This is a genomic window from Leifsonia sp. fls2-241-R2A-40a (genome assembly GCF_030209575.1).
Classification (GTDB): domain Bacteria; phylum Actinomycetota; class Actinomycetes; order Actinomycetales; family Microbacteriaceae; genus Leifsonia.
The window spans coordinates 785638-1677782 of record NZ_JARVRS010000001.1 but is presented as its reverse complement, the minus strand read 5'-3'; the positions used below and the strand labels follow the sequence as shown (position 1 = coordinate 1677782).

Genomic DNA, 892145 nt, shown 5'->3' with positions numbered 1-892145 from the left:
CGGATGAAGTCCTGCAGGCAGCCCGGCTGACCGGTGCCGGCGTCATCACGACGCTCCGCGGCAAGCAGGTCGTGCCCGGCGACGTCCCGTTCCACACCCAGCAGGTCGGCCTGCTCGGGTCCCGGCCCAGCTACGACCAGATGCAGGACTGCGACACGCTCGTGCTGCTCGGCACCAACTACCCCTACGGCCAATTCCTGCCGAAGACCGGCCAGGCCCGCGCAGTGCAGATCGACCTGCGGCCGGAGCAGCTCGGCCTCCGCTACCCGACCGAGGTCAGCATCTGGGCCGACGTCAAGACCGCCCTCGCCGGCCTCCTCCCGCTCCTGCGTCAGAAGGAGGACCTCTCCTGGCAGGAGAATGTGGCCGACAAGATGCGCGACTGGGACGGCGAGCTCGCCGCCCAGGCCGAGAAGCACTACGACGACGGCGTCAACCCGCGCAAGGTGTACGCCGAACTGAACAAGCGCCTCCCGGCCGGTGCGATCGTCACCTGCGACGCCGGCACCACCGCCGACTGGTACGGCCACTACATCCGGCTCCGCGACGGAATGCGCGGCGACCTCTCCGGACGCCTCGCCACCATGCTCGCCGCCATGCCCTACGCCGAGGCCGCCAAGTTCGCCTACCCCGACCGCACCGTCGTCTGCACCATCGGCGACGGCGCTTTCCAGATGCTCGGGATGAACGAGCTCATCACCCTCAAGAAATACCTGTCGCGCTGGGACGACCCGACATTCGTGGTGCTCGTCCTCCACAACGACGACCTCACGCAGGTCTCCTGGGAGATGCGCACCGAGGACGCCAACCCCGTCTGGTCGACCTCGCAGGACGTCGAATCCGTCGACTACGCCGGCTGGGCGCGCCTACTGGGCTTCCAGGGGATCACCGTCACCTCAGACTACGAGGTGGAGGCCGCCTGGGACACCGCACTCGCGCACCGCGGCGTCACCGTCATCGACGCTCACACCGGCAAGAACATCCCCCCGCTGCCACCACACATCACCTACGAGTTCGCAAAGAACACCGGCCTCGCCCTGCTGAAGGGCGACCCCGACGGCCTCGGCGCCATCAAGGACTCGGCCACCTCGCTCATCACCGAGGGGGTGGAACGGGTCAAGGACGCCCTGCACCCAGACCACGGCGACGACCATGGGAACTGAGGACGGGGCGCGGCTCCGCGCACTCACAATTGACGCGTTCCACATCCCCACGGCGACCTTCGGCAGGAAGCGGCCCGAAAGCGACGGCACCATCACCTGGAACTCCACCGGCCTGATCGTCGTACGCCTGACGGCCGGCGACACGACCGGGCTCGGTTTCAGCCACGCCCCCACCGCCACCCTGGGAGTCATCCGTGACATCCTCTGGCCAGTGATCGATGGGATGGACACCCGCGACACCGAGCGCATCTTCTGGGCAATGGCGCGGGCCGTCCGCAACACCGGGTGGCGGGGTCTCTGCGCCGCCGCGATCTCGGCCGTCGACATCGCGGTGCACGACCTGGCCGCCCGCCTTGCCGGAGTACCGCTCACCCAGTATCTGGGCGGCGCGCACCACACCATCGCCGCCTACGGCAGCGGCGGCTTCACCGACTACACCGACCACGAACTGACCGAACAGCTGGGCTTGTGGGCCGAGCACGGACTGCGCGCCGTCAAGATGAAAGTCGGATCCCAGCCGGACGACGACCCGCGCCGCGTCGCCCTCGCCCGCGAAGCCATCGGGCCTCACGTGGAGCTCTTCGTCGACGCGAACGGCGCCTACGAGCGCAAACAAGCCCTCCACCTTGCTGATCGATTCGCCGACCTCGGCGTGACCTGGTTCGAAGAGCCGGTGTCCAGCGACGACCGCACCGGTCTGCGCCTGCTCCGCGATCGGATGCCCGCCCCGATCCGGGTCGCCGCCGGCGAATACGGGTACACACCCGCCGACTTCCGCGACCTCATCACACCAGGCTGCGTCGACGTGCTGCAAGCCGACGCCACCCGCTGCGGCATCACCGGGTTCCGCATCGCCGCCTCACTCTCCCGCACACACGGCATCCCCCTCAGCGCCCACACTGCTCCCGCCTTGCACGCTTCCGTGGCCGCCGCATTCGACGGCGCAATCAACGTCGAATACTTCCACGACCACGCCCGCATCGCCGGAGCCCTCTTCGACGGTGTCCCAGCCCTCCGCGGGGGCGAACTCGTACCGGACCGCTCAGCTCCCGGGCACGGGCTCGAGCTCAAGGAAGCGGACGCCCAACCGTACCGGGTCGCATCGTTCACCCGGTCAACTACTGACACGGCCGCCGGGAACACGCCGCACACCGAGTAAGAACGACCAGAGAGGAACACAATGACGTATCGGCTGGTTCGGCTTCCCAGCGGCCGAGAAGTAGGTATGACCGGGCTCGGAGATCCCGCCGGCGAACGCCTTGCCGTACTCCTTCACCCGACCCCCGGCGCCTCCGGTTTCGACCCGGCACCCGATGTGACGGCGCGCTCCGGCCTTCACCTACTGACCTTCGAACGCCCAGGCTACGGGGCAACGGAACAAGAAATCATCAGCGTGGCCGGATGGGTCGACGACCTCGCCGGTTACCTGCGCGAAGCCGAAGCGAGCGCGCGAGAGCGCCCTGCGCACACCACCTACGGTGGAATCGGCGTCATCGGGTGGAGAGAAGGCGGAATCTACGCAGCCGCACTCGCAGCCCGCCACCCGCAACTCGTCGACAGGCTGGCCTTGGTGGCAGCACCCGCGCCATCACGAGCAGCAAACGGCCACCCAGTAGAAGGCCCCCTCACCGCAACGGCGATGTCAGAGCAGCCCCTCGGCTACCCCGACCGAGTGCGGCGCATGCTGGCGACCGCTTCCACGCAAGGAGACGCGGGAGCAGTCGCCGACCATCGGGCCTTCGAAGAACGCGGCGCGTCCGAGCTTCGGATCGAAGCCGACACGCTGATCCTCTACGGTACCAGTGACCCATACGCGACCGTACAGGACGCACAGTGGTACGCCCACGCCGCGCCCCGAGCACAACTCCAGCGGGTGGACGGGGGTGCAGACATCATCGGACGGCACTGGCAACGCATAATCGACTTCATCCACGCTGACGCCACCCGCGCATGACGGAGGACACCGGCGAGCAGCTCTATCACCCGACCCCCGTGCGGTCTTCTGACTACCACCCGGTGGTGTCATCGTGCACGCGAACCAGACCTCTGCGCAGTGGGTTCAAACCGCCCGAACGAGACGGCGACAACGGAATCCTGCGCGCCGCTCAACGCCGCGCCACAGAAACCGAAACCAGGACGCGCGTCCTCCAAAACGCCGCCGCCACGTTCGGCATCAGCGACTCGATCGATGACGTGGCCAGCGCCCTGACGCAGATCGCACGCGAAGACGTCGGCGCCGAAACAGCAGCAGTGTTTCTCAACAATCGGCAAGCTCAGTTGCTCGCCGGCGCCGTCCCATTCGACTCTGAGTCGTTCCCCGTAGTGCCACCTGGTGGGTGGATCTCTTCCGAATCCCGAACCTGGTCGCGCAGCATTGCCACCACGGACCCGGATGTAGTGGCGGCACTCGACGGCGCCCATCTCGAATCCCTGCTCATTGCGCCGCTTCTTCGCGGGCGCGAAGTCGTCGGTTCCTTGGCTTGCTTCTTCTCCCGCGAACAGGCAGCGGACCCCCACACCGTCTACCTGGTAAGCGCGCTATGTCGGCAGGCCGCGCAAGTCCTGGCGCAGCTCAAGCTGCAAGCCGAGCTCGCGGCGCTTGCGTTGTACGACCCGCTCACCGGGCTCGCCAACCGGATCCTGCTGCGAACCCACATCAGCAGCAGCGTCCAAACGGTCGGCAGTGACCTAGAGTCACTCGCGTTGATCTTCATCGACCTAGACAGTTTCAAATCGATCAACGACAAGTTCGGCCACAGTGCCGGCGACGCCGTCCTGGCCACCGTCGCATCCCGCATCACCGGCAGTGTGCGATCCGGAGACCTCGTGTGCCGGTTCGGAAGAGACGAATTCATCGTCGTCTGTCAGCACACCACCCAAGTCGAAGCACTCGCCGTCGCCGAGCGCATCCGCACCGAGATCAAACACCCAAGCCAGGGTGACGGGTGGACGACGCCCCTTACTGCGAGTGTCGGCGTCACCGTCCACCCCCCGGACACCAGCAACACCCTGACCGCAACGGACCTGCTTCGCACCGCGGACCAAGCCATGTACCGATCCAACAACCGGGGCAAAGACCGGGTCAGCCTTATCACTCACCCGTGAATTCGAGAACCGAAATCCGTTTAGTGACTCCGGTTGCCGCCGAATGCGCTTCTGACTTGGGGACCAGCTAGATCCGCCACTCGCCGAATGCGTCCTCGTCGAACACCACGGTCTCCACTCCGACCGCGCCAGCCGACTCCACCTCGTCCTGAGGTGGAGCGTCTCAAACCGCACTGGCACACCGCGCGTCACCAAGACCCGAACCTCTCGCCCATTCAAGGGACGCGCGATGAACTCGCCACCGCGCGCAATGGCAGAACGGATCGCGACTTCTGTGGCCTGCGGATCCGCCAACGGACCGTACCGAGTCCCGTGGACCCTCACATACGACCAAGTCACTCCAACTCAACTCATCCTCGGGATAGGCAAGACCGCCCCACGTAGGACGACAACGCTTGCGCACGCGCAATTTCGGGTAACCTTACCAGTGGCCCTCGCTTCGGCGCAGAGGCGCAACAAGTGCCCGACAGCGCACCGGCTGGCGACGCTCAACCGCGGCCGCTTCGGACGCGGCATCGAGCGCGCGGGCTAGTGAAGGATCTCCACGACGTGCGCCGGCTCGACACGGCGCCCCGTGAAGAAGGGGACCTCCTCGCGCACGTGACGCCGCGCTTCCGTCTGCCGCAGGTCGCGCATCAGGTCCACGAGGTCGGTCAGCTGATCCGACTCGAACGCGAGGATCCACTCGTAGTCGCCTAGCGCGAACGACGCCGCCGTGTTGGCCAGCACGGAACGAAAAGCGGCACCCTTCCGGCCATGCTCAGCGAGCATTCGCCCACGCTCCTCAGCCGTCAGGAGATACCACTCTCGACTACGAACGAACGAATAGACGGTGAGCCACGCTTTCGGCGCGTTACCGCGCAAGAAACCGGGCACGTGCGTCTTGTTGAACTCAGCCTCGCGGTGCACAGCCATGGCGTTCCACGTGGGAAGCAACCGTCTGAACAGGCGGGTGGCGCGCAGCTGACGTAACCCCCACTGCAGCCCCTCTGCATCGGGACCGTGCAGCCAGATCATGATATCAGCGTCGGCGCGCAGGCCTGAGACATCGTACAGGCCACGGGTGGTGACGTTCTCCCGCCCCAGTTCGGCGATCACCCTCTCGAGCTCCTCGACGACGTTCGACACGTCCGCGCCCACGAGATGGTCGACACGGACCGGAGCCTGGCGCAGCACAGCCCACAGCGCAAAACCACCAGAGACCTCGAAAACGTTAGCTTGATCCGTTGTCCTGGGAGCTGGGTTGCTCACGGTTAAACCCTTTCCTCGTCTGCGTAGGCGCGCGCGGGCACCAGATCAGCAACCGCAGTTCTCCTAGCCTGGCGACCCGCATGCGGGAACACCACGCGTCTGCGGTTTCGCAATCTTTGCGTGCCCGCAATTAACACTACTAGGATAGTGGCACCGCCGTCGGAGACCGCCGCGCAGCCCCACGACGATCAGGGTCCGCGCCCGAATGCCTCGAAAGTAGACTCCAAGTGATCCTCGCCGACTCCGGATTCTCCGGACCGTCCATCAACGAGTTCTTTCCACCCGCTCTCTTGTTCGCAGGAACTCCGTTCGAGATCAACCGCGTCACAGTCATCCGCCTGGTAGCCACCCTCGCCGTCATACTCGTGTTCGGTCTGGGCACATGGCGGCTGAAGCTCGTACCCGGGCGCTGGCAGAGCATCATCGAATTCGGCCTTGACTTCGTCCGCGTCAACATCGCTGAGGACCTCTTAGGGAAGAAAGACGGTAGACGCTTCCTCCCCCTTCTGACGACGATCTTCTTCATGGTGCTGTTCTTCAACCTCACCAGCATCGTCCCGGGCCTTAATCTGGCAGGCTCGTCGGTAATCGGAGTGCCCTTGGTGCTCGCCATCGCCAGCTATGTCGCGTTCATCTACGCCGGTATCCGGCACAGCCCGGCCGGCTTCTTCCGCAACGCACTCTTCCCACCTGGGGTGCCATGGCCCCTGTACATCATCGTCACACCCATCGAAGTGATCTCGACGTTCCTGATCCGGCCAGTGACCCTGATCCTCCGGTTGATGATGAACATGGTTGTTGGTCACTTGCTGCTCGTGCTGTTCTTCTCCGGCACCGAATGGTTCCTGTTCGAGGCCCCCGGCTTGTTCAAGCTGTTCGGCATCGGCACCATGGTCTTCGCGTTCGCGTTCACGCTGATGGAAATCCTCGTCGGCGTATTGCAGGCGTATATCTTCGCCCTGCTCACCGGTGTCTACATCCAATTGGCGGTCGCGGAAACCCACTGATCTCGCGGTCGTCCTGCTTGAAATGGCCCCGCTGTTTATCATGGGCCTCACCCTCGGTAGGGTGGCCGCGCGCACAGCTGAATCGGGACGGCTTGGATACCATAACCGACCAGTCGACGATCGAAAAGCTCGAGGGCCGGCCTGATTCCAGATGCTTTCCGCTTGATCACGTCTCCTCGGTGCGAGGAGAAAGCCTCCGTCGCGATCGCCTCCAACGAGCGTTCTTCGGCTGGACCAAGACCTTCACAGATCCCAGCCTCTGCGCTGCGATCGTCGACTGGCTCACGTTCAACGGCCACATCATCAAAACCGCCACCGACTCCTGCTGACCCCAGCACACCCGGACCGCGAGAGGTCGGCCGAGTTAGTTGACCCGGCAGAACGCGAACCGGTCTGCGGGCGAGTGAACATACAAGTCGTAGCATCGACAGCCGGGCAGCCACTGCTGGCCATCGACCGCACGCAAGTAGAAGCCCTTGGGATATTCGACATCATCACAGCGCGGGGCTGAAGCCACTACCAGAGCGCCCTCCGGGGAATGTCCAGCGGACAGCACAGAGTTGGGCTATTCGGCCTGCACGGACCCCGCCGACCTCAAATATGGGTCCGTCTCGGGTGGACACAGTTTGAGCCCCTGATCCGCCGCAGCGGAAAAGATCTCGGGCAGCGTCCCGCCATCCGTCAAACCAAGTTCGTCAATCGCACGCTCAACCACGCGAACATGCTTCCCACCTTGTTCGTCAAAGACCGGATGAAGAAGGAGCGTCTCGGCATGAGCATTCAGCGCCATGCCATGGGGTCGTAACGATTCGAGTAACTGGAGGCGAAATAGTCGTCAATCTCAAGCTCGAAGAACTCAAACCAACGTCCGCCTGCAGACGCTTCCAGGCGCCCAACAGTTGATCACTCACCAGGCAAGCCTCAACGGGGGCCGGTCAACTGGCGCCGAAGACTGGGCATCTCAAAGCGACATACCTTTGCCAGGTCAGCTCGACAAAGACATGCGATCGGGCACAACGGTCGATACAACACCGACAAAGAAGCAAGGTCGAACGGAACCAAGGCATACAAGCCAGAGAAACGAAGGAAGAGGGAACCAACGAAGGAAGAGAAATTGATCTTCCCCCGGTTCCGCGGACAGTTTGATGTGTCGTTTCAGGCAGCCAGGGTGACTGTCGTCGGGACGATTTTCTCGTAGTCCGCCGGGGAGTGGTAGCCCAACGAGGAGTGCCGGCGGCGGGGGTTGTACCAGGCTTCGATCCAGGAGAACATCGCCGTCCCCAGTTGTCGCCTGGTGGCCCAAGGGTGGCTGTCGAGCAGTTCGATCTGCATGCCGTACCAGAAGGATTCCATCATCGCGTTGTCGTAGCAGTCGCCAACCGAGCCCATGGAGGCGATCAGGCCGGCTTCGTGGACACGGGAGGTGAACGCCCAGGAGGTGTATTGGGAACCGTGGTCAGAGTGCATGATCGCCCCGCGGACCCCGAACCTCCTCCAGCGGGCCATCTGCAACGCATCCACGACCAGGTCTGCGGTCATCCGGGATCCGATCGACCAGCCGATCGCCAGCCGGCTGTAAGCGTCCAGGACGACGGCGCAGTAGACCTTGCCCTCAGCAGTGTGGTGTTCGGTGATATCGCCCAGCCAGAGCCGGTTCGGGCCGGGGACGTGGAAGTTCCGGTTGACCTTGTCCTCGCTGGTGGCCGCGTTGGTGCGGAACCGGAACTTGCGTTTGACGGCGCCGGCCCAGCCGCGCTCCCGCATGATCCGCTCCACCCGCTTCCGCCCGATCGCAAACCCGTGTCCCATCCGCAGCTCGGCGTGCATCCGCGGCGACCCGTAGGTATGGAAGAACGCGCCTTTCTCTGATCGGAGCCGGGCGATCACCGCGGCGATCTCCTCATCCCGGGCTTTGCGGGCGCTGATGTGGTGCTTGGCCCAGGTGTAGTAGCCGGAGCGGGAGACCCCTAACAGCCGGCTGACCGTCGCGACCTTGAACCGGTGAGGGTCCTCAGCCGTCAGCTGCTCGATCAGTCGGAAAGATGTTTTGGGAGCACGTTCTCCTTCGCGAAATACGCCGCCGCGCGTTTCAGGATCTCGTTCTCCGTCTCCAGGCGGCGCACCTCTCTGCGCAACCGGACCAGCTCCGCCTGCTCGTCCGCGTCCAGGACCGGGACCACTCCGGCGGCTTTCTCCGCCTCGGCTTTGGCGAAGTCGTCCTCAGCCCCCCACCGATACAACGCAGAGTTCGAGATGCCGAGCTCGCGGGCGACCTGCGACAACGGGCGGTCACTGATCCGGACTAACTCGATCGCACGAACATGGAACTCCCGAGGGAAACGTCTAGCCATAAAGACCAACCTCCCGAACCAAACAAGGCCGATGATAAGTGACCGAAGAAACGGCGGAACACCAAAGAGAAAAGGAAGGGAAGAGCAAATGCACGCAGGCACTCTTTGAGTGTGCGCGCTCCGTGCGCGCCAAAAAGCGCGCGCAAACGGAAGTTCTAAGTGTGAGAGGTGGAGTGGCGCGCTGGAAGCGCGGGCAGTCAGCCCAAGGGGTCAAGCAGGCGGTCCACTACGCCTTCGGCGGCGTCTGCGACGCGACCTTGACGGCGAAGACTGCCGACGGCGCGCTGGCCGCCGCCGGCTACGCGAATGCGGTCATGACCCGTTACATCGTGGAGAACGGCGCCATCCGCGACGACCTGCTCACCCGCTCCCAGTTAACGGATTGGGTCGACGGCGTCGACCCTCTCACCGGTGAGCGTCGCGGCCGGGATCTGGAGTCGCCGGTCGCGGACCTGGTTCTGGATGCGACGATCAACGCGCCGAAGTCGTTCAGCATCGCGGCGATGCTGGATCCGGAGTTGAACTCCGCGTACGAGGACCTTCAGGACCGGGTGAGGGACCGGATCATCCACCTCTGGCAAGAGGAACTCAACGCGCGGCGTGGGAAGGGCGGCTGCATCCGTGAAGACCTCGCCCGCATCGAAGTCGTTGAGCTCCGACACGAACGCTCCCGCTCGCTCGACCCGCACAAGCACCGCCACTTATGGCTGAACGTCAAGGTCAAGGGCGGCGACAGGAGGTGGTCCAACGTCGACACTCGCGTCGCTCTCCGGTTCCAGAACGTCGTAAACGCCGAAGGCGACCTCGCCGCCCGCACCGACCCCGCCTGGATCGCCGCTCTGGCAGCGAAAGGGTTCACTCTTAACCCTGACGGGGAAATCGCCCAGTTGCACCATCTGGTGCGTCTAATGTCGAAGCGGTCCGCGCAGATCGAAGGCAACAGGATCGCCCGGATCGCCTGGTGGAAGGAACAGCATCCCGGGCAGGAGCCGTCCCCCGATGTGTTGAATCAGATCGACCGATGGGCGTGGGCAGCCAACCGACCGAACAAGCCCGGGCACCTCGACGAAGAGGACTGGGCAGCCCTCGTCCGCCACGAGCTTCTCGTCGCGGACCCGCGGCTCGATCACGAGCGTGCTTCAGCCGATCTGGGTAAGGTCGCGGTCGGGGATCTCGACCTCGAGCTGCTCGCGGCGAAGGCGATCGTGGACGCGGACATGCGCTCGACCGGCACGGGAGGCCGCTTCAGCGTGATAGACGTTCGGGCTGGAGCAATCCGCGCTATCGCCGCCACCGGCCTCATTGCAGAGCGTGACGAACTCGCGCCGCTGGTTGAGAAGGTCGCTGCAGATGCGACCCGCGTCCACACGGTGACACTGCTCTCTGAACCGACTGTCCCCAATCACATCAAGCACCTCATGGCGACCAACACGGCGACCCTCAAAGCCACGCTCGCTCACCGGATCGACGCCCTGTCCACGACGGGGACGACCATGAATCCTGACGAGGTTAGGAGAATCGCGCACGTCATCGAGCCCGAGCGAACGCTCGACGCCAGCCAGGTCGACGGGGCGAGGGCGATCGCAGGAACCTCGCGAACTGTAGCGATCTCCGGAGCTGCCGGGACGGGCAAGACGACCATGCTCAAGGTGGCCGGCGCCGCGCTGCGCCGACAGGGTCGCAACATGATGATCGTCGCTCCGACGAAGAAGGCCTCCGCCGTCGCTGGCAGAGAAACTCAAAGCGACTCATCCTCCCTCCATCAGCTGCTGCACGACTACGGCTGGCGCTGGAGAACCGGCGATGCCGGAGCAACAAGCTGGACTCGGCTCAGCCCAGGTGACACCGATCCGGCCACCGCGAGAACCTACGCTGGTCCGCGGATAAGGATGCGCCCGGGCGATCGCATCGTCGTTGACGAAGCCGGCATGCTCGACCTCGAAGCAGCCAGCGCTCTCGTCGACGTGCTGGAGCGCACCGGTGCAGGAGTGGCACTGGTCGGAGATGAACGCCAAGCGCTGCCGGTTGGGCACTCTGGTGCGATGGCACTCTTCTGGCGTGCCGCTGCAGACCAGGTAGAGCTTTCAACAATTCACCGCTACAGCGATCCATCATGGGCCGACCTCAGTCTCCGACTCCGGGAGCCCCGTACCCAGGAAGTCGCAGCCGGAGTCGCCGACGAGCTAGTGAGGACCGGACATGTAGTGCTCACGAGTAACGACGCCGCGGCGCAGCAGGCAATGGTCGACGGGTGGATTGACGCAAGCCGCCGCGGACAGACGATCGCGCTGGTCACGGCAACGCACGCTGAAGCCCAAGCTGTGAGCGAGATCATCCAGGCGCGTCGGATGGAAAGTGGAGCCGTCTCGACCGACGGCTGCGTTCTCGGCCAGGAAGGTCAGGCGATCTTCGTCGGCGATGTTGTACAAACCCGCCGAAACGACGGCCACTCCGACGTACAGAACCGCCAGAGCTGGATCGTGAAGAAGATCACTTCTGAGAGGGTGGTGCTGGTGTCCGCGTTCGATTCGTCGGATCTCCGGAACATCAGCCACGACTATGCCGGCTCTCACCTTCACCTCGGGTACGCAACGACCGTATACGGCGTCCAGGGTGAGACGACCGAGCTCTCTATCGTCGGCCCTGGCGTGGACGCTGCTGGCCTCTATGTCGGGCTCACGCGCGGCAAGCAAAGCAACTCGGTCATCCTCGTTGCCCCGACTGAGGCATCGGCGAAGTCGCAACTCACGGAGATGATGCAGAGAGGATCCATCGAGGAGACGCTTCAAGCGTCGCGCAGGGCTGCTCGGGTCGAGTTCAACCGTGCCGCACAGGCCAGCCCTGGTCCCCGTGCCCCGGTGCCCGGTGCGATGGTTGGGCCGGCCCCCTTACCCTGACCGAGTGTCGGTTCAGGCTGTCGCCAGACCACTCGCGCACAGTTTTCGGCCAAGGGCGTTGGCTCCGTCCAGGGCGCCGTCCAACGCGCGATATCGCAGGAGTGCGATCCCAAGGGTGTCAGCGCGCTCTCTAGCGGCCGGGCGCACACCGCCGGGCACAAAGATTAGGGGGTGCCGACCGTCGCTGGATGCGACAATCGCAGCTTTCTCAACCGAGTCGACGTCGAGGTTGCCGCGATCATCGCGAACCCAGGCCAGGTAACGACGGCTATATAGATCGCAAGTCTCCCGCGTTTCGTCGGTAGCCACGACAGTATCTGCCGCGCCCATGAACACCATCCATTCGCGGCACAGGTCGATTGCTCCCTCGCCGGAAGCCCCATATTGTCGCGGCGCTGGTGCGTCATGTGTCACGTCTCAAGTGTGCATCCGACCGCCGATCGACATGAAGTCCGTCACTCGTTCCCCTGACCCTCGACGGCGAGCTTTTTGGGGTGACGCGGATCCTCGAGTCTGCGCTCCCGTATTGAAGGAAAGACTGCCTCCAGCCATCGCCCGCTCGAACCCGGATCGTCTAGCCTCTGCGCATGAGCTATTCGCGCGGGCCTGACTACGCAGATAGCGGTGATCCCGAGTGGATAGAACCAGAGATGAAGGCGGGCGGTGCACTCGAACCCGACTTGTACATGGGCTGGGGGCGGTGGCGCGCGCGCATCTTCCCGTCTGATGATCACGTCAGCGATAACCAACCGCTCGCCCTCGGGCTTAGCGGATTGGCCGTAGCAGTGACCCGATTGTTCGAGATCCTCGCAAACTTACCCAGTCCACTACCCGACGAGAACGGGCAAAATCCCGGTGGGACGCCAACGGTCAAGGCAATCGTCGCAGTGTACGACGCGCTGGAGTGGGTTCACAGCCTGAACGACCATCTAACCAGCGCTAATGCATACCGACCCGCCTCTGAAATCGACGCTGAGCTTGGCCCGTATGTGGAAGGACTTCTCGCCGCACGCAACGCGTCTCACCATGGGCTTCGGAGAGTCGTTGGGTTCGTGCCAGTTGAGATGTCGATCTACAAAGTCCACGGAAACCGCTGGATCCACACGGGTACATACACAGATGGATCGGCGATCACGCAGCTCCGGTGGGTGCGCGCCCTACCGCCGCGCCCCGAACCCGGGGAACAAGACAAGCCCGTTCTGCGCTACGCCGACCAGATCGCCGCATACGTCGAGCATTTAGCGGGACGCGACGTTCACAATACTTTTCGCGCCGCAGGGGCCTTCTTCTTCGATGCTGTTCGGGGGCGAGACGCCGATCCCGACACTCTCTACGGCCCAGCGCATCACCCTCCGCCCATCGACCCGGTTGTACTGCAGAGGTTTTCCACCGACCTGCCGACTCCGCCGAATCTGCCCTAGTCGTCTTAAGTCGTGACATAAAAGAGCCGCCCTGATCCTCGACCTTGGCACGATTGTGCTGCGCAGGATCGGCGGCATTTGGTCGAACACTCGTCTCCGACCAAAACGCGGGCGTTTCCCTTGGCCTGATCCGCCGTCGCCACGGTCAGCGGAGTCGTTCAGGACATCGACGAGCTGGCTGGCTGCAATTCTCAAAGCGGTGAGTAAACGGTGAGTTTGGCCAAAAACCATTGAGCGGGTAGTCTGGGCCGCAGCCTTAGTTCCCAGTGATTTACTGGGATTCCGGGCCGCGCGAGTGTAGTTCAATGGTAGAACCTCAGCTTCCCAAGCTGATAGCGCGGGTTCGATTCCCGTCACTCGCTCCACTTGTCACTTCTTGAGCAAGTTGGGCTGCTGAACACGCGCCTGGTTGGCATTAACGCGATAGTTGCGCATTACGCGCCTATGTGGTCAGCAAGTTAGCGATACTCGCCGTACTGTCGTTAGGTGCGCTGAGCACACATGGCATCGGTGCCTGCCGGACACGCGGAGCCGGACGCGTGTCCGCTCTGGCTCGTCGAGACTGGCTCAGGCAGCCTCGAGCCCTTCTGATCGAGCGAGTTGATTTGCCGCATTGCGAAGCACGTCGTCTGTTCCTTCGAACCAGTCACGCAGCGTCAGATCCTCGCTTACCCGGCGAGCGAGCGCGTTCGCTCCGCCGTCGATGAGCTTCCGGTTCGGCTGTTGCTTTACGCCGGCTAGACGCAGGTACCAGCCAGCACGGAGGCGGCCGATGTACGAAGCGCCCTACCTCCGCCTCCCCGATCACGTCATCTTCACGGGACACACTGCAACACGACGATGGAGTCAGCCATGAACTGGGCCCCGCAACCGCTACGGGCGCCGGGTCAAGCCCCAGCAGAGGTTAAGTGAGGGTGAGGCAGCCGACTCGTTGATGGCTGCGCCAACAGGGCCCGGGTCTGCCGTTCTGTTGAGAGGGCCTTGTTGCCCTCTCTGGGTTGGCGCCGACCGGCCAAACGCTCAACAACCCGCTAGTGTTCATCAACCAAGAGATATGGGAAGCGGGGTAAAGCCTGTGCGCAGGAGGCGGCTGAGATTCTGGATACCTTGGGTGATTGCGGCAGTCGCAGCGTGCGTCACCATCGTGCTCATCTTGAAGGACTTCAATCTGGGCCCGGCGTGGACCTGGGCGGCGACCTTCGCCCCTGTTTTTGCCGTCGTGATTGCCCTCGCTTCATTTGTTCTGCTGTCCCTTACGTCCTGGGCTAACTGGAGATCCGCCAGGCGGCAAGCAACAATCGAAGCCTGGAACGATTGGTCTGAGGGATGTACCGAAGCGCGCAGGCGTCTGAGTCAGACGCTAGGCATGAGGACAATCTCGCCCGATCAGGCGAGAGCGCTTGCCACTCAGGGCGAAACGCTTTTCGACCGCGATGGGAAGCCGATCAGCCACGATGATAAGCAAGCCGTCTTGAACGACGTGGTGGAAGTGCTGAACGGACTCGAGAGGCTAGCTGTAGGGGTTCGCCTTGGCCTGTACCGGCGCGAGGTGCTCGTACTGGTCGGAGCGACCATCATCAAGAGAACTTACGAGCGGTTTGAGCCCTACATCACTTTCCGCAGGACATCGCCCGATTCCGACAAACGCCAGGAACGGGCCTTTAGCCAGTTGGACTTGCTTGTCGGTCACATCAGACAGAACGAAGTGGACAGCCAAAGGCTGCGCTCACTCCGCGATTAGTCGACGTCTTCTTCTTCGCGGCGCATCTTGTCTCCAGTCACGAAATTGATTCTAACTCACGCGAGCTAGCGATGCGTGTGAGCGGTCGTTTGGCCGCGCCCCCTGCGTACCGCTCGGCCGACGGTCCGCACAGAAGTCGGTGTCACGCGACCCGCGGCGACCGTGCCAAGGCGGCTAGTCACCAACACCGACGTGGCCGGCCTCTCGGCGGCCGGCAAATGCTGTCGCCGCACACGGTCGATTCGCCCGTCGAAGTCAGAAAAGGCGTTACCGGTGGTCCGCGCCAGAGCTAGCCGGCCGGGTGCGGGTTAGGCGGCCCATCCCAAAACCCGTGAGGCACATTGTTGTCCCAGCGCACGAGTTCGTCGGCTCGTTCGAGCGATTCGCAGACGCACATCAGCCGACGCTTAGCCGGGTCCAGGTCCCACCGCAGCACGAGATACTGATCGCGACCGCGCCGGTCAACGAAGCGCTTCACGACCGCTTTCGGCACGACCTTGTCGTCGCGCATTAGCAACCACGTGTCGTGGTCGTAGCGGATGGGACGCGGGTGGGCACCTTTCAAGTACACCACCTAACCGAACACCAGTACGAATCAGGGTTGTTATTTCACGGTGCTGGGAATGAGAAATCCCCCGACGTTCGGGGCACCCGCCACTCAGAGTGCGCCAGCGCGCTCATTCGTGGCTGACCGATGCGTGCGCGTGACGGATCGTCGAGAACTTACTCGGGCTCAGGACACCCGTACGAAGTCGCCCGGCTTGTACTGCCGGTCGAAGAACTCCTGTTTCGGCCCATACCAGCGCAGCAGCCCGAACCATCCGCGGCCCGGGACCGTCTCCAACCAGTTCGTCGCCTCGGCCGGTCGTTCCGGCCCCACGAAGATCGTGAATGTGCCGTCGTCGTTGGCGGCGATCGGGTCGATCGAGTTCAAGGACGGGTACGTCTGGCCTGCCGCGTCGACGCCGGAGGCGGTTTCGGCGTCGTAGACGGTCAACGACCAGAGGATGTTCGCCGGCGGGTCGGCGGGCAAGTCGATCCGGTACGTGTTCTCGCCGCGTAGGTAGTCACCCTCGGCGTCCTTGTACGCGTTGCAGTACTTCGCGCCTTTACCGGGGGTGACGCTCATCATGCCGGTGGAGATGGAGAAGTGGTTGATGAACATGTGGGCCTTCGCGTCCACATCGGTGAACCCGGTCTCCCGATCGCTGAAGGATTCATCGATGAGGGTGCGGTAGAAGTCGTCGGTCGTCGTGCGAGCGTGCGCGACCCACCGTCGATCCGCCCACCAGAGCACATTCTTGGTCTCGTCGAAGTCGCCGGCGATACCTTTCGCCATCCGCCACGCGGTCTTCGCCGCCAGATCGAGCAACTCGCGCTGCTCGTCGGTCGGGGCAAACTCTTGCCCACGGCGAATGCCGAGCGCGGCGAGAACTCCGTGCATGTACGGGTCGACGGCGTCGTCTCGTTCGGACTGGATGACACGGTCCAGCATCTCCCAATAGCTGAAGTCGTGCGCGAAAATCGCATCGGCCGACTGATCGGAGGCGTGGGCGTGGATCATCGGCTCGGCGTCCCCGTGGAGCGGGTGCAGGGTGATTCCCTCGATGTGCGCTACTCCGGGCGTCAGGTCGTCGACCGAGCGGAAGAAGCCGCGCAGCAAGATGTAGATACCGTTCGTCGGGCTCGTGTAGACGAAGTAGTCGCTGACGTCCACGCCCGGATCTTCACCCTCACGCACGATCAGGTACTTGCCGCCCTTGCCCTGATCGGGCCCGGGGATGCCGACGTCCGCGAGGTACTGCACACCGTCAATAACGGGTCCAATCAGCGGGCGATGCCAGGCATCATCGACCAGGCCCTGGACCATCTCGGGCGCCTCGATCACAAGCGGACCCGTCTCCGACAGATCGATGAAAACGAGCCCATAGATCACGTCGGAGTTCGGCGTCGTGATGAGCGTGTTCGGCTTCAAGCGCTTCTCGTACACGGCCATGACGTTGTAGCCGCGGCCGAAGTCACGTCCAACGCTCTCCCTCATCGCGAACAGGTTCACCGCCGGCAACGCCCACAAATACGTCTGCACCGCGCGTTGGAAGTACAACTCCGCGCGCAGGGCGGCTGCGCTCTCCGACGTCGGGTAGCCACCCTGAAAAGGAAGCTCGGCAAGCTCGCGGTACCGCTCCAAATAGTCAGGCACGCTCTCTCCTTCGATCACCAGCCGGGGCTGGGACCGCGCCCCAAACCCATCCTGGGTGCCATCAGAGTTCCTGTCTAGAGAGACCGCGGACACCCGGCTGGGACCAGGTGATTGGCGGAACCCGTGGACAAACTCTTCGCGGCCGGGCGCGAAAGAGAGCGGATCAGGACAATATCTCTGACCGCTCCTTCCCCCGATCCGGGCGGCTTCGCCAGCCGCTCATGTTCGAGAACATGCACCGCCAGCGGCGCAGATTCACGAGTCGGTGGGCGGGTCGGACTCGCCCTGCCAGAAGTTCCACCGGTAACCCCACGGGTCCACGACGGTGAACGTCAACGGCCCGTACGGCTGCTTCTGCACCGAGCTGATCGGGGCGTTGCTGTCAGCTGCTGAGACTCGTGCTCGGTAGGCGTCGATGTCGTCGACGTGAACGATGAGCAGAGCCCCGGCGCCGTGGCCGACGCCGGGCGGCCGATGAGTGATGGAGACACGGCTTTCCCCGATGAGGATGTCGGCCTCCTGAGTCACCGGGGCACCGAGCCGCCACCGGGTGGATGGGCCGAACTCGAGCACCCGTTCCAGCCAGTCGAGCGCGGCGTCCGCGTCCTCGTAGTACAGGTACGGGATCACTTCGCTGAACGCCATAGGTTGCTCCTTTACCGGCTGATGATCTGGGCCAGGCGGTACGACGCCGTTTCGTCGCTGGTCCTTTCGCACAGCTCCCACAGCTCGTACTGCGGCCCGTCCGGGGTGTCGATGGGCAGCTTCAACCGGATGGGCGCTTCGGTCTCCCCGGCCGGCATGGGGATGTCGAGCACCTGTGGGTATCCGCCCTCGCCCGGCGCGAGGAGTGTGGCGACGAGATGGCGCATCAGCCCCTCCACTCTGCGCACCGTTTCCCTGAACGCGGGGACTCTACGCGGGGGCGGGGAGGGGCGGCTAGCCCGTTATTCGCCGCTTGTCGCAGCGGTAGACGCTCGGAGCAGCGACGGGTAGATTCCCGTCCAGGACGCCACCACCCTGACCCAGGTGCATGAGACCGTCGCGCCCGCGCAAGGGTTGCCGCCGATTGGCGCGAACTGGCTACCTGCCCCGGCCGGCGCCTTCCGGCCGATCCTGCGGATGTACATGCCCGACGCCGCGGTCCTCAACGGCTCCTACGAGATCCCTGCGATGGTCAAAGTGCGCTGACCCACCACGGTCACGGGATACCCCTAGACGGTCGTTATCCCCGGCGGTAGCCTGCCTGAACCGCCGGCAGGGAGGGAAGGCGAATGGTCGACGCGCAGACCCGCTCTCAGCGCCGCATCCTGCCGGGCCTCACGGGGAAGAACCTGGTCCGGGAGCTGCTGGCCGGTGTCACTCTGCTCGCCATCGCCATCCCTCTGAACATCGGGTATGCGCAGATCGCCGGGCTACCCGCGACCGCGGGGCTGTACGCGCTGGTGCTTCCCGCGATCCTGTACGCGCTCACCGTCTCCTCCCGGCAGTTGGTCGCGTCGCCGGATGCGGCGGCCGCGGCCCTGGTCGCCTCCTCCGTCGGGGGCTTGGCGGTCAGCCAGGGCAACTACATCGCCTTGACGCTGGCCCAGGCCCTCATCGGCGGGGTGCTGTTCCTGGCGTGCGCGTTTCTGAAGCTCGGGTTCCTGGCGAACTTCCTCTCCAAGCCGATCCTGGTCGGGTTCGTCGGCGGCCTCGCGCTGGACATCCTGGTGTCGCAGGTGGCGAAGATGCTCGGTGTGAAGATCGACTCCGGAGGGGAGTTCTTGGACAAGGTCGCCGGGCTGGTGACCGGCCTGCAGAAGCTGAACGGCTGGTCGGTGCTCATCGCAGCGGGGGCGCTCGTCGTCCTCCTCGCCGGCCGGATGGTGGCGAGAGCCGTGCCGTGGGCACTGGTCGTGCTCGTCGTCGGCACGGTCATCGTCGTCGTCACCGACGCCCCGTCGGCCGGGGTGTCGGTCCTCGGGAAGGTGCAGGCCGGACCGCCGACGCTGACCTGGCCGGTCATCGACTGGGGACAGTGGCTCGCGGTCATCCCCTCGGCCATCGCATTGACCCTCGTCACGATGGGCGAGGGACTCCTCGTCTCCCGCTCCTACGGGGAACGCCGCCACTACCCGACCCGAGCCAACCGAGACCTGTTCGCGTTCGGGCTGGGCAACCTCGGCGCCGGGGTGACCGGTGGGTTCTTCGTCGGGTCTTCCACCTCCCGCACCGCTGCGATGGATCAAGCCGGGTCGCGCACTCAACTGCCGACCCTGGTGATCGCCGTCGGCACGCTGGCGTTGCTCATCTTCGGCACCGCCCTGCTCGAAGACATTCCCTCGCCGGCGATCGGCGCCATCGTCGCCGTCGCGGTCGTGCCCGTGCTGGGCATTCCAGACTTCATCCGGTTGTGGCGGCTGGACAAGTTCGAGTTCGCCATCGCCGCCGCCTGCTTCCTCGGTGCGGTGTTCATCGGACCGATCGCCGGCATCGTCATCGCGTTCGTCCTCGCGGTGGTCAATGTCACCCGGCGGGCGGCGAACCCGCCGATCGACACGCTCGCCGCCGACGGTGACCCCGCCGACTCCCTCCTCGACGAAGCAGAACCCGACTCGGTCACCGTCCCCGGGGTGGTCGTCATCCGCCTGGCGGCGCCGCTGTTCTTCGCCAACAGCACCATGTTCGAGCAGGCTGTGAAGCGCGCAGTGACCACGACCGGCGCCGTCCATGTTGTCCTGGATATGGAGGCCGTCACCGACGTGGACGTCACCGGCGCGGAGGCGTGGGAGAGCGTTCAGGAGTTCCTCACCGAACGCGGCGCGGACCTCGCTCTCAGCCGGGTGCGGCCAGGCATTCGCGACCGGCTCGCCCAGCTCGAGATCACCTCCGGGCTCACCTACTTCGGCACCAACCGCGCCGCAATCGCAGCGCTCCGCACCGACACCCCCGAGCACGCGTAGGAGGACGACGTGCCACAGGCCATCGGCGAGGTACTGCCGCTCGCGGTCGGTATCGCCATCAGCCCCATCCCGATCATCGCCGCCATCCTCATGCTGCTGTCTCCGAAGGCACGCAGCACCAGTGTCGGGTTCCTCCTCGGCTGGGTGCTGGGCATCGTCGTCGCGGTCGTCGTGTTCACCCTGCTCGCCGGGATCCTGCCCGCCACGGACCCGGACGCTTCCAAGCCAGTCGCCGGGGTGATCAAGATCATCCTCGGGCTGCTCCTGCTGCTGCTCGCGCTGCGGCAATGGCGTTCCCGCCCGAAGTCCGGACAGGAGCCCGCGCTGCCGAAATGGATGGACGCGATCGACTCGATGACCTCCGGCCGCGGGCTGGGCCTCGGGTTCATCCTCGCCGCGGTCAACCCGAAGAACCTGCTGCTCGCGGCTTCGGCTGGCATCGTCATAGGCACCGCCGGACTGTCCGCTGGGGAGGCGGCACTCGTCATCGCCATCTTCACCGTCATCGCCGCTATCTCCGTCTTCATCCCCGTGATCGGCTACCTCGTCGCCGCGGACCGGATGCGCGCACCGCTTAACGCGCTCCGCGGCTGGCTGGTCGCCCACAACGCGGCAGTCATGGCCGTGCTGCTGCTGGTCATCGGCGTGGTCATGATCGGCAAGGGGATAGGGAGTTTCTGACATGCTGGCGACCGCGGCGACACCGTCCGACGCGGCCGGGTTCTTCGCCGGCCTGGATCAGTGGAACGTCGTCTTCGCGCTCGCCTCAGTCATCGCCGGCGTACTCCTCGGCATCGCCGTCCACCGAGGGACGGAAAACCTCTTGCGCCGGCTCGGCGGGCTCAGCCCCGACCTGGTCCGCCGTGTCGCGCGCTCCCCCCGGCTGGTGGTCATCCTTCTCGGTGTCGGTGTCGGGGTCGCCATCGCATTCCTCGGCGCACCGATCCAGCCGGTGCTCGCGTTGGCGATCATCGTCGCTGTCATCGCCGGGCTCGCCCTCCGCGGGATCAGCGAGAACTTCTCCGCCGGAGTGGTCCTACAAACCCGGCGCCCGTTCAAAGTCGGCGACGTCGTCGAAGTTGCCGGGTTCACCGGTGTCGTCCGCGCCGATTAACGGGCGCACCGTCGTCCTCCGAACGATGGACGGCAGGGTCGCCCACGTGCCGAACTCGGACGTGGTCTCGCACGGCGACCTGACGGGGTGAGGTCGCGGCGGCCATCTGCTCCACCCGGGCTCTCCCGCGTCGTCCTGTACCGCCGGCGCGAGGTTCAGCGGCCGGTCGAGTAGGTCCGTAGGGCCGCGTCCGCGGAGCTCGACGGCTCACTCGACGCGGCCCTGCTCCCGCAGCTCCGTGAACCACCGGGTGCGCTCCGCGACCTCCCGGGCGCCCGGCGGCATCCCGGTGATCCGCATCGTCACGTGCCGGCCCGCGAGCTCGCGGTCGAGGTCGCGCAGGGCGAGGATGACGGTGACCGAGATGTCCTGCAGCGTCGAACAGTCGAGCACGAGCCCGGTGAGACCCTCCTCGCCGTCGACCGCATCCAGCACCGCCTGTTCGGTCGACTGGACGTTCGCGGTGTAGAGCGGGCCCAGCAGGGCGACGTGCAGCACCGTCCCGTCGCGCTCGCTCCGGATGCGAGGGCGGTTCAGCGCGGCGAGCACGAGCACCAGGGTGAACAGCACCCCGACCGCCACGGCGGCCAGAAGTCCGGCGGTGAGGCCGATCACCATCGTGACGAGCGCGATGGCGAAGTCGCGCCGGCTCACCCGCCAGAGCAGCACCAGTGAGCGCACGTCGATCAGTCCGAACACGGCCACGAAGACGAGCGCGGCGAGTGTCGCCTGCGGCAGCAGGGAGATCACCGGGCCGAGGAACAGCCCGATCAGCAGCGCCAGCACGACCGTGACGATCGAGGCCAGCTGCGACCGGGCTCCGGCCGCCTTGCTCACGGCGCTCTGCGAGAAGCCGCCGGCGGCCGGGAGCGTCTGGAACCATCCGCCGACGAGGTTCGCCGCGGCCGTCGCCAGCAGCTCGCGGTTGTTGTCGATCCGGGGGTCGTCGAGGTCGCGGATGCCGCGCGCGACGGCCGTCGTCTCCAGGAAGGCCATCACGGCGATGGCGAGGGCGCCGGGGATGAGCGCGAAGACGTGCGCGAAGCTGGGCAGCGCCGGCAGCGGGAAGGCCTGCGTCACCGGCGTGATGAGCGCGACCCCTGCCTCCCGAAGCCCACCGAACGCGACCAGGAGGATGCCCGCCGCCACCACGATCAGCGGCGCCGGGACGCGCGGGAGGAACCGCTTGAACAGGAACAGCACCGCGATCGAGCAGGCCGAGAGGGCCACGGTCGCCGGGTTCGCCTGCGGGACGGCGAGGACGACGGCGTTCACCGAGCGCACGAACCCCTGGCCGGTCGTCGCATCCGTCTCGCCGAGTAGCTTCGGCAGCTGGCCCACGGCGACCGTCGCACCGACGCCGACCTGGATGCCGAGGAGCACCGGCCGGTTGATGATCTCGACCAGCGAGCCGAGACGCAGCAGCCGCGCCACCAGCAGGACGGCGCCGACCAGCAGCGTGAGGGTGACGAGATCGCGCGGGATGTCGTGCGAATCCGCGACCACCCCGGCCGAGACGAACGTCGTGGCCGTCAGCGTCGCGATGGTGGAGGTGGTGGACACGCTCATCGCGCGCGACCCGCCGATCAGCGCGTACACGAGCATCGGTACGCTGGCTGTGTACAGGCCGACCTCGACCGGGAGGTTCGCGATGGTGGCGTACGCCATCGCCTGGGGCACCACGACGGCTCCGGCCGATACCCCCGCCACGACGTCACGACCGAGGGACGAGCGCCGGTACCCCGCGAGCGTGGGGAGCAGCCACGTGCTCGCCCCGGCTCGGGACGGACGGGATGGTCGCGTGCCCGACCCCATACGGTCCCCTTCCGTCGTCTTGACGCGACTCTAGACGCACGCGGGCCAGCGGCGTTAGCCTCCCGCGTACACGGGTCCGAGCCGACCGAGGGGGTCACGATGACGCGGGAGTTCCGGGGCAAGATCGAGTTGGATGTGCGGGACTCGACGCCCGACTGGGAGGCGTTCCTCCCACCGAAGACGCCGGAGGGCGCGCCCAACGTGCTGCTAGTGCTCTACGACGACACCGGACAGGCCGCGTGGTCACCGTACGGCGGTCGCATCCAGATGCCCACGATGGAGCGCCTCGCCGCCAACGGGCTCACCTACACGCAGTGGCACACGACCGCTCTGTGCTCGCCGACACGGTCGACCCTGCTGACCGGGCGCAACCATCACTCCAACGGCTTCGCCACGATCTCCGAATCGTCGACCGGCTTCCCGGGCTACAACTCCCACATCCCGCCTACCAACGCGACCATGGCGAACGTCCTCCGTGACGCCGGCTGGGCGACCTTCTGGGTCGGAAAGAACCACAACGTCCCGATCGACGAGTGGACCGCGGGCGCCTCCAAGAAGAACTGGCCGCTCGCTCAGGGTTTCGACCGCTTCTACGGTTTCATCGGCGGCGAGACCAACAACTGGTTCCCGTCGCTCGCCGAGGACAACCACTACATCGACCAGCCGTACCTCCCCGAGCAGGGCTACCACCTCTCGAAGGATCTCGCCGACCAGGCGCTCCACATGCTGCGGGATGTGCGGCAGACCGAGCCGGGCAAGCCCTGGTACCTCTGGTTCTGCCCGGGAGCGAACCACGCGCCGCACCATGCGCCCCAGGAGTACATCGACAAGTACAAGGGCGTCTTCGACGACGGCTACGAGGCGTATCGGGAGTGGGTGCTCCCGCGCATGATCGAGCGCGGCCTCCTGCCGGAGGGGACCGAGCTGACCGAGATCAACCCGATGCCGCCCGGGACCTTCACCCAGACCGACGAGGTGCGGCCCTGGGACACCCTCGACGATGAGGAGAAGGCACTCTTCAGCCGGATGGCAGAGGTCTACGCGGGCTTCTCGGAGTACACCGACGCGCAGGTCGGCCGGATCATCGACTACCTGGAGGAGTCCGGTCGGCTCGAGAACACCCTCGTCATCTACTGCGCCGACAACGGGGCCTCCGGCGAGGGCAGCCCCAACGGCTCCGTCAACGAAGGCAAGGTGTTCGGCGGGTATCCGGACGATCTCGAGCAGAACCTGAGCATGAAGGACCGGCTCGGATCCCCGGACACCTACAACCACTACCCGACGGGATGGGCGACGGCGTTCTCGACCCCGTACCGGATGTTCAAGCGCTACACCTACCAGGGCGGCGTGTGCGATCCGCTCGTCATCTCGTGGCCGAAGGGCATCGCCGCACGCGGCGAGGTGCGCAACCAGTACCACCACTCCACCGACATCGTCGCGACGATCCTCGACGTCTGCGGCGTCGAGATGCCGGATACGTACGCGGGCGTCGAGCAGCGCCCGCTCGACGGCGTCCCGATGACCTACAGTTTCGAGACGGACGGAGCGACCACCAAGGAGACGCAGTACTACGAGATGCTCGGCAGCCGCGGCATCTGGCACGACGGCTGGAAGGCGGTCGCGGAGCACGGGCCGACCAGCGGGATGAGCGGCTTCGACCGCGACGTGTGGCAGCTGTTCCACACCGACGTCGACCGGTCGGAGGCGCACGACCTCGCAGCCGAGCATCCCGACAAGGTGGAAGAGCTGAAGGCCCTCTGGCTCGAGGAGGCGAAACGCAACTTCGTCCTCCCGCTCAACGACCTGCAGATCATCGGCAATGCCAAGGACTTCGAGACGTTCATCGGCATGGAGTTCAAGGTGCCGGTGCCGCCGAGCGGCCAGTACACCTACTATCCGGGAACGAGCGAGGTCCCGGAGCGCTCGGCCGCGAACACGCACGGAGTCTCGTACAAGGTGCTCGCGGAGGTGGAGACGACGGCCGACGCCCAGGGGGTGATCTTCGCCCACGGCTCGCGGTTCGGCGGGCACTCGCTGTTCCTGAAGGATGGCCGGGTGACGTACGTCTACAACTTCCTCGGCATCCCACCGGAGAACGTCATCTCGGCGCCGGTCCCGGAACCCGGGCGGCACATCCTCGGAGTCTCGTTCACCAAGGAGCGCACGGGCGACTACCGGGAGGCGATCGGCCCGCTGGCCCTCTACATCGACGACGAGAAGGTGGCGGAACAGGAGATCCGGACGGTGCTCGGGCACTTCTCGCTGTGCGGCGAGGGACTCTGCATCGGCTACGACGGCGGAGACGCGGTCTCGGACGCGTACGGCGGCTCGCGGTTCGACTTCACGGGCGGCGAGATCGTCAAGGTCGTGTTCGACATCGCCGACGACGCCTATGTGGATGTGGAGGGGCACCTGGCTGCGGCCATGGCGCGGGACTGACCCGCCGTCAAGCGGCGACGACCGCGGCCTCCTCGTCCGCCGTGGCGGCGACGGTGTCGTCCGCCGCGCGCCGGCGACGGACGGTGAGCAGGTGGCCCAGCCCGATCAGGCCGAGACCGGCGGTCGCCCAGAGCGCCAGCCGCAGGCCGTCGAAGCCGAACGCCTGGCCCGGGAAGTAGGTGAGCGCTCGCACGGCGTCGAGCCACGCGGCACCGTTCCAGAAGGTGTTGAGCCCCGCGAAGAACGCCGGCTGCAGGTCCTGCGGGAAGATACCGCCGCAGCTGGTCACGTTGAGCATGACGAACAGCAGCGTCAGGGCGGGCGTGGTCCAGCGGCCGAGGAACGGGTGCAGTCCGACGCCGATGGTGATGATGCCGAACGTGTAGAGGGAGGCGAGCAGCCAGATGCTCCACTCATTGCCGTTCAGCACGTGGAACAGCGGCCCGGCGACGACGGAACCGATGCCGGCGACGACGAGGGCGGTGGCCGCCGAGACGGCGATGCGCCACCCGACCGCCAGCTTGGCCGTCACCGCGGCGAGCGCGATGGCGCTCGAGTAGCCGCCGACGCTGAGGGCGACCATGAGGAAGAACAGTCCCTGCCCGGTGCCGTCGTCGGTCGGGACGGGGTGCACGTCGTCAATCGTCACGGGCAGGTGCTGCTGATAGGCGACCGGCAGGAAGAGCTTCTCGGCCGCCGACGACTGCGTCTCGGACGCGGCGGTGGAGACGAAGATCGTGGCGTGCGTGGCGTCGGCCTGGTACGCAGCGGCGAGCTTCTGGTCGGTCAGCTGCCGCTTCGCCTCGGCCGCCGTCTTCACCGTCGTCACGTCGAGCTCCGCCGGGGCGGAGTCGTTGAGGGTCTGCGCGAACACCTGCGCGGCCGGGCCCTCGCCGACGATGGCGACGGGAATGTCGTGCGGCTGTGGCGCGTGAAAGGCGCCCAAGTACGCCAGCGCCATCCCGCCCGCGAGGAACAGCGGGATGAGGAGGTGGGAGCCCAGCGACTTCCAGAAGGCGGCGGCGGGCCAGAAGCGCGGGCGGGCGATGCTCGGCGGTACGGGTGCGATGCGGTGAGTCGACATGCGGTGGTGGGATCCTCTCGAAGTTGCGTAGTGCAACATACGGGAACGCGTTGCACTCTGCAACTCGGCGGGCGGTAGACTGCGGCCGATGATCAGGGACGGGCGCGACGCATCCATCGACCGGGTCCAGCGCGAGCTGACCACGGTCGGGCGCCGCGGCACGGCCCGCATCCGCCGCGAGAACGAGGCGATCTCGGCGGTCGACCGGTCACTCCTCGCCTACATCCGCAGTCACCCGGGATGCCGGGCGGTGGAGATCGCGGCGCACTTCCAGCTCAATCGCTCGACGGTCTCCCGCCAGCTCGGCGCACTGCTCGACCACGGACTGGTCACCGCGGCGGGGACCGCTGCGCCGTCCACCGGACGGGGCGTCGCCCTCCACCTCACCCCCGAGGGCGAAAGCGTGCTCACCTCGGCCGCGGAACTGCTGCACCGGGACATGACCGAACGGTTCGCCGAGTGGACGGAGGAGGAGATCGAGCAGTTCGCCCGCCTCCTCGAACGGTACAACGGCAACGCTGGGAACTCCGTCGAACACTGATTTGTGAAGGCGCTCGCCCGGTCGTTCTACCGTGTCACCCGCGAACCCAGGATCAGGCGGCAGGTGAGCATGCGGAACGAGCGACCGGTTACTTGTCTTGGACGGTCGCGTACCAGAGGGTCGGCGCGGCCGGGTCACCGTAGAACTCCTGCTCTGTGTCCGCGTACTGCGCTTGAGGCGCGCCCCGGGCTTTTCTCCTGCCACTCGGGCTTGGGCGCCTCTTGGGGGGCGAGAGTTCGGCCTTCTATGGCAGAACGATGTTGAAGTCCGGGTCGCCCGGCTCGAGCACGCCGGTGAGCGTGGCGAGCACGCCGCCGTCACCGTCAACCGTGAGTCCTTCGGCTGACGTGTCGCCTCCGAGCAGTGCGAGGAATCGAGGTTTGGTGAGCGTGAGGTGCAGCTGTGCTTCGCCGGTCGGTTCCTTCTCGGTGTAGATCAGGGCGCCGTTGCTCAGGGCGACGTTGAAGCTGCGATGCAGGTCGCTGAACGTGATGTCCAGGGACAGGTCGAGGTCCCACGCTTTCGGCCCGTTGACGGTGATGGCGATCGAGTCCAGTAGCTGCTCCGGGGTGAGCTGGGCGAGCACCGCCGGAGCCGAGGCGGTGGTCGGTGTCCCGAAGTTTCCGTCGCGGAGCTCGGTCGCTCCGGAGAGGAAGAAGTTGCGCCAGGTGGCGTTCTCGGAGCCGTAGGCGAGCTGCTCGAGCGTGTCCGCGTACAGGCCTTTGGCCGACGCATTGTCGGGTTCGGCGAACACGGCGTGGTCGAGAAGGGTCGCGGCCCAGCGGTAGTCGCCTTCGTCATACGCATCCTGCGCGAGCTCGACCACTCGATCAGTACCGCCGAGCGCTTTCACGTAACGTTCGGCCTGCTGCTTCGGCGGGTGCGGCCACAGTCGGGCGGGGTTGCCGTCGAACCAGCCGAGGTAGCGCTGGTAGATCGCCTTCACGTTGTGGGAGACGGAGCCGTAGTAGCCGTGCGTGCTCCACTCCTTCTCCAGCGACGGCGGGAGGGTGATCTCCTCGGCGATCTCCGCGCCGGTGAGTCCCTGGTTCAGAAGCCGCAGGGTCTGGTCGTGGAGGTATCCGTAGAGGTCGCGCTGCACCCGCAGGAAATGCAGGATGTTGTCCTTGCCCCAGGTGGGCCAGTGGTGGGAGGTGAAGAGGACGTCGGCCTTGTCGCCGTAGCGTTCGATCGCTTCGTTCAGGTACCGCGACCACTCATGGGGGTCCCGGACGAGAGCGCCGCGCAGAGTGAGCAGGTTGTGAAGGTTGTGAGTGGCGTTCTCTGCCATGCAGAGGGCGTTGTAGCGGGGCACGTAGAAGTGCATCTCGGACGGCGCCTCGGTGTTCGGCGCCATCTGGAACTCGATGTCCACGCCGTCGATCGTGTGCGTCTCACCGGTCGCGCCGACGTCGAGCGAGGGCACCAGCAGGGTCGTCTCACCGGTGGAGAGGGTGAGTCCGAGGCCCGCGCCGACCTGTCCCTTGGGGCTGCGGTCCAGCACTGCCCCGTACATGTACCCGGCGCGGCGGGCCATCGCGGTTCCGGCGTAGACGTTCTCGGAGATCGCGTGCTCCAGGAAGCCGGACGGGGCGATCACCTGCACGCGGCCCTCGGTGACATCCTCAGCGCTGATGATACCGAGCACGCCTCCGAAGTGGTCCAGGTGGCTGTGCGTGAAGATCACCGCGTGAATCGGCCGGTCGCCGCGGTGCTTGCGGTACAAGGAGAGCGCGGCAGCACCGGTCTCCTTCGTCAGCAGCGGGTCGACGATGATCACGCCCGTGTCGCCCTCGATGAACGACATCACCGACAGATCCAGGCCGCGTACCTGGTAGAGGCCGTCAGCGACCTCGAACAGGCCGTTCTTCAGCACCAGCTTGCCTTGCCGCCACAGGCTGGGGTTCACCGATTCCGGTGCGTCCCCGTCCAGGAAGGCGAAAGTCGAAGCATCCCACACGACGTCGCCGGCTTCGTTCTGGATCGCCGAGTCATCGAGAGACCCGAGCCATCCTCGCTCGGCGTTGTCGAAGTCGGTCGTGTCATCGAACGGGAGATGCTCGCTCAGTGTGCGATGCGCTTCACGGACTGAACCTGACGGGTCGTTCTGCTGCATTCTCATCCCCTTCGTCGGAGTGTCGTTGCCGCAAGTCTCGCCGCGCGGCGGGCGACCGTCTAGAGACGAAAGACGCGGCTGGGCGCGATCAGTCCGGCCAGCAGCAGGTCCATCAGGCGCGAGGCTTGCTCGCGCTGGGATGCGTCGGGGCACGTGACGCAGATGCCGACGAGCGCCACCACGATGTCCTCGCCCCGGATGTCAGTGCGGAGCTCTCCGCTCTCGATCCCTGCCTCGACCAGCACCTGCGTGGCTTCGGCCAGGCGCGCCCGCGACCTGTCCGCGGTCACCGTGCCGCCGCGGACAAGGGACCAGACCGCGTCCCCCATCGCACGCTTCATGTCGAACCGGCGGGCGAACCGATCCATCCACAGCCGGAGCGCCTCCACGGGAGGGTGGGTCCGCAGCAGCTCGGAGGCGGCGACGGCGACCTGCTCCAGCTCGTCCTCGTACACGGCCGCCGCCAGCGCCTCCCGGTTCGGGAAGTGCCGGTACAGCGTGCCGACCCCGACGCCGGCGGCCCGCGCGACCTGCTCGGGACCCGCCTCCCCCGACTCCTCGTAGAGCCGCCGCGCCGCAGCCAGGATCTTCGTCCGATTGCGCGCGGCGTCGGCGCGGAGGGCGGGCTTCTCGCTCGCGGACATTGACAACCGGAACCTCTTCCGTTTAGCTGGGCCCATGAAACGGAACAGATTCCGTTTGACCGATTCTCGCACGATGGAGGGGTCGACATGACCGTTCTCACACACCTCGCCGGAAAGCCGGTCCGCCGCGTCGGCTATGGCGCCATGCAACTCGGCGACGTGCACCGCCTCTCGATGAGCCACGCGGACGCCGTCGCGTTCCTCCGCGATGTCCTCGACCGCGGCGTGAACCACATCGACACCGCCGAGTTCTACGCGGCGGGTGCGATCAACCGCGCGATCGGCGACGCGATCCGCGGGCGCACGGAAGACGTCGTGGTCGCCACCAAGATCGGCGCGGTGCACGACCCTGATGCCCACCTCCGCCCCACCCAGAAGCCGGAGGAGCTGCGGGAGAACGTGGAGGCCAACCTGCAGCAGCTCGGGCTCGACCGCATCGACCTCGTCTACCTCCGTCGCCTCGACGTCGCCCCCGGCATCGCGGCCTCAGGCGACCAGCTCGTCCCCCTCGAAGATCAACTCGCCGAACTCGCGGCACTCAGGGACGAAGGCAAGCTGGCCGCGATCGGGCTCAGCCACGTGAGCCGGGACCAGGTCGAGGCGGCGATCCCGATCGGGCTCGCCGCTGTTCAGAACGCGCACAGCCTCGTCGACGCATCCAGCGAGCCGGTGCTCGAACTCGTACGCGCGGAGTCGATCGCGTGGGCCCCTTACTTCCCGCTCGGAGGCGCCTTCCCGGGGATGCCGAAGGTGACCGAGCAGGACGCCGTGATCTCCGCGGCGTCCCAGGTAGGAGTGACGCCCTCGCAGCTCGGACTCGCCTGGCTGCTGGGTCAGTACGAGGGCACGTTGCTCATCCCCGGGACCAAGAACGCCGACCACCTCGCCGAGAACATCGCAGCGGGCGAGCTGGTGCTACCGCCGGAGGTGATGGAGGCGCTTCGCCCCGTCGCAGATGCCGCCCGCGCCGCCGAGCGCTAGAAGCGCGGCGCGAGCAGTGAAACGTGGACCCGATCCCGGAAGCAACGCCAGCCGCGCGCCGAATGCCCCGCGCGCCGACCGACCGGGCCGGCGCGCGGAGCGACCCGTCCGTCAGAGCGCGGCGATCCCCTCCCCGCCGACGGCGCCCGGCACGACGACCGAGCCGACGCTCGTCAGGCTGCCGTCCGGGTTCACGCGGAACTCGTCGACGCCTCCGTTTCCGCCGGTCTGCACGTACAGGAACCGTCCGTCGGACGAGGCTGCCGCATCCACCGTTCCCGGTCCGGTCGGGGTCGTGCCGACGGCCGTGAGCGTTCCGGCTCCCGGGTCCGCGTAGCCGGAGAGCGAGGCGCTGCCGGCGTTGGATGCGTAGAGCAGCGCGCCGTCGCGGGCGATCCAGCAGGTGGCCGCCTGACCGGTCGCGGCTGCGGCGATCGGCGTGAGGGTGCCGCTCGGCGCGATCGTGAAGGTCGCGACGGAGTTGGTGCCCGCCTCCGCGATCACGAGGTGTCCTCCCGCGTCGTACGTCACCGCGAACGGCACGGCGCCGGACAGCACGTTCGATACCGGATGCTGCGAGAGCCCGCCCAGCCTGTCCACTCCGAACACGTCGACGGCGCTTCCGTTCGCCTTCGTGGTGACCACCAGCTTCGAACCGTCAGGGGTGAAGGCGACCTGTCCCGGCGTGTGCGTGAACTCGGGTGTCAGCGACGGGTCGAGGCCCAGGGGCCGGTTCCAGACGGGGACCCGGACGAGGAAGTCGGCGACGCGCACGTATCCCTGCACCGATCCTCCATTGCGCGCGTTGAGCACGTACACGAGACCTCCGTGCGTGGTCACGCTCACCGGGAACGCCCCTCCGGAGCCGATGACCTGGCGCCGGATCAGGTGGTCGCCGTGCACCGCGAACACCGTGACGGTGTTGCTGCCGGCGTTCACCGCATACAGCAGGCCCCGGTCATAGACGAGCGAGCCCTGAGAGGCGAGGTGATCCACGACGGACCCGGTGAGGACGCCGCCGAGGCCGCCGGTCGGGTACGTCCCGGCGGGGTTCAGCGACCCGCCGGGGCCACGGTCGTAGGCGACGACGGCGTTGCCGTTCACCCCGTCGGTCTGCACGAAGACGGCGGACGACGCGCGGCCGCCGAAGTCGGGTGACGCGTCGGACGGGGATGGCGCAGCCAGCGCGGGGGCGGCGAAGAGCGCGGTCGCGGCGACGGCGGCCGCCGACGCGAGGGCGAGACGAAGTGCGGTTCTCATGGTTCTCCTTCGGTCCTTCGATGGACGGCGCCGGAGCGGCACCGGATGCCGAGCGCGCCGTTCAAACGGGCGCTCGACCGGTTAGTGGCCGCTCGCCTCGGATCCTTACCGAATCGCGATGAAAACCGACACGGAACCTCGGTGCGATCTTCGCGCCGTAGCATCGACCCCATGAGTGTCGGCGACGAGGTGCCCGAGTTCCGGCGCCCGTCGCTCGATGCACCAACGGATACCGACGGGTGGCGGCGCGCACTCACCTCCGGTGGGGCCGTCCAGCGATCTGCCGAGGGGCACCTCTACGCGCTGCTGCTCCGGGTAGCCCGCGGCGAGGTCCGGCGGCGCGCGCCGTCGCTGCCCTTCTCCGGCCCCGAACTCGACGACATCGCGCACCAGGCCGCCGGGGATGCCGTCGTCGGCATCCTGAGGAGGTTGCACGAGTTCCGCGGCGACAGCCGGTTCACCACCTGGGCCTACACGTTCGCGATCTTCGAGGTCTCGTCGAAGGTCGGCCGCCACTTCTGGCAGCAGCCCACGGTGTCGCTGGACGCGTCCGGGTGGGACCGCCTCCCCGACCGCCTGGGCATCTCGCCCGAGGAAGCGGGCGCGGCACGCGACCTCCTCGCTGCACTGCAGGAGGCCATCGACACCCTGCTCACCCGGCGACAGCGGGAGGTGCTGCTCGAGGTGGTGGTCCGGGGCGTTCCGCTGGATGCTCTCGCCGTCGCGCGCAAGACCACTCGCGGCGCCCTCTACAAGACACTCTTCGACGCCAGACGGAAGTTACGGGGCTACCTTGTCACTCATCATTATCTGGACGACGACGAGGGGGTGACATGAGCGCTCACGACCGGCTCCGCCGGTTCCTGGACACCGAGGCGGCCGACGCCGGCTGTGCGAAGACGATGTCGCTCATGCACGTCTTCGCCGACCTCGCCCTCACCGGAGCGGACCCCGGCGCCCGCTACCCCGACGTCGCGGTGCACCTCGCGCACTGCGCGGCGTGCGGGGAGGACTACCGCGGGCTGCTCGCCGCCCTGCAGTGAGGGGAGTCAGCGGATGGTGATGTCGACCGCATAGCCGGCGCACGATCCGTACCCCTCCTCGGCACACCGGTCGAAGGGGCTGCCGGTCACCACGATGACGGCGTCGCCGGCCGGAAACGACTCGGGGATGACGACCCTCGTCAAGAACCGTCCGCTCGGTTCCACCTCCACCACGGTCGGAGGTGACGCGAGCTGCCGGTGCATGACCTTCACCGAATAGGTGTGGCCGCGCTCGTAGCCGAGGTCGCATCGCGCCGGCCCGCTCGCGAGCGTGACGCTGCCGCCGGCAGCGACCACCGCAGGGTCGACGGACAGCCGGCCCGGGAGACAGGCGTGCGGGGAGAGGAAACTCGAGCCGGTGCACCCCGCGAGTGCGAGCGCCAGAGCCAGAGCCGGCGCGGCGACCGAGACACGGAGCAGCGCGACCACCGATCCCGGTCGGACCGTCATCCGGCCGGGCCCGGCTCCAGCGGAGCGACGGTGAGGGTTCCCGACCCGAAGGGGAACGGGAAGAACACGGTTCCCGGGGTGGTCGGCTGGGGCGTCGCCGCGAACCAGAGGATCGAGACGGCCGCCGACACGACGACGATGGCCACGACCACGATGGCGCCCCGATTGAGGCGGCGGAGGGCCGTCTCGACGTCGACCGCGCGTGCCGCGCGTGAGAACGCGACGATGACGGTCAGCGCGATCGCCAGGTACACCACCGGACTGGGATGCAGAGCGAGGGTGATGCATTGCGGCGCCGTATCGGTGGGGGTGCCGGACGCATCGACGAAGCCGTCAGTGCCGAAGCCGCCGGGGCAGGCACCCTTCGACGCGTTCACCATCGAGTAGACGAGAGCGGCGCCGAGGGCCCAGAGGATGAGCGTCCTCGCACGCCGGAGCAGCGGCGGCCCGGCATCCGCTCGGTCCGGGCCCCTGTCTGCTGCCACGGTCGTGGCCGACCCCGCCCCCGGATCCATCGTCATCGGCTCCCCCGTCCTTCGACGAGCCTATGGTTGCACAGCCGATATCGAGAACAGAAGGGCTACGGCCCGGCCGCGGCCTCCGCGTCGGGTGCCGCCACCGCCAGCCGGAACCGCGGGGCTGCCCGCTCGCCGTGCAGGGCGAGCCGCGCGAGGACGTCACCCAGCGCGGGCCCGAACTTGAAGCCGTGGCCGGAGAAGCCGGTCGCGACGACGACCGGGCCGACACGGTCGAGGACGAAGTCCTCCTGCTCGGTGCTGTCGTAGAGGCAACTGATGGCGGCGGGGAGGGAGGCGTCGACGCCGGGCACCCAGCGGGCCACGTAGTCCTGCAGGTCGCGCAGCCGGGACGGGTCGATGGTGCGGTCGCGGTGGTCGGGGTCGACGGCCGGGCCGTACCCGTGAAAGCCGACCTTGACGCCTTCGCCCGGGGTCAGCAGGCCGTACGCGCTCGGAACCGAGCCGTCGATGGGATGGTGCACGAAGCTCGGCCACACGCTCTCGTCGTCCGCCGCTCCCGGGAGGAGCGGGAAGTGGGCGGGCTGCTCCTCGGTCACCGTCACCGGCGGGAGGGATGCGCCTCGCGCTTCCAGCAAGGACCCGACGAGGCCGGGGGTCCAGGATCCGGCCGCGACGATCACCCGGTCGGCGGTGTGGGTGCCGTCGGAGGCCGTCACCACGACGCGCTCGTCGCCGTCCACGTCGCCGTCCACGTCGACTCCGGAGACCCGCGTCCCGAAGCGCAGCTCCGCGCCGGCGGCCTCGGCGGCAGCGAGCAGCGCATCCACCGCCGCGTCCGCGTGCAGGCGCCCGCCGCCCGGGCTGAAGAGCACGTGGTCCCCGAACCGCAGGCCGGGCCAGCGGGCCTCCGCCTCGGCGGCGGTGAGCCACTCGCAGGGAAGGTCCGCCGCATCCTGCGCCTGCGCGATCGTCTTCAGCACCGCGAGGTCGCCGTGGTCGACAGCGCCGGTCGCGTCCAGCAGCGGGCGGCCGCTCACCCGCTCCAGGTGCTTCCAGCCCTGCAGCGCCCGGACGGACAGCTCCACGTAGTCGGCCTCGGCGTACCCGTGCCGGAAGATGCGTGTCGCACCGTGGGACGATCCGCGGTCGTGGCCGCGCTCGAACGCCTCGACCAGCAGCACGGATGCGCCCTCACGCGCCAGCGACCAGGCCGCCGCAGCGCCGACCACGCCGGCGCCGATGACGATCACGCGGGTGGGCATGCCGCCCACCCTAGCGGCAGAACCGAGCGTTCCCGGATCGACGCCCGCGCAGTAGCCTCGCACCGTGAAAGACGACGCCACGCGCTTCTCGGGCTCGATCCCCGAGCACTACGACGCCGGCCTCGGGCCGGTGCTCTTCCGTCACTACGCCGACGTGCTCGGCCGGACCGTCGCCCTGACGCATCCGCGCCGGGTCCTGGAGGCGGCAGCGGGCACCGGCATCTCGTCGGCGGCGATCCTCGAGCACAACCCCGGCGTCGAGCTCGTCGTGACCGACCTCAACGACGCGATGCTGCAGGTCGCTCGCCGGAAGCTGCCGCCGGAGACCCGCATCCAGGTCGCCAATGCACAGGAACTGCCGTTCGAGGACGCGAGCTTCGACGCGGTGGCGTGCCAGTACGGGATCATGTTCCTGCCGGACCCGGGCGCCGCCTTCCGTGAAGCGCGCCGAGTGCTCGCGCCCGGCGGCGTGTTCGTGTTCAGCGTCTGGGACAGCCACGCGAAGAACCGGTTCGCCGCCATCACCGACGGGCTCCTGAAGGAGACCTTCCCCGACGACCCGCCGACCTTCTATCGCGTGCCGTTCTCCATGAGCGCCGTCGACCCGCTGCGCGACCTCGCACAGGAGTCCGGCTTCGGGGAGCTCATCGTCGATGTGCTCCCGTACGATTCGCCCGTCGCCTCCTGGGCGGACTTCGCGGACGGGGTGATCGCGGGCAACCCCGTCTCCGAGCAGGTGCGCGCGCGCTCCGGCGACGTGGATGCGCTCATCGCCGAGGTCGCCGCGCGCCTGGAGGCCGAGTACGGGCCCGCACCGACGACGATCCCGCTGCAGACGATCCTGTACCGCGCGTTCCCACGATGACGCGAGGCTAGCGCGGGTACGGTTCGATCCCCGCGGCGACGGCGACCTCGCGGTACGCCGCAGCGAGGTCGTCCTGCGACGCGTGCGCGTTGAGGCCGCTGGGATTGGGAGCCACCCAGAGCTGGGAACGCCCCCACTCCTCCGGCTGACGGCCGACCACTGCGCGGGGCCGGTCGAAGGCGACGCGGTAGGCCGTGATGCCGAGGAAGGCGACCACGTTCGGCGCGAGCTCCGCAACGCGCTCGCGGAGTGCCGCTCCGCCCTCCCTGAGCTGAACGGGCGTGAGCTCGTCCGCCCGCGCGGTCGCCTGCGGCACGATGCACGTGATGCCGATCCCGCGCTCCTTCAGTTGACGAACGTCGGCCGGGTCGAAGCCCTCCGACGCGTCGATGACGTGGTCGGTGATCCCGGCCAGGTACAGGGCTTTGTAGAAGCGGTTGCCTCTCCGTGCGAAGTGCGCCTGCACGGCGACGGTCAGGAGGCCGGGGTTGATGCCGACGATGAGCAGGCGCGTCGGCTCGGCGATGAGGTCGGGCAGCGTCCTCCCGGTGAACTCACGCAGCTCCGCGCGGCTGTACGTCATGCGTCCACTCTCGCAGGAACCTCCCCGCGCGTTCCACGGCGTCCGCGGCCTCCGGCGTGCCGGCGTTCAACTGGTACACGTGCGGGAGTCCCTCCCCGATCTCCAGGGCCACGTCGACTCCCGCTCGGGTCGCCGTCTCCACCAGCCGCTGCGCGTCGCTCAGGAGCAGGTCGGCGGTCCCCACCTGGATCAGCAGCGGCGGCAGGCCGTCGAGCGGCGCGAACAGCGGGGAGGCCAGGGGCGTCGTCGGGTCTGCCCCGTCCAGGTAGTCGGCGGCCAGCGTGCGGAGAAGCGCGGGCGACGAGATGGGGTCCTGGTCGACGCGCTCGCTCATCGAGGCACCGGAGCTGGTCAGGTCGACCGTCGGGGACATCAGCACGGCCGCCGCCGGCAGCGGGCCACCCGCGTCACGGGTCGCCACGAGCAGCGAGACCGACAGCCCTCCGCCCGCCGAGTCGCCGGCCACGGCGAGCGCGGACGCGGCATGACCTTGGCTTTCGAGCAGCCAGGCGTACGCAGCCCGGACGTCGTCGAGTGCCGCCGGAAACGGGTGCTCCGGCGCGAGCCGGTACTCCACGAAGAGGACGCGCATCCCGGCCGCCCGCCCCATCCGAGCCGCCAGTTCGCCATCGCTGGCCAGAGAGCCGAGCTGGAAGCCGCCGCCGTGCAGGAAGAGCAGGATGCGTCCCGCGTCGGCCCCCGGAGCGTCGAGCCAATACGCCCTCACGCCACCGGCGCTGACCTCGGTCACCCGGACGTCGTCCGGGATGGGGTGCCGTGCGTCCGCCGGTGTGAAGCCGGCCCGCAGCTCCTCGAGCGGCGGCTCGGATGCATCGGCGGCCGCCGCCTGACGCTGTCTCAGCGTGGCGAGCACCGCATCCATCTCCCGGCTGGGCATGCGCTGGTCAGCCGACGGTCGACGACTCGGGCTGCACTTCGCTCAACCGGCCCGTGCCGACGTCGAAGAGGAACCCACGCACGGGGACGTCCGCCGCGATCCACGGGTGCGACCGCACCTTCAGCATCTGCTCGCGGGTGTTCTGCTCCGCGTCGGTGAACGTGTAGAAGGTGACGGGCGCGATCGGCGCGGAACCGGTCTCCGTGCGCAGACGCTGCGCGAGCTCATCGCCCGAGAACCGGGACAGCCCGCAGTCGTTGTGGTTGATGATCATGATCTCGCGGGTGCCGAGCATGCGCGTGGAGACGATGAGCGAGCGGATGGCGTCGTCGTCGATCACGGTCCCGACGTTGCGGATCAGGTCGACGTCGGCATCCGGCAGCCCCATCAGCTGCACGACCGCGGTGAGCCGGGGATCCGCGCAGGTCACGACCGCGATCCGCGGCGCCGGCGGTTTGCCGCGCTCGGAGTCGTAGCCGTCGGCGAGGGTGGCGTTCGCGCTGAGTGCGTCGTCGATGATGCTCATGGGTGCAGCTCCCGTCCGGGCCGGCCATCGTGTGCCGGCCACGCAGGGCCGACACTACGACTCGTGGCACGCGCTGGCTCCGGGGGTTCCCGCCAACAACCCGGCGCAGCGACGCGGATGTGAGGGGTATTGCCCACGCGCGGGCTAGACCGTCAGGCCGCGCCGGAGCGGCGCCGGGTCGAGCCGCACCCACACCACGGAGACGAGATCGCCGCTGAGATCGACGGCGATGGCCGCGGTCGGCCGGCCGTCGCGGCTGACGAGGAGGCCCGGGCGGTCGTTCACCGGCCGCTCCGCGACGACCATCCCGGGCCGCGCCGACAGGGCATGGGTCAGCAGGAGGGAGGCGTCCTCGACGCCGCGCACCACCCGCTTGCCCACCCCGGCGCGCTCCCCGGCATCCACGACGACGGCGACGGCCGGATCGAGCAGGGAGCGCAGCCGGCGGAAGTCGCGGGCGGATGCCGCCGCGCCCAGCTGCCCGACCGTCCGCCGCCGGCTGGTGGTGCGCAGGGCCGACACCCGCTCCGCGATCGACATCAGCGGAGCGCGCCGACCTGCGCGTCGAGCCACTGCTCGAAGGTCGTCGGGTACACCTCGGCGTCCGGTGCGGGAACGAGCTCGCGGTCGGACAGGTGTGCGCCGAAGTAGCGGGCATCCGGGTCGGCGACGACGGTGCGGGCGTCTCCCCGCGCCTGCAGGCCCCGCGCGATCAGCTCGGTGAGGCGGAACTCCTCCGGGCCCCTCACCTCGTGCACGCCTCCGGCCGGGGAACCGGCCGCGGCCCGGGCCACCGCCGTCGAGACGTCCTCGGCCGCCATCGGCGCGATAAACACGGGTGCCAGCCGTACGGTGTCGCCGTCCGTCGCCGCGTCGGCGATCGACTTCACGAACTCGAAGAACTGCGTCGCGTGCACGATCGTGAACGGGATGCCCGACTCCCGGATGAGGACCTCCTGGGCGACCTTGGCGCGCATGTAGCCGCTGTCCGTCATCCGCTCGGTCCCCACGACCGAGAGGGCGACGTGGTGCTTCACTCCGGCCGCGCGCTCCGCGGCGATGAGGGTGTTGGTCGACGTGGTGAAGAAGTCCATGACGGCCTTCTCCTCGAACGAGGGCGAGTTGGAGACGTCGACGACCACGTCCGCCCCGGCGAGCGCCGCATCCACCCCCTCGCCCGTCAGCGTGTTCACGCCCGAGTTCGGTGAGGCCGGAACCGCTTCGTGGCCGTGCTCGGTCAGCTTCGCGACCACCTTCGAGCCGATCAGCCCGGTTCCTCCGATGACGACGATCTTCATGGTTCTCTCTCCTCCAGCTGTCGGAACGACCGCACCGCGCGGCCCCGGTAGCTAGGACCGGATGGACGCGCCGGCTGTGACAGACGCGCCCGCTGTCACAGACGCGCCCGCTGTCACAGACGCGCCCGCTGTCCGGTCGTAGTCATCGAGCGCGCGGACGGACCGCGGGCCGGGAACGGAGAACGTCATGAGGATCGTCGTCATCGGAGGAACCGGGCTGATCGGCCGCAGGGTCGTCGAGCTGCTGCAGGAGCAGGGGCACGACGCCGTCGCCGCCTCTCCCTCGACCGGGGTGGACACCGTCCGCGGCGACGGGCTGGCCGAGGCGCTGCGCGGCGCCGACGTCGTGGTCGACACTCCGAACGCGCCGTCGTTCGAGGACGGCCCGGTGCTGGAGTTCTTCGAGCGGTCCACCGGCAACCTGGTCGCCGCCGAGAAGGATGCCGGAGTCCGCCACCACGTCGTCCTCTCGATCGTCGGCGCCGACCGTCTGCCCGATATCGGCTACATGCGGGCGAAGGTCGCGCAGGAGCGCATCGTGCGCGAGAGCGGCATCCCGTTCAGCATCGTGCGGGCGACCCAGTTCTTCGAGTTCATCGGCCCACTGGCGGATGGCGGCACGAAGGACGGGACCACGGTGCTGTCGAATGTGCTCATGCAGCCCATCGCAGCGGCCGACGTCTCGGAGGCGCTCGCCGAGGTAGCCGCAGCCGAGCCGCTGGACGGCATCGTCGAGCTGGCCGGACCGGAGCCGCTGCGGCTCGACGATGCCGCAAGGCGGCTGTTCGCCGCGACCGGCGACAGTCGCACGGTCGTGACCGAACCGAGCGCCGGGTATTTCGGCGGCACCGTCGACGACCGGTCGCTCACGCCGGGCAACGACCCGGCGGTCACGGACCAGCGATTCGGCCGGATCACCTACTCCCGCTGGCTGGAGAACGCTCGCTAGCATCTGACCATGCCCGGGGAGACGAAGCACCACGATGATCTGGACGCGGCCGCGCGAACCTTCGCGGCCGTGCGCCCCCGCCTGTTCGGCATCGCGTACCGGATGCTCGGAACGGTGGCGGATGCCGAGGACATCGTGCAGGACACCTGGGAGCGGTGGCAGCAGACCGACCGCTCGGTGGTCCGCGAACCCGCGGCGTTCCTGGCGACCACGGCGACGCGGCTGGCCATCAACCAGGCGCAGTCGGCGCGGGTGCGGCGCGAGACCTACATCGGGCCGTGGCTTCCCGAGCCGGTCGACACCAGCGCCGACCCGCTTCTGGGTGCAGAGCGCGGGGAGGCGCTGGAGTTCGCGGTGCTCGTCCTGCTGGAGAAGCTGACGCCGACGGAGCGCGCGGCCTACGTCCTGCGCGAGGCGTTCGACTATCCCTACGGGCAGATCGCCGAGATCATCCAGGGATCGGAAGCCTCTGCCCGCCAGTTGGTCAGCCGGGCGCGCAAGCACCTCGCCGAGGAGCGGGACGTGCGCGAGGTCGACCATGCGCAGCAGAAGCGGATGCTCGAGGCCTTCCTCGAGGCCGCGAAGTCCGGAGACATCGGCGAGCTGGAGCGGATGTTCACGGCCGACATCGTCAGCTACGCCGACGGCGGCGGCCTGGCGCGCGCCTCTAGGATCCCGGTGTTCACGCCGGAGACCGTGGCCAAGTACCTGCACGCGTTCCACGGCCGGTTCTGGGAGGGGACCGTGCACATCGTCGAGGCGAACGGCGCCCCCGCTGCGGTGCTCGTCCGCGACGGCGCGCTGGTGGCGTTCCTGACGCTGGACGTCACTCCGGACGGCATCCGCCGGCTCCAGTGGGTGCTCAATCCCGAGAAGCTGGAGCGCATGCCCGTCCCCGCCTGATCGCGGCTGTCACAAACGGGCGGCCTGTCTTGTCATAGCTGGTGAACGCACCAGTCAGGTGAGACAGGAGGCACACCATGCGCCGGATCCTCGTGGTGGGCGGCGGCTACGCCGGTTTCTACACTGCATGGAAGCTGGAGAAGACGCTCCGGCGGGACGAGGCCGAGATCGTCGTGATCGACCCCCGGCCGTACATGACCTATCAGCCGTTCCTCCCCGAGGTCGCGGCCGGCTCGATCGAGGCGCGTCACGCGGCGATCTCGCTGCGCAGCCACCTGCGGCGAGCGCGCCTCATCCACGCGTCCGTCACCCGCATCGACCACTCGTCGAAGACCGTCGTGGTGCAGCCGCAGGATGGGGATGCGTTCGAGCTCGGCTACGACATCATCGTGGTCACCGCGGGCGCCGTGACGCGCACCTTCCCCATCCCGGGGGTGATCGAGAACGCGATCGGGATGAAGCATGTCGAGGAGGCGGTGGCCATCCGCGACCGCCTCCTCGACGCCTTCGACCGGGCGTCCGTGCTCCCTCCCGGACCGGAGCGGTCGCGGCTGCTGACGGTCGCCTTCGTCGGCGGCGGCTTCTCGGGCGTCGAAGGGTTCGGCGAGCTGCTGTCGCTGGCGACGGCGCTGCTGAAGTCGTACCCGGAGCTGCGCTTCTCCGACCTGGCGTTCCACCTGGTGGAGGCGCGGGACCGCATCCTGCCCGAGGTCACGGACGAGCCGGGTCGCTGGGTGGTGCGGTCGCTGGAGCAGCGCGGGGCGCACATCCATCTCGGCGCGCAGCTGATCTCGGCGGACGGCGGCCACCTGGTGCTCTCGACCGGCGAGGAGTTCGATGCGCACACGATCGTGTGGACGGCCGGCAACGGCGCCAACCCGGTCGTCGCCAACCGCACCGACCTGCCGGTGACCGCGCGGGGTTCGGTCACGGTCCGCGCGGACCTGCGCGTGGCCACGCCCGAGGGGATCGTCCCGGATGCCTGGGCCGCCGGCGACGACGCCGCCGTGCCGGATCTGGCGTCGCCGATCGAGGGCGCCCTCACCGTCCCCAACGCGCAGCACGCCGTGCGGCAGGCGAAGCGCCTGGCCAAGAACATCGTGGCGACGCTGCGCGGCGAGGAGCCCACGGACTACGTGCACCACAGTCTCGGCGTGGTCGCGACGCTCGGGCTCGGGAAGGGCATCTTCCAGTGGCGCGGGATCGTGATCACCGGCTTCCTCGCCTGGGTGATGCACCGCGGATACCACGTGCTCGCCATCCCGACCTGGGAGCGCAAGGTGCGGGTCCTGCTGGTCTGGGCGAGCGCCGTCGTCTTCGGACGCGACATCATCTCGCTGCTCTCGGTACAGCATCCGCGCCGCGCGTTCCTCGGCGGGACGCGGCCGGTCCAGGAGCGCCCGGCGGATGCCGAGCCCGAGACCGCCGGGAGCCCGCGATGAACGTCGACCGGAGGCCTCGCGTCTCGTTCACCGCACGCGCCGGGCGGGTGCTGTCCGGAACGTCGGCCGGCCGGCGCGCGGCCGCGCTCGCCGGCGAGCTGCGCAGCCGCCGCGTGCCGCTGCACTGGACCAGCATGTTCGGCGTGATCGCGCTCGCCTGCATCGTCGTGCTGTTCGTCACCGGGTTCGTCCTCATGTTCGTGTACACGCCGTCGAGCACCCGCGTCACCTACGACGGTCCGTACCTCCCGCTCGCGGGCGCGGAGATGTCGAAGGCCTTCCGGTCGACCCTCGCGATCTCGTTCGAGTTCCCGGGCGGACTGCTACTGCGTCAGGCGCACCACTGGGCCGCACTGCTGCTGCCCGCCGCGGTGATGCTGCAACTCGCGGTCTCGTTCTTCACGGGCGCCTTCCGCCGGCCGCGCCGGCTGTCCTGGCTGCTGCTCTTCGGCATCCTGCTCGTCGCGCTGCTGGGCGGATGGAGCGGCTACGCACTCCCCGACGACATGCTCTCGGGCACGGGGCTGCGGATCGTCGAAGGGATCGTCCTCGGCATCCCCGTCGCCGGTACCTGGCTGTCGGCCCTGCTGTTCGGCGGTGAGTTCCCCGGGCGGATCATCGAGAACCTGTACCCGATCCACGTCGCGGTGGTCCCCGTGCTGCTCGTGCTGCTGCTGGCCGCCCGGTGGCGGAGCGCCTACGTGACCAAGCCGGCGCAGTTCGCCGGCCCGGGCCGTACCGAGGACCGGATCGTCGGCGTCCCGGTGCTGCCGGAGCTCGCCGCACGCGCCGGAGGCCTGCTCGCCATCGCGACCGGGGCGATCGTCCTCATCGCCGCGACCGTCACCGTCAGCCCCGTGTGGCTGTACGGACCGTCGTCGCCGGCCGACGCCTCCGCCGGGAGCCAGCCCGACTGGTACACCGGGTTCCTCGACGGCGCCCTGCGCCTGGTCCCGCCCGGGTGGGAGTTCGAGTGGCTCGGGCGCACCTGGACGCTCGCAATCCTCATCCCGCTCGCCGTTGTCGGGCTGTTCCTGCTCGCCGTCGCGGTCTACCCGTTCGTGGAGGAGTGGGTCACCGGCGACCATCGCGACCACAACCTGCTCGACCGGCCGCGCAACGAGCCCACCCGCACAGGAGTCGGCGTCGCGGGGATCGTCTTCTATGCGGCGCTGTGGGGAGCGGGGAGCGCCGACCTGGTGGCCACGCACTTCCATCTCTCGGTCGAATCGGTGGTCGCCTCGTATCAGGCGCTCGTCGTGCTCGGACCGGTCGTGGCGGTCGTCCTCACCCGGCGGGTGTGCCTCGCGCTGCAGAAGCGCGACCGCGACATCCTGCTGCACGGGTACGAGTCGGGCCGCATCGTCCGGCTGCCCGGCGGCGAGTACGTCGAGCTGCACGGCACCGTGGATGCGGACGAAGTCCCCCGCCTCGCCGGCCCCACCGCCGCGCACAGCTTCCGGGCGCGACCCGACGAGGATGGACGACTCCGGCTCAGCGAGCGCGTGCGCGCCGCGCTGTCGCGTGTGTACTTCGAGGACCGCCTGGAACCGGCGGACGGACCGGCCGCGGTCGGCGAGGCGGTCGGCGGAGCGGCCGGCGACGACGCTGGAGGACGAACGGATGAGGCGATGGCGCACCCCGGGACGACGCGGGCGGCGGGTGCGGCGTGACCGCGGCCGCGCCGCGCTCGTCAGGGGATTCCGCGACGCCTACCTGGCCGACGATGCGTGGACGCTCGCACGGCTGCTCGGGGGCGGCGTGTGCGTCGTCGTCGACACCGGCGCCGGCTGCGAGGAGCAGGGCCGCCCGGGCGAGCGGGCGGGCGGGCCACCGGCGTCCGTGCCCGGGATCGCGGCGGCGCTGACCCTGCTGCGCCGCACGCTCGGCGACCCGGCATCCCTGCGGTTGGAGTTGCGTGCGGTCAACGGCGGCCCTGGACTCCTGGCATTCCGCGCCGGCCGGGCCGTCGCGGTCGTCGCGCTGAGCGGCAGACCGGGGGCGGTCGACCACGTCTGGGTCGTGGCCAACCCGGCCAAGCTCACCGAATGGTCCTGATCCGTGCGCGTCTGTCACGCCCGGGACGGCCATCCGGTCCTAGCTGCAGGCGCCGCGAGTGGCGTCTCCAACCGGAAAGGACATCCCCATGACCGACCAGAAACCCACCGTCGTGCTGGTGCACGGCGCCTTCGCCGACTCCTCGAGCTGGAACGGCGTCATCGAGCGGCTGCATGAGCAGTCGGTCCGTGTCATCGCCGCGGCCAACCCGCTTCGCGGCCTGGCGCGAGACGCCGCGTACGTCCGAGACGTGATCGCCGGGGTCGGCGGCCCGGTGGTCCTCGTGGGTCACTCCTACGGCGGCCTCGTCATCTCGGAGGCCGGCGCGGAGAACGAATCCGTCGTCGGCCTCGTCTACGTGAACGCGTTCGTGCCGGAGCACGGGAAGACCGCATTCGACCTGTCCACGGAGTTCCCGGGCAGCACCCTCGCGGACGCGCTGGAGCCGCATCCGCTCTCCGATGGGAACGTCGACCTCGTCATCCGTCCCGACGCCTTCCACCACCAGTTCGCCGCCGATGTGGACGAGCGCACCGCCGCGCTGATGGCGGCCACCCAGCGCCCGGTGACCCAGGCGGCCCTCACCGAGGGTCTCGCCGCCGCGACGCCCGCCTGGAAGACCGTGCCGACCTGGTGCGTCTTCAGCGACGCCGACCTCAACATCCCGGTCGCCGAGCACCGCGCGGGGGCCGAGCGGGCGCAGGCGCGTGGCGTGCGCGAGGTCCCGGGCGGATCGCACGCGCTCAGCGTGTCGCAGCCCGGCCCGGTCGCGGAGATGATCCTGGAAGCGGTGGGGGCGGTCGTCGTAGCCTGAACGGTGACGGAGGGGGCTCAGCATGGCGAGGGTTCTGGTGACCGGCGCGGGAAGCGGACTGGGGCTCGGAGCGGCCCGCGAACTGGCCGAGGACGGGCACACCGTCCTCGGCCACGCGCGGAGCCTCGAGCGCGCAGGCGACCTGCGGCGGGTGCTCGGCGAGCAGGCCGTGATCATCCCAGCCGAGCTGTCCGACCCGTCGGAGGTGCGCGCGCTGGCCGCCGCGGTGGCCGAGGCGGGCGGGGTGGATGCCGTCATCCACAATGCGGGCGTGATCGACGGTCGCGGCATCCTGCCCGTCAACGTCGTGGCGCCCTATGTGCTGACGGCCCTCGTGCCCGCCGAGCGCGTGGTCTACCTGAGCAGCGGGATGCACCGGGGAGGGCATCCCCGGCTCGACGGCCTCGACTGGGACGGGCTCACAACGACGGCCTCCTACTCCGACAGCAAACTGCTGGTCACGACACTCGCGGCAGCGCTCCCCCGGCTTCGCCCCGGGGTCTTCAGCAACGCGGTCGACCCCGGCTGGGTGCCGACGCGCATGGGCGGCCGCGGCGCCCCGGACGACCTCCAACTCGGCCACCGCACGCAGGTCTGGCTGGCCGAGGGGGAGGATCCGGCGACCCGGACCTCGGCGTACTGGCACCACCAGCGGCAGCAGCGACCGCATCCCTCCGTCGGAGACGAGGGCTTCCAGGACCGGCTCGTGGATGCGTTGCGCGAGCACACCGGGCTCGACCTGTGAGCGCGGCTCCAACCGGATTCCCAGAGTCTCACCAGGCTCGGCGCCGATAGGATCGGAGGACACAAGGGGAGTACTCCCGCTTCGCACTGAGCCCGTCAATACGGATGCGCCATCGCATCCCGGGCCACTGGTCCCGACCTCGTCGGGGCGGAGGAGACCTTGGGCAGACGTTCCGCCTACCCCCTTGGAGTCCCGGTGCAGGTCACCCCGCTCATCTGGATCATCACGATCGCGATCACGATCGCGTTCTTCGTCTACGAGTTCTTCGCGCATGTCCGCAAGCCGCATGAGCCGAGCATCGGCGAGTCGGCGCGCTGGTCCGCCTTCTACATCGGCCTGGCTCTGCTGTTCGGTGTCGGCATCGGCATGGTGTCCGGCTGGACCTACGGCGGCGAGTACTTCGCCGGCTACCTCACCGAGAAGGTGCTGTCGGTCGACAACCTGTTCGTCTTCCTGCTCGTGATGTCGGCCTTCGCGGTGCCGAAGGCCTACCAGCAGAAGGTGCTGATGATCGGCATCATCATCGCGCTCATCCTGCGCGGCGCCTTCATCGCCGTCGGCGCGACGCTCATCGACAACTACTCGTGGGTGTTCTACCTCTTCGGCGCGCTGCTGCTCTTCCTGGCCTGGCGCCAGGCGTTCGGATCGCATGACTCCGACCCCTCCGACAACCGCCTGATGCGGTTCGTCCGCCGCCACCTCCCGGTGACCGACGAGTACAACCGCGACCGCCTCACGGTGAAGAAGGACGGCCGCCGGTTCGTCACTCCGATGCTGCTCACCATCGTCGCGATCAGCCTCATCGACGTCGTCTTCGCGGTGGACTCCATCCCGGCGATCTACGGGCTCACCAGCGAGGCCTACATCGTGTTCACGGCGAACGCCTTCGCGCTGATGGGCCTCCGCCAGCTGTTCTTCCTGATCGGCGGACTGCTCGAGCGACTCGTCTACCTCTCGCAGGGACTGGCGGTCATCCTCGCCTTCATCGGGGTGAAGCTCGTGTTCCACGCCCTGCACGTCAACGAGCTGCCGTTCATCAACGGCGGACACCACGTCGAGTGGATCCCCGAGATCCCGACCTGGTTCTCGCTCGTCTTCATCGGCGTGACCATCGCCGTCGCCGCGGCCGCGAGCCTCCTGAAGACTCGCGGTGAGCGCCGGGACGCCGACGAGCCGGACTCAGGAGCGCGCGGTTCCGTCACCGCCCGCGATCCGGGGCGGTCCGCCGGCTGAGTCGCGCGCGAACCCGGATCGGTCCGCCCGCCACGCGCGCAGCGTGTGCCCGAAGCCGACCAGTTCGTGGCCGACGACCTCGACGACCGCGCCGAGGGCGACCAGTCCAACGACGAGGCTGAGCGTCGTCAGCGAGCCCGGCTGCTCCAGGTCGATCGACTGACCGGGACGGGTCACCGCGCCCACGACCACGGCCGCCGCGAGCGGCGCGAGCGTGATCAGGAGCAGGGGGACGTGCGTGAAGTCGAACGAGCGCAGGAGCACGCTCCAGGTCAGGAAGATCAGCACGATGGTCGTCGCGAGCGGCACCGCGAGGGCGAGGGCGATGCCGAGCAGGGAGACCCCGCCCTTCTCGACCGCGATGGTCGTGAGGTGCAGGCCGGCCCCGATGGCGGCGATCGAGCCGAACAGCGCCAGGTGGGCGTACCGCCAGCCGAACGCGCGCTCGGGACGCCGCTCCAGGATCGCGCGCGACGGCACCAGGAAGTACGTCCACCAGACGGCCGCGGCCGTCACCAGCCCGGAAGCCGCGATGAGCACCGCCTCCGGCGACCACCCCACCTGTTGGGTCAGCGCGCCGACGGCCGCGGTGGTCCCGGCGATCACCTCGCCGATCGTGATCAGCGTCAGCAGGGCGAAGCGCTCCGCGAGATGACCGGCGTTCCAGGGCGAGAAGCCGTAGCTGCGCGTGGCGACCACCGGCGCGACCATCTCGAACAGCGCCAGGACGATCAGCGCGGTCACCGTGACGCCGACGGGCAGCGGAACGATCGCCGTCAGCAGCCAGCCGACCTGTGCGATCGAGATGATGACGACGTAGGAGAGGGCGTTGCTGCGGTGGTCCGGGTCCTCGCGTGCCGCCCGCAGCCAGAGCAGGATCTGCGGGACGCGCATGATGATGTAGCCGATCACCATCAGCAGGTTGTTCGGACTCTCGCCGTGCGCGGCCCGCTCGAAGCTCACCGGGAGGCCGTAGGTGAGGACGAGCACGCCGACCATCTGGACGATGGTCGCGATGCGGAAGAGCAGGTCGTCGTTGCCGTAGGCCGACGTGAACCAGGTGAAGTTCAGCCAGGCCCAGCTCACCGCCCACACGGCGAAGATGTACGCGCCGAGGGCGGGCCAGATGTCGCCGTGGCTGAGCTGCTCGGCGAGCATGTCGGAGGCGGCGGCGAAGGCCACCACGTAGGTCAGGTCGTAGAGCAACTCCAGGGGGGTGGTCGTGCGACCCCGCTCCTTCGGATCCCGGCCGCGCATGGGGCGGACCCGATGGCGCAGCTCCTCGCGCAGCTGCGCTGTGAAGTGCTCGTCTTCGCCCACCTGACCTCCCCGCGCCGAGTCTGGCGCATCCCGGAGGCCCCGGGAAGAGGTGCGGGCGATCCCCGATCAGGCGCGGCGGATGCGTTCGGCGAGCAGGGCGAGCAACGCCTCCGCGGCACGGCCGGGACGCGGGCGCGCGATCGCGTTCAGCTGCCAGCCGACGGGCTCCCGCAGCGGACGCACCACCGCCCCCTCCGCCGGGATGATCGTCAATTCGGGCAGGGCCGCCACCCCGAGTCCGGCGGCGACGAACCGCGGGATCTCGCCCAGATCGGCCAGCTCGGTCGGGATGCGGCGGGTGAGCCCCGCGGCGGCGAACGCCCGGTCGAGCGTGACGCGGTTCCCGAAGCCGGCCCGCGAATCCACCCACGGCTCGTCGGCGAGGTCGGTCAGCGAGACCTCCCGGTCTCCGGCACGGGGATGCGCCTCCGGCAGGACCGCGAGGAACGGCGAGACGACGAGGTGCCGCGTCACGAGGTCCGGCACCGCATCGGGCAGGCCGTGGAAGGCGATGTCGACCCGCCCCTGGCGCACCTCCTCCACCAGGCCCGTGGAGCCGCCCGGCGACGGACCGAGCCGGAGGTCGACGTGCGGGTGCCGTCGATGGAACTCCCCCATGATCCCGGGCAGGTCGATACTGCGGAGGTTGGTGAAGATGCCGACGCGGACGGTCCCGCGGAGCGGCCCCTGAGCATCCGCGAGCTCGCGCATCCGCTCGACCGCCTGGATGCCGTTGCGCGCCTCGGTGAGGACGGCCTCGCCCGTGTCGGTCAGCCGCACGCCGTGCGCATCCCGCTCGAACAGCGGCGCCCCGAGCTCGCGTTCCAGGCTCTGGATGCCGGCCGAGACGGTCGACTGCGCCGCGTACACACGCTCGGCGGCGCGGGTGAAGCTGCGTTCGTCGGCGACCGCGACGAAGTACTCGAGCTGGCGGGTGTCCATGTGCAGGATGATATCGGCTTGGTCGATGCTCAGCATCGTCTATTTCCGTTGGACTCGATGCTTCAGTGAGAGCATCATCAAACCATGACCAGCATGCTCGACTCCGCCTCCTCAACCGGCTCGCTGCCCCGCGTCAGCGGCACGCGCGCCGACCGCACCGACCGGCCGTTCCGCTTCCGGCACGGTGCCGGCTTCTGGGTCATCGCGGCGGCGTTCCTCACCGTGATGGCCTTCTCCACCATCCCCACCCCGCTGTACGCGCTGTACCAGGCCCGCGACGGCTTCCCGACCTGGGTCGTGACCGTCATCTTCGCCGCGTACGCCGTCGGAGTCATCGCGAGCCTCTGGCTGATCGGCCACCTCAGTGACATCGCGGGCCGGCGGCGGATGATCCTCATCGCGGTCCTGCTCGAGATCGTGGCGGCCGCCCTCTTCCTGGTGTGGAACGACGTGGCCGGGCTCATCGTCGCCCGCACCATCTCCGGCATCGGCGTCGGAGCGCTCACCGCGAGCGCGACCGCCCACCTGAGCGAGCTGCGCGCGGTCGCCCGCCCGGCGGAGGGTCCGCGGCTGGCCGGGACGGTGTCCACCGTCGTCAACACCGGCGGACTCGCGCTCGGCCCGCTGATCGCCGGGGCGTTCGCGCAGTTCCTGCCGCAGCCGCTGCTGCTCCCGTACGTCGTGTTCCTCGTGATCCTCGCCGTCGCCGCGGTGGCCGTCGCTCTCGTCCCGGAGACGGTCGAGCGCGCCGAGGAGCGTCCCGCCTACCGGCCGCAGCGCATCTCGCTGCCCGCGGAGGCGCGCGGCGCCTTCTCGGCGGCCGCCGTCGCCGCGTTCGCCGGGTTCGCGGTCTTCGGCCTGTTCACCTCGCTCGCGCCGAGCGTCCTCGCCGGGACCCTGCACCAGACCTCGCACCTGCTCGCCGGCTTCGTGCCGTTCGCCGTGTTCGCGGCCTCGGCGGTGTCGCAAATCGTCTTCGCGCGACTGTCGACCCGCACCCAGCTCGTCCTCGCGCTCACGCTCATGCTGCTCGGGCTCGGCGGCCTCGCAGCGGGCGTGCTCGCCGCATCCCTCTGGGTGTTCATCGTGAGCGGCGTGATCGCCGGAGCCGGGGTGGGGCTGCAGTTCCGCTCGGCGATCGCGGTCGCAGCCTCGCTGGCCGCGCCCGAGCGCCGCGGCGAGGTGCTCGCCGCGATCTTCCTGATCGCGTACATCGGCCTCGCGCTGCCGGTCCTGCTGGTCGGTGTCGCGCTCATCCTCTGGCCGCTGGTGCCGGTGCTCGTGGTGTTCGTGGCCGCGGTCGCCGTGCTGTCCGTGCCCGCCGGCCTCCGGATGCTGCGCCGCGCGTAGGCGCGCGCCGCGAGCGCCTACGCGCCTTCCAGCCAGCGTCGGAGATCCACCGCCCATTGAAGGAGATTCGGCCGATCCCCGGCCGAATCTCCTCCCGCACCGCGGTACGTCGGAGATTCCGACCGCTTTCTCCGACGTTAGCCACCGCTGGACGGCGGGCCGCCGGGCGGCGGCGTCAGCCGGCCGTCAGAGGCCGCGGGCGAGGCGGTAGTACGCGGCGTTGCCCTCCAGGTCGCGGCGGAACTGCCGCAGGGTCGTGGAGTCGTCGATGATCAGCAGTTCCGTGCGGGCCATGCGGGCGAAGTCCTCGAAGACCTCCACCCCGACCGCCGTGCTCATGACGGTGTGGTGGGCGGCGCCGGCCTCCAGCCACGCCGTCGCCGAGGTGGTGAAGTCGGGGGCCGGCTTCCACACCGCGCGACCGACCGGCAGCTTGGGGAGGGGCGCCGACGGCTCGACGACCTCGACCACGTTCGCGACCAGCCGGAAGCGGTCGCGCACATCCGACAGTGCGACCACAACGGCGGGGCCGGGATCGGCGCTGAAGACCAGGCGCACCGGGTCGTCCTTGCCGCCGATGCCGAGCGGGTGCACCTCGAGGGTGGGAGTGGCGGTCGACAGCGACGGGCTCACCTCGAGCATGTGCGCCCCGAGGATGCGCTCGTCGCCGGGCGTCAGGTCGTACGTGTAGTCCTCCATGAGGGAGGCGCCGCCCGGCAGCCCCGCACCCATCACGTTGGCCGCGCGCACGAGGATCGCGGTCTTCCAGTCGCCCTCGGCGCCGAAGCCGTAGCCCTCGGCCATGAGGCGCTGGACGGCCAGACCCGGCAGCTGCTTGAGCGCGCCGAGGTCCTCGAAGCTGGTCGTGAAGGCGCCGAAGCCGCCCTCCTCCAGGAACGACCGCAGGCCCAGCTCGATCGCCGCGCCGTCGCGCAGCGACTGGTGGCGGTCACCGCCACGACGGAGCTCGGGGACGACGTCGTACAGGTCCTCGTACTCCGCGACCAGCGCGTCGACGGCCTCGGACGATGCCGCCGCCACCGCCTCCGCCAGCTCGTTGACGCCCCAGGTGTTGACCTGCACGCCGAACACGTGCTCGGCCTCCGTCTTGTCGCCCTCGGTCACGGCGACGAAGCGCATGTTGTCGCCGAAGCGCGCCAGCTTCAGCGTGCGGGTCGCGGTGTGGCCGGCTGCGGCGCGCATCCACGTGCCGACGCGTGCGGCGACGACCGGGTTGGACACGTGACCCGCGACGGTCGTGCGCGGCACGCCCAGGCGGGTGAGGATGTAACCGAACTCGCGGTCGCCGTGCGCGGCCTGGTTCAGGTTCATGAAGTCGAAGTCGATCTCACCCCACGGCAGTTCGACATTCGCCTGGGTGTGCAGGTGCAGCAGCGGCTTCTGGAGGGCGTCCAGGCCGGCGATCCACATCTTCGCGGGGCTGAAGGTGTGCATCCAGGTGATCAGGCCGATCACGCTGTCGTCGGCGTTGGCCTCGAGCATGGTGCGGCGGATGGCGTCCGCATCGGTCAGGACCGGCTTCCAGACGATCCGGACCGGCACGTCGGGGGACGCGCCCAGCTCGTCGGCGATGGCGCGCGACTGGTCGGCGACCTGCGCGAGCGTCTCGGGCCCGTACAGGTGCTGGCTGCCGGTGAGGAACCAGACCTCGTACACATCGAGGGAGGTGGTGAGCTTCGGCATCAGGGGTTGGTTCCTTCCGGGTTCTGTCCGTACACGTTCTGGTAGCGGTCGAAGAGGCTGTCGATCGCCTCCTGCGGGATGGGCACGATGTCGCCGCCCTGGCGGGCGATGTGCATGGTGCGGGCGACGTCCTCGGCCATGACGGCGGCCTTCACCGCGTCGCGCGCGTCGGTGCCGATGGTGAAGACGCCGTGGTTCTGCATCAGGACGGCGCGGCTGCGGTGGCCGGTCAGCGTCTGCACGATGCCCCGGCCGATGGAGTCGTCGCCGATGATCGCGAACGGACCGACGGGGATGTCGCCGCCGAACTCGTCCGCCATCGCGGTGATGGCACACGGGATGGGCTCGGCCCGCGCCGCCCACGCGGTGGCGTAGGTCGAGTGCGTGTGCACGACGCCGCCGACCTCCGGCATGTTGCGGTAGACGAAGGCGTGCGCGGCGGTGTCCGACGACGGCGACCGTTCGGCGCCGAGCGAGCCGGGCACGACCTCGCCGTCGAGGGTGCAGAGGATCATGTTGTCCGGCGCGAGGTCGTCGTAGTCCACTCCGCTCGGCTTGATGACGAAGAGGTCCTCGCCGGGGACGCGTCCGGAGACGTTGCCGCCGGTCCAGACGACGAGTCCGTAGCGGACGAGCTCGGCGTGCAGCGCGGCGACGCGCTCGCGAACGGCGCGGACAGCGGGGGATTCAGTGGTCACTGGGCGGTTCCTTCCGGGGAGGCGGTCGCCGCGCGGTCGGGCAGCGCCGAGACGGCGGCACGCTCGACGGCGAGGCCGGCGTCGTAGCGGAAGAGGTAGTCGGCGAACCCGGCGACGTCCTGCGGCTGCGGGTCGGCCGTCTCGAATGCGACCTCGGCGAAGACACGGTCGCGGAGGTAGGCGTCGAGGTCGCGCCCGTCCGTTCCGCCGGAGCGCAGGTAGGCGGCGAGGACCGCGATCCCCCACGCGCCGCCCTCGGACGCGGTCGCCGCGACCGAGACGGGAGCGTTCAGCGCACCCGCCAGGAAACGCTGCGCCACTCCGGCGGTGCGGAACACGCCGCCATGGGCGAGCATCCGGTCGAGGGCGACGCCTTCGCTGTCGAGGACGCGCATCCCGAGCGCCAGAGTGGCGAACACCCCGTAGACCTCGGCGCGCATCAGGTTGCCGAGGGTGAACCGGCTGCCCGGCGTGCGGACCAGCAGCGGGCGCCCCTCGGTGAGCCCGGCGATCGGCTCGCCGGCGAGGTGGTTGTAGGCGAGCAGGCCGCCGGCGTCGTCCTCGCCCGTGAGCGCCTCGCGGAGCAGGGTGTCGAAGACCGCATCGGGGTCGGGGGCGGCACCCGAGGCCGCGGCGAAGCGGCCGAACAGTCCGGCCCACTCGGCCAGCTCGCTCGCGCCGTTGTTGCAGTGCACCATCGCGACCGGGTCCCCGGCGGGCGTCGTCACGACGTCGAGCTCCTCGTGCACCTCGGCCAGCGGACGCTCCAGCACGACCATGGCGAAGATGCTGGTGCCCGCACTGACATTGCCGGTGCGCGGCGCGACGGCGGCCGTGGCCACCATCCCGGTTCCCGCGTCTCCTTCCGGCGGGCAGACCGGAGCGCCGGACTGCAGGCGCCCGGACGGGTCGAGCAGGGCGGCGCCTTCGGCGGTCAGTTCACCGGCGGGCTCCCCCGCGACGAGCACCTCGGGCAGTAGTTCGAGCAGCGGCGGGATGCGGCCGTCCGCCAACCCGTCGTAGCGCGTCACGAGGTCGGCGTCGTAGCCGGCGGTCGCCGGGTCGATCGGGAACATGCCCGACGCGTCCCCGACCCCGAGCACCCGGCGCCCGGTGAGCCGCCAGTGCACGTAGCCGGCGAGGGTGGTGACGGAATGGAGTTGCGGGACGTGCGGCTCGGCATCCAGCACGGCCTGGTGCAGGTGCGCGATCGACCAGCGGAGGGGGATGTTGACGCCGAGCAGGTCGGTCAGCTCGCGGGCGGCCGCGCCGGTGTTGGTGTTGCGCCAGGTGCGGAACGGCACGAGGAGTTCGCCCGCGTCGTCGAAGGCGAGGTAGCCGTGCATCATCGCCGAGACGCCGAGCGCGCCCACGCGCGTAGGAGCGATGCCATGGCGCGCCTCGGCGTCCGCGACCAGGGCGGCGTAGGCGGCCTGCACGCCGGTCCACACGTCGTCGAGCGAGTAGGTCCAGAGCCGGTCGACGTAGGCGTTCTCCCAGTCGTGCGCGCCGACGGCGAGCACGTGGGAGGGATCGTCCGCGTCGACCAGGCAGGCCTTGATGCGGGTGGAACCGAACTCGATGCCGAGCGCCGTGCGGCCCTGGGCGATCGCGTCGCGGGCGGCTTCTGGCATGTGTGGGACTCCTTTGTGACCGGTCACATCTGCGCTTGCGAGCATACGACACGCGACGCCCGAGCGCCACTCCCGCGGCCGTCAGGCGGACGCGCGCACCACCAGCACGGGAGCCACCGGCTCCTCGAACGCCAGGTCACCGCCCTCCAGCAGCGCCACCAGCCGCGCGACGCAGCGGCGGCCGAGCTCGTCGAACTCCTGCCGGACGGTCGTCAGCGGCGGCGCGAAGAACGCGGCCTCCGGGATGTCGTCGAACCCGACCACGGCGAGGTCGTCCGGCACCGCCCGCCCGGCCGACCGCGCCGCGTGCAGCACGCCGAGAGCCATCTGGTCGTTGGAGGCGAACACCGCCGTGATCGTCGCATCCGCCACCAGCTCCGCGCCGATCGCAGCGCCGGATGCGGCCGTCCAGTCGCCCTCGCGCGACACGACCGCGTCCGCTCCGGCGGCCTCCACCTCGGCGAGGAAGCCGTCGCGCCGGGCGCGGGCCTCCGACCAGTCGCCCGGGCCGCTCAGGTGGGCGATGCGCCGGTGGCCCGCATCCAGGAGGTGGCGCGCGGCCAGGCGGGCACCGAGCACCTGGTCGACGAAGACGCCTTCGTCAGCGGACCCCCCTGCGCCGTGCAACGTGACCGACGGGACGGAGAGCGAGAACTGCGCCATCGCATCCTGGACCCGCTGCTGCGGCGCGATCACCACGACGCCCTCGACGGCCTGGGCGCGCAGATGGTCGAGTGCGGCCTCGAGGTCGGCGGGTTCCAGGGAAGCGGCATGCGCCACGGTGACCGTGTATCCGGCGTCCCGCGCGGCGTTCTCGACCGCATCGATGCTGGATGCGGGACCGAACAGCGACGACGCCCCGGCCGCCAGCACGCCGATCGTGCCGGACCGGGCGGTCGTCAGCGCCCGTGCCGCACGGTTGGGACGGAAGTCGAGCTGCGACATCGCCTCGAGCACCCGGGCACGCGTCTCCGGCCGGATGCTGGGATGGTCGTTCAGCACCCGCGAGACGGTCTGGCGCGAGACGCCCGCGGCCGCAGCCACCTCGCGGACGCCCGCCGGGCGCCCGGTCTCGCTCACGTCCACACCTCCGGCACATCCACACCCTAGCGAGCCGCGGTGCCGGCACGAACCGCCGTAGGGTCGGAGCATGGCACACACGGATGCATCGCCCACGCCCGAGAACCTTGCCGCCGGCACGCGACGACCGATCGCGCTGGTCACCGGCGCCTCCCGGGGGATCGGGCGGGCCATCGCCGCCGAGCTGGGACGGACGCACCACATCCTCGTCGGCGGACGGGATGCGGACGCCGTGGATGCGGTCGTCGCCGCGCTCCCCTCGGCCGAGCCGTACGTGGCCGACCTGGTCGCCGACCTGTCGGGCGCATCCCTTCCGGCCGTTCCGGAACGACTGGATGTGCTGGTCCATTCGGCGGGAGTGGAGGACGGCGGCACGATCGAAGAGACCGACGCCGCGACCTGGCGTCACGTCTTCGAGGCGAACGTGTTCGCCGTCGCCGCGCTGACCCGGCGCGCGCTCCCCGCGTTGCGGGCCGCCGGCGGCATCGTGGTCGCGATCAACAGCGGCTCGGGGCTGGCCAGCGGCGCCGGGGGAGGCGTCTACGCCGGCTCGAAGTTCGCGCTGCGGGCGCTCACGGACGCGCTGCGCGAGGAGGAGCGCCCGAACGGTGTGCGCGTGAGCAGCATCCACCCGGGCCGCGTCGACACCGACATGCAGCGTGCGCTGGTCGCCCGGGAGGGGCTCACGTACGACCCGACCTACACGATCACCCCGGAGATGGTGGCTGCGACGGTTCGCGTCGCCGTGGACCTGCCGCCGTCGGGGACCGTCGAGACGCTCAGCGTGCGGCCGTTCCACCGCCGCTGAGCGCCCGACGCGGGATCACTTGTGCTCGTCCGGCCCGCCGCCCGAGACCGTGTCCTCTCCGGGTTCCGGTTCGCTGCCGTCGGAGCCGGAGCCGTCGGGCAGTTCGTCGGCGTTCGGCCGATCCTTCTCGTCGCTCATCGCGTCATCCTTTCGTTCAGGTGTCCGCGCGACCGTACGCCGCCGCGCCCGGCAGGTCCATGTCCCGGTCGCCCGATGTCGGCGGGCGGCGCTACGGTGCTCGCATGGCGCTGCGAATCGAGGAGCTCTCGACGTCCAACCTGCGGGGTCTCCGGGACCTGCGGCTGGCGCCCGGTCAGGAGCGCTTCGTCGCTCCCGTGCTCGAATCCATCGCCGAGGCGTACGTCACGCCGACGGCCTGGCCACGCGCGATCGTCGATGACGACGGGGTCGTCGGGTTCGTGATGGCGAATTGGGATCCGGAGAATGAACTAGAGGCGTTCCGGGCGGGCATCTGGCGGCTCAACGTCGACGAGAAGGCGCAGGGTCGCGGCGTGGGGCGCTTCGACGTCGCGCAGGTCGCGGCCGAGGCACGGCGTCGCGGCATCGACCGCATCACGGTGCTGTGGGAGCGGGGCGACGGAGGGCCCGAAGGGTTCTACCGCGCCTGCGGCTTCGTCCCGACCGGCGAGGTCCTGTTCGGCGAGGTGGTCGGCGCGCTCGAGGTCTGACCCTGGCCTTCCCGCATCGACCCACCGCTGCTACTCTTTCCCGCGGACCGTTGGAAGAACCGAGGAGGTGGTACCCGTGAACGAATCGACGTGGGTGCTCTCCTCAGGGGTCACGGTCGGGCGATAGGTCGTCCGGGAGCGCCCTTCACAGAGCACTCCCGAAAGGCACGACCATGCACTTCACTTCAGAACAACGCGTCGACGATCTCGTCGAACGCGACTTCACTCTCGGCGACATCCCCGGTGTCCTCTGGATGCCCGGATCGGCTTCCGCCGCCTCGCCCGCACCGCTCATCCTGCTCGGGCATCCCGGTGGCCTCGACATGATGCGCCCGCGCCTCGTCGGCCGTGCGCTCCGCTCCGCTGCCGACGGCTTCGCGACGGCCACCATCGAACTGCCCGGCAGCGGCGACCGCCCCCGGTCCCCCGACGCCGAGCAGGCGCGGGCCGACCTGCAGGCCACGCTCGAGGCAGGGAGGCCGGTGGATGACGAGCTCGTCGACCGGCTGGTCCTTCCGCTGGTGGCGGCGGCCGTCCCCGAATGGCAGGCCACGCTCGACGCCCTCCTGGCGCTTCCCGAGATCGGCGGCCCCGTCGGCTTCTCCGGCGGAGTGACGGCCGTCGCCATCGGCCTGGCGGCCGTCGACCCGCGCATCGCGGCTCTCGGCCTCTTCGCGGGCAGTTACGTGCCCCGCAGCGTGGTCGACGAGGCCCGCGGGGTCACCATCCCCCTGCACATGCTGCTGCAGTGGGACGACGAGGGAAACGACCGGCAGCAGGCCCTCGACCTGTTCGACGCGTTCGGCTCGCGCGAGAAGACGCTCCAGGCCAACCTGGGCGGGCACAGGGGCGTCCCGGCGCACGCGGGCGAGGACGCTGCCCGCTTCTTCGTCCGGCACCTCGGCTGAGGCCGGGCCGGGGCCCGCCGCCGTCACCACGACGGCGGGCCCCGTTCCCCCGACGGTCCTAGACTGGCGTCGCACATCAGCGACCCCGTCGACGCCCAGGAGGGCCGGTTCGTGACCCCGTGAGCGCAGCATCCACCCCGCACGGCGGCGCGCTGGCACGGCGGCTGACCCTCGGGGACGCGATCAGCATCGGGCTGGGCTCGATGATCGGCGCCGGAGTGTTCGCGTCCTTCGCCCCGGCCGCCGCCGCCGCCGGTGCCGGGCTGCTCGTCGGCCTGGTGATCGCGGGCTTCATCGCCTTCTGCAATGCGACGTCGTCGGCGCAACTGGCCGCCCAGTACCCGACCTCGGGCGGAACGTACGTCTACGGTCGCGAGCGCCTCGGCGAGTGGGCCGGTTTCTTCGCGGGCTGGTCGTTCGTGGTCGGCAAGACGGCGAGTTCGGCCGCGATGGCCCTGACCTTCGCGACGTACGCGGTCCCCGGCCCGTGCGTGAAGCCGGTCGCGATCGCGGCCGTCCTCGCGCTCACCGTGGTGAACACCCTCGGCGTGACGCGGACGGCGCTGCTCACGCGCATCCTTGTCGCGGTCTCGCTCGTCGCTCTGACGGTCGCGGTCGTGATCGGGTTCACCCACACCGCGGCGAGCGCCGCTCAGCCCGGACCGCCGGTGACCGGGTACGGCATCCTGCAGTCGGCCGGCTTCCTGTTCTTCGCGTTCGCGGGGTACGCCCGGGTCGCGACCATGGGTGAGGAGGTGGTGGATCCGGCCCGCACCATCCCCCGCGCCATCACCACCGCGCTGACGATCACCCTCGTCGTGTACGCCCTGGTCGCGGTCTCGGCGCTGCATGCGCTCGGGGCGGCCGGCCTTTCCGAGGCGGCGGCCCCACTCGGCGCCGTGGCCGACACCAGCGGGGCCGCGTGGCACGGCGTCCTGATCCGGATCGGCGCGTCGACCGCCGCCCTCGGGGCGCTGCTGGCGATGATCGCGGGGATCGGCCGGACGAGCCTCGCGATGGCCCGCAACCAGGACATCCCCGCGTGGTTCGCGGCCGTGCATCCCCGGTTCCGGGTGCCGTACCGTGCCGAACTCGTGCTCGGTCTGGTCGTCTGCCTGCTCGTGGCGTTCACCGACCTCCGGGGCGCCATCGGCTTCTCCTCCTTCGGCGTGCTGCTGTACTACCTGATCGCGAACGCCTCGGCGTGGACGCAGGATCGGGCGCACCGGCGGTACCCGCGGCTGCTCGCGGTCGCCGGAGCGATCGGGTGCGTGGTCCTCGTCGTCACCCTGCCGCTGCCCGCGATCGTCGCTGGGATCGTGGTCCTGGCCATCGGAATCGGCTACCGTTTCGTGCGACTGCGCATACGGCGCGCGGGCTGACCGCACGGGGAAGGCACGGAGAATGAGCGACGCAGAGCAGAACCTGGGAATCGACACGAGCGTGCCGCCCTCCGGCACGGGATGCGTCGAGTGCGGCGAGACCGGCAGCTGGTGGGTCCACCTGCGCCGGTGCACCGAATGCGGGCACGTCGGATGCTGCGACGACTCGCTGAACACGCACGCGACCAAGCATGCGGCGAGCACCGGGCATCCGATCATCCAGAGCTTCGAGCCGGACGAGGACTGGTTCTGGGACTACCGCACCCAGACGTTCCTGGAGGGCCCGAGGCTGGCGCCGCCCGAGAGCCACCCGACTGAGCAGACGGTCCCCGGTCCCGCCGAGCGCGTCCCCGGCGACTGGCGGCAGCAGCTGGCCGCGCGCCGCTAGCCGCGCCGGTCCGCGCCGGAGCCGCGCGCGGCGTCGCTAGAACGACGCCGCGTGCTCGAAGTGCAGCTGCAGCGGATCCACCGGGTTGTCCAGGTTCGCCCCGCCGCGATAGCGGGTCGCGATGTGCCGCTCGGGCAGGCGGTTGCGGCCCTCGCCGAACAGCCGCTCGCGCAGCGTCCCGAACCGGGCGCCCTCCTCCGGCAGCCGGCCGCGGCGGCGCAGCTCCGGCACCACCAGCTCCGCGAAGTCGCGGGCCGTGTCGAACGAGTGGTACTGCCGCAGGTTGATGCCGTCGAGACCGTCCTCATCGAGCCAGCGCTCGATCTCGTCGGCGACCGTCTTCGGGTCCCCGACGACGAGGAACCGCTCGTCCCGGCCGACCTTGATGAAGTCGAGCGCCTGGCCGACCGTCGTGTCGAGCGGCAGGTACGGCACCTTCGACGCGGGGAAGTCGGCGCGGGCGAGCGCCTCCCGCACGGTGATGTCGCGCGGGAACGCGGTCAGGTCGATCGGGAGGCTGCTGTGCGCGAGGATGCCGTCGAGGCTCGCGCGCTCCCGGTAGAGCCGCCATTTGTCCTCCGCCTCCTCCTGCGTGCGCCCGACGATCACCCCGGCCATCGCGATGAAGCGGATGTCGTCGCGCTCGCGGCCGTGCCGCACCGCGGCGTCACGCATCCCGTCGGCGTTGCTCCGGAACTCGTCGCTGGTGCGGCCGCCGGTGAAGACGACCTCGGCGTGGCGCCCGGCGAACTCGATGCCCGCGGGCGACCCGGTCGCCTGGAACAGCGTGGGCGTCCGCTGCACCGAGGGGTGCACGATGTGCGGCCCGGCGACGCGGAACCGCTCGCCGACGTGGTCGATGTAGCGCACCTTCGACGGGTCGGTGTAGACACCCGCCTCGCGGTCGGCGATCACCGCGTCGTCGTCCCAGGACCCCTCCCACAGCTTGTACAGCACGTCGAGGTACTCGTCGGCGTAGCGGTAGCGCTCGTCGTGCGGCACCTCGCCGTCGAGGCCGAAGTTTCGGGCCGCGTTCGGAAGGTACGAGGTGACGATGTTCCAGCCGATGCGCCCCTTGGTGAGGTGGTCGAGGGTGGACATACGGCGCGCGAACGCGAACGGCGGCTCGTACGTCGTCGAGAAGGTCACGCCGAATCCGAGACGCTCGGTGACCGCGGCCATCGCCGGGACGAGCAGCAGCGGGTCCAGGTTCGGGCTCTGCAGACCCTCGCGCAGGGCCGTCTCGGGTCCGCCGCGGAAGACGTCGTACGCGCCGATGACGTCGGCCAGGAAGATGCCGTCGAAGCCGCCGTGCTCGAGCAGCTGCGCCAGCTCGAGCCAGTAGTCGAGGTCGGCGAACCGCTCACGGTTGTTGCCCGGCAGCGTCCACAGGCCGTGGGTGATGTGGCTGACGCACGCCATCTCGAAGAGGTTGACGAAGAGCTGCTTCGGTTCGGTCATGCGGCGGTCTCGCTTTCGGGGGTGGTGACGGTCCGAGCGCCCTGCGGGTCGAACTCGGGGATGGCGGCGATCAGGGCACGTGTGTAGGGATGCGCGGGGCGCTCGAACACATCCTCCGGCGTGCCCTCCTCCATCACCACCCCATCCTTCATCACGATCACGCGGTCGCTGAGGTGGCTGATGACGCCGAGGTCGTGCGAGATGAACAGGTAGGCGACGCCCGACTCCCGCTGAAGGGCGGCGAGGAGGTCGAGGATCTGCGCCTGGATGGTGACGTCGAGCGCCGACACGGCCTCGTCGAGCACGATGACGTCGGGGCGCGGAGCGAGCGCGCGGGCGATCGCGACGCGCTGGCGCTGGCCGCCGGACAGCTTCAGCGGGAACCGCGGCAGCACGTTCTCCGGCAGCCCGACCTGGGCCAGCAGTTGCAGAACGCGTGCGCGCCGGTCGGCCGCCGTGGCGACTGACTCCCCGCGGAGGGCGTCGAGCAGGATGCGTTCCACGTTCCAGCGCGGATCGAACGAGCTCAGCGGGTCCTGGTAGACCACGGCGATCCGGCTGCGCAGCCCGCGGCGGCGGCTCTCCGCCAGTGGCGCCCACGGCTCGCCGAGCAGCCGCACCGCGCCGCCGTCGAGCGATTCCAGCCCGAGGGCGAGGCGCGCGGTCGTGCTCTTGCCCGACCCCGATTCGCCGACGATGCCGAGCGTCTCGCCCGCGTGCAGCGCGAACGAGACCCGGTCCACGGCGGTGGTAACGGTGCCGTCCGAGGTCTGGAACCGCTTCACCAGGTCGGTCGCCTCCAGAACGACGGCACCGGGCGCCGGCTTGGCCGCCACCGGCGCAGCACCCGGCGTGAGTGCGTGACCGCGCGTCGCCTCGCTCGGCACCGCGGCGATCAGGGCGCGCGTGTACTCGTGCCGCGGGTCGCCGAGCACCTGTGCGGCCGGCCCCTGCTCCAGCACCTCGCCGCCGCGCATCACCAGGATCTGGTCCGCGAGGCGGGCCACCACCGAGAGGTCGTGGCTGATCAGGATGACGGAGGCACCGCGCTCCTTCATGCCTTCCAGCTGGTCGAGCACCTGCGCCTGGACCGTCACATCCAGGGCCGTGGTCGGCTCGTCGGCGATCACGATGTCCGGGTCGAGGGCGATGGCGGAGGCGATCAGCGCGCGCTGGCGGAGGCCGCCGGAGAGCTGATCCGGCCGCTGCTTCGCCCGGACGGCCGGGAACGGCACGCCCACGCGCGTCAGCAGGTCGAGCACCCGCTCGCGCCGCGCCTTCCGGCTCCCCCAGCCGTGCAGCCGCAACGCCTCGTCGATCTCGCGGCCGACCGGGCGCAGCGGGTCGAGCGACACCAGTGCATCCTGCAGCACGAAGCCGATGTCCCGTCCGCGGATGCGCTGCCACTGCCCCGCCGTGAACGCGCGCACGTCCTCGTGGTGGATGGTCAGCTCGTCGGCTTCGACACTCGCCGAGCGTCCGGCCAGCCCGACCAGCGAGCGCGCGGTGACCGACTTGCCCGAACCGGACTCGCCGACGATCGCGACGCACTCCCCCGGCCGCAGGTCGAAGCTCACGCCGCGTACGACCGGCCGCAGCGCGCCCTCCACCCGGAAGGCCGTGCGCAGGTTGCGCACGCGCAGCCGGGTCGCCGGCCAGTCCAGCTCCTCCACGACGTCCTCGCTCGTCGAGGTGCGGCGTTCGATGATGCTCATGACCGTTCTCCCTTCTCCAGGCGGGCCTGGATGTGCCGGCCGATGGTGGTCGCGGCGAGCGCCACCGACACGATCACCAGGCCCGGGATGACGACGAGCCACCACGCCGTCGTCAGGTACTGGCGCCCCGCATCCAGCAGGGCGCCCCATTCGGATGCGGGCGGGGCGACGCCGAGCCCGAGGAACGACAGGCTCGAGGCCCAGACGATGGACTGCCCGATCGACAGCGCGAACACCGCGACCAGCGGACGCAGCGCGTTCGGCAGGATGTGCGCCCGCACGATGCGCCAGCGCGAGTGTCCGAGGGCGGTCGCCGCCTCGACGTACCCGGAGTCGCGCGCACCCAGGATCTGCCCGCGGATCATCCGGGCGTACCCGGGCGCCGTCCCGATCCCGACCGCGAAGACCTGCGTCGCCGCGCTCGGCCCGGCGATGGCGATCAGCAGCAGTGCGAGGAGCAGGGCGGGGAAGGCGAACATGATCTCGACGAAGCGGTCGATCACCACGGCGACCGGCTTCACGCCGAGCGCCGCCAGAGTTCCGAGGATCAGCGCGAGGCCGACACTGACGGCCGCCGCGCCGAGTCCGATCGTGAGCGAGTCGCGGGCTCCCCAGACGACGCGCGTGTACAGGTCGCGGCCCGACTCGTCGGTGCCGAAGGGATGCGCGAGGCTCGGCGGCTGCAGCGCCGCCTGGTAGTCGATGGCGGTCGGCAGGTGTGTGGTGAGCGCCTGCGGGGCCACGACGGCGATGAGCAGCAGCACGGCGAAGGCGATGGCGAGGTAGAGACCCCACGGCGCTCGGGCCAGACGGGTGCCCAGCCCCAGGCGGGCGGGCGCGGAGGCCGGCGCGGCCGGCGCCGAGGGAGGGGTTCCGAGCGCGGTCATGTCAGCTCCAGGCGGGGGTCGATGACGGTGTAGACGACGTCCACGATGAGGTTCGCGGCCACGTAGACGACCGCGACGAGCGTGACGATCCCGGTGACGACCGGGAGGTCCTGCGAGTTCACCGCGCTGACGAGCACCGACCCGATCCCGGGGCGCGAGAAGATCGACTCGACGATCACCGCACCCGAGAGGGTCGCGCCGAGCGCCCACCCCGACAGCGTCACGGCCGGAATGACCGCGTGCCGCAGCACGTGACGGAGCCGGATTCCCCACTCGCCCATCCCGCGCATCCGCGCCGAGAGGACGAACGGCTGGTCGAGCGAGCGCTCGAACTCGGTCCGCACGCTCTGCGCCATGAAGCCCGCGAGAGGGATGGCGAGCGTCAGCGCGGGCAGCACGATCCCGGCGGGCGAGGTGCCGCTGATGATCGGGAACCAGTGCAGCCCGAGGCCGAAGACGAGCAGCAGGATGATGCCGAGCCAGTAGGCGGGGAGCCCGGCGGTGACCACATCCACCGTCGAACCGACGCCGCTCACGCGCGGGCCGCGTCCGGCCGTCAGGGTGACCCAGACGACCATGATCAGCCAGGCGAACGCGATCGCGACAAGCGAGAGCGTCAGCGTGCTGCCCAGCTGCTCGCCGATGATCGCGGTGACCGGCCGGTACTGCTGGTACGACGTCCCGAAGTCTCCGGAGATCAGCCCGCGGAGGTAGTCGACGTACTGCAGGATCACCGGCTTGGTGAGCCCGTACTGCTGATTGATCTGGGCCAGCTCCTCCGGCGTGCGCGCCTGCGCCTGACCCGCCCGGATGTTCAGGATGGTCGTCGCGCGGTCGCCCGGCAGCGCGAGCTGGGCGAAGAACGCGACGGTCGCCGCACCCCACAGCACGACGAGTGCTGCGCCGACCTTGCGGAGAAGGGTGAAGCCGACAGCGCGGACCCGCCGGGGCCGGATCGCGTTCTGCGCGATCGGCCCCGCGGCCGCCGGACCACCGGGTGCGGCGGTCAGCTCACTTGGTGAAGTACGCGTCATAGAACGTCGGTCCTCCCTGCGCGTGCTCCTGCCAGACGTCGTGGAGCTTGGTCGAGACGGCCAGCGTGCTCAGCCGGTCGTACACGCCGATCGACAGCGCGTGCTCGGCGATGTAGTCCTGGGCCTGCGTGTAGGCCGCATTCTGGGCGTCGACCGTCGAGGCGGAGTTGCCGTCGAGGATGAACTTCTCGAGCGTCGGGTCGTTGTAGAACGCCGCGTTCGAGTAGTTCGGGTGATCGGGGGTCGACGGACGCCAGTTGATGTAGAGGATGCCCGCGGTGACGGCCGTCCAGTATCCCGCCGCCAGATCGTGCGTGTCCGGCCCGGCGTACTTGCCGGAGAAGAACTCGCTCTGGGGCACCGGGACGAGCTTGACGTCGAAGCCGACCTTGTCGGCCTGCTCCTTGACGCCCTGCAGGATCGCCGCGCCGTCCGCGTTGATGATGGAGCCCGCGCCGTACGGCAGCGAGACGGTCAGCGTGGCGCCATCCTTCTCGCGGACGCCCGTGCTGCCGCTGCGCGTCCACCCCGCGGCGTCGAGCAGCGCGTCCGCCCTCTTCAGGTTCTGGCTGTAGAGCCCGGCCGCCTTCTCGCTGTAGCCGGGGGTCGCCTGGCTGACGCCGCCGTTGCCCTCGTAGGGGATGACGCCGCGGCCGATGGTGTCGACGATCTGCTTGCGATCCAGGCTGTAGGCGAACGCCTGGCGCACCTTCTCATTCGTGAACGGACCCTGCTGGGTGTTGAACGAGATCTGCTGCGGACGACCAGGGGTGACGTACTTCTCGAGCTGGTAGCCGCCCGCCTTGAGCGTGTTCCACTGCACTGCGGGGACATCGTAGATCGCATCCACCTGGCCGCCCTGCAGCGCGGCGACCCGCGTGGTCGGGTCGGCGACGAACTTCCAGTCGATCTCGTCCACGTGGGCGGGGCCGGTGTGCTTGGCGTTCGCCGGCGGCGACGTGTAGGCCGGGTTCTTCTTCAGGATGATGTCCTGGCCGCGGTTCCACTTGTCGACGGTGAACGCACCGGAGCCGATCGGCGCCTCGCAGTTCTGCTCCTTGGTGCGCGTCTGCAGGGCGTGCTGCGACTGGATGCCGAAGTAGCCCTGCGAGAGGTTGTCGGCCAGCCGCGGGTAGGGCCGCGACAGGTCGATCTGCAGCGTGGTGTCGTCGATCGCCTTCGCGCCCTTGTAGTAGCCGTCGAGCCAGACGAGCGCGGTGCTGTTGCCGCCCTTCAGCCAGTAGTCGAAGTTGTAGGCGACCGCCTCGGCGGTCAGGGGCGTGCCGTCGGTGAACTTCACGCCCTTCTTGAGGTCGAAGGTCCAGGTGAGGCCGTCGGCGGACTGCTTCCATGACGTCGCGAGCCAGGGGACGACCTTGTGGTTCTCGTCCAGCGAGGTCAGGTTGTCGAGCACCTGGTACGAGAGGTAGGCCTGCTCGATCCAGCCGCCGAACACGCACGCCGGCTCCTGCTGGTGGGCGTACACGATGGTGCCGCCCTCGACCTTCTGGCCGCCGCCGCTCGCGGCATCGGAGCCGCCGGCGCAGGCCGACAGCGCGAGCACTCCGGTCAGGACCACGGCGGCGGTGCCGAGTGAACGTGAGGTACGGGAACGCATGAGGACTCCTTGGGCTTCGGGGACGGGCATCAGGATGTCCGAGCCCGCAAGCCCCGTCGAGGCTGCGTGACCTTCTGTTTCGCCGCCGTCATACGCCGTCATCGCGGCTTCCCCGCACTGCCGAATCGCACTAGGGACGCCGGGAGCGTACCCCGCCTGTCAAGGCCTGACTGTCCCCCGGCGCGGGTGGTTGTCTTGGGTCAACAGTGCGAATCAGGAGGCACGGCAATGCTGGCGAGCTTCGAAGGAATCCCGGTCGACCCCTCCCTCGAGATCATCCCGCTGACGGACTCGTCGTGGCGCATCTGCGACACGAGCGTCGGGCCCACCGACCCGGGCGGACTGCTCGCCTACGTCGAGCGCGAGGACGCGGGCTTCGACGTGATCATGCTGCGCCCCGGCTTCACCGAGTCCGCACACACCGACTGCCTGGCGGCCGCGCTGTCGCTGATCAACTCCCGCCGCTCCGGTGCGCCGCAGGTGTGAGTCGCCGTCGAGGCCTGGCCCCCGCCGCCGAGCGCGGTTAGCGTGGCGGGCATGAGTCCGTCGTCGAAGTCCGAGACGTTCCTCGAGGTGGAGGGGCAGGAGGTGCGGATCTCCAGCCCGGAGAAGGTGGTGTTCCCGGAGCCCGGGCTGACGAAGCTCGACCTTGCGCGGTACTACGTCGCGGTGGCGGAGGGGGCGCTGCGCGGCGCCGGCGGGCGGCCGATGGTCTTGAAGCGCTTCGTGAAGGGACTGTCGCAGGAGCCCTTCTTCCAGAAGCGCGTGCCCGAGGGGCACCCTCCGTATATCGATACCGCGACTCTCCGCTATGCGAGCGGGACGTCGGCGGAGGAGGCGGTGGTCCGGGATGCCGCCGGGCTCGCCTGGGTGTCCAACCTCGGCTGTCTCGACCTCAACCCGCACGCCGTCCGGGCCGAGGACCTCGACCATCCCGACGAGCTCCGCGTCGACCTGGACCCGATGCCGGGCGTCGACTGGTCGCAGATCGTCGACGTCGCCTTCGTCGCCCGTGAAGTGCTCGACGACCACGGCCTCGTCGGCTGGCCCAAGACGAGCGGGTCGCGCGGGCTGCACATCCTGATCCGCATCGCGCCGCAGTGGACCTTCGCCGACGTCCGGCTGGCCGCCGAGACGCTGGCCCGCGAGGTCGAGAACCGCGCACCGGGGCTCGCCACCGCGCGCTGGTGGAAGGAGGAGCGCGGCGAGAGCGTCTTCGTCGACTTCAACCAGAACGCGAAAGACCGCACGGTCGCCTCCGCCTACTCGATCCGCGCCCTGCCCGACGCCCGCGTCTCCACCCCGCTCGACTGGGACGAAGTGCGCTCCCGCCGGCCCGAGGAGTTCACCGTGCCGACCGTGCTGACCCGGTTCGCCGAGATCGGCGACCCGCACGAGGGCATCGACGACGCCGCCGGTTCGCTCACCGCGCTGCTCGCCCTGGCGAAGAAGCTGGGGCCGGCCGAGAAGCCGCCGCGCGCCGGTGACGGCGCGGGGCGCCGCGTCTCGCAGATGCCGCTCATCGAGGTCGCCCGCACCAAGACGAAGCCGGAAGCGGTGGAGGCGCTGGAGCAGTGGAAGGCCGCACATCCCGAGGCCGTCGAGCACCTGCATCCCGCCGACGAGTTGATCGACGGGATGCGCGGCTCGAGCTCGCTCTGGTATCGCGTGCGCCTCAACCTGCAGCACGTCCCCGAGGCCGACCGGCCCGAGCAGGAGCCACTGCTCGCCGACTACGACCCGTGGGCGGGGCGCCAGTGGCCCGGCAGCGCGTGACGCAGGCCGGTTTCAGTAGCCGTGACGCGGCCTCGCGAGCCAGACTAGAGCCATGAGCAGACACGAACGGATGCGCGAGGCCGCCGCCGAGGCGGAGGCACGGGCGCAGGCGGAAGCGGCGATCGAGGCGACCGAGACCGACGACACGTCCGTGGACGCGGACGAGGACCTGGAGTCGGAGGAGGAGTCCGACTGATCGTCGGACCCCGGTGGGCGCCCTCTATCTGCGGCGGGCGCCGTCCGTGCCGTAGGTGATCGCGCCCACGAGTGGGATCAGCAGGAACCACAGCCAGCTGTACTGGTAGCCCCACGCGAATCCGGTGATGAAGAACAGGATGAGCGACACGAACGGGATGATCGAGACCGCGAGGAGTCCCCAGCGGCTGGACGGCTCGCGACCCGACGGCTGCTGCGCATACGCTCCCTGCGGGTAGGCCTGGGGGTACTGCGCATACTGCGGCTGCTCCTGCGCGGGCTGCCCCTGCTGAATCGGCTGCGAGGCCGCCGGCTGTCCCGGAGCGGACGCCGCGTGCGGCGCATCGAGGTGGAGGCCGCCCGGAAGGTCCGCGAACAGCGGCGCGAGGTCGCCGCGGGTCACGGCCGCCCGCGCCGCCGACGTCCGGGTCTGCACCTCCTGGTCGGTGAGCCGCCCCTGCCCGGCGTGCGACTGGAGTGCGGCGACCGCGCGCTCCCGCTCGTCGTTGCTGAGGCGCAGCGAGGCACCCGAGGGGTCCGTGATGTCGGTCATGGACGTCAGTATGGCAGCGCTGCCGTCGCAATGCATGCGTTATGTCGGCCGCCGACACCCCTCACGTCGGCCGCGGGCCGGCCGCACCCGGGTCCCCCGCCGCTGCGGCCCCCGGCTCGATCGGTGCCGCATCCGTGTGCGCCGTATTGGTGTCGGCCGGGTCCTTCTCGTGCCGGCTGGCGAACAGGAACGGGATGCCGATCAGCTGAACCGCTCCTCCGATGACCAGCGACGTGCCGTAGCCCCAGAGGTCGGCCGCGCGCCCGAGCGCGGGCTGGATGAAGACCCCGCCCAGGCTGCCGAACAGCGAGTCGAAGGAGAGCACGGTCGCACGCTGCTTCGACGGGATCATGTCGTTCAGGTAGGACTGACGAACCGGACCGGCCACCGCGAACACGAAACCCCAGATCATGAGCAAGACGACCGCGAACCAGAACAGGCTGATCACCCCCAGCGCCACGAGGACGAGGATGCTCACCAGCGATGCCCCGATCACCGTCGTCGTGCGCTTCGCGAACAGTCCCCGGATGCGCGGGGCGAGCACGCCGCCCGCGACCTGCGCCAACGACAGGATGGCGGCTGCGAGTCCGGCGATCGAGTAGGCGGTCGTGTCTCCGTACAGCTCGAGCAGATACGGCTGCAGTGCATAGAAGGCGTAGATGCCGACGCCGGAGGCGAACGGCGCCGACAGGATCATCCACCGCACCGACCGCTTGCGCAGCCCGTGATCGATCGACTGCTTGAGCACGTTCCTGGTCGCCGCGACCGGGCCCATCGAGTGGTCGGGCGTGAAGCCCAGGTCCTTCATCACGATCGCGGCGAACACCAGCATGACGAGCAGCACCGCGGCTCTCAGCAGGAACGGCACCCCGAGATTGGTCGCCTGGGCGATGATGCCGCCGAGAACCGACCCGACAAACATCGAGATCCCCGTGACGACCAGGCCGCGGCCGAACACGGTCTCGAGACTTCCGGCGTACTTGGCGAACGCCAGCGCGTCGACGAGCCAGGCGTCCACCGCGCCGGAGAAGAACGTGAAGCCCAGGCCGAGCAGTGCCGACACGATCGCCCACCAGACGAACGGCGCGTGCCAAAGCCACAGCAACCAGTACAGGCCGGTCGTCACCGACAGGGTGATCGTGCCGAGCAGATAGGACGCCTTCCGCCCGACGGTGTCGGCGACGACGCCCGTCGGGATCTCGAAGATCACCATGCCGGCGGTGAAGAACGCGTTCGCGGCGAACGCCTCGAAGTTCGACAGCCCGGCGTCGAGCAGGAAGAGCGTGTTGATCCCCCAGATCAACGACGCCGCAAGCGTGTTGCCGAGCATCAAGGTCAGGTAGACGCGCTGCACTCGACGAGCCGCCGGGTTCATGACCCGCGACCGATCGGCTCATCCCGTCTCGTCACCCACGCATGATGGACCCGATCACGAGGGCATGGCAACGACCGATTCGCTGTGGCGCCCTCCTCTAGGGCCCGCCGATCACCTCGAACCCTGCCGTCAGCAGATCGACCGTGCGCGACGACCGGCCGACCTGCAGCTCGAACGCCCCCGGCTCGACTCGGCGCACTCCGTCCGCGTCGACGATCGTGCACTCCGAGACCGGGAGGACCAGTCTCACGCGCGCCGTCTCGCCGGGTTCCAGGTCGACCTGGCGGAACGCCTTCAATTCGCGGTCGGCCCAGCTCACGCTGGTGACGAGGTCGCTCACATAGACCTGCACCGTCTCACGGACGGGGCGCTCCCCGGTGTTCCGCAGCGTCACCTCCGCCTCGATGACGTCGTCGACGCCGAGCGCCGAGCGCTGCAGCGCCAGGTCCGAGTACTCGACGTTCGTGTACGACAGTCCCTGCCCGAACGCCCACGCGGGCGCCTGCGTCAGGTCGGCGTACCGGTCACCGTGCTGCCCGCGGAGCTGGTTGTAGTACGTCGGCTGCTGGCCTACATGCCGGGCGAAGGAGATGGGCAACCGGCCCGACGGCTCCACGCGGCCGGCGACGATCTCGGCGATCGCCTGCCCGCCCAGCATGCCGGGGTTCGCGACCCACAGCACGGCGGCCGCCCGGGCGACCGACGGCGGGAGCACGAGCGGTTTGGAGGCGAGCAGCACCACCACGACGGGCTTCCCGGTGGCGATCACCGCGTCCAGCAGGGCGATCTGACCGCCGATCAGCTCCAGGGTAGCGGTGGAGCGTCCCTCCCCCACCAGCTCGATCCGGTCGCCGACCACCGCGACGACAACGTCGGACGCTTCCGCTGCGGCGACGGCCTCGTCGATCAGGCGCTGATCCACCGGGGAGGGCACCACGACCGACGGCCGCGGCTGCCCGTCGGGGAACGTCGCGCCCCGCGGGTCGTCCTCCAGCGTGAGGATGTCGGCGCCGCGGGCATGGCGGACGTTCCATCCGTCGATCGCGCGCAGGCCGTCGAGAACCGTGGTGATCATCTCGCGCGGCTGTCCGTCGAGCCAGCCCGCCTGCCCGGAGCCGCCGGCCCAGTCGCCGAGCTGCGTCTGGGCATCGTCCGCGAGGGGACCGACCAGCGCGATCTCGAGCCCGGGGGACGTCAGCGGCAGCGTTCCGTCGTTCTCCAGCAGCACGATCGAACGGCGTGCGACCTCCAGGTTCACCTCGGCGTGCGCGGCGCTGCCGACCACCGCATCCAGCTCGGCCGAAGGCAGGCGCGGATCTTCGAACAGCCCCAGGTCGAACTTGAGGGTCAGGATGCGACCGACGGCGGCGTCGAAGGCGTCTTCCGCGAGCATCCCGCGTGCGACAGCCTCCAGTGCGCCCTCGTAGAAGTGCGGCGTGGTCATGACCATGTCGTTCCCGGCCCGGACCGCCGCGGCCGCTGCATGGGCGTAGTCCGGCTGCACCTTCTGCTCCCAGACCATGCGGCCGACGTTGTCCCAGTCCGTGATGAGGGTGCCGGTGTAGCCCCACTCCCCGCGGAGCACCTCGCTGAGCAGCCAGTCGTTCACCGTGATCGGGACGCCGTCGGTGCTCTGGTAGCCGAGCATGAAGGTGCGGCACCCTTCGCGGGCGACGCGCTCGAACGGAGGCAGAAACCAGCTGCGGAGCTTCCGCCGCGAGATGTCGGCCTCGCTCGCATCCCGGCCGCCCTGCGTCTCGGAGTAGCCGGCGAAATGCTTGGCCGTCGCGAGGATCGCGGTCGGGTCATCCAGCCCGTCGCCCTGGTAGCCGCGCACCATGGCGCTCGCGAGCTCGCCGATGAGGAACGGGTCCTCGCCGAAGGTCTCGCTGATCCGGCCCCAGCGGAGGTCGCGGGCGATGCACAGCACCGGCGAGAAGGTCCAGTGCACGCCTGTCACCGCGACCTCCTCCGCGCTGGCGCGGGCGACGCGCTCGATGAGCTCCACATCCCACGACGCGGCCATGCCGAGCTGGGTCGGGTAGATCGTGGCGCCCGGCCAGAACGAGTGCCCGTGAATGCAGTCCTCCCCGACGAGCAGCGGGATGCGCAGCCGGGTCTGGGCGGTGAGGCGGTTCGCCTCCACGATGCGCTCCGGCGACGTGTGGAGGATCGAGCCGACGTGGCGCCGCAGCACGTGGTCGTGCAGATCGTCGCGCGCGTCGAGCTGCAGCATCTGCCCGACCTTCTCCTCCAGCGTCATGCGCCCGAGGAGATCGCGGACACGTTCGGCCGTCGTGAGCGTCGGGTCCTGGTAGGGGAGAGCCTCCTTCGTGGATTCGGTGCCGATGTCGGTGAGGATCGAGGTCATGCGGTGTTGCTCTCCGGTGAGACGTCGGCCGGCGAGGCCGTGGTGATCGAGCCGGTCGGGGTCGACGGCGTGCGCACCTGGGTGACGGCGGTGTTGAGGTTCATGCCCTTGCGCTTCATGGCGCGGGCGCGCTCACCGGCTGAGCGGAGGCGCGGGTTGACGTACTCGTCGATGCCGAAGTTGATCAGCGCGAGCGAGACGCCGAGCAGCGCGATGCAGAGGCCGGCGGGAACGTACCACCACCAGAAGTCGGGGAACGCATTGTTCTGCTGCGCCCAGAACAGGATGGTCCCCCAGTTCAGGTTCGACACCGGGATGACCCCGATGAAGGCGAGCGTCGTCAGGCCCAGCACGGCGGCCGTCATGGTCCCGACGAAGCTGGAGGCGATGATCGCCATCAGGTTCGGCAGCATCTCGACGAGGATGATACGGTGCAGCGGCTCCCCGTTGGCCCGGGCCGCCTGGATGAAGTCGCGGTTGCGCAGCGACATCGTCTGCGCGCGCAGCACGCGCGCGCCCCACGCCCAGCCGGTCAGGCCGAGCACGGCCGCGATCAGCGCGAGCGGCGGGTCGTCGAACTGCGACGCGACGATGATCATCAGCGGGAGGCCCGGGATGACGAGGAACACGTTCGACAGCGCCGACAGCGACTCGCTCTTCCAGCCGCGCAGGTAGCCCGCGGTCACGCCGACGACGATCGCCACGATCGTGGCCATGATCGTCGCGAGGAAGCCGACGACGAGCACGCCGCGCGTTCCGTAGACGAGCTGGCTGAAGACGTCCTGGCCGATGTGGGTCGTCCCGAGGAGGTGGCTGAACGACGGCGGCTGCAGGGTCTCGTTCAGGTTCTGCGCGTTCGGGTCGTACGGCGCGATCAGCGGGGCGAAGATCGCGACCAGCACGAACACGCCGAGGATGATCAGACCAGTGGCGGACTTGCGGTTGCTGAACATGGCGAGCGAAGCCCTGAGCTGCGACCAGAAGGTGGCCCGCTTCGAGGCGGGCTCCAGGGCGGCCTCGGCGGAGACGGCCTTCATGTGGAAGGTGGCGGGAGTTCTCATGGGTCAGGCCTCCGTCTGACGGGTGCGCGGGTCGAGGATGGCGTAGGCGATGTCCGCGATGATGTTCGCGATCAGCACCGCCAGGACCAGGACGAGGAAGATGCCCTGCATGAGCGCGTAGTCCTTCGCGTTGGTCGCGTTCAGCAGAAGCAGGCCGATGCCGGGGTAGGAGAAGACCATCTCCATGACGATCGTGCCGCTGACGATGAAGCCGATCGCCAGCGCGAAGCTCTGGATCTGCGGGAGCACCGCGTTCCGCGCCGCGTAGCGCCACAGCACCCGCCGATTCGGCATGCCCTTCGCCTGCGCGACGGTGATGTAGTCCTCGTCGAGCACGGTGAGCATCATGTTGCGCATCCCGAGCACCCAGCCGCCGAGCGAGACGATCACGATCGTGGCCATCGGGAGGGCCGCGTGCGAGGCCACCTGGCCGATGAATTCGCCGTTCCAGCCCGGTTCGACGCCCAGCTCGTAAGCGTGGCCCGCCGGGAACCAGCCCAGCGTGGTCGAGAAGATCGCGATGAGGATGAGCCCCAGCCAGAAGTAGGGGATCGTCCCGAGGAAGGTCGTGATCGGCACGAACACGTCCAGGCGCCCACCGCGCTTCCAGCCGATGACCGCGCCCAGCGCCGTCCCGATCAGGAACGAGACGACCGTGGCGAAGCCGACGAGCCCGAGCGTCCAGGGGAGGGCCGAGGCGATCGCGTCGCCCACCGGCGCCATACCCGTCGAGAGGGAGACGCCCAGATTGCCGTGGAGCAGCATGTTCCAGTAGTCGACGTACTGCTGCCAGAGCGGCACCGACTTGTCGAGGCCGAACAGGAGCCGCAGCGCCTTCTCGGCCTCCGGGGTCAGCTGGCCCTGGCTGCGCGCCATATAGGAGGAGACGGCATCGCCCTTCATCAGCCGGGGGATGAAGAAGTTGATCGTGATCGCCGCCCACAGGGTGAACGCGTAGAAGGCGGTGCGGCCGCCGATGAACCGCCACGGGATGCGCGCCCGCCCGCGCTCGGCGCGCGTGGCCGTCGTTCCGACGAGCGTCGGGTCGATCGGGGCCCGGTTCGGGTCGGCGGAGCCGAGGCCGGCCGACGTCGTCGCTTCGGCGCTCACAGCGCACCTCCTGCAGTCTGAGCGGTCATCGCTCCGAAATGGTTCTCGGGATCGGGGGACGCCGCACGGAGCTCGCGCGTGTACGGGTCCTGCGGGCGCAGGATCACGTCGTCGGCTGCGCCGTGCTCGACGATCCGGCCCTGATTGAGCACGATGATCTCGTCGCTGAAGTGCCGGGCGGTGGCGAGGTCGTGGGTGATGTAGAGCACTCCGAGCCCCTCCTCCCGCTGCAGATCGGCGAGGAGGTTGAGCACGCCGAGCCGGATGGACACATCCAGCATCGACACCGGCTCGTCGGCCACCAGGAGCGCCGGGCGGGAGGCGAGCGCGCGGGCGATGGCCACGCGCTGCCGCTGGCCCCCGGAGAGCTCGTGCGGCCGACGGTCGATCACCGCGTCCGCATCCAGCTGCACCCGGTGCAGCAGTCGCCGCACCTCCGCGTCGACCTCGCCGCGCGGAACGACGTGGTCGAGCCTTAGCGGGCGCTCGATGTGGTGGCGGATCGAGTGCGACGGGTTGAGGGAGGCGAACGGGTCCTGGAACACCATCCGCAGCTGCTGCCGGTACCGCCGGAGCCGCTTGCCGCTCCGCGGGATCGGAGCACCGTCCAGCAGGACGTCGCCGCGGGTCGGGGTCTCCAGCTGGGTCAGGATCTTCGCGATCGTCGACTTCCCGCTGCCCGACTGGCCGACCAGCCCGATGGTCTGCCGGGGGCCCAGCGTGAAGCTGACGTCGTCGAGCGCCTTCAACTGACCCGACCCGCGGACGTTGTAGATCTTCGTGACGTTCCTAAACTCGAGCGTGGTCATCGGACGACCACCCCTCTCTCCCCGGTGAGTCGCGGGAACGACTGCAGCAGCCGCTGCGTGTACTCGTGCTGGGGGTCGGACCAGAGCTGCTGGGCCGGCGCCAGCTCGACGATCTCGCCCTCGCGCATGATGGCGATCCGGTCGCTGATCTCCAGCAGCAGCGGGAGGTCGTGGGTGATGAAGACGACGGAGAACCCGAAGTCGTGGCGCAGCTGCGAGATCTGCTTGAGGATCTCCCGCTGGACGAGCACGTCCAGCGCGGTCGTCGGTTCGTCCATCACCATCAGCTGGGGGCGGAGGGCCAGCGCCATGGCGATCATGACGCGCTGGCGCATCCCGCCGGAGAGCTCGTGCGGGAAGGAGCGCACGCGTTGTGCGCCGACCTTCACGATCTCGAGGAGCTCGATCACGGCGGCCTTGCGCTCGGCGCGGGTCATGCCGGGGCGGTGGACCTCGAACACGTCCTCGAGCTGCGAGCCGATCGTCGCCACCGGGTTGAGCGCGTTCATCGCGCCCTGGAAGACCATGGAGATCTTGTCCCAGCGGAAGCGGCGCATCTGCTCCGCGTCGAGCGAGTTGATGTCGATGTCCTCGCCGCCCTCGTCGTGGAAGACCACGCTGCCGCTGGTGATCACGGCCGGGGGCTTGAGGAGGCGCTGCACGCCGTAGGCGAGGGTGGTCTTACCGCAGCCGCTCTCGCCGGCCAGGCCGACGATCTCGCCGCGCTTGATGTCGAGGGTGATGTTCTTGACCGCCGCGACCGGCGGGTCCACGTCGTACACGACCGAGAAGTCGCGTACGGAGAGCAGGGAGTCTGTCATGGTGCGTCGTCGCTTTCGTGCTGTCCGCGGATCGTCCGGGGCGGACGGGCGCGTGGCCTCGATCCGCCCCGGACGAGTGGGGGCGTGCTGCTCTACTTGCCCGCGGGCTTGAGCTTCATCAGCACCTGGACCGCCGACGGCTGGGTCGGGTCGGCGGTGGCGTACTGGTTCTGCTCGCTCGGCCAGCCGGTGAACTTCCGGGTGTTGTACTGGGCCAGCTGCGGGTGCGTCCCGATCGCGATCGCGGGGACGTCGTCCACGAAGATCTTCTGCAGCTTGTTCAGCGCCTCGGTGCGCGCGCTGTCGTCGGACGCCTGCGCGTACTGCTTCAGGAGGGCGGTGGCCTCCGGGTTGCTGTAGCGCCCGAAGTTGTCCGAGACCTTGCCGTCGGCCGCCTGCTCCAGGTAGCTGCCGTTCATGACGTCGTCATAGATGTGCCATGGGTTCGAGCCGGAGCCGGTCCAGTGGAGGGCGGCGTCGAAGTTGCCCGAGGCGACGTTGGCGAACCAGGTGTCGGCGTCCGGCGTCGCGACCTTCGCGTCGGCGCCGAGGGTGCTCTTGATCTGGTTGGCGACGAGCTGGATGCCCGTGACGTAGTCGTTCCAGCCCTGCGGGTCCTGCAGGGTGAACGAGACCGGCTTGCCGGACGGGTCCATCAGGGCGCCGCTCTTCCAGGTGTAGCCGGCGTCGGTGAGGACCTTCTTGGCGCCGTCGGCGTCGATCGTGAACGTCTGGTCCTTGTAGTCGGAGGCGATGTACTGGTCGCCGGTCGGCTGCGGGATGCCCGTCACGTTGGTGAGCTCGGGTCCCGCGTTGCTGCGGGCCTTCTCGGCGTGCGCCTTGCGGTCGACGACCATGTTCACGGCCTTGCGGAACGCGACATCGTTGAAGGGAGCCTTCGTCGTGTTGACCAGGATCATGTCCGGGCTCAGCACGTTGGCGCCCCAGAACACGTTGTGCTTCTTGTCCTTGTCGACGTAGTTCTTCTGGTAGTCGGTGATGAAGATCTGAGCCCAGTCGGTCTCGCCGGTCTGCAGCGCGCGGAGGAGGCCGGTGTTGTCGTTGTACTCGAGGTACTTGAGCTGGGCCACGGGGGCCTTGCCGCCCCAGTAGCCGTCGCGCGCGTTCAGCACGACGCCCTGCGACGAGAAGCTCTTGATCGTGTACGGGCCGGTGCCGATCGCGTCCTTGACCGCGTCCTTCGTCGGGTCGGCGATGCTCTTCCACTGGTGCTCGGGGACCATGGCCACCTGGAGCACATCGCCCTGCTTGACGAACTTCGACTCGCTGAAGCTGAGGACGACGTTGTCTCCGTCCTTCTTGATGTCGGACAGCTTCAGGCCGCCCAGGTCGAGGGCCGGAGTGTTCTTGATGAGGTTGTACGTGAAGACGATGTCGTCCGCGGTGAAAGGCTTGCCGTCGCTCCACTTGACGCCCTTGCGCGGGGTGACGGTGAGCTGCGTGTAGTCGGAGTTCCACTCGACCTTCGACGCGAGCCACGGGGTGGTCTCGTTCTTGCCGACCGGGTTCACGATCGCGAGGGGCTCGTAGATCATGCGGTCGTAGCCGAGCGACATGCCGGAACCGGTGGTGATGAACGGGTTGTTGATCTGCGTCGCCAGGATGGCCGCGCCGTCCGGCTTCGCCACGGTGAGCGAACCGGTGCTTCCGCCGTTCGCTGAGGCGGAGCCGTTCGACGAGCAACCGGTCAGCGCGAGCGCTCCGATCGCCGCGACTGCGGACGCCGTGATCAAGTACTTCCTAAGCCTCATTGCTTCTCCTTCATGGCGGACACGTTCGTTGTGCCCGGGATGGTGCTGCGATTGATACTTGCTTACTGGTCAGAAAGTAATCAAGTTGGAGCGAGGTTACTGGCTGGTAAGCTCGGCCGCAACCAGTCCCCAGCAGAAAGCACGACGGAAGGGCCCATGAGCAGCGGCAACGCCCACCCGCGCCCGGAAACGGAGCGGAAGCGCACGGATATCCTGCGGGCGGCGATCGAGACCTTCGGAACGAAGGGGTCCGTCAACGGGACGCTCAACGACGTGGCCGAGCAGGTGGGGATCACCCACGCCGGCGTCCTCCACCACTTCGGGTCGAAGCAGAACCTGCTTCTGGAGATGCTGGAGTTCCGTGACCGCGACGACGTCGCCCACCTCGCGAGCCGCCGCATCCCCGATGGCCCAGCGCTTTTCGCTCATCTCGTGGCGACCGCGCAGCGCAACGCCCAGCGCCCCGGGATCGTGCAGGTCTACACCGTGCTGTCGGCGGAGTCGGTCACCGACGAGCATCCCGCCAAGGAGTTCTTCGAGGAGCGGTACCGCACGCTTCGCGGCGAGGTGGCCGACGCGTTCCGCGAGCTCTGCGCGCAGCAGGGCGTGACCGAGCCGGACACGATCGCGCAGGCCTCCGCTTCCATCCTCGCCGTCATGGACGGCCTGCAGCTCCAGTGGCTGCTCGACCCGGACGCCGTCGACCTCGCGGGCGCGAGCGAATTCGCGATCGAGACGATCGTGAACGGGGCGCTCAGCCGCGGACCGCGCCTGTCGTCATACCTCAACGACCCTCTGCCCTGACCGGCCGCGTTCACCGACACGCCCCCGATCACCGGACCCGCAGCTGGATTGCGGCGACACTGGCCACGTGCAGCATCTGCGAATCATCGCCCCCGCCGACCTCGTCGACCGGGTGCTCACCACCCTCGAGGACAGCGTCGCGACGACCAACATCGTTCGCATCCCGAAGGCCGCCTCCCGACCGCCCGGCGACCTGGTGCTCTGCGATGTCGCCCGCGAAGGGTTGAGCACCCTTCTCGACCGGCTTCAGCAGCTCGGGGTGCAGCACGAGGGCTCGATCTCGGTCGACGACATCGGCGTGGAGATCTCGGATGCGGCGAGGCGCGCAAGCCGCGCAGCACCCGGGCACGCCGCCGACGCGGTGGTGTGGCAGGAGATCGAGCAGCGCACGCATGAGGAGACCAGCCTCTCCCCCACGTTCTTGACGTTCATGTCCGTCGCCACCATGATCGCTGCGATCGGTGTGGTCTTCGACGAACCCATCCTCATCGTCGGCGCGATGGTCGTCGGCCCGGACTTCGGCCCGCTCGCCGCCCTCTCGGTGGGGCTCGTGCGGTGGCGGCGCCGGATGATCGCTCAATCCGTCCTCGCCCTCGCCGTCGGGTTCGCCGTCGCCATCGTGGTCACCATCCTGTTCACCTTGGTGCTCACCGCGCTCCACCTGATGTCACCCGCCGACCTGCTGCACTCCCGGCCTCTGACCGATTTCATCTGGAGACCGAACGTGCTCAGCTGGGTGGTCGGCTTCCTCGCCGGCGTCGCCGGCCTGCTGTCCCTGTCGACGGCGAAGTCGGGCGCTCTCATCGGGGTGCTGATCTCGGTGACGACGGTCCCGGCCGCCGCGAACGCCGCCGTCGCTCTCGCCTACGGGGCCACCGAGCAGTCCGTCGGCGCGCTCATCCAGCTGGTCATCAACCTCGCCGCGATCACACTCGGCGGGGTGGCGACCCTGGTAGCGCAACGGGTGAACCAGCGGCGGCGCACAGCGGAGGCCAGCGCGGGGCAGCAGCACGGCACCGCCTGACCCTCTCGCCGCCACGGCCGTAAAGGCGAGAAGATCATCACTGGAGGCAGCGCTCCCGCTCGGACGCCGTCACTGACCGACGGAAGGGGGCCGGGCTGTGGGAGATGCGCTGGGGTACGTGATCCCGCTCGCTTTCGCGGGACTGCTGAGCTCGGTCCCGCTGACGGCGACCATCGTCATCCTCCTGTCGCCCAACCAGCGGCGATCCTCCCTCCCCTTCGTCATCGGGTGGACCGCCGGCATCTTCCTCACCGCGGCCTTGTTCTCGCTGCTGGCGCAGGTGCTGCCGCTCACCGAGAACCGCCAGCCGGAGGCGGCGGTCGGCATCGTCGAAATCCTCATCGGCGTGGCGCTGATCGTCCTTGCGATCGTCCAGTGGCGACGTCGTCCGGCGGTGCCATCGACTGCAGAGCCCCGATGGCTGCGTGCCGTACGATCCTTCGGCCCGTGGAGTTCACTCGGGTTCGCTCTCGCACTCTGCTTCCGGCCGAAAGCGATACTGCTCAGTGTCGCCGCAGGCCTCGCCATCCGGGGCGCGAACCTGTCCGTGAGCGAAGCCGTGGTCGTCATCGCCGTCTACACCCTGATCACCGCCTCGGGCGTCATCGCGCTCGTGGTCGTTGCGCTCGCCTCCCCTCGGCGCACTCGCCCGAGGCTGGAACGCGCGCGGGAGTGGATCGCCTCCAACAGCGCTGCCGTCACCGTGGTGGTTCTCGCCCTCGTCGGAGTCTTCGTCCTCGGCAGCGGGATCGCGCACCTGACCTGATCGTCACCACCGCGCTCGACCACGTCGGCACAGCAGCGCGAGAACTTCGCGTCTCCACTCTGCTTGCCGTGTGTAAACAACTCGTGACGTTTTGGACCGGAAGAAGTTGCGGAGGCCGGCAATTCATATGCTGCCTCCATGACCTCAACCCCCACGGCTGCGACAGCGCCAGTAGCTGCTCAGCGTCCGAACGTCACCAGCGTCGAATCGGGCGGCATCGAAGCGATCCCGCCGGAGCGACGGCACGGGTCGCCGTGGCAGCTCTTTGCCACGTGGACGGCCCCGAATCTCGAGTTCGCGACCATTTTCGTCGGCGTGATCGCGGTCGCGTTCTTCGGGCTGGGCTTCTGGCAGGCGATGACTGCGCTGATCTTCGGCACTGCGCTCGGCGCCCTCACGCAGGGCATCCTCTCCACATGGGGTCCCCGCGAGGGGCTCGCCCAGATGGTGATCGGCCGCACCGCGTTCGGCAGCCGCGGCAACATCCTCCCGTCGGCCCTCAATACGGTGATGGCCGGCCTCGGCTGGTTCGCGGTCAACTCCGTGAGCGGCGCGTTCGCACTGACCACGCTGACCGGGATGCCCGCGGTACTGTCGCTGCTGATCGTCGTGGTCGTCGAGGTCGTCGTTGCGTTCATCGGACACGACCTGGTGCAACTCTTCGAGCGCTACGCGACCTACATCCTCGGGGCGATCTTCCTGGTCGCCACCGTCACGGTCTTCCTGCACGCGGACCTCACGGGCGCGGTCAAGGGCGGCGGCTTCAGCTTCGCGGGCTGGACGCTCACCGCAGCGGCGGCGTTCGGCTACGCCGCGGGCTGGAACCCGTACGCCTCCGACTACAGCCGGTACCTCCCCGCCGGCACCAGTCGGCGTGCCATCGGCTGGGCCGCGGGTCTCGGCAACTTCGTCAGCTGCGTCGTGCTGATGGCCGCGGGTGCCGCCGCGGCCACGATCGCCGGATTCAACCCGGACGATCCGACTGCCTCCTTCACCGCGCACATGCCGACGGTGATCCGCGACCTGACGCTCCTCGCGATCGCCGTCGGCGCGATCGCCGCCAACGCGCTGAACATCTACTCCGGCGCGATGTCGTTCCTCGCGGCGGGCATCCGGATCCCGTTCGCGTGGCGGCGGGCGATCGTCGCGCTCGGTTTCGGCATCATCGGCTTCTTCATCGCGTGGAGCGCGTTGCCGGACGCCGGGGCCAAATACGAGGGCTTCCTCCTCGTCATCGCCTACTGGATCGCCCCGTGGCTCGGCGTCGTCCTCACCGACCGCTGGCTCCGTCGTGGCACGGAGATCGCGAGCCTGGTCACCAGCCACGCGCGGTACCGGAACCCGGCGGGCTGGATCTCGCTCGTGGTCGCGGGCGCGGTGTCGATCTGGCTGTTCTCGGCACAGACGTTCTACACGGGCCCGATCGCCGCTGCAGCCCCGATCGGCGACCTGACCCCGCTCGTCGGATTCGTACTCGCAGCGGTGCTGTACTGGATTCTGTTCCGGGTGTTCAACGTCCAGCTCGGCGCGAGCCTCGACACCGAGCCGTCGGTGATCGTCGGGGTGGATGCCGCAGACGAGGTCGCATGAGCGCCGCTGACGCGGACGCCCGCATCTACGCGACCGACGCCGAGAAACTCGCCGTCGCGACGGCCGAGGCACGGCTGGGCGCGGGCGCCGGCGGCATCCCGATCGGGGCGGCACTGTTCGACGGCGAGGGCCGGCTGCTCGGGAGCGGCCACAACCGGCGGGTGCAGGACGGCGATGCGTCCATGCACGCCGAGACCAACGCCTTCCGCAATGCCGGACGCCAGCGCAGCTACCGCGACACTGTCATGGTCACCACCCTGTCACCGTGCTGGTACTGCTCCGGCCTGGTCAGGCAGTTCGGCATCGGACGCGTGGTCGTCGGCGACGACCGCAGCTTTTCCGGCGGCCAGGACTGGCTGGCAGAGCACGGCGTCGACATCGCCGTCATCAACGATCCCGAACTGATCGCGATGATGGGAGCCTTCATCACGTCCAACCCCGGCTTGTGGAACGAGGACATCGGGGAGGAGTAGCGGCTCGGACGCCGCACGCACGGTGATCGCGCCGGAGTCAGAGCGAGACGACGTCGGTGAACCGTGTCAGGGCTGGTGGCCCGGCCAAATACTCGCCGAGGCCCGAAGCGCCGGGTCCGGCCCGCCACGCACGGTAGGCGTCGTCGTGCTCGAGCGACTCCCAGTGCTCGACCGCGACCACGTGGGCGGGGTCTGTGACGTCCGTGACGATCTGCACGCCGAGGCAGCCGTCGAACGCGCGCGTGTCCGCGAGGATGCCGAGGAGCGCGCGCGGCCCGTCCTCGAGGTGGTCGGCCGCGAAGCGCATGTCGAGGAGGGAGGTGACAGTCATGCGGGCGACGCTAGCACTCGGGCGATGCTCGGGACGCGGGCGGAGGCGTGACCGGTGTCCCCTTCATCGTGCTCGATGACAGATTCGAGGTCGCCGGCGCCCAGTCGCTGGCCCGGTATTGCGAAGCGCTCGAGTGCGCGGCGCGTCCGGCAGCACGGGTGGCTCGGTGATCGCGTGCATCACCCAATGTCGGCCGCTCTCGGCACCACCCGAAAGTAGTAGGGCCTGCTGATGCGGCGGTCTAAACCGGAACTCCAGCTTCAAGGAGTCGCCTATATCGAGCCGCGAATGCGTCCTTTCCACCCTCCAGGATGAGACAGATGGCATCGCTGACGATGTGGTCTTGTATCGAGCCCGCAACGTCAGTGGTTGGAACCGGCACGTTGTGCTCCATGACGACAACCAGTTCGGCGTCTCCGTTGACCACGACATTGGCGTTGTGCGTTACAACGATGACCTGCCGCTGCGACTTGCTCGCCGTCAGAGCTCGAACGACCAGGTCGGAAATCAATTTGTTGTCGAGATCGTCTTCAGGCTGATCACGCACAAGCGGGTCGTCGCTGAGTTGCAGGATGACTGCGAGAAGGGCAGCTGTCTTTTGCCCAGGAGACGCCTGATCGAGGTTCATTAGCTTGCCGTTCGGGGTAGGCCTGTATTGAACTCGGAGCCTGTCCTCTGGGGAACCAGAGGTCTACCTCGGTGGAAACATCATGCGCGTCCAGCGTCAAAAGGTGAGTGTAGAAGCGGCCTTCAATGGCACCGATCCAGTCGAGGAACATGGAATCCTGACCTCGAACGAGAAGGTCCTTAAGCGCCTCTCGAAGTTTGTCAAGGGATTCTAAGTAGGCAGGACTTTGAGCGTGCTCCAGGCCCTGCCGAAGTCCGGAGCGCGCCGTGAACGCACCGTCAAAAGCTGTTGGCTTGTTCAGCAGTCCACGCAAATCCCCCTCAAGACCGTCTTCCTCTCCTTGTTCGTACACATCAAGTTTGAGATCCGGAGTTGGAAGCTTTTGCAAGTAGTCTCTGCGACGTCTCGTCAGTTGTGAGCGGAGAGCGCGGATTTCTAACAACAAATCGGCGGCTTCTCACTTTGCGAGACAATCGCGCGACGGAGCGATTCGAACCCTGAAGCGGCACTCCCGTCCCTTCGAGATGCCCAGAAAAGTGCAGAGTCTCACGTCGTTTGCCGAAGCCCAACGCATCGATTCCGGTTCGGATGTCGTCGGTAATCCCTACGCTCGACCTATGAGCCGCAGCACACGCGAGGACCTTGGCCATCCGGATGAGCTTCCCGAATACGCCATTCCCCTATGGCCAGATCTCTCGCGGTGGCCAACCGCTCACGATGTCACCACATTCAGGCGCGGTACGCATCGAAATCCGGATGCCCGCCTTGCAGTCCTCAACGGGCTTCGCTCTTGGTCAGAGATCAACCTCGGCCCGATCTGGGCATGGACGAGCGCGTTCCTCGCTGTGATGATCGCAGGAATCGGAGGCATGATCGCCATTCAAGCCCCGACCGCCCAATTAGTTGTCTGGGCTGTCATCGTCCTCTTGGCCGCTTTCTTCCTGATGAAGGTTCTGGCGCTGAGCACGACAGCGGACAGCCGACGCCGGCGTGCCCACGTCTGGCTGCGAGCCCTCGAATGACGAGTCCCACCTACGCAGAAATCGTCGGCTCGCTGAGCCTTTTGTGAAGTTCCCAGATTGGCCATTTCTGGTATTCGGCATAGCGCTCAGCCGGGAGCTGACGAGACAAATCATCGACGCTTTCCGTGTCGCCGAGAAGGATCTCGCACGCCAATTCGAGCTCGATGCGATTCTCGGGGTCATCTCGCACGACCTGGCGCCTGAACTCGCGCACTTCGCTGCGCTGCTCGGCAGAAAGACCTGCGCGGCGCACCACGATCTGCCACCGGTTGATAAGGTGATGCGCCGCCGAGTCTTGGGAGATCACCCACTCATTTAGCCGCTCCGCACCGTCAAGGAATTCGGGCCCCCGTTCCACGCACGAATCTGCGGCCTCCAATAGCGCGAGCACCCGTTGGTTGGCCAAGCCCAACGTGGTCGGGAAGTCAGCTAGGGCCTGGTACGCGCCGACGATGGATTCGAGTCGCAGATTCAGCACCGTTTGCAGGTGCTCGACTTCGACGATGTCGTAAGCGGTGATAGGGATGCGATCGTTTTCCCCATCTTCTTCGCCGGAACTCCAGCGGAATTGTTGACGTATCTCGGCGCTGAACGGGTCGACGATCCGCCATCGGCCGTCTGCGCTGCCCGGCGAAATGAGCAGCATGAGGTTCCATTTCCCGAGCGCCTGGAGCACCCTAGACACCTCCCAATTCGGGTTTGGGATTTCCTCACCCCGAACGATGGCGCGGTAAAGGACAGCGAGCTGCTCGCTCTCGGCCTCGCTGATTTCGCTCAGGTCCACCAGTCGCGTGTTCACCGCGAGTGCATCGAATAGCTCCTGTAACTCCTTCAGCGCCGCCAGATGCTTGCGCATCTGAGCCCCCTCGGCTTCCTTTGTGATCACGAAAGCAGACGCCTGCCCGTTTAGTTCCAGCGTCTGGGTGTCGAGCAAGGCGGCAAAGAAGTCCATCGCTTTTAGCCGGTCATACAGGACGTTCTCCAGAGTCAGGTTGACGCTGGATGACCGGCCCTCCGGCAAGTCCCGCATAATCACATGCAGGCCTTCCGAGAGTCTGAGCTCCACGGTGTCTTTATCAATCCGTCGAAGGTCTACGCCTTGATACGTGGTGTGTCCGCTACGCAGCCTGATGTCCGCATGGTGCCAGAGATAACCATGAGGAAGTATCTGAAATTGACCACTCAGCGGTATCGAGAGACCGTCGGTAGTGTTCAAGACCAGCGCGAAGTCGGTGGTGCCGGGCGATAGGGTCAGGGGGCCTTCGAGTTCCTCAAGTCTGAGGTTGGACGCCGTGTGGACCGTGAAGCTCTCTAGTCGAGAGAACAGCACAGGGTCGAACCCAATGGTCACGTTCTGATCTCGAGTCTTCAAAGCCAAGTCCACGAGGCTCTCGATCTGGCCCGGATCGTTTGGCAGTTTTTTCAGCGGGACCGAGACCGAGTCTCTCTCTGCCTCTGCCGCCTGCAACAGCCACTCGATCGCATACGGAGACAGCAGCGCGTAATACGGCGTACGATTACCCGATTTCTTGTCGATCGAGACGACGAAGTAGAGGACGCCTGAATCCTTCTGAAACGCCAGGAGGTCGGTCTTGGCGACAGCGTACGTGGAGGTTGGCCCCTTCGACCTCCCCGAGCGGCCCTTCACTTGGACCGTCACCCTGCCCCGCCATTCCTTTTTGCTCCGATGCAAACCGGAATAGAGGTCGATGTAACCATCAGTAAAGGGTGTCTTGTCATTTGTGGTGATGAAGGCCTGCAAGTGAGGACAACGTGCCAGCATGCTCATGATCTTGCTAACCGCCAGCGCCTCCACGTCCATGCGGTCATTCTGTCAGCGACCACAGACGGGATGCAGCGAGCGCATCACCGCCAGGAACCTTTGAGGCCAATGACCGTGCTGCAGGCGGGCTGGACTGCCGCTCGCTCGCTTGCCGACATGCATTATGAGCCGTGTGCTCGCCTTAGGCCCTTTCAGGGGCACCGCAGGAAAGGGAAGGCCGCGGAATTCCGCTGCTTTCGGCGCCAGGACGTCCCCGAATGACTCCGATTATCTGCAAGTGTGTCCAAATTGTGTCCAAAAATCGGGATAACATCCGTCCCGTAATCTGTCAGGACCACAGCCCTGAGGCCCGGAGGCCGTCCGGATAGCGACGGCTTTTCTCCGGGCGCGCGTCCTCCCCTATACCGACGCCAGCGGCATTTACGATCGCCCCGTCGGGTAGAGAGGGGCTGGCCGGGCGGCCCCGGAGTCCGTCCGGCCAGCGGGCAAGGAAGGTCCCTGAGCCGACCGCCCGTTTCTGCTAGCCCGCGATGGGTCGGCCACGACTCAAGGCATCGATGGCGAGGCTCGCGAATCGCCCGGCGGCCGCATCGCGCCGCTTCTGCGAACCGGATGCCAGACCGCGTCCGGCCCGCAGAAGGAGGACGAGGTCGTCGATGACGAAGTCCTGGCGGAGGCCGCCCTGCTGTTGCGCGCGTTTCGCAAGTCGAGCCAGCAAGGTGAGCAGTTCTCGGCGATGTGCGGCGAACCCGGACGCCGTCGGCTCGGTTGACATGAAGGCGTCGACGAAGCCCCTGTTCCGCACGTTGAGCGCGGTTAAACCCTCCACCACGGATCGGAAGCCTCGCCACGCGTCGTCATCGGCGCAGCCGCGCGCGACGATGGCGCTGCACGACGCCATCTCGGCGACGAAAGCCTGCTCGACGAGGGCCTTCTTCGTCGGGAATCTGCGGTACAGCGTGGCCGGGCCGACGTCAGCGCGCCTGGCGACCTCGCGCATGTCGACGTCGAGCCCGCGCTCCGCGAACAGAGCGCGGGCCGCGCGGACGATGCGCTCGCGGTTCTCCTGAGCATCCGCTCGGAGGATCTGAGACATGAGGACAGCCGCTCCTCTCACTTCGCCTAAACGGACGCGGGCGTCCACTACCGTCCTGACAGTATCGCAACGAAAAGGAGACGCATGCGCGCGATTGCAATTCGGGAGTTCGGCGACCCGAGCGGAATGGAAGTGGTCGACAGGCCGGTGCCCTCGCCGGATATCGGACACATTTTGATACGGGTGCAGGCGATCGGTGTCGGCGGCGTCGACGCCGTCATTCGCCGCGGAACGCTCGGGTCGAGCTACCCGGTGGGTATGATCCCCGGCAGTGAGGTCGCCGGGACCGTGATCTCTACCGGCAGCGATGTCGACCAGTCCTGGATGGGCCGACGTGTCTGGGCGTTCACCGGCGTCTCCGGCGCCTACGCGGAGTACGCCGCAGCCAAACTCGAAGACGTCGCCGTGATCCCCGACGCCCTGAGCTCGATCGATGCGGTTGCCCTCGGCAGCGCCGCCCCGGTCGCCCACTTCGCCCTAGACCACGCGCGATTTCAGAAGGGAGAGTCGCTGCTGGTGCGCGGCGCGGCCGGAAGCATCGGAATCGCGGCTGTCCAACTAGCCGCACAACGCGGCGCGGCCGTCATCGCCGTCACCACCTCATCCACCGAACGCGGGCGGCATCTGACGACCCGGGGCGCCACCCAGATCCTCGACCGGGACGGAAACCCGCGAGACGGCACCGACACCGGAAGGCGCCCCTTCGACGTCATCATCGACATCGTCGGCGGGAAGGACGTCCCCGACTTCATCGACCGGCTCGCCCCGAACGGCCGGCTGGTCCTCGTAGGCGCGATCGCAGGCTTCCCGCCTGCGGAGTTCGGAGTACGACTCCTGCAGAGCTTTCAGCTCTCCCGCTCCTTCTCCACGTTCAGCCTCGCCACTGTCCCCTCTGAACGGCTGGCAGCGGCTCGCGCCGAACTCTTTGAAGCCGCAGCGGTCGGTGAACTGCACGCCGTCGTCGACGACACGCTGCCGTTGGGACGCGCATTCGAAGCGCACCGCCGAATGGATCAGGGAACCGTCTTCGGGCGCATCGTCCTCCTGCCTTGACCAGATCGACGAGTTGCACAATCGCGATCATTCCCAGCGAGGGGAACCCTCTCGATTGCGAGCGGCCGTTGGAGGGAGCCGTGAGCTCGCATAGGGCACTTTTCGGGTTGGGGGCCGCCCTCAAAGACCGCGGAATTTCGCGGTTCTTCGATCACCAGCGCGACCCTAAGTCACCCGGTTTTTCCCGAAGTGTGTCCAAAATGTGTCCGAGTTTTCGGCTCACAACCGTTGCGTTATTGCGATGTCCCTAGACCGATCATCTTCCAGCGTCGAATCAAATCAGCGAGAGACGTCGCGAAGCGCGGTCCGCGTTGCGGCCGTTCTTGACCTCGCCCGCGACGCCGCCGACAACGCCCTGCGCCCCGCACCGCTCCTCACCGCGTTCGTTGCGCGCTACGCGGCTGGACGGTCTGGGACCGGAGCGTACAACGTCGACGTTGCCCGTGACCCGTGAGTAGTTCTCGTGGCAAATCCCCGGGAATATCGAGAGGCGGCTGTTCAGCACCCGTCGTTCCCAGGTTCACAAGACGTGTAGCGGGAGCATGACTCGAACTCGCGACACCTCCCCTACGAGCCGGATGTGCTGATGCTGAACAAACACCACACGCTGCCGCTCCAGGACGACGTCGGTGCTTCTCAGCGCAACACGCGATAGCGGATGTGGGTGGCGTGCGTGGTGTCTATTACCTTCACGATCTCGAGCTCGACCTCCGAGGGGAGTAGGTCGAAAAGACGGTGCCCACCCCCTAACAGCACCGGTATCAGGTGCACCTGGATCTCATCCAAGACCCCCTCCTCAAGAGCTACTTGCGCGGTGTACCCGCCCTGCACGTACACGTCGCGATCGCCGGCCGCGGCTCTTGCCTGCTCCATCGCCCTCGCGACGCCGCCGTCGATGATGTAGTGGACATTGGGATACCCCCACCGGGCGGCCGGACCCGGTGGCCGGTGGCTCGGGATGAAGATAGGGACGCCGTTGTGCACGTCTCCGCCCCAGTGGTCCATCAGTTCTGCGGTGCGCCGGCCAGTCACGACGGCGCCGATCTCATCGAGTTCACCGGCAAGGGCTTTTGCCTCGCCGGTCAGACCGTCGGGGTCTCCCCCGGGCGCGTACCACTCGTGGAGCCGATTGCCGTCGTCGCCGCCCAGAAAATCGTCCGGCGTTGAGATATACCCGTCGACGGACACCGACATGTATAGGACCGTTGCCATTGTTACTCCTCCTCCTCGGTGGGTTCTTCGCCGCAGCATCTCGACAGCCGTTCCACTGCGCCTAACGGTGACCAGACCGAACCCGTCGTCATGGCAGCACCCGGTAGGTCACGTGGGTGACGGTGCTCGCTGCCCGCGCGTACACCTGCTCCAGGTTCAGTGCCGGCACGCCGTCGAAGAGGCGGGCGCCGGCACCGAGCGTGAACGGGACGATGTGCAACCGCAGTTCGTCGACCAGTCCCGCCGCCAGGAACTGGTTGATTGTGTGCGCACCACCCTGGATCGAGATCTCGCCGTCGCCGGCCGCTTCCCGCGCCCGCGCCAGTGCCGCTTCGATGCCCTCGGTGACGAAGCGGTAGGTGGTGCCGCCCTGCATCGGCTGCGGATCCCGCCGGTGATGGGTGAGCACGAAGACCGGACCGTGGAACGGCGGATTCTCGCCCCACCACCCGTTCCAGTCCCGGTCCCACTCCCCACGGATGGGCCCGAACATGTTCCGACCCATGATGTGCGCCCGCGCACCGGCCATCTGTTGGACTTCGGCCCGGTTCTCCTCGCCCTGGTCGAACATCCACGCGTGGAGCCGGTCACCCCATCCGTCGCCGCCGTCCTGACCGAACGGGCGTTCTTCGGTCTGGTCGATCCCCGCGGCATACCCGTCGGCGGTGATGGTCTGATTGACGACGACTGTGCTCATGGTGATTCTCCTACTCTGAAAGTAAGGTCTTTGCTCTCGTCGGCTTCTTCGCAGTCGTGGCTACGGCACGTAGCGCAGAAGCGTGTTACGTGAACCGTCGAGAATGCGCGCCTCAACGGGGTCGAGTCGTACGGGCCGCCTGAATGCGGGGACGCCCTCGCCGATCGCGTCAGGTCCCACGATGAGGTCCATTCGGTCCACGAGGCCGTCGGCGAGCAGTCCGTTCCACAGAGTGCCGCTGGCGAACACGACGATCGAGCCGTCCCCTGCCGCCTTCTCCCGTTCGATCAGGTCACGAATGGCGTCTCCGCGGACGACCGTGGTGGTGTCGCGCCATGGGTTGTCGCCGGGGACCTCGTAGCGGTCGCTGACTACGAGTTTCTGGATGTCGCGGTAGCGGCCGCTGAACTCGCGGTTGACCGCGCTCAGCGCCGGGTTCGACGGGTCCTCCGGCGCGTCGGCGACCATCGGCCAGAACGAGCTGAACAGTTCGAACGAGGTGCGACCGAGCAGAATCGTGCCGGCCTCGCGCATGAGAGAGAGATTGTGATCGTCGAAGGCGGCGTCCAGATTGAGTGCGAGCGGGTTGCCGCCCGGACCGGCGGCGAAGCCGTCAAGGGTGACGGCGGTGGAGACGATCAGCGAGCGCATGGGCGTTCCTTTCGACGATGGGTGGTGCGACAGGGGGAGGGAGGGGACGCGCCGCGCCCGCCGGGAGAAAGCGTCACGGTCAGCCCTCCTGCACCGGCCGGCGAACGAAGAAAGCGCCGACGATGAGCAGGACCGACAGCGTCGCCCCGCAGAGGAACGCCGCGTGGATGCCCGCCTGCACCGCCGCGGTGTTCGTCCCGCCGGCCGCCAGCTCGTGAGCGCCGACCGTGGACAGGATGGTGATGAACAGGGCCGTACCGATCGCGCCGGCGAGCTGCTGATTCGTGCCGATCACCGCGGAGCCGTACGAGTAGAAGCGCGCTGGCAGTGAGCCCAGGCCCGACGTGAACAGCGGCGTGAAGGTGAGCGCCAGTCCGACCGAAAGCCCCACATGGATGAGCACGACCAGCGCGACGGGCGTCGCGTGGCCGAGCGTGCTCAGCATCCACAGGGCGGCGCTGACCACGATCGTGCCGGGGACGATCAGCGGCGACGGCCCCCGCTTGTCGTAGATCCGGCCCACGATGGGCCCCATCAGGCCCATCAGCAGGCTGCCGGGCAGCAGCACGAGCCCGGTCGCCAGAGGCGCAAGCCCGAGCACCGTCTGGAGGTACAGCGGCAGGAGGATCAGCGTCCCGAACATCGACGCCATGGCCACCGCCATCATGAGCACCGCGACGGTGAACCCGCGGGAGCGGAACACCCGCAGGTCGAGCAGAGCCCGATCGGAGCGCTGCAGCACCAGCTGGCGCCAGATCAGGCCAGCGAGGCTGAGTGCGCCCGCGGTGATCGGGATCCACACCGGCACTCCCGGGTGCCCCTGCGCCACCTCCGCGACGCTGCTGAACCCGTAGATGAGCCCGGAGAACGCCAGCGCGGATAGCACCACCGAGAGGACGTCGACCGGCACCTTCCTCGGCTCGTTGACATTCGGGATGCGGAGCGCACCGAGAAGTAGCGCGCCTACGGCGAACGGGAGGACGAGGACGAAGATCCACCGCCATCCCGCGACGCTGAGGATCGCGCCGGCGATGGTCGGCCCGATCGCCGGTGCGACCGACATCACGATGGAGATGTTGCCCATCGTCTTGCCGCGCGACGCGGCGGAGACGACGGTCATCACGGTGGTCATCAGCAGAGGCATCATGATCGCCGTGCCGCTCGCCTGCACGACCCTCGCCGCGACCAGCACACCGAACCCCGGCGCACAGGCCGCGATGAGCGTGCCGACGCTGAACAGGGTCATCGAGGTGACGAAGACTGTGCGAGTGCGGAACCGCTGGAGCAGGAACCCGGTGGTCGGTATTACGACCGCCATCGTGAGCATGAACGCCGTGGTGAGCCACTGTCCGAGGCTCGGCTCTATCCCGAGGTCCTTCATCAGGTCGGGCAGGGCGACGTTCATGACGGTCTCGTTGAGGATCACCACGAAGGCGGAAACGAGCAGCAGCGAGATGACGAGACGGTTGCGGACAGAGTGGTCGGGTGCGGAAACGGTCGGTGCGTCGGATGTGGTCCGGATGTCGGACAAGCGCCCTCCTTCTGCAGAGTCGTGGAGTGAGGCCTGTCATTCTGCACGAGGAGGGGGCTCTTGCGGCAAGCCCGGTGACATGATATATTCTGGAAATGCGAGGAGATCTTCCTCGCATTTTTTGTGCCCGCGCTTCCGAGCTCCAGCTGGCAGCGTCCGGTACCGCACCGGCGATTCCAGCAGCGGACGCAGCGGAGGTGTCGCCGACGACAGGGTCCAGACCAGCCGCTCTCAGAATGGCGGTGAGTTGAGCTTGCCTCAAGCCGCCACACCAGGAGAAGTCGAGGCGCGTCCACCGATCGCCGGTCTGCACTATCCCGCGGGATGCGTTGTGGGGTTTTGTGGGGGATGGGCGAATCTGGGCAGAAAAAACCCCCGGAATCAGCGGTATTCCGGGGGTTTCGATACGCGGAGACGGAGGGATTTGAACCCTCGGTCCCCTTACGGGGACTCCACCTTAGCAGGGTGGTGCACTAGGCCGAACTATGCGACGTCTCCAGCGCGACCGCGAGCGGACGCACGACGACCATCATAACGGATGCCGCTGGGGCGTCCCGACACCGGATTCTCAGGTGCCCATCGGGACGTTGAGGTGGGCGGTTCCGATGATCTGTGCGACGAGCGAGATCGACCAGATAAAGCCCAGCACGAAAGCCACCAGGTACGCGGCGATCGCCACCCACATCGGCGCCAGTCCGCGGCCGCCGGCGACTCCGCGCACGATCACGCTGCGGCCGATCGGGTAGACGAGTCCGATGAACGACCAGGCCCAGTGGAACGGCCGCTCGACGCCGCGGCGGCGCAGCTCGCGGTAGTCGAGCCAGGCGAACACGATGATCGCCGCGGCGATCAGCCAGTTCAGCCCCATGACGACGAAGTACAGCGGACCGCCGAGCAGCGCGAACGGGTCGGAGACCATGAGGTCCGAGGTGCCCGGGCGGGTGGTGAACATCACCTGCGGGTGCAGCAGGAACAACAGCAGGGATGCGACCAGCGGCAGGAGCGCGACCAGCCAGATCCACACGGTGTAGATCGGCGTGCCTTCGGGGAGCGGGCGACGCGGCGGCGGCCCGTAGACCGCCGGCGCTGGCCGCGCGGGGGCCGGACTCACCTGCTCGCCCCAGTTCGCGCCGTCCCACCACCGCAGACCCGCCGAACCGTACGGGTCCGGATACCAGCCGGGTGCTGGCGTGCCGGTCGCAGGGGTTCCGCTGTCAGTCATGGTGCCTCCGTGGTCGCTTGTGGCCCGATCCTACGCGGCGGAGTGGCACCGCGACCGTCGACAGTCGGTGGAGCAGCGCGGGCCCTCGAACTGGGGTAGGCCGAGCCGACCTCCGCACGGCCGGGCGTCCCTAGGATGACACCACACCGGGGAATCGGGCTGTGCAGTGCAGCGTGGGGGACCCGTGCAGCTGAAGGGATCCTCCGTGCGCAGCTCGACGCGTGTCACCATCGCCATCGTCACGGCGGTGGCCGCGACCACCCTCACCGCGGGCGCCGTCGCCCCCGCCGTCGCCGGAACTCCGACGGGATCCACGGCGAATCTTGCCGAGTACGCCACCGCACCCGGCTCCACCCCCAACGGCCTGCGCCTGGAGCCCGACGGCAACATGTGGTTCGGCGAGGCCGACGGGATCGGCCGGATCGGACACGACGGCAAGGTCACCGAGTTCCCGCTCCCTGCAACGTTCCAGGGGATGTCGCTCCGCGGGACCTACCCCAACCCGATCGTGCCGGACAGCTCCGGCAACCTCTGGTTCGGCGGGGGTGTGGACGGGTCGATCGGCTACATCGGCGAGTACGCGGCCGGGGGAATCACCATCCGTGCACGCACGACCGGGCCCGTCACCGATCTGCAGATCGGGCCCAACGGCCACTTCTACTACTCGACGCCTCTCGACACGATCATCCGCGAGGTGACGCCCGACTTCGCGACGACCATCGCGCACCCGACCGGCCTCACCAGCTGGCGCGGCTACTACGGCTGGAAGGTCACCGGCGACGGCGACATCTACGACTTCTCCCTCGGAAAGCTGAACCGGATCGACGCCACCAGCGGGGTGTCCGCTCGCGTGCCCCTTCCCGGTGGGGATGCGTACAGCCCGGGCGCGAACAAGACCTCCCTGAATGCGGACACGGCGGGCAACCTGTGGACGGCCCTCAAGGGGGCGATCGTCAAGATCGCCGTCAACGGCACGGTCACGACCATCCCGACGCCGACCGGGCTGAACGGGAGCCCCGCCATCGGCGGCGCGGTCCACGAGGTCGCATCGGTCGTGGCCGACGACGACGGCGTGGTCTGGCTCGAAGCCGCCGACATCGCGAACAACAACATCCCCGATCAGGTGTGGCGGATGAACAGCCCCAGCGACATCCACCCCGTTTCGGACAGCTACGCGCGGTCCGATGACATCATCAACGCGTTCGTCGCCGGGGCGGACGGTTCGCTCTGGGTCGACCGCGGACGCCTCGGCACGGACGCCCAGGGCTACGACACTCTGACGTCGCAGTGGATCGAGCGCTTCGGCTACATGGAGGATCCGCACCGTTACACGCTTCCCGGTCAGCCGGACGCGTTCGTGAGCGCCATCGCCGTCGATACGGCGGGACAGGCGTGGTTCGCCGACTCCCAGCACGACGCCGTCGGAGTCGTGCAGGCGGTCGACACCTGGCGGATCTCGGGAGACGACCGGTACAGCACCAACATGGGCGTCCTGCAGTCCAGCGGGCTGCTCTACCCGGACACCGCCTTCATCGCCACGGGCGAGAACTTCGCCGACGCCCTCGCCGCCGCGCCCGCCGCCGCGGCGAACAACGCACCGCTCCTCCTGGTGGGGCGGAACTACGTCCCCCCGACCCTCGAGCAGAAGCTCATCGATGACCATGTCACCAAACTGCGCATCATCGGCGGACCGAGCGCGGTGAGCCCAGCAGTGGTCGACCGGATCGCGCACGACACCGGGATCACCGACGTCCAGCGCTACTACGGCTCTGACCGCTTCTCCACGTCGCTCATCGTCGCAGCGAAGGCGTTCCCGTCATCGACCAAGGCCTTCATCGCGACCGGGATGAACTTCCCGGACGCCCTGTCCGCCGGCGCACCTGCGGGGAAGCTCAAGGCGCCGATCATCCTCGTCAACGGCGCGGCCGGCAGCCTCGACAGCGCCACAGCGGCGGAGCTGACGAAGCTCGGCGTCACGAAGACCTACCTCGCCGGCGGGACGAGCGTCGTCTCCTCCGGCCTGCAGTCCTCGCTCGCCAGCCACGGTTTCGCGCCCACCCGGTTCGCCGGAAGCGACCGCTACCAGACGTCGAGCCTGATCACCCGGGCGTTCTACACGCCCGGGTCGCACGTCGGTGTCTACCTGGCAAGCGGAGTCAACTTCCCCGACGCACTCTCGGGCGCGGCTGCGGCCGGCTACAACGGTTCCGCGCTGGAACTGGTGCAGCCGACCTGCGTGCCGCGGTCGGTGTCGAACGACCTGTATTCGATCGGAGCGACCAACGTCGACATCCTCGGAGGGCCGAACGCCCTGGCCTACACGGTCGGGACGCTGGACGGCTGCTGACGGCTGCTGACCGCCGACTGACCGCCTGAGGAGGTCAGGACTCCTTGCCGACGGCGGGCTCGCCGACGAACTGGTGCGACTCGGAGGCGAGCTCCGGCCAGTCCTCCGCGTCCGCGATCCGCACCCAGGTGCCCTTCGCCTCGCTGCGGCCGGCGGCGACCGGCGCGGCCACCTCGCGGCCGATCAGGTCGGCGGCGCGGTCCTGCGGGAGGTCGAGCACCAGGTCCGTCCCGTCGAGGTAGGCGAACAGCCTCCCGTGCACGTGCAGCCCGGTCGCCGTGACGGACACGTCGAGGTCCGGGTCCTCCAGGAGCCCTGCGGCCAGCAGTTCGAACGAGGGTACGGGGCTGTCGGTCATGCGATTCCTCTCGGTCTGCAACGGTCGGCGCCGGGCGCGGGATGTGAACTCGAGCCGCGCGGCTGCGCTGGGGCCGATCCTAACCGCATCCGGGAAACGCCGGTGCTCGACTCAGCGCGACCCGGCCGCGGGCGGCACCTGTTGCGGCGCCTCCGTATCGTCCTCCTCGGTCCTGCCCAGCACCCGGGACGGCAGGTTCCGGGAGAAGAACAGCGCGCCGACCGAGACGAGGGACAGCGCCGCGAACGAGAGACGCAGCGACTCGAGCTGCGACGCGCTGTAGATGCTCGACAGCTGCTTGCTCTGCTCCTCCGAGAGCCCTGCGTTCGACGCGATCGTGGGGACGTCCGCGGCCGGCACCACCGGCACACCGCCCTGGGTCTGCGACGAGATCTGCTGCTGCACCGAGGAGGGAAGCGTGCTCGCGGCGACAGCGCCGCCGAAGATCGTCGTCAGCGACGCGATCATCACCGAGCCGATCAAGGCCGTGCCGAGCGACGAGCCCAGGTTCTGGAAGACGCCCTGCACCCCTCCGGCCTCGCTCAGCTCGTCATCGCCGACCGCCGACATCGTGACGTTGCCGAGCTGCGAGGCGAGGAGGCCGAGGGCGGCGCCGGCGAGGAACATCCCGATGCCGAAGAGCCAGTTGTTGAGCTCCGTGTCCACCGACCCGAGCAGGACCAGGCTCGACACCACCAGCCCCAGCTGCCCGATGCGGGCGATGAGCTTCGGCGACAGCCTCCGGGCCAGCGCCGTGCCGAGGATGGAGAAAAGGACGAGGGCGACCGAGAGCGGGAAGATCCGCAGCCCCGTGGAGAGGGCATCCAGACCGAGTGCGAGTTGCAGGTAGATCGGCACGATGAAGAAGAGGCCGGCGGTCACCGTGTACTGGATGCCGAGGCTCCCCACTCCGGCGCGCAACTGCCCGAGGCGCAGGATGGCCGTGTTGAGCAGCGGAGGCCGGCCCTGACGGACGAGGCTGCTCTGCCGCAGGAAGAACAGCCACAGCAGCACGGCGCCCGCGGCGATGACGAACGGCACCGGCGACAGCCCCAGCACGCTGATGTCCGGCTGCGTCGGCAGGATCCATCCCCAGGTCTTCGTCTGCAGCAGGCCGTAGACGATGAGGACGAGAGCAGCCGCCGATAGCACTACTGAGAGGACGTCGATCCGGATGTGCGAGCGCACGCCGCTGTCGGACACGACCTTGCGGAAGAGCAGCACGATCGCCATGATCACGACCTCGCCCGCGAAGACGTAGCGCCAGCTCGCATAGGTGGTCAGGAAGCCGCCGATGAGCGGCCCCACCGCGACGGCGACCCCGGACGCCGCACCGATGGCGGCGAACGCCGTCACCCGGGCGTGGCCGGAGTAGTTGTCCGCGATCAGGGCGGCGATCGCCGGGATGACCAGCACCGCGCCGAGTCCCTCGATGATCGACCAGCCGATGAACAGCACCGCGATGTTGGGCGCGAGCGCGGTCGTCCCCGATCCGACGGCGTAGATGATGGAGCCGATCACCAGCGCGCGCCGGCGACCCAGCACGTCACCGAGCTTCGCGCCGAGCAGCATGAACGCCGCCATGGTCAGCGTGTAGAACGTGATGCTCGCCTGCATGGCCGAGATCGTGGTGTTCAGGTCTTTGACGACGGTCGAGATCGACACGTTCATGACGGTGCTGTCGAGAGTCATCACGAACTGCGCGGACGCCAGCACCGTGACCGCACCCCACCGTCCAGCCATCGCAGACCTCCCGCAGAATCTGCCCGATGGTAGCCGACGGCGGGCGCGGCGCAACAGATGGCTCCGCACGGCTGGGACCGCTGATGGCGGAGGGCGTGGGATTCGAACCCACGAGACATTTCTGCCCACCAGTTTTCAAGACTGGCTCCATCGGCCGCTCGGACAGCCCTCCCCGCGCCGGGCGAACCCGGCGTCGCCCGATTCTAACGTTCCCCGCGACTCGCGCCCGAATACGGATGCCCCGGCTCCCAGGGAGCCGGGGCATTCCTACGCGGTGCGGCTAGCCGCTCTCGTCAGTCCGAGAAGGGCTTCGAGCAGGTGTACTGCGCCGCCGTCTGGCCGTGCACATCCGACGGGAGCTCCACGGCCGAGCCGTCGCCGGCCGAACCGGACGCCGGTGCGGTCGGCGCGCCCGTCGCCGGAGTCGGAGCCTGGGTCGCACCGGTCGCGGGAGCCTGGGTCGCGGGCGTCTGGCCCGCGGCCGCCTGGCCGGCGGGAGCGTTCGGGTCCGCCTGCGAGCCCACCCCGGTGTCGCCCGTCAGAGCGACCGGCTGGTCGTTCTGCAGCGCGCTCATCAGCTGGTCGGCCGCATCCGCGGTCGGAGCGACACCGTCTCCCTCGTAGTGGTTCGGATACTGCACGAACACGACCTTGCTGATGTCGATGTTCTTCAGCGCCAGCGCCATCGAGACGATGGTGGTCGGGCTGTTGAGGCTGTCCGAGAGCGTGATGTTGCTGGTCGCGGCCTTGGCCATCCCGTACAGCTTGACCGGGTTGCTGAGCACGTCGGCGCTCTTGATGGTGCGGACCAGCGACGACAGAAACACCTGCTGGTTGCTGATCCGGCCGAGGTCCGAGCCGTCTCCGACGCCGTGACGGGTGCGCAGGAAGGCGAGGGCCTGGGAGCCCTGCAACACGTTCTGGCCCGCCTTCACGTTCAAGCCGGTGTACGGGTCTTCGATGTCTCCGGCGACACAGACCGGAACGCCGCCGACCGCGTTCGACATCTCGATCACGCCATCGAACTGGATGACGCCCGCGTACGGGATGTCGAGTCCGGTCAGCTTCTCGACCGTCAGCACGGTGCAGGCGAGGCCGCCGTAGCTGAGCGAGTTGTTGATCTTCTGGCGGCTCATCGAATCGAAGCTGCCGCCCTTGGGGTCCGGGCAGGACGGGATGGCCACGTACATGTCGCGCGGGAAGCTGACGACGGTCGCGTTCTTGTGGTCGGCGGAGACGTGCAACAGCATCGTCACGTCATTGAGATTCTCCTCGCGGTCGCCGTAGGCGGCGTTCCCCCCGCCGCTGTCGCTGCCGGCGAGCAGGACGTTGAAAGCCCCGTTCATGGCACCGACGCCCGGCGTCACCGTGTTGCCCTTGGTGTCGACCAGCTTCACCGACTTCTTGACGCTGGCGACGACATCCACCGCTGCGTACGCCGCGAGCGAGACGCCCGTCACACCGAAGACGGCGATGACCGCGACGACGATCTTCAGAAGCGCGGTGAACGGTCGATGCGGCTTCAGGCGTCCGTGGCGGACCGCCGGCCCCGCCGCTTTCTCCTGCGCTCGTGCGTGCGCACGCGTGGGCATCTCGTTCATTCACTTCCCTCCGGCCGAGCCGTGATCACGTTCAGAGGTGCACGCCCGAAAGAGCGCACACCGCCTTAAACACTGGCATGAGTCGCTGGCAATGCTCTGGACGAACCGGCTCAGAGCGTGTCGAGCACCTCGGCGACCCCGTCTTCGACGACGGTCGAGGTCGTGCGGCCGGCGACCGCCTTCACCTCGTCGGGCGCCTGGCCCATCGCGACGCCCAGCCCTTCCGCCGAAGCCCAGGTCAGCAGCTCGATGTCGTTACGGCCGTCGCCGATGGCCACGACACGCGACCGCGGGATGTCCAGCGCGCGCCGGACCCGCTCCATCGCAGTCGCCTTGCTGACGCCGTCGGGCGAGATGTCGAGCCACGCGGTCCAGCCGATGGCGTACGTCACGCGCTGGAGTCCCATCCGGTCGACGATCGAGAGGAACTCCTCGGTGTCGTGCTCCGGCGAGACGACGACCACGCGGGTGGCGGGATGCTGGAGCAGCTCGTCGAAGGGGACCTGCTCGGCGTTGACCAGCTCCCAATCGGTCATGCCTTCCGTGTACCGGCGGAAGCCGGTCGGGCCCTCGACCATGAAGCTGCCGCTCGGAAGGTGCGGCCGGATGGTCTCCAGCACCTCGGTGGGGTCGAAGACCTCGATGAACTCGCGGCGGTAACCGCCATCGAGGGTGTCGTCACGCTTCATGGTGAGCGCACCGTTGGCGCACACGACGAACTCGCTCTTCAGGCCGAACTGCTCGTGGATGGGCCGGGCCGTCTCCCAGCTGCGTCCGGTGGCCAGCATGACCTCGTGTCCGGCATCGCGTACGCGGGCGACCGCCTCGCGTACGGCATCGCCGATCGTCTCGTCCTCGTGGATCAGCGTGCCGTCGACGTCGAGCGCGATGAGCAGGCGGGAGTCGTCGCTCACGCGCGGATCGGCTCCAGCACCTCGAGGCCCCCGAGGTACGGGCGCAGCGCCTCGGGCACCCGCACCGAGCCGTTCTCCTGCTGATGCGTCTCGAGGATCGCGACGAGCCAGCGGGTGGTGGCCAGCGTCCCATTGAGGGTCGCGACCGGAGCCGTCTTCCCGCTTTCGGTCCGGTAGCGGATGTCGAGGCGGCGGGCCTGGAACGTGGTGCAGTTCGAGGTCGAGGTGAGCTCGCGGTAGCGGCCCTGGGTCGGGATCCACGCCTCGACGTCGTACTTGCGGGCCGCGCTGGAGCCGAGGTCTCCGGCGGCGGTGTCGATCACGCGGTAGCTGAGGCCCAGTTCCTGCATCATCTCCTCCTGCCAGCCGAGGAGGCGCTCATGCTCGGCCTCCGCCTCCTCCGGGCGCGTGTAGACGAACATCTCGAGCTTGTCGAACTGGTGGACGCGGATGATGCCGCGGGTGTCCTTGCCCGCGGACCCTGCCTCACGGCGGTAGCAGGTGGACCAGCCCGCGTAGCGGATCGGCTCGCCCACCTCGATGATCTCGTCCGAGTGGTAGCCGGCGAGCGCGACCTCGCTGGTACCGGTCAGGTAGAGGTCGTCGTTCTCCAGGTGGTAGACCTCGTCGGCGTGGGCGCCGAGGAAGCCGGTGCCCTGCATGATCTCCGGCTTCACGAGCGTCGGCGTGATCATCGGGATGAAGTCGTTGCGGAGCGCCTTGTCGAGCGCCATGTTCATGAGCGCCAGTTCGAGCCGCGCGCCGATCCCGCGCAGGTACGAGAAGCGGGCGCCCGCGACCTTGGCGCCGCGGACCATGTCGATCGCCCCGAGCAGTTCGCCGAGCTCCAGGTGGTCCCGCGCCTCGAAGTCGAACTGGGGGATGTCGCCGACGGTCTTGAGGACCACGTAGTCGTCCTCGCCGCCCGAAGGGACGCCATCCACGATCGGGTTGCCGATGCTGCGGACGAGCTGCTCGAACCGCGCATCCGCCTCGTTCGCTGCCTGCTGCGCCTCCTTCACCCGGCCGGCGAGCTGCTGCGCCTGGGCGACGAGTTCTTTCTTCTGCTCCTTCGGCGCCTTCGCGACCTGCTTGCCGAAGGCGTTCTGCTCCGCACGCAGTTCTTCGAAGGCGGTGATGGCGGCACGGCGCTCGATATCCGCCTGGATGGACTCGTCGACCAGCTCGACGGAGTCGCCGCGGGCCTCCTGGGAGCGCCGGATGACATCGGGATTCTCACGGAGGAGCACGGGATCGATCACCTGACCAGCTTATCGAGCGATGCCGAACAGGTAGCGTGAGTCGCGTGAACGGTCGGGACGGCACCAGCGCATGATCGTCGCGGTCGTCTACAACCCCGTCCGGGTGGATGTGCCGCGCGTGCGGGCCGCGGTGGAGGCGGCCGCCGACGCGTCCGGGGAGAGCGACGTCGAACTGCTCTGGCTGGAGACCACGCCGGAGGACGGCGGTCAGGGCCAGGCGCGTCACGCGCTCGAACGGGGTGCGTCGCTCGTCCTCGCCGCGGGCGGCGACGGGACGGTGCGCTCGGTCGCGGAGGCCCTGCGCGGACGGGATGCGACGCTCGGCATCATCCCGGGCGGCACGGGCAACCTGCTCGCGCGCAACCTCGGCATCCCGTTCGCCAGCGTCGAGAACGCGTGCGCGGTGGCCTTCGGCGGTCAGATGCGACGGATCGACATCGGAGTCGCCGAGGCGCACCGGCCGGACGGTTCCGTCAGCGAGCACGGCTTCCTGGTGATGGCGGGTCTCGGCATCGACGCCGCGATGATCGCGAGCGCCCGTCCGGAGCTCAAACGCCGGTTCGGCTGGCTGGCGTACGTGGATGCGGCCTTCCGCGCCTACCCGAACTCGCAGAAGGTGCGGGTCCGGTACCGCCTGGATCGCGGTCAGGAGCGGTCGGCGCACGTCAGCACCATCCTGGTCGCCAATTGCGGAGCGCTTCCCGGCAACATCGAGCTCATACCGGACGGAGCGGTGGACGACGGGCTGCTCGACGTGGCGATCCTGCAGCCGACGAGCGTCTTCGGATGGCTCGCGATCTGGCGGAAGGTCACGTGGGAGAACCGTGTCCTGCGCAAGTCCAGCCTGGGCCGGCGGATCATCCGCTTCACCGATCGCGCCGTGCGCACGCGCCTCAGCTACCTGCGGGGTGCGGCGGTGCGGCTCGATGTGGATGCGCCCGAGCCGTTCGAACTCGACGGCGACGCCTTCGGCGACATCCTGCGCCTCGAGCTGCGCGTCGACCCGCTCAGTCTGCGCGTCGCCGTGCCCTCGGTGGGCTGAAGCGCTCCCCGGCCCGGCCCGGTCAGACTTCGTCGTCGCCCGGCGACTCGTCGCGCGTGCGGCGTCCCGCCAGCACGGTCAGGAAGAGCAGCCCCACCAGGGTCAGCAGGCCGACGGTGATGAGCGGGCTCGCGAGCATCCAGCCCAGTTGGGCGAAGACCAGGGAGCCGACGTCGGTGCTCGGCGTCGGGCCGCTGTACGACGACGTGACCGAGATGCAGTAGAGCACGATCCCGAGGACGACGAAACCGCCCCCGATCACCCACAGCGCCAGCACGATCGGGTTCCGCCGCGGGTTGAGGTCGAGCCGGTCCCAGACGCTCGGGCCGCCGGCCGGCACGGATGCGCCGGGCGCCGCCTCGGCAAAGGACCGGGTCATCGGGTCGTCCCCGACGGTGGCCACGCGGTCGTCGGCGAGCGCGAGCGCTGCCGCCTCGTACGGGCTCACCGGCTCCGACGGGAGAGCGGGCGCGGACTCGTCGCGGCCCCGCACCAGCGACGACGGCCGCCGGTACGGCGCATCCGGTGCGTCGCTGCGGACGCGGGTGCGCTGCCGTTCGCCCGGCTGCGGCTGGTAACCGCGCTGGAAGGTGGCGTCGTACCGCGGGTCGAACCCGCCGGCACCGCCGCTGTCGTCACGCTCCTCGGCGACCATGATGACCTCCCGACTTCCCTGTGCGCAGCCTACGCCGAGGGGTCGTCGGTCAGCGAGGCCAGCCACTCGCGGGCCTCGGTGAACACGTCGTCGCGGTAGCGCTGGTCGAACTCCACCCGCACGCCGTCTGCGCGGGGGTAGGAGCCGAGGAAGATCACCGACGGGCTGAACCGCCGGAGCCCGAGGAGCGCATCCGCGACACGCTCGTCGTGGATGTGCCCGTCGGCGTCGATGACGAACCGGTACCGGCCGAGCGCGTCGCCGATGGGACGCGACTCGATGAGGCTCAGGTTGATGCCGCGAGTGGAGAACTGCTCCAGCAGGTCGAGCAGGCTGCCGGGCCGGTCGTCGGGCAGCTCGGCGATGAGGCTGGTCTTGTCGGCGCCGGTCGGCTCCGGCACGCTGCGCGCCGTGCTCACCAGGACGAACCGGGTGACGGCATTGGGGTTGTCGCCGATGTCCTCGGCGAGCACGACGACATCGTGGTGCTCGACGATACCCGGCGGGGCGACCGCGGCATCCGCCGTGCTGTCCTCGAACAGCGACGCCGCTGCCGCCACGTTGCTCGACGCCGGGATGTGGCCGTGCTCCGGCAGGTGGCGGTCGAGCCACTGGTGGCACTGGGCGTAGGCGACGGGATGCGCGTTCACCGTGCGCACGTCCGCCAGGGTCGTTCCCGGGCGGGCGACCAGGACGAAGTTCACGGGCACAAGGTACTCGCCGATGATGCGGAGACCCGGGATGGTGGCCAGCGCATCCTGGGCGACGGAGACGCCGCCCTCGATCGAGTTCTCGATCGCGATCATGGCGGCGACGCTGCGCCCCTCCACGACGTCGGCCAGCGCCTCACCCAGGTTGTTGACCGCGCGCCACTCCTTGCCCCGCGCCTCCGGAACCTGCTTGAGCGCCGCCTCGGTGAAGGTCCCCGACGGCCCCAGGAAGCTGTACACGTCGTCGACGGAGGCGGGCAGCTCGGCGCGGGCTGAGGACATGCCGCTCAGCTTACCGAGCCGTTGGCCTGGCCCCCGTGCCGTGGAAGAGTAGGAGCATGGACGAACGAGCCGGCACCCCTGCGCAGCCTTCCGACCTGATCGACGTCGACGCCCTGCGGCGCGCGTACTACGAGCTGAAGCCGGATGTGAGCATCCCGGAGCAGCGCGTGGTGTTCGGCACGTCCGGACACCGGGGGTCGTCGCTGAACACCGCGTTCAACGAGGACCACATCGCCGCGACCACGCAGGCGATCGTCGAGTACCGCAACAGCCAGGGCATCACCGGTCCGCTGTTCATCGGCGCGGACACCCACCTGCTGAGCGAGTTCGCCACGACGACGGCACTGGCCGTGCTGGTCGGCAACGAGGTGCGCGTGCTCGTCGACGAGTTCGACGACTGGGTGCCGACTCCCGCCGTGTCGCACGCGATCATCCGCTACAACCGGCAGGGTCATGACGACCAGGCCGACGGCATCGTCGTCACGCCGAGCCACAACCCGCCCTCCGACGGCGGCTTCAAGTACAACCCGCCGCACGGCGGCCCCGCCGACACCGACGCGACCAGCTGGATCGCCAAGCGCGCCAACGAGATCATCGCGAACGGCATGACCGAGGTGCGGATGGCCGAGCCGTCCGGTGTCGAGACCTACGACTTCCGCGGGCACTACGTCGACGACCTCGAGAACATCATCGACGTCAAGGCGATCAAGGACAGCGGCATCCACATCGGTGCGGACCCGCTGGGCGGCGCGAGCGTCAACTACTGGCAGGCGATCGCCGAGCGCTACGACCTCGACCTGACGGTGGTCAACCCGGACGTCGACCCGACGTGGGGCTTCATGACGCTCGACTGGGACGGCAAGATCCGGATGGACCCGTCCAGCCCCTCCGCGATGGCCTCGGTCGTCGCGCGCCGCGCCGAGTTCGACATCCTCACCGGCAACGACGCCGACGCCGACCGCCACGGCATCGTCACGCCCGACGGCGGGCTGATGAACCCCAACCACTACCTGGCCGTGGCGATCGAGTACCTGTTCCGCACCCGGACCGAGTGGCGGAAGGATGCGGCGGTCGGCAAGACCCTCGTGTCGTCGTCGATCATCGACCGCGTGGCCGAGTCCCTGGGCCGTCGGCTGTGGGAGGTCCCGGTCGGCTTCAAGTGGTTCGTGCCCGGACTCATCGACGGCACGGTCGGCTTCGGCGGCGAGGAGAGCGCCGGTGCCAGCTTCCTCCGCTTCGACGGGACGGCGTGGACGACCGACAAGGACGGCATCCTGCTCGCCCTGCTCGCCAGCGAGATCCGGGCGGTCACCGGCAAATCGCCGTCGGAGCTCTACCGCGAGCTGACCGAGCGCTTCGGCGACCCGGTGTACCAGCGCGTGGATGCGGCGGCCACTCCCGAGCAGAAGGCCGCGCTGTCGAAGCTCGACGGCGACGCGATCGGCGCCACCGAGCTCGCGGGCGAGCCGATCACGGCCAAGCTGAGCCGTGCCCCCGGCAACGACGCTCCCCTGGGCGGAGTGAAGGTGCAGACGGAGAAGGCCTGGTTCGCGGCGCGGCCCTCCGGCACGGAGAACGTCTACAAGATCTACGCCGAGTCGTTCGCCGGCGAGGAGAACCTGCGCGAGGTGCAGGAGGAGGCCAAGCGGATCGTCGGCGACGCGCTCGGCGGCTGAGACGGTCCGGCCGGTGACGGTCGGCTGGCGCTTGGGTCGGAGGAAGTGCCGCAGATCTCCGGCCTACTGGGTGTAGGCGGTCCCGCCCGGGAGCGCGAAGAACTCCTCGAGCGTCGCCACGCGCGCCGAGTGGAGCTCGGTCGCTAGCGGGGTGCCGACGTAACGGAAGTGCCACGGCTCGTAGGTGAACCCGGTGACGGCGACCTTGTCGGCGGGGTAGCGCAGGAGGAAGCCGAACCGCCAGGCGTTCGCCGCCAGCCAGCGGCCCTGCGGCGTCTCACCGAAGCAGGCGTCGAGCGAGCAGCGTGCCGGAACGGCACTGATGTCGACGGCCAGGCCGGTCTGGTGCTCGCTGTGACCCGGGCGCGCGGTGTCCGTGTCCGCGTACGCCTGGCCGTTGCGGGAGACATCGTCGGCGTAGACCCGCGTCTGCGACTCGAACGAGCGGTAGGCGCTCTGCACGGAGAAGTCGAGTCCCGCCTCCGACTTGCCCGCGTGGAACATCGTGACCAGCGCGGCGGCCGTCTCGCGGCGCATCGGCTGGTGGTTGACGTTGGGGACGTCCGGGAACGTGAGGTCGGCCGGGACGTAGTCGACCGGGTTCAGCGCGCGCGGCTTGTTGACCACGACCCAGAGACTCGACGCCAGCGAGGTGGACTGCGCGGCCTTGTCGAAGCCGACCATCCCGGGCGTCGGAGGGACGGAGGAGGTCGGTGCGGGCATCCCGGTTCCGGTCGGAGCCGGCGTCGGAGACGCAGCCGAGGTCGCCGCCGAAGTCGAGGTCGGTGTGGGCGTCGCACGCGGAGTGTGCGTCGACCGGTGGGGTGTCGCCCTCCCCGGCGTTCCGGCCGCGGCGACGGAGCCGGCGCCGCATCCGGTCAGCGCGAACACCGCCAGCAGGGCCCCGGCCGCCAGGGCGGCCCGGACCGCACGAGCCCGCCGTGCGCGGGCACCCCCCAGAGTCACGCGCTGAGCATAGCCCAGCCGGGTTGCCCGCGCGGGAACGCGGGGCCGCTGACCGGGACTACTTGGAGAGGCTCCAGAAGTGGCCGATGCCGCCCGGGTGGTCCACCGTGATCGCTTCGTCGAGGTCGCGATAGTCGCTGTCCTCGTTGTGGCCCGCCATCTTGATCTTGATCTGGCCGTTGATGTTCTCGACGCCGGACACGATCTGCACGTGGTCGAGCGAGTTGTTGTCATTCCAGTCGAACATCACGATGTCGCCGACCTTGATCTTGTCGCGCTGGTCGAACGAGTACTCGGTGAGGCCGAGCTCCGCGGCGTTCTCGCGGAAGTAATTGTCCATCGCCGGCACGTATCCCCATGCCGGGCTCCAGGAGCCGGCGGCGTTCCGGTTGTACCAATCGCCGTTCATCTGCCAGCCGCGCGCTATCAGGGTCTGGCTGACGAAGTTGGCGCAGTCTCCACCGACCGGATTGAGGTCGCCGTACTGTGCGGTGTTGTAGTTCTTCCAGTAGGTGAGCGCGTAAGCGAGCTGCTTGTCGACCGGCGTCTGGACCTGGTAGTCGTAGGTGCTCCCGGTGGTCGTCACGGGCTTCCCGGTCTTGTCGGTCACGGTGATCGGAACCGTTCCGGCCTGGAAGTTGGCCGCTGCGGGAACCGTGACGACGACCTTGTCGTCGGTCGCCTGCGTGACGGTTGCGGGCTGACCGCCCACCTGCACGGCCGCCACCTTCTCGAGGTTCGTGCCGGTGAGGGTGACGGTTCCGCCGGAGACGCTCCCTGCGGCGGGCTGCACGGCGGACACGACCGTAGCCGCGGGCGACGGCGTGGGGGCCGCGGCCTGGGCCACGGCTTTCGTCACCGGGGACGGCTCACCGGCGCACGCGGTGAAGGCGAGCGCGGCGGAAGCCGCCACGGCGGTGACGGCGAGGATGCGGCGGGTACGACTGAGAGAACTCATACAACTTTCGGAGCGGTTTCAGAGGCGGGCGGACGTCTGCCCTTTCACGGTACGCCTGCAACATTTGCGTGACCTGGATAGGGGCCAGTGTCGTTCGTTTTGCGCCCGTCGGAGAGGGCGGAACGCCGCCGCCCGCCGGCCCGCGTTCGCCGCTGGCGAACGGACGCGTACAGCGGACCCCTGTTGCGTTGTGAGGCAGGTGGCACGGGGTGTAACTTTGCAGTCTCCGCAAATTTCTCTTTGCCCCACACCGGTGTGACGTTCCGCGTACCGGGCGTCCCCACACCCGACTCTCGACACGGAGACAGATGTCCAGTCAGACCAGCGCGGCGAACGCCGCACCCGCACCGATCATGTCGCATCGACAGATCCTGTTCGTCATCTTCGGCCTCATGGCCGGCATGTTCCTCTCCGCCCTCGACCAGACTGTCGTCGGTACCGCCATCCGCACGATCGGCGACGATCTGCACGGGCTGAGCGAGCAGGCGTGGGTGACGACCGGATACCTGATCGTCTCCACCATCTCGACTCCGATCTACGGCAAGCTCTCCGACATCTTCGGCCGGCGGCCCCTCTTCGTCATCGCGATCCTCATCTTCATCCTCGGATCGATCCTCGCGTCGTTCTCGACGTCGATGATCGAGCTCGCCGCCTTCCGCGCCATCCAGGGCCTCGGTGCGGGCGGACTGATGTCGATGCCGCTGGCGATCATGGGAGACATGCTCGCGCCACGTGAGCGAGCGAAATACCAGGGGTACTTCCTCGCGGTGTTCGGCATCTCGAGCCTCATCGGCCCGCTGATCGGCGGGCTCTTCGCCGGTGCCGACCAGATCCTCTGGATCGCCGGCTGGCGCTGGGTGTTCCTCATCAACGTCCCGATCGGCATCCTCGCCCTCGGGATGGTGCTGCGGTTCCTGCACCTGCCGAAGCGGGAGCGCGGGTCCGCGCGCATCGACTGGTGGGGCGCCGCAGGCGTCATCGTCGCGCTCGTGCCGCTCCTCCTCGTTGCCGAGCAGGGCCGCGACTGGGGCTGGGGAAGCCCGGCCGCGATCGCCTGCTACGTGATCGGCGTCGTCGGCGTCATCGCGTTCATCCTCATCGAGATCGCGATGAAGGACGACGCGCTCATCCCGATCAAGCTGTTCCGCTCCAGCACGTTCTCGATGGCCACCGTGATCGGCGTCTTCGTCGGCTTCGGGATGTTCGGCGCCATGCTGACCCTGCCGCTGTACCTCCAGCTCGTCCTCGGCTCCTCGCCGACCGTGTCGGGCTTGCAGCTGCTCCCGATGATCCTCGGTCTGATGATCTCGTCGATCGCCTCGGGCCAGATCATCGCGCGCACCGGCCGTTACCGGCAGTTCCCGATCATCGGAACCGCGATGCTCGCCGGCGGGTTCTTCTACCTGACGTTCATCAAGGTGGGCGACTCGTACTGGTTCATCGCGGGCGCCATGCTGCTGATCGGTCTCGGCCTCGGCCAGCTGATGCAGACGCTGACGATCGCCAGCCAGAACTCGGTGGGCCTGCGCGATATGGGTGTCGCGACGAGCGCATCCACGTTCTTCCGCCAGATCGGTGGAACGCTCGGCACCGCCGTCCTGCTCTCGCTGCTGTTCACGGTGTTCCCCACGAACATCCAGAGCGCGCTGACCGACAAGGCCACGCTCACGAGCGCGCTGGATGCTGCGCTGACCCCGTCGGTGGCCAGCGCTCCCGAGAACAAGCAGATCATGGAGAAGATCTACACCCCGATCGTCACCCCGCTGGAGAAGCAGGCGCAGGCGGGTGCCCACGAGCAGGGCGTGCAGGCGCTGGTCGCCCAGGGCGTCCCGCAGGATGTCGCCGAGCAGCAGGTCCCGGCCGCACCGATCGACTTCTCCAACGCCGATCAGCGACAGCAGGTGGTGGACCAGGCCGTGCCGGCCATCCAGGACAAGCTGAAGACGACGGAGGGCGGAACGGATTCGTCCGCGACGAACGACACGTCGTTCCTGAACAACGCCGACCCGCGCCTCTCCCAGCCGTTCCTCGTGGCGTTCAACGCGTCGGCGGTCACGGTCTACTGGGTCGCGATGATCGTCGTGCTGATCGCCTTCGTGCTGTCGCTGTTCTTCAAGACCCCGCCGCTGCGCGCCAAGTCGGCGCTGCAGGAGGCCGCGGACGACGCGGCGGACGCACAGGCCGAGAAGGACCGCCAGCTCACGCCCGCGGGCGTGCTGGCCTCGGCGTCCGAGGAGGACGACGAGGAGTACGACGTCGGCGTGCTGGCGAACCGTGCAGCGACGGAGTTCGGTGCGCTCGTCGAGCCGGGCGCGGACACCGCCTCCACGCGGGCCCAGCGCCCGCGGCCGGTCGTCGACTGACCGATCACGCTGCGAACGGCCGTCACCTCGTCTGAGGTGGCGGCCGTTTTCGCATTCCCCGGAAAGACGCCAGTGAGAGCGCGATCATAAAAGACTTGACAGACCCGGCGGGGGCGATCTAGATTCTCTTCAAACGTGTGAGAGCGCTCTCACGTCGTCTGAATGAGAGCGCTCTCACCGCAGCAGGCGCACACCAGACACACACGCACAAAGGAGTGAACCCGTGAAGCTTTCACGACGCACCAGGATCGCCGCGGCCGTCGCCGGCGCGGCGTCCTTCGCCCTCATCGCAGCCGGATGCTCATCGAGCGGCGGCGGCGGATCGAGCTCGGACCCTGTCACGCTGACCGTCACTACGTTCGGCACGATGGGCTTCGACAAGCTCTACTCGCAGTACGAGAAGGAGCACCCGAACGTCAAGATCAAGGCCACCAACATCGACACCGGTGACAACGCGCTCACCGACTGGCAGACGAAGCAGGCGGCCGGCAGCGGCCTCCCCGACGTCCAGGCCGTCGAAGAGGGCTGGCTGAGCAAGGTCATGCAGGTCTCGGACCAGTTCAACGACCTCAAGGACTACGGCGCGAACGACATCAAGGACCGCTGGGTCGACTGGAAGCTGAAGCAGGCCACCGACAAGAGCGGCCGCATCATCGGCTACGGCACCGACATCGGCCCGGAGGGCCTCTGCTACAACGGCAAGCTGTTCGCCGCGGCGGGGCTGCCCAGCGACCGTGAGTCCGTCGCGAAGCTGTTCGGCGGCGACAACGCCACCTGGGACGACTTCTTCAAGGTCGGCGAGCAGTACCACGCCGCCACCGGCAAGGCCTGGTACGACCAGTCGGGCTTCATCTGGAACGCCATGGTGAACCAGCAGCCGGAGGGCTACTACACCAAGGACGGCAAGCTGAACATCGAGGACAACAGCGACCTCAAGGCGCTGTGGTCGAAGCTCGCCTCGGGCGCTGCGGCCGGCCTCTCCTCCAACCAGACCCAGTGGGACTGGGGCAAGGGCAAGGCGTTCACCGACGGCTCCTTCGCCACGTTCGTCTGCCCGGGCTGGATGCTCGGCGTCGTGCAGGGCCAGGTCAAGGCGGGCGGCGGCGACGCCACCACCGGCTGGGACTTCGCCAACGTGTTCCCGGGCGGCGCAGCCAACTGGGGCGGCTCGTTCCTGACGGTCCCGAAGCAGTCGAAGCACCCGAAGGAGGCCGCGGCCCTCGCCGCCTGGCTGACCACCGCGAAGTCGCAGGTCCAGACCTTCCAGGCCGCCGGCACCTTCCCGTCGGTGACGGAAGCACAGACGGACTCCGGCGTCACCGGTGCCAGCGACCTCACGAAGTTCTTCAACAACGCTCCCGTCGGGCAGATCCTCGGTGAGCGCGCGAAGGGTGTCGTCGCCCAGTACAAGGGGCCGGACGACTCGGTGATCCAGTCGCAGGTGTTCGGGCCGTCCGTCCAGGAGCTCGACTCCAAGAAGGCGAACGGCGACCAGGCGTGGAGCAACGCCATGAAGCTGCTCAACCAGCTGGTCGTCAACAAGTAACCCGAATCCGCACGCCGCCGAGCACAGGGAAAAGGTCGCGATATTCCTCGCGAACCCGACCGAAACCCTGTGCTCGGCGGCACGTCACTGGAGACACCCATGACCACCGTCACCCGCCCGGAGACCGCTACGGCGGCCCGCGGCGTCCGGGATGCGCGCGCAGACCTGACCTTCAAGCAGCGGCTGAGCCGCTTCGACGTGAAGGCGTCGCCCTACTTCTACGTGGCGCCCTTCTTCGTGCTCTTCGGCCTCGTCGGCCTGTTCCCCCTCGTCTACACGTTCGTCGTCTCGCTCAACAACTGGAACCTGCTGACCGGTCCCGGCGAGTGGGTCGGCTTCAAGAACTACGCGGCCGAGCTCAGCGATCCGTTCTTCTGGAACTCGCTGTTCAACACGATCAGCATCTTCCTGCTGTCGGCCATCCCGCAGCTGATCGCCGCCGTCTTCATCGCGGCGATCCTCGACCAGAACCTGCGCGCCAAGACCTTCTGGCGCATGAGCGTCCTGCTCCCTTACGTCGTCACCCCGGTCGCGGTGACCCTGATCTTCTCGAGCGCGTTCGACGAGAAGTACGGACTGATCAACAACGCCCTCCAGGCGATCGGGCTCGACCCGGTCATGTGGAAGACCGAGACCTTCCCCTCGCACGTCGCCATCGCGACGATGGTGAACTGGCGCTGGACGGGCTACAACGCTCTCATCCTGCTGGCCGCCATGCAGGCGGTCCCGCGCGACATCCACGAGTCGGCCGCCCTCGACGGCGCCGGATCGTTCCGCCGCTTCTTCTCGATCACCCTTCCGAGCATCCGCCCGACCATGATCTTCGTCATCATCACGGCGACCATCGGCGGCCTGCAGATCTTCACAGAGCCGAAGCTGTTCAACCCGTCGAGCGCGGTCCCCGGCGGCCCGCAGCGGCAGTACCAGACGACCGTGCTCTACCTGTGGGACATGGCGTTCAACCGCCAGAACTTCGGAAAGGCGTCGGCCATCGCGTGGCTGCTGTTCCTGCTCATCGTGATCTTCGGCGTCCTCAACTTCCTGATCTCCCGGCGGATCGCCTCCACCGAATCCCGGGTGCACCGCCGACGGACCGCCAGACGACTGCAGGCCTCGCGCATCCTGGCCGCAGCGAGCGAGGAGAAGAACCTGTGACCGCCACCGCGCGCACCGCATCCACCGCGTCCGCCCGTCCCGCCGAGACACGCGCTCCGAAGCGCAAGGCGCTGGGCATCGACCGCCGGCCCGGGTTCCTGACCTACGGCATCCTGCTCGCCCTGTTCGTGGGTGGCGCCTACCCGCTGTGGTGGTCGTTCGTCGCGGGCTCGAGCAACAGCACCGTGCTCACGTCGACCTGGCCGCCGCTGCTTCCGGGCGGGCAGTTCTGGACGAACGTCGGCGAGGTGCTCGACACCGTCCCGTTCTGGCTCGCGCTCGGAAACTCGATCATCGTCGCCAGCCTGATCACGCTCTCGGTCGTCACCTTCTCGACGCTCGCGGGGTACGCGTTCGCGAAGCTGCGGTTCCGCGGCCGCGAAGGCCTGATGGTCTTCGTCGTGGCCACGCTGGCGGTGCCGACGCAGCTCGGCATCATCCCGCTGTTCATGGTCATGAAGCAGTTCGGCTGGACCGGGACGCTCGGCGCGATCATCGTGCCGACCCTGGTCACGGCGTTCGGCGTGTTCTTCATGCGGCAGTACCTCGTGGACGTCATCCCGGACGAGCTGATCGAGGCCGCCCGCGTGGACGGCGCGAGCATGATCCGCACGTTCTGGCACGTCGGCGTCCCTGCCGCGCGTCCCGCCATGGCGATCCTCGGGCTCTTCACCTTCATGACCGCCTGGACGGACTACCTCTGGCCGCTGCTCGTCGCGCCGCAGAACCCGACCCTGCAGGTGGCGCTCAGCCAGCTGCAGTCCGCGAAGTACGTCGACTACTCGATCGTGCTCGCCGGAGCGGTGCTCGCCACCATCCCCCTGCTGATCCTCTTCGTGCTCGCCGGCCGGCAGCTGGTCTCCGGCATCATGGCAGGCGCGGTGAAAGGTTGAGAATGAATCGCACCTGGCCCGACGGCTTCCTCTGGGGGTCGGCCACCGCGGCCGCGCAGATCGAGGGCGCCGCCGACGAGGACGGCAAAGAGGATTCCATCTGGGATGCGTTCGCGCGTGTCCCGGGGGCGATCGCCGGAGGCGACACCCCCGAGGTCGCGGTGGACCACTACCACCGGATGCCCGCCGACGTCGCGCTGATGGCGTCGCTCGGGCTGCAGTCGTACCGCTTCTCGACGTCGTGGGCACGGGTCAAGCCCGGCGACCGCGCGGTCAACCCGGCCGGGCTGGCGTTCTACGACCGGCTCGTGGACGAGCTGCTCGGCGCGGGCATCCTGCCCTGGCTGACGCTGTACCACTGGGACCTGCCGCAGGCGCTCGAGGAGCAGGGTGGATGGGCCTCCCGCGACACGGCGTACCGGTTCCGCGACTACGCGGTCGCCGTGTACGACGCGCTCGGAGACCGCGTCGACCACTGGACGACGTTCAACGAGCCGCTGTGCTCCTCCCTCATCGGATATGCGGGCGGCGAGCACGCGCCGGGCCGGCAGGAGCCGCGCGCCGGGCTCGCCGCGCTCCACCACCAGCACCTGGCGCACGGTCTGGCGGCGGCGGAACTGCGCTCGCTCGCCGGCGCCCGCGGGCGGGCCGACGCCCTCCGGCTGGGTATCACGCTGAACCTGACCACCGCGGTTCCGAACGACCCGTCCGACCCGGTCGACCTCGAAGCGGCCCGGCGGATCGACGGCCTGTGGAACCGCATGTACCTGGAGCCGCTGCTGCTCGGCGCCTACCCGGCCGACGTGCTGGAGGATGTGCGCGAGCACCGGTTCGAGGAGCTCGTGCACGACGGCGACCTCTCGACGATCGCCGCGCCGATCGACTTCCTGGGCGTGAACCACTACCACGACGACAACGTCAGCGGTCATCCGCTCGGCGCCGGTGAGCCGGCGGCCGTCGTACCGACCGCGCGTCCGACCTCCTCGCCGTTCGTCGGCAGCGAGTACGTGACCTTCCCGTCGCGGCGCCTGTCCACGACGGCGATGGGCTGGGAGGTGAACCCGGACGGGCTGCGTCAGCTGCTGGTGCGGCTCACCCGCGAGTACCCGACACTGCCCCCGCTGTACATCACCGAGAACGGCGCCTCCTACGACGACGTCGTGGCGGAGGACGGCGCGGTGCACGACCGCGAGCGCGAGGCGTACATCCTCGCCCACATCGACGCGGTCGGCCGTGCGATCGACGAGGGCGCCGACGTGCGCGGGTACTTCGTCTGGTCGCTGCTCGACAACTTCGAGTGGGCGTGGGGCTACGCGAAGCGGTTCGGGATCGTGCGCGTCGACTACGAGACGCAGGAGCGGACCGTGAAGGACTCCGGCCTCGCGTTCGCTCAGGTGATCGCCGCGGCGCGGGCCGGTGAGGCTGTGGAAGAGGCCGCCGCGTCCCACGTCTAGCATGGGCGTAGGCGACGAGGAGACCTCATGACGACGGAGCAGCTGACGGGCGGAGCGGTGCCCACTCTGGAAGCAGTCGCCGCGCGGGCCGGCGTCTCCCGCGCGACCGTCTCCCGGGTGGTCAACGGGTCGCCCAAGGTCACCGCCGAGGTCGTCGCCGTGGTCGAGCGGGCGATCGCGGACCTCAACTACGTTCCCAATCGGGCCGCTCGCTCGCTCGCATCCCGGCGCACGCAGGTGATCGCGCTGGTCGTGCCCGAGTCGACGGCGAAGGTGTTCGCGGACCCGTTCTTCGCATCCATCGTCCAGGGCGTCGCGCTCAGTCTCGCGGACACCGAGTACACGCTGAACATGGTCATCTCGTCGGAGACGAACCCCGACAAGACCCGGCGGTACCTGATGGGAGGCAACGTCGACGGCGCGCTCGTGGTCTCGCACCACTCGGGCGACCACTCGTACGCTCAGCTGGGCACCTCCCTCCCGCTGGTGTTCGGCGGCCGCCCGGTCAGCGAGACCGAGCACCTGTCGTACTACGTGGATGTGGACAACGTCGCCGGCTCCGAGGTCGCGACCCGGCACCTCATCGACCGCGGGCGCCGCGAGATCGCGCTGATCACCGGGCCGCAGGACATGCCAGCGGGCGTCGACCGCTATGCGGGCTGGAAGCGCGCGATGGATGCGGCAGGGCTCGACGCCACCCGGATCGCCTACGGCGACTTCTCGCCCGCGTCCGGCCTCGAGGCGATGCGCCGGCTGCTGGCGGACGGTCGCCCCATCGACGGGCTGTTCGCCGCGAACGACCAGATGGCGGCGGGGGCGTACTCGGCGATCCACGAAGCCGGTCTCAGCATCCCGGGCGACATCGCGGTGGTCGGGTACGACGACGACAGCTTCGGTCTCATGTCCACGCCGCCGCTGACGACGGTGCACCAGCCGTCGATCGGCCTGGGCGAGGCGATGGCCCGGGTGCTCGTGCGCCGCCTCGCCGGGGAGAACGTCGACCGCGTGACGCTGCTGCCGACGGAGCTGGTGGTCCGCCAGAGCAGCTGAGCCCGCCTCCGGCCGCGCCGGGTCAGACGTGCGCGGTGCGCTTCCGGGCGCGGTAGGCGGCGGCCTTGGCGCGGTCGCCGCAGCCGGCCATGCCGCACCAGCGGCGGTTGGATGCGCGGGACGCGTCGAGGAACGGTCGTGTGCAGTCGACGCCCTCGCACCACTTGAGGTGGGCGGCATTCTCCGGGCGGAAGGCGTCCACAGCCGCTCGTGCGACGGACGCGAGGCACGAGTCGAGGTCGCCCGAGGTCGTCACCGACCGGTCGGCCGCGAGTGCGGCGACGGGGACACCGGCCCCTGCGTACCCGTTGACGAGGCTCACCGCTCCGACGTCGAGCGGATGCGCGGGATCGGCGCTCAGCAGCCCCCAGATCGTCTCGCGGAGGGCGAGCGCCTCCCCATGGCCCCGCTCGCTGATGGCAGGTGGGGCATCCACCACACCGGCGTCGACGAACCACTGTGCGAGCGCAGCCGGGGTGGGCACGCGCTCGACCGCCGTCGTGCGCCGCTCGGCGACCGTCGCGACGAAGTCGAGGGCGAGGTTGCCCGCCACGAACGCGAAACTCACGTCACCATCTTGACAGGTGACGCCCCTCGGGGCAACGTGTTGTCGGTGAGCGGACGGAGCGGTGTCATCCTCTACGTGGCCGCGGCCGTTCCGGGCCGGTCGGCCGACGCGGGCGCCGTCGTCGCCGCCGTTCTGGCGGGCACGGCAACCGGTGGCCCCGCGGTCGGTGGTCTGCTCGCCGGTGCGCTGACCATCCCGCACCTCGTCGGTCCGCTCGCCGGGCGGCTGCTGGATGCACGACGCCGACCCGGACCCGTGCTCGCGGGCGCGTTCGCCTGGTACGCGGTGTTCGCCGTGGCGGCGGCCGCCCTGCTCCCGGTCAGCACGATCGCGGCGGCTCTGGCCCTGGCCGCAGCGGGATGCGCGGGGCCACTGGTCACGGGTGGCCTGAGCAGTCGGCTCGCTCCCCTCCTGGACGCGTCCTCGCGCCGCGGAACGAGGGCCGGAGACGGCTCCGCGACCGGCTCGACGGCCGGCTCCGACGCCGCCGGACCCCGCCAGCGCCGCGGCCAGGCCCTCGACGCGCTCACCTACGGCGTCGCCGGCACCGTCGGACCGGCGGCGATCGCCGTTGCGGCGTCCGTCCTCACTCCCCGAGGCGCGCTGGCGGCGACCGCGGGTCTGCTCCTGCTGGCCGCCATCCCGGTGCTCTGGCTTCCCGGCACCTCACCGGTGCGCACACGGGCGGCGAAGGCGAGCGTGCTCCGCCTGCTGGTCGTCTCCCCTCCGCTCCGGCGCACCACGGTAGCGACGATCGGCTCGGCCACCGCCCTCGCGGCGGCTCCCGTGATCGCGGCGTCCCTGGCGGCACAGCGCGGCGCCTCGCCGTCGACGGCGGCCGTCCTCATGTCGCTGTACGGCGCGGGCGGCCTCGTCGCATCCCTCGTCCTGCTCGCCCGGCCGCTGACCGGCCGGCCGGAACGGCTGGTCGCGCGTGGCGTGGCAGCTGCCGCGCTCGCGCTGCTGCTGCCGCTGCTGGCGCTCCCCTTCCCCGCCGCGGGCGCGGCGGTGGGAGGCATCGCGTTCGCCGCGGTCGGCGCGGTGAGCTCAGTCCTGTTCGCCGCGACACTGGCGGCGCGCACGGAGTACTCGCCGCCCGGCGCCGCCGCCCGCATCTTCGCGACGGTCGCCGGGATCAAGGTGGCCGGCAGCGCGATCGGCGTCGCAGCGGCAGGCCTCATCGCCCCCTTCGGCGCCGCCGCCCTCACGCTGTGCGCGGCCGTCGTCTGCGCGCTCACGCTCGTCGCGGTCCGAATGGATGCGCTGGCTTGCGCTCGGCGCGACCGGGCGTACCGTCGCGGCATGCCTACCTACACTGCGAACCGGCCCCTCGAGGGCGACGCCGACGAGTACTTCGACTACGTCTCCGACCCGGAGAACCTCCCCGCCTACTTCCCGCGCGTTACCGAGGCGCACGAGCTGCCTGACGGCAAGGTGGAGACCACCGCCCACGTCGACGCCGACCAGGACGGCAAGGACGAGACAGTCACCTCCGAGGCGAACTTCGATGTCGACCGCGCCGCCCGCGAGGTTCGCTGGTCCGCTCCCGGACCGCACGACTACCACGGCGCCCTCCGGCTGACCGACGACGGTGTCGAGCTGACCATCCACACGACGCAGGAGTTCGACGGGATGCAGCAGGCGCTCGACGGGTCGCTGGCGAAGATCGCCGAGAACCTCCGCGCGAAGGCGTGACGTCCTCCCGGTAGCCGGGTGTTCGAGGGATTCGCGCACGCCGACGTCGATGTCGGCGAGGCGACCATCCACGTCCGCCACGGCGGCAAAGGTCCACCGCTGGTGCTCCTGCACGGGCATCCCCGTACGGGCGCGACCTGGCATCGTGTCGCGCCCGTGCTCGCCGAGCAGGGGTTCACGGTGGTCGTCCCCGACCTGCGCGGGTACGGGCGTTCGAGCGCGCCGGCGCCCCGGTCGGATCACGCCCAGGCGTCGAAGCGGGCGATGGCCGGGGACATCCTCGAACTCATGCGGCAGCTCGGCCACGACCGATTCGACCTCGTCGGGCACGACCGCGGCAGCTACGTGGCCTTCCGGCTCGCCCTGGACCATCCCGAGGCCGTGCGCCGGGTGGCCCTGCTCGACTGCATCCCGATCGTGGAGCACCTCGACCGGATGACGCCGGAGTTCGCGACCGCGTGGTTCCACTGGTTCTTCTTCGCACAGCCGGAGGTGCCCGAACGGGTGATCGGCGCCGATCCGGACGCCTGGTACCACGGCGATCCCGACGCCATGGGTGCAGAGAACTTCGCGGAGCGGCGGGAGGCCGTCCACCGCCCGGAGGTCGTGCGGGCGATGCTGGAGGACTACCGCGCCGGCCTCACCGTCGACCGCGCCGACGAGGAGTCGGACCGCGCGGCCGGCCGACGGCTCTCGATGCCGCTGCTCGTCCTCTGGTCCCTGCACGACGACCTGGAGCAACTGTTCGGCGACCCGTTGGAGATCTGGCGGGACTGGGCGGTGGATGTGCGCGGGCACGGCATCGCGTCGGGACACCATGTCGCCGAGGAGGCTCCGGACGCACTCGCGCGTGACCTCACGTCGTTCTTCAGCGAGTGAGCGATCCGCTCACGCCAGCCGGCGGTACAGACGGTTGCCCGCTGCGGCGAGCACGAAACCGGTGGCGACGATCGCGGCGACCCCGCCCGCATACGCGATGAAGAGGTGCTCGGTGCCCGACTGCGCCGAGAAGTAGGTCACCAGCAGCGCCACGATGGATCCGACGGCACAGACGACGCCGATCCAGACCAGCGGCCACAGCTTGCTCCGCACCGGAGGCTCGGCGCCGGGCAGGTGCAGCCACGAGAGGACGATCCCGGCCAGGCAGCCCCAGAACGCGACGACGAGCATCCCGGCCACCACGTCGCTCGGGCGGTGCCACTGCTCCACCAGCGTGGATGCGCCCGCCGCGATCGCGAAGATCGAGCCGACGATGGCCGCCAGCGGCCGGTACTTCGGCGCCGCCAGCAGGAAGACCACGAGGGCGGCGGAGGCGGCGACCGCGGTGTGACCGGACGGGAGCGAGTTGGCGAGCCCCACATCCACGCCCTTCTCGGGCCGCGACAGGATGGTGTACTTGAGCAGCTGCGTGCTGACGTTGGCTCCGATCGCCGCTCCGACGGCGACGCCGAACACCAGCCAGTTGCGCCGGACGAGCACGATCACGATCGCCACGACCGCCCCGATCACTACGGAGGCCACCGGCAGCGCGTCGAGGAAACTCTGGGCGAAATCGATGACGTCGCCCTTCCAGGCGTCCGCGCCGGCGAACGCGCGCTCGTCGATCACCTGCCCGATGTAGCTCTGCACGAACACCAGGTAGACGGCCGCGAACAGTACGGCCGAGACCAGGGCACCCCACAGGAAGGGGAGGGCTCGGAGGCGTGTTCGCATAGTGCATCCACCCTTCCACACACCCCTCTGAGAATTCCGGATGAACGCCGAGGTGGGGGAGAACCCCGCTAGCTCGCCCGGGTGTGCACGGGTGTAGACCGAGCACCATGAGACGCATCACGAACACCATCGACATCGACGCCCCGGCGCACGAGGTGTACCTCGCCCTCCGGGCCGTGGACGAGTATCCCGCGTGGCTCCATCACTCGATGGTCTATCGCGGCACCCGCGGCCGGGTGGCCGGCTACGAGGACACGACGATGGTCGGCCGGATGCCGGGCCAGGTCGTCGAAGAGGTCCCCGACCGCGCGCTGCGGTTCCACCAGGCGAAACGGTCCGGGAGCATCGACGCCGACATCCGCTACGACCTCGACGGAACCGGACCCGTCACGCACGTGACCCGGGTCGGCGAGCTCACCACCCATGGCTTCTTCCGGGCGACGCAGCCCATGCTCGTCTGGATGGCCGCCGCCGAGAGCAGACGGACGATGCGGGCGCTGAAGTCGCACGTCGAGCATCCCGCCTGACCGGCGGGGCAGCGCTCGGCCGTCAGGCGTCAGCCGTCAGCCGTCAGCCGACGAACCGGACCGCCGCGTCACCCGCGCCGAGTCGTTCGCGCATGACCTCGATCGCGGCCGGATTGCTGTCGACCAGGAGGAACCGGCGCCCCAGCGCGGAGGCGACCGCGCCCGTGGTGCCGCTGCCGGCGAAGAAGTCGAGCACCCAGTCGCCCTCGCGGCTCGACGCCTGCACGATCCGGCGCAGCACCCCCTCCGGCTTCTGCGTCGGGTACCCCGTCTTCTCCCGGCCGGTCGGCGAGACGATGGTGTGCCACCAGACGTCGGTCGGCAGCTTGCCGAGCTGGGCCTTCTCGGGGGTCACCAGCCCGGGCGCCATGTACGGCTCGCGCTCGACCGCCGCCGAGTCGAAGTGGTAGGCGGACGGATCCTTCACGTAGACGAGGATCGTGTCGTGCTTGGCCGGCCACCGGTTCTTCGGCTTGGCGCCGTAGTCGTATGCCCAGATGAGCTCGTTGAGGAACGACTCCCGGCCGAACAGCGCATCCAGCAGCACCTTGGCGTAGTGCGACTCGCGGTAGTCGAGGTGCAGGTAGAGGGTGCCGTCGGCGGCGAGCACGCGCCAGGCCTCGATCAGCCGCGGTTCGAGGAACCCCCAGTAGTCCTCGAAGCGGTCGTCGTAGCTGAGCAGGTCGCCCTTGATCCGCTCGTAGCTGCGTCCCTTGAAGCCGATGACGCTGCCCGCGCCGCCGTCGGAGGGACGCGAGGTCAGCGTCCGCCGCGCCTGCGACCGGCCGGTGTTGAACGGCGGGTCGAGGTAGATGAGCCGGAACGACGCGTCCGGCAGGGCGGCGAGCACCTCGAGGTTGTCGCCCGCGACGACGGTGCTCGGAGCATCCGGATGCCACAGCGGTGCGGCTGCGGGTTCGGGATGCGACATGCGTCCATTCTCGCAGCGGCGACAATGGACTGTGCACAATCTCGGACTGCTCTTCGACGTGGACGGACCCATCGCGAGTCCCGTCACGCGCACCATCGCCATCCGCAGCATCGTCACCGACCTGGTCGCCATGGCGGCCGCGGGCGTGCCGATCGCGTTCATCACCGGCCGGTCGGGCGACTTCATCCGCAATCAGGTGGTGGATCCGCTCTGCGACGCCGGGCTCGGCGACGCCCTCGACCAGCACGGCGCCCGGATGTTCGGCGTGTTCGAGAAGGGCGGCGCGTGGGCGCCGGTCACGGGCGAGGGGATGGGCGAGGTGACCGTCGACGAGACGGTCGCGTTCTCGCCCGACGCGGTCGACGCCGTCCGCCGGCTCGTGCGCGACCGCTTCGCCGACACGATGTTCTTCGACGAGACGAAGCGCGCGATGATCTCCGTCGAGCAGCGCACCGACGTGGATGCGGAGACCTACGCCGAGGCGCAGAGCCGGTTCCAGGATGCGGCGTTCGACGTGCTCACCGGTCTCGGCGTGGGCCTGCGGTACGGGTCCCGCGTCTCGCCCGACGCGTCCGGGGCGGTGCCGTTCCGCATCGACCCGACGATCATCTCCACCGACATCGAGTCGGTGCTGCTCGACAAGGACCGCGGCGCGCAGCGGGCGTTCGACTACTTCGCGGCGCGCGGACCGCTCCCCCGGCGCTGGCGCTCCGTCGGCGACTCGCGCAGCGACTACAAGATGGCGGACTTCGTGCACGACGCCGGCTACGAGGTGGCCCACGTGGATGTGCGCCCCGCCGACGGCGTGCTCGAGCGGCCCTACGAGGTCATCACCATCGGCGACGCCATCCACGACGACGCAGGTGCGGAGTTCCTGGCCCACTGGCGCCGCGAGCTGGGACTGGACGAGACGCCCTGAGGGTCAGCCCTCGCGCTTGCCCTGACGTCGGAGATTCGGGTCGCATCGACGGAGATTCGGCACTGGGACGCCCGAATCTCCTACCCGACCGCGGTACGTCGGAGACGGGAGCGGTTGCATCCTTCACCAGCCCGACGCCAGGCGGGGACGGGAGCCGTCAGCCGAGCTCGCGTCCGCGGTTCCGGCGACGGATCTCCCGCGGGGCGCGGCCGCCGAGGAACGACCGCGCCGGGTACCACGAAGCCCTGGCGGAGCGCCTCGGGGCCCACGAGCATCCGGAACCCCATCTGGTCGCGGTTCGTGAGCGTCGTCTCGGCATTCACTCTCACCTTGATTCACGGCACGAGGGCGCCGGGAAGGCTCGCCCACGAGCGTCAGCCGGCCGTATCGGTGGCGGCACTCGGCCGCGCTTTCAGGGCCAGGCCATCGCCGACACCCCCACCGATGACGCCGGCGCCAGGTTCGTTGCGGACCGGCGGCGCGACTCGGGCCGGAGCGGGCCCGCCGCCGGTCAGCTCCTGGATTTGAAGTATGAGTACAGCCGACTTTCGCGAATGAACCCCAGAGCCAGGAGACTTCCGGCGAAGCTACCGAAGGTGCTGACGATGACGGTCCTCACGGCACCTTGAATGACGAGATCGCGCCCTTCGGCGAGTGTCGAACTCGCGATGACCCCCGCTGCAAGCGCGGCCGCCGCCGCTAGGCCAACCCACGCGCTCGTCTCGAGGAGCGAAATCCCGAGAAGGCCTCTTCGTGAAATTCCTGCGTGGAGGGCAGAAGCGAACTCGAGACGTCTCAAGAAAACCACAACAATGCCCAGGGCAAACCCAATGGCCCCGCAGCCCGACGGGAATACGGCGGTCGAGCGGCTTCGGATGGCTTTGTCAGCATCGAAGACGACGCCGAGCCGCGAGTTGATCTGGGTGACTTCCGGTGCCGAAGCGTGAGAGTCACCGGGCACGAGTGTGGCGTAGAGGACACGCTTCAGCGACGTGTCGGCTGGCCAGATATCGATCCAACACTCATCGAAGGCACCCCGGGCAGGTGAGGGGGAGAGGAGCGCCCATCTGAGGTCGCCTGATCGGCCATCGGACGGGAACTCGAACGAGCCCGCCAGGTGAACCTCGCCGCGGCCGGTTGTCTCTAGGTCGAACCGCGCGCCTACGGCCTCCAACACTTCCGGCCCAGCAAGAAGGCCGCTCGACCCAAGGTGAGCACCCAGAAGTCGCACGAAGCCAGGCGTGATCGCCGATACGGGGATGGGCGAATCAGAGAGGAGGACGGGCGTCACCCGTTCGATCGACCGCTTTATGGCTCCAGCTGATTTGACGCCTGGCACGGATGCCAACCTCTCGCAGAGCGCGGCATCGACTCGATCGGATGAGGAAATAACCCAAATAGAACCACCAGACTGATGAAAGGAATCTGCTCGCACAAGGATGTCCTGGATGGCAACTCCGTCCGCCGCGATGGAGCAGATGCACGCGAGCGCCAAAGCAGCACTAAACATCGCAGTGCGAGACGTACCGGAGACAAGATTGCGCCATGCCTCGCGACAGATGGCACGCCATTTCAAGCGAATACCCCGCTCACGCCGAGGTCGATTGAGCGCCTGCATCGCGCCCGCGTCTCTTCGTCATGGGTCGCGATCACCACGATCTTGTCGCGACGCGCAAGCTGACCAATGGTTTCATTTACGATCCTCGCGCTGCTTCGATCCAGCTGCGCCGTCGGCTCATCCACTAGCAAGACGTCCGCGTCCGAAGCGACAGCCCGCGCAAGCATCAATCGCTGTGCTTCCCCGCCCGATAGCGCAGAGAAAGCACGATTACGTACTTGACGCAGCCCAAAGCGGTCGAGCAGGACCGCTGCCTGCGCGTCCGCTCGAGCAGGCGAGAGTCCCTGGGCCAGTAGCGCCAACGCAACGTGGTCCTGGGCCGTACGACGAGCGACGCCGAACGGATTCTGAAAGACCCACGCGACGGAGCGACATTCGTCGCGCGTGATGTTGCCCTCCACTGGCTGATGCCACCCGGCGAGCAGTGAGAGAAGCGTGCTCTTCCCTGACCCGGACGGTCCGGTGACCGCGTAGGTGCTGCCGCTCACGATCTCGCCCGTCAACCCTCGAAATAGCCACCTGCCCTCAGAGAACGCATGACCCAGATTTTCCAGTTTCAGGCGCATCTTCGATGGGAATCCGGGTCGAGATTGATGACATCCGGAACCTTAGCCACTTTGAAGCGAACGAAAGTCTGACCAAGAGCCGACCCCACCACGGTCACAGGCACGATGCGGTTGCCGCTCAGAAGGCAGCCCTCCTGTCCGTCCAGACCGAAAACGGCCGAGGGTGTGACGCTGGCAACCTGAATTGGAGCTGCAAGCGCCGCCGTTCCCGATTGTTCTTCCGGAGACTCCTCATTTCCTTCCGCAGCCTTCGCACTGCGTGGTGGGAGGAGCTCGGCGGCAATGGGTGACGCAATTCCCGATTCAGTAATGGGTATCGATCGCCCTTTGTAACGCAGTACCCTCGGGCCCAGAACGGCGCCGTCCGGAAGCTGCGCGACCTTCGCCGACAGGACAGCATCGCTGACAGAAGCGAGACGCTCATCGTCGCGTAGTCTTTGCCCGATCTGGGCTTCGCACGTTGTCGCTCGTGATACCGGCGCGGGCAACCAGACCACTGAAGCTCTGACCTTGGCCGGGTCCGGGTTCACGATTCCCGCAGACTTCATGAACTTCGCCAGTGCCGCCGCGGTAGCGGCACCGTAACGACCGTCGGCGTGGAGCGCGTAACCCAACCTCTCGAGCTCCCGTTGTGCCGCCAGAACGTCGGCACCCGTGTCGCCAGCAACGAAGTCCCGCCACAGCGGCTCGCTCGTAGAAAATGCGACGAGAGGGGAACCTTCGACATGGATGATTGCCTCCCCGGAGCGAAGCATCGCACCCGGCACGCACTCGAAGGATGAAACGAGACCTGCTGCGGGTGAGAACAGTGACGCCTCCGCGCCCGGTTGGACGCTGAAGCTCACCGTTCTCGGGTCGTCGTAGGGTTGAAGAACAATGGGCAGCGTCTTCGGGCGAGCCGGTGGCTCGACGCTCGCGGGCAGACGTTCCGGAATTAGCGCAACGACGGCTCCGCCGACCAGCGCAGCGGTCGCTAGCGCAACGCTCAGAAGTCCGATCGACTTGGCGCGCCCAATTCTCGACTTTCTCACTTGACTCCGTAGCCGAGCGGGTCTTCATTGCACTTTGCGAACTTGTCAGTGTTGATGAATCGATCAAGGTCGGTGCCCGAGTCCAGCATGTCAGCCGTATAGCTCGGCGCGACCGCGTGGACCCTTTTCAGGCAAGCGACAAGGATTTCGCTCTCGTCCTTATTGTCCGGGTTGCGAAGGATGGCATCTCGAAGCGCGATGACGTCCAGCCCACCGCTCTTGTTACAGCGACCGATGTCGTCGTTGCTCACAGATGGCGGCTGGCTGTAGTCGAGAACGCTCCCGTCCTTCCAGGACGCTTCTACTCCGATACCGGCCAAGCAGGAGACGATCTGCTGGCGGAAGTAGGCATACTCCTGGTCTGAGATTTTTCCGTCTGTTAGCGCCGCTCGTTGCGCAGGGCTGGTGACCTCGTCGTAGGTAGTGGAAAACATCTCCGCCCACGGACCAGTAAAGTGCGGTCGAGAATCTGTTGACCTACCTGTGGATGTGACGTCATGTGGCGTCACGCTCTCGTTGCATCCAGAGAGAAGAGCACCGGCCAACAAGCCCACCAGCCCTGCGCGAGCAAACCGCATCGCTTAGAGCGTGTTCCAGTAAGCGGTGTTCCCCCGCAGCGATCTAACCTGTGTGGCCCTCGCCCACTGGTTCTTCACGGCAGCTACTTGCCTGCACCGGTCGACGATGCCACCGTTGCATGCTGTCGCCGTGTGATTCTTGGTGGCGTGGTGATAGTACGAGTAAACGTTGGAGTCGCTCCCGTACTGCCATAAGCCACCGCCCGCATTCACTGTCGTCGCAGAGGCCGAGCTCACCGGTACGGCAACCAGGGCCGCGGCCAGAAGAGCCGCAAACCCGGCATTTCTTAGTTTCATGATTCTCCTTTTTGCACGGGCACCAATGCCCGCATGCGGAGAAGTTACGCGAATCAGATCGCGTTCGTTTTCTATTGCTTTTATTTCCGCCTGCGCAGTGCCGTTCTCACCAGCTGCCACGCGACCAGCACGCCGGCGATGAGAAGACCGAGGACACCGGCCGAAATGACCGTGAATACGAGCGAAGAAGAATCCATCCGTTCGTTCTATCAATTGGCGGAGACGCGATCCGTCGCCAGACACATTGCGGCCAAGTTCTGGTCAGCCGAGCTCGCGTCCGCGGTTGCGGCGCCGGATCTCCCGCGGCGCGCGACCGCCGAGGAACGACCGCGCCGGGTCGACCACGAAGCCCTGGCGGAGCGCCTCGCGGCCGACGAGCATCCGGAACCCCATCTGGTCGCGGTTCGTGAGGGTCGTCTCGGCGCGCACCGTCCGGCCGCCGAGCACCAGGTCGAGGAGGACGACGACGCGCTCCTCCGTGTGACCGGACGAGCTCCGCACCACGCGGCGGTCGTGCACGGCGCACTCCGCGGCCACCGCATCCCGGTCCGAGTCCTGCCACGGGTGCACCTGGAACCGCACCCGATCGCCGGGGAGCTCCTCGATCTCGAAGGCGTGGAGGGAGGAGCTGCGGGCTCCGGTATCCACTTTCACCTTGATCCACGGCACCGGGATGCCGGGTAGGCTCACCCACTCGCGCCAGCCGACCGTGTCGGTGGTTGGATAGGTCTCGGCCATTCCCCCATCTTCGCAGGAGCACCACCGTGAAACTCGCCATCCTCTCGCGCGCCCCGCACGCGTACTCGACGCAGCGCCTGCGCTCGGCGGCCGAGAACCGTGGCCACACGGTGAAGGTGCTCAACACGCTCCGGTTCGCGATCGACCTCTCCGGCGAGGAGCCGGACCTGCAGTACCGCGGCCGGCTGCTGTCGGATTACGACGCCATCCTGCCGCGCATCGGCAACTCGATCACCTACTACGGCACGGCCGTCGTGCGGCAGTTCGAGCAGATGGATGTGTACACACCGAACACGGCGAACGGCATCACCAACTCGCGCGACAAGCTGCGAGCCACGCAGATCCTCTCGCGCCACAACATCGGGATGCCGCGCACCGCGTTCGTGAACAGCCGGGCGGATGTGCGCATGGCCATCGAGCGCGTCGGCGGCGCGCCCGTCGTCATCAAGCTGCTGGAGGGGACGCAGGGCATCGGCGTGATCCTCGCGCCGGAGGCGAAGATCGCGGAGTCGATCATCGAGACGCTGCACTCGACGAAGCAGAACGTCCTCATCCAGAGCTTCATCTCCGAGAGCCGTGGACGCGACATCCGCGCGCTCGTCGTGGGCGACCGGGTCGTCGCCGCGATGCGGCGGGTGGCGAGCGGCGACGAGTTCCGTTCCAATGTGCACCGCGGCGGCACCGTCGAGAAGGTCGAGCTGACGCCCGAGTTCGAGGAGGCCGCCGTGCGGTCGGCCCAGATCATGGGCCTGCGCGTCGCCGGGGTCGACATGCTCGAGGGCAAGGACGGCCCGCTCGTCATGGAGGTCAACTCCTCCCCGGGCCTCGAGGGCATCGAGCGCGCGACCGGGCTGGATGTGGCGGGCGCGATCATCGACTTCATCGACAACCAGGTCGGCTTCCCCGAGATCGACGTCCGCCAGCGCCTCAGCGTCTCCACCGGCTACGGCGTGGCCGAGCTCCTGGTCCACACCAACGCGGACATCATCGGCAAGTCGCTGCGCGACTCCGGGCTGTGGGAGCGCGACATCACGGTGCTGACGCTGCACCGCGGCGCAGCCGTCGTCCCCAACCCGCGCAGCGGCGTCGTGCTGGAGTCCGGCGACCGCCTGCTCTGCTTCGGCCGGCTCGAGGAGATGCGGTCCATGATCCCGGACCGTCGCAAGCGCCGCTCGAAGGTGCGTAAGCTGCCCAAGGAGGCGCAGGAGGCCCTCATCGAGGGGTGAGCGGCGCCGCCTCGCCTCACACGATCGGCAGCTCGGCCATCCGTCGCTGCTCGGCGCGGCGGTAGTGCCGCAGGATCAGCCACAGGGTCAGGATGCCGCCCGCAGCGACCACGATCAGCACCACGATGTAGAGGATGCCGGCCAGGGCGGTCACGGCGGACGCGGTCTGCATGGACAGGCCTCCCGAGGTGGTGAGCTCCTGCACGGCGCGGCCGTTCAACAGCAGAGCCAGCACCGCTGCGACGTCGCTCGCCGAATCCCAGAATCCGTGCAGGATCGCCACGCCGACGTACGTGACGACGATCCAGATCGAGAAGCGGAAACGGTCCCGGCCGCGAGCCGCGCCGAACAGCACCGCGCCGAGCACGGCCGTCCACAGCACGTGGCCGACGGGCGCGAGGATGGCGCGCAGCACCTCCGTCTGCAGGAGCGAGGCGAGGTCGATCCCACGGGCGGTGATCGCCGCGTTGAAGGCGTACCCCGCCGACTCGAAGGCGGCGAAGCCCGCGCCGACGGTCGCGCCGAGCAGCGCACCCTGCCTCGCTGTCTTGGGGACCACCCGCCAGCCGATGACGACCAGCAGGATGCCCTTGACGAACTCCTCGATCAGGCCGACCAGCAGGTACAGCCAGTAGCTCTGGTGCAGGTTCACCTCGAGCAGCGAAGCGCCGAGCACGCCGAAGATGCCGCCGACGAAGAACGCGAGGACCAGCTGCAGGGAACTGATGCTGCCGGTCACCCGCTCGATCGCGAACAGGACGACGCAGAACGGCACCAGGAAGCTGCCCAGCAGGATCAGCGTCGGCACCAGATTGGTGTTGCCGGTCGTCACGGTGACCACGATCGTGAGGATCCAGAGGGCGAGCCCGGTGAGCAGTGTCTTCCACCACCAGCCGTGGTGGTGGTGGGGATGCGGTTCCACCGCGGGACGATTCATCCAGGGCTCGGCGGACATCGGTCACTCCCTCGCTCGGACGGCTCTGCGAGACCGTCGCCCTCAGGCACATGATCCCACGGGCGGAGACGGAGGACGATGCCGCCGGAGCGTGCGGAGAGGATCAGGCGGAGAGTCTCGCGCGGAGCATCAGGACAGCGCCCGGAACCGCGCGATGCCGTCGGCGAGCAGCTCGCGGAGGTCGCGTGGATCCGGCGTCGTCGTCCACCGCTCGAAGGCCACGTGGAAGGCGGCCATGGCGGCGTTGGCGGCCACGGCCGCATCCACCGGGTCGACGCCTCGCTCGGCGAGGGCCCGCGCCATGGCGGACGTCACGTTCGAGAGCTTCAGCAGCTCGCGTTCGGTCAGACTCGGGTTCACCGCGATGACGGCGGCGCGACGTCGAGGGAAGTCGCGGTCCGGGCGCGACTGCACGAGCGCGGCGGCGGCCGCCATGCCGGCGGCGGCCGCCTCGAGGGGGCTCGCCTCCACCGGGACGGTCGAGATCTGCGCGAGCACCGCATCCTGGAACTGGTCCGAGCCGTCGAAGAGCACCTCGCGCTTGTCGGCGAAATGGCGGAAGAACGTCCGCTCCGTGACGCCGGCGCGAGCCGCGATGTCGGCGACCGTCGTCTGCTCGTAGCCGGGGTCGAGGTACAGCTCGAGGGCAGCACGGGTGAGGCGCCCGCGCGCATCCGGCTCCCAACGTCCCATAGGACGATCATAGTGATGACAGCGGCTGACATGAGTGCTACGCTGACGACAGTTCCTGACATCACCGCGAACCGCGATGAGGGGACGCTCGAAAGGAGCAGGACATGCGCGTATTCGTCACAGGGGCATCGGGCTGGATCGGGTCGGGCGTCGTCCCCCTCCTCCTGGCCGCCGGTCACGACGTCCAGGGGCTGGCGCGGTCGGAGCAGTCGGCCGCTCGCCTGCGGGCGGCCGGGGCCGAAGCGGTCGACGGCCAGCTCGACGACCTCGCCGGCCTCCGCGCCGCCGCCGACGGAGCCGACGCGGTCATCCACCTCGCGTTCAAGCACGACTTCAGCGACTACGCCGCCTCCGGGCGGTCCGAGCGTGCGGCGATGGAGACGTTCGGCGAGGTCCTGGAGGGCACGGGCAAGCCGCTGCTCTTCGCCTCGGGCGTCGCGCTCCTCGGCCCCGGCCGAGTGGTCACCGAGGAGGACGCCAGCCCGTTCATCGGCCGGGACGCGCCCCGTGGAGGCGTCGAGGAGCTCGCCATGGGATTCGCGGATCGCGGCATCCGCCCGGTCGCCCTGCGGTTCGCGCCGACAGTCCACGGCGCCGGCGACCACGGGTTCATGGCTCAACTCGTCGCGGTCGCGCGCGAAAAGGGCGTGGCGGGATACGTCGGCGACGGCTCGAACCGCTGGCCGGCCGTCCACCGCGACGACACCGCACGCCTGATCGTCCGCGCGCTGGAGAACCCCGACGCGGCACGCGTGGTCCATGCGGTCGCCGAAGAGGGCGTGGCAGCGCGCGACATCGCCGAGGCGATCGGGCGCGGAGCCGGCCTGCCGGCCGCCTCCATCGATCCGGACCACGCGGAGGCGCACTTCGGATGGATCGGGGCGTTCTTCCGCCTCGACATCCCGGCGTCAAGCGCTCTGACGCGCGAGCGATTCGGCTGGGAGCCGGCGGGTCCGACCCTCCTCGAAGACCTGGACGCCGGGCACTACTTCACCCGCGCCGCCGCCTGAGCGCGACCGGCGCAGCGCGACCGGCGCCGGCCGAGGGGAGGTGGCCGGCGCCGGCCGGGTCGGGATCTGGCCGCGGACCGGTGTCAGTGGGTGAACGAGGGAGCCAGGCCCTCGACCGGCATCGGGCTCTCGAGTCGGTCGAGGTAGGCGACCGACTCCTCGATGTCGACCACGAGGGACTCGGCCAGGCTGCGGCTCAGCCCGTTGCGGACGACGATCCGCTGCACGGTCAGGTCGCTGAGGTCGTCGGGCATCGGGTAGGCGGGGATCAGCCATCCCTTCAGTCGCAGCCGCTCCGACAGGTGGTAGAGGTTCCAGCGGTCGGTGTGTCCCTTCTTCAGCTGCCAGGCGAAGACGGGGATGTCGGAACCGTCGTTCCACAGCTCGAACGCGGGCATTTTGGCGATCTCCCCCGAGAGGTAGAGCGCGATGTCCTGCGATGCCTTCTGCACGCGGTAGTAGCCGTCGAACCCGAGCCGGAGGAACAGGTAGTACTGCAGCAGCACCTGCGCGCCGGGGCGCGAGAAGTTGAGGGCGAAGGTGGGCATGTGACCGCCCAGGTAGGTGACATCGAACACCAGATCGGCCGGGAGGTCCTCCACCGTGCGCCAGACCACCCAGCCGAGCCCCGGGTAGACCAGGCCGTACTTGTGGGCCGACGTGCTGATCGAGACGACGCGCGGGACGCGGAAGTCCCACACCAGGTTCGGCTGCAGGAAGGGCGCGATCATGCCGCCGGAAGCACCGTCGACGTGGATCTTGATGTCGAGCCCTGTGCTCTCCTGGATGCGGTCGAGCGCTTCCGAAATCTGCGCGACGGGTTCGTACATCCCGGTATACGTGACGCCCATGATGGCGACCACGCCGATCGTGTTCTCGTCGACGTACTTCTCCAGCTCGTAGCCGTCGAGCACCTTGTGGTCGTCGGAGATCGGCACGTAGCGGGCCTCCACATCCCAGTAGTTGCAGAACTTCTCCCAGCAGACCTGGACCGCGCTCGAGAGCACGAGGTTCGGCTTGTCGGTCGGCTTGCCCTCCGCCTGGCGCGCGTGCTGCCAGCGGCGCTTGAGGGCGAGGCCGCCGAGCATGCACGCCTCGGAGGAGCCGATGGTGGACGTGCCGATCGCTTTCTCCGGGTCCGGCGCGTTCCAGAGGCCGGCGACGATCTTCCAGCAGCGCGTCTCGATGGCGGCGGTCTGCGGGTACTCGTCCTTGTCGATCATGTTCTTGTCGGCGGACTCGGCGTACAGCTTCGCGGCGTGGTCGTCCATCCAGGTGCCCACGAACGTGGCCAGGTTGAGGCGTGCGTTCCCGTCCAGCATCGACTCGTCGTGCACGATCTGGTACGCGGTCTCGGGCAGCGACTCGTTGTCCGGGATGCGGTCGAGGGGTAGGTCGGTGCTCTCGCCCGGCCGGGCGAAGATCGGGTTGAGCTGGGTCCGGTCGCTGGTCCCTGTGTAGGCGGTGGCGGGCTGCTGCGACGCGGCGCCCTGTCCCTTCCGCGACTCTGCAATGGTCATTCGCTTCGCTCCTCGGAGGCGCGGGCGGGCCCGCGCGGTGGACTTCCCTGAACCTCGTCGCCCCGGCTGAGGCGCGGTCGGGCGTGGCACGGTCAAAGTAACCAGCGGGTCACCGGCTGCGATAGACAGTGCCGGAGAGTTCGAGGCTCTCAGGAGCCCGAGCGAGCCAGGGTGCCGATGGTGGAGCCGCCGTCGTCGAGGACGGTCATCGTGCTGCCCTTCACGTTGCCGGTCGCCGCCTTGCTCAGCCAGGTGTCGACGTTGTCGCAGGCCATGAGGCTGGACGCGATCGGCCCGAAGGTGATCTGGTCGCCGTCGATCAGGCCCTTGCCGTTGAGGGTGTTGCAGCCGTCGGAGCCGGAGAAGGTGCCGTCGCTCTCGATGTTCAGGTTCGGCTTCCCGGAGGCGGTCGAACCCCAGCGCCCGACGACGGCGTTTCCGCTCGGCGTCCCGGCGCAGCCTGCCAGCATCAGGACGACGGCCGCGACAGCAGCCATCCCGCGCATTCGTCGGTGCAGCAGCATGGTCCCCTCCCCTGCGTTCTCGGAGGAAGGGTAACGCGGGTGCGGGTGCGAGCGACAGACGTTGCCGTGCGCGGGCGTCGGAGAAGGCGGTCGGAATGTCCTGCGGGCCGCGGTGGGGAAGGAGAACCGCGCGCATACTGCCCGGATCTCCGACGATGGGGGGTGGATCTCCGACGGTGCGCCGAGGCGCGGGCGCCGGACGTCAGTCCGCGGCGGCGAGCACCTCGTCCACGATCGCCAGCAGTTCGGGCCGCGCGAGGATGCGGAAGTGGCCGCCGACGTCGAGCTCGATGTTGCGGGCGCCCTCGAGCCGGCTTCCGCCGGGGACGTGCGGGTCGAACCATCCCCACACCGATACGATCTGCGCGTTGACCGCACGGCTGAGGGCGAGACGCAGGAGCCCGGGCGCCGTCGGAAGCAGCGACCTCATGCTCGGGATGGGGATGAAGCGGGCCAGGGGCGAACCGGCGAACGGCGTGGCGACGGTCACGGCGGTGCGGATGCGCGGCCCGGAGTCGGGCATCCCCATCAGGTACTTGGCGATGAGGCCGCCTTTGCTGTGGGCGACGATGACGACGTCGTGCAGGTCGTGCTCCGCGAGGTGCCGGGCGACCAGCGCGGCCGCCTCCGGCACCTCCATGCGGTTGTCCTCGAGCGCCGTGACCACATGCACGGGGTGGCCGGAGCCGTGGATGTGCTGGGCGAGCGGACGGAGGAAGCGCCAGGTCTCGAAGATGCCCGGCAGCAGGACGACGGGAGCGCGGTGCCCGGCACCGGCGACGAGGGCATCCGGAGCACTGCGGTCGAACACGGCGCGGAGCTGGTAGCGCCCCGCGTACAGGTAGTCGAGCGCCAGCACCCCCGCCCGGCGGAGCAGAGTGCGTCTCATCGCGGCACCGTGACGAGCTGCCGGATCAGGGCGGCAGTGCGCCACGGCGCCCCGTGCATGACGAGGTGGGCGACGGAGGGGACGACCTCGGCGGAGCCGCCGGCCCGACGTCCGAGCTCGGCGACCCAGCCGTCGCGGGCGATCGGGTCGCGTGCTCCACGGATGACAACGGTCGGTACCACGACCTGCTCGAGCTCGCGCTCGGTCTCGAAGGCGAGCATCGTCGGCAGCGTCGCCAGGTACCAGGCCAGGCCGGCGTGGAGGTAGTCGCCGATCACCAGGCGGTTGCCTCGCGGATCCTCGCGCAGGATGTCGAGGCCGAGCAGGATCGCCGCCTTGAGGGCGTTGCGGGCCTGCGGCGCCATCACCGGACCGAGCAGTGCCAGCCCGGCGACGAGGTCGGGGCGACGCCCCGCGAGCGCCACCGCGACCTGGGTGCCCATGGAGTGGCCGACGACGATCGCGCCGGAGACGCCGAGCCCATCCATCGCCGCAGCGACCGTGTCGGCGAAGTCGTCGATGGACAGGGGCCGGCCCGGTCTACGGGGCTTCGCCTTCCCGAACCCGGGAAGATCGACGGCGATGACGCGGCCCTCCTCGGCGAGCGCCGGAACCAGTCGCTCGAAGTACCGCGAGCTCACGCCGATGCCGTGGACGAGCACGAACACGGGGCGACCCTCCTCCGTCGCTGCGACCGGGCCGGTGTCGACGGTGACGAGGGCGCGGGGCGGCTGAGGCAGGGGGTCGGCAGTCACCGCTCCACGCTACTCGTGCGGCACCACTCGGAGGATGCCGCTTGAAAACGGTGGTGAACGAAGGTAGCTGTGGAGAAGCACTAGACCCGGTCGCAGCGGAAGGAGTACCACAGGATCATGCCCGCATCGCAGGAGCTGCCCTCCACACTGGAGCGTTCCGAGAAGCACGCCCAGGCCCTCTGGTCGAAGGCGCACGACTCGGCGGTCGAAGAGTACGGCGAGGGCGAGCGAGCCCACCGCACCGCGTTCGCCGCCCTCAAGAACGAGTACGAGAAGGTCGGCGACCACTGGGAGCGCAAGGCCCAGAACGGACCGTCCGACCAGAAGGCCGCCGGTGGCCGGGACACGAAGGCGGAGACGCAGGAGGGCGTGGATGCGAACGCCAGCAAGGCGCACCTGCTCGACATCGCAAAACGGCTCGACATCTCCGGCAGGACGCGGATGACCAAGGACGAACTGGTCGACGAGATCAAGCGCGCCAACCGGCGCGCGACCGCTGCGCAGCGAAAGAAGGACTGACCATGGGCGACGTGCTCGCGTTCATCGGGTGTTTCATCCTGTTCCTGTTCGGGCTCTTCCTGCTCGGGATGGCGGACACCTTCCCCGCTTGGCAGGGGCTGGTGTTCTTCCTCGGGATCATCTGCATCGCGCTCTCGTTCGGCATCCCCGTCGGGGTGCTCGGGCGGGCCGACTGAACGCCAGCCGGGAACAATCCCAGTTGTCAGTGGCCCGCGGTACCGTGGATTGATGGCTGATTTCACCCGGCTGCACAGCCAGACATCGGATCCGGCTGAGGCCGACGCGATGCTCGCGGCAGCAGGCGGCCGCTTCTCGTTCGCCTCGGAGCCCGGGTCAGGATTCTCGTTCGAGGCCGACCAGGCCACCGACTCCGCGTTCTCTGTCGCCCACTACGCCATCGGCGGGGAGTGGGAGACCTCCGGCGACTTCGACGACCTCGTGATCGTGAACGTGAAGTCCGGCCCCTACCGGTGGAACATCGACGGCGAGCACGGACAGGGCACGCGTGCGCCCTTCCTGATCCGACCGGGCCACGATTTCACCTGCTACGCCGAGGGCACCGACGTGATCAACATCTTCCTCTCGCCCACGGTCCTGCAGGATGTGGCTCGCACAACGTACGGCGACGAAGACATGGCGGTCGTGTTCGACTCCCCCACGACGATGAGCCCTCGTCACTCCGAGTACATGCTGACCGCGGCCACGGCGGCCGCCGAGTACATGGAGGCCGGTACGTTCCGGCATCCACTCGTCCGTGCGAGTCTCTTCCACACCCTGTCGATGGCGGCGCTGCAGTCCTTCCCGCTCAGCGGAGACCCGCGCGAGCGGACGCTGTCGCCGGCCGGCCAGCTCAAGAAGTTCCGCCTGGCGGCTCGCTTCATCGAGGACCACGCCTCGCTCCCGATCACCGTGACCGACATCGCGGCCGCGGCGGGCGCAACGATGGCGCAGCTCAACGCGGCGTTCCTCGTCCACGCGGGCACGACGGCCCGCGGGTACCTGCTGCGCGTGCGGCTGTCCGCCACGCACACCGAACTGCTCGTCTCAGAACCCGTGCCCACCGACCTCGCCGACCTCGCCGCACGGTGGGGCTTCGCCGACCTCGACCGATTCACGCGGCGCTACCGCGAGGAGTACGGCGAGACGCCGACGGCGACGCTCGCGCGCTGAGAGGGCGGGCGCCGGCGGATCCTGCGGCGACACTGACATTCGCGGCCGCACCCTCCGTAGAATCCGCGGATGAACCAGCGCCGCTCCTTCGCCCTGCTCTGGGTCTCGCAGGCGCTCTCGCAGTTCGGGACGAGCGTCTCGTCGCTCGCGTATCCCCTGCTCATCCTGCAGCTGACCGGCTCGGCCGCTGAGGCCGGCCTCGTGGGCGCGGTGGTCGCTGCGGCCGGCCTCGCGACGCGCATCCCGGCCGGGTCACTCGCTGATCGCCGTCCACCGCGGGCGCTGATGCTCGCCGCCGACGGGACGCGCGCAGCGCTGCTCGCGGCCCTTGCTGCGGCGGTGGCGTCGGGCGCTGCCGGTACCGGCCTGGTGATCGCAGTCGTCGCCCTCGAGGTGATGGCCGGCGCGGTCTTCGGTCCGGCGGAGTTCCGGATGATCCGGGCGATCACACCCGCTGCCGATCGCGCGCTCGCCGTAGGCCGAATGCAGTCCCGGGCCCAGCTGGCCGGGCTCGTCGGGCCTCTGGCGGGCGGGGTGCTGTTCGGCGTCGCGCCCTGGTTGCCGTTCGCCGTGGACGCGCTCAGCTATCTGGCGTCGCTCGTTCTGGTGGCGGCCGTGCCCCGGATCGCCGGCGCGGCGGTGAGCGCGACGACCCGCGCCGGCGCCTGGCGCTGGCTGCGGCGGGACCCGCTGCTCTTGACCGCCGGGCTCTGGGTCGCCGGCCTCACCGCGACGTTCTCGGCGGTCGGGCTCATCGTGATCGTCGTCGCCCAGGACCGCGGCGCGGGAAGCGCGGGCATCGGTCTGATGTCGAGCATCAGCGCGGCGGGAGGACTGGTCGGCGCGCTGCTCACGCCGGCCGTCCAGCGCCGTCTGCATCCAGGCGCCGTCTTCCGCCTCGCCGCGCTGGTCGACACAGCGGCCACCCTCGCGCTCATCCCCCTGCAGTCGGCCGTGCTGATCGGCGTGGCTGGCGCGGTCGCCTTCCTGACCGCCCCGCTCGTCTCGGCGTCGCTCTTCGGCGAGGTCGCCCGACGTGTTCCCGACGAGCTGGTCGGGAGGGTGCAGTCGACGATGGTGCTGGTCGCCGGGCTGGCGGCGCCGATCACGCCTGTGCTCGCAGGGCTGGTGCTCGACCGGTCGGGATCGGTCGGCGGAATCATCGCCTGCGCCGCCGCCTTCGCTGTGCTGGCCGCGCTCTCCTTCGTGCTGCCCGCCTTCCGCCGCCGCACCCAGTCGGTCCAGCCGGCCGACGCCCCCTGAAAAGCGGCGGCCGTGCCGCATCCCGAGTGATCGACAGGGCAGCTCGACGCGCGAGCCGAGCAGTATGGTGACCCCCGATGCGGCGGCTCTGGCGCTCGAGGAGTTTCGAGTGGGCCGGAACCCCCGCACCGGGGATGAGCGTCACTCCTTGTGGAGCTTGTCCTGCACCGCGCCGGCGACCTTCTCGACGGTGTTCGGCAACTCGGTGGTGCCGTAGAACCGCGAGTCGGGGTGCGTGGGCGGCGGCATGGGGACCGTCGCCTGCGGGCCGTCGAGGTAGGTGAACTCGCCCTTGCCGTCGGGCGTCGGACCGCTCGCCCAGCTCCCCTCCGCCGCGGCGGGGCCGTCGGAGAAGTTGATGTACTGGTACGAGACGTCGCGGTCCTCCTTGCCGAGCGGGAAGTTGCTCGGGACGGGGAGGTCCTCCGCGCCCTCCGCGCGCAGTTCGGCGGCAGCGGCGATCCACTGGTTCTGATGCATGGTGTCGCGTGCGAGCAGGAACGAGAGCAGGTCCCGCACTCCCGCGTCGTCGGTCATATGGTACAGCCGGGCAACCTGCAGCCGGCCCTGCATCTCGGCGTTCGCGTTGGCGGTGAAGTCGGCGAGCAGGTTGCCGCTGGAGGTGATGTAGCTCCCCTGCCACGGGTTGCCGTTGCTGTCGACCGGGCGGGCTCCCGCTCCGGCGACGATGGCGTGCTGCACGTCGGTGCCGCCGACAACGGCGGCGACGACCGGATCGTCCTGCACGGCGTCCTCGGTGATTCCGAGCGGCGACTTCTCGAGCAGCTGGGCGATCATGACGGCCAGCATTTCGACATGGCCGAACTCCTCCGCGCCGATGCCGAAGAGGAGGTCCCGGTACTTGCCCGGGATGTGGACGTTCCAGGCCTGGAAGCCGTACTGCATAGCGACGGTGATCTCGCCGTACTGGCCGCCGAGCACCTCCTGCAGTTTGCGGGCGTAGACGGCGTCCGGCCTGTCCGGCTTGGCGGTGTGCTGCATCTCCTGACGGTGGAAGAACATACGATGTACCCCTTTCTGGTGGATGCCCTCCAGAGGTACCCGAGGTGCTTCGGGTTATGAGGCGTTGACAGGTCCGACGGGTGCGGGGTCAATGGGGCTCAGAGCCGTGTCCGCTCGCGAGCGGTCGAAGGCCGGGCAGGAGTGGGAGCAGCGCAGCGACGACGGACGCGGCCGTGGCTGTCACGAACGGGCCGGCCGGCCCCACCGCGTCGCCGAGGACGCCCGCGATCGCGGTTCCCGTCGCGGCGCCGACGAGACCGGCGGTGTTCAGCCAGCCGAACGCCTCCGGAGTGGACGACTCCGGCAGCGCTCCCGACACCATCGCGTACAGTGCGGCAAGCGACGGCGCGAAGCCCAAGCCCGAGAGGAACAGCGCGCCATACAGCAGCGGGATGCCGGGCACGAGTCCGGCCGCAGCCGTCGCCACGGCCACCCCGCCGAGGATTCCCGCCAGCGCTCGCGGACCGATGCGCCGGTGGCCGAACGCGATCCCGCCGATGAGTGAGCCGAGACTCGAGACCGCGATGGCCAGCCCCGCGAAGATGCCGTGGCCGTCGAAGCGCGCCACCAGCGCGATCTCGAGTGCCGCGAACGACGCGATGAGGGCGAAGCTGGAGGCGGCGGCCAGCCGTACGGCGCGGGTGAGCAGCACCCTGCCCGGCCGGGTCTCGCTGCGCGGCAGCCGAACCCCGGCGATGTGCGGTGTCAGCAGGAACCACACCGTTCCGCCGAGGGTGACGGCGGCCGCCAGCACGAGGGGCGCCTGCGTCGAGACGGCGGCGCTGAGCAGCGTCGCTGCGACTGGGCCGGTGATCCAGATGAGTTCCTGGGCGGAGGTGTCAAGCGCGAACAGGGCGGGGACCGCGCGACGCGGCACCAGCCGTGGGTACAGCGCACGCACGACCGGCATCAGCGGAGGCACGGACGCGCCGATCACGACACCCAATCCGACGAACAGGGCCGGCTCGGGCGGACCGAACGCGAGCAGCAGCATCCCCGTCGCGTTGAGAAGTGCGGCGGCCAGCACCGGCGGCCGGATACCGAAAACGCCGACTGAGCGGCTCACCAATGGCATGGCGACGGCCTCGCCAACGCTCACACACGCGACGACGAGACCGGCCAAAGCGTACGAGCCGCTCGCGTGGCGCACGTGCAGCAGCACGGCCAGCGACAGCATCCCGAGCGGGAAGCGCGCCACCAGCTGCGAGACCGTGACCCGCAGGACGCCGGGGACGCGGACGAGCTCCAGGTACGTCCGCACCCCGCTACTTGCCCACGCCGCCGGCGAGACCGCGCACGAAGTAGCGCTGGCACACGAAGAACAGGATCACCATCGGGAGCGCGGCCATCACCATCCCGGCGAAGACCACCGGATACTGCGTGCCGTTCTTCGACATCATGTCGGCGAGACCGACCGGGAGCGTCTGCACCCCGGTCCCGCTGGTGAAGATCATCGCGAACAGGTACTCGTTCCAGTTCTGCAGCACGTTCAGCACGATCGTCGTCGCGACGATCGGCATGCTCATCGGCAGGATGATGCGCCAGAAGGTCGCCGCACGCGAGGCTCCGTCGATCGAGGCCGCCTCATCCACCTCGCGCGGCAGATCGAGCATGTAGGCGCGCATGAGGAAGACGGTGAACGGGATGCGGAACGCCGTGTACAGGATCAGCAGCCCGAAGAACGTGTCGTACAGCCCCCACGCCTGGAACAGCTTCACCAGCGGGATGAGCGCGACCGTCGGCGCCAGCATGAGGCCGGCCAGCACGATCACGGTGAAGGTGCGGTTGAGCGGGATGTTCACCCGCGTCAGCCCGTACGCCGCCCAGGCGCTGATCAGCTCGGTGATGAGCGTGGCGATGACGGTCAGCGAGACGCTGGTGAGCACGAAGTCGCCGACGCCCTGGTCCCAAGCCTTCCCGAAGTTCTGCCACAGCCATTCGGTCGGGAGCGCGAACGGGTTGCCGAACAGCTCGGCGTTCGTCTTGAGGGCGTTGGTCACCATCCAGAGCAGCGGGTACAGGACGATGACGGCCAGAGCCACCAGGAGCGCCCAGACGAAGGCGGTCCGGGCTCCGCGGCCAAGACGGGCGAGGACTACCATTCCACTCTCCTCTTGCGCGAGTAGGCCAGCTGAGCGGCGGCCAGCAGCAGCGTGATGACGAAGATGGCGACGCCGATCGCGGCGGCCGAGCCGAAGTCGTTGGTGACGAATCCGGCGTGGTACAGCCACGTGCCCAGCACCTGGCTGGAGTTGTTCGGGCCGCCGCTGGTCATGACCATCACCTCGTTGAACACCTGGAAGGCGCCCGAGATCGTCACGATCATCATCAGGCCGGTCATCTCGCGGACCAGCGGCAGCGAGACCTGGAAGAACCGCCGGACGGGGCCGATGCCATCCAGCTGGGCCGCCTCATACAGCTCCTGCGGGATGCGCTGCAGAGCCACCGAGAACAGCAAGACGCTGTAGCCGAAGCCCTGCCACTGGCTCATCGCGATGATCGCGAAGATCGCGGTCCCCTCGTGGCCCAGCCACGCCTGCGAGAACTGGCCGAGCCCGACGTTGTCGAGGAAGACGTTCAGCATGCCGGTCTGCGGCTGGTAGATGAAGTAGAACAGCAGGCCGGCGACCGTCAGCGAGATCGCCGACGGGATGAAGTAGATCGCCCGGAACGCCTTGCGCCAGCGATCGTTGCGCAGACTCTCCACGATCGCGGCCAGCACCAGGGCGCCGAACACCTGGAACACGATCGAGAGGGCGGCGTACCAGGTGTTGTTGCCGAGGGCCCGCCAGAAGATCGGGTCCTGCGCCAGCTGTGCGTAGTTGTCTCCGCCCACGAAGGTCTGCTCACCGCTGTAGATGTTCCACTTCAGGAAGCTGAACACGATGTTCTGCAGCAGCGGCCAGTAGACGAAGATCGCCAGCACGGCGAGCGCCGGGATCAGCCAGACCAGGCCGCGCCAGCGCGCCGGACCGCGGCGCGCCGCACGGGGTGCGGTGTCGCCCGGAGTCGGGGCCGTGCGGCCGCGCCCGGAACCCCTGACGAGGTTCGGACGCGGCCCCACGGGAGCCTGAGGGGCCTGGGTCGTGGTCATTTCGCCTTCTCGGACGCCTGTCGCACGGCCTTCAACGCGGCCTCGGGGGTGAGACTGCCGGACACGAGACCCTCGGAGACGGAGACCCACGCGTCGCCGACCGTCGGTACGTTCGCCATGTCCAGCCAGACCACGGTGGACTTCGCGTCGTTGACGAGCTTGGTGCCCTCGGCGACCGCAGGTGTCGCGATCTGGTCGGTCACCACATCCTTCACGGCGCTCGGCTGGCCGTACGGCGGCGAGGACAGCGTGGTCGCGTTCTTCTCGTTCATGACGAACTTCATGAAGTCGAGCGCGAGGGCCGCGTTCTTGCTCTTCTTGTTGATCATGTAGCCCTCGGGCGCGGCCTCCAGCGTGGAGGTGTCGCCCTTCGCGCCGTCGGCGGCCGGGAGCTGGAAGATGCCGAAGCCGTCCTTGCTGAGCTGGCTGTCCTTCGTGTTCACCGAGTCGAATTCGATGAGCTCCTGGTAGTACATGGCGGCCTTGCCGGTCGCCTGCTGCTGCTGAGCGGTCGTGTACGTGACGCCGTTGGAGTTCCCCGCGTCGCCGGTGCACTCGGTGACCAGCTGCTGGAACTGCTTCATGCCCTCCAGGTAGCCCGCGTCGGTGTACTTCGCGGTCTTCGGCAGCAGGTCGGCCTCGAGCGTCTTCTGCGGGACATCGTAGGCGAACAGCTGGCCGAGGTAGTGCAGGCCGGGCCAGCCGTCCTTGTTGCCGAAGGCGATCGGGGTGTAGCCCGCGGCCTTGATGGTCGAGCAGTCCGAGATCAGCTCGTCGAGGGTCTTCGGGACGTCGATGCCGAGGTCGGCGAAGATCTTCTTGTTGTAGCCCATGAACTTGCCGTCGACATACTGCGGGATGCCGTAGTACTTGCCGTCGTACTTGAACGCGTTCAGCGATCCCTCGCCGAACGTGTCGCCCCAGGTGGTGCCCGGCTTGATGACGGAGGTGAGGTCGACGGCCAGGCCGTTGGCGGCGAAGTTCTCGCCCCAGTTGCCGGCGTAGCTGAAGTAGATGTCGGGCAGCGACTGCGATCCGATCAGGACCTTCTCCTTGTCTTTGATCGCGTTGTCGTCGGTCTCCTGCGCGAGCGTGATCTTCACGTCCGGGTGGAGCTTCGTGTAGTCCTTCACCAGGCCCTCGAAGTACGAGCCGAGCGGGTCGCCCGCTGCCGCGGTGAGGATGCTGATGCTGCCGGAGAAGTCCGGCTTCGCCGTGATGTCGGCGGACGCCCCGCCGCCGGACGAGCACGCGGTGAGCGCGAGGGCCATGACACCCGCCGCCGCTACCGTGATGGTCCTGGTCTTCTTCACGCTCATCTCCCGTCGTGCGGGTGTCGCGGTCGTGTCCGCTGACCCGTCTTTGGATCGGTCCATGGCCGCTTCTGCGGCCGGTTGCGATGACTATACGTGATTTTGGTACCGGTATCAACATTGCCCAAACGCCGCCGTTCGCATCCCGGTCCGCGCGATTTGTGCCAAATCGCGGTTGTGCCGGCCTCGGAACCGAGATTTGGCGCAAATCGTGCCGGGAAGGGAGGCGAAGGGGGAGCTAGCGCGACGGCGGGGCGGCGACGGAGTCGCGCTCGACGAAGTCGGCCTCGAGGACGTGCGTGGCGACGGGCGCGTCGCTGCCGGCGACGCGCGCGAGCAGGCATTCGGCGGTCAGCTCGCCGAGCTGGTGCATCGGCTGGGCCACGACGGACATCGGCGGCGTCATGACGCTCGCCCAGGAGCTGTCGTCGAAGCCGATCAGCGAGACGTCCTCGGGGCAGCGCAGCCCGCGCTGCCGCATCGCGCGCAGCGAGCCGGTCAGCGCATCCGTCTCGGTCGCGAAGATCGCGGTCGGCGGATCCGAGAGCGACAGCATCCCGAGCACGGCGCGCGTCGCCTGCGACTCGTTCTTGAGCACGTGCGTCACGAGCGAGGTGTCGAACGGGATGCCCGCGAGCTCCAGCGCGTCCAGGTACCCGAGCAGACGCTCGCCGTCGCTCCACAGGGCGTGGTCGAGGATGCGGCGCAGATCGTCCGCGTCGGCCGCCGGCTCGTTGGTGACCGGGCCCCAGACGAAGGCGATGCGCCGGTGCCCGCGCTCGATCAGCGCCATGACGGCCTGCCGCGACGCCTCGCGGTTGTTGATGACGACCGCATCCGCATCCACGGTGTCCACCAGGCGGTCGAGCAGCACCAACGGGATCTCGCGCTTGTGAACGATGTCGAGGTGCGGAAGTCGGGCGGTGCGGCCGGCGGCGGGCGCCAGGGCGATGCCGTCCACCTGCTTGTCGACGAGCACCTCGATGGCGGCCGCCTCCAGCTGCAGGTCCTCGTCCGTGCTCAGCACGAGCACGTCGTAGTCGGCTTTGCGGGCCGCGTCGCTGATGCCGCGCAGGACGCCGGCGAAGAACGGATTGCCCACGTCGGCCAGCACGACGCCGAGCGTGCGCGTCTCGCCGGTGGTCATGCTGCGCGCGATCGAATTGGGCCGGTAGCCGAGCTCCTTCGCCACGGCGAGGATGCGATCCCGCGTCTTCGGGCTCACCGAGCCGTAGCCGCCGAGCGTCCGTGCGACGGTCGCGCGGCCGACACCGGCCGCCGCCGCCACCTCCGAGATCGTCGGCGAGGGAATGCGGTGGTCGCGCTCCGTGGACATCGCCACCCCTTCCTGATCCGGGGCGGCTCACGCCCTCAGCCCACGTCGCCCGCAGCCACGGGCGGAAGCGAGCCGACCGTCCGCGCAGACTCGTCGACCGCGCGCCCGTGTCCGAACGCGCCCTCGACCGTGCACTGCCGCGCGGCGAACTGCGCCGCGCGCCGCATCGAACGGTGCAGCGCTGCGCCACCCGGTCGCGCATTCCTGCGCCAGCCGGACCGCAGCAATTCAACCACGAACGCGCTGACGTAGGCGTCGCCGCATCCCATCGTGTCCACGAACGGGCCCGGAACCGGAGCCGCGTCGGAGTAGTAATACGCGTCGCCGTCGAACAGCACGGCGCCGTCATCCCCCTGGGTCCCCAAGACGATCGACGGGCCGTGGGACGCGATGCGCCGCAGCTCCGCCCAGGTGTCCGTGCGCGACAGCTCGCCGAGCGATACGAGTGCCAGGTCGATCCACGGGCCCACCGCATCCAGATACTCGGACGTGCGGTACTCCGGCTCGGACGAGAAATCGTATGAGCGCAGCGTCCGCGTCGATGCGAGCTTCGGCAGCTCGGGGATGATGCCCGAGTAGGCGCTCGAGTGGATGAGCGAGAAGCCTGCTGCGTAGCGGAGATCCTCTGCACCCAAACGCACCGGATCGCTCAGTGTGACCCCACCGTGGTTCCACCCCAGGAACCGCCGCTCGCCGTCGACCGTCTCGATCTCGGTCACGCCGTTCGGGCCCGGGCGCACCGAGGACCGCGAGGTGTCGACCCCGCAGTCCTCGATGGCCTGCCGCACGAAGCGCCCCTGCTCATCGTCGCCGAACACCCCCAGGTACGCGGCCTCGGCGCCGAGCTGCCGGGCGAACACCGCGACATTCACGGCGTTCCCTCCCGGATACTCGACCCCGCGGTCGACGAACCGGTCGACGATGTTGTCCCCGAGACCGAGGACGCGCACCGTGCTCATCGGTGGCCGCTCAGTACGCCACGACGCGGTAGTAGCGACGCAGGTCGAGCGAGTGGTCGCGCACGTGCGCGAGGTGCTTGCTGAAGCGGTCGACGACCGCATCCACCACGATCGGCGCCAGCAGTCCGCGGAACTCGTCGCTCACGCCCGGGAGCTCGTAGTCCTTGGTGTCGATGACGGTGACGTCGTCGCTGTACTCCTTCGAGAAGGCGATCACACGGTCGGTGAGCGGACGGGTCTCGTCCTCGCCGGCGAACACGATGATGCTCGTGTCCTTCTCGATGAGCTCGAGGGAGCCGTGGAAGAACTCGGCCGCGTGGACACGCGTCGTGGTCAGCCACTGCATCTCCTCGAGGATGCACATCGAGTACAGGTAGGTGAAGCCCCACAGCTGGCCGGATCCGGTCAGGAAGTGATAGTCGTTCTCGGCGTGCTTCTCGGCGAATGCCTTGCCGATCGGGTCGGCCTGCTTCGTGACGGCGATGAGCGCCTCGGGGATCGCCTCGAGGTCCTTGACCAGGCGGTCGTAGCCCTCGAACTCGCCGCGCAGCGAGAGGAGCTTGGCGCCGAAGGTGAGGAACTGCACGTCGAACGGCCACGCCTTCGGCGCGGACAGGAGCACCTCATCCACCGCGGACGCGATCGGGCTGTCGGCCTGGCCGGTGAAGCCCACCGTCAGCGCGCCCTTCTCGCGGGCGAACTCGACGCACTCCAGGATGTCCTCGGTCGTACCGGACACCGAGGCGAAGATCGCGACCGAGTCCGGTCCGAACTGGGGGTCGGGCGCGAGGACGAACTCCTTGCCGATGACGGCGCGCACCGGGAACGCGGAGCGCGTCTGGAAGAAGCGCTCGTAGGGCAGCGCAGCGGCGTACGTGCCGCCCGCGCCGATGAAGTAGATGTTTTTCCAGCGGCCTGCGCTCACGCGCTCGGCCAGCTCCTCGATCTGCGACCGGAGCGCGACGGTGCTCCGCACCTGCTCCAGGAATTCCTCTTCGTTGAAGCCCAGCATGTGTCTCCCTCCACCGATCCGTTTTGGTACCGGTATCAATTCGTCTCAATGCTGACACACGCGGCGCGGTCACGCAAGCGAGTCGCGCGGCTCCACCTCTCCCAGCCGCGTCGAGTGGTGAGTAGTTGCGCCTATCCGCGTCGAGTGGTGACCAGATGTCACCACTCGGCGGGGAGGGGGCGGGAGGGGCAGGCCGGAGGGCGGGGTCGTACCCCGGGGAGCGGAGGGATGCAGCCCCCTGGACGCACGCGGGAAGGGTGATTGCGTGGAGGCATGCCTGAAAACCAGTACACCTTCGACAACCCTGTTGACCGCTACCCGAGCTTCTCCCCCGAGGCGAAGCAGGTTCCCGAGCCCGGACTGGAGAGCGACCTCGACCCGCGCGCCGACCTCGGCGAGGACAGCTACGTCGGCAATGGTCGTCTCACCGGCCGCAAGGCGATCGTGACCGGCGGCGACTCGGGCATCGGCGCCGCCACGGCGATCGCCTTCGCCCGCGAGGGCGCCGACGTAGCGCTCGTCTACCTGCCCGACGAGGAGGAGGATGCGCAGCGCATCGCCGGCCTCGTCCGTGACGCGGGACGCACCGCCGTGACGATCCCCGGCGACCTGAAGGACCGCGAGTTCAGCGACGAGATCGTCCGCCGTGCGCTCGACGAGCTGGGCGGGATCGACATCCTCGTCAACAACGCCGGCAAGCAGGTCGCCACCGAGAGCCTGACGGACGTCCCGGACGATCAGTTCGACCACACGATGAAGACGAACATCTATGCGATGTTCTGGCTGACCCGCGCGGCCCTGCCGCACCTGCCCGCCGGAGCCACGATCATCAACACGACATCGATCCAGGCGTACCAGCCGGGCGAGCAGCTGGTCGAGTACGCGACGACCAAGGCCGCGATCAACGCGTTCACGAAGGCCCTTGCGCAGCAGCTCGCGCCCAAGGGCATCCGCGTCAACGCGGTGGCTCCCGGGCCGATCTGGACGCCGCTGCAGGTCAGCAAGGGCCAGCTGCCCGACGCGATCCCCGAGTTCGGCCAGGAGACGCCGATCGGCCGTCCCGGCCAGCCGGCCGAGCTGGCGCCGGCGTACGTCTTCCTCGCGTCGCCCGAGTCGAGCTACGTCATGGGCGAGACGCTGGCCGTGACCGGCGGGATGCCCACCCCGTAGCACCTACCGGGACGGGCGCGCCCGGACCGGGCGCGCCCGAACCGGGCGCGCCCGTCCGGCGCGTTCAGGACCAGGGCAGCCGCAGCTGCTCGGCACGCCCGCCGCCGGTGAGCACGAGATGCGTCGCGATCGAGACGCCGCGCAGCATCCCGGACCGTTGATGCGCGACCGGAGCGAGCATCCCGTCCTCCAGAATGCATGCCACCGCGCGCTGGCGGTCGTCGACGTCTAGACGCGGCGGCAGAGCGCACGCGGTCGGCGCGGGCGCGGACCGCCCGAGGCGGCCCTGCAGCAACGGCCAGCCGACCACGATCAGCGCCACCACCGCGGCGAGCGGATTGCCCGGCAGCGACAGTACGTGACGCCCGTCGCCGAGTTCCGCGAGCAGGAGCGAGCCGCCCGGTCGCAGGTCCATCCCATCGAGCAGGATGCGCGCTCCGAGCCGGTCGAGCGCGTCGCGCAGCGGGTCGGCCGGGCCGTGCGCGGTTCCGCCCGAGGTGATCACGGTAGCCGTGCGTGCTCGCCGGATCGCGGCGGCCACGTCCGCGGGGCGGTCGAGAGCGCGCGCGGTCGTGGCGCAGCGCCCGCCGAGCGCTGCGAAGAGGGACGGCATCATCGGGCTCAGGCTGTCGGTGAGCTGGCCCGGACCGGGTGCGACTCCCGCCAGTTCGTCGCCGATTGCAACGAACGTCACGAGGGGCGGAGACGCGATGTCGACCTTTTCGACGCCCGCCGCGGCAAGGAGCCCGAGTGCCGGCGGCGAGAGCACGGCGCCGGCCGTGAGGAGCACGTCGCCGGGCTCGGCCTCCTCTCCGGAACGGCGGATGTCGCGGCCGGGGCAGGGCGGGGTCACTACATCGACCAGGCCGCCGTCGCCGCCGAGGCCGGGCGCGGCATCCTCGCTCCTCAGCACCGTGAGCGTGCCGGGCGGCACGGGCGCTCCGGTCGCGACCGGGCGGGCCTCCCCTGGCACGAGCGGAAGGACCGGCGGGATGCTGCCCGCCAGCACCGGCTCGCCCACCCGCCAGGGTCCATCGCCGGCGACGGCCCAGCCGTCCATCGCGGAGTTGTCGAAGGGCGGCAGCGAGCGGGCGGACCGGACCTCCGCGGCAACGGCCAGGGCGGCCGCGCGCGCCACCGGGACGGTCAGCACGCGCGTCGGCGACCCCCGGCCCACCTGCTCGGCGAGACCGCGCGCCTCCCGCCACGAGGTCATGCGGAGCGCTTGTCGATCGCGGCGGCGAGTGCGGCGACCGCTTCGGCGAGCGGCTGGCCGCGGCCGACCGCGATGCCGGCGATGAACGTGGTGAGCGGCGCGGCCGGCCGGGCGATGCCGTGCGCGGCGTCCCGCGCCAGGTCGAGCACGGCAGCGACGTCGCCGGGCTCGAGGCGCGTGCCGACCACGGCGGCGGCCTCCTCGGCCCAGGCGTCGAGCTCAGACGGTTCCATGGACGGGCTCCTTCTCAGGCACGGCGGGAAAAGCGGGCAGGTCGTCGGGGGTGTCGATATCGGCGCAGACGAATCCGGAGACGCGGTGACGCCCGCGGATGCCGCCGAGCAGGTCGCGCGCCGACAGCCCGGCCAGCGTGGCCCGGCCGCGCCGCAGCTCGGCCACGCGCGCGGTCAATGCCGCGAGCGGAGCCCGCGCAGAGAGCCACTGGGGATGCCCGTCGGCGTCGGTCAGGACGCCCTGGTCGATCCCGGTCAGTGCGGCGACGGTCGACCACGGGTCGGCCAGGTCCGCGGGCAGGATCAGCGCATCGGCCGCAGCATCCACCACACCTGCCGCATCCACTCCCGCCGCGATCGCCGCACACGGGCCGCCCCAGCGCGGACTCTCCGACACTGCGACGGACACTCCGGCCGGAATCTCGTCGGCAGCCGACACCAGGACCACGTCGCCGACGGCAGCGGCCGCATCCACCGTCCGTTGGAGCAGCGTGCGACCGTCGATGCGGTGACGGAGCTTGTCGGCGCCGAACCGGGTGGATCGGCCGCCCGCCACCACGATCACCGCTGCGATGAACGTCATCGGACGGCCTCCGGGGGCCGCTCGCCCAGAGCCCAGTTGATCCCCCACCCCACGATGATCGTGAAGGCGAGGGCGGCGGCCATCGACAGGATCCCGGACGGCGTGGCGATCACGCCCAGGCTGACGATCAGCGTCGTCGCCCCGGCGGGTGGATGCGACAGCTTCAGCAGATGCAGCACGAACGCCGTGAGCGCGACGGACAGCGCGCCCGCGAGCACGTAGCCGAGCGTGAGCCCGGCCGACGGTGCGGACGGCTTCCCGTTCATCCCGAACAGGAAGAGACAGGCGACCCCGGCAACGATGGCGACCGCGTGGCCCACGACCGCGTTGACCGGTCGCGAGGACGGCTCCGACGGTGCGCCGAAGATCAGCATCACCGTCGGCCCGAGGCTCGGGAACAGCCAGGGCGAACTGAGGAGCAGGCCGATGGCGCCGGAGGCGGCGAGCAGGATGAGCGACAGCACCGCCGTGTAGACGCCGGCACCCGCCTCGCCGGCCCGGGTGGTCACGCGCGACAGCAGTGACGGCTTCATGGCGCCATCACCGCGCCGCGATCAGGGCTTGGGGTGCGGCCTGCTTCATCCGGGTCATCAGCCAGCTCAGCTGCACGGAGGTCTCGTGCTCGCAGTCCTGGATGATGTCGAGGAGGTCCGCATCCTGCAGCGCCTGCGCGGCCTGCTTCACCATCGTCCAGGTGACGTCGGTGAGGCTGGCGAGCAGGTAGAGGTCTTGCAGGTCGCGGAGCAGGCCGAGCGGCCCCGAGCGAGGCTCCTCGATGGCGTCGGCGTGCAGGCGTTCCGGCTCGTCGTCCACGGTCGTCGACCCGTACCGCTCGATGACGGGATCGAGCTTCTCGCGGTGACTCTCGCACTGCTTCGCGAGGGTGAGGCAGAGGAGGCGCACGTCCGGCTCGTCGCCGTGGGCGTCGGCCACCTGCCGGAACGAGCGGGCCAGCGTCGACTCCGACTCGGCCAGGAGCGCGAGGTACACGGGGAACTTCACGAGTCACCCCCAGCCGGCTCCAGCTTGCGGACCTCGACGGCGGCCGACTTGAACACCGGCTGCTTCGAGACCGGGTCCCACTCGGTGGCGGTCAGCTCGTTCGCCGCGGTCGGGCGGCGATCCACCGCGCCGGGCGGCGCATCCCAGTATCCGTAATGGAACGGCGCGAACACCGTGCCGCTGCGGGGTCGGCCGATGCGCGCGGGGGCGACAAGCCGTCCGCGTCGCGACACCACCTCGACGAGGTCACCCTCGCCGATTCCGCGCTGCTCGGCATCCTGAGCCGCCAGCTCCACCCAGACGTTCGGAGCGGCCTCCTCGAGTTCGGGGCTGCGGCCGGTCTTGGTGCGGGTGTGGAAGTGGTACACGCTGCGCCCGGTGGTGAACTGCAGCGGGTAGTCCAGGTCGGGCAGCTCATGCGGTCCGTTGTAGGGGGCGGACTTGAGCAGCGCGCGACCGTCCGGGCGCAGCGCGGTGAACGCCTCCTTGCCCACCGCGGCCCCGGTGAGCAGGTCGTGGCCGTAGCTCTCGCAGTAGTCGGGGTGGGACGGGAAGTCTGCGTCGGCGTACAGGCGCAGGACGCTCTCCGTCTCCCCTTCCCGCCTCGGCCAATGGATGCCCGACTCCCGCCGCAGGTCGTCGTACGAGATCCCGGTGTAGTCGCAGGGCCGACCGCGCGAGCACTCCTGCCATGCCGCGTAGACGTCCTCGGGGCCGCGCCACGCGATGAGCGGGGTGCCGTCGTTCCGGCGGAAGTCCATCCGCTTCGCGTAGTCGAGGAAGATGTCGAGGTCGGCCCGCGCCTCCCCCGGCGCTTCGACCGCCTTCTCGGAGAGGTGGACGGTGCGGGTCGCGTTCGTGAAGGTCCCGGTCTTCTCGCCCCACCCAGCCGCGGGGAGCACGACGTCGGCGAGTTCGGCGGTCTCGGTGAGGTAGAGGTCCTGCACGACGAGGAAGAGGTCCGGCTTGGCGAGGATCTCGCGGATGCGCGGCAGCTGGGGGAGCGACACCGCCGGGTTGGTCGCCGACACCCAGAGGAACGGGATCGAACCCTGCTCGACGTACCGGAACAACTGCATCGCGTGGGTCGGGGGAGCCCAGTGCGGGATGACCAGCGGGTCGACGCCCCACAGCTCGGCCAGCTGCCTGACGTGCTCCTCGTTCTCCCAGTTGCGGAAACCGGGGAGGTCGCCGTCGGCGCCGCACTCGCGGTTGTTCTGCGCCGTCGGCTGGCCGTTCATCTGCAGGATGCCTGCGCCGGGCCTGCCGAGCATCCCGCGCAGCAGGTGCAGGTTGTTGACCTGGCATGCGGATGCGGTCGCCTGGGGCGCCTGGTAGAAGCCCTGCAGCACGGTGGAGAGCACGCGCGGCGACTCCGCGAAGATGCGGGCAGCCCGGCGGATGTCCTCCGCGGCCACGCCGCACACCTCGGCGGCGCGTTCGGGCGTCCACTGCCCGGCCTGCGCCTTCAGCTCGTCGAGTCCCAGCGTGTGCGCGGCGACGTAGTCCTCGTCGATCCAGTCGTTCTCGATGAGTTCGCGCTCGAGGCAGAGCAGCAATGCGAGGTTCGTGCCCGGGCGGATCGCCAGGTGCACCTCCGCCTTCTCGGCTGTCGCCGTACGCCGGGGGTCGACGACCACGAGACGCGGCGGGTTCGGCCCGGCGAGACGGTCGAGCACGCGCGACCAGGCGACCGTCTGGGTGGCCGCGAGGTTGTGACCCCAGAGGAACATCGCGTCGCACTCGTCGATGTCCTCGTAGCATCCGGGCTGTCCGTCGGCGCCGAACGTCTCCTTCATCGCGGTCGCGGCGGTCGCCGTGCAGAGACGGGTATTGCCGTCCATGTGCGGCGTCCCGATCCCGGCTTTGCCGATCACGCCGAGCGCGTAGTACTCCTCCAGGAACAGCTGTCCGGAGGTGTAGAAACCGTGGCTCAACGGACCGATCTCGTCAAGGAGCGCGCGACTGCGCCGGACGATGGCGTCCATCGCCTCGTCCCACGTCGCCTGCACCAGTTCGCCGTCGCGGCGGACGAGTGGATGCGTCAGCCGGTCGCGACCGCGCATCCCCTCCCAGCTGGCATAAAGGCCCTTCGGCCCGAGCCGGCCGCGGTTGATGGGGTCGTCCGTGCGGCCGCGGATGCCGACCATGCGGCCGTCCTTGACGGCGATGTCGCAGCCGCAGCCGTTGCTGCACAGGACGCAGGCGCTGCGCACCCACGAGTCGACGTCGGCCTCGGTGAGGCCTTCCTGCAGCATGAGATCGGGGCGCTCCGGCCAGAAGGCACCCTGGGCGAAGGGGGTGCGTGCTCCCCAGATGTCCTGGATGCGGGAACGGTCGTTGGCCGACACCGTCGTTGGCTGGTCCATGCCGCCACTGTCGGCTCAGCGCATGGGTGATTCAATCCCCGCGACGGTTCCTTTGCGCTCTCGCAGACGCGGGCGGCGCGGGATGTGTGGTTCTGCGAACATGCCGGGATCAGCCGACGGGGCCGCGGCGGCGGCGCTGGTGCCGGATGAACAGGGGCAGCACCACCCAGATGATGAGCAGCAGCACGAACACGCAGGCCGCGGCGGTGAAGCCGGCCGGCGGGGCGAGCACGAAGTCGACGATGAAGAGCACGATCCCGGTGAACAGAAGGGACGCGGCGGCCAGGCACACGATCAGGATCTTGCTGGCGAGCCCCACGAGCTCTGGCTTCGCGCGCTGGCGGAACAGCATCCGGTGCAGCGCGACCGGCGCTAGAGCGAACAGGGTGGCGATCACCGAGAGGAAGACGAGCACCAGGTAGACGCCCACGTCGAACGGCGGAAGCTGGGTGAAGCGCTGCTGGAACGGCAGCGTCAGCAGGAACGCCGCGAGGATCTGGGTCCCCGTCTGGAAGACGCGGAACTCCTGCAGCAGCTCGTTCCAGTTGCGGTCGGCGCGCTGCTCGGCGGTCTCGTTGCGGCCGTCCGTCGGGTCGGCGTCCAGACCGTCGCTCACCTGCGTGCCTCCTCCGGCTCTCCGTCGAGGTGCAACTCTTCCACACGGACGGCCTTTGCGCCGAGTGCGGAGGCGATCGCACCGCTGGTGAGGGGGTCCGTCGTCACGCCGCCCCCTCAGCCGTTGTCGCTGTCGCCCTCGTCGCCTTCCGCCTGCGAGGGCTTGTCGATGATCTGCTGCTCCGCCTCGGTGTTCTCGTCGTGGCGGTCGCCTTCGGTGTGCTGGGGGTCGGACATGTCCGCTCCTTCTCTCGATCGGTGGTGGGTGCGCGGTCAGATGTCCGTGCGGAAGTGGATGGCCTTGTGGCTGCCGTCGCAGAACGGCTTGATCGCGGACACGCCGCACCGGCACAGCGCGACCGTGCGGCGGTGCTGCTCGATCGGGGTGCCATCGGGGGCGGTGAGCTCGATGTGCCCGCGCACCAGCAGCGGGCCGTCCGGGCAGGCGACGATGACCGGCTGCTCCTCGTGCGCGCTCATGCCGGGACTCCCGCCGGCTCACGCAGCGAGCTGCGGCCCGCTTCGAAGCTCTCCAGCATGTGCAGGCCCGCAAGGCCGTCCACGTAGAGGCAGGCGGCCGCGCCGAAGACGATGTCGGGCAGCAGCTCGGGATGCTGCTCGGCCAGGCCTCCCGCGAGGTCGCGGCCCGCGATCTGCTCGTGCACCGCATCCGCCTCGACGTGCTCGTCGTAGTACCAGGTGACGTCCTCGCCGTGGCCGAGCCGCCGGAACCCGTTGCCGTAGAACCGGTTCGGGATGGACGAGGTCATCTCGAACGCGGCCAGGTGGCCGGTGATCGCGCCGCGCAGGCTGCGGTTGAGGCCGAACATGGACATCATCGTGAACGAGGCGAGCGTGATCGCGGGCACCTGGTCGATGTACGCGCCGTACGCGTCGTCGAGGCCGAGGTTGCGCATGGTCTGCCCGAAGATCTCCGCGTGGATGCGCTCCGGCCGCCCGGCGCCGTACTCGTCCGACTGCACCTCGACCAGAGCCGCCTTCGGCCGCCCGGTGAGGCGCGGGATGGCCCACGAGTGCGGGTCCGCCTCTTTACGCGTGTAGATGGAGCGGTGGATGACGAACTCCTTCGCCTGCTCCTCGGTCGCCTTCTTGGCGAGGAAGCGGGAGAGGCTCGGGCCGGCGTCCTCGGAGGTGAGGTCGAACAGGTAGGCCGCGACGGCGTCGGCGGTCGGCTCGGGCAGGTCGCCGAGCGGGATGCGGTCGCGCAGTTGCCGCTCGAACGCGCGCTCGATGGTGCGCCGGGTGCGCAGCAGGTCGGGGTTCCACTCCCACTCGTCGTCGGCGTCGACGGTGTCGCCGTAATGCAGCCCGTAGAGCAGGAACAGGGTGAGTTGGAGGTCCTCGTCAGTGAGGAGGTCGGGCTCGGCTTCGAGCGCACGGGCGGTTTCGGCGGAGAAGCGGGCCAATTCATCCGAAGCGGAGAAGGGGTCGTTCTGCAGCGCTGCACGGAGCGCCTCGCTCACCGGCCCCCGCGAGGTGATGCGTGGTGTCATGTTCCGAGCGAACCTGCGCGGCAGAACCCGGTCAAGTGGTTGCCACCGCGCACCTTCAGTGCGTTCGACCCGAGGATCCGTGCCGAATCGCTGCTTCACGGCGGAGTTCGCCAAGGGGCGTTGCGGCGCGCCGCAGGCGGCCGTCCGAGTAGCGGACGCCTCCGCGCAGGCGCGCACCGAGCGCGAGCCACACGCACACGGCGCGCTCCGCCAGCCACGCCGGCGCCCACGGGGCCGCGGTCGCCGGGAAGAGCCTGCGGCCGCCCGCGCGACGCCGGCCCAGCTCGGCGAGCGCCACGACAGCGCCGGCCGCGGCGAGCAGGCGTGCGGGACGACGCAGGGAGAAGAGCACCAGCGGCAGCACGGCGAGCTCGGCCAGCAGGCGGCCCGGCTGCGCGAAGTCGTCGTACGCCTGACGCACCCGCTGCCGGAGGAAATGGCGCACCTCCGGCGGCCGCCGGGCCACGCCGATCCTGTCGGCGGCGACGACACGGCCGCCCGCGGCCAGGACGGTGCGGATCAGTTCGAGGTTCTCGAACAGCACATCCCCGTCGTAGCCTCCTGCGTCGATCACCGTGCGGCGACGGACCGCCAGCGTGCCGGGGTAGTCATGTCCGAGGGCCCGGTTGAGGAGGATGCGGCCGGTGTCCCAGCGGGCATGCCACGGAGCGGGGACGAACACGTTCTGGGGGCGGACGAGCTCGGCCGAGTCGAGCATCCCGACCACCGCGCGCAGCGCCCCCTCGTCATAGCGGACGTCATCGTCGGCGATCACCACGCGGTCGTGCCGCGCGGTGCGCAGCCCGGTCATGACGCCCGCCACCTTGCCGTTGTGCCCGGGCCACGGCTCGACCGGGAGGTGGCGGACGCCCGCGGGGAAGGCGTGCGCGTGGGCAGCGAAGCGCTCGGGCGCCGAACCGTCCACCACGGTCACGTCGATCAGGTCCCGCAACCCGGTCAGGTAACCGACCAGCTCGTCGAGCCCGGCGTCGTCGGCCCAGCGCAACGGCAGGACGTACTCGGCGTCGACGGTCACTCGCCCGCCTCCTGGAACCGCGGCGAGTAGAGGGTCGCGCCGGGCCGCAGCCGCACGGTGCCGTCGGCGATCGACGCGAGATCCGACCACAGCACCAGGACGGAGCCGCGCGCCCGCCAGCCCAGGAACCGCGCCACCAGCGCGGGAGCATCGACGCCGGTGCGCTCGTACCCGGCGAACGAGCTGTGCGAGTGCGGGCTGACCACCAGTCCGTAGAGGCGGGCGGCGGCGAGCAGGCCGTCGGGTGGCCCGTCGAGCGCGAATCGCGCATCCACCACCACACCCAGACGCTCGCCGTCCGCGGTCAGCACGGCGTTGCCGAGCAGGTCACTCAGGATCATGGCGACCTCCGGGGATGCGGGCGATCACGTGGTCGCGGAGCCACCGCTCCGTCCAGCTGGCGTCGAGCGAATCGGCGGCGACCGCCACTGTGATGACGATGCCCAGGTCGGCGACGACCTTCCAGGGGATGCGGATGAAGCGCGAGTCCGGAAGCCGGCCGCCGAAGACGCGCGTGAGCAGGACCGGCCCCGTGAGTAGCGCCGACACCCGAGGCGGCTCCTGCGGGTCGAGGTGCGCCGCATCGGCCGGGTTCGTCACTTCGACATCGTCGACGGTGCTGACCGGCACGCCGTCCGGGTCGAGCATCTGCCGGTCCAGCAGGTCGAGTCCGGCGTCGAAGACGCGCCCGGCGACCCGGGGCGGCGCGGGCAGTCGACGGCGTTCGTTCATGCGCCCGCTCCTGTCACGATCATAAGAGGGATGGCGGCGATCGACGCCACCAGGATGATGCCGAGGTAGATCAGCCCGAAGAAGTTGGTCACCCGGCCGTTGACCTTGTCGCCCATGTACTGCGGGTCGTTGGCGACGATCAGGATGGGCAGATACGTCAGCGGCAGGGCGATCGCCGAGAAGACCACCGAGAACTCCGTCACCTGCACCGGATCGACCCCGGTGAACAGGATGCCCAGCGCGACCACCAGCGACAGGATCATCACCGCGTGGAAGCGCGACGCCGACGCGGGACGCCGGAACTTGCCCCACGGCCAGCCGAAGAACTGCGCGAGCGTGTACCCGCTCGAGAGGGTCACCTCGAGGGCTGCGCCGAAGGTCGCGGCGACGAATCCGAGGATGACGACGATCAGCCCGATCTTGCCCAGCGCCTGCGCCACCGGCAGCGCCGTCTCGAAGAGCGACTCCACCGCGATCCCCTTGGGCAGCAGCACGACGGCGGCGCACGCGGCGATGGACAGCGAGAGCAGACCGCCGAGCGGGAACCCGACGAGAACGTTGAGGCGCGACTGGGAGAGATCCTTGGTCTTCCACTTCTCCTCGATGGCCCCGGAGGAGAAGAAGAACACCTCGTAGGGGGTCATCGCGGCGCCGAACAGTGCGACCGCGTAGTACCAGTAGGTCGCCGGCGACTCGTCCGTGTGGGGCGACGGTGTGAGCAGTACCTGGGAGCCGAGCGACGTCCAGTCGGGATGGAGGAGGAACAGCGCGACGGCGAACACGACGAGGGCGAGCCCGAGCAGCCCGGTGACGTTCTCGAGGATCGAGAACTTCACGCGCCAGATGACGATCCAGACGGCGATCGCGGCGACCGGGAACCACAGCGTCGGCGAGATGCTGGAGGCCAGCTGCAGGGAGAGCGCGATTCCTCCGACCTCGGCCGCCAAGGTGAGCAGGTTGATGAGGAACGACGCGGAGAGGTTCGCGAGCGCCATCCGTGCGCCCAGGCGCTCCCGGATGATCTCGAAAGTCGCCCGCCCGCTCACTGCGGCGACCCTCCCGGACATCTGGGCGAAGATGCAGATGCCGATGACACCGACGATGACGACCCACGTCAGCGTCATCCCGAAACGGGAACCGACGACACTGTTGGTGACGAGATCACCGATGTCGACGAAGCCGCCGATGGCGGTGAGCACGCCCAGTGCGACGGCGAAGAGCCCCTTCATCCGCGTTCCAGCCGCTTCGATGCCGCGTCGAGCTGCTGTGCGAGCCGATCGAGCCGGCGGCGCTGCGGATCGAGGGCCTTGCCCGAGTCGTGCCCGGCGGCCGATGCACGCTGAGCCGACGCCACCGCGTCCTGCGCTGCGCGGATGTCCGTCAGCACGCGATCGCGGCTCACTCCGATTCCGCCCTGCGCCGTCATGGTCGAGACGGACATGGCCTCCTGGCTCAGGCGGTCGGCCGCATCCGAGAGCCCCGTATCCATCACGGTCGGAAGGATGTGGTCGGCCTCCTGCAGTCCGAGCACGAGTCCCGCAGCGCGCGCGGCGGACGCTGCGGTCCCGGCCGACTGCGAGAGACTGCTCCGTGCCGAGTCGTCCGCCGAGCAGGCCGAAAGGCCGCCGGCGACGAGCAGCACCAGTGCGGCGCCCGCCAGCTGTCGATGGATCACGCCCAGGACTGTACGCCCGCTGTGAGAACGGTGACAGTGCTGGGCGTGGTGCCTCCTCGACGGCTCACATGTCGGGAGCCGTCCTCACGGGGGCGTCCTGGCGGAATCCCGCCGTGGCCTCCTCGTACGTCGTGTGCCGCCGGGCGGGGTGCGAATCCGCCGGAGGAGGAACGTCCGCCTTGCTCAGAGCGTGCAGCACGAGCTGCTCCACGAGGGCGGCGGCAGTGGTGTCCCGCGAGCGGGCGATCCGCACCAGGGCAGCGAACTCGCGCTCCCCGAGGCGGATCGTGAGGGGCATCCCGGCCGGGGCGCGACCCGGCCCGTGAACCGACGCCGGCTCCGTCAATTCGGCACCGTGAGATTCCTTCATGTCTGAAGCCTCGCACAGGAGAGCGCTCTCGTCAGGTACTTTTTTGTTCGGGAAACGCACACGACCTGCTCTGAACCGTTGCACAGGGATGAGCGTGCCCCGGAGGATCGATTCGTCGCGCGTTCGGCGCTGCCCCGTTCCCCCCGGTCCCGGCAGCGTCAGCGCGGCACCTCAGCGGCGGGATCCTGGTCTTCGGGTGGCCAGGATCTCGCCGCCATGAGATCCAGCCCCTCCTCGAGCCGCTGCCGTACGTCGTCCGTCGGGACCGTGCCCAGACCGAACGACAGGGCCATTGCCGCCGAGGCGGCAGCACCGACGATCCGGTGGATGCGCGGGTTCCGCGCGCGGTCGCCGAGGGTCCGCTGAGCCGCCTCAGCCGCGCCGGCCAGGAGATCGTGCAGCCGCACGCGCTCCTCCTCCGAGGGCTCACCCGCCGCGAGGGCGGCCGCCGCCTCACGGAGCACGGGCTCCAGCACCGAATGGAGGACCTCCTCCGTGTCGCTGCCTGCGCCGCTGCCCGGGTCGGTCTCCGCCCGCCTGCGCAGGGCCGCATCCAGCGTCGCCAGCAGCGTGGCCGGCGTGAACGGCTTGGCGAGGAAGTGCGCCCCGTCGCGCTCGACCGCGGCGCGAGCCCCGGGGCCCGGCAGCAGCCCGCTCATCAGCACCACCGCCGCCTGCGGCTGCTCGGCGGCCACGCGCCGCGCGATCACGTCGCCCGGCACGCCGGGCATCATGATGTCCGTCACCACCGCGTCGAAGCGCGGCCCCTGCGAGATCAGGTCGAGCGCTTCGCGGCCGTGCGCGATCTCGGTGACGAACCCGTTGTGGTCGAGCGTCTGCCGGACCAGTTCGCAGATCGCCGATTCGTCATCCACGACGAGCACGCGGCGACCGCGACCCGGGCGCGGCACGGGCGCCCCTCCGCGCGACGGCGCCTCGACTCCCGCGCTGGCGACCGGCAGCTCGAAGCCGATCGACGTGCCGGCGCCCAGCGCGGTCTCGACCTGCAGCTCGCCGCCGTGCGCCTTCACGATCGCGGCGGAGGTGGGCAGGCCCAGCCCGGTCCCCGTCTCCTTGGTCGTGAAGAACGGCTCCAGGATGCGGGCCGCCGTCGCCGCATCCATCCCGACACCCGAATCCCGGACGTCGAGCCGTACGACGTCGCCGCGCGCGACGGCGCGCACGGTCACCACCCCGCCGTCGGGCATCGCGTCCCGGGCGTTGGTGATCAGGTTGACGAGCACCTGGAACAGCTCCGTGCCGTCGCCCGCCACCGCAGGCAGCTGCTCGGGCGCATCCACGACGAGCTCGATCGATTTCGGCAGGGTCTCCCGGCAGAAGCTCGCCAGCTCCGCGAGGAGCGTCGGCAGGTCGACGAGCTCACGCCGGCCCTCCGTGCCCCGGGCGAACGAGAGCACCTGACGGATCATCGCCGCTCCCCGCTGCGCCGCAGCATCCAGGGCGTCGAGCATGTCGCGGCGCCGCTCATCCTGCTCGTCCTGACGCAGCAGCTGGACCGACATGAGGATGGGCGTGAGCACGTTGTTGAGGTCGTGGGCGATCCCGCCCGCGAGCGTCCCCAGGCTCTCCAGGCGCTGCGCCCGGATGCGCTGCTCCTCCTGCCGGCGATGCTCGGTGATGTCGGAGTTGACGGCGAAGACGGTGACCTGCCCGTCCTCGCCGCGCGACAGCTGCCACCGGCAGTCGGCGATGATCTCCGAGCCGTCGGCGCGCCGCTGGCGCAGCTCGCCCACCCAGAAGCCGTCGCGCATCAGCGCTTCGCTCGCCGCGTCGAACTCCGCCGGGTCCTCGTAGAGCAGGTCGCGCACCGACCGCCCGACGGCCTCCGCCGCCGAGATGCCGTAGATGGTCTCGGCGCCGCGGTTCCAGTAGCGGACCATGCCGCCCAGGTCACGCACCAGGATGGCGTCGCGGGCGGCATCGAGCAGGGCGGCCTGGGAGGCGACCCTGCGCGTGTACTGCTCGAGCTTGCGCCGGGCCTCCTGATCCTCGGTGACGTCGCGCACGATGACGGCGATGCCCTCCTCGGTGGGATGCGCATCCACCTCGAACCAGGAGTTCCACTCGGGCGAGTAGGCGCGGGCGCTGCCCGCCTCGCCGTTCTCCATCGCGTCGCGGTAGATCTGCTCGAACGGGCTGCCGAGCGCGGTCGGGAACAGCTCCCAGATCGTCTTCTCGCGCAGCTCCGACTCGTCGAGCCCGACCAACTGCAGGGCCCACGAGTTGGCGAAGGTGAACTGCCAGGAGCGGTCGACGAACGCGATGGCGTCGTGCACCTGGTCGAGCGAGCTGCGCAGCAGCCGTGCCATGGCGCGCTGCTCCTCGCGGTGCTGCACGAGCGCCGTCACGTCATGGAACGCACCGTGGATGCGCACGACCTCACCGATCTCGTTGCGCTCCGGCTCGCCGACGAGGTGCGCGTGCATGAGGCGCCCGGAGGGGTGCACGATCGTGGCGCGGAGATCCAGAGGGACGCCGTGCACCACGGTCCGCTGGAAGGCGGTCCGGACGGCCCGGCGGTCCTGCGGTTGGAAGAGGGCGAGCGCCTCCGCGTCGACCGGCACGCGCCCGGGCTGCAGTCCGAGCAGGTGGAACAGTCCCTCGCTCCACATGATCTCGCCCGTGACCACGTCGACGACCCAGCCGGCGAAGCCGGCGATGCGCGCCGCCATCCGCACGAGGGCCTCGTTCCCGGCCGCGGCGGCGGCGGAACGCTCCACGTCGCCGATGTCGCGCGCGATCGCCAGGACGGCGGCCACCTCGCCGTCGGTGCCGCGCAACGGGAGGATCGTCACGTCCAGCGAGCGGATGCGCCCCTCCGGCGTCACGATGCGGGTCACGTACCGGCGGTTCTCGCCCGTCAGCGCTTCACGGAACCGCGCCATCGTGTAGTCGAGGGAGTCCGGGTGCAGCAGCTGCGCGAACCGCATCCCGACCAGTTGCTCGGACGGGTAACCGGTGAGGGCGGCGAGCGCGCCATTGGACTCGACGAACGTCCCGGAGACGTCGACGACGCAGACGCCGTCGGGGTGACCGTGGAAGAGAGCATCCAGTCCGTTGAGGCGCAGCGCCTCGGACGGCGACGTCAGCGACGCGCGCGGACCGATGGGGTGGGGCATGGGAGGGATTGTAGGCGGATAAACGGCCTACACTGGCCGCCATGAGCGCTGAAGACGGCCATCAGGACAGTCTCTCGCTCCACGCGCCACCCCCCGCGTATTCGCTGACCGAACAACGCGAGCCGCCCGGCCGCCGGAGCGTCGTGAGTCCTCGAAGGATACTGGGGCTCATGGCGTCCAGCTCTGGGACGGTGACATAAGGGCAGGTGCCAGAACGATGACCGATACTTCCGCGCGGACCCGGACCCTGCGGGCCGTGGTGGCCGACGACGATGTCTTCACGGCATCGATGGTCGCCTCCGCCCTGCGCTCGACCGGGATCGAGGCCGCGCAGGCCACGAGCGCCGCCGAGGCGTGGGACGCCATCGTCGAGATCGAGCCGAACGCCATCGTGACCGACCTCGACTTCGGCGGGGGCGACTCCGGTGCCGAACTGCTGTGGCGGGTCCACCACGAACTCCCGTGGGTGGGACTCGTCGTGCTCACCTCGCACCTCTCGCCCGAGCTGGCCGTCGGCGACGACGCGCTGCCCCCGTCGGTCGTCTACCTCGTCAAGTCGCAGGTGAAGGACGTGGATGTGCTCGTCGGCGCAGTCGACGCGGCGATCATCGGCGGTGAGCATCACATGGCCGAACCGGGCGACGACGTGCGCACGGTCACCCGGGCCCAGGCGGAGGTCCTCCGGCTGGTGGCGTCCGGCGCCTCCACCCGGCGGATCGCCGCGGAGCGCGGGACGAGCGTGCGCGCGGTCGAGACCATGCTCGCCCGGCTGTACACGGCGCTGGGGGTGGATGCGGACGAGCAGGCGAATCCGCGGGTGACCGCCGCGCGGATGTGGCAGCAGGGGCGGGTGCGGATCCGCTAGCCGGTTCCGCCGCGGCGGAGGCGCCGCAGGAGCCGATGCAGCGGCGTCTCGTCCAGGGCGGCGACCGAGCCGCTGTCCGGACCGGCGTCGCGGTCGTTCTCCGCGTAGCCCGAGTAGCCGCAGTCCTGACAGACCAGGAGGTCGCGGTGGACGGCGAGACCGGCGCCGTAGTACGGGTTCGCCACCAGGCGCGCAGCACTGCGGCACTGCGGGCAGCTGGCCTCGCGCATGGCGCCCCCTTTCCCATCCCCCGGACCATCATGCGCCCGATAGGCCAGTTCCCTAGAGACCCCTATTCGCGTCCCGAACGCAGCGAGAGCCGCTTCGTCCCCCGTTCGAGGGCGTCCGGATGACCATGATGTGAACTCCGGATGAAGCGCGGCATGCGGCTCCCGCGCCACTTCTAGGATCGCTGACGCCGGTCCCGTCACCGGTGTCCGCCCCCGTCCTTGGAGCATCCACCGATGTCGACCCGCGCCCGGCTCGCCGCCCTCTTCGCGGCGCTCGGCGCACTGGTGGTCGTTGTAGCGGTGCTGACCATCGTGCTGCGTCCCGCCGCCGTGGCGTCCACCGCCCCGTCGGCGTTCGAGGTGACGGCGGGGCTCGACGACTGCGGGCGCGGATGGAGCGACGGCGCTGCCGCGGGCGCGACTGCCGACGAGACCCACGTCCACGGCGGCGACCAGACGTTCACCGTGACGAACACCACCGTCGGCGGCATCGAGGTCTACGTCCAGGCCGTCGACAGCAAGCGGGTCTACCTCGACCTGGAGAGCCTGGGAGCTGGCGCGCACGCCGTCGCCCGCGTCACCCTCGGCGCGGGGCGATATCGTTTCGTCTGCCTGCCCGCCGACATGGACCCGGTGCATGGGCCCACCGTCGCGGTGGGGACGCCGCCCCCGGGCTCCCGGCTCACCCCCGGCATCGTCCCGGTCACCCGGAACGACCTCATCCCGGTCGCCAAGACCTACACGACGTGGGTGGCGTCACGGCTGCCCGCGCTCCGCGCCCAGGTCGCCGCCGTGGCGGCCGACGCCGAGGAGGGCGACTTACCGAGCGCCCAGCGCGACTGGCTGAACGCCCACACCACCTACGAGACGCTCGGCGCCGCCTACGGGGCGTTCGGCGACCTCGGGGACGAGCTGGACGGGCTGCCCCGACACGGGCTGACCGGCTTCCATCTGGTCGAATCGCAGCTCTGGCATGGTGCTTCCGCCGGAACCGTCGCGGCCTCGGCGCGCGCTCTGGGCGCTCTGATCGACCGGCTGCAGGCGAGCTTCGCCGACGCCCAGCTCGACCCGGGCGAGGTGGCCCTTCGAGCACACGAGATCGTCGAGGACGCCATCCAGGACAGCCTCACCGGCGCAACGGACGCGGGCTCCGGCAGCGCGCTCGCGACCATCGACGCCCAGCTGACGGGCGCGCAGGAAGCCCTGTCACCGCTGATCCCGGTGCTCACCGGGCGGTACGACCGCCTCGCCGACGCCCGGCGGTCACTCGCGGACGCGCGGGCTCTGGTCGAGACGCACCGCGCTGCCGACGGCACCTGGATCCCGCTGGCTGCGCTCGACCGCACGGCACGGGAGCGAGTGGATGCGGCCCTCAGCCGCGCCGCGGAGCTCCTCGCACCGGTAGCCGCGATCTGCGACCCGAGGAGGGACTCATGACCGGTATCGGACGCCGCGACTTCCTGCAGGCGACGGCGGCGGGCGCCGCGGGCGCGGCGACCATCGCCGCTGCCGGTGCGACCACGGCCACTTCCGCCACCGCGGCGACGGCCGCTGCCGCTCCGCACGGCCGCACCGTCGCCGGGCCGTCCGACGGGGCTCACCAGCACGGCATCCTCACCCCGCCGCAGCGCGAAGCCGCGTTCGTCGCGCTCGACGTGACCGCCGCATCCCGGGCCGAACTCGCCGACCTGCTCAAGACGATCACCGAGCGGTCCCGCTTCCTCACCTCCGGGGGCACGCCGCCGGATCCGGGCCTGAGCGGCCCGCCGCGCGACTCCGGCGTGCTCGGGCCGACGGTCGTCGCCGACTCCACCACCGTCACCCTCTCGGCCGGCGCCTCCCTCTTCGACGAGCGGTTCGGTCTCGCCGGGGCGAAGCCCGCGCGGCTGCGGACGATGGACGAGTTCCCCGACGACGCGTTGCGCCGCGACGTGTGCGACGGCGACCTGCTGCTGCAGGTCTGCGCGGCCGACCGCGACGCCGTGACCCACGCCGTCCGCGAGATCGCGCGAGCGACCCGAGGCGCCATGCAGGTGCGCTGGCGGCAGGACGGCTTCGTCTCGCCGCCGCGCCCGAGCGGGACACCGCGCAACCTGATGGGCTTCAAGGACGGCACGAGCAATCCGCACACCGGCGAGGCCGCCGAGATGGCACGGCTGGTGTGGGCGAAGAGCGGGGGCGCGGAGCCCGCCTGGGTCGCCGGCGGCAGCTACCACGTGGTCCGGGTCATCCGCATGCTGGTCGAGTTCTGGGACCGCGTGAACCTCCACGAGCAGGAGAACATGATCGGCCGCCGCCGGGACAGCGGCGCCCCGCTCACCGCGTCGGCCGAGTTCGACGACCCGCACTTCGAGAACGACCCGACGGGCGACGTCATCCAGCTGGACGCCCACATCCGGCTGGCCAACCCACGCACGGCCGACACCGACGCCCAGCGGATGCTGCGCCGCGCGTACAACTACGACGGCGGTCTCGACGCCAACGGCAACCTCGACATGGGGCTGATCTTCGTCGCCTTCAACCAGGACCTGGACCGGCAGTTCGTCGCCGTCCAGAAGCGCCTCGCCGGGGAACCGCTCACCGACTACATCCAGCCGTTCGGCGGCGGCTACTACTTCGCGCTCCCCGGGGCGCGGGACTCCTCCGACTGGCTCGGGCGCAGCATGCTCGCCTGACCAGCGGAGGCCACCCGTCACGACCGTGCCGGGCACAGTGAAAACAGGAAGAAGGAATCGTGTTCAGACCCTCACGTCTGCGCCGCTCCCCGATCGCCCTCGCGGGGGTCGCGCTCGCCAGCGCCGCCGCCTTCGCGGGCGCCGGAATCCTCGCGGGTGCGCCCGCGGTCGCCTCGGCCGGCAACTCGCACGCCGACCACTCCAACCAGACCCTGACACCGATCAAGCACCTCGTCGTGATCTTCGACGAGAACATCTCGTTCGACCACTACTTCGGCACCTACCCGAACGCGGCGAACACCGACGGGACGACCTTCACGGCGGCCGCGCACACCCCCGGCGCCAACACCCTGGCGACCTCGGGCACGCTCACGAACAACCCCAACCTGTACGCGCCGAAGCGGCTCACCCACGAGCAGGCGGTCACCTGCGACCAGAACCACAGCTACGCCGCGGAGCAGGCCGCGGTCGACGGCGGCAAGATGGACCAGTTCGTCCAGAAGACCGAGACCGACACGTGTACGGGTGCGTACGCCGCCCCGGGCCTGGTCATGGACTACTACGACGGCAACACGGTCACGGGTCTGTGGAACTACGCCCAGAACTACGCCATGAGCGACAACAGCTGGGACACCGTGTTCGGCCCGTCCACCCCGGGGGCGCTGAACCTCATCTCCGGACAGACCCACGGTGGAACCGCCTACGACCCGAAGACCGGCGCCGTGCTCACGACCTCCACGGCGGTCCAGTCGGCGGACGCGAAGGGCGTCGGCACCGTGATCGGCGATCCGGACCCGGCCTATGACGACTGCTCCGACAACGACCACACGTCGTCGTCCGCCGTCGTCGGCATGTCGGGCCGCAACGTCGGCGACCTGCTCAACGCCCGCGGCGTGAGCTGGGGATGGTTCCAGGGCGGCTTCACGCCGACCACCGCCTGGAACGGCCAGACCGGTTCGTACGCCAAGTGCGACGCCGTCACCGCCAACATCGCGGGCGCGACCCCGAAGGACTACTCACCGCACCACTCGCCGTTCCAGTACTACAAGTCCACGTCGAACCCGCACCACCTCCCGCCGACGTCGGTGAAGGCGATCGGACGCACGGACCAGGCGAACCACCAGTACGACCTGACCTCGTTCGACGCCGCCCTGAAGGCGAACAACCTGCCCGCCGTGTCGTTCCTGAAGGCCCCCGAGGCGCAGGACGGGCACGCCGGCTACTCCGACCCGCTGGATGAGCAGAAGTTCCTCGTGAACAAGATCAACGCCATCCAGAAGTCGGACAGCTGGTCGAGCACCGCGGTCGTCGTCGCCTACGACGACTCGGACGGCTGGTACGACCACGTCGCCCCGAAGATCGCGAACGGCTCGAACGATCCCGCGGTCGACTCGACCGTGTGCACGAGCGTGAAGCAGGTCGCGGGCGGCTACGCCGACCGCTGCGGTCCGAGCCAGCGCCTCCCGATGCTGGTCATCTCGCCCTGGGCCGCACAGAACCGCGTCGACCACACCCCGGTCGAGCAGACCAGCGTGCTCCGCTTCATCGAGAACAACTGGCTGACCGGCCGGATCGGCGACGCGTCGTTCGATGCCCGCGCCGGTTCGCTCGGCGGAATGTTCGACTGGTGGCACCCGCAGCACCGCGAGGTGCTGCTCGACCCCGCGACCGGTGCCGTCAGCTCGGTCGTCTCCACCAAGCCGCACTGGCCCAACCCGCCGCGCGGCGGCTGGGCGGCTCAGCCGTAACCCGCTGCCTGACAGGTGCAGGCGAGGGGCGGTCCGCTGTGCGGGCCGCCTCTCGTCGCGTCAGCGGAGGGCGTCGCGTCAGCGGAGGGCGTCGCGCAGGAGCTCGTCGAGCGAGAGCGGGCGGCGACCGGTGACGCGCTCCACGTCATTCGTCACGCCGGCGAGTTCACCCGCCGCGATGGCGGTGTAGGTCGAGACCCACGCATCCAGCTGCCAGTCGGGCGCGTGCCACCGGGCTCTGGACGCATACGCCTCGGGGAGGGTCTCGTCGTGGAACGAGACCGGCCGCCCGGTGTGCGCGCTCAGCTTCTCCGCCACCTCGGCCAGCGTGAGCTCCTCGGGACCGGTCAGGTCGTAGGTCGCCTCGAGGTGGTTTCCGGGATGCTGCAGCACCTCGGCCGCCACGCGTGCGACGTCGGCTCGGCCGACCATCGCCGCCCGCCCGTCCGCCGCAGGCCCACGGATGACGCCGTCGTCGCCGACCAGGTTCTCGGCGAAGTCGAGGTACAGGTTGTCGCGAAGGAAGGTGAACTGCATCCCGGACGCCCGGATGCTCTGCTCGGTCGCGTAGTGGTCGCGCGCGAGCGTGAACGTGGCGTCCGGAGCCGCCCCGAAGAACGACGTGTACACGATGTGCCGTACGTCCGCCTCGGCCGCTGCGTCCACGAACGCGAGGTGCTGACCGAGCCGCTCGACATTCTCGGCCGCCGACACCATCAGCAGCGTCTCCACCCCGTCCAGCGCGGCGAATACCGCCTCCCGGTCGCCATACGACGCGGCGACCACCGTCGAGCCCGGGTACCGCGGCGCCCGTTCGGGCGAGCGCGCCAGCATCCGGAACGGCAGCCCCCGGTCGGCGAGCGCGTCGGCGGTCATGCGCCCGACGGCGCCGGTGACGCCGGTCAGGGCGAGGGTGGGGGGAATGTCAGTCATGTCAGCTCCCAGCAGAGACAGAAGGGGTGGCCCGAGGGGTCTGCGTAGACCTGGAAGCCGTCGTGCGCATCCAGGTCGTCCGCCGCCCGCAGCAGCGTTGCTCCGGCCGACATGGCATGCTCGTGGGCTTCGCGGATGTCGTCGATGTAGAGGTCGAGATGCAGCTGCTGCTGCGGGCCGTCCGGCCACCTGGGACGTTCGTGGCCTGGCGCCAGCTGGAAGCCGAGCCTCTGCTGGCCGTCGACGTAGACCGAGCGCCAGCCCTCGTCGTCGCCGCGGACCTCACCACCCATCAGCGCCGCCCAGAAGGCGGCCTCGCGCTCCAGGTCCGGGGTGTCGAATACGACGATCTGGCGGCTGATGCGCATGGCAGAATCCAACCCCACGCCACCGACACGGGCAAGAGCGGTGTCCGCTCAGCGGCCGAGTCGCTCGTCCAGCCAGTCGAACATCCGCTGTTCGGTCAGGGCCCGTGCCAGCGGCTGGACGTGGAAGTCCGCCCCCTCGGCGGCGGTGAACCGCGTCAGCGTCGAGACGGACGGCGCCGCCGCTGCCAGCCGCTCCGACTGCCCGGGCCAGAACTGCTCGTGCTCCGGGTCGGTGATGAGCAGCTGGGTGGTGATCTGGCCCGCGACCTTCTCGACGGTGTACTGCAGCACCGCACGGAGCGTCTCGGCGTAGCCCGTCGTCCCGTAGGGCCGGGCACGGAACCGCCAGGTGCTGGCGAGGTCGTGGGAGAACTTCATCCCGAACTCCATGTCGCGATCGAACTTCGCGTCCTCGCCCTCGTCGAGGAGCTTGCGCATGTTCGCGGGGAGGTGGTCGGTCCACGAAGTCGACACGTCCACGACCCCGGGGTCCGCGATCGCGGCGGCGAACCGGTGCTCGAAGGCGAGGGCGCGCGGGACCCAGTAGCCACCCTGACTGATGCCGTAGAGGGCGACGCGGTCCGGATCCACGCCCGGCTGGCCGAGCACGAAGTCGAGGACGGGCGTGAGCACCGCCTCCCAGTCCGGCCGGAACGGGAGGTCGTGCTCGAACAGCATCGACTGCTGGCCCGGGCCATCGAAGACGAGTGCGTGGTATCCGCGTCGCAGCGCACCGGAGACGGCCGACGACCACAGGCTCGTGAGCGCGCCGTCGCTGCCGTTCACCACGACCAGTGCAGGCCGCTTCTCGGTGGCAGAGCCGGGGGCCCGGAACAGGTAACCGGGCATCGTGGTGTCCTCATACGGGATGTCGACCCGCGCGATGTCGAGGTCGACCAGGTCGACCCAGCTATCCCACGCGGCACGGTGCTTCCGGAAAGTCGGCAGCAGTTCATCCTCCGAGGGCAGCGACGCGACCGCGTTCACCGCAGAGGCGTAATAGGAGGCCGCCCGCAGGTAGGCACTCGCGCCGCTCGCAGAGTGTCCGGCCTGCGCGGAGGCTTCGCCCTGAGCTGCGACCCGATCGCCGAGGGCCAGCCACGCGCGGAACCATCCGTCGTGGTCCTTCTCGCCGATGCCCTCGACCGCGGCGAGCACTTCGCCGATGTCGGCGGCTCCGCTGAAGGCCTGGCCGATCGTGGTGCGGATCTCGAAGTCGAAGTCGGGATTGCCCGAGAACCGGAACTCGTGGGTGCGCGCCATGACGACAGCCTGGCGCGAGTCCCGGGCCGCGCGCCATCCCTCGTGCGGGTGGCCGGGCCACGCGCATTCGTCAGTCGATGAGGTCGCGTTCGACGAGCTGCCGCAGCACCTCGACCCCCGCGGGCGGGCAGCGCACGGCATCCGCGCTGGTCGTCCAGTGGATGCTGCCGACCTCGTTCGACGGGACCGGTTCGTCGTCCGTCCACGCCCGGAACACCCGCATGTGCACCTGCCGGCCGTCCGGTTCGCCGTGCGCCTGCGTCCGCACCTCGAAGAGCTCCTCGAGGCCGTCGGGCGACAGTTCGAGCGCCACCTCCTCGAAGGCCTCCCGGGCGGCCGCCTGCTCGGCCGTCTCGCCCGCATCCACCTTGCCGCCGGGCAGGTAGTAGACGTCCCGCCCGCGGGCGGTCACCATGAGGATCCGGCGATCGCGGAGCACGGCGACAGCGGAGACGATGAGGGGAGCGGGCGTCACGCCACCACGCTACCGGCGGAGCCGCCTCGCCGGCCCGCGCCGACGGGAAGCGTTCCGGCTCGGCGCCCGCCGTGCCAGGATCGTGAGCGTGACCGGTCCGACGATGCTGCTCGACAGCGCCTCCCTGTACTTCCGCGCCTTCTACGGCGTGCCCGACACGGTGAAGGCGCCGGACGGCACCCCGGTGAACGCCGTGCGCGGCTTCCTCGACATCATCGCGAAGCTCGTCACGGACTTCCAGCCCGGCGCCCTGATCGCCTGCTGGGACGACAACTGGCGCCCGGGATGGCGGGTCGACCTCATTCCCAGCTACAAGGCGCACCGGGTGGCGCGAGCCGTGCCCGGCGGGGTGGATGTGGAGGAGACCCCCGAAGCGCTCGTCACGCAGGTCCCGGTCATCCGCGAGGTGCTGGATGCGGTGGGCATCCCGATCGTCGGCGCAGCGGACCACGAGGCCGACGACGTCATCGGCACACTGGCGACGCAGACGCCCGGACCCGTGGACGTGGTGACCGGCGACCGCGATCTGTTCCAGTTGGTGGACGATGCGCGCACGGTCCGGGTGATCTATACCGCGCGCGGCATGAGCAACCTCGAGGTGCTCACCGGGACCGTCGTGGAGAGCAAGTACGGGGTGCGCGCCGACCAGTACGCCGACTTCGCGGCGATGCGCGGCGACACCTCGGACGGCCTACCGGGTGTTGCCGGCATCGGCGAGAAGACCGCCGCCGCGCTGCTCGCCGACTACGGCGACCTCGCCGGGATCATCGCGGCGTCGCAGGATTCCTCGAGCGGCATGAAGCCGGCCGCCCGCGCCCGCTTCGCCGCCGCGTCCGACTACCTGGCGGTCGCTCCGCGCGTCGTCGAGGTGGTGCGCGACCTCCCTCTCCCCGACGTGGATGCACGGCTCACGCCGCCGTCGCCCGAGCAGCGGGAGGCGCTTGCCGCACTCTCCGAGCGCTGGGGCCTCGGCGGGTCGCTCGACCGCTGAGCGGGTCGCGCGCCCGCGCGTCGCCCTGCTACGCCTCGGGCGTCCAGCGCCACAGTTCGCGCTGCGCCAGCAGGGCCAGCTCCCGCAGGACATCGAGGTCCGCCGCACCGTCCGCCGACGCCCGCGGGGAACGTCCGAAGACGCAGAGCGCGCCGATACGTGTGCCGTCCGGCGCTTCCACCGGGTACCCGGCGTAGTACCGCAGCCCGGCCGGGCCGGTCACCAGGGCGTTGGCGGCGAACCGTCCGTCCACCGCCGCGTCGGGCACGACCATGCCATCGGGCGTCTGGATGGTGTGGATGCACGCCGACTGCTCGATCGGGATCGTCTCGAGCACCGACCCGGTCGAGGCCAGCGGCCACTCCTGCGTGTCGTCGAGCACCGTGAACATCGCGATCTCCGTACCGAGCGTCCGCTTGGCCGTTCCGACGATGCCTTCGAGCCGCGCGTCCTGGCCGTGCGTGCTGAGTCGCAGCCGCTCGATCGCCTCGGCACGGGCGGAGCCGTTGCTCCGGTGTGCCGACGCCGGAGGGGAGGGGTGCTCCTGAAGGGAGGGCGCGAGCACATCCACGATCTGGCGAGCCCAGAACAGATAGTCGGAGGGGGTGCGGTGCCGCCGCGAGTCGCTTTGAGTGCGCGACAGGCCGGCGAAGTGAGCCCCGGTCTCCGCGCAGATGATGCGGGCCACCGCGTTGAGACGCTCGGCGTGGTCGTGGGCGACCTGGCCGCGCTCCGAATCGTAGGGACGGATCGACCGGATCGGCTGCGCCCCCAGCCACACCACCGCGCGTGGCCCGGTGGTCCTGGCCTGTTCGAGCAGCCGGCGCAGGCGTTCGCCCCAGGCGCGCGGCTCCCGTAGCCGCAGGGCGTCGGCGACCGCGCCACTGATCACCACGGCGTCGTAGCGTTCCAGGTGGACGGCCTGCAACATCCGGCTGAGCCGGCGAACCCCGGCCGACGGGTGCGGGACGACATCCACGACGGTCCCGCGGTCGGTCGACGCGGCGAGAGAGCGCGCGATGGCCCCGGCGAACGCGAGGTCGTGGCTTCCGACACCCCAGCCGACGGCCGGTCCTGACCCGATGAGCAGCACCCGCAGCGGATTCCGTCCCGCGACGAACGCCTGGCGCCCGCCGACCGGGCGGACGAGTCGCGCGCGTACGGCGGACACATGCGCCAGCCAGATCCACATCGCGACCCGGCGGCGCAGCGACAGCCTCCGGTCGTGCACGGTCCGACCGTAACCTGAGCCCGTCGCGCGCCCGAATCCCCCCGCAGCCGGGTGTTCGCTGACCGCCGCCGTTGTACCCCGATCCCCGCACCGCCAGCCCGACCGCACCGGAAACGGAGGAACCGACGCCGCGCCTGGCTCCGATCTCCTCCGTTCTCCGCATTCGCGCCTCCCGCATCCCATCTCTCCTCCCTTTCCCACGCGGTGGGAAAGGGAGGAGAGGCGGAAGCGGGGAGGCCGGAACGCAGGAAAGGGAGGAGGAATCTGGTGGGGGAGGCGAAACCTCCTCCGTTTACCGCCGACGCCCGGGGTGGTGGGAGAGCGGGTTACGGCAGGATGTGCCCGGCCGACGTGAAGAGGCGGTACCACTCCTCGCGGGTGAGGGGGATCTCGGATCCGGCCGCGGAGTCGCGCACCCGCTGGTCGTTGGTCGTCCCGAGCACGACCTGCATCCCGGCCGGGTGGCGCGTGATCCAGGCCACCGCGATCGCGGTCGGCGTGACGCCGTACTTCTCGGCAAGTTCGTCGATCACGTCGTTCAGGTCGGCGAAGTTCTCGCGGTCGCCGAGGAAGACGCCGTCGAAGAAGCCCTTCTGGAACGGCGACCACGCCTGCAGCACGATGTCGTGCAGCCGGGCGTAGTCGAGGATGCCGTTGTCGCGGTCGATCGACTGGTCGAGCCCCGCCATGTTGGCGGCGACGCCCTGGGCGATGACCGGCGCGTGCGTGATGCTCAGCTGGACCTGGTTGGCGATGAGCGGCTGCGACAGCGAACGCTGCAGCAGCTCGATCTGCCCGGGCGTCTGGTTGGAGACGCCGAAGGCGCGGACCTTGCCCGCGGCCTGCAGCTCGTCGAAGGCGAGAGCCACGTCCTCCGGCTCGACGAGGGTGTCGGGACGGTGGAGCAGCAGGATGTCGAGGTAGTCGGTCCGCAAGGCCTGGAGGGACTCATCCACCGAGCGCACGATGTGCTCGCGGGAGAAGTCGAAGAAGCCGTCCCGGATGCCCACCTTCGACTGGATGACGACCTGGTCGCGCTCCGCCGCCGGGATGGCGCCGGCGTCTCCGAAGCGGCGCTCGCAGCCGTGACGCTCGTCGCCGTAGATGTCGGCGTGATCGAACATGGTGATGCCCGCGTCGCGCGCGGTGCGTACGAGGGTGCGGATCTGCTCGTCGTCGAGAGACGAGATGCGCATGAGGCCGAGGATGATGTTCGACGCCGTGATGTCGGACCGGGGGAAGGTGAACGTCTTCATGCGTACCATCTAACCCCTCGTCAACCCCCTGGATATGCGGAATTCCGCGACTACCGTCGGGAAGGCTAGAGAAGGAGCACCCGATGACCATGACGCCTGATTTCCATGTCGCTGTCGATGACTTCGCGCAGGAGACCGGCCTGGGGCATCGTACGCAGACGCGGTCCGGCTACATCGTCCACGCTCTCGGGAGGGACTTCCGGGTCACCGACGAGATGGCGCGCATCTTCCTGAACCAGGTCGAGCGCGTGGCCGCCGCCGACGCTTCCGCACTGGTCGTGCTGCGACACGACGCGGGCGTCGAGCTCCTCCTGGTCACGGACGACAACTCGTTCTCGATCCGCACGGCCCCGTAGCGGCCCGCGCCGGTCGTAGGCTCGACGCGTGAGCGACGGGAGCGATTCGGCGGCGATCGAGGGGATCAGCGCGGCCATTCAGGATGCGGTCGCGCGGCTCGAGTCGGCGGACGCACGCCAGGAAACTCTGGCCGAGTACATCCCCGCGCGGCGGAAGCTGCTCATCCCGCGCGAGCCCGTTCTTCGACGCGTCGGGCACGTCTGGCGACTGGGCGTGTTCCTGCTGGATGCCTCCGGCGAGCTCCGAGCCACGGGGACGCTCGTCCGGGCGACGCCGCCCGGGCGACCGCAGTACCAGTCCGAGTCCGCGGAGCACAGGCGCGCTCTCCGCGCGGCCGCTCAGCGCGGGCATTTCCGCGATGGCGAGACCGTGAACTTCGATGCGCCGCCCATCCCTCTGGATGCGGCGGTGCTGCGGGAGGCGCGCGGCCCGCTGTTCGTGCGGGACGGCCACGCGCTGGTCCGGTGGAGCGCGACGGCCGGGGATGCGGGCGCGCGGGACTTCGGGGGCTACCTCGCCGAGCGGGTGGAACTGCTGTCCCACCCGCCCGACGGAGCCTGAACGCGAGAAGTCAGACGGCGGGCGACGGCGTCGCGTCACCGGAAGAGCTGGTGCCGGTCCCGGAGCTGCTGCTGCCGGTGCTGCTGCTGCCGGAGCTGCTGCTGCCGGTGCTGCTGCTGCCGGTGCTGCTGCTGCCGTTGCTGCTTCCCTTACCGGTGACCTGGTCGATCTTCGCGGAGGCCTTGTCGGTGACCTTGCTCACGGTCTCGCTGACCTTGCCCCCGACGTCGGACGCGGCGCGTCCGGCGAGGTCTTTCACGTCGCCCTTCACGTGCTGCACGGTGTCCGACTCGGCGAACCCGCGCCACCTGCGGCGCATGTCCTCGTAGGCTCCACGCCCCGCGCGCGATCCGATGATGTACCCGACGGCGATTCCTGCGGCAAAGGTGATGATCTTCATGGCGTGCACGGTACGCGCGCGGCGCCGAACGCGACAGGTGCGGAACGCGGCCCGGGGGCACAATGTCAGGGTGACGACGCAGCGGACGGGCGCACGGTCGGCGATCCTGGTCGAGGGAGCCAGTGACCGGGCCGCCGTGCTGCAGGCGGCGCGGCTGCTGGGGACCGACCTGACCGCGGGCGGGGTCGCCGTGGTCCCGATGGGCGGCGCGATGAGCGTGCGCCGATTCGCCGGCGAGCTCGGACCCCGCGGGGCCGGACTGCCGTTGTGCGGCCTGTGCGACGCCGGCGAGGTGCGGTTCTTCGAGCGCGCCGGGCTCGCCCCGGAGTCCGTCTTCGTGTGCCGCCCCGACCTGGAGGCGGAGTTGCTGCGCGCACTGGGCATCGACCGGGCTGAGGCGGTGCTGGAGGAGGAGGGCGACCTCCGGCTGTTCCGGACGTTCCAGCAGCAGCCCGCGCAGCGTCAGCGCCCGGTCGAGGCGCAGCTGCACCGGTTCCTCGGGACGACCTCCGGTCGCAAGCAGCACTACGGCACGGCGCTGACGGCTGCCCTGTCGGCCGGCGACCTTCCGGCGCCGCTGCGCGGTGTCGTGCTCGCGGCCGCGGCAGCGGTCTAGGGTTACGGGATGCCCGCGACCACCGATCCCGCACTGCTCGAGCGCCTGCGCAACCTGTTCGACGCCCGCGACCGCGCCGACATGGCCCCCACGATCGCTGCGCTGCTTGACGTATTGGCCCAGCATCCCACCGACCCGCACGTGCTCTACGAGGTGGGCGGCGCCTACGACACCGCGGGCGAGGAGGAGACGGCGGCCGGATACTACGAGCGGGCCCTGGCGGCAGGGCTCGACGGGGACGCGCTCCGCCGCTGCCTCGTGCAGTACGGCAGCACCCTCCGCAACCTCGGCCGGTTCGACGAGTCGCTGGCGGCACTGCAGCGCGGCCGCCAGCTCTTCCCCGAGTCGGACTCGCTGCGCGTCTGGCATGCGCTGTCACTGCACGCCGCCGGCCGGAGCGACGGCGCGGTGGCGGAGCTGATGGAGCTGGCGGCCGATCGCATCCCCTCGCCGGACCTGCAGCGCTACGAGATCGCCGTCCGCGGCAACGCGGAGTACCTGCGCTCGCTCGACGCGTCGCGCTGAGGGCCGACGGGGACTTTCGCCGCGGCCGGACCGGTCAGGGCGCCAGCAGCGCCGCGATCACCAGCAGGGCGGGCACCGCGAAAATCGTCGTGAGCAGGACGACGTCGCGGGCGATCGGCATACCGCGCTCGTACCGCGCCGCGAAGTTGTAGACGTTCTGCGCCGTCGGCAGCGCCGCGAGGGCGACCGCGGCGAACAGCGGCTGGCCCTCCATCCCGAAGGCGAAGCGCGCGACGAGGAACGCGACGAGCGGCATGACGGCCGACTTCAGCACGACGGCCACCGCGATCGGTGTGCGACCCGTGCCGGCCCGCAGCGGGCGCGAGCCGACCAGCGACATCCCGAACGCCATGAGGACGAGCGGCACGGCCGCCCCGCCGAGCAGGACGAACGGCTGGAGCAGCGCATTCGGCACCTGCACCCCGCTGACGTCCACCAGGATTCCGAGCACCGAGGCGATGATCATCGGGTTGCGCACCGGCTGCGTCAGGATCGAACGCACCGACACGGAACCCCGGCTGGTCGAGTCGAGCACGGTCAGGGCGATCGGCGCGAACACGATCAGCTGCAGCAGCAGGACGGGCGCGACGTACGACGCGCTGCCGAGCACGTAGACCGCCACCGGGAGGCCGATGTTGTTCGCATTGACGTAGCCCGCGCCGAGAGCCCCGATCGTCGTCTCCGGCGCCGGCGCCCGGAAGAACGCCCGGGAGAGCGCGACGAACGCCCCGGCGCTCACCAGTGCGGCGATCGCCGCGACCAGCAGCTGAGTGGAGAACACCACATGCAGGTCCGCCCGGGCGAGCGTGACGAAGAGCAGAGCCGGATTCGTCACGAAGAACGCGATCCGGTTGAGGACGTAGGGGGCGGTCGGGCCGCCGATCCGTAGCCGTCCGGCGACATAGCCCACGAGGATGACGAAGGCGATGATCCCGAACCCGGTCAGCACACCGCCCACCGGTACAGCGTACGGGAGGGACGGACGCGCCCGTCACCGCCGGGTCAGCGCACCGTTCCGCGGGACGGTCGGGAGACCCGCACGGCGAGCGTGACCAGCAGGATCAGCGCGGCACCGGCGAAGGCGGTGATGGCGACCGGTGCGGACGGGAGTGTTCCGGTCAAGCGGGAGACGCCGATCCAGGCCAGTCCCCAGGCCGAGGCGATCGCGGGGGCGAAGCGGCCCCCGTCCCAGATCGCGAGCGCGCATCCGATGACCGTGAAGGCGGCGAGCATCCCGATTGCCCACGCGTGGGGGCTGGCGCCGAGACCGTCGAACCCCACCACCTGCAGCAGCGAGGTCACGTTGGCCACGGTCGCCACCATCACCCAGCCCAGGTAGAGGCCGACCACCCCGTCGAGCAGCACGCCGTCGGCCGTCGAATCACCGGGGTGGCGTCGGAGGATCACGAAGGCGACGACGAGGACGACCAGCAGCGCCACGATGGCCACGACCGAGAGCGCCAGCTGCCCTGCCTGGACGGAGAGGATCCACGCGGCGTTGAGCAGCAGCGAGGCGAGCACCCAGAAACCCGCGCGGCGCTGGCGCTCGCGGGCGGCCTGCGACGGAAGCGCCTGCCAGATCGCATACGCGACGAGGCCGGCGTAGACGACCGACCAGATCGCGAAAGCGGGGCCGGCGGGGGCGAGGAGGGTCGCATCCGCGCTGAGGGCACCGCCCGCGACGTCGGGGATGGGCGTCCCGCCCGCAAGACCGGACCCGACGACGGCGCCGATCAGGGCGACGACGGTTCCGGCGATCACCAGCGACTGGCGGACGCGGTCGGCGGCCATGGGCCGCGCGGCGGCGAGCGTGCTCATGCGACGCACGGTAGTCCCGAACGGCGAGGCGGTGAAGTGACGGGCCGGGTCAGCGGGACGCCACGACCACCGTCGCCCCGAGCTCCTCGTCCGATTCGACGCGTACGGCCAGCCCGGCGGCGGCGAACAGCCCCGCGGACGCCCGCGCCTGCTCCGCCGCCGCCTCGATCAGCAGCCGACCGCCCGGCGCCAGCCAGTGGGCGGCCTCTGCAGCGATCCGGCGGTGGATGTCGAGCCCGTCCGGTCCCCCGTCGAGCGCCGTCCCCGGCTCGTGGTCGCGCGCCTCCGGCGGCATGAGGGCGATCGCGGCGGTCGGGACGTACGGGGCGTTGACGGCCAGCACGTCGACCCGCCCTCGCAGTTCGCGGGGCAACGCCGCGAAGAGGTCGCCCTCGAAGACCCGGCCGCCGGGGAGGTTCCACCGGGCGCAGCGCGCCGCGGCCCCGTCCAGGTCGGCCGCGAACACCTCGGCGTCGGGCACCTCCGCTGCGACGACCGCGCCGATCGCTCCCGCACCGCAGCACAGGTCGACGACCAGCGGCGTCGACCGCTCCCCAGCGAGCGCCGCCGCTCGATGCGCCAGCAGCTCCGTCCGGCGTCGCGGGACGAACACCCCGGGCTCGATGTGCAGGCGCATCCCGCAGAACTCCACCCATCCCAGAAGCGGCTCCAGCGGTTCCCCGGCCACCCGGCGTGACACCAGGTCCTCCAGCGCCGCCGGGGTCCCGGCCGCCTCGGCCAGCAGCCGGGCTTCGTCTTCGGCGAAGACGCATCCGGCGGCGCGGAGGCGAGCGACGATCGCGGGGTCGGGTTCCGGCACGCCGCAATGCTAGCGGCCGGCGCCGGCTCAGTACGGGCGCTGGGAGAGCAGCCGGGCGAGGTGTGCCGCGTTCTTGGCGACCGCCGCGTTGGTGCTCTCCACCGCCTCCGGGGCCTTGTCGAGATCCTTGTAGTCGACCGAGCCCATCGCCTCGCCGTTCCAGTAGGTCGCCCCCTGCGAAGGGATGCTGAAACCGACGTCGTTGAGACCCTGGAAGATGTCGGCGATGATCGCGTGCGCGCCGTCCTCGTTGCCCACGACGCCGACGATCCCGACCTTCCCTTCGACCAGCGGCCGGCCGGCGTCGTCGGTCTCGGAGAGTTCCGCGTCCAGTCGTTCGAGCGCCCGCTGCGCGATCGACGAGAGGTGCCCCATCCACGTCGGCGTCACGATCAGGAGGATGTCGGAGGCGATGATCTGCTCCCGGATGTGCGGCCACTGATCGCCGTCGCCCTCGTCGAGCTCGACGCCGGGCTTGATGTCGTAGTCGGCAAGACGGACGGCGGTGCCGGTCACATCGTGCGTCGCCAGCTCGTCGAGCACCTGCCGTGCGAGGAGCTGACTGCTCGACTCCCCCGGCGACGGCTTGAGGGTGCAGACGAGGGCGAGCGCGGTCAGAGGTCGGGTGTCATCGGTCATGGCGCGAGTGAACGCGCCGCCCACCCGATACGCAAGGTCTGCTGGGCGACTCTTGACCTCACGCCCAGGTGATCGTATGGATGGGTGATGAAGCGCATCCATTACGCGAGCGGCTCCCTGCTCACCGGCGACGACATCGCCGACGTCATCGTGCGCTTCGCCGCAGCGTTGGCGGTCACCAACGGGGCAGCCGAGGTGCACGCCCCCGCCGTGGTCGACGGCGGCTCCACCGGCGAGGTGCTGCTCCTGCTCGGACCGGCCAGCCAGATGCTCGCCGAGGAGGAGTCGTACGGCGGCGGTGAGCTGCACGATGAACGGTTCGTCTCGGACTGCGAGCACAAGATCGCGGCCCTGGGCCCGCAGCGCGCGACCTACGTCGAGCACGGCATCGAGGATGTCCCGGATATCGATCTCGACCTCTTGTGACGCGGCGCGATCGGCGACCGCACTGGCGCAACCTCCTTCCCCGCGTACTATCGGGCAGGAACGGATGACCGGGGAGAGGTAAATGCAGGTGTTCCACGTCTACATCGACGACCTGAGGTTCACCTTCGTCGACCGCGCCCCGGTCGAGGAATTGAAAGCTCGAGTGGTCGAGGCCAGCCGGAGTGACGGCGATTTCGTCGCGATCGCCCAGTCCAGCCGGCCGCCGAGCGAGATCTTCGTCACCGCCCAGACGCGCGTGCGCATCGAGACCGCCACCATCCCCCGCGATCCCGTCGCTTCCGGAGCCGCCTCCGGAGAAGACGACGACGACGCCTTCTGGTTCGATTTCGACTCGCTGGCCTGAAGTCAACCGCTTCCGCACCGCGCCCCCGTGGGGGATGCTCAGGGCATGCCGACGTCGACGTCCCTCTGGCTCGAGACCTCACCGCCCATCCCCACCGACACCTTCGAATGGGACGGGCACTACGACACGATCGTCGTCGGCGCGGGCCTGACGGGACTCGCCACCGCCCTGATGCTGGCCCGGTCCGGGATGCGCGTGCTCGTCCTCGAAGCGCGCACGGTTGGGGCGGTCACCACCGGGAACACGACCGGCAAGGTCAGCCTGCTCCAGGGCACCACCCTCTCCGGCATCCGCCGGCACGCGTCGGAGGCCGTCCTCTGCGCCTATGTCGACGGAAACACGGCCGGGCAGGGCTGGCTGCTCGACTTCCTTGAGGAGCAGGCCGTGCCGTACGAGCTGCGCGACGCGGTCACCTACGCGACCACCCTCGACGGGCTCGACAAGCTGGATGCGGAACTCGCCGCCGCGCGCATCGCGGGCCTGGATGCCGTCCAGGAGCGGACCACCGAGCTCCCGTTCGGCGTCGAGGGCGCCCTGACCCTCTCCGGTCAGGCGCAGGTGCACCCGATGCAGGTGCTCGCCGCGCTCGCCGCCGAGGTGCGCCGCCTGGGCGGACGGATCGTCGAGGGGGAACGGGTGACCGACGTGTCGGCCGCGAAACCCGCCGTGGTGACCAGCGCCTCCGGCACCTCCCGGGCCGACCAGGTGGTGCTCGCGACCGGGACGCCCATCCTCGACCGCGGTCTGTACTTCGCGAAGGTGGAGCCGACGCGTTCCTACGTCACCGCGTACCGCGTCCCCGGCGACCTCCCGCAGGGCATGTACATCTCGGCGGACTCGCCGACCCGGTCGCTGCGGACGGCTGCGGGCGCCGACGGCGGCCCGCTGCTCCTCGTCGGCGGCAACGGGCACCCGGCCGGCCGGGCGGACTCGCCCGCCGAGAAGCTCGCCGACCTGACTTCCTGGGCCGAGCGCACCTTCCCCGGTGCCGAGCGCACCCACTGGTGGGCCGCCCAGGACTACCGGTCGGCCAACCGCATCCCCTTCGTCGGCTGGCTTCCCCGCGGCCGGGGCCGCGTCTACCTGGCGACCGGGTACGACAAGTGGGGCATGACGAACGCGATCGCGTCGGCGCTCAGCCTCGCGGCCGACCTGACCGGCGAAACGCTCGAGTGGGCGCGCGTCATGCACCGCCGGGTGACCCGGCCGGTGGACATCGCCTCGGGCGTGGCGATGAACGCGGGCGTGGGCAGAGCCGCCCTCACCAAGTGGGCGGCCGCACAGACGGCTCCCGAGCTCACCGACGCGCCCGTGGCCGAAGGCACCGGCGTCGTCGGCCGACGCGGCCGCACGCCGGTGGCCGTCTCGACGGTCGAGGGGACGACGTGCGCGCTGACCGCTGTCTGCAGCCACCTGGGCGGCGTCGTGCGGTGGAACGACGCCGAGCTCTCGTGGGACTGCCCGCTGCACGGCTCGCGCTTCGCCCCGGACGGCTCCGTGCTGGAGGGGCCGGCCACACAGCCGCTCGCTCCAGCCCCTGCCGTCCGCACGGACGAAACCCCCGCCTGACCGCTGGGCCTCGCGGAACGGGAGGGTCGGACGCCGCGATGAGACCGTGCGCATGCCCCTAGTCAGGCTGTTCCGCGCGGGAGTATGGTCGCGGCATGACCATTCCTGACGACGAGAGCACGCCGCGCCCCGCTGGGGCCGACGACCCCACGACTCCGCCGCCCGCATCCGGCCCGACCCCTCCGGCCGCCCCGACTCCTCCGGCACCCCCGGCCCCTCCGGCCCCTCCGGCCTCCGACCAGGGCTTCCCCGCGGCTCCGCCGCCTCCGCCCGCCGCCCACCCGGCGTCCAGCGCATCGGCCTCGGGCTACCCCGCACCGGGCACCGCAGGCGGACCCGTCGGCGACCCTTCGGTCCCGCCGCGTACCGTCAACATCGCCTTCTGGCTGTACGTCGTCGGCGCCGTCCTCAGCGTCATCAGCGGCATCATCACGATCGCCACCATCGGCGGACAGCGCGACCAGTTCCTGCGCACCGTTCAGAACTCGAACCAGACCCAGGGCCAGAACGCGCAGAGCGTCGTGGATGCGGTCATCGCCGGCGCGACCGTATGGGCGATCATCACGCTCATCTTCTGGGCGGTGACGTTCGTCCTGTTCGCGTTCTTCATGCGTCGCGGCGCGAACTGGGCCCGCATCATCCTGACCGTGCTGACGGCCCTGTCCCTTCTCAACATCCTCGCCGGCTACGGCGTGGGCTTCGTCCAGTTCGTCGCGACCGTCGTCGCGCTGGTGCTGATGTGGCTGCGCCCGTCGAACGAGTACTTCGCCGCCGTGAAGGCCACGAAGGTCCCGCGCTCCTAGAACGCGCCGACATCGCCGCCGCTGCCGGGAGCACTCCTGGCAGCGGCGGCGATCTGTATGCGGGCGCGTACACTCGCGGCATGGACCTGCGGGATGTGGCCGGCGAACTCTACGCTGCCGCACCGGCCGACTTCATCTCCAAGCGGAACGCCGCGGCCGCCGAAGCGGATCGGGAGACCGCCAAGCAGATCAAGACGCTGCGCAAGCCATCGGCGTCGGCCGCGGCGATCAACGAACTCGTGCGCGACCATCCCGACCTCATCGGCGATGTGCTCGACATCGGCGCGCGGATGCGAGAGGCGTTCGCGTCGCGCGACCGCGCCGAGATCCGCTCCCTCACCCAGGAACGGCAGCGCCTGCTGCAGCGAGCCACGGACGGCCTCGACCTCAGCCCGGCGGTGCAGCGCGAGGTGGAGGAGACGCTGCAGGCGGCGGTGATCGACGCGGCTGCGGCGGCCGCGGTCCGGAGCGGGATGCTGGTGCGCGCACTCGAGTCGACAGGGCTCGAGCAGGTGGATGTGTCCGACGCGGTCGCACTGCCGGTCGAGATCGAGGACTTCCCCGCGCCGAAGGCGGGACGGCGGAAGGCCGCGACGGGCGGGTCGGCCGACGCCGGCGAGGCGGCGACGGATGGCGAGCCCGTCGAGGCCGAGGAGGCCGGTGAGGCGGAGCCGCCCGCCGAATCGCCGAGCGAGCGCCGCGAGCGCCAGCGCCGCATCCGCGCCGCCGAGAAGGCCGTCGAGCGGGCCCGCACCGACGCCGACGCGCTGGACGACGAACTCGACGAGACGGTCGACCGCCGCGGCGACCTGGAGGCGGAACGCGAGTCGCTGCAGCGGCGACTGCAGCGGATCGGGGACGAACTCAGCGAGGCGCGCGCCACCGAACGCGAGCTGCGGAGCCGCCTCTCGGACGCACAGCGCGCCGTCCGCGAAGCCGAGCGCGACCTGCGCGACGCCCGCGACGACTGACGCGCGCGGCTCAGCCGACCCAGCGCTCCAGGAGCTCGTCCCAGTCGGACTGGTAGCGACCGAGTCCGAACCGTTCGAGCGCCCACTCGCGGGCCCGCGCACCCGCCTCCGCCCCGCGTCCCGGGTCGTCCACGAACGCCCGCACCGCGTCGTGCAACTCCGTGACGTCGGACGAGATCGCGCCGACGCCCGGCACCACCGCGCGGCGCGCATCCGTCGCATCCAGCGCCACCACCGGCACGCCGGCCGTCATGGATTCGAGCAGGGCGAGCCCGAGCGACGTCCAGCGGTTGGGATGCACGTACACGCGCCTGCGCCCGATCTCCGAGAACAGCCGGGGCGCCTCGATGTCGCCCGCGGCCACCACGCGGTCCCCGCCCACGCCGAGCGCCTGCGCGAGCCCGTCGACCTGCATCCCGAACACGTCCACCGGTGCGACCGCGGCGAAGCCGCCCAGCAGGTCCGAGCCGGTCACCCGCCACCGGCGCACCGGCTCGTTGATGACGGCCGCTGCCCGCGGCAGCTCGCCCGTGAAGTGTGTGCCGTAGTCGACCACTCCGTGCTCGATCACGGTCGTGCGCGTCGAACCGGTGTCCCAGAACAGGGCGTTGAAGTGGGTGACGTGAGCGATGATCAGGTCGTCGCGGTCCGAGAGGGGATGGCGCGAGTTCGGCACACCCTCCTGCGGCGTGTTGTGCTCGACGAAGACGACCGGCACATCCACGCCCGGACGACGGCCGGTCAGCTGCTCGACCAGGTCGAACTCCTCCAGCCGCTGCACGACCACGGCGTCGAACGGTGTGGTCGCGAGCTCCGCCTCGGGGACGTCGACGACGTTCGCCGGCCACGGACGCGCTCCGACGCCGCCTTCCCCGGCCGCGTCGAGCGGCAGCAGGTAGGTGTGGCGGCCGCGCACGAACGCGTCCATCCAGCCGCCGTGGACCTGCCACACGAGCAGCCGCAGGGCGCGGCTCACAGCCGGGTTCCGGTGCCCGGGTGGCCCCGTACTTCGAGCGGACCGGTCTCCGGAGCCGGTCCGTCCTGGTCCTGACCCGCGGCGACACCGGCGTGGGTGTGACCCGCTACGCCGTGCGCGGCTGTGTGCGGCTCCTTCTGCGGGCACAGCTTGCCGCAGTACGGGCAGATGTAGCCGTCGCCGAGTCGCGCCTCACCGACGAGCCGGTACTCGAGCACGTCGCCGTCGCGGTCGAGGGCGAACTCGACGTAGGCGGGGCGCTCCAGGGAGGGGATCGGGATGCGCATGCTCGCGAACGGCCGTCCGTCATCCCCGAGCGGAACCCACAGCTTCTCGGGCGCCGGCCCGAAGATCGAGCCGGCTTTGTCGACGCGCGCCGGCCGGTGGTCGTCGCGCACGTGCAGGATGTGGCCCGTCCGCAGCATGTCCCGCGGCAACGCCTGATACAGCTCGGGAACCCCGTACGCGATGGCGCCACGACGCAGGCGCGAGAACCCCTCCTCGGTGTCGTCGCCCATGACCACGAACGGCGGCGCTTCGGGAGTGCGCAGCACGATCGCGGTGCCGCCCGACGGGCTGTCCGAGATCAGCTGCAGCAGCGCGGTGGCATCGACCCGTGCGGCGTCACGCATGCGCCACCGACACCGGCTCCGCCTCCGCGTCCGCCGCGCGACGCCCGAGCTCGGCGTCGAAGCGCGCGCCCCACACCCGATCCGCCTGCTCGATCAGGCACTCGGCCAGCCGGCCGACCACCTCGACATCGGTCAGCAGCGTCTCGCCCTCCGGCCCGCGGCCCACCGGCCGGCCGCGCAGGAGCCACGCGAACGGTTCGGGACGCGGGCCGTCCGGCGATGGGTGACGCGGGGCCGGGAGCCTGCTCAGCCGCCGCGCGATCCACTCGGACCGGGGAAGCGTCCACCAGGGCTCCGGGTCGAGGAGCTGCGCCGCGAGGCCCGGCAGCGGGAGCCCGCTCTCGGCGTCGACGGAGCCCTCCTCGAGGTCGGCCGCATAGCCGGCCGAGAAGCGGACGTACAGGCCGGGACCGGTATCGAGCAGTTGCTCGACTTCAGAGAGCTGATAGAGCACGGGAACCTCCGGTCGGGGTGGAGTCGGCGGCATCCGCGATGCGGTAGCGGCACTCCATGCGGGTGCGCGCGACGAGTTCGAACTCGTGCCAGGACGGGCGGTCGAGCGACGGGATGGGGATGCGGATGCGCGAGGGCGCCTCGCCCTCCGCGTCCTCGGGGACGAGGACGACCACGTCCGTCGCCCCGAACACCGAGGCCGAACAGGCAAACCGCGCCTGCACGTAGCGATCGGAGTCGACGATGATCGCCGGCTCGGACTCGGCCGGGTAGTCGTCCCTCGACTGCTCGCGGTACGGCTCGCTGAGTCCGTGCACGCCCGGACCTCGCCGCATCCGCACGAACAGGTCGCGGCCTCCGAAGACGTCGAGCCGCAGGGAGGACGGGACCGGCGCATCCACGAGGACGGCGACCGGAGTGCGGGCGCGCCGCGGCAACATCATCAGCACCGCCGTCGCCGTCAATTCGCCCATGCAAGCAAGCTAAATCGACTGTGTCCCCGAAAGCAGGGGATTGACGATGCTGCTCGACAGTGCGGCTCCCGCTAGGGCAGGTGGCGCGCCACGTCCTCCTCGGACATGATGACCATCCCGCCGGTGCGCTGAGAGGTGTGCATGAGAGCTTCCAACCACTGCGGGTTGATGGCCGGCGGACGGCTGCCGCTGAACTGGAACGCCAGCGGGACCTCTCGGCTGATCCAGAGGGAGACGCGACCGGAGCCCTGCTCGACGGGCACATCCCAGTTCAGAAGGAAGCTCTCGTGACGCCGGAGTTTGGCGACGACCGCGAGCTTGACGTGGCTGAGCACGCGGTCATCGAGGTCGTACTCCTGGCCCGCTCCGTAGACGAGTTTTCCCATGACCTCATAGTGCCCTAACGAGGCAGCGGATTTGCGGTGTGTCAGGGGGATTGACACCGGTACCACTCCGTGGTTAGGGGGTGCTGGCGAACTGCGGCAGCAACTCTCCGCCGGTCTCGAACAGTCCTTTCTCCAGACCTGTCACGCGGTCCCACTGGCCGACGAGTGGATGCGCGAGCAGCGCCATCCGGACCAGGCGGCGGTCCCCCGTCACGGCGGCCCGAGCGGCCAGCCGCTCGTACGCGCTGACGTGCTGGATCAGCCCGACGAGTTCCGGCGCGACCGGCGCCTGCGGCAGCGGCGTCGCGCCCGACGCATCCACCCGGCACAGCGTCTCGATCACGTCGTCGTCCGCGAGGCCCGCGATCAGACCGTGGTTCCAGACGTTCACGACGTGGTTATCCCCCGTGCCCGCGACCAGGGAGGCCAGCAGGGCGGTGGCGGCCTCGCTGTAGAACGCGCCGCCGCGCGCCTCCAGCTGCGGCGGTTTGGTGTCGACGGACGGGTCCGCGTACAGCGCCAGCAGCTCGCGCTCGACGTCCGCCACGACCGTCGCGCGCGGAGTGCCCGCCTTCAGCTCGGCGACCGTCGCGTCATGGGCGTAGTAGTACTTCAGGTAGTAGGACGGGAGCACGCCGAGATCGCGGATCAGGTCGCCGGTGACGCCGCCGCGGCGGCCCAGTTCGTCGGCGCGCTCCGCGATCATGCCGGGCAGCACATCCACACCGTCCACGCGGATGTGACGCACCCACGACAGGTGGTTGAGACCGACCGGGTCGACCTCCACGCGGTGCGGTTCCACCGCGTGCTCGCGCGCGATCCAGCGCTGCACGCCGATCGCGAAGTTGCACAGGCCGATCGCCTTGTGGCCGTCATCGAGCAGCGCCCGGGTGTTGATGCCCACCGGGTTCGTGAAGTCGACGATCCAGGCGTCCGGCTTGGCCCGCTCGCGGGCCTCGCGGGCGATGTCGAGCACGACGGGGACGGTGCGCAGCGCCTTGGCGAGGCCGCCCGCTCCCGTCGTCTCCTGCCCGACGCACCCGCAGGCGAGCGGGAACAGCTCGTCCTGGAGCCTCGCCCGCTGACCGCCGACCCGCAGCTGGATGAGGACCGCATCCGCACCCTCGATCGCCGCCGACCGATTCGTGGTCAGCGTCACCGGGACCTCGGCGCCCTGGCGCGCGAGCATCCGGCGCACCATGCCGCCGACGATCTCCAGGCGGGGACCGTCGGTATCCATGAGCCACAGCTCGTCAACGGTGAGACGCTCGCGCTCGTTCCACAGGCCCGAGACGAGCTCCGGGGTGTACGTGGAGCCGGCGCCGATGACCGTGACCTTCATCGCGGATCCTTCCGTTCGGTGCGTTCGGTGGGTTCGGCGCGTTTGGTTATGGCCCGGACGAGGCCGTCGACCGGACGGAACTCGAGCGGACGCGGGTCGAAGCCGAGGTCGCGCAGGCCGTCGGCGACGAGGTCGCGGAACCCGGGGTCGGAGAAGACGCCACCGGCGAGGACGGCCGGGGTGCCGGGTGGGATGGTGGCGGCGGCGGGCGGGGTGGCCGGGGTGGCCGCGGTTCCGGGTGAGACCGCACCGCCCCACGCGCGGCCGGCGACCACCGACGCGAGCAGGACGGCCTCACGTGCCGCGTCATCCCGGAGGGCGGTGGCGACCGCGTCGCCCTCGGCAGCGGCGCGGGTGACGGTCGCGGCGAGCGCGCCGACGTCGCGCATCGTGACGGCGCCGTCCCGGATCGCGCGTGCGAGTGCGATGGTGTCCGCGGTGCCGGTAGCGGCGAGGACCAGCGGCAGCAGCGTCGTCGCGGGTCCGCGGCCGTCCTCGGCGCGCGCGGCAGCACGGACCGCTTCGCGACCGAGCTGATCGCCGCCGCCGGCAGCGCCGTCGCCGCTCGGCCAGCCGAGTGCTGGGACGGTCGTCAGTCCGTACGGGCCACGAGCGATCGCGTTGAGGCCTGCGCCGCAGACGATGGCGAGCGCATCGCCGAGGCCTGCGCCCGCGTCGAGCACGGCGACGGCGTCGCCGACCACGTCCACCTCCGCGTTCGGGAACAGTCGGCTCAAGACGGCGGAATGCCCGACCTCGTCGCCCGGGAAGTCGAGCCCGGCGACCGCGGCCGACACGCGGCGGACCGCGGCGACGTCGACTCCGCCCTCGATCAGGAGGTCGGAGACCGCCGCCGCGACCGCGTTCGGGCCTGTGCCGCTGCCGGGTCCGATGGCGCGGGTGCGCTCCTGCAGGCCGTCCGGACCGGCGCCGAGCACGACGACCTCGGTCTTCGAGTTGCCGCCGTCGATCGCGACGGACAGTCCGGGATGCGCGGCTGAGTGCGTGGGGGTGATGAGCGTCGTCCTTTCGCCGCGCCCATCCTGCCGCAAATATGGGATCGTTGCCAGCCTCGGGGCAGCGGCCGCCGTCGAGTGGTGAGTCGATGCGCGAATCCTCGTCGAGTCGCGACGTCATGTCACCACTCGAGCCCGGGCGGAGCCGGGGGCGCGGTTACAGCGCGCGGGGAGCGGCGGTGGAGCCGCGCGGGAGCACCTGGGCCTCGAGGACGACGGTCTGCGGAGCTGCGGACGGGTTCTGGAGGCGCTCGAGCAGGCGGTCGAGAGCCGTCTCGCCGAGCGACACCGCATCCTGTGCGACGGCCGTGATGCCGGGGCTGACCATGCTCATCCACTCGGAGTCGTCGAACGAGACGACGCTCAGATCTTCGGGGATGCGCAGGCCGAGATCGTTCGTCGCGCGCCAGACGCCCTCGGCGAGCAGGTTGTTCGCGGCGAAGATGGCGGTCGGATGGTCGCGCCGAGCCAGGATGTCGATCGCCGACTTGCGGGCGCCGTCCGCATCCCAGCCGGTCGAGATGACGAGCGACGGGTCGGCGGCGATGCCGGATCCCTCCAGAGAGGTGCGGTAGCCGGCGGCGCGCTCGCCACCGGTGGTCCACGTGGTCTCGTCGATGAACAGCGCGATGCGGCGGTGGCCGAGGTCGATGAGGTGGTCGGTCATCCGCTTGGCGACGCCGGCGTTGTCCACGATCACCGCGTCGCAACGCCCCGCGGAGAACTGACGGTCCGCCTCGATCACCGGGATGTGCTGGCGCATCAGGTACTCGGACACGTCTCCCGACAGGGGCGTGACGATCACGCCGGCGACACGGGTGGCCACGAACGCGCGCGCCGCATCCATCTCGGCCTCGGTCGAGCCCTGGTCGTCGACCAACATCATCGTGTAGCCCTCGCGGCGAGCGCGGGCGGCGATGCCGGCGGCCAGGTCGGCATAGAAGGCGTTGCGCAGGTCGGAGACGAGCACGCCGATCGTACGGCTGTCCTGCTTGCGCAGGCTGCGGGCCATCGCGTGCGGCACGTACCCGAGCGACTCGGCGGCCGCGAGCACACGCTCGCGGACCCCCGCAGCGACGTACCCCTCGCCGCTCAGTGCCCGCGACGTCGTCGACTGGGACACGCCGGCCGCCAGCGCGACATCCTTCAGCGTCGCGCGCCGCGGGGTCCCCTCGGCGTCGTTCTCGATCATCGCACCCTCTCCACGGGCGCCGGAGCGCCGGACGCCCGGCGAATCCACCCTAATGGTCGCCGGCCCACCCCGGCTCCCCGGGCGTCCTCGCGGCTCGGCGCCGCATCCCGTGCCCGGGGATCCGCGAGCCGCGCAGCCCCGTGACGACTCGCGGGCGCGGGTGTACCGTGCGCCTCACACACAGACAGTCCCCCCGCCGGTACCGCCCGCATAGCCGAGACGGGCCCCATCCGCGCCGAGGCCGTCCCCGCCGGGAAAGGCCTGGGTTCCGGTTGCATGGCACGCTCAGGAAGACTTATAGTCGCAGCTATGTGGTAACGATGCCACACCGCGCCGACGAAGGCGGGGGACGGATCGAAAGGGTGGCGATGACGATCACCGAGCTCGCTGACGCGATCAAGGGAGGCCGGTGATGGCCGTCCTCACAGATGCGTCACGCAGCAAAACCCGAGCGGACGACCGCAAGCCCGCCAAGAAGCGGGGCACCAAGTACAACCGGCGTGAAGCGATCGCGGGCTACCTCTTCATCAGCCCGTGGATCATCGGCTTCCTGGTGTTCACGCTGGGTGCGATGCTGTACAGCCTCTTCATCTCGTTCAGCAACTACAACCTGGCCACCAACAGCTCGACCCCGGCCGGAGTGGACAACTACGCCGAGCTCTTCAACGACCCGAAGGTCGCGCTCTCGCTCGGCAACACACTCTTCTACGCCGTCATGGCCGTTCCGCTGGAGATCATCTTCGCGCTGCTCCTCGCCCTCCTCCTCAACTGGGTTGGACGCGGCGCCGGCGTGTTCCGCACCCTCTACTACCTGCCCAAGATGACACCGGCCGTGGCGACCGCATCCATCTTCCTGCTGCTGCTGAACGGCAACACGGGCGCGATCAACCGGTTCCTCGCCATCTTCGGCATCGAGGGTCCGCAGTGGCTGATCGACCCGAACTGGGTGAAGCCGTCGATCGTCCTGATGACCCTGTGGGGCGTCAGCGGCACGATGGTGATCTTCCTCGCGGCGCTCAAGAACGTCCCCCAGGACCTCTACGAGGTCGCGTCGCTCGACGGCGCTGGACCCATCCGCAAGTTCTTCACCATCACGATCCCGATGATCTCGCCGGCGATCTTCTTCAACGTCGTCGTGCTGACGATCGCGGCGCTGCAGGTGTTCGATCAGGCCTACCTGCTGTTCTGGCGAGATCAGACGAACGCGTCGCCCGACTCATCGCTGTTCTACGGGGTGTACCTCTTCCAGCAGGCCTTCCGCCAGTTCAACTTCGGCTTCGCTGCGGCAATGGCCTGGCTGCTGTTCGTGATCATCCTGCTCATCACGCTCATCCAGGTGAAGGTCAGCAACCGCCTCGTCTACTACGAAGGAGACAAGTGATGTCGTCCGCGACCCAGTCCACTGCTGCCGCGGCTCTGGCCCCGCTCGCCTCCGAACTGGAGGCGGCGCAGCTCCAGGGCAGCACCCCCAACGGCCGCGGCGACAAGCCCGTCGGCAGCCGCTGGTACAAGCCCAAGTCGATCGTCGGCAAGACGCTCCTGTGGATCGTCGCCATCGGGTTCGCCCTGCTGTTCCTCTACCCGTTCGCCTGGCTGCTCGCCGCGAGTCTCAAGCCGCGCGAGGAGGTGTTCGACAACTCGCTGTGGCCCAAGACGTTCACGCCGCAGAACTACGTCGAGGTCTGGAATCAGCTCCCGCTGCTCTCGTGGATCGGCAACAGCGTCATCATCGCGCTGCTCGCCGCAGGGCTCGTGGCCATCTCGAGCTCGGTGGTCGCGTTCGGGTTCGCGTACTTCAAGTTCCCCGGCCGCACGCTGCTGTTCGGACTGGTGCTGGCGACCATGATGCTGCCGGGCGCGGTCACGATGGTCCCGCAGTACCTGATCTGGAAGAACCTGGGACTGATCGGCACGTGGATCCCGCTGTTCGGCATGAACCTGTTCGGGTCGGCGTTCTACATCTTCTTGCAGCGGCAGTTCTTCATGGGGCTGCCGCGTGAGCTGTTCGAGGCCGCACGCCTCGACGGCGCCAGCTACTGGAAGCTGTTCACCCGGATCGCGATGCCGCTCAGCGTCCCGTCGTTCATCATCATCTTCCTGTTCGAGTTCCAGGCCAGCTGGAACAACCTGCAGGCGGCGCTGATCTACCTGAACGCGGGAGGCGTGGACGGCTTCACGGTCCCGCTCGGCATCTCGTACGCGATGACCACGTTCAGTCCGACCAACGGCGGGCACGGCGACTACCAGTTCGTCATGGTGGCCGCGCTCATCGTGACGCTGCCCATGCTGCTGCTGTTCGGCTTCGGCCAGCGGTACTTCATCGAAGGGGTGGCGACGCAGGGCCGGAAGGGCTGATCATCCCGGACACCGGGCGCGGATGGACACGGTCCACCGCGCCCGGTAACGTTTAACCCCCCTAGCGACGATTCTCGGATCGAGCCGGCGGGTGGGAGGACCACCTGTTCCGGATTCGAAAGGCACGTCGTGACATCCCCCTCTCCCTCCCCCTCCCTGTTCGCGTCCCGCGACTTCCGGCTGCTGCTGGCCGGTCAGACCACGAGTCAGCTGGGTGCGCAGGTTTCCGCGGTCGCCCTGCCGCTGCTCGCCGTCGTGACGCTGCACGCGACGCCGTTCGACGTCGGGATGCTCGGCGCCGCATCCACCGTCGCCTTCGCCGTGCTGGGCCTGCCCGCCGGCGCGTGGGTGGACCGGATGCGCCGGCAGCCGCTGCTGATCGCCAGCGACGTCGTGCGCGCTCTCCTGATGGCGACCATCCCTCTCGCCGCGGTGTTCGGGCTGCTGTCGATGGGGCAGCTGCTCGTCGTCTCGCTGCTCGCGGGGGTCGCCCGCGTGTTCTTCGACGTCGGGTATCGCAGCTACCTTCCGTCGGTCATCGGCCGGGACCGGGTGCTCGCCGGCAACTCGTCCCTGGAGTTCGTGCGCGCCTCCGGCCAGGTGGCCGGGCCTGCGCTCGGCGGCGTGCTGGTGTCGCTCATCGGGGCGGCGGCGGTCCTGCTGGTGCAGGCCGGCACGTTCGCCGTGTCGGCGCTCTGCCTGGCCGGGATCCGGGCGCGGGAGGATGCGCATCCCGCGCCCGAGCACCGGCGACGGATGCGTACGGAGATCGCCGAAGGGCTCGGCTTCGTCTTCCGCTCGCGCATCCTGCGCGCGACGGCGCTCGCGAGCGCGCTGAGCAACTTCTCGTTCGCAATCGCGTCAGCGGTGAACGTGGTGTTCCTCTCCCGGACCCTCGGCCTGAGCCCGGCGCTCATCGGCGTCGTCATCGCGGCCGGATCGATCACCGTGATGGTGGGCGCGGCCTTCACGACCCGGCTGTCGCGGGCGGTCGGGTCGGTCCGCATCGTGTGGCTGTCGCTCGCGGTGACCGCCCCGCTGTCGCTGCTCGGGGCCTTCGCCCAGCCGGGATGGTGGACGCTGCTGATCGTGCTCGGGATCGCCGCGGGAGAGTTCGGGCAGATCGTCTACGCGATCACGCAGGTCAGCGTCCGGCAGCAACTGTGCCCCGACCGCGTCCTCGGGAGGGTCAACGCGACGATGCAGGTCGTCGTGATGGGGCTGTTCCCCGTCGGCGCGATCGTCGGCGGCCTGCTGGGGAACGCGATCGGCGCGCGCTGGACGCTGGTCGTGGCCGGGGTGCTGCTGCTGGCGTGCCCCGTGGTGCTGTGGCGCGCGCTACGCGGCGCGCGCGAGGTGGCGGACCTCCCCGAGTCGGCGGTCGTTCCGGCGCCGCCGGCGGCCTGACGCCGCGCGCGCGCCGATCGAGTGGTGACTAGATGCCCCAATCGGCGTCGAATTGCGACATCAAGTCACCACTCAAGCCGCACCACCGCGCGAGGTGCTCGTAGATGCGCGTGCGGACGGCGTGTCGAGTGCAAGAGCGAGCACCTGACGAGCACGCGGCGGGAGGCGGGCTCGAGGCGCGTCGGGGCGCGAGGTGCTCGTAGGTGCGTGGGCCGACGGCGTGTCGGGTGCAACTGCGAGCACCTCGCAAGGACAGCGGGCGCGGCGCGGGGACGCGAAAGGGGCGGCCTCCGGGAGGAGACCGCCCCTGGCGCGAGCGGCGTTACTTGCTGCTCTTGGTGGCCTGGTCGTAGGCCTTCATGGCTGCCGTCTGGGCGGCCTTGAGGGCCTCGCTGGCCGACGCGTTGCCCAGAAGGTACTTCTGGATGGCGTTCTGCAGCTCGGTCTGGATCTGCTGGCCGGCGGGCGACGCACCGAACGACTTGCCGCTTCCGACGACGTCGTAGTAGGTCGCGATCGCCTTGTCGAAGCCCGCGTTGCCGGACGGCTTCACGTACTTCTCACGGAGCGTCTTGTCCGCCTCGGGGGAACCGGTGAAGAGGCCCGTGTTGATGGCGCCCGGGGTCTTCTTGATGGTCTCCGCACGGGCCGCGCCCGCAGCCTCCCACGCCTGCAGGCTGGTCAGGTTGAGCGCCCAGGCGCACGCGGCGTCTTTGTTCTTGGCGCCGGTCGGGATGACGAACGACGTGCCCGAGGCGACGGTGAAGGGCTGGCCGGAGCTGTCCTTGAACGGGACCGCACCGATGTCCACCTTGTCGACGAACGGCGTCAGCACGTTGACGTACCACTGGGCGTTGACCTCAGCGCCGACCTGGTCCTTGACGTACTGGTTGTTCTCGCCGAAGAAGTCGAACGCGTCGGTGAAGCTCTTCATCTTGGCGTAGCCGCCCTGAGCGTCGGTGATCTGCTTGAGGACCTCGAGGCCCTTCTCGTTCTTCGGGTCGTCGAGCGTCGGCTTGCCGTCGCTGCCGATGACCTGGCCGCCGTTGGCGAGGAGCCACAGTCCGGCCTGGCCGCTGGCCTGCGGGTCGAAGCCGAGCACGCTCGGGTTGCCGCCGGAGGCTTTGTACATCTTCTTCACTGCGGCGACGAGGGTATCGGGCTTGGAGGTGTCGATGTCCGCATCCGTCACGCCAGCAGCCTTCATGACGCGCTCGTTCGTGATGATCGCCGGCGGCTGGTAGAACTGCGGCACGGCGTAGATCTTGCTCTTGTACGTGATGTCGTCGACGACGGAGCCGTAGTAGTTCTTCTTCGGGTCGACGTTGTGGACCGAGTAGCACTGGTCGAGCGGCTGGATGAGGCCCTGCGCCGCGTAGGTCGCGACGAACTGGCGATCCATCTGCACGACGTCGGGGACGTTGCCGCCGGCGACGCGGGTGGTGAACTTCTGCGCGTCGAACGGGGTCTGGTCGATCTTGATGGTGACGCCCTTGAGCTGGTCCTTGGCGTAGTTGATGCGCGAGGTGCCGACCTCGTCGGCGTTGTCGAAGCCCCAGGCATTCAGGTTGCCCTTGGCGTCCTTCGAGAAGTCCCCGCCGGACGAGCTGCCGCCGCTGGAGCTGCAACCGGCGAGGAGCGCCACCGACGCGGTGATTGCCATCGCGGCGAGGGCGGTGTGCCTCTTGTTCATCTGATTTCCCTTCAGTGGTGTCGCAGCGGGCGTCGTCGCCCGTGCGAAGAGGTACGGGATCCCCCACTGCCGGGGTCTGACAGCGGCAGTATGGAAACCTTCCCACATCGAACGCTAATGCAGCGGTGTGGCACTTCACAAGGGGACCCGGCACGGAGAGCCGGTTTTCGTTACTTGATCGTTTCTTACGCTCGAACGGGCCTTCCCTCAAGGGTGGGTACCGTATGGCATCGATGCCACATCGGAACTCGGACACGAAGCTTCGCCAACCTGGGAGACCCCTCAAAAGGGGGTGATCTACCCATCCGGACGCCGACCCGCTCCGGATGAAGCTCCGGCGGGCGGTCCCTCCCCCGCCGACGACACGGGCGGTGCGCTGGATGCGACCAGGGGCGCACGGCGCGCCGCCCCTGTCCGTGCCGGGATCCTGTCGGATCGGCCGTACCCCGCGGAGCCCCGATCGCGGCCGTCGATAGGGTGGTCCCACGAGTCGCGCGACGTGCGCACGACCCGAGAACGTGAGGGGGTGCGCGTGGCCGAGGACGACGGGCTGGCGGTCAGGGTCCGGGGACTGCACAAGCGGTTCGGTCAGAAGATCGCGGTCGACGGGATCGACCTGGATGTGCCCTCGGGCAGCTTCTACGGATTGGTCGGTCCCAACGGCGCCGGCAAGACGACGACGCTGAGCATGGCGACGGGACTGCTGCGGCCGGACTCCGGCGAGGTGCTCATCCACGGTGTCGACATGTGGCGGCAGCCGCTGGTCGCGAAGGCGATGGTCGGCGTCCTCTCGGACGGCGTGCGCCTGTTCGACCGCCTCACCGGCCAGCAGCTCGTCGAGTACGCCGGCCTGCTCAGCGGCATGGACCGGCCGACCGCCCAGCAGCGCACGCACGACCTGCTGCAGCTGCTCGACCTGGAGTCCGCCGGCGGCACCCTCGTGGTCGACTATTCGGCGGGCATGACGAAGAAGATCGCGCTGGCGGCGGCGATGGTGCACGCCCCGCGCGTGCTGGTGCTCGACGAGCCGTTCGAGTCCGTCGATCCGGTCTCGGCTGCGAACATCCGCGACATCCTCCGAACGTATGTGGACGGGGGCGGCACGGTCATCGTGTCGTCACACGTCATGGACCTGGTCGAGCGGATGTGCGACCACGTCGCCGTGATCACGGCCGGGCGGGTGGTCGTCGCGGGCTCCGTGGACGACGTGCGGGCCGGATCCACGCTGGAGGACCGTTTCGTCGAACTCGTCGGCGGCCGGCGCGTCGGGGAGGGGCCGGAGTGGTTGCGACACTCGTAAGGCTGCGGCTGCTCGTCCTGCGCAACTCGTTCCGCCGGAGCACGAGCCAGCTGGTCGCCGTCATCATCGGCGCGATCTACGGCGCGGGGGGACTGCTCGTCGTTCTGGGTGGACTCGTCGGGCTGTCGTTCGCACCCGCCGAAGTGGCGACCACCGCGGTCGTGCTCGCGGGTTCCGCGGCCGTGCTCGGCTGGGCGGTGTTCCCGCTGCTCCTGTCGGGTGTCGAGCAGACCCTCGACCCGGGCCACCTCGCCGTGTACCCCATCGCGCTGCGGCCCCTGATGCTCGGGATGCTGCTCAGCGGCGCCGTCGGTGTGGCGGGCGCCGCGACCACGATCGCCTCGCTCGGGACGTCGCTCCCGTGGCTGCACTCCCCCGGGGTCGCGCTCATCGCACTCGTCATGGGAGTGCTCGGCGCGGCGACCTGCATCGTCGTGTCCCGCGCCGTGACATCGGTGGCGAGTGGACTGGCATCGGGCCGCCGGTTCCGGGAGGCGAGCGGGCTGCTCATCCTCATCCCCCTGATCCTCGCCGGCCCCATCATCCTGGGCATCACCAGCGGGCTGCGGTCGTCGGCGGATGCCCTGCCCGCGGTCGCGGCAGGGCTGGGGTGGTCGCCGCTGGGAGCGGTGTGGGCCGTCCCGGGGGCAGTCGCCGCGGGCGATCCGCTCGGTGCCGCGCTCCGGCTGCTGATCGCGCTGGCGACGTTCGCGGTGCTGTGGGCGGTGTGGCGCTGGGCTCTCGCGCGATCGCTGGTCACTCCCGCGCGCGCGTCGTCGCGGGTGCGGGCTCCCGGCAAGTCAGGACTGTTCGGCGTGCTGCCCGCGACCCCGGCCGGCGCGATCGCGGCACGCTGCCTGACCTACTGGTTCCGGGACCCGCGCTACCTGCGCCAACTCCTCGTCATCCCGCTGCTCCCCGCGGTGATGCTGTTCTACGCGAGCCTCAACCACTCGACCGGCTACATCTTCGCCGCGGCACCGGTCGTGGCGTTCGCGCTCGGCATCGGGATGATCGCGGACGTCTCCTACGACTCGACCGCCTTCGCGCTCCACGTCTCGAAGGCCGTCCCCGGGCGCGCCGACCGCTGGGGCCGCGCGTCGGCGCTGCTGACGTTCGCCGTTCCCGCGGTCCTCCTCGTCGGCGTCGGTTCGGCCGCCTTCCAGCGCGACTGGACGCCCGCCCCCGGACTGCTCGGCCTCTCGCTCGGGATGCTGCTGAGCGGCGTCGCCGTGTGCTCGGTCACCTCGGCGCGGTTGGTGTTCCCTGTGCCGGAACCGGGCGACAACCCCTTCCGCTCGCGTCCGGGCTCGAACATCTCGCTTCTCGGACCGACCTTCGCCGCGTGGGGCATCATCGCCGTGCTGTGCCTGCCCGAGATCGCGCTGTTCGTCGTTTCGCTCGTCACCCGTGACGCGTCGTGGGGCTGGATCGGCCTCGCCACGGGCGTCCTGCTCGGCGCGGTGCTGGTCGCGGTCGGAGTGCGGGTGGGCGGCCGCGTGCTGGACGCGCGCGCGCCCGAGCTGCTGCAGCAGCTGCGCAAGGACGGCTAGCGCGCTGCGCGCGCGGCGTCTGGTTGACGCAACACGCCGTCGTGGAGGTGGGTCGGGCGGCGTGTTGTGACAAGTAGGTGATGCGCCCGCCCCACGACGGGGTCAGGACGTCGTGGCGGTTCTGCGGGAGTGCGCCTTCTGCATCTTGACGGCGTTGCCGCAGCCCGCCATCGTGCACCAGCGGCTCGAGCGGTTCTTCGAGTAGTCGTAGTACGCCCAGCGGCAGGTCACGCGGTCGCACACCTTGAGGCGCGACCAGCTGCCGTCCTCGCGGGAGGCGCGCACCGCATCCAGGATGGCGGCCAGCGCCCCGCGCACCCCGGCACCTTCGACGGGAGCCAGCGCGAACTCGGACGACGCTGCGAACGACACCCGGACGGGCAGCTCGGCGAGCGCATCGTCCAGCCGGCCGAGCGCTGCCGGGTCGGCGTCGTGACCGGCGTGCATGGCGAGCACGCTGCGCAGGCCCTCCCGTACGGTCTTCGCCAGTTCGAGATCGGCGGCGTCGGCTTGGCGGGTCCGATCGTCCACCAGCCCGCGGGCGCGAAGCCATTGCACCAGGTCGGACGGCTGCTCCCAGCCCTCCTCGTCCTCCTGGTACTCGACCGTGTTGACGAAGTCGCGCGCCAGCCGCAGCGATGGCGGAATCACCTCGTCCTCTCGCTGGAAGGCGAGATCTGTCTGCCGACCCATGACACCAGCATACGCGCTTGACAGGTGTAAGACGAGAGTGCACGCTGTGAAACACCAGCAAACATGGATAGCCAGTGTCGGAGGTCATCGTGGATCGAACAGCAGTGCAATGGATCGGGGCGCCGCCACGCGCACAACGAGCCGGTGGAGGTGTCCGACGATGGATGCGCATCCGCTTCCGGGCAGGCCGCGTCCGGCGCAGCGCCCGCCGGGCATCCCGCGACAACTGGATCGACGGGGTCTCGGTGTGGGCGTTCTGGGGCCTCCACCGCTGACGCGGCGCGCAGCGCCTGCCTCAGCCCGCGAGCGTCTGCTCGCAGGCGAGCAGCGTCACCCCCACGCTCCACGCGTGGGAGAGGGTCAGGAGCATCCCTTTCGGCTGGAAGCACTCGGTCTGGTAGTAGCGCTCGCTGACCATGCCGCGGTAGGCGTTGAAGTCGCCGTCCTCCCGGGCGATGAACTGCCGGAAGCAGGCGAGCGTCTCGTCCGCGAGCGCCGCGTAGTGCGGGTCGCCGAGCGCGCGAGAAAGCTCCCGCAGCTCCGCCGTGCAGACCAGGCCGTAGGCGTGCAGGTGCTGGTTCGACGGCGACGCGTTGTCGGCACCGCGGGTGCGGAAGCCGTACGCCCCGAGCAGCGTGTGCTCCGGGAACGTCACGTCGTAGCTGTATCGGAAGGTCAGCATCCAGTCGGCGGCCCGGCGCGCAACATCGAGCCAGTGCGGGTCGCCGGTCGCGCGGTGGAGGGCGACGTACGCCATGACCGCCGCATACCCGTCTTCGGAGGTCGGCGCGAGGTCCACGTCCTCTGGTGCCCCGTGGATGAACTCGCGGTCGACGAACTGCTCGTAGTAGCGGCCGGCGGCCACGGCGGCGGGCAGGTAGCGCTCGTCCCGGTCGGCCGCTTCGACCAGCGCGGCGATCCAGGTGACACCGGACGCGCCGGACCAGGACAGCACCTCCCCGGTCTCGGCGTGATGCACCGAGCCGAGGTTGCCGTCGTCCCGCTGCCGGCCGACCATGACGTCCAGGTTCGAGCGGATGGCGCGCTCCCATTGCCCATGCGGCGCGAGCGCCTGCGCGCGGATCAGGAAGAGCGTCGCCTCGGCCAGCGTCCGCGAGTGGAGGCCTCGCTTCAGTTCCGTCCAGCTCTGCGTCCAGCCGTGGTCGCGGTACCAGACGCCCCAGAACGTGCCGGACGGCGAGAGGGATGCTGTGATGAAGTCGATGACGCGGCTGGCCGCATCCACCTCCTCCGTGCGGGAGGTGCGGAGCCCCTGCGACAGCAGCGCGAACGCCCACGGGATGCCGCTCACCCAGCCGACGTGCATCGCCTGCCGGTCGACGCTGAGACCGTCGCGGCCGCTGACCTCGCGGTCGAAGCCCACGGTTTCGAGCAGCACGCCCGGGTCGGGGTCGTAGTGCCACCGGAGCAGCCCGTCGGCGGTCAGGTCGGCGGCCGTCTCCACATCCATCCAGGGGTCGAGCGGGGCGGCGGGCGCCGACTCGGCATGCAGGGCGCGCAGGATGGGCGCGTACGCGTGGCGGGACGCGTCGAGCTCGAAGACGCGCACGACCAGCTCGACCGTCTCGCCAGGCGTGAAGCGGTGGGTTGCGACGTCCGCGGGGCGCGGGCGCGCGTCCCCGTAATACGTGACCGGGAACTCGCGGTACGGGAACCGCAGGCTCACCGACGCGTCGCCCCACCCGGCGTCGTGCGCAAGGCCGAGCCCGGTCAGGCCGAGCGCGGTGGTCTCCGCCGCGGCCAGCGCGACGCCGCCGTGACCGGGGCCGGCCCAGGCGAAGACGGCCGGCGTCGCGGCCCGGTCGGCCCGGAACTCCCAGGCGTCGCTGATCAGGGCGTCGTGCTTCTCCGGAGAGTTCGCGCCGATCTCGAAGCGGGGGAAGGCGCGCGTGTTCTCGACCGGTCGGTTCTCGCCGTAGAAGGCGCCCGGGATCAGCCACCACGGCTCGTCCGCACCGCGCACCGCCGCCTCCACCAGCACGGAGCCGTCGACCGGCTCGTCGCCGCCATGACGCACGCGCAGGGTGAGCCGCCAGCCGGGGTCGGCGTCGCTCCACTCCTCCTGAACCTCGAGCGTGCCGGCAGCGGGGCCGACGACGCTCACCCGCACCTCGGGATGCGCGCTCACGTCAGCGGGCGCTCGATCAGGTCGACCTCGCGGACGGGCTCGGCCGGGTCCTCCGGCACCACGAAGGTGCGCAGCTGCGACGGGCCGAAGTCCTCCTCGATGGTGCGCCCGAGCAGGGGCAGCTCGATGCGCGACCGCCCGGCCTCGCCGCGGGTCTCGACGGCGCGCACGACGACGTCGGCGCCGCCGGGCGCCTCGGTCGCGTCCTCGGTTCCCTTCAGCGCGGTGACCATGACCGCTCCGCCGGCGTCGCCGGCGAACGAGTGGACAGGGGGCAGCGCGCCGTCGTGGAAGGACTCCTGCATCGCCCGCACCGGGTTCCCCAGCTGAAGCGCGCGACGGATCGGGTCGGCGTCGCGCCAGTCTCCGGCATGCGGCACCAGCTCGTAGCTGAAGCGCTGGATGCCCTGATCCTGGAACGAGTAGATGCCGTCCGGGTCGAGGAGGCGCGGGTCGTGCCACGAGTAGACCGGGCTGCGCACCGCGGTGACGCCGATGCTGGGCTGGTCGCCGTGGTCGGGGGTGCTGGGGCTCACGTCGTAGGCGTGCTTGTTGGTGGTGATCACCGTGAGGCCGGCGGGCGTGCCGTCGACCGTCCCCGTGAGGTCCACCCACGACTGGGCCGGCTCTTCGGCGCCGTCGACGGGACGTTCGAGGTGCCCGAACGGGATCTCGTAGGTCGCCGCCGGGTCCTCTAGAACGGTCGGGAAGCGCAGCTTCAGCAGGTGGGCCTGCTCGCGCCAGTCGAGCGTGACGTTGACCCGCAGGATGGGCGAGTCGTGGTCCAGCACGAGTTCCTCGACCAGGGTGGATGCGCCCCACGCGCGCTCGATCCGGACGCGCGAACGGAGCGGTCCCGTCTCGCGGACGACGATGCGCTCGAGCTCCATGGTGGCGCCCGGCCAGGCGTACGAGACCACGCGGTGGCCCCAGGTGTCGGTCGGGTCGTCGTTGATCTGGGTGTGCTGGGCGCCGTCGACGCCGGCCATCACATCCACTCCGGTCGCCTTGACGAGGTAGGACGAGATCCAGCCCGTCTTCTGGTCGATGCGGATGCGGACGTGCTCGTTCTCGAGGGTGTCCTCGGTGACGGTCAGGCCGCTGCCCGCAGCGCCGGGGCCGGAGCCCGGACGCAGGCGGTACAGGCGGTAGCCGAGAGCCGGGACGTCGGCGCGGAACACGACGGCGCCGCGCGAGACGTCATCCGTCGTCGCGGTCGACTGCGAGTTCTGGAAGACGACGGGCTCGCCGTTCTCGTCGACCACGTGCACGCCGCCGCGCTGGGCGCCGTACTGGAAGTCCACATCCACCGACACCGCCCACGGGTGCGGGTTGAAGACCAGGACCGGCTGCGTGCCGTCCTCGCGGTCCACCTGCACCTGGCGGGCGATGATGTTGTGGGCGCGGGTGACGATCCGCTTCGAGATCGCGACCGCCTCCCCGAGCTGGTCGCGCGCGTCGTCGTACGAAGGCTCGATCGCGGACCCCGGCAGGATGTCGTGGAACTGGTTGAACAGCACCTGCTTCCAGGCCGTCTCCAGCTGCTCGCGCGGGTACTCGACGCCGTCGTGCGCGGCGACGACGGCCGCCCAGCGCTCGGCGTTCAGCACGGCGAACTGCGCGCGGCGCTGCCAGGCCTTGATGCCGGAGTGCGCCGAGTAGCAGCCGGGCGCGTGGTGCTGCAGGTCGTCGCGGCGCACGGGAAGCGCATCCAGGAACGCCTCGCCGCGGCCCAGGACCTCGTCGAAGTACGTGCGCGGTGAGGACATCGTCATCCTTCCGAAGGAGCCCATCCGGTCGTAGCGGTGGATGGACTCGATGTTCGCGATCGTGGGGCCGCCGCCGTGGTTGCCCACGCCGTAGAAGACCATCGCGGTCGCGTTCTCGCCGAAGCCGACGGTGCGGTCGAGTGCCGCCAGCGACTTCTCGGTCTGGCCGTCGACCGAACCGGGCGGGCTCCCGTACTCGAACGGGATGCGGTAGGCGAGCACGCGGGAACCGTCGGGCGCCTCCCACCAGAACAGGCTGGAGGCGAGATCGGACTCGTGCGGGCCGGGGCGGAGGAACGTGTACGAGTCCATGCCCTGCCCGCGCAGGATCTGCGGCAGCATCGCGTTGTGGCCGAACGGGTCGACGTTCATGCCGACCGTCGCCGGGATGCCGAAGCGCGACTCCAGGTAGCGCTGGCCGTAGAGGCCCTGGCGGACGACGCTCTCGCCCATCGGCATGTTGTTGTCGGGCTCGACCCACCAGCCGCCGACGTTGACCCAGCGGCCCTCGGCGACGCGTTCCCTGATGCGCTCGAACAGCTCGGGGTCGGACTCCTCGACCCAGCTGAGCAGCACGATCTGGTCGCAGGTGAAGACGAAGTCGGGGTACTCCTCCATGCGGTGGATGGCCGACCAGAACGTCGCGCGCGCCTCCTGGTAGCCCTCCTGCCACGGCCACAGCCACACCGGGTCGAGGTGGGCGTTGCCGATCATGTGGAGCGTGCGCTGCGGTGTCGCGGTCGGGCGCTTCGCGGGCGCGAGGTCGCGGGGCTGGGTGCCGGCCGGAGCGTTCGCGACCGGCGCCTTCTGGGCGGCGGCCGGGGTGCCGGGGGCTTCCGGCGTCTCGCTGACCCGCGGCTCCTGCGCCGCATCCACCGCGACCTTCTCGGGTGTCTCCCCACCGACCCGCGGCGTGTCGACCGGGGAAGGTCCGGAGTTCTGGGCTTCGCGCGTGTCAGGGGTGGTCACAGTGCGTACTCCTCGTCGCCGTCGGCCCACGCGTCCACGATCTCGGAGAGCACGTGGAGCATGAAGGTGTGGAATTCCTGGATCCTCGGGGTGGCCGTGGACGGGCTGAGCAGCGCGTAGTCGGCGAACCGCCTCGCCGGGCCGCCGTCGCCTCCGCCGAACAGCACCGTCGTGGCGCCGGCCGACTTCGCCGCCTCGAGCGCTGAGACGATGTTCGCACTCCTGCCGCTCGTCGTGAAAGCGGCGACCACATCCCCGGGCCGCGCCAGTCCGAGCACCTGGCGGGAGAAGACGTCGTCGTACGAGTAGTCGTTCGCGATGCACGTCATCGTGGTGGGGTCGGTGCTCAGGGTGACTGCTCCGAGCGGCCTGCGGTCGCGCTTGTAGTGGCCGATGATCTCGCCTGTGAAGTGCTGGGCGTCGGCCGCGCTGCCGCCGTTGCCGAACGTGTACAGGATGCCGCGCTCGGCGAACGCGTCGCACAGCACCCTCCCGACCTCGCGCAGGGCGGGCAGCAGCTTCTCGCCCTGCTCGGCGACCTGGATGTGGGCCTCCAGCTGTTCGCGCATCCATTCAGCCATGGTGGGCTCCCTTCGGCGCTGCGCCGGTGGGGGCGAGCTGGTCGAGGCGATCGAATGCGACGGCTCCTGCGCCGACCACGCAGACGACGTCGCCGAGGGCGGCCAGCACGACCGTGGATGCGGCGGCGGCCGGCGGCATGGCGTCGGCGGCGACGCGCTCGCGGACCGGCACGAGGAGGGCGTCCCCGGAGCGGGTGACGCCCCCGCCGAGCACGACCAGGTCGGGTTCGAAGACGTTGACGAGGTCGGTGAGCGCGACGGAGAGGACGTCGATGGTCTCGTCCCACAGCTCGGTCGCGAGCGCGTCGCCCGCAGCGGCAGCCGCGACGACGTCCTCGGCGCGGACCACCGGCAAGGCGGCGAGGGCCGAACCGGCGCCGCGCGCATCCACGGCTTCACGGGCGCGCTGGGCGATGGAGGTTCCGGACGCGTAGCCCTCCAGGCAGCCGCGGCGGCCGCAGAGGCACGGACGGCCGCCGGTGCGGACCATGACGTGACCGAACTCGCCGCCGTTGCCGGCCGCGCCGCGGTGCAGGCGACCGTCGATGACCGCGCCGCCGCCGATCCCGGTGCTGATCGTGAGGTACACCATGGTGTCCGCCTCGCGCGCCGCGCCGTAGCGGAACTCGCCCAGCGCACCGGCCGTCGCATCGTTCTCGAGGACCGCCGGGATGCCGAACTCGCGCTCGGCGAGCTCCACGATGGGGAGATCGACCCAGCCGGGGAGGTGGAGCGGACCGGTCAGCACGCCGGCTTTCGCGTGGAGCGGACCGCCGCACGAGATGCCGACCGCCTCGACGGGCAGACCGGACTCGGCGATCGCACGGTGGCCCATGTCGAAGAGTCTGGGAACGATCGCACCCGGACCCTCCTCGCGCCGGGTGGGTTCGACGATCAGTGCGTGGGTTCGTCCGTCTTCCGTGACGACACCGACGGCGAGCTTCGTGCCGCCGATGTCGAGCGAGAGAACGGCGCGGAGGCCGTTTGCCATGATGTCCTTCCGAGGGGAGCACGACCGCGCCTGCGCTGGTGGATCGTGTGGGATCGTTCCCACAGATACTAGGGTGCTGCGGGCAGGCGGGTCAACACGGCGCGCGCGTCGCGCCCTCCCGTGGCCTGCGCGCGTGGACGTCGCTCGGGCCGGTGAAGTGCTCGTTCTTGTCGCGCTGCACCGCGTGTCGCGAGCAACGTCGAGCACCTCACGGGTGCGGTGGGGTGGGGGTGGGGGTTGCGCGGGGGGGGGGTGGGCGGTAACGTACAACCAAATGGTTGTAGATGAGTTGACGGATGCTGAGGTCGACCGCATCTTCCAGGCGCTGGCGGATGCGACGCGGCGGGACATCGTCGCCCGGTCCCTCCAGGGTGCGCACTCGGTGAGCGAACTCGCCGAGCGGTACGACATGAGCTTCGCGGCGGTGCAGAAGCACGTCGCGGTGCTCGAACGCGCCGGCCTCGTCCGCAAGCGGGCGCGCGGACGCGAGCGGGTCGTCACAGGAGACCCCGAGACCATCCGGCGCGCATCCCGGCTGCTCGACGCGTACGAGGAGATCTGGCGCGGCCGCGACGCCGCCATCGACCGCATCCTCGCCGGGGAGGGCCGGAAGACCACGAGCACCACCGAACGAGAAAGGAAGGATCGATGACCTTCATCGAGTCGACCAAGGACGCGGATGCGCTGACGCTCACGATCGTCACCGAGTACGACGTCCCCCAGGAGCGCGTCTGGCAGCTGTGGTCCGATCCGCGCCAGCTGGAGCGCTGGTGGGGACCTCCCGGGTACCCCGCCACGTTCGAGGTCTTCGAGTTCGAGCCGGGCGGACGCGCGACGTACTACATGACCATTCCCGACGGCACCAAGGCCTGGGGCTGGTGGCGGTTCGTCGAGATCGAGCCCACCGGCCGGCTGGCCCTGGACGACGGCTTCGCCGAGGAAGGCGGAGCGCCGGCGCCGGGCGAGCCCGGGCGCATGGTCGCGACGTTGGAGGAGCGCGACGGCCGCACCCGGATGACGATCCTCAACCAGTTCGCCAGCGCCGACCAGATGAGTCAACTGCTCGAGATGGGCCAGGAGCAGGGCATGATCGAGGCTCTGAGCCAAGTGGACGCCATCCTCGCCGCCGACCTCACCCGCTGACCGTCCCGCCGGCCGCGAGCGCCGGCCGCGAGCGTCAGGGGGCGTCGAGGAAGGCCAGAAGGTGGTGGAGCGTGCGGCGGAGGGGCGCCGGGTCGCCGGCGGCGGCGAGGCGCTCCCCCAGGTAGTCGCCGTGGATGCCGGGCACGATCAGGAGTCGCGCGTCCGGCAGCAGGGCGGCCAGCTCGACGAAGTGGGAGGCGCGGATGACGTCGCGGTCGGCGCCGACGACGAGCGTCGGGGCCGTGACCGCCGCGAGCAGCGCGTCCGGGAAGTCCTCGAAGCCCAGCATCAGCTCGCGATCGAGTTCGAACATCCGCCGCGCATGCCCGGGGTCGCGGCTCACCGCGAGGTCAGCATCCCGGTAGGGCGCCGGCATGTCCTCGAAGGTCCCGCCGGCGAGTCCCTCCCAGAAGCCGTCGACCATCGCCGAGCGCCGGACGGGCGTCGACGCGGCGATCAGCCGGCGCACCGCGGAGGGGTGCCGCGCGGCGAGCTGGATCGCGACCTGTCCGCCGTTGCTGAAGCCGAGCACATCCACCGGTCCGAGGCGCAGGTCGGTGAGCACCGCCGCGACGTCGTCCGCCGACCCCGCGAAGCTGGCCGGCCGGTCGCCGGACGGCGTGCGGCCGTGTCCCTGCAGCTCGACCGCGAGCACCGAGCGGGTGGGTGCCACGAGCGGGAGCAGCATCCCCCAGTTGGTCGCGATGGTCGCACCGCCGCCGTGGATGAGCAGCAGCGGCGGGTGCGGCGAGTCGGGGTCGCCGTGCCATTCGCGGTAGAGCGGGATGCGGTCCACGGCCGCAGGTTAGCCGAGCGACCCCGCGCTGTCGAGAGCCGGGGCGCTGTGGGACACGCCAGGCGGCGCGACCGTGTCCGCCACGGCGTCGCCCGCCTGGCCGTAGCGCACGCTCCCGATGGTCACGTCGGCGGCGAGCCGCTGCCGCTTGCGCACCGTGTCGGTGGCGCGCACCGCGAACCGCAGCCGGACCGTCTCGCCCGCCTCGGCCATCACCGTCGCGGGGTCGGGATCGCTCCAGCCGTCGGGCGTCACGAGCCTCGCCACGACCTCGCGCGGCCCGTCGAATACGTTGACCACGACCACCTCGTACTCGAGCGCTGCGCCCGCTGCGACCCGCTGATAGTACGGTTCGACGAGCACCAGATTGCCGTCCGCCGGCGGCAGCATCCCGTCGTCGGGGAGCAGGCCGTCGTGGATGCTCGCCAGCTCGTCGCCCTGCTCGGTCAGCAGCTGCAGGTAGTCCTCGTCCACTTCGCGGCCCTGCCAGTGACCGGTGATCATGAGACCGGGTGCCACCCGCCGATAGAGCGCGGCGCTCTGGATGAAGTCGTCGCGGCGGAACCGGTTGCGGTACTGGTAGTTGAGGATCTCGCGCTGCACGCCGAGGCGGCCCTCCGCGGTCTGCTGGTCCCCGGTCGCCAGCACGCGCACGCCGTCCACCTCGAACTCGAACGCGGCGGCGTAGAGCGTGTGACCGGGCAGCTCGTGCGTCACGATCTCGTACTCGCGCCAGCGCACGGTCTCGCCGAGCGGAAGGACGCGGTCCGCCGGGATCGGCTCGAACCACTGGCACGGCAGGTCGGTCCGCATCGGGTCGGCCATGATCGGGGCGACGTTCTCGGGCAGCCACACCTCGGTGCCTTCGACGTCGCGCAGGAGGTTGAATCCAGCGATGTGGTCGTCGTGATAGTGCGTGCCGAGCACGACCTCGACCGAGGTGACGCCGAAGTCGCGCTTGAGCGCGGGTAGCGAGGCGAGCCACGGCCGGCGCGCGGCGCGGTCTGTTCCCGCAGGCCAGCCGGTCGACATGTCGTAGCCGTAGTCGATGAAGAGCGCGGCGCCCGAGTCGCTCAGCAGCACGTACACGCAGGAGTTGGCGGTGCGGTTCAGCAGCAGGTGGTCGGTGAGGCGGACGAAGGGACGCTCCAGCCAGTCCCGCAGATCCCACGGGTGGGTGCGGCGCGAGTCGACGTACCCGCTCATCCGCGCCGCCAGCCGGTCGAGGGCGTCGATCGCGTCGGGCATCGGCTCGCCGTGCGAGGGGAGCAGGATGGTCGGCTCCTCCTCCTGCAGCAGCATGCACGAGAGCACGTTCATCGCCGGGCCCTCGTTCTCGGTGTACGACCACTGCGTCGCCGCGAGCGACCACACCTTGCCCGGCGCGTAGATGAGGTCGCCGGTGAAGGCGACCCGCGCATCCCCGCGGTCGACCAGGTACGTAACCGAACCCATCGTGTGACCGGGCGTCGGGATGGTCGTCACCTCGACGCCGCCGAACGTCGCGCTCCGGTACTCGGGCACCGTCCCGGCCACCGGGACCGGGTCGAGAAGCGAGAAGCGGTCCTGCCGCAGGTTGTAGTCGTTGTAGAGCGCACGGGCCGACCACATCTCGTCGACGCGGGCGAACAGGTCCTGCTCCACCGGCGGCACGTGGATCGGGATGCCCGCGGCGACGGCGCGCGGGAGTCCCTGACCCTGGTCGCGGTGGTGGTGCGTCATCAGGATGGCGTCGAGCGTGTCGAGACCGAGCTCGCCGAGGTGGTCCAGCACATCCCCCGAGCCGAAGTCGACGGCGATCGCCCGGGCCGTCCCGTCGGCAGGCAGCACCACGTACACGTTGCACGTGTCCGCGAACCGGTGCACGCCGGGAGCGACCTCGGTGAACGCGCTCATACGGAGGTCGGCTCCTTCGCAGCGCGCCCTCCGGTCCGCAGACCCGCCCGGTACTGGCGCCACAGCGTGGCGATCTCGTCGAGGTCGCCGTCGGTGACCGCCTCCCGGCTGTTGTCGATCGACTCCACGTAGTACAGCGCCGGCACCCCGAGCGACGGCTGGAGGCGCGCGTACGCGAGCCACTCCTCCCGGTTCGGCATCGGCCACTGATCGGTGTCGATCGGGTGCCCGGGCAGCGCCGCCGCTGCGATGTCGTGGCGGTAGCGCAGCTGGTCGCCGACGGGCACCGGCTCGCCGTGCACCGAGTCCTCGAGCACGTCGTTGAGGCGGACCATGTCGGTCACGTCGGAGAACGAGGGATGCACGGTGTGCGTGACGACCAGCGCATCCGGCTTGACCGCATGGGCGGCCTCGTGGATCGTCTTCACGATCGTGTGGAGGGCGTTGATCCCCCACACCCCGTCGCCGTGGGTGCGCAGGGTGACGCCGGAGGGAGCCCGCTGCGTGAAGTCCACTTTGAAGCCGTCGGCGTCGAGGCCGTCGGCCGAGATCATCCGCGTGACCTGCTCGGCGAGCGCCTCGAGGTACGCCGGATTCGACGGGTCGACGGCGACGGGACGGCCGAACGCGTCGCGGACGGTCAGTTCCGGCGGCAGCCCGGCCGGGTCCCACGCCTTGAACCAGAGCAGGACGCGCTGACCGGCGGCGTGACGCTCGTCGATCCAGGCGCGCAGGTCGGGCCACTTCTCGGTGTCGACGGTGTTGGTGCCGTAGTCGGCCTGCCAGCGGTCGTCGATGACGACCGTGCCCGGGCGGATGTCGCGCTCCTCCAGACGGTTCAGCCAGCGGTCGTACAGGTATTGGCGTGCGAGGTCCGGCGCGAAGGCCGCCCCGGCGGGCAGCACGAATCCGTCCGCGTTGTCGGTCGCGAGCGCTTCGCCCTCGTGGCTCATCCGGACGGCGAGCGCGCACTGGGCGCCCCAGCCGCAGAAGATCGGCTCGTGCCACCACCCGGCGGGCTCGGCGGCGTCGGCCGCCCAGCCGCGCGCGGCGAGGTCGTTCCGGTAGTCGCGGATGGCGCTGAGCGGCGCACCGGCCGGCCGCAGCACGAACTCGGGGGACACCCATCCACCGGCCCGCACCCGCGTGTGGCCTTCGTACGTGAGCCGGAACAGGAAGCCGCCGTCGAGCACGTCGTAGCGGTACGTCGTGAAGCCGAGCTGGGCGACCGGGGCGACCACCGAGACGCCGAGCCAGTCGCCGACCGGCATGTCGGTCGGGCCGTGCGGGGCCGTCGGGGAGATGGACGGCCGGCCGAGGGCGAACACGAGTGGCGGCGGCGAGAAGATGCCGTGCAGACGACCGGGTTCGGCGTCGCCGACGACGCCCAGCTGCGCCTGCGTGTTGGACAGCCGGACGACCTGGATCGGCTCGGTCGGCGTCGGCACGAAGATCGAGGGGAAGCGGATGCCCGAGCGGAAGGTGCCCGCGGCGCCCGTGGGGAGCGCCGCCTGCCCGCCGAACATCGTCAGGTCGGCGATGCGGGCGTCGTCGTCCTCCGTCGTGACCTCCACCCGGGCGCGCACCTCGCGCGGCGTGCAGAGCAGCACGACTGCCTTCGTCGCCCAGGCGCTCGAGTCGGACAGCACGGTGACGCGGACCGATCCGTCCTGCTGCTCCTCGACCGTCACCGCGGTCGGCCCGGACGACTCGTCCGGCAGCCCGACCCGGTCGACGCTCGACAGCAGCGACAGGTCGCTCCAGATCTCCCCATCCGAACCCGCGATCGTGGCGCGAGGACGCGCGAGCGCGACGCCGAGCGTGTACGCGGGGGCGACCAGCACGACCTCGGTCGCGCTGCGGGTGACGGTGATGTCCTGGGTGGTCTGCACTGGTCCTCGTCGGTAGGGAGTGAGGGATGGGGGATTCAGAGCGCGGCGAGCGCTTCGACGGAGTCGGCGGCGAGCGCACCGCCTGCACCCGTGGTGCGGATGCGGAACCGTGGCTCGGGGGAGAACGAGACGCTGAGGGCGGCGCGCTCGTCGCCGAGGGTCCACTCCAGTTCGAGAGCGCCGTCCGCCTCCACACGGTAGCGGAACGCGCCCGTGAAGGCGGGATGCGTCGACCGCAAGCGGACGAGCGCCAATTGGGCTCGCGTGACCTCGCCGGCGAGGGCCGCCTCCAGCTCGTCGGGCGTGTAGACGTGACGATTGACGTCGCGTCCCTGGCCGGTCCGCTGGAACAGCGCCACATCATCCAGGCCGCCGAGAAGCCCGACATAGTAGAGCTGCGGCCTGCCCGGGAGCCACAGCTGCACTGCTCGTGCGAGGAGGTAGCTGCGGGAGTCGGCGCCGAGGGCGGAGAAGAAGGTCGCGTTGATCTGGTGCGGGAGACTCATCCACGCCGGGATCACGGACGCCAGGGTCGAGTGCCCGTGCGTGGCGTCGGCGGCGCGGTCGAAGATGGCGGCCATCTCGGCCTCGTCGATCAGCCCGGGCCGGTCGCCGGAGGGACCCGCGTCGATGATGCCGATGCCGTCGTGGGTGTCGAGCACGGTGATGGCGTTCTGCGGGCGGATGCGCAGCCACTCCGCCAGGCGATCCGTCGTCCCCGTGCCGAGGCTGTGCAGCAGCAGGGGGGCCAGCGCGAAGTCGTAGACGTAGTCGACGAGCGGCGCGATGGCGAGCTGCTGGCTGTAGTGCGCGTGCACCTCCACCAGGACGCGGAGCCCCTCGCCGCGCGCCATCCCGACGATCTCCCGCACGAACCCCAGGGTCTCGGGGGTCATGAAGCTGTCAGTGCCGGGCGTCTTCACCGCGTACCCGACGGCGTCGAGGCGGACCGTCGTGACACCGCCCGACTTCAGCTCGGCGAGGGTGCGGCGCAGGTACGCGCGGGCGCGGTCGTTCGCCACGTCGAGGTCGACCTGGCTGGGCATGAAGGTGGTCCACACGAGGCGCCGCCGGCCGTCGGCCATCCGGTAGGCGGTGAAGGGCAGCCCGGGGCGCGGGCGATAGAACGCCGTGATCTCGTCCTCGGACGCACCGTCGGGGAAGACGGTGTCGAAGGTGAGGAACATCCCGTCGTGGGCCGACTGATCGCCGAGCGCCAGCCAGTCCACGAACTCGGCCGACTCGCTCGACACGTGGTTGACGATCAGATCGACCGTCACCTCGCGCCGTCGCGCGATCGCGCGCACGTCGTCCCAGCCACCCAGGCGGGGGTCGACCGCGCTGTGGTCGATCGGGTCGAAACCGGCGTCCGCGCCGTCGTAGGGCACGAAGAAAGGCAGGATGTGCACCCCGGCGAAGTCGCGCAACGGACCGTCGAGCAGAGCGCCGAGCCGCGGCAGGTCGCCGCCGAGGCGGTCGGCGTAGGCGAGGAGGTCGACCCCGGTCATGAGGACGCCGCCGGAGAAGGACCGTCGGACCCGGGAGCGGCCGGCCGGTTCGCGCTGGCGGACGGCCTTCCCGGGTCCGACGGGGTCAGTGCCTCCGCGAGCCGGGCGACGCCGCCGGCCGGGGAGGTGAGCACGGGGATGCCGACGCCTGCCGCCTCGGCGGCTGCGGCCATCGACGCCTGCGCGAGGACGATCACGCCGGCGGGCGCACCGCCGTCCGCCGGTTGTGCAGCAGCGCGCACGGCCTCCGCGATGAGGCGGTCGTGGCCGGCCTGGTCGCCTGCCGAGCGAGCGGCGGCCGCACCCTCGACGACGGCCGCCGTCACGGTCGTGTCGACACCCTGCGCCGTCGCCTCCCGCTCGATGAGCCGCGTGGTCGGCCCGAGCGTCGCGGTGTTCGTCGCGAGCACCGCGACACGCCCCGCCGCGACGTGTGCGGCTTCGGCGGCCATGGCGGCATCGACCCGGATGACGGGGATGCCGAGATCGGCGGCGGCCTCCTCGGCGGCCTCGCCAATGGAGGAGCAGGTCACCAGGATCGCGTCGGCGCCCGAGTCGGCCAGGTGCCGCAGGTGGGAGGCGACGCGCGAGCGGACCGCGGGCGTGACGCCCTCGGCGATGGCCGTCTCGAGCATCCACGCGTCCACGACGTGCTCGCGCTCGACGCCGGGGACAGCGTCCGCGACGAGCAGGTCGAACGTCGGCGCGAGGGCGGGGACGGTGTGCAGCAGTCCGGCGATCATCGCGCCTCCCGCCACGGACGCGCCTCGCGGTCGACGACGTCGATCAGGGCTTCGAGTCGCGGCACCGACAACTCGCGCAGCGCAGAGGGGACGTCGCCGCGGCCGACCACGTCGCTCCACAGCGCGCGCCCGGCGAGGAAGCCGCTCGCGCCCGCCCGGCAGGCCGCCTCGACCGCGGGCAGGAACGCCGGACGCTCGACTCCCTGCGAGAGGACCACCCACGGCCCGGTGATGGATGCGTCGAGCCGCTCGCTCGCGTCCCGCTGCTCGCCGGCATCGCCGGTTCCCGACAGCGGGACCTGCACCTTGTAGAGGCTCGGGCCGAGCGGCGACAGCTCGCTCGCGGCCTCGCGGATCGCGATGTCGAAATCCCACGTACCGGCGTCGAGCTCCTCGGGGGTCGCGCGCACGACCGGCTCGAGCACCGACAGCACCCCGCGGGCGCGGCACTCGGCGACGAACCGCTCGACCAGACGGACGCGCTGCTCGCGCTTCGCGTCACGGCGCCAGATGATCAGCAGTTTGAGCGCGGACACACCCGCGAGGTCGGTCTGTGTCAGCACGACCTCGTCGAGCGCGGTCTCCTCGACCGGGCCGCCTTCCGCCTGCGTCAGCTCGTCGGCGGCGAGGATCAGGCCGGTGCCGGACGGGAGGGCGTCGCGGACGGCCTCGAACCCGAAGTGCCGGTCGATCAGGAAGCCGGAGGCCAGTGGGCCGAGCGCTTCGGCCACATCGAGCTTGAACCGGATGAGGACGTCGTCGGCCGGTCGCCCGGAGCCCGCGAGGTCGAACATGTGCCGCAGACTCTCCCGCTGGTCCATCGCCACCATCGCGAGGCCGCCGGAAGGGCGGGCGATGGCGTCGAGGTCGAGCGCGGGACGGGAGGTGGTGTCGGTCATACGGTTTCCTTGTCGTGGAGCGTCGCCGCCTGCACGAAGGCGTCCAGCAGGGCCGGATCGCCCGCGGAAGCGGCGCTGTCGGCGCTGCGCAGGGGCAGCGAGGTCGTGAGGCCCGCGACGCGGTGCGCGGCCAGCATGGCGGCACCGGTCGCGACCGGCTCGGCCGCATCCACGCGCCCGAGCGAGCCGGGCAGGATGCGCTGCTTCAGCCGCCACCAGGCGTCGTTGCCCGCACCGGGGCCGCCGAGCACGGCCAGGCGCTCGCGGCGGGGGCCGGCGAGCTCGGTCTGAGCCGCATCCATCCACGCGAGCTGCAGCGCCAGTCCGGCGAGCACGGCGGTGAGGGTGGACGCGGGATCGGCCAGCCGAGTGGATGCGGCCGCCGAGCCGCCGGTCAGGTCGACCAGCCGCGGCGTGGCCGAGGCGTCGGGTGCGGGCGACTGCCGGCCGCGGAGGTACGGGAGCAGGAACGCCTCCACCGGGCCGTCGGCGCAGGCGAGCGCCTGCGCCAGCACGTCGTTCCGGTCGGTGCCCGGCAGGAGTTCGGCGAACGTCCACTCCACGAGCGCGCCCGCGGCCGGGTTGCCGGCGAGGAGCGTTTCGTGACGCCCGTCGACGGTGCGCCCGAGGCTCATACCGTGGCGGAGGGCGCCCTCCCGGGGCACGTCGGCGGTCACACGGAGCAGTGCCTCGGCGGTCCCGACGGAGTCGGCGGCGTCGCCCGGGGCGCGGACGCCGGCCGCCCAGGCGCCGACCGCGTGGTCGTGGCCCGCGGCGATGACCGGGAGCCCGGCCGCGAGCCCCGTGGCAGCCGCCGCCGCGGCAGTGAGGCGTCCCGCCGTCTCTCCTGGGCGGGCGACGCGCGGGAACCGGTCGGGGGTGAGTCCTGCGAGCGCCAGCAGATCGGCGTCGAACGCGGGAGACAGCGCGTCGCCCGCGCCAGCGGCGGGGAGGCGGTAGGCCATCGTGCGCGCCGCGAGGGTGTGGTCGGTGGCCGCCTGGCCGGTGAGGGCGGAGATGACGAGGCCGTCGGCGCCGAGCCAGTTCGCGTCGGCGAGCCGCGCATCCCCGTCGTCGGAGAGCCGCAGCCAGTGACTCAGCGGCGACTTCGAGGGCACTGGAACCCCCGTGGCCGCGTAGAGGGCTTCCGCGCCGGCGGCCGCGACCAACCGGTCGGCCGACGCGCCGTCTCCGTCGGCCCAGCGCAGAAGGTTCCCGAGGGGCCGGCCGTCGGGGGCGGTGAGGCACCCCGTCTCGCCCATCGCCGCTATCCCGATCGCCGCGACCGGCAGCGGGCTGTCGGCGGCCACGTCGCGGAGGGCAGCGAGGACCACGGCCTGCAGCCCAGCGCCGTTGCCGGGAGTCGGCACCGTCACCGTGCGCTCCTCGCGCACGCCGTCGCCGAGCACGGCCAGCACCACCTTCGTGTTGGTGGTGCCGACGTCGACGCCGAGTGCGGCGAGCGAAGCGGGGGTCACGTGCTCCATTCTGTTCACTTCTGAACATTCACGTCAAGATTTGTCCGTTTGTTGACAAGCGCTCCGGGCAGCCGCTTGGATGGACGCGTGCGCTACACCGATGCCCCTGCCCGTCGCGAGGAGCTGCTCCGACGGCTCTCAGCGGAGGGCTACGTGTCGTCGTCGCGCGTCGCGGAAGAGCTCGGCGTCTCCGAGATGACGATCCGCCGTGACCTCCGGCAGCTCGAAGGCGACGGCCTCGCACGGCGCGTGGTCGGCGGCGCGAGCCTCCCGAATCTCGGGCACGGCCGCCCCTTCGACGAGCGGGCGGTCACCGGAAGCGGCGAGAAGCGATCCATCGCCGAGGCGTGCCTCGACCTGCTCGACGGCGCCGTGACGGTCGCGCTCGACGCGGGCACGACCGTGGCTCCGCTGGCCGGGATGCTGCGGCCGGGCACGACCATCGTCAGCCACTCCGCCCCGGTCATCCGGGCCGCCATCGAGCGTGAGGACGTCGAACTGGTCGCCATCGGCGGCGTCTACCAGAACGAGACGCGCAGCTTCGCGGGGGCGACCGCCCGGCGCACCATCGCCGACTACTCGCTCGACGTCGCGGTGCTCTCCGCGACCGCCGTGGACACCAGCGGCATCCTCTGCGCCAACGCCCTCGACGCCGAACTGAAGCAGGAGCTCGCCCGCGCGGCCCGTATGACGGTGCTGCTCGTCGACCACTCCAAGCTCGGGTCGCGCGCGCCGATCCGCGTCGGCGGCCTCGACCTGGTGGATGTCATCCTCACCGACTCGGGCGCCGATCCGGACGACCTGCAGCTGCTCCGCGACGCGGGCGCGACCGTCGTCGTCGCGGGCGAGCACGCCGTCATCGACGGGAGCGGGGTCGGCGTCTCGTGATGCGGCTCGGCGTCATCGCCGACGACGTCACCGGGGCCTGCGACCTCGCCGGGCGCGTCGTCGAGGCCGGCCTCCCGGCGAGCGTGCTGCTCGGAGTCCCCACCGATGCGGCGACGTTCCCTTCTGACGGGTCCGGCTGCTCGGTCGTCGCTCTGAAGGTCCGCACCGCCCCGGTGGATGCGGCGGTCGCGTCCTCCACGGAGGCCGCCCGCTCGCTGCTGGCGGCCGGCGCGACCCTGCTCTACCAGAAGTACTGCTCCACCTTCGATTCGACGCCGACCGGCAACATCGGCCCGATCGCGGACGCCCTCGCCGCCGTCGCCGCCGAAGCGGGAGACGGGACGCCGGCCGTCACCGTGGGAACGCCCTCGACTCCCTGCGCCGGGCGCACCCAGTACCAGGGGGTGCTGTTCGTCGACGGTGTCCCGCTCGCCGAGTCGCCGATGCGCGACCATCCGCTGACGCCGATGCGCGACTCGAACCTGGTCCGGCTCCTCGCGCAGCAGACGCCGGCTCCGGTCGGGCTGGTGCGGTGGGACGACGTTCGGCGCGGCGCGGCGAGCGTCGCGGAACGGGTCGGTCAGGTCCACACGCTCGTGGATGCGCTCGACGAGGGAGACCTCGACACCATCGCTGAGGCCGTCCTGCAGCTCGCGACCGAGCGACCGGTGGTCGCCGGAGGTGGGGCGGGCGTCGCCACCGCCCTCGCGCGTCTGGTCGCCTCCACCGACGCAGGCGATGCGGGACGCGGTGGCGACGCCAGTGCGGCATCCGTGCCGCCGGTCCCGGTCACCGGCCGCCTGATCCTCGCGGGCAGCGCCTCCGCCGCCACCCGCGGGCAGATCGCAGAGTTCCCCGGCGAGCGCCACATCCTCGACCCGCTGCTACTCGCCTCCGACAGTGCTGCGCTCAGCCGCGTCCGGGATGCTCTGGCCGCGCGCGACGACCAGCTCGCGCCCGTGCTCGTGCATGCCTCCCCCGACGTGTCGGCGGCCCAGAGCGAGCTCGGCACCGAACGGGCGGCCGCCCTGCTGGAGGACGCGCTGTCCGAACTCGCCGCCTTCGCCGTCGACGACCTCGGCTACAGCCACCTGCTGATCGCGGGAGGCGAGACCTCCGGCGCCGTGACCAGCCGCCTGGGAATCTCGCGCCTCCGGATCGGGGCGCAAGCCGCTCCGGGCGTCCCGTGGGCGGTCGCCTCCACCGGCGGCGCCGACGGCAGGGGACACGGCCGCACCATCGCGGTGCTCCTGAAGTCGGGCAACTTCGGCGCCGCCACCCTTTTCACCGACGCTTGGCAGGTGGCACCATGACACGACTCGACGACGAGGCACGGGCCCACGAGGCGGAGGCGCGCGCAGCCGTCGTGCGCGCCTGCCGTCACCTGTCGGCCGCCGGTCTCTCGCCCGGCAGTTCGGGCAACGTGAGCGTCCGCGTTGGCACGCGCATCATCGCGACGCCGACCGGGTCGTCGCTGCGCTCGGTCACGGAGTCGGAACTCGCCGCCACCCCGTCCGACAACCCGGACGTCCCGCGCCCCACCAAGGAACTGCCCCTGCACGCCGCGATGTACGCGGCGCACCCCGAGGCCACCGCGGTCGTGCACCTCCACTCGCCCTACGCCACGGCGGTCGCCTGCCTGCCGCCCGGCGACGGCGGATTCGCCCAGCTCCCGCCGCTGACGCCCTACCGGGTGATGCGACTGGGCGACGTCCCGCTCGTCCCCTACGCACCGCCCGGCAGCTCCGAGCTCGCGTCCGGCGTCGCGGCGGCGGCGCCCGGGCACGCCGCTCTGCTGCTCGGCAACCACGGCCCGCTGGTCGCGGCCGCCTCCCTCGACGCGGCCATCGACCTCGTCGAGGAACTCGAGACGGCGTCCCAATTGACGCTCCTGCTCCGGCAGGCGCCCGCGGTCGCGCTGGACGCCGCCGCCGTCGCCGCGCTCACTCCGCCGGGTCGCTGAGCGACGCCACACCGCACCCTCTCACCCGCATCTCACCCGCACGATCCCCCAGGAGCACACCGTGTCCAGCGTCCGCGCTGCCCGCCCGTCCGCCTCCCACCCGCCGTCCGCGCGCCCGCCGCGCGGCTCGCGCATCCCCTCGGCCCGGCCGTCGGAGAAGCACCTCTCGTCCGTTCCGCGGTTCCTGCTCTGGCAGGCGGCCCGTCAGCCTGCGACCCTCACGGCCGGTGTGCTCTTCGGCGTCGTGTGGATGCTGTGCCAGGCCGTCTGGCCGTACCTGCTCGGCCGCGCGGTCGACGAGGGCGTCGCGGGCGACTCGGGCCGGCTCTGGCTGTGGTGCGGCGGCCTGCTGCTGGTCGCCGTGATCCAGGCGGTGACCGGGATGCTGCGCCACCGGATGGCCGTGTCGAACTGGCTGCGCTCGTCGCTCGGCATCGCTCGGCTGATCGGCTACCACTCGGCCGAGACCGGTCCGGCGATCACCGCCACGACGTCGTCGGGCGAGATCGTCGCGACGGTCAGCACCGACTCCCTGCGGCTGGGCGCGATGTTCGACGTCACCGCGCGCCTCGGCGGCGGAGTGGTCGCCTTCATCGCCGTCTCGATCATCATGCTGAACGCGTCCGTGCCGCTCGGGCTCGCCGTCGTCATCGGCGTGCCCGCGGTCGCGCTCGTGCTGGCCCTACTGCTGCGGCCCCTGCGCAGTCGTCAGGCCGTCTGGCGGGAGGAGTCGGGCGGGCTCACCACGCTCGGCGCCGACACGGTGGTCGGCCTGCGGGTGCTGCGCGGGATCGGCGGCGAGCAGGAGTTCGTGGACCGGTACGCGCGGCAGTCGCAGCGCGTCCGCGCCGCGGGCGTCGGCGTGGCGAAGACGCAGAGCTGGCTCGACGGGCTCCAGGTACTCCTGCCCGGCGCGTTCCTCGTCTTCATCGTCTGGTTCGGCGCCCACCTCGCGGTCGACGGCGCGATCACGCCCGGTCAGCTGACCGCGTTCTACGGGTACGCCACCTTTCTGGTGCTGCCGCTGCGGACCGCCGTGGAGGCGGCGCAGACCTTCACCGCCGGCGTCGTCTCCGCCCGTCGCGTGCTCGCGGTGCTGCGAACGCAGCCGGCCGCGCGCGACCGGTCCGAGACCGCCGACGCTCCGGCCTGGGGGTCGGCCATCGAGGACCTCGCCTCCGGCGTGACCATCGAACCCGGCCGTTTCACGGCGATCGTGGATGCGGATCCGGACGAGGCCGCCGGCATCGCCACCCGCATCGGCCGGTTCGACGACGCGGTGCACCGGGAGGCACCGGTGCTGTGGGGCGGGGTCGACCACACCCGCGTGCCGGTGCGCGACGTGCGCGAACGGATCGTCGTGAACGACGCCGACCCGCATCTGTTCGGCGGCCGCCTGCTCGACGGGCTCGACACGCTGCCCGTCCGCGACCGTCAGTACACAGACACCTCCACCGGCCGGCTGCGCAGGGTCTCCGCCGCCCTCGACGCCGCGGCGGCGACCGAGACCGTCGACGCGCTGCCGGAGGGCGTGCACGAGCGCGTCGCCGAGCGCGGACGCACCTTCTCGGGCGGCCAGCGCCAGCGGCTCAGTCTCGCCCGCGCGCTGCTCACCGAGGCGGAGGTGTTGGTGCTGATCGAGCCGACCAGTGCGGTGGATGCGCACACCGAGTCGCAGATCGCCGACCGGCTGCGCGAGGCGCGCGACGGCCGGACCACCGTCGTCGTCACCGCCAGCCCGCTGCTGCTCGACCGGATGGACACCATCGCGGTCGTCCGCAATGGACGCGTCGTCGGCACGGGCACGCACAGCGACCTGCTGCGACAGGAGGACGACCTCGGCGACCTGTACCGCGCGATCGTGTCGCGCACGATCAGCGCCGCCGAACCGGCCGACGGCGAAGACCTGGATGCAGCGTGGACCGGATCCATCGACGCCCTGTGGACGGCGACGCATCCCGTCTCCGCCCAGCACCCGGGCGCCCCCGGCACGAAGGCCACGAAGGTCAAGAAGGTCAAGAAGGCCGCCAAGCGCAAGAAGAAGGGTTCGGGCGATGCTGCTTCCGATCGCTAGCACCAGCACGGTCCGGGCCACCGGCGCCCGGCTCATCCGCCAGCACCGAGGTGGCCTCTCGGTCGTGCTCGTGCTGCACACGCTCGCCGCCGTGGCCGGACTCGCCGGACCGGCCCTGATCGGCGTGGTCATCGACGGAGTCACCGGCCACACCCTCGGCGGCAGCGGCATTGACACGATCGCCTTCATCCTGCTCGGAGCGATCATCTGCCAGGCCGTGCTCATCCGCTTCGCGCAGCGCCAGTCGATGGCGCTCGGCGAGGGCGTGTTCGCGCAGCTGCGGGAGGAGTTCCTCGCCACCGTCGCGCGCCTTCCGCTCTCCACGGTCGAAGCGGCCGGGACGGGCGACCTGCTCGCACGCACCACCAACGACATCCAGTCGGTGGCGCAGACCGTCCGGTTCGGCGTCCCCCGCATCCTCGTCGCCGGTGTGACCGCCGTGCTCACCGTGGTCGCCGCGTTCCTGGTCAACCCCGCGGTGGCCGTCGCGATGTTCGCGGGAGTCCCCATCCTGATCGTCGCCGCGCGGTGGTACCTCAAGCGTTCCGGTCCCGGGTATCAGCGCCAGCTCGCCTCGTACGCCACCCTCGGCGGCACCATCAGCGAGACCGTGGACGGCGTGCGCACCATCGAGGCGTTGAGCCTCGCACCGGCGCAGCGGGCCAAGGTCGACGCGGCCCTCCGCGAGCGGCGCGAGTCGGAGTGGTACACGCTGTGGCTGCGCTCCTGGTTCTTCCCGAGCACCGACATCGCGTTCCTGCTGCCGGTGATCGTCGTGCTCGTCTGGGGAGCGTTCCTGGTCGGCTCGGGCGCCGCCACCATCGGCGCCGTCACGGCGGTCGCGCTCTACGCGATGCAGCTGGTGTCGCCGGTCGACGAGCTGATCAGCTGGCTCGACGAGATCCAGGTGGGCACGACGGCCCTCTCGCGGATCATCGGCGTGGCCGACGTCCCCGAGGACCGCCACGCCACCGGCGAGCAGCCGGCGGACGAGCACGTGCTCGCGAAGGATGTGCGCTTCTCCTACCGCGAGGGCACCGAGGTACTGCACGGCGTCACCCTCGACCTCGCGGTCGGCGAGCGCGTCGCGATCGTCGGCCCCTCGGGTTCGGGGAAGTCGACCCTCGGACGCCTGATGGCCGGCATCGCCGAGCCGAGCGACGGCCGCATCACGGTCGGCGGCGTGCGACTGGTCGACCTGCCGCTCGACGACCTCCGCAGCCATGTCGCCCTGGTCACGCAGGAGCACCACGTGTTCGTGGGCACCATCGCCGAGAACCTGTCGCTCGCGAAGCCCGGCGCGGGCCGTGACGAACTCGCGCGCGCCCTCCGGGTGGTGGATGCGCTGCGCTGGGTCGCCGCGATGCCGAAGGGCCTCGACACGGTCGTCGGTTCCGGCGGCGTCGTCCTCACCCCCGCGCAGGCGCAGCAGCTCGCCCTCGCACGGCTGGTGCTCCTCGACCCGCACACGCTCATCCTCGACGAGGCCACCTCCCTCCTCGACCCGACGGCCGCCCGCGACCTGGAGCGCGCGATGAACCGTGTGCTCGAAGGCCGGACCGTCGTCGCCATCGCGCACCGCCTCCACACCGCGCACGACGCCGACCGCATCGCTGTGGTCCGCGACGGGTACGTGGAGGAGCTGGGCAGTCACACCGAGCTGGTGGCCGCGGGAGGCGCGTACGCGGAGCTGTGGGCGTCCTGGCACGGAGGAGGCCGGTAAGGAGCAGGAACGAACCCGCGGACGCCGCCGCCGCGGGAGCGGCCTAGAGTAATGCATGTATGGCTGAGCTTCCTCCCGCATCCCTTTCCGACCAGCCCGAGCCCGTCGTCCTCCCGAACGACCCCGGCATCGGCACGCCCCGATTGACCCGCGACGATGTCGTGCAGCGCAAGGGGCTGTACACCCTTGTCTCCGGCCCGTTCACGCCGCGAGAGTCCATGATCGAGGACCTCCTGGCCGTCCGGGACGCGCTGGATGCGGCAGGCCTCGAGTACCTGCTCGTCCGCAACGACGACAACCGCCTGAGCGTGGCGCTGGACCGCCGCGGACGCAAGGAGGTCTCCGCGGTGCTCGCGGCCGCCTTCGCCGACGAGCCCTTCTACGCCCAGAGCCTCCACTCCGAGGGGGAGGCCGACGGCGTCCCCCTGCTCATCGCCGACGGACGCCTGTCCCGCCGCAAGGCCGACATCCTGCGGCTGTACCGTCCGCGCCTGGAGCCGATCGGGCGCCTCCGCTATGGCGCCGAAACGGCGTTCCAGCTGGAGTTCTGGAGGTTCGGCGACGACGAGATCGTCGCCCCGACCTCCAACGCGCTCATGCGTCCCCGCCTGCCGCGCAGCGAGGCCGTCGAGGCCGAGGTGGAGCTCTACGGGCGCCGCTGGCGGACCCTCCAGCACATGTTCGATCCGCTCGCCAGCGACGTCGCCTTCGACGTCGACATCGTGTTCTCCTGGGTGGACGGCTCCAGCGCCGAGTTCCAGCGCAAGCGGGCCGCGCGCATGGCGGCCTACGTGGTCGGCGAGGGCGACGACAACGAGGCCCGGTTCCGGCAGATCGACGAGCTGAAGTACGCGCTCCGCAGCGTCCACATGTTCGCCCCGTGGATCCGCAACATCTACATCGCGACCGACTCGCCCGTGCCGTCGTGGCTCGACCCGGAGCATCCGCGCATCCACATCATGCGCAGCGAGGACTTCTTCGCCGACACCTCGACGCTGCCCACCCACAACTCGCACGCCGTCGAGAGCCAGCTCCACCACATCCCGGGCCTGTCGGAGCACTTCCTCTACTCCAACGACGACATGTTCTTCGGGCGCCCGCTCTCGCCCGACATCTTCTTCTCGCCCGGCGGCATCACGAAGTTCGTCGAGGCCGGAACGCGCATCGGCCTGGGCGAGACGGATCCGGCACGCAGCGGCTTCGAGAACGCAGCACGCGTCAACCGCCGGCTGCTGTGGGAGCGCTTCGGCGCGGTCACGACCCGCCACCTGGAGCACTGCGCCGCCCCGCTGCGGATCAGCGTGCTGCAGGAGATGGAGCGCGAGTTCGCGGAGGACTTCCGCCGCACCGCCGCCAGCCCCTTCCGGTCGGCGACCGACATCTCCGTCACCAACTCGCTGTACCACTACTACGCGCTGATGGCGGGTCGTGCGGTGACGCAGACGCAGGCGAAGGTGCTGTACATCGAGACGACGCTGCGGCAGGCGCCCGACATGATGCGCCGGCTGCTGAAGAAGCGCGATCAGGACATGTTCTGCCTCAACGACGGCTCGAAGCCCGAGATCGACCCCGAGGAGCGCACGCGGATCGTCACCGACTTCCTGGAGCGCTACTTCCCGTTCCCCGCCCCCTGGGAGCGCCTCACCTGACGTTGCGGCGCTCCACCGCCCGGGCCAAAGATTCGTGACGAATGTGCGAGATTCGTCACGAAAAGCGCTGATTCGTCACGAATAGTCGCGGCGGGAAGACCGCTGCGTGCGTCAGGTGAGAATGCGGATGGGCTCGGTCGGAGTCTCGCGACGTGCGGCCGGCGGGATGCGGATGCCGTCGGCGGCGAGGCGGCGGGCCGACTCCTCCGCATCCACGTAGTCGAGCGCCGGGTACTGGCCCAGCGGCACCACCGAATGCAGCACGGTGTTGGGGTACACGTGCACCAGGTTGAAGGCGGCGGCGCCGTCGCGGCCGCGCGTCCCCCCGACCGGCACGTTGAGATCCTGCGTGTAGCAGCTGGCCGACGCGACGGACACGGGGATCCCGGCGAACGTCGCCGTGGACGAGTAGTGCAGGTGCCCGGCGAGGATGCTGCGCACGTCGCTGCCCTCGAGCACCTCGCGCAGCTGCGACTGATCCCGGAGCTCCACCGAGACCGCCAGATCGAGCACGCTCGGGATGGGCGGGTGGTGCATCGCGAGGATGGTGCCCTCCGGTGCCGCGCTCGCCAGCTCGGCCGCGAGCCAGTCCAGCTGCGACTCACTGACGTCGCCATAGTGGTGACCCGGCACCGTCGAGTCGAGCACGATCACCCGCAGGCCGCCGATCCAGAACACGTCGTCGACCGGCGAGACGTCGCCCAGCTCGTCGAGCAGGCCCTGCCGGAAGGACGAGCGGTCGTCGTGGTTGCCCATCACCCAGATGACGCGGGCGCCCATCCGCTCGGCGGCCGGGTCGACCAGGGCACGCAGCCGCGCGTACGCATCGGGCTGGCCGCGGTCGGCCAGATCGCCCGTGAAGACGATCGCCTCTGGGCGTCCGCCTGACGACTCCACCTCGTGGAGGAGCGCACGCAGGTGCTGCTCGCTGTCGACGGATCCGTACAGCCGTTCACCTCCCGCCAGCAGGTGGGTGTCGCTGATGTGGAGGAGGAAGTGGTCCGGCCGCGGATACTCCGCGATTCGCGTCTTCACGGGGATATCACACCACCTGCATCTGAACGCGTCGTGAACGCGCGCGGTGCGCCGCCTGTATCGCCATCAGGAAAGCTCGACAGAAGGACCGCTCCAGACCTCGACGCGGACCGGGGCACCGGAGTCCGCTGCAAGCGCGCGCTCCTCGCCCGGGAGCAGCGGCCGGGGGTCGCCGCCGACGCTCAGGAAGCCGGTCTCGCCGGGCTCGCCCGCCGGTCGTGGGTCCACCAGCCGCACGGTGATCGCTGCGACCCCGCCGGCATTGCGCACCCGCACGGTCCCGTCGGCCTCGCGGACGACCTCGAGCTCGGGGGCCGGGACGTCGAACAGCGCCGCGAAGTCGGCGGTCGTCGTGGCGAGCATCCGTTCGCGGTCGATCGGGCGCCCCTGCGCATCCCGCCACTCCGCCTCCCACACGAAGACCTCCGGGAGGGACGCGACCGGCACCTCCAGCGTCCCGGCAGCGATCGGGTCGCCGACCGCGGGGGCGACCACCTCGCGTGAAGCGGCCACCGTGCCGTCCAGCCCGCGCGCCCGGAGGGCGACCGTCAACCCGGACGGCACCGCATCCTCGGCCCAGAGCCACGCCTCGACCGACGCCGTCCGCTCGCCCTCCCAAGCGGCGCGGGACACCCGCAGCGTCGCCCGGCGCCGCTCGAACGCGCGGGCGACCGCGAAGAACGCCGGCTTCGGGTCGCCGCGGAAGTCGACCGCCGCCGTGCACCAGGCGTTCGGGTAGCTCTCGTTCAGCTGCCACGGCAGCACCATGCTGCAGCGTGGGAACCTCCGCCGGTCGGCCTCCACCGAGTACTGCAGCCCGGTCGCCTGGAGCAGCTGGGATGCGCGGTTCAGCGTCTCCAGCGTGTCCGGCCGGCCGCCGAACAGCGCCACGACCTGGTCGGCGTTGTTCCACCACTCGCCGAGGTGCCGGTACACCGGATTCGTGCGGTCGGCGGGCCAGCGGTCGCCCTCGGGGATGAGCGCCTCCAGCGACCGCAGGTTCGTCATCCCTTCGACGCCGAACTCGGTGTGGGCCAGGTTGGAGCCCGCGTTCGCGAGCGTGTAGTGGCCGACGAGCCCCTGGTGTTCCCAGGGCCCGTGCACGTCGTGCTGTCCCTCCGGGTTCGCGTGGATGCGGTCGAGCCGGTTGTGGAACTCCGGTCCGGTGGGCGACGTCGGCAGCCAGCCGCGGCCGGGATCGAGGCGCGCGACCGTCTCCGCGAGCGCTCCGAGCACCGGCGAGCGGTCGTCGGACAGCGGTACGCCGCCCTCGTCCAGTTCGTTGCCGCCGCCCCACAGCAGCAGCGACGGATGGTGCACCCGCGTCGGGATCAGCGCCTCCGCCTCCGCCCGCATGAGGGCGACGAAACCCGGGTCGGTGCTCGGCGCGCTCTGCATGCCCGAGCTCGACTGCGAGAACTCCTGCCAGACCAGCAGTCCCAACCGGTCGCAGGTCGCGTAGAAGTGCTCGGTCTCGATCAGGCCGCCGCCCCACACGCGGATCAGCCGCGCACCGGACGAGGCGGCGAGACCGAGAAGGTGCTCGACCTTCCGTTGGTCGATGGATCCGAACAGGGTGTCGGCGGGCGTCCAGTTCCAGCCGACCAGCGGAACCCTCACACCGTTGACGACCGCCGTGTAGCCGAGCGCGTCGTCGGGGGCGCCGGCATTCGGCACCAGGCTCGCGCTGCGGAAGCCGACCTCGCGGGAGGTGCGGTCGGCCTCGCCCTCCTCGTCGGCGAGCGCCACGGTCACGGTGTACAGCGGCTGGGCGCCGAACGTGTTGGGCCACCACAGCTGCGGATCGGGGATGCGGAGGCGCGCGGCCCCGGCCGCGGCGGCGACCGTAACCTCGGCGACCGTTCGGTCGTCCGCCGCGACAGACACGGTCACGCTGAGCGCTCGCTCCGCAGACCCATCGTCCGCCGCCAGCGGCGCCTCCCACTCGACGTCCACGACCCCGACGCCCCCACCTCCCCCGCCGAACCCGCCGAGTTGCGACATCTGGTCACCATTCGAGCCGGATTCGGACAACGACTCACCACTCGACGGGCCCTCCAGCCGGCAGCGCACCACCACATCCCCGAGCAGGGCACGGCCGTGGCGGACGCGCGCGCTCTTCCAGACGCCCTGGTGGCGCAGCCGCGGCGAGAAGTCCCAGCCGTAGCCGAGCCGCGGCGCGTGGATGCGCACCCGCTCCGTGCGCCCCACCTGCGGCTCCGAGTCCGGGGCCGGGTGCACGCGCAGCGCGAGCTTGTGCCGTCCTTCGGAACGCTGATGCGCCTCCAGCGGCAAGCGGAGACGGTGGAACAGCCCGCTCACCGAGCCCAGCAGTTCACCGTCCCAGTAGACATCGGCGCCGGGGTCTATCCCGTCGAACTCGAGCATCGCGACACCGTCCGCGACCTCCGCCCCCAGGTCGACGGCGCGCCGGTACACCCACGACCGCTCGGCCACCCATTCGGCCGCGCGCGAGTTGCGGCCGACGCGCGGGTCGGGCACCTCGCCCGCCCGGTGCAGGTCGTCGACGACCGCGCCCGGCACCTGCGCAGGCACCCAGCCGTGCGCCGCCGCGATCGCCGCGGACGCCTCCGCGACGTTGTTGCCGGCCTCCGGCAACGGCGCCCCCAGATACCACTCGGCCGTATCGCCGAGGGCTTCGCGGATGGTCCAGTCGTCGCCGTCGAGGCTGATCGTCGCACTGCTCACCCGACGATCATGACGGATGTGGGAACGATTTCAGAAATTCCGCCGTAATGGCTATCGACTGCTCCGGAGCAGAAGGTACGCTTCCGTAGTTCGCGCGCACCCCATCCAGGCAAGGAGGCCTTCCCAGGCATGTCCCATCCACTCACCGTCGCAGCGATCGGCTTCTGGCACGTGCACGCGGGCGACTACGTCCGCAACGTTCAGGAGCACCCCGACACCACCCTCGTCGCCGTCTGGGACGACGACGAGCAGCGCGGCCGCACCGCCGCCGACCAGTACGGCGTGGAGTTCGTCGCCGATCTCGACGACCTGCTCGCGCGTCCCGGACTCGACGCCGTGACCGTCACCACCGCGACCGACCAGCACACCGACGTCATCTCCCGCGCGATCCGCGCAGGCAAGCACGTCTTCACGGAGAAGATCCTCGCCCCGACGGTCGAGGAGTCCGAAGAGCTGGTCGACGCATCCCGCCGTGCCGGCGTCGCACTCGTGGTCTCGCTCCCGCGGCTGTCGGACGACTACACCGTCGCGATCGAACGAGTCCTCGACGAAGGGTCGCTCGGCGAGCTCACCTACTCGCGGGTGCGCCTGGCCCACGACGGCTGGGTCGGCGGCTGGCTGCCCGAGCGGTTCGGCGACCCCGTGGCTGCGATCGGCGGAGCGCTCACCGACCTCGGATGCCACCCGGCGTACCTCACCCGGCTGTTCCACCGGGCGGAACCGCTCTCCCTCTCGGCGAGCTACGGTCACGTCACCGGCCGCGCGGTGGAGGACAACGCGGTGGTCACCGCGGAGTTCCCGGACGGCCGACTCGGGGTGTTCGAGGCGAGCGTCGTCACCACCCCCGGCGCGTTCACGATCGAGCTGCGCGGCACAGCCGCCACGCTCACCTTCGGCTTCGGCGGCGATCGCCTCCTCGCGAAGGGCGGCGCGTTCGGTGACGAGTGGCAGGAGCTCCCGCTCCCCGAGCGGCGCCCCGGCGCGTTCGCGCAGTGGGTCCAGCACATCCACGACGGGACGACAGCCGACGACAACCTGCGTCACGCCGTCGAACTCACGCGGATAGTCGTCGCGGCCAACGAGTCCGCAGCGACCGGTCGCGTGGTCCAGCTGACCGGCGAGCCGGTGACCCGTGCCTGACCGTTCCGAGCCTTCGCACCCATCCACTTCTCCTGAGGAGCACTCCCCCATGCCCAGCCCCACCGTCCGCATCGGCCTCATCGGAGCCGGCGGCATCGCCGGCGCCCACGTCGCCGGTTACCTCCGCAACCCTGAGACCGTCGCATTCGCCGCCGTCGCCGACCCGGTCCGCGAGTCCGCCGAACTGCGCGCGGGCGACTCCGGCGCCGCGATCTACTCGGACTACACGACGATGCTCGCCGAGGCGGACATCGACGCCGTCGACATCTGCCTGCCCCACCACCTGCACAAGGACGCGATCGTCGCGGCCGCCCGCGCCGGCAAGCACATCCTGTGCGAGAAACCGCTCTGCCTCACCCCCGAAGAGGCAGCCGAGGTGGATGCGGCGGTCACGGAAGCAGGCGTCACCCTGATGTGCGCTCACAACCAGCTGTTCCTCCCCGCCGTCGCCACGGCCAAGGAGCTCCTCGAGTCCGGCGTGCTCGGGCGCGTCTACGAGGTGCGCACCACCGACAGCTTCTTCAACGATTTCGACCCGTCGAACATGGGATGGCGCGCCCACGCCGCAACGAGCGGCGGCGGCGAGCTGATCGACACCGGCTACCACCCCACCTATCTGCTGCTGCACCTGGCCGGCGGCTCGCCGGTCGAGGTCACCGCCCTGCTCGCCACCCACCGGCTCAGCTTCATGGAGGGCGAGGACTCGGCCCAGGTGCTGGTCCGCTTCGACAACGGGGTGATCGGCAGCCTGGTCACCAGCTGGGCCTACGAGCCGGCCGACGGCACCGAGAAGTTCTCCGTCGTCGGCGACCTCGGCAGCCTGACCAGCGACGGCACCTCCCTCAGCTACCGGCTGCGCGGCGACACCGAGCCGACGGTCCTCGAGCTGGAACCCGTGCACGAGTTCGGCGAGGAGATCGCACACTTCGCGCACAGCATCCTGAACGGCACCCGGCCGCTGCACACGCAGAAGGAAGGGATCGAGGTGCTGGGCATCATCCTGGCGGCCTACGAGTCGGCGCAGAGCAAGACGATCGCGCCGGTGCGGACCGTACGCGAACTCGTGGCGGCGAGCGACGAGTGAGGGTCCGGTCACAATTCACCGAACGATGAAATCAGGGTATATCCAGCGGACCTGCGGCGGAGTTACAGTGCCGTATGAGCACGCAGCGGACGGGGGCCCGCAACACTTTGCAGGAGCCCCATCGTCAGGATGATTTCGTCGCCGTCCCGTACCTGCGACAGGGCCAGCTCATCTCGTTGATCCGATGGTCCCTGATCTCAGGCGAGTGGAAGTACACCACGATCCTGGCCGAGTACCTCCATCGTGACGAGACGTCCTGGTACCTCGTGATCAACGGCAGCCGTGCCAGACTCGACCGCTCCGAGTGGGCGATCTTCAACTGACGAAGGTGCGGCTTGCGGCGTTCCCGCGTCGCAAGCCGCATCGCAGGTACTGTTCACGATGTGACACAGACCGAGAAGCGGGAGCGGTCGGCCCAGCCCGAACATCGCTGGCCCGCCGTCATCGCGACGCTGGTCGCGCTCGCGGCCTACGCCCTCCTGCCGAGCGTGGTGCCGGTCATCGAGCGGTACGCCGTCGTCGGCGTGTGCGTGCTGATGATCGTGGCGCTCGTCCTGTACAACCCGCACCGGCTCACCCGGGAGTCGGCGTGGTCGCGCCGGGCCGAGATCGCTCTCGCCGGGATCATCCTGATCGCCAATCAGATCGCTTTCGCCGAGACTGTGGTCCGGCTCCTCGGCAAGCACGGCAACGGATCCGAGCTGCTCCTCGCATCGCTGCAGGTGTGGCTGACGAATGTGATCGCATTCGCGCTGGTCTTCTGGGTGCTCGACCGGGGCGGACCGGTCGCACGCTCGACGGTGCCGCGTCCCCGCATGGAGCTGGCGGACTTCCGGTTCCCGCAGGACGAGGACCACGACGCGATCGACGAGGTCGCGCGCGGCTCGAGCAAGCAAGCGGACTGGGTGCCGACCTACGTCGACTACTTCTACTTCTCGCTGTCGAACTCGATGGCGTTCAGTCCAACCGACACCATGCCGTTGCGGCATCGCGCGAAGCTGCTGATGGCTCTGGAGTCGTTCGCCGGCTTCGTCCTGCTGGCGCTGGTCATCGCCCGCGCCGTCTCCCTCATCGGCTGAGCGCGGAGCCCCGCCTACAGGCGCCGCCAGTCGTCCGACGTCAGGTGCGACCCCGCCTGCGGGCCCATCTGCAGCATCCCGCCGTCGACCGCCCACGAGGCGCCGGTCACGTACGATCCCCCGGGGGACGCGAGGAACGCGATCACCGCGGCGATCTCCCGTGCGTCGCCGGGGCGGCCGAGCGGGATGCCGGGGCGGTGCACCTCGCGCGGGTCCTCATCCTCCGCGTCATTCATCGGGGTGGAGATCTCGCCGGGCGCGACCGCGTTCGAAGTGATGCCGTACTCGCCGAGTTCGAGCGCGAGCGTCTTGAGCAGGCCGCCGAGGCCGTGCTTGGCGGCGTCGTACGCGGCCGAGCCGACCCGGGGCTGGTGCTCGTGCACGCTGGTGACGCCGATGATGCGGCCGCCGCGTCCCGCATCCACCATCCGCCGGGCCATGCGCTGGATGCACACGAAGGCGCCGTCGAGGTCGCCGCAGACGGTCTTCCGCCAGGTCTCCCAGTCGGTGTCGAAGAAGGGAGTGCCGCCGTTGAGCCCGGCGTTGTTGACGAAGACGTCGCAGCCCCCGAGCTCGTCGGCGAGACGGTCGACGACGTCGCCGCAGGCGGGGGCGTCCGTGGTGTCGAGCCGGGTGACGACGGCGCGACGACCGGCCTCGCGGACGAGACGGGCGGTCTCCTCCGCGCCTTCCTCGTCGGAATGCCAGGTGATGCCGACATCCATCCCGGCCTCGGCGAGGGCCACGGCGGTGGCGCGGCCGATGCCGGAGTCGGAGCCGGTGACGATGGCGGTGCGGGGTGCGGTGAGTTCCGGATACGAGTGATCAGCCATGCCGCGAACGGTGCACCCCATGCCCGGCGGGCGCAAGGGGTGGTACTCGTAGAGGCATGACCATCTCCGCAGTGCTCTTCGACGTCGACGGAACGCTCGTCGACTCCAACTTCCTCCACGTCGACGCCTGGAGCCGGGCCTTCGCCGACATGGGGACGCCCGTCGATTCGTGGCGGATCCACCGCGGAATCGGTCAGGACTCGGCCAAGCTGCTCGAATCGCTGGTCGGTGACCGCGACGAGGAGTGGACGAACCGGGCCAAGGACCTCCACTCCCAGTACTACCGCGAGCAGTCCGGGCGCTTGCGGGCCTTCGATCAGGCCGCGGACCTGCTCCGCGAGCTCGCCTCGCGCGGCATCCGGGTGGTGCTCGCGACGTCCGCGCCGTCGGACGAGCTCGAACTGCTGATGCAGACGCTGGATGCGGAGGACGCCATCCACGCGACCACCAACGCGGACGATGTGGCCACGGCCAAACCGGAACCGGGCATCATCGAGGTCGCACTGCAACGCGCGGGAGCCGCGCCATCGGACGCTCTGTTCGTCGGCGACTCGGTGTGGGACATGATGGCGGCGGCGCGCGCACACGTGCGCGGGGCGGCCGTGCTGTCGGGCGGCGTGGGACCGTCCGAGCTGCTCGAAGCGGGGGCCGTCTCGGTCTTCGACGACCCGGCGGACCTGCTCGCGCGGATCGACGGCGTGCTCAGCGGACGCCGCTCCGCCTGACCCGTCGAAGAGAAGGCTCTTGCCAACGGCGCTCGCGCAGCGTTCGATAGGGTCCGACGAGTCCGAGGAGAGGAGTCGCCATGTCGGCGAGCGAGCTCGAGATGTCCAGCGTCCGTTACCCGTACCGGGGCCGCATCTTCCATGTCGAGAAGAAGACGGCGGGGGTGTGGGTCGTCCTGGACGAGTCGCACGCCGAACTCGGGACGCTGATCCGGGTCGCCGTCGAGGGTGAGGAGCACGAGCCGGTGTTCGGCGCCGTGCCGCCCGGGTACACGGAGACGCTGCACGAAGGGTCCGACTGGCGCATGCTCGTCGCCTCCCTCATCAACGAGACGCTGGATGCCGAGACGGCATCCACGGGGAACCAAGGCGAAGCATGAGCGTCCGGCTGAACAAGAAGGCTCTGGAGCACGCGCGGAAGCTCGTCGAGGACGGCAAGGTCGTGCACGACGAGCGGGACGCCTGGAGCGAGGATGCCCCCAGCGCGGAGGACGAGAACCGGTTCATCGAGAAGAACGGCTGGGACGAGTACGCGCTCTGGCATCTCGGCGAGGACCCGGACAAGAGCGAGGAGACCAAGGGACGCTTCAGCTTCCCGTACGGCGACTTCGCGAAGGTGCACCGCTGCGGGGTGATCTCGCTCGAGAGCCGCGCATCGCAGAACGACCACGACGACATCGCACGGGAGAGCAAGCGACTGCTCCAGCTGATCGACGGCGAGTAGCGGCCCGCCCGGCCGGGCTACGATACCCGGATGAACGCGACGCTGCGCAGGGTCCTCGGCTGGATATCGGCCGTGCTGCTCAACGTCGGCGCGCTGCTCTTCGTGGTCGGGCTCGTGCTTCCGCGCACGGGCGGCGTCACCGCGCTCGGTGTGGGCGTCGGCCTGTGCGTGATCGGGCTGGTCGCCGGAGCCGGATGGCTCGCCGGGCGGCCGGCCGCCTAGCCCCGCGGACACAGGCCTAGCCCCGCAGACACAGATCGGCCCCGCTCTGGGATGAGGAGAGCGGGGCCGGCCCGGCACCGGCGCGAGGCCGGTGGTCTGGGGGGTGACCGATCAGTCCGGGGGCTCGCTGTGCCCCACGAGGTCCGGGTTGGACGGCTGGTCGGCCGGGTCGAAGTCGGCAGGCGGGGCTTCGGCCTGGTCGGTGCCGCCGGCGGCCGGGGTCACATCCTCGGCTCCCTCCGGCGTCACGCCGGTCTCGCCCGGCGCTGAGACGCCGCCGGGTGACACGTCGTCGCCGTCCTGGCCCGGGTCGGTCTCGGCGGGCTCGGCCGCCTGCGCGTCGCGCTCGCCCGACTGGCCGCCCTGCTCGAAACGCTCCGGCTGGTCCTCGGCGGGAACGCCCTCGGCGTCGGTGTTCGGCAGTCCGCTGGTGTCGCTCATGCTCCGCTCCTTCCCGGGGGCCTTACGGCCGGCCCTCTTCGCTGTACGAGGTGGCGGAGTCTTCGTCCGCGTCGGTGTCGCGGGCGTCGTCGAGGTCCGGAATCACATCCTGGATCACGTCCTTGTCCGCTGTGGGCTGGGCGGCTCCGCCGTCGTCACCTTCGAGGTCGCCGGCGAGCCCGTTGGTGGGGTCGTGGCCGGTGATCGGCTCCTGTGCGTCTCGCGAATCGGTCATGAGTCTCACGTAACGCCTCGACCGCCCGGACGCTCAAGGGGGTTCAACCGGTCACGCGCGGGGCGTAGCGTGGAGTCGCTCGGCAGCGTGTTCTCGTCAGCGACTTCTCGTCAGCGTCTTCTCGTCAGCGGGCTAGCGCAGCCGCCGGATCAGGTCGAGCAGGGCCACCCGGTACTGGGGCGCTGACTGATAGTCGGGATGCGTCGCCACCTTGACGAGGTAGCGCGGCGGCCCGAATTCGTCGGCGCCGCGGTCGAGGTCGTCCGGACGACCGTCGTCGAGGCGGTAGCTGTTGACGGGGAAGCCCAGGTAGTCGGTGCGCCGCCAGAGGTTGATCCACGCGACGGAGCCGTCCGGCTGCGTCAGCAGCTCGGTGAGCGACGGATCGTCCGCACCGGACGCGCTGACGACGACCGGCTCGCCGTCCTGATCCAGCTCGACCTGCGCGAACCACGGGTCGGCCTTGGCGAGCAGCGGACGGCGTGCGCCGAGGGTTCCCAGCGCATCCGGGCCGAACAGCTCGGGGAAGAACCGCCCGAAGTAGACGCGCAGCTGCGAACCGTAGGTGAGCAGCGCCACATTGCGCAGGTGGTCCGCGCCGTCCGGGCGCAGCGTGAAGAGTGTCGAGACCGCCAGCACGGCGCCCAGGCTGTGCGCCGACAGTACGACGTCGAACGGCCGCTCCTCGGCGAGCGCCGTCTCCTCCTGCTTGTCGCGCCAGCTGAGGCGTTCGGCGAGGGTGAGTCCCTCCGGCGGCTGCAGGTCGTGGGTCAGCCAGTCGGTCACCCGGTCGCGGATCTCGGGCACGACGCGCTCCGCGTAGCAGGGCGGCCCGAAGGGATGCCCCGCGCGCGGCAGGAAGCACATGAGGTCCCACATGATGCTGATGGGACGCTCCTTCGCGGTCAGCGCGTTCTCGACCACCACCGCGAGGATGGCCGCCGCGATCACGGTCAGCGCGGGCCCGACCAGCCCGTCGATCCAGCGGAACGCCACCGAATAGGAGACCGCGAGTGCGACCACGAACCCCACCGCGAACAGCAGGGCCAGGATCCCGAGGATGGGCTCGCCGCGGTGCACGAGCGCCGCGAGGCGCCGCGCCCGCAGGATCTTGAGGGCGAGACGGTCGGCGGTCGTGCTCGCGGCGATGCGGCCGTCGCGGTACGCATCCACTTCCTCCAGGAGCGGGCGGCGACCATCGCGGGTGCGCGGCGTGGTGAGGAGCGGCATCCAGCGCAGGACGGCGCCCGCGATGACGAGCGCCACCAGCGCGAGCGCGATGGCGATGAACGGCAGCACATCGCCGAAGTTGGCATAGACGATCGGGGGCCGCAGCATTCCGTGCGGAGGGACGGCGCAGCCGCACGGGGGCGATCCGCTCAGCAGCCAGCCCTGGACGCCCAGCACCAGCAGCGTGGAGAGCAGCATGGCGGCGCCGAGCGCGAGCAGCATCCACACGCCCGGAGCCATTCCGGCCCACCCCTCGGCGCGGAACCGCTCGGGCGGGCCGATCCGGCGCCCCGCTCGCGAGCGCGGCCACCACCACACCGCCAGCAGCTGCACCGCCGTCAGCGCGGCGGCGACGGCGAACAGCGGCAGGCGGAGGGGCCCCGGCGCGCCGCCGAGGGTGGGCGGGTTCTGCGCGACACCGGCGAGGAAAGCGAGCCCGGCGCCGGTCATCAGCGCGATCGAGAGCCAGTGCGGCACACCGCGGCGCCAGCCCAGCGCCGAGATGCAGATCGCGAGCAGCACACCCAGGATGATGGAGGGCGCGGTCGCGAGCCCGAGGAAGGAACCCGTCACCGGCGCGGCGTACTCTCCCCCGAACCAGAGGGATGCGCCCACGAACAGGTAGACGGCGACCGAGACGATGAGCACCCACGCCGTGACCGTCCCGGTCCTGCGGAGCCGGTCGCGCAGGAACTCGTCGACGGAGGCGCTGCTGGTGTTCGTGGTCTCGGCCAGCACGCCGACCAGGATGATCGTGATCACGAGGCCCAGGACTGCGACGACTCCGCCGATCAGCGCCAGGACGTCGCCGTTTCCGACCGCCGCTCCGAGGCACTCCCCGGACACGAAGGTCTGCAGCTTGGCGCACGACGGCGTCCCCGCGAACACACGGTCCCACCCGAGCAGGAGGGCGACGAGGAGGAAGGCCGCGGCGAGGTGCAGGCGCTCCGTCGGCGGCCCGACGCGGGCGGTGCGCCAGAACCCCTCGGACGCGAGCGGCCGGAGCCGGCCGGTCCGCTTCACGCCGCGCCCGCCCATCCGGTCGGCCGCGTCGAAGATGGCCGCCTCGTACCGGCTGCGCGCACGCCGGGAGACCACGTACAGGAGGAGCACGCCGCCGACCGGCAGCAGCGAGAGCAGCGCCAGCTGGGGACCGCGCCAGCTCAGCGGGGCGTTCGCGAAGAAGCCCGTGACACCGCTCGGCAGGGCGGTGCATGCGGCACCCGTGATGCACTGGACGCCCAGGTCGAGACTCACGGACCCCAGAGCACAGACGTACAGCAGGGTCAGGCCGAGCGCGAAGACGCGGAGCGACGCCCCGCCCACCCCGGCGTCCCACTCGCCGCCCGGCCGCTGGGCCGGGATGCGCCGGGTCCAGTACGCGGCGTTCGCCAGACCGAAGGGAGCGAGCAGCAGCCAGGCGAGCTGCACGAACAGCTGACCGATGAACAGCAGCGGTCCCGCGCCGAAGCGGGCCAGGCGCCCCCAGGAGTACGCTTCCGTGCGCACGTCCGGCGGCGGCACGGTCGGGTCGAAGGATCCGGGAGCCTCATCCGGATCGCGGTCGGGCTCATCCTGCTTCGGCGCCCACCAGAACCCGCCGTTCTCGTCGCCCTGCGTCTGCTTCAGCTCGGACTGGTCGCGCCCCAGCATCTCCGTCGGCGGTGTGTTCTTGATGCCGTGGATGCGCAGCTCAAGGACGTGATGGGGCCAGCGTTGGCCCTCTGGCTCATCGCTCATCGGTCCGCCGATCGTCCGGGTGACGGCGGAAGACTACTCTCGCGGGCGTCCGGGCGGCTACAGCGATTCGAACCGTGGCAGTCGGCGGCGTCTCGGCGTAATGTCCCTGCTATGAGCATCCCATACCAGCCGGACGGCGACGCAGAGCGGATCGGCGAAGCACGCGAGAACCTCGAGGGCAGCTACACCGAGGTCGACGGAGAAGGACCCCACGAGCGCACGGTGCACGGTCAGTACACCGAGACCGAGGGAGTCGGCCCGGAGGAGGAGACCGAGGGCACCTACACGGACGCCCAGGAGCCGGTCGCGGCGCCCGACGGCGAGTACACCGAGGGCGACTACGACGAGCCCTGAGCCCGGGCTCGTCTAGCGGCGGGGTTCAGGAGAGGCGCTTGCGCGTCTTCTCGGCCTGGACCTTCGCCTTCTTGCGCGCCTTCTTCACGTCGGGCGCATTCCAGAACGAGGTGAAGACCTCGGTGAGCTGTTCGTAGCGGCCACGGCCCGCGCGGGCTCCGAGGATGTACGCGACGGCGATGGCGGCCAGGGTCCAGAAGGTCTTCGAGCGCATGCCCCGACGGTAGACCTCAGGTGTGCGTTCGGGAAGGCCGTCGTTCGGTCTCGGGACCGTACACGATCCGGCGGAGCAGCCGGTGCACGGGGTCGGCCAGGAACAGCAGGAAGAGCCAGAACATCCCGACCGATGGGACGACCACCGCCAGCACCAGGGCGACCGCCATCAGGAGGAGCTCGGCCACCCCGGCCGTGCGATCGATGGACGCGCGCGCCTCCTCCGACATCAGCTCGGGGTTGTGGGCCAGCACGCGGCCGATGAGCTGGGAGGCGAGTGTCGCGAGCAACAGGTTGCCGATGTAGAGGGCGTACACGTCCGGCCGCTCGCCGTTGCCGTTCGAGAGCAGGTTCGCGGTGAACGGGATGAGCACGATCGCGAACAGCCAGAGGAAGTTCAGCCAGACCAGCAACGACGAGTAGGCGCGGACCGACTCGAAGATCCGGTGGTGCACGACCCAGAACCGTGCGATCACGGCGAAGGAGACCGCGAAGGCGAGCAGCTCCCACTCGTTCTTCTCGAAGAACTCGGCGAACGAGCTCGTGCCGATCTGGGAGGCGGCGTCGACGAGCGGCAGGATCAGCAGCGTGATCGCGATCGCGACCGTCGCGTCGGAGAAGTTGACGAGCCGGTCGAGCCCGCGTTCCGTCCTGAGTGCTGCCATGCGGTCATTCTGCCGCACGGCTCAGTCGAGCAGGCCCAGTTCGAGCGCGCGGCGCACCGCCGAGGTGCGGTCGGAGACGCCGAGCTTCTCGTAGGCGCGGCTGAGGTACGTCTTCACCGTCGCCTCCCCGATGAACAGCTCGGCGCCGATGGCCGCATTGGTCCGTCCGTCGGCGGCGAGCCGGAGGACATTGACCTCCTGGGCGGAGAGCGCCGGCGCTGCCTGCCTACCCTGCACGCGACCCAGCAGGGCGGACGCGGCGGAGGTCGCCAGCACCGTCTCGCCGGCGGCGGCCGAGCGCACCGACCGGGCGAGCTCCGCAGGGGCGATGTCCTTCAGCAGGTATCCGCTGGCCCCGGCCTCGATCGCACGCAGGATGTCCTGATCGGTCTCGTAGGTCGTCAGCACGACGACCCGGGTCGCGGGATGCGCGGCCGCGATCGCGCGCGTCGCCTCCACTCCGTCGCCACCCGGCATCCGCAGGTCCATCAGCACCAGATCGGGATGCAGTGCCGCCACCAGCGAGACCGCCTCCGGCCCGCTGCCCGCCTGGCCCACCACCTCGATGTCGTCGTAGCCCTGCAGCATCCCGCGGATCCCCTCCCGCACGACGGGATGGTCGTCGGCCAGCACGATGCGGATCACGGCGCCTCCCCGATCGGCTCGGCGGGGAGCACGACACGCAGGCGCGTCCCCGCGCCGGGAGCAGTGGTCAGCGCGAAGGCGCCGCCGGCCTCGCGCACGCGGGCCTCCATCCCGTCGATGCCGTAGCCGTCGCGCGGCGCGCCCGCGTCGAAGCCGCGGCCGTCGTCGTGCACGGTGAGCGCGAGCGAGCCGGCGTCGTACGCGAGGGTCGCATCCACCGCCCCGGCGCGCGCGTGCTTCCGCACGTTGGCGAGCGCCTCCTGGAACACACGCAACGCGACCACCTCCAGTGCGGGCGCCGCGGGCCGCGGCGTGCCGGTGACCCGGAAGGCGACCGGTACGCCCGCTTCCTCCTCGAACCGGCCGGCGACCCGGCCGAGCGCCTGCTCCAGCGTCGATTCGGCCAGCCGCCCTGGCGTCAATGCGGCGATGATCCGACGTGACTCCTGCAGGTTCTCCTGCGCCGTGTCGGTCATCAGCTCGACGTGACGGCGCGCGGTCGCGGGATCCGACTCCAACTCGCCCTGCACGGCGTGGCCGAGGGTGACGATGCTCGTGAACCCCTGCGCCAGCGTGTCGTGCATCTCCCGGGCGATCCGTTCGCGCTCGGCCGCAGCGCCCTGCTGCTCCGACAGCTCCGCGATCTCGCGCTGCTGCTCGCGCAGCCTGTCGATCAGCAGTCCGCGCTCGCGGCTCTCCTTGGTGACCGCCGTGATGCGGTTGCTGAAGTAGACGGACACCGCGATGATCAGCACCGTCAGACCGAGCGTCCCCGCCACATCGCCGGGGTCGAGGTCGCCGACCAGCCACCGGACCAGCACCCCGCCGAAGTTGATGACGACGATCGCCGCCGCGGCGGGGATGGCCGAGAGCACCAGGAAGAACTGCGGGGACACGATGAACAGGGCGATGTTGGCCCAGGTGTTCAGCCCGTAGGCGGCGAAGTAGACGGCCGTCGCGATCCCGACATACGTCCACGCGCGCCAGGTGTTGCCGCGGATGCCGGCTCGGCTCGGCCGGGCCAGGTACCAGTAGACCGGGAAGAGCGCGAGGACGAGCCCCGCCGACACGATGGTCCGCGGGTAGCCGCTGATCGGGTTGGCCAGGATGAGCACCACCGACGCGAGGGTCGCGGCGGCCGAGTACCCGATCCAGTCGCCGAACCAGCGGTCGTCCACGCGCTCCGTCACGATCAGACTGTAGCGGCTCTGTCGGCGGCGTCGGTGCCGGCGCCGCCGGTGACGGCCGCGGGCTCCTCGGGCAGCGAGGTGCGACCGGCTGGGTAGAAGATCCCGATCACGGCGACGACCGCCATCGCGGCCGCCATGCCCCAGAACGCCCACTGCACGGCCGAAGCGTAGTCGGCGCGGACCGCGTGCAGGATCTGGTCCTGGATCGCCTGCGGGATGTTCGCGAGCGAGCCGCCGCTGCCGGAGGCGCCGCTGATCCTGTCGACCGCGGTCTGCGCGTCCGCCGCCGTGCCGCCGAACTTCGCGAACGAGGTGGTCAGCAGGTCGGTGAGCCGTGAGGTCACGATCGTCGTGAAGACCGCGAGGCCGAGTGCGCCGCCGAAGTTCTTCATCGTCTGCGAGATCGCGCTCACCTCGCCGTAGCTCGCGCCGATCGCGCGGTTCACGGCGTCGGTGGACACCGGGCTGAACATGAGTCCGATGCCCGCACCCGCGATCACGATGGGCCACGTCTGCGGGTTGAAGAAGGCGTCCGCGTGGATCGACAGATCGGTCGCCGTGGTCGCCAGCCAGCCGAAGCCGACCGCGCCGATGAGACCGCCCAGCAGCACGACCCTGCGCGCTCCGCTCTTGTCGAACCGGACCGAGCCGAGTCTGCTCGCGATGACGAACCCGATGAAGAACTTGAGGAACAGCAGTCCGGTCTCGGACGCCGACAGCTGCAGCGACACCTGACCGTAGACGCTCAGGAAGAAGAAGGCGCTGATGAAGGCGATCGAGGCGAACAGCGTCGCCAGGGTCGAGAGGGTGAAACCGCGGTCGCGGAAAGCGGCGATGCGGATCAGCGGCTGGGCGATCCGGCGCTGCACAACGACGAACAGCACCAGGAGGGCTGCACCGACGACGAGCGAGCCGATGACCGCCGGGCTCGCCCATCCCCAGGGGCTCGCCTGCTGCAGGCCGAAGACGACCAGGCCCATCCCCGCGGCCACGATCGCAGCGCCCAGCCAGTCGATGCGCTCGTGTCGCCGGGTGGAGGGGCGCGCGGCGATGAGCACGATGACGAAGGCCGCGACGGCGATCGGGACGTTGACCCAGAAGATGGCCCGCCAGGTCCAGAGCGTGAGGTAGCCGCCCGCGATCGGTCCGACCGCGGTCATGGCGCCGGTGATCGCGAAGAAGATCGCCATGGCGCGTCCGCGGCTCTCACGGGCGAAGCCCTCTACGACGATGCCGATCGCCGCCGGGAACATGATCGCGCCGCTGACGCCCTGGAGCGCCCGGGCGGCGACCAGCCACGGCTCGGCGAGGTCGCCGGTCGGCGCCAGCCCGCATAGCAGCGACGTGATGCCGAAGCCGGCGATGCCGACCAGCGCCATCCGCTTGTGACCCACCACGTCGGCGATGCGGCCGCCGAGCAGGAAGAAGGCGGCGGTGGTCAGGAGGTAGACGTTGACGGCCCACTGCATCCCGTCGTGGCTCAGCCCGAGGTTCTGCTGGATGCTGGGCGCCGAGAGCGCGACGATCGTCTGGTCGATCGTCGTCATCGAGACGGCGAAGATGAGCCCGGTGAGGGCGAGGGTTGACGACTTCATACCCTCAGCCTGGCGTCGCGCCGCTTCTGCGGGCACCGGCGGGTGGACGTCACCTGTGTCCACCGATCGGTGGACGCGTCAGCCGGCTGCCTCAGCCGGAGGTGGCGTCGGCCCGGGCGTCCGCCGTGGCCCACTCCGGGCGCAGACGCTCGACCCCGTCCAGGATGAGGTCGAGGCCGGTCAGGAACTCCTCGTCGTAGTCGTAGCCGGAGCGGGCGAGCTCGGACACGACCTCCAGCAGGTGCGGGAAGTGCTGGGCGAACTCGGGCGGGGTCGCCTCGAGTTTCTGCGCGGCCACCTCCCCCGACTCCTCCGGAGTGCCGAACGGGAGCGTCTTCTCCTGCAGGGCGAAACCGTAGACGTACGCGTCGAGCACCGAGGTGACGTGGACCGTCGTCCGGAACGAGAAGCCCGAGAGCCGGAGGCATCCCATCATCGCGTTGTGCTGGTGCAGGTTGGAGAGCCCTGGGCGCATCCGCGCCTCCATCATCCCGACCGCCCAGCGGTGACGCAGCATCGCGGCTCGCAGCGAGATCGAGCGGCGCCGCATCGCCTCCCGCCAGCCGAGCTCGGGCTGCGGCGCCTCGACCTCCGCCCAGACGCGGTCGACCATGCCGTCGAGCAGGTCGTCCTTGTTCGCGACGTGCTTGTACAGCGCCATCGGGACGACGCCGAAGCCCTGCGCCAGCGCTCGCATGCTGAGGCCTTCGAGTCCTTCGCGATCGGCGAGTTCGATCGCGGCGTCGATCACCCGGTCGGCGCTGAGGGTCACGCGCGGCGTCGACTCACTTGACATGGTGTACAGCGTACACCTATCGTCATGTCTGACAGGTGTACGCCGTACACCTCCGCCTCTCAAGGAGACCATCATGGACCCGGATCGCCGCCGCTCGCTCGCCGCGGGCGTGCTCTTCCTGCTCACCTTCGCGACGTCGATCACCGGAGCGCTGCTCTACGGGCCGGTGCTGAGCGACCCGCACTTCATCCTCGGCTCGGGAGACGCCGGTCCCGTCCTCGCCGGGGCGCTGTGCGAGGTCGCACTCGTCATCACCAACCTCGGCACCGCGCTCGTGCTCTACCCGGTGCTCCGGCGCACGAGCCCGTCGCTCGCGCTCGCCTACGTCGTCGCCCGGGTGATGGAGAGCACGCTCATCGCGGTCGGCATCCTCAGCCTCCTCTCGGTGGTGACCCTGCGCCAAGACGGCTTCGCCCCCGGCGCCGACGCGACCGCGATCGTCGTCGCGCAGGCGCTCGTGGCGCTGCACGGGTGGACGTTCCTGCTCGGCCCGGGGTTCGTCGTCGGGATCGGCAACGGCCTGATCCTCGGCTGGATGCTCTACCGCGCGCACCTCATCCCGCGCGGATGGGCGTGGCTGGGCATGGTCGGCGGCCCGCTGCTGTCACTGTCGGGTGTGGCCGTACTGCTCGGGGCGTACGAGCAGGTCTCCACGTGGTCGGCGCTGGCGACCATCCCGGAGTTCGTCTGGGAGGCGTTCCTGGGCATCTACCTGACGGTGCACGGGTTCCGCGCGCGAACCCCGCACGCGCAGCCCGCAGCGGTCACGCCTGCGCTGCGATGAACTCCTCGATGGATGCGACGGTCACGCCCGGGGGTCGAGTCGGCTGAGTGGACGGTCAGAGCCCCAGCGACTTCTTGATGAGGTCCGCGGCGTCGTCGGTGCCCGCGGCCCGCTCGGTCGCCTCCTGATTCGCCTCGGTCACGGCCTTCACGACCTCGTCGCGCTGGATGCGGATGCCGCGCGGGGCGTCGATCCCGATGCGCACCCCGTCACCGCGCGATTCGAGGATCGTCACGACGATGTCGTCGCCGATGAGCACCCGCTCCCCCGCCTTGCGCGTCAATACCAGCATCAGGCCAGCCTATCCGCCGGGCGGCGCGTCCAGCCAGAGCACCGGGAGCCCGAGCGAGTGGATGTCGTCCGGCGACGACGTGAAGGATGCGCCGGTGGCGGCCACCGCGTCCACCGCGAGCACCGCATCCACCGCCCGCACCCACTCGGCGGTGTCGTCGAGGCGGCGCGAGACGTCGACCGAGACCCAGACCTGGTCGGGCGCGATCCCGGCGAGTTCGGCGGCGACCGCGGGGACGCCGGACGGGACGGCCAGCGCGAAAGCGGCTACGACGGGGATGTCGCGTCGGACGCCGTCGGCGCGCGCGGCCAGCGCATCCCTCCGGTCGGCGAGCGCGTGCACCTCGGCGCCTGCGCCGGCGGAGGCGGCCAGCACGCGGGCGGCGGCATGCGCGTCGGAGCCCAGCCCGACGACCAGCGTGAGGTCGCCGCGTCCGCGCAGCCGCGCCGGCGGCGGCCCCGCGGGCACGGCCGGCGTCGCCGGCTCCGGCGCGACCGGGGCGACCTGCACGACCGGCGGAACGAACGGATCCCCGAGTTGCGACATGTCGTCACCACTCGACGGGGATTCGAGCAACGACTCACCACTCGACGGGACGGAGACGCCGGTGGGCGCCGGGACGGACACGCCGGCGGGGAGCAGCTCGGGCGCGTCGACGGCACGCACGAGGTCGTCGAGCACCGCCTGGAAGGCGAGCGACGACGTCGAGACGGCGGGGAGCACCTCCTCGTCGCCGTCGACCCACTCAGGCCGCGATCGACTCCGCACCGCGGACCACCCCCACGGTCTCGATGGCCGCCTGGACGGCGGTCACCTCCTGGTACGACAGCACCGCGAGTCCGCCGATCTGACCGGCCACGAGCCTCCGGATCGCCGGACGCAGCGCGGGCGCGCACACCAGCACCGCCGAGACGCCGGCCTCGTCGAGACGCCCCGCGGTGTCCCGGATGGACGCGAGCACCGCCTCCAGCCGCACCGGGTCGAGCACGATCTGGCTGCCGGCCTCGGACGGCCGCAGGCCCTCCAGCATCGACTGCTCCAGTCCCGGGTCGATCATGATGACGCGCAGCGTCCCCGCGTCGATGTGCGGAGCGACCACCGCCGGCCCGAGCGCCGCACGCGCCGCCTCGACCAGCCCCTCCGGGTCGTTCGAGACCTTCGCCCGCAGGGTCAGCGCCTCCAGGATGCGCGGCAGGTCGTTGATCGGGACCTGCTCCGCCAGCATCCCCTGCAGCACGCGCTGCACCTCTGCGAGCGACAGCAGCGCCGGGATGAGCTCCTCCACAGCGGGCGGGTTCACCTGCTTGACGCCCTCGGTCAGCAGCCGCACGTCCTCGCGCGTCAGCAGGCGGGCGGCGTTCGAGGTGATGATCGACGACAGGTGCGTGATCAGCACCGAGACGCGGTCGATGACCGTCGCGCCGCCCAGCTCGGCGCTGTGCCGCATCTCGGACGGGATCCACTTCGCCGGAAGGCCGAACACCGGCTCGACGGTGGGCGTTCCGGGCAGGTTGTCGAGCGCGTCGCCCAGTGCGAGCACCCGGCCGGACGGCGCCTGGCCGCGCCCCGCCTCCACCCCCGCGATCTTGATGACGTAGGTCGACGGCGGCAGGTCCGCGCTGTCGCGCGTGCGCACCGGCGGGACGATGACGCCGAGCTCGAGGGCGATCTTGCGGCGCAGCGCCCGCACCCGGGCGAGCAGGTCGTCGGAGGCTCCGCTGACGATGTCGACGAGGTCCGGGGCGAGCGTGATCTCCAGGGCGTGGACGCGCATCTGCTCGATGAGATCCTCGGTCGTCTCGGACTTGGTCGCCGTCGCGACGGCGTTCTGCGCCGCCTGCGCCTTCTTGGCGGCGGCCTGCGAGGTCTTGATCCGCTGCGACGCGAAGATCAGGAACGCTCCGACCAGCACGAACGGGATGGGCGGCATGCCCGGGATGAGCGCCATCACGATGGCCGCGCATCCCGCGATCATCAGGGCGTTGCGCGACTGGCTCAGCTGTCCGCTGGCCGTCGTCCCCATGTCGGACTCGGCGTTCGACCGGGTCACGATCATGCCGGTCGAGACGGCCATGAGCAGCGCCGGGATCTGCGAGACGAGTCCATCGCCGATGGTGAGCAGGGTGTACGAGTTGACCGCGTCGAGCAGGTCCATGCCGCGCTGGATCATCCCGATCGCGATGCCGCCGACGACGTTGATGACGATGATCAGGATGCCCGCGATCGCGTCGCCCTTGACGAACTTGGAGGCGCCGTCCATCGCGCCGTAGAAGTCCGCCTCGGCCGACACCTCGGCGCGCCGCGCACGCGCCTGCTCCTCGGTGATGAGGCCGGCGTTGAGGTCGGCGTCGATCGCCATCTGCTTTCCGGGCATCGCGTCGAGGGTGAACCGCGCGCCCACCTCGGCGACGCGCTCGGCGCCCTTGGTGACCACGATGAACTGGATGACCACCAGGATGAGGAACACCACGGCGCCGATGATGATGGACCCGCCGACGGCCACATGCCCGAACGCCTGGATGACCTGGCCGGCGAACCCGTCGCCCAGCACCAGACGGGTGGAGGCGACGTTGAGTCCCAGCCGGAACAGCGTCGCCACCAGCAGCAGCGACGGGAACACCGAGAAGTCGAGCGGCTTCTTGACGAACATCGTCGTGAGCAGCACGACCAGCGCCAGCATGATGTTGACGATGATGAGCATGTCGAGCAGCCACGACGGCACCGGCACGACCAGCAGCATGATGATGCCGACGACACCGATCGGCACGGCCACCTTGGCGGCGAGACCCTTGTTCGGCTTCATGTGAGCCCTCCCTGCAGTTGGGGTCGCATGGTGTGGAAGCCGGCGGCGGAGCCGCGCTGCTTCAGCGACATGACGAACGCGAGCACGCGCGCGACGGAGTTGTAGAGCTCGACCGGGATCTCGTCGCCGACCTGGCAGCCGGCGTGCAGAGCCCGGGCGAGCGGGATGTCCTTCACGATCGGCACGCGCTCCTCCTCCGCCTTCTCGCGGATGCGGAGCGCGATCGCGCCGGAGCCTTTCGCCACGACCCGCGGCGCCGACCGGCCGGGCTCGTACTTCACCGCGACCGCGATGTGCGTCGGGTTGACGAGCACGACATCCGACCCGGCGATCGCGGCGATCATACGGTTGCGGCTCATCGCGAGCTGGCGGGAGCGGCGATGCGAGCGGACCAGCGGGTCGCCCTCGCTGTTCTTGTTCTCGTCGCGCACCTCCTGCTTGCTCATGCGGGTGTGCTTGCGGTTGCGCCGCATGACGACGAGCACGTCGAGGCCCGCGAGCACCAGCCCCGCGCCGACCGCGGCCTGCAGCAGGCCGGCCGTGCCCCCGGATGCGGCAGAGAGCAGCGAGGCGAGCGGCATCGTCCCGGAGGTGAGCAGCACCGGCATCAGACCCTGCACGACGAGGAACAGCCCGATCGCGACGACGCCCGACTTGAGCAGCGTCTTCGCGCCCTCCCAGAGGGCGCGCATCCCGAACACCCGGCCGATGCCTTTGACGATGTTGAACTGCTCGTACTTGCCTTCGAGCTTCTTGAAGTGGATGCCGCCCTGCACCGCCGCCGCGCCGACCACGGCGAGCGCTCCCACACCGAGCAGCGGCCCGATCGTCGCCATGATGCTGCCGAGACCCGCTCCCAGGGCGGCGAGCGCCTTCGCCGGGTCGGGGCTCTCGATCACCGAGCGGACGGAGAACAGCTGCTCGATCGCGGCGGTGCTGCCGGTCTGCAACGTGAACGGGAGCATCACCGCGGCAGCGCCGACGCCGACCCAGGCCGTGAGGTCGGACGACTTGCTGAGGCGGCCCTTGGAGCGCGCCTCCTTCATCCGCTTCTCGGTGGCCTGCTCGGTGCGTTCCTGCGCGTCGCTCACCGGGCCACCTCCAGCATCGTCTTGACGGCGGTGTCGGTGAGGCCCGACACGATGCCGGGGAGCGCGATGAACACGATCGCCGACAGCACCACCGTGAGCATGATCTTCAGCGGGAAGCCGAGCGAGAACGCGTTGAGCGCCGGCGCCACGCGGGTGAGGAGGCCGAGGCCGACATCCGCGAGGAACAGCACGACGATCAGCGGCCCGGCGATCTGCAGAGCAGCGATGAACATCTGTGTCACGCCGGCGACCATCTGCTTCGCCGGGTCTGCCATGTCCATCCCCGCGGCGAGCGGGATGGCGTCGAACGTGCGCACCAGTCCGCCGATGATGAGCTGGTAGCCGCCCGACGCGAACAGCAGGGCGAGGGAGGTCAGCTGGAACATCCGCGTGAACTGCGCGCCGTTGATCATCGACTGCGGATCGAACGCCTGGGCCAGCTGGAAGCCGCCGAACAGGTCGACCAGGTTCCCCGCCGACTGGATGGCCGCGAAGACGAGGAAGACGAGGAACCCGAGCGTCGCCCCCACCGCGAGCTCACGCACCATGCCGAGCAGGAACGCGCCGGTGTCGCCCGAGTGGTACCCGGCCCCCGCGCGGGGCGCGACCGCGACCGCGAGACCGATCGCCAGCATCCCCTTCACCTGAGCGGGGAAGCCGTTGTACGAGAAGGGCGGCGCGATCACGAGGAAGGCGACCATCCGCAGGGAGGCCAGCGCGATCGCCTCGAGCGCGGCGACGTCGATGGGGATGTTCATCAGCCACCGCCCAGCAGCAGCGGGATCTTGTCGAAGAGCACGTGGGTGAAGGTGACGAGCTCGGAGATCATCCACTGCCCGCAGATGATCAGCGCGATGGCGACCGCGGCCGCCTTCGGCACGAACGAGAGCGTGACCTCCTGGATCTGCGTGATCGACTGCACGAGCGAGATCGCGAAGCCGACGACGAGCGCGGTGATGACGATCGGAGCGGCGAGCTTGGCGGTCACCATGAGTCCCTGGATGGCGATGTCCAGGACGGCGTTGGGATTCATCCGCCACCTCGATAGCTCGTGATCAGGCTGGTGATGATGAGACCCCAGCCGTCGACCAGCACGAACAGCAGGATCTTGAACGGCAGCGAGATCATCACCGGCGGGAGCATCATCATGCCCATCGACATCAGCGCCGCGGAGACCACCATGTCGATGACCAGGAACGGCACGAAGATGACGAAGCCGATGATGAACGCGGCCCGCAGCTCGGAGATCATGAACGCCGGGATGAGCGTGAGCATCGGGACGGCGCTGACCGTGCTCGGGTTCGGCCGGCCCGCCGCGCGGGTCATCAGCGCGATGTCCTCCTCGCGGGTGTGCGCCGCCATGAACCCGCGCAGCGGCCCCTCGGCGGCGTGCACCGCCGCGGTGAAGTCGATGTGACCGGCGAGGTACGGCTGCACCGCCGAGTTGTTGATGTCGACGAGCACCGGACTCATGATGAACAGGCTCAGGAACAGCGAGAGCCCGGCGAGCACCTGGTTCGGCGGGATGGACGGCAGCGCCAGCGCGTTCCGGGTGATCGCGAGCACGACGAAGATCTTCGTGAACGACGACATCATCAGCAGCAGCGCGGGAGCGACCGACAGCACGGTGATGCCCAGCAGGGTCAGGATGGCCGCGCTGGGGGTGCCGTTCGGTCCGTTGATGTCGAGGGTGATGCCGCCGGTGGCGCCACCCGGACCGCCCGGTCCCGTCGGTGTCGGGACGGGGGTGGGGACGGCGTGCGCGGCGTTCGCGCCGAACAGGACGATCGCGACGGCGATGACGGCGACCAGGACGCCGGCCGCGGCGAGGCGGGGAAGCCGCCCGGCGCGCGTCACCTCTTGGGCCGCACCGCCGAACTCGCCTGACGCCACGTTGCCGGGGACAGGATCGAGCCTTTGAGTGCCTCGTCGAAGAGCGAGGCGCGTCCCTGCGCCGTGAGGAAGTCGGCATCCTGCCTGGAAGTGGTGCTGGTGGTGCTGGTGAGAGTCGGAGCGGGTGACGCATCGGTGGTGCCGGTCCTGGCCTCCACCTCGCGTACGCGCGTGATCGGGGTGACGTCCGCATCGTGCGGGCGGTCACTGGAGTGGAGGACGCTGACCTGGCGCTCGGTGACGCCGAGCACGAACCGGTTGCCGTCCACATCCACGACGACGACCGACGCCTTCGGGCCGACCCCCTGCCGGCCCACGACGGTCACCGCGTTCCCGCGACGTCGGCGGCCGGAGCTGCGGCCCTTCGTCACCCGTCGCTGCACGAACCACAGCAGGGCCACGATCACGCCGAGCACCACGAGCACGCGCAGGGCGATGAACAGGGTCTCCACGGCTCGCACTATCGACCGGGGCCGGGGTCCCGTTAGGTGCTGGACGGACGAAACAGAGGCACGGGAGGTGGGATGCTGGGGCCGTGGACATCGAGCTGGCGCGCATCCCGGCCGGGAGCGTCCAGCTGCACGACGCCCGGCGCGAGCGGCGCTGGACGGTGGAGCTGGAGGAGTTCGAACTGGGCACCTTCGCCGTGACGGAGGCGGAGGCGGCCGAGCTGATCGGCGAGCCGGCGCCGCATCCGCGCCGCCCGGCCACCGGGATCAGCTGGTTGCGTGCCGTGCGGATCTGCAACGCGGCCTCCGAGTGGGAGGGGCTGGACCCGGCGTACACGTTCGACGGCGAGGACGTCACCTGGCACGTGGATGCGGACGGCTATCGCCTGCCGACCGAGGCGGAGTGGGAGTACGCCTGCCGCGCCGGGTCGGCCGCTCCCCACTACGGCCCGCTGCCGGAGATCGCCTGGACCAGCGCGGACGGGGTGCGCGAACCTCAGGACGTCGGGCTGCGCCTCCCGAACCTCAACGGGCTCTTCGACACGCTCGGCAACGTCTGGGAGTGGTGCTGGGACCTCCTCGACCCCGGCCGCTACGGCGACTACCGGGTCTTCCGGGGCGGCGGGTTCGCGGACGACGCGTGGAACGTGCGGGCCTCCGTGCGCCGGGGCGGTCCGCCGCGCACGCAGCTGGAGGACGTCGGCTTCCGGTTCGCCCGCGGCGGCTTCGACGCCGACGGCGCCGCGCAGGGGTGGTCCGCTGCGGAGGACGCGGAGCGCGCCTCCCTCGACGGACCGCTGCCTCCGGGATGGACGCCGCGGCGCTGACTCAGTCCAGGTCTTCGGCCGCGTCGAGGATCTTGGTGATGCGGACCGCGTAGTCCTGGTCGACGACCACGATCTCGCCGTGCGCGATGAGGCGGCCATTGAGCAGCACATCCGCGGGCGAGCCGGCCGAGCGGTCCAGTTCGATGACCGCGCCCGGCTCCATGGCCAGCACGTCCCGCACGGCCATCCGGGTGCGGCCGATCTCCACCGTCAGGGCCATCTCCACGTTGCTGATCCGGGCGAGCTTGCCGCCCAGCACGCCGGTTGCGGCACGCTCGGCGACCGACGCCCGCCCCCGGATCGCGAACCAGCCGGCGACGCCTGCGGGGCCGGACAGCGCGAACACCGTCGTCGAGGGGTCGGCGAAGAGCTCCGCCGCGTCGTCGGTGCGGGCGTCGTCGAGCACGCCGGCGCCGAGCGTGTCGCTGGCCGCCTCGAGGGCCGGCTGCAGCACATCCTGAAGCGCCACCACCGGCGAGCCGTCCATCCCGTCGTCCACCAGTTGCGGCGCCTCCAGCAGCACGACGGCGAAGTCGGCGGAGACGGCACCGACGAAGGTGGCGACGACGGCACGGTTGGCGCCGTCGACGTCCGATCCCTGCGCGAGCAGCGGCGTGAGCGGGGCGCCGGTCGGCAGCAGGCGCGAGAGCGCCTCCGCCGCGGCCTGGGCCTGGCCGAGGGAGATCCCGGCGGTGTTCGAGAGGGTCATGCTCATGGGTTCAGTCCTCGGTGTTGGTGATCACGCAGGCGAGACGCGAGCCGCTCGAGCCGAGAGCGGCCGAGGCGATGGCCTGGTCGCCGACGGTCAGATCGAACGGTCGGTGCTGAGGGTGCGGCAGCGGCAGCAGGTCGCCGACCGCGAGCCCCAGCACCACGCTGGGACGCACTGTCGCGGGCGCCAGCCGGAGCGCCACATCCACGGGGACGCGCGACAGCTGGGCATCCACCAGCTCCCGCGCGTTGTCGGTGCTGTGGGTGGGATTCGTCTCGCCGAGCTGCGGGAGCAGGGCGACGGCAGGAAGGGCGAGGGTCGCCCGCGCCGTGTTGTCGCCGACGTGCAGCTCGAACCCGGCGACGATCATCAGCTCGGAGGTCGCCGCGGCTTGGGCGAACTGTGAGTTGTACTGGATGGCGTCCACCGCGATCGGGTTCACCAGCAGCGACCCGAGCGAGTAGCTGAGGTCCTCCAGCGCGTCATCCATCAGCCGACGGACGAGCGCGTGCTCGATCTGCGTGAACGTGCGCTCGTGGTCGACGGGCGTGCCCTGTCCGCCGAGCATCGCGTTCACCCACGACAGGGCGGCGACGGTCGGGAACTGGATGACGGCCTTCGGCGCGATCTCCTCCAGCTCGCACAGCACCATGGCCGTGGTCGCGGGCAGGGACGCCGCGTACTCGTCGTACGTCTGCATCTGCACGTTGTCGCACTCGACCTGGCTGAGCACGCGGACCTTCGCGGTCAGCTGCGTCCCCCACTGCCGCGCGAATGTCTCGAACGCGAGCTCGAGCACGCGCGAGTGCTCCCGGGCGAGCGTCGTGGGCCGCCGGAAGTCGTAGACCGGCGCCTCGAGCGCATCCGGTGCCGGGGCCTGCAGAGTCGTCACGGATGCGACTATCGGCCGGTGAGCGCAGGGCGTTAGGGAGGCCGCGCAGAACCCCGGTCCCCCTAACGACCGACCGGCCGACGCCGATAGTGGGCTCGTGACGGCTCACCCGGAGCCGAGACCAGGATTCGCCCCCATGATCGTCGTCACCCGATTGAACGACAGCCAGTTTGCGGTCAACCCCGACCTCATCGAGCGCATCCACGCCAGTCCGGACACCACTCTCGTCATGGTCGACGGGGCGAAATTCATCGTCACCGAATCCATGTCCGAAGTGATCGAGAAGATCGCCGCGTACCGGGCGCGTGTGATCGCCCTCGCCCACGACCTCCCCGCCGCCGGTCCGCGCCCTGTGCCCGCGCCGACACTGGGGCTCGTGCCGCTGCCAGGACTGGAAGACAACGAGACGGCGCACGCTCACCCCGAGGCCCGCGCCGTCCCCATTCGAGCAAGGAAGAAGTGATGGACCCGGCAACGATCATCGGCATCGTCCTCGCGTTCGGCTCCGTCGTCGCGATGGTGACGATGGAGGGCGCGCACCTGAGCTCGCTGCTGCTGCCCGCGCCCATGGTGCTGGTCTTCGGGGCCACCGTCGCGGTCGGCATCGCAAGCGGCACGGTGAAGGACTTCCTCACCGCGGTGAAGGCGCTCCCCCGCGCGTTCCGGGGCAAGATCGAGCCCCCGCAGCAGGTGATCGACCAGGTGGTCGGGCTCGCCGAGAAGGCGCGCGCCAACGGCCTCCTCGCCATGGAGCAGGAGGCGGAGGGCGTCGACGACCCCTTCCTGAAGCGCGCCCTGCAGAACATCGCCGACGGCACCGACGGCGACGAGCTGCGCGTCCTGCTGGAGGACGAGATCGCCACGCGTTCCAAGAAGGACCGCGTCGCCGCGAAGTTCTTCAGCGCCATGGGCGGCTACGCGCCCACGATCGGCATCATCGGTACCGTCGTCTCGCTCACGCACGTCCTCGAGAACCTCGCGACGCCGGGCGAGCTCGGCCCGCTGATCGCGAGCGCCTTCGTCGCGACCCTGTGGGGCCTGCTCTCCGCGAACTTCCTGTGGCTGCCTCTCGGCGCCCGCCTGCGCCGGCTCTCCGAGCTGGACGTCGAGCGCATGACGCTGCTCCTGGAAGGCGTGCTCGCCGTCCAGTCGGGCAGCCAGCCACGGCTCCTCGGCGAGCGCCTGCGCGCGATGATCCCGGACGGCGACGCCGAGAAGGCCGCGGGTAAGAGCGCCAAGCCGGCGCGCGGCGCGAAGGATCCCGTCGAGGAAGCGGCCTGACATGGCCGCCCGCCGTCGGAAGAAGCACGAGGAGCCGGAGGAGCACGAGAACGAGGAGCGCTGGATGGCCTCCTACATGGACATGGTCACCGTGCTCATGTGCATGTTCATCGTGCTGTTCGCGATGTCGACGGTGGATGCGAAGAAGTTCGAGCAGCTGAAGGACTCCCTGGCGACCGGGTTCGGCCAGGTGAAGACCCAGAAGGTCGACACCGCCAAGGGCGTCATCGTGCCCCCGAAGCACGTCGACGAGTCCGGCAAGACGACCGACTTCGCCCTCGCCCAGCAGGAGGCGCAGGACCTGAAGCGCCTGGAGGACCAGATCCAGGCGGCGCTGACCCACGACGGGCTCCAGGATTCGGTCGAGATGAAGATCGACGAGCGCGGGCTGACCATCGGCCTGGTCGGCAACTCGACCTTCTTCGACTCCAACCGGGCCGAACTGAGCGTGCGGGCCGTCACGGTGCTGAACGACATCGGACCGGTGCTCGCCCCCGCGTCCTATGCCGTCTCGGTCGAGGGCCACGCCGACCTCCGGCAGCCGGGCGCCCCCTACCCGACCAACTGGGAGCTGTCCGCCGGACGCGCGACCAGCGTCCTGCGCCACCTCGTCGAGGTGAACGGATTCCCGCAGGGACGCATCGCGGCCGTCAGCTACGGCTCCGCGCGACCGGTCGCCGGGTTCACGGGCACCACCGACAACGACCTCGCCCAGAACCGGCGAGTGGATGTGGTGGTGCTGTCGAACCAGGCGGAGAACATCCGCAAGCTCATCCCGCAGGCGCTGGACGCGCCGGCGACCGCCCCGGCGTCCGCATCCGGCTGAGCCCGCGCCTCCCGCCGCTCCGGAAAACGGAGGAGTTTCGGAGGCCGAGGGTGCCGAACGGCGGGTTACGGAGGAGTCTCCAGCCGTATGGGACTGAGACTCCTCCGTTCCGCGCGACGGACGGGGGCCGGGCGCGGTCAGGCCAGCGACACGGCCGTCCAGGAGACCGGCGGGAGCTCCAGCGTGAGCACGCCGTCGGCGAGCGTGGCGACCGGTGTCGGGCGCAGGCCGACGCGCTCCTGGTCGTCGATCGTGTTCTTGGCGTACACGTCCTCGTCCCACAGGGAGAGCGCCTCACGCACGTCGGAGACGCCCAGGTCGCGCACATCCACCCGGACCGTCTGCGTCTCGGTCAGGCTGCGGTTCACGACGAACAGCGCGGCCGAGCCGTCGGCCTCATCGAAGGTGGCGACCGCATCCACCAGGTCCGCCTCGCCGTACACGGCCGACTCGTAGGTACCGGTCGTGATGGTGGGACGGAGCACCTCGCCGCGCGCCAGCCGGCTCGTCACCGAGAACGGGAAGAAGGTGGTCTGGCGCCAGGCGGCGCCGCCCGGCTCGGTCATGATCGGTGCGATCACGTTGACGAGCTGGGCGAGGGATGCGCTGGTCACCCGGTCGTGGTTCTTCAGCAGCGTGATCAGCAGGTTGCCGAGCACCACCGCGTCGGCGGCCGAGTAGACATCCTCCAGCTGGCGCGGGGCGTAGCGCCAGTCGTCGTTGACCTCCTCCGACTCCTTGTGCTCGTCGAGGTACCAGATGTTCCACTCGTCGAACGAGATCTGGATCTTCTTCGTGTTCTTCTGCCGGTACCCGACGTGGTCGGCCGTGGCGACGACCGTGTCGATGAAGTACTGCATGTCCACCGACGACGCGAGGAAGGACGCCAGGTCGCCGCCGCGCTCCTGGTAGTACGCGTGGGCGGAGATGTAGTCGACGTGGTCGTAGGAGTGCTCGAGGACGATGCGCTCCCACTCGCCGAAGGTCGGCATCCCGGAGCCCGACGAACCGCACACCACGAGCTCGAGATCCTTGTCGGCCATCTTCATCGCGGCCGCGGTGCGCGCGGCGAGCTTGCCGTAGTCGTCCGCCGTCATGTAGCCGGTCTGCCAGGGGCCGTCCATCTCGTTGCCCAGGCACCACATCCGGATGTCGTGCGGTTCGGGAGTACCGTTCGCGATCCGCTGGTCGCTGAGCGCCGTGCCCGACGGGTGGTTGGCGTACTCGAGCAGGTCGAGGGCGGCCTGGATGCCACGGGTGCCGAGGTTCACGGCGAGCATCAGCTCGGAGCCGGTGAGCTTCAGCCAGCGGGAGAACTCGTCCAGTCCCACCTGGTTCGACTCCAGCGAGTGCCAGGCGAGGTCGCGGCGGACGGGCCGCTGGTCGCGCGGACCGACCGAGTCCTCCCAGCGGAAGCCGGAGACGAAGTTGCCGCCCGGGTAGCGGATGGTCGACGATCCGAGTTCGCGCACCAGATCCACGACATCCAGCCGGAACCCGTCCTCGTTCGCGGTCGGGTGCCCCGGCTCGTAGATGCCGTCGTAGACGCAGCGCCCGAGGTGCTCGACGAACGAGCCGAAGATGCGGCGGTTGACGGTGGCGACGCGCGCGGTGCGGTCGAGGGCGATGCGGGTCTCGGACATGGTCTCCTGCGTTCCTGGTTTCGTGCGGTGGGGGGTTCCGTGGTGCGGGGTGCTCACTTGACGCTGCCGATCGCCAGTCCGCCCTGCCAGTAGCGCTGCAGGGTGAGGAAGGAGACGATCAGCGGGATGATCGAGATCAGGGCGCCGGTGATGACGAGGTTCCACAGCGACTGACCGCCGGTGTTCACCTGCGCCTGCGCCTGGAGGGCGCCGAGTCCGACGGTGACGGGGAAGAGCTGCGGGTTCGAGAACATCACCAACGGCAGGAAGAAGTTGTTCCAGGTGCCGACGATGGAGAGCAGCAGAACGGTCACGACGGCCGGGCGCATGAGGGGGAGGGCGACGCGGGCGAAGATGCGGACCTCGCCCGCACCGTCGACGCGGGCTGCATCCACCATCTCGGAGGGGATCGCCTCGTCGGTGTAGACCTTCATCAGGTAGACGGCGAACGGATTCAGCATCGACGGCAGGATGACGGCCCAGATCGTGTTGGTCAAATGCGCCCCGCTCATCAGCACGAACATCGGGATGACGAGCACCGTCGCGGGGACCATCACCGAACCGAGCACGATGGCGAAGAACAGCCTCCGCCCGCGGAAGCCGTACATCGAGAACCCGTACCCGGCGAGCACCGAGAGCACGGTGGCCCCGGCGCCGCCGGCGATGGCGTAGAGGAACGAGTTCCCGAGCCAGTGCGCGTAGAGGCCGCCCGAGTAGCTGAACAGCGAGCCGATGTTCGAGAACAGGTCGAACGATCCCGAGAACCAGAGCGGACTGGTCTTGCCGTCGAACAGGCTCTGCTGGCTCTTGGTGCTCGCGACGAGCAGCCACCAGAACGGCAGGGCGAAGTAGACGATGAACGCGGCGAGCACGATGTGCGGGATCACCTGGCGTCCGGTGCGCCGGCCGGCCGGCGCGTCGTTGCGGGAACGGAGGGGCCGCCCCGTACGGGTGCTGCGCGCATGGATGCTGCGCGTGTCCGTGGCCGGTTCGGCCGGGTTCAGGAGTCCGGTGGTCATTTCATCAGTCCACTTCTCTTGCGCGTGGCGAACATGAACGCGTACGAGCCGATGAAGATGACGAGCCCGAGTGCGAACGCGATGGCGGAGGCGTAGTTGAACTGGTGGTACGAGAACGCGACCGTGTAGGCGTAGATGTTCGGCGTGTAGTTGGAGGTGATCGAGCCGGACGCCATCCCCCGGAGCATCTGCGGCTCGTTGAAGAACTGCAGCGTCCCGATCAGGGCGAAGACGAGCACAAGCAGCAGCGACGACGCCACCATCGGGACCTTGATCCGCAGCGCGATCTGCCAGGCGTTGGCGCCATCCACCCGGGCCGCTTCGTAGATCGACGGATCGACCCCCTGCAGTGCCGCGTAGATGATGATCATGTAGTAGCCGGCCCACTGCCAGGTCACGATGTTGACCAGCGAGCCGAAGACGTTCCCGTCGGAGAAGAAGTTGGGCGCCTGCAGCCCCACCAGCCCGAACAGCTCCTGCGCCGGTCCGAAGCTCGGGCTGTAGAGGAAGCCCCACATCAGCGCGCCGATCACGACGGGCACGGCGTAGGGGACGAAGATCAGCAGGCGCGAGATCTTCGCGAACCGTGTGGTCAGAGCGTCGATGAGGAGCGCGGCGACCAGGGCCACGAGCATCTGCGCCGGGATCATGATGACGGCGAACAGGAGCACGCGCCACACGCCGTCGAGGAACAGCGGGTCGGTGAACGCCTTGGCGTAGTTGGCGAGGCCCACCCACGACGTGCCTCCGGCGAGCGTCGTGTTCTGGAGGCTGAGCACGAACGCGTAGACGAGCGGCACCAGCAGGAACGCGACGAGGAAGACGGCGAACGGGGCGGTGAACGCCCAGCCCCACCGCGCGCGGCGGAGGCCGACCATGTCGCGGCGGGGTGTCCGCGGCGGGCGCTGTCGCGGCGGTGCGACGGCGGTTTGGGTCATCGGTGAAGCCCTTCAGGATGGGGGAACGGGTGATGCTGGAGAGGTGCCCGGGCAGGGCATCAGCGCGGCCCGGGCACCTCGGTCCGTCACTTGGTGACGGTGTAACCCTGCTGCTTGGCGTAGCTCTCGACCGCGCTCTGATAGGTCTTGAGCGCCTCCGCGGGGGTCGCCTTGCCCTTGTTCGTCGAGTTGATCGCGTCGGTCAGCTTGTCGTAGACGAGGTTCTGGAACGGGGTGAACTGGAAGCCCTTGTAGTCCTTCGCCGCGGTGAGGAACACATCCTGGTTGATCTTCTGGCCGCCGAAGAAGGGGTAGGCCTTCGTCGTGAAGTAGTCGGATTCGAGGATGGGCTTCCAGAGCGGGAACAGCGCCGCCTTCTCGATGCCGAGCTTCCACGCCTCTTCTGTGCCGAAGATCTCCGTCGCGACCTTCGCCGCCGCCTTGGGGTTCTGAGCCTGCTTGCTCACGGCGAACGCGGACCCGCCGATGTTGATCTGAACGGGGTTGGCCGGGTCCCACTGCGGGACCGGCGCCACGGCCCACTTCGCGGTCTTGTCGGCACCGGTGAATCCCTGCAGATAGCCCGGGAGCCAGGCGGCGGCGATGGCCGTGGCGTACGTGCCGTTGACGAGGTGGGTGTTGTAGTCGGTGGTCGAGGTGTTCTCCGTGGCCACCTGCTTCTTCTCCACCAGGTCGTTCCAGTACGTGTAGACCTTCAGGCTGGCGGCGTCGTTCAGGTCGATGGAGATGTCCTGCTTGCCACTCAGCGTGAACGGCGCGGACCCCGCCTGGGCGAACAGGGCCGTCTGGTAGGCATTGCCGTTGCCCGGGAAGGTCGTCATCAGGGTCTTGCCGCCGCTCGCCTCCTTGATCTTGGCCGCGGCGGCCGCGTACTCGTCCCAGGTGGTCGGGACGGCGATGCCGTACTTGTCGAAGAGGTCCTTGCGGTAGAGCAGGCCGACGGGACCGCCGTCGACGGGGATGGCGTAGGCCGACCCGCCCTGGCTGACATCGCTCCAGGCGCCCTCGGAGTAGTTCGACTTCACCGAGTCGGCACCCAGGGCGCTGAGGTCCACGATGGAGCCGTCGGCGACGTAGCTGGGGACGACCTGGCTCTCGAGCATCACCACGTCCGGTGCGCCGGAACCGGCCTGCGTCGCGGTCGAGAACTTCGTGTACTCGTCGGTCCCCGCCCCGGCATTGGTCCAGCAGATCTGGACGTCCTTGTGGTTCTTGTTGAACAGGTCGACGACCGGCTCGAAGTTGGGGTACCAGGCCCACATGGTGACCTGTTTGGCGTCCGAGTTCACGATCGTGTTCTGGCAGCTGGCTGCTGCGCCGCTGCCTGACGAACACCCGGTGAGCGCTGCGACCGCGACCGCGATCACGCCGCCCGCTGCAAGGAGCTTCTTCATTGGATTCCCTTCGCGGTGTGTGTGACACCTTCGTCTACAACGTTGTACTACAACGTTGTAGAGACCATGATGCGCGTCGGATGTGACCGTGTCAAATGGTTTTTCGCCTCACCCCCCGGTGGACTCGCGCTCGACCAGCCGGAACGGGACGGCGATCTCCTCAGGGACGAACGCCTCCGATCCGGCCTCGATCCGCCGGACCAGCAGGTCGACGGCGATGCGCGCGATCTCCTCCCGCCCGGGGTCGATGGTCGACAGGGTCGGCATCGAGTACTGCGTCTCGTCGATGTCGTCGAAGCCCATGACTGCCACGTCCTCCGGCACGCGCCTCCCCGACTCCTGCAGCACGCGCAGGGCGCCGAGCGCGATCGCGTCGTTGAACCCGACCAGCCCGTCGAAGTCCGTTCCGGTGGCGAGGAAGTCGCGCATTCCCTCGGCGCCGTTGCGACGATGCCAGGACCCGACCGGCACGACGAGGGACTCGTCGAACGGGAGACCGGCCTCGGCGAGCGCCTGCCGGTAGCCCTCGAGGCGCAGCGCAGCCGAGCCGATGACCTCGCCCGGGTGGGCGCCGAACGCGGCGACCCGGCGCCGGCCGGAGCGCAGCAAGTACTCGGTCGCCGCCTTGGCGCCCTCGGTGTTCCGCATCGTGACGTGGTCGCGCGGCGCCCCGAAGTTGCGGTCGCCCAAGAGGACGACGGGCGTGGTCACCTCGGCGATCAGGTCGACGTCGTCCTGATCGAGGGTCAGCACGCTGTAGAGCACGCCGTCGACCATCCGCGCCCGCGGTTGCCGCACCGTGTCGATCTCGCGCTGCCGTTCGCTGCCGAACTGCTCGATCAGCACGGTGAGCCCCCGCTCCGCCGCGGCCCGCATCACCGAGTCGGCGAGCTCGGCGAAGTACGCGTTGCGGAGGTCCGGGATCATCAGCGAGATGACGTTGGTGCGCCCGGAACGCAGGCTCCGCGCCGAGAGGTTGGGCGTGTAGCCGAGGGTCTCGATGGCGTCGAGGACCTTGCGGCGGGTCTCCTCCCGCACGTACGGGTAGTCGTTGATGACGTTCGACACCGTCTTGATGGACACGCCGGCGAGCCGGCTGACATCGTGCATCGTCGCAGCCATGGATGCTCCCCTCTCGTGCGCGCCTGGCTCGACTTTACAACGTTGAAGGCAATGCCCTCATTTGTGCGCGACGCGACAGGTCGCTGTTCTCAGCGCAGGGCCGCGGGCCGCACCCGCACCGGCGCGAGCCACGCGGACACGATGACCGCCGTAATCGCCCCTGCCGCCATGATCGCCGCGAGCACGACGACCTGGAATCGGCCGGCCTCCAGCGGCGACACGCCCCCGAAGATCGCACCGACGAAGGCGCCCGGCAGGGTCACGAGGCCGGTCGTCTTGGTCTGGTCGACCGACGGGATGAGCGCCGAATACACGGCCGCCCGCGCCTGTTCCAGGGTCGACTGCCTCGGTGTCGCGCCCAGCGCCATCCACCCCTCCACCTCATCCCAGTGGTCGCCCACCGCCTCGGTGAAGCGGCGCCCGGCGAGCGTGGCGATGCTCATCGAGTTCCCGATCACGATGCCCCCGATCGCGAGCGCATAGCGTGCGCTGAACTCGATCGCGCCGGTGAGGAACACCACCGAGAACGACACGATCACTCCGGTCGCCATCGCGGTCGCCATCATGACCGCGTGGTCGCGCGACCACCCGATCCGGTGCGTTGCGGTGCCCGCGGCGACCGAGAACATCACGAGCAGCGCGAGGGCTACCCACACCGGATCGGTGATGACGCCGGCGAGGATGACGCTGATGATCGCGAGCTGCGCTGCCCCGCGCAGGATGGCGAGCGCCGGCGCCCACCGGTGCGGAACCCGGTATGCGGACAGCACCGCGACCGCCAGCAGGGCGAGCACCGCCACGCCGAGCAGGGTCGGCGCCAGCTCGGAGAGGATCGGCACGGGACGAGCCTACGAGGTCGCCGCCGGGTGCGCGGTCAGGGCTCGACCCGATCCATCCGGAAGATCCGCGTCAGACCGAGCCGAAGAAGGAGGATACGGCGTCGAGCGACCCCGGCGCGATCCGGTAGTACGCCCAGGTGCCGCGCTTGGTCCGGGTCAGGAACCCGGCGGCGCTGAGGACCTTCAGGTGATGCGAGACCGTCGGCTGTGAGAGACCGAGCGGCTCGGTGAGGTCGCAGACGCACGCCTCGCCGTCCTCGTGTGCGGCGATCATCGAGAGGAGCCGCAGGCGGGCGGGATCGGCGAGCGCCTTCATCGCGGACGCGAGCGAAAGGGCGTCCGGCTCGGAGATCACTTCTTTCGTGATCGGCGCGCAGCATGCCTGCAGGTCGCGCAGCGGGAGGAGGTCGGTCATCGCCATGATCCGATCATGCTCCATATATTGACACTCGTCAATGTATGTGTTCATCCTAGGTTCATCGACAAACGTCGATGAAGGAAGGAGAATGGCCATGGATTGTTGTGACACTCTCGAGTGCCAGCCGTTGCCCGACGGGTCCTGCCCGCCGGACTGCTGCTGACCAAACGGGCCGTCGCCCCTCCGGGCGGCGGCCCCACGCATCTTCCCACCGCATCCCACGACGAGGACCCCCATGACCGACACCGCCACCCCGACCGTCCTGTTCGTCTGCGTGCACAACGCGGGCCGTTCGCAGATGGCCGCTGGGTTCCTGCGCGAACTCGCCGGGGACCGTGTCGCGGTGTTGTCGGCCGGTTCGGAGCCGCGAGACCAGCTCAACCCGATCGCGGTCCAGGCGATGGCCGAGGAGGGCATCGACATCGCAGGCTTTACCCCCCAGATCCTCACCACCGAGGCCGTGAAGGAGTCGGATGTGGTGATCACGATGGGATGCGGCGACACCTGCCCGATCTTCCCCGGCAAGCGCTACGAGGACTGGGACCTCACCGACCCGGCCGGACGTCCGATCGAGGAGGTCCGCCCGATCCGCGACGAGATCAAGCGTCGCGTCCAGACCCTCCTCGCCGAGATCGCCCCCGCCACCGCACGCTGAGGTGCTCGCAGCTGCGCGCGACACGCCGTGCGCGGCCGCACCTACGAGCACCTCACGGGCCGGGCCGGGCCGGGATGGGCTCAGCGCTTCAGGTTCGTGAGCTCCTGGAGCACCTCGTCGGAGGTCGTGATGATGCGGGCGTTCGCCTGGAAGCCGCGCTGGGCGACGATCAGGTTGGTGAACTCCTGCGACAGGTCGACGTTCGACATCTCGAGGGAGCCGCCCTGCAGCTGCCCGAGGCCGTCCTGGCCCGGCACGCCGAGCTGCGCCGCACCCGAGTTGACGGTCGCACTGTAGGTGGAGCCGCCGCCCTTTTCGAGGCCGCCCGGGTTGACGAAAGTGGCGAGCGCGATACGGCCGACCGCCTGCTTGTCGCCGTTCGAGAACAGACCGGTGATGGTGCCGTCCTTGTCGAGGGTGAACGACTCGAGCGTGCCGGCCGCGCGGCCGTTCTGGTCCTTGATGGAGACAGTGGTGATACCCGAGTAGCCGGTCACCGCGGAGAGGTCGATGGCGACTCCGCCGACCGTCATGGCGCCGCCGCTGGTGAGCACGCCGTTGGTGAAGGTGAGCGCCCCGACGCCGGTCGCGCCCGAGGAGTCGGCGCCGCCCACATTCCAGCCGGCTCCCGTCTTGGTGAAGGTCAGGGTGAGCTTTCGGGCCGCGCCGCTCGCGTCGTAGACGGCGATGTCACGAACGAGCTGGTCGCCCACGGCGGCGTCGGACGGCAGGTTGCCGGTGACGTCGCTGGTCGTCGTCGCCGACGCGGGGGTGACCGCCTTCAGCGGGATCGTGATGTCGCTGAGCGCTCCGCCCTGCTGCACGACGCCGTTGACCGCGTTCCACCCCTGCAGGATCGCACCGCCCGGGCCGACCAGACGGCCGAGGGCATCGGGGTCGAGCGAGCCGGCGCGGGTGTAGACGGTCTGGCCGCCCATCTTCATGACGAAGAAGCCGTCGCCGTTGATCATCATGTCGGTGGAGCGGCCGGTGGCCTGGGCGGCGCCCTGCGTGAAGTTGGTCGAGATTCCCGCAACGAGCACGCCGAGGCCGATCTGCGCGGGGTTGGTGCCGCCGGTCTCGGGCTGCGCGCCGCCGGCGCCCTTGACCAGCTGCGACAGGGTGTCCTGGAACTGCACGGCGGACGACTTGAACGCCGTGGTGTTGACGTTGGCGATGTTGTTGCCGGTCACATCCAGCATGGTCTGGTGGGAGCGGAGACCGGAGATCCCGGAGTAGAGAGAGCGGAGCATGGCGGATCCTTTCTGGAACGAATAGTTAAGGTCAGGCGGCCGGTGCGGAGGATCCGCCGGTGCCGGTGGCGGCGGGGGTGACCACGCCGAGGATGCTGTCGAGGGCGATCTTCTGGTCGCCGATGGAGACGATCGGGACGGCCCCCGCGTACGACACGGAGGAGGCGATGCCGGTCTGGGTGTCGCCGTTCTTGTCCAGATAGTTGACGGTGTGCCCGATGAGGGCGGCCGCGGCCTGCCGCATCTGCAGGGCGAAGCCCTCCTGTGCGGTGGTGTCCATGCTGGTCAGCTTCTCCATGGTCGCCAGCTGGGTGGTCTGCGCGATCATCTGGTTGGTGTCCATCGGCGAGCTCGGGTCCTGGTTGCGGAGCTGGGTGACCAGCAGCTGCATGAACGCCTCGCTGTCGAGCGACTGCTTCGGCGCGCGGGCGGGGGTGGACGAGTAGATGCCGCCCGTGGAGGCGGTATCGGCTCCGGTGATGGGGTCGACGGCCACGGTGGCTCCCTTCTAGACGATCAGGTCGATGGTGTGGGCGGACCCGTCCGCGGGCGCGGCGGGAGTGGATCGGGTGGATGCGGTGGCCGCGACGGCCGCGCGCGGCTCGTCCGCACGCTGCTCTGCTTCTCCGTGCCGGCCACCGGCAGGGGCGTCCTGCTGCGGGGAGGGCTGGTTCTGCGACGACAGGTCGAGGGTGCCGCTCAGCCCGGCGCCGCTGAGGTCGCGGCGCAGATCGGGCAGGATGGCCCTAAGCGCGTCGCGTCCGAGGTCGGTGGGGGCGAACAGCTCGACCCGCACCCCCTCCCCGCCGACGTGCGCACGCACGGTGACGGGCCCGAGGGTGTCGGGGGTGACGTGCACGGTCATCACGTGCTCGCCCGCTCCCGCCGCCGCGAGCGTGAAGACCGGACGCGCGAGCTGAGTGCCGAGGCTGGGCTGCGGAGCCGCGGCCGGGGACGGCGCGGTGACCGGCGGAGCGGCCGACGGACGCTCCAGGAGCGGCATCGGCTGCGGTGCCGCGGAGGCCGGGGAGGTGACCGGTTCGGTCTTGCCGGGTTCCGGGCGAGTGGATGCGCCGGTCCGGCTCAGCCCGTCGCTCGCCGGGCTCGCCACCGCCGGAGTGACGGGCGCTGCGACCGGTGTGGCCGGGGCGGCGTTCGCGTTGGGAGCCGATGCGCGCTGCACCGCCGGGGCGGTGGTTGCGACCGCGGTCGCGGTCGGCTCGTCTCGAGCGGACACCGTGTCCGTGGATGCTGCGGGCCGGACCGGAGCGGAGTCGGTGGTGGACGTGGCCGCCGGTGTGACCGCGGTCTCTCCGGCCGCGGGCGCAGGCGCAGAGGCCGACGGAGTCGCCGGGCGGCTGGACGGCCCACCCGTCGCGGGGCGAGCGGACGGCACGGAGTCGGCGACTGCTGCCGCGGTTGCTGTGCTCGCCGCACCGGCCGCACCGGAGGCGGCGAGCTGCGTCGTCTCGGCGAGCGGTGCTGCGACCGTTGTCGTCGCCGCACCGGCGGCACCGGCGTCCGGCACTACGGCGGGTGAGGCTGCGGACACAACGCTCGTGACCGTGGCGGCCGCGGGCGCGCCTCCGGCGGGGACGGCGAGCGCATCCGGCGCGACCGCAGCCGCAGCATTCGGCGCTGTCGCAGCCGCCGCCGTCACCGCGACCGGAACGCCCTGCGCGGACGCTGCCGCGGTCGCGGCGCCGGCAACGGCGTCCGCCTTCGCAGGCGCGACAGTGCCGTCGGCCACCGACGCCGGCGCCGCATCCTTCCCGGCAGACTGTGCGGCCCGTCCCGAGCCGGCCGTATCCGCCTGGTCCGTCGTCCCGCGCTCGTTCCGGGCCGTCTTGGGCCGCGACACCGCGCGATCGTCGCCGGGCGCAGCATCCACCGCTCCGCGGAGGAACGCGTCGAACGCCTGCCCCGAACCGGCACGTCCAGCGGGCGCGGTCTGCCCGGAGCGACCCGCGGGCGGTGACACGGGGGCCGCCGCCACCGGCGCCGGGCTCACAGCGAGCCGCCCTGCATCAGCGACGCGAACAGCGAGCGCATCATGTCCGCCTGGGCCGACGACGCCGACGCCGAACCCGCCGCCGTTCCCGCGACCGACGTCGCCGACGTCGCCGCCGCCGCTGCCGCAGGCGCCGCCTGCGGCAGCACCCGCCGGATCGTGACGATGTCGGAGTCGTCCATCCAGTTGTTCACGAGACTCACGTTGCGTCCTTCGCTGGGGGCGTGGATGACCTTGCCGTCACCCGCGTAGATGACGATGTGCTCGCCGCCGTTCGTGACGATGAGGTCGCCGGGCTGGGCCTGGGCGAGTGAGGGCACCTCGGTGCCGACCGTCGACTGCCCGGAGACGAGCCGGGGCACGTCGACCCCGAGGTCCTTGAAGACGCGCTGGACGAGCCCGGAGCAGTCGAGCCCCGACGCGCTCGTTCCGCCGAACACGTACGGCACGCCGAGGTACTTCTTGGCGTCCGCGACGACATCCGCCCCGGTGGGGCCGCCGGTCGACGCGGTGTCCGTCGCCCCGAGGGCCCCCGAGAGCGCCGAGGCGAAGTCCGTTGCGGAGGTGCTCGAGGCGGCCGACGAGACGGCCGAGGAAGCGGAAGACGACGACCCGTTCAGCGCGGTCGCCCGCTGCGGGGTCTCCAGTTGCACCAGTGTCGCCTGGATCTGCGAGATCCGCCCGATCGCGTCCGTGATGCTCATGCCTCTCCCCCTTCGCGGGCGCGCTGCCACGCCCCGGTCGCGACCTCGTCGATGGCCGACTGCTCGGCGCTGAGCTCGTTGGCGACGACCTCCGCACGATGCCGCGTCTCGAGCTTCTCGAGTCCGACCGCGCGCTTCTTCGCCTCGGTGAACACCTGCTGGGCGGCGGCGGCCTGGGCATCCCGCTGTGCGGCGAGCGCGTCGAGGTCCGCGAGCATGCTCCGGCTGGAGGCGCGGGCGGCCGCCATCGCGAACAGGGTGCTCGCGTCCGTGGCGTCGGCCGGGATCGAGTGCAGGGCGGCGATGGCCCGCGCCTGCCGCTCCCCCGCATCCCGTCGCAGCGCATTGGCTGCGGCGAGGTCGCTCGCCGCGTGCTCCTTCTCGATCTGCCGCAGCCGCAGCAGACCGGCCAGTGCGAACGCTCGTGCCATCACACGCCTCCCAGCATCCCGATGAGCGAGTCCAACCGGGCCCACGACTCCGCCGCGGCGGCGGGCTCGTCGATGGCCTGGCGCAGGAATGCGTCGATCGCATCGGCGTGCGCGACCGCCGCATCCACCTTGGGGTTCGTCCCCGGCTTGTACGCGCCGACGTCGAGCAGATCCTGCGCGGCGACCTTGGCCGCGAGGATGCTGCGCAGCGCCACCGCCGCGGCCCGCTGCTGCGGCGTGGCCACGCGCGACGCCAGCCGCGACACCGAGCCGAGCACGTCGACCGACGGGAAGTGGCCGATCACGGAGAGTTTCCGGTCGAGCACGACGTGCCCGTCGAGGATGGACCGGGCCGCGTCCGCGATCGGCTCGTTGTGGTCGTCGCCGTCCACGAGCACCGTGTAGAGGCCGGTGATCGAGCCGGTCTCGCCGGTCCCGGCCCGTTCCAGCAGCTGCGCGAGCAGCGAGAACGTCGACGGCGGATAGCCGCGCGTCGCCGGCGGCTCGCCTGCGGAGAGTCCGATCTCGCGCTGCGCCATCGCGACGCGGGTGAGGGAGTCCATCATGAGGACGACGTCGGCGCCCTCGTCCCGGAACGCCTCGGCGATGCGTGTCGCCGCGAACGCGGCGCGCAGGCGCATGACGGCCGGCTCGTCCGACGTGGCCACGACGACCACCGATCGCGCGAGGCCGGCGGGACCGAGGTCGTCTTCGAGGAACTCGCGCACCTCGCGGCCGCGCTCCCCCACCAGGGCGATCACCGACACCTGCGCATCGGTGCCGCGGGCGATCATCGACAGCAGGGACGACTTGCCCACCCCTGATCCCGCGAACAGGCCCAGCCTCTGGCCGCGGCCGGTCGTCACCATGGTGTCCAGCACCCGCACGCCCAGCCCGAGCGGTTGCAGGATGCGCGCGCGGCGCATGGCGTCCGGCGCGCGGTTGCCGAGGGTGACGAAGCCGTCGGGTTCGATCGGGCCGCGGCCGTCGACCGGCCGGCCCAGCGCATCCACGACACGTCCGAGCATCCCTCGACCGGTCGGGACGAGGAGGGGAGCGCGAACAGCCCGCGCCGGGGCTCCCGCGGCGATGCCGGTCAGCGGTCCGTACGGCATCACCTTCACCCGGTCGGCCGTGGTCGCGACGACCTCGGCGTGCACGCCGGGGTTCTCGCCGATCACGACGACGTCGCCGAGCGCGGCCGGCACGCCCTCCAGTTCGGCCCCGAGGCCGACGACCGCCGTCACCCGTCCGACCCGCTCGACGCCCGCAGCGCCGACCGCGGCGTCCCATCGGCTGAGCAGGGCGCTCACGACAGCGCCTCCCTGGCCCGGTCCAGGGCGGCGTGGATGCGCCCATCGAGCCAGCCGTTCGGCAGTTCGCCGATCGCGTCCCCGCGAGCGAGTGCCGGGTCGGCGACGAGCTGCACGTCGGCCGCGAGCCCCGCGTCGCGCAGGTCGGCCAGGTCGTCCGGGTTCAGGCGGACGACGGGCAGCGCGCCGTGGGACACGCCCGAGAGCACGCGCTCGACGGCCGCGCGTGCGGCGGCCAGGCGGTCGTCCAGGACCACGCCGACCACGGTCGACGCGAGCTCGAAGGCGGCCTCGACGAGCGCGGCCTCCGCGTCCGAAAGCACGGGTACGGTCGCTTCCCGGAGCTCCACCGCTGACGCGCGCAGGGCCGCAGCCAGCACGGCGGCCCGCTCGGCGGCCTCCGCGGTCACGGCGGCGCGCGCCTCCTCCGCCTGGGCGAGCCACTGCGCCTGCTCGCGCGCGGCCGCACGCCGGCCCTCTGCGAACCCGGCGGCGTACCCGCGCGAGCGCGCCGAGGTCATCGCGGCGCGCTCGTGCGCCGTCTCGGCGATCACCGGGACGGCGAACGGCGCGAACGCCGGCGCGACGGCGGACTCACTCGACATATGCGTCCTCGTCCCCGCGCTGCACGGTGATCGCCCCGGTGGCCTCCAGGTCGCGGATGGAGCGCACGATCTCGGCCCGCGCGTCCTCCACCTGCGACACCCGCACGGGCCCGAGGATGCGGACCTCCTCCTCGAGGATCTCGCGGTTGCGCTCGGAGAGGTTCGTGGTGATGACCTCGGCGACCGCCTCGGTCGCCCCCTTCATCGCCACCGCGAGCACCGCTGCGTCGACACCGCGCAGCACCTGCTGCACGTCGCGCGACTCCAGCCGCACGATGTCCTCGAACGTGAGCATGCGCGAGCGGACCTCTTCGGCGAGCTGCGGATCGCGCTGCTCCAGCGCCTCCAGCAGAGCCTTCTCGGTGGCGGCGTCCGACCGGTTGATGATGTCGACCAGCGGCTGCACTCCCCCGACGGCGTCGGACGCCGTCCGCGACGACACGACCGCGCCGGCCCGCTGCTTCAGGGTCTCCGCGACCACGCGCACGGCATCCGGGCTGGGCGAGCCCATCGTGGCGATCGCGTGTGCCACCTCGGTGCGGGCACGCTCGTCCAGCCCGGTCAGGATGCGCGAGGCGTGGTCGGCGCGCAGGTGCGCGAGCACGAGCGCGCTGGTCTGCGGCAGTTCACCGGCGAGCAGCATCTGCACCTGCGCGGGCTCGACCGCATCGAGGAACTCGAACTGCTTGCCCGCCAGGTTGGAGGCGACGCGGTTGAGCACGCCGGTGGCGCGCTCGGCGCCGAACGACGCCTCGAGCAGGCCGACGGCGATGTCGCGGCCGCCGCGCGTGGACATGGTCCCCCGCGTCGCCAGGTCGTGGAACTCGTCCAGCGCCTTCTCGGCGACACCCGGATCCACGCGGCGCAGGCGCAGGATCTCGGCGGTGATCTCGTCGGCCTCCTCGTCGGAGAACTGCTTCATCACCTGGGCGGCGCGCTGCTGATCCATGTTCATCAGCACCACGGCGACCTTCTGTGCGCCGGTCAGGACGGTACTCATACGCCTGCCCTGTCATCCATGAGGCTGCGCAGGAACTCCGCGGTCCGCTGCGGGTCGCGCTCGGCGAGAGCGTCGATCTCGGCGCGGCGGCGGTCTGCCTCGACCTCCGCCGGGTCGGGTGAGAGGTCGGGCAGCGGGTCCAGCTGCATCGGCACGGTCGGCGCGGCCTGCTCGAGCGCGATCGGGAACGCGGCCGCGTCGAGCGCCAGCGTGTCGGTGTCGCCCGCGAGCGCCGCCTCCTCCGCTGCGCGGCGGCGGCCCCGGCGGAAGAGCGCGAAAACGATGATCGCTGCTGCCACGATCGCTGCGGCGATCACCGTGGTGCGGATGATGCTGCTCAGCTGGTCGGCCGCGGCGGCATCCTTCGCCTCCTTGAGCGCCTTCGCCGCCTCGGTCGCGCCGGTCTTGCTGAACGGCACCATCTCGACGCTGACCGCGTCGCCGCGCTTGACGTCGATCCCGGCGGCCGCGTTGACGAGGTTGCGGATCTCGTTGGCGCTGACGCTGCCGACCGCGTCGGAGTTGAGCGCGACCGAGACGGTCTGCCGGTTGATGGCGCCGGCCGGGATGGTGCGCTGCTCGGTGACCTTGTCGACCGCGTTGTCCTTGGTGCTCGACTCGGAGTTGAAGGTGCCGTTCCCGCTGCCGCCGTTCGGGACGGCCAGGTTGTCCGGCCCGAGCACCCCGGCGCTGCCGGCGCCGCCGGAGCCCGTGTAGGTCTCCTTCTGAGTCGTCTCGCTGAGCGACGGCGCCGCGGTCGGGGTCGTGTACGACTCCTCGGTCCGCTGGGCGCTCTCGGTGCTGACGTCCGCGGCGACGGCGACCGTGGCGTTGCCCGGACCGACCACCTTGTCGAGCATCTCCTGGACCGCCGACTTCACGCGCGTCTCGTAGTCGTTGGCCTGCTTGTCCGCTCCCCCGGTCGCGCCCCCGCCGACCGTGCTCAGCACGGTCCCGTCGGCGTCGACCACTGCGACATCCGTCGGCTTCATGCCGGGAACGGCCGCGCTCGTGAGGTGCACGATGGCCTGCACCTGATCGGCGCTGAGCGTGACGCCGCTCTGGGTCTCGACGAAGACGGAGGCGGTCGGATCCTTCTTCTCGGCTGCGAACACGGTGTCCTCAGGGATCGCCAGACGCACCGAGGCGGTCTTGACGCCCTTCATGGCGCCGATCGTGTTGCCGAGCTCACCCTCCATCGCGCGCTTGTAGGTCACGTTCTGCTGGAACTCGGACGACGTGACGCCCATCTTGTCCAGCAGCGAGTATCCGCCGGTCGTCGACGCGGGGAGGCCGGCCGAGGCGGCCTTCAGGCGCTCGTCGTAGACCTTCTCCTGCGGGACGAGGATGGTCGCTCCCCCGTCGGTCAGCTGGTACGGCACGTTGTCGGTGCGGAGCTGGTCGACGATCGCCGACGCATCCGTGGCGGCGACACCCGAGAACAACGGCGTGTACGACGGCTGCGACGCCCACATCGAGATGCCCGTGATGCCGAGCACGACCACCGCGACGCCGATGATGGCGATGACCCGCTGGGCCACAGAGAAGCCGCGGATCGTGTCGCCGAGCCGCCGGAGGAATCCACTCACCTGCTGGGGCATCAGGCCTGCATCCGCATGATCTCGTTGAACGCGTCGACCGCCTTGTTCCGGACGCCGGCCACCAGCTCCAGGGTCACCTGGGCGCGGGTGGATGCGATGGTGGCGTCATGGATGTCGTCCAGGTTCCCGGTGACGGCCTGGATGGCGAGCTTGTCGCTCGTGCCCTGCAGCTGCTGCAGGTTGTCGATGGCGCCGGTGAGGGCGTTCCCGAAGGACGCTCCCCCGGTTGCACCCGTCGCCTGCGTGGCGGTGACTCCACCGGTGGCGCCGATGCCGGAGATCGCTCCGATCGCGGGAATGGGCATCAGTTCTTTCCGATCTGGAGCGCCGCCTGGTACGTCTCCTTCGCGCGGTTGACGACCGCGGCGTTCGCCTGGTAGCCCCGCTGGGCCATGATGAGCGCCCCCATCTGCTCGGAGAGGTCGATGTCGGGGTACCGCACGTAGCCGTTCGCATCGGCGACGGGGTTGGTCGGCTCGTAGACCATGCGGCCCTCCGCGCTCCCGTAGGCGTCGCCGCCCACGTACACGCCCGAGACGCCCTGGCCCTCCTGGGCCACGACGTATCGCGCCTGGAAGGCGGCGCCGTTCGTCGGCTTCGCGGTGTTGATGTTGGCCATGTTGTCCGAGATGGCGTCCAGCCAGTGCCGGTGCAGGGTGAGGCCCGTCCCGGCGATTCCGATGGCGTCGAAGGTCACGTCATGCTCCTGTCGTGGTCCGGACTCAGTTGGTCTTGAGCGCTGCGCGGATGGTGGAGAACTGGTTGCCGGCCGCCTGGGAGGCGAACTGGAATCGCAGCACGGTGTCGACGTTCGAGATGGTCTCGGTGTCGAGGTTCACGTTGTTGCCGTCGAGGCGCGTCGGCTCGAGCGAGCGGGCGGTGGTCGCGCTCGCGTGCCCGTCGTGGTCCGCTACCGAGGCGGCGAGCGCGTCCTCGAACGAGACGCGCTCCGCCGTGTAGCCCGGCGTGTTGACGTTGGCGATGTTGTTCGCGATGGCGCGTTGGCGCGCGGCGAGGCCGTCGAGGGCGCTCGTCAGGGCGGCGCTGGTCACGGATTCGAGCACAGCTGCACTCCAGGGTCGTGGGGCGGCCCGTCCGTGGCCAGTCGATGAGCGATCCGTGCTCGAGAGGAGCTATCGGCAGCTCTTCCCCACCCGTTAGGAACGCATGCCAGGGATGTTCGCTGCACGATTTCCCACACCGTCATCCACAGCTTGTACCCCGTTGTGAATTACAGGCGTGTGTTTTCGAATGTGTATTCGACCGCGGCCAAGGGCCAGCAAACATGCCGGTCAGAGGCTGTTTACGAAGTCTGAGAATCTGAGAATCCACACATCCCGCGCGTGTCCTCCACACGATCGACCCCGTCATCCACGGATTCTCAACAGAGTTATCCACAGGTGGACAAGTGCTATGGGGTCAGCCGATGAGGTCGAAGTAGACCGGATGCGCCCCGACCTCGGATCGGGGTACAGAACGCACCGCCGCGAGATGCCGCGCTGTCGTCTGACGCACGTCCTCCAGATACCGGATGGTGTGCAGTTGCGCCTCGAGAAGTCGGGCGGCGCGCTCCTGCAGTTCCGGCGGGATGGGCCCGAGGGCGATCGGCGGACGCCAGGGGACAGGGTCCACCTTCGCGAGCGCACCGTGCAGCTCGTGCTCCATCCGGTCGAGGGCATCCGACCAGGCGACGGCTTCCGGCGCGAGTTCGTCAGGCGACACCGAGGTCACGATCCGCCTCGGTGGCGAGGTTCGCCGCGGGAAGCAGGGCGGCCGCCTCGTGCCAGGTCCTGCGGAGCGGTTCTGCCAGTTCGATGGCCTCGTGCACCTTGGCGGCGTCGCGTTCGATCATCCCGCCCACGATGAGGTCGGCGAGGTAGCCGTAGAGCTGGAGCAGACCATCGGCGCCGTCCCAGAGCTCGACCCGCAGGCTGCCGGCGAGCTCGGCGACGATCTGGTCCGCGTGCCGCAGGTTCTCCCAGGCGGTCGGCCACTGCGCCGCCTGCAACGCGGCTTCCCCGCGGTTGAGGTCCAGGAGCAGCCGGTCGTACAGCATCGTGACCAGCCGTGCCGGGCTCGCGGACAGCACGCTGTCGCGGTTGTAGGCCGAGAGCTTCGCGGCCGCCGAAGTGAGGAGGTTCATCATGCGCTCGCAGTCGGGAGGGAGGACAGCTGGCCGGTCAGCCACGACGACTGCGACTGCAGCTGCTGCAACTGGACCTCGAGGTTCGCGTAGGTCTTCTCCAACGTCGACCGCCGGTCGGACAGCCGGGTGTCCCAGTCGGTGATCTGGTCGTTGAGGTCTTTGACCGTCGACTGCTCGCCCTTGATGCGGAGGGAGAGCGAGCCGGTGTAGGTGTCGCTCGCCCCGGTCGCGGCGTCCGCGACCCGCTGGGCGATCGTCGTCAGCGCGCCCTTCACCGCGTCCGGGTTCGCGGCCATCGCGGTGGCGAACACGTTCTGGTCGAACGTGACCGATCCGTCGCGCTGGATGCTGATGCCGTAGGTGGAGGGCGAGACGCCGTTGATGGGGGAGCTGATCGCGTCCACCATCTGCTGGTCGATATCCCGGGCGGTCGAGTCGCCGGTGAACGCTCCACCGGAGACGACCGTGCCGCCGGCGGAGTCGGTGGAGGTGCTGACGGCCTGCTTCTGCGAGATGAGCGTGAGGATGTCGTTGACCTGCGAGACGAGCGAACTCGCCGCGGAGGTGAGGCCTTTGTCGTCGCGGGCCACGCTGAGGGTGACCGGCGTGCTCGAGACGGCGCTCACCGAGACGGAGACGCCCGGCAGCACGCCCGTGAAGGTGTTGGTCGCACTGGTGACGGTCTGCGCCGCGCCTGTTCCCGCCCAGAGGGTGAGTTGCGCATCCTGCGCCGCACGCACCTGGGCCGCGCCCGGGTCCGAGAGCAGGTTGGTCGCGGTGCCCGCGGTCACATCGGCGGGGGTCCCGCGGTAGGCGGTGAAGGCGCCGGCCGCCCCCGACTTCGTCGAGCTGAGCTGGAGGCGGTAGAGCTGCTGCCCGGTCGCGGGGTCCAGCCCGGCGGCGACCTGGGTCGCGCTGACGCCGACTCCGGCCTGGTTGATCGCTGCGGCGACGTCGGCGAGCGAGGAGCTGCCTGCCGTGACCTGCTTCACGGTGCCGTCGGCGGCAACGAAGGTGAGGGTCGGCGGCTGATCGGGCCACTGGGTCAGCGGGCCGGTGACCATCACCTGCGATTGAGCGAGCTTGTCGACGGTGAAGTCGATGGTGCCGTCCACTGCTCCGGTTCCGGCGGTCGCCGTGACCGAGGTGGAGGTGGTGGAGGCCGTGTGCAGGTCGGTGCCGGCGGGCTTGGCCAGCGCACCGGCCGAGGTGGCCAGGGAAGCGACCTTGGTGTTGAGGGCCTGCAGGGCCGAAATGTAGGTGGTGGAGTCGCTCAGCTTGTTCTTCAGCAGCGTCTGCGGGATCGCCTCCGCCTGCATGAGGCTGTCGATCAACTGCGTGGTGTTCAGGCCACTGATCAGCCCGTCTACGGCCATTCCCATGCGATGCTCTCCCTCCTACGACGGTGGTGCGGATGGTGCGGCGGCCGGGACGCGCTTTGGGGTCTGCGTCCCGGCCGCCGAGCCTGCTTAGCGGAGCAGCTGGAGCACGCCCTGGTTGGACTGGTTCGCCTGAGCGAGCATCGCCGTGCCGGCCTGCGACAGGATGTTGGAGCGGGTGTACTTCACCATCTCCTCCGCCATGTCGGTGTCGGTGATGCGGCTGGACGCGGCCGACAGGTTCTCCTTCGAGACGTTGAGGCTGCGGACAGCCGACTCGAAGCGGTTCTGCGAGGCGCCGAGCTCCGACCGAGCGGTCGAGATCGCGGTGATCGCGGTGTCGATCGCGGTGATCGTGGTGTTCGCCGTCGTGTTGCTGGTGACGTCGAAGCCGGTGGCGCCGGCCGCGCCGGACAGGGTGCCGACCGAGGTGGCGACGTCGGCCAGGCTGACCGCGATGGTGTCGTTCGCCGTCGAACCCGCGCCCACCTGGAAGTTCAGCGATCCGCCCTTGAGAAGGTCGATCCCGTTGAAGTTGGTTCCGTTGGTGATGCGGTTGAGCTCCTTGCCCAGCTCGTCGGCCTCCGTCTTGATCGCCGCGCGCGAGGTCGCGTTGTTCGAGTCGTTGCCGCCCTGCACCGCGAGGTCGCGCATGCGCTGCAGGATGGAGTGGACCTCGGTGAGCGAACCTTCAGCGGTCTGCACGACACTGATGCCGTCCTGAGCGTTGCGGGCGGCGACGGTCAGACCGCCGACCTGCGACTTCAGGCCCTCCGAGATGGCGAGGCCGGCCGCGTCGTCCGCCGCACGGTTGATGCGGAGGCCGCTGGACAGCTTCTCGAGCGACTTCGAGAGGTCGCCCTGCGTGTTGTTCAGGTTGCGGTAGGCGTTGTTCGCCGCGATGTTGGTGTTGATCTGCATACCCATGATGTTTCCTCCATGATGTGGGTGGTGGTGCGCGGCCCTTCCGTGGTCCGCATCAGCCTCTATCGGCTGTCGTTGCCGTCCCGTTAGCGGTCGTCCGTCAGGACGCCCGCGCCGAGCTCGGTGACGTGGGGGAGAGGCGGGAGACTCCCGCGACGGCATGCTGCGCGAGACGCGCGAGATACGCGCTGCGCCGGGCCTGCGAGGTCTTCGCCTCGATGACGACGGGGTCTCCCTCGTCGGCGTAGTGGGTGGCCATGCCCTCGCGCATGAGGCGGATCGCCTCGGAGCGCTGCTGGGACACGGCGGAGTGCGTGATGCCGAGTTCCTCGGCGATCTCGGTGACGGTGCGGTCATCGAAGTAGACGGCCTCCACGATGGCGCGCATCCGGTCGGGGAGGGCGGCGACGGCGGCACGGACGTAGGCGGTCTGCTCGTTCGCCAGAAGGGAGTCCTCGGGGCCGACGGTCTCGGAGACCAGCAGCGGCTCGATCGTCTCGTCGAGGGCGGTGACGGTCCGGGAGGCGTCGGCGAGGCCGGCGATCGCGGTCTCGCGGTCGACGCCGAGCGCGTTGGCGATCTCGTCGACGCTGGGCTTGCGGCCGAGCGCGGCCGTCAGGCTCTCCTGCACCGCCAGCGTCTCCTTGATTCGCTTGCGTGCGGAACGCGTCGCCCAGTCGGACGCGCGCAGCTCGTCCGCGAGCGCGCCGAGGATGCGGGTGCGGGCGTAGGCGCCGAACGGCACCCCGGTGGTGGCGTCGTAGGCGTCGGCGGCGGTCACCAGGGCGACGGCGCCGGCGGAGGCCAGGTCGTCGCGCGACAGGTGGGTGGCGCGCGAGCACAGGTCGGAGACCAGGTAGCCGACCAGCGGCAGGTTCTCCACGACGAGCGTGTTGCGTTCGTTCCGGTTCACGCTGAGCGACCCCTTATTCATCGGACGGGTAGTTCACGGCGGCCTCTTTCGGGGAGGTCGTCGCTGGTACTCGGGCGGTGCGGTACACGCTCGGACTTACTTCGGGTGCCGAGCGAGGTGCTAGGGGTCTTCCGCTGTTCACGGTAACAATTCGAACCTGTTCAGATTGCATGGCGGCTGTCCCCATTACGGGGCAGCACGTACCCCCAGTACGGGGAATACTGACAAGCGGTGGTGAGGCGGTAGGTCGGTCCGCACTTCGGGGGACCTCGGCGCCTAACATCGGGCGCAAGCGTGCCGATGGTCTGGATCGGCGGGGGACACATCCCCCCACCTTCAGACCCGAGGAGACCAGGTGCGCACATCGACTCACGAGGAAGTTGGTAGCGACATGGCCGCGAGTGAGCTCTCCGCACAGCTGTGGAAGGAGCGGGAGCTTCTCGAGCTCCTGCTGTTCAAGCTGGAGGAGGAGCAGCTGCTGCTGATCGCGGGGAAGTCCCGCTGGATCTCGCACGCCACCCGTGAAGTCGAGCAGGTCATCGAGCGGATGCGCGCCATCGGTCTCGCCCGCACCGTCGAAGTGGCTTCTCTGGCAGAGCAGTGGGGGCTGGGGCAGGATGCGACCCTCCGCGAGCTCGCCACCGCGGCGCCCGACGGCATCTGGTCCGACATCTTCGGCTCGCACCTCGCGGCGATGACCGAGCTCACCGGCCAGATCGCGGAGGTCCGCGACACCAACGAGCGTCTGCTGCGCGAGGCGGCGCGGTCCACCCAGGAGACCATGAGCTCGCTCGGCGGAGCGGGCGACGACCCCGGCGTCTACGGCGTCGGAGGCACCGGCACCGTCGGCGACACGGCGCGCTTCTTCGACACGGAGGCCTGACCGGATGAGCACTTTCAGCGGGCTGAGCACCGCGTACTCGGGCCTCGTCGCGGCGAAGGCCGGACTGGATGTGGTCGGCCAGAACCTCGTCAACGCCAATACCCCGGGGTACACCCGCCAGCGGGTGAGCACCTCCGGCGTCCCCGCCCTGGCATCGGCCGGGCTGTTCAGCGGGGGAGTACGGCCCGGGCAGGGTGTCAGCGTCGACGGCATCCAGCGCCTCGACGATGCTGCGCTCGACTCCCGGGTGCGCACCACCACCGCCTTGTCCGGTTACACGAACACGCGGGCGGATGCACTCGCCACGCTCGAGTCGTCGCTCAACGAACCCGGCACGAACGGGCTCTCGGCGCAGCTTCAGAAGTTCTGGTCCGCCTGGGGCGACGTCGCCAACCAGGCGGGTGAGCAGGCCCCCGCGGGCGTGCTGCTCGGTCAGGCGGGCAGCCTGGTCACCCAGCTGCAGAGCGGCTATCGCGCGGTCGACGACCAGTGGACCACGCTGCGCACTTCGGTCGACGGCATGGCCGCCGACCTGAACACCGCGGCGACGGCCGTCGCCGACCTCAACGGACGCATCCGCGCGGCTCTGTCCTCGGGCCAGTCCGCGAACGAACTTCTCGACCGCCGCGACCTGCTCACCGCATCCATCGCGAAGCTGGCCGGGGGAGTGGTGCGGCCGAACGACGACGGCACGGTGGATGTGCTGGTCGGCGGCAACGCGCTGGTCTCGGGCACGACCGCGAACGCGGTGCAGGCCGCCGGAGCGAGCCGCATGGCCGACGCCGCCGCCGATCCTGTGCGCCTGGAATGGACCTACCGGCCGGGCGCCGCCATCGCCCTGGAGGGCGGATCCATCGCAGGCGCCGTCTCGACGCTGGCGCCCGCCGACGCCTCCGGGACCGGCGGCGTGCTCGCCGAAGCCGCGGTCAGCTTCAACGCCTTCGCCGTCTCGCTGGCGCAGCGCGTCAACGCCATCCACTCGACCGGCACGACACCGACGGGTGCGACCGGGCTCGACTTCTTCGCCATCGACCCCACCAAGCCGGCCGCCCTGGGCCTCTCGGTCGTCCCGACCGGCGTCAGCCAGATCGCGACCGGTACGCCGGGAGCGGGCGGCACGGACGGCAGCATGGCGGACGCCATCAGCCAGCTGGGCACCGGCTCGAACGCCGTCGACAAGCAGTGGGCCGCCTTCGTGGTGCGGGTCGGCGTGGCCAGCCGCACCGAGCAGCAGCAGTCCGACCTGGCGGATCTCGCCACCAGCGCCGCCACGAACGCCCAGCTCGCCGGATCCTCCGTCGACCTGGATGAGGAGAACATGAACATGCTGTCCTTCCAGCACGCCTACCAGGGGGCCGCGCGCGTGATGACCGCCGTGGACGAAGCCCTCGATGTGCTCATCAACCACACCGGACTCGTCGGGAGGTAGCCATGATCAGCCGTGTGACCAACGCGACCCAGACCCTCAACGCCCAGCGCAACCTGCAGCTGAGCCTGCAGCGTCAGGCGGAGCTGTACGACCAGGCGACGAGCCGTCGGCTGCTGAACAAGCCCTCCGACGACCCCACCGCCACGGCGAGCGCCCTCGGCGTCCGCGCCGACCAAGCCTCGACGGCTCAGTACCAGCGCAACGTCGACAACGGCGACGCATGGCTGACCACCGCGGACTCGGCCCTGACCTCCGTCGAGTCGCTCATGCACCGGGTCCGCGACCTGACGGTGCAGGGCGCGAACGACGGCGCCATGTCGCCGGAGGCGAAGGAGTCGATCGCGACCGAGCTGGACGGCCTGAAGAAGAGCCTCCTCTCACTGTCGAACACCACCTACCTCGGGCGGACGGTCTTCGCCGGCAACTCGGATGCGGGCGTCGCGTTCCAGCCCGACTACTCGTTCACCGGAACCGCGGGAAGTACAGTGGAGCGCAGGATCGGCCCCGACACCACGGTGCGGGTGGATGCCGACGGTGCAGCCGTCTTCGGAACGGGCGCCTCGTCGGTGTTCGCGCTGATCGACAACACCGTGAGCGACCTCCGCAGCGGGGTGAGCGTTACCCCGCGCTTGGCGGAGATCGACGACAGGATGAAGGCCATCGTGGGAGAGCACGCGGAGGTGGGCGGCCGCCAGACCCGCATCGACAAGGCGAAGGATGCACTCGCCGTCGGCGCGAACGCCCTCGAGGGGCAGCGTTCCTCCCTGGAGGACGTCGACCTCAGCAAGGTGATCCTCGACCTGAAGACGCAGGACGTGAACTATCAGACCGCGATCGCCGTCACGGCGCGCGTCCTCCAGCCGACGCTGATGGACTTCCTCCGATGAGCGCCGTCCGCTTCCTCGCCCCGCCGCCCGGGCTGGAGCCGCTCGACGAGTTCACCCTCGACCCGGTCCCCGGGGCGGATGGCCTCTACACTCTGGCCTCGGTGGAGCGCCCGGAGATCCGGCTGTTCACGCTGGACGCCGAACGTCACCTCCCGGGCTACTCGCCGGAGCTGCCGGACGACCGCGCCGGCGAGCTGGGCGTCTCCGCGCCGGAGGACGCCCTGTTGCTCGTCGTGGTGACCCCGTCGCGCGAAGGCAGCACGGTCAACCTCCTGGCGCCCGTCATCGTGAATCGGGCGACCGGAGCGGCCCTGCAGCTCGTGCTCGATGACGACGCGTTCCCGGTGAGAGCCGAGCTCGCGGCGCTGGCCGGCGCGTAGAACCGGCCTAGCCGGCCTTCTTGGCCGGGCACGGCGCCGACTTCGTCATCGCTTCGACCGCCTGCTGTTCGGACCACGGGAGGGATGCGACGACCTTCGCGCCCTTCTGCTTCGCCGGGGTCTTGGACACGATCGAGGCGAGCCGCTGCGCGAGCAGCTGCGCGAATCCCGGACCGGGTGTCGAGTTGTTCAGCGCGACCACGATGGTCAGGCCGGAGGCCGGGTCAGAGTACACCGCCGAGAGGTACCCGGGGACGGCGCCGCTGCTCCCGCGGAGCGGGCCCAGCAACTGCACACCCAGCCCGTAGCGCTCCCACGACTGCCCGTTCACCACGGCGTCGACCTGGGCCTTCCGCGACTTCTCGCTCAACAGGCTGCCGCTCGCCAGCGCCTGGCCGAACGCCTTCAGGTCATGCACGTTCGACACGACTCCGCCGGACGTCCACCCCTGCGACGGCGACATCTTGCTGACATCCCGCATGGGTGAGCAGACCACGGCTCCGGCGCCGTCGAGCCCCACGGAGTACCCGACCGCGTGCGGGCCGGGCACCGAGAACTGCGAGCTGTCCGGCAGCGATGAGGAGGTCATCCCCAGCTTGTCGAAGACGTACTGCTTGTAGAGCTCCGGCCAGCTGCGATTCGTCGCGTTCTGCAGCGCCATCCCGACCAGCACGGCGTTCGTGGCCGATCGGCCGTACTTCTCGCCCGGGTTGCCGTAGCGCTCCATGGCGATTCCGTCGCTCGCCAGTTCGAGAGGCGGCCACTGCCGGGTCGGGTTCATGAGGAACTTGGGGTTCAGCTGGGCGATGTAGTCGCCGATGCCGGAGGTGTTCTGGCAGAGCTCGCGCATGGTGACGCCCTCGACGCCGACCAGTCCCGGCAGCCACTTGGTGAGCGGATCGTCGAGGCTCACGACGCCGTCGTCGACCAGTTCGAGCAGGACGGTGCAGGTCATCGGGACGGTGTTCTGCCCGATCCGGAACGTCATGTCGGCCGAGACCGGCGTCGTCCCTCCGCGTTTCGTCGTGCCGAGCGCGTCCGTCCAGCTGCCCGACCAGGGCGCCCACACGCCCACGAAGGCGGCGGAGGCATCGGCGAGCTTCATCCCGTCGGTCACCGCCGACGACAGGCGCTTCTCCACGTCCTTCGAGAAGCCGCCCGACTGCTGCTCGGGCAAGTCGGCGCTCCCCGCCGTGGAGGTGCACCCGGCAAGGATGAGCGCCACGATCCCGGCTGTCGCGGCGAGCGCGATTCGCCCGAATCTGCTCTGTCGTCGCATCGATAAATCCCCCGGCGGTCGCCCTGCGTGTCCAGCGATTGTAACGTGCGGCAGAAAGCCACCGGTCGCGCAAGGGCCTGTGGCCGCAATCCGATTGGGTCGATGCTGCGAATGGGTTAGTGAGGCGCGCGTCCGTGCGCCGTCCTATGGAAGGAACAAGACAATGCGCACATCACCGAATCGCCTTGTGGCCACGATCTTCGGAGCGGTGTACCTGCTGGTCGGTCTGCTGGGCTTCGCCGTCACCGGTGGAGTCGGATTCGTCGCCACCAAGGGCGGCCTGCTTCTCGGCATCTTCGAGGTGAACCCGCTGCACAACATCGCGCACCTCCTGATCGGCGCAGCACTGCTGATCGCCGGCCTGACCCGCGTCGCCGCCGCCAAGGCGGTCAACACCACCGTCGGTGCCGTCTACCTGCTCCTCGGCATCATCGGCTTCTTCCTGGTCGGCACGGACGCGAACATCCTCGCTCTGAACACGCCCGACCACTTCCTCCACCTGGTGAGCGCGATCGTCCTCCTCGGTACCGGCCTCGGCGCCGACCGCGGGACCCGCGCCCGTACGGCCGCCGCCTGACCGGCGGGGCCACGGCTCCTATGAGCAGGATGACGGATACGCTGCGGGTCGCCCCCGCCGCCTCGGCTTCGACAGCCGTCGCGGCGGGCCCGGCGACCCGTGCGTTCCTCGCCGTGGCCGCACTGGGGGCCGGGTTGCTTCACGCAGCCCTGGCCCCCAGCGCACCTCCTGCACTGCTGGCCGCCTTCCTGATCCTCGCTCTCGCAGAGCTGGGATGGGCGGCCGCCACCCTCGCGCGCGACCGGCCGCCGGTGTTCCGGCTGATCCCGGCGCTTGCGCTCGTCCCGGTCGGCCTGTGGGCGGCTCTCGCCGTCGTCGGCGCCACCGCTTCGGGCGGAACGGTCCTGGCCCTTCCGCTGGCGCCGATGGGCGCCGCCTCACTCCTGGATGTCACGATCGCGGCCACTGCAGCCGTCGTGATCCGTCGTGGACGCCCGAACCCGGACCAGTCCGGCTCGATGCGGTTCGTCATCGCTCTGGCGCTCAGCGCCTCCGTGGTCTGCGCCGTCACCATCCCGGCGCTCGGGCTCACCGATGCGGGAATCGCCGCGGTGACGGTTCACCACCACCACTGAGCCCTTTGGGCACCGCCGTCAGCGGCGTCGCCGGGTCGCGCTCAGCGCCGGGTGAGTGCGAACGACGTCCCGCCGAAGCGCACCACCGAGCCGGGATCCACCTCGTGCCGGGTGTTCGGATCGCACGCGAACGTGCCCTCGCCCGGGTAGGTGATCGTCGTGCCGTTGGCGGATCCCAGGTCCATCACCCAGAACACGCCGTCGTACTGCCCGAACGCCAGGTGGGCGCGCGAGACCGACTTCCGGTCGTCCTCCACGGTGATGAGCTCGACGTGACCCGGGTCGTCCATCTCGGTCCCCGGCGTGTGCACAGCAGGATTGCGCCCGATCACCCCGTTGCCACTGGTCTCGACGCGTTGGCCGTCGCTGAAGTCGAGCACGAACGTCACCGCCACAGCGGTCCCCTCTCGTTCATCCCACCGACGCTCCGGCGACGGGCATGGTGACCGGTCGGGCGTCGCGCATGAAGCGCTCGACGTCCGGATCCACCGTGATGTCGCTGGGCCGCAGCGGACGGGTCAGGTACAGACCCTCCAGCGTCGTGATCCGGCTGAGCGCCACGTAGGTCTGGCCGGACGTGAACGCCCGCGAGCCCAGGTCGACGATCGCCGCGTCGTACGTCTTGCCCTGCGACTTGTGGATGGTGACCGCCCACGCGAGCCGCAACGGGAACTGCGTGAACTCGGCCACGACGTCCTTCGTCAGCTTCTTGGTCTCCGGCGACCAGGTGTAGCGGAACTTCTCCCAGATCGCCGGCTCGACCTCGTGCACCTCGCCGTCGACGTCGACATACACGTTCGAGTCGATCTTCGTCACGGTGCCGATGGTGCCGTTCACCCAGCGGGGACCGTCTCCCTGGCCGACGTCGTTGCGCAGGAACATCACCTGGGCCCCGACTTTCAGCTCGAGGGACTCGTCGGCCGGGTAGTTCCGGCCGCCGAAGTCTCCGCTGACCTCGGCCTTCGCGGTGAGCACGCGGCCCGGGAGACGCTCCAGCGCGTGCGCGTTGATGCGGTTGACCGTGTCGTTGCGGGTCGCCAGCGTGATGGTGCCGTCATCCGGAGCCGGTCGCGCGCCGACCTCGTTGAGCCGATCCGCGATCTCCTTCGTCACCTGCCCGTGGCGCACCGCGTTCAGCATGAACCGGAAGTCGGACTCGTGCTGCCGGTGGACCTGCAGCAGTTCGACGATGCGCAGGTCGGTCTCCTGCCACACGCGCGCGTCGAAGAACCACATCGACCGGTAGGTGTCGGCGAAGTAGGCCCGCTCCTCCTGGTCGCCCGGCACGGGGGCCAGCTGGTACGGATCGCCGAACAGGACCACCTGGACGCCGCCGAACGGCTCGCCCGCACGCTGCCGGGCCTGGCGGAGGCTGCGGTCGATCGCATCCATCAGGTCGGCGTTGACCATGGAGACCTCGTCGATGACGAGCGTGTCGATGGTGTTCAGGAGCTTCCGCAGCTCTGCGCTCTGATCGATGGCGTGATCGGCGATCACGCCGATCGGCAGCCGCAACAGCGAGTGGATGGTCTGGCCGCCGACATTGAGCGCGGCCACACCGGTGGGTGCCGCGATCACCAGCGACTTCTCCGTGTTCCAGGAGAGGTGGTTGAGCAGCGTCGACTTGCCCGTGCCGGCGCGACCGGTCACGAAGACATGCTCCCGGGTGTGCTCGATGAGCTCGTACACCGCCTGCTGCTCCGGCGAGAGGGAAAGCCGGCCCATTCCCCGCCCCTTCCGCGTCGCCCGACCTGCCGGACTACTCTAACCCGCGCCCGAGGCCGCAGGACGGTCATCCACAGGACCCTAGGATGGCCTCATGGCTGTGGGGGACGCGCGAGCGCGCCGGCGCGCCGTCCTGCTCTGGTCGGGTGTCGGCGTTCTGCTGCTGGCCGCTTTCGCGGCCGGCCTCGGAGCCGTGCAACGCGCCTACTACAGCCCCAGCGGGTTCGTGGAGGCGTTCGCGCACTCCATCGCGAGCCGCGATGTGTCCGCCGCCCTCGCCATGCCGGGCGCGGCTCCGACCGCCGCCTCCCTGCGAGAAGCCGGACTTCCGCCCGGCGCATCGCGCGAGCTGCTGCGCTCCGACGTGCTGCCGGCGATCCGCGACGTGAGCGTCGTCTCGGACACCTCCAGCGCAGACGGGGCCCATGCGGTCACGGTCGAGGCCCGAGCCGATGGGCGGCCTGTCACCGCGACCTTCCGGGTCCGGCCGACGGGAGCAGTTCTCGGGCTGCTCCCGACGTGGTCGTTCGCGTCGACTCCGCTCGGTGCGGCCCGGATCACAGTCGCGCACGCCTCGTCGTTCACCGTCGGCCGGCACTCGGTGAGCCCGCGCGCGGCGTCCCCCGATCAGCCCGCCGGAGCCTTCAGCGTCTCGGCCGACTACCTCGTTCTTCCGCTGGCCCCTCTCGAGCTCGGCCACGACTCGCGGTACCTGCATGCCGCGCCGGTGACCGCCGCGGCCGCTCCCGGCACGATCGACGAGACGACCGTCGACGCGCAGCCCACTCCCGCCTTCACGACGGCGGTGCAACGGCAGGTGAACGCGTTCCTGGACGACTGCGCGAAGCAGCGCGTGCTCCAGCCCGCCGGGTGCCCGTTCGGCGCCGAGATCGACGATCGGGTCGAGGGCGAGCCCGTCTGGTCGATGGAGACGTACCCGAAGGTGCGCCTGGTCCCCGGCGATACGTCGTGGACGACGGACCGGATGGTGGGTGTCGCGCACCTGGACGTGACCGTGCAGTCGCTCTTCGACGGCACCATCTCCCACCGGAGCGATGCGGTCCCGTTCTCGATGAGCCTCAGCAGCGTCACGATCCGCAGCGACGGGTCGCTCGCGATCGTCGTCGCGCAGGACCCGTAACCGCCGGTCAGCGGGAGACGCGGTCGCGGTCCGCCATGCGGGCGAGCCGCTCGTTGTACGCCTGGAGTTCCGCGTCGCCTGTGCGATCGGCGTTGCGGTCGCTCCGCTTCGTCTCGCGTTCGTCGCTGCGGCTCCACTGGATGGCCACCACGATCGCGAGGATGACCGTCGGGATCTCGCCGATGCTCCAGGCGATGCCTCCGCCCGCCTGCTGGTCGACCAGCGGGGAGTCGCCCCACGTGCGGCCCATCGCCCCGAACCAGTCCGCAAGCAGGAGCCCGTGCATCTGCATGATCGAGAGGCCGAAGAAGGCGTGGAACGCCATGGTGAGCAGCAGGAGGAGCAGCCGGAACGGGTAGGCCAGCCGGTACTTGACCGGGTCGATGCCGATCAGCGACTGCACGAACAGGTAGCCGGTGATGAGGAAGTGGACGATCATCCACTCGTGTCCGATGTGGTCCGTGGTGGCCCAGCGGAACACGGGCGTGTAGTAGAACACCCACAGCGATCCGGCGAACAGGATGGCAGCCACGATCGGGTTGGAGATCACCGCAGCGAAGCGCGAGTGCACCGCCAGCAGCATCCATTCCCGGCCGCCGCGCGAGCCGTCACGCCGCTTGCGGATCGCCCGCGCAGCGAGGGTCACCGGCGCACCGGGCACGAGGAGGAGGGGCACTCCCATCGTCAGCACCATGTGTGCCGACATGTGAGCCGAGAACAGGTACTTCTCGTACACGTTCACGCCGCCGTTGGTGATGTAGAACAGCAGGACGATGCCCAGCGTCCACAGCACCGTGCGGTAGATCGGCCAGGCGTCGCCGCGGCGGCGCAGCCGCCAGACGCCCGCGAAGTAGAAGAACAGTGCGAAGGCGCAGGCCAGCACCCAGAGCAGGTCGAAGTTCCACGACGTGAACAGCCGGTCCCACGTGAGCGCGGGGGGCAGCTTCTCTCCGGTCAGGATCTCCGCGGGCGTCGGAGTGGCGGCCCGGGTCTCCGGAACCGGCGTGACCGTTCGCGCCAGTGCTGCGGCCACGCCTGAGGCGATGCCCATGAAGGCCAGCTCGGCCACCACGATCCACCAGAAGCTCCGCGTCTCACCGGACGTCTTGAGCCGGCCGATCAGGTACCGCCGCTGCGTGAGCCCGAACAGCCCGAGCGCGACCAGCGCCGCCACCTTCACGAGCACGAGGATGCCGTACGGGGTGGCCAGCTCGGCGAGCGTGCCGACACGCAACTCCGCGTTGACGTATCCGGAAGCCGCCACCACGATGAAACAGACCAGGGCAACCGTGGAGTAGCGCTCGAGCACCGTGACGAGGCGGCCCTTGCCGAACGTCTGCTTGACGACGATGAGGGTGACCAGGCCGCCCAGCCAGATCGCCGCGAACAGCACGTGCAGACCGAACGACGTGACGGCGGCGTCGTGGCCGGCGGCCTCCGCGCTGTGGCCCTGCTGGGCCATCGGCACGACGGTGGCCATGGCGAGAAGCGCCACGAAGGCGATGGCCGTCTGGTTGCGCACGGCGAAGCACAGCACGGTGACGGCCGCGGCGATGAGCGTGATCCCCAGCCACGCCTGGCCGAGCGAGACGCTCGTGATGAACGAGCTCAGCCCATTGCTGAAGGTGGCGTCGAACGACCAGGGAACGTTGGAGACGCTGACGAAGGTGAACAGCCCGGTGGCCGCCGAGGCGACCGTCATGACGGCCGCGCTGCCCGCGGCGAAGTCGAGTGCCTTCCCGTACTCGTCGCGGTCGGGGCTGAAAGCGAAGCACGCGAGCACCAGCGCACCCACCGTTCCGGCGACGCTCAGGTTGACCACGAGCGTCGCGGCGGGGAGCCCCCACCGCACGAGAGCACCCGGGTCGGCCAGCAGGGGAGCCGTTGCCCCTCCGCCGAATGCCAGCGCGAGAAGCATGGCCGCGACCGCTGCCAGAAGCAGGGCGGCGGGGCCGATCACGCGGAGAATTCGAGGCACCCGTCAAGCCTACGTCCCCACCCCTGGACGGGCGCCCACAGCGGCTGAGCTGGGGAAACCGACCTGAAGCGTCCGTCTGTGGACGAGACCGACGGCAGACAAGACGAGGGCGGCACCGCAGGTCGCGGTGCCGCCCTCGGGCAAAGCTGGGAAGGACTACTTGACGGCAGCCTTGAGCTTCGAGCCCGCGGTCAGCTTGACGCGGTGGCCGGCCGGGATGGAGATCTCGGCGCCGGTCTGCGGGTTGCGGCCGGTACGGGCGGCGGTCTCGCTGCGCTCGGCGGCGAGCCAGCCCGGGATGGTGACCTTTCCGCCCTTGGCGACGGTCTCGCTGATGGTGCTGAAGAACGCGTCGACGACGCTCGAGACGGTGGCCTGGCTCTGACCCGACGCCGCAGCGACGGCAGCAACGAGCTCAGTCTTGTTCAGGTTGTCAGCCATTGAGTGTCCTCCTCGGACCTTGTGCTGGATCTACAGCTATTTGTGGAACGGTTGAGGCCACGCGGGGCCATTACGTTTGGTCGGTCGACCGCCTCGAATGTATCAGAAACCCGCAGAAACACGCGGATTTTGGTGCCTTTTGCGCACATCCGCGGTCGATCTCCGGGTTCGGACGCGCCCCGGGTACGGCAAAGGGGCGCCCGGCCGAAGCCGGACGCCCCTCTGAACGTCGTCGCGCTGACTTACCAGCTGGACTTGGTGATACCGGGCAGCTCGCCACGGTGCGCCATGTCGCGGAAGCGAACACGCGAGATACCGAACTTGCTGAGGTTTCCGCGGGGACGGCCGTCGACGGCGTCGCGGTTGCGGACGCGGATCGGCGAGGCGTCCCGGGGGAGCTTCTGCAGGCCCAGGCGGGCGGCCTCGCGGGACTCGTCGGAGCCGTTCGGGTCGACGAGAGCCTTCTTCAGCTCGGCGCGCTTCGCGGCCCAGCGCTCGACGATGACCTTACGCTGCTCGTTCTTGGCGATCTTTGACTTCTTGGCCATGTTTAGCGCTCCTCTCGGAAGTCGACGTGCTTTCGCACTACAGGGTCGTACTTCTTGAGCACGAGGCGGTCGGGGTTGTTGCGACGGTTCTTCTTGGTCACGTAGGTGTAACCGGTGCCCGCCGTCGAACGGAGCTTGATGATCGGACGGATGTCCTGCTGCTTCGCCATTAGATCTTCTCCCCACGGGCCAGGAGGTCCTTGACCACGGACTCGATGCCGCGGGCGTCGATGACCTTGATGCCCTTGGCGCTCAGGGTCAGGGTGACGTTACGACGAAGAGACGGGACGTAGTACGTCTTCTTCTGGATGTTCGGGTCGAACCGACGCTTCGTGCGACGGTGCGAGTGCGAGATGTTGTGACCGAAGCCGGGAACGGCTCCAGTCACCTGGCACACTGCTGCCATTGGTTTCTTCTCCAATACCGTGGAGCCGGACGGCTCCACCCAAGGTCACTTGTCGGCGCACGACTTCCCCGCTTCGAGAAGTGGGGGTTTCGTACACGGCTAACGGAGTGGGAGGAGCCCACTCAGCCAAACATCTATGCTACGGCATGGACGCGGAAGCGGCCAAATCGCTTTTCGCGGTGCACGCGGCGCAGAGGCCGAAGACATCCACGACGTGCTGCGCCTGAGTGAAACCGTGAGCAGCGGCGGCCTGACGGGCCCACTCCTCCACAGCATCCGCCTCGATCTCCACGGTGAGCCCGCAGTTGCGGCAGATCAGGTGGTGATGATGCCCGGTGGTGCAGGCGCGGTAGAGGCTCTCGCCCTCGGGCGACTGCAGCGAGTCGGCGTCGCCTTCGGCCGCCAGGTCGGACAGCGCCCGGTACACGGTCGCCAGCCCGATCGGAGACCCCGCCTCGTGAAGGCTGAGGTGCAATCCCTGCGCGCTGATGAAGCCCTCCGTCGAGGTCAGGGCCTCACGGACGGCCTCCCGCTGCCAGGTGTTCCGCTTCACCATTCCAGGCTATCCCGCCTGGCTCACGAGTGGCCGAGAAGCCGACGCGGAGGCCGGGCCGGAGGACGATCCCCGGCGCCGGGCGCGACGACCACCGACGACACGGCAGACCACGTAGATGAGGAACGAGATCGTCGTCACGTACGGGCTGATCGGCAGGGCGCTCCCGAGCGCGAGCATTATGCCGCCCACCACGGACACGAGCGCGAACAGCACGCTCAGCAGGGGGACCGCGATCGGAGAGGACGAGATGCGCATGGCCGCCGCAGCGGGTGTCACCAGGAGCGACAGCACGAGCAGGGCCCCGACGATCTGCACCGAGACGGCCACCGCCAGCCCGAGCAGCACCATGAAGGCGAGCGCCACGAAGCCGGTCGGGACACCGCGCGACGCGGCGACATCCGCATCCAGGCTGTCGAAGGTCAGCGGCCGCCACATCAGCAGCAGGGCGACCAGCACGATGGCACCGATCGCGAGCAGCCAGCCCAGCTGGGGGTCGTCGACCGACACGATCTGGCCGGTGAGCAGCCCGAACTTGTTCGCGCTGCGCCCCGGATACAGTGCCAGGGCCAGGATGCCGAGGCCCAGCCCGAAGGGCATGAGCACCGCTATGATCGAGTTCCGGTCCCGCGCCTTGGCCCCGAGCAGACCGATGAGCACGGCGGCGACCAGCGATCCGACCAGGGAGCCAGCCACGACGTTCGCGCCGAACAGCAGCGCGATCGCCGCACCCGCGAACGACAGCTCGCTGATGCCGTGCACGGCGAAGGCCATGTCGCGCTGCATCACGAAGACCCCGATGAGCCCGCCCACGATCCCGAGGACCGCGCCTGCGAAGATCGAGTTCTTCACCAGCAGGAGCAGCTCGCCGTAGTCGGTGAAGTCGAACAACTGCTGCCACAGGTCGAGATGCATCATGCTGCCGGCTCCGGGTGCGCGTCGCGCGTGTGCGCGTGGTGGTCGTGGGTCTCCGCGTCGGGGATGCCGACCACGACGATCCTGCCGCGGCTGCGGATCACGTCGACGGGCGTCCCGTACAGGTCGGTGAGGACGTCGCTGCGCAGCACCTCGTCGGGGGTGCCGGTGCGGAATCGACCGCCCGCCAGGTACAGGACGCGGTCGACCATCCCGAGCACCGGGTTGACGTCGTGGGTGACGAAGACGACCGCGCTGTCGTGCTCGCGGCGCCGACGGTCGATGAGCTCGCTCACGCCGCGCTGGTGCTGCAGGTCGAGGGAGAGCAGGGGCTCGTCGCAGAGCAGCAGGGCGGGGTCGCCGGCGAGCGCCTGCGCGACGCGGAGCCGCTGCTGCTCGCCACCGGAGAGCGAGCCGACGGCCGCGTCCGCGTAGCGCCGCGCGCCGACATCGTCGATGAGCCGGTCGACCTGCGCGCGGTCGTCACGGCGGGGGATCGGCAGACCCCAGCGGTGCCCGTTCACACCGAGGGCGACGAGGTCGCGGGCGCGCATCGGCGTCCCGGCGGGGATGAGCTTCTGCTGCGGGATGTAGCCGATCCGGCGGTCGCCGCGGCGGACCGCGTGGCCCTCGAAGGCGATCTCCCCGCTGTCGAGCTGCTGCTGCCCGAGGATCGTGCGCAGCAGACTCGTCTTGCCCGAACCGTTGGGACCGAGCACCGCGACGAACTCACCCGCGTGCACATCCAGATCGAGGTTGCTCCACAGCGTGCGGTCGCCGAAACCGAGGGAGGCGTCGCGCAGGCGCAGGACGACGTCGCGCGTCTCGGGAGCCGGCATGCGCTCGAGTGGCTCGCTCATCGGCCCAGCGCCTCTCCGATGGCGTCGAGGTTGGCCTGCATCCACCCGACGTAGTGCTCGCCGCTCGGCAGCGTCTCGGTCACGGGGACGACGGGGACACCGGCGTGCTTCGCCGCAGCGAGCACGCGCTCCGTCTCCGCTCCCGTCGTCTGCTCGTTGTAGGCGAGCAGCTTCACCTGGTGACTGCTGAACAGCTGCAGGGTGTCCTTGAGCACGACGGGGGAGACGTCGTTCTCCTCCTCGATCGCCGCGCTGAACTTCTCGGGCGTCTTGTTCACCAGGCCGATCGCCTCCAGCATGTACAGCGGGACGGGCTCGGTGATCGCGACGCCTTCGCCCGCATACGAGGCCTTGAGCTTCGCCTCCGTGTCGCGGAGGCCGGAGAGCTTCTGGATGAACGCGTGCGCGTTCGCGTCGAAGGTCGCCTTCTGCGAAGGATCGGCCTTGCCGAGCGCGTCGGCGAGCGCGTCGGCAAGCTTCTGCACGGTCGGCAGGTCGTACCAGACGTGCTCGTTCAGTTCGCCGTCGACCGGCTTAACGCCCGAGAGGTCGACGACGTTGAGGACGCTCACGGAGTCGTTCTTCTCGCCCTTCAGAAGGGACTGCATGAACTCGTCGTACCCTCCGCCGTTCTCGATGACGACGTCGGCCTTCGAGACGGCGAGCCGGTTCTGCGCGCTGGCTTCGAACGAATGCGGGTCCTGTGCGGGGTCGGACATCAGCGAGGTGACGCGCACGGCGTCGCCGCCGATGGTGCCGGCGATGTCGCCGTACACGTTCGTGCTGGCGACGACGCGGAGGGTGCCGTCGTCGGATCCCGCCGACGACGATGAGCAGCCGGCGAGCGCCACGACGGTGGCGGCCGCGACCGCGAGAACGGAGACGAGGGAGCGCGTCTTCATGGGTGAGCCTGTCTAAGTCGCGAACGACACGAGGATGTGCGCCCGCGATCGCGGGCACCGGCTCAGATTAGGCTCTATTGATAATGATTGTCAAATTCAATCGAGCAGGAGCGCAGGCTCCTCGATGATGGATGCGACATCCGCCAGGAAGCGGGACGCGACATCCCCGTCGACCACGCGGTGGTCGAAGGAGGCGCCGAGCGTCGTGACGTAGCGCGGGCGCACCTCGCCGTCCACCACCCACGGCTTCTGCTTGATCGTGCCGAGCGCGACGATGCCGACCTCGCCGGGGTTCAGGATGGGCGTGCCGGTGTCCATCCCGAACACGCCGATGTTCGTGATGGTGATGGTCCCGCCGTTCATGTCGGCCGGGGGAGTCTTGCCGTCGCGCGCCGTGAGGGTGAGCTGCTCGAGCGACTTCGCGAGCTCGAGCAGGGTCATGCCCTGCGCCTCCTTGATGTTCGGAACGATCAGCCCGCGCGGCGTCGCGGCGGCGATACCGAGGTTGACGTAGTGGCGGACGATGATCTCCTCGTCGGTCCACGACGAGTTGACCGTCGGGTTGCGGCGCACCGCCCAGATGATGGCCTTCGCCATGATGAGCAGCGGGGAGACCTTCACGCCGCCGAAGTCGGCGGAGTTCTTGAGGCGCTTGACGAACTCCATCGTGCGGGTCGCATCCACGTCCACGAAGAGACTCACGTGCGGCGCGGTGAACGCGCTGGAGGTCATCGCGTTGGCGATGGCCTTGCGCACGCCCTTGACCGGGATGCGGTCCTCGCGGTCGTCCGGCCACTCCGGCGTCTGGAGGTTGCGGAAGACGGTTACCTGCGTGGCCTCGCGCAGCACGTCGTCGCGCGTCACGTCGCCGATCGGGCCGGTCGGGGTGACGGCGGTGAGATCGACGCCGAGGTCCTTCGCAAGCTTGCGGATCGGCGGCTTCGCGACGACGGGGCCCGCGGGACGGGCCGCGGAGGCGGCCGCGGCCGCGGGAGCGCGGGAGGGGGTCGGAGCGGGCTGCGGTGCTGCCTGCGGAGCAGGTACGGTCGGCTGAGCGATCGAACCCGTGAACGACACGGGCAGGGAGCCGGTACCGGGATGCGTCAGCCGCCGACGGCGGGTCGTGCCGTGCCCTGCGGATCCGTACCCGACGAGGACGGCTCCCGCCTTCGGCTCCTCCTCGTGCGAGACGGTCGCGGCTGCATCCGCCGCGACCTCCTCCGCCGGCTCGGGCTCGCGCACGGGAGCAGCCGGTGCTTCGCCACCGGACGTCACGGTGAAGATCGGGGTGCCGACTTCGACCGTCTGGCCCTCCGACACGAGGAGTTCGCCGACGGTGCCCTCGAAGGGCGACGGCAGCTCGACGAGCGACTTGGCGGTCTCGATCTCGACGATCACCTGGTTGACCGCGACGGGCTCGCCGGGGGCGACCTTCCAAGCGACGATCTCCGCCTCGGTCAGGCCCTCGCCCACATCGGGCAGGAGGAACTGGGACTCGCTCATGTGCGACTTCTCTCTGTTGTCTTCGCGCCTGTCGGCGGGCGGGCGCTCAGTACGCCAGTGCCCGGTCGACGGCTTCGAGAATTCGGTCGGCGTCCGGCAGGTAGAGCTCTTCGAGCTTCGCCGGCGGGAAGGGGACGTCGAAGCCCGCGACGCGCATCACCGGCGCCTCGAGCGAGTAGAACGCCTTCTCCGCGATGGTCGCCGCCAGCTCGGAGCCGACCGAGACGTTGCCCGGCGCCTCCTGCGCGATGATCGCCCGGCCCGTCTTCTGCACCGAGGCGACGACGGGTCCGTAGTCGATGGGGGACAGCGACCGGAGGTCGATGACCTCGAGGCTGCGTCCCTCCTCGGCGGCGAGCTCGGCGGCGCGGAGCGCGACGCTCACCATCCCGGCCCACGCGATCACGGTCGCGTCGGTCCCGGTCCGGACCACGCGGCTGGCGTGGAGCGGCGTCGGGTTCTCGACCACGTCCACCTCGCCCTTGGGCCAGTAGCGGCTCATCGGCTCGAAGAAGACCACGGGGTCGTCGGAGCGGATCGCCTCCTGGATCATCCAGTACGCGTCGTGCGGGGTCGACGGTGCGACGACGCGCAGGCCGGCCGTATGGGCGAAGTACGCCTCGGGCGCTTCCTGGTGGTGCTCGACCGCGCCGATGTGCCCGCCGTGCGGGATACGGATCACGACGGGGAACTTCATCCGCCCGCTGTGCCGGTTGGTCATCTTGGCGAGCTGAGTGGTGATCTGGTCGAAGCCGGGGAAGACGAACCCGTTGAACTGGATCTCGACCACCGGCCGGTAGCCGCGCATCGCCAGCCCGATGGCCGAGCCGATGATGCCCGCCTCAGCGAGCGGGGTGTCCATCACGCGCTGCGGGCCAAACTCCTTCTGGAGCCCTTCGGTCACGCGGAAGACTCCGCCGAGCGGGCCGATGTCCTCACCCATGAGGATGACGCGGGAGTCCTCGGCGAGCGCACGCCGCAGCCCGGCGTTGAGCGCCTTGACCATGGGAAGCGACTGGATGCGCGGCTCGGGAGCCGCCTCGGCGGCGGGAGCCTGCGCGTTCGGCGCCTCGTCCGGCTCGACCTGTTCGGTCGCCGCCTGCTGCTCGCCTGCTGCAGCGTCCTCTCCGACCTCCGCGGAGGCCTGAACGCCTGCCTGGGCGTCGCCCTCGGTCTCGTCCGTTCCGGGCTGCTCGCCGGCGAGCTGCTCGGGCGCGGCCTCGTCGTCGATCACGAACTCGCGCGTCCACTCCTGCTCGGCCACGTGCTCCTCGAGCACGCGGGAGTCCGGGTCGCTCTCGATGATCTCGACGACGTCGATGGCCTGCGTGTCGAGCGACACGCTGTCCTCCGAGGTCTCCGTCTCGCCCGCGGCAGCGTCGCCGCCGGCGGGCTCTTCGATCAGTTCGGCCTCCACGTACTCGGCCTCACTCCTCACGTCGCTCATGCGTCACCTCCGAACTGCGCCTCGTAGTCTTCGATCCACTGCTGCTGCTCGTCGACCAGAGGATGCGGCTCACTGTAGACGTGCTGGAACATCGAGGCGACAGACGGCGGAGTGAGCTCCAGCGTGCGCCGACGGATGTCGGCGGCCAGATCGGCCCCCTCCTCGTCCGCGCTGTCGAAGAAGGCCTGGCCGACCCCCTGCTCCTCGAGGAACACCCGGAAGCGCCGGATCGGGTCGCGCTCCGCCCAGTAGGCGAGCTCTTCGTCCGTCCGGTACTTGCTCGGGTCGTCGCTCGAGGTGTGCGCGCCCATGCGGTAGGTGAGCGCCTCGATCATGCTCGGGCCCTCGCCGTTACGGGCGTCGTCGAGATGCTTGGCGGTGACCGCGTAGGCGGCCAGCACGTCGTTCCCGTCGATCTGGACGCCGGGGATGCCGAATCCGCTCGACCGCAGGTAGAGCGGCGTGCGGGATTGGGTGCTGACCGGCACCGAGATCGCCCAGTGGTTGTTCTGCAGGAAGAACACCTGGGGGGTCTGGTAGCTGGCGGCGAAGACGTACGCCTCGTTGACGTCGCCCTGGCTGGTGGCGCCGTCACCGAAGTAGACGATGGCCGCCTCGTCCTGCGTCGGGTCACCGGTGCCGACCTTTCCGTCGAGCTTCATGCCCATCGCATAGCCCGTGGCGTGCAGCGTCTGCGAGCCGATGACGAGCGTGTACAGGTGGAAGTTCCCGACCGCCGGATCCGTCGGGTCCCACCCGCCGTGCGTCGTGCCGCGCAGCAGACCCATGATTCCGATCGGGTCGATGCCGCGGACCATGCCGACGACGTGCTCGCGATAGGAGGGGAAGAGGTGGTCCTGCGGCCGCGCCGCGCGCGCCGAGCCGACCTGGGCACCTTCCTGGCCACGACTGGGAACCCAGAGGCCGAGCTGGCCCTGCCGCTGCAGATTCGCGCCCTCGTTGTCCAGCGAACGCACCCGGATCATGTCGCGATAGAAGGTGCGGTAGTCGTTCTCGTCGAGGCGCTCGAGGTACGGGAGGTACTCGGCCGACGTCTCACTCGGCTGGAAACGGCCGTCAGCAGTGAGCAGCTGGACCGTGTTCGCCGGGCGCGGGATCTCGTTCGTCGCAACCACCGTTCTAACCTAACCGCTTGCCTGGGTGCCCATTTGGTAGGTTCCGCACAAGATCATCAGCAACTTGCAGGAGTTTTGCCACAGACTCCTCCTCGCCGACGCTGATGCGGATGCCTTCGGGCGGGAATGCGCGAACCGTCAGTCCGGCGTCGAAGAAGGCGTCGTTCGCCTCGACCGTCTGCTCGCCCGTCGCGAGCCACACGAAGTTGCCCTGCGCCTCGGGGACGGCCCAGCCCTGCCCGATCAGAGCATCCCGCAGCCGGTCGCGACGCATCGCCACGCGCGCCACGCGCTCCATGAGTTCGTCCTCGGCGTCGATCGAAGCGAGCGCGGCGACCCGCGAGGCGTCGGTGACGGAGAGCGGGATGGCCGCGGATCGCGCCGCATCGAGCACCGCCTGCGGCCCGACGGCGTAGCCGATGCGAAGTGCGGCGAGGCCGTACGCCTTCGAGAACGTGCGGAGGACGACCAGGTTGGGGTAGCGCGAGAGCAGCGGGATGCCGTCCACCGCAGCGTCGTCGGTGACGAATTCGTAGTACGCCTCGTCGAGGAGCACGAGGAGGTTCGACGGAACGCGGGCCATGAACGCCGCGAAATCGGCCGCGGTGACGATCGTGCCGGTCGGATTGTTCGGGGTGCACACGATGACGACGCGCGTGCGGTCGGTGATGGCGTCGGCCATCGCATCCAGGTCGTGGCTGCCGTCGGCCCGGTTCGGCACCTGGACGCTGGTCGCGCCCGTCACGGTGACGAGCCCGGGGTAGGCCTCGAACGAGCGCCACGCGTAGACGACCTCATCGCCGACACCGGCCGCCGCGGAGATCAGCTGGGACAGCAGCGCCACCGAACCGCTTCCGAGGTGGACCTCGGAGACGTCGACGCCGTGCCGCTCGGCCAGCCGCTGGCGAAGGTCGCCCCCGCCCGCGTTGGGATACCGGTTCAGCTCGCGCAGGGTGGCCGCCACCGCATCCACCACCGAAGGCAGCGGGGGGAAGGGGTTCTCGTTGCTCGACAGCTTGAAGCCGTCTGCCGGCGCCGGCCGCCCCTGCTTGTAGGCAGGTACGGCGACGATCTCGGGGCGCAGTCTCACGCCGAGCGTGTCATCGGAACTCACAGACCCAACTTAGCCGCGCCCGCATACCCCGCGCGGAATTCCCTCGATCTGTGGATGACGCCGCAGGGCTGCCGCTGTACCCGGCCCGCCGTCCCTGAAAGGATGTGGCCATGCGATTCCTGCTCCGGTTGATCATCAACGCCATCGCCCTCTGGCTCATGACGCTGATCGTCAGCGGCGTGACCGTGGTGCCCTACGCCCCCGACACGACTGCGCGCATCCTGACGTACCTGCTCATCGCGCTCATCTTCGGCGTGGTCAACGCCATCATCGGCACGGTGATCCGCATCATCGCGATCCCGCTGTACATCCTGACGCTGGGGCTGATCTCGCTCATCGTCAACGCCTTCCTGCTGTTCATCGTCTCGTGGATCAGCGACGCCCTGGGCTTCGGTCTGCACATCGACGGGTTCTGGTCGGGAGTGCTCGGCGCGCTCGTCCTGGCGATCATCGCCTGGCTGCTGGGGCTGATCATCCGGCCCGCCCGCCGCGACTGAGGCCTCCGGCGTCTCCGGCGCCGTAGCGCGTGCGGGAGAATGGTGGGGTACCCGCCGCCTGATCCCGCGAGGAGCACCATGACCGCCCTGCCTCCCCAGCCGCTCAGCCCCCTCGACGGCCGCTACCGGTCCGCCGTCGTCGGACTCGGCGATCACCTCTCGGAGGCCGGTCTGAACCGCGCGCGCGTACAGGTCGAGGTCGAGTGGTTGCTGTACCTCACCGAGCACCGGATGTTCGGCTCCTCTCCGCTGACGGCCGAGCAGAAGAGTGCGCTGCGCGCCCTGGCGGATGACTTCGGCCAGCCGGAGATCGACCGGCTCGCCGAGCTCGAAGCCACCACCAAGCACGACGTCAAAGCCGTCGAGTACCTGGTGCGCGAGCGCCTGCACGCTCTGGGGCTCGACAGCATCGCCGAGTTGACCCACTTCGCGGCGACCAGCGAGGACATCAACAACCTCTCCTACGCCCTGACCGTGAGCGCGGCCGTCCGGGAGACGTGGCTGCCGAAGTTCCGCGCGGTCATCGCCGAGCTGCGGGCACAGGCGTTGCAGTACCGCGACGACGCGATGCTCGCGCGCACCCACGGCCAGCCGGCGACGCCGACGACCATGGGCAAGGAGCTCGCCGTCTTCGTGCACCGGCTCGAGCGGGTGCGCACGCAGATCGAGGGCGGCGTCCACCTCGGCAAGTTCAGCGGCGCCACCGGCACCTTCGCCGCGCACCTTGTGGCCGACCCCGACGCCGACTGGCCCCGCATCTCCCGCGAGTTCGTCGAGAGCCTCGGCCTCGACTGGAACCCGCTCACCACCCAGATCGAGTCGCACGACTGGCAGGCCGAGCTCTACTCCCGCATCTCGCACGCCAACCGCATCCTTCACAACCTGTGCACGGACATGTGGACGTACATCTCGCTCGGCTACTTCCGCCAGGTCCCGGAGCCCGGCGCGACCGGTTCGTCGACGATGCCGCACAAGGTGAACCCGATCCGCTTCGAGAACGCCGAGGCGAACCTCGAGCTCTCGAGCGCCGTCCTCGACTCGCTCGCAGCAACCCTCGTCACCAGTCGCCTCCAGCGCGACCTCACGGACTCGACGACGCAGCGCAACATCGGCGTCGGGCTCGGCCACTCGCTGCTCGCGCTGGACAACGTCCAGCGCGGCCTGGGTCAGGTCGCGATCGACCGGAAGGCGCTCGCCGACGACCTGGACCTCAACTGGGAGGTGCTCGCGGAGGCGATCCAGACGGTCATCCGGGCGGAGGTCACGGCGGGGCGCTCGACGATCTCCGATCCGTACGCGCTGCTCAAGGAGCTGACGCGCGGAAAGCGCGTGGACCACGCGGCCCTGACCGAGTTCGTCAACGGCCTCGAGATCGGGCAGGCGGCGAAGAACCGCCTGCTGGCGCTCACTCCCGCCGGGTATGTGGGGCTGGCGTCCGAGCTGGTCGACTACCTGTAGTCAGCCGCGGGGCCGGCGTCAGTGACCACTCGGCCGGTCGTCACCCTCGGCACGGTCGCGCGCCGCCTTGGCACGCGCTTCCGCATCCTGCTCGTGGATGTCCTCCACTTCGGCCTCGGTCGGCTTGAACGCGAGGGCGAAGAGGGCGAGCAGCACCAGCGCGACGATGAAGGTGACGCCGAACGCCACACCCGCCAGCACGAACTCCCGCGTCGCGACCAGGACGATCAGTCCCACGAACACGGCCAGGCCGGCGGAGATGCCGAGCAGTTCGACCGGAAGGAATCGGTCGCGGCGGGTGGGCTGGAGGTTCTGGGTCACTCGGGGGTCTTTCTTGTCGCGAGAGGTCACGATCCACTCTCCGCTCGGCGGGAGGGCGTGTGCGCGGCGCTGCGCAGGGTGGCGGCGCCGATCGCTTGGAACACCCCGACGATCACGGCCCAGGCACCGAACAGCCCGATGGCGAGGATGGCGTCGGCCGGCGCGAAGAGCAGCACCAGCGCGAGCACGGCCGTCATCGCCCCCGTGATCAGCCAGTCCCGGGCCGCCGCATCGCGGCTGCGCTCGCGGATCCCGTTGTAGAGCTCGAGGAAGCCCGTGAGTGCCGCCCAGACCGTCACGAGATAGAGGAACAGCCCGAGGCCGGACCCGGAAAGCACCAGGGCCAGCACTCCGGCGATGACTCCGATGGCGCCCTGGACCGCGAAGAGCGTTCGGGTGACGCGGCGCCCCGCGAGCAGTGCGCTGAGGATGCCCGTGGCCAGGCCGTCGACGATCGCGAATGCGCCGAAGACGATCAGGCCGAACGTGGCGGTGTGCGCGTCCCGGGTGAAGGTGATGATCGCGCCGGCGGCGAGGGCCACGATCGCACGTATGGCGGGGACCACCCAGTAGCGGGTGTGCGCGTGGACGTTCGGTTTCGGGGCAGGGACGGCGGTAGCCACTCGGCGACCTCTTTCGTACGGGATTCGCCGTCCAGTCTAGTCGGCGGCTTCCTGCGCGTTCGCCCCACCCGGTGGCCGCGGATCGCTACGATCGCGGCATGCGGATCGCTTTCGCGCTACTCCGGGCAGCGGCGTTCGCCCTCACCCTTGCGGCCATCGTGGCGCAGTTCACGGCGAGCGTGCAGTCGGTCGGCGGCCAGGGCGGGGATGTGGCCGGCCTGGTCGCGAACTTCTTCAGCTTCTTCACCATCGACTCGAACGTGCTGGGCGTCGTCGTGCTCGCCATGGGTGCGGTGCTCCTCCTGATACGGCGCGACGACGACCCGGGATGGTTCACCGCCCTGCGCGCCGCGTCGGTGACCTACCTGGTGACCACGGGCGTCGTGTACAACCTGCTGCTGCGGAACATCTCGCTCGCGCAGGGCACGACCGTCGGCTGGTCGAACGAGGTGCTGCACGTCGTCGCTCCCGTCTACCTGCTGGTCGACTGGCTGTTCGCGCCCGGTCGCACCCCGCTCCGGCTCAGGGCCGTGTGGGGGATCGCGGTGTTCCCGATCGCCTGGGCGATCTACACCCTGATCCGCGCGCCGTTCGCCGCCGACCCGGTGTCGGGGAAGAGCCCGTGGTACCCGTATCCGTTCCTCAACCCCCAGACCAGCCCGAACGGCTACCTGTCGGTCGCCTTCTATGTGCTGCTGATCGCCGTGGTCATTCTGGCGGCCGGGTACGGCGTCGTGTGGATCTCGCGGCGCTGGAGGGGCGGCCGGGCACTTCCGAGCGTGGCTCCGGCGGCTGAAGGCTGAGGCCGGACGCCGGCACCGTCAGGCGAGGGTCGGACGCTGCTCCGGCTCTTCGGTTCGCGCCCACAGGATGATGGCTGCGAGCGCACTCACTGCGAGCAGGAAGGCTCCCGTGGGAGTGACCGTGTCCGGCAATCCACGCTGTGCCAGCAGCGCGGCGCCGATCCCGGCCAGCGCTCCGCATGCGGCCACGACGGCCAATGCGATGGAGACGGCACGCGCCGCTCCGTGCATCAGCAGCCCCCGGAGGGCGAGGGCGACAGCCCCGATGAGCCAGAGCGCAGCGACCGGTACCGCGAGCAGCACTCCGAGCGGATCGCGCAGCAGAACCGCGGGCGTCGCGTAGAGAACGGACGCCGCAAGCAGCAGTACGACGCCGAGTCCGGCGAACGCGGCGACTCGGGCAGTGTCCGTGCGAAGCCGCAGGAGGGGCGACAGGAGCGACGGCCAGGTCAACGCGAGGGCGAACGCGACGACCGAGAGACCCACACTGCCCGCGCCCTGCAGCAGGGGGATGAGGATGCCCGACATGTCTCTATTGAACGCGTCCGGGCCGCTCTCCGCGTCATCCGCCAGGATGATCGGAGGGCGCGTTCCGTACCTCTTTCAGGTGCCGGCGGCGGATCAGATAGGCGCCATGTCGGCGAAGCGCGAGTACATGCCCTGGAACGCGACGGTGACCGTTCGCGTGGGGCCGTTTCGGTGCTTGGCGACGATGAGGTCGGCCTCGCCGGCGCGCGGGTTGTCCTTCTCGTAGGCGGACTCGCGGTGGAGGAGGACGACCACGTCGGCGTCCTGCTCGATCGATCCGGACTCGCGGAGGTCGCTCAGGGCGGGGAGCTTGTCTGCACGTTGCTCCGGACCACGGTTCAGCTGCGACAGCGCGATCACAGGGACCTGGAGCTCCTTGGCAAGCAGCTTGAGCGCTCGCGAGAACTCACTGACCTCCTGCTGGCGGCTCTCGACGCGCTTACCGCTCGTCATGAGCTGGAGGTAGTCGATGATGACCATCTTGAGGCCGACGCGCTGCTTGAGGCGGCGGCACTTGGCGCGGATCTCGACGAGCGTCATGTTGGGGCTGTCGTCGATGTACAGCGGAGCGTCGTTGATGCGACCGCGAGTGGATGCGATGGTCGTCCAGTCCCGGTTGTCGACGGTTCCCTTGCGCATGTTCTGCAGCGGGACGGACGCTTCCGCGGACAGCAGTCGCATCGCGATCTCGCTGCGCCCCATCTCGAGTGAGAAGAAGATCGTCGGCATGTCGTGCTTGATCGCCGCAGCGCGGGCGAAGTCGAGCGCGAGCGTGGACTTTCCGAGCGCCGGCCGTGCGGCCACGATGACCATCTGCCCGGGGTGGAGCCCGTTCGTCAGTTCGTCGAGCTCGGCGAAGCCGGTCGGCACACCGGTCATCGAGCCGTCCTTGTGCTTCGCGGCCTCGATCTCGTCGATCGCCACGGTGACGGCCTCGGTGAGCGGGACGTAGTCCTCGGTCTCCTGCGAACCCGTCACCGAGTAGATCTCGGCCTGGGCGTTGTTCACCAGGTCGAGCACTTCGCCCTCGGCCTTGTAGCCCATCTGCGTGATGCGGGTTCCCGCTTCCACGAGGCGTCGGAGGAGTGCCTTCTCGGCGACGATGTTGGCGTAGTAGCCCGCGTTCGCAGCGGTCGGGACGAGGCTGGTCAGGGTGTGGAGGTACTCGGCGCCGCCGGCCCTCGAGAGCTCTCCGATCTTGGTGAGTTCGTCGGTGACGGTGATGACGTCGGTGGGCTCGCCGTGCGAGTAGAGCGTGAGGATCGCGTCGTAGATGATCTCGTGCTTGGGGATGTAGAAGTCGGTGCCCCGGACGACCTCGACGACATCCGCCACAGCATCCTTGCTGAGGAGCATGCCTCCGAGTGCGCTCTGTTCGGCCAGCAGGTCGTGCGGCGGAGTGCGCTCCGGAGTACGGGCATCGCCCGGGTCGCGACCGTCTGCGAGACCGATATGGGCGATCGACACGTTCTCTCCTCACTTCGAGCTGTAGCCGGACATGACGGACCGCCCCCAAGGGCCGGACGCGCTTGCCGAGCGGAAGATCCCTCAGGTCGATTGTCGGGGCGACCTCTGACATCTCCGCTGTGACGCGGCCGTCGTCCCTCGATGTCGATCCACACTACGAACCCGCCGCTCCCCCTCACAACTCGGCCTGTGGATAAAACTGGGGAGAATCTGCGCGAAACGCCGACGAGCGTGTGTAGAAGGTGTGTGGAAAGCTGTGGACAGAAAAGAACTTTGGTCACACAATCGCCGCGCGACCAGGGTTTTTCTTATCCCCACCCTGTGTGCAGAAACTTCTTTGAACCCTGTGTTCAACGTTGGCCGCGCGGGTCTGCTACCTGTGCACAGAACGGGGGAAAAGATCATTAACGAGGTGTAGCGGCGGGCCTTCGCCCGCCGCTACACTTCCGCTTCGTCGCGCCTACTTGGCAGCGACCACCTGAAGGGTGATGACGGCCGAGAGGTCGTCGTGCAGACGCACGGTCGCCTCGTGGTCGCCGACGACCTTGATGGGGTTCGGAAGCTCGATCTTGCGCTTGTCCAGCTCGCCGATGCCGGCCGCCTTGACGGCGTCCGCGACATCGCCGGTCTTGACCGAACCGAACAGACGGCCCTCGCGGCCCGCCTTCACGGTCAGCTTGACCTTGGTCGCCTCGAGCTTGGCCTTGAGGTCCTGGGCCTGCTCGACGGTGTGCAGCTCGCGGGCGACGCGCGCCGCCTTGATCTGCTCGACCTGCTTCTCGCCACCACGGGACCACGCGATCGCGAAGCCCTGGGGGACGAGGTAGTTACGGGCGTAGCCGTTCTTGACGTCGACGACGTCACCGGCAGAGCCGAGGCCGGTGACCTCGTGCGTGAGAATTACCTTCGACATGTCGCTTCTCCTTAACGGCCAGAGCCGGCGTAGGGGAGGAGCGCCATCTCGCGCGCGTTCTTGACCGCGCGGGCGATGAGTCGCTGCTCCTGGACGGAGACACCGGTGATGCGACGGGCGCGGATCTTTCCACGCTCCGAGATGAACTTACGCAGGGTGGCGACGTCCTTGTAATCGATGACGCCCACGCGAACGGACTTCGCGGGAGCGGCGTTCTTGCCGTCCTTGCCCTTGCGGATTGGCTTGCGGCGGTCGCCGCTCGACTTTCCAGCCATGGTTTCCTTTGCTTTCCGCCCGACCCGGCCTCCGGCCGGCGGGCTGATGATGGGTGCCCCTCTGCGGAGAGGCGAATCTCGTTAGAAGGGGGTCTCGTCGTTGTAGGAGCCTGGAGTGTTCCAGACGTCTGCACCGGCGGACGGGTCGGCCGGAGCCGATGCGGCCCAGGGCTCCTCGACGGCAGGCGCTCCACCGAAGCCGCCTCCGCCGCCAGGCCCGCGCGACGACTGCGTGCGGGTGATCTGAGCGGTGGCGTAACGCAGCGACGGGCCGATCTCGTCGATCTCGAGCTCGATGCTGGTGCGCTTCTCGCCTTCCTTCGTCTCGTAGGAGCGCTGCTTGAGGCGGCCCTGCGCGATGACGCGCGACCCCTTCGTCAGCGATCCGGCGACGTGCTCGGCGAACTCGCGCCAGACGCTGGCGCGGAGGAACAGAGCCTCACCGTCCTTCCACTCGTTCGCCTGACGGTCGAACGTGCGGGGAGTGGACGCGATGGTGAAGTTGGCGACTGCCAGCCCGTTCTGCGTGTAGCGCAGCTCGGGGTCGGCCGTGAGGTTTCCCACCACGGTGATGACGGTCTCGCCGGCCATGGGACTAGGCGCCGGCCTTCTCGGAGGTGGCGGCCTTGCGGGCAGCCTTCTCGTCGGCACGCTGCTGCGCGGCAGCGACCTGAGCGATCGCCTCCTCAGCGCGGAGGACCTTGGTGCGCATGACGGCCTCGCTGAGCTTCAGCTGGCGGTCGAGCTCCTTGGTGGTGTCACCTTCTGCGGTGAGCTGCACGACGGCGTAGATGCCTTCGGACTTCTTGTTGATCTCGTAAGCCAGGCGACGACGTCCCCAGATGTCGACGTTGTCGATCGTTCCACCGTCGTTACGAACGACGTTGAGGAACTTGTCAAGGCTCGGAGCCACGGTGCGCTCATCGATCTCGGGATCGAGGATGACCATCAACTCGTACTGATGCATGACTAACCCACCTCCTCTGGTCTCAGCGGCTGCAGACGTTCTGCAGCAGGAGGGTGTCATAGACGTGCCCAGGGCAGGAATCCGCCCGGACAACTTATCTAGCGTAACGGATGCGGATGCGGGGCGCCAGCCGGCGAGTGTCTCGGTCATGCCTCCAAGCCTCGCCGCGAGACCGCAGCTCGTGCGCCTGGCGACAGCGATCGGTGGAGAACTGCTCCATCGTCGAAGCTGTGGACGACGCCCTGCGTCTCAGCGGCTCTCCCACCAGGCGAGCAGCCGCCGCGTGGCCTCCTCCTCGCCGAGCGGACCCTCATCGAGCCGGAGCTCCAGGAGGAACCGCATCGCCTGACCGACCTCCCGGCCGGGCCGGATACCGAGCACCCGCATGACCTGCTCCCCGTTCAGATCGGGACGGACCGCATCCAGTTCCTCCTGCTCCTGCAGTTCGCGGATGCGCGACTCGAGGTCGTCGTAAGCGAAGGCGAGACGGTCGGCTTTGCGTCGGTTGCGCGTCGTGACGTCTGCGCGGGTGAGCATGTGGAGTCGCTCGAGCTCCGGGCCGGCGTCGCGGACGTAGCGGCGAACCGCGGAGTCGGTCCACTGGGCATCCGAGTACCCGAAGAACCGCAGGTGCAGCTCGATGAGCCGTGCCACCGCGTCGATGGTCGCCTTATCGAACCGCAGCGCTGTCAGCCGCTTCCTGGCGAGCTTCGCGCCCACGACGTCGTGATGGTAGAAGCTGACCGCGCCGCCCGGCTCGAACCGCCGGGTGGCGGGCTTCCCGATGTCATGGAGGATGGCGGCCAGCCGCAGCACCAGGTCGGGAGCCTCGCCGGGGTGGCGCTCCTTCTCGTAGCCGATCGCCTGGTCGAGCACCGTGAGGCTGTGCTGATAGACGTCTTTATGGTGGTGGTGCTCGTCCGCCTCGAGCCGGAGAGCAGGGATCTCCGGCACCACCCGGTCGGCCAGGCCGGTCTCGACGAGCAGTTCGAGCCCCTCGCGGGGTTCGTCCGCCAGGAGGAGCTTGCTCAGCTCGTCGCGGATGCGCTCAGCGCTCACGATCTCGATGCGGTCGGCCATGGCCGACATGGCCTCCCGGGTGGCCTCGTCGACGGTGAACCCGAGCTGCGCGGTGAAGCGCGCCGCGCGCAGCATGCGGAGCGGGTCATCCCCGAAGGAGATCTCCGGGCTGCTCGGCGTCGTGATCGCGCCGGCGATGAGGTCTTCGACACCCCCGGACGGATCGACGAGCCGGACCTCCGGCAGGCGCAGCGCCAACGCATTGACCGTGAAGTCGCGGCGCAGCAGGTCGCCCTCGAGGTCGTCGCCGAATTCGACCTCGGGCTTCCTCGTGGCCCCGTCGTAGCTGTCGCTGCGGTAGGTCGTGATCTCGACCGTGTCGTCGCCGAGGCGTGCGCCGATGGTCCCGTACTGCCGTCCGACGTCCCAGACGGCGTCGGCGATCGGTCCGACGATGCGCAGGATCGCATCCGGACGGGCGTCGGTCGTGAAGTCGAGATCGTGCACGGGACGACCGAGCAGCGCATCCCGGACCGGCCCGCCGACCAGGGACAGCTCGTGCCCGGCCGCCTCGAAGGCGGGCGCGAGGCGGGCGACCGACGGCGTGCGCGCGAGGTCGCCGAGACGTTCGAGGGATTCGGCGACGCTCTGCATGGTGACCCAGTTTAACGGCCCCGCTCGCGGGCCTCTCAGGGGGCGACCTCTACAATCGAGGTCATGGAGGCCGAGTCGGGATCGCGCGTCGACGCATGAGCGCAGCCTCCCCCACCCTCCGGAGGGGTTCATCCCTTCGCGCCCGTGCACGCCAGGTCGCGACCGCGCTGGTGATCGGAGCGCTGACCGCCGCTGGAGCAGTCGGAGGCGGAGTCGCACCGGCGAACGCGGCGGAACCGACACTCTCCCACGCGGCGACCGCCGCCAGCGGTCTCGCAGCGACCATCACAGCCGACGGCGGCGGGGTGCTCAGTCCCGGCAAGGATCTGGGCGTGTCGATCACGGTCTCCAACCCGACCGACACCGCCTACGCCACCGGCACGGTAACGCTCTGGGCCGACCCGACCGCGCAGAAGGACCGCAAGGCCCTCGCCGCCTGGCTCACCGCGACCGACGCCGTCTCCGGCGCCGTCGACCTCGGTCAGGCTCAGCTGAACACGCTCGAACCGGGTTCGAGCACCGTCGTCCGGCTCGCGGTCCCGGCCGCGTCCGTCCCCTTCGCTGCACGCACGTCCTCGGCGGTCTTCGGGATCGGGGCATCGGTCCGTGCCGGATCCGCGGATGCGCAGGCGCGCGGTTCCGTGGTCTGGTATCCGGGCGGCACCGCGAAGCAGGCGAGCATCAACGTCGCGATGCCGATCGTCACCCCATCCGGATCGAGCGGGCTGATCGCCTCCGACGACCTCGCGACGTACACGGCGCCCAACGGCATCCTGACGCGCGAGCTCGACGGCCTGAACGGCCACACCACGGTGACCGTGGGGATCGACCCGATGATCATCGCGTCGATCCGTGCCCTGGGAAACGCTGCGCCACCGACCGCGGTCGAGTGGCTCGGGCGCCTGGCCGACCTCCCGAACGAAACCTTCTCGCTCGGTTACGCCGACGCGGACCTCGCCGGGCAGATCCAGGCCGGACTTCCCGCACCGCTCCAGCCCACCTCCCTCGCCTATGGGATCGACCCCAAGAACTTCACACCGACTCCCACTCCGGTCGGTGAGCCGTCCACCGCCAGCCCCACCCCGACACCCGGTGCCCTCACGCCGAGCCCGACTCCCACCGGGACACCCGGCCCGGTCGTCCCGACGATGGAGAAGCTGCTGGCCTGGGACTTCTCGCTCACCGGAATCGGCTGGCCCGGCGACAAGACCCTTCGTCACGCCGACCTCGGACCGCTTGCCGCCGCCGGCCTCGCCACCACCATCGTCTCCGGCAGCAACACCAACGCCGATGGGCTCGCGACGACGTCGAACGCTCCGGTCACCTCGGGCGGCAGTCGTCTCGTCGTATCCGACCAGGGCATCAGTGATGCTCTGCGCCAGGCGGTATCCGCACCCAGCGATGCGGCGTGGAACACCGCGATGTCGAAGGTCAACGCCCAGCTGGAACTCATCGGCCAGGAACCGGGGGACGCCCGGCGGATGCTCGTAGCGCTCGACCGTTCCTGGCCCTCCAGCGGGACGCAGCTCGAACGCACCCTGAACTCGCTGTTCTCGTCCCCCTGGTCCGCACCCGCGACGTTCCGCAGCATCGCGGACGCGCCGCAGACGCAGGGCCTGGACCTGGTCGACGCGCCGGAATCGGCGCAGCGCGTCGCCAGCATCCGGGCGCTGGTGCAGGACGAGGGCTCGCTCGGCCAGTTCGCGACGGTTCTGGACGACCCGACGCGCCTCACCGGACGCACGCGCGCCGACCTCCTCGCGCTCCTCGCCGTGTCGTGGCTGAACCCCCGGACCGACTGGACCGCCGCGGTCGCGAAGGAGGGGGCGACGACCTACCAGACACTCCACTCCATCCGCATCCTGCCCACGGAGAACGTCAACCTCGTCAGTGCGCAGGGGTCCATTCCCTTCACGGTGAGCAATGGGCTGGAGGGCGACGCCGTCACCATCGTGCTGACGGCGGCACCGTCAAACAGCCGGCTCGAGGTCGATCAGTCGACCACCAAGCGCATCCTCCAGGACTCCCGCGCGACGGTCCTCATCCCGGTCAAGGCGAAGGTGGGCAACGGCCAGGTCGTGCTCTCGCTCCATCTCTACAGCCCGACCGGCGTGCCCATCGGCGATCCGACCTCGGTGACGGTGGATGTGCACGCGGACTGGGAGGGCATCGGCGCCCTGATCTTCGGCGTCCTGCTGGTCCTGCTGTTCGGCTTCGGGATCGTGCGCAACATCCTCCGGCGCCGGTCGACGCGCGCGGAAGGCGAGGCGGAGGCGGCCGAGCCCGGAGAGGATGCGGACGCGGCCGCAGCCGTAACCCCGTCAGAGGGTTCCACCGCCGACGCCCCTGCAGCAGAGAGCCCGCCGGGGGAGGATCCCCGTGGCTAGCGTCGGGCGCGCGAGCGCCGTCCTCGCATCCGGAACCCTCGTCTCCCGCGTCCTCGGCTTCGCCAAGGCGTGGTTGCTCGTGCAGGCGATCGGCACGCTGACCTTCGCGGCGAACGCGTACGGCACGGCCACCATCGTGCCCAACAGCATCTACGCGATCATCGCTCAGGGCATCCTCAACGCCGTCCTGGTTCCCCAGATCGTGCGCGCGTCCATCAACCCCGACGGCGGCCGTGCCTACATCAACAAGCTCGTCACGCTCGGGATGGTGGTCTTCGCTGTCGTGGCCGTGGTGGCGACCTTCCTCTCACCCGCACTCGTCGCGCTGTTCGGCCTTCGCGGCGAGCAGGCGCAACTCGCGACCGCGTTCGCGTACTGGTCGCTTCCGCAGATCTTCTTCCTGGGCCTCTACACACTGCTCGGGGAAGTCCTGAACGCCCGCAAGTCGTTCGGCCCCTTCACGTGGGCGCCCGTCGTGAACAACGTCGTCGCCATCGCGATGCTGACCGCGTTCATCCTGCTCTTCGGCGCCGCGTCGACCGGACACGTGCACAACGACTGGTCCTTCGGGATGGTCGCCCTGCTCGCCGGCGGAGCGACCCTCGGCGTCGCTGTCCAGGCGATCATCCTGTTCGTCTTCTGGCGCCGGGTCGGACTCCGGTTCCGCCTCGACTTCGGGTGGCGCGGCGTCAACCTGGGAACGGCGGGGAAGGCGGCCGGCTGGACATTCGCGATGCTGATCGCGACGCAGGTCGCGGGGCTGGTCGAGACGAACGTGTCGAACTCGGCCGGCGAGGGCTTCGCGGGCCCGTTCGTCATGCAGAACGCCTGGCTGATCTTCATGCTCCCGCACGGCATCATCGCGGTCTCCATCGTCACGGCGTACTACACGCGGATGGCGGAGCACGCGCACCGCGGGTCGGTCACCGAGTTCCGCCAGGACTTCTCGTCGGCGGCACGCTCGATCATGTTCCTCATCGTCTTCTCGTCGGCCGCCCTCATCGTCACCGCGTTCCCGATCGCGCGTGTGTTCACCCCCGACTATCAGTCGATGGGACTCGTGCTCGTCGCCTATCTCGTCGGCCTGGTGCCCTTCTCGCTCGTCTTCATGGCTCAGCGCGCCTTCTACTCCCTGGGCGACACCCGGACGCCGTTCTTCTTCACGCTCGCGCAGGTCGCGGTCATCGTCGTCGGCGTCCTCATCTGCTTCGCCGTTCCTCCCACCACCCGTGCGGCCGCCGTCGCTCTGGTCGTGTCGCTGGCGAGCGTCGTCCAAGCTGTCCTCGCATTCGCCCTCCTGCGCCGCCGCACCGGGGGAGTGGATGGCGGACGCATCCTGGGTTCGCTGTGGCGCTTCGTCGTCGCCGGATTGGCCGCAATGGCCGCAGGAGGCGGCTTCCTCGTCATCCTCGGCGGGGTAGAGAAGGGTGCCTTCCCGGTCAGCGGTCCGATCGCCGCGATCGTCGCCACGGCCGTCGTCAGCGTGGTGATGCTGGTCGTCTATGTCGGCTTCCTCGGGATGCTGCGATCGCCCGACCTGGAGAACGGGCTGGCGCCCATTCTGAACCGCGCCGCAGGGCGTTCTCGCACACCCAGGTGACACGGAATAGCATCCGCCTAGGATGTGTTCTACAGGTCGACACCTCCAGACGAAGGTGTCGTGATCAGGTCAAGGAGTTCCGCTGTGCGGCAGATCATCATCATCGGTTCCGGCCCTGCCGGTTACACCGCGGCCGTCTATGCGGCCCGCGCCAACCTCAAGCCGCTGCTGATCGCCTCCTCGGTCGAGGCCGGCGGCGAGCTGATGAACACGACAGAGGTCGAGAACTTCCCGGGCTTCCCGGACGCGGTCATGGGACCGGACCTCATGTTCAAGATGCAGGCGCAGGCCGAGAAGTTCGGCACCGAGATCGTCCTCGACGACGTCGTGTCGGTCGACCTGACCAGCGAGGTCAAGAAGGTCACGCTCGGCTCCGGTGCCGTCCACGAGGCACTCGCGGTGATCTTCGCGACCGGTTCGGCCTACCGCAAGCTCGGCCTGGAGGACGAAGAGCGTCTGTCCGGCCACGGCGTCTCCTGGTGCGCCACCTGTGACGGATTCTTCTTCCGCCAGCGCACGATCGCCGTCGTCGGCGGTGGCGACTCCGCGATGGAAGAGGCCACGTTCCTCACCCGCTTCGCCGACAAGGTGTACATCATCCACCGTCGCGACTCCCTCCGCGCCTCCAAGATCATGCAGGAGCGCGCCTTCGCCAACGACAAGATCGAGTTCATCTGGAACTCGGAGGTCATCGGCATCGGTGGAGACGAGCAGGTGCAGGATGTGAAGCTGCGCAATCTCGTCACCGGCGAGGAGAGCGAGCTGCACCTGCAGGGCCTGTTCATCGCGATCGGCAACGACCCGCGCGTGCACCTCGTCCATGGTCAGCTCGACCTGACCGCCGAGGGCACCATCGCCGTCGATGGTCGCAGCTCCAAGACGAACCTGCCGGGCGTCTTCGCCGCAGGCGACGTCATCGACCCCACTTACCGTCAGGCGGTCACCGCCGCGGCGTCCGGGACGGTTGCCGCCCTCGACGCGGAGCACTACCTCACTACGCTCCCTAAGGACCTGCTGGACCGCGCGGCGGATGGCGCATCCAGCGATCTCGAACTCACGACCACCGCATAAGGAGAACAACAACATGTCAGCAGCACGTTCGGTCACGGACGCCAGCTTCGAGCAGGACGTCCTCAACAGCGAGAAGACCATCCTCGTGGACTTCTGGGCCGAGTGGTGTGGTCCCTGTCGCGCCGTAGGCCCGATCCTCGACCAGATCGCCTCCGAGCACGCCGACAAGATCGAGATCGTCAAGCTCAACGTCGACGAGAACCCGCAGACCGCGGCGAAGTACCAGATCACTTCCATCCCCGCGATGAAGGTGTACCAGGGTGGCGAGGTCGTCAAGACCGTCATCGGTGCCAAGCCGAAGCCGGCCCTCGAGGCCGACCTGGCCGCCTACATCGCGTAGCGCGACCCGTCCCTCTTCAGACCCGTCCGTCGCTCACCCGCCGGGCGGGTCTTTTTCGTACCCGGAAGGGCGCACCGATTTACGCCTCGGTGCGCCGCCCCCATAGCATGGCTGAACGGCAGAGAAACGGAACTCACACGTGATCGAACAGGGCACTCCGCAGCAGCGGGGCAACAATCTGGACCCGTGGTATCACCACTACGCGCAGCGCACGAGCGGCCTGGCCGCCAGTGAGGTCCGAGCCCTGTTCGCCGTCGCCAGCCGCCCTGAGGTGGTCTCGCTGGCAGGCGGCATGCCGTACGTTGCGGCCCTGCCGCAAGATCTCGTCGTCGGCGCGATGGACCGCGTCATGCACGAGAGGGGAGCGGTCGCGCTCCAGTACGGCTCCGGCCAGGGTGTTCCTCAGTTGCGCGAGCAGATCCTCGACGTCATGGCGCTCGAGGGGATCAGCGGCAGCGCGGATGACGTCGTCATCACGACGGGGTCGCAGCACGCGCTGGAACTGTTCAGCAAGCTCTTCATCGACCCGGGTGACGTCGTCCTCGCCGAGGGGCCGAGCTATGTCACCGCGATGGTCATCTTCAAGTCGTATCAGGCCGAAGTCGACCACGTCCCGATGGACGAGCACGGTCTCATCCCCGAGGCCCTGCGTGAACACATCGCGCGGCTGAAGGCGGCGGGACGCCGCGTGAAGTTCCTCTACACGGTGCCGACCTTCCACAATCCGGCCGGCGTGACCCTCACCTGGGAGCGGCGCCTCGAGATCCTCGAGATCGCGCGCCAGAACGACATCCTGGTGCTGGAGGACAACCCGTACGGCCTGCTGTACTTCGAGGACAAGCCGCCCGCCGCGATGCGATCTGTCGAGAAGGACGGCGTCGTCTATCTAGGCACCTTCTCCAAGACGCTCGCCCCCGGCTTCCGGGTCGGCTGGGCACTCGCCCCGCACGCTATTCGCGAGAAGCTCATCCTCGCCAACGAGGCTGCGGTCCTGAGCCCGAGCTCCTTCAGCCAGCTGGTCATCTCCGAGTACCTGCAGGATGCGGACTGGCGCGCGCAGATCGACACCTTCCGCGGTGTTTACCGGGAGCGGAAGGAGGCGATGATCTCCGCGCTCAACGAGTACCTGCCGGAACTCAGCTGGACGGACCCGAACGGCGGGTTCTACGTGTGGCTCACCCTGCCGCCGCACCTCGACTCCAAAGCCATGCTGCCGCGCGCGGTGACGGAGCTCGTCGCGTATACGCCCGGCACCGCGTTCTACGCGGACGGGTCCGGCGCGCACAACATCCGCCTCTCGTTCTGCTACCCCACACCCGAGAACATCAAGGTCGGCGTGCGCCGCCTGGCCAATGTCATCGGCGGCGAGCAGGACCTGCTCGACACCTTCGCCGGCACCGGCCCGTTGGATGCGGGACGTCGCCGCAGCCAGACGAGCGCCAACCCTCCCACCGACCTCCGATAGGCGAGAAAGACCTGGTCATGGCCGAAAAAGACACACTCGACATCGTGGTTCTCGCGGGCGGGATCTCCCACGAGCGCGACGTCTCTCTGCGCAGCGGACGCCGCGTGGCCGATGGCCTGAACGCGCTGGGCCACCGGGTGACCGTGCGCGATCCGGACGCTTCGCTGCTCGCGTTCCTCGGCGACACCCGTCCGGACGTGGTCTGGCCCGCACTCCACGGTGCGAGCGGTGAGGACGGCGCGCTTCGGGGACTGCTGGAGATCACCGGAGTGCCTTTCGTCGGCTCTCGCGCCGATGCATCAAGGCTCGCCTGGTCCAAGCCGACCGCGAAGACCGTCGTGGAACGCGCCGGCGTAGCGACGCCCGCGTCTGTGACCCTGCCCCAGGAGACCTTCCGTGAGCTCGGGGCGGGAAGCGTTCTGTCGACCGTCCTCGGCGGACTCGAACTGCCCGTGGTCGTGAAGCCTGCACATGGAGGCTCCGCCCAGGGCGTGACCATCGTGACGACTGCCGAGGAGCTGCCGCGCGCGATGGTGGATGCGTACACCTACTCGGATGTGGCGCTGATCGAGCGGAAGGTGGAAGGGGTCGAGGTCTCCGTCGCGGTGGTCGACACCGGCGACGGCCCTGAAGCGCTGCCCGCCGTCGAGATCGAGCCGGTCGACGGCGCTTACACGTTCGACGCGCGGTACAACGCGGGGGAGACCCGGTTCTACGTGCCCGCCCGGCTCGACGAGGCGGTCGGCGCAGCCGTCGCCGAGGCCGCTGTTGCCGCTCACAAGGCGCTGGGCCTGCGGCATCTGTCCCGCATCGACCTCATCGTGGACGCCTCGGGGACTCCCTGGTTCCTCGAGGCCAACGTGCTCCCCGGGCTCACGGAGACCTCCATCATGCCTCAGGCGATCACGGCGTCCGGCCGCGAGGCCGGGGGCGTCTATGCCGCCCTCGCTCTGGCAGCCATCGCCGACGCCTGACCGGATCCGGCCCGCTCAGCTGTAGCTGGGCTGCCCCAACTCGTCCAGGATGCGGTTGAGGTCCTGAATCGTTGCGAAGTCGACCACGATCTGACCTTTGCGGGCCCCGAGCGAGATCTTCACCCGAGTGTTCAGGCGGTCACCGAGGTGACCGGCGATTTCGTCGAGGTGCCCCCGGTGCCGTCCCGGCGTTGCCTTGGTCCGCGCCGGCTTGGGCGTCTTGCTGGCCGCCGCCTCCGCAGCACGCACGGACAGGTCCTCGTTGACGATCTTGTCCGCCAGGCGGATCATCGCCTCCTGGTCGTCCGCCAGCGAGAGGATGGCGCGGGCGTGGCCGGCGCTGAGAACGCCGGCGGCCACACGCGCCTGGACCACGGCGGGGAGCTTGAGGAGACGGATCGTGTTCGTGATCTGCGGACGGGAACGTCCGATGCGGTTTGCCAGTTCCTCCTGCGTGATCCCGAAGTCGGCGAGCAGCTGCTGGTAGGCCGATGCCTCTTCGAGCGGGTTGAGCTGGCTGCGGTGGAGGTTCTCGAGGAGCGCATCCCGCAGCATGTCCTCGTCAGCCGTGTCCTTGACGACTGCCGGGATGGTCTCGAGGCCGAGCTCCTTCGTCGCCCGGAGGCGACGCTCGCCCATGATCAGTTCGTAGCGGCCGGGCTCATCGGGGAGGGGCCGCACGACGACGGGCTGGAGAACGCCGACCTCGCGGATGCTGGCGACCAGCTCATCGAGAGCGTCGCGATCGAACTCCGTGCGGGGCTGCACGCGGTTCGGGACGATGTCGTCCGGGGCGATGTTCGCCAGGCGTGCACCAGGGACCGCGACCAGGTCGTCCGGGCGCTCCGCCAGGGCTGTTGCCGTGCCCCCGCCGGAGTTGTCCGGGAAGAACACGTCCACCGGACGGCTCGCCTGGTCGCTGGTGGGGATGAGCGCGCCGATGCCGCGGCCCAGTCCGGTTCGCTTCGCTGCCATTAGCGGGGTACTCCTCTTCGTGCGATCTCAGCGGCCGCCTCCATATAGGAGAGCGATCCGCTCGAGTTGGTGTCGTAGCTGATGACGCTCTGTCCGTAGCTCGGTGCCTCCGAGATACGAACCGAGCGGGGGATGATCGTGTCGAGGACTTCGTTAGGGAAGTGCTCCCGCACATCCGCCGCGACCTGGTGGGCCAGATTGGTGCGGGAGTCGTACATCGTCAGCAGGATGGTGGATACCTGCAGCTTGGGATTGAGGTGACGCTCGATGAGCTGGATGTTCTTCAGCAACTGACTGAGGCCCTCGAGCGCGTAGTACTCGCACTGGATCGGGATCAAGACCTCGCTGGCCGCCACGAAAGCGTTGATCGTGAGCAGTCCGAGCGAGGGTGGGCAGTCGATCAGCACGTAGTCGATGTCGTACTCGTCGAGGAAACGGCCGAGCGCGCGGGACAAGCGCTGTTCGCGGGCCACCATCGACACGAGTTCGATTTCCGCTCCAGCCAGGTCGATCGTTGCCGGAACCACGAAGAGGCCATCGAATTCGGGGCTTTTCTGGATGACTTCATCGACCTCACGGTCGTTGACCACGACGTCGTAGACACTCGGTGTGCCCTCGCGGTGCTCCACGCTCAGCGCGGTGGATGCATTGCCCTGCGGATCGAGGTCGATGACCAGCACGCGCGCACCCGACTTGGCGAGCGCTGCACTCAGATTTACGACTGTCGTCGTCTTACCGACGCCGCCCTTTTGGTTGGAGATCGTGAAGATGCGGGTGCGAGAGGGGAGGGGGAGGGTCGTTTCCGCGATCACCTGCCGGCGGCGAGCAAGATCCGCGAGCTCTTGAGCCAGGGGAGTGGTCCCGTCGAATGCCGTGGATGCTGCTTCGGGTTCCATACCGTCCTCGATCTCACCTACTCCGCCGCGCTCGTCCTGGTGGGGTTGTTTCACGTGAAACCTCGTCGCTCAATGGTGCTTCGCACCGGCCTACCGTCGGTCGTCGGCACACCCGCAGCGCACCCGTCAACAACTCTAACTCGGATGTCCGACGCTCCTTGCGCGGCGCGCACGTCGTGGTTCGGGATGCGTAATCTCCCAGGGTGAGCTGGGCGTCGCGACGCCGTGTCTGTCACGTGCTGAACCGGGTGAGGGCGACTGTTTCACGTGAAACACTTGACCGGGGTCGTGGTCGATGGGGAGGCGATCGCGCGGGCGCGCGGGTATGAGCTGATGATTCTGCGGGCGAGTTCGCGCGCGGTGCGCGATGTCAGAAGCCACGGTGTCGCGGATCACACCACGGCGCACTGAGCCCCCGGTTTCACGTGAAACGCCGCAACTCGATCCGCGAGTGTTTGCCGGGCGCACAGGCGCCGAGGTCGGGGGGCAAGCGGCCCAGCGGAATGTGTGCGCTCCTGGACGGGAGGCAATCACCCCCGTCGCAGACCTTGGTGACCGCGACTTCTGGAGCGTTGGGTCGAATATCAGCCGGTTCGATCGTAGGTAACAGCTACCCATACGTCGGCGATCGTCGAAGCGCCGATTTTAGGGGAGCGCGAAACAGTGCCATGAGGGGAAGCTCCACTGGGGGAGCAGGCACTCGCACTGCTGCGGCCGAAGAGCCGCAACACCGGGCTCGCGCGCGAAAGCCCGCTGCGGGCGACATGCGTATGACAGCGCGCGCCCGAACTACGCGTGTTTGCCGGGAACCCGTAGGAGGTTGACCCGACGTTTCACGTGAAATGGTGACCCGGTGACTCGCTACCAGGAGATCAGATCCGAGGCAGCCCTGGAAAAGGGCTGCAGCCGTACGTCGCTATAGCAATGTCGCGGCCGTTTCACGTGAAACGTGCATGGACGCGTCGAGGTCCGCCAGGGTCCAGGCCCAGAGCAGTTCGGACAGTTCTGGAATACCCGCCTGACACCGCAGACCCCGCGCGTGCTGATGTACGCACCTCGCGCGGAGCACTTCTTCGGCCGACCCCCTGAGGACGGGAGTATCTCGCGCACCGCGCAGCACCTGCATCCATGATGCGGAACACTCGACGCTTCGCAGCGCCAACAGCCCGCCACGCTACGAACGCGGGGTCCATTCCTACACTGGCACCCGTCGAGCGGACCAGCGCTTCATCGGATGGGTTCCCGGCGCCGGCGCTCGGATGTTCAGTGGCGCGAGTTCTAGCACACCACCCCGGCTCAGGAAGCACGGAACACTTCGGCCGCCTCCAATCAACGAATGGTCGCGCCCTCGGGAGTGCGACTATGCGATCCGATGTGGCGCTCCGCGGCAAGCGTGGTCGAAAACCGGCTTCTTCGGGGACAGACTGCCCGCAAGTCAGCGAACTCGGTTCGTCTCAGTCGAGCGCACGATGGCTCCCACGCAAGCGAAGCCGTGTATCCGCTTGCGTCAGAGCGATCCTTAGCAGTCTCAGGATGTCCTGCGACTACTGGACGGTGGCGCGAATGACACGGGTGACCTCTGTCAGTAGACCCTCGCCGAGCGTCAGGACCTCGATATCGTGCACTCGGAAGCGACGGATCTCCTTGGCCGCGGCCTCGACCTCGGCCGGCGCGCCCGCTCCCTTCATGAGAACCAGCTCGCCGCCGTCGCGCAGCAGGGGAGCGGTGAGGGGGAGCAGCTTGCGGAAGGCGCTGACCGCGCGTGCCGTCACCTGATCCAGGAGTGCGTCCAGACGTACATCTTCGGCGCGAGCCCGAACAACCGAGACGTTCGCCAGCTCGAGCTCGTCAACCTGCTCGTTCAGCCACGCAACCCGCCGCTCCATCGGCTCGATCAGCACGAAGGAGACATCCGGTCTGGCGATCGCGAGGACGAGCCCAGGGAGGCCGGCTCCGCTGCCGACATCACCCACGACGCCGGGACGTAGCAGCGGCGCCACAACAGCGCAATTGAGGATGTGGCGCGTCCACAAGCGGGGGAGTTCCAGGGGCCCGATCAGTCCACGCTCTTCCCCCTGATCACTGAGGTTGCGCGCGAACTCCCGAGCCTGTTCGATCCGGTCCCCGAAAAGCGTGAGCGCCGCGCTGGGTTCGGTCTCGACGTCGGTCACAGTTTCACGTGAAACTACGCGGCCGTGATGACCGTGTGCCGGTCGCGTCCCTCGCCGTGCGAAGTCGACACATACCCGCGCTCGGAGACGATGTCGTGGACGATCTTGCGCTCGTACGACGACATCGGCGGCAGAGCAGCCTCAGCGGCACCTTCGTCGAGACGCGCGATCGCACGCTCCACCAGACGACCGAGTTCCGCCTGACGCGCGTCACGCGAGCCGGCGATGTCGAGGATGAGGCGCGAATAGGCACCGGTCTGGTTCTGCACGGCAAGGCGGGTGAGTTCCTGCAGGGCCGCAACAGTGTCGGCCTTGGCGAGCATCGCCAGATTCGAACCGTCCTCGGCGTTCACCGAGATGTAGGCGCGCCCGTTGCGGGTGTCGATGTCGATGTCCCCGTCGATGTCGGCGATGTCGAGAAGCTCCTCGATGTAGTCCGCGGCGATGTCGCCCTCACGATCGAGGTCTGCTGGCTCCTGGGGCTCGGCACCCTCAGCGACGGCAACGTCGTCCGAGACGTCGACGGGATCGGGGGAGGAGGTCTGCACGTCGGTCATCGTTGAAGGTCCTTACTACTTTCCAGCTTGCTTCTTCGCGCGGGCCTTGCTCACCGGCTGCACCCGCTGCACGACCTGCTTCGGCTGCTCCTCAACGGTCAGCACGGTCGAGCCGTCGGCCTGGACGAGCTTGCCCTTCTTCGCCAGGCGCGCCTCGCGGGCCTTGGCCGCGTCCGAACCGGGAGTCGGCATGTTGCGGATGACCAGGAACTGCTGACCCATGGTCCACAGGTTCGAGGTGAGCCAGTAGAACATGACACCGAGCGGGAAGGCGAAGCCCGAGAAGAGGAAGACGAAGGGGAGCAAATAAAGCAGGATGCGCTGCTGCTTGAACTGGGGGCTCGCCTTGGTCTCCGGCGACATGTTCTTCGAGACGATCTGCAGCTGGGTGAGGAACTGCGATCCCGTCATCAGCACAACCATAACGGCTGCTATCACCATGACGGCGACCTGCGGCGGGTGCGCGTTCAGCGCGCCCTGGAAGCTCTGGTGCAGGGGAGCGACGCCGAACAGCGTCGCATTTCCGAACTGCTGCGCGAGCTGCTCGTTGAGGGGACCGACACCGGCGTGGCCGCCCTGTGCGCCGTTGAGCACCTGGAACAGCGAGAAGAACACCGGCATCTGGAGCAGCAGCGGGAGGCACGAACTGAGCGGGTTGGTACCCGTCTTCTTGTAGAGGTCCATGGTCTCGCGCGACATCGCCTCGCGGGAGAACTGGTCCTTCTTGCCCTTGTACTTGTCCTGGATCTTCTTCAGCTGCGGCGCGATCTCCAGCATCCGCCTCTGGTTCTTGATCTGCCGCACGAAGATCGGGATCAGCGCGGCCCGCACGACGACCGTGAGTCCCACGATCGCCAGAACCCAGGTGATGCCGGCCGCCGGGTCGAGTCCCATCTGCGTGAACAGCCAGTGGAAGGCGACGAGGATCAGCTCCACGACCCACTTGATGGGCCAGAGGATGGTACCGATGATGTCCATGTGTTGTAGCTAGGCCCTTCCGTGGCTGATGAAGCTGTCGTTGCGTGCGGCGACCACGAACCCGAAGGGAGTGACCCTGTACCGCGGCGCCTTCGCCGGCGGAACGTCGTCGACCCCGCCGGCCGCCCACGGGTGGCAACGGGCGATACGTCGGATGCCGAGGTACGAGCCCACGATCACTCCATGCTGCTGGATGGCCTGGAGTGTGTAGGCGGAACACGACGGGTAGTACCGGCACACGTCGCCGTAGAGGGGCGAGATCACCGCGCGATACGCGCGCAGCACCAGCACGGCCGCATTCCGCGGTGCGAGGAGCACTGCTGCGAGCGCGGTGTTCATGGACTGACGCTGCCCTTACTGGTGTGACTGCGGCTGGTGAGGCGGGCCGAGGCCCGGAGAAGCTCTTCGTGCAGGCTAGCCCACGGTGCTTGAGCGGAGGCTGGCAATGCACGCACGACCACATCCACCCCCGCGTCGCCCGGTGAACCAGGAGAGAACCGGGGGAGGAGCTCGTAGGCGGCCGCCTTGAGCCGGCGCCGGACGAGGTTGCGACGGACGGCATTGCCGACCGACTTGCTCACGATAAAGCCGAATCGCACCACGCTGGAGTCGGGGTTCGGACGGATGTACGTGACGGTGGACGCTCCGGTGGAGCGAGAACCGCGACGCACGGTCGCCCGATAGTCCGCCCCCCGCGTGATGCGATTGGCTTTCGCGAGCACCGGAGCGGCTAGGCCGAGAGCGTCTCGCGACCCTTGCGGCGACGGGCCGCGAGGATCGCCCGGCCTGCGCGGGTGCGCATCCGGAGGCGGAAACCGTGGGTCTTCGCGCGCTTGCGGTTGTTCGGCTGGAACGTTCTCTTGCTCATATCTATCTCCGTGTGGGTGATCTCTTCACAGGCCGGTGCCGAGAGGAATCGGCCAGCACCGAACGCCAGGAAAGTTTCAGGGCAGCCCGAACGGCTGCAGACAACTGATTAAAACTACGGCCTCGGCAGGGATCAGGTCAAACCGATCGAGTTAAATCCACTGATTATGCACGGTATTGGCAGGGAAGACCGGTCCGACGCGCCGTCATATGCCCCCGATCGGATTTGATCGGGGTTCTGTGGACAAGTTACCGTGAGGTCGAAAGTTATCCCCAGGCCATGCCAATTCTGGCCGGAGATCGCTACGGTATTTCTCACACAGCGGTGGATAACTCTGTGAATACCCACCGGCGGCATCCGAAGCCGCCAACCCGACGAAAGTCATCGGGGGTCGACGTGTCCCCTCGTCGGGCTGACGGCATCCGCAATACAGACGAAGACGGGGAACGATGGCAGGCGGCGAAGAGTCCATAGCTGCGGCGTGGCAGGACGTGCTCGGCAAGCTCGAGACGGACGATCGGATCACCCCGCAGCTCTACGGCTTCCTCAGCCTGGTGGAACCCAAGGGCATCATGGCCGGCACCTTCTACCTGGAGGTCCCCAACGAGTTCACCCGCGGGATGATCGAACAGCGCAGCCGGCTGCCGCTGCTGAACGCGATCGGCGCCCTCGACGATGCACTGTCGGTGAACACCTTCGCGATCGTGGTCAACCCGGAGATCCAGCAGGAGACCATGTCCGGTCCGTCGCCGGAATCCGAACCGACGCCGAGCTACTCCGAGCAGGTCGCTCCGATGGTTCCGGCGCCCACCGAAATCACCGCACCGCCGCGGGGCGGCGACACCCGTCTCAACGCCAAGTACAGCTTCGACAACTTCGTCATCGGTCAGTCGAACCGCTTCGCCCACGCGGCCGCGGTCGCCGTGGCCGAAGCGCCGGCCAAGGCGTACAACCCCCTCTTCATCTACGGCGACTCGGGGCTCGGCAAGACCCACCTCCTGCACGCGATCGGCCACTATGCGATGAGCCTCTACCCGGGGATCCGCGTGCGTTACGTGTCGTCGGAGGAGTTCACCAACGACTTCATCAACTCGATCGCCAACAACCGGGGCTCCTCCTTCCAGGCGCGCTACCGCAACATCGACATCCTGCTGATCGACGACATCCAATTCCTGCAGCGCGCGGTGGAGACCCAGGAGGCCTTCTTCCACACCTTCAATACGCTGCACGACCACAACAAGCAGGTCGTGATCACCTCCGACCTGCCGCCGAAGCACCTCACGGGCTTCGAGGACCGGATGCGGTCGCGGTTCGAGTGGGGCCTGATCACCGACGTCCAGGTGCCCGACCTCGAGACCCGCATCGCGATCCTCCGCAAGAAGGCCCAGAGCGAGAAGATCCAGGTTCCCGACGACATCCTCGAGTTCATGGCGTCGAAGGTGTCGAGCAACATCCGCGAGTTGGAGGGCACGCTCATCCGCGTCACCGCCTTCGCCAGCCTGAACCGCACTCCGGTGGACATGCCGCTCGTACAGACGGTGCTGAAGGACCTGATCACGCTCGACGACGACAACGTGATCGCGCCGACGGACATCATCACCAACACGGCGGAGTACTTCAAGCTCAGTGTCGACGACCTCTATGGTTCCAGTCGTTCGCAGGCCGTCGCCACCGCACGCCAGATCGCGATGTACCTGTGCCGCGAGCTGACCAACCTGTCGCTCCCGAAGATCGGTCAGCTCTTCGGCGGCCGGGACCACACCACGGTCATGTACGCGAACAAGAAGATCAGCGAGCTCATGAAGGAGCGCCGCTCGATCTACAACCAGGTCACAGAGCTGACCAGCCGGATCAAGCAGAATCACCGCTACGGCAAGTAGCGACACGCACTTCTAGCGCAGAACTTATCCACATATCCATCCCCAGAGTGGGGACAAAGCGTTATTAACACGTGTGGATAACTTGTGGAAAGGCTCCGGAGAACGACACGTTTAATGGGGACGGAATTCGCGAGCCTGTGAAAAGCGACCATCGACACCGCCAGCCCTCGATCGTTGTGAACAGGCCGAATCCTCAGGCCATCAACATGTCACCGGGGTGTAGTTCCCAGTGCTCGGCTGGAGTCCACCGAGTTATCCACAGTTTCCACAGCGGTTAACACGATTACTTCTTAACTCTTCTCATAGGGCGCAGACGACAACCTGATGCGCAGCCCGGCCCCTCCGCTTCCGCGTCACAGGCCAGGCGCTAGGATTTGTGACGTCCGTTATCCGTGAGTCCGACAGAGGTGACTTCGTGAAGTTCCAAGCCAATCGGGATGTGTTCAGCGAGGCCGTCTCCTTCGCGGTGAAGCTTCTTCCGCAGCGGACGACCCTGCCCATCCTGAGTGGTGTGCTGATCGAGACCACCGAGACCGGACTTCAGCTGTCATCGTTCGACTACGAGGTCTCGGCTCAGACCGAGATCGCTGCCGAGGTCGAAGAGCCGGGTCGCGTGCTCGTCTCGGGCCGTCTCCTCGCGGAGATCGCCTCCAAGCTGCCGAACGCACCCGTGCAGTTCTCCACGGAGGAGTCCAAGATCGTCGTGCGGGCGGGGTCGGCGAACTTCACGCTGCTCTCCATGCCCGTCGAGGAATATCCGAGCATCCCGCAGGTCAGTGCTGACGCCGGACTCGTACCGGCCGAAGAATTCGCTCAGGCGGTCGCACAGGTCGGTGTCGCCGCGTCCCGCGACGACGTGACGCCCGTGATCACCGGCGTGCAGCTCGAGGTCGGGAACAACACGCTCGGTCTGGTCGCGACGGACCGCTATCGCGTCGCGGTCCGCGAGATCGACTGGGACAACGGCACGACAGCCGGCGAACCGGTGACCGCGCTCGTGCCCGCACGCACCCTGACGGAGATCGGGAAGACCTTCGGTCACAGCGGCAACGTGTCGATCTCGATCACGAACCGCGACGACCGTGAGCTCATCGCCTTCACCGCCGACAGGAAGACGGTGACGTCGCTCCTGATCAAGGGCAACTTCCCGCCCGTCCGACGGCTGTTCCCCGAGCAGGTCGACAACTACGCGGTCATCAACACCGCTGAGCTCATCGAGGCGACCCGCCGCGTCGCGCTCGTGCTGGAGCGCGAGGCCGCGCTCCGCTACACCTTCACCGCCGACGGACTGACGCTCGAAGCGATCGGCTCGGAGCAGGCGCAGGCATCCGAGAGCATCGACGCTCTTCTCACTGGCCAGGAGACGGTGGTTTCATTGAAGCCGCAGTTCCTGCTCGATGGTCTCGGTGCGGTGCACTCGGAATTCGTGCGCATCTCGTTCACCAAGACCGAGAACCCCAACAAGCCGGGGCCTGTGCTCATCACGAGTCAGACATCCAAGGATCAGGCGGGAGCGGACTCCTACAAGTACCTGCTCCAGCCGAACCTGCTCCTGCGCTAGTTCCCGGCGCCGCTGAAGCAACAGAAGAAGGATCATCATGCACATCGGCCTCATCGGTCTCGGACGCATGGGCAACAACATGCGTGCCCGTCTCGAGAAGAACGGCATCGACGTCACCGGTTACGACACGAACCCCGATGTCTCGGACGTCGCGACCGTGGCCGACCTCGTCGCCGCGCTGCCGGCCCCGCGCACCGTGTGGGTCATGGTGCCCGCCGGGGAGATCACCGATTCCGTCATCCGCGAGCTCGAGCCCCTGCTCGAGAAGGGTGATCTGGTCATCGATGGTGGCAACTCCAAGTTCACCGAGGACTTCAAGCACGCCGAAATGCTGGCGCCGCGCGGCGTCGACTTCATGGATGTGGGCGTCTCCGGTGGGATCTGGGGCCTCGACAACGGCTACGGCCTGATGGTCGGCGGCTCCGCCGCCCAGGTGGAGCGGGTGCTCCCGGTGTTCGACGCTCTCCGTCCGGAGGGTCCGCGCGACGAGGGCTTCGTCCACGTCGGCGAGGTCGGCGCCGGCCACTACGCCAAGATGGTCCACAACGGCATCGAGTACGCACTGATGCAGGCCTACGCCGAGGGCTATGAGCTCCTGGACACGCGCAAGGACATCATCAAGGACGTCACCGGCACGTTCAAGGCGTGGCAGCGCGGAACGGTCGTCCGCTCCTGGCTGCTCGACCTCCTGGTGCGCGCGCTCGAGCAGGACCCGGAGTTCGAGCACATCGAGGGCTACGTGCAGGATTCGGGAGAGGGTCGCTGGACCGTCGAGGAGGCGCTGAACAACGCCGTCCCCGTTCCGACGATCAGCGCCTCGATCTTCGCGCGCTTCGTGTCCCGCCAGGAGGACTCGCCGGCCATGAAGGCCGTCGCCGCGCTGCGCAACCAGTTCGGCGGCCACGCCGTCAAGGCCGTGGACTAGAAACGCTGAGCCCGAACACTCAGTGCGTGTCACACATCTCTCTCTGACCGACTTCCGCAATTACCGCACCGCGGAGGTGCCGTTCGCGGCCGGCGCCAATCTGTTCGTCGGCCGCAACGGTCAGGGAAAGACCAACCTCGTCGAATCGCTCGGCTACCTGAGCACCCTCGGGTCGCATCGGGTGTCGAGCGATCAGGCGATGATCCGCAAGGATGCGGACGCTGCGATCGTGCGGGCGCGCATCCAGCATGACGGCCGGGAGCTCCTCGTGGAGGTGCAGCTCAACCGCAGTTCAGCGAATCGCGCGCAGGTCAATCGCGGCGCGATCAAACCGCGCGAGCTGCCGCGGTACTTCTCCAGCGTGCTGTTCGCCCCGGAGGACCTCGCACTCGTCAGGGGCGAGCCGGGGATCCGCCGTCGCTTCCTCGATCAGCTCCTCATCCAGCGCAATCCGCGCTTCTCGGCGATCATCTCCGACTACGAGCGTGTGCTGAAGCAGCGCAACACTCTGCTGAAGTCGGCTCGGGCCTCGCGCGTCCGCGAGGAGCAGCTCGGGACTCTGGAGATCTGGGATGACCGGCTCGTCCAGCTCGGTTCGGAGCTTCTCGACGCCCGGCTCGATGTGGTCGAACGACTGAGCGATCCGCTGGTGGCGGCGTACCGCTCCGTGGCCGGCGACGACCACCACCCTCGGCTGCTTCCCCAGCTGACCATCTTCGGCGCCCATGTCGACGAGGATGATGACGCTGACGCCGATGGTGTGACCGGCTCAGCCGGTGTCGCGACGGCGGAGGCCTTCCGCAAGGCACTCGCCGGCGTGCGCCGGAAGGAGCTGGATCGCGGGTTGACCCTGGTGGGTCCGCATCGTGACGATGTGCTGTTCGAACTGAACGGCCTTCCAGCCAAGGGGTACGCCAGTCATGGCGAATCGTGGTCGTTCGCGCTGGCGCTCAAGCTGGCTTCCGCCGAACTGCTGCGGCGCGAGTCGACGACGGGGGACCCTGTGCTGATCCTCGACGACGTGTTCGCCGAGCTCGACCAGGCGCGGCGACGCATGCTTGCAACTGCCGTAGGCGGTTACGAGCAGGTGCTGATCACGGCGGCGGTGCTGGACGACGTTCCTCCGGAGCTCACGGCCCACACCGTGCGCATCGATGCGGGGACCATCGTGGAGGCGACCGGTGTCTGAGGAGCGCTCGACGGAGGCGTCAGCCGTCTACCTGCGACTCAAGGCCCTGTTCGCAGGGACCGGCTCGCGAAAGAAGTGGGCGCCTCGCCGCGAAGAAGGAGCGGCTGCGAGCCAGCCGTTCGGCTCCGGCCGGGATCCGCGGGGCGTCGGAGACGTGGTCGATGCGTTGGCGGCGCAGCTCGGCTGGACCTCCGCGCTCGCGCAGTCCGACCTCCTCGAGGGATGGCGCGAACTGGCCGGCGAGGAGACCGCGAAGCATGCCATCCCGGACCAGATCACAGATGGTGTCCTCGTCGTCCGATGCGAGTCGACGGCGTGGGCGACCCAGCTCCGGATGATGCGCTCGGAGCTCCTCGCGCACATCGCCGAGCGCTTCCCCGAGGCCGGCATCGAGTCGATCCGTTTTCAGGGGCCGGACGCCCCCTCCTGGAAAAGAGGCCCCAGGTCGATTCCAGGGCGCGGTCCGCGCGATACTTACGGCTGAGCACACAAAATAGGTCGGCCCACAGCGGAAAATGCGTCAGACGGCCGTTTTCGGGCATTTCTGCGCCCGGCTCTTGGTAGACTGGAACGTCACTGTTGAGTGCGGTCAGGAGCCTAATTTCATATGACGATGGAACCGAACAGGGCCGGGGCAGAACACGACTACGGCGCGAATGAGATCCAGGTCCTCGAGGGTCTCGAAGCCGTCCGCAAGCGACCCGGAATGTACATCGGATCCACCGGTCCCCGCGGTCTGCACCATCTGGTCTACGAGATCGTCGACAACTCCGTCGACGAGGCACTGGCCGGGCACGCCGACAACATCGAGGTGACCATCCTTCCGGACGGCGCGGTGCGCGTCGATGACAACGGCCGCGGCATTCCGGTCGATGTGCATCCGGTCGAGAAGAAGTCGACCGTCGAGGTCGTCCTCACCATCCTCCACGCGGGCGGAAAGTTCGGCGGCGGCGGATACGCGGTGTCGGGCGGACTGCACGGCGTCGGCAGCTCCGTGGTGAACGCCCTGTCGTCGCGACTCGACGTCGAGGTCCACCGCCAGGGCCACGTGTGGCGTCAGAGCTACCGGAACGGTGTGCCGCAGGCTCCCCTCGAGCAGGGCGAAGTCTCCGAGCGGAGCGGCACGATCATCACGTTCTGGCCGAGCCCCGACACATTCGAGACGGTCGTCTTCGACTACGAGACGCTGCGCACGCGCTTCCAGCAGATGGCGTTCCTCAACAAAGGGCTCCGCATCGCCATCACCGACCAGCGGCCCCCGGAGATCGAGCCCGTCGAGGGCGAGGTGGACGACGACGAGATCAACCCGCCGCGCCATGACGTCTTCCTGTACGAGCGCGGGCTGATGGACTACGTCTTCTACCTGAACTCCGCCAAGAAGGCGGAGGTCGTGCACGACGAGATCATCTCGTTCGAGTCGGAGGACACCGACCGCAAGATCGCGCTCGAGGTCGCGATGCAGTGGACGACGAGCTACAACGAGAGCGTCTTCACGTACGCGAACACCATCAACACGCACGAGGGCGGCACGCACGAGGAGGGCTTCCGCGCTGCGCTCACGACGCTCGTCAACAAGTACGCGCGTGAGAAGGGCATCCTCAAGGAGAAGGACGACAACCTCTCCGGCGACGACGTGCGCGAGGGTCTGACCGCGGTCATCTCCGTGAAGCTCTCCGAGCCGCAGTTCGAGGGCCAGACGAAGACGAAGCTCGGCAACACCGAGGCGAAGGCCTTCGTGCAGAAGGTCGTCGGCGACCAGCTCGGCGACTGGTTCGACCGCAACCCGAACCAGGCCAGGGACATCATCCGCAAGGCTCTCCAGGCCGCGACCGCACGCATCGCCGCCCGCAAGGCGCGCGAGACCGCGCGGCGCAAGGGTCTGCTGGAGAGCGGCGGGATGCCCGGCAAGCTGAAGGACTGCCAGTCCAAGGACCCGACGGTCTCCGAGATCTTCCTCGTCGAGGGCGACTCGGCCGGCGGCTCCGCCGTGCAGGGCCGGAACCCCGAGACGCAGGCGATCCTGCCTCTCCGCGGCAAGATCCTGAACGTGGAGAAGGCACGCCTCGACCGCGCACTGGCGAACAACGAGGTGCAGGCGATGATCACGGCGTTCGGCGCCGGCATCGGCGAGGACTTCAACCCGGAGAAGGCGCGGTACCACAAGATCGTGCTCATGGCCGACGCCGACGTCGACGGCCAGCACATCACTACGCTGCTGCTCACCCTGCTGTTCCGCTACATGCGGCCGCTCATCGAGCTGGGCTATGTGTACCTGGCGCAGCCGCCGCTGTACCGCCTCAAGTGGTCGAACTCGGAGCACGAGTACGTCTACTCCGACCGCGAGCGCGACGCGCTGCTCGCCGAGGGGCTCGCTTCGGGCAAGCGCATCCCCAAGGAGAACGGCGTCCAGCGTTACAAGGGTCTGGGCGAGATGGACTACCAAGAGCTGTGGGACACCACGATGAACCCGGAGTCGCGGACCCTGCTGCAGGTGACGCTCGACGACGCCGCGGCAGCCGACGAGATCTTCGCCACGCTGATGGGCGAAGACGTCGAGTCGCGCCGCTCGTTCATCCAGAAGAACGCCAAGGACGTGCGGTTCCTCGACATCTGACGCTCACGCGCCAGCTGACGAGAGAATCCGCGAGGGAGAGAAGACTGTGACGGACGACGACAACACGGGCCAGGACTTCGGCATCCACGGCAGGATCGACCAGGTCGACCTGCAGTCGGAGATGCAGCGGTCGTACCTCGACTACGCGATGAGCGTGATCATCGGGCGCGCGCTGCCCGAGGTGCGAGACGGGCTGAAGCCGGTTCACCGCCGGGTCATCTACACGATGTTCGACGGGGGATACCGACCGGACAAGGCGTTCTCGAAGTGCACCCGCGTCATCGGCGACGTGATGGGTCAGTTCCACCCCCACGGCGACGCGCCGATCTACGACGCGCTCGTCCGGCTCGTGCAGCCGTGGAGCCTGCGGTATCCGCTGGCGCTCGGCCAGGGCAACTTCGGCTCCCCGGGCAATGACGGGGCTGCCGCGCCGCGATACACCGAGACGAAGATGGCGCCGCTCGCGCTGGAGATGGTCCGCGACATCGACGAGGAGACCGTCGATTTCCAGGACAACTACGACGGTCGCACCCGCGAGCCGATCGTGCTCCCCAGCCGTTTCCCGAACCTGCTGGTGAACGGCTCGGTCGGTATCGCGGTCGGCATGGCCACGAACATCCCGCCGCACAACCTCCGTGAGGTCGCGGCAGGCGCCCTCTGGTACCTGGAGAACCCGGATGCGCCGCGCGAGGAGCTCCTCGAGGAGCTCATCAAGCGGATCAAGGGCCCGGACTTCCCGACCGGCGCGCAGATCCTCGGCGTCAAGGGCATCCACGACGCGTACCGGACGGGTCGTGGTTCGATCACGATGCGTGCGGTCGTGAACATCGAGGAGATCCAGGGCCGCGTCTGCCTGGTCGTCACCGAGCTGCCGTACCAGGTCAACCCGGACAACCTGGCGATCAAGATCGCCGACCTCGTGAAGGACGGACGCATCGGCGGCATCGCCGACATCCGCGACGAGACCTCGGGCCGTACCGGCCAGCGCCTGGTGATCGTGCTGAAGCGCGACGCGGTGGCCAAAGTCGTGCTCAACAACCTGTACAAGCACACTCAGCTGCAGGAGAACTTCGGCGCGAACATGCTGGCGATCGTCGACAACGTGCCGCGCACGCTGTCGCTCGACGGCTTCATCGTCGCCTGGGTCGACCACCAGGTCGAGGTCATCGTCCGCCGCACCCGCTTCCGCCTGCGGAAGGCCGAGGAGCGTGCGCACATCCTGCGCGGATACCTCAAGGCGCTCGACGCGCTCGACGAAGTCATCGCGTTGATCCGCCGCTCCGCCACCGTGGACGACGCGCGCGAGGGTCTGAAGGGGCTGCTCGACGTCGACGAGATCCAGGCGGACGCCATCCTCACGATGCAGCTCCGCCGTCTCGCGGCCCTCGAGCGGCAGAAGATCATCGAGGAGCACGACCGGATCGAGCAGGAGATCGCCGAGTACAACGCGATCCTCGCCGACCCGACGCGCCAGCGCACGATCATCAGCGAGGAGCTCGCGGAGATCGTCGATCGGTTCGGAGACGACCGCCGCACCGAGATCATGTTCGGCTACGACGGCGACATGAGCGTCGAAGACCTCATCCCCGAAGAGGAGATGGTGGTCACCGTCACGCGCGGCGGCTACATCAAGCGGACCCGGAGCGACAACTACCGCAGCCAGCACCGCGGCGGCAAGGGAGTGAAGGGCGCGCAGCTCCGTGGAGAGGACGTCGTCGACCACTTCTTCGTGACCACGACCCACCACTGGCTCCTCTTCTTCACCAACCAGGGACGCGTCTACCGCGCGAAGGCGTACGAGGTGCAGGAGGCCGGCCGCGACGCGAAGGGCCAGCACGTCGCGAACCTGCTCGCGCTGCAGCCGGGTGAGGAGATCGCAGAGATCCTCGACATCCGCGACTACGAAGCCGCGAAGTACCTCGTGCTCGCGACGCGCGACGGTCTCATCAAGAAGACCGCGCTCGTCGAGTACGACACCAATCGCAGCGGCGGCATCATCGCGATCAAGCTGCGCGAGGGCGACGAGCTGGTCTCCGCGCTGTTGGTCGAGGAGGACTCGGACCTGCTGCTGGTCTCCCGCAAGGGCATGTCCATCCGCTTCACCGCATCGGATGAGGCGCTGCGTCCCATGGGGCGGTCCACTTCGGGTGTGATCGGAATGCACTTCCGTGGCGAGGACCGACTGCTCGACGCCTCCGTCGTCTCGGACGAGGGATACGTGTTCGTGGTCACCGAAGGCGGGTACGCGAAGCGCACAGCTGCGGACCAGTACCGCCTGCAGAATCGCGGCGGCCTGGGCATCAAGGTGGCCAAGCTGAACGACGATCGGGGCGACCTGGTGGGCGCGCTCATCGTCGGCGAAGACGACGAGGTCCTTGTGGTTCTTGCCAGCGGCAAGGTGGTACGCTCTGCCGTGGCCGAGGTACCTGCCAAGGGCCGTGACACCATGGGTGTCGTCTTTGCACGTTTCGCCGAGTCCGACAAGATCATCGCACTCGCGAAGAACACCGAACGTGACCTCGAATCCTCCAGTCTCGCGGAGGAAGACGAGTCCGTCGGGAAGGAAGAAACCGTAGATGAGCAGTAGCGTCGCCGAAAAGCTGGCCAAGAAGTCGTCGCGCCGTCCCGCATCCGCCAAGCAGGTGCGGCTGAAGCTGGTGTACATCGACTTCTGGTCGACCGTGAAGCTGTCGTTCCTGGCGGGTATCTGCCTGGCGATCATCGCGATCGTGGGCACGTTCCTGATCTGGACGGTGCTCGACCGTACGGGCATCTTCGACCAGGTGAACAGCCTGTTCAAGGACATCTCGGGTGCCGGCGGCAGCGACCTCCGTTCCATCCTGGGCCTCGGCCAGGTGATGGGATTCTCTCTGATCGTCGCGATCCTCGACATCGTCGTGGTGACCGCGCTGGGTGCCGTCTTCGCCCTCCTGTACAACCTCTCCGTGAAGATCACAGGCGGTCTGCTGGTCGGTTTCACCAACAACTGACCGATTTCGCAATGCCTGGGCAGATCGGGTAGTCTCGTATCTGCCCATTCGGGGATATAGCTCAGGCGGTTAGAGCGCTTCGCTGATAACGAAGAGGTCCGAGGTTCAAGTCCTCGTATCCCCACCACTGTGTTCTTTTCAGAACACGGCTCTCGGGGCCTTAGCTCAGTTGGTAGAGCGCCTGCTTTGCAAGCAGGATGTCAGGAGTTCGAATCTCCTAGGCTCCACCCTTTTCTTCAGCCGGCGGAACGATCGCCCGCGTCGGGAACGGGCTCGAGTACGAGACGCTGGTCGTCACGCTCCCCAGGGTTCCGACCCGGCCGCTGACCTGCTCCAGGTGGCGCATCGACGTCGCCACGACCTTGAGGATGAAGCAGTCGTCGCCGGTCACATGGTGCGCCTCGACCACCTCAGGGATGTCGGCGAGAAGGTCGTGCAGCGGCTTGTACTGACTGCTGGGATACCGCAGGCGGAGGTACGCGAGGATCCCGTAGCCCAGCCGCTCGGGGTCGACGACCGCGCGGTAGCCCGAGATCACCCCGGCCTCCTCCAGTCGCCGGACCCGATCCGCGACGGCGCTGTTCGACATGTGGACCGTGCGCGCCAGTTCGGCGATCGACTGCCTGCCGTCCCGCTGCAGCTCCGCGAGGAGCGTCCTGTCGGTGTTGTCGGCGATGAACGGGAAAGTGACGGCCATGGCGCGATTCTTCCACGAGAATCGCGGTGGCGCTGCGGCAATGCCGTCGATTGCCACTTCAGTCGCGCCTCGTCATTTCCTAGTCTCGAGGCATGACCACAGACACCGCAGAAGCAGTCCGGCACTTCGCAGCGAAGCTGCGATTCGAGACCGATCCCTCCGACGTGAAGGCCGCGATAGATGCGGGGGAGCGGTTCGTGCTGGTCGACAGCCGCGGTCCGGCCGCGTGGCGACAGGGACGCGTGGCAGGAGCCGTCCACCTCCCGACCGCGGAGATCGCAGAACGCGCATCCAGCATCGTTCCCGTCGGCGTGCCGGTCGTCGTCTACTGCTGGGGCCCTGGATGCAACGGGTCGACCCGTGCGGCCCTCGCGTTCAGTCTTCTCGGCTACGAGGTAAGCGAGATGATCGGCGGATTCGAGTACTGGGCTCGGGAGGGTCTGCCGGTGGTCGATGACGAGGGCCTCGTCGAGCGGGCGCCGGATCCGCTGACGGCGCCTGTCGCCGCGATCGACTGCGCCTGCTGAGGAACGCTACTTCAGAAGCCGCGACAGGACGCGGTCGGCGAGTGGCTTCCCGCCGGTCTGGCAGGTGGGGCAATACTGGAACGTCGAGTCGTGGAAGATGACCTGACGGATCGTGTCGCCGCAGACGGGACACGGCTGCCCGGTCCGGCCGTGCACCCGGAGGTTGGACTTCTTCTCGCTCTTCAGTTCGGACGCCGCCAGGCCGTCGGCGCGCGCCAACGCCTCGCGCAGCGTCCACTGCATGGCGTCGTAGAGGCGTGCGACGTCGTCCGCCGCCATGTTCGCGGGCTTGTAGGGAGACATCTTCGCGACGTGCAGAATCTCGTCGGAGTAGGCGTTGCCGATGCCGGCGATGAGTGACTGGTTGCGCAGCACGCCCTTGATCTGGGCTCGCCCCTGGGCGGCCAGGATCTCGGCGAACGCCTCTTCCGTGAAGGCGGCATCGAGAGGGTCCGGGCCCAGACGCGTGATCCCCGGCACGTCGGCCGGGTCATGCACGACGTAGATGGCCAGACTCTTCTTCGTCCCCGCCTCCGTGATGTCGAGCCCGGCACCGTCATCCAGGATCAATCGCGCCGCGAGCGGGCCCTTCCCGAGGCGGCCGGTGGGCGGGGGCGGCGGCTTGTCGCGCCAGCGGATCCACCCCGCGCGGGCCAAGTGGATCACGATGTGGAGGTCGTCGGCCGCGATGTCGAGGAACTTGCCGTGGCGGGTGACTCCGGCGATCGTCGACTGCCGCAGATCGTCGACCGGCGGGTCGAACGTCTTCAGAGCCGAGAACGCGACCACACTGAGCCGGTCGATGACGCGCCCCTTCAGCCGACCGTCCAGGTCGGCGGCGAGAGCGGTGACTTCCGGCAGTTCGGGCATCACCCCATAGTCTGCTCCCGACCCCCGACATTCGCGACGGTCCTCGGCATTATGGTGAAGCGGTGGACATCAGAGTCGCCGCATACGGCGTCATCACGGACGGCTATCGCATCCTGCTCGCTCACTGGAACGAGAACGGGCGCTCCGGATGGACGCTGCCCGGCGGCGGGATCGATCCCGGCGAGGATCCCGCCGATGCGGTGGTCCGAGAGATCGCCGAGGAGACCGGCTATCGGGCTCAAGCGGGAGAGCTGCTGGGAATCGACTCGAAGGTCATTCCGGCCGAGCATCGCTTCGTACCCGATGCCGGACCGCTGCACGCGTTGCGGATCGTCTACCGAGCGAGCCTGCTCGGTGGATCACTGACCAACGAGGTCGACGGCTCGACCGATGAGGCGGCCTGGTTCCCGCTCTCCGACATCCCGAAGCGACACGTCGAACTGGTCGACATCGCGCTCCGGATGGCGCGGCTGGGCTAGACGGTCGCGCTGCGCTGCTGCTCGCCCGGGATGATGATCCACATCACCAGGTAGGCGATGAACTGCGGACCCGGGAGCAGGCACGACAGCAGGAACAGCGCGCGGACGGTCCACGGCTGCAGGCCGAACCGATGGGCGAGACCGGCGCAGACTCCACCGAGAATGCGGCCATCACGAGGACGTACGAGAGTGTTCATGCACACCAGCGTCGCAGTCCTCGGATGACCGCACCATCGGGGTAACCCCCGAATAGACCCTGAGGGCTACTGCAGGGGGTCGGTGGTCGAGGTGGTGGGCGTCGTGGGCGTGGCCGGCTCCTCGTCGGCCACCCACAGCTCGTCGTCGGCGCGGAAGGTCTGCCAGACGGCGTAGAGCAGTCCGACTGCCGCGATGATCCCGAGACCGATGGCGATGACGCCACCCGCGCCCGGTCCTGACCGCTGCGTGGCCACCTTCGGCTTCTTGGTCAGCTGCTGGCCGGCCTTCTTGAAGTCTCCGGCGAAGGCGGACGAACGGGCCGCCCGCGCGTGATCGACGACCGAGAGCGCCGTTCCGACCACGGTACCGACCGCGGGGATGACGTCGCTGACCACGCGCTCGCGCGCCTGCCCCGCATAACGACCGGCGGTCGACTTCGCCGTCTGCGCGGCGGGCCGGACGTACTGCTCGTAGCCGTCCCGGACGCGGGGCGCGAGCTCCTCCCGGGTGTAGTAGGAAGCCTGCTTGCGGGCCTCAGCAGCCAGCGCGTTGGCATTCGCCAGCACCTCCTGCTGCTGCGTCCACAGGTCCTCGGCTCCACTGCGCAGTCGCTTGAGCTCCTTCTGGCGCTTGCGTGTCAGGCTCATCTGTTCCTCCGTTGCATCGGGGTGACGACGACTCCATCTTGCCACCGAAAGGGCTGGGGATGGCCCGAGAGCTCTCGAGGCCACCCAAGTCCTCTATACGCGCTGTGCAAGAATTGGTGCCATGTCTAAGCACACCGCTGTCGCCACGCTCCACACTAACTACGGAGACATCAAGGTCAACCTCTACGGCAACCACGCGCCGAAGACGGTCAGGAACTTCGTCGGGCTGGCGACGGGCGAGATCGAGTGGACGCACCCCGCCACCGGCGAGAAGACGAACGCTCCTCTTTATAATGGTGTGGTCTTCCACCGCATCATCCCGGGCTTCATGATCCAGGGCGGCGACCCGCTCGGCCAGGGCGTCGGCGGTCCCGGGTACCAGTTCGATGACGAGATCAGCCCCGAGCTCGACTTCACGCAGCCGTACATCCTCGCGATGGCCAACGCGGGCATCCAGGGCGGCCGCGGGACCAATGGCTCGCAGTTCTTCATCACGGTCGCGCCGACCACCTGGCTCCAGGGCAAGCACACGATCTTCGGCGAGGTCGCCGACGACGCGTCGCGCAAGATCGTCGACAAGCTCGCCGAGCTGCCGACCGACGCTCGCGACCGGCCGCTGGACGACGTCGTGATCGAGTCCATCGACATCGAGCAGGTCTGAGAGAGGACGGGCGAGCAGCAGGCATGACTCAGCCCGTCGATCCGCGCGCGAACTACTGTTACCGGCATCCTGACCGGGAGAGCTATGTGGTCTGCCAGCGGTGCGGCCGCACGATCTGCGGCGAATGCCAGACTCCTGCGGCCGTCGGTGTGATCTGTCCGGAGTGCATGGCGCAGCAGCGCGCGACGCATCCCCGCACCAAGCCCGCGTGGGTCACGCGACTCACGGGATCCGGCGCACCCGTCGTCACCTACGCGATCATCGCCGTCTGCGTGGTCGTCTTCATCCTGCAGAACGTCGGGCCGTTGCTCGGCGTGCCGGTCACTCCGTCACTCGTGTATGCGGGCGCCTACTCGTATCCCGCGTCGGTCTCCGGGGCCTTCGAACCCTGGCGGATGTTCACGAGCGTGTTCGCGCACGCCAACATCCTGCACCTCGCGCTGAACATGTACACGCTGTGGGTCTTCGGGATGGCACTGGAACCGCTGCTGGGTCGCGCCCGTTACCTGGCGCTGTTCCTGATCAGCGGATTCGCCGGCTCCCTCGGCGTCCTGCTGCTCGGATCGCCGGTGCAGCCCGTGCTGGGAGCCTCAGGCGCGATCTTCGGCCTGTTCGGTGCGTTCTTCATCATCCAGCGCAGGCTGGGCGGGAATGCGACGCAGATGCTGGTGCTCTTGGCGATCAACCTCGGGATCGGTTTCCTGCCCGGCTTCAACATCGCCTGGCAGGCGCACGTCGGCGGCCTGGTCGGAGGCTTGCTCGTCGGCCTCATCTACGTCGAGACGCGGCAGCCGCAGCGCCGGCGCTGGCAGCTGCCCCTGCTCATCGCGCTGTGCGTCCTGTTCGTCCTGGTGAGCCTCATCCACTTCTTCGTGTAGTTCCACACCGCGTGGATAAGTTATCCACAGGCTTATTAACACTGTGGGGAATTACACGCCTGTAACTCTCCACAGGCTTATTAACACTTGGGAAATCAGCGCAGAACGCACGGCAACTGTTCACAGGGCCCCTGTGGAGAACTGTGGAAAACACGAAACCCGGGCCAGCTGGTGCGGGCCCGGGTTCGGAAAGTGCGTGCGGTGAGCGGCTAGCGCCACCGAGTGGTCATCAGGAAGCCGATGAAGGCGATGCCGAAGCCCACCAGGATGTTCCAGGCGCCCAGAGCGGGGATCGGGTACTGGTTCTGGCTGACGTAGAAGACGATGATCCAGATCAGGCCGAGCAGCATGAAGCCGAACATGACCGGCTTGAACCAGACCGGGTTCGGCGCCTCTTCTCCCGATGCGGCCGTGATGCGCTCTGCGCGGACCGGTCGCTCGGGTTTCGTCTTCGACTTGCTGCGTGCCATAGCACCACAGTGTAGCGGGGAAGGTGCCGAGCTTCCTGATGCCCCCGAACGGGGGAGGGCCCTGTGGACAGCCGGATCGATTCCCAGCGGGCGTCTCTAGAATCTGTCCCATGACCACCCGGGGCACGCACGACCGACGGCCGCATCGCGGCGTCTCGGTGGTGGACGTGATCGGGGAGCTGCTGATCACGGCCGGCGTGCTGGTCCTGTTGTTCCTGGGCTGGCAGATCTGGTGGAACAACCTGGTCACCGCCGGGCAGCAGACGACGGCAGCGGCGCAGCAGAGCCAGAAGTGGATCGACGATGCTCTGAAAGCGCCCAAACCGGCGCCCAGCACGACGACCGCTCAGGTCGATCCACCGGTCATCGCCACGCCCGCGCCCTATCAGTCGTTCGCCGTGATCTACGTGCCACGACTCGGCGCCGACTGGAAGCGCACCATCCGGCAGACGGTCGACGTCGAGCGCGTCCTCAACAGCTACACGGCGGGCGTGGGCCACTACATCGACACCCAGCTGCCCGGCCAGGTGGGCAACTTCGCCGTGGCGGGCCACGACTCGGGATGGGGAAACACCTTCATCGACCTGTCGAAACTCCGCATCGGCGACCGCATCTACGTGCAGACGCAGGACGGCTGGTACACCTACACCTTCCGCAACTTCGAGTACGTGCAACCATCGGCGGTGCAGGTCCTTCTCCCGGTGCCGCGTCAACCGCAGGCGACCCCGACCGAACGCCTCATGACCATCACGACCTGCAATCCGCCGTTCCATGCGGGTGAGCGGCTGATCGCGTACAACGTGTTCCAGGCGTTCGCGCCGCCGCAGGACGTGCCGAGCGAGATCGCCGCCGCGGTCGGGCAGGGAGGCTGACGGTGTACGGAGCTCTCTGGAGGGTGCTGCCGGGACCCTGGTGGGTGCGGGTGCTGCTCCTTCTCGTCCTGGTCGCCGTAGTGCTGTTCGCGCTCGTGACCTGGGTGTTCCCCTGGGTGGATTCGCTCCTGGGACCGCAGGAAGGTACCGTGGGGCCGTGACTCGCGTCCTCGTCATCGACAATTACGACAGCTTCGTTTACACGCTGAACGGCTACTTGCGCGAGCTCGGCGCAGAGACCGAGGTCGTGCGCAACGACGACGTCACCGCAGCCGACCTTCCCGCGAAGCTCGCGGAGTACGACGCCGTGCTCGTGTCTCCCGGGCCCGGCAAGCCGGCCGATGCGGGCGTGTCGATCCCCGTCGTCGAGGAGGCTCTCCGGACCGGGCAGCCGCTCCTCGGCGTCTGCCTCGGTCATCAGGCCATCGCGGAGGCCTTCGGCGGTGTCGTGACCAACGCGGAAGAACTGATGCACGGCAAGACGTCGCAGGTCACGCACGACGGCAGCGTGCTCTTCGACGGCGTCGCACAGCCGTTCACAGCGACCCGCTACCACTCGCTCGCGGTGGTCGACGGCACTCTGCCCCAGGACCTCGACGTGACGGCACGCACGGCGGGCGGCGTCATCATGGCGCTGCAGCACCGCGAGGCGCCCATCTACGGCGTGCAGTTCCACCCCGAGTCCGTGCTGACCGAGGGCGGCTACCGGATGCTCGGCAACTGGCTCGAGGTCGCAGGCCTGCCGGGAGCGGGCGAAGCCGCCCGCGCTCTGAACCCGCTGGTCAAGCTGGGCTGATCCGTCGGGCCCGCCCGGTCGCTCAGCCCGAGCAGTAGGTCAGATCGACCGTCGACCCCTGAGGGACATCGCCCGGCGCCACCGACTGGGTGTGTACCATGGTCGCGCCCTTGTCCTGGGGGCAGGTGGGGTCGGGCTTCGGGTTGCCGGTCAGCCCCAGCTGGGACAGGATTCCCGTCGCCGCTTGGATGGTCTGCCCCGTGAGGTCGGTGAGAGTCACCTTGCCGCTGGAGACGTGGAGTCCGATGGCATCGCCCTCATGCGCGGACGTGTTCGCGCCCGGGTCGGTGGAGATGACCACGTTCGCCGGAACGCTCGGAGAGTTCTCGGAGGTGGTCGGACCCACGGTGAGACCGGCCTGCTGCAGCGCTTGGGTCGCCGCATCCACGGTCTGGTTGTGGACGTCGGGGACCGAGACGGTCTTCTTGCCGGTGGAGACGTAGAGCGTGATCGTGTCGCCCGTGGCGACGACGATGCCGGCGCCGGGGTCGGTGCGGATCACCTGACCTTCGGCATAGGTGGGGCTGGACTCGGTCGTCTGCACCCACTTCAGCTTCATGTCGTCGAGCTGCGTGGTCGCCTTCTCGAGGACCTGCCCCGAGAGGTTGGGTACCTTGCGCGACGAGTCGGGCATGGTGGTGCTGGGCGCGAGGCGGAGCACCCACGCCAGCACGGCGACGATCACGACGGCCATGATGGCGATGCCCGCCCAGATCCAGATCACCGGTGGGCGGCGCTGCGTGCGCGTCATGGTCTGGTCTTCGGCCAGCTGGCGGAACGCCGCCTCCGGTCCGGAGACCGCGCTGGGCGGAGCGCCGAAGAGCGTCTCGGCGAACTCGTCCTCGTGCTTGCGCTTGGGGACACGGCCCGCCGCGGCCTGCTCGAGGTCCGCACGGAACTCGGCGACGGTCTGGTAACGCTCGAAGCGGTCCTTCGTCATCGCCCGGGCGACCACGACATCCATCGCCGGCGAGACCTTCGGGTTGACGGTGCTCGGCGCGACGGCCGTCTCGCTGACGTGCTGGTAGGCGATCGCGACCGGGGTGTCGCCGCGGAACGGCGGGCGTCCCGTCAGCATCTCGAAGAGGACGACACCGGTCGAGTAGAGGTCGGTACGGGCGTCGACGGACTCGCCCTTCGCCTGCTCGGGCGAGAAGTAGCTGGCGGTGCCGAGCACCGCGGTGGTCTGTGCGACCGTCGCCGAGGAGTCGCTGATCGCACGGGCGATCCCGAAGTCCATCACCTTGACCTGGCCGGCCTTGGTGATCATCACGTTGCCCGGCTTGATGTCGCGGTGCACGACGCCCGCGCGGTGCGAGTACTCGAGAGCCGTCAGGATGCCCTCGGTGATGCGGACGGCCTCGGGAACCTCGAGAGGGCCCTTCTTGATGAGGTCCTTCAGGAGGACGCCGTCGACGAGCTCCATGACGATGAAGGGCAGCTGCGCCTCGTGCCCGTTCGGCTCGCGCACCGTCTCTTCGCCGGCGTCGAAGACGCGGACGATCGTGGGGTGGGTCATGCGGGCGGCGGCCTGCGCCTCCTGGCGGAAACGGGTGCGGAACGCGGGGTCGGTGGCCAGCGACGGCTTCAAAAGCTTGATGGCCACCGTGCGGCCCAGACGGGTGTCCGTGCCGCGGTGAACGTCGGACATGCCGCCGCGACCGATGAGTTCGCCCACCTGATATCGGCCTGCGAGCAGGCGGCTATCTGGGCTCAATGCGGACTCCTTCTGGGTGCTGACTCCGGCTAGTGTAGCGGGGCGTTTCTGGTATCTCCCCGAGCACGTCCCCTGGACTCAGCCGTTGCCCTTGCCGCCGTTGCCGGGCGCCGGGGTCGACGTCGAGGACACGACCTCGTACGGGGCGGCGGGGGACTGGCCGGACTCCACGGACTCACCGCAGAAGATCGTGTAGGTCAGCTGATACGTGCCGGCGGCGCTGGGCGACCAGACCATCTTGGTGTCGTTCACCGGGGTCTGCGGCTGTCCATTGACGTACAGGCGGCGACCGACGAGGTTCTGACCGGCCGGGCACGTCGCGGAACCGAAGCTGACGCTGATCTGGGAGTTCGGCGTCCCCTGACCGGAAGCCGGCGTAGCGGAGACGGTGTCCGTGGGCGTCGGGATCGGCGCGACCGGACCGTAGACCTTGACCGTGATCGTCGAGCCCTTGGGGACGGGACCGGTCGGGTTGACGGAGTAGACCTTGTTGGCCTGGTCAGCGGTCGTCGCGGCGTTTCCCTGGGAGACGTCGGCCACCATCCCGACCTGCTGGAGCTTGTCGCGAGCCTGGTCGGCGGTGAGCCCCAGGTAGTCGCTCTCGGTGATCTGCACGGTGTTGCTCGTCGGCGTCGGTGACGGCGTCGGGCTGGCAGACGGGGACGACTGGGTCTGGGTGACCGACGGAGTCGGTGTGGGTGCTGCCTTGGGCTGCGCGACCAGCGTGATGATCGTGCCGATAAGCACGAGCGCGAGCAGGGCGATAAGGGCGATGAGCGGCCACGTCCAGCGGCTGCGCTTGCGCTCCTCCACCGGCTCGACGGCCTCGTCGGCGACGACGGGGGCGACGGCCGTGGCGGGAAGCACGGTGGTCGCCTGGGTCGGGGCCGCGGCAGGGGACTGCATCAGGACGGTGGACGCGTCGGTCGCTGCCGCACCACCGAGGATCGCGGGCACGGCCGCGGCCGCGGCACGGATGTCGCCACGGCGCAGCGCCTGGGCAGCCCGAGCCAGGTGGGCAGCGGAGGCCGGACGGTCGGCCGGGTTCTTGGCGATGCACGCGAACACGAGGTTGCGCACCGGCTCGGCGACCGTGGCCGGCAGCTCGGGCGGAGCCTCGTTGATCTGCGCCATGGCGATCGCGACCTGCGACTCGCCCGTGAACGGGCGACGGCCGGCCAGGCACTCGTACGCGACGATGCCGAGGGAGTAGATGTCGGTGGTCGGCGAAGCCGGGTGGCCCGAGGCCTGCTCCGGGGACAGGTACTGGACCGTGCCCATGACCTGGCCGGTCGCGGTCAGCGGCACCTGGTCGGCGATACGTGCGATGCCGAAGTCGGTGATCTTGACGCGGCCGTCCGGCGTGATGAGCAGGTTGCCCGGCTTGATGTCGCGGTGCACGAGACCGGCGGCGTGCGCGGCGTGCAGCGCGGCGGCGGTCTGGGCGACGATGTCGAGCGTCCGGTCGGTGCTGAGGACGTGCTCCCGCTCCAGGATGGTGGACAGGGCCTCACCGGGCACCAGCTCCATCACCAGGTAGGCGCTGCCATCCTCTTCGCCGTAGTCGTAGACGTTCGCGATGCCTTCGTGGTTCACGAGAGCGGCGTGGCGGGCCTCGGCACGGAAGCGCTCGAGGAAGCCGGGGTCGCCGAGGTACTCGTCCTTCAGGATCTTGATGGCGACGGTGCGGCCGATGACGAGGTCAGTGGCCTGCCACACCTCGCCCATCCCGCCGATCGCGATCCGCGACTGCAGCTCGTAACGTCCCCCGAAGGTGAGCCCTGCTGTGGGTCTCATTTATTCAGCACCGCCTCTAGTACTTTCCTCGCGATCGGAGCGGCGATGGAGTTACCCGAGCCGCTCTGACCCTGTCCACCGCCATTTTCGACAACTACAGCCACAGCGAACTCCGGGTCGTTCGCCGGCGCGAAACCGGTGAACCACAGCGTGTAGGGATCGCCCTCCCCGTTCTGCGCCGTGCCCGTCTTACCGCCGACCTGAACCCCACCTATTCTTGCATTGCTCGCAACGCCGTGATCGACGCCGTCGACCATCATCTGCTTGACGGTGTCGGCGTTGGCCTGGCTCAGCGGCCGCGAGAATTCCTTGGCCTGGAAGCTCTCCACGGTCTGCAGATCCGCGGACCGGATCGAGTCGACCAGGTTCGGGGCCATGAGCGTGCCGCCATTCGCGATCGCGGACGACACCATCGCCATCTGCAGCGGGGTCGCGCGGTCGTCCATCTGCCCGAACGACCCGAGCGCGCGCTCTGCGGCGTCGGTGTAGAGGGGGTAGACGCTCTTCTCGACCGGGGTCGGGATGCTCAGCGACTGGTTGAATCCGAACTTGTCGGCCTGGTCCTTGATCACCTGCGGCTTCAACTGCATCCCGAGCTCGGCGAACGGGATGTTGCACGACAGGATCTGCGCGGTCGCGATGGACACGGTCGCACCGGGGCCGCAGGTCGTCAGGGAGTCGTTCTTCACGACGGTTCCGGAGCCCGGCAGCGGGAGCGATGCCGGGTTGGGGAGCTGGCTGTCCTTCGTGTACTGCCCGGTCCCGAAGGCGGAGGCGCTCATCACCGGCTTGAACGTCGACCCGGGCGGGTTGAGGTTGCCGCCGATGGTGCGGTTGACGAGCGGGTCACCCGGAGCGGCGAGCAGCTGGTCGTAGGTCGCGTTGACGGCCTTGCCGTCGTGCCCGGCGAGCGAGTTGGGGTCGTAGGACGGCTTCGAGACCATCGCCAGGATCTTCCCGGTCTTGGGCTGCAGGAGGACGACCGCCCCCTGGTAGTCGCCGAGCGCATCCCACGCCGCCTGCTGCGCGACCGGATCGATCGTCGTCTCGACGGTGGCGCCCTGCGGGCTCTTGCCGGTGAGGATGGCGTTGATGCGGTCGAAGAACTGGGAGTTCGCCGACCCGCTGAGCTTGGCGTTGAGCGCGCCCTCGAGGCCGGTCGGTTCGCCGTTGATCGGGAAGAACCCGGTGACCGCCGAGTAGAGCGGGCCGTTGCTGTAGACGCGCTGCCACTTGTAGACGTCGTTCGACGGGACGGACTGAGCGACCGGCTGTCCTCCGACGAGGATCGCGCCGCGCTGCGCCTGGTAGCTGTCGTTCAGCGCGCGGGTGTTGCGGGCGTCCGCGCCGAGCGCGTCCGCCTGGAAGACCTGAAGGATCGTGGTGGACACCAGCAGGGCCACGAACATGGCGAGCACGATCAGGCTCACCCGTTTGATCTCGCGATTCATCTCAGCTCACCACCAGACGGGGTTGGTTTCGGACGGTGTCCGACAGCCGCAGCAGCAGCGCCACGATGATCCAGTTGGCGACGAGCGACGACCCGCCTGCCGCCAGGAACGGGGTGGTGAGGCCCGTGAGCGGGATGACGCGGGTGACGCCGCCGATGACGATGAAGCACTGCAGGGCGACGGTGAACGACAGGCCGACCGCGAGCAGCTTGCCGAAGTCGTCCTGACCGGCGAAGCCGATGCGGAGGCCGCGGGCGACGAACACGATGTAGAGCGCGAACACGGCGAAGAGGCCCGCGAGGCCGAGCTCCTCTCCGAGACTGGCGATGATGTAGTCGCTCTGCGAAACCGGCGTGATCCACGGCTGGCCCTGGCCGAGTCCCGTGCCGATCAGCCCGCCGTGCGCGAGGCCGAACAGGCCTTGGACCAGCTGGAAGCTGCCGCCCTGCGCGTCGTAGACGCTCTGCGAGAACGGGCTCAGCCAGTTCGCGAAACGGTCGTGCACGTACGGGAGCACCTGGCTCGCCACCACGGCGCCGCCGACGATCAGCAGGAGGCCGAGGATGACCCAGCTGATCCGCGAGGTGGCGACGTACAGCATGACGAGGAAGAGACCGAAGATCAGCAGACCGGTGCCGAGGTCGCGCTGGAAGACGATGACCGCCATGGACATCAGCCAGACGATGAGGATGGGGCCGAGGTCGCGCGCGCGCGGGAACCGCATCCCGAGGAACTTCTTGCCGACCATCGAGAGCGAGTCGCGCGCCTGCACCAGATAGCCGGCGAAGAAGATCGCGAGGCAGAGTTTCGCGATCTCGCCCGGCTGGAAGCTGAACGGGCCGATCCCGATCCACACCCGAGCGCCGTAGATCTCCTTGCCGATGCCGGGCAGCATAGGCAGCAGCAGGAGGACCAGCGCGGCGAAGCCGAAGAGATAGGTGTAGCGCTGCAGGATGCGGTGGTTGCGGATGAGCACCACGACCAGGATCGCGCAGATGATCGCGATGGCGCTCCAGACGATCTGCTTGACGCCGGCGCTGTCCCAGCCGGCGTCCTTGTAGTGGATGTCGATGCGGTAGATCTCGGCGATGCCGATGCCGGTCAGCACCGTTGCGATCGGGAGCAGGAACGGATCCGCCTGCGGCGCGACGAAGCGCAGGGCGATGTGCATGCCCACGACGAGTGCGGACAGGCCGGCGCCGAGGTAGACCAGTGTGAGGTCGACGTGACCCTCCGCGCCGAGCTGCACGAGCACGACGGCCGACGCGTTGATGGCGCACGCGATCACCAGCAGGAAGAGCTCCAGATTGCGCAGCTTGGCGGGCAGGCGCAACCTTTTCACCGGCCCGGTGGTGTTCCGGACCGGCTTGGCCTGCGCGCGCGCGGCGGTTCTACTGTCCGCCGACGTCACTCAACTGCTCCACGATCGTCTGGGCCGCCTGAAGGTTGTCGGCGTTGATGGTCTGCTCCACCTGCTGCTTGTCGTAGGCGGGGAGGTCGTCCACCTTCACTCCCGACTCCTCGTACAGGTGCGACAGGCTGATCGGTCCGACTCCCTGCTGGACGCCCTGGTAGATGGCGACGTTGCCGCTGGGCGACATTCCGACGTAGAACCGGGACTGGGTCCACTGGTAGCCGAAGAAGATGGCGAGCACGATCCCGACCACCAGCAGGATGAGGCCGATCATCCAGGTGAGGCGCCGGCGCCGGACGCGGCGGGCATCCTCCTCGATCAGCTCGTCGAGGTAGTCCTCCGACTGCGGCTCGAAGTGGGTGGGACCGGTGGCCGGGCGGATCGGGTGCAACCGCAGTCCGGGAAGCCGCGCCGCACGGGTGGTGGGCTTGGGCTCCGAGCCGAACTGCAGGGGCGACGCCGCGGATCCGACGGTGATCGGATCCTTCAGCACGTCGCCGCGAGCGGTGTCCGCGATGTCGACGATGACGACGGTGACGTTGTCCGGTGCCCCGGCGTCGAGACTGTGCTTGAGGAGCCGGTCGGCGACCTGCTTCGGACCGTCCTTGGATGCGAGCGCCGCCACCAGATCGTCGTGCTTCACCACACCGCTGAGGCCGTCCGAGCAGATCAACCAGCGGTCGCCGGGGCGCGTGTCCAGTGTCCAGGTGTCGATCTCGGGGGACGCATCCACATCACCGAGAACGCGCATCAGCACCGAGCGGCGGGGGTGGACCATCGCCTCCTCCTCGGTGATGCGCCCGCTGTCGACGAGGCGCTGCACGAAGGTGTGGTCGGTGGTGACCTGCTTGACCTCGCCGTCCCGGTACAGATAGATGCGGGAGTCGCCGATGTGCGCGAACGCGAACTGGTCACCGACGCGGGCCATCGCACTGACCGTTGTGCCCATTCCGGTCAGCTCGGGGTGCTCGAACACCGTCTCGGCCAGTAGGGAGTTCGCCGCGATGAGCGCGGACTGCAGGGCGAACTCGGCCTCAGCGGCGGACTCGTAGGGACGGTCGGCCTCCCGGATGCGGGTGACCGCGATCGCGGACGCGACGTCGCCGCCGGCGTGGCCGCCCATCCCGTCGGCCACGACGAAGAGGTCGCGCCCCGCGTAGCCGGAGTCCTGGTTGTTGGAGCGGATCTTCCCGACGTGGGAGACGGCCGCCGCCTTGTTCGCCGCCACCGCTTACCGCCGCAGCTCGAACGTCGTCGTACCGATCTTGATCGGCGTGTCGAGCGGAACCTGGGTCGGGACGGTGACGCGACGGCCGTCGAGGAACGTGCCGTTCGTGGAGTCGAGATCCTGGATCATCCACTCGTCGTTCCAGAGGAGCAGGCGGGCATGGTGGGTGGAGGTGTAATCGTCGCGGATGACGAGGTTGGACTCGCCGGAGCGGCCGATGGTGATCGGGTCGCGGCCGAGGGGGAGCTCCGTCCCGGCCCGCGGTCCGGAGGTGATGACCAGGCGCCGGGCGCTCTGCACGCTCGCGTTCGTGTGACCGCCCGCGCGGTTGGCGCCCGAAGGGAGGCTGGACACGGGAGCGGGCTTCATCACCGGCTCGGTCGGGCCGGCCGGCGCGACACCGACACCGGCGCGGGCCGGTGCAGGGGCTGGGGCGGGTGCGCTCGCCGCAGCGCCGCCGGGGAAGGGGGATGCGGCCGCCTGCGATTCGGGAAGCTTGCGCACGCGTTGGCCGAACAGGTCGGTGCGGAGCGCGTAGACGATGCCGAAGACGAACAGCCAGAGAAGAAGGAGGAAGCCGAACCGCAGCACCAGCAGCGTCAGCTCGCTGGGGTTCACGAAGGACTCCAGAAGTTGCCGGCGTCGTGGCGGCGAGTGGCGTCATCCACCCGACCGAGGGGTGCGGAGGGAGCGGCCTGGGGGAGGACCCGGAAGACGATGCGCGTCCGCCCCAGCGTGACGACGGACTCCGGCTCGAGGATCGCCTTCCGCAGCGGCTGACCGTCGATCTTCGACCCGTTCGTGGAGCCGAGGTCCTCGACCTGTGCGCGGTGACCGTCCCACGTGATCATGACGTGGCGGCGCGAGATGCTGGTGTCGTCGACGGTGATGTCGGCGTCCGCACCGCGACCGACGACGGTGCGGGAGTGGGTGAGCGGGTAGTGCGTTCCGTTGATGTCGAGAACCGGGGTCCAGGCGACGTCGCCCTTCACGTTCTCGGACTCGACCTCCAGCATCCCGACGGACAGCTCGGCGCTCTCCTCCAGATCGATCGAGATGCCGCCGGCGAACTGGTAGTGCTGCGCGGCGGCGTGCTTCTGGACGAAGTCGATGAGCTCGTCGGTGAGTGCCGCACCCATGGAGCGCATGCGCGTGTAGTCGGCGGTCGCCATGCGGAGGACGAAGCGGTTCGGGGCGAGCACGCGGTCGCGCGCGACAACCGCCGCCTTGGTGTCGAGCTCCTTCCGGAGCGCGCTCGTGAGCTCGACCGGCTGCAGCCCGGAACGGAAGGTCTTCGCGAACGCGCCGTTGACGGCACGCTCGAGCCCCCGCTCGAAGTTGTCCAGAATGCCCACAGTCTCCCGCTTCCGGCTCGATGACTACATGCATGTTAGTCGGAACGGTTGGAAAGGCACTGGCCATCCGGTGAAGATCCGCCCGTGGGAGGACACCCCGATTGGTGAACGATCCGAGCACCGTGTTAGAGTTCCTGGGTTCGCGCGAGTGGCGGAATTGGCAGACGCGCTGGCTTCAGGTGCCAGTGCTCGAAAGGGCGTGGGGGTTCAAGTCCCCCCTCGCGCACGAACCAAAAAGAGGAAGGCCCCCGAGAAATCGGGGGCCTTCCTCTTTTGCTTTCTATGGGCAGCTCGGTTCGTCGCGAACGGCGTCGGCGCTCGTCTTTCCTACCAAGACCTCATCGCATCCTCGCGGTGGAGCGGGAAGGAAAGAAGTACAAAACATGAGTGCAATCACACGGCACCGCGGGCGCACACCGCTTGCTGCCGGAGCAGCGTTGTCATTGGGTGTGCTGGGGGCCCTCGCGGCCGGTACGCCGGCGAGTGCGGCGTCCATCGACACCGCCCAGCAGGGATCGATCATCGTCCACAAGTACGCGAACCCGGGCGACGGTGATCAGAACGCATCCGGCACCGGAACCACCGATCCGAGCACGCAACCGATCGCCGGTGTCGTGTTCCAGTACTGCTCGATCAGCGGGATCGACCTGCTCGACGGGACCAACGCGGGCTGGGACGACATCAATGCGATCACCGCGACCGACAAGCAGGCGGCCGCGGATCCGCAGGTGACGACGCTCGGGGCGGCCCCGAACCAGTACACGCTCAGCGGTTGCACGAGTCTGCCGGCCACGGATGCCACGGGAACCGCGACCTCGGCCACGCTGCCGCTGGGTGCGTACTTCGTGCGAGAGGTCTCCGCGCCCGGCAACGTGGTGGAGAAGGCGGCGCCGTTCATCGTCACCCTGCCGACACCGCAGAACGGCACGACGCTCGACGGCACGTGGGTCTACGACGTCAACGTCTACCCGAAGAACACCATCGCGAACGGCCCGACCAAGAACGTGGTCGACCAGCCGACGAACGGTGCGCTGCTCGGTTCGGCGATCGACTACGAAGTCACGCAGCTCGTCCCTGCCCTCGCCGCCGGTGCGCCGTACACGAAGTTCGTGCTGACGGACACGCTGGATGCGAAGCTGACCCCCGCGACCGGCACCCCGGTCACGGTGAAGGCGGGCGCGACGACCTTCGTGTCGGGTAACGATTACACCGCCGTATGGTCGGGACAGACCCTCACGGTCACGTTCACCCCGGCCGGACTCGCGAAGCTCGTCGCCGGACAGAATGTGGTCTTCGGCTTCGAGGCGAGGGCGAACGCGCCCGGAGACATCGACAACCAGGCGTTCGTGAACCTGAACGACTTCGACCTCACGCCGGGCAGCGCCAATGGCCCGAACGGATCCCCGTCGACCACGATCACCACGCGCTGGGGCGATCTGACCTTCCAGAAGGTCAACGCCGCCAACACGTCGGACGGCCTGTCCGGCGCGAAGTTCCAGCTCTACGTGGGCACCACCGACGGCACCAGCGCCTGCACGGCGGACATCACCGGGCTGGCGAAGGTCACCACTGCAGGCACGAGCAACCCCTACGTGGTCACCGCTGACAGCACCGGCACCGTCGTCATCCCGGGGCTCTGGGTGGGCGACACCGAGAAGACGGTCGCTGCCGATGGGACCGTGTCCAACACGACCGTCGCTGGACACGACCTGCGACAGCGCTGCTACGTGCTCGAGGAGATCCAGGCGCCCAACGGGTTCGTCCTGCCCACCGGTGCCGCCGCGCTCACCCCCGTCATGGTGAAGTCCGGCGCGAACGGCGCCACCCCGATCGCCACGATCGAGAACACGCAGCAGGGCGTCCCCCAGCTGCCGTTCACCGGTTCCAGCGTCCAGCTCGCGCTGACCATCGGCGGAATAGCGCTGATCGTCATGGCCCTCGGCGGCGTCCTCGTCGTCCGTCGCCGCGCGAACCGTCGCGAGAACGCCTGACCAGCACCCAGAGGCAGAGGGGCGGGTCGACTATTCGGCCCGCCCCTCTCCTCAGAGCCCGAAGCCGAGCTGATGCCCACGTACCGCCCGCGCCACAATGTCCGCCGCCGCCGGTGGCGACCCAGCACGCTGATCATCCTGGTCGCGATCATCGCACTCATCGGAGCGACGACGCTGACATACTCGCCCGCAGCACGTTGGCTGGCCGCGTACAACCAGTCACTCGTGATCGCCCGCTACAGCGAGGCGCTCACGAAGGTGAGGCCGACCCCGTCCGAGCAGGTGAGAGAGGCGCACCGCTACAACGACGCGCTGTCGTCCGGGGCGATTCTCGAAGCGAACACGCACGTTCCCACCGGATCCGGCACGAGCAGTCACCAGATCTATGACTACTGGAGGCTGCTGCGCGCGCCCAACGAGGTGATGTCGCGGATCCAGATCCCCGCCATCGACGTCGACCTGCCGATCTACCACGGCACCAGTGATGCAACGCTCCTCAAGGGTGCCGGTCACCTGCAGGGCACCTCGCTACCCGTCGGCGGCAAAAGCACGCACGCGGTCATCACCGCCCACCGCGGGCTGGCCGACGCGACGATGTTCACCGACCTCGACAAGGTCAAGAAGGGTGACCGGTTCACCCTTTCGACGTTCGGGAAGGTGAGCACCTACGAGGTGTACGACATCCGGGTGGTGAAGCCCGAGGACAGCGCAACGCTCCGTCAGCAAGCAGGCGAGGACCTCGTCACGCTGGTGACCTGCACGCCCCTCGGCATCAGCACCCACCGGATCCTGGTCACCGGCACGCGCATCCTTCCTGCGCCGCCGGAGGATGTGAGCGCGGCGAAGAACAGCGAGGCCGAGCTCGGGTTCCCGTGGTGGGCCGTGAGCTACCTGGCCGCGCTTCTGCTGATCGGCGTGTACACCGGGTGGGCGGGGCGAGTGTTCCCGCCTCGAGGGCTGCACTTCGCGCCGAGGGGAAAGAGACGGCGGCGATCGCGACTCAGGCGCGCCGGGGGAGTCGGACGGTGACCACGGCTCCGCCGGCGGGGCCGTTGGACGCCTCCACCGAGCCCTGATGACGCGTCGCCACCTCCGAGACCAGGGCGAGGCCGAGACCGTAGTGCCGGGTGCGCTCCTCTCCGGGATCCGCATCCCTCGTGGTGGCGAAGCGCTCGAACGCGCGCTTCGACACGTCGGCGGAGAAGCCGGGGCCGTCATCCTCGACAGTCAGGACGACCGTGTCGCGCGACGACGTCACAGAAAGCCGGATGCGTGACCGCGCATGATCCAAGGCGTTGTCGATCAGGGCGACGACCATGCGCCGCAACGAGACGGGAGCGCCCGTGACCTCGCTGCCCTGTTCGGCCTCCACCTCGACGGTCAGACCGCGTTCGGCGGCGCGGCCCGCGGCGGAGCGGGCGACCGCGGTCGCCACCTCGCTCAGGTCGACACCCTCGCTCTCGGCCGTCTGGCGCGGATCGGCCGCCGTCAGCAGGTCCTGCACGATCTCGGTCAGTGCCCGGCTGTCGTCGATGATCTCGTCCAATCCGTTCCGCAGCTCGTCGTCGACGGGGTCGTTCGGGGTTGCAGGGTCGGCGGCCGTCGCCGACACCACATGCCTGCGGAGCAGCTGGGCGCGGGTGCTGAGAAGGGTGAGCGGTGTGCGCAACTCGTGCCCGGCGTCCGCGACGAAGCGGCGCTGCAACGCCAGGGCGTCCGCCAGTGGTCTGATCGACCGGCGGGCGAGCACCAGCCCGATGCCCGCGGCAGCGATCGTCGCGACGATGCCGGACGCGATCAAGGCGACCAGGAGCCGGTTCAGCTCCTCCTGCTGCTCGGCGAGACTGTACGCGATCTGCACGACCTTGCCGCGGCGCACATCCGTCTGGACGAGGTAGCGCCGGCCGTCGGCCTCGACGTCGCCCGACACCGATCCGCCGTGCTCCTCGACCTGCCGGAGCGCGGCCTCGTCAGGGAGTCCGGCGGGGAGATTCGGAGAGCTTTCGCGACCCCCGGGCGTCACCACGGTGATCAGCAGGTTCCGCGGGGCGTCGTGCACCGAATCCACCATCGAGGCGTCCGCGAGCACCTTGCGGGCCGCCTCCGCTTGCCCCGCCGAGACGACGCTGTAGACGACCACGCCGAGTGCGATGAACAGCGCCACGATGATCAGGGCGAACTGCGCGGCCAGGCGAAGGGATGCGGAGCGCAGCTCGCGCTCGTCCGCTCCGCTCACGACAGGGAGCCCATCCGGTAGCCGACGCCGCGGACCGTCTCGATCAGCGAGCGCCCGAATTTGCGGCGCAGGTGGTGCACGTAGGTGTCGACGACGCCGGGGTCGTCGGCGGCGGCGAACACCTCTTCAAGGAGCAGCGCGCGCGAGAACACCTGGCCGGGACGCCGTGCCAGCAGCTCCAGGAGCGCGGACTCGCGCTCGGACAGCGCGGTCGTGGTGTCGTCGTCGAGGGTGACGGTGCGGCTCTCGGGGTCGAGCCTGCCGCCGGGGAAGCGGACGGTCGGAACGACGGCGGAGGCGCGACGTGTCAGCGCGCGGACGCGCGCGACGAGCTCGTCGATGTCGAAGGGTTTCGCCACGTAGTCCTCAGCACCCGCGTTGAGGCCGTCGACGCGGTCGGGGGCGGTCCCGAGGGCGGACAGCACGAGGATGGGCGTGGTGATCCCGCTGTCACGGAGGCGGCGCAGGACGTCCAGTCCCTCCACGGCGGGCAGGCCGCGGTCGAGGACGATCGCGTCGAATCCCGCGGTCAAGCCGAGGTGGAGGGCCCGCTGGCCGTCGCGAGCGACCTCGACATCGAATCCTTCCGACCGGAGCAGGCCCTCGAGCATCCCCGCGAGACGGACGTCGTCCTCGGCGATCAGCACCCGCGACGATCCGCTCACCTCCGAAGTATAAGAGGCCGTCCTGGCGCCAGTCGGGGGAGGCGTGAGGGTCACGCGGCGTGCTCCGGCCGCGCGAACGCCAGGTCGCCGGCCCGCAGCAGCCGGTTGGACGCATCCATCGCGAGGACTCCGCGAGCGCCGGCGGTCAGGGCCCAGTCGATGCCCTCGCGGCCCAGCCCGAAGACCGCGGTCGCGAGGACGTCGGCGGTGGTCAGGTCGTCGGCCACCACGGTCACGCTGAGGAGGGAGCGGGGGGTGGAGCCGTCGCGCCCGTCGACGATGTGCGCGCCGCGCTCGTACAGTCCCGACGTCGCCACGCCCACGTCGGAGACCGCCAGGACGGCCATCATGTCACTCGGGGCGTGCGGCGAGCGGATGCCGACGTTCCAGGGGCGCTCGCCGCCGGGGCTGCCTGCGGCGACGACATCGCCGCCGGCGTTCAGGCAGAAGTTGCGCACGCCCGACGCGGCGAGCTCCCGCGCGGCCCGTGCGGCCGCCCATCCCTTCACGACGCCGTCGAGATCCCAGGTGCCGTCGTCGAGGCGGATCCGGAAGGCGCCGCCCGAGTCCCGACCCGCTGCCTCGCCGATCGCGACCACTTCACGGAAGTCGGCACTGTATTCGGCGGCTGTGCCACCGGCCGCGTTCGCGCGGCTTAGTTCGCTGTCGGGACGGTAACTGCTGAAGCGCCGGTCCGCAGCTTTCAGGACCTGGAAGGCGCGCTCGGCGGCCGGGGCCGCATCCTGCTCGTCCCGGATGTCGATCGACATGGGGATGCCCATCACCGTCTCGACGAATCTCATCGCTGGTCGATCGCCGACTGCACCGACTGGATGTATCCCTCGGAGGTGTAGGTCGCCCCCGACACCGTGTCGATGTTCGCGGACTGCGAGGAGAGCACCTCCTGCTCGAGGATCGGAAGGGCCTGGTTGTTGATCTCGATGTCGCGTCCGTCGCGGTCCGGCGACTGGACCGTGTCCACAGCGGTGATGGTGCTGCCGGAGAACGTCACCTTCACCTGTACGGCTCCGTAGCGCGTGTCGACGGCAGAGCCCGTGATGACTCTCGTCGCAGCGGACGACGACGCCGAGGAGGATGCGGAGGGCGCAGGCGTGGCGGTGGTCGTCGTCGCGCCGCCCGAGGTGTCCGTGGTGCCGGACCCGGTGGACCCGTTCGAGCCGTTCGACCCGGATCCCGAACCGGTCGTCGAGTGGACGGAGGTCGGCGCCGCCGCGACATCGGTGCCCAGACCGTACAGCTTGAGTCCCACCGTCGCGCCCATGACGACCAGGATGACGGTGAAGAGGACGGTGCCCCGCCAGGATCTGCTGTTCATGACATGCTCAGTTCTTCTCGGTGGATGAAGCGCTTCGGCATCCGCAGTGCCCGGAGCGAGGCTTCGGCGCGTTCGCCCATGCCCTCCGGGCCGCAGATGAAGGCCTCCCAGTCGTGGAGGTCGGGGATGAGCCGGCGGAGCGGCTCCGCGTCGAGCGGGTCGTAACCCAGCTCGCTGCGCCGACCGACCAGGGGGATGACCTGGACGCCCGGCAGCGACTGCAGCTCGCCGAGCAGGGCGAGTCGCTGTGCGGATCGGGCCCGGTAGAGCACGACCGGCCGGCCGCCCCGTCGCACCAGCTCCTCCGCGAGCGCGCGGATGGGGCCGATCCCCGCGCCGCCGGCGATGAGCAGGATGCGCGGACGGCTTGCGCGGTCCGCGGTGAAGCGGCCGAACGGCCCCTCCGCGAAGACCAGCGATCCCGGGCGCAGCAGGGGAAGACGGCTGCTGTGGTCGCCGATCGCCCCGACGGTGATCCGCAGGTAGCCGTTCGCCGGGACAGCGGAGACCGAATAGGGATGCGCTGTGCCGAGGTGACCGCGGCTGAAGAACCGGAAGAGCAGGAAGTTGCCCGCCTGCACTCCGAGTCGCTCGATGTGCGGACCGGTGAGCCAGACGCTGTTGACGCCCTCGCTCTCGGGGACGACGCTGACCACGCGCATCCGTCCCCGCCACGCGTCGAGCGTGGGGAGGATGAATCGCCAGGTGAGGACGGCGGACGCGGTCCCCAGGTAGAGGGCGATCCAGATGACCCGGTTCCACGGGTCGGAGACGAAGTGCGCGCCACCGCTCAGCTGGTGCGAGAACGTCAGGTAGATCGACACGTAGGTGGTGAGGTGCAGCCAATACCAGACTTCGTACGACAGCCGGGCCCGGATGAGGCGGGCGCTGCTCAGGCCGACGCCCAGGAACGCGAGAGTTCCGACGAGCGCGGTCAGCATGTCGGGGTAGGACTGCAGGATCGAGACGAACTCGGTCCAGGCCGGGTTGCGGTCGGCCAGCTCGCCCCCGAACACGAGGAACAGCACGTGCGCGACCACCAGGAACAGCACGGAGGCACCCAGGGAGCGGTGCCACGACACCAGCTTGTCGAGCCCGACCGCGGTCTCGAACCACGGGACGCGCGCGATCAGCAGCACCTGCACGCAGATGAGGAAGGCGCCGACCATCCCACTCAACTCGCCCAGCGAGGTGAGTGCGTCCGCCGGGGTCGCGGCGAAGCCGCTCGGGACGCTGACCCACCACATCCCGAGCACCAGCAGGACGCCCGCGGCGACGGCGGCGCGCACCGCCCGGGCGCCGCGCCGGGCGCCGGCCGACCGCCGGCGGCCGAGAACCCGGCGGCTCGGGGGCGCAACGCTCAAGGTCTGATCCATGTCATCAACAATGCGGGTGGATTCTTGGTGGATTCTTACGTGGCCTGGGAGCCGCCTATGGGCAGGGTATGAGTTGCGGCGGGTGGGATGCTGGTGATGACGAAGGGAGCCCTGTGGACGACAACGCGTTCTTCGAGCGGGCCATTCTCGCCTCCGCCGCCGGGCTGGACGACGAGGACGCGGTCCGGCAGCTGCGGGCACTGTTCTCGGCCGACGAGCTGGCGGCGTGGGAGGCCTCCCGCACCGCACGGGTTCGCCTCGCGGTCCCCGTCGGCCACGACGACGAGAACGACCGCTACTGGGCGGAGTGGGGCGAGTTCGGCATCCAGGGCACGTCGCCGTCGTCGTACGAGGCCGCCATCGCGGACCTCGCCGGGCACGTGCGGGAGTGGGCGTCGGAGGCCCACGACTCCGGTTCGCGGGGCGGCCTCACCGACGACGTGGCCCGGCTGGTGGACGAGCTGGATGCGCTGAGCGACGACGGGCTGCGCACCTACCTCCTCGTCAGGGTGTCGTTCGACCGCGGGCGGCTCAGCTTCGGCATCGCGGACTTCGTCGAGGAGGACGGCACCACGACCCAGCGCGCGGTCCCGCTCGACGAGGGTCACCCTCCGGCCGAGATCGACCTGCCGGTCGACGGCGCGATGAAGACCTACCAGAGCAGCGTCCGCGGGGAACGCGTCGCGTTCTCGCCCGTCGGCTCGGGCCCCAGCATCGTGAACACGCTGCGCCAGCAGGACCCGACCGGCGACTTCGACGCCGAGTTCCCGCGCGCCGATCTGCGACCGCGCGATCCGGAAATCTGAGGGCGCCACGCCTCCGGCAGCGAGCCCGGCGCAGGGCGACCCAGTTGACAGGCGTCCCGCATCCGGGCACTATCGCCACCGTGCGCCTTGGCGGCGCGCGCGAGGAGGCTGGGCGTGGTGACGTGCGAAGCGGAGGCGAAGGAGCTGTCCGATGCCATCGCCGCGCGCCAACTCGAAATCCACGTTCAGCCGCAGATCGACCTCGCCACCGGAGAGGTCGTGGCGGTCGAGGGGCTGTCCCGGTGGATGCACCCGACGCGCGGCCCCATCCCTCCGGCTGAGTTCATCGCGCTCGCGGAGGCGACGGGGTCCATCCACGATCTTGGACTGTTCGCACTGCAGGAGTGCTGCCGGATCGGGCGGGAGTGGCGCGAGCACGGCAACATGCTCTCCGTCGCCGTCAACGTGTCGCCTCTGCAGCTCGAGACGGACCTCTTCTTCGACGAGCTGGAGCGCCAGCTCGCCGAGTCGGGCCTTCCGCCGGCGGCTCTGATCGTGGAGGTGACGGAGGCCGAGCGGATCGACGACTACGCGGTGGTGGCCGGGCGGCTCGACATCATCCAGCACTGGGGCGTGACGGTCTCCATCGACGACTTCGGCTCGGGGCATTCCTCCATCGAACGGGCGGTCGCCGTGCACGCCCGCGAACTCAAGATCGACCGCAGCCTCGTGGCCGCCGGGGACTGGGATGCCGTCGCCGATGCGGTGACCGTCGCGCACCGCAGTGGGATGCGCGTGGTCGCCGAAGGCGTGGAGACGCAGGACCAGTTGGAGCACATCACGGCCGCGGGATGCGACCGGGGGCAGGGATTCCACATCGCTCGCCCGTCGCCGCCCGATGTGTTCGAGGACTGGCTTCGATCGTTCGTGCGCTAAATTCGATCGTGTATCCACCAGCCGCCGAGCGGCCCAGTCATCCGAAGGAGAGTGCGGTGCGCCCCCTTGCAGCGGACGACTTGCCCTGCGCCCTCGTCGAACTCGATGAAGAGGGCCGGATCCGGGAGGCGAACGAGGTCTTCGTCGCCTGGACGGGGTTGTCCCGCAGCGAGCTCGAGGGCCGACCGTTCCTGTCGCTGAGGACGCGCGTCTCCGGACCGGGCGGAACCTCGGACGGATTCGTCCGGCTCGCTCACGTCGACGGCTCGTCGCGGCCCGTGATCGTCGGGAGCCGCCCCGCCACCGACGGAGAACTGCTGGTGCTGGTCGACGGCACGGAGCGTGCGGAACGCGAGCAGGAGATGGTGCGCACGCACGCTCTGCAGGAACGTACGCGGAACCGACTGCAGTTGATCATCGACTCCTCGATCGCCTTCTCCGCGGCCACCACGGAGCAGGCACTCGGCGACATCCTCGCGTCCACCGTCACCAAGGCGTACCAGGCGGAGCAGACCGCGGTCTTCCTCCTCGACGACTCCGGCGAGTTCGTGCAGGCGTCCGGCAGCAATCCCATGCGCTTCCTCGACCAGACGCATTCGCTCGCCGAACAGGCCCGAGAGCTCCGTCGGGTCATCACGATCAGCGGGACGGCCGCGGCGGACGCCGTCGCCCCGGTGCTCGGCCAGGCCATGCGCGACGCCGGCGTGCACGCCGTGCTCGTCGCGCCCATCCAGCACGACGATGTGCTCTTCGGACTGTTCTCCGCCTTCTTCCTGCACCCTCGCGAGTTCGACTCCGAGGCCGCGCCGCTGGCCGACGCGCTCGCCGGACAGGCGGCCCAGGCGATCACCACCCTGCGACTGCAGCGCCAGCTGGAGCACGCCGCCATGCACGACGAGACGACGGGCCTGCCGAATCGTCGGCTGCTGGAGACGGAGCTGCTCGAGTACCAGCGGTCCACCTCGACGCTCGTCGCAACGCTGTTCATCGATCTGGACGGCTTCAAGCGCGTCAACGACGGCCTCGGACATCACACCGGCGACCTGCTGCTGCGCGAGGTCGGCGAGCGGCTTCAGGCTGCGGTCCGCCAGGACGACCTGGTCGCCCGCTACGGCGGCGACGAGTTCGTGGTCGTGTGCGAAGTGCCCGAGGTCGCCGCCGCCGAAGAGGTGGCCGACCGCATCCGGCAGGCCATCGAGCTTCCGTTCGCCGACATCCCCGAAGGCTTCCCGATCAGTGCGAGCATCGGTCTGTCGATCGCGCGCACCGAGGATCCGGCGTGGACTCCCGACCGTCTGATCCGCGAGGCCGATCACGCCATGTACTCGGCGAAGAACGCCGGCGGCAACCGCGTGGTCGGGATACCGGTCGGCTGAACCGGTCGCGCGGCATCCCGACCGTGTTCAGCGAGTGCGGGAGGCGTCGGAGCGGGCGTCGGTGCCGTCCGAGTCGTCGTCGTCCGCGTTCTCGCGGAGCTGACGTGCCTCGTCGATGAGCTTCTGCTCCTTCTCCTCCGACTTCTCGCTGAGGCGGGTGTCGCGCGGCGGCAGCTGGATGGTCTCCTCAGCTTCCATCCCGGCCTGCAGCTCACGGCCGCGCTCCGTCTCCGCGTCGAACTCCGCACCGAACAGCAGCGCGAGGTTCGCGATCCACACCCAGAGCAGGAACACGATCACGCCGGCGAGCGGACCGTAGGTCTTCTCGTAGTTGGCGAACGTCGCCACGTAGAACGCGAACAGGAACGTCGCGACTGCCAGCACGACGATCGCGATGATCGCGCCCATGCTGATCCACTTGAACTTCGGCTGCTTCGAGTTGGGAGTCGCGTAGTAGAGCACGGCGATGATGATCACGACCACGATGAGCAGCAGGGGCCACTTCGCGATCTCCCAGGCGATCTGCGGTGCGGTGCCGATGTGGAGGGTGTCGCCGATGGCCTTGGTCACCGGTCCCGAGACGACCAGGATGAGGGCCACGATCGTGACCAGGACCAGCGTGATGACGGTGACGAGAAGCTGTTGGGGCTTCAGCTTCCAGAACGGTCGGCCCTCGTCGATCTCGTAGATGCGGTTCATCGCGCGCGAGAACGCACCGACGTAGCCCGAGGCCGACCAGATCGCCAGCACGATGCCGAAGACCAGGGCGAAGCCGGATGCGGGCGAATTGACCGCGTTCTCGATCGGTCCCTGCAACAGCTTCGCGGTCGATCCGGGCGCGACGCCCTTGATGATGCCGAACATGGCGTCCGTCGCCGACTTGCCCTGCCCGAACACGCCCAGCAGCGAGACCAGCGCGATGAGGGCGGGAAAGATCGACAGGATGCCGTAGTACGTCAGTGAGGCCGCGATATCGGTGCACTTGTCGGTGCTGAACTCGCGGAGCGTCCGCTTGAAGATCAGCTTCCACGAGGGCTTGTCGAGATGGGGCGGACTGTCCGGCTTGCGGGAGTCCTCGGGGGCGGGGGCATCGGCCAGGCGCTTGCTGGCCCCGATTTCGCTCATCGTGGCGTCCTCTCGGTGTGGTGCGGGGTGTTCGGGGGTCTTCGAGGGATCAAAAAACGCGGCGGAAGGCCCGGGGGATGGCCTTCCGCCGCGTGTCTCGGTGAAGCGTTACTGGTCTGACTGCAGGCGCTGTCCCGACTGCTTGGCGTCGTCGGCGACGTCGCTCGCGCGGTCGGTGGCCTCCTCCTTGACGGTGGAGACACCCTCCTGCGCGGTCTCCTTGACCGACTGGACAGCCTGCTGCGCCGGCTCCTTCAGGTCGTTGGCGACCTGCTTGCCGACCTCGGCGGCCTCCTGGAGCAGCGGCTGCGCGGCGTCCTTGGCGGACGACGCGAGCTCCTTCTCCTTGGTGCTCGCCGGGATGAGAGAGGCTACGAGGGCGCCGACACCGAAGGCGATGAGGCCGACGGCGAGCGGGTTGCCCTGCGCCTTATTCACGACCGTGCGTCCCGCGTCGGCCACGGCGTCGCCGGCGTCCGAAGCGGTGCCGCTCACGTTGCTGCGGACGTCGTCCGCGGTGCCCATGACCCTGTCGCTGAGGGAGTGGAAAGCACCCTTCACCTTGCGCGTCTGGCGCTCGGCGATCTTGCTTGGGGTGACCTTGTCGGCCAGTGCGTCCACGTCGCCGCTCAGGTTGCGGCGGGTGGCCTCGATGTCGGCGCGGATCGCGTCGGGGTCGTCGCTCATCGGTTCTCTCCGTTCGGTTTCAGTGTCTCCGGGATTTCCTTGACCGTCTCGACGGTCTGGGGGGCGCCTTCGACGGTCTTCAATTGCTTGCGCCCACGGGTGTACAGGATCAGCGCGACGATGCCCCAGATGATGGCGACGATCACCGCGGACCAGGCGTTGCCCACCAGGTAGCCGAGCGCCCACCACAGGGCGACCGACAGGAAGAACACGGCCATGAGGCCTGCGTATCCGGCACCGCCGAGCAGCCCCGCGCCCTTACCGGCGCGCGTAACGGTCTGCTTGATCTCGGCCTTGGCGAGTTCCATCTCCTGACGGATCAGGGTGGAGAGGTCTCGGCTGACCTCCCCCAGCAACTCGCCGAGCGAGCTGTTGGCCGCGCGCTCTTCCGCGGCGTCTGGGGCGGCGGCCTCGGCGGCGACGCGCCGGGCGGCACTGGGCTGATCGGTCATGCCCGGCCCCCGGTGTAGCCCGCGCCCGGGAGCTCGGGAAGGTCGTTGCCGTCGTCGTACGCGTCGCCATAGCCGCCGACGGTGCCGCCCGTGACGGTGCCACCGACGCCGGCCGTCGAGCCCGCGGTGTAGTCGGGCGTCGTGTAGTCCGGCGTGGTGTACCCGGAGGTGCGGGTGCCGCTGGTGCTTCCGCTGCCGGAGTCGTTCCCGCCGCTGGCCAGCGCACGAGTGAGTCGGCCGGCGAGAGCGCCGGCGATCGCGGCGGCCGCGATGAACGTCCCGGGATTGCGCCGCGCGTACGACTTGACTTCGTCGAGCAGCGAACCGGGGTCGCGGTTGCCGAGCCATCCGGCGATCGAGTGGGCACGCTGGCCGGCCTGGCGGACCAGGTCGCTGGCGATGCCGCCGTTCTCGGAGGCGGAGGCCATCTGATCGAGCTCGTCGCCGACGGAGTGCAGGCCGCTCGCAACGCGCTCCTGCTGCTGGGCGGCCTGGCCGCGCAGTTCCTCACGGGTCTGGTAGTAGAGGTCCCGGGCCTGGGACTTGGCCTCACCGGCGACGTTCTTCGCCTGCTCCTTCGCGGTACCGGCGACGTCCTTTCCGGCCTGGGCCGCAGAGCCGGCAACGCGACTCGCCTCGTCGCGGACGCCTCCCTGGCTTCCGCCCGACTCGCCGCCCGTCGTGCTGCCGACCGGCTGCACGGCCTCGGGAAGCCCGGCCTCCGGCTCGAAGGCATCGCGCCTGCTGTCGAAGATCGGTGTCTCCGCGGACTGGTCGTCTGACATGGTCATGACTGACGTTTCCTTTCGGTGGATGTGTCCGGTTGATGTGCCGCCCACTCAAGACATGCGGTCGAAGCGGGTCCAGTCATTGACGGTTCCTCACTTGGGGGGTAGCCGCACGCGGGGGCTGCCCCGGCCGTGGAGCGGTGACTAGGGTGTGCCGCATGGACGTCCTCGACTGGCTGCTCGACTCCGATCCGGCGATCCGTTGGCAGGTTCTGCAGGACCTCATGGGGGCGGGCGCCGAGGATGTCGCGGCCGAACGCGCCCGTGTGGCGCGCGAGGGCTGGGGTGCGACCTTCCTGAGCGAGCAGGCGGAGGACGGACTGTGGGACGGCGGAACGTACCGTCCGGGATGGATCCCTCCGGAACGCGACGGCTTCGACGCATGGAGCGGAACGCACTTCAGCCTGCAGCAGCTGGTCGATTTCGGGCTCGACCCGGCGAGTCCGGAGGCACGGCGTGCGATCGAGCGGGTCCGCGAAAATGTTCGCTGGGAGCACGCCGGCGAGCCGTACTTCGACGGTGAGACCGAGCCGTGCATCAACGGGGTCGCCCTGACGATCGCCGTGTACTTCGGTCAGAACGGCGACCGGATCGCGGAAACGCTCGTCGATTCGCGGCTCGACGACGGCGGGTGGAACTGCTGGGCCGAGTACGGAGCGAAGGTGTCGTCGTTCCACTCCACCATCTGCTCGGTGGAGGGACTCAGCGCCTGGTTGCGCGCCGGCGGCGACGACCCGCGCGCGGCGGAGACGCTCACCCGGGGCGAGGAGTACCTCCTCGAACGCTCGCTCTATCGCCGCCGCTCGGACGGCACCATCCCGGACCCGCGCATGACGATGCTCTCGTATCCCGTCCGGTGGTACCACGACGCGTTGCGAGGGTTGGAGCACTTCCGGCTGCAGGACCGACGGGATCCCCGCCTGGCCGACGCGGTCGAGCTGGTGCGCGGGAAGGCGGACGCGGACGGTCGCTGGGTGCTCGAGAACATCCACGAAGGCCCGGTCATCGTCGAGTTCGACATGGAGGGGTTCCAGAGCAAGTGGCTCACGCTCCGGGCTCTGCGGGTGCTGCGCTGGTGGGATGCCGCCTGAGCGGACGGCTCAGGGCTTCACCGCCGTCAGGTCGTCCACCGACATCGTCACGGGAGTGTTGGCAACGCCGCCGGACAGGTAACCCGTGATCGCCAGGCCGCCCGGACCCTGCAGAGCGGCCGTGGCGTCCGTCGCCGACCGCTGCCACGCGGACGGTTCGGTCGTCCCGTCGAGCCAGGCCTTCGTCTCGACCAGCGTGGGTGCGGTCCCGGTGGTCCGCACGCGCACGTTCAGGCGGGCGCCGGCCGTATACGTGACCGGCACGACCGTCGAGGCCTGCACGACCACCTCGTTCCCGCCGTTCTGATCGACGCGGACGATCTGGATGGTGACCTTGCCCACCGAGGAGATGATCACCTTCGAGGCATATGCCCCGGCGGTGGGGATCCGACGGCCCTGCACGGTCACGTAGACGTTCCCCGAGGAGGGCAGCTTGTCCAGCCCGAGAGCGAGCCGCAAGTCGATGCCGGTGGCGCTCACTCCCGCCAGCCGGGCCGTTCCGCCCGATCCGGTGGGCAGCTGGATGCGCCCGGCACCGCCTGAGACCGAGTAGAGGGAGGAGCTGCCGGCCAGCGTCCACGCCCCTCCGGTCGGCGCGCTGCCCCAGCCGCTGGTCACGGACCGCTCGAACGGGTCCGCTGCGAGCGTGTCGGTGGGCGGGGGCGGCGCTGTCACGCTCAGGATGCGCGTCGCAGTCGAGGTGGCGCCGGCGTCGTCGGTCACCGTCAGCCGTGCGGTGTAGGTTCCTGCCGCTGCGTAGGTGTGGGTGACCGTGCCGCCGGTCCCGGAGGCGCCGTCACCGAAGTCCCAGGCGAACGTGGCGATGGTGCCGTCGGGATCGCTCGACCCGGTCCCGTCGAACGAGCAGCCCAGATCGGTGCACGACGAGGCGAAGACGGCGTTCGGCGGCTGGTTGCCTGCCGCGGGAGGGCCGATCACGAAGCCGTCGTTGAATGTGGCGCCCGCGGCCCGGGCGAAGGATGCGGTCAGCTGGGTCGCGTTCGCGGTCACGTCGAGGGAGCCGTAGAGGGGCGCGCCGCTGTTGCCGTACGCGCTGGCGAAGTACGGTGCTTCGGCGTCGTCGGGGACGATGTCGTAATTGCCGTTGCCGCCGGTGCCGACCGTCGCGAAGACGGTGCCGGCGCCCTTCACCAGGGTGCTGTCGGAGTCGGCGACGCACCCCGCGGTGAAGGTGCCGGGCGTGATGCTCGGGCAATTCGGACCGATCGCCAGCTGCTTGGTGCGCTGGTAGAGGTGCTCGTGTCCGGTGAGCACGAGGTCGACCTTCTTCGACACCAGCAGGTTCATGATGTCCGGGCCGGCTTCGCAGGCGTACTTGCCCATGGTGAGGCAGGGCTTGTGCATCCCGACGACGACCCACGGGGTGCCGGCGGCGCGTGCGCCGTCGATGGCCGCCTGCGTCCAGTTGTAGTGGGAGGTACCGGTCGCGTACGTCCAGGTGCCGTCGGCGTACGGCAGTCCGGGGGAGATCATTATGAAGCGGACGAGCGGGGACCCCTGGGGCACGTCGACGTAGTACTCGCGTCCGTAGGTGCCGACGGCCCCGGGAAGCTGGTTGGGGAGGCAGGCGGAGAAGTCGTTGATGTTGCCGTTCTGGCCGCTGCTCTCGTGGTTTCCGGAGACCAGCTCGAACGGGAAGCCCGCCCCGACATTCTGGGTGACCATGTCGCAGAAGGCCTGCTCCTGGCCGGTCGCTGCGTACGACATGTCGCCGAGCGCCAGGTTCAGGTCGGGCGCGAGCGTCTTGACGCCGGCCAGCACGGCCTGCGCCGGTGCCGCCATCGCGTAGTCGCCGGCCGCGGTGAAATGCACGGCGGTTGCCCCCGGTGCGATTCCTTGCACGCTCTGCGGGACGCCGAGCGTCAGGGCGAGGACGGCGGCGGTGAGTCCGGCCGCCGCGAGGACTCGATGCTTTGCCATCGCGGACACTCCTCGGCCCGTTCTGGCTCGGGCCTTCGGGCACAGGGTAGCGCTGGACGCCCGTCCTGGAAAGTAGAAGTCGAGGTCTCCTCAGGAACGCTCGACGGCGTAATGGAGGGCGACCGTGCCGCCCGCGAAGCGTCGTGCCTCCTGCAGGTCGAGCCGGAGGAACCGGTCCTTCGGCAGGGCCGGAGTGCCGCCGCCGACCGCCACCGGGACCAGGATGAGGAGCACCTCGTCCACGAGGCCGGCGGCGAAAGCGCGCGCGGCGAGGGTCGGACCGCCGACGGACACCCGACCAGGGGCGTCGACGACGAGCCGGCGCACCGTCTCCGGATCGAACCGGGGCTCGAGCCGCGTGCGGGGTGTGGTGACCTCGCCCAGCGTCGACGAGTACACCACCTTGTCCGCGCTCTGCCAGACCTGCGCGTAGTCCGCGGTCACCGGGTCGTCGCCCGCGCCGGGGAGGTCCTGCCAGACCTTCATGGTCTCGTACATGCGCCGGCCGTAGAGATAGGTTCCGACATCCCGTTCGAGGTCGTTGACGAAGGAGTGCACCTCGGGGTCAGGGCGCGCCCAGTCGAACGAGCCGGAGGAGTCCACGGTGTAGCCGTCGACCGAGGCGATGGCGGAGAAGATGAGCCGTCCCATGAACCGGACTCTAGAGCGACGGGCGCCCGGCGGCCAGACAGCTCAGCCGAGTTGCGGCAGCAGCGCCCGCAGGGCGTGCAGCTCGTCGTCGAAGATCCACGGAACGGAGACGTCGAGCACGAGCCCGATGCCGAGCACCAGTGCGGCCGCTCCGGCGGCCAGGGCGATCAGCGTCACCAGCAGCTGCAGATAGGCGTTGCCGGTGACGGCGGCGAGCAACCCCCGCGCTCGCCGCCGCACCGGGACCGATGCCGTACCGAGTGTCGGTGCGCTTCGCAGTCCGTGGCCCAGTGTCGTCATCGGTCTCCCCCTTCGCGTCGAGGTCCCGAGCCGCAAGCTCGGGTCGACACCATCGAGTCAACCGTCCCGGTCGCGAGGAAGCATCGACCGGAGGTAGCGAGCAGGTCATCCCACGGGATGATCCGTGCAGCCGGTCAAGGCGTGCCGACCGTGCACCCGCAGCCGTAGGCGGCCTCCGGGATGCGGTGCTCCGCCCCGTCGAGCCGGCTCGCCAGGAGGGCACGACGGCGCTCGAGGGAGGCGATCGCCGCATCCAGCTCGGCCAGGCCGTCGCGGTAGGCGTCGCGGGAGGCCGGGCACTCGTCGCTGTGGGCGTGACCGGAGCCGAGGCACTCGATGAAGGGACGGGCCTTGCCCGGCGGGATGCCGGTGGCGGCGAGTTCGCGGATCTCGAGCACGGCGCGGAGGTGCTCGTCGCCGTACTCGCGGTACCCGTTGGAGAGCCGCAGGGGTGCCACGAGCCCGAGTCGTTCGTAGTAGCGCACCGCCTTCACGGTGACACCGGCCTGTTCGGCGAGTTCGCTGATCCTCATGTCGTCCTCCGCGGCCAGCGTAGACCGTGACCCGTGGGTCAGGGTCCACTTCGCTCAGGTCGTGCGTCCCGCCGCCGCGATGATCGCGTGCAGGCTCGCGCGGAGGTCCTCCAGCTGCGAGACGGGGAGCCCCAGCTGCTCGACGATCCGCGCGGGGATCTTCTCGGCCTCGGCCCGCAGCGCGCGTCCCGATGCGGTCAGCCGCACTTCGAGCGCCCGCTCGTCCGTCGCACTGCGCCGTCTCTCGATGTAGCCGGTCGCCTCCAGCCGCTTCAGCAGCGGCGACAGGGTCGCCGGCTCCAGGGCCAGCGTCTCGCTCAGATCCTTCACCGATCGCGGCTCCCGCTCCCACAGCGCGAGCATCACGAGGTACTGGGGATGCGTCAGCGACAGCGGCTCGAGCACCGGCCGGTAGAGCGCGATGACACTGCGCGCCGCGACGGCGAGTCCGAAGCACACCTGGTTCTCGAGAGCGAGGAGATCGTCGGACATCCTGCCATCGTAGGGCGGCGCCTCAGTAGTCATCGGTGCGCCGCTCGATCCGCTCGCCGGTCAGCGGATCGATGCCGTCGCGGCGGACCGTGGTGCGTGGTCGGCGCCGCAGGGCGAACGCCAGCGAGATGGCGAACACCACGAGCCCCGCCCCCATCAGGATGTAACCGGTCGTCTTCAGGTCGATCCAGCTCACCTCGACCTGCAGCGCGAACGCCAGGATGAGCCCGACCACGAAGATGAAGATGCCGCTTCCGATGCCCATACGCCACGCTCCTTCACGTTCGCGCTCAAGCTACTCCGGAGCCGCCCGGAGCGCAGCACTTCGCGCGCATTGCCCGCGCCCTTCCTGCTACTCGGCGCGCGAGAACGCGGAGGCGCGCGCCACCTGCTCCGGCGTCAGGCGAACGCCGGTGTACCGCTCGAACTGGCGGGCGGCCTGCAGGGCGATCACCTCGGCGCCGGTGATGACCGCGGTGTCCGCGGCCCGAGCGGCGACGATCAGCGGCGTCTCCGACGGGAAGGCCACCACATCGAAGACCGTGGTGGCACGCTCGATGTACGGCTGCTCGAAGGCGAGGACGTCCTCCGCATCGCCGCGCATCCCGAGCGGGGTGACGTTGACGATGACGTCGAAGTCGGGTTCCGGGTCGTGCGCGACCCACTGGTAGTCGTACCGCTCGGCGAGGGCCGGGCCGGCTTCCGCGTTGCGCGCGAGCACGGTGAGGTCGTCGAAGCCCGCGCCGCGGAACGCCGCGACGACCGCCTTGGCCATTCCGCCGGAGCCGCGCAGCAGCACGCGCTGGGCGGGATCGACCTCGTGCTCGGCGAGCAGCTGGGCGACGGCTTCGTAATCCGTGTTGGATGCAGTGAGCAGGCCGTCCTCGTTGACGACGGTGTTCACGGACTCGATCGCGACGGCCGACGGCTCCAGGTTGTCGACCAGGGGGATGATCGCCTCCTTGAAGGGCATGGAGACGGAGCACCCGCGGATGCCGAGCGCCCGGATGCCGCGTACCGCGCCCTCCAGGTCGTCGGTCGTGAACGCCTTATAGACGAAGTTCAGTCCCAGCTCGTCGTAGAGGAAGTTGTGGAACCGCGTGCCGATGTTGCTCGGTCGACCGGCGAGGGAGATGCAGACCTGCATGTCCTTGTTCAGGATGGGCATGCCCTCCATCATCGCAGCCGGCGCCGATGTGACGAAGTTGTAACCCACTCCGGGGTCGACTCTTGCGTTCACAGCTTGACTCCAACAGCGCGATCATTCACTCTTATCGCTATGACCGCCACTCCGGGGCTGATTCCTCGTGGCGCACGCAATCCGGGGTCGCAGGGCGCACTGAGGCACTTGAACCAGGAGCGACTCGTCGAGTTCCTCCTGGCCAATGGACCGTCCACCCAGGCTGAGCTGGCGCGCGGGACCGGCCTGTCCACCGCCACCGTGTCCAACATCGTCCGTGACATGGCGACGAAGGGTGTCGTCGCGACGTCTCCCGTCACCTCGAGCGGCCGGCGCGCCCTCCTCGTGCAGCTCACCGACACTGGGGACATCGCGGTCGGCGTCGACTTCGGTCGCCGCCACGTGCGGATCGTGCTGTCGACCCTCGGCTACCACGTCATCGCCGAGGAGCAGGTCGCACTGGAGCCCGGCTACGACGTGCTCGGCGCGGTGGGGGAGGCCGCGGCGCTGCTGGACAGGATGCTGGCGCAGGGCGGCCACGACCGGGAGTCGGTGCTCGCCGTCGGCGTCGGCATCCCCGGTCCGATCGACCGTCGCACGGGCACGGTGCTGCAGGGCGCGATCCTTCCCGAATGGGTCGGGATCACGCGGCGCGAACTGGAGGACGTGTTCGGCTTCCCCGTCGTCGTCGACAACGATGCGAACCTCGGGGCGCTCGCCGAGGTGACCTGGGGCGAGAACCGCGGCGAGCGGAACCTCATCTTCGTCAAGATCGGCACCGGGATCGGCGCGGGCCTCATCCTGAACGGCCTGCCGTACTACGGGTTCCTCGGGATCACCGGCGAGCTGGGGCACACACCGGTCGCCGAGCACGGCGTCATCTGCCGCTGCGGAAACCGCGGATGCCTCGAGACTGTCGCCTCGACCAGCGTGATGCTGGAGTCGCTCGGGAGGGGGAGCGGGACGCGTACCGCGGGCGACATCCTGCGCCGTGGGCTGGAGAAGGATCCCGCCGTGCTGCGCGTGGTGAGCGACGCCGGAACGGCCGTCGGGCAGGCGATCGGCAACATCGCCAACGTCATCAACCCGGAGCTCGTACTGATCGGAGGCCCGCTGGTCGGCCTCGGCGACGCGCTGCTCGACCCGATCCGGCACGGGATCCAGCACAACGCCATCCCGATCATCGCCGACACCACGACGGTACGGGTGTCGTCTCTGGGCGACAGGGCCGAGTCGCTGGGCGCTGCGGCGATCGTCATCCAAGGCGCACTCGCCGGGAACGAGTGAGAAACCCTCATCCGTTATCGCATCGTTGTCTTCACTATTTGACGACAAGCGCGAACATAGCGTTTACTACTTAGGCACATCCATTCCCGAGCACCGCAAGGAGCGACGATGCCGTCGAACGCAGTCATCCTGGAGATGCGCGCGATCACCAAGGAGTTCCCTGGGGTCAAGGCGCTCGAGGATGTCTCCCTCACCGTGCACGCTGACGAGATCCACGCGATCTGCGGCGAGAACGGCGCGGGGAAGTCCACCCTGATGAAGGTCCTGTCCGGCGTCTACCCGTACGGCACCTACTCCGGCGACATCGTCTACCAAGGCGAGGTCATGCGCTTCAAGGACATCAAGTCCAGCGAGCAGCAGGGCATCGTAATCATCCACCAGGAGCTCGCGCTCATCCCCGAGCTCTCGATCACCGAGAACATCTTCCTCGGCAACGAGCCCGCGCGCGGCGGAGTCATCGACTGGCAGGCCGCCAAGACCCGTGCCGTCGAACTGCTCGCGCGCGTCGGCCTCACCGACAACCCCGACACCCAGATCAAGAACATCGGTGTCGGCAAGCAGCAGCTGGTCGAGATCGCCAAGGCGCTCAACAAGAACGTCAAGCTCCTCATCCTCGACGAGCCGACCGCAGCGCTCAACGAAGCCGAGTCGCAGCACCTCCTCGATCTGATCCTGGGATTGAAGGGTCGTGGGATCAGCTCCATCATCATCAGCCACAAGCTCAACGAGATCGAGCAGGTGGCCGACGAGATCACCATCATCCGCGACGGCCGCGCCATCGAGACGCTCAACGTGAAGGCGGACGGCGTCGACGAGGACCGCATCATCCGCGGCATGGTCGGCCGCACGCTCGAGAGCCGCTTCCCCGAGCGCACCCCGAATATCGGCGAGAAGTTCTTCGAGGTGAAGGACTGGATCGTCCAGCACCCCCAGATCTCCGATCGCCTGGTCGTCAAGAACTCCAGCTTCTACGTCCGCCGAGGCGAGATCGTCGGCTTCGCCGGCCTCATGGGCGCCGGCCGGACCGAGCTCGCGATGAGCGTCTTCGGCCACTCCTACGGCAACTGGGTGTCGGGCGAGATCTACAAGGACGGCAAGGAGATCCAGGTCCGCAACGTCTCCGAGGCGATCGAGAACGGCATGGCCTACGTCAGCGAGGACCGCAAGGTGCTCGGTCTCAACCTCCTCGACGACATCAAGCAGTCCGTCGTCGCGGCGAAGCTCAAGAAGATCGCCAAGCGCGGCGTGGTCGACGACCTGCAGGAGTACGCGGTCGCCGACGAGTACCGCAAGCTCCTGCGCATCCGCACTCCCGACGTTGACCGCGGCGTCTCCACCCTCTCCGGTGGGAACCAGCAGAAGGTCGTCCTGGCCAAGTGGATGTTCACCGATCCGGACATCCTCATCCTGGACGAGCCCACGCGCGGCATCGACGTCGGCGCCAAGTTCGAGATCTACGGGATCATCCAGCAGCTCGCCGCACAGGGCAAGGGCGTCATCGTCATCTCGTCCGAACTGCCGGAACTGCTCGGCATCTCCGACCGCATCTACACGATCTTCGAGGGTCAGATCACCAACGAGCTCCCCATTGCGGAAGCGACCCCCGAGACTCTCCTGAAAAGCATGACTTCCGCCAAGAAGAGGGTGACTCGATAACCATGACCACACAGACCGCTGAGAAGAAGAAGTCCGGAGGCATCCGCGACCTCGGCATGATGTTCGGTGGGGGGCAGTCGACCGGCCGCCAGTTCGGCATCCTGGGCGCCCTCGTCGTCATCATCGTCCTGTTCGAGATCCTCACCGGAGGCAAGACCCTCGAGCCGGTGAACCTGATCAACCTGGTCAATCAGAACGTCTACGTCCTGATCCTGGCCATCGGCATGGTCATGGTGATCATCGCGGGGCACATCGACCTGTCGGTCGGCTCGGTCGCCGCCCTCGTCGGCATCATCGTCGCCAAGTCGATGACCGACTGGAACGTCCCGTGGCCGCTGGCCATCGTGCTCGGCCTGCTCGTCGGCGTCGTGATCGGCGCCTGGCAGGGCTGGTGGGTCGCCTATGTCGGCGTCCCGGCCTTCATCGTGACGCTGGCCGGCATGCTCATCTTCCGAGGCCTCAACCAGCTCATCGGCAACGCGAACACCATCCCGGTGCCGGACGGCTTCACCTACATCGGCGGCGGCTTCCTCCCGGAGTGGGGCCCCAACACCGGCTTCAACAACTCCACCCTGCTCCTCGGCCTGATCATCGCGGTCGTCATCGCCCTGGCCGAGGTCCGCACCCGCCGCAAGCAGGCCAAGATGGGGTCCGAGAAGGCCCCGCTCTGGGTCAGCGTCTTCAAGGTCGTCATCCTCGACGCGGTCGTGGTCTACGCGGCGGTGCTGTTCGGCAGCGGCCGTGTCGGCACGTCCTTCCCGGTTGCCGGTGTCATCCTCGGCGTGCTGATCATCCTCTACTCGTTCATCACCCGGAACACGATCTTCGGTCGTCACATCTACGCCGTCGGTGGCAACTGGCACGCCGCCGAGCTGTCCGGTGTGAAGATCCGCCGCATCAACTTCTTCGTCATGATGAACATGTCGGTCCTCGCCGCGCTGGCCGGGATGATCGCCGTCGCCCGCTCCGTGTCCTCCGGTCCGCAGGACGGTCTGGGCTGGGAGCTGGACGCGATCGCCGCCGTCTTCATCGGTGGCGCCGCAGTCTCCGGCGGTATCGGTACCGTCGCCGGATCGATCATCGGTGGTCTGGTCATCGCCGTCCTGAACAACGGCCTCCAGCTGCTCGGTGTCACCAGCGACAAGGTGCAGATCATCAAGGGCCTGGTCCTGCTGATCGCCGTCGGCATCGACGTCTACTCGAAGCGTCGCGGTGGCCCGTCGTTGATCGGCAGGATGTTCAACCGCGACCGCACGCAGCGCGTCGACGCCGCGGCAGCGGAGCAGCCCGCGGTCCTGCCCACCGGGGACGGCGCCGAAGACACCTCGCGGTCCCTCACCAAGTAACGACTTTCGTTTCCCACCCTGCAACACACCCCAACACACAGAGAAAGTAGATAGCAATGCGCAAAATCGCACTCGCGACAGTGGCCGTCGCAGCTGCCGCCGCGCTCGCCCTGACGGGCTGCTCCGGCGGAAGCCGCAGCGGTTCGGGCGACGGCTCGTCCGCCTCCGGCTTCGACAAGGGAGCCACCATCGGCGTCGCGCTCCCGACCAAGACCTCGGAGAACTGGGTTCTCGCCGGTGGCCTGTTCACCGACGGTCTCAAGGAGGCCGGCTTCAAGGGCGACGTGCAGTACGCCGGTGGCTCGGGCGTCTCCGACCAGCAGTCGCAGATCCAGTCGATGATCACCAACGGTGCGAAGGTCGTCATCATCGGCGCCGTCGACGGTGGCCAGCTCGCCGCGCAGGCCAAGGCCGCGCACGACGCCGGCGCGACCGTCATCGCGTACGACCGCCTCATCCTCAACACCAACGACGTCGACTACTACGTCGCGTACGACAACGAGAAGGTCGGCGAGCTGCAGGGCCAGGCCCTGCTCGACGGCATGGCGAAGAAGTACCCGGGCAAGAAGAACTTCAACATCGAGCTCTTCTCCGGTTCGCCCGACGACGCCAACTCGGCGGTCTTCTTCAACGGCGCCATGAAGGTGCTCGAGCCGAAGATCAAGGACGGCACCCTGAAGGTCGTCTCCGGTCAGACCGAGATCAAGCAGACCTCGACCCAGGGCTGGCTGCCGGCGAACGCGCAGACCCGCATGGACACCCTGCTGGCCGCGAACTACGGTTCGACCGAGCTCGACGGCGTCCTGTCGCCGAACGACACCCTGGCCCGCGCCATCCTCACCTCGGTGAAGGGTGCCGGCAAGCCGACCCCGATCGTCACCGGTCAGGACTCGGAGGCCGAGTCGGTCAAGTCCATCATGGCGGGCGAGCAGTACTCGACCATCAACAAGGACACCCGCAACCTGGTCAAGCAGGCCATCACCATGGTGAAGGACCTGCAGCAGGGCAAGAAGCCCGAGGTCAACGACGACAAGTCGTACGACAACGGCAAGAAGGTCGTTCCGGCATTCCTGCTGAAGCCGGTCATCGTCACCAAGGAGAACGCGGCCGAGGCGTACGCCAACGACCCGACCCTGGAGCCGCTGACCAAGTAACTCCCGTTCGCACCCCCGTGTGAACACGAAAGGGGCCGGAGCGCGATGCGCTCCGGCCCCTTTCCCGATCCGTCCCCCGACGGGATCGGTCCCCCTGGCCGAGCTCGCTCACAGGTTATGGCTGGGAGCGCCCGGCGGGCATCGGTGGCAGCACGGATAAGCGGTCCGTGCGGGCTCGTTGCGGTCCGGACGAGTCCTTGCGGAGCGCTGCGCGGTAGAAGCGGACGAGCTCGGAGGCGGGTGGTCGCTGCGCCGCCATCGTCGCCGTGTCCGTCCGGCGCGCCGCCATGTGGTGCCGCCACGACTCGGCGGCGCAGCGGTGATCCCACGCGACCGCAGCCGCGGCCTCGAGGGTGCGGCACCAGCCGATGAGCTCGCGGCCGTCCGACGTCGGCGCCCACGTGACGACGCGGAACCAGACATCCGGACGGTTGGGGTCGCCGAACGCGAAGCGGCGGATCACGGCGTACGGGGCGCCCAGCGACCCCTGGCGGAGCAGCCACTCGGTGGGCTGCGCATTCGCCACCGGGTGCCAGGATGCGCTCACGGCGTCACGGTATGCGAGGCCGCCGACACCGGACGGACGGCCCCGGATCCGGCGTCAAGTGAAGAGGCGGATGAGCGCCGCGACGACCGCCGCGGCCGGCACGACCACGATGAACGGGACGCGCAGCGCGTACAGGCCTGCGGCGATCGCGAGGGCCGGGAGACGTGCATCCAGCTGCAGGGACTGGCCGACGCCGAACGTCTGCACGCAGATGAGCGCGGCCAGCAGCGCGGCGGTGAGCAGGTCGCTCACGCGCGCGACGGTCGGGTGGTCGAGCGCCTTCGGCGGCACCATCCAGCCGACGGCCTTCAGGCCGAGCACGCAGATGGAGCCGAGGAGGATCACGTGCCAGGTGGTCACGGTTCCACCTCCCGCTCCATCGGCACCGCTTCCGGATGCGGAGGGTCGTCCCGGCGGCCGAACAGGTTGAACACCCCGACGGCGATCGCGACGACCGCTGCGGCGAGCACAGGGAGGCCCGGCGTGAGGAACGGCGTGAGCAGGGTCGCCACGAGGCCGCCCGCGACGGCCACCGCCTGCGTCTGCCGCGCCTTGAGCCGCGGCCAGAGGAGGCCGAGGAAGGCCGCGGCCGCCGCCGCATCCAGCCCGTACGCCTTCACGTCGCCGATGAGGTTGCCGAGCAGGGCGCCCGCGAGGGTCATCAGGTTCCAGCCGACGTAGACCACCAGGCCGGTCACCCAGAATCCGATGCGCTGCGCCCGGGGTTCCGTCTGGGCGGTGGCGACGGCGGTCGACTCGTCGATGGTCAGCTGGGTGGCGGCCGCGCGCTTCCAGAATCCCGGCCCGATGATGCGGGAGAGGCGCAGAGCGTAGAAGGAGTTGCGCACGCCGAGCAGCGCAGCGCTGATGATCGCTGTGCCTCCGGCCGCCGCGCCGCCGGAGGCGAGCACGCCGATCAGCGCGAACTGCGAACCGCCGCTGAACATGACCAGGCTGAGCACGCAGGTCTGCCACACGTCCAGGCCCGATGCCGTCGAGAGGGCGCCGAAGGAGATGCCGTAGACGGCCGTCGCGATTCCGACGGCCCAGCCGGAGCGGGCCGCCGCTCGTTCCTGGCTGGTCCGTTCCTGGCGCATCGCCTCCCGACACTACCTGGTCAGCGGAACAGGCGACCGACGAGGTGTTCGGCGGTGGTGTCCTCCAACGTCCAGGGGAGGAAGATCACGCGATAGATGATCGGAGCGATGACGATGTCGAGGATGTCGTCGGCGGTGACCGTGGTGTCGGGGTACCGATCGAGCAGGAAGCCGGCCTCGATACGACGGTTGCGCAGGCAGTAGGACTGCTGCTCACCGGCGGCGGACGCGCCCCCGCGGAGGAGCGCGGCGTTCACCGGCTTCCGGTAGTGGGCGACAATCTCGTTCGCCCACGAGGTGAGGTCGCGGCGCAGGTCGCCGTTGTCGGGCAGCGGCCGCTCCGGGTCGAGCCGGTACGTCGCGATGTCGTTGATCAACGTGGGGAGGTCGCCCCAGCGCCGGTAGATGCTCGTCGGGTTGACCCCGGCGCGCTCGGCGATCATCGGCACAGTGACCTTGTCCTGGCCCTTCTCCTCGACGAGCTCTTCGACGGCCGTCCGCACATTGTGGATGACCGCAGCGCTGCGCCCGCCCGTGCGCTTCGACGGTGTGGTCGTGGTGTCCATGGGAATAGCTTAAAGCAAATTTTGTTGCTTTATTCCACATCCCCCTCTATAGTCGGCTAAAGCAAGGATATTTGCTTTAAGGAGCGCGTCATGAGCACTGCCGAAGAAACCTTCGCCACCGGGGGCGTCCCCGCCGTCTGCCCGGCCACCGCGACGCGGACCCGCCGTTCGCTCCGCCTCCGGCCGATGGCCGCCTTCACCGGTGTCGCGCTCGCCTTCGTCGCGGTGGCCCTCGCGGTCGGCGCGCCCAGCCCGCTCTTCGTCCTGTACGAGCAGGAGTGGGGGTTCCAGCCGTGGCTGCTGACGGTCGCCTTCGCCATCTACGCGGTCACCCTGCTGATCACGCTCCTCATCGCCGGGTCGCTCTCCGATCACATCGGTCGCCGGCCCGTGCTCATCGGGGCGCTGGCCCTGCAGGTCGTCGCAATGCTCGTCTTCCTGTTCGCGCCCGACATCGGCTGGATCATCGGCGCGCGCTCGGTGCAGGGCGTCGCCACCGGAGCGGCGATGAGCACCTTCACGGCTGCCCTGGTGGAGTTGGCGCCCGAGCGTCACAAGAAGCTCGGCGCGACCATCGGCAGCACCGCGCCCGTCGGCGGCATCGCGATCGGCGCATTCCTGACCGGGCTCGCCGTCCAATTCGTCCCACAGCCGACGACGCTGGTCTTCCTCGCGCTGGCGCTGCTGTTCGTGGCCGGCATCCTGGTGATCGTGGCCTCACCCGAGACGGTCGAGCGCCGCCCCGGCGCAGTGCGGTCGCTGATCCCGCGCCTGGTCGTCCCGCGGGCGGCCCGCAGGGAGTTCGTGGGCGCGATCCCGCTGTTCCTGGCGACGTGGATGCTGGCGGGCCTCTTCATCGGTCTGTCCCCGTCCATCCTGCACGGCGTCTTCCACCTCGACAGTGGACTGCTGAACGGCGCCATCGTGGCCGTTCCGCCCGCCGTCGGCGCGGTCGCCGGCCTGCTGCTGACCCGCGCCCCGGCCCGGCCGACGGTCGTCTGGTCGATGGCGGCCATCCTCCTCGGGGTCGCCGTGGCCGCGGTCGGGATCGCCGGTGCCGTGCTGCCCCTGCTGTTCGCGGGTGCGACGATCGCCGGCGCCGGGTTCGGGGCCGGGTTCTCGGGGATGCTGCGCATCCTCGCCCCGCTCGCCCCGAACGACCAGCGAGCCGAGCTGTTCGCCGGGATCTTCCTGGTGAGCTACCTGGCCTACGGCCTGCCCGCCCTGGTCGCCGGTGAGCTGATCAGCGTCATCGGTCTCCTGCCCACGGCGCTCGGCTATTCGGCGGCGATCGCGATCGCCGCCGTGGTCGCCCTCAGCGTGCAGGCGGTCACGGCACGTCGATGAGCACCTTGCCCACGACGCCCTTCTCGACGGCGTCGTGGGCTGCGGCCGTCTGCTCGAGCGGGAAGCGCGTGAGCGGGAGGCCGTGCTCCTCGCCGACCCGGAGGGCGCCGTCCGCGGCTGCGGCGGATACGGCGCGAACGGCCGCATCCTTCGTCTCGTCGGCGACGGTGTACGTCAGCAGGAACTGCCAGCGGAGGTTCTTCGCCATGCTCGGCCGGACGGGGATGGTGACGGTCTCGGCACCCGGAGCATCGGCGTAGCTCGCGATCGTCGCGTTGCGACCGGTGACCTTGACGTCGAGCTCGACGTTGGCGCTCACGTTCACCTCGACCACGATGTCCACACCGCGCGGGGCCAGTGCCCCGATGGCCGCTGCCGTGTCCGGGTCGGTGTAGTTGACGACGTGGTGAGCGCCTGCAGCGCGGGCCAGCTCCGCCTTCTCGTGGCTGCTGACCGTCGCGATCACGGTGGCGCCCGCCCACACCGCGAGCTGGATGGCCGCGTGGCCGACCGCTCCGGCGCCCCCGGCGACCAGCACCGTCCGGCCCTCGAGAGAGCCGGGCGCTAGCTCCGGCGGGGCGTATTCGTACGAGGTGAGTGCACGGTGCGCGGTCAGCGCCGGGATGCCGAACGACGCCCCCTCGTCGAAGCTCACGTTGTCGGGCAGCCCCACCACGAGCCGCTCGGGGAGGACGACGAGCTGCTGGGCGGTGCCGTCCGGGCGCTGGTAGGCGGCATCCCACACCCAGACGCGGTCGCCGGGACGGAAGGCGGTCACCCCGTCGCCCACCTCGTCCACCACGCCCGCGCCATCCTGGTTCGGCACCTGTGGCCGGGGGAGTTCCGCCGGGCCGCTGCCGCGCCGGGCCTTCCAGTCGGTGGGGTTCACGCCGGAGACGTGGATGCGCACGCGCACCTCACCGGGGCCGGCGTGCGATTCGTCGCGGTCGCCGAGGGTCAGGACGTCGGAGTCGCCGGTGGCGGAGTAGCTCACAGCCTTCATGCCCCCAGCCAACCACGAGCGCCGTCGTCGTGCGAGCGATGTCAGCCGGCCGAGCAGGCGCCCGAACTGATCGGCGCGGAGCCGACCGAAGACAGCACGGGGCGGAGCTCGGAGAGCGTCAGCGCGTAGCCGGTGTCGGCATCCGTGGCGCTCCGGGCGAACACGACGCCCGCGACCTGGCCGTTGGTATCGAGCAGGGGTCCGCCCGAGTTGCCGGGACGCACGACGCCGCGCAGCGAGTAGATGTCGCGGTCGATGCTGCCGCTCTGGTAGATGTCGGTGCCGCGCGCCGTCACCCGGTCGCGCACGCGCTGCGGCGAGATGGTGAACGGCCCGTCGCCGGGGTAGCCGGCCGCGTAGGCGGCGGCTCCAGCGGCCAGGTCCGGTCCGATGTCGAGCGGGGGAGCGGACAGATCCGTGACATCCAGCACTGCCAGGTCGCGCGACGGGTCGAACGCGACCAGGGTGGCGCGCTCGATGCTGCCGCCCCCGGGCTCGCGCACGACGATCGACGAGGCACCGGCGACCACGTGCGCGTTGGTGACCACGCGGCCGCGCTGCACGACCCAGCCGCTGCCTTCCGAGTCCAGGCCGCACGCGGGCTTGGAGGCGAGGACGGTCACGACGGACTGCTCCGCCTGCGAGACGGCGGAAGGGACGGAGCTGTCCGGGGCGGGGACGGCCCGGATGGTCTCGGCGCCCTCGAACACCTTCGGGAGGCCGGCGCCGGCGAGGACGTCGTCGACGGCTCCGAGCACAGACGAGGCCGGGAGGGGCGCCATCCCGTTGAGCGTGGCGACGACGCGCGAGGAGTTCGCCGCCTGCACGACCGTCGCGAGGCTGGTCGCCATCGCGAACCCGGCGAGCAGCCAGACGACGACCGCCCACGTCAGGGCGCCGAGCACCGCGCCGACCAGCGAATCGAGCCAGCGGATCGGGCCGTGACGGAGGAGCTTGCCGATGATGGACGCCAGCGCTCCTGCAATGGCGTAGACGACCCCCGCGCAGACGACGACGACGACAGCAGCGACGATCGAGCGCTGGGTGACGCCGCCGAATCCGGCGTCAGCGAACCATCCCACGACGACGGGAGCGAGTGTCAGACCGAGCCAGAGGCCGAGCCCCAGACCCACGAGGGTGCCGGCAGCACGGATCGCGCCCTTGCTCCACCCCGCCGCGATCGCGAGGATGCCGAGCACAACGAGCACGACGTCGACAACGATCTCCACGAGGTTTACCCTGCCCCACGAGACTGGGCGACTGCTCAACTCCGACGATGAAGGAGCACATCATGTCCGATCCCCGGGCCAACGGCGACGACGAACGCGAGGATCTCGACGAGGGCGAGCGCCAGTACACCAGCGCCGACCTCACGGCGCACGACGAGGAGACCGGTCAGATCTCGGAGGAGGGCGAACAGCCCGCAGAGTGACGGTGCGAGGGGGACGGCCTAGAGTCGGCCGTCCTCCTCGTCGCCGTCATCGACGGAGTCCGGTCGAGGCTGGGTGACCGGCACGATGTCCGGGTCCATCTGATCCTCCGGGACGATGTCCGGGAAGTCCTCCGTCTGCTGGTCCGTCGTCTCTCTGGCCATGCGCGAACGCTACGCCCCGATCAGGGGCGCGAATAGTCCTGTCGTCAGGCGACGTTGTCAGGCGACGTCGTCGGGTGCGCCAGGCGCCTCGGGCGTGCCGGGCGGCTTGCGCCGCGACGTGAGCACGATGATCACCACGCCGATCACCGCCAGCACGACGATCGCGATGGCGATGCCGATCACCAGCCCGAGGTCGGTGCCGCTCGACGCCGCGGTCGGCTGCGGAGTGGATGCGGTGGCGGTCGCCTCCGTGCCGGTCGAGCCGGAGCCGGGCGACCCCGGGGATGCGCCCGTCGATGCCCCGGCCGTGGGCGTCGACGTCGCGCCGCACGGCGTGCTCTCCGCCCCCGCGGCTGCGGCCGTACCGGCCGGTGGCTGGTAGGTGAACGGGAACGACGACGACACGGTGTGACCGTCCGCGGAGACGGCCTGATACGTCACCGTGTAGCGGCCGGCCGGGCCGAGCGCCACAGGAGCGCTGAGCTTCGTGTCGGCCACGGTCGCGCATCCGGTCTCGAAGTGCCGCGTGGAGGCGTCGGGTCCGGTCACGGTCAGCAGGTTCGTGGAGCCGTTGCCCGACAGATCGAGCACGCGGTCGTTGAAGGTGATCGTCACGGTGTCGAGTGCGCCCGTCACCGTGGAGTCGGCGGCCGGGTCGCTGCCCACCACGTAGTCGTGGGCATCGGCGGCTGCCGCAGGAAGGAGGACGAGCGCGGCGGCGGCGAGGAGGCCGGCGGTCGCGGCGAGCAGCCTGGTCGTCATCCCTGCACCTTACGCTCGGCGGACCGGCCCACGCGGGTGAGCGCGAACACGGCCACGACCAGGGCGATGGCCCCGAGCGCCAGCCCGCCGACGCCGAGTGCGATCGAGACGACGGTCGCGGTGGTGCCCGCCCCGGCCGCGTTCGGTCCCGGGACCGCCGGGGCGTCGGTGGCGACGAGCGGTGTCACTCCGTCTTCCGCCGGCGCGGGTGACGTGATGTACAGCGTCGGCGCGGGGTGCTCCGGCTCCTTGCCCGAGGCGGGCGTCGGCTGGTCCCAGTCCACGACCGTCCCGTCGGAGTAGTACTGGTGGGTGGGCAGCGTCACCGAGCCGGTGTCGGGCACGGCTCCCGCCGAGACGGTGAACTGCTGGAACTGTCCCGGCTCCACCTGCACGCCGCTGTCCGCGGTCCAGGTGACCCGTACCGGAGCCTCGGTGATGGTGCCGTCGTCGGTCTTCACGGGGCGCGACAGCTTCTCGGTGTCGACGGTCGTCGTCCAGCCCGCGAGCGGCAGATAGCTGACGGAGGTGAACGGGGTCTCGGTCGGCAGGTCGACGACGAGTTTCACGGTGCCGGCCGTCGCCGACTCGGTCGGCACTTTGAACGTGAGGTTCGTGTAGCTCCCGGGCGCTGCGCTGTCGGGGTCGACATGCACGTGCGCGCTCGCCGCCAGGGGAGCGGCAGCGAGGAGCAGAGCGGTGGATGCCGCCGCGACGGACGCGGCGAACGTGGTCTTCTTCATGAAGGGTCCTCAGGGTATTGGGGTCGTCGGATGAGCGCGTGCGTGCGCGCACCGGCAGTGGCCGCCCGGAGAGCGGCCACGCGGGTCAGAACGCGCGAGCGACGACCGGCGGACCGCGATGCCGCAGCCGCGCGAGGGGGAGACCCAGGTCGCGGAGCCGGGCCGGCTCGGCGCTCCCCGGCATCGCAGCGGAGGCCGACACCGGGACCGGGACGACGACGAGACGGTCCGCGGCGCGGTGGATGCGAACCCGCGCAGTGTCGAAGAGTCCCCAGAAGGCCTGCTCGCCGAAACGCAGGGCGATGACCGTCACGAGGACGGCGGTCGCGTGCGTCATCCACATCGACGGGCTGAGGTCGGAGGTGTGGGCCGCGGGCATCGCCGCGAGCGTCATCGTGGGGTGCGAGCCGGCATGGAGGTGCGCCACCCCCTCCGCCGACGAGAAGCGGGCTCCGCCTTCGCCCAGCGTGAAGAGCGCGTGGAAGAGGAACTGGCTGACGGCCACGGCCAGGGTGAGCCGCCACAGCGACAGGCGCCGCGCGGTGAGGGCGACGGAGGCCAGCGTGGCGAACGCCAGGCTCAGCGCGAGGGGGATCAGACCGGGGGCCGAACCGCCTCCCGCGACGTGGAAGAGGGCCGCGACGAGGATGGCGGCGCCCGAAGCGAGCATGCCGCGCGTCAGGCGAGCTCCCCTCGATCCCATGCGTGTCCTCCGTCTCGAGCGCTGTTCGGAGCCAGTCTACGGACCGGATGTCGCGGGGTCCCGGCGGACCACAACGGGGGTGGCCGAAGCGGCGGGACTGCCGGGCGTGTCGCGTTATTCTGGCGTGGTGGCGGACGAATCGTGGCGGCGGAGGGTGCTGGTCGTCGAAGACCATGCCCTGATGCGCTCCCTCGTCGCCGATGCGTTCGATCGACGCGGCTTCGAGTCGGCGTCCGCCGGGTCCGCGGCTGAGGCGCTCGAGGTGGCCGAGCGGTTCGACCCCGACCTCCTCGTCACCGACATCGACCTCCGCCAGCGGCCGAACGGCGTCGAACTGGCGACCATCGTCCGCGCGCGTGCGCCGCATGTCGCCGTCCTCTTCCTCAGCAACCTCTCGCGGGAGGCGGCCGCGCTGCACGCGCGCAGCATCGTCGCGGGAGCATCCTTCGTCAACAAGGCCGCGGTCGAGTCCGTCGACGAGCTGGTGGATGCGGCAGAAGCCGTGCTCGCGGATCGTCCCGTATCGCGCGAACTCGTCGCCTCCGACGCCCAGGCGCGCCTGCTCGCGCTGACCACGGCGCAGCTCGAGACCACCCGACTGCTCGCCGCGGGCCTCACGAACGCGGAGATCGCCCGCCGCCGGAGCGTCTCGGTGCGCGCCGTCGAGAAGAGCGTCGAGCGCGTGTTCGCGGCTCTCGGCATCGCGGGAGGGGAGCGCACGACCCCGCGTGTCGCCGCGGCGACGCTGTACACGGCGACCTTCGGCGACGCCTCCACGGGGCTCTGATCGCGTGCTGCTCCGGAACTTCCGCCGTTCGTTCGCGCGCATCTACGGCCCCTCCGCCATCACCTGGTGGAGCTGGCTGATCCCGCTCCCGTTCGCACTGACCGTGATGTCGGGGCTGCAGTACGTGACGGGCGGTCCGCTCGCGGTGCTCGCGGTGTCCGGGCTGCAGCACGTCCTCGTCGGCGGCCTTCTGCTCGTGGGGGCCGCGGTGCTCCGCTTCGCCCGCGGTCGGGCGCGACCGTTCGTCGTCTTCGCGATCTTTGCAGTCGTGGGCGCGGTGCGGCCGGTGCTCTTCCTGCAGGCGGGCGGACTGCTCTCCATCGGGGTCGTTCCCGGGGCGCTCGCCGGCCGGATGGCCATGAACGTGGTCGTCATGGTCATCACGTTCTCGCTGATCGCGGTGGGTGTGGACCTCGTGCGGGACCACCGCGCCGTGTTCCGTCGGCTCCGCGCCGCGCAGTCGGCCTCGGAGCGGGATGTGGAGTGTGCTGCCGAGCGCCTCCGAGCCTTGCGCGCTGCGGCCGTCGACGACGTCGCCGCCGCTCTCGAAGCGGCCGCGGACTCCGCTGCCGCCACGTCGCTGCGGCCGGACGAGGCCGCGCGACTGTTGCGCACGCTCGCCGAGGACGTGGTGCGTCCGGCGAGCCATCGCGTCTTCGCAACGGATGCGCCGGTCCCGGCTCCCGAGGCGGCGGTGACCGGGGCGCGCGAGTGGTCGGCCTCCGTCCTGGGCGGGACGCGCGCGGCGTCGCCGATCATGACGGCCGTGCTGTTCTCGGTTCTGGTGCTGCCGTTCGCCATTCTGCTGTTCGGTACGCGCAGCCTCCTTCCGGTGGCGGCCGGGCTGGTCCTCCTGCTCGTCGCCAACGCCCTCATCGCGCGCCTTCCCCTGCCGGACCGGGCTGTGTGGCGGCTGACCGTTCTGCTGCTGCTCTACGGGGCCGCCGGAGTGGTGCTCGCCCTGACCGGCGAGGCCATGCTGACACTCGCCGGCGTCGCGCCGACGTCCGTCTGGTTCGAGGCCGCGATGTACCCGATCGTCGCGGTCGCCGTGGCTTTCGTCGGCTCGCTCGCGGTCCGGACGCGACTCGACCGGGGGGAACTGGAGAACGCCCTGCAGACGAACGTGACGGCCGCCGCCCGCTTCCGCTCCGACTACGAGCGCGAGCGGGCGTCGCTGGCACGGCTGCTGCATGCCGGCGTGCAGTCCGAGTTGATCGCCGGTGCGCTCGCGGTGACCGTTGCACCCGCCGCCGGCGCGGGCGACACGGGCGCGCGCATCGCGGAGATCGTCGGCCGCGCCCGCGACGCCCTCCGCGGGTCGCACGACGAGCCGAGGGCCGAAGAGCAGGTGGGGACGCTGCTCGACAGCTGGTCGTCGGCGATCGCGCTCAGCGCACGAATCGCGGAGGGTGTCTGGGAGCGCCTGGCCGACCCCGTGCGCAGCTCCGCCGTCATCGACGCGGTGTCGGAAGGCCTCACGAACGCCGTGCGCCACGGCGACGGCTCAGCGGTCGTGCTGGAGTTGCGACCGGCGGGTCCGGACGGCGTCGAAGTGGTCATCGTCTCCGGCGGGACGCTCCTGCGCACCCATCCCGGGATCGGTCTGAAGCAGCTCTCAGAGCACGGGACGGTCGCGCTGAGCGAGAGCGCCGGGCGTGTCGAACTGGCCGTCGCGATCCCCTGAGCCCGCGCTGGGAACCCCGTCGTAACAGCCGTACTCCCGCTGGGCCACACGCCAGTCGGTGCCTAGGTTTTAAGAGGACGGAGCCCGCTCCCGTCCCCGGTCCCGGATGGGGGCCCCTGCGTGACCCGAACGCGCGGGATGAGCCCCCGGCCGGGATCTATTCGTCTGCATTGATGGAACATCCAGACGAAATCGGGTAGAAATGATCGGTACGCTTTCGCGCCAACCCCCCGGTGCGTTACCCCCGACCGTCTCGCCCAGGAAGTATCCACCAGCTTGCAGCAGTCCTCTCCCTCAGTGCGGCCTCGCCGCAGTCTCAGGGCACCCGTCGTGGTGGATGTGGAACAGCAGCCGGAACTCTCGGACGACCCGGTCAGTGCCTTCACCACCGCCGAGGAGCTGACGGCGACGCAGACCTTCCCGAGCCGTCGTGCGGCACTCGAGGCGGAGCGCAGCCGCCCCCGGAAGCGCGAGCGCATCGTCGTCAAGCCCACGCGCGCCGCTCGGAGCACGGCGGCCGTCCGCCCGGCCCGCGCCGAGCGTCCCGCCCGACCCGTGCGCACCGCGGTCGCCCGTGACCGCCGCGAGCGCCGTCGGCTGGGCGTCCACGCGGTCGTCATGCTCGCGCTCGCCGCGTTCTTCGGCACCGCAGCACTGCCGGCCTATGCGACCAGCGGTGAGGGCTCAACTGTCGGCGCCGCTCGGACCGCCCTCGCGGTTCAGACGCTGACCGGCGGCGGTGTCACGCAGGTCGTCGCGCGTGACGGCCTCAACATCCAGGAGGCGCCGCAGGCGCTCGACTCCACGACCAATCCGACTGTGTCGCCCACGGTGCAGGCGCTCGCCGTGCAGCTCATGGGCGCCGTCGCGTCGGGTCGCCTCGTCGGCTCCACCCCGAACCATCTGGGTGAGATCGCGGACCTGGCCGAAGGCCGCGCCGTGCAGAGCTGCGGGATCGACTACCGCGTCCTGCAGGCGATCTCCGTCGCGCTCGACAACTTCAATCAGGTCGGCGTAAGCGACATCAACCGTCGCTGCACCGGTCAGATCGAGGGTGCGGGCACCGACTCCGCGCACTACGCGGACGGCGGCGGCCATGCAGTCGACTTCTTCCTGCTCAACGGCTCGCCGCTCACCGGCGGGGACGCCAAGTCGGTGGAGCTCATTCGCATCCTCGACCCGCTGGTGCCCGACGGCACCGGTCTCGGGCAGGTGGGCTGCCGCTCCTCGATGGACCTGACGAACTTCAAGCCGTTCGACGACACGTGCAACCACCTGCACATCGACTTCCTCAAGTCCGACGGCCCCGCGCTCCGCTACGGTTGAGCCGCTGCGGCCGGAGCTTCAGCCGAACAGGGTGAGCGCCGCCCACTGCACCAGGATCACGGTCTTGCCGTCGGCGATCCGACCGTCCGCGACCATCGCCAGCGCCTGGTCGTAGGGGACGACGACCGGTTCGATCTCCTCGCCCTCCGCCTCGACGCCGCCACCACCGACGACGTCCGCCGGAGTGTACGGCGCCGCGTAGAAGTGCACCCGCTCGGTGACCGAGCCGGGGCTCATGTACAGGTCGAACAGGTGCTCGAGCTCGCCGATGCGCACGCCGAGCTCCTCGGCCGCCTCGCGCCGGATCGCCTCCTCCGGTGAATCGCCGTCGAGCAGCCCTGCCGCCGACTCGACCAGCAGGCCGTCCGGGTGCCCGTTCACATACGCCGGGAAGCGGAACTGGCGCGTGAGCAGGAGGGTGCGGCCATCCGGGTCGTACAGCAGGACCGTCGCACCGTTGCCGCGGTCGTACGTCTCCCGCGCCTGCGTCGTCCACTCGCCGGTGCGTCCGCGGTAGTCGTAGGTCGTGCGGCGGAGCACGTGCCAGCCATCCGAGGTGACCTCGACATCGAGCACGCGCACATCCGGATTGCCGTCCAACCCGCGTCCGGCACGATGGAGGCCGGTGCGCCCGCGGCTGTCAGGCAGATCGTGACCGGGGCGCTCGTCGCTCATGCGTCGAGCCTAACGGCGGGCCGCAGTCCGTTCCTCGGTGGGCTTCTTCGACGCCGGCTCGGCCGGGCGGTAGCGGCGCCGGATGGCCCGAGCCGCCAGGATGTCGCCGGCGTGCGCCTCACGCGCCTTCAGGATGGCCTTGTCCGACTTCATCGGCAGCCGCAGCACGTCCTCGGCCTCGATGCCCGCGACCAGCTCCCGTGCACGCTCGACCTCCGAGTCGAGTTCGGCGCCGAACAGCAGGGCGTTGTTGGCGATCCAGATCCACAGCAGGAAGACGATGATCCCCGCCAGTGCGCCGTAGGTGCGGTCGTAGTTCCCGAAGGTGCCCACGTAGAAGGCGAAGAGGGCGGAGGCGATGCCCAGGACGAGGATGGCGGCGACCGACCCCGGCGTCAGCCAGCGCATCCGCGGGTGCTTGATGTTCGGGGTCGAGGCGTACAGCACCGCCACCAGCAGGACCACCACTACGACCACGATCGGCCAGCGGATGATGTTCCACGCCACCAGGGCCGCGTCGCCGAGGCCGATGAGTCCGCCGAGGAACGACGCGACCGGGCCCGAGACCACGAGCAGGATCGCCAGGAGGGAGATGAGCACGAGCGTGAGCACGGTGACACCGAGCTGCACCGGGCGGAGCACCAGAGCCGAGCGGCCCTCCTGCACGTCGTACACCCGGTTGAGCGAGCGGCCGAAGGCCCCGACGTACCCGGACGCCGACCAGACCGCACCGACGATGCCGATCGCAAGCGCCCACCCGGTCGCGGGGGACGACGAGATGCTCTCGATGGGGCCCTTCAGGACATCCGTCATGCCCGGAGCGAGCTGGTTCACCATCCCGAACAGCGCGTCGATGCCCGCCTGGCTCTGACCGACGAGACCCAGGATGCTGACCAGCGCCAGCAGCGCGGGGAACAGGGACAGGACGGCGAAGTACGTGAGCCCTGCGGCCAGGTCGGTGCACTGATCGGTGGTGTAGCTGCGCAGCGTGCGCTTGAGGATGAAGCCCCACGGCAGGCGCAAGGTCGTGACGCTGCGGCTCTCTTCGATACGACCGACCGCTTCCGCCCGGGCCTTGCCGACGCCTCCCTGGTCAGCGGGCACGCCCGCGCCTCCGCACGAGAAGGGCCGTGATCCCGGCTGCGGCGCCCGCCAGGACGAGGAAGACCCCGGTGAAGAAGGCGGGGTGGGAACGGATCTGCACGCGGATGTTGAAGGTTGCGAACAGATCGTCGAGGGTGCTCGCCAGCTCGTCGCGGGTCACCTCGAGGTCCAGCTTCAGCTGATTGATCCCGGCCCCCTTGGGGAGCGGAGGCCGACCGGCGGGACGCTCGCCCTGGCGGTTCACGGAGGGCGTCATGTCGTTGGTCACGGCTGCTCTCCCTTCAGAGCCTTGGCGTCGGCGCTCAGTTCGGTGCCCAGGTCGTCGGGCACCGGCGGCATCCCCTTCTTGAGGCTCCGCCAGCCGATCAGACCCAGCACCACCGCGATGATGATGAGGATGACGGCCACGATGAGCGCGGCCAGCCACGCAGGCACGATGAGCGCGAAGCCGAGGACGGCCGTCGTCACCAGTGCGGCGAACGCGAAGAAGAGGAACAGCAGCGCGCCGATCAGCAGACCCGCGCCGATCCCCGCAGCCTTGGCCTTGGCGCTCATCTCGGCCTTGAAGAGCGCGAGTTCGGAGGCGACGAGACGGCGCAACTGGGCGACCAGATCCTTCGTCAACTCCGGAAGCGGGCGCAGCCCACGGGTGGTGCGGCGGCGCTCCCGTGGCAGCGGTGGCGTTTCGGCCATCGGTTCGGGCTCCCTTCAGACGCTGTAGGCCGAACGTACCCCACCCCTCTCCGCGAGTGAACCCGCGATGGTGCACACTAGGTTCATGAGCGGCAACGAGATCGCCGGCCGGGGAGGGATCCTCGCGGCAGTGGTCCCCGGACAGCCGATCGCCGTGCTGGAGCAGGCCGCCCGGCTCGCCGACGATCTGGACGTCCCGCTCGTGTGCGCGAACGTCGACCCGGATCGGTACCTCGTCTCCAGCTACGTCGACGGAACGATCGTCGCCCTGCCGTACGACCCCGACCTGCACGAGACGGACGAGGAGCAGTTCGACCCCGAGCTCGCCTCGCACATCCGGCGGGCGCTCGACGGCCGCGGCATCCCGTACACGCTGCAGCAGCTGGCCGGGGACCCGGCCTGGTCACTGTCGCGCCTGGCGGACGACATGGATGCGCGCTTCATCGTCGTCGGCACCCGCGAGGCGGGGTTGAGGGGGAGCCTGCGGGAGTTCTTCAACGGGTCGGTCGCCCTGCACCTCGCGCACCGGCAGCACCGCCCGGTGGTCGTCGTCCCGCTCGATCCGAGGCCGGGGGCGCAGAAGCTCCCCTGGGAAGACCCGCCGGTCTAGTGCCGCTGGTCCGCGGACCGGCGCCGGTGCATCTGCATTGGCGGTCCATCCTGCTCGTGTTCGCCGGCGGTGCGCTCGGCACGGCCATCCGCTACCTGCTGACCCTCGCGGTCCCGCCGGTGGCGGGCGTGCCGTTCATGACCTTCCTCATCAACGTCACCGGTGCCTTCGTTCTCGGCCTGCTGCTGCAGTCGCTGGCGCTGCGCGGGTCCGACGACGGCGTCCGGCGCGACGTGCGCCTGTTCGCAGGGACGGGCATCCTCGGCGGCTTCACCACATACAGCTCGCTCGCCGTGGACGCCGACGGGCTGATCGCGGCGCAGAGCGTGGGCCTGAGCATCCTCTACGCGGTCGCCACCATCGCCGTCGGGGCCGCTGCGTCCATCGGCGGAATCGCCCTCGCCTCTGCGTTCGCCCGCCGACAGGCCGGACGGTTCCCGCGATGACGGCGCTGCTGGTGCTCGCGGTCGCCGCGGCGGGAGGACTGGGCGCCGTCACCCGGCTGGTGTTCGACGGCTTTCTGAAGGCGCGGCTGCGGATCGGCTTCCCGTTCGGGACGACGGTGATCAACGTGAGCGGATCGTTCCTGCTCGGACTGGTCACCGGTCTCGCCCTGGCGCACGGCCTGCCGCCGGAGTGGCGCGCGGTCCTCGGAACCGGCTTCCTCGGCGGGTACACGACGTTCAGCACGGCCAGCTACGAGACCGTGCGACTGGCGCAGCAGCGCCGCTACCGCGCTGCCTTCGTCAACGGCGTGGGGATGCTGGTGCTGGCGCTCGCCGCGGCCGGGCTCGGCCTGTGGCTGGGTCAGCTGGCCTGAGGGCCGCGCCTCGACGGTGCGCTACTCCTGGTCGGGTTCCTGCTCCATCCACCACTCGGTGAACTCCTCGGCACGGCCGTCGTCGGCGAGGCGGACGATCCACAGGTTGCTGTAGATGGGCCCGTCACGGTAGTCGGTGACCCCTTCGACGAAGGACACCGGCCCGTCCTGGCCGAGCAGCCGCCACTCGAAGGTCGCGGCCCCGGGCTCGTCCTGGGCGTCGAGCCAGCCCTCGACGATCTCGACGTGCCCGTCCCACGGCTCGGCGAACGGCTCGGTGCGGTAGCTCGCGTCCTCCGTGAAGAGCGCCCGGATGTCGTCGGGGTCGTTGCTCTCCCATGCGCGTCGGTAGAGGTCGATCCAGTTCGTCAGCGCGTCGGCCATTCACCCGTTATACGCCCTGCGCGCGACGCACCGCTACGCTGGCGCCATGGGGGAGCCCTTCGCAGCCTGGTCCGACTTCAACGTCGCGGTGGCGGGCGCGGGCGCGGCCCTCGGCGGTCTGCTCATCGTCGCGCTGTCGGTCAACATCCAGAAGATCGCCGAGTCGCGTGGCCTCGCGGCGCGGGCGGGAGCGTCCATTGCCGCCCTCATCCTCGGTGTCGCGTTGTGCTGCGCGGCGCTCATCCCGGGCCAGGTCACGTGGGTGTACGGCATCCAGGTGCTGATCGGGACGGCGCTGTGCGCTGTCGTCGTCGCGCGGTCGGCGCTGACGGTGCATCGGGATGCGGTGAGCACCGGATACGCGCGGTTCTCGGCCGAACGCATCGCGATGTTCGCGGTGCCGCCCGCGGTCTACGCGATCGGCGGGGTGCTGCTCATCGGGGTGCCCGGGTCGTCCCTCGGGCTGGTCTTCGTCGGCGCGGGAACGCTCCTCGCGATCGTGACGACGGTGCTGTTCTCGTGGGTCGCGCTCGTCGAAGTGCTGCGCTGACCCGACGGCCGGTCAGGCCGGCTGTGCGCTGAGCTGGGGGAGCGCATCCACCAGGGAGGCGAGCTCGGGCACGGTGCGGGCCTCGTCGAGGGCGCGCGCGAGGGCGGCATCGTGGACGGGGCGCGCGGCGTCGAGTAGGCGGTGGCCCTCGGTCGTGAGTTCGGTGTAGATGCCGCGGCGGTCGTCGGCGCAGAGCACCCGGGTGAGCAGGTCGCGCTCCTCGAGGCGGTTGACGAGGCGCGTCGTGGCGCTGGGGCTGAGGGCGCTCGCGCGGGCGAGCTGCTGCATCCGCATGTGCCAGCCGTCCTGGCGGCCGAGAGCGTCGAGCACCGTGTACTCGACGACGGACAGCTGCACGGCGCTGGTGAGGTCGCGCTCGAGAACCGCCTCGATGAATCCGTGCAGGGCGGCGAGGGTGCGCCAGCCGTGCGCGCGGACCTCGACGGCGTCGTCTGCGATGCCCATGCTCGGAACCTCTCTCCCGGTGATCGCGGGCTTGCGCGAAATAGTTGCGCGTGCAACTATTTATAGCGCGCCTGCAACTAACAGAGTAGCGCAGCATCTCCGCATCCCGGCCTCCCGAAGGAGTCACCATGCCCGCTGGCCTGATCGCCCTCGCCCTCGGAGGGTTCGGCATCGGCCTGACCGAGTTCGTGATCGCCGGCCTGCTCCCCGAGGTCGCGGCCGACTTCCACGTCGACGAAGCGACCGCGGGCTGGCTGATCTCCGGCTACGCGCTCGCGGTGGTCGTCGGAGCGCTCGGCCTGACCGCCGCGGCCACCCGCGTTCCGCGCAAGGCGGCGCTGCTCGGGCTCATGGTGCTGTTCATCGCCGGCAACCTCCTCTCGGCGATCGCGCCGGACTACGGAGTGATGCTGACCGGCCGGGTGATCGCCGCCCTGTGCCACGGAGCGTTCTTCGGAATCGGGTCCGTCGTCGCCGCCGGGCTGGTGGCACCCGAGAAGCAGGCGCGCGCCATCGCGGTGATGTTCACCGGGCTGACGGCCGCGAATGTGCTCGGTGTGCCGTTCGGTACGCTGCTCGGTCAGGCGTTCGGCTGGCGGTCGACCTTCTGGGCGATCACCGTGATCGGTGTGATCGCGCTGATCGGCGTCGCCGTGCTCGTGCCCGCGGGCGCGGGCGGCCGGGCCGGCGGCGGACTGCGCGGCGAGCTCTCCGCGTTCCGCTCCGGGCAGGTGTGGCTGTCGCTCGCCGCCACACTTCTGGGCTTCGGCGGGATGTTCGGTGCGTTCACGTACATCGCGTACACGCTGACCGGGGTCTCCGGCTTCCCCTCCGCAGCCGTGCCGTGGCTGCTCATCCTCTTCGGCCTGGGACTGTTCGCCGGCAACTGGGTCGGCGGGCGCCTCGCGGACCGCTCGATCGACAGGACGCTCCTCTGGCTGCTCGCCGCGCTCGCCGTGGTGCTCGCGACGTTCGCGCTGGTGGCCGGGATGCCGGTCGCAGCGGTGATCGCCCTCGTGCTCATGGGTGCGTTCGGATTCGCCACCGTGCCCGCGCTGCAGCTGCGCGTGCTCTCGTTCGCATCGCAGGCGCCCACGCTCGCGTCGGGTGCGAACATCGCGGCGTTCAACCTCGGCAACGCGATCGGCGCGTGGCTCGGCGGGGTGACCATCGCGGCCGGGCTCGGCTACGCCTCGCCCCTCTGGGTGGGCGCCGCCATGACCGTCGGCGCCCTGATTGTGGTCGCTTTCGCTGCCGGAGCGGCGCGGCGCGCCCGTTCGGCCCGCGCACACGCCGGCGCGGACTCGTCGGAGGCGACCCTTCCGGTCTAGTAGACGAGGGGGTACATTCACTCTCGTCTCGAACGGTCAGGGGGTGATCGTATGCCGGATGTCACCGAAACGGTGCACCGTCACCGCATCACCCCTGCGCGCGTGCTGATCGGATCCTTCGGCGCCGGCGCCGGACTGACCGTCCTCGGTTTCCTGATGGGCGGATCGCCGGCCTCCGCGGCCGAGGCGCCGCCGCCGACCGGCCCGGTCGCCGCTCTCGTCTCGAGCGCCACCGGCGTGGTGGGCGACACCGTCGGCTCGGTCACCTCGGCCGTCGCTCCGGCTGTTCCCGCCCCGGTGGAGGAGGTCGTCTCCGCCGTCGTCGCTCCCGTGGCGGACGCGGCGGACGCGGTCGCCGACCAGGCGCCGGTCTCGTCCGTTGTCGATCCTGTGGCCACCGTCGTCGACCAGGTGGTCGCCGACGTCCCCGTCGTCAGCGACATCCTCCCGCCCGCACCCGTTGCGGCTGTGACGCAGCCGGTCACCGGAACGGTCGACCAGGCGATCTCGGATGTCGTGGATGCGGTCGATGCTTCCGTCGCCCCGGTGGCACCGGCGGCGGGAGAACCGCCGGTGACGACTCCCGGGTCCGGACTCCCGGCGCTCCCGGGCGTCGGCACCCACGTTCCGACCGTTGCGGCCCCGTGGGGTGCTGCGCTCGTCGGCCCGGTCGTCTCGGTGCCCCTCGTGCAGTCGTCCCGCGCTGACGGCTTCTCGGCCCAGGCCCGTGCGGCGTCCTTCTCCGCCGGGGTGGCCGGGACTCCCGCCACGCCCGGCGGAGGCGCGCCCGGCGGTCTGCCCGCCGACGGCCCCCTGGGCGGAGGTCTACCCGCGGGCGGCTCGACCGGCTCGGCCGGCGGTGCCGGCGGACCGGGCGGAGCTGTGCCCGGCGCGGGAGCCACCGTCGACGGATACGCCCTGCCCGCCGTCCTCCTGGGCGGGATCACTGGCCCGGCCGCGGACGACAACGTTCCCGCGGGTCCCGTCGCCGACCACGACATCAGCCCCGACTGAGTGGGTCGCAGCCGCCCTGTGAGGCGGCACGCGACCACTGCCCGGCATCCCCATGCCCGGGCGACCACACTCATTCGAAAGGCAGATCCATGAACAAGTACGTTTCCAGAGGGCTGATGTTCACCCTCTGCGTCGGCGGCCTCTGGCTCGCCGGAACGGCCGCGGCGAACGCGGCCGAGTCCTCCGGCGGTGACGGCGTCGCCACAGGCGACCAGGCCGTCATCGGCATCTCCGTCCCCGTTTCGGTCGCCGGCAACGGAATCTCGGTCGTCGGCGACTCGTCCAGCGCGGGTTCGACCGCGACGGCGCCCGCCGCCCCGGCTCCGTCGGCCACGATCGCGCCCGACTCGATCGGCGGTGTGCTCACCGGCGACCAGGCGGTCTTGGATGCGAGCGTGCCGGTGACGGTCGCCGGGAACGCGGTCAGCGTGCTCGGCGATGCGAACAGCTCCGGCTCGGACGCTTCCGCTGCTCCCACTTCCGCCGCTCCTGCGCCGGACTCGGGTGCGACGGCGACCTCGTCGGGTTCTGACGGCGTGGCCTCCGGCATCCAGGCCCCTGTGGCAGCGGATGTGCCGGTGACCGCGGGCGGGAACGCCGTCTCGGTTATCGGCGACGCGACCTCGACGGGGTCCACGGCGACCGCAGCCGGAGGATCCGGCTCGACGGCGACCGCGACCTCGTCGGGTTCCGCGGGCTCGGACGGCGGAGTGCTGTCCGACCTGCAGGCTCCGATCGACGCGGCCGTCCCGGTGACCGCCGGCGGCAACGCCGTCTCGGTCCTCGGCGACGCCACGTCGACGGGTTCGTCGACGTCCGCTCCGGCTTCCGGAGCGGGCAGCACGGCCACGGCGGGTTCGGGTTCCGATCCTGACGGAGGGCTGCTCTCGGGTGTCCAGGCTCCGGTGAGCGCTGCCGTTCCGGTGACGGCGGGCGGTAACGCGGTCGCGGTTCTCGGAGATGCGACCTCGACGGGGTCCTCGACGGCGGCTCCGGCCGCAGGTGACGGGAGCTCGGCCACGTCCGGTTCGGGCTCCGGCCCGGCGTCCGACGGCGGCCTGCTGTCGGGTGTCCAGGTGCCGGTGGATGCGGCGCTTCCGGTGACCGCCGGGGGGAACGCGATCTCCGTTGTCGGTGACGCGGACACCACCGGGTCGAGCGTGAGCGCTCCGGCCACGGGTGGCACGACTGCCGGTGGTTCCACTCCCGGCGGATCGAGCAACGGCGGCGGCCTGGCCGGCGGGATCGACCTGCCGATCGGTGCCGAGGTTCCCGTCACGATCGGTGGCAATGCCATCAGCGTCGTCGGGGACAGCGCGACGTCGAACCCGACCATTCCGGCAACGCCGTCTGACCCGGGAACTCCGGCTGACCCGGGAACGCCCGCTGACCCGGGCACCCCGGGAACTCCGGCTGACCCGAGCACCCCGATCGCGAGCGGCCCCGACGCGGGTGCAGTGGTGACCCCGGCGCTCGCCGGCACCGCGATGCTCGCCACCGGTTCCGGCTCGGCGGCCCTGGCCGCCGGTTCGGCTGAGGCCTCGGCCTCCGGCGCGTCGGTCCTTGCCTCCACCGGCTCCGACGAGCTCGGACTCGGCGCCCTGGGCGCGCTGCTGGCGCTGCTCGGAGTCATGTTCGCGTTCGTCTCGGCGAACCGGGGGCGACGCCACCACGCCCGCTGATCGGATCCGCATCCGCTGATCGCGGATGCTGACTTCCCGGCACGCCGGCTCCCAGCCGCCGGTGTGCCGGGAACTCGTCGTGCCGGGAACTCGTCGTGCCGGGATCGGACGGCCGATCGGCTAGTACCCGATCGGCCGTCCGGGGGTCAGCGGCTCATCGGTTCCGACGTACACCTGGCCGGCGTTGTGCTCCACCTCGCGGCGTTCGACCTCGGCCAGAAGCGCCTTGTTGAGCATCTCGGACCAGCTGGTGTCCCGCTCGGCGAACGAGGTCTGCCGGTAGGCGGCACGCGCCCGGTTGCGCATGGCGTCGGAGACGTAGAAGGTCACGGTCGTGCGTTTCTTCGTCCGCTTCGGCTGAGCGACCGCACCGGGGCTCACGCGCAGTTCTGCGGACGTCGCGCCGTCGTCGTGCTCACTCGAAGGATCGGGTGCGGATCGGTTCATGTTCCACCTTTCGGCATACCGGATAACGATTTCTATTTCAGATACTATTCGGTCTACCCGCCGATGGGCCATCTATCCACAGGGCAAAGCAGGCATAAAAGCCCGGAAATGCATGCAAAGCCGTGGCAGACAGCCGCCCCGGCGCGCCACCCGCGTCGCACCCGCCGGTCAGTGCGAGAGGCGCTCCACGATCGACCCGAACAGTTCCGGGCGTCGCGCCGCTGTCGGGACGATCCGCGGACGATAACGCGACCGGGCGGCGACCACGAGGGCCGAGGTGAGCAGGCGGAAGTCGCGCGTGGTGGTGCGCCAGGCCCGTTCGTACTGCTCGGTGCTCCCGGCGCGCACCGCGGCGACCGCGGCCCGTGCCTGCGCGAAGCCCACGCGCATCCCCTCGCCGGTGAGCGCGTCGACGTAGCCCGAGGCGTCGCCGACCAGCAGCACCCGGCCCGACGCCCGCGAACGTGCCCGCTGGAGGAGCGGGCCGGCTCCGCGCGGTTCGCTCATCGGCTCTGCGCCGCTCAGGCGCTGCGCGAGCTCGGGGATGCCCTCGACGACCTCGGCGATGTCCAGCGGACGCGATCCGAGAACCGCGACGCCGACCATCTTCTCGTCGACGGGTGTCACGTACGCCTCTGCGCCAGGGGACCAGTGCACCTCGACCAGCGACGTCCAGGGCTCCACGGCGAAGTGCCTCCGCAGCCCGAAGCGGCGGCGGGTGCCCGGTTGTGCCCGGCCCTCGAGGCCGAGCATCCTGCGCACGGGGGAGTGCAGGCCGTCCGCGCCGATCACCCACGGAGCGCGGATGCTCTGGCCGTCGCTGAGCTCCAGCTCGACTCCGCCCGCGGTCTGCTGCAGTCCGGTGACCTTGGCGTGGATGCGCTGGGCGCCCAACTCGGCCGCGCGCTCGGCGAGGGCCTGGTGCAGGACCGTGCGGCGGACGCCGCGTCCGGGCCGCTCGGCGAAGCGATGCTCGACCCGGGACGCGGAGTCGATGTAGGCGATGCCGTCGAGGCGCCGGCCCGCCGGGTCGACGCCGATCCGGTGCAGGGCGGCCAGAGCCCCGGGCATCAGGCCCTCGCCGCACGCCTTGTCGATCGGCCCGACCCGCGGCTCGACGAGGAGGACCTCCATCCCGTCCACCCGGGCCTCGATCGCGCACGCGAGACCGATGGGGCCCCCGCCGACGACGATGACCTGCGGGTTCATGCGCTCGCCGACACCGGGAAGACCGTTGCGAGGGCCCGGTTCTCGCACCGGATGCGGACGGCGAGCAGCCACGCGTTGAGCACCGTGAACGCGATGGCCGTGATCCACGCCGTGTGCACCAGCGGCAGGGCGAAGCCCTCGACGACCACGGCGACGTAGTTCGGGTGGGTGAACCAGCGGTACGGGCCGCCGGTCACGAGCGGCAGGTCGCGCACGACGATCACCCGGGTGTTCCAGCGGTGGCCGAGCGTGGTGATGCACCACCAGCGCAGGGCCTGGCTCGCGAACACCAGAGCGAGCATGGGCCAGCCCAGCCAGGGCAGGAACGGCCGGTCGGCGAACCAGACCTCCGCGAGGCAGGCGAGGAGGAGGCCCGTGTGGAGCGCCACCATCGGAGGGAAGTGCCCCTTGCCGAACTCCACGCCTCCCCGCGCGAACGACCACTTGGCGTTGCGCGTCGAGACCACCAGCTCGGCGATGCGCTCTGCTCCGGTTGCGAGCACGAGCACGGTGTACCAGATCACGGAACCGGTTCTATCATGGCCGCCGCGGGCAGCACATCCGTCGCCGGCTCGACAGCGGACTCGACCGCGGATGCCGGCCGTGAGACCCCGTCGGCCCAGCGCAGCAGCACCAGTTCGCTCGTCACCCCGGGGCCGAGCGCGAAGAGGAGGCCGATCGTTCCGGCGGGGTGCACATCCAGCTGTTCCGCCAGCACGTGGAGCACCGCTGCGGACGACAGGTTGCCGACGTTGGCGAGCGACCGCCAGCTGGCGTCCAGAGCGCCGTCGGGCAGGTCGAGCGCTTCTGAGAATGCCTCCAGCACCTTGGGGCCGCCGGGATGCGCGGCCCAGGCGCCGACGTCGGACACCTCCAGATCATGGGCGGCCAGGATGCCGCGGGCGTCGCCCGCGAAGTTCCGCTCGATGACTTCGGGGACTCCGGCGCTGAGCACGATGCGGAAGCCCGTGCCGCCGATGTCCCAGCCGATCACATCCGCCGTGTCGGGGTAGATGCGGCTGCGGGTGTCGACGACCTCCGGCCCGGCGAGGCCGAGCTTCTCGGCCCGACGTTCGCCGACCATGACGACCGCGGCGGCACCGTCTCCGAAGAGCCCGCTCGCCACGATGTTGGCCATGGAGTCGTCGCTCGCCTGCACGGTCAGCGAGCAGAGCTCCACCGACAGCAGGATGGCGACCTCGTCGGGATGGCCGGCCAGGTAGTCGTTGACGCGCGCGATGCCGGCGGCGCCCGCGACGCAGCCGAGCCCGAAGCTCGGGAGGCGCTTCACATCCGGGCGCAGACCCAGCCGCGAGACCAGCTCCGCGTCGATGGACGGCGCGGCGATCCCGGTCACCGAGGTGAACAGGAGGAAGTCGACGTCCGCCGGCGCGAGCCCCGCGGACGACAGCGCGGCGGTCACGGCACGCTCGGCAAGGGAGGTGCCCTCGGCGATGAAGAAGTCGTTCGACTCCTGGAACGAGCCCAGCGAGCTGTAGCGCTCCAGTGGCATCACGAGGCTGCGCGTCTGCACACCGGAGGAGGCGTGGATGCGGCGCATGACCTGCTGCCGGGCGGGGTCCGACGTGATCATCGCCAGCAGCGCGGCGGTGATCTCCCCCTGGCTGTAGCTGCGGGCGGGGAGCACCGGGGCCACCGAGACGATTCGGCTCACAAGCGAAACGTACCACCGGCCCGACCCCGAGGGACCGGCGGTCGGCGAACACCCAGCCCCAGCCCGCGAGCACAGGAAAAACGCGCCGAATCGGGGGAATCCGGCGCGTTTTTCCTGTGCTGGCGGGCTGCGGGTCAGCGGGTCCGGCCGCGGCTGTCCTGCTGGGCGGCGGCGACTGCGGAGACGAGCGGGGTGTGGAGCGGTTCGGCCGGGCCCACGCCCATGACCTCTTCGACGATCGCGGCGGCATCCGCCTCGTCGAGCAGGCGCTGGAGCTCGACGCTCTGGCTGTCCTCGGGAACGTCGAATCGCAGGGCGGCGCCGACCGCCTCGATGAGCGCAGACGGGATGCCTCCCACGTACTGCGCGTAGTCGGAGGCGGGGCCGATGAAGCGGTCGTTGCGCCCGAGCTTGCGGATGGGCTCGCGGCCGACGCGGGTGACCTCGTCGACCAGGTAGGGGTTGGCGAACCGGCCGAGGATCTTCTCTCGGTACGCGGCGAGCTCCTCCTCCGCCAGTCCGTGCTTGGCGGACAGCGCGGCCGACGTCTCGCGCAGCGCCGCCTCCGCGGCCTGGCGCACGGCGGGAATCGCGATGGCCTCGCTGATCGTCGTCGCACCCTGGAGGAAGCCGGTGTACGCGACCGTCGCATGACCCGTGTTGACCGTGAACAGCTTGCGCTCGATGTACGGCCCCAGCGAATCGACGAAGTGCGCTCCGGGGATGCGCGGCTCGTGTCCGCCGAACGGCGTGCGGTCCACGACCCACTCGTAGAACGTCTCGACCGTCACATCCACGCCCGCGTCCGGCGCCTGAGCGGGGACGATGCGGTCGACGGCGGTGTTGGCGAACACCGCACGGCTCGCGATCAGCTCGCGCGTGTCGTCGTCCGGGAGGCCGTCCATGAGCTCCGCCGCCAGCAGGTCGGACGCCCCGATGGCGTTCTCGCACGCCATCACGGCGAGACGCGGAGCGTCGTCGGCGCGCGCCTCCAGTCCCCGGGCGATGACCGGAGCGACGAAGCGGAGGATGCGCGGACCGACCGCCGTCGTGACGACGTCGGCCGTCGCGATCTCGGCGACCAGCGCGTCCTCGTCGGTCGCGCTGTTGATCGCGCGGAAGCCGGTGACGGTCTTCGTCGTCGACTCCTCGCCCACGAGGTGCACGTCGTAGGAGTCGGCAGCGGCGAGGGCATCGATCAGCTCCGCGTTGACGTCTGCGAAGACGACCTCGTACCCGGCTTCGTGGAGCAGGAGCCCCACGAAGCCGCGTCCGATGTTGCCCGCACCGAAGTGGACGGCCTTCACTCGTTCACATCTCCCAGCAGCGCGTAGAGCGCATCCGCATCCGGAGCATCGATGAGCTTCTGCACGTCGTCCTCCTCCGAGAAGAGGATGGCGATCTTCGAGAGGATCTCCAGGTGCTCGTTGTTCTGGCCCGCGATGCCGACGACGAACCGCACCTCCTCGCCGCCCCAGTCGAGCGGCGAGGAGTAGCGGATGAAGGAGAGCGCGGACCGCTTGATCTCGTCCTTGGACTCGTTGGTGCCGTGCGGGATGGCGAGGCCGTTCCCCATGAAGGTGGAGACGGTGTTCTCGCGGTCCTGCATCGAGTCGACGTAACCCGGTTCGACGGCGCCCGCCTGCACGAGCAGCGCACCGGCCTCCCGGATCGCGTCCTCACGTGTCGTCGCGGAGCCCGCGGCCACCACGTTCGCCCGGTCGAGAATCGTGTCGGTCATTTCGTGACGTCCTCCGTTGCCTTCTGCTGGTTGGCGACGAGATCGACGACCTCGTCGTACTTGGGGCTGTTCATGAAGTTGTCGACGGACACGTGGACCGAGTTCGGCGACTGGCCCTTCGCGCGGTCGGTCAGCTCGCGCTGCGTGATGACCAGGTCGGCGGTGCCGTCGAGGTTGCTGATGGCCTGGTTGGTCACCGTCACACCCTCGACGCCGGCCTTCTTGATCTTGTTGCGCAGCACGGACGCGCCCATCGCGCTCGAACCCATCCCAGCGTCGCACGCGAAGACGATGTTCTGCACCAGTCGCTTCGTGGCATCGCCCTCTGCGTCGCCGGTGTCGTGCTCGCCCTCCTGGACCAGGCCCTCGAGGATCGAGGACTCCTTGCCCTTGTTCGCCTCGGTCTGGGCGACGGCGGCGGACAGGTCGCCGGCGTTGCCCGCGGCCAGGTCGCGCTTGCGGCTGGCCCGCAGGATGATCGACGCCACGATGAAGGACACGGTCGCCGCACCGATCACCGAGAGCGTGACGCCCACGATGCTGCTGGCCGGCGATTGGACCAGCACGGCGATGATCGATCCGGGGGAGGCCGGAGCGCGCAGACCCGAGTTGAAGGTCACGTTGATCGCGATGCCGGTCATGCCGCCCAGGATCGCCGCGATGACGATCATCGGCTTCATGAGCACGTACGGGAAGTAGATCTCGTGGATGCCGCCGACGAACTGGATCAGGGCGGCGCCCGGGGCGCTCGCCTTGGCGATGCCGAGACCGAAGATCGAGTAGGCGATCAGGATGCCGAAGCCGGGGCCGGGGTTGGCCTCCAGCAGGAACAGGATGGACTTGCCCTGCTGCTGCGCCTGCTCGATGCCGAGCGGGGTGAGCACGCCGTGGTTGATCGCGTTGTTGAGGAAGAGGACCTTGCCCGGCTCGATGAGAATGCTCGCGAACGGCAGCAGGTGCGCCGAGACGAGCCAGTTCACCGCGTTGCTCAAGATGGAGCTCAGCCACTCGACGAGCGGGGCGATCCCGAAGAACGCGCCGATCGACAACAGCATGCCGACGATGCCGGCCGAGAAGTTGTTGACCAGCATCTCGAAGCCGGCTCTGATCTTCCCCTCCCAGAGCCGGTCGACCTGCTTCATGACCCACGCGCCGAGCGGGCCCATGATCATCGCGCCGATGAACATCGGGATGTTCGATCCGACGATGACACCCATTGTCGCGATGCTGCCGACCACGCCGCCGCGGACGCCGTAGACCATGCGGCCACCGGTGTTCGCGATGAGCAGGGGGAGCAGGTACGTGATCATCGGGCCGACGAGGCCCACGTACTGCTGGAAGGTGTGGCCGCTCGGGTCCTGGGCGAGCACGGTTGCCGCGCCGCTCCAGCCGATCTTGGCCTGGTCGCCGAAGCCGCCGAGGATGGGGCTGATCGCCCATCCCGTGTTCTGCAGCCATCCGGTTGCGATGAAGAGGGCCGTGATGAAGCCCCACGCGATGAACGCGGGGATGTTCGGCATGACCATGTTCGAGAGGAAGGTGCCGAACCGCTGCACGTGGACACGCGCGCTGCTCGGCTTCTTCGGCGTCGTCGCTGTCGCCGTCGTCATTGTGGTGCCTCGTTTCTGGTGTGGGGGTTAGGAGGTGAATCGTTCGGCGGCCGCACGGACCGCCTCCCGGGCCTCGGCCGCGCCATCGGCGGCCAGGGCGATCTCGGCCAGGGATCGGGCCTGGTCGAGGGTGTAGCGCTTCAGGGAGAGCCGCACGTCGGCGATGGCCGCGGGCGACATGGAGAGGGTGGTGGAGCCGAGTCCGACGAGCACCACGGCGAGCAGGGGGTCCGCCGCCGCCTCGCCACAGATCCCGACCGGCTTTCCGCGAGCCGCGCCCGCCGAACCGACCTCGCCGATCAGGCGGAGGACGGCGGGGTGCCACGGACTCTGGAAGCCCGCGACCGAGCCGAGCAGGCGGTCGGCCGCGAGGGTGTACTGCGTGAGGTCGTTGGTGCCGACGGACGCGAAGTCGGCCACGTCGAGCACGCGGTCCGCGAGCAGCGCGGCCGACGGGACCTCGACCATCACGCCGACCGTCTTCAGGCCGTACTCGCGCCCCAGCTCGGTGAAGTACCGGGTCTCCTCGACGGTGGAGACCATCGGGGCCATGACCCACAGGTCGGCGTCGGTCTGCGCATCCGCCTCGGCGAGGGCGGTCAGCTGTTCGCGCAGGATGTCCTCGTTCGCTCGAAGCGAGCGCAGGCCGCGGAGGCCGAGGGCCGGGTTGTCCTCGTGCGCATCGTTGAGGAACTCGAGCGGCTTGTCCGCGCCGGCATCGAGCACGCGCACGACGACCTTCCGGCCGCCGCCGAACGCGCTCAGCAGCTTGATGTACTGCTCGCGCTGCTCCTCCACGGTCGGCGCCATGCGCGCATCCAGGAACAGGAACTCGGTCCGGAACAGGCCGACTCCCTCCGCACCGGCGGCGAGGGCGCCCTCGACGCCATCGGCGGAGCCCAGGTTGGCGAGCAGGGGGACGGGTGTGCCGTCCGCGAGGGCGCCCGGCTCGACGCCGCCCGCGAGCGCGGCCGCGCGCTCGTCGATGCGGTGCTGGGCGTCGGCCCGCTGGGCGTCGGACGGGGCGACGGTGACGGTCCCCGACGCGGCGTCCACGATCACCTCGTCGCCGTTGGAGAGCCCGTCCGCACCCGCCGCGCCGACGATGGCGACGATCGACTTCTCGCGCGCCAGGATCGCGGTGTGCGAGGTCGGTCCGCCCTCCTTCGTCACCAGCCCGAGCACCTTCGTCAGGTCGAGGAGGGCGGTGTCGGCGGGGGCGAGGTCGTGCGCGACCAGGACGTAGGGGGTGTCCGAGTGCGGGACTCCCGGTGCGGGCTCGCCCTGGAGGGCGGCGACGACACGCTGCGACACGTCGTCCAGGTCGCCGGCGCGCTCACCCATGTAGCCGCCGAGATCCTTCAGCATGTCGCGGAAGACCGCGAAGCCCTCGAACACGGCGCGTTCCGCCGTCTTGCCGCCGTCGATCCGCGAGGCGACGTCGTCGGCGAGCGTAGAATCCTCGGCCATCATCGACTGCGCCTCGAGCACATCGGCGGCGGTGCCCTCGACGGTGGATGCGCGCTCGCGCAGGTCCGCGGCGACCGTGGCCACGGCCTCCTGGACGCGCGCCTTCTCCTCCTCGGGGGTGCGCGAGCTGGGCTGATCGGTCGGCTCGGGAAGCGGGGCGGACATGCGCAGGACGTGCCCGATGGCGACGCCTTGCCCGATGCCGGCGCCGGTGAGAGTGGAGGTGTCGGCCATGATCAGGCGTCGTGGTCCGTGACCAGGATCTCGGCCAGGTCGTCGAGGACGGCCTCACCGTTGTCCGCGTCGGTGGTGAGCACGATCTTGTCGCCGTGGTCGATGCCGAGCGAGATCACCCCGAGGATGCTGCCCGCGTCGACGGTCTTGCCGCCCTCCTTGGTGAGCTTCACCTTCGCGCCCGAGCCGTTGACCGCCTCGACGAACAGCTTCGCGGGGCGGGCGTGCAGCCCGTGTGCAGATCCGACGGTGATGATCCGTTCAGCCATGGTGTGGTCTCCTTCGTTCCGTGCGGGCCGGGTGGCCGCCCTGTCACTCATAGTGTCGTCGCCTTGGCGTTCAGGGCCAGGTCCAGCGCGCGCTCGCCGTCGAGGGCCGCAGGGGAGACAGGGGGGAGCACGGCGACAGCCGTGCCCGTCGCGGCCGCACGTTCGCGGAGGCCCGGGACCGCGTACTCGAGGTGCGCGCCGACGAGGACGACATCCACTCCGGAGAGAGACTCCAGCTGGGTCGCACTGCCCGGCTCGACGTCGACGATGGTTCCGCGGCTGCGGGCCGCACTGCGCAGCTTGACGGCGACGAAGGTGCTCGACGCACCGGCGCCGCAGACGACCACGATCTTCATCGATCCTTGCCTTTCGGAGTGCGGGGTGGAACTCATGGAACGTCAGCAATGCTCGCGCTGCGAGCGGGCGGGTTCCAGCAGCGTTTCTTCCGGGGGTGCGGAAACATCCCCGGGCGCGCGACGCCGCGGGCCACGGGGTGGTTGACTCGTCGGGAAAGGTGGTCGCTGGTGGCGCTCTCGGCGAAGCAGACGAGGATGCTCGACATCCTCGCGCGTCGTGCTGCCTGGGTGACTGCCGCCGAGCTCGCGCACGACCTCGGTGTGACGACGCGCAGCATCCGCAGCTACGCCGCCGCCCTCGGTCAGGTCGTGGAGTCCGGCGCCAGCGGGTACCGCGTCAAGCCGGACGCCTACGCGGCCTACCTGGCCGGCGACGGCAGCTCGGACGCCGGCACCGCCGGGTCGCCGCAGGAGCGGCTGGTGTTCCTCGTCCGGCGGCTGCTCGACGAGCCGGACGGCATCGACGTGTACGAGACCGCCGAGAGCCTGTTCGTCTCCGACTCCACCATCGAGTCCGACCTCACCCGGATGCGCGGGCTGCTCGCCGGGACGGAGCTCTCACTCGAACGGCGCGGCGGGGTGGTGCAGCTGCTCGGGCCGGAGATCGCACGGCGCAAGCTGCTCAGCCGGCTGTTCCGCGACGAGATGCGGCAGAGCGTCGTGGACGTGGCGCGCATCCAGGAGGCCTTCGGCTCGGAAGGGCTCAGCGACTTCAAATCCGACCTCGTCGCCATGCTGGATGCGCGGGGCTTCTTCGTGAACGAGTACGGCATCAACGACGTGCTGCTGCACATGGCGGTCGCCCTCGACCGGTTCGCGAAGGATCGCGTGCTCCCGGCCGTGGAGGAGCCGGAGACGAGCGAGACCATCCGCTCGCTCGCGGCCGACCTCGGCAGACTGATCGAACGGCACTTCGGCACCGCCCTCGACGCCACCGAGCTGCGGTACCTGGCGATCCTCATGCGGACCCGCGTCATCGCGCCGGGAGCAGGACGCGACACGGTCGAAGAGTTCGTCAGCCCGGCGGACCTCGATGTCGTCCGCGGCATCGTCGACCGGGCGTCCGCCGAGTACCTCGTCGACCTGCACGATGAGAACTTCATCGTGCGGCTCACCCTGCACGTGCAGAATCTCGTAGCGCGGGCGCACGAGAACACGTTCTCGCGCAACCCGCTGACCCGGTCGATCAAGAGCTCGTATCCGATGATCTACGAGCTCGCCGTGTACATCGCCAGCCGGCTGCAGACGGCCGAGGGCATCGAGGTGAACGACGACGAGATCGCGTACATCGCGATGCACGTCGGCGCGTACCTCGAGCAGCAGTCGCGACGAAGGGATGCGGTCACCTGCGCGGTCGTGTGCCCCAACTACTACGACATGCACATCCTGCTGCGGGACCGGCTCGAGAGCACTCTGGGCGACGAGCTGGACATCACCAGCATCATCACCTCCACCGACGCGGACTGGGAGGCGATCGACGCCGACCTCGTGCTCACGACGATCGACCCGCGCGGACGCCGCGAGAACGCGGTCATCGTCCAGCCCTTCCTGACCGAGACGGATGTCGAGCACATCCGGCAGGCGGCCTCGCGCATCCGCCGCCAGCGCCACCGCGCGCGCATCAAGAGCGAGCTGCTGGAGTACTTCGACGAGAGCCTGTTCCTGCGCAACTTCTACGCGCGCGATCCGATCACCCTGATCCGTGCGCTCGGCGACCGGATGATCGAGGCGGGCGCGATCGACCAGGAGTACGTCGATCAGGCCGTCGAGCGCGAGCAGATGTCGTCCACTGCGTTCACCGACTCGCTGGCCGTGCCGCACTCGATGACGATGAGCGCGAAACGGACCGCGATCGCGATCGTGATCAACGACACGGCGATCGACTGGGGGGATGCGCGGGTCAACGTGATCGCGTTCATCGCGTTCTCCGCAGCCGGACGCGCGTCGTTCCAGACCGTGTTCGACCAGTTCGTCGAGGTCTTCTCCGACCGCGACACGGTGCTCGGTCTCATCCGCCGCGCCGACACGTTCACCGCGTTCATCGACGAGCTCGTCCGCATCATCGACACCTGAGCGCCCCGGCAACGCAACAGCGCCCCACCGATGGCGGGGCGCTGATGGGTGCGGTGCTGCGGTGCTGCTAGTTTGCGGTCACTGCATAGGTCACGGAGACGCCGGGCGTCTTCACGGAGACCGTGTACTTGTCGTTGGTGTACACCGCGGCGGAGTCGGTGCCGCCGGCCTGCTGGGTGTAGCCCTTGCCCTCGAGCGCGGACTTCGCGTCGGCGAAGCCGTTCTTGCCCGACGGCTGGACCGTGACCGACCAGCCGTTGTCCTTGTCGCCGCGAGCGACGACGATGGTCCCGTCGACGAGCGGAACGTCGGCCTTCGGGAAGTCGGAGGGCAGTTCCTCCGACTTCGCTCCGCTGCCGGACGACGATCCCGCGGTCGCCGACGACGACGACGCCGGAGTGTGCGACGAGACGTAGTTGGTGTTGCCGCTGCTGGAGCAGGCTGCCAGCGAGCCGATGGTGAGAGCCGCGACGATGGCGGCTGGAACGAACGGATTACGTGTGCGCATATGGATTCCTAGTGCTGTATGAGGTGCGGTTTCGCAACACAACAGCCTACCCGCGCACCGGCGGACCCGCCTAGTCGGTACCGCAGTGGGGCCGCGGTCGACCCCTCGAGGATCAGCCCAGCAGGAGGGAGCTCAGCTGGTCGGCGGAGTGCACGACCGCGATCGCTCCCTGCGCCTCGGCGGGCGAGCCGTAGCCCCACTCGACGAGGATGGTCGGCAGCCCGTGAGCCGCCGCCCCCTCGACGTCGTACTGGCGGTCGCCCACCATGACGGTGTGGTCGAGTGCGGTACCGCGCTCCTCGAGGCGACGCAGGGCCTCGGCCACCACATCCGCTTTGGCGCTGCGGCTCTCGTCCTCGGTGGCGCCGGTGATGACGTCGAAGTACTGCGCGAGGTCGAAGTGCTCCAGGATGCGCGTGGCCTGGATCTCGGGCTTGCTCGTCGCGAGGGCGAGCGGGATGCCGGCGGCGTGCAGACGCTGCAGCAGGCCCCGGATGCCGGGGAAGACGGCGGAGTCGAGCGCGCCGTGCCGGGCGTAGTCCTCGCGGTAGACGGCGAGGGCGTTGCGTGCCTCGGGCTCCGTCATCCCGGCGAAGGCCTCGAGGGAGTCGAGCAGCGGCGGACCGACGTACTCGAGAAGCTGTGCGGGCGTGGGCACCGGCCGGCCGAGGGCCGCGAACATGCGGGCGAGGGAGGCGGTGATGCCCGGTGCGGAGTCGGTGAGGGTGCCGTCGAGGTCGAACAGGACACAGGTCCAGGTCCGGGTGACGGTGGTGGTGATCGGGTTGGTCATAGCGGTCCTATGGTATGTGACGTATCTGAATCACCGGTCAACGCTCGCTGAGCGCGGACTCGATGTGGGAACGGGCCACCACCATGGTGTGCTCGGCGCCCGGGTCGAACTGCACGGCGACGAAGTCGGCGGTGCGGATGAAGCTGAGCGCCTCCACAGCCGGCACGATGACGGCCTGCACCTGAACGCCGTCGCCCTCGGCGGACTGAGCCACGGCGGCGCGCAGCGCGCTCGTCGACGTGAAGAGGGGAAGCACCGCCTCGCCCGTGGTCGAGCTGATCGTGCGGAGTCGGGTGTCCTGCGGGGTCGATCCGGTCACATCCACGACCAGGCCGCCCTTCACCGCGGCCGCGAGCAGGGCCTCCAGGTTCGGGAGGGTCGGCTCGGCGGCGATGGCTGCCAGGGCCTTCTTGACGGGGGTGTTCTCGTAGCTCTGTGGGAACCTCGGCTTCGGCTTCGCCATCAGAAGAGCCTGCTGTCGCTGTCGTCGAGCCCGCGCATCGCGTCGTAGTCGAGGACCAGGCAGCGGATGCCGCGGTCCTCGGCCAGTGTGCGGGCCTGAGGCTTGATCTCCTGGGCGGCGAAGACGCCGGTGACGGGGGCGAGGTGCGGGTCGCGGTTCATCAGCTCCAGGTACCGGGTCAGCTGCTCCACGCCGTCGATGTCGCCGCGACGCTTAAGCTCCACGGCCACCGCGGCGCCGGCTCCGTCCCGGGCCAGGATGTCGACCGGCCCGATCGCCGTCATGTACTCGCGCCGGACCAGCACGTGCCCGTCGCCGAGGAGATGGATCTGCTCGGCTAGCAGCTTCTGCAGGTGCGCCTCCACGCCATCCTTCTGCAGTCCTGGGTCGACGCCCAGGTCGTGCGCGGTGTCGCTGAGGACCTCGTGGATGGACACGATGAGCATGTCGGCCGTCTTGGCCTGGGTGACGCGCCAGACCTCGCTGATGCCGGCCGCCCGCTGCAGGTCGTCCGGCTCGTCGACGGTCAGGGTGCAGGGCGGGCTCATCCAGTTGAGCGGCTTGTACGAGCCGCCGTCCGAGTGCACCAGGAGGCTGCCGTCGGCCTTCAGCATGAGCAGCCGTGTCGCCAGCGGCAGGTGCGCGCTGAGCCGGCCCGCATAGTCGACGGAGCAGTTGGCAATGACGAGACGCACCGGAACATCCTAAGCGCAGGGGGCGCCAGGGCGGTGGTTGGATGGGCGCATGACCCGCGACCTCCTCATCGGCACCTACACCGAGCGCCTCCCGCACGTCGACGGCCACGCGGACGGCGTGGTCTCGGCGCGCTTCGACGGCACGGCGGTCACGGACGTCGCGGTCGCGGCGCGCGTCGAGAACCCGTCCTGGGTGTCCGTCTCCCCGGACGGCTCCGCTGCGTATGCGGTGAGCGAGACCGAGCCCGACGGGCGGCTGGTGGCGTTCGCGCGCGGCGCCGACGGGGCCCTGACCGAGCGGAACTCCGTGTCGAGCGGAGGCCCGTCGCCTGCGCACTTGGTCGTGCATCCGTCGGGGCGGCTGCTCATCGCGGGCACGTACGGCGGCGGGACGGTGTCGGTGTTCGCGCTGGAGGCCGACGGCTCGCTCGGTGAGCGCACCGCGTTCGTGCAGCACGAGGGCCGCGGGCCCGATCCCGAGCGGCAGGAGGCGCCGCACGTCCACCAGCTCAGCGTCGACCCGGTGACCGGGGACGTCGTCGTCGTCGACCTCGGGCTGGGGGAGGTGCGCTGGTACGCCCTCTCCGCGGACGGCGCACTGACGCTCCGGCCGGAAGCGACCGTGGTGGTGGGTTCGGCTGGCCCACGGCACCTCGCCTTCCACCCCGACGGCCGGCACGCCGTGCTCGCGAACGAGCTGGACTCGAGTGTGGATGTGCTCCGGCGCGACGGCGACCGGTTCGTGCGGACGCAGAGCACGACCACCCGCGCGGACGACGCCGACGGGGACAACGCTCCGGCGGCCGTGTGCATCAGCGCGTCGGGCGACACGGTGCTGGTCAGCAATCGGGGGGACGACACGGTCGCGGTCTTCGCGTTCGACGCGCGGGCGTCCCGGGTGTCGCTGGTCGCGTCGGTGCCGGTCGGCGGACGGACTCCGCGCGACCTGGTGATCTCGCCCGACGGCGACCGCGTGCTCGCGGCCTGCCAGGACAGTGACGAAGTCACCGTGTTCGCCTTCGACGACGCGGCACGGACGCTGCGCCTGCTCGGGGCGTCGCCCATCCCGACCCCGGTCTGCCTGCGCTTCGTCTGACGCCCTGGAGATTTGTGCCAAATCTCCGTCATTCCGCGCGCATTCCGAAGATTTGGCGCAAATCGTACGGGGGTCAGGCGGGGTCCGGCGCGCTCTCGCGGGAGCGGACGGCCGGCGCCGCGACGGGGCGTACGGCGGGTGCGGCCAGGAACGCGGCCACCAGCAGGGCGAGGACGAGGAACAGCGCGTTCAGCAGACCGTAGTGCTGCCCGAGGAAGCCCAGGAGGGGCGGTCCGGCGAGGAAGGCGCAGTACCCGATGATCGCGACCGCCGAGACGCGCGCAGCCGGGTTGGCCGCGCCGTCGGCCGCCGCCGACATGCCGAGGGGGAAGCCCAGCGAGACGCCGAACCCCCACAGCACCGTTCCGATCACGACGAGCCACATGGGGCCGCCGACGATGAAGAGCACCAGTCCGACGGCGCCCATCCCGGCGGTGATCCGGATGGCGTTGACGCGGCCGATGCGGTCGACGATCGGTCCGCCAACGACACGGCCGACCGTCATCGCGACAACGAAGAACCCGAACACGAGCGCTCCGACGGAGTTCGCCTGGCCGTGGCCGTCGACCACCGCGAGCGAGATCCAGTCGTTCGCAGAGCCTTCGCCGAACGCCATCCCGAGCATGACGACGCCGATCAGGATGAGGCGCCAGTCCGCCCAGACCGCCAACGAGTCGCGCATCCGCTGACCGAACGGCACCGTGACCGTCTCCGCCGCCTCGTCGCCCAGCTCGGCCTCGCGCGGGATGAAGCGGACAGCCACCACGGCGATCACGACCACGATCACGGCGATGCCGAGCAGGTGCCACACGACGGGGATGCCGAGGGCTGCGGCGGCGGCGCCGATCCCGGCCCCGATCACGGTGCCCAGGCTGAAGCAGGCGTGCATGAGCGGCAGCAGCGTCTTGCCGACCTCGCGCTCGACCGCCGTGGCCTCGACGTTCATCATCACGTCGACCATCCCGTTGCCGAAGCCGAGCAGGATGAGGCCGATCGCGACCGAGGGCACCGAGTGGAAGGTGGTGGCGCCGAAGCCGATGAACAGGATGCCGATCGACACGATCACCAGGCCCGCGACCATCCCGCGGTGCGGGCCGACGCGCACGAGGACGGGGGAGGAGACGGTCAGTCCGAGGATGGCGCCGATCGACATCCCGAGGATGAGCAGGCCGACCGCCGACGGGTCCTTGCCGAGCCCGAGGTCGTCGCGGATGCCCGGGATGCGGGCGACCCACGTGGCGAGCGCCAGCCCGGAGAGGATGAAGATGACGAAGACGGCGTTCCGCCAGGCGGTGAGCTCGTGTCGGGAGCGCGCGGTCGGGGTCGGCTGTGACATCGGTGCGTTTCCTGGGGTTTCGTCGGCTCGAATCGTTTCGATCGAAACGATTCGACTAAGCTATCACACGTGAACGAACCCAGCACAGCCTCTGTGGGCGTCCGGCCGACGCTGGCCGCGGTCGCCCGCCTGGCCGGTGTGTCGAACTCCACCGCATCCCTCGCCTTCTCCGGAACGGGCCCCGTCTCCGACGCCACCCGCGAGCGCGTGCTCGCGGCCGCGAAGACCCTCAACTACGCCGGACCCGACCCGCGCGCGCGCTCGCTGCGCCGCGGGCGCTCCGGAATCGTCGGCGTGGTGATGGAGGAGCGGGTGCGCGACGCCTTCCGCGACCCGATCAAGATCGCGCTGCTCGACGGCATCACCGAGGAGATCGGCGCGATCGACGCGGGTCTCCTCATCCTCACCGACGCCGGCGAGGCCGCGCAGCGCATCGAGGACGCCCCGATGGATGCGGTGGTGCTGATCGGCTGCAGCCCGCGGCTCGACGAGTCGGTCGCCACCCTGCGCCAGCGCGGCATTCCGCTGGTCGCGATCGAGGGGGATCCGGCGGACGGCGTCCCGACCATCGGTCAGGACAACCGCGAGGCGACCCGCGTCGCCGCGCAGCACCTCTCCGACCTCGGGCACCGCGACGTCGCGATCGTGACACTCTCCCTCACTCGCGACCGTGCCCGTGGCCCGCTCACGGCCGAACGCCTCGCCGCCGCCAGCTCCACCACCGCGCTGGAACGACTGAGCGGAGCCCGCGACGTCTTCCCCGAGGCTCCCGGCTGGGTCACCCGCGGCTCCTTCGTGGAGGAGGGCCGGTCGGCCGGGCGCGCGCTGCTCGCCGACGCCGGCAGCCGGCCGACGGCCGTCATCGCGCAGAGCGACCTGCTCGCCGCGGGCGTCATCCGCGCCGCGGAGGAGCTGGGTCTCGAGGTTCCCGGCGACGTCAGCGTGGTGGGGTTCGACGGCGTGCGCGTCGACGGCCTGTGGCCGTACGACCTGACCACGCTGGTCCAGCCGGCGGTGGACAAGGGTCGGGCGGCAGGGCGCGCCGTCGTGGAGATGCTCGAGGGCGGACAGCCGCATCCGGCGACCTTCACCAGCGAGTTCCATCTGGGAAACACCACGGCAGCGCCCCGCTCGCGGTAGCGCTGCGCGCCACCACCCGGGCCGCCGAAGGGTCCGTCGTAGGCTGACCGCATGGATCTCGAAGCGCTGTACCGCGACCTGCACGCCCACCCCGAGCTCGCCTTCACCGAACACCGCACCGCGGGAATCGTCGCCGACAGGCTGACGCAACTCGGCTTGGACGAGGTGCACACCGGCATCGCCACGACCGGTGTCGTGGGCATCCTACGCAACGGCGATGGCCCGACGGTGCTGCTCCGGGCCGACATGGATGCGCTGCCGGTGCGCGAGCAGACCGGCCTGCCGTGGGCCTCCACGCAGACGGTCGCGGACGAGGCCGGGAACGCCGTACCGCTCATGCACGCGTGCGGCCACGACATCCACATCACCTGCCTTCTCGGAGCGGTCGAGGCGCTGACCGCCGCGCGCGACGAGTGGTCGGGCACGCTGGTCGCGCTGTTCCAGCCGGCCGAGGAGCACGGCGGCGGCGCGCAGGTCATGGTCGACGACGGCCTCTATGAGAAGGTGCCGGTGCCGGACGTCGTGCTCGGACAGCACGTGCTGCCGCAGCCGGCCGGGATGGTCGGCGCCCACTCCGGGCCGGCCATGGCGGCGGTGGACACGATGGAGGTGACGCTGCACGGGCGCGGCGGCCACGGATCCCAGCCGCACACCACCATCGACCCGGTGGTGATGGCGGCGGCGACCGTCATGCGGCTGCAGACGGTGGTGTCGCGCGAGATCGCGCCGCAGGAGACCGCCGTGGTGACGGTCGGCAGCCTGCACGCCGGCACGAAGAACAACATCATCGCCGCCGAGGCGACCCTCGGCATCAGCGTGCGCAGCTTCAACGAGGAAGTGCGCCAGCACGTGCTCGACGGCGTGCACCGCATCATCGCGGCGGAGTCGCAGGCGTCCGGCGCGCCGAAGGCGCCCGACATGGAGTGGGGCGAGCGGTACCCCGTGACCGTGAACGACCCGGAGGCGACGGCGCGGGTCAACGCGGCGTTCGCGGCCGAGTTCGGGGAGGAGCAGGTGCTGGAACCCGGCGCGCTGTCCGGCAGCGAGGACGTCGGCAACCTGGCGACGGCCGCAGGCGTACCGCTCGTCTATTGGATGCTCGGCGGAGCTGACCCGGAGGTCGTGCGGAACGCCGTGGCGGCGGGGACGGTCGAGACGGACATCCCGACGAACCACTCCCCGTTCTTCGCACCGCTGCCGCAGCCCACGATCGACACCGGTGTGCGCGCGCTGGTCGTGGCCGCTCGGGAGTGGCTGGGCTGAGCGCTCAGACGGTCGCGCCCGCGCGCATCCACGTGCGGCCGTGCGCGCGAAGGCCCAGGGTGACGGCGCGCGCGCCGAGATAGCCGAACGCGAACGCGGCGGTGAGCCAGGCGAGCCCGGTGGCATCGTGGCCGCCCCAGACGGCCGCCGCCACGGCGAGCGGCACGAACACGGCCACGTTCGCGAGGCCCGTGAGGGCCAGGTAACGCGCGTCGCCGGCGCCGATCAGCACCCCGTCGAGCACGAACACGTAACCGCCCAAGGGGGCGCCGACGCCGATGATGGCGAGCGACAGCGGGAGCAGGGCCGCGACCGAGGGATCGCTGGTGAACAGTCCGGCGGCGAACGGGCTGAGCGCCACGGTCGCCGCGCCGAGCACGACGCCCGCTCCGATGCCCCACTGCACGCAGCGGCGCAGCACCGCGCGGACGCTCGGGAGGTCGCCGGACCCGAGTCCCTTCCCGATCAGGGCCTGCGCCGCGATCGCGAGGGCGTCGAGGGCGAATGCGAGCGTCGCGAAGATGGTCATGGTGACCTGGAACGCGGCCAGCTCGTCCGGTCCGAGTCGCGTCGCCACGAAGACGGCGAGCAGCATGGCCGCTCGCAGGCTGACGGTCCGCAGGAACAGCCAGCCTCCGGAGCGGGCTGTCCGCCCGATCCCGGTGTGATGGGGGAGGAGCGAGGCGCCGACCCGGCGCGCGTGGCGGACGACGATGATCGCGTACACGAGCACCATGCCCCACTGGGCGGCGACGGTGCCCAGCGCGGAGCCGGCGATGCCGAGACCCGCGACGTAGATGAAGACGTAGTTGAGCAGGATGTTCGCGGCGAAGCCGGCCACGGCGACGGCCAGGGGCGTGCGGGTGTCCTGCAGTCCGCGCAGGAGCCCGGTCGCCGCGAAGACCAGGAGCATCGCCGGGAGGCCGAGCATCGAGACCGACAGGTACTGCGCGGCCTGGTCGGCGATGTCGGGGGAGGCTCCGAAGAGTCCGACGAGGAACGGCGCGGCCGCCCATCCCGCCGCGAGCACGACACCGAGGACGAGCGCCAGCCAGCAGCCGTCCACGCCGGCGGAGACGGCCCCGCGCTCGTCGCCCGCGCCCAGCCTGCGCGCCACCGCGGGGGTGGTGCTGTAGGCGAGGAAGACCATCAGTCCCACGATCGTCTGAAGCACGGCGCTTGCGATGCCGAGGCCCGCGAGGGGCGCCACCCCGAGGTGTCCGACCATGGCGGAATCGGCGAGCAGGAAGATCGGCTCCGCCACCAACGCGCCCAGGGCAGGGACGGCGAGGCGGAGGATCTCGCGATCCACCGGGCGACGGTCGAGGATGGTGCTCACGAGCATCCACGCTAGCCCGGACCGCCGACGTCGTGTCGGGCGCAGCGATGTCGGTGGTCCTTCCTACAGTGGACCCATGAGCCAGCTGATGCCCGAGCCTCTCGCGACGTGGACCTGGCGGCTGGAGCGGGTGCGTGCAGGCCGCACGGTGCTCACCCGCGCCCAAGCGGCCACGGCGCGCACCGATCTGACGAACGACCGGGCCGCGCATCCTGCCGAGTACGCCGGATACGAGGAGGAGTACGCGGCGGCCCTCGACGAGCTCGGCGTGCTCTCGAAGCAGGCGAACCGTCACGACGACCTGCTCTCGGTCCTGGCGGCGGATCGTCGACGCGCAGAGAGGGAGGCGGCCGACGACGGCTCCGCGTCACGACCGAGCCCGGCCGCACGCGGTCGGGCGTCGCTCGCAGCGGAGCACGATCGTGTGCCGAAGGGCCTCCCCGAGCCGTTGGACCAGTGGGTCCACCGTCTCATCCGGTATCGCGCCGGAGTCAAGATCATCTCCCCGATCGAGGCGTCGCGCGCTGAGATCCGGCTCCGCAACGAGGCCGACCTCCAGCCGGCCGCCTATCGGACCGGCGTTGCGTCCGCGTACTACAACCGCGTCATCCGCGAGCTGGGCGAGATCGCCACGGCCGAGCGTCCCGGTCGCCGTGACGCCGGGCGCGTACGCGGCCTCGGAGAGGTGCTCGTCTGAGCCGTCCCCCCATGCCCAGGCCCGGTCTACGATCGAGCCGAACGCGTTGATGTGACAGGGGGCGGGCCGTGAGTCCGAACGAGGCGGCAGAACTGCTGGGTGTGTCGCCGTCGGCGACGCGCGACGAGGTCCAGAGAGCGTATGACGCCCGGCTGGCCGAGGCCGGAGCGGACGAGGAGCGGCGGGACGCCGTGACGGCTGCCCGGGATGCGCTGCTCGCCGCCTCCGCCTGGCAGCCGCCGGGATCGCAGGCGTATCCACCCAGCGAGCCGGCGGCCACCACCCCGTATCCGGGATACCCGCAAGCGGCCTATCCCGGCGCCCCCACGGCGCCGGGCCTCTGGAACCCGCCCGCACGGCCGCGCCGCCGCCTCTCGACCGGGGCGATCATCGGCATCACGCTCGGAAGCGTTGCCGCGGGCCTCGTCGTGCTGCTGATCGCGGTCACCGCCATCCTGTCGATCGCGCACAGCGCCAGCCGGCTGGCGGAATCGCAGGCCGGCTCCAGCGCGGCGCCCTTCGACGACCCGTCCGGCATCCCCTCGGCCGCACCCGGCGACGGCGCCGGTTCCGACGGCTCGACCGCCGACGACTACGACATCGACGGCGCCCGGGTGCATTACGTCGACGGATGGACGTTCGAGCTCACGCCGACGCTGTCCTGCGCAGGCGCGACGATCACGGCGAGCTTCTCCGACAGCCCGGACGGCGAGACGATGGACGTCTGGAGCACCACCGCCGACCTCCAGGCGGGGGTGCCTTACGAGCTCACGATCCCCGACGACGCGTCGGAGTTCGACTACGTGGGGATCGATTCCATCGATTGCTCGCAGGCCTGACAGCGCGCGACTGCGCGCACCCAAAAATCACAACTTTCACAAATTACTGAATCTGGCGTAGCATCCCGATCATGGATGCAGTGATCGACGTCGCCGGCCTGGAGAAGCGATTCGGCCGCGTACGTGCTCTCGATGGCCTCGACCTCGCGGTGACGCAAGGCGAGATCCACGGCTTCCTCGGCCCCAACGGCGCGGGCAAGTCGACAACGATCCGGGTGCTGCTGGGCCTCGCACGGGCCGACGGTGGCCGCGCAGCGGTCTTCGACGGCGACCCGTGGAAAGACGCCGTCGACCTCCATCGGCGGCTCGCCTACGTCCCGGGCGACGTGAGCCTGTGGCCGAATCTGTCCGGCGGTGAGGCGATCGACCTGCTGTCGCGGCTGCGCGGTGGTTCAGCCGACCGGACCGCCTACGCAGCCCGCAAGAAGCGCCTGCTCGACGTCTTCCAGCTCGACCCGACCAAGAAGGGCCGCGCGTATTCGAAGGGCAACCGGCAGAAGGTCGCGCTGGTCGCCGCCTTCGCGACGCCCGCCGAGCTGTACATCCTCGACGAGCCGACCAGTGGCCTCGACCCGCTCATGGAGGCCGTGTTCGACGCCGAGATCCAGCGCGTCGCGGCCGAGGGTGCGACGGTGCTGCTGTCGAGCCACATCCTGTCGGAGGTGGAGCAGCTCTGCGACCGCGTCAGCATCATCCGCGCCGGCCGGACGGTCGAGACCGGGACGCTCGACGAACTGAGACATCTGACGCGGACCGAGGTGGCCTTCAGCGCCGAGGGCGTCGGGCAGGATGCACTCGCCGAGCTGCCCGCGCACGACCTGCGGGTGCAGAACGGCCGGGTGCGGTTCACGGCCGACAGCGATGCTCTGCCGTCCCTCCTCGCCGCCTTGTCGCGCTTGCAGGTTCGAGGCCTGACCGTGGCGCCGCCGTCGCTCGAGGAACTGTTCCTGCGTCACTACGGCGACGACCTGTCGGCCTCCGAACACGTCGAGGCGACGCGATGAGCACCACGACCGCCGGCGTGAGGCCGCCGTCGACCCACGAGGCCGTCCCCGGGGCGCACACGGGTTCGACACTGCGCACGCTCCTCCGCCAGCGGCTTCGGCGCGACCGTTGGCAACTGCTGATCTGGCTGCTCTGCATTCCGATCCTGGCTGCGTTCTCCGCGGCGAGCATCGATCAGACCTACGGTTCGGCAGCCGGGCGCGCCCAGCTCATCCGGCTCGCGATCGCCGACCCGACCATCCTGGTGCTGCGTGGACTCCCGCAGGGGACGACCCTCGCGGCGGTCACCTTCTTCGAGATCTTCACCTTCCTGGCGCTGCTCGCCGGGCTGATGAACACCTTCCTCGCGGTCCGCCATACGCGTGCGGAAGAGGAGTCGGGGCGGGCCGAGCTGATCGGGGCGACGCCGGCCGGCCGGCTTCTGCCGACGACGGCGACCGTCTTCTACGCGACGCTCGTGAACGTGGTGCTGGCCGTTGTCACCGCGCTCGGCTTCGCCTCCGCCGGTCTGCCGCTGTACGGCTCGTTCGTCGCCGGGGCCGCCACGGGCGGCGCCGGGCTGGCGTTCTTCGGGGTCGGCCTCCTGCTCGCGCAGGTGCTGAGCACGTCCCGCGCGGCGAACGGCTTCGCGTCCGCCGTCGTCGTGCTGGCGTACGTGCTGCGGGGGATCGGGGATGCGACGGGCACGCCGTTCGGCGACGGCACGCACGTCCGCTCCGGCTGGCCGACCTGGCTGAGCCCGATCGGCTGGGGGGAGCAGTTCGCTCCCTATACCGCGAATGACTGGCGGCCGCTGCTGCTTCCGGTGGGGTTGGCGGTCGTTCTCGTCCTGGCCGTCTTCGCACTCCAGGCCGTCCGCGATTCCGGAGCGGGGCTCATCCCCGAACGGCCCGGCCGGGCCGCGGCCGCGGCGAGCCTCTCCGGCACGTTCGGTCTCGCCTGGCGGCTGCAGTGGCCGACCGTGCTCGGCTGGACCATCGGGGGAGCACTGGGCGGCCTGCTGGCCGGCGCGCTGGCCAGCGTGGTGAACGACTCGATCGCGAACGATCCGAGCCTCGCCGGCATCCGTCAGTCCATCGCCCGAATCGGAGCGGGAGGGTCGGGTCCGCTCCTGCAGCTCTTCATTTCGGCGATCTTCTCGATCGTGGGCGTCCTCGCCGCCGCGAGTGCGGTGCAGGCGGTGATCCGCCTACGCCAGGAGGAGGCCGCGGGGACGGCGGAACTGACCATGTCCACGCCGGTGACGCGCGTCCGCTGGCTCTTCTCCTTCGTCGCGATCGGCGTCGTCTCCGTCGTCGCCGTGCTCCTCGCGGCGGCCATCGCGTCGGGCCTCTCCGCGGTCGCCGCCGGCGAGGACGCATCCGCCATCGGAACGTCCTTCGCCGCGGCCGTGGCTCAGCTCCCGGTGGCGCTCGTGTACCTCGGCGTCCTGACCCTGCTGTTCGTCCTGGTGCCCGGCGCGACCATCCCGATCGGCTGGGCGGCGCTCGGGCTCGGGGTCTTCGTCGGCATCTTCGGCGGACTGCTGCGCATCCCGGAGGGCGTGCGCCACCTGTCGCCCTTCGCCGACGCCCCGGTCGTCGTCGGCACGGTCGACTGGACCGGTGGATACTGGATGCTCGGCATCACCGTCGCCGCCCTCCTGGGTGCTGCGGCCCTGATCCGCCGCCGGGATTTTGCAATCGGATAGACGGGACGGTGCCCATGGCCAGAGACGAGGCGACACTCGCCGAGGTGATGGAGCACTCCGCTGCCGTCTTGACGGCGGCGGGCTTCCCGAAGATGGCGGCGCGGGTGCTGATGGCGCTCACGGTGACCGAGTCCGCCGGGCTGACCGCCGCCGAGCTCGCGGAGCGGCTGGAGGTGAGCCCCGCCGCCATCTCGGGTGCCGTGCGCTATCTGCAGACGCTGGGCATCATCCGGCGCCTGTCGCAGACCGGGAGCCGGCGCGACCGCTACGAGATCCCCAGCGACTGGTACGCCCTGATGGTGCGCAACAGCCCGATCTACGGCGTCCTGGCCGACCAGGCCGAGACGGGACTCGCCGCGGTCGGCGACCCGGCCTCACCCGCCACGGAGCGCTTGCGCGACATGGCCGGGTTCTACCGTTTCGTGCAGGGCCGGCTGCCGGAGCTCATCGCCGAGTGGGAGCAGGTTCGGAGTGCCCGCAACGCGTGAGCGCCCGCAACGCGTGAGCGGCGCGATGCCCGGCTGCCGACTCAGAACACGTACTCCAGCAGGTCCAGCCCGACGGCGCGCATCCCCTCGATGACGCTGAGCCGCTCGGGCAGGTTCGTGTCGTCGAAGTAGGTGGACACCGCGTAGGTGACCCCGGCGCGCGGGCCGCGGAGTACGCCGACTTCGCTGCGAACGCCGTCGTCGGTCCCGGTCTTGTTGACCAGCAGGATGCCGTGCTCGGGATGACGGTGCGAGTGCGGGTCGAGGCCGAAGGCACTCGAGACGAGCGAGAAGTCGCTGTTCAGCGACAGCCAGGAGATGACCCGCTGGCTGGTGGCCGGGTTCACGATCTCGCCGCGGGCCAGCGCCGAGAACAGCCAGGTGAGTTCGTTCGCGCTTCCGACGGACAGCTGCGGCGCGTCGTCGGGACCGCGGTGGTCGCGCACCAGATCGAGCAGAGCGGTCCGGGTGAGACCCAGCGACTCGGTGCGGGCGCTCACGGCTTCCAAGCCCACGCGGCGGAGGAGCACGTTCGTCGCAAGGTTGTCGCTGGTCGCACCGACGAGGGCGGCGAGGTCCGCAACGGGGAGCGACGGAACGTGCAGGTGCTGCCAGATGCCCGACTCCCCGGCGGTGTCGCGCGGGTCGCGGTCGAGGTGGGCGAGCGGGCTGAGCTGGCCCGACTGGAGCCGTGCGGCGACCTCGACGAGCAGCAGCACCTTGCCGATGCTGGCCGTCGGCATGACGATGTGGTCGTCCACGGAGAACAGGACGGCGCCGGTGGAGAGGTCCGTCGCACGCGCGGAGACCTGCACGCCGGAGACCGCGAGCCGTCCGAGGGCGTCGAAGCCGCGGCTGAACGACTCGCTCGATCCAGGGGCGCGGTGCCTCCCGCGCCGGGCGTTCGCCTGCCGTGCCCGGCGGGCGGACTCTTGAGCCTGGATCGTCACTGTGTCGCTGGGTCTTTCTTCCGAGTGCGGTGTACCGGAACTGCGGCGACCGTCGCCGGTCCCGCCATCGCCTCCGCGGGGGTGCTCGCGGCGACGACACCGACGATGTTACCCCGTGTCCGGGGGTCACGGAGTGGCGTCATCGGCGGGCACCGCGGGCCGGCCGGCGTGTCACCAGATGGTGACGCGCTCGTCCGGTGCCAGCCAGAGGCGGTCGCCCTCGGCCACCTCGAACGTCTCGTAGAACGCGTCGATGTTGCGGACGATCTGGTTGCAGCGGAACTCGTTCGGCGAGTGCGGGTCGATCGCGAGCAGGCGGATGACCTCCGCATCCCGGCCCTTCTGCTGCCACGCCTGCGCCCACGACAGGAAGAAGCGCTCGGCGCCGGTGAGGCCGTCGACCACCGGGGGCTCCTGGCCGTCGAGCGACAGCAGGTACGCCTTCCAGGCGATGCCCAGGCCGCCCAGGTCGCCGATATTCTCGCCGATCGTGAGCGCGCCGTTGACGTGGTGGTCCGGCACCTGCGCCGGCGCGAGGGCGTTGTACTGCTCGATCAGGCTGGCGGTGCGCTCCTCGAAGGCCGCACGATCCGCTTCGGTCCACCAGTCCTCGAGGCGGCCGTCTCCGTCGAACTTGGAGCCCTGGTCGTCGAACCCGTGGCCGATCTCGTGGCCGATGACCGCGCCGATGGCGCCGTAGTTGGCGGCAGCATCCCGGTTCGGGTCGAAGAACGGGAACTGCAGGATGGCGGCAGGGAAGACGATCTCGTTGAAGCCGGGGTTGTAGTAGGCGTTGATCGTCTGCGGAGTCATGAACCACTCGTCGCGGTCGATCGGCGAACCGATCTTGCCGAGCTCTCGGTTGAACTCGAACAGGGCGGCCGCGCGCACGTTCCCGATCAGGTCGGTCGGGTCGATCACGAGGCTCGAGTAGTCGCGCCACTTGACCGGGTAGCCGATCTTCGGAGTGAACTTCTCGAGCTTGTCGAGAGCGCGCTTGCGGGTCTCCTCGCCCATCCATTCGAGCTTCCCGATGCTCTGCCGGTAGGCCTCGATGAGGTTGCCGACCAGCTCATCCATCTGCTGCTTCGCCGCCGGCGGGAAGTGCTTCTCGACGTAGATGCGGCCGACGGCCTCACCCATGGAGCCCTCGACGAGGGAGACGCCGCGCTTCCAGCGGACGCGCATCTGCGGCGTGCCGGTCAGCGTGCGTCCGTAGAAGTCGAAGTTCGCCTCGACGAAGTCGCCGGAGAGGTAGGGGGCCGCGCCGTGGATGACCTGCCAGGCCAGCCAGTCCTGCCACGACTCGAGGCGGTCCTCGGTGAGCAGCTCTGCGAGGCCGGCGGTGAACGACGGCTGCCGCAGCACGACCTCGGCCAGCGTGCCCTCCGGAGCGCCGAGCGCCTGCGCCCACACGTCCAGGTCCGCGGCCTGCCCCGCGGGTGCGCCGCCCTCGAACACGGCCTTCGCCTCCGCCCAGGAGCGCAGGTTGTAGGTCTTCTCGGAGTCGCGCGACGCGACGTTGTCCCAGTGCTTCGACGCGATCGCGGTCTCGAGGTCGAACACCCGCTGGGCCCGCTGGGGAGCGTCGTCGAATCCGGCGAGCTCGAACATCCGCTGGATGTGGTCGACGAACGCCTCGCGCACCGGTGCGAAGCTCTCCTCGCGGAAGTACGACTCGTCGGGCAGCGAGATACCGGACTGCTCCAGGAAGACCAGGTAGCGCTCCGGGTCGCCCGGGTCGTTGTCGACGAACAGCTGGTAGAAGCCGCCCAGGCCGCGGCGCTCCAGCTTGCCGATCGTCTCCAGCAGGCTCGGGATGCTGTCCACGCCCGACGCGAAGGTCAGCTCGTCGCGGATCGCCTCGACGCCGAGCGCGTCGATGCGCTCCTCGTCCATGAAGCTCGTGAAGAGGTCGCCGAACTTGCGCTCCTCGGTGCCCTCGTCGGCGTTCTGCGCCTGCTCCACGATGTCGCGGACCGCTGCCTCCGACTGCTCCGCCAGGATCATGAACGAGCCCCAGCGTGCCTTGTCGGCGGGGATCTCGGTGCGGTCGAGCCACCTCCCGTTCACATGCCGGAAGAGGTCGTCCTGGGGACGGGTGGCCGGGTCGAGTTCGTCGGTGTGGATGCCGGAGTCGAGCGTCATGCGCCCAGCCTACGGTCAGGCCGTCGCGCGGGCCAGCGACGACAGGCGGGAGTAGGAGAGCGTGAACAGGGCGGCGAGCGCGAGCTCCGCGATGATCGACACCGTGCCGGAGAGGCTGCCCCAGCCGGCGAACGAGAAGCCGATGTTGACCACCGCGACGAGCCCGTAGACGGCGGCGAGCACGCCGCTGAGCAGCGGCCGGTTCGTCATGCGCCACCAGGGCCGGGCTGCACGCACGGACTCGCCGGGCCCGCGGAACAGCCGGCTCGCGAGGTACCAGCCGAGTGCCTGCAGGATCGTGAGGATGATGGAGCCGGCCTCGGCGTGGAAGGCGTCGAGCAGGAGGGCGAGCACAGCGCTGACGAGGACGAGCACGGCGATCACGACGGCCTTCTCGCGGAAGCTGATGAAGCGCATGGTGGTTCCCCCTGGTGTTTCCGCATCCAGGATGTCAGGCGGTCCGGCGGCGCGTCGAAGGCTCGCCGCGAGGGCCGCTCAGCGGCCGCTTAGGAAGGCGTCCTCCGCGTCGTAGTCGAACCACCGGTCGGTGCGGGCGCGCTCCACGAGGCCGGGGAAGACCGCCTCCCAGCCTTCCTCCCGCCGCTCGGCGGCCCGCACCTCGCGCACCGCCCAGTCGATGGTGGAGGCCACCGCCTCCGCGTAGCTCACGGGCTGCCGGTAGCCGAGTTCGACGGTCGCGGCGGCCATGCTGAGGAGCAGGGGATGCGCGACCGTCCAGGGGGTACTCCCCACCGCGTCCACCGGGGGACCGGGGAACGTGACGATCTCGGCCTCGTGGCCGAGCGTGTCGAACACGGTCTGCGCGATCTCGGCCACGCTCAGGTCGTCCGTGTCGACCGCGTTCAGGATGCGCCGGCCGGGATGCTCGGCGCACAATGCCACGAGTTCTGCGATGTTCACCGTCGATGATGTGCTGAAGCGATTGGTCCCGCCGTCGGAGAGCACGATCCGGCGTCGTCCGTCGAGTGCGCGTTTGATGAAGAACCACTCGCGGAGGGCCGGACTGAACGGCCCCTGGATGGCGCCGGGCCGCAGGATGCTCACCGGCAGGTCGTCCACGGCGAGCAGCCGTCGTTCGAGTTCCGCCTTGAGCGGCGAGTACGTCCGCTCGCGGTTGTCGACGGTGGGGTCGGTCTCGCGCAGGGGGACCGGGTAGTCGGGGAAGTCGTCCGGCCCGGTGACGACGTCGAGGTAGCCCCCGTTCGCGCCTACGTAGACGGATCCGGTCGAGATGACCACGAGCGAACCGACGTCGCCCGTCAGCTGCGCCAACTGATCGGCATGGCGGGGTTCGTACGCGACGGTGTCGAGCACCAGGTCATGCCCGCGTGCCCGGTCGAGAAGGGACTCGGTGTCGTCGCGATCCAGCCGGATGCTGGTCACCTCCAGCTCGGCGAGTTCGGTATCGCCGTGATGGCCGCCTCGGTGGGCGAGGAGCACCGACCAGCCGTCGAGCGCGAGGCGCCGGGCGACCGCCGAGCCGATCTGGCCCGTGCCGCCGATGATCATGGCCGTGCGCGTCGTGTCGGTCATGCGGTCGGCTCCCTCATGCCGTCACCGTATCCCAGCGTCACGGTCGGGCGGGATGGCGTCGCGGCGGCTACCGGATGAGCGTGCGCGCGAGTGCGACGTACTCGCGCGCGTTCGCGTCCGGCAGGTAGGCCTTGCCGATGGCGTTCCCGATCGCGGGCAGCGCCACCTGGTCGGGGTAGGCCATGTAGATGGTCTCGTACGTCGGGTTGAACTTGCTCTTGAACGTGAAGAGCGACGCGAATCCGTACGCGGGCTCCAGCGTCCGGGCCAGGAAGCCGAGCAGCCGGTCCATCGTCGTCTGTTCGTCCTCCGGCTCACCCTCCGTCGCGGGCTTCTGCGCGAGCGGGGCGCCGGAGAGGCTCAGGACTTCGACGCCGTCCTCGCGCATGTGCTGCGCGGCGGACGCGATGATGAACTCCATGATGCCGGGCATGGATCCGTCCGCCCGGCGCATGAAGTCGATCGTGTACCCCACGACGCGTCCGTCGCGCCAGCTGGGCAGCCAGCTGGTGACAGCCTGAAGCGTGCCGTCCGGCGCGAACGCCAGGTAGAGCCGCACATCCGGGTCCTTGAGCTCGTCGATGCCGCCGAGGGTGAAGCCCATCTCGGGCAGCTCCTTCTCCGAGACCCACTGCTCGCTCACGGCGGTGATCTGCGTCTGGATGAGCGGCGAGAGGTCCTCCCACCGCGTCCAGAGGGTGGTGAGCTGCGCCTTGATTCCGCGGTTGTGGGCCTGCCGCACCTTCTGCCACGGCTTGCCCACCAGGTCGAAGGTCTGCGGGTGCATCAGCGTCTCCTCGCCGACCGACATCGTGGGCCAGCCGAGAGCCTCGAACACCGGCAGGTACTGGCCGTGGATGCTGTAGAACACCGGGACCCAGCTGTTGGCGTCGCAGAACTGGACGAACTCGGCGATGGTGCGTTCGGCACGCTCCGGGCGGCACACCGGGTCGGACAGCGTGATGCGATCCCGCCGATCACCCGGTACGCGACGGCGGACTCGCCGTCCGCGCTGAACCAGTACACGTTGCCCGGCCAGGTGCCCATGAAGCCGAGGGTGCCCCCGCCGCCCTGCCGCAGCAGCGCGCGGAAATGCTCCTCGTCCGCCAGCGTCCGTCCGGTGAAGGTCGCGCGGTACAGCTGCAGCGTCGCGAAGACGAACACCGTCCAGAACACCGGCCCGACCCAGTGGTAGAGGATCACGACGATCGGGGTCGTCGGAACGATCGGTGTGCCGAGCGCCGAGAGGAAGCCGGCCGGGACGAAGCGACGCAGCGTCGAGGCGAACACGTCGGCGACCGTGGCGTCGGGGACGAACTCGGTGAGCGACGAGAGCGCCGCCACCAGGTAGGCCAGCGCGAGCAGCCCGAAGGCGCACACCACGATGATGGCGAAGCGCGCGACCGCCGCCCGCGGCGACCGGATCTGGAACTGACGGCGTGTGGCGATCAGGAGCGCGATGGAGGCGATCGGCACGAGCAGCGCGGCGAACAGCCACAGCAGCACCTCCAGCGCGGGGGCCACATCCGTGACGCTCTGCACCTCGAGGGCGATGTCGCCGCCCTGCGCGGTGAAGGGCAGGAGGAGCATCGCCGCGTTCACGATGATGCCGAGCAGCAGCGCGAACCGACGGCCCCGACGCAGGCCGATCGCGGTGAGCAGCAGGAGCGCGAGCGGGAGCACCGACAGCAGCAACGGGCCGAAGCCCTGCACTGCCACCATCATGAGCTCGCTGCGGCAGTTGCTCGAGTAGGAGACGTCGCACCGGGACATCACGGCGGCGACGTCGACCTCCGGCCGCTCGAACAGCGAGGCCACGAACGACAGAGGGCCGAACCCGCCGGGAGGCAGCAGCGCGAGCAGAGGACCGAACGCGGTGATGGCGATGACCGCCGCGACGAGGTTCCGGGTCTCGGCGTGCGAGCTGCGGTGGAGCCGGCGCAGGCGGCCGCGGCGCAGCAGCACGCCCAGCGCGAGGCCGAGCAGTGCGGCGATCAGACGGTAGACGTTGTTCTGGTCGCCGTTGTACAGAACGAAGACGAGGACGATCGCGAACGTGAGCAGCCGGATGCGGCGACGCCACAGGGTGCTGGCGAACGCGCTCGCCGTGATGAGCGTCCCGATGATGCCGACGGTCGGGTCGAGGGTGAAGTCGAATTCCGTCACGGTCGCCCAGAGTTCGCCGACACTCACCGCCGCCCACTGCAGGACGACGCCCAGCGCGATCCCGAGGACCCCGGTCACCAGGAAGGCGAGCACGGTGCGTGCGGTGCCGAGCAGGCGCTCCGCCGCCGCCATGACGGTCAGGGCGAGCACGACGGCGATGACCACCTGGATGGGGTCCTCCGGCACGAAGAGCGCCGTGACGGGGGTCCACCAGAAGCCGGCACGGATCGTCGTCGTCACGCCCGCCGCCCACACCAGCGAGTCGCCGCCCGCAGAGGCCGCGCTCCACAGCGTCCCCGTGACGATCGACGACACCAAAATGATGACCGCCAGGGCGATGCTGGCCGGGGCGATGCGGGCGTAGCGGCCGAGCGCGCGGCCGAAGCCCTCGCCGCGGCGTCGCCCGGGGCCGGCCGGTGCCGGTTCGGGCACAGGCGCCGAGGTGCTGCTCGCGGTGTCTGCGGTGCTCATGCGGGCCTCCGTCACGGTGGGCTCAGTCCGAGGACAGGGTAGAGGATGTCGAAGTCCTTGGTCAGGCCGCCGTCCAGCGCGTCCACCACGTGACCGGCGCCCGGTACGACGGAGAACGTCGTCTGCATGCCCGCGGCCTGCGCCGCGGCGGCGTCGCGCTGCACTCCGGGGACGAACGTCGGGTCGTTCCCGCCGACCGTGAAGACGGCGGTCATGGCGGAGTAGCGGCCGGGATTCGCGGCGAGGATGGACGTTGGCTTCGCGCGCTCGAACGCTGCGGCGTCGCCTCCGAAGACCTGGTCGATGGTCTGCTGCTGGATCTCCACCCCCGGGTACTCGTCACCCGAGACGACCAGGAGACTGCCGAAGCGGTCCGGGTACTGGGCCGCGTATTTGAACGCGCACGCGCCGCCGTTCGAGTAGCCGCCGATCGTCCAGTACTTCGGGTCCTGAAGAACGTTCAGGTGCGAGCGGATCCACGCAGGCACCTCGTCCGTGATGTACGTTTCGGCCGTGCCGAAGGTCCGGGAGTCGGCGCAGGCGGGGTCGCCCTGCGTTCCGATCTGGTCGGCGACAACCGCGATGGGCGCCAAGCCCTCATGCGCCGCGGCGAAGGTGTCGAGCACCCCGCCGATGTAGCTCGGATCCGGGTTGCCGGGGTACCCCATCATGAACAGCACCACGGGCAGCGGCGGCGGGTTCTTCACGAGCGCCGCCGGCGGCAGGTAGATCCCGGCGGGACGTGCGGCGAACCCGGCCGACGGGATGACCTGGCTGCCCTGCTGCCCCTTCGCCGGCAGGTCGGCGGGCGGCTTCCACGTCTCGTAGAGCGGCCCCGCCGGGTCTGCGGTGCTGGTGTGCTGACCGATGCGGATGCTGCCCGCATCCGTGTAGCCGAAGAGGGAGCCCAGGGTCGGGTCGAGCCCGTAGTAGGCGTTGATGCCCAGGCCACCGGTGATGGCGAACAGCAGGATGCCGACCGCGGCGACGAGTTTCCGCCACCACCGCGACCGCCACAGGTTGACGACGGCCAGCCCGATCGCGGCGAACATCCCCATGGCCCAGAACGCGACCTCGCTCGGCAGCGGCGACCCGAAGGCATCCACGGCGTTGAGGAGGGCGTACACGCCGACCGCGACGACCGCCCCGCCGAGGATCCCGAGCAGCGCCGTGATCACCCACCGCGTGGTCGGGCGCCGGAGAAGGAGGTACAGCACGGCGGCGCCGCTCAGTACGAGGAAGGTCGGGAGGACAGGCCCGTCGACGATGCGGATGCTGAGCGGATCCACGCCGACCTGCCTCCCCCCGGTGGTCCGGTGCTCCGGTCAGATCTCCCGGAGACGCTCGGCGAGGTACCGGTCGAGGCCCTCGAGCGGGATGCGCTCCTGCTGCATCGAGTCGCGGTCCCGGACCGTCACGGCGTCGTCCTCGAGCGAGTCGAAGTCGACCGTCACCGCGAGCGGGGTGCCGATCTCGTCCTGGCGACGGTAGCGGCGGCCGATCGCGCCCGAGTCGTCGAAGTCGACGTTGCGGCGCTTGCGGAGGCGGTCGGCGAGGCCGCGGGCCAGCGGCGACAGCGCCTCGTTGCGCGAGAGCGGGAGCACCGCGACTTTCACCGGCGCCAGGCGCGGGTCGAGGTGCAGCACGGTGCGCTTGTCGGTGCCGCCCTTGGCGTTCGGCACCTGCTCCTCGTCGTACGCGTCGACCAGGAACGCCATCAGCGCGCGGGTCAGGCCGAACGACGGCTCGATCACGAACGGCACGTAACGCTCGTTCTTGTTCTGGTCGAAGTAGCTCAGGTCTTTACCCGAGTGCTCGATGTGGGTCTTGAGGTCGAAGTCGGTGCGGTTGGCGACACCCATCAGCTCGCCCCACTCGCTGCCGACGAAGTCGAACTTGTACTCGATGTCGATGGTGCGCTTCGAGTAGTGGGCCAGCGAGTCCTTCGGGTGCTCGAACCGGCGGATGTTCTCCGGCTTGATGCCGAGCTCCGTGAACCAGTTCCAGGCGAGGTCGATCCAGGTGTCGAACCACTCCTCGTCGGTGCCGGGCTCGACGAAGTACTCGATCTCCATCTGCTCGAACTCACGCGTGCGGAAGATGAAGTTCCCCGGCGTGATCTCGTTGCGGAACGCCTTGCCGATCTGGCCGATGCCGAACGGAGGCTTCTTGCGCGAGGTCTGCAGCACCGAGGCGAAGTCGGTGAAGATGCCCTGGGCGGTCTCCGGCCGCATGTAGTGCAGGCCGGACTCGTCGTCCACGACCCCGAGGTAGGTCTTCATGAGGCCCGAGAACTGCCGGATCGGCGTCCACTGGCCCACCTTGTCCGGGTGGTCCGGGTCCGGGATGTCGTCGAGTCCGTTCTCCGGCGCGTGGCCGTGCTCGGCCTCGTACGCCTCGAAGAGGTGGTCGGCGCGGTAGCGCTTGTGGGTGATGAGCGACTCGGTGAGCGGGTCGCTGAACACCTGGACGTGGCCGGACGCCTCCCACACCGCCGTCGGCAGGATGATCGCCGAGTCGAGGCCGACCATGTCGCCGCGACCGCGCACGAACGAGTTCCACCACTCGCGCTTGATGTTCTCCTTCAGCTCCACGCCGAGGGGACCGTAATCCCACGCAGATCGGGTGCCGCCGTAGATCTCGCCGGAGGGGAAGACGAATCCGCGGTGCTGAGCCAGCGTGATGACGGAATCCAGTCTCGACGGTGCGGCCATGGTGCTCCCTGTGCGGTACGGGTGTGTGGGGACCCGTCCATCCTACTGAGGAAGCGACTGCCGTCGCGGCGGCCGTCAGCGCCCGGCGCGGAACTCCTGCTCGAGGATGGCGTACACCGCGGTGTCCGACCACTCGCCCTTGAAGATCTCCGTCTCGCGCAGCAGCGCTTCCTGACGCATCCCGAGGTTCTCGCAGAGGCGCGCGGAGGTGTCGTTGCGGGCGTCGAGCTGGGCGAAGACCCGGTGTGCGCCGAGGGATTCGAAGCACAGCTCGAGCACGCGGTCGGCAGCTTCCGTGGCGTAGCCGCGGCCGTGCACCGCCGGGTGGAAGACCCAGCCCATCTCGAACTTGCCCCAGGTCGCGTTCTTCAGGAAGAGGCTGATGTGGCCGATCACCCGGCTGGGTCCGCCCTCCGCGTCGAACAGCTCGACCGCGTAGACGATGCCGTCGCCGTTCTCGGCCAGGCGGTTCATCGCGATGCGCTTGCGCAGGTGCTCGGCCGACTCGTCGTGGTCGTGCACCTCCCAGTACAGGTAGCGGACGACGTCCTTCAGCTTCTCGTAGGAGTGCGCGTCCTCGAGGTCGCCCGTGTTCAGCGGACGCAGGAGAAGACGTTCGGTCCGCAGCTGCTCAGCGGCGTAGGGGAGGCTGGTCGCGCCGTGCGGCGGGATGGTGCTGGTCGTGGTGGCTTCGTCGCTCACGTCGATCCTTACGCTGGTCGGGCTGTCGGGTCAGGATGCCGCGGACTCGTCGTCCACAGCGGAGAGTCGGGGGCGGACGCTCAGCGGGTCCACCTCGATGCCGAACACGGCGGCGGCGCCGTCGATGAACGCCTGCGCGTCGCCGTCGCGGGCGAGTTCCCGCGCACGGACGGACGGCGTGTGGAGCAGGACGCCGGCGAGGTGACGCAGCGCCCTCTCGGTCTCCCCGTCGTCGTCGCCGCGACGGCGCGCCCGCTCGATCTCGGCGTCGAGGACGCCGAAGACGTGCGTGCGGAGAGCGACGAGGGCGGGAGTGACCTCCTGCTCGGCGGTCCGGGCGCGGTACTCGGCGGCGGCGGCGTCCACGATGTTCCGGGCGTCGTCGGCCGCCTGCAGCTCCTCCAGCGGAGCGTGGATGCTGATGGTCTCGAGGTCGAGGAGCTCGACGCCGGAGAGCTCGGCCACCGCCGGGTCGACGTTGCGCGGCAGTCCGAGGTCGATCACGAGCCGACGCTCGACGGCTCCCGGCCGCGCGGTCGCCTCGGCGACGATCGGGCGGGTGAGGATGTAGTCGGTCACGGCCGAGCAGGTGACGACGAGGTCGCTCTCGGCGATCGCGTCCAGAAGACCGTCGGCGGGGACGGGCGCGATGTCGTGCGAGAGCGCGAACTTGGGGGCGCGCCCGGAGGGCGAGTACACGCGCACGTCCGTCACCCCGCGGTCGCGGAGCGCGGCGAGGCTGGCGCCCGCATACTTGCCGGTGCCCACCAGCAGCACCTGGGTCTGCCCCCAGTCGCTGATGCGGCTCTCGGCCAGATCGAGCGACAGGCGGACGAGCGAGCGCCCCGCCGTCATGATGCCGGTGCGATTCTTGACGCCGCGGGAGGTGCGGGACGCGATCTGGAACAGGCGCTCGAGCTCGCTGGTGACCGAACCGGCACCGCGGGCGGACTCCAGTGCCCGGCGCACCTGGCCGGCGATCTCGCCCTCTCCGACGACGACGGATTCGAGTCCGCTGGTCACGGCGAAGAGGTGCTCGGCGACCGCGTGGTCGCTGTACACCGAGCTCGCGTCGCGCAGGGTGTCGGCGTCGATCCCGGAGGCGGCGCTCACCGCATCCAGCACGGCCTCGGCCGAGACCGCGCGTGCGGCCGGCAGCGGCTCGTCGATGTCGAGGTACGCCTCGAAGCGGTTGCAGGTCGCGAGGACCACCGAGCCGGAGACGATGTCGCTGTGCTCCGAGAGTGCGGCTGTGATGGCCGGAGCGTGACGCTCGAGCCGTTCCAGGAGGTCGAAGTCCGCCGTACGGTGACTCGACGAGAAGCACAGAAGCACGGAGGAAAGCCTACGCTCGCGTCGGACCAACCTCGAATCGGCGCCCAGCTTCCCATCAGGCCCAGGTTCCGCCCAGTTGCCGCCCTGGCAGAATCAGGGGGTGACCACCCTCGCGCCCTCCCATCCGCTTTCCTCCGGCCGCACCTCGTCCAGCCCGCTCGTCCGGGCGTATCAGGGCGAGCGTCAGGAGGTGACGCCGGTCTGGTTCATGCGCCAGGCGGGGCGTTCGCTGCCCGAGTACCGCGAGCTGCGGGTCGGCACCCGCATGCTCGACGCGTGCCTCGACCCGGCGATGGCGAGCGAGATCACGCTGCAGCCGGTCCGTCGCCACGGTGTCGACGCCGGCATCTTCTTCAGCGACATCGTCGTGCCGCTGAAGCTCGCGGGCGTCGAGGTCGAGATCGTGCCCGGCAAAGGTCCGGTGTTCGCCCAGGCCGTCCGGACCGCCGAGGACGTCGCGCGTCTGACGTCGATCGACCCCGCGTCCCTCGGCGAGGACGTCTTCGCGCCGATCCAGGAGGCCGTCCGTCTGACGATCGCCGAGCTCGGCACCACGCCGCTCATCGGCTTCGCCGGCGCTCCGTTCACCCTCGCCGCCTACCTCGTCGAGGGCGGCCCGTCCAAGGACCACATCCGCGCCCGGACGCTGATGCACGCCGACCCGGAGGCCTGGTCGCGCCTGATGGAGTGGACGGCCGACATCTCGGGCGCCTTCCTGCGCGCGCAGGTGCTCGCCGGTGCGAGCGCCGCCCAGCTGTTCGACTCGTGGGCCGGATCCCTGTCGCTGCACGACTACGTGGCGTTGGTCGCGCCCGCATCCGCCCGCGCGCTCTCGCACGTCCGCGACCTCACCTACGAGCTTCCGGAGGCCGGAACCGCGACGGTGGAGGGCGAGGAGCCCGCCATCGACGCCGTCGTTCGCAACGTCCCGCTCGTCCACTTCGGTGTCGGGACGGGCGAGCTGCTCAAGGCCATGCACGAGGCGGGGGCGGACGCCGTCGGCGTGGACTACCGGATCCCCCTCGATGAGGCGAGCCGCCGACTTGGGCATGTCGTCCCGGTGCAGGGCAACGTCGATCCCGCGATGCTGGATGCGCCCTGGCCGGTGCTGGAGGCGCACGTCCGCGACGTCCTCGACCGCGGCCGCGAGGCGCCGGCGCACGTGCTGAACCTCGGCCACGGCGTCCCGCCGGAGACCGACCCCACCGTGCTGACCCGGGTGGTCGAGCTGGTCCACGGGTGGCGACCCGAGTGAGCGGCGAGGCCGATCCGATCGGGGACGAGCTCCGTCACGCGGTGGAGTCGCCGCCCACCCGCATCGTCGTCGTCGGCGGCGGGGTGGCGGGTCTGGTCGTCGCGCGCGAGTGCGCCCGGCCCGGCTTCGAGGTGACCCTGCTCGAGGCGTCCGACCGCGTCGGCGGCAGCGTCGCTCCGTTGTCTCTGCGCGGGATGACGCTCGACGCGGGTGCGGAGAGCTTCGCGACCCGGGGCGGTCATGTCGCCGAACTCCTCCACGACCTCGGGCTCGACGACGCGGTCGTCCAGCCGAACCCGTCCGGAGCCTGGGTGCGCCACGGCTCGCGCTCGGTGCCGTTGCCGAAGGCGGGACTGCTGGGCATTCCGAGTTCCCCGCTCGCGAAGGACGTCGTCGCGGCGATCGGCTGGGCGGGCGCCTTCCGCGCCTACCTGGACCGCGTCACCCCGGTCCTGAAGATCGGTCAGGAGCGTCGGCTCGGCACCCTGGTGCGCAAGCGGATGGGCCGCACGGTGCTGGAGCTGCTGGTCGCGCCGGTCGCGACGGGCGTGTACTCGGCGGCGCCGGACGACCTGGACGTCGAGGTCGTCGCGCCGGGCCTCAACGCGGCGCTCACCCGCCTCGGCTCCCTCTCCGGCGCCGTCGGCGAGCTGCGCTCGGCCTCGAAGGCGGGTAGCGCCGTCGGTGGTCTGCGGGGAGGGATGTGGCAGCTGCCGCAGGCGCTCGCCGCCGACATCGAGGCTCGCGGCGGCGCCGTCCGCACCGGAGCGGCGGTCGCCTCCGTCGCACGCTGGGAGCAGCCGGCCGAGGAGCCGCCGCAGGACACCGACGACGAGGCCGCGCCAGAGACCGAGGCAGAGACCGCGTCCGACGCCGCGCGACCCGGACGTTGGCTCGTGCGCACTATCGACGGTGACGCGGTCGTCGCCGACGTCGTGGTGCTCGCGTCGCCCGCCGACTCCGCGCTGCCGCTGCTCGCCTCCCTCGACGCGGCCCTCGCAGAGCTGGATGCGCTCGACTGGCCGGCCGCGTCGAGCGTCGAGCTGGTGACGCTCATCGTCGAGGACGACCGCCTCGCCGCGAGCCCGGTCGGCACGGGCGTGCTCGTCGCCGATGTCCCGGGTGCGGATGTGCGCGCGAAGGCGATGACCCACTCCAGCGCGAAGTGGGCGTGGGTCGCGGAAGCCGCAGGGCCCGGTCGTCACGTCGTGCGCCTCTCCTACGGCAGAGCGGGCCGACCGGCCGAGACGCTCGCCCTCGGCGACGCCGAGCTGCGGGCTCAGGCGGTGGCCGACGCCTCCCGGATGCTCAATATTCCGATCGCGGAATCCGCCGTGACGGCATTCGCCAGGACCCCCTGGACGAACGCCCTCCCTTATGCGACAGTGGGGCAGCGGGAACGCATCCAGCGGGTCCGCTCCGAGGTCGACGGCGTCGAGGGTCTCGAGGTCACCGGGTCCTGGCTGACCGGTACGGGCCTCGCCTCCGTCATCCCGGATGCGCGCCGGACAGCCGAGCGCGCGCGAGGTCTACGCTGGAGGGCTCTGACAGAGGCCCTCCACACGGACGACTGAACAGAGACCACGAGGACTCGAGACAGGGAGACGACATGCGCGGCAAACTCCTCTTCGTCGCCGGAGCGGCGGTGGGCTTCGTGCTCGGCGCTCGCGCCGGCCGGGAGCGCTACGAGCAGATCAAGGCGACGGCCGTGAAGGCCTGGCAGTCTCCGAGCGTGCAGAAGCAGGTGCACGCCGTCGAAGACTTCGTGGCCGAGAAGGTGGGAGAGTTCCCCGAGACGGCGTACATCACCGTCAAGAAGGCCGTGGTGCAGGCGAACCGCCGCCGTCGCGAGTCCCGGGCGCCGTATCCCTCCCGGCCCACGGTTTCGACCACCGGACAAGCGGACGGCCGTAGCGCGTCCTCGTTCTGACAGGGGTACTGTACGGAAGCGATGAGGGGAGACGCCGATGACCGACCGTGAACCGACGCCCGGCGAACGCGCCCGGGTCGAGCGCGCGCGCGCCAAGTCGGTCGCCCAGCTCGTCACCGACCTCCCGCGCCAGCTCGTCGAGCTCCTCACGGCCGAACTCAACCACCTGAAGGCCGAGTTCGCCGAGAAGGCGAAGTATGCCGGTGTCGGCATAGGGCTGTTCGCAGGGGCCGCCTTCCTCTTGTTCTTCGCGTTCGGCACGCTCGTCGCCGCGGCGATCCTCGGCATCGCCGTTGCACTTCCCGGCTGGGCCGCCGCGCTCATCGTCTTCGGGGCACTCGTCGTGATCGCCGTGGTGCTCGCACTGATCGGCGTCCGCTCCCTCAAGAAGATGGATGGCGTGGCACCGTCGCAGACGATCGACAGCATCAAGGAAGACGTCGACGCGGTGAAAGGACTGGGGAAGTATGACAACTGACCGCAGCGACGTCGACCGGGCGCGTTCCGAGCTCGCCGCCACCATCGAGGCGCTCGAGTACAAGCTCAACGTGCCCAGGCGCCTCACCGAGCGCGTCGAGCGCCTCCGCAGGGACAACCCGATCGCGCTCGCGTCTGCCGCCGCCGGAGCCGTGGCCGCGACCGCGCTCGCCGTCTGGGGCGTCGTCCGGCTGATCCGCCGGTGAGCGCCCGCTCGTTTTTGGCCTTCTCAGGTTTGAGAGGGAGACTGTGGGTATGAGTACCCCGGCTGCCGTTCCGGCAGAGTCGACCTCCCCCGACACCCCCAGCGACACCCCGACCGGCTTCACCCTCTGGGCAGTGCTGCGCCGTGACCCCGCCCGGCCCGACGACCTCGACGGCACCGACGTGCCCACCGCGGTCTCCGAGCTCGAAGGCGTCATCGCCGACATGGAGCTTCAGGGTGTGACCACCCGCGGCCTGTACGACGTCTCCGGCCTCCGCGCCGACGCCGACCTGATGATCTGGCTGCACGGCCCCGAGGCCGAGACCCTGCAGTGGGGCCTGCGCCAGCTGCGCCGGACCCGGCTGCTGAAGGCCCTGCTCCCCACGTGGAACGCCATGGGCGTTCACCGTGACGCCGAGTTCAACAAGGCGCACGTGCCGGGCTTCCTCCGTGGCAAGGCCGCGAAGGACTGGCTCTGCGTCTACCCCTTCGTCCGCAGCTACGAGTGGTACCTGCTGCCCGATGAGGAGCGCTCGCAGATGCTGGCCGAGCACGGCAGGAAGGGTGCCGCGTTCCGCCAAGTCCTGGCGAACACGGTGGCCTCGTTCGCCCTCGGCGACTATGAGTGGATCCTCCCGCTGGAGGCGGACGAGCTGACCGACCTCGTCGACATGATGCGCGAGCTCCGGTACACCGAGGCACGCCGCCACGTCCGCGAAGAGGTCCCGTTCTTCACCGGCCGCCGCATCCAGCCCGCCGAAATCGTGGAGGTCCTGCAGTGACCGAGGCACAGACCGATCAGCGGGTGCTGTTCGCGACGCCGGCCGCGGCCGCCGGGCCCGAGCACGTGACCGAGCCGGTCGCCTACGACGCGATCCTGCTGGCCGGCTTCGGCGGCCCGGAGGGTCAGGACGACGTCATCCCCTTCCTCCGCAACGTCACCCGCGGGCGCGGCATCCCGGAGGAGCGGCTGGAAGAGGTCGCGCACCACTACCGCCACTTCGGCGGCGTCAGCCCCATCAACGACCAGAACCGCGAGCTGAAGGCAGCGCTCGAGGCGGAGCTCGCCGAGCGCGGCATCGACCTTCCCGTGCTGTGGGGCAACCGCAACTGGGACCCGTACCTGGCTGACGCACTGCGCGAGGCCGACGAGCGCGGCTTCATCAAGCTCATCGCCATCGCGACCAGCGCGTACTCGTCCTACTCCAGCTGCCGTCAGTACCGCGAGGACTTCGCGGGCGCTCTGGAAGCCACCGGACTGGGGGAGCGCATCCAGATCGACAAGGTGCGCCAGTTCTTCGACCACCCCGGCTTCGTGGAGCCGTTCATCGAGGGCGTCCGCAACGCCATCGACGAGCTGCAGCAGAAGCTCCCCGGGCTCGACCCGGCGACCGAGGTGCGCATCCTGTACTCGACGCACTCCATCCCGTCGAGCGACGCCACCCGGTCCGGCCCCGCCGAGCGCGGCTTCGGTGACGGGGGCGCCTACGCGGCGCAGCACCTCGCGGTCGCGGAGGTCGTCACGCACGCTGCGACCGGCGGAACCGTCGAATGGGATCTGGTCTACCAGTCGCGCTCCGGGCCGCCGTCGATGCCGTGGCTCGAGCCGGATATCAACGACCGCATCGCAGAACTCCCCGCGCTGGGCGTCAAGGCGGTCGTCATCGTGCCGCTCGGGTTCGTCAGCGACCACATGGAGGTGCTCTGGGACCTCGACAACGAGGCCATGGAGACCAGCGACGAGCACGGACTGGTCGCCGTCCGCGTCCCGACCCCGGGCACGCACGCCGCGTACGTGAAGGGTCTGGTCGACCTCGTCCTCGAACGCCGCGACGGCGTCCCCACCGAGGAGCGTCCCGCGGTCACCTCGCTCGGCCCCTGGTACGACGTGTGCCGTCCGGGATGCTGCGAGAACGTCCGCCTCGGATTCAAGCCGGCGGCAGCGGGGCTCGCACCGTGAGCGGCGCCGTGACGAGGGTCGACGGCGACGCCGAGCGCCGTGAGGGCGTCCTGCGCGTCGGTACGCGCGGCAGCGCACTGGCGGTCGCCCAGACGACGGCGGTCGCCGAGTCGATCGCCCGGGCCACGGGCCTCGATGTCGAACTCGTCACGGTGACCACGCAGGGCGACACCTCGCGCGAGTCGCTCGCGCAGCTCGGCGGAACGGGAGTGTTCGCCACCGCCCTCCGCGACGCGCTCCTCGCGGGCGACGTGGATCTGGTCGTCCACTCCCTGAAAGACCTTCCGACCGCTCCCGCCACCGGCCTCGTGGTCGGCGCGATCCCGAAGCGCGCGGACGCGCGGGACGCCCTCGCAGCCCGCGACGGGCTCACGCTGGAGACCCTGCCCGAGGGCGCCCGGGTCGGCACCGGATCGCCCCGCCGCGTCGCGCAGCTGAAGTCGCAGCGCCCCGACCTCGATGTCACGGACCTCCGCGGCAACGTCGACACGCGTCTCAGAATGGTCGCCGAGGGCGAGTTGGATGCGGTGGTCCTCGCGGCCGCCGGGCTCACCCGCCTCGGCCGCCTCGACGCCGTGACGGACTATTTCCCCCTGTCGCTCATGCCGACGGCTCCCGGTCAGGGCGCGCTCGCGCTCGAGGTGCGCGCCGGGGACGAGAAGGGCCGCGGGCCCATCGCGCGCGCGCTCGCCGCAGTGGACCACGTCACCACCCACGCCTCCGTCGTCGCCGAGCGCCATGTGCTCGCCGGACTCGAAGCGGGATGCGCTGCACCGATCGGCGCCACGGCGATCGTCGATGACGGCCTCCTGTTCCTGACGGCGACGGTCTACCGTCCCGACGGCACCGAGCGGCTGACCGCATCCCACGCGGCCACTCCGGACTCGCTGAGTTCGGCCCACCTCCAGGAGGCCGCGCTCGACGTCGGCGCCCGGGTGGTCGCCGAACTGCTGCAGGCCGGCGCTGCCGACCTGGCACCGCTGGGGAGCAGCCGATGACCAATACGGCTCCCATCCCCAAGCCCTTGGCCGGTTGGCGCGTCCTCGTGCCACGCGGCGGCCCGTGGGGCGACTCCGTCGCGGCCGACCTCCGGTCGAAGGGGGCCTCTCCCGTCGTCGCGGCGATGATCAACTTCGCGCCGACCGCCGACGCGCCCGCGCTCGAGAGGGCGCTGGCCCGGCTCGCGAACGGCGAGTTCGACTGGATGACCGTCACCAGCGCCACCACGGTCGACGTCCTCAGCGCCCAGCGCGCGGTGGTCCCGCCGACGACTCGCGTCGCCGCTGTTGGCGAGACGACGGCCGCCGCCCTGGCGGCCGCCGGGTATCACGTCGACCTCGTCCCCTCCGAGGACAACTCGGCCCGCGGTCTGCTCGACGAGTGGGAGGCCGCGACGCAGGGCGCCTTCCCGCTGCGCGTGCTGACGCTCCGGTCCGAGATCGCCAAGCCGCTCCTCACCGAAGGGCTCCGCCGCATCGGGCACGAGGTCGAGTCGGTTGTCGCCTACCGCACGGTCGGCGTCCCGGTGCCGGAGAGCGTGGTGGACGATGTCCGCGACGGGCTGGTGCAGGCCATCCTCGTGACCAGCGGCTCGGTCGCCGAGCAGGTCCAGCAGCAGCTGGGACCGGTGCCCGAGTCCACACTCATCGCGGCGATCGGTCCGCAGACCGCACGCGACGCCCGGTCCTTCGGACTCCGTGTGGATGTGATCGCCGAGGAGCGCACAGCCGCCTCCCTCATCGACGCCGTCGTGCAGGTCGCGCAGTCCCGTGCCGCGGCCGACGCGGCCGACGCCTGACCCGACGTTCCCGGAGCCGTTCGCTGGGAGGGTGCTCAGCGTGGCGGGCGTAGGCTGATGTGAGTGAGTGAACTGCATCCCGTCATCCGACCCCGACGGCTGCGGCAGTCCCCGGCGATGCGCCGGCTGACCGCCGAGACCCGCCTCCACCCCTCCGAGCTGATCCTCCCGCTGTTCGTGCGCGAGGGCGCCGCCGAGCCCGTCCCGATCGGTTCGATGCCGGGCGTCTCGCAGCACAGTCTCGACTCGCTGAAGCGCGTGGCGAACGAGGCGGCCGAGGCCGGCGTCGGCGGGCTCATGCTCTTCGGTGTGCCCGAGACGCGCGACGCGATCGGCTCGGCCGCGACCGACCCGGAGGGGATCCTGAACGTGGCGACCCGCGTGCTCGCCGACGAGGTGGGCGACGCGCTGGTCGTGCAGACCGACCTGTGCCTCGACGAGTTCACCGACCACGGCCACTGCGGAGTCCTGGATGCACGCGGTCACGTCGACAACGACGCCACCCTGCTCCGCTACCGCGACATGGCGATTGCGCAGGCCGAGGCCGGCTCGCAGCTGCTGGGCCTCAGCGGGATGATGGACGGCCAGGTCGCCGCCGTGCGCGAGGCGCTCGATGACGCGGGCCACACCGATGTCGTGATCCTGGCCTACTCGGCCAAGTACGCTTCCGGCTTCTACGGTCCGTTCCGCGAGGCGGTCGACTCGCAGCTCTCCGGCGATCGCCGCGCCTATCAGCAAGACCCGGCGAACCGCCGCGAGGGCCTGCGCGAGGCGCGCCTCGACCTCGAGGAGGGCGCCGACATCCTGATGGTGAAGCCGGCGCTCAGCTACCTCGACGTCCTCAGCGATGTCGCCGCCATGAGCGACGTCCCCGTGTGGGCGTACCAGGTGTCGGGGGAGTACGCGATGGTGGAGGCTGCGGCAGCGAACGGCTGGATCGACCGCGACCGCATCATCGAGGAGACCCTGATCGGCGCCCGCCGCGCCGGCGCCGACGCGATCATGACCTATTGGGCGACCGAAGTGGCGGGATGGCTGCGATGAACGACGTCAATCTGGAGCAGTTCGAGCGCGCGCAGCGCGTCATCCCGGGAGGGGTGAACTCGCCCGTGCGCGCCTTCCGCTCGGTCGGCGGCACCCCGCGCTTCATCGTCTCGGCCCGCGGGCCGTACGTCACCGACGCGGACGGCCGCGAGTACGTCGACCTGGTCGCGTCGTGGGGTCCGGCGATCCTCGGCCACGCGCATCCCGCCGTCGTGGACGCGGTGCAGCAGGCCGCCGCGCGCGGACTGTCGTTCGGCGCATCCACTCCGGCCGAGACCCAGCTCGCGGAGGCCGTCATCGGCCGCGTCCCGTTCATCGAGAAGCTGCGGCTGGTCTCCACCGGCACCGAGGCGACGATGACCGCGATCCGCCTGGCGCGCGGCTTCACCGGTCGCCCGCTGCTCATCAAGTTCGCGGGTCACTACCACGGGCACTCCGACGGCCTGCTGGCCGAGGCCGGCTCCGGCCTCGCCACCCTGGCCCTCCCGGGGTCCGCCGGTGTGACGGAGGCGACGGCAGCGCAGACGATCGTGCTGCCGTACAACGACCTGGATGCGGTGCGCGCGGTCTTCGAGGCGCAAGGCCCCGACATCGCGGCCGTCATCACCGAGGCCGCCGCCGCCAACATGGGCGTCGTCCCGCCGGACGAGGGCTTCAACGCCGCCCTCACCGACCTCGCCCACGAGTTCGGTGCGCTGCTCATCCTCGACGAGGTGCTGACCGGCTTCCGCGTCAGCGACGCCGGGTTCTGGGGACTCGACCGCGGGTACACGCCCGACCTGGTCACCTTCGGAAAGGTCGTCGGCGGCGGGATGCCCCTTGCGGCTCTCGGCGGACGGGCCGAGCTGATGGACTTCCTCGCGCCCGCCGGCCCCGTCTACCAGGCGGGCACGCTCTCGGGGAACCCGGTCGCGGTGGCCGCCGGCCTGGCGACGCTCGCGAACGCGGACGAGTCCGTCTACGACCGCCTGGACACCGTCGCCGAGACCGTGTCGGCGGCGACCTCCGACGCGCTGTCCGCCGCCGGAGTGGCTCACCGCGTCCAGCGGGCCGGAAACCTGTTCAGCTTCGCCTTCGGCGACTTCGAGAATGCTCCGCGCACCTACGCCGAGGTGCAGCGCCAGGAGGCGTACCGGTACCGCGCGTTCTTCCACACGATGCTCGACCAGGGCGTCTCGCTGCCCCCGAGTGTCTTCGAGGCCTGGTTCGTCACCGCCGCCCACGACGACGCGGCCGTTGCGCGCATCCTGGACGCCCTCCCGGCCGCCGCGCGCGCCTCCGCCTCCGCGACCCCCGCTCTCCCGCCCACTCCGTGATCCGCTGAGGTGCTCGTCGTCGTCCCCGACGCGCCGTCGCGGGCCGCAGCTTTGAGCACCTCACGGTCACTCGTCCGAGGCGGACGGTTCCCGCGAGAGCGATTCGACGTAGGTGTAGGTGGCCGAGGCCGGCCAGCCGTCCGCGTCGAGCAGTGCGTACACGTCGAAGTTGAGCGTCCCACCGCCCCCGGCGGCTCGTCGCAGCGTGCGCGGCGGCGCATCCGACGACGACCGCACGGTCACCGTCTGCGGCTCGGCGCCGGAACGCAGAAGACGGGCGCGGAAGGTGGTGGTCCGGGTCATCCCACCACTCTCCCACGCCCGTCGGGGCGGACGGAGTGCCGTCGCTAGGCTTGCCCGTGCGACGCGCGCGACCGCCGCGACAGCGAGTCGATGATCACTGCGAGCAGCAGCACGGCGCCCGTGATCATGAAGCGGTAGGACGAGTCGAGGTTCATCAGCGTCAGGCCGTTCGAGATCGACTGGATGACCAGGATGCCGAGCAGCGCAGACCACGCCGACCCGCGTCCGCCGAACAGGCTCGTGCCGCCGATGACGGCCGCCGCGATCGCGTTCAGGTTGGTGTCCGTGCCGCCCGAACCCGCGCCGACCGACGCGAGGCGCGCCGCTGCGAGAAGGCCGCCGACCGCTGCGAACGTCGAGCAGAGGATGAACACGCTGATGAAGATGCGGTTGACGTGGATGCCCGCTCGGCGGGCCGCCTCCACCGATCCGCCGACCGCGAAGACCGCGCGGCCCCAGCGCGTACGGGTGAGCAGGAAGTTCATCACGATCACGAGGATGACGAAGAACAGGAACATCGCGCCCGTCCCGCGGTCGGTCGAGAGGTACCAGACGCTGATGCACAGGCCGATCAGCAGCAGCACCGCCTTGATCGCGACGACCGCCACGGAGCCTTCGGACAGCCCGGCCTTGCGCCGCCGGATGTTCCGTCGCCAGTCGGAGAGGAACATCCCGCCCGCGGCGATCACCGCCAGGGTGTAGGCGGCCCACGGCGGGAGGAACCACTGCTGGGCGAACTTCACGATCCACGAGTCGTACGGGATGTTGATCGAGCTGTTCGCTCCGAGGATCCACAGCTGCAGGCCGAGGAAGCCGAGCAGACCGGCCAGCGTGATCACGAAGCTCGGCACCCCGAACCGGGTGAAGAGGAAGCCGTACAGCAGGCCGATCGCCGATCCGGCGAGGATCGCGACGATCACCGTGAGCCAGAGCGGCCAGTGCAGCTGCGTGAAACCGACGCCGAGGATGGCCGCAGACACACCGCTGACCGAGCCGACCGAGAGGTCGATCTGGCCGAGCAGCAGCACCAGGACGATGCCGATCGAGATCGTGCCGATCGCGGCGCACTGGAGCGTCAGGTTGACGAGGTTGTTCGCGCTGAGGAAGTTCGGGTTGAGGATCTGGAAGACCACCCAGATCACGATCAGCCCGATCACGACGGGGAGCGACCCCAGGTCGCCGCCGCGGACGCGTCGCCCGAAGGCGCGCGCCGCGCCACCGAGTCCCTCGTCGCGGATGAGTCGCTCGTCCTGCAGGTCCGCCGCCAGCTCGGCCGGCGTCTCCGTGGCCGCGGATGGGGTTGCCTTGCTCATGCTTCCGGGCTCCGTTCGATGGATTCTTCGGCCTCCATGAGGCGCTCGGCGCGGCGCACGACCACGTTGTCCGTGGCGCCGGTGATGGCGGAGATGATCTCTTCGTAGCTGACCTCCGGCACCCGGAAGTCGCCGTTGTTGCGGCCGAGGCGGAGCACGGCGACGCGGTCCGCGACCGCCTGCACGTCGGCCATGTTGTGGCTGATCAGGATGACGCCGAGGCCGCGCTCGCGCAGGCGCTCGATCAGGTTCAGCACCTCGGCGGTCTGCGCGACGCCGAGCGCGGCGGTGGGCTCGTCGAGGATGACGATGCGCGGGTCGCCGATCAGCGAGCGGGCGATGGCGACGGTCTGCCGCTGTCCTCCCGAGAGCGAGGCGACGGCGATCCGGACGGACGGGATGCGCGCGGAGAGCTGCCGCAGCAGGCTCCACGACCGCTTCTCCATCTCCTCCTCGTCCAGCGTTCCCTTGCTGATCTCGCGGCCGAGGAAGAGGTTCGAGACGACGTCGAGGTTGTCGCAGAGGGCGAGGTCCTGGAACACCGTCGCGATGCCCAGTTCGCGCGAGGCGGCGGGGGAGGGGATGTTCACCTCCTGGCCGTCGAACTCGATCGTCCCCGCATCCTGCGGGTGCACACCGGCGAGGATCTTGACGAGCGTCGACTTTCCGGCGCCGTTGTCGCCGACGAGAGCGACGACCTCTCCCGGGTAGACGTCGAGGTGGATGTCGGTGAGCGCTTGGACGGCGCCGAACCCTTTCGAGACCCCCCGCAGGGAGAGGACGGGGCGGCGGGCCGACCGCTCGTCGTCCACGATCGCGGATTCCATGGTCACGGCGTTCTCCTTCGAGCTGTGCGCAGCATGCTTCCTGTTCTCAGGGTAGAGCGGAACCACCCGGCCCGGGACGTCCCTTCTCCGATGGAGGGGGCGTATCCCGGGCCGGGAGGAACCGTGTTCGGTTACTTGATGCCGTACTTGTCGCAGGCTGCCTTGTAGTCAGCCGTGCAGATCTTCGACGCCGAGTCGGTGCCGTAGAAGTTGTCCTTCACGACCGTGCTCTCGATGTTGTCCGTCGTCACCGCGACCGGGGTCAGCAGGAACGACTGGATGTCCGCGCCGCCCGCGGTCTTGACCGTGGTGTCGCCCTTCGGCTTCTCGCCCTTGGTGAGCGAAACGGCCAGCTCGGCCGCCTTCTCAGCCTCCGGCTGGAGGGCCTTGTAGACGGTCATGTACTGGTCGCCGGCGAGGATGCGCTGGATACCGGCGAGCTCGGCGTCCTGACCCGTGACGGGCGGGAGCGGGCTCACGTTGGCCGCCTTCATGGCCGCGATCGCGCCACCACCGGTGCCGTCGTTCGCGGCGTAGACGCCCTTGATCTGGTCCTTGAACTGCGAGACCTGGCCGGACACCCAGTCCTGGGCCTTGGCGGGGTCCCATCCGGGGGTGTCGAACTCGGCGAGCACCTTGTAGCCGCTGGGGTCGATGACGCTGTGCGCGCCCTTCTTGAACAGCGTGGCGTTGTTGTCCGTCGGCGAGCCGTTGACCATGAGGATGCCGGCGCCCGAAGCGACACCGTCCTTCTTGAGCTTGTCGACCAGCGCCTGTCCCTGCAGCTGACCCACCTTCTCGTTGTCGAACGAGATGTAGTAGTTGCTGTCCGGGCTGTTGATCAGACGGTCGTAGGAGATGACCGGCACATTCTTGGCCTTCGCCTCGCCCACGATGGATGCGGCGGCCTCACCGTCGAACGGGTCGAGCACGAGCACCTTGACGCCCTGCGTCAGCATCGACTCCGCCTGCTGCTGCTGCTTGCTGGCGTCGCCGTCGGCGTTCGCGTAGAGGACCTTGCAGCCGGAGCAGAGCGACTTGACCTTGGCTTCGAAGAAGGGCTTGTCCGCCGCTTCGTACCGGGCGGTGACGGAGTCGGGGAGGAGGAGCCCGATCTGGGCGTTGGCGGCGTTCGCGGAGCTTCCGCCGGAGCTGTTTCCGGAACCGTTCGAACACGCTGTGAGGGTGACGGCTGTGAGCAGGATCGCGGCCGACGCGATGACCGCTCTCTTGGTGGCGATCTTCATTGAAAAACCTCCGATTCGGGACCGCCTTCGTTGGCGGCTGGGTTGAGTGTCCCAGCCGAGGGGTATGGCGTCAAGAGTTGAAGCCAATGGATTCGGTAACGGTTCGAGACGTCTTCGGGGGCCAACGCAGGGGGACGTTCAGAACGCGACGCCGTCGGGAGAGAGCGAGACGCAGTCGACCGCGTAGGCGACGGCCCCGAGCGTGGCCGCGCGCACCCCGAGCTGACCCTGCACGATGTCGGGCATGAGGTCGGGATTCACGATGATCGAGCGCTCGACCGCGTGCCGCATCGGGCCGAGCAGCAGTTCTCCGGCGCGGGAGAGCTCGCCGCCGACGATGACGCGTTCCGGGTCGATCAGGTTGCACAGGTTCGCGGTGGCGACGCCGATGTGCCGTCCCGCGTCGGCGATGGCGCGGATGCAGCGCGCATCCCCGGCCATCGCCTGCAGCACCACGTCGCCCAGCTTCAGGCTGCCGAGGTGATCGCGCAGCTCGTCCATGATCGCCGGTCCGCCCGCGAGCGCCTCCAGGCAGCCGCGGTTGCCGCAGCGGCAGAGCGGTCCGTTCTCGCGGATGGTGGTGTGGCCGAACTCCCCGGCAACGCCGTGGTTCCCGCGGAACAGCTGCCCGTTCAGCAGCAGTCCGGCCCCGATGCCGTCTCCGATGTCGAGGGTGATCGTGTTCCGCTTCCCGCGGCCGGCTCCGAGTCGGGACTCGCCCAGCGCCCCGAGATTGGCGGCATTGTCGACGAAGACGGGGCGCTTGATGCGTCGCTCCAGCGATTCGGCGACGACCACGCCGTCCCAGCCGCGCATGATCCCGCTGCGCGCGATCGTGCCGGTCGCGCGGTCGATCGGCGCGGGGAGAGCGATCCCGACAGCCAGCAGGTCGTCGTGGGAGGCGTCCACCGACTCGAGCATGTCGTTGAGCAGCAGCGAGACCTTGTCCAGCTCGTTGTCGGCGCGGTGATCCTTGGCGAGCGGCATGTGGTTCTCGGCGACGACCGTGTTGGCGACGTCGGCGAGGGCGACGCGCAGGTGTCGCGTCGAGAAGTGGACGCCGACCACGAGCCCCAGGGCGTGCGCCAGGGTGACGTGCTGAGCGCGCCGGCCCGAGCGGATGCTCTGCGCGGTATGCAACACGCCGGAGGTCGAGAGTTCCTTGACGATGTTGGACACCGTTGCGGGGGAGAGGCCGGTCGCACCGGCCAGTTCGACCTGGGTGAGGCCGCCGTGCTTCTTGATGGCGTCGACGATGCGGGCTCTGTTGGCTTCACGAAGTGAAGTCTGCGAGCCCGGAGTTCGTCGCTGCGTTGCCACGACGAGAAGGATACATGCCCAGGGAACGGGCATCCTCCACGGGAAAGTAATGCCTTTGTGAGATTCCTGAGACCCGAGCGGGCGACGGGCTTGGCAGGATAGAGACATGGCCGACTTGCACGTTCACCCCGACCGCCTGGAGATCCACTTGACCAGGGCCGAGAAGGTGCTGGCCGTGAAGCGGGAGGATCTGGTCGTGCCGCGCGACAGCATCCGCTCGGTGGCGATCACCGAGGACCCCTGGATCTGGATCCGCGGCATCCGCGCACCGGGTGCGGCCGTCCCGCTCACCCTGTCGATCGGAACGTGGAAGTTCCACGGAGGCAAAGACTTCCTGCTCATCAAGGGCAAGCAGCGGGCCGCGGTCGTGATCGACCTCGACGGCGAGGAGTACTCGCGCATCATCGTGTCCACCCCGCACGCCGCACGCCTCGTGGAGGCGCTGCGCGTCGACGGCAGCGAGCTCGCGGCCGACGGCGAGTTCATCGAGTAGGCGCGTTCTCCGCGATCACGAACAGGATCAGGCCGACCAGCGGCAGGCCGCCCTGCAGCAGGACGGCGCCCCAGAGCCGGCGACCCGTCGTCAGGAGTACGAGCGACGCGAGCACCATGCAGATGCCGCAGAAGAAGATGAGGCCGAAGCCCACCTGGCGCAGGGTCGTCCAGTAGAGGAGCAGGCCGACCACCGAGCCTCCCGCGAGGAACAGGTTGTAGAAGCCCTGGTTGTACGCCATCGGACGCACGACGTCCGCATCCCGCTGGGACGTGAGGCCGAACCGTCGCCAGACGCCGGGCGCCGACCAGAGCACACTCTCCATCGCGAAGAAGACCACGTGCACGACGGCAGCCGCGACGATGAAAAGGGTGCCGATGATGGCCATGCCCGGAGGATACGCTGCCCATCATGGAGACGCTGAACACGACGTGCGTGATCGTGGGGGCCGGGCCGGCCGGGATGATGCTCGGTCTGATCCTCGCGCGCAACGGTGTGGATGTGGTGGTGCTGGAGAAGCACGCCGACTTCTTCCGGGACTTCCGCGGCGACACCATCCATCCGTCCACCATCGGTGTGCTGGGCGAGCTGGGGCTGCGCGATCGGTTCCTGGGGTTGCCGCACACCAGCGTGAGCACGCTGGACATCGTGGTCAACGGCAACCGGCTCCACCCCGTCGACTTCAGCCGGCTCGCCCCGCCGGACGACTTCCTGGTCCTGGCGCCGCAGTGGGACTTCCTCAGCTTCCTTGCCGATGAAGCCGCGAAGCATCCCAATTTCCGGCTGTTGATGCAGACCGAGGCGACCGAGCTGATCTGGGAGGGCGGCGCCGTACGCGGAGTCGTGGCGGGCGGGCCGGCGGGCCTCGCCGAGATCCGTGCACGACTCGTTGTCTCCGCCGACGGGCGCTCGTCGGTTCTGCGCGAACAGGCGGGCCTCCGGCCGCGCACCTTCGGGGTGCCGATCGACGTGCTCTGGTTCCGCATCCCGAAGCCCGAGGATCTGCCGCCGCACACCCTGGCCTACGTGGGGACGGGCGGGATGGTAGTCACGATCGAACGCCAGGATTACGTGCAGGCAGGCCTCATCATCCCGAAAGGCGGCTTCGACCAGCTTCGGGAAGCCGGCCTGGAGACCTTCCGCAGCGCGGTCGCGAGTCCGGCGCCGCACCTGCGCTCTGTTCTCGACACGATCACCGACTGGGATCAGGTCAAGCTGCTGAGCGTGCAGATCGACCGCCTGGCCCGGTGGTACCGGCGGGGATTCCTGGCGATCGGAGACGCGGCCCACGCGATGTCACCGGCGTTCGGCGTCGGTGTCAACTATGCAGTTCAGGATGCGGTCGCGACGGCGAACGCCCTGACGGAGGCACTGCGCACGCTGGGGCCGGTGGGTCGGGCAGGCGGAGCCCCGCCCTCCGGCGATGGCGCGGACGACGGCGTCGATCTGCGTCTGCTCGACGGGATCCAGCGGCGGCGGACGCCGGCGGTCGCTGCGATGCAGCGCATCCAGCTCGCCGTCCACCGCTCCCTCTCACGGCCGGAGGGTGTGCGACTGCTGCCCGAATCCCTCCCGGGTGCCGCGCGGGTGGCGATCGCCGGCGTGACGCCGGTCGTGCAGCAGGTCAGTTCGCGGCTCATCGGCCGAGGGCTGCGTCCGGAGTCGGTCGCCCCGTCGCTGCGCTAGTGCGGCGTCGGCTAGCGTCAGCCCGGCGTCAGCTCTGGCCGGTGGCGACGCCCACCAGGAGCAGGACCAGCCCGATCAACGGCAGCGTCCCCTGGATGATCGCCGGCCGCACGTAGCCGCGACCGGTCGTGGTGAGCACGATCGCTGCGGCGAGCATGCTGGCGGTCGCGAAGATGATCAGCGCCAGTCCGGCCGCGTGCTGGCCGACGCCGTACAGGATCAGCCCGACCACGGCGCCGATGGCGAGGAAGAGGTTGTAGAAGCCCTGGTTGTAGGCCATCGGCCGGGTCGTGTCGGCGGCCTCCTGGCTGGCGACGCCGAACCGCTTCCAGACGGTCGGGCGGGTCCACGCGATGCTCTCCATGAAGAAGATGGCGATGTGGAGCGCGGCGGCGAGGGTGACCACGACGGTGGCGAGCACGATCATGGCGTCAGCATACCGAGGGGTCTGCCCGCGCGATCCGAGTGCCGGACTGGCCGTTTTCCTCTCGTCACGCGCGGACGTCGACGACCGTTCGCCCGCGCAACCGCCCGGCGAGGATGTCGTCCGCCGCCGGGATCGCATCGGCGAGCGCGATGAACCGCGTCATCGCCGCGAGCGACTCCTCGTCGAGGTCGGTGGCAAGGCGACGCCACGCCGTCTCCCGCATCGCCACGGGCGCCTCCACCGAGTTGATTCCGATCAGCGAGACCGCACGCAGGATGAACGGCATGACAGTGGTGGGAATGTCGGGGCCCTGAACGAGGCCGCACGCCGTGACGGTGCCGCCGTACCGCGTCTGGGCGAGAGCCGTCGCGAGCGTCTGGCTGCCGACGGAGTCGACGACGCCGGCCCAGCGCTGCGACTGCAGCGGTCTGCCGGGCTGGTCGAGCTCGGAGCGATCGATGATCGCATCGGCGCAGAGATCCCTCAGGTAGCCGTCCATCTCCTCCACTCGGCCGGTGGATGCTGTGACCGGGTAACCCAGTTTCGACAGCAGCGCGATGGCGATGGACCCGACACCGCCGGACGCACCGGTGACGAGAATGCTGGAGCCACTGCGCGTCACCTCCTCCGGATCGACGCCGTTCCGCTCGAGTGCGAGCACGGCCAGCATGGCGGTGAAGCCCGCGGTGCCGATGGCGGCGGCCTGCTCGGAGGTGATCGAATCCGGGATGCGGACGAGCGCGTCGCCGCCGACGCGTGCCTTCTCGGCCAGACCGCCGTGGTGGGTCTCGCCGAGCCCCGAGCCGTTGAGGACGACCCGGTCGCCCGGCCGCCAGCGCGGATCGTCGGACCGTTCCACCGTGCCGATGGCGTCGATGCCCGGGATGAGAGGGGAGGTCCGCGCGACGCCGGGGCGTCCGCCGATCGCCAGCCCGTCCTTGAAGTTGAGGTCGGAGAACTCCACCGCGATCGTCACCTCGCCGGGCATGAGGAAGGAATCGGTGAGGTGCCGGACCTCCGCGGTGTGGGCGGCGATCCGTCCCCCCTCGACCTCTTGCTCGATCACGATGGCCCGGAAGTCGCTCATGGCCTCACCCTACGCCGGGGCGGAGAGCCGTCCCGGGTCGCTCTGCGCCGTCGGCGCGCTCGGCGCGCTCGGCGCGCTCAGTTGAGCGGCTGGGTCCCCGTGGGCAGCACTCCGCCGGCGTAGAGCTCGAGGGCGGTGTTGCGCAGGGCGGTCAGGGCGACCCGTTGCGTCCACGGACCGTACGACGCCCGCGCCACCCCCAGCTCCTGCAGTCGCTGGGGGTGGACGGAGCCGGGGACGGCGATGACGCTGAGCTTGCGCTCGCCGAGTCCGCCCACGAGCTGCTCGATCGTCCCCTCGTCCAGCTTGCCCGGGACGAACACGCAGGTCGCGCCCTCGTCGAGGAAGGCGCGGCCGCGGCGGATGGCCTCTGTCGTCTTTTCGTGCTCGGTCGGAAGCGCATCCCGCAGGAACACGTCGGTCCGCGCGTTGAGGGCGAACGGCACACCCTCCGCTTCCGCTGCGCGTACCGACGCGCGCACCGCCTCGACGGCCTCGTCGAAGGGCCGCATGCGATCCTCGAGGTTCGCCCCGACCGCACCGACGCCGATCGCGCGCCGGATCGTCTCGCCCGCGTCGCCGTAACCGCTCTCTAGGTCCGCGCTGACCGGCAGGTCGGTGGTCGCGACGATCCGGCCGATCATGTCGAGCATGAGGTCGAGCGGGATGTTCTCCCCGTCCTCGTAGCCGAAGGTCGCGGCGATCGAGTGGCTGGCGGTGGCGAGCGCTCGCGTGTCGGGAAGGTCCGCCACCACGCGCGCGCTGATGGCGTCCCACACGTTGACGACCTGGAGGAGTTCGGGGGCGTCGTGCAGGCGGCGCAGTTCGGCGCCGCGGTCCTGGATGCTGGTCATATCGTCACCCTACGACGCGGCTCGTCGTCGCCCTAGGATGGCGGCATGGCCCGGACCGGGGAGCCGCAGGAGGTGCCGAAGAGCCGTTCGGCACTCGGCCACCGCGCGTCCAGGAGCAGCGTCGTCGACTACCTGTTCTTCGTCCTCGGGGGTCTTTCGGCGGTCTGGCTCGCCTGGCTGGTGCTCACGGAGAGCTTCGAGTGGGGCTGGTTCCTCATCCTCTTCTTCGTGGTGTTCTGGGTCGTCCTGGCCTACCTGGTGCTGCCGCGCCTGCATCGCATCCTGACCGAGATCTACGTCCCGGACTACTTCATCGGCCGCGCGCGCACCAGCGACGGGCTGCTCGGCGACCCCATCAACCTCGCGCTGCTGGGCTCGGAGGCGCAGCTCGACGACGCCATGCGGGAGGCGGGATGGACGCGCGCCGACGACATCACCGCCCGCTCGAGCCGGCGGATCATCACCTCGACGCTGCTTCGACGGAGCTACGACGAGGCGCCGGTGAGTCCGCTGTTCCTGTTCGGGCGCCAGCAGGACGTCGCGTACCAGCAGGAGGTCAAGGGCAACCCGGCGAAGCGGCATCACGTGCGCTTCTGGCGCTGCCCGGACGGCTGGTTGCTGCCCGGCGGCCATGCCGCGGACTGGCTGGCCGCCGGGACGTTCGACCGCTCGGTCGGCTTCTCTTTGTTCACCCTCCAGATCACGCACAAGATCGACGCGAACACGGATATCGAGCGGGACCACATCGTCTCGACGCTCGTGGATGCGGACGTCGGGGTCGAGGTGTCGGTCATCCGCGACTTCTCGACCGGTTACCACTCGCGCAACGGCGGCGGCGACACCATCGAGACCGACGGCGACCTGCCGGTGATCGATCTGAGGAAGGTGCCGGTGGATGCGCAGGGCGTCACCGTCGCGGCGGATGCGGATGCGCGACGCCTCGCGCAGGCGGAGAAGCGGCCGGTCCCCACCACGCTGGGCGTCCTGCTGATGACGCTGCGTGTGTTCGCGGGCGCCCTCTACATCGCGTTGAACGTGCTCGACTGGCATCGCTTCGTCCAGTCCGAGGTGTCCGCGGGGTCCCTGACCCCGAACGAGGAGAGCACGGCCAGCCTCGTTCTCGGGATCGCCATGGGCCTGTTCGGCGCAGGACTGATCCTCTACTTCCTGCTGGCCCTGCTGGTCTTCTCCGGCAGCAACTGGGCGCGCATCGCGGCGATGTCGTACAGCTCGCTCATCATCGTCGTGTCGGCGATCGACTTCTTCAACGGCGGACCTCAGGTCTCCCTGCGGAACAACCTCCTGGGGCTGGCGCTCGACATCCTGGTGGTGCTGGCCCTCTCGTCGAAACGGTCGCGGTTGTGGGCGCGGCGCCCTCGCTCACGCGGGCGTGCCGGCGTGGCGCCCGTCGTCGGCGAGGTCGATGCGACGCCCGTCTCGCAGCCCGATCTGACTAGTTGAGCTTCTTCCCGTCGGTGCCGCCCGCCTTGAGGGCGGACTCCTCGGCGTCGAGGAAGGCGAGGACGGAGCGCACCGCCGGCTCCTGATACCGCCCCTCCGCGCGGGCCTCGAGCACCGCTTGTCTCTCGGCGACGATCATCGTGCGGCGCAGCTTCCGGTATTCGAGGGGCAGGTCGGGCCCGTCCTCCGGCGCAGGATTCTCTAGCGCGTCCGAGAGGAACAGCGCATTGATCCGCAGCCGCTCGATGACGCGGTCGTCCTCGCCGCCGGTGACCTGCGACTCCAGATGCTCGAGTCCGGCGGACTGAGCCTCGGCCAGCAGCCGCTGCATCTCGCTGGCCTCCTGAGCGAAGTCGGGCGGTGGCAGGTGCAGCCGTCGGATGACCCACGGCAGCGCCAGCCCTTCGAGCAGGGTGCCGACCACGACCACGAATGCCAGGAACTGCAAGAACTCGCGGTGCGGTGTCGCTGCCGGCAGCAGGAACACCGCGGCGAGGGTGACCACACCGCGGATGCCCGCGAACGAGACGGCGATGCCCGTGGGCCACGACCATCCACGTTCCCGCAGACGTCTCGGACCGTAACGGTAGAGCGAGGTCGTTCCAACCATCCACAGGAACCGCGCCAGGAAGATGGTCAGCAGCACAACGATGCTGATGACGATCGTCTGCGGGATGGTGATTCCCGACGTGAACGCCGCACTGAGAATCGACCGCAACTCCAGGCCGATGAAGAGGAAGACCGCGTTCTCGAGCAGGAAGCTCACCGTCCGCCAGTTGATGGTCTCGGCGATGCGGGCTTCCGCGGTCTGGATGGTGGGGGAGCGGTAGCCGAGGTACAGCCCCGCGACGACGACCGCGAGCACCCCCGAACCGTGGAAGAGCTGCGCCGGGATGAACGCCAGGTACGGCGTCACGAGCGCGAGCGAGGTGTCGAGCACAGGCGACCGCAGCTGCTTGCGGATCGCCGCGAGCAGCACCCCGACGAGGAGGCCCACCCCGACGCCGACGACGACCGCCAGGATGAAGTCGGTGCCCACCGCGATCGGATTCACCACGCTGACGATCGCGGCGATGCTCGCGTTCAGCGCGACCAGAGCGGTCGCATCGTTGAGGAGGCTCTCGCCTTCGAGCACCGTCACCAGCCGCCGGGGGAGCCCGCCCCGGCCGGCGACGGCCTTGACGGCGACGGTGTCGGTCGGCGCGACGACCGCGCCGAACGCGAAGGCTGCCGCGAGGGTGATGGCGGGGACGACCAGGAACGTCGCGAAGCCGACCACCACGACGGTGAAGGCGACGAGGCCGACTGAGAGCAGGAGGATGCCGTCGCGCCTGGCGCGAACATCCACGATCGATGTCTGGATGGCCGCCGCGAAGAGAAGGGGCGGCAGCAGACCGAACAGCACGACTTCCGGCTCGAGGGCGACCTGGGGCACACCCGGGATGAAGGAAGCGGCCGCACCGACGAAGACGAGCGCGACGGGTGCCGACCAGCCGACCCTGCGGGACAGCCCGGTTACCGCGACCGTGACGACGACGAACGACACGATCCAGACGATGGTGGAGACCGGATCCATGGTGTTCATGATGGCGGCAACGCGGAGGCGCCGCCAAGGTTTCCCATCGGCCCGTGGAGAACGCGTTCGCCCTCAGCGATGTGAGCGGTTGTCCGGATGCCGCGTCACGCGGCGTGCTCGGCGCAGACCGCCGTGTCGCAGTCGTCGCAGACCACGAGCTGTTTCCGGCAGGACAGGTCGGCGCAGTTGCGCATCCGGCTGGTCGCTGTTCCGCAGGTCGCGCAGCGTCCGAGCACGGCGGCATGGTCGCTGAACGTCAGGGATCCTCGCCCGTCGAAGACGTAGAGGGAGCCGTCCCAGAGTCCGTCGTCGCCGTACGCCTCGCCGTAGCGGGCGATGCCGCCCTCGAGCTGGTAGACCTCCTGGAAGCCGCGCGTGCGCATGAGCGACGATAGGACTTCGCAGCGGATGCCGCCGGTGCAGTAGGTGACGACCGGCTTGTCCTTCAGGTGGTCGTACGCCCCGCTCTCGAGTGCGGCCACGAATTCGCGGGTGTTGGCGACATCCGGCACGACCGCGTCGCGGAAGCGCCCGATCTCCGCCTCGAAGCGGTTGCGGCCGTCGAAGAACACCACGTCGTCGCGATCGGCGACCAGCTGGTGCAGTTGGCCGGGGGCGAGGCGCTCGCCGCCTCCGACGACGCCGTTCTCATCGACGCGGAGTTCATCCGGTGCACCGAACGAGACGATCTCGTCGCGCACCTTGACGGACAGCTTGGGGAAATCGGTGCTGCTATTGTCCGCATTCAGTCCGGATCCTTCGCTCCATTTGGCGTCGAGCTGTCGGAAGGCCTTGTATTCCTTCGTGACCCGCAGGTAGCGCTTGAGCGCGTCCAGTTCCCCGCCGAGTGTCCCGTTGATGCCGTCCTCGGAGATCAGGATGCGCCCGCGCAGGCCCAGGTTCTCGCAGAGTTCCCGCTGCCAGAGCCGGATCGCCTCGGGGTCGGGCAGCGGCGCGAACACGTAGAAGAGGAGGATTTTCGGGACGGGCACCGCCTCATCGTAAGCGAGTGCTTCCCGGCGAGCACCGATCGTAGGATCGTGGAGGATGTGAACGCGTGAAGTCTTGTTCGCCTGCCGTTCAGGCAGATGGGACAGTGTCGTGACGTTCCCCGGGGCGCTCCCCGTTACAGAAAGGCGGGTTGTTGCGAACCCTAGTCATCATCCCGACCTACAACGAACGGGAGAACGTCGGCTCGATCGTCGGACGGGTGCGTGCGTCCGCGCCCGATGCGGATGTCCTCGTCGTCGACGATGGCTCCCCGGACGGGACCGGCGAACTCGCCGATGCGCTCGCCGCGACCGACGCCAACGTGCGGGTGCTGCATCGCGGCGGGAAGGACGGCCTCGGCGCCGCCTATCGTGCGGGGATGCAGCTGGCTATCGATGCGGGGTACGAGGCGATCGTCGAGATGGATGCGGACGGCTCCCACCAGCCCGAGCAGCTCCCGCGACTTCTGGATGCACTGCGCTCCCTCGGTCGGCCGGACGGCGCGGATGTCGTGCTCGGCTCCCGCTGGGTCGAGGGCGGGGGCGTGGTGAACTGGCCCGCCCGTCGGCGCCTGATCTCGCGGGGCGGCAGCGCGTACTCGCGTATCGCCCTGGGGCTTCCGGTCCGGGATGTGACGGGCGGCTACCGTGCCTTCACCGCTGACGCGCTGCGCCGACTGCATTTCGACCGCACCGAGAGCCAGGGTTACTGCTTCCAGATCGATATGACGCGTCGCGCGTACGACGCGGGCCTGTCGATCGTCGAGGTGCCGATCACGTTCGTGGAGCGTGAGCGCGGCGCCTCGAAGATGGGCGGCGGAATCGTCGTCGAGGCGATGCTCCGCGTGACCCTGTGGGGCGTGACGGGCCTTCCGCGACGTTTCCGGAAGCGCCCGGCGCCTGCCGAGGTCGAGGCGCCGCGCCCGGCGTAACCTGGCGCCATGGCCAACGATCCCCTGGAGCGCTTCCGCTCCGTTCCCTCCTTCACCGTCTCGAGCAACGACTTCACGGATGGTGCCGCCTTCTCTCGCGAGCAGTGGGCGACCACCTCCGGTGGCGGCGGCATCTCGCCTCACCTCTCGTGGAGCGGCTTCCCCGCGGAGACGAAGAGTTTCGCCGTCACCATTCATGATCCGGACGCTCCGACCGGTTCGGGCTTCTGGCACTGGGCTGTCTTCAACATCCCCGCCTCGGTCACGGAGCTCGCCGCCGACGCCGGCGCAGAGGGCGGAGCGAACCTCCCGGAAGGTGCCGAGATGCTGTCGAACGAGCTGCGATCCAAGAGCTTCACGGGAGCGGAGCCGCCGGCGGGTACCGGAACCCACCGCTACGACATCGTCGTGCACGCCCTCGATGTGGACCACCTCGACATCGACCCGCAGTCGACCCCGGCAGTCCTCGGCTTCAACGCGCACTTCCACGTCCTCGCCCGCGGCGTCACCTCTGCGGTGGCCACCTCCGGCGACATCTGATCCCGTCCCGGTCCTGCGACGCCTGCCGGCGTGGAGCACCGCCTGCCGGCGTCGAGCGTCGCCTCAGTGCTTGACGCCGGTGAAGGCGAGCACGCCGCCGAGCCCGATCATCAGCACCCCGCCCGTGGCGCCCAACCGCTCAACGCGCCGGGGCGACCGCCCGAACCACTGGCGAGCCGTTCCCGCGGCGAGCGCCCACACGCTGTCGAACATCAGCGCGAGCACGAGGAACACCACTCCGAGCTCGAACAGCTGCAGGGGGATCGCGCCCGCGCGGTAATCGACGAACTGCGGAAGCACCGCCACGAAGAACACGAGCGACTTCGGATTCGTCAGCCCGACGACGAACCCTTCGCCGAGGATCCGCAGCCGCGACCGCCGTGGAGGAGTCGCCTCGTGCGTGACGGCGGTGTGCCGCCTGTGCCGGATCGCCTGGATGCCCAGGTAGACGAGGTAGGCGGCACCCGCGAACTTGATGACCGTGAAGAGCACCAGCGACTGCGCAACGATGGCGCCGATCCCGAGCGAGACCGCGATGACCAGCGGCAGCATCCCGAGCGCGTTCCCGAGCACGCTGAGGAGACCTCCGAGCCGCCCCAGCGCGAGCGAGCGACCGATCACGAACAGCACGCTGGGCCCAGGGATCACGATCAATGCGATGGACGCCAGCGCGAACGCCAGCAGCGATGGACCCGGAACCATGTGCTGAGCGTAGGGGAGGTAGGTTCGTTACGTGAAGCTCCACAACGTTCGTGTACACAGCAGCGAGGAGAACCTCCCACGACGGGACCAGCTCGCCTGGAAGATGGCGGAGGTCGCGGCCGACCCGGTGGAGGTGGACGCGGACGTCACCGAGATGGTGATCAACCGCATCATCGACAACGCCGCCGTTGCTGCCGCGTCCTTGATCCGCCGGCCGGTGGTGTCGGCGAGGTCGCAGGCCGTCGCGCATCCGCTCGCCGTTCGCCAGCTGGAGGAACTCGCGGAGTCCGCGGACCACCCGCAGGACGGCTCCACGGTCTTCGGCGAGAAGCCGTCGCTTCGCGTTTCGCCTGAGTGGGCCGCGTGGGCGAACGGCGTGGCTGTACGAGAGCTCGACTACCACGACACCTTCCTGGCGGCGGAGTATTCGCATCCCGGCGACAACATCCCGCCCATCACTGCCGTGGCGCAGCATGCCGCACGGGCCTACGGCTTGAGCGGTCGCGACCTCGTCCGCGGCATCGCAACCGGCTACGAGCTTCAGATCGACCTGGCGCGGGCGATCAGTCTGCACCGCCACAAGATCGACCACGTGGCGCACCTCGGGCCGTCCGCGGCGGCTGGAATCGGGACGCTGCTCGGCCTCCCGCCCGAGACGATCTATCAGGCCATCGGTCAGGCCCTTCACACGACGACCGCCACGCGGCAGTCGCGCAAGGGTGAGATCTCGAGCTGGAAGGCGCACGCTCCGGCCTTCGCCGGCAAGATGGCGGTCGAGGCGATCGACCGCGCGCTCCGCGGCGAGACGAGTCCGACACCGATCTACGAGGGCGAAGACGGTGTCATCGCGTGGCTCCTCGATGGCCCCGATGCGTCGTACGACGTCCCTCTGCCGGAGCCGGGGGAGTCGAAGCGCGCGATTCTCGACTCGTATACGAAGGAGCATTCCGCCGAGTACCAGGCCCAGGCCTGGATCGACCTCGCGCGCAAGCTGCACCGCGAGTATCCGGAGGCATCCGATCCTTCGCGGGTGGAGAGCATCGTGATCCACACGTCGCACCACACGCACTACGTCATCGGGTCCGGCGCCAACGACCCGCAGAAGTACGACCCGACCGCGTCGAGGGAGACCCTCGACCACAGCATCCCGTACATCTTCACGGTCGCGCTTCAGGACGGCGGCTGGCACCACGTCGAGTCGTACCTCCCCACGCGGGCCGCGCGGCCGGATACGGTCGAACTGTGGGGGAAGGTGACGACCACGGAGGACCCCGAGTGGACCCGCCGCTACCACTCCACCGATCCGGCGGAGAAGGCGTTCGGCGGCCGAGTCGTGATCCGTCTTGCCGATGGCCGTGTCATCGAGGACGAGATCGCGGTGGCCGACGCCCACCCACTGGGCGCGCGGCCCTTCGCTCGTGACGACTATGTCGCCAAATTCCGCGCGCTTGCGGCCGACGTCCTGGAAGCGGAGGAGATCGAGCGCTTCTTGGGCCTGGCCGCTCGTCTGCCCGACTTGACCGCCGCGGAACTCGGCGGCCTGACCATCACCGCGCGACCGGGGTTGCTTGAGGCGACGCCCGCGCCGAAGGGACTGTTCTAGATGCTGTATTCGTCCATTCCTGCGCACGAGAAGCGTGCCGCGTTCCGGGCTCGACTGTCCTCCGGCGATCTGCTGCGGATGCCCGGCGCCTTCAACCCGCTGAGCGCCCGCCTGATCGAGCGGAAGGGTTTCGAGGGTGTCTACATCTCTGGAGCTGTGCTGTCCGCCGACCTGGGCCTCCCGGACATCGGCCTCACGACGCAGACCGAGGTCGCCGAGCGGTCGGCCGCGATCGCGAGGATGACGGACCTTCCGGCCTTGGTCGACGCGGACACGGGTTTCGGTGAGCCGATGAATGTCGCGCGAACAGTCCAGGCCCTCGAGGATGCGGGCGTCGCGGGTCTGCACATCGAGGACCAGGTGAATCCCAAGCGGTGCGGTCACCTCGATGGCAAGCAGGTGGTGGACGAGAACACTGCGCTCAAGCGCATCCGCGCCGCGGTGGATGCCCGCCGCGATCCGAACCTGCTGATCATGGCCCGAACGGACGTCCGGGCGGTCGAGGGGCTTCAGGCAGCGATCGACCGCGCGAAGGCCCTGGTCGACGCCGGCGCTGACGCACTGTTCCCGGAGGCCATGTCCGACCTGTCGGAGTTCGAGGCGGTCCGGGCCGCCGTCGATGTCCCGATGCTGGCCAACATGACCGAGTTCGGCAAGAGCGACCTGTTCACCGTCGACCAGCTCCGGGATGTCGGTGTGAACATCGTCATCTGGCCGGTGTCGCTGCTCCGGCTCGCCATGGGGGCCGCCGAGCGGGGCCTCGATCAACTGCTGAGCGAAGGGTCGCTGAAGCCGATGCTCGGTGAGATGCAGCATCGCGCCGATCTGTATGACCTGATTGACTACGAGGGCTACAACGCGTTCGACACGTCGGTGTACAACTTCGAGGTGCGCCGCTAGCGCCCTCCGTCCAGCAGCGAAGGAGCTCACATGACCGACCCGGAGATCCACAAGGGCCTCGCCGGCGTCGTCGTGGATACGACGGCCATCTCCTCGGTGAACCCGCAGACGAACTCGCTGTTGTATCGCGGTTATCCGGTGCAGGAGCTGGCGAAGCACTGTTCGTTCGAAGAGGTCGCCTACCTGCTGTGGCACGGCGAGCTTCCGACCGACGACCAGCTCGTCGCCTTCGAAGCGCTGGAACGCTCGCTTCGTCGCCTGGATGACCGTACGCGCCGCGTCCTGGATGACGTGCCCGTATCGGCGCACCCGATGGACGCGCTGCGCACCGCTGTCAGTCAGCTCGGTGGCCTGGATGCGACGCTCCAGCAGCCCGACGGCATCCTCGATCCGGACCTCAACGAGGGCCGTGCCATCTACCTCTTCGCGCAGTTGCCCGCGATCGTCGCGTACATCCAACGGCGCGGTCGGGGGCTGGAGCCGGTCGAGCCCCGCGACGATCTCGACTACTCCCGCAACTTCCTGTGGCTGACCTTCGGTGAGGTCCCGGACGACGTGGTCGTCGACGCCTTCCGCGTGTCCTTGATCCTGTACGCCGAGCATTCGTTCAACGCCTCGACCTTCACAGCCCGGGTCATCGCCTCCACCCTCTCTGACGTGTACTCCGCGGTCACGGGAGCGATCGGGGCGCTCAAGGGTCCGTTGCACGGGGGCGCCAACGAAGCGGTGATGCACGCCTTCGACGAGATCGGCTCCGCGGACAACGCTGCAGAGTGGCTCGACTCCGCGCTGGCGGAAAAGCGCAAGATCATGGGCTTCGGTCACCGCGTGTACAAGAACGGCGACTCGCGGGTTCCCACCATGCGGGAGGCGCTCGTCACGCTGGTCGAGCACTACGACCGACAGGACATGCTCGACCTCTACGACGCGCTCGAGGGCGCGATGGGGGAGCGGAAGAACATCAAGCCCAACCTCGACTATCCGTCCGGGCCCGCCTACAACCTCATGGGCTTCGACACCGCGACCTTCACCCCGCTGTTCGCAGCCGCGCGCGTGACCGGTTGGACCGCCCACATCTTCGAGCAGTACGCCGCGAACTCGCTCATCCGGCCGCTTTCCCAGTACAACGGTCCGGAGGAGCGCCACCTGGAGCGGTAGCGCTGCGCCGGCCCGATCCAGGATCAGCGGTACAGCAGAAGCGCGTCGCCCTGTCCGCCTCCACCGCAGAGTGCCACTGCCGCCCGCCCGGATCCGCGCCGCGCGAGTTCGTGCGCCGCGTGACCGGCGAGCCGGGCGCCGGAGGCTCCGATCGGGTGTCCGAGAGCGATCGCTCCGCCGTGAAGGTTGACCTTCTCCGGATCCAGACCCAGATCCGCCATCGACTGGAGAGCGACGGCTGCGAACGCCTCGTTGATCTCGACCAGATCCAACTCCGAGACATCCCATCCGGCTCTGCGCAGTGCCGCGTCGATCGCTCGTGACGGCTGCGAGTGCAGGGAGTTGTCCGGGCCTGCCACCTGACCGCTCGAACCGACGAGGGCGAGCCATTCGAGGCCGAGGCGCTCCGCGTTCTCGCGACTCGTGAGCACGAGCGCGGCGGCGCCGTCGCTCAGCGGCGACGAGTTCCCTGCCGTCAGGGTTCCACCCTCCGCGAAGCTCGGTCGCAGGCCTGCCAGGGTCTCCGCCGTGGAGTCGGGGCGCACTCCCTCGTCGGTGCGGACAACGAGCGGTTCGCCCCGACGCTGCGGGATGGTGACCGGAGCGATCTCCTCGTCGAACACTCCGTTGGTCGCAGCCGCGCCCGCGCGCTGGTGGGAGCGGGCGGCGAATTCGTCCTGCGCCTGGCGCGTCAGGCCGAGCTTCTCCGTGTAGCTCTCGGTGGACGCACCCATCGAGACGCCGTCGAACGCATCGGTCAGGCCGTCGTGGGCTGCCGAGTCGAGTGCCTGGATCGAGCCGTAGCTCCACCCCATCCGCGAGCCGGGCAGGATGTGCGGCGCGTTCGTCATCGACTCCTGTCCACCCGCGACGACCACGGTCGCCTCGCCCGTCCGGATCAGCCGGGCGGCGTCGATGACCGCCGTGAGCCCGGAGAGGCACACTTTGTTGATCGTCGTGGCGGGCACATCCCAGCCGATTCCAGCGCCGATCGCGGTCTGGCGTGCGGGGTTCTGCCCGGCTCCCGCCTGCAGCACTTGTCCGAAGAGCACCGTGTCGACCGCGTCCGCACCGAGGCCGGACCGTTCCAGCGCGCTCTGAACGGCGATCGTCCCGAGCTGAACTGCCGTCAGCGACGCCAGCGCTCCCTTGATCTTCCCGAGCGGGGTGCGCGCGGCGGACAGGATGACGACGTCGTCGGTACTCATGGGCTACTCCTTCGTGCCTGGTCCTCCCATTCTGACACCGGCGGCGCTCGCCGCATGCGGAGAGGGCCCCGGCGCCAGCACAGCCTGCATGCCGAGGTCGCCGGGCGCACGGGTAGGCTTGGGGCTCGTGACTGCACGCGTTTTGATCAAGGACCTCGCCGCTCTTCCCGACGGCCCCGTGAGCGTCGCCGGATGGGTAGAGACCGTCCGCGACCAGAAGAAGGTGCAGTTCGTCGTCCTGCGCGACGAGTCGGGTGCTGTCCAGCTCGTGAACCCGCGCACGGTCGGTGAAGACGGTGCCGTCGTCGCAGACGAGCCCGCCACGACCATCTCGGGTCTTTCGCAGGGCACGTTCGTCCGCGCCACCGGGGAACTGAAGCACGACGAGCGGGTGAAGCTCGGCGGCATCGAGATCCGCCTCTCGTCCCTGGAGGTGGAGACGGCGGCGATCCCCGAGACCCCCATCGCTGCCGACAGTGGCATCGACAAGCGCATGGACTGGCGCTTCCTCGACCTGCGCGAGCCGAGCCACAACCTGATCTTCCGAGTGCAGACGACCTTCGAGCACGCTCTCCGGCAGTACTGGGTCGACAACGGCTTCGTCGAGATCCACACGCCCAAGCTCATGGCGTCGGCGTCCGAGTCGCGCGCCGAGTTGTTCGAGCTGCCGTACTTCGAGACCACCGCGTACCTGGCGCAGAGCCCCCAGATCTTCAAGCAGATGGCTCAGGCTGCGGGCTTCGGCCGCGTCTTCGAGATCGGGCCTGCATTCCGGGCCGACCCGAGCTTCACCAGCCGCCACGCGACGGAGTTCACCAGCGTCGACACCGAGCTCAGCTGGATCGACAGCCACGAAGACGTCATGAAGGTGCATGAAGAGCTCCTCGTCGCCGGCTTCACCGCGGTGAAGGAGAAGCACGGCGAGGAGATCGAGCGTCTGTTCGGGGTCGAGGTCACCGTCCCGTCGACGCCGTTCCCCCGGATCCCGCTGGCAGAGGCCAAGCGGATCGTGGCAGAACGCGGCTATGAGGTGCAGCGCGAGGACGACGACATGGACCCCGAGGGCGAGCGCCAGATCTCGGCGTACGTCAAGGAGACCTACGGACACGAGTTCGTCTTCCTGACGGACTATGCCGCGAGCATCCGCCCTTACTATCACATGCGTCATCCCGAGGACCCCTCCATCACCCGCAGCTACGACCTGATCTTCAACGGCGTGGAGATTTCGACCGGTGCCCAGCGCGAGCACCGGATCGACATCCTCGAGAAGCAGGCGGAAGAGAAGGGCCTCTCGGTCGAGGAGCTCGAAGACGTACTCGCCTTCTTCCGGTACGGCATCCCGCCGCACGGCGGCTTCGGTATGGGCTTGGCCCGCGTGCTGATGCTCATGCTGCACCTCTCGAACCTGCGTGAGACGACCTATCTCTTCCGCGGCCCCGCGCGCCTGACGCCGTAGCACCCGACCCGGCGGTCGGCACGGCGGTCCAGCTGTCGCCTGCCACGAGGATGTGCCCCAGGAAGCGCAGCCCCAGTGTTGCCGCCGCCTGGTCGAGACGTCGCGTGAGCATGAGGTCCGCCACGGAGGCGTCGAGCACGCCCGACGGATGGTTGTGCGCAACCGCGAACGACCTGCCGCCGCGTGTGAGGACGGCCTGGAGCACATCGGCCGGCTGGACGCTGGTCTCGTCCACGCCGCCCTCGCGGATGAGGACGAGCTCGAGCGGTCGTGAGGCGCGGTCGGCGACGATGACCACGAACCGTTCGGAGTCGCGGTGCAACAGCTCGGGACGGACGACGTCTGCCACCGCCGTGTGGTCGACGAGGCGCGTCCAGGTGGACGAGGCGCCGGCTCGGCGCCAGATCTCGGTGATGGCCACCAACCGCCCAGCGGTCGCGGGCCCGACTCCGGGTAGGCGCTCCAGCCGGGCGAAGTCCATCGTCGCCAGTCCCGGAAACCCTCCGGTCCGGCGCAGAACCGATCGTGCCAGCGCGAGCACACTGCGTCCGGTCTGTCCGGACCCGAGGACGAGGGCGAGCACCTCGTCGTCGGTGAGCGATCCGATGCCCAGGCGTCGCATTCGTTCGCGGGGGCGGTCGTGGTTCGGGATGTTCGCAAGAGCCACTTCCTCTTCTTCGTCGTCGGCCATGGCTCGACGTTATGAATACCGAGGGCCCGCCGCCCTCGGCCGAGACGCATCTGTGGATAGCTGCTCAAACCGCTTGCCTGTGGACGACTCTGTATCCACAGCCTCCGGCGCTCAGCGAACTCAGGGGAACGTGCTCCGTAGACTGGACCAGTGGTAGCAAGCCAAGTCCACCTCGTCCGTCATGGAGAGGTGTTCAATCCCGACGGCATCCTGTACGGCAGGTTGCCGGGCTTCGGCCTCTCCAAGCTCGGCCACCGCATGGCTCGCGCAGCAGCCGACGAGCTGCTCGCGCGGGCGCGTCCGATGAACGCATTGCGGGTCTCGCCGCTCCAGCGCACGCGCGAGTCCGCGGCCCCGATAGCGGCGGCCTTCGGTCTCGAGCCGCTGATCGACGAGCGCATCATCGAGCCGACGAATCGATTCGAGGGCACGCGGATGAAGCGGGCGGTCCGCAACCCCAAGTACTGGCCCTACCTGGTGAATCCTCTGCGCCCCAGCTGGGGCGAGGCCTACAGCAGCATCGAGCACCGGATGCTCGCGGCCGTCTACGCGGCATTCGAGTCCGTCGAGTCGGGCGACGTCATCCTGGTCAGTCACCAACTGCCGATCTGGGTCACCCACCTGTCCGTCGTGGGCGAACGTTTTCCGCACGACCCGCGCAAGCGCCGCTGTGCCCTCTCGAGCATCACGACCTTCGAACGGACGAAGGATGCTCCGCGCGAAGGCGACGCCGGCAGCATCCCGCAGCCAACCGGAACGCCTGCGGCCCGACGTCTCGTCGAGGTCGGCTACGTCGAGCCCGCTGCGAGCCTGCAGGCCACCGCCACGGACGTCGGTGCCGTGTGAGTACCGCACCTCGCCTGCGCCCGCGCATGCTTCTTCCGATCGCCGCCTTCGTCGCGGCGACCGCTCTCGCCCTCACCGGCTGCACAGCAGACGACGGTCTGGCGAAGCAGTACCGCTCCGGCAGCGGCCAGAACTACATCGCCGGCGATGGGACCGTCAGCGAGTTCGCTGACGCCAGCCGCGGCAAGCCGGTCGAGTTCTCCGGAAAGCTCCAGAGTGGCAGCACGGTCTCCTCTGCCGACTACGCGGGAAAGGTCCTCGTCGTCAACTTCTGGTACGCCGGATGCCCACCCTGCCGCGTCGAGGCTCCTGCGCTGGAGTCGCTCAGTCAGAAGTACGCGTCGAAGGGCGTCGGGTTCCTCGGCGTCAACCTATACGACTCGGCACAGACCGCCGCGAGCTTCGAGAAGGAGAAGGGCGTCACCTACCCGTCGGTGCTGGACAGGGACACGGGATCGGTTCTCCTGGCCTTCAGCAAGACCGTTCCCCCGAAGGCAACGCCGACGACACTGGTCGTGGACAAGAAGGGCCGGGTCGCAGCGCGCATCCTCGGCGCGATCCCCGACAAGAGCATCCTCGACTCCCTCATCTCCGACGCCGTGGCCGAGAACTGACGTGGGCGGCGTCGGTCAGATCGTTTTCAGCGGTCAGCTCCTGCTGGCCCTGCCGATCGCACTCCTGGCAGGACTGGTGTCGTTCGCGTCGCCCTGCGTCCTGCCCCTCGTACCCGGCTATCTCGCGTATGTCGGCGGTATCAGCGACCCCGGCGCGAAGCGCGACCGATCGCGGATGCTCACCGGCGTCGCGCTCTTCATCCTCGGGTTCGCCGTCGTCTTCATCGCCTACGGCGCTGCGTTCGGCGCGCTCGGCTTCTGGCTCGTTCGCTGGCAGGAGGTCGTCGTCCGGATCCTCGGGGCCCTGGTGATCGTCATGGGGCTCGTGTTCATCGGCCAGTTCTCGTTCTTGCAGCGGACGATCAAGCCGTCCTGGCGGCCGGCGACGGGCTTGATCGGCGCACCGCTCCTGGGAATCGTGTTCGGTCTCGGGTGGACGCCCTGCATCGGCCCGACGCTGGCCGCGATCAGCGCCCTCAGTGTCGGAAGCGGATCGCCCTGGCGAGGCGCGCTCCTCGGCCTGTTCTACTGCATCGGCCTCGGCATCCCGTTCCTGCTGGTCGCGCTCGGGTTCGACTGGGTGGCGGGTTCCGTCTCGTTCCTGAAGCGGCACATCCGCGCAATCAACATCATCGGCGGCGTTCTGCTGGTGGTCATCGGAGTCCTGATGGTCACCGGTCTGTGGAGCGAGCTCATGTCCCAGTTCTTGGCGGTGATCCAAGGTTTTGAGCCGGCCCTCTGATCACATCGATTCGGCGCCCCCTCGCGAGGACCCGAACGTCGTCCAGCCTCAGCTCGGCCCCGCCGGGTGGCTTCGCTGGTTCTGGCGGCAGCTGACGAGCATGCGCACCGCGCTGTTCCTGCTGCTCCTGCTGGCCATCGCAGCGGTGCCGGGGTCCCTGGTCCCGCAGCGGAGTTCCGACCCGAACGGCGTGACCAAGTACTTCACCGACAACCCGTCCCTGGCACCGGTTCTCGACAATCTCCAGGCCTTCGACGTGTACACCTCGGTGTGGTTCTCGGCGATCTACCTTCTGCTGTTCGCATCCCTGATCGGATGCATCATCCCGCGGACGAAGCATCACTTCCTGGCCATGCGGGCCAAGCCGCCGCGAACGCCCGTCCGTCTCACGCGCATGTCCGGATTCCAGGCGCGGGTGCTGCCGGCGGAGCTTCGCGCGAGCGGTCCGGATCCGATCCTGACCGCACGCGACGTCCTGAAGGCCAATCGATACCGCGTCGCTCTCTACCAGGACGCCCGCTCCACATCGGTCTCCGCCGAGCGCGGCTATCTGCGCGAGAGCGGAAACCTCGTCTTCCACGTCGCGCTGCTGGGGGTGCTGCTGGCGATCGGCGTCGGTGGCGGATTCGGCTACACCGGCCAGAAGATCGTGGTCGAGGGTCAGAGCTTCGTGAACAGCCTGCCGTCGTACAACTCGTTCAATCCCGGGCGCTTCTTCAGCGATGGGACGCTGGCGCCGTTCTCGATCGCCGTGAACAAGCTCAACGTCGCCTACGAGACGAAGAACAAGGATGCGATCGGCACACCGCTGGACTACACCGCGCACGTGACGACGGTCGGGCCGGGGGATGCGACATCCAACACGACCATCAAGGTGAACGACCCGTTGGCGATCGGCGGCACCAACGTCTATCTGCTCGGGAACGGCTATGCCCCGTCGATCACCGTCCGGGATCCCGCCGGCAAGGTGGTGTTCAGCGACTCGGTGCCGTTCATCCCGCAGGCCGATCCGAACCTGACGTCTCTCGGCTTCGTGAAGATCCCGGATGGGCTGAAGGAGCAGGTCGGCATGATCGGCTTCTTCTACCCGACGGTGACGGCGAGCCAGACAGCCCAGGGGGCCTTGGCGTCGAAGTTCCCCGGACTCGACGATCCGGTGTTGAGCCTCAACGTCTACGCGGGAGACCTCGGCGTCGACGACGGAGTCCCGCAGTCCGTCTACAGCCTGAACACCGACACCCTCGAGCAGCTGGCCGGTCCGCCGACCAAGACCAAGGCGCTCGAGCTCAAGCCGGGCGAGAAGGTGCAGCTGCCGAATGGGCTCGGCACGATCTCGCTGGACGGGGTGAAGCGCTTCGCGACGCTCGAGGTGCACCACGACCCGGCCCAGGTCTGGGTCCTCGTGTTCGCGATCCTCATCCTGGTGGGCCTGCTCACCTCGCTGTTCGTGCCGAGGCGCCGGCTGTGGGTGAAGGCCGTCGAGAACTCGGACGGGTCTCTCACCTTGGAGTACGCCGGTCTGGCCCGCGGCGACGACCCGAACCTCCTCGCGGCGATAGCCGCGGTGGCGGATCAGCATTCTCGAGCCCTCGCCGGCTCCCCGAAGACTTAGGCTTGCATAGTGACCGAAACGCTCGCTCAACTCTCGACCGTGTTCCTGTACGCGGCGATGGGACTGTACGCGGCGGCATTCATCGCCTTCGCACTCGATCTCGCACGGCGGGGAGCTCGGGCAACGGCCGTCGAGGCCGCAGCCGTTCCGAGCGCTGTCGCCCGGCGCGCGGAGGTAACAGCGCCGGTAGGAGCGCCGACCGCCACCGTGATCGGTGGAGGTGACGCGGAGGCGCCACCTGCCGGGTCCGCACTCGGCCGGCTGTCGTCGCGGATCAGCTCGCGGGTCGAGGACGACCTGGTGAACGGATCGGAGAACTCTGCGTCTCTGCGCTGGGCGTTCGGCCTCACGATCGTCGGGTTCGCATTCCACTTCGTCGCAGTGGTGCTTCGCGGCATAGCCGCCGCGCGCGTCCCCTGGGCGAACATGTGGGAGTTCTCGATGACGGGGACGCTCGTGATCATCGGCGTCTTCCTCATCGCCAACCTCAAGTGGCAGATCAAGTACGTCGGGACCTTCGTCCTCGGACTGGTCCTTGTGCTCCAGGGGATCGCCCTGCTTCGGTACTACGTCCCCGTCGTTCCGTTGCAGCCGGCGTTGCAGTCGTACTGGTTGGTGATCCACATCATCGTGGCCGTTCTGGGAACGGCGTTCTTCGCTCTGGGCTTCGCGCTGTCGGGTCTTCAGCTGCTGCAGTATCGACGCGAACGCCAGGTCGAGGAGTCTCGACCGCAGCAGTTCCGCTTCCTCGCGACCCTTCCGAGTTCGGTAGCGCTCGAGAACCTCGCATACCGGATCAACATCGTGGGCTTCATCGCGTGGACCTTCACCCTGATCGCCGGCGCCATCTGGGCCGAAAAGGCATGGGGCCGGTATTGGGGATGGGACACCAAGGAGGTGTGGACCTTCATCATCTGGGTGATCTATGCGGGATACATCCACGCACGAGCCACTCGCGGATGGCGCGGATCGCGTTCGGCGTGGCTCGCGATCATCGGGTTTGCGGCGGTGCTCTTCAACTTCGGGATCGTGAACGTGTTCTTCCACGGGTTGCACGCGTACTCGGGACTGTGACCGTCGCGGACTTCTGCGAAAAGAACCCCCTCTGAGCTTCGGCTCACGAGGGGGTTTTTGCTTGCCCCGGGAGGCCTGGGGGCGGCACGACTGACGAAGATCCGCGGAATCCCGCGGAAGTCAAGGGCGACACGCCCGGGCGGTAGGCCGAATTTGCACGACCTCCAGGGCCTGCGTAAAGTACTTACTTGTCACCCCAAAGGTGCGGGAGAGCGGAAGAGCTCCCCGGCCTCAAGCGGGACCGAATCCCAAGCCAAAGCGGCAAATCCGAACTTGAATTAGTTCGGCTGCTGCGCTTAGGATTAACACCCACTCACTGAGCAGGTCTAACCGGTTCGGATCGTGTGATCGGTTGTGCCCACCACATATCGGGCCAACGAGGAACACGAAACGCCGACTTGACAAACTGACTGAGAGTGGTAAGGTAGAGAAGTTGCCTCGCGGAGACAGCCGGAAGGTTGAAAAGCGAGAGCGTCCGATCCTTGAGAACTCAACAGCGTGCACAATGTCAAATGCCAAACAACCTCGGCATTGACCTTCTAGACCTAGTCTAGTGGTCGATGCGAGATTCCTTTGGATTAGAAACAGAATGTCAGTAGATATTCGAAACTAGTCAAGACAAACTCGCAGTGCGCGGCCATATTTCCTGGCCAAGCCTGCACAATGTTTCCCGGTCGCTTGCGACCGCGGAGCAAAACATTTACGGAGAGTTTGATCCTGGCTCAGGACGAACGCTGGCGGCGTGCTTAACACATGCAAGTCGAACGATGAACCTGGAGCTTGCTCCGGGGGATTAGTGGCGAACGGGTGAGTAACACGTGAGTAACCTGCCCTTGACTCTGGGATAACCTCCGGAAACGGAAGCTAATACCGGATATGACGTACGGAGGCATCTCCTGTACGTGGAAAGAACTTCGGTCAAGGATGGACTCGCGGCCTATCAGGTAGTTGGTGAGGTAACGGCCCACCAAGCCTACGACGGGTAGCCGGCCTGAGAGGGTGACCGGCCACACTGGGACTGAGACACGGCCCAGACTCCTACGGGAGGCAGCAGTGGGGAATATTGCACAATGGGCGAAAGCCTGATGCAGCAACGCCGCGTGAGGGATGACGGCCTTCGGGTTGTAAACCTCTTTTAGTAGGGAAGAAGCGAAAGTGACGGTACCTGCAGAAAAAGCACCGGCTAACTACGTGCCAGCAGCCGCGGTAATACGTAGGGTGCGAGCGTTGTCCGGAATTATTGGGCGTAAAGAGCTCGTAGGCGGTCTGTCGCGTCTGCTGTGAAAACCCGAGGCTCAACCTCGGGCCTGCAGTGGGTACGGGCAGACTAGAGTGCGGTAGGGGAGAATGGAATTCCTGGTGTAGCGGTGGAATGCGCAGATATCAGGAGGAACACCGATGGCGAAGGCAGTTCTCTGGGCCGTAACTGACGCTGAGGAGCGAAAGCGTGGGGAGCGAACAGGATTAGATACCCTGGTAGTCCACGCCGTAAACGTTGGGCGCTAGATGTGGGGACCATTCCACGGTTTCCGTGTCGCAGCTAACGCATTAAGCGCCCCGCCTGGGGAGTACGGCCGCAAGGCTAAAACTCAAAGGAATTGACGGGGGCCCGCACAAGCGGCGGAGCATGCGGATTAATTCGATGCAACGCGAAGAACCTTACCAAGGCTTGACATATACGAGAACGGGCCAGAAATGGTCAACTCTTTGGACACTCGTAAACAGGTGGTGCATGGTTGTCGTCAGCTCGTGTCGTGAGATGTTGGGTTAAGTCCCGCAACGAGCGCAACCCTCGTTCTATGTTGCCAGCGCGTAATGGCGGGAACTCATAGGAGACTGCCGGGGTCAACTCGGAGGAAGGTGGGGATGACGTCAAATCATCATGCCCCTTATGTCTTGGGCTTCACGCATGCTACAATGGCCGGTACAAAGGGCTGCAATACCGTAAGGTGGAGCGAATCCCAAAAAGCCGGTCTCAGTTCGGATTGAGGTCTGCAACTCGACCTCATGAAGTCGGAGTCGCTAGTAATCGCAGATCAGCAACGCTGCGGTGAATACGTTCCCGGGCCTTGTACACACCGCCCGTCAAGTCATGAAAGTCGGTAACACCCGAAGCCGGTGGCCCAACCCTTGTGGAGGGAGCCGTCGAAGGTGGGATCGGTGATTAGGACTAAGTCGTAACAAGGTAGCCGTACCGGAAGGTGCGGCTGGATCACCTCCTTTCTAAGGAGCAACTGGCACCCTCGGGTGTCCAGGCGCCGGATCTGAGCGAACGTCTCAGCCGGTTAGCTCATGGGTGGAACATTGACATTGGTGCGGAGCTGAACAGCTCGAACTCAGTACACCCCTCGGGGTAGGAAAGGTTCGGTCCGGGAAGCTTCGCACATGCACGCTGTTGGGTCCTGAGGGACCGGACCTCATCGGAAAAGATGAGAACCGAATCCTCTGGACCTTTTCTAGTTGGCCATAACTCGACCGGCGGAAAAGGTACCGCCCGTACTTTGAGAACTACACAGTGGACGCGAGCATCTTAGATTCGAACCTTCGGGTTCGGATCACAAAGATGATCTGATTTATTAGATCATTGGTCAATCTGCGTCAAATTCTGCTTCGGCAGATGAGACGTCGATCGATTCTAAAACTCATGTGATTTCAAGTTTCTAAGAGCAAACGGTGGATGCCTTGGCATCTGGAGCCGAAGAAGGACGTAGCAATCTGCGATAAGCCTCGGGGAGTTGATAAGCGAACTTTGATCCGAGGATTTCCGAATGGGGAAACCCCGCTGGGCCCTTTGGGTGACCCAGTGACTCCCGCCTGAATATATAGGGCGGGTAGAGGGAACGTGGGGAAGTGAAACATCTCAGTACCCACAGGAAGAGAAAGCAAAAGCGATTCCGTTAGTAGTGGCGAGCGAAACCGGAAGAGGCTAAACCGATCATGTGTGATAGCCGGCAGGCGTTGCATGGTCGGGGTTGCGGGACTTTTCAGCAGCTTCTGCCGAACTGCAAGCGTTACAAAGGATCATAGGTGAATGGCATTGAAAGGCCAGCCACAGCGGGTGCCAGCCCCGTAACCGAAATGGTCCAATGGCGCGAAGAGTATCCCAAGTAGCACGGGGCCCGAGAAATCCCGTGTGAATCTGTCAGGACCACCTGATAAGCCTAAATACTCCCAGATGACCGATAGCGGACAAGTACCGTGAGGGAAAGGTGAAAAGTACCCCGGGAGGGGAGTGAAATAGTACCTGAAACCGTTTGCTTACAAACCGTTGGAGCCTCCTTGTAGGGGTGACAGCGTGCCTTTTGAAGAATGAGCCTGCGAGTTAGCGATATGTGGCGAGGTTAACCCGTGAGGGGTAGCCGTAGCGAAAGCGAGTCTGAATAGGGCGATTCAGTCGCATGTCCTAGACCCGAAGCGAAGTGATCTATCCATGGCCAGGTTGAAGCGACGGTAAGACGTCGTGGAGGACCGAACCCACTTAGGTTGAAAACTGAGGGGATGAGCTGTGGATAGGGGTGAAAGGCCAATCAAACTTCGTGATAGCTGGTTCTCTCCGAAATGCATTTAGGTGCAGCGTTGCGTGTTTCTTGCCGGAGGTAGAGCTACTGGATGGCCGATGGGCCCCAAAAGGTTACTGACGTCAGCCAAACTCCGAATGCCGGTAAGTGAGAGCGCAGCAGTGAGACGGTGGGGGATAAGCTTCATCGTCGAGAGGGAAACAACCCAGACCACCAACTAAGGTCCCTAAGCGCGTGCTAAGTGGGAAAGGATGTGGAGTTGCACAGACAACCAGGAGGTTGGCTTAGAAGCAGCCACCCTTGAAAGAGTGCGTAATAGCTCACTGGTCAAGTGATTCCGCGCCGACAATGTAACGGGGCTCAAGCACGCCACCGAAGTTGTGGCATTGACATTATTGGTAGGCCTTCGTGGTCCAGCCGTGTTGATGGGTAGGAGAGCGTCGTGTGGCGAGTGAAGCGGCGGTGTAAACCAGCCGTGGACGCTACACGAGTGAGAATGCAGGCATGAGTAGCGAAAGACGGGTGAGAAACCCGTCCTCCGAAAGACCAAGGGTTCCAGGGCCAGGCTAATCCGCCCTGGGTAAGTCGGGACCTAAGGCGAGGCCGACAGGCGTAGTCGATGGACAACGGGTTGATATTCCCGTACCGGCGAAGAACCGCCCAAGCTAATCCAGTGGTGCTAAGAGTCCTAATCCTGGACACGGATCCCTTCGGGGTGAAGGTCCGGGCCTAACGCTCGACCCCATGCTGGTGCGGCTAGCGTATTAACAGGTGTGACGCAGGAAGGTAGCCCAGCCGGGCGATGGTTGTCCCGGTGTAAGTGTGTAAGCCGAGAGATAGGCAAATCCGTCTCTCACATAGGCCCAGGCACGATGCGTAGTCTTCATTGACGAAATGGGTGATCCTATGCTGCCAAGAAAAGCATCGACGCGAGGTTCAAGCCGCCCGTACCCCAAACCGACTCAGGTGGTCAGGTAGAGAATACCAAGGAGATCGAGAGAATCGTGGTTAAGGAACTCGGCAAAATGCCCCCGTAACTTCGGGAGAAGGGGGGCCTGAGGCGTGAACGGACTTGCTCCGGGAGCGTTTGAAGGCCGCAGAGACCAGTGGGAAGCGACTGTTTACTAAAAACACAGGTCCGTGCCAAGTCGCAAGACGATGTATACGGACTGACGCCTGCCCGGTGCTGGAAGGTTAAGAGGAAGGGTTAGCTTCGGCGAAGCTCAGAATTTAAGCCCCAGTAAACGGCGGTGGTAACTATAACCATCCTAAGGTAGCGAAATTCCTTGTCGGGTAAGTTCCGACCTGCACGAATGGCGTAACGACTTCCCAGCTGTCTCAACCGCGAACTCGGCGAAATTGCACTACGAGTAAAGATGCTCGTTACGCGCAGCAGGACGGAAAGACCCCGTGACCTTTACTACAGCTTGGTATTGGTGTTCGGAGTGGCTTGTGTAGGATAGGTGGGAGACTTTGAAGCCGGCACGCCAGTGTCGGTGGAGTCATTGTTGAAATACCACTCTGGTCACTTTGGATATCTAACTTAGAACCGTAATCCGGTTCAGGGACAGTGCCTGGTGGGTAGTTTAACTGGGGCGGTTGCCTCCCAAAAAGTAACGGAGGCGCCCAAAGGTTCCCTCAACCTGGTTGGCAATCAGGTGTCGAGTGTAAGTGCACAAGGGAGCTTGACTGTGAGACTGACAAGTCGAGCAGGGACGAAAGTCGGGACTAGTGATCCGGCAGTGGCTTGTGGAAGCGCTGTCGCTCAACGGATAAAAGGTACCTCGGGGATAACAGGCTGATCTTGCCCAAGAGTCCATATCGACGGCATGGTTTGGCACCTCGATGTCGGCTCGTCGCATCCTGGGGCTGGAGTAGGTCCCAAGGGTTGGGCTGTTCGCCCATTAAAGCGGTACGCGAGCTGGGTTTAGAACGTCGTGAGACAGTTCGGTCCCTATCCGCTGCGCGCGTAGGAAATTTGAGAGGATCTGACCCTAGTACGAGAGGACCGGGTTGGACGAACCTCTGGTGTGTCAGTTGTTCCGCCAGGAGCACCGCTGATTAGCTACGTTCGGGATGGATAACCGCTGAAAGCATCTAAGCGGGAAGCCGGCCTCAAGATGAGATTTCCATGCCTTCGGGCGAGAGGCTCCCAGCTAGACTACTGGGTTGATAGGCCGGATGTGGAAGTGGGGACTAAAGACCCATGGAGCTGACCGGTACTAATAAGCCGATAACTTGATAATCACCACTCTCATGCATGTTGTAAGGCTGGCATGAGGGGCCTGAGATTGCACGCGTCCACTATGTGGTTCTCGATGTACGGTCGAGAACTGATTCAAGCGAAGCTTGATCGTTCACTTTGATACATCAATAGTGTTTCGGCGGCCATAGCGAGAGGGAAACGCCCGGTTACATTCCGAACCCGGAAGCTAAGACTCTCTGCGCCGATGGTACTGCAGGGGGGACCCTGTGGGAGAGTAGGACACCGCCGGACTTCTTTGTGAGATGGCCACCCAGTGATGGGTGGCCATTTCGCGTTAACGGGGTCAGTAGCAGTACGAAGAATAGGCTGGGCTCGACCCGCCGACTCGACAGGAGAAGCCGTGAGCGACACACCGGCAGACGAGAACGCCCGGAACGAGCAGCCGCGGCGCCGACAGCAGCCCGACCGGCCGGCTCGCGGCGGAGACAGCTACCGACCCCCACGCAACGATGGCGGGCAGGGCGGTCGACCGCGCTCGAGCGGCACGTCCCGCGACCGGTCTTCGTCGGGTGGCGCATCCCGCGATCGGTCGTCCTCTACTGGCGGCGGCTCGTTCCGTAACGGTCGCAGTGACCGTTCGGAGGGCGGCTACCGCCGCGCAGAAGGCGCCGGAAACGGCCGCGACGGTGCCGACCGCTACCGCGGAGACCGTAACCCGCGACCGCGGACCGACCGAGACGACGCTGGTCGTTCGCGGGACGGACGTCCCTCGCGCGAATGGAAGCCTCGCGCGGCAGGCGACGACCGTCGACCCGAGCGCTCCGGCGGGTACTCCGGGTCGCGCGGCGGCGAGCGTGGCGCCGGCTTCCGCGGACGCGATGACTCCCGGGGCGGAGAGCGCCGAGACAGCTACCGGGGCCGCGACAGCGAGCGTCGGGACGGCTACCGAGGACGCGACGTCGAGCGCCAGGGCGGTCGTCCGTCCGGCGCAGGTCGCGACGGACGTGGCGACGCCCCGCGACGAACGGACGGATCCTCCGGGAACCGCTCGGGTGGTCGCGAGTGGAACAGCGCATCCCGCGGTCAGCAGAGTGGCGGACCCGCACGCGCGGGTGGTTCTCGTGGACAGGCCGGGGGCTACCGCCGCGACGGTCAGGGGCGCCCCGGACGCGACGAGCAGCTGTGGACCCGCGACGGACGCCCGGCCCGCGGAGATAGAGATGCCCGCGAGCAGAGCCGGCAGTACGACGTAGAAGCGGAGCGCGCTCGCGAGCTGCAGTCCGTGCGTCCGCGTCATGACGACCCGGACATCCCTGACGACGTTCAGGCTCGAGATCTCCCCGGCGAAGCACGCGTCGAGCTGAAGACGCTCAGCAAGGACAACGCGGACTGGGTCGCGAAGCACCTCGTCATGGCGGGTCGCCTCATCGAAAGCGAACCCGAGCTCGCGCACCAGCACGCGGTTTCGGCGTCGCGGCGTGCCGGGCGCGTGGCGGTCGTCCGCGAGACGCTCGCCATCACGGCGTACGCGACCGGCGACTTCGCGCTGGCCCTCCGGGAACTGCGGACGTATCGACGGATCTCCGGCTCGAACGACCAGCTTCCCCTGATGGTGGACAGCGAACGCGGAGTGGGCCGGCCCGATCGTGCGCTCGAGCTCGGTCGCTCTGTCGACCGCTCCACGCTGCCCGCCGACGTGCAGGTCTCCCTGGCGATCGCCATGTCCGGTGCGCGCCTGGACCTGGAGCAGCCGGAAGCTGCCCTCGCCGAACTGGAGATTCCCCAGCTCGATCCGAACCGTGCGTTCAGCTACAGCGCGGACCTGTTCCACGCGTATGCCGAGGTGCTGGAAGAGCTGGGCCGAGACGACGACGCTGCGCGCTGGCGCAGCCGAGCGACGCGTGCCGAGGAGGCGCTCGACCAGGCGCAGGACACGGACGAGCACGAGACGATCGACATCATCGAGGAAGAAGTGTTCCTCGATCTGACGGACGAGGACGAGACAGCGGACGACAACGAAGCGGCCGACGTGGACGACTTCGTAGCCGAGGACGACGACGTGGAGGGCGAGCCGCACGATGGCACTGTTTCGACGGAGCAGTGAGGGCAAGGCTCCGCTCGACGGAGTCGACCTCGTCCTCGCCGACCTCGACGGTGTCGTCTACAAGGGCGCCGACGCCATCCCGTATGCAGTGGACAGCCTGAATGGTGTCGCCGAAACCATCCGGGTCGGTTACATCACCAACAACGCGTCCCGAACGGATGCTGCGGTGGCCCAGCATCTCACGGAGCTGGGCCTGAACGTTCGCCCGACCGACGTGGTCACATCGCCCCAGGCCGCTGTTCGCCTGCTCGCGGATCATGTGCCCGCGGGATCGAACATCCTGGTCGTCGGCGGGGACGGCCTGGTGGACGAGGTCCAGAAGGGCGGCTTCTCCGTCACCCGATCCGCAGACGACGAGCCCGCTGCGGTGATCCAGGGCTTCTCGCCCGACATCGGCTGGACGGAACTCGCCGAGGCGGCGTTCGCGCTCCAGGGCCGGTCCGACGACGAACGTCCGTGGATTGCGACCAACACCGACTGGACCATCCCCGTGGCTCGCGGCATCGCTCCCGGGAACGGCACCCTCGTCTCGGCCGTGCACACCGCGGTCGGGCGACTCCCGTTGGTGGCGGGGAAACCCGAGCGCGCGATCTTCGACGAGGCCGTGAATCGCTTCCAGGCGAAGAAGCCCCTCTTCATCGGGGACCGACTGGACACGGACATCCTGGGTGCGAATCGGGCGGAGATCGATTCGGTCCTCGTTCTGACGGGCATCGACGGAGGCAAGCAACTGCTCTCGGCCGACGCGAACTCGCGCCCGACCTACATCCTGAACGACCTTCGAGGTCTGACCGAATCGTATCCGCAGGCGCGGACGGCTCGGGACGGCTCGGTCAGCGTCCGCGAGGCGACCGTGGCCATCGATGGGAACGAGGTGCGGATCGTCTCCGAGGGGCCGGATCGGCTCGACCTCCTTCGGGCCGCGTGCGCCGCCATCTGGAACTCGGGTCGAGCGATTTACGGGCTCGAGGTACCGGAGAGCCTGTACGCCTGAGCCGGTTCAGAGCGCGGCGGAGTGCTCCAGGATGCGGTGGCATCGCCTGATGCGGTCCCGCCACCACTCGGTGCGGCCCTGGTCAGCGCTCAGCGCATCCAATCGGCTCGACGACACGGTCGGACGGACGACGGGGATGCTGCCGTCGACCGGGACCAGTGGCTCATCCGCGACGTCATCGACGAACATCGCCACCGTGCCGAGTCCGCAGTCGAAGTCCACGTCGGGCAGCGCTGCGGCCAGGTAGGCGCCCATCGCGATGCCCACCGAAGTGTCGATGGCGCTCGACACCACCGCCGGCAGGCCGGCAGCGGCGACGATGCGCAGTGCGGAGTGGATGCCGCCGAGCGGCTGCGCTTTGACGATCAGCAGGTCGGCCGCCCCGGCACGCGCGACTTCGAGCGGATCGGCCGCCTTGCGGACGCTCTCGTCCGCGGCGATCGGGATGTCCATGTACTTGACCCGACGGCGGAGCTCGGCCAGCTCGTCGATGGTCGCGCACGGCTGTTCGACGTACTCCAGATCGAACGGGGCGAGGGCATGGATGGCGTGCTCGGCCTCGTCCAGATTCCACAGCGCGTTCGCGTCGATGCGGATGCGTCCTTCGGGACCGAGTGCTTCACGCACAGCACGGACACGAGCAACGTCGTCGGAGAGCGTCTGGCCGGGCTCTGCCACCTTCACCTTGGCGGTCCGAACGTCGGGATAGCGGGCGAGTATCCGCGCGACATCGGCGGCCGGCACCGCGGGAACGGTCGCATTGACCGGAATGCGCTGCCGCAGCGGCTCGGGAGTCGGTCGCCAGCCGAAGTCGACGGCCGCGCGAAGCCACGCGGACGCCTCCTCATCGTCGTACTCGACGAAGGGGGAGAACTCCGTCCAGCCCTGTGGCCCCTCGAACAGCACCGCCTCACGCACCGTGATCCCGCGGAAGCGCGCGGTCATCGGCAGGGAGACCACACGCGAAGTTGCCAACAGGTCGGCGAGTTCCGGCACCATTCCACAAGTTTTGCACGGCCGGGTCGCGGCGGAAGCGCGAACCGTAGGCTGGATCCATGCAAGCGGACGTCTCAGAACTCTTCGATCCCGACGTATGGCGTGAAGTTCACGGCTACGAGGACCTCACCGATATCACCTATCACCACGACATCAGTGGGCGCATCGCACGCGTCGCCTTCGACCGTCCCGAGGTGAGGAACGCGTTCCGGCCGCACACCGTCGACGAGCTCTACTCGGCGCTCGAAGACGCACGGACGAATCCGCGGATCGGCGTCGTGCTGCTCACCGGCAACGGACCGAGCCCGAAGGATGGCGGGTGGGCGTTCTGCTCGGGCGGCGATCAGCGGATCCGCGGGAGGGACGGCTACAAGTATGCCGAGGGGGAGACGGCGACGAGCATCGACAAGGCGCGGGGAGGACGGCTGCATATCCTCGAGGTGCAGCGCCTGATCCGGTTCATGCCCAAAGTGGTGATCGCGGTGGTTCCCGGCTGGGCCGCCGGCGGCGGCCACTCGCTCCACGTGGTGTGCGACCTCACGATCGCGAGCGCCGAGCACGGTCGGTTCAAGCAGACGGACGCCGACGTCGGCTCGTTCGACGCGGGCTACGGGTCCGCCTATTTCGCACAGCACGTCGGGCAGAAGTTCGGTCGCGAGGTGTTCTTCCTTGCGCGGGAGTACTCGGCTCAGCGTGCTCAAGAGATGGGAGCCGTCAACGCGGTCGTCCCGCATGCCGACCTGGAGAAGGTCGCCCTCGAGTGGGCGAACGAGATCCTGACGAAGTCGCCGACCGCGATCCGGATGCTGAAGTACGCCTTCAACGCGGTCGACGACGGACTCGTCGGGCTGCAGCTGTTCGCGGGCGAGGCCACGCGGCTGGCCTACGGGACGGATGAAGCGGTGGAGGGACGGGACGCCTTCCTGCAGAAGCGCGAGCCCGACTGGTCGCCGTTCCCCTGGCAGTACTGAGGCGGCGGGTCATGAGTCGAGCCGTTCGGGTGATCGACGCCTCGCAGCCGGAGGACGTCTTCGCCGCTCTCCGTGAGTCGCTCGGCGGTGGGGGAGACGCCGTGGTGCCGCGGAGCGCGAGCGAGATGCGGAGCGCCGTGGTGCCGCGGAGTGCGAGCGCGAGCGCACCGGGCCAGCGGGTCGGCGGCCTGTCGTGGCCGGCGGACGACGAGCGCGTCGCGCAGAATGTGGCGCTCATCATCGAGACGTCGGGATCCACAGGGGTGCCGAAGAGGGTGGCGCTCTCCGCGGATGCGCTGCTGGCGAGCGCGGCCGCCTCGGCCGGGGCGCTCGGCGGACAGGGGCAGTGGCTGCTCGCACTTCCCGTTCACTACGTCGCCGGAGCTCAGGTGCTGGTGCGGTCACTCGCGGCCGAGACGGAGCCGATCCTCTACGGTGCGGGCCACTTCGACCCGGAGCGGTTCGCGGATGCTGCCGGGGAGTTGAGCCATGACCTGCGGTACACGTCTCTCGTTCCCGTGCAGCTGGGGAGGCTCGTGGAGGCGATCGAAGGCGGCTCGCGACGGGTGGCCGGCGCCCTTCGGAGTTTCGACGGGATCCTCGTCGGCGGCCAGGCTCTCAATCCCGGACTCCGGGAGCGGGCGGAACGGGTGGGGGCGCGGATCGTGAGTACGTACGGCTCCAGCGAGACCGCTGGAGGGTGCGTCTACGACGGGCTTCCGATCGGGACCACCGTGGTGCGGGAGATCGGTGGACAGCTCGAGATCTCCGGGCCGGTTCTTGCAGAAGGGTACGTCGGCGATCCCGAGCGGTCGGCGTCCGCGTTCGCTGAGCACGACGGCGTTCGCTGGTATCGCACGGGTGACCTCGGAAGCGTGGACGACGAGGGCCGCGTATCCGTCGCGGGCCGTGCGGACAACGTGATCATCTCGGGCGGGGAGAAGGTGCTGCTGGACGCCGTCGAGCGGGTCGTCCGAGAACTCCCGGGGCTCGGGGAGGCGGTCGTGGTGGCGGTGCCAGACGCCGAGTGGGGACAGGTGCCGGTGGTGGTCTCGGAGGGGAGCAAGGGAACGGAGCTCGAGGCCGTTCGGAGGGCGCTCGCGGAGCGCCTGGGGCGAGCTGCCGCGCCCGCCCGCATCGTCGAGGTGGACCGGATGCCACGGCTGGCGAGCGGAAAACCGGACCGGGTCGTCATTTCGGCGCTCGCCGCGGAACGAGGGGCATAGCGGATGTTGTTACGATTCGCTCTGTGATGAGTCAGAACAAGCCACGCATGCAGCGGATGGCGCCGCCCACCGCCCGCGGACCGCGCGGCGGGCGCAGCGGACGCCCGGGAGCGGCCGCCGCCAACGTCAAGCCGGCGACCACGGCCGACTGGATCGCGGGTGCGCGACTCCGGACGCTGCCTCTGGCGATCGCGCCGGTGCTCATCGGTGTCGGGGCGGCGAAGATCGCGGAGGGGCCTGGAGTCTGGCATCCCGTCCGGTCGCTGCTGTGTCTGGCGGTCGCCGTGCTCCTGCAGATCGGCGTCAACTATGCCAACGACTACTCCGACGGCGTCCGGGGGACGGATGAGTTCCGTGTCGGACCGGGCCGCCTCACGGGCTCGGGCAAGGCGGCGCCGCGCAAGGTACTCACGGTCGCGCTGACGTTTTTCGCCCTGGCGGCGATCGCGGGCGTGATCCTGGTGATCCTGACTCAGCACTGGTGGGTGCTGCTGATCGGGGCGGCGGCCATCGCTGCGGCGTGGTTCTACACCGGCGGCAAGCGTCCCTACGGGTACTACGGGCTGGGCGAGGTGTTCGTCTTCGTGTTCTTCGGCCTCGTCGCGACCGCCGGCACCACGTTCATGCTCGCCGGAACCGTCAACCAGGAGTCGTGGTACGGCGGGGTGATCGCCGGCCTCATCGCCTGCGCCGTGCTCATGGTCAACAACATCCGCGACATCGTGCCCGACAAGCAGGCGCGCAAGCGGACGCTCGCGGTTCTGCTCGGCAACGTCGCATCCCGCATCGTGTTCTGCGTGCTGCTGCTCGTGCCGTTCCTCATCCTCGCGGTGCTCGCGGTGTTCTACCCGTTCGCCTGGTTCGGGATGTTCGCGCTGCTCGCCGCACTGCCCGCCTGCGTGATCACGCTCTTCGGGCGCACTCCGCGCGAACTGGTGACGGCGCTGCAGCTGACCAGCATCACCGGTCTGCTCGTCGGAATCGCGCTCGGCGCCGCCTACGCGTTCTGACCTTCGGTCAGGCCGCTGAACCCTCGCCCGACTCGGAGCGACGAGACGTCTCGGGCCCGGAGCGCTCGTCGCGCGCGTCGACCGCGGCATCCTCCACGTCGTCATCCTCCGAACGCAAGGGCTTCTCGCGGTGGCGAACCGCATAAAGCTCCGACGAGACCGCGTTTCGCGGACGGCTCAAGAAGATGTACGAGAGGCACAGGCCGATCAGCGCGGCAGCGATGACAGCCAGCCACCAGACCACGCCCACCAGCAGCAGGATCGCGAGCGGCACCGCGAACACCAGGAGGCGCAGCACGGTGTAGGTGATCCAAGAGGGAATCCGCTTCACCCTCCCAGCTTAGAGACCGTCTCTGAGAGTTACGATTGACCCATGGTTCGCCTCTGGATAGCCCTCGGCGTTGCAGCCGTGGTGTTCTACATCTATTCGGTGGCAGACTGCGCCTTGTTCGATCGCTCTCGAGTGCGCGGCCTTCCCAAGCCCGTGTGGCTGCTCGTCATCATCCTGTTCCCCGTCATCGGCGGCATCCTGTGGTTCCTGATAGGCCGCGGCCGGCGGAAGGCTCTCGCACGTCGCGTGTCCGCGCCGGACGACGACCCCGAGTTCCTCGGAAAGCTCCGGATGGACCACGACCAGGAGGAGCGCATCCGGCAGCTCGAGAAAGAGCTCGCCGAGCTGGACGAGAACGGTCCCGACAACAACGATCAGACCGGCCGCCGGGATGGGTGACGGCCCGCATCCGGGCGACGTCACGACCATGGCGGCTGCCGCGACCGCGGCCACCGGTAATCCTGCGACCGACTTCTCGGTCGCACTGCTGAGCGCTTTCGTGCGAAACGGCGTCCGCGACCTCGTCGTGAGCCCCGGATCGCGATCGCAGGCCCTCGCGCTCGCGGCCGCGGAACTGGAGCGGTCGGGCTCGGCCCGCCTCCACGTCAGGATCGATGAGCGCTCGGGCGGGTTCCTCGCGCTCGGTCTCGCTCGCGAGACGAAGGCGCCTGCCGTCGTCATCACCACCAGCGGGACCGCGACAGCGAACCTGCACCCGGCAGTCCTCGAAGCGCACGAGGCCGGCATCCCGCTCATCGTCGTCACCGGCGACCGCCCGGAGGAACTGCGGGGCATCCGCTCCAACCAGACCACGCAGCAGGACGGCCTGTACGCGTCCGCGGTCCGCTGGTCGGACGACGTGGATGCTCCGACCGGCGCCCCGTCAGAAGGCGAGCGCGCAGTGGCGCTCGCGGAGGCGGCCGTCCGCGCCGCCGTCGGAGCGGACAGCGCGGATCCGGGTCCGGTGCACCTGAACGTCGCCTTCCGCGAGCCGCTGTCGGTGGCCGTCCCCGAGCTGCCCGAGCAGCCGACCGGCGTCCTGCCGTCCGTCGCCGGGCCCGAGGCGCTCGGCCGTACGGTCGTCGACATCGACGGCGGGCGGCGAACCGTCGTGGTGGCGGGAGCCGACGCCGGCCCCCGCGCAGAAGAATTCGCCCGGGAGGGCGGCTTCCCGCTGATCGCCGAAGTGTCGAGCGGTTCGCACTTCGGGCCCAACCTGGTCGTCTCCTACCGTGACTTGCTGCGCGACGAGGTGTTCGGCGGAGCGGTCGAACGTGCCGTCGTGTTCGGTCATCCGACGCTGAGCCGCGAAGTGCCTCTCCTATTGACCCGCGAGGGCATCGAGTTGATCGTCGTCGCGCCCACGGGGGGCCAGGCGTACAACCCGGGCCACCGCGCCCGGATCGTCGGAGGTGTCCGTGCCGGGTCCGACATCGATGTCCGGTCACCCGAGGTCCGGGGCTGGGTCGGGCGGTGGGTGTTCGCGAGCAGGCGTCTCGCCGAGCAAGCCGAGCGGGAGGCCGATCCGGCAGCCGTCGCGCCCGATGTCGAGAAGGCCCGTTCCTTCGAGCCGGCCGATGCCCTGGCCTTCGCGTCGGCCGAGCTGGCGGCGATCCGCGCGCCCATCACCCGCGCCCTGCTGGCGGAAGCCGTGTGGCGGTACACCTGGCCGCACGATCGGCTGGTGCTCGGCGCATCCCGGTTGATCCGGGATGTCGACCGCATCGTGCCCGGCAAGAAGATCACCGTGCACGCCAATCGCGGACTCGCGGGGATCGACGGGACGATCGCCACGGCGACCGGGATCGCGCTCGCCAGCCAGGCTGCTGCGCGGGCGGCTGAGACTCCGAGCGGCGTCACCCGTGTGCTCCTCGGAGACCTCGCCCTCCTGCACGACGTCGGCTCCCTGCTCGTCGGGGCAGGAGAGGCCGTTCCCCACCTTCAGGTGATCGTCGGAAACGACGGCGGCGGGACGATCTTCGACGGCCTCGAGGTCGCAGGAACGGCTCCCGCGCAGGCCTTCGATCGCGTCCTCTACACACCCCAGTCCGTGGATTTCGCCGCGCTCGCGAGCGCCTACGGCTGGCCCCACCGCGTCGCGCGCACCAAGGGTGAGCTCGACCAGGCCCTGTCCGCTCCGCCGGCGGGCGTCAGCATCCTGGAGATCCCTCTCACCCGCTGACGGCGTCAGGAGACGGACGTCGCACCGGTTGCGGCGGTGATGGCGACCGCACAACGCGCATCCACTCGGTCGTCTGCCAGTTTGGAGCAACCGCACAACGAATGCGCCGGTCCGGTGGGGGATCACTAACATGAGCCGCGTGCACATGATCTTCCGGACGATGCTTCACGCGATCATCTCTCGATTCGGAGCCCGGCTCGGTCACTGGGACGTCGCGCGGACGAAGTTCCGCGTCCTGCCCACCGACCTCGACATCCTGAAGCACATGAACAACGGCGTGTACCTCTCCATCGCCGACATTGGACGCTTCGACCTGCTCCAGCGGAACGGCGTCTGGGCGATCTTCAAGAAGCGCGGCTGGTACCCGGTCGTCGCTTCGGAGACGATCTCCTTCCGGAAATCGCTCGAACTCTGGCAGCCGTTCGTCGTCGAGTCGCGCATCCTCGGCTTCGACGCGAAGGCGGTGTACGTCGAGCAGCGTTTCACCGTCGACGGCGAGATCTACACGCAGGCGTTCATCCGCGGCCGGTTCCTCAAGCGCAGCGGCGGAGTCGTCACGATCGAGGAGCTGCTGGATGCGGTGGGCCCATCGCCCACGGACGTCACCATCCCGGAGTGGCTCCTGGAGTGGGGCGCGGACGCCGCGCTCCCGTCGACACGCGTGGATGCGCCGAGCGTCTGGAGCGAGTGAGCCCGGACGCCCGGCGGATCCCGGTCGCGAGCGGGGTCAAGCCGGCCCGAAGGCGAACACCTTCTCCGGGTCCCACTGGCTCCGCGCCGCTTCGAGCCGGTCGAAGACCGCGGGCGGCCACACCTTCTCGAATGCCGCCCGGTCGGCGAGATCTCCCGCGAAGTTGACGTTGGTGATCGCCGACACCCGGTCGCCCAAGGCTTCCGCGATTGCCCGTGCCCGCGCGGGAGCCGCCTCGGCGAACGTCGACGGGTCTCCCGCCAGAAGACTGAGGGTGTAGGCGCTGTCGCGGCCGCCGACGGAGGTGCCGTCCTCGGGGTCGCGGGCGGTGGCGCCGCCGAGCTGGCGGATCTCCGCCGCCAGGAAGGGCGAGCCGGAGCCCGGACCGGCGAGTTCGAGGATGACGTCGCCGGCGTCCTGGTCGAACGAGTCCAGCATCAGGCCGCGGATCCAGGTGGGGCCGCCCTCCTCCGGGTCGTTGTGGATGCTCGCGACGGCCGTCGCGGGCATCTCAGCGACGAAGTCGAGGTAGACGGGCGCGGCCGCGCGGATCGGTGCGAAGAGGCGCTCGCCTTCCACGGGGTCGCCCGGATAGGCGAAGCGGACGCTCACCACAGAGCGACCGCGCAGCGGCGGCGGCGGTCCCTCCATGTCCGGCACGTCGAGCAGGACGACAGAGGTCGTCGCCTCGTCCGGAAGGTCGGCCGACCAGTCGATCCAGGCCCTCAGCGCCGGTTCGATCGCGTCGCCCTCGAAGAAGACGCTTCCGCCGTAGAGGGAGCGCAGCGCGACGAGTTCGAGCAGCATCTCCGTGACGACTCCGAGGCCGCCCTTGCCTCCGCGGAGCGCCCAGAACAGTTCCGGATTCGTGTCGTGGTCGGCGACGACGACACTCCCGTCCGCGGTGACGACGCGGAAGCCGCGCACCCAGTCGGCAGTGAAGCCGTATCGCCGCGCGAGGGGGCCGATACCGCCGCCGAGGCTGTATCCGACCGCGCCGACGCTGGTCGATGATCCCGTGATCGGTGCGAGCCCGTGTTCCGCCGCGGCCACGATGACGGGGGCCCAGCGGACGCCCGCGCCGATGCGGGCGAGCCGGTTCTCCGCGTCGATGGACAGCTGGTCGAGTCCACGAGTGGACACGATCATGCCGCCGATGATCGGCGCTTCCGCGCCGTGACCGGTGGATTGGACCCGGACCGGGAGCCCGAGGTCGCGGGCGAAGCGGACGGCTTCGGTGACGTCGCCCTCACTGGCGACGGCGACGACGATGTCGGGGTCGTGGCTGATCGCCGGATTGAAGCAGGCGACCTCCGCTGCGAGCCCCTCATCGCCGCGGACGTAGACGGTGCCGGTCAGTGCCTCGCGCAGGCGCGCGACATCGGCCGATTCGAGTTCGATTCCCATGGCAGGCAATGTAGGGGATACCTCCGACGTGCGGGAAGACCTGCGGGGCAGGTGGACCGTCAGTCGCGTGACGTAGTCTTCCTGCATGACCGCCGTGCTCCCCGCTCCCCGTGCCTCCGGGTCGGGCGCAGCACCGGACGCCGAGACCGTCTACCGCCCCGCCGGCCCGCTCGACATGGCGGGCACGCTGGGCCTGCTCGGCCGCGGCCCGTACGATCCCACGACGACCTGGGATCTGCGCGGGATGTGGCGCACCTGGCGCACGCCAGAGGGCGCGGCGACCCTGCGCATCCATCGTCGATCTGCCGACGGGAGCATCGCGGCCGCGGCCTGGGGACCGGGTGCGGAGTGGTCGATCGCCGCCGTCCCCGAACTGCTCGGGAAGAGCGACGACTGGTCCGGGCTCGACGTGAGCGGGCATCCACTGCTGCGCGACAGCAGACACCGCAATCCCGGGATACGGCTGGCGCGGACGGGTCGGATGCTCGAGGCGCTCCTCCCGGCGATCATCGAGCAGCGCGTGACCAGCCTCGAGGCGTACCGCTCGTGGTCGCGCCTGCTGCGGTGGTACGGGGAACCGGCGCCCGGTCCAGCGCCGGAGGGCATGCGCGTGACGCCGACCGTGCAGCAGTGGCGCGGCATCCCGTCGTGGGACTGGCATCGCGCCGGCGTCGACCCGCGACGCGCGCGTGCGATCCAGGCTGTACTCGCCGTCGCATCCTCGCTCGAGCGGGCCGTCGAGCGGGCCGAGAGCCTGACGGCAGCGGAGACGGCGCTGCAGACGATCCCGGGAGTGGGGCTGTGGACGGCCGCGGAGACGCTGCAGCGCTCCCACGGACACCCGGACCTGGTCAGCGTCGGGGACTACCACTTGGCGCATCAGGTCGGCGAGGCGCTCATCGGGCGACGCGTCGACGACGATGGGATGCTCGAACTGCTCGAGCCCTATGCCGGGCACCGGCAGCGCGTGGTGCGACTCATCTTCGCGAGCGGCTTCCGGTTCGAGCGGCGAGGGCCGCGGGTGACCCTGCAGGATCACCGCTGGCACTGACGCGGATCGGCGTCGGCCGTTACGACGAAGCGGCGGAGCGGGCGGCCGCGGCGTGCTCGGAGCGCAGGTCGCGGTCGAGCTCCCGGCACAGCGTCCGGTAGTGCTCGGTCATCGCCGGGCCGTAGCTGCTCCAGTCCGGCAGCGGTTTGTGGTCGTGCGCTGCGACGAGGCGGTCGAGGAAGTAGTCCCATCTCGTCCCGGAGTCGGCTTCCGCAACGACCGAGCGCATCCGGCGTCCGACCGTGACCGTCGTGTGTCCGCTCCCCTCGGTGAGGTGCACGAACATCCTGTGGGACGCCCCGGCCGGGCCCACGTCGGCGCGGAGGCGGTGCGGCGCGGAGCACTCCATCACCGAGACGTCCTCCCAGTCGGCGCCGTCCTTCTCGGCGGTCATCCGCAACTTCACGGCGCCGGTCGAGCCGGTGCCTTTGTACTCGCCCAGCCACGACGCGAGGCGCGGCGAGCGGCTGAAGTAGGTCCACACCTCCTCGATCGGCGCTTGGAACATCCGATCGAACACGAGGTAGACCCCGTCGTCCTTGCGGACCAGTCTTCCTGTCGGCTGCGGCATCATGGTGACCTCCGTCGGCTCAGCCTCTGGTGATGCACACCTTAGTCACCGTGGCCTGGAATCGGCAGAGGGCCGCTAGGAGGGTTCTCAGCCTTCGAGGACGGCCATGGCGGCGTTGTGACCGCCGAGCCCGCTGACCGCGCCGCCGCGTCGTGCGCCGGAGCCGCACATCAGGATGCGCGGGTGCTGCGTCGCGACGCCCCAGCGCCGGGCCGGGGTGTCCAACGGTTCGTCGTCTTCGGCGAACGGCCACGACAGCGGGCCGTGGAAGATGTTGCCTCCGGGCATGTTGAGCGCCTGCTCCAGGTCGCGCGTCGTCTTGGTCTCGATGCAGAGGCGTCCGTCGGCATCGGTGAGCAGCAGGTCCTCGATGGGCTCGGCGAGCACCGAGTTCAGCGAGGCGAGCACCGCGTCCTGGAGCCGCTGGCGGGTGGCGTCGTTGTTCTCGTCGGTCAGCCATCGGTCGGGCGTGTGCAGGCCGAAGACCGTGATGGTCTGCGCGCCGGAGGCAGCGAGGTCCGGGTCGAGGATGCTCGGGTCGGCGAGGGTGTGGCAGTAGATTTCGCACGGCAGCAGCTCGGGCATCACACCGCGCGTCATTCCGGCGTAGGCGTCTTCGAGCTGCGTGAAGGTCTCGTTGATGTGGAAGGTGCCGCCGAAGGCCGCCTTCGGGTCGATGGCGGCGTCTCGGAGGCGGGGGAGGCGCTCCAGCAGCAGGTTCACCTTGACCTGCGCGCCCTCGGCCTTAGGGCGCGGCGGTTCGGCCGGCTCGCCCAGCAGCGCGTCGAGCACCTCGGGCGCGACGTTGGCGAGCACATGCGCGCCCTCGACCCGGCGATCGTGACCGTTCCGCCGGTACTCGACGGTGCCGTCCGGGTCGATGCGGGTCACCTCGGCGCCCGTGACGATGCGGGCACCGGCCTCGCGTGCTACGCGGTGGAGCTCGCCGGTCACGGCGCCCATGCCGCCGATCGGCACATCCCACTCCCCGGTGCCCTGGCCGATCACGTGGTACAGGAAGCAACGGTTCTGCGAGAGACCCGGATCGGCGAGGCTGGCGAACGTGCCGATCAGCGCGTCCGTCGCGACCACTCCGCGGACCAGGTCGTTCTGGAGACGCTGCTGGATGAACTCGCCGATCGGATCCTCGATCAGCGCCTGCCACAGCTCATCGTCCCCGACCAGCGCCTTGGCCTCGGACCGCGTGAGCAGGGGCTCGGTGACGGTGGGCCAGAGGGAGCGGGCGAGTTCGCCGGTGCTTTCGTAGAGTGCATCGAACGAAGCGGCATCGTCGGCCGCTCCGATCCGGGCGAAGGACGCTTCCGTGGCCGCGGCGTCGGTGTTGTCGATCAGGAGGCCCGCGCCGTCGGCATCCCCCGGGACAGGCGTGTAGGAGGAGTAGCGGCGTCGCGCGAGACGGATGTCGAGGCCGAGGTCGGAGATGATGCGCTTCGGCAGAAGGCTGACCAGGTAGGAGTACCGGGAGAGTCGCGCCTCGACGCCGCTGAACGCCTGGGCGCTGACCGCTGCGCCGCCCACTTCGTCCAGTCGTTCCAGCAGGATGACCGACTTGCCCGCCCGTGCGAGGTAGGCGGCGGCAGTCAGTCCGTTGTGTCCGCCGCCGACGATGACGATGTCGTGCGTCGCGGAGGTGGATGCGGAGGATCGGTCGGTCATGAATTGACTCTATCCGCGGTGGACAACGGCAGTTCTCTACAACTTCAGGTCGCTTCCGGGGGCGCTCAGCGCCGGGTAATAGTGTCGTCTCATGGTCGAAACAACGGATGGCGCCGAGGCGCGCCCGGCGGTGATCGCTCACGAGGCGGTCGAGCTGGTGCAGCGCTGGCTCGCCGAGAGCGCGCATGGCGACGACGGCGCTGCGCGCCAGCAGGATCCCGCTGCCCAGAGACTCGCTGGGGTCCTCAGTGATCCGAACGGTCTCGACTTCGCGGTCGGGTTCGTCGACGGAGTCGCTCGCCCGCAGGATTTGTTCGTCGCCGGCTACAACCTGCAGCGCGTGGCCAAGCGCATCCCTGCTTTCCTCCCCTGGTACATGCGATTCGCGATCTGGCTCGGGGGAGTCTTCGGGCCGGTGCTGCCCTGGGTGGTGATCCCCGTGGCGCGGCGCGTGCTCCGGCGGATGGTCGGCCACCTCGTCGTCGATGCGACGCCCGACAAGCTCGGACCCGCGATCGCGCGGCTCCGAGCTCCCACGGATGCATCGGGGGACGGGGCACGGCTCAACCTCAACCTGCTCGGTGAGGCGGTGCTGGGTGAGAAGGAGGCGCAACGGAGGCTCGAGGGCACCCGAGCGCTCCTGGCCCGCGACGACGTCGACTACGTGTCGATCAAGGTGTCGTCGATCGCCTCACAGCTGTCGATGTGGGCGTTCGACGAGACGGTGGAGCGCGTGGTCGAGCGGCTGACGCCGCTCTACGAGCTCGCGGCCGCATCCCCGACCCCCAAGTTCATCAACCTCGACATGGAGGAGTATCGCGACCTCGACCTGACGATGGCCGTGTTCACCACCATCCTCAGCAAACCCGAGCTTCTCCGGCTCGAAGCGGGGATCGTGCTCCAGGCCTACCTGCCGGATGCGCTCAATGCGATGCAGACGCTGACCGAGTGGGCGACCCAGCGTCGCATCGCCGGGGGTGCACCGATCAAGGTCCGGGTGGTCAAGGGCGCCAATCTGGCGATGGAACGAGTGGATGCGACGATCCACGACTGGCCGCTCGCAACGTACGAGACGAAGCAGGCGACCGACGCCAACTACAAGAGGGTGCTCGACTGGTCGCTCACGCCGGAGCACACCGATGCGGTCAAGATCGGCGTGGCCGGTCACAACCTGTTCGACATCGCATACGCGTGGCTGCTGGCCTCGCGGCGCGGGGTGACGGCGCGGATCGACTTCGAGATGCTGCTCGGGATGGCGACCGCTCAGGCTGACGCGGTCAAGCGCACCGTCGGCGGCCTCCTGCTCTACACGCCGGTGGTCGATCCGGGCGAATTCGACGTCGCCATCTCGTACCTGATCCGACGACTCGAAGAGAACGCGAGCTCGGAGAACTTCATGTCCGCGGTGTTCGAGCTCGACTCGAACCGCGAACTGTTCGAACGCGAGAAGCAGCGCTTCCTCGCCTCGGTCGCCGAGCTGGAGGCCGAGTCCGGCCCGCGCGGCGTCGCTCCCCTTCCGAACCGGCAACAGGACCGGACCCACGAGTGGGAGCAAGCGTCCGCGCCGTCATTCACTCGTGCGCCGGCGCCCGAGGTTTCCGAGGCGCCCACCGCGCAGGAGCAGGGGCTGACGAGTGTGGTGCTGGGGCTCACGCGGGGCTCCGGGGGCATCGCGTTGCCGCGACCCGGAGCAGAGGTGGAGACGGTCGTCGCGGCGGAGCGCTTCCGGAACGCGCCGGACACCGATCCGTCGCTGTCGGCCAACCGTGCGTGGGGGCGGCGGATCCTCGCGCGGTCGGCGGATTCGGCCATCGGGGCGGACACCATCGCGGCAGCCGTCGTGGATGACGCCGGCAGGCTGGACGCAATCCTGGAGAGCGTCGCTCAGGCCGGGCGCTCCTGGGGAGGACGGAGCGGTCATGATCGCGCCTCCGCACTCGATCGCGCCGGGCATGCCCTCGAGGCCAATCGCGATCGGCTGATCGAGGTCATGGCCGTCGAAACAGGGAAGACGATCGCCGAGGCGGATCCGGAGGTGAGCGAAGCCGTCGACTTCGCGCACTACTACGCCGGCCGCGCCCGCGAGTTGGATGCTGTCCAGGGTGCACGATTCATCCCGGCAGTACTGACCGTGGTCGCGCCGCCATGGAACTTCCCGGTCGCGATCCCGGCGGGGTCGGTGCTTGCGGCGCTCGCCGCGGGAAGCGGTGTCGTCATCAAGCCGGCTCCGCAGGCGCGTCGGTCGGCCGCGGTCATGGTGGAGGCGCTGTGGGAGGCCGGCATCCCGCGGGACCTTCTGGCACTCGTCGACGTCGCGGAGAACGAACTCGGTCAGCAACTGATTTCGGACCCGCGGGTCGACCGGGTGATCCTGACCGGGTCGTACGAGACGGCCAAGCTGTTCCGTTCCTGGCGGCCCGACCTTCCTTTGCTCGCCGAGACGAGCGGCAAGAACGCCATCATCGTGACGCCGAGCGCCGACTACGACCTCGCGGTGGCCGACATCGTCAAGAGTGCCTTCGGGCACGCGGGCCAGAAGTGCTCCGCAGCGAGTCTGGTCATCCTCGTGGGATCGGTCGGCGGTTCGGAGCGGTTCCGCAACCAGCTTGTGGATGCGGTGACCAGCATGCGCGTGGGGTACCCGAGCGACCCGACCAGCCAGATGGGGCCGCTCATCGAGCCGGCGTCGGGCAAGCTGCAGCACGCGCTCACCACGCTCGGCGCGGGCGAGCAGTGGCTCGTCGAGCCGCGGCGGCTCGACAACAGCGGGCGCCTGTGGAGCCCGGGAGTGCGGACCGGGGTGCAGCCGGGCTCCTACTTCCACCTCACCGAGTTCTTCGGCCCGGTGCTGGGCATCATGACCGCACGCGATCTGGACGAGGCGATCCGCTTCCAGAACGCGGTGGAGTACGGACTCACCGCGGGGCTCCACTCGCTCGACTCCGACGAGCTCGCACTGTGGCTGGACACGGTCGAAGCCGGCAACCTGTACGTCAACCGGGGCATCACCGGAGCGATCGTGCGGCGACAGCCGTTCGGCGGATGGAAGCGGTCGTCGGTCGGGGCGGGTGCGAAGGCGGGAGGGCCGAACTACCTGCTGGCGCTCGGGAGCTGGGTCCCCGAGGCCGGACACTCCAGCTCCAGCCTGCACCTGCGTGGGCTGGAGCCGCGGGTCACCGACCTCATCGAATCCGGGCAGTCGTCGATGGACTACCCGTCCTTCGACCTGGTCCGACGCTCAGCGCTCAGCGATGCCATCGCCGTGGCCACCGAGTACCACCGGGTCGCGGATGTCTCCGGGCTGGGCGTCGAGCGGAACCTGTTCCGCTACCGGCCGGTCCCGGTCGCGATCCGGCTGTCGGAAGGCAGCTCGCTCCCCGAACTGCTGCGCGTCATGGCGGCCGCCACGGTCGCGCGCTCGCCGTTCACCGTCAGCACGCCGGTGAAGCTGCCGAAGGCGATGCTCGCCCTCCTCAGGGAGCGCGAAGTGGAAGTGACGGTCGAGACGGATGCGCACTGGCTGTCCCGCGTGCGTTCGCGGCGCATCGCCGCGCACCGGATCCGGCTGATCGGCGGCGACCCTGTCGCGCTCGCCGCGGCCCTCGGCGGGACGCCCGACGTCGCCGTGTACAACGGCCCGGTGACGCCATCCGGGCGGATCGAGGTGCTCACGTTCCTCCACGAGCAGGCGATCTCGATCACGAACCACCGCTTCGGCAACCCAACCCACCTGTCCGACGGCGTGATCTGAGCGCCCGCGCGTAAGGTCTGAGACATGACGACGGCATCCATCCCCTCCTTTCCCCTCAACGGTGGCGGCAGCATCCCGCAACTCGGGCTGGGCACGTGGCCGCTCGACGACGCGGAGGTCCAGAAAGCGATCGTCGCGGCTGCGGAGATCGGCTACCGTCACGTCGACACGGCGGTGAAGTACGCCAACGAAGTCGGCGTCGGGCGGGGGCTCGCAGCGAGTGGGGTTCCCCGCGAGCAGTGGTTCGTGACCACCAAGCTCGACGGGGTGTACCAGGGCGATGACCGCGCCGTGGCCGGCCTCGACGACAGCCTGCAGCGGCTCGGGCTCGACTACGTCGACCTTCTGCTGATCCACTGGCCGCTCCCGAAGCGCGACCAGTTCGTCTCCACGTGGGAGACGTTTATCCGGCTTCGCGAGGCGGGGAAGGCCCGGGCGATCGGCGTCTCCAACTTCAAGCCGGCGCACATCGACAGGATCGTCGCCGAGACCGGGGTCACACCCGCGGTCAACCAGATCCAGCTCAGCCCCCCCATCCCGCGGCGCCAACAGCGCGCCTACGACAGCGAGCATGGGATCGTCACCGAGTCGTGGAGCCCCATCGGCGGAAGCGGCGACCTGCTCGCCGAGCCCGTGCTCGCCCGCCTGGCCGAGAAGCACGGGCGGACGCCCGGGCAGATCGTCCTGCGCTGGCACGTGCAGAACGGGCTGGTCGCCATCCCGAAATCACGGAACCCGCAGCGGATGGCCGAGAACCTCGCGGTGTTCGACTTCGACCTCGACGCGGACGACCTCGCCGCACTCGACACCCTCGACGAGGGCCCCGACGCCGGGGTGGACTCAGACCGCAGCGGGCACTGACGCCCGAACAGACGCGAGCCGAGTCGGTCCCGAGCCGAGCCGAGTCGGTCCCGAGCCGAGCCGAGTCGGTCCCGAGCCGAGTCAGTCGCGCCGGATCGGCAGCCTCACGGTGACCGTCAACCCCGACGGTGACGCGTTCGCCAGCACGACGCGGCCGCCCGCGGCGCCCGCCAGCGCGCCGACGATCGCCAGCCCGAGTCCGCCGCCGGACTGACCGGTGCGAGCACCGTCCGCACGGGTGAACCGGTCCAGCGCCACGGGGATGAACTCCTCCGGCATCCCCGGGCCGGAGTCGTGCACTGTGAGCACCGCCACCTCGCCGCCGTCCTCGCCGTCCTCCAGCCTCAGCGCGGCCGTGACGGTCGCATCGGCGCGGTCGGGGCCGGACGAACGGATCGCGGTGATCGCGTTCCCCAGCAGGTTGTCCAGGATGCGGCCGAAATCGGTCGGGGACAGTGCCACCCGCGCCTCCGGGTCGGGGCGGCGCCGAGGGTCGTACTCGAAGTCGACCGAGATGCCCGCCGCCTCGTCGTCGCTGCTCACCAAAAGGCGCGCACGGTCGATCGCATCCGTCAGCTCGTCCACGAGGGTGCGCCAGTCGATGCGTCCGCTCGACGGCCCGGCCTCGATCCGCGACAGCTCCAACAGGTTGTTCGCGAGCTGCGCCAAGCGGATGGCGGTCGCGTGCGACGACCGGACGTCGGACAGCAGGGCATCCGCATCGCCCGCATCCAACTCGGCGAGCTCCAACTGGCCGCGCAGGACCGCGAGCGGCGTCCGCAGCTCGTGGCTCGCATCCGACACCATCTGGCGCTCGCGATCCGCGGACGCCCGCAGCCGCAGGATGAGGTCGTTCAACGTGGTCGCCAGCTCGGACAACTCGTCCTCGGCCGGTCCGACCGGCAGCAGCCCCGCGTCCTCCGGCGTCGACCCTGCGATGCGGTCGGCCTGCTCGCGCATCCGGCTCACGGGCCGCAGGGCCGCCCGCGCCAGCAGCCACGACGCCGCACCGAACGCGAAGATCACGACGCCCGCGCCGACCAGAAGCGCGATGGTCAGGCGGTCCAGGATCAAGGCCGTGGTCTCGTCATTCCGCGCCGCGACGATGTGCATGATGCCATCGGAGGTGGCGACGCTCCGGGTGAGGACCAGGTAGTGATCATTCCCCGCCTGGACCTCGCGCGGGTCGTCTCCCTGACTGATGAGGGAGTGGATGCGGTCCTCGAGCGCTTCCGGCAGGGTCGAGGCGAGGACCGACCCCTTGGCGTCCACGATCGCGAGCTCCTGCCCGCCGCCCGGCAGGTCGAAGGGGCCGGACGGCTTCGAGGGGAGCGCCTGGGCGGGCGCCACGACGTCGTTATTCAGGAGCGTGACCGTCGCGTTGTGCAGGATGGACGACACCCCGATGCGGATGATCACCACGGCGAGCAGAGCGAACAGTGCGGCCACGACGAGGCTGCCGATCGTGATCCGCGCCGTGATCGACAGCCGCCGAAGACGGTTCACAGGGTCGAAGCGGTGTCGTGCGCGTTGGGAGCGGACTCGGAACCGGCGCCGGCTCGGGAGCGGTCTGCGGCGTTGCGGGCATCCAGCCGGTAGCCGCGTCCGCGTTCGGTGACGATCGAGAGGCCGGCGCCCGCCGCATCCAGCTTCTTCCGCAGATAGGACACGTACTGGTCGATGACGTTCGTGCCGATGTTCTCCGTCGTCCCCCACACCGACTCGAGGATGTCGGAACGCGACAGCGTCTTGTCCGGGTTCGTCGCGAACAGGCGCAGCAGGGTGAACTCGCGGCGGCTCAACGGCATCTCGTGCCCGGCGACCAGCGCCTGATGCTCGTGGGAGTCGATCGTGAGCCGGCCCACGGTGACCTGGGGGCGCATCCCGGTCGGCTCGCGCCGCAGCAGCGCACGGACCCGTGCGGCGAGTTCGGCGAACGCGAAAGGCTTGGTCAGGTAGTCGTCGGCGCCCGAGTCGAGCCCGTGCACGCGGTCCTCGATGGCATCACGCGCCGTCAGCAGCAGGATGGGCATGGGGTTCGACGCCTCACGGATGTGCCGGCACAGCTCGAAGCCGCTCATCCCCGGGAGCATGACGTCGATCGCGGCGGCCGAGTAGCCGTCGCTGCGCAGCGCGATAAGCGCATCCACACCGTTCGTGACCAGCGTGACGTCGTAGCCCTCGGCAGCGAGACCGCGCTGGACGAGGCCTCCCATGTCGGGATCGTCTTCGACAACGAGCAGCTTCATGCGCCCATCGTCCCACTGTTGGCCGTGCTGGCGCTCGGATCCGGCGGTTGCCCGCCTCGCGCGGGCTGAACGTTCTCGAAGGAGCGGCTCAGTGCTCCTCGACGTGTTCCTCGACGACGGACTTCAGCGTCTGCAGGACCATGGCCCAGTTGCCGCTCATCCGCTCGGCCTCCTCGTCGTCGGCGCAGCCGTCCTGAGTGATGGTGACTCGGGTGCCCTCGGCGCCGCCGTCGTCGAGCAGGTACGACACCGTCTGGTAGCTCTCCGGCACATCCGGCTTGCCGCTGAGGGGGCTGTAGTAGCTGGTCGCCAGGCGCTCGCCGGGGACGATCTCGAGGATGGTGCCCTTGTCCTCGTACGGCTTCCCCTCCCACTCGCCGCGGTAGACGATCGGGCTGCCCTGCTGCCAGTCGGTCACCACCCGGCTGCCGAACATGAATCGCGCGATGGTGTCGGGGTCGGTCAGTGCCTGCCAGAGGCGCTCGCGTGAGGCGTCGATGTGGATGTCGGCTCGTGCTGTCGTGCTCATGCCGCCAGTCTCTTCCACGCCGCCGCCGCGGTCTTGAAGTTTCGCGACGCTCAGGCGTGGCTGCGGTTGATCAGCCGCGAGAGCACGATGGCGCTGCGCGTGTGGTCGACGTTCGGCGCGAGACGCACCTTCTCGAGGGCCGCCTCCAGGCTCGGGATGTCGCGCGAACGGATGTGGACGATGGCGTCGGCGCTCCCCGTGACGGTTCCGGCATCCACCACCTCGGGCACCGCGGACAGGATGCGCAGCAGCTCCTCCGGCGAGACGGTTCCGCGGCAGAACAGTTCGACGTACGCCTCGGTGCTCATCCCGTCGATCGCGGGATCGACCTGGATGGTGAACCCACGGATCACGCCGTCGGCGACGAGACGGTCGACTCGCCGCTTCACGGCGGACGCCGAAAGTCCGACGACGGAGCCGATGTCGCCGTAGCCCGCGCGGGCGTTCTGGCGGAGCAGGTCGAGGATGCTGCGATCGAGGTTGTCCACGGGCCGAGTTTATGGTGAATCTTTGCGTCCAAGCGAGGGATGTGACCGTTTTGTGCGCGCAGGCGCACGAACGGACCTCGGCCGGCAGAGGGCGTGGGGGTGAAACAGGGCGTTCACCTTCGTCTCGCGCGGTGGCACTATTGGCGCCATGAGCGAGACGGACACCGCGCCGGCGCGACGCGACGACGACAGCAGCCACGGGTTCTTCGGTCAGCCGCGGGCACTCGCCAACATCTTCGGCGTGGAGATGTGGGAGCGATTCTCCTTCTACGGCATGCAGGGCATCCTGCTCATCTACCTCTACTACTCGGTCGAACGCGGCGGGCTCGGCATCGACCAACCCACCGCCGCCGGCGTGGTGGGGGCGTACGGCGGCGCGGTCTACCTCTCGACCATCCTCGGTGCGTGGCTGGCTGACCGGCTCTTCGGATCCGAGCGCGTGCTGTTCTGGAGCGCGGTCGTCATCATGGCCGGGCACATCTCGCTCGCAGTGCTGCCCGGCGTCACCGGTGTGCTTGTCGGTCTGCTGTTCGTCGCGCTCGGCAGCGGAGGCCTCAAGGCGAACGCGACCCGGATCGTCGGGACGCTGTACGCCGAGAAGGACCCGCGGCGTGACGCGGGCTTCTCGCTGTTCTACCTCGGCATCAACCTGGGCGCCTTCTTCGGGCCGCTGCTCACCGGGCTGCTGCAGACGACGCTCGGGTTCCATTGGGGCTTCGCCCTGGCCGCCGTCGGGATGGCGATCGGCCTCATCCAGTACTCGCTCGGACGAAAGCGCCTGCCGGATGAGGCGCGCCACGTGCCGAACCCGCTCCAGCGTTCGCGGTATCCACTGGTGATCGGCGTCGCGGTGGGGGCGCTCATCGTCATCGTCGTCCTCGTGCTGACGCGTGTGATCAACGCGTTCAACCTCGCGCTGTGGGTGATCGGCGTGACCATCGCGGCGGCCGTCGCGTACTTCGTCGTGATCCTGTCGTCGCGGCTTCTGGGACCGGAGGAGCGCAGCCGCATCGTCGCGTTCATCCCGCTGTTCATCACCAATGCGGCGTTCTGGTCGCTGTACCAGCAGCAGTTCACCGTCGTGACGATCTACTCGGACGAGCGTCTGAACCGGAATCTGTTCGGGTGGGAGTTCCCGGTGTCGTGGGTGCAGTCCATCAACCCGATCTTCATCATCATTTTGTCCGGGGTGTTCGCCGCGATCTGGACGAAGTGGGGCGAGAAGCAGCCCTCGACGCCGATCAAGTTCGCTGCCGGAACGGTGATCATGGGTCTCGCGTTCTTCCTGTTCCTGTTCTGGACGGGGGGAGGCGCGAACAGCACGCCGCTGCTGGCGATGGTGGGCATCCTGTTCGTCTTCACGATCGCGGAGCTGCTGATCTCGCCCGTCGGCCTGTCGGTGACGACGAAGCTGGCGCCGCGCGCATTCCAGGCGCAGATGGTCGCGCTGTACTTCCTGTCGGTCGCGCTGGGGACGGCGATGGCCGGTCAACTCGCGAAGCTCTACAAGCCCGAGACCGAGGGCATCTACTTCAGCGTGATCGGCGGTGTGGCCGTGGTGATCGGTGTGGTGCTGGCGCTGGTGAGCCCGTGGGTGCTGCGGATGATGCGCGGGGTGCGCTGAGCCGGAGCCGAGCGCGAAGGCGGCGCCGAAGCGGAATTGCCGCGACGTGGGAGCGCGCGTCATGACGCGCGATTCGCTCCGTCCATATGGATAACCGCCACGGATAGGGGCCTCTTGGCTTCTGACGGGCGGACGATCCAATGGAGGAACAAATGTCCCGCTTCACGACCCCTGTGTCGATCGCCATCGCTAGCGCAGTTGTTGGCGGATCGCTCTTGATCGCAGCCGCTCCCGCCCAAGCAGCCGGCACCTGCACCAAGGTCACGCTGACGGTAAATGCCGCCCGGACCGCGGCCACAGCGAAGAACCCATGCACGAATCTGTCCGGTCGCTACCAGATCGTCTCGTTCAACAGCAAGAACCAAACAACGGGCAGCGTTACGTTGGTCGTTGCACCCGGTGGCTCCGCAACGTGGACGAAGGGGTCGTACGCGGACGGCTACTACGTCAACATCCTGTAGCCACCATTGACAGAGACATCGACGACACTTGAGGCGCGCCGTTCCGCCCGGCGTGCCTCCAGCTGGAAGACCCTGCTGCGGGATGTGGTGGTCATCTTCGTGGTCGCGGTGCTGGTGTCGTTCCTCATCAAGACGTTCGTCGCCCGCTCCTTCTACATCCCGTCCGGGTCGATGGAGAACACCCTCCAGATCAACGACCGGATCATCGTCAACGAGCTCCAGCCGAAGGTGTTCGGGCTGCAGCGCGGCGACGTCGTCGTCTTCAAGGATCCGGGCGGCTGGCTGCCTCCTGCTCCCCCGGCCACCGGCAATGCGTTCCAGCAGAGCGTCGGCGCCGTCCTCGACTTCGTCGGGCTGGGCGCCTCCGACTCCGACCAGCACCTGGTCAAGCGCCTGATCGGCCTGCCCGGCGACCACATCAGCTGCTGCAATGCTCTCGGCCAGATGAGTGTGAACGGCGTCCCGCTGAAGGAGCCCTACGTGCTTCTTCCCGCCGGCGTGCAGGCGGTCTCCGAGAAGTCCTTCAAGGTCACGGTGCCCGACGGCATGGTGTGGATGATGGGCGACAACCGCTACAACTCGGCCGACTCCCGCTATCACATGGACGACCCGGGCAAGGGGTTCGTCCCGCTCTCCGACGTGGTCGGGAGAGGGTTCGTGATCAGCTGGCCGGTGAGCCACTGGTCGTGGCTCGACAACTACCCGGATGTGTTCCGCGGCGCCGAGCGAGAGGGCGACTGAAACGGCCGGCTGGCATACTGGGCGGATGACTGGGCCGATGGCAGAGATTCTCGCGGTGTGCCGGGTTGAGCAGCTGCTCCCCGATTCCGGCATCGGCGTCACGGCGATCGACAAGCGGCCGGTTGAGAAGCGGCTGCGGGTGCGCCCGCTGGGGCTGTTCGGCGACGTGCAAGCCGACCGCAAGCACCACGGCGGAGCGTCGAAGGCGCTGTACGCGTACGCGGAAGAGGACGCCCGGTTCTGGGCGGAGGAGCTCGGGTACGACATCCCGCCCGGCCGGTTCGGCGAGAACCTGCGGACTGGTGGGATCGATGTGAACGGCGCCGAGATCGGTGAGCGCTGGGCGATCGGCGACGAGCTGGTCGTCGAGGTGACGTGCCCGCGCGAGCCGTGCGCGACATTCCAGCGCAGGATGAAAGAGCCGCAGTGGGTGAAGCGGTTCACGGCGGAGGGGCGCCCCGGCGCATACCTGTCGGTCGTCAAGTCCGGCAGCGTCGGCGCCGGAGACGGCATCCGGGTGCTCTCGCGCCCGGGGCATGGGGTGACAGTGGCGTCCTGGTTCTCGGGGGCCGACGACGCCCAGGCCGACGCGCTGGAGGCCGCACAGGCGAACGGCCTGGTGAAGGTGGTGCGGGAGATGGAGGAGTCCATCCGAAGAATCCGATCGCGGCGTTTACTTGTTCTTGACAAGTAAGCTTGCAAAGAGCAAGCTAAGCGTATTCGGGCACCATTCACCTCACCACGCTTGGAGCACACCATGTCACTCAACATCTTCGTGAACTTCACGACGAACGACCTCGACCGTTCGAAGGCGTTCTACGAGTCCCTCGGCTACACGATCAACCCGCTCTTCACCGACGACAACGCAGCCTGCGTCGTGCTGAGCGACACCATCTACTTCATGGTCCAGACGCGTGAGTTCTACGCCACGTTCACGGATAAGGAGATCATCGACCCGCGCACCCAGGCAGGCGCGTCGATCGCCCTCAGCCAGGACTCGCGCGAAGAGGTCGACGCCATCGTCGCCAAGGGTCTGGAGGCCGGCGGCACCGAGCCCCGTCCGGCGCAGGACTACGGCTTCATGTACTCGCGTGACCTCGAGGACCCGGACGGCAACAACCTGTCCTACCTGTACATGGCGCCGCAGGCGGCCGAGCAGGGTCCTGAGGCGTACATGGCCGAGCAGGGAGCCGCGTCTCCGGCGCAGGCCTGAGCGCACATCCCGATGGCGACACGATCCCCGCGCGGCTTCGGCCAGTACGGCGGGGTGGCGCGCGCCGTCGAGCGGGTCGGGGAGCGGTGGGCACTGCTCATCGTCCGGGACCTGCTCGCCGGCGCGCGTCGCTACAGCGACCTGAAGGCGGGGCTGCCGCGCATCCCGACGAACATCCTCAGCGATCGGCTGAAGGAGTTGCAGCTGGCGGGAGTGATCCGCCGGGTGCCGACCGTGCGCGGCGGCTACGAGCTGACCGCGCTCGGACGCGGCCTGGAGCCGGTGGTGCTGGCGCTGGAGCGCTGGGGCTGGGCGGCGCCCGGCGACGCCGCCGACGGTGACGTCTTCACGGCGGACGCGCTCGGCATCACGTTGCGCGCGGCCTTCCGCAGCGATGTGGCGGCCGCGTTCCCGCCGACCGAATACCTGCTGCACGCCGGCGAAGCATCGGTCAGTGCTGTGGTCGCCGGCGGTGCGCTGGACGTGATGGATGTGGGGCCGGATGCGCTGCCGCAACCGCAGGGCCGCCTGTCGGTGGGCTCGACGGAGGACGTGCTGGAGTTCCAGGTCGCTGTAGCCGATCTCGACCGGCTCCTCGGCGGCGATGTCTCTCCTCTGGAGGTGCTGGCGGGCAGGAGCGAGCTGGTCGAGCGGTTCGGCAGCACCTTCCGCTTCGACCCGCTGCCGGGAATGGGCGTTGATGCGGAGAGGTCCGCCGCCTAGGCCCCTGTCGTATCGAATGCGCTTGTGGCATCCGCCGCATTGAGCAGTACGATCGCTGAATGGAACTCCGCCAGCTCGAGCACTTCGTCACCGTCGCCGAGGAGAAGCACTTCACCCGTGCCGCCGAATTGCTGCGCATCTCGCAGTCGGGGCTCTCCGCATCCATCCGCTCACTGGAGCAGGAGCTCGGGACCTCGCTGTTCATCCGCAGCACCCGCAGGGTGGAGCTGACCGCCGCAGGGCAGGCGCTCCTCGCCGACTCCGTCCGGACTCTGGCGAGCGCAGCCGCCGCGCGAGATGCCGTCGCCGCGGTGCGCGGGCTGCTGCGCGGCCGTCTGACGATCGGCGCCGAGCCGTGCCTCGGATCCGTCGACCTGCCCGCCGAGCTCGCCGCCTTCCGCACGGACAATCCCGGGGTCGAGGTGCGGTTGCGCTACTCGGGCTCGGAAGAGCTCGTGGATGATGTGGCGGGCGGCCGCGCGGACGTCGCCCTCGTCGTCGACACGGGTCACACGCCGGCCGGCGTGCACCTGCGGCCGTTGAGCACGCAGGACATGCTCGTGCTGTGCCACCCGGACCACCGCTTCGCCGCCGAGTCGAGCATCCCGCTGGAGAGCCTGCGCGGCGAGCCGCTCGTCGGCTTCCAGGAGGGGTGGGGCGCCCAGGCGCTGACCCGGCGTGCGTTCGCGGCGGCCGGCTTCGACTACCGCGCCGCGATGGAGGTCAACGACGTGCACCCGCTGCTCGACCTCGTCGGATACAACCTGGGCGTCGCCGTGGTCCCGGCCAGTTTCGCCCGGAAACGCCCGGACGCCCTGCGGGCTGTGAACCTGCAGGGCGCCCCGGCGTGGACCGTCGCGGTCGCGGTCGCCGAGCAGCCGAGCCCGGCGGCCGCGGCGTTCCTGACCCAGCTGGATCCGGTAACCGCGGCCGCGTGACGGCGGCTCGGGGAGGGATCAGGCCGCGTTGAGGCGGTCGAGCTCCTCGGGGGTGAGCTCCACGTCGACCGCCGTGACCGAGTCGCGGATGGTCTCGGGGCGCGACGAGCCCGGGATCGGGATGACGTGCGGGCTCTGCGCGAGGTGCCAGGCGAGCGCGACCACCTGCGGGCTGATTCCGCGGTCGTCCGCCACCTGCTTGAACGGCTCGAACCGGCTGCCGAGGTCGCCGGCCGAGGTGATCCCGCCGAGCGGGCTCCACGGCAGGAAGGCGATGCCGAGCTCGTCGGCCAGACGCAGCTCCGGCTCGCTCGAACGGAACGCCGGGGAGAACTGGTTCTGCACCGAGACGAGGCGGCCGCCGAGGATCTCCTGCGCCTCCCGGATCTGCTCCGGGTTCGCATTCGAGATTCCGGCCATGCGGATGACGCCCTCGTCGAGCAGGTCGCGCACGGCGCCGACGGACTCCGCGTACGGCACCTCCGGGTCCGGGCGGTGGAACTGGTAGAGACCGATCGCGTCGCCGCCGAGGCGACGCAGCGACTCCTTCGCGGCCTCCTTGATGTACTCGGCGCTCCCGTTCACCGTCCACGAGCCGTCGCCGGGACGGAGGTGTCCGCCCTTCGTCGCGACCAGGACCGCGGAGGCGTCGCCGCCGCCCCAGGTGCGCAGCGCTTCCGCGATGAGCTCCTCGTTGTGGCCGACCTCGTCGGCGTGCAGGTGGTAGGCGTCCGCGGTGTCGATGAAGGTGATCCCCTCGTCGAGTGCCGCGTGGATGGTCTTGATCGACCGCTCGCGGTCGGGCCGCCCTTCAATCGACATGGGCATCCCGCCGAGGCCGATGGCCGAGACCTGGACGTCACCGATCGTGCGTGTCTTCACCTGTTCTCCTTCGTTTCGTGTCGGCCCGGGGTCACCAGGCGTAGTCCTCGGGGGCCGTCTTGTGGCCCGGGAAGATCTCGTCGAGCCGGCCGAGTGCCGCCTCGTCGAGGTGGATGTCGAGGGCGCGCAGTCCGCCGTCGAGCTGCTCACGGGTGCGCGGGCCGATGATCGGACCGGTAACGCCCGGCCGGGTCAGCAGCCACGCGAGGGCCAGGTCGCCGGGCTCGTGGCCGAGCTCTTCGGCGAACGCCTCGTAAGCCTCGATCGCATCGCGGTGCTTCTCGAGGGTCTCCGCCGCGCGACCCTCCAGACGGCGCTTGCCCTCGTTCTGCTTGCGGACAACGCCGCCGAGCAGTCCGCCCTGCAACGGCGACCAGGCGATCACGCCGACGCCGTTCGCTTGGGCCGCGGGAAGCACCTCCAGCTCGACCTGGCGGGTCAGCAGGTTGTAGATGGACTGCTCGCTGACGAGTCCCAGGAGGTTGCGCTTGCGCGCCTCGGCCTGAGCGGTCGCGATGTGCCACCCGGCGAAGTTGCTGGAGCCGGCGTACAGGATCTTGCCCTGGGCGATGGCGGTCTCGATGGCCTGCCAGATCTCGTCCCAGGGCGTGTTCCTGTCGACGTGGTGGAACTGGTAGATGTCGATGTAGTCGGTCTGGAGGCGCTTCAGGCTGGCGTCGAGGGCGCGGCGGATGTTCAGCGCCGACAGCCGGTTCTCGTTCGGCCAGTCGCCCATGTCGCCGTAGAGCTTGGTCGCGAGGACGGTCCGCTCGCGACGGCCGTCGCCCTGCGCGAACCAGTTGCCGACGATCGTCTCGGTCGCCCCGCGGCCCTTGTGCTGGCCATAGACGTTGGCGGTGTCGAAGTAATTGATGCCCGCGTCGTGCGCGGCGTCCATGATCTGGTGCGAATCCTCTTCGGTGGTCTGCGGTCCGAAGTTCATCGTGCCGAGAACGAGGCGCGAGACCTTCAGGCCGGACCGACCCAGGTGTGTGTACTCCATGAGCGTCACTCTCCGCCCAAGTCAGTCACATGTCCAACAGGTGGCGTGGATGGGATTGCGCGCCCGGGGCGATGAATGGCATTGGTCGTTCTCAGCGGAGGGAGGACTAGCATCCCACCATGCGAGAGCTGATCGACAGCGTCCACCGTCTCGACGGAGCCCGAGGCGCCAATGCCTACCTGATCGAGGCGGCCGACCGCTCGGTCGTCGTGGATACGGGCGTCGCGTCCGGCGGCCAGCGTCTGGTCGCCGAGCTGCGGGCGGCGCGCATCCCGGCCATCACCGATGTCGTGATCACGCACTACGACCCCGACCACATCGGCTCCGCCGCTGCGGTGCAGCGGGAGACCGGTGCCACCGTCTGGCTCGGTGCGGCGGATGCGCGCATCCTGCGCGGCGAGGTGCCGCCGCCGACGAGGACCCGACGCGTGATGCGGAGGATGAGCCGCCCGGACCGGGCGGAGCAGCCGCAGCTCACCGAGCTGTCGGACGACAGCGAGACGGAGATCGTCCCCGGGCTGCTGGTCGTCCCGGCGCCCGGGCACACGCCGGGTCATCACCTCGTGCGGTGGCGCGGCGTCGCGTTCATCGGCGATGCCGCACTGGTGTCGAAGGGTCGCCTCCGGCACCTGCCGGGTCCGCTGATCTCGGATCGGGGTCAGGCGGACGCAACCCTGGCGGCGATCACCGCCCTGCGTCCGCGGCTCGTCCTGCCCGGACACGGCCGGGCAGGACGACTCGACTGAACTCAGCCGCGCAGGGCGGCCTCGAGCTCGGGGTCGGTCGGCTCGACGAGGTGCCGGCCGTCCGGGAAGACGATGACGGGGATGTTCGTGCGGCCGCTGATCTGCTGCGCGCGCTCCGCCTCGTCGGGGCGAGCCACCAGGTCCACGTACTCGTAGTCGGCGCCGAGGCGGTCGAGCAGGGACTTGGAGCGGATGCAGTCACGGCACCAATCGGCTCCGAAGACGGTCACGCGGTCGAAGGACGGGGTCGGGGAAGTCATTGCTCCAGGTTAAGCGGCGTCACCTGGGAGACCGGTGGTGCCGTCGACCACGAACGTCGCCCGCGCCCGCGAGGCCTCGATGAGGACGGCGTTCGACCCGTCCACGTCACGCGCCCACGCCGTCGCCGCTTCGACCGTGCGGCCGTGGCGGGTGTGCCGGTCGACGAGGCGCCGCATCCGCACCTCCTCCGGCGTCGCCACGAACCAGCTCTCGGCCAGCAGGGCCGGGATGCGCGACCAGGGGTCGGCGTCGACCAGGAGATAGTTGCCTTCGACCACAACGAGGCGCGCCTCGGGCGGCACGGCGATGGACCCGGCGACCGGCTCGTCGACGGTCCGCTCGAAGGCGGGCGCGTAGACCGGGTTGCCCGTCTCGGACAGGACGCGCTCGAGCAGGGCGACGAACCCCCAGCCGTCGAACGTGTCGATGGCGCCCTTGCGGTCGTGCCGGCCGAGCGCATCCAGCGTCGCATTGGCCAGGTGGAAGCCGTCCATCGGCAGGTGCACGGCGGTGCCCGCGCCGGCCAGCTCATCCACTCGGCGGGCGACCGCGCGCGCCAGGGTCGTCTTGCCCGAGCCGGGGCTGCCGGCCACGCCCAGGATCGCCCGGCGGCCTTCCGGCGCGAGAGCGAGCGCTCGCCGGGCGAGTGCGGTCAGATCGGCGGCGGCGGGGGAGGCGGCGGCGGAGGTCACGCGTTCCATTCTGCTGCGTTCAGCGCGCGAACCCGCTGATCGCCTCCGCCATCCGCTCCGACGACTCCGGGCCGCCGTGTCCTTCGCCCTCCACGACGATCAGCCGGCTCGCCGGCCACCGGCGGTGCAGCAGCCACGGGGTGATGACCGGACCGCTGACGTCGTGCCGGCCGTGGATGAGGATGGCGGGCAGGTGAGCGAGCTCCCCGATCCGGTCCAGGATGGCCCGATCGCCGGGCAGGAACGCGTCGTTGGCCCAGTAGTGCGTCACCAGCGTCGCGAACACCTGCCGCTGCACGGGGTCGTCGTGCAGCGGGCCCGGCACGAAGTTCGGGTCCAGCGAGACGTGGGTCGCCTCCCAGGCGTCCCACGCATCGGCCGCCGCTTCCCGCTCGGCCGGGGTGCCGGTCGCCAGCACCCGGGCATACGCCTCGACGACACGCTCGCCGGGGCGCCGGTGCGACGACTGCTCCAGAGCCTCCCACGCCTCGGGGAAGACGCGGCCCATGGTCTCGCTGATCCAGTCGACCTCGTCGCGCCCGGTGGTGGTGACGGCGCCGAGCACGATGCCCTCCACCCGGTCGGGATGCGCCAGCGCATAGGCGAGCGCGAGCGTCGATCCCCACGAGCCGCCGGTGACGAGCCAGCGCTCGATGCCCAGCTCCTCGCGCACAAGCTCGATGTCGGCGATGAGACCGTCGGTCGTGTTCTCGGCGAGGCGGTCGAGTGCGTCGATCACGAGCGGCGTGCTGCGGCCGCATCCCCGCTGGTCGATTCCGACGATCCGGAAGAACTCCGGGTCGTAGCGCTTGGTGTAGTTCGTCGACCCCAGACCCGATCCGGGTCCGCCGTGCAGCCAGAGCACGGGCTTGCCCGCGGGGGTGCCGCTGGTCTCCCAGTAGATGCTGTCGCCGGCGGGATTCACGACCCGGCCGTGGGCGTAGGGAGTGCTCGCAGGGAACATCCCCGCACCGTATCGCACCGGGTCAGGATGCGCGCGTCGCGGTCGCCTCGGTCTCCTCGAGCTCCTCGCGCACGACCTCGCGGGGCGTCAGCTCGACCCGCGGCCGGAGGCCTGCGAAGCGGACGCGCAGGCCGCGATACATCACGAGGTAGATCAGGCCGACCAGCGCCGCTGCGATGCCGCTGGCGGCGCCGACGCCGAGCGCCCAGCGCGGTCCGAAGGTGTCCGCGACCCAGCCCACGATCGGGGCGCCGATCGGTGTCCCGCCCATGAAGATCGCCATGTAGATCGCCATGACCCGTCCGCGCAGCATCGGGTCGGTGGTCAGTTGGACGGTGCCGTTGGCCGTCGTCATCAGAGTCTGCGACGAGATGCCGATCACGATCAGCGCGATCGCGAACAGCCAATACGTCGGCATCACTGCGGCCAATGCGCAGCCGAGGCCGAAGAACGCGGCACCGGCGAAGAGCAGCGAGACGCGCGGCTTGTCGCGCCGCGCCGACAGCAATGCGCCAACCACCGACCCCACGGCCATGATCGACGAGAGGATGCCGTACTCGCCGGCGCCCTGGTGGAAGACGCTGACCGACATGGTCGAGATGAAGATCGGGAAGTTGAGTCCGAACGTCCCGATGAGGAACACCATCACGAGGATCACCAGGATGTCAGGACGGCGTCGCACGTAACGGAAGCCGTCGACCAGGCTGCCGCGCGACCGCTTCGCACGCTCCGTGCGGTAGAGCTGGTCGCGGTGCAGCGTGGCGAGCGACAGCAGGACGGCGCCGAAGGTCGCGGCATTGATGAGGAAGACCCATCCAGCGCCGACGGCCGCCGTGAGCAAGCCGGCCACCGCCGGCCCCAGGAGGCGCGCGGCGTTGAACGAGGCCGAATTGAGGGCGACCGCATTGGAGAGATTCGGCCCCGCGACGAGGTCCGAGACGAAGGTCTGCCGAGCGGGGGCGTCGAACGCGGCGACGACGCCCAGCAGCAGAGCGAACAGGTAGACGTGCCAGAGTTCCACGACGCCGCTGACCGTAAGGATGCCGAGCCCGAGACCCAGCAGGCCCATCGCGCCCTGGGTCGCCATGAGCAGCTTGCGCCGGTCGAGGTGGTCGGCCGCCCATCCCGTCACCGGCAGGAGCAGCAGCTGCGGGGCGAACTGCAAGGCCATGACGAAGCCGACGGCGGAGGCGTTGTTGTGGGTCAGCTGGGTCAGGACGATCCAGTCCTGTGCCGTGCGCTGCATCCACGTGCCGACATTGGAGACGAGCGCCCCGGCAGCCCAGATGCGGTAGTTGACCCCGGCCAGGGAGCGGAACATGGAACTCACGAGTCGGCGAGCTCCCGCATGATCTCGGCGGCGGCGGCCAGGGTTGCCCGCTGCTCGGTGCTGAGGCTGCGCAGGCGCTGGTTCAGCCAGGCGTCTCGACGCCTGCGCGTCTCGGTGACGAGTTCGACGCCACGATCGGTGGGCACGACGACGACCTTGCGTCCGTCGGCCTCGTCGGAGGTGCGGACGACGTAGCCCGCCTGCTCCAGCCGGTTCACCGTGCGGTTCATCGACGGCGGCTTGACCCGTTCGAACTCACTGAGACGACCGATCGTGCCGGAGCCCTCACGGACGAGGTAGCCGAGGATGGTGGTCTGCGCGTCGCTCAGCTCGTCGTCCTCCTTCTCGGCGCGGAGGCGACGGGAGAGCCGCGCCACCGCGATGCGGAGAACGCTGCTCAGGTCGTGGGTCGACAGTCGTCCGTTCATGCATAGTTAGCCTAACAAATTAGGCTGGCTAACTAAACCCCCTTCGCTGCGGGCGTACGTCACAATAAAGCTCGTGCAGAGCGAGCAGGGACGCGATTTCGAGGCCGAAGGCGGCGTCCGCGTCTACTTCGATGTGTACGCGCCGGAGCCGGAGGGCACAAGACCATCCGCCGTCGTCCAGCTCGCGCACGGGGTGGGGGAGCACGCCGGACGCTACCGGGAGCTCGCCGAGCACCTCGCCCGGTCCGGGTTCGCCGTCTACGCCGACGACCACCTCGGCCACGGCCGCACCGGGATGGAACAGTGGGACGGGGACGCCCTGCGGCTCGGCCGCCTCGGGCCCGGCGGCCTGCGAGCCGCGGTCCGCGACGTCTTCGCGTTCAGCCGTCTCATCCGCGAGGAGAACCCCGACCTCCCGCTCATCTTCGTCGGCCACAGCTGGGGCTCGCTGATCGGCCAGCTGCTGCTCAACCGCCACAGCGACCAGTACGACGCGATGGTGCTCTCCGGAACGGCCTACCGGGTCCTCGGGTCGATGAACGGCGGCGACCTCAACAAGCGGTTCGCTCAGCACGGCACCACTGGAGCCGAATGGCTGAGCCGCGACCCCGCGGTGGCACAGGCGTTCGTCGACGACCCGCTGACCACGCTCACGCCGTTGCAGAAGCTGTTCGGGATGGCGGACGCCGCGCGCCTGCTCGGCCGGCCCGCGCGCGGGCTGAGCGACATCCCGCTCCTCATTCAGGTGGGTTCGGACGATCCGCTGGGCGGCCCGGTCAGCGCTCGCCGCCTCGAGCGGGCCTACCGTGAGCGCTCGGGTCTCACGGATGTGACCACCATCGTCTACGAGGGCGCGCGGCACGAGGTATTCAACGAGATCAACCGGGAAGAGGTCTATGACGACCTGACGGCCTGGCTGGTGGAACGATTCCCGGGACGCGACTGAGGATCGGGCCGGGGCACCCTTCTTCCAGCGCCGTCGCCCGACGGTCGTAGGCTGAGGGCATGCATGGTGAGTACAAGGTCCCCGGGGGCAAGCTCGTCGTCGTCGACCTGGAGGTGGTCGACGGCAAGATCGCTGACTTCCAGCTCGCGGGAGACTTCTTCCTCGAACCGGACAGCGCTCTTGAGGCCATCGACGCCGCGGTGAACGGGCTCCCCGCAGAAGCCGACGCCAAGACCATCGCCGCCGCCGTGAAGGATGCGCTTCCCGAGGGGGCCAGCCTGCTCGGGTTCTCGCCGGAGGCGGTCGCCGTGACCGTCCGCCGGGCGCTCGCGAAGGCGACCAGCTGGCGCGACTACGACTGGCAGATCGTGCACGCGAAGGCCGTGTCTCCGCAGATGCACCTCGCCCTCGACGAGGTGCTCGCGAACGAGGTCGGCGAGGGACGGCGCGGGCCGACGCTGCGCTTCTGGGAGTGGGAGCAGCCGGCTGTCGTGATCGGCAGCTTCCAGTCGGTCAAGAACGAAGTGGACCCGGCGAACGCCGAGAAGTACGGGATCCAGGTGGTCCGTCGCATCTCCGGCGGCGGTGCCATGTTCATGGAGGCCGGGTCGGTCGTCACCTACTCCATCTACGCGCCGGCCGATCTCGTGCAGGGGATGAGCTTCGCCGACAGCTACGCCTTCCTCGACGAGTGGGCCATCATCGCGCTCAAGTCCCTCGGGATCGACGCGGTCTACCAGCCGCTGAACGACATCACGAGCCCGTCCGGCAAGATCGGCGGAGCCGCGCAGAAGAGGCTCGGCTCGGGCGCCGTGCTGCACCACGTCACCATGAGCTACGACATGGACGGCCAGAAGATGACGGAGGTGCTCCGCATCGGCCGCGAGAAGATCAGCGACAAGGGCATCACCAGCGCCGCCAAGCGAGTGGATCCACTGCGCAGCCAGACGGGTCTCAGCCGGGCCGAGATCATCGAGCAGATGAAGCGGACCTTCACGAGCCTGTACGGCGCGACCGAGGGCGACCTCACGGACGCCGAGTACGCCGAGGCGGAGAAGCTGGTCGCCGAGAAGTTCGAGACCGAGGAGTGGCTCTACCGCGTGCCGTGACGGCTGCCGGGCGTCAGCCCCGCCAGCGTGCGGCCAGCACCCCGCCGGCGCGCCGCGCCCAGTTCGCCGCGTCCGCGAGGGAGGCGGCGGCCGAGCCGGCGAGGGACGTGAGCTCCACCCGGTCCGCGAAGCCCTGCGGCTCGATGGCCACGAGTCCGGCCACGAGCGCGACCGGTACGTCCGCCTCCCGCGCGAGGGATGCGACGCGTGCGGCGACCTTGCCCTCACCGGTCTGCTCGTCGTAGCGTCCCTCGCCGGTGATCACCAGGTCGGCGGCCCGGACCGCCTCCGGAAGCTTCAGCTGCGCGGCGATCTCGTCCGCGCCTACCCGGATGGTGGCGCCCCACAGGCTGAGCCCGAACCCCGTCCCTCCGGCCGCGCCGGCTCCCGGCCGCTCGCTCAGGGCGGTCGCCGAGGGGAAGTGTTCGGCCGTGCGACGCACCAGGTTCTCGAGGTAGACCTCCATCACCTCGACGTCGCCGGGCGAAGCACCCTTCTGCGGGCCGAAGACGCGGGCCGCTCCGCGCTCGCCGAGGAGCGGGCTCCGCACGTCGGTCAGCAGCACCACGCCGCCCTCGGGCGCAGGACGCAGGCCGCTGAGGTCGACGGCCGCGACCGTCCCCAGCCCGGTATTGCCGTCCGCGATGTCCGCCCCCGTCCGCGTCGTGAGGCGGGCGCCGAGGGCGACCAGCGCACCGGCTCCGCCGTCGGTCGTGGCGCTTCCGCCGAGGCCGACGAGCACGCGCGACACGCCCCCGTCCAGCGCCGCGGCGATCGCCTGACCGAGACCCCGGGTGTGCGCATGGAGCGGCCGCAGCGGGTCCAGCAGGCCGAGCCCGCTGGTCTGCGCCACCTCGATGACCGCCGTGCCGCCGGGCGTCGCCTCTGCGGCGGGCAGCAGCGCCCAGCGGGCCGTCACCGGGCGGTTGTCCGGGCCGTCCACGACGACCGTGCGCTGGATCGCGCCGGGCACCGCGGCGAGGAACGCATCCACCGTCCCCTCGCCGCCGTCCGCCATCGGCAGTTCGATCACCTCGTCGCTCGGGCGCACGGAACGCCAGCCGTCGGCGACGGCGGCCGCCACGACCTCTGCGCCTGCCGACCCTTTGAAGGAGTCGGGCGCGACGACGATCCGGGCGTTCATGCGCGCGACGCCGCTGCCTCGATCAGTTCGCCGTGGCGGGGATGCGAGACAGCCGGCAGGACGTGCTCACCGTCGCCGGCGGCCCACAGCGCCGCGTTCGCCAGCACCCGTCGCACCCCGGGGTTCCGGTAGACCGGATACTTCTGGTCACCCGGGCTGAAGTAGAAGACCCGTCCCCGCCCGCGGCGGTAGACGAGCCCGGACCGGAACGCCTCCCCACCGCTGAACGCGCTGATGAACACGGTCTCGTCGGGCTCCGGCACGTCGAAGTGCTCGCCGTACGTCTCGTGCGCGTCGATCACGAGAGGAGAGGCTACACCGGCGGTCAGCGGATGGCCGGGTGCCGTCGTCCACACCGCTTCGCGGTCGCCGTCGTCCCGCCAGGCCAGCGAGCACGTCGTCCCCATCAGCCGGGTGAAGATCTTCGAGAAGTGACCCGAATGCAGCACGACCAGGCCCATCCCGCCGAGGACATGCCGCTGGACGCGATCCACGACGGCATCATCGACGCGGTCGTGAGCGAGGTGCCCCCACCAGAACAGGACGTCGGTGGCCGCCAGTGCCTCCTCGCTGAGGCCGTGCTCCGGCTGGTCGAGGGTCGCGGTGCGCACCTCGACCGCATCCCCGAGCTGCTCACGCAGGGCGGAGGCCACGGCGCCGTGGATCCCGTCCGGATAGAACGGCATGATGTGCGGTTCGGTGGTCTCGTGGACGTTCTCGTTCCAGACGGTGGCGCGGACGACGGTCATCGAGGGCTTCCGATCTTCTGGGAGAGGTCGAGGGCGAGGGCGGCGGTCCAGCTGAAGCGCCGCGTTCCGCGCGGATCGGAGGAGTACGGGTCGAGGTACTCCGGGAAGTCGTGCTGGAGCGCGCCGTCGTCCATGTTGCGCGACAGAAGCTCCGCCTCGGCGGTGAAGCCGCGCTCGTAGAGCGCCTCCGCGATCAGCCATGCGGTGTTGAACCAGGAGGGGCCGCGCCAGTAGCGAGCGGAGTCGAACGTGGGTGCCGTCAGGTCGTGGCTCGGGACCATGGCGACCTCGCCGAGCCGGAAGTGGGGGCCGCGGAGCAGCTCGAGCAGCTCGCCGGTGTGCGGGAGCTCCGGGAGCAGCAGCGGAACGACACCGGAGACCGTGCGATACGGCTGGAGTTCGCCGGTCCGCGCATCCCGTGCCACGTAGCAGCCGAGCTCGGGGGACCAGAGCTGCTCGAGGTGGTGCCTGATCCTGCGGGCCTCGGCGCGGTGCGGCTCGGGGTCGGCGCCGACGAGTTCGGCGATCGCCGCGAGGGACAGCTCCGAGCGCGCCCAGAGGGCGTTGAACGCCGGGTCCTCGAACTGGAAGGGGAACTCGACGTCCGCGTCGTCGCACTGGTGGTCGCGGTAGCGGGCCGCCAGGTACAGGTACTTGCCGTACTCGCCGTTGGAGGGTCGGTGCTCGGCGTCCGCGTGCAGCAGATCGGGGCGGGGGATCTCGTCCGCGTACGTCTGGGTCATGCTGCGCAAGCAGGCGTCCCAGTACGGCGAGTTGTCCATCCCGCTCTCCCAGGGATGCACGACGCGGGCGAGTCCGGAGCCGCCGCCGCGGCGGTCGCGCAGGTATTCGTGCCACCGGGCGAGACGCGGATACGCACGCTCCAGGAAACCGCGGCGGGCCGACTCGTCCGGGTCGGCCTCATGAACCATGAGCGCCGCGAGCGCGTGGTTCGGCGGCTGCACCAGACCCGACGTCTCGACCGGCGGGGATCCGGGGATGCGGCTGCTGTGCCAGAAGCTCACCCCGGGGGAGTAGCCGTCGTCATGCCCGGAGTGGAACACGATCTGCGGCAGCCGGCCGTCGCTCCACTGCGCACTCAGGATGGTGTCGAGCTCCTGCTGCGCTCGGCGCGGCGAAAGGTGCCGCAGGCCGATGGCGATGAAGGCCGAATCCCAGCTCCACTGGTGCGGGTAGAGGCCGCCCGCCGGCACCGTGTAGCCGCGACGCCAGTTGCTCAGCAGGATGCGGGCGGCGGCCGGGCCGAGCGTGCTCACAGATACCGCCGGAGAAGGGGCGGCACGGTCGGCAGCACCGTCTCGGCCGGACCGGAGAGCCGGCTCTCGATGGAGATCGAGCGCTCGTAGCCGATCGCCTGGGCCGTCGCTCCGAACAGCGCCCAGTCGACATGACCGGCACCCGGCTCCAGCCGGTTCGAGTCGCTGGCCTGCAGGTGGCCGATGTAGGGCGCGGCCTCCAGGAGCGCGGCGGCCGGATCGGCCTCCTCGATGTTCATGTGGTAGGTGTCCGCGACGATCTTGACGGCCGGGGAGCCCACCGCGGCGAGGAGTGCTGCGGCGCCCGCGAGCGTGTTCACGAGGTAGTCCTCGTACCGGTTCAGGGGCTCGAGGAACAGCTCGACGCCCTCGCGCTCGGCATGCTCGCCGAGGCGACCGAGCGCATCCACGAGGATGGCGTGGTCCTCGTCGGGGGTCCGAGGCGGCTCGAACGGGGGGAGGCGCCGCGAGAACATGCCGTACGAGCCGGGGGTGATGACTCCCACCCCGCCGATCTCGGCCATCACGGTCAGCTGCGACGACAGCTGGGCGATCGCATCCTCGCGCAGCTCCGGGTCGAAGGCGCCGATGAAGTGCGACATCTCGACGCACGACGTCGGCATCACGACGCCGGCGGCCGCCGCGCGTTTCAGATCGGGCAGGCGCCCGGCGAAGTGGAAGTCGCCGCGGCTGCGCAGCTCGAGGCCGTCGTAACCCCATGCGAGCGCGGTCTCGAACTTCTGCTCGAGCGTCTCGCCGGGGACGTGCTGTTCCTGGACGGTGATCTGGTTCATCAGAACTCCAGCACCACCTGGAGGGCGGCGGACGGGTCGGTGTCGAGCAGGTGGTACGCCTCGGCCGCATCCTCGATGCGGTAGCGGTGCGTCACCAGTGCGGCCGCGTCGACGCGGCCGTCAGCCAGAGCATCCACGACAGTGCGCTGCAGACGCGGCACGTCCCAGCGCGCGCGGAGGCGGTTGGGCGCCGATCCGATCTGCGAGGCGAGGAGCTGGACGCGGTTGTGGTGGAACTCCTCGCCGAGGTGCAGCGGAGTCGCCTCCCCCTGGTAGAAGCCGGATGCGACGACGGTGCCATCGGCTCCGACGGCCCGGATGGCGGACTGGAGGGCGTGGTAGTTGCCGCTCAGCTCGATGGCCGCGTCGGCGCCCGCTCCGGCGGTCAGCTCGCGAAGGGTCATCGCCAGCCCGTCGTCGGGGGCGAGAGCGTGCGCGGCGCCCCAGCGGGTCGCGGCCTCCCGGCGCGAGGGGATGCCGTCCACAGCGAACACCGTCGCGCCGTTGAGGGACGCAAGACGCGTGGCGAGCAGCCCGATCACGCCCTGGCCGAAGACGACCACCGTGGATCCGACGCCCAGGTCGGCGGCGAGCACACCGTTGAGCGCGATCGCACCGACGCGCACGAAGGCCGCCGCGAGAGGATCGAGGCCGTCCGGGAGGACGTGTCCGCGCAGCGCCTCGACGGCGAGGACGCCCTCAGCGCGGTGTCCCCAGATGCCCCACACCCGGTCTCCGACCCGCGGCGCGTCCGCGGGGAGGCCGCCTTCGGGCTCCGAGATCTCGACGACCTCGCCGACTTCGGAGTAGCCCCAGCCGTCCAGCGGGTAGGCGAGCTGTCCGCTATCCGCCCCGCCGCGGAACAGTCGCAGCTCCGGGTCCCACTGCGAAGTCAGGTAGGGATTCGTCCCGCGATACGCGGTGAGCTCCGTCCCGGCCGAGATTCCCGAGTAGAGGGTGCGAACCCGCACCTGTCCGGGTGTCAGTTCCGCCCGCGGTGCGTCGATGACCTCGACGGCGCGCGGGGCGGCGAAGCGGAGAAGGCTGTTCATGCGACCGTCCTTGGTTTCGTGATGGCGACTACATTAGCATCGTGATTGTGCTTCTTGTGTATAGACATTATGCATAAGTTGGATTACTCTCCAACCACACCCCATCCCCCGAAAGGAGACGCGATGATGACGTCGCGCATCACCAAGATCGTCGCCGGAGCGACCCTGCTGGTCGCCGGAGCGGCCACCCTCGCCGGCTGTTCCGGCAGCTCCAACAGCGGCGGCAACGACAAGGGCAAGACCATCACCGTCTGGTCGGAGGAGAACCAGCCCGATCGCGTCAACGTGACGAAGGAGATCATCGACGGGTTCACCAAGAAGACGGGCATCCAGGTCAAGCTGGTGCCGGTCGACGAGAACCAGGTCCCGCAGCTGGTCGCCTCCGCCGCGATCTCGGGCAAGCTCCCGGACGTGATGGGTGCCATCCCGCTCTCCCTCGTGCGCCAGCTCGACTCCCAGAAGCTGCTCAATCCGGACTCGGCGGCCAACGTCGTCAAGAGCCTGGGGGAGAAGACCTTCGTCGACTCGGCGCTCGCCCTCGACAAGGATGGGGACCGCCAACTCGCCGTGCCCGACTCGGCCTACGCGCAGATCCTGGTCTACCGGAAGGACCTGTTCGAGAAGGCGGGGCTCAAGCCGCCGACGACGTACGCCGACCTCGAGAAGGCCGCGAAGACGCTCACCTCCGGCAGCAACTACGGCATCACGCTCGCGACCGACCCGGCCGACGTCTTCACGTCGCAGACCTTCGAGTCGCTCGCGTTGGGCAATGACTGCCAGCTGGTCGACAAGAGCGGCAAGGTCGGCCTCGACTCCAGCGCCTGCAAGACCACGTGGGACCTTTACGGCTCGCTCGCGCAGCACTACTCGCCGCAGGGAACCCAGACCGTGGACACCACGCGCGCCACGTACTTCGCCGGACAGGCGGCCATGGTCGACTGGTCGACGTACATCCTGGACGAGCTCGGCGGCCTCCGGAACGACGCGCTGCCCACGTGCCCGCAGTGCACCGCCGACCCGACCTGGCTCGCCAAGAACAGCGGGATCGTGACCTCGATCCAGGGCCCGGACGGCAAGAAGGGCGCCACCTACGGGGAGGCCACCTCGTGGCTGGTGACCAAGAAGGCCAACGCCTCCGCCTCCGAGAAGTTCATCGAGTACATGCTGTCCGACGGCTACCTCAAGTGGCTCGGGATGGCTCCCGAGGGCAAGTTCCCGCTGCGCACCGGCACTTCGGCGAACGCGACCGAGTACACCGACGGTTGGAAGAACCTCGAGGCCGGCGTCGACACCAAGAAGAAGCTGTCCGACATCTACGACGCGGCAACGATCGACGCCCTGCTGAACATGCCCTCGGAGATCGACCGCTGGGCCATCCCGCAGGGTCAGGGCGCGCTGCTCGGACCGGTGAACACCCAGCTGCCCATCTCGAAGGCGGTCGCGAGCCTCGGCTCCGGCACGAGTGCGAGCGACGCGGCGAAGAGCGCGAACGACGCGGTCGAGCAGCTGCAGTCGAAGCTGAAGAAGTGACTCCATGACCCGTCTGGCACCGACCACACCGAAGCAAGGGGCTCCCGCCCCGACGCCGGCGGCCCCCTCGCGGGGCCGCCAGCGCCGGGGCGCGCTGGCCGGACGCGACAACCGCGCCGGACTGGCGATGGTCCTCCCGACGACGATCATCATCCTCGCGATCGTCATCGTCCCGGTGATCTGGAACCTCATCCTCGCGTTCCAGGACACCGACTTCACGAGCATCGCCGAGAACGGGCTGCTCAACTCGTTCACCCTGAACAACTTCGTCGAGGTCTTCACCGACCCCGGTTTCTGGTCCTCGCTGTGGACCACCATCGTCTACTCGGTGTTCTCGACCGCGGGGTCGATCGCCGTCGGCCTGATCGCCGCGCTCGCCTTCCGCGCCCCCTTCCGCGGCCGGGGCGTCGCCCGGTCGCTCATGCTGCTCCCGTACGTCGCCCCCGTGGTCGCCGTCACCTTCGTGTGGCAGATCATGCTGAACTCGCAGTTCGGCATCGTGAACACGCTCGGCAAGGAGTGGTTCGGCTGGGAGCACCCGATCGACTTCCTCGGCAAGGCTCCGTACGCGCTGATCACCGTGATCTTCTTCGAGATCTGGCGCTACTTCCCGTTCGCCTTCCTCTTCATCACGGCTCGCCTGGTGGCGTTGCCGCGCGATGTGGAGGAGGCCGCCCTCGTCGACGGCGTCACCCCGTGGCAGAACTTCCGCCATATCGTGTTCCCGCAGCTGCTGCCGGTCATCTCCCTGCTGTCCGTGCTCCGCCTGATCATGACGTTCAACAAATTCGACGACGTCTACCTGCTGACGGGAGGCGCCGCCGGCACCGAGGTCTCGGCGGTCCGCGTCTACGACACCCTCATCGGCAGCTTCGACATCGGGGGCGCCGCGGCGAATGCGTTCGTGCTCTCCGCGATCCTGGGCGTCTTCCTGTTCGTCTACGTCAAATTCTTCGCCGGAAAGGGGGACGACCAGTGAGCCGGATCGTGGTGCAGAAGCGCACCTTCGGAGCCCTGCGCTGGGTCGTGATCGCCGTACTGATCGTCGCGACCGTCTTCCCCTTCTATTACATGGTCGAACTGAGCCTCGTGCCGATCGAGCAGGTGCTGCTGCACCCCGAACGGCTGTGGGTGCCGCTGCAGAACCTCACGCTGCAGACGTACGCCGAGGTGCTCAAGCCGCAGGAGCAGGGCGGCCAGGGCTTCGCCCAGTTCATGCTGAACTCGGCGCTCGTCGCCATCGCCGCCGTCATCATCACTCTGATCGTGGCCATCCCCGGCTCGTACGCGGTCTCGCGACTGAAGTTCTTCGGCCGCCGGCAGATAAGCTCGCTTTTCCTGGCGGTCTACCTGTTCCCGACGATCATCATTGCGATCCCCCTGTTCGTCGGGTTCTCGGCGCTCGGCATCCGGGAGTCGCTGGCCTCGCTGGTGATCGTGTACATCGCGCAGACCATTCCGGTCTCCATCCACATGCTCCGGTCGTACCTGCAGTCCATACCGGAGAGCGTCGAGGAGGCCGCGATGGTCGACGGCGCCGGGCGGTTCCGCATCCTGTTGCGCATCACCGTGCCGCTCGCCATGCCGTCGATCGTGTCGACCGGTCTCTACGTGTTCATGATCGCGTGGAACGAGTTCCTGTTCGCGCTGCTCTTCCTCGCCGCGGACCGCGACCTGTGGACGGTTTCGCTCGGCCTCTCGCAGCTGTCGAACGGCATCGAGGTGTCGAAGACCGTGCTGATGGCCGGATCGGTGCTGTTGACCATCCCGATCATCGTCCTCTACGGTCTCGCGGAGCGCTCGCTCACCGATGGCCTCACGAGTGGGGCGGACAAGGGGTGACCGACGACTCCGGCCGACCTCGTACGATGGGGAGGCGAACGTGGGTCCCCCCGGAGGAAAGGCGGCCGATGAGCTCTGGGCCGGGAGATGTGCTGCAACTGATCCGCCGCTCCGAGGCTACGACGCGCCGCGATATCCAGCAGGTCACCGGGTTGTCGCGCGTCACGGTGGCCCAGCGGGTCGATGCCCTGATGGATGCCGGCCTCGTCACCGAGGTCGCCGGAGGCGGCGGGGCGACCGGCGGCCGTCGCCCCGATCGACTCGCCTTCCACTCGTCGCGCTCGCTCCTGGCGGTGGCGGCGGTCGACACCGCGCACTCGCGGACGGCGCTCACCGACCTGAGCGGGCGCATCCTCGCGACGGACACCGTCGACGTCGCGATCGTCGACGGCCCGAAGACGGTCCTGGATGCGCTGGCCGCGTCCATGCGCGGTCTCATCGCCTCGTCGGCAGGCGATCGCACCGTCGTCGGGTCGGGGATCTCGGTGCCCGGACCGGTCGACCCGAAGACCCGGCGACCGGCGCAGCCGCCGATCATGCCCGGCTGGGACGGCTACCCGATCGCCGACCACCTGAGCGACGAGCTCCCGGTGCCGACGTTCGTGGAGAACGACGCCGACGCGATGGCGTTCGGCGAGCAGTCCACGAACTTCGGCGACAGCAATGCCGTCTGCCTGGTCAAGGTCTCGACCGGTATCGGGTCCGGGCTCGTCATCAACGGGTCCGTGTACCACGGCATCGACGGCGGAGCGGGCGACATCGGTCACATCCGCCTCGCCGGCGAGGACGCCATCTGCCAGTGCGGCTCGCGCGGCTGCCTTGCCGCCGTGGCCAGCGGTCGTGCGGTCGCGATGACGCTGGCCGAGCGCGGATTCCCGGCCGCCTCCGGTCGCGACGTCCGCCGGCTGATCCAGGCGGGAAACGTCGAGGCGCTGGCGCTGACCCACGAGGCCGGACGCCGGATCGGCGAGGTCATGGCGACGGTGGTCTCCATGATCAACCCGGGCGTCCTCGTCGTCAGCGGCGACCTCGCCTCCAGCGAGCTGCTCGGCGGGCTGCGCGAGACGCTCTACCCGCGCTCGCTTCCCCGGGCGACCCGCAACCTCGACATCCGCCTGGGCGCGCTGGGCGAGGACTCCGGTCTGGTCGGGATGGCGCGGATCGTCACCGACGCGCTCTACTCGGCCGAGGCGATCAACCACCAGTTCGCGGTCTGAGAACCGGCGGTCCTTCAGGAAGCCCACAGCTCCTCCGGTACCCTGGACGGCGTGAATTGGTGGGTCGTGGGGATCGTGGCGGCATTCGTCGGGCTTATCGTGCTCGCGGTCAAGCTCGGCTGGATCGACCTCTCCAACAAGGCGCAGAGGGGCTCCGGCACCATGAGCGGCGCCATCGGCGGCTCGTTCGACGAGGTCTTCGCGCCGACCCGCCACGAGGCCCAGCAGGAGCTGGACCGGCAGACGCTCCTCCCCGCGCCCGCGCCGCTGCCCGGCGATAAGGGCGACGCTGCCTGGGAGGGTGGCAAGATCACGCTCGACCTCGGACCGGCGGGTCACGGCCAGCGCGCTCCGGGCCGGGAGCCCTCGGAAGGCGGGCGTGCTACCGCTGCTGCAGCTCCGCGTAGTCGGGATGCTCGCTGAGCCAGCTCCGAACGTAGGGGCAGGTCGCGATGACCCGCAGCTCGGAGTTGTCGCGAACGTCGTCGAGCGCCGCCTTCACCAGGGTGGACGCCATCCCCTTCTCGCGCTTCTCCTCGTCCACCTCGGTGTGGGTGAAGACGATGGCGCCGTCGCGCAGCTGGTACTCCGCCACTCCGATGGCCTCGCCGTCCTGTAGGAGGGCATAGCGGGACTGATCGGGCTGGTTCTCGACGGTCAGAGTCATGACGCCACGCTACCCCGGGCCGATCACGCGTCAGATTGGCGCGGTTCGCTCCGTCTCTAGGTACGAGGGCGCAGTCAGCGCCCTCGCGACGAGAGGAGACATCCCGTGCTCACGATCATGCCCGTCTACGGAACGCGCCCCGAGGCCATCAAGATGGCGCCGGTGGTCCGAGCATTGCGCGAGTCCCCGCACTTCACGCCGACGGTGGTCCTCACCGGGCAGCACCGGGAGATCCTCGACCAGGTCAACGGCGTCTTCGACGTGACGGCGGACGCCGACCTCGGCATCATGACTGCCGGGCAGACGCTGCACGACATCACGGTGCGGACGATGACGGGTCTCCAGGCCCTCCTCGACGAGCACGCGCCCGATGCCGTCATGGTGCAGGGGGACACGACCTCGGCGATGGCCGCGGCGCTCGCGGCCTTCGAGCGCAAGATCCCGGTCATCCACGTCGAAGCCGGCCTGCGGAGCGGCGACCTCTTCGACCCGTTCCCGGAAGAGGCGAACCGCCGCATCGTCGGCCAGATCGCCAGCCTGCACCTGGCGCCCACACAGCACGCTCGGCGCAACCTGCTCGCCTCCGCGGTTCCGGAGGAGCGGATCGCCGTGACCGGCAACACGGTCATCGACGCGCTCCACCTCATGCTCGGCCGCGAGCCGGAGTTCACCGACCCGGCGCTCGCCGAGACCGTCTCCGGCGACCGTCCGATGGTGCTCATCACGGCGCACCGCCGCGAGAACCACGGGGAGCCGATGCAGCGCATCGGTGCGGCCGTCCGTGTGCTCTCCGCGCGCTTCCCGGACCACGTCTTCGTGCTCCCCGCGCACCCGAACCCGGCGGTGCGGGAGCACCTGCTGTCGGCGCTCGGCACGGCGCACAACATCCTGGTCACCGCTCCGGTCGCCTTCCCCGAGATGGTGCACCTGATGGACCGCGCGACGCTCATCCTCACCGACTCCGGCGGCGTGCAGGAGGAGGCGCCCGCCCTCGGCACGCCGGTGCTCGTCCTGCGCGACACGACCGAGCGTCCGGAGGCGGTGCTCGCGGGCACCTCACGGCTGGTGGGGACGCGCGTGGAGGCCATCGTCGAGGAGTCGGCGCACCTGCTGACCGACCCGGTACGACACGCGCGGATGGCCCAGGCGGCCAGCCCCTTCGGCGATGGCGCCGCCGCCCAGCGGACCGTCGCTGCGCTCGCGGCGATGTTCGGGAAGGGCGATCGTCTGCCCGACTTCGCGCCGGCCTCCGACTCGGTAGTGACTGCGTAGTTCCCCGGTTCTGGAGGCGCGGACACGGCATCGAGTCTGGGGTCATCGGATCGGGAGACACCCCATCCGCCACCCCGACCGAGGAGGCATGATGACCACCGCGAACAACGTCCGTCCCACCGACCTGGAGCTGCTCGAGCGCGTCCGTCAGGGCGAGCACGCGGTGTTCGGAGAGCTGTGGCACCGCTACCAGGGCTGGGCCCACCACGTCGCCCGCTCGACCACCTCGCGCTACGACGCGCAGGACATCGTCCAGGAAGCCTTCGCGAAAGTGCTGAGCTCGCTGCGCAACGGAAACGGTCCGATGCTCGGATTCGCGCACTACCTCCGCACCGCCATCCGCAACGTCGCAGCGACCTGGGGTGCCCGTGACTCGCGTGCGACCGTCGTCCCCTTCAACGAGGACACTGCGGTGGGCAGCTACGAGTTCGAGGTCACCGACCTCGGAGAACTCGAGAAGCCGTTCCGCAGCCTGCCGGCGCGGTGGCAGCGCGTCCTCATCCTCACCTCCCTGCAGGACCTCCCGATGGCCGCGGTGGCCGCCGACCTCGGCATGACCGTCGGAGCAGCCACCGCCCTCGCGGCACGCGCCCGCCGGGGGCTGCGGCTGGCCCTCGCCCGGAATTGCGACGAGTTCGTCCTCGCCGCCTGATCGTCCGCCCCGAAGGGCACGCGTACACGCCGTGTCCTTCGGGTGCGCGGTCATCCGTCAGCGGTGCAGCGCCGCCGGCCAAACTGTCTAGCCAAGGCTGCGTGACCACGCTCACCATTTCGTCAACGAAGTCGAAGGGGGCGCGACATGACGTCATCGTGCGACGACCACGCGCATCGTTCACGACGGTTCCCGGTCTGGGCGATCGTCCTCCTGGCGATCCTGGCTGCGGTGATCCTGCTGGGAGCGGGAACGCTCGGCGGCCTGGCGATCCGAACGGCGGGGACGATCGGCGGGATGATGCCGTCCCGCATCGCCTCGGTGCCGTCTCAATCCGTCTGCGACGCCGAGACAGTCGCCCGCGACGTCCTTCCCACGATCGTGACGATCGGCGTGACCTCGGCCGACGGATCGGGAGGCACCGGTAGCGGCGAGATCATCACCTCCGACGGCTACATCCTCACCAACAACCATGTGATCGCGCCGGCGGCCGAAGGCGCCGACATCGTCGTCCTCTACAACGACGGGTCGACACACCCCGCCAAGTTGATCGGGCGTTCGGAGCGCGCGGACATCGCGGTGATCAAGGTGGACGCGTCCGGGCTTCCCACCATCGAACAGGGCGACTCGACGACTCTGAAGGTCGGCCAACCGGTCGTTGCGCTGGGCGCGCCTCTCGGACTCTCCAGCACGGTCACGACGGGTGTGGTGAGCGCCCTGGGACGTACCGTGCCGGTGCAGGGCGACGGTGACCGTAACGCGGTGCTCGCCGACGCCATCCAGACCGACGCCTCCATCAACCCGGGCAACTCCGGGGGCGCGCTGGTCGATTGCGAGGGACGGCTCGTCGGCGTGAACTCCGCCATCGCGACGGTGCCCAGCGCAAGCGGGGTCGCCGGTGGTGGCAGCGTCGGAATCGGCTTCGCGGTGCCTGAGGCGGTCGCGAGCCCGATCGCGAAGCAGATCATCGATACGGGCAAAGTGACCTATCCGACGTTCGGCATCGTGGTGAGCCCGATCCAGCCGGGGGAGGGCGGCAGTCAGCAGCCGGGCCTGTACGTCCAGGGTGTGACCCCCGGTGGCCCCGCCAAGCAGGCCGGTCTGCAGGCCGGCGACATCATCACGAAGGTGGACGGCAAGCCGGTCGGCAGTGTCGACGATCTGACCGCGATCCAGCTGACCAGCAAACCGGGGGACAAGGTGACAGTGACCTACGTGCGCGACGGCGCGACGAAGACCACGACCGTCACTCTCGGCAACGGGTGAGCGGAGTCAGGCGGGACGTTCGATGCCCGTGGCGACCTTGAACCGGTCGATGATGCGGTACGCGTCGCCCGAGCCGGACTCCTCGAGTCGGACCGTGTCGTAGACACGGAAGTCGAGCGTGCGCAGCTCGCTCAGGCGCTGCGCGCGTTCGTTGAGCAAGGCGGACCGAAGAGGCGAGGTCGGATCGCGGGGGATGAGCGGGGTGACGATCTCACCGCGCCAGCCGTCTGTGATGATGCTGACCAGCCGGGCGGCGTGTTCGCGCGGATTCCAGCCGGTCGCTCGCATCGCATCCTCTCGCTCGTCGGTCTGCTTGTCTGGGAAGGGCGGGTGATGGAGTGGCCCGGCCGGCTCGATACCCGACGGACGGCGGGCCACTCCATGGCGGAGACGCCCTTATCGAAGCGGCTCCAGGTAAGAGTGCGATGCCCGAATCGCGCTCTCACATGAATAGACGTCGGACGGGGCCCGACGATGACGCGCAGACGTCAATTGCTCTCGTTCCATTGCAGCCGGACCTGGTCCGCCGTCAACGCGTCGCTGTACACGGCGGCGAAGCCGAGGTCTCCGGCGAACTGGCGGCGCGTGGGTGTGTCCGGACCCCAGGCGGCGAGATTGTCGTAGCCGACGCGCCAGTAGCCGGAGAAGTCCTGCGCCTGCGTGACCGATGGGTCCTGTGCGACCCGCTCGCCGTCGACGTAGAGCGCCATGCCGGCCACGGAGAGCGTCGCCGTCGCCTGGTGCCAATTGCCGTCGGAGTAGCTCTCCGTCGACGCGATGGTGTGCACGGCTCCGGGGAACACGCCGAAGACCAGCCTTCCGTCGTCGGCGAGGAACAGGTGGCGGTCGAAGTAGAAGGACGTTCCCTGGGCGGCCGAGCCGAAACCGAGGAGCCGTCCACCGCCCGTCGTCGTCCGGAACCAGATCTGGATGCTGAATGCGTCGGTGGGAGCGCGCAGGACGCTGTCGGTCAACGACCATCCGGGCGTCCCCGGCGATCCGGCGTAGGCGGCGCTGTTGCCGTGGATGAAATCGGTGGCGGTCGTCGACCCCGGTGCGTCGTCGACGCGGTAGGCGAGCAGGGTGTCGGCGGGCGGGACCGTGCGGACCGCGGCCTCGCGGGCCTCCGCCATGGTGCGGGGGGAGGGTGTCGGCGAGGGTGTGGGCCCCGGTGTCGAGGTCGGGGCCGGTGTGGGTGTCGCCGACGGCGATGGCTCCGGCGGCGTTTCGGTCATGCCCGCCGGCGTGGTCGTGGACGGAGGCGTGTCACCGGCCGGCCGGCCGGCGCCGGTATCCGGCCAGACGTCCGATGGTGGGGGTGTGGACGGCGCGCGGGGCGAGTCGGCCGCAGGTGCGCGCCCGTCCTGCGGTTCGACGGACGGGCCGTCCTCAGGACCCGCCGGAGCGGAGAGCTCGCCGGTGGCGGGCTGCCGGGGTGCGTCGTCCGTGCCCGGCGGCACTGCAGCGGCATTCGCTGCCGACGCCGCCGGTTCGTTGGCTTGCGGAGCCCCGATGACGGCTCCTGCCGTCAGTGCGGCGGCCGCGACGACGGTGGCGGCCACCGCTCCCATTCCGATGTTGGAGCCCGTCGTCGCCGAGGTGAACAGGTGTCGCAGGTTGCCTGCCCGGCGTACGGCCACCCCGGCGCCGGGCAGTGTGGCGGCGACCGCCGTGCCGGCGCCGTTCCCCCACGCCGTGTACGACGCAGCGCCGGCCACGCCGAGGATGAGCGGGAGGATGCCGAGGGCGAGACGCGAGCCGACGCGGTCCGCTTCTTCCGCCGCAGCGGAGCACGGTTCGCAGTTCTCGAGGTGGTGCATCACCTTGCGGTGCTCGACCCGGGAGAGCTTGCCGCGGACGAAGGAGCCGAGCTTCTTGAGTGTCCAGCTGTGGGCGGGATTGTCGGTACCCGCCTCGGCGAGATGTGCGTTGATCCACGCCTGCCGCAGCCCTTCGCGCGCCCGGACGGCCAGCGCCGAGACGGCATTCGGCGTGAGGCCGAGGAGCGGCGCCACGTCGCGCGGCGCCATGTCTTCGACCTCGGTGTACCAGAGCACTTCCTGCCAGCTGTCGGGGAGCGCGTAGAAGGCGCGCGCGACGGTCTCCTGATCGATCCGGCCGAGGGCGGTGAGCTCGCTGTACGTCCAGTCTTCGATGCCATCGGGGTCTTCGATGTTGGGAGTCGTCTTGCGGCGCGACCAGTCGATGGCGACGTTGCGGATCGTCGTCGCGAGATACGAGCGGAAGCCCGACCGGGGGCCTTTGCCCTTCTCGACCGCTTTGAGGATGCGCGCGAACGCCTCCGAGGCGAGGTCGTCCGGGTCGAACCGGCTGGTCACGGAGGCGGCCATCGCGCGCGCAGCCTGCCAGTGGCGCTTCCAGAGCACGCCGTAGGCGAGGGTGTCGCCCTCGCGGGAGCGGTCCAGCAGATCGGTGTCGGAGACGTCGTCGAGTTCACGGGTCATAAGGTCGGGTCCTTACGGGCGGTTCGGGCGTGTGTAGTTGATGACGCAGCCGATTCGCGATCGTGACGCGACGATCCACAGGTTTTTTCGAGAGCGCGCATGACCGCAGAGACCCAGGTCGTGGGCAGGTGCTGACGCCGGGCGCCGGATCACCCGGCCGGTGCGGTGAACCGCTCGAGCCAGGGCAGCGGATCGATCGCCTCGCCGCCCGGAATCAGAACCTCGAAGTGCAGGTGCGGTCCGGTGGAGACGCCGGTGCTTCCGACCGCGCCGATCTGCTGACCTGCTGCCACGACCGTGCCCACCTCGACGAGCGCGGAACCGTCGAGGAGGTGGCAGGAGCGGGTGCTCACCGAGCCGACGTCCTCACCGTGCTGGATGATCACCTCGACGCCGCATCCACCCTGGTCGATGGGCACGACGTGGGTCACGATCCCCGAAGCGGCCGCGAGTACCGGTGTCCCTGCGGCCGCTCCGAAGTCGATGCCGCGGTGGTTGCTCGACGCTCCGGCCGTCGGCGCCTCGCGCGGGCCGAATCCATCGGTGATCGCTGCGCCGCGGTCGACGGGCCAGACGGCGGCGGGCGGCGCGGGGGCCGGGGGCTCGGCCGCGTCGGGCTCGGGGGCCCCTGCGGGTGCGGACTCGTCCGGCTGTGCGCCCGGCTCGGGCTCGGCCGGATCCTGCGCGTGCACTGCCGGCGGGAGGTCGCGAAGCTCCGCGCGCGTGTCCGGAACCACCCGCAGGGCCGAGGACAGCGACGTCGTCGGCTGGGCTGCCTCGGCGCCGGCGACGTCGGTGGCGGCGACCAGCAGGAGGGCGGCGAGGACGGTGGTGGAGACGCGGCGGAGCATGGGGTCCTTCTCGGGGTCTGACGCCCGTGGGCGTTCGTGGATCGGTGATTCCACGATCCGGCCCCGGCCCCGCGCGGCGGGACCGTCGGACTACCGAGAGACTGCGTATCCCTTTCGGCGACCTCGTGTCGCGACGTTCCAGAGACCGGCGATCAGCAGGGCACCGGCGACGCCGTTGAGCGCGCCGCCGACAACATCCGTGCCGTAGTGGACGCCGACGTACAGCCGCGACCACGAGACGGCGAGGACGAACAGTGCCCCGATGACGAGCACGACGGTGCGGGCGCGGACGGTGGCGCACACCGTCGCCAGCGCCGTGACGAGGGCAGCGGCGAACACCACATGGCCGCTCGGATAGCTCAGGGTCGCGGGAGAGATGCGGAGCAGATGGGTCAGACCGTCGGTGGAGGGGCGCGGCTGCGCCACCACGGTCTTCACGACCAGCGTCGTGAGCCATCCCGCGCCGGTCGCGACGCACACGCCGAGCGCGCGACGCCATCCCACGACGAACAGCAGCACGACGAAGACGGCTGCCAGGACGACCGCGACGACCACCGGGTGGTCGAGGCGGTCGAGCACGAGGGCGAGGTCGTCCAGCACGGGAGCGTTCACGCGGTTGACCGCCGCATCCAGTCCCGCAAGGCGCAGGGCTGGGAGGGTCTTCGCGGCGAAGCCGAGGGCGACCGTGAGCGCGAAGAGGACGACGGTCCAGACGATCCAGTGGGCGGGGACGCGCAGCGTCCAGGAGCGCTGTCGACGAGCATGCATCCCTCGAGGCTAGGGAATGCGCGACGCCGCTCCCTGAGCGTCGACCCGCTCCGCTACGAGGACGTTCAGCCAACGGGCATAGACGGAAATATTGCAGGACTGCAGAACGTTAGTTGACTATGGTCATCTATTTAGATATGGTTGATCGTCGTCAACCAATTGTGTGAAGGATTCGCATGTCAACCACTCTCTCCAGGGATGGAGCACCGGCAGTGATGTCGCACCGGCAGGTGCTCGAATCCCTTTCCGGGCTGCTGCTCGGGATGTTCGTCTCGATCCTCGCGGGCACGGTCGTGTCGACCTCGATGCCGCGGATCATCTCCGAGCTGCACGGCGACCAGACCGCCTACACGTGGGTCGTCACCAGCACGCTGCTCGCCACCACGGTCTCCACCCCGATCTGGGGCAAGCTCGCCGACCTGCTCAACCGCAAGCTGCTCATCCAGCTCGCCCTCGTCATCTTCGTCGCGGGCTCTGCGCTCGCCGGCTTCTCGGCCGACACCAACATGCTGATCGGATTCCGCGTCATCCAGGGCCTCGGCGCAGGCGGACTGACCGCCCTGAGCCAGATCATCATGGCCGACATCATCAGCCCGCGCGAGCGCGGCCGGTACATGGGCCTCTTCGGCGGCATCATGGCGGTCGGCACGGTCGGCGGCCCGCTGGTCGGCGGTCTGCTCACCGACTCCATCGGATGGCGCTGGAACTTCTTCGTCGGCGTCCCCGTCGCGATCGTCGCGATCTTCCTGCTGCAGGTCACACTCCGCCTCCCCAAGCGCCCCGCACGCAAGGTCCGCATCGACTACCTCGGTGCGATCTTCCTCGCCGCCGGCGTCTCGCTCCTGCTGATCTGGGTCTCTCTGGCCGGTAAGAACTTCGACTGGGTCAGCCCGGAGTCGTTCTGGATGGTGGGCGGCGCGATCGCCCTGATCATCGCGACGATCGTCACAGAGCTCGTCGTGAAGGAGCCGATCATCCCGCTCGGGATGTTCAAGAACCGCACCTTCACCCTCGCGGTCATCGCCTCCATCTCGGTCGGGGTCGCGATGTTCGGAACCTCCGTCTTCCTCGGCCAGTACATGCAGCTGGCTCGCGGTGCGACGCCGACAGAGTCGGGTCTGCTGACGCTGCCGATGATCCTCGGTCTGCTGCTGTCCTCGATGATCGTGGGCAACCTGATCAGCCGGTTCGGCAAGTGGAAGGCCTTCATGGTCGTCGGCTCCGTGCTGCTGACCGTCGGTCTGTACCTCATGAGCACGATCGAGTACGACACGAACTACTGGCTGGTCTCGGTGTACATGCTGATCCTCGGCGCCGGTGTCGGCATGGTGATGCAGAACCTCGTGCTCATCGTGCAGAACACGGTGCGGCCGGAGCAGCTCGGCGCGGCGAGCTCGAACGTCGCGTTCTTCCGCAGCCTGGGCGGCACCATCGGCGTCTCGGTGATGGGCTCCATCCTCGGCACGGCGGTGACGAACGGGATGGCGGACCGCAAGGACGACCTGATGGCCGCTGTCGCGAAGCTCGGCGCGAAGGGCGTCGAGGCGGCGAAGTCGCTGCAGAGCGGCACGCTGCCCGAGGTCAATTCGCTGCCCCTCCCGATCCGCACGATCGTGGAGTCGGTGTACGGCCAGTCCGTCGCGGACATCTTCCTCGTCGCTGTGCCGCTCGCCATCATCACGATCGTCGCCATCCTCTTCCTCCCGAACATCAAGCTCGGCAGCAAGACCGCCATCGAGCGGATGCAGGAGGAGAACGGCGAGACGCCGCTCGAGGCCGCGGAGGAGAACGCGCTCGGCGTCGCAGAGGCGCTCATCGGCGCTCCCGTGACCGGCTCGGTGGCGGCGGTCCGGCCATCGGAGGAGGACGACCTCTCCGCTGTGAAGGGCCGCTAGCGGAGCGCGTTATGATCGCGGCCATGGACAATACGGATCGGGTGGCGGCGGGCTCCGCCGCCACCCTTCCCGTCGACTCGGAACAGGCGAGCGACGCGGCCATCTCCGACGTGGAGGAGCAGTTCACCCGGTTGTTCAACCAGGTGGGCACCGCGATGCGCGACCGCGCGGAGCGCATCCACCCGGATCTCCAGCCGGGCGGCTACAAGCTGCTCACCACGATCGTGCGCAGCGGACCCATCCACGCGGGCGCGCTCGCCGCGATGCTGTACACGGACAAGAGCGTGATCAGCCGGCAGGTGAAACTGCTCGAAGACATGGGTTTCGTCGAGCGGAAGACCGACCCGGAGGACCGTCGGGCGAGCTTCATCGCGGCGACCCCCGAAGCGGTCGAGAAGGTGAACGAAGTGCGGGCGGCCGACCAGGCCACCCTGTACCGCGGCCTGCGTCGCTGGGGCGAAGAGGATGTGCGCCGGCTGGCCGGTCTGCTCGCCCGTCTGAACGAGGTGGCCCGGTAGCTCGCGGTGGCGTTCCCGTAGGACGCTGGTACTCTACGTCGGGTATGCCCCCCGCATCCGCCCCCCTCCGCCCCCGCGGCCGTCGTCCGGCCGGTCGTCGTGCTGCCGTGCCGACGCAGCGGGTGCGCATCCGGCTTCCGAAGCCGCCGCGGAGGGCCGGGCTGCCGCTGCAGCACCGCATCGGAGTAACGCTCGCCGTGATCGGGCTGGTGTGCGGATTCTCGATCGTGCCGACGGATGAGGCGCTCGCATCCACTCTGCGCGTCGCGCCGTCGACCACCGTCGCGCCGGGTCGTGTCGTTCCTGCGCCCGCTCCCGACCAGCAGCTGCTCGTGGATGCCACCATCGCCGCGCCGGTGGTTAACCGCGAGAACCTCAGCGCGACCGACGGGCTGCAGACGCTCGCCCGCGTCGGGACGAACGAGGCGTGGGCGAAGCTCGTGCTCATGTTCGGCGGCTGGCCGCAGACCGACGAGAACGTCAACGTGATGCTGCGCTGGATGCGCCAGGAGAACGGGCCGCCCGACTGGTGGAACCGCAACAACCCCCTGAACAACGGGTACGGGTCGGGCGGCGGCGCCGGGCTCGGAAGCTATCCGGATCTCGTCACCGCGGCCGAGTACTGCGCGAAGAACCTGCAGCGCGGGTATCCCGCGATCGTGGCCGGCCTGCAGGCCGGGACGTCGGCGGACGCGACCGCCGCCGCGATCTGGGCGTCACCGTGGGCGACCAGCCACTACGGCAACGGTTCGCACTGGAGCACGCGGCCGGTGCAGGTCGTGCAGGCTCCCGCGTCCGCCTGGGGCCTCTGAGCCCTTCCCGCAGCGGCGAGGTCAGGACTTGGCCAGCCAGGCGCGGAGGCGGTCGAGCGGCCAGGAGGTGATGATGCGGTCGGCGGGGACGCCGTTCGCGGCAGCGCGCGCGGCGCCGTAGGCGAGGAAGTCGAGCTGACCCGGTGCATGGGCGTCCGTGTCGATCGAGAAGAAGCACCCTGCATCGAGCGCACGCTGGATGAGGTCGTCCGGCGGGTCCTGACGTTCCGGACGCGAGTTGATCTCCACCGCGACCTGGTTCTCGACGCACGCGGCGAACACCGCGTCGGCGTCGAACTCCGACGGGGGACGCGTTCCGCGGGATCCCTGCACCAGCCGTCCCGTGCAGTGTCCGAGCACGTTCGTCTGCGGGTCGTGGATGCCGCCGAGCATCCGCTTCGTCATCGTCCGGCGGTCCGACCGGAGCTTGGAGTGCACGCTGCCGACCACCACATCCAACCGGCCCAGCAGTTCCGGGGTCTGGTCGAGGGTGCCGTCCTCGAGGATGTCGACCTCGATCCCGGTGAGGAGGGTGAGCGAGCCGGTGTCGAGAGCCGCGATGACGCCGAGCTGCTCCTCGAGCCGCTCCGCGCTGAGGCCGCTCGCGACGGTGAGGGTGGGGGAGTGGTCGGTGATGGCCTGGTACTCCCGGCCGAGCGTCGCGGCGGCCGCGGCCATGACCTCGATCGGGACGGTGCCGTCGGACCACTCGGTGTGGCTGTGGAGATCGCCGCGCAACTGGGCGAGCAGCTCGGCGCCGCCGGTGTCGAGCGGCTGGTCGTTGCGCTCGCGCAGGTCGGCGAGGTAGGAGGGCACCTCTCCGTCGACCGCCTGCGCGATCACCTGGAACGTGCGGTCGCCGATGCCCTTGGTGCGCTTCAGGCGGCCGTCGGCGACGCGGGCGGCGAGCTCGTCGGCGTCGAGCGGGGCGATGGTGGCCGCTGCGCGCCGGAAGGCCTGGACCTTGAAGCTGGGCGCCAGCTCCCGCTCGAGCCAGAAAGCGATCTCGTTCAGCGCGTCGACGGCATCCATGCGGACCATGCTCCCACCGTGTCGGTGGTGGCCGGTACCGTCGGCGGACATGGGGAGGATCATCTTCGACACGGCCGCGACGATCAACGGGTGGATCGCGGATGAGAACGACTCGCTGGCCTGGCTGTTCGCCGTTCCGGGTGGAGAGGTGCCGGACTCCGAACTGCTGCCGACGGATGCGGCGGTGATGGTGGAGGGGAGCACCACGTACGAGTGGGTGCTCCGGGAGGGCGACATCCTGGCGCATCCCGAGAAGTGGCAGGAGTTCCACGGCACCCGGCCGACGTTCGCGTTCACGCACCGGGAACTGCCGGTTCCGAAGGGCGCCGACATCCGCTTCGTCTCCGGGCCCGTGTCCGAGGCTCTTCCGGCCATCCGGGAGGCGGCCGGTGATGGCGACATCTGGGTCGTCGGCGGCGGCGAGCTCGCGGGGCAATTCTTCGATGCCGGCGCGCTGGATGAGCTGGCGCTGTCGATCGCGCCGGTAGCCCTGACCGGCGGCGCGCCGCTGTTCCCGCGGAGGGTGGAGTCGGACCGTCTGCACCTCGAGTCGGCCTCGGCGGTCGGGCAGTTCGCGCGCCTGCGGTACACGGTCCATCCCCCGATGTCAGAGGGCTGATATATCGTGGGTCACGTTCGACCGGAGGGAATCGACATGACCGCAGCAGACAGCCATGACATCATCCGCGTCCAAGGGGCGCGGGAGAACAACCTCAAAGACGTGAGCGTGGAACTGCCGAAGCGGCGGCTGACCGTGTTCACCGGGGTATCCGGTTCGGGCAAGAGCTCGCTCGTGTTCGGCACCATCGCGGCCGAGTCGCAGCGCATGATCAACGAGACGTACAGCGCGTTCGTGCAAGGCTTCATGCCGTCGCTGGCGCGGCCCGATGTGGACGTGCTCGAAGGCCTGACGACGGCGATCATCGTGGACCAGGAGCGGATGGGCGCCAACGCGCGCTCGACGGTCGGGACAGTGACCGACGCGAACGCGATGCTCCGCATCCTGTTCAGCCGGCTCGGACAGCCGCACATCGGCTCGCCGCAGGCGTTCTCGTTCAACATCCCCTCGGTGTCGGGGCGCGGCGCCATCACCGTCGGCGGCAAGACGGAGAAGCGAGAGTTCACCCAGCTGGGCGGGATGTGCCCCCGGTGCGAGGGCATGGGAGCGGTGAGCGACATCGATCTCGCGCAGCTGTTCGACGACAGCAAGTCGCTCCAGGAGGGCGCCATCACCATCCCCGGCTACACGGCGGACGGCTGGGGAGTCCGGATCATCGCCAATTCCGGGTTCGTCCCGGGCGACAAGCCCATCCGCGACTTCACCGAGCAGGAGCGGCAGGACTTCCTCTACAAGGAGCCGGTGAAGGTCAAGATCGAAGGCATCAACCTGACCTACGAAGGCCTCGTCCCCAAGGTCCAGAAGTCGATGCTCTCCAAAGACGTGAACGCGATGCAGCCCCACATCCGTGCCTTCGTGGAGCGTGCGGTCACCTTCACCACGTGCCCGGAGTGCGAGGGGACGCGGCTCAGCGAGGGCGCGCGCGCATCCAAGATCGCGGGGATCAGCATCGCCGATGCCTGCGCGATGCAGATCACTGACCTCTCCGACTGGGTGCGCGGGCTCGACGAGCCGTCGGTCGCGCCGCTGCTGAAGAACCTGCAGCACCTGCTCGACTCGTTCGTCGACATCGGGCTCGGCTACCTCTCGCTCGACCGGCCATCCGGCACGCTGTCGGGCGGCGAGGCGCAGCGCACCAAGATGATCCGGCACCTCGGCTCGTCGCTCACCGACATCACGTACGTCTTCGACGAGCCGACGGTCGGGCTGCATCCGCACGACATCCAGCGGATGAACGAACTGCTGATCCAGCTGCGCGACAAGGGGAACACCGTGCTGGTGGTCGAGCACAAGCCGGAGGCGATCGCGATCGCCGACCACGTCGTCGACCTGGGGCCGCGGGCCGGATCGGAGGGCGGCCAGGTCGTCTTCGAGGGTTCGGTCGACGAGTTGCGCGCGAGCGGCACGCTGACGGGACGCCATCTCGATGACCGTGCGCGGCTCAAGGAGCAGGTGCGGTCGGCGACAGGCGCTCTGGAGGTGCGTGGCGCCTCCGAGCACAATCTGCAGGGCGTCGATGTCGACATCCCGCTCGGGGTGCTGGTCGTGGTGACCGGGGTGGCCGGTTCGGGGAAGAGCTCCCTCATCCACGGTTCGATCGCGCCTCGCGACGGGGTCGTCGCGGTCGACCAGGGAGCGATCCGCGGCTCGCGGCGCAGCAACCCCGCGACCTACACGGGTCTGCTGGAGCCGATCCGCAAGGCGTTCGCGAAGGCCAACGGCGTCAAGCCCGCACTGTTCAGCGCGAACTCGGAAGGCGCCTGCCCCAACTGCAACGGCGCAGGGGTGATCTACACCGACCTCGGCGTGATGGCCGGCGTCTCGACCGTCTGCGAGGTGTGCGAGGGTCGGCGATTCGACGACTCGGTGCTGGAGTACACGTTCGGCGGACGCGACATCAGCCAGGTGCTCGCCATGCCCGTCACGGAAGCGGAGGGGTTCTTCGCGGCGGGCGACGCGAAGCTGCCGGCCGCGCACGCCATCCTGAAGCGGCTGTCCGACGTCGGGCTCGGCTACCTCACGATCGGTCAGCCGCTCACCACCCTGTCGGGCGGAGAGCGGCAACGGCTGAAGCTCGCGACCCACATGGCGGAGAAGGGCGGGGTGTATGTCCTCGACGAGCCGACGACCGGCTTGCACCTGGCCGACGTCGAGCAACTGCTCGGGCTGCTGGACCGGCTGGTCGACGCGGGAAAATCGGTCATCGTCATCGAGCACCATCAGGCCGTCATGGCGCACGCCGACTGGATCATCGACCTCGGTCCGGGGGCCGGTCACGACGGCGGGCGGCTCGTGTTCGAGGGGACGCCGGCCGACCTCGTCGCGGCGCGCTCGACTCTGACCGGCGAGCACCTGGCGCGGTACGTCGGGGCGTGAGCGGCGGGCGGGTCTGCGGCGGGGTGGTTCGCCGTGGGATCCGGCGGTGAGGGGCCGGGCGTTACGGATCCTTACGGGCCGGCGCGGGGTGGCAGGCTGACCGCCGATACCGTCGCAGGATGAGCTCCCCGATCGAGAACCTCGGCCGCGAGACCCGGCTCTACCCGCCGTCCGCCGCATTCGCCGCGCAAGCGAACGTCGACGCGTCGGTGTTCGCCGAGGCCGCCGCGGGTCCTGTCGCGTTCTGGGAGCGCCAGGCCGCACGGCTCGACTGGGCCGAGCCGTGGCACACCGCCCACACCTGGGAGCCGGCCGTCGCCGGCCCCGACGGCGAGCTGACCGTGCCGCAGGCTGAGTGGTTCGCAGGCGGCCGCCTGAACGCCGCCGTCAACTGCGTCGACCGGCACGTCGCGGCGGGACGCGGCGACCGGGTGGCTCTCCACTTCGAGGGCGAACCGGGCGACCGCGAGACCATCACGTACTCGGACCTCCAGCGCCGGGTGGCACGAGCGGCGAACGCTCTCGCCGAGCTCGGCATCGGGAAGGGGGACCGCGTCGTGGTCTACCTTCCGGTGATCCCCGAGACCGTCGTCATCACGCTCGCGATCGCGCGCGTGGGCGCCATCCACTCGCTCGTCTTCGGAGGGTTCTCGGCGGAGGCGCTGCGGTTCCGCGTCGAAGACACCGGCGCCAAGCTGCTGGTCACCTCCGACGGGCAGTTCCGACGGGGCGCCGCGGTGCCCGTCAAGGCGAACGCGGATGCGGCGGTCGACGGGGACAACGCGATCGAGCACGTCCTGGTGGTCCGGCGAACCGGTGACCTCACCCCCGACATCCCGTGGACCCCTGGCCGCGACGTCTGGTGGCACGACGTCGTGGACACGGCCCCGGATATCCACGACCCCGAGTTCTTCGACGCCGAGACGCCGCTGTTCATCATCTACACGTCGGGCACGACGGGACGTCCGAAGGGCGTCGTCCACACCACCGGCGGCTACCTGACGCAGGCGTCCTGGAGCCACTGGGCCCTCTTCGACGCGAAGGACGACGACGTGTACTGGTGCACGGCCGACCTGGCCTGGGTCACCGCGCACACGTACGTCCTGTACGGACCGCTCTCCAACGGCGCCACATCGGTGATCTACGAGGGGACGCCGAACACCCCGCACACCGGTCGCCACTTCGAGATCATCGAGCGCTACGGAGTGAGCACGTACTACACGGCGCCGACGCTCATCCGGACCTTCATGACCTGGTTCCCGGAGGGTCTCGGCGACGGCTGGGACCTGTCCAGCATCCGGCTGCTCGGGACGGTCGGGGAGGCGATCAACCCGGAGGCGTGGATGTGGTTCCGCGAACACATCGGCGCCGGGCGGGCGCCCGTGGTCGACACCTGGTGGCAGTCGGAGTCGGGCGCCGCGATCGTCGCGCCGCTGCCGGGAGTCACCGCGCTGAAGCCGGGATCCGCGACCGTCGCGGTGCCCGGCGTGACCGTGCGGGTGGTGGACGAGTGCGGAGCTGAGGTGCCCCGGGGCTCTGGGGGCTCCATCGTGATCGACGGGACCTGGCCGGCGATGTCGCGCACGGTCTGGGGCGACCCGGAGCGCTACCGCGACTCGTACTGGCGTCCCTTTGCGGAGCGCGGGTACTTCCTCGCCGGCGACGGAGCAGCGGTCGACCCCGACGGCTACATCTGGCTGCTCGGACGGCTCGACGACGTCATCAACGTCTCCGGTCACCGCCTGTCGACGATCGAGATCGAGTCGGCACTCGTGGCGCATCCTCGCGTCTCGGAGGCGGCAGTGGTCGGCGTCGGCGACGACACCACCGGTCAGGCGGTCGCGGCGTTCGTGGTCCCGTCGGGGAGGGCCCCGCAGGAGTCGGAGCTGCGCGAACAGGTGACCCGCGAGATCGGTGCGATCGCCAAGCCGCGGCACGTCGTCCTGGTCGGGGATCTGCCCAAGACGCGGTCGGGCAAGATCATGCGGCGACTATTGGTCGACCTGTTCGACGGGCGTCCGCTCGGGGATACGACGTCGCTCCAGGACGATACGGTGCCCCACGCGATCGCCACGGCGCTGGCCGCCCGGACGGGACCTGTCCGATCGAGTTGACGGGACACGCCGTGCGGCGCCCGCCGGACGGCGTGTCGCGTCAGGCAGCTGGTCAGCGCAGGTCGGCGATCGTCAGAGCGGCGTCGATGAGGCCCAGATGCGACAGCGCCTGCGGGAAGTTGCCCCAGAAGGCGCCGTCGGCAGCCATCATCTCGGCATAGAGCCCGACGTCGTTGGCGCGGCCGACCAGGTCGTCCATGAGCGCCGTCGCCTCCGGGATATCGCCGACGCAGGCGAGCGCCGAGACCAGCCAGAAGGAGCACGCGACAAAGGGGAGCTCCCCCTCCGCCTCGGCGCCGGTGAACCGGAACAGCAGCGGGCCGTCTCCCAGCTCGCGTCGAAGCGCGTCGATGGTCGACCGCATCCGCTCGCCGCGATCGAATCCGCTCGGCGCGTGCAGCAGCACCGACGCATCCAACTCCTCGTCGCCGGCCGCCATCGTGTAGGCGCCCAGACGCTCGGACCAGCAGTTCTCCTCCACCCACGCGTGGATGACGTCCGCCTCGCGCCGCCACCGCGACGGGTTGCCCTCGATCTGGCCGAGTTCGACCAGTGACAGCGCCGACTGGAGGGCCTGCCAGCAGCCCATCTTCGAGGAGGTGTGGTGGCGCAGCTCGCTGAGCTCCCACATCCCCGAGTCGGGCAGGCGCCACACGTCGCAGACGTGATCGGCGACGTCGGCGACCAGCCTCCGGGTCGGAACGTCGAGGACGTTGCCCGCAGAGGCGTACGCCAGCGCGACGCTGAGCAGGTCGCCGAAGACGCCGAGCTGCAGCTGGCCCGCGGCCCGGTTGCCGGTGACCACCGGCCCGATCCCGCGCCAGCCGGGGGCGTCGTGGGTCTGGGGATCCGTGGATGCCTCCTCGCGCAGCCCGTACAGCACGCGCAGTTCGGCGACGTCTCCCTTCACGGCGCGCAGCAGCCAGGAGATCGCGGCATGCGTCTCCTCGCGCAGGCCGAAGCGGGCGAGCGCCCGCAGGGCGTAGGCCGTGTCGCGCACCCAGGCGAAGCGATAGTCCCAGTTCTTGCCACCGCGCGGCGTCTCCGGAAGGGACGTCGTGCCGGCCGCCGCGATGGCGCCCGTCGGGGCGTAGAGAAGCAGCTTCAGGGCGAGCGCGCTCCGCTGGACGGCCTCATCCCAGGGGCCCTGGTACGAGAACGTGCGAGACCAGAGCTCCCAGTTGGAGACCGTCCGGTCGATACCGATGTCGACGTTGCCCGGGTCGGGGAGGTGCAGCGGTTCGTCGTTCGTCGCCACGATGGTGAGCGTCCGGCGCGAGCCGTCGGCGACCCGGATGCGGCCGCCGAAGCGGGGCGCATCCTCGTCGTCCTCGGCATCGGTCAGTCCGGTGACGCCGATGTTGACCTTGCGGACACGCAGGATGCGCTTGCCGTCCACCCGCTCGGCCCACGGGCCGGCCTCGCCCAGCATGGTGCCCGGCTCGACCGCCCAGTCCATGACGACGGTGCCCGCGATCCCCTCGATGCGGCGGGCGAGCTCCAACCAGGGGAGGCGGCCGGCGACGCCGGTGACCAGCGCATCCGTGACCCGCACCGAGCCGGTCGCGGTGGTGAACGTGGTCTCGAGCACGTTGGTCCCGGGCAGGTAGCGCCTGCGAGCCTCGAAGTCGCTGACCGGCCGCAGGAGGATGCGGCCGCCGCGTTCGGGGTCGAGCAGGGCGGCGAAGACGGGCGGCGAGTCGAGGCTCGGGATGGGCAGCCAGTCGACGGTGCCGGAACGATCGATCAAGGCGACGGTGCGGCCGTCGCCGAGGGCGGCGTGGTCCTCGATCGCGGTCGCCCCGCCCGTCGCCCCGGGCGTGGCGCCGCGCGTGATCCCGCCGGTCGTCCCGCCCGTCGTCACACCCGCTGCAGACCGGCCGCCACGATGACCGCCTCGCGGAACTTCGGTGTCAGCTGCTCCGCGGTGGGGCGAGCGGCCGGGTCGCTCGCCGTCATGGCGTGGAGGATGTCGCTCCAGCTGTCCGGGAGACCGTCGGGGACCGGCGGCTCGTGCTCCAGGCGGGCCATGGCCGACTCGACGGCGGGGCCGGGGTACGCCACCGAGCGGGTGAAGCACTCCAGCAGCACCAGCCCCAGCGAGTAGATGTCGCTCGCCGACGTGGCCGGTTGACGCAAGGCCTGCTCGGGGCTCAGGTAGGCGGCCGTGCCGGTCGTCTTGCCCTCGTCGAGCTGCGTCGGCGCACCGGCGATGCCGCTGGCGATGCCGAAGTCCGTGAGGCGCGCCCGGGCCCGGAACGTCGTGGTGCCGTAGGAGACCAGCATGATGTTCGAGGGCTTGATGTCGCGGTGCACGACTCCGTTCGCATGAACGTATTCGAGCGCCTCGGAGATGTCGTAGGCGACTTCGGCGATCTCCTCGAGGGTCAGTTCCCGCTGGGCCAGCGCGGTCGCGAGGTCGGTGCCCGAGACCAGCTCCATGATCAGGAACGGGCGCGGGTCCTTGGGCGACGTGTAGTCGATCCCGGCGTCGATCAGCGAGACGATGCCGTGGTGGCTGAGCTTGGCCAGGGCCGCCTGCTCCGTGCGGTACTGGGCCATCTCCTCCTCACCGCCCGCGCGGTAGAGCTTGATGGCGACCTCCCGGCCGAGCAGCTCGTCGGTGGCGCGGAAGATGCTCGCCTCACCGCCGCGGCCGATCACATGCTGCGGGCGGTACCGCCCGAGCAGTGCTGGGATGGTCGACTCGGCCATCAGCTGTTCCGGGACCGCAGCAGGGCGAACGAGGATTCGCCGAGGATGACGCTGGTGTGGTCGTGGAGAGCGAGTTCGGGGTCGCTGGAGAGCTCGAGCTCCCACGGTGAGCCGGCCGCCTCGGGAAGCATGAACTCCACGCCGTTGCCGGCGGCGTTGAGCATCAGCAGGAACGAGTCGGCGCCTTCGTGACGGAGCTCGAATGCGATGGAGCGCGCCTCCGGGTCGGACCAGTCCTCATCCGAGAACGGCTCGCCGTCGGTGCGGATGATGCACACCACATCCGTGCCGCCCACGTCGGGCGCCTGGCGGTACCACTCGGGGCGGAGGGCCGGCTCGCTGCGGCGCAGGCGGATCAGCTTCGAGGTGAACTCGTGCAGCTCCCAGTCGGCGTGCTCCCAGTCGTACCAGGAGATCTCGTTGTCCTGGCAGTAGGCGTTGTTGTTGCCCTGCTGAGTGCGGCCGATCTCGTCGCCGCCGAGGATCATCGGCACGCCGGCGGAGAGCAGGACCGTCGCGAGGAAATTCTTGCGCTGCCGGGTGCGGAACGCGTTGATGCCCTCGTCGTCGGTCGGTCCCTCGACGCCGTAGTTGTTGGAGCGGTTGTCGGATTCGCCGTCGCGGTTGTCCTCGCCGTTCGCCTCGTTGTGCTTCTCGTTGTAGCTGGTGAGGTCGGCGAGGGTGAAGCCGTCGTGCGCGGTGACGAAGTTCACGCTGGACAGCGGCGCCCGGCGCGAGTCCTCGTAGATGTCCGGGCTGCCCAGCACGCGCTGGGACAGCGTGGACAGCACACCGGGGGTGCCGCGCCAGTAGTCGCGGACGTCATCGCGGAACTGGCCGTTCCACTCCGACCAGTCGGCGGGGAAGCCGCCCAGCTGGTAGCCGGCGACATCCCACGGCTCGGCGATCATCTTCACCTGCGCGAGCGTCGGGTCCTGCTGGATGAGGGTCAGGAACGCGCTGTGCAGGCTGGCGTCGCCGCCCTGGCGGGTGAGCGTCGTCGCCAGGTCGAAGCGGAAACCGTCGATGTGCATGTCCTCGACCCAGTAGCGCAGCGAGTCCATGATCACCTGCAGCGCGGCCGGGTGGCTCACGTTCCAGCTGTTGCCGGTACCCGTGGTGTCGAAGTAGTGCGCCGCATCGCCCTCGACCAGCCGGTAGTACGACGGGTTGTCGATTCCCTTGAAGCTGTAGGTGGGGCCGAGGTCGTTGCCCTCGGCGGTGTGGTTGTAGACCACGTCGAGGATGACCTCGATGCCGGCCGCGTGGAGCGCCTTGACCATGCCCTTGAACTCGTCGACCTGGTGACCGGTGTCGCCGGTGGCGGAGTACTCGTTGTGCGGAGCGAAGAAGCCGATGGAGTTGTAGCCCCAGTAGTTGCGCAGGCCCTTCTCGAGCAGGTGGGCGTCCTGGACGAACTGGTGGATCGGAAGCAGCTCGACCGCGGTGACGCCGAGGTTCTTCAGGTACTCGACCGCGGCGGGATGCGCGAGGCCGGCGTAGGTGCCGCGGAACTCCTCCGGCACCCACTCCATGAGCTTCGTGAAGCCCTTCACGTGCATCTCGTAGATGATCGTCTCGCTCAGCGGGGTGCGCGGGCGCTCGTGGTCGCCCCAGTCGAACTCCTGCCGGTCGACGGCGACGCCGAGCGCGACGTGGCGTGCGCCGTTGGTGTCGCTGCGCCGCTTCGGGCGGCCGAGCTGGTGGCCGAACACGGCCTGCGTGTTGTCCCACGAGCCGGTGACGGCGCGGGTGTGCGGGGGGAGCAGGACCTTGGCCGGCGAGAAACGGAGGCCGTTGGCGGGGTCCCACGGGCCGTCGACGCGCAGGCCGTAGCGGGTGCCCGGGACGAGCCCGGGGACGAACCCGTGGAAAACGTGCCCGGTGCGGTCCCCGAGGACCGTCTGCGTCTCACGGCCGCGCGTGTCGAACAGGGAGACGATCACCTTGTCGGCACGCTCGCTGTAGACGGCGACATTGGCGCCGCCCTCGCGCAGGGTGATCCCCAGCGGGTACGGCAGGGAGTCGCTCGTCACAGGGAAGACCCCCGCTGGACGGTGGCGCTGGGGGTGGTCCGGCGGTGGGGCCGGGGGCAGGGCTTAGGCACGGTGCCTCCGATTCGGGTAGACCGCCACGATACCGGGGAGTGGGGCCGTCCTCCAGGCATTGACAGGGAGGCGGCGGGACGTTAGACGCGGGGCTGGAACCAGGAAGACAGGCGACGTGCGATCTCGCCGATGTCCTCGATATCGCCCGCAGCGACGGCCAGTACGAAGTCGAACATCGCATCCTCGTCATAACGCTCGTCGTACCCGTTGATCGTGAAGAAGAGGACGCACAGGATCCAGCCTGTGCGCTTGTTGCCGTCGAGCAGTGCATGGTTGCGCAGGACCGAATGAAGCAGCGCGGCTCCTTTGGCGTACACATCCGGGTAGGCGTCGAGACCGAAGAGGGTGGCGGCAGGCCTCTCCAAAGCGGACTGGAGGAGGACCGTGTCGCGGACGAACTTCAGGGGCTCATCACCGTGCACGGTTCGGATCACCAGAAGCGACTCCTCGAGAGTGACGTAGCGGATGCTCAAGCGTCGCGGAGTCGTTCGAGGAGACCCGAATTCTGGCTGACGACGCGGTCGATCATCTGCTGCGTCGTGCGGTCGTGGGCAGCGATGTACGCGTCGACGGCATCGAGTACCGTCGCGGTGAAGTTGCTGTGCGTGTCCGTAGCGATCGCGGTCAGTGCCTCGACCTGGTCCTCGCGGAAAGAAATGAGCTTCTTGCTGCGAGCAGGTACTGCCATCAGAGTCATCTCCTCAGTGTATATACCGGAGAATTAACAGTATATACGGTTGATTATGCCCGCGTCACCCGCACGGCCTCGCCGAAGGCGGCGACCGCGTCGGACGGCGCGGTGCCGAGGCCGCTGCCGGAGAGGCTCACCTCCACGAGCAGGCCGCCGCGCTGGAAGCGGAAGACGCCGTCGGTGTAGGCGACGTCTGTCGCCCGCGCATCCGCCGGGAGCGTGCGTCGCAGAGCGGTCAGCGCGCGGTACCAGTCGAGCATCCGGGCGTTCCCGGGGCGATCCGGCTCCGACCAGTCGAGCTTCGAGCGCTGGAAGGTCTCCGGGTCCTGCGGGTCGGGGACGATGGCGGGGTCCCAGCCCATCCGGGCGAACTCCTCGATGCGGCCCTCCGCCGTCGCCTTCCCGAGTTCGGGCTCCGGATGGGAGGTGAAGAACTGCCACGGAGTGGTCGCCGCCCACTCCTCGCCCATGAAGAGCATCGGGGTGAACGGGCCGAGCAGCGTCAGCGTGGCGGCGACGGCGAGACGGCCAGGGTCGAGGGTCGCCGTGAGGCGGTCGCCGGCGGCCCGGTTCCCGATCTGGTCGTGATCCTGGCTGAATGCGACGAGGCGCGTGAACGGGATGTCGCCGTCGAGCGGGCGCCCGTGGTGGCGCTCGCGGAAGCTCGACCAGGTGCCGTCGTGGAAGAACCCGCGCTGGAACACCTTCACGAGTGCTTCCGGCCGGGCGAAGTCCGCGTAGTACCCGGTGTCCTCGCCCGTCAGGTTGGCATGGATGCTGTGGTGCACATCGTCGTCCCACTGGGCGTGCAGTCCGTAGCCGTGGTGCGAGCGGGTGCGGATCAGCTCGGGGTCGTTGAGGTCGCTCTCGGCGATCAGCGTGCGGGCGCGGCCGGTCTCGCCGGCGAGTTCGTCGGCCAGCACGGCGAGCTGCTCGAGGAGGTGGGTCGCGCCGGCGTCGTGCAGGGCGTGCACCGCATCCAGTCGCAGCCCGTCGACATGCATCTCGCGAAGCCAGTACTCGGCGTTGTCGAGGATGTACCGCCGCACCTCGTCGGAGGACGGACCGTCGAGGTTCACCGAGACGCCCCAGGTGCTCCTGCCCTCCCCGAGGTAGGGGCCGAACTTCGGCAGGTAGTTGCCGCTCGGGCCGAGGTGGTTGTAGACGACGTCCTGGATCACGGCCAGCCCGCGCTGGTGGCACGCCTCGACGAAGCGCTGGTAGGCCTCCGGTCCTCCGTACTGCTCCTGGACGGCGTACCAGAGCACGCCGTCGTAGCCCCAGTTGTGGGTCCCGTTGAAGGCGTTGACCGGGAGCAGCTCGATCGCGTCCACGCCGAGGTCGATCAGGTGATCGAGACGCCCGAGTGCCGCATCCAGGGTGCCTTCGGGGGTGAAGGTGCCGATGTGCAGCTCGTAGATGACCGTGCCCGTGAGGTCGCGTCCCTCCCATCCGCCGTCCGCCCACTCGCGGGCGCGGGGGTCGAACTCGCGGCTCAACTCGTGCACGCCGTTCGGCTGGCGCAGCGAGCGCGGATCCGGGAAGGGTCCTTCGCCGTCGACGACGAAGCCGTAGTCGAGGGGACGGTCGGGCAGCTCGGGGTGCTCGGCCAGCTCCCACCAGCCGCCGGTCGGGCTCGCGTCCGTCGCCGGGACGGGGGTCAGCGGGAAGGTGCCGATGCCGTCGAGCACGACATCCACCGATCGGGCCCGAGGAGCCCAGACCGGGAAGCGGCGGTCGCCCCACGCGCCGGTCATCGTGCGACCGCCAGGAGTGCGACCGGGTAGGTCTCGAAGACCGAGGCGAGAGAGACGCGGCCCCGGTGCTCGCGGCCGGTGAGCTCGTCGCGCAGCGGTTCCTCGCCGAGGTCGACCGTGGTGTCCGCCCAGCCGCCGGTGGCGGACAGGCCGACGGGAAGCCGAGTGGCGAGCGCGACGGCGCCGCCGCGGTCGAAGGCGACCAGGTGGCCGGCCCGCGAGCCTGCGGCGTAGACGGGCCGGTACCCGGTGAACAGCTCGGGGCGGTCGCGCCGGAGGCGGAGTGCCTTGGCGGTGACCAGCTCCTTGGCGGCGCCGGACGAGTCGATCTCGGGGATCCATCCCTCGTCGATGTGCGCGAGGAGGGCGGCGGCCGCGTCGAACTCGACCGGGCGGCGGTTGTCCGGGTCGACCAGCGACCGCTCCCAGCGCTCGGAGCCCTGGTAGACGTCCGGGATGCCCGGCGCGGTCAGCTGCAGCAGCTTCGCGCCGAGGCCGTTGCTCGCACCCGGAGCCTCGATGACGGCGGCCAGCGCCTCCACCTCGGCCCGGACGCGCTCGTCGTCGAAGGCGGCGTCGATCGCCGCGGCCATGCGCGCCTCGAACTCCTCGTCGGGGTCCGTCCAGCCGGTGGACGCGCCCGCCTCCCGCGCCGCCTTCAGGGCATAGGCCTGCAGGCGTTCGCGCGACGCGGGCCACGCGCCGACGACCGACTGCCAGAGCAGGTTCTCCAGGGATCCGTCGCCGAAGCCGACGCGCTCGCGCACGGTCCGCAGGAACCGCTCCCAGCGTCCGGGCAGCTCGGCGAGCACGTGGATGCGCGCCCGCGTGTCCTCTCCGCGCTTGGTGTCGTGCGTGGAGAGGACGGTCATCGACTCGGGGAGGCGCTGCAGGCGGTCCTCCTGACGGCGGTGGAACTCCTCCGGCGAGAGGGCGAACTCCGACGGATCGCCGCCGACCTCCGTGAGGGAGACCAGCCGCGTGAAGCGGTAGAAGGCGTTGTCCTCGACGCCCTTCGCCATGATGGCTCCGGTGGTCTGCTCGAACCGGTCGCCCAGCCGGTCGGTGATCCGCTCGATCACCGGGACGAGGTCCGGGCGCGACTCCGCCGCCGCGAGGCGCGCCTCCTCCAGGTACTCGGTGCCGTAGGGCAGGTAGCTGCGATAGACGGGGAACCAGGCGGCGAGCTCGGCGACCGCATCGGCCGTCTCCTCGTCGGTGCCCTCGCCGAGCTCGCGGACGACGCGCAGCACTTCGGAGCGCAGGATGCTGTCGGCCATAGCGCGCTTGCGGCGGTGCATCAGCTCCACCCAGTCCTGGCTCTCCTCGCGTTCGTCGATCTCCCCGGCGAGTGCGGTCAGCGGGCCTTCGCCGGACGGGTCGACGAAGACGCGGTCGATGACGCCGAGCGCGTCGTAGCCGGTGGTGCCCTGGACGGGCCAGTCGGGCATCCGCTCGTCGCCCTCGATGATCTTCTCGACCCAGATGGGCGCATCCCCGGCGAGTGCGCGCAGGCGCTCCAGGTACTGGCCCGGGTCGCGGAGGCCGTCCGGGTGGTCGACCCGGACGCCGTCGACCAGGCCCTCGTGCACCCAGCGGCCGATCTCACGGTGGCTGTCGTCGAAGACCTGCTGGTCCTCGACGCGCAGGCCGGCCAGCGTCGTGACCGCGAAGAAGCGGCGGTAGTTCAGTTCGGCGTCGGCGCGTCGCCACGACATGAGCTCGTAGTGTTGCCGCGCGTGCACCTCCTTCGGGGTGCCCTCGCCCGTCCCCGGGGCGATCGGGAACCGGTGGTCGTAGTACCGGAGCTCGCCGTCCTCGATGCGGAGCGCGTCCTCCTCGTCGGGGCCGTCGCCGAGGATGGGGAGTCGCAGCCGGCCGTGGCCGAACTCCCAGTCGATGTCGAAGTACGACGCGAAGCGCGACTCGGTGCCGTGAGCGAGCACATCCCACCACCAGGCATTGAGGGCAGGGGTGGCGACGCCCATGTGGTTGGGCACGATGTCGACGAGGACCTTGAGGCCGCGCTCGTGCGCGGCGTCGGAGAACTCCTGGAGCGCCTCCGGGCCGCCTCGCGAGGCGTCGACACGGCCGTGGTCGACGACGTCGTAGCCGTGCATCGACCCCGGCTCTGCCTCGAGCAGCGGCGACAGGTAGACCCAGTCCGCGCCGAGGCGCTGGATGTGGTCGAGCACCTGCATCGCGTCGCGCAAAGTGAAGTCGGGGGAGATCTGCAGTCGGTAGGTGCTCACAGCGTTCATTGTGGGGGAGGGGACGGGCGCTCAGAAGGCCTTGAAATCCCGCGTCGATCGTATTGCTAGACAGACGAGCTATACGGTTAGACTAACTACATATCCGCTGGACAAGGATGCGGTTAGCCCGAGGGGGAGACGGACGTGGCAGTGCTCAGCTACGGGGGTGCCGACTACGACTTCAGCGATCGCACGCTCGCGCACCTCCAGGTCGTGATCACGAGCAAACTCCGTCGGCGCGAGTCCTTCGCGCTGAGCTGGATCCGCGAGGACGACGGTGGCCGCGAGACGATCTGGGTCGACAACGGCTTCCCGATCCGGTTCCGGTACGACGAGGGGGCCATCGCGCCGCTGAACCGGGAGTGGCTCGAGGTGCTCATGGATGGAACGCACCGGCCGAACGGACTGCTGCTGACGCCCGAGCCCGGCCAATCGACCCTCGACCCCCGGGATGCTTCGACGGCCAGAAGCGCATGACGTCCGAGAACGAGGGATCGGCGCGCCACTACTGGTACGGCGACGGCGAGAACCGTTCCCCGGCCGTCGACGTGCTCGAGGCGATGCGCGCTTATGGCGCCGCTGAGTCCGCCATGCGGAGGCGCTCCGAGGGAGTGCTGCGGATGAGCGAGAACGACGTCTCGGCGATGCGTTATCTCCTCCGGGCCCAGCAGGCCGGCCGCTCGGTCGGCCCCAAGGAACTCGCCGAATACCTCGGCATCCAGAGCTCATCGGTCACCGCGCTGCTCGACCGTCTGGAGCGGGCCGGGCACATCCGCCGCGAGGCGAGTCCCTTCGACCGCCGCGCCCTGATCGTCGTGCCCGCGGTGCCGGAAGATCAGTTGCAGCGCGCGATCCTGGCGGACGTCCGCGAGGAACTGGTCGAGGTCGCGGTCTCGCTCGACGCCGCCGACGCGGCGGTGGTCGTCGATTTCCTGCACCGGATGCGCGACGCCGTCGACCGCATCGACGCGACCGAGCGGTCGGGCCGGCCGAACCCTCACCGCGAGCGCACACGGCGCAGCACGTAAAATCGCCGTATCGAAGCACAGACCGACGAGGGCTACTGGTACGACCAGGCGGACCCGCACACCGTTGACGTCCTGAGGGCGCTGCGCGACTACCGCGCGGCCGAGCAGGCGATGCGCCGGCGTACGCGCGAGTCGATGCGGATGGGTGAGAACGACCTCCGTGCGCTGCGGTTCCTGCTGAAACGCCAGGCCGAAGGCGAGCCGGTGACGCCCGCCGAACTGGGCGCGCTGCTGAAGCTGAAGTCCTCGTCCGTGACGGTCATGCTCGACCGGCTGACGGTCGCGGGATGGGTCACCCGCCGTCCGCATCCCTCCGATCGCCGCAGCCTCGTCATCATTGCGACGCCCGGAGCCGACGAGGAGGTGCGGCACACCCTCGAGGCGATGCACCGCCGGATGCTCGAGGCGGCAGGGGACCTCGGGGAGCGCGAAGCGGTCGTCGTCCGCGAATTCCTGGGCAGGATGTCGATCGCCATCGGTGCGCTCGACCGCTCGGACGGCGCTCCCTGAGCCGATTCGGGCTTGATTTCTCAGGCGGATCGTCGGGGGTAGACGCGCTGCGACCGCGGTGGGAGCGTCGAAGAAGAATCGGACGACGAAAGGAGACGTCATGGGACTCGACGACAAGATCGAGAACGCGGGCGAGAAGCTCGGAGGCAACGCCAAGGAGGCCACGGGTAAGGCAACCGGAGACGAGCGCCTCGAGGCCGAGGGCAAAGGCGACCAGGTCAAGGCCGACGTGAAGCAGGCCGGCGAGAAGATCAAGGACGCCTTCAAGGACTGACGCCGTTCTACGACGAAGCCCCCTCCCGGGATCGGGCGGGGGCTTCGCTACGTCCGGCGAGGTCCCCGCACGCGTTCCCATCCCGTTGGGCGGAGATTCATCTTTCGTTAACCCGCGCCGCGGAGTAGCTTCCCCTGCATGGGAGACCGGTCGGATCGCGCGCGGGCGTGGCGGATGGCGAGCATCGCCGGACTCCTGGCCGCACTCGCGCTGGTGTCCACCGTGGCGCTGGCGATCGCCATCCCGACCCAGGGGGAGAACCCGCGCGCGTGGGGCGTGATCGTCTGCGGGCTGGTCACCGTGGAGGTGTGCGGGCAGGTCGCGGTCCGCAACTGGAGGCTGCTGCGCCACTACCGCGGCGACGACCTGGCCCCGCGCCGTCAGGCTCGGGCGAAGGCGGCCCGGTAGCGGGTCGGGGGTACTCCTACCTCGGCGTCGAAGTGGTGCCGCAGCAGCGTCGCGCTGCCGAAGCCGCACCGCCTCGCGACCTCGTCGATCGGCAGGTCGGTGGTCTCGAGCAGGAGGCGGGCGTGGAGGACGCGCTGGGTCGTGAGCCACTGCATGGGCGGAACGCCGGTCTCCGCGACGAAGCGACGCGAGAAGCTCCGGGTCGACATGTGCGTGCGCTCGGCAAGGCTGCCGACCGTGTGCGTCTCGTCGAGGCGGTCGGCGAGGAAGTCGAGCAGCTCGCTGAACGTGTCGTCTTCGCAATCGCTCACGGGCTTGTCGATGTACTGGCGCTGGCCTCCGTCGCGCTGCGGCGGAACCACCATGTTGCGCGCGATGGTGTTCGCCACCGCGCTGCCGAGCTCGCGGCGCACCAGGTGCAGGCTGGCGTCGATGCCGGCGGAGGTCCCGGCGCTGGTGATGATGCGGCCGTCGTCGACGAAGAGCACGTCGGGGTCGACGCGCGCTGCGGGGAACCGGCGCTGCAGCTCGGCGGAGAAGCGCCAGTGCGTCGTGCAGTCGCGGCCGTCGAGGAGCCCGGCCGCGCCGAGTGCGAACGCACCGGAGCAGACGCTGAGCAGGATGGCGCCGCGCGCGTACGCCCGGCGGAGCGCCTCCAGGAACTCCTCGGGGTACTCGTCGCGGACGGTCGCCGCGGGGACGGCGATGAGGTCGGCGTCCTCCATCGCCTCCAGCCCGTACGGGGCGGTCAGCGTGACGCCGACCGGGCTGGCGACGGGGGTGCCGGGGTGGATGGAGCACACGCGGAAGTCGAACGGCTCGAGTCCCGCATAGCTGCGGTCGAGACCGAACACCTCGCAGACGACGCCGAACTCGAACATGGCGAAGTCGTCGATGACGGGCACCGCGACGGATCGGATCATGGTCGAGAGTGTACTGGCCGGATCTTTGCGAAGATAGACCTGAAGCCATCTCGTGTCCGAATGTTTACGTTCGTAACGTTGATGACATGGCGAACACGACATGGACACAGGGGATGGAACACGGCTGGGTGCTCCGGCCGACGCGCACCAACGGAGGACAACCGCCCGCGCGGCGGCGCTTCCTGCTCAGCGAGTGGCTGCCCGCGGCGATCCTCGCGCGCGGCGGACACGTCGACCGCGAGACCGAGCGCGCACTGGGCGACCTGCGCGCAGCGCAGTCCGCGCGCGAGACCGGGCGCTGAGGGGGCCGCTGGGGCGCACCCTCGCGATTTGCGCCAAATCTCGGTTCTGGCGCGGCCAGAGCGATGATTCGGCGCAAATCGCCACAGCCTGAGCGACGATTTGGCGCAAATCTCGAGGGGGTCAAAGGGCGCGGTCAGACGGAGTCAGGAGGGGAACTCGACGCGGGCAGACGCGGGCGGGGCGACAGAGGCGCGGCGGACGAGGTCCGCGTCGAAGACGACGGCCTCGTCATCGACCCGCTCGCCGTGGATGCGCTGCAGCGCCAGGCGCGCGGCGGCCGCCCCGAGTTCGTAGATCGGCTGCTCCACGACCGTCAGTGGAGGCGTCGTGATTCCCGTCCACTCCGGGTTGTCGAAGGCGATCAGGGAGACGTCGTCCGGGATGCTGAGGCCGAGGGTCCGGATGGTCTGGAAGACAGTCATGGCGATCAGGCTGTCCGACGCGATGATGGCGGTCACCGGGTCGTCGCCCTGGAGGAGGTCTCGGGCGACCGCATCCACTCCCCGGCGGCGCGCATCCAGGCGGATGTTCCGTTCAGGCGAGGCGACGCCGGCGTCGGTGAGCGCCTCCATCACGCCGTCCACGCGATCCGCGACGCTCGACATCGTGATGGTGTCGCCCGGCGCATAGACCCCCGACGGATGGTCGTGGGTCGAGATGAAGGCGATGCGCCGGTGGCCCTCGGCCAGCAGCTCCGCCGTCGCCCGGGATGCGGCCGTGCGGTTGTCGACCGTGACGGAGTCGTAGGGCTCGCCGTCGGCCCGGCGGTCGAGCAGGACCAGCGGGCGCCCGGCAGCGCCGACGGATGCCAGGTGGGCGACCCGGGCGGAGGAGGCCGGCGCCACGATGAGCGCGTCGACCTGCTTGTCGAGGAGGACGTCCACGGCGGCGTGCTCCGCATCCACGTCTTCGTCCGAGTTGGTGAGGATGACGTCGTAACCGGCTTTGCTGGCCACGTCGGAGATCCCGCGCATCGCATGGGCGAAGAAGGGGTTCTCGATGTCTCCGACGACGACGCCGATCGTGTTCGAGCGGCCGGTGTTCATCGACTTCGCGAGGGCGTTGGGGCGGTAGTTGAGCTCCTCTGCGGCGGCCAGCACGCGGGATCGCACGGCGTCGCTCACCTGCCCGTAGTCGCCGAGGGCACGGGCGGCGGTCGCCTTGGAGACCTTGGCCGCCCGGGCGATGTCGGCCACCGTGACTGCGCGCCGGGATTCGGGGCGTGGTGACATCGATGCGCCTTCCTGCTCGGGGCCCGAAGGTTGACGAACCCCGGAACCGTGTTGTAGCGTCCCAGAAAACCAACTGAGACCGGTCTCAGCCTAAACAGCAGAGACCGGTCTCAGCAAGTACCGGATCGACGAGGATCGTATGTCCCGTTTCTCGTCCACCTCTTTCGACGATTGGACCCCCGCAGTGAAACGACGCACCCTCCTCCGGCCGGCCGCGCTGCTGGCCGCCGCGGCCTCCGCCGCCCTCGTCCTCGCGGCCTGCAGCTCCGGCGGCGCGTCCGGCGCCGCCACCAAGGACAACCCCTACGGACTCATCGAGGCGGGCACGGTCCGCGTCGCGAGCCTCGGCGACGCCAAGCCGTACACGTTCACCGACGCGAGCGGCAACTTCACCGGATTCGACGTCGAGCTGTTCACGGATGTGGCGAAGCGCGCCCACCTGGGCAAGGCCGTCTTCACCGGCCAGGACTTCTCCGGTCTGCTCTCCGCCGTCGCGAACCACCAGTTCGACGTCGGCGTGGCCGCCATCGGCATCACCGACGACCGCAAGAAGACGGTCGACTTCTCCGACGGCTACCTGGCCGGGTACCTCACGGTGCTGACCACCAAGAGCGCGGGCATCGACTCGGCGAAGGACCTCGCGGGCAAGCGCCTCGGCGTCGTGCAGGGCACCCTGCAGGAGTCGTACGCGGTCAAGAACTTCCCGAAGGCCAACCTGGTCCGCTTCCCGGACAACAACGCCGCCGTCTCCGCCCTCAACAGCGGTTCGGTGGATGCGCACTTCCTCGACTACGAGGCCGCCAAGAGCTACGTCGCGCAGTACCCGTCGCTGAAGGACGCCGAGGACATCCCCTCCTTCGACGCTCCCGCCGGCTTCGCCATCGCCAAGGGCAACACCGCCCTCAAGAGCGCCCTCGACACGGCGCTGCACGCGGCGATGGAGGACGGCACCTGGAAGAAGCTCTACGAGAAGTGGTTCCCGGGTTCGCCCATGCCGAAGCAGTACCTGCCGAAGGCCGAGCAGACCGCGACGCCGACCCCCTCCGAATAGGCCCGGCAGGCGATCAGGGAGATCCCCATGGACTGGCTCACCACCATCACGCACACCTTCTTCGACATCCCGTCGATGCTGCAGGTGTTCCCGCAGCTCCTCGGAGTCGGGCTCGTCAACACGCTGATCATCTCGATCGCGGCGACCGTCATCGGCGTCGTGCTCGGCATGGTGGTCGCCGTCATGGGGATCTCCACCTCCCGCTGGCTGCGCATCCCCGCACGCATCTACACGGACGTGTTCCGCGGCCTGCCGGCGATCCTCACCATCCTGCTCATCGGCCAGGGTTTCGCACGGTTCTCGCAGTCGGTGTTCGGGCCGTCGCCGTATCCGCTGGGCATCCTGGCGCTGTCGCTCATCGCGGCCGCGTACATCGGCGAGATCTTCCGCGCCGGCATCCAGAGCGTCGACCGCGGACAGCTGGAGGCCTGCCGCGCGCTCGGCCTCAGCTACGCCAAGGCGATGCGGCTGGTCGTGGTGCCGCAGGGCATCCGCCGCGTTCTTCCGGCGCTGGTCAACCAGTTCATCGCGATCGTGAAGGACTCCAGCCTGGTGTACTTCCTCGGCCTCCTGGTCGGTGAGCGCGAGCTGTTCCGAGTCGGACAGGACGCCGCTGTGCTGACCGGAAACCTGTCGCCGCTGGTGCTCGCCGGACTGTTCTACCTCGTCATCACCGTCCCGCTGACGCACCTCGTCAACTACTTCGACAACCGGTTCCGCACCGGACGCCGCAAGCCGGCGCCGCCCAAGAGCGGTCTGGACGAGCTGGACGAGGTCCAGACCCCGGCAGCCCTGACCTACGGGAGCAACACATGACCTACACCTCTCCGCTGCCGGCGCAGCAGAAGCCCGACTTCCGGGGGTCCGCCCTCCACCTCACCGACCTGACCATGGCCTACGGCGACATCGAGGTGCTGCGCGGTGTAACGCTGTCGGTCGCGCCGGGCACCACGACCTGCGTGATCGGCCCCTCCGGGTCGGGCAAGTCGACCATGCTCCGCGGCATCAACCGGCTGCACGAGCCGAAGAGCGGCGACGTGCTGCTCGACGGCGTCAGCATCCTCGGCGCCAAGCCGGATGCGCTGCGCCGCCGGATCGGTCTCGTGTTCCAGCACTTCAACCTGTTCCCGGACCACACGGCGCTGCAGAACGTCATGCTCGCTCTGCGGAGCGTCAAGCGGATGCCGAAGGCGGAAGCACAGCGGGTCGCCGAGGAGCGGCTGACCGAGGTGGGGCTCGGAGAGCGGATGGATCACCGCCCGCGCGACCTCTCCGGCGGTCAGCAGCAGCGCGTGGCGATCGCCCGTGCGCTGGCCATGGAGCCCGAGGTGATGCTGTTCGACGAGGTCACCAGCGCTCTCGACCCGGAACTCGTGAAGGGCGTGCTCAACCTGATGGCCGACCTGGGCCGCCGGGGGATGACGATGGTCGTCGTCACACACGAGATGAACTTCGCCCGCAAGGTCGCCGACCAGGTGGTCTTCATGGACGAGGGTCGCGTTGTGGAGGCCGGCCGTCCGGACGACCTGTTCGACCGTCCGCAGAGCCCGCGCCTGCAGCGCTTCCTTTCGGAGGTGCTGTGAGCGGCGGGGGCCCCATCCGCGTCGGCCTCATCGGCTACGGGGTCGCCGGGCGGGTCTTCCACGCGCCGTTCCTGGCGGCGGATCCCGCGTTCGAACTGGCGGCGGTCGTCACCTCGCAGACGGACCGGCTGGCCGCAGACCACCCGGACGCGACGGCGGTGCCCGATGTGGATGCGCTGCTCGCGCATCCCGGACTGGACCTGGTGGTCGTCGCCTCGCCCACCCCGCTGCACGTCGCGCACGCCGAGGCTGCGATCGCCGCGGGACTGGCGACCGTCGTCGACAAGCCGTTCGCACCCGACACCCTGTCGGGCCGTGTGCTGATCGAGCGGGCGGAGACCGCAGACGTGCCATTCACCGTCTTCCAGAACCGCCGGTGGGACGGCGACTTCCTCACTCTGCGCCGCCTGGTCGACGATGGCTCCCTCGGCGACGTACGCCGCTTCGAGTCGCGATTCGAATGGTGGAAGCCGTCGGCCGACGACTCGTGGAAGTCGACCACCGACGCAGGCGAGGGCGGCGGTATCCTGTTCGACCTCGGCGCGCATCTGATCGATCAGGCGCTGCTGCTGTTCGGACCCGGTCGTGTCTCCCACGCCGAGCTCCACAACCGGCGCGGGGGCCGTGCGGATGACGACGCGTTCGTCGTCCTGCAGCACGAGTCGGGAACCGTCAGCCACCTGTGGATGAGCGCGGTCGCCCCGATCGCCGGGCCGCGTTTCCGTGTGCTCGGCTCCCGCTCCGGCTTCGTCTCCTGGGGCCTCGACCCGCAGGAGGCGCAGCTCGCCGGCGGGATGCGCCCGGGAGACCCGCGGCTCGGCCGCGCGAGCGCGCCGGCCCGCCTGGGGACGGACGCGCACCCCGACGAGATCCCGCTCGCACCCGGCGATTACGCCGACTTCTACGGGCGACTGGCCGCATCCTTCCGGGACGGCGCCGCACTGCCCGTCGACCCGCGAGACAGTCTCGCGGCCCTCGAACTGATCGACACCATTCACACTCAGAACCGAAAGTGAGCACCATGACCACGCCATCCATCCGTTCCCGCGTCGTCGTCATCGGTGGCGGCATCCTCGGCGTCTCCACGGCGGTCCACCTGGTCCGTTCCGGCGCCGACGTGACGCTGCTGACCGAGGGCGAACTGGCCAGCGGCGCCAGCGGGCGGTCGCTCTCGTGGCTGAACACCGCCGGCCTGCGCTCGCCGGAGTACCACGCCCTCCGCCAGCTCGGGATCGACCGCTACCGCACGCTCGCGGCGCGTTCCGACGTGTCGGCTTTCCTCCGCTTCGACGGCGGCCTGACCTGGGCGCCGGACGGCGAGTCCTTCGCGTCGATCCTCGACCACGAGCGCTCGATCGGCTACGACGCCCAGTGGGTCACCGCCTCGAACGTGGCCGAGTGGACGCCGGGCGTCGACCCCGCGGCCCTCGCCGCCGAGGGCGCCATCTTCAACCCCGGGGAGGGCTGGGTCGACCTGCCGTCGCTCATCGCGTTCCTCGCCGCCGAGTTCACCGCCCGCGGCGGACGTCTCGTCACCGGCGCCGGGCGCGCTGTGGTCCTGGTCGAGGACGGCCGCGCCGTCGGTGCGTTGACCGCGGACGGCCGTCGCTTCGGCGGCGACGCGGTACTGCTCGCGACCGGTCCGGACGTCCCGGCTCAGGTGGCCGAGCACGGCATCACCATCGAGGACGGCAGCCCCACGGCCCTCCTGGTCTGGACGAAGCCGGTCGAGACGGAGCTGAAGGCGGTGCTCAACACGCCGAACGTGGCCGTCCGCCCGACGCCGTCCGGCGCGCTCGCCCTCGACTCGGCCTGGTCGGAGGAGGCGCTGATCGTCGGCGACGACGGCTCGGTCACCGTGCCGGACGGCGTCGTCGACCGTCTGCTGGAGGAGGCGTCCCGCGTGCTCGCCGGCAACCCCGCGCTCGCGCTCGACGGCTTCGGAATCGGCGGCAAGCCCATCCCGGGAGACGGCGACCCCGTCCTCGGCGAGCTGGAGCAGCTCTCCGGCTACTTCGTCGCCTTCACCCACAGCGGTGCCACCCTGGGGCTGATCGCGGGCGAACTGCTCGCCCGCGAGATCCTCACCGGCGAGAAGTCGCCGCTGCTCGACACGTTCCGCCCGGCGCGCTTCTCGGGCGCCCTGGTGTGAGCGACCCGGCCGCTTCGGTCTCAGCACGTCTCCTAAGCTCGGAAGGTGGATGAGATCGAGGCGGCCGGGTTCCTGTTCGACATGGATGGGACGCTCGTCGACTCGACGGCGGTCGTCGAGTCCGTGTGGACGGCGTTCGCGCAGCGGCACGGCATCGACCCGGTGGCGCTGCTCGCGTACTCGCATGGGCGCCAGGCCCTGGATACGGTCACGCGTTTCCTGCCGGCGCTGAGCGATGTCGAACGGGCCGGACTCGTGCGTCAGCTGGTCGCCGAGGAGGTGAGCCGCACCGACGGGATCGTGGAGATCCCGGGCGCGGTGGCGCTGCTCGAGCGGCTGCTGGCCGAGGGCGCACCGGTCGCGGTCGTCACGAGCGCCCCGCGCGAGCTGGCCGTGGCCCGGATGCGCGCCGCGGGCGTTCCGGTGCCGGAGGTGCTGGTGGCGGCGGAGGACGTCGAGCGTGGCAAGCCCGACCCGCAGGGGTACCAGCGCGCGGCCGAACTCCTCGGCGTGCCGATCGCGGACTGCGTCGTCTTCGAGGACGCGGAGGCCGGGCTGGCCGCCGCGGTCGCCTCCGGCGCGCGTGCCGTCGTGGTGGGAAGACACGAATCCGCGACGACCGCAGGCCTCGGCCGGCTCACCGACTACGCGGGGTTCCGGGCGCTCCTCGCCTGACACACAAGAGCATTGCGCGAGCGTGCCCGCCGCGAGGATCATCGGCCATATGGGAACGACGAGCGCGCCGAGGCGCCTTCCCAGGCGCCCGGCATCCGGTCTGGCGGAGCGGTGGACCACGGTCGACGGCGTCGACGTGTTCTACCGGGAGTCGCCCAGTCCGCCCGACGCGCCGGCCATGATGCACGTGCACGGCTTCGGACTCTCCGGGCGCTACCTGCTGCCCACCGCCGAACGCCTCGCCGACGAGTTCCACACGCTCGTGCCCGACCTGCCCGGCTTCGGTCGCAGCGGGAAGGTGCCCAACGGCCTCGACATCCCCGACCTGGCGCATGCAGCCGCGCGCTTCCTCGACGACCGGGGTATCGAGAAGGTCACCCTGGTGGGGAACTCGATGGGCTGTCCGGTGATCCTCGAGTTCGCGCACCACTATCCCGAGCGGCTCGAGCGGGCCATCCTCGTATCGCCTGCCGGCGGCGCCTACAACAGCCCTCTTCGGCGCGCGGTCGGCCAGCTCACCCGCGACGGCGGCCGGGAACCACCGCGAATGATGCGGGTCGCGACGCCCGACTATCTGCGCTTCGGGGTGCCCAGCACCTTCAAGCTGTTCAGCGCCATGACGCACTACCCCTCGCTGCAGCGGCTCCTCGAGTTGCGGCTGCCCACCCTCGTCGTGATCGGCGACCGGGACCCGCTGCTGCCGCACCCGGACCGGGTTCAGGCGATCGCGTCCGCCACCGACAACCACGTGCTGGTGGTCCGGATCGAAGGCGCTGCGCACGCGATCAACTTCAGTCATCCGGGCGAGCTGGCCCACGCCATCCGGCTGTTCATGGCGGACAAGCCCATCGTCGACGATCCGGACTCTCCCGGGCACGCCACCCTGTACGAGATCCACCGCGGCACGCACCTGCCGGAGACCGACAGGACGGACAAGGCGGACTAGGCGGAGGACCCCGCGCAGATCGTCGCGCGGACCCAGGCGTCCGTCTCCTCGAGCGGGAGCTCGCCCGCCAGGATCAGGCGGACGAAGTCGACGGCGTGGTCGGTCAGCCGCCCGTCGGCCGAGTCGGGCGCATCCCGGCCGACGTGGATGGAGAGCCAGCGCGTCGCACGCGGCCCGAGCCGCGCCGCGACCGCGACGATGCCCGCGAAGTGCCGCGCCTGTCCCTCCGTGCCGTCGTCGACGTGGCGGCGGAACCCGCGGCCGCGGATGCGGTTCGCACCACCGCGACCGGCGTCGAGGAACCACAGCGGTCCGCGGCGGACGCCCGCGACTTCGTGTCCGAGCTCGCGCAGGAACTCGCCGGAACCGGCGGCGCGCGCTGCGATCCCCGCGCACGCCTCGGCGAGCCGTTCACAGGCGGTCACGTCAGCCCTCCTTCCCGTGGACGAGCGCCTCTGCGCCTGCCTGCCACCAGACCCCCGCGGCCGGCCCGCCGTTGCAGCTTCCGTCGCTGACTCCCGGGTGCTTCACCCAGAGCAGCGCATCCAGCTTGCTGCCCGACCCTTCGGTCACCTTCGGGTTCTCGCCCAGGGCGGCGCCGGGGGGATTGCACCACGTGCCCGTCCACCCTTTGCCGTTGCGGGAGACATCGATCACGTAGTGCTTCCAGCCGACCTTCGACGAGAGACGCCCCGCGTAGTCGCGCTCGTGCTGCGTCGTATCGAAGTTGGACACGTTCGTGAAGAAACCGTGCGCATCCTTCACCCCGGCCTGCGTGAGCCAGGAGGCCTGCTGGGTAGCGGACAGCCAGCGGCCGTTCCCGCCGTCGAGGTAGGTCGAGACGCCGGCGGATTCGAGGATGCGCACCGACGACCGCAGCAGCGGCAAGCGTGTCGCGGCGGTGCCGTCGCACTGGGGCTCCGAGAGCATGGCGAGGGAGTCCGGCTCCAGCAGCATGACCGCGTCGCTGCCCCGGAGAGTGGATGCGATGCTGCGGATCCAGGGCAGGTACTGGTCGGCGGCGAGGCCGCCCTTCGAGTACCCGCCGCAGTCGCGGTTGGGGATCGCGTAGGCCACGAACACGGGTGTCGCCTTCTGCGAGCGGGCATCGGCGATATCGTTCCGGAGCTCGGTCGACAACCGGTCGCCCTGGAACCACTCGCCCAGCCACACCGCCGTCGGAACCTCGGCGATGCGGCCGGCGAAGGAGGCGGCGGCGGGATCGCCGTCCGAGCTGAACCGTTTCTCAGCGGCCGCCGCCTCGGTGTTCGGGTCGAGATAGAGGCGGGTGGATGCGAACGCCGGCGATCGGGGCCCGGCGGCGGCGGTCGCCGTGCCGCCGGGAGACGCTGTCGCCGACGTCCCGGCAGCCGCAGGAGCCGTCCCCGTACGACCGCCCGCGGTCACAGCGAAGGCGACACCGACCGCGACGAGCACCACGGCCACGGCCAGCAGTGCGACGACGAGCGGTCTGCGCATCCGTTCCCCTTCCGGACTCCGTTCGGAAAGGCACACCCTAACAGCGTGCGGTGGACGGCATCCATGTCGCCCGGATTGGGGTACAGCCTCTTGTCCTCCAAACGACCCACAGACCGGTCTTTCTGGCTATGCTCGCGCTTGTCACACCCGAGTTACTGTCTTGAGCCCCGCGACGCCGACCCGAAGAACCGGCCCGCGGGAGAACCCGAACGCGCAAAGGACGTATCGTGCACACCACCTCCTACAACCATGCCCACGACAAGGCCCAATTGCTCGCCCGGCGCCACGAGCGCGACCTGCACTGGGCGAAGGAACGGCGCCGGCAGCACGAGCGCGAGTCCGCTGAGGCTCGTGCAGTGCTCGCGGCCCGGCCCCTGCGACTGGCCCGGAGCGCGCTGTGGAGCGGCGGTTCCCTGCTCGCGGTGACGGCCGCGGCCTGGGCGGTCGCGCTGACGGTGGTCGAGCCGTCGTGGAGCGCCGTCGTCGACGGGGCCGGGGCGCTGGTCGTGCTCGCAGTGGTGGTCGCCGTCGGGGTCGCGCTGGGCCGCATCCGCGCCCGACGCGCCGCCGCCCGCGCACTGCTGCACAGCCGGGGCGACCGCCTCTCGCACACGCAGTACCACATCCACGAGAGCGTGCACTCGTTCATCGACGCCCGCGTCGACGTCGTCAACACCCGCACCTCGATTCCCGCCTGACAGCGCGAGAACGGGTGGGCGCGCCTGCCCGGGTCGTGCGACCATGAGGCGTGCGGATGCGGGCGAGCGGACGGTACATGGCGGCCTCCCTCGCGGTCGTGCTGGCCGCCGCCCTGCTCGCCGGGTGCTCGCAGGAGATCCGCGGTGAGGAGGACGTGCTCGCGCGTCCGTACACCGGGCACTTCTACGACGATCCGCCGAGTGCCGCCGGTACTCCGGGAACGGTGGTCCGGTCCGAACTCGCGGCCGGCGGTCCGCAGGGCGCGACGGCCTGGCGCATCCTGTTCCGCTCCACCGACCAGTCGGGCCGTGCCGTCCTGAACAGCGGGATGCTGGTGGAGCCGGACGGGAAAGCTCCGGCCGGCGGCCGCACGGTCGTGTCATGGGCGCACGCCACCACCGGCAGCGCGGAGAAGTGCGCTCCCTCCCGCTCGGTCGATCCGTACGTGTGGATGGAGGGACTCACCGGGTTGCTGAAGCAGGGCTACGCGGTCGTCTCCACGGACTACACCGGGATGGGCGTCGCCGGGCCGAACTCGTACCTCGTCGGCGAGACCGAAGGGCGGAACGTGCTGGACGCAGCGCGGGCCGCCCGTGCGGTCCTCGGCGCGGCGGCGAGCGACCGTGTGCTGCTGTGGGGGCATTCGCAGGGCGGCCAGGCAGCGCTGTTCGCCGCGCAGGCGTGGAAGCGGTACGCGCCCGAGTTGGAGGTGCGCGGCGTCGCCGTCGCGGCACCGGCCACCGACCTGGCTCCGCTGCTGCGCGCCGACATCGGCGACGTCTCCGGGGTCAGCATCGCGTCGTACGCCTTCGACGCCTACTCCAGCGTGTACGACGCGCCGCTCGACTCCATCCTCACCCCGGCGGCGGTCGCGGCGCTGCCGACCATGACCGGCTTCTGCCTGCTCACGCAGAATCGCACCCTGCACGATGTGGCGCAGCCGCTGGTCGGGCGCTTCCTGGCGGGCGATCCGGAGACGACGCAGCCCTGGGCGGAGCTGCTGGCGGCCAACACGCCGGGCGCCTCGGCCCTCCCCATGCCGCTCTTCGTCGCGCAGGGCTTGAGCGACTCCCTCGTGCGGCCCTCCTCGACCTCCGCCTTCGTGGCGCTCGAGAAGCAGCGCGGCACCGACGTCACCTATGACCCGGTCGCCGGCGCGACGCACGGCAGCATCGCGAACAAAGCAATGCCGGCCGTGCTGCGCTTCTTCGACGGCGTGGCCCGCTGACCGTTTCTATAATCGAACACATGCGCCATACCGACGACGCCGCGCCCGCTGGCGGACAGACGCCCCCACTGCAGACGCTGTCGCGGGGCATCAGGATGCTGGAGCTGCTCGCCGACGCGGGCGAACCGCTGACCATCCCAGCGATCGCCTCCCGGCTCGGGCTGCACCGGTCGATCGCGTACCGCATCCTGCGCACGCTCGAGGATCACGGGCTCGTCGTCCGCGATGCCGCCGGGGCCGTGGAGCTCGGCCCGCGGATGGCCACCCTCGCCCGCGCCGTGTCGCGCGACCTGCAGTCGGCGGCACTGCCGCAGCTCACGGCCGTCGCCAACGAGCTGAGCATGACCGCCTTCCTCGCCGTGCTCGACCGCCACGACGTGGTGACGCTCGTGACCGTGGAACCGTCGCACGCCCACGCGACGGTCGCACAGCGCCCCGGGACCCGCCACCCCCTCGCATCGGGCGCCCCCGGGATCGCCATCCAGTCGAATCTCACGGAGGCGCAGTGGCGGGCGCTTCCCGGCGAGCACCCGCGCGACGACGCGGCGGTGGCGCGGGAGCGCGGGTACGCGACCAGCCACGACGAGGTCATCGCCGGCCTCGCCTCCATCGCGGTACCCGTGAGCGCTCCCGGACAGCCGGTCGCCGCCCTGGCGGTCGTCTACGTCACCAACGACGTCGATGCCGACGCGATCGGCGGACGCCTGCGTGAGGCGGCCGCCGCCATCGAAGCGGATCTGCGCTGACCGGCGTGCCACCGCCTCCCGGTGCGGCCCCTTCTGCGTCGGTCGTGGCGGCGTTCGGGGGAGCCGGACCCGTCACGCGTCTGGAGGGAGGCCGCGGGGTGACGTGGAGGGCCGGCTCGGTGGTGCTCCGGCCCGCCGAAGCACTCGGGGAGACGGAGTGGGCGTCGGATGTCCTCAGCACTCTGGAGGGCTCCGCCGAGTTCTGCGTCCCCGAGCCGATCCGGGACGAGAGGGGAGCATGGACGCGCGAGGGATGGCACGCGATGCGGTGGGTCCCGGGAGCTGCCGATCCCTCTCGGACGGACGACGTGCTCCGTGCCGGCGCGGCGTTCCACCGGGCGCTCCGCGGGGTGGAGCTGCCCGCCTTCCTCGACCGGCGCGATCACGCCTGGGCGCGTGCCGATCGGATCGCGTGGGGTGAGGAGGGAGGCGTTCGGGATGAGCTGCTCGATCGCCTGCGCGCGGCAACCCGAGCCGTCGACCTCCCTGCCCAACTGATCCATGGCGATCTGCTCGGCAACGTCCTGTTCTCGAGCGGCCGTCCGCCGGCGGTCATCGACTGGGCGCCGTACTGGCGTCCCGCCGGCTACGCCGCTGCCATCGTCGTGGCGGACGCGGCGTGCTGGCACGGGTACCCCCTGGATCGGCTCGGCGACGATCGGGGCCAGCCGGAGTGGCGGCAGCTGCTCCTGCGAGCCCTCGCCTTCCGGATGGCCACCCTGCAGCTCGTGGGGAGCTGGTCCGACGAGCTGAATCGTCGTCACACGCCCGTGGCCGAGGCCGTTCTCGCGTTGAAAGAGACCGGCGGGCGCTGATCCCGTCGGCTCAGGCCGCCTCGAGGCCGCCGCGTTCGACGAAGTCGCGGTGCAGCGCGGTCTGCGACAGGGCCGACAGCAGTGTGAAGCCGGCCAGCGCATCCCAGCCGCCCGTCCAGGTCAGGGCGCTCGCGGTCTCCCAGACGGTGCCGCCGGGGTGGGCGGCGACCTCCCGCGCTCGCCGCAGGTGGTGCTCGCGCAGCCCGGCGCAGCGCTCGGCGAGCCCGCAGAACGTTCGCTCGTGGCCGGGAAGGGCCTGCACGCCGGGGCCGCCGAGCTCGCCGACCCGCGTCAATCCGGCGAGGTAGTCGGCAATGGGATTCGTCACGGACGGCCCGCCGAGGCCGAGCCCCGAGTTGACGGTCGGCAGCACGTGGTCGCCGGTGAAGACGAGGTCCGCACCCTGGTCGTGCAGGCAGAGGTGCCCGGGGGTGTGGCCCGGCGTCCAGAGCACGCGAACGCTGCGGCCCGGGATGTCGAGCACGTCGCCGTCGGCCAGCAGCGCATCCGGCCGGCCGGCGCCCGGCGGAACCGGTGCCGAGGTGACCGCCAGCAGCTCGGGCCGGCGCTCCTCGGGGACACCCCACGCCTGCAGGTCCGGCACGGGCAGCCCGTCCTCGATCGCGTTCAGCGCCTCCGCCTCGCGTGCGTGCATGAGCACCGGTGCTCCGGTGGCCTCGCGCACGGCGGCGGCCGCGCCGGCGTGGTCGGCGTGGAGGTGCGTCACCACGATCGCGGCCACGTCGCGCGGTGCGCGACCCAGCGCATCCACCGCGGCGAGCAGCGTCGATACGGCGGCCTCCGTCGGCGATCCGGGGTCGACGAGATGCAGCCGCGAGCGGTCATCCTCCACCAGATACGCGAGGCTGAACGGCAGCCCGCCGCCGGGCATCGGGATGCGCACCGCGTGCACGCCGTCGGCGATCGTCTCGAAGGGGGCCACGTCGTCAGGCTAGCCCGGCACTGTGCCCTCTCGGGTTCGGTTACGCTGTCGTTCGACGAACGCCGGAAGCCGGCGGTGAGGGGGCCGGCAGATGCGGCGGGTGGACTCGACGCCCCGCGACGACTGGCGCTCGCGGCTGGACGAGATCGGGTTCACGTTCTACGACCTGCCGTCCGAGGGCGGGCGGCCGTATTGGAACGAGAATGCCGCCTACGCGTTCACCCTGCGCGAGGTCGAGCTGATCGAGGCGGCGACCCAGGAGCTCTTCGACCGCTGCATGGACGCCGTCGAACACGTGGTGCGTCGCCGCCGTTTCGCCGAGTTCGGTATCCCCTCGCGGTTCCACGACCTCGTCGCCGAGTCGTGGGACGACGACGACCCGACCGTGTACGGCCGCTTCGACCTCGCCTACGACGGCGAAGGCGCGGTCAAGCTGCTCGAGTTCAACGCCGACACGCCCACCTCCCTCGTGGAGTCGGCCGTCGCGCAGTGGCAGTGGCTGACGGAGGTGCGCGGAAGCGGCGCGGATCAGTTCAACTCACTGCACGAGCAGCTGATCGAGCAGTGGGAGCACATCCGGCGCGAACGCTGGTCGCTGCCGGAGGGGGCGCGTCTGCACCTCGCCTCGCTGCACGACTCGGGCGACGGGCAGCTCATCGTCGAAGACTTCGAGACGGTCGCCTACATGGCAGAGACCGCGAAGGCCGCCGGCTTCGACCCCAAGCTCGTCTACATCGAGGACCTGCAGTGGGATGTCGACGCCGCGCGCTACCTCGACGGCGACGGCGAAACCGTGAGCCACATCTTCAAGCTGTATCCGTGGGAGTGGATGGTGAACGAGCAGTTCGGCGGTTTCCTTCTGCAGAGCCGCGAGACCACGCGCTGGGTGGAGCCGGCGTGGAAGCTCCTGCTCAGCAACAAGCAGCTCCTCGTGGTGCTGTGGGAGCTCTTCCCCGGGCACCCGAACCTGCTCCCCGCCTTCGCGGATGCCGCCGCGCTCGCCGGCGACGCGTTCGTCCGCAAGCCGCGGCTCGGCCGCGAGGGCGCCAATGTGACGGTGTTCGATCGGGAGGGCGCCGTGGTCGCCGAGCAGGAGGGGCCGTACGGCGACGAGGGATACGTCCACCAGCAGCGGGCGCGCTTCGCGCCGATCGCGGACAAGACGGCGGTGATCGGATCCTGGGTCGTCGGCGAAAGCCCGGCAGGCATGGACCTGCGCGAGACGAGCGGCCCGATCACGGGCGATCTGGCCGAGTTCGTGCCGCACTTCATCGACGACGGCATCGAGGAGGAACGGCGTGCGTAGTCAGCGGCCCATTGCCCTCAGCGGAATCGCCGCGGCCCACCGGGCGCTTCCGCGCGCCGTCGTCGGCGTGACCACGTTGGCTGCGGCGACCCTCCTGCTCGCCGGGTGCGCGGCCGACGAGGAGGGGACCGTCCGCGTCGCCTCCGACGGCTCGACGTACGTGCTCCCGGACGACGCCAGGCGGCCCGAGTACCGCACGCGGGAGGACTGCATTGCGGACGTGACCGAGCAGCTCGCCGCGCTCCGGGCGGACGGCAACGACGTGGACGACGACCCCGAGTCGCTCTGCGAATCGTCCGCGTCCTATCCCGGTCACTACCATTCGCCTTGGATCGGCCCCATCCTGTGGGGAGCCTCGCTGTGGAACAGCAACCGGGTCGCCTCGTGGTCGCCGGTCCGCGACGGCGGCTTCTCCTGGACCAGCGCCAACCTGCAACCGGATGTCGTGCAGCGCGCACCCGCCGGCGCAGCGGCCGGCGAGCGTGCGCCGCTGAAGGGCGGCTTCGGCAGCTCCGGGAAGTCCGGGATCGGCGGAGCGCGCGAAGGCAGCGTCGGCGGCTAGCGGGCCAGCGTCCGCGAGCGGGCGATCGGGCGGAAGAACGCCGCGAGCTCGTCCGTCGCGCTCAACGGGAGGACGGCCGACACGTACTGGTCGGGCCGCACGACGACGATCGCGCCGTCGCGGTCGATCCCGCGCGTCTCGAAGATGTCGTCGGCGGGGTCGGCGGCGTACACCTTCTCGTAGTCGATCAGCCCGAACGGGCCGACGCGGGGGAGGAACAGTTCCGGCACGGCGCCGAGGTCGACCGAGGCGTGGTCCTGCTGGTACACGACCTTCACGTCGAACCAGGCGTCGGGATCGGCACCCTCCGGCGTCGCGGCGAGCGGCGACTCGGGCGAGGACGACATCCACTCGGCGAGGCCCGCCACGCCCGACGTCTTGCCCGCACGAGCGCGGTCCGCGAACACGTAGATGCGCCAGCGGCCGTCGGCCCGGGCGTGATGCCCGAGGTGCACGGGGTTGCCGTCGCACACGCGCACGACCGGAGCCGACTTGAACCGCTTGCCGACGGGGAAGCCGGTCGCGAGCTGCTGGTGCGCGGCCTCGCCGACGATGAGCGATGGCGCGTACTGGGTCATGAACCCCGCCGGGAACTCGGCGGTGGCGACGTAGAAGTCCTCCAGCTCCGACGGGCTCTCGAACTCCTCAGGCTTCTTCGCCATCAGGGTCGACCACTCCTTGTCGAAGTCGATCAGGTTCTGCGCGACGACCTGGCGCTCGGCGGAGTACGTCGCCAGCAGCGACTCGGGGGCGCGGCCGTCGAGCACGTGGCCGAGCTTCCAGCCGATGTTGAAGCCGTCCTGCATCGACACGTTCATGCCCTGCCCGGCCTTCGCGCTGTGCGTGTGGCAGGCGTCGCCGGTGATGAAGACGCGCGGCGTGCGCATTCCGAGCTCCTCCGGCAGCACGTCGTCGAAACGGTCCGTGAGGCGGTGCCCGACCTCGTAGACGCTGTGCCAGGCGACGTTGCGCACATCCAGCGTGTACGGGTGGAGGATGGCGTTCGCGCGCTCGATGATCTGGTCGATCGTCGTCTGCCGCACGGCCCCCTTGTCGTCCGGGGCGACCTCACCGAGGTCGACGTACATCCGGAACAGGTAGCCGCCTTCACGCGGGATCAGCAGGATGTTTCCCGCCTCCGACTGGATCGAGCACTTCGTGCGGATGTCGGGGAAGTCGGTGACGGCGAGGGCGTCCATGACCCCCCAGGCGTGGTTCGCCTGGTCGCCGGCGAGGTGGCAGCCGATCGCTTCACGGACCTTGCTGCGCGCCCCATCCGCGCCGACGACGTACCGGGCGTGGACGACGCGCTCGGTGCCCTCGTCCGGCCCGGCCGTGCGTCGCAGCGTCACGGCCACGGGATGCTCGCCCTCACCCACCTCGAGCCGGACGAGCTCGTAGCCGTAGTCGGGCGTCATGCGCGACGGCGAGTTCGCCATCACCTCGGCGAAGTAGTCGAGCACGCGCGCCTGGTTCACGATCAGGTGCGGGAACTCGCTCACGCCGGTCGGGTCGTCGACCGGGCGGGCCGTGCGGACGATGCGAGACGGGTCGGTCGGGTCCGGCTTCCAGAACGCCATCTCGGTGATGCGGTACGCCTCGGCGATGATCCGCTCCGCGAAGCCGAACGCCTGGAAGGTCTCGACGCTGCGCGCCTGGATGCCGTCCGCCTGTCCGATCGCGAGCCGGCCGGGGCGGCGCTCGACGATCCGGGTCACCACGCCGGGGAACTGGGCCAGCTGCGCGGCGGCGATCATGCCGGCGGGGCCCGTTCCGACGATGAGCACGTCGACCTCGTCGGGCAGCTCGGCGGGCCGGTCGATCCCTGTGCCCGCAGGCTCGTGGATGCGCGGGTCGCCGGATACGTAGCCGTGGTGGTGGAACTGCACGGTGTCCTCACTTCGTCGTAAGAGTCGCGTTCATTATGCGAACGCCGCGTTCGCATATCGCGCGACCAGAGTAACCCATCCCGTGCTGGATGGCAGCGCCCGGCACGATCGCCAGCCGCCTGGCCTCACCCAGGCGGACGTAGCTTTCCGCAACAGAGGGTGATCCCGGGGAGGCGGTGCCCCACCATGGGGGAATGTCGGAGTTCAGCACAGCACAGGTGCACGCGGGGGAGGCCCGCGACGCCGCCCACGGCGCCCGCGTCACGCCCATCTACCTGACCGCGGGTTTCGAGTTCGACAGCTACGCCCAGGCGGAGGGACGCTTCGGCGGCGATGAGCCCGGCTACACGTACAGCCGCTCCGGGAACCCGACGACCGCCGCGCTGGAGCGCCGCGTCGCCGCGCTGGAGGGAGGGCGCGAGGCCATCGCCGTCGGAAGCGGCCAGGCCGCGCTGACGGTCGCGCTCCTCGGACTCGTGCAAGCGGGCGACCACATCCTGTCGGCGCAGAGCGTCTACTCCGGGACCCGCGGCCTGTTCGAGAACGGCCTGCGCCGACTCGGGATCGAGATCGAGTTCGTCGACGACCCGACGGACCTGACCGAGTGGCGCCGTCGGGTGCGGCCGAACACCCGCGCCCTGTTCGGCGAGTCGATCGCGAACCCGGGCACCGACATCCTCGACATCGCGGGTGTCGCCGCGGTCGCCCGCGAGGCCGGCGTCCCCTTCATCGTCGACAACACGCTGGCCACTCCCTACCTCCTGCGCCCGGGCGACCACGGGGCGGACATCGTCGTGCACTCCGCGAGCAAGTACCTGGGCGGTCACGGCTCGACCCTCGGCGGCGTCGTCGTGGATCAGGGGAGCTACGACTGGGCCTCCTCCCCGTTCGCGCACCTGACCGGTCCGGACGAATGGCTGGAGGGCGCGAGCTATGTCGAGGCGCACGGTGCCGCGGCCTACACGGCCTTCTCGCGCTCGGTGGTGGCGTCCCTCTTCGGGCCGGTGCTGTCCCCGCTCAACGCGTTCCTCATCCAGCAGGGCGTGGAGACGCTGTCCCTGCGGGTCCAACGGCAGTCGGACACGGCGCTCGCCGTCGCCCGCTGGCTGGAGGCGCAGCCGGAGGTGTCGCGGGTGGACTACGCGGGCCTGGAGTCGCATCCGTCGTACCCGCTGGCGTTGCGGTACCTCCCGAAGGGGCAGGGCGCCGTGCTCGGCTTCACGCTCGCCGGCGGATCGGTGGCCGCCGAACGGTTCTACGACTCGGTCGAGCTGTTCAGCCGGATGACTCACATCGGCGACGTCCGCTCGCTCATCCTGCACCCCGCATCCACCACCCACGCGCACCTGCGCCGGGAGGTGCGGGAGGAGACGGGCATCGGCGACGGCCTCCTGCGGCTGTCGATCGGCCTCGAAGACCCGGACGACCTGATCGCGGACTTGGCGCGAGGGATCGCGGCGGTGGCGACGGCGGACGCGACAGTGGCGGATGCCGTCGTCGCGGCGGCGGGACGGTAGGAGGAGACCATGGCACGACTGCAGCACTTCGGCTGGTTCTTCAGCCGCGGCTTCGGGCCGCAGGGCTGGGGACGCCCCTACTGGGAGTGGGGCTACGACTGGAAGCGGCCCGACATCTACCAGCAGTCCGCCCGGGAGCTGGAGCAGGCGGGCCTGGACCTCGTCATCATCGAGGACGCGCTCTCGCTCGGCTTCCCGGACACCGTCGACCTGCGCGTCCGCGAAGCGTACGGCGGACCGAAGCACGATCCGCTGATCCTGTCGCCCTACCTGCTGGATGCGACCCGGCACCTGGGGGTCGCCCCGACGATCAACGCGGGCGCTTACCCTCCGTATGTCGCCGCGCGGCAGTTCGCGAGCCTGCACCACCTGAGCGGGCACCGCTTCGGGGTGAACGTGGTCACGGACGTCGGCAGCGCCCGTCACCTCGGCCTCCCGGCGCTTTCGCACGACGCCGCCTACGACCGCGCCGAGGAGTGGCTGACGGTCATCCGCCGGCTGTGGCACAGCTGGGATGACGACGCGCTCGTGCTGGACGCCGCGACGCGCCACTTCGCCGACGGCTCGAAGATCCGGCCGTTCCAGCACGAGGGCGAGTACTTCCGGGTGGCCGGTCCGCTCAATGCGGTGCCGTTCACCGACGGCGACCCCGCCATCGTGTCGCCGGGCGGGTCTCCGCGCGGGATCGCCTTCGCCGGGACGCACTCGGACGTTCAGCTGGCCCTCGCCCCGCTGGATGCGCAGAGCATCCGCGACTACCGCGCGAAGGTCCGTGCGGCGGCGGTCGCTGCCGGCCGGCACCCGGACTCCATCAAGGTCCTGTTCGTGTTCAAGCCCGAGGTCGTCGCGAGCGACGAAGAGGCGCGCCGGGTGGTGGAGGCGTCGAAGCATCCCACCGATGAGGAGCTGTACCGGGAGCTGGCCGGCCAGTCCAGCGACCTGGAGACCGACTTGACCAGGCTCTCGCTCGACGAGCCGTTCGACGTGTCGGTGTTCGGTGACCACGTGTCGCAGGGCAGCATCAAGGGCCTCTTCGGCAAGCAGGGCGTCCGCGAGGGCGTCACCCTCCGCGAGCTGATCGCCCCGAAGGCCGTCAAGGGCCTGATCACCGAGCGGGCGGGGTTCGTCGGCACGGCCGAGCAGATCGCCGATTTCATCGAGGAGCTGGGGGAGGAGGCCGACAACGACGGTTTCATCTTCTCGGGAGACCTGCACCCGGTCACCCTGCACCGCTACCTCGACGAACTCGTCCCGGTGCTGCGGCGCCGCGGGATCCTGCGCACCGAGTTCGGCGACGGGGGCATCCGCGCGAACCTGTCCGACTTCTGACGCGGTGAGCCGGTGAGTCGCCGGGGTCTCGGTCTCGGGCTGGTGGTGATGCTCGCCGCGCAGCTGTCGTTCAGCACGAGCAGCATCCTGCTGAAGCCCCTGCTGGACGCGGGCTGGTCGCCCGCCGCGGCAGTGGCCGTCCGGGTCGCGCTGGGCGGGCTGATCCTCGCCGGGCCCGCGCTGATCGCATTGCGCGGTGACCTGCGCCCGCTGCTGCGCTACTGGCGTCTCGTGCTCGGCTACGGCCTGATCGCGGTCGCCGGAACGCAGGTGCTCTACTTCGCGGCGGTCCAGCGGCTTCCCGTCGCCGTCGCGCTGCTCATCCAGTACTCCGCCCCGGTGCTGATCGTGGTGCTGGGCTGGCTCCGGGGAACCCCGGTGCGGTTCGTCGTGGCCGCGGGCGCGGTTGCGAGCGTCATCGGCGTGGTGCTCGTCGTCGACCCCTTCGACTCCGGCGGCGCGAGGGATGCGGCGGGCGTCGCACTCGCGCTGGCGGCGGCCGTCTGCCTGGCCGGGTACTACCTGATCTCCGCCGTGCCCACGCCGGGGCTGCCGCCGCTCGCTCTGGTCGGCGGCGGGCTGCTGGTCGGGGCCGTGGCCACGGTCGCCGTGGGCGTCACCGGGCTGCTGCCGCTCACCGCGTCCGCACAGCCCGTGATGCTGGGCGGGGCGACGCTGCCGTGGTGGATGCCGATGGGGATCGTGGCCGTCGTCGCGACCGCACTGGCGTACTCGTTGAGCCTCGCGGGCTCACGGCGGCTCGGATCGCGGCTGGCGTCCTTCGCCGGGCTGACCGAGGTGGTGTTCGCGGCGGGTCTCGCCTGGGTGCTGCTCGGAGAGCGGCCGGGACCGCTGCAGTTCATCGGCGGGGCGTGCATCCTCGCGGGGCTGGTGCTCGTGCGGATGGACGGGGTGGCGGTCGCCCGTCAGCCGAGCGGCACGAGTCAGCCCGATTCGTCCAGGAAGTCGCTGAACGCCTGACCGCCGGCCGAGTCGATCGACTCGTCCAGGTCGGCGCTACCCCGCCTGCTCCTTCCGCGCGCGGAACGCGATCATGTTCATCCGGTTGCCGCAGCGGACGCTGCAGAAGCGCTTCGAGCCGTTACGGGAGAGGTCGAGGACGAGGCCCGTGCAGTCGTCGGCGGCGCAGACCTGGAGGCGGTCCAGCTGGTCGGAGCGGATCACGTCGACGAGGGCGAGGGCGATCTCGACGCGGATGCGTTCGGCGAGCGGCGCGTCCAGGGACGTGGCGTGGAGGTGCCAGTCGAAGCCGTCGTGACGTATGAGGTAGGGGAGGGCGTGGGCTTCGGCGAGCATGGCGTTCACTTCGAGGGCGGCGGCGTCGCGGTCCAGCGCCCAGGTGAGGCGCACGCGCTCGCGGGTCGCCCGCACGTCGCGCAGCTCGGCCTCGTCGCCGTCGACGCGGCCGGAGTAGCGGTTCTCCGCGAGAAGCTGCGCCAGCTGAGCGGTCGTCGCGAGCTCGTCGTCGCCGCTACGGGAGGCGCCCGGGTCGGTGTCGCACAGAGCGACGGCGAACTCCAGCGCATCCACCGTGTCAGGGGCAAAATGCAAGTTGACTCCTTACTCGCGACGGGGCTAGCGTCAGGACCATCATCCCTCTCAACCCTGACAGGTGACCCCATGACGCACCGGCACCCGACCACGCTCGGCCTTCTCATCGCGGTGCTGTCCGCCGCGACGTTCGGGATGTCCGGAGCGTTCATCAAGCCGCTGCTGGAGAGTGGATGGTCGCCCACCGCGGCGGTCACCGCACGCGCATTCATCGGCGGGGTCGTGCTGCTGCCGTTCGCGCTCGTCGCGCTCCGCGGTCGCTGGTCGGCCGTCTGGCGTGGACGCTGGCGCGTGCTCGGGATGGCGCTGATCGGAGTGGCCGGCACGCAGGTGCTGTACTTCGCGGCGATCCAGCGCATCCCGGTCAGCACCGGCATCCTCGTCGAGTACCTGGCGCCGGTGCTCCTCGTCGTCGTGGCGTGGGTGCTCAGCCGGCGGGCTCCGCGTGCGGTGGTGCTGATCGGGTCCGCGGTGGCGGTCGGCGGTCTCGTGCTCGTCGTGTCGCCGGACGGCGGTGGCGGGCTCGATCCCCTCGGGCTGCTGCTCGCGGTGCTGGCGATGGTGGGCTGCGCCGCCTTCTACCTGATCGCCGCGCGTCCGAGCGACGGGCTGCCACCGGTCGCGCTGGCCGCCGGCGGACTGCTGCTCGGAGCGCTTGCGCTCGGCGCGGTAGGCGCCACCGGGCTCCTCCCGGTCACCGTCAGCTTCGCCGATGTCCCTCTGTTCGGTCAGGCGACGGCATGGTGGGTCCCCCTCGTTATCGTCGGCGTGTTCGCGACCGCGATCGCCTACGCCGCGAGCATCACCGCGACCGAACTGCTCGGATCCCGTCTTGCCTCGTTCACCGGGCTCCTCGAGGTCGTGGCGGCGACCATCTACGCGTGGCTGCTGCTCGGCGAGCGGCTGACCGTGCTCCAGCTTCTCGGCGGCCTGCTCATCCTGGGCGGAATCGCCCTGGTGCGCGCCGACCGCGGCGAGCCGGCCGACCTTCCTTCCGCCCGCGTGCGGGCGGGGACCCGGGAACTCGAAGCCACTGACGCCGGCTCTGCGATTTGAACTCCCTTCTGGCACTGATTCGCCGCTGAGGAGCACAGCACCCAGCGGCCGCGGAAAATGTTCGCGGCTCCGCGTCACGACCGAGGGTGGACTGCGTCTGAGTGGGTGAGAGGGCAGCAGCCCCTTAAGAAGTGGACTACGACCGCGTACTACCTGACCCTCAATGGACAGCCCGGTAATCCGGCCCGTGCCAGCCTGGACTGCATCATTGCCATCGCAGGAACAGGTGCAGGATTGGTCTCGACCTCAACGGGCGTCGGAGTCTGGGCAACAGCCTCTTCTATCTGGGGCATCAAGGCGTGCCTCGCCGAAGGAACAAATGAGATGACTACGACTTCTCGCGCATTCAAGCGGCCCCTACTGGTCCTTCTCATGTGGGCTCTGCTCGGAGTCGTTCTGGCGAGTATCGCGGCCCAGGTGATTCTGCAACTCACGCGTCATGCCGAGGTGGCGGACGCGCTGAACGTGATTACTTTCGGGACCCTCTCCGCGTTCTTCGTAGTGTTCGCGATCCACTACGGGCGCAAGGGGCAGCCTGTGCAGAGCACGGGCGGCTACGTCGCTGCCGGATGCTGGATGATCTACACGGCTCTTCTGGTAACTCACGTCGTGTAGAGGTTTGCGAGTCTTCACCAGAATGAAGGCCACGGTCGCAGCCCCCTGGATATCTTGTCCGGGGGGCTGTGCTGTTACTACACCCAGTTCCGCGAGGTAGTGCCGAGGCCAGCCTGCGGCGCGGTTCCCGCGGCTGCGGTTACAGCTGCAATGGGCCGGACGAAACGGGCGCTGCGCTAGGCTGACAGGCTCGGCGCCGGCCGGGCGGAAGGCGGCAGCCATGTCCGACTACACCGACGCGAACCGCGCCAACTGGGACGACCGTGCCTCCGCGCACGCCGACCGTGGACCGCACGGCTACCGGGTGTCGCAGTACATCGACGACCGTGAGGCGCTCTCCGAGGTCGTGCGCTTCGACCTGCCACGACTCGGCTCGGTCGAGGGACTGCGCGTCGCCCACCTGCAGTGCCACATCGGCACCGACACGCTCTCCCTCGCGCGTCTCGGAGCGCGCGTGACGGGTCTCGACTTCTCGGAGGTGTCGATCGCGGAGGCGCGCCGGCTCGTCGCCGACACCGAAGACGACGTCGACTTCGTCGTGTCGGACGTGTACGACGCCGCATCCGTGCTCGAACCCGGCTCGTTCGACCTCGTCTACACCGGCGTGGGTGCGCTGTGCTGGCTCCCGCGCATCCAGCCCTGGGCCGCCGTCGTCGCAGCCCTGCTGGCACCGGGCGGCTCGCTGTTCCTTCGCGAGGGCCACCCCATCCTCTGGACCATGGATGAGCGGATCGACGACGACCTGCATCTGCGGTTCCCGTATTTCGAGCAGACCGAGCCGATCGAATGGGATTCGGACGCCACGTACGTGGAGACCGACCGGCCGATCACGGCGACGCGCACGTACGAGTGGAACCACTCCCTCGGCGAGATCGTCACGGCCCTGATCGAGGCGGGACTCCGGATCGACCTCCTGCAGGAGCACGACAGCGTGCCGTGGGAGGCGCTGCCCGGCCAGATGGTCGCCCGGCCCGACGGCGAGTTCGCGCTGGGAGCGCTCGACGGGGTCGCGCCGCTCAGCTTCACGCTGCGGGCGACGAAACCCGCCTGACCCCTTGCTCCGCCTCCCGGACGCGCCGATGGTGGTGTGCATGGATGCGACGAGCGGTGACGCGGAGCGGCGCGGTCACGACGAGGACAAGTCGACCTTGGATGCGCGGCTGACCGGGATCCGCGACCCGAAGGACCCGGACGGCCTGCTGACGGTCGAGCAGGACGCGGACCGCCCCGACCCGGCCCGCTACGGAACCGTCGAGACCGACACGCTCGAGCGCGAGCGGGCATACGTCGCCCGGCTGGGCGCGGACGGCTCCGCCGCCCAGCTGCCGCAGGTGCCGCGGAAGCGGGGCGTCACCGGACTGGGCTGACGGAGGGCTGACCTCGCGCGGACTCTGCGCGGTCGCCGTGGGGCGAGAATGGGCGGATGGCCCTTCCCGCGACTGAGCGCGTCATCCCCGTGTCGGTGAACCGCATCGAACTGGAGGCGGCGGTTACGTTCGGCACGCTGCGTCGCGCGTTCGAGGCGGAGGTCCCCCCGCTCGACGTCGCCCACCTCCGCGAACTGCTGTCCTCCGGCGCCGACTGGCGGAGGCTGTCGCTGGAGACGGGCGGCCCGGGCATCCACCGCTTCATCCGGTTCTGGACCGACCACCCGACCCCGGTCATGCGCGTGGGCGGCGCCGACATCCCGAGCGCCGTCTACCTGATCGGCGACTACGCGACCGCGGCGCGGATGTTCCGCCACGACCCGGGCGCGCTGCTCTATACCCCGCTGCGCGTTGAACTGCACGCGACGAAGGCCGGCGGCACCGTGCTCAGCGTCGACCAGCCGAGCAGCCGGCTCGGCAGTTTCGGCAACAACAAGATCACCCAGGCAGGCTTCGAACTCGACCGGATGCTCGGCGACCTGCTCGAAGAGCTCGACCTTCCGCGTCCGAGCGTGCTTCGGCGCTGACCCGCGGCGGCTCAGCCCTGGTCATCGCCCGGGACGTCCGGCCCGGTTACCGCGACGTCGCAGCGGAACCAGGTGCCGGCGATGCCGCCGACGTCGACCCACGCCCGCACGATCTCGTAGCGTCGCGGGATGTCGCCGTTGGCCGGCTGCTGTCCCATAGCGTCCTGGAGTGCCGCGGCGAAATCGCTCTGCGAGGAGCCCGTGACCAACATCGGTGCCTGCTTTCCCGGCTCGTCGGCGAGCCGTTCTGCGCGGCACGCTACGCCCTCCGCTGCCCCGTCGGCAATGACGCAGGGACGCCCTGACACTGTCGGCCGCTCGGCGTACTGTGCCCGTCATGACCGACACCAGCGACACCTCGAACGGATCCGGCGACGACGTACTGGGGGCGCGCGGCGGAGACGACGCCAACCCGGCGAGCAAGGACCCGTCCGAGTGGGTCACCGGCGACGAGCCGATGACCGCCTCCCAGCGCAGTTACCTCGACACCCTCGCACGCGAGGCCGGCGAGGAGCTCCCCGCCGACCTCACGAAGGCCCAGGCCTCCGAGCACATCGACCGCTTGCAGCAGAAAACCGGGCGCGGCCAGAGCTGACCCGCGCACGCGTCGGCGTGCGGCTCAGCTGCGGAGGAAGTCCGCGACCCAGCGCGCACTGCGCTTGGGCGTGCGCTTCTGCGTGTCGTAGTCGACGTGGACGATGCCGAACCGGCGGGAGTAGCCCCAGGCCCACTCCCAGTTGTCCATGAGCGACCAGATGAAGTAGCCCTGCAGCGGCAGGCCCGCGTCGACGGCATCGCGCGCCGCCTCGAAATGCGCCTGCAGGTAGTCCACGCGCGCCGGGTCGTCGATCTCGCCGTCCGCATCCACCCGGTCGGGGTAGGCGGCGCCGTTCTCGGTGATGTACAGCGGGAGGTCGGGCGCGAGTTCGTGCGCCTGGCGGAGCACGTCGACCATCCCGTCGGGGTGGATCTCCCAGCCCATCTGTGTGACCGGCGCACCGGTCTGGATGAACCGGACGTGCTCGCTGCCGGGGTAGGCACTGGCCGGAGCGTCCGGCCCGGGAACGGAGCCGGATGCCACGGTGTGCCGGCTGTAGTAGTTGATGCCGAGGAAATCGATCGGCGCCGAGATGCGGCGCAGGTCGTCGTCGGTCGCGTTCTCGGCGAACCACTCGGTCTCGCCGAGGTCGTCGAGCACGTCCGCGGGGTACGAGCCGCGCAGCACAGGGTCGAGGAAGAAGCGGTTGCTGAGGCCGTCGATCCGGCGCGCGGCGTCCGCATCCCCTTCCGAGTCGCCGGCGGGACGCACCGAGTACAGGTTCAGCGTGGTGCCGACGCGGGCCTCCGGGCGGGTGTCCCGCAGTGCTTCCAGGGCGAGGCCGTGGCCGAGGAGCAGGTGGTGCGCCGCGTGCGCGGAGCGCGAGCCGAGGGTGCGGCCCGGAGCGTGGTGGCCGCTGGCGTAGCCGAGGAACGCCGAGCACCACGGCTCGTTCAGCGTGATCCAGTCGGTTACGACATCGCCCAGCCGGTCGGCCACCTCGTGCGCGTAGTCGGCGAAGCGGAGGGCGGTGTCGCGTTCCAGCCATCCGCCGCGGTCCTCGAGCGCCTGCGGCAGGTCCCAGTGGTACAGCGTCGCCCACGGCGTCACGCCGCGCTCGAGCAGGGACTCGGCCAGCCGGCGGTAGAAGTCGATCCCGGCCTTGTTCGGCGTTCCCCGCCCGTCGGCCTGGATGCGCGGCCACGCGATCGAGAACCGGTAGGCGTCGAACCCGAGGTCGCCCATGAGGGCGACGTCCTCGGCGGAGCGGTGATAGTGGTCGTCGGCCACGTCGCCGGTGGTTCCGTCGGCGATCGCGCCGGGGACGCGCGCGAAGGTGTCCCAGATGCTGTCACCCCGCCCGTCCTCCCGGGTGGCGCCCTCGATCTGGTACGACGCGGTGGCCGTTCCGACGACGAAGCCGTCGGGAAGGTCGCTTCTGCGCATTGTCACTGCTCCTTGGACGGGGCGAGCCAGTCGCCGTCGCCGTTCTCGTAAAGGGAGATGAGGATGTTGTCCCGCTTGATCCCGAGGGCTGCGAGCCGCTCCACGATCAGGTCGGCGCCGCGCTGCTTCACCTCTGGAGAGTATCCGTTGTAGACGAGGATGCTGATGAAGACGATGTCGGTGCGGTCCGCATCCGGGAAGGTGCGGCTGTAATACAGGTCACCCTGCTCGTGCAGCTGGAAGATCTGGAACAGGTCGTCGGCGGGCATCCCCCAGCCGTCCGCGAGGGCGGAGTTGATGGCTTCGCTCATCTGCGGCCGCAGCTCTGCGAGCGGGGTGTGCATGTCGATTCGGACGAGTGGCATGTGGTTCTCGGCTTTCGGTGTGTTCGGTGGGGTTCGTAGGGGTGTTCGTGCGTGGGTGTTCGTGCGTCAGTGCGCGGGCCGGGCGTCGAGCCAGTTCTCGGGCGCGGGAAGGAGCGATTCGAGCTCGTCCCAGAACTCCTGCGGCCGGTCGAGCGCCGCGGCGTCGAGGGTCTGCTGGATGCGCTCCGGCTTGCTGATCCCGACGATGGTGCTCGCGAACCGGTCGTCGCGGGTCGAGAAGCGGAGTGCTGCCGCGGCGAGCGTGGTGTCCCAGCGGCGGCAGACCTCGCGCATCCGCGCGATGGCCTCGAGGGTCTCGGGACCGGCCGGCCGGTACCCGTAGTCGGTCCTGCGGCCGGTCTCGTCGGCGAGGATGCCTCCGCCGAGGACCGCCGCGTTGACGACTCCCACGCCCAGTTCGCGCGCACGCTCGAGCAGCGGTCCGGCGCTGCGGTCGACCAGCGTCCAGCGGTTGTGCACCAGGAGCACCTCGAAGACGCCGAGGTCCAGATACCGCCGCATCTCGTGGACGTCGCCTCCGGCGAGTCCGATGTGCTGCACCTCCCCACGCTCCTTCGCCGCCACCAGTGCGTCGACGGCGCCGCCGGGAGCGGTCATCGCGGCGAAGTCGTGGAACTCGGGATCGTGCAGATGCACCAGGGGGAGCGGGCTGATCCCTAGCCGTTCAGAGCTCTCGGCGAGGGAACGACGCACGCGTTCGCCGCTGTAATCCCCCTCTTTCTGGTCGGTCTTCGTGATGACCGTCACGTCGGCCGGGATCCCGCCGAACGCGGCGATGGCGCGCCCGATGCGCTCCTCGCTGCGACCGTCGGAGTATCCGTTGGAGGTGTCGATGGTGCGGATGCCGCTGCGCAGCACGTCCTGCACCAGCGCGACGGCGTCCGCCTCCGCGACCGCATAGCCGAAGTTCTCCGGCATGCTTCCGAGCGGACCTCCGCCCAGCGTCACCCGGCTGACCTGCAACCCGGTCGCGCCGAGCGGGCGGAGTGCGTTCTCCGTCATGCCGGTGCGATCACGTACAGGAGGCCGTCGGGGTCGGTGTAGACCTCGCGGCCGGCTGCGGTGCCGACCGCTGCGCCGGGCGCCGAGTCGCCGGCGAAGGCGACCGCGACGAAGCCGGGAGCATCCAACTGCGGGGCACGGACGGACTTCTCGGCGCGCTCGTAGGTGAAGATCTCGAGCGAGCTGTCGCCGGCTCGGAGGAAGTTGATCTCGAAGCCCCGGTCGTCGCTGGGCTGGTGGATGCCCGACATCAGCAGGTAGCCGAGCTTCGCGTAGTGGTCCTTCGTCGCCTCGAGGTCGGCGACGGTCTCGGCGACATGGTCGAAGCGGGGCCGGTCGGGATCGCCGAGTCCCCAGTCCTGCTCGACCGCCGGGCGGTCGTAGACCTCGTGGTACTGCAGCGGGCCCTCCACGAGTTCGAGCAGCGTGCCGTCCGGATCGTAGAAGAAGGTGATGCGCACCTCCCCCTCGGCGTGGATCGGTTCGAGGTGGAAGGGCACACCGGCGTCGTGGAGGGCGTCGACCCGGGCGTCCAGGTCGGAAACCTTGAAGCCGACGTGCCGGAAGCCGCGCTGCAGGTCGTCGCCGATCCATGTGGACTCCGCCGGGGAGTCGACGCGGGTGAGCACGAGACATGCGGTGACAAGGTCGAGTTCGGCTCGCTCCTGGTCGCTGTCGACGACGACGGCGCCGAGATGACGACGGTAGAACTCCACGGAACGTGCGACGTCCGAGACGTTCACGAGTACGGATTCGATAGCCAACGGGGTGGTCCTTTCTGCGCTGGAAGCCAACTATCTCAACGTATGCAACTAAGCGCATCCGGCCCGAGAAAGCGGCGGTAGACGCAACCCTACAGCCCGAGGACAAGTTTATGACAAAAAGGTTTTAACTATTGCGTCGGGTCGGAAGCCCTGTATAGGCTCGCCCCGAACGTGCGCCGCTGTGCACTTTCGATCAGCACAATGAGGTGGAGGAATCACAATGATGCGTACGCGGTTCATTTCCGCGGCAGCGGTCGCTGCGGCCGCCGTCCTGGCGATCACCGGCTGCACCGGCTCGTCCGGCGATCAGGGCTCGGACGTCAAGGCGGCGAAGTCCGGATCGGTCACCTGGTGGGGCTGGACGCCCGACACTCCGGTGGCCGAGAAGTACATCGCGGAGTTCAACAAGCAGTACCCGAAGATCAAGGTCACCTACAAGAACTTCGAGAACGTCGACTACCGCAACACGATCACCCCGGCCCTCGACTCGGGCAAGGGACCGGACGTGTTCGACCTCTCTCCGGCAGGCGGGTCGCCGGACACCTGGGGTCCCTACGCGCTCGACCTGACGTCGCTGGCCAAGGACACCCTCGGCTCGGACTGGAAGGACAAGATCGGCGGCTCCTACGTGAAGCAGCTGACCAGCTCCGACGGTCGCTTCGTCTCGCTGCCCCTCGGCGGGATGTCGGCAGGCTTCCTCTGGTACAACAAGAACATCCTCGACCAGGCCGGCGCGAAGGTGCCGACCGACTACGCGTCCTGGGTGGACACCTGCAAGAAGGTCACCGCCATCGGCAAGACCTGTTTCACGATGGGCGCCGGCGGCAAGGACACCTTCCCGACCGAGATGTACCACTCGATCGCGAACACGGTCGACCCGGACTTCTTCATCAAGGCGGCCACCGGCAAGGCCAAGTGGAATGACGAGCAGGGCGTCAAGGTGCTCGAGATCATCAAGAAGATGAAGACCGACGGCATCATCGCCCCCAACGCGCTCGACGGCCCGCAGTACCCCCTGGCGAACAACGAGTTCATGAAGGGGAACGCCGCGATGGTCCAGATGGGCTTCTGGTACACGCAGTACGCGGGCGCCGACTCCTGCAAGACCTCGATGGAGGCCGCGGGCGTGACCAACCCGACCTGCTTCGTCCAGCTGCCCGCGCAGTTCCCGGATGTCGCAGGTGAGGGCCACAAGAGCACCTACTTCGGTGAGGCCGACTACGGTCTGGCCATCAACTCCGGCTCGAAGAACATCGGTCCGGCGAAGACGTTCGTCTCGTGGATGACGCTCAACAAGGACGGCCAGCAGAACGTCGCCAACGCGCTCGACCTGCTTCCCGCGCTCAAGGGCACCACTCCGGAGTGGTCGTCGATCAAGCTCGTCGACGAATCCGTGCAGCGTCCGGCGATCGAGACGCTCATCAAGGAGAGCGGCGACACCACCGAGTCGCGCCAGTGGCAGACCACCGAGAAGTCGCTCGACGCCATCGTGGTCGCCATCCAGCAGGTGCTCGACCCGTCGGTGAACAAGTCCATCAAGAGCATCGCCGACGACCAGCAGGCCTCTTCGGTGGCCAGCAAGGTCGGAACGAAGTAACCCGTAACCGACAGAACGGATCGACGAACTGATGACCGTCTCGGACCTCAGGATCGGATCCGACCGCCAGACACCCGTGGTGAAGGGAGGCGGGCGCCCCAGACGGCGCGCCCGCCTCCTCCCCGGGGGCATCCGCTGGATCCTTCCGGCGTTCGCCATCTCCGTCGGTCTGATCTACTACAGCATCATCTACTCGGGCTACCTGTCCTTCTTCTCCTGGCCGGGCGGCCGGGCGCTGATGACCCCGGTGGGCTTCGGCAACTACATCACCGCCCTGCAGGACCCGGTGCTGTGGACCTCTCTCCGCAACACGCTCATCTACTTCGTCGTCGTGTTCATCGTGCAGGTGATCGGCGGGACGCTGTTCGCAGCGGCGATGCACTCGAAGGTGCGGTTCGCCAACCTCTACAAGGTGCTCGTCGTCATCCCGGTCGTCGTGGCGCCGGCCACTCTGGCCCCTGCCCAGATCCAGGTCTGGCAGAGCGACGGCACGGTCAACAGCATCCTCGGCTTCTTCGGGCTCTCATCGCTGCAGCAGCCCTGGATCGGCCAGTCGACCACCTCGCTGCTCGTCGTCGTGATGGTCGGATGCTGGGGCGCGATCGGCTACGGCTTCATCCTGCTGTACGCGGGGATGTCGCAGATCGACCCCGAGCTCATCGAGGCCGGCCGGCTGGACGGCGCAGGCAACTTCCGGGTCCTGTTCTCGATCGTCCTTCCCACCCTGAAGCCGATCATCGTGTCGCTCGCGATCCTCAACTTCATCACCGCGCTCAAGCTGTTCGACAACCCCTGGCTGATCACGCAGGGCGGCCCGGCGCACTCTTCCGAGTTCCTCGGGACCATGATCTACGGCGAGACCGCGAGCACCGACCGCAACCTCGGCTACGCGTCGGCGCTGTCGATCCTCGTGCTGCTGATCGCGGTCGCGGTGTCCATCTTCATGCAACTGCGCGGTCGCGAACGGCTGACCCGCGTCAAGCCCCGCCGGGGCACGGAGGCGACCGATGTTTGAGACCCGCTCGCGCCGCGCGCGCATCCTGCTGCAGCTCATCCTCACGGTCGCGGTGATCCCGTTCGTGATCCCCCTCATCGCGATGCTGCAGACCAGCTTCGAGGGCGCAGGGTGGGGGAACTACGTCGCCGTCGTGCAGGTTCCCGGCTTCGGGAAGTTCTTCTTCAACACGATCGTCATCGCCGCCGCCTCCATCGTCATCGTCTACCTGGCGACGCTCGCGGCCGCATTCGGCTTCTCGAAGCTGCGGGTGCGCGCGAAGGAGCTGTACTTCTGGCTCATGATGGCCGCGCTGACGCTGCCCGAGGTCGTCCTGATCGCTCCTCTCTATACGACGGCCGTGAAGCTCGGGCTGCTGGGAACCTACTGGTCGGTGATCCTGCCGATCGCGGCGTTGCAGATCCCGTTCACCGTCCTGATCGCCCGAGGCTACGTAGACGGCATCCCGGATGCGGTGTTCGAGGCGGCGCGGATCGACGGCGCGAGCACGTGGCGCGTCTTCTGGTCCATCCTGGTTCCGCTGTCGCGCCCGATCGCCGTCGCGCTGATGGTGCTCGTGCTGATCTACGCGTGGAACTCGTACCTGCTGCCCAAGGTGTTCCTCATCGACGACGGGATGGGCGTGGTCACGCAGCTGCCGGAGTTCTTCCGACGGCAGTACAACGACGACACCCCGAAGATCCTCGCGGCCTCGGTCATCACCGCGATCCCGACGATCGTCGCGTACATCGCCCTGCAGCGGCAGTTCGAGCGCGGCATGGCGGCGGGAGCCATCAAGTGACACGCCGGACTCGGTGCCGGGCACGCGTTTCCGGCAGACTTCTCCTCGGGGGTCCTGTACGACGCGAGGGGAAGGCGGTGAGCCCATGACGGATACAGCAGCGTCGATCGGCCTGGTGATCCGCCATGGTCGCGACCGTGACCCTGTCGCCTCGGCGATCGTCCGCGCCATCGCGGGTCCGCTGCTCGCGGCGGGGATGCGCTTCATCACCCGCTCCGTCGACGACGAGGACTCCGAGCTGCGCACCTACCGGCTGTGGGCGCGCGTCGGCGGCATCGCCGGCGTGATCGTCCTGGGCGCCGTCGAAGCGGATGCGCGCATCCGGCTGCTGCGCCAGATCGACATGCCGTTCGTCGCTCTCGCCCCGGCCGTCGCCGAGCCGGACTTCCCGGCCGTGACGGTGGATGCGGCGGCCGCGTCGCGCGCGCTCGCCGCGTACCTGGCCGCGCATCCCGCCCGCCGCTGGGTGTACGTCACCGGCAAGCTGACCCCCGAGCCGCTCGTCAGCGAGGCCGGCTCCGGTGAGCGCACGATCGAGACCGTCCAGACGCCCGACGTCGTCGGCGCGGCGGTCCGGATCGGCGAGGAGAGCTCGTCCGAGAACCCGACCGCCCTCGTCTTCGACAGCGACCACGACGCCGTCGCAGCGCTCGAGGCACTGGAAGAGCGGGGCGTTCCCGTCCCTGCAGCGGTCTCGCTGATCTGCTGGAGCGACTCCCTGGTCTGCCAGAGCGCGAGCCGTCCCATCACGGCGATCGACCGGCACGGCCGCGAGATCGGCTCCCTGCTCGGCACGGCGGCGCTCGCCGCCATCCACGACGACGACTTCCGTCCCGTCGCGGCACCGGAGCCCGTGGTCGTCGTCCGGGAGACGACATGACGCCCCCGGCACGACGGCTGGGACCATCATCCGCGAACACCCGGAGCGCCGTGCTCGACATGGTGCGCTCCGGCGGCACGGTGACGCGCACCGAGCTCGCGGAACGCTCGGGCCTCACCGCAACCTCGATCACGCGCATCGTGAAGTCGCTGATCGAGGACGGCCTGGTCATCGAGACCGGGTTCAGCGAGTCGACCGGCGGCAAGCGCAGCAGCCTCCTCGAACTCAATACGACAGGACGCTTCGCCGTCGGGCTGTCGCTGGACGCGGGCCGCCTCACGTACGTCGTCACCGACCTCGCCGGCAACGTCATCGGCCGGCTGGTGTCGCCCGGTATCGAGCAGGCCGGGCCGAGCGAGGATGTCGCGCGCATCGCCCGGGAGCTGGGCCAGCTCCTCGTCCAGCTCGACATCGCGCTGGAGTCGGTGGTCGGCGTCGGCGTCGCGGGGGCCGGTCTCGACCTCGGTGCGGGCGCCGAGCGCCTGTCGCTCACCGCCACCGAGTGGGAGTCCTTCGCGCTGAGCCAGGCGCTCGAGCCGCGGATCGGGCTTCCCGTGGTGCGCGACAACGACGCCGCCTGCGCCGCACTCGGCCAGTACTGGGCGGGACGCGTCCCCGCCACCCAGGACTTCGCCACGCTGTACCTGTCCAACGGCTTCGGACTCGGCCTGATGGTCGGCGGCAGCGTCGCCCGCGGGGCGTCGTCGAACGTCGGCGAGATCGGCCACATGGTGATCGACATCGACGGGCCGCAGTGCTGGTGCGGAGCCCGGGGCTGCCTGGAGATGCTGGCCGCACCGCGGGCAGTGGTCGCCCAGGCGCTCGAGGACGACGACCTGGCCGAGCAGCTGAACCTGACGCGCGACCCGCAGCGGTTCCGCGCCGACTTCGAGGCCATCGCCCGCGCCGCCGCCCAGGGCGAGTCGCGCTGCTGCGAGCTCATCAAGCGGTCTGCGCGGTACGTAGCGGCCGCGGTGCTCTCGATCGTGAACGTGCTCGACCTCGACCGCATCGTCCTCGCGGGGCCCGGGTTCGCCGACGCGGGCGCCCTGTACGTCCGGGAGATCCGTGCGTACGTCTCGCAGTTCGCGCGCACCCGCGCCATCCATCCCGTGGTCATCGAGCTGGCCGATCCCGGGCTGGATGCGGCCGCGGGCGGTGCTGCGACGCTCGCGCTGCAGCACGCGCTCACCCCGCATGCGGCGCCCGGGCGCTGGAGTTCGGCTGACTCCTTCCTCTGAGTCCTCTCAGCGGTTCGCCACCCGCGCCCAGGGTGGCTGCCCGCGCGTCCGGGATGCTGGGTGGATGCGCAACAAGGTCCCCGCGGTCACCGCCCTGTTCTGGGTGACGAAGCTGCTGACGACCGCGATGGGCGAAACGACCTCCGACTTCCTGGTCAAGACGATCGATCCGTTCGTGGCGGTCGGCGGTGCTTTCGTGCTGTTCGCGGCGGCGCTGGTGCTGCAGTTCGTCGTCCGGCGGTACATCCCGTGGGTGTACTGGCTCGCGGTGCTCATGGTCGCGGTCTTCGGGACGATGGTGGCCGACGTCCTGCACGTCGAGCTCGGTGTTCCGTACCTGGTGTCGACCGTCGTCTTCGCCGTGGTTCTCGCTGCCGTCTTCGTGCTCTGGTACACGACCCAGCGCACGCTCTCCGTGCACCGGATCGACACCCGGGCCCGCGAGACCTTCTACTGGTGCGCGGTGCTGGGGACCTTCGCGCTGGGCACCGCCCTCGGCGACCTGACCGCGGTGACCTTCGGGCTCGGCTACTTCGCGTCCGCCCTGGTCTTCGGGATCCTGTTCGCCATCCCGGGGATCGCCTACCGCTGGTGGGGGCTGGGAGCGACGGCCGCCTTCTGGATGTCGTACGTCCTCACGCGCCCCTTCGGCGCTTCGGTGTCCGACGGCCTGGCCGTGTCACACGCCCGCGGCGGCCTCGCGCTCGGCACCGGCCCGGTCAGCCTCGTGCTGTTCGTGGCGATCGCCGTCTGCGTCGCCGTGCTCAGCCGTCGGCACCGGGCTGCGACCGCGCCGGCGGCCGCGGCATCGCCCGCATCCTGATCGCTCAGACCTCCGTGTGCCCCAGCCGCGGCTCGGGGACGAAGGCGGCGATCGCCTCGGCGGCCGACTCGAGCTCGAGCACGACGAGTTCGTTGCGGCCGGCTCGCAGCACTCCGCGCGGGACGTACAGGGTCTCCTGCGGTCCGCGGGTCCAGTAGCGACCCAGGTTGAAGCCGTTGATCCACGCAACGCCCTTGCCCCAGGCTGTCGTGTCGAGGACCAGCTGGCCCGGCTCGTCGAGGTCGAATATCGCGCGGGCGAACACCGGGCCGGCAAGGCGCTCGGGGGAAGGATCCGACGCGGCCGACGCGTCCAGCGCCTCCCGCACCGGCTCGATCGACGACAGCTGAAGCGGCAGCACGCTCCACCGGCGAAGCTCCTCGCCGTTCAGCTGCACGGGTCCGATCAGCCCCTTCGACTCACCGATGCGGGGACCGTAGTCGACCCGTCCCTGATCCTCCACCAGCACGGTGAGCGTTCCGCGGCTGGGGGAGAGGGAGATCGCTGAGTCGTGGTGGTCGCGGGCGAGCACGCCGAGGCGACTGCTGCCGACCGAGACGTAGGCGCGGTCGCGCACCTCGCCGAACTCGAGGACCGCGGGCTCGGTCGTGTCGATCTCGGTCCGGTACACGCCCAGCCCGCTGTAGTGACCGAGCTGGTCGAAGCTCGGGAGGGAGTCGGTGTGCGACCATTCGCCGAGCCGGTCGGCGACCGCCCACAGCGGCACGGCGGAGTCGAACGGCACCGTGAACGCGGGCGCCGCGGCTGCGGCGACGGGCTCCAGCGACGGAACCGGCGCGTACTTGGCGATCACGTCGCGGAACGCCCAGAACTTCTCCGTCGGCTCTCCCGCCTCGTCGAGCGGGGCGTCGTAGTCGTAGCTGGTCACGATCGGCTGGTAGACGCCCTTGTCGTTGGCGCCGTTCGTGAAGCCGAAGTTCGTGCCGCCGTGGAACATGTAGAGGTTGACCGACGCGCCCAGCGCGAGCAGCGCATCCAGTTCGGCGGCCGACTCCTCCACCGGGGTGGTGTGGTGGTGGGTGCCCCAGCTGTCGAACCAGCCGTCCCAGAACTCCGAGCACATCAGCGGCCCGGTCGGCTGATGCCGGCGGAGAGTCGCCAGGCGTTCCCGCGAGCGCGAGCCGAAGGACGCGGTCTTGAGCAGTCCGGGCAGCGACCCGTTCTCGAGCATGTCGTCCTGCGGCTGATCGACCGTGGTGAGCGGGACGGTGATGCCCGCATCCCGGATCACCTCGACCAGCTGCTGCAGGTACGCCTTGTCGTCGCCGTAGGCGCCGTACTCGTTCTCGACCTGCACCAGCAGCACGGGTCCGCCTTCGGCGACCTGCAGCGGCGCGACGATGTCGAGCACGTTGCGCAGGTACTCCGTGAGCGCGGCGACGAACTTCGGCTCGGAGCGACGGATTCCCACCTCCGGGTCGGTGAACAGCCACGCGGGCAGGCCGCCGTTGTCCCATTCGGCGCAGATGTAGGGCCCCGGGCGCACGATGGCGTGCATCCCCTCGTCGGCGATCGTGCGCAGGAACCGGCCGAGGTCCAGCGGTCCGTCGGCGCGCCAGTCGCCCGGCCGCGGCTCGTGCGCGTTCCACGGCACGTAGGTCTCGATCGTGTTCAGGCCCATCAGGCGCGCCTTGTGGATGCGGTCCGCCCAGTCGTCGGGGTGAACCCGGAAGTAGTGGATCGCGCCCGAGAGGATGCGGTACGGCTCGCCGTCGAGGACGAAGTCGTCTCCCGCGATCTCGAAGGTGGTCATGGTTCTCCTGAAAAGGGTGGGGAAGGGCGTGGCCGGCCGCGACGTGCGCGGCCGGCCACGTTCGTGCTACTTGCCGGTGACCGTGAAGCCCTGCTGGTTGCCGTACTCGACCAGCGCCTTCTGCCAGGCCTTCAGGCCCGGGTCGAGGCTGGAGTTCGAGGTGTACGACTGGCCGACGGTGTCGCCGAAGATGCTGTTCGCGTAGACCTGGAACGGCAGGTACTGCCAGCCGGTGGAGACGTTCTTCGCGCCGTCGACGAGAACCTCGTTGATCTTCTGGCCGCCGAAGTAGTCGGGCGCGGACGCGAGGAAGTCGGACGAGTTCAGGTCCTTCGTGGTCGACGGGAAGCCGCCGGACTGCAGGAAGACCTTGATGCTGTCCTCGTCGTTGTTCAGCCACTTCAGAAAGCCGGCCGCGAGCGCCTGGTTCTTGCTCTGCTTGAGCACGACCTGGCCGCCGCCGCCGTTCTCGGCGTTGCTGGGGGTCCCGTCGTAGGTCGGGACCGGCGCGACGCGCCACTGCCCGGCGCCGTCCTTCACCGACGACTCCAGCACACCGGGCATCCACGCTCCGGTCACCAGGGTCGCGATGGAGCCGTTGCCCAGTGCCTTGAACCAGTCGTCGCTCCACCCGGGGACGCTCGAGAGCAGCTTGCCCTCGACGAGCTTGTCCCAGGTGCCCGTCCACTTCTTCGTGCCGTCGTCCTGCAGGTCGATCGTCGCCTTGGTGCCGTTCACCGAGAACGGACGGCCGCCGGCCTGCCAGATCATCGAGGTGGTGAAGCCGGAGTCGCCCGAGTCGCTGGTGATGTAGGCGTTGGGGTCGGCCGCGTGCAGCTTCTGCGCGGCGGCGACGTACTCGTCCCACGTCTTCGGGACGGCGATGCCGTGCTTGTCGAAGACGGTCTTGTTGTAGAACATCGCCATGGGACCGGAGTCCTGCGGGAGGCCCACGAGCTTGCCGTCCACGTTGACCGAGCCCCAGGGGCCCGGGGTGTAGTCGCCCTTGAGCTTGTCGAAGCCGTACTGCTTCAGGTCGACGAGGGAGTCGGACAGGGCGAACTGCGGGATGGCGTAGTACTCGACCTGCGCGACATCCGGACCGCCGGAGCCTGCCTTGATCGCGTTCTGCAGCTTCGTGTACTCGGTGGTGTTGGTGCCGGCGTTCACCAGCTTGACCTTCACCTTCGGGTACTGCTTCTCGAACGCGGCGACCTGGGCCTCCGCCGACGGGGTCCACGACCAGTAGGTGATCGTCCCGCCCTGCTTGAGGGCTGCGTCGATGTCCGAGGCGCTTCCGCCGCCCGACGAGGTGCCGCCGGAGCAGGCGGCGAGCGAGACGCCGACGACGGCGCTGACGACCGCCGCGGTGACGAGCCGGCGGAGGTGCCGGGACGCGAGTGTGCGCTTCATGAGCTTCCTTTCACTTCTTTGTGGAATGCGATTGCGGTTACTGCTTGACGCTTCCGGCGGCCAGGCCCGACTGCCAGTAGCGCTGGAGCACCAGGAACGCGGCCACGATCGGGACGATCGTGATGAGGGATCCGGTGATCACGAGGTTGAAGATCGGCTGGGCGCCGACCCCGGTCGCCTGCGCGCTCCACTGGCTGAGTCCGACCGTCAGCGGGTACCAGGTCGGATCGCTCAGCATGATGAGCGGCAGGAAGTAGTTGTTCCAGGTGGCGACGATCGCGAAGAGCGCGACCGTGACGATCCCGGGGGCGAGGAGCCGCAGCGAGATCGTGAAGAACGTGCGGAACTCCCCGGCGCCGTCCATCCTCGCCGCCTCGAGCAGCTCGGTGGGGACGGCCTCCGTCGCATACGTCCAGATCAGGTACAGCCCGAAGGGGCTGATCAGCGAGGGCAGGATGATCGCCCACGGGGTGTTGGTGAGCCCGGCCTGGCTGAACATCAGGAAGGTCGGGACGGCCAGCGCGGTCCCCGGGACCGCGATCGCGCCCAGGATGACGGCGAAGACGGCCCGCTTGCCGGGGAAGTCGTACTTCGCCAGTCCGTAACCGGCGACCGTGGCGAGCAGGGTCGCACCGCCCGCACCGACAACCACGTAGAGCAGCGTGTTGCCGAGCCACTGCACGAAGATGCCGCCGCGATACGTGAAGGTGTCCGCGATGTTCTGAAAGAGGGTGAAGTCCTTGCCGAACCACAGCCCGAAGGACGAGTACAGGTCCGGCTGGCTCTTCGTCGCGTTCACGACCAGCCAGATCAGCGGGACGAGTGAGTAAATGACGAACAGCACCATGACGATCGTCAGGACCGGCGACTTGCGCACGCGGCGGTCGGAGGATGCTCCGGCGCGGACGCGCGCGGCGGCCCGCGACGGCGGCTTGCGGGTGCGCGTGCTCCTGGTGTCGGTGACCGCGGCCATCAGCGGAGCTCCTTCCTGGTGCCGCGCAGTTGCACGACGTAGGCGATCACGGCCGTGAAGACGCCCATCACGATCGCCACCGTCGCGGCGTAGTTGAACTGCTGCCCGGCGAACGAGAGGTTGTAGGCGTACATGTTCGGGGTGAAGTAGCTGCTGATCGCGTTGGGTGCGAGCTGCTTGAGCAGGTTCGGCTCATTGAAGAGCTGGAAGCTGCCGATGATCGAGAAGATCGTCGCGATCACCAGTGCACCGCGGATGGCGGGCAGCTTGATGCTGAACACCGTGCGGAACGCGCCCGCGCCGTCGATCTCGGCCGCTTCGTACAGTTCCGCCGGGATGACGCGGAGCGCCGCGTAGAAGATGAGCATGTTGTAGCCCATGAACTCCCAGGTCACGATGTTGCCGATGGAGGCGAGCACCCACTGCCCGCTCAGCGGCGCGAGGCCCGTGCCGAGCAACTGGTTGACGCCGGCGGTCAGCCCGAACTGGTCGCCGTAGATGAATCCCCAGATGAGGGCGGCCACGACGCTCGGGACGGCGTAGGGGAGGAACAGCGCGATCCGGAAGAATCCGGCGCCGTGCAGGCGGGCGCTGTCGAGGGCGAGCGCGGCGATCAACGACAGGGCAAGCATCACCGGGACCTGCACGAGCAGGAACAGCGCGACGCGACCGAGCGAGGTCCAGAACTTGTCGTCCTGGAGGACGGCGAGGTAGTTGCCGAGTCCGACGAAGGCGTTGCCGCCGATGAGCTGCTGGCGGAACAGGCTCAGGTAGAGCGCGTAGAGCACCGGAGCGATGATCATCGCCGCGAAGACGACCATGAAGGGTGCGACGAAGGCCCAGCCGCGCCAGTCGCGGCGGGTGCGACGGAGGCTGCGGGCACCTCCCGGTGCGGTCGACTGCGTGAGAGACGTCGTTGTCATTTCTTCCCCGGGTTCTGGGTCGGTTCGGATGTTTACGTCAACATCGTGGGCGCTACTCTAACATGTTGACGTCAACACAGTGCAAGTCTCTGGGATGCTATGAACGCAATGAAGGTGTGGAATGACTGAGCCGGTCGCCGCGATCACGTCCGCCGGATCGGCCCGCAAGCGCGGGCCGTCCCTGGGCGATGTCGCCGCGCACGCGGGCGTCTCGACGCAGACCGTCTCGCGCGTCGCGAACGGGCTGACGAACGTGGAGGAGTCCACCCGGCGCCGCGTCCTCGACTCCATGCAGGCGCTGGGCTACCGGCCCAACCGCGCCGCGCGCGCCCTGCGCTCCGGGCGGTTCCGGAACATCGGCGTGATGATGTTCACCCTGTCCTCCTACGGCAACATGCGCACCCTGGACGCGATCGCCGTCTCGGCCGCCAAGGCGGGGTACTCGATCACCGTCGTCCCGGTCGAACAGCCGACGCAGCGCGACGTGAGCGCCGCGTTCAGCCGACTCCTCGAGCAGGCTGTCGACGGCATCATCGTCGTGCTGGAGGCGCACATCGCGGACCGCTCCGATGTCGAGCTCCCGTCCGGCCTCTCGGTCGTCGTGGTCGACTCCACCGAACGCCGGGACTATCCGCAGGTCGACACGGACCAGGCGGATGGCGCCCGCCAGGCGACGGAGCACCTGCTCGAGCTCGGGCATCGCACGGTGTGGCACATCTCCGGACCAGCGGAGTCGTACTCGGCCGCCCGGCGCGAGGAGTCGTGGCGCAGGACGCTCGAGGAGGCCGGCGCGCCGGTCCCGGAGGTGCTCCGCGGCGACTGGTCCACGGCGGCGGGCTACCGCCATGGACAGGAGATCGCCTCCCGCCCGGAGATCACGGCCGTGTTCGCCGCGAACGACCAGATGGCGCTCGGGGTGTTGCGCGCCCTCCACGAGGCGGGCCGGCGCGTGCCGGAGGATGTCAGCGTGGTCGGCTTCGACGACATGGCCGAGTCCGATTCGTTCTGGCCGCCGCTGACGACCATCCACCAGGAGTTCGAGGCGATCGGCCGCCGCGCGCTGGAACTGCTGATCGCCGAGATCGAGGGTCACCCGGAGCCCGTGCGGTCGTCCGTGATGGAGACCCGGCTGGTAGTCCGCGCGAGCACGGCGCCGCCGGCGGTCGCCGCGCCCGATGCCTAGGGGAACGCGAGAAGCGCCCGCTCGACGACCCGCATGAGGGATGCGCGGGACGCCCCGGCCGACGCCTGGACCGCGAGCCCCGTGCTCACCGTCGACAGGTACTTGGCGAGTTCGTCCGGTCGCTCGTCCGCGTCGAGGTCTCCCTCCGCGATCGCGCGCCGGAACCGCTCGGCGAGCCGCCGCTCCCCGGCATCCCTGCTGTCGGCGAGGAACCGGACGATCCGCTCGTCCTCCGGGCTGCCGGAGAGCCCGCCCTGGATCGAGAGGCACCCGGGCGGCCGGCCCGGCATCGTGATCGCGGCGACGTTGCTCCGGAGGTAGTGCTCGGCGACGGCGCGAGCGGTGGGCTGCTCCAGCGCCTCCCCGACGTAGGCCATGTCGATCTCGGCGTACCGCTCGACGGCCCGGCGGAAGGTCGCCTCCTTGTTGCCGAAGGCCGCGTACAGGCTGGGCCGGTTGATGCCCATCGCGGTGGTGAGGTCGTCGAGCGTGGTGCCCTCGTAGCCTTGCCGCCAGAACACCTCGACGGCGCGGTCGAGCGCCTCGTCCGTGTCGAATCCGCGTGGTCTGCCCCGTGCGGCCATGAGCGTCCTGCTTTCTGTACTGAGCCGGACTAAATCCTCTCACGCGTGTCCGTGCAGGCGCAGCGATTCCGCCCAGGGCGCCGACTCGGGCCGGTGATCACCGCGCGCTGATCGGCTGCGTGATGAAGGTGCGCAGGTAGCTGGAGAACCGCTCGGTGGGTCCGGTCGTCGAGCGCAGGTGAAGGATGGTGCGGGTCAACGCTGTGATCGACACATCCGCCGTCACGGCCCGGGGGTGGTGGGTCCGGGTGAGGTGCTCGGACCAGTCGTGGTAACGCCCGAACAGCTCGGCCGCCGCGTCGGGGTTCTTCGCCCGCAGCATCCGGATGAGGTCCTGGTCGGAGATGTGGTGCATGGTCGCGTCCGTCATGAGGGCTCCTTAGGTGGTGGGGGAGGGGTGCTCCCACCCTCTTCGGCACGGTGCCGCGGCCACCTGGGGGCAACTACCTAGACGCTGCCGAGAATGTCTGCATCACCCGACGGCGTCGGGCCGCCGTGAGGTTCCGACGACGGCCCGCCGTCGGGCTAGGAGAGTCTCTGCTGCTCGTTGGTCCCCGTCACGGTGAGGGTGACCGTGTCCGTGGCTTGGAGGGTCACCAGTTGGGTGTAAACGCGGTAACCGCCTCCGCCTCGAACCTGCAGGTAGTAAGCGGACTGCCCGACGATGCTGGCCGCGTAATCGCCGTTGATGCGCGCGGAGATGTCCGGCGTGGTTTCGAGGGTGTTGACCGGGACCCAGATCTGGAGCTCGTAAGTGTTGCCACTGATGTGCACGACCTGGCCGGTGACGCCTCGGAACGAGGTCGGTAGAGCGCTGAGCACCTGACGTGATCCGTCTGCGGTTTTCAGCTCGACGACGTCTCCCTGGCTCATCGTGATGGTCTGAGAGTAGACGCGGTAGCCGTTCGCGGCGCGTACGCCGAGGTACCAGCCGAACTCGCCCTGGACATGGGCGAGGTAGCTTTCGTTCTTCCATGCGGTCACGGTGGGTGTGGAACTCAGGGTCGCGCCGGGAACCAGGATCTGCAGCTCGTACTCGTCGCCGCCCTGGGGGATGAGTTGGCCCCGCACGCCACCGAACGCCTGCTGTGTGTTGAGGGCCGACGTGACGGCCTGTCCCAGGAATTTCAGGCCCGACGAATTCGGATGGAGAGCGCTCGCGTCAGGCGAGAAGCCGGTGATGGTGAGGGGGTTGATGTAGGGGGTGTTGGAGGCAGAGCACGCGGTATGGTCGGCCGCTGCGGTCATCAACGACAGGTACTGGGCGCCGCTGGCTTCGGCGGCCAGTTCGTATTGCGCGTCCATCGCACGCTGGACCGAGTTCAGCCATTCCAGATCGGTGGTGACGAACGGGAAGCTGGTTCCATTCAGAGCGAGCCGCGAGAAACATCCTCCGGCGGGAGTGTGCGCGGCGTCCGGCGTCAAAGGGAGGTAGCCCACCACCAGGATCCGCGCGCTCGGGTACGTCGAACGCAGCTGAGTGAGTGTGGATGTCAGATGCGGGAGCACCGTCGTCGCCAGTCGGCTGGCCAGGTTGTTCTCTCCGCCGGCTGAATATCGAGCCGCGCAGGAGGGTTCACCGCTCGTGAGCGGGCCGCTGGCCGAGCTCGCTATGCACGAACTCGCGATCGCCGATAACCCGAGATCGTTGGCGCCCATCGTCAGCGTGATCGTCCCGACCGAGTTGCCGGGAGCGCCGGCCTGTGCGGGCCGACCGGCAGTGGATGTCGCGAACACGTCGCCTAAGACGGCACCCGAGCAGGTGTTGTCGGTCAGTGTGAGCCCAAGGTTCGTCGCGACTTGCGATGGGTAGTTGACGGAGGACTGCAGGCATCCGGCGTCCGTGCCCTTATGCCCATCGATGTCCTGGCCGGCCGCGTAGGAGTCGCCCAATGCGAGATAGCCCGAGGGGGCCGCCGCCGCCGGGGAGACCGCCCCCAGCGACACCGCAAGCACGGCCGCGGCCACCACCGGAGCCACCGTCGCCCGAATACGTTTACGAGTCATGAATCTGCCTTTCGTCACGCGGCGATCGAAATCCGATCACCTCAAGCGGACGGCCCACTCGGAAGCGCGCCGATACGCCTGTATTTACGTAGACGTCCCGGTCTACGGACGATGACGAATCACGGGTAAAGGACGCCCGGCAGCTCGCTCCGATCGGGACGGACGACAGCGAAGCCACTGAACGAGAATTCCTAGCGAGTCAGCGCCCCGCTACCTTCGCCGCCCAGCTGGCGAGGCCGAAGCTCGGCCGATCGAGAGGTGGGCATTCGCGTACGACAGAAGTCGGGATCGGACCGCGGTTGCAGCCCCATAGGTCGGGCAGTCAGCAGAGGTGAAGAGCTCGGCATTCAGCTGGATGTGCTGCACGAGCAGCGCCAATACCCACAACTTGAGGGGTATTGGCGCTGCGTCCGGGTCGGCTTCAGACTTGCGTGTCGACCAGCCCCGAGACCGGTGCTTCGACGGTGCGCTTCGTCTTGTCCCAGCCGTTCTTCCGCTGGATGATTCGGATGAGCGCCCCCCACGCGCAGATGTAGGAGAGGTAGTTCATCACGACGAACGAGTGACCGATGAGCAACGCACGCCAGGGTGAGCACTCGGGATCCCGGCGGAGGTAGACCCAGCTGGTGAACAACGCAGGAGCGAAGGTCAGGAGATACCAGGTCAAGACGGCCACGGTCACGGTCAGCGGTCCGACGACCACGGTCACGGACGACGCAACGGTGGTGAGCGACAGGAACAGCACCCAGTGGGAGAGGATCGACCAGGGCAGGTCGAAGATCCACGGAACGATCAGGTATCCGGTGAGTTCGAGGACCTTAGCCACGGAGAGCTTCGGGTTGGTCCAGATCTCGGGGAGTCGCTTGCCGGCCATCATGTGCCCCTGATACCAACGACGACGCTGGACGATGAGGCGCCGGAGGCTCTCGACCGCCTGCTGATCGACAGAGGCGAACGGCGTGGTGGTCAGTTCCCAGCCGTCGTTTGACAGGCTGACGGCAAGGTCGAGATCTTCGGTGAGCGAGGACGACCACGGCATGGCGTTCAGGCCCTCGAGCGCCGCCATGCGGGTGAACTGGCCGTTGCCACCGAGCGAGACCGTGCCGATCTTGCGACGTCCCACCTGCGTGACCGCCGACATCGACCAGAACTGGAAGTCCTGGAAGCGGGTGAGGAAGTTCTTGCTGCGGTTGCGGATTCGCACGGGCAGCTGAACCCCACCGACCTTCGGCTCCTCGAAAAGGGGGAGGACGTGGCTGAGGGCACCATCGGAGAGGCGCCCGTCTGCGTCCATGACCAGGATGATCACACGCGAGGTGTCCTGCTCTCGCTCGGCCACGAGACGCCGAACCAGTCGGTAGGCGTCGTTGAGCGCTTCGCCTTTACCGGTGCGCGCATCGGGCAGTTCCCGACGCAGGACGATCGTGTTCTCCCCGCCTTCGCGTCGTGCGATCTCGGACGTGCTGTCATCCGAGGCGTCGTCGATCACGATGGTCGTCACGCGAGCCCCGTTGCGGAGCGCGGCGACGGTCGGACCGATGACGGCTTCTTCGTTGAGACACGGGATCATCACGTAGACGTCGAAGGTCTCCGGGTTGTCGATGAAGGGGTCTTCATAACGGGTTCGGCTCTGATCGCCGAGCTTCGAGCCCAACTTGCGGTTCTCATGGATGCCGGCGCCCATCATTGCCAGGAAGTACACGAGCGAGAAGATCATGACGACCTGCGCGAGCGTGTTGAGGATGACGATGACGACGTCCATCTCACATCACCGCCAAGGGGTTCGTGAGCGCAGAAACGCTGATGCCGCAGAAGGGGAGAGGATGGGGAGTCCGCATGAGCTTGCCTGTTCTGTCGGGTGTCGAGAAGTGCTCGCAGGGCCCTCAAAACGTCCCTGCGGCAGACGCCTCAGTACAGAGCGTCCACTAATAGAGACTCGGTTCCGTACCGAATCTGTTGCGTGAACTCCTTCGGCTTCCGACGGCGGGCTTGATCGCATAGTCGGAGTCGACCGAGCCGGCGACGAGCCGCGCACGCACCGCTTGATCACCGCTTGGCGACAACGATTTCGTACTCGCGACGGTTGTCTGGCCGGCGGATCCTCGCCGTTTCTGAGTGTTCGCCGATTTTCCCCGAGGACGCGTCATCCGACCGCGCCATCGGCGTCTCTTCTCCATGACGGCACACACATCCGCCGTCCTTACCCCACTCAATTACTTCTTTCCCGAGGAAAAACACATGCGTACTCGAAACAAGTTCATCGTTGGCGTCTCCGCCGGCCTGCTGGCCAGCTGCGCCTTCGGCGCGGCCGCGAACGCCGCCCCTGCGCCCGCCGGCCAGTCGTTGGGCCTGACCGCCCAGCAGGCCATCGTCCAGACCGCCGCCGCGTCGACTGCTCCCGCCGTCACCGGCGCGGAGACCAGTGCTGCCCTCTACATCCTCGGATCGGACGGCCACATCTACAACTGGAACGGCTCGGAGGTCAAGTCGCCCGCCGGCCTCACGTTCACGTCGATTTCTGCGAGCCAGACCGTCGACGGGTCCAAGACCATCGTCATGGGCATCGCTTCCGACGGCTCCCTCTGGGTGGGAGAGTCGGTCAACAACACCATGACCAAGATCCCGCTTCCTGCCGGGGTGAAGGCCACCCAGACGTCGTATGGCGAATATGCCCTCGGCTCGGATGGGCAGGTCTATTTCTACTCCGGCCGCCAGCTAGTGTCGCAGTCTGGCCAGTCGTACACGTCCATCTCGGCAAGTCAGCGCACCACCGGTGCACCCGCCGTCCTCGCGATCGGCGTGGATGGCCTGGTCTACGCGAGCGACGCTACGAACACCAGCCTCGGGAAGTCGCCGATCTCGCCCCAGACCGCGACCGCGACAGCCGAAGCCCTGTACTTCCTCGGCACGAATGGCCAGGTTTACCGGGCGGACGGCGTGCAGCTCACCGCCCCCGCGGGAGTGACCTTCAAATCCATTTCCGGTGACCAGCGCGTTACCGCTAGCGGCGCAGTTCTTGCGATCGCGACCGACGGTACCGTGTATCAGAGCAACGCGACGAACACTGCCCTCGTCAAGGCGGCCGTTCCGGTCCCGGCAGTACAGACCGCTGCCGCGCTCTACGCTCTGGGAACCGACGGCAACATCTATCGCTACGACGGTGTGAAGATGTCTGCACCCGCTGGGGTCACCTTCACCAGCATCTCCGCGGACCAGCGATCCGATGGAACCCTTGCGGTGCTCGGCATTACGCCCGACGGGACGGTGTACCAGAGCAACGCCGATGGGACATTGACGCCGATCGTCCTCCCGCAGGCGCTGGTGGTCACTTCCCCGACCGCCGGTACCGACTACGCGAACGATGGCAAGGTTCCGTTCACCGGTACTGGTGTCCCGGGGGCGACGATCACGGTCAAGGACGCCAACGGCGACCCGGTGTGCACCACCGCCGTCGCCGGTGACGGCACCTGGTCCTGCCAGCCGGACGCGGGGGCCCTCAACCCGGACCCCAACGCCATCATCAAGGTCGAGCAGAACAACAAGGGCACGATCACCACCACGACCATCGCGCTGAACGTGGGCGACCCGCTGGTCGGCCCGATCGTCGAGCCGGGCGGTCTGCTGCTGCTCGGTCTCTTCGCAGCCGCCGGTCTCGGCACCGCAGGCGCGCTGAAGATCCGCAGCCGCCGCATCGCGACCCAGGCTGCCCCGCAGGCCTGACCCAACCGCCGGCCGGCCCATCACCACACGGTGGGCCGGCCGGCCTGAAAGGAACGACCATGTACGGAAATGTCGCCGGTATCGGTGTCATGGCTGGCGGCGCACTCGCCGTGACCGGCCTCTCAAGCGCAGGCTTCATCGTCATCGTCGGCAGCCTCCTCGTCGCCGGAGCCCTGCTCCTGCGCACGGGCCTGATCCGTCGTGATCAGCACACCACCGACTGACCGAACCCGAAACGCAAACTCCCGAAGGGGGGTTGCCCTCCCATCCCGAGGGCAACCCCCCTTCGTCTTTGGGTGTCACCGTCATAGTTGCGTGCCAGCCGCGTCCATACCAGTGAGACGCCGCCGCCGCACCGGGCGCCGCCGAGGAGGAAAAGGAGTCAACCCATGCAGAAAGTCAAAGCGAGCCGGAGCGGAATTCGTAGGGCCGCTGCTGGGTTGGCGATCGCGGCGGTGGTGGTGCTCGCGGGAGCCGGACCGGCTGTGGCTGCGAACGACTGGACCTGGAGCACCGCAACCCATCCGGCGGGTTCGGCGCAGGTGAACGGCGGTACTGCCGGTGGCGGTGTGTACCTGAGTCGCGGTGTCTACTTCCTGCCCGGCGTCGGCCACATGGACGGCCCGCTGGGCGCCGACCGGACCGAGATCGGCGCGGGGACCGGATTCCTGGGCCGCGTGGCCTACACCACCTACGCCGGTCACATCGTCTACCCGGATGCCGGGCTCATCTCCACAGGCACCCGACCGATTCCACCGATCATGCGGGTGTCGGCCGCCTGGCCGGACGCCCCGATCAGCGGTGTCGCTCATCCCGGCGACGTCGTTGCCGGGCAGCAGATCTGCCATTCCGGAAGTTCGGCACCGACGCTCGCCGCTGGGGGATTCCGGTGCGGCACCGTCAAGGAATCCTGCAAGGTCACCGACACCGGGTGCTACATGACCATACCGGTGGCAGGTGGCGACTCGGGCGGACCGGTGTGGTGGTACGACGGCCGCGGCGGCGTCACCCTCTACGGCTGGGTGTCGATGTTGTACCAGGACGCCAACGGCAAATTCTTGTTCTCCTCGTTTGTACCGGTGTGGGCGCTGCAAAACCATGTCTGGGCCGACAGCGAGTCCTGGAGCTCCTGGGGGTACCCGTCCGGCAACGACGGCACCGGCTGCTTCGTCACCACGTCCGGCTGCGTCCGCTCCTGAACCGCCTTGCTGGTAGGCCCCTGGACATCGGGGCGTGGCCCGTCAGGAGCGGGCAGCGCCGCAGTCTCTAAGGGGTGACAGATGGCTGATTGCCCAGCCGGTGTCGCGTCGGCTCTTCCGGGCCGCGCCGATCGGCGTCGAAGCTAAGGAGGCCTAACCATGGCAAGCACACTGACCACCCCCATCATCGGCCAGCCCGTCCGTCCCCGCTGGTTCACCCCGACCCGCGTGGTGCGGCTGCTGCTGGCCGCCGTCGTCATCGCCGCCGGCGTAGCGATCATGTTTTACAACGACGTCATCCGCCACGCCGAAGCCGCCCTCGTGGCGCTCGTCGCCAACCCGTTCACCGACGGCGGAGCACGCTCGGCGGGAGACGCGATCTTCTTCAAGTCCGCGGACGGCCCCTACGACGTCGCCCTGATCATCACCGAGCAGTGCTCGGTGTTCGTCATGCTCGGCCCATTCCTGATGCTGCTCGGGCTGCTCCTCGGTGTCACCCGCGTCCACCCGGTCCGCTGGCTGACCGCCGTGCTCGTCGGCGCCACCGCGCTGGTCGTCGTCAACGAAGCCCGACTCTGGTTCATCGTCGCCTCGACCCACACCTGGGGCGAGCACCCGGGATACGAACTCAGCCACGGCTTCATCGGCTCGGCGTTCGGCGTCCTCGGCTTCGTGATCGCCATGATCGTCGCCCTCGTCATCATCGCCCCGCGCAACCGGGTCACCCGCGCCCTTACCCGCGGCCGCCGCCGCGCCACCCCTGTCGCGTGAGCACCGCCACCGGTCCGGCCGACGCGACACCCCGACCCGCCGGCCGGACCGGTGGCGACCTGTCCCTCAGCGAACCCGATAACGACCGCCGCCACCGATCGCACCGAAACGAGCGCCCATGACCTCCACCCCACGCCGCCGCAGACGGTGGCCCCTAGCCCTCGCCGGGTTCGCACTCATCTGTGCGGCCGGAACTGTCGGCGCGCTCGCGCTCACCAACTCCAGCGCCGCCGGCTCCAGCCACTCACAGTTGCTCGACCTCCGCGGCGACCCCGTCGCAACCGAACAAGCCGACAAAGCGGCCGAGATCCCGCACGCCACCACGGACACCGGCATCCGACTCGCCATTCCCAGTGTCGGACTCGACGTCGAAGTCGACGAGATCGCCACCACCAGCCCCACCGTCGAACCGCCCGGATTCACAGCCGCGTATCACCTCACGAACTTGGGCACCGCGGTCAGCACACCCGACAACGGCGCCATCTTCCTCGTCACCCACTCGATCCGCGGCGGCGGACTCGCCCCCGGCAACTACCTCATCGACATCCCCCGCCAGACCTCGGCGCTACAGGCTGGAACCTCCATCACCCTCGGCGACCACACCTACACGGTCACCGGCAGCCATATCGTCCCGAAACCCCAGCTGGCCGCCGACGCCGCCACCTGGGAGAACCAGCCGGGCCGTCTCGTCATCATCACGTGCCTCCAGAACCCCCGGAACACCCCCTCGGAGAACAACCTCGTCCTCGAAGCGCAGCTCACCCACTGACCCTGCTTGCTCTGGCGGCGGCCGAGCACGCCACAGGTTCCCGGGCATAAGAAAAGCCCCGCAATTCCGAAGAATTGCGGGGCTTTCATACTGTCTCAACCAGTGTGCGCCACGAGGGATTCGAACCCCCAACCTTCTGATCCGTAGTCAGATGCTCTATCCGTTGAGCTAGTGGCGCATGGCCCGCACGCGGGCCGGATAGAAGCTTACATGACCGCATCCAGGACCGCCAATTGCCGCCGGAGCGCGACCTGGCGGTACGAGGTCTCGATCAGCTCGGCCGTCACCGCCGCATCCAGGGCCGTGCGGTCGAGGTCGATCGCCAGCCATCCGCTCGGTCCCCAGTACTTCGGGACGAACGCGCGGGGGTCCTCCCGCCAGGCGGGCGCCTCGGCCGGGTCGGGCTTGAAGACGAGGGTGTCGGGCCGGTCCATCGACGCTCCCAGCACCGCGAACGCCTTCCCCTTCTCTCCCGCCTTCCACGACGGCCGACCGTGGTTGAGGGTCTCCATAGCCTCGGGGAGCGCGAGGCAGAGGGCGCGCACGCGGGCGACGAGCGGGTCGCCGTCCTCGAACAGCCGGGGATGCTCCATCAGCGGAACACCTCGTCGAGGAAGCAGACAAGCGCCCGCCAGCTGCGTGCATCCGCGACCGGGCGGTACCGGTCCGTCCCGGGGATCGTGAACGCGTGCGGCGCACCGGAGTACGTGGTCACCTGCCAGTCCACGTGCGGCGCGCCGCGCAGCTCCTGCTGGAAGGCGGCGACGGCGTCGTCGGGCACGACCGGGTCGTCGCCTCCCGTCAGCACCAGCAAGGAGGCGGCGATCTGCGACGCGTCGGATGGGTCGTGCGCGATCAGGCCGCCGTGGAAGGATGCCACAGCGCGGACCGGCGCTCCGGTGCGCGCGAACTCGAGGGCCGCCGTTCCGCCGAAGCAGTACCCGATCACGGCGAGCCGGGCCGGGTCGACGGCGGGATGCTGCTGCAGCCAGCTGAACGCGGCGGCGACCCGGGAGCGCAGCAGCCCCAGGTCGCGGTAGTACTTGCCCGCCTCGGCCGGGGCATCGTCCCCGGTGGGGCGCACTCCCGCGCCGTACAGGTCGGCGGCGAAGGCGACGTAGCCGCGGCGGGCCAGCATCTGCGCGCGCATCCGCACGTTGTCGGCGACGCCGTGCCAATCGTGCAGCACCAGGACCGCCGGGCGTCGCTCGTCGGCTTGGACGTCGCGGGCCAGGTAGCCCTCGAGGGGCAGCCCTTCGTGCTCGTAGGTGATCGTCTCGGCCTCGATGACCGAGTGCTCGCCGATGGGCACCTGCTCGAGCAGGGCCTGGAAGGCGGGCGCGAGTGCGGGCGACGGATTGTCGATCGTCACAGTGGGTGCTCCAGGGTCGTCACATCGCACGGACGGCGGGTGCCGCCGGCGGCCGGGTCTGCTGTGACGTGGTCGCGGGATGCGCGGGGAGCCCGTCGGGTGCGGGTCGGGATCCCACAGCTTCACCATATCGCGGGTTCCCTGGCGACACGACGGACGTACCATGGGCCCATGGCCACGGAGTTCAGCGATCAGACGGATGCGAACCGTTACGCGATGCACATCGACGGCGAGCTCGTCGGAGTGCTCGACTACCGCATCCTGGGTGAGTCCATCTCGCTGACGCGCGCGTTCACCGTGCCGAAGTACCGCGGCAAGGGCTACGCGGCCCAGCTGGTGGAGTACGCGGTCGACGACATCGAGCAGAACGGCGCGCGGCACATCGTGCCGATGTGCTGGTACGTGGCCGACTGGTTCGAGGCCCACCCCGAGCGCGCTGCGCTGCTGCAGCGCCGCGCCGGCTGATCGCCGGATGACGGAGTTCGGGGACGGAGTCCCCTCGCGTCTGGTCGCCCGGGTGTCCCGCTTCGGCGATCCGTCCGCGATGGTGCTCGCACGCGAGCGGATGATCGCGCCGCGAGCCGGCCAGGTCGTCGTGCGCGTCAGGTACGCCTCCCTGGGCGCCACCGACCTGCTCGCCCGCGCAGGCGGCTACGTCTTCCATCCATTGCCGGGCTTCGTGTCCGGCTACGACTTCGTGGGCGAACTGGTCACCGAGTCCGCTGTGTCCGTGGCGCTCGGCCTTCGTGAGGGTGCCCTCGTGGCCGGCGTGCTGCCGGGGATGGGTGCTCACGCGACCTTCCTGAACGTGTCCCCGACCCTCTTGGTGGCGGTTCCCGACGGGCTCGACCCGGCGCGGGCGGCCGTCCTCCCGCTCGACGGTGTCACCGCGGCGTATGCGCTCGAACTCGCCGGACCGGTGCGCCGCCTGCTCGTGCAGGGCGCGGCCGGTGCCGTCGGGAGCCTCGCGGTGCAGCTGGCCCGCGCGGACGGGGCGACGGTCGTGGGCACCGCCTCTGGTCGCAGCCGCGACGCGGCGGCGCAACTCGGCATCCCGGTCGTCGACTACACGGAGCGGGAGTGGCCCGAGCGCGTCCGCGAGGCGGCCGGGGGCCCGGTGGATGCGGCGATCGACCACACCGGCTCGCCCCGCGTGCACGAGGCGCTGGCCCGCGACGGCGTCGTGGTGCACACCGCGTTCGCCGGCCGGCGCGGCCACGAACGCTCCGACGCGGTGACCGGCGCCGCCCGCGCCGCCCGCAGCCGGACCGACCGCATCTGCAGCACCCCGTTCTTCGTCGCGACCCGTCGCGCCGCGTATCGCCGCATGCTCGCCAGCCTGCTGAGCGAGGTCGCCGCCGGACGTCTGAGCGCCGCCGAGCCGGAGATCCTCCCGCTCGCCGAGGTGTGGGATGCGCACCGTGCCGCCGAGTCCGCCCCTCCCGGACGCAAGGTCGTCCTGGCTGCCCGCTGACCTCAGAAGGCGAACAGCTGGCCGAGCACGATCACGGCGATGAGGAAGAGCACGACGATCGCGGCGATCGTGACCACGGCACGGGACGACAGCCGGGCGATGCCGAAGCCGACGAGGAAGGGCAGCGCCAGGCAGCCTAGGGCCAGCACCCACCAGAACGCGGCGTAGCCGCCGGCCGAGGCCGACTCCAGCCGGCCGCCGAACAGTTTCTGCGTCGTCGGATGCGTCGCGAAGGCGATGCACGCCGAGAGCGGGTAGGCGATCAGCACCGCCGTGATCAGTCCGGCGAAGGCACCCCAGAGCCCCCGCTTCTCGCCCAGCTGGAGCGTCTCTTCGCGGTGCGGACCCTGACGGCTCTTGGTGCTCATGGCGCACAGCATAGCCACGGCTCGAGCGCTGGTGGAATGCAGCGCTGACGGATCAGAAGTCGTCGAGCGATCCGATGACGACCGGCACGCACTCCGAGAACCGGTAGCGGATGAGCTCAGGCCACAGGCTCGAGTCCGCCAGGTCGAACACGTCCATCACGGCCGCGCCCCCGATGTGCGAGGGAAGGCGCAGCTCGAACGGCGGTTCGGTGGTGCGCTCGAATTCGATCTCGAACGCGTCGTCGCCGCGTTCCAGTACGGCGAGCACGGTCTCCATGCGCTCCTCCTCCCGACGGCCGAAGTGGAACGACCATCGGTACGCCCGATCTGGATGGAGACAAGTGCCCGGCGCCGGATTCAGCCGGCGATATTCGCTCAGCGCTTTTACGGCACCAAGTGCCATAATCGGATCCACTACCCGAGAGAGAGGGACGACGATGACCGATCCGAAGCCACTAACGGCGCACAGCACCATCAGCGAATGGCTGGACCACCCGACAGGTGCGCCGCTGATCCAGGGCCTGCTCACGCAGGCGGGGGTGGGGGAGGAGATGCTCGCGCCGGTGCGTGGACTCCCGCTCCAGCAGCTGGTCGCGCTGAGCCAGGGGCAGCTGCCGCAGTCCGTCGTCGACGACCTTGTCCTGCAAGCGAACGACGGCGTCATGCCCGAGGACGTCGAGACGGGATGGGTCGAGAAGGTGACTTCCGGTCGGTTCGACGGCCGCACGGTGATCGTCACGGGCGCTGCATCCGGCATCGGCCGGGCCACCGCATCCCGCGTCTCCCGCGAGGGCGGCCGCGTGGTCGCTGTCGACATCTCCGCCGAGCGACTCGGCGAGCTCGCCGCATCCCTGCCGGACGGGTCGGTGGTGACCGTGGTGGGCGACATCACCAAGCAGGACGACATCGACGGCATCGTCGCCGCGGCCGGCGACCGCATCGACGCGTTGGCGAACATCGCCGGCGTCAACGACGACTTCTCGCCGGCGCACGAGACGTCCGACGCGGTCTGGGACCGCACCATCGGCATCAACCTGACCGGCGGATTCAAGCTCACCCGCGCCGTCCTCCCGGCGATGCTTGCGGCCGGCACCGGGTCCATCGTCAACGTCGCGTCCGAGGCGGGGCTTCGCGGCAACGCGTCCGGCACCGCCTACACGGTGTCGAAGCACGGCGTGGTCGGCCTGACGCGGAGCACCGCGTTCATGTACGGACCGCAGGGCATCCGCGTGAACGCGGTCGCGCCGGGCGGTGTCGCCACCGGCATCCCGATGCCCGCGAAGCCGTCCGAGGCGGGCATGGCGCGCCTGACGCCGTTCCAGCAGCAGATCCCGTCGATCGCGACGGCCGAGCAGCTGGCCGCATCCATCACCTTCCTGCTCAGCGACGACGGCGTGAACATCAACGGCGCCGTACTGCCGAGCGACGGCGGCTGGTCGGTGCAGTAGGCCTCAGTCCCGCTTCCCTCGCGCGGCGCGGACGGCGGAGGCCGCCGCGCCCGCGAGGGCCGCGAGGACGAGCAGCCGACCGGTCTGCTTCGAGCGGCCGCCCCAGCCGCCGGTCACTCCGAGCGGCGCGCCGGACGGTTCGTTCAGGTTGCCCGTCGTCGGCGCCGCCGGCCCCTTCGAGAACTGGCCGAGCTCCGTTTGACGGGCGATCGCCGCCTCCACCACCTGGGGCCGGCGGCGGTGCTGCCGCACCAGGGCCTTGCCCGGACCGCTGACCGTGCGCTCCGGCGTGCCGGGGTTCTTCCACGCAGCGACGATCGCGTCGAGCGCCTCCGTCGGCGGGTACACCGGCGGCAGCGCCTTCAGTGCTCGGCCCGTCCGGTTGCCCGCGTGCTGGAAGAACGGCGTGTCCAGTGTGGGCGGCAGCACCGTGACCATGTGCACGGGGGACTTCGCCAGGGAGAGCTCGGAGCGGACGCTGCGCCCGAACGCGATCACGGCGGCCTTCGACATCGAGTAGGCCGCGGAGTAGGGCTGCGGCACCTCGCCGAGGATGGAGGCGACGTTGACGATCAGCCCGGATCGCTGCGGAACCATCACCCGCAGGGCACTTCTGCTGCCGTTCGTGTAGCCGTGGATGTCGACGTCGAGGATGCGGCGGAACTCCTCGGCAGGCTGCTCCCAGAAGCGCGCGTAGCTGCCGACCGCGGCCACATTCACCCAGACGTCGAGGCGACCGTGCCGGGCGATGGCCGTGTCCACTGCGCGGTCGCCGGTGGACTCGTCGGTCGTGTCGCCGGCGACGATCGCCACGTCGCGGGCCCCGGCGGCCGCGCAGTCCACCGCGACCTCCTCGAGGGATGCTGCGCCGCGCGCGACCAGGACGAGCCGGGCGTGCCTCCGGGCGAAGGCCAGGGCGGTGCCCCGGCCCAGACCGCTGGAGGCTCCGGTGATGACGACGACAGGGGATGCGCTCATGCCGCGACGGTAGGCGCACCGGTCCGCTGCGGTGAGGCCTTGACAGGTCGGATCGCACCGTCGGCGGACCATACTCGCGCGGTACCCGCGCGTGAAGGGCTGCCATCGGGGACGGCGGGGTCCGACGATGCAGGGGAGCAGAGGAGCATCCCCATGAGCAGCACCGACATCGACCCCGGCTTCCGGCGGGCCAAGCGGCCGCGGTCGTTCATCGCCGGCCCCTACGGGCACCCCTTCCACGCGACGGTCGTCACCATCCCCATCGGCGCGTGGACCGCGGCCGTGGTCTTCGACATCGCGGCCCTGCTCGGAGCGGCGCCGCACGCGCTCGCCATCGGCGCACTGTGGCTGGTCGTCATCGGCGTGATCGGGGGACTCGTCGCCGCGGTATTCGGCCTGCTCGATTTCTCGCAGCTGCCGGCCGGCACGAAAGTCCGCCGAACCGCGGTGTCGCATCTCGCCTTCAACTCGACCGCGATCGTGCTGTTCATCGTCAGTGCGATCGTCCGGGCGGGCAACCCGGACGACCCGAGTGTCGCCGGCTTCGTGCTCGCGCTGATCGGCATCCTCGTCGTGGGCGTCTCGGGCTTCCTGGGCGGCGAGCTCGCCTACCGTCACGGCGTACGCGTCGCCGACGAGCGGGACCAGCAGCGGGCGTACACCCGGTGACCGCGAGCGGCTACGGTAGCGCCATGTCGCGCATCCAGGAGGTCGCCCGGGAGTCGTTCGGCTGGGATGTGCTGCGTCCCGGCCTGGCGGAAGCGATGGAGGTGCTGCTCGGCGGCGGCGATGTCCTCGCCGTGATGCCGACCGGTTACGGCAAGTCGTCGCTGTACCAGGTGACGGGGACCGTGCTCGACGGCGTCACGATCGTCGTGTCGCCGTTGATCTCACTTCAGGAGGATCAGGTCCGCTCGCTCAGCGAGGCGAAGGATGTGCCGCGTGCGGTCGCCATCAACTCGTCCGCCGGTCAGCGCGAGCGGGAACGCGACTGGGAGGCGCTCGAGACCGGCGAGGCGGGCTTCGCCTTCCTCGCGCCGGAACAGCTCGCGAACCCCGAGGTACGTGAGCGTCTGCGCGCGATCGATGTCACCCTCTTCGCTGTCGACGAAGCGCACTGCGTCTCGTCGTGGGGTCACGACTTCCGGCCGGACTACCTGCTCCTCGGCGACGTGATCGACGAGCTCGGGCATCCACCGGTCGTCGCCATGACCGCGACCGGGGCACCACCGGTCCGGGCCGAGATCGGCGAGCGGCTCGGGCTGCGGCGCCCGCGGCTGTTCGCGACCGGGTTCGACCGCCCGAACCTGCGCCTCGAGGTCGTCCGGCACGAGGAGGACTCCGCGAAGAGAGCCGCCGTGGTCGAGCAGGTGCGCGGGATGGACGGATCCGGCCTCGTCTACGTCGCGACCCGTAACGACGCCGAGCAGTACGCCGACGAGCTGGAGCGGGCGGGCGTTCCCGCCGCCGCGTATCACGCGGGCCTTCGCCGTGCCGATCGCGACGATGTGTACGAACGCTTCATGGACGGCCGAGCGCGCGTGGTGAGCGCGACCAGCGCGTTCGGGATGGGCATCGACAAGCACGACGTGCGCTCGGTCGTCCATGCCTCGGTCACCGACTCCCTCGACAGCTACTACCAGGAGGCGGGACGCGCGGGCCGAGACGGCGAGCCGGCGCTGGTGACCCTGCACTACCGACCCGAGGACTTCGCGCTCACGAAGTTCTTCTCCGGCGGCGGCCCCGACGCCGATGAACTGGCGCGAATCTTCGCGACCGTGGCGAAGGAACCTGGGATCACCCGCGCCGGCCTCTCGGAACGGGTCGGCATCAGCGTCCGCTCGCTCGGCCGGCTCCTCGGGCTGCTGCGGGATGCGGCCGTGCTGTCCGGCAGCGACGACGAGCTCCGCGCGGCGAACGTCAAGCCGGGTGAAGCGGCGGCGCGCGCGGTCGCCGAGGCCGAGTCGCGGCAGCGCATCGAGCACTCCCGCGCCCAGCTCATGCAGGAGTATGCCGAAACGGGAATGTGCCGGCGGCAGTTCCTCCTCGGCTACTTCGGCGAGGAGCTGCCGAAGCCCTGCGGCAACTGCGACACCTGCACCTCGGGCAGCGCGCAGCGATGGGCCGACCAGCACGACAACGGGATGGAGGAGGCGTTCCCGCTGTCCGCGCGCGTCCGGCATGAGACCTGGGGCCCCGGGATCGTCATGCACACCGATGCCGACCGCCTCACCGTGTTCTTCGACGAAGCCGGCTACAAGGTCCTGTCGATGGCGGCGGTCACCGACGGAGGACTGCTCGCGGTGCTCGGACCCGCGGCCTGACGCGCGCGTGCGGTCAGCTTCGCCCGATGGCCCGTGCTGACGCGGCCGCCGCCCCCGCTCCGTCCCGCCACGGGTCGCCGTGCCCGGGCAGCAGCACGCGCGCCCCCGTCGCCGCGATCACATCTAGCGATGCCAGGGCCCGCCCGGAATCGGCGGTCGCGGCTCCGGCGACGATCTGCGCACCCGGGATGCCCTTGTACGGGTCGAGCGTGACCAGCGCGTCGCCGCTCAGCAGCGTCTCCCGGTCGCGCAGCAGCAGACCGCAGTGCCCGAGCGTGTGGCCAGGCGTGAAGACGACCTCCGGCCTGCCCGGCAGGTCGAGCGTCCCGGACTCCGGCAGTTCCGATACCTTTTCAACCCCCTTCACGCGGAGGGCTCCGGCCTTGACCATCCCGACGACCGGCCTGAGCGACTTGGGGTAGAGGAGGGGGTAGACGAACGGCGTGTGCTCCCGGCGGTACCGGTAGGGGTGGGCGGCCAGCCGCCTATCGGCGGCGTGGACGAAGACCGGTACGCCGAGCTCCTCGACCGCGCGCGCGGCACAGCCCACATGATCGAAGTGGCCGTGGGTGAGCACGATTCCCTCGAGGTCGCGCATCCGCAGGCCGACCGAGTGCGCAGCCGCCACCAGCGGTCCCCACGTCTTCGGGAACGCGGCGTCCACCAGCGTCCACGCGTCGCCGTCGGCGAGTAGGTAGCAGTTGGTGAACGCGTGCTCCAGCCAGTGCACGCCCGGCACTACGTCGGGGGTCAGCCGTGGAGCAGTCCTGCTGCGGTCCTGGGTCAGAGTCACGGTTCCGGTCGCCATGTTCATGTCGTACGCGTCGCCCCACGAGCGGAGCAGGGCTTGACACGCGGCGCCGCGAGTCCCTCCGTGGGAGGAGGTTTCGTAATGCCGGGCCGGCCCCTAGGCTGTTCCGGGGGAGAGGGGAATCGTATGGGCGCCATCGCTGTGCACGAATTCATCTCGCTGGACGGGGTGTTCGAGGATCCGAGCTGGACCGCCGAATACGGGTTCGACCCGGAGATGGGCGACGACATCGGGCGGATCACGCGGGCGTCCGACGCCATCCTGCTCGGCCGGCGCACCTTCGAGATGTTCGCCCCCGCCTGGTCGCAGCGCAGCGCTCAGGAGGACCCGGGCGCTCCGTTCTTCAACGACAGCCCGAAGGGCGTCGTCAGCGGGACGCTGGACGACCAGACCGCCGAGAGCACCTGGCGCAACTCGCGCTCGCTGGGTGCGTACGACGCCGACCGCATCCGCGAGTTCGCCGACGGGTACAACGGCGTCTACGTGAGCGGCTCGGGTTCGCTGGTGCGCTCGCTGCTCGCCGACGGGCTCGTCAGCTCGCTGCACCTGTTCGTCTACCCGCTGGTCCGCGGGACCGGCGCCCGCCTGTTTCCGGAGGGCAGCGCACCCGCTAAACTTCGGCTGCGCCAGCATGACGCCTACGACAACGGCGTCCTGCACGTCCACTACACAGCCGCCTGATCGGCGGCGACGCATCATCATTGAGGACATCGTTCGTCCTCAATAGTCAATAGCGTCGTTCTTGTCGCTCATCGACGGCATCGAACTCCACACACAGCACACCCGGGGAATCCTTGTGACTCTGCTTCGACTTTCGCTTCGCTTCGTGCGCCCGTACTGGCGCTCGGTGACTGCGGTGGTGATCCTCCAACTGATCGCCACCATGGCCGCCTTGTACCTCCCGACCCTCAACGCCGACATCATCGACAAGGGCGTCGTCAAGGGCGACACCGACTTCATCTGGAGCACCGGCGGCATGATGCTCGTCGTCTGCTTCGTCCAGGTGATCGCGGCCGTCACGGCGACCTACTTCGGTGCTCGCGCGTCCATGTCGGCCGGCAAGGACATCCGGCGCTCCTTCTACCGCAAGGTGGATGCGCTGCCCTCGCTCGACCTCGCGCGGTGGGGGATGCCGACGCTCATCACCCGCAACACCAACGACGTGCAGCAGGTGCAGATGCTCCTGCTGATGACGTTCAACTTCATGGTCTCGACGCCGATCATGTGCATCGCGGGCATCATCTTCGCCGTGCGGGTCGACGCGGGCCTGTCCTGGCTGATCTGGGTTTCGGTGGCCGTCCTCTTCATCGTCGTCGGCATCCTCGTGTGGCTGCTGCTCCCGATGTTCCGCGTCATGCAGGAGCGCATCGACGGGGTGAACGGGGTCATCCGCGAGCAGATCGTCGGCATCCGCGTGATCCGCGCCTTCGTGCGGGAGCGGTTCGAGACCCAGCGCTACGACGACGCCAACGCCGCGCTCACCCGCATCTCGGTCAAGGTCGGCAACGTCTTCGTGCTGATGTTCCCGATCATCATGCTCATCCTCAACGTGGCCACCGTCGCCGTGCTGTGGTTCGGCGGTCACCGCGTGGATGCGGGCGACATCCAGATCGGCGCGCTGACCGCGTTCCTGCAGTACCTGCTGCAGATCCTGGTCGCCGTGATGATGGGCGTGTTCATGGCGATGATGATCCCGCGCGCGATGGTGTGCGCTGAGCGCATCGAGGAGGTCCTCGGAGCGAAGCCGAGCACAAACCAGGCCGGCGACGGCGCGGCGGCGCTCCCGGCCGACGGTCGTGTCGAGGTCCAGAACGTGACCTTCGGGTACCCGGGAGCCGAGAAGCCGGTCCTCAGCGACGTGTCCTTCACGGCAGAGCCGGGGGAGGTGACCGCCATCGTGGGCTCCACGGGTTCGGGCAAGACCACGCTCGTGTCGGTCATCGCCGACCTGTTCACCCCGCAGAGCGGGCAGGTCCGCATCGGCGGTGTCGCCGTCGACAGCCTGACCCGGCAGCAGATCGCCGGCGTGCTCGGCTTCGTGCCCCAGCGGCCGTACCTGTTCTCCGGGACGATCGCGTCCAACCTCCGCTTCGGCCGGCCGGACGCCACCGACGCCGAGTTGTGGGAGGCGCTCCGCGTCGCGCAGGCCGAAGACTTCGTCCGCGCCAAAGACAAGGGCCTCGACGAGCGCATCTCGCAGGGCGGGACCAACGTGTCCGGCGGTCAGCGCCAGCGGTTGTGCATCGCGCGCGCCCTGGTGGCGCAGCCCAAGGTGTTCCTCTTCGACGACTCGTTCTCGGCGCTCGACGTCGCCACCGACGCGCGGTTGAGACGCGCGCTCGCCGACTCCACCGGGGACTCGGCGGTGATCGTCGTCGCCCAGCGCGTCTCGACCATCCGGGAGGCTGACACGATCATCGTCATGGACGACGGACGCGTCGTCGGCCGTGGAACGCACGACGAGCTCGTCGAGAGCAACGAGACCTACCGCCAGATCGTCGAATCGCAGCTCAGTCTGGAGGTGGCCTGAGATGGCACGCAGCACGGAACGCAAGAAGCGCGGCGGTCGTCCCGAAGAGGGTCAGAACCCGACCGCGACGGACATCGTCCTCGACGAGCTCGAAGAGGAGTACGACTTCACGCCCGGCGAGGGCGACGGCGACATGTTCGGCGGCGCCCCGGCGAAGAAGGCCGAGAACTTCTGGCCCTCCTTCAAGCGGCTGCTCGGCCTGCTCAAGCCGGAGTGGCTGGGGATGGCGTGGGTCACGCTCCTGACGGTCGTCTCCGTCGTGCTCATCGTGATCGCCCCCAAGATCCTCGGTGACGCCACCAACGTCATCTTCCAGGGCGTCATCAGCTCGCAGCTCCCCAAGGGTGTGCCCATCGACCAGGTCGTCGAGCAGCTGCGCGCGAGCGGGCAGAACCAGCTCGCCGACGTGGTCGCCGGCTCCGGCGTGACCACCGACCAGGGGATCGACTTCACCGAGCTCGGCCGGCTGCTGATGATCGTGCTCGCCTTCTACATCGTGGCCTCGCTGCTGCAGTGGTGGCAGGGCTACCTGCTGAACGCGCTGGTCATGCGGGTCGTCTACGGTCTGCGCAAGGACGTGGAGGCGAAACTCAACCGCCTCCCGCTGAGCTACTTCGACACGCGGCAGCGCGGCGATTTGATGTCGCGCGTCACCAACGACGTCGACAACATCCAGACGGCGCTGCAGCAAGCGTTCTCGCAACTCATCCAGTCGGTGCTGACGGTCATCGGCATCGGCATCATGATGTTCATCGTCTCGTGGCAGCTGGCGTTGATCGCGCTCATCTCGATCCCGCTCTCGGGTGTCCTCGCCGGGGTGATCGGAACGCGGTCGCAAAAGCTGTTCAAGGCGCAGTGGGCGTCGACCGGGTCGCTCAACGGGCACATCGAGGAGTCGTACTCGGGTCTCGACCTGGTCCGCGCCTTCGGCCGTGACGCCGTCATGCTCGACGAGTTCGATGCGCGCAACGCCAAGCTGCACCAGGCGCAGGTCGGCGCGCAGTTCGTTTCCGGCAGCATCATGCCGGCGATGAACTTCGTCTCCTACCTGTCGTACGTGCTGATCGCCGTGGTGGGCGGGCTCAAGGTCGCGGCCGGCCAGCTCACGATCGGCGACGCGACCGCGTTCATCCAATACTCGCGGGAGTTCTCGCAGCCGATCGGCCAGATCGCCGGCATGGCCAACATGCTGCAGTCCGGCGTCGCGTCCGCCGAGCGGACGTTCGAGTTCCTCGACTCGGAGGAGCAGACGCCCGACACCGCGACCGAGCACCTGCCCGAGCGCGCCGACGGCCGGGTCGAGCTCGACCACGTCGACTTCTCCTACGACCCCGAGGTGGAACTCATCCGCGACCTGTCGCTCAGCGTCCAGCCGGGCAGCACCGTGGCGATCGTCGGACCGACGGGCGCGGGCAAGACGACGCTCGTCAACCTCATCATGCGGTTCTACGAGCTCAGCGGAGGTGCGATCCGGCTCGACGGGATCGACACGACGCACCTGTCGCGCGACGAGCTCCGCAGTCAGGTCGGGATGGTGCTGCAGGACGCCTGGCTGTTCTCCGGCACGATCCGCGAGAACATCCGCTACGGCCGGCTCGACGCGACGGACGACGAAGTGATCGCCGCCGCGAAGGCCACCATGGTGGACCGTTTCGTGCGCCAGCTGCCGGACGGCTACGACACCGTCATCGACTCGGAGGGTGGCAACGTCTCCGCCGGTGAGCGCCAGCTGATCACGATCGCCCGGGCGTTCATCGCGAACCCGTCGCTGCTCATCCTCGACGAGGCGACGTCGTCGGTGGACACGCGCACCGAGCTGCTCGTGCAGCACGCGATGGCCGCCCTGCGCACCGACCGGACCTCGTTCGTGATCGCCCACCGGCTCTCGACGATCCGCGACGCCCACACCATCCTGGTGATGGAGCACGGCCGCATCGTCGAGCAGGGCGACCACGCGACCCTGCTGGAACGCCGCGGCGCCTACTACGAGCTGTACATGACCCAGTTCCGGGGAGACGACGCCGAAGCGGAGGCCGGGGGCGAGGCCGATTCCGTCGCCGAAGAGGTCAGCGCTCCCTAGCGAGAGGCTGGTACGCGAGCCGCCGAGCGGGGTTGAGGCGGCCCGCGCACCGGAGACCATCGAAAGACCGCCGCCGAGGCGGAGCCACTGGTTGACAGCGGCTCCGCCCGGTGCGGCAGAACGATCGGTTCACTCCGCCCGTTCGCCAGACGAACGCCGACGCCAGACGGACGCTAACGCCTGGCGACCTTCGCCACCGTCCGGACGACGACGACACCCGCGAGCACCCAGGGGCCCAGCACGATGATCGGGTCCAGCCAGTTGTGCTTGACGTCGGCTCGCCGCGTCCCGAACCGGGAGGACAGCGGATGGTGACCGAACTCGGCGAGGACCCCGGACTCGGTGATCGGGTCGTCGGGACGCCTGCTCGCCAACGACTTCACGTGGGCGCCGATCGCATCCACCCGATCTCCGGCCACCAGGAGCAGCCAGTGCGCGGTCTGCCCCTCGCTGTACCGGTCGTAGGCGAAGCGGCGGATGGCGCCCGACACTCCGTGCAGGGGTTGGGCGGTACCGAACACGGGCGTCAGCATCTCGTGCTCGACCGACCGCTCCCTTCCCTCGCGCGGCTCCTGGAGCACGGGGAGGGTCCAGTGGGCACCCGTGGATTCCGCGTCCACGCGTTCCCGGGGGTGCGAGGGCCGATCGGCGGGATCGCTGTCGACACCCCAGCCGGGGATGCGCTGCCGGAGCGCATCCGGGTCGTACTTCTTCGTGTGGTCGCTTGCGACGTACGGCATGGTCCTGTCCTTTCTCCGCAGCGTCTACGCGGCGCTCGGCACGACGAGGGGCTTGATGATCCCGTCGAGCTTCGACGAGAAGAGGTGGTATCCGTCCTGGATGTGCTCCAGGGGGACGCGGTGGGTCACGATCTCGCTCGGCTTCAGGTAGCCGTTGCGGACGTGCTCGAACAGCCGAGGCCACTGCCGCTTCACCGGGCACTGGTTGGTGTTGATCCTGAGTCCCTTGTTCATCGCGTCGCCGAACTTGACGGCGCTGAAGAGGGGGCCGTAGGCGCCCATCACCGAGACGGTGCCGCCCTTGCGGACGGAGTCGATCGCCCAGTTCAGCGCGACCGGGGAGCCGCCCTGCAGCTTCAGCTTGGCCGAGGTGATGTGCTGCAGCGCTGAGCCGTCCGCCTCCGCGCCGACCGCGTCGATCACGACGTCGGCACCGAGCCCGTCCGTGGCGTGCTTGAGCGTCCGCACGATGTCGCCGACCTGTGTGAAGTTGTAGGTCTCCGCCTGTGCGAACTGCTCCGCCTTCGCCAGCCGGTAGTCCAGATGGTCGACGACGACGACGCGGCCCGCGCCCATCAGCCACGACGACTTGGCGGCGAACTGCCCGACCGGGCCGGCGCCGAAGACCACCACCGTGTCGCCCTCCGTGATCTCGCCGAGCTGGGCACCGAAGTAGCCGGTCGGCAGGGCGTCCGTGAGCAGGACGGCGTCCTCGTCGGCCATCCAGTCGGGGATGATCGTCGGGCCGACGTCGGCGAACGGCACGCGGACGTACTCGGCCTGTCCGCCGTCGTACCCGCCGGTCGTGTGCGAGTAGCCGTAGATGCCGCCGACGGCGGTGGCGTTCGGGTTCACGTTGTGGCAATTCGAGTACAGGCCTCGGACGCAGAAGTAGCAGCTGCCGCAGAAGACGTTGAACGGCACCATGACGCGGTCGCCGACCTTGAGGTTCTGAACATCCGAACCGATCTCGTCGACGACCCCGATGAACTCGTGGCCGAACGTGTGGCCGATCCGGGTGTCGGGCATCATGCCGTGATACAGATGCAGGTCGGACCCGCAGATCGCTGCGAGGGTCACCCGGACGATCGCGTCCTGGGGATGCTCGATCTTCGGTCTGTCCTTCTCCTCCACACGGATCTTGTACGGCCCGCGGTAGGTCATCGCCAGCATGTCGTCCTCCCCGTTGTCGCGGCCGCCGCGGGTGTCGCGGCTGTCACCTGGCGCCCACTCCATGCCCGCCGCCCGTGACGGTCGAGGCATTGACATAGGGAGGGGCCGGTGTAGCCATACACCGATTCGCTAGGCAAGTGAACGAGTTGTCCGAGCGGGTGCGAGGTCGTACAACGGAAGCATGACGAAGGATGAGCGCGCCTCCCTGCCTCCCGGCCCCGACTTCTCGTACGGCGGGTACTCGGTGCGCCTGGAGCCCGAGCACGGCCGCCAGGGACGCTGGCGGGTCGTGGACGACGAGAACTACTACGGCCTGGTCGCGGCCGCCGATCCGATCCGCGGCGAGCCCGAGGTGCATTTCGCGGCACACTTCCCTGGCGAGGAGGACATCCCGCCGATGAAGATCGTCCCCTATTGGACGCTCGCGGTGGAGTTCCTCCTCGACGCGGGCGAGGGCGAGGCCCTGTGGGGCCTTCCGGAGGACCGCACCGCCCCGCAGCCGATCGTCGTCGACGAACTCGCCGAGTCCCATGACGGCGACGTGAGCACGGTCTGAGACGGAGAGACAGACAGACACAGAGAAGGCCCGGAGCCTCTGGCTCCGGGCCTTCTCTGCGCGCGGCGTCCGCTATGCGGTGACGCCGATGGCGAAGCTGACGGCTCCCTGGTCGTCGACCTGTGCGTCGAGGACCTTGTCGTCGAGAACCTCCGCGGCCTGCGTCTCCAGGAAGATGCGGGCCCCGCCCGACTCGACCACCCGGTCGGAGGCTTCCGGCTCCGGGGTGACCGCCGCCGCGAAGGCGGTGTTGTCGGGGTTGTTGCTGCTGATGCGCAGGCCCGCGGACTCGTCCGGGGACTGCTCGGTCAGCGTCTTGACGATCGTGCTGGCGTTCTCAGTGAGGGTGAGCATGTGCTCTCCTTCCTTTCGATGTTCCAGGAGTCGCCTACGTTCCCGCAGCTCCGACCACGACGCAACCCGCGTGGAGGCGTTTGCCAGGGAACGCCCACGGGCCTCTACTCGAACGCCTTCAGCAGCTCGCGGTTGAACGCCGGGAGGTCGTCGGGCTTGCGCGAGGAGACGAGCGTGAACGGTCCGTCGTCGACCACGACCTCCTCGTCGACCCAGGTCGCGCCCGCGTTGCGGTAGTCGGTCTTCAGGCTGGGCCAGCTCGTCAGAGTGCGACCATCGACCACGCCCGCCTCGACGAGCACCCACCCACCGTGGCAGATCACCGCGATCGGCTTGCCGGCGTCGGCGAACGCCTTCACCAGCGACACCGCCTCGGGGAACGTGCGGACCTGGTCGCCGTTGGCGACCCCTCCCGGGAGCACCAGTGCGTCGTACTGGTCAGCGCTCACCGAACCGAGGCTCGCATCCACCGGGAACGTGTCGGCCGGGGTGAGGTGGTTGTACGCCTGGACTTCGCCCTCCTCCTGGGAGATCAGCTTGGGCGTGCCGCCGGCGTCGCTGACGGCCTTCCACGGTTCCACCAGTTCCGCCTGCTCGATGCCTTCCGGTCCGACCAGGAACGCGATGGTCTTGTCATTCAATGCCATGTGTCCTTCTCCTTTCGGTCACCCCACCTGTACGCGCGAGGCGCGGCAGAATGAACCCATGGCGAGCATCCCGCAGTTGACTCTCAACGACGGCAACACCATCCCCCAGCTGGGCTTCGGCGTGTACAAGATCCCGGAGACCGAGACGGCGGACGCGGTGGTCGCGGCGCTGGAGGCCGGGTACCGCCACATCGACACGGCGGCGTTCTACGAGAACGAGCGCGGCGTCGGTGAGGGGGTGCGGCGCAGCGGCCTGGGCCGCTCGGAGGTGTTCGTCACCAGCAAGGTGTGGTGGACCGAAAACGGCTACGAGTCGACGCTGCGCTCCTTCGATGCGAGCCTCGAACGGCTCGGCTTCGACACGGTCGACCTCTTCCTCATCCACTGGCCCGCCCCGAAGAGCGACCGGTACGTGGACACCTGGCGGGCGCTGGAGCGCGTGCGGGATGAGGGGCGCGCGCGCTCGATCGGCGTCGCCAACTTCCACACCCACCACCTCGACCGGCTGGCCCGTGAGACCGGGACCGTCCCGGCGGTGAACCAGGTGGAGCTGCACCCGTGGCTGCCGCAGTCCGAGGTGCGCGCCTACGACTCCGCCCATGGGATCGGGACCGAGGCGTGGTCGCCGCTCGCCCGCGGACGTATCCTCGGCGATCCGACGCTCGACCGGCTCGCGGAGAAGCACGGTGTCACACCGGCGCAGGTGGTCATCCGCTGGCAGCTGCAGCTGGGCAACGTGGTCATCCCGAAGTCCACCTCTCCGGAGCGCATCCGAACCAATCTCGACGTGTTCGGTTTCGAGCTGGATGCGGACGACCTCGCCGCGATCGCCTCGCTCGAGACGGGGGAGCGGACCGGTAAGGACCCGGACGACCTCGGCTGAGCGGGCGCGCGGCGCCGCCGCTTCAGACGCGCTCGACGGGCTGGCGCAGGATGGTGCGCAGCTTCTCCGGCGCGGTGCGGCGGGCGTCACTGAGGTAGATCTCGTGGTGTCGTCCCGTCATCCGCAGGCCCGACTCGGGGATGAACGAGTTGTGCATCGCGTCGAGCACCGATGCTTCGTCGTCGTACGAGCCGAGGTGGAGCGTCTGGACGCACAAGCCCTCGTCGAGCGTCTCGATCCGGAGAGCGGCCAGGGGCAGCACTCCGCGCTTGCGGGCCGATGTTTCGCGCGCCTCCGCCAGGTGCTCGTCCGTGATCCAGTCCGGGAGGAGGTTGAGCACGGTCCAGTGCCACTGCGACTTGTCGCGCGCGGACGTGAACGCCTCCATGTCGTCGGCCCACCACAGCGCCTCCAACGGCATGACCGTGTAGTCGCGGTCGAGCGAGCGCTTGCTGAGGAACTTGACCGCGTAGGCGACGGGGTAGAGCGTCTGCAGAGCATCCCGGTACGCGTCCGACGTGTTGGGATCCCCCTGCCCGTCGATCGTCAGGTAGCGCAGGGGCGGCACCGTGATGATGTCGAAGCGCCCGCGCTTCGCGACGTACGACGGCAGCTCCTTCTTCAGGTCGGCCTTCACCGTCTCCTCCTCACTCACCCGAGGGATGCGCTCCCACCACGTCGAGCAGCCAGGCGAGCGTGAACGCCCGCTCGCGCCAGGCGGCGTACCGCCCGGAGACGCCTCCATGGCCCGCGGCCATCTCGATCTTGAGCAGGGGGTCCGCATCCACCTCGCGCAGCTTCGCCACCCATTTGGCCGGCTCGACGTACAGCACGCGGGTGTCGTTGAGGCTCGTGACGGCGAGGATGCGCGGATAGTGCGTGGCGTGCACGTTCTCCAGCGGTGAGTACGACTTCATGTAGTCGTAGACCTCTGCATCGTGCAGCGGGTCGCCCCACTCGTCCCACTCGATCACCGTGAGCGGGAGGGAGGGGTCGAGGATGCTGGTCAGCGGATCCACGAACGGCACCTCGGCGAGGATTCCGGCGAAGTCGCGCGGGGCCAGGTTCGCGACGGCGCCCATCAGCAGGCCGCCGGCGCTGCCGCCTTGAGCGGCCATCCGGGACGGCTCCGTCCAGCCGCGGTCGACGAGATGACGTGCCGCCGCCACGAAGTCGGTGAACGTGTTCTTCTTGTGCAGCTTCTTGCCGTTCTCGTACCAGAGCCGGCCCAGCTCTCCGCCGCCGCGCACGTGCGCGATCGCGAAGACGACGCCGCGGTCGAGCAGGCTCAGGCGCGGGATGCCGAACGACGGATCCATGCTCGCCTCGTACGATCCGTAGCCGTAGAGCACCAGCGGGGCGGGCTCGCCCGGCGTCACCAGGTCGCGGCGGTAGACCAGCGAGATCGGGATGCGCGCGCCGTCCGGGGCGGTCGCCCACTCCCTGCGCTGCTCGAACAGCGACGGGTCGAAGCCGCCGAGCACCGGCTGCTGCTTGCGCAGCGCGAGCTCCCCGGTCCGCACGTCGTAGTCGTAGACCGAGGACGGTGTGACGAAGCTGCCGTAGCCGAGGCGGAGGAACGGCTGCGTCCACTCGGGGTTGCCGCCGACCCCGACGGTGAAGAGCTCCTCGTCGAAGTGCAGCTCGTGCGGGGTGTCGTCCGCGGCCCGCTCGCCGTCGCGGTCGGGTACTCGCGCGACGGCCACGCGCGTCATCCCGTCGCGGCGGTACTCGACGCTGATGAAGTCGCGGAACGCATCCACTCCCTCCAAGCGCACGGCGGGGTCGTGGGGGAGCAGCACCCGCCGCTGGCCCTGCGGGTCGTCGGCCGAGACACTCACCAGTTCGAAGTTGACGGCGCCGTCGTTGTGGACGATCAGCAGCCGGTCGTGGCCGCCCACGACGGCGTGCTCGACGTCGTACTCGACGCCCTCGACGCGGGGCCAGACGACGGCGAAGTCGCCGGTCGGGTCGTCCGAGCGCAGCAGCCGGGTCTCGCTGGTGATGTTGGAGCCGGCCTCGATCACCAGGAACCGGCGGCTGCGGGTGAGGCCCACGCCGATCCAGTACCGCTCGTCCGGCTCGTGGAATACCTGGACGTCGTCGACCTCCGGGCCGTCGCCGACCCGGTGGCGCCAGACGGTGTCGGGTCGCCACGACTCGTCGACGGTCGTGTAGAAGACGAAGGCGCCGGTCTGGTCGAAGAGCGCTCCGGCGCCGGTCCCCTCGATCTCGTCGGGGAAGGCTGCGCCGTCGTCCACCAGGGACCGGACGCGGACCGTGTAGCGCTCGTCGCCTTCGGTGTCGACGGCCCAGAGCAGCCGGGACCCGTCCGCGCTGACGTCGAAGCTGCCGAGCGCGTAGAAGTCGTGGCCCTCGGCTTCGGCGTTGTCGTCGAGCAGGATCTGCTCGCCCGGGAGGCCGGTGCGCTGGGCCTCCTCGTCGAGCACCGGCGGCACCCAGTCGTCGGCCGACGTGATCGGCGCCCGGCAGTGGATGCCGTACTGCTTTCCCTTGACCGTGCGGGTGTAGTACCACCAGTCGCCCTCGCGGACGGGCACGCTCATGTCGGTCTCGCGAGTGCGGGCCTTGATCTCGTCGAAGATCTGCTCGCGCAGCACGCCGAGGTGCTCCGTGCGCGCGTTGGTGTACGCGTTCTCCTCGTGCAGGTGGGCGACGACCGCCGGGTCGTCCTTGTCCCGCAGCCACTCGTAATCGTCGACGTAGACGTCGCCGTGGTGGATGCGTTCGACAGGCTTCTTCGGGGTGGCCGGCGGGGTGAGCATGCCCTCAGGCTACCGGCCGCCGCCCACCCCGGAACCGGTCAGGGCCGCAGCAGCACCTTGCCCACGCGGCCCGGCTCGCCGCTGGCGGCGACCGCTGCTGCGATGTCGTCCAGCCCGAAGGTGCCGGCGACCGGGAGCGTCAGCGTGCCGTCGAGCAGGCGCGCGAACAGCTCCTGGAAGAGCCGGCCGCGCTGGTCGGCGGGCATCTCGCGGCTGACCACGCTGCCCCAGAATCCCTTGACGGTGGTCTGCTTGAAGATGATGTCGCCGGACGACAGCTCGAGCGTCGGGGACGCCATGGCGCCGAAGACGACCAGGGTCCCCTTCTCGGCGAGGGTCGACAGAACGTCGCCCGCCGCGGAGCCGCCGACGGAGTCGACGCCCGAGGTGATGGGGGCTCCGCCGGTGATCTCGGCGAGCTGCTCGCGCCATCCCTCGTCGTCGGTCGCGATGACGCGCTCGATGCCCTGCGCGCGCAGCTCTTCGACGCCGGCGGCGCGGCGCACGAGCCCCACGACGTTGAGGCCGCGAGCGGCACCCAGCTGGGCGACCATCCGGCCGACCGCGCCGTTCGCGGCGTTCTGGATGAGCCAGTCGCCCTCGCTCAGGCCCAGCGACTCCAACAGGCTGATCGCGCTGAACGGCATCGACACGAGCTGGGCGGCGGACTCGTCGGGGAGTTCGTCCGGCACGGCGATGAGCCCGGCGGCGCGGGTGACGAAGTACTCGCCCCACACTCCGAAGGTGCCGCCCGTGACGACCCGCTGACCGACGGTCAGCCCCTCGACGCCGTCGCCGAGCGCATCCACCACGCCGAGCGCCTCGGTGCCGGCCGCTGCGGGGAGCTCCGGCTTGAAGCCGTAGGTGCCGCGGACCGTCCACAGGTCGTGGTTGTGGATGGGGGAGAGCAGCATCCGCACGCGGACCTCGCCCGGTCCGGCCTGCGGGAGCGGTCGCTCCTCGACGGCGAGCACCTCGGCGGGGTCGCCGAACTGCTGGTGGACGAGTGCCTTCATGGTGTCCGACATGATCAGTCCTCCGAGACGGTGATGGTCACGTCGATGTTGCCACGCGTGGCGTTCGAGTACGGGCACACCTGGTGCGCCGCATCCGCCAGCGCCTGCGCCTTCTCCGACTCCAGGCCGGGCAGCACGACCTCGAGCAGCACGGACAGCTGGTAGCCGCCGTCACCGTTCGGGCCGATCTGCACGCGGCCGCCGACGGACGAGTCATCGAGCTTCACCTTCTGGCTGCGGGCGACCGCCTGCAGCGCCGAGTGGAAGCAGGCCGCATATCCGGCGGCGAACAGCTGCTCGGGGTTCGTGCCGGCGCCGGAACCGCCCATCTCCTTCGGGACGGCCAGGTCGAGCGCGAACGTGCCGTCGCTGGTGGCGACACGGCCGTCGCGGCCGGCGCCCGTGGAGAGTGCTTCTGCGGTGTAGAGGACGTTCATCGGTGCCTTTCGTGGATGTTTCGTTCAGTTCGTCGCGGAGACCGGCTGCTCCGCCGTTGCGGCGTGCATGGTCTCCGTGAGCCGGTGGAGCGTGTCGATGAGGGCGGCGGCCGCCTGCTCGTCGGGCAGGCCGGTGCCCGCGGCGATGCGCCCGGGGATGTGGGCCAGCTGCGGGCGGAGCTCCTGCCCGCGCTCGCCGATGGTCACGGTCACGACCCGCTCATCGCCGGGGCGACGCTCGCGCCGGACGAGACCGGCCTGCTCCATGCGGCGCAGCAGCGGGGAGAGGGTGCCCGAGTCGAGCTGCAGGTGGTCGCCGAGCGACCCGACGGTCTGCTCGCCCTCCATCCACAGGGTCACGAGGACCAGGTACTGCGGGTACGTGAGCCCCCAGGGCTCCAGCAGCGTGCGGTACGCCTGCGTGGTGGCACGCGTGGCGGCGTACAGCGAGAAGCACACCATCTCATCGGTTACCGGCATATCCCGATCATTGCACGCAATTCAGTTGTGCACAACTTAATGCGCAGGCCCCGGGATGCTCAGGGTGCGGCGGGACCTCGCAAGACGGCGGCGAGGGACGTGAGTGCGGCGTGCGTCCGCTCGAAGTCGACCGGCGCGGCCAGAGACCGACGCGCTCGACCGATCGCGACCCGGAGCCTGTCCGAGGCGCCCGCGGCCGCCGCCGCCGGACCATCGGCGAGGTGGAGGTCCAGCGCCGCGGGCAGAGCGGCCGCCGCTTCTATGCAGTCGATCGCCAGCGGGCGGCGACGACCGCGCACCAGACGCGCCGCCCGGTTCGCCGGCGCTAGCTGCTCGACGCGCCCGACCGCTGCTCGAAATTCCGCGACCAGCGCATCCTGGTCCGCCGCGGCCTCCTGTGCCGGTGCGACGACCGCGCCCAGAGCGAGCAGCATGTCGGACAGGCGACGCCGCAGCACATCCGTGCTCCGTACCGGCAGGAGGAACCAACTGGCCGCGATGCCGAGAATCGCGCCGACGACGATGGCGGCCAGGCGTTCCGCGAGCATCCCGGTCTCGGCGGTCAGCGTGACCATGCCGGTCAGCTCCTGCAGCAGCGAAAGCACCAGGGTGACGGCCACCGCCCAGAACGCGTAACTGATCGGTCGGAGCCAGGTGCCCACCAGCAACGCGACGAAGATCGCGATGACGACCCCCGGGCCCGTCGCGCCCGGGAGCAGCGCGATCACGGCTAGCGCGCCGAGCGTCCCCCCGAGCGCCCCCACGACGCGGAGCGCGCTCTTGTGCACCACATCCGCTCGCCCCCTATTGCCCGCGCACACCAGGAAGGCCGTGAGAACGACCCACATGACATGGCCGGGGAACATCGCCCAGCCGACGAGGAATGCCGCCGTCAGCGCGGCCGCCATCTGCAGAGCCATTCGTGTGCTGGCAGGCAGGCGCCGACCTGCGCGAGGCGCTGGGACGCCGGCCTCCTGTGCGCGGAGCACTTCGGCCTGCTGCATGCGTCCCCGCTCCGCCGGGATCAGCCGGAGCACCTCGCGGGCCACGGTGACCCACAACGAGGCGACGACGCCCGCAACCAGCACGAGCAACGCCGTGACCCACGCCGGTACGCCGGGGCTGGGGGAGACCGGTGCGACGAGGACGGCCGTCAGTGGGAGGGCGATCAGCGCGCCGAGGTGAGCGACGCGGGGACCGAAGCGGCGCATCCAGATCGGCACGCTCATCCCCGCGACGAAGAGCGCGGCACCGAGAGGAGGAAGGACGAGGAGCAGCCACCCGATGGCCCCGGCCAAGAGGCCGATCACCGGGAGCAGTGCCGCCGAGCGCGCGAACTCCAACCGCGTCCCGAACGTGCGGCGCCCCAGCGACAGGGCGACGACCGTGGTGAGCACGGCTGCGGAGCCGTCGGATGCGATCGCTGTCCCCGCCCACCACATCGTCGCGCACGCCCCGGCGGCGGCGGCCGTCACGACGAGAGCCACCAAGCCGTCACGTGCGAGACGTTGGGCGGACGGCGAGTTCACCGCCACATCCTCTCACTGCGGGCGGTCGTGGCCATCTAGTGGTCACAACACGCCGTGTGGCGGGGTGCTGGAACGGCGTGTTGCGTCAACTAGATGGAGCGGGAGCGGGGGCGGGGGCGGGAGCGGGCGCGTCAGCGCGCGGCGTCGAAGGCGAGCAGCGCGGCGCCCGTGCGGCCGGCGTCGCCGCCGAGCGCGCTGCGCACGACCGGCGGCCGGTCGCGCCAGGCGAGGCCGGCCGACATGCGGTCGCTCAGCGGCCCGAACAACGCGTCGCCCGCGTGGGAGACCCCGCCGCCGAGCACGATCAGTCCGGGATCGAGCAGCAGCGTCAGGATGTTGAGCCCCTGCGCGAGCACATCCAGCGCCTCCGACCACACCCGGTCGGCCAGCGCGTCGCCGCCCAGCCGCTCGACGATCCGCCGCGTGCTGAGCGGCTCGCCGCCGGCCGCCTGGTACCGCCGCGAGACGCCGGCGCCGGACATATAGACCTCGAGGCACCCGCGCTGCCCGCACGTGCAGGGCTCTCCGCCGGGGATGACGGGGATGTGCCCGAACTCGCCCGCAGCGCCGGTCGCGCCGGTGACGGCGCCGCCGGCCGAGACGAGCGCGGCCGCGACCCCGGTGCCGATGGGCACGAGGGTGAAATCGCCGAAGCCGCGTGCGGCGCCGGTGTTGCGCTCGGCCAGCCCTGCGGCGCGCACGTCGTGGCCGACCGCGACCGGCAGCCGCAGCTCCGCGCGCAGGATGTCGAGCAGCGGCACGTCGCGCCACCCCAGATTGGAGGCGTAGTGGACCACACCGCGCTGCTCATCCAGCATCCCGGGCGTGACGACACCGGCGCCGACGACGTCGTGTCCGTCGTCCATCGCGGTCCGCCGCAGGTCCTCGAGCAGACGGACGAGCGCGGGCAGGATGTCGTCGGTCGGAGTTGCGAGGATCGACTCGGCCGCGGCCGCGCCGTCCTCGCCGACCACGGCGCCCTTCATCGCGGTTCCGCCCAGGTCGACCGCGAGGACGACCGGAAGCGCGCTCATGCGGTGCGCTCCGCTCGCACGGCGCGCACCGCCGCGACGACCGCCCGCACGACCTCGCCGGACGTGACCTCGCGCTCGCCGGAGTCGTACGCCGTGGGCGTCCCCGCTCCCGCTGTCGCCACCCGCGCCATCGCACGCAGGTGCACTTCGCACACTCCCGAGCGCTCGACGACCTCCGCCGCGTTCGCCGGCCGCACGCCGCCCCCGGCGAGGATCGCCACGCGGTCGCCGGCCTGCTCCACCAGCCGCGCGAGCTCCTCGGCTCCATCGAGCGCCGTCATCGCTCCACCCGAGGTGAGCACGCGTGCGACGCCGAGGTCCGCCAGCTGTTCCAGCGCTTCACTGCGGTCCGGCACCTGGTCGAACGCCTTATGGAACGTCACCGGCGCGTCGCCGCACGCGGCGACCAGACGCCGGGTCGCATCCACGTTGATCCGGTCGTCGGGCCGCAACGCGCCCACGACGAATCCGAGCGCCACACCGGCAGGGTTCGGCAGGGCGCGGATCGAGTGGATGTCGTCCACCATCGCCTGCAGTTCGTCGTCGCTGTACACGAAGTCGCCGGGACGCTGGCGGATGAGCACCTGGATGCCGATCCGGGATGCCGCCCGCAGGGCGCCTGCGACCGTGCCGATCGACGGGGTGATGCCTCCGTCGCCGAGCGCCGCGCAGAGTTCGATGCGATCCGCTCCGGCCTCCTCGGCCACGCGGACACCCGCCAGGTCGTCGAGGCAGATCTCTACGAGGGTCACGCGAGGCGCTCCGGCGCGAGGCGCTCCAGCGCCGCCGCCAGGTCGGCCCCGACCTCGATCGCGCCCACCGGCACGCCGCCGCCGAGCACCGGCAGGTCGACCAGCGCTCGGGCGCCGGCGATCGGAGTGCCGAGCGCCTCGAGCACCCGCAGCGCGAGCAGAGTGGTCGCCCGCGGGCTGCCGTCCACGATCTTCATGGCCACCGCCGTACCGTCGGCCGCCGCGACCCCGATGACGCCCTCGGCGCCGCCCTTGGCGAGCGCTCCGGGCACCGTCTCCATGAGCGTGGTGTTCTGGTGGCCCGAACCGCCGACGTAGTACGGATGCGCGCGCATGGCGTCCGCGACCGCTCGCTCCGGGGTCCCCGGCTCGGCTTGCACGAGCCGACCGAACGCGCGGGCGATCCCGCGGACGCTCGTCCCGAACAGCGGGGCTCCGCAGCCGTCGATCGCGTCGTGGCCGACCGGCACGCCGGTCACCTCGGCCATCGTGTCGCGGATGTGCTGCTGCAGGAGATGCGCCGTGTCGAGGTAGCCGTCGGTCGGCCAGCCGTTGGTCGCCGCGGCGAGAAGCATGGCCGCGTGCTTTCCGGAGCAGTTCATCCGCACGCGCGAACGTCCTTCGCCGTCGCGCAGCATCCGCTCGAACGTCGCCTCGTCCTCCGGCCGGTCGACCGGGCAGCCGAGTGCGGAGTCGTCCACGCCCGCCCGCGCGAGCAGCTCGCGGACCAGACGTACGTGCTCGTCCTCGCCCGTGTGGCTGCCGGCCGCGATGGCCAGCTCCAGGCCGGCCAGCGGCGCGCCGGCGGTGAGGCAGGCCAGCGCCTGCAGCGGCTTGACCGTGCTGCGCGGGAGGATCACCGCATCCGGCCGGCCGAGCTCGAGAAGCGGCGACCCGGACGGGTCGAGCGCGATGAGGCTGCCGAAGTGCCGGCTCTCGATGAGGCCGGAGCGGCGGACGACCGCGAGTTCAGCGAGCTCGTCGAAGCCCACGGAGGTCGGGATGGAGACGGTGGGGGCGGCGTCAGACATGGTCGGCTTTCGTTGTATCGGTGTCGTCGGCCTCGTGCTCCACGGCGGCGACGGCGGGCAGGACGGGAAGCGCCGCGACGACCGGCGCGGGAGCCGACCGGCGCCGGGAGCCGCGCTGCAGCCGCGACGCGAACGCCGACAGGCTGCCGTTGACGACGAGGTAGATGACGGTGACCGCGACATAGGTCGGGATGAGCAGGTGCAGGTACGACGCCAGCACCTGACCGCGATACAGCAGTTCGGTGAACGCGACGATGTAGCCGAGCGAGGTGTCCTTCAGAAGGCTGACGAACTGCGTGACCAGGGACGGCGTGACATTGCGGACAGCCTGGGGGAGCACGACGTACGTCATGGCCTGCACCGGGCGCATCCCGAGGCTGAGCGCGGCCTCGCGCTGTCCGCGCGGGAGGCTCAGGATGCCGGCGCGCACGATCTCCGCGAACACGGCCGCGTTGGCGATGGTGAGCGGCACGACCAGCTTCCACAGCGTCGGCAGGTTGATGCCGAGCTGCGGGAGGCCGAAGAGCATGAGGTAGATCACCAGCAGCACCGGCACCGTGCGGGCGATCTCGATGTAGAGCCCGCACAGGATGCGCACCCAGCGCACGTGGCTGACGCGGCCGAGCGCGAGGAGCACGCCGAGCACCGCACCGAGCACAGCGACGATCGCCGCCGCCTCCAGCGTGCCGAGCAGGCCGACCAGCAGGTACTGCCAGATCGCCCACTCGGTGAACGGAGCCCAGCGCTCGGGTGCGAGCTGGCCGTGGGCGGCGAACTGCCAGAGCCCCAGGCCCACGACGACCGCGAACAGCACAACGCTGACGATCGAGCCGAGCAGGATGTTGCGCCGGCCGCGCGGGCCGGGCACGTCGTAGATGAAGGCGGCGTCGTAGCGGCGCTTGGTCCGGCGGGCGCGCACGGGCGCCGGGCGATCCGGAATGAGCTGCGCGGTCATCGGGCGATCGCCACCTTCCGCTCGACCCAGCCGGCGGCGAGGCCGATGGCGAGGGCGATGGCCATGTAGAGGAGTCCTGCGCTGGAGAAGATCAGGATGGGCTGCGCCGCGACGAGGTTCACCTTGTTGACCTCGGCGGTGAGTTCGACGACGCCGACGGCAGCCGCGAGGGCGGTGTTCATCGCGAGCGCGATCATCACGTTGCCGATCGGCTGCACGACCGCGCGCAGCGCCTGCGGGACGACGACGTACCGCAGCGACTGCCAGAGGGTGAGGCCGAGCGCGCGGGACGCCTCGACCTGCCCGACGGGGACGGTGTTCACACCCGAGCGGACGGCTTCGGCGACGTACGCCGCCTCGTAGACGGTGAGCACGATGATCGCGGTCGGCGTCAGCGGCAGCAGGATGCCCGCATCCGGGAGCGCGAAGACCGCGAGCAGCAGTAGTGCCAGCAGCGGCACGTTGATGAAGAACTGGACGTAGAGGAACGCCGCGGCGCGCAGCACCGGGATGGGGCTGACGCGAGCGATCGTCACCAGCACGCCGAGCACGATGGACCCGACGCCGGCCACCACGGCCATCAGCAGGGTCGTGCCCAGCGCCTGGACCAACGGTCCCAGGTTGTCGATCAGGGGGTTCATCGTTCTCTCGTCCGACAGATCGGGTGGGGAGGGGAAGGCCGGATGCGCGCGGGCGTGGGGGTCGCCTCCACGCGCATCCGACCGGTCTGGTGCAGAAGGGCTCGGAACCCTACGGTTCAGAAGCCCGCCGGCTCAGGAGCCGGGGACGGACCCGATCTCCGGTGCCGTGGGCACATCCGAGTCGGTCACGGTGCCGAGCGTGGTCTTCCACGCCTTGCCCCACTGGCCGCCCTTCTGGATGGTCTTCAGCCACTCGTTGACGAACTTCTTGAAGTCGTCGTCACCGTGCTTGAGGCCGATGCCGTACGGCTCCTTCGTGAAGGGGTTGCCGACGACCTTGATCTGCTTCTCGCTGGCGGCGTCGCTGGCGAGCAGGGTGTAGTCCTGCACGTAGGCGTCGCCGCGGCCCTGGATCAGGGCCTGGACGGCGGCCGGGTCGGTGCCGAACGCGGTGACGGTCGCCTTCGGGGCGATCTTCGGCACCTCGGTGACGGCAGGCGTGTTGGCGCCGACGATCACGTTCTTGCCGTCGATGTCCTTGTAGCTCTTGATGTCCTTGTTGTCGCTCTTGACCGCGACGGCCAGGCCCGACTCGAAGTACGGTCCGGCGAAGTCGACCTGCTTGGCCCGCTCCTCCGTGATCGTGTACGTGTTGAAGACCACGTCGACGGTGTCGTTCTGCAGCATCGCCTCGCGCGTCTCGGACGCCGGCGGCACGATCTCGACGTTCGGCTTGCCGATGATGTAGGTGGCGAGCAGCTTGGCGAGCTCGGCGTCGAAGCCGTTCACCTGGGAGGGGTCGGTCGGGTCCTGCTGCGACAGCAGCGGGGCGTCGAGCGCCTCGGCGACGATGAGCTTGCCGCGCTTCTTGATCTTCTCCATGGTCGAGCCGGAGATGATGAGGTCGGACTTCGCGACGGGCGCGCCGGCGAGCACGGAGTCTCCGGACGCGGTCGAGCTGGCGTCGCTGCCGGGCAGTGCCGTGTTTCCGGAGCAGGCGGTGACGGCCAGCGTCACGGCCGCGAGCAGGACGCCGGCGACGGCGCTCTTCCTGCGAATGCTGCGGGTCATGGGATGCATCCCTTTCTTAGGTGGGCGGGGTGTGATGTGGAACGGTGGTGCGCGGCCTCGCGCGGGCGCGTGTCAGTGCGACAGCACGGCGGCCAGGAACGACTGCGCCCGCGCGGTGGCCGGCGAGTCGAAGAATTGTGCGGGCGGCGCCTGTTCGACGATCTGACCGCGGTCCATGAAGACGACGCGATCTGCCGCGCGGCGGGCGAAGCCCATCTCGTGGGTGACCACGATCATGGTCATGCCCTCTTTGGCGAGGGAGGTCATCACGTCGAGCACCTCGCCGACCATCTCGGGGTCGAGTGCGCTGGTGGGCTCGTCGAAGAGCATCACCTTGGGCTGCATGGCGAGCGCGCGGGCGATCGCGGCGCGCTGCTGCTGTCCGCCGGAGAGCTGCGCCGGGTGGCTGTCCGCCTTGTCGGCGATGCCCACGCGGTCGAGGAGCTGCATCGCCTGGGCGCGCGCGGCCTCCTTGCCGAGCTTGCGGACCTTCAGGGGAGCGAGCATGACGTTCTCGAGGATCGTGCGGTGCGCGAAGAGGTTGAACGACTGGAAGACCATGCCGACCTCGGCCCGGAGCCTCGCCAGCGGCGCGCCCTCGTCCGGAAGGAGTTCGCCGTCCACGCGGATCTCGCCCGCGTCGATCGTCTCGAGGCGATTGATGGACCGGCAGAGCGTCGACTTGCCGGAACCCGACGGCCCGACGACGACGACGACCTCGCGCTCGGCGACGTCGAGGTCGATGTTCTGCAGCACGTGGAGGTCGCCGAAGTACTTGTCGACCGCGCGCAGGCTCACCATCGGCTGGGCGTCCGTTGCTGTCATCGGTTCCTCGCATCGTTGTCGGGCAGGTTTCGACGAGCGTACTAAGTGTCTCGCGTTGTCCGCAATATCGAAATTAGTTAATGCGATATCGAACGAAGTCGGTACAGTATTCTCAACGCAGCGGGGCGCACGGAGCCTCCGCCCGGAGGGGATGCGGCGATGGGAATGCGGCGATGACGAGCACGGTCGAGGCGGCGAATCCGTTCGCAGCCGGCCCCGGGACCCCGGGCGGCATCCTGGACCTCGTCCGGTCCGGCCGCTCGCGCTCCCGCGCCGACCTGGCCCGCAGCACCGGGCTCTCCCCGTCCACCGTGTCGCAGCGCGTCGACGCGCTCATCGCCGCCGGCTATCTCCGCGAGGCGGGCGCCGGGGTGTCGCACGGCGGACGGCGGCCGCGGGCCCTCGAAGTGGATGCGTCGACCGGCGTCGTCTGCGCCGCCGACCTCGGCTCCCACCACGCGACCTTCGGCCTGATCGACCTGAGCGGCCGCATCCTCGTCGCGCGCACGGAGCAGATGGACATCGGGACCGGCCCGGGCGCCGTCCTCGGCTGGATCGCCGACGTCGCCCGCGAGCTCGTCGCGGAGCACGCACAGCCCGGCCAGACCCTCCGCGGTTTCGGCATCGGCCTGCCCGGGCCGGTCGATTCGACGACGGGCCGCATGGTCTCGCCGTCGCGCATGCCCGGGTGGAACGGCGTGGACGTCGCCGCCGAGCTGAGCGCCATCACCGGGCTCCCAGCCGCGGCGGACAACGACGCGAACCTGATGGCGCTCGGCGAGTACGACGCCCTGGGCGGGGATGTCGGCGAGCTCGTCTTCGTCAAGGCGGGATCCAGCATCGGGTGCGGGATCGTCGCGTTCGGCGGCGTCTACCGCGGCCACCACGGCATGGCCGGCGACATCAGCCACGTCACCGTGCCCGGTGCGCCGGCGGTGCTGTGCTCGTGCGGTCGCATCGGCTGCCTGGATGCGGTGGCCGGCGGTGCCGCGATCGTCCAGGCGCTGCGCGCCTCAGGCGTCGAGGTCGACGACACCCGCGACGTGCTCGCGCTCGCCCGCGACGCGCATCCCCGCGCAACGCAGGAGCTCCGCGAAGCGGGACTCCGCACCGGCGGCGTGCTCGCGACGATCATGAACTTCTTCAACCCGCAGCGCTTGGTGCTCGGCGGCATCCTCGGGGAGGCGGAGGCGTTCGTCGCCGGCGTCCGCTCGGCCATCTACTCGGACTGCCTGCCGATGATCACGGACCAGCTGGACATCGCGGTCAGCACCGCGAAGGAGAACGCCGGAATTCGGGGCGCCGGCCGTCTCATCCTCGACTCGGTGTTCGATCCCGCGCGGGTCGACCTCGTCGTGCGGTGACGCGTCATGCGGTGGACCGGCGTGCGGTGACCCACGGCGTCGCGATCGTCGGCGCGGGGCGGATGGGGCAGGCTCACGCGTCGGCGTGGGCCGCGAACGGGGTACCGGTGCGCTGGGTCGTCTCGCCCCGACGACGTCCGTCGCTGGAGGATGCGGCAGGCGCCCGCTGGGCCACGCAACTGTCCGAGGCACTGGCCGACCCGGCGGTGACGATCGTCTCGATCTGCACTCCGACTCCTTCGCACGCGGACCTGGCCATCGAGGCGCTCGAGGCCGGGCGCAGCGTCCTGCTCGAGAAGCCGATCGCGCTGACGCTGGAGGATGCCGCGCGGGTCGCGGCGGCCGCATCCCCGGCCGCTGGGACGCTCATGGTCGCCCATGTCGTGCGATTCTTCCCCGGGTACGCGGCCCTCGCCGAGCGGGTCGCCGCAGGTTCCGTCGGGCGCCCACGCGTCGTCCGGGCGTCGCGCATCTCCGCCTCGCCCGCCGGCTACGACTGGCTGGCTGATGAGGAGCGCTCGGGCGGGATGCTCGTCGATTTCGCGATCCACGACATCGACCAGGCAGCCTCCTACCTCGGACGTGCCGTCGCCGTCAGCAGCGTGCCGCTCGGCGGAACCGGGTTCGGCCTGCCCGTCGCCACCACTATCGAATACGCCGACGGCGGGATCGCACAGCTGCTCAGCGTCTCCGATCTGCCCGCGGGGCAGCCGTTCCGCACGAGCTTCGAGGTGGTCGGCGACACCGGGGTGGATGCGGCATCGCCGGATGCGGGGGACGCCTTCGCCGAGCAGGCCCGCTACTTCCTGGAATGCGTCGGCGCCGGGTCCCCGCCCAGCCGAGCGCCCGTGTCCGCGGCGGTCGAAGCGTTGCGCGTGGCACTCGCTGCGCGCGACTCCGCGCGCACCGGACGACGGGTGGAACTCGCCGGGTAGGGTGGCGGGGTGAGCGACAAGTGGTGGCAGTCGGCGGTCGTCTATCAGGTCTATCCGCGGAGCTTCGCGGACAGCGACGGTGACGGCATCGGCGACCTGCAGGGCATCATCCAGCATCTGGACTACCTCAAGCAGCTCGGCGTCGATGTGGTCTGGCTGTCGCCGATCTACGCGTCACCTCACGACGACAATGGCTACGACATCAGCGACTACCGCGCGATCGACCCGCTGTTCGGCACGTTCGACGACTTCGACGAGCTGCTCTCCGGGCTGCACGCCCGCGGCATGAAGCTCGTCATGGACCTCGTGGTGAACCACACGTCCGATGAGCACCCGTGGTTCATCGAGTCGGCGTCCTCCACCGACAGCCCGAAGCGCGACTGGTACTGGTGGCGCGCGCCGCGCGACGGGAAGCAGGCGGGGGAGCACGGAGCCGAGCCGAACAACTGGGGCTCCTTCTTCTCCGGCCCCGCCTGGCAGCTGGATGCGCAGACCGGCGAGTACTACCTCCACCTCTTCTCCCGCAAGCAGCCAGACCTCAACTGGGAGAACCCGGAGGTGCGCGACGCGGTCTACGAGATGATGAACTGGTGGCTCGACCGCGGGGTCGACGGCTTCCGGATGGACGTCATCAACTTCATCTCCAAGGTCACCGAGCTGCCCGACGGAGAGGTGCCCGCTGGCGCCCTGTACGGTGACGCGTTCCCGTTCTTCGTCGACGGCCCGCGCATCCACGAGTTCATCCGCGAGATGCACGAGCGGGTGTTCGCCGGACGCGGCGACCGGTACCTCACGGTGGGCGAGATGCCGGGGGTGGACGTGGAGCAGGCGCAGCGCTTCACGGACCCGCGCAACCACGAGCTCGACATGGTGTTCCAGTTCGAGCACGTCGACCTCGACCACGGGCCCGGCGGCAAGTGGGACTACCGGCCGGCGAGCGTGCTCGACCTCAAGCGGAACCTGTCCAAGTGGCAAGAGGGCCTCGCCGAGGTCGGCTGGAACAGCCTGTACTGGAACAACCACGACCAGCCGCGCGTGGTCAGCCGCTTCGGCGACGACGGCGAGTACCGCATCCCGTCTGCGAAGGCGCTCGGTACGGTGCTGCACCTGATGCGCGGGACCCCGTACGTCTACCAGGGCGAGGAGCTCGGGATGACGAACGTGGCGTTCGCCGCCATCGACGACTTCCGCGACATCGAGTCGCTGAACCACTACGCCGAGGCGGTCGACATCCTCGGGGCGCCGGCGGAGCAGGTGCTCGCGGCCCTGCGCCGGACCAGCCGGGACAATGCTCGTACGCCCATGCAGTGGACCGCCGGCCCGAACGCCGGGTTCACGAGCGGGACGCCGTGGATCGCGGCCAACCCGAACGCGGACGAGGTCAATGCCGAGGCGGAGGTGGCGGACGGCGACTCCGTGTTCGCGCACTACCGTGCCCTGATCGACCTGCGGCACCGGTCGGAGGTGGTGGCGACCGGCGACTACACCCTGGTGCTGCCCGAGCATCCGCAGATCTTCGCCTACACGCGCAGCCTGGGTGGCGAGTCCCTCCTCGTGCTCGCGAACCTCAGCGGGTCGGTGGCGACGTTCGAGCCGGCTTCGCTGCCCGGCTGGGACGGCGCAGAGGTCGTGCTCGGCAACATGGACGGGGAGACGTCCGCAGCCTCGGGCACGCTGCGCCCCTGGGAGGCGGTCGTCTACTCGCGCGGCTGAGCCCGGCGATCGCGCCTTGCGCGGGACGTCCCGGGGGTGTGGGATGGGCGTCACGAACCGGGAGGCGACGATGGGCAACTACGTGGCGCGGGCCGAGATCGACGTGAAGGCGCCGCGGCGCGCGGTCTGGGAGCTGCTCACCTCCAACGGGTCGCGGCCGGAGATCCTGTACGGCGCCGAGATCGTCTCGGACTGGCGGCTCGGCTCGAAGATCGTCTGGCGCGGCGAGTGGCAGGGCAAGACGTTCGAGGACCACGGTCGCGTGATCGAATTGGAGGATCTGCTGGAGCCGTGGCGGATCGTCGTCACCCACTTCAGCCCGTTGAGCGGGCTGCCGGACGAGCCCGAGAACTACCACACCCTGCGGTACGAGCTGGATGAGATCCGCGGCGGCACGCGCATTACGCTCGACCAGGACAACAACCCGACCCGGGAGGCCGCGGAGCATTCGCAGGCCAACTGGGCGCAGATGCTGGAGGGCGTCAAGACCGTCGCGGAGCGCGGGACGCGCTAGACGGCCGCGCTAGGGGTCAGTCGCCGAACGCTTCGCGAAGGAAGGCGTTCAGGAAGACGTCGAACGCCTGCACCGTCGCCGTGCGGTCGCCGGTCATCAGGAAGCCGAAGTGCAGTCCGGCGGCGGAGTCGACCAGCCAGTGCGCGAGGACGCCGGCGCGCCGGGTCTCGATGCCCTGCTTCTTGAGCCAGCTCTTGACGGTGTCGCGCCAGTGCGTGAACGACGTGGTGACGCGCTTGCCGATGTCGGGGTCGATCGGCTCGAGCGCGCCCGCCTCGAACTGCAGCCGCAGACCGGTCCGGTTGTTCTCGCGCAGCGAATGGCGGAACGCCTCCTTGTACCAGTCGCGGAACTGGTCGCGGCCGAACGCCGTCACATCCACGCCGTTCAGCGACTCGGACTGCTGCCGCACGCCCTCTTCGAGGATGGCGTCGATCATCTCCTGGCGGGAGCCGAAGTGGTAGACGAACGAATACGTGCTCACGCCCAGCGCGCTCGCCAGGCTGCGGAAGGTCATCCGCGAGAGCGGCTCGGTCGCGACGTGCACCATGATGCGGCCGAGGAGTTCCGGCTTTCGGTTCGGGTCTGGAGTGCGTCCCACGCGATAACACTAGTCCGAATATCGCGCAGCATGGCTAGACAGTTGTGGCCCGCTGACCTGAAGGATCCGAGCCCTAGTGGCCCCCCTTGTCCTTCCCGTTGCCCGGTCCGGGAGCGGGTGCCGGGGCCGCCGGCGCGGCCGGGGCGGCGGGGGTCGCCGGCTTCGGCGGCTTCGGCGCGGGAGGAGCAGTCGTGAACTTGCCGCTGGGCGACGGGAAGGCGCTGCCACCGTAGACCGCATCCAGTGCGGTCAGGATGCGCTTCGCGATCGCGAACTTCACGTTGCCGCCGCCGATGCCCTGGAAGCTCTGGCTCCGGAGCGCGACCCCGCCCTGCACGTTGCCGACCCAGGTCGCCTGGGCGACCTTCGTCGTCGAGGTGACGAGCCAGTTCTCGACCGAGTTGTCCGTGGTGCCGGTCTTGCCGAAGATCGGGACGCCGTCGCCCGGGTTGGCGGATGCCGCCGTCCCGCCGCCGCGCAGCACGCCCTGCAGCGCGAAGATGGCTGCGGCGGCGACCTGCGGGTCGATCGGGGTGGTGGAGCACTGCGACTTGGGGACGGGGTGCGCTGTTCCGCTCGCGTCGACGATCTTGTCGATTGCGACCGGGCTGCAGGCGACTCCGTTGTTGGCGAGGCCCGCATATGCCGTGGCCATCGTCAGCGGTGCGATGTAGTTCGTGCCGAGCACGGACGACGGGTTCGCCATGAACGGGTTCGCCGCTTCGTCCGCGCCGTGCACGAGGAGGTCCTTGGCCCGCTGCTTGATGCCGCACAGGTCGAGCTGCGTCGCCATCTTGGCGAAGATCGTGTTGATCGACTCCGCCGTCGCGTTCATGACCGTCGTGGAGGTCACCGATTCGCCCTCGTCATTGGACACCGGCCACGGAGCCCCACCGATGTCGTTGCACGGGTCGCTGGCGTGGAACTGGTTCTGCGGGAAGAGGTGCTGCGTCCCGTTCACCGATTGGTACAGGGAGTGGCCTTCCTGCAGCCATTCGAGCAGGTCGAAGACCTTGTACGCCGATCCGGTCTGGAAGCCTTCGGAGGCGCCGTAGTCGTAATCGGTGTTGTAGTTCACCGCGGTCGTGTACGGCGCCGGGTCGGCAGTGTTGTCGTACGGCCGGTTCTGCACCATGGTGACGACACGCCCCGTACCGACCTCCACCGAGACGTTCGAGGACCCGAGGTCGAGGTTGGGGTGGGCCGGCGGGATGTACGCGCTGACGGCCGCCTGCGCCTGGTTCTGCAGGTCGAGGTTGAGCGTGGTGTAGATCTTCAGGCCGCCGCGGGTGAGGAAGTTGGAGCGGTCGTCCTCGGTCTTGCCGAAGATGCCGTCCTGGTCGATGATCCGCTCGACGTAGTCGCAGAAGAACGCGGCGTTGTACTGCTGCGCGGTCATGCACCCGTTCTGCGTGGGAGTGATCTTCGGCTCCACCTTGGTGGCGCGGGCGGCGGCGTGCTCCTCCGGGGTGATCTTGCCATTGGCGAGCATCCGGTCGAGCACGTAGTTGCGTCGGTCGAGGGTCTCCTTGTACCCGTTCGCTGCGCCGTTCTCCTTGCTGGTCGGCCGGTCGATGCGCAGGTTGTCCGGGTTGTTCAGGATGGCGATGAGCGTCGCCGCCTGCTGCAGGTTGACGTCCTTCGCGCCCACGCCGAAGTAGTACTCCGCCGCCGACTGCACGCCGTAGACCCGACCGCCGAAGAGCGCGATGTTCAGATAGCTCTGCAGGATGTCGTTCTTCGAGTACTCCTTCTCGAGCCCGATGGCGTAACGCATCTCCTTGAGCTTGCGCGACGGGTCGACCTTGGTCGCGTCGTCGTAGCAGGTCTCGTATGCGGTGAGCTGCTTCTTCTGCACCGCCGCCGTCGCGGTCGTGTCGGGCTGCTTGTTCTCGCAGCGCTGCACCAGGATGTTCTTCACATACTGCTGGGTGATCGATGAACCACCCTGCACCGACTTGTGCAGAGCGGTGAGCACCGCGCCGCGCAAGGTGCCGCTGACGTCGACGCCGCCGTGCTCGTAGAACCGGGGGTCCTCGGTCGCGATCGCGGCGTCCTTCAGGTTCTGCGAGATGCCGTCCCAGCCGACCTCGATGCGGTTCTGCGAGTAGAAGGTCGCGATGGGGACCTGCTGGCCGTTGCTGAGCGCGTACATCGTGGAGGCCTGCGCGAGCGGTTCTACCTTGATGTACTCGGGGAGGCCGTCGAACACGCTGATGGTCGAATCCGCCGCGCTACCCGTGAGCGCGACCGCGGGCGTCACCGCCGCTGCGGCGAGCACACCCGCCAGTCCGCTCAGTGCGACGAACCCCACAAGGGCAGGCGCCCATCCCCATCTCATGCGTCTTCTCCTCGTAGTGCAACCATTCGACCGTGGCCGCAATACTACGCGTCGGCGGTGACGGGTTCGGGACCTCGGCGCTCAGGTTGTGGGCGGAGCGAAGGCCGGGCGTGCCTGTGGACGGAGCCCGTCAGGAGGCGTCGCGCAGCTTGTCGCAGAGCTGGGCCAGTGTCTCCAGCTCTTCCGGTGTCAGCCGCCCGCCGACCCGATCTGTGATGGTCTTCATATGATCGACGGCCACGCGCCGGAACATCTCGAATCCCGTGTCGGTGAGACGGATCACGCTGCCGCGCGCGTCGGAGGGCTCCGGTCCCTTGTCGACCAGACCGCGCGCCACCAGCCGGTCGATCAGGCGGCTGACGCTCGGCTGGGTGAGCAGCACGTGCTTGTTCAGGTCGCGCAGGCGCAGTTCGCGGTTCGGCTGCCGCGAGAGGTTGAAGAGCACGTCGTACTCGTTGAACGAGATGTCCCGCGTCGGGAACTCCGCCGCCAGTGTGCGCATCACCGCGACCTGGGCCCGGAACAGCGACTCCCACGCGCCGACAGCGCTGATACGGGAACGATTGGTGGGTGCCGATGCTGTCGCGCTCTCCGCCATGACCGGTCCTCCCTCTGCGAGCTCGATGCATTCGCATCTTCTCATCATGCGCGGGGAGCGGCATCCGTGCCACCACGGGGCGGAAATAAGGGGACGGCCGGAGGCGGCGCTTAACAGATTGAGGGCCGACCGCAGAGGCTAGCGGCCGGCCCTCTCCCTTGCACCAAGAGTGTCCTGCAATCACATTCCGCGATGGCTGCCACAGCAAACAACCATTGCTCTTGAACTATATAACGAAGAGGTAACGGCATCTAGTTATCAAGTCGTTATTTTTTCTGCGAATTCGCTATGCGTACTTTTCGGGGTGGACATGCCTATCCGAAAGCGAATACTCTGATTCGAGTAATCGATCGGAGAGGAGCAGTCCTATGGCGAAACGCGCGGTGGCCAACCCGCTGGCGCTCGCGGTGCTGGCCTGCCTCTGGGAGCGACCGATGTACCCGTACGAGATGACGACGACGATGAAGGAGCGGGGCAAGGAGGACAGCATCCGCCTCAACTTCGGCTCTCTCTACTCGGTCATCAAGTCGCTCGAGAAGAACGGCTTCATCGAGGTCGCCCAGACCGAGCGCGAGGGCAACCGCCCCGAGCGGGTCGTCTACGCCATCACCGCCGCCGGCCGACGAGAAGCAGAGGAGTGGCTGCGCGAGCTCGTGGCCGTGCCCGTCAAGGAGTACCCGGCCATCGAGACCGGCCTCTCCCTGCTCCCAATGCTTCCGCCGGCGGTCGCCGCCGACCTGCTCGAGGGGCGCCGCGACCGGCTGGACGCCGACCTGGCCGCACGCCGCGAACTGCTCGCGCAGTCCGGCGAGCTCCCCGAACTGTTCATGGTCGAGTTCCACTACCGGATGGCTGTCCTGGAGGCGGAGCGCGCCTACGTCGCCGACCTCGCGTCCCGCATCCGCGACCGCTCCGTCGGCGGCTACGAGTGGTGGGAGCAACTGCACCGTCTGCTCGATCAGGGCATCACCATGGAGGAGCTGCGCGGCCGCATCGCCGACGGCGCCTTCGGAGAGGAGGCGGCCGCGCTGTTCACACCGTGAGCCGGCGGCGCCCGACAGCGGCGCCGCAGAACGATGGCCGGAGAGCGGCAACTCTCCGGCCATCAAGACCTTCAGTCGTTCCGTCAAGGAACCTGCGTCAACAGTCACCGAGGGCTGTCTTCAAGGATACCCGCGCCGGTGGCTGCCCAACCAGAAAGAGAGAAAGCCACCATGGCAACCGCAACCGGTCCGGCGCTCGCCGCCGACCACCTCGTGAAGACCTACAGCGGAGGACGGGGCAAGCCCCCGATCCGCGCCGTCGACGGCCTGAGCTTCGAAGCCCAGCCCGGAACCGTCTTCGGACTGCTCGGCCCCAACGGCGCCGGCAAGTCGACGACGATGAAGATCCTGTCCACGCTCACCCGTGCCGACTCGGGGACGGCGTTCGTCGCCGGGATCGACGTGGCGCGGCATCCCACCCGCGTCCGCCGGGCCATCGGGTTCGTCGCCCAGAAGCCCGTGTCCGACCCCATGGACACAGGAGTCGAGAACCTCGTCCTCGCCGGACGTCTGCAGGGGATGTCCGGGCGGGATGCCTCGGCCCGCGCGAGCGAGCTGCTCGACCGCTTCGGACTCGCCGAGGCCGCACGACGACAGGTGAAGACCTACTCCGGCGGCATGGCCCGCAAGCTCGACGTGGCCATCGGTCTCATGCACCGGCCGGAGGTGCTGTTCCTCGACGAGCCGACCACCGGCCTCGACCCGGAGGCGCGCGCCGAGCTGTGGCTGGAGCTCGACCGGATGACGACCGCCGAGAATCTGACCGTCCTGCTCACGACCCACTACCTGGATGAGGCGGACAGGCTCGCCGACCGCCTCGTGATCGTCGACCACGGCGGCGTCGTCGCCGGCGGGACGCCGGAGGAACTCAAGAACGACCTCCGCGGCGACGCCGTGATCGTCGAACTGGCCACGGACGCAGACCCGTTCGCCGGTCTCGCTGCGCTCCAGCGGGTGCAAGCACTGCGCGAGGTCGGCGGCGACGGGCGCACGCTGCGTGCGCGCGCTGACAGCGGAGCGGCGACGCTTCCTCTCGCGCTCGCCGCACTGGAGGCTGCCGGCATCCCGGTCGCCTCCGCCACGGTCGCCCGGCCCAGCCTGGACGACGTCTATCTGCGGCACACCGGCCGCACCTTCAGGCGGGCTCAGGAGTCCGCCGAGTTCGTCCTGGAGAACGCATCATGACCGCCGCAGTCCTCACTCCGTCCACGTCGCCGTCGCTCCGCCGGAGCGGCCCGACCTTCCTCACGCACACGCTGCTACTGACCGGTCGTCAGCTGCGCGCAGCCTGGCGCCTGCCCGTGTTCCTGGTGATGAACCTCGTCCAGCCGATCATCTGGTTGCTGCTCTTCGGCGAACTGTTCAAGTCGGTGATCAACATCCCCGGCTTCGGCGCCGCGGGTCAGACCTATCTCGAGTACCTGACGCCGGGTGTCGTGATGATGCTCGCGCTGTTCGGGAGCGCGTGGTCGGGCACCGTGTACATCCAGGACATGGACCGTGGGGTGATGGACCGGTTCCTCACGTCGCCCACGAACCGTGCGGCGATGATCGTGTCCACGCTCGTGTACCAGTCGATCCTCGCCGTCGTGCAGTCGCTCGTCGTCGTGGGGATCGCACTCTGGGCGGGTGCCCGCTTCGACGGCGGAGTGGTCGGCATCCTGCTGTTGCTGCTGGGGGTCGTGCTGCTCACCGCGGTGTTCTGCTCGCTGTCGAACGCGGTCGCGCTGCTGGCCCGCGAGCAGACCGCGCTGATCGGCATCTCGCAGCTGCTGACGCTGCCGCTGATGTTCCTCAGCTCGGCCATCATGAACACGAAGCTGTCGCCGGAGTGGGTGCAGAACGTCTCGGCATACAACCCGTTCGAGTGGGCGGTGATCGTCGGGCGCCAGGCGCTGAGCGCGCACCCCGACTGGGCGACCCTGTGGCTGCACGCGGGACTGCTGGCCGCGCTGGCCGTCGTGATGGCGGCCTGGGCGACCAGCGCCTTCCGCGTCTACCAGCGCTCCGCCTGACCCCAGCCCGGTCCTAGCCCCCGAGCACAGGAAAACGGTCGCGTTTCGGCGTGAAACGTGACCGTTTTTCCTGTGCTCGGGGGCTAGTGCTCGGCGGCTAGAACAGGTCGGGGGAGGGGGCGCTCGCGTAGCGGATCGAGACGTCCGCGTGGCGGTCGAAGCGGTAGCCGACGCCGCGCACCGTCCGCACGATGTCCTCGTAGCGGGCGAGCTTCGCGCGCAGGCGGCGGACGTGCACGTCGATGGTGCGCTCGTTCGGGATCTCGTCCTCGTCGGCGGCGCTCCACAGCGAGCTGATCAACTCGGAGCGCTCGATCGTGCGGCCCTCGCGCAGCACCAGGTACTGCAGCAGCTCGAACTCCTTGTACGTGAGCGCGACGGTCTGGTTGTCGAGCACGAGCCGCTTGCGCGAGATGTCGACGACGACGCCGGAGGCCGCACGGTCCTCGTCTTCGTCGACCGTGGCGGCGTGCCGGTGCTTCGCGATGGCCGCCGGGTCCTGCAGGGCGAGACGGACCACATCCACGTCCCGTCCGCCGGAGCCGGCCGGGGCCAGGGCGACGGCGGCGTAGGTCTCCGCCGCGGGGGCCAGCTCCGCGGTGAGGCGCTTCAGCGCCTCCACGATGCGGCCGAGGTCGGTGCCGGCTTCAGCGGCCTTCGCCTCGTCGATGCCGACGTAGAGGACGAAGCCGCGGGCCTCGGTTCCCTCGGGAACGGCGCGGATGCGAGGAGCGGCCTCGGCGGCGGGAGCGGGAGCGGTTGCGGCCGGCGTCGGCGCTGCGGCGCGGACGGGGCTGACGGGCGAGACGGCGGAGGTGCGGGTGAAGGCGGTGTCGACGGTGGCCAGAGACATGGGAATCGAGTCCTTAAGTGATGATGCGCCGCATCCCTGTGCTGAAGCCTCCGCGGGTACGGCAGAGGAGGGATTCTGCGGGAAGTGTTGTGTTGTGGCCCTAGAGAGCGGGCCGGGTGCGCGGGAGCGTGAGTGTGGCGTTCCCGGGGAACATGCGCCCGATCACGACGGGATGGCGTCGGTGGGGTGCTGTTCGGCGAAGGGTCGTCAGATCAGCGACACTTTCGGCAACACATGACCGAGTCGCGGCCGGGCATCATCATGCCGGCATCCCCAGGGGCCTCGAAGGAGGTCAGGGTACGCGAGTTGTCAGTCATGCTCGTTAGTAAAACCGACGATGACTCGACGTGTCAAATCATTACGCAATGTTGCGGCGGTGCTAGACGGTGCCGTAGAGGCGGTCTCCGGCGTCGCCGAGACCCGGGACGATGTAGCCGTTCTCGTTCAGGCGCTCGTCGAGCGCGCCCAGGACGATCGTCACGTTGCGGCCTTCTGTCGCCTTCTCCAGCGCCTCCAGGCCCTCGGGTGCGGCGAGCAGGCAGATGGCCGTCACGTCCACCGCGTTGCGTGCGAACAGGAACTCGATGGCGGCACCGAGCGACCCGCCGGTCGCGAGCATCGGGTCGAGCACGAAGCACTGCCGGTCCGACAGGTCCATCGGAAGGCGCTCCGCATAAGTGGTCGGCTCGAGGGTCTCCTCGTTGCGGACCATGCCGAGGAACCCGACCTCGGCCGTGGGCATCAGGCGCACCATGCCCTCGAGCATCCCGAGCCCGGCGCGCAGGATGGGGACGACCAGCGGACGCGGCTCGCTGAGCGCGACACCCATCGTCGTGGTGACCGGCGTCTCGATCTCGACCGGCTCGACACGGACGCCGCGCGTCGCCTCGTAGGCGAGCAGTGTGACGAGCTCCTCGGTCAGCTGGCGGAACACCGGCGACGGGGTCCGCTTGTCGCGGAGCACCGTCAGCTTGTGGGTGATGAGTGGGTGGTCCGCAACGTGCACTCGCATAGGCTCAAGGCTAGCCGAACATCCCCGACGCGATCCCCGGAGGTCCCGCCGTGAGCCTCACCGTGCCCGCCGCCTACGAGCAGTGGATGCGTCGCGCCCTGGCGGACGCGCGGCTCGCCTTCGACACGGGCGACGTGCCCGTCGCCGCCATCGTCGTGGACGAGAACGGCGAGGTCATCGGCACCGGCCGGAACGAGCGCGAACTGCGCCACGACCCGACGGCGCACGCCGAGGTGCTCGCCCTGCAGGAGGCGGCGGCGTCGCGCGAGGACTGGCACCTCGAAGGATGCACGCTCGTCGTCACGCTCGAGCCGTGCGTCATGTGCGCGGGCGCGGTGCTGGCCGCGCGCGTCCCGACCGTCGTGTTCGGCGCGTGGGACGAGAAGGCCGGCGCCGCCGGCTCGGTCTACGACGTGCTGCGCGACCGGCGGCTGCATCACCGCGTCGAAGTGTTCGCGGGCGTGCTCGCGGAGGAGTGCGGCGACGTGCTGCTCAACTTCTTCCGCGCCAAGCGCTGACGCGGGCGGTTCGTGCGCGGGGGCCCGCTTACGCGGGGAGCCCGTCCAGCCACTCGGAGAACGCGCGGCGCGAGGCCTCCTGCATCGCTGCCGAGTACACCTCGCGGTCGCGCCGCATCGCATCCGGGTCGATGGCGTGCTCGTCCAACTCGTTGTAGCCGTCGGAGACCCACGTCTCGTGCATCTCGTCGGTGACCTCCGGATGGAACTGCACCGCGAGAGCGAAGTCGCCGATCGCGAACGCCTCGTTCGAGTAGTCGCTCGAGGACGCGAGCAGGGTCGCCTCCTTCGGCAGCTCGAAGGTGTCGCCGTGCCACTCGACCACGGGAACGCCGTCGAAGTGGCGGATCGGCGACTCCGCGCCGGCGTCGGTCGCCTCGACGCGCCGGTAACCGATCTGCATGGTTTCGCCTTTGTAGACGCGCTCGCCCAGCGCGCCGGCCATCAGCTGGGCGCCCAGGCACACGCCGAGGGTCGGACGCTGCGCTCCGATGCGGGCGCGCAGCAGATCCTTCTCTCGGTCGAGGAAAGGGAACTCGTCGGTCTGGTACGCGCCCATCTCGCCGCCCAGGACGACCACGAGGTCCGCCTCTGCGGGATCGATGGCCGCGACATCCTCGGTGGTCACATCCACGATCCGCAGGTCGTAGCCGTGCTCGACGAGCACTGGACCGATGTTGCCGAGATGGATGCTCGGATCGTGCTGCAGGATGACGGCGGTGCGGGTCACTCGAGTCCCTTGATGACGATGGTGTCGGTGGCGGGTGCGGCTTCGTTCGGGTCGACCCACACATCCGGTTCGATGTAGATGACCCGGGCGGCGGGGACGGCGTCGCGGATGCGGCGCTCGACCACATCGATCGCCGCCGCGACATCCGCCAGGCGGTGCTCGCCGGAGAACGCCAGCTTCGCGGCGACCATCAGCTCGTCCGGCCCCAGGTACAGCGTCTTCATGTGGATGATCCGCTCGACCTCCGGACCGGCGGTCACGGCGTGCTCGATCGCGGCCAGGTCGGCATCCGTCGCGCCCTCGCCGACGAGGAGGCTCTTGGTCTCCATGCCCAGCACCACCGCGACGGAGACGAGCAGTGCGCCGATGAGGACGGTGCCCACGCCATCCCACACGCTGTTGCCCGTAATGACGGTCAGCCCGACACCGAGGAGAGCGAAGACCAGACCGGTCAGGGCGGCCACATCCTCCAGCAGCACGACGGGCAGCTCGGGTGCCTTCGCCCGGCGGATGAACTGCGGCCACGACAGGCTGCCCTTGTGCGGGCGCGACTCCTTCACCGCGGTGCGCAACGAGAACGACTCCAGTCCGATCGCGATCAGGAGCACGAGGATGGGCAGCCACGCGTTCTCGAGCGGATGCGGGTGCGTGAGCTTCTCGATGCCCTCGTAGATCGAGAAGACGCCGCCGACCGAGAACAGGATGATCGAGACGACGAAGGCGTAGACGTAGCGCTCGCGGCCGTAGCCGAAGGGGTGCTCGCGGTCCGCCTGGCGGCGCGACTGCCGGCCGCCGAGCAGCAGGAGCAGCTGGTTGCCGGAGTCGGCGAGCGAGTGCACACCCTCCGCGAGCATCGACGACGAACCGGAGAACGCCCACGCGATGAACTTCGTCAGCGCGATCCCCAGATTGGCTGCGAAGGCCGCGATGATCGCTCTGTTTCCGCCGGATGCGCTCATGCACCTCATCCTAGGATGGCCGCATGGATGACACGCAGAACGTGACGCTTCCGACGATCGCCATGCTGGGCGCGGGTTCGATGGGCCGCGCGATCCTCAGCGGGCTGCTTGCGCCCGGCGTGCAGGTGGCCGGGATCCGGGTGACCAACCGGTCGGAGGCGCGCGCTGCGGAGCTCGCCGGAACGCCGGGCGTGACCGCGTATGCGACGGAGACCACCGCGGAGGCTAACCGCCTCGCCGTCGACGGCGCCCAGGTCGTGATCGTGGCCGTCAAGCCGGCGATGGTCCGCGACCTGCTGGGTGAGATCTCCGCCTCGCTGGCCCCGGGAACGGTCGTCGTCAGCGTCGCGGCCGGTGTCACCACCGAGACGATGGAGTCGCTGCTGCCCGACACCGTGTCCGTCGTGCGCGCGATGCCGAACACGCCCGCGGTGGTGGGCAAGGCCGTCACGGGGATCAGCGCCGGATCCGGCACCGACCCCAAGGACCTCGCCGTCGTGCGTACCCTCTTCGAGACGGTCGGCGAGGTCGTCGAGGTGCCGGAGTCGCAATTGGATGCGCTGGGCACCATCTCGGGCTCGGGCCCGGCGTACGTCTTCTTCCTCATCGAGGCGCTGACCGAGGCGGCCGTGCAGAAGGGCTTCAGCCGCGAGCAGGCGGCCACCCTCGTGAACGGCACCTTCCTCGGCGCCTCCGAGCTGCTCGTGTCCTCGGGCGAGGACCCCGCCGAGCTCCGCCGCCGCGTGACGAGCCCGAACGGGACCACCGAGCGCGCGATCGCCGTCCTCGCGGACGCCGACCTCCCGGCGCTCTTCACCCGCGCGACCGACGCGGCCCTCGCCCGCTCGCGCGAGCTTTCCGCCGGCTGACCCGGGGCTAGGGCTCGAGGGCGGCGAAGCGCTCGATGTCGGCGGAGGCACCGGAGACGATGACGAGGTCGTGATCGGAGACCACCGTTTCGGCCGTGGCGTACGTGAACGGCTTGCCCGGGCTCTTCACACCGACGACGGTGATGTTGTACTTCGAGCGCACTCCCGAGGCGCCGAGGCGCATCCCGCGGATCGGCTTCGGCGGGTACATCTTCACGAGCGCGAAGTCGTCGTCGAACTCGATGAAGTCCAGCATCCGCCCGGACACCAGGTGCGCCGCGCGCTCGCCCGCCTCCGCCTCCGGGTAGATGACGTGGTTGGCGCCGATCCGCTCCAGGATCTTGCCGTGCGATTTCGAGATCGCCTTCGCCCAGATCTGCGGCACCTTCAGGTCGACGAGGTTGGCCGTGATGAGCACGCTCGCCTCGATGGAGGAGCCGACGGCCACCACCGCGATCGAGAAGTCTTCCGCGCCGACCTGGCGGAGCGTCTCGATGGACCGCGCATCCGCCTGCACAGCGTGCGTGACGCGGTCGGCCCACTTCTGGACGAGGTTCTGGTCCGTGTCGATCGCCATCACCTCGCGGCCCAGCCGATCCAGCTCGCCCGCCGTCGCCGCCCCGAACCGTCCGAGGCCGATGACGATCACCGGCGCGTTGTGTCTGATCCGGTCAACCAACGAGCGGCCTCTCCTCGGGATTCTGGTACAGCTGTCGCCGTTGACTCTGGGCCAGCGCCGCGGCGAGAGTCACTGTACCAACGCGCCCGCAGAACATCGTGGCGACCATGACGTAGACGCCGGCGTCCGGGAGGCGCTCGGTCAGGCCCGTCGAGAGACCGCAGGTCGCGAAGGCGGAGATGACGTCGAACAGCACGTGGTCGAGCGGCGCCTTCGTGATCTGCAGGATGAGCACACTCGACACCGCCACGATGGTCGCGCCCCACAGGGCGACGGAGACCGAGAGGCGTAGCACGTCGATCGGGATGCGCCGGCGGAACGCATCCATCGAGTCCACGCCCCGCGCCTCGGCGAAAGCGGCCAGGAAGAGGACGGCCAGGGTGGTCACCTTGATGCCGCCCGCCGTGGATGCGGAGCCGCCGCCGATGAACATCAGCATGTCGGTCACGAGGATGCTCGAGCCGTGCAGGTCGTCGATCGAGATCGTGGAGAAGCCGCCCGATCGCGCCATGGTGGACAGGAAGAACGACTGGAAGATCGTGTGCCCGGCGTCGAGATGCCCGAAGGTCTTCGGGTTGTCGTATTCCAGGACGATGTAGAGCACCGCGCCCGCGACCAGGAGGACGAGCGAGGTGATCACCGTGAGCTTGACGTGGATGGACCAGCGGCGCCGCTTCTCGCGCAGGTTGGAGGCGATCGCGAAGATGACCGGGAAGCCGATCGCTCCGAGCAGCACCCCGATCATGAGCGCGCTGAGGAACCAGTAGTCCGTCGCGAACGCCTGGATGCCTTCCACGTTCGGCGTGAATCCCGTGTTCGTGAACGCCATTGCCGCGTAGTAGAGGGATTCCCATGCAGCGGTGCCCACGTCGATCCCCGCGATGAGCATGCGGGGGAACAGCAGCAGTGCCACGAGCAGTTCGATGACGACCAGGCTGGCTGCGACGGTCGTCAGCAGCTTGCCCACCTCCCCGAGCCGCACCGCCTGCCCCTCGGCGACCGGACCCGCGTGGATGCGCAACGGATTGCTGTCGCTCGCGGCCATCAGCTTGGCCCGGAGGCCGAGCTTGCGCGAGATGACCAGACCCAGGATGGAGGCCATGGTCAGCACGCCGACGGCACCAACCTGCACGCCGATGTAGACGAGCAGGTGCCCGAACATCGACCAGTGCGTCGCCATGTCCACCGTCGCGAGCCCGGTCACGCAGATCACCGAGGTCGCGGTGAAGAGCGAGTCCGCGAGCGGAGTCCAGCGACCGCTCGACGAAGAGATCGGGAGCGAGAACAGCAGCGTGAAGACGAGGATGAGCAGCGCGAACACGAGGATCGCGAAGCGAGAGGGACTGCGTGCGGCGAATTCGTTGATCGCAGCGCGGACGCGTCCCGCCGGCGAAGCGGACTGGCCGGCGACCGCCCGGGTGGCGCTCATGTCTGGTCCTTCCCGTCGTCTGCGAATGTCGGGCGGGCTTCGGACATGGTACTGCGCCGGGGGAATGGCTAGCCTGGGGACATGGCCGACATCTTCGACGTGATCGCCGACCCGACGCGGCGCGAGATCCTGCGGGTGCTCCTGGACCGCAACTCGGATGCGGTGCATTCCGTCGGCGAGATATCCGTGTCCGAGATCGTCGCCACCCTCGAGCTGAGCCAGCCGACGGTGTCCAAGCACCTCAAAGTGCTGCGCGAAGCAGGCCTCGTCTCGGTCCGCGAGGAGGGGCAGCATCGCTACTACCGCCTCGACGCGGGACCCCTGGAGGCCGTCGAGGACTGGGTCATTCCGTTCACGGCATCCGATGAGGACCTGGAGCTGACCGCCCGCCTGGCGGAGGAGACCCGGGAGTTCGCGAGCACGGTCGGCAAGGTCCTCGCCGACACCCGGCACCGCGTCTCGTCGGCGACCGAGAGGGTCACTCCGAAGAAGTGGCGCAAGGACTGACCGTCCCGAGTACGATGACCGGAAAGAGGGAGGGCGGCACCATGGCACACGATCTGCGGGATGTCCGCTTCCTGACGGTCGCCGAGGTGGCCGACATGATGCGCGTCTCCCGGATGACCGTGTACCGGCTCGTCCATTCCGGCGAGCTTCCGGCGATCCGCTTCGGTCGCTCGTTCCGCGTTCCCGAGTCCGCCGTCGAGCACCTGCTGCAGGCGGCCACCTTCCCGGAGGGCGGCGTCGCGGACTCTGCCTGACGTCCGGTAGACTGTCACCTCGTGTCGCCGCGCGCCCCGCGGCATACCCCTGAATCTTTGTGAGGTCTACGTGGGTTCCGTTATCAAGAAGCGTCGCAAGCGTATGGCGAAGAAGAAGCACCGCAAGCTTCTTCGCAAGACGCGCCACCAGCGTCGCAACAAGAAGTAGACCCCGAGTCTGCAGTTCAAGCGTCGGTCCTCACGGTCCGGCGCTTGTCTTGTCTGCGCCTCGTTCGCTGGGTTGGCCGCGTTCGCTCCGTTTAGAGTGGATGCGTGTCCACCGTCTCCCTCACTCTGATCGGCAAGCCGGGCTGTCACCTCTGCGATGACGCGAGGGACGTCATCCACTCGGTGATCGCGGAGTTGCCGGACGGTGCTCCGACCGTGGCCGTGGATGAGCGCGACATCCTGCAGGAGCCGGAGCTTCACGACAAGTACGTCGAGGAGATCCCGGTCGTGCTCATCGCTGGGCGCGTCCACACCTACTGGCGCGTCGATCCGGGCCGCCTGCGCACCGCACTCCTGGAGGCCGTATGACCATCCGCCACGTCGTCTCGTGGAAGCTCGCGACCGCCGACGAGTCGGAACGGGCCGAGCAGGCCGCGCGCATCAAGAGCGGGCTGGAGTCGCTTCCCGCCGTGATCCCGCAGCTGCGCAGCCTCGAGGTGGGCGTCACCGTCGTGCCGGGCGACGACTTCGACGTGGTGCTGATCAGCGATTTCGACAGCCTGGAGGACATCCAGGTGTATCAGCAGCACCCCGCGCACCTCGAGGTGGCGGCGTTCATCCGTTCGGTGGTCGGCGCGCGCGCCGCCGTCGACTTCGAGGTCTGAGCGGCCCGAACAGCGAGGTCAGACGGAGCGTCAGAAGACGGGCGCCTGGGCGATGTCGGCGTCGTTCCGGCGGTAGTCGTCGAGGAACTGCGTCAGGGTGCCCGCGTACAGCGCCTTCACGAGGTCGCCGGCCGTTGCCCCGTCTCGCTCCTTCGCGGCCGCGACCACGCCGGCAAGTGCGCCGGGGAGGTCGTCGATGCCGAACGGCGTCTTCCAGACCGAGATGTAGCGGAGCAGTTGCGGGCTGAGGCCTTCGCTGACGCTCACGAGCACGTCGTTGCCTCCGGCGCGCGCGAGTTCGAGGAAGAAGTCGTTGAAGGCGTGGCCCAGCGCGGGCAGGTCACGCGCCTTCGCGCTCTTCTTGACCTGCTTCTGCGCCTTGTCGAGCCGCGCCACCGCCGCGTTGTCCAGGGACGGGACGAAGGCGCGCGCTGCGTACTCGTGGAGCAGGCCGGTCGTGTAGATGGCCTCGTCGATCGCCTTCAGGTCGATCGGCGCCACGCGCGTGTAGCGGTTCGGTGCCATTTCGACCAGGCCGATGTCGGCGAGCTTCATCAACGCCTCGCGGATCGGGGTGCGCGAGACGCCGAGCCACGCGGTCAGCTTCTCATCGAGTAGCGTCTCCCCGGGCTCGAGCGTGCCGTCGAGGATCCCGTCGTACAGGCGGTTGTAGACGACGTCGCGCAGCAGCCGGCGCTCGACCGGGGCGGTATCGCTCACGGGCAATGGCATCAGCGGGTACCTTTCTCGGGCGTGGCGAAGCCGTCGGCGATCGTGACGAGCGCCTTCTCGAACAGGTCGGCGGCGGCACGGGCCGCCTTGTCCGCCTTCCCGGCGACAGCTGCGTCGATCAGGGAGCCCTTGAGCGGGACCGCCTTCGCCAGCGACGCGTCGGATGCGGATGCCTTCAGGGCGCGCTGCACCTCGGGCAGGTGGCGCTTGAGCAGGCGGGCGACGGTGGCGTTGTCGAGCCTCCGCACGAAGACGCCGAGGAAACCGTCCGAGGAGAGACCGGTGCGGACGATCGACGCCGCGTCGTCCCCATCAGCGCGCTTCAGCGCTTCGCGGTCGACGTCGGTCAGCAGGGGAGTCGCGTCGCGCACGACGCCGGAGACGAGCACGCCGACCGTCGTGATCAAGGCGCGCAGCCGTTCCGGTTCGATCGGGGTGACACGCGTCCGTCGCTGCGGCAGGATCTCGACCAGGCCCATCGCCGCCAGCTGGTTGAGCGCCTCCCGGACGGGCGTGCGCGAGACTCCGACCCAGCGCTCGATCTCCGCGTCGTACAGCTGCTCTCCGGGGAGGAGGTCGCCGTCGACGATCGCATCGAGCAGGCGCAGGAAGACTTCGTCTCGGATGAGGCGCCGCGGGCTGGCGGCTCCGGTCACGGGAACGGGCATAAATGAATGTTACATCCCGGGTGCAAGGGTGACGGGGGTGATACGCAGAGTGTCGAAAGCGCGCAATGACGCTGTTAACGGCCCGGATCATCCCAGCAGGTGCTCACCCGCCGCCCAACGGGAGCACAGCGTCGCGGGCGTAGGCTGGACCCGTGAGATCAGCCCCCACCGCTCGGCGGGAGACTGGCGTGACGGTCCTCGAGGCCGAGACCGCACCCCTCGATGACGTCCGCCAGCTCATCCCCTTCCTCGACTCCCGCACGCCCCTGCTCTGGCTGCGCAAAGGCGAGGGGATGGCCGGCCTCGGCGAGGTCCTCCGGCTGGAGTTCACGGGCCCGGACCGCATCGAGCAGGCGTCGGCCGCCTGGCGCGCGACCGCTGAGGCCGCTGTCGTGGACGACGCCGTGCGGACGCCGGGAACCGGCCTGGTCGCGTTCGGCACCTTCGCCTTCGACGACGAGAGCACCGCCACGAGCACGCTGATCGTGCCCGAGATCGTGGTGGGCCGCCGGGGGAGCCGCAGCTGGATCACCCGCATCCGCCGAGCAGGCGAGCCGGGATCCGACACGGCGCCGCGCCCCACTCCGTTCGGCGACGAGTATCGCCTGACCCTGCTGCCCGGGGAGATGGACGCCGACGGCTACCGGTCGGCTGTCGCCGGGGCGGTGAAGCGGATCCGCGAGCGCGACCTGTCGAAGGTGGTGCTCGCCCGCGATCTCCGCGGTCACCTGCCCCTTGAATCCGACCTCCGGCGCGCCCTCGTCGAGCTCGCGCTCGGCTATCCCGACTGCTGGACCTTCGCGGTGGATGGGCTGGTCGGCTCCTCCCCGGAGACGCTTGTCCGCGTCCATCACGGCACGGTGACCGCACGGGTCCTCGCGGGCACGATCTCGCGCGGTTCCGATGCGCGTCTGGATGCGGCGGCCGCCGCCGAGCTGGCGGCCAGCGAGAAGGATCAGGGTGAGCACCGCTTCGCGGTGACCAGCGTGATGGATGCGCTCCGCCCGCACAGCGCAGACCTCGCCGCCAGCGACGAGCCCTTCACGCTGAAGCTCCCGAACCTGTGGCATCTCGCGACGGACATCGCGGGGTTGCTCAGCGACGGGTCGAGTTCGCTCGATCTGGCCGCATCCCTGCATCCGACCGCCGCCGTCGCGGGGACGCCGCGCGACGAGGCCCTCGCGCTGATCCGCGAGCTCGAGCCGTTCGACCGCGGTCGTTACGCAGGGCCGGTCGGCTGGGTGGGCGGCGACGGGGACGGCGAGTGGGCGATCGCACTCCGCTGCGCCCAGGTCACCGCCGAAGGCGACCTGACGGCGTACGCCGGCGCGGGGATCGTGGCCGATTCGGACCCCGAGCGGGAGCTGGCGGAGACCACGATGAAGTTCCGGCCGATCGTGGAGGCCTTCGGCTAGGAGGCCGCCAAGCGCTGCTTCTGCTCCTCCACGTCGTAGTCCGGCGCGGGCCATTCGAGCTGCAGGCGCTGCAGCTGCCGGATCAGAAGCTCCTGCACGGCGGCCCGCGCGTACCACTTGTGATCGGCGGGGACGACGAACCAGGGTGCCTGGACGCTGTTCGTCCGCTCGAGCGCGATCTGGTACGCGTCCTGGTACTCGTCCCAGAGCAGTCGCTCGTCGACATCGGCCGGGTTGAACTTCCACAGCTTGTCGAGACGTTCGAGGCGGGACGCGAGACGCCTCTTCTGCTGGTCCTTGCCCAGGTGCAGCATCACCTTGATGACGGCGGTCCCCGACTCCGTCAGTTCGTTCTCGAACGCGGTGATCGCGCCGTAGCGCCGCTCGATCTCGTCGGGGTCGGCGAGGCGCCGGACCCGGCCGATCAGGACGTCCTCGTAATGCGAACGGTCGAACACCGCGACTTGGCCCGCCGCGGGCACTTCCCGCCACACCCGCCACAGGAAGTCGTGGGCCAGCTCCTCCGGGGTGGGCTTGCCGAAGCCCGCGTAGTGCACGCCGCCGGGGTTCATCGCGCCGATGACGTGGGAGACGATCCCGCCCTTGCCTGCCGTGTCCATGGCCTGCAGCACCAGGAGTATGGACCGCGACTCTCCCAGCCGCCCGCACGCGAAGAGCTTCTCCTGGAGTCCGGCGAGGACGTCCGCGCCGTGGGAGAGCGCCTTGCGCCCCTCCTTCTTGCCGCCATCGAAGCCGGGGGTCCCATCGGTGGGCTGTTCGGAGAGCCGGAATCCCGGCCCCACCCTCAGCAGCTCGTCGGGATCCGCCGTCCAGTGCGTGTCGTGGTTCACCGTCGCCTCCTCGCCGCGCAAGCCGGATGTCCGTCATCGCGCCCTCCCGGGAGCGCCCATGGTAGTCCCGGTGGCGCCGGAAGTTCCTTCTAGCCACGGGCTCTCGCACCCCATTACGGTGTGGCCGATGAGAGAGGACTGAGATGAACACCTTCTGGAGTGCCTTCCTGTTCGCGTTCTACATCTTCGCGTTCGTCGCGTTCCTGATGGTCTTGTTCACCGTGCTGGTGGACCTGTTCCGGGATCCGGCGCTGAACGGCTGGGCCAAGGCGCTGTGGGTGATCTTCCTGGTCTTCTTCCCGGTGCTCGGCTTGCTGATCTACCTGATCGCGCGGGGCCGCGGGATGGCGGAGCGCAACCTGGCGAGGAATCAGACGGTGCCGGAGGACGACAGTTGGGGTCAGCATCCGACGGGGTCGGCAACGCCGGCCTCGGACATCGAGCAGGCGCAGAGTCTGCTCGATCGTGGCGTGATCAGTCAGGGCGAGTTCGACGCGCTGCGCGCGAAAGCGCTGGGTCAGCGGTTCTGACCAACCCGATGGCTGACCGTTCGGCGTGCATCCGGGGGCGGAAATGCGCCTCGCAGACGCCGCAGCCTAAGCTGGTGGGGTGAGTAAGGCCGACCTCAGCAAGCAGCCCGCCCAGGTCGCCGCCATGTTCGACCAGGTGTCGACGCGCTACGACCGGACCAACGCCGTCCTGTCCGTCGGCAACGCGGCGCTCTGGCGTGTGGCGACGACGCGCGCCGTCGACCCCCAGGTCGGCGAGTCGATCCTCGATGTCGCGGCGGGCACCGGCACCTCCAGCGCGTCGCTGGCCCGCAACGGCGCGTCCGTCGTCGCGGCGGACTTCTCCGCCGGGATGATCGACGTGGGTCGCGAGCGACAGGCCGGCAACCCCTTCATCCGGTTCGTGCAGGCGGACGCGACGGCGCTTCCCTTCGACGACGATTCGTTCGACGCGGTGACGATCTCGTTCGGCCTGAGGAACATCGTCGACCCGAAGAAGGCGCTCGCCGAATTCTTCCGGGTGGTCAAGCCCGGCGGCAGGGTCGTCGTGTGCGAGTTCTCGCAGCCGCCCCTCGCTCCCGTTCGCGCCGGGTACGCCGCATATCTCAAGTACGGGATGCCCGTGCTCGCACGCGTGGCGAGCTCCAACCCGGCTGCGTACGAGTACCTGATGGAGTCCATCCAGGCGTGGCCGGACCAGCGCGCTCTGGCCGAGTGGATGCGCGAGGCCGGCTTCGAGCGGGTCGCGTACCGCAACCTCACGGCCGGAATCGTCGCGCTCCACCGCGGTTTCAAGCCGCTGCCTGCAGAGCTGCCCGTTTCCCCGGCCCCGGCGCCGGCCCCGGCGCCGGCCGCCGAAGCGGCGTCCTCGTCGCCTGCCGCGAAGCCGAAGACGACAAAAGCCGCAAGCCCCAAGGCGCCGTCCGCGACCGCGCCGAAGCCCGCTGCCTCCGCGCGTGCGAAGACGCCGGCCACCGCGAAGCCCAAGCCCGCGTCGTCCACGCCGCGGAAGCCGAAGGCCGCCCCGCCGAAGGCCGCCCCGGAGTCCACCGGCTCGGCATCCACCGGGCCCGCCCGTTCCGAAGATCCTGCGTCGACCGTCCCGCCCGAGGGGGAGTAGTGCCACGAAGTGTCCCGGCCGTGCGACGCCAGTCGCTGACCGGCCAACTCGGCTTCACCGAGCGGATCTTCATCCGCGGCGAGGACCGCGAGCTCGCGAACGCCGTCGATGCCGGGCTGGCGCAGGTCGAGGAGGGTCTGCATCGTGAGATGCGCTTCGCCGACAACCTGGCCGACGTCACCGCCCGCTACCTGCTCGAGGCCGGCGGCAAGCGCGTCCGGCCGATGCTGACCCTGCTGGCCGCGCAACTGGGGACCGGCACCAACGCCGACGTCATCCAGGCGGCGGAAGCCGTCGAGATCACGCACCTCGCTTCGCTGTACCACGACGACGTCATGGACGACTCGCAGATGCGCCGCGGCGTCCCCAGCGCACAATTCGTCTGGGGCAACTCCGTGGCCGTGCTTACTGGAGACCTGCTCTTCGCCCGTGCCAGCAAACTGGTCTCGGCGCTGGGCGAGCGCGCCATCCAATTGCAGGCCGATACGTTCGAACGGCTCTGCCTGGGGCAGCTGCACGAGACCATCGGCCCGCAGGACGGCGAGGACCCGGTGGAGCACTACATCGGCGTGCTCAAGGACAAGACCGGTTCGCTCATCGCCGTCGCCGCCCAGATGGGCGTCGTCTTTTCGAACTCGCCCACGGAGTACGAGGAGCCCGTCGTCGTCTTCGGTGAGAAGATCGGCGTCGCCTTCCAGCTCATCGACGATGTCATCGATCTCTCGTCCCAGGGCGTGTCCGAGACGGGGAAGACTCCGGGCAACGACCTGCGTGCGGGCGTCGCCACCCTGCCCGTCCTGCGCCTGCGCGAACGCGCGGCCACCGAGCCGGACGCCGCGGAGCTGCTCGAGCGCCTCGAGCGCGACGTGATGGGTTCGGCCGAGGACGGCGAGGTGACTCCCGCCGCCATGGACGCCATTGCTGCGCTGCGCGAGCACGAAGTGACGCGTCAGACGCTGGAGGAGGCGCACCGCTGGGCGCGTGAAGCCGTGGAGGCGCTGGCACCCCTGCCGGACGGCCCGGTGAAGAAGGCTCTTGTCCGTTTCGCGGACACGATCGTCGAGCGCTCGAGCTGAGCGACGAGCAACCTCAGAAGGAAGCAACGCATGACCAAACTCCGACTGGCCATCGTCGGCGCCGGACCGGCGGGCATCTACGCCGCCGACATCCTCTTGAAGGCCGAGCGCGCCTTCGACGTGTCGATCGACCTGTTCGAGCAGCTGCCCGCCCCGTACGGCCTCGTCCGCTACGGCGTGGCGCCCGACCACCCGCGCATCAAGGGGATCATCACGGCGCTGCGCGATGTGCTCGACCGTGGCGACATCCGGATCTTCGGCAACGTGGAGTACGGCCGTGACATCACGCTCGAGGACCTGAAGCGTCACTACAACGCGGTCATCTTCTCCACCGGCGCGGTGCGCGACGCCGACCTCGAGATCCCCGGCATCGAACTGAAGGGCTCCTACGGCGCGGCCGACTTCGTCAGCTGGTTCGACGGACACCCGGATGTCCCGCGCACCTGGCCGCTGGAGGCCAAGTCCGTCGCCGTCATCGGCAACGGCAACGTCGCGCTCGACGTCTCCCGCATGCTCGCGAAGCACGCCGACGACCTCCTTCCGACCGAGATCCCGGACAACGTCTACGAGGGCCTGAAGGCGTCGCCGGTCACCGACGTGCACGTCTTCGGCCGTCGCGGCCCGGCTCAGGTGAAGTTCACTCCGCTCGAGCTGCGCGAACTCGGCGAGCTGCGCGACGTCGACATGATCTTGTACGACGAGGACTTCGACTACGACGAGCAGTCGAAGGCGGCGGTCGCCAGCAACAAGCAGGTGATGGTGATCGATCGCGTGCTGCAGCAGTGGCGGCAGCGGGAGGTCGGAAACGCCTCGCGCCGGTTGCACCTCCACTTCTACGCGAAGCCGCTGGAGGTCGTGGGCGACGAGAACGGCAACGTGCGCGCCTTCCGTTATGAGCGCACCGCTCCGGACGGCGAGGGCGGCGTGCGCGGTACCGGCGAGATCCGCGAGCTCGAGATCGACGCGCTGTACCGCGCCGTCGGTTACTTCGGGTCGCCGCTCCCGGGCATCCCCTTCGACCGCAAGCACGGTGTGATCCCGAACCATGAGGGCCAGGTGCTGCGCAAGGGCGACAACGAGCGCATGTACGGCGTGTACGCGACAGGGTGGATCAAGCGCGGTCCGGTCGGACTCATCGGTCACACGAAGTCGGACGCCATGGAAACGATCAAGCATGTGATCAACGATCAGGGAAACTGGTGGTCTCCCGCAGACCCCGACGAGCAATCTGTGGAGAACCTCCTGCGCGAGCGGGGTGTGGAGTTCACGACACTCGACGGCTGGCACAACCTCGACGCCCACGAGCAGGCCCTCGGCTCCGAGCGCGGGCGCGCTCGCGTCAAGGTGGTCCCGCGGGACGAGATGGTGCGGGTGTCGAACCCTGAATCCGTGGCCAGCGGGCCGGCCGCCGACTAAGCGGTCCGGGGGACATGGCGAACAGGGGAGAGTGGCGGACGGACGTCCTCGGCGAGCCCTTCGAGCAGTTGACGCTGCCGATGAGCCCCGACGCAGAGGGCGACGTCGTCGCGACCCTCGTCCGCTTCTCTCCTCCGCCGCACCTGCACTTGCACCGCGGACCGGCGGCCGACGCCGACGTCCTTTACGTGCACGGCTGGTCGGACTACTTCTTCCAGACGGAGCTGGCCCGCTTCTGGCACGACCAGGGGGCTCGCTTCCACGCGCTCGATCTGCGGAAGTACGGGCGCAGCCTCCGAAAGGGCCAGACGCCGGGCTTCGTCAACGACCTCGCCGTGTATGACGAGGACATCGAAGCGGCACTGACGGCGATCGGTCACGGTGAGGGCACCTCCCGCGCGGACGGCCGGCGCCTCATCCTGCTGGGCCATTCGACCGGCGGCCTGACGCTCAGCCTGTGGGCGGACCGGCATCCCGGGCGGGTGGACGCACTGGTGCTCAACAGCCCGTGGCTGGAGTTCCAGGCACGCTCGGTCGGGCGAGCCGCGCTGACCCCGCTCGTGGACCTCCGGGCGCGGCTCGACCCCAAAGCGGCGATGCCGAACGTCGACCTCGGCTTCTACACGCGCACCGTCTCCCGGACGATGGACGGCGAATGGGACTACGACCTGGCCTGGCGTCCGGTGCGCGGCTTCACCGTCCACCCGGCGTGGCTGACCGCGATCCTCGCGGGGCACGCCCGCGTGGCGGCGGGCCTCCACATCGATGCGCCGGTGCTCACCCTGCTGTCCGCACGCTCAACGCTGCTGCCGTACTGGACGCCGGACATGCTCCGTTCGGACGTCGTGCTCGTCGTCCGCGATATCGCGCAGCGTGCCCTCGAACTCGCGCCGACGGTCACCGTCTCGTGGGTCGAGGATGCGCTCCACGACGTCTTCCTGTCCCGGCCGCCGGTGCGGCAGGCGGCCTACGCCGCAATCACGCGGTGGATGCGGGGCTACCTCAGCGCAGGTTGACGAACTGCAGGGCGACGTCCAGGTCGGCACCCTTCAGCAGCGCCATCGTGGCCTGGAGGTCGTCGCGGCTCTTGGAGCTGACGCGGAGCTCGTCGCCCTGGATCTGGGCCTTGACGCTCTTGGGCGCCTCGTCGCGGATCAGTTTCGAGATCTTCTTTGCGGCGTCCTGCTCGATGCCGTCCTTCAGGCCCACCTCGAGCCGGAACTCCTTGCCGGAGGCGTAGGGCTTGCCCTCATCGAGGGACTTCAGGGTGATGCCGCGCTTGATGAACTTCGACTCGAGGACCTCGAGGACGGCCTTCACGCGCTCCTCGGTGTTGGCCTTGAGGAGGACCTTCTCGCCGCTCCACTCGACGGATGCGCCGACATTCTTGAAGTCGTAGCGCTGGTCGACCTCTTTGCGGGCCTGGTTGACGGCGTTGTCCGCCTCCATCTTGTCGACCTTGCTGACGACGTCGAACGAGGAGTCTGCCACGTTAATCGCTCCACTAGCTTGAGACGGTACTGGTGTCGAACGATTCTACGGCGATTACCGCTGCTGCACCGGGGGGATGCCCGTGAGCCGGGTCATCCGGCCGATGGCCCACCGGACGCGGACGGTCGTGGCGAGGGCGAAGACGAACCACGCGAGCGGGCCGGCGACAGGAACGGCCATGACCGGGAGGAGCCACCGGACGACCGTCTTCTCGGTCGCGTAGGGGAAGAGCGCCAGGTGCGCGATCCCGGCGACGGCGAGCAGCACCACGCTGGCGACGGCGAGCAAGGTGGCCAGGATCATGGTCACCACGCTACGAGCCGCGTGTTTCGTGGCGATTGCGCACACGATAAGGCGCGATGACAGTCCTATCCGGTGGAGGTCCCGTCGATTTCGTCGCCGCGGTAGCACCCGGCGATGTGGTCGTTCACCACGCCGATCGATTGCATGAACGTGTAGGTGCTGGTGGGTCCCACGAAGGCGTAGCCGTCCGCCTTGAGGCGCGCGCTGAGCGCCGTGGACTCGGGCGTGGATGCGGCGACGTCGGATCCGCGGCGCGGCCGGATGCGCTCCTTCGGCGCGAACGCGTGGGCGGAGGCCGCCAGACCGTCTGCAGTCGCAAGCATCGTCCGGGCGTTGCGGACGGTCGCCAGGATCTTCGCCCGGTTGCGGATGATCGCCGCGTCCTCGAAGAGGGCGTCCACCTCCGCCTCGCTCATCGCTGCGATGCGGGACGGCTCGAAGCCGTGGAAGGCCCGGCGAAACGCATCCCGCTTGTGCAGGATGGTCAGCCAGTTGAGCCCTGCCTGGAACACCCCGAGCGAGAGGGCCTCGAACACGGGCGCGTCGTCGCGTGTGGGTGTACCCCACTCCTCGTCGTGATAGCGGAGCAGCTGCGCGTCGCCGGCGTTCTCCGAGGCCCAGTGACAGCGCAGCCGTCCGTCGGGACCGGGTGACACCGATCCCGCGCTCCAGTCGGCCATGGCGAGTCCTCCATCCTGAGCCGGTTGCCGAATAATAGTCTGCGGCGCCCGAATTGTGCCCCGAAGGTGGGGAGACACTGAGGATCACTCACTTATATGCTATGCGGCAAGACGCCGGACACACCGGGGCCACCGATCAGCCTCAGCTGCGAGGAGTAGACGATGATTCGAACGATGCTCAAGTCCAAGATCCACCGGGCGACTGTCTCCCATGCGGACCTGCACTATGTGGGCTCCCTCACCGTCGACCGCGACTTGATGGACGCAGCCGATATGCTCCCCGGCGAACAGGTCGCGGTGCTCAACATCAACAATGGCGCCCGGTTCGAGACCTACGTGATCGAGGGTGAACGGGGGAGCGGGGTGATCGGCGTGAACGGTGCCGCAGCTCACCTGGCAGGCGTCGGCGACCTGGTCATCATCGTCACGTACGCGATGCTCGCAGACGCGGAGGCTAGGGCATTCCGGCCTTCCGTCCTCCATGTCGACTCGATGAACCGGCAGGTCGCGATCGGGTCGGATCCCGCAGACGCGCATCACCTCGACGGCGTGACGGAGCCGCCGTTCTCGGTTCCTGCCCTGACGTAGGGCCGCAGCCAGCAGCCACCAGGCCGCCTTGACGGCAGGCGGGGGATGCGAAAGGCTGAGGTAAGCCTCCCCTAAGTCAGGAGACCCGATGGCTGAACCGATCCCTTTCTCCGAAGCGCTGCGTGAACGTACGCGAGCCGTGCACTCGGAGAGCGAGGGCGCGGTCTTCATGCAGGACCTGATGAGCGGCAAGGGCTGCCGCGACGATTACATCTCGCTCCTCTCGCAGCACTACTTCATCTACGAGGCGCTCGAAGAGGCGGCGGTGCGCATGGGCGACGATCCCGTCGCCGCCCTGTTCATCAGTCCGAAGCTCACGCGTCTGCCGGCCATCGAGACCGACCTCGAGTTCCTCCTGGGCGAGAGCTGGCGCGACCGGATCGCCCCGCTTCCGTCGACCGTCCGCTACACGGCCCGCATCCGCGAGGTCGGCCGGGAGTGGCCGGGCGGATTCATCGCGCACCACTACACCCGCTACCTCGGCGACCTCTCCGGCGGCCAGATCATCCGTACGCTGCTCCAGCGGCAGTACGGCTTCGAGACCAACGGCGTGGGCTTCTACCTGTTCGCCGACATCGCGAAGCCGAAGCTGTTCAAGGACACCTACCGGTCGCAACTGGATGCCGTGCAGTGGACGGAGGAGGAGCGCGACCGCGTGATCGGCGAGGTTGCGCTGGCCTTCCAGTTCAACACCGACTTGTTCGACGACCTGGCCGCGGCGAAGATCGCGGCCTGAGCGCGACACGGGGCTTCGCTCAGCGGACCAGGTCACCGTCGACCCGGCCGCCGAGCCGGTCGAGCAGGCGGGATGCGCGTTCGGCGGCTTCCGTCTGGTCCGGCGTCCGCGCGAACTCGCGCAGCGCCTCAGCGCTGAGTGGATCGGCCGCGCTCAAGCGCCGCGCCAGCCATTTGCCGCTTCCCAGCCATGAGTTGGAGGCGAGGAGGGCGAGCTGTGCGAGGTCGCGGAAGAGGTCAGCGCGGATCGCTGCGGCGGCGAGCGGCTCCGTCGCATCCATGAGGTCGTCGATCAGGTCGGTGATCGCGTAGCGCCGCAGCTCCAGCTGGTGCGCCGTCTGCTGCGGGCCCAGCTCGAGTCGATCGGCGGACCAGCGGTACAACTCGTCGTACTCCGAGCCGACCCGCAGCGGGTGACCTTCCGTGAGGAGGAAGGGGAGGACGGGACGCAGCGAGGCGAAATCCCTTTCCGACCAGTCGCGGAAGCCCTCGGCCGTGTAAGCAAAAGCGTCGAAACGTTCCCCGAAGCGATGCGCGACCCGAGCCTCACTTCGCGGCGACTCGGCCCCGTCTGCGCCAGCGTGCGCCAGTGCCGAGGGTGGACCGATCAGCAGGAGGTCGATGTCGCTGGTCGCGGTGCGACGTCCGGTGGATGAACTGCCGCCCAGGATCACCGTGGTCGCGCCCGGGTACACGGCGTCGCAGAATCGCAGCGCGACCTCTGCTGCACGCGGCTCGGGCGTCGCCACGCGGCGGGCGGAGGTCAGGCCGTCTGCGCGAGTTCGGCGTAGTAGGTGACGTGGCAGCCGTCACCGTTGCACTCGACGCAGATGGTGATCTCCTCGTAGTGCTGAGCGGGGTCAGCCCCCGTGCCGTCGCACCGTTCGCAAATCTCCAACGTTCTCATGCCCACGATTGTGCGCCCGACCACCGACATCGGCGGCAGGCGACGCGGGGTGTCGCGATCGCGCGCATCCACGCGGGCATTCTGCCGAGAGCAGAACGCCGGAACACGGCAGGCGCGGATGCGCCGCATCCGACATAGGCTGACCCCATGCTTCTGAGGCACGCGATCGGCTCAGTGCTCCGCCGGATCCGGACGGAGCGCGGTACGACGCTGCGCCAGCTCTCGGAGACGTCCCGGGTGTCGGTGCCCTATCTCTCGGAGATCGAACGCGGACGCAAGGAGGCCTCGTCGGAGATCCTCGCCGCGCTGTGCCGCGTCCTCGGCGTCAGCGAGGGCGAACTCCTGACGCGCGTCGCCGCCGAATTCGGCGAGGGTCAGGTGCTCAGCCTGGTCGCGGATCGCGACGACGACCGGGAGGTCCGGACCGCCGTCGAACTGCAGCCGGCCGCCGTCGCCGCTGCTCCGCAGACTCCCGGGGCGATCGCCCTCGCAGCCTGACCCGCAGACCGGATGGCCGCTGAGCGCCCGCTGATTTCGTGTGCGGGCGCGTGCACAGTATTCTTGTGTGGCGCCTTCGGTCACGAGAACACTGGTGGTCGGGAGCGCCAATGGCGAGTTACCCAAGCGGCCAAAGGGATCTGACTGTAAATCAGCTGTCTACGACTTCGGGGGTTCGAATCCCTCACTCGCCACCCCTGTGTCAACAAGAGCCCGGCCATCGGCCGGGCTCTTGTTGTCGGTGTGCAGCGGACTCAGCGTCGGAGGGGGGCCTTCCACCTCAGACCTCCGACGGAACGACACCCCTCCGGAACGCGGTAGGGGCAGCCGCCATCTTCAGCGGTACTCGGGGTTCGGGTAGTCGAAGCGCGCACCGGCATCCCAGGCGGTGCGCTGGTTCCCGTACGCCGGGATGCCGCCGTTCTCCTTCAGGAGCTTCGCGGTGTGGAGCAGATTCCAGGTCATGAAGGTGGTGTTGCGGTTGGTGAAGTCGTTCTCCGGGCCGCCGCTGCCCGGGTCGAGGTAGGAGGGGCCGGGACCGGCCTCGCCGATCCATCCCGCATCGGCCTGCGGAGGAATCGTGTAGCCGATGTGCTGCAGCGAGTAGAGGATGTCCATCGCGCAATGCTTGATGCCGTCCTCGTTGCCCGTGATGATCGCGCCGCCGACGCGGCCGTAGTACGAGTACTGCCCCACCTCGTTCACCTCGCTCGACCCGGCGTAGAGGCGCTCGATGATCCGCTTGGTGACGCTCGAGTTGTCGCCGAGCCAGATCGGCCCCGCGAGCACCAGGATGTCGCTGGCCATGACGCGTCTGTGGATCTCCGGCCACTCGTCGGTCGCCCAACCGTGCTCCGTCATGTCGAGGTACACGCCGGTAGCGATGTCGTGGTCGACGGCGCGCAGCACCTCGACCTCGACGCCGTGCTGCCTCATGATGCCCGCGCTCGCGTCGATGAGGCCCTCGGTGTTGCTGACCTCCGGCGACCTCTTCAGGGTGCCGTTGATGAACAGGGCCCGCAGGCCGGTGAAGTCGTGGTCCGGAGTGGTCATGATCTGTCCCGTTCTTCTCGATGTCGTCGGAGTCGGATGACCCGCGTCATGACGTGAGACGGGGTCCGTGTCGGATCGTGGTGCCGCCGGGGCTGACTCTAGGCCGACATGCAGGGGATGCGCCCTCCCCTATCTGTCAGGCTGGGCGCATGACCTCCAACGCCGAACTCCGCGAGATCGCCACCACCGTCGCGCGCCGTGCCGCCGCATTCGCACTGCAGCGCCGGCGCGACGGCGTGGAGATCGCCGCGTCGAAGTCGTCGCTGAGCGACATCGTCACGCGCGCCGACCGCGAGACGGAACAGCTCATCCGCGACACACTCGCCGCAACCCGTCCGCGCGACGGGTTCCTCGGAGAGGAGTCCGGCGGCGGGAGCAGCCAGAGCGGACTGACGTGGGTCGTCGACCCGATCGACGGGACGGTGAACTACTTCTACGGCATTCCGGCGTGGGCGGTCAGCATCGCCGTGGTCGAGGGCGACCCCGAACCCTCGACCTGGCGAGCGCTCGCCGGCGCCGTCGTCAACCCGATCGCCGGCGAGACCTTCGCCGCGCACGCCGGGGGAGGAGCGCAGCTCAACGGAGCGCGCATCCACGTGAACGAGGGCGTCGACCTGTCGCTCGCGCTCGTCGGCACGGGATTCGGCTACGACGCCGAGGTGCGCCGTAAGCAGGCGACGCTCGTCCAGGAGCTCATCGGCGAGGTCCGCGACATCCGCCGGATCGGAGCGGCGTCACTCGACCTCTGCTCGGTGGCCGCAGGGCGGCTCGACGGCTACTTCGAGCGTGGTCTGAACCCGTGGGATCACGCAGCTGGGGCCCTCATCGCGCAGGAGGCCGGCGCGCGCGTCGCTGGAATCGGAGAAGGCCCGGCGGACCGCCGCCTGCTGGTGGCGGCCGCGCCGGACCTCTTCGAACGCCTGCACCCCCGCGTCGAGCCGTTCTACGCCGACTGGGAGTGACGGCTCAGATCAGCCAGGCCGTGGTGTCCCGCGGCAGCATCCCATCCTCCAGTGCACCGCTCACGAGGAGCAGCTCGCCCTCGGGCAGACCGACGGGCTCCGTGCCGAAGTTGACCACCACGGTCACGTCTCCGGAACGGAAGGCGAGCGTCTCGCCGCCCAGGTCGATCCACTCGGGGTTCTGGAACGCGAGGTCGTGCCGGCGGCGCAGCTCGAGCGCATCCTGATACATGGTCAGGGTCGAACCGGGCACGCCCTCCTGCGACGTCCGCGTGTACGCGGCCCACGTCGCGGGCTGCGGCAGCCAGCTCGCTGCGCCTGGGCCGAAGCCGTAGGACGCGGTCTCGCCCTCCCACGGGATGGGGACGCGGCAGCCGTCGCGCCCGTAGCGCTCGCCGTTGGTGCGGAACCACGTCGGATCCTGGCGGGCCTCATCGGGGAGGTCGATCGCTTCGGGCAGACCCAGCTCCTCGCCCTGGTAGAGATACGCGGACCCCGGGAGCGACAGCATCAGAGCGGTCGCCGCACGCGCGCGGTGCAGCGCGAACACCGGGTCCGGCAGCCCCTGCGACTTCGGCCCGATCCCGTGTCCCTGCAGGTTCTCGCCCTGCAGCGCCAGACGAGTGGCGTGGCGGACCACGTCGTGGTTCGACAGCACCCAGGTGCTCGGTGCCCCGACGCTGCTGAAGGCCGCGATCGAGCGGTCGATCACGCTGCGGAGAGCGGACGCGTCCCACGGAGTCTCCAGGTACGCGAAGTTGAAGGTCTGCTGCATCTCGTCCCGCCGCACCCAGCGGGCCAGCTTGTCCAGCGGCTCCACCCAGGCCTCGCCGCAGAGCACGCGGTCGCCCTCGTACTCCTCCAGGACCTTGTGCCAGTCGCGGTAGATCGCGTGGACGCCGTCCTGCGCGAAGTACGGCGGAGTGGGCGGGTCCTGGTCGGCGTGCGCCGCGATCTCGGGTTCGAGCGGGATGCCGCCGGTCTCCAGAGTCGGTGCGCCGCCGCCCATACTGCCCATGTTGGCGGGCGGTGTGTAGTCGGGCAGGCCCGCCTCCTTCACCATGCCGTGGGCCACATCCACGCGGAAGCCGTCGACCCCGCGGTCGAGCCAGAAGCGCAGGATGTCGCGGAACTGATCCCACACCCAGGGGTTCTCCCAGTCGAGGTCCGGCTGCGACTTGTCGAAGAGGTGCAGGTACCACTGGCCGGGACGGCCGTCCGCCTCGGTCACGCGCGTCCAGGCCGCGCCACCGAAGATCGACTCCCAGTTGTTCGGCGGCAGGTCGCCGTTCTCGCCTTCACCGTCGCGGAAGATGTACCGCGCCCGCTCGGGGCTTCCGGGACCGGCGGCCAGCGCCTCCTGGAACCAGACGTGGTCGCTGGAGGAGTGGTTCGGGACGATGTCGATGATGACGCGGAGGCCGAGGCTGTGCGCGTCGCCGAGCATCGTGTCGAAATCGGCGAGCGTACCGAAGCGCGGGTCGACGTCGCGGTAGTCGGAGACGTCGTAGCCGCCGTCGCGCTGCGGCGAGGTCTGGAACGGGGACAGCCAGACGGCGTCGACGCCCAGCGCCCGCAGCGCGGGGAGCCGGCGCGTGATGCCGGGGAGGTCGCCCATCCCGTCGCCGTCCGAGTCGGCGAAGGAGCGCGGGTAGACCTGGTAGATCACGGCGGAGCGCCACCACTCGCGGCCGGGGGCCGAGGGCGAGAGCGCTGAGCCGGGGGTCGTTCCGGGGACGGGGGTCGTTGTGACGATGGTGGTCACCTCGTGTTCGTTTCGATTCGGTGGTGGACAGGGATGGACGGCGGTGCTGGCCCGCACGATGAGGTCCGCCGGGGCGGTGTGACTGATGGGCTCGGGGCGTTCGTCGCCGGCGGCCCGACGCGGGAGCTCCAGTGCGGCGAGCAGCAGTGCCGCGGCGTGCTCGCCCTGCCCGACGGGATGCTGGGCGACGGTGCTGAGGCCGAAGAAGTCGGCGAGCGGATGGTCGTCGATCCCGATGACCGAGACGTCCCGCGGAACGTTCAGCCCCAGGTCGCGGGCGGCGAGGATGGCGCCGATCGCCATCTCGTCGGACGCGGCGAAGATCGCGGTGGGGCGGTCGTGGGGCGAACCGAGCAGCTGCTTGGCCGCGTCGTATCCGCCGGGGATCGTGAAGTCGGACGCCCGGTGCAGGCTCTCCTCGACCGGGAGCCCCGCATCCCGCAGCGACTGCTCGTAGCCCGCGCGCCGGCTCGTCGGGATGTGGAAGTCGAGGTCGAACTCGTGCGAACCGCCGATGTGGGCGATCCGGCGGTGGCCGAGCGAGATGAGGTGGTCGGTGGCCAGGCGCGCGACGGCGACGTCGTCGATGGTGAGGGTGCCGACTCCCGGCAGGGGGCCGCCCACGCCGACGACGGGTTTGCCGATCGCGAGGAGGCGGCCGACTTCGTCCGGGGCCAGTTCGAGCGAGACGGTGAACACCGCATCCACTCGGTTGCGCAGCAGGTGGTCCTCGAACACGCGACGGCGTTCTTCGCCGTCACCGCTCAGGTTGTAGAGGGTGAGGTCGTAGCCGCGGCGCAGCAGTACACGCTCGGCGCCCTCGATGACGGAGGTGAAGAACCAGCGGTTGAGGTGCGGGACGACCGCGCCGATGTTGCGTGTGCGCCCCGAGGCGAGGCTCGAGGCGTCGGACGACACGACGTAACCGAGGCGGGATGCCACCTGCACGACGCGGGCCCTGGTCGGTGCCGATACGGGCCCCTTGCCGCTGAGCGCACGCGAGACGGTCGCGGTGGAGACTCCGGCGGCCCGCGCGACGTCATCGATGCCGGGCATGCCACCTCCTGCGGAATCGCTCGTGGTGGAAGCGCTTGCTTCCGCCAGTGCCGCGGATGTGACCGTGCACAGGGGGAGTATAGCGAGTGGGCTGGAAGCGTTTGCACGTGTTACGTGCGATCGGTGCTCGGGCTCGGTGCTCGGGCCTCAGGTCCAATGGGCGGGGCGGCCGAGGGTCGCGGGCAGGCGGGTGCGTCGGTCGCCCTGGGCGGCGTTCACCTGCACCTGCGTGAGGTAGATCGCGTCGCGCAGCTCGGCGCCGTCCAGACGGGCATCGCGCAGGTCGGCACCGATGAGCTCGGCCCGCGACAGGTCGGCGTCGCGCAGGTCGGCGGCGATGAGGAGGGCGCCGCGCAGTTCGGCACCCCGCAGATCGGCCCCGCGGAGGTCGGCGCCGAGGAGGTCCGCTCCGGGGCGGATGCGCGACCGCGCCCCCCGGATCGGCCCGGTGCCGATGTCGCCGACTTCGCGCGCGAGCCGTGCTGCCTCGCGGAGCAGCTGGGCGGCCGGGGCGCGGACCTCTTCGATGTCGGCCGCCAGGATCTCGGCCGGGGGCGCGTCCGCGATCGACCGCACCTCCGCGCGAGTGCGCCGGAGTGCGGGATGCAGGCGTTCCGCGGCGGGCAGCGCCAGCGCCTCCTCGACGAACCACAGAAGCTCGTGCAGCTGGCGCATGAGCGGGAAGACCGCGAACATCGCGTCGCGAGTCTGCGCGTCATCCCGCCAGCTCGCGCCGTCGAAGGTGTGCTGCGTGACCTGCTGACCGGCGCCGAAGCAGTCGAAGACCGTGCATCCCTTGAAGCCGCGTTCGCGGAGGTGGGGATGGATGCGGCACCGATCATCCCCGTCGAGGTTGACGCAGGGGTCGCCGGCCGGCTTGTCGAAGGCGAAGTCGGCGGAGCGGGCGAAGGCGAGCGCGACACAGCAGAGGCCCACGCAGCGGGAGCAGTCGGCTCTGAGCTCGCGGCGGGGGTCGTCGGCGGTTCGCACCCGTCCACAGTACGTGCGGAGCCCCATCTTTCCACACCCTCAGGGAGAGCCGGAATAGGTGTCGGACGACCGCGTTACCGTCAGAGACACGCAACAGAAGGAGATCAGCATGACTGCACCGCGCCGCGCCATCGGTTCGTCCGACCTCGAGGTCTACCCGCTCTCGCTCGGGGGCAACGTCTTCGGCTGGACGGCCGACCGAGAGACCTCGTTCGACGTGCTCGACCGCTATGCGGCGGCCGGCGGCAACTTCGTCGACACGGCTGACGGGTATTCGGCGTGGGTTCCGGGCAACACGGGCGGCGACTCGGAGCGGATCCTCGGCGAGTGGTTCGACGCCCGCGGCAACCGCGACCAGGTGGTGCTCGCGACGAAGGTCAGCCAGCATCCCGAGTTCAAGGGCCTCGCCGCCGACAACATCCGCCGCGCGGCGGATGCGTCGCTGGAGCGCCTGCAGTCCGAGTACATCGACCTGTACTACGCGCACTTCGATGACGAGACCGTGCCGCTGGAGGAGACGGTCGCGGCGTTGTCCGGACTGGTCGACGCCGGGAAGGTCCGCTACATCGGCATCTCCAACTACTCGCCCGAGCGCATCGAGGAGTGGTTCCGCATCACCGAGCGCGAGGGCCTGCACCGCGCCGTCGCACTCCAGCCCCACTACAACCTGGTCGAGCGGGCGTACGAGACGAAGTACCGCCCGATCGCCGAGCGCGAGGGCCTCGGCGTCATGCCGTACTTCGCCCTGGCCGCCGGCTTCCTCACCGGCAAGTACCGCGACGGCGTGACCGTCGACAGCGCTCGCGCCGGCGGCGCGGCCAAGTACCTCGACGAGACGGGCCGCTCGGTCCTCGCCGCCCTCGACGAGGTGGCCGCCGCGCACGACGCGTCGGTCGCATCCGTCGCTCTCGCCTGGCTGGCCGCCCAGCCGACGATCACCGCACCCATCGCGAGCGCTCGCACCATCGAGCAGCTGCCTGACCTGCTGGCCTCGGTCGAGCTGGAGCTGTCCCGCGACGAGCTCGAGGCGCTCGACGGCGCATCGGAGGCCGCGAAAGCCGCCTGACCCAGGGGGACGGCGCCGGGCGTCCTGGGCGCCCGCAATGGTACGGAGCACACCGCGCTGGATGGTATCCTCGTACGGTTGCCGAAAACGTCTGGCCCTCCGGCCGGCGCCCGGTTACGCCCCCTTAGCTCATTGGTAGAGCACTTCCTTGGTAAGGAAGAGGTAGTGGGTCCGATTCCCACAGGGGGCTCCGTCTCCCGTCTCGCGACGTGGGGATGCCACGGCGGGGTAGCTCAGGTGGTTAGAGCACACGGCTCATAATCGTGGTGTCGCGGGTTCGAGTCCCGCCCTCGCTACGTAGGTTGAAAACACCGGGAACGGCGGCTGATGAACAGCCGCCGTTCTTTGGTTTCCAGAGCGATTCGGACGCAATTTCATTCCGCGGACGCGTGCCCAAGCATGCGTCGTACCGTTTTGAAGTTCACTCGCGCCGGGTGCACTGGCCGTCCAAAAAAGAGACTTGACGTCATACGTATAACACGTTACTCCTCGGTAGAGGGAGCGCAGCCGTCGCCGGCTCCCGGCCGATGTCGCGGGGTTCCGCGTCGGCCTGTGATCAATGCAGAGAGGATTGCAGATTGTCTGATTTTGTTGCTGCTGGTGATCGTTATGAGGAGATGCCGTTTCGGCGGGTAGGGCGGAGTGGACTGCGGTTACCGGCGGTGTCGTTGGGGCTGTGGCAGAACTTCGGAGATGTGACGTCGATAGAGTCGCCGCGGGCGATCATTCGGCGCGCATTCGATGCGGGTGTGACGCACTTTGATCTGGCGAATAACTACGGGCCTCCGGCGGGGAGCGCGGAGATCAATTTCGGGCGGATCCTCGCTGGGGACTTCCGGGGGTATCGGGACGAGCTGATCATCTCGACGAAAGCCGGCTACGACATGTGGCCCGGACCGTATGGGGAGTGGGGATCGCGGAAGTACCTTCTTGCGAGCTTGGACCAGTCGCTGAAACGGCTGGGCGTCGACTATGTCGACATCTTCTACTCGCACCGGTTCGACCCGGACACCCCGCTGGAGGAGACGATGGGGGCGTTGCAAACGGCCGTGGCCTCCGGCAAAGCGCTGTATGCGGGGATCTCCAGCTACTCCCCGGCCCGCACCAGGGAAGCGGCGCACATCCTGGCCGAGCTGGGCACGCCGCTGCTGATCCATCAGCCGTCGTACTCCATGTTCAACCGATGGATCGAGAACGAGCTCATCGATGTCGCCGACGACCTGGGCGTCGGGATCATCGCCTTCTCTCCGCTCGCCCAGGGGCTGCTGACCGCGAAGTACTTGAACGGCGTCCCCGCGAACTCGCGCGCCGCCGCCAATAACGGATCGATGCGGCACGCCTTCCTGACCGAGGAGAACCTGGAGCACGTCCGGGCGCTGAACACGATCGCCGAGGGCCGCGGTCAGACACTGGCGCAGCTCGCGCTGGCGTGGGCACTGCGACGCTCGACCGTGTCCTCCGTCTTGGTCGGCGCTTCCAGCGTCGCCCAGCTCGAGGACAACCTCCGCACCACCCGCAACCTCACCCTCACCCCAGACGAGCTCACCGAGATCGACAAACACGCCATCGACCTCGGCCTCAACCTCTGGCAACAATCCAGCGAAAGCTGAACTCAGGTATGGCCAGCGATCAGCGTGCGCTGTCCGAGCAGTGATTCCTCATGCGAGCAGGCGTGGCCGGAGCGCGTACAGGAAGCGTTCGTCATGTCTACGGCAACCTCGGCGAGGATATGGCCTGCCGCGAGTCCAGGCACCGCGCGGACCTGATTGCAGGCAGGGCCGACTACTTCACGGGCTCATTCAGCGGAGGCGCTACGTCCTTCGTCCCCGTGGCGGTGTCCAGCAGGTGCACGACGGCCGACCGTGCGCTTTCGGGGAACCCGGAGTAGAGCGCGGCGTGGGCCGCGGCGCCGTCGAACATCAGGGTGAACTGCTGGGCCAGTTGGTGCGGGTGGTCTGCACCCGCCGCGGTCGCTTCACGCTCGAAGTAGGCGGTGTAGAGGTCCTTGTAATGTCGTGCGACCAGCACGGCCGGATGTTCTCTGCTGCGGACCTCGGTCGCAATGTTGACGAAGGGGCATCCGTAGTACTCGTCGTCTGCGATCTCCGAAAGGGCGTCGAAGACGTCGAGGATGCGTTGACGCGGCGTCCTGGCGCCGTCCGGGTCGAAGAACTGCGCGAACACGGTGGATCCGACCTCGTTCAGTGTGGCGGCCACCAGCGCATCCTTCGTCTGGAAGTGCTGATAGAGAGAGCGTTTGGAGACGCGCGCCTCCTGTGCGATGCGATCGACTCCCACGGCTCCCACGCCGTACCGGATGAAGAGGTGCGCTGCCGCCGCGAGGATGCGTGCTCGCGGTGGCAGCTGCCCGGGCCGATGCCTGTCCGTGCCTGCCCCACGCCGCCGGGTGAGCGGGGGAGGCACTTCGGGGAGATGCGGATTGCTCACTGTGCCGGGTCCTCCTACGACAGGGCCGGGTACAGGGCGGCTACTCCGCCGGGGAGCCCCGCGCGGATGCTCCGGCTCTGCTCGTCGGCGAAGACCTCGAAGAGGCGGTTCTCGATGGCGTCGACGGCGAGACGCGCGACGTCCGCCGGGTCCTCCTTCGGGGCGTCGAACACTCGGGAGAAGTCCGTGTCCATGAGGGCGACGTAGAGTCCGCCGACCCGGGTGCCCTGGCCGGCGAGATCCTGGCGGAGACCGTCGGTCAGGGACCATTGCGCCGCTTTGGAGGCGCTGTATCCGCCGATGAAGGGAACGTTGAGCCAGGAGTACGCGGACAGGATGTTGAGCACGTAGCTCTCCCCGTGCTCGCCCAGCTGCGGTGCGAAAGCCCGCGTGACGCCAAGGGTACCGAAGAAGTTGGTCTCGAACTCGTGGCGGATGTTGGCGAGCTCGCCGCCCAGCAGCGAGGATCCGGTGACGACGCCCGCGTTGTTCACCAGGATCGCTGCGTCGCCAACAATGGCAGCCGCGGCGGAAACGGAGGCCGGGTCGGTGATGTCCAACTGCACGGGCGTGACGCCGGCGAGATCGACCGAGTTGACGTTGCGGGCTCCGGCGAAGACGTTCGCACCCCTGTCGCGCAGTTGCTGGGCGATGTGCCGCCCCAGTCCGCGATTCGCTCCGGTAACCACTGCTGTCGTTCGTTCGAGCTTCATTTTCCGCTCCTCCATCTGAGTCGTTTGATCCAACCTAGCTCACCTCAGTGGGTTGCAACAACTCAGGTACACTCGAACGATGGGAGCTCTACCGGAGGACGACACCTGTTCCATCGCGCGGAGCCTGGGCGTGCTGGGTGAACGATGGACGCTGCTGATTATTCGTGACGCCCTGGAAGGCTTCACGCGGTTCCAGGAATTCCGCCGCAGTCTCGGGGTAGCCGCAGACGTCCTGACGGCCCGGCTCACGATGCTTGTGGAGCACGGCGTGATGGTCAAGGTCGACTACCAGGAGCCCGGCGAGAGACGTCGTTCCGAGTATCGGCTAACCGAGGCCGGCGCTGAGCTGTTCGTCGCCCTCTCGGCGTTGCAGCAGTGGGGCGACCGCCACGTCCCCGCCGATGCGGGCCCGAGCCTGACGCGGGTGGATGCGGAGACGGGGGCGTCCGTGCACGTCGGCTTCATCGGAGAAGACGGAAGGGAGCTCCCGCCCGACCGGGTCGAGCTCAGGCCGACGGCGTCGTATTCCCCGCTGCGGCGACAGCTGCAGGAGGAGCGGCACGCGCGCAGCGCTGCACGCTGAACGCGTCCGGCGGCCGCCGCCGCCATAGTAGGTTCGTCACATGACTCGTCCCGAAGCGCTGAGAGACGGCTCCGTCGATTCGATCGGTGCAGCATCATGAGCGATGCCGAGGAGCTGATCGCGGTGCTCGAGGCACACGAGCGCGAACTCCAATTCGAGCGGATGGACCACGATCTCGCGTGGGAGCTCGGGACGCACCTTCGCGACCGTGCGGCACAGGCGGGACTCGGGATCGTCATCGACGTCGCCCTCGGCGAGCAGGACGTCTTCCGCGCGGCGCTCCCCGGGACGACCGCGCACAACGACAAGTGGATCGAGCGCAAGAAGGGTACGGTCCGCGAATGGGGCACCAGCACGTACCTCGCCGGTCTGCGATTCCCGCTCTACAACCCGCCCTTCTCGCTCGAGACGGCACCCTGGGTAGACGCCCGGCTCTACTCGGGCAGCGGGGGAGGGTTCCCGCTCACGGTGCGCGGGGCCGGCGTGGTGGGCACCATCGCGGTCAGCGGTCTCCCGCCCGAGCTCGACCACGCCTTCATCGTCGAGTCGTTGCGCGACTTCCTCCGCCGCCCGGCGGCCGATTAGGAGTCCATTCGAATGACGCAGGTCGACCCGCTGCCGCATCTGGCGCGCCGTGTGACCTCCATCGACGTGGCCAGGGCGGCCGGCTGCTCGCAGGCAGCCGTCTCGCTCTGGGTCACCGGCAAGCACGAAGGCCGGCTCAGCGATGAGCTCCAGAAGCGCATCGCCAAGGCCGTCGCCGACCTCGGCTATGTCCCGAATCGCACCGCCCGCCGGCTCATCGCCGGGTCGTCGCGATCGGTGTCGTTCATCTTCCCGGGATTCTCGTATCACTTCTTCGGGTCGATCCTGGAGGGCGTCGGGGGAGTGCTCGACGACGCGTGGGAGCTGACGTTCCACGATTCCCGGCCGGGCCGTGCCCATCCCGACCGGCCCAACGTGGTCAGCAGCTCGGTGTTCGCGGATACGACGGGCGTCATCCTGGCCAGCCCGTCCGCCGCCGAAGTGGAGGCGATCGGGAAGGTGGGCGCTGCCGCGGTGCTCGTCGACTCGCCCGAGGCGCCCCCGGGCGCCTCCCGGGTGAGCTTCGAGCTCGAGGGAAGCCTTCGGGAGGTGGCGGAGCATCTTCATCGTCTCGGCCATCGTCGCGTGGGCTATGTGTCCTTCGTGGCCAATTCGCTCACCCTGGCCAGCCGCCGGGCCGCCGTGGTCGCCGCCTTCAAGGCGCGCGGGCTCAAGGTGGTCGGACCCGACCTGCGGTTGGAGAGCCTGGACATGGTGGCCATCGCCGGACGGTTCGCGCAGAAGTGGCCCGAATGGCGGGCTGCGGGCGTCACAGCGGTCCTATGCGCCGACGATCGTCACGCATTCGGGGTCATCCGGGCCGCTCGGGAGATGAACCTGCTGATTCCGGACGAGCTCTCGCTCGTCGCGTTCAATGACACGGATGCGGCGGCGATCGTCGACCCGGCTCTGAGTTCGATCCGCTTGCCGTCTGTGGCGATCGGGGCTGCCGCCGGCCAGGCGCTCAAAGACCTTGTGACGGAGGGGAACGTGCGAGAGATCGCGGTGGCCACGCAGTACATCCCCCGGGCGTCGACCGGGATGGTGACCATCCCGTAGAGTCTCGCGCGGCTCTTCGAAGGGCACAAAGATCTTCGCGTTATACGTATTGCGTTATACGCATAACGTGAATAGCTTCGTTCTCACTCGGATGAAACGGCGCAGCTCAGCCCGATGAATGAGCCCCATCCCCGCGCCGCTTCTGCCTCCTGAGTTCAACGAGGAATAGGAGCACCACAGTGACCAAGAAGATTCGGATGGCGGCCACAGCGGTCGCCGCCATCGCCGTCGCCTCGCTCGCTCTGAGCGGCTGCTCGAGCAGCGCAGGGGGAGAGGCGGGCGGCAAGAAAACCGTAGCGTTCGTCTCCACCCAGGCCGCGGGTGACGATTCGGGCGTCGACGACCTCGTCGCCGGGCTGAAGAAGATCAAGACCGCGGACGGCGTCAACACCAAGTACGTCGAGTCCACCGACCCGTCCGGCTACGAGAGCTCGATCCGCAACGTGGCGCAGTCGGGCGCGAACGTGATCGCGGGGGCGTTCCCCGACATCACGAACGCGCTGAACGGCGTGGCCCCGGACTTCCCCGACACGCAATTCGTCCACATCTTCGCCGACCCGCCCAAGAAGGCGATCCCGAATCTCACCACGGTGAGCTTCGACGTCTACAAGGCCCTGTACCTGTCGGGATACGCGGCAGGCACCCTGACGAAATCGAACACGGTCGGGTGGATCGGCGGCGCCGGCTCGCCGCTCCTCTACGCGAACTACCACGCCTACAAGGCCGGCGCCGAGGCCGCGAACGCGCATGTGAAGGTGCTGAGCGGCATCGTCGGCTCCTTCTCCGACCCGTCCAAGGCTCGTGACATCGCGCTCGGGATGATCTCCCAGGGGGCGGACCTGCTGCAGACCGACGCCGGTGGCAGCTCGGTCGGCATCATCCAGGCGGCCGCCACCGCCAACGCCCTCGTCTTCACGGACGCCTCCGCCTCGGTCGCTCAGCAGAACCCGAAGACGGTCGTCGGCCTGACCTACTTGCGGTTCGGCGACGCCCTCAAAGAGGCCGTCACCCAGATTCTGAAGTCCGGCAAGTCTCTCGGCACCTACGCCGCGTCGCTCGACAAGGACCTGGTCGGGGTGCAGATCGCCGACAGCTTCCTGAACGGCGGTTCCGACCGTGCTGCCGAGGTGAAGGCTCTCCAGCCCAAGCTCGACGAGCTGAAGAAGAAGATCGTCGATGGCTCCGTGAAGGTGCCGTACGACACCGACGGCATCTGACGCCGTCGCGCAACCCACCCATCCCTCCGCTGAAACGATGAGGTCATCCGTCATGCTCGGCCCCCGTCTCGACGTCACAGACGTCACCATGAGGTTCGGCGACTTCGCCGCCCTCTCCGATGTCAACGTCAGCTTCGAGCCGGGGGCCGTCCATGCGGTCGTCGGTCAGAACGGTGCAGGCAAGACGACCTTCGCCCGCGTCGTCTGCGGGCTCTACGAGCCTACGGACGGCACGGTCTCGCTCGACGGCGACCGGCTCCAGGCCGGAGATGTCGTGGGAGCACGGAAGCAAGGCGTCGACATGGTGCACCAGCACTTCAGTTCGCCGCCGTCGATGACGATCGCCGAGTGCCTGGAACTCTTCGCCGCCGACCCGAAGCCCCTTTACTCGCGCCGGAAGCTGGAGCGGCACTGGCAGCGACTCGCCGACGAGGCAGGCCTCGGGCTCGATGTGCGCACCCGCGTGCGCGACCTGTCGGTCCCGCAGCGCCAGTCGCTGGAGATCACGCGAGCCCTGGTCGGCGCCGCCCGGGTGCTGATCTTCGACGAGCCCACCGCCGCCATTCCCGCCAGCGAGATCCCCGCGCTGTTCGAGCGCATCCGGGGTCTCGCCGCACAAGGTCTCACCATCATCGTGGTGCTGCACAAGCTGGCGGAGGTGTTCGCCGTGGCCGACACGGTGACAGTGCTCGAGAAGGGCAGGGTCTCGCTTCCGTTGACTCCGGCCGGCGAGCTCACGCCCGAGACGGTGGCCAAGCACATCATCGGCAGGCAGGCCGCCCACGACGCGGTGGAGGTCGTCGACAGCGGCGGAGTCAGTTACAGCTCTGCAACGCCGCCGGCCGACGCCGAGCCGCTGCTGCGGGCCACCGGCCTGTTGACGAAGGACTCCTCCACGGACGCGGCCCTCGCCGGCATCGACCTTGAGCTGCGTCCGGGCGAAATCGTCGGGATCGCCGGGGTGGAGGGAAACGGCCAGCGCTCGCTCGTCGAGGCGATCGTCGGTCTCACGCCGGTCACGGGCTCGCTCACGCTCGACGGGAGGGAGATCGGGAACATGCCGGTGGTCGGTCGCCGCCGGGCCGGAGTCAGGGCCGTCCCGTTCGAGCGCAATCTCGAAGGGGTCAGCTCGACCAGCCCGCTCTGGGCCAACGTCGCTATCTCCGACGTCCTCATGCAGACCAAGAGCTTCATCAACCGGTCCAAGCTACGCGCGGCGGTCGCCGCACGCCTGGACACCTGGAGCGTCGCGTACCGGTCGGTGGACCAGTCCGCAGGGCAGCTCTCCGGCGGCAACGTCCAGCGTGCGATCCTCGCCCGCGAGATCGACGAGCACGCTCGGCTGGTCCTCGCCGCCCAGCCCACCCGCGGGCTCGACATCGGCGCCATCGCCTTCGTTCAGAAATCACTTGCCGACATCGCCGGCCGCGGGGGAGCGGTCCTCCTCGTCTCCAGCGACCTCGACGAACTCCGCGCGCTCTCGACGCGGATCCTGGTCCTTCGCGGCGGCCGCATCGTGGCAGAGATGCCGCCGACCGCCTCCCTCATCGAAATCGGAACGGAAATGGTCGGTGCGGCTCATGCATAGGCTCTCCGCCTTCGGGCGCTCGGCGGCGATGGTCATTGCCGCCTTCGCCCTCGGCTCCCTCGTCTTCCTGGTCTCCGGCTACAACGTCTCCTCCATCTGGAGCGGGACCGTGCAGGGCGCCATCTCGGCCCCCGGCGCGCTGCAGAACACGCTGCGCTGGACCATCCCGCTTGTCATCGCCGGACTAGGCGTGCTGGTGTCCTTCCGCGCCGGGTTCTTCAACGTCGGAGCGCAGGGACAGATATACGTCGGCGCCCTCACCGCCACCGTGGTGGGTCTCGCCGTCCCCGCGCCCGGGCCGTTGCTGAGCGTGCTCTGCGCGCTCGCCGGCATGGCCGGCGGTGCGGTGTGGGCCCTGATCGCGGCCGTGCTGAAGGTCGTGTTCGGCACCGACGAGGTGCTCTCCACGCTGATGCTCAACTTCATCGCCGTGCTGCTGGTGCAATACGTCGCCGGCGGCCCGCTCCGCGACAAGGCCGGGTCCAGCGCCGTCGCATCCACCACGGCACTCCCCCAAGACGCCCGAGTCTCGAACGGGCTCGGCGTCTCCCCGACACTGCTGATCGTCGCCATCCTCGCGGTCGTCCTGGTCTGGGTGTGGGCGTCCTCCACCCGCAGCGGCCTGACCACCGAACTGCTCGGCCGTAATCCGGTCGTCGTCCGATGGCAGGGTGCTTCCTCCGGCCGGCTCGCGTTCGTCTGCTTCGGCGCCGCGGGCGCAGCTGCCGGACTCGCGGGCAGCCTCGACGTGCTCGGCCCCGCCGGCCGGCTCGTCGCCGGTTTCTCGCCGGACATCGGCTTCACCGCCGTCCTCGTCGCCCTGGTCGGCATGCTGACCGTGCCGGGCGTGGTCCTCGCCGGACTCCTCTTCGGGGGCTTGCAGGCCGCCCTGCAGTACCTCCCGACCGTCTCCGACATCCCCCGCTCGGCCCTCGACCTCATCCAGGGGCTGATCGCCGTGCTGATCACCCTCCAGGTGCGCAGCGTCTGGCGGAAGCGAGCCCGCGTCCCGAAACCCGATCAGAACGCAACCGAACCTTCCCCGACAGCAGCGGAGACAGCAGATGTATGAGTTCCTCGCCACCGCAATCCGCGACGCAGCCCCACTTCTCTGGGTGGCGCTGGGCGGCCTCCTGGCCTACCGGGTCGGCGTGTTCAACCTCGGTCTCGAAGGCCTCATGGCGATCGCCGCGTTCACCGCGGTCGCCTCGGCCAAGGCCACGGGCAGCATCGCCCTGACCTTGCTGATCACGGCGGCCGTCACCGTGGCCGTATCCATCGTCTACTGGCTCTGCATCACCATCCTCAGAGGCGACGTCATCATCGTCGGCATCGGCCTGTCGACAGTCGGGCTGGCGCTCACGGTGTTCATGCTCAACGTCTTGTATGGCTCCCAGGCGACCGCGACCTCGCCGGTCTCGCTTCCCGAGCCCATCCCCTCGACGGCCCGTGGTGGCCCCATGCAGGTCATGGCGGGCATGTCCATCCTGGTATGGATCCTCCCTGTCGTCGCCCTCATCGTCTGGGTCGTGCTCCGCCGGACCCAGGCCGGGCTGGTCATGAACGCAGTCGGCGAGTTCCCCTTCGCAGCGCGCAGCGCCGGTCAGTCGCCCACCACGGTGCGGTTCTGGGCCATCGCCGCAGGAGGCGTCCTGATCGCGATGGGCGGCGCCGAGCTCTCGCTCGGCGGCCTCAACTCCTTCAGCCAGGACATGACCGCCGGCCGAGGCTTCCTTGCCTTCTCCGCCCTCATCTTCGGTGGAGGCACGGTGTGGGGAGTCGTGGGAGCGTGCGCTTTCTTTGGCGTCGCCAACGCGCTCGGCATCCTCGCTCAGGTCCAGGGCTGGAGCCTGCCGACCGAGTTCCTGCTCGCCATCCCCTACATCCTCACGATCCTCGCCGTGACCGTCGCCGCTTACATCACCAAGCGCGCCGGCGGGAACATCGCCACTTTCGCGGAACTCCGCGACTGACGCACCGCACAAGAGAAAGACAGCCATGCCCTCCTCCACCCCACTGTCCCCGTCAGACCGGGCGCACCTCGAGCACGCGGTGCGGCTCGCGACCGAGAACGTCGCCGCCGGCGGCGGCCCGTTCGGCGCCGTCCTCGTCGACGCGGACGGCACCGTCGTCTCGGTCGGCCAGAACCGCGTCACCCGCGACAACGACCCCACCGCGCACGCCGAGGTCGTCGCCCTGCGCGCGGCGGGCCGCCTGCGCGACGACTTCAATCTCTCCGGGCTGACCCTCTACTCCTCGTGCGAACCGTGCCCGATGTGCCTGGCCTCCAGCCTCTGGGCGCGGGTGGACAGGGTGGTCTTCGCCGCCGACCGCTACGACGCGGCCGACGGCGGCTTCGACGACCTCGCCTTCTACGACCTTTTCGCCCGCGATCGCGACAGCTGGGAGACGCCGGTCGAATCCCACCCCCTCCCGGGGCGGGCGACGCCGTTCGACGCGTGGAAGTCGAACACCGCCCGAGTCGATTACTGACGTCCGATCCCGACAGGAGCACCATGAAGAACACATCCATCCGCCCCGTCATCATCGGGTCCGGGATGATCGCCGTCAGTCACGCGCGCGCTCTGGCAGAGCTCGGGATCCGCCCCGCCGTCGTCTGGAGTCCCAACCGGGCCAACCGCGACCGGTTCGCGGCCGACTGGGACGCTGTCTCCGCGCCCTCCCTGGCGGAGGCGCTGGACACTCCTGGCGTCACCCACGTTCACGTGTGCTCGACGCCGATGAACCATCTCGACCCCATTCGGGAGGCTGCGGAGCGGGGCCTCGCCATCCTCAGCGAGAAGCCGCTCGCCCCGACCGGCGAGCTCGCCTCCGAAGCTCTGGAGTACGTGCAGTCTCACGACGTCGCCCACTTCCTGAATTTCAACCGGCGCCAGGACGAGGGCATCCAGTTGCTCCGCGCCGCGATCGGCGGCGGAGAGCTGGGTACCCCCGTCTCGGTGTTCGGGCACTACCGCCAGCAGTGGAACGCCAATCCCAGCGGACTCGACTGGCGGTACGACCCGCAGCAGGTGGGCCCCACGCGCACCGTCACCGAGATCGGCTCGCACTGGCTCGATCTTGCAGAGTTCGTCCTCGGCGACCACATCGCCGAGGCGAGCGCCCTCCTGTCGACGATGGGGGAGCGCGACTACGACACCGGCTCGGCGTCCGGCCGGGTGGACCCGCCCAACGACGACCTCTTCGCCGCGCTGCTGCGCTTCAATTCCGGCGCCGTCGGACAGGTCTACGGCACCGAGCTCTCCCACGGCTCGTTCGACGAGATCGAGCTGCGCGTCGACGGCACACTCGGGTCGGCGGTCTGGACCTCGGGGCACCCCAACCTGCTCCGCCTCGGCGACAAGACCTCCGGTCTGCGGACGCTCGGCCTGGATGCGCCCACCGCCTCACTCGAGCGCAGCATCGCCGCGATCTACGCGGGCGAGGCTGAGGAGCGCGGAGTCGCCACCTTCGTCGACGGGCTCAGCAACGCACTGGCGATGGACGCCATCCGGCTGTCCGCACAGACCAACACGTGGAAGGAAACACGATAGTGAACAGCAATCAGGCACCCCTGGGATTCACCCTCATCGGGAGGACAGCGCTCGTCACCGGAGCGGCCGGCGGTATGGGCCGTGCCATCACCGCCGCCCTGCTGAACGCCGGCGCTACGACCGTCTACGCGTGGGACCGCCTCCCCACCGACAGCGAGGGGGTCACCTCCCAGATCGTCGACCTCGCTGACACGAGCGATGTCGAGCGCGCACTCTCGGCACTCGAACGCACCCCGGAGATCGTCGTGAACGCCGCCGGCTTCCAAGTGGCCCGTCCCACCTTCGCGGTCGACACCGACGATTTCCGGCGGACGCTCGACATCAACCTCACCAGCCCCTACGTCATCCAGCGCGAGATCGCCCGGCGCCTGGCCGACGAGGGCAGGGAGGGCGCATTCATCAACATCACCTCCGTCGCCGGTAAGCACGGCTTCAGCAACCAGGTCGACTACACGACCTCGAAGGCGGCGTTGATCGGGCTCACTCGGGCGGCCGCCCTAGACCTCGCCCCCGCGATCACCGTCAACGGCATCGCACCCGGCACGGTCGACACACCGATGATCGCGCAGGTCATCGCCGAGGTCGCCGCGCAGACTGGGCTCTCGCTCGAGGACCAGCGGGAGGCGTTCGTGTCCGGGATCCCGACCAAGCGGATGCAGCAGCCCAACGAAGTGGCGGCCGCGATCGTGTTCCTGGCCTCCGTCGCCGCGCGCTCCATCACCGGCGAGATCCTCAACGTCGACGGCGGGAGCACGCGTGACTGATGCGCGACCCTCAGACCTGGCCGCCGAGGCCGCGCACGTGCTCGCCGAGATCACCGGTGTCGCCCGGCACGAGATCGCCATCACCCTCGGCTCGGGGTGGAGGTCTGCTGCAGAGCTGATCGGAGACGTCGTCGCCGATGTCCCGGCGGCGGAGGTGCCCGGGTTCACCGCATCGGGTGTGGCCGGTCACTCGGGGCGGCTTCGCTCGATCCGACTGGCCGACGGGAAGCACGTCCTCGTGATCGGCGCGCGGACCCACCTATACGAAGGAAAGGGAGTCGCGGCGGTGGTACACGGAGTGCGCACTGCGGCCGCCGCCGGCGCCTCAACGCTCATCCTGACGAACGGGGCAGGCGGTCTCAACCATTCTTGGGCCCCCGGCGAGCCCGTGCTGATCCGCGACCACATCAACCTGACCGCCACCTCGCCCATCGTCGGCGCGGAGTTCGTCGACCTCACCGACCTCTACTCACCCCGCCTGCGCGATGTGGTCAGATCGATCCGGCCGGGCATCGAAGAGGGCGTCTACGTGCAACTGCCAGGGCCCCACTACGAGACACCCGCCGAGATCGGAATGGTGCGTGCGATCGGCGGGGACATCGTCGGCATGTCGACCGCACTCGAAGCCATCGCGGCACGCCAGTGCGGACTCGAAGTCCTCGCGATCTCGCTGATCACCAATCTCGCCGCCGGAATCCAGGACGCGCCGCTCAGCCACCAGGAAGTCCTTGAAGCCGGCGCGTCAGCAGAAGGCCGCCTCGGCCCGCTGCTCGCCGAGATCGTGCACACGGTCGGGGCTGCCGCATGATCCCTGACGACACCTTCGCCCGCGCCGAGTGGTGGCTGCACAACGACCCGGACCCGGTCACACGGCAGGAGCTGACCAGGCTGCTCGACTGGGCACGCCAGGGCTCAGCCGCCGCATGGGCGGAGCTCCGGGACCGATTCTCCGGACGCTTACAATTCGGAACCGCCGGCCTGCGCGGTGCGCTGGGAGCAGGCCCGAACCGGATGAACCGAGTGTCCGTCGCCCACACCGCGGCAGGACTCGCCGCCTACCTCACCGCCACCTCCGACTCCCCGTCGGTCGTCGTCGGCTTCGACGGGCGCACCAACTCGCACGCCTTCGCCATCGACACCGCCGAGATCATGGCAGCGGCAGGGATCACAACCTACCTGTTCGCACGAATGGGCCCGACGCCGCTGCTCGCCTTCGCCGTCCGGGAACTCGACACCACAGCGGGCGTCATGGTGACAGCCAGTCACAACCCCGCCGGCGACAACGGCATCAAGGTCTACCTTGGCGGGCCGCACAAGGGCGCGCAGATCGTCGCACCCGTCGACCAGGAGATTTCTGCGCACATCAGCACCGCCGCCACGTTGCCATACGCGGTGATTTCGCTCTCGTCCGAATTCGACCTCGTCCCGGCATGGGTGAGTCAGAAATATGCTGCGATCACCTCCTCGCAGGTCACTCAATCCCCGGTGGCGATGGGTGTGGTCTATACCGCGATGCACGGCGTGGGCTGGAAGACCGTCGATGAGGTGGTCTCTGCGGCCGGCTTCTCTTCCGTGATCCCCGTCCCCGAACAGCAGCACCCCGATCCGCGTTTCCCCTCCGTGCGGTTTCCGAATCCGGAGGAACCGGGGGCGCTGGATCTCGCCTATGCGCTTGCGTCAGAACGCTCGGCCGAACTCATCATCGCCAATGACCCCGACGCCGACCGGCTCGCGGTCGCCGTGCCCGAGGACGAGGGCTGGCGTCGGCTGACCGGGAACGAGGTGGGTTTGCTGCTGGGTTGGGCGGCCGCGGAACGGGCTCGCGCACACGGTCAGACGGGGACGCTGGCCTCCTCCGTCGTGAGCTCGCCGGCTCTTAGGCAGGTAGCAGGCGACTACGGGCTCCGCTTCGTGGAGACGCTCACCGGCTTCAAGCACATCGCACGCGTTCCTGACCTGATCTTCGGATTCGAGGAGGCGCTCGGCTACCTGGTTGACCCCGCCAAAGTGTCGGACAAGGACGGCATATCGGCGGCGGTCGCCGTCCTGGACTTGACCTCCCGGCTCAAGCGAGAGGGGCGCTCCTTGAGCGACCGGCTGCTCGAAGCCGCTCACCGGTTCGGCGCGCACGCCTCGGAGCAAGTGTCGATACGAACCCCTCATGTGAGCGACATCATCGAGACGATGACCCAGCTACGCCGCCGTCCACCGCGGGAGCTTGGCGGGGCTGGAGTCGTGGGGATCGACGACTTCCTCCACGACGTGCGGGAGTTCGCACCGACCGACATGCTCCGTTTCCGGCTGGCCGACGGGTCGAGGGTCATCGTGCGACCGTCCGGCACGGAGCCGAAGCTGAAGGCCTACATCGACACCCACGACGCAACCGGGCGCCCGGAGGAACGCATCCATACGGCCCGGGCACGTGCGCGAGATCTGGCTCTTGGCGTGCGGCGGGAGCTCGAGGACGCGTCCGCTGCGGGAGGCGGCGTCGATGACTGACCCGGCCGCGGGGGGCGGTGTACGGTCGCTGATCGCGTCCGCCGGACTGCCGTACTTCCCAATCGCGCTGTTCGCACGGCTACCGCTCGCGATGACGCTGATCGGTTCGATCACGATGATCACGGCGATCCGCGGCTCGCTCGCCGAGGCTGGTGCGGTCTCCGGCGTGCTCGGCCTCACGTCGGCCTTTGTGGCCTCGGTGATCGGGATCGCCGCCGACCGCTGGGGCCAGCGGCCTGTCGTGCTCGTAGCGTGTATCGGAAATGCGATCGCCTTGACGGGCCTTGTCGTTCTGACCATCGGGGGAGCACCGCTTTGGGCGCTGCTTCTGGTCGCGGTTGCGGCCGGCGGCACTTCCCCGCAGATCGGCCCCATGGCGCGCGCCCGGTGGATCGGTCTGGCCCGAGGGCGGTCGGAGGCGGCTCTGACGTGGGCAATGGGCTACGAGTCGACGGCGGACGAGCTGACCTTCATCATCGGGCCCCTCCTCGTGGCACTTCTCGCCAGCACACTCTTCCCGGCTGCCCCACTGCTGCTGGCCGCATTCGTGACCGCAGGCTTCGGGATCGCTTTCGCCCTCCATCCCACCCATGCCGCCGCCCGGGCTCCGCGGCAGGCCGCACCTGCTGCGCCCCTCCGCGATGTGTTGTCACGGCGCGCCGCCGTCGTTCTCGTAGGAATGCTGATGATGGGCGCGTTCTGGGGAGGGTCCCTGACCACCCTGACCGGGTTCGCGAGCAGAGCCGGCAATCCGGCTCAGGCGGGGCTCATCTACGGCGTGATGGGAATTGCAGCCGGCGGCGTGGCCTTCGGCGCCGGCCTGCTGCCGAGCCGCTTCCGACTCACCTGGCGCTGGATAGCCGGCGCTGGAATCCTGCTCATCGCCATGGTCGGTGCATCCACGTCGGTCGATTCAATCGTGCTGGCCGCCTGGTATTTCGGCGCGGGTATCGGAGTTGGCCTTACCATCGTGACACTGTTCAGCCTTGCAGCGGCCGGCGCGCCCGCAGGTCGTTCCAGCACCGTGATGACCATCATGAACGCCGGCATGATCCTCGGGCAGGCGATCACGACAACCGTGAATGCTCAGCTTGTAGCGGTTCATGGGCCCTCGACCGGGCTTGTCACCCTCATTTTGATCGGCCTCGGCATGCTGGCCGCGGCGTCGATCCGGACGGTAATGGCAGACGCTCCCCGCCCGCCCCAGACTGCGGCGCCATGACAGAGCCGTGAAAGGACGGGAGGGCCCGATCATCGGCGGGCGCTCCCCATTCGAGCCGGCTCCGCGCACGCCCGATGCGAGCGCGGGACGGCCCGGAGCGGTGTGCTCGGGGTATCACTCTCGCTGGTGGAGTGCATTCCCCGAGCGCACTCCGCTTCCGATGTACCCGTCGTGCGGATCAGTTCTCACCGAGGTCGTGTTCGGCGTCGCGAGCTGTGGCGATGAAGGCCTCGATGAGGCGCGACCGCCTGCTCCTCTCCCAGCCGAGGAGCACATCCGTCGGCGGCAGGTCTGACACCGGGACGAAGGTGACATCGGCCCGGCGGTAGAAGCGCGCGGTCGAGAGGGGCAGGATGGCGATCCCGCTGCCCACGGCCACGAGCTCCAGTTTCTCTTCGACGGTCCGGCTCGGCGAACGCCCCGGACCGCGTCGGCGTCGCATCTCGGCCGCGATGCCCGCCCACTCCGGTACGGCGGCCGGATCCTGGAGCAGATGCTCGTCTGCGATGTCGGCCATCGTCACACCGGATGCGGCGGCCAGTTCGTGATCGGTGGGCAGCATTACCACGCGCGGCTCGGAGAACAGCAACTCGGTCGTCAGCCCTGCCGCCTCGAACGGCCTTCTCAGATAGCTGACGTCGGCGCGGCCATCGTGGAGCACCCGCACCTGGTCGTCCCAGCTCGTGCGCATGACCTGCACGGTCACGTCCGGGTGCACGCGTTGGAACGCGCGTACGGCCGTCGTGATCATCAAGCCGGGCATGAAGCCGACGGTGAACTCCGACTCGCCCCGTGCAGCGGTCGCGACCCGGCGCCGGACCGCCGCGGCGGATGCGAGGAGCGCGTCGGCCTCCTCATACAGCAGCCGGCCTTCGTCGGTGAGCTCGGTTCCCCGGGTGTCGCGCACGAACAGCCGCACCCCCAGCTCCGACTCGAACGCTCGGATCTGCCGGGAGAGCACGGGCTGCGCGATCATCAGCACCTCGGCGGCGCGGCCGAAGTTCAACTCCTCGGCGACCGCGACGAAGTAACGCAGCTTCCGCAGATCCAGGTCGGCGTTCACGGAGATAGTCTCCCACAGGCGGTGATACCCGTTAGGTGTCACTGCGCCCGAAAGAGGTCTTGGACGGGAGCTACCCGAGCGAGGGATGCTCGATGCGGCTCAACGAAAGGAACTCTATGTCTCTCAATGGAAAGCGCGTCGTCGTCATCGGCGGCACCTCCGGAATTGGTCTGGCGACCGCTCACGCTGCGGTCGACGCAGGTGCAGAGGTCATCGTCGCATCCAGCCGTCAGTCGAGCATCGATGCGGCACTCGGCGAGTTGTCCGCCGGCACTACCGGGCGGACGGTCGATGTCCTGGACTCCGCCGACGTGCAGACCTTCTTCGCCGAAGTCGGCCCCTTCGACCACCTCGCGTACACCGCCGGGGAGCCGCTCAGCCTCCTCCCGGTCGACGGACTGGACATCGACCGTGCGCGCGGGTTCTTCCAGGTGCGGTTCTTCGGCGCCCTGAACTCGGTGAGCGCTGCGGCCGAATACATCCGACCGGGCGGCTCGATCACGCTCACGTCGGGTTCTGCCCGCACGCGGCCCGGCTCCGGTTGGGCCGTCGCGTCGAGCCTGTGCGGCGCGACGACGAGCCTCGCCGGCGCCCTCGCAGTCGAGTTGGCTCCCGTCCGGGTGAACGTGGTCGAGCCCGGCATCGTCCGTAGCCCGCTCTGGAGCGGAATGAGCGCCGAGGACCAGCAGGCGATGTACCAGCAGCAGGCCGAGATCCTCCCGGTCGGCCGCGTCGGCGAGGTTCACGACATCGCGCACGCGTTCCTGTACTCGATGACCCAGTCCTTCATGACCGGTACGTCCATCCCGGTGGACGGTGGGGCACTTCTGGTCTGACCATGATCTCGAATCGCACGTCGAACTACCCGCCTCTCGACCCGGACGCCGTGCTGTGGTCCCACAGCAAGGCCGACCCGGACTCCGATCTGCTGATCATGATGCACGGCTGGAGCTATGACGAACGGCACCTGTTCGCCCTCCGCTCCCGACTTCCACAGGAGCTCACGATCGCCTCCCTCCGCGCTCCGATCGCGGAGGCGGGCGGATACGCCTGGTTCCCGAGCTCGGGAAACCCGATCGGCGACCCGCGCCCCGAGGTCGCCAACGCAGCCGTCGACGCCGCGCTCGCCTGGTACGACGACCTCCCGCGGTTCCGCTCCGTCGGCGTGATGGGGTTCTCGCAAGGCGGGGCCATGGCCCTCCAACTGATGCGCCGGCGCCCGGCCGAGTTCGCCTACGGCATCCAGCTCGGAGGCTTCGTCGTCGACGACGCCCAGCCCGGCGATCGGCAGCTTGCCCTCACTCGGCCGCCGGTATTCTGGGGGCGCGGCGCGCACGACTCGGTCATCCCCGGGTCGGCGATCCGGCGCACGGCGGAGTTCAGTGCGACGCATCTCTCGGTCGACGAGCGCGTCTACAGCGACCTCGGCCACGACGTCGCAGGACAGGAGGTGCGCGACCTTGGCGTATTCGTCGGGGGCATGGTCGACCACGCGCGTACGGCCGCAGAAGGCAAGCCGTAGCGTGGTGATAGGACGGGAGGGACGCCGGGTCCTCCCCATCCTGGCCGACCCCATGTCGGCCGGGAGCGGTGTGCTCGGGCTATTTCCCCGCGCTGGTGGTGTGCGGGCCTCGAGCACACCGTCTCACAATGATTATTAAACTTCCCGTCATTCTTCGTAGGAAGCAGGTCGTGCGTGGTCAGGTCAGCGGCACGTGCGGCTGGATCCCGTCGAGCACGATGCGCACCGCTCGTTGAAGCTGCGGGTCGTCCCGGTAGACTCCGCCGGTGACGGCGAAGATCACCCGCATCACGTCGTCGGCATCGACGTCGAGGCGCACCTCGCCCGCCTGGCGGGCTCGCTCGACCAGGGGATCGGCGATCCGATAGATGGCATCCCGAGCCGGCGCGTAGACGACCGAAGCTTCTGTCAGAACGGTGACGATGGGATGCTTGGTCCGCATGAAGTCGGCGAACTTCAGCAGCCACATCTCCAGCGCGTTCCAGGGGTCCGGCTCCTCTATCGAATTCCCGAATCGCACGAGTTCGTCGACGGTCGCCAGGTAGACGGCCTCCATCAAGGCGATCCGGGTGGGGAAGTTCCGGTAGAGAGTGGCCACGCCCACGCCCGCTCGGCGGGCGATCTCCTCCATTCCGACGCCGGCACCCAGCTCTGCGTAGGCGGTGACGGCTGCGGCCAGCACCGCGTCGAAGTTGCGTCTCGCATCCGCGCGCTGGGGGCGTCTCTCCTCGAGGAGTGCTGACAGGCTCACGCGACTACTTCCCGAATATGTGATAGACAGTCTATCGGATAACTGAGAGATCGGCTCTCAGTACCGCGATCCCATATTACTGGGCAGACGGGAGCATCATGACATTCTCGACCGCAGCCACGCTGACGATCGGCGGCGACCTGACCGTCGGCCGCGTCGGCTTCGGAGCGATGCAGCTGACGGGCAAGCAAGTGTGGGGCGAGTACCCCGACCACGATGGCGGCATCGCGCTCCTCCGAGCGGTAGTCGACGCCGGAGTAACCTTCATCGACACGGCGGACGTCTACGGTCCGCACTCCAACGAGCTCTTAATCCGGGAGGCGCTCCACCCGTACCCGAAGGAGCTGATCATCGCCACCAAAGGCGGATTCGTACGCGGGGGCTACGACTACTCCACGCTCGACGCGGTGGGCAATTCAAACTACCTCCGGCAGTCGGCCCGCATGAGCGCGCGACGCCTCGGGGTTGACAGCATCGACCTCTACTACCTGCACAGCGGGCAGGCCACAGATGTCCCGTTCGAGGAGCAGGTCGCCACGCTTGCCGCGCTCAAGGATGAGGGTCTCATTCGGCACGTCGGTCTCTCGAACGTCACGGTCGCCCAGTTCCAGCTCGCCCAGAGCATCACCTCGATCGACGCAGTGACCGCGCTGTACAACGTTGGCAATCGCCGAGGGGTCGACCTGCTCCGCGCGGCGGAGGCGGGAGACGCTGTGTTCTCGCCGTGGCATCCCATATCCATTCAGGACGGCGGAGACCCCGAGCGCATCGCAGCTGCTCTCACCCCGATCGCGCAGAAGCACGACGCAACGGTGCAGCAGATCGCCCTAGCCTGGCTCCTCCACCGCGCCCACAACACGTTGCCGATCCCCGGGACCACCAGTGTTGACCACCTTGCGAGCAACCTCCGCGCCGCGGCGATCCGCCTCACAGAAGATGAAGTGACCGCGATCACCTCACTCGTGCCAGAAGCGGCGTGAGCAACATGGGGCCGGAACTCCTATGGGGACTGATCGGATGTGCGCTGTCTCGTGCATGAGAGTTTTTGCTGCCTGCTCCGGTGCGAGGTCGAGGCCTAGGGCAAAGGTGTGCTTTTCGGGGTCGGTGTAGCCGTTCGCGTGGGTGAGCGTCTCGCGTGTGACTGCCCATCCGCTGGCCTCAAGCTGCGCGGCGAGCGGGCTCATGACGCCATGACCGTGGTTACCGGTGAGTAGTTGGATCGGGTCTTCTGACGCCGTCGTGAGGTCGATAGTCGTCGTCGAAACAGATGACGGGGCAGATGTAATTCCAAAATTTGGACACAATTTGGACACACTTGAAGAATTTCGAGGCAATTCAGCGATGTCTCCGAGAGGGAAAACCAGCGGAATCCCGCGGTATTGCCTTTCGGATGGCAGCCACAAAAGCGCCCTATGCGAGCACACGGCTCATAATCGTGGTGTCGCGGGTTCGAGTCCCGCCCTCGCTACAGTCCTTGAAAACACTGGGAACGGCGGCTGTTGAACAGCCGCCGTTCTTCAGTTTCCGCAGCGATTCCGAAGCAATCTCGACGGGCTACCGATAGCCGCGTTCTTGCGTGGTCTCATCAGCGACGCGCACGCCGTAGCGATAGACCAGCTCTCCGCCCAGAAACCCGGAGAGGCCGATGATCGCGATCCCGACGATCGTGGCAACGAATCCGGGCACGCTGAAGTGCTCGCCCGCGACTACCCGGAGGATGAAACTCAGAACGAATACGACCACCGCGACGAGGTTCGCTGTCATGTGAGTCAGGGCGACTCGTCGTGCCTTCGTTCCGGTCTGGATGCCGCTGAGATCGATGAAGCCGACGACTGCAGCTATGAGTGCCCCGATCACTCCGATCGCCACCAGGGTGCGGGAGCCCACCGCATAGGGACCCTGGTCTCCGACCGTGAGGGCGACGATGTCGAAGATCAGCGCCGCGACCCAGGAGCCGACCGGCACCGTTATGAGGAGGCCGTGGAAAGGATGGCCGTATGGGCCGGCGATGATGTTCCGCGGGTGCTTGGCCCGCTGCATCGGCGTCTGTTCGTCGTTCATGGAATTCTTCCTCCCTTGAATCGAGTTTTGCTTCGCGCCGTCGCCTCGCCTGTTATCGGGGGCTGACGGATGCCAACGAAGCGGAACGCAGTACCTCCGTCAGCTCGGTCGAGAGCCCGCTCCAGGCGTCGGCGAACTTCGTGACGCCCTCCTCCTCGAGGACGGCGACCACGTTGTCGTAGTGGATGCCGACCCAGGCCAGCTCGTCGAGCGTCGCCCTGGCGTCCTCGTACGTGCCGCGGATAGTGTCGCCGGGGAGCGGCTTCCCGTGGTCGGCGACCGCCGCGAGCGTGGCCTCCGTCATCGTGTCGACGACGCCCGGGGTCACCAGGCCCTCGACGTAGAGGGTGTCCGGGTAGTCGGGGTTCTTCGTCGACGTAGACGCCCACAGCGGGCGCTGCGGGTGGGCGCCCGCAGCGGCCAGCGCCGACCACTCCTCGCTCTGAAGCGAGCACTCGAAGTCGCGGAAGGCGATGCGGGCGTTCGCCAGCCCCGCCCGGCCGCGCAGCGCCTTGGCCTCCGCTGAGCCGATGCCATCGAGCCGGCGGTCCACCTCGGTGTCGAGGCGCGAGACGAAGAAGGACGCGACAGAGTGGATGCCGGCGAGTTCCAGCCCGTTGCCTGCCGCCTGCTGCAGGCCGGCGAAGAACGCCTCCCTCACCTCGCGGTACCGGTTGAGTGAGAACAGGAGCGTCACGTTGGCGCTGATCCCCTCAGCGAGGCAAGCGGTGATGGCGGTGAGCCCCTCGATCGTCGCAGGGATCTTGATGAACAGGTTGGGCCGGTCGACGCTCCACCACAGTGAGCGCGCTTCGGCGACCATGCCTGAGGCGTCGTGGGCCAGCCGGGCATCCACTTCGATCGAGACGCGGCCGTCGATCCCACCGGTGGCGTGGTAGCACGGGCGCAGCACGTCGCACGCCTCTCGCACGTCGTGCGTGGTCAGCTCCCGCAGCGCCTCCCCGACCTCGGCACCGCGCGCGGCGAGGTCGTCGAGCTGATCCTGGTACGACGAGCGTCGGCTGATGGCAGCGGCGAAGATGGATGGGTTGGTGGTGACGCCGCTGACGTAGCGGTTCGCGACGAGATCGGCCAGGCGCCCCGAACGGATCAGGTCGCGGCTCAGATCGTCGAGCCACAAGGATACGCCGGCGTTGGCGAGACCTTCGAGCGGATCGGACATGGTGGTGCTCCCTTCCGCGTCGCTCAGGACGCGATGCCGGTGAGGGCGAGGAACTCCGCGCGCGACCGGGCGTCGTCGCGGAGACGGCCGAGCAGCGTCGAGGTGACCGTGCTCGATCCGACGGCGTTGGCGCCGCGGAGTGTCATGCAGGAGTGCTCGGCGGCGATGACGACCCCGACCGCTTGCGGACGCAGGTGCTCCTGCAGCCAATCCGCTACCTGCTTCGTCAGCCGCTCCTGCGTCTGCGGGCGGCACGCGAACAGCTCGACGACCCTGGCGAGCTTGGACAGTCCGATGATGCGATCGCCTGGCAGGTAAGCCACCCAGGCCCGCCCGGTGAACGGCAGCAGGTGGTGCTCGCACAGGGACCGGACGGGGATGTCGCGGGCGACGACCAGCTCGTCGTAGCCCTCCTCGTTCGGGAAGGTCGTCAGGTCGAACGGCCGCGGAGTGAGCAGTTCCGCCCACGCCCGTGCCATCCGTGCGGGAGTGTCACGGAGGTGCTCAGACTCGAGCGGCACCCCGAGAGCGGTGAGGAAGGCTTCTGCGGCCTCTGCTGCGGCGACCGTGTCGGGGGCGGGCGCCCCGGACACCACCCGGAGGTCGGCCGGGCTCGCGCGCAGCCAGGTCGTGGCGTCCCGGTCGAGTGCTGCGGATGCGTTCATCGTCAGCCTTTCTCCGTCGAGATGATCTCAGGGTGCGCCGATCGACCCTTTTTGTCAAGATTCATTGTTGTTAGAGTGTGGGCATGGAAACGCATGGTGAGGACGCCGCGGTTCAGGCGGTAGGAGCACTGGCCGACCCGGCCCGCCGCCGCCTGTACGACTACGTCTCGTCCAAGGACGAGCCCGTCGCCAGGGAGGACGCGGCGTCGGCCACAGGGATGAGCCGCACCCTCGCCGCGTACCACCTCGACCGCCTGGCCGAGGCCGGCCTGCTCGAGACGAGCTACGCTCGCGACCCCGGGCGCGGTGGCCCCGGCGCTGGCCGCCCGGCCAAGCGGTACGTGCGCAGCGCGCGGGAGACCTCCGTGTCCGTCCCTCCCCGCGACTACCGGCTGCTCGCCGAGCTCATGACGTCCGCAGTTGCCGCCGACGACACTGGACGGGTGCGGGAGGCGCTCGTCTCCGCCGCCGAGGCGGAGGGGACGCGCAGCGCGACACCCGCCCGCACGCTTGAGACGGAACTGCGGGATCGCGGCTACGAGCCGTCGGACGCCGACGGGTCGGACATCACCCTGCGCAACTGCCCGTTCCACAGGCTCGCACAGCGGCACACGGACCTCGTCTGCGGCATGAACCATGCCCTGCTCCGGGGCGTGCTGGCCGCGCACGGCGACGACCCCGAGCGGGCGCGGCTCGACCCGCAGGAGGGCCGCTGCTGCGTAGTACTCACCGGGTCGTTCTAAGCGGCGAGCAACAGGATCATCGCCTGTTGCGGCATCGGCCGGTCGACAAGGTAGCCTTGCGCACGATCGCACCCCACGCGCGTGATCCGTTCCAGCTAATCGCGTGTCTCGACACCTTCGGCGACCGTCCGTACACCGGACGCGCGCGCTGCATCGACCCCCAGGGCGATCATGACTGCGGCGTTCTCGTTCACGACCAGCGCTCGATTGACCTTCTCAGAGGTGATCGTCGCGATAGCGAACGTCGGCACCGCGGTCGTCCTCTTCGCCGTCGGCAAACGACAGAGCGAGACCGCAGCCCTCGGCTTCGTGACATCACGGGTCCTCGAGAGCGCGCTGAATCTGGTCGGCGTCGCGAGCGTCCTCGCTGTCGTCGCGCTTCGACAGGGTGCCGGGGGTGGTGGAACTGAAGCGCTCGTCGCCGCAGCCAACGGTGACAGCCTGATCGCGATCTATAACGGTGCTTTCCTGGTTTCGCAGAGCCTGATGTCCGTCTTCAACGATCTGCTCCTCGGCTACATCCTCTGCCGCGCCCGCCTCGTTCCCCGCGTCTTCCCGATCGTCGCCTTCATCGCCGCCCCACTGCTGCTCATCTCGGACATCGCGATCTTCTTCGGCGTAATCGACCGCACCAACCCGGGCGGCAGCCCTGGCGGCACGTCCGATTGCCCTCTTCGAGCTCGCCCTCGGGATCTGGCTCATCGTCCGCGGATTCAACCCCAAGTCCCCTGTTCACGGCTTCGCCCGGCCTGGCGACGTAGTTCGCGAAACCCAACCGGATCTCAGCGCGCTCCCCGATGTGCGTGATCAGGTGAGGCTGTGACCGCCGTTGACCGTAATCTGCTCGCCAGTGATGAACGACGCGCTATCGGAGGCCAGCCACACCACGGCGGCAGACCATCCGCGGGCGTGCCCATGCGGGCGAGGGCCAAGTGAAACCCCCGGAAACTCAACGATTCCGGGGGTTTTTGCCCGGATTCGCCCATCGCGGCGCGAGAGGTTGCCGATCGTCTCGTCCGATTCGCGACCGGGCCCTATCTAGCGGACCGGGCGGAGCTGGCCGGTGCGCGAGAAGAAGAGTTGCCCGATTTCGTCAAGCGCTATGCCCCGAGCGAAGGCTATAGCGGCTTCGACCAATGGCTAGCCGAGATGGTCACAAAGTCGGCCCAGACCTCCACAGGACGAACGAACCCGCCAGCGCACGGAGGGGCGGGAGCGGATAGGGAGACGGAGGTAAGATCGAGCGTCCCGCCGGCCGGGTGGATGCGTCGGCCGGGCGTCGGGTTCTAAGCTCTCCTCTATCGCTTCGTCATCCCTGCTTCAGCCGATCTCGGCCGGGTTCGTCGCTGCCATCTCCGGTTTCGCGTCGTCGTTCGTGATCGTCGTCGCCGGGCTCCGCGCGGTCGGCGCGACCGCTGCTGAGGCCTCGTCGGGGTTGTTCGCGGTGTGCATCGCCATCGCGATCGTCAGCACGGTGGGCGCGCTCTGGCTGCGGGTTCCGCTCGCGATCGCCTGGTCCACTCCCGGTGCAGCTGTCCTGCTCGCCGCGGCCGGTGGCCATATCCGGTTCTCGGATGCGGTGGGTGCGTTTCTGGTGTCGGCGGTGCTCATGGTGCTGTGCGGCCTCTGGCGGTGGCTGGGCCGTGCGATCGCGAGCATTCCGCGGCCGTTGGCCAGCGCGATGCTCGCCGGCGTGCTGTTGCCGATCTGTCTGGCGCCGGTGCAGGCGGTTGCCACGCTGCCGCAGTACGCGGTCCCGATCGTGGTCGTCTGGCTGGTTCTGTTCCGGCTCGCGCCGCGGTGGGCGGTCCCGGCGGCCATGCTGGTGGCTGTCGCGGCGATCCTCGTGGCTGCCGGAACCGGGTGGGTCGGCGAGGCGGCGATCACGCCGCGATTGGTGTTCGTCGCGCCCACCTTCGACCCGCTCACGGTGCTGAGCGTCGGGCTGCCCTTATTCGTTGTGACGATGGCGGGTCAGAACGTGCCGGGCTTCGTGGTGATGAATACGTACGGGTACGTCGCCCCGCCGCGGTTCTCGCTCGTCGGTCAGGGCGTCGGATCGGCGGCTGCAGCGCTGTTCGGGGGTCACGCGATCAATCTGGGCGCGATCACCGCGGCGATCATGGCCTCACCGGAGGCATCACCCGATCCGTCCCGGAGGTGGATCGCCACCCTCACCAACGGTCTTCTCTATCTCCCTCTGGGTGCGGCTGCGGGGTTGGCTACGGCGCTGATCAGCGCTGCGCCTGCCATCCTGGTGACGGCGGTGGCTGGTCTCGCGGTGCTCGGGGCGCTGGTCAGCAGTATCGTGAGCGCGCTGGAGGACGTCCGGCACCGCATCGCAGCGATCGTGACCTTCCTCGTCGTCGTGTCCGGGGTCGTCGTCGGCGGGATCGGATCCGCATTGTGGGGACTCATCGCCGGCGCGATCACCATGTGGTGGCTCGGCTGGGCGCGCCGAGACGCCCACAGCCGCCCGGCCGACGCACCTCCTCCGAGCCCGACCGAGTAGGCCTCTCCGGCGGTAGCTGGCTGGAAGCAGAGAAGCCGCGATCCTCCGGGCTAGCCGACACAGCGGCGTGGGGACGCGGGTCAGGCAGTGGCGAGCACCGCGCGGGCCATGACGATTTCGACGAGCTCCAGCGGTGTGTGCTCCGCCGTCAGCAGGGGAGCTGTGACCACGTCTCCTCCCGCCTGCCCGGCAAGTGACGCGAAGTAGCCGGGGGCCAGCAGGTACGTGGCTATGAGGACCCGCCGGCCGGGGTTTCGAGACCGGGCGGCGGAGACTGCATCGGCCAGGCGGGGCGCTGCGGCGGAGATGAATCCGACGGAGACGGGCCTGCCCAGGTGCGATCCGAGCAGCTCGCCCATCCGCTCGCAGTCTCCCACTGCTCGTGTATCCGTGGAACCGGCGGCGGCCAGCACGATGGAGTCGTCGGGTCGCAGGCCGGCTTCCGTGAGCCGTTGGGCGAGGACGGCCGCGAGTCGCGGGTCGGGCCCGAGCGCGGGAGCCACGGTCGTCGGGACGGGGGAGGCGTCTGCGCTCTCGGCGAGGTCGACGAAGACGTGGTAGCCGGCCGAGAGCAGGAGGGGAACGATCGTCGCGTGGTCGACCTCGTTCGACGACTGCCCGAGGGCGGTCGGGACATCCGGCTGCTCGACGTCGACGTGGCAGCCGACGACTCGCACGGGCAGGCTGTCCGCGACGCGCTCCACCAGGCGGCGGACGGCGGCCTGGCCCTCTGGCGAGGAGGTGCCGTGTGAGGCGGCGAGGACCAACCCGGTCACTCGGCCTCCAGCTCGATCTCGATGAAGCCGCCGACGACCCGGGTGCGGAACGTGCGCAGGACGAGGGCAGGATCGGTGAAGCACTCACCGGTGCCGAGGTCGTACACCTCTTTGTGCAGCGGAGAGGCGACGGTCGGGCGATCGCCGCGGGAGCCGACGATACCGCGAGCCATGACGGGTGCGCCGCCCGCTGGGTCCTCGTGCGCGACCGCGTAGACCTCTCGGGGTGAGAGGAGGAAGAGCGCGATCTGGCGCATCCGGAGAAGCACGACCTCGCCCCAGGATGGTTCGAGGTCGTCGACACGACAGGCGGGCACCCAGTCGGTGCGCTCGACGTCAGACCGCGGGGGATTCTGCGTGATCGTCATGGTCCGACGCTATGGGCGGGATGTTTCCGCGACCGGCGAATCGTGTAACGACCGCGTGAAGCCGCGCTCACATCGCGAGAGCTGCAGTGTGCGCTCCGTGTTAACGAGAGGTCACACAGTCGAAACGGAGGGGAAACGCTGCTCTCCTACGCTCGAAAGGCACCGGGAGAGGTCCGACCGGTGCGGCGGCAGCCGCTGCAGACAGGAAGGGGCCCGCATGACGACCCGACGCACAGTGATCGTGGGAGGCGGACCCGCCGCGCACCGACTGGTGGATGCCCTCGTCTCGCGCGGTGGCGGCACGTCCCGGTCGCTCGTGGTCGTGTCCGAGGAGCCCTACCTGCCGTACGACCGCGTCCAGCTCAGCAAACGCCTCGCCGACGCCACGGTGGACCTCACGCTCGAGCCCGCCTCTCACTGGGAGGACGCGGCTGTCGAACTCCGGCTCGGGGAAGCGGCCACGTCGATCGACACCGTCGCCAGAACGATCGCGACGACGTCCGGTGCAGTACTCGACTATGACGATCTCGTGCTCGCCACCGGATCCTCGGCACCCGTTCCGGACATCCCCGGCTCCGCCGCATCCCGCGTTTACCGCACCATCGACGACGTCGACGCGCTGGTCGTCGAGGTGACGGAACTGCGCGAGCGACTCGGCCGCGCGCCACGGGTCGCTGTCGCCGGAGGCGGCCTGCTCGGGTTGGAGGCGGCCGGCGGTGTCGTTGCGCTCGGGGCCGAAGCGGTCATCATCCACTCGGGCGGCTGGCTGATGTCGGCGCAGCTCGACGAAGGCGCCGGGCAGGCGCTGGGCCGGCTGATCTCGGCGCGCGGCATCGATCTGCACCTCGGCACCCGCCCACGCGAGATCGTCGTGGGCGACGACGATCTCCCGGTGGCGGTGCGGTGCGCCGACGGGCGGACTGTCCCGGCCGACATCGTCGTCTTCTCGATCGGCATCCGTGCCCGTGACGAGCTGGCGAAGGAGGCCGGGATCGCGACGGCCGAGCGTGGCGGGATCGTCGTGGACGAGGGGTGCCGGACCTCCGACCCGTCGGTCTGGGCCATCGGCGAGGTCGCGGCGATCGACGGACGCACAGTCGGCCTGGTCGCCCCGGCGAACGCGATGGCGGAGACCGTGGCCGATCGTCTGCTGGGCGGTGACGCGACGTTCACCACCGTGGACGATGCGACCAAGCTCAAGCTCTCCGGTGTGGATGTGGCGAGCTTCGGCGACGCCTTCGCACGGGAGCCCGGCGCGCTGGAGATCGTCTACGCGGACCCTGCGCGGGGCCTGTACCAGAAGCTGGTCGTCAGCGACGACGCGAGGACTCTCCTCGGCGGAGTCTTCGTCGGTGACGCCGCGCCGTACGTCGGATTGCGACCGCTGCTCGGCCGGGAGCTCGACGCCGAGCCCGCGGCGTATCTCTCGGCGGCGGGCGCCGAGCCGCCCGCCGGCGGTGCACTGCCCGACGACGCGTTCGTCTGCTCGTGCAACAACGTGACGGCGGGAACTGTGCGGAGCGCCGTCGGCGACGGGTGCCACGATCTCGGCGAGCTGAAGGCCTGCACCCGCGCCGGGACCCAATGCGGCTCGTGCGTGCCGTTGGTGAAGAAGCTGCTGGAGGCAGAGCTCACCGCTGCGGGCGCGACCGTGTCCCGTGCGCTGTGCGAGCACTTCGCGCTGTCCCGGCAGGAACTGTTCGAGTCCATCCGGGTGCTGGAGCTGACCAGCTGGGAGGAGACGATCGCCCGGCTCGGCACCGGTCGGGGCTGCGATATCTGCAAGCCCGTCGTCGGCAGCATCCTCGCCAGCCAGCACAGCGGCTACCCTCTCGACGGCGGTCGCGGCCCGCTCCAGGACACCAACGACCGCGCCCTCGCGAACATGCAGAAGGACGGAACGTATTCGGTGGTGCCGCGCATCCCGGGCGGCGAGATCACCCCGCGGAAGCTCGGCGTCATCGCCGAGGTCGCCACCGATTTCGGCCTCTACACGAAGATCACGGGCGGGCAGCGGATCGACATGTTCGGCGCCCGGCTCGACCAGCTGCCGGAGATCTGGAAACGGCTGGTGGACGCGGGGTTCGAGTCCGGGCAGGCATACGGCAAGGCGCTGCGCAATGTGAAGAGTTGCGTGGGTTCCACGTGGTGCCGGTACGGGGTGCAGGACTCGGTCGGGATGGCCGTTGGACTCGAACTGCGGTACCGCGGCCTGCGCGCGCCGCACAAGTTCAAGTTCGGCGTCTCCGGATGCGCCCGTGAATGCGCGGAGGCCCGGGGCAAGGACGTGGGCGTGATCGCGACAGACAAGGGCTGGAACCTCTATGTCGGCGGCAACGGCGGCTTCCAGCCGGCGCACGCGCAGTTGCTCGCATCGGATCTCGACGACGAGACGCTGGTGCGGTACATCGACCGCTACCTCATGTACTACATCCGCACCGCCGACCGGCTGCAGCGCACGGCCAGATGGATGGAGGACCTCGACGGCGGTGTCGATCACGTCCGTCAGGTCGTCGTCGAGGACTCGCTCGGTCTCGGCGCCGAGCTGGAGGCGGCCATGGCCGCACACATCGACACCTACGAGGACGAATGGGCGGCGACCCTGCGCGACCCGGAGCGGCTGCGCCGGTTCCGCTCGTTCGTGAATGCACCGACGGAGGCGGACCCGTCCATCGCCCGGGTGGAAGAACGCGGGCAACTGCGTCCGGCCACGGCAGAGGAGCGCGCGGCAGGCGCCGTGCTGGTGGCGGGGACGACCATCCCGGTCCGTGAAGCGACAGAGGGAGAAGCACCATGAGTACTCGAATCGGATCCGTGACCCTGGTGGGCGGCGGCCCGGGCGACCCAGACCTCCTGACCGTCGCCGGGGTGCGCGCCCTGTCGGAGGCGGACATCGTGCTCTACGACCGGCTCGCGCCGCACGAGACGCTCGCCGCGATGGCGCCGCGCGCCGAGTTGGTCGACGTCGGCAAGCGGCCGGGTCATCACCCGATCCCGCAGGAGGAGATCCAGCGGATGATGGTCGCCGCCGCGCTCGACGGGGCGAACGTCGTCCGTCTCAAGGGCGGCGACCCGTTCGTCTTCGGTCGCGGCGGTGAAGAGGTGGAGGCGTGCCGCAGCGCGGGAATCCCGGTTGTCGTGGTCCCGGGAGTCACCAGCGCGATCTCGGTCCCCGCCGCTGCCGGCATCCCGGTGACGCACCGGAACACCTCCAGGATGTTCACCGTCGTCTCGGGCCACGCGCCGCTCTCCCCGGCCGAGCTCGAGCATCTCGCCGGACTCGGCGGCACCATCGTCATCCTCATGGGCATCACGAATTTGCCGTCGATCACTGCGGGTCTCCTGCGCTTCGGGATGGCCCCGGCGATGCCGGTCGCCGTCATCGAACAGGGCTATTCGGCACGGCAGCGCACAACCTTCGGCGAACTGACCACGATTCTGACCGAGTCGGTCCAGGCACGGGTCGCGTCTCCCGCGGTCGTCATCATCGGGGAAGTCGTCTCGCTGGCGCGCGGCGGCGACACGGACGCGTCGGCGGTGCTCGTCGACGCGGCGGCCGTGGCGGGATCCTGAAATGACGGACGAGCGGTCCGGCATCGCCGCGTTCCGGCCGGACCAGCTGGCCGGATTCCGGATCGGCGTCACCAGCGACCGGCGCTCGGCGGACCTGATCGACGCGTTCGAGCGCCGGGGAGCCAGCGTGCTGCATGCCCCGACGGTGCACATGCAGCACGCCGCAGACGACGCACCCGTCATCGCCGACACCGCGCGCGTCATCGCGGACGGCCCGGATGTGCTGCTCGCCACGACCAGTTACGGGATGCGCCGCTGGTTCGAGGTGGCAGACGCCGCCGGTCTGGGCGAAGACCTGCATGCGGCCCTGTCCGGGACGACGATCCTGGTGCGCGGTCCGAAGGCGCGCGGCGCGGTTCGTGCCGCAGGCCTGGACGACGCGGGCATGAGCGACGAAGAGACGACAGCCTCTCTGGTGAGCAAGGTCATGGCCGAGTTCCCGTCGGGGATCACCGTCGCCGTCCAGTTGCACGGGCAGACGGACGAGACCCAGCTGGAGCGTCTGCGGGCCGCCGGCAACCGCGTGCTCACCGTCGCGCCGTACACCTGGTCGGTCGCCGAGGACACGGATGAGCGGGCCACCCGGCTCGTGGAGGCCATCGCCGGTCGCCATCTCGACTGTGTGACCTTCACCAGCGCGCCTGCGGTCGACGGCTTGCTGATCGCCGCCCTGGCACGCGGCCGCTATCCGGAGGTCATCGAGGCTTTCCGCGAGGACGTCGTCGCCGCGACCGTCGGACCGGTCACCTCCACTCCGCTCGTGAGCGCGGGGATCGCACCGCTGCAGCCCGACCGATTCCGGATGGGGGCGCTGATCCGATTGGTCTGCGAGCACCTCGAGGCGCGGTCCACCCGTCGCATCAGCACGCGGCATGGCGACATCGAGTTGCGCGGAAGCGTCGCCGTCGTGGCGGGGACCGCTGTGCGGCTCACTCCCGCCTCACTGTCGTTGTTCCGCGCGCTTCTGGCCGCGAACGGCGCGGTGGTCTCCCGCCGGGACCTGTCGGTCGCCCTCGACGACTCCTGCGACGAGCACGCGATGGAGGTGTCGCTCAGCCGGCTCCGCCAGAGCCTCGGCACTCCTGGCCTCGTCGCCACGGTCGTCAAGCGCGGCTACCGCCTCGACGTCTGACGGCCGTGATCACGGAACCGCCGCCGCGGCGAGGATGGCGGCGATCCGGCCCTTGCAACCGCCGCATCCCGTCCCGGCCCGAGTGTCCTTCCCGACGCCGTCGACGGTGTCGCAACCGGACGCGACAGCGTCGCTGATCCGGCCGGCCGTGACACCGTTGCACCAGCACACGGTGGCGTCCGGGCCGAGCGGATCCTCGACGGGTGCAGTGCCGGCGTCGGCGGCGTCCAGCCGCAGCAGCGCGGACGGCTCGGCGGGGAGGCTCGCGTGGCGCTCGAACAGGAGGGTCAGCTCGGCGCCCGCGTGCGGCAGCCCCACCGAGATGAATCCCGCCAGCGCCCCCTCTCTCACGACGGTCTTGAGGTAGACGGCGCGAGCAGGGTCGAGCCAGACGGTGACCTCTGCGTCGGCATCCCACGGGTCCGCGGAGTGATCGCCTCCCGAGACGACGTCGATGCCGGTCGCCTTCAGCATCACGGCCGTCGGCCGTTCCCGGAGCGCCACGGCTGCGTCGGCGCCGGCGGTCGACCCTGTCGCCTCGGCGCGCAGCCGCCTCGCCAGCGCGCCGGCCTGTCGCCATCCGGGCCCGATCAACCCGCTCGGCGCACCAGGCACCCGGCCCGCTGCGTCGGCGTCCTCCGCCGACGCCACCTGAGCGCAGTCGCCGATGGCGAACACGTCGGGGTCCGTCCACGTGCGCAGCTCCTCGTCGACCAGGATGCCCGCCGAGCAAACCAGTCCGGCCGCAAGCGCCAGTTCCACCCGTGGCCCGACGCCGCAGGAGAGAACGAGGAGATCGCCCGGGATGTACGTCCCGTCGGCGCATCCGATGCCGTCGAAGACACGGCCGCCCTCGGTGTCGCGGAAGCCGATGCTCTCCGCGCGCGCGTGCGCCGCCATTCCGACGTCGAGCGCCTTGACGGCCCTGGTCAGCATCCGGCCGCCGGGCTCGTCGAGGTTGCGGGCCATCGGGGTCGGCCCGTGGTGGACGACGACCACCTGCGCCCCGTGACCCGCCGCGAGCAGTGCGAACTCCATCCCGAGCACGCCGGCGCCGAACACGACGATCGTGCCGCCCGCGGCGACCACGGGTGCGACGGCATCGGCGTCGGCGAGGTCACGGAGTGCGACCACGCCACGGGGGAGCGGGCGCGGGCCACGGTCGAGCCCCGGAGCGGGCATTGCGTCGCGTTCGCGTCGGCAATGCTGCAGCCCGTCGAGGGTCGGGATGTTCGCCCGCGCGCCCGTGGCGAGCACCAGCCGGTCGTAGGGGAGCTCGGCTCCGGACGAGGTCAGCACCCTCTGCCGCACGCGATCGATGGCGACGGCGGTGTCGCCCAGGCGGATGTCCGCGCCGGCCGTCCGAGCGGCGGGAGTGTCGGTGACGTTGAGCCGGTCGCGTCGTGCCGCGCCGACCGCGTATTCGGCGACGAGCACCCGGTTGTACGCGTCCTCGTCCTCCGCGCCGACGACGACGAGAGAGGTCTGGCCTGCCTCGATCGAGGGCAGCATCTCCTCCACGAACCGCGCGCCCACCGGCCCGTAGCCGACCAGGACGATCCGCAACGGCCGGCTCATGCCGCGCCCTCGACACCGGCGACGACCTCCGCGCGCTCGACCGTCACCGGGGTGCGCTTGAAGTCCGGCATCGCAGAGACCGGGTCGACAGCGGACCCCGTGAGCAGGTTGGCGCAGTGCGATCCGGCGAAGTGGAACGGGAGGAACACGGTGTCGAGGCGGATGCCGTCGGTGAGCAGCGCGGTCGCCTCGACGACCCCGCGCGCGTTGTAGACCCGCACCGGCTCGGCGTCTGCGATACCGAGCCGGGCGGCGGTCGCGGGGTGGATCTCCGCCCGCACACCAGGCTGTGCGGCGAGCAGCTCGGGGACTCGACGTGTCTGCGCCCCCGACTGATAGTGCTCCAACAGTCGTCCTGTGATGAGGGTGAGCTCACCCGGCTCGCGCCCGGCGGTGACCTCACGCGCGCGCACCGCCACCATTCGGGCGCGGCCGTCGTCGTGACCGAAACGATCGAGGAAGAGCCGGGGGGTGCCGTGAGACCCCGCCGGATACGGCCAGTGCGCCGCCTCGCCCACTGCCAGCTGCGCATCCAGTGTCGCGTGGCTGAGGCCCGAGTAGTCGGCGACACCCCCCTCCGATGCACGCGCCAACTCGTCGAACACGGCGGCAGGGTCGGTCGGCCAGACCGATGGCGCACCCAGCCGTCGTGCGAGCTCGGCCAGGATCTGGAGTTCGCTGCGCACCTCGGCGGGCGGGCCGATCGCTCGATGCCGGCGAAGGATGCGGCCCTCCAGATTCGTCATGGTGCCCTCCTCTTCGGCCCACTGCGTGACCGGTAGCACGACGTCGGCGAGTTCCGCCGTCTCGGACAGGACGAAGTCGCAGACCACCAGGAGGTCGAGCGCCTGGAGGCCGGCGCGGATCGCAGTGGTGTCGGGTCCGGAGACGACCACGTTGGCGCCGTGGACGAGGAGCGCACGCACGCCGCCTGGCTTGCCGAGCATCCCGAGCAGTTCGACGGCGGGAATGCCGGGCCCGGGGATGACGCCAGGGTCCACGCCCCAGACAGCGGCCACGGCGGCCCGGTGTTCGGGGTCCGCGATCTTGCGGTACCCGGGGAGCTGATCGCATTTCTGGCCGTGCTCGCGACCGCCCTGTCCGTTGCCCTGGCCGGTCAGGGTTCCGTATCCGGAGCCGGCTCGTCCGACCAGGCCGAGGACCAGGGCGAGGTTGATCGCCGCCGTCGCGGTGTCCGTGCCGTCGACATGCTGCTCCACGCCGCGTCCGGTGAGGATATACGTGCTGCGCCCTCGGGCGAGCCGGGCGGCGACCTCCCTCAACTGCGCGGCGGGGACGCCGGTGTGCTCCCGGACGCGCTCTGGCCACCAGGAGGCGACGCTGCGGCGGACGGCGTCGAAGCCGGTCGTGCGCGACTCCAGGTAGGCGGTGTCCGCGTTCCCGTCGGCGAGAACGAGATGGGTGAGCCCGAGCAGCACGATGAGGTCGGTGCCGGGCGCCGGCTGGATATGGATGCCTCCGCCTTCTGTTGTGAGCTGAGCGGTCTGGGAACGGCGCGGGTCCATCACGATCAGGCCGCCGGCGGCGCGGGCGCCCGCCAGATGGCCGATGAACGGAGGCATGGTGGCAGCGACGTTCGAACCGAGGAGCATGATGGTCTCGGCGTCGTCGAGGTCGGACACCGGGAACGGCATCCCTCGATCGACGCCGAAGGCGCGGTTTCCGGCGGCGGCCGCCGAGGCCATGCAGAAGCGTCCGTTGTAGTCGATACGGGAGGTGCCGAGAGCGAGGCGGGCGAACTTCCCGAGCAGGTACGCCTTCTCATTCGTGAGGCCGCCGCCCCCGAACACGCCGACAGCGTCGGCCCCGTCCTCCCGCCGGATCGCCGCGAGACGGTCGGCGATGAAGCCGAGCGCTTCGTCCCAGCCGGCGGGGCGGAACCGGCCCAGGGTGCGATCGCGGATCAGCGGGGTGACGAGCCGGTCGGGAATCGCGAGCAGTTCGGCGGAGGTCCAGCCCTTCTTGCAGAGGCCGCCGCGGTTGGTCGGGAACGCCCGCCCGGTGACCTCGATCGGGGCCGGGCCGCCGGGGGAGGGCGTGAGTGTCATGGCGCACTGCAGTGCGCAGTACGGGCAGTGGCTCGGCGCGGACACGGTCGGATCGCCCGTCAGATCCGCACCCCGCGGCGGCGGCCGTGCACCGCGATCGCGACGGTGATCGCGAGAAGCACGGCGTAGGCCGCGACGAACCAGCCGAGCCCGGCTTCGTACCCACCCGTGGTGGATTTGGAAAGGCCGAGCACCTGCGGGATGACGAAGCCGCCGTACGCACCGAACGCCGACACCATTCCGAGGGCCGCGGCTGCGGTCCGTTGAGCGGGGACGTCGCCGGCACTGTTGTGGCCGTCCGGAGCGCCGGAGCGCAGCGCGAACAGCGTGGGGATCATCCGGTAGGTCGCGCCGTTGCCCGCGCCGCTGGCGATGAAGAGGACGAGGAAGAACCCGAGGAACAGCCAGAAGTCGTCGAGCGGGAGGGTGAGGATGACCGCCGTCGCGCCCAGGGCCATGACGACGAAGGCTGCGATCGTCACGGTGCTGCCGCCGAACCGGTCGGCGAGTCGGCCGCCGAAGGGCCGCGCGAGCGATCCGACCAGTGCGCCGAGGAACGCGAGCGAGAGGGTGGCGCCTCCGAGCGGGAAGGCGCTGAAGGCGGGGAACTGGTCGGCGATGAGTTTGGGGAACACGCTCGAGAAGCCGATGAACGACCCGAAGGTGCCGATGTAGAGAAGTGACATCAGCCACAGCTCTGGGGCGCGAAGCGCGGTGAGCGAGGCCTTCAGATCGGCCTTGGCATGGGACAGGTTGTCCATCCGACGCCACGCGCCGACGATCGCGACGATGATCAACGGCACCCAGATCAGACCGGCGAGCGGCAGCTGCAGAGACGCACCGGCCCCGATCGTGATGACGATCGGCACCGCGAACTGCGCGACGGCCGCTCCGAGATTGCCGCCGGCGGCGTTGAGCCCGAGCGCCCAGCCCTTCTTTCGTTGCGGGTAGAAGAAGGTGATGTTGGCCATGGAGCTGGCGAAGTTGCCGCCGCCGAACCCGGCCAGCGCGGCCACGAGCAGCATCACGCCGAACGGGGTCTGCGGGTTCGAGACGCAGACCGCGAGTCCGATGGTCGGGATGAGCAGCAGGGCCGCCGAGATGATCGTCCAGTTGCGGCCGCCGAATCGGGGCACCATGAACGTGTAGGGGAAGCGCAGCGTCGCCCCGACCAGGCTCGGCATCGAGATCAGCCAGAAAGTCTGCGCGGTATCGAAGTGGAATCCCGCAGCGGGGAGCGAGACGACGACGATCGACCAGAGCTGCCAGACGACGAAGCCGAGGAATTCGGCGAAGATCGACCAGCGCAGATTGCGCTGCGCGATGGCAGCGCCCCCGGCCTCCCATTGTGCCCGGTCTTCTGCGTTCCAGCCGTCGATCCAGCGGCCGGGCCGGACGACGAGAGGAGCGGGAGCGGCCGGTGTTCCGGTGTGGCCGGAGACGGTGCTGGTCATCGTGAACCTCCTGCGGATGAGTGGTGCCACCACGCTAGGAAGACCGTGTTTCCGTCGACCGCGCGCGACGTGAAGACTGCGTGACCAACACCTCTCCACCGTCCGGGGGGGATGTGAGGGGAACGCAACCCGACTGTGACCGGCGGGCAACGGGCGCGACACTGCCGGCCTTTAGCGTGTCCCCATGGATGCGATCGCACACACTGTCGAGACCTATCGCGCCGCGGTGCTCGGCCTGGTCCGTCCCCTCGCCGCCGAACGCGTCCAGGTGGCCGCGGCCGTCGGCCGGGTGCTTGCCGAGCAGACGATCGCCCGCACCCCTGTGCCCAGGTTCGACAACGCGGCGATGGACGGATACGCCGTGCGGGAAGCCGATGTCGAGGGGACCACACCCGGGCGTCCGGCGAGTCTCGTCGTCACCGCATGCGCGCCGGCCGGCCACCGGCATGGCCGGCTCGTGGTCGGGCCGGGGGAGGCGGTGCAGATCATGACAGGCGCGCCGATCCCAGAGGGTGCCGACCGTGTGATCCCGGTCGAAGAGTCGTCAACCGGGAGCTTCGTCGACCGCGGGAAGGTGCTGCTCTGGGATGCGGGGAAGACTCACATCCGCCGCACCGGCGAGGACATCGCGGCGGGCGACCCGCTGCTGTCGGCGGGGGATGAGCTCACAGCACGCGGTCTCGCACTGCTCGCTGCAACCGGCCACGAAGAGGTGCTCGTGCACCGACGGCCCCGGGTCGCGGTGATCTCGTCCGGGGACGAGCTCTCCGCGCAGAGTGCGGGGGCCATTCCGGACTCGAACGCCGTCTATCTGCGCGCCGCCGTCGAGTCGCTCGGCGGCATCGTGAGCAGCTGTCGGCTCGCCGCCGACGATCCGATATCGGTCGCGCGCGTGCTCGACGCCGCGGCATGCGAGGCGGACCTGATCGTCTCGACCGGAGGTCTCGGCGCCGGGACCCGTGACCTGCTCGGCCGGATGGCCCAAGCGACACTGGGCGGGATCCTCGCACGGGTGGCGATGCGTCCCGGACGCCCGCAGGCTCTCGGGACGTGGTCCGGCGTTCCCTGGCTTGCGCTCCCTGGAACCCCGACCGCCGCGTTCGTATCCTTCGAGGCCTTCGTCCGGCCGGCACTCAACAGGCTCTCCGGACGTCCGGTCTCGGCGGGACCCGCGGCCGAGACGGTCTCAGAGGGCTGGAGCGGGTCGCCGGGCGCCGTCCGGTTCGTGCCCCTCGACGTATCCGACAGCCCGGGTGGGCTGTCCATCCGTCCGATGGGGCACCCCGGGCGGGCCGCTCACGCCCTGTCGGCGATGTTCGCCGCCCCATTGATCGGAGTCGTCGGTGCAGAGACCGGCGACGTGCGCGCCGGGCAGCTCCTGCGGGTCATCGAGCCCGCATGAGTGTGGCCGCGGTCATTCTCGCGGGCGGCCGGGCTCGACGGCTCGGGATGCCGAAACCGACGGTCGTCATCGGCGGCGAGACACTTCTGGACCGTGCAGTGCGAGCAACGCGCGCGGTGCCGACCGTCGTCGTGGGTCCGGTGGAGCCCATCGCTAAGTACGCGTTGCTCGGCTCGGTATCCATCACCCGGGAGGATCCGCCGTTCTCCGGTCCGGCTGCGGCCATCGCCGCCGGCCTCGACGAAATCGCTCGACGCGCGGTGATTGCCGACCGGATCCTGGTGGTCGCGTGCGATCTGGCCCGCGCACCCGAAGCGGTTGCCTTACTGCTCGCCCACGAATGGCACGGGGACGGAGCCACCTTCGGGGACGGGGTCGCCTTTCTCGACGGGTCCGGCCGACCGCAATGGCTGTGCGGCGTCTATCGCGCGACGACGCTGCGTGCCGAATGCTCCCGCCTCCGCCGGAAAACGGGACTCGACTCTCTCCCGGCGCGCCTCCTCTTCGAGCGGTTGCAGCTGACATTCCTGCCGGACCCCGACGGCCTGGCTTTCGACATCGATACCCCAGCCGATCTGGCGGCCGCACGAGCAAGGACACCGGCATGACGGAGCTTTCCGAGTGGATGACCATCCTCAACGCTGAGCTGGGCACCGACGTCTCGCCCGAGATCGTGTCCGCGGTGCTCGAGCTGGCGCGCGACGCCGCCCACAACGTGGTGCGGCGAGCCGCGCCCCTCTCGGCGTACCTGGCCGGCTACGCGGCGGGGGTCGCGCGAGCCGAAGCGTTCGAACTGGAGACGGCGATCGCGATACTCCAGCGGGCAGCGCGACTGGCCGCGAAACGCTGACTGATGCGGGATTCCCGGGTCCTGCCCACTTCCGCCGTCGACGGCTGCGGTGAGCCGCTCCCAGGACGCGCTGAAAGCGGCGATCGCGGCTCCCGTAGGCTCGGGCCGTATCACCGACGTCGTCGAGCGCCGAACAAGCGACGCGGGGAATCGAAGAACGACGCACCGGACGCTAATCGTCTGTTGGAGGCGCTGCCTGCGTCTGCGATTGCCAACGGTAGATCGGTCGCACCGGATCCGCTACAGCGAGAAGGAAATGATCGGTTGCGCCGCCGTTGCCTGTCGCAGGGAGGTCCACAAATGGAGGGAGGCGACCGTCGACCAACTCGATCCGCCGAGCAATTGCGCCGCTCGGGGAGCGCAAGATCGCGTCACGCCAGCGACGCGGTGGCCGGCTGCCAGGCATGCCACGACGTTACGCCCGCCACGGCGAATCAGAAGCGGTCGCTCCACCGCCGAGGACGACTGGGAGCGCGGGTTGCACCCTGGCGTGAATCGGTCTGATGGAGGTGTAATAACGCCGTCAGAATGCTCACCGGAGGGAGGCATCATGTTCGGCTCGAATGACCTCCGGGTCGCGCTGGTGACAGGCGGCTCGGGCGGAATCGGTAAGGCGAGTTGCGAGCGTCTCGCTGCTGCGGGAATGGCGGTCGCTGTCCACTACGCAGGCAACAGATCGAAGGCCGAAGCGATCGTCTCATCCATCGTGAATGCGGGCGGCCGGGCTCTCGCAGTCGGTGGTGACGTCGCCGACGAGGCCGAGATGGTTGCGGCGTTCGATGCGGTGGAGGCGGAGTTCGGCGGCATCGACGTCGTCGTGAATACGGCGGGGATCATGTTGCTAGGGCCGCTGGCGTCGTTTGATCTCGACGACCTGGACCGGATGCACCGGGTCAACATCCGCGGAACCTTCGTGGTGTCGCAGCAGGCGGTTCGCCGGGTGCGGTCCGGCGGCGCGATCATCAACTTCTCGACCTCGGTGTCGAAGCTGCAGTTCCCCGGGTATTCCGCCTACGCCGCCAGCAAGGGCGCCGTGAACGCGATGACCCTCATTCTCGCCCGTGAACTGCGCGGGAAGGACGTCACGGTGAATGCGGTGGCGCCCGGCCCCACGGCGACCGATCTGTTTCTCGACGGCAAGAACGACGACGAGATCGGGGGACTGGCGAAGGTGTCCCCGCTGGAGCGGCTCGGCACCCCGGAGGATATCGCCGACACGGTCGCGTTCCTCGCCGGCCCCGGCCACTGGGTGAACGGCCAGATCATCTATGTCAACGGTGGGGCGATCTAGGCGCAGAGCCGAAGGCGGCGAGCCGTCATTCAGGTTTCGATACCGTTGTCTGCGCGAACCGCACGCGAGTCACCATCGAGTGAGGTGAAAGTCGAGGGTCGACCGAGATAAGTCTTGCCAAGCTAGCCACCGCGAGCGGACACTATCCGGACTCGTTCGGACGTCCGCAGCATGACCCGCACGATCACCGTCGTCCTCGGGGCGCGTTCGGATGCGGCCTCGGCGCCCTCAGCGGCCGAATTCCGTTCGGCGGATCCGCCTGGAAACTGATCGTCTGGGCGATCATCGCGATCGGCATCGGCCTCCTCCCCACCGACCGGCTCACTGCACTGCTGGCATCCGGCGTCTACGGCTACCTCCTCTGCGCCGTCTTCCTCTAGACGGCCAACACCAGCAGCACGCCCGCGACCCAACGCATCCTCTTCGCCCTCGCCGTCGCCCTCGTCGGCCCCCTCTGCTCCATCGCGCTCACGCTGCTCACGCGAGTTATCTCCGGAAGATCTCGGAAACGTCTAGAGAAACGGCACGGCGGAGACCGTGCCGTTCTGCGAGCCAGGAGGTCGCCTCCGCGCAGCCGTTCTAATTCTTCTCGGCAGAATTGCTCTCGGTGGCGGAGGGTGCGTCGGCCGCACCACCGGAGCCGGCGGCGCTGTCCGAGTCTTTGCCCGCTGCCTTGATGTCCGCTGCGGCGGCGTCGTCGATAGCCTTCTCGACGATCCGGTCGGCCTTCTCGAGCGCCTTGCGGATCTTGACCTCACCGGGATTCGAGACGAGGGCGATGATGCCGGAGTGCCCGGGCGCGATCGCCTCCTCGAGCTCCTTTTCGAGCTCCTTCTTGTGGTGGCGCTCGCGCAGCTTGCCGATGAGGCCGCCGCCGGCGCCCACCACTACGGCGCTGGCGATGATCGACGGCGGGAAGAGTACACCCAGGACCGCCCCGCCGACAGCGCCCCAGGTGAGGCCGTCGCGAGTGCTGTGGTCGGTGGCCTTCTGCACTTCGAGCTTGCCGGCGGCATCCCGTCTGACGACGACGACCCCGTCGATCTTGACTGTGGCGCCGTCCTCGACCTTTTTCAGTGCTTCGTACGCCTCCATGGCGATGTCGGTGTCGGCGAAATCGGCGGCGATCAGCGTGTAGGCGCCGTCGCTGATGCCCGCCGCATTCACGCCGGCGGCCGCGTCGGTCCCGTCGCGTGGGGTGGATGTTGCATCGGTCATGTCAGGTCTCCTTAACGAGCGGTGACTGCCGTTCGGCGGCAAGTATAGGAGGGGGCTTCGCCTGCGGCTATGCAGGATCGGGGAGCTCTTCAGCGGGTTTGCACCACCTGATCCGGCAACGGGTGGAAGCGCCGTGGATGGCGATCCGTCTCACGGGCTGCTGCGTATCCCAGGGCCGACGGACCGCGGTGATCGGGTCGGTCTTCCCGACCCGGAGGAGACGAAGGAGTGCGTGGAGACGGTTAGCCGGTACGCGGGCGAGGGGTGGGCGATCGCCGCCGACACGCGCACCCTGATCGGCCGACTAGCCGCGCTGACCACGGAAACGGCGTACGTACGGTTCGTGGCGTTCGACCGGGTCGTTCAGTCGACGACACGATCCTCGATCACGGCGACGTTCCAAGACGAACGAATGGAACACGGCGGCTTCAGCAGTGAGCGCGGCCAGCGCCCACCCATCCATCACGTAGCGCGATCCGCAAGCCTGTGGTTACGCGAAGATGGTCCATTCCGCCCGGTCGAGGATCATCGGTTGGCCCTGCGCGATGACCTGCCAGGTGTTCTCGTCACGGCCCGCGTACTCGACGACGAGGGTCGTGTACTTCCAGTCGCCGGCGACGCGGTTCCAGTGGACGAGGGAGATGGTCTGCCCGTTTCGTAGATACGGGACAGGGCCAATTCCTCGGGGTGTGGTTCGTGCTCTACAGCTGCATGGATCGTCACGATGTTCCCCTCTCCAGCGAGTCGACACGCACCGTTGCCCGTGCGTCGGAAGTGCCGAGTGTGGATAGTGTCCGCGCGCGGTAGCTAGCTTGGCAAGACTTACCTTGGCCCGGTGTTCGATTTTCACCTGATGGGAGGGACTCGCGCGCGGTGCGGGTGCGTCCACGAACACCCCCGTGCGTCGCGGGAATCTCTGATCACCGCGCGCGAGCGTCGCGGGATGTCAGGAGCGCAGTTCTCTGCCGTGGACGGTCACGGCGTAGATGACCAGGACGTCGAGCCCGATCATGATGATCGCCCACCAGGGCTGGGCGGGGAGCGAGAGGACGTGGCTGACCGCGTTGATAGCGACGACGATTGTGACGAGGATGCGAGCCCAGGCTCGGCCGGTCAGCAGGAAGAACGCCAGCACGACCATGGCCAAGCCGATGATCAGCGACCACCACCCCCATCCGGCGACGTTGAACGATGCCGCCCTGCCTTGCGGGCCGACGAAATACGCGGTGTTCGGGCCGATGATCGCCATGAGGCCGTAGATGATGTCGATCGCCGCGCCGATCAGCAGCACGATCCCTGCGAAGTAGATCCAGCCGACCCAGCCTGTGCGCTGAGCGGCGTTATGAGCGTCTGTCCTAGTCATCTGAACCAACCTCCTGAGCGGAGTCCGCGATGCGCTGTTGCCCATCTGGCTGCATGATGCAGCGACTATCGGGTCGTTGGCTACACAGCTCTCGGTCGCCTGCCGCCCGACGCTGCGGACGCTCTGTTCAGTAGTCGTAGAGGTCCAGGTCGGGCCACTCGTCTACCTCTTGCCGGGGTTGCGGTGGAGAGTACGGGCGGCGTCGCAGGTGTGGAGTCCGAGGTTCGCTTGAAGGTCGGCCCTTCCCGAACCTGGTCGTTTCACGCTGCGATCAAACGGATCAAGTTCCATTCGGGGTCGAAGCGAAAATGTCGAGGCCGAGTGAATGAGAGAGGAAGCGGGCCGCCCGCTGCCCCCGCACGCTGTTGCCGGCGGGGTCGAGGCGCGGTGAGAACGTTCCGAGTCCGCCCTTGCCCGGTGCGACCGTGACGATCCCGCCCGAGACACCGCTTTTTGCTGGAATGCCCACTTCGAATAGCCAGTCTCCGGAGAACTCGTAGAGCCCGCTCGTCGCCATTACGGCGAGCGTGTCCCGGCAGACGGATGCATCGATGACCTTATCCTGGGTGATCGGGTTGACACCTCCATCAGCGAGAGTGGCGGCCATGACGGCCAGGTCCTCGGCGGTCACCAGGAGTGAGCACTGCCTGGTGTAGACGTCGGTCGCCTGAATCGGGTCGAATTGCATCCGCCCGTAACTTTGAAGGAGCCGGGCAATCGCCATATTGCGCTGGTTGGTGGCCGACTCCGATGCGTAGACCTCATGGTCGATTTCAAGGTGTCGCCCGGCGAAGCGGGAGAGTCCCCGTTGGACGAAGTCCCACTTCTCTGCCGCCGTCGAGCCAGGCGCCAGGCTCGTCGTCGTGATCGCGCCCGCGTTGACGAGAGGATTCCTGGGGTCGCCGTCGCTGAGTTCAAGAGCCATGACCGAGTTGAACGGGAGGCCCGTGTTGTTGACGCCGACGCGGCGCGACACTTCCGCGTGCCCCAGTTCATGACAAACCAGGGCGAACACGAACACCTTGGAGATCGACTGTATCGAGAAGGGGTGGCTAGAGTCGCCGACGCTCGTCGTTTGGCCTCCGACACCGCACACGCTGATGCCGAAGAGGGCCGGGTCTGCTTCACCGAGCGAGGGGATGTAGTCGGCGACCTTCCCGTCGTTCAGGCTGCGGTAGCGTTCGTGGGCGGTTTCGATGAGTGCGTGGACTCGTTCGACGTCGGGAAGGTTGCCCGTGGAGACCACATTCTCCTGCGCGGGCACTTCGTCCGAGTGGACGGCGTCTGTTGAGAAATCGGGCAGCGGGATCTGTCGTTCAAGGTAGGCCATCGGGTCCTCCGTCTCGAGCGCTTGAGGGCACCCCCGGCGCCCGTGCACGATCATGATAGGCACCGCGTTACGCGCAGGGCGTGGCCTCAAAAATCCGCGGCCTAGAAACGCCCTCTGCGAGCACACGCGTCATATGAGTAGCGAGCTGGCAACAGTTCCGAAATTCACGGCTCCCTCCAGCGAAGCTCTCCGGTGGCTCGCTACGTGCATGCGATGAGCGGTTCGACCTTCGAGCGGGCCCTGGAGTGATGGCGCTCGATGACATGAAACCCGATCCCAGGGATTACGCGGTGTTGGACTGCGAATCCGGACGTGTGGGAAGCTGTCGCTGCGAGGGCCGTCGGCGCTAAGGAGACTCATGCCATCGTTTCGTGCGACGATTCTGCAGGCTCGTAAGACTGCCACCGGGATCCCGGTTCCGGATGAGGTCGTCGCGGAACTCGGGGCCGGTAAGAAGCCGGCGGTAACGGTGAGGCTGGGGTCGTACGAGTACCGATCGACGATCGCCCGAATGGGCGAGCAGTACCTGATACCCCTCAGCGCGGAACATCGTGCCGCTTCGGGTGTGAGCGCCGGCGACGAGGTCGATGTCGTCGTCGTGCTCGATGTCCTGCCTCGCGAGGTGCCGCTGCCCCCGGAGGTTCGGGAAGCGTTCGAGTCGGATCCTGCATTGGAGCGCGCGTACGCTGCCCTGTCCTACAGCCGCCAGCGGGCTCTCGTCGAGCCCGTCGATCAGGCGAAGACGGCGGAGACGAGGCAGCGACGGGTGGAGAAGGTTCTGGCGGAACTCGCGTCAGCGAACTGAGCCGCGCTTCCGCGCGAGGTCCCGGTGTGGGCTGCCGACCCGCTTTCGGCGTGGCGCGCTACTACCGGTTCACGACTTGTCCCACCTCGATGAGGTGGCCGTCGGGATCGCGCACGTAGCAGCGGATCTCGGCACCGCGGTCCATCGGTGGGGTGAGAAACTCTGCGCCCTTAGCGGACCACGTCTTGTAGATCTCTTGGATGTCGGCGACGCGGATGTTCAGGAACGCACTGACCCGGTCCGGGTCGGTCGGGGCTTCGAGGGTGACCGTCGGCTTGTCCTCGGTCGGGCCGCCGCCCTCGTTCATGATGATCCACGAGTTCGCGAGCTGGACCATCCACGGGCCCCCGCTCATGACGATCTCTCCACCCAGAACTTCCGAGTAGAACCGGGCCGAACGCTCGAGGTCGGTTGAGACGATGAAATGGGTGAGGGCGATGCCTTCTTCAGGGAAAGGGAGTGTAGCCACGGGGTTTCCAGTCTCTTGTTTGTCTTGCGTATGCGGAAGCGCGGGAGTGCGCCGTTTCCGTCGACGACGGCGGCTCCTTTTGACTCTAAGGAGTCCTGGCTTTCAACGGCTGAGGGCGTGTCAACGATCGACGCGCACTTCGCGTTCAGTCTGCTCGTACACGCGCTCTTGAGCGGCACGGTCGCGAGACTTCTCAGAGGACTTCTTGAGCTGCGCGGAGCTGTAGTAGCCCCCGGTGGCAGTCGCGAGCTCGGGGTCGGCAAGCAGCCGCACGACCCCGCGCGACCCCTTCTCCGGCGGTCCGATGAAAGGATTGGTCAACGCCTGGATGATTTTGAATGGCCCACCGGCTTTGCTGCCGAGCGTGGTTTTGACCGCTCCGGGGCTGACGGCGTTGAACGTCAGACCGTCGCCCTCATGGCGGCGAGCCAGAGCGTAGGTGTACATCAGGGCCAGCAATTTGGCATCGCCGTAGGCCTGGATCTGAGTGAACTTGCCCGGGTAACTCCAATCGGTGATCGGGTTGCCCTGCTTCTCGATCACCGCCGTCATATTCACGACCCGCGAGGGCGTCCCGAAATCATCAGCACCCCTCCGGAGCGCGTCGAGCAGGCCGCCGGTCAGTGCCGCCAGCGCGACGTGATTGATGGCGATGGTCCGCTCGTACCCGTCGGGCGACAGTGCTCTCCTGGAGAACGCGGCACCCGCGTTGTTGACCAGTCCGTTCAATCCCCGTGGGCTGACGTGGTGCACGGCATCAACCAAATCCCGGACGCCGGCAAGCGATCCGAGATCGCCCGCGAGGGCGATGTACGCCCCCTTGCCATTGCCGGTGCTGGCCAGCCGCTCGACTGCCTGCTGGGCATTGTCGGCGCCTCGTGCGTGAACCAGGACGGTAGCACCGCTGTTGCCGGCGCCTTGCGCGGTCTCATAGCCGATCCCGCCCTTGGCGCCGGTGACTAAGACGGTCTGACCGTCGAGCCTTCCAGCGAATTGGTCGGAGAACTTGCTCATTCGCTTTTTCCTTCGGACAGGTCGAGGCTCATCGCGTCGACGTCGTGGCGTTGGGGTTGGCGGATCATCAGGCGGTCTGCTCCGGCACGCCATCGATCAGGCGGAATCGGGCATCCATAGCGGCACCGCGAACCTCGATCAGCTCCTGGTATTCAGGAGAGTTGTACCAGGTCAGGGCCGCTTCACGGTCGGGGAACCGCATGATCGCCCCCGAGGACAGCGTGGGCTCGCCGTCCAGGATCTCCCACGGGCCGCCGGCGACAGGCTCGGCACCGGCCTTCTTCGCGGTCTTCCCAGCACTGGCGCTGTATTCGTCGCGATAGACCTCAGGGTCCTTGACCGTGAATTCGACGACAAGGTATGCGCTCATGGTGTTACTCCTCAGGTTCTGGTGAGCTCGCGGCTCTGTGCCGCTGTTCGTCCACTGGCCCGTACTGGGTCACGCAACTCAGTATCGTGCGGTCGTAATGGGTTGTCAAACCCAGAAAGTGCTAGCATTTGATCGTGCTTGACGAGATGACAGACCGACCCAAACTCACCGCCAAAGGCGCGCGCACGCGGGCGCGAATTGTGCAGGCGGCGGCGGCCCTGATTCATGAGCGTGGCGTGGCCGGCGCCACCTTGGAGGACGTCAAGGTGGCGGCGGAAGTCAGCGGCTCGCAGATGTACCACTACTTCCCCGACAAGAACGAGCTCGTACAGGCGGTCATCGACTACCAGGCGGAGACCATCGTCGAGAACCACCGGCAGGCCCTCAGCAGCGACAACGGAGTCGAGACCTGGCGGAACATGGTAATCACCGGAGTGAGTCAGGACCAGGGCAAGGGAGGCTGCCCGCTTGGTTCGCTGGTCGGTCAACTAGCCGAGAGCGACCCCGAGGCCCGCGCGCGCATCGCGACAGGGTTTGATCAGTGGGCCGCGACTATCAGCGAAGGACTCAGGTCCCTCCACGCCGACGGGGAACTTCCGTCTGGCATCGATCCGGATGACCTCGCCACCACCTTTCTCGCAGCTCTTGAAGGAGGGCTTCTGCTTGCTCAGGCGGAGCGGAATCCTCGCCCGTATGAGACTGCGGTCAACACTCTCCTCGCCCTCACGATCGGCGGCGCGCCACGATCTACCTCCAGCCGCCGCGACTGACGGGTCGAGCCCAGGCGCTTGCTCGCAGAGATCGAGACTCCCGTCTCAACGACTCGCGCTCCTGCCAGTTTGAAGTTCGCCAACGGAGTCCGGGACTATGTGGTGGGAACAGAGTGCATCGATGTTTCGACGAGCTTTGATTGGCCCGGTTTCGCGACGCGTCGACCTGAGTCTCGGTTGCCCGCTTCGACGCGGCATCCGACGATCGCTCAGCGTGGGGGAGCGGCTGTCGTCCCGCGGACGATGAGCTGCGAGCCGAGGGTTTCGGCTTCGGTGAGCGCGGCGCCGGCCAAGACCTGAAGAAGGAGGTCGACGGCAAGAGCGCCGCAACGCTCGATCGGCATCTTGACCGTCGTGAGGCCCGGGTTGACGGCGCTCGCCATGTCGATGTCGTCGATCCCGATGATGCTGATATCGGCGGGGCAGGAGCGGCCCATGTCGGACATCCCGGCCTCGAGCCCGAGCGCGACCAGGTCGTTGTAGGCGATCACGGCGGTCGCGCCGCTCGCGATCGCGGGCGCCGCCGCCGCTCGGCCGCCCTGGATCGACGCTGCCTGGTGGCTCAGGCGGGTGAGACGGATGCCGAACCGCTCGCACGCCTTCGTGATCGTCGCGGCGCGCTGGTCGTCGGCCCAGGAGCCGGTTGGTCCGGCCGCGTAGGCGACGTGCGTGTGGCCGAGAGCGGCGAGGTGCTCCACCGCCTGCTGCGGACCGTTCTCCATATCCATGAGTACGCAGGGGACGCCGGGTATATAGCGGTTCACGACGACGAAGGGCGCGTCCCCGACGAGCTCAAGGATTTCGTCGTCGGGCAGGCGGGGCGAGCAGAGCAGCATCCCGTCGAGCTTGCGCGCCCGTTCGATCTGCTCGCGTTCGCGGCGGCGGTCCTCGTCCGCGTCGAAGAGAACGGTGCGGTGACGGCCGTGCCAGGCTTGCGTGTGAATGGCCTTGAGCAGCGTCGCGTAGACGGGGTTGGCGACATCCGGGACGATGATGCCGAACGAGCGGGTCGCGGTCGCCGCCTGCGGGCTGTCGTAGCCGAGCTCGTTGGCGGCGTGCAGCACCCGATCGCGGGTCTTGCTCGCGAGGCGGTCGGGCTCGCCGAAGGCGCGCGACGCCGTCGCGATCGACACCCCCGCCCGCCGGGCCACATCGGTCAGCGTCGCGCCCATAGCCGCCTCTCCCGTCTCGTAGGAACAGATGTTCCCGCATGAGTTCATCTTCGTGTATGGAATGCTGCTTGACAATTTTGTACAAACCATTCACACTCTTTTCCATGCCGATCATCGAAGATCCCAGGACCCGCCGCCGGGCAGCGGACGCGGGAGTGCGCTCATGAGCGCCCCGCAGAATCTGTCCCGGTCGCGCCACGGTGCCGTCCCGATCCCGGAGACGCCCGGCCGCTCCGGGATCCTGCACCTCGGCCTCGGCAACTTCCACCGCGCCCACCAGGCCGTCTACACGGCAGCGGCGATCGCCGCGGACGGCGGCGACTGGGGCATCGTCGGGGTCGCCTCGCGCTCCCGCGCCGTCGTCGACGCGATGCGCGCACAGGACCACCTCTACTCCGTCGCGACGATCTCGCCCCAGGACACCACGCTGCGCGTCCCGGCCGTGCACACCGACGCGTTCGTCGCGGCCGACGACCCGCAGCGCGTGGTCGCGGGCATCGCCGATCCGGCCATCCGCATCGTCACGCTCACGGTCACAGAGAACGGCTACAGCTCCTCACCGGCCACGGGTCGCCTCGACATCGCCGACCCCGCCATCGCGGCGGACCTCCGCGGCGACGGCCCGCGGACGACAATCGGCCAGCTCGCCCGCGGCATCCAGCGGCGGGCCGCGGCCTCCGGAGCCCCGCTCACGGTGCTCAGCTGCGACAACCTCGCGGCCAACGGCACCCACACCAAGGGCCTCGTCCGCGAGTTCCTGCAGGAGCTGCCGACCGCGGAGGGAGCAGAGGCGCTCGCGTTCCTGGAGTCGTCGGTGTCGTTCCCCTCGAGCATGGTCGACCGCATCGTCCCGTCGACGACGCCCGCCCTCCGCGACGAGGTGTCGTCGCTGCTCGGGGCGTGGGACGAGGTCCCCGTCCCCGCCGAACCCTTCACGATGTGGGCGATCGAAGACGACTTCGCCGCCGGACGGCCGGCGTGGGAGGCCGGGGGAGCGGTGTTCAGCACGGAGGTCGACCGCTACGAGCAGCTGAAGGTGCGGCTCCTCAACGGCACGCACTCGCTCATCGCCTACTTGGGCGCCCTGCAGGGCGCGGAGACCATCCCGGATGCCGTGGGTCGGCCCGCGATCCGGGAGGCGGCGCGCGCGGTCCTCACCCACGAGTACACGCCGTCGATCCAGGTCCCGTCCGGCGTCGACATCGCGGACTATCAGCGCCAGCTGTTCCTCCGCTGGGGCAACACCGCGTTGGGCCACAAGACCAGCCAGGTCGGGACCGACGGCTCCGTGAAGCTGCGGCAGCGCATCCCAGGTCCGGCCCTCCGGCTGCTGGACCGCGGTGAGATGCCGCACCTGATCGCGCTCACCGTGGCGGCCTACCTCTCGTGCATCGCGCCCCGCCCCGGGTTCGACCCCGGCCCGTTCGCCTCGGCGATGACGGACGGCGCCCGCGACCGGCTGGCCGCGCTTGCCGGATCGGCGCGCACCGGAGCGGACCTGGCCGAGGCATCGATCGTCGACCTCCGGTTCTTCGGCGAGGACCTCGCCGACCGTCCCGCGTTCACGGAACGCGTCGGCGACCTGGTCGACACCATCGCTGGCGACGGCGTGCCGGCGGCCATTGTGGAGTGCGTGACGGCGGCGGACGCCGATGTCACGCACCGCGGATCGGAGGTTGTGGCGTGAGCACGGCGGATCAGGGCCAGAAGACGAACGAGGGAGGTGCGACGATGAAGGCGCTCGCCATCCACGGCGCGGAGGACATCCGCTGGGCGGACCGCGAGGTGCCGCAGCCCGTGTCCGGCGAGGTGCGGCTCCGTGTCCGCTACGTCGGCATCTGCGGTTCCGACCTGCACTACTACTTCCACGGCGCGAACGGCGAGTACGCCATCCGCGAGCCGCTGACGCCGGGCCATGAGCTGTCGGCCGTCGTCGATCTCGACCCGTCCGGCCGCCTCGCCGCCGGGACGCCCGTGACCGTCCACCCCGCTCGGTACGGCGCCGACGTGCCGGGCCTCGAGGACCGGCCCCACTTGCGTCCGGGCGGCGATTACTTCGGCAGCGCCGCCACCACTCCGCACCGCCAGGGCGGCGCCGCGGAGTACCTCATCGTCGAGGAGCACATGATCCGCGTGCTCCCGGAGGGCCTCCCGCTTGAACGCGCGGCCCTAGCGGAGCCGCTCGCCGTCGCCCTGCATGCCGTCGGCCTGGCGGGTGGCGTCGCGGGAAAGCGCGTGCTCGTCATCGGCGCCGGCCCCATCGGTCTGCTCGTCGTCTCCGCCGCCGCGCACGCGGGCGCTGCGACGATCGGCGCGAGCGACGTCCGCCCCGAGCCCCTCGACCGGGCCGCCGCGCTCGGCGCGAGCGAGCTCGTGCTCGTCGGCCGGGACGCCATCGCCGACGAGTCCTACGACGTCGTGTTCGAGTGCTCCGGCGTCCCCGTCTCGGTCACCCAGGCGGTGCGCGCGGCGCGCCGGGCCGGGACGGTCGTGCAGGTCGGGATGCTCGCCGACGCCGAGATCGGCGTGAACCTCGCGCCCATGCTCGCCAAGGAGCTGACGCTCCGCGGCGCCTTCCGCTTCGCGACCGAGATCGATGACGCCGTCGCGATGCTCGCCGAGTCGGACGGCCTCGACTCCGTCATCTCCCACACGATCGACGCGGCCGACGCCGTCGAGGCGTTCGGCATCGCGCGCGACTCGTCCGCGTCGGCCAAGGTCCTTCTGCGTCTCTGATCTCCAACCAGCACCACTCCACCCCTGGCACCACCCCAACCCGCTCATCCACGCACCGAACTCAGCTACGAAGGAGTAACAATGAGTAGTCCCAACGTCCCGGGTGTCGACGCACCCGCCGCGCCGCCGACCGTTCAGCGGTCCACCGGCGACCTCGTCCGCGCCGCCGTCTCCGGCTGGCTCGGCACGGCGCTGGAGTTCATGGATTTCCAGCTGTACTCGCTGGCCGCCGCCCTCGTCTTCAGCCAGCTCTTCTTCGCCGGCGAGTCGCCCGGCATGGCCGTCGTGCTCGCCATGGCCACCTATGGCGTCGGTTACATCGCCCGCCCGCTCGGCGCCTGGTACTTCGGCCGGATGGGCGACAAGGTGGGCCGCCGCAAGGTGCTGTTCTACACGATCCTGCTCATGGGCCTCGCGACGACGCTCATCGGCGTGCTCCCCACGTACGAGCAGGCCGGCATCATCGCCCCGATCCTGCTGGTCGTCCTGCGACTCGCGCAGGGCTTCGGCGCCGGCGCGGAGATCTCGGGCGCGGGCGTGATGCTCGCCGAGTACGCCCCGACCCGTCGCCGCGGCATCATCGCCTCCCTGGTCGCGCTCGGCACCAACTGCGGAACCCTGTTCGCCTCCGCGATCTGGGCGGTCCTCCTGGCCGTCATGATGGAGGATGACGTGATCGCGTGGGGATGGCGCATCCCCTTCATCGCGAGCTCCATCGTCATGGTGTTCGCCGTGTGGGTGCGACTCCGTCTCAAGGAGAGCCCGGTCTTCGAGGAGCGCACCGACGTCGTCGATGGCAAGGCGCTCTCCCGCGAGGAGCTGGTCGACGTCGCCACCAAGAGCAACGACCTCCGCTCGCTTCAGGCCCTCAACCGCAAGCCCGTCAAGGCGACGCTCGTGTCGTTCTTCCTCCGCTTCGGCCAGGCCGGCAACTCGGGCCTCATCCAGACCTACATGATCTCGTTCATCACGATCACGCTCGCCGTGCAGAAGGGCGTCGGCCCCGAGATCGTCATCGTGTCCTCGCTGATCGGCTTCGCCACCATCCCGCTCGTCGGCTGGCTCGGCGACCGCTTCGGACGCCGGCGGATGTACATCATCATGACGTCGCTCTCCCTCGTGCTCATCATTCCGAGCATGCTCGCGATCAACACGAAGGACGTCGGCTGGATCTTCTTCGGCTACGCCGTGATCCACAACGTCTCGGTGCTCGGCCTTGCATCCATGGAGAACATCTCGCTCCCCGAGATCTTCGGCGCGCGGAACCGCTACACGCTGACGGCCATCGTCCGCGAGATCGCCGCCATCATCGCGACCGGCGTCGGCCCGATCGTCGCCGCCGCCTGGGTCGCCGCCACCACCGGCAGCATCATCCCGGTGATGGTCCTGCTCGGCATCTACACGGCGTGCGCCCTGATCGCCGCGATCGTGGCACCCGAATGGACGGGACGCGACCTCACCGACCCGCGTCCCGCGATGTGACGGCGCACCAGGACACCCCCAGCACGTGACACCGGGGTGCGGCCGCAGGCGCGCGGCCGTATCCCGACAAGGAAGGACTTCCCATGACCGTCGAACGCGTCGACACCATAATCACCAGCCCCGGGCGCAACTTCGTGACCCTCAAGATCACGACGTCGGACGGCATCGTCGGCTGGGGGGACGCGACGCTCAACGGGCGCGAGCTGTCCGTTGCCTCTTACCTGCGCGACCACGTCGCCTCGACCCTCATCGGTCGTGACGAGGACCGCATCGAGGACACCTGGCAGTACCTCTACCGCGGCCCCTACTGGCGGCGCGGCCCGGTCACGATGGCGGCGATCGCCGCCGTCGACATGGCCCTCTGGGACATCAAGGCCAAGAAGGCCGGGATGCCGCTGTACCAGCTCCTCGGCGGTGCGAGCCGCTCCGGCGTCCGCGTCTATGCGCACGCCTCCGGCACCGACTACGAGGCGCTCGCGAACGCCATCACCGGCTACCGCGAACTCGGCTTCACCGCCGTGCGCGTGCAGACCGGCGTTCCGGGGCTCGGCCAGATCTACGGCGTCTCGGCGGCCGGTCCGGGCGTCCGTTACGACTACGAGCCGGCCAAGCGCGCCGAGAACGGACGCCCGAGCGAGGAGACTTGGGACACCCGCAGCTACCTCAACCACATGCCGGGCATCTTCGCGAAGATCCGCGAGGACTTCGGCACCGACCTGCGCATCCTCCACGACGGCCACCACCGGATGACGCCGATCGAGGCCGCGCGCTTCGCCAAGGACATCGAGCCGTACGACCTGTTCTGGCTGGAGGACTGCACCCCAGGCGAGGACCAGACCGCGCTGCGGCTCGTGCGCCAGCACTCCACGACACCGCTCGCGATCGGCGAGGTCTTCAACACCGTTTACGACTACCAGACGCTCATCACCGAGCGCCTCATCGACTATGTCCGCTCCGCCGTCACCCACACCGGCGGCATCACAGCGATGAAGAAACTCCTCGACTTCGCCGCGATCTACGGGATCAAGTCCGGCATCCACGGGCCGACCGACATCTCGCCCGTCGGCATGGCGGCGGCCCTGCACCTCGACCTCGCGATCCACAACTTCGGCATCCAGGAGTACATGCCGCACAACGAGCAGACGCTGGAGGTGTTCCAGACCTCCTTCACTTTCGACCGCGGCTTCCTGCACCCCGGAGAGCAGCCCGGTCTCGGTGTCGAGCTCGACGAGGATGCGGCATCCGCGTTCGAGTACACGAAGGCCTACCTCCCCGTGAACCGCCTCACCGACGGGACGATCCATGACTGGTGACCTCGCGCGGCTCCCGCTGCCGCAAAGAACAGCCGAATCGCGGCTCATCGTCGTCGCGCGCGCACGGCGCGCAGAGGACTACGCCCCCGTGCTCGAGGTGCTCATCGATGCGGGCATCCGCAGCGTCGAGCTCACCCTCACGACGCCGGGAACGATCGAGCACGTTCCGCGGCTGCTCGAGCGCTTCGGCAGCTACGCCGACGTCGGGATCGGAACGGTGACCGACGCCGACCAGCTCACGCGCGCGGTGGAGGCCGGTGCCCACTACCTCGTCACGCCGATCACGAATCCCGAGCTCCTCACCGGAGCGTTGACGGCGGGTGTGCCGCTCGTGCCTGGCGGGTTCACGCCGACCGAGCTGTTCTCCTCGTGGTCGGGCGGCGCGTCCGCCGTCAAAGTGTTCCCAGCGGGACGGCTCGGCGCGGGATACATCAAGGATCTGCGGGGACCGTTCCCCGACATCGAGGTTGTCCCGTCCGGGGGCGTCGACCTCGAGAGCGCTGCAGAGTGGCTCGCGGCAGGCGCTGCGGCAGTGAGCGTGGGCGGCCCACTGCTGGGCGATGCGTTCCAGGGGGGCGACCTCGATGCCTTGCGCGAGCGGGCACGGGCGTTCGTCGCCCTCGCCGGGGGTGGCGTTCGATGACGGCCCCCCTCCACCCCAGGCGCGTCGCGACTCTCGGTGAGACGATGGCCCTCGTGCGCAGCCGCGACATCGGCTCCCTCCGCCATGCATCCGACCTCGCCCTCGGCATCGGCGGCGCGGAGAGCAACGTCGCGATCGCCCTCAGCCGACTCGGGCTCGACGTCACGTGGCTCGGTCGCGTCGGCGACGACTCGCTCGGCGAGCGCGTCGTGCGCGAGCTCCGTGCCGAGGGTGTCGACGTGCTCGCCGTCGTGGATGCGGGAGCCCCCACCGGGCTCATGCTCAAGGAACGTCCTCGCCCGGCCTCGACACGCGTCCTCTACTACCGAAACGGTTCGGCCGGATCGAGGCTCGCACCCACCGACGTGCCCGACGGCTGGATCGAGCAGGCGAACCTCCTGCACCTCACCGGGATCACGGCGCTCATCTCGGAGTCGGCCCGCGGGACTCTTTCGGTCGCGATCGATCGCGCCCGCGCGGCCGGCGTCATCGTGACCTTTGACATCAACTTCCGGTCCTCGCTCGCTACCCGAGCCCTTGCGGGACCGTGGCTTCGCGATCTTGCCGAACGCGCCGACATCGTATTCGGCAGTCCGGACGAGCTGGCAGTGCTCTACCCGGGCGCGGACGCCGAGGTCGCGTGCGAACGCCTGCTCGGACACCGAGCTACCGAGGTCGTGCTCAAGCGCGGCGCCGACGGTGCGACGACCGTCCTCCCAGGGGGGCCGGTCGCGTCGCCGGGATTCGTGGTCGACGTCGTCGACACGGTCGGAGCGGGCGATGCCTTCGTCGCGGGTTACCTGAGCGGCGTGCTGGACGGCTCAGACGTCGAGGCGCGTCTGCGACGCGCCAACATTTGCGGAGCGATGGTCTGCATGACTCCAGGCGATTGGGAGTCGAGCCCCACACTTCGAGAGGTCACCGAGTTCACCTCAAGCGCCGGCGATCCCGTGCTCCGCTGATCCGGGGTCGGCTGGCAGGCCGTGACCGCTGATCTCGATGAGGCCGCTCTGGCTGGCACGACCACCCTTACGGTCGCGCCAGCCAGGCCCACTTCAGTTGGTGTAGGCGCCACTCATGGCGTTGGCCAGCGGTGTGACTGTCAGCAGCACGAGGCCGGCATTTCCGCCGTTGGCGGTGAGCGCGACTCCGTTGCTTCCTGCAGCGGGGAAGACGAGATCGGTGACCGACGCCCGGCCGTTCTGGGCGAACGCTTCGATCGAGGTCTTGTCCAGATACAGCTCGAGGCGAAGCAGACCATGGTCCAGCGGGACGACCGCGCCGTCGATGCTCGGGAAGGCGCTGCTGAAGCCGACGTTCCCCGAATGGGTTCGATCGACGCTCAACGTGCTGGTGGCCGTGTCGTAGGAGACGCCGACGTACTGCGACCCGTCGGCTGACCGGAACAGCTGGAGCCCGAAGCTCTTGGCCGATCCGGCGGCGAGGACCGCATCCACTCGGACTGCGTTGGTCGTCGTCGTCACCTTCAGCGGTTTCGTGCCCGCGGGAATGGCGGTCGGTGGCGCGAGCTGCAGCTTGTTGAGCTGAGCGAGCGCGCTCACCTGGCGAGCCACGGTCTGCACTATCCGCGGCTGGCCGTCGATCGTGCGCAGGGAGAGGACTCGGGGCACCGACTGCGTTCCACGCCATCCGTCGGAGGGGAGGGTGTTGGCGTAGTCCCAGTTGTTCATCCATCCCAGCGCGATCCGCTGGTTCGCGGGGGCATCGTTGAAGGTGACGGCTGCGTAGAAGTCGCGCCCTAAGTCGATCCAGTGGGCCCGTCGCATGGAGCTCTGAGCCGGCTGATCCGCCAAGGTGAACTGGTCCGCGATCAGGTGTCCCCATCCGCCCCCGTTGAGGTCGACCAGCTGCAGCTGCGCTTGCTGGCCCTGCAGGTCGCTCAGGTCCCAGTTGGCCCAGTCCAGCGTGCCGCTGTCGTTGCCGGTGGCGGTGCGCACGACCTTGCCGTTCACGAGCAGGTTTGCGCCGGTCTCGCTGTTCCAGGGCTTTGCGATCGTGTCCGAGAAGACGATGTCATCGACCATCATGTGACCCCAGCCGGCGCTGCCGTCGCTCTGGTCCACGATCTGCAACGTGGCCTGCTGGCCGATGTACGCGGACGCGTCCAGGTAGACCCAGTCCATGCTGCCCGTGTCGTTTCCCGTCACGCTCGCGACCACGTTGCCGCCTACGACGAGGTTGACCGCAGTCGGGTTGCTCTGCCCCCAGGGATGCTGCCCGCCCGCGGTGAGCAGATCGATGTAGGGGCGCGTGATGGTGAAGGCGGGCGATGTGATGGTGCCCTGCGCGGCGTCGCATCCTGCCTGGCAGGTGTCGAGGACACCGTTTCCGATCTGGCCGCTCAGACTCTCCTTCGACGGGGTGATCCCGGCGAAGTCACCGGTACCGGTCCAGCCGGGGAGCGAGTCGCCTTCGAAGTCCTGGAAGGTGTCGCCGGCTGGGGCCGCAATCGAGCCGCCCTCGACGTACGGGTGGTTCCCACCGGCGATCAGGAAGTTCAGGTTCTTCTTGTTGACCGTGAACGTGGGCGACGTCAGCGTGCCGGTCTCCGCGTCGGAGTTGTGGAACGTGTCCACATACCCCGACCCAACGTATCCGGACGCACCCGTGTCGTGTGTGGGACCGTCACCGAACGCGGTTCCGGTGCTGGTCCATCCTGCTCCGTACGTCGTTGATTCGAAGTCGTTCAGGACAGTGCCCGCCGGTGCGGTGTAAGGCGCCTCGCTGTTGACGAACGTGGTTCCGTCGAAGGTGCCGACGAAGTATTCGGCCCTCCCCGCGACACTGACGGTGAGGACCCACTTGGTGACGTCTGTTTTGCCGTCCAGCTGCATGGGGAACAGATCTGGGCATTCCCACACGGCCGAGGTCACACCGTCGGGTCCGAATTCGCTTTGTTCGGTCCAGTCCTTGAGGTTGCTGGAGCCGTAGATTGCGACCCTGTGCTGGTCGGAGAGGGCGACCACCATCCGCCATTGGTTGGCCGGGGCATACCAGAACACTTTCGGGTCGCGGAAGTTGTGCGAACCGATATCGATGACCGGGTTGTTGGCGTACTTGGTCCAGGTGGTTCCGCCATCGTTGCTGTACGCGATCGACTGCCGTTGCACCCCGGTGGCGCGCGGGGCGCTGGTGTAGATGGCGACAAGCGGTCCGGTCTTGCCGGTGCCCAAGCCGCTGGAGTTCTTGCTGTCGTTGACGACGCTGCCGGACCAGACTTCCTCGTCGGCGTCCGACGGGATGGCGATCGGGAGTTGTTTCCAGTGGGTGAGGTCGGTGCTCACCGCGTGGCCCCACGAGGCGTTTCCGCCGGTGTTTCCGGTGGCGTTGTACTGGTAGAAAAGGTGATACTTTCCGCCGTAGTAGATGAGCCCGTTGGGGTCGTTCATCCAGTTCTGCTGCGGGGTGTAGTGGTAATAAGGCCGCGTGTCGCTCGTAGCGGTCCCGTCCACCGCTACTGCCGGCGAAGCGCCCGCGGCAACGGCGCTGAAGGCGAGGATCGACGCGATGGTGAGCGTGATGACCCTTGGTGATGTCTTCATTGACTCAGCTTTCGTTGGATTCGGTGTGGGTCTTTTCGTTTCTCAGGAGCCTCCGCGCGCGGCGGGGACGGTTTGCAGGGCCTGGATCTCGTCGAGAGTGGGAGGCATAGCTCCCGCGCGAGCGACGGTGAGAGCAGCAACTCTCGACGCCAGTTCGCCGATCGATCGGAGCACAATGTCGGAGACATTGCCGCGCTGGAGCTGCCCGCGCGGTTCTGCCCCCATCAGTCCCGCCAGGAGTCCCGCCATGTAGGCATCTCCCGCGCCGATGGTGTCCACGACGTGAGCAGCAGACGCCTCGATTTCGATTTCGGCTGCGCGGCTACGCAGGAGACTGCCGTCGCCCCCGCGGGTGAGGACGGCGATGCCGGCTCCTCGGTCGAGAATCCAGTCCAGGACCGTCCGGTGCGTCCAGCCGGGGAACAACCAGTGCGCGTCCTCGTCGCTCAGCTTCACAAGGTGGGCGTGCCGGCTGTACCAGTCGACGCTCTTCAGAGTCTGCTCGCGGTCGGGCATGAGGCTCGGGCGCACATTCGGGTCGAAGGTGACCAGGGTATCGTCACCCAACGCGTTCACATGCCTGCGGACAGCGGTCGCGCCGGGTTCACGCAGGGCTCCGATCGAGCCTGTGTGCACGAGTTCGGCCGGCGGCAGCGCGGTCGGGGCGAAGTCCCAGTCGAGGGAGAAATCGTAGTGGGCCGCTCCCTCGGGGTCGATGCGCGCCGTGGCCGTCGATGTCGGGTTGCCATGGGACGTGTTGAGCGTGTCCACGCCCGCGCTGTGGAGATGGTCGGCGATAAGTGACCCATGCGGATCGGCGCCGTATTCGGTGGCGAACGTGACGTGAATGCCCAGCCGAGCCAATCCGAAGGCCACGTTCAGAGGGCTTCCGCCGGCGTGGACGGCGCGGGGGGACCCATGCCGTTCCACGACGTCGACCAAGGACTCGCCCATGACAAGAGCACGGGGAACGGAGTCGTCGTTCATGCGATCGGATCCAGCAGGGTCAGACGGGACCCGCCGCCGACGACGAGCGGGGCGAGAAGCCGATTGAAGCGCTCGCAGTATTCAGCCGCTTTGTGCGCCTCGAACGCCTCTTCGGACTCGTACTCCTCGTAGACGAAGAACTTCGCCGGATCTCCGTCGGGGTTGAACGCTTCGAACTGTCGGTTGCCCGGTTCCTCTCGCACCCGGGCTCCGTATCCGGCGAGCAGCATTCTCACTTCGTCCTCCGATCCCGGCAGGGAGTCGATCTCTGCGTACAGGTATCGGCGGTCGGTCATTCCTTCTGAGCTCCCGTCATGATCGCGACGGCCTCGGTCATCGAGTGCGACTGCGGTGTGATCGTCGCCGCGCGCTTGCCGAGGCGCTGGATGTGGATGCGGTCGGCCACCTCGAACACGTGCGGCATGTTGTGGCTGATCAAAACGACCGGCACTCCCTTGTCCCGCAGGCGCTTGATCAGCTCGAGCACCTGGTTGGACTCGCGGACGCCGAGGGCAGCCGTCGGCTCGTCGAGGACAACCACCTTGGAGCCGAACGCGGCGGCGCGTGCCACGGCGACGGCCTGGCGCTGACCTCCGGAGAGGTTCTCGATCGGCACGGTGACATCCTGCAGGGTCGAGATCCCGAGCTCGGTGAGCTCCGCTTTCGCGCGCTGACGCATCGTCTTCGTGTCGACCATCCGCAGCACCGAGCCGAGGAACCCCGGCCGCCGGAGCTCGCGACCGAGGTACATGTTCGCGGCCACATCCAGGGCAGGCGAGACGGCGAGGGACTGGTAGACGGTCTCGATCCCGGCTTCGCGGGCGTCCTGCGGCCGGCGGAAGTGGACGGGTTCGCCATCGAGGCGGATCTCGCCCTCGTCGGGGATCTCGGCGCCCGTCAGGCACTTGATCAGGGTGGTCTTGCCGGCGCCGTTGTCGCCGATGATGGCGAGGACTTCTCCGGCGTACAGTTCGAGGCTGACGCCGTCCAGGCCGACGACGTGACCGTAGGTCTTCACCAGTCGTCGAGCGGCCAGGACAGGTGTGCGGGTTTCGGTGATGGTGTTCACTTTCGGACCTTTCGGATCCACTGGTCGATGGAGACGGCGACGATGACCAGGACGCCGACGGCGAGGGTCTGGTAGAGGACGTCGAGGCCGGCGAGGGCCAGACCGTTGCGGAAAACGCCGACGATCAGTGCGCCGAGCAGCGTTCCCCAGATGTTGCCGCGGCCGCCGAAGAGGCTGGTGCCGCCGATCACCACTGCGGTGATCGCGTTGAGGTTGGCGTCGACGGCGGCGTTCGGGCTGGACCCGAAGTCGCGGCCGATCTGGATCCATGCCGTCAGGGCGACGACGGCGCCCGCGACGATGTACACGCTGAGCAGGACGCGGCTGACCCGGATACCGGTCAGACGTGCCGCTTCCTTGTCGTCGCCGACCGCGTAGACGTGGCGTCCCCACGACGTGCGCCCGAGCACGAACGACATCACGAGGTAGAGCAGGACCATGAGCAGCACACCGAAGGTGATGTCGACGCCGAAGACCTTGAGGGTGAGCCCGGTCCAGGTGAGGATGGGCGGCATCGTGTTGCCCTGGACGGTGGCACCGTTCGAGATCAGCAGGGTGAGGGCGGTGAATACGCTCAGTGTCCCCAGGGTGACGATGAACGGTGGAAGGTTCAGACGCGTAACCAGGAGACCGTTGATGACACCGGTCGCCAGACCGGTGACGAGACCGAGGAGCAGGGCTACGACACCCGGAAGTCCGAGGCTCACCGCTGCGTTGCCCATCACGATCGAGCTCAGGACCATCGCTGCGCCGACCGAGAGGTCGATGCCTGCGGTGAGGATCACGAGGGTCTCGGCGACACCCAGCGTGCCGATCACGGCGACCTGCTGTGTGATCAGCGACAGGTTGGTCGGCGCAAGGAACCGCGGATTGATCGCCCCGAAGACGATGATGGAGAGCACCAGCACGATCGCCGGGCTGAGGGCGGGATAGCGGTGCAGAACGCCGCGGACGCGCATCAACGGCGTCTGGCGGTTGATGAACTCGCTGGCGAGGTTCAGCGATGAGGTGGGCGGCGAGGACGTCGCGTTGGGGTTCGACATGGGTACTCCAGAGATAGATTGCGGTGCTTCGAGCGGGGCGCCCGCCGTCGGGCGCCCCGCTCAGCGGGTCAGTTGGCCCAGCAGGTGGTCGCGCCCTTGGCCGCGTCCACGCTCTCCAGGCCGGACACCGGCTTGTTGGTGATCAGGGTCGAGCCCGTGTTGAAGAAGTCGAGGCCGTTGGAGGTCTTCGGCTTCTCGCCGCCGCGGGCGATCTTCGCGATCGCCTCCATGCCGAGCGACGCCATCTTCGAGGGGTACTGCTGCGCAGTCGCGCCCAGGATGCCGTCCTTCACATAGCCGACGCCGGTGCAGCCGCCGTCGATGCTGACGATGGTGACGCTGTCCTGCTTGCCGGCCGCCTTGAGTGCCTGGTATGCACCGTAGGCAGCGGGCTCGTTGATCGTGTAGACGACGTTGATGTCGGGGTTCTTCGACAGCAGCGTCTCCATCGCGGTGCGGCCACCATCTTCGGCACCCTGCGACGGCTGGTGACCGACGATCTCGTACTGGCCGCCGGTGCCGCCGGTGTACTTCCCGGAGGAGGCCTCGCCGCCGTTCTTCTTCTTGTCGCCGACGTCGATGCCCATGCCGTTCAGGAAGCCGTGGTCGCGGTCGACGTCGACCGAGACGACCTGGTCGGAGAACAGGTCGATCATCGCGATGGTGGCCTTCTTGCCGTCGAGCGTCCCGGCCATCCACTTGCCGATGGACTGTCCGGCCGCGTAGTTGTCGGTGGCGTACGTGATGTCGACGGTGTCGGGCGGGGTCGGCACAGTGTCGAGCGCGATGACGTAGAGGCCCGCGTGCCGGGCTTTCTCGATCTCGTTGTTGACTGCGGAGCCGTTCGGGGTGATCAGGATGCCCTTGTCGCCCCGGGAGATGGCGTTCTCGATCGCCTGGATCTGGGTGTCGGTGTCGCCGTCCTTCTTGCCGGCGGCGAGGGTCAGCTTCACGTTGTTCTTCTTCGCGTCCGCCTTGGCGGCCGTTTCCATCGCCACGAAGTAGGGGTTGCTGGTGGTCTTCACGATGAGTGAGACGCCGACCTCATCGTTCGGTCCGGCCGTGGAGCCACCGGCGGTCCCGGAGGAGCACGCGGTCATGGTGGCGGCGACGGCTGCAGCCATCGCAAGCGAGGCGACGACGGCCTTGCGCGGTCGACGCGGGAATTGGGTGGGCATCTGCGGCCCCTTTCTGTCGGAGGGCCTGCAGCCCTGACAACGGTGTCATGAGGGATACTGACACACGAACTCGATTTCCGCTATACCTGAAGGAACACAGGAGTCCCGGTTATGACATCGTTATCGGACGCCAACTCGACGGACTCCCGCCGGGTGACGATTCGGGATGTCGCCCGTGAGGCCGGGGTGGGAATCAAGACGGTATCCCGGGTGATCAACGATGAGCCGCATGTCGCACCGGCAACGGCAGAGCGGGTCCGGACGGCGATCGCCCTGCTGCAGTGGGAGCCCGATAGCCTGGCGAGCAACTTACGCCGGACGCACGGACGTACGAAGTCGATCGGTCTTCTGCTCGGTAGCGTCGACAACCCATTCGCCGCGACCATCCACCGCGCTATCGAGGATGTCGCGGCCAAGCACGGGGTCGCCGTCCTGGCGTCGAGTCTCGACGAGGACCCGGTGCGCGAAGTCGCCGCGGTCGAGAACTTCCTGCGTCGGAAGGTGGACGGCCTGATCCTCACCTGCTCGACGGGCAGCCAGGCCTATCTGGCGGACATGGTGCCGGAGAAAGTTCCGGTGGTGTTCATCGACCGTGAGCCGGCTGAGTACACCGCTGACGTCGTTCGCTCGGACAATTTCGGAGGCGCCGCGATGGGAACGCGCCACCTGCTGAGTCGCGGGCATCGACGCATCGCCGGGCTTTTCGACAAACCGCGGATCTGGACGGCCGCCCAGCGCCAGGCGGGCTTCCTCAGCGCCATGGACGAGTTCGGCATCGGCGAGGGGGAGTATTCGATCCTCGACGACGTCAGCACCTCGGCTATCGCCGAGCGCGCGGTTCTGGAGATCCTGAGCTCGCCTCGGCCGCCGACGGCGATATTCAGCAGTCAGAACCTGATCACCATCGGCGCGGTGCGCGCGCTGCGGAAACTCGCCTGGCAGCGCCAGGTCGCGCTTGTGGGATTCGATGACATCGAGCTGGGCGATCTCCTCGATCCCGGTGTCACCGTCATCGCCCAGCGAGCAGCCGAGATCGGCGTGACCGCCGCCGAGCGCATGTTCGAGCAACTCGAGATGCGCTCGAGCGGCTCATCGCTGCCGAGCGCCGATCTGGTGCTCGGTGTCGACCTCGTGGTGCGCGGCTCCGGCGAGATCGAGCCCGGCACGCGCTAGCGGAGAGCGCCATCCGGTTCGTTCGGCGAGGGTTGCGGCGGCATAGCGGCTGGCGCCGGGGTCTAGGGCCGCCCGTGGGCGAGTCCTCCATGGAGCCGTCAGCTAAAAGCCGGCCGGTTTCCGTGGAGTGTAGGCGGCCTCGAGCCGGCTGACCTCGTCGTCCGTGAGCGCCAGGTCGAGCGCCGCCACGGCGTCGTCGATGTGGTGCGGCTTGGTCGCGCCGACGATCGGCGCCGTCACCGCGTGGCGGCTGGCGACCCAGGCGAGCGCGACCTGCGCCATCGGCACTCCCCGCTCGGAGGCGATCGCAGCGACCGCCTCCACGATCGCGCGGTTGGACTCCTCCTGCGCGCGGTACAGGGTCTTGCCGAACTCGTCCGTGTCGGCGCGGGTCCCGGACCCGGACGCGTCCCAGGGGCGAGTCAGCCGGCCGCGCGCGAGTGGGCTCCACGGCAGCACGCCGATGCCCGTCGCGCCGCAGAACGGGTGCATCTCGCGCTCCTCCTCACGGTCCAGGAGGTTGTATTGGTCCTGCATGGAGACGAACCGCGTCCAATGGTTGACCTCGGCGACCCGCTGGAGTTCCGCGAACTGCCACGTCCACATGCTGGAGGCGCCGATGTAGCGCGCCTTCCCGGCCTTGACGACGTCGTGGAGCGCCTCCATCGTCTCCTCCATCCGGACGTCCGGGTCGAACCGGTGGATCTGGTACAGGTCGACGTAGTCGGTGCCCAGCCGGGTGAGCGAGGCGTCGATCTCGTGCATGATCGCAGCGCGCGAGAGTCCGGCGCCGTTGCGGCCGTCGCGCATCCGCCCGTGGACCTTCGACAGGATCTGCACGTCCTCGCGGGCGCCGAGCTCCGTGAGAAGGGCGCCAGTGATCTCCTCACTCGAGCCGAGTGAGTACACGTTCGCGGTGTCGAACGTCGTGACGCCGGCCTCGAATGCGCGGCGCACGAACGGCCGCGCCTCGTCGATGCCGACGCTCCACGGGTGGTTGCCGCGCTTCGGGTCGCCATACGACATCATCCCCAGGACGAGGCCGCTGATCTCGAGACCGCTGCTGCCGAGCCGAACAGTGCGCACGGGGTTCCTCCGATTGTCGGGGTGGTGTCTCCCGACTCTATGCCGGTTCGGGAGGAAGGTCAGGCGTCCGGGCGCCCAGTGTCTTGTACCCCTACCCCGTCTACGCGTGCCCGTCTACCGGGCGGCGACGGCGCCAGAAATTTCGGAAGATATCAAGGTGAACAATCCCGCGACTCCGGTCCCGCTTCTGCTCGGGAGGTATCGGCCGGAGCGGCTGCTCGCGCGCGGCGGCTCCTCGATGGTATTCCGTGCTCGAGATGAGAACCTCGGTCGTGACGTCGCCGTGAAGCTGTTCTCTTCGGGAAGTCAGGACGACGTTGCGCGGTTCCGAGCCGAGGTGGGTGTGCTCGCGGGCCTGCGCCATCACGGAGTCGTGTCGATCCTCGACGCGGGCGTCGACGATTCGTCACCCAAAGACCCTCGCCCGTTCATGGTCATCGAGCTGGTCGAGGGCGACACACTCCGCGCGGTACTGAACGCAGGTCCGATGACGAGCCGGCAGATCGGAGAGGTCGCGTTCGAGGTCGCCGAGACGCTCGAATACGTTCACGCGCGCGGCGTCATCCATCGAGATGTGACACCGGCGAACATCATGATCGTCGACTACGGAACCCGGTTCTCGCGTCCGCGGGCGAGATTGACGGACTTCGGCATCGCCATCCACGCGACGCACCCTCAGGAGTTCACGGACGAGACGGTCGGCACGGCCGCGTACCTGAGCCCCGAGCAGGTGCAGGGTGAGACTCTCACCCCGGCCTCGGACATCTATTCGCTCGGTCTCGTTCTGCTGGAATGTTTCACCGGGACCGTTGCGTATCCGGGGACGCCAGTGGAATCCGCGCTCGCCCGGCTGGACCGCCATCCAGAGGCCCCCGACCACGTCTCCGAGCCGTGGCGGACGCTCATCCAGTCGATGACGCGTCGGGAAGCGTCGTGGCGGCCGTCCGCGGCGGACGTCGCGACCGCCGCGCGCGCGGCTCTGCGGGCGGAACGGGAACACCAGCCCATCTGAACTCGCGGCGCTCGGTGTTGCTCGCGACTTTCGTCAACCGCGACGACTGGAGGAGGCCTGCGCCGAGGGCGGAGCGGGCGGCTCCTCCGAAGAACTGTCCGCACCGTGCCGGTCGGCGTCCTCGTGGCCGATAGCTCGGAGGCTGCGATCGAGCACCGTGATGAGCAGGAAGATGACGGAGATCCCGATCACCACCCAGCCCAGGACGTGCAGCCCGCCCGTGCTGGCGTGGGCACCGTAGACGTTGCCGTAGACGACGGATGCGACGATCGCGCCCAGGTAGAAGAAGGTGCGCAGCAGGCCGGCCGACGATGCGATCCGCTCCGGCTCGGCCTGGTGGTACAGCGAGTTCTGGATGGCGAGATTGTTCAGTCCCTGGGGGATACCGAGCACCAGCATTGTGACGACGAGGAACCAGATCGGTGTCGTGGCCCCCATGAGCAGGACGAGGAATCCGGCCGCGAGCTGCGCGATGGAGCCGATGAGGAGCTTCCACAGCACCTCCGGCCGCCGGCCGAAGGCGAGCGCCACCGCGATCCCGGCGGCGAACACCGGCAGCAGCACGAGACCCGCCACCGTCGGGCTCAGCGCGCGTCCCTCCTCGAGCCACTGGGTGAAGCCGTACACGAACGTGTAGGAGATGGTCGCGGTGAGCAGTGAGCGCGTGTAGGTGAGCAGCAGCGGGCCGTTGCCGCCGAGCACGCGCAGGTCGATGAACGGCGCGTCCACGCGCAGTTCCCACCAGACCAGCGCGGCCCCGGCGAGCACCGCGACGCCGAGCATCCAGAGCGTCGTCAGCCCGATGTTCTGCAGGAAGATCAGGAGCGCCAGTATCGTGACCGCGAAGAACAGGATGCCGAGCCCGTCGATGCGAGGACGCTGGTCGCGGGGCGGCTCGAGGCCGGTGGTCCGCGGCAGCAGGAAACAGCCCAGGACGACGCTCGCGACGCCGAGCGGCAGGTTGACCGCGAACGTGGCGCGCCATCCCCACGCCCCGATGAGGAGGCCACCCAGGGTCGGGCCGATCACGGCGACGGTCTGCGTGGTCACGGACAGGACGGTGAGGATGACCGCCGGCGACGCCACCCCCGTACGCCGGCCTTCGGCACGGATGAGGTGCATCGCGGCCGGATAGCCCGCGCAGGTGCCGAGGCCCAGCACGACGCGGGCGACGACCAGCCACCAGATGCTGTCATGCGAGACCGGGATGGCGAGGCCGATCGCTCCGGCGAGGGCGACCAGGGCCCCGCCCGCCAGGAACAGCCGCTTCACCCCGTAGATGTCGACCAGCCGGCCGACCAGGGGCTGACCGATCGCGGTCGCGAGGTACAGGGCGGAGACCAGCCACACCGTCTCGGAGGCCGGTGCGCCGAGCGCGATCCCGATGGGCGCCAGAGCCACCGCGATGATGGCGGTGTTGATCGGGTTGAGGACCGCGCCGAGCATCATCGGCGCGAGCAGCCGCCGGTCGAAGCGTCCGGCGGGCGGAGGCTTCAGCGCCATCAGTCGAGGATCCGTTCCAGGATGGCCGTCGCCGCCGCGAGCGTGATGAGCTCGGCCTGCGACACCTGCTGGGCCAGCGTCTCGTCGAGCCACGCGAGGCCTGCTTCCTTCTGCCCGGCGACCTGCGCCCATCCCGCCTCGGTGAGGTCGACGATCTGCCGTCGTCCGTCGTTCGGGTCCTGGCTGCGGGTCACGAAGCCCATGCCCTCCAGCGCCTCCACGATCGCCGCCATCGACTGCGGACGGACGCGCTCGGCGAGCGCAAGGGCGCTCACGGTCGAGACGCCGCCCTTGCTCAGCCGCGACAGCGCCGACGCCTGCGACGGGGTGATCGCGTCCGCTGTCGTCTCGCGCAGCTTCCGGAGCAGCCGGGCGAGAACCGCCCGGAGGTCGACGGCGATCTGCTGCGGGGTGACTTCAGGTTTCGCGGTCGTCATATCGACAGCCTAGACTGTACAGTTGTAGCTGTCCAGATTCCGTCGAAAGGCCCCGCATGACCACCGCCCTGCTGCTCATGGACTTCCAGAACGGCATCGCCGGCCGCCCCGGCTTCGAGAGCACCGTCGACGCCGCCGGGCGAGCACTGGCCGCCGCGCGGGCGAACGGCATCCCGCCGGTCTTCGTCCGCGTCGCCTTCCGTCCCGGCTACCCCGAGGTCGCCGCCTCCAACCTCGCCTTCGGCCGTGCGGCGGGAGCCGGAGACAGCATGCAGCTCGACAACCCGGGCACGCAGATCGTCGACCGCCTCGCGCCCCTCGACGAGGAACCGGTCGTGGTCAAGAAGCGCGTCTCCGCCTTCGCGGGCAGCGACCTGGAGGTGCTGCTGCGCGGCCTCGGCGCCGACAGGTTGGTGCTGGCCGGGATCGCGACCAGCGGCGTCGTCCTCTCGACCGTCCGCCAGGCGGCCGACCTCGACTACCGACTGACGGTTCTGGCGGACGCCTGCGGCGACGCCGACCCGGATGTCCACAGAGTGCTGACGGAGAAGGTCTTTCCCCGCCAGGCATCCGTCACGACGGTCGCCGACTGGGCCGCCGCACTCTGACTTTCTCGCCTCCGTCTCATGCAGTTGCACGGGAGGGTATGACCGTGATTGACGAGAGCCGGGTGCCGCATGGTGATCGTGGCCGCGCCATTCGGTGGCGGCGAACTCGGACACTCCCATTGCTATTTAAAACTGCAAGTTGAATAATTATGCCAGCAGTCCATCGGCGTTCAGAGAGGAACACTATGAAAAGGACTATCGCGGCAACACTCGCGTCGCTCGGCCTGGTCGCAGCGGCGATAGCCGCGCCAGCGGTGGGCGCCGTCTCCACGGCTCCTTCCGCCGCTTCCACGCCAGGCTGGACGGCTCTTGCCTCCGGCTCTGAGCCTCAGTCCAACCCGCTCAAGGGATTCATTCCGTATCAGGGGTCGTACTCCAACTTCCCCTACACGACGGAGTGGGCCTACTTCCCCGTCAACGCGGCCATGACCGGCCCCAACGCCTTCAACTGGTCGCAGGTCGACAGCGTGCTCAACGACATAGCGTCGCGCGGACACCAGGCGGCCTTCCGTTTCTACCTCGACTATCCGACCAAGCCCAGCGGCGTACCTCAGTTCCTCCTCAATGGCGGCCTGACGACGCACTCGTACAACGACTATGGGAACAACGGCGTCAGCGTCTCGCCCAACTATGACGACTCGAATCTCCGTACGGCGATGGACCAGTTCATCGCCGCCCTCGGGGCCCGTTATGACGGCGACGCCAGGGTCGGCTTCGTCCAGGCTGGGTTGCTCGGTTTCTGGGGGGAGTGGCACACCTACCCGTACAACGGCACTGGTGGCCAGCCGAATTGGTTCGCGTCCAGTGCGACACAGGTGGCGGTCCTCAACGACTTCGTGAACGCATTCCACACGACGAAGCTCGAGGTGCGTCAGCCGGATTCACAAAACGCGTCGTTGCCGATCGGCTACCACGACGACTCGTTCGCGCTGGAGACCAAGACCAGCTCTCTGGGGTGGCATTTCATGGACAACATGGCCGCCGCTGGTGCAACCGACAAGTGGAAAACGCAGTCCATCGGAGGTGAGCTGAGGCCCGAGTTGCAGTCCTGCATTTTCAGCTCGTCCGGCTGCCCGGTGATCGAGGCGAGCGGGGACAACGATTTCTCGGGCAGCGTCAGCCAGACCCACGTGAGCTGGCTGCTGAACCAGTACGCCTTCCAGAACGGTTACTCCGCGGCGGACAAGTCGGCCGCGCTGGCGGGGGCGCAGTCGATGGGCTACTCCTTCCGGGCGACGGAGGCTCTGGTGCCGACCACCATCAGCGCGGGGAGCAGCGCATCGGTCGGCATCACGGTCAGCAACGTCGGCATCGCTCCGTTCTATTACAGCTGGCCGATCACACTCGCCTTGGTCGATTCGTCGGGCACGATCGTGAAGACGTCCACGACGTCGTGGCACGTCTCCGACATAGGAAGCGGCGGGTCGGCCCAATTCACCGGCACATTGGCGACATCCGGAGTGGCGACCGGCTCGTACCGGCTGCTCGCGCAGGTGACCAATCCGCTGTCTGGCGGTGCACCGATCCGGTTCGCCAACGCGGGACAGGACACAGTGAAGGCGGGCTGGCTCACTCTCGGCACAACGACGATTGCGGCCGGGGGAGCGACCTCGGCCAGCTACGAAGCTGAGGCGGCCTCGAATGTGCTGACCGGGACCGCCGCAGTGGCGTCGTGCGCGGCGTGCTCGGGCGGGTCGAAGGTCGGCTACGTCGGCAACGGCGCGACGCTCGCTTTCACCGGGGTGGCCGGCGGCGTGTCGAGCTTCCGGATCGCTTATGCGTCGGCGGTCGCTCGTACGGCCACCGTGAAGGTGGACGGAGGGACGACCACATCGGTGAGCTTTCCGGCGACGGCGGATTGGAACACTGTGGGGACCATCACGGTGAACGTCGCGATCCCGTCAGGAACCTCGCACACGATCACGATCGCCAACCCGTCCGGCTGGGCGCCCGACATCGATCGCATCACCACCGGCTGACCGAGAGTGACGGTTCCGGTGGGGTCGAGCAGTGCGCCCCCACCGGAACCGTGCCTCTCTCACCCGCGCAGGAGTTCCTTCGTCTCGGCCGTCCCCGGGAACGACTCCCGCTCCCGGACGGCCCCGTCCAGGACCGCGGCGAGACGATCGGCGGCGAGGCTGATGCCGCCCATCGCGACAGCTTCTGAGCCGAGGGTGGATGCGACGACGGTGGGAGCGAGGGGCACGATGGCGCGAAGGGACTGTTCGAAACGCGGAAGGAAGACGTCGGCGCTGGGTGAGCTGCCTCCGCCGATCACGAGCAACTCCGGGTCGACCGCCAGGGTCATCGCGGCTGCTCCGGTAGCAAGATCATCCGCGAACTCCCGTACGGCCTCCACCGCTGCCGGCTCGCCCAGGCGCGCCAAATCGAAGATCTGTTCCCGGCTGGGGCGGGGTGAGCCGAGCACCGCGGCGCCGTACTGCTCGTTCAACTCAGCCCAGCGCAGCTCGGGCATCTCGCCGACGATGCCGGCTGCGCCGTGCACGCCACGGTGCACCTTGCCGTTCACGATGGACGCACCGCTCGTGCGGGCGCCGCACAGGATGTAGACGACGTCGGTGTGACCGCGGGCCGCGCCCACGGCGAGTTCGGCCTGGGCGCCGAGGGCGACGTCCCCCTCGACCAGGACTGCGGCGTCGTAGTCGCGCCGGAAGCGCTCGCGCAGGTCGAGACCGATCCAGCCCGGCATGCCGGTGCCGCCGAAGTGCAGCACCTCGCCTTGAGTGCTGATCGCACCAGGGGAGCCGATGGTAACCGCCCAGAGGTCGGCGCGGGTCAGGCGGAGGCTCTCGAGCAGCTCATCGCCGATACGCAGCGCGGTGCCGATACGCACCTCCGCCTCGTCCGATTCCGCTGTCGCGGCAGTCCGGTGCCCGCGGACGTGGCCGGTGAGATCGGTGACCACCGCGTAGATGTGGTTGGCGCCGATGTCGAGCGCCAGGAAATGTCCGAGGCCGGGCGCGGGCTGGTACTCGGCGGCAGGCCGGCCCAGCCGGCCTGGGGCCGAGCTCTCGGAGGCCACCAGCCAGCCCGCCTCCATCAGGTCTGAGATGATCGCGTCGATGGCGGTGCGGGAGAGACCCGACTCGGCGGCGAGGTCCCGCATCGTCTGGGGACGCTCCAGGACCGCGCGCAAGATCCCCCACGAGTTCATCCGCCGCAGGAGTGAGCGGCTGCCGACGCCGGGCTCGACCCCTGCAATGAGAGCTTCTCGTGCCATCTGATCCTCACCTCTTGCGCTTTATAACGGCAACTTGCATAATTAACCCGTTCACTCGACTTTACCGCGAATGGGCAAACCTCGCGGTCCGCGAATCGCTCGCGGATCGATCCACCCTTATTGCGCCAACGACGGCAGCACGTCTGCGGCGACGAGAGGTAGTCATGACCGCCCTCCTCCCGAGAGCCGTGAACCGCACGGGCACGCTGCCAAAGCGTCGCCGCCTGCGGGACGACCGCAAAGTCGCATGGTTCTTCATCGCCCCGGTGCTCATCGGCTTCGCCGTGTTCTACCTCTACCCCACGATCCGCGGGGCCTGGTGGTCCTTCACCGACTACAGCCTTCTGGGCGACCCGAAATTCGTCGGCCTGGAGAACTACGCGGCGGTGTTCCAGGACAAGGAGTTCTGGAACTCGATGGGCGTCACCCTGTATTACGTGATCGTCAACGTGACGACCCAGACGGCCCTCGCCCTGCTGCTGGCCGCGCTCATGCACCGGCTGACACGATCGGTGATGCTGCGGACGACGCTGCTGCTGCCGTGGCTCGTACCCAACGTGACGGTCGGACTCGTGTGGCTGTGGCTGCTCGACACCAACCTCGGATTCGTCAACCATCTGATCACGTCGATGGGGCTGCCGGCGGTCGGCTTCTTCACCAACCCGGCCCTCGCCATCCCGACCATCTCGATCGTCAACACCTGGGCGTACACCGGCTACACCGCGCTCCTCTTCTACGCGGGCATGCTCCAGATCCCGAGCGACCTGTACGAGAGCGCATCGCTGGACGGCGCCGGTGAGTGGCGGTTGTTCACCCGCATCACCCTTCCGCTGCTGCGGCCGGTGATGGCGCTGGTGCTCGTCGTGTCGCTGATCGGGTCGTTCCAGATCTTCGACACGGTCGCCGTCACCACGAAGGGCGGCCCGGTCAACGCCACGCGGGTCATCTACTACTACATCTACCAACAGGCGTTCAACTTCTTCCATATGGGCTACGCCGCCACCATGGCGATCGTCCTGGTGCTCATCCTCGGCCTTCTGACCGCCGTGCAGCTGCGCCTCCTCCGCGCCTCCGAATCCCAGCTCGCCTAGGAGACGACCATGACCATGACACAACCGGTGACACCCGTCCTCTCCGCTGAGGCGGCCGCGCCTGCGGCTCCCGCACGCACCGCCACCCGGCGCAGGTTCTCGATCGGCCGCGCCCTCGGCTGGACCGTACTGATCGTCTCCCTGGTGCTGACGCTGTTCCCCTTCTACTGGATGCTGAAGACAGCGCTCACGCCGGCGGCCGACGTGATCAAGGACTCCGGATCGTTCTTCCCCGGAAGCCCGACGTTCATCAACTTCGCCCGGGTCCTCGGGTTCCTCACCCCGGCGCAGGACCAAGCGGCCGGGGGCTCCGGCGCCTCCATCAACTTCCTGCTGTACCTGTGGAACTCCATCGTCTACTGCGCGCTGATCGGGTTCTTCCAGACCCTGTTCTGCGCGATGGGAGGCTATGCGTTCGCCAGGCTGCGCTTCCCGGCCCGCAACCTCCTGTTCGCGATCCTGATCGCCGCACTCATGGTTCCCGGGATCTTCACTCTGCTTCCGAACTTCGTGCTGGTGCGTGACCTCGGCCTGCTCAACAACGTGTTCGGAATGGTGGCGCCGAGCCTCCTGATGACCCCGTTCGCGCTGTTCTTCCTGCGGCAGTTCTTCCTCAACATCCCGGTCGACGTCGAGGAGGCCGCGATGCTCGACGGCGCCGGCAAGATCCGCGTCTTCTGGCGGGTCGCCCTGCCGATGAGCCGCGGCCCGCTGATCACCATCGGCCTCATCACCGTGGTGTGGGCGTGGAAGGACTACCTGTGGCCGCTCCTGATCGGACGAGACGAGAGCGTGCGCACGATGACCGTCGCGCTCGGCGTGTACCTGCAGCAGTCCCCGAACACGCAGCCGGACTGGACCGGGCTCATGGCCGGATCCACGCTCTCGGTCATCCCCGTCCTCATCCTGCTGATCTTCCTCGGCCGCCGGATCGTCGAATCGCTCAACTTCACCGGCATCAAGTGACCAGCCCCACCCTCCCAACCCCTCATCCCGATGCACCATCCACACAGAGAGAGAAACGAATGAGAAAGCTCCGTCGCGTCGCCGCCATCGCCGCCGCCGCCGCACTACTCGCCGGAGTCACGGCGTGTTCGTCCACCGGATCCGGCTCGAATGAGAAGGTGACGCTGCAGTACTGGATGTGGGACGACACCCAGGTGCCGGCTTACCAGCAGTGCGCACAGCAGTTCACCAAGGAGAACCCCGACATCACCATCAAGATCTCGCAGTCGGCGTGGGGGCAGTACTGGACCAACCTGTCGACGCAGATCGCCGCGGGCAGTGCGCCCGATGTGTGGGTCGACCAGGCGTCGTACTACCCGCAGTTCGTGCAGGACAAGCAGATCGTCGACATCCAACCGATGGTGGACAAGGACAAGGTCGACCTCGGCCAGTACGTGGACGGCCTGGCCGATCTGTGGAAGGTCGGCGACGCTCGCTACGGCCTTCCGAAGGACTGGGACACGATGGGCCTCGTCTACAACAAGGCGGACCTCAAAGCCGCCGGCATCGACGAGGCGTCGCTGTCGGACCTCACGTGGAACCCCAACGACGGGGGCACTTTCGAGCAGACGATCGCAAAGCTGACCGTCGACAAGAGCGGGCACAACGGGCTCGACCCGGCTTTCGACAAGAACAACGTCAAGGTCTACGGCTTCCTGCCCGAATGGGCGGACGGCTCCCAGGGCCAGAACGGCTGGGGCAACTTCGCCTACTCGACGGGGTGGACCTACGCTGACAAGAATCCGTTCGGCACCAAGTTCAACTACAACGACCCGAAGCTGGCGAAGACGGTGCAGTGGCTCGCCGATCTGTCGGACAAGGGTTACGCTCCCAAGCTCGATGTGCAGTCGACGCTTGCTCGCTCGGAGGTGCTGGCCAACAACGGGGGAGCGCTGACCACGCTCGGCTCGTTCAACCTCGCTTCCTACAAGGGCAAGACCGACCAGTTCGGCTTCGCACCGCTCCCGGTCGGGCCGGAGGGCCGCAAGTCGGCGATCAACGGTCTCTCGGACGCCATCTACGCGGGGAGCAAGCACAAGGACCAGGCCTGGAAGTGGGTCAAGTACTTGGCGTCGTCCGACTGCCAGAACACAGTGGCCGCGACCGGTGTGGTCTTCCCTGCCATCAAGGAGGCGTCAGAGAAGTCCGCCGCCGTCCGGGAGAAAGACGGTCTGAACGCGAAGGTGTTCCTCGACGAGCAGCAGGCCAAGGACGGCACCTTCATCATCCCGATCAGCTACCACGGCACGGAGATCAGCCAGATCGTTCAGGACGCCATCCAGAGCGTCGCGCTCGGCCAGCAGGACGCGAAGTCGGCGCTGGGTAAAGCGAACGACCAGGTCAACGGGCTCTTCAAGTAGCCGACGAGCGGGGGCGGCGACCGGTCGCCCCCGCTCCCCATCGACAGGCCCTCCGGCCCTTTTTCAGAAAGCTCAGCATGCTGCACACCTTCGACTTCGGCGGTCTCCGGATCCCAGCCAACCTCCCCGGCCGGCCGGAGGCGGCGCCCGGTGGGTTCATCGTCCCGGCCGGTCCGGTCGCACTCCTGCATCCCTTCGGGGAAACGGAGTTCTACCGTCACGGATGGAACTCGTGGAGCCCCTCCGGGTGGGCGCGCACCGACGGTGAGACGATCGGCATCAAGAACAGCCCACGCCGGCTCCTGACAGCGGACGATGCGGCCAACGAGACGCCGCACGCCCACTCCGGCGCCGCCGTCGGTGCGGTCACCGGAGCGGACGGCAACGTCCTCCTCCTCGGCGCGCTGGGCGTCGGGTCGCCGCGCGTGGGCGCCGACCGCAACGTCCTCTGGGGGCGAGCGGAAGAGGACCAGGCGGCCTGGTTCGTCGCATACGGCCCGGAGCGCGAAGTCTTCGCCGACTATGCGGACCGCGTCTCCGAACGCCTGGGACGTCGCTCCGCCAGGGCCGGCACGGTGTGGAGCAGTTGGTACTCCTTCTACGAGGACATCGACGAGGAGCTCGTCGCCCGCACTGCGTCGGACCTGGCCGGGTATCCGTTCGACGTCTTCCAGCTCGACGACGGCTGGGAGCCGATCGTGGGCGACTGGGTGGCCGGTCCGAAGTTCCCGTCGGGGATGGCGGCCACGGCCCGCACCATCGCCGACGCCGGGTTCACCCCCGGGCTCTGGCTGGCGCCGCTGATCGCCCTCCCCGGCTCGGAGGTCGCGCAGTCCCGTCCCGATCTCCTTGTGCAGGACGACGAGGGTCGGCCGCTGATCAGCGGCTACAACTGGGGCTCTCACTACTACTCGCTGGACACCACCCAGGAGGAGGTCAAGGATCACCTCCGCGAGGTGTTCGAGAGCGTCGTCGGCTGGGGTTTCCGCTACCTCAAACTGGACTTCATGTACGCGGGCGCCATCGCGGGCAACCGCCGCGTCGCTCTCCATCGCGAGGCCGCGTACCGGGAGGCGGTTCAGCACATCCGCTCGGTGGTCGGAGACTCCGTGTACCTGCTCGGCTGCGGCGTCCCGATGATCCCCAGCGTCGGGGTCTTCGACGGCGCCCGGGTCGGGCCGGACGTCGGAGCCTTCTGGGACAACGCGGAACGGGTCGGGGATCCCTCCGGTGTCGGCGCCCGCAATTCGATCGTCTCCTCGCTCAACCGCACCTGGATGAAGCGGCTCTACGAGGTGGACCCGGACGCGATCTACTTCCGCAGCGAGCGAAGCCTGCTCGACGACGCTCAGCGACAGGCGCTGCGGGATACGGCCGCCATCCTCGAGTTCCGGTCGACCTCCGACCCGGTCGCCTGGCTGAATTCGCGCGAGCGCGAGCAACTGGCCGAATACATGAAGGAGACCTCGGTCATCGAACAGACGGGCCGGTATTCGTTCCGGATCGACGATCGCGAGGTCGACCTGACCCCGATCATGACGGGCACAGCCGCGACCGACGCGGCATCGCTCGTCGTTTAGATGTGGAGGCGCGGCGACGCTCACTTCCGCCGCGCCTCCACTGCCGCGAATCCTCGCGGCCGCACACGCTCCACAGAACCCGGTGACGAGGCCGTCATCAGAAAGCGAGCCAGCATGCGCAAGACAGTTCGTACCATCGCCGCCGCCATGGCGGTTGCGGGGGCGCTCGCCCTCACGGCCGTCGCCGCCACGCCTGCAGCGGCCGGCGGCCCAGGATGGAGGCCGCTCGCTCCGGCCGCCGAGCCTCAGGTGAACCCGTTGAAGGGCTTCATCCCCTTCCAGGGCTCCTACGACAAATTCCCCTACTCGATGGAGTGGGCGTACTTCCCTCTCAATTCGGTGATGACCGGTCCTGGCACCTTCGACTGGTCCGCTATGGACACCGCCCTGGACGATATCGCCTCTCGTGGGCACCAGACGGCGCTGCGGTTCTACCTGGACTACCCGGGCCGTCCGAGCGGCATTCCGCGGTACCTCCGGGACGGCGGGCTCGTCACCCATAGTTACGACGACTACGGCAACAACGGCGTGAGCGTGTCGCCGGACTACGACAACCCGGCGCTGCGGTCGGCGCTCGACACCTTCATCGCGGCGCTCGGAGCCCGCTACGACGGTGACGCCCGCGTCGGATTCGTGCAGGCCGGTCTCATCGGATTCTGGGGCGAGTGGCATACCTACCCGTACAACGGGGATGCGGGCGAGCCGAACTGGATGCCCTCCGACGCCACGCAGCGAGAAGTGCTCACCGACTTCATCTCCGCCTTTCACTCGACCCGGCTCATGGTTCGCAATCCCAACGCGATGAACGCGGACCTGCCGATCGGCTATCACGACGACTCTTTCGCGCTGGAGACGAAGGCGAGCTCCCTGGGGTGGCACTTCATGGACAACATGGCAGCGGCCGGCGCAACGGAGAAATGGAAGACGCAGCCGATCGCCGGCGAGCTGCGGCCCGAGTTGCAGGGGTGCATCTTCAGCGCGGCCGGGTGCCCGGTGCTGGAGGACGGCGGCGACAACGACTTCCCCGGAAGCGTCACCCAGACTCATTCCAGCTGGCTGATCGACCACTACGCGTTCCAGACCGGCTACTCGGCGGCGGACAAGCCGGCGGCGCTGAAGGCCGCGCAGTCACTCGGCTACTCCTTCCGCGTCACGTCCGCCTTCCTACCGGCGGCGGCGACCGGCGGCCACGCGACGGTTGGTCTGACGATCGCCAACCGCGGCGTCGCCCCCTTCTACTACGACTGGCCACTCACTCTTGCGCTCGTGGACAAGAAGGGAACGATCGCGAAGACCATCGCGACCGACTGGAGGGTGAGCACCGTCGCCAGCGGGGCCAGCGCCCGGTTCACGAAGGATGTGGACGTCAGGGGACTGGGCGCGGGCCGTTACACCGTGGTCGCACAGGTGACGAACCCGTTGCCCGGCGGCGTGCCGGTGCGGTTCGCGAACCAGGCGCAGGATGCCGACCGTGACGGCTGGCTGACGCTCGGGGCGATGACTGTCGCCGCCGGCCACCGCTGATCGAAGGACCACCCGGTGGCGGGGACTCGCCCTGCCACCGGGCCACTCCGGCGGACTCAGGTCCAGGTTGCGGTCTGCCGCGGCGCCGCGTGCAGGGGATATGGTGCGTCGCGAGACGCACCACGGGTGTCGTGAACGGTGCGCTCATCCGCGGTGTCGCCGAGTCCGAGGAGGATAATGGACGAGCAGGCCAGGCAGGGTGTCGCACTACGTTTCGAGCGGTGGTTCGAGCTCGAAGTGGTCGCACCGATGGCGGATTTTCAGAACCCGCGACAGGAGTGGCGCCGGCTCTTCTCCGAGCTGTACGGGACGTTCCTGCTGGTGATCGTCGCGGCGGGCGGCGGAATGATGAGCCAGGCGTTCCCGGGCACGATCAGCCGGACGGCCGCGGTGGTGGCGCCCGGACTGATGGTGCTGGGGATCATCCTCTTCATGGGCAAGGTCTCCGGTGCCCATCTGAACCCCGCCGTGACGCTGGCATTCGCAGCGCGCGGTGACTTCCCGTGGCGCAGGGTGCCCGCCTACATCGTCGTGCAGCTGGCCGGAGCGACGTTCGCCGCATGGCTGCTGCATGCGATCATCGGGGTGTCGGCGAAGTACGGGTCCAACTATCCCGCGCCGGGGTACTCGTCCTTCCAAGCCTTCTGGATGGAAGCTCTGCTCACCCTCGGGCTCGTGAGCGTCATCCTCGGCACAGCGTCAGGCGCACAGAACGTCGGTGTCATCGGCGCCGTCGGCGTCGGGTCGTATATCGCGCTGGCGGGGCTGTGGGGCAGCCCCATCTCGGGCACCTCCATGAACCCGGCCCGCACTTTCGGGCCGGACCTCGCCAGTCTCGATTTCCGTGACTACTGGGTCTATGTCGCGGGGCCGCTCGCGGGTGCGGCCGTCGCCGTACTGCTCGCCTTCGTCCTGCGCGGGTACGGGGGCGGCCTGAGCGGGTCCGCCGCCGCTCAGGGCGATCTCGGCACTCAGGCGGGTCGCCCCGGCCAGCTCTGACCCGCGTGGGCGCGGGTGCAGAGGAACAGGAGCAGCGTCGAGCGTTCGGTACTGAGTCGCTCAGCCGTTGAACGGGACCGCGACAGGGCCACCGAACGACGACGTGTCGTAGCTCGGCGCCGGGGTGGCGTCCGAGCGGTAGTCCGTGCTGAGGGCGACCGGCGCCGCATAAGGCGCGACGGCTTCAACGGCGGGGCGCGCGTCGTCCGACGTCTCGAACGGGGCCTCTTTGAGGCCGATCTGCTGAAGCTGCTCGACCGTCCAGCCTTCCTTCACCGCAGCGTTCCAGCCCTCTTCGTAGGCGGCGAGCGCCTCGTGGATCGTCTTGCGCTGCTTGGCGAGCTCGCGAACCGCTGCGATCCGCGCTTGGATCTCCGACTCGAGCATCACGTGCGCGAGCGAAGCGGCCGCCTCGGGGTCGACAGAGGCACCGGGTGAAAAGGTCATGATCGTTCTCCTTCGATTCGGGTTCGAAAGTGCAGGAGCACGTCGGCGTGGTCCTGAGTCGACGTTCTCACAGCGGGGACCCCGGGGCAGTCCCCACTTCGGGTCGCGCGTCGAGAGGGCGTCCGGGGTCATCGCCGCTGGTGGCCGCAGCGGAATGCGCCCGCCGCCGCGAAGGGGTGGGCGCCAGTGCGGCGCGGAGGATCATGTAACCCGAGTAGAGCAGGAGCAGCACCCCCAGGGCCGGCACGATCCACGAGCGCTGCCCGTGGTCGATGGCGCTGTTCACAAAGCCCAGCAGAGGCACGCTGTACCAGACGACCCCGCGGACCTGGGCCGGGATGACCGGGGCATCCTTCTCCGCGTTGTTGTCTCCCTTGGTGGTGAACGTGAGGCCCCCGGTCGTGGACCGGGTGATCGCGACCACGCGGTGTGAGACGACGGCCGGGTCGCCGGAGCGGAGCTGGTAGGTCATGACGTCGCCGATGCGGATCTGGTGTAGCGGCACCGGCTTCACGATGACCAGGGTGCCGGGCGGAAGCGTCGGCTCCATCGAGCTGGTCAGGATGGTCGCGGGCGTCGCCCCGGCGACCTTCGGTACCACGATGGCGGCGAGTGCGACCAGGATGACGAGGCCCAGGAGCCCTGCACTCAGCCCGATGCCGAGGTACTCGAGCAGGGACTTCGTCTTCGCGTGTTTCATGGCGTCACCGGGTCCGGCGAGGGGGAGGAGGGCGCAGAGCCGGCGGCGGCCGGCTCGAGCACGACAGTGGCTGCCGGCGAGGTCAGGCCCACCGCATCCCGCGCCACCACCGAGTAGGTGTGTTCCGTGTCGGTGGTCGAACCGTCGTCGGTGAACGTCGTCGAGGAGGTGGACCCGATCGGTGCGGCCGTGCCGTTGCGGTACACGTCGTAGCCGACCACGCCCACGTTGTCTGCCGCGGCCGCCCACGACAGTTCCACCGCACCGGCGGAGCCCGCAGCGGTGCTCGCCGTCAGATTCGACGGTGCGGACGGAGCGAGGTCGTCGACGAAGGACTGTGTGGCTCCACCGGTCGCAGTGCTCGACCAGGTGCCGGCGCTCGCCGTCGTCGTTATCGCCAGGTCGACCGCCGACCCGCTGGCGATTCCGGATTCCGACGCGACGTTCATCGTCGTCTGGACGCAGAGGCTGCTCGATTCGCCGGGGCCGAGCGTACGGGTCAGGGCCAGACCCGCCGCCGACGCCCAGGTGGCGGAGTAGGCGGTCGACGGGGCGACGGCGGAAGCAGTGCAGGATGCGGTGCTCTCGGTGGGCCAGGCGAGGACCGAGATGGCCGCTGCCAGAGGGGCGGAGCTACCGGGACCGAGAGTCGCGACAGTGCTCACCGAGGTGGCCACACTGCTCGTATTGGTTACGAGCACGCCTCCGGTCGTGGTGGTGCGCCCGGACCGGAAGACGACGTCGAGGGGCGGCGCGATCGCCTCTGTCACAGAGACTGTGGCAGCCGTGACCGTCCCGGCATCCGTGGTCGCGACGCCGTTCCACAGAGCGTGGGTTCCGGTCCCGGGGAGGAGTGCGGCGACGACAGCGGCAGCGGCCAGGGCACCGGTCCCCAGCGCCTTCCACGCTCCCCGCAGATCGGACATCCTCGCTTCTCCTCCCCGGATGCTGGCTCGACTGGCTGAATTCGCTCGGCTACTGCTGGGCCAGCTTGAACGCGAGCTTCGTCAGGTCGATCGTGCCGCCCTGCGCGGCCGTGCCGGTCGCGTCGAACGGCGCGCTCAGCACGATGGTGACCGTCTTCGTGCCCAGGGCACCCGTGACCTTGTACGAGTACGGCGCCGGGCCGGTCGAGAGGCCGGCGGGCAGCGTGCCGGGGATCGTCATGGTCGCGGTCCGCGCCAGAGCGCTCGCGAGTTCCGAGCTTGCAGCGTTGCCGCCGATCGCGATCGACGACGGGTCGAGGCTCAGGATCGCGGAGAGGTTGTCGCCGGAGGCCGAGATGTCGACCTTCTGTGTGAGGGTCAGGGTGTCGCCCGGAACGATCCGGAAGGCGTCGATCGACGAGATCGGGGTCGTCACGCCGCCGTGGGTGACCGTCCATGCCGGCGCGGAACCGGGGGTCTTCGCGATCGTCATCGTCCCGGACTGCACGGTACCGGCCGCAGCGCTGGCGGTGCCGTTCCACAGGGCGAAGGATCCGGCGCCCCCGAGAAGGAGGACCACCCCAGCAGCCCCGGAGATCGCGCCTTTCAGGAACCTGTTCATCACACACTCACATTCTGTTCGGGTCAGGACCCGGCAGGCGTGGCCGTGCGCGCTCGAAGTGAGCGCGACAGGGTGCCGCGTCGTCGGGTCGACGTAGAGCGATGCCCCGGCATCGGGGCGAAGTTCATGAGGGGACGGGTTCCCCTTCATCAAGCCGCCCGCGACCGATATGTCGGGCAGTCGCGTCGGCTAGAGATGAATGTACTTGTCCGCATTATGGGGGACAAGACCGATCGGTACACCAAAACGGGGGCCACATTTCACGAGAGACCCAAGAGCAGGTCACGCGATGCCGGCGATTTTGTCGCAAAGCTCCAAAGCTGCGCGGGTGCCTCTGAGGCGCTTGTTCTGTGCGCCCCGGCGGAGTCGGCGCTCAATTATTGCGCTTCGGGGATCTTCTTTGAAGAGGCGGTCGGAGCGGGTGAGGCCGCTGTCAGGCGTACTCGGGGCGTCCGTCCACGTCATAGGTGAGAGCGACGATCCCACTCCCGAACACGCGAGAGTCCGTCAGCCGGAGGGCGAAGTCGAGCCCGCGCTGGGGGAACACGCGTTGGCCCTCGCCGACGATGACGGGGAACTGGATCAGGTTCAGCTCGTCGACCAGTTCGCTCTCCAGCAGCCACCGCGCGAGTGCGACGCTGCCGACGACGAGCAGTTCGCCGCCCGGCTGCGCCTTGAGTTCCCGGATGCGGGTGAGAGCGTCCTCGCCGATCACCGTGGTGTGTTCCCAGGTCGGATCGGCGAGGCTGGTCGAGACGACGTACTTGGGCTTGGACGAGATCGCCTCACCGAATCCACCGTCTTCGCTTCGTGCGCCCCAGTACGTCTCGAACAACCCGTAGGTCTTTCGTCCGAGAAGGAACGCGTCGGGGCGTCTCCAGGTGTCGAGGATGTACTGAACCGCGTCATCATCGTTCAGCGGGAGAGCCCAGCCGCCACGCGTGAACCCGGGATCCATCTCCTCGTTGTTGCCGCCGTTGGCCTGGGCGACGCCGTCCAGGGTGATCTGCAGGCTGATCGTGAGCTTCATTGACTCGTTCCCCCTCCATCGAGATGACCACACGGTAGCGGCGATGGCGGACGCTGGGAAGGGACCGCGACGCGCTGGCCTCGGGCGCACAAGGGGCCTGGCTGCGATCGAGCGCGGAGGGCCATTCCGTGTACCAGCGTCCGGGCTTCATGGACGTCGGCGCCTGGGAGTGCTGGCTGAGTGTCCGATCTCTGCTGAGGTCAACGGGCCGAGGCCTGCAGCTCGAGGCCAGCCAGCAGGAGATCGAGTCCCGCGCGGAACTGATCGCGGTCATCGTGCACGGCGAACTCGTCGACGATGTGGTGGATGAATGGGTACTCCACAGGGTCGAGCGCCCGCCACTGTTTGGTGGCCTCCGCGAGATACTGCTTCTGGTCGAGCTCGCCCGAGAGGACCGCATCCGGCAGCTCCTGGCCCATGTCGGCCGCGGTGCCGATGACGAAGCCCACCACCGCCGAGGCGGCGTAGAAGGACTGGCGGGCCCCGAGTCCGAGACGCATCACCTCCTCGCCGATCCGCTCGTACAGCTGGAGCGAGTGGACCTGCCGTCCGGTGTCGCGCATGGCGTAGGCGCCGAGCCAGGGGCGGTCGACGATGGCGTCGAAGAGTGTGCGGGCGATCGCGCGCAGATCGGCGATCGGATCCCCGGACGCCACGTCGGCGACGGACTCCAGCACGCCGGCGAGCACGGAGTCGGCCGCGAGGTCGAGGAGCTCGTCGCGTCCTGACACGTACCAGTACACGCTCGCTGGGCCGCCGCCGAGCCGGTTGGCGAGGGCGCGGATGGTGAGCCCTTGTGCGCCGGACTCGTCGAGAATCGCCACTGCCTCGGACAGTACGGACTCCAGGGAGTGCGAAGCCCGGGGTCGCTTCTGCGGCTCGTGGCCGCGTGCCCGCGCCTCTGCGTCTCGCCCTGGACTGCTCATGCCACCCATCCCATCACAACCTGTACCTTCGCTTGCAGATTATCGAACGGTGTTCTATTCTATCGAACGTTGTTCGAGACTCGAACACTGTTCGATTGAGGAGTTGTCATGAGCACTCTCACCTCTGCTCGGCCCCGCAGCTATGTGTCCATGAAAGCCGCGTGGATGCCGCTGGCCGCGCTGTGCCTCGCCTTCTTCGTCGAGATGGTCGACAACACGCTGCTCTCCGTCGCGCTTCCGACGATCGGGCGCAGCCTCGGGGGCGACACCACCTCCCTGCAGTGGATCACCGGCGCGTACTCGCTCACCTTCGGCGGGCTGCTGCTGACCGCCGGCTCGATCGCCGACCGCTTCGGTCGCCGCCGGGTGCTTCAGGTGGGGCTCGGGTTGTTCGGCCTGCTGAGCCTGGGCGTGCTGCTGGTCACCACCACCAGCGAGCTCATCGCGCTGCGTGCGCTGCTCGGCATCGCCGCGGCGGCGATGGCGCCCATCACCAACTCCCTCGTGTTCCGGCTGTTCGACGACGACAAGCTCCGGATGCGCGCGATCACCCTGATGATGGTCGTGGGCATGTCCGGCTTCGTTCTCGGCCCGCTGCTCGCCGGCAGCGTGCTCGCGCACCTCTCGTGGCAATGGCTGCTGCTCGTCAACGCGCCGATCGCCCTCATCGCGTGCCTCGGCGTGCACTTCGGTGTCGCGCCCGACACGGCCGATGGGCTCACGAAGGACCGGCTCGACGTTCCCGGAGCTGTCCTCAGCATCCTGACGATCGGTCTCGCCTGCTACTCCCTCACCAGCGGAGTGCAGAACGGGTGGTCGTCTCCCGTCACGATCGCGGTCGCGCTCGGCGCGGTGGCCTCCCTCGTCCTGTTCGTCGTGCGCGAGCGTCGAGCGGCAGCACCGATGCTCGACCTCGCACTGTTCCGCCGCGGCACCGTCCGGGGAGCCGCCATCGCTCAGATCGGCAGCTCGATCGCGATGGCCGGCGTGATGTTCGCGCTCGTACTGCACTTCCAGTACGCCTGGGGATGGTCGCCCCTCATGGCGGGGCTCGCGAACCTCCCGATCATCGTGACGATGATCTTCGCAACACCGCTGACCGAGTGGCTCGTGCGTCGCTTCGGGCACCGGATCGCCTGCTTCGTCGGTGCCCTGCTGCTCGCAGCCAGCCTCGGCATGATGGCGTCGAGCGTGCAGCAGAACTACGCGGCGATCGCCCTCTCGATGATCGTGATGACGATCGGCCTGCGCACCGTCATGACGATCTGCGCTGTCGCGCTCGTCGGGGCGATGCCCGAGAACCGAACGTCCATGGGCGCTGCGATGAACGACGCAGCGCAGGAAGTCGGCACGAGCATCGGCACCGCGGTCGTCGGAACACTCATCGCCGTGCTCGTCACCACCGTGCTGCCCAACGGCACGTGGAGCCACGCACTGGTCACGACGTTCTTCGACGGCGAGCAGGTGATCTTCGGCATCCTCGCCGTGGCGGTGGGGCTGATCGCGGGCTTCGGCGCCCTCACGCTGACGAACGCGCGCACCGTCGACGAGCACCCGCCCGCGGATGCGGAGACGCTCGCCTGAGCCCGGGGTCGGTCACGTCGGCGGGAGCTCGAAGGTAACGCCGAGGCCGACGAGCGCACCGTAGAGATCGGGTACGCCCCACCACTCGGCGGCCACACCGTCCTCGAAGCGGAGCAGGTGCATCGCGGGGAGGGTCACGTGCTTGCCGGTCGCCGGCAACCCGACGAGTGATCCGGTATGGGTTCCTGTCCACGTCATCCGGGCCGCGACTCTGTCGCCTTCCACCACGATGTCCTCCACCACGCCCCTGAGGCCCGACAGGCTCTCGTGCATCCCGTGCATCCACGCAATCACCCCAGCGGCGCCGGGAGGTTGATCGGGAATCCCACTGTGGTCGACGATGTGGGGGCTGATACGTGCAGCCAGGGCATCCGCATCATCGGCTTCGACGGCGGCGATGACGTTCTTGTAGGCCTGCCGCAGTTGGTCTGCATCGGGCATGGCTCCTCCTTGCATGGTGCGCGAGCAGCACACGACATCTCGAGCCGAAGGCTGCCGCACCCAGGTTGATTGGTGAGGATGCGCGTGGCAAGTGGTCGCGCTCGCCGGGTGGCCGCCCTGGGCGTCGTCGCGGTCGTCGGCATGGCGGCGATCCGCCTCTATGTCAGCGCCCATTACCTGACCGACGTCATCGGCTCGGTGCTGGTCGCCTGCACCGCCGCTGCCGTCCGCTGACCGAAGGCCCGAGCGCGGAGGAACCGCGAGCTCACGCCGAGGTCGTTGTCCGCCCCTCCAGTGCGGCGCGGTACCGCGAGTACTTGGGGGCGCCGACCCATCGCCAGGCCAGGGTGACCGGCCCCGGCAGGTTCTTGCCCATCCACTCGGTGCCGCCGTCCGGCTGCGCGGCCAGGATCGCGCCGAGCATGTTCCACGTCTGCCCCTTCGGCGTGCTGGCCCGGCCGTGTTTGGCGAACCACTCGACCTCCCGCTCGGTGAGGGTGTGCTCCATCACGGGGACGATGTTGGTCTCCTCGTCCGGGAGATGCTCGGCGAGGGCGGCGTTGATGCCGCCCAGGGCGGCCTGGACGGGTGCGGCCGTCTGCGCGCCGGGAGCCGCCCTCCAGTCCGGGACTGCGCGGTCCAGCTCCTGGAGGTGGACCAGCATCGTGGCGTGCTGCTGTTTCATCCGCTCGACGTGCAGGGCGCACGAGGGCCGTCGCTCGTCGATCATCGGCCAGAGCCGGGTGTCCTCGCCTTCGTGGTGGCCATGGAGGGAGACGGAGATCAGGTTGAGCTGCGAGGCCACGACGTCCGCATGTGCGGTGTCGCCCTCGGCGACGCCCTCGACCAGACCGGGGGCTTCTGCGAAGGAGTGGCGGAACAGCCGATGGATCTCGGCCATGCCGCTTGCGTCGCAGGTCTTCGGACCGTCGAGAGGGGGTTCATCACCGGAGGAGGGCAGGGAGGTCGCCGACATGGCGGAACTCTACGACTCCCGCGCCGGATGCGCGCTCCCCAGTTTCCGTCGGGCCCCTGGAATAACCGCAGCGGGCGGAGCCTTATATCGAGTACGCTCAAAATAGAGTCAACTCGAAAAAGAAGGATTTCATGAAAGCCGTCGTCCTCACGTCCTACACGAAGCCGCTCGCCGTCCGCGAGCTCCCCGAACCGGCCGTCGGTCCGCTCGACGTCCTCATCGACGTGCGCGCCGCCGGCCTGAACCAGCTCGACGAGAAGCTCCGCGCGGGCGACTTCTCCCGACTCATCCCGCTCGGACTTCCGGCGGTCCTCGGGCACGATGTGGCCGGCACCGTGATCGAGGTCGGATCGGAGGTTCGGTCGTTCCAGCTGGGGGACTCCGTCTACGGGCGCGTGCGCGACGGACGGATCGGGACCTTCGCCGAGCGGGTCGCCGCCGACGAGAGCGACCTGGCCCCGATCCCCGACGCGCTCACGATGGTCGAAGCCGCCTCCCTCCCGCTGGTGGCGCTGACCGCGTGGCAGGCGCTCGTCGTGCGGGCGGACGTGCGGCCGGGGCAGAAGGTGCTCATCCACGCCGGTGCCGGGGGAGTGGGTTCGATCGCGATCCAGCTCGCGAAGCACCTCGGCGCCACGGTCGCCACCACGGCCAGTGCTGCGAACGCGGAGTTCGTGGCGTCGCTCGGGGCGGACGTCGTCATCGATTATCGGGCCGACGATTTCGAGCAGCAGCTCGCCGGGTACGACCTCGTCCTCGACAGCGTCGGCGGCGAGAACCTGATGAAGTCGCTGCGCATCCTGCGCCCCGGCGGTCGGGCGATCGGCATCGCCGGACCGCCCGACCCGGCCTTCGCCCGTCAGCTCGGCCTCAAGCCGTTGCTGCGCGCCGGCATCGCCGCGATCAGCCGGAGTGTGCGCCGCGCGGCCCGGACGGCGGGCGTCGATTACTCGTTCCTCTGGATGTCCGCGAATGGAGATCAGTTGCGAAAGATCTCCACGCTCGTCGAGTCGGGTGCGATCCGCCCGATCGTCGGCCGCGTGATCTCTCTCGACGAGATCCCGGAGGCGCTCGCCGGCCTCGGAAAGAGCGGTGTCCGGGGCAAGGTCGTCGCCTCTGTCCCGGCCGAGTGAGCCACCACGTGCGGCGGGTTATGGTGATGAAATGACCGCCACCCCCGCCGCCCCCGGTCGGCGAGAGCGCAACAAGCAGGAGAAGCTCGACCGGATCATCGCCGCGGCGGGCCGGCTCTTCGCGGAGCGCGGCGTCGACGACGTCACGACTCAGGAGGTGGCGGACGCCGCGGACATCGGCGCGGGAACGCTCTTCTTTTACGCGCGCACGAAGGGCGAACTCCTCCTGATGGTGCAGAACGCGCTCTACGCCGACGCCCTCCAGGAGGGCCGCGACGCGGCGGAAGCGCTCAAGGACCCAGTGGATGCCGTCCTCGCCATCGCCGCGCCGGTCATCCACTGCAACCGCACGCAGGTGGAGAACGGGCGCACCTACCTCCGCGAGATGGTCTTCGGCGACCCGTCCGAGCCCCACCATGCGCAGGCACTCGAGATCGCCGCCCGGACCGAGGAGGCCATGGCCCAGACGATCGCGCGCACCACCGGCGCGACGGCCGAGCACGCCGCGGCCCTGGGGCACATCGCCTCCGCGATCCTCCTCCTCGCCCTGTCCACCAGCCCGGCCGATCGCGACGACACGACCATCCGGGACGATGTCCGCGGACAGCTCACCGCGCTTATCGCGTCGAACTCCTAGCCGGTAAGGGCTCGCCGAGCACCGACCTCGCCGCACGCAGCCCGGACTGCAGGGCCCCCTGGATCGACGGTGACTCCCGATGGTCGCCCGCGAGATGCAGGCCGGGGCCGATGCGCGCAGGGGACGAGCGCCGCATCGGCGGGGGCAGCGCGGGAAGGGCGTGCGGGATGTCGTCGCGCCGGAGGAGTCGCCACGACGCCGAGTCCTGCCCGTACAACCGCACGAGCTGGGCGCGGACATCGCTCTCGCTCGCGACCTGCCCGGGGGACCACAGGCAGGTCGCCTGCACGAGGTGGCGCCCGTGCGGCGCTGCCTCCGGGATCGTGGCGGAGATCGCCAGCGCGTTGACGATCGGACCGCCGCGAGACCCGTCGAGCGTCAGAAGGGTTGACGCCGGAGTCTCCTCGGCCGAGAACCACCACGTCTGCAGTCCCCGGGTGGAGGGGCCGGGCACGTCCACGAGCCCCTCGACAGCCTCCGCGCCCACCGCCACAACGACGTCGCGCGCGAGCAGGGTTGTCTCGCCGAGCGCATCCACCTCCCAGCGGCCGTCCCGTCGCCGCAGTCGGCTCACCCGGCGGTCGAGCCGGATGTCGGCTCCCGCGGCACGCGCGCGCGAGGCGAGCGCGACCGGGAGCGCGGCGATGCCCGCGCGGGGCAGTCCCGCGGCGGCGGGCAGGAACGATCGGGCGAGAAGACGCACGTAGGTATCGGACGTCGTCTCGGACGAGTCGGCGAGAACTCCCGAGAAGAACGGCGACAGGACCTGGGTGCGCAGCGCTCCGGTCAGGCCCGCGGCATCCCAGCCCTCGCCGATGGTGCGGTCGGGGCGAGCCACCGCAGTGCGCGGCCGGAGAACGATCGGCCCGAGCCAACGGGCGAGACCGACGACGTCGCGCGGTGTCACGAGTCCGCCGGCGAGCGTCGCCGGGAGCAGCTGCGGGTGCCGGAGCGGATGCGCGAGGGTGGCCATCGACCCGTCGGTGCGGCGCACCCGGACGGCGGTCGGGAACGCCGCCACGTCGAGAGCGCCGACGTCCACCGCGGAGCGGACGGCCGGGTAGGCGGTGTTCAGGACATGGAACCCGCGGTCGAGGGTGAAGCCGTCGACGCGGTCGGTCCGCTGGCGCCCACCGACGCGATCCGCGGCCTCGAGCACGACCACCTCGCGCCCGCGGGCCGCCAGTTCGGCGGCACACCGCAGGCCTGCCAAGCCGGCTCCGATCACGACCACGTCCTGCGTCTGCATGAGCCGAGTGTAGAAGCCGATCCTGCACTCCGGGCCGGGAGGACGTGGTCGCCGTCTCCTCCGTGAGGGGAGGCGTCCAGCGAGAGCTGCGGCACTGATCGCCGGTGCGCCGCGGGACCTTCCGCTGAGCGGCGGCTAGAGCTGCGCGAGCCGCGCCCGGAAGAAGGCGTAGATGCCGTAGGCGATCCACCCGATGCCGATGGCGATCAGCACGAACACGCCGAAGGGGACGCTCAAGAACGCCTTGAGCGCGCCATCCAGCCCGGTCGTCTTGCCCGGATCGTTGGTGGAGGCTCCCACGACGAACAGCACCCCGACGGCGCCGAGCGCCACACCGCGGGCGACATAGCCGACGACTCCGAGAACCCTCACTGCCGTACCCCGGACGCCGGAGGGAACCCGGATGTCGCGCTCGAATCGCCGCGTGATGCCCTTGAACACCATGAAGCCGCCGACACCGAGAAGGACGAGCCCGATCGCGACCACCAGGAACACGCCGCCCGGGGTCGACAGCAGCTTCGCCCCGAACTGGCTGGTGGATTGCGCGGAACTCGCTGCGCCACCGATCGCGAAGACGTAGGCGGTGTACGCGAGGACGAGGTACACGATGGCCTTGACGATGTTCTCCACGATGTGCGCCGCCCGCGAGCGCGCTCCCTCCCAGGAGCGGTCGAGGAAGGCGCTGAGCAGCAGCCAGAGACCGAGCGCGGTGAAACAGAGGGCGGCGGCCCACAACAGGAACTGGCCGCCTGGAGCCGCCGCGAGCTCTGCGAACGCCCCGGACTGGTCCGCCTCTTTGCCGCCGCTCGTGCCGGTCGCGAGAGCGATCGCGATGAGGCCGATCAGGATGTGCAGGAGCCCGCTGGCGACGAAGCCGGCGCGGGCGAGCCCCCGCACGACCCTGCTGTTCTTGGCCGTGCGTGCCGCCTGCTTCGCTGAAGGGCTCATCGGGCTCAGCATACTGAGCGACGAGCCTACGATCGGAGGGTGGACGAGAACATTCAGCACGTCGTCGAGAGCGATGCGCCCGCTGAGGTACGCATAGCCCGATTGTGGTGGGTCGTGTCCGGCGTCGTCGCCCTGCTGCTCGTCGTGGTTCTCGCGGGCGTGATCTTCTACCGGCAGTCCGACAAGCCGTTCGGGTTCGAGGTCGAGTGGATGGGGGAGCTGGTCGAGGCCCGCGCTCCGGTGTGGACCATCCCCGCTCTCGTCTTCAATTGGATCGGCGGCGGCATCGCTTCCATCGTCCTCGTCCCTCTCGTCATCGTGGGCGGCCTGCTGATCTGGCGGCGCCCGTGGGGTGCCCTCTATTACGTGATCGCCGCCGTGACGAGTGTGACGCTGACGACGATCATCAAGAACCTCGTGGGTCGTCCGCGGCCGACGGAGATCCTGGTCACCCCTGACTTCAGTTCGTTCCCCTCCGGTCACAGCGCGAACGCGGCGCTCATCGCGACGACACTCGGCTTCATCTTCTGGCGGGTCTGGGTCTGGGTCGGCGGTGCCATCTACACCGTCCTCATGATGCTCAGCAGGACGTACCTCGGTGCCCACTGGATCTCGGACACCGTCGGCGGGATGCTGATCGGGGCCGGAGTCGCGGTCATCCTCTGGGCGCCCTTCGCCTTCCGGCTGTATCGGGAGCGACGGTTGCCCCACCCACCGATCTGGGTGAAGGTGCCGGACGCTGTCAGCCGACCAGGCGTCCGAGATTCTCCAGCTCATTCGCGCGGCCGGTGACCAGCCGCTCGGTCCACACGTCGTCGTGCATGTCCTCGACCTGCATGACGATTCGCGTGCCTCCGGCCGCCGGTTCGAGGTCCACGACCGTGAGCTGCTCATACGGCTCGTGGTCCGGTACGAAGTCGATGATCGACCGATAGGAGATGCGCCCGGGACGATCCAGGTCCACGAACACCTTGCGCGACGTGGTGCTGAGGGGCAGCCCGTTCTGCTCCATGAACGCGACCTGTTCCGGCGCTTCGGCCGTCATCGTATAGACGAGCTCGCCGCCCGGCCGGAGCTCCAGGCTGAGCACGTCGGTGCGGAAGCCGTCGGGTGCCCACCAGCGGGAAATGCCCTCCGCGGTGGTCCACAACTCCCACACGGCTTCGGGCGGAGCGGAAACGATGCGCTCGATGGTCTTCATGCGGGTCTCCCTCGTCGGTGTGTCGAATGATGCCGAATTGCCCCACACGATATATTCGTCGTGACGAATGTGTCAAGTACTGTGGAGGCCTGATGGATGTGCGGGAAGCGCTCGCGGCGATCGGAGAGCCGGCCCGATTCCACATCCTGACCGTGCTCGCCGAAGGTCCACGGACCGTCGGGGAAGTGGTCTCAGCCGTCGGGGCGCTGCAACCGCAGACGACCAAGCACCTGCAGGTCCTCGAGGCGGTGGGTCTGCTCACGCTCCAGCGCCTCGGCCGCCGGAAGCTGGCGAGCCTCAACCGAGATGCGCTGGCGGATCTGGCCAGGTGGTTCGACGGCATGGCTGCACAGACGCCTGACGACCGTGCGCTCGAGGACTATGCGAGGGCGGTCGACGCCGCCGAGCAGCGTGCCGCAGGCGAGGCGCTCGGAACCGAGTTCACCCTGCAGCGCCGGATCGACGCCCCCAGAGAATCGGTCTGGAGGGCGTGGACCGAAGCCGCGGTGGCTTCCCAGTGGTGGGCGCCTCGCCATTTCGAGGTCGTGCGATGCGCGATCGATGCCGTGCCTTCCGGCCGCGTCGAACTGATGCTTCGGGAGGGCGACGGTGCGGAGTACGCGTCTGCCGGCTCCGTTCGCACGGTCCAACCGTTGAGGCGCCTCGTCTTCGAGCTCTCGCCGGTGGATGCGGAGGGCCGGCGCCTCTTCGAGGTGCTCGTCGAGGTCGCACTCGAAGGCGGCGCCGACACGGTGCTGACGCTGACGGTCCGGGCCGGCGGGGCGGACGCCACGACCGCGGCGATGGTCGCCGGCCTCCAGCCGGGCTGGTCCCAGCAGCTGGATCGACTGCAAACCCTGCTCTCGGATCCGTCCGAGTCCTGAGCGTGGTGTCGCGCGAGCGTCACGGCAGCGTCGAACGAGAACGGCGGCTGAGTGCTCAGCCGCCGTTCTGCTCATGTCCGGAGCGTCGAGCGCCCCCTCGCGTCACCCCGCCACACGGCTTCCGGGCTGCCGCTCACGGTCTTCATGGTGGCGACGTACTTCCGTGCGGTGCCGCGCGAGATGTTCGAAGCGGCCACGCTCGACGGCGCCGGAGTGATCCGCCAGTTCTGGTCGATCGGCGTGCCTGTGGTGCGGAACGCGATCTTCACTGTCGGTCTCGTGCAGTTCTTCTTCCTCTGGAACGACCTTCTCATCGCCCTGACGTTCACGAACAGCGAGGACTTGCGGACGATCCAGGTCGGCCTGCTCAACTTCACCGGGCAGTACGGGCAGGTGCAGTACGGCCCGCTGTTCGCCGCGATCTGCGTCAGCATCTTCGGCACGCTGCTGCTGTACCTCTTCCTGAACCAGCGGGTGATGAAGGGACTGGCCGCCGGCTCCGTGAAGGGCTGACGAGCTACAGCAGCGCCTTGCGCATTCGGTAGTTCGTCAGCTGCACCCCGAGCCTCACGGGATGCTGCTCGGCTTCGACGTGGAATCCGTGTCGCTCGAAGAACGGTCGCGCTGTGATGCTCACGTTGGCCCACAGGTCGTGGCTCCCCTGGCAGCGAGCGGTCTCCTCGATGTGAGTCATCAGCGCGGTGGCCGCGCCACCTCGGAGGAATCGCGGGGACACGAACATCATGTCGATGTAGCCGTCCGGTCCCACGTCGGAGAAGCCGGCGACCCGCCCTCCTACGACGGCCACGAGGCTGTCGCGCCCTTTCATCGCCTCATGCCAGGAAGCAACGTCGCGACGCCCCGGCTGTGCCCAGACCTCGATCTGTTCTGGTGAGTAATCCGCGGACGCCGTCTCGGTCACGGCCCCGAGGAAGATGGCCAAGGTCTCCGCTGCGTCCTCCGGCTCGTACGACCGCACCGTGATGTTCGCCGGTCTCCGTCTGGGCGGGGTCATGGGGACATCTTCGCACACGGGCCAGATTGTGATCCCTCACATTCTGGTCTCGCGCATGCTCGGGCGGCCTAATCATCCCCGAGTGAATTGCGGCAGTGCGCCTGGCCGTTACCCAATCGTTACCGCAATCATGTTGCTCCGGAACCGAATGTGAAGGCTAACATTGCGACCATCCTGCTTCGGATCCCGATCAGCAGGCACAGTCGCCGGCGACGTCCGGTACCCGAACAAGGAGGTTTGGAATGAAGAAACTTGGCGCGGCTCTCGCCGCCGTCGGACTCATGGCCGTCGCACTGACCGGCTGCTCGGCGGGCGGCGCGGGCGGGGGCGGTGGCGACAAGGTCATCACCGTCGGCTTCGCCCAGACCGGCTCCGAGAGCGGTTGGCGTGCGGCCAACACGCAGTCCATGAAGGAGGCCTTCTCATCGAAGAACGGCTTCAAGCTGATCTTCAACGCGGCCGACAACAAGCCGGAGAACCAGATCGCCGCCGTCCACAGCTTCATCAACCAGGGCGTCGACGCGATCGTCATCGCCGCAGTGGTCACCACCGGCTGGGACGACGTGCTGAAGGAGGCGAAGGATGCGAACATCCCGGTCATCCTGGAGGACCGGACCATCGACGCCGACCCCAGCCTCTACGCCAGCTGGATCGGCGACGACTTCAAGAAGGAAGGCGAGACGGCGGGAAGCTGGGCGGCGAAGACGGTAGGCAGCACCCCGACCAACATGGTGGTGCTCGAAGGGACGACCGGTTCGGCCCCTGCGATCGACCGCGCGAAGGGCTTCTCGTCGAGCATCGGCGGAACGTCCATCACGACCCTCGACTCGCAGACGGGCAACTTCACGCGCGCCGACGGCAAGACCGTCATGGAGGGCTTCCTGCAGAAGTACGGCAAGAAGATCAACCTGCTGTTCGCCCAGAACGACGACATGGGCCTGGGAGCACTCGACGCCATCAAGTCGGCGGGACTGACGCCCGGCCAGGACATCAAGATCGTCACGATCGACGGCACAAAGGACGGCTTGACCGCCCTCTCCAACGGTGAGTTCAACTACGTCGTGGAGTGCAACCCGCTGCTCGGGGAACAGGTGGCGAGCGTGGTCAAGGACGTCATCGACGGCAAGAAGGTCGAGAAGGCCTACACCGCTAAGGACCTCGCGTTCGACCAGGCGGCGGCCAAGGAAGCCCTGCCGACGCGCAAGTACTGACCGGATGAGCCTGGCCACGGGGCGCCAACGCGTCCCGTGGCCTTCTCGATAAAGAAAGTAGGGTCCAGGACGTGACCGACAACGTTGTCGAGATGCGAGAGATCTCCATCTCATTCCCCGGGGTGAAAGCGCTCGACCAGGTCGACTTCGCCTTGCGCCCGGGAGAGATCCACTCGCTGCTCGGCGAGAACGGGGCCGGCAAGTCCACCCTGATCAAGGCACTGACCGGGGTGTACCCGATCGACAGCGGGCGCATCGCCGTCGACGGGGAGACCCGGACATTCGCCGGCACGGCCGACGCCCAGGCCGCCGGCATCGCGACCGTGTACCAGGAGGTCAATCTCTGCTCCAACCTGTCGGTGGGGGAGAACGTGATGCTCGGCAACGAGAAGCGCGGCCCGTTCGGGGTCGACTGGCGCGCCACCCATCGGGAGGCGTCGCGGTTCCTCGGGGAGCTGGGCCTCGACATCGACCCGCGATCGCCGCTCGCCTCCCACTCGCTCGCAGTGCAGCAGCTGGTCGCCATCAGCCGGGCCGTGGTCGTCGACTGCAAGGTCCTCGTGCTCGACGAGCCGACGTCGAGCCTCGACCGGTTCGAGGTCGAACAGTTGTTCGCGGTGATGCGTGCGCTGCGGGATCGTGGCGTCGCCATCCTCTTCGTCTCGCACTTCCTCGACCAGATCTACGAGATCTCAGACCGGCTCACCGTGCTGCGCAACGGCCGGCTCATCGGCGAGTACGCCATCGGTGCGATCACCCGCACCGAGTTGATCGCGGCCATGCTCGGGCGGGAGCTGGCCGAGTTCGAATCCATCGGCCGGTCGGCCGACCGACAGGTGGACCGTCAGGGTGCGCCGGTGCTGAGCGCGACGCTGCTGGGCCGGAAGGGCTCGGTGGAGCCCTTCGACCTCGAGGTGTACGACGGCGAGGTGGTCGGCATCGCCGGGCTGCTCGGCTCCGGCCGCACCGAGCTCGCGCGTCTCGTGTACGGGGCCGACCGCGCCGACCACGGCACGGTCTCGGTCAGGGGCTCGTCGGCGCGGCTGACCAGTCCGCGCCATGCCGTCGACCAGCGCATCGCGTTCTCGTCGGAGGATCGCCGGGAGGAGGGGATCGTCGCCGACCTCACCGTCGCCGAGAACCTCATCCTGGGCGTGCAGGCGAAGCGCGGCTGGCTGCGGCGCGTGCCGAAGGCGGAGCAGACGCGGATCGTCGGAAAGTACATGGAGTCCCTCGGGATCCGGCCGGCCAACCCCCACGCGCTGATTCGCAACCTGTCGGGCGGGAACCAGCAGAAGGTGCTGCTCGGCCGGTGGCTGGCCACCGATCCGCAGCTGCTCATCCTCGACGAGCCGACCCGCGGCATCGACATCGGAGCGAAGGCCGAGATTCAGCGACTCATCGTCGAACTCGCCTCGGGCGGCCTCGCCCTCATCTTCATCTCGTCCGAACTGGATGAAGTGGTGCGCCTCTCGCAGCGGGTGGTAGTCATGAGGGATCGTCGGAAGATCGCCGAACTGGACAATGAGAGTCACGTCGATGTCGACGACATCGTCGCACTGATCGCCAAGGAGGGCGCAGCATGAGGACGATCTTCAAGCATCGGCTGGTCTGGCCGATCGGGGCGCTCCTGGCGCTGATCGTGCTGAACACCATCTCGCGGCCGAGCTTCCTCAGCATCACCGTCAAGGACGGCGAGCTCTACGGCTCGCTCATCGACATCCTGCGCAACAGTGCGCCGCTGATGCTCATCGCCCTCGGAATGACGCTGGTGATCGCCACCCGGGGAATCGACCTCTCGGTGGGCGCCCAGATGGCGATCTCGGGCGCGGTCGCCCTGACGATCATCAAGGGTTCCGGATCGCCCAGCAGTCTGGGGACGGTCAGCACGGCGATCCTCACGGCCGTAGTGATCTGCCTGCTGTTCGGCCTGTGGAACGGTTTCCTCGTGGCGGTGCTGGGCATCCAGCCGATCATCGCAACGCTGGTGCTGATGCTGGCAGGACGAGGCATCGCCCTGCTGATCACGGGCGGCTTCATCACCACGATCACCAGCGCCCCGTACGCGTACATCTCGCAGGGTTATGTCTTCGGGCTGCCGTTCGCCTTCATCGTCTCGATCGGCGCGATCATCGTGATCAGCCTCCTCGTGCGCCGGACCGCACTCGGCGTGCTGACGGAGTCCGTCGGCATCAACCCGTCGGCGAGCCGACTCGCCGGGGTCCGGTCGCGCGGGATCGTCTGGAGCCTGTACGGGCTCAGCGGACTGCTCGCCGGGATCGCCGGCATCCTCTACAGCTCCAACATCATGGCGGCGGACGCCAACAACTCAGGCCTGAACATCGAGCTCGACGCCATCCTCGCGGTCGTGCTCGGCGGAACGTCGCTGGCCGGCGGCAAGTTCTCGCTCGCGGGAACGGTGATCGGCGTCTTCATCCTTCAGACGCTGACCTCGACCATCACCTTCCTCGGCGTCCCGCCGGCCGTGACCCCGGTGTTCAAGGCGATCGTCGTCATCATCGTCTGCCTCTCCCAGTCGCGGCGCGTGCGCACCTGGCTCGGACGGCTGCGACCACCGCAGCCCCGCATCGCCACCCGTCCCGCCGAAACCGAAAGGAGCGCGGCATGAGCGCCACCCCGATCCTCGAACCGACCCGCAGCGTCCGCGTCTCTCCCAGCTGGCGGCACCGGCTGAGGAACAAGGCATCGTGGGCGCCGGTCCTCGCTGCGGTGACCATCCTGATCCTGATGCTCGCGGCGGGGCAGGCGTACTTCGGGGTGTTCGTGACCCCGCGCATCCTGTCTTCGCTCTTCGTCGACAACGCCTACCTGATCGTGCTCGCGGCCGGAATGACCTTCGTCATCCTCAGCGGCGGCATCGACCTCTCGGTCGGCGCGGTCATGGCGTTCACCGGGATCCTCGCGGCGAAGATGCTCGCCTCAGGGGTGCCGACTCCTCTGGTCATCCCGCTCATGATCCTGGCGGGGGCGGTGTTCGGCCTGACCATCGGCATCATGGTCCACTACTTCGACGTGCAGCCGTTCATCGCGTCGCTGGCCGCGATGTTCCTCGCACGCGGCCTGTGCTTCGTCGTCAGTCTCGAGGCGATCCAGGTGAAGGAGCCGTCGGTCCTGTGGCTGCAGTCGACGAAGCTGGGCGCCGGCGGCTGGTACATCACGCCCACCGTGATCATCGCCCTGCTCGTCGTTGCGGTGGCCATCTGGGTGCTCGGCTACACGCGGTTCGGGCGGACCGTGTACGCGGTCGGCGGCAACCAGCAGTCCGCGCTGCTGATGGGTCTCCCGGTCGCGCGCACCCGGGTGCTGGTCTACGTGATCAGCGGGACGTGCGCCGGGATCGCGGGACTCCTGTTCACGTCCTACACCGCGGCGGGTTACAGCCTGAACGGCATCGGAACCGAGCTCGACACCATCGCGGCCGTGGTCATCGGCGGCACCCTGCTCACCGGCGGCAGCGGTTACGTCATCGGCTCCCTGGTCGGCGTGCTCGTCTACGGCGTGATCAAGGTGTCGATCACGTTCCTCGGAGCCGACGCATCGTGGACGCGGATCACGATCGGCATCCTGCTGCTGGCGTTCGTCGTGGTCCAGCGCCTCATCGTCGCCCGCACCAGCAGGAAGTGAGACCCGGCCGATAGTAGTGTGGTCAGCGTCACCCAGGGCGGACAAGGAGCGCGAGGCGACGATGCATGTCGACCCGGTCGTCGAGGTCAGCGGCGCGTCCGTGCGGTTCGCGGGGGACGCGGCGCTCTCGAACGTCGACTTCCGGATGTTCCCCGGCGAGGTCCACTCGTTGATGGGCGAGAACGGCGCCGGGAAGTCGACTCTGATCCGGGCGATCACCGGGGTCATCCCGCTCGACTCCGGTGTGGTGCGACTGGACGGTGTCCCGCGCACGTTCGCGAACCCGCGGCAGGCCCAGAAGGCGGGCATCCGCACGGTCTACCAAGAGGTCGACCTGCTGCCCAACCTGACGGTCGCCGAGAACATCATGCTCGGGCGCGAGCCGCGGCGTCGCGGCGGTATCGCCTGGGGTCGGATGCGGTCCGACGCACGCGACGCGCTCGGCAGCCTCGGGCTGGACATCGATCCGGCGAGCCCGCTCGGCTCGTATTCGTTGGCGGTCCAGCAGCTGGTGGCGATCGCTCGTGCCGTCTCCGCCGACCTGAAGGTGCTGGTGCTCGACGAGCCGACGTCGAGCCTCGACCAGGACGAGGTGACGGAGCTGTTCCGCGTGATCCGGGAGCTGCGTTCGCGCGGCGTCGCCATCCTCTTCGTCTCGCACTTCCTCGAGCAGGTGTACGAGATCTGCGATCGGGTGACCGTGCTGCGCAACGGCGAACTGGTCGGCGAATACCTGACCACCGAGCTGCTGCGCATCGACCTGGTGCAGAAGATGCTGGGGCGCGAGGCTGCCCAGCTCGAGAGCGTGGAGGTGCGGCCCGAGACCCAGCCCAGCGTCGTCGACTCGACACCGGTGCTGTCCGCGACCGCGATCGAGCGGCGCGGCATGCTCCAGCCCGCCGACGTGGACCTCTACGAGGGAGAGGTGGTCGGGCTCGCCGGCCTGCTCGGCTCCGGCCGGACCGAGCTCGCCCGGCTGCTCGCCGGCATCGACGGCATCGACGGCGGTGCGATCCTCATCGGCGGTGCGCCGGCCCGGATGTCCGGGCCGCGGGACGGGCTGCGTGCGGGGATCGCCTACTCCTCGGAGAACCGGAAGCTCGAGGGAATCATCGGGGAGCTGACCGTCCGCGAGAACATCACGCTGGCCCTGCAGGCCGAGAAGGGCTGGCTGCGCCGCATCCCGCGCGCACGGCAGGACGAACTGAGCGCGAGCTGGATCGAGGCCCTCGACATCCGGCCCGCCGATCCTGAGCGCCCTGCGGGCTCCCTCTCCGGCGGCAATCAGCAGAAGGTCATGCTCGCCCGCCTCCTTGCACTGTCCCCGCGGATTCTGGCGCTCGACGAGCCGACGCGGGGCATCGACGTCGGCGCGAAGGTGGAGATCCAGCGACTGGTCAGCGAACTGGCGGAGTCCGGGATGACCGTCCTTTTCATCTCTGCGGAACTCGAGGAGGTGCTGCGTGTCGGCCATCGCATCGTCGTCCTCCGCGACCGCGAGGTCATCGCCACCCTCGACTCCGAGGACGTGAGTTTCGAATCCCTGCTGGCTCTCGTCGCGAGCGCGGACCCGGACGACCCGCAGGCGGGAAGCGGGATCGCATGAGGCGGACAGCGAGGTGAGCGCCGAGGACAGACCCGCGAAGGCGGCGAACATCTTCGACGTCGCACGCCTGGCCAGCGTCTCGCATCAGACCGTGTCCCGTGTGCTCAACGACGTGCCCGGAGTGAGGCCCGCGACGCGTCAGCGTGTGGAGCAGGCGATCAAGCAGCTCCGATATACGCCGTCGCCGGCGGCTCGCGCCCTGGTCACCCGGCGGACCCGGATGATCGGGCTGATCACGCCCGGAAGCGCCGACTTCGGGCCGTCGTCGATCGCCATCCACTTCAGCGAGGCGGCGCGGGAGGCGCGCTACAGCGTGATCAGCGTGTCGTCCATCTCTGCCGACGTGAGTTCGATCCGTGGGCTGGTGGAGTCGCTGCTCCGTGAGCGGGTGGAGGCCGTCGTCCTCATCGCGGAGGATGTGGCCCAGCTCGACGTGGTGCGGAGCCTGGAGGCCGGCGTCCCTGTCGTCGCGGTCGCCGCCGGCCAGCATCGTGGACCGCTCACCGTGTCCATCGACCAGTACCGCGGTGCGCGCGAGGCTGTGCGCCATCTCGTGGAGCTGGGTCACCGCAGCATCGCCCATCTAGCCGGCCCAGCGGTCTCCCCGGACGCCATCGAACGCGAGCGGGGCTGGCGCGACGAACTCGCCGAGGCGCGCCTGGCCGCGACCCAGATCGGCCGGGGCGACTGGTCGGCGGCGAGCGGCCACGAATTCGGGATGGGGCTGACCGCCGACACCACGACTGCGGTGTTCGCCGCCAACGATCAGATGGCGATCGGACTCATGGCTGCTCTGCGTGCCCGAGGGCTGCGGGTGCCGGAGGACATCAGCGTCGTGGGTTTCGACGACGTGCCTGAGGCGGCGTATCTCGTGCCGCCGCTGACTACCATCCGCCAGGACTTCGCGTCGCTGGGGGCTCTCACGATGCAGCAGGTGCTCATCGCCCTGGAGGAGCACGAGACCGTCGCGGAATCCATTCCGATCCCTACCCGGCTCGTGCTCCGCGAGTCGACCCGCCCGCCGTCGCCGTGATCAGCCCTGCGCCTGGACCGGTTCGGCCTTCCGGCTCTCGCCGCCTGCAGCGAGCCGCATCAGATCGGTGTCGAAGTCGACGTCCGAGGCGGTCTTCCCCGACAGGGCGGCGTTCCCCGAGAACTGGTGCTTGTAGTCGGTCCACGCGCTGTCGGTGATCGTCTTGGTCACGTTGCTCCCGAGGAGGCCCACGAGTTCCGTCGCCGCGCGGGTGATGCGTGTGCTCAGCGCCGGAGACCCCCAGTCCTCAGGTGCCACGAATACCGACGTGGGGACGGGGAGTGCTCGAAGGAAGGCGAACAGCGGACGCATGTGGTCATCGACCACCATGGCGTGACGCGCGGTTCCGGCCGATGCGGCGAGGACCACGGGCTTGGCGATGAGCAGGTCGTTGTCCAGCACGTCCGCGAACGATTTGAGCAGTCCGCTGATCCCGGCTTTGTAGACGGGTGTGCTCACGATGATCGCATCCGCGCGGGCCAGCAACTGGATCGCCTCCTGGACGCGGTCGTTCGGGAATCCGGACACAAGCGCCTGAGCGACGTCGACCGCGATCGCGCCGAGCTCGATGACCGCGATCCTGGCGTCCTTCCCCGACCGCCTCAGCAGGTCGGCGCTCTTCTGGGCGATCCGGTCTGCCAGGAGGCGGGTCGACGACGGATCGCTCACGCCGGCGCTGACAATCACGAGTTGCAGGGGAGTCCTGGCGTCGCCGTCGCCTGAACCCGGCTGAGTGGTGTTCATCGAATTGCTCCTTATGGTCGGACGGTCAGATGGATAGCGGGAAGCGGGCCTCGGTCGACGGGTCGCTGTCCTGGTAGGGCGAGGTGCCGGAGAGGTTGTCTCCGCGGTTCGGATTGGGCCGAGGTTGACGCGGGGCGGAGTCCCCGTACTTGCGAGTGACGAGGTCGCCGTGGCTGGGCGCTGCCGCTGCCCCGGCGGATCGGCGTGCCGCCATCTCCTTCCGCAGGACGGGTACGACCTCGGTGCCCAGCAGCTCGACCTGTTCGAGAGCGACGTCGACAGGCAGGGCGAGGCCGTCGAGTGCGAACAGCTGCCGCTGGTAGTCGCCGAAGCCCTCCTGGAAGGTGAGCGTCTTGTCGATGACTTCCTGCGGGCTTCCGACGCTGAGTGGGGTCCGCGCGACGAAGTCGTCCAGGGAGCTGCCCCGGAACAGTGGGTAGTTCTCGAAATAGGGGCGGAACCGCGCCCACGCGTCCTGCGAGCGTTTTGCGATGAACGCCTGTCCGCCGAGACCGATGATGGCTTGTTCCCTGGTGCCGTGCCCGTAGTGCTCGAATCGGTCGCGGTAGAAGTCGACGAGCGGCTTGAAGTGCAGGTTGGGCGCGAGCACGTGGTTGGCGAAGTATCCGTTGCCGTAATACGCGGCCTGTTCCGCGATCTCAGGGGTGCGGATGGAGCCGTGCCAGACGAAGGGCGGCACGTCGTCGAGCGGGCGAGGCGTGGAGGTGAAGCCTTGGAGCGGGGTACGGAACCGGCCCTCCCAATCGACGACGTCCTCCCGCCAGAGGCGATGCAGCAGGTTGTAGTTCTCGAGTGCGAGCGCGACGCCTTCGCGGATGTCCTTTCCGAACCACGGGTAGACAGGAGCGGTGTTGCCTCGGCCGATCATCAGGTCGAGGCGCCCGCCGGCCACATGCTGAAGCATCGCGTAGTCTTCGGCGACCTTCACCGGGTCGTTGGTGGTGATCAGGGTGACGGCCGTACTGAGGGTGATCTGCTTGGTCAGCGCGGCGATGTAGCCGAGCAGGGTAGTGGGAGAAGACGGGACGAATGGGGGATTGTGGTGCTCGCCCAGTGCGAAGACGTCGAGTCCTACTTCGTCGGCTCGCACCGCGACACGGGCGATGTTGCTGATGCGCTCCGCCTCGCTCTGGGTGTGGCCGGTCGTCGGGTCGGGCGCGATGTCGCCGACGGAGAAGATTCCGAATTGCATCCCGAGTTCCAGAGGGAAAGCGCCTCCGGTGGTACTCGCGTTTGGTGATTGCGTATTCATTTGTGGGGACTTCCTGCGTTGCGTCGTGTAATTGACGTGTCAATCAAGTAATTGACATGTCATCTAACTGCCCTGCACGAGAATCTATTCCCGGAGCGCTCGGCGCCCCCGGTGGGCCGGCCTGAACCGGCCGGCCCACCACTTCCGGCTACGGTCGTCCGAGGCCGGGATCGTTGGGGTGCGAGGTGAGGGGCGTGACCGTGTCCTGCCGCCACGCGCGCAGCGGCATGGATGCGAGAACGCGTTCGAGCGCGTCGGCGTCGTCTGCTGAGAAGATGCCCCAGCTGCGCCATTCGCCGTGCGCGAGCGGCGGCCGCCAGAGGCGGCGCAGGCTTCCCTCGTGCGCCAGTTGGGCCGATCGGGCCGCTTCGCGTTCCCTCATGTCGGTCACGGCGTCCGGCGAGGTTCCGTCAGGGACGGTCGTGACCATCTCCACGAAGAACTCCACAGCGTCGTCCTTCCGTTCGCAGGCAGACTACGCGTCGATCTTCGACACGTGGTACTGCTGAATGAGCCACTCCCCGCCCGTCCGGACGAGCGCGAGGGTGAGGTGGGTGGGGATGACTTCGCCCGAGGGTCGGATGAAGTCCACATCGACGAACGCGATGAAGGCGTCCTCGCCGAACGACCGGGACTCCTGGATGCGGTACTGGACGTCGAGTCCGACCGGCTGCTTGTCGTAGTAGGCCGCGACCGCGGGTCGGCCGACGGTGTGCGCGCGGTCGAAGCCTTGGAAGACGGCGTCGCCGGCGAACAATGCGGCGACCGCTTCCGGGCGGTGCTCGCGGATGCCGTCCGCCCAGTCCGCAAGGATGCTCCCGAGGATGATTACCTGATCGCTCATGATCAGTTCCCCGCGCTCTGGCCGCCGTCGACGTGCAGCCACTCACCGGTCACGAAGGGCGACTGCTCCAGGTACAGGACGCCACGCACGATGTCGTCGATCGTCCCCATCTGCCGCACGGGGTGGAGCCCGGCGAAGAACTCGTGGTTCTCTTCGGCGTGCATCGGGGTCTTGATGATGCCGGGGGAGACCGCGTTGACGCGGATGCCGCGGTCGGCGTACTCGATGGCGAGTGACTTCACGGCGGAAGCAAGTCCGCCCTTCGTCAGCGACGCCAGAGCCGACGGCACGTTGGAGTTCGCGTTCTCCTGCAGTGTGGTGGTGATGTTCACCACGTGGCCGAGGCCGCGGGGGAGCATGTCGGCGATGGCCTTCTGAGTGATGTGGAAGAAGCCGCCCACGTTGATGCTGATGGCGGCGTCGAAGTCCTCCTGGGTGTAGTCGGTGAACGGCTTGGCGATGAAGATGCCGGCGTTGTTCACGAGCGTGTCGACGCGGCCGAACCGGTCGATGGCGGTCTCGATGATCCGCGTGGCGACCTGCGGGTCGGAGATGTCGCCTGCGACGGTGACGAGGTTCTCCTCATCGCGCGGCTCGATGGTCCGGGAGTTTGCGACGACGGCGTAGCCGAGGCTGAGGTAGCCCTCGACGAGTCCTGCGCCGATGCCCTGCGATGCGCCGGTGATGACGGCGACTCTGCGTGTGTTCATTCTTTCTGGTCCTTACTAGACGGTCGGTCAACTATTGACCAGCACCAGTTATAGACGACTGGTCGTATAATTGCAACCATGGGACGGACATCAGACGCGCGAGAGCGCATTCTGGCGGCCGGGGCCGACTTGTTCGGGCGCCGGTCCTACGCGAGCATCGGCGTCGCGGAGATCTGCGGGGCGGCCGGTGTGCCGAAGGGCAGCTTCTACTACTTCTTCCCCTCGAAGCAGGCACTGGCGCTTGAGGTCGTCAATCAGCACTGGCAGTGGCAGCGCGGCGAGTGGCTGCGCATCCTGAGCACGTCGGCGCCGATCGTCGGTCGGCTGCACGACCTGTTCGTCGCCACCGCGGAGATGCAGAGCCAGGCGCTGAAGGGCACCGGAGCCGTCGTCGGGTGCCTGTTCGGCAACCTCGCCCTCGAGCTCAGCGCCGAAGACGACCCGGTGCAGCAGCGACTACGCGAGATCTTCGAGGAGCAGATCGACATCGTCGAATCGGCTCTTCGCGATGCCGCCGCTGCAGGCGAACTGGAGCCCTCCGACCTCCGCGAGTCGGCCAAGGCGATCGTCGCCCAGATCGAGGGCCTGGTCCTGCTCGCCAAGCTCTACAACGACCCCGGCCAGCTCGACAGCCTATGGCGCAACAGCATGCGGCTTCTCGGCCTGGGCGATGCGACTGCGGGCGCGGCCGCGCAATAACTCGAGGACCATATCGGGGCCGATCGAATTGATCGGCGGGTTGTCGAAGACGACGGTCCAGGACGGGTCGGAATAGACTCGTACCACTCTGAGTTGCAAAAGAATACTCAGGCGGATACTCGTCAGAACGCAGACCCTCAGAGCCTTCGATGTGAGGACGAATCATGACACTCGATACCGGCGCACTATCGCTTCCGGTGCGCAAGGCCGAAGCGCTGACCCTCCCGGCCCGAGCCCGGTTCTGGACCGCGGCAGCCGTCGCAGGCGTCGCGCTGTGGACCAGCGCCGCCCCGACGACCAGCTACCCCCTCTACGCCAGCACCTGGCATCTCACCTCCGCGGTGACGACCGGCATATTCGCGATCTATCCGATCGTTCTGGTGGTGTTCCTGCTGGTCTTCGGACAGGTCTCCGACTTCATCGGCCGACGGAACGCCATGCTCTTCGGCGTCGGCGCCCTTTTCGTCGGCGTGCTGCTGTTCGCGATCGCGCCGTCGGTGGGCTGGGTATTCGCCGGACGGGCCTTCATGGGCGCAGGCGTGGGACTCGCCCTGGCGCCCGCGACTGCCGCTGCCGTCGAATTCAGCCGAGCGGGCTTCGAAAACCGCGCTTCCTCGACCGTCACCGCTGCTACGGCCGCTGGTCTCTCGCTCGCAACGATCGTCGGCGGCGCGCTCATCCAGTACGCACCTCTACCGCTCCATCTCGACTTCTGGGTGCTGCTCGCGGTGGTCGCTGCGGTACTGGGACTGGTCTACTTCCTGCCGCGAGACTCGGCCAGGGCGTCCGAGGAGAAATGGCGACCCCGCCCCATCAGAATTCCCGCCGGCATCCGGCTGCTCTATGCGGCGGCCGCGGCGGCCGTCACCGCTGCCTACGCCTTCGGCTCGGTCTTCCTCGCTCTGGGAGCCGATGTCGCAAAGGACCTGATCGGTTCGCGGAATGTGCTGGTCACCGGTTCGGTGCTCGCCATCATGTCCGTGATGATCGGCGTCACCGCCGTGCTGGCTCGTCGCATCCCACCTGGTCGGCTGGTCGTCACGGGAGCGGCGGTCACGCTGGCCGACCTGGTACTGCTCGTGCTGTCGGCACAGTCGCACTCGCTGCCCTTGTTCATGGTCACCACCGTGTTCAGCGGCGCGGGATACGGCCTCCTGTTCTCCGGAGGTCTCGCCCTGATCGCCACCCACGCGCCTGCCCTCCATCGTGGCGGAACGATCTCAGCGGTGTACCTCGTCGCCTACGTCTTCCAGGGAGCGATCGCCTTCGGCCTGGGCGCCGTCGCCACAGCGGCAGGCCTCGGCACTGCGCTCTTCACCGGCGCGATAGCGATCGGTGCCCTCGCGGTGGGGGCGCTCGTGCTGGCCACCACCGTCAAGCGCACAACCACGCAGGAGAGCTGAATGCCGTCGAAGTCACGACCCGAGCCCAACTGCTCGATCGCCCGCACTCTCGAGCTGGTCGGAGACCGCTGGTCGTTCCTGATCCTGAGGGAAGCGCACAACGGGATCACCCGCTTCGCCGACTTCCGCGACCTGCTGGGAATCGCGCCGAATATCCTGACGGCCCGTCTGGCTTCCCTGGTGGAGGCGGAGATCCTGGTCAAGCGCGAGTATCGAGAGGATGGTGCGCGCTCTCGCACCTCTTATCACCTCACGCAGAGGGGGGCGGATCTCAAGCTCGTCCTGGGGGCGCTGCAACAGTGGGGCGACATCCACGCTCCGCGCGATGACGGCCCCACGGTGATCCGGAGGGATGCTGAGACCGGCGAACAGCTCGATGTCGCTTTCGTCGACCCTCGAGGACGCTCCGTCGACCCGGAGCAGGTGGCCTTCGAGCCTGTCGTGGGCGGCCCGGCGGACCGGTATTCGGCCTGGCGATGAGGAGGTCGCGGGTCCGACTCGCCTCGTCAGCAGCGGATTTGAAAAATCGGTCGACCGGTTGACCCGCTGTTCGGGCCGCTTCTGGGCTGAGCCTCGCTCCCGGCCGGGCACAGTTCTGCACCACGCATCGGATTCACGGAGACAGGGACGGGCATGGAAGAAGTCGAGTACGACGTCGTGATCATCGGCGGCGGAGCCGTCGCAGAGAACGTGGCCGAACGCGCTGTCCAGGGAGGCTTGACCGCCGTACTCATCGAGCACGAACTGGTCGGTGGGGAGTGTTCCTTCTGGGCGTGCATCCCATCCAAGGCGCTGCTCCGGCCGGCGCGGAGCCTCCGCGAGGCGCGCGCGGTCGACGGCGCCGCTCAAGCCGTTTCCGGGCAGGTGGATGTCGAGGCTGTTCTGCGCCGCCGCGACCGCCTGGTCTACGACTGGTCAGACCAGAGTCAGGTCGATTGGGTGGACGGGGCCGGCATCTCCCTGATCCGGGGGCACGGCCGCCTCGCCGGCGCGAAGCGCGTCATCGTCGCCGCTGCCGACGGATCGGAGACGCAGCTGTACGCGCGCCACGCCGTGGTCATCTCGACCGGCTCCGACCCCGTCGTCCCGGACATCCCCGGGCTGCGCGCCAGCGAGCCGTGGACCAGCCGTGACGCCACCAGCGTCGAGCATGTTCCCGACAGCCTGGTCATCCTCGGCGGCGGTGTCGTCGGAACCGAGATGGCGACCGCCTACGCGGGATTGGGCTGCGCAGTGACCCTGATCGCGCGAGGCGATGTGCTGAGCGGCATGGAGCCGTTCGCGGGCGAACTGGTGTCCGACTCGCTGCGGAGCATGGGGGTGGACGTGCATCGGAACAGCGGAATCGCCCGGGTCTCCCGCACCGAGGAGGGCGTCCTGGTCGAGACCGACGCCGGTGAGTCGCTCAACGCGGACCAGATCCTGGTCGCCACCGGCCGCCGTCCGCGCACCGACGCGATCGGACTCGAGACGGTCGGCCTCGAGCCGGGGGACTGGCTGCCCACCGACGACACCATGCGACTGCCCGGCTTCGACTGGCTCTACGCGGTCGGCGACGTCACACACCGCGCACTCCTTACACATCAGGGCAAGTACCAGGCGCGGATCGCGGGCGACGTCATCGCGGCCCGAGCTGAGGGGGACGATGTCGACGACCAGCCGTGGGGTGCGCACGCAGCGACGGCTGATCGGGAAGCTGTGCCTCAGGTCACTTTCACGGAGCCCGAGGTGGCCTCGGTCGGGCTGACCGAAGCCGCAGCACGGAAGGCCGGCTACCGGGTCAGCGTGGCCGACTACGACATCGGCTGGGTGGCGGGCGCCGTCGTGCGCGCCGACGGCTATTCCGGCAGGGCTCGCATGGTCGTCGACGACGACCGGCGCGTGATCCTCGGCGTCACGCTCGTCGGGCCCGACGTCGGCGACATGTTGCACGCGGCCACGACCGCCATCGTCGGCGAGATCCCCATCGACCGGCTCTGGCATGCCGTTCCCTCGTACCCGACGGTCAGCGAGATCTGGCTGCGGTTGCTCGAAACCTACCGGCTCGATCAACGCAAGAAATCCCAACGGAAGGCGGAATGAGAATGTACATGAAACTGGAAGTCGTGGTCCTCCCCGTCACGGACGTGGACCGCGCCAAAGCGTTCTATCAGTCCCTCGGCTGGCGCGAGGACGCGGACTTCACCGTCGACGAGGGATACCGGGTCGTTCAGTTCACGCCGCCCGAGTCCGAAGCGTCGATCATCTTCGGCACCGGGGTCACGAACGCCGCCCCGGGCTCCGCACAAGGGCTGCAGCTGACGGTCTACGACATCGAAGAGGCCCGCGACGCGCTCCTCGCCGCTGGTGTCGGAGTTTCGGAACTCTTCCACGATGAGACCGGCATCTTCCATCACGCGGGCACCGCAGCGCGCATCTCGGGGCCCCACCCCGAGCGCGCCGACTACTCGACGTTCGCCTCCTTCGAGGACCCCGACGGCAACGGCTGGATCCTGCAGGAGATCAAGAAGCGGCTGCCGGGACGATGACCGCCGCAACGAATGAGCCGGAGGCCGTCGACACGATCGCCGTCATCCTGGATCACCTGCGTCAGGCAGCGGACGCTCACGGGATCCATGAGAAGGAGGACCTGGGCGGCGTCTACGACGAGCAGTGGCCGGAATGGTACGCGCAGCACATGGCAGAGACGCTTCGCGCGGCGGGATACCGGTTGGAGAGAGCTCAGTGACGGAGATCGGCGCCCAGAGGAGGCCCTTCGGCGTCGGTGTGATCGGTGGACCGACTGCAGTCATCGACGTCCACGGCCTCCGGATCGTCGTGGACCCGACCTTCGACCCTCCGACAGACTACGGGTACTTGCGCAAGACCGCCGGGCCCGCGACGACAGCGGCAGCACTTGGACCGGTCGACCTGGTGCTCGTCAGCCACTCGCAGCATCCCGACAACCTCGACACCGGCGGACGGGAGTTCGCCGTCTCGTCGCCGTTGGTGCTCACTACCCCGAGCAGTGCGCTCGACCTCGGACCGCGGGCGCGGGGGCTCGTCCCCTGGGAGCGCTTCTACCACCACCCGTCGGGGGTGCGGATCACGGCCACGCCGGCTCTCCATGGGCCGGCTGACGGCCTGATGCCGGAGGGTTACGTCAACTGCGAGGTGAGCGGCTTCGTGATCGAGGCGCGCGACTCGCCCACCGTCTACGTGGGAGGCGACAACGCTTCCCTGAAGGCCGTCGCCGACATCGGCCGAAGGTTTCCCCGCATCGACGTCGCCCTGCTGAACGCCGGCGGGGCGCACGTACCCACGAAATTCGACGACCGGCCCCTGACGTTCACGGCCGACCGGGCAGCCGCCGCTGCCGAGATCCTCGCTGCACCGTCCGTCGTCGTGGCGCACCAGGACGGGTGGGCGCACTTCGCTGACGGCCCCGCGGATACGGCCCGTGCGTTTCGTGAGGCCGGTATCGAGGGTGTGCTCTCGACTGCTCCACTCGGCTCCTGGAGCGTGGACGAACCGGCGAGCATCCTCTCTCAGGTCTGAGGGAGCGCCTTCTCACCCACGCTCTCCCGCGATCTGCTCCAAGAGGCTGGTGTCCCGGGCCGCCGATCCGACGTGGACGCGAGCCGGATCCGCGTCGTCGTCGGCGGCGGCTGTACGGCCTCTGTCCATTTCCAGCGCCGCGCGGTTCTGGCGCGCGAAGGCGGGATTCACGGGCGCGGCCGCGACGGCGAGGGTCCGGAGGAGCCCTCGAGGGATGTGGCGCAGCGAGCCGTGCCAGCCGCGTGCCTCCTGCAGCGCTCGCGCGAGCTGATTCATGCTGACGGCTTCCCCTGTCACGTCGAGGATGCGCCCGCGTAGGCGTGCATCCAGTGCAGCCCGGACCGTGATGTCGGCGACCTCGGCGGCGGACACGAATGGAATCGGCTGGTCGCCACGACCGAATACGAGAGGGCGACCCGTGGATCGCGCGGTCTCCGTCAGGATCCCGAGCCACGTATCGACGTGGGCGGGCGCTCGCACGATCGTCCAGGGGACGGCGCTCGCTCGCAGGTACTGCTCGGCGGCGTACTTGGCGCGGAAGAGATCGAGCGGATGGTCCGGTGCCGCGCCGCTCACGGACATGAGCACGAACTGCGCGCCGGTCGCGGCGGTGGCGTCGATGAGGTTGAGGTTTCCCCGCTCGTCGACCTCGGCGGGGCCCGCGCCGCGGCCGCCGAGGAATCCGTGCACGCACGAGATGACGATCTCGGCACCCGCGACCGCGGCAGCCAGCCCCTGCCGACGGCGCACATCGGCGCCGACCACCTCGACCGTGGACCCGAGTGCCGCCCGGGCGCGACCGACGTCTCTCACGAGGACGACGACGCGTTCCTCCTGGGAGAGGAGCCCCGCGACGATCAGTCCTCCGAGTCGGCCGCTGCCTCCGGCCACGACGATCACCCTGCGCCCCCCGCGTGCACTTGAGCGGACACCGCCTGGTCGACCGTCGATTGCTCGGCATCGACCGGCTCGAGATAGAAGCGAGCCGAGGTCGCTCGATCGTCCACCACGGTGAACACGATCACGCCGCGCATGTGATGGGCGGTGCCGTCGAGGCGTGTGCCGCTCATCTCCCACTCGGACCAGACGACGTCGCCGTCGACCGTCTCGCGGAGGATGGTCGCTTCGACGTCCGGGACGAACGTGAAGATCTGGCTCCAATTGCTGCGGATCTGTGCGGTTCCCACGAAGTCGCGGCCGGGATGCGCGGGTGCCTCGTTCCGATATCCCGGCGCGAAGCAGTCGGTGAGGGCTTCGAGGTCGTGGCCGTTCGTCGCATCCCGGAGGCGGTGGAGGAACGGGCTTGATTCTCTGGACATTGCTGCCTCGATTTCGTTACAGTCATCTGTAACTATTTATTCGAGTATGGAGCGCGGGATGGCCGGCGTCAAGCGGCAATACGACGGGGAGGCCCGGCGAGCCCGAGCGGAGCAGGTGCGGACGCGCATCGTCGGGGAGGCCCGGGAGGTCCTGCTGCGTGACGGCTATGCCGGTCTTACGATCCCCGGGGTGGCTCGGGCATGCGGCGTCTCGGCGGAATCGGTGTACAAGCGGTTCGCCGGCCGTGCCGCGCTCACCCGCGCGGTCGTCGAGGAGTCCCTGCGCGGAATCGGCCCGGTGGCAGCCGAGAGCCGCTCGGACGCGCTTCCGGCCGGCGACCTGAAGGCGCTGGCCGACGGGTGGGGACGGCTCACGGCCGAGGTCGCGCCCCGCGTGGCACCGATCCTCTTACTGCTGGACGCGGCTGCCGTCCATGATTCCGAACTCGCGGAACTCGCTCGGGGGCTCGCCGACGACCGGCGGACCCGGATGAGACAGAACGCTGGCCGTCTTGCGGAGGCGGGGCATCTGCCGGAGGGGCTGTCCATCGAGCACGCGACGGACGTCCTGCTCACCTACAGTTCTCCGCAGCTGTACGAGATGCTGGTCACCCGCGGCGAGTGGGCGCTGGACGAGTACGCCGGCTTCGTCAGTGCCGGCATCTCGGCTCAGTTCTCGACAGCACAGCGGTGAGCGGCGACCGGCACTGACCGGACGGACGCCCGTGTCCGGCGCGTGAGGAAGAGCAGGAGGACCAGAGCCGCGAGCGCGATCGAGACGGTGGTCACCAGGCCGAGCGGAAGGATCGTGAGCGAGCCGGCCACCCCGACGATCGGCGCGGCGACACCGCCGAATGCGAAGCGCGCGGCCCCGAGGACCGAGGACGCGGTGCCGGCGATCTGCGGATAGTCCTCGAGCGCCAGCGTGGTCGACGGCGGGCTGGTGATCGCGGTGCCCGCCGCAAGCAGCAGCAGGGACACCATGACCACGACGAGCGGGACGTGCCAGAGCCCGGCGGCGAGCAGCCCGGCGGCGCCGGCGCCGGCGACCGCGAGCCCGACCACGAGCGTGCCCGTCACGCTCCAGCGCTCGCTGGAACGACCGGCCAGGTAGCCGAACACCATGAATCCGGCCGAGTTCAGCCCGAACGCGAGTGCGTATCCCTGCGGCGAGAGCCCGTAGACGCCCTGCAGCACATACGTCGCCCCGCTGAGGTAGGCGAACAGGGCGGCGTAGACGAACCCCAGCGCGACGACGGCGCCGACGAAGCGACGGTCGGAGAGCAGCAGTCGCAGGTCCCGGCCGATGACGGCGAAGCCCGCGGCGGTCCGCGCGGTCGGCGCCAGCGTCTCAGGGAACGCCAGCGCGACCCAACCGAGGATGACCGCACCGATGGCGGCGAGTACCAGGAACAGGCCGCGCCAGTCCAGCACCGCGGTCAGTGCGCCTCCGAGCAGTGGACCGACGACCGCCGCGAACCCGCCGATGACGGTCAGCCTGCCGTAGAAGCGGATCAGCCGGCCGCCGTCGTAGACGTCGCGCCCTGCAGCCTGCGCGATCACGATGCCGACACCGCCGGCGATGCCCTGCACCAGCCGCGCCGCGACCAGCACCTCGACGGTCGGGCTGACGGCGCACAGCGCGGACACGATGACGTACGCAGTCACCCCGATGAGGACGGGACCGCGGCGGCCGAACCGGTCCGAGAGCGGACCGGCGACCAGCTGCCCGGCGGCCAGGCCGATGAGGCAGGCGGTCACCGTGAGCTGCGCCATCGAGGTCGCCGCGCCGAGTTCGATGGTCAGCGCCGGAAGCGCTGGGAGGTAGAGGTCCATCGAGATCGGGCCGAACACCGTGAGCACGAGCAGCAGGGTCGCCAGCGCACGGCCGGCGCGGACGGCGGGGACGTCGGGGCGGGAAGCGGAGGATGCGGTCACGACATCCAGCACACCGCGATCCGCCGGCGGGAGGGAGTCCCTGATGAAGGAGGTACCGGCAGGGCACCCTTCACGGCGCGATCGTCCCCGAGGGGGAGGGCTGCACGGGCCGCACCTTCTGGGTGAGGAAGAGGGCTGCGCGGTCGAGCGCCTCTGCCGCTTCGTCCAGGGTTCCGACGTAGGCCGGGAAGACGTGGGGCACGCCGGCCGTGATGTCGAGGATCACGTCGACACCCGCGTCGCGAGCCCGGTCGGCCAGCCGAACGGAGTCGTCGAGGAGGAGTTCGTCCGTCCCGACCTGGAGGAGGATCGGCGGCATCCCGTGCAGGTCGGCGTGGACCGCCGGGGCCAGCAATGGCTGGGCGGGGTTCTGGCCCCCGAGGTACAGCTCGCCGGTGCGGCGCATCCCGTCGGCGGTGAAGAAGGGGTCGACGCCGTCCTTGGTGGACATGCTGCTCCCGGACCGGGTGTGGTCCAGGCCCGGGGAGAATGCGACGATCGCGGCGGGCAGCGGCAGGCCGGCATCTCGCGCAGCCAGGCTCGTGGTCACCGACAGGCCGCCGCCTGCGGAGTCGCCGACGAAGGCGATGGTGCTCGACGGCGTGCCCGACGCGAGGAGTTCACGGTAGGCGGCCACCCCGTCCTCGATCGCCGCCGGGAAGGGATGCTCCGGAGCGAGACGGTAGTCCACGGAGATCGCCGAGATGCCTGATCGCAGGACGAGTTGTGCAGTGATACTGAGGGCTGTCGTCGGCGAACCGAGCACGAATGACCCGCCGTGGAAGTAGAGCAGGGTGCCCGGCCGCGGTTCCGCTTCCCGCTCGACGCGGACCGCCGGACGGCCGCCGAGATGGGTCGGCGTCGTCCGGATTCCCGACGGGATGGGGAAGGTGCCCATGAAAGCGGCGAATCCGGAGCGGAGTCGCTCCACTGAGGCGGGCGGCTGAGGTCCCGAGGCCTCCCGCAGCTGCTCTGCCAGGTTCTTCCGCTGTTCCGCGCTCATGACGTCTCCGATCGTAGATATATGCCTCGGCATCTAGTAACTACACTATATGCCATGGCATATAGCTCCGCGAGCAACGATCTCGTCACCTTCTTCGACGACCTCGTCCGGTGCGAGACCCGGCTGTACAACGCGGTCAACGAAACACTCCGGCTGCAGCACGGGATGGCCGCCTCTCAGTTCGAGATGCTGCGCTACCTGGCCGCCCGGCCCGGCGCCCGGGTCATCGAGATCGCGGAGAACTTCGCAGCCGGGGTGGGCGCCATCAGTAAGGGAGTGGACCGCTTGGTCGACCGGGGCTGGGCGCGCCGCCATCCGAACCCCTCAGATGGGCGCTCGTCCCTGGTGAGCCTCACAGCGGAGGGGGAGCGTTTGGTCGCCGACGCCGAAGCCGCGTTCCGAGCGCAGCTCGCCGCGCTGATCCCGCTCCCGCACGATCGACTCGAGGCCGTCATGACGGCGCTCTCGGACCTCCGCGCGTCCCTGGAGGAGTCGAAGGCCGGCATCCCGGTCGGTTGACGCGATCGACACTCTCGGATCAGCCGAGCTCGCGGGCTCCGATGCCGGCGAGAGTCGTGGCCACGATTTCGCGCAAGGCCGTCTGGAAGTCGACGCGCAACGGCTGGAATTCCGGATGGGCTTCGTACGCTGCGCGCATCCCCTCGCTGGGTTGCGACGCCGCCCACAGCCCACCGATGCTCAGGATCACCGTGCTCACGAAAACCAGGCCCGCGGGCGATTCGAGCCCATCGAATCCGGCGATCCGAGCGAGGCGGTCACCCGTCTCGAGGGAGGAGCGCTTGTAATCGGCGGCGACGTCGCCCGAGACATTGCGCTCCAGGACGCCGGATGCGCTTGCGGTGAGGTCGCAGAACACCGGGCACGCGGCCGCGGCGGCGGCGATGCACGCCGGCAGCGACGGGTCACCGGAGTCGGCCAGTCGGGCGTCGATATCGTCGAGCCAGCGTTGCGTCTCCCTGTCGAGCAGCTGAAGCAGCACGGCCTCACGCGATGGGAAGTAACGCAGCACGTTGGACTTCGCCAGGCCGACTCGTCGGGAGAGCTCGTTCAGGGTGATGTCCGCGACGCGCATCTCCGACAGCATCTCGTCGGCGGCGCTCAGGATGGCGGCTGCGCGCACTGCGCGCTGCTCATCGCTTCGCGCGCGGGAGAACCCCGTCGACATCGCCTCGCCCTTCATTTATAGACCACCGGTCTGTTACTCTCGGTTAAAGAGACCGCTGGTCTATTATCCCGCAAGGAGAGCACATGTACATCGTTCCTGATCAAAGCGGCCGTCGCGTCGTCGTCACCGGCTCCAACAGCGGGACCGGCCGGGAGGCGGCGGAGCGACTCGCCGGCGCGGGAGCCGAGGTGGTCCTGGCGGTCCGCAGCGTGGAGAAGGGCGAGGCCGCCCGGGCGGACATGATCAGCCGTCACCCGTCCGCGCAGATCGAGGTCAGGGCGCTCGACCTCGCCGACCTCGCGAGTGTGCGCCGATTCGCCGGCGGGATCGACCGCGTAGACACGCTGGTGAACAATGCGGGCGTGATGGTGCCGCCCACGCGGATGACCACCGCGGACGGCTTCGAGCTCCAGTTCGGGACGAACTTCCTCGGCCCCTTCGCCTTGACCCTGCTGCTGTTGCCGACCCTGCTGCGGTCGGAGAAGCCCCGAGTCGCGACCATGTCCAGCGGGACCGCCAATTTCGGACGCATCCGCCTCGACGACCCGCAGTGGCAGACGGGCTACAGCGCCAGCAGGGCGTACGCGCAGTCCAAGCTCGCGGATCTCCTCTTCGCGACGAGCCTGGCGCAGATCTCCGATGAGCGCGGGTGGGCGTTGAGGAGCACTGCGGCGCATCCCGGCTACACCCGCACGAATCTGCAGACCGCGGGACGCAACCTCGACGGCGGCAACCGCGCCCCGGTCGAGCGGACGCTGCTCCCCTCGCAGGGCGTCGAACAGGGAGCCGAGCCGCTGCTCTTCGCCGCAGCCGACGACGCGGCGGAGCAGGGGGCGTACTACGGCCCCTCCCGGTGGGCGTTGACGGGTCCCACGAAGCGCATCGCCCGGCTCCCCCGGAGTGCGCGGCGGGACGGGGTTCGAGAGCCCCTGTGGCAACTCGCCGAGCGACTGACCGACACCCGCCTGCCCGAGACCGCCTGAGCTGGTGAGCGGGCGGGCAACAGCGGCCCGCAGAAACTCGAGAGGGCAGTCAGCAACGGGCGGACGGATGCGATGCTTGGCTACGACAAAGACGTTGGGCGGGGAGAAGGGCGCGAGGATGGCCGAAGGAACGCAAGAGGACCCCTGGCAGCTCACCACCGCCCCCGGGTCCTCGCACTACCTGATGTACATCGACGGCGATGAGCTCGTCTGCCAGGTCGGCTCCACGCAGCTGAAATACCAGGCGCGTGCGATCGACGATCTGCACGCGTGGCTGGTCGAGCAGGGCGACTGGGTCCCGCTCGGGGCCGCGGATGAACAGAAGCCCGCCGCCGAAGGGACTGTCGAGGCGTGGGGCCGGTCCGAGTCCAACCCGGTGGGCGGCTGGTACGGGCTCCGAAAAGGCTACCGAGGCCGGTTCGGGATGTATCTGCCGCCCCTGCTCGAGGAGCTCGGCCGGGCGGAACTCACCCACACCCCGCGCAACAACGCCGTCCGCGCTCTCTGACGCGCGTGCGTCGTGCCATCCCGGTTCGTAGGCCTGCAGGGCGTTCGAGGGCTACGCGACGAGCTCTATCTCAACGCGGGCGCCCAGGGGGAGGCCGGCGACGGCCACGGTGGTGCGAGCCGGGTAGGGCGCGGTGAAGACGGTCTCGTAGACCTCGTTCATCGCGGCGAAATCGATCATGTCGATCAGGTAGACGTTCACCTTGACGACGTCGTCGAGGGTTCGGCCGGCCGCGGCGAGCACGGACGTCAGGTTCGCGAAGACTTGCACGGTCTGGGCGGCGATGTCGCCGCCCACCAGGCGACCGGTGGACGGGTCGATCGGCGTCTGGCCGGAGAGGAACAGTGCGCCGTTCGGCGCGCTCGCCGCATGCGAGTACGGCCCGACGGGCTCGGGGGCGTTCGGATCTGCGAAGGTGCGCCGGGTCATGCGAGACCAGAGTTCGCGGCGGGCACGTGTTCGAGGGCCAGGCCCGGCTGTCCGTAGGTGCTGATCACTTCCGAGATCACGATGCGGTAGGCGCCGATCCAGCGGTCGTGGAGGCGCTTCGCCTCACGGTGAGTGTCCATCCCGATCAGCTGATGCAGTGCTTCGCGGCTCTCCCAGTAGTAGACCTCCGAGGACAAGCCCGTCTCTTCGTTGGTCCACGCCTCTTCGCCCAGGAAGCCGGGGATCGCTCGCGCACGCTCCGCGATCTCGTCGTTCAGTCGGTGGAAGTCGTCGTCGTAGGGCTTGGCCTCGAAGATGAAGGTGGACACGAACATGCGCACTCCTCTTGTCCCGACGATGCTAATCGCGGTGCCGGCGGTCCGCGACCGATTCGCGAGCGATGAAACGGGTGGGCAACGAAGGGGCGTGTTCCTCGTCACCGTCGTCGATCTCCACCAGAAGCCGGTGCACGCCCGCCTCGCCCAGCTCCCGGAGGGGACTCTTGATCGTGCTCAGGGCGGGGGTGGGGAGGTCGGCTCCGAAGATGTCGTCGAAGCCGATGATGCTGAGCTGGCCGGGGACCTCGACACCGCCCTCACGTGCTGCGCGGAGCAGGCCCAGCGCCACGAGATCGTTGTAGGCGATCACGGCGCTCACGTCGGCAGCGAGCACGCGCGGTAAGGCTTCCGCGCCGCCCTCGCGTGTCGGCGACGTCGAGGCGATCTCGACGATCGACATACCGCGCTCGACGGCGTAGGTGAACAGCGTGCGCCACCGGACTCCGTTCATCCACGAGGCGTCCGGGCCGGAGAGGTACGCGACGCGACGGTGACCGAACTCCTGAAGCTGGTCGAGGGCGGCGCCGATCCCGGGCCGGGGATCGGGCACCACCGCGGTCACGCCCGGCACGAGCCGGTTGGCGATGATGAGCGGCTTGATGGAAGCCAGGTCGGCGATCTGCTCGTCCGCCAGGCGCGAGGCGACGAGGAAGAGCCCGTCGACCGAGGTCTGCAGCCGCCGGGCCGTTGCGAGTTCGAGCTCGGGCGACTCCTGGGACTCGGCGAAGACCAGGGTGAGGCCGTTCGCGGTGGCGACCCGTTCGGCGCCGCGGACCACGTCGAAGTAGACCGGGTTGGTGATGTCGGACACCAGCAGCGCGAGGGTGCCGGTCTTGCCGGTCGGCAGGGCGCGGGCCATCGGGTTGATGCGATACCCGAGTTGATCGGCCGCGTCGCGGATCCGGCGCTCGGTGGCTTCCTTCAGCCGCCCCGGCTTGTTCAACGCTCGCGAGACGGTCGAGGGGCTCACGCCGGTGGCCTTGGCGACGTCGTAGATGGTCGCGGGGGGCCGGCGTGTGCCTGTACGGCCCGGCGCCGTCGCCTCTGATTCGCTCACGGGCTCCCTCATCGATGGCCGTCGTTGTTCCGGCAAGCGGTTGGCACAGTCTAGCCGAACGTGGTCGCAGCGCGCAGAAGTCACGATCGATGGATGCCAACCTTCGCGTGCTGATGCGGACGGGTGGAGGGGTTCGGCAACCGATTGACAAAATCTGGTCGACGCGATGGAATGGGCGAATGCACCAGCCGCGACGCCGCGACCCCGACCGCCTTCTTCCTGTGGATCCGCGTACCCGCGAGATCGCACGCGACCTGTATCGGCGGGTCGCGGACGCGCCGATCGTCTCGCCGCATGGTCACGTCCCGGTGGAATGGTTGGCGGAGAACCACCGCTTCCGCGATCCGGCCGACCTTCTCGTCACGCACGACCATTACGTGACCCGCCTGCTCCACGCCGGGGGTGTCGACCTGGAACTCCTCGGCGTCGGTCATGCGGCCGATCCGCGCGAGGTCTGGCGCCTGCTCGCGGAGCACTGGCACCTCTTTGCCGGTACCGCCTCCGGTTACTGGCTGGAGGAGGAGTTGCGTGCCGTGCTCGAGGTCGACCTCGAACTCACTCCGGCGAACGCGGACGCCGTCTATGACCACATCGCCGCCCGGCTCGCCGAACCGGACTTCACACCGCGCGCCCTGTTCGAACGGTTCGGCATCGAGGTGCTCGCCACGACCGATGACCCCCTGGCCGACCTCGCACACCACGACGTCCTCCAGGACTCCGGTCTCCGCGTCGTACCGACGTTCCGGCCGGACAGATACGTCGATCCCGACGCAGCCGGATTCGCCGAGAACGTCCTCCGGCTTCTGACGGTCGGTGGGCAGCCGGCCACGTTCGCCGGCTACCTGGCTGCGCTGGAGGCGCGTCGTCGTCACTTCCTCGACCACGGTGCCGTGTCGGCCGACCACGGTGTGGAGGAGCCCCTCGCGCTCGAGTTGTCGCCCGACGACGCGGAGCGCCTGTTCGCAGACGCCGTCGCGGGCAGGGCGGACGAGGCAGGCAAGCGCGTATTCCGGGCACACATGCTGTTCCAGATGGCCCGCATGAGCGTGGAGGACGGCCTGGTGATGACCGTCCACGCCGGGGTGCTCCGCAACCACCACACGGAGACGTTCGAGCGCTTCGGTCCGGACACCGGTCACGACATCCCTGTACGCACCGACTTCGTCCGGGGGCTCCGGCCACTGCTGGAGCGGTTCGGGAACGCAGACGGGTTCCACCTGGTGCTCTTCGCCGTCGATGAGACGGTGTATTCGCGTGAGGTCGCGCCTCTGGCCGGCTTCTACCGCAGCGTGTACATCGGCGCGCCATGGTGGTTCCTGGATGCGCCGGATGCGATCGGCCGGTTCAGGTCGGCGGTGACGGAGACTGCGGGCTTCTTCCGAGGATCCGGATTCATCGACGACACCCGCGCCTTCCTCTCCATCCCGGCTCGGCATGACACGGCACGGCGGGCCGATGCCGCATTCCTCGCCCGCTACGTGGCCGAGGACAGGATTGCTCTGCGCGCGGCAGAGCAGATCGCCGACGAACTGGTCGGGCCGTTGCCGAAGCGGGTCTTCAAGCTGTGACCTCCGCATCCACCGCTCCGCGTCTCACACATGACGCGCTCACGGACCCGGGGAGTGTGCCACCGGTCCGCATCGTGCACCTCGGACTCGGCGCATTCCATCGCTCGCACCAGGCCTGGTACACGGCGCACGCCGCGGATGCCGATTGGTGGGGGATCGCCGCATTCACAGGTCGACGGCCGGAGGCGGCGGAGGTCCTGGCCGAGCAGGGTTGTGTCTACACCCTGGTCGAGCGCGGCCCCGAGGACGACCGGTTCGAGGTCATCGGGAGCATCGTCGAAGCGTCGGCGGCCGATGACATCGCCGGCTTCCTCTCGACGTTCGCATCCCCGCAGATAGCGGTCGTCACACTGACCGTCACAGAGGCCGGATACCGCCTGAATACGGCCGGTGAGCTGGACCTCGACGATCCGGACGTCCGCTCGGACATCCGTGTCCTTCGCGACCTGCTCGCCAAGGCGGATCCCGTTGTGCCGGACGCCGATGCCGGCCCTCGAACGGTCATCGGCCGCCTTGCGCTGGGCCTGCACCACCGGCGGTTGGCGGATGCACCACCCCTCGCCATCGTGCCGTGCGACAACCTCCCTGAGAACGGATCGCTGGTCCGCGGCGCCCTCCATCGGCTGGCGCGGGAGGTCGACCCCGCTCTGGCGGATTGGCTCCCGGCCGGCGCCTCCTTCGTCTCCACTTCGGTCGACCGCATCACGCCCAGGCTCGAACCGAGCGACCGCGAGCTGGTCGCCACCGCGACCGGGTGGTTCGACGCGACGCCCGTCGTGACCGAACCGTTCGCCGACTGGGTGCTTGCCGGAGACTTCCCGTCCGGGCGACCGCACTGGGAGACCGCCGGCGCACGCTTCGTCGACGACATCACCCCGTGGGAGGCGCGGAAGCTGTGGATGCTCAACGGCGCGCACACTCTGCTCGCGTCGTCCGGGCGGTTGCGCGGGCATGCGACCGTGGCCGAGGCGTTCGCCGACCCGGTTTGCCGCGCGCAGGTCGACCAGTTGTGGGAGGAAGCCGCCCGGAACCTCTCCAGCGTCGAGACGACCCAGTACCGGCAGGCACTCGAGGAGCGGTTCGCGAACCCGCGGATCGTCCACCGGCTCGACCAGATCGCCGAAGGGTCCCGCACGAAGATCCGGGTCCGCATCGTCCCGATCGCAGCGGCCGAGCGCGCCGCAGGCCGCAGCGCTGTCGGATGCGCGACCGCCATCGCCGCCTGGATCCTTCAGGAACCGGACGGGGCCGACCTCCTCGCGACGGTTCGGGACCTCCATCCGGAGCTGGCCGAGGACGAGGAATTCACCGACACCATCCAACGCATCCTGTCGGCCATGGAGGCCGCGCGGGCGCCCGAGAAAGTAGGAACGAACCGATGACGACCTTCCCCGACGGCTTCCTGTGGGGCGCATCGACTGCGCCGCACCAGATCGAAGGCAACAACCTCAACAGCGACTTCTGGGTCAACGAGGGCCGCGTCCCCGGCATGGAGCGGAGCGGCGACGCGTGCGACAGCTACCACCGCTACCGGGAGGACATGCAACTCCTCGCCGACGCGGGCCTGAACAGCTACCGCTTCGGCATCGAGTGGGCACGGATCGAGCCCGAGCCCGGCCTCATCTCCCACGCCGAGCTGGCGCACTACAGCCGGATGATCGACACGGCGGTCGAGCTGGGGCTCACTCCGTTCGTGACCCTGCACCATTTCACCAACCCTCGCTGGTTCGCAGAGCAGGGCGGATGGACCGCTCCGGGGGCCATCGACCGCTTCCGCTCGTACGTCGAGACCGCCACGACCATCCTGGAGGACGTGGAGTGGGTGGCCACCATGAATGAGCCGAACATGCTCGCGATGATGACCGGCATGGCCGTCTTCATGCAGCAGGCGCAGGAGCACGGCGAGGGCTGGCAGAGCCCGACCGTCGACACGGATGGGCCGCGACCGGCTCTGCCGGCGCCCAGCCCGGAGATCGGCCGGATCTTCGTGGAGGCGCACCACGCCGTGCGCGACATCGTGCGGGAGCGCACCGGAGCCAAGGTCGGCTGGACCGTCGCCAACCGGGCGTTCGAGACGCGCCCCGGCGGGGAGGAGAAGCGCCGTGAGCTGGAATACATCTGGGAGGACCTCTACCTGGAGGGCTCGCGCGGCGATGACTTCGTCGGCGTGCAGTCGTACTCCGCACAGTGGGTGAACGCGGACGGCATCGAGCCGTATCCGCAGCGTCCCGACAACACCCTGGTGGGAACGGCATACCGTCCGGACGCTCTCGGGATCGCGGTGCGCCACACGGCCGAGGTCACGGGCGGCATACCGATCGTCGTCACGGAGAACGGCATCGCGACGCACGACGACGCGCGCAGGATCGCCTATACGGACGAAGCCCTCCGGCACCTCGGCCTGGCCATCGCGGACGGGGTGGATGTGCGCGGCTACCTCCACTGGTCCCTGCTCGACAACTACGAGTGGGGCCACTGGGACCCGACCTTCGGCCTGATCGAGGTCGACCGCCAGAGCTTCGTGCGGACCCCGAAACCCAGCCTGGGCTGGCTCGGCGACGTGGCGCGCCGGAACGGCCGGCTGGACCGAGCGGCCTGACGACATACACAGAGAAGGGCGCCGGGCGGATCGACCGACCGGCGCCCTTCTCGTCTGCGCCCTGTCAGTCCTGCGACGTCACCGTGAACGGGCCGGGACCGACCTCGATGGAGCGACCGTCGGGGAGGACGACGACACCCGATGTGGCGGCGGGGACGCGTCCCGCGACGGTGAGCACGCCGCCCTCGATGCGCCACGACGCCTCGATCGTGCCCTGCGGCGTGACGTGGGAGCCCTCCGCCCAGGTGACGCCGCCGCCGGGGATCGGCCGCAGGACGAACGACTCCCAGGCGACCGATTCCGGATCCTGGTCGAGACCCAGCAAGTGGGTGTGAAGGAATCGCACCACCGCGCCCTTCGAGTAGTGGTTGAGCGAGGCGAAGGCCTGGCCGTCCTCATCCACACCGTCCCAGTCCTCCCAGATCGTCGTCGCGCCGCGGTCCAGCATCCCGAGCCAGGACGGGGAGGTGCGCTGGAGGAGCAGCTCGTAGGCGACGTCGGAGTGCCCGGTCTCGACGAGCACCGGAAGCAGGTCTGCGGTGGACAGGAAGCCGGTGCCGAGGTGAGTGCCCGCCCGCCGGATGAGCCCGACGAGGCGGTCCGCAGCTGCTGCGCGCAACGCGTCCGGGATGAGCCCGAAGCTCAGCGCTCGCACGTACGCCGCCTGCGTGTCCGTGACCGTGCGGCCGTCGGTGGCGAGGAATTCGGTGCGCCATGCGTCCCGGATCCGCTCGGCCGTCTCCGCATAGCGCGCCGCGTCGGTCTCGCGACCGAGGACGGTCCCGATGCGCGCGAGCGTCGCGGTGGAGCGGTACAGGTAAGCGGTGCCGACCTCGCCTTTGTCCTCCATGAACCAGGCCATGGGGTCGTCCTGCACCGGGTCGATGAGGGTGCCGTCGGCGGCTCGTTCCTTCGGTTCGCACCATTCGCCCCAGTGGAACGAGCCGTCCCACAGGTACCGCTCGTGCGGGAGCGGCTCGGCGGACCGCTGCACGCGGGAGGGGTGGCGGCGGGTGCGGGCGGTGTCGAGGGCCCAGTCGACCCAGCGGGTCATCGCATGCCAGTTCGCGGCGAGCTCGTCGCGATCCCCGTACGCCTCGTAGAGCACCCACGGCACGTGGACGATGGCGTCGCCCCACCCGGCGGACCCGGTCATCTGGGCGACCTGCAGCTCGGGGTGGTGCTTGACCTGACGGCCGTCGGGCGAGAAGTTCGCGATGCGGCCGTCCTCGAGCTGGTCGTCCCGGACGGACTGCAGCCACTTCCGCGTGAAGCCGTGCACGTCGAACAGCCGCACCGCGGTCGAGGCGAACACCTGGTAGTCGCCGGTCCAGCCGATCCGCTCACGCTGCGGGCAGTCGGTCGGGATGTCGACCGCATTCCCGCGGAAGCTCCAGTCGGCGACCTCGTACAGCCGGTTGAGATCATCGTCGCTGCACCGGAACGACCCGGCGGGCGTCAGGTCGGTGTTGACGACCTGCATGGTGATCGCGTCGGCGGACAGCGGCAGGTCGTCGCGCTGGATGCGCGCGTACTGGAAGCCGTGGACGGTGTGGCGCGGCTCGAACATCGACCCAGCGACGCCGTCCGAGACCACCTCGTCCCGCTGGTCGAGCATCACACGGCCGTCGCCCTCGCGCTCGGAGTCCAGATGCGACATATCGAGGTCGCCCGACGGATCCAGGTGCTCGCCGTGCTCGATCACCGTCCGGGAACCGCGCGGGCCCAGGTCGGTCAGACGCGTCCATCCCGAGGCGTTCTGCCCGAAGTCCGCGATCCAGCAGCCCGAGGCCAGCTGTGTGAGCGAGATCGGTGCGCGTTCTGCGACGCGCCGCACCGGTGGCGCCGGCGACCAGCTGATCGGGGGCGTCGAAACGATGTCGACCCGCACCCTGCCCAGCGGGGACGGCTCGACGGTGAGGTCGGTCGCCTGCCCGTCCATGAGTCCGGCGCGGACGATCGGAGAACTCCAGCTGGTCCAGGATGCGTCGGTGCGGATGACCTCGGTCGTCCCGTCCTCGAACAGCAGGTGCAGCTCGGCACGTGCGGCGAGGTCGTCCCCCTCTGTCCAGGCGGCGCGAGCGTGGAAGGCGCCCACCTGGCCCTGGTACCAGCCGTCGGTGAGCACGATCTCGAGGGCGTTGTCGCCGGACTTCAGCGACGATGCGACGTCGGCAGCCTGGGCGTACACCGTCGTGTCGTACGAGGTGGAGCCGGGAGAGAGCTCCGCCGTTCCGACCCGGTCGCCATTGACGAACGCCTCGTAGACGCCGAGCGCGGTCGAGTAGAGGCGCGCGCGCCGGACGGGGCGCTGGAGGGAGAACCTCCGCCGGAGGGCGCGGCCGGGCCGCTTGCCGAAGACCGCGTCCACCGGTGCGGGCGGGGAGATCCAGTCGGCGGTCCAGTCGGTGTCGAACAGCCCCGCCTCGAACGTGTGCTCCTCGCTCCACTCGCCGCCCGGGACACGGACGCGCCAACGGACGCGCTCGCCGCTGCGCAGTGGCGTCCACGGCCAAGCGTTCAGCCGGTGACCGTCGGCGCGGGCCGGTTCGAGAGGGGCATCGTCGACCGTCGCGGAGACCTCATAGTGTCCGGTCGAGTCGGGGGTGGGGAGCCAGGAGAGGCGCGGGGTCGGCCCGGAAACGGGGAACTGGTCACCTCCCGCATCGATGCGCAGACCGTGCGGAGCGGATTCGGTCATCGGCGTCATCGCCTCCAGATCAAGTGTTGAGCGGCTTGTATCGCCCAGTATGGCAATCGCTTGCCGAAATCTCAAAAGCGTGTTGTACTGAGGTACTCGACCCGCAGTGCCGTGTAGGAGAAGAATGCTCAGCACCCGAACCACCCCGACCCGCGACGTCATCGGCCTCGACGGCCTCTGGCGGTTCGCACTCGACGCCGCTGTCGGCGCCGAGCCGTGGACGGCCCGCCTCGACACCGAGCTGGAAGCGCCGGTCCCTGCCAGCTACAACGATCTCTTCGTCGACCCGGCGATCCGCGATCACGTCGGCATCGTCTGGTACCAGCGCGACGTGCGAGTCCCGCGCGGCTGGACGGGCGAAAGGATCGTCCTCCGCTTCGGCTCCGTGACCCACTCCGCCCTGGTCTACGTGAACGACGCGCTCGTGGCGGAGCATGTCGGCGGCTACACGCCCTTCGAGGCCGACCTCACAGAGGCGATCCACGCGGGCGAGGAGTTCCGCCTGACTGTGGCCGTGGACAACCGGCTCACCAACGTGACGATCCCGCCCGGCTCGGTGACCACCGGACCGGACGGCCGCCAGAAGCAGACCTACTTCCACGACTTCTACAACTATGCGGGCATCGCGCGTTCGGTGAAGCTTTACAGCACTCCGCGTTCGTACGTCGAAGACATCACCGTCATCACGGGCATCGACGGCGCAGCGGGAACGGTCGACTACAGCGTCCGCATCGGCGGCGTGGACGATGCCGGGGTGGCCAGCCGCGTCCGCGTGCTCGACGAGGCCGGCGTCCAGGTCGCGGCGGCGGGCGGCCCGGCCGGCTCACTCCGCATCCACGACGTGCGGCTGTGGAAGCCGGGCGCCGCCTACCTCTACGACCTGGTGGTCGAGCTGGCCGCCGGCGACGAGCTCGTGGACAGCTACACGCTCCCGTTCGGTGTGCGCACGGTCGAGGTGCGCGGCACCGAGTTCCTCATCAACGGAGAGCCGTTCTACTTCACCGGCTTCGGCAAGCACGAGGACACCCCGGTCCGCGGCAAGGGCCATGACGACGCGTATCTCGTCCATGACTTCCAGCTGCTGGAGTGGACGGGCGCGAACAGCTTCCGCACCAGCCACTACCCGTACGCGGAGGAGGTGCTCGACTTCGCCGACCGCCACGGCATCGTCGTGGTCGACGAGACCGCAGCGGTCGGGCTGAATCTGGGCGTCCAAGGCGGTCTCACGGGCATCCCGCCGACACCGACCTTCGCCGAGGAGAACTTCGGGGGCGAGACGAAGAACGTGCACGCGCAACACCTGCGCGAGCTGATTGCGCGCGACAAGAACCACCCCAGCGTGGTCATGTGGAGCATCGCCAACGAGCCGGCTTCCAACGAGGAGGGCTCGCGAGAATACTTCGAGCCGCTCGTGAACCTGGCGCGAGAGCTGGACCCGACCCGTCCGCTCACCTACGCAGCCGTCATGTTCGCAACTCCGGCGAACGACAAGATCGGCGACCTCTTCGACGTGCTGTCGATCAACCGCTACTACGGGTGGTACGTCTTCACCGGCGACCTGACGACCGCCGAATCGGTCCTCGAGCAGGAGCTGCGCGGGTGGGTGCAGCGGTTCGGCAAGCCGATCATGATGTCGGAGTACGGTGCAGACACGCAGCCCGGGCTCCACTCGGTGTGGGACATGCCGTGGACCGAGGAGTACCAGACCGACCTGCTCGCCACCTACCACCGCGTCTTCGACCGCATCCCCGAGTTCGTCGGCGAGCACATCTGGAACTTCGCCGACTTCATGACCGGTCCCGGCATCCACCGCGTGGACGGGAACAAGAAGGGCGTCTTCACCCGCGACCGCAAGCCCAAGGGCGCCGCGTTCTCATTGCGAAGCAGGTGGCGCGGCCTCGACGGGCGGAAGCCCGGCAGCGACTCCTGAACCGTATCCGTCACCATTCCGAGGAACATCCCATGCGCATCGACAAAGCCGAGGTCATCGTCACGAGCCCGGATCGCAACTTCGTGACGCTGAAGCTCACCACCGACGACGGACTGACCGGGCTCGGTGACGCCACCCTGAATGGTCGCGAACAGGCGGTTGTCGCCTACCTCGCCGAGCACGTCGTGCCCTTGCTGATCGGACGTGACGCCTCCCGGATCGAGGACACCTGGCAGTTCCTCTACCGAAGCGCCTATTGGCGACGTGGCCCGGTGACGATGGCGGCGATCGCGTCGGTGGACATGGCGCTGTGGGACATCAAGGGCAAAGCGGCTGGGATGCCGGTGTACCAGTTGCTCGGCGGCGCGTCCCGCAACGGCCTGCTCGCCTACGGCCATGCGTCCGGACGGGATCTGTCCGAACTGTTCGACAGCGTGCGCGAACACCAGGAGAAGGGTTACCGGGCGATCCGCATCCAGTCGGCCGTGCCGGGGCTCAAGTCGATCTACGGGATCGCGTCGAACGCCACCTACGAGGCCAACTCGGGCGTGCGGTACGACCACGAGCCCGCCCAGCGCGGCGGCCTGCCCAATGAGGAGGACTGGGACACCCGCTCCTACCTCCGGCACATTCCGACCGTGTTCGAGGCAGTGCGTAACGAGTTCGGACCGGAGCTGCCATTGCTGCACGATGGGCATCATCGGATGACGCCCATCCAGGCTGCGCAGCTCGGCAAGTCGCTCGAACCGTACGACCTGTTCTGGCTCGAGGACTGCACCCCGGCCGAGAACCAGGAAGCGCTTCGACTGGTTCGCCAGCACACGACGACGCCTCTGGCGATCGGCGAGATCTTCAACAGCGTCTGGGACTACCAGCAGATCATCCGCGAGCAGCTCATCGACTACGTCCGCTCAGCTGTCACCCACACTGGCGGAATCACGCACCTCAAAAAGGTGCTCGACTACGCCAGCCAGTACCAGATCAAGTCCGGCATGCACGGCCCGACCGACATCTCCCCGGTCGGGATGGCCGCCGCGATGCACCTCGGACTGGCCATCCACAACTTCGGCATCCAGGAGTACATGCAGCACGGCGAGAAGACAGATGCCGTGTTCCAGCAGTCCTACAGCTGGCAGGACGGGTTCCTGCACCCCGGCGACAAGCCCGGACTCGGCGTCGACCTCGACGTGGACGAGGCCGGCAAGTACCCCTACATCCGCGCCTATCTGCCCTATAACCGGCTCGCCGACGGCACCGTCCACGACTGGTAGAGGCCCCGAGCACCGTTCACTTGACGAAGGAGTCAATGCAATGCGCAAGTACAACAACCTCGACACGAAATCGTCGCGGGCCGTCCGAGTGGAAGCGACCACGGTCCTGCCGACCACCGCCGGGCCCGCCGCAGGGCCCCAGAACCAGGAAGTGAACGGGCCGGACCTCGTCGCCCCGCCCCTGAAGAGGGTGAGCGCAAGCTTCCTGTTCTGGATCACGGTCGCCAACTTCGGCGCCAGCCTGGCGTTGATGGTGCCACTGACCTACTCCCTCGCCGTGCGCGTCACGCAACTGGCTCCCGGCCACGAGGAGGTACTCGGGTACGTCACTGGAACGGCCCAGCTGATCTACCTGGTCCTCAGCCCGTTGCTCGGCGTCTGGAGCGACCGCTTGCGCTCGCCGTTCGGCCGGCGCACCCCGTTCATCGTCGTCGGATCGCTGGTCGGCCTGGTCGCCGTCGCCTTCATCGCGGTCGCCCCGAACATCTTCCTCGTCGGGGTCGGCTGGGTCGTCGGTCTGCTCGGCTGGGCCACGGCGGGACAGGGGATCCAGACCCTGCTCGCCGACCGGGTCCCGGAGGAGCAGCGCGGACGTGCGTCCGCACTGACCGGGGTGACGACGCAGATCGCACCGGTATTCGGCATCGGCATCGCTTATGCGGTGGTGTCATCCACCCTGATGATCTTCGTGCTTCCCGCTGTCATCGGTCTGGTGCTGATCCTGGCGTTCGTGTTCATCAAGCGCGAGGGCAGCTCGCGGGACATCGTCCGCAACGACACCGTCGGAGTGAGGACGCTGTTCAGCTCTTACGTGTTCAACCCGCGCAAGTACCCGGACTTCGGCTGGAACTGGCTCGGGCGATTCATCTTCTTCATGGGGCTGTACTTCAACACGACGTTCGGGACGTTCTTCTACGCCCAGCGCCTCCACATCCCCGTCGTCCAGGTCGCCGGCGTGGTCGCGGCGATCGGGATCATCGGCGTGATCGCGGCGGCCGGCGGCGCGCTGCTGGGCGGGTTCCTCTCCGACAAGCTGGGCCGCCGAAAGCTCTTCACCCTGATCGGATCGCTGCTCTTCGTCGCCGGCGCGTGTGTCGAGGCGTTCGCCCACTCGTTGCTCCCCTTGATCGTCGGTTCGGTCATCATGCAGCTGGCGATCGCCGCCTTCAGCGTCGTCGATCAGGCGATCGTCTTCGCCGTCCTGCCCAGCCGAGCCGAGGCCGGTCGTTACCTCGCGGTGGTCGCCTTCGCCCAGAAGATCCCGAGCGCCATCGCGCCGCTCATCGCCCCCCTGATCATCACCATCGGCGCGGTCGGAGCGGACAAGAACTACACCGCGCTCTACCTGATCGGCGCGGTCTTCGCGCTGATCGGCGGCCTCATCATCTTCACCAAGGTCAAGGCGGTCCGCTGACATGAACACCTCCGTGCAACCGGCCGCCATCGTGGTGATGGGCGTGTCCGGATCCGGCAAGACCACGGTCGGCCGCGAGCTCGCCCGTGCGCTCGGAGTGCCGTTCATCGACGCCGACGACCTGCACCCGCAAGCCAACCGCGACAAGATGGCCGGGGGCACGCCCTTGACGGATGACGACCGCGGTCCCTGGCTGCGGACTGTCGGCCACACCATCGGAGAGCAAGCGGCTGCCGGCCGGGGCGTCGTGGTCGCCTGCTCGGCACTGCGACGCCGATACAGGGCCGCCATCGCTGATGAGGCCGGCGTCCCCGTTCGATTCGCCCATCTGACCGGTCGGCGGGAGGTCATCCGGGAACGGATGGACGACCGAGCCGGGCACTTCATGCCGCCCGCCCTGCTGGACTCGCAGTTGGAGACGCTGGAACCGCTCGCCTCCGACGAGGACGGCACCGCCTTCTCCATCGACGCCGGGCCGGCCGAGATCGCCGCCCGCATCCGCGACTGGGCCGCCTCCGATCGCCGCGAGGAGGCTGCCGTATGAACGACACCCGTGAACGAGCGGCCCACGAGGCGGAGGTGCAGGAGATGGTCGACGACTCGCTCGGGCCGATCCGGATCTCGACAGTTCCCCTTCCCGGCCATGTTCGTGCACCCAGCGCGACCTACACGCCGAGCGGCCGGGTGTTCCTCCTCTTCCGCACTCAGGAGGATCCCTCCGACACCGTGCGAGCCGCCGTCGTCGACGACAACGGGGCGCGCTTCACGGAGATCTTCGCGGGGACCATTCCGCAGAAGCGCACCGCCAACGGGATCCGTCATATGCCCTTCACCGACAACAGCCGGATGCTGCTCGGAGACCACGTCCTGGAAGCCAGCCCGAGCCTCGACGACGCGGAGCACGTCGAGCTCGTCCCCGTCGAATACCCCTGGAACCTCGCGGACGACCCGCTGACCTCCCACCACTGGTCGGAGATCATCGTGTCGCCCGACGGCGAGCGGATCGCCTGGACCATCCTGCGCACCGACCTCACCGCCGTCGTGGCGCTGGGGCGCCTGCGCCGAGATGAGGACCGATACACGATCGTCGATCCCGTCGTCATCAGCAGTACGGATGCGCTCGTTCCCGACCCCGAGCGCGAAGGATACTTCTCCGCTCGGCACATGCTCGGCGGCGAAGTGAAGCAGTTCGTCCGGGGCGGGACGGCGATCTCGGCGGTCGGAGACGGCGGCGCGCCGCTCACCGACTCGGTCGTCCAGGACCTGGTCTCCGACGCCCTCGAGCCGATCACCCGCACGCCCGGATACGACGAGACCACCATCCTCTCGCCTGACGAGCGGCTCGGCATCGTCATGACGTCGCGGGCGTCGAAAGGCACGAACCCGGCGTTCCTCGGGCTGGTGCCGCGGCCGCACGCCACGCTGGTCACCATGTCCATGGCGTGGGTCCTGTACATGTATGCGGTCGACGGCGTCCGCCGTTTCCGGCCGGGCAACATCGGTCCGGTGCTGATCGAGATCGAGCGTTCGAGGGCCGACCGCGATTACGCGGGGGTGCCGCTGAACAGCGCGGACGACTCCTGGGTCTACGTGTCGCCCATGTCGTGGCATCCCGATGGCCGGAACGTCATGTGGATGGAGATGCAGCGCGGCAGCGGCGGCGATCTCGGACCCACGCTGCGCATCCGCACCGCCGAGCTGGCGGACTACGCGCCGGGGGAGCCCGTCCCGGTCGCCGCGACACCGGCGACGACGCCGTCGGCGCTCTCGGGTCGGGAGGCCGAGGAACTACTCGCCCGGACGGCCGAGTTCACCCCGGCAGGCCGCATCGCGGGCGCGCACTCCGGGTATCTGGAGTTCGACCGTTCGTCCGACGGCCATGGCACCTGGTCGGCGGCCTCGCGCTATGTCGACTACAGCGACGACGGCCGCAACGTCTACAACGGCGTCGAACGCTCGAGCGGCTCCATGACGGCCGGCGCCGTGTACGAGGCCGACCTCGAGCTCGTCGGCGACATCGGCGGGGAGATGCGCGTGCGTGCATCCTGGTCGGGCGTCGGCGACGGCACGCGGCTCCTCTTCGGGCAGGCCGATGACGGGACGCCGCAGAGCCACGGGTTCGCCCGGTACGGCGACACCGTCCTCCGCATCCAGGACCTGGCCGAATAGCCACCCACCCGCAGAGCCACCCGAACCCAGGAGGTCTCCCATGCCCTATCCCTTCGCCGATGTCTCCGGCGTCTCCATCGCCGAGCTCGTCTCGCTCAGAGGGCGGCGAGCCGTCGTGACAGGCGGTGCGCAAGGCCTGGGCAAAGCCATCGCGGCCCGGCTGGCCGAAGCCGGCGCCGATCTCCTGATCGTCGACCTCGACGAGGAGGCGGCGCGTGCAGCGGCGGCCGAGCTGGCCGAGCGGTACCCGATCACCGCGATTGGCACCCGTGCCGACGTCTCCGACACGCCGTCCGTGATGGCCGCCGCCGACCTGGCCGTCGCCGAGCTCGGAGGCCTCGACATCTGGGTCAACAACGCGGGACTGTTCCCCAACGCTCCGGTTCTGGAGATGCCGGATGAGATGTGGGATCGCGTCTTCGCGGTCAACGCCCGGGGAGTGTTCCTCGGTTCCCGGGAGGCCGCTCGCCGCATGGCCGCCGACGGCTCCGGCGGAGTCATCGTCAACATCATCTCGACGGCAGGCTTCCAGGTCGCCTTCCCGGGCATGGCCGCCTACGTGAGTTCCAAGCACGCTGCGCGCGGGCTCACCAAGTCCCTGGCTGTCGACCTGGCCCCGCTCGGAGTCCGCGTGCTGGGTGTCGCTCCGAGCTTCGTCCCGACGGAGGGCAACATCGCCGCAGGGAAGGCGGCGGCCGAGCAGGCGGCCGCGGCCGGCGTGGAGCTGCCTCCGCTGGACGTGATGACCCACAGCCGGATCGGTCGCCTGGGTACTCCGGACGACATCGCGCGCGTGGTCCTGTTCGCGGTCAGCGACCTGTCGTTGATCATGACCGGCAGCACGCTGCTGGCGGATGCGGGGGAGACCCTCTAGCCGTCAGTCGCCGCTCGGGGTCACACGGTCGATCTCCTCCATCGTGACCCCGAGGATGCGCTCGATCAGGGACTCCAGCTCCGCGGCGATGTCGAAGTCCTGCTCTGCGAGCCACTGCAGCTGCAGTCCTTCCCACGCCGTGTGGATCCACCGCGAAGCGCGGTACGGCTCTATCGCCGTATCGATCACCCCAGCGGCCTGAAGTCGCCGGATGCTCTCCACCATTCGTTCGTCACCCGCGCGCCAGCGCTCCTTGAAGTACTCGTACGCCGGATGCGACGGGTCGCTGGACTCTCCGAACATCGCCGTGTGGAGCCGGACGACGTTGATGCGGCGCAGACTCTCCGCCGCGCGGGCCGGCGCTCGCCGCACCGACTCCCCGAGGGGCATCGTCGACCACTCGAATTCGTCGGAGAGGCGGAGGGCGGCGAGTAGGAGGTCGTCTTTGGTGGGGTAGTGGTAGAGCACGCCGGGTTCGCTCAAGCCCGCGCGCTGGGCGACATCCGCCGTGATGAGGGCCCGGTGACCCTTCTCCAGGACGAGTTCGAGCGCCGCCTCCGCAATGGCCCGGCGACGTTCCTTCGTCTTGGCGTAGCTTCCGCGGGGCCCACGCACACCGACCGTGTTCGTCATGCAGAAACCCTAACGCAAGCACTCTCTAAAACTATTGTCGATTAAGAATTGACATCGCGCGGGCGGGCTGGTTAGCATCGCTGTGCGAACTCTATAAGAGACTCAGAGTTAGCAGACTGCATCACATTCCCGGCCTGGGCAGCGTGCCCCGGCGTCTTTCAAAGGTGAGGACGAATGCTTCCACGCAAAATGAATCGATCCAAAATCGGCCGGAGTGCCGCGCTGGCAGCCGGCGCGACCGTCGCAGCCGCGGCTCTGCTGCTGACCGGCTGCAGCGGTAGCAGCCCCGCAGCCACCCCGTCCGCATCGGCCGAGAAGGACGTCCATCTGACGTTCCTCAACCAGTCCCGTGGCCAAGAGGCCGTGCTGAACGAACTCGCCAAGAAGTACGGCAAGGAGACCGGCGTCACGGTCACGATCGACACCCCGGGTCCGGTGGACTACCTGCCGAAGCTCCAGGCGGATGCCCAGTCGAAGCAGATGCCGGACATCTACTCGTCGTTCAACCCGGTTTCCATGGCGCCGTTCTACAAGGCAGGCTGGGCGCTCGACCTGAGCAAGGAGCTGAAGGGCGACTGGAGCAAGAACTTCACTCCCGAGGTGGTCAAGCTCGCCACCTTCGCCAAGGGCAACAACCTCGGCGTAAAGCCCGGTATCTACACGGTCCACTGGGAGAATCAGGCCTACGGTCTCATCTCCGACTCGGCCAACTCGGGCATCGACGCCTCGACCCCGCCGAAGACGGTCTCCGACCTGATCAAGCAGCTGGCAGCCAGCAACAAGAACGCCAACGGCGGGTTCTCCGTGGCCGCGTCCCTGACGCCGCAGTTCGTGCAGTACCTCGCCTCGAACTGGCTGACGGACAAGCAGATCAACGACACGTTCGCCGGTGATTACAAGTGGACGTCTTCCGGCTGGGAGAAAGCATTCCAGGTGATCGCCGACCTCAAGAAGGCGGGGGCCATCCAGGGCGGGGCCATCCCGGGCGGGCAGACCGACAACCCGACGGTGGAGACGAACTTCTTCACCAAGCACAGCGTCGGCACGATCTTCGACGCGTCGCCCGGAGTCTCCGTCGCCCACAAGACGGCACCGGACTACACCGCGTTCTTCTCGATGGCGCTGCCGAAGGCATCCGACGCCAAATACACGCCTCGCTCGCCGGGCGTGCCCGGAAAGGGCGCGGTCATCAACCCGCGCGGCCAGCACGTCCAGGCGTCGCTCGACTTCGTGAAATGGCTCACCGCGCCGGCTCAGCAGGAGGTGTTCGCCAAGGAGGCCTACATCATTCCGACGAGCCCGGCGCTCCTGAAGAGCGGGAGCAAGCTCCCGGAGACGCTTACCGGCTTCGCGCAGGCGGCGAAGACCCAGCAGGTCATCCCGAACACGTTCAGCGCCCAGGTCACGGACGCCGTCAATCGCGACGTGCAGAGCCTCGTGCTCGGGCAGATCACGGTCAAGGACCTGCTCGCAGACGTCCAGAGCGCACAGGACGCAAGCCAGTGACCAGCACCCTCAGCACCACCACTGCGCGGCGCTCCCTCGGAGCGCCGCGCAGGCGGCGCCGGGTAGTCGGACGGAAGGCGCTCACCGGCTATCTGTTCCTGGCGCCGGCGATCGCCTTGATCGCCGTGTTCACCCTGGTGCCGTTCGTCGAGTCGATCGTCCTCAGCTTCCAGGCGTGGGATGGTGTCAGCCCGGAGACGCCCTGGGTCGGAGTCCTCAACTACCAGGCCGCCTTCAAGAACGTCGCGTTCTGGACCTCGATGAAGAACGTGCTCATCTTCGGCGTGGTCGGCTTCGTCGTGGGCAACGGCATCTCGATGATCATGGCGCTCGCCGTCAACGCTGTCCGAAAAGGCCGAACGTTCTTCCGCACCGTTTACTACCTGCCGAGCGTCTTGTCGGTGGTCGTCGTCGGCATGGTCTTCTCGGCCATGTTGGACCCGCGCTCCGGTGTCGTGAACAAGATCCTCGGCTGGACGGGCCTCGGTTTCCTCCGGCACGACTGGCTGAACGACCCCAACGTGGCCATGTTCGCCGTGATCGCTGTGTTCCTGTGGTTGCACTGGGGGTTCGGGTTCATCCTGTTCCTCGCCGGGCTTCAGGACATCCCGAAGTACCTGTACGAGGCGGCCGAGCTCGATGGCGCTCGCGGATGGGCGAAGTTCCGCTACATCACCTGGCCGCAGCTCGCCCCGGTGACGACGGTGGTCAGCCTCCTCACGCTGCTGGCCGCATTGCAGATCTTCGGCACGGTCCAGGTGCTCACCAACGGCGGACCCGGTTACACCACCATGGTTCCCACGCTGCAGATCTTCACGCAGGCCTTCACTTACAACAATTACGGCGCTGCCGCCGCCATGTCGGTGATCTTCGGCGGCGCCCTCATTCTCCTGTCGCTGCTCCAGCTGGGCTTCTCGCGCCGCCGCGCGAACGCCTGAGGGGACAAGGAAGACCACCATGACCACGACAACGAACGCGCCCGAGTACGTCGGGCTCCACGACACGACGGCGACCACGCACGAACGCAGCGGCCCCCGACCCCTGCGCCCAGGCCGCGTGGCCCTCTACGCCCTGCTGGTCGCCGCAGCGCTGAGCGCGCTCTTCCCCATCCTCTGGATGATCTCGGGGTCGATGCAGAGCCTGCCCGAACTCCTGAAAGGCGACGCGCTGCTCCCGGCGGTGCCCCAGTGGCAGAACTTCGCCACAGCGTGGGTCAAGGGCAACCTCGGCGTCTACATGACCAACAGCATCATTTACACGCTGTGCGCCGTCGCCGGCATCCTGCTCGTGTCGAGCCTGGCGGGATACGCGCTCGCGCGGCTCGAATTCAAGGGAAAGGGCCTCTTCACCGCCCTGATCCTCGCCGTGATGATCATCCCGGCGCCGGCGATGTTCCTCGCCCAGTACAAGGTGCTGCTTGCGCTCGACCTGGCCAACACGCGGCCCGGGTACGTCTTCATCCTCATCACGACCGGCATCCCGATCTCGACGCTGATCATGCGGAGCTTCTTCGCCTCCCAGCCGAAGGACCTCGAGGAGGCCGCAGCCCTCGATGGCGCCTCCGCCCTGGGGACCTTTTTCCGCATCATGCTGCCGCTCGCCAAGCCCGGGCTCGCCGCTGTCGCGGTGATCCAGGCGTTCGCCGTCTGGAACGAGTACCTCATGGCGCTCGTGATCTTCAACGACAACTCGCTGATGCCGGTACAGCGCGGCCTGACCAGTTTCGTCTCCGCGGAAACACCCCAGCCGCAGATCCTGCTGGCCGCGACGCTGATCTCCATCGTCCCGGTCGTCGTCTTCTACCTCTTCGCACAACGTCAGATCGTCGACGGCATCAGTGCCGGCGCGATCAAGTAACAGGGCCCCGCCCTACCGGAAGGAAGTCCGTCCCGATGCGTCCCGTTTTCACTGACAGCCCTTGGTTCGGCGGCGACTACAACCCGGAGCAGTGGCCGGAGGCGGTGTGGGACGAAGATGTCGATCTCATGCGTGGCGCCGGTGTGAACCTCGTCACTGTCGGTGTCTTCGCCTGGGCGCTGCTGGAACCGGAGGAGGGCCGCTACGAATTCGGCTGGCTCGACAGCGTGCTGGACCTGCTGCACGAGAACGGCGTGAAGGTGGACCTCGCCACGGCAACAGCCGCACCGCCGCCGTGGCTGTCGGACCAGTACCCGGAGTCGTTGCCGGTGACGGTGGACGGCATCCGGCTCTCTCCAGGATCGCGCCAGGGATACTGCCCCAGCTCACCGGCGTACCGCACGGCCGCCCGCCGGCTCACGCGCACGCTGGCGGAGCGGTACGGCGCGCATCCCGCAGTCGTCCTGTGGCACATCAACAATGAGTACGGCTGCCATGTCTCCCGGTGCTACTGCGACGAGTCGGCCTCCGCCTTCCGCCGCTGGCTCGAAGCGAAGTACCGAACCATCGGCGCGCTGAACTCCGCATGGGGAACGGCGTTCTGGTCGCAGTCGTACGGATCTTTCGAGCAGATCCTGCCGCCGCGCGCGACTCCCGCCTTCCCCAACCCGACGCAGTCCCTCGACTTCGACCGTTTCAGCTCGGACGAGCTGCTCGCGTGCTTCCTCGAAGAGAAAGCAGTGCTGCGCGAGGTGACGCCGGACATCCCGGTCACCACGAATTTCATGGGTACCTTCCGCAACGTCGACTACTGGACCTGGGCCCCACACGTCGACGTCATCTCCGACGACCTGTACCCGGACCCGGCGGACCCCGATGCGGCCAGAGGGGCGGCGATGGCACGCGACCTCATGCGCTCACTCGGTCGCGGCAAGCCGTGGCTCCTCATGGAGCAGTCGACCAGCGCCGTCAACATGCGTCCGACCAACGTGCCGAAGGCGCCGGGGCAGATGCGTGCGCTGTCGTACCAGGCGCTCGCGCGCGGCGCCGACGGCATCCTCTTCTTCCAGTGGCGGCAGTCGGCCGCCGGCGCGGAGAGGTTCCACTCCGCGATGCTGCCGCACGCCGGAACCGATACACGCATCTGGCGGGAGGTCGAGCAGCTGGGCGCGGAGCTCGCAGCGCTCGGGTCGGTCGTCGGGACGCGGACTCGCGCGCACGCCGCGCTCGTGTTCGACTGGGACAGCCGGTGGGCGATCGAGCAGGCCGGCCTTCCCACGACTTCCAGCTACCTCGCCCTCGCCGCGCACTGGCACGCCGCCCTGACCGAGGCCGGACTGACGGTGGACCTCGCCCCCGGTGACGAGGACCTGAGCGCGTACCCGATCGTGATCGTCCCCAGCCTGTTCGTGCTGACCGACGCCCAGGCCGCCGCGATCGATGCCGCAGCGGCTGCTGGATCGACGGTGCTCGTCACCAGCCAGACGGGCATCGTCGACCAGGATCTGCGCGTGCGGCTCGGAGGCTATCTCGGCGACCTGCAGTCCACGCTCGGTGTGTGGATCGAGGAGTTCTGGCCACTCGGCGGCGCGTGGGCGCGGCCGGGCGCCATCCCGGTGGCCCAGGAATCGACTGTCGCTCCGACTGTGCGCGTTCGCGGCGACGTCTTCGGACCAGAGGCGGCGACGGGAATCGAGTGGAGCGAGTGCGTGCACGTTCGTGATGCCTCCGTGCGCGCCGTCTTCGAGGGCGGCCACCTGAGCGGCTGGCCCGCGCTCACGCGGAAAGCGAGAGGGGTCGGCGCCGCATGGTATCTGGCGACCCGCTTGAGCCGAGAGGACACGGCCTCTCTGGTAGCTCAACTCATCGCGGACAGCGGACTCGCGCTCAGCGCGTCGGTCGTCGGCGGAGAGAGCGGTTTCGTCGAGACGGTGCAACGCGGCGACGCCCTGTTCGTCATCAACCACGGCTCCACGGCCGTGACTCTGGCGCAGGAGGGCGTCGACCTCTTGAGCGGTGCGGACGCGCAGGGAATGACGCTCGAACCGCAGGGCGTCGTGGTCATCTCCCCACGCGTGGCGCTCGACAGCGCCGAGCCCGCGGTGGCCGTCGTCGCCGCGGGGTGAAGCGACAGAGGTCGCTCGTCGGCCCCTCGTGAGGTTTCACCGGATCTCCTCCGTGGTCTCCACCTGTTGATCGGCGGTGGCCACGGGCTCGGGGTCACGTCTTCCGCCTCGCTGCGCGAACGCCCCGGCGATCACGACCAGCGCGATCCCCGCTAGTTGCAGGGGCGTCGGGGTCTGCGCCAGCACGAGCAGCCCGATGAGGATGCCGAACGCCGGCTCGATCGAGAGGAGCGTGCCGAACGCCGTGTGCGTCATGCGACGCAGCGCCAGCATCTCCAGCCCGAAAGCGATCACCGGGGTGACCAGCGCGATCCCCGCGGCCGCGGGGAGCACCCACCACGTGAAGTCACCCGAGATGACCTGCGGCAGTCCGACCGGCAGTGTCGCCAGGGCAGCGATCGGGATCGTGAGCGAGAGGCCGCTGATGCCGGAGAACCGACCGCCGATGTGCTGGGTGAGCACGTTGTACAGGCCCCAGCAGGCACCCGCAGCGGCGGCGAACCCTGCTCCGACGAGGTCGATCCGCTCGTGCCAGGGTTCGGTCAACAGCACCACCCCCGCGAACGCCAGCAACGGCCAGATCAGGGCTTTGCGCTGCTTGCTCGTCACGGTCGCAACCGTGAGCGGGCCCAGGAACTCGATCGCCACGGCCGTGCCGAGGGGGATGCGCGCTACGGCGGCGAGGAAGAACGTGGTCATGAAGCCGGTGACCACTCCGAGCGCGAGCAGGCCCGCCGCATCCGTGCGACGAACAGAACGCAGCGCCGGACGGCCGATGATCACCAAGAACACGGCGCCGAAGCACATCCGCAGCCACGCGGTCCCGGCCGGGCCGACCTGATGGATCACCGGCACGGAGACGGCGTTGGAGAGCTGTACGGCGAGCATCGCCGCGATCGCCATCGACCAGGGCGGGATCCGGGTGCCGGCCCTGCGAGGCATTCCGTGATCAGGCATTCGGCGTCTCCGCCCTGCGTACGCCGACTCCGGGTTCGAAGACGGCGAGTGAGAACCGCGCCGGCCCCGGATGGGGGTTGGCGTACGAATGGCCGATGTCGCCGTCGAACGTCAACGCGTCGCCGGCCTGGAGGTCGAAGCCCTCGTGGCCGACCGCCACCGTGATCGCACCCGACTGGACCTGCAGCAATTCGCGAGTGCCGCCTGTGTGGGCCTGGCTGTCGTGGCGTTCGCCGGGCATCAGAGTCCAGTCCCACAGTTCGACCACGTCCGGGGGCTCCGTCCCCGCGACCAGTACGCCTTTCCCCCCGAGTTCGCCCGTCCACAGTGCGGCACCCTCGCCGGCGCGCGTGAGCCTTCCCGTGCGCGGAGCCGGCGGTTCGACGAGCGCGGGCAAGCCGACCCCCAGAGCGTCCGACAGCCGCAACAGCGTGCCGACGCTCGGGTTGACCCCGCCCTGCTCGACGTTCACCAGCATCCGGCGGCTCACGCCGGCGAGTTCAGCGAGCTGGTCGAGTGTCCAGCTTCGCCCTTTGCGCTCCTGCTTCACCCGCACGCCGATCGCACGAGCGAGGGACACCGCGGCTTCATCCATGTAGTGCAGCATAATGCACCATCAGGGCACGCGCGTCAGAGGCGCTTCGCGCGGCGGCGGACCAGCTCTCCCCCCAGTCCGACGACAGAGACGACCGCCCACACTCCCTCGAGCAGCAGAAAGCCCCACTCGCGCCCGACCGCCGCATCGACGGCGAGGACCAGGGATCCCGCCGCGTTGAGCGCGAGATAGAGCGGCGACTTCGGATCGAGCCGGCCGCGCTGGGCCGCTACGAAGGCCGCCAGGATAAGAACCGAACCGAACACCTGGACGAACTGATCCAGCACGAGCACTCTCCTCAGCGTCGTCGTGCTGACTGGGTACGGCGCGTCTCGTCCAGGGGCCGCGCACTCGCGACCGACTCCGCCAGGATCGCACGTCAAGCTGTGCAACGCTGGAACACGAACCGCCGGTCGAGTGACGGGCGGGCCGGGCCCGCTACGGGTTCAGCTGGTCGTCGATCGCCTTGGCGAAGGCCTTGAGTTCGATGGTGTCGCCCTCGTAGACCCTTCCCTGGTCGCCCCAGGCGAGCGCCAGCGTGCCGATCGTGTCGTCGCCGGTCACCTCGGCGCCCTGGAAACCGAGGTGATCGATGACGTCGTCGTGGCTCCCGCTGCTGTGGTCGTCGTCGAGGAAGTAGATCCTGTCCGGGGTCAGAATGAGCCGGCCGGCATGTCGGCCGTCCTCATCCAATCGATCGGCTTCCACTTCTGTGATCTGTTGCTCGCCCGGTGGAAGCCGGTCCGGGTGGCCCTTTCCATGTTCAACCATGACCGCACCCTAGACCGGAAGTCGGGCGGTCGTGAAGCTCGCGCTCGCCGCGGCCCTCCTCTGGCTCTCCTCGCCCGCCGCCACCGCGTCCGCCCCGGCGGCGTTCGGCCCGAAAGGACTGGCGATCTGCACACACCCCCGCGGAGATGCGACGTAGCCTGAAGGGACGGGTAGCTCCCGCGCATCGCCGTCCACTGGACTGTTCCGTCGACGTGGGGCGTTGACGATGACCTTCGCTGAAGTCGTGTGGCGTCGCAATGCAGACAGCATCTGCCCGGGCGGTGGAATCGTGCTGGATGAACTGTTTCCCAATGACACGCCGGCACAAGCGGAAGAGCGAGAGGATCGGGTGTGGGAAACGTTGCGCTCCACCCCCAGGGACGATCCGGACCGGATCCAGAAGGCGCGTGACGCGTATCTGGCGGACCCGGACGAGAACGCCGGGTGACGCGGCTGATTCAGATGCCCCGCTCGTGGGTGGTTCCGTAGACGCTTTCGCCGTGCTGGTCCACAACGACGAGCCCGGTCGAACTGGCGGCGGAGATGCTGAGCTGCTCGATCCAGTGACGGTCGAGCGAGGGCGCCCGGCCCCCCTCGAAACGGAAGCGCAACGGGATGGCGACGTCCAGCCAGACCGTGCTCCGTCCGCTCCCGTTCTCCAGAGGTTCCCGCCAGGTCAGGGCGAAGGACTCTTTTCGGCGCAGTTTGCTGACGATGACCACTTCGAGGTGCGCCAGAACACGGTCGTCGAAGCCGATCTTGGTGGTGCTGTCGTACATCATGTAGCCCAACGGCGTGACCCTTCTCGCGCGTATGGCGCCGGGCGCACTCGCTCCGCACCACGACTTCGCTCACGGTATCGCTCGCCCCGGACTCCCGCACGAGGGTTGCGAAGACAGCGCGATCGTGTCGAGCGCGGCCTGCCGCATCCTGCGCACTCTTGACTTGAATCCTGCACGATGTACCGTGGCCGCATACGCCACCCTGGACCCTGGTCGGCGCCTTATGGGATCGAGGGGTCATGAAGAGCATTTCCGTCGGGGTGCACACGTTACTCACCGGGACCGAGATCGCGGAGGCTGTCCTGCGATTGGGAGTGGCCCTGGCCAGACATCGGGAACTCGACACTGTCGACATCCCTGTCATCGTCGAGGACGGCACAACAGCACGGGCCGGGTTCGCGGTGGGATGGCAGAGCGACACGCTGACCTTGACGGCCCCGCTGCCGGCGGGCGTCGAAGAGCTCGTCGAACCGGGCACCGTCATCGACCTGCTGGATCGGGCGGAGCGGGTCGGATGCGTGCGAGGCCAGGCCTTTCGTGCAGACGACCTGACCGACCAGTGGCCGAATCTGGATCTGGACTGGCCGTGACCGCGACGCCCGGCCGGGGTTGGTTCTCCCGGCCGTAGCGGTACCGTGAGGGTATGAGTCGCGGGTGGCTGTATGGATGAGTCCGAGAGCCGCGGCGCTCCTCGAGCGCAGGACAGCGCCGGGCAGCGCGCGGAGTTCTCCGCGCTCTTCGTGCGTCTGCTTCCGGTCAGCGGCAGCGCCGTCTCCACTGTCGGCGATCTGCTGGGCAGCGAGACCATCTCGGCCAGCGATGCGCAAGCGGCGCGCTTGGACGAGTTGCAGTTCGACCTCGGCGAGGGCCCGTGCTGGGACGCGTTGCGCTACCGGCGACCGATCCTGGAACCGGATCTTCAGACGCGCCCTCGCAGATGGTGGCCGATGTTCAGCCCCGCTGTCTCGCAGGAGGACGTGGGGGCACTGTTCGCCTTCCCGATGCTCGTGGGGTCGTTGAAGATCGGGGCCGTGGACATCTACTCGCGCGAACCCATGTCGCTGACCGACCGGCAGACCGAGCAGGCGGTCGAGTTGACCCAGCGGGTGGCACGGAGTGTCCTCCAATCGGCGTTGCTGCCCCTGGATGAGGAGGAGCAGCGCGACACGGTAGCGCCGAAGTATTCACGCCGGCTCGTGCATCAGGCAACCGGCATGGTGCTGGCGCAGCTGGGGGTGACGGCGGAGGATGCGCACCTCGTGATCCGTGCGCACGCGTTCTCGACCAATCGCACGATGATGGCCGTGTCTCGCGACATCCTCGAGGGCCGGCTCGACTTCTCCGAGCCGGAGAATGCGGGGGAGGGGCGCGATGGCTGCGACCCGTGAGCAGCGATTGCTGCGCGCCTTCGCTGCGTTAGCAGACACCCTGGTGGCCGGTTACGACGTGGTGGACATGCTGCAGAACCTGGTCGACACCTGCAGCGACCTGCTGGGGGCGTCGGCAGCGGGGGTCTTGCTCGCCGACGGAGACGGCGACCTCGATCTGGTGGTCTCCACCAGCGAGGCGAGCCGGCTGGTCGAAGTGATGCAGTTGAGCGCCTACGCGGGTCCCTGCATCGACAGCTACCGGTTCGGCCGGGTGGTGTCCGTCCCGGACATCCGTACGAGCCCCAGCAGCTGGCACGACTTCACCGTCAGAGCGACGGAGCAGGGGTTCCTGGCGATCGACGCCATCCCGCTTCGCCTCCGAGAGAACACGATCGGGACGTTGAACCTGATGCGCACCCAGACGGGTGAGCTGAGCGAAGACGACATGGTCGCTGCGCAGGCGTTCGCGGACGTGGCGACGATCAGCATCCTGCACGAGCGGACGCTGGCGCGGAGCAATGAGGTGCGGGAGCAGCTCCAGCACGCGCTGAACAGCAGAGTGGTGATCGAGCAGGCCAAGGGAGTGATCGCGTACAAGCGCAGCATCGGGATCGAGCAGGCCTTCGAGTTGCTTCGGACGTACGCCCGCAACCACCAGCTCGGGATCGCCGCCGTGGCCAAGGCTGTGGTGGAGCAGAAATTGGAGCTCTAGCCGTCCGGGTCAGTGCCGCTGGGTCCGTGCGGTCACCGGTAGGCCCTGCCGGTCCACGACGACCAGCCCGTGGGAACTCATGGCGCCCCGGGTCAGCTGCTCCAGCCAGTCGCGATCCAGTCGGCCGACGCTCGGGTGCGCGAAACGGAACCTCAGAGGCAGTCCGGTGTCGATCCAGACGCTGGTCCGCCCTCCGCCGTCGTCCTCCGGTTCCTGCCAGCTCAGGGCGAATGACTCCTTGCGCAGGAGCTTGTTGATCACGACGACCTCCACATGGGCGAGGGTGTCGTCGTCGAACTGGACCCGCGCGCTGCTGTCGTATGCCAAGAAACCCACGGTCACCTCCTGACGACGGGTCTTCTGCCGGTCGGTGTCACTTGCGCGGAAGGGTGCCCACCTTCTGACCGCCGTTCGCGTAGATCACCAGGTTGTCGCCCGAGACCTTGGCGGTGCTGGCGCGACTCAACCAGGGGTTGACGCCGTCGCAGGCTTTCAGCGTCGAGGCGAAGGGGCCGAAGGTGAACGTGTCACCGGACACGGACCCCTTGCCCGACATGGCATTGCAGCCGTCCGATCCGGAGAACGTGCCGTCGTCCTTGATGGTCAGGTTCGGTTGTCCCTGGGCTGTGGACCCCCAGCTTCCGGTGAAAGCATCCGAGGCCGACGAGCACCCGCTGAGGGCCAGGACACCGGCCACGATGAGGACGGCGGAGAGACGGAAGCTCTGCGAAGTGCGCATGCGGTCACGGTAACGCCTGGTGCATGCGCAGCGGCAGTACCGAAAAGCCACCTGGTGACTAGCCAGGCGGCAGCCGGGTCAGCGACGATGCGGGCGTTTGGTCTGATTCGCGAGGGGGTTCAGGAATGGCTGACCAGGGTCGCTCTGTGGTCGGGAAGCCGCTTCCGCCGGCCCGCACACTGCCGTTCCCGCCGAAGCGGTCCGGCAGTGTCGCGGGACGCACGATGCAGGAGTCGACGTACTCGCCCCTGCCACCGGAGAAGCACCTGGGTCCGGATGCCCCGAACATCCTGCTGGTTCTCATCGACGACGCCGGCCCCGCTCTGCCGGCGCCGCTCGGAGGCAAGGTGGCGACGCCGACGCTGGAGCGCATTCGCGAGAACGGGATCGGCTTCAACCGCTTCCACACGACCGCCATGTGCTCGCCGACACGCGCATCGCTGCTCACGGGGCGCAACCACCATCGGGTGGGGGCCGGGCAGATCGCCGAACTGGCCAACGACTGGGATGGATACTCCGGCCACATCCCGAAGAGCAGCGCCACCATCGCCGAGGTGCTCGGGCAGTACGGTTACGCGACGGCCGCCTGGGGAAAGTGGCACAACACTCCGGCCGAGGAGACGACGAAGGCCGGCCCGTACGACAACTGGCCGACCGGTGTCGGGTTCGATTACTTCTACGGCTTCCTCGCCGGGGAGGCGTCGCAGTACGAGCCGAACCTCGTGCGCAACACCACCAGCGTGCTGCCCCCGAAGACGCCGGAGGAGGGCTATCACCTCAGCGAGGACATCGCCGAGGACGCCATCTCGTGGCTGCGCGACCACAACGCCCTCGCTCCGGACCAGCCGTTCTTCATGTACTGGGCGACCGGGGCCATCCACGGGCCGCACCACATCATGAAGGAGTGGGCCGACAAGTACGCCGGAGTCTTCGACGACGGCTGGGACGTCTACCGCGAAGAGGCTCTCGCCGGCGCGAAGGCCGCGGGCTGGGTTCCGCAGGACGCCGAGCTCACTCCGCGCCCGGAGTCGTTGCAGGGGTGGGATGAGATCCCCGAGCACCAGCGGCCGTTCCAGCGAAGGCTGATGGAGGTGTGCGCCGGGTTTGGCGAGCATGCCGATGTGCAGGCGGGCCGGGTCATCGACGAGGTCGAGCGGCTCGGGTACCTCGACAACACGATCGTCATCTACATCTGGGGCGACAACGGCTCGTCCGGTGAGGGACAGAACGGCACGATCAGCGAGCTGCTCGCGCAGAATCAGATCCCGACGACGATCGATCAGCACATCGCGGTGCTGGAGGAGATGGGCGGTCTGGACGTGCTCGGCACTCCGCAGGTGGACAATCAGTACCACGCGGCGTGGGCCTGGGCAGGCTCCACCCCGTACCAGGGGATGAAGCTGCTGGCGTCGCACTTCGGCGGAACGCGGAACCCGATGTTCGTCCAGTGGCCGGGACGCATCGAGCACGATCCGGAGCCGCGAACGCAGTTCCACCACGTGATCGACGTCGCGCCGACCCTGTACGAGATCCTCGGGATCTCGCACCCCGAGATGGTGGCGGGCATCCCGCAGGATCCGATCGACGGCGTCAGCCTGGCCTACTCGATCGACGATAAGACCGCCGAGGGCCGGCGGCGCACGCAGTACTTCGAGATCATGGGCAGCCGCTCGATCTACTCCGACGGCTGGATCGCCTCGGCACTCGGCCCGCGCATGCCCTGGGTGCCGGGCGCACCTCCCGGCATCCGCACCTGGACCCCGGATCAGGACACCTGGGAGCTCTACGATCTGGAGCACGACTGGAGCCAGGCGCACGACCTCGCGGCGGAGAATCCGGAAAAGCTGGGGCAGTTGAAAGAGCTGTTCGCCATCGAGGCCGCGCGGAACGACGTTCTGCCGGTCGGCGGCGGTCTGTGGGTGGTGACCATGCATCCGGAGGACCGCATCTCGCCGCCGTACACCGAGTGGGAGTTCTCCGGCGACACGGTGCGGGTGCCGGAGTTCTGCGCACCCGCCCTCGGCACCCGGGCGAACCTGGTGACGATCGAGGCGGAGCTGGGGGAGAAGGCGAACGGCGTGCTCTACAAGCTCGGCGGGGCAGGCGGCGGCCTGACGGCGTACGTCGTGGACGGTGCGCTCACCTACGAGTTCAACCTGTTCCTCATCCAGCGGACGATCATCCGCGCGGATGTGCCGCTCCCGCCCGGCGCTCACACCATCGAGATCGAGACGACCGTGCTCGAGCCGCGGCCGGCGTCACCCCTCCGGATCGACCTACGGGTCGACGGAAGCGCGGTCGGCTCCGGGACGGTGCCGGTGAGCATCCCGCTGCTGTTCTCGGCGAACGACTGCCTCGACATCGGGCGCGCCTATGGCGGGGCGGTGTCGCGCTCCTACATGGACCGCATGCCCTTCCCCTTCGACGGCGAGATCGGGAGAGTGCGGATTGCGTACACCGGCAGGTGAGGCGGGTGTGATCCTCCGGCCGCTCGAGGTGCTTGACCCAGGGACCCGGGCGCGAGTTGAATATGCGCGTCGAACCGCGTCCACGATCCGCCTTCGGGCGGTGGTCGTCCCTTCGGCGAATCACACCCCTGGGGAGGGTTCGTGACACAGACCGATGTAGCCGCACAGCAGCAGGCGCCGGCGGCCAAGCTGTCGATGCTGACGATGACCGGCATGGTCGTCGGGTCCATGGTCGGCGCGGGAGTGTTCACGCTCCCGCGGCGATTCGCCCAGGAGACCGGCGTCGCCGGTTCGTTGATCGCGTGGACGATCGCCGGTGTCGGGATGCTGATGCTGGCGTTCGTGTTCCAGACGCTCGCCAACCGGAAACCGGAACTCGACGCGGGCGTTTACGCGTACGCGAAGGCGGGCTTCGGTCAGTTCCTCGGGTTCTACTCCGCGATCGGCTACTGGGCGAGCGCGTCGATGGGGCTGGTGTTCTACTGGGTGTTCATCATGTCCACCGTGGGGGCGGTCGTGCCCGCGCTCGGCGAGGGCGACAGTCTGCTCGCGATCGGGATCTCGTCGGTCGGCCTGTGGGGGTTCTTCCTGCTGATCCGGCGCGGGATCAAGGAAGCCGCGGTGATCAACCGGATCGTCACGATCGCCAAGATCGTGCCGATCGTCGTCTTCATCCTGCTCTGCCTGTTCGTGCTGAAGCCGCAGGTCTTCGCTGAGAACTGGGGCGGCGCAGACTACGCGGGATCGCTGTTCGACCAGGTGACCGGGACGATGCTGGTCACGGTCTTCGTGTTCCTCGGCGTCGAGGGGGCGAGCGTGTACTCCCGGCACGCGAAACGGCGTGCCGACGTCGGGCGCGCGACGGTGCTGGGCTTCCTGAGCGTGTTCGCGATCTTCGCCTCGGTCACCATCGTCTCGTACGGCATCCTGCCGATGGGGCAGATCGCCGAGCTCCGGCAGCCGTCGATGGGTGGCGTGCTGGCGGCCGCCGTCGGGCCGTGGGGCGCGTGGTTCGTCAGCATCGGATTGATCGTCTCCGTCCTCGGCGCCTACCTGGCGTGGTCGCTGATGGCGGCGGAGGTGCTGTTTGTCGCCGCCAAGGACGACGACATGCCCCGCTTCCTCTCGCGGTCGAACCGATCCGACGTTCCGGTGCCCGCGCTGCTGACGACCGCGATCTTCGTCCAGGTGGTCCTGATCATCACCTACTTCTCACACGACGCGTTCAACCTGGCGCTCGACCTGACGAGCGCGCTGACGCTCATCCCGTTCTTCCTGGTCGCGTGCTACGCGATGAAGCTCGTGCTCACCCGGGAGACGTACCGGGATGCGCCGCGGGGCTGGGGCAGGGAGTTGACGGTCGGCATCCTGGCGACGATCTACACCGCGTATCTGATCTTCGCAGCGGGCCTGACCTTCGTCCTGCTGTCCTTCATCATCTACGCGCCCGCGACGGTGCTGTTCGTCATGGCCCGGCGCGAGCAGGGACGCAGAGTCTTCACCGGCCGCGAGTACGTGATCCTCGCCGTCGCCGTCGTCGGGGCCGTCGCGGCCGTCGTCGCGCTGGTCGTCGGCTGGATCCACATCTGAAGCGTCACGAGGAGGAACGATGACAGACTCACCCGCCGCGCCCGCGTTCGGTGTCCACTCGGAGGTCGGGCAGTTGCGCAAGGTCCTGGTCTGCTCGCCGGGTCTCGCGCACCACCGGCTCACGCCGGGCAACGCCGACGACCTCCTGTTCGACGACGTGATGTGGGTCGACAACGCCATCCGCGACCATGCGGCCTTCGTCGCCGATCTGCGAGGAAACGGCGTGGACGTGGTGGAGCTGCATGAGCTGCTGGCGGACACCGTCACCGACCCGGAAGCGAAGTCGTGGCTGCTCGACCGGAAGATCGTCCCCGCCGAGGTGGGCCTCGGCCTCGTGGAGGGCACGCGCGCCTACCTCGATTCGCTCGCGCCGGCGGATCTCGCCCGCTACCTCATCGGCGGCCTGGCCACCTCCGACCTGCCCGAGGATTACCGCACCGATTATGTGGCGCTCGCCCGCGAATCCACGGGTGTCCGGGAGTACCTCATGCCCCCGCTTCCCAACACCCTCTACACGCGGGACACCACCTGCTGGATCTACGGCGGGGTGACCCTCAACCCCCTGTTTTGGCCGGCACGCCACGACGAGACGCTGCTGATGAAGGCCATCTACGCGTTCCACCCCGACTTCGTGGACGCCACGGTCTGGTGGGGGGACCCGGAGGCGGACTGGGGGCAGGCCACGTTCGAAGGCGGCGATGTGATGCCCGTCGGGAACGGGACCGTACTCATCGGCATGAGCGAGCGCACCTCGCGGCACGCCATCACGCAGGCGGCCGCTGCGCTGTTCGCGCGGAACGCCGCCGAGCGGGTGATCGTCGCGGGGATGCCGAAACTGCGCTCGGCGATGCACCTGGACACCGTGTTCACCTTCGCCGACCGCGACATCGTGACGCTCTACCCGAAGATCATGGATGACGTCCACACCTTCACGCTGCTTCCCGACGACGGCGCCCCCGGCATGCGGGTGATCGACCACGGGTCGACGCCGTTCGTGGAGGTCGTCGCCGACGCCCTCGGGCTCCCCAGCCTGCACGTCGTCGAGACCGCCGGGGACAACTACGAGTCCGAGCGCCAGCAGTGGGACAGCGGCAACAACGCCGTCGCACTCCGGCCCGGCGTGGTCTACGCCTACGACCGCAACACCTCGACCAACGCGCTTTTGCAGAAGGCGGGCGTGGAGGTCATCCCGATCGTCGGTGCGGAACTCGGCCGCGGGCGCGGCGGCGGACACTGCATGACCTGCCCGATCATCCGCGACCCGGTGGAGTTCTGAGGAGTCTCCACCCGGCGTCGTAGTGTGGGCGCATGCGCGTACTGGTGTCGGTCGATATGGAAGGCATCGCCGGGGTCGTCGACCGGTCGGATATCGCCCCGGGCGGCCCAGGCTGGGAACGCGCACGCGAGTTGATGACGGACGAAGCGTCCGCAGCGGTCCGCGGCGTCTTCGCCGCAGACGACGAGGCCGAGGTCACAGTGTGCGACTCTCACGCGAAGGGCCTGAACCTCCTGCCCGACCGGCTGGATCCGCGGGCGCGGCTGATCCGCGGCATCCCGCGCCCGCTGGACATGGTCGCAGGAGTCGACCGTGGGGTCGACGCGGTCCTGCTGATCGGCTATCACGGCCGAGCGGGCCTCGCCGATGCGGTCCTCCCGCACACGCTCAGCGGCCGGACCATTGATTCCGTTCGCATGAACGGCATGGTCCTGGGCGAGGTCGGGTTGAGTGCAGCAGTCGCGAACTCGCACGGTGCGAGAACCGTTCTCGTGACCGGCGACGACGCCGCAACGCGCGAAGCTGCGGAGGTTCTTCCCGGTGTGACGTCGGTGACGGTGAAGCGGGCGCTCGGCGTGCGGGCGGCGGACAGCGTCCATCCGACCGTCGCCTGCGCGCTCATCGAGGCGGCTGTGCCGGACGCGGTCGCGGCCACCGACACCGGCAGCGGACTCGCATTCGACGGTGCGGTGGACCTCGAAGTGGATGTGCGCCTGACGGAGATGATGGAACGGCTCCTCCTCATTCCGGGATCCCAGCGTCGCGGTCCACGCACGTTCGGGTATCCGGACCTGGACCTGTCGACGGCTTACGGCCTGGTCGGCCTGGTGGCGGACATCGCCGAGATCGCCTGACCGAGGCGTCTGTGTCCAGATTCCTCCTCCCCACCCCCGCGGTCGCGGTCGTGGGCTCCGCGAACCTCGACATCGTGGTCCGCGTCGCTCGGGCTCCTCGGGCGGGGGAGACCCTGTTGGGCACCGGATACGAGACGGCTCCCGGGGGGAAGGGGCTGAATCAGGCCCTCGCTGCTGCGGCGGTCGCCGCGACGTCGTTCGTGGGCGCGCTGGGAGACGACGACGCCGGGCGCCGGTTGCTGGACGAGTTGACGGCGCACCGGGTGGATGTCACGCAGGTCGTCACTGCGCCCCAGCCGACAGGAAGGGCCGTCATCTCCGTGACGCCGGACGGTGAGAACTCGATCGTTGTGATTCCGCTGGCGAATTCGGAGCTCACCGGCGGGCAGGTCGAAGCCGCGTTGAACGCACGGATGCCGCAGGTGGTGCTGTGCCAGTGCGAAGTCCCGTCCGAGGCGGTGCGGGCAGCCGCCGGGTGGGCACTGCAGAACGGGGCGCGCTTCATCCTCAACGCGAGTCCGGCCCCCGGGGTGGACCCACGGGTGCTGTCGTCGGCGGATCCCGTGATCGTCAACCTCGAAGAGGCCGCCGTGTTGGTGGACCTGCCTGAGCAGGCGAGTCCGGGCACGATCGCGGAACGGTTACGTCCCCTCGTCCGATCGTCTGTCGTGACCCTGGGTGCCAGGGGTGCGTGGGTGGACGACGGTACGGCCGGCCGGAGCATCGCTCCCGTGGCCGTCGCTGCGGTCGACACGACGGGTGCCGGCGACGCGTTCGCAGGAACGCTCGCTGCAGAACTCGCCGTCGGAAAGGACCTTCTCGACGCGGCACGGTCGGCGAATGCGGCGGCGGCCCGGATCGTCGGTGCGCCGCGATCCGAGCGAGGCCGCAGCCAGGTCATCGACGGCTAGCCGGCGAGACGGCGCGGCCGCCGACCCGCATTCGTCGGCGTTCACTCGGGCATGCAAGACTCCGCTTATGGCAAAGCAACCAACAGACGAGGACACCATCCAGCAGATCGTCGAACGGCTGCAGGAGAAGTTCCCGGATACGCCCCGCGCGGAGATCGAGGACATCGCCCGTGCGGAGTACGGGCAGTATGCGGGGCGCCCGGTGCGGGATTACCTCGCGATCCTCGTCGAGCGCTCCGCGAAGAAGCAGCTCAAGAAGACCGGGAGCTGAGAGAGCCGAGCGGAACCGCGTTCAGCTGGTCATGCGTCTGCCCGGGGCTGGTCGGCTCCGAGGAATTCGATGATCAGTCGGTTCACTCGATCGGCCTCATCGTGGTGGACCCAGTGGGAGGCGCCGTCGATCCGTTCCACACGGACAAGATTCGGCACGTCCTCGGCGTGCGGCTCCGCGAGATCGGCACCGAGGAAGCGGTCCTGCTGCCCCCAGATGACGAGGGTCGGCGTGGCGATGGTCAGGACCTTCTGTTTCGAGCCCAACCGGACGGCCGCGCGGTAGTAGTCGATCATCCCCTTGGCAGCTCCGGGCTGGGACCAGGCCTCGCGGTACCGGTCCAGTTCGTCGTCCGTGTACGGCGGCTGCGCGTCGCGGAGGAAGTGGACGAAGAACTCCCAGTTGTGTCGCTCGGCATGATGTTCCGGGGTGCCCTTCAGTTGGAAGTAGAAGAAGTACCAACTGCGTTCCAATTGGTGCGGGTTCTTCAGACCTTCGTTGAGCTTGCGCGGGTGAGCAGCGTTCAGGATCACGAGGCGGTCGACCACCTCCGGGTGATTCATCGCCAGGGTCCAGGCGATCGACCCGCCCCAGTCGTGCCCGACGACGGGCGCCTTCTCAGCGCCGAGGACGCGGATCAGCTGCTGGATGTCGTGAGCGGGTTTGTCTGCGGTGTACTCGGTGTAGTCGTCGGGCTTCGACGACAGGTTGTAGCCGCGGAGGTCCGGGGCCACCACCCGGTAGCCGGCCTCGACGAGCGGCGCGATCTGCCGTCGCCAGCCGTACCAGAACTCGGGAAAGCCGTGCAGAAGCACGACCAGCGGGCCGGTCCCGGCCTCGACGTAGTGCAATCGCACGCCGTCGCCGACCTCGGCGTAGCCGTCGCGGAGGTCGACCCCGATCCCGAAGGCGGAGAGGTCGGTGGAGTTGTCGTTCATGATGTCGTTCCTTCCCCGGGTGCCGTCGGCATGGTCGGCGCGGCGCATCGGGCGCGGGGCGCCGGGGCCCGGCGCGCCGGGGCCCGAGCTGGCCCTGCCGTGCATCCCGTCGAGAGAGACAGCGATCGGATGCGTGTCTCGTTTCGAGGGAAGGGTACCGCTGAGCAGCCCGCGCGAGACCGCCTGATCTGGCGCGCTAGCGGAGGGTCGACAGCTTCTGCTCGAACCGTGCGTACAGCGCCCCGTACTCGGCGGCTGAGGCGGGGTCGGCGGGCACGCGCTGCAGGGCCGACGGGCGGCCCTCGGTTCCGGTGGCCACCCTCTCGCAGAGCAGCGCGGCGCCGAGCGCGGGAGCCTCGTCCTCGCTGCTCACCGACAAGGGAGCGACGGCGAGGTTCGCCCGCAGCTGCTGCCAGACAGGACTGGCGGCGGGGATCCCCGACGCGACCACCTCCGTGATGGGTCTGCCGGTGAGGGCGATGAGCTCACGGTCGACCAGCAGCGCAGCGCAGGCGAGACCTTCGAGGAGGGCGCGCAGCAGCGTTCGGCGTCCGGCGTCCGGGGCGAGATCGAACACCGAGCTGCGCACGTCCGTGCCGAATCCGGGGACGACGGTGGTGCCGAGGGAGCCCAGCGGCTCTGCGCGGAGCTCCTCGGCTTCCCGCGCGCGGGAGGACTCGTCGGCCAGACCGAGCAGCCCGGTCCACTGCCGGTACAGGTGGCCCGACGGCAGCTGCCGGTGCAGGTAAAAGTGCTCTCCGTCGACGAACCGACCGGCGCCGACCTGCTCGGGCAGGAGCCCCTGCGGCAACTCGTCCACGATCAGGCAGTGCGCCTCGGAGGTGCCGGCGGATACGTACAGCTGGCCCTCGCTGCGGATGCCGACGGCGAAGGCGCCGCAGAAGTGGTCGTGGCCGCCCAGGACGATAGCGGCGGTGCCCGGGATGCCCCACCGTTCCGCGAGCGGGGATGCGAGCGTCGACACGGCGCTCCCGGCCGGGACCAACGGAGGGAGGAGCGAGGCCGGCCACCCCGTCGCCTCGAAGAGCTGCGGCTGCCAGGTCGCTGCCCCGACGTCGAAGAATCCGGTGCGCGAGGCGTGCGAGTCGTCGATCGCGAAGTCGGAGTCGTCGCCGAGGGCAGCCGCGATGTAGCTGTTCAGCGTCGTGACGCCCCGAACATCCTCCGCCGCATACTGTTCGGAGGCCCAGCGCAGCTTGGACCACGAGAACGACGGGTCGATCCCTTCGCCGCGTGCGGCTTCTGCTGCGACGCCGGTGTACCAGGCGGGCATGGGGGATATGGAACGACCGGATGCGTCCAGCAGCACCATCTCCTCACTGAGCGACGTGATGCCGATCCCGCGAACGGCTCCGCGCTCGGCAGGCGGGAGCCCCTCCAGAAGCCGGTCGATGCACGAGAGCACAGTGGCCACCACGGCGTCCGCGTCGCGGAGATCACCGTGCGGTGTCGGGACGACGGGCGTGGGTTCGGCGATGACCGTGCGCTCCGGAGACTGCGGGTCGTAGAGCAGCGCCTTCGTCCGGTCGTGCCCACGTCGATGCCGATGAACGTCACGATGCCGTCCCTGTCGAGAGCCGGTGGACGACGGTCTGCTTCACCAGTTCGGTCAGCTGAGGGTCGGGCCCGAGGTCCGGGACCAGAACGGCGGCGTTGGCGCTGGCGGCCGCGACAGCGAACCTCAACGCGTCCGGCAGCGGCTCGCCGTCGGCGCATGCCGCCGCGAAAGCGGCGAGGAGGGTGTCGCCGGAGCCCGTGGGGTTCTTGACGATCACCCGTGGAGCTGCGACCTGGATCGCCTCGCTCGCGGTGGCGGCCAGCAGGCCGTCCGCGCCGAGCGTGACGATGACGAGCTCGACGCCCGTCGCCGTGAGCGCGCGCATCGCGCGGAGGAGGCGGTCGCGGTCGGCGTCCATGGCGAGCTGCCGTGGCGCATCGGGCATGATCGCCGCGAACTCCTCGAGGTTGCACTTCAGCGCCCAGGGGCGGGCGGCGGCAGCGCGCACGAGCACGTCGCCTGCCGCATCCACCACCGTTCGGGCGCCGCGCGAATGCGCGAGCTCGACCAGTTCCGCATAGAAGCCCGGGCGGAGTCCGTGCGTGAGGCTGCCGGAGAGGAGCAGGAGGTCGTCGGCGGCCAGGCCGGCGCCGACAGCCCGGACGAGCGCGTCCGCCTCGGCCTCGCTGACCGTCGGCCCGGGTTCGTTGACGACGGTCGCCCCGCCCGTCGCGCCGTCGACGACGATGGTGTTGATCCGCGTCTCTCCCACGATCGTGACGTGACGGTCGTGGATGCCCAGCTCGGCGCATTCCGACCGCAGATACTCTCCGGTCGTGCCGCCGAGGAACCCGTAGAGAGCAACGGGCCGGCCGAGGCGGCGGAGGGCCCGGGCGACAATGAAGCTCTTGCCGCCGGCCCGCGGGCTGCTGACGGTCGCCCGGTTGACCTCGTTCGGGCGGAACTCCGCAATCGCCTCGGTCCTGTCCATCGCCGGGTTGGGGCCGACCACCGAGATCCGCGGTCGGACGCCGTCAGCGTCCCGCGCCTGCTGACCGGCGACCAGCCGGAAGCCGACGAACGGGGCGAAGCCGCGATCGACCAGGGAGACCTCGAACCCCGCCAGGCTCTCCAGCTGCCGCGCGGCCCGGAGCGGTCCGGCATCGACCGGCTCCGCGTCGAGCTGGCGGACGAGGTCGGTGACGGTGCTCTTCGCGTCCTCGTCATCCGAGGCCACGAACACCTGCACCGCGGGGGAGCCGGCGTCGGCGCCCTCGGCGAACCATTCCGCGTAGACCGTGTTGAACGCCTTCACGACTCTCGCCCCTGGGGCGACCGCCGCCAGTCGTTCGCCGAGCGACTCGGAGCCGGCGTACCGGCTCTCGAACGATGGAGGATCGAGCGGGTTGTTGAGGTCGATCACGACGGCGCCGGCGAGGACGTCGGCGAGGGACTCGGCGATCCGCAGAACCTCGGTGTCGTGCAGGGCGAGGATCACCACGTCGGCGCGCGCCGCGAACCGGTAGTCGCCGGCGCCCGCGGCGCCGAGCTCCTCACTCACGGCGCGCGACCGCTCGGGGTCGCGCGAGCCGATGAGCACCTCGTGCCCGGCTCGCACGAGCCGGGCGCCGAGCGCGATGGTCATCGCCCCCGTGCCGAGGATCCCGATTCTCACAGCGTGCTCAATCAGGGAAGCCGGAGCGCCTCGGGGATGAGGTCGCCGTGCGCCTGCAGCAGTTCGTCGCACATGCTCCGGATGTCGTCGATTCCGAGCGTAGCGGCCGTGTTCGGGTCGAGCAGCGCTGCGTGGTAGACGTGGTCGCGGTTGCCCTCGAGGACGGCCTTCACGGTCAGCTCGACCACGTTGAGGAAGGTGCGGTTGAGCGCGACCAGCTGCGGCGGCAGAGCGCCGACGGCCTGCGGGTGCAGCCCGTCCTGGTCGACGATGCCGGGAACCTCGATGCAGCACTCGGCGGGGAGGTTCTCGATGAGTCCGTTGTTCTGCACGTTGACGTAGAGGCTCGCGGGCGCGCCGGTGACGTGGGCCCGGATGAACTCCGACGCCATCTCCGAGGTCGGCTGGAGATCCAGATCGCCCTGCGCCTGCAGCGTCGCGAGGGTCTCGTCGAACTCCTCGATGTTCCGCTCGGACCGGGTGAGGTACTCCCCGACGGGGATGCGGAACCGCTCGATCGCGGCGTCGCTGCGCATCAGCCACGGCACGTACTCGGCGCTGTGCTCGCTGGACTCGGTGGGGAAGTAGCCGAACCGGCGGAAGAGCTCCACACGCACCCGGCGCTGGAGCTCGGGGTCGCCGTCGATGACCTCGCGCAGCCGCGGGTAGAGGTCCTCGCCGTCCCGCTCGAACCGCAGCACGAACGCCTGGTGGTTGAATCCGGCGGTCTCGAACGTGATCTCGTCCTCCGGGACGCCGACCAGTTCCGCGAGGAGGTGGTGGGTGTCGCGCACCGAGTGGCACAGGCCGACGACGCGCGAGAAGGGTGTCCCGGCGGAGACGGCCCACGGGAGCATCGCCATCGGGTTGCTGTAGTTGAGCAGGTACGCGTCGGGGGCCACCTCGGCGAGGTCCTGGCCGATCCCGGTGAGGACGGGGATGGTGCGGAGCCCGCGGAAGATGCCGCCGATGCCGATCGTGTCGCCGATGGTCTGCCGCAGGCCGTAGCGCGCCGGGATGTCGAAGTCCTTGCGGGTCGCGGCGTAGCCTCCGACCTGGATCTCGTTCACCACATAGTCGGCGTCGGCCACCGCCGTCCGGCGATCGAGGCTGGAGGTGACCCGGGCGTCCGCGCCCAGCTGTGCGCTGATCCGCTTCGCCAGTGCATCCGCGTAGCCGAGCCGCTCGGCATCGATGTCGTGGAGGGACAGCTCGAACTCGCCCTGCAGCTCACTGAAGCTGCAGAGATCGGTGACGACGTTGCGGGTGAACTCGACGCTCCCGGCGCCGATGAAGGCTACTTTGACCATTCGGCCAATATCGCACGAGCGCATCATTCGCACAATAAATGTGCACGAATCGAGCGGATTTCTGCGCGTTAGGCAGCCGGTGTGGGATCAGGCGCAGATGACGCGGCATCCCCGGCGCTGGATGGCGTCCACCGCCGACTGCGGAGCACGGGAGTCGGTGATGAGCACATCCACCTCGTCCATGGAGCACACGCTCGCGAGCGCGACGCGGCCGATCTTGGTGGCGTCCGCCAGCACGATCGTCATCCGTGAGCGCGCACGCATCGCTCCGTTCACGCGGGCGCCGATGGGGTCGTAGTTGGTGCAGCCTGCCTCGGTGTCGACGCCGTCCACGCCGAGGAACGAGACGTCGATGTTGTACTCCGAGAGGAACGCCTCGGCGCTCGGGCCGACCACCTCCTGGCTGCTGCTGCGCACCTCGCCGCCGGCCGCGAAGACGCGGAGTCCCGGGCTGCTCACCAGGCTCGTGGCGATGTTGAGGGCGTTGGTCACGACCGTGAGGCCCCGGCGGCCGAGCAGCTGCCGAGCGAACTCGTTCGTGGTCGTCCCGCCGGTCATGCCGACGACCCTCGCGCCGTCGAGGAAGGCGAGCGCGCTCCGTGCGATGCGGCGCTTCTCGTCCAGATCCTGCGAGGTCTTGAACCCGAGGGGGAGGTCGTTGAAGGCGACGTGCGTCGTCGCGCCACCGCGCGTGCGGCTGACCAGCTGCTGTTCTTCCAGCAGCTCCAGGTCGCGGCGGATGGTCGCCTCCGAGACGTCGAACCGTGCGGCGAGCTCGGGCACCTCCATCGAGAGGTTGTCGACGATCGCGGAGACGATGTGATGAAGGCGTTCTTTGCGCTGCACAATGGAACTATAGCGAATGAGCAGCAAAAGTGCGCGCACAATCAGTTTCTCGCCACAAGATTGTTCATTTGGGCGGAATGTGCGGTTTTCCGCTCCCATTTGTTGAAACCGTGCGCACTGCATGTCATCGTTGCTCAAATCGCGTGTCGCTCAGCACCGCCGCTGACACGCTCCCATTGCCAAGGAGGAGCACCATGACGCTCAAGCTCAGACGCAGTACCCGGAATGCCGTCATCGCCGGCGCCGTCGCCCTCGGACTCACGCTGACCGGATGCACCGGCGGCAGTGGATCCTCCGGTGGTTCCACCCAGACGAAGGGTGCGACCATCACCGTCGCCTGGATGAATCCCGCGCCCCCGAAGGCGGCCCTCGACGCGTTCACCAAGGAAACGGGCATCACCGTGAAGTGGACGAGCATCGACTGGGACAACCTCCAGACCAAGATCGCCGCAGCCGCGACCTCGAAGACCTACTTCGCCGATGTGACGGATGTGGACTGGTCGCGCGTCGGGCAGCTCAGCAAGCTCGACTGGTTCTACCCGATCGACAACTACATCGACACGAAGAAGCTGAAGGCGGACATGCCGCAGCTCACGTCGTTCGAGTCCGGCGGGAAGGTCATCGGCATCCCGTTCGACTCCTCCTACATGGTGACGACGGTCAACAAGGACCAGTTCGCCAAGGCCGGGATCACCACGATGCCGACCACGATGAGCGAGTACACCGACGACCTCAAGCAGATCAAGGCGAAGGGCATCTCGGCGACCCCGCTCAACATCCCGTTCGCAGCGGCGGAGGGCCTGTCGACCTACTGGTACGAGGCCACCGAGGCGTTCGGCGGCACGCTCCTCGATGCGAAGGGCAAGCCGCAGTTCGCCAGCCCCGACTCCGGTGGCTACAAGGCCGCCAAGTGGATGATCGACTCGCTGAAGGACGGGCTCGTCCCGGCCGGCAACATCAACGTCACCGACTCCCAGGGCATGCAGAACCTGATGGCGAAGGGCGTCGTCTCCTCGACCTTCTCGGACTACTCGGGCAACGTGGGCAGCCTCTACGACGTACCCGCCTCGTCCAGCGTGGTCGGCAAGACGGGCTACATCCCGACGCCGGGCGTCGACGGGACCACGAGCAACCTCGGTAACCCGGACGGCATCGGCATCCCGAAGCAGGCCAAGTACCCGGCCGCCGCGGCCAAGTTCATCGAGTGGATCACCGCCTCCGAGAACCAGGCCGACTTCGCCGGCGCCAACGGGCCCGACAAGGTCATGCCGAACTACCCGACACCGTCGCGTCTGTCGGCGATGAAGATCCTCACGGAGAACGGCAAGCTGGCCCAGGGCGCCGAGCTCAGCGAGCTGCTGTCGAAGTCCAAGCCGGTCTTCGCGACGGGTGCGCCGTCCTGGTACCCGGAGTTCTCGCGGTCGGTCAGCACCAACCTGCACTCCGCCGCCGTCGGCACCATCAGCGTGGACGCGGCGATCAAGGCGATCGCCGCGCAGGCGACCAAGCTGGCGAACGGCTCTTGAGCGTCGACGTCCAGTCCCGCCGCCGGCCGGGCACGTCCCGGCCGGCGGGAGGGGGTCCCACGCGTTCGCGGCTGGTCCGCCGCCTCGACTTCCTGCCCTATGGCCTCGTCGCTCCGCTCGCGATCTTCATCATCGGGCTGGCTCTCGTCCCGGCCGGGATCACCCTGGTCGAGGCGTTCTTCAAGATCCAGCCGCTGAACCCGCCGGACCGCTTCAACGGCATCGACAACTTCGTCACCCTGTTCAGCGACCCCGCCGTGGTGGCGAGCATGGGCAACACGGTGCTGTACGTCATCATCGGCGTCCTGCTGTCGACGGCGCTGGGCGTGCTGTTCGCGGTGACCCTGCAGAAGCCGTTCCGCGGCCGCTCGGTGCTCGTCGCGATCCTGATCCTGCCGTGGGCGCTGCCGGGCGTGGTCGAGGGCATCGTCTGGTCCGGCATCTGGGACAGCAACAACGGCCTGCTCAACAGCGTGCTGTCGTCGCTGCACCTGATCGACCACTACCAGGTGTTCCTCGGCCAGAACCAATTCGTGACGATCCTCGCGATCGAGCTCGTGCAGGTGTGGCAGATCACCCCGCTGTCGGCGCTGCTCGTTCTGGCGTCGCTGCAGAACATCCCCGGCGAGCTCTACGAGGCGGCCGCGCTGGACGGCGCCACCGGGTTCAACATGTTCCGCCGCATCACGCTGCCGCTCGCCCGACCGGGCATCGCCATCGCCATGGTCCAGGCCGTCATCGCGACACTCAATGTGTTCGACCAGCCCTTCGTGCTGAACGGCGCCGCCGCGACCGGCTCGTCGGTGACGATGCAGACCTACTTCATCAGCTTCCAGAACCTCGACTTCGGTCAGGGCTATGCGCTGTCCCTGCTGATCACGCTCGCCACGCTCATCGTGTCGCTGGGCGTCGTGAGGCTCGTCTACCGCCCCGTGGAGTTCTGATGAAACGACGTTCCATCGCGCGACCGATCGGTGTCGCGTTCATCCTGGTCTGGACGCTGCTGCCGCTGTACTGGGTGCTGAACACCAGCCTCCAGACCGACGCGCAGATCAGTGCGAAGCCGGCGAACTACCTGCCGCCCACGCCCTCCCTGAAGAACTACTTCACACTGCTCGGGGGCAGTGGCGACCTGGCCGACTCGGTCCGGCAGTCGACGCTCAACATCTTCATCGAGTGCACGGCGGCGACCATCGTGACCGTCGTCCTGGCCACGCTCGCGGCCTATGCGTTCGCCCGCATGAAGTTCCGCGGCCGCGACGTGCTCTTCTACGCGGTGCTCGCGACGATGGCGTTCCCCGCGTACGCCACCCTCATCCCGCTCTACCAGATGATGTCGGCGCTCGGACTGGTCAACACCTATACGGGCATCGTGCTGGTGTACATCTCCGGCTTCCTGCCCCTGGCGACCTGGATCCTCTACAACTACATGAGCAGCCTCCCGGTCGCGCTCGAGGAGGCCGGTCAGGTCGACGGGGCCAGCAGGATGCGCGTGCTCTGGCACGTCGTGCTGCCGCTCGCTCGGCCGGGCATCGTCTCGGTGGCCATCATCACGTTCCTGTCGGCCTGGGCGCAGTTCCTGTTCCCGCTGGTGCTCTCGAGCGACCTGTCGACGCAACCGCTCACGGTGGTCATCGCGGCGCTGCAGGGCCGGCACACCGTCCCGTACTCGCTGATGAGCGCGGCGGGCGTGATTGCCGTCGCGGTTCCCGCCGTGATCGCGGTCGTGCTCAACCGGTACATCGTCAGCGGACTCCTCACGGGGAGCGTCAAGTGAGAAGGAGCGCGCGATGACGCAGGAGGCGTTCGTCCTCATCGGTGCCGGAAGCACCGTGTTCACCCCCGGGCTGCTCAACGACCTGGCGCGGTCGCGCACGTTCGGCGGCGTCGCGGTGCGGCTGGTTGATGTGGTCCCGGAAGCGGCCGAGACGATGGCCCGCCTGGGCCGCCGGATCGCCGAGGCGGCGGGCTCCACGATGCGCGTCGAAGCGGTCGCCGATCGCCGGGAGGCGCTGCGGGCCGCCCGTTTCGTCGCCACGACCATCGCGGTGGGGTCAGCGGCCGGCTGGAAAGCCGACCTCGACATCCCCGAGGCGTACGGCATCCACCAGACCGTCGGCGACAGCGTCGGACCCGGCGGCGTGCTGCGCGCACTCCGCCACGTCCCCGAGCTGCTCGCGATCGCGACGGACATCGCCGATGTGGCGCCGACCGCCCAGCTGATCAACTACAGCAACCCGCTCACCGCGAACGTCCGCGCCGTCACCAAGCACACGCCGGTGAACGCGGTCGGACTGTGCCACGGGACGATGCACACCAAGGCGGCTCTCGCGGGCGACCTCGGCGTCGACCCCGAGTCGGTGAGCGCGCTGTTCGCCGGGCTGAACCACCTGTGCTGGCTCCTCGACATCCGCACCGGTTCTGAGGACCTGTATCCGCGACTGCGAGAGCTCGTGCGGACGCGGGGCGGCGGCCGAAATGCGGAGACCTCCCGCAGCGAAGGCGTGCACTCGGCGGTGTCGGCGGATCTCCTGCAGACCTTCGGGCTGTACCCCGCACCGGGCGACCGGCACGTGTCCGAGTTCTTCTCGGGCTACCTCGCCCGCGGCGGCGACGGCGGACTCGGCTGGGGACTCCAGGGCGGCCAGGACATGACGCGCGAGTACATCGACGAGAAGGGCCGGCTGTGGGACTCGCTGCGCGCCCAGGCCGAAGGGACCGAGCCCCTCGCCCCGGCGCGGAACCAGGAGGCCGAACGCCTCGTGGCCATCGCCGAGGCTCTGAGGACCGGGAACGAGCACGTCGAGCTCGCCGTCAACCTGCCGAACGCCGGGGTCATCGCGAACCTGCCTCCGGAGGCCGTCGTAGAGGTGCCCGCCGTCGTCGGCGCCCACGGCATCCACGGCGTCTCGGTCGGCCGGCTCCCGGACGCGATCGCCGCTGTGCTGACCGCGCGTGCGCAGCAGCAGGAGCTCACCGTCGAGGCCGCGGTCAGCGGCTCGCGCGAGCTCGCCCTCCAGGCGCTCGTGCTCGACCCGCTCGTCCCGGACGCGCAGATCGCCCGCGGCATCCTCGACGACGCCGTGGCGGCCGACCCGTCGCACTACGATCGCTTCGCCTCATGAGCCTCGCCAGCACCCGGAGCCTCATCGAGGAGGCGGTCGCCCAGGAGAGCGCTGTGCTCGCCTTCAACGTGATCACCCTCGAGCATGCGGAGGGGATCGTCGCCGGCGCCGAGCGCGCGGGCGTCGGGGTGATCCTGCAGATCAGCGAGAACGCGATCGCCTACCACGGCGGCCGGTTCGCGCCCCTGCTGGCGGCCTGCGGACTGGCGGCCGAGGAGAGCACCGCGCCCGTCAGCATCCACCTCGACCACATCACCGACAGCGCGCTCGCCGACGAGCTCATCCAGCAGGCCGGACGCTTCGGCGCCTCCTCGATCATGGTGGACGAGGCCCACCACGACTACGAGCTGAACGTGTCGCGCACCCGCGACGCCGCCGCCCGCGCCCACGAACGCGGGCTGTGGGTCGAGGCCGAGCTCGGTGCGATCGGCGGCAAGGAGGGCGCGCACGCGCCGGGCGTCCGGACCGACCCGGCCGAGGCCGTCTCCTTCGTCGCGGCGACCGGGGTCGACGGACTGGCCGTCGCCGTCGGATCGTCCCACGCGATGACCACGGCCGACGCACGCCTCGACCTTGCGCTCGTGGGCGAGCTGGCGCGGGTCGTCCCGGTGCCGCTGGTCCTGCACGGGTCGTCGGGAGTCCCGGTGAGCGGGCTGAACGACGCGGTGGCCGCCGGCATCTGCAAGATCAATGTCGGCACGGCGCTCAACGTCGCCTTCACCGGCCGCGTCCGGTCGTTCCTCGACTCCAACCCGTCGGCGACCGACCCGCGGCGCTACCTCGCGCCCGGACGGGACGGCATCGCCGAGACGGTCGCCGCACTCTGCACCCAGACCAGCACCACCCGATCCGAGGGAGCAGCATGACGGACCAGCTGTGGGAGACCATCCGGCGGCACAAGGCCGGCGAACCGGTCGGGGCGTACTCGGTGTGCTCCGCGCATCCCGTCGTGCTCGAGGCGGCGATCGCCCAGGCCGCCGCCGATTCGAGCTTCGTCCTCATCGAGGCGACCTCGAACCAGGTGGATCAGTTCGGCGGGTACACCGGGATGCGCCCGGCCGACTTCCGCGAGCTCGTGTACTCGATCGCGGATCAGCAGGGCTTCCCGCGCGACCGCATCGTGCTCGGCGGCGACCACCTCGGGCCCAACCGCTGGCAGGGGCTCCCGGCCGAGGAGGCGCTGGCCCACGCCGACGCCCTCGTCGCCGCGTACGTCGAGGCCGGGTACACGAAGATCCACCTCGACTGCAGCATGTCCTGCAGCGGGGATCCCGTCCCGCTCGGCGACGAGCTCGTCGCCGAGCGGAGCGCACGGCTGCTGCGCGTCGCCGAGCAGACGGCGCGCAGTCTCGGCATCGAGGGGCGGCAGCTCTACGTGATCGGCACGGAGGTGCCGGTGCCCGGCGGCGCGCACGAGACGCTGGCGGAGCTGACGCCCACATCGCCCGACGCGGCACGGCGGACGCTGGAACGGCACCGTGAGGCCTTCGCGGCCGCCGGGGTGCTGGACGCGTGGCCCCGGATCATCGCCCTCGTCGTTCAGCCCGGTGTCGAGTTCGACCACCTCCAGGTCATCGACTACCGTCGCGACCGCACCGCGGACCTGCGCGCCGTGCTCGACGACGAACCCGGGATGGTCTTCGAGGCGCACTCGACCGACTACCAGCTGGAGTCGCGGCTGACCGAGCTGGTCGACGACCACTGGGCCATCCTCAAGGTCGGTCCGGGACTCACCTTCGCGATGCGGGAGGCGCTGTTCGCGCTCGCCGCCATCGAAGACGAACTGGTGCCGGAGGCCCAGCGTTCGCACCTCGTCGGAGTGATCGAGGAGCGCATGCTGGCGGAACCCGGGTACTGGCAGGACTACTACGAGGGCGACGAGGACGAGCAGCGCATTGCGCGCCGCTACAGCTACAGCGACCGCCTCCGCTACTACTGGCCCGACTCCGAGATCGAGGCGGCCGAGGCCGTGCTGTACGCCAATCTCTCCAGCAGGACGCTGCCGCTCCCGCTGATCGCCCAGTTCCTGCCGGACCAGTACGACCGCGTCCGAGCCGGAGAGCTCGATCCCCATCCACGTTCACTCGTGACGGACAAGATCCGGGATGCCCTGCGCCCGTACGCCGCCGCCACACGCCCAATGACCGCACGCAACCAGGGGGAAATCCTTGTCTGAAACACGCCCGACCACCGCACGCCCCGACTCCAGCGGCGCCCAGTTCACCATCGGCGAGATCAGCCACCAGCCGGAGGTGTGGCGCGAGGCGGCGGCCAACATCGCGGCCGAGCGCGCCGACGTGGATGCGTTCCTCGCCCCGCTCCTCGCACGTCCCGACCTGCGCATCGTCCTGACCGGCGCCGGGACCTCCGCCTTCGTCGGCGGTGTCGCCGCGCCTGAGCTGTCGCGCCTGCTGTCGCGGCGGATCGAGGCGATCGCCACGACCGACCTCGTCTCGAACCCGCGCGAGTTCCTCGCCGAGGACGTCCCCACGCTGGTCATCTCGTTCGCGCGTTCCGGCAACAGCCCGGAGAGCGTCGCGGCCACCCGGCTGGCCGACGAGTGCCTCACCGACGTGAGTCACCTGATCGTGACGTGCGATCCGGCCGGCCGGCTCAATCTGGAGCACCAGGGCCGCGAGAAGTCCTACGTGCTGCTGATGCCCGCCGACGCCAACGACCAGGGCTTCGCGATGACGTCGAGCTTCACGTCGATGCTGCTGTCCGTGCTGCTGGTGCTCGGCGGTGGAGGCCCGGAGACGGTCGCGCCCCTCGTCGCGGCGGCGGCCGGCATCGTCGACGGCGGCTGGGATGCGATCGCCGACCTCGCCGACGACCGGTACGACCGCGTCGTCTACCTGGGCAGCGGTCCGCTCACCGCGCTCGCCCGCGAATCCGCCCTCAAGCTGCTCGAGCTGACGGCCGGGCAGGTCGTGAGCTACTACGACTCGGCCCTCGGCTTCCGGCACGGCCCGAAGTCGGTCCTCGATGAGCGCACGCTCGTCGTCGTCTTCATCTCGTCCGACGAGTACACGCGCAAGTACGACCTCGACATCTTGGCGGAGCTGCGGGATGCGCTCGATCCCTCCCGCGTCATCGCGATCGCACCCGACGGCGTCACCACGGCGGACGGCCTGTCGGTCCCGTTCGAGGGTCTCACCGCGGTGAACGACTCGTTCCTCGCCAGTGTGTACGTGGTCGTCGCCCAGATCCTCGCGCTCTCGTTCGCTCTGGGTGTCGGGACGACGCCGGACAATCCGTTCCCGAGCGGGAACGTCAACCGCGTGGTCAAGGGCGTGCGCCTGCACGCGCTCGACGAGGCCGCGAGCGGAGTCGCGTGAGTCGCTTCCTGGGCGTCGACGGCGGCGGCACCAAGACGGCGTTCGCCCTCATCGATTCCGAGAGCGGTGTCCTGGCGCGCTCGCAGCAGGCGAGCAGCGACTACTACGCTCTCGGCGTCGAGGCTGTGACCCGGACCTTCGCGGACGGAGTCGACGACATCTGCCGCCAGGCCGGGATGGCTCCGGACGCGATCGCCTTCACCGTGGTCGGACTCCCCGGCTACGGCGAGGTCAGCGCCGACCAGGCCGCGCTGGACGCCATCCCTCGCCCGGCTCTCGGTCACGACCGCTTCCTCTGCGTCAACGACATGGTCCCCGGGTGGGCGGGTTCGCTGGGTGCGGCGGACGGGATCAACGTGATCGGCGGCACCGGATCGATGACCTACGGCGAGCGGGACGGCGCCGGCCTCCGCGTCGGCGGCTGGGGCGAGCTCTTCGGCGACGAGGGGTCCGGCTACTGGATCGCCGACCGCGGTCTCAACGCCTTCACCCGGATGAGCGACGGCCGCCTTCCCCGCGGCCCGCTCTACGACCTGGTGAAGGAGCGCACAGGGATCGCGCACGACCTCGACCTGATCGGGCTCGTGCTCACCGACTGGCAGAAGCAGCGGACGCGCATCGCCGCCCTGTCCAGCACGGTCGCCGAGGCCGCGACCGCCGGCGACCCCGTCGCCGCGGACATCCTCGCCGCCGCCGGAGTGGAGCTCGCTGGTCTGGTCGAGGCCACGCGCCGGCAGCTCGGCTTCCAGGAGGACGAGCAGGTGGCTGTCTCGTACTCGGGCGGCGTGTTCCGCGCGGACGGAGTGCTCCAGGCGTTCACCGGCGAGTTGGGCCGGCTGCACGCCGGGTACGATCTGCGCGCACCCCTGTACGAACCGGACGTCGGAGCCGCGCTCTATGCGGCGAAGGTCTCCGGTGCGCCATTGACGGCGGATGCGCTGGGCTCACTGCCCCGGCGATGAACAACGGATCGGAAGGAAATGTGATGGACCTCAGGATCGGCGTCGTCGGCTACGGCAACCGCGGCAGCGTGGCGCGGGAGGCTCATCGCCCCGGCGCGGGGGCGGCCGTCGTCGCCCTCTGCGATGTGAGCGAGCGGTCGCGCCAGGAGTTCCGTGCGGACTTCCCGGACGCGACGGTCACGAGCAGCCTCGACGAGCTGCTCGCCCTCGACCTCGATGCGGTCCTCGTGCTGACGCCGGACGACCAGCACGCGGGCGTGGCCATCCCAGCGCTCGAGGCCGGCGTGGCGGTGTTCTGCGAGAAGCCGCTGGCGATCTCGATCGACGACTGCGACCGCATCCTCGAGGCCGCCCGCCGCACCGGCTCGCGACTGTACGTCGGACACAACATGCGGCACATGCCGGTGATCACGCTGATGCGCAGGCTGATCCAGGAGGGTCGCATCGGCGAGGTCAAAGCGGTGTGGTGCCGTCACTTCGTCGGCAACGGCGGCGACTACTACTTCAAGGACTGGCACGCCGATCGGTCCAAGTCGGTGGGCCTGCTGCTGCAGAAGGGCGCGCACGACCTCGATGTCATCCACTGGCTGGCGGGCGGATACTCGAGCCGTGTCCAGGCGTTCGGCTCGCTGAGCGTCTATGGGGCCATCGACGACCGCCGCGACCGCTCGGGCGAGCGGGTCGGCGACTGGTTCAGTCTCGACAACTGGCCGCCCACCGCGAGCGAAGGCCTGAACCCCGTGATCGACGTCGAGGACATCTCGCAGGTCAACATGGTGCTCGACAACGGCGTGCTGGCCTCGTACGAGCAGTGCCACTTCACGCCCGACTACTGGCGCAACTACACGGTCATCGGCACCGAGGGGCGCATCGAGAACTTCGGGGACGACGCCGGATCCGAGGTCGGGCTCTGGAACCGCCGGCACCCGACCGCGGCACCCGCCGACGAGACGTTCGTGGTGTCCGACGGGATCGGCGGCCACGGGGGAGCGGACTCCGTCATGGTCACCGAGTTCCTCGAGTTCGTGCGCAGCGGCACCGCAGTGCAGACCTCCCCGGTCGCCGCCCGGAACGCCGTCGCGACGGGCCTGGTGGCCACCGCATCCCTCCGAGGAGACGGCAGCGCCCTGCCGGTGCCCCCGCTCGCCACGGACCTCGTGGAGTACTTCGCCGCCGGCCAGCCCGCGCGATGACCTCCCCCCGCGAAGCGGCCGAGCCGCGCCACGCGTTGCGCGACATGCTCGCGTCCGGCCGCCGGCATCCCGTGCCCGGTGTCGGCCGGCAGGAACTCGTCACGGCGATGGACGCGTTGCGCGACGAGGCGATCGCTGCGCTGGTCGCTCGGGGACTTCCTCCCGCTGACGCTGCTGACTCGCTCGCCGACATCCCCAGGAAATTGGAGCTGTACGGCGAACTGGTCGACGTCGACTGGCTGCTGGCGGTGTTCACCGGCCAGGTCGTCACCCTCGGTCGCCTGCAGTTCGAGGTGGAGCCCGAGGGGGCCGGCCGCAGCATCCACATCCCGGAGACCGGGCCGTTGACGCCCGCGTCCGTCGACGACGCGATCGCCCGGGCGGCCGAGTGGTTCGGAGACGACGTGCCTCTGGTGTGCGACAGCTGGGTGTTCGACGACCGGCTGCGCGACCTTCCGGCGACCAGCAACCTGCGCCGCTTCATCGAGCGCTTCGACGTGCCGCCCACCGTCCCGGACCTGGAGGGCGCGCGGAGCCTGGCGAAGTTCGTGTTCCGGTCGACGCCCGCGCGGGTGACGGCTGCTCCTCTGCGCCCGAACGCGAACGCTGTCGAACGCATCGCCTACGCGGCGCTGGCCGGCGACGGGCTGTGGAGCAAGCCGCTGGCGACGCTGCGCTAGGGCGTGCCGAGCGCGCCCTGGGCGTAGGCGAGGTAGGCGCCGGACTGCCCGGGCTGCTGGACCCGGAACACGGGGCGGAGGCCGACCTGCTCGAGCACGGCGACCTGCTGCGGAACCTCCTCGTTGGTCATCATGACCAGATCGTCGAGACCCCAGTCGTCCGTGATCCAGCGGAGCACAGCGGCGAGCAGGCGCCGGTCGAGCCCGTCGTCGAGCCGCGAGCTGCGCACCCAGAAACTCACCGTGCCGCGGACCCGGTCCCATCGGTCGTCGGCCAGAGGCGTGATCTCCGCGGTCGTGTACGAGCGCGCGTCACCGGGCATGAAGTAGACGCAACCGAGGCACTCGGACTCGTCCGGCGTCAGCACCGTGTAGGTGAAGCGCCGCCCGTCGCGGTGCCCGTGCTCCAGCCCTTCGACGTCGGAGAGGTCCTCCTCGAGCGTGAAGTCGTCGGCCGGCCATCCGGTCTGCTCCCACGGCCGCAATTGCTCGCGGCTCGCCATCACGGCCTCGTAGTCGAGCTCGACATCGGCGGCGACGAGCGGACGGAGCACGAACTCCGGCGTCGTCAGCCGCTCGGGCACGGAGACCAGATCGGCGAAGTCCACGTGGTGATGCTAACGCGCAGCGAAGTCACGACCTCAGCGAGTCCCCTGAAGTGGGGTACAAACGTGTCCTCTAAAAATAGGACAAAACCCAGAGTTACGTCGTACCCTCATCAATAGATGAGCAAAGCTCACCTAGAAAACCCGACGATGCGTCCCCGATCAGACGCGAAGGAGGGCGAGGATCTTGGTCTCCTACGCCGTTCACCACACCCCGCACTACGAGACGCCCCGGCGCCGCCACCACTGGTGGTTCGTCGCCCTGGCCATCGTCGTCGCCGCCATAGCCGCCGTGGTCGCCGTCGTCTTCGGCGGCGGCGCGATCTACGCGGGCTCCGTCGCGTCGACCTTCGACTCGCATGTGTCGCACATCCAGCAGGCGTTCCCGGCGTCGGGGACGCGGCCGGCGGCGACCCAGACGGGTGCGATGAACATCCTGCTCCTCGGATCGGACTCCCGCGGCGCCCCCACGGACGTGGGCTCCACCGGCGTCTCGAACCAGCGCGCGGACACGATGATGCTCGTCCACATCGATGCGGACCGTCAGAACGTCTACGTGATCTCGATCATGCGCGACATGTGGGTGCCGATTCCCGGGAACGGGTCAGCCAAGATCAATGCTGCGCTCGCGTGGGGCGGCACTCCGCTCGTGGTGCAGACCCTCGAGCAGCTGCTCGGAGCTCGGATCGACCATGTCGCCATCGTCGACTTCAGCGGCCTCAAGGACATGACGAACGTGCTCGGAGGCCTGGACGTCGACAGCCCGGTGGCCTTCACGACCGTCAGGGCCCCGCACTACAGCTTCGTGAAAGGGATGAACCACGTCGACGGCGACCAGGCGCTCGCCTTCGCCCGGGAGCGGTACGCCTTCCCCACCGCGGACTACCAGCGTGTGGCCGACCAGCAGGCGCTGATCCGGGCCTTCGGCTCCAAGCTGATGAGCTTCTCCGTCCTCACCGACCCGGGCAAGCTCACGGCCTTCGCGGCCGCCACCGGCTCTTACGTGAGTGTCGACCAGGGCTTCGGGCTGCAGACGATGCTGGGGCTGGCCGCCAGCATGCGGTTGTCGGGTCTGTCGAGCATCCACACCTTCACCCTCCCGACCGCCGGGACGGGGACGTCGGCAGACGGGCAGTCCATCGTGAACGTCGACCCGGCCGCGATCGCGCAGCTCCGCACAGCCCTCGCGAACGACACGCTCTCGACGTTCACGAAGTAGGGGTCAGCTCGGCGACGCCGATCTCGAGTTCCGGCTCGATGCCCACGTGGCTGCAGGCACCTCCCTTCGCGCCCAGTCCTCGAACGGGGTCGCCGGGCGGCCGAGCACTGTCTCCACATCCGCGCTGAGATACTCGTCGGCGCCCGATGCGATGCCGCGCAGCATCGCCATGCGCCACTCGATGTACCCCGCGGGAAGGCCCTGCGCCTGCAGTCGCTCGACGTGGGCCTCATCCGGCTCGGGGATGTAGCGGACGGCGGTGCCGGAAACGTTCGACAGCGTCGCTGCAGCTTCCTCGAAGTCGAGCGAGCGCGGGCCCGAGAGCTCCAGGATCCGATCGCCATAGCCATGTTCGGTCAGAGCGGCCGCCGCCACGTCGGCGATGTCCTGCACGTCGATGAACGGCTCTCGGCCGCCCGCGACCGGGGCGAAGATCACTCCGCCGTCCGGCACGAACATCGCCTCCGTGAAGTTCTGAGCGAAGTGGGCGGGCCGAAGGATGGTCCAGCTGAGCGGCCCGTTGCGCAGGGCCGCCTCCGCGTGTGCGACCGCGCCGTCCGGCAGGAACTCGACGCCGCGAGCGGAGAGAAGCACCGCGCGGCCCACGCCGTGCTCGGCGGCAGTCGTGAGGAACCGATCGAGCAGCGGGCTCCAATCCGTCGCAGAGCCCGGGCCGACGATGAAGACGCCATCCACACCCGTCAGCGCAGCGGACCAGGTGGTCTCATCGCGCCAGTCGAAGGGAGGCGTGGAGGTCCGGCCCACGGCGCGGACGTCGTGGCCGTTCGCGCGCAGGCGGTCCGTGAGGCGGCGGCCGACTTTGCCGGTCCCGCCGAGGAGAAGGAGTGTGGACATGACATGGGATGCTACGCACGCTGAGCCGGACGTAAAATGTCTGATCCATCCCACTTCATTCGTCATCGTCTAGGCTGCCCGCATGGATGTGCTCAGCGATGTACTCGAACGGGCGCGTGCGCGCGGCGGTGTCTTCTCTGTGCTGAGACGCGTCGAGCCATGGGGGCTGTCCTTTGCGGGCGAGCGGGAGCTGACCGCTCACATCCTCCTCGATGGTCGTGCCTGGCTCGAACAGGAGGGCGCGGCTCCGGTCGAATTGGAGCGGTACGCCGTGCTGCTGATGACTGCGGGAGCGGAGTATGCGATCGTCAGCTCGCCCGGGGCGCCGCGCGAGCGCATCGGTGACGCACGGGCGACGGGCACCTCGACCGCGGACGGATCGGCGGCGACAGTGCTGTGCGGCGCATACACCCTGGAGGGCAGCGTGGGGGCGGCCGTGCTGGCGGACCTTCCCCGGCCGGTGCTCATTCCTGCGGCCTGGCAGGAGCCGGCCCAGCGCGCGGCGGTCGGACTGCTCGCCGAGGAGGCAGCGCGTGAGACTCCCGGTCAGCAGGCTCTCCTCGATCGGCTCCTCGACACCAACCTGGTGTACGCGCTCCGGGCGTGGTGGCAGCACTCGGCGGCAGCCGCACCAGGATGGTTCACCGCTCTCGCGGACGACCCGCTCCGCCGAGTGCTGGAGGCGATCCACGACCACCCGGATGACTCGTGGACGCTTCCCGAGCTGGCGCGGGTCGCGCGGATTTCCCGTTCCGGTCTGGCAGCCCGCTTCCGGCAGCAGGTCGGGGTTCCGCCCGCCGCCTACCTCACCGCGGTCCGCATGCAGCGTGCGGAGGAGACCCTGCGCTACACCGACGCCACGCTCGCCGAGGTCGCGGCCGGCGTGGGGTACAGCAACCCCTTCGCCTTCGCGACTGCCTTCCGACGGCACCACGGGATGCCGCCGGGTCGCTGGAGGCAGCGCGCGCGAGAGGCCGAGGCGGGTGCCGAACCGTTCTGATCGCACTCGTCGCCGTGTCGTCCTAGATTGAGGGATATGGCCATCCCGTTCGACATCGGTGCCGCGGATCTGACGGACCTCCAGGCGCGCCTCCGGTCTACCCGCTGGCCCGAACGATGGCCGCTCGACGGGACAGCTGAGGCCTGGAGTGCGGGCACCGATCCGTCCGTCCTGCGCACCCTGGTCGAATACTGGGCCGACGGCTTCGACTGGGAGTCGCAGCGGCGCCGGATCGAGGCTCTGCCGTGGAGCGTTTCTGAGGTGGACGGGGCGCCGATCGCCTATCTCCGCTTCGATGCCGAACATCCGGGCCGCCTTCCGATCGTGCTCACCAACGGCTGGCCGAGCACGGCGCTGGAGCTGGTGCCCCTGGCGGAGCGCTTGGCGACGCCCTCCCGCTTCGGCGGGGATGCGCGTTTAGCGATGACGGTGATCATCCCGGCGCTCCCCGGCTTCCCCTTCTCCCCGCAGCGGCCGTCGCTTCCCGCATCCGGTGCGGACGACGGCACCCGAGAGCAGACCCACGAGCTGTGGCACCGGCTGATGACCGGCCTCGGTTTCGACCGTTACGTGGCGCACGGAGGCGACCTCGGTGCGGGGATCACCTCCCGGCTGGCGCAGGCGCATCCCGAGGCCGTCGCCGGCATCCACCTCCTCGCCGTCGCCGCTCCGGTGACGTTCGACGAGGCCACGCTGACGCCGGAGGAGCGGGAGCACCTGCGCCGGGTGGATGCGTGGGTCGCCTCCGAAGGCGCCTACCAGCATCAGCAGCAGACGCGACCGCTCACCCTCGCGCCCGCGCTCTCCGACTCGCCTGCGGGGCTGCTCTCCTGGATCCTCGAGAAGCACCGGGCCTGGAGCGACTGCGGCGGCGACGTCTTCACCCGCTTCACCCCGGATTACCTACTCACCCTGGCCTCCGCGTACTGGTTCACGAACTCCATCGGCACATCGTTCCGCCCGTACTGGGAGTTCGCGGCGGGCCTGGTCACCCGGGTCGAGTGGGTGGAGGTACCGACCGCAGTCGCCCTGTTCCCGCACGACCTGTCCAGGCCACCGCGCAGCTGGGCGGAGCGCAGCTACCGGGTCACCCGGTTCAGCCGCATGCCGCGCGGCGGCCACTTCGCCCCGCACGAGGAGCCCGACCTGCTCGCCGCGGACATCACGGCCTTCGCGAGCGCGCTCTGACGTCAGTCCAGCGAGAAGTCCACGGCCGCCGTCGCGTGGAGCGCAGTGGTCGGGAAGACCGGGACCGGCGAATCCTCGGGCCCGATGAGGAGTTCGATCTCGGTGCATCCCAGGATGACGCCCTGTGCGCCCTGGCCGACGAGGTCGGCGATCGCGCGCTGGTAGACCTCGCGCGATCCCGCGTCGACGATCCCGCGCACGAGCTCGTCGTAGATGATCCGGTTGAGTTCGGCCTGTGCGGGAGGAGCGGGCACGATCACGCGGAGGCCGTGCTGCTCCAGCCGATCGCGGTAGAACGTCTCCTGCATGGTGAACCTGGTTCCGAGCAGGGCGACCGACGTGATGCCTGCGGAGAGGACGGCCCGGGCGGTTACGTCGCCCAGGTGCAGCAGGGGGATGCGGACGGCAGCCTGGATGCGGTCGGCGACCTTGTGCATGGTGTTCGTGCAGAGGACGACGCAGTCCGCGCCCGCACGCTCCAGGTGGACCGCTTCGGCGGCGAGGAGCTCGCCGGCCCGATCCCAGTCGCCGTCCGACTGCAGCCGCTCGATCTCGGCGAAGTCCACCGAGACCATCACGAGGTCGGCGGAGTGCAGGCCGCCGAGCCGATCGCGAACGCCCTCGTTGATCAGCTGGTAGTAGAGCGCGCTGCTCTCCCAGCTCATGCCGCCCAGGAGCCCGATCCGTCTCATGCGATGCCCTCCCTGACGTCACGTCGGCTGCCGGAGCCGGCGCAGTGGTTGCGCCGAATGTACCCGATGCAGAGCATCCACGGGACCGGCGAGCGATCTAGGGTGGGGCTGAGCGCACGGGCGACCCTCGGGCGACAGGGGAGGAGCGGTATCCAGCAGTGAGCGCATCCACCACGACCGGGGACGACCGGCAGTTGCCGGGCGGCGCGGCGTACCGCCATGTGGTCAGACCGCACGGATTCCACCGGCTGGGCACGCGTCCGGAGCGCTGGGTCGACTCCGCCGGGGAACCGGTCACCGCTCCGGCCGACCTGGAGAGGCTCGCCCGGCTGGCCATCCCTCCCGCCTGGACCAACGTGTGGGCCGCGGCGGATGCCGGCGGCCGGGTGCAGGCGACCGGCGTCGACCTGCGCGGCCGCACCCAATACCGCTACTCCGATGAGGCGCGGGCGGACGCCGAGAGGGACAAGTTCGCTCGCCTGGTCGAGTTCGCGGCGGCGCTGCCGGAGATCCGCCGAACCGTGGACGGGCACCTTCAGGAGGATGCCGCGCCCGATGTACGGGACGTCGAACGGTCGACCGCAGCGGTCGTGCGGCTGCTGGACCGCGGACTCTTCCGCGTCGGCAACGAGCGCTACGCACGCGACAACGAGACGTACGGCTTGACGACGCTGCGCCGGGAGCATGTGCAGGTGGGCGGCCCGCTGATGACGTTCACCTTCGTCGGCAAGGAGCACATCCCGCACCGCATCGCGGTCGAGGATGACGCGGCCGCGACGGTCGTCGGCCGGTTGCTGCGACAGGAGCCGCATCCCGAGGGGAGGCTGTTCGCGCTTCCCGACCCGCCGATCTGGCGGCTGGTCGACAGTGCGACGGTGAACTCGTACCTGCACACGTACGGCGGGTGCGCCGTGACGGCGAAGGTCTTCCGGACCTGGGGCGCCACCGTCGCCGCCTGCACGATCGTCGCGGGCGCGCGCGTAGTGGACCCGCCGCGCACGCGGCGGGACACCTCCCTCTATGCGTACGACGGCGCCGCGCTGCTGCTCGGCGACACTCCGACGGTCGCCCGGGCGTCGTACGTGCACCCCGACGCCCAGCGCATCGGGTCGTCCGCGGCCGTACAGACAGCGGTCGCTGCGGCGATCGCCGAAGCGGCGGACGACGACTTCACCCGCATCTACCAGGACGGCGACGTCCAGGCCGCAGTTCTCGGGGAGCTGAAGCCCGCCTAGGGCGCGACCACGATCTTGGCGCGCGCGTGGCCAGTGCCGACGTGATCCACGGCCTCCGCCGTGCGCTCCAGCGGGTACACGGCGTCGATCACGGGCCGCAGCGTTCCCTCGGCCGCCAGTGCGGCGAGCTCCCGCAGGTCGTCCGTCCGCTCGCGGGCCATGAGCCCGACGAGTTGCTGCTGCGTGAAACGGTCGAGCAGCGCCGCACCGAAGGTGCGCTGGATGCCGCCGAGCAGCGCCCCGCCGGACTCGCCGCCCACCAGCACGACCGACCCCGTCGGCGAGAGGATGCGCCGCAGCGCGGCCAGCGGGCGGTTGCCCGCGGTGTCGATGATCGCGTCGTAGATCCGTCCGAGAGCGAGGACGTCGGTGGTCGTGTAGTCGAGCACCTCCACGGCGCCGAGCTCCCGGACCAGCGGCGCCTTCGGCCCGCTGCAGACGCCCGTCACCCGGCCGCCGCGCGCCACGGCCAGCTGGACGGCGAGGTGGCCGACTCCGCCGGCCGCCCCGAGGACGAGGACCGCGTCCCCATCGCGGATGCCCGCCCGCTTCACCGCTTGGAGGGCCGTCACCCCGGACACCGGAAGAGCGGCCGCCTCCTCGAAGCCGACGCCGTCCGGGATCCCGACGAGATCGTCGGCCTTCGCGACGACGAACTCGGCGAGGGCGCCGTCGGCCGAGCCGAACACCGCGTCGCCGACGCGCCTGCCGTGCGCGGATCCGGTCGTGACTGCGTCGGTGCCCACCGCCTCCACGACACCGGCGAACCCGAGGCCACGCACACGGGCCTTCGGCCCGCTCCAGCCGAATCCGATCGCCCGCATCAGGTACGGTCGGCCGGTCGTCAGGTGCCAGGTCCCCGCATCGACGCCCGCCGCGCGCACCCGGACGAGCACCTCGCCGGGGGCGGGCGAGGGCACCGGGATGCTCTCCACGTGCAGAACGCTGGGCGGCCCGTACGAGTCCTGGGTCACCGCGCGCATCATCGATGTCGTCTCCATCACCGTTCGCTCTCAGTCCTCGGGGTAGTGGAAGACGTCGTCGAGCGGGACCCCGAACACCCGCGCGAGCTGGAACGCCATCTCGAGTGAGGGGGAGTACCGCCCCTGCTCGACGGCGATGATGGTCTGGCGGGTCACGCCGACCCGGTCGGCGAGTTCCGCCTGGGTCATCTCCCCGGCTGCGAACCGCAGCGCGCGGAGCGAGTTGGTCACCCGCGTCGGCTTCACCATGCGGGCATCCCGCGACGGTAGGCGATGAGACGCGCGATCGAACCGACCACTGCGGAGAGGACGAAGGCCAGGTAGACGGCGTTCGCGATCCAGAACCAGGGGGCCTCGAACAGCGCCAGGACGAGTGCGGCCACGCCACCCACGACGACGAAGGCGCCCCCGATGCGCTCGCCGAACGCGTGGACCTCGCGGTCGCGCTGATCCCGCTTGTCGGCCTCTCTGGGATTGCTGATTCCCAGCACGATGCTCGCCGCGATGTTCACGGCGATCGCTCCGCCGATCGTCCACAGGAGCAACGGGACATAGGATTCCGCGCCGAACGCGGCCAGCAGCACCAGGTAGGTGGCGTAGCCGACGACCGCCGTCACCAGGAACACCCAGGAGTTCTTCTCGTCGAATGTCACTGGACACCTCTCATGTCAAACTTTCTAGACATGTCGAGGGTAAAGCAGCGGTTACATCGTGTCAAGAATTACTTACATGTCGCCTTCGATGCCACCCCTAGCGGGCGACGAGCACCGGGCATGGCGCGTGCGCCGTGCACTGGGCGCTGACCGAACCGAGCAGCAGTCCTTCGAACCCTCCGTGCCCGCGCGAGCCGACGATCAGCATCGCGGCGCCGGCGCTGTGCTCGAGCAGGACCTTGGCCGGACTGCCGTAGAGCACGAGCGGGGTCAGCAGGGTCGGGCGGTCTGTGCCGTACGCCGCCGTCAGCGCCACGTCGAGCGTGTCCTCCGCGGCCTCTTCGAACGTGGGGTCCTCGGCCTCCGCCTCCGGGTTCGTCCGGGGCGGGTAGGTCCAGGTGGTCACGGCCTCGATCCGCGCGCCCAGCGCGCGGGAGATCAGATCGGCCTGCTGGAGCGCCTTGATCGACGGCTCGGACCCATCCACCCCCACCACGATCCGGGGCTGCGCCGTGCGGGTGTCCTGTTCGGGCAGCGGGGACTCGTCCATGGGATCAGGATGCGCCGAGCGCGACCGCCGCGCTAGAGCCCGCTGGCGCTGCCGCGCGCGTCAGGTGTCGGCGCCCGCCCGGATCGGCGCGAGCGCGGCGGCGAGCGTCGAGAGCTCTTCGAGCTCGTGGGCGAGGATGCTCTGCTCCTTCGCCTGCGGCTGGAACACGCCGTCCACGACCTGCTTACCGCCGAACGTCAGCTCCACGTTCGCCCCGACTCGGACGAGGCCCAGGCCGGTCGTGGTCGCGAGCAGCCCGACGACTCCGCGCGTGCCGCTCGAGACCCCGCCATAGCTGACGAAGCCGACCGGCTTCCGCCACCACTCGTTGCTCAGGTAGTCGAGCGCGTTCTTCAGCGCGGGCGAATAGCTGTAGTTGTACTCGGGCGTGACGAAGATGAACGCCTCGGCGGCTTCCACGCGCTTGCTCCACGCGATCGTGTGCGGCTTGGTGTACTGCTTCAGCCGCGGGTGGTTCGGCTCGTCCATGAAGGGGAGGGCCAGCTCGCGGAGGTCGACGAAGTCGATGTCGAACCGGTTCGTCTTCTCGGCTTCCTCCCTCACCCACTCGGCGATCGGGAGGCCGACACGTCCCTCGCGGACGCTTCCAACGATGATCATCAAGTTCGTCATGAAGGCCCTAACCGCGAACGCCGCCCCACAAATTCCTGGCGTGTGTACAGTGCCCCCATGGAATCGATCACCGTGACCCCGGTCCTGGTCGGCAGCCTCCTCGCGGGCGAGGAGCGGCTGCCGGTGTACGTGCACGTCATCGACCATCCCGACGGTCGCATCGTCGTGGACACCGGGATGACGCGGCTTCATCCGGCGGTGGACGACATGGACCCGCGGCTGGAGCCGCTGGACACGCACGCAGAGCTCGACCTCGACAGCATCGCGGCCGTGGTCAACACGCATCTGCACTTCGACCACTGCGGCGGCAACCACCTCTTCGCCGGGCGCCCGATCTACGTGCAGCGCCAGGAACTCGAGGATGCGCGCACGCTCGAGGACTACACCATCCCCGACTGGGTGGATGCGCCGGGGATCGACTACGTCCCGGTCGACGGCGAACTCGAACTGCTCCCGGGCGTCCGGCTCCTTCCGGCGCCCGGGCACACGCGTGGTTCCCAGATCGTGGTCGTGGAGACGGACGAGCGCCCGATCGTCATCGCAGGCGACACCGTGGTGTGGGCCGCCCAGCTGGACGAACCCGACACCGAGGGCCAGCGGCTCATCCTCGCGCTCGAACCGCAGCAGGTGTGGCTCTCGCATGCGGACGAGCCGTGGCGGCCTGCGCGGTAGGCCGGGCGTCAGTCGCCCGATGATTCGGGGTCAGTCCTTCCGGGAAACGGAGGGTTCTCCCGTGAGCGCCAGGAGCGCCCGGTGGAGTGCCGAGCGCTCGTCCTCGTCGAGGGGTGCGAACAGCTCCGGCAGCACGGTGGATGCGATCCGGTGCCCGGCCTCGAGGGTCGCCCGACCGGATTCGGTCAGCGTGTGCTCGAGACGGCGGCCGCGGCTCGTCGAGCGGACGATGAGTCCGCGGTCGACCAGCCGAGTCGCGAGCGTGCCGAACGCCTGATCGCTCTGGAAGGTCGCCGCGGCCAGGTCGTGGCCGGAGGCCCCGGGCATCCGGTCGATGGCGCGGAGCGCATCCCACTGCACCAGGCTGACGCCGACTTCGTGCAGCGCGGTGTCCATGGTGCGGTGATTCCGGTACTGCGCCCGCTTGACCGCCAGTCCGAGCGCTTCGAGATCCGTCGGCATGGTGCTACTGTATCAACATCTTTATCTAAATATGTTGATTTAGGAGTGCGTCATGACGACCACCGTCCTTGCCGACCTTCCCGTCCAGGCGGCGGGCGACCCAGGCGCGCGCCCCGCGCTCGTGCTGCACGGCGGCGGGGGACCGCAGACGATCGCGCCGATCGTGGGGCACCTCGCGGCGACCATGCATGCGACCGCACCGACGCATCCCGGATGGGAGGGCACCGCTCTTCCCGACTCGATCGCCTCGGTCGCCGACCTGGCGGCTGCCTACCTGGCCCTGCTGCGCGAGCGTGGTGAACGGGATGTCGTCCTGGTCGGGTCCTCGATCGGCGGCTGGATCGCGCTGGAGATGGCGGTGCAGGCGGCAGCGGATGACGATCGGTACGCAGGCGTGATCGGTGGCCTCGTCGTCATCGACGGGGTCGGCGTGGTCGTCGAGGACGAACCGATCGTGGACTTCTTCTCTCTGGATGCCCGCGGTCTCGCAGAGGCCGCCTGGCACGACCCGGACCGGGGATACCGGGATCCGGCGGCCTTCACCGACGAGCAGCGGGAGACGCAGGCGTCCAACGGACGGACCATGGCCGCGATCGCGGGCCGCGGGATGAGCGACCCCGAGCTGCTCGGCCGGCTGCACCGGGTGAGCGTCCCCACCCTCGTGGTGTGGGGCGCCAGCGACCGGGTGGTCACCCCGGCGTACGGGCGCGCCATAGGTCGCGCCATCCCCGGCGCCCTCTTCGTAGAGATCCCGGAAGCCGGGCACCTGCCGCATCTCGAAGCGCCCGAGGCGACCTGGGAGGCGATCGACCCGTTCCTGGGGAGGTCCTAGCCCGAGGTCACTGGAGGCAGAACTCGTTGCCCTCGGGATCGCGCATCATGATCGCGAACTCCTTGTACGGGCCCCAGGCGCCGTCCAGCACCTTCTCGACGGTCGCGCCCAGCCCGATGAGCCTGTCGCGCTCGGCCTCCACTTCGGCGCGGGTCGCGTGGACGCCCGGGGCGGAGGGCGTGATGTCGATGTGCATCCGATTGCGCTGGCGGCGCTCATGCCGATAGCGAGTGAAGTAGAAGCGCTGGTGGGACGGATCCCCGTCCCATGCCAGCCCGCGGCCGGCGATGTCCTCGTCCGTCAGCCCGGCCGACTTCAGTTCGGCGATCTCCTCCTCGGAGAACACGGACTCGGGGTATCCCATGACCGCACTCCAGAAGCGGGCGAGGGCGACGGGGTTCTCGGCGAAGAAGGTCACGTTCGCGATTCTCGGCGACATGCCCTCACCCTAGGACTGCCCGAGGGCGCCGGGCGACAGTGCACCGCGTTGCGCTGCGAGAATGGGACCATCATGACCGACACCGCCCGCGCATCCACGATCCGCATCCGTCCCGCGGCCCCGACCGAGTACCCCGCGATCGGCGAGCTGACGCACGCGGCCTACACACACGACTACGACGACCTTCCGGCGGGCTACCGCGAGGAGCTCAAGCACCCCGAGGCGCTCCTCGACGCCTTCGACGTGTTCGTCGCAGAGGATGCGGACAGCGGCGAACTCGTCGGAACCATCGCCCTGCTGCGGCCGGGTCAGACCTTCGGCGGCCACATCCGCCCAGGCGAGCTGTACTTCCGGCTGCTGGCCACCCATCCCTCCGCACGCGGGCGCGGTGTGGGAGCGGAGCTGACGCGGTTCGCCATGGACGAGGCCTCCCGGCGCGGCGACCGGGTCGTGGTCCTGAACAGCGGGCCCGACATGCTGGGCGCCCACGCGCTCTACCGCAAGCTCGGCTTCTCGCGCCGCTCGGAGCGCGAAGAGACGCTGGTGCTTCCCGACGGCCGCGAACTCGAGCTGCAGACGTACGTCCTCGACCTTCCCGCCTGACGCGACGTGGCGCGGGGCGCAGGCACTCGCCGTGTAGCGTGTGCCCATGTTCTCCAAGACGCTGACCTCGGGTGGTGAACTGCGCCCGCTGGAACCGTGGCGGGCGGAGGAGTTCGCAGCCCACATCGACCGCGCCCGTGAGCACATCCGCCCCTGGGTGGGGCCCTCCTTCGTCACGACCGACGTGGATGGCGCGCGCGCGACGCTGGGCCGCTACGCCGACCGGGCGGCCCGGGACGGCGCCGGCATCTACGGGATCTGGGACGACGGAGTCCTCGTCGGCGGCGTCATGTTCGTCGAGTTCTCGACGGGGACGCGCTCGTTCGAGGTCGGATGCTGGCTCGAGCCGGGCGCCGAGGGGAAGGGCCACATCACCGGCGCGGTGCGCGAGCTGCTCGCGTATGCGTTGGAGGAGCGCGGGATGCACCGGGCGGAGTGGCGCTGCCGCAGCGACAACGATCGCAGCTCCGCGGTCGCCCGTCGCCTGGGGATGACGCTGGACGGTGTGCTGCGCGAGGCGTGGCCGGTCGGTGGCGTGTTCTACGACAAGCAGGTGTGGTCGCTGCTCGCCGGGGAGTTCACGGCGTAGCCCGCGGAAGCGTCCATCACGCGTCGTCGCGCAGGGCGACGATCATGCTTCGCAGCGCGCGGAAGGCAGCGGTCTGCTCGTCCGCTGACATTCCGGACAGCATCTTGAGCTCGACCGATCGGACCGCGGCGCTCGCCTGCTCGAGGTTGCGCCTGCCGCGCGGCGTGAGGCGCGTCGGGAGGGCCTTGCCCACGGGCGCCGCCGTGGGCCGTGTCACCTCGCCGTCTCGCTCCAGGGCCTGGAGCAGCACATTCATCGTCTGCCGAGTCACGAAGGCGCCGCGGGCCAGCTCGGAGTTGGACAGGCCGGGCCGCTGGGCCAGCAGCTCCAGACACGAGTAGTGCGTCACGCTCATCCCGAGCGGTCGCAGCACCTCCTCCATGGCCGTCCGGAGCGCGCTCGATGCCTCCTTCAGCAGGTAGCCGAGCGAGGTCTCCAGATCGACAGCCGCGTCTTGACTCATGTCAGTATTCTGACATAGCCTGGTCGTGTCAGAAAGCTGACACGCGATGAAGGAGTTTGACCATGCCCGCAACCGGCCCCGATTTCCTGTCCCTGCAAGTGCGCGACCTCGCCGCATCGCAGGCGTTCTACGAGCAGTACCTCGGCCTCGTCCGCTCCCCGGCCGGCCCGCCGCACGCGGTCGTCTTCGAGACGAAGCCGATCGCGTTCGCCGTCCGCGACATCGCGCCCGGCACCGACCTCGCATCCGTCGCTCAGCCGGGGATCGGCGCCGCCGTCTGGCTGCACGCGACCGACGTCCAGGAGATCCATGACGCGCTGGTCGCGGACGGCCTGCCGATCGTGTCGGCGCCGATCGACGGACCCTTCGGTCGCACCTTCACCTTCGCCGACCCCGACGGGTACCACATCACGCTTCACGACCGGGCGTGAACCCGCCGATCAGGCGGCCGGCAGGGTGATCCGCACGATGCAGTGGTTCTTGCCCTTCGCACGCACGTACTCGAATCCGGCCTGCTCGAACACGCTCCGGGTGGCGTTGTAGAGGAACGTCGACGAGACCGGCTTCTCGCCGACATCCTGCGGGTAGCTCTCCACGGTGCCGCCGCCCGCCTCGGCGATGAGCTCCAGCGCGCCGGCGACGGCGACGTGGGCGACCCCGCGATGCCGCTCGCGGCGATCCACGAAGACGCACGTGATGCGCCAATCGGGGAGGGGGTCGCCCGACGACTCGACCTCCCTGCGGTGATTGATGCCGGGGAGCTCGGAGGGCGGTCCGTACTGCGCCCAGCCGACGGCCGCGTCTCCGTCGAACACGAGGGCCGCGTGCGCTCGGCCGGCGGTGACCAGCTCGTGCTTGAAGTCGCGGGTGAAGGAGGCGGGCCGCGCCTGCGACTCGGCCGTCGGCGCCGCGTGCTTCTCCCGGTGGAACCAGGTGCAGTAGCACCCGCCGAAACCCCCGCCGCTGTGCCGGTCGCACAGGGCGACGAAAGCGTCCCAGGTGTCCTCGTCGAGAGGACGCACCCGGTATTCGGTGAGGTCGGTTCCTTCGGTCACGTGGCCTGGCGCTGCCGGGAGCCGCCGTAGGAGGCGATGAACGTCCCGCCGTAGAGCGCGGCCGCGACCAGGAAGCCGCAGGCCATCAGGTAGGACGCCCAGTCGCTGCCGAAGACGACGGTGGCGACGCCGGCGAGGAACGTGAGCGAGATGACGACGAGCCCCCACAGCGCCAGCCGCTGGCCGACCCCGGCCTGTCGCGCAGCGAGCAGCACCCGGACGGCGACGACGACCAGCCCGATCGCGATCAGGATGTGCAGGATGATGATGATCGTGTCGACGACGGCGACGAAGCCGCCGTCGGGTTCACCGATGAGGTTCGCGGCCATCCCGAGCAGGAACTGAAGGGCGAGGGCGCTCAGGGCCTCGCGCGATCGACGGCGAAGGCTCTCGCTGGGACTCGCCACGGTGGCGGATGCGGACATGGGCGCTCCTTCCGGAGGGATGGTGCGAACGGGGTCATTCTGCTCCTCCGCAGGCCCGTCGGAACAGGCTTCATCCGCGCGCGGTGCCGGGCGGCGACGCATCCAACTCGCGCGCACGGGCCAGCAGCGTGCCGGCCACCAGCTCCAGCGGGCGCAGGCTGCGCTGCAGCCGCGCGAGCACCACGGCCCCTTCCGCGGACGCGACGAGCACCGTGGCGAAGTCGGCGGCGTCCGCGCGCGGGACGCCGCGCTCCTCGAACAGCGCGGCGAGGTGGTCCATCGATGACGCGAACACCGACCCGGCCTTGTCGAACAGCTGCCCGTCGGGGGCGGACACGGCGACGGCGAGCACCGGACACCCCGACTCGAACCGGGAGCCCTCGAGCACGGCCTTCCAGAAGTCGAGGAACGCCGCCGCGACGCTCTCCGCCGTCGGCCCGGCGTGGGCCTCGACCCAGCGGTCGTGCCTGCCGGTCGTGCGTTCGAGCGCTTCGCTGAACAGCTGGTCGCGTCCGCCGGGGAAGTGGTGGTAGATCGAACCGCGCGGGGCGCCGGTCGCCGCGAGCATCTTTCCGAGGGAGGCTCCGCGCACTCCGTCCGTGGCGAGCAGTCGGATGGCGCCATCCAGCATCCGGTCGCGGGTGTCGTCCATCCGGCCCTCCTCGTCGATTATGACGTTGATCATAATGCACGCGACTGCGAGAGTCGGAGCTACTCCTTCTTCCCCTCGAACAGATGTGGACTCCGCCGTGCCGATGATTGACCTCTACGCGCCCGCCGGTACCTTCGCCGACCCCCACGCCCTCGCGACGTCAGCCGCGGCCACGGTGAAGGAGGTGGAAGGGGTGCCCGACATCCCCATGTTCCGGAACAACACCGCGGCGTTCGTCCACGAGCTCCCCGAGTCCCACCTGTCGGATGTGGACGGCCGGAGCGATCACGTCCGCGTCCAGGTGCTGACGAACGCCGGCGCGCTGGACCGGGACAAGCAGCTCGCGGTCGTGCAGCGGCTGACCGCGCTCGTCGCGGAGGCCGCAGGCGACGAATCCCTCGCCGATCGCACCTGGGTGCTGCTGACGGAGGCCGCGCCCGGCGGCTGGGGGCTGTGGGGGCACGCGCACACGAACGACGAGCTCGTGCAGGCGGCGCGTGCCGAGATCGCCCGCCTTCAGGAGGGACGCGCGTAGCGCCTCAGCTGTTCACCCGGATGATCTCCTCCTGGTACGGCGCGACCACCGTCCCGGAGATGCGCAGGTCGAGCAGCAGGAAGGGCCGCTCGTCAGCCGGACGCTGCGTCCAGTCGGCGAGGACATCGAGGTCGGCGAGCTCCCGGACCGTGACCGCCTCCGCCCCGACGGCGCGCGCGAGGCCGGCGAAGTCGACCTCGGGGATGCGCATCGGCTCCTGTGCGAGACCCTTCAGTCCGTAGAGGTTGACCTCGGCGCCGTAGGCGGCGTCGTTCCAGACGACGGCGAGCCCGCGGCCTCCGGCCACGCGGACCGCCGACTCCAGGTCGGACAACGCCATCAGGCCGCCTCCGTCGCCGGTGGTGAGCACGACGGTCGCCTCCGGGCGGGCCAGGGCGGCGCCCGCAACGCTGGGGAAGCCGAGGCCGATGGACTGGTAGGCGGTGCCGACCATGATCATCCGTTCGGGCGAGGCGACCGGCCAGTACATGTTCGCCCAGCCGATGAAGTGACCGCCGTCCGAGACGACGACCCTGTCCTCGGGAAGCAGCTCCGCGATGCGCGCGGCGGCCGAGCGCGGGTCCAGGCGTCCGTCGTCGGCCAGCGGTGCGCCTGCTTCCTGCGTGCGCGCCGCGGCGACGTCGATGGATTCGCGCCAGCCGCTGGCGCGCGCGTCGCGGGCCCGCAGCCCCTCGACCAGTCGGCCGGCGACCACCGCGGCGTCGCCGCGCAGGTAAGTGCCGACGTGCGGGTGCGTCGCGGTGGGGGCCACATCCACCTGGACGACGTGGGTGCCGGGCGCGAAGAGGGCGCCGAAGCGCATCGTGAACTGGTTGAGGGAGGCGCCGAACACCACGGCGACATCAGCCTCGCGCACCAGCCGCATCGCCTCCTCGGCGCCGAAGCCGCCCGTCGCTCCCAGGTCGTAGCGGCCGTCGGGGAACACTCCGCGGCCGAGCGCCGTCGAGGCGGTCAGGGCGCCGGTCGCGTCCGCAAGCTCGCCGAGGGCCGGTCCGGCGCCGGCCAGCCAGGCGCCCCGGCCGGCCAGCAGGAAGGGGCGCTCGGCCCCGGCGAGAGCGGCGGCGACCGCATCCACCGTCGCGAGCGCGTACGCGTCGGTCGGGGCGAGCGGCGCCGGGAGGGCGAGCTCGGGGGCGACCGGCACCGGTCCGGCGTCGCGGGTCGCCACGTCGTACGGGATGGCCAGGACGGTGGGCAGCCGGTAGGTGAGGGCGTGCTCGACGGCGATCGCCGTCGTCGCGGCGGCATCGGCGCGGCCGACCGTGTAGGTGCGGGCGCCGACGGCGGCCGCCAGCGCGATCTGGTCGACGTCCCACGGTCGCGGCCCGGAAGTGGGCTCGTCGCCGACGACGAGGATGAGCGGGATGTGCGCCTGCACCGCCTCGGCCAGCGCTGTGAGCGTGTTCGTGAAGCCGGCGCCGTAGGTCGCGCTCGCGACGGCGAGGCGACCGGAGGCCCGGTAGAACGCGTCGGCGGCGACCACCGCGCCGGCCTCGTGGCGCATCGCGGTGTAGTGGATCCCGTTCTGACGCACCAGCGCGTCGAGGAAGTACGCATTGCCGTTGCCCATCACGCCGAAGACGTGCTGGACGTGGCTGGCGAGAGTGGCGGCGACGTGGGCGGAGACGGAGGGCATGGCGGAGCCTTTCGAGACGACGGAGTGACGGATTCCGTGTGTGTCTCGCGCGGCCAGGCGCTTCGTGCCCATTTTTCGAGCACCGGCGACCCCGAGGTCGTCGGACACGCGAAGTCTAGCGCCAGCGGCTCACGCGCTCCAGAGCGCCGGGACCAGCACCCACAGCACCTCGGCCCCGTCGTCGGAGACCACAGTCCAGCTGTGCGGCTCGTGGCCGCTGAAGGTGAGCGTGTCGCCCGCCTGCAGCTTCCACTCCCGGTCCGAGAAGCGCACCTCGACCTCGCCGCGGAGCACGTGGAGGACGTCCACGTCGGCGGCGACCGCGTACAGCTCCTCCCCGCCGTGGCCGCCCGGCGCGATCACCGAGCGGATGACCTGCACGCGCGACTCGGTGCGCGGCGAGAGCAGGCGCTCCTCGACCTCGACACCGCCCAGGTTGATCTTCGCTCCGGCGCCCGCGGGGACGAGCTGCACATCCGGCTCTTCGAACAGCGACCCGACCGGGATGGAGAGGACATCGCACAGGCTGATGAGGGAGCTCACGCTGGGCGAGGTCATGTCCCGCTCGACGCGGGAGAGGAACCCCTTGGTGAGCCCCGTCACCCGGGCCACCTCGTCGATCGTGAGCTGCTGAGCGCGCCGCGCCGCGCGCAGCCGGGGACCGATCGCCACGCGTCGGTCGGTCGGCTCGAGGGGCATCGGTCGCATGCGACCACCGTAGCTCGAACATCCCGGATTGACCTCGGAGCGCTGGCCGTTGTAGCCTCTCACGCAACAAAGGTTCAGTTATAGGCAACACGCACCAAGGAGGGCGCGCGCATGTCGCACCACGTAGGCCCGGTCGACTCGTCGAAGATCCCGCGCTACGCGGGACGGGACGGCTTCGCCCGGCTCCCTCGCCGCGATCAGGTCGAGCACGCCGACATCGTCGTCGCCGGCATCCCGTTCGACTCGGGCGTCTCGTATCGCTCAGGAGCTCGCTTCGGCCCGAACCACATCCGGGAGGCGTCGCGGCTGCTGCGCCCCTACAACCCGGCCCTCGACGTCTCGCCGTTCGAGCTGACGCAGGTCGCCGACGCCGGCGACATCGCGGTGAACCCGTTCGACATCAACGACGCCATCGAGTCCATCCAGGCGGCCGCGTTCGACCTGACGGCCGACGGGACGCGCCTGGTCACCCTGGGCGGCGACCACACGATCTCGCTCCCGCTGCTGCGCGCCGCGGCCGAACGCCACGGACCCGTCGCGCTCCTGCACTTCGACGCGCACCTGGACACGTGGGACACCTACTTCGGCGCCGAGTACACCCACGGGACGCCGTTCCGGCGCGCGTTCGAAGAGGGGATCATCGACACGGAGGCGCTCAGCCACGTCGGCACGCGCGGACCGCTCTACGGGAAGCGCGACCTGGAGGACGACCGCCGCTTCGGCTTCGGCATCGTCACCAGCGCCGATGTCTACCGTCAGGGCGTGGACGAGGTGGTCGACCGGCTGCGCGACCGCATCGGCGACCGGCCCCTCTACATCTCGATCGACGTCGACGTGATGGACCCGGCGCACGCACCCGGCACCGGCACCCCGGAGGCCGGCGGCATCACCAGCCGCGAGCTGCTCGAGATCCTCCGCGGCTTCCGCGGCCTCAACCTGATCGGCGCCGACGTCGTCGAGGTCGCCCCCGCCTACGACCACGCCGAGATCACCGGCGTCGCCGCCTCCCACCTCGCCTACGACCTGGTCTCGCTGCTGGCCCTGCAGCACGAGGCCGCCGCGGGCACCGCCCCAGCACCCCTTCCCGATGAAAGAGACACGCATGTCTGACAACGACGTCGCCCCTGCGCTGAACCCGCGCCCGAAGATCACGGATGTGGAGGCGCACGGCATCGACACGATCCCCGACGCCGACCGCACCTCCACCTGGGTCGACCTGGCCCGCATCCAGTTCGGCGGCGTGAACACGTTCGCGACCATCCTGCTCGGCACGTTCCCCATCGCGCTCGGGCTGTCCTTCTGGCAGGCCGTGGCAGCGACCGTCCTCGGCGTCGCCGTCGGGATCGTGTTCCTCGCGCCGATGGGCCTGTTCGGGCCGAAGACCGGCACGAACAATGCCGTGTCGTCGGGGGCGCTGTTCGGTGTCCGCGGACGTGTGGTCGGGTCGTTCCTCTCCCTGCTGACCGCGATCGCGTTCTACTCGATCTCGGTGTGGGTCTCCGGCGACGCGATCGTCGGCGCGCTGACCCGGCTCGCCGGCGTGCCCGACTCGGTGGGCCTGCGGCTCGGGATCTACGCGATCATCGGCTTCATCGTGATCATCGTCGTGGTCTACGGCTACCAGTTCATGCTGCTCGTGAACAAGGTCGCCGTCGTCGCCAACACCATCCTGATCCTGCTCGCCCTGGTGGCGTACGCGGGCGTGTTCGACGCCGGGTACGACCCGGGTCCGAAGTCCCTGGCGATCGGCGGCGCCTTCTGGCCGACCTTCATCGCGGCGGCGCTGATCGTCATGGCCAATCCGATCTCCTTCGGTGCGTTCCTCGGCGACTGGTCCCGCTACATCCCGCGCCCGACCAAGCCGCGCAAGCTGATCGGCGCGACGGTGCTCGGTCAGGGGCTGGGGCTCATCCCGCTGCTGTTCGGCGTCGCGACGGCCACGCTGGTCGTCGGCAAGTCCGACTACGTCGTGTCGCTCATCCAGGCCTCGCCGCTCTGGTACGCGCTCCTCCTGCTGGTGGTCGCGTTCATCGGCGGCCTGTCGACGGGCACCACCTCGCTGTACGGCACCGGGCTCGACTTCTCGTCGGTCGTGCCGCGCTTCAGCCGCGTGCAGGCCACGATCTTCATCGGCAGCATCGCGTTCGTCTTCATCCTGGTCGGGCGCCTGGTGTTCGACCTGCTCGGCACGGTTAATGCGTTCGTCGGCGCGATCGTCGTCACCACCACGCCGTGGATGGTGATCATGACGATCGGATACCTGGTCCGTCGCGGCTACTACGACCCCTCCGACCTGCAGGTCTTCAACCGCGGCGAGACCGGTGGACGCTACTGGTTCAATGCCGGCGTCAACTGGCGCGGCATGACCGCCTGGATCGTCGCGGCGGTCGTCGGGCTGCTGTTCGCGAACTACCCGCCGATCATCGTGGGACCCTTCAGCAACCTCGCCGGGGGCATCGACCTCAGCCTGCTGTCGAGCGTGGTCGCCGCCGCCGTCATCTACCTGGTGCTGCTGGCGGTGTTCCCGGAGCCGCGCTACGTCTTCGGGCCGAACGGTCCGCGCGGTGTTCGGGCACGCGACGGGGTCATCCCCGCCGTCCGCCTCGACGAGCGCTCCTCCGCCGCCCGCGCGCACGCACGCCGCGCCCAGACCGGCGCACTGACGTCGCAGGAGACGGAAGCATGAGCGAGCGGGACGTGCTGGACGCGGTCGACCGCATCATCGACGACTTCGGTCATCACCGGCGCGACGCGTACTTCCGTGGCTTCGCGGAGGACGCGACGTTCCTCCTCCACACCGCGCCGGCGCGCCTGGAGTCGCGCGCCGATTACGAGGCGGCGTGGGACGGCTGGGAGGCCGAGGGCTTCCAGGTGCTCGCCTGCCGCTCGACCGCGCGCCGGGTGCAGCTGCTCGGCGACGACGTGGCCGTGTTCTCGCACGACGTCGCGACGGACCTCGCCGACGGCGACGGGCAGACCACGGTGCTAGAACGGGAGACCATCGTCATGCAGCGCCGCGACGGCGCGTGGCTGGCCGTCCACGAGCACCTCTCCCCGCGGGAGCAAGGATGACCACCGGCGCCGTGCCGTCGCGCGGCGGCAGGATCATCGACCTGAGCCATCCGCTCCGGTCCGGGATGCCGGTTTTCCCCGGCGACCCGGAGGTGCGCATCGGGACCGCGGCGACCATCCCGGAGGTCGGTGTGCATGTGATGAGCCTCGAACTCGGAAGCCACTCGGGCACGCACGTGGATGCGCCCTCGCACTCCATCGACGGCGCCGCGACGATCGACACCGTCGACCTCGGGCGCCTGATGGGTCCGGTCCGCGTGATCCCGGTGACGGGCCTCGAGCCTCGGACGCGGATCGAGGTGGATGCGGTGAGCGAGCACCTCGCGGCCGTCCGGCCCGGCGAGATCGTGCTGTTCCGCACCGACTGGTCGACCCGCTTCGGGGAACCGGAGTACCTCGACCATCCATTCCTCGACGCGTCGGTCGCCGTCGCGCTGCTCCGAGCGGGCGTGACGGTGATGGGCGTGGACACGCTGAATCCCGACGAGACCCCGCTCGACGATGCGGCGCCGCGCCTGCCGTTTCACGACGTGTTCCTCGCCGCGGGCGGACTCATCATCGAGAACCTCACGAACCTGGGCAGGATCACCGCGGCGGCGCCGCACTTCGTCGGGCTGCCACTCGCGATCGCGGGCGGCGACGGGTCGCCGCTGCGCGCGGTGGTGATCGAGGAGGCGGACGCCGCCGACTGAGTCAGCGTCTTCTATTGTGGACGGAATGCCCGGCCCGAACCCCGATGGGCCGTCGCTCTGTTGGAGGAGACAGTGCCGCTTCCGTCGCTGGATGAACCGCACGACCGCCGGCCCCGGCGCCTGGTGCGGGACCGCGCCTATCATTCGATCCGGGATGCGATCCTGGACGGATCGCTGAGGCCGGGGGAGCGGCTCGACGACGCCCAGCTGCAGAGCTGGCTGGGCATCTCGCGCACCCCGATCCGGCAGGCGCTGTTCGCGCTGACCCTCGAGGGCTTCATCGAGACGGCACCGCAGTCGCACACGCGCGTGGTCACGCCGCGGCCGGAGGATGCGGCGATGCTGCTCCAGACCGTGGGGGTCCTCGTCGCCGGCCTGACCGCCGTCACGCTGCCGGCGCTCAGCAGCGGCCAGCGGCAGGAGCTCGGTCAGCGGCTGCGGGCGGCTCTCCGGGCGATGGATGCGGACGACTGGGATGCGCTCGTCGCCCATCTCCGCGAGTACTACGCCGACCTGGCCCGGCTGTGTCCGAACCGGCCGCTGGCACGGCTGGTGGACCAGTCCGCGACCGCGCTGGGGTACAACGTGCTTCTCGCATCCCCACGGTCCGACATCGACTGGCCGACCACGCGCCGGCAGCATGAGGAGCTCGCGCGCTGCCTGGAGGAGGAGCGACACAGCGACGCGGAGCTGGTCACAAGAGAGGTGTTCGGGGTTACCCGGATTGTCCGCGGGTGACCTCGCGGTGCTTCAGCGAAGATGAGCGGCGCGTCGCGCAACGCATCCTTGATTAGAGTTCCAATTTCGCATACGGTCAATCCTGGCTCGCGGTCGACCCGACTTCCGCATAGTTCGAACGTTCCATTGAGAACGTTCCCAGTGCAGGAGGATACGAGTGAGTCCCTGGCGGCGCGAGAGCGAGATCATCGCCTGGGCACACCGGCTGGACGCGGCCCGCACGACGGTCGAGACGCACGACGCAGTGGAGGCCATGCTCGCCTCCTACCTGAAGAGCGGAGCGTCGCTCATGCCCGCACTGCCCCGGCTGCCCTGGAATCCGTCGACACCCAACGCGGAGCTGGTCCCGGAGCCGGTGAGCGAGGCGGTGGCGCGCATGCAGGCTCCCGCGTTCGTCGTCGGTCGACTGATGGACGTCCTGTGCTCCAACGGCCAGGCCCGGGCGCTGGGGTCCTGCTTCTCGCCCGGCAGCAACCTCGTCCGCTCGGTCTTCCTGGGGACGGAGGCGCGGGAGCGGCTGGGGGACTGGGAGCAGGCGACCGAGTCGATGGTGCGCCACCTCCTCGACCGCGCCGAGCGTGAGCCCGGCGACTCCGGCCTGCAGTGCCTGATCGGAGAGCTCGCGGTGCGGAGCGCGCGGTTCCGGCGGCTGTGGGCCGACGAGGCTCCGGCCCCGCAGGTGTCCACGACCGGCGAGTGGCACCATCCCATCGTCGGGCAGTTGCGCCTGACGCGCGAGAAGACGCCGATCGCCGGGACGGACGGCATGCTCCTCGTCGTGTTCCGCCCGGAGGAGAGCGTGTCGGAATCCGCCCTCGAGCTTCTGCGAGCACTCCCGGTCGGGGCGTCCGACGACTGACGGGCTTCCTGCCCGCGGGAGTATCCTGCAAGGCATGTGGCGGCTGAGCGACCCGAGATGACGCAACTGCAGTCGGACCCGCCCGCTGCCCCGGATTCCCGTCCCAGCGAGCAGGACCGCACCGTGATGGTGCACCCGAAGCGGACCTTCCACGGCATTCTGCGAGCGGGCGCACTGGCTTCCGTGCTCCTGGTGGCCGGTGTCGTGGTCGCACTGGTGTGGGCGAACATCGGGGGCTACGAGGACTTCTGGGAGCAGCCGCTCGGAGTGAGCTTCGGACAGTTCACCCTCTCCTACGACCTGCGGACCTGGGTGAACAGCGGCCTGATGACCCTGTTCTTCCTGGCGGTCGGGCTGGAAGCGCGGAGGGAGTTCGACCTCGGCGACCTCCGTGAGCGCAAGCGCCTCATCCTCCCGATCACCGTGGGGCTGGTCGGGATGGCGCTGCCGGTCGGCATCTACCTGCTGATCAACCAGGGTCTGGATTCGGCCCGGGCCTGGGGTGTCGCGATGTCGACCGACACCGCACTCGCACTGGGCATCCTCACTCTGCTGGCCAAGAAGGCCCCGAAGCGCACGCGGACGTTCCTCCTGACGGCCTTCGTCGTGGACGACGTCGCCGCGCTGATCATCATCGCCGCCCTCTACAGCGGACCGGTGTCGATGGGGCCGGTCATCGTGGCCGTGCTGGCCTTCGCCGGCATCATCGTCGTCCGGCGCCTGGACCGCACCCTCGGGCGGAATCTGGCGATCGTCCTCGGCGTGATCATGTGGCTCGCCCTGCTGCTCAGCGGAGTCGATCCTGTCGTCGCGGGGCTGGCCATCGGCCTGGCGACGACCGCGTACATCCCGCTGCGGGCGGACCTGGAGCGGGCGACCGGGCTGGTGCGCAGCTACCGGGAGAGCCCGAACGCTGAACTCGCGCTGTCGGCCGCGGCAGGGCTGGCGGACTCGCTGTCCGAGAACGAGCGCATCCTCTACCGGTTGAGCCCGTGGACCAGTTACGTGGTCGTCCCCGTCTTCGCGCTCGCCAACGCGGGCGTGCGGATCACCCCGGAGCTCCTCGCCCGCTCGGCGAGCAGCGCGATCACGATCGGCATCGTCGTCGGCTACGTCCTCGGCAAGCCCATCTCGGTGGTCGGGAGCTCGTGGCTGCTGAGCCGTGTGACACGCGGTCGTGTGCATCCACAGGTCGGCTGGCTGTCGGTCCTCGGCAGCGGGACGGCCGCCGGAGTCGGCTTCACCGTGTCCCTGCTGATCGCGAGCATCGTCCTCACCGGTCCTCAACTCGCGGAGGCGAAGATCGGAATCTTCTTCTCGGTCATCGGCTCGGCCGTCCTGACCTGGCTGGTCTTCCAGTGCGTGCGCTTCATCCCGTCGAACAAGCGCACGCAGGCGCTCAACGGCCGCCCCGACCCGACCCTGGATCTGCTCGCCCCGATCGACCAGCAGGCGGATCACGTGCGGGGCGCCTCGCAACCGGCGGTCACGATCGTCGAATACGGGGACTTCGAGTGCGGCTTCTGCAAGCGCGGGGAGCCGACGGTGCGCGAGCTCCTGGAGCGTCATCCCGATGTCGCGGTGGCGTGGAGGCACCTCCCGCTCACCGACGTGCACCCCAATGCGCTGCTCGCCGCGGAGGCGGCCGAAGCCGCGGGCGCGCAGGGCGCCTTCTGGCCGATGCACGACATGCTCCTGGCGAACCAGGACCGTCTCGGCATCCGCGACCTGGAGAGCTACGCCGAGCAGGTGGGCATCGACCCCGAGCAGTTCGTCGAGGACCTGCGCTCGCACACCTTCGCCGACCGCGTCCGCGCCGACATCGCCTCCGCCGAGGCGAGCGGTGCGGCGGGCACTCCGACCTACTTCATCAACGGCCAGCGTCACGAGGGAGCGGTCGACATCGACAGCCTCTCGAAGGCGATCAATGCCGCCCGCGCGGGCGGCCCGGGGAAGGAGAGCGCCGGAGTTCCCGCCTAGCCGTCCACTGAGGCGGCGGCCAGCTCGGCGAGCCGGCGCTCGGTGACGCTGCCGGGTTCAGCGTGGTAGATCACGACGGACTGCCCGACGCCGGGGGAGGCGACCGCGAGCTTCTCGTACCGGAGGTCCAGCCGTCCGACGAGTGGATGCTCGAGCACCGAGCGCCCGTGCCCCTTCGGCTTCACGTCGTGTTGCGACCAGAGCTCGGCGAACCGCGGACTCTCGGCGGTCAGCGTGCTGACCAGTTCGCCGACCGCCGGGTCGTCGCGTTCGTCTCCTCCACCGAGGCCGTAGCGCAGGCTGGCCAGGGTGGCGGCGACGGTGCGGTCCCAGTCCCGGTACAGAGCCTTCACCGCAGGGTCGAGGAAGGCGGAGCGCACCAGGTTCACACCGGGGGTGAAGATCGGCGAGAGCGCTCGCGCCATCCGGTTGGACGCGAGCACGTCGAGCACCCGCCCCTGCACATAGGCCGGCGTGGTCGTCCACGCGTCCAGCAACTGGCGGATGCCCTCGGGTGCCGCCTCCCGCGCGGGAGGATGTCGGGCTGCGGCCGGCCGGGCGAGCTGGAACAGGTAGGCGGTCGCATCGTCGTCCAGCCGCAGGGCGCGCGCCAGGCCGACGATCACCGAGTCGGACGGGTGCTGGACGCGTCCCTGCTCCAACCGGAGGTAGTACTCGCTGCTGATCCGGGCCAGCATCGCGACCTCCTCGCGGCGCAGGCCGGACACGCGGCGGCGCGGCGTCGACTCCAGGCCGACGTCGGCGGGGCTCAGCTGGGCGCGGCGCGCCCGCAGGAATCCCCCGAGGCGGTTGTCGTCGGCTGAGGCCATGTGCTCACGGTACAACCTCGTGCGACGGCCCGGAGCGGGCTCAACCTGTCCCTCCCGATACCAGGAAGAACTGCCCCATGACCAGGGGGATTGCGGGATCGTTCGTCGGTGTTCCAGCCCTCGACAACCCACTCCGGGCTGTCTTCTGAGAAGGAGTTCCACCCATGGCAACCACCACCATCCCGTTCGGTTTCGCCTCCACCGCCGAGGAGGTCTCCGCCGGAGTCGACCTCACCGGCAAGCGTGCCGTCGTCACCGGAGGGTCCTCGGGAATCGGCATCGAGACCGCTCGTGTCCTCGCACTGCGCGGCGCCGACGTGACCCTCGCCGTCCGCAACCCGAGCGCCGGCGAGTCCGTCGCCGCGACGATCCGCACCGAGACCGGCAATGAGAACGTCCACGTCGCACAGCTGGATGTCGCCGACCTCGCCTCGGTCCGGGCGTTCGTCGAGAACTGGACCGGCCCGCTGGACATCCTCGTCGACAACGCCGGCATCATGGCCGCTCCCGAGCAGTACACGGCCGATGGCGTCGAACTGCAGTTCGCGACCAACTTCCTCGGTCACTTCGCGCTGACCGTCGGGCTGCACGACGCGTTGGCGGCGGCGGACGGCGCTCGCGTCGTCGTCGTGAGTTCGAGCGGGCACCTCATCTCGCCGGTGGTGTTCGACGACATCAACTTCCGGTTCCGTCCCTATGACCCGCTGCTCGCCTACGGGCAGTCGAAGACCGCGTCCGTGCTGTTCGCCGTCGCCGCCGCGGAGCGCTGGGCGGCCGACGGCATCACGGTGAACGCCGTCATGCCCGGTGCGATCGCCACCAACCTGCAGAAGCACACCGGGGGCTTGAAGACCGCGCCGGAGCTCCACAAGTCGGTCCCGCAGGGAGCGGCCACCAGCATCCTCGTCGCCACGTCTCCGCTGCTCGACGGCGTGACCGGCCGCTACTTCGAGGACAACCAGGAGGCCGAGGTCGTCCACGACGGCAACGGCTGGGGCTCGGGGGTGGCCGACTACGCGCTCGACCGCACCAACGCCGACCGCCTCTGGCAGGCCGCGACCGAGATGGCGTCGCTGTGATCGTCGGATTCATCGGTCTCGGCGACCAAGGAGCGCCGATGGCGCGCGCCATCGCGGACTCGCCGTTCGACCTGCACGTCTGGGCGCGCCGGGAGAGCTCTCTCGACGCCCTGGCGGGGCACGCCTACACGGCCGAGGAGAGCCCGGCCGTGCTGGGCGCTGTCAGCGACCTCGTCCTGATGGTGCTCCGAGACGACTCCGATGTCGAGGACGTTCTGCGCCGTCAGGGCCTGCTGGCCGCCTTGCGACCGGGGAGCATCCTCGTCAACCACGGAACCGGCGACCCGGATGCCGCCATCCGCTTCGCGCGGGAGGCGGCGGAGCGGGGCATCGAGTTCCTCGACGCCCCCGTCAGTGGTGGCGGCTTCGGTGCCGAGGCGCGCACCCTCGCGACCATCGTCGGAGGCGACGAGCAGGCGTTCACCCGTGCCGAGCCCGTCTTCGGCACGTTCTCGTCGTCGGTCGTCCGGATGGGCGGCCCGGGCGCCGGCCAGGTGGCGAAGCTGCTGAACAACGCGCTGACCATGACGAACCTCAAGAACGCCGAAGACGTGCTCGGCATCGCCGATGCGATCGGCGTCGACGTCGCGGCGTTCCGCGAACTGCTCGCCACCTCCAGCGGCGGTAGCTTCATGATCCGGGCGCTCGGGCAGCAGATCACCCCCGACATTGCACCGCACCTGCAGGGCCTCATGCGAAAGGACATCGAGCACTTCGCCGACGCGGTGGGACGCCTGGGGGTGGATGTGTCGGCCGTCCGCGAGCGCGGCCTCGCCGGCGCCGAAGGCCTGCCCGCTGTCGCCGACCTCGTCGACCGGCATCTCGCCGGCCGGTGATCTGACGGGAAGCGCCGCACAGATTTGCTAGACAGGCTAGCGACTGCGGCGTGCGCAGCGCTAGCATGCCGCGCATGAGCGACCACGACCTGCCCACCCTGCTTTTCGTCCACGGAGCATACGCGGAGTCCGCGAGCTGGACGGGGGTCGTGCAGCGGCTCCCCGAATTCCGGTCGGTGGCGGTAGCCAACCCCTTGCGGAGCGTGGCGACCGACGCGGACTACCTCGCCCAGATCATCGCCGGCATCGAAGGCCGCGTCCTCGTCATCGGCCATTCGTACGGCGGGATGGTGATGTCGCAGGGCGCGGCGCGCGGCGACTCGGTCGTCGGCCTGGTGTACGTCGCCGGCTTCGCGCCAGCACCCGGCGAGAGTGCAGGGGACCTGGCCGGCAAGTTCCCCGGCGGGACGCTCGGCGAGACGCTCGTGATGTTCCCGCTCGGAGAGGGCGTGAACGACACCTTCATCGATCAAGCGAAGTTCCACCGCCAGTTCGCGGAGGACCTGAGCGACGAGGATGCGGCGGTGCTCGCGGTCACCCAGAGGCCGATCACTGATGTCGCTCTGAACGAAGCGTCGTCCGGCCCGCAGGCGTGGCAGTCGCTCCCGTCGTGGTTCGTGTTCGGCGAGCGCGACCGCAACATCCCGGTCGCATCCCACCGGTTCATGGCGGAGAGGGCTCGCGCTCGCCGGACCGTGGAGGTGCCGGGCGCGTCCCATGTGGTCGGGATCTCGCACCCGGATGTGGTCGCCGACCTGGTGCGAACTGCAGCGACGGAGAGCTGAACAGGACGCGATGATCCGCCCCGCGCCGGCGTACGCCTCGCTTGCCGCGGCGGATGATGCCCTGCGCCCCCTCGTCGACGCCTACGGCGACGCCGACCCGTTCACGTACCCGGACGGCGGCCGAACCGAGGGCAGCAACTTCGCCGGCATGGTCCTCCACATCGCCGCGCAGCAGATCTCCACCGCCGTCGCACTTCTCCTTTACGACCGCCTTGCGGCGGCGACCGGCGGCGTACCCACTCCCGAGGCGGTGCTGCGACTCGACGTCGACCGGCTGAGAGAGCTCGGCATGTCGCACGCGAAGGCGACCTACCTGCGGAGCCTCGCTGAAGCGGTCGTCTCCGGGACGCTGCCGATCGATGACCTCGGCGACCTCACCGACCAGCAAGCGGTGGATGCGCTGACCAGCGTCAGAGGCATCGGCCCGTGGAGCGCGGAGATGTTCCTCATCCACCAGCTGCACCGGGCAGACATCCTGCCGGCGGGGGACCTGGGCATCCGCATGGCCGTGCAGCGTCTGGATGGCCTGGAGGCGGTGCCGAGCATTGACGAGGTCCGTCGCAGGGGCGAGCGCTGGGCGCCCTACCGGACCTACGCCTCCGCGCTCCTCTGGCGGTCCCTGGTCACTCCCTGAAGATGTGCATCGCCTCACGGAGGGCGTAGAACACCACTACGAGTGCCGCAAGCGGGTCCGCCCACCAGAGTCCGAACAGCAGGTCGAGCAGGAGTCCGGCGAGCACTGCGGTCGCCAGGACTCCGTCGATCAGGGTCACCCGGCCCTCCGTGATGAGCACCGGATTCCCGAGCCGCGTCCCCACCCGGTGCTTGCCCCAGGCCAGCGCGAACATCACGACCGCTGTCGCAGCCGTCCAGCCGACGCCTCCCAGGACAGGTGAGGAGTGGTGGCCCGTGGCGAGCGCGACGACGGCCTGCACCAGGAGGTAGGCGGCCAGGAGCACGAACGCCCATCCGATCAGCCGCAGAGCGAATCGTCGGCGCGCGTCGCCGCTGCCGCTGAGCTCCCAGACGACGACGGCGCTCGCACCGATCTCGATGAGGCTGTCGAGACCGAAGGCGAGAAGCGCAACGGATCGCGACTGCCACGCCAGGACGCCGAGCAGGACCACCCCGACCACGTTCCACGTCAACGTCACGATTTCGAGACCGATGCCGGTTCGACGCAGCCGCGCGGTGTCTGTGGCGCTCACACCCCGAGCCTAGGTGCGGGAGCGTAGTCGGCCGGCTACAGGCTCCGCGTCGCGCTGATGAGGGTGCTCATCGCGCGGTGCAGTTCGCGCAACTCGTCGGGCCCCATCCCGAGCCGCTTCATCATCGTCGTCGGGATGGTCTCCGCATACGTGCGCAGCTCCCGTCCGGCCGTGGTGAGCGTGACCTCCATCACCCGCTCGTCCATGGCGGACCGTTGCCGGGTGACATAGCCGAGCGCCTCCAGCCGCTTCAGCAGCGGGGAGACCGTTGCGGAATCGAGGGCGAGGAGGTCGGCGAGCTGCCGGACCGACAGCGGCTGGTTCTCCCAGAGCGCGAGCATCACCAGGTATTGCGGATGGGTCAGGCCGACCGGCTCGAGCACGGGACGGTAGAGGGCGATCACCGAGCGGGCGGCGACGGACAGGGCGAAGCAGACCTGGCTCTCGAGGGCGAGCGGGTTCGCCGTGCCGGTCACGGGCAGTGGATGCGCGTGGAGGTGCGCGAGTCCGCGAAGCGTTCGATGCGGTGCTGGTCGAGCGGCTTGCCGCAGAGCGGGCAGGCGGCGTCGGCGCGGCGCACGTCGGGCTCCTCCGGGTGGCCCGCTCCGAGCTGTGCCGGGCCGGTGAACGTCCGGACGACCCGGTTGGCACTTTCGTAGAAGCGCCAGAAGCGGCTGGCCATGAGGTTCCTCTCGTATAGAATCCGGATCATTAGTACGCAAACCATTATTGCACTAAATGACCGCATCTGCACGGCTGACGCCCCGACAGGGTTACGACTCGACGTACTCCAGCCCGACGGCCGACTCCAGCGTCGCGCTAGCCGCATGCAGGGAGACGCCCCAGGTCTGGTCGCCGACGATCCCGTCGACGGTGACGCCGCCCCACCCCTGGAACGCTTCGACCGCCGCGCGGGTGTGCGGGCCGAAGATGCCGTCGATACCCTGCGGCGTGACGCCTCCCCACTGATCGGCGCCGTTGGTCAGGATGGTCTGCAGGCTCGACACGACCGGTCCGGTGGAGCCCTCGCTCAGGACCGGCATGGGCCCTCCGTCCGGCAGCGCGGCCCAGGTCAGGGGGCCGACGATGCCGTCGGGCACGAGCCCCGATCCCTGCTGGAACTCGACGACCGCCGCGTGTGTCGCCGGGCCGAAGATCCCATCCACGACGATGCTCGGATTCGGCGTCCGCCGGAGCGCGCGCTGCACCCTCCTGACCGCCTCGCCGCTATCGCCCTGCTGCACCGTCGGCTGACCTGGATTCGACATGTCCCGCTCCTCCGCTCGTTTCCGCGAGAAGTTTCGCAGCCTGCGCCGCGCACGGCTAGACGGGATAGCGTGTGAACATCTCGCGAGGTGCGGGAGGGTGGTCGGACTGAGAGGGAAGACGATGACGGACGACACGAGCGGATCGTTCGAGTACCCGGACGAGGCGGGTTACCCGGACGGCACCGGCACACTCAGCGAGACGCAGCAGGTGCTGGTCGACGAGGTGAAGACGACCGGGGAGGCGCAGCCCGGCATCGACTTCTTCGTCGTGGAGAACCCCGAGACGAAGACCTACGACGCGGTCAGTGGCGACACCCTCGTCGGCGGCATCACCTACGAGCGCCAGGGCGACGTCATCACGCTGATCGCCACCTCTGTGTTCCCGGAGTTCCGGGGCCAGGGCGTCGCGACGGCACTCATCCGCCGCGTGCTCGACACCATCCGCTCGGAGGGGCTGCTGGTGAAGGTGCAGTGCCCCATCGTGAAGACGTTCATCGACGCGCACGACGAGTACGCCACGCTGCTCGACCGGAGCTGAACCGCCGCCTCACTCGTCCGCGTCGAGCCTCTTGCCGCGCATCACGATCAGCGGGTCCGGACGTTTGACGACCGCCGGGTCCTTGCCGTCGTAGTCGAACTGGCCGAGGAAGTACCGCATCGCATTGACGCGGGCGCGCTTCTTGTCGTTGGAGCGCACGATCGTCCAGGGGGCGTGCCGCTTGTCGGTGCGGCGGAACATCTCCTCCTTGGCGGCGGTGTACTCGTCCCACCGGTCGAGGGAGGCGATGTCCATGGGCGAGAGCTTCCAGCGGCGCACCGGGTCCAGCTGACGCATCGCGAACCGCGTGCGCTGCTCGGTGCGCGACACCGAGAACCAGAACTTGGTGAGGTGGATGCCCGAGTCGACCAGCATCTTCTCGAACGCCGGAGCCTGCGCCATGAACGTCTCGTACTCCTCGTCCGTGCAGAAACCCATGACGCGCTCGACGTTCGCCCGGTTGTACCAGGAGCGGTCGAACATCACGATCTCGCCGGCCGTCGGCAGGTGCTGCACGTAGCGCTGGAAGTACCACTGGCCGCGCTCGCGGCTGTTCGGCTTGGTCAGCGCGACCACCCGGGAGGTGCGCGGGTTCAGGTGCTCGGTGAAGCGCTTGATGGTGCCGCCCTTGCCGGCCGCGTCGCGGCCCTCGAACACGATCACCGCGCGGCGGTCGTTGTCCTCCAGCCAGTACTGGAACTTCAGCAGCTCCACTTGCAGCTGGTACTTCTCGAGCTCGTACTCCTCGCGGGACATCCGCTCGGCGTAGGGGTACCCCTCCTGCCAGGTGTAGACGGGGTTGCCCTCGGGATCGATCAGATCCGGGTCGGGGGTGTGACCGCCCTGGACGGTGTACCCGGTCGCCCGCAGATGCTCGATGTACTCGCGAAGCTCGCTCGTGGGTGCCTCGTCGGCCATCGTTCCTCCTGGTCGCCGGTGTCGATGTCCGGAGTGTACGCGGGATGGATGAACGGCCGGTTCGAGTGTCGGCGGCCTGTGACCGAGCAGGAATGGAGAAGCGCACGTCGTCGACGCCGACCTAGATTGGTCGCACCACATCGGAGGAAGAGGACGCCATGACCACCACGTTCAGCAAAGAGGAGAAGGCCGCGATGAAGGCGGCCATCGCCGAGAAGAAGGCGCAGCAGGAGGGCGCGGATGCGGCGGCCGCCTGCGAGGCCGCGATCGCCGCACTGACCGGCACCGACAAGGAGCTCGCCGAGGCCTTCCACCGGCTCGTCGCCGAGAACACGTCGCTGGCCGCGAAGACCTGGTACGGGATGCCCGCCTACGCGGACGCCGACGGCAAGACGGTCGTCGCGTTCAAGCCGGGCTCGAAATTCAAGATCCGCTACGCGACCCTCGAGTTCCAGCAGGCGGCGACGCTCGACGACGGCAACCTGTGGCCGGTCGGCTTCGCCGTGACGAAGCTGGACGCCGCAGAGAAGGAGCGCGTCGCCGCGATCCTGAGGGCGGCCGTCGGCCGCTGACTCAGCGCGGCGCGGCCGTCTCCTCACGAGCCGAGCGGATGCGGTTGAGGCTGTTCTGGTACCGCTCCTCGTGGACACGGGCGTGCATCCACTCGTTGACGAACTTCACGCCGGGCGCGGTGCGCAGCCGGGAGAGCAGGCTGGTCAGCTCGTCGAGGCCGCGGAAGGTGATCGTGGCGACCAGGTCGAACCGGCCGACGCCGGACGCCAGGAACTCGAGCATCGGCTCGGCCAGCAGGAGCTCCAGAGCCTGGGCGTCGTCCCCGTCCAGCACGATGCCGAACCCGAACGCCAGGCCCTCGGCGTCCGCCCGCTCGCGCCGGACGACCGCGCCGATCTGCATGGCCCCCGAGTCGATGAGCCGCGTGAGCCGGGTGCGGCATCCGCTGATGGAGAGCCCGACCTTCTCGCTCATCTCCGCGTAGCCCAGCCGGCCGTCCTCCTGCAGGAGCTCCATGATCTGCAGGTCCACCTCGTCCAGTGAGTGGGGGATGAGGCGGGGCTCCGCGCCGAGGAAGAAGCTGCGGAGCATCCGCTCGTAGAGCATGACCGCGACCTCGTCCACGCCGGGCATCGCGCGCACCTGGCGCACGACCGTCTGCAGCTCGGTGAGGGTGGTCAGGTGCACCTCGATGACCAGCTGCATGGGGCCGGTGATCTCCGAGATGAAGACCGTTGCATCGATCTGTGCGATCCGCCGGGCCAGCGCGTAGACGTCGCCCTGCGCGCGCACCATCAGGTGGGCGAGCACGTCGAGCCCGAGCAGCCGGGGATGCACCGCTGCGATCACCCGGAGCGACCCGTCTTCGAGCATCGGCGAGATGCGGCGGGCCACGTTGGCGCGAGTCGTGCCGAGGCGCCGGGCGAGGTCGCTGTAGGAGGCTCGCCCGTCGCGTCGGAGCAGGGCGACCGCGCCCTCCGTGATCTCATCCACCGGGCCACCGTATCGCACGGGGACGTATTCAGAGCAGATTTACGATGTAAACCACGCGTACGAGCGAAAAACTGCACTGGTGTCACCCGAATGATTCGTATTTGTAACAATCACGGGTCAAAACAGAAAAACAGTGTTGACACCCGGGGACCGGCTCGTGCATCATCGACACACCCTCACCGGCCCCCTTCATTGGAGAAGAACCATGAAACTGCGTGTCCTCGGATTTGCGGGAGTCGCTGCCGCAGCGCTCGTCCTCACCGCGTGTTCCAGCACTGCCGCCAGCGGCGGTTCCGCCTCATCGAAGGCTCCGGCCGGTCTGATCCAGTCGGGCACGCTGACGGCCTGCATCGACCCCGAGTACGCCCCGCTCGAGTCGTACAAGAACGGCTCCAGCGGCGACATCGTCGGTTTCGACGCCGACGGCGTCCGTGCGCTCGCCGACCACTGGGGCGTGAAGGCGAAGTTCGCCGTCACCTCCTTCGACGGTCTGATGCCGGGCCTCAACGCCGGCCGCTGCGACATCGTCTGGAGCGGACTGTACGAGAGCGACGCTCGCAAGGCGATCGCGGACTCCTCGCCCTACATGCAGGCCGGCCCCACCGCCGTCGCCGCCCCCGGACTCGCTCGCAAGCTCGGCAAGCAGGAGGACCTGTGCGGCCTGCGCGTCGTGACGCAGTCGGCCTCGGCCAACTCGACCGACGTGACCGAGCTCTCCAAGAAGTGCGTCGACCAGGGCAAGAAGGAGATCACGCACAGCGACTACCCGCAGACCGCCCAGACCGTGCTGGCCGTGCTCAACGGCAAGGCGGACGTGCTGGTCGAGACGAACGTCGGCGCCGCCTACATCGCCTCGCAGAACGACGGCAAGCTCGCCGTGGCCAAGGGCGTCTTCCCGTCCGAGACGACGTTCGGAGTGTTCAGCCGCAAGGGCGACAAGCTCAGCGCATCCGTGGCATCGGGTCTGAAGGCGCTCTACGACGACGGCACGCTGAAGAAGCTCGCGGAGCAGTACAAGCTCGACGCCGCCGCCCTCGACGTCCACAACTGAGCGTCCGACCCGAGAACGGAGGACCCCGCAATGGGCTTCGATCCTCAGATCTTCTGGGAACAGCTGGTCAATCCGCAGTATCTGTGGGGAGCGCTGCTCTCCATCGGGGTGGCGGTGGTCTCCCTCGTCATCGCCACGGTGCTCGGCTTCGTGCTGGCGCTCGGGCGCACCTCCGCCAGCCGGTGGGGCACCCTCCTCTCGGGTGCGTACATCTGGTTCTTCCGCGCCATCCCGGCACTGCTCGTCCTGCTCATCATGTGGAACGCGCTCCCGCAGCTGCTGCCGTTTCTCAAGGCCGACTGGTACTCGCCGTTCATCGCGGCATCGGTCGGCCTCGGGCTGGTGGAGGCGGCGTTCATGGCGGAGATCATCCGCTCGGCGCTGAACAGCGTCGACGACGGCCAGGGCCTCGCGGGCCGTGCGCTCGGGATGACGCCCGCCTCGGTCATGCGGAAGGTGATCCTCCCGCAGGCCATCCGGACGGCGCTGCCGCCGACCGGCAACGAGTTCATCGGCCTGGTCAAGTACTCGTCACTGGCGTCGGTCATCTCGCTCCAGGAGCTGCTCACGACCGCCCAGGTCGGAGTCAACGTGACCTTCCGGTACGCCGAGTACTACGCGGTGGCCATCATCTACTACCTCGTCATCGTGACGATCATCACGCTCATCCAGAGCCGGATCGAGAAGCGCTTCCTGTGGACCTCGCGGGGGACCAAGAAGCTGATGCGCACGACGGCGACGGACACGGAGTTCATCGCGGTGACCAAGGTCCGCCGCGCACGAAAGGGCGTGAACGCATGACCACGGTCGCCACGCAGACGCCGGCGCTCCAGGTGAAGGGGCTGCACAAGCGCTACGCCGGGCTCGAGGTGCTCAAGGGTGTCGAGTTCGAGATCCACCGCGGACAGGTGAAGGCGGTGCTCGGCCCCAGCGGCTCGGGCAAGTCGACCATGCTGCGGCTGATGGCACTTCTGGAGTCCGCCGATCAAGGGGAGGTGCTGCTCGACGGCGCCCGGATCGGCGCGACAGGGCCCATCGACCGGCCGCAATACCACCACGAGCGCAAGCTCGCCGTCGAGCGCCGCCAGATCGGCATGGTCTTCCAGAAGTTCAACCTCTTCCCGCACATGAACGCGCTCGACAACGTCGCCCTCGCGCTGACGGATGTGCAGAAGGCGGATAAGGCCCAGGCCAGGGACCGGGCGTACGCCATCCTGGAGCGGGTCGGTCTGGGCGAGCGTGCGGGGCACTTCCCGTCCGAGCTGTCGGGAGGCCAGCAGCAGCGCGTCGCGATCGCCCGGGCGCTCGTCCTCAACCCCCAGGTGATGCTGTTCGACGAGCCGACCTCCGCCCTCGACCCCGAGCTGGTCGGCGAGGTGCTGGATGTGATGGAGCAGCTGGCAGCGGACGGCATGACGATGATCGTCGTCACGCACGAAGTGCGCTTCGCACGGCGTGCCGCCGACGAGGTCTCCCTGTTCGACTCGGGCGTCCTCGTGGAGCAGGCCGCCCCGGACGAGTTCTTCGAGAACCCGCAGCACGAGCGCACGAAGAGGTTCCTGAGCCATGTCCACTGAGCGCCCGCTGGTCGTCTACACCGACACCGACGACATCGACCCGGCCCCCGGCATCGCGCTCCTGGAAGCCGCCGGCTTGCGCGTACTCCGCCTCGAGACCCGCGATGCCGACGAGATCGTCGCGGCGGCTCAGGAGGCGGAGGCGCTGATGGTCGGCTACGCCCGCATCACCGCCGACGTCATCGCCCGGCTGCCGCGGCTGCGCATCATCTCGCTGCTGTCGATGGGCTACGACAACGTCGACGTGGAGTCTGCGACCGAGGCCGGTGTCTGGGTCGCCAACATCGTCGGCGCCGCCACGGACGAGGTCGCGGCGCACGCTCTGGCGCTCGCCCTGGCCACCCGCTCGGTCGACCGAGCCGCGCGTACGACGCGGGAAGGCGGTTGGGGACTGGACGCGGCGCCGAAGGCGACGACGGAGAGCACCGTCGGCGTCCTGGGCCTCGGCCGGATCGGACGCCGGTTCGCCGAGTTCGCCTCCCCGCTGTTCGCGGAGGTCCTGGGCACCGACCCGATGCTGCCCGACGACGAAGCGACGCGGGCGGGTCTCGCCGCAGCCGGCATCCGCCGGGTGGAGCTGGACGAGCTGCTCGCGTCGTCGGACGTGCTGTCGCTGCACGTTCCACTCACCGACGAGACGGCAGGATTCGTCGACGCCGCCTTCCTCGCCGCGCTCCCCGCGGGGGCCGTGCTGGTCAACGTCAGCCGCGGCGGACTCCTCGACGAGGAGGCCGTGCTCGCGTCGCTCGACTCCGGTCATCTCTCGGGCGCGGGCCTCGACGTGCTCGCCACCGAGCCGGCGCCCGCCGACCACCCGTTCCGCACCCACCCCCGCGTCGTGCTGACCCCGCACATCGCCTACCTCTCTTCCCGGACGGGGAGGGCCTACGCCACCAGCCAGGCGCAGAACGTCGTCGCGCTGTTCGCGGACGGCGCCCCGATCACCCCCGTCAACCGTCCCGTGGCCGCCGCCGCCCTCTGACGCGAAGGACCCTCATGCGCAAGCTCTCCCTCCCCGACCGCCCACTCGACGAGCAGGGCGCCCAAATCGTGCTGGCCCGCCGCATCCGCACGCTCGACGACGCCGACTCGGTCGTCACCGCGATGCTCGTCGTGAACGGCCTGATCGCCGCCACCGGGACCTTCGACGAGTGCCGTGACGCCGCGGCCCGCTACACCGCGCAGGCGCCGCGCGTCCACGATCTGGGCGACGCGGTCGTCGTGCCCGGGTTCGTCGACGCGCACGCGCATCCGCTCATGCTCGGCCAGATGATGAGCTGGGTCGACTGCGGTCCCGAGAAGGCGGGAAGCATCCCCGAGATCGTCGCGCTGCTGAGCGACGCAGCCGGGCGGACGCCGGACGACCTGCCGGTCCGCGGCTACGGGTACGAGCAGCGCAACTTGGCCGAGCAGCGGCACCCGACTCGGTTCGAGCTGGATGCCGTCGCCACCGACCGCGAGGTGTACCTGATGAACGCCTCCGGTCATGGCGGCGTCGTCAACAGCTTCACCTTCAAGAAGTTCGGCATCACGCGGGACACCCCGAACCCGGTCGGCGGCGAGTTCTTCCGCGACGCCGACGGCGAGCTCACGGGGGAGCTGTCGGATGCGGCGTGCAACATCCTGACCGGCGTGCACGGCGTGAAGATCGGACACCACGGCCCGAACTTCCACCTCGGGGACGCGCCGGAGGAGCACGTGCGCCAGCTGGAGGCGGCGCAGCGCGTGTTCCTCGAGGGCGGCGTGACGACGATCGGCGATGCGCAGGTCTCCCGCCGCGAGTTCGACACTTACCTGCGGCTCGCCGAGCGCAAAGGACTGCACCTGCGCGCGACGATGTACCTGCTCTCGCACCTGCTGGATGAGGCGCTCGACATCGGCCTGCACGGCCAGTTCGGCAACTCGCAGCTGAGCGTCGCGGGCATCAAGCTGTACGCGGACGGCACCCTCGGCGGCTGGACGGCATACTTCCCCGACGGCTACGTCGGCGACCCCTGCCGCACCGGCCAGCTCTACCACGAGCCCGCGGAGTACCGGGCGCTCATCGCCCGCGCGCACTCGGCAGGGCTCCAGACGGCCACGCACGCCCAGTCGCCGACCGCGATCGAGATGGTGGTCGACGCCATCGAGGCCGCTCAGGGAGACGACCCGCGACCGGACTCGCGTCACCGCATCGAGCACTGCGGCCTGCCGACCCCCGAGCAGATCGAGCGGATGGCCGCCGCCGGCATCCGGCCCGTCAATCAGCCCCAGCACTACTACAACTGGGGCGAGGGCGTCGAGGACGCCATCGGCACTCCGGGCGAGCGCTTCAACCCGCTCGGTGAGTTTGTGCGTGCCGGGGTCCCGGTGACCCTCTCGTCGGATGCTCCGGTGGCCCAGCCGCGCCCGCTGGAGGCGATCCAGGTGGCGGTCACGCGCGTCACGCGCCGCGGCCACCAGCTCGGACCGGACGACCTCCGCATCGACCGGCTCACCGCCCTCCGCGGCCACACCATCGAGGCCGCGCGCACCCTCGGGCGCGAGGACGACCTCGGCAGCCTCGAGGTCGGCAAGCGCGCCGACTTCGCCGTGCTGTCCGCCGATCCCGACGAAGTCGAGGCGGCGGCGATCGGCGAGATCGCCGTGCGGGAGACCTGGATCGACGGCGACCGTCGGTACGCCGCAGCGCCCGCACTCGTGGAGGCGTGACCGATGACCTCGACGATCAGCGCCGACGTCGTCGGCCAGGAGGAGCGGGATGCCGCCGCGGCCGCAGGAGTCGCGGTCGACAACGCGGGCCTCGCCGTGCTGCAGACGATCCGCGGTTACGGCGTGGACACCGTATTCGGCATCCCCGGCACGCACAACCTCGAGTTCTACCGCCACCTTCCGCGTCTCGGCATCCACGCGGTCACCGCACGGCACGAGCAGGGCGCCGGCTACGCCGCCGACGGGTGGGCGCAGCGGACGGGCCGTCCAGGAGTGGTCATCACCACCTCCGGCCCGGGGCTGCTGAACGCTCTGTCGGCCGCGGGCACGGCGTACTGCGAGTCGCGCCCGCTCATCATCCTGTCGCCGGGGGTCGCGCTCGGCGCGGAGTTCGCCGACGTCGGCACGCTGCACGAGACGAAGGACGCCACGGCCGCGAGCGGAGCGATCGTCGAGTGGAGCCGTCGCGTCACGACGGCCGCCGAGGCGGTGGAGGCGGTGCACGACGCGTTCCGGATGTTCCGGACCGGGCGTCCGCGCCCCGTGCACGTCGAGATCCCGCTGGACGTGCTCGAAGGGCCCGCCGACGTTCCCGGCGCCGACCGCGAGCCGCGTCCGCATCCCGGACTCCAGAGCGCCGACGGCCACCTGGTGGCGCGCGCGGCGGCCCTGCTGGCGGGAGCATCCCGGCCCGCCATCGTCGTGGGCGGCGGGTCCACCCGCGCGGGCGCGGCCGTCACCGCCCTCGCGGAGCGGTTGGGGGCGCCTGTCGTCAGCACGCTCAACGGCAAAGGCGTCGTCGCCGAGTCGCACCCGCTGGTGGTCGGAGCCGAGTTGCGTCTGGGCGCGGCGCGGGACGTCGTGAACGGCGCCGACGCGGTGCTCATCGTCGGGGCGAAGGTCGGCGAGGCCGAGCTGTGGGGCGGGGTGATCGCGCCGCAGGGAAGCGTCATCCGGGTCGACATCCTCGCCGGTCAGGGCCAGAAGAACGTGGCGTCCGACGTCGTGCTCGTCGGCCATTCCGAGGCGGTGGTGCCGCAGCTGCTGGATGCTGTCGGCGCCGGTACGCGCGGGGCGTGGCTCGACCTGGATGCCGTCCGCGCAGACTGCGTCGAGCAGGCGCGCGCGTTCGACGAGGTCACGGATCGGGCCGCCCGCCTGATCGCGGCCGAGCTGCCGGCCGCCGCGGTGGTGGCGGGCGACTCCAGTCAGATCACCTACCTGGGGATGGCGAGCGCGGTGCGCCAGGACGAGCCCCACGCCTTTTTGTACACGCCGGCCTACGCGACCCTCGGCTACGGGCTGCCCGCGGCGATCGGCGCCGCGGTCGCCGAGTCGCAGCGCGGCGCCGACCGGCGGCCGGTCGTGTGCGTGGCCGGCGACGGCGCGCTCATGTTCGCGATCCAGGAGCTCGCGACCGCGGTGGAGCAGCGGCTCGACCTGACCGTCATCTGCTACGAGAACGGCGGTTACGCCGAGATCCAGCAGAACGAAGCGGACCGCGGCATTGCACCGATCGGCGTGCGGCTGGCCCAGCCGGACTGGGCCGCGCTCGCCGACGCGTTCGGCGGCCGCGGGTGGCGCGTCCGCGAGCGGAGCGACCTGGCCGCGATCCTGGCCGAGGCGCAGGGCGCGGGCGGAGTGAACCTCGTCCACGTTCCGGCGGAGCTGTTCGCCTAGCGTCGCATCCCACGGATTCCGGCGAAGTCAATCGGTGCCGCCCGCACGAGGCGGGTGATTGCGTAGGGCTCACGCTTCGCAGGACCGATCATCGGGTCCTGCTCGACGAGAAACGGACGCATCATGTCGGCACGTAACACGGTAGTTCGCTCACTGCACGATCTCGGCCTTGCCGCCTGGTTCGGCGGCACCCTGATGGGAGCGGTGGGCCTCAACGGCGGCGCCGCCGAGGCCAAGGATCCCACGGAGCGCCTGCGGCTGTCGTCCGCTGGATGGGCGAAGTGGGCACCGGTCCAGCTCGCGGCGATCATCGTGCACGGCGTCGGCGGTGTCGGCCTGATCGTCGGCAACAAGGGCCGGCTTGCGGCGCAGCCGGAGGCACGCGGCAACACCATCGTGAAGCTCGCCGTCACCGGTGTCGCCGGCGCGGCGAGCCTCTACTCGGCGATGCTCGGCAAGACCATCGGTGAGAACGCGCAGCAGGGTGCCGACGGCGTGACAGAGCCGGACGCCACTGCATCGCAGAAGCTGGCCTCCGCCCAGAAGCAGCAGCGCATCCTGCAGTGGGTGCTGCCCGCTCTGACCGCTGTGCTCATCGTCATGGGCGCTCAGCAGGGGGAGCAGCAGCGCCCCGTGGCCGGTTTCCTGCAGAAGCTGACCCGCCGCTCCTGATACTTCTCATCTTCGGGTCGGGGATCCGTGAATCGCTCCTCAACGTCGTCTACTTCGTCTGCGGCTACTGCCAGGTGCAGGCGCCGCAGAACGTCATCAAACGCTCCCACCGGTTCACGCTGTTCTTCCTCCCGCTGTTCACCTTCTCCACCCGCTACGTGAACCAGTGCACCAACTGCGGTGCAGAGACGGCGCTGACCGCCGAGCAGGCCCAGCACTCGCTGACCTGGAGCGCCGGGCGGCGCTGAGCGTCACTCCGCCGATCGCTCGGCGGACGGACGCCGCCGCAGGGTCGCGTCGGCGACCTCCGGTCCGCGGTACACCATGTCCATCGCCCCGATGCTCTCGCCGGGCGGCACGATGGCGTCGATGCGGTCGAGGACGTCATCCGACAGCGAGACCTCTCCTCCGGCCAGGGTGTCCTCCAGCTGCTCCATCGTCCGCGGTCCCGCGATCGCCGAAGTGACGCCGGGATGCGCGATCACAAAGGCCATCGCCAGGTGGGTCAACTTCACGCCCACCTCGTCGGACAGGGCGATCAGTTCCTCGACAGCCGACAGCCGGCGCTCGTCGCGGAAGTGGCGCATCCCGGTCCGGGATGAACGGAAGTTGTCGTTCTCCTGCCCTGCGCGGTAGCGGCCGGTCAGGGTGCCACCGGCGAGCGGGCTGTAGACCAGCGTCCCCATGCCGTAGCGCTGTGCCACCGGAAGGATCTCGCGCTCGATCTCCCGATCGAGGATGGAGTAGTTGGGCTGCTCGGTGCGGAACCTCTCGTATCCCCGGCGTACCGACATCCACTGCGCCTCGACGATCTCTGAGCCGCGCATGGAGGAGGTACCGATCGCCCGGACCTTGCCCTGACGGACCAGGTCGGTCAGCGCCGAGAGGGTCTCGTCGATGTCGGTGTCGGGGTCCGGCCGGTGCAGTTGGTAGAGGTCGATGTGGTCGGTCTGCAGGTTCCGCAACGATCGCTCCACGGCCTGCATGATCCAGCGGCGGGAGGCGCCGCGATGGTTGATGTCGTCGTCGACCGGGCCCCAGAACTTCGTGGCGAGCACGACGTCGTCGCGTCGGCCTTTCAGTGCCTCACCGACCACCTCCTCCGAGTCGCCGTACCGGTCGGCGGTGTCGATGAAATTGATTCCGCCGTCGAGGGTCCGGTGGATGATGCGGATGCCCTCCGCGCGGTCGGGGTTGCCCAGCGAGCCGAGCATCATCGCGCCGAGCGCATAGGGGGTGACTTTGATGCCGGTACGGCCGAGAGTGCGGTACTGCATGAGGGGCTCCTGTCGTAGGATGAGGGAAGCGGAACAGAATTCCGTTTGTGTAAACGGAACAGCGTTCCGCTTACGACGTTACACGCACGACGCCCCGATCGCCAGAGGAGACCGCCATGGCCGCCGCCCCTCGCCAGAGGGCTGACGCCCGCAAGAACGTCGTCACGCTGCTCGAGGCCGCGAAGGCGGTGTTCGCGGAATCGGGCGTGGATGCGCCGGTCCGCGCGATCGCGTCCCGCGCGGGCGTCGGCGTCGGGACCGTGTACCGGCACTTCCCGCTGCGGTCGGACCTGATCTCGGCCGTGTTCACCCACGAGATCGACGCGTGCGTCGACGCCGCCGCGGAGATCGAGGCGAACTTGCCCCCGGGTGAGGCTCTCGACCGCTGGATCATGCGGTTCACCGAGTTCGTGGCGACCAAGCGCGGACTGGCCGGCGCGCTGCACTCGGGCGACCCCGCCTACGAGCCGCTCGCGGAGTACTTCTCCACCCACCTCGCTCCGACGCTCGAGCGGCTTCTCGCCGCGGCGAAGGTGTCCGGCGACATCGAGCAGGATGTGGATCCGACCGAGCTTCTCGGCGCGGTCGCGACGCTGTGCCATGGCGACGCCGGCGCCGACGCGATCCCTCCCCGTGCCGAGCGGATGGTGCGCCTGCTGCTCGCCGGGCTGCGCGCGCCGGTGGATGCGTGACTCCGGGCCGACCCGGGGCCTGACT

The 892145-nt window shown here is 69.2% G+C and carries 920 protein-coding genes, 10 tRNA genes, 3 rRNA genes and 2 pseudogenes (2 of these 935 only partly in view); 448 read left to right on the top strand and 487 right to left on the bottom strand.

The genetic code is table 11. The annotated features are described in order from the left end of the window. The 4 genes from QRN40_RS08470 to QRN40_RS08455 form a co-directional block, all read left to right on the top strand. Positions 1-1163, top strand: partial view of a thiamine pyrophosphate-requiring protein gene (locus QRN40_RS08470; RefSeq protein WP_285115135.1) — the 3' portion only. The gene continues 673 nt to the left of window position 1, outside the view; 1163 of the gene's 1836 nt are visible here — the last part of the coding sequence; the start codon falls outside the window, past its left edge; the stop codon is at positions 1161-1163. Next, positions 1153-2322 (top strand): enolase C-terminal domain-like protein, encoded by a 1170-nt coding sequence (locus tag QRN40_RS08465; protein ID WP_285115134.1) that lies wholly within the window; start codon positions 1153-1155, stop codon positions 2320-2322. The genes QRN40_RS08470 and QRN40_RS08465 overlap by 11 nt, the downstream gene beginning before the upstream one ends. Positions 2323-2388: 66 nt before the next feature. Next, positions 2389-3117 carry an alpha/beta fold hydrolase gene (locus QRN40_RS08460; protein ID WP_285115132.1) on the top strand — a complete coding sequence of 243 codons (729 nt, stop codon included), beginning with the start codon at positions 2389-2391 and terminating at the stop codon, positions 3115-3117. Continuing rightward, positions 3114-4268 (top strand): GGDEF domain-containing protein, encoded by a 1155-nt coding sequence (locus QRN40_RS08455; protein WP_285115131.1) that lies wholly within the window; start codon positions 3114-3116, stop codon positions 4266-4268. The genes QRN40_RS08460 and QRN40_RS08455 overlap by 4 nt, the downstream gene beginning before the upstream one ends. Before the next feature lie 528 nt (positions 4269-4796). On the opposite strand, the gene hemQ (QRN40_RS08450) is transcribed toward QRN40_RS08455, so the two are convergent. Further along, complete coding sequence (hemQ, locus tag QRN40_RS08450; RefSeq protein ID WP_285115130.1) at positions 4797-5519, bottom strand: hydrogen peroxide-dependent heme synthase; 723 nt, start codon at positions 5517-5519, stop codon at positions 4797-4799. A 227-nt stretch (positions 5520-5746) separates the two neighbouring features. On the opposite strand from hemQ (QRN40_RS08450), the gene atpB reads away from it, so the two are divergent. Both atpB and QRN40_RS08440 read left to right on the top strand, forming a co-directional pair. Next, positions 5747-6526: a F0F1 ATP synthase subunit A gene (atpB, locus tag QRN40_RS08445; protein ID WP_285115129.1), complete on the top strand. Its 780-nt coding sequence runs from the start codon at positions 5747-5749 to the stop codon at positions 6524-6526. A gap of 183 nt (positions 6527-6709) precedes the next feature. Continuing rightward, positions 6710-6855 (top strand): annotated as a pseudogene (locus tag QRN40_RS08440) (ATP-binding protein); the annotation flags it as partial. 826 nt (positions 6856-7681) lie between these two features. Here QRN40_RS08440 and QRN40_RS08435 read toward each other — a convergent pair. Together QRN40_RS08435 and QRN40_RS08430 are read right to left on the bottom strand one after the other, a co-directional pair. After that, the gene (locus QRN40_RS08435) at positions 7682-8548 is read right to left on the bottom strand and encodes an IS3 family transposase (RefSeq protein ID WP_285117463.1); all 867 of its coding nucleotides are present in this window, start codon (positions 8546-8548) and stop codon (positions 7682-7684) included. Between the two features lie 8 nt (positions 8549-8556). Beyond that, on the bottom strand, positions 8557-8877 hold the full coding sequence (locus QRN40_RS08430) for a transposase (RefSeq protein WP_285115127.1): 321 nt from the start codon (positions 8875-8877) through the stop codon (positions 8557-8559). A 38-nt stretch (positions 8878-8915) separates the two neighbouring features. Between QRN40_RS08430 and QRN40_RS08425 the strand changes: the two genes are divergently transcribed. The 4 genes from QRN40_RS08425 (at position 8916) to QRN40_RS08410 (ending at position 14936) form a co-directional block, all read left to right on the top strand. After that, complete coding sequence (locus QRN40_RS08425) at positions 8916-11774, top strand: AAA family ATPase (protein ID WP_285115126.1); 2859 nt, start codon at positions 8916-8918, stop codon at positions 11772-11774. A 587-nt stretch (positions 11775-12361) separates the two neighbouring features. Then, positions 12362-13195 (top strand): hypothetical protein, encoded by an 834-nt coding sequence (locus tag QRN40_RS08420; protein WP_285115125.1) that lies wholly within the window; start codon positions 12362-12364, stop codon positions 13193-13195. 291 nt (positions 13196-13486) lie between these two features. After that, positions 13487-13560, top strand: a tRNA-Gly gene (locus tag QRN40_RS08415). A 779-nt stretch (positions 13561-14339) separates the two neighbouring features. Then, entirely contained in the window at positions 14340-14936 is a 597-nt protein-coding gene (locus QRN40_RS08410) for a DUF4760 domain-containing protein (RefSeq protein WP_285115124.1), read from the top strand. A gap of 289 nt (positions 14937-15225) precedes the next feature. Here the strand turns inward: QRN40_RS08410 and QRN40_RS08405 are convergent, their stop codons facing one another. The 4 genes from QRN40_RS08405 to QRN40_RS08390 all read right to left on the bottom strand — a co-directional run bounded on the left by QRN40_RS08405 (position 15226) and on the right by QRN40_RS08390 (position 18008). Further along, positions 15226-15447, bottom strand: coding sequence for a hypothetical protein (locus tag QRN40_RS08405; protein WP_285115123.1), 222 nt, complete (start codon positions 15445-15447; stop codon positions 15226-15228). A 222-nt stretch (positions 15448-15669) separates the two neighbouring features. Next, a complete protein-coding gene (locus QRN40_RS08400) occupies positions 15670-17154 on the bottom strand; it encodes a DUF1254 domain-containing protein (protein WP_285115122.1) in 1485 nt (494 codons plus the stop codon). Between the two features lie 237 nt (positions 17155-17391). Further along, positions 17392-17781 (bottom strand): VOC family protein, encoded by a 390-nt coding sequence (locus tag QRN40_RS08395; RefSeq protein WP_285115121.1) that lies wholly within the window; start codon positions 17779-17781, stop codon positions 17392-17394. An 11-nt stretch (positions 17782-17792) separates the two neighbouring features. Further along, on the bottom strand, positions 17793-18008 hold the full coding sequence (locus tag QRN40_RS08390) for a hypothetical protein (protein ID WP_285115120.1): 216 nt from the start codon (positions 18006-18008) through the stop codon (positions 17793-17795). A gap of 157 nt (positions 18009-18165) precedes the next feature. Between QRN40_RS08390 and QRN40_RS08385 the strand changes: the two genes are divergently transcribed. From QRN40_RS08385 to QRN40_RS08370, 4 genes are all read left to right on the top strand, one after another. Beyond that, the gene (locus QRN40_RS08385; protein WP_285115119.1) at positions 18166-18327 is read left to right on the top strand and encodes a hypothetical protein; all 162 of its coding nucleotides are present in this window, start codon (positions 18166-18168) and stop codon (positions 18325-18327) included. An 83-nt stretch (positions 18328-18410) separates the two neighbouring features. After that, on the top strand, positions 18411-20081 hold the full coding sequence (locus QRN40_RS08380) for a SulP family inorganic anion transporter (RefSeq protein WP_285115118.1): 1671 nt from the start codon (positions 18411-18413) through the stop codon (positions 20079-20081). Between the two features lie 9 nt (positions 20082-20090). Continuing rightward, positions 20091-20762, top strand: coding sequence for a GAP family protein (locus tag QRN40_RS08375; protein WP_285115117.1), 672 nt, complete (start codon positions 20091-20093; stop codon positions 20760-20762). A 1-nt stretch (position 20763) separates the two neighbouring features. Next, positions 20764-21195, top strand: coding sequence for a mechanosensitive ion channel domain-containing protein (locus tag QRN40_RS08370; RefSeq protein WP_285115116.1), 432 nt, complete (start codon positions 20764-20766; stop codon positions 21193-21195). A gap of 207 nt (positions 21196-21402) precedes the next feature. Here the strand turns inward: QRN40_RS08370 and QRN40_RS08365 are convergent, their stop codons facing one another. Then, complete coding sequence (locus tag QRN40_RS08365; RefSeq protein ID WP_285115115.1) at positions 21403-23010, bottom strand: SulP family inorganic anion transporter; 1608 nt, start codon at positions 23008-23010, stop codon at positions 21403-21405. A gap of 99 nt (positions 23011-23109) precedes the next feature. Between QRN40_RS08365 and QRN40_RS08360 the strand changes: the two genes are divergently transcribed. Beyond that, complete coding sequence (locus QRN40_RS08360) at positions 23110-25449, top strand: arylsulfatase (protein WP_285115114.1); 2340 nt, start codon at positions 23110-23112, stop codon at positions 25447-25449. A 7-nt stretch (positions 25450-25456) separates the two neighbouring features. Here the strand turns inward: QRN40_RS08360 and QRN40_RS08355 are convergent, their stop codons facing one another. After that, positions 25457-26533 (bottom strand): hypothetical protein, encoded by a 1077-nt coding sequence (locus QRN40_RS08355; RefSeq protein ID WP_285115113.1) that lies wholly within the window; start codon positions 26531-26533, stop codon positions 25457-25459. Positions 26534-26621: 88 nt separating this feature from the next. On the opposite strand from QRN40_RS08355, the gene QRN40_RS08350 reads away from it, so the two are divergent. Beyond that, on the top strand, positions 26622-27074 hold the full coding sequence (locus QRN40_RS08350; RefSeq protein ID WP_285115112.1) for a MarR family winged helix-turn-helix transcriptional regulator: 453 nt from the start codon (positions 26622-26624) through the stop codon (positions 27072-27074). A 244-nt stretch (positions 27075-27318) separates the two neighbouring features. Here QRN40_RS08350 and QRN40_RS08345 read toward each other — a convergent pair whose 3' ends face one another. Together QRN40_RS08345 and QRN40_RS08340 are read right to left on the bottom strand one after the other, a co-directional pair. After that, positions 27319-29190, bottom strand: a complete 1872-nt coding sequence (locus tag QRN40_RS08345) for an alkyl/aryl-sulfatase (protein WP_285115111.1) — start codon at positions 29188-29190, stop codon at positions 27319-27321. 59 nt (positions 29191-29249) lie between these two features. After that, on the bottom strand, positions 29250-29834 hold the full coding sequence (locus tag QRN40_RS08340; RefSeq protein WP_285115110.1) for a TetR/AcrR family transcriptional regulator: 585 nt from the start codon (positions 29832-29834) through the stop codon (positions 29250-29252). Positions 29835-29921: 87 nt separating this feature from the next. Between QRN40_RS08340 and QRN40_RS08335 the strand changes: the two genes are divergently transcribed. After that, a complete protein-coding gene (locus QRN40_RS08335; protein ID WP_285115109.1) occupies positions 29922-30815 on the top strand; it encodes an aldo/keto reductase in 894 nt (297 codons plus the stop codon). A 111-nt stretch (positions 30816-30926) separates the two neighbouring features. On the opposite strand, the gene QRN40_RS08330 is transcribed toward QRN40_RS08335, so the two are convergent. Continuing rightward, positions 30927-32075 carry a lactonase family protein gene (locus tag QRN40_RS08330; protein ID WP_285115108.1) on the bottom strand — a complete coding sequence of 383 codons (1149 nt, stop codon included), beginning with the start codon at positions 32073-32075 and terminating at the stop codon, positions 30927-30929. Between the two features lie 171 nt (positions 32076-32246). Between QRN40_RS08330 and QRN40_RS08325 the strand changes: the two genes are divergently transcribed. Together QRN40_RS08325 and QRN40_RS08320 are read left to right on the top strand one after the other, a co-directional pair. After that, positions 32247-32912, top strand: coding sequence for a sigma-70 family RNA polymerase sigma factor (locus QRN40_RS08325; protein ID WP_285115105.1), 666 nt, complete (start codon positions 32247-32249; stop codon positions 32910-32912). After that, the gene (locus QRN40_RS08320; protein ID WP_285115104.1) at positions 32909-33118 is read left to right on the top strand and encodes a hypothetical protein; all 210 of its coding nucleotides are present in this window, start codon (positions 32909-32911) and stop codon (positions 33116-33118) included. The genes QRN40_RS08325 and QRN40_RS08320 overlap by 4 nt, the downstream gene beginning before the upstream one ends. 6 nt (positions 33119-33124) lie before the next feature. Here QRN40_RS08320 and QRN40_RS08315 read toward each other — a convergent pair whose 3' ends face one another. From QRN40_RS08315 to QRN40_RS08305, 3 genes are read right to left on the bottom strand one after another with little or no spacing between them, the layout of a single operon-like run. After that, the gene (locus QRN40_RS08315; protein WP_285115103.1) at positions 33125-33568 is read right to left on the bottom strand and encodes a hypothetical protein; all 444 of its coding nucleotides are present in this window, start codon (positions 33566-33568) and stop codon (positions 33125-33127) included. Next, positions 33565-34089, bottom strand: coding sequence for a hypothetical protein (locus QRN40_RS08310; protein WP_285115102.1), 525 nt, complete (start codon positions 34087-34089; stop codon positions 33565-33567). Before QRN40_RS08310 ends, QRN40_RS08315 begins: the two co-directional genes overlap by 4 nt. A 59-nt stretch (positions 34090-34148) precedes the next feature. Further along, a complete protein-coding gene (locus QRN40_RS08305; protein ID WP_285115101.1) occupies positions 34149-35309 on the bottom strand; it encodes an FAD-dependent oxidoreductase in 1161 nt (386 codons plus the stop codon). Positions 35310-35373: 64 nt separating this feature from the next. Between QRN40_RS08305 and QRN40_RS08300 the strand changes: the two genes are divergently transcribed. Continuing rightward, a complete protein-coding gene (locus tag QRN40_RS08300; RefSeq protein WP_285115100.1) occupies positions 35374-36174 on the top strand; it encodes a class I SAM-dependent methyltransferase in 801 nt (266 codons plus the stop codon). A gap of 7 nt (positions 36175-36181) precedes the next feature. On the opposite strand, the gene QRN40_RS08295 is transcribed toward QRN40_RS08300, so the two are convergent. The 5 genes from QRN40_RS08295 to QRN40_RS08275 form a co-directional block, all read right to left on the bottom strand. Further along, positions 36182-36757, bottom strand: coding sequence for a mismatch-specific DNA-glycosylase (locus QRN40_RS08295; RefSeq protein WP_285115099.1), 576 nt, complete (start codon positions 36755-36757; stop codon positions 36182-36184). After that, positions 36729-37655 carry an alpha/beta hydrolase gene (locus QRN40_RS08290; protein ID WP_285115098.1) on the bottom strand — a complete coding sequence of 309 codons (927 nt, stop codon included), beginning with the start codon at positions 37653-37655 and terminating at the stop codon, positions 36729-36731. The genes QRN40_RS08295 and QRN40_RS08290 overlap by 29 nt, the downstream gene beginning before the upstream one ends. Positions 37656-37662: 7 nt before the next feature. Beyond that, a complete protein-coding gene (locus tag QRN40_RS08285; protein ID WP_285115097.1) occupies positions 37663-38181 on the bottom strand; it encodes a beta-class carbonic anhydrase in 519 nt (172 codons plus the stop codon). A gap of 144 nt (positions 38182-38325) precedes the next feature. Continuing rightward, positions 38326-38721 carry a hypothetical protein gene (locus QRN40_RS08280; protein WP_285115096.1) on the bottom strand — a complete coding sequence of 132 codons (396 nt, stop codon included), beginning with the start codon at positions 38719-38721 and terminating at the stop codon, positions 38326-38328. Continuing rightward, positions 38721-39479 carry an SDR family oxidoreductase gene (locus QRN40_RS08275; RefSeq protein ID WP_285115095.1) on the bottom strand — a complete coding sequence of 253 codons (759 nt, stop codon included), beginning with the start codon at positions 39477-39479 and terminating at the stop codon, positions 38721-38723. The genes QRN40_RS08280 and QRN40_RS08275 overlap by 1 nt, the downstream gene beginning before the upstream one ends. Positions 39480-39666: 187 nt before the next feature. Between QRN40_RS08275 and QRN40_RS08270 the strand changes: the two genes are divergently transcribed. From QRN40_RS08270 to QRN40_RS08235, 8 genes are all read left to right on the top strand, one after another. Next, positions 39667-40428 carry an SDR family oxidoreductase gene (locus tag QRN40_RS08270; protein ID WP_285115094.1) on the top strand — a complete coding sequence of 254 codons (762 nt, stop codon included), beginning with the start codon at positions 39667-39669 and terminating at the stop codon, positions 40426-40428. 9 nt (positions 40429-40437) lie between these two features. Next, positions 40438-41331, top strand: coding sequence for an RNA polymerase sigma-70 factor (locus tag QRN40_RS08265; RefSeq protein ID WP_285115093.1), 894 nt, complete (start codon positions 40438-40440; stop codon positions 41329-41331). Positions 41332-41408: 77 nt separating this feature from the next. Beyond that, the gene (locus QRN40_RS08260; protein ID WP_285115092.1) at positions 41409-42773 is read left to right on the top strand and encodes an NAD(P)/FAD-dependent oxidoreductase; all 1365 of its coding nucleotides are present in this window, start codon (positions 41409-41411) and stop codon (positions 42771-42773) included. Beyond that, positions 42770-44446 (top strand): cytochrome bc1 complex cytochrome b subunit, encoded by a 1677-nt coding sequence (gene qcrB / locus QRN40_RS08255; protein WP_285115091.1) that lies wholly within the window; start codon positions 42770-42772, stop codon positions 44444-44446. Before QRN40_RS08260 ends, qcrB begins: the two co-directional genes overlap by 4 nt. Beyond that, positions 44436-44831, top strand: coding sequence for a sigma-70 family RNA polymerase sigma factor family protein (locus QRN40_RS08250; protein WP_285115090.1), 396 nt, complete (start codon positions 44436-44438; stop codon positions 44829-44831). Before qcrB ends, QRN40_RS08250 begins: the two co-directional genes overlap by 11 nt. Positions 44832-44919: 88 nt before the next feature. Continuing rightward, on the top strand, positions 44920-45645 hold the full coding sequence (locus tag QRN40_RS08245) for an alpha/beta fold hydrolase (protein WP_285115089.1): 726 nt from the start codon (positions 44920-44922) through the stop codon (positions 45643-45645). 22 nt (positions 45646-45667) lie between these two features. After that, complete coding sequence (locus tag QRN40_RS08240) at positions 45668-46390, top strand: SDR family NAD(P)-dependent oxidoreductase (protein WP_285115088.1); 723 nt, start codon at positions 45668-45670, stop codon at positions 46388-46390. A gap of 195 nt (positions 46391-46585) precedes the next feature. Next, a complete protein-coding gene (locus QRN40_RS08235) occupies positions 46586-47623 on the top strand; it encodes a TerC family protein (RefSeq protein ID WP_285115087.1) in 1038 nt (345 codons plus the stop codon). Here the strand turns inward: QRN40_RS08235 and QRN40_RS08230 are convergent. Together QRN40_RS08230 and QRN40_RS08225 are read right to left on the bottom strand one after the other, a co-directional pair. Further along, positions 47570-48943 carry a low temperature requirement protein A gene (locus QRN40_RS08230; protein ID WP_285115086.1) on the bottom strand — a complete coding sequence of 458 codons (1374 nt, stop codon included), beginning with the start codon at positions 48941-48943 and terminating at the stop codon, positions 47570-47572. The genes QRN40_RS08235 and QRN40_RS08230 overlap by 54 nt on opposite strands. Before the next feature lie 66 nt (positions 48944-49009). After that, a complete protein-coding gene (locus tag QRN40_RS08225; protein WP_285115085.1) occupies positions 49010-49885 on the bottom strand; it encodes a LysR family transcriptional regulator in 876 nt (291 codons plus the stop codon). 84 nt (positions 49886-49969) lie between these two features. On the opposite strand from QRN40_RS08225, the gene QRN40_RS08220 reads away from it, so the two are divergent. Further along, positions 49970-51235, top strand: a complete 1266-nt coding sequence (locus tag QRN40_RS08220) for an MFS transporter (protein ID WP_285115084.1) — start codon at positions 49970-49972, stop codon at positions 51233-51235. Between the two features lie 186 nt (positions 51236-51421). Here QRN40_RS08220 and araA read toward each other — a convergent pair whose 3' ends face one another. The 4 genes from araA to QRN40_RS08200 form a co-directional block, all read right to left on the bottom strand. After that, the gene (gene araA / locus QRN40_RS08215; protein ID WP_285115083.1) at positions 51422-52939 is read right to left on the bottom strand and encodes an L-arabinose isomerase; all 1518 of its coding nucleotides are present in this window, start codon (positions 52937-52939) and stop codon (positions 51422-51424) included. Continuing rightward, on the bottom strand, positions 52939-53637 hold the full coding sequence (locus tag QRN40_RS08210; RefSeq protein WP_285115082.1) for an L-ribulose-5-phosphate 4-epimerase: 699 nt from the start codon (positions 53635-53637) through the stop codon (positions 52939-52941). Before QRN40_RS08210 ends, araA begins: the two co-directional genes overlap by 1 nt. After that, positions 53634-55271, bottom strand: coding sequence for a xylulokinase (locus tag QRN40_RS08205; RefSeq protein ID WP_285115081.1), 1638 nt, complete (start codon positions 55269-55271; stop codon positions 53634-53636). Before QRN40_RS08205 ends, QRN40_RS08210 begins: the two co-directional genes overlap by 4 nt. Positions 55272-55352: 81 nt before the next feature. After that, positions 55353-56351, bottom strand: a complete 999-nt coding sequence (locus tag QRN40_RS08200; RefSeq protein WP_285115080.1) for a LacI family DNA-binding transcriptional regulator — start codon at positions 56349-56351, stop codon at positions 55353-55355. 70 nt (positions 56352-56421) lie between these two features. Between QRN40_RS08200 and QRN40_RS08195 the strand changes: the two genes are divergently transcribed. Continuing rightward, on the top strand, positions 56422-57159 hold the full coding sequence (locus QRN40_RS08195) for an SDR family oxidoreductase (protein ID WP_285115079.1): 738 nt from the start codon (positions 56422-56424) through the stop codon (positions 57157-57159). 15 nt (positions 57160-57174) lie between these two features. Here QRN40_RS08195 and QRN40_RS08190 read toward each other — a convergent pair whose 3' ends face one another. Next, on the bottom strand, positions 57175-57297 hold the full coding sequence (locus QRN40_RS08190; RefSeq protein WP_285115078.1) for a hypothetical protein: 123 nt from the start codon (positions 57295-57297) through the stop codon (positions 57175-57177). A gap of 104 nt (positions 57298-57401) precedes the next feature. Between QRN40_RS08190 and QRN40_RS08185 the strand changes: the two genes are divergently transcribed. The 4 genes from QRN40_RS08185 (at position 57402) to QRN40_RS08170 (ending at position 60526) form a co-directional block, all read left to right on the top strand. Then, positions 57402-57848, top strand: coding sequence for a GNAT family N-acetyltransferase (locus tag QRN40_RS08185; protein WP_285115077.1), 447 nt, complete (start codon positions 57402-57404; stop codon positions 57846-57848). Between the two features lie 173 nt (positions 57849-58021). Next, positions 58022-58756, top strand: coding sequence for a dienelactone hydrolase family protein (locus QRN40_RS08180; RefSeq protein WP_285115076.1), 735 nt, complete (start codon positions 58022-58024; stop codon positions 58754-58756). 119 nt (positions 58757-58875) lie between these two features. Then, the gene (locus QRN40_RS08175) at positions 58876-60138 is read left to right on the top strand and encodes an APC family permease (RefSeq protein ID WP_285115075.1); all 1263 of its coding nucleotides are present in this window, start codon (positions 58876-58878) and stop codon (positions 60136-60138) included. Positions 60139-60160: 22 nt separating this feature from the next. Next, positions 60161-60526: a UBP-type zinc finger domain-containing protein gene (locus QRN40_RS08170; protein WP_285115074.1), complete on the top strand. Its 366-nt coding sequence runs from the start codon at positions 60161-60163 to the stop codon at positions 60524-60526. A gap of 36 nt (positions 60527-60562) precedes the next feature. On the opposite strand, the gene QRN40_RS08165 is transcribed toward QRN40_RS08170, so the two are convergent. The 5 genes from QRN40_RS08165 to QRN40_RS08145 are packed head-to-tail and all read right to left on the bottom strand — an operon-like array spanning position 60563 to position 67241. Next, on the bottom strand, positions 60563-61987 hold the full coding sequence (locus tag QRN40_RS08165) for an NtaA/DmoA family FMN-dependent monooxygenase (protein ID WP_285115072.1): 1425 nt from the start codon (positions 61985-61987) through the stop codon (positions 60563-60565). Continuing rightward, positions 61984-63702, bottom strand: coding sequence for a dipeptide ABC transporter ATP-binding protein (locus QRN40_RS08160; protein ID WP_285115071.1), 1719 nt, complete (start codon positions 63700-63702; stop codon positions 61984-61986). The genes QRN40_RS08165 and QRN40_RS08160 overlap by 4 nt, the downstream gene beginning before the upstream one ends. Beyond that, positions 63699-64589 (bottom strand): ABC transporter permease, encoded by an 891-nt coding sequence (locus QRN40_RS08155; protein ID WP_285115070.1) that lies wholly within the window; start codon positions 64587-64589, stop codon positions 63699-63701. Before QRN40_RS08155 ends, QRN40_RS08160 begins: the two co-directional genes overlap by 4 nt. After that, positions 64586-65623, bottom strand: a complete 1038-nt coding sequence (locus tag QRN40_RS08150; RefSeq protein ID WP_285115069.1) for an ABC transporter permease — start codon at positions 65621-65623, stop codon at positions 64586-64588. The genes QRN40_RS08155 and QRN40_RS08150 overlap by 4 nt, the downstream gene beginning before the upstream one ends. After that, positions 65601-67241, bottom strand: a complete 1641-nt coding sequence (locus QRN40_RS08145; RefSeq protein ID WP_285115068.1) for an ABC transporter substrate-binding protein — start codon at positions 67239-67241, stop codon at positions 65601-65603. The genes QRN40_RS08150 and QRN40_RS08145 overlap by 23 nt, the downstream gene beginning before the upstream one ends. 228 nt (positions 67242-67469) lie before the next feature. Here QRN40_RS08145 and QRN40_RS08140 point away from each other — a divergent pair, with 228 nt between their 5' ends. Genes QRN40_RS08140 through QRN40_RS08130 form a run of 3 tightly spaced genes read left to right on the top strand, consistent with a single transcriptional unit; the run spans position 67470 to position 69213 of the window. Then, positions 67470-67727: a hypothetical protein gene (locus QRN40_RS08140; protein ID WP_285115067.1), complete on the top strand. Its 258-nt coding sequence runs from the start codon at positions 67470-67472 to the stop codon at positions 67725-67727. A 51-nt stretch (positions 67728-67778) separates the two neighbouring features. Continuing rightward, on the top strand, positions 67779-69017 hold the full coding sequence (gene ligD, locus QRN40_RS08135; RefSeq protein WP_285115066.1) for a non-homologous end-joining DNA ligase: 1239 nt from the start codon (positions 67779-67781) through the stop codon (positions 69015-69017). Positions 69018-69069: 52 nt separating this feature from the next. Further along, positions 69070-69213 carry a hypothetical protein gene (locus QRN40_RS08130; RefSeq protein ID WP_285115065.1) on the top strand — a complete coding sequence of 48 codons (144 nt, stop codon included), beginning with the start codon at positions 69070-69072 and terminating at the stop codon, positions 69211-69213. 24 nt (positions 69214-69237) lie between these two features. Here the strand turns inward: QRN40_RS08130 and QRN40_RS08125 are convergent, their stop codons facing one another. From QRN40_RS08125 to QRN40_RS08090, 8 genes are all read right to left on the bottom strand, one after another. Further along, positions 69238-69765 carry a DUF1707 SHOCT-like domain-containing protein gene (locus QRN40_RS08125; RefSeq protein ID WP_285115064.1) on the bottom strand — a complete coding sequence of 176 codons (528 nt, stop codon included), beginning with the start codon at positions 69763-69765 and terminating at the stop codon, positions 69238-69240. A 61-nt stretch (positions 69766-69826) separates the two neighbouring features. Further along, positions 69827-71140 (bottom strand): MFS transporter, encoded by a 1314-nt coding sequence (locus tag QRN40_RS08120; RefSeq protein WP_285115063.1) that lies wholly within the window; start codon positions 71138-71140, stop codon positions 69827-69829. A gap of 97 nt (positions 71141-71237) precedes the next feature. After that, the gene (locus QRN40_RS08115) at positions 71238-73511 is read right to left on the bottom strand and encodes an exo-beta-d-1,3/1,6-glucosidase (protein WP_285115062.1); all 2274 of its coding nucleotides are present in this window, start codon (positions 73509-73511) and stop codon (positions 71238-71240) included. Beyond that, complete coding sequence (locus tag QRN40_RS08110) at positions 73508-74572, bottom strand: ABC transporter permease (protein ID WP_502878904.1); 1065 nt, start codon at positions 74570-74572, stop codon at positions 73508-73510. Before QRN40_RS08110 ends, QRN40_RS08115 begins: the two co-directional genes overlap by 4 nt. Before the next feature lie 3 nt (positions 74573-74575). After that, positions 74576-75565: an ABC transporter permease gene (locus tag QRN40_RS08105; protein ID WP_285117461.1), complete on the bottom strand. Its 990-nt coding sequence runs from the start codon at positions 75563-75565 to the stop codon at positions 74576-74578. A 113-nt stretch (positions 75566-75678) separates the two neighbouring features. After that, positions 75679-76491 carry an ABC transporter ATP-binding protein gene (locus QRN40_RS08100; RefSeq protein ID WP_285115061.1) on the bottom strand — a complete coding sequence of 271 codons (813 nt, stop codon included), beginning with the start codon at positions 76489-76491 and terminating at the stop codon, positions 75679-75681. After that, positions 76488-77312 carry an ABC transporter ATP-binding protein gene (locus tag QRN40_RS08095; RefSeq protein WP_285115059.1) on the bottom strand — a complete coding sequence of 275 codons (825 nt, stop codon included), beginning with the start codon at positions 77310-77312 and terminating at the stop codon, positions 76488-76490. Before QRN40_RS08095 ends, QRN40_RS08100 begins: the two co-directional genes overlap by 4 nt. A 92-nt stretch (positions 77313-77404) precedes the next feature. Then, positions 77405-79084: an ABC transporter substrate-binding protein gene (locus QRN40_RS08090; RefSeq protein ID WP_285115058.1), complete on the bottom strand. Its 1680-nt coding sequence runs from the start codon at positions 79082-79084 to the stop codon at positions 77405-77407. Positions 79085-79240: 156 nt separating this feature from the next. On the opposite strand from QRN40_RS08090, the gene QRN40_RS08085 reads away from it, so the two are divergent. The 5 genes from QRN40_RS08085 to QRN40_RS08065 all read left to right on the top strand — a co-directional run bounded on the left by QRN40_RS08085 (position 79241) and on the right by QRN40_RS08065 (position 83741). After that, on the top strand, positions 79241-79888 hold the full coding sequence (locus QRN40_RS08085; RefSeq protein ID WP_285115057.1) for a TetR/AcrR family transcriptional regulator: 648 nt from the start codon (positions 79241-79243) through the stop codon (positions 79886-79888). Between the two features lie 67 nt (positions 79889-79955). After that, a complete protein-coding gene (locus tag QRN40_RS08080; protein WP_285115056.1) occupies positions 79956-80912 on the top strand; it encodes a DUF389 domain-containing protein in 957 nt (318 codons plus the stop codon). Between the two features lie 97 nt (positions 80913-81009). Then, positions 81010-81678, top strand: a complete 669-nt coding sequence (locus tag QRN40_RS08075; RefSeq protein WP_285115055.1) for a GAP family protein — start codon at positions 81010-81012, stop codon at positions 81676-81678. 138 nt (positions 81679-81816) lie between these two features. Continuing rightward, entirely contained in the window at positions 81817-83268 is a 1452-nt protein-coding gene (locus tag QRN40_RS08070; protein WP_285115054.1) for a purine-cytosine permease family protein, read from the top strand. Then, positions 83265-83741, top strand: a complete 477-nt coding sequence (locus tag QRN40_RS08065) for a nucleoside deaminase (RefSeq protein ID WP_285115053.1) — start codon at positions 83265-83267, stop codon at positions 83739-83741. The genes QRN40_RS08070 and QRN40_RS08065 overlap by 4 nt, the downstream gene beginning before the upstream one ends. Before the next feature lie 37 nt (positions 83742-83778). Here QRN40_RS08065 and QRN40_RS08060 read toward each other — a convergent pair whose 3' ends face one another. Then, positions 83779-84072 (bottom strand): putative quinol monooxygenase, encoded by a 294-nt coding sequence (locus QRN40_RS08060; RefSeq protein WP_285115052.1) that lies wholly within the window; start codon positions 84070-84072, stop codon positions 83779-83781. A 241-nt stretch (positions 84073-84313) separates the two neighbouring features. Then, complete coding sequence (locus tag QRN40_RS08055) at positions 84314-84700, bottom strand: hypothetical protein (RefSeq protein ID WP_502878903.1); 387 nt, start codon at positions 84698-84700, stop codon at positions 84314-84316. Positions 84701-85317: 617 nt separating this feature from the next. On the opposite strand from QRN40_RS08055, the gene QRN40_RS08050 reads away from it, so the two are divergent. Continuing rightward, the gene (locus QRN40_RS08050; RefSeq protein ID WP_285115051.1) at positions 85318-85722 is read left to right on the top strand and encodes a hypothetical protein; all 405 of its coding nucleotides are present in this window, start codon (positions 85318-85320) and stop codon (positions 85720-85722) included. A 10-nt stretch (positions 85723-85732) separates the two neighbouring features. Here the strand turns inward: QRN40_RS08050 and QRN40_RS08045 are convergent, their stop codons facing one another. Together QRN40_RS08045 and QRN40_RS08040 are read right to left on the bottom strand one after the other, a co-directional pair. Beyond that, positions 85733-87544, bottom strand: a complete 1812-nt coding sequence (locus QRN40_RS08045) for a hypothetical protein (RefSeq protein WP_285115050.1) — start codon at positions 87542-87544, stop codon at positions 85733-85735. A gap of 481 nt (positions 87545-88025) precedes the next feature. Next, positions 88026-88649 carry a TetR/AcrR family transcriptional regulator gene (locus QRN40_RS08040; RefSeq protein WP_285115049.1) on the bottom strand — a complete coding sequence of 208 codons (624 nt, stop codon included), beginning with the start codon at positions 88647-88649 and terminating at the stop codon, positions 88026-88028. Between the two features lie 36 nt (positions 88650-88685). On the opposite strand from QRN40_RS08040, the gene QRN40_RS08035 reads away from it, so the two are divergent. Both QRN40_RS08035 and QRN40_RS08030 read left to right on the top strand, forming a co-directional pair. After that, on the top strand, positions 88686-89654 hold the full coding sequence (locus tag QRN40_RS08035; RefSeq protein WP_285115048.1) for a zinc-binding dehydrogenase: 969 nt from the start codon (positions 88686-88688) through the stop codon (positions 89652-89654). A 241-nt stretch (positions 89655-89895) separates the two neighbouring features. Beyond that, the gene (locus QRN40_RS08030) at positions 89896-90108 is read left to right on the top strand and encodes a DUF6457 domain-containing protein (RefSeq protein ID WP_285115047.1); all 213 of its coding nucleotides are present in this window, start codon (positions 89896-89898) and stop codon (positions 90106-90108) included. A 182-nt stretch (positions 90109-90290) separates the two neighbouring features. Here QRN40_RS08030 and QRN40_RS08025 read toward each other — a convergent pair whose 3' ends face one another. The 6 genes from QRN40_RS08025 to QRN40_RS08000 form a co-directional block, all read right to left on the bottom strand. Continuing rightward, a complete protein-coding gene (locus QRN40_RS08025; RefSeq protein ID WP_285115046.1) occupies positions 90291-90866 on the bottom strand; it encodes a dihydrofolate reductase family protein in 576 nt (191 codons plus the stop codon). Between the two features lie 88 nt (positions 90867-90954). Beyond that, a complete protein-coding gene (locus QRN40_RS08020; protein ID WP_285115045.1) occupies positions 90955-91563 on the bottom strand; it encodes a dihydrofolate reductase family protein in 609 nt (202 codons plus the stop codon). Positions 91564-91623: 60 nt separating this feature from the next. Then, positions 91624-92214 (bottom strand): dihydrofolate reductase family protein, encoded by a 591-nt coding sequence (locus QRN40_RS08015; RefSeq protein ID WP_285115044.1) that lies wholly within the window; start codon positions 92212-92214, stop codon positions 91624-91626. 79 nt (positions 92215-92293) lie between these two features. After that, positions 92294-93736, bottom strand: a complete 1443-nt coding sequence (locus QRN40_RS08010; RefSeq protein ID WP_285117460.1) for an MDR family MFS transporter — start codon at positions 93734-93736, stop codon at positions 92294-92296. 418 nt (positions 93737-94154) lie between these two features. After that, positions 94155-94243: transfer RNA gene (locus QRN40_RS08005), tRNA-Ser, on the bottom strand. Between the two features lie 70 nt (positions 94244-94313). Beyond that, positions 94314-94967 carry a DUF2510 domain-containing protein gene (locus QRN40_RS08000; RefSeq protein ID WP_285115043.1) on the bottom strand — a complete coding sequence of 218 codons (654 nt, stop codon included), beginning with the start codon at positions 94965-94967 and terminating at the stop codon, positions 94314-94316. A 205-nt stretch (positions 94968-95172) separates the two neighbouring features. Between QRN40_RS08000 and QRN40_RS07995 the strand changes: the two genes are divergently transcribed. Beyond that, a complete protein-coding gene (locus QRN40_RS07995; RefSeq protein ID WP_285115040.1) occupies positions 95173-97314 on the top strand; it encodes a cell wall-binding repeat-containing protein in 2142 nt (713 codons plus the stop codon). Positions 97315-97348: 34 nt separating this feature from the next. Here the strand turns inward: QRN40_RS07995 and QRN40_RS07990 are convergent, their stop codons facing one another. The 6 genes from QRN40_RS07990 to serS all read right to left on the bottom strand — a co-directional run bounded on the left by QRN40_RS07990 (position 97349) and on the right by serS (position 103192). After that, complete coding sequence (locus tag QRN40_RS07990; protein ID WP_285115039.1) at positions 97349-97672, bottom strand: hypothetical protein; 324 nt, start codon at positions 97670-97672, stop codon at positions 97349-97351. Between the two features lie 111 nt (positions 97673-97783). Continuing rightward, entirely contained in the window at positions 97784-99415 is a 1632-nt protein-coding gene (locus tag QRN40_RS07985) for an MFS transporter (protein ID WP_285115038.1), read from the bottom strand. 84 nt (positions 99416-99499) lie between these two features. Next, positions 99500-99587, bottom strand: a tRNA-Ser gene (locus QRN40_RS07980). 121 nt (positions 99588-99708) lie between these two features. Continuing rightward, complete coding sequence (locus QRN40_RS07975; protein WP_285115037.1) at positions 99709-101016, bottom strand: LCP family protein; 1308 nt, start codon at positions 101014-101016, stop codon at positions 99709-99711. 110 nt (positions 101017-101126) lie between these two features. Next, the gene (locus tag QRN40_RS07970) at positions 101127-101930 is read right to left on the bottom strand and encodes an HAD family hydrolase (protein WP_285115035.1); all 804 of its coding nucleotides are present in this window, start codon (positions 101928-101930) and stop codon (positions 101127-101129) included. After that, complete coding sequence (gene serS, locus QRN40_RS07965) at positions 101927-103192, bottom strand: serine--tRNA ligase (RefSeq protein WP_285115034.1); 1266 nt, start codon at positions 103190-103192, stop codon at positions 101927-101929. The genes QRN40_RS07970 and serS overlap by 4 nt, the downstream gene beginning before the upstream one ends. A gap of 70 nt (positions 103193-103262) precedes the next feature. Here serS and QRN40_RS07960 point away from each other — a divergent pair, with 70 nt between their 5' ends. Beyond that, positions 103263-104234: a diacylglycerol/lipid kinase family protein gene (locus QRN40_RS07960; protein ID WP_285115033.1), complete on the top strand. Its 972-nt coding sequence runs from the start codon at positions 103263-103265 to the stop codon at positions 104232-104234. Between the two features lie 22 nt (positions 104235-104256). Here QRN40_RS07960 and QRN40_RS07955 read toward each other — a convergent pair whose 3' ends face one another. Continuing rightward, on the bottom strand, positions 104257-104889 hold the full coding sequence (locus QRN40_RS07955) for a hypothetical protein (RefSeq protein ID WP_285115032.1): 633 nt from the start codon (positions 104887-104889) through the stop codon (positions 104257-104259). 29 nt (positions 104890-104918) lie between these two features. Next, a complete protein-coding gene (gene pheA / locus QRN40_RS07950) occupies positions 104919-105881 on the bottom strand; it encodes a prephenate dehydratase (RefSeq protein WP_285115031.1) in 963 nt (320 codons plus the stop codon). Between the two features lie 56 nt (positions 105882-105937). Here pheA and pgm point away from each other — a divergent pair, with 56 nt between their 5' ends. After that, positions 105938-107557, top strand: coding sequence for a phosphoglucomutase (alpha-D-glucose-1,6-bisphosphate-dependent) (gene pgm, locus QRN40_RS07945; protein ID WP_285115030.1), 1620 nt, complete (start codon positions 105938-105940; stop codon positions 107555-107557). A gap of 63 nt (positions 107558-107620) precedes the next feature. On the opposite strand, the gene QRN40_RS07940 is transcribed toward pgm, so the two are convergent. Continuing rightward, the gene (locus QRN40_RS07940) at positions 107621-108523 is read right to left on the bottom strand and encodes a M15 family metallopeptidase (RefSeq protein ID WP_285115029.1); all 903 of its coding nucleotides are present in this window, start codon (positions 108521-108523) and stop codon (positions 107621-107623) included. A 58-nt stretch (positions 108524-108581) separates the two neighbouring features. Beyond that, positions 108582-109481: an amidase domain-containing protein gene (locus QRN40_RS07935; protein ID WP_285115028.1), complete on the bottom strand. Its 900-nt coding sequence runs from the start codon at positions 109479-109481 to the stop codon at positions 108582-108584. Positions 109482-109789: 308 nt separating this feature from the next. On the opposite strand from QRN40_RS07935, the gene QRN40_RS07930 reads away from it, so the two are divergent. The 6 genes from QRN40_RS07930 (at position 109790) to QRN40_RS07905 (ending at position 117942) form a co-directional block, all read left to right on the top strand. Next, positions 109790-111844 (top strand): MDR family MFS transporter, encoded by a 2055-nt coding sequence (locus QRN40_RS07930; protein ID WP_285115027.1) that lies wholly within the window; start codon positions 109790-109792, stop codon positions 111842-111844. Between the two features lie 223 nt (positions 111845-112067). After that, positions 112068-113390: an ABC transporter substrate-binding protein gene (locus QRN40_RS07925; protein ID WP_285115026.1), complete on the top strand. Its 1323-nt coding sequence runs from the start codon at positions 112068-112070 to the stop codon at positions 113388-113390. A 99-nt stretch (positions 113391-113489) separates the two neighbouring features. Continuing rightward, entirely contained in the window at positions 113490-114545 is a 1056-nt protein-coding gene (locus QRN40_RS07920; RefSeq protein ID WP_285115025.1) for a carbohydrate ABC transporter permease, read from the top strand. After that, positions 114542-115438: a carbohydrate ABC transporter permease gene (locus tag QRN40_RS07915; RefSeq protein ID WP_502878902.1), complete on the top strand. Its 897-nt coding sequence runs from the start codon at positions 114542-114544 to the stop codon at positions 115436-115438. The genes QRN40_RS07920 and QRN40_RS07915 overlap by 4 nt, the downstream gene beginning before the upstream one ends. Before the next feature lie 2 nt (positions 115439-115440). Beyond that, positions 115441-116892, top strand: coding sequence for a GH1 family beta-glucosidase (locus tag QRN40_RS07910; RefSeq protein ID WP_285115024.1), 1452 nt, complete (start codon positions 115441-115443; stop codon positions 116890-116892). 27 nt (positions 116893-116919) lie between these two features. Beyond that, positions 116920-117942, top strand: coding sequence for a LacI family DNA-binding transcriptional regulator (locus QRN40_RS07905; RefSeq protein ID WP_285115023.1), 1023 nt, complete (start codon positions 116920-116922; stop codon positions 117940-117942). Positions 117943-117964: 22 nt separating this feature from the next. Here the strand turns inward: QRN40_RS07905 and QRN40_RS07900 are convergent, their stop codons facing one another. Then, a complete protein-coding gene (locus QRN40_RS07900) occupies positions 117965-118510 on the bottom strand; it encodes a CGNR zinc finger domain-containing protein (protein WP_285115022.1) in 546 nt (181 codons plus the stop codon). A gap of 45 nt (positions 118511-118555) precedes the next feature. On the opposite strand from QRN40_RS07900, the gene QRN40_RS07895 reads away from it, so the two are divergent. Both QRN40_RS07895 and QRN40_RS07890 read left to right on the top strand, forming a co-directional pair. After that, positions 118556-120205, top strand: coding sequence for a hypothetical protein (locus tag QRN40_RS07895; RefSeq protein ID WP_285115021.1), 1650 nt, complete (start codon positions 118556-118558; stop codon positions 120203-120205). Positions 120206-120223: 18 nt separating this feature from the next. Beyond that, positions 120224-121084, top strand: coding sequence for an alpha/beta fold hydrolase (locus QRN40_RS07890; protein WP_285115020.1), 861 nt, complete (start codon positions 120224-120226; stop codon positions 121082-121084). A 9-nt stretch (positions 121085-121093) separates the two neighbouring features. Here QRN40_RS07890 and QRN40_RS07885 read toward each other — a convergent pair whose 3' ends face one another. Next, positions 121094-121918, bottom strand: a complete 825-nt coding sequence (locus tag QRN40_RS07885) for a phosphatase PAP2 family protein (RefSeq protein ID WP_285115019.1) — start codon at positions 121916-121918, stop codon at positions 121094-121096. A gap of 107 nt (positions 121919-122025) precedes the next feature. On the opposite strand from QRN40_RS07885, the gene QRN40_RS07880 reads away from it, so the two are divergent. Beyond that, positions 122026-122445 (top strand): SRPBCC family protein, encoded by a 420-nt coding sequence (locus QRN40_RS07880; protein ID WP_285115018.1) that lies wholly within the window; start codon positions 122026-122028, stop codon positions 122443-122445. A gap of 43 nt (positions 122446-122488) precedes the next feature. Here the strand turns inward: QRN40_RS07880 and QRN40_RS07875 are convergent, their stop codons facing one another. Next, positions 122489-123376: a DNA-methyltransferase gene (locus QRN40_RS07875; protein ID WP_285115017.1), complete on the bottom strand. Its 888-nt coding sequence runs from the start codon at positions 123374-123376 to the stop codon at positions 122489-122491. 31 nt (positions 123377-123407) lie between these two features. Here QRN40_RS07875 and QRN40_RS07870 point away from each other — a divergent pair, with 31 nt between their 5' ends. Beyond that, positions 123408-124295 (top strand): hypothetical protein, encoded by an 888-nt coding sequence (locus QRN40_RS07870; protein WP_285115016.1) that lies wholly within the window; start codon positions 123408-123410, stop codon positions 124293-124295. A gap of 511 nt (positions 124296-124806) precedes the next feature. On the opposite strand, the gene QRN40_RS07865 is transcribed toward QRN40_RS07870, so the two are convergent. From QRN40_RS07865 to QRN40_RS07845, 6 genes are all read right to left on the bottom strand, one after another. After that, positions 124807-125634, bottom strand: coding sequence for a hypothetical protein (locus tag QRN40_RS07865; protein WP_285115015.1), 828 nt, complete (start codon positions 125632-125634; stop codon positions 124807-124809). A gap of 233 nt (positions 125635-125867) precedes the next feature. Next, positions 125868-126479 carry an ATP-binding cassette domain-containing protein gene (locus QRN40_RS07860; RefSeq protein WP_285115014.1) on the bottom strand — a complete coding sequence of 204 codons (612 nt, stop codon included), beginning with the start codon at positions 126477-126479 and terminating at the stop codon, positions 125868-125870. Further along, entirely contained in the window at positions 126470-127510 is a 1041-nt protein-coding gene (locus QRN40_RS07855) for a peptidoglycan-binding domain-containing protein (RefSeq protein ID WP_285115013.1), read from the bottom strand. Before QRN40_RS07855 ends, QRN40_RS07860 begins: the two co-directional genes overlap by 10 nt. Next, positions 127507-127944, bottom strand: coding sequence for a hypothetical protein (locus tag QRN40_RS07850; RefSeq protein WP_285115012.1), 438 nt, complete (start codon positions 127942-127944; stop codon positions 127507-127509). Before QRN40_RS07850 ends, QRN40_RS07855 begins: the two co-directional genes overlap by 4 nt. Before the next feature lie 147 nt (positions 127945-128091). Then, a complete protein-coding gene (locus QRN40_RS18550) occupies positions 128092-128385 on the bottom strand; it encodes a lactococcin 972 family bacteriocin (RefSeq protein ID WP_350224770.1) in 294 nt (97 codons plus the stop codon). A 261-nt stretch (positions 128386-128646) separates the two neighbouring features. Then, positions 128647-129123 (bottom strand): ATP-dependent zinc protease family protein, encoded by a 477-nt coding sequence (locus QRN40_RS07845; protein ID WP_285115011.1) that lies wholly within the window; start codon positions 129121-129123, stop codon positions 128647-128649. A 26-nt stretch (positions 129124-129149) separates the two neighbouring features. On the opposite strand from QRN40_RS07845, the gene rimK reads away from it, so the two are divergent. Next, on the top strand, positions 129150-130349 hold the full coding sequence (gene rimK, locus QRN40_RS07840) for a 30S ribosomal protein S6--L-glutamate ligase (RefSeq protein WP_285115010.1): 1200 nt from the start codon (positions 129150-129152) through the stop codon (positions 130347-130349). A 16-nt stretch (positions 130350-130365) separates the two neighbouring features. Here rimK and QRN40_RS07835 read toward each other — a convergent pair whose 3' ends face one another. Beyond that, complete coding sequence (locus QRN40_RS07835) at positions 130366-131304, bottom strand: PrsW family intramembrane metalloprotease (protein WP_285115009.1); 939 nt, start codon at positions 131302-131304, stop codon at positions 130366-130368. Between the two features lie 129 nt (positions 131305-131433). After that, a complete protein-coding gene (locus tag QRN40_RS07830; protein ID WP_285115008.1) occupies positions 131434-131997 on the bottom strand; it encodes a TetR/AcrR family transcriptional regulator in 564 nt (187 codons plus the stop codon). A gap of 104 nt (positions 131998-132101) precedes the next feature. Between QRN40_RS07830 and QRN40_RS07825 the strand changes: the two genes are divergently transcribed. Beyond that, positions 132102-133007, top strand: coding sequence for an SDR family oxidoreductase (locus QRN40_RS07825; protein ID WP_285115007.1), 906 nt, complete (start codon positions 132102-132104; stop codon positions 133005-133007). An 83-nt stretch (positions 133008-133090) separates the two neighbouring features. Here the strand turns inward: QRN40_RS07825 and gad are convergent, their stop codons facing one another. The 4 genes from gad to QRN40_RS07805 all read right to left on the bottom strand — a co-directional run bounded on the left by gad (position 133091) and on the right by QRN40_RS07805 (position 136695). Further along, a complete protein-coding gene (gene gad / locus QRN40_RS07820; RefSeq protein ID WP_285115006.1) occupies positions 133091-134527 on the bottom strand; it encodes a glutamate decarboxylase in 1437 nt (478 codons plus the stop codon). Positions 134528-134676: 149 nt separating this feature from the next. After that, positions 134677-135051, bottom strand: coding sequence for an META domain-containing protein (locus QRN40_RS07815; RefSeq protein ID WP_285115004.1), 375 nt, complete (start codon positions 135049-135051; stop codon positions 134677-134679). A 202-nt stretch (positions 135052-135253) separates the two neighbouring features. Beyond that, a complete protein-coding gene (locus QRN40_RS07810) occupies positions 135254-135940 on the bottom strand; it encodes an esterase/lipase family protein (protein WP_285115003.1) in 687 nt (228 codons plus the stop codon). Further along, on the bottom strand, positions 135937-136695 hold the full coding sequence (locus QRN40_RS07805) for an alpha/beta fold hydrolase (protein ID WP_285115002.1): 759 nt from the start codon (positions 136693-136695) through the stop codon (positions 135937-135939). Before QRN40_RS07805 ends, QRN40_RS07810 begins: the two co-directional genes overlap by 4 nt. Positions 136696-136812: 117 nt before the next feature. Here QRN40_RS07805 and QRN40_RS07800 point away from each other — a divergent pair, with 117 nt between their 5' ends. The 4 genes from QRN40_RS07800 (at position 136813) to QRN40_RS07785 (ending at position 139647) form a co-directional block, all read left to right on the top strand. Next, a complete protein-coding gene (locus QRN40_RS07800) occupies positions 136813-137214 on the top strand; it encodes a ChaB family protein (RefSeq protein WP_285115000.1) in 402 nt (133 codons plus the stop codon). Between the two features lie 2 nt (positions 137215-137216). After that, positions 137217-137390: a hypothetical protein gene (locus tag QRN40_RS07795; protein WP_285114999.1), complete on the top strand. Its 174-nt coding sequence runs from the start codon at positions 137217-137219 to the stop codon at positions 137388-137390. Positions 137391-137442: 52 nt separating this feature from the next. Next, entirely contained in the window at positions 137443-138384 is a 942-nt protein-coding gene (locus QRN40_RS07790; protein WP_285114998.1) for an AraC family transcriptional regulator, read from the top strand. Positions 138385-138453: 69 nt separating this feature from the next. Continuing rightward, entirely contained in the window at positions 138454-139647 is a 1194-nt protein-coding gene (locus QRN40_RS07785; protein ID WP_285114997.1) for an MFS transporter, read from the top strand. A gap of 141 nt (positions 139648-139788) precedes the next feature. On the opposite strand, the gene QRN40_RS07780 is transcribed toward QRN40_RS07785, so the two are convergent. The 8 genes from QRN40_RS07780 to QRN40_RS07745 all read right to left on the bottom strand — a co-directional run bounded on the left by QRN40_RS07780 (position 139789) and on the right by QRN40_RS07745 (position 148384). After that, entirely contained in the window at positions 139789-140670 is an 882-nt protein-coding gene (locus tag QRN40_RS07780) for a manganese catalase (RefSeq protein ID WP_285114996.1), read from the bottom strand. Positions 140671-140758: 88 nt separating this feature from the next. After that, entirely contained in the window at positions 140759-141931 is a 1173-nt protein-coding gene (locus QRN40_RS07775) for an MFS transporter (RefSeq protein ID WP_285114995.1), read from the bottom strand. A 4-nt stretch (positions 141932-141935) separates the two neighbouring features. After that, on the bottom strand, positions 141936-142772 hold the full coding sequence (locus QRN40_RS07770) for a carbohydrate ABC transporter permease (protein WP_285114994.1): 837 nt from the start codon (positions 142770-142772) through the stop codon (positions 141936-141938). Then, entirely contained in the window at positions 142766-143764 is a 999-nt protein-coding gene (locus QRN40_RS07765) for a carbohydrate ABC transporter permease (protein WP_285114993.1), read from the bottom strand. Before QRN40_RS07765 ends, QRN40_RS07770 begins: the two co-directional genes overlap by 7 nt. After that, positions 143761-145083 (bottom strand): ABC transporter substrate-binding protein, encoded by a 1323-nt coding sequence (locus tag QRN40_RS07760; protein WP_285117458.1) that lies wholly within the window; start codon positions 145081-145083, stop codon positions 143761-143763. The genes QRN40_RS07765 and QRN40_RS07760 overlap by 4 nt, the downstream gene beginning before the upstream one ends. Positions 145084-145315: 232 nt before the next feature. Then, positions 145316-146413 (bottom strand): LacI family DNA-binding transcriptional regulator, encoded by a 1098-nt coding sequence (locus tag QRN40_RS07755; RefSeq protein WP_285114992.1) that lies wholly within the window; start codon positions 146411-146413, stop codon positions 145316-145318. Positions 146414-146448: 35 nt separating this feature from the next. Then, a complete protein-coding gene (locus QRN40_RS07750) occupies positions 146449-147372 on the bottom strand; it encodes a PfkB family carbohydrate kinase (RefSeq protein WP_285114991.1) in 924 nt (307 codons plus the stop codon). 10 nt (positions 147373-147382) lie between these two features. Further along, positions 147383-148384 (bottom strand): SIS domain-containing protein, encoded by a 1002-nt coding sequence (locus QRN40_RS07745; RefSeq protein ID WP_285114990.1) that lies wholly within the window; start codon positions 148382-148384, stop codon positions 147383-147385. A 273-nt stretch (positions 148385-148657) separates the two neighbouring features. Here QRN40_RS07745 and QRN40_RS07740 point away from each other — a divergent pair, with 273 nt between their 5' ends. Beyond that, the gene (locus QRN40_RS07740; protein ID WP_285114989.1) at positions 148658-149554 is read left to right on the top strand and encodes a glucose 1-dehydrogenase; all 897 of its coding nucleotides are present in this window, start codon (positions 148658-148660) and stop codon (positions 149552-149554) included. Between the two features lie 64 nt (positions 149555-149618). On the opposite strand, the gene QRN40_RS07735 is transcribed toward QRN40_RS07740, so the two are convergent. From QRN40_RS07735 to QRN40_RS07660, 16 genes are all read right to left on the bottom strand, one after another. Continuing rightward, a complete protein-coding gene (locus tag QRN40_RS07735; protein ID WP_285114988.1) occupies positions 149619-150770 on the bottom strand; it encodes a molybdopterin molybdotransferase MoeA in 1152 nt (383 codons plus the stop codon). After that, positions 150767-151003 carry a DUF6457 domain-containing protein gene (locus QRN40_RS07730; protein ID WP_285114987.1) on the bottom strand — a complete coding sequence of 79 codons (237 nt, stop codon included), beginning with the start codon at positions 151001-151003 and terminating at the stop codon, positions 150767-150769. Before QRN40_RS07730 ends, QRN40_RS07735 begins: the two co-directional genes overlap by 4 nt. Beyond that, positions 150990-151586, bottom strand: coding sequence for a molybdenum cofactor guanylyltransferase (gene mobA / locus QRN40_RS07725; protein WP_285114986.1), 597 nt, complete (start codon positions 151584-151586; stop codon positions 150990-150992). The genes QRN40_RS07730 and mobA (QRN40_RS07725) overlap by 14 nt, the downstream gene beginning before the upstream one ends. Continuing rightward, complete coding sequence (locus QRN40_RS07720) at positions 151583-152119, bottom strand: HPP family protein (protein WP_285114985.1); 537 nt, start codon at positions 152117-152119, stop codon at positions 151583-151585. Before QRN40_RS07720 ends, mobA (QRN40_RS07725) begins: the two co-directional genes overlap by 4 nt. A 7-nt stretch (positions 152120-152126) precedes the next feature. Next, positions 152127-152588, bottom strand: coding sequence for a hypothetical protein (locus QRN40_RS07715; RefSeq protein ID WP_285114984.1), 462 nt, complete (start codon positions 152586-152588; stop codon positions 152127-152129). Then, positions 152585-154957: a molybdopterin oxidoreductase family protein gene (locus tag QRN40_RS07710; protein WP_285114983.1), complete on the bottom strand. Its 2373-nt coding sequence runs from the start codon at positions 154955-154957 to the stop codon at positions 152585-152587. Before QRN40_RS07710 ends, QRN40_RS07715 begins: the two co-directional genes overlap by 4 nt. A 109-nt stretch (positions 154958-155066) precedes the next feature. Then, positions 155067-155573 (bottom strand): DUF6328 family protein, encoded by a 507-nt coding sequence (locus QRN40_RS07705; RefSeq protein ID WP_285114982.1) that lies wholly within the window; start codon positions 155571-155573, stop codon positions 155067-155069. Positions 155574-155845: 272 nt separating this feature from the next. Beyond that, positions 155846-156052, bottom strand: coding sequence for a CDGSH iron-sulfur domain-containing protein (locus tag QRN40_RS07700; RefSeq protein ID WP_285114981.1), 207 nt, complete (start codon positions 156050-156052; stop codon positions 155846-155848). Next, entirely contained in the window at positions 156049-157086 is a 1038-nt protein-coding gene (locus QRN40_RS07695; protein WP_285114980.1) for an iron-containing redox enzyme family protein, read from the bottom strand. The genes QRN40_RS07700 and QRN40_RS07695 overlap by 4 nt, the downstream gene beginning before the upstream one ends. 55 nt (positions 157087-157141) lie before the next feature. Then, positions 157142-158122 carry a glycosyltransferase family 2 protein gene (locus QRN40_RS07690; RefSeq protein WP_285114979.1) on the bottom strand — a complete coding sequence of 327 codons (981 nt, stop codon included), beginning with the start codon at positions 158120-158122 and terminating at the stop codon, positions 157142-157144. Then, entirely contained in the window at positions 158119-158463 is a 345-nt protein-coding gene (locus QRN40_RS07685; RefSeq protein ID WP_285114978.1) for a PRC-barrel domain-containing protein, read from the bottom strand. The genes QRN40_RS07690 and QRN40_RS07685 overlap by 4 nt, the downstream gene beginning before the upstream one ends. After that, complete coding sequence (locus QRN40_RS07680) at positions 158450-158854, bottom strand: hypothetical protein (protein ID WP_285114977.1); 405 nt, start codon at positions 158852-158854, stop codon at positions 158450-158452. Before QRN40_RS07680 ends, QRN40_RS07685 begins: the two co-directional genes overlap by 14 nt. Further along, a complete protein-coding gene (locus QRN40_RS07675; RefSeq protein ID WP_285114976.1) occupies positions 158851-160083 on the bottom strand; it encodes an NRAMP family divalent metal transporter in 1233 nt (410 codons plus the stop codon). Before QRN40_RS07675 ends, QRN40_RS07680 begins: the two co-directional genes overlap by 4 nt. Then, the gene (locus QRN40_RS07670) at positions 160080-160529 is read right to left on the bottom strand and encodes a hypothetical protein (protein WP_285114975.1); all 450 of its coding nucleotides are present in this window, start codon (positions 160527-160529) and stop codon (positions 160080-160082) included. The genes QRN40_RS07675 and QRN40_RS07670 overlap by 4 nt, the downstream gene beginning before the upstream one ends. 64 nt (positions 160530-160593) lie before the next feature. Next, positions 160594-160899, bottom strand: coding sequence for a hypothetical protein (locus tag QRN40_RS07665; protein WP_285114974.1), 306 nt, complete (start codon positions 160897-160899; stop codon positions 160594-160596). A 158-nt stretch (positions 160900-161057) separates the two neighbouring features. Continuing rightward, positions 161058-164039: a hybrid sensor histidine kinase/response regulator gene (locus tag QRN40_RS07660; RefSeq protein WP_285114972.1), complete on the bottom strand. Its 2982-nt coding sequence runs from the start codon at positions 164037-164039 to the stop codon at positions 161058-161060. Positions 164040-164256: 217 nt separating this feature from the next. Here QRN40_RS07660 and QRN40_RS07655 point away from each other — a divergent pair, with 217 nt between their 5' ends. After that, on the top strand, positions 164257-164904 hold the full coding sequence (locus QRN40_RS07655; protein ID WP_285114971.1) for a response regulator: 648 nt from the start codon (positions 164257-164259) through the stop codon (positions 164902-164904). On the opposite strand, the gene QRN40_RS07650 is transcribed toward QRN40_RS07655, so the two are convergent. After that, on the bottom strand, positions 164901-165134 hold the full coding sequence (locus QRN40_RS07650; RefSeq protein ID WP_285114970.1) for a hypothetical protein: 234 nt from the start codon (positions 165132-165134) through the stop codon (positions 164901-164903). The two genes, QRN40_RS07655 and QRN40_RS07650, sit on opposite strands and share 4 nt — an antisense overlap. A gap of 234 nt (positions 165135-165368) precedes the next feature. Here QRN40_RS07650 and QRN40_RS07645 point away from each other — a divergent pair, with 234 nt between their 5' ends. Genes QRN40_RS07645 through QRN40_RS07635 form a run of 3 tightly spaced genes read left to right on the top strand, consistent with a single transcriptional unit; the run spans position 165369 to position 169557 of the window. Beyond that, positions 165369-166571, top strand: a complete 1203-nt coding sequence (locus QRN40_RS07645) for an EfeM/EfeO family lipoprotein (RefSeq protein ID WP_285114969.1) — start codon at positions 165369-165371, stop codon at positions 166569-166571. Further along, the gene (gene efeB, locus QRN40_RS07640) at positions 166568-167809 is read left to right on the top strand and encodes an iron uptake transporter deferrochelatase/peroxidase subunit (RefSeq protein ID WP_285114968.1); all 1242 of its coding nucleotides are present in this window, start codon (positions 166568-166570) and stop codon (positions 167807-167809) included. The genes QRN40_RS07645 and efeB overlap by 4 nt, the downstream gene beginning before the upstream one ends. Positions 167810-167868: 59 nt before the next feature. Continuing rightward, positions 167869-169557 (top strand): phospholipase C, encoded by a 1689-nt coding sequence (locus tag QRN40_RS07635; RefSeq protein ID WP_285114966.1) that lies wholly within the window; start codon positions 167869-167871, stop codon positions 169555-169557. Between the two features lie 78 nt (positions 169558-169635). Here QRN40_RS07635 and QRN40_RS07630 read toward each other — a convergent pair whose 3' ends face one another. The 4 genes from QRN40_RS07630 to QRN40_RS07615 form a co-directional block, all read right to left on the bottom strand. Beyond that, a complete protein-coding gene (locus tag QRN40_RS07630; RefSeq protein WP_285114965.1) occupies positions 169636-170490 on the bottom strand; it encodes an SDR family oxidoreductase in 855 nt (284 codons plus the stop codon). Then, the gene (locus QRN40_RS07625; RefSeq protein ID WP_285114964.1) at positions 170487-170858 is read right to left on the bottom strand and encodes a VOC family protein; all 372 of its coding nucleotides are present in this window, start codon (positions 170856-170858) and stop codon (positions 170487-170489) included. The genes QRN40_RS07630 and QRN40_RS07625 overlap by 4 nt, the downstream gene beginning before the upstream one ends. Positions 170859-170906: 48 nt before the next feature. Continuing rightward, complete coding sequence (locus tag QRN40_RS07620) at positions 170907-172121, bottom strand: alpha/beta hydrolase family protein (RefSeq protein WP_285114963.1); 1215 nt, start codon at positions 172119-172121, stop codon at positions 170907-170909. A gap of 70 nt (positions 172122-172191) precedes the next feature. Further along, the gene (locus QRN40_RS07615) at positions 172192-172596 is read right to left on the bottom strand and encodes an NUDIX hydrolase (protein ID WP_285114961.1); all 405 of its coding nucleotides are present in this window, start codon (positions 172594-172596) and stop codon (positions 172192-172194) included. Positions 172597-172699: 103 nt separating this feature from the next. On the opposite strand from QRN40_RS07615, the gene QRN40_RS07610 reads away from it, so the two are divergent. Beyond that, on the top strand, positions 172700-173587 hold the full coding sequence (locus QRN40_RS07610) for a 5'-3' exonuclease (RefSeq protein WP_285117457.1): 888 nt from the start codon (positions 172700-172702) through the stop codon (positions 173585-173587). 28 nt (positions 173588-173615) lie between these two features. Here the strand turns inward: QRN40_RS07610 and QRN40_RS07605 are convergent, their stop codons facing one another. Then, positions 173616-174818, bottom strand: a complete 1203-nt coding sequence (locus QRN40_RS07605) for a GDSL-type esterase/lipase family protein (RefSeq protein WP_285114959.1) — start codon at positions 174816-174818, stop codon at positions 173616-173618. A 326-nt stretch (positions 174819-175144) separates the two neighbouring features. Further along, positions 175145-176074 (bottom strand): aldo/keto reductase, encoded by a 930-nt coding sequence (locus QRN40_RS07600; RefSeq protein WP_285114958.1) that lies wholly within the window; start codon positions 176072-176074, stop codon positions 175145-175147. Between the two features lie 83 nt (positions 176075-176157). Between QRN40_RS07600 and QRN40_RS07595 the strand changes: the two genes are divergently transcribed. Next, a complete protein-coding gene (locus QRN40_RS07595; protein WP_285114957.1) occupies positions 176158-176430 on the top strand; it encodes a TetR family transcriptional regulator in 273 nt (90 codons plus the stop codon). A gap of 28 nt (positions 176431-176458) precedes the next feature. Next, positions 176459-176992 carry a hypothetical protein gene (locus QRN40_RS07590; protein WP_285114956.1) on the top strand — a complete coding sequence of 178 codons (534 nt, stop codon included), beginning with the start codon at positions 176459-176461 and terminating at the stop codon, positions 176990-176992. 10 nt (positions 176993-177002) lie between these two features. Here the strand turns inward: QRN40_RS07590 and QRN40_RS07585 are convergent, their stop codons facing one another. After that, entirely contained in the window at positions 177003-177392 is a 390-nt protein-coding gene (locus QRN40_RS07585) for a hypothetical protein (RefSeq protein ID WP_285114955.1), read from the bottom strand. Between the two features lie 70 nt (positions 177393-177462). On the opposite strand from QRN40_RS07585, the gene QRN40_RS07580 reads away from it, so the two are divergent. Further along, a complete protein-coding gene (locus tag QRN40_RS07580) occupies positions 177463-178008 on the top strand; it encodes a TOPRIM nucleotidyl transferase/hydrolase domain-containing protein (RefSeq protein WP_285114953.1) in 546 nt (181 codons plus the stop codon). Between the two features lie 9 nt (positions 178009-178017). Then, entirely contained in the window at positions 178018-178533 is a 516-nt protein-coding gene (locus QRN40_RS07575) for a tetratricopeptide repeat protein (RefSeq protein ID WP_285114952.1), read from the top strand. 34 nt (positions 178534-178567) lie between these two features. Here the strand turns inward: QRN40_RS07575 and QRN40_RS07570 are convergent, their stop codons facing one another. The 4 genes from QRN40_RS07570 to QRN40_RS07555 are packed head-to-tail and all read right to left on the bottom strand — an operon-like array spanning position 178568 to position 181810. Next, on the bottom strand, positions 178568-179491 hold the full coding sequence (locus tag QRN40_RS07570; protein ID WP_285114951.1) for an AEC family transporter: 924 nt from the start codon (positions 179489-179491) through the stop codon (positions 178568-178570). Between the two features lie 44 nt (positions 179492-179535). After that, positions 179536-180351, bottom strand: a complete 816-nt coding sequence (locus QRN40_RS07565; protein ID WP_285114950.1) for a TspO-related membrane protein — start codon at positions 180349-180351, stop codon at positions 179536-179538. A gap of 49 nt (positions 180352-180400) precedes the next feature. Continuing rightward, positions 180401-181171, bottom strand: a complete 771-nt coding sequence (locus QRN40_RS07560; protein WP_285114949.1) for a putative protein N(5)-glutamine methyltransferase — start codon at positions 181169-181171, stop codon at positions 180401-180403. Between the two features lie 27 nt (positions 181172-181198). Continuing rightward, positions 181199-181810, bottom strand: coding sequence for a flavodoxin family protein (locus tag QRN40_RS07555; protein ID WP_285114948.1), 612 nt, complete (start codon positions 181808-181810; stop codon positions 181199-181201). An 87-nt stretch (positions 181811-181897) separates the two neighbouring features. Between QRN40_RS07555 and QRN40_RS07550 the strand changes: the two genes are divergently transcribed. From QRN40_RS07550 to QRN40_RS07530, 5 genes are all read left to right on the top strand, one after another. Continuing rightward, positions 181898-182236 (top strand): hypothetical protein, encoded by a 339-nt coding sequence (locus QRN40_RS07550; protein ID WP_285114947.1) that lies wholly within the window; start codon positions 181898-181900, stop codon positions 182234-182236. 82 nt (positions 182237-182318) lie between these two features. Next, a complete protein-coding gene (locus tag QRN40_RS07545; RefSeq protein ID WP_285114946.1) occupies positions 182319-182600 on the top strand; it encodes a hypothetical protein in 282 nt (93 codons plus the stop codon). 45 nt (positions 182601-182645) lie between these two features. Next, a complete protein-coding gene (locus QRN40_RS07540; protein WP_285114945.1) occupies positions 182646-184169 on the top strand; it encodes an FAD-dependent oxidoreductase in 1524 nt (507 codons plus the stop codon). Positions 184170-184264: 95 nt separating this feature from the next. Beyond that, a complete protein-coding gene (locus QRN40_RS07535) occupies positions 184265-184972 on the top strand; it encodes a hypothetical protein (RefSeq protein WP_285114943.1) in 708 nt (235 codons plus the stop codon). An 80-nt stretch (positions 184973-185052) separates the two neighbouring features. Continuing rightward, complete coding sequence (locus QRN40_RS07530) at positions 185053-185943, top strand: hypothetical protein (protein WP_285114942.1); 891 nt, start codon at positions 185053-185055, stop codon at positions 185941-185943. Between the two features lie 10 nt (positions 185944-185953). Here QRN40_RS07530 and QRN40_RS07525 read toward each other — a convergent pair whose 3' ends face one another. The 8 genes from QRN40_RS07525 to QRN40_RS07490 form a co-directional block, all read right to left on the bottom strand. Next, positions 185954-186919, bottom strand: a complete 966-nt coding sequence (locus QRN40_RS07525) for a glycosyltransferase (protein WP_285114941.1) — start codon at positions 186917-186919, stop codon at positions 185954-185956. Next, on the bottom strand, positions 186916-187551 hold the full coding sequence (locus tag QRN40_RS07520; RefSeq protein WP_285114940.1) for a hypothetical protein: 636 nt from the start codon (positions 187549-187551) through the stop codon (positions 186916-186918). The genes QRN40_RS07525 and QRN40_RS07520 overlap by 4 nt, the downstream gene beginning before the upstream one ends. Then, entirely contained in the window at positions 187544-188005 is a 462-nt protein-coding gene (locus tag QRN40_RS07515) for a DUF6098 family protein (RefSeq protein ID WP_285114939.1), read from the bottom strand. Before QRN40_RS07515 ends, QRN40_RS07520 begins: the two co-directional genes overlap by 8 nt. Then, positions 187986-188477 carry a hypothetical protein gene (locus QRN40_RS07510; RefSeq protein WP_285114938.1) on the bottom strand — a complete coding sequence of 164 codons (492 nt, stop codon included), beginning with the start codon at positions 188475-188477 and terminating at the stop codon, positions 187986-187988. The genes QRN40_RS07515 and QRN40_RS07510 overlap by 20 nt, the downstream gene beginning before the upstream one ends. Positions 188478-188548: 71 nt before the next feature. Then, a complete protein-coding gene (locus QRN40_RS07505; RefSeq protein WP_285114936.1) occupies positions 188549-188863 on the bottom strand; it encodes a DUF7882 family protein in 315 nt (104 codons plus the stop codon). A gap of 73 nt (positions 188864-188936) precedes the next feature. Then, complete coding sequence (locus tag QRN40_RS07500; protein ID WP_285114935.1) at positions 188937-190205, bottom strand: 6-phospho-beta-glucosidase; 1269 nt, start codon at positions 190203-190205, stop codon at positions 188937-188939. Then, positions 190202-191257 carry a hypothetical protein gene (locus QRN40_RS07495; protein ID WP_285114933.1) on the bottom strand — a complete coding sequence of 352 codons (1056 nt, stop codon included), beginning with the start codon at positions 191255-191257 and terminating at the stop codon, positions 190202-190204. The genes QRN40_RS07500 and QRN40_RS07495 overlap by 4 nt, the downstream gene beginning before the upstream one ends. A gap of 121 nt (positions 191258-191378) precedes the next feature. Continuing rightward, positions 191379-192413, bottom strand: coding sequence for a LacI family DNA-binding transcriptional regulator (locus tag QRN40_RS07490; RefSeq protein WP_285114932.1), 1035 nt, complete (start codon positions 192411-192413; stop codon positions 191379-191381). Between the two features lie 412 nt (positions 192414-192825). Between QRN40_RS07490 and QRN40_RS07485 the strand changes: the two genes are divergently transcribed. The 3 genes from QRN40_RS07485 (at position 192826) to QRN40_RS07475 (ending at position 196175) form a co-directional block, all read left to right on the top strand. Continuing rightward, positions 192826-193794, top strand: a complete 969-nt coding sequence (locus QRN40_RS07485; protein ID WP_285114931.1) for a carbohydrate ABC transporter permease — start codon at positions 192826-192828, stop codon at positions 193792-193794. Further along, a complete protein-coding gene (locus QRN40_RS07480) occupies positions 193794-194768 on the top strand; it encodes a carbohydrate ABC transporter permease (RefSeq protein ID WP_285114930.1) in 975 nt (324 codons plus the stop codon). The genes QRN40_RS07485 and QRN40_RS07480 overlap by 1 nt, the downstream gene beginning before the upstream one ends. 129 nt (positions 194769-194897) lie before the next feature. After that, entirely contained in the window at positions 194898-196175 is a 1278-nt protein-coding gene (locus QRN40_RS07475) for an MFS transporter (RefSeq protein WP_285114928.1), read from the top strand. A gap of 322 nt (positions 196176-196497) precedes the next feature. Here the strand turns inward: QRN40_RS07475 and QRN40_RS07470 are convergent, their stop codons facing one another. Further along, positions 196498-197868, bottom strand: coding sequence for an ABC transporter substrate-binding protein (locus QRN40_RS07470; protein WP_285114927.1), 1371 nt, complete (start codon positions 197866-197868; stop codon positions 196498-196500). Positions 197869-198394: 526 nt separating this feature from the next. On the opposite strand from QRN40_RS07470, the gene QRN40_RS07465 reads away from it, so the two are divergent. Further along, positions 198395-199168, top strand: coding sequence for an ABC transporter ATP-binding protein (locus QRN40_RS07465; RefSeq protein WP_285117456.1), 774 nt, complete (start codon positions 198395-198397; stop codon positions 199166-199168). Further along, the gene (locus tag QRN40_RS07460) at positions 199150-200721 is read left to right on the top strand and encodes a transporter (protein ID WP_285114926.1); all 1572 of its coding nucleotides are present in this window, start codon (positions 199150-199152) and stop codon (positions 200719-200721) included. Before QRN40_RS07465 ends, QRN40_RS07460 begins: the two co-directional genes overlap by 19 nt. A gap of 102 nt (positions 200722-200823) precedes the next feature. Here the strand turns inward: QRN40_RS07460 and QRN40_RS07455 are convergent, their stop codons facing one another. From QRN40_RS07455 to QRN40_RS07435, 5 genes are all read right to left on the bottom strand, one after another. Next, on the bottom strand, positions 200824-201414 hold the full coding sequence (locus tag QRN40_RS07455) for a CGNR zinc finger domain-containing protein (RefSeq protein WP_285114924.1): 591 nt from the start codon (positions 201412-201414) through the stop codon (positions 200824-200826). A gap of 295 nt (positions 201415-201709) precedes the next feature. After that, positions 201710-203563: a YyaL domain-containing protein gene (locus QRN40_RS07450; protein WP_285114922.1), complete on the bottom strand. Its 1854-nt coding sequence runs from the start codon at positions 203561-203563 to the stop codon at positions 201710-201712. Then, positions 203560-206301 carry an alpha-mannosidase gene (locus QRN40_RS07445; protein WP_285114920.1) on the bottom strand — a complete coding sequence of 914 codons (2742 nt, stop codon included), beginning with the start codon at positions 206299-206301 and terminating at the stop codon, positions 203560-203562. The genes QRN40_RS07450 and QRN40_RS07445 overlap by 4 nt, the downstream gene beginning before the upstream one ends. Next, positions 206298-206882 (bottom strand): D-sedoheptulose-7-phosphate isomerase, encoded by a 585-nt coding sequence (locus QRN40_RS07440; protein WP_285114918.1) that lies wholly within the window; start codon positions 206880-206882, stop codon positions 206298-206300. The genes QRN40_RS07445 and QRN40_RS07440 overlap by 4 nt, the downstream gene beginning before the upstream one ends. Then, entirely contained in the window at positions 206875-207873 is a 999-nt protein-coding gene (locus QRN40_RS07435) for an ROK family protein (protein WP_285114917.1), read from the bottom strand. The genes QRN40_RS07440 and QRN40_RS07435 overlap by 8 nt, the downstream gene beginning before the upstream one ends. 274 nt (positions 207874-208147) lie before the next feature. Between QRN40_RS07435 and QRN40_RS07430 the strand changes: the two genes are divergently transcribed. Both QRN40_RS07430 and QRN40_RS07425 read left to right on the top strand, forming a co-directional pair. Then, entirely contained in the window at positions 208148-208525 is a 378-nt protein-coding gene (locus QRN40_RS07430) for an ArsR/SmtB family transcription factor (protein WP_285114916.1), read from the top strand. Beyond that, a complete protein-coding gene (locus QRN40_RS07425; protein WP_285114915.1) occupies positions 208522-209016 on the top strand; it encodes an SRPBCC family protein in 495 nt (164 codons plus the stop codon). The genes QRN40_RS07430 and QRN40_RS07425 overlap by 4 nt, the downstream gene beginning before the upstream one ends. A gap of 34 nt (positions 209017-209050) precedes the next feature. Here QRN40_RS07425 and QRN40_RS07420 read toward each other — a convergent pair whose 3' ends face one another. The 7 genes from QRN40_RS07420 to QRN40_RS07390 are packed head-to-tail and all read right to left on the bottom strand — an operon-like array spanning position 209051 to position 218237. Next, complete coding sequence (locus QRN40_RS07420; protein WP_285114914.1) at positions 209051-209812, bottom strand: alpha/beta fold hydrolase; 762 nt, start codon at positions 209810-209812, stop codon at positions 209051-209053. A 9-nt stretch (positions 209813-209821) separates the two neighbouring features. Next, on the bottom strand, positions 209822-211708 hold the full coding sequence (locus QRN40_RS07415; protein WP_285114913.1) for an MBL fold metallo-hydrolase: 1887 nt from the start codon (positions 211706-211708) through the stop codon (positions 209822-209824). Next, entirely contained in the window at positions 211705-213600 is a 1896-nt protein-coding gene (locus tag QRN40_RS07410) for a hypothetical protein (protein ID WP_285114912.1), read from the bottom strand. Before QRN40_RS07410 ends, QRN40_RS07415 begins: the two co-directional genes overlap by 4 nt. Before the next feature lie 35 nt (positions 213601-213635). After that, positions 213636-215108: a sucrose phosphorylase gene (gene gtfA, locus QRN40_RS07405; RefSeq protein ID WP_285114910.1), complete on the bottom strand. Its 1473-nt coding sequence runs from the start codon at positions 215106-215108 to the stop codon at positions 213636-213638. Beyond that, positions 215105-215866: an aspartate/glutamate racemase family protein gene (locus QRN40_RS07400; RefSeq protein ID WP_285114909.1), complete on the bottom strand. Its 762-nt coding sequence runs from the start codon at positions 215864-215866 to the stop codon at positions 215105-215107. Before QRN40_RS07400 ends, gtfA begins: the two co-directional genes overlap by 4 nt. Further along, a complete protein-coding gene (locus QRN40_RS07395; protein ID WP_285114908.1) occupies positions 215848-216750 on the bottom strand; it encodes a hypothetical protein in 903 nt (300 codons plus the stop codon). The genes QRN40_RS07400 and QRN40_RS07395 overlap by 19 nt, the downstream gene beginning before the upstream one ends. Then, on the bottom strand, positions 216747-218237 hold the full coding sequence (locus QRN40_RS07390; protein WP_285114907.1) for an FGGY family carbohydrate kinase: 1491 nt from the start codon (positions 218235-218237) through the stop codon (positions 216747-216749). The genes QRN40_RS07395 and QRN40_RS07390 overlap by 4 nt, the downstream gene beginning before the upstream one ends. A gap of 78 nt (positions 218238-218315) precedes the next feature. Here QRN40_RS07390 and QRN40_RS07385 point away from each other — a divergent pair, with 78 nt between their 5' ends. From QRN40_RS07385 to QRN40_RS07360, 6 genes are all read left to right on the top strand, one after another. Next, the gene (locus tag QRN40_RS07385) at positions 218316-219116 is read left to right on the top strand and encodes a DeoR/GlpR family DNA-binding transcription regulator (RefSeq protein ID WP_285114906.1); all 801 of its coding nucleotides are present in this window, start codon (positions 218316-218318) and stop codon (positions 219114-219116) included. Further along, the gene (otnK, locus tag QRN40_RS07380) at positions 219116-220429 is read left to right on the top strand and encodes a 3-oxo-tetronate kinase (RefSeq protein WP_285114905.1); all 1314 of its coding nucleotides are present in this window, start codon (positions 219116-219118) and stop codon (positions 220427-220429) included. Before QRN40_RS07385 ends, otnK begins: the two co-directional genes overlap by 1 nt. Continuing rightward, the gene (locus tag QRN40_RS07375; RefSeq protein WP_285114904.1) at positions 220426-221079 is read left to right on the top strand and encodes a class II aldolase/adducin family protein; all 654 of its coding nucleotides are present in this window, start codon (positions 220426-220428) and stop codon (positions 221077-221079) included. The genes otnK and QRN40_RS07375 overlap by 4 nt, the downstream gene beginning before the upstream one ends. Positions 221080-221140: 61 nt before the next feature. After that, on the top strand, positions 221141-223153 hold the full coding sequence (locus tag QRN40_RS07370) for an ABC transporter transmembrane domain-containing protein (RefSeq protein WP_285114903.1): 2013 nt from the start codon (positions 221141-221143) through the stop codon (positions 223151-223153). Further along, positions 223134-224876: an ABC transporter ATP-binding protein gene (locus QRN40_RS07365; protein WP_285114902.1), complete on the top strand. Its 1743-nt coding sequence runs from the start codon at positions 223134-223136 to the stop codon at positions 224874-224876. The genes QRN40_RS07370 and QRN40_RS07365 overlap by 20 nt, the downstream gene beginning before the upstream one ends. 59 nt (positions 224877-224935) lie before the next feature. Next, positions 224936-226525, top strand: coding sequence for a stealth family protein (locus QRN40_RS07360; protein WP_285114901.1), 1590 nt, complete (start codon positions 224936-224938; stop codon positions 226523-226525). 111 nt (positions 226526-226636) lie between these two features. On the opposite strand, the gene QRN40_RS07355 is transcribed toward QRN40_RS07360, so the two are convergent. Together QRN40_RS07355 and QRN40_RS07350 are read right to left on the bottom strand one after the other, a co-directional pair. Next, positions 226637-227560 carry a phosphodiesterase gene (locus tag QRN40_RS07355; RefSeq protein WP_285114900.1) on the bottom strand — a complete coding sequence of 308 codons (924 nt, stop codon included), beginning with the start codon at positions 227558-227560 and terminating at the stop codon, positions 226637-226639. Between the two features lie 66 nt (positions 227561-227626). Beyond that, positions 227627-230269: a glycosyl hydrolase 2 galactose-binding domain-containing protein gene (locus tag QRN40_RS07350; protein ID WP_285114899.1), complete on the bottom strand. Its 2643-nt coding sequence runs from the start codon at positions 230267-230269 to the stop codon at positions 227627-227629. 129 nt (positions 230270-230398) lie between these two features. Here QRN40_RS07350 and QRN40_RS07345 point away from each other — a divergent pair, with 129 nt between their 5' ends. The 4 genes from QRN40_RS07345 (at position 230399) to QRN40_RS07330 (ending at position 233572) form a co-directional block, all read left to right on the top strand. Beyond that, complete coding sequence (locus QRN40_RS07345; protein ID WP_285114898.1) at positions 230399-231409, top strand: Gfo/Idh/MocA family protein; 1011 nt, start codon at positions 230399-230401, stop codon at positions 231407-231409. 49 nt (positions 231410-231458) lie between these two features. Continuing rightward, entirely contained in the window at positions 231459-232493 is a 1035-nt protein-coding gene (locus QRN40_RS07340; RefSeq protein ID WP_285114897.1) for a Gfo/Idh/MocA family protein, read from the top strand. Positions 232494-232567: 74 nt separating this feature from the next. Further along, positions 232568-232816, top strand: coding sequence for a hypothetical protein (locus QRN40_RS07335; protein ID WP_285114896.1), 249 nt, complete (start codon positions 232568-232570; stop codon positions 232814-232816). Positions 232817-232876: 60 nt separating this feature from the next. Then, entirely contained in the window at positions 232877-233572 is a 696-nt protein-coding gene (locus QRN40_RS07330; protein WP_285114894.1) for a hypothetical protein, read from the top strand. A gap of 14 nt (positions 233573-233586) precedes the next feature. Here QRN40_RS07330 and QRN40_RS07325 read toward each other — a convergent pair whose 3' ends face one another. Continuing rightward, a complete protein-coding gene (locus tag QRN40_RS07325) occupies positions 233587-234405 on the bottom strand; it encodes an SDR family oxidoreductase (protein WP_285114893.1) in 819 nt (272 codons plus the stop codon). A gap of 56 nt (positions 234406-234461) precedes the next feature. Between QRN40_RS07325 and QRN40_RS07320 the strand changes: the two genes are divergently transcribed. The 4 genes from QRN40_RS07320 to QRN40_RS07305 all read left to right on the top strand — a co-directional run bounded on the left by QRN40_RS07320 (position 234462) and on the right by QRN40_RS07305 (position 236076). Next, the gene (locus tag QRN40_RS07320) at positions 234462-235130 is read left to right on the top strand and encodes an HAD family hydrolase (protein ID WP_285114891.1); all 669 of its coding nucleotides are present in this window, start codon (positions 234462-234464) and stop codon (positions 235128-235130) included. Positions 235131-235210: 80 nt separating this feature from the next. After that, complete coding sequence (locus tag QRN40_RS07315) at positions 235211-235510, top strand: hypothetical protein (protein WP_285114890.1); 300 nt, start codon at positions 235211-235213, stop codon at positions 235508-235510. Beyond that, complete coding sequence (locus QRN40_RS07310) at positions 235507-235854, top strand: hypothetical protein (RefSeq protein ID WP_285114889.1); 348 nt, start codon at positions 235507-235509, stop codon at positions 235852-235854. The genes QRN40_RS07315 and QRN40_RS07310 overlap by 4 nt, the downstream gene beginning before the upstream one ends. A 30-nt stretch (positions 235855-235884) precedes the next feature. After that, positions 235885-236076 carry a hypothetical protein gene (locus QRN40_RS07305; protein WP_285114888.1) on the top strand — a complete coding sequence of 64 codons (192 nt, stop codon included), beginning with the start codon at positions 235885-235887 and terminating at the stop codon, positions 236074-236076. A 111-nt stretch (positions 236077-236187) separates the two neighbouring features. Here QRN40_RS07305 and QRN40_RS07300 read toward each other — a convergent pair whose 3' ends face one another. The 3 genes from QRN40_RS07300 to QRN40_RS07290 all read right to left on the bottom strand — a co-directional run bounded on the left by QRN40_RS07300 (position 236188) and on the right by QRN40_RS07290 (position 239722). Beyond that, complete coding sequence (locus QRN40_RS07300) at positions 236188-236517, bottom strand: hypothetical protein (RefSeq protein ID WP_285114887.1); 330 nt, start codon at positions 236515-236517, stop codon at positions 236188-236190. Positions 236518-236539: 22 nt separating this feature from the next. Further along, positions 236540-236752 (bottom strand): hypothetical protein, encoded by a 213-nt coding sequence (locus QRN40_RS07295; protein ID WP_285114885.1) that lies wholly within the window; start codon positions 236750-236752, stop codon positions 236540-236542. 132 nt (positions 236753-236884) lie between these two features. Next, complete coding sequence (locus QRN40_RS07290) at positions 236885-239722, bottom strand: hypothetical protein (protein WP_285114884.1); 2838 nt, start codon at positions 239720-239722, stop codon at positions 236885-236887. Positions 239723-239833: 111 nt separating this feature from the next. Here QRN40_RS07290 and QRN40_RS07285 point away from each other — a divergent pair, with 111 nt between their 5' ends. Next, positions 239834-240076, top strand: coding sequence for a hypothetical protein (locus QRN40_RS07285; protein ID WP_285114883.1), 243 nt, complete (start codon positions 239834-239836; stop codon positions 240074-240076). Between the two features lie 25 nt (positions 240077-240101). On the opposite strand, the gene QRN40_RS07280 is transcribed toward QRN40_RS07285, so the two are convergent. The 6 genes from QRN40_RS07280 to QRN40_RS07255 all read right to left on the bottom strand — a co-directional run bounded on the left by QRN40_RS07280 (position 240102) and on the right by QRN40_RS07255 (position 245180). After that, the gene (locus QRN40_RS07280) at positions 240102-240290 is read right to left on the bottom strand and encodes a hypothetical protein (RefSeq protein ID WP_285114882.1); all 189 of its coding nucleotides are present in this window, start codon (positions 240288-240290) and stop codon (positions 240102-240104) included. A 16-nt stretch (positions 240291-240306) separates the two neighbouring features. Next, complete coding sequence (locus QRN40_RS07275) at positions 240307-240954, bottom strand: TMEM175 family protein (RefSeq protein ID WP_285114881.1); 648 nt, start codon at positions 240952-240954, stop codon at positions 240307-240309. A 21-nt stretch (positions 240955-240975) separates the two neighbouring features. After that, entirely contained in the window at positions 240976-241599 is a 624-nt protein-coding gene (locus QRN40_RS07270) for a response regulator transcription factor (RefSeq protein WP_285114880.1), read from the bottom strand. Beyond that, complete coding sequence (locus QRN40_RS07265) at positions 241596-242789, bottom strand: sensor histidine kinase (RefSeq protein WP_285114878.1); 1194 nt, start codon at positions 242787-242789, stop codon at positions 241596-241598. The genes QRN40_RS07270 and QRN40_RS07265 overlap by 4 nt, the downstream gene beginning before the upstream one ends. A gap of 2 nt (positions 242790-242791) precedes the next feature. Continuing rightward, positions 242792-244384, bottom strand: a complete 1593-nt coding sequence (locus tag QRN40_RS07260; RefSeq protein ID WP_285114877.1) for an MFS transporter — start codon at positions 244382-244384, stop codon at positions 242792-242794. Between the two features lie 91 nt (positions 244385-244475). Further along, on the bottom strand, positions 244476-245180 hold the full coding sequence (locus tag QRN40_RS07255; RefSeq protein WP_285114876.1) for a TetR/AcrR family transcriptional regulator C-terminal domain-containing protein: 705 nt from the start codon (positions 245178-245180) through the stop codon (positions 244476-244478). 73 nt (positions 245181-245253) lie between these two features. Here QRN40_RS07255 and QRN40_RS07250 point away from each other — a divergent pair, with 73 nt between their 5' ends. Then, positions 245254-245964: a DUF4386 domain-containing protein gene (locus QRN40_RS07250; protein WP_285114874.1), complete on the top strand. Its 711-nt coding sequence runs from the start codon at positions 245254-245256 to the stop codon at positions 245962-245964. A 55-nt stretch (positions 245965-246019) separates the two neighbouring features. Here the strand turns inward: QRN40_RS07250 and csrA are convergent, their stop codons facing one another. Genes csrA through fliO form a run of 8 tightly spaced genes read right to left on the bottom strand, consistent with a single transcriptional unit; the run spans position 246020 to position 252495 of the window. Continuing rightward, on the bottom strand, positions 246020-246256 hold the full coding sequence (csrA, locus tag QRN40_RS07245) for a carbon storage regulator CsrA (RefSeq protein WP_285114873.1): 237 nt from the start codon (positions 246254-246256) through the stop codon (positions 246020-246022). A gap of 9 nt (positions 246257-246265) precedes the next feature. Beyond that, positions 246266-247024: a hypothetical protein gene (locus QRN40_RS07240; protein ID WP_285114871.1), complete on the bottom strand. Its 759-nt coding sequence runs from the start codon at positions 247022-247024 to the stop codon at positions 246266-246268. Further along, the gene (locus tag QRN40_RS07235) at positions 247002-249059 is read right to left on the bottom strand and encodes a flagellar biosynthesis protein FlhA (RefSeq protein WP_285114870.1); all 2058 of its coding nucleotides are present in this window, start codon (positions 249057-249059) and stop codon (positions 247002-247004) included. The genes QRN40_RS07240 and QRN40_RS07235 overlap by 23 nt, the downstream gene beginning before the upstream one ends. After that, positions 249056-250150, bottom strand: a complete 1095-nt coding sequence (locus QRN40_RS07230; protein WP_285114869.1) for an EscU/YscU/HrcU family type III secretion system export apparatus switch protein — start codon at positions 250148-250150, stop codon at positions 249056-249058. Before QRN40_RS07230 ends, QRN40_RS07235 begins: the two co-directional genes overlap by 4 nt. Then, a complete protein-coding gene (locus QRN40_RS07225; protein WP_285114868.1) occupies positions 250147-250908 on the bottom strand; it encodes a flagellar biosynthetic protein FliR in 762 nt (253 codons plus the stop codon). The genes QRN40_RS07230 and QRN40_RS07225 overlap by 4 nt, the downstream gene beginning before the upstream one ends. After that, the gene (locus tag QRN40_RS07220; RefSeq protein WP_285114866.1) at positions 250908-251183 is read right to left on the bottom strand and encodes a flagellar biosynthetic protein FliQ; all 276 of its coding nucleotides are present in this window, start codon (positions 251181-251183) and stop codon (positions 250908-250910) included. The genes QRN40_RS07225 and QRN40_RS07220 overlap by 1 nt, the downstream gene beginning before the upstream one ends. Beyond that, the gene (gene fliP, locus QRN40_RS07215) at positions 251180-252007 is read right to left on the bottom strand and encodes a flagellar type III secretion system pore protein FliP (protein ID WP_502878937.1); all 828 of its coding nucleotides are present in this window, start codon (positions 252005-252007) and stop codon (positions 251180-251182) included. The genes QRN40_RS07220 and fliP overlap by 4 nt, the downstream gene beginning before the upstream one ends. Beyond that, positions 252004-252495: a flagellar biosynthetic protein FliO gene (fliO, locus tag QRN40_RS07210; RefSeq protein ID WP_285114864.1), complete on the bottom strand. Its 492-nt coding sequence runs from the start codon at positions 252493-252495 to the stop codon at positions 252004-252006. The genes fliP and fliO overlap by 4 nt, the downstream gene beginning before the upstream one ends. Before the next feature lie 83 nt (positions 252496-252578). Here fliO and QRN40_RS07205 point away from each other — a divergent pair, with 83 nt between their 5' ends. Beyond that, positions 252579-253319, top strand: coding sequence for a formylglycine-generating enzyme family protein (locus tag QRN40_RS07205; RefSeq protein ID WP_285114863.1), 741 nt, complete (start codon positions 252579-252581; stop codon positions 253317-253319). 1 nt (position 253320) lies between these two features. On the opposite strand, the gene fliN is transcribed toward QRN40_RS07205, so the two are convergent. After that, entirely contained in the window at positions 253321-254034 is a 714-nt protein-coding gene (gene fliN, locus QRN40_RS07200) for a flagellar motor switch protein FliN (RefSeq protein WP_285114862.1), read from the bottom strand. Between the two features lie 4 nt (positions 254035-254038). Beyond that, positions 254039-254923, bottom strand: a complete 885-nt coding sequence (locus tag QRN40_RS07195; RefSeq protein WP_285114861.1) for a flagellar motor switch protein FliM — start codon at positions 254921-254923, stop codon at positions 254039-254041. 136 nt (positions 254924-255059) lie between these two features. On the opposite strand from QRN40_RS07195, the gene QRN40_RS07190 reads away from it, so the two are divergent. From QRN40_RS07190 to QRN40_RS07180, 3 genes are read left to right on the top strand one after another with little or no spacing between them, the layout of a single operon-like run. Continuing rightward, a complete protein-coding gene (locus QRN40_RS07190; protein WP_285114860.1) occupies positions 255060-255386 on the top strand; it encodes a flagellar FlbD family protein in 327 nt (108 codons plus the stop codon). Then, positions 255386-256204, top strand: coding sequence for a motility protein A (locus QRN40_RS07185; RefSeq protein ID WP_285114859.1), 819 nt, complete (start codon positions 255386-255388; stop codon positions 256202-256204). The genes QRN40_RS07190 and QRN40_RS07185 overlap by 1 nt, the downstream gene beginning before the upstream one ends. A gap of 1 nt (position 256205) precedes the next feature. Further along, entirely contained in the window at positions 256206-257030 is an 825-nt protein-coding gene (locus QRN40_RS07180) for an OmpA/MotB family protein (RefSeq protein ID WP_285114858.1), read from the top strand. Positions 257031-257167: 137 nt separating this feature from the next. Here QRN40_RS07180 and arfA read toward each other — a convergent pair whose 3' ends face one another. The 7 genes from arfA to QRN40_RS07145 all read right to left on the bottom strand — a co-directional run bounded on the left by arfA (position 257168) and on the right by QRN40_RS07145 (position 264427). After that, positions 257168-258673 carry an arabinosylfuranosidase ArfA gene (arfA, locus tag QRN40_RS07175; protein ID WP_285114857.1) on the bottom strand — a complete coding sequence of 502 codons (1506 nt, stop codon included), beginning with the start codon at positions 258671-258673 and terminating at the stop codon, positions 257168-257170. A 53-nt stretch (positions 258674-258726) separates the two neighbouring features. Beyond that, complete coding sequence (locus tag QRN40_RS07170; RefSeq protein ID WP_285114856.1) at positions 258727-259692, bottom strand: carbohydrate ABC transporter permease; 966 nt, start codon at positions 259690-259692, stop codon at positions 258727-258729. Further along, the gene (locus QRN40_RS07165; RefSeq protein WP_285114855.1) at positions 259689-260630 is read right to left on the bottom strand and encodes a carbohydrate ABC transporter permease; all 942 of its coding nucleotides are present in this window, start codon (positions 260628-260630) and stop codon (positions 259689-259691) included. Before QRN40_RS07165 ends, QRN40_RS07170 begins: the two co-directional genes overlap by 4 nt. A gap of 86 nt (positions 260631-260716) precedes the next feature. Continuing rightward, a complete protein-coding gene (locus tag QRN40_RS07160; protein WP_285114854.1) occupies positions 260717-262045 on the bottom strand; it encodes an ABC transporter substrate-binding protein in 1329 nt (442 codons plus the stop codon). A 108-nt stretch (positions 262046-262153) separates the two neighbouring features. Further along, on the bottom strand, positions 262154-263167 hold the full coding sequence (locus QRN40_RS07155) for a LacI family DNA-binding transcriptional regulator (RefSeq protein WP_285114853.1): 1014 nt from the start codon (positions 263165-263167) through the stop codon (positions 262154-262156). Positions 263168-263256: 89 nt separating this feature from the next. Continuing rightward, positions 263257-264006: an ABC transporter permease gene (locus QRN40_RS07150; protein ID WP_285114852.1), complete on the bottom strand. Its 750-nt coding sequence runs from the start codon at positions 264004-264006 to the stop codon at positions 263257-263259. A 70-nt stretch (positions 264007-264076) separates the two neighbouring features. Then, on the bottom strand, positions 264077-264427 hold the full coding sequence (locus QRN40_RS07145) for an ArsR/SmtB family transcription factor (RefSeq protein ID WP_285114851.1): 351 nt from the start codon (positions 264425-264427) through the stop codon (positions 264077-264079). A gap of 232 nt (positions 264428-264659) precedes the next feature. On the opposite strand from QRN40_RS07145, the gene QRN40_RS07140 reads away from it, so the two are divergent. Then, on the top strand, positions 264660-265079 hold the full coding sequence (locus QRN40_RS07140) for an arsenate reductase ArsC (protein WP_285114850.1): 420 nt from the start codon (positions 264660-264662) through the stop codon (positions 265077-265079). A gap of 80 nt (positions 265080-265159) precedes the next feature. On the opposite strand, the gene QRN40_RS07135 is transcribed toward QRN40_RS07140, so the two are convergent. The 17 genes from QRN40_RS07135 to QRN40_RS07055 form a co-directional block, all read right to left on the bottom strand. Next, positions 265160-266332, bottom strand: a complete 1173-nt coding sequence (locus QRN40_RS07135) for a flagellar hook protein FlgE (RefSeq protein WP_285114849.1) — start codon at positions 266330-266332, stop codon at positions 265160-265162. 31 nt (positions 266333-266363) lie between these two features. Further along, the gene (locus QRN40_RS07130) at positions 266364-266828 is read right to left on the bottom strand and encodes a flagellar hook assembly protein FlgD (RefSeq protein WP_285114848.1); all 465 of its coding nucleotides are present in this window, start codon (positions 266826-266828) and stop codon (positions 266364-266366) included. A 12-nt stretch (positions 266829-266840) separates the two neighbouring features. Then, a complete protein-coding gene (locus QRN40_RS07125) occupies positions 266841-268313 on the bottom strand; it encodes a flagellar hook-length control protein FliK (RefSeq protein WP_285114847.1) in 1473 nt (490 codons plus the stop codon). A 26-nt stretch (positions 268314-268339) separates the two neighbouring features. Then, the gene (locus QRN40_RS07120; RefSeq protein WP_285114846.1) at positions 268340-269047 is read right to left on the bottom strand and encodes a C40 family peptidase; all 708 of its coding nucleotides are present in this window, start codon (positions 269045-269047) and stop codon (positions 268340-268342) included. After that, a complete protein-coding gene (locus QRN40_RS07115) occupies positions 269044-269478 on the bottom strand; it encodes a flagellar FliJ family protein (RefSeq protein WP_285114845.1) in 435 nt (144 codons plus the stop codon). The genes QRN40_RS07120 and QRN40_RS07115 overlap by 4 nt, the downstream gene beginning before the upstream one ends. After that, positions 269478-270782 carry a FliI/YscN family ATPase gene (locus tag QRN40_RS07110; RefSeq protein WP_502878936.1) on the bottom strand — a complete coding sequence of 435 codons (1305 nt, stop codon included), beginning with the start codon at positions 270780-270782 and terminating at the stop codon, positions 269478-269480. Before QRN40_RS07110 ends, QRN40_RS07115 begins: the two co-directional genes overlap by 1 nt. A 5-nt stretch (positions 270783-270787) precedes the next feature. Next, positions 270788-271396 carry a FliH/SctL family protein gene (locus QRN40_RS07105; RefSeq protein ID WP_285114843.1) on the bottom strand — a complete coding sequence of 203 codons (609 nt, stop codon included), beginning with the start codon at positions 271394-271396 and terminating at the stop codon, positions 270788-270790. After that, positions 271386-272396, bottom strand: a complete 1011-nt coding sequence (gene fliG / locus QRN40_RS07100) for a flagellar motor switch protein FliG (RefSeq protein WP_285114842.1) — start codon at positions 272394-272396, stop codon at positions 271386-271388. The genes QRN40_RS07105 and fliG overlap by 11 nt, the downstream gene beginning before the upstream one ends. Next, on the bottom strand, positions 272393-273997 hold the full coding sequence (gene fliF / locus QRN40_RS07095; protein ID WP_285114840.1) for a flagellar basal-body MS-ring/collar protein FliF: 1605 nt from the start codon (positions 273995-273997) through the stop codon (positions 272393-272395). The genes fliG and fliF overlap by 4 nt, the downstream gene beginning before the upstream one ends. Then, a complete protein-coding gene (gene fliE, locus QRN40_RS07090; protein ID WP_285114838.1) occupies positions 273997-274302 on the bottom strand; it encodes a flagellar hook-basal body complex protein FliE in 306 nt (101 codons plus the stop codon). Before fliE ends, fliF begins: the two co-directional genes overlap by 1 nt. After that, complete coding sequence (locus QRN40_RS07085; RefSeq protein ID WP_285114837.1) at positions 274302-274694, bottom strand: flagellar basal body rod protein FlgC; 393 nt, start codon at positions 274692-274694, stop codon at positions 274302-274304. Before QRN40_RS07085 ends, fliE begins: the two co-directional genes overlap by 1 nt. Before the next feature lie 25 nt (positions 274695-274719). Beyond that, positions 274720-275061: a flagellar basal body rod protein FlgB gene (flgB, locus tag QRN40_RS07080; protein ID WP_285114836.1), complete on the bottom strand. Its 342-nt coding sequence runs from the start codon at positions 275059-275061 to the stop codon at positions 274720-274722. Positions 275062-275416: 355 nt separating this feature from the next. Further along, on the bottom strand, positions 275417-275719 hold the full coding sequence (locus QRN40_RS07075) for a hypothetical protein (RefSeq protein WP_285114835.1): 303 nt from the start codon (positions 275717-275719) through the stop codon (positions 275417-275419). Beyond that, positions 275709-276140, bottom strand: coding sequence for a flagellar export chaperone FliS (locus tag QRN40_RS07070; protein ID WP_285114834.1), 432 nt, complete (start codon positions 276138-276140; stop codon positions 275709-275711). Before QRN40_RS07070 ends, QRN40_RS07075 begins: the two co-directional genes overlap by 11 nt. Then, on the bottom strand, positions 276140-277525 hold the full coding sequence (gene fliD, locus QRN40_RS07065; protein ID WP_285114833.1) for a flagellar filament capping protein FliD: 1386 nt from the start codon (positions 277523-277525) through the stop codon (positions 276140-276142). The genes QRN40_RS07070 and fliD overlap by 1 nt, the downstream gene beginning before the upstream one ends. A gap of 87 nt (positions 277526-277612) precedes the next feature. Then, positions 277613-278449, bottom strand: a complete 837-nt coding sequence (locus tag QRN40_RS07060) for a flagellin N-terminal helical domain-containing protein (RefSeq protein ID WP_285114832.1) — start codon at positions 278447-278449, stop codon at positions 277613-277615. A gap of 97 nt (positions 278450-278546) precedes the next feature. After that, positions 278547-279359 carry a sigma-70 family RNA polymerase sigma factor gene (locus QRN40_RS07055; protein WP_285114831.1) on the bottom strand — a complete coding sequence of 271 codons (813 nt, stop codon included), beginning with the start codon at positions 279357-279359 and terminating at the stop codon, positions 278547-278549. Between the two features lie 391 nt (positions 279360-279750). Here QRN40_RS07055 and flgN point away from each other — a divergent pair, with 391 nt between their 5' ends. Genes flgN through fliW form a run of 4 tightly spaced genes read left to right on the top strand, consistent with a single transcriptional unit; the run spans position 279751 to position 282938 of the window. Continuing rightward, positions 279751-280242 carry a flagellar export chaperone FlgN gene (flgN, locus tag QRN40_RS07050; protein ID WP_285114830.1) on the top strand — a complete coding sequence of 164 codons (492 nt, stop codon included), beginning with the start codon at positions 279751-279753 and terminating at the stop codon, positions 280240-280242. Between the two features lie 4 nt (positions 280243-280246). After that, positions 280247-281671, top strand: a complete 1425-nt coding sequence (gene flgK / locus QRN40_RS07045; protein ID WP_285114829.1) for a flagellar hook-associated protein FlgK — start codon at positions 280247-280249, stop codon at positions 281669-281671. A 14-nt stretch (positions 281672-281685) separates the two neighbouring features. After that, the gene (flgL, locus tag QRN40_RS07040) at positions 281686-282558 is read left to right on the top strand and encodes a flagellar hook-associated protein FlgL (protein WP_350224754.1); all 873 of its coding nucleotides are present in this window, start codon (positions 281686-281688) and stop codon (positions 282556-282558) included. After that, entirely contained in the window at positions 282555-282938 is a 384-nt protein-coding gene (fliW, locus tag QRN40_RS07035; RefSeq protein ID WP_285114827.1) for a flagellar assembly protein FliW, read from the top strand. The genes flgL and fliW overlap by 4 nt, the downstream gene beginning before the upstream one ends. A gap of 7 nt (positions 282939-282945) precedes the next feature. Here the strand turns inward: fliW and QRN40_RS07030 are convergent, their stop codons facing one another. Beyond that, positions 282946-284217, bottom strand: a complete 1272-nt coding sequence (locus QRN40_RS07030) for a serine hydrolase domain-containing protein (protein ID WP_285114826.1) — start codon at positions 284215-284217, stop codon at positions 282946-282948. Positions 284218-284380: 163 nt separating this feature from the next. Here QRN40_RS07030 and QRN40_RS07025 point away from each other — a divergent pair, with 163 nt between their 5' ends. Continuing rightward, positions 284381-284794, top strand: a complete 414-nt coding sequence (locus QRN40_RS07025; protein WP_285114825.1) for a DUF4383 domain-containing protein — start codon at positions 284381-284383, stop codon at positions 284792-284794. Between the two features lie 29 nt (positions 284795-284823). Beyond that, a complete protein-coding gene (locus tag QRN40_RS07020) occupies positions 284824-285369 on the top strand; it encodes a hypothetical protein (protein ID WP_285114824.1) in 546 nt (181 codons plus the stop codon). A gap of 41 nt (positions 285370-285410) precedes the next feature. Here the strand turns inward: QRN40_RS07020 and QRN40_RS07015 are convergent, their stop codons facing one another. Both QRN40_RS07015 and QRN40_RS07010 read right to left on the bottom strand, forming a co-directional pair. Continuing rightward, complete coding sequence (locus QRN40_RS07015; protein ID WP_285114823.1) at positions 285411-285764, bottom strand: FHA domain-containing protein; 354 nt, start codon at positions 285762-285764, stop codon at positions 285411-285413. A gap of 16 nt (positions 285765-285780) precedes the next feature. Next, the gene (locus tag QRN40_RS07010) at positions 285781-287094 is read right to left on the bottom strand and encodes an ATP-dependent DNA helicase (RefSeq protein ID WP_285114822.1); all 1314 of its coding nucleotides are present in this window, start codon (positions 287092-287094) and stop codon (positions 285781-285783) included. Positions 287095-287188: 94 nt separating this feature from the next. Here QRN40_RS07010 and QRN40_RS07005 point away from each other — a divergent pair, with 94 nt between their 5' ends. Then, positions 287189-288235, top strand: a complete 1047-nt coding sequence (locus QRN40_RS07005; protein WP_285114821.1) for a hypothetical protein — start codon at positions 287189-287191, stop codon at positions 288233-288235. 7 nt (positions 288236-288242) lie between these two features. On the opposite strand, the gene QRN40_RS07000 is transcribed toward QRN40_RS07005, so the two are convergent. The 13 genes from QRN40_RS07000 to QRN40_RS06940 form a co-directional block, all read right to left on the bottom strand. Next, positions 288243-290153, bottom strand: coding sequence for a bifunctional copper resistance protein CopD/cytochrome c oxidase assembly protein (locus QRN40_RS07000; RefSeq protein ID WP_502878935.1), 1911 nt, complete (start codon positions 290151-290153; stop codon positions 288243-288245). A 216-nt stretch (positions 290154-290369) separates the two neighbouring features. Next, a complete protein-coding gene (locus QRN40_RS06995; protein ID WP_090039575.1) occupies positions 290370-290654 on the bottom strand; it encodes an HU family DNA-binding protein in 285 nt (94 codons plus the stop codon). A 242-nt stretch (positions 290655-290896) separates the two neighbouring features. Then, positions 290897-291202, bottom strand: a complete 306-nt coding sequence (gene rpsN, locus QRN40_RS06990) for a 30S ribosomal protein S14 (RefSeq protein WP_285114819.1) — start codon at positions 291200-291202, stop codon at positions 290897-290899. 2 nt (positions 291203-291204) lie between these two features. Further along, complete coding sequence (gene rpmG / locus QRN40_RS06985; RefSeq protein ID WP_285114818.1) at positions 291205-291372, bottom strand: 50S ribosomal protein L33; 168 nt, start codon at positions 291370-291372, stop codon at positions 291205-291207. Further along, entirely contained in the window at positions 291372-291608 is a 237-nt protein-coding gene (gene rpmB / locus QRN40_RS06980; RefSeq protein WP_018188988.1) for a 50S ribosomal protein L28, read from the bottom strand. Before rpmB ends, rpmG begins: the two co-directional genes overlap by 1 nt. Before the next feature lie 139 nt (positions 291609-291747). After that, the gene (locus QRN40_RS06975) at positions 291748-292164 is read right to left on the bottom strand and encodes a Fur family transcriptional regulator (RefSeq protein ID WP_285114816.1); all 417 of its coding nucleotides are present in this window, start codon (positions 292162-292164) and stop codon (positions 291748-291750) included. Positions 292165-292170: 6 nt separating this feature from the next. Then, complete coding sequence (locus QRN40_RS06970; RefSeq protein ID WP_285114815.1) at positions 292171-293079, bottom strand: metal ABC transporter permease; 909 nt, start codon at positions 293077-293079, stop codon at positions 292171-292173. Further along, positions 293076-293936, bottom strand: a complete 861-nt coding sequence (locus QRN40_RS06965; protein WP_285114814.1) for a metal ABC transporter ATP-binding protein — start codon at positions 293934-293936, stop codon at positions 293076-293078. Before QRN40_RS06965 ends, QRN40_RS06970 begins: the two co-directional genes overlap by 4 nt. Continuing rightward, complete coding sequence (locus QRN40_RS06960; protein WP_285114813.1) at positions 293933-294838, bottom strand: metal ABC transporter solute-binding protein, Zn/Mn family; 906 nt, start codon at positions 294836-294838, stop codon at positions 293933-293935. Before QRN40_RS06960 ends, QRN40_RS06965 begins: the two co-directional genes overlap by 4 nt. Positions 294839-294934: 96 nt before the next feature. Next, positions 294935-296341 carry a dihydrolipoamide acetyltransferase family protein gene (locus tag QRN40_RS06955; protein WP_285114812.1) on the bottom strand — a complete coding sequence of 469 codons (1407 nt, stop codon included), beginning with the start codon at positions 296339-296341 and terminating at the stop codon, positions 294935-294937. Positions 296342-296387: 46 nt separating this feature from the next. Continuing rightward, positions 296388-297347, bottom strand: coding sequence for an alpha-ketoacid dehydrogenase subunit beta (locus QRN40_RS06950; protein WP_285117455.1), 960 nt, complete (start codon positions 297345-297347; stop codon positions 296388-296390). 437 nt (positions 297348-297784) lie between these two features. Beyond that, positions 297785-298924, bottom strand: a complete 1140-nt coding sequence (locus QRN40_RS06945; RefSeq protein ID WP_285114811.1) for a thiamine pyrophosphate-dependent dehydrogenase E1 component subunit alpha — start codon at positions 298922-298924, stop codon at positions 297785-297787. 4 nt (positions 298925-298928) lie between these two features. Further along, positions 298929-300038, bottom strand: coding sequence for a pyridoxal phosphate-dependent aminotransferase (locus tag QRN40_RS06940; protein ID WP_285114810.1), 1110 nt, complete (start codon positions 300036-300038; stop codon positions 298929-298931). A gap of 110 nt (positions 300039-300148) precedes the next feature. Here QRN40_RS06940 and QRN40_RS06935 point away from each other — a divergent pair, with 110 nt between their 5' ends. After that, positions 300149-300535, top strand: a complete 387-nt coding sequence (locus tag QRN40_RS06935) for a phage holin family protein (protein WP_285114809.1) — start codon at positions 300149-300151, stop codon at positions 300533-300535. Positions 300536-300613: 78 nt separating this feature from the next. Beyond that, on the top strand, positions 300614-301993 hold the full coding sequence (gene purB, locus QRN40_RS06930; protein WP_285114808.1) for an adenylosuccinate lyase: 1380 nt from the start codon (positions 300614-300616) through the stop codon (positions 301991-301993). Between the two features lie 18 nt (positions 301994-302011). On the opposite strand, the gene QRN40_RS06925 is transcribed toward purB, so the two are convergent. Both QRN40_RS06925 and QRN40_RS06920 read right to left on the bottom strand, forming a co-directional pair. Then, complete coding sequence (locus QRN40_RS06925; RefSeq protein WP_285114807.1) at positions 302012-302314, bottom strand: hypothetical protein; 303 nt, start codon at positions 302312-302314, stop codon at positions 302012-302014. Between the two features lie 26 nt (positions 302315-302340). Then, positions 302341-302937, bottom strand: a complete 597-nt coding sequence (locus tag QRN40_RS06920; protein ID WP_285114806.1) for an HdeD family acid-resistance protein — start codon at positions 302935-302937, stop codon at positions 302341-302343. 98 nt (positions 302938-303035) lie between these two features. Here QRN40_RS06920 and QRN40_RS06915 point away from each other — a divergent pair, with 98 nt between their 5' ends. After that, positions 303036-303740: a Pr6Pr family membrane protein gene (locus QRN40_RS06915; RefSeq protein ID WP_285114805.1), complete on the top strand. Its 705-nt coding sequence runs from the start codon at positions 303036-303038 to the stop codon at positions 303738-303740. 18 nt (positions 303741-303758) lie between these two features. Here QRN40_RS06915 and QRN40_RS06910 read toward each other — a convergent pair whose 3' ends face one another. The 7 genes from QRN40_RS06910 to QRN40_RS06880 form a co-directional block, all read right to left on the bottom strand. After that, the gene (locus QRN40_RS06910) at positions 303759-304268 is read right to left on the bottom strand and encodes a hypothetical protein (RefSeq protein WP_285114804.1); all 510 of its coding nucleotides are present in this window, start codon (positions 304266-304268) and stop codon (positions 303759-303761) included. 93 nt (positions 304269-304361) lie between these two features. Next, the gene (gene dnaB / locus QRN40_RS06905; RefSeq protein ID WP_285114803.1) at positions 304362-305735 is read right to left on the bottom strand and encodes a replicative DNA helicase; all 1374 of its coding nucleotides are present in this window, start codon (positions 305733-305735) and stop codon (positions 304362-304364) included. 460 nt (positions 305736-306195) lie between these two features. Next, positions 306196-306648, bottom strand: a complete 453-nt coding sequence (gene rplI, locus QRN40_RS06900; protein ID WP_285114802.1) for a 50S ribosomal protein L9 — start codon at positions 306646-306648, stop codon at positions 306196-306198. An 11-nt stretch (positions 306649-306659) separates the two neighbouring features. Beyond that, entirely contained in the window at positions 306660-306923 is a 264-nt protein-coding gene (gene rpsR / locus QRN40_RS06895; RefSeq protein ID WP_018189012.1) for a 30S ribosomal protein S18, read from the bottom strand. Between the two features lie 81 nt (positions 306924-307004). Beyond that, complete coding sequence (locus QRN40_RS06890) at positions 307005-307514, bottom strand: single-stranded DNA-binding protein (RefSeq protein ID WP_285114801.1); 510 nt, start codon at positions 307512-307514, stop codon at positions 307005-307007. Positions 307515-307518: 4 nt separating this feature from the next. Next, the gene (rpsF, locus tag QRN40_RS06885) at positions 307519-307890 is read right to left on the bottom strand and encodes a 30S ribosomal protein S6 (RefSeq protein ID WP_285114799.1); all 372 of its coding nucleotides are present in this window, start codon (positions 307888-307890) and stop codon (positions 307519-307521) included. A gap of 249 nt (positions 307891-308139) precedes the next feature. Continuing rightward, entirely contained in the window at positions 308140-309564 is a 1425-nt protein-coding gene (locus QRN40_RS06880; protein ID WP_285114798.1) for a CCA tRNA nucleotidyltransferase, read from the bottom strand. A gap of 95 nt (positions 309565-309659) precedes the next feature. On the opposite strand from QRN40_RS06880, the gene QRN40_RS06875 reads away from it, so the two are divergent. The 6 genes from QRN40_RS06875 to QRN40_RS06850 all read left to right on the top strand — a co-directional run bounded on the left by QRN40_RS06875 (position 309660) and on the right by QRN40_RS06850 (position 317401). Next, positions 309660-311951, top strand: coding sequence for a DUF6049 family protein (locus tag QRN40_RS06875; protein ID WP_285114797.1), 2292 nt, complete (start codon positions 309660-309662; stop codon positions 311949-311951). Continuing rightward, positions 311944-313551 (top strand): murein biosynthesis integral membrane protein MurJ, encoded by a 1608-nt coding sequence (gene murJ, locus QRN40_RS06870; protein ID WP_285114795.1) that lies wholly within the window; start codon positions 311944-311946, stop codon positions 313549-313551. Before QRN40_RS06875 ends, murJ begins: the two co-directional genes overlap by 8 nt. Before the next feature lie 84 nt (positions 313552-313635). Then, on the top strand, positions 313636-314622 hold the full coding sequence (gene trxB, locus QRN40_RS06865; RefSeq protein WP_285114794.1) for a thioredoxin-disulfide reductase: 987 nt from the start codon (positions 313636-313638) through the stop codon (positions 314620-314622). A 13-nt stretch (positions 314623-314635) separates the two neighbouring features. Next, entirely contained in the window at positions 314636-314962 is a 327-nt protein-coding gene (gene trxA / locus QRN40_RS06860) for a thioredoxin (protein WP_285114792.1), read from the top strand. A gap of 139 nt (positions 314963-315101) precedes the next feature. Continuing rightward, a complete protein-coding gene (locus QRN40_RS06855) occupies positions 315102-316427 on the top strand; it encodes an aminotransferase-like domain-containing protein (RefSeq protein ID WP_285114791.1) in 1326 nt (441 codons plus the stop codon). A gap of 17 nt (positions 316428-316444) precedes the next feature. Then, positions 316445-317401, top strand: coding sequence for a D-alanine--D-alanine ligase family protein (locus QRN40_RS06850; RefSeq protein WP_285114790.1), 957 nt, complete (start codon positions 316445-316447; stop codon positions 317399-317401). Between the two features lie 15 nt (positions 317402-317416). Here QRN40_RS06850 and QRN40_RS06845 read toward each other — a convergent pair whose 3' ends face one another. From QRN40_RS06845 to rpmH, 8 genes are all read right to left on the bottom strand, one after another. After that, complete coding sequence (locus QRN40_RS06845) at positions 317417-318376, bottom strand: ParB/RepB/Spo0J family partition protein (RefSeq protein ID WP_285114789.1); 960 nt, start codon at positions 318374-318376, stop codon at positions 317417-317419. Beyond that, positions 318376-319272: a ParA family protein gene (locus QRN40_RS06840; protein WP_285117454.1), complete on the bottom strand. Its 897-nt coding sequence runs from the start codon at positions 319270-319272 to the stop codon at positions 318376-318378. The genes QRN40_RS06845 and QRN40_RS06840 overlap by 1 nt, the downstream gene beginning before the upstream one ends. A 1544-nt stretch (positions 319273-320816) precedes the next feature. Further along, complete coding sequence (gene rsmG / locus QRN40_RS06835) at positions 320817-321443, bottom strand: 16S rRNA (guanine(527)-N(7))-methyltransferase RsmG (protein ID WP_285114788.1); 627 nt, start codon at positions 321441-321443, stop codon at positions 320817-320819. A gap of 14 nt (positions 321444-321457) precedes the next feature. Beyond that, positions 321458-322000, bottom strand: coding sequence for a Jag family protein (locus QRN40_RS06830; RefSeq protein ID WP_285114787.1), 543 nt, complete (start codon positions 321998-322000; stop codon positions 321458-321460). Positions 322001-322015: 15 nt separating this feature from the next. Next, on the bottom strand, positions 322016-322978 hold the full coding sequence (yidC, locus tag QRN40_RS06825) for a membrane protein insertase YidC (RefSeq protein WP_285114786.1): 963 nt from the start codon (positions 322976-322978) through the stop codon (positions 322016-322018). A gap of 9 nt (positions 322979-322987) precedes the next feature. Beyond that, a complete protein-coding gene (yidD, locus tag QRN40_RS06820; RefSeq protein ID WP_285114785.1) occupies positions 322988-323317 on the bottom strand; it encodes a membrane protein insertion efficiency factor YidD in 330 nt (109 codons plus the stop codon). After that, positions 323314-323700 (bottom strand): ribonuclease P protein component, encoded by a 387-nt coding sequence (gene rnpA, locus QRN40_RS06815; protein WP_285114784.1) that lies wholly within the window; start codon positions 323698-323700, stop codon positions 323314-323316. Before rnpA ends, yidD begins: the two co-directional genes overlap by 4 nt. 8 nt (positions 323701-323708) lie before the next feature. Further along, positions 323709-323846 carry a 50S ribosomal protein L34 gene (gene rpmH / locus QRN40_RS06810; RefSeq protein ID WP_090035555.1) on the bottom strand — a complete coding sequence of 46 codons (138 nt, stop codon included), beginning with the start codon at positions 323844-323846 and terminating at the stop codon, positions 323709-323711. A gap of 449 nt (positions 323847-324295) precedes the next feature. On the opposite strand from rpmH, the gene dnaA reads away from it, so the two are divergent. The 10 genes from dnaA to QRN40_RS06760 all read left to right on the top strand — a co-directional run bounded on the left by dnaA (position 324296) and on the right by QRN40_RS06760 (position 335232). Then, positions 324296-325726: a chromosomal replication initiator protein DnaA gene (gene dnaA / locus QRN40_RS06805; RefSeq protein WP_285114781.1), complete on the top strand. Its 1431-nt coding sequence runs from the start codon at positions 324296-324298 to the stop codon at positions 325724-325726. 415 nt (positions 325727-326141) lie between these two features. Next, a complete protein-coding gene (dnaN, locus tag QRN40_RS06800; RefSeq protein ID WP_285114780.1) occupies positions 326142-327287 on the top strand; it encodes a DNA polymerase III subunit beta in 1146 nt (381 codons plus the stop codon). A gap of 37 nt (positions 327288-327324) precedes the next feature. Further along, positions 327325-328212 carry a phosphogluconate dehydrogenase (NAD(+)-dependent, decarboxylating) gene (gene gnd / locus QRN40_RS06795; RefSeq protein ID WP_285114779.1) on the top strand — a complete coding sequence of 296 codons (888 nt, stop codon included), beginning with the start codon at positions 327325-327327 and terminating at the stop codon, positions 328210-328212. Between the two features lie 22 nt (positions 328213-328234). Then, the gene (gene recF / locus QRN40_RS06790; RefSeq protein WP_285114778.1) at positions 328235-329401 is read left to right on the top strand and encodes a DNA replication/repair protein RecF; all 1167 of its coding nucleotides are present in this window, start codon (positions 328235-328237) and stop codon (positions 329399-329401) included. After that, the gene (locus QRN40_RS06785; protein ID WP_285114777.1) at positions 329394-329885 is read left to right on the top strand and encodes a DciA family protein; all 492 of its coding nucleotides are present in this window, start codon (positions 329394-329396) and stop codon (positions 329883-329885) included. The genes recF and QRN40_RS06785 overlap by 8 nt, the downstream gene beginning before the upstream one ends. Before the next feature lie 123 nt (positions 329886-330008). Next, complete coding sequence (gyrB, locus tag QRN40_RS06780) at positions 330009-332015, top strand: DNA topoisomerase (ATP-hydrolyzing) subunit B (RefSeq protein WP_285114776.1); 2007 nt, start codon at positions 330009-330011, stop codon at positions 332013-332015. A gap of 46 nt (positions 332016-332061) precedes the next feature. Next, on the top strand, positions 332062-334602 hold the full coding sequence (gene gyrA / locus QRN40_RS06775; RefSeq protein ID WP_285114775.1) for a DNA gyrase subunit A: 2541 nt from the start codon (positions 332062-332064) through the stop codon (positions 334600-334602). Then, positions 334592-335005 (top strand): DUF3566 domain-containing protein, encoded by a 414-nt coding sequence (locus QRN40_RS06770; RefSeq protein ID WP_018189039.1) that lies wholly within the window; start codon positions 334592-334594, stop codon positions 335003-335005. Before gyrA ends, QRN40_RS06770 begins: the two co-directional genes overlap by 11 nt. 50 nt (positions 335006-335055) lie before the next feature. Continuing rightward, positions 335056-335132 (top strand) — tRNA-Ile (locus QRN40_RS06765). Between the two features lie 27 nt (positions 335133-335159). Next, a tRNA-Ala gene (locus QRN40_RS06760) sits at positions 335160-335232 on the top strand. On the opposite strand, the gene QRN40_RS06755 is transcribed toward QRN40_RS06760, so the two are convergent. Continuing rightward, positions 335223-335702 (bottom strand): Lrp/AsnC family transcriptional regulator, encoded by a 480-nt coding sequence (locus QRN40_RS06755; RefSeq protein ID WP_285114771.1) that lies wholly within the window; start codon positions 335700-335702, stop codon positions 335223-335225. The genes QRN40_RS06760 and QRN40_RS06755 overlap by 10 nt on opposite strands. A 92-nt stretch (positions 335703-335794) precedes the next feature. On the opposite strand from QRN40_RS06755, the gene QRN40_RS06750 reads away from it, so the two are divergent. Further along, the gene (locus QRN40_RS06750) at positions 335795-336229 is read left to right on the top strand and encodes a rhodanese-like domain-containing protein (RefSeq protein WP_285114770.1); all 435 of its coding nucleotides are present in this window, start codon (positions 335795-335797) and stop codon (positions 336227-336229) included. 6 nt (positions 336230-336235) lie between these two features. On the opposite strand, the gene QRN40_RS06745 is transcribed toward QRN40_RS06750, so the two are convergent. Continuing rightward, entirely contained in the window at positions 336236-337099 is an 864-nt protein-coding gene (locus tag QRN40_RS06745; RefSeq protein WP_285114769.1) for an Fpg/Nei family DNA glycosylase, read from the bottom strand. A 62-nt stretch (positions 337100-337161) separates the two neighbouring features. On the opposite strand from QRN40_RS06745, the gene QRN40_RS06740 reads away from it, so the two are divergent. After that, entirely contained in the window at positions 337162-337578 is a 417-nt protein-coding gene (locus tag QRN40_RS06740) for an NUDIX hydrolase (RefSeq protein WP_285114767.1), read from the top strand. Here the strand turns inward: QRN40_RS06740 and QRN40_RS06735 are convergent. Together QRN40_RS06735 and QRN40_RS06730 are read right to left on the bottom strand one after the other, a co-directional pair. Then, positions 337575-337775 (bottom strand): PspC domain-containing protein, encoded by a 201-nt coding sequence (locus QRN40_RS06735; protein WP_285114766.1) that lies wholly within the window; start codon positions 337773-337775, stop codon positions 337575-337577. The genes QRN40_RS06740 and QRN40_RS06735 overlap by 4 nt on opposite strands. 66 nt (positions 337776-337841) lie before the next feature. Beyond that, positions 337842-338423, bottom strand: a complete 582-nt coding sequence (locus QRN40_RS06730) for a hypothetical protein (RefSeq protein WP_285114765.1) — start codon at positions 338421-338423, stop codon at positions 337842-337844. A 121-nt stretch (positions 338424-338544) separates the two neighbouring features. On the opposite strand from QRN40_RS06730, the gene QRN40_RS06725 reads away from it, so the two are divergent. Both QRN40_RS06725 and QRN40_RS06720 read left to right on the top strand, forming a co-directional pair. Further along, a complete protein-coding gene (locus QRN40_RS06725) occupies positions 338545-339084 on the top strand; it encodes a peptidylprolyl isomerase (protein ID WP_285114763.1) in 540 nt (179 codons plus the stop codon). A 23-nt stretch (positions 339085-339107) separates the two neighbouring features. Further along, on the top strand, positions 339108-339962 hold the full coding sequence (locus tag QRN40_RS06720) for a rhomboid family intramembrane serine protease (protein WP_285114761.1): 855 nt from the start codon (positions 339108-339110) through the stop codon (positions 339960-339962). Positions 339963-340171: 209 nt separating this feature from the next. On the opposite strand, the gene QRN40_RS06715 is transcribed toward QRN40_RS06720, so the two are convergent. After that, positions 340172-340432 (bottom strand): cell division protein CrgA, encoded by a 261-nt coding sequence (locus QRN40_RS06715; RefSeq protein WP_285114759.1) that lies wholly within the window; start codon positions 340430-340432, stop codon positions 340172-340174. Between the two features lie 110 nt (positions 340433-340542). Between QRN40_RS06715 and QRN40_RS06710 the strand changes: the two genes are divergently transcribed. Genes QRN40_RS06710 through QRN40_RS06700 form a run of 3 tightly spaced genes read left to right on the top strand, consistent with a single transcriptional unit; the run spans position 340543 to position 342100 of the window. After that, positions 340543-341304 carry a class E sortase gene (locus QRN40_RS06710; protein WP_285114758.1) on the top strand — a complete coding sequence of 254 codons (762 nt, stop codon included), beginning with the start codon at positions 340543-340545 and terminating at the stop codon, positions 341302-341304. Between the two features lie 2 nt (positions 341305-341306). After that, a complete protein-coding gene (locus tag QRN40_RS06705; RefSeq protein ID WP_285114757.1) occupies positions 341307-341465 on the top strand; it encodes a hypothetical protein in 159 nt (52 codons plus the stop codon). Beyond that, a complete protein-coding gene (locus QRN40_RS06700) occupies positions 341462-342100 on the top strand; it encodes an anthranilate synthase component II (RefSeq protein ID WP_285114756.1) in 639 nt (212 codons plus the stop codon). Before QRN40_RS06705 ends, QRN40_RS06700 begins: the two co-directional genes overlap by 4 nt. A 22-nt stretch (positions 342101-342122) precedes the next feature. On the opposite strand, the gene pknB is transcribed toward QRN40_RS06700, so the two are convergent. From pknB to QRN40_RS06665, 7 genes are all read right to left on the bottom strand, one after another. After that, on the bottom strand, positions 342123-343817 hold the full coding sequence (gene pknB, locus QRN40_RS06695) for a Stk1 family PASTA domain-containing Ser/Thr kinase (RefSeq protein ID WP_285114755.1): 1695 nt from the start codon (positions 343815-343817) through the stop codon (positions 342123-342125). A gap of 78 nt (positions 343818-343895) precedes the next feature. Continuing rightward, positions 343896-345614, bottom strand: a complete 1719-nt coding sequence (locus QRN40_RS06690) for a serine/threonine-protein kinase (RefSeq protein WP_285114753.1) — start codon at positions 345612-345614, stop codon at positions 343896-343898. Continuing rightward, positions 345611-347065: a peptidoglycan D,D-transpeptidase FtsI family protein gene (locus tag QRN40_RS06685; protein ID WP_285114752.1), complete on the bottom strand. Its 1455-nt coding sequence runs from the start codon at positions 347063-347065 to the stop codon at positions 345611-345613. Before QRN40_RS06685 ends, QRN40_RS06690 begins: the two co-directional genes overlap by 4 nt. Before the next feature lies 1 nt (position 347066). Further along, positions 347067-348476, bottom strand: a complete 1410-nt coding sequence (locus tag QRN40_RS06680) for an FtsW/RodA/SpoVE family cell cycle protein (RefSeq protein WP_502878901.1) — start codon at positions 348474-348476, stop codon at positions 347067-347069. After that, positions 348457-349707, bottom strand: a complete 1251-nt coding sequence (locus QRN40_RS06675; RefSeq protein WP_285114751.1) for a PP2C family protein-serine/threonine phosphatase — start codon at positions 349705-349707, stop codon at positions 348457-348459. The genes QRN40_RS06680 and QRN40_RS06675 overlap by 20 nt, the downstream gene beginning before the upstream one ends. Before the next feature lie 3 nt (positions 349708-349710). Beyond that, positions 349711-350325: an FHA domain-containing protein FhaB/FipA gene (locus QRN40_RS06670; protein WP_285114750.1), complete on the bottom strand. Its 615-nt coding sequence runs from the start codon at positions 350323-350325 to the stop codon at positions 349711-349713. After that, a complete protein-coding gene (locus QRN40_RS06665; protein WP_285114749.1) occupies positions 350322-351062 on the bottom strand; it encodes an FHA domain-containing protein in 741 nt (246 codons plus the stop codon). The genes QRN40_RS06670 and QRN40_RS06665 overlap by 4 nt, the downstream gene beginning before the upstream one ends. Positions 351063-351204: 142 nt before the next feature. Here QRN40_RS06665 and QRN40_RS06660 point away from each other — a divergent pair. From QRN40_RS06660 to QRN40_RS06650, 3 genes are all read left to right on the top strand, one after another. Next, positions 351205-351288, top strand: a tRNA-Leu gene (locus QRN40_RS06660). Between the two features lie 157 nt (positions 351289-351445). Further along, positions 351446-353053 carry a SpaH/EbpB family LPXTG-anchored major pilin gene (locus QRN40_RS06655; RefSeq protein WP_285114748.1) on the top strand — a complete coding sequence of 536 codons (1608 nt, stop codon included), beginning with the start codon at positions 351446-351448 and terminating at the stop codon, positions 353051-353053. 72 nt (positions 353054-353125) lie between these two features. Then, a complete protein-coding gene (locus tag QRN40_RS06650) occupies positions 353126-354082 on the top strand; it encodes a class C sortase (RefSeq protein ID WP_285114747.1) in 957 nt (318 codons plus the stop codon). On the opposite strand, the gene QRN40_RS06645 is transcribed toward QRN40_RS06650, so the two are convergent. Genes QRN40_RS06645 through QRN40_RS06625 form a run of 5 tightly spaced genes read right to left on the bottom strand, consistent with a single transcriptional unit; the run spans position 354054 to position 358666 of the window. Continuing rightward, positions 354054-355289, bottom strand: a complete 1236-nt coding sequence (locus tag QRN40_RS06645; protein ID WP_285114746.1) for a sensor histidine kinase — start codon at positions 355287-355289, stop codon at positions 354054-354056. The two genes, QRN40_RS06650 and QRN40_RS06645, sit on opposite strands and share 29 nt — an antisense overlap. Then, positions 355286-355954, bottom strand: coding sequence for a response regulator transcription factor (locus tag QRN40_RS06640; protein ID WP_350224753.1), 669 nt, complete (start codon positions 355952-355954; stop codon positions 355286-355288). The genes QRN40_RS06645 and QRN40_RS06640 overlap by 4 nt, the downstream gene beginning before the upstream one ends. Before the next feature lie 50 nt (positions 355955-356004). Beyond that, the gene (locus tag QRN40_RS06635) at positions 356005-356757 is read right to left on the bottom strand and encodes an FAD:protein FMN transferase (protein ID WP_285114744.1); all 753 of its coding nucleotides are present in this window, start codon (positions 356755-356757) and stop codon (positions 356005-356007) included. Further along, positions 356754-357290: an FMN-binding protein gene (locus QRN40_RS06630; RefSeq protein WP_285114743.1), complete on the bottom strand. Its 537-nt coding sequence runs from the start codon at positions 357288-357290 to the stop codon at positions 356754-356756. Before QRN40_RS06630 ends, QRN40_RS06635 begins: the two co-directional genes overlap by 4 nt. Beyond that, complete coding sequence (locus QRN40_RS06625) at positions 357287-358666, bottom strand: ferredoxin reductase family protein (protein ID WP_285114742.1); 1380 nt, start codon at positions 358664-358666, stop codon at positions 357287-357289. Before QRN40_RS06625 ends, QRN40_RS06630 begins: the two co-directional genes overlap by 4 nt. A 113-nt stretch (positions 358667-358779) precedes the next feature. Between QRN40_RS06625 and QRN40_RS06620 the strand changes: the two genes are divergently transcribed. The 3 genes from QRN40_RS06620 to QRN40_RS06610 all read left to right on the top strand — a co-directional run bounded on the left by QRN40_RS06620 (position 358780) and on the right by QRN40_RS06610 (position 361724). Further along, the gene (locus QRN40_RS06620; protein ID WP_285114741.1) at positions 358780-359472 is read left to right on the top strand and encodes a hypothetical protein; all 693 of its coding nucleotides are present in this window, start codon (positions 358780-358782) and stop codon (positions 359470-359472) included. Positions 359473-359586: 114 nt separating this feature from the next. Then, a complete protein-coding gene (locus tag QRN40_RS06615) occupies positions 359587-360348 on the top strand; it encodes an EAL domain-containing protein (RefSeq protein WP_285114740.1) in 762 nt (253 codons plus the stop codon). 56 nt (positions 360349-360404) lie between these two features. Beyond that, complete coding sequence (locus tag QRN40_RS06610; protein WP_285114738.1) at positions 360405-361724, top strand: diguanylate cyclase domain-containing protein; 1320 nt, start codon at positions 360405-360407, stop codon at positions 361722-361724. Positions 361725-361751: 27 nt separating this feature from the next. Here QRN40_RS06610 and QRN40_RS06605 read toward each other — a convergent pair whose 3' ends face one another. From QRN40_RS06605 to QRN40_RS06590, 4 genes are all read right to left on the bottom strand, one after another. Further along, positions 361752-362849, bottom strand: a complete 1098-nt coding sequence (locus tag QRN40_RS06605; RefSeq protein WP_285114737.1) for a YihY/virulence factor BrkB family protein — start codon at positions 362847-362849, stop codon at positions 361752-361754. A 108-nt stretch (positions 362850-362957) separates the two neighbouring features. Then, positions 362958-363536 (bottom strand): DUF3618 domain-containing protein, encoded by a 579-nt coding sequence (locus QRN40_RS06600; protein ID WP_285114736.1) that lies wholly within the window; start codon positions 363534-363536, stop codon positions 362958-362960. After that, a complete protein-coding gene (locus tag QRN40_RS06595; protein WP_285114735.1) occupies positions 363533-363988 on the bottom strand; it encodes a phage holin family protein in 456 nt (151 codons plus the stop codon). The genes QRN40_RS06600 and QRN40_RS06595 overlap by 4 nt, the downstream gene beginning before the upstream one ends. Beyond that, entirely contained in the window at positions 363985-364779 is a 795-nt protein-coding gene (locus QRN40_RS06590; protein ID WP_285114734.1) for a hypothetical protein, read from the bottom strand. The genes QRN40_RS06595 and QRN40_RS06590 overlap by 4 nt, the downstream gene beginning before the upstream one ends. Before the next feature lie 155 nt (positions 364780-364934). Here QRN40_RS06590 and QRN40_RS06585 point away from each other — a divergent pair, with 155 nt between their 5' ends. After that, the gene (locus QRN40_RS06585; protein WP_285114733.1) at positions 364935-365867 is read left to right on the top strand and encodes a hypothetical protein; all 933 of its coding nucleotides are present in this window, start codon (positions 364935-364937) and stop codon (positions 365865-365867) included. Between the two features lie 9 nt (positions 365868-365876). Here QRN40_RS06585 and QRN40_RS06580 read toward each other — a convergent pair whose 3' ends face one another. From QRN40_RS06580 to QRN40_RS06550, 7 genes are all read right to left on the bottom strand, one after another. Then, entirely contained in the window at positions 365877-367808 is a 1932-nt protein-coding gene (locus QRN40_RS06580; RefSeq protein WP_285114732.1) for a PKD domain-containing protein, read from the bottom strand. 90 nt (positions 367809-367898) lie between these two features. Continuing rightward, positions 367899-368459 carry a dihydrofolate reductase family protein gene (locus tag QRN40_RS06575; protein ID WP_285114731.1) on the bottom strand — a complete coding sequence of 187 codons (561 nt, stop codon included), beginning with the start codon at positions 368457-368459 and terminating at the stop codon, positions 367899-367901. Positions 368460-368501: 42 nt separating this feature from the next. Continuing rightward, the gene (locus tag QRN40_RS06570) at positions 368502-368759 is read right to left on the bottom strand and encodes a hypothetical protein (protein WP_285114730.1); all 258 of its coding nucleotides are present in this window, start codon (positions 368757-368759) and stop codon (positions 368502-368504) included. Positions 368760-368893: 134 nt separating this feature from the next. Continuing rightward, positions 368894-369292, bottom strand: a complete 399-nt coding sequence (locus QRN40_RS06565) for a MerR family transcriptional regulator (protein ID WP_285114729.1) — start codon at positions 369290-369292, stop codon at positions 368894-368896. A 54-nt stretch (positions 369293-369346) separates the two neighbouring features. Beyond that, positions 369347-369784, bottom strand: coding sequence for a MarR family winged helix-turn-helix transcriptional regulator (locus tag QRN40_RS06560; RefSeq protein WP_285114728.1), 438 nt, complete (start codon positions 369782-369784; stop codon positions 369347-369349). A gap of 22 nt (positions 369785-369806) precedes the next feature. After that, positions 369807-370049: a DUF6458 family protein gene (locus QRN40_RS06555; RefSeq protein WP_285114727.1), complete on the bottom strand. Its 243-nt coding sequence runs from the start codon at positions 370047-370049 to the stop codon at positions 369807-369809. Positions 370050-370136: 87 nt separating this feature from the next. Continuing rightward, the gene (locus QRN40_RS06550; RefSeq protein ID WP_285117451.1) at positions 370137-370952 is read right to left on the bottom strand and encodes a shikimate 5-dehydrogenase; all 816 of its coding nucleotides are present in this window, start codon (positions 370950-370952) and stop codon (positions 370137-370139) included. 111 nt (positions 370953-371063) lie between these two features. Between QRN40_RS06550 and QRN40_RS06545 the strand changes: the two genes are divergently transcribed. The 4 genes from QRN40_RS06545 to QRN40_RS06530 all read left to right on the top strand — a co-directional run bounded on the left by QRN40_RS06545 (position 371064) and on the right by QRN40_RS06530 (position 376407). Then, positions 371064-372251, top strand: a complete 1188-nt coding sequence (locus tag QRN40_RS06545) for an ROK family transcriptional regulator (RefSeq protein WP_285114726.1) — start codon at positions 371064-371066, stop codon at positions 372249-372251. A 108-nt stretch (positions 372252-372359) separates the two neighbouring features. Next, positions 372360-373907 (top strand): multiple monosaccharide ABC transporter ATP-binding protein, encoded by a 1548-nt coding sequence (mmsA, locus tag QRN40_RS06540; protein ID WP_285114725.1) that lies wholly within the window; start codon positions 372360-372362, stop codon positions 373905-373907. 2 nt (positions 373908-373909) lie between these two features. After that, positions 373910-375253 (top strand): multiple monosaccharide ABC transporter permease, encoded by a 1344-nt coding sequence (gene mmsB, locus QRN40_RS06535; RefSeq protein ID WP_285114724.1) that lies wholly within the window; start codon positions 373910-373912, stop codon positions 375251-375253. Positions 375254-375309: 56 nt separating this feature from the next. After that, the gene (locus tag QRN40_RS06530) at positions 375310-376407 is read left to right on the top strand and encodes a substrate-binding domain-containing protein (protein WP_285114723.1); all 1098 of its coding nucleotides are present in this window, start codon (positions 375310-375312) and stop codon (positions 376405-376407) included. Between the two features lie 115 nt (positions 376408-376522). Here QRN40_RS06530 and QRN40_RS06525 read toward each other — a convergent pair whose 3' ends face one another. From QRN40_RS06525 to QRN40_RS06510, 4 genes are read right to left on the bottom strand one after another with little or no spacing between them, the layout of a single operon-like run. Next, positions 376523-376954, bottom strand: coding sequence for a hypothetical protein (locus QRN40_RS06525; protein WP_285114722.1), 432 nt, complete (start codon positions 376952-376954; stop codon positions 376523-376525). Between the two features lie 54 nt (positions 376955-377008). Further along, the gene (locus QRN40_RS06520; protein WP_285114721.1) at positions 377009-377314 is read right to left on the bottom strand and encodes an AzlD domain-containing protein; all 306 of its coding nucleotides are present in this window, start codon (positions 377312-377314) and stop codon (positions 377009-377011) included. Then, positions 377311-378051: an AzlC family ABC transporter permease gene (locus QRN40_RS06515; protein ID WP_285114720.1), complete on the bottom strand. Its 741-nt coding sequence runs from the start codon at positions 378049-378051 to the stop codon at positions 377311-377313. The genes QRN40_RS06520 and QRN40_RS06515 overlap by 4 nt, the downstream gene beginning before the upstream one ends. A 20-nt stretch (positions 378052-378071) precedes the next feature. Next, the gene (locus QRN40_RS06510) at positions 378072-378617 is read right to left on the bottom strand and encodes a TetR/AcrR family transcriptional regulator (RefSeq protein WP_285114719.1); all 546 of its coding nucleotides are present in this window, start codon (positions 378615-378617) and stop codon (positions 378072-378074) included. A 90-nt stretch (positions 378618-378707) separates the two neighbouring features. Here QRN40_RS06510 and QRN40_RS06505 point away from each other — a divergent pair, with 90 nt between their 5' ends. Beyond that, complete coding sequence (locus tag QRN40_RS06505) at positions 378708-379964, top strand: MFS transporter (protein ID WP_285114718.1); 1257 nt, start codon at positions 378708-378710, stop codon at positions 379962-379964. Here the strand turns inward: QRN40_RS06505 and QRN40_RS06500 are convergent. Then, complete coding sequence (locus QRN40_RS06500) at positions 379948-380967, bottom strand: NADPH:quinone reductase (protein WP_285114717.1); 1020 nt, start codon at positions 380965-380967, stop codon at positions 379948-379950. The genes QRN40_RS06505 and QRN40_RS06500 overlap by 17 nt on opposite strands. A 41-nt stretch (positions 380968-381008) precedes the next feature. Next, positions 381009-382196, bottom strand: coding sequence for a MarP family serine protease (locus tag QRN40_RS06495; protein WP_285114716.1), 1188 nt, complete (start codon positions 382194-382196; stop codon positions 381009-381011). 62 nt (positions 382197-382258) lie between these two features. Between QRN40_RS06495 and QRN40_RS06490 the strand changes: the two genes are divergently transcribed. After that, positions 382259-382399 carry a hypothetical protein gene (locus QRN40_RS06490; RefSeq protein WP_285114715.1) on the top strand — a complete coding sequence of 47 codons (141 nt, stop codon included), beginning with the start codon at positions 382259-382261 and terminating at the stop codon, positions 382397-382399. Positions 382400-382417: 18 nt separating this feature from the next. On the opposite strand, the gene QRN40_RS06485 is transcribed toward QRN40_RS06490, so the two are convergent. The 4 genes from QRN40_RS06485 to QRN40_RS06470 all read right to left on the bottom strand — a co-directional run bounded on the left by QRN40_RS06485 (position 382418) and on the right by QRN40_RS06470 (position 384769). Beyond that, a complete protein-coding gene (locus tag QRN40_RS06485) occupies positions 382418-382561 on the bottom strand; it encodes a hypothetical protein (protein ID WP_285114714.1) in 144 nt (47 codons plus the stop codon). A 57-nt stretch (positions 382562-382618) separates the two neighbouring features. Beyond that, positions 382619-383323: a copper resistance CopC family protein gene (locus tag QRN40_RS06480; protein ID WP_285114713.1), complete on the bottom strand. Its 705-nt coding sequence runs from the start codon at positions 383321-383323 to the stop codon at positions 382619-382621. Further along, a complete protein-coding gene (locus tag QRN40_RS06475; RefSeq protein WP_285114712.1) occupies positions 383320-384066 on the bottom strand; it encodes a YcnI family copper-binding membrane protein in 747 nt (248 codons plus the stop codon). Before QRN40_RS06475 ends, QRN40_RS06480 begins: the two co-directional genes overlap by 4 nt. An 85-nt stretch (positions 384067-384151) precedes the next feature. After that, entirely contained in the window at positions 384152-384769 is a 618-nt protein-coding gene (locus tag QRN40_RS06470) for a hypothetical protein (RefSeq protein ID WP_285114711.1), read from the bottom strand. A gap of 127 nt (positions 384770-384896) precedes the next feature. Here QRN40_RS06470 and QRN40_RS06465 point away from each other — a divergent pair, with 127 nt between their 5' ends. From QRN40_RS06465 to QRN40_RS06455, 3 genes are all read left to right on the top strand, one after another. Then, on the top strand, positions 384897-385556 hold the full coding sequence (locus QRN40_RS06465; protein ID WP_285114710.1) for a response regulator: 660 nt from the start codon (positions 384897-384899) through the stop codon (positions 385554-385556). Between the two features lie 4 nt (positions 385557-385560). Next, positions 385561-387243, top strand: a complete 1683-nt coding sequence (locus tag QRN40_RS06460) for a sensor histidine kinase (protein WP_285114709.1) — start codon at positions 385561-385563, stop codon at positions 387241-387243. A gap of 330 nt (positions 387244-387573) precedes the next feature. Then, positions 387574-388569, top strand: a complete 996-nt coding sequence (locus tag QRN40_RS06455; protein WP_285114708.1) for a hypothetical protein — start codon at positions 387574-387576, stop codon at positions 388567-388569. Between the two features lie 18 nt (positions 388570-388587). On the opposite strand, the gene QRN40_RS06450 is transcribed toward QRN40_RS06455, so the two are convergent. The 4 genes from QRN40_RS06450 to QRN40_RS06435 are packed head-to-tail and all read right to left on the bottom strand — an operon-like array spanning position 388588 to position 391041. Next, entirely contained in the window at positions 388588-389244 is a 657-nt protein-coding gene (locus QRN40_RS06450) for an NUDIX domain-containing protein (protein WP_285114707.1), read from the bottom strand. A 9-nt stretch (positions 389245-389253) separates the two neighbouring features. Then, the gene (locus QRN40_RS06445; protein WP_285114706.1) at positions 389254-390348 is read right to left on the bottom strand and encodes a YihY/virulence factor BrkB family protein; all 1095 of its coding nucleotides are present in this window, start codon (positions 390346-390348) and stop codon (positions 389254-389256) included. Beyond that, positions 390338-390616 carry a hypothetical protein gene (locus QRN40_RS06440; protein WP_285114705.1) on the bottom strand — a complete coding sequence of 93 codons (279 nt, stop codon included), beginning with the start codon at positions 390614-390616 and terminating at the stop codon, positions 390338-390340. The genes QRN40_RS06445 and QRN40_RS06440 overlap by 11 nt, the downstream gene beginning before the upstream one ends. After that, positions 390613-391041 (bottom strand): phage holin family protein, encoded by a 429-nt coding sequence (locus tag QRN40_RS06435; protein ID WP_285114703.1) that lies wholly within the window; start codon positions 391039-391041, stop codon positions 390613-390615. The genes QRN40_RS06440 and QRN40_RS06435 overlap by 4 nt, the downstream gene beginning before the upstream one ends. A gap of 85 nt (positions 391042-391126) precedes the next feature. Here QRN40_RS06435 and QRN40_RS06430 point away from each other — a divergent pair, with 85 nt between their 5' ends. The 3 genes from QRN40_RS06430 to crcB are packed head-to-tail and all read left to right on the top strand — an operon-like array spanning position 391127 to position 392471. After that, positions 391127-391651, top strand: a complete 525-nt coding sequence (locus tag QRN40_RS06430) for a universal stress protein (RefSeq protein WP_285114702.1) — start codon at positions 391127-391129, stop codon at positions 391649-391651. A gap of 26 nt (positions 391652-391677) precedes the next feature. After that, positions 391678-392097, top strand: coding sequence for a fluoride efflux transporter FluC (locus QRN40_RS06425; RefSeq protein WP_285114701.1), 420 nt, complete (start codon positions 391678-391680; stop codon positions 392095-392097). Further along, positions 392094-392471 (top strand): fluoride efflux transporter CrcB, encoded by a 378-nt coding sequence (crcB, locus tag QRN40_RS06420; protein ID WP_285114700.1) that lies wholly within the window; start codon positions 392094-392096, stop codon positions 392469-392471. Before QRN40_RS06425 ends, crcB begins: the two co-directional genes overlap by 4 nt. 21 nt (positions 392472-392492) lie before the next feature. Here the strand turns inward: crcB and QRN40_RS06415 are convergent, their stop codons facing one another. Beyond that, positions 392493-392855 (bottom strand): nuclear transport factor 2 family protein, encoded by a 363-nt coding sequence (locus QRN40_RS06415; protein ID WP_285114699.1) that lies wholly within the window; start codon positions 392853-392855, stop codon positions 392493-392495. Between the two features lie 46 nt (positions 392856-392901). Between QRN40_RS06415 and QRN40_RS06410 the strand changes: the two genes are divergently transcribed. Further along, a complete protein-coding gene (locus tag QRN40_RS06410; protein ID WP_285114698.1) occupies positions 392902-393405 on the top strand; it encodes a hypothetical protein in 504 nt (167 codons plus the stop codon). A 12-nt stretch (positions 393406-393417) separates the two neighbouring features. On the opposite strand, the gene QRN40_RS06405 is transcribed toward QRN40_RS06410, so the two are convergent. Continuing rightward, entirely contained in the window at positions 393418-393870 is a 453-nt protein-coding gene (locus QRN40_RS06405; RefSeq protein WP_285114697.1) for a MarR family winged helix-turn-helix transcriptional regulator, read from the bottom strand. A gap of 128 nt (positions 393871-393998) precedes the next feature. Here QRN40_RS06405 and QRN40_RS06400 point away from each other — a divergent pair, with 128 nt between their 5' ends. The 3 genes from QRN40_RS06400 (at position 393999) to QRN40_RS06390 (ending at position 397897) form a co-directional block, all read left to right on the top strand. Next, positions 393999-395201, top strand: coding sequence for an MFS transporter (locus QRN40_RS06400; RefSeq protein WP_285114696.1), 1203 nt, complete (start codon positions 393999-394001; stop codon positions 395199-395201). A 51-nt stretch (positions 395202-395252) separates the two neighbouring features. After that, positions 395253-396215, top strand: coding sequence for a hypothetical protein (locus tag QRN40_RS06395; RefSeq protein ID WP_285114695.1), 963 nt, complete (start codon positions 395253-395255; stop codon positions 396213-396215). 89 nt (positions 396216-396304) lie between these two features. Next, positions 396305-397897 (top strand): chaplin family protein, encoded by a 1593-nt coding sequence (locus tag QRN40_RS06390; RefSeq protein WP_285114694.1) that lies wholly within the window; start codon positions 396305-396307, stop codon positions 397895-397897. A 120-nt stretch (positions 397898-398017) separates the two neighbouring features. Here the strand turns inward: QRN40_RS06390 and QRN40_RS06385 are convergent, their stop codons facing one another. From QRN40_RS06385 to QRN40_RS06340, 10 genes are all read right to left on the bottom strand, one after another. Next, the gene (locus tag QRN40_RS06385) at positions 398018-398344 is read right to left on the bottom strand and encodes a ParB family protein (RefSeq protein WP_285114693.1); all 327 of its coding nucleotides are present in this window, start codon (positions 398342-398344) and stop codon (positions 398018-398020) included. Positions 398345-398512: 168 nt separating this feature from the next. Then, positions 398513-399553, bottom strand: coding sequence for an NAD(P)/FAD-dependent oxidoreductase (locus QRN40_RS06380; RefSeq protein WP_285114692.1), 1041 nt, complete (start codon positions 399551-399553; stop codon positions 398513-398515). Continuing rightward, a complete protein-coding gene (locus QRN40_RS06375) occupies positions 399550-400077 on the bottom strand; it encodes an isoprenylcysteine carboxyl methyltransferase family protein (protein WP_285114691.1) in 528 nt (175 codons plus the stop codon). The genes QRN40_RS06380 and QRN40_RS06375 overlap by 4 nt, the downstream gene beginning before the upstream one ends. Continuing rightward, on the bottom strand, positions 400074-401228 hold the full coding sequence (locus QRN40_RS06370) for a type III polyketide synthase (RefSeq protein ID WP_285114690.1): 1155 nt from the start codon (positions 401226-401228) through the stop codon (positions 400074-400076). Before QRN40_RS06370 ends, QRN40_RS06375 begins: the two co-directional genes overlap by 4 nt. A gap of 134 nt (positions 401229-401362) precedes the next feature. Beyond that, complete coding sequence (locus tag QRN40_RS06365; protein ID WP_285114689.1) at positions 401363-402535, bottom strand: mannitol-1-phosphate 5-dehydrogenase; 1173 nt, start codon at positions 402533-402535, stop codon at positions 401363-401365. Then, entirely contained in the window at positions 402532-402969 is a 438-nt protein-coding gene (locus QRN40_RS06360; protein ID WP_285114688.1) for a PTS mannitol transporter subunit IIA, read from the bottom strand. Before QRN40_RS06360 ends, QRN40_RS06365 begins: the two co-directional genes overlap by 4 nt. Next, positions 402966-404579 carry a PTS mannitol transporter subunit IIBC gene (locus tag QRN40_RS06355; RefSeq protein ID WP_285114687.1) on the bottom strand — a complete coding sequence of 538 codons (1614 nt, stop codon included), beginning with the start codon at positions 404577-404579 and terminating at the stop codon, positions 402966-402968. The genes QRN40_RS06360 and QRN40_RS06355 overlap by 4 nt, the downstream gene beginning before the upstream one ends. 27 nt (positions 404580-404606) lie before the next feature. Further along, a complete protein-coding gene (gene ptsP / locus QRN40_RS06350) occupies positions 404607-406283 on the bottom strand; it encodes a phosphoenolpyruvate--protein phosphotransferase (protein ID WP_285114686.1) in 1677 nt (558 codons plus the stop codon). A gap of 2 nt (positions 406284-406285) precedes the next feature. Further along, positions 406286-406552, bottom strand: coding sequence for an HPr family phosphocarrier protein (locus QRN40_RS06345; RefSeq protein ID WP_285114685.1), 267 nt, complete (start codon positions 406550-406552; stop codon positions 406286-406288). Between the two features lie 47 nt (positions 406553-406599). After that, a complete protein-coding gene (locus tag QRN40_RS06340; RefSeq protein WP_285114684.1) occupies positions 406600-406908 on the bottom strand; it encodes a PTS sugar transporter subunit IIB in 309 nt (102 codons plus the stop codon). Between the two features lie 168 nt (positions 406909-407076). On the opposite strand from QRN40_RS06340, the gene QRN40_RS06335 reads away from it, so the two are divergent. Next, on the top strand, positions 407077-408981 hold the full coding sequence (locus QRN40_RS06335) for a BglG family transcription antiterminator (protein WP_285114683.1): 1905 nt from the start codon (positions 407077-407079) through the stop codon (positions 408979-408981). Between the two features lie 67 nt (positions 408982-409048). Here QRN40_RS06335 and QRN40_RS06330 read toward each other — a convergent pair whose 3' ends face one another. From QRN40_RS06330 to nucS, 4 genes are all read right to left on the bottom strand, one after another. Further along, positions 409049-409489 carry a hypothetical protein gene (locus QRN40_RS06330; RefSeq protein ID WP_285114682.1) on the bottom strand — a complete coding sequence of 147 codons (441 nt, stop codon included), beginning with the start codon at positions 409487-409489 and terminating at the stop codon, positions 409049-409051. Between the two features lie 112 nt (positions 409490-409601). Beyond that, positions 409602-410282 carry an HAD hydrolase-like protein gene (locus tag QRN40_RS06325; protein WP_285114681.1) on the bottom strand — a complete coding sequence of 227 codons (681 nt, stop codon included), beginning with the start codon at positions 410280-410282 and terminating at the stop codon, positions 409602-409604. Between the two features lie 37 nt (positions 410283-410319). Continuing rightward, complete coding sequence (locus tag QRN40_RS06320; RefSeq protein ID WP_285114680.1) at positions 410320-410745, bottom strand: SseB family protein; 426 nt, start codon at positions 410743-410745, stop codon at positions 410320-410322. Next, a complete protein-coding gene (nucS, locus tag QRN40_RS06315) occupies positions 410745-411440 on the bottom strand; it encodes an endonuclease NucS (protein ID WP_285114679.1) in 696 nt (231 codons plus the stop codon). The genes QRN40_RS06320 and nucS overlap by 1 nt, the downstream gene beginning before the upstream one ends. Positions 411441-411489: 49 nt before the next feature. Here nucS and QRN40_RS06310 point away from each other — a divergent pair, with 49 nt between their 5' ends. Next, the gene (locus QRN40_RS06310) at positions 411490-412536 is read left to right on the top strand and encodes a lactonase family protein (protein WP_285114678.1); all 1047 of its coding nucleotides are present in this window, start codon (positions 411490-411492) and stop codon (positions 412534-412536) included. A gap of 73 nt (positions 412537-412609) precedes the next feature. Here the strand turns inward: QRN40_RS06310 and QRN40_RS06305 are convergent, their stop codons facing one another. After that, positions 412610-413872 carry an MFS transporter gene (locus QRN40_RS06305; protein WP_285114677.1) on the bottom strand — a complete coding sequence of 421 codons (1263 nt, stop codon included), beginning with the start codon at positions 413870-413872 and terminating at the stop codon, positions 412610-412612. Positions 413873-413941: 69 nt separating this feature from the next. On the opposite strand from QRN40_RS06305, the gene QRN40_RS06300 reads away from it, so the two are divergent. Beyond that, a complete protein-coding gene (locus tag QRN40_RS06300) occupies positions 413942-415012 on the top strand; it encodes a LacI family DNA-binding transcriptional regulator (protein ID WP_285114676.1) in 1071 nt (356 codons plus the stop codon). A 51-nt stretch (positions 415013-415063) separates the two neighbouring features. Then, positions 415064-416275, top strand: coding sequence for an amidohydrolase (locus QRN40_RS06295; RefSeq protein ID WP_285114675.1), 1212 nt, complete (start codon positions 415064-415066; stop codon positions 416273-416275). A gap of 4 nt (positions 416276-416279) precedes the next feature. Here QRN40_RS06295 and QRN40_RS06290 read toward each other — a convergent pair whose 3' ends face one another. Beyond that, the gene (locus tag QRN40_RS06290) at positions 416280-417620 is read right to left on the bottom strand and encodes an MATE family efflux transporter (protein WP_285114674.1); all 1341 of its coding nucleotides are present in this window, start codon (positions 417618-417620) and stop codon (positions 416280-416282) included. 70 nt (positions 417621-417690) lie between these two features. Between QRN40_RS06290 and QRN40_RS06285 the strand changes: the two genes are divergently transcribed. From QRN40_RS06285 to QRN40_RS06265, 5 genes are all read left to right on the top strand, one after another. Continuing rightward, the gene (locus QRN40_RS06285) at positions 417691-418311 is read left to right on the top strand and encodes a hypothetical protein (protein ID WP_285114673.1); all 621 of its coding nucleotides are present in this window, start codon (positions 417691-417693) and stop codon (positions 418309-418311) included. Positions 418312-418379: 68 nt separating this feature from the next. Continuing rightward, positions 418380-419150 carry a hypothetical protein gene (locus QRN40_RS06280; protein ID WP_285114672.1) on the top strand — a complete coding sequence of 257 codons (771 nt, stop codon included), beginning with the start codon at positions 418380-418382 and terminating at the stop codon, positions 419148-419150. Positions 419151-419221: 71 nt separating this feature from the next. Next, a complete protein-coding gene (locus QRN40_RS06275; RefSeq protein ID WP_285114671.1) occupies positions 419222-420154 on the top strand; it encodes an ABC transporter ATP-binding protein in 933 nt (310 codons plus the stop codon). Beyond that, a complete protein-coding gene (locus QRN40_RS06270; protein WP_285114670.1) occupies positions 420151-421845 on the top strand; it encodes an ABC transporter permease in 1695 nt (564 codons plus the stop codon). Before QRN40_RS06275 ends, QRN40_RS06270 begins: the two co-directional genes overlap by 4 nt. 14 nt (positions 421846-421859) lie before the next feature. Next, on the top strand, positions 421860-422333 hold the full coding sequence (locus QRN40_RS06265; protein WP_285114669.1) for a GbsR/MarR family transcriptional regulator: 474 nt from the start codon (positions 421860-421862) through the stop codon (positions 422331-422333). 41 nt (positions 422334-422374) lie between these two features. Here the strand turns inward: QRN40_RS06265 and QRN40_RS06260 are convergent, their stop codons facing one another. The 9 genes from QRN40_RS06260 to QRN40_RS06220 all read right to left on the bottom strand — a co-directional run bounded on the left by QRN40_RS06260 (position 422375) and on the right by QRN40_RS06220 (position 434373). Further along, positions 422375-423283 carry a serine hydrolase gene (locus QRN40_RS06260; protein WP_285114667.1) on the bottom strand — a complete coding sequence of 303 codons (909 nt, stop codon included), beginning with the start codon at positions 423281-423283 and terminating at the stop codon, positions 422375-422377. A gap of 171 nt (positions 423284-423454) precedes the next feature. Continuing rightward, positions 423455-425431, bottom strand: coding sequence for a M13 family metallopeptidase (locus tag QRN40_RS06255; RefSeq protein ID WP_285114666.1), 1977 nt, complete (start codon positions 425429-425431; stop codon positions 423455-423457). Between the two features lie 15 nt (positions 425432-425446). Then, a complete protein-coding gene (locus QRN40_RS06250; protein ID WP_285114665.1) occupies positions 425447-425848 on the bottom strand; it encodes a hypothetical protein in 402 nt (133 codons plus the stop codon). A gap of 78 nt (positions 425849-425926) precedes the next feature. Then, positions 425927-426985: an NAD-dependent epimerase/dehydratase family protein gene (locus tag QRN40_RS06245; protein WP_285114664.1), complete on the bottom strand. Its 1059-nt coding sequence runs from the start codon at positions 426983-426985 to the stop codon at positions 425927-425929. Between the two features lie 67 nt (positions 426986-427052). After that, complete coding sequence (locus tag QRN40_RS06240) at positions 427053-427931, bottom strand: bifunctional lysylphosphatidylglycerol flippase/synthetase MprF (RefSeq protein ID WP_285114663.1); 879 nt, start codon at positions 427929-427931, stop codon at positions 427053-427055. A 1702-nt stretch (positions 427932-429633) separates the two neighbouring features. Then, positions 429634-430911 carry an alpha/beta hydrolase gene (locus tag QRN40_RS06235; RefSeq protein WP_285114662.1) on the bottom strand — a complete coding sequence of 426 codons (1278 nt, stop codon included), beginning with the start codon at positions 430909-430911 and terminating at the stop codon, positions 429634-429636. 36 nt (positions 430912-430947) lie between these two features. Next, positions 430948-432336, bottom strand: coding sequence for a glycine--tRNA ligase (locus QRN40_RS06230; protein ID WP_285114661.1), 1389 nt, complete (start codon positions 432334-432336; stop codon positions 430948-430950). A gap of 75 nt (positions 432337-432411) precedes the next feature. Next, entirely contained in the window at positions 432412-433038 is a 627-nt protein-coding gene (locus QRN40_RS06225) for a GNAT family N-acetyltransferase (RefSeq protein WP_285114660.1), read from the bottom strand. Positions 433039-433068: 30 nt separating this feature from the next. Continuing rightward, positions 433069-434373: a glutamyl-tRNA reductase gene (locus QRN40_RS06220; protein WP_285114658.1), complete on the bottom strand. Its 1305-nt coding sequence runs from the start codon at positions 434371-434373 to the stop codon at positions 433069-433071. 100 nt (positions 434374-434473) lie between these two features. Here QRN40_RS06220 and hemE point away from each other — a divergent pair, with 100 nt between their 5' ends. The 11 genes from hemE (at position 434474) to hemL (ending at position 444358) form a co-directional block, all read left to right on the top strand. Then, positions 434474-435628: a uroporphyrinogen decarboxylase gene (gene hemE / locus QRN40_RS06215; RefSeq protein ID WP_285114657.1), complete on the top strand. Its 1155-nt coding sequence runs from the start codon at positions 434474-434476 to the stop codon at positions 435626-435628. Next, on the top strand, positions 435613-437202 hold the full coding sequence (locus tag QRN40_RS06210; protein ID WP_285114656.1) for a protoporphyrinogen/coproporphyrinogen oxidase: 1590 nt from the start codon (positions 435613-435615) through the stop codon (positions 437200-437202). The genes hemE and QRN40_RS06210 overlap by 16 nt, the downstream gene beginning before the upstream one ends. A 35-nt stretch (positions 437203-437237) precedes the next feature. After that, on the top strand, positions 437238-437558 hold the full coding sequence (locus tag QRN40_RS06205) for a hypothetical protein (RefSeq protein WP_285114655.1): 321 nt from the start codon (positions 437238-437240) through the stop codon (positions 437556-437558). A 37-nt stretch (positions 437559-437595) separates the two neighbouring features. Continuing rightward, positions 437596-438036 carry a phage holin family protein gene (locus QRN40_RS06200; protein ID WP_285114653.1) on the top strand — a complete coding sequence of 147 codons (441 nt, stop codon included), beginning with the start codon at positions 437596-437598 and terminating at the stop codon, positions 438034-438036. Beyond that, complete coding sequence (locus QRN40_RS06195) at positions 438026-438241, top strand: DUF3618 domain-containing protein (RefSeq protein WP_285114651.1); 216 nt, start codon at positions 438026-438028, stop codon at positions 438239-438241. The genes QRN40_RS06200 and QRN40_RS06195 overlap by 11 nt, the downstream gene beginning before the upstream one ends. A 49-nt stretch (positions 438242-438290) precedes the next feature. After that, entirely contained in the window at positions 438291-439022 is a 732-nt protein-coding gene (gene hemQ, locus QRN40_RS06190; protein WP_285114649.1) for a hydrogen peroxide-dependent heme synthase, read from the top strand. Then, the gene (locus QRN40_RS06185; protein ID WP_285114648.1) at positions 439019-440200 is read left to right on the top strand and encodes a ferrochelatase; all 1182 of its coding nucleotides are present in this window, start codon (positions 439019-439021) and stop codon (positions 440198-440200) included. Before hemQ (QRN40_RS06190) ends, QRN40_RS06185 begins: the two co-directional genes overlap by 4 nt. Then, positions 440197-441198: a hydroxymethylbilane synthase gene (gene hemC, locus QRN40_RS06180; protein WP_285114647.1), complete on the top strand. Its 1002-nt coding sequence runs from the start codon at positions 440197-440199 to the stop codon at positions 441196-441198. The genes QRN40_RS06185 and hemC overlap by 4 nt, the downstream gene beginning before the upstream one ends. Continuing rightward, positions 441195-441998: a uroporphyrinogen-III synthase gene (locus QRN40_RS06175; protein WP_285114646.1), complete on the top strand. Its 804-nt coding sequence runs from the start codon at positions 441195-441197 to the stop codon at positions 441996-441998. Before hemC ends, QRN40_RS06175 begins: the two co-directional genes overlap by 4 nt. Positions 441999-442070: 72 nt before the next feature. Next, positions 442071-443042: a porphobilinogen synthase gene (gene hemB, locus QRN40_RS06170; RefSeq protein ID WP_502878934.1), complete on the top strand. Its 972-nt coding sequence runs from the start codon at positions 442071-442073 to the stop codon at positions 443040-443042. Beyond that, on the top strand, positions 443030-444358 hold the full coding sequence (gene hemL / locus QRN40_RS06165) for a glutamate-1-semialdehyde 2,1-aminomutase (RefSeq protein WP_285114645.1): 1329 nt from the start codon (positions 443030-443032) through the stop codon (positions 444356-444358). Before hemB ends, hemL begins: the two co-directional genes overlap by 13 nt. 66 nt (positions 444359-444424) lie before the next feature. Here hemL and QRN40_RS06160 read toward each other — a convergent pair whose 3' ends face one another. From QRN40_RS06160 to QRN40_RS06140, 5 genes are all read right to left on the bottom strand, one after another. Next, complete coding sequence (locus tag QRN40_RS06160; RefSeq protein WP_285114644.1) at positions 444425-444661, bottom strand: hypothetical protein; 237 nt, start codon at positions 444659-444661, stop codon at positions 444425-444427. A gap of 44 nt (positions 444662-444705) precedes the next feature. Next, positions 444706-445974 carry a sugar ABC transporter permease gene (locus QRN40_RS06155; RefSeq protein WP_285114643.1) on the bottom strand — a complete coding sequence of 423 codons (1269 nt, stop codon included), beginning with the start codon at positions 445972-445974 and terminating at the stop codon, positions 444706-444708. After that, entirely contained in the window at positions 445971-446801 is an 831-nt protein-coding gene (locus QRN40_RS06150) for an ATP-binding cassette domain-containing protein (RefSeq protein ID WP_285117449.1), read from the bottom strand. Before QRN40_RS06150 ends, QRN40_RS06155 begins: the two co-directional genes overlap by 4 nt. A gap of 131 nt (positions 446802-446932) precedes the next feature. After that, positions 446933-448048: an ABC transporter substrate-binding protein gene (locus QRN40_RS06145; protein WP_285114642.1), complete on the bottom strand. Its 1116-nt coding sequence runs from the start codon at positions 448046-448048 to the stop codon at positions 446933-446935. A 138-nt stretch (positions 448049-448186) separates the two neighbouring features. Continuing rightward, on the bottom strand, positions 448187-449368 hold the full coding sequence (locus QRN40_RS06140) for an ROK family transcriptional regulator (protein WP_285114641.1): 1182 nt from the start codon (positions 449366-449368) through the stop codon (positions 448187-448189). Positions 449369-449474: 106 nt separating this feature from the next. Here QRN40_RS06140 and QRN40_RS06135 point away from each other — a divergent pair, with 106 nt between their 5' ends. Next, complete coding sequence (locus tag QRN40_RS06135) at positions 449475-449861, top strand: hypothetical protein (RefSeq protein WP_285114640.1); 387 nt, start codon at positions 449475-449477, stop codon at positions 449859-449861. Here QRN40_RS06135 and QRN40_RS06130 read toward each other — a convergent pair. After that, positions 449851-450249, bottom strand: coding sequence for a DUF1304 domain-containing protein (locus QRN40_RS06130; protein ID WP_285114639.1), 399 nt, complete (start codon positions 450247-450249; stop codon positions 449851-449853). The two genes, QRN40_RS06135 and QRN40_RS06130, sit on opposite strands and share 11 nt — an antisense overlap. Positions 450250-450272: 23 nt before the next feature. Between QRN40_RS06130 and QRN40_RS06125 the strand changes: the two genes are divergently transcribed. Beyond that, the gene (locus tag QRN40_RS06125; RefSeq protein WP_285114638.1) at positions 450273-451547 is read left to right on the top strand and encodes an FAD-dependent oxidoreductase; all 1275 of its coding nucleotides are present in this window, start codon (positions 450273-450275) and stop codon (positions 451545-451547) included. Positions 451548-451575: 28 nt separating this feature from the next. Here the strand turns inward: QRN40_RS06125 and QRN40_RS06120 are convergent, their stop codons facing one another. From QRN40_RS06120 to QRN40_RS06110, 3 genes are all read right to left on the bottom strand, one after another. Continuing rightward, positions 451576-451974 (bottom strand): DUF1304 domain-containing protein, encoded by a 399-nt coding sequence (locus QRN40_RS06120; RefSeq protein ID WP_285114637.1) that lies wholly within the window; start codon positions 451972-451974, stop codon positions 451576-451578. A 64-nt stretch (positions 451975-452038) separates the two neighbouring features. Beyond that, a complete protein-coding gene (locus QRN40_RS06115) occupies positions 452039-453061 on the bottom strand; it encodes an MDR family oxidoreductase (protein WP_285114636.1) in 1023 nt (340 codons plus the stop codon). A 77-nt stretch (positions 453062-453138) separates the two neighbouring features. After that, positions 453139-453915, bottom strand: coding sequence for an isocitrate lyase/PEP mutase family protein (locus tag QRN40_RS06110; protein ID WP_285114635.1), 777 nt, complete (start codon positions 453913-453915; stop codon positions 453139-453141). Between the two features lie 45 nt (positions 453916-453960). On the opposite strand from QRN40_RS06110, the gene QRN40_RS06105 reads away from it, so the two are divergent. Then, positions 453961-455376 (top strand): LssY C-terminal domain-containing protein, encoded by a 1416-nt coding sequence (locus QRN40_RS06105; protein WP_285114634.1) that lies wholly within the window; start codon positions 453961-453963, stop codon positions 455374-455376. On the opposite strand, the gene QRN40_RS06100 is transcribed toward QRN40_RS06105, so the two are convergent. Together QRN40_RS06100 and trhO are read right to left on the bottom strand one after the other, a co-directional pair. Beyond that, positions 455369-456952: a cation:proton antiporter gene (locus tag QRN40_RS06100; protein WP_285114633.1), complete on the bottom strand. Its 1584-nt coding sequence runs from the start codon at positions 456950-456952 to the stop codon at positions 455369-455371. The two genes, QRN40_RS06105 and QRN40_RS06100, sit on opposite strands and share 8 nt — an antisense overlap. Positions 456953-457056: 104 nt before the next feature. After that, the gene (gene trhO / locus QRN40_RS06095) at positions 457057-457944 is read right to left on the bottom strand and encodes an oxygen-dependent tRNA uridine(34) hydroxylase TrhO (protein ID WP_285114632.1); all 888 of its coding nucleotides are present in this window, start codon (positions 457942-457944) and stop codon (positions 457057-457059) included. A 152-nt stretch (positions 457945-458096) separates the two neighbouring features. Between trhO and QRN40_RS06090 the strand changes: the two genes are divergently transcribed. Both QRN40_RS06090 and QRN40_RS06085 read left to right on the top strand, forming a co-directional pair. After that, the gene (locus QRN40_RS06090; RefSeq protein WP_285117448.1) at positions 458097-458873 is read left to right on the top strand and encodes a polyprenol monophosphomannose synthase; all 777 of its coding nucleotides are present in this window, start codon (positions 458097-458099) and stop codon (positions 458871-458873) included. A gap of 9 nt (positions 458874-458882) precedes the next feature. Then, positions 458883-459413 (top strand): YbhB/YbcL family Raf kinase inhibitor-like protein, encoded by a 531-nt coding sequence (locus QRN40_RS06085; protein WP_285114631.1) that lies wholly within the window; start codon positions 458883-458885, stop codon positions 459411-459413. A 63-nt stretch (positions 459414-459476) separates the two neighbouring features. On the opposite strand, the gene QRN40_RS06080 is transcribed toward QRN40_RS06085, so the two are convergent. After that, on the bottom strand, positions 459477-460115 hold the full coding sequence (locus QRN40_RS06080; RefSeq protein ID WP_285114630.1) for a LysE family translocator: 639 nt from the start codon (positions 460113-460115) through the stop codon (positions 459477-459479). 31 nt (positions 460116-460146) lie between these two features. Between QRN40_RS06080 and QRN40_RS06075 the strand changes: the two genes are divergently transcribed. From QRN40_RS06075 to QRN40_RS06065, 3 genes are read left to right on the top strand one after another with little or no spacing between them, the layout of a single operon-like run. Continuing rightward, a complete protein-coding gene (locus QRN40_RS06075; protein ID WP_285114629.1) occupies positions 460147-461718 on the top strand; it encodes an MmgE/PrpD family protein in 1572 nt (523 codons plus the stop codon). Next, entirely contained in the window at positions 461719-462618 is a 900-nt protein-coding gene (gene prpB, locus QRN40_RS06070; RefSeq protein WP_285114628.1) for a methylisocitrate lyase, read from the top strand. Between the two features lie 30 nt (positions 462619-462648). Next, entirely contained in the window at positions 462649-463776 is a 1128-nt protein-coding gene (locus QRN40_RS06065; protein WP_285114627.1) for a bifunctional 2-methylcitrate synthase/citrate synthase, read from the top strand. Between the two features lie 23 nt (positions 463777-463799). Here the strand turns inward: QRN40_RS06065 and QRN40_RS06060 are convergent, their stop codons facing one another. After that, entirely contained in the window at positions 463800-464984 is a 1185-nt protein-coding gene (locus QRN40_RS06060; protein ID WP_285114626.1) for an acetyl-CoA C-acetyltransferase, read from the bottom strand. Between the two features lie 88 nt (positions 464985-465072). On the opposite strand from QRN40_RS06060, the gene aspS reads away from it, so the two are divergent. After that, positions 465073-466440, top strand: a complete 1368-nt coding sequence (gene aspS / locus QRN40_RS06055) for an aspartate--tRNA(Asn) ligase (protein WP_502878900.1) — start codon at positions 465073-465075, stop codon at positions 466438-466440. Here the strand turns inward: aspS and QRN40_RS06050 are convergent. Next, positions 466370-467131, bottom strand: a complete 762-nt coding sequence (locus tag QRN40_RS06050) for a JAB domain-containing protein (protein ID WP_285114624.1) — start codon at positions 467129-467131, stop codon at positions 466370-466372. The genes aspS and QRN40_RS06050 overlap by 71 nt on opposite strands. 150 nt (positions 467132-467281) lie before the next feature. Here QRN40_RS06050 and QRN40_RS06045 point away from each other — a divergent pair, with 150 nt between their 5' ends. The 10 genes from QRN40_RS06045 to QRN40_RS06000 all read left to right on the top strand — a co-directional run bounded on the left by QRN40_RS06045 (position 467282) and on the right by QRN40_RS06000 (position 480841). Next, complete coding sequence (locus QRN40_RS06045) at positions 467282-467977, top strand: histidine phosphatase family protein (protein WP_285114623.1); 696 nt, start codon at positions 467282-467284, stop codon at positions 467975-467977. Positions 467978-468003: 26 nt separating this feature from the next. Then, positions 468004-468591, top strand: coding sequence for a TlpA family protein disulfide reductase (locus QRN40_RS06040; protein ID WP_502878899.1), 588 nt, complete (start codon positions 468004-468006; stop codon positions 468589-468591). Between the two features lies 1 nt (position 468592). Beyond that, positions 468593-469333, top strand: coding sequence for a cytochrome c biogenesis CcdA family protein (locus tag QRN40_RS06035; protein ID WP_285114620.1), 741 nt, complete (start codon positions 468593-468595; stop codon positions 469331-469333). A 100-nt stretch (positions 469334-469433) separates the two neighbouring features. Continuing rightward, positions 469434-470945: a cytochrome c biogenesis protein ResB gene (gene resB, locus QRN40_RS06030; RefSeq protein ID WP_285114619.1), complete on the top strand. Its 1512-nt coding sequence runs from the start codon at positions 469434-469436 to the stop codon at positions 470943-470945. Between the two features lie 9 nt (positions 470946-470954). Beyond that, positions 470955-472019 carry a c-type cytochrome biogenesis protein CcsB gene (ccsB, locus tag QRN40_RS06025; protein ID WP_285114618.1) on the top strand — a complete coding sequence of 355 codons (1065 nt, stop codon included), beginning with the start codon at positions 470955-470957 and terminating at the stop codon, positions 472017-472019. Between the two features lie 699 nt (positions 472020-472718). After that, a 16S ribosomal RNA gene (locus QRN40_RS06020) occupies positions 472719-474242 on the top strand. A gap of 427 nt (positions 474243-474669) precedes the next feature. Continuing rightward, positions 474670-477783: ribosomal RNA gene (locus QRN40_RS06015) — 23S ribosomal RNA — on the top strand. A 134-nt stretch (positions 477784-477917) separates the two neighbouring features. Further along, positions 477918-478034 (top strand): 5S ribosomal RNA (rrf, locus tag QRN40_RS06010). The 16S, 23S and 5S rRNA genes sit together here, the layout of an rRNA operon. A gap of 991 nt (positions 478035-479025) precedes the next feature. Continuing rightward, the gene (locus tag QRN40_RS06005; protein ID WP_285114617.1) at positions 479026-479847 is read left to right on the top strand and encodes a hypothetical protein; all 822 of its coding nucleotides are present in this window, start codon (positions 479026-479028) and stop codon (positions 479845-479847) included. Then, complete coding sequence (locus QRN40_RS06000; RefSeq protein ID WP_285114616.1) at positions 479822-480841, top strand: HAD-IIA family hydrolase; 1020 nt, start codon at positions 479822-479824, stop codon at positions 480839-480841. The genes QRN40_RS06005 and QRN40_RS06000 overlap by 26 nt, the downstream gene beginning before the upstream one ends. A 6-nt stretch (positions 480842-480847) precedes the next feature. Here QRN40_RS06000 and QRN40_RS05995 read toward each other — a convergent pair whose 3' ends face one another. Continuing rightward, on the bottom strand, positions 480848-481840 hold the full coding sequence (locus QRN40_RS05995) for an o-succinylbenzoate synthase (RefSeq protein WP_285114615.1): 993 nt from the start codon (positions 481838-481840) through the stop codon (positions 480848-480850). Between the two features lie 56 nt (positions 481841-481896). On the opposite strand from QRN40_RS05995, the gene QRN40_RS05990 reads away from it, so the two are divergent. Genes QRN40_RS05990 through QRN40_RS05980 form a run of 3 tightly spaced genes read left to right on the top strand, consistent with a single transcriptional unit; the run spans position 481897 to position 485044 of the window. Beyond that, the gene (locus tag QRN40_RS05990; RefSeq protein WP_285114614.1) at positions 481897-482808 is read left to right on the top strand and encodes a 1,4-dihydroxy-2-naphthoyl-CoA synthase; all 912 of its coding nucleotides are present in this window, start codon (positions 481897-481899) and stop codon (positions 482806-482808) included. A gap of 11 nt (positions 482809-482819) precedes the next feature. Next, the gene (locus QRN40_RS05985) at positions 482820-484034 is read left to right on the top strand and encodes an AMP-binding protein (RefSeq protein ID WP_285114613.1); all 1215 of its coding nucleotides are present in this window, start codon (positions 482820-482822) and stop codon (positions 484032-484034) included. Between the two features lie 26 nt (positions 484035-484060). Next, the gene (locus QRN40_RS05980; RefSeq protein WP_285114612.1) at positions 484061-485044 is read left to right on the top strand and encodes a 1,4-dihydroxy-2-naphthoate polyprenyltransferase; all 984 of its coding nucleotides are present in this window, start codon (positions 484061-484063) and stop codon (positions 485042-485044) included. A 7-nt stretch (positions 485045-485051) separates the two neighbouring features. Here the strand turns inward: QRN40_RS05980 and QRN40_RS05975 are convergent, their stop codons facing one another. Next, positions 485052-485375, bottom strand: coding sequence for a DUF4229 domain-containing protein (locus tag QRN40_RS05975; RefSeq protein ID WP_285114611.1), 324 nt, complete (start codon positions 485373-485375; stop codon positions 485052-485054). Positions 485376-485417: 42 nt separating this feature from the next. Here QRN40_RS05975 and QRN40_RS05970 point away from each other — a divergent pair, with 42 nt between their 5' ends. The 3 genes from QRN40_RS05970 to QRN40_RS05960 all read left to right on the top strand — a co-directional run bounded on the left by QRN40_RS05970 (position 485418) and on the right by QRN40_RS05960 (position 488248). After that, the gene (locus QRN40_RS05970) at positions 485418-485774 is read left to right on the top strand and encodes a PLD nuclease N-terminal domain-containing protein (RefSeq protein ID WP_285114610.1); all 357 of its coding nucleotides are present in this window, start codon (positions 485418-485420) and stop codon (positions 485772-485774) included. Beyond that, positions 485767-487557 (top strand): 2-succinyl-5-enolpyruvyl-6-hydroxy-3-cyclohexene-1-carboxylic-acid synthase, encoded by a 1791-nt coding sequence (gene menD, locus QRN40_RS05965; RefSeq protein ID WP_285114609.1) that lies wholly within the window; start codon positions 485767-485769, stop codon positions 487555-487557. The genes QRN40_RS05970 and menD overlap by 8 nt, the downstream gene beginning before the upstream one ends. A gap of 130 nt (positions 487558-487687) precedes the next feature. Next, positions 487688-488248 (top strand): thioesterase family protein, encoded by a 561-nt coding sequence (locus tag QRN40_RS05960; protein WP_285114608.1) that lies wholly within the window; start codon positions 487688-487690, stop codon positions 488246-488248. Between the two features lie 36 nt (positions 488249-488284). Here QRN40_RS05960 and QRN40_RS05955 read toward each other — a convergent pair whose 3' ends face one another. Next, the gene (locus tag QRN40_RS05955; RefSeq protein ID WP_285114607.1) at positions 488285-489655 is read right to left on the bottom strand and encodes an FAD-binding oxidoreductase; all 1371 of its coding nucleotides are present in this window, start codon (positions 489653-489655) and stop codon (positions 488285-488287) included. A gap of 85 nt (positions 489656-489740) precedes the next feature. Here QRN40_RS05955 and QRN40_RS05950 point away from each other — a divergent pair, with 85 nt between their 5' ends. Continuing rightward, a complete protein-coding gene (locus QRN40_RS05950; RefSeq protein ID WP_285114606.1) occupies positions 489741-490706 on the top strand; it encodes a DNA-3-methyladenine glycosylase family protein in 966 nt (321 codons plus the stop codon). A 19-nt stretch (positions 490707-490725) separates the two neighbouring features. Here QRN40_RS05950 and QRN40_RS05945 read toward each other — a convergent pair whose 3' ends face one another. Further along, complete coding sequence (locus QRN40_RS05945; RefSeq protein ID WP_285114605.1) at positions 490726-491280, bottom strand: SRPBCC domain-containing protein; 555 nt, start codon at positions 491278-491280, stop codon at positions 490726-490728. A gap of 84 nt (positions 491281-491364) precedes the next feature. Continuing rightward, positions 491365-492954 (bottom strand): phytoene desaturase family protein, encoded by a 1590-nt coding sequence (locus QRN40_RS05940; protein WP_285114604.1) that lies wholly within the window; start codon positions 492952-492954, stop codon positions 491365-491367. Between the two features lie 91 nt (positions 492955-493045). On the opposite strand from QRN40_RS05940, the gene QRN40_RS05935 reads away from it, so the two are divergent. Then, a complete protein-coding gene (locus QRN40_RS05935; RefSeq protein ID WP_285114603.1) occupies positions 493046-496705 on the top strand; it encodes a proline dehydrogenase family protein in 3660 nt (1219 codons plus the stop codon). A 24-nt stretch (positions 496706-496729) separates the two neighbouring features. Next, entirely contained in the window at positions 496730-497566 is an 837-nt protein-coding gene (locus QRN40_RS05930; RefSeq protein ID WP_285114602.1) for an aldo/keto reductase, read from the top strand. Between the two features lie 81 nt (positions 497567-497647). On the opposite strand, the gene QRN40_RS05925 is transcribed toward QRN40_RS05930, so the two are convergent. From QRN40_RS05925 to QRN40_RS05910, 4 genes are all read right to left on the bottom strand, one after another. Continuing rightward, positions 497648-499072 carry a sensor histidine kinase gene (locus tag QRN40_RS05925; RefSeq protein ID WP_285114601.1) on the bottom strand — a complete coding sequence of 475 codons (1425 nt, stop codon included), beginning with the start codon at positions 499070-499072 and terminating at the stop codon, positions 497648-497650. Further along, positions 499069-499815: a response regulator transcription factor gene (locus QRN40_RS05920; protein WP_285114600.1), complete on the bottom strand. Its 747-nt coding sequence runs from the start codon at positions 499813-499815 to the stop codon at positions 499069-499071. Before QRN40_RS05920 ends, QRN40_RS05925 begins: the two co-directional genes overlap by 4 nt. Positions 499816-499903: 88 nt before the next feature. Next, a complete protein-coding gene (locus tag QRN40_RS05915) occupies positions 499904-500344 on the bottom strand; it encodes an SRPBCC domain-containing protein (RefSeq protein WP_285114599.1) in 441 nt (146 codons plus the stop codon). A 50-nt stretch (positions 500345-500394) separates the two neighbouring features. Beyond that, positions 500395-500832: an Lrp/AsnC family transcriptional regulator gene (locus QRN40_RS05910; protein ID WP_285114598.1), complete on the bottom strand. Its 438-nt coding sequence runs from the start codon at positions 500830-500832 to the stop codon at positions 500395-500397. Positions 500833-500980: 148 nt separating this feature from the next. On the opposite strand from QRN40_RS05910, the gene QRN40_RS05905 reads away from it, so the two are divergent. The 7 genes from QRN40_RS05905 to QRN40_RS05875 all read left to right on the top strand — a co-directional run bounded on the left by QRN40_RS05905 (position 500981) and on the right by QRN40_RS05875 (position 506532). Beyond that, a complete protein-coding gene (locus QRN40_RS05905; protein WP_285114597.1) occupies positions 500981-502456 on the top strand; it encodes a peptide MFS transporter in 1476 nt (491 codons plus the stop codon). A 152-nt stretch (positions 502457-502608) separates the two neighbouring features. Then, entirely contained in the window at positions 502609-502917 is a 309-nt protein-coding gene (locus tag QRN40_RS05900; protein ID WP_285114596.1) for a hypothetical protein, read from the top strand. A 6-nt stretch (positions 502918-502923) separates the two neighbouring features. Further along, positions 502924-503658 (top strand): signal peptidase I, encoded by a 735-nt coding sequence (gene lepB, locus QRN40_RS05895; protein WP_285114595.1) that lies wholly within the window; start codon positions 502924-502926, stop codon positions 503656-503658. Between the two features lie 37 nt (positions 503659-503695). Next, the gene (locus QRN40_RS05890; RefSeq protein ID WP_285114594.1) at positions 503696-504352 is read left to right on the top strand and encodes an MOSC domain-containing protein; all 657 of its coding nucleotides are present in this window, start codon (positions 503696-503698) and stop codon (positions 504350-504352) included. A 63-nt stretch (positions 504353-504415) separates the two neighbouring features. Beyond that, positions 504416-504871 carry a VOC family protein gene (locus tag QRN40_RS05885; RefSeq protein ID WP_285114593.1) on the top strand — a complete coding sequence of 152 codons (456 nt, stop codon included), beginning with the start codon at positions 504416-504418 and terminating at the stop codon, positions 504869-504871. A gap of 12 nt (positions 504872-504883) precedes the next feature. Continuing rightward, on the top strand, positions 504884-505594 hold the full coding sequence (locus tag QRN40_RS05880) for a winged helix-turn-helix transcriptional regulator (protein WP_285114592.1): 711 nt from the start codon (positions 504884-504886) through the stop codon (positions 505592-505594). Between the two features lie 59 nt (positions 505595-505653). Continuing rightward, on the top strand, positions 505654-506532 hold the full coding sequence (locus tag QRN40_RS05875) for a LysR family transcriptional regulator (protein ID WP_285114591.1): 879 nt from the start codon (positions 505654-505656) through the stop codon (positions 506530-506532). Positions 506533-506550: 18 nt separating this feature from the next. On the opposite strand, the gene QRN40_RS05870 is transcribed toward QRN40_RS05875, so the two are convergent. Together QRN40_RS05870 and QRN40_RS05865 are read right to left on the bottom strand one after the other, a co-directional pair. Then, positions 506551-507414 carry an aldo/keto reductase gene (locus QRN40_RS05870; RefSeq protein ID WP_285114590.1) on the bottom strand — a complete coding sequence of 288 codons (864 nt, stop codon included), beginning with the start codon at positions 507412-507414 and terminating at the stop codon, positions 506551-506553. 31 nt (positions 507415-507445) lie between these two features. Then, on the bottom strand, positions 507446-508417 hold the full coding sequence (locus tag QRN40_RS05865; protein WP_285114585.1) for an aldo/keto reductase: 972 nt from the start codon (positions 508415-508417) through the stop codon (positions 507446-507448). 119 nt (positions 508418-508536) lie between these two features. On the opposite strand from QRN40_RS05865, the gene QRN40_RS05860 reads away from it, so the two are divergent. Next, the gene (locus QRN40_RS05860; RefSeq protein WP_285114584.1) at positions 508537-509163 is read left to right on the top strand and encodes an MBL fold metallo-hydrolase; all 627 of its coding nucleotides are present in this window, start codon (positions 508537-508539) and stop codon (positions 509161-509163) included. A 2-nt stretch (positions 509164-509165) separates the two neighbouring features. On the opposite strand, the gene QRN40_RS05855 is transcribed toward QRN40_RS05860, so the two are convergent. From QRN40_RS05855 to QRN40_RS05835, 5 genes are read right to left on the bottom strand one after another with little or no spacing between them, the layout of a single operon-like run. Continuing rightward, positions 509166-509423 (bottom strand): glutaredoxin family protein, encoded by a 258-nt coding sequence (locus QRN40_RS05855; RefSeq protein ID WP_285114583.1) that lies wholly within the window; start codon positions 509421-509423, stop codon positions 509166-509168. A gap of 9 nt (positions 509424-509432) precedes the next feature. Next, a complete protein-coding gene (locus QRN40_RS05850; protein WP_502878898.1) occupies positions 509433-510116 on the bottom strand; it encodes a nucleoside/nucleotide kinase family protein in 684 nt (227 codons plus the stop codon). Positions 510117-510135: 19 nt separating this feature from the next. Further along, complete coding sequence (gene pip / locus QRN40_RS05845; RefSeq protein WP_285114578.1) at positions 510136-511080, bottom strand: prolyl aminopeptidase; 945 nt, start codon at positions 511078-511080, stop codon at positions 510136-510138. Positions 511081-511102: 22 nt separating this feature from the next. Then, the gene (locus QRN40_RS05840; protein WP_285114577.1) at positions 511103-512401 is read right to left on the bottom strand and encodes an MFS transporter; all 1299 of its coding nucleotides are present in this window, start codon (positions 512399-512401) and stop codon (positions 511103-511105) included. 5 nt (positions 512402-512406) lie between these two features. Beyond that, positions 512407-512838: a MarR family winged helix-turn-helix transcriptional regulator gene (locus QRN40_RS05835; RefSeq protein WP_285114574.1), complete on the bottom strand. Its 432-nt coding sequence runs from the start codon at positions 512836-512838 to the stop codon at positions 512407-512409. 73 nt (positions 512839-512911) lie between these two features. Between QRN40_RS05835 and QRN40_RS05830 the strand changes: the two genes are divergently transcribed. Next, the gene (locus QRN40_RS05830; protein ID WP_285114573.1) at positions 512912-513784 is read left to right on the top strand and encodes an alpha/beta fold hydrolase; all 873 of its coding nucleotides are present in this window, start codon (positions 512912-512914) and stop codon (positions 513782-513784) included. A 59-nt stretch (positions 513785-513843) separates the two neighbouring features. Then, positions 513844-514893 (top strand): lipoate-protein ligase LplAB, encoded by a 1050-nt coding sequence (gene lplAB / locus QRN40_RS05825; protein ID WP_285114572.1) that lies wholly within the window; start codon positions 513844-513846, stop codon positions 514891-514893. 13 nt (positions 514894-514906) lie between these two features. On the opposite strand, the gene QRN40_RS05820 is transcribed toward lplAB, so the two are convergent. Genes QRN40_RS05820 through QRN40_RS05800 form a run of 5 tightly spaced genes read right to left on the bottom strand, consistent with a single transcriptional unit; the run spans position 514907 to position 519909 of the window. Further along, positions 514907-516037, bottom strand: coding sequence for a glycerate kinase (locus tag QRN40_RS05820; RefSeq protein ID WP_285114571.1), 1131 nt, complete (start codon positions 516035-516037; stop codon positions 514907-514909). Further along, the gene (locus QRN40_RS05815) at positions 516034-516786 is read right to left on the bottom strand and encodes a ThuA domain-containing protein (protein ID WP_285114570.1); all 753 of its coding nucleotides are present in this window, start codon (positions 516784-516786) and stop codon (positions 516034-516036) included. Before QRN40_RS05815 ends, QRN40_RS05820 begins: the two co-directional genes overlap by 4 nt. After that, entirely contained in the window at positions 516783-518063 is a 1281-nt protein-coding gene (locus QRN40_RS05810) for an MGH1-like glycoside hydrolase domain-containing protein (protein ID WP_285114569.1), read from the bottom strand. Before QRN40_RS05810 ends, QRN40_RS05815 begins: the two co-directional genes overlap by 4 nt. Continuing rightward, a complete protein-coding gene (locus QRN40_RS05805; protein ID WP_285114568.1) occupies positions 518060-518857 on the bottom strand; it encodes a sugar phosphate isomerase/epimerase family protein in 798 nt (265 codons plus the stop codon). The genes QRN40_RS05810 and QRN40_RS05805 overlap by 4 nt, the downstream gene beginning before the upstream one ends. Beyond that, a complete protein-coding gene (locus QRN40_RS05800; RefSeq protein WP_285114567.1) occupies positions 518857-519909 on the bottom strand; it encodes a zinc-dependent alcohol dehydrogenase in 1053 nt (350 codons plus the stop codon). The genes QRN40_RS05805 and QRN40_RS05800 overlap by 1 nt, the downstream gene beginning before the upstream one ends. Before the next feature lie 123 nt (positions 519910-520032). On the opposite strand from QRN40_RS05800, the gene QRN40_RS05795 reads away from it, so the two are divergent. The 5 genes from QRN40_RS05795 (at position 520033) to QRN40_RS05775 (ending at position 524921) form a co-directional block, all read left to right on the top strand. Further along, complete coding sequence (locus QRN40_RS05795) at positions 520033-521439, top strand: ABC transporter substrate-binding protein (protein ID WP_285114566.1); 1407 nt, start codon at positions 520033-520035, stop codon at positions 521437-521439. A gap of 4 nt (positions 521440-521443) precedes the next feature. Beyond that, the gene (locus QRN40_RS05790) at positions 521444-522418 is read left to right on the top strand and encodes a carbohydrate ABC transporter permease (RefSeq protein ID WP_285114565.1); all 975 of its coding nucleotides are present in this window, start codon (positions 521444-521446) and stop codon (positions 522416-522418) included. Then, positions 522415-523281: a carbohydrate ABC transporter permease gene (locus tag QRN40_RS05785; RefSeq protein WP_285114564.1), complete on the top strand. Its 867-nt coding sequence runs from the start codon at positions 522415-522417 to the stop codon at positions 523279-523281. The genes QRN40_RS05790 and QRN40_RS05785 overlap by 4 nt, the downstream gene beginning before the upstream one ends. Before the next feature lie 68 nt (positions 523282-523349). Continuing rightward, positions 523350-524498: an ROK family transcriptional regulator gene (locus QRN40_RS05780; RefSeq protein WP_285114563.1), complete on the top strand. Its 1149-nt coding sequence runs from the start codon at positions 523350-523352 to the stop codon at positions 524496-524498. Positions 524499-524549: 51 nt separating this feature from the next. Continuing rightward, on the top strand, positions 524550-524921 hold the full coding sequence (locus QRN40_RS05775; RefSeq protein WP_285114561.1) for a hypothetical protein: 372 nt from the start codon (positions 524550-524552) through the stop codon (positions 524919-524921). Here the strand turns inward: QRN40_RS05775 and QRN40_RS05770 are convergent. Beyond that, positions 524881-525165, bottom strand: coding sequence for a GNAT family N-acetyltransferase (locus QRN40_RS05770; RefSeq protein WP_285114560.1), 285 nt, complete (start codon positions 525163-525165; stop codon positions 524881-524883). The genes QRN40_RS05775 and QRN40_RS05770 overlap by 41 nt on opposite strands. A gap of 105 nt (positions 525166-525270) precedes the next feature. Between QRN40_RS05770 and wecB the strand changes: the two genes are divergently transcribed. The 3 genes from wecB to QRN40_RS05755 all read left to right on the top strand — a co-directional run bounded on the left by wecB (position 525271) and on the right by QRN40_RS05755 (position 528355). Further along, complete coding sequence (gene wecB / locus QRN40_RS05765; RefSeq protein WP_285114558.1) at positions 525271-526437, top strand: non-hydrolyzing UDP-N-acetylglucosamine 2-epimerase; 1167 nt, start codon at positions 525271-525273, stop codon at positions 526435-526437. Positions 526438-526528: 91 nt separating this feature from the next. Beyond that, positions 526529-527089: an RNA polymerase sigma factor gene (locus QRN40_RS05760; protein WP_285114557.1), complete on the top strand. Its 561-nt coding sequence runs from the start codon at positions 526529-526531 to the stop codon at positions 527087-527089. 147 nt (positions 527090-527236) lie between these two features. Beyond that, complete coding sequence (locus QRN40_RS05755; RefSeq protein WP_285114556.1) at positions 527237-528355, top strand: S1C family serine protease; 1119 nt, start codon at positions 527237-527239, stop codon at positions 528353-528355. A 6-nt stretch (positions 528356-528361) separates the two neighbouring features. On the opposite strand, the gene QRN40_RS05750 is transcribed toward QRN40_RS05755, so the two are convergent. The 4 genes from QRN40_RS05750 to QRN40_RS05735 all read right to left on the bottom strand — a co-directional run bounded on the left by QRN40_RS05750 (position 528362) and on the right by QRN40_RS05735 (position 532439). Continuing rightward, positions 528362-528643 (bottom strand): hypothetical protein, encoded by a 282-nt coding sequence (locus QRN40_RS05750; protein ID WP_285114555.1) that lies wholly within the window; start codon positions 528641-528643, stop codon positions 528362-528364. Between the two features lie 200 nt (positions 528644-528843). Continuing rightward, positions 528844-530820 (bottom strand): sigma-70 family RNA polymerase sigma factor, encoded by a 1977-nt coding sequence (locus tag QRN40_RS05745; protein WP_285114554.1) that lies wholly within the window; start codon positions 530818-530820, stop codon positions 528844-528846. A gap of 149 nt (positions 530821-530969) precedes the next feature. Beyond that, the gene (locus QRN40_RS05740) at positions 530970-531671 is read right to left on the bottom strand and encodes a M23 family metallopeptidase (RefSeq protein ID WP_285114553.1); all 702 of its coding nucleotides are present in this window, start codon (positions 531669-531671) and stop codon (positions 530970-530972) included. A 90-nt stretch (positions 531672-531761) separates the two neighbouring features. Further along, positions 531762-532439 (bottom strand): phosphatase PAP2 family protein, encoded by a 678-nt coding sequence (locus tag QRN40_RS05735; RefSeq protein ID WP_285114552.1) that lies wholly within the window; start codon positions 532437-532439, stop codon positions 531762-531764. Positions 532440-532654: 215 nt separating this feature from the next. Between QRN40_RS05735 and QRN40_RS05730 the strand changes: the two genes are divergently transcribed. From QRN40_RS05730 to QRN40_RS05720, 3 genes are read left to right on the top strand one after another with little or no spacing between them, the layout of a single operon-like run. Continuing rightward, entirely contained in the window at positions 532655-534334 is a 1680-nt protein-coding gene (locus tag QRN40_RS05730; RefSeq protein ID WP_502878933.1) for an MDR family MFS transporter, read from the top strand. 23 nt (positions 534335-534357) lie between these two features. Beyond that, positions 534358-534852 carry a MarR family winged helix-turn-helix transcriptional regulator gene (locus QRN40_RS05725; protein ID WP_285114548.1) on the top strand — a complete coding sequence of 165 codons (495 nt, stop codon included), beginning with the start codon at positions 534358-534360 and terminating at the stop codon, positions 534850-534852. Between the two features lie 44 nt (positions 534853-534896). After that, complete coding sequence (locus QRN40_RS05720; protein WP_285114547.1) at positions 534897-535664, top strand: hypothetical protein; 768 nt, start codon at positions 534897-534899, stop codon at positions 535662-535664. 21 nt (positions 535665-535685) lie between these two features. On the opposite strand, the gene QRN40_RS05715 is transcribed toward QRN40_RS05720, so the two are convergent. Beyond that, on the bottom strand, positions 535686-536696 hold the full coding sequence (locus tag QRN40_RS05715; protein WP_285114546.1) for a PHP domain-containing protein: 1011 nt from the start codon (positions 536694-536696) through the stop codon (positions 535686-535688). A 49-nt stretch (positions 536697-536745) separates the two neighbouring features. Here QRN40_RS05715 and QRN40_RS05710 point away from each other — a divergent pair, with 49 nt between their 5' ends. The 3 genes from QRN40_RS05710 (at position 536746) to acs (ending at position 541805) form a co-directional block, all read left to right on the top strand. Then, on the top strand, positions 536746-537315 hold the full coding sequence (locus QRN40_RS05710) for a dihydrofolate reductase family protein (protein ID WP_285114545.1): 570 nt from the start codon (positions 536746-536748) through the stop codon (positions 537313-537315). Between the two features lie 36 nt (positions 537316-537351). Continuing rightward, a complete protein-coding gene (locus QRN40_RS05705; protein ID WP_285114544.1) occupies positions 537352-539691 on the top strand; it encodes an ATP-binding cassette domain-containing protein in 2340 nt (779 codons plus the stop codon). Positions 539692-539810: 119 nt separating this feature from the next. Next, a complete protein-coding gene (gene acs / locus QRN40_RS05700; protein WP_285114543.1) occupies positions 539811-541805 on the top strand; it encodes an acetate--CoA ligase in 1995 nt (664 codons plus the stop codon). A 52-nt stretch (positions 541806-541857) separates the two neighbouring features. Here the strand turns inward: acs and QRN40_RS05695 are convergent, their stop codons facing one another. The 7 genes from QRN40_RS05695 to treY all read right to left on the bottom strand — a co-directional run bounded on the left by QRN40_RS05695 (position 541858) and on the right by treY (position 551337). After that, the gene (locus tag QRN40_RS05695; protein WP_285117447.1) at positions 541858-543642 is read right to left on the bottom strand and encodes a glycoside hydrolase family 15 protein; all 1785 of its coding nucleotides are present in this window, start codon (positions 543640-543642) and stop codon (positions 541858-541860) included. Between the two features lie 23 nt (positions 543643-543665). Further along, on the bottom strand, positions 543666-544520 hold the full coding sequence (locus tag QRN40_RS05690) for a serine/threonine-protein kinase (RefSeq protein ID WP_285114542.1): 855 nt from the start codon (positions 544518-544520) through the stop codon (positions 543666-543668). Continuing rightward, positions 544520-546556: a glycogen debranching protein GlgX gene (gene glgX, locus QRN40_RS05685; protein WP_285114541.1), complete on the bottom strand. Its 2037-nt coding sequence runs from the start codon at positions 546554-546556 to the stop codon at positions 544520-544522. Before glgX ends, QRN40_RS05690 begins: the two co-directional genes overlap by 1 nt. A gap of 152 nt (positions 546557-546708) precedes the next feature. Continuing rightward, complete coding sequence (locus QRN40_RS05680; RefSeq protein WP_285114540.1) at positions 546709-547062, bottom strand: type II toxin-antitoxin system death-on-curing family toxin; 354 nt, start codon at positions 547060-547062, stop codon at positions 546709-546711. 35 nt (positions 547063-547097) lie between these two features. Further along, positions 547098-547325 carry a hypothetical protein gene (locus tag QRN40_RS05675; RefSeq protein WP_285114539.1) on the bottom strand — a complete coding sequence of 76 codons (228 nt, stop codon included), beginning with the start codon at positions 547323-547325 and terminating at the stop codon, positions 547098-547100. 44 nt (positions 547326-547369) lie between these two features. Beyond that, complete coding sequence (treZ, locus tag QRN40_RS05670) at positions 547370-549076, bottom strand: malto-oligosyltrehalose trehalohydrolase (protein ID WP_285114538.1); 1707 nt, start codon at positions 549074-549076, stop codon at positions 547370-547372. After that, a complete protein-coding gene (gene treY / locus QRN40_RS05665) occupies positions 549073-551337 on the bottom strand; it encodes a malto-oligosyltrehalose synthase (protein WP_285114537.1) in 2265 nt (754 codons plus the stop codon). The genes treZ and treY overlap by 4 nt, the downstream gene beginning before the upstream one ends. Positions 551338-551472: 135 nt before the next feature. On the opposite strand from treY, the gene QRN40_RS05660 reads away from it, so the two are divergent. The 5 genes from QRN40_RS05660 to QRN40_RS05640 all read left to right on the top strand — a co-directional run bounded on the left by QRN40_RS05660 (position 551473) and on the right by QRN40_RS05640 (position 553548). Next, positions 551473-551805: a DUF7882 family protein gene (locus QRN40_RS05660; RefSeq protein ID WP_285114536.1), complete on the top strand. Its 333-nt coding sequence runs from the start codon at positions 551473-551475 to the stop codon at positions 551803-551805. Beyond that, positions 551802-552356, top strand: a complete 555-nt coding sequence (locus QRN40_RS05655; protein ID WP_285114535.1) for a MarR family transcriptional regulator — start codon at positions 551802-551804, stop codon at positions 552354-552356. Before QRN40_RS05660 ends, QRN40_RS05655 begins: the two co-directional genes overlap by 4 nt. Positions 552357-552467: 111 nt before the next feature. Then, positions 552468-552866: a MarR family winged helix-turn-helix transcriptional regulator gene (locus QRN40_RS05650; RefSeq protein ID WP_285114534.1), complete on the top strand. Its 399-nt coding sequence runs from the start codon at positions 552468-552470 to the stop codon at positions 552864-552866. A 100-nt stretch (positions 552867-552966) separates the two neighbouring features. Beyond that, complete coding sequence (locus QRN40_RS05645; RefSeq protein ID WP_285114532.1) at positions 552967-553140, top strand: CsbD family protein; 174 nt, start codon at positions 552967-552969, stop codon at positions 553138-553140. A gap of 138 nt (positions 553141-553278) precedes the next feature. Beyond that, positions 553279-553548 (top strand): hypothetical protein, encoded by a 270-nt coding sequence (locus QRN40_RS05640; RefSeq protein WP_285114531.1) that lies wholly within the window; start codon positions 553279-553281, stop codon positions 553546-553548. On the opposite strand, the gene QRN40_RS05635 is transcribed toward QRN40_RS05640, so the two are convergent. After that, positions 553521-554471, bottom strand: coding sequence for a helix-turn-helix domain-containing protein (locus QRN40_RS05635; protein WP_285114530.1), 951 nt, complete (start codon positions 554469-554471; stop codon positions 553521-553523). The genes QRN40_RS05640 and QRN40_RS05635 overlap by 28 nt on opposite strands. Before the next feature lie 86 nt (positions 554472-554557). Between QRN40_RS05635 and QRN40_RS05630 the strand changes: the two genes are divergently transcribed. Then, on the top strand, positions 554558-554773 hold the full coding sequence (locus tag QRN40_RS05630) for a hypothetical protein (protein WP_285114529.1): 216 nt from the start codon (positions 554558-554560) through the stop codon (positions 554771-554773). Positions 554774-554917: 144 nt separating this feature from the next. Here QRN40_RS05630 and QRN40_RS05625 read toward each other — a convergent pair whose 3' ends face one another. Continuing rightward, on the bottom strand, positions 554918-556006 hold the full coding sequence (locus QRN40_RS05625; protein WP_285114528.1) for a LacI family DNA-binding transcriptional regulator: 1089 nt from the start codon (positions 556004-556006) through the stop codon (positions 554918-554920). A gap of 184 nt (positions 556007-556190) precedes the next feature. Between QRN40_RS05625 and QRN40_RS05620 the strand changes: the two genes are divergently transcribed. The 7 genes from QRN40_RS05620 to QRN40_RS05590 are packed head-to-tail and all read left to right on the top strand — an operon-like array spanning position 556191 to position 562413. Then, complete coding sequence (locus tag QRN40_RS05620) at positions 556191-557057, top strand: ABC transporter substrate-binding protein (protein WP_285114526.1); 867 nt, start codon at positions 556191-556193, stop codon at positions 557055-557057. Between the two features lie 27 nt (positions 557058-557084). Next, positions 557085-557873 carry an amino acid ABC transporter permease gene (locus QRN40_RS05615; RefSeq protein WP_285114525.1) on the top strand — a complete coding sequence of 263 codons (789 nt, stop codon included), beginning with the start codon at positions 557085-557087 and terminating at the stop codon, positions 557871-557873. Beyond that, the gene (locus QRN40_RS05610; protein ID WP_285114524.1) at positions 557870-558640 is read left to right on the top strand and encodes an amino acid ABC transporter ATP-binding protein; all 771 of its coding nucleotides are present in this window, start codon (positions 557870-557872) and stop codon (positions 558638-558640) included. Before QRN40_RS05615 ends, QRN40_RS05610 begins: the two co-directional genes overlap by 4 nt. Then, positions 558637-559656, top strand: a complete 1020-nt coding sequence (locus QRN40_RS05605; RefSeq protein WP_285114523.1) for a Gfo/Idh/MocA family protein — start codon at positions 558637-558639, stop codon at positions 559654-559656. The genes QRN40_RS05610 and QRN40_RS05605 overlap by 4 nt, the downstream gene beginning before the upstream one ends. Before the next feature lie 5 nt (positions 559657-559661). Further along, positions 559662-560792, top strand: a complete 1131-nt coding sequence (locus tag QRN40_RS05600) for an NAD(P)/FAD-dependent oxidoreductase (RefSeq protein ID WP_285114522.1) — start codon at positions 559662-559664, stop codon at positions 560790-560792. Between the two features lie 45 nt (positions 560793-560837). Next, entirely contained in the window at positions 560838-561467 is a 630-nt protein-coding gene (locus QRN40_RS05595) for an HAD-IA family hydrolase (RefSeq protein ID WP_285114521.1), read from the top strand. 49 nt (positions 561468-561516) lie between these two features. Further along, positions 561517-562413 (top strand): alpha/beta fold hydrolase, encoded by an 897-nt coding sequence (locus QRN40_RS05590; protein ID WP_285114520.1) that lies wholly within the window; start codon positions 561517-561519, stop codon positions 562411-562413. On the opposite strand, the gene QRN40_RS05585 is transcribed toward QRN40_RS05590, so the two are convergent. Next, positions 562410-562838, bottom strand: coding sequence for a hypothetical protein (locus tag QRN40_RS05585; RefSeq protein WP_285114519.1), 429 nt, complete (start codon positions 562836-562838; stop codon positions 562410-562412). The two genes, QRN40_RS05590 and QRN40_RS05585, sit on opposite strands and share 4 nt — an antisense overlap. 1 nt (position 562839) lies before the next feature. Beyond that, positions 562840-563892 (bottom strand): glycoside hydrolase family 6 protein, encoded by a 1053-nt coding sequence (locus tag QRN40_RS05580; RefSeq protein WP_285114518.1) that lies wholly within the window; start codon positions 563890-563892, stop codon positions 562840-562842. 227 nt (positions 563893-564119) lie between these two features. Here QRN40_RS05580 and QRN40_RS05575 point away from each other — a divergent pair, with 227 nt between their 5' ends. The 4 genes from QRN40_RS05575 (at position 564120) to QRN40_RS05560 (ending at position 567380) form a co-directional block, all read left to right on the top strand. Next, the gene (locus tag QRN40_RS05575; protein WP_285114517.1) at positions 564120-564590 is read left to right on the top strand and encodes a hypothetical protein; all 471 of its coding nucleotides are present in this window, start codon (positions 564120-564122) and stop codon (positions 564588-564590) included. A gap of 56 nt (positions 564591-564646) precedes the next feature. Further along, entirely contained in the window at positions 564647-565819 is a 1173-nt protein-coding gene (locus tag QRN40_RS05570) for an alpha/beta fold hydrolase (RefSeq protein WP_285114516.1), read from the top strand. A 20-nt stretch (positions 565820-565839) separates the two neighbouring features. Further along, positions 565840-566565 carry an IclR family transcriptional regulator gene (locus QRN40_RS05565; RefSeq protein ID WP_285114515.1) on the top strand — a complete coding sequence of 242 codons (726 nt, stop codon included), beginning with the start codon at positions 565840-565842 and terminating at the stop codon, positions 566563-566565. A gap of 98 nt (positions 566566-566663) precedes the next feature. Further along, positions 566664-567380, top strand: coding sequence for a hypothetical protein (locus QRN40_RS05560; protein WP_285114514.1), 717 nt, complete (start codon positions 566664-566666; stop codon positions 567378-567380). Positions 567381-567390: 10 nt separating this feature from the next. On the opposite strand, the gene QRN40_RS05555 is transcribed toward QRN40_RS05560, so the two are convergent. After that, complete coding sequence (locus tag QRN40_RS05555) at positions 567391-568323, bottom strand: MBL fold metallo-hydrolase (RefSeq protein ID WP_285114513.1); 933 nt, start codon at positions 568321-568323, stop codon at positions 567391-567393. 100 nt (positions 568324-568423) lie between these two features. Between QRN40_RS05555 and QRN40_RS05550 the strand changes: the two genes are divergently transcribed. Together QRN40_RS05550 and QRN40_RS05545 are read left to right on the top strand one after the other, a co-directional pair. Then, positions 568424-569629, top strand: a complete 1206-nt coding sequence (locus QRN40_RS05550; RefSeq protein WP_285114512.1) for a glutathionylspermidine synthase family protein — start codon at positions 568424-568426, stop codon at positions 569627-569629. After that, complete coding sequence (locus QRN40_RS05545; protein WP_285114511.1) at positions 569622-570191, top strand: hypothetical protein; 570 nt, start codon at positions 569622-569624, stop codon at positions 570189-570191. The genes QRN40_RS05550 and QRN40_RS05545 overlap by 8 nt, the downstream gene beginning before the upstream one ends. On the opposite strand, the gene QRN40_RS05540 is transcribed toward QRN40_RS05545, so the two are convergent. Then, a complete protein-coding gene (locus QRN40_RS05540; RefSeq protein WP_285114510.1) occupies positions 570188-572080 on the bottom strand; it encodes an FAD-binding monooxygenase in 1893 nt (630 codons plus the stop codon). The two genes, QRN40_RS05545 and QRN40_RS05540, sit on opposite strands and share 4 nt — an antisense overlap. Before the next feature lie 194 nt (positions 572081-572274). On the opposite strand from QRN40_RS05540, the gene QRN40_RS05535 reads away from it, so the two are divergent. Genes QRN40_RS05535 through QRN40_RS05525 form a run of 3 tightly spaced genes read left to right on the top strand, consistent with a single transcriptional unit; the run spans position 572275 to position 575907 of the window. Next, positions 572275-573597 (top strand): O-acetylhomoserine aminocarboxypropyltransferase/cysteine synthase family protein, encoded by a 1323-nt coding sequence (locus QRN40_RS05535; protein WP_285114509.1) that lies wholly within the window; start codon positions 572275-572277, stop codon positions 573595-573597. A 9-nt stretch (positions 573598-573606) separates the two neighbouring features. Next, a complete protein-coding gene (locus tag QRN40_RS05530) occupies positions 573607-574926 on the top strand; it encodes an NtaA/DmoA family FMN-dependent monooxygenase (RefSeq protein WP_285114508.1) in 1320 nt (439 codons plus the stop codon). 12 nt (positions 574927-574938) lie between these two features. Continuing rightward, positions 574939-575907 carry an EamA family transporter gene (locus QRN40_RS05525; protein WP_285114507.1) on the top strand — a complete coding sequence of 323 codons (969 nt, stop codon included), beginning with the start codon at positions 574939-574941 and terminating at the stop codon, positions 575905-575907. Between the two features lie 36 nt (positions 575908-575943). On the opposite strand, the gene QRN40_RS05520 is transcribed toward QRN40_RS05525, so the two are convergent. Beyond that, positions 575944-576498, bottom strand: coding sequence for a CGNR zinc finger domain-containing protein (locus QRN40_RS05520; protein ID WP_285114506.1), 555 nt, complete (start codon positions 576496-576498; stop codon positions 575944-575946). A 69-nt stretch (positions 576499-576567) separates the two neighbouring features. Between QRN40_RS05520 and QRN40_RS05515 the strand changes: the two genes are divergently transcribed. The 5 genes from QRN40_RS05515 to QRN40_RS05495 all read left to right on the top strand — a co-directional run bounded on the left by QRN40_RS05515 (position 576568) and on the right by QRN40_RS05495 (position 580123). Beyond that, positions 576568-577554, top strand: a complete 987-nt coding sequence (locus tag QRN40_RS05515) for a DMT family transporter (RefSeq protein ID WP_285114505.1) — start codon at positions 576568-576570, stop codon at positions 577552-577554. A 324-nt stretch (positions 577555-577878) separates the two neighbouring features. Continuing rightward, positions 577879-578169, top strand: a complete 291-nt coding sequence (locus QRN40_RS05510; RefSeq protein ID WP_285114504.1) for a hypothetical protein — start codon at positions 577879-577881, stop codon at positions 578167-578169. A gap of 220 nt (positions 578170-578389) precedes the next feature. Continuing rightward, positions 578390-579220 carry a class I SAM-dependent methyltransferase gene (locus tag QRN40_RS05505; RefSeq protein ID WP_285114503.1) on the top strand — a complete coding sequence of 277 codons (831 nt, stop codon included), beginning with the start codon at positions 578390-578392 and terminating at the stop codon, positions 579218-579220. A 40-nt stretch (positions 579221-579260) separates the two neighbouring features. Beyond that, entirely contained in the window at positions 579261-579536 is a 276-nt protein-coding gene (locus QRN40_RS05500) for a hypothetical protein (protein WP_285114502.1), read from the top strand. 56 nt (positions 579537-579592) lie between these two features. Beyond that, positions 579593-580123: a DUF302 domain-containing protein gene (locus QRN40_RS05495; RefSeq protein ID WP_285114501.1), complete on the top strand. Its 531-nt coding sequence runs from the start codon at positions 579593-579595 to the stop codon at positions 580121-580123. 11 nt (positions 580124-580134) lie between these two features. Here QRN40_RS05495 and QRN40_RS05490 read toward each other — a convergent pair whose 3' ends face one another. Continuing rightward, a complete protein-coding gene (locus tag QRN40_RS05490) occupies positions 580135-580335 on the bottom strand; it encodes a hypothetical protein (protein WP_285114500.1) in 201 nt (66 codons plus the stop codon). A gap of 125 nt (positions 580336-580460) precedes the next feature. On the opposite strand from QRN40_RS05490, the gene QRN40_RS05485 reads away from it, so the two are divergent. Then, positions 580461-580718: a DUF3072 domain-containing protein gene (locus QRN40_RS05485; protein ID WP_285114499.1), complete on the top strand. Its 258-nt coding sequence runs from the start codon at positions 580461-580463 to the stop codon at positions 580716-580718. A 24-nt stretch (positions 580719-580742) separates the two neighbouring features. Here the strand turns inward: QRN40_RS05485 and QRN40_RS05480 are convergent, their stop codons facing one another. From QRN40_RS05480 to QRN40_RS05465, 4 genes are all read right to left on the bottom strand, one after another. Then, positions 580743-582107 (bottom strand): GH1 family beta-glucosidase, encoded by a 1365-nt coding sequence (locus QRN40_RS05480; protein WP_285114498.1) that lies wholly within the window; start codon positions 582105-582107, stop codon positions 580743-580745. 2 nt (positions 582108-582109) lie between these two features. Then, positions 582110-582472 carry a tautomerase family protein gene (locus QRN40_RS05475; RefSeq protein ID WP_285114497.1) on the bottom strand — a complete coding sequence of 121 codons (363 nt, stop codon included), beginning with the start codon at positions 582470-582472 and terminating at the stop codon, positions 582110-582112. 66 nt (positions 582473-582538) lie between these two features. Then, positions 582539-583495, bottom strand: a complete 957-nt coding sequence (locus QRN40_RS05470) for an aldo/keto reductase (protein ID WP_285114496.1) — start codon at positions 583493-583495, stop codon at positions 582539-582541. Then, positions 583492-584259, bottom strand: coding sequence for a VOC family protein (locus tag QRN40_RS05465; RefSeq protein WP_285114495.1), 768 nt, complete (start codon positions 584257-584259; stop codon positions 583492-583494). Before QRN40_RS05465 ends, QRN40_RS05470 begins: the two co-directional genes overlap by 4 nt. Positions 584260-584479: 220 nt before the next feature. On the opposite strand from QRN40_RS05465, the gene QRN40_RS05460 reads away from it, so the two are divergent. The 6 genes from QRN40_RS05460 (at position 584480) to QRN40_RS05435 (ending at position 590596) form a co-directional block, all read left to right on the top strand. Continuing rightward, entirely contained in the window at positions 584480-585856 is a 1377-nt protein-coding gene (locus QRN40_RS05460; protein ID WP_285114494.1) for an ABC transporter substrate-binding protein, read from the top strand. A gap of 31 nt (positions 585857-585887) precedes the next feature. After that, positions 585888-586871, top strand: a complete 984-nt coding sequence (locus tag QRN40_RS05455; RefSeq protein ID WP_285114493.1) for a carbohydrate ABC transporter permease — start codon at positions 585888-585890, stop codon at positions 586869-586871. Beyond that, entirely contained in the window at positions 586864-587652 is a 789-nt protein-coding gene (locus QRN40_RS05450) for a carbohydrate ABC transporter permease (protein WP_285114492.1), read from the top strand. The genes QRN40_RS05455 and QRN40_RS05450 overlap by 8 nt, the downstream gene beginning before the upstream one ends. 85 nt (positions 587653-587737) lie before the next feature. Beyond that, the gene (locus QRN40_RS05445; protein ID WP_285114491.1) at positions 587738-588532 is read left to right on the top strand and encodes a substrate-binding domain-containing protein; all 795 of its coding nucleotides are present in this window, start codon (positions 587738-587740) and stop codon (positions 588530-588532) included. Further along, the gene (locus QRN40_RS05440) at positions 588529-589773 is read left to right on the top strand and encodes an ROK family transcriptional regulator (protein ID WP_285114490.1); all 1245 of its coding nucleotides are present in this window, start codon (positions 588529-588531) and stop codon (positions 589771-589773) included. The genes QRN40_RS05445 and QRN40_RS05440 overlap by 4 nt, the downstream gene beginning before the upstream one ends. A gap of 64 nt (positions 589774-589837) precedes the next feature. Next, complete coding sequence (locus QRN40_RS05435) at positions 589838-590596, top strand: COG4705 family protein (RefSeq protein WP_285114489.1); 759 nt, start codon at positions 589838-589840, stop codon at positions 590594-590596. A gap of 4 nt (positions 590597-590600) precedes the next feature. Here the strand turns inward: QRN40_RS05435 and QRN40_RS05430 are convergent, their stop codons facing one another. From QRN40_RS05430 to QRN40_RS05415, 4 genes are all read right to left on the bottom strand, one after another. Beyond that, positions 590601-592370 carry a glycoside hydrolase family 35 protein gene (locus QRN40_RS05430; RefSeq protein ID WP_285114488.1) on the bottom strand — a complete coding sequence of 590 codons (1770 nt, stop codon included), beginning with the start codon at positions 592368-592370 and terminating at the stop codon, positions 590601-590603. Between the two features lie 66 nt (positions 592371-592436). Beyond that, on the bottom strand, positions 592437-593783 hold the full coding sequence (locus QRN40_RS05425) for an ABC transporter substrate-binding protein (RefSeq protein WP_285114487.1): 1347 nt from the start codon (positions 593781-593783) through the stop codon (positions 592437-592439). 37 nt (positions 593784-593820) lie between these two features. Continuing rightward, a complete protein-coding gene (locus QRN40_RS05420) occupies positions 593821-594756 on the bottom strand; it encodes a carbohydrate ABC transporter permease (protein ID WP_285114486.1) in 936 nt (311 codons plus the stop codon). Then, complete coding sequence (locus QRN40_RS05415) at positions 594756-595679, bottom strand: carbohydrate ABC transporter permease (RefSeq protein ID WP_285114485.1); 924 nt, start codon at positions 595677-595679, stop codon at positions 594756-594758. The genes QRN40_RS05420 and QRN40_RS05415 overlap by 1 nt, the downstream gene beginning before the upstream one ends. A 121-nt stretch (positions 595680-595800) precedes the next feature. Between QRN40_RS05415 and QRN40_RS05410 the strand changes: the two genes are divergently transcribed. Then, the gene (locus tag QRN40_RS05410) at positions 595801-596862 is read left to right on the top strand and encodes a LacI family DNA-binding transcriptional regulator (RefSeq protein WP_285114484.1); all 1062 of its coding nucleotides are present in this window, start codon (positions 595801-595803) and stop codon (positions 596860-596862) included. Here the strand turns inward: QRN40_RS05410 and QRN40_RS05405 are convergent. From QRN40_RS05405 to QRN40_RS05390, 4 genes are all read right to left on the bottom strand, one after another. Further along, complete coding sequence (locus QRN40_RS05405) at positions 596859-597446, bottom strand: TetR/AcrR family transcriptional regulator (protein ID WP_285114483.1); 588 nt, start codon at positions 597444-597446, stop codon at positions 596859-596861. The two genes, QRN40_RS05410 and QRN40_RS05405, sit on opposite strands and share 4 nt — an antisense overlap. Before the next feature lie 97 nt (positions 597447-597543). Then, positions 597544-597816 (bottom strand): hypothetical protein, encoded by a 273-nt coding sequence (locus QRN40_RS05400; RefSeq protein ID WP_285114482.1) that lies wholly within the window; start codon positions 597814-597816, stop codon positions 597544-597546. A 155-nt stretch (positions 597817-597971) separates the two neighbouring features. Further along, a complete protein-coding gene (locus tag QRN40_RS05395; protein WP_285114481.1) occupies positions 597972-599471 on the bottom strand; it encodes an SGNH/GDSL hydrolase family protein in 1500 nt (499 codons plus the stop codon). Positions 599472-599874: 403 nt separating this feature from the next. Next, a complete protein-coding gene (locus QRN40_RS05390; protein WP_285114480.1) occupies positions 599875-601215 on the bottom strand; it encodes a glycosyltransferase in 1341 nt (446 codons plus the stop codon). Positions 601216-601628: 413 nt separating this feature from the next. Between QRN40_RS05390 and QRN40_RS05385 the strand changes: the two genes are divergently transcribed. The 5 genes from QRN40_RS05385 (at position 601629) to QRN40_RS05365 (ending at position 605912) form a co-directional block, all read left to right on the top strand. Next, complete coding sequence (locus QRN40_RS05385; RefSeq protein ID WP_285114479.1) at positions 601629-603173, top strand: hypothetical protein; 1545 nt, start codon at positions 601629-601631, stop codon at positions 603171-603173. Between the two features lie 59 nt (positions 603174-603232). Next, positions 603233-603397, top strand: coding sequence for a hypothetical protein (locus QRN40_RS05380; protein WP_285114478.1), 165 nt, complete (start codon positions 603233-603235; stop codon positions 603395-603397). Positions 603398-603562: 165 nt separating this feature from the next. Continuing rightward, positions 603563-604372 (top strand): chymotrypsin family serine protease, encoded by an 810-nt coding sequence (locus QRN40_RS05375; RefSeq protein WP_285114477.1) that lies wholly within the window; start codon positions 603563-603565, stop codon positions 604370-604372. Between the two features lie 159 nt (positions 604373-604531). Then, positions 604532-605143 (top strand): hypothetical protein, encoded by a 612-nt coding sequence (locus QRN40_RS05370; RefSeq protein WP_285114476.1) that lies wholly within the window; start codon positions 604532-604534, stop codon positions 605141-605143. 118 nt (positions 605144-605261) lie between these two features. Beyond that, positions 605262-605912: a class F sortase gene (locus QRN40_RS05365; protein WP_285114475.1), complete on the top strand. Its 651-nt coding sequence runs from the start codon at positions 605262-605264 to the stop codon at positions 605910-605912. A 105-nt stretch (positions 605913-606017) separates the two neighbouring features. On the opposite strand, the gene QRN40_RS05360 is transcribed toward QRN40_RS05365, so the two are convergent. The 3 genes from QRN40_RS05360 to QRN40_RS05350 all read right to left on the bottom strand — a co-directional run bounded on the left by QRN40_RS05360 (position 606018) and on the right by QRN40_RS05350 (position 607284). Then, positions 606018-606090: transfer RNA gene (locus QRN40_RS05360), tRNA-Arg, on the bottom strand. 28 nt (positions 606091-606118) lie between these two features. Beyond that, positions 606119-606505: an MmcQ/YjbR family DNA-binding protein gene (locus QRN40_RS05355; protein WP_285114474.1), complete on the bottom strand. Its 387-nt coding sequence runs from the start codon at positions 606503-606505 to the stop codon at positions 606119-606121. Next, on the bottom strand, positions 606505-607284 hold the full coding sequence (locus tag QRN40_RS05350; RefSeq protein WP_285114473.1) for a dienelactone hydrolase family protein: 780 nt from the start codon (positions 607282-607284) through the stop codon (positions 606505-606507). The genes QRN40_RS05355 and QRN40_RS05350 overlap by 1 nt, the downstream gene beginning before the upstream one ends. Positions 607285-607455: 171 nt before the next feature. Between QRN40_RS05350 and QRN40_RS05345 the strand changes: the two genes are divergently transcribed. Both QRN40_RS05345 and QRN40_RS05340 read left to right on the top strand, forming a co-directional pair. After that, the gene (locus tag QRN40_RS05345) at positions 607456-607749 is read left to right on the top strand and encodes a GNAT family N-acetyltransferase (protein WP_285114472.1); all 294 of its coding nucleotides are present in this window, start codon (positions 607456-607458) and stop codon (positions 607747-607749) included. A gap of 7 nt (positions 607750-607756) precedes the next feature. Beyond that, positions 607757-608758 (top strand): quinone oxidoreductase family protein, encoded by a 1002-nt coding sequence (locus tag QRN40_RS05340; RefSeq protein WP_285114471.1) that lies wholly within the window; start codon positions 607757-607759, stop codon positions 608756-608758. Between the two features lie 2 nt (positions 608759-608760). On the opposite strand, the gene QRN40_RS05335 is transcribed toward QRN40_RS05340, so the two are convergent. Both QRN40_RS05335 and QRN40_RS05330 read right to left on the bottom strand, forming a co-directional pair. Then, positions 608761-609126 (bottom strand): hypothetical protein, encoded by a 366-nt coding sequence (locus tag QRN40_RS05335; protein WP_285114470.1) that lies wholly within the window; start codon positions 609124-609126, stop codon positions 608761-608763. 52 nt (positions 609127-609178) lie between these two features. Further along, positions 609179-609403, bottom strand: coding sequence for a hypothetical protein (locus tag QRN40_RS05330; RefSeq protein ID WP_285114469.1), 225 nt, complete (start codon positions 609401-609403; stop codon positions 609179-609181). A gap of 160 nt (positions 609404-609563) precedes the next feature. On the opposite strand from QRN40_RS05330, the gene QRN40_RS05325 reads away from it, so the two are divergent. Further along, positions 609564-610574 carry an SDR family NAD(P)-dependent oxidoreductase gene (locus tag QRN40_RS05325; RefSeq protein ID WP_285114468.1) on the top strand — a complete coding sequence of 337 codons (1011 nt, stop codon included), beginning with the start codon at positions 609564-609566 and terminating at the stop codon, positions 610572-610574. Positions 610575-610577: 3 nt separating this feature from the next. Here the strand turns inward: QRN40_RS05325 and QRN40_RS05320 are convergent, their stop codons facing one another. After that, the gene (locus QRN40_RS05320; RefSeq protein WP_285114467.1) at positions 610578-611552 is read right to left on the bottom strand and encodes an SDR family NAD(P)-dependent oxidoreductase; all 975 of its coding nucleotides are present in this window, start codon (positions 611550-611552) and stop codon (positions 610578-610580) included. A 153-nt stretch (positions 611553-611705) separates the two neighbouring features. On the opposite strand from QRN40_RS05320, the gene QRN40_RS05315 reads away from it, so the two are divergent. Together QRN40_RS05315 and QRN40_RS05310 are read left to right on the top strand one after the other, a co-directional pair. After that, a complete protein-coding gene (locus QRN40_RS05315; RefSeq protein ID WP_285114466.1) occupies positions 611706-612221 on the top strand; it encodes a DUF2231 domain-containing protein in 516 nt (171 codons plus the stop codon). A 23-nt stretch (positions 612222-612244) separates the two neighbouring features. Then, entirely contained in the window at positions 612245-613876 is a 1632-nt protein-coding gene (locus QRN40_RS05310; protein WP_285114465.1) for a RecQ family ATP-dependent DNA helicase, read from the top strand. 13 nt (positions 613877-613889) lie between these two features. Here QRN40_RS05310 and QRN40_RS05305 read toward each other — a convergent pair whose 3' ends face one another. Continuing rightward, positions 613890-614684, bottom strand: a complete 795-nt coding sequence (locus tag QRN40_RS05305) for an MBL fold metallo-hydrolase (protein ID WP_285114464.1) — start codon at positions 614682-614684, stop codon at positions 613890-613892. 129 nt (positions 614685-614813) lie between these two features. Between QRN40_RS05305 and QRN40_RS05300 the strand changes: the two genes are divergently transcribed. From QRN40_RS05300 to QRN40_RS05290, 3 genes are all read left to right on the top strand, one after another. After that, the gene (locus QRN40_RS05300; RefSeq protein WP_285114463.1) at positions 614814-615368 is read left to right on the top strand and encodes a dihydrofolate reductase family protein; all 555 of its coding nucleotides are present in this window, start codon (positions 614814-614816) and stop codon (positions 615366-615368) included. Positions 615369-615483: 115 nt separating this feature from the next. Continuing rightward, positions 615484-617217 (top strand): ABC transporter ATP-binding protein, encoded by a 1734-nt coding sequence (locus QRN40_RS05295; RefSeq protein WP_285114462.1) that lies wholly within the window; start codon positions 615484-615486, stop codon positions 617215-617217. Position 617218: 1 nt separating this feature from the next. After that, complete coding sequence (locus QRN40_RS05290) at positions 617219-619297, top strand: ABC transporter ATP-binding protein (RefSeq protein ID WP_285114461.1); 2079 nt, start codon at positions 617219-617221, stop codon at positions 619295-619297. A gap of 173 nt (positions 619298-619470) precedes the next feature. Here the strand turns inward: QRN40_RS05290 and QRN40_RS05285 are convergent, their stop codons facing one another. Together QRN40_RS05285 and QRN40_RS05280 are read right to left on the bottom strand one after the other, a co-directional pair. Next, entirely contained in the window at positions 619471-620037 is a 567-nt protein-coding gene (locus QRN40_RS05285) for a hypothetical protein (protein ID WP_285114460.1), read from the bottom strand. A gap of 24 nt (positions 620038-620061) precedes the next feature. Further along, positions 620062-621210, bottom strand: coding sequence for a zinc-dependent alcohol dehydrogenase (locus tag QRN40_RS05280; RefSeq protein ID WP_285117446.1), 1149 nt, complete (start codon positions 621208-621210; stop codon positions 620062-620064). 181 nt (positions 621211-621391) lie between these two features. On the opposite strand from QRN40_RS05280, the gene QRN40_RS05275 reads away from it, so the two are divergent. Continuing rightward, positions 621392-621766, top strand: a complete 375-nt coding sequence (locus QRN40_RS05275) for a hypothetical protein (RefSeq protein WP_285114459.1) — start codon at positions 621392-621394, stop codon at positions 621764-621766. Positions 621767-621838: 72 nt separating this feature from the next. Here the strand turns inward: QRN40_RS05275 and QRN40_RS05270 are convergent, their stop codons facing one another. Together QRN40_RS05270 and QRN40_RS05265 are read right to left on the bottom strand one after the other, a co-directional pair. After that, complete coding sequence (locus QRN40_RS05270) at positions 621839-622120, bottom strand: Fe-S cluster assembly protein HesB (RefSeq protein WP_285114458.1); 282 nt, start codon at positions 622118-622120, stop codon at positions 621839-621841. A gap of 104 nt (positions 622121-622224) precedes the next feature. Beyond that, positions 622225-622767 carry a type 1 glutamine amidotransferase domain-containing protein gene (locus QRN40_RS05265; protein WP_285114456.1) on the bottom strand — a complete coding sequence of 181 codons (543 nt, stop codon included), beginning with the start codon at positions 622765-622767 and terminating at the stop codon, positions 622225-622227. 58 nt (positions 622768-622825) lie between these two features. On the opposite strand from QRN40_RS05265, the gene QRN40_RS05260 reads away from it, so the two are divergent. Continuing rightward, positions 622826-623650 (top strand): aldo/keto reductase, encoded by an 825-nt coding sequence (locus QRN40_RS05260; protein WP_285114455.1) that lies wholly within the window; start codon positions 622826-622828, stop codon positions 623648-623650. Between the two features lie 22 nt (positions 623651-623672). On the opposite strand, the gene QRN40_RS05255 is transcribed toward QRN40_RS05260, so the two are convergent. The 13 genes from QRN40_RS05255 to QRN40_RS05195 form a co-directional block, all read right to left on the bottom strand. Continuing rightward, positions 623673-624287: a GyrI-like domain-containing protein gene (locus QRN40_RS05255; RefSeq protein WP_285117445.1), complete on the bottom strand. Its 615-nt coding sequence runs from the start codon at positions 624285-624287 to the stop codon at positions 623673-623675. Between the two features lie 10 nt (positions 624288-624297). Further along, positions 624298-626436: a S9 family peptidase gene (locus tag QRN40_RS05250; RefSeq protein ID WP_285114454.1), complete on the bottom strand. Its 2139-nt coding sequence runs from the start codon at positions 626434-626436 to the stop codon at positions 624298-624300. A 38-nt stretch (positions 626437-626474) separates the two neighbouring features. Beyond that, a complete protein-coding gene (locus QRN40_RS05245; RefSeq protein ID WP_285117444.1) occupies positions 626475-627452 on the bottom strand; it encodes a zinc-binding dehydrogenase in 978 nt (325 codons plus the stop codon). A gap of 14 nt (positions 627453-627466) precedes the next feature. Then, the gene (locus tag QRN40_RS05240; RefSeq protein ID WP_285114453.1) at positions 627467-627889 is read right to left on the bottom strand and encodes an organic hydroperoxide resistance protein; all 423 of its coding nucleotides are present in this window, start codon (positions 627887-627889) and stop codon (positions 627467-627469) included. Between the two features lie 24 nt (positions 627890-627913). Then, positions 627914-628369: a MarR family winged helix-turn-helix transcriptional regulator gene (locus QRN40_RS05235; protein WP_285114452.1), complete on the bottom strand. Its 456-nt coding sequence runs from the start codon at positions 628367-628369 to the stop codon at positions 627914-627916. Between the two features lie 59 nt (positions 628370-628428). Further along, a complete protein-coding gene (locus QRN40_RS05230) occupies positions 628429-629898 on the bottom strand; it encodes an FUSC family protein (protein ID WP_285114451.1) in 1470 nt (489 codons plus the stop codon). Between the two features lie 131 nt (positions 629899-630029). Continuing rightward, on the bottom strand, positions 630030-630932 hold the full coding sequence (locus QRN40_RS05225) for an ROK family protein (RefSeq protein ID WP_285114450.1): 903 nt from the start codon (positions 630930-630932) through the stop codon (positions 630030-630032). Beyond that, a complete protein-coding gene (locus QRN40_RS05220; RefSeq protein ID WP_285114449.1) occupies positions 630929-631684 on the bottom strand; it encodes a copper homeostasis protein CutC in 756 nt (251 codons plus the stop codon). The genes QRN40_RS05225 and QRN40_RS05220 overlap by 4 nt, the downstream gene beginning before the upstream one ends. Further along, entirely contained in the window at positions 631681-632715 is a 1035-nt protein-coding gene (locus tag QRN40_RS05215; RefSeq protein ID WP_285114448.1) for an asparaginase, read from the bottom strand. The genes QRN40_RS05220 and QRN40_RS05215 overlap by 4 nt, the downstream gene beginning before the upstream one ends. After that, the gene (locus QRN40_RS05210; RefSeq protein ID WP_285114447.1) at positions 632708-633670 is read right to left on the bottom strand and encodes an amino acid ABC transporter permease; all 963 of its coding nucleotides are present in this window, start codon (positions 633668-633670) and stop codon (positions 632708-632710) included. The genes QRN40_RS05215 and QRN40_RS05210 overlap by 8 nt, the downstream gene beginning before the upstream one ends. Continuing rightward, positions 633667-634311: an amino acid ABC transporter permease gene (locus QRN40_RS05205; RefSeq protein WP_285114445.1), complete on the bottom strand. Its 645-nt coding sequence runs from the start codon at positions 634309-634311 to the stop codon at positions 633667-633669. The genes QRN40_RS05210 and QRN40_RS05205 overlap by 4 nt, the downstream gene beginning before the upstream one ends. Positions 634312-634443: 132 nt before the next feature. Then, positions 634444-635382 carry a glutamate ABC transporter substrate-binding protein gene (locus tag QRN40_RS05200; RefSeq protein ID WP_285114444.1) on the bottom strand — a complete coding sequence of 313 codons (939 nt, stop codon included), beginning with the start codon at positions 635380-635382 and terminating at the stop codon, positions 634444-634446. A 72-nt stretch (positions 635383-635454) separates the two neighbouring features. Then, positions 635455-636207 (bottom strand): amino acid ABC transporter ATP-binding protein, encoded by a 753-nt coding sequence (locus QRN40_RS05195; RefSeq protein WP_285114443.1) that lies wholly within the window; start codon positions 636205-636207, stop codon positions 635455-635457. A gap of 173 nt (positions 636208-636380) precedes the next feature. Here QRN40_RS05195 and QRN40_RS05190 point away from each other — a divergent pair, with 173 nt between their 5' ends. Genes QRN40_RS05190 through QRN40_RS05175 form a run of 4 tightly spaced genes read left to right on the top strand, consistent with a single transcriptional unit; the run spans position 636381 to position 640733 of the window. After that, on the top strand, positions 636381-637571 hold the full coding sequence (locus tag QRN40_RS05190) for an ROK family transcriptional regulator (protein ID WP_285114442.1): 1191 nt from the start codon (positions 636381-636383) through the stop codon (positions 637569-637571). Next, positions 637568-638506: a Gfo/Idh/MocA family protein gene (locus tag QRN40_RS05185; protein WP_285114441.1), complete on the top strand. Its 939-nt coding sequence runs from the start codon at positions 637568-637570 to the stop codon at positions 638504-638506. Before QRN40_RS05190 ends, QRN40_RS05185 begins: the two co-directional genes overlap by 4 nt. Positions 638507-638515: 9 nt before the next feature. Beyond that, the gene (locus tag QRN40_RS05180; RefSeq protein ID WP_285114440.1) at positions 638516-640219 is read left to right on the top strand and encodes an alpha-glucosidase; all 1704 of its coding nucleotides are present in this window, start codon (positions 638516-638518) and stop codon (positions 640217-640219) included. Positions 640220-640262: 43 nt separating this feature from the next. Continuing rightward, positions 640263-640733: an SRPBCC family protein gene (locus QRN40_RS05175; protein ID WP_285114439.1), complete on the top strand. Its 471-nt coding sequence runs from the start codon at positions 640263-640265 to the stop codon at positions 640731-640733. A 16-nt stretch (positions 640734-640749) separates the two neighbouring features. Here QRN40_RS05175 and QRN40_RS05170 read toward each other — a convergent pair whose 3' ends face one another. From QRN40_RS05170 to QRN40_RS05160, 3 genes are all read right to left on the bottom strand, one after another. After that, on the bottom strand, positions 640750-641334 hold the full coding sequence (locus QRN40_RS05170; RefSeq protein ID WP_285114436.1) for a TetR/AcrR family transcriptional regulator: 585 nt from the start codon (positions 641332-641334) through the stop codon (positions 640750-640752). Positions 641335-641407: 73 nt separating this feature from the next. Next, on the bottom strand, positions 641408-643675 hold the full coding sequence (locus tag QRN40_RS05165; protein ID WP_285114433.1) for a transglycosylase domain-containing protein: 2268 nt from the start codon (positions 643673-643675) through the stop codon (positions 641408-641410). A 130-nt stretch (positions 643676-643805) separates the two neighbouring features. Then, positions 643806-644273 (bottom strand): MarR family winged helix-turn-helix transcriptional regulator, encoded by a 468-nt coding sequence (locus QRN40_RS05160; RefSeq protein ID WP_285114431.1) that lies wholly within the window; start codon positions 644271-644273, stop codon positions 643806-643808. Positions 644274-644641: 368 nt separating this feature from the next. On the opposite strand from QRN40_RS05160, the gene QRN40_RS05155 reads away from it, so the two are divergent. The 3 genes from QRN40_RS05155 to QRN40_RS05145 all read left to right on the top strand — a co-directional run bounded on the left by QRN40_RS05155 (position 644642) and on the right by QRN40_RS05145 (position 647331). Continuing rightward, entirely contained in the window at positions 644642-645316 is a 675-nt protein-coding gene (locus tag QRN40_RS05155) for a PadR family transcriptional regulator (protein ID WP_285114430.1), read from the top strand. Positions 645317-645487: 171 nt separating this feature from the next. Beyond that, the gene (locus QRN40_RS05150) at positions 645488-646501 is read left to right on the top strand and encodes an ABC transporter ATP-binding protein (protein ID WP_285114429.1); all 1014 of its coding nucleotides are present in this window, start codon (positions 645488-645490) and stop codon (positions 646499-646501) included. Continuing rightward, positions 646498-647331 carry an ABC transporter permease gene (locus QRN40_RS05145; protein ID WP_285114428.1) on the top strand — a complete coding sequence of 278 codons (834 nt, stop codon included), beginning with the start codon at positions 646498-646500 and terminating at the stop codon, positions 647329-647331. Before QRN40_RS05150 ends, QRN40_RS05145 begins: the two co-directional genes overlap by 4 nt. A 97-nt stretch (positions 647332-647428) precedes the next feature. On the opposite strand, the gene QRN40_RS05140 is transcribed toward QRN40_RS05145, so the two are convergent. Next, positions 647429-648184 (bottom strand): winged helix-turn-helix domain-containing protein, encoded by a 756-nt coding sequence (locus QRN40_RS05140; RefSeq protein WP_285114427.1) that lies wholly within the window; start codon positions 648182-648184, stop codon positions 647429-647431. Between the two features lie 379 nt (positions 648185-648563). Continuing rightward, positions 648564-649196, bottom strand: coding sequence for a uracil phosphoribosyltransferase (gene upp / locus QRN40_RS05135; RefSeq protein WP_285114426.1), 633 nt, complete (start codon positions 649194-649196; stop codon positions 648564-648566). A gap of 50 nt (positions 649197-649246) precedes the next feature. Here upp and tadA point away from each other — a divergent pair, with 50 nt between their 5' ends. Further along, positions 649247-649714: a tRNA adenosine(34) deaminase TadA gene (gene tadA, locus QRN40_RS05130; RefSeq protein ID WP_502878897.1), complete on the top strand. Its 468-nt coding sequence runs from the start codon at positions 649247-649249 to the stop codon at positions 649712-649714. Between the two features lie 28 nt (positions 649715-649742). Here tadA and QRN40_RS05125 read toward each other — a convergent pair whose 3' ends face one another. Then, positions 649743-650444, bottom strand: a complete 702-nt coding sequence (locus QRN40_RS05125; RefSeq protein ID WP_285114425.1) for a glutamine amidotransferase — start codon at positions 650442-650444, stop codon at positions 649743-649745. Then, positions 650441-651403, bottom strand: a complete 963-nt coding sequence (locus tag QRN40_RS05120) for a cation diffusion facilitator family transporter (protein ID WP_285114424.1) — start codon at positions 651401-651403, stop codon at positions 650441-650443. The genes QRN40_RS05125 and QRN40_RS05120 overlap by 4 nt, the downstream gene beginning before the upstream one ends. A gap of 23 nt (positions 651404-651426) precedes the next feature. On the opposite strand from QRN40_RS05120, the gene proC reads away from it, so the two are divergent. Next, positions 651427-652272, top strand: a complete 846-nt coding sequence (proC, locus tag QRN40_RS05115) for a pyrroline-5-carboxylate reductase (protein ID WP_285114423.1) — start codon at positions 651427-651429, stop codon at positions 652270-652272. Between the two features lie 7 nt (positions 652273-652279). On the opposite strand, the gene QRN40_RS05110 is transcribed toward proC, so the two are convergent. Together QRN40_RS05110 and QRN40_RS05105 are read right to left on the bottom strand one after the other, a co-directional pair. Then, on the bottom strand, positions 652280-652951 hold the full coding sequence (locus tag QRN40_RS05110) for a potassium channel family protein (RefSeq protein ID WP_285114422.1): 672 nt from the start codon (positions 652949-652951) through the stop codon (positions 652280-652282). After that, complete coding sequence (locus QRN40_RS05105; protein WP_285114421.1) at positions 652944-654380, bottom strand: TrkH family potassium uptake protein; 1437 nt, start codon at positions 654378-654380, stop codon at positions 652944-652946. The genes QRN40_RS05110 and QRN40_RS05105 overlap by 8 nt, the downstream gene beginning before the upstream one ends. 81 nt (positions 654381-654461) lie before the next feature. On the opposite strand from QRN40_RS05105, the gene QRN40_RS05100 reads away from it, so the two are divergent. The 5 genes from QRN40_RS05100 (at position 654462) to QRN40_RS05080 (ending at position 655974) form a co-directional block, all read left to right on the top strand. Next, positions 654462-654887 carry an ArsR/SmtB family transcription factor gene (locus QRN40_RS05100; protein ID WP_285114420.1) on the top strand — a complete coding sequence of 142 codons (426 nt, stop codon included), beginning with the start codon at positions 654462-654464 and terminating at the stop codon, positions 654885-654887. Positions 654888-654928: 41 nt separating this feature from the next. Next, on the top strand, positions 654929-655141 hold the full coding sequence (locus QRN40_RS05095; protein WP_285114419.1) for a helix-turn-helix domain-containing protein: 213 nt from the start codon (positions 654929-654931) through the stop codon (positions 655139-655141). A 70-nt stretch (positions 655142-655211) separates the two neighbouring features. Then, positions 655212-655310 carry a 30S ribosomal protein bS22 gene (locus QRN40_RS05090; RefSeq protein ID WP_003792170.1) on the top strand — a complete coding sequence of 33 codons (99 nt, stop codon included), beginning with the start codon at positions 655212-655214 and terminating at the stop codon, positions 655308-655310. A 104-nt stretch (positions 655311-655414) separates the two neighbouring features. Next, positions 655415-655678 carry a glutaredoxin family protein gene (locus QRN40_RS05085; protein WP_285114418.1) on the top strand — a complete coding sequence of 88 codons (264 nt, stop codon included), beginning with the start codon at positions 655415-655417 and terminating at the stop codon, positions 655676-655678. After that, the gene (locus tag QRN40_RS05080) at positions 655675-655974 is read left to right on the top strand and encodes a Dabb family protein (protein WP_285114417.1); all 300 of its coding nucleotides are present in this window, start codon (positions 655675-655677) and stop codon (positions 655972-655974) included. Before QRN40_RS05085 ends, QRN40_RS05080 begins: the two co-directional genes overlap by 4 nt. A gap of 30 nt (positions 655975-656004) precedes the next feature. Here the strand turns inward: QRN40_RS05080 and QRN40_RS05075 are convergent, their stop codons facing one another. Then, positions 656005-656694, bottom strand: a complete 690-nt coding sequence (locus tag QRN40_RS05075) for a GntR family transcriptional regulator (protein WP_285114416.1) — start codon at positions 656692-656694, stop codon at positions 656005-656007. 11 nt (positions 656695-656705) lie between these two features. After that, positions 656706-657374 (bottom strand): GntR family transcriptional regulator, encoded by a 669-nt coding sequence (locus QRN40_RS05070; protein WP_285114415.1) that lies wholly within the window; start codon positions 657372-657374, stop codon positions 656706-656708. 188 nt (positions 657375-657562) lie between these two features. Here QRN40_RS05070 and QRN40_RS05065 point away from each other — a divergent pair, with 188 nt between their 5' ends. Beyond that, the gene (locus QRN40_RS05065; RefSeq protein ID WP_285114414.1) at positions 657563-658789 is read left to right on the top strand and encodes an isochorismate synthase; all 1227 of its coding nucleotides are present in this window, start codon (positions 657563-657565) and stop codon (positions 658787-658789) included. Here QRN40_RS05065 and QRN40_RS05060 read toward each other — a convergent pair. Continuing rightward, positions 658786-659640, bottom strand: a complete 855-nt coding sequence (locus QRN40_RS05060) for a PPK2 family polyphosphate kinase (RefSeq protein WP_285114413.1) — start codon at positions 659638-659640, stop codon at positions 658786-658788. The two genes, QRN40_RS05065 and QRN40_RS05060, sit on opposite strands and share 4 nt — an antisense overlap. 143 nt (positions 659641-659783) lie before the next feature. Here QRN40_RS05060 and QRN40_RS05055 point away from each other — a divergent pair, with 143 nt between their 5' ends. The 5 genes from QRN40_RS05055 to QRN40_RS05035 all read left to right on the top strand — a co-directional run bounded on the left by QRN40_RS05055 (position 659784) and on the right by QRN40_RS05035 (position 664777). Further along, on the top strand, positions 659784-660170 hold the full coding sequence (locus QRN40_RS05055) for an SHOCT domain-containing protein (RefSeq protein ID WP_285114412.1): 387 nt from the start codon (positions 659784-659786) through the stop codon (positions 660168-660170). Positions 660171-660249: 79 nt separating this feature from the next. Next, positions 660250-661269, top strand: coding sequence for a bifunctional demethylmenaquinone methyltransferase/2-methoxy-6-polyprenyl-1,4-benzoquinol methylase UbiE (gene ubiE / locus QRN40_RS05050; protein ID WP_285114411.1), 1020 nt, complete (start codon positions 660250-660252; stop codon positions 661267-661269). Positions 661270-661289: 20 nt separating this feature from the next. Further along, complete coding sequence (locus tag QRN40_RS05045) at positions 661290-662345, top strand: polyprenyl synthetase family protein (RefSeq protein WP_285117442.1); 1056 nt, start codon at positions 661290-661292, stop codon at positions 662343-662345. Positions 662346-662375: 30 nt separating this feature from the next. Further along, complete coding sequence (locus QRN40_RS05040) at positions 662376-663761, top strand: FAD-dependent oxidoreductase (protein WP_285114410.1); 1386 nt, start codon at positions 662376-662378, stop codon at positions 663759-663761. A 14-nt stretch (positions 663762-663775) separates the two neighbouring features. Next, positions 663776-664777, top strand: a complete 1002-nt coding sequence (locus tag QRN40_RS05035; RefSeq protein ID WP_285114408.1) for an alpha/beta hydrolase — start codon at positions 663776-663778, stop codon at positions 664775-664777. On the opposite strand, the gene QRN40_RS05030 is transcribed toward QRN40_RS05035, so the two are convergent. The 3 genes from QRN40_RS05030 to QRN40_RS05020 form a co-directional block, all read right to left on the bottom strand. Then, positions 664764-665252, bottom strand: a complete 489-nt coding sequence (locus QRN40_RS05030) for a YajQ family cyclic di-GMP-binding protein (protein WP_285114407.1) — start codon at positions 665250-665252, stop codon at positions 664764-664766. The genes QRN40_RS05035 and QRN40_RS05030 overlap by 14 nt on opposite strands. A 54-nt stretch (positions 665253-665306) precedes the next feature. After that, positions 665307-665555 carry a hypothetical protein gene (locus QRN40_RS05025; RefSeq protein ID WP_285114406.1) on the bottom strand — a complete coding sequence of 83 codons (249 nt, stop codon included), beginning with the start codon at positions 665553-665555 and terminating at the stop codon, positions 665307-665309. Between the two features lie 65 nt (positions 665556-665620). Continuing rightward, positions 665621-666235 carry a DNA-3-methyladenine glycosylase I gene (locus tag QRN40_RS05020; protein ID WP_285114405.1) on the bottom strand — a complete coding sequence of 205 codons (615 nt, stop codon included), beginning with the start codon at positions 666233-666235 and terminating at the stop codon, positions 665621-665623. A gap of 162 nt (positions 666236-666397) precedes the next feature. On the opposite strand from QRN40_RS05020, the gene panD reads away from it, so the two are divergent. Together panD and QRN40_RS05010 are read left to right on the top strand one after the other, a co-directional pair. Continuing rightward, a complete protein-coding gene (gene panD / locus QRN40_RS05015; RefSeq protein ID WP_285114402.1) occupies positions 666398-666823 on the top strand; it encodes an aspartate 1-decarboxylase in 426 nt (141 codons plus the stop codon). Positions 666824-666911: 88 nt separating this feature from the next. Further along, a complete protein-coding gene (locus QRN40_RS05010; protein WP_285114400.1) occupies positions 666912-667559 on the top strand; it encodes a biliverdin-producing heme oxygenase in 648 nt (215 codons plus the stop codon). A gap of 19 nt (positions 667560-667578) precedes the next feature. Here QRN40_RS05010 and QRN40_RS05005 read toward each other — a convergent pair whose 3' ends face one another. Together QRN40_RS05005 and QRN40_RS05000 are read right to left on the bottom strand one after the other, a co-directional pair. Beyond that, a complete protein-coding gene (locus QRN40_RS05005) occupies positions 667579-668307 on the bottom strand; it encodes a nucleotidyltransferase domain-containing protein (protein ID WP_285114399.1) in 729 nt (242 codons plus the stop codon). 14 nt (positions 668308-668321) lie between these two features. Continuing rightward, on the bottom strand, positions 668322-668537 hold the full coding sequence (locus tag QRN40_RS05000) for a hypothetical protein (RefSeq protein WP_285114398.1): 216 nt from the start codon (positions 668535-668537) through the stop codon (positions 668322-668324). Positions 668538-668612: 75 nt separating this feature from the next. On the opposite strand from QRN40_RS05000, the gene QRN40_RS04995 reads away from it, so the two are divergent. Beyond that, positions 668613-668963 carry a helix-turn-helix domain-containing protein gene (locus QRN40_RS04995; RefSeq protein WP_285114397.1) on the top strand — a complete coding sequence of 117 codons (351 nt, stop codon included), beginning with the start codon at positions 668613-668615 and terminating at the stop codon, positions 668961-668963. Positions 668964-669075: 112 nt separating this feature from the next. Further along, positions 669076-669157 (top strand) — tRNA-Tyr (locus QRN40_RS04990). Between the two features lie 142 nt (positions 669158-669299). Here QRN40_RS04990 and QRN40_RS04985 read toward each other — a convergent pair. Then, complete coding sequence (locus tag QRN40_RS04985; protein WP_285114396.1) at positions 669300-670016, bottom strand: flavodoxin family protein; 717 nt, start codon at positions 670014-670016, stop codon at positions 669300-669302. Positions 670017-670165: 149 nt separating this feature from the next. Between QRN40_RS04985 and QRN40_RS04980 the strand changes: the two genes are divergently transcribed. Beyond that, a complete protein-coding gene (locus QRN40_RS04980; RefSeq protein ID WP_285114395.1) occupies positions 670166-670978 on the top strand; it encodes an inositol monophosphatase family protein in 813 nt (270 codons plus the stop codon). Between the two features lie 4 nt (positions 670979-670982). Here the strand turns inward: QRN40_RS04980 and QRN40_RS04975 are convergent, their stop codons facing one another. The 3 genes and pseudogenes from QRN40_RS04975 to QRN40_RS04965 all read right to left on the bottom strand — a co-directional run bounded on the left by QRN40_RS04975 (position 670983) and on the right by QRN40_RS04965 (position 674789). Continuing rightward, the gene (locus QRN40_RS04975) at positions 670983-672743 is read right to left on the bottom strand and encodes a glycoside hydrolase family 13 protein (protein ID WP_285117441.1); all 1761 of its coding nucleotides are present in this window, start codon (positions 672741-672743) and stop codon (positions 670983-670985) included. A 54-nt stretch (positions 672744-672797) separates the two neighbouring features. Further along, positions 672798-673799 (bottom strand): annotated as a pseudogene (locus QRN40_RS04970) (LacI family DNA-binding transcriptional regulator); the annotation flags it as partial. Between the two features lie 147 nt (positions 673800-673946). Beyond that, entirely contained in the window at positions 673947-674789 is an 843-nt protein-coding gene (locus QRN40_RS04965; protein ID WP_285114394.1) for a pentapeptide repeat-containing protein, read from the bottom strand. Positions 674790-674898: 109 nt separating this feature from the next. Here QRN40_RS04965 and QRN40_RS04960 point away from each other — a divergent pair, with 109 nt between their 5' ends. From QRN40_RS04960 to mgrA, 4 genes are all read left to right on the top strand, one after another. Beyond that, complete coding sequence (locus QRN40_RS04960; RefSeq protein ID WP_285114393.1) at positions 674899-675855, top strand: aldo/keto reductase; 957 nt, start codon at positions 674899-674901, stop codon at positions 675853-675855. 118 nt (positions 675856-675973) lie between these two features. Then, positions 675974-676045: transfer RNA gene (locus QRN40_RS04955), tRNA-Thr, on the top strand. Positions 676046-676077: 32 nt separating this feature from the next. Then, positions 676078-676151: transfer RNA gene (locus QRN40_RS04950), tRNA-Met, on the top strand. Positions 676152-676433: 282 nt separating this feature from the next. Further along, complete coding sequence (mgrA, locus tag QRN40_RS04945) at positions 676434-677465, top strand: L-glyceraldehyde 3-phosphate reductase (RefSeq protein WP_285114392.1); 1032 nt, start codon at positions 676434-676436, stop codon at positions 677463-677465. Between the two features lie 172 nt (positions 677466-677637). Here mgrA and QRN40_RS04940 read toward each other — a convergent pair whose 3' ends face one another. Both QRN40_RS04940 and QRN40_RS04935 read right to left on the bottom strand, forming a co-directional pair. Next, positions 677638-678303, bottom strand: a complete 666-nt coding sequence (locus tag QRN40_RS04940) for a TetR/AcrR family transcriptional regulator (RefSeq protein WP_285114391.1) — start codon at positions 678301-678303, stop codon at positions 677638-677640. A gap of 14 nt (positions 678304-678317) precedes the next feature. Beyond that, positions 678318-679016 (bottom strand): SDR family oxidoreductase, encoded by a 699-nt coding sequence (locus QRN40_RS04935; RefSeq protein ID WP_285114390.1) that lies wholly within the window; start codon positions 679014-679016, stop codon positions 678318-678320. A gap of 79 nt (positions 679017-679095) precedes the next feature. Between QRN40_RS04935 and QRN40_RS04930 the strand changes: the two genes are divergently transcribed. From QRN40_RS04930 to QRN40_RS04870, 13 genes are all read left to right on the top strand, one after another. Next, entirely contained in the window at positions 679096-679599 is a 504-nt protein-coding gene (locus QRN40_RS04930; protein WP_285114389.1) for a winged helix-turn-helix transcriptional regulator, read from the top strand. A 96-nt stretch (positions 679600-679695) separates the two neighbouring features. Further along, a complete protein-coding gene (locus QRN40_RS04925; protein WP_285114388.1) occupies positions 679696-680184 on the top strand; it encodes a heme-degrading domain-containing protein in 489 nt (162 codons plus the stop codon). A 12-nt stretch (positions 680185-680196) separates the two neighbouring features. Then, entirely contained in the window at positions 680197-681243 is a 1047-nt protein-coding gene (locus QRN40_RS04920) for a LacI family DNA-binding transcriptional regulator (protein WP_285114387.1), read from the top strand. Positions 681244-681422: 179 nt separating this feature from the next. Beyond that, positions 681423-682460, top strand: coding sequence for a BMP family ABC transporter substrate-binding protein (locus QRN40_RS04915; protein WP_285114386.1), 1038 nt, complete (start codon positions 681423-681425; stop codon positions 682458-682460). Between the two features lie 37 nt (positions 682461-682497). Beyond that, positions 682498-684048, top strand: coding sequence for an ABC transporter ATP-binding protein (locus tag QRN40_RS04910; RefSeq protein ID WP_285114385.1), 1551 nt, complete (start codon positions 682498-682500; stop codon positions 684046-684048). After that, complete coding sequence (locus QRN40_RS04905) at positions 684041-685120, top strand: ABC transporter permease (protein WP_285114384.1); 1080 nt, start codon at positions 684041-684043, stop codon at positions 685118-685120. Before QRN40_RS04910 ends, QRN40_RS04905 begins: the two co-directional genes overlap by 8 nt. Beyond that, positions 685113-686021 carry an ABC transporter permease gene (locus QRN40_RS04900; protein WP_285114383.1) on the top strand — a complete coding sequence of 303 codons (909 nt, stop codon included), beginning with the start codon at positions 685113-685115 and terminating at the stop codon, positions 686019-686021. The genes QRN40_RS04905 and QRN40_RS04900 overlap by 8 nt, the downstream gene beginning before the upstream one ends. Positions 686022-686046: 25 nt before the next feature. Then, positions 686047-686541, top strand: a complete 495-nt coding sequence (locus QRN40_RS04895; protein ID WP_285114381.1) for a nucleoside deaminase — start codon at positions 686047-686049, stop codon at positions 686539-686541. 23 nt (positions 686542-686564) lie between these two features. Next, positions 686565-687602 carry a Gfo/Idh/MocA family protein gene (locus tag QRN40_RS04890; protein WP_285114380.1) on the top strand — a complete coding sequence of 346 codons (1038 nt, stop codon included), beginning with the start codon at positions 686565-686567 and terminating at the stop codon, positions 687600-687602. Beyond that, positions 687602-688366: an SDR family NAD(P)-dependent oxidoreductase gene (locus tag QRN40_RS04885; protein WP_285114379.1), complete on the top strand. Its 765-nt coding sequence runs from the start codon at positions 687602-687604 to the stop codon at positions 688364-688366. The genes QRN40_RS04890 and QRN40_RS04885 overlap by 1 nt, the downstream gene beginning before the upstream one ends. Beyond that, positions 688359-689174 carry a purine-nucleoside phosphorylase gene (locus tag QRN40_RS04880; RefSeq protein ID WP_285114378.1) on the top strand — a complete coding sequence of 272 codons (816 nt, stop codon included), beginning with the start codon at positions 688359-688361 and terminating at the stop codon, positions 689172-689174. The genes QRN40_RS04885 and QRN40_RS04880 overlap by 8 nt, the downstream gene beginning before the upstream one ends. After that, positions 689171-690865 (top strand): phospho-sugar mutase, encoded by a 1695-nt coding sequence (locus QRN40_RS04875; protein ID WP_285114377.1) that lies wholly within the window; start codon positions 689171-689173, stop codon positions 690863-690865. The genes QRN40_RS04880 and QRN40_RS04875 overlap by 4 nt, the downstream gene beginning before the upstream one ends. After that, complete coding sequence (locus tag QRN40_RS04870; RefSeq protein WP_285114376.1) at positions 690858-692087, top strand: MFS transporter; 1230 nt, start codon at positions 690858-690860, stop codon at positions 692085-692087. The genes QRN40_RS04875 and QRN40_RS04870 overlap by 8 nt, the downstream gene beginning before the upstream one ends. A gap of 178 nt (positions 692088-692265) precedes the next feature. On the opposite strand, the gene QRN40_RS04865 is transcribed toward QRN40_RS04870, so the two are convergent. Then, a complete protein-coding gene (locus tag QRN40_RS04865) occupies positions 692266-693150 on the bottom strand; it encodes a LysR family transcriptional regulator (RefSeq protein ID WP_285114375.1) in 885 nt (294 codons plus the stop codon). Positions 693151-693266: 116 nt separating this feature from the next. Here QRN40_RS04865 and QRN40_RS04860 point away from each other — a divergent pair, with 116 nt between their 5' ends. Together QRN40_RS04860 and QRN40_RS04855 are read left to right on the top strand one after the other, a co-directional pair. Then, on the top strand, positions 693267-693986 hold the full coding sequence (locus tag QRN40_RS04860) for an SDR family oxidoreductase (RefSeq protein WP_285114374.1): 720 nt from the start codon (positions 693267-693269) through the stop codon (positions 693984-693986). Positions 693987-693988: 2 nt separating this feature from the next. After that, the gene (locus QRN40_RS04855; RefSeq protein WP_285114373.1) at positions 693989-694672 is read left to right on the top strand and encodes an alpha/beta hydrolase; all 684 of its coding nucleotides are present in this window, start codon (positions 693989-693991) and stop codon (positions 694670-694672) included. Between the two features lie 178 nt (positions 694673-694850). Here the strand turns inward: QRN40_RS04855 and QRN40_RS04850 are convergent, their stop codons facing one another. Continuing rightward, the gene (locus QRN40_RS04850) at positions 694851-695423 is read right to left on the bottom strand and encodes a TetR/AcrR family transcriptional regulator (protein ID WP_285114372.1); all 573 of its coding nucleotides are present in this window, start codon (positions 695421-695423) and stop codon (positions 694851-694853) included. Between the two features lie 98 nt (positions 695424-695521). Between QRN40_RS04850 and QRN40_RS04845 the strand changes: the two genes are divergently transcribed. Beyond that, complete coding sequence (locus QRN40_RS04845) at positions 695522-696403, top strand: aldo/keto reductase (protein WP_285114371.1); 882 nt, start codon at positions 695522-695524, stop codon at positions 696401-696403. 574 nt (positions 696404-696977) lie between these two features. Here the strand turns inward: QRN40_RS04845 and QRN40_RS04840 are convergent. The 3 genes from QRN40_RS04840 to folE are packed head-to-tail and all read right to left on the bottom strand — an operon-like array spanning position 696978 to position 699332. Further along, positions 696978-697484 carry a DUF2231 domain-containing protein gene (locus QRN40_RS04840; RefSeq protein ID WP_285114370.1) on the bottom strand — a complete coding sequence of 169 codons (507 nt, stop codon included), beginning with the start codon at positions 697482-697484 and terminating at the stop codon, positions 696978-696980. A gap of 52 nt (positions 697485-697536) precedes the next feature. After that, positions 697537-698667, bottom strand: a complete 1131-nt coding sequence (gene tal / locus QRN40_RS04835) for a transaldolase (RefSeq protein ID WP_285114369.1) — start codon at positions 698665-698667, stop codon at positions 697537-697539. A gap of 23 nt (positions 698668-698690) precedes the next feature. Continuing rightward, complete coding sequence (folE, locus tag QRN40_RS04830) at positions 698691-699332, bottom strand: GTP cyclohydrolase I FolE (protein ID WP_285114368.1); 642 nt, start codon at positions 699330-699332, stop codon at positions 698691-698693. Positions 699333-699415: 83 nt separating this feature from the next. Between folE and QRN40_RS04825 the strand changes: the two genes are divergently transcribed. Beyond that, positions 699416-700075: a helix-turn-helix transcriptional regulator gene (locus tag QRN40_RS04825; RefSeq protein ID WP_285114366.1), complete on the top strand. Its 660-nt coding sequence runs from the start codon at positions 699416-699418 to the stop codon at positions 700073-700075. A gap of 95 nt (positions 700076-700170) precedes the next feature. Here the strand turns inward: QRN40_RS04825 and QRN40_RS04820 are convergent, their stop codons facing one another. Then, on the bottom strand, positions 700171-700326 hold the full coding sequence (locus QRN40_RS04820; RefSeq protein WP_285114365.1) for a hypothetical protein: 156 nt from the start codon (positions 700324-700326) through the stop codon (positions 700171-700173). On the opposite strand from QRN40_RS04820, the gene QRN40_RS18545 reads away from it, so the two are divergent. Next, the gene (locus tag QRN40_RS18545; RefSeq protein ID WP_350224769.1) at positions 700298-700882 is read left to right on the top strand and encodes a DUF4386 domain-containing protein; all 585 of its coding nucleotides are present in this window, start codon (positions 700298-700300) and stop codon (positions 700880-700882) included. The two genes, QRN40_RS04820 and QRN40_RS18545, sit on opposite strands and share 29 nt — an antisense overlap. A gap of 493 nt (positions 700883-701375) precedes the next feature. Beyond that, on the top strand, positions 701376-702587 hold the full coding sequence (locus QRN40_RS04810; RefSeq protein ID WP_350224768.1) for a benzoate/H(+) symporter BenE family transporter: 1212 nt from the start codon (positions 701376-701378) through the stop codon (positions 702585-702587). An 80-nt stretch (positions 702588-702667) separates the two neighbouring features. Here QRN40_RS04810 and QRN40_RS04805 read toward each other — a convergent pair whose 3' ends face one another. Beyond that, on the bottom strand, positions 702668-703363 hold the full coding sequence (locus QRN40_RS04805) for a sirohydrochlorin chelatase (RefSeq protein ID WP_285114363.1): 696 nt from the start codon (positions 703361-703363) through the stop codon (positions 702668-702670). Then, on the bottom strand, positions 703360-703731 hold the full coding sequence (gene nirD / locus QRN40_RS04800) for a nitrite reductase small subunit NirD (RefSeq protein WP_285114362.1): 372 nt from the start codon (positions 703729-703731) through the stop codon (positions 703360-703362). The genes QRN40_RS04805 and nirD overlap by 4 nt, the downstream gene beginning before the upstream one ends. Before the next feature lie 217 nt (positions 703732-703948). Here nirD and nirB point away from each other — a divergent pair, with 217 nt between their 5' ends. The 3 genes from nirB to QRN40_RS04785 are packed head-to-tail and all read left to right on the top strand — an operon-like array spanning position 703949 to position 708436. Beyond that, positions 703949-706528 carry a nitrite reductase large subunit NirB gene (gene nirB / locus QRN40_RS04795; protein ID WP_285114361.1) on the top strand — a complete coding sequence of 860 codons (2580 nt, stop codon included), beginning with the start codon at positions 703949-703951 and terminating at the stop codon, positions 706526-706528. Further along, a complete protein-coding gene (cobA, locus tag QRN40_RS04790; RefSeq protein WP_285114360.1) occupies positions 706525-707304 on the top strand; it encodes a uroporphyrinogen-III C-methyltransferase in 780 nt (259 codons plus the stop codon). Before nirB ends, cobA begins: the two co-directional genes overlap by 4 nt. Before the next feature lies 1 nt (position 707305). Next, complete coding sequence (locus QRN40_RS04785) at positions 707306-708436, top strand: uroporphyrinogen-III synthase (protein WP_285114359.1); 1131 nt, start codon at positions 707306-707308, stop codon at positions 708434-708436. Between the two features lie 9 nt (positions 708437-708445). Here QRN40_RS04785 and QRN40_RS04780 read toward each other — a convergent pair whose 3' ends face one another. From QRN40_RS04780 to QRN40_RS04770, 3 genes are read right to left on the bottom strand one after another with little or no spacing between them, the layout of a single operon-like run. Further along, positions 708446-710014 (bottom strand): FAD-dependent oxidoreductase, encoded by a 1569-nt coding sequence (locus QRN40_RS04780; protein ID WP_285114358.1) that lies wholly within the window; start codon positions 710012-710014, stop codon positions 708446-708448. Then, entirely contained in the window at positions 710011-712083 is a 2073-nt protein-coding gene (locus QRN40_RS04775; protein WP_285114357.1) for a molybdopterin oxidoreductase family protein, read from the bottom strand. The genes QRN40_RS04780 and QRN40_RS04775 overlap by 4 nt, the downstream gene beginning before the upstream one ends. Before the next feature lie 59 nt (positions 712084-712142). Continuing rightward, on the bottom strand, positions 712143-713537 hold the full coding sequence (locus tag QRN40_RS04770) for an MFS transporter (protein ID WP_285114356.1): 1395 nt from the start codon (positions 713535-713537) through the stop codon (positions 712143-712145). 184 nt (positions 713538-713721) lie between these two features. Here QRN40_RS04770 and QRN40_RS04765 point away from each other — a divergent pair, with 184 nt between their 5' ends. From QRN40_RS04765 to QRN40_RS04750, 4 genes are all read left to right on the top strand, one after another. Beyond that, positions 713722-714939, top strand: a complete 1218-nt coding sequence (locus tag QRN40_RS04765) for a molybdopterin molybdotransferase MoeA (RefSeq protein ID WP_285114355.1) — start codon at positions 713722-713724, stop codon at positions 714937-714939. After that, positions 714936-715547 (top strand): molybdenum cofactor guanylyltransferase, encoded by a 612-nt coding sequence (mobA, locus tag QRN40_RS04760; RefSeq protein WP_285114354.1) that lies wholly within the window; start codon positions 714936-714938, stop codon positions 715545-715547. The genes QRN40_RS04765 and mobA (QRN40_RS04760) overlap by 4 nt, the downstream gene beginning before the upstream one ends. After that, positions 715544-715789, top strand: coding sequence for a DUF6457 domain-containing protein (locus QRN40_RS04755; protein ID WP_285114353.1), 246 nt, complete (start codon positions 715544-715546; stop codon positions 715787-715789). Before mobA (QRN40_RS04760) ends, QRN40_RS04755 begins: the two co-directional genes overlap by 4 nt. Positions 715790-716339: 550 nt before the next feature. Next, positions 716340-717080: an SDR family oxidoreductase gene (locus tag QRN40_RS04750; RefSeq protein ID WP_285114352.1), complete on the top strand. Its 741-nt coding sequence runs from the start codon at positions 716340-716342 to the stop codon at positions 717078-717080. A gap of 579 nt (positions 717081-717659) precedes the next feature. On the opposite strand, the gene QRN40_RS04745 is transcribed toward QRN40_RS04750, so the two are convergent. Next, positions 717660-718298 carry a DUF1269 domain-containing protein gene (locus QRN40_RS04745; protein WP_285114351.1) on the bottom strand — a complete coding sequence of 213 codons (639 nt, stop codon included), beginning with the start codon at positions 718296-718298 and terminating at the stop codon, positions 717660-717662. A 133-nt stretch (positions 718299-718431) separates the two neighbouring features. Between QRN40_RS04745 and QRN40_RS04740 the strand changes: the two genes are divergently transcribed. Next, a complete protein-coding gene (locus QRN40_RS04740; RefSeq protein WP_285114350.1) occupies positions 718432-718959 on the top strand; it encodes a hypothetical protein in 528 nt (175 codons plus the stop codon). Positions 718960-719244: 285 nt separating this feature from the next. Here QRN40_RS04740 and QRN40_RS04735 read toward each other — a convergent pair whose 3' ends face one another. Continuing rightward, positions 719245-719661, bottom strand: coding sequence for a DUF7144 family membrane protein (locus QRN40_RS04735; protein WP_285114349.1), 417 nt, complete (start codon positions 719659-719661; stop codon positions 719245-719247). 280 nt (positions 719662-719941) lie between these two features. Next, positions 719942-720991, bottom strand: a complete 1050-nt coding sequence (gene glsA / locus QRN40_RS04730) for a glutaminase A (protein WP_285114348.1) — start codon at positions 720989-720991, stop codon at positions 719942-719944. 358 nt (positions 720992-721349) lie between these two features. Here glsA and QRN40_RS04725 point away from each other — a divergent pair, with 358 nt between their 5' ends. Continuing rightward, a complete protein-coding gene (locus QRN40_RS04725; RefSeq protein WP_285114347.1) occupies positions 721350-721796 on the top strand; it encodes a YdeI/OmpD-associated family protein in 447 nt (148 codons plus the stop codon). A 61-nt stretch (positions 721797-721857) separates the two neighbouring features. Here QRN40_RS04725 and QRN40_RS04720 read toward each other — a convergent pair whose 3' ends face one another. From QRN40_RS04720 to QRN40_RS04710, 3 genes are all read right to left on the bottom strand, one after another. Then, positions 721858-722265, bottom strand: coding sequence for a VOC family protein (locus QRN40_RS04720; RefSeq protein ID WP_285114346.1), 408 nt, complete (start codon positions 722263-722265; stop codon positions 721858-721860). 120 nt (positions 722266-722385) lie between these two features. Beyond that, a complete protein-coding gene (locus QRN40_RS04715) occupies positions 722386-723279 on the bottom strand; it encodes an SDR family NAD(P)-dependent oxidoreductase (protein ID WP_285114345.1) in 894 nt (297 codons plus the stop codon). Positions 723280-723346: 67 nt separating this feature from the next. After that, positions 723347-723649, bottom strand: a complete 303-nt coding sequence (locus QRN40_RS04710; RefSeq protein ID WP_285114344.1) for a DUF1330 domain-containing protein — start codon at positions 723647-723649, stop codon at positions 723347-723349. A 134-nt stretch (positions 723650-723783) separates the two neighbouring features. On the opposite strand from QRN40_RS04710, the gene QRN40_RS04705 reads away from it, so the two are divergent. After that, on the top strand, positions 723784-724419 hold the full coding sequence (locus QRN40_RS04705; protein WP_285114343.1) for a TetR/AcrR family transcriptional regulator: 636 nt from the start codon (positions 723784-723786) through the stop codon (positions 724417-724419). A 209-nt stretch (positions 724420-724628) separates the two neighbouring features. Here the strand turns inward: QRN40_RS04705 and QRN40_RS04700 are convergent, their stop codons facing one another. Further along, the gene (locus QRN40_RS04700) at positions 724629-725591 is read right to left on the bottom strand and encodes a LacI family DNA-binding transcriptional regulator (RefSeq protein ID WP_285114342.1); all 963 of its coding nucleotides are present in this window, start codon (positions 725589-725591) and stop codon (positions 724629-724631) included. A gap of 163 nt (positions 725592-725754) precedes the next feature. On the opposite strand from QRN40_RS04700, the gene QRN40_RS04695 reads away from it, so the two are divergent. From QRN40_RS04695 to QRN40_RS04670, 6 genes are all read left to right on the top strand, one after another. Continuing rightward, positions 725755-727278 (top strand): mannitol dehydrogenase family protein, encoded by a 1524-nt coding sequence (locus QRN40_RS04695; protein ID WP_285114340.1) that lies wholly within the window; start codon positions 725755-725757, stop codon positions 727276-727278. 44 nt (positions 727279-727322) lie between these two features. Then, positions 727323-728327, top strand: a complete 1005-nt coding sequence (locus QRN40_RS04690; RefSeq protein ID WP_285117439.1) for a zinc-binding dehydrogenase — start codon at positions 727323-727325, stop codon at positions 728325-728327. An 81-nt stretch (positions 728328-728408) separates the two neighbouring features. Further along, positions 728409-729809 carry an MFS transporter gene (locus tag QRN40_RS04685; protein WP_285114339.1) on the top strand — a complete coding sequence of 467 codons (1401 nt, stop codon included), beginning with the start codon at positions 728409-728411 and terminating at the stop codon, positions 729807-729809. 83 nt (positions 729810-729892) lie between these two features. Then, the gene (manD, locus tag QRN40_RS04680; RefSeq protein WP_285114338.1) at positions 729893-731122 is read left to right on the top strand and encodes a D-mannonate dehydratase ManD; all 1230 of its coding nucleotides are present in this window, start codon (positions 729893-729895) and stop codon (positions 731120-731122) included. Next, positions 731112-731765 (top strand): bifunctional 4-hydroxy-2-oxoglutarate aldolase/2-dehydro-3-deoxy-phosphogluconate aldolase, encoded by a 654-nt coding sequence (locus QRN40_RS04675; protein ID WP_285114337.1) that lies wholly within the window; start codon positions 731112-731114, stop codon positions 731763-731765. The genes manD (QRN40_RS04680) and QRN40_RS04675 overlap by 11 nt, the downstream gene beginning before the upstream one ends. Further along, positions 731762-732727, top strand: coding sequence for a sugar kinase (locus tag QRN40_RS04670; RefSeq protein ID WP_285114336.1), 966 nt, complete (start codon positions 731762-731764; stop codon positions 732725-732727). The genes QRN40_RS04675 and QRN40_RS04670 overlap by 4 nt, the downstream gene beginning before the upstream one ends. A gap of 93 nt (positions 732728-732820) precedes the next feature. Here the strand turns inward: QRN40_RS04670 and QRN40_RS04665 are convergent, their stop codons facing one another. The 6 genes from QRN40_RS04665 to QRN40_RS04640 all read right to left on the bottom strand — a co-directional run bounded on the left by QRN40_RS04665 (position 732821) and on the right by QRN40_RS04640 (position 739605). Next, positions 732821-735328: a glycoside hydrolase family 32 protein gene (locus QRN40_RS04665; RefSeq protein ID WP_285114335.1), complete on the bottom strand. Its 2508-nt coding sequence runs from the start codon at positions 735326-735328 to the stop codon at positions 732821-732823. Positions 735329-735370: 42 nt separating this feature from the next. Beyond that, on the bottom strand, positions 735371-736315 hold the full coding sequence (locus QRN40_RS04660; RefSeq protein ID WP_285114333.1) for a carbohydrate kinase family protein: 945 nt from the start codon (positions 736313-736315) through the stop codon (positions 735371-735373). After that, positions 736312-736611, bottom strand: coding sequence for a putative quinol monooxygenase (locus tag QRN40_RS04655; protein WP_285114331.1), 300 nt, complete (start codon positions 736609-736611; stop codon positions 736312-736314). Before QRN40_RS04655 ends, QRN40_RS04660 begins: the two co-directional genes overlap by 4 nt. Then, positions 736608-737384, bottom strand: a complete 777-nt coding sequence (locus QRN40_RS04650) for an ATP-binding cassette domain-containing protein (protein ID WP_285114330.1) — start codon at positions 737382-737384, stop codon at positions 736608-736610. The genes QRN40_RS04655 and QRN40_RS04650 overlap by 4 nt, the downstream gene beginning before the upstream one ends. Beyond that, positions 737381-738427 carry an ABC transporter permease gene (locus QRN40_RS04645; RefSeq protein ID WP_285114329.1) on the bottom strand — a complete coding sequence of 349 codons (1047 nt, stop codon included), beginning with the start codon at positions 738425-738427 and terminating at the stop codon, positions 737381-737383. The genes QRN40_RS04650 and QRN40_RS04645 overlap by 4 nt, the downstream gene beginning before the upstream one ends. A gap of 68 nt (positions 738428-738495) precedes the next feature. Continuing rightward, on the bottom strand, positions 738496-739605 hold the full coding sequence (locus tag QRN40_RS04640; RefSeq protein WP_502878896.1) for a substrate-binding domain-containing protein: 1110 nt from the start codon (positions 739603-739605) through the stop codon (positions 738496-738498). A 111-nt stretch (positions 739606-739716) separates the two neighbouring features. Here QRN40_RS04640 and QRN40_RS04635 point away from each other — a divergent pair, with 111 nt between their 5' ends. Beyond that, positions 739717-740778, top strand: coding sequence for a LacI family DNA-binding transcriptional regulator (locus tag QRN40_RS04635; RefSeq protein ID WP_285114328.1), 1062 nt, complete (start codon positions 739717-739719; stop codon positions 740776-740778). A gap of 102 nt (positions 740779-740880) precedes the next feature. Here QRN40_RS04635 and QRN40_RS04630 read toward each other — a convergent pair whose 3' ends face one another. After that, positions 740881-741864 carry an aldo/keto reductase gene (locus tag QRN40_RS04630; protein WP_285114327.1) on the bottom strand — a complete coding sequence of 328 codons (984 nt, stop codon included), beginning with the start codon at positions 741862-741864 and terminating at the stop codon, positions 740881-740883. A gap of 157 nt (positions 741865-742021) precedes the next feature. On the opposite strand from QRN40_RS04630, the gene QRN40_RS04625 reads away from it, so the two are divergent. Further along, a complete protein-coding gene (locus tag QRN40_RS04625; protein WP_285114325.1) occupies positions 742022-742876 on the top strand; it encodes a serine/threonine-protein kinase in 855 nt (284 codons plus the stop codon). A gap of 33 nt (positions 742877-742909) precedes the next feature. On the opposite strand, the gene QRN40_RS04620 is transcribed toward QRN40_RS04625, so the two are convergent. Continuing rightward, positions 742910-744379: an MFS transporter gene (locus QRN40_RS04620; RefSeq protein ID WP_285114324.1), complete on the bottom strand. Its 1470-nt coding sequence runs from the start codon at positions 744377-744379 to the stop codon at positions 742910-742912. After that, positions 744379-744816 carry a MarR family winged helix-turn-helix transcriptional regulator gene (locus QRN40_RS04615; protein ID WP_285114323.1) on the bottom strand — a complete coding sequence of 146 codons (438 nt, stop codon included), beginning with the start codon at positions 744814-744816 and terminating at the stop codon, positions 744379-744381. Before QRN40_RS04615 ends, QRN40_RS04620 begins: the two co-directional genes overlap by 1 nt. 56 nt (positions 744817-744872) lie before the next feature. On the opposite strand from QRN40_RS04615, the gene QRN40_RS04610 reads away from it, so the two are divergent. Both QRN40_RS04610 and QRN40_RS04605 read left to right on the top strand, forming a co-directional pair. Further along, positions 744873-745424: a cysteine hydrolase family protein gene (locus tag QRN40_RS04610; protein ID WP_285114322.1), complete on the top strand. Its 552-nt coding sequence runs from the start codon at positions 744873-744875 to the stop codon at positions 745422-745424. Between the two features lie 185 nt (positions 745425-745609). After that, complete coding sequence (locus QRN40_RS04605) at positions 745610-747403, top strand: DUF4832 domain-containing protein (RefSeq protein ID WP_285114321.1); 1794 nt, start codon at positions 745610-745612, stop codon at positions 747401-747403. A 59-nt stretch (positions 747404-747462) separates the two neighbouring features. Here QRN40_RS04605 and QRN40_RS04600 read toward each other — a convergent pair whose 3' ends face one another. After that, complete coding sequence (locus tag QRN40_RS04600; protein ID WP_285114319.1) at positions 747463-748665, bottom strand: ROK family protein; 1203 nt, start codon at positions 748663-748665, stop codon at positions 747463-747465. A gap of 164 nt (positions 748666-748829) precedes the next feature. On the opposite strand from QRN40_RS04600, the gene QRN40_RS04595 reads away from it, so the two are divergent. The 6 genes from QRN40_RS04595 to QRN40_RS04570 all read left to right on the top strand — a co-directional run bounded on the left by QRN40_RS04595 (position 748830) and on the right by QRN40_RS04570 (position 756225). Next, positions 748830-749756 (top strand): carbohydrate ABC transporter permease, encoded by a 927-nt coding sequence (locus QRN40_RS04595; RefSeq protein ID WP_285114318.1) that lies wholly within the window; start codon positions 748830-748832, stop codon positions 749754-749756. Between the two features lie 9 nt (positions 749757-749765). Beyond that, on the top strand, positions 749766-750722 hold the full coding sequence (locus tag QRN40_RS04590) for a carbohydrate ABC transporter permease (protein ID WP_285114316.1): 957 nt from the start codon (positions 749766-749768) through the stop codon (positions 750720-750722). Between the two features lie 59 nt (positions 750723-750781). Beyond that, a complete protein-coding gene (locus tag QRN40_RS04585) occupies positions 750782-752122 on the top strand; it encodes an ABC transporter substrate-binding protein (RefSeq protein ID WP_285114314.1) in 1341 nt (446 codons plus the stop codon). Positions 752123-752199: 77 nt separating this feature from the next. Next, positions 752200-753702 carry a glycoside hydrolase family 36 protein gene (locus tag QRN40_RS04580; RefSeq protein ID WP_285114313.1) on the top strand — a complete coding sequence of 501 codons (1503 nt, stop codon included), beginning with the start codon at positions 752200-752202 and terminating at the stop codon, positions 753700-753702. Positions 753703-753816: 114 nt separating this feature from the next. Continuing rightward, positions 753817-755226 carry a DUF4832 domain-containing protein gene (locus QRN40_RS04575; RefSeq protein WP_285114312.1) on the top strand — a complete coding sequence of 470 codons (1410 nt, stop codon included), beginning with the start codon at positions 753817-753819 and terminating at the stop codon, positions 755224-755226. 177 nt (positions 755227-755403) lie between these two features. Beyond that, positions 755404-756225 (top strand): MIP/aquaporin family protein, encoded by an 822-nt coding sequence (locus QRN40_RS04570; protein ID WP_285114311.1) that lies wholly within the window; start codon positions 755404-755406, stop codon positions 756223-756225. 60 nt (positions 756226-756285) lie between these two features. On the opposite strand, the gene QRN40_RS04565 is transcribed toward QRN40_RS04570, so the two are convergent. From QRN40_RS04565 to QRN40_RS04540, 6 genes are all read right to left on the bottom strand, one after another. Continuing rightward, entirely contained in the window at positions 756286-756672 is a 387-nt protein-coding gene (locus tag QRN40_RS04565) for a hypothetical protein (RefSeq protein ID WP_285114310.1), read from the bottom strand. Positions 756673-756739: 67 nt separating this feature from the next. Continuing rightward, positions 756740-757372 carry a signal peptidase I gene (locus QRN40_RS04560; protein ID WP_285114309.1) on the bottom strand — a complete coding sequence of 211 codons (633 nt, stop codon included), beginning with the start codon at positions 757370-757372 and terminating at the stop codon, positions 756740-756742. Continuing rightward, positions 757369-758298, bottom strand: coding sequence for a hypothetical protein (locus QRN40_RS04555; RefSeq protein WP_285114308.1), 930 nt, complete (start codon positions 758296-758298; stop codon positions 757369-757371). The genes QRN40_RS04560 and QRN40_RS04555 overlap by 4 nt, the downstream gene beginning before the upstream one ends. A gap of 49 nt (positions 758299-758347) precedes the next feature. Then, positions 758348-758920, bottom strand: a complete 573-nt coding sequence (locus QRN40_RS04550) for an alternate-type signal peptide domain-containing protein (protein WP_285114307.1) — start codon at positions 758918-758920, stop codon at positions 758348-758350. A gap of 433 nt (positions 758921-759353) precedes the next feature. Next, the gene (locus tag QRN40_RS04545; protein ID WP_285114306.1) at positions 759354-759950 is read right to left on the bottom strand and encodes a dihydrofolate reductase family protein; all 597 of its coding nucleotides are present in this window, start codon (positions 759948-759950) and stop codon (positions 759354-759356) included. Positions 759951-760150: 200 nt separating this feature from the next. Next, on the bottom strand, positions 760151-760774 hold the full coding sequence (locus QRN40_RS04540) for a TetR/AcrR family transcriptional regulator (RefSeq protein WP_502878895.1): 624 nt from the start codon (positions 760772-760774) through the stop codon (positions 760151-760153). A 210-nt stretch (positions 760775-760984) separates the two neighbouring features. On the opposite strand from QRN40_RS04540, the gene QRN40_RS04535 reads away from it, so the two are divergent. Beyond that, positions 760985-762460: an MFS transporter gene (locus tag QRN40_RS04535; protein ID WP_285114304.1), complete on the top strand. Its 1476-nt coding sequence runs from the start codon at positions 760985-760987 to the stop codon at positions 762458-762460. 12 nt (positions 762461-762472) lie between these two features. On the opposite strand, the gene QRN40_RS04530 is transcribed toward QRN40_RS04535, so the two are convergent. Next, complete coding sequence (locus QRN40_RS04530) at positions 762473-762901, bottom strand: ester cyclase (RefSeq protein WP_285114303.1); 429 nt, start codon at positions 762899-762901, stop codon at positions 762473-762475. 84 nt (positions 762902-762985) lie between these two features. Between QRN40_RS04530 and QRN40_RS04525 the strand changes: the two genes are divergently transcribed. Next, the gene (locus QRN40_RS04525) at positions 762986-763135 is read left to right on the top strand and encodes a phosphatase PAP2 family protein (protein ID WP_285114302.1); all 150 of its coding nucleotides are present in this window, start codon (positions 762986-762988) and stop codon (positions 763133-763135) included. 31 nt (positions 763136-763166) lie between these two features. Here QRN40_RS04525 and QRN40_RS04520 read toward each other — a convergent pair whose 3' ends face one another. Next, positions 763167-763877: a hemerythrin domain-containing protein gene (locus tag QRN40_RS04520; RefSeq protein WP_285114301.1), complete on the bottom strand. Its 711-nt coding sequence runs from the start codon at positions 763875-763877 to the stop codon at positions 763167-763169. A gap of 131 nt (positions 763878-764008) precedes the next feature. Here QRN40_RS04520 and QRN40_RS04515 point away from each other — a divergent pair, with 131 nt between their 5' ends. Both QRN40_RS04515 and QRN40_RS04510 read left to right on the top strand, forming a co-directional pair. After that, a complete protein-coding gene (locus QRN40_RS04515; RefSeq protein ID WP_285114300.1) occupies positions 764009-765010 on the top strand; it encodes an NADP-dependent oxidoreductase in 1002 nt (333 codons plus the stop codon). Between the two features lie 31 nt (positions 765011-765041). Then, a complete protein-coding gene (locus tag QRN40_RS04510; protein WP_285114299.1) occupies positions 765042-765647 on the top strand; it encodes a TetR/AcrR family transcriptional regulator in 606 nt (201 codons plus the stop codon). Here QRN40_RS04510 and QRN40_RS04505 read toward each other — a convergent pair. After that, positions 765628-766896, bottom strand: coding sequence for an FAD-dependent oxidoreductase (locus tag QRN40_RS04505; protein WP_285114298.1), 1269 nt, complete (start codon positions 766894-766896; stop codon positions 765628-765630). The two genes, QRN40_RS04510 and QRN40_RS04505, sit on opposite strands and share 20 nt — an antisense overlap. Before the next feature lie 135 nt (positions 766897-767031). Next, positions 767032-767844 (bottom strand): DUF1206 domain-containing protein, encoded by an 813-nt coding sequence (locus tag QRN40_RS04500; protein ID WP_285114297.1) that lies wholly within the window; start codon positions 767842-767844, stop codon positions 767032-767034. A gap of 39 nt (positions 767845-767883) precedes the next feature. On the opposite strand from QRN40_RS04500, the gene QRN40_RS04495 reads away from it, so the two are divergent. Next, a complete protein-coding gene (locus QRN40_RS04495; protein WP_285114296.1) occupies positions 767884-768636 on the top strand; it encodes a phosphatase PAP2 family protein in 753 nt (250 codons plus the stop codon). On the opposite strand, the gene QRN40_RS04490 is transcribed toward QRN40_RS04495, so the two are convergent. Next, positions 768587-769045: an SRPBCC family protein gene (locus QRN40_RS04490; protein ID WP_285114294.1), complete on the bottom strand. Its 459-nt coding sequence runs from the start codon at positions 769043-769045 to the stop codon at positions 768587-768589. The two genes, QRN40_RS04495 and QRN40_RS04490, sit on opposite strands and share 50 nt — an antisense overlap. 92 nt (positions 769046-769137) lie before the next feature. Here QRN40_RS04490 and QRN40_RS04485 point away from each other — a divergent pair, with 92 nt between their 5' ends. Continuing rightward, complete coding sequence (locus QRN40_RS04485; RefSeq protein WP_285114292.1) at positions 769138-769929, top strand: SRPBCC domain-containing protein; 792 nt, start codon at positions 769138-769140, stop codon at positions 769927-769929. A gap of 51 nt (positions 769930-769980) precedes the next feature. Beyond that, a complete protein-coding gene (locus QRN40_RS04480) occupies positions 769981-770442 on the top strand; it encodes a carbohydrate ABC transporter permease (RefSeq protein ID WP_285114291.1) in 462 nt (153 codons plus the stop codon). A gap of 4 nt (positions 770443-770446) precedes the next feature. Here QRN40_RS04480 and QRN40_RS04475 read toward each other — a convergent pair whose 3' ends face one another. Further along, positions 770447-770944 (bottom strand): GNAT family N-acetyltransferase, encoded by a 498-nt coding sequence (locus QRN40_RS04475; protein WP_285114290.1) that lies wholly within the window; start codon positions 770942-770944, stop codon positions 770447-770449. A 242-nt stretch (positions 770945-771186) separates the two neighbouring features. Between QRN40_RS04475 and QRN40_RS04470 the strand changes: the two genes are divergently transcribed. The 6 genes from QRN40_RS04470 to QRN40_RS04445 all read left to right on the top strand — a co-directional run bounded on the left by QRN40_RS04470 (position 771187) and on the right by QRN40_RS04445 (position 778439). Then, positions 771187-772155, top strand: coding sequence for an ABC transporter substrate-binding protein (locus QRN40_RS04470; protein WP_285114289.1), 969 nt, complete (start codon positions 771187-771189; stop codon positions 772153-772155). 92 nt (positions 772156-772247) lie between these two features. Next, on the top strand, positions 772248-773741 hold the full coding sequence (locus QRN40_RS04465; RefSeq protein WP_285117437.1) for a sugar ABC transporter ATP-binding protein: 1494 nt from the start codon (positions 772248-772250) through the stop codon (positions 773739-773741). Continuing rightward, positions 773738-774784, top strand: a complete 1047-nt coding sequence (locus tag QRN40_RS04460) for an ABC transporter permease (RefSeq protein WP_285114288.1) — start codon at positions 773738-773740, stop codon at positions 774782-774784. Before QRN40_RS04465 ends, QRN40_RS04460 begins: the two co-directional genes overlap by 4 nt. Beyond that, entirely contained in the window at positions 774781-775800 is a 1020-nt protein-coding gene (locus QRN40_RS04455; RefSeq protein ID WP_285114287.1) for an ABC transporter permease subunit, read from the top strand. The genes QRN40_RS04460 and QRN40_RS04455 overlap by 4 nt, the downstream gene beginning before the upstream one ends. 61 nt (positions 775801-775861) lie before the next feature. Next, positions 775862-777406 (top strand): sugar ABC transporter ATP-binding protein, encoded by a 1545-nt coding sequence (locus QRN40_RS04450; RefSeq protein ID WP_285114286.1) that lies wholly within the window; start codon positions 775862-775864, stop codon positions 777404-777406. A gap of 13 nt (positions 777407-777419) precedes the next feature. After that, a complete protein-coding gene (locus QRN40_RS04445) occupies positions 777420-778439 on the top strand; it encodes a LacI family DNA-binding transcriptional regulator (RefSeq protein WP_285114285.1) in 1020 nt (339 codons plus the stop codon). Here the strand turns inward: QRN40_RS04445 and QRN40_RS04440 are convergent, their stop codons facing one another. From QRN40_RS04440 to QRN40_RS04420, 5 genes are all read right to left on the bottom strand, one after another. Further along, entirely contained in the window at positions 778440-779183 is a 744-nt protein-coding gene (locus QRN40_RS04440) for a CE1759 family FMN reductase (RefSeq protein ID WP_285114284.1), read from the bottom strand. A 25-nt stretch (positions 779184-779208) separates the two neighbouring features. Then, positions 779209-780396, bottom strand: a complete 1188-nt coding sequence (locus tag QRN40_RS04435) for a CE1758 family FMN-dependent luciferase-like monooxygenase (protein ID WP_285114283.1) — start codon at positions 780394-780396, stop codon at positions 779209-779211. Positions 780397-780604: 208 nt separating this feature from the next. Continuing rightward, on the bottom strand, positions 780605-780904 hold the full coding sequence (locus QRN40_RS04430; protein WP_285114282.1) for a muconolactone Delta-isomerase family protein: 300 nt from the start codon (positions 780902-780904) through the stop codon (positions 780605-780607). A gap of 27 nt (positions 780905-780931) precedes the next feature. After that, positions 780932-781300, bottom strand: a complete 369-nt coding sequence (locus QRN40_RS04425; protein WP_285114281.1) for an SgcJ/EcaC family oxidoreductase — start codon at positions 781298-781300, stop codon at positions 780932-780934. A gap of 2 nt (positions 781301-781302) precedes the next feature. After that, the gene (locus QRN40_RS04420) at positions 781303-782010 is read right to left on the bottom strand and encodes an SDR family NAD(P)-dependent oxidoreductase (protein WP_285114280.1); all 708 of its coding nucleotides are present in this window, start codon (positions 782008-782010) and stop codon (positions 781303-781305) included. Between the two features lie 78 nt (positions 782011-782088). Between QRN40_RS04420 and QRN40_RS04415 the strand changes: the two genes are divergently transcribed. The 7 genes from QRN40_RS04415 to QRN40_RS04385 all read left to right on the top strand — a co-directional run bounded on the left by QRN40_RS04415 (position 782089) and on the right by QRN40_RS04385 (position 787649). Then, positions 782089-782709, top strand: a complete 621-nt coding sequence (locus QRN40_RS04415; RefSeq protein WP_285114279.1) for a TetR/AcrR family transcriptional regulator — start codon at positions 782089-782091, stop codon at positions 782707-782709. Between the two features lie 164 nt (positions 782710-782873). Beyond that, on the top strand, positions 782874-784112 hold the full coding sequence (locus QRN40_RS04410) for an MFS transporter (RefSeq protein ID WP_285114278.1): 1239 nt from the start codon (positions 782874-782876) through the stop codon (positions 784110-784112). After that, positions 784113-784592, top strand: coding sequence for a winged helix-turn-helix transcriptional regulator (locus QRN40_RS04405; RefSeq protein ID WP_285114277.1), 480 nt, complete (start codon positions 784113-784115; stop codon positions 784590-784592). 153 nt (positions 784593-784745) lie between these two features. Further along, positions 784746-786194: a dihydrolipoyl dehydrogenase family protein gene (locus QRN40_RS04400; protein ID WP_285114276.1), complete on the top strand. Its 1449-nt coding sequence runs from the start codon at positions 784746-784748 to the stop codon at positions 786192-786194. Between the two features lie 8 nt (positions 786195-786202). After that, a complete protein-coding gene (locus QRN40_RS04395) occupies positions 786203-786640 on the top strand; it encodes a VOC family protein (RefSeq protein ID WP_350224752.1) in 438 nt (145 codons plus the stop codon). Continuing rightward, positions 786637-786840, top strand: a complete 204-nt coding sequence (locus QRN40_RS04390; protein WP_285114274.1) for a hypothetical protein — start codon at positions 786637-786639, stop codon at positions 786838-786840. Before QRN40_RS04395 ends, QRN40_RS04390 begins: the two co-directional genes overlap by 4 nt. Further along, positions 786837-787649 (top strand): MBL fold metallo-hydrolase, encoded by an 813-nt coding sequence (locus tag QRN40_RS04385; RefSeq protein WP_285114273.1) that lies wholly within the window; start codon positions 786837-786839, stop codon positions 787647-787649. The genes QRN40_RS04390 and QRN40_RS04385 overlap by 4 nt, the downstream gene beginning before the upstream one ends. A 12-nt stretch (positions 787650-787661) precedes the next feature. Here the strand turns inward: QRN40_RS04385 and QRN40_RS04380 are convergent, their stop codons facing one another. Together QRN40_RS04380 and QRN40_RS04375 are read right to left on the bottom strand one after the other, a co-directional pair. After that, positions 787662-788540, bottom strand: coding sequence for an SDR family oxidoreductase (locus tag QRN40_RS04380; protein ID WP_285114272.1), 879 nt, complete (start codon positions 788538-788540; stop codon positions 787662-787664). Between the two features lie 5 nt (positions 788541-788545). Then, positions 788546-788968, bottom strand: a complete 423-nt coding sequence (locus QRN40_RS04375; RefSeq protein ID WP_285114271.1) for a nuclear transport factor 2 family protein — start codon at positions 788966-788968, stop codon at positions 788546-788548. Between the two features lie 58 nt (positions 788969-789026). Here QRN40_RS04375 and QRN40_RS04370 point away from each other — a divergent pair, with 58 nt between their 5' ends. Next, positions 789027-789662, top strand: coding sequence for a TetR/AcrR family transcriptional regulator (locus QRN40_RS04370; protein WP_285114270.1), 636 nt, complete (start codon positions 789027-789029; stop codon positions 789660-789662). Here QRN40_RS04370 and QRN40_RS04365 read toward each other — a convergent pair. Both QRN40_RS04365 and QRN40_RS04360 read right to left on the bottom strand, forming a co-directional pair. Beyond that, positions 789638-790906, bottom strand: a complete 1269-nt coding sequence (locus QRN40_RS04365) for a multidrug effflux MFS transporter (RefSeq protein WP_285114269.1) — start codon at positions 790904-790906, stop codon at positions 789638-789640. The genes QRN40_RS04370 and QRN40_RS04365 overlap by 25 nt on opposite strands. A gap of 70 nt (positions 790907-790976) precedes the next feature. Next, positions 790977-791909: an alpha/beta hydrolase gene (locus tag QRN40_RS04360; protein WP_285114268.1), complete on the bottom strand. Its 933-nt coding sequence runs from the start codon at positions 791907-791909 to the stop codon at positions 790977-790979. A 54-nt stretch (positions 791910-791963) separates the two neighbouring features. Between QRN40_RS04360 and QRN40_RS04355 the strand changes: the two genes are divergently transcribed. Continuing rightward, positions 791964-792428 (top strand): MarR family winged helix-turn-helix transcriptional regulator, encoded by a 465-nt coding sequence (locus QRN40_RS04355; protein ID WP_285114267.1) that lies wholly within the window; start codon positions 791964-791966, stop codon positions 792426-792428. A gap of 19 nt (positions 792429-792447) precedes the next feature. Here the strand turns inward: QRN40_RS04355 and QRN40_RS04350 are convergent, their stop codons facing one another. Beyond that, positions 792448-793110, bottom strand: coding sequence for a TetR/AcrR family transcriptional regulator (locus QRN40_RS04350; protein ID WP_285114266.1), 663 nt, complete (start codon positions 793108-793110; stop codon positions 792448-792450). Positions 793111-793178: 68 nt separating this feature from the next. On the opposite strand from QRN40_RS04350, the gene QRN40_RS04345 reads away from it, so the two are divergent. Beyond that, positions 793179-794078, top strand: coding sequence for an SDR family NAD(P)-dependent oxidoreductase (locus QRN40_RS04345; protein ID WP_285114265.1), 900 nt, complete (start codon positions 793179-793181; stop codon positions 794076-794078). A gap of 118 nt (positions 794079-794196) precedes the next feature. Beyond that, positions 794197-794586, top strand: a complete 390-nt coding sequence (locus QRN40_RS04340) for a DUF6855 family protein (RefSeq protein ID WP_285114264.1) — start codon at positions 794197-794199, stop codon at positions 794584-794586. Positions 794587-794637: 51 nt separating this feature from the next. Here QRN40_RS04340 and QRN40_RS04335 read toward each other — a convergent pair whose 3' ends face one another. The 3 genes from QRN40_RS04335 to QRN40_RS04325 are packed head-to-tail and all read right to left on the bottom strand — an operon-like array spanning position 794638 to position 796410. Then, positions 794638-795015: a Rid family detoxifying hydrolase gene (locus tag QRN40_RS04335; protein WP_285114263.1), complete on the bottom strand. Its 378-nt coding sequence runs from the start codon at positions 795013-795015 to the stop codon at positions 794638-794640. Further along, positions 795012-795350: an antibiotic biosynthesis monooxygenase family protein gene (locus QRN40_RS04330; RefSeq protein WP_285114262.1), complete on the bottom strand. Its 339-nt coding sequence runs from the start codon at positions 795348-795350 to the stop codon at positions 795012-795014. Before QRN40_RS04330 ends, QRN40_RS04335 begins: the two co-directional genes overlap by 4 nt. Positions 795351-795375: 25 nt before the next feature. Continuing rightward, the gene (locus tag QRN40_RS04325) at positions 795376-796410 is read right to left on the bottom strand and encodes a LacI family DNA-binding transcriptional regulator (protein WP_285114261.1); all 1035 of its coding nucleotides are present in this window, start codon (positions 796408-796410) and stop codon (positions 795376-795378) included. Positions 796411-796589: 179 nt separating this feature from the next. Here QRN40_RS04325 and uxaC point away from each other — a divergent pair, with 179 nt between their 5' ends. The 3 genes from uxaC to QRN40_RS04310 are packed head-to-tail and all read left to right on the top strand — an operon-like array spanning position 796590 to position 800577. Next, the gene (gene uxaC / locus QRN40_RS04320; protein ID WP_285114260.1) at positions 796590-797978 is read left to right on the top strand and encodes a glucuronate isomerase; all 1389 of its coding nucleotides are present in this window, start codon (positions 796590-796592) and stop codon (positions 797976-797978) included. Continuing rightward, positions 797975-799360, top strand: coding sequence for a mannitol dehydrogenase family protein (locus QRN40_RS04315; RefSeq protein ID WP_285114259.1), 1386 nt, complete (start codon positions 797975-797977; stop codon positions 799358-799360). The genes uxaC and QRN40_RS04315 overlap by 4 nt, the downstream gene beginning before the upstream one ends. Then, entirely contained in the window at positions 799357-800577 is a 1221-nt protein-coding gene (locus QRN40_RS04310; protein ID WP_285114258.1) for a glycoside hydrolase family 1 protein, read from the top strand. The genes QRN40_RS04315 and QRN40_RS04310 overlap by 4 nt, the downstream gene beginning before the upstream one ends. A gap of 64 nt (positions 800578-800641) precedes the next feature. On the opposite strand, the gene QRN40_RS04305 is transcribed toward QRN40_RS04310, so the two are convergent. Next, positions 800642-803278, bottom strand: coding sequence for a family 78 glycoside hydrolase catalytic domain (locus QRN40_RS04305; protein ID WP_285114257.1), 2637 nt, complete (start codon positions 803276-803278; stop codon positions 800642-800644). Positions 803279-803402: 124 nt separating this feature from the next. Here QRN40_RS04305 and uidA point away from each other — a divergent pair, with 124 nt between their 5' ends. The 6 genes from uidA to QRN40_RS04275 are packed head-to-tail and all read left to right on the top strand — an operon-like array spanning position 803403 to position 810936. Continuing rightward, positions 803403-805208: a beta-glucuronidase gene (gene uidA / locus QRN40_RS04300; protein ID WP_285114256.1), complete on the top strand. Its 1806-nt coding sequence runs from the start codon at positions 803403-803405 to the stop codon at positions 805206-805208. 32 nt (positions 805209-805240) lie between these two features. Continuing rightward, positions 805241-806479 carry a D-mannonate dehydratase ManD gene (gene manD, locus QRN40_RS04295; RefSeq protein WP_285114255.1) on the top strand — a complete coding sequence of 413 codons (1239 nt, stop codon included), beginning with the start codon at positions 805241-805243 and terminating at the stop codon, positions 806477-806479. 40 nt (positions 806480-806519) lie between these two features. Continuing rightward, on the top strand, positions 806520-807893 hold the full coding sequence (locus QRN40_RS04290; RefSeq protein ID WP_285114254.1) for an MFS transporter: 1374 nt from the start codon (positions 806520-806522) through the stop codon (positions 807891-807893). Between the two features lies 1 nt (position 807894). Next, positions 807895-808437 (top strand): gluconokinase, encoded by a 543-nt coding sequence (locus QRN40_RS04285; protein WP_285114253.1) that lies wholly within the window; start codon positions 807895-807897, stop codon positions 808435-808437. Continuing rightward, positions 808434-810062: a hypothetical protein gene (locus QRN40_RS04280; protein WP_285114252.1), complete on the top strand. Its 1629-nt coding sequence runs from the start codon at positions 808434-808436 to the stop codon at positions 810060-810062. The genes QRN40_RS04285 and QRN40_RS04280 overlap by 4 nt, the downstream gene beginning before the upstream one ends. A gap of 40 nt (positions 810063-810102) precedes the next feature. After that, positions 810103-810936 carry an SDR family NAD(P)-dependent oxidoreductase gene (locus tag QRN40_RS04275; RefSeq protein ID WP_285114251.1) on the top strand — a complete coding sequence of 278 codons (834 nt, stop codon included), beginning with the start codon at positions 810103-810105 and terminating at the stop codon, positions 810934-810936. A 3-nt stretch (positions 810937-810939) separates the two neighbouring features. Here the strand turns inward: QRN40_RS04275 and QRN40_RS04270 are convergent, their stop codons facing one another. After that, positions 810940-811569, bottom strand: a complete 630-nt coding sequence (locus QRN40_RS04270; protein WP_285114250.1) for a TetR family transcriptional regulator — start codon at positions 811567-811569, stop codon at positions 810940-810942. Between the two features lie 189 nt (positions 811570-811758). Between QRN40_RS04270 and QRN40_RS04265 the strand changes: the two genes are divergently transcribed. The 4 genes from QRN40_RS04265 to QRN40_RS04250 are packed head-to-tail and all read left to right on the top strand — an operon-like array spanning position 811759 to position 817058. After that, positions 811759-813075 (top strand): ABC transporter substrate-binding protein, encoded by a 1317-nt coding sequence (locus tag QRN40_RS04265; protein ID WP_285114248.1) that lies wholly within the window; start codon positions 811759-811761, stop codon positions 813073-813075. After that, positions 813072-814013: a carbohydrate ABC transporter permease gene (locus tag QRN40_RS04260; RefSeq protein ID WP_285114247.1), complete on the top strand. Its 942-nt coding sequence runs from the start codon at positions 813072-813074 to the stop codon at positions 814011-814013. Before QRN40_RS04265 ends, QRN40_RS04260 begins: the two co-directional genes overlap by 4 nt. A gap of 19 nt (positions 814014-814032) precedes the next feature. Further along, positions 814033-814932, top strand: a complete 900-nt coding sequence (locus QRN40_RS04255; protein WP_285114246.1) for a carbohydrate ABC transporter permease — start codon at positions 814033-814035, stop codon at positions 814930-814932. 35 nt (positions 814933-814967) lie between these two features. After that, the gene (locus tag QRN40_RS04250) at positions 814968-817058 is read left to right on the top strand and encodes a beta-galactosidase (RefSeq protein WP_285114245.1); all 2091 of its coding nucleotides are present in this window, start codon (positions 814968-814970) and stop codon (positions 817056-817058) included. A gap of 36 nt (positions 817059-817094) precedes the next feature. On the opposite strand, the gene QRN40_RS04245 is transcribed toward QRN40_RS04250, so the two are convergent. From QRN40_RS04245 to QRN40_RS04230, 4 genes are all read right to left on the bottom strand, one after another. Further along, positions 817095-818000, bottom strand: coding sequence for an EamA family transporter (locus QRN40_RS04245; protein WP_285114244.1), 906 nt, complete (start codon positions 817998-818000; stop codon positions 817095-817097). A 7-nt stretch (positions 818001-818007) separates the two neighbouring features. Further along, positions 818008-818610: a helix-turn-helix domain-containing protein gene (locus QRN40_RS04240; RefSeq protein WP_285114243.1), complete on the bottom strand. Its 603-nt coding sequence runs from the start codon at positions 818608-818610 to the stop codon at positions 818008-818010. A 35-nt stretch (positions 818611-818645) separates the two neighbouring features. Continuing rightward, positions 818646-818897, bottom strand: coding sequence for a CBU_0592 family membrane protein (locus QRN40_RS04235; protein WP_285114242.1), 252 nt, complete (start codon positions 818895-818897; stop codon positions 818646-818648). 151 nt (positions 818898-819048) lie between these two features. Beyond that, positions 819049-819381: a hypothetical protein gene (locus tag QRN40_RS04230; RefSeq protein ID WP_285114241.1), complete on the bottom strand. Its 333-nt coding sequence runs from the start codon at positions 819379-819381 to the stop codon at positions 819049-819051. Positions 819382-819607: 226 nt separating this feature from the next. Here QRN40_RS04230 and QRN40_RS04225 point away from each other — a divergent pair, with 226 nt between their 5' ends. Next, positions 819608-819829, top strand: a complete 222-nt coding sequence (locus QRN40_RS04225; RefSeq protein WP_285114240.1) for a hypothetical protein — start codon at positions 819608-819610, stop codon at positions 819827-819829. Between the two features lie 10 nt (positions 819830-819839). Here QRN40_RS04225 and QRN40_RS04220 read toward each other — a convergent pair whose 3' ends face one another. Then, positions 819840-820163: a DUF7882 family protein gene (locus tag QRN40_RS04220; RefSeq protein WP_350224767.1), complete on the bottom strand. Its 324-nt coding sequence runs from the start codon at positions 820161-820163 to the stop codon at positions 819840-819842. 239 nt (positions 820164-820402) lie between these two features. On the opposite strand from QRN40_RS04220, the gene QRN40_RS04215 reads away from it, so the two are divergent. The 3 genes from QRN40_RS04215 (at position 820403) to QRN40_RS04205 (ending at position 822245) form a co-directional block, all read left to right on the top strand. Further along, a complete protein-coding gene (locus QRN40_RS04215; RefSeq protein ID WP_285114238.1) occupies positions 820403-820753 on the top strand; it encodes a hypothetical protein in 351 nt (116 codons plus the stop codon). A gap of 72 nt (positions 820754-820825) precedes the next feature. Continuing rightward, positions 820826-821551, top strand: a complete 726-nt coding sequence (locus tag QRN40_RS04210; RefSeq protein ID WP_285114237.1) for a GAF and ANTAR domain-containing protein — start codon at positions 820826-820828, stop codon at positions 821549-821551. Further along, complete coding sequence (locus QRN40_RS04205) at positions 821535-822245, top strand: GAF and ANTAR domain-containing protein (RefSeq protein ID WP_285114236.1); 711 nt, start codon at positions 821535-821537, stop codon at positions 822243-822245. The genes QRN40_RS04210 and QRN40_RS04205 overlap by 17 nt, the downstream gene beginning before the upstream one ends. Positions 822246-822254: 9 nt before the next feature. Here the strand turns inward: QRN40_RS04205 and QRN40_RS04200 are convergent, their stop codons facing one another. Together QRN40_RS04200 and QRN40_RS04195 are read right to left on the bottom strand one after the other, a co-directional pair. Beyond that, the gene (locus tag QRN40_RS04200) at positions 822255-822581 is read right to left on the bottom strand and encodes a DUF7882 family protein (RefSeq protein ID WP_285114235.1); all 327 of its coding nucleotides are present in this window, start codon (positions 822579-822581) and stop codon (positions 822255-822257) included. Between the two features lie 37 nt (positions 822582-822618). After that, positions 822619-822984, bottom strand: coding sequence for an META domain-containing protein (locus tag QRN40_RS04195; RefSeq protein ID WP_285114234.1), 366 nt, complete (start codon positions 822982-822984; stop codon positions 822619-822621). Between the two features lie 125 nt (positions 822985-823109). On the opposite strand from QRN40_RS04195, the gene QRN40_RS04190 reads away from it, so the two are divergent. The 6 genes from QRN40_RS04190 (at position 823110) to QRN40_RS04165 (ending at position 830354) form a co-directional block, all read left to right on the top strand. Next, on the top strand, positions 823110-825452 hold the full coding sequence (locus QRN40_RS04190; RefSeq protein ID WP_285114233.1) for an arylsulfatase: 2343 nt from the start codon (positions 823110-823112) through the stop codon (positions 825450-825452). A gap of 141 nt (positions 825453-825593) precedes the next feature. Further along, a complete protein-coding gene (locus tag QRN40_RS04185) occupies positions 825594-827042 on the top strand; it encodes a basic amino acid/polyamine antiporter (RefSeq protein WP_285114232.1) in 1449 nt (482 codons plus the stop codon). 19 nt (positions 827043-827061) lie between these two features. After that, positions 827062-828318 carry an arginine deiminase gene (locus QRN40_RS04180; protein WP_285114231.1) on the top strand — a complete coding sequence of 419 codons (1257 nt, stop codon included), beginning with the start codon at positions 827062-827064 and terminating at the stop codon, positions 828316-828318. Between the two features lie 32 nt (positions 828319-828350). Next, the gene (locus tag QRN40_RS04175; protein WP_285114230.1) at positions 828351-829172 is read left to right on the top strand and encodes a M55 family metallopeptidase; all 822 of its coding nucleotides are present in this window, start codon (positions 828351-828353) and stop codon (positions 829170-829172) included. A gap of 11 nt (positions 829173-829183) precedes the next feature. Continuing rightward, positions 829184-830083, top strand: coding sequence for a ribokinase (locus QRN40_RS04170; RefSeq protein WP_285114229.1), 900 nt, complete (start codon positions 829184-829186; stop codon positions 830081-830083). 67 nt (positions 830084-830150) lie between these two features. Continuing rightward, positions 830151-830354 (top strand): three-helix bundle dimerization domain-containing protein, encoded by a 204-nt coding sequence (locus tag QRN40_RS04165; protein WP_285114228.1) that lies wholly within the window; start codon positions 830151-830153, stop codon positions 830352-830354. 29 nt (positions 830355-830383) lie between these two features. Here the strand turns inward: QRN40_RS04165 and QRN40_RS04160 are convergent, their stop codons facing one another. The 5 genes from QRN40_RS04160 to QRN40_RS04140 form a co-directional block, all read right to left on the bottom strand. Further along, positions 830384-831292, bottom strand: coding sequence for an alpha/beta fold hydrolase (locus QRN40_RS04160; protein ID WP_285114227.1), 909 nt, complete (start codon positions 831290-831292; stop codon positions 830384-830386). A gap of 196 nt (positions 831293-831488) precedes the next feature. Then, a complete protein-coding gene (locus tag QRN40_RS04155) occupies positions 831489-832826 on the bottom strand; it encodes an FGGY-family carbohydrate kinase (RefSeq protein WP_285117436.1) in 1338 nt (445 codons plus the stop codon). Positions 832827-832866: 40 nt separating this feature from the next. After that, the gene (locus tag QRN40_RS04150; RefSeq protein ID WP_285114226.1) at positions 832867-834486 is read right to left on the bottom strand and encodes a hexose kinase; all 1620 of its coding nucleotides are present in this window, start codon (positions 834484-834486) and stop codon (positions 832867-832869) included. A gap of 11 nt (positions 834487-834497) precedes the next feature. Continuing rightward, entirely contained in the window at positions 834498-835796 is a 1299-nt protein-coding gene (gene melA / locus QRN40_RS04145; protein ID WP_285114225.1) for an alpha-galactosidase, read from the bottom strand. A gap of 87 nt (positions 835797-835883) precedes the next feature. Next, positions 835884-836642, bottom strand: a complete 759-nt coding sequence (locus QRN40_RS04140) for a DeoR/GlpR family DNA-binding transcription regulator (protein WP_285114224.1) — start codon at positions 836640-836642, stop codon at positions 835884-835886. A 194-nt stretch (positions 836643-836836) separates the two neighbouring features. Between QRN40_RS04140 and QRN40_RS04135 the strand changes: the two genes are divergently transcribed. Genes QRN40_RS04135 through QRN40_RS04090 form a run of 10 tightly spaced genes read left to right on the top strand, consistent with a single transcriptional unit; the run spans position 836837 to position 847466 of the window. After that, positions 836837-838168: an ABC transporter substrate-binding protein gene (locus QRN40_RS04135; RefSeq protein WP_285114223.1), complete on the top strand. Its 1332-nt coding sequence runs from the start codon at positions 836837-836839 to the stop codon at positions 838166-838168. Further along, positions 838165-839112, top strand: coding sequence for a carbohydrate ABC transporter permease (locus QRN40_RS04130; protein WP_285114222.1), 948 nt, complete (start codon positions 838165-838167; stop codon positions 839110-839112). Before QRN40_RS04135 ends, QRN40_RS04130 begins: the two co-directional genes overlap by 4 nt. After that, complete coding sequence (locus QRN40_RS04125; RefSeq protein WP_285114221.1) at positions 839112-839945, top strand: carbohydrate ABC transporter permease; 834 nt, start codon at positions 839112-839114, stop codon at positions 839943-839945. The genes QRN40_RS04130 and QRN40_RS04125 overlap by 1 nt, the downstream gene beginning before the upstream one ends. A 13-nt stretch (positions 839946-839958) precedes the next feature. Further along, complete coding sequence (locus QRN40_RS04120; RefSeq protein WP_285114220.1) at positions 839959-841293, top strand: family 4 glycosyl hydrolase; 1335 nt, start codon at positions 839959-839961, stop codon at positions 841291-841293. Further along, positions 841290-842159: a class II fructose-bisphosphate aldolase gene (locus QRN40_RS04115; RefSeq protein WP_285114219.1), complete on the top strand. Its 870-nt coding sequence runs from the start codon at positions 841290-841292 to the stop codon at positions 842157-842159. Before QRN40_RS04120 ends, QRN40_RS04115 begins: the two co-directional genes overlap by 4 nt. Further along, positions 842156-843469 (top strand): D-tagatose-bisphosphate aldolase, class II, non-catalytic subunit, encoded by a 1314-nt coding sequence (locus tag QRN40_RS04110; protein WP_285114218.1) that lies wholly within the window; start codon positions 842156-842158, stop codon positions 843467-843469. Before QRN40_RS04115 ends, QRN40_RS04110 begins: the two co-directional genes overlap by 4 nt. After that, the gene (locus QRN40_RS04105) at positions 843462-844631 is read left to right on the top strand and encodes an SIS domain-containing protein (protein ID WP_285114217.1); all 1170 of its coding nucleotides are present in this window, start codon (positions 843462-843464) and stop codon (positions 844629-844631) included. The genes QRN40_RS04110 and QRN40_RS04105 overlap by 8 nt, the downstream gene beginning before the upstream one ends. Next, positions 844628-845593 carry a BadF/BadG/BcrA/BcrD ATPase family protein gene (locus tag QRN40_RS04100; RefSeq protein WP_285114216.1) on the top strand — a complete coding sequence of 322 codons (966 nt, stop codon included), beginning with the start codon at positions 844628-844630 and terminating at the stop codon, positions 845591-845593. Before QRN40_RS04105 ends, QRN40_RS04100 begins: the two co-directional genes overlap by 4 nt. 23 nt (positions 845594-845616) lie before the next feature. Continuing rightward, positions 845617-846786, top strand: a complete 1170-nt coding sequence (locus tag QRN40_RS04095) for a Gfo/Idh/MocA family protein (RefSeq protein WP_285114215.1) — start codon at positions 845617-845619, stop codon at positions 846784-846786. Then, on the top strand, positions 846783-847466 hold the full coding sequence (locus QRN40_RS04090) for a hypothetical protein (RefSeq protein WP_285114214.1): 684 nt from the start codon (positions 846783-846785) through the stop codon (positions 847464-847466). Before QRN40_RS04095 ends, QRN40_RS04090 begins: the two co-directional genes overlap by 4 nt. Here the strand turns inward: QRN40_RS04090 and QRN40_RS04085 are convergent. After that, complete coding sequence (locus tag QRN40_RS04085) at positions 847463-848074, bottom strand: GNAT family N-acetyltransferase (RefSeq protein ID WP_285114213.1); 612 nt, start codon at positions 848072-848074, stop codon at positions 847463-847465. The genes QRN40_RS04090 and QRN40_RS04085 overlap by 4 nt on opposite strands. A gap of 184 nt (positions 848075-848258) precedes the next feature. Here QRN40_RS04085 and QRN40_RS04080 point away from each other — a divergent pair, with 184 nt between their 5' ends. Next, positions 848259-849290, top strand: a complete 1032-nt coding sequence (locus QRN40_RS04080) for an LCP family protein (protein WP_285114212.1) — start codon at positions 848259-848261, stop codon at positions 849288-849290. A gap of 3 nt (positions 849291-849293) precedes the next feature. Here the strand turns inward: QRN40_RS04080 and QRN40_RS04075 are convergent, their stop codons facing one another. Next, a complete protein-coding gene (locus QRN40_RS04075; protein ID WP_285114211.1) occupies positions 849294-850145 on the bottom strand; it encodes an NAD(P)H-binding protein in 852 nt (283 codons plus the stop codon). 82 nt (positions 850146-850227) lie between these two features. Between QRN40_RS04075 and QRN40_RS04070 the strand changes: the two genes are divergently transcribed. Both QRN40_RS04070 and QRN40_RS04065 read left to right on the top strand, forming a co-directional pair. Beyond that, the gene (locus QRN40_RS04070; protein WP_285114210.1) at positions 850228-851145 is read left to right on the top strand and encodes an AraC family transcriptional regulator; all 918 of its coding nucleotides are present in this window, start codon (positions 850228-850230) and stop codon (positions 851143-851145) included. 36 nt (positions 851146-851181) lie between these two features. Further along, positions 851182-852333 carry an epoxide hydrolase family protein gene (locus QRN40_RS04065; protein WP_285114209.1) on the top strand — a complete coding sequence of 384 codons (1152 nt, stop codon included), beginning with the start codon at positions 851182-851184 and terminating at the stop codon, positions 852331-852333. A 2-nt stretch (positions 852334-852335) separates the two neighbouring features. Here the strand turns inward: QRN40_RS04065 and QRN40_RS04060 are convergent, their stop codons facing one another. After that, entirely contained in the window at positions 852336-853025 is a 690-nt protein-coding gene (locus QRN40_RS04060) for an aspartate/glutamate racemase family protein (RefSeq protein ID WP_285114208.1), read from the bottom strand. A 158-nt stretch (positions 853026-853183) separates the two neighbouring features. Here QRN40_RS04060 and QRN40_RS04055 point away from each other — a divergent pair, with 158 nt between their 5' ends. Continuing rightward, complete coding sequence (locus QRN40_RS04055; RefSeq protein ID WP_285114207.1) at positions 853184-854260, top strand: DNA topoisomerase IB; 1077 nt, start codon at positions 853184-853186, stop codon at positions 854258-854260. Here the strand turns inward: QRN40_RS04055 and QRN40_RS04050 are convergent. The 5 genes from QRN40_RS04050 to QRN40_RS04030 form a co-directional block, all read right to left on the bottom strand. After that, positions 854257-855261 carry an NAD(P)-dependent alcohol dehydrogenase gene (locus QRN40_RS04050; protein WP_285114206.1) on the bottom strand — a complete coding sequence of 335 codons (1005 nt, stop codon included), beginning with the start codon at positions 855259-855261 and terminating at the stop codon, positions 854257-854259. The genes QRN40_RS04055 and QRN40_RS04050 overlap by 4 nt on opposite strands. A 12-nt stretch (positions 855262-855273) precedes the next feature. After that, complete coding sequence (locus QRN40_RS04045) at positions 855274-855492, bottom strand: helix-turn-helix transcriptional regulator (protein WP_285114205.1); 219 nt, start codon at positions 855490-855492, stop codon at positions 855274-855276. Then, the gene (locus QRN40_RS04040) at positions 855486-855896 is read right to left on the bottom strand and encodes a hypothetical protein (protein WP_285114204.1); all 411 of its coding nucleotides are present in this window, start codon (positions 855894-855896) and stop codon (positions 855486-855488) included. Before QRN40_RS04040 ends, QRN40_RS04045 begins: the two co-directional genes overlap by 7 nt. Positions 855897-855993: 97 nt before the next feature. Continuing rightward, positions 855994-856446: a universal stress protein gene (locus tag QRN40_RS04035; RefSeq protein WP_285114201.1), complete on the bottom strand. Its 453-nt coding sequence runs from the start codon at positions 856444-856446 to the stop codon at positions 855994-855996. A 60-nt stretch (positions 856447-856506) separates the two neighbouring features. After that, a complete protein-coding gene (locus tag QRN40_RS04030) occupies positions 856507-857079 on the bottom strand; it encodes an NADPH-dependent FMN reductase (protein ID WP_285114200.1) in 573 nt (190 codons plus the stop codon). Positions 857080-857136: 57 nt separating this feature from the next. Between QRN40_RS04030 and QRN40_RS04025 the strand changes: the two genes are divergently transcribed. Then, complete coding sequence (locus tag QRN40_RS04025) at positions 857137-857751, top strand: MBL fold metallo-hydrolase (protein WP_285114199.1); 615 nt, start codon at positions 857137-857139, stop codon at positions 857749-857751. A 30-nt stretch (positions 857752-857781) separates the two neighbouring features. Here the strand turns inward: QRN40_RS04025 and QRN40_RS04020 are convergent, their stop codons facing one another. Beyond that, on the bottom strand, positions 857782-858213 hold the full coding sequence (locus QRN40_RS04020; protein ID WP_285114198.1) for a MarR family winged helix-turn-helix transcriptional regulator: 432 nt from the start codon (positions 858211-858213) through the stop codon (positions 857782-857784). A 52-nt stretch (positions 858214-858265) separates the two neighbouring features. Between QRN40_RS04020 and QRN40_RS04015 the strand changes: the two genes are divergently transcribed. Continuing rightward, on the top strand, positions 858266-859045 hold the full coding sequence (locus QRN40_RS04015) for an alpha/beta fold hydrolase (protein ID WP_285114197.1): 780 nt from the start codon (positions 858266-858268) through the stop codon (positions 859043-859045). A 7-nt stretch (positions 859046-859052) separates the two neighbouring features. Here the strand turns inward: QRN40_RS04015 and QRN40_RS04010 are convergent, their stop codons facing one another. Beyond that, complete coding sequence (locus tag QRN40_RS04010) at positions 859053-859484, bottom strand: VOC family protein (protein WP_285114196.1); 432 nt, start codon at positions 859482-859484, stop codon at positions 859053-859055. A gap of 72 nt (positions 859485-859556) precedes the next feature. Here QRN40_RS04010 and QRN40_RS04005 point away from each other — a divergent pair, with 72 nt between their 5' ends. Both QRN40_RS04005 and QRN40_RS04000 read left to right on the top strand, forming a co-directional pair. Continuing rightward, positions 859557-860087: a GNAT family N-acetyltransferase gene (locus tag QRN40_RS04005; RefSeq protein WP_285114195.1), complete on the top strand. Its 531-nt coding sequence runs from the start codon at positions 859557-859559 to the stop codon at positions 860085-860087. 46 nt (positions 860088-860133) lie between these two features. Then, positions 860134-860676 carry a GNAT family N-acetyltransferase gene (locus QRN40_RS04000; protein ID WP_285114193.1) on the top strand — a complete coding sequence of 181 codons (543 nt, stop codon included), beginning with the start codon at positions 860134-860136 and terminating at the stop codon, positions 860674-860676. Between the two features lie 16 nt (positions 860677-860692). Here the strand turns inward: QRN40_RS04000 and QRN40_RS03995 are convergent, their stop codons facing one another. Continuing rightward, entirely contained in the window at positions 860693-861139 is a 447-nt protein-coding gene (locus tag QRN40_RS03995) for a MarR family winged helix-turn-helix transcriptional regulator (protein WP_285114192.1), read from the bottom strand. A 62-nt stretch (positions 861140-861201) separates the two neighbouring features. Here QRN40_RS03995 and QRN40_RS03990 point away from each other — a divergent pair, with 62 nt between their 5' ends. Continuing rightward, complete coding sequence (locus QRN40_RS03990; protein WP_285114191.1) at positions 861202-861570, top strand: VOC family protein; 369 nt, start codon at positions 861202-861204, stop codon at positions 861568-861570. Positions 861571-861579: 9 nt separating this feature from the next. On the opposite strand, the gene QRN40_RS03985 is transcribed toward QRN40_RS03990, so the two are convergent. From QRN40_RS03985 to QRN40_RS03975, 3 genes are all read right to left on the bottom strand, one after another. After that, on the bottom strand, positions 861580-862194 hold the full coding sequence (locus QRN40_RS03985; protein ID WP_285114190.1) for a GNAT family N-acetyltransferase: 615 nt from the start codon (positions 862192-862194) through the stop codon (positions 861580-861582). Then, entirely contained in the window at positions 862191-862619 is a 429-nt protein-coding gene (locus tag QRN40_RS03980) for a hypothetical protein (RefSeq protein WP_285114189.1), read from the bottom strand. Before QRN40_RS03980 ends, QRN40_RS03985 begins: the two co-directional genes overlap by 4 nt. Before the next feature lie 70 nt (positions 862620-862689). Then, positions 862690-863271, bottom strand: coding sequence for a TetR/AcrR family transcriptional regulator (locus QRN40_RS03975; protein ID WP_285114188.1), 582 nt, complete (start codon positions 863269-863271; stop codon positions 862690-862692). A gap of 97 nt (positions 863272-863368) precedes the next feature. On the opposite strand from QRN40_RS03975, the gene QRN40_RS03970 reads away from it, so the two are divergent. Next, the gene (locus tag QRN40_RS03970) at positions 863369-863806 is read left to right on the top strand and encodes a tautomerase family protein (RefSeq protein WP_285114187.1); all 438 of its coding nucleotides are present in this window, start codon (positions 863369-863371) and stop codon (positions 863804-863806) included. 4 nt (positions 863807-863810) lie between these two features. Here the strand turns inward: QRN40_RS03970 and QRN40_RS03965 are convergent, their stop codons facing one another. Next, positions 863811-865463, bottom strand: a complete 1653-nt coding sequence (locus QRN40_RS03965) for a thiamine pyrophosphate-binding protein (protein WP_285114186.1) — start codon at positions 865461-865463, stop codon at positions 863811-863813. 129 nt (positions 865464-865592) lie between these two features. Next, a complete protein-coding gene (locus tag QRN40_RS03960; protein WP_285114185.1) occupies positions 865593-866171 on the bottom strand; it encodes a helix-turn-helix domain-containing protein in 579 nt (192 codons plus the stop codon). Positions 866172-866282: 111 nt separating this feature from the next. Between QRN40_RS03960 and speB the strand changes: the two genes are divergently transcribed. The 7 genes from speB to QRN40_RS03925 all read left to right on the top strand — a co-directional run bounded on the left by speB (position 866283) and on the right by QRN40_RS03925 (position 873512). After that, positions 866283-867281 (top strand): agmatinase, encoded by a 999-nt coding sequence (gene speB / locus QRN40_RS03955; RefSeq protein WP_285114184.1) that lies wholly within the window; start codon positions 866283-866285, stop codon positions 867279-867281. Continuing rightward, positions 867274-868857 carry a purine-cytosine permease family protein gene (locus QRN40_RS03950; protein WP_285114183.1) on the top strand — a complete coding sequence of 528 codons (1584 nt, stop codon included), beginning with the start codon at positions 867274-867276 and terminating at the stop codon, positions 868855-868857. Before speB ends, QRN40_RS03950 begins: the two co-directional genes overlap by 8 nt. Next, positions 868854-869243: a nuclear transport factor 2 family protein gene (locus QRN40_RS03945; RefSeq protein WP_285114182.1), complete on the top strand. Its 390-nt coding sequence runs from the start codon at positions 868854-868856 to the stop codon at positions 869241-869243. The genes QRN40_RS03950 and QRN40_RS03945 overlap by 4 nt, the downstream gene beginning before the upstream one ends. Further along, complete coding sequence (locus QRN40_RS03940) at positions 869240-869935, top strand: cyclase family protein (RefSeq protein ID WP_285114181.1); 696 nt, start codon at positions 869240-869242, stop codon at positions 869933-869935. Before QRN40_RS03945 ends, QRN40_RS03940 begins: the two co-directional genes overlap by 4 nt. 72 nt (positions 869936-870007) lie before the next feature. Beyond that, positions 870008-870673, top strand: a complete 666-nt coding sequence (locus tag QRN40_RS03935) for a GntR family transcriptional regulator (RefSeq protein ID WP_285114180.1) — start codon at positions 870008-870010, stop codon at positions 870671-870673. 157 nt (positions 870674-870830) lie between these two features. After that, positions 870831-871532, top strand: a complete 702-nt coding sequence (locus QRN40_RS03930; RefSeq protein ID WP_285114179.1) for an MmyB family transcriptional regulator — start codon at positions 870831-870833, stop codon at positions 871530-871532. A gap of 57 nt (positions 871533-871589) precedes the next feature. Further along, positions 871590-873512: a Na+/H+ antiporter NhaA gene (locus QRN40_RS03925; protein ID WP_285114178.1), complete on the top strand. Its 1923-nt coding sequence runs from the start codon at positions 871590-871592 to the stop codon at positions 873510-873512. Here the strand turns inward: QRN40_RS03925 and QRN40_RS03920 are convergent. After that, on the bottom strand, positions 873509-874342 hold the full coding sequence (locus QRN40_RS03920) for a helix-turn-helix transcriptional regulator (protein ID WP_285114177.1): 834 nt from the start codon (positions 874340-874342) through the stop codon (positions 873509-873511). The genes QRN40_RS03925 and QRN40_RS03920 overlap by 4 nt on opposite strands. A 164-nt stretch (positions 874343-874506) precedes the next feature. Here QRN40_RS03920 and QRN40_RS03915 point away from each other — a divergent pair, with 164 nt between their 5' ends. The 4 genes from QRN40_RS03915 to QRN40_RS03900 all read left to right on the top strand — a co-directional run bounded on the left by QRN40_RS03915 (position 874507) and on the right by QRN40_RS03900 (position 877676). Beyond that, the gene (locus tag QRN40_RS03915) at positions 874507-875421 is read left to right on the top strand and encodes an SDR family NAD(P)-dependent oxidoreductase (protein WP_285114176.1); all 915 of its coding nucleotides are present in this window, start codon (positions 874507-874509) and stop codon (positions 875419-875421) included. Further along, positions 875418-876257 (top strand): NAD(P)-dependent oxidoreductase, encoded by an 840-nt coding sequence (locus QRN40_RS03910; protein ID WP_285114175.1) that lies wholly within the window; start codon positions 875418-875420, stop codon positions 876255-876257. Before QRN40_RS03915 ends, QRN40_RS03910 begins: the two co-directional genes overlap by 4 nt. A gap of 74 nt (positions 876258-876331) precedes the next feature. Beyond that, on the top strand, positions 876332-877042 hold the full coding sequence (locus tag QRN40_RS03905) for an alpha/beta fold hydrolase (protein ID WP_285114174.1): 711 nt from the start codon (positions 876332-876334) through the stop codon (positions 877040-877042). Positions 877043-877052: 10 nt separating this feature from the next. Continuing rightward, the gene (locus QRN40_RS03900) at positions 877053-877676 is read left to right on the top strand and encodes a DNA-3-methyladenine glycosylase family protein (protein WP_285114172.1); all 624 of its coding nucleotides are present in this window, start codon (positions 877053-877055) and stop codon (positions 877674-877676) included. On the opposite strand, the gene QRN40_RS03895 is transcribed toward QRN40_RS03900, so the two are convergent. The 4 genes from QRN40_RS03895 to QRN40_RS03880 all read right to left on the bottom strand — a co-directional run bounded on the left by QRN40_RS03895 (position 877666) and on the right by QRN40_RS03880 (position 879518). Further along, complete coding sequence (locus tag QRN40_RS03895) at positions 877666-878250, bottom strand: cation efflux transmembrane domain-containing protein (RefSeq protein ID WP_285114171.1); 585 nt, start codon at positions 878248-878250, stop codon at positions 877666-877668. The two genes, QRN40_RS03900 and QRN40_RS03895, sit on opposite strands and share 11 nt — an antisense overlap. Positions 878251-878285: 35 nt before the next feature. Beyond that, on the bottom strand, positions 878286-878726 hold the full coding sequence (locus QRN40_RS03890) for a MarR family winged helix-turn-helix transcriptional regulator (RefSeq protein WP_285114170.1): 441 nt from the start codon (positions 878724-878726) through the stop codon (positions 878286-878288). Next, positions 878723-878932 (bottom strand): hypothetical protein, encoded by a 210-nt coding sequence (locus QRN40_RS03885; protein ID WP_285114169.1) that lies wholly within the window; start codon positions 878930-878932, stop codon positions 878723-878725. The genes QRN40_RS03890 and QRN40_RS03885 overlap by 4 nt, the downstream gene beginning before the upstream one ends. Before the next feature lie 91 nt (positions 878933-879023). Further along, positions 879024-879518, bottom strand: coding sequence for a peptidoglycan-binding domain-containing protein (locus QRN40_RS03880; RefSeq protein WP_285114167.1), 495 nt, complete (start codon positions 879516-879518; stop codon positions 879024-879026). Between the two features lie 121 nt (positions 879519-879639). On the opposite strand from QRN40_RS03880, the gene QRN40_RS03875 reads away from it, so the two are divergent. Further along, positions 879640-880056 carry a GNAT family N-acetyltransferase gene (locus QRN40_RS03875; protein WP_285114166.1) on the top strand — a complete coding sequence of 139 codons (417 nt, stop codon included), beginning with the start codon at positions 879640-879642 and terminating at the stop codon, positions 880054-880056. 9 nt (positions 880057-880065) lie between these two features. Here the strand turns inward: QRN40_RS03875 and ppk2 are convergent, their stop codons facing one another. Next, entirely contained in the window at positions 880066-880974 is a 909-nt protein-coding gene (gene ppk2 / locus QRN40_RS03870) for a polyphosphate kinase 2 (protein ID WP_285114165.1), read from the bottom strand. A 158-nt stretch (positions 880975-881132) separates the two neighbouring features. Between ppk2 and QRN40_RS03865 the strand changes: the two genes are divergently transcribed. After that, positions 881133-881546, top strand: a complete 414-nt coding sequence (locus tag QRN40_RS03865) for a hypothetical protein (protein WP_285114164.1) — start codon at positions 881133-881135, stop codon at positions 881544-881546. A 1-nt stretch (position 881547) separates the two neighbouring features. Here the strand turns inward: QRN40_RS03865 and QRN40_RS03860 are convergent, their stop codons facing one another. Beyond that, complete coding sequence (locus tag QRN40_RS03860; protein WP_285114163.1) at positions 881548-882480, bottom strand: Lrp/AsnC family transcriptional regulator; 933 nt, start codon at positions 882478-882480, stop codon at positions 881548-881550. A gap of 205 nt (positions 882481-882685) precedes the next feature. On the opposite strand from QRN40_RS03860, the gene QRN40_RS03855 reads away from it, so the two are divergent. The 8 genes from QRN40_RS03855 (at position 882686) to QRN40_RS18565 (ending at position 890399) form a co-directional block, all read left to right on the top strand. Next, positions 882686-883531, top strand: coding sequence for an ABC transporter substrate-binding protein (locus QRN40_RS03855; protein ID WP_285114162.1), 846 nt, complete (start codon positions 882686-882688; stop codon positions 883529-883531). Between the two features lie 30 nt (positions 883532-883561). Next, positions 883562-884332 (top strand): amino acid ABC transporter permease, encoded by a 771-nt coding sequence (locus QRN40_RS03850; RefSeq protein WP_285114161.1) that lies wholly within the window; start codon positions 883562-883564, stop codon positions 884330-884332. Then, the gene (locus tag QRN40_RS03845; RefSeq protein WP_285114160.1) at positions 884329-885108 is read left to right on the top strand and encodes an amino acid ABC transporter ATP-binding protein; all 780 of its coding nucleotides are present in this window, start codon (positions 884329-884331) and stop codon (positions 885106-885108) included. Before QRN40_RS03850 ends, QRN40_RS03845 begins: the two co-directional genes overlap by 4 nt. After that, a complete protein-coding gene (locus QRN40_RS03840) occupies positions 885098-886090 on the top strand; it encodes a C-terminal binding protein (RefSeq protein ID WP_285114159.1) in 993 nt (330 codons plus the stop codon). Before QRN40_RS03845 ends, QRN40_RS03840 begins: the two co-directional genes overlap by 11 nt. A gap of 14 nt (positions 886091-886104) precedes the next feature. After that, positions 886105-887799, top strand: coding sequence for an amidohydrolase (locus QRN40_RS03835; protein WP_285114158.1), 1695 nt, complete (start codon positions 886105-886107; stop codon positions 887797-887799). A gap of 3 nt (positions 887800-887802) precedes the next feature. Next, positions 887803-889479 (top strand): thiamine pyrophosphate-binding protein, encoded by a 1677-nt coding sequence (locus tag QRN40_RS03830; protein ID WP_285114157.1) that lies wholly within the window; start codon positions 887803-887805, stop codon positions 889477-889479. A 123-nt stretch (positions 889480-889602) separates the two neighbouring features. Beyond that, positions 889603-890151, top strand: coding sequence for a hypothetical protein (locus QRN40_RS03825; protein ID WP_285114155.1), 549 nt, complete (start codon positions 889603-889605; stop codon positions 890149-890151). 74 nt (positions 890152-890225) lie between these two features. Continuing rightward, a complete protein-coding gene (locus QRN40_RS18565; RefSeq protein ID WP_502878894.1) occupies positions 890226-890399 on the top strand; it encodes a zinc ribbon domain-containing protein in 174 nt (57 codons plus the stop codon). 3 nt (positions 890400-890402) lie between these two features. Here QRN40_RS18565 and QRN40_RS03815 read toward each other — a convergent pair whose 3' ends face one another. After that, complete coding sequence (locus QRN40_RS03815; RefSeq protein WP_285114153.1) at positions 890403-891428, bottom strand: aldo/keto reductase; 1026 nt, start codon at positions 891426-891428, stop codon at positions 890403-890405. A gap of 116 nt (positions 891429-891544) precedes the next feature. Between QRN40_RS03815 and QRN40_RS03810 the strand changes: the two genes are divergently transcribed. Further along, complete coding sequence (locus QRN40_RS03810) at positions 891545-892120, top strand: TetR/AcrR family transcriptional regulator (RefSeq protein ID WP_285114152.1); 576 nt, start codon at positions 891545-891547, stop codon at positions 892118-892120. 24 nt (positions 892121-892144) lie between these two features. On the opposite strand, the gene QRN40_RS03805 is transcribed toward QRN40_RS03810, so the two are convergent. Further along, position 892145: a 1-nt sliver of an Ig-like domain-containing protein gene (locus QRN40_RS03805; protein WP_285114151.1), read on the bottom strand. 2732 nt of this gene lie beyond the right edge of the window; a 1-nt sliver of its 2733-nt coding sequence is all that appears in the window; the start codon falls outside the window, past its right edge — the gene reads right to left on this strand; its stop codon straddles the right edge of the window (only 1 of its three bases is visible, at position 892145).

Excerpts from the sequence above, each read along its gene's own strand:
- nirD (WP_285114362.1), bottom strand. The coding sequence starts at position 703,731 with ATGACGATCACGCAGAATCCCCCGCGGTCTGACGTCGAGCGCACCGAC.
- QRN40_RS04345 (WP_285114265.1), top strand. The coding sequence starts at position 793,179 with ATGTACATCGTTCCTGATCAAAGCGGCCGTCGCGTCGTCGTCACCGGC.
- QRN40_RS03880 (WP_285114167.1), bottom strand. The coding sequence starts at position 879,518 with ATGTCGAATCCAGGTCAGCCGACGGTGCAGCAGGGCGATAGCGGCGAG.
- QRN40_RS06650 (WP_285114747.1), top strand. The coding sequence starts at position 353,126 with ATGCCCACGTACCGCCCGCGCCACAATGTCCGCCGCCGCCGGTGGCGA.
- QRN40_RS05315 (WP_285114466.1), top strand. The coding sequence starts at position 611,706 with ATGAGCAGCACCGACATCGACCCCGGCTTCCGGCGGGCCAAGCGGCCG.
- rpsR (WP_018189012.1), bottom strand. The coding sequence starts at position 306,923 with ATGGCTGGAAAGTCGAGCGGCGACCGCCGCAAGCCAATCCGCAAGGGC.
- QRN40_RS05210 (WP_285114447.1), bottom strand. The coding sequence starts at position 633,670 with ATGACCGCGCAGCTCATTCCGGATCGCCCGGCGCCCGTGCGCGCCCGC.
- QRN40_RS06720 (WP_285114761.1), top strand. The coding sequence starts at position 339,108 with ATGACTCAGCCCGTCGATCCGCGCGCGAACTACTGTTACCGGCATCCT.
- QRN40_RS04000 (WP_285114193.1), top strand. The coding sequence starts at position 860,134 with ATGTTCTCCAAGACGCTGACCTCGGGTGGTGAACTGCGCCCGCTGGAA.
- QRN40_RS07905 (WP_285115023.1), top strand. The coding sequence starts at position 116,920 with ATGACGACGGAGCAGCTGACGGGCGGAGCGGTGCCCACTCTGGAAGCA.
- QRN40_RS07555 (WP_285114948.1), bottom strand. The coding sequence starts at position 181,810 with ATGACCGATGACACCCGACCTCTGACCGCGCTCGCCCTCGTCTGCACC.
- QRN40_RS07730 (WP_285114987.1), bottom strand. The coding sequence starts at position 151,003 with ATGGAACCGTCTGAGCTCGACGCCTGGGCCGAGGAGGCCGCCGCCGTG.
- QRN40_RS04095 (WP_285114215.1), top strand. The coding sequence starts at position 845,617 with ATGGACCTCAGGATCGGCGTCGTCGGCTACGGCAACCGCGGCAGCGTG.
- QRN40_RS05355 (WP_285114474.1), bottom strand. The coding sequence starts at position 606,505 with ATGGAGCATCCCCGGCTGTTCGAGGACGGCGACCCGCTCGTCGCCCGC.
- QRN40_RS04860 (WP_285114374.1), top strand. The coding sequence starts at position 693,267 with ATGTCTCTCAATGGAAAGCGCGTCGTCGTCATCGGCGGCACCTCCGGA.
- QRN40_RS07285 (WP_285114883.1), top strand. The coding sequence starts at position 239,834 with ATGAGCATCCCATACCAGCCGGACGGCGACGCAGAGCGGATCGGCGAA.
- QRN40_RS07005 (WP_285114821.1), top strand. The coding sequence starts at position 287,189 with ATGGCTGTGGGGGACGCGCGAGCGCGCCGGCGCGCCGTCCTGCTCTGG.
- QRN40_RS07985 (WP_285115038.1), bottom strand. The coding sequence starts at position 99,415 with ATGGCTGGACGGTGGGGTGCGGTCACGGTGCTGGCGTCCGCGCAGTTC.
- QRN40_RS04535 (WP_285114304.1), top strand. The coding sequence starts at position 760,985 with ATGAGCACTCTCACCTCTGCTCGGCCCCGCAGCTATGTGTCCATGAAA.
- QRN40_RS03975 (WP_285114188.1), bottom strand. The coding sequence starts at position 863,271 with ATGGACGACACCCGCGACCGGATGCTGGATGGCGCCATCCGACTGCTC.
- QRN40_RS04375 (WP_285114271.1), bottom strand. The coding sequence starts at position 788,968 with ATGTCCAGAGAATCAAGCCCGTTCCTCCACCGCCTCCGGGATGCGACG.
- QRN40_RS06410 (WP_285114698.1), top strand. The coding sequence starts at position 392,902 with ATGGGGGAGCCCTTCGCAGCCTGGTCCGACTTCAACGTCGCGGTGGCG.
- QRN40_RS08000 (WP_285115043.1), bottom strand. The coding sequence starts at position 94,967 with ATGACTGACAGCGGAACCCCTGCGACCGGCACGCCAGCACCCGGCTGG.
- QRN40_RS07290 (WP_285114884.1), bottom strand. The coding sequence starts at position 239,722 with ATGAGCGATGAGCCAGAGGGCCAACGCTGGCCCCATCACGTCCTTGAG.
- QRN40_RS07025 (WP_285114825.1), top strand. The coding sequence starts at position 284,381 with ATGCGCACATCACCGAATCGCCTTGTGGCCACGATCTTCGGAGCGGTG.
- QRN40_RS04695 (WP_285114340.1), top strand. The coding sequence starts at position 725,755 with ATGAGCGCCCCGCAGAATCTGTCCCGGTCGCGCCACGGTGCCGTCCCG.
- QRN40_RS07710 (WP_285114983.1), bottom strand. The coding sequence starts at position 154,957 with ATGGACCAGCCAACGACGGTGTCGGCCAACGACCGTTCCCGCATCCAG.
- QRN40_RS05710 (WP_285114545.1), top strand. The coding sequence starts at position 536,746 with ATGGGGAGGATCATCTTCGACACGGCCGCGACGATCAACGGGTGGATC.
- QRN40_RS06060 (WP_285114626.1), bottom strand. The coding sequence starts at position 464,984 with ATGAGTACCGACGACGTCGTCATCCTGTCCGCCGCGCGCACCCCGCTC.
- QRN40_RS05655 (WP_285114535.1), top strand. The coding sequence starts at position 551,802 with ATGACGTCCGAGAACGAGGGATCGGCGCGCCACTACTGGTACGGCGAC.
- QRN40_RS07120 (WP_285114846.1), bottom strand. The coding sequence starts at position 269,047 with ATGAGCATCACGGACGCGATCGGGCGGATCTCGCAGATCCAGGCGACA.
- QRN40_RS05635 (WP_285114530.1), bottom strand. The coding sequence starts at position 554,471 with ATGATCCGATCCGTCGCGGTGCCCGTCATCGACGACTTCGCCATGTTC.
- QRN40_RS05920 (WP_285114600.1), bottom strand. The coding sequence starts at position 499,815 with ATGAAGCTGCTCGTTGTCGAAGACGATCCCGACATGGGAGGCCTCGTC.
- QRN40_RS07260 (WP_285114877.1), bottom strand. The coding sequence starts at position 244,384 with ATGAAGTCGTCAACCCTCGCCCTCACCGGGCTCATCTTCGCCGTCTCG.
- QRN40_RS07685 (WP_285114978.1), bottom strand. The coding sequence starts at position 158,463 with ATGATCCTGAGTGACCTGCTCGGCAACGCCGTGCTGACCGCGGACGGC.
- glsA (WP_285114348.1), bottom strand. The coding sequence starts at position 720,991 with ATGGCCTACCTTGAACGACAGATCCCGCTGCCCGATTTCTCAACAGAC.
- QRN40_RS07165 (WP_285114855.1), bottom strand. The coding sequence starts at position 260,630 with ATGACCCAAACCGCCGTCGCACCGCCGCGACAGCGCCCGCCGCGGACA.
- QRN40_RS06305 (WP_285114677.1), bottom strand. The coding sequence starts at position 413,872 with ATGTCACAGCCGACCCCGACCGCGCGCTCCCGACACGAGCTCACCGCC.
- QRN40_RS04770 (WP_285114356.1), bottom strand. The coding sequence starts at position 713,537 with ATGACCAGCACCGTCTCCGGCCACACCGGAACACCGGCCGCTCCCGCT.
- QRN40_RS04490 (WP_285114294.1), bottom strand. The coding sequence starts at position 769,045 with ATGAAGACCATCGAGCGCATCGTTTCCGCTCCGCCCGAAGCCGTGTGG.
- QRN40_RS08270 (WP_285115094.1), top strand. The coding sequence starts at position 39,667 with ATGAGGATCGTCGTCATCGGAGGAACCGGGCTGATCGGCCGCAGGGTC.
- QRN40_RS05600 (WP_285114522.1), top strand. The coding sequence starts at position 559,662 with ATGACCACGCCATCCATCCGTTCCCGCGTCGTCGTCATCGGTGGCGGC.
- QRN40_RS04135 (WP_285114223.1), top strand. The coding sequence starts at position 836,837 with ATGACGCTCAAGCTCAGACGCAGTACCCGGAATGCCGTCATCGCCGGC.
- fliF (WP_285114840.1), bottom strand. The coding sequence starts at position 273,997 with ATGCCCCAGCAGGTGAGTGGATTCCTCCGGCGGCTCGGCGACACGATC.
- QRN40_RS06910 (WP_285114804.1), bottom strand. The coding sequence starts at position 304,268 with ATGTCGGGCATCCTCATCCCCCTGCTGCAGGGCGCGGGCAGTGTGGGT.
- folE (WP_285114368.1), bottom strand. The coding sequence starts at position 699,332 with ATGAACGCATCCGCAGCACTCGACCGGGACGCCACGACCTGGCTGCGC.
- QRN40_RS05380 (WP_285114478.1), top strand. The coding sequence starts at position 603,233 with ATGTACGGAAATGTCGCCGGTATCGGTGTCATGGCTGGCGGCGCACTC.
- QRN40_RS08220 (WP_285115084.1), top strand. The coding sequence starts at position 49,970 with ATGACCAGCATGCTCGACTCCGCCTCCTCAACCGGCTCGCTGCCCCGC.
- QRN40_RS08150 (WP_285115069.1), bottom strand. The coding sequence starts at position 65,623 with ATGACGCGTACTTCACCAAGTGAGCTGACCGCCGCACCCGGTGGTCCG.
- QRN40_RS03845 (WP_285114160.1), top strand. The coding sequence starts at position 884,329 with ATGACCACGGTCGCCACGCAGACGCCGGCGCTCCAGGTGAAGGGGCTG.
- QRN40_RS04255 (WP_285114246.1), top strand. The coding sequence starts at position 814,033 with ATGACCACGACAACGAACGCGCCCGAGTACGTCGGGCTCCACGACACG.
- QRN40_RS08170 (WP_285115074.1), top strand. The coding sequence starts at position 60,161 with ATGAGCGACGCAGAGCAGAACCTGGGAATCGACACGAGCGTGCCGCCC.
- QRN40_RS04485 (WP_285114292.1), top strand. The coding sequence starts at position 769,138 with ATGGATGTGCGGGAAGCGCTCGCGGCGATCGGAGAGCCGGCCCGATTC.
- QRN40_RS07620 (WP_285114963.1), bottom strand. The coding sequence starts at position 172,121 with ATGGCGCGCACCCACGAGTTCCGGTTCTCGGGCAATCCCGACTTCGAC.
- proC (WP_285114423.1), top strand. The coding sequence starts at position 651,427 with ATGGATGACACGCAGAACGTGACGCTTCCGACGATCGCCATGCTGGGC.
- qcrB (WP_285115091.1), top strand. The coding sequence starts at position 42,770 with ATGAACGTCGACCGGAGGCCTCGCGTCTCGTTCACCGCACGCGCCGGG.
- QRN40_RS06635 (WP_285114744.1), bottom strand. The coding sequence starts at position 356,757 with ATGAGATTCGTCGAGACGGTGATGGGCATCCCCATGTCGATCGACATC.
- QRN40_RS04700 (WP_285114342.1), bottom strand. The coding sequence starts at position 725,591 with ATGGGCGCGACGCTGACCGATGTGGCCCGGCGGGCGGGGGTGTCGATC.
- QRN40_RS08460 (WP_285115132.1), top strand. The coding sequence starts at position 2,389 with ATGACCGGGCTCGGAGATCCCGCCGGCGAACGCCTTGCCGTACTCCTT.
- QRN40_RS05490 (WP_285114500.1), bottom strand. The coding sequence starts at position 580,335 with ATGTTGGTCACGGGCTCCTCGCAGAGCGATTTCGCCGCGGCACTCCAG.
- QRN40_RS07520 (WP_285114940.1), bottom strand. The coding sequence starts at position 187,551 with ATGCGTGACGCCGCACGGGTCGATGCCACCGCGCTGCTGCAGCTGATC.
- QRN40_RS04165 (WP_285114228.1), top strand. The coding sequence starts at position 830,151 with ATGGCAAAGCAACCAACAGACGAGGACACCATCCAGCAGATCGTCGAA.
- QRN40_RS06405 (WP_285114697.1), bottom strand. The coding sequence starts at position 393,870 with ATGGGCATCGCAGACGACGCCGTCGAGGTCCGCGCGCACGGCTGGCGC.
- QRN40_RS06715 (WP_285114759.1), bottom strand. The coding sequence starts at position 340,432 with ATGGCACGCAGCAAGTCGAAGACGAAACCCGAGCGACCGGTCCGCGCA.
- QRN40_RS05820 (WP_285114571.1), bottom strand. The coding sequence starts at position 516,037 with ATGAACGCCCGGATCGTCGTCGCGCCCGACTCCTTCAAAGGGTCGGCA.
- QRN40_RS05960 (WP_285114608.1), top strand. The coding sequence starts at position 487,688 with ATGAGCCGCGTGCACATGATCTTCCGGACGATGCTTCACGCGATCATC.
- QRN40_RS07780 (WP_285114996.1), bottom strand. The coding sequence starts at position 140,670 with ATGTTCTTCCACCGTCAGGAGATGCAGCACACCGCCAAGCCGGACAGG.
- QRN40_RS06630 (WP_285114743.1), bottom strand. The coding sequence starts at position 357,290 with ATGAACAGCAGATCCTGGCGGGGCACCGTCCTCTTCACCGTCATCCTG.
- QRN40_RS04565 (WP_285114310.1), bottom strand. The coding sequence starts at position 756,672 with ATGACCTTTTCACCCGGTGCCTCTGTCGACCCCGAGGCGGCCGCTTCG.
- QRN40_RS07645 (WP_285114969.1), top strand. The coding sequence starts at position 165,369 with ATGTCGACCCGCGCCCGGCTCGCCGCCCTCTTCGCGGCGCTCGGCGCA.
- QRN40_RS06355 (WP_285114687.1), bottom strand. The coding sequence starts at position 404,579 with ATGACGACGGCGACAGCGACGACGCCGAAGAAGCCGAGCAGCGCGCGT.
- QRN40_RS07275 (WP_285114881.1), bottom strand. The coding sequence starts at position 240,954 with ATGGCAGCACTCAGGACGGAACGCGGGCTCGACCGGCTCGTCAACTTC.
- QRN40_RS07875 (WP_285115017.1), bottom strand. The coding sequence starts at position 123,376 with ATGTCGCATCCCGAACCCGCAGCCGCACCGCTGTGGCATCCGGATGCT.
- QRN40_RS07655 (WP_285114971.1), top strand. The coding sequence starts at position 164,257 with ATGACCGATACTTCCGCGCGGACCCGGACCCTGCGGGCCGTGGTGGCC.
- QRN40_RS05970 (WP_285114610.1), top strand. The coding sequence starts at position 485,418 with ATGGTTCGCCTCTGGATAGCCCTCGGCGTTGCAGCCGTGGTGTTCTAC.
- QRN40_RS08355 (WP_285115113.1), bottom strand. The coding sequence starts at position 26,533 with ATGTCGACTCACCGCATCGCACCCGTACCGCCGAGCATCGCCCGCCCG.
- mobA (WP_285114986.1), bottom strand. The coding sequence starts at position 151,586 with ATGACGTTCATCGCAGCGGTGATCGTGGTGGCGGGCGGCCGATCCACC.
- QRN40_RS03830 (WP_285114157.1), top strand. The coding sequence starts at position 887,803 with ATGACCTCGACGATCAGCGCCGACGTCGTCGGCCAGGAGGAGCGGGAT.
- QRN40_RS04510 (WP_285114299.1), top strand. The coding sequence starts at position 765,042 with ATGACCGCCACCCCCGCCGCCCCCGGTCGGCGAGAGCGCAACAAGCAG.
- QRN40_RS06290 (WP_285114674.1), bottom strand. The coding sequence starts at position 417,620 with ATGCTCGTGAGCACCATCCTCGACCGTCGCCCGGTGGATCGCGAGATC.
- lplAB (WP_285114572.1), top strand. The coding sequence starts at position 513,844 with ATGCATGGTGAGTACAAGGTCCCCGGGGGCAAGCTCGTCGTCGTCGAC.
- QRN40_RS07750 (WP_285114991.1), bottom strand. The coding sequence starts at position 147,372 with ATGAGCACGGTGCGCGTCCTCGGTCTCGGGGACAACATCGTCGACCGG.
- QRN40_RS05195 (WP_285114443.1), bottom strand. The coding sequence starts at position 636,207 with ATGACAGCAACGGACGCCCAGCCGATGGTGAGCCTGCGCGCGGTCGAC.
- QRN40_RS04935 (WP_285114390.1), bottom strand. The coding sequence starts at position 679,016 with ATGAAGCTCGAACGAACGACAGCAGTGGTTACCGGAGCGAATCGCGGA.
- QRN40_RS06380 (WP_285114692.1), bottom strand. The coding sequence starts at position 399,553 with ATGAACCCGCAGGTCATCGTCGTCGGCGGGGGCCCCATCGGTCTCGCG.
- QRN40_RS05430 (WP_285114488.1), bottom strand. The coding sequence starts at position 592,370 with ATGACCACCTTCGAGATCGCGGGAGACGACTTCGTCCTCGACGGCGAG.
- QRN40_RS07785 (WP_285114997.1), top strand. The coding sequence starts at position 138,454 with ATGAACCAGCGCCGCTCCTTCGCCCTGCTCTGGGTCTCGCAGGCGCTC.
- QRN40_RS08015 (WP_285115044.1), bottom strand. The coding sequence starts at position 92,214 with ATGCGCTCGCTGATCGTCTCCACCGCCGTCACCCTTGACGGCTTCGCC.
- QRN40_RS08120 (WP_285115063.1), bottom strand. The coding sequence starts at position 71,140 with ATGAACCCGGCGGCTCGTCGAGTGCAGCGCGTCTACCTGACCTTGATG.
- QRN40_RS06145 (WP_285114642.1), bottom strand. The coding sequence starts at position 448,048 with ATGAAGATCGCCACCAAGAGAGCGGTCATCGCGTCGGCCGCGATCCTG.
- QRN40_RS08100 (WP_285115061.1), bottom strand. The coding sequence starts at position 76,491 with ATGACCACGCTCGAGTTTAGGAACGTCACGAAGATCTACAACGTCCGC.
- QRN40_RS05300 (WP_285114463.1), top strand. The coding sequence starts at position 614,814 with ATGGGCGCCATCGCTGTGCACGAATTCATCTCGCTGGACGGGGTGTTC.
- QRN40_RS03995 (WP_285114192.1), bottom strand. The coding sequence starts at position 861,139 with ATGAGTCAAGACGCGGCTGTCGATCTGGAGACCTCGCTCGGCTACCTG.
- QRN40_RS05320 (WP_285114467.1), bottom strand. The coding sequence starts at position 611,552 with ATGAGCGCATCCCCTGTCGTCGTCATCACCGGAGCCTCCAGCGGTCTG.
- QRN40_RS07660 (WP_285114972.1), bottom strand. The coding sequence starts at position 164,039 with ATGCCCCACCCCATCGGTCCGCGCGCGTCGCTGACGTCGCCGTCCGAG.
- QRN40_RS05715 (WP_285114546.1), bottom strand. The coding sequence starts at position 536,696 with ATGGATGCCGTCGACGCGCTGAACGAGATCGCTTTCTGGCTCGAGCGG.
- QRN40_RS04515 (WP_285114300.1), top strand. The coding sequence starts at position 764,009 with ATGAAAGCCGTCGTCCTCACGTCCTACACGAAGCCGCTCGCCGTCCGC.
- QRN40_RS05310 (WP_285114465.1), top strand. The coding sequence starts at position 612,245 with ATGTCGCGCATCCAGGAGGTCGCCCGGGAGTCGTTCGGCTGGGATGTG.
- QRN40_RS04475 (WP_285114290.1), bottom strand. The coding sequence starts at position 770,944 with ATGACCCCGCCCAGACGGAGACCGGCGAACATCACGGTGCGGTCGTAC.
- QRN40_RS04580 (WP_285114313.1), top strand. The coding sequence starts at position 752,200 with ATGCTGCACACCTTCGACTTCGGCGGTCTCCGGATCCCAGCCAACCTC.
- QRN40_RS07365 (WP_285114902.1), top strand. The coding sequence starts at position 223,134 with ATGCTGCTTCCGATCGCTAGCACCAGCACGGTCCGGGCCACCGGCGCC.
- QRN40_RS03840 (WP_285114159.1), top strand. The coding sequence starts at position 885,098 with ATGTCCACTGAGCGCCCGCTGGTCGTCTACACCGACACCGACGACATC.
- QRN40_RS04205 (WP_285114236.1), top strand. The coding sequence starts at position 821,535 with ATGGCTGCGACCCGTGAGCAGCGATTGCTGCGCGCCTTCGCTGCGTTA.
- QRN40_RS05145 (WP_285114428.1), top strand. The coding sequence starts at position 646,498 with ATGACCGCCGCAGTCCTCACTCCGTCCACGTCGCCGTCGCTCCGCCGG.
- QRN40_RS05915 (WP_285114599.1), bottom strand. The coding sequence starts at position 500,344 with ATGAGCACGACAGCACGAGCCGACATCCACATCGACGCCTCACGCGAG.
- QRN40_RS06275 (WP_285114671.1), top strand. The coding sequence starts at position 419,222 with ATGGATGCAGTGATCGACGTCGCCGGCCTGGAGAAGCGATTCGGCCGC.
- QRN40_RS08225 (WP_285115085.1), bottom strand. The coding sequence starts at position 49,885 with ATGGACACCCGCCAGCTCGAGTACTTCGTCGCGGTCGCCGACGAACGC.
- QRN40_RS04890 (WP_285114380.1), top strand. The coding sequence starts at position 686,565 with ATGAAGAACACATCCATCCGCCCCGTCATCATCGGGTCCGGGATGATC.
- QRN40_RS05225 (WP_285114450.1), bottom strand. The coding sequence starts at position 630,932 with ATGAGCGCGCTTCCGGTCGTCCTCGCGGTCGACCTGGGCGGAACCGCG.
- QRN40_RS05890 (WP_285114594.1), top strand. The coding sequence starts at position 503,696 with ATGGCAGAGATTCTCGCGGTGTGCCGGGTTGAGCAGCTGCTCCCCGAT.
- QRN40_RS08110 (WP_502878904.1), bottom strand. The coding sequence starts at position 74,572 with ATGAGAACTCCCGCCACCTTCCACATGAAGGCCGTCTCCGCCGAGGCC.
- QRN40_RS06175 (WP_285114646.1), top strand. The coding sequence starts at position 441,195 with ATGACCAATACGGCTCCCATCCCCAAGCCCTTGGCCGGTTGGCGCGTC.
- QRN40_RS04670 (WP_285114336.1), top strand. The coding sequence starts at position 731,762 with ATGACGGCCCCCCTCCACCCCAGGCGCGTCGCGACTCTCGGTGAGACG.
- QRN40_RS05590 (WP_285114520.1), top strand. The coding sequence starts at position 561,517 with ATGGGAACGACGAGCGCGCCGAGGCGCCTTCCCAGGCGCCCGGCATCC.
- pheA (WP_285115031.1), bottom strand. The coding sequence starts at position 105,881 with ATGTCCTCAGCCCGCGCCGAGCTGCCCGCCTCCGTCGACGACGTGTAC.
- QRN40_RS07490 (WP_285114932.1), bottom strand. The coding sequence starts at position 192,413 with ATGATCGAGAACGACGCCGAGGGGACCCCGCGGCGCGCGACGCTGAAG.
- QRN40_RS05610 (WP_285114524.1), top strand. The coding sequence starts at position 557,870 with ATGACCTACACCTCTCCGCTGCCGGCGCAGCAGAAGCCCGACTTCCGG.
- QRN40_RS05470 (WP_285114496.1), bottom strand. The coding sequence starts at position 583,495 with ATGACGGAGAACGCACTCCGCCCGCTCGGCGCGACCGGGTTGCAGGTC.
- QRN40_RS08365 (WP_285115115.1), bottom strand. The coding sequence starts at position 23,010 with ATGGGGTCGGGCACGCGACCATCCCGTCCGTCCCGAGCCGGGGCGAGC.
- QRN40_RS04065 (WP_285114209.1), top strand. The coding sequence starts at position 851,182 with ATGGCCATCCCGTTCGACATCGGTGCCGCGGATCTGACGGACCTCCAG.
- QRN40_RS05580 (WP_285114518.1), bottom strand. The coding sequence starts at position 563,892 with ATGCGCAGACCGCTCGTCGTCGCACTGCTGGCCGTGGCCGTGGTGCTC.
- QRN40_RS04190 (WP_285114233.1), top strand. The coding sequence starts at position 823,110 with ATGGCTGACCAGGGTCGCTCTGTGGTCGGGAAGCCGCTTCCGCCGGCC.
- QRN40_RS05375 (WP_285114477.1), top strand. The coding sequence starts at position 603,563 with ATGCAGAAAGTCAAAGCGAGCCGGAGCGGAATTCGTAGGGCCGCTGCT.
- QRN40_RS04450 (WP_285114286.1), top strand. The coding sequence starts at position 775,862 with ATGCATGTCGACCCGGTCGTCGAGGTCAGCGGCGCGTCCGTGCGGTTC.
- QRN40_RS07010 (WP_285114822.1), bottom strand. The coding sequence starts at position 287,094 with ATGGGCCGGCTTTCCCTCTCGCCGGAGCAGCAGGCGGTGTACGAGCTC.
- QRN40_RS04745 (WP_285114351.1), bottom strand. The coding sequence starts at position 718,298 with ATGACCGATGCAACATCCACCCCACGCGACGGGACCGACGCGGCCGCC.
- QRN40_RS05630 (WP_285114529.1), top strand. The coding sequence starts at position 554,558 with ATGGCGAACACGACATGGACACAGGGGATGGAACACGGCTGGGTGCTC.
- QRN40_RS05950 (WP_285114606.1), top strand. The coding sequence starts at position 489,741 with ATGACCGCCGTGCTCCCCGCTCCCCGTGCCTCCGGGTCGGGCGCAGCA.
- QRN40_RS05485 (WP_285114499.1), top strand. The coding sequence starts at position 580,461 with ATGACCGACACCAGCGACACCTCGAACGGATCCGGCGACGACGTACTG.
- QRN40_RS04025 (WP_285114199.1), top strand. The coding sequence starts at position 857,137 with ATGGAATCGATCACCGTGACCCCGGTCCTGGTCGGCAGCCTCCTCGCG.
- QRN40_RS04960 (WP_285114393.1), top strand. The coding sequence starts at position 674,899 with ATGACTGCACCGCGCCGCGCCATCGGTTCGTCCGACCTCGAGGTCTAC.
- QRN40_RS06915 (WP_285114805.1), top strand. The coding sequence starts at position 303,036 with ATGCGGATCGCTTTCGCGCTACTCCGGGCAGCGGCGTTCGCCCTCACC.
- QRN40_RS03920 (WP_285114177.1), bottom strand. The coding sequence starts at position 874,342 with ATGGCCTCAGCCGACGACAACCGCCTCGGGGGATTCCTGCGGGCGCGC.
- QRN40_RS05370 (WP_285114476.1), top strand. The coding sequence starts at position 604,532 with ATGGCAAGCACACTGACCACCCCCATCATCGGCCAGCCCGTCCGTCCC.
- QRN40_RS05675 (WP_285114539.1), bottom strand. The coding sequence starts at position 547,325 with ATGACTCTGATGGCAGTACCTGCTCGCAGCAAGAAGCTCATTTCTTTC.
- QRN40_RS06935 (WP_285114809.1), top strand. The coding sequence starts at position 300,149 with ATGCGATTCCTGCTCCGGTTGATCATCAACGCCATCGCCCTCTGGCTC.
- QRN40_RS07540 (WP_285114945.1), top strand. The coding sequence starts at position 182,646 with ATGCCGACGTCGACGTCCCTCTGGCTCGAGACCTCACCGCCCATCCCC.
- QRN40_RS07390 (WP_285114907.1), bottom strand. The coding sequence starts at position 218,237 with ATGGAGCACGTGACCCCCGCTTCGCTCGCCGCACTCGGCGTCGACGTC.
- QRN40_RS08085 (WP_285115057.1), top strand. The coding sequence starts at position 79,241 with ATGAGCAGCGGCAACGCCCACCCGCGCCCGGAAACGGAGCGGAAGCGC.
- QRN40_RS04415 (WP_285114279.1), top strand. The coding sequence starts at position 782,089 with ATGGGACGGACATCAGACGCGCGAGAGCGCATTCTGGCGGCCGGGGCC.
- gyrB (WP_285114776.1), top strand. The coding sequence starts at position 330,009 with ATGACGATGGAACCGAACAGGGCCGGGGCAGAACACGACTACGGCGCG.
- QRN40_RS05510 (WP_285114504.1), top strand. The coding sequence starts at position 577,879 with ATGACTACGACTTCTCGCGCATTCAAGCGGCCCCTACTGGTCCTTCTC.
- QRN40_RS03950 (WP_285114183.1), top strand. The coding sequence starts at position 867,274 with ATGTCTGACAACGACGTCGCCCCTGCGCTGAACCCGCGCCCGAAGATC.
- QRN40_RS08390 (WP_285115120.1), bottom strand. The coding sequence starts at position 18,008 with ATGCGCCATCTCGTCGCCACACTCCTCGCGCCGGGCGAGGGCGGATAC.
- QRN40_RS04240 (WP_285114243.1), bottom strand. The coding sequence starts at position 818,610 with ATGGATGAAGCCGCGGTGTCCCTCGCTCGTGCGATCGGCGTGCGGGTG.
- QRN40_RS05025 (WP_285114406.1), bottom strand. The coding sequence starts at position 665,555 with ATGATCCTGGCCACCTTGCTCGCCGTCGCCAGCGTGGTGCTGCTCGCC.
- QRN40_RS07375 (WP_285114904.1), top strand. The coding sequence starts at position 220,426 with ATGACACGACTCGACGACGAGGCACGGGCCCACGAGGCGGAGGCGCGC.
- QRN40_RS07530 (WP_285114942.1), top strand. The coding sequence starts at position 185,053 with ATGGACCTGCGGGATGTGGCCGGCGAACTCTACGCTGCCGCACCGGCC.
- QRN40_RS04305 (WP_285114257.1), bottom strand. The coding sequence starts at position 803,278 with ATGACCGAATCCGCTCCGCACGGTCTGCGCATCGATGCGGGAGGTGAC.
- QRN40_RS03915 (WP_285114176.1), top strand. The coding sequence starts at position 874,507 with ATGGCAACCACCACCATCCCGTTCGGTTTCGCCTCCACCGCCGAGGAG.
- panD (WP_285114402.1), top strand. The coding sequence starts at position 666,398 with ATGATTCGAACGATGCTCAAGTCCAAGATCCACCGGGCGACTGTCTCC.
- QRN40_RS08055 (WP_502878903.1), bottom strand. The coding sequence starts at position 84,700 with ATGAACCTCGATCAGGCGTCTCCTGGGCAAAAGACAGCTGCCCTTCTC.
- QRN40_RS06230 (WP_285114661.1), bottom strand. The coding sequence starts at position 432,336 with ATGGCCGCACCGTCGAGACTGGATTCCGTCATCACGCTGGCTCAGCAC.
- QRN40_RS05885 (WP_285114593.1), top strand. The coding sequence starts at position 504,416 with ATGTCACTCAACATCTTCGTGAACTTCACGACGAACGACCTCGACCGT.
- QRN40_RS07735 (WP_285114988.1), bottom strand. The coding sequence starts at position 150,770 with ATGACCTCGTGGCGGGAGGCGCGCGGTCTCGCCGAGCAGGTGGGCCGG.
- QRN40_RS03865 (WP_285114164.1), top strand. The coding sequence starts at position 881,133 with ATGACCACCACGTTCAGCAAAGAGGAGAAGGCCGCGATGAAGGCGGCC.
- QRN40_RS04275 (WP_285114251.1), top strand. The coding sequence starts at position 810,103 with ATGCCCTATCCCTTCGCCGATGTCTCCGGCGTCTCCATCGCCGAGCTC.
- QRN40_RS04715 (WP_285114345.1), bottom strand. The coding sequence starts at position 723,279 with ATGAGCAAGTTCTCCGACCAATTCGCTGGAAGGCTCGACGGTCAGACC.
- QRN40_RS06065 (WP_285114627.1), top strand. The coding sequence starts at position 462,649 with ATGACCGACCCGGAGATCCACAAGGGCCTCGCCGGCGTCGTCGTGGAT.
- QRN40_RS04125 (WP_285114221.1), top strand. The coding sequence starts at position 839,112 with ATGAAACGACGTTCCATCGCGCGACCGATCGGTGTCGCGTTCATCCTG.
- QRN40_RS04290 (WP_285114254.1), top strand. The coding sequence starts at position 806,520 with ATGCGCAAGTACAACAACCTCGACACGAAATCGTCGCGGGCCGTCCGA.
- QRN40_RS05165 (WP_285114433.1), bottom strand. The coding sequence starts at position 643,675 with ATGAGATGGGGATGGGCGCCTGCCCTTGTGGGGTTCGTCGCACTGAGC.
- QRN40_RS06965 (WP_285114814.1), bottom strand. The coding sequence starts at position 293,936 with ATGAGCGAGCCACTCGAGCGCATGCCGGCTCCCGAGACGCGCGACGTC.
- QRN40_RS04310 (WP_285114258.1), top strand. The coding sequence starts at position 799,357 with ATGACGACCTTCCCCGACGGCTTCCTGTGGGGCGCATCGACTGCGCCG.
- hemQ (WP_285114649.1), top strand. The coding sequence starts at position 438,291 with ATGAGTACCCCGGCTGCCGTTCCGGCAGAGTCGACCTCCCCCGACACC.
- QRN40_RS05855 (WP_285114583.1), bottom strand. The coding sequence starts at position 509,423 with ATGACTTCCCCGACCCCGTCCTTCGACCGCGTGACCGTCTTCGGAGCC.
- QRN40_RS06875 (WP_285114797.1), top strand. The coding sequence starts at position 309,660 with ATGAGCGCAGCCTCCCCCACCCTCCGGAGGGGTTCATCCCTTCGCGCC.
- QRN40_RS07550 (WP_285114947.1), top strand. The coding sequence starts at position 181,898 with ATGAAGCGCATCCATTACGCGAGCGGCTCCCTGCTCACCGGCGACGAC.
- QRN40_RS05235 (WP_285114452.1), bottom strand. The coding sequence starts at position 628,369 with ATGCCGGTAACCGATGAGATGGTGTGCTTCTCGCTGTACGCCGCCACG.
- QRN40_RS07335 (WP_285114896.1), top strand. The coding sequence starts at position 232,568 with ATGAGCACGCAGCGGACGGGGGCCCGCAACACTTTGCAGGAGCCCCAT.
- QRN40_RS04390 (WP_285114274.1), top strand. The coding sequence starts at position 786,637 with ATGACCGCCGCAACGAATGAGCCGGAGGCCGTCGACACGATCGCCGTC.
- QRN40_RS04120 (WP_285114220.1), top strand. The coding sequence starts at position 839,959 with ATGACGCAGGAGGCGTTCGTCCTCATCGGTGCCGGAAGCACCGTGTTC.
- QRN40_RS05805 (WP_285114568.1), bottom strand. The coding sequence starts at position 518,857 with ATGAACCAGATCACCGTCCAGGAACAGCACGTCCCCGGCGAGACGCTC.
- csrA (WP_285114873.1), bottom strand. The coding sequence starts at position 246,256 with ATGCTGGTATTGACGCGCAAGGCGGGGGAGCGGGTGCTCATCGGCGAC.
- QRN40_RS06605 (WP_285114737.1), bottom strand. The coding sequence starts at position 362,849 with ATGAGCGAAATCGGGGCCAGCAAGCGCCTGGCCGATGCCCCCGCCCCC.
- QRN40_RS07135 (WP_285114849.1), bottom strand. The coding sequence starts at position 266,332 with ATGCTCCGCTCTCTCTACTCCGGGATCTCCGGTCTCCGCTCCCACCAG.
- QRN40_RS04590 (WP_285114316.1), top strand. The coding sequence starts at position 749,766 with ATGACCATGACACAACCGGTGACACCCGTCCTCTCCGCTGAGGCGGCC.
- QRN40_RS04330 (WP_285114262.1), bottom strand. The coding sequence starts at position 795,350 with ATGTTCGTGTCCACCTTCATCTTCGAGGCCAAGCCCTACGACGACGAC.
- QRN40_RS04435 (WP_285114283.1), bottom strand. The coding sequence starts at position 780,396 with ATGCAATTCGGAATCTTCTCCGTCGGCGACATCGCGCCCGACCCGACG.
- QRN40_RS04755 (WP_285114353.1), top strand. The coding sequence starts at position 715,544 with ATGACGGAGCTTTCCGAGTGGATGACCATCCTCAACGCTGAGCTGGGC.
- QRN40_RS07440 (WP_285114918.1), bottom strand. The coding sequence starts at position 206,882 with ATGGCTGAATGGATGCGCGAACAGCTGGAGGCCCACATCCAGGTCGCC.
- QRN40_RS06845 (WP_285114789.1), bottom strand. The coding sequence starts at position 318,376 with ATGGCAGCGAAGCGAACCGGACTGGGCCGCGGCATCGGCGCGCTCATC.
- QRN40_RS07430 (WP_285114916.1), top strand. The coding sequence starts at position 208,148 with ATGGTTGTAGATGAGTTGACGGATGCTGAGGTCGACCGCATCTTCCAG.
- QRN40_RS07765 (WP_285114993.1), bottom strand. The coding sequence starts at position 143,764 with ATGACCACGACCCAGGCCCCTCAGGCTCCCGTGGGGCCGCGTCCGAAC.
- fliE (WP_285114838.1), bottom strand. The coding sequence starts at position 274,302 with ATGCCCATTCCCGCGATCGGAGCGATCTCCGGCATCGGCGCCACCGGT.
- QRN40_RS07975 (WP_285115037.1), bottom strand. The coding sequence starts at position 101,016 with ATGAACGAGATGCCCACGCGTGCGCACGCACGAGCGCAGGAGAAAGCG.
- QRN40_RS04710 (WP_285114344.1), bottom strand. The coding sequence starts at position 723,649 with ATGAGCGCATACCTTGTCGTCGAATTCACGGTCAAGGACCCTGAGGTC.
- QRN40_RS04530 (WP_285114303.1), bottom strand. The coding sequence starts at position 762,901 with ATGCCCGATGCAGACCAACTGCGGCAGGCCTACAAGAACGTCATCGCC.
- QRN40_RS04655 (WP_285114331.1), bottom strand. The coding sequence starts at position 736,611 with ATGACCGACCGCCGATACCTGTACGCAGAGATCGACTCCCTGCCGGGA.
- QRN40_RS04195 (WP_285114234.1), bottom strand. The coding sequence starts at position 822,984 with ATGCGCACTTCGCAGAGCTTCCGTCTCTCCGCCGTCCTCATCGTGGCC.
- QRN40_RS05565 (WP_285114515.1), top strand. The coding sequence starts at position 565,840 with ATGCGCCATACCGACGACGCCGCGCCCGCTGGCGGACAGACGCCCCCA.
- QRN40_RS07810 (WP_285115003.1), bottom strand. The coding sequence starts at position 135,940 with ATGAGACGCACTCTGCTCCGCCGGGCGGGGGTGCTGGCGCTCGACTAC.
- ligD (WP_285115066.1), top strand. The coding sequence starts at position 67,779 with ATGAGTCCGTCGTCGAAGTCCGAGACGTTCCTCGAGGTGGAGGGGCAG.
- QRN40_RS06690 (WP_285114753.1), bottom strand. The coding sequence starts at position 345,614 with ATGAGACCCACAGCAGGGCTCACCTTCGGGGGACGTTACGAGCTGCAG.
- QRN40_RS06485 (WP_285114714.1), bottom strand. The coding sequence starts at position 382,561 with ATGGCCAGAGAGACGACGGACCAGCAGACGGAGGACTTCCCGGACATC.
- QRN40_RS04060 (WP_285114208.1), bottom strand. The coding sequence starts at position 853,025 with ATGAGACGGATCGGGCTCCTGGGCGGCATGAGCTGGGAGAGCAGCGCG.
- QRN40_RS05440 (WP_285114490.1), top strand. The coding sequence starts at position 588,529 with ATGACGCCCCCGGCACGACGGCTGGGACCATCATCCGCGAACACCCGG.
- QRN40_RS08275 (WP_285115095.1), bottom strand. The coding sequence starts at position 39,479 with ATGAAGATCGTCGTCATCGGAGGAACCGGGCTGATCGGCTCGAAGGTG.
- QRN40_RS06320 (WP_285114680.1), bottom strand. The coding sequence starts at position 410,745 with ATGGCGAAGCCGAAGCCGAGGTTCCCACAGAGCTACGAGAACACCCCC.
- QRN40_RS05095 (WP_285114419.1), top strand. The coding sequence starts at position 654,929 with ATGGCACACGATCTGCGGGATGTCCGCTTCCTGACGGTCGCCGAGGTG.
- QRN40_RS07360 (WP_285114901.1), top strand. The coding sequence starts at position 224,936 with ATGGCTGAGCTTCCTCCCGCATCCCTTTCCGACCAGCCCGAGCCCGTC.
- QRN40_RS08350 (WP_285115112.1), top strand. The coding sequence starts at position 26,622 with ATGATCAGGGACGGGCGCGACGCATCCATCGACCGGGTCCAGCGCGAG.
- QRN40_RS04980 (WP_285114395.1), top strand. The coding sequence starts at position 670,166 with ATGACCTCCAACGCCGAACTCCGCGAGATCGCCACCACCGTCGCGCGC.
- QRN40_RS05415 (WP_285114485.1), bottom strand. The coding sequence starts at position 595,679 with ATGACAACGACGTCTCTCACGCAGTCGACCGCACCGGGAGGTGCCCGC.
- QRN40_RS04550 (WP_285114307.1), bottom strand. The coding sequence starts at position 758,920 with ATGAACAGGTTCCTGAAAGGCGCGATCTCCGGGGCTGCTGGGGTGGTC.
- crcB (WP_285114700.1), top strand. The coding sequence starts at position 392,094 with ATGACGGCGCTGCTGGTGCTCGCGGTCGCCGCGGCGGGAGGACTGGGC.
- QRN40_RS06730 (WP_285114765.1), bottom strand. The coding sequence starts at position 338,423 with ATGAGCCTGACACGCAAGCGCCAGAAGGAGCTCAAGCGACTGCGCAGT.
- QRN40_RS04660 (WP_285114333.1), bottom strand. The coding sequence starts at position 736,315 with ATGAACGACGACTCCGTTCCCCGTGCTCTTGTCATGGGCGAGTCCTTG.
- QRN40_RS03940 (WP_285114181.1), top strand. The coding sequence starts at position 869,240 with ATGACCACCGGCGCCGTGCCGTCGCGCGGCGGCAGGATCATCGACCTG.
- QRN40_RS07885 (WP_285115019.1), bottom strand. The coding sequence starts at position 121,918 with ATGCGAACACGCCTCCGAGCCCTCCCCTTCCTGTGGGGTGCCCTGGTC.
- QRN40_RS06270 (WP_285114670.1), top strand. The coding sequence starts at position 420,151 with ATGAGCACCACGACCGCCGGCGTGAGGCCGCCGTCGACCCACGAGGCC.
- QRN40_RS04840 (WP_285114370.1), bottom strand. The coding sequence starts at position 697,484 with ATGAACGACGAACAGACGCCGATGCAGCGGGCCAAGCACCCGCGGAAC.
- QRN40_RS07505 (WP_285114936.1), bottom strand. The coding sequence starts at position 188,863 with ATGGGAAAACTCGTCTACGGAGCGGGCCAGGAGTACGACCTCGATGAC.
- QRN40_RS05330 (WP_285114469.1), bottom strand. The coding sequence starts at position 609,403 with ATGGAGACCGTGCTCGCCGTACTGGAACGCGGCGACGACGCGTTCGAG.
- QRN40_RS04555 (WP_285114308.1), bottom strand. The coding sequence starts at position 758,298 with ATGTCCGATCTGCGGGGAGCGTGGAAGGCGCTGGGGACCGGTGCCCTG.
- QRN40_RS04560 (WP_285114309.1), bottom strand. The coding sequence starts at position 757,372 with ATGAAACACGCGAAGACGAAGTCCCTGCTCGAGTACCTCGGCATCGGG.
- QRN40_RS07740 (WP_285114989.1), top strand. The coding sequence starts at position 148,658 with ATGCCTGAAAACCAGTACACCTTCGACAACCCTGTTGACCGCTACCCG.
- QRN40_RS06385 (WP_285114693.1), bottom strand. The coding sequence starts at position 398,344 with ATGAACCGATCCGCACCCGATCCTTCGAGTGAGCACGACGACGGCGCG.
- QRN40_RS04615 (WP_285114323.1), bottom strand. The coding sequence starts at position 744,816 with ATGACGACCGCGAAACCTGAAGTCACCCCGCAGCAGATCGCCGTCGAC.
- QRN40_RS08420 (WP_285115125.1), top strand. The coding sequence starts at position 12,362 with ATGAGCTATTCGCGCGGGCCTGACTACGCAGATAGCGGTGATCCCGAG.
- melA (WP_285114225.1), bottom strand. The coding sequence starts at position 835,796 with ATGGTCAAAGTAGCCTTCATCGGCGCCGGGAGCGTCGAGTTCACCCGC.
- QRN40_RS04280 (WP_285114252.1), top strand. The coding sequence starts at position 808,434 with ATGAACGACACCCGTGAACGAGCGGCCCACGAGGCGGAGGTGCAGGAG.
- QRN40_RS06505 (WP_285114718.1), top strand. The coding sequence starts at position 378,708 with ATGAGCACTGCCGAAGAAACCTTCGCCACCGGGGGCGTCCCCGCCGTC.
- QRN40_RS08115 (WP_285115062.1), bottom strand. The coding sequence starts at position 73,511 with ATGACCTCGATCCTCACCGACATCGGCACCGAATCCACGAAGGAGGCT.
- QRN40_RS05205 (WP_285114445.1), bottom strand. The coding sequence starts at position 634,311 with ATGAACCCCCTGATCGACAACCTGGGACCGTTGGTCCAGGCGCTGGGC.
- QRN40_RS08310 (WP_285115102.1), bottom strand. The coding sequence starts at position 34,089 with ATGACGATGGATCCGGGGGCGGGGTCGGCCACGACCGTGGCAGCAGAC.
- QRN40_RS08155 (WP_285115070.1), bottom strand. The coding sequence starts at position 64,589 with ATGACCGCGCTCGGAACCCCTCCCTCGGCGCCGGCCGCGCCGGCCTCC.
- QRN40_RS06600 (WP_285114736.1), bottom strand. The coding sequence starts at position 363,536 with ATGAGCGACGACCCCGACGCGATCCGCGCCGACATCGAGGCCACCCGC.
- QRN40_RS05760 (WP_285114557.1), top strand. The coding sequence starts at position 526,529 with ATGACCACCGCGAACAACGTCCGTCCCACCGACCTGGAGCTGCTCGAG.
- pgm (WP_285115030.1), top strand. The coding sequence starts at position 105,938 with ATGGACGAACGAGCCGGCACCCCTGCGCAGCCTTCCGACCTGATCGAC.
- acs (WP_285114543.1), top strand. The coding sequence starts at position 539,811 with ATGAGCTCCCCGATCGAGAACCTCGGCCGCGAGACCCGGCTCTACCCG.
- QRN40_RS04370 (WP_285114270.1), top strand. The coding sequence starts at position 789,027 with ATGGCCGGCGTCAAGCGGCAATACGACGGGGAGGCCCGGCGAGCCCGA.
- QRN40_RS07140 (WP_285114850.1), top strand. The coding sequence starts at position 264,660 with ATGACCGACACCGCCACCCCGACCGTCCTGTTCGTCTGCGTGCACAAC.
- QRN40_RS06155 (WP_285114643.1), bottom strand. The coding sequence starts at position 445,974 with ATGAGCAAGGCAACCCCATCCGCGGCCACGGAGACGCCGGCCGAGCTG.
- treY (WP_285114537.1), bottom strand. The coding sequence starts at position 551,337 with ATGAACGCTGTGAGCACCTACCGACTGCAGATCTCCCCCGACTTCACT.
- QRN40_RS08160 (WP_285115071.1), bottom strand. The coding sequence starts at position 63,702 with ATGAGCATCATCGAACGCCGCACCTCGACGAGCGAGGACGTCGTGGAG.
- otnK (WP_285114905.1), top strand. The coding sequence starts at position 219,116 with ATGCGGCTCGGCGTCATCGCCGACGACGTCACCGGGGCCTGCGACCTC.
- QRN40_RS03900 (WP_285114172.1), top strand. The coding sequence starts at position 877,053 with ATGATCCGCCCCGCGCCGGCGTACGCCTCGCTTGCCGCGGCGGATGAT.
- QRN40_RS04605 (WP_285114321.1), top strand. The coding sequence starts at position 745,610 with ATGAAAAGGACTATCGCGGCAACACTCGCGTCGCTCGGCCTGGTCGCA.
- ptsP (WP_285114686.1), bottom strand. The coding sequence starts at position 406,283 with ATGGCCGACACCTCCACTCTCACCGGCGCCGGCATCGGGCAAGGCGTC.
- gtfA (WP_285114910.1), bottom strand. The coding sequence starts at position 215,108 with ATGACCGGGGTCGACCTCCTCGCCTACGCCGACCGCCTCGGCGGCGAC.
- QRN40_RS05200 (WP_285114444.1), bottom strand. The coding sequence starts at position 635,382 with ATGACCCGCAGCATTCGCAGGAAGAGCGCCGTCGCCGGCGTCCTGCTC.
- QRN40_RS04015 (WP_285114197.1), top strand. The coding sequence starts at position 858,266 with ATGACGACCACCGTCCTTGCCGACCTTCCCGTCCAGGCGGCGGGCGAC.
- QRN40_RS06685 (WP_285114752.1), bottom strand. The coding sequence starts at position 347,065 with ATGAATCGCGAGATCAAACGGGTGAGCCTGATCGTGCTCGCCATGTTC.
- QRN40_RS06250 (WP_285114665.1), bottom strand. The coding sequence starts at position 425,848 with ATGCGCTTCATCAGCTTCCGCGAGAAGGCCGTCGTGATCGCCGTGCTC.
- QRN40_RS05335 (WP_285114470.1), bottom strand. The coding sequence starts at position 609,126 with ATGAGCACCAAGAGCCGTCAGGGTCCGCACCGCGAAGAGACGCTCCAG.
- QRN40_RS04020 (WP_285114198.1), bottom strand. The coding sequence starts at position 858,213 with ATGCCGACGGATCTCGAAGCGCTCGGACTGGCGGTCAAGCGGGCGCAG.
- QRN40_RS03885 (WP_285114169.1), bottom strand. The coding sequence starts at position 878,932 with ATGGCCAGCCGCTTCTGGCGCTTCTACGAAAGTGCCAACCGGGTCGTC.
- QRN40_RS08380 (WP_285115118.1), top strand. The coding sequence starts at position 18,411 with ATGGTCGACGCGCAGACCCGCTCTCAGCGCCGCATCCTGCCGGGCCTC.
- QRN40_RS04765 (WP_285114355.1), top strand. The coding sequence starts at position 713,722 with ATGGATGCGATCGCACACACTGTCGAGACCTATCGCGCCGCGGTGCTC.
- QRN40_RS04635 (WP_285114328.1), top strand. The coding sequence starts at position 739,717 with ATGACATCGTTATCGGACGCCAACTCGACGGACTCCCGCCGGGTGACG.
- QRN40_RS06205 (WP_285114655.1), top strand. The coding sequence starts at position 437,238 with ATGCGCGGCAAACTCCTCTTCGTCGCCGGAGCGGCGGTGGGCTTCGTG.
- menD (WP_285114609.1), top strand. The coding sequence starts at position 485,767 with ATGGGTGACGGCCCGCATCCGGGCGACGTCACGACCATGGCGGCTGCC.
- QRN40_RS04520 (WP_285114301.1), bottom strand. The coding sequence starts at position 763,877 with ATGTCGGCGACCTCCCTGCCCTCCTCCGGTGATGAACCCCCTCTCGAC.
- QRN40_RS04470 (WP_285114289.1), top strand. The coding sequence starts at position 771,187 with ATGAAGAAACTTGGCGCGGCTCTCGCCGCCGTCGGACTCATGGCCGTC.
- QRN40_RS07190 (WP_285114860.1), top strand. The coding sequence starts at position 255,060 with ATGATCGTCGTCACCCGATTGAACGACAGCCAGTTTGCGGTCAACCCC.
- QRN40_RS05815 (WP_285114570.1), bottom strand. The coding sequence starts at position 516,786 with ATGACCGTCGTCCGCGCCACCGTCTGGAACGAGAACGTCCACGAGACC.
- QRN40_RS05515 (WP_285114505.1), top strand. The coding sequence starts at position 576,568 with ATGACGCACCGGCACCCGACCACGCTCGGCCTTCTCATCGCGGTGCTG.
- QRN40_RS04620 (WP_285114324.1), bottom strand. The coding sequence starts at position 744,379 with ATGGCGCTGAAGCCTCCGCCCGCCGGACGCTTCGACCGGCGGCTGCTC.
- QRN40_RS04460 (WP_285114288.1), top strand. The coding sequence starts at position 773,738 with ATGAGGACGATCTTCAAGCATCGGCTGGTCTGGCCGATCGGGGCGCTC.
- QRN40_RS08035 (WP_285115048.1), top strand. The coding sequence starts at position 88,686 with ATGCGCGCGATTGCAATTCGGGAGTTCGGCGACCCGAGCGGAATGGAA.
- QRN40_RS08070 (WP_285115054.1), top strand. The coding sequence starts at position 81,817 with ATGACCTCAACCCCCACGGCTGCGACAGCGCCAGTAGCTGCTCAGCGT.
- QRN40_RS04570 (WP_285114311.1), top strand. The coding sequence starts at position 755,404 with ATGGACGAGCAGGCCAGGCAGGGTGTCGCACTACGTTTCGAGCGGTGG.
- QRN40_RS04220 (WP_350224767.1), bottom strand. The coding sequence starts at position 820,163 with ATGATGTACGACAGCACCACCAAGATCGGCTTCGACGACCGTGTTCTG.
- QRN40_RS05640 (WP_285114531.1), top strand. The coding sequence starts at position 553,279 with ATGGGAGACCGGTCGGATCGCGCGCGGGCGTGGCGGATGGCGAGCATC.
- QRN40_RS06135 (WP_285114640.1), top strand. The coding sequence starts at position 449,475 with ATGGCCGACTTGCACGTTCACCCCGACCGCCTGGAGATCCACTTGACC.
- QRN40_RS05240 (WP_285114453.1), bottom strand. The coding sequence starts at position 627,889 with ATGAACGTCCTCTACACCGCAGAAGCACTCTCCACGGGCGCCGGCCGC.
- QRN40_RS08285 (WP_285115097.1), bottom strand. The coding sequence starts at position 38,181 with ATGAGCATCATCGACGACGCACTCAGCGCGAACGCCACCCTCGCCGAC.
- QRN40_RS06390 (WP_285114694.1), top strand. The coding sequence starts at position 396,305 with ATGAACAAGTACGTTTCCAGAGGGCTGATGTTCACCCTCTGCGTCGGC.
- QRN40_RS05905 (WP_285114597.1), top strand. The coding sequence starts at position 500,981 with ATGAGCGAGACGGACACCGCGCCGGCGCGACGCGACGACGACAGCAGC.
- QRN40_RS05420 (WP_285114486.1), bottom strand. The coding sequence starts at position 594,756 with ATGGCCGCGGTCACCGACACCAGGAGCACGCGCACCCGCAAGCCGCCG.
- QRN40_RS07115 (WP_285114845.1), bottom strand. The coding sequence starts at position 269,478 with ATGGCACGAGCGTTCGCACTGGCCGGTCTGCTGCGGCTGCGGCAGATC.
- QRN40_RS05770 (WP_285114560.1), bottom strand. The coding sequence starts at position 525,165 with ATGACTCTGACCGTCGAGAACCAGCCCGATCAGTCCCGCTATGCCCTC.
- QRN40_RS07850 (WP_285115012.1), bottom strand. The coding sequence starts at position 127,944 with ATGTTTTCCACTACCTACGACGAGGTCACCAGCCCTGCGCAACGAGCG.
- QRN40_RS05625 (WP_285114528.1), bottom strand. The coding sequence starts at position 556,006 with ATGTCACCACGCCCCGAATCCCGGCGCGCAGTCACGGTGGCCGACATC.
- QRN40_RS04405 (WP_285114277.1), top strand. The coding sequence starts at position 784,113 with ATGCCGTCGAAGTCACGACCCGAGCCCAACTGCTCGATCGCCCGCACT.
- QRN40_RS04355 (WP_285114267.1), top strand. The coding sequence starts at position 791,964 with ATGGCATATAGCTCCGCGAGCAACGATCTCGTCACCTTCTTCGACGAC.
- QRN40_RS08305 (WP_285115101.1), bottom strand. The coding sequence starts at position 35,309 with ATGCCCACCCGCGTGATCGTCATCGGCGCCGGCGTGGTCGGCGCTGCG.
- QRN40_RS07600 (WP_285114958.1), bottom strand. The coding sequence starts at position 176,074 with ATGAAGACGTTCACCTTCCCCCGGTCCGACATCACGGCGTCGAACATC.
- QRN40_RS06000 (WP_285114616.1), top strand. The coding sequence starts at position 479,822 with ATGGCACTGTTTCGACGGAGCAGTGAGGGCAAGGCTCCGCTCGACGGA.
- cobA (WP_285114360.1), top strand. The coding sequence starts at position 706,525 with ATGAGTACTCGAATCGGATCCGTGACCCTGGTGGGCGGCGGCCCGGGC.
- QRN40_RS05705 (WP_285114544.1), top strand. The coding sequence starts at position 537,352 with ATGACCGCAGCAGACAGCCATGACATCATCCGCGTCCAAGGGGCGCGG.
- QRN40_RS08260 (WP_285115092.1), top strand. The coding sequence starts at position 41,409 with ATGCGCCGGATCCTCGTGGTGGGCGGCGGCTACGCCGGTTTCTACACT.
- QRN40_RS06480 (WP_285114713.1), bottom strand. The coding sequence starts at position 383,323 with ATGACGACCAGGCTGCTCGCCGCGACCGCCGGCCTCCTCGCCGCCGCC.
- QRN40_RS05155 (WP_285114430.1), top strand. The coding sequence starts at position 644,642 with ATGGCGAAACGCGCGGTGGCCAACCCGCTGGCGCTCGCGGTGCTGGCC.
- QRN40_RS08455 (WP_285115131.1), top strand. The coding sequence starts at position 3,114 with ATGACGGAGGACACCGGCGAGCAGCTCTATCACCCGACCCCCGTGCGG.
- QRN40_RS08335 (WP_285115109.1), top strand. The coding sequence starts at position 29,922 with ATGACCGTTCTCACACACCTCGCCGGAAAGCCGGTCCGCCGCGTCGGC.
- QRN40_RS07650 (WP_285114970.1), bottom strand. The coding sequence starts at position 165,134 with ATGCGCGAGGCCAGCTGCCCGCAGTGCCGCAGTGCTGCGCGCCTGGTG.
- QRN40_RS04855 (WP_285114373.1), top strand. The coding sequence starts at position 693,989 with ATGATCTCGAATCGCACGTCGAACTACCCGCCTCTCGACCCGGACGCC.
- QRN40_RS04420 (WP_285114280.1), bottom strand. The coding sequence starts at position 782,010 with ATGAACACACGCAGAGTCGCCGTCATCACCGGCGCATCGCAGGGCATC.
- QRN40_RS05980 (WP_285114612.1), top strand. The coding sequence starts at position 484,061 with ATGAGTCAGAACAAGCCACGCATGCAGCGGATGGCGCCGCCCACCGCC.
- QRN40_RS07160 (WP_285114854.1), bottom strand. The coding sequence starts at position 262,045 with ATGAAGAAGCTCCTTGCAGCGGGCGGCGTGATCGCGGTCGCGGTCGCA.
- QRN40_RS04115 (WP_285114219.1), top strand. The coding sequence starts at position 841,290 with ATGAGCCTCGCCAGCACCCGGAGCCTCATCGAGGAGGCGGTCGCCCAG.
- QRN40_RS04995 (WP_285114397.1), top strand. The coding sequence starts at position 668,613 with ATGCTTCTGAGGCACGCGATCGGCTCAGTGCTCCGCCGGATCCGGACG.
- QRN40_RS05055 (WP_285114412.1), top strand. The coding sequence starts at position 659,784 with ATGAACACCTTCTGGAGTGCCTTCCTGTTCGCGTTCTACATCTTCGCG.
- QRN40_RS05390 (WP_285114480.1), bottom strand. The coding sequence starts at position 601,215 with ATGGACGTCGTCATCGTCATCCTCAACACGCTCGCGCAGGTCGTCATG.
- QRN40_RS03980 (WP_285114189.1), bottom strand. The coding sequence starts at position 862,619 with ATGTCCGCATCCGCCACCGTGGCGAGTCCCAGCGAGAGCCTTCGCCGT.
- QRN40_RS05425 (WP_285114487.1), bottom strand. The coding sequence starts at position 593,783 with ATGAAGCGCACACTCGCGTCCCGGCACCTCCGCCGGCTCGTCACCGCG.
- QRN40_RS04045 (WP_285114205.1), bottom strand. The coding sequence starts at position 855,492 with ATGGTGAAGCCGACGCGGGTGACCAACTCGCTCCGCGCGCTGCGGTTC.
- QRN40_RS04070 (WP_285114210.1), top strand. The coding sequence starts at position 850,228 with ATGGATGTGCTCAGCGATGTACTCGAACGGGCGCGTGCGCGCGGCGGT.
- manD (WP_285114338.1), top strand. The coding sequence starts at position 729,893 with ATGACCGTCGAACGCGTCGACACCATAATCACCAGCCCCGGGCGCAAC.
- QRN40_RS04665 (WP_285114335.1), bottom strand. The coding sequence starts at position 735,328 with ATGAAGACATCACCAAGGGTCATCACGCTCACCATCGCGTCGATCCTC.
- QRN40_RS04585 (WP_285114314.1), top strand. The coding sequence starts at position 750,782 with ATGAGAAAGCTCCGTCGCGTCGCCGCCATCGCCGCCGCCGCCGCACTA.
- QRN40_RS06955 (WP_285114812.1), bottom strand. The coding sequence starts at position 296,341 with ATGAGCGAGTCCCAGTTCCTCCTGCCCGATGTGGGCGAGGGCCTGACC.
- QRN40_RS04690 (WP_285117439.1), top strand. The coding sequence starts at position 727,323 with ATGAAGGCGCTCGCCATCCACGGCGCGGAGGACATCCGCTGGGCGGAC.
- QRN40_RS04335 (WP_285114263.1), bottom strand. The coding sequence starts at position 795,015 with ATGACCCGGCGCACCTTCGCAGATCCGAACGCCCCCGAGCCCGTCGGG.
- QRN40_RS05645 (WP_285114532.1), top strand. The coding sequence starts at position 552,967 with ATGGGACTCGACGACAAGATCGAGAACGCGGGCGAGAAGCTCGGAGGC.
- QRN40_RS07030 (WP_285114826.1), bottom strand. The coding sequence starts at position 284,217 with ATGCGACGACAGAGCAGATTCGGGCGAATCGCGCTCGCCGCGACAGCC.
- QRN40_RS04600 (WP_285114319.1), bottom strand. The coding sequence starts at position 748,665 with ATGGCACGAGAAGCTCTCATTGCAGGGGTCGAGCCCGGCGTCGGCAGC.
- QRN40_RS04675 (WP_285114337.1), top strand. The coding sequence starts at position 731,112 with ATGACTGGTGACCTCGCGCGGCTCCCGCTGCCGCAAAGAACAGCCGAA.
- QRN40_RS08320 (WP_285115104.1), top strand. The coding sequence starts at position 32,909 with ATGAGCGCTCACGACCGGCTCCGCCGGTTCCTGGACACCGAGGCGGCC.
- QRN40_RS07585 (WP_285114955.1), bottom strand. The coding sequence starts at position 177,392 with ATGAAGATCATCACCTTTGCCGCAGGAATCGCCGTCGGGTACATCATC.
- QRN40_RS05500 (WP_285114502.1), top strand. The coding sequence starts at position 579,261 with ATGGATGCGACGAGCGGTGACGCGGAGCGGCGCGGTCACGACGAGGAC.
- QRN40_RS06110 (WP_285114635.1), bottom strand. The coding sequence starts at position 453,915 with ATGACCAGCATCCAGGACCGCGGCGCCGAACTGCGCCGCCTGCACGAC.
- QRN40_RS07325 (WP_285114893.1), bottom strand. The coding sequence starts at position 234,405 with ATGGCTGATCACTCGTATCCGGAACTCACCGCACCCCGCACCGCCATC.
- QRN40_RS05475 (WP_285114497.1), bottom strand. The coding sequence starts at position 582,472 with ATGCCACTCGTCCGAATCGACATGCACACCCCGCTCGCAGAGCTGCGG.
- QRN40_RS07790 (WP_285114998.1), top strand. The coding sequence starts at position 137,443 with ATGGCTGATTTCACCCGGCTGCACAGCCAGACATCGGATCCGGCTGAG.
- QRN40_RS07665 (WP_285114974.1), bottom strand. The coding sequence starts at position 160,899 with ATGAAGGAATCTCACGGTGCCGAATTGACGGAGCCGGCGTCGGTTCAC.
- QRN40_RS07315 (WP_285114890.1), top strand. The coding sequence starts at position 235,211 with ATGTCGGCGAGCGAGCTCGAGATGTCCAGCGTCCGTTACCCGTACCGG.
- QRN40_RS07145 (WP_285114851.1), bottom strand. The coding sequence starts at position 264,427 with ATGGCGATGACCGACCTCCTCCCGCTGCGCGACCTGCAGGCATGCTGC.
- flgK (WP_285114829.1), top strand. The coding sequence starts at position 280,247 with ATGAGCACTTTCAGCGGGCTGAGCACCGCGTACTCGGGCCTCGTCGCG.
- QRN40_RS06195 (WP_285114651.1), top strand. The coding sequence starts at position 438,026 with ATGACAACTGACCGCAGCGACGTCGACCGGGCGCGTTCCGAGCTCGCC.
- QRN40_RS05615 (WP_285114525.1), top strand. The coding sequence starts at position 557,085 with ATGGACTGGCTCACCACCATCACGCACACCTTCTTCGACATCCCGTCG.
- QRN40_RS05160 (WP_285114431.1), bottom strand. The coding sequence starts at position 644,273 with ATGGCGGAGAGCGCGACAGCATCGGCACCCACCAATCGTTCCCGTATC.
- QRN40_RS08430 (WP_285115127.1), bottom strand. The coding sequence starts at position 8,877 with ATGGCTAGACGTTTCCCTCGGGAGTTCCATGTTCGTGCGATCGAGTTA.
- QRN40_RS05445 (WP_285114491.1), top strand. The coding sequence starts at position 587,738 with ATGACGGATACAGCAGCGTCGATCGGCCTGGTGATCCGCCATGGTCGC.
- QRN40_RS07815 (WP_285115004.1), bottom strand. The coding sequence starts at position 135,051 with ATGCTGCTGCACCGACGAATGCGCGGGATGGCTGCTGTCGCGGCCGTC.
- QRN40_RS04230 (WP_285114241.1), bottom strand. The coding sequence starts at position 819,381 with ATGGTTGAACATGGAAAGGGCCACCCGGACCGGCTTCCACCGGGCGAG.
- QRN40_RS03825 (WP_285114155.1), top strand. The coding sequence starts at position 889,603 with ATGTCGGCACGTAACACGGTAGTTCGCTCACTGCACGATCTCGGCCTT.
- QRN40_RS05020 (WP_285114405.1), bottom strand. The coding sequence starts at position 666,235 with ATGGCCGACTGGAGCGCGGGATCGGTGTCACCCGGTCCCGACGGACGG.
- QRN40_RS04825 (WP_285114366.1), top strand. The coding sequence starts at position 699,416 with ATGGAAACGCATGGTGAGGACGCCGCGGTTCAGGCGGTAGGAGCACTG.
- QRN40_RS07835 (WP_285115009.1), bottom strand. The coding sequence starts at position 131,304 with ATGTCCGCCGAGCCCTGGATGAATCGTCCCGCGGTGGAACCGCATCCC.
- QRN40_RS05070 (WP_285114415.1), bottom strand. The coding sequence starts at position 657,374 with ATGCCCGTTCCCGTGACCGGAGCCGCCAGCCCGCGGCGCCTCATCCGA.
- QRN40_RS07310 (WP_285114889.1), top strand. The coding sequence starts at position 235,507 with ATGAGCGTCCGGCTGAACAAGAAGGCTCTGGAGCACGCGCGGAAGCTC.
- QRN40_RS05750 (WP_285114555.1), bottom strand. The coding sequence starts at position 528,643 with ATGCGAGCGACCGGCTGGAATCCGCGCGAACACGCCGCCCGGCTGGTC.
- rpmB (WP_018188988.1), bottom strand. The coding sequence starts at position 291,608 with ATGGCAGCAGTGTGCCAGGTGACTGGAGCCGTTCCCGGCTTCGGTCAC.
- QRN40_RS05405 (WP_285114483.1), bottom strand. The coding sequence starts at position 597,446 with ATGGCCGCACGGGGCAGACCACGCGGATTCGACACGGACGAGGCGCTC.
- QRN40_RS04750 (WP_285114352.1), top strand. The coding sequence starts at position 716,340 with ATGTTCGGCTCGAATGACCTCCGGGTCGCGCTGGTGACAGGCGGCTCG.
- QRN40_RS04395 (WP_350224752.1), top strand. The coding sequence starts at position 786,203 with ATGAAACTGGAAGTCGTGGTCCTCCCCGTCACGGACGTGGACCGCGCC.
- QRN40_RS07485 (WP_285114931.1), top strand. The coding sequence starts at position 192,826 with ATGGCCGTCCTCACAGATGCGTCACGCAGCAAAACCCGAGCGGACGAC.
- QRN40_RS03925 (WP_285114178.1), top strand. The coding sequence starts at position 871,590 with ATGACGCAACTGCAGTCGGACCCGCCCGCTGCCCCGGATTCCCGTCCC.
- QRN40_RS05100 (WP_285114420.1), top strand. The coding sequence starts at position 654,462 with ATGGCCGACATCTTCGACGTGATCGCCGACCCGACGCGGCGCGAGATC.
- QRN40_RS07300 (WP_285114887.1), bottom strand. The coding sequence starts at position 236,517 with ATGAGCGACACCAGCGGACTGCCGAACACCGACGCCGAGGGCGTTCCC.
- QRN40_RS06330 (WP_285114682.1), bottom strand. The coding sequence starts at position 409,489 with ATGCGCACACGTAATCCGTTCGTTCCAGCCGCCATCGTCGCGGCTCTC.
- QRN40_RS05530 (WP_285114508.1), top strand. The coding sequence starts at position 573,607 with ATGGCACGACTGCAGCACTTCGGCTGGTTCTTCAGCCGCGGCTTCGGG.
- QRN40_RS05930 (WP_285114602.1), top strand. The coding sequence starts at position 496,730 with ATGACGACGGCATCCATCCCCTCCTTTCCCCTCAACGGTGGCGGCAGC.
- rplI (WP_285114802.1), bottom strand. The coding sequence starts at position 306,648 with ATGTCGAAGGTAATTCTCACGCACGAGGTCACCGGCCTCGGCTCTGCC.
- QRN40_RS05940 (WP_285114604.1), bottom strand. The coding sequence starts at position 492,954 with ATGACCGACCGATCCTCCGCATCCACCTCCGCGACGCACGACATCGTC.
- QRN40_RS03855 (WP_285114162.1), top strand. The coding sequence starts at position 882,686 with ATGAAACTGCGTGTCCTCGGATTTGCGGGAGTCGCTGCCGCAGCGCTC.
- QRN40_RS08095 (WP_285115059.1), bottom strand. The coding sequence starts at position 77,312 with ATGACAGACTCCCTGCTCTCCGTACGCGACTTCTCGGTCGTGTACGAC.
- QRN40_RS03815 (WP_285114153.1), bottom strand. The coding sequence starts at position 891,428 with ATGCAGTACCGCACTCTCGGCCGTACCGGCATCAAAGTCACCCCCTAT.
- QRN40_RS06490 (WP_285114715.1), top strand. The coding sequence starts at position 382,259 with ATGTCCGATCCCCGGGCCAACGGCGACGACGAACGCGAGGATCTCGAC.
- QRN40_RS03850 (WP_285114161.1), top strand. The coding sequence starts at position 883,562 with ATGGGCTTCGATCCTCAGATCTTCTGGGAACAGCTGGTCAATCCGCAG.
- QRN40_RS06040 (WP_502878899.1), top strand. The coding sequence starts at position 468,004 with ATGCTTCTTCCGATCGCCGCCTTCGTCGCGGCGACCGCTCTCGCCCTC.
- QRN40_RS05270 (WP_285114458.1), bottom strand. The coding sequence starts at position 622,120 with ATGCTCACCCTCACTGAGAACGCCAGCACGATCGTCAAGACGCTGACC.
- QRN40_RS05570 (WP_285114516.1), top strand. The coding sequence starts at position 564,647 with ATGCGGGCGAGCGGACGGTACATGGCGGCCTCCCTCGCGGTCGTGCTG.
- QRN40_RS07020 (WP_285114824.1), top strand. The coding sequence starts at position 284,824 with ATGACGGATACGCTGCGGGTCGCCCCCGCCGCCTCGGCTTCGACAGCC.
- mmsB (WP_285114724.1), top strand. The coding sequence starts at position 373,910 with ATGACCACACAGACCGCTGAGAAGAAGAAGTCCGGAGGCATCCGCGAC.
- QRN40_RS06710 (WP_285114758.1), top strand. The coding sequence starts at position 340,543 with ATGACCACCCGGGGCACGCACGACCGACGGCCGCATCGCGGCGTCTCG.
- QRN40_RS08045 (WP_285115050.1), bottom strand. The coding sequence starts at position 87,544 with ATGGACGTGGAGGCGCTGGCGGTTAGCAAGATCATGAGCATGCTGGCA.
- QRN40_RS05865 (WP_285114585.1), bottom strand. The coding sequence starts at position 508,417 with ATGGAGTACACACACCTGGGTCGGTCCGGCCTGAAGGTCTCGCGCCTC.
- QRN40_RS06560 (WP_285114728.1), bottom strand. The coding sequence starts at position 369,784 with ATGTCCGACGATCTCCTCGCTCTCGAGAACCAGGTGTGCTTCGGACTC.
- QRN40_RS05990 (WP_285114614.1), top strand. The coding sequence starts at position 481,897 with ATGCAAGCGGACGTCTCAGAACTCTTCGATCCCGACGTATGGCGTGAA.
- gnd (WP_285114779.1), top strand. The coding sequence starts at position 327,325 with ATGCACATCGGCCTCATCGGTCTCGGACGCATGGGCAACAACATGCGT.
- QRN40_RS06325 (WP_285114681.1), bottom strand. The coding sequence starts at position 410,282 with ATGACCAACCCGATCACCACCACCGTCACCCGGACCTGGACCTGTGTC.
- QRN40_RS08290 (WP_285115098.1), bottom strand. The coding sequence starts at position 37,655 with ATGCCCAGCCGGGAGATGGATGCGGTGCTCGCCACGCTGAGACAGCGT.
- QRN40_RS04640 (WP_502878896.1), bottom strand. The coding sequence starts at position 739,605 with ATGCCCACCCAATTCCCGCGTCGACCGCGCAAGGCCGTCGTCGCCTCG.
- QRN40_RS07695 (WP_285114980.1), bottom strand. The coding sequence starts at position 157,086 with ATGACACCACGCATCACCTCGCGGGGGCCGGTGAGCGAGGCGCTCCGT.
- QRN40_RS06400 (WP_285114696.1), top strand. The coding sequence starts at position 393,999 with ATGCCCGCTGGCCTGATCGCCCTCGCCCTCGGAGGGTTCGGCATCGGC.
- trxA (WP_285114792.1), top strand. The coding sequence starts at position 314,636 with ATGTCAGCAGCACGTTCGGTCACGGACGCCAGCTTCGAGCAGGACGTC.
- QRN40_RS07770 (WP_285114994.1), bottom strand. The coding sequence starts at position 142,772 with ATGGTAGTCCTCGCCCGTCTTGGCCGCGGAGCCCGGACCGCCTTCGTC.
- QRN40_RS04905 (WP_285114384.1), top strand. The coding sequence starts at position 684,041 with ATGCATAGGCTCTCCGCCTTCGGGCGCTCGGCGGCGATGGTCATTGCC.
- QRN40_RS06595 (WP_285114735.1), bottom strand. The coding sequence starts at position 363,988 with ATGACCGATCAGCCCAGTGCCGCCCGGCGCGTCGCCGCCGAGGCCGCC.
- QRN40_RS08195 (WP_285115079.1), top strand. The coding sequence starts at position 56,422 with ATGGCACACACGGATGCATCGCCCACGCCCGAGAACCTTGCCGCCGGC.
- QRN40_RS06285 (WP_285114673.1), top strand. The coding sequence starts at position 417,691 with ATGAGCCAGCTGATGCCCGAGCCTCTCGCGACGTGGACCTGGCGGCTG.
- QRN40_RS05945 (WP_285114605.1), bottom strand. The coding sequence starts at position 491,280 with ATGATGCCGCAGCCGACAGGAAGACTGGTCCGCAAGGACGACGGGGTC.
- QRN40_RS08025 (WP_285115046.1), bottom strand. The coding sequence starts at position 90,866 with ATGGCAACGGTCCTATACATGTCGGTGTCCGTCGACGGGTATATCTCA.
- QRN40_RS03965 (WP_285114186.1), bottom strand. The coding sequence starts at position 865,463 with ATGCCCTCCGTCTCCGCCCACGTCGCCGCCACTCTCGCCAGCCACGTC.
- QRN40_RS07220 (WP_285114866.1), bottom strand. The coding sequence starts at position 251,183 with ATGAATCCCAACGCCGTCCTGGACATCGCCATCCAGGGACTCATGGTG.
- QRN40_RS06950 (WP_285117455.1), bottom strand. The coding sequence starts at position 297,347 with ATGGTCAAGGCGCTCAACGCCGGGCTGCGGCGTGCGCTCGCCGAGGAC.
- QRN40_RS08325 (WP_285115105.1), top strand. The coding sequence starts at position 32,247 with ATGAGTGTCGGCGACGAGGTGCCCGAGTTCCGGCGCCCGTCGCTCGAT.
- dnaA (WP_285114781.1), top strand. The coding sequence starts at position 324,296 with ATGGCAGGCGGCGAAGAGTCCATAGCTGCGGCGTGGCAGGACGTGCTC.
- QRN40_RS06115 (WP_285114636.1), bottom strand. The coding sequence starts at position 453,061 with ATGAGCGACTTCCGGGCCATCGTGATCGAGCAAGAGGTCGAGGGGGGA.
- QRN40_RS07225 (WP_285114868.1), bottom strand. The coding sequence starts at position 250,908 with ATGAACATCCCCATCGACGTCGCCGCGCTCGAGGCGATCGCGCTGGCC.
- QRN40_RS07630 (WP_285114965.1), bottom strand. The coding sequence starts at position 170,490 with ATGACTGACATTCCCCCCACCCTCGCCCTGACCGGCGTCACCGGCGCC.
- QRN40_RS05495 (WP_285114501.1), top strand. The coding sequence starts at position 579,593 with ATGGCCCTTCCCGCGACTGAGCGCGTCATCCCCGTGTCGGTGAACCGC.
- QRN40_RS07510 (WP_285114938.1), bottom strand. The coding sequence starts at position 188,477 with ATGGGCGAATTGACGGCGACGGCGGTGCTGATGATGTTGCCGCGGCGC.
- QRN40_RS06450 (WP_285114707.1), bottom strand. The coding sequence starts at position 389,244 with ATGAGCGACGAGCGCCCCGGTCACGATCTGCCTGACAGCCGCGGGCGC.
- QRN40_RS08315 (WP_285115103.1), bottom strand. The coding sequence starts at position 33,568 with ATGACGGTCCGACCGGGATCGGTGGTCGCGCTGCTCCGTGTCTCGGTC.
- purB (WP_285114808.1), top strand. The coding sequence starts at position 300,614 with ATGACCGCCCTGCCTCCCCAGCCGCTCAGCCCCCTCGACGGCCGCTAC.
- QRN40_RS04870 (WP_285114376.1), top strand. The coding sequence starts at position 690,858 with ATGACTGACCCGGCCGCGGGGGGCGGTGTACGGTCGCTGATCGCGTCC.
- QRN40_RS05995 (WP_285114615.1), bottom strand. The coding sequence starts at position 481,840 with ATGGTGCCGGAACTCGCCGACCTGTTGGCAACTTCGCGTGTGGTCTCC.
- QRN40_RS07000 (WP_502878935.1), bottom strand. The coding sequence starts at position 290,153 with ATGCTTCTCGCGCTGGCATTCGGCGGAGGGGCAACGGCTCCCCTGCTG.
- QRN40_RS07185 (WP_285114859.1), top strand. The coding sequence starts at position 255,386 with ATGGACCCGGCAACGATCATCGGCATCGTCCTCGCGTTCGGCTCCGTC.
- QRN40_RS07860 (WP_285115014.1), bottom strand. The coding sequence starts at position 126,479 with ATGCGCCTGAAACTGGAAAATCTGGGTCATGCGTTCTCTGAGGGCAGG.
- QRN40_RS07060 (WP_285114832.1), bottom strand. The coding sequence starts at position 278,449 with ATGGGTATGCAGATCAACACCAACATCGCGGCGAACAACGCCTACCGC.
- QRN40_RS08280 (WP_285115096.1), bottom strand. The coding sequence starts at position 38,721 with ATGTCGATCGCGGAGCGGGTGTCGGCCCTGCGCACCACCAGCCGGCGG.
- QRN40_RS06590 (WP_285114734.1), bottom strand. The coding sequence starts at position 364,779 with ATGACCATGTCAGACGACCAGTCCGCGGAGACACCGATCTTCGACAGC.
- QRN40_RS06475 (WP_285114712.1), bottom strand. The coding sequence starts at position 384,066 with ATGAAGAAGACCACGTTCGCCGCGTCCGTCGCGGCGGCATCCACCGCT.
- QRN40_RS04050 (WP_285114206.1), bottom strand. The coding sequence starts at position 855,261 with ATGGAGACGACATCGATGATGCGCGCGGTGACCCAGGACTCGTACGGG.
- QRN40_RS07930 (WP_285115027.1), top strand. The coding sequence starts at position 109,790 with ATGTCCAGTCAGACCAGCGCGGCGAACGCCGCACCCGCACCGATCATG.
- QRN40_RS07395 (WP_285114908.1), bottom strand. The coding sequence starts at position 216,750 with ATGACCGACACCACCTCCCGTCCCGCGCTCGACCTCGACGCCATCGCC.
- QRN40_RS18550 (WP_350224770.1), bottom strand. The coding sequence starts at position 128,385 with ATGAAACTAAGAAATGCCGGGTTTGCGGCTCTTCTGGCCGCGGCCCTG.
- QRN40_RS07595 (WP_285114957.1), top strand. The coding sequence starts at position 176,158 with ATGACCATGACGCCTGATTTCCATGTCGCTGTCGATGACTTCGCGCAG.
- QRN40_RS07455 (WP_285114924.1), bottom strand. The coding sequence starts at position 201,414 with ATGGGTCGGCAGACAGATCTCGCCTTCCAGCGAGAGGACGAGGTGATT.
- QRN40_RS05190 (WP_285114442.1), top strand. The coding sequence starts at position 636,381 with ATGACGAGCACGGTCGAGGCGGCGAATCCGTTCGCAGCCGGCCCCGGG.
- QRN40_RS08020 (WP_285115045.1), bottom strand. The coding sequence starts at position 91,563 with ATGAGCACAGTCGTCGTCAATCAGACCATCACCGCCGACGGGTATGCC.
- QRN40_RS04685 (WP_285114339.1), top strand. The coding sequence starts at position 728,409 with ATGAGTAGTCCCAACGTCCCGGGTGTCGACGCACCCGCCGCGCCGCCG.
- QRN40_RS04785 (WP_285114359.1), top strand. The coding sequence starts at position 707,306 with ATGACGGACGAGCGGTCCGGCATCGCCGCGTTCCGGCCGGACCAGCTG.
- QRN40_RS08240 (WP_285115088.1), top strand. The coding sequence starts at position 45,668 with ATGGCGAGGGTTCTGGTGACCGGCGCGGGAAGCGGACTGGGGCTCGGA.
- yidD (WP_285114785.1), bottom strand. The coding sequence starts at position 323,317 with ATGAACACCGCGCTCGCAGCAGTGCTCCTCGCACCGCGGAATGCGGCC.
- QRN40_RS05400 (WP_285114482.1), bottom strand. The coding sequence starts at position 597,816 with ATGACGGACGCGACCATGCACCACATCTCCGACCAGGACCTCATCCGG.
- QRN40_RS07795 (WP_285114999.1), top strand. The coding sequence starts at position 137,217 with ATGGGCGACGTGCTCGCGTTCATCGGGTGTTTCATCCTGTTCCTGTTC.
- QRN40_RS06770 (WP_018189039.1), top strand. The coding sequence starts at position 334,592 with ATGAGCAGTAGCGTCGCCGAAAAGCTGGCCAAGAAGTCGTCGCGCCGT.
- QRN40_RS04245 (WP_285114244.1), bottom strand. The coding sequence starts at position 818,000 with ATGCCTCGCAGGGCCGGCACCCGGATCCCGCCCTGGTCGATGGCGATC.
- QRN40_RS04400 (WP_285114276.1), top strand. The coding sequence starts at position 784,746 with ATGGAAGAAGTCGAGTACGACGTCGTGATCATCGGCGGCGGAGCCGTC.
- QRN40_RS05480 (WP_285114498.1), bottom strand. The coding sequence starts at position 582,107 with ATGCGCAGAAGCGACCTTCCCGACGGCTTCGTCGTCGGAACGGCCACC.
- QRN40_RS06500 (WP_285114717.1), bottom strand. The coding sequence starts at position 380,967 with ATGAAGGCTGTGAGCTACTCCGCCACCGGCGACTCCGACGTCCTGACC.
- QRN40_RS08090 (WP_285115058.1), bottom strand. The coding sequence starts at position 79,084 with ATGAGGCTTAGGAAGTACTTGATCACGGCGTCCGCAGTCGCGGCGATC.
- QRN40_RS04250 (WP_285114245.1), top strand. The coding sequence starts at position 814,968 with ATGCGTCCCGTTTTCACTGACAGCCCTTGGTTCGGCGGCGACTACAAC.
- QRN40_RS06750 (WP_285114770.1), top strand. The coding sequence starts at position 335,795 with ATGACCACAGACACCGCAGAAGCAGTCCGGCACTTCGCAGCGAAGCTG.
- QRN40_RS04090 (WP_285114214.1), top strand. The coding sequence starts at position 846,783 with ATGACCTCCCCCCGCGAAGCGGCCGAGCCGCGCCACGCGTTGCGCGAC.
- QRN40_RS05935 (WP_285114603.1), top strand. The coding sequence starts at position 493,046 with ATGGTCGAAACAACGGATGGCGCCGAGGCGCGCCCGGCGGTGATCGCT.
- QRN40_RS05985 (WP_285114613.1), top strand. The coding sequence starts at position 482,820 with ATGAGTCGAGCCGTTCGGGTGATCGACGCCTCGCAGCCGGAGGACGTC.
- QRN40_RS05505 (WP_285114503.1), top strand. The coding sequence starts at position 578,390 with ATGTCCGACTACACCGACGCGAACCGCGCCAACTGGGACGACCGTGCC.
- QRN40_RS06570 (WP_285114730.1), bottom strand. The coding sequence starts at position 368,759 with ATGACGACACTGGGCCACGGACTGCGAAGCGCACCGACACTCGGTACG.
- QRN40_RS06575 (WP_285114731.1), bottom strand. The coding sequence starts at position 368,459 with ATGGGACGGCTCATCTTCTCCGCCATCGCCTCGGTCGACGGCTACACC.
- QRN40_RS08360 (WP_285115114.1), top strand. The coding sequence starts at position 23,110 with ATGACGCGGGAGTTCCGGGGCAAGATCGAGTTGGATGTGCGGGACTCG.
- QRN40_RS07480 (WP_285114930.1), top strand. The coding sequence starts at position 193,794 with ATGTCGTCCGCGACCCAGTCCACTGCTGCCGCGGCTCTGGCCCCGCTC.
- QRN40_RS06125 (WP_285114638.1), top strand. The coding sequence starts at position 450,273 with ATGGAGACGCTGAACACGACGTGCGTGATCGTGGGGGCCGGGCCGGCC.
- QRN40_RS04180 (WP_285114231.1), top strand. The coding sequence starts at position 827,062 with ATGACAGACTCACCCGCCGCGCCCGCGTTCGGTGTCCACTCGGAGGTC.
- QRN40_RS05105 (WP_285114421.1), bottom strand. The coding sequence starts at position 654,380 with ATGAGCGCCACCCGGGCGGTCGCCGGCCAGTCCGCTTCGCCGGCGGGA.
- QRN40_RS08060 (WP_285115052.1), bottom strand. The coding sequence starts at position 84,072 with ATGACTGTCACCTCCCTCCTCGACATGCGCTTCGCGGCCGACCACCTC.
- QRN40_RS08130 (WP_285115065.1), top strand. The coding sequence starts at position 69,070 with ATGAGCAGACACGAACGGATGCGCGAGGCCGCCGCCGAGGCGGAGGCA.
- QRN40_RS06345 (WP_285114685.1), bottom strand. The coding sequence starts at position 406,552 with ATGGCTGAACGGATCATCACCGTCGGATCTGCACACGGGCTGCACGCC.
- QRN40_RS06470 (WP_285114711.1), bottom strand. The coding sequence starts at position 384,769 with ATGGGATCGAGGGGAGCTCGCCTGACGCGCGGCATGCTCGCTTCGGGC.
- QRN40_RS07295 (WP_285114885.1), bottom strand. The coding sequence starts at position 236,752 with ATGACCGATTCGCGAGACGCACAGGAGCCGATCACCGGCCACGACCCC.
- QRN40_RS06150 (WP_285117449.1), bottom strand. The coding sequence starts at position 446,801 with ATGGAATCCGCGATCGTGGACGACGAGCGGTCGGCCCGCCGCCCCGTC.
- QRN40_RS05690 (WP_285114542.1), bottom strand. The coding sequence starts at position 544,520 with ATGGCCGAGTCGACCATCCCAGCACTGCTCGGGCGGTACCGCCCGCAG.
- QRN40_RS07845 (WP_285115011.1), bottom strand. The coding sequence starts at position 129,123 with ATGGCCGAGACCTATCCAACCACCGACACGGTCGGCTGGCGCGAGTGG.
- QRN40_RS05745 (WP_285114554.1), bottom strand. The coding sequence starts at position 530,820 with ATGACCCGTGAACTCGACGACGTCTCCGACACCGATCTGCTGGACCGC.
- QRN40_RS04030 (WP_285114200.1), bottom strand. The coding sequence starts at position 857,079 with ATGACGAACTTGATGATCATCGTTGGAAGCGTCCGCGAGGGACGTGTC.
- QRN40_RS06120 (WP_285114637.1), bottom strand. The coding sequence starts at position 451,974 with ATGATCGTGCTCGCCACCGTCGTGGTCACCCTCGCCGCCGCGCTCCAC.
- mmsA (WP_285114725.1), top strand. The coding sequence starts at position 372,360 with ATGCCGTCGAACGCAGTCATCCTGGAGATGCGCGCGATCACCAAGGAG.
- QRN40_RS03960 (WP_285114185.1), bottom strand. The coding sequence starts at position 866,171 with ATGCGACCGATGCCCCTCGAGCCGACCGACCGACGCGTGGCGATCGGT.
- QRN40_RS05035 (WP_285114408.1), top strand. The coding sequence starts at position 663,776 with ATGGCGAACAGGGGAGAGTGGCGGACGGACGTCCTCGGCGAGCCCTTC.
- QRN40_RS05780 (WP_285114563.1), top strand. The coding sequence starts at position 523,350 with ATGAGCTCTGGGCCGGGAGATGTGCTGCAACTGATCCGCCGCTCCGAG.
- QRN40_RS05305 (WP_285114464.1), bottom strand. The coding sequence starts at position 614,684 with ATGGCGACCGGAACCGTGACTCTGACCCAGGACCGCAGCAGGACTGCT.
- QRN40_RS08205 (WP_285115081.1), bottom strand. The coding sequence starts at position 55,271 with ATGCCAGAAGCCGCCCGCGACGCGATCGCCCAGGGCCGCACGGCGCTC.
- QRN40_RS04340 (WP_285114264.1), top strand. The coding sequence starts at position 794,197 with ATGGCCGAAGGAACGCAAGAGGACCCCTGGCAGCTCACCACCGCCCCC.
- QRN40_RS07760 (WP_285117458.1), bottom strand. The coding sequence starts at position 145,083 with ATGAGCGTGAAGAAGACCAGGACCATCACGGTAGCGGCGGCGGGTGTC.
- QRN40_RS06430 (WP_285114702.1), top strand. The coding sequence starts at position 391,127 with ATGAGCGGCAACGAGATCGCCGGCCGGGGAGGGATCCTCGCGGCAGTG.
- QRN40_RS05800 (WP_285114567.1), bottom strand. The coding sequence starts at position 519,909 with ATGAACAGCCTTCTCCGCTTCGCCGCCCCGCGCGCCGTCGAGGTCATC.
- QRN40_RS07415 (WP_285114913.1), bottom strand. The coding sequence starts at position 211,708 with ATGAGCGCGTTCACCGAGGTCGCTCCCGGCGTGCACCGGTTCGCGGAC.
- QRN40_RS05435 (WP_285114489.1), top strand. The coding sequence starts at position 589,838 with ATGCGCAACAAGGTCCCCGCGGTCACCGCCCTGTTCTGGGTGACGAAG.
- QRN40_RS06755 (WP_285114771.1), bottom strand. The coding sequence starts at position 335,702 with ATGGCCGTCACTTTCCCGTTCATCGCCGACAACACCGACAGGACGCTC.
- QRN40_RS05250 (WP_285114454.1), bottom strand. The coding sequence starts at position 626,436 with ATGCTCACCCCGCCGGCCACCCCGAAGAAGCCTGTCGAACGCATCCAC.
- araA (WP_285115083.1), bottom strand. The coding sequence starts at position 52,939 with ATGCCGAAGCTCACCACCTCCCTCGATGTGTACGAGGTCTGGTTCCTC.
- QRN40_RS05280 (WP_285117446.1), bottom strand. The coding sequence starts at position 621,210 with ATGCTGGCGATGACCTACCGCGGGCCGTACAAGATCCGTGTGGAGGAG.
- QRN40_RS08330 (WP_285115108.1), bottom strand. The coding sequence starts at position 32,075 with ATGAGAACCGCACTTCGTCTCGCCCTCGCGTCGGCGGCCGCCGTCGCC.
- QRN40_RS03990 (WP_285114191.1), top strand. The coding sequence starts at position 861,202 with ATGCCCGCAACCGGCCCCGATTTCCTGTCCCTGCAAGTGCGCGACCTC.
- rpmG (WP_285114818.1), bottom strand. The coding sequence starts at position 291,372 with ATGGCGAAGCAGCAGGACATCCGTCCGATCATCAAGCTCCGTTCGACG.
- efeB (WP_285114968.1), top strand. The coding sequence starts at position 166,568 with ATGACCGGTATCGGACGCCGCGACTTCCTGCAGGCGACGGCGGCGGGC.
- QRN40_RS05290 (WP_285114461.1), top strand. The coding sequence starts at position 617,219 with ATGGCACGCAGCACGGAACGCAAGAAGCGCGGCGGTCGTCCCGAAGAG.
- QRN40_RS04985 (WP_285114396.1), bottom strand. The coding sequence starts at position 670,016 with ATGACCACTCCGGACCACGACTTCACCGGCCTGCGGGCCCTGTTCATC.
- QRN40_RS05955 (WP_285114607.1), bottom strand. The coding sequence starts at position 489,655 with ATGGGAATCGAACTCGAATCGGCCGATGTCGCGCGCCTGCGCGAGGCA.
- QRN40_RS06830 (WP_285114787.1), bottom strand. The coding sequence starts at position 322,000 with ATGACCGACGTGCAGACCTCCTCCCCCGATCCCGTCGACGTCTCGGAC.
- QRN40_RS07105 (WP_285114843.1), bottom strand. The coding sequence starts at position 271,396 with ATGTCGAGTGAGTCCGCCGTCGCGCCGGCGTTCGCGCCGTTCGCCGTC.
- QRN40_RS06580 (WP_285114732.1), bottom strand. The coding sequence starts at position 367,808 with ATGGCAAAGCATCGAGTCCTCGCGGCGGCCGGACTCACCGCCGCCGTC.
- QRN40_RS05875 (WP_285114591.1), top strand. The coding sequence starts at position 505,654 with ATGGAACTCCGCCAGCTCGAGCACTTCGTCACCGTCGCCGAGGAGAAG.
- QRN40_RS06840 (WP_285117454.1), bottom strand. The coding sequence starts at position 319,272 with ATGGAACCCGAAGCAGCATCCACGGCATTCGACGGGACCACTCCCCTG.
- QRN40_RS03875 (WP_285114166.1), top strand. The coding sequence starts at position 879,640 with ATGACGGACGACACGAGCGGATCGTTCGAGTACCCGGACGAGGCGGGT.
- QRN40_RS03810 (WP_285114152.1), top strand. The coding sequence starts at position 891,545 with ATGGCCGCCGCCCCTCGCCAGAGGGCTGACGCCCGCAAGAACGTCGTC.
- ppk2 (WP_285114165.1), bottom strand. The coding sequence starts at position 880,974 with ATGGCCGACGAGGCACCCACGAGCGAGCTTCGCGAGTACATCGAGCAT.
- QRN40_RS05265 (WP_285114456.1), bottom strand. The coding sequence starts at position 622,767 with ATGGCATTGAATGACAAGACCATCGCGTTCCTGGTCGGACCGGAAGGC.
- QRN40_RS05140 (WP_285114427.1), bottom strand. The coding sequence starts at position 648,184 with ATGTCTCTGGCCACCGTCGACACCGCCTTCACCCGCACCTCCGCCGTC.
- QRN40_RS04725 (WP_285114347.1), top strand. The coding sequence starts at position 721,350 with ATGCCATCGTTTCGTGCGACGATTCTGCAGGCTCGTAAGACTGCCACC.
- QRN40_RS05720 (WP_285114547.1), top strand. The coding sequence starts at position 534,897 with ATGCCCCCCGCATCCGCCCCCCTCCGCCCCCGCGGCCGTCGTCCGGCC.
- QRN40_RS07990 (WP_285115039.1), bottom strand. The coding sequence starts at position 97,672 with ATGACCGACAGCCCCGTACCCTCGTTCGAACTGCTGGCCGCAGGGCTC.
- QRN40_RS03905 (WP_285114174.1), top strand. The coding sequence starts at position 876,332 with ATGAGCGACCACGACCTGCCCACCCTGCTTTTCGTCCACGGAGCATAC.
- QRN40_RS06725 (WP_285114763.1), top strand. The coding sequence starts at position 338,545 with ATGTCTAAGCACACCGCTGTCGCCACGCTCCACACTAACTACGGAGAC.
- QRN40_RS04035 (WP_285114201.1), bottom strand. The coding sequence starts at position 856,446 with ATGGACGAGTCCCCGCTGCCCGAACAGGACACCCGCACGGCGCAGCCC.
- fliD (WP_285114833.1), bottom strand. The coding sequence starts at position 277,525 with ATGGGAATGGCCGTAGACGGGCTGATCAGTGGCCTGAACACCACGCAG.
- QRN40_RS04005 (WP_285114195.1), top strand. The coding sequence starts at position 859,557 with ATGACCGACACCGCCCGCGCATCCACGATCCGCATCCGTCCCGCGGCC.
- QRN40_RS07235 (WP_285114870.1), bottom strand. The coding sequence starts at position 249,059 with ATGAAGCCGAACAAGGGTCTCGCCGCCAAGGTGGCCGTGCCGATCGGT.
- QRN40_RS07070 (WP_285114834.1), bottom strand. The coding sequence starts at position 276,140 with ATGAACCTCCTCACTTCGGCGGCCGCGAAGCTCTCGGCCTACAACCGC.
- QRN40_RS08190 (WP_285115078.1), bottom strand. The coding sequence starts at position 57,297 with ATGAGCGACGAGAAGGATCGGCCGAACGCCGACGAACTGCCCGACGGC.
- QRN40_RS07340 (WP_285114897.1), top strand. The coding sequence starts at position 231,459 with ATGCCCAGCCCCACCGTCCGCATCGGCCTCATCGGAGCCGGCGGCATC.
- QRN40_RS05900 (WP_285114596.1), top strand. The coding sequence starts at position 502,609 with ATGTCCCGCTTCACGACCCCTGTGTCGATCGCCATCGCTAGCGCAGTT.
- QRN40_RS08185 (WP_285115077.1), top strand. The coding sequence starts at position 57,402 with ATGGCGCTGCGAATCGAGGAGCTCTCGACGTCCAACCTGCGGGGTCTC.
- QRN40_RS05880 (WP_285114592.1), top strand. The coding sequence starts at position 504,884 with ATGGCGACACGATCCCCGCGCGGCTTCGGCCAGTACGGCGGGGTGGCG.
- QRN40_RS07255 (WP_285114876.1), bottom strand. The coding sequence starts at position 245,180 with ATGTCAAGTGAGTCGACGCCGCGCGTGACCCTCAGCGCCGACCGGGTG.
- fliG (WP_285114842.1), bottom strand. The coding sequence starts at position 272,396 with ATGAGTACCGTCCTGACCGGCGCACAGAAGGTCGCCGTGGTGCTGATG.
- QRN40_RS06510 (WP_285114719.1), bottom strand. The coding sequence starts at position 378,617 with ATGGACACCACGACCACACCGTCGAAGCGCACGGGCGGGCGCAGCGCT.
- QRN40_RS04215 (WP_285114238.1), top strand. The coding sequence starts at position 820,403 with ATGAAGAGCATTTCCGTCGGGGTGCACACGTTACTCACCGGGACCGAG.
- QRN40_RS06245 (WP_285114664.1), bottom strand. The coding sequence starts at position 426,985 with ATGACCGACACGACGCGCACGGCCATGATCATCGGCGGCACGGGCCAG.
- QRN40_RS04545 (WP_285114306.1), bottom strand. The coding sequence starts at position 759,950 with ATGAAGCTCACGATCAGCCTGCAGATCACCCTGGACGGCGTCGCCCAG.
- QRN40_RS05275 (WP_285114459.1), top strand. The coding sequence starts at position 621,392 with ATGACGAAGGATGAGCGCGCCTCCCTGCCTCCCGGCCCCGACTTCTCG.
- QRN40_RS05735 (WP_285114552.1), bottom strand. The coding sequence starts at position 532,439 with ATGCATGCTCGTCGACAGCGCTCCTGGACGCTGCGCGTCCCCGCCCAC.
- QRN40_RS04465 (WP_285117437.1), top strand. The coding sequence starts at position 772,248 with ATGCGAGAGATCTCCATCTCATTCCCCGGGGTGAAAGCGCTCGACCAG.
- QRN40_RS05410 (WP_285114484.1), top strand. The coding sequence starts at position 595,801 with ATGACTGAGCCGGTCGCCGCGATCACGTCCGCCGGATCGGCCCGCAAG.
- QRN40_RS08245 (WP_285115089.1), top strand. The coding sequence starts at position 44,920 with ATGACCGACCAGAAACCCACCGTCGTGCTGGTGCACGGCGCCTTCGCC.
- QRN40_RS07960 (WP_285115033.1), top strand. The coding sequence starts at position 103,263 with ATGATCGTCGCGGTCGTCTACAACCCCGTCCGGGTGGATGTGCCGCGC.
- QRN40_RS07345 (WP_285114898.1), top strand. The coding sequence starts at position 230,399 with ATGTCCCATCCACTCACCGTCGCAGCGATCGGCTTCTGGCACGTGCAC.
- QRN40_RS05460 (WP_285114494.1), top strand. The coding sequence starts at position 584,480 with ATGATGCGTACGCGGTTCATTTCCGCGGCAGCGGTCGCTGCGGCCGCC.
- QRN40_RS06050 (WP_285114624.1), bottom strand. The coding sequence starts at position 467,131 with ATGGCCGACGACGAAGAAGAGGAAGTGGCTCTTGCGAACATCCCGAAC.
- QRN40_RS08125 (WP_285115064.1), bottom strand. The coding sequence starts at position 69,765 with ATGACCGACATCACGGACCCCTCGGGTGCCTCGCTGCGCCTCAGCAAC.
- QRN40_RS04610 (WP_285114322.1), top strand. The coding sequence starts at position 744,873 with ATGACCACCGCCCTGCTGCTCATGGACTTCCAGAACGGCATCGCCGGC.
- QRN40_RS06105 (WP_285114634.1), top strand. The coding sequence starts at position 453,961 with ATGGCCCGGACCGGGGAGCCGCAGGAGGTGCCGAAGAGCCGTTCGGCA.
- speB (WP_285114184.1), top strand. The coding sequence starts at position 866,283 with ATGTCGCACCACGTAGGCCCGGTCGACTCGTCGAAGATCCCGCGCTAC.
- QRN40_RS07825 (WP_285115007.1), top strand. The coding sequence starts at position 132,102 with ATGCGCGTATTCGTCACAGGGGCATCGGGCTGGATCGGGTCGGGCGTC.
- QRN40_RS05795 (WP_285114566.1), top strand. The coding sequence starts at position 520,033 with ATGATGACGTCGCGCATCACCAAGATCGTCGCCGGAGCGACCCTGCTG.
- QRN40_RS03945 (WP_285114182.1), top strand. The coding sequence starts at position 868,854 with ATGAGCGAGCGGGACGTGCTGGACGCGGTCGACCGCATCATCGACGAC.
- QRN40_RS05650 (WP_285114534.1), top strand. The coding sequence starts at position 552,468 with ATGCGCCGGCGTACGCGCGAGTCGATGCGGATGGGTGAGAACGACCTC.
- QRN40_RS08140 (WP_285115067.1), top strand. The coding sequence starts at position 67,470 with ATGCTGGCGAGCTTCGAAGGAATCCCGGTCGACCCCTCCCTCGAGATC.
- QRN40_RS06995 (WP_090039575.1), bottom strand. The coding sequence starts at position 290,654 with ATGGCTGACAACCTGAACAAGACTGAGCTCGTTGCTGCCGTCGCTGCG.
- QRN40_RS07675 (WP_285114976.1), bottom strand. The coding sequence starts at position 160,083 with ATGAAGGGGCTCTTCGCCGTCGCACTGGGCGTGCTCACCGCCATCGGC.
- QRN40_RS04925 (WP_285114388.1), top strand. The coding sequence starts at position 679,696 with ATGAGCGATGCCGAGGAGCTGATCGCGGTGCTCGAGGCACACGAGCGC.
- QRN40_RS07180 (WP_285114858.1), top strand. The coding sequence starts at position 256,206 with ATGGCCGCCCGCCGTCGGAAGAAGCACGAGGAGCCGGAGGAGCACGAG.
- QRN40_RS06435 (WP_285114703.1), bottom strand. The coding sequence starts at position 391,041 with ATGGCCGAAACGCCACCGCTGCCACGGGAGCGCCGCCGCACCACCCGT.
- QRN40_RS06550 (WP_285117451.1), bottom strand. The coding sequence starts at position 370,952 with ATGCCCATCCTGAACAAGGACATGCAGGTCTGCATCTCCCTCGCCGGT.
- QRN40_RS04360 (WP_285114268.1), bottom strand. The coding sequence starts at position 791,909 with ATGAGCGCGGAACAGCGGAAGAACCTGGCAGAGCAGCTGCGGGAGGCC.
- QRN40_RS04160 (WP_285114227.1), bottom strand. The coding sequence starts at position 831,292 with ATGAACGACAACTCCACCGACCTCTCCGCCTTCGGGATCGGGGTCGAC.
- QRN40_RS05345 (WP_285114472.1), top strand. The coding sequence starts at position 607,456 with ATGGCCACGGAGTTCAGCGATCAGACGGATGCGAACCGTTACGCGATG.
- QRN40_RS06100 (WP_285114633.1), bottom strand. The coding sequence starts at position 456,952 with ATGGATCCGGTCTCCACCATCGTCTGGATCGTGTCGTTCGTCGTCGTC.
- QRN40_RS06530 (WP_285114723.1), top strand. The coding sequence starts at position 375,310 with ATGCGCAAAATCGCACTCGCGACAGTGGCCGTCGCAGCTGCCGCCGCG.
- fliW (WP_285114827.1), top strand. The coding sequence starts at position 282,555 with ATGAGCGCCGTCCGCTTCCTCGCCCCGCCGCCCGGGCTGGAGCCGCTC.
- QRN40_RS07910 (WP_285115024.1), top strand. The coding sequence starts at position 115,441 with ATGAATCGCACCTGGCCCGACGGCTTCCTCTGGGGGTCGGCCACCGCG.
- resB (WP_285114619.1), top strand. The coding sequence starts at position 469,434 with ATGCGCACCGCGCTGTTCCTGCTGCTCCTGCTGGCCATCGCAGCGGTG.
- QRN40_RS06080 (WP_285114630.1), bottom strand. The coding sequence starts at position 460,115 with ATGGTTCCGGGTCCATCGCTGCTGGCGTTCGCGCTGGCGTCCATCGCA.
- QRN40_RS05365 (WP_285114475.1), top strand. The coding sequence starts at position 605,262 with ATGACCTCCACCCCACGCCGCCGCAGACGGTGGCCCCTAGCCCTCGCC.
- QRN40_RS04595 (WP_285114318.1), top strand. The coding sequence starts at position 748,830 with ATGACCGCCCTCCTCCCGAGAGCCGTGAACCGCACGGGCACGCTGCCA.
- QRN40_RS06130 (WP_285114639.1), bottom strand. The coding sequence starts at position 450,249 with ATGGCCATCATCGGCACCCTTTTCATCGTCGCGGCTGCCGTCGTGCAC.
- QRN40_RS04910 (WP_285114385.1), top strand. The coding sequence starts at position 682,498 with ATGAGGTCATCCGTCATGCTCGGCCCCCGTCTCGACGTCACAGACGTC.
- QRN40_RS05725 (WP_285114548.1), top strand. The coding sequence starts at position 534,358 with ATGGACAATACGGATCGGGTGGCGGCGGGCTCCGCCGCCACCCTTCCC.
- QRN40_RS07500 (WP_285114935.1), bottom strand. The coding sequence starts at position 190,205 with ATGAAGGTCACGGTCATCGGCGCCGGCTCCACGTACACCCCGGAGCTC.
- QRN40_RS06625 (WP_285114742.1), bottom strand. The coding sequence starts at position 358,666 with ATGGATCAGACCTTGAGCGTTGCGCCCCCGAGCCGCCGGGTTCTCGGC.
- aspS (WP_502878900.1), top strand. The coding sequence starts at position 465,073 with ATGCCGAGGTCGCCGGGCGCACGGGTAGGCTTGGGGCTCGTGACTGCA.
- QRN40_RS04225 (WP_285114240.1), top strand. The coding sequence starts at position 819,608 with ATGACCTTCGCTGAAGTCGTGTGGCGTCGCAATGCAGACAGCATCTGC.
- QRN40_RS06880 (WP_285114798.1), bottom strand. The coding sequence starts at position 309,564 with ATGCAGAGCGTCGCCGAATCCCTCGAACGTCTCGGCGACCTCGCGCGC.
- hemL (WP_285114645.1), top strand. The coding sequence starts at position 443,030 with ATGGCTGCGATGAACGACGTCAATCTGGAGCAGTTCGAGCGCGCGCAG.
- QRN40_RS03835 (WP_285114158.1), top strand. The coding sequence starts at position 886,105 with ATGCGCAAGCTCTCCCTCCCCGACCGCCCACTCGACGAGCAGGGCGCC.
- QRN40_RS06565 (WP_285114729.1), bottom strand. The coding sequence starts at position 369,292 with ATGAGGATCAGCGAACTCGCCGAACAGGCCGGTGTCACCGTGAAGGCG.
- QRN40_RS05740 (WP_285114553.1), bottom strand. The coding sequence starts at position 531,671 with ATGCTCCGCCGCGTCTCCACCACCGTCCTCGCCGCCCTCCTGCTGGTC.
- QRN40_RS04645 (WP_285114329.1), bottom strand. The coding sequence starts at position 738,427 with ATGTCGAACCCCAACGCGACGTCCTCGCCGCCCACCTCATCGCTGAAC.
- QRN40_RS05245 (WP_285117444.1), bottom strand. The coding sequence starts at position 627,452 with ATGAAGGCACTCGTCCACCAGCAGTTCGGCGACCCCGCCGAGGTGCTC.
- QRN40_RS04930 (WP_285114389.1), top strand. The coding sequence starts at position 679,096 with ATGGGAGCTCTACCGGAGGACGACACCTGTTCCATCGCGCGGAGCCTG.
- QRN40_RS06555 (WP_285114727.1), bottom strand. The coding sequence starts at position 370,049 with ATGGGCATCGGAAGCGGCATCTTCATCTTCGTGGTCGGGCTCATCCTG.
- QRN40_RS07610 (WP_285117457.1), top strand. The coding sequence starts at position 172,700 with ATGCTGCTCGACAGCGCCTCCCTGTACTTCCGCGCCTTCTACGGCGTG.
- uidA (WP_285114256.1), top strand. The coding sequence starts at position 803,403 with ATGCTCAGCACCCGAACCACCCCGACCCGCGACGTCATCGGCCTCGAC.
- QRN40_RS05840 (WP_285114577.1), bottom strand. The coding sequence starts at position 512,401 with ATGTTCCGCTCCCTGGCCGGGGTCAACTACCGCATCTGGGCTGCCGGG.
- QRN40_RS06655 (WP_285114748.1), top strand. The coding sequence starts at position 351,446 with ATGAGTGCAATCACACGGCACCGCGGGCGCACACCGCTTGCTGCCGGA.
- QRN40_RS06085 (WP_285114631.1), top strand. The coding sequence starts at position 458,883 with ATGGCCAACGATCCCCTGGAGCGCTTCCGCTCCGTTCCCTCCTTCACC.
- QRN40_RS07800 (WP_285115000.1), top strand. The coding sequence starts at position 136,813 with ATGCCCGCATCGCAGGAGCTGCCCTCCACACTGGAGCGTTCCGAGAAG.
- QRN40_RS07700 (WP_285114981.1), bottom strand. The coding sequence starts at position 156,052 with ATGAGCGCGCACGAGGAGCAGCCGGTCATCGTCGCCTGCCCGGACGGC.
- QRN40_RS07935 (WP_285115028.1), bottom strand. The coding sequence starts at position 109,481 with ATGAGTTCTCTCAGTCGTACCCGCCGCATCCTCGCCGTCACCGCCGTG.
- QRN40_RS06890 (WP_285114801.1), bottom strand. The coding sequence starts at position 307,514 with ATGGCCGGCGAGACCGTCATCACCGTGGTGGGAAACCTCACGGCCGAC.
- QRN40_RS05860 (WP_285114584.1), top strand. The coding sequence starts at position 508,537 with ATGCGAGAGCTGATCGACAGCGTCCACCGTCTCGACGGAGCCCGAGGC.
- prpB (WP_285114628.1), top strand. The coding sequence starts at position 461,719 with ATGCTGTATTCGTCCATTCCTGCGCACGAGAAGCGTGCCGCGTTCCGG.
- QRN40_RS05080 (WP_285114417.1), top strand. The coding sequence starts at position 655,675 with ATGACCATCCGCCACGTCGTCTCGTGGAAGCTCGCGACCGCCGACGAG.
- QRN40_RS05325 (WP_285114468.1), top strand. The coding sequence starts at position 609,564 with ATGACCGATCCGAAGCCACTAACGGCGCACAGCACCATCAGCGAATGG.
- QRN40_RS07575 (WP_285114952.1), top strand. The coding sequence starts at position 178,018 with ATGCCCGCGACCACCGATCCCGCACTGCTCGAGCGCCTGCGCAACCTG.
- QRN40_RS08145 (WP_285115068.1), bottom strand. The coding sequence starts at position 67,241 with ATGCGTTCCCGTACCTCACGTTCACTCGGCACCGCCGCCGTGGTCCTG.
- arfA (WP_285114857.1), bottom strand. The coding sequence starts at position 258,673 with ATGTCCGAGACCCGCATCGCCCTCGACCGCACCGCGCGCGTCGCCACC.
- upp (WP_285114426.1), bottom strand. The coding sequence starts at position 649,196 with ATGCGAGTGCACGTTGCGGACCACCCACTCATCACCCACAAGCTGACG.
- QRN40_RS08065 (WP_285115053.1), top strand. The coding sequence starts at position 83,265 with ATGAGCGCCGCTGACGCGGACGCCCGCATCTACGCGACCGACGCCGAG.
- QRN40_RS04440 (WP_285114284.1), bottom strand. The coding sequence starts at position 779,183 with ATGAACACCACTCAGCCGGGTTCAGGCGACGGCGACGCCAGGACTCCC.
- QRN40_RS04845 (WP_285114371.1), top strand. The coding sequence starts at position 695,522 with ATGACATTCTCGACCGCAGCCACGCTGACGATCGGCGGCGACCTGACC.
- QRN40_RS05790 (WP_285114565.1), top strand. The coding sequence starts at position 521,444 with ATGACCCGTCTGGCACCGACCACACCGAAGCAAGGGGCTCCCGCCCCG.
- QRN40_RS07745 (WP_285114990.1), bottom strand. The coding sequence starts at position 148,384 with ATGCTGGGCTTCAACGAAGAGGAATTCCTGGAGCAGGTGCGGAGCACC.
- flgN (WP_285114830.1), top strand. The coding sequence starts at position 279,751 with ATGGCCGCGAGTGAGCTCTCCGCACAGCTGTGGAAGGAGCGGGAGCTT.
- rpsF (WP_285114799.1), bottom strand. The coding sequence starts at position 307,890 with ATGCATCAGTACGAGTTGATGGTCATCCTCGATCCCGAGATCGATGAG.
- QRN40_RS07565 (WP_285114950.1), bottom strand. The coding sequence starts at position 180,351 with ATGAGCACGCTCGCCGCCGCGCGGCCCATGGCCGCCGACCGCGTCCGC.
- QRN40_RS04425 (WP_285114281.1), bottom strand. The coding sequence starts at position 781,300 with ATGAGCGATCAGGTAATCATCCTCGGGAGCATCCTTGCGGACTGGGCG.
- QRN40_RS05285 (WP_285114460.1), bottom strand. The coding sequence starts at position 620,037 with ATGCCGTACGTCGCAAGCGACCACACGAAGAAGTACGACCCGGATGCG.
- QRN40_RS05215 (WP_285114448.1), bottom strand. The coding sequence starts at position 632,715 with ATGTCTGACGCCGCCCCCACCGTCTCCATCCCGACCTCCGTGGGCTTC.
- QRN40_RS07830 (WP_285115008.1), bottom strand. The coding sequence starts at position 131,997 with ATGGGACGTTGGGAGCCGGATGCGCGCGGGCGCCTCACCCGTGCTGCC.
- manD (WP_285114255.1), top strand. The coding sequence starts at position 805,241 with ATGCGCATCGACAAAGCCGAGGTCATCGTCACGAGCCCGGATCGCAAC.
- QRN40_RS07170 (WP_285114856.1), bottom strand. The coding sequence starts at position 259,692 with ATGACCACCGGACTCCTGAACCCGGCCGAACCGGCCACGGACACGCGC.
- QRN40_RS05150 (WP_285114429.1), top strand. The coding sequence starts at position 645,488 with ATGGCAACCGCAACCGGTCCGGCGCTCGCCGCCGACCACCTCGTGAAG.
- QRN40_RS08165 (WP_285115072.1), bottom strand. The coding sequence starts at position 61,987 with ATGACCGAACCGAAGCAGCTCTTCGTCAACCTCTTCGAGATGGCGTGC.
- QRN40_RS07435 (WP_285114917.1), bottom strand. The coding sequence starts at position 207,873 with ATGGCAAACGGCCTCCGCGCCGTTCTCTCGCTCGACATCGGCGGCACG.
- QRN40_RS06255 (WP_285114666.1), bottom strand. The coding sequence starts at position 425,431 with ATGACGCTCGACTCCGGCATCCACACCGACGAACTCGACCCGGCCACC.
- QRN40_RS04500 (WP_285114297.1), bottom strand. The coding sequence starts at position 767,844 with ATGAGCCCTTCAGCGAAGCAGGCGGCACGCACGGCCAAGAACAGCAGG.
- QRN40_RS06850 (WP_285114790.1), top strand. The coding sequence starts at position 316,445 with ATGGCCGAAAAAGACACACTCGACATCGTGGTTCTCGCGGGCGGGATC.
- QRN40_RS08295 (WP_285115099.1), bottom strand. The coding sequence starts at position 36,757 with ATGACGTACAGCCGCGCGGAGCTGCGTGAGTTCACCGGGAGGACGCTG.
- QRN40_RS05260 (WP_285114455.1), top strand. The coding sequence starts at position 622,826 with ATGGCGAGCATCCCGCAGTTGACTCTCAACGACGGCAACACCATCCCC.
- QRN40_RS07545 (WP_285114946.1), top strand. The coding sequence starts at position 182,319 with ATGCAGGTGTTCCACGTCTACATCGACGACCTGAGGTTCACCTTCGTC.
- QRN40_RS07720 (WP_285114985.1), bottom strand. The coding sequence starts at position 152,119 with ATGAAGCCGTCACTGCTGTCGCGCGTGACCACCCGGGCCGGCGAGGCG.
- pip (WP_285114578.1), bottom strand. The coding sequence starts at position 511,080 with ATGTTCCCTGCGAGCACTCCCTACGCCCACGGCCGGGTCGTGAATCCC.
- QRN40_RS05455 (WP_285114493.1), top strand. The coding sequence starts at position 585,888 with ATGACCGTCTCGGACCTCAGGATCGGATCCGACCGCCAGACACCCGTG.
- QRN40_RS04900 (WP_285114383.1), top strand. The coding sequence starts at position 685,113 with ATGTATGAGTTCCTCGCCACCGCAATCCGCGACGCAGCCCCACTTCTC.
- QRN40_RS08395 (WP_285115121.1), bottom strand. The coding sequence starts at position 17,781 with ATGGCGTTCAGCGAAGTGATCCCGTACCTGTACTACGAGGACGCGGAC.
- QRN40_RS06310 (WP_285114678.1), top strand. The coding sequence starts at position 411,490 with ATGACCCGCGACCTCCTCATCGGCACCTACACCGAGCGCCTCCCGCAC.
- rpmH (WP_090035555.1), bottom strand. The coding sequence starts at position 323,846 with ATGAGCAAGAGAACGTTCCAGCCGAACAACCGCAAGCGCGCGAAGACC.
- QRN40_RS05755 (WP_285114556.1), top strand. The coding sequence starts at position 527,237 with ATGACGTCATCGTGCGACGACCACGCGCATCGTTCACGACGGTTCCCG.
- tal (WP_285114369.1), bottom strand. The coding sequence starts at position 698,667 with ATGTCCGATCCGCTCGAAGGTCTCGCCAACGCCGGCGTATCCTTGTGG.
- QRN40_RS06735 (WP_285114766.1), bottom strand. The coding sequence starts at position 337,775 with ATGAACACTCTCGTACGTCCTCGTGATGGCCGCATTCTCGGTGGAGTC.
- QRN40_RS07155 (WP_285114853.1), bottom strand. The coding sequence starts at position 263,167 with ATGGCTGCGACGATGCACGATGTCAGCCGGCTCGCCGGCGTGTCCATC.
- QRN40_RS08265 (WP_285115093.1), top strand. The coding sequence starts at position 40,438 with ATGCCCGGGGAGACGAAGCACCACGATGATCTGGACGCGGCCGCGCGA.
- QRN40_RS07680 (WP_285114977.1), bottom strand. The coding sequence starts at position 158,854 with ATGAACGAACGCCGTCGACTGCCCGCGCCGCCCCGGGTCGCCGGGCGC.
- QRN40_RS07625 (WP_285114964.1), bottom strand. The coding sequence starts at position 170,858 with ATGCGCATCAGCCGCCAGATCGTCGTATTCGACACCCCGGACCTGGAG.
- QRN40_RS06585 (WP_285114733.1), top strand. The coding sequence starts at position 364,935 with ATGGACGTCCTCGACTGGCTGCTCGACTCCGATCCGGCGATCCGTTGG.
- QRN40_RS04210 (WP_285114237.1), top strand. The coding sequence starts at position 820,826 with ATGGATGAGTCCGAGAGCCGCGGCGCTCCTCGAGCGCAGGACAGCGCC.
- uxaC (WP_285114260.1), top strand. The coding sequence starts at position 796,590 with ATGCACCAGCCGCGACGCCGCGACCCCGACCGCCTTCTTCCTGTGGAT.
- QRN40_RS06340 (WP_285114684.1), bottom strand. The coding sequence starts at position 406,908 with ATGAAGATCGTGGTCGTCTGCGGCGCCGGTGCGTCGAGCACCTTCGTC.
- QRN40_RS04735 (WP_285114349.1), bottom strand. The coding sequence starts at position 719,661 with ATGACTAGGACAGACGCTCATAACGCCGCTCAGCGCACAGGCTGGGTC.
- QRN40_RS05175 (WP_285114439.1), top strand. The coding sequence starts at position 640,263 with ATGGGCGTCACGAACCGGGAGGCGACGATGGGCAACTACGTGGCGCGG.
- QRN40_RS04285 (WP_285114253.1), top strand. The coding sequence starts at position 807,895 with ATGAACACCTCCGTGCAACCGGCCGCCATCGTGGTGATGGGCGTGTCC.
- treZ (WP_285114538.1), bottom strand. The coding sequence starts at position 549,076 with ATGACCGGCGCGTGGGGCGACCGCCGCTTCCCGGTCTGGGCTCCTCGG.
- QRN40_RS06160 (WP_285114644.1), bottom strand. The coding sequence starts at position 444,661 with ATGACCCGGACCACCACCTTCCGCGCCCGTCTTCTGCGTTCCGGCGCC.
- QRN40_RS07880 (WP_285115018.1), top strand. The coding sequence starts at position 122,026 with ATGAGACGCATCACGAACACCATCGACATCGACGCCCCGGCGCACGAG.
- QRN40_RS06545 (WP_285114726.1), top strand. The coding sequence starts at position 371,064 with ATGACCGCCACTCCGGGGCTGATTCCTCGTGGCGCACGCAATCCGGGG.
- QRN40_RS06360 (WP_285114688.1), bottom strand. The coding sequence starts at position 402,969 with ATGACCGACACGATTCTCGACCGGGCGAACGTGGTGGCCGCGGGCTCC.
- QRN40_RS07755 (WP_285114992.1), bottom strand. The coding sequence starts at position 146,413 with ATGTCCACGGAGCGCGACCACCGCATTCCCTCGCCGACGATCTCGGAG.
- QRN40_RS04265 (WP_285114248.1), top strand. The coding sequence starts at position 811,759 with ATGAATCGATCCAAAATCGGCCGGAGTGCCGCGCTGGCAGCCGGCGCG.
- QRN40_RS06395 (WP_285114695.1), top strand. The coding sequence starts at position 395,253 with ATGCCGGATGTCACCGAAACGGTGCACCGTCACCGCATCACCCCTGCG.
- fliN (WP_285114862.1), bottom strand. The coding sequence starts at position 254,034 with ATGAGCATGACCCTCTCGAACACCGCCGGGATCTCCCTCGGCCAGGCC.
- QRN40_RS08370 (WP_285115116.1), top strand. The coding sequence starts at position 20,764 with ATGCTGGCGACCGCGGCGACACCGTCCGACGCGGCCGGGTTCTTCGCC.
- QRN40_RS04175 (WP_285114230.1), top strand. The coding sequence starts at position 828,351 with ATGCGCGTACTGGTGTCGGTCGATATGGAAGGCATCGCCGGGGTCGTC.
- QRN40_RS04895 (WP_285114381.1), top strand. The coding sequence starts at position 686,047 with ATGCCCTCCTCCACCCCACTGTCCCCGTCAGACCGGGCGCACCTCGAG.
- QRN40_RS04575 (WP_285114312.1), top strand. The coding sequence starts at position 753,817 with ATGCGCAAGACAGTTCGTACCATCGCCGCCGCCATGGCGGTTGCGGGG.
- QRN40_RS06745 (WP_285114769.1), bottom strand. The coding sequence starts at position 337,099 with ATGCCCGAACTGCCGGAAGTCACCGCTCTCGCCGCCGACCTGGACGGT.
- QRN40_RS06415 (WP_285114699.1), bottom strand. The coding sequence starts at position 392,855 with ATGGCCGACGCGCTGACGAACTGGATCGACCTCTACCGACGCGCATGG.
- QRN40_RS05450 (WP_285114492.1), top strand. The coding sequence starts at position 586,864 with ATGTTTGAGACCCGCTCGCGCCGCGCGCGCATCCTGCTGCAGCTCATC.
- QRN40_RS05385 (WP_285114479.1), top strand. The coding sequence starts at position 601,629 with ATGACGGCACACACATCCGCCGTCCTTACCCCACTCAATTACTTCTTT.
- QRN40_RS06970 (WP_285114815.1), bottom strand. The coding sequence starts at position 293,079 with ATGATGCATCTCGACCTGTGGCAGCAGTTGTTCGACTTCACCGACTAC.
- QRN40_RS04410 (WP_285114278.1), top strand. The coding sequence starts at position 782,874 with ATGACACTCGATACCGGCGCACTATCGCTTCCGGTGCGCAAGGCCGAA.
- QRN40_RS04875 (WP_285114377.1), top strand. The coding sequence starts at position 689,171 with ATGATCCCTGACGACACCTTCGCCCGCGCCGAGTGGTGGCTGCACAAC.
- QRN40_RS08405 (WP_285115123.1), bottom strand. The coding sequence starts at position 15,447 with ATGCGCGACGACAAGGTCGTGCCGAAAGCGGTCGTGAAGCGCTTCGTT.
- QRN40_RS06515 (WP_285114720.1), bottom strand. The coding sequence starts at position 378,051 with ATGCGCCAGGAACGGACCAGCCAGGAACGAGCGGCGGCCCGCTCCGGC.
- QRN40_RS07305 (WP_285114888.1), top strand. The coding sequence starts at position 235,885 with ATGAACGCGACGCTGCGCAGGGTCCTCGGCTGGATATCGGCCGTGCTG.
- QRN40_RS05040 (WP_285114410.1), top strand. The coding sequence starts at position 662,376 with ATGACCAAACTCCGACTGGCCATCGTCGGCGCCGGACCGGCGGGCATC.
- QRN40_RS07470 (WP_285114927.1), bottom strand. The coding sequence starts at position 197,868 with ATGAACAAGAGGCACACCGCCCTCGCCGCGATGGCAATCACCGCGTCG.
- mobA (WP_285114354.1), top strand. The coding sequence starts at position 714,936 with ATGAGTGTGGCCGCGGTCATTCTCGCGGGCGGCCGGGCTCGACGGCTC.
- gad (WP_285115006.1), bottom strand. The coding sequence starts at position 134,527 with ATGACCATTGCAGAGTCGCGGAAGGGACAGGGCGCCGCGTCGCAGCAG.
- QRN40_RS08050 (WP_285115051.1), top strand. The coding sequence starts at position 85,318 with ATGAGCCGCAGCACACGCGAGGACCTTGGCCATCCGGATGAGCTTCCC.
- yidC (WP_285114786.1), bottom strand. The coding sequence starts at position 322,978 with ATGGACATCATCGGTACCATCCTCTGGCCCATCAAGTGGGTCGTGGAG.
- rpsN (WP_285114819.1), bottom strand. The coding sequence starts at position 291,202 with ATGGCCAAGAAGTCAAAGATCGCCAAGAACGAGCAGCGTAAGGTCATC.
- QRN40_RS04110 (WP_285114218.1), top strand. The coding sequence starts at position 842,156 with ATGACGGACCAGCTGTGGGAGACCATCCGGCGGCACAAGGCCGGCGAA.
- QRN40_RS06200 (WP_285114653.1), top strand. The coding sequence starts at position 437,596 with ATGACCGACCGTGAACCGACGCCCGGCGAACGCGCCCGGGTCGAGCGC.
- QRN40_RS05535 (WP_285114509.1), top strand. The coding sequence starts at position 572,275 with ATGTCGGAGTTCAGCACAGCACAGGTGCACGCGGGGGAGGCCCGCGAC.
- QRN40_RS04455 (WP_285114287.1), top strand. The coding sequence starts at position 774,781 with ATGAGCGCCACCCCGATCCTCGAACCGACCCGCAGCGTCCGCGTCTCT.
- QRN40_RS06265 (WP_285114669.1), top strand. The coding sequence starts at position 421,860 with ATGGCCAGAGACGAGGCGACACTCGCCGAGGTGATGGAGCACTCCGCT.
- QRN40_RS07425 (WP_285114915.1), top strand. The coding sequence starts at position 208,522 with ATGACCTTCATCGAGTCGACCAAGGACGCGGATGCGCTGACGCTCACG.
- QRN40_RS05730 (WP_502878933.1), top strand. The coding sequence starts at position 532,655 with ATGTCGCACCGGCAGGTGCTCGAATCCCTTTCCGGGCTGCTGCTCGGG.
- QRN40_RS04505 (WP_285114298.1), bottom strand. The coding sequence starts at position 766,896 with ATGCAGACGCAGGACGTGGTCGTGATCGGAGCCGGCTTGGCAGGCCTG.
- QRN40_RS04270 (WP_285114250.1), bottom strand. The coding sequence starts at position 811,569 with ATGACGAACACGGTCGGTGTGCGTGGGCCCCGCGGAAGCTACGCCAAG.
- QRN40_RS05010 (WP_285114400.1), top strand. The coding sequence starts at position 666,912 with ATGGCTGAACCGATCCCTTTCTCCGAAGCGCTGCGTGAACGTACGCGA.
- QRN40_RS08180 (WP_285115076.1), top strand. The coding sequence starts at position 58,022 with ATGCACTTCACTTCAGAACAACGCGTCGACGATCTCGTCGAACGCGAC.
- QRN40_RS08345 (WP_285115111.1), bottom strand. The coding sequence starts at position 29,190 with ATGCAGCAGAACGACCCGTCAGGTTCAGTCCGTGAAGCGCATCGCACA.
- nirB (WP_285114361.1), top strand. The coding sequence starts at position 703,949 with ATGACGACCCGACGCACAGTGATCGTGGGAGGCGGACCCGCCGCGCAC.
- QRN40_RS07920 (WP_285115025.1), top strand. The coding sequence starts at position 113,490 with ATGACCACCGTCACCCGCCCGGAGACCGCTACGGCGGCCCGCGGCGTC.
- QRN40_RS07280 (WP_285114882.1), bottom strand. The coding sequence starts at position 240,290 with ATGCGCTCGAAGACCTTCTGGACCCTGGCCGCCATCGCCGTCGCGTAC.
- QRN40_RS04920 (WP_285114387.1), top strand. The coding sequence starts at position 680,197 with ATGACGCAGGTCGACCCGCTGCCGCATCTGGCGCGCCGTGTGACCTCC.
- QRN40_RS06295 (WP_285114675.1), top strand. The coding sequence starts at position 415,064 with ATGGATCTCGAAGCGCTGTACCGCGACCTGCACGCCCACCCCGAGCTC.
- QRN40_RS07320 (WP_285114891.1), top strand. The coding sequence starts at position 234,462 with ATGACCATCTCCGCAGTGCTCTTCGACGTCGACGGAACGCTCGTCGAC.
- QRN40_RS08030 (WP_285115047.1), top strand. The coding sequence starts at position 89,896 with ATGTCCCTAGACCGATCATCTTCCAGCGTCGAATCAAATCAGCGAGAG.
- QRN40_RS05120 (WP_285114424.1), bottom strand. The coding sequence starts at position 651,403 with ATGAGCGCATCCGGCGGAAACAGAGCGATCATCGCGGCCTTCGCAGCC.
- QRN40_RS04780 (WP_285114358.1), bottom strand. The coding sequence starts at position 710,014 with ATGAGCCGGCCGTTGCGGATCGTCCTGGTCGGCTACGGGCCGGTGGGC.
- QRN40_RS05835 (WP_285114574.1), bottom strand. The coding sequence starts at position 512,838 with ATGAACGGACGACTGTCGACCCACGACCTGAGCAGCGTTCTCCGCATC.
- QRN40_RS07955 (WP_285115032.1), bottom strand. The coding sequence starts at position 104,889 with ATGGTCGCCGAGGAGCGTGACGACAGCGGCGGTGCCGGCGGGTTCGAC.
- QRN40_RS08465 (WP_285115134.1), top strand. The coding sequence starts at position 1,153 with ATGGGAACTGAGGACGGGGCGCGGCTCCGCGCACTCACAATTGACGCG.
- QRN40_RS06975 (WP_285114816.1), bottom strand. The coding sequence starts at position 292,164 with ATGGTGAAGCGGAACACCTGGCAGCGGGAGGCCGTCCGTGAGGCCCTG.
- QRN40_RS07250 (WP_285114874.1), top strand. The coding sequence starts at position 245,254 with ATGGACCCGGATCGCCGCCGCTCGCTCGCCGCGGGCGTGCTCTTCCTG.
- QRN40_RS06960 (WP_285114813.1), bottom strand. The coding sequence starts at position 294,838 with ATGAAGACGCGCTCCCTCGTCTCCGTTCTCGCGGTCGCGGCCGCCACC.
- QRN40_RS04010 (WP_285114196.1), bottom strand. The coding sequence starts at position 859,484 with ATGTCGCCGAGAATCGCGAACGTGACCTTCTTCGCCGAGAACCCCGTC.
- QRN40_RS07535 (WP_285114943.1), top strand. The coding sequence starts at position 184,265 with ATGACCATTCCTGACGACGAGAGCACGCCGCGCCCCGCTGGGGCCGAC.
- QRN40_RS04075 (WP_285114211.1), bottom strand. The coding sequence starts at position 850,145 with ATGTCCACACTCCTTCTCCTCGGCGGGACCGGCAAAGTCGGCCGCCGC.
- QRN40_RS04350 (WP_285114266.1), bottom strand. The coding sequence starts at position 793,110 with ATGAAGGGCGAGGCGATGTCGACGGGGTTCTCCCGCGCGCGAAGCGAT.
- QRN40_RS08340 (WP_285115110.1), bottom strand. The coding sequence starts at position 29,834 with ATGTCCGCGAGCGAGAAGCCCGCCCTCCGCGCCGACGCCGCGCGCAAT.
- QRN40_RS05340 (WP_285114471.1), top strand. The coding sequence starts at position 607,757 with ATGACGGAGTTCGGGGACGGAGTCCCCTCGCGTCTGGTCGCCCGGGTG.
- QRN40_RS04775 (WP_285114357.1), bottom strand. The coding sequence starts at position 712,083 with ATGACACTCACGCCCTCCCCCGGCGGCCCGGCCCCGATCGAGGTCACC.